A 747157-nucleotide genomic window follows, 5' to 3' on the forward strand; every position below is an offset into this window, starting at 1 on the left:
GATGTTAAGAAGGGCGGCCGCAACGGCAGCCCGGAGAGTGAGTCTGACAAACAGTCTCCGTCCGGCGATTCGGCCGGTAAAGAAAAGGATTCCGGCGGGACCGATTCGTCTCCCGACAAGTAGCAACCCAACCCACGCGGCGTGCCGCAACGATCCGAAGCGCATAGCGAAGCCCTTGACCAGTTCATCCTGCTCTGGGGTGAAATGGCCTCGGCCTGGGGCATCAACCGCACCATGGCCCAGATCCACGCCCTCCTCTACGCCGAGTCGGAACCCCTGGATACCGACGCCATCATGGAGAAGCTTGACATCAGCCGGGGCAACGCCAACATGAACCTGCGCAACCTGGTGCAGTGGCAGCTGATCCACAAGACACATTTCAAGGGCAGCCGTAAAGACTACTACACCGCTGAGAAGGAGGTGCTCTCCATCATCGCCACCATCGCCCGGGAGCGCCAGCAGCGGGAGGTGGCCCCCATACGGAAGAACCTGGAGGAGTGCCTGGCCCATTTCGAGGCGGACGCCACTGAGACGGAGGAGGAAAAGGCCTTCCAGGAGCGCATCGAGAATTTCATCGAGTTTCTCGAGATGTTCGAGCGCTTCACATCCGCACTGCTCCCCTATATAAACCGGCGAAACCTGAAATTCCTGAAGCAGCTGGTCAAGCTGGCTGAAATGAAGCAGTCGGTGTCCGACGCCATGCCCGGCGGCGGCAAGGGCGATCACGGAGACTCCGCGGACGGGGAAGACACCGGGTCATGAGCGGGAGTACGCGCGACATCGGAAACCGCGGTGAAGATCTGGCCGCCGCCTACCTCGAATCAAAAGGATGGACCATTCTCGATCGCAACTACTTCTTCCAGCGATCGGAAGTGGACATCGTGGCCTACGACGGCACCCTGATCGTGTTCGTGGAGGTTAAATACCGCAGCGGGACGCGCCGGGGATACCCGGAGGAGTCCATATCCAAAAAGAAGATCGCCCATATCTACAAGGCGGCCGAAGCGTGGATCTACGAGCGCAGGATGGACGGCTCGCCTGTGCGCCTGGACGTAGTCACCATTGTGCAGGAAGGCGGCAAGGCGCCCGACATACGCCATTACGAGAATGCCATGCACCTGGATCTCTGATCCCGGCCCCTTCACAGCGGCTCCGCTTGAGAAAGGGTGCCCCGGCGGCGGAGGTTGTATCTTAGCAGTAAATTGCGCTATTTTGTGGCATTGAACGTCAACACTCACGCGGTCCCCTGCGCACGATGAACTGGCAGCTTCTGAATCCCCTGCGATGGCGCAAATCTTTCCTGGCGCTGGTTCTCGGCGGCTTCGTCCTCATCTGGTTTACCTTCCTCGACACCTACAGCCTATGGACCCGCTACCAGCTCCACCAGCAAAAGCAGGAGCTCAGGGAGCGCACCCGGCAACTCGAGCGGGAATCGGCCGAACTCCGCACCAAAATCGAGAGATTGGAGACCGACTCCGCCCTGCTTGAGCGCATCGCCCGCGAGGAATACGGCATGAAAAAAGAGGGTGAAACGGTCTATAAAGTAAAAGACCGCTGATCCCGCGCCCCCTTCTGCTGAAAATGGCCCGCATTTATACTTTATTGGGAACGTCTGCGGTTATTAAAACGCACCCTCCGCGCGGTCTGCAAATATCAGAGATGGCCCCTCAATTCACATATCGTCGCCGCTCCCCATGGAAGCGGAAGACCCGATCCATCTTCCTGCACATCCCCGATGGATACTGGGGCGTATGCAGACGCTCGGCAACGGTGTTGGCGATGGTACTGCTGGCAATTGGCTGCGCGCTGCTCCCGGCCGGCTCCGTCGTAGCCCAGGTTACAGGGGCAGACTCCACCCTCACCGGCGACCTGCTGCGTGCCGGTACCGACTCCCTCGCCTCCGATACCCTGCAGACCCGCCGCCCGACAGAGCCCGCCGGCACGGGAGCGCCCGACCAGGCGGAGGTCACCTTCCAGGCCAGTGACTCCCTGATCTTCCATTTTCGGGGAGATCGCAGAGGCACCCTGTTCGGTAACGCGCAAGTCAGCCACGAGTCGGGCGACCTCACGGCGGGACGCATCTCCATGAACCTCGACAGTTCCCTGGTCAGCGCCGCTGCTCTATCGCCCGGCGACACCCTCTCCCAGCCGGTGCTGCAGCGTGGGGAGGATCGCATCCGCAGCGAGCAGATATCGTTCAATTACCAGACCGAAAAGGGGCGTTTTGAGGTGGCAAGGGTGCAAATACCGCAGGGGGCCATCACTGGCACCCGTGTGAAGAACACCAGTCCCGAGGTGTTCTTCCTGGAAGACGCCATCTACTCGACCTGCACGCTTGATCACCCGCACTATTATATAAAAATGGACCGGGGAAAGGTGGTGAACGAGGAGGAAATATTTTTCACCAATGCGCGGCTCTACCTGCTGGACATTCCCTATCCGCTGGTTTTCCCCTTCGGCTACCTCCCTGCGCAAATCGACCAGCGTCAGTCGGGGCTGCTGGAACCTACCTACGCCTACCAGAACCGGCAGGGCCGGGGCATCGGGCTGCAGAACCTGGGCTGGTTCCAGCACATCAACGAGCACCTGACGGCGCGGGCGTCGGTGGACATCTTTACTTCGGGCACCTTTTTCCTGAATACCCAGGCAAACTACGCCGACCGCGGCAACTTCAGCGGCTCGGTACAGGTGGGCTATTCGAGGGAGCGTGGGCTGGAGGCCACTGACCCCGACTTTTCTGTAAATACTCAGAAGCGCCTTAATATCCAGCACAACCAGGACTTCTCCCCCTACGCCAGCATGACGGCCAACATCGACCTGCGTACGGCCGACTACCACCGGCGCAACTCCTACAACATTGATCAGCGGGCGGAGACCAGCACCAGTTCCGGCATCAGCTACCGATACAACGATCCCGGCGACCTCTACAATTTCAACCTGTCTGCGCGCCACAACCGAAATTTCCAGACCAATGTTACACGCCTTTCGGGTCCCACCGCCCGCTTCAGTCTCAAGCGGCTCTCCCCCTTCGCCTCCGACGGGCAGCAGGGGGATCCAGGGCGGTCACCCTTCTACGAGCACATTTCGGTCAAGTATGACAACACCCTAAGCTCGAATTTCAACTTTACTCCCCTCCGGGGCGACAGTGCGCGCATCGGCTGGTTCGATGCCCTAGCCGATCCCGCCAAGTACCGGGAGGCCACGGGCAACTTCAACCACTACCAGTTCGCTTTCCGGCAGAGCGGCGACCTCACCTTCGGACAGCTCATTCCCAGCCGCTTCGTTAACCTGACCGCCAACGGCAGCTACAACGAATACTGGTATCCCTCTTCCATCCGCAAGGAGTGGGACCCCGACTCGGCGCGCGTGGTCAAACGCCAGGTACGCGGTTTCAGCACGGCCCGCGACTTCAGCCTGGGTGGAAACCTGTCGACCACTCTCTACGGCTTCTGGAACCAGAAGATCGGTAACCTGCAGAGCTTCCGCCACACCCTTCGCCCCTCCCTCTCGTTCACCTACCGGCCCGATTTCAGCCGGGAATTCTGGGGCTATTACCGCACCGTACAAACCGACAGCCTCGGATCCACTCAGCGCTACTCCATTTACGAGAACGAGGTCTTCCAGGGCCCCCGTCCCGGGGAGCAGCAGTCCATCGGCATCAACATCGACAACACCTTTGAAGCGCGCAAGGTGCGGCGCGACTCGACGGGGGAGGAGAGCACGGAGACGCTGCGCATTATCGACCGTTTCAATCTGTCCACCAGCTACAACCTGGCCGCCGACAGTCTCAAACTCAACAACCTGAGCGCCAATTTCAGCTCCCGGGTGATCGAGGGACTCAACCTGAGCGCATCCGCCCAATTCAACTTTTACCAGCGTGACAGTACGGGGCGCAAGATGGACCGCTTCCTGCTGGCAGAGTCAGGGAAGGCGGCCGAGCTGGTCAATTTCAGTATCAACGCCAGCACCTCCTTCCGCGGGGGTTCCGGCGGCGGGGTGCAGGTGGACGGCACCCCCTATTACCCGGCCACCTACGATCCCCTCAACCAATCCCTATTCGGCTCCATGGATCCCCGCTTCAACAGCCGTCCCGTACAACCCATTCGTTCGCCCTGGTCGGTATCGTTAAATTTTCGGTACAACTGGACCCTCAACCCTGGTGGGGAGGCGCGCAAATCGGCCAGCCTTAATGCCCAGAACATCCAGTTCCAGCTCACGCCCAAATGGAGCTTCAGCACGCGCGCGGGCTACGACTTCATCCGCAAGGAGTTTACCCCCTCTGAATTCTCCCTTACGCGGCAGCTGCACTGCTGGAACCTCTCCTTCAATATGAATCCCTTCGGGGATTTCAAATACTACTTCTTCAAGCTGAGTGTAAACAGCAGCCAGATCCAGGGCATCCTGCAGAAACTGCCGCTGCTCAACAACCTGGAGCGCAGCTCCAGTCCCACAGGCCGCTCCCCGCAGGGTTACTAGGGGGGGGCTACCCGCCGCGCAGCTCCAGCTGACGCGCCACATACTTGCCCAGGATATCGAATTCCAGATTGAGCTGGTCGCCCTCCGAACGGGTATGCAGGTTGGTGTGCTCCCAGGTGTAGGGTATGACGGCCACGGTAAAGCGCTCCTCTTCCAGGCGGGCCACCGTGAGGCTGATCCCGTCCACGCAGATGCTGCCCCGTCCCACCAGCAATCCCCGGTTCTCGCCCGGGTAGGAGATCGAAAGCAGACGGTCATTCCCGCGGCGGGAGATGTCCTTCAGCGTGCCGGTGGCATCGACGTGCCCCTGCACCATATGCCCGTCCAGCAGCTGTCCGGGACGCATGGCCGGCTCCAGGTTGACCGGGTGGCCCGCCTCCAGAGATCCGATGTTGGTCTTACGTAGCGTTTCGGGCACGCTCTGCACGCTAAATAGCTCGCCCTCGCCAGCGGTAACGGTGTGGCAGACCCCGTTGAGACAAACGCTCTGGTCTACCGACAGGGAGGCGGCCAGCTTGCAGCGGACTGTGATTTCACGTCCCTCCCCCTGGGAGAGTACCTCCTCTACGATGCCTACTTCCTTGACAATTCCAGTAAACATGAGTGAGAGTCAAATTTCTTGTTGGCAAATGTGTCCCGGCTGCGCGATCAGAGCCAGGCGGTCAGCAGCATGTCCTGATCTACCGGCTCCCAGGTGTGGCGGCGGAAGCGCCGGATCTCCGACATGCGATCGATGCCCAGTCCCAGAACCGATCGCGTACCGCCTCCCAGAATTTTGGGTGCGATAAAACAGCGAAGCTGATCCACCAGCCCGCGACGCAGCAGGGCTGAGGCCAGTCCGCTTCCGGCCTCCACCAGCACGGAGGTAATCTCCTCGCGTCCCAGCGCCCGGAATGCATCCTCCAGGTCGGTGTGCCCCTCCCTGCTATCCACCAGCAGGGTTTCCCCTCGGAAATAGTCGGAGGTGAGCATATTGAGCATGGGATCGGCCTCCTGCTCGTACTTCTTCCGGTTGTGGGTGACCCGTATGGTCTTCTCCTCGTACTGGTCAGAGAACAGGTTCAGCTCCTCCGGAAGCTCCAGGGGGCCGTCGATGACCACGCGGCGGGGCTGGCGGCCATCCACATGGCGAACGGTGAGGCGCGGGTTGTCAAGCAGCGCGGTATTGCGTCCCACCATCACGGCGTCGTACCGGCTTCTCCAACGGTGCACCAGTCGCCTGGACGCCTCCCCGGTAATCCACTCGGAGTCGCCATCCGGGGCCGCAATATAGCCGTCGGCCGTCTGTGCAATCTTCAGGGTAACAAAAGGGCGGTGGGTGGTCTGGTAGTGCAGCCACCACTCATTGAGGGCCTCCGCCTCCTCCTGCAGAAGTCCCACCTCCACGTCCATGCCCGCCTTGCGCAGCCGGGTCAGTCCCTTGCCCTGCACCTTGGGGGTGGGGTCCTCCATAGCCACCACCACACGGCGAAAGGGGCGCTCGGCCAGACGCTCTGCGCAGGGCGGGGTCTGCCCGTGATGGGCGCAGGGTTCGAGGGTTACGTAGAGAGTGGCGTCTTCCAGCAGGCCGGGTTCGGGTACCTTCTCCAAGGCGTTGATCTCGGCGTGGGCCTCCCCGTAACGCTCATGGTAGCCCTGGGCTATCTTGCGTCCGTCGGCAGAGACAATTACGCAGCCCACCATTGGATTGGGTGAGACGTAGCCCGCCCCGCGTTCGGCGATCTCAAGGGCGAGACCCATCCATTTGCGGTCAGCTTCTGAAAAACGGTCGTCGTTCACCGCGGCTCCGGTTGGTGCGGATCAGCTCTGCTGCAGGACCCGCGAGCGATTGTCCTGAATGTCAGCGTTCTCACGCAGCTGTTCCAGCCACACCTGCATGAAAGAGGCGCTCTTCTGCTGGCGAAGCTGTTGGCGAATTTGCTCGCGCATTGCGTCAGTCAAGCTGGCCGGGTCGGCCTGGTTTCGAGTGTCCACCCGCAACACAAAGACGGCATTGTTGCCGCGAACCACCCCGGACAGGGAGCCTTCCTCCATACCTATGGCCGCACCCACCACGCCGGGCTCGCGCCCCGCGCCGGGGATGGTGACGCTGTTCATGGTCAGGCCCTCCGCGGTGGAAATTTCGCGCCCGGCGCTTTCGGCCAGGCCTTCCAGGGAGCCGCCGAGCATGCCGCTGACCCTTTCGGCCATCATGTCACGGCGTTTCTGGTTGACCACAGCAGTGCGGATCTGCTCACGCACCTCCTCAAAGGGACGCGGGCCGGCGGGAATGATCTCCTCCACCTGTATGACGACAAATTGGTTGCTCAGCTCCAGGGGCTCGGAAATCTGTCCTTCGCTGGCGCCCTCCAGAAAGCTCAGTATCTGCTGGCTCTGCCCGATGCCTGCCACAAAGGTGTTACCGCTGGTAGCTGTGGCCTGGCGCAGATTAAGCTCCCTGCGCTCGGCTTCGGCCTGAAAGCCGTCTTCCTGGGCGAAGAAACTGAAGTCATCGGCCTGCTCGGCACGCTCGTCGATGGTATTAATGGGATCAGCGGTAATGTCGAAGGAGAGGACCACGAACTGAACCTCTTCAGCCGTCTCGTCCAGTTTCTTGATGAGGTGCGCGCGCCCGTCGTCACGGATTACCTCGCTGACTTCGCCGTTCTCCATCTCAGTTACCCGCTGGAAAATCTCGCGTACGTCTCCCTTGGCCACGTACTCGTTGTTGTAGGGCGTGGTAGACTGGTAGCGGTTCAGAAAGAGAGAGTCGTCTTCGGCCTGGGCGAAGTCCTCGCGCAGGTTGGAAAGTTCGCGGTAGGTTCGTGCGGTGTCCTGGGCCGTGGGCGTCTTGTCAAAACTGGCGTAACGAAATTCGTAGGATTCGTTTCGGTGGTAGGCATCCTGGTTGTCCTGGTAGTAATCCCTCAGCTCCTGCTCTGACACGCCGATCTCCTCTTCGGAGATATCGGCGTAGGGGAATCGCACATAGGAGATATCGGCGCTGCTGTTGTTACGCACGTACCGGCGCTCCACTTCGTGGGAGCTGACCACCATGCCCGACTGCATAAAGCTGGTCATCTTCTGCTGGCGGCGTTTCTGGCGCAACTGCTGCTCGATGGCGATCCAAACCTCCGAGTTTTCGGGGGAGTTGATGGCATTCTGAAGGGCGGTGCGGTCGATGGTGCCATCCTCGCCGCCGAACTGCTGGCGGATAAAGGGATCAGGATTCTCGCCCGTAATCATGTTCACCACCTCCTGGTCGGTGACGGTAATGCCCAACTGGTCCATTTTCTGCTCGAGAAGCTTGCGCGTCACGAGGTCGTCCCAGGCCTGTTCTTCGTAGCTGGCACGCTGTTCGGCGTTCATGGAGTTGCCGGTCTGCTGCGAATACTGCCGTGAGTAGCTGTTGATCAGATTGTTGTACTCCTCGTAGCTGACAGCCTCGCCGTTAACCGACCCAAGAGAACGGGGACCGGCCTGAATGGCGTCGAAAAACTGGGTGTCGGCCAGTACCCATAGAATGCCGAAGGAAAAAATAAGCACCCAGAGAATAACCCCCGTGCTCTCCCTCATCTTTGCCATGACTCCCAAAAACATAAAAAACCTCGTGTAGCGCGTTTACGGTTAGGTGTAAAGAGTTAACGGGCGCGCGGCACCCACAACATATCACAAGCCTGTAAATATACAAGAAGCCTCCGCTAAGAGCAATGCGTGCGAGGGTCGGGAAGCTCCGGCTGATGGGCTGCCTAGAAGACCTCGATCAGGCGCATGTGCTTGAGATAGCGTCCGGGATCCTCGTTGATGTTGCGGACCAGGGTGCGGAGTTCGGCCGAGAGCTGTTCCAGGTTGTCGTAAAGGGTGGGATCGTTGACCAGCCTGCCCAGGGTGCCCTCGCCGCTGTTAATGCGCCCGAGCAGGGTGTTGAGCTGACGGTTGGTCTCGCCCAGGTCGCTGCTGAGTGCCTCCAGTTCGCGCACCGAACGGTTCATGCCACGCAGCAGGCTGTCTATTTCGGTGCTGTTGTCCGCAGCTATGGTATCCATGGATGCCATGAAGCGGCTTGCACTCTCCACCGTACGTTCCAGGTCGCTGCGCTTATTTTCGATGAGCCCTGAGAGCTCGTGCAGGGCGGTCTCCACATGGGACAGGGAGGCGCGCAGTCGGCCGCGGTTGGTACTGTCAACCGCGCTGTTGGCCTGTTCCAGAAAAAGGTTAAGCTTCTCGAAGGATTGCGAGACATCCGCGCTCAGCTTTTCCCCCTCATTGGCCAGAGTCTCCATCATCCCGCCCCGGTAAACCCCTTGTATGCGCCCCCCGTTGGGTATGCTATTCCCTCTGTCACCCCGCTCGATGAGAATGACCTTTTCGTCAAGCAGTCCCGAGGACTCCAGGTAGGCCACCGAACCTTCGGGGATTTCAATTCCCGTATTGAAATTCATGGATACACGGACGCTGTCGTCCGGATCCAGCTCGATCTTTTTCACCGAGCCCACCTTCACCCCGTTAATGTAGACGTAGTTTCCACTTGAGAGCCCGTCCACCTTCTGAAAATGTGAATAGAGCACCATGGAGTTTCGGAATACGGGCAGGTCGCTCATCATCCGGAAACCGACGAAGGCGACGGCGACGGAAAGAAGGATGGTAAGGGCTACCTTGAGTTCGTTGCTTAGGTTTTTCAAATCGTTGGTCTCTAGGATTCAGATGGTATATTCGCTGGCCGTAATGAACTCCATCAACTCACGGTTGTCGCTGCGGCGCATCTCCTCCAGCCTGCCGTGCCAGGCCAGCCGCTGGTCGTTGAGGAAAGCCACCCGGTCGGCAATGTTCAATACGCTGTGAATATCGTGGGTCACTACTATGGAGGTGATATTCAGATCGTCCGCCAGGGAGATGATAAGCTGGTTGATCTCCTCGGAAGTTTGCGGATCGAGCCCGGAAGTGGGTTCGTCATAGATCAGGTAGTCGGGCTGCTGGATGGTGGCCCGTGCCAGGGCCACCCGGCGCTTCATGCCACCGGACAGCTCGGAGAGCGATTTGGACCCGGCGTCGGCCAGGTTAACGCGCTCCAGTGCGTAGTTGACCTTTTCGGCGATCTCCCCCTCTCCCAGGTCAGTGAAGTAGCGCAGGGGAAAGGCGATGTTTTCGAAAGTATTGATGGAGTCGAAGAGGGCCGAGCCCTGGAACAGCACTCCGAATCGCTGGCGTATCTTTCGCAGTGGAATATACCCCAGCTCAAAGACGTTTTCCCCGTCTATGATCACCTCCCCCGCATCGGGATAGATCAGGGCGTTAAAGTGCTTGACGAGCACCGATTTGCCGCAGCCCGAACGGCCGATGATGGCCACAGTCTCCCCATCCTCAATCTCGAAACTTACGTCTCTCCAGACGAGGTTGCTGCCGAAGCTTTTGGTAAGGTTGCGTATTTCGATCATGGGATTTCGATTACAATACGATGGCGGCCAACGCAAAATCAGCCAGCAGTACGTAGATGCAGCTCAGCACCGTGGCCTGGGTGGTTCCCGTCCCTACGCCCTCGGCGCCGCCGCCGGCATAGTAGCCCTTGAAGCAGGAGACGGAGGTGATGACAAAGCCGAAAACGAATGCTTTCAGCAATCCGAAGGATACGTCCCACGGGTAGAAGAATTCCCGGGCGCCCTGCATAAACTCCGCCGCCGGCAGCGCTCCCGAAACCATGCCCGCGATCAGTCCCCCGAGCACCCCGGACACGGAGGCCACGATATAGAGTATGGGAAACATGACAAGGCCTGCCGTCACGCGGGGCAGCACCAGGAAGGAGACGGAGTTAAATCCCATGGATTCCAGGGCGTCGATCTGTTCGCTCACCCTCATGGTGCCCAGCTCGGTGGCAATACGCGCACCCACCTTCCCGGCCAGTACGAGGCTGGTGATCACCGCCGCAAGCTCGATAAGTATGGACTCGGAGGTAATGGCCCCGATCACCGAACGCGGGATAAAGGCGATCTCAAGCTGGTAGGCTGTCTGAAGCGTCATTACGGCCCCGGTGAAGACCCCGGTGAGCAAGACGATGGGCACCGATTCGTAGCCTATCTTGATCAGCTCGCTAAGCAGATTACTTTTGTAGGATCTGACCTCGAGGAGGGATCGGAAAGCTTTGTAAAGAAGCAAGCCGTATTTACCGACTTGGTTGAGCGCATCCATAATGATCGGGCGGTTACTTTATAAGTGGAAACTATTAAATTTCAGGGTGGATGTCATTTCAAGAGGTATTTTTTTCGCCTATATTAATGGTTGCGATCCAAAATACGTCGACCGGCCCATGCTAGGATTCAACCGCGTTACGTTCTGCAGCACGATGACGTTTCGTACCGGCATGGCCTCCGCCGTCCTGATCGCCAATTTCCTGCCGGGTTCCACAGGCTTCCCCTTCGCGGATAGCCTCGCCGCCCACCCGACTGCTCGTTGAAAGCCAACGGTTCAGGAACCGTGGCATGCAAAACGACCGAAACGCGCACCCATGATACGATATCTCACCGCCGGCGAATCACACGGCCCCTCCATCACCGGTATCGTGGAGGGCCTGCCCTCCGGACTTCCCATCAGCGAAGACGAACTCGCACAGCACTTGGCACGACGTCAGAAGGGCTACGGGCGGGGGGGACGCATGGCATTCGAGAAGGACCGTGCGGAGATATCTTCCGGTGTACGCTTCGGCAAGACCACCGGTGCGCCGGTGGCCATGAGCCTGCCCAACCGGGCCTATGAGAAGGACGATTCCGACTGGCCCACCGTGCTCAGTAAGGAGGGCGACGGGGAGGATGTAGAGCCCGTCACCGTGCCGCGGCCGGGCCATGCCGACCTGATCGGGGTACAGAAGTACCGCTATAACGACATCCGACCCGCCATTGAGCGTTCCAGCGCGCGGGAGACCGCCATGCGGGTGGCCTGTTGCACCACCGCACGCCTGCTGCTCCGGCATTTCGGCATCGAGATAGGGGGACACGTGATCCGCATTGGCGGCAACGGCTACGAAAAACCATGGGAGGACGTGCGAGCGCGCACCGAAGAACTCATCGGGCAGGGCGCTGAGGCGCTTTTCCGCGCCGCAGACGAGTCGCCGGTCCGCTGTCTGGACGAGGAGCTGACCCAAAAAATGCGCGACGAAATCATTAAACGCCGCAAGGAGGGCAGCTCTCTCGGGGGACACTGGGAGGTGGTAGTCACCGGCCTGCCTGCCGGACTTGGAAGCTTCATGCACTGGGACCGCAAGCTGGAGGGACAGATCGCCCAGGCCGTCATGGGCACGCAGGCCATGAAAGGCGTGGAGATCGGGCTCGGCTTCGAGGCCGGCCGCCGTCACGGGCAGGTGGTGCACGACGAAATTACCCATGAGAAGGGTGAGTTCCGGCGCAGGACCAATCGCCTGGGCGGTTTCGAAGGCGGCGTGACCACCGGCATGCCGCTGATCATCCGCGGTGTGATGAAACCTATACCCACCATGCTCACGCCCATCCGGACCGTGGACATTGAATCCAGGCAGGAGACCGACACGCGCTACGAACGTTCGGACGTCTGTGCCCTGCCGCGTGCCGTCGTGGTGGTGGAGAGTGTCATCGCCCCCGCCATCGCCAATGCATTCCTGGAAAAGTACGGGGGCGACTCGGTGGATGAGATAGCCGGACGCTACCCCCCGGCCGGGCGCGGATGACCGTTCTTGCCGCCCGGACGAAACAGAACCGGCCGTAACCACGTTGACATGATGAATATGAGCAGCGAGAGCGACACAAACCGCATACGGCAGCTGGCACGCAGTGTGAAGGAGAACCCTGAGGACTCCTTCTCCAAATTTGCCCTGGCGCTGGAATGCCGCAAGCGGGGCCGATACGAAAAGGCGCGCGTGCTATTTGAGGACATCCGACGCCGCGACCCCGGGTACGTGGGCGTCTACTACCATCTCGGCGGACTCTACGTTTCGCTGGGACGGACCGGCGACGCACGGACGTGCTACCGCGAGGGCATCGAGGTGGCGCAGCGCATGAAGCGCACACGCACCCTCACCGAGCTCAGGGAGGCCCTTCAACAACTGGAATACGAGATCGAGACCCGTCCATGAATATGAAAGACCATATTTTCCCGCTCCTGGCGCTGGTCCTGTTTGCGGTCCATCCCGCGACGTCTGTGGCCCAGGACAGCACCCAAACCGTTAGAGAGGGCGAAGGCCTGACACACACCGTACAGGCTCAGGAAACCCTTTTCTCCATCTCCAAACAGTACGGAGTCAGTATTGCCGAAATCAAGCGCTGGAACAGCCTGGATAGCAACAGCTTGGATATAGGCCAGCAGCTCACCCTCTATCGCGGTGATACGGCCGGCACGCAGGAAGAAGGCGACTTGGTAGTCAGCGGCAGCACCCAGCAGAACACCTACTACACGGTCAGGAGCGGCGACTCGCTCTACAAGATTGCGCGCGAGCACAACATGACTGTGGAGGAGCTGCAGACGCTCAACGATCTGCAGGGCAGCACCATCCGGGTGGGACAGCAGCTTACCGTGCGTGAAACCGATGCCCCTCCTTCGGTTCGAAGCGGTTCGGAGGACTCCTCCCCCCAGGGCGCCTTCCTCACCTACCGCCCCGAAGAGGACACCTCCCTGGATGCGCTGCTCGAACGCTTCCGTATGGATGAGAAAGAGTTCCACCTGCTTAATCCCGACCTGTCGGGCAACCGCCTGCTGGCCGGGCAGCGTCTCACCGTGCTGGCACCCCCCACCCGCAACTACCGCAATCCCTACCTGGTTAACGCCAACATGAGGAGCCTGGGCACCACCTCCGTCACCCGTTACAGCGATTCCGAGCGAGGCGCCACCACCACCAGCGGAGAGCTTTACACCCCAGGAGAGCTGACCGGCGGCCATCCCAACATCACGCTGGGTTCGGTGATCTACGTGGAAAACCCCGACAGCGGCCGCAGCGTGCTCATCCGCGTCAATGACCGTGTGAACGGGGAGGAGCTGAAACTATCCCGGGCTGCATGGGAGGCTCTTGAGATCCGCGCGGCCAACCCCAGCGTCACCATCTACCAGGATCAATGAAAGGACAAACCGACGCCCTCAGCCGCTACTTCAGGGATACCCATACCCTGCTCTACAGCTACCTGATCGCACTTCCCCTGCTGCTGCTCTACGAAATCCTGATCGTCATCTCACAGCCCAACGCCGCCGGCGCGGTGCGCATATCAGTGGACGTCTGGATACGCACCCTCTTCACCTGGCTGGGCACCGGCGTGCTTTCCATCACCCTCATCCTGGCCGCCCTGGCGGGGATCGTCATCGTCTGGCGGGAACGCGACAAGCTCTCCACCCTGCGCGGCGGTTATTTTGCAGGCATGCTGCTTGAATCGACCGTCTATGCCCTGGCACTGGCCATGCTCATCTCCTCGCTGGTTGGCGGCGTCGTTCAACTACTGCAGGATACTGCGGGTGTGGAGGCTCTCACCACCCTGCAGCAGGTGGCTCTCTCACTGGGCGCCGGACTTTACGAGGAACTCTTTTTCCGGGTGGTACTGGTGGGAGGGCTCTACTTCGTGGCTCGTCGCCTTCTGGATAAACGCTGGCTGGCCTTCGCACTCTCGGTGGTGACAGCCGCGCTGATCTTCAGCGGTGTGCACTACGTGGGCGCGCTGGGCGACACCTTCACGCTGGGCTCTTTCCTCTTCCGCTTCCTGTTCGGCCTGGCGCTGAACGCCATCTACCTTTGGCGCGGTTTCGGCGTGGCCGCCTGGACCCACGCCATCTACGACATCATGGTCGTCGCCTTCCTATGAGCTGCGGCCATAGCTCAAGTGGTGCACCGGCGGGCTGACCTGCCTGCCCCTGCCTTCTCTTTACCATCTGTTCACATTCCTTTTGTAAGTTGCCGAACCACCGGCGTGGGAAGTCGGTGCTAAGATTCACATCGTCAATAATGAACTGATCCATCAACACAATCTATTTATAATTTAAACGTAGTTTTAATATACTGTTAAAGACGAGCCACATGGGCGTGCCGGCGGTTTCACAAGCAGGTATTGGCAAACCGCAGGAAGCCCGATTGAACCATTTGTCGCATTATTCCGCAATTATTTACCGACGCACGGGATGGCCGAACTGACCAAAGAGGAAGTTCAGAAGCAGGAAGATTTCGAGGATGAAATCATACCTCATCTGGACGCGATGTACAACTTCGCCCTTCGCCTGACCTCCGATCCCAACGATGCAGAGGACCTGGTGCAGGATACTATTGTGAAGGCCTTTCGTTTCTTCAGCAGCTATGAGAAAGGAACCAACGCCAAGGCGTGGCTCTTCCGCATTCTGAAGAACTCCTACATCAACAACTACCGTAAGAAGTCCAAGCAGCCCAACCAGGTGGACTACGACGAGGTCTCCACCTTCTACGAGACCATACGGGCCGAACGCACCGACACGTCCGATCTTGAGGACCGCATGTTCCGGGAGCTCATCGACGACGACATTTCCAACGCCCTTGAGGAGCTGCCCGAGGATTTCCGCACTGTTGTACTGCTTTGCGATGTGGAGGGGTTCACCTACGAGGAGATTGCCAACATGCTTGATGTGCCCATCGGTACCATCCGCTCGCGCCTGCACAGGGGACGCAACCTGCTGAAAGCGCAGCTCATGGAATACGCCGAGAAGCGCGGCTACAAACCGGACTAAACAAGTCTTTAAAGCCTTAAAGTCCATAAAGTCTTGAAGTCGGTGGACCTACGGACTTTCTGACTTTAGGACTTGTCAGACTTTATAGACTTGGAGATCGACAATACGATCCGCATCGCCGTGCCCTTGCCCGGCTCGGAGCGCAGGATAAAGATGCTGCCGTTGTGGTACTCCTCGACAATGCGCCGGGTCAGGCTCAATCCCAGTCCCCATCCCCGCTTCTTGGTAGAATAGCCCGGCTTGAAAATTTCGCTGTGGTATTTCTTTTCGATGCCGGGACCGGTATCCTCCACATCCACAATCAGATCGCCTTCGATGCGGTGCACCCGCACCGTAACCGTGCCTCCCTCCTCCGAAGCCCCTATGGCGTCCATGGAGTTCTTCATCAGGTTTTCCACCGCCCATTTGAAGAGCTCGGGATTCACCCGGACGATGGCGTCCTCTTCAATTAGCTTGCGCACCGTGACGTTGCGGCTGCGCTGCGGAAGGCGGCGCTCCATGTAAGAAACCATCTCGCTGATGATCGGGGCGATTTTCTGCGGTCTGAGCTCAGGTTCCGACCCTATCTTGTTGAAGCGGTCGGCCACATCGCGAAGGCGCGTAATGTCGTTCTCCAGCTCCTCGGCGATGTTCATCGTAAATTCATCGCCGGACTTCTCCTCGCGCAGCAGCTCAACCCACCCGTAAAGGCTTGAGAGCGGGGTCCCGAGCTGATGGGCCGCCTCCTTGGTCATACCCACCCATAGGTTGGACTGTTCGGACCGGCTCATGGTGCGGTAGCTGACAAAAGCGGTTCCCAGAAGCAGCGCCAGCAGGCTGAGCTGGATATACGGAAACCACCGCAGGTACTGCACCGTGGCGCTCTCCCCGTAGTAGACGTACTGGGTAATGGGAAAATTGGAGCTGCCGAAGGTGATCTCAATGGGATCGTTCATGGAGGCCAGCTCGCGTATGAACGCGTCTCCCACCTGTTCGCCATCAACGTTTCGCTGGAAAAGGATCTCACCTCGCGCATCGGTGATCACGGCAGGCACCTGGAAACGGGTGGAGTCCAGGAAAATCTCATTGGCGATAAAGTTCTGGGTGGAGCGGTCGTTTTCGGCGTCCAGAATCATCTCGACAATGGAATCGGGGGCGGCCTCGTTCTCGCGCAGCCAGCGGGCCGCACCCAGCAGGTTGCGGCTGTTTTCGCTGAAGGAGGGGTTGTTTGCGTATTCCAGGGCCTGGGCCCAGAGTTCCACGCTGGAGCGCTCCTGCCTGAGGATCTGATCGATCAGGTACTGATTGTAGGCGAAGGAGCCTATGCCGATAAACACCAGCAGCCCAATGAGGACCATATTGAGGCGGCTGGAAGTCACATAGTATTTCATGACAGGGGAGCTGTACTGTCCATTGCCTGCTTAAGGTATAAAATTCCTGGCATATGCGTGCCTTCGGGTAGGCGGATAGCACACATGGGGAAGCCGGGATAGCGTGTCAGGCCGACGCCTTGCGCTTTTCGTAGACGGGCGGGGCATTGTCCTCAATGGTCTCGCGCGTGATCACACAACGCTCGATATTCTTCATGGAGGGCAGGGTGAACATGATGTCAAGCATGGAGGCTTCCATGATGGAACGCAGTCCTCGTGCGCCGGTCTTACGCTTAAGGGCCTTCTCGACGATGATTTCCAGAGAATCCTCCTCGAAGATCAACTCTACGCCCTCCATCTGGAACAGCTTCTTGTATTGCTTGGTCAGGGCGTTGCGGGGCTTCACAAGGATCTCCACCATGGCGCTCTTCGATAGCTCGTGCAGACCGGACAGGACGGGCAGACGCCCGATGAGCTCGGGTATGAGACCGTACTTCTGCAAGTCCTCCGGCTCCACATGGGTGAAGATGTCGGGGTTGTCCTTGTCGTACTTGACCTGCTCCTGGGAGTGAAAACCCATGGAGCTGACCGACAGGCGCCTGGCGATAATCTCTTCCAGCCCGCTGAAGGCGCCGCCGCAGATAAAAAGAATATTGGAGGTGTCCACCTGGATAAAGCTCTGCTCGGGGTGCTTGCGCCCCCCCTTCGGCGGTATGTTCGCCACGGTACCTTCCAGGATCTTCAGCAGGGCCTGCTGCACACCCTCCCCGGAGACGTCCCGGGTTATGGAGGGGTTGTCGCTCTTACGGGCCACTTTGTCCACCTCGTCGATATAGACAATGCCACGCTTGGCCTGCTCCACGTCGTAGTCGGCCGACTGCAGCAGGCTGGAGAGGATGCTCTCCACGTCTTCGCCCACGTAGCCGGCTTCGGTGAGCACGGTGGCGTCGGCAATGGTGAAAGGCACGTCGATGATGTTGGCCAGGGTACGGGCCAGCAGGGTCTTTCCGCATCCGGTGGGACCCAGCAGTATGATGTTGCTCTTCTCAATTTCGGTGTCGTCGAACTCCTCCTGAAGGTCCGCGCCAATGCGCTTGTAATGGTTGTATACGGCGACCGAAAGGGTCTTCTTGGCCTCCTCCTGGCCGATCACGTACTCGTCAAGCCTGGACTTGATCTCGGCGGGCTTCAGCAGGGGACGGTACTTCTTCTCCCGCTTCTTGGCCATGGAAGCCAAGTCGCTTTTAACGATGCCGGAGGCGTCGGAAACGCAGCGGTCGCAGATATAGACGTCGTTGGGGCCGGCCACCATGGAATTAACCTCGTGGCTGGACCGCCCGCAGAACGAACAGTGTATGGTACTGTCGCCGCCGCCGTTTCCGTTATTTTGCTCCTTGTCACTCATGGGATTGGCCCGGGGCCCTTTATCCATCCTTTTTGCCGTTATCGCGCGTCATAATGTTGTCCACCAGGCCGTAGTCCTTGGCCTCCGAAGCGCTCATCCATTTGTTACGGTCCGAATCCTCCATCACCTTTTCGGCCGAATGGTTACTGTGATCCGCAAGAATTTTGCCGAGGACTTTTTTGATGCGGAGAATTTCCTGGGCCTCGATCTCAATATCGCTGGCCTGGCCCTGCACCCCGCCAAGCGGCTGGTGAATCATCACACGGGCATGGGGAAGCAGGTTGCGCTTGCCCTTGGCGCCCGCCGCCAGGATGACAGCGCCCATGGAGGCCGCCATGCCTACGCAGGTGGTGGCCACATCGCACTTAACATACTGCATGGTGTCGTAAATAGCCAAACCCGAGGAAACCACGCCTCCCGGGCTGTTGATATAGAGGTTGATGTCCTTTTCAGGGTCTTCAGACTCCAAAAAGAGCATTTGGGCCACGATGGAGCTGGCTACGGCGTCCGTAACAGGCGTGCCCAGAATAATAATTCGGTCCTTGAGCAGCCTCGAATAGATGTCGTAGGCGCGTTCGCCACGGTTGGTGGTCTCCACCACCATGGGCACCAGGTTGTTCTGGACCCGGTCTCCCAGGCTTTCCATCGACGGCATTTCGTAAATCGGTTGTTTCTGCATGGCAATTATTGGTCCTGCTATCTGTTTTCGACCCGTTCAGCCACGGGCTTTAATTTTTTCGTCATTTCGCTGCTGGTAGGTGTCGCGGTCGATCTCCTCGATCTCGACCGATTCCATCAGTCTGTCGAACACCTTGTTCTCGCGGATGCTATTCCGCAAGCCTTCCAACTGCTGAGGATTCTGGGCGAAGAGATTGCGCATCTGGTCGACGCTCACGCCATAACGTGCCGCTTCGGCCTCCAGATGCCGATCTATATCTTCGGGTTTTATCTCGATATCATCAAATTTTTCTTGGAGGCGCTCATGGATGAAAAACCACTTTGCATCGCGCAGGGCGCGATCCCGGTTCTCCTCCTTAAATCCCTCCTCGTCAAAGTCCTCAGGCAGCTCTCCTTCCTGCTGCTGGGCCAGGCGCTGTACATACTGATTTTGTACCTGCTCCAGGAATACCTCAGGTACTTCAAAATCGTGAACTGAGGTAAGGGCTTCCATAACGTCGTTCTTAAACAGATCTTCCGAAGCGTTGTCATAGTACTCCTGGATGCGACTCTTCAGCAGGCTGCGGTACTCGTCCACGTTGCTGGCCTCCCCGTTGGTCTGCTGTTTGGCAAACTCGTCGGTCAGTTTGGCCTTGTGGAGGGTCTGCACCCCTTTGATGACCAGCCGGAAGCCGTCCCGGTCGTCTTCCTCCCCGACCTCTACGTCCACCTCGTCCCCAGGCTTTTTGCCCACGAGATCGTCGCGGAAGCGTTCAAACTCCTCTTTGCGGAGATCAATGACCTGGTCCTCGTCGGTCTCCTCTTCGATGGGCTCGCCCTCCTCGTCCAGGTGAACGGCGTCCACGGTCACCTTGCTATCCTCACCGGCGGGCTCGTCGACGGTCTCCCAGTTGCCTTGCTGTTCCAGGGCATGGTCAATTTCCTTCTGCACCTCTTCGGCCGTCACATCATGGACCATACGGTCGATGGAGATGGTGGAGAGATCGGCCAACTCGAAGTCGGGCCGGGCGCCGATCTTGAAGCGCGCCTCAAGGCGGTCGTCCTCCCAGTTCAGTTCGGTCATCTGGGTCTCGCCCACAGGATTGTGTTCCGGCACCACCTCCTTCTCGTAGATCTCCTGGACATACTTGCCGACCTCCTCCTGCTCAATTTCGTCGCCGAAGCGCTTACGGACCAGCTTGAGGGGCACCTTGCCGGGCCGGAATCCAGGCATGTTGATCTGGCCCTGGTATTTCTTATAGGCTTCGTTGAACTTAGGCTCCAGGTCGTCCCGGCCGGCCGTAATGACCACTTCCTTGTCAACCGGACTGATGTTTTCTACAGAAATTTCCACGAGGGTACTCCAGCAGGATTTGGTTAAGGGATGGTTGGGATGACGGGCGGCAAGCGGAGTGGGCTATCCTGTACGAGAGGGGGGACTCGAACCCCCACGCCGTGAAAGGCACCAGGTCCTAAACCTGACGCGTCTACCAATTCCGCCACTCTCGCATGTGCACGCAGTCCGTCGGCAATTCAAAGTCAACAAAATTACGGCTTTTTCCGCCTGTTATCAACAGAAATAAACGCCGCAGGATTCGCTCAGAGACTGTTATTGAGCCGCTAAATTCCTATGTTTGGACTACCCTGGGGCAAATCCCATGATCTGTCCCCCGATACCGGCGTCATCCCTCATATATCCAAGCCCAACATCATGTTCTACAATCTCCGGCTCGTATACATCACCACCTCCGACCGGGAGGAGGCCAGATCCATCGGCAAAGCCCTCGTTAAGGAGCGGCTGGCCGCCTGCGTCAACATCCTGGACGGCATGGAATCCATCTACTGGTGGGAAGGGGAGCTCCAGGAAGACTCCGAGTGTGTGCTCATTGCCAAAACGCCCTATCACAACATGAAGCTGCTTACCGACCGGGTGAAGGAGCTCCACAGCTACGACTGTCCCTGCATCATCTCCCTGCAGCTCACCGAACAGGAGGGTAACGAGGAGTACCAGCGCTGGCTGCTGAACGAGGCGCGTAAACAGACCATCGACTACGAAATAGAGGACTAAGCCCTTATTCCCCGCGCCGTGCCGCTCATCCGTACCGAAATCCACGACCGGGTGCTCCGCGCCACCCTCGACCGCCCCGGCTCCCGCAACGCCGTCAGCTTCGCCGTCATGGATGAGCTGGAAGCCCTGCTGGATCGCCTGGAGGAGGACGAGGACCTGCGCGCCTTCGTACTGGAGGGGACCGGCGAGGCCTTCATATCGGGAGGCGACCTGAAGGAGTTTCACGGGCTTAGGACGGCCGAGGAGGGGCGCGCTATGGCACGGCGCATGCAGCGCCTGCTCCTGCGACTGGAGGATCTTCCGTGCTGGACCCTGGCGGCGGTCAGTGGACCGGCTTACGGCGGGGGCTGCGAGATCGCGCTGGCCTTCGACTTCCGCATGGCAGCCGAGGGAGCCACCTTTGGATTCACCCAGGGCAAATTCTACCTCCCCCCGGGCTGGGGCGGACTTACCCGCCTGGTGGAACGGGTGGGACGCCCCACCGCGCTGCGCTGGCTTGCAGGGGCCGAAGTGGTGAAAGCGTCCGAAGCGCTCAGGTGCGGGCTTATCGACCGCCTCGAACCGCAAGAGGCCTTTCGGGAGACCGCCCTTGCGTGGGCACATTCGCTTACCCATAACGACAGGGACTATATAGGCACCCTCAAGCAGGGGGCGCTTCGGTGCCTGCCCAATCGGCGGGAAAGCCTGGAACAGGAGCTGGAAGCCTTCGGCGCCTTTTGGGAAGACGATCGCCACCGCGAGAGGGTGCAAAAATTCCTGGATCGGCGGGAGATGCCGTAGTCAGTTACCCGATCCTTCGATAACCTTCTTGCGCAGCACCATTTTTGCCTCATAGAGCCGGCTGTTGCGAAGCAGCTCCACGCGCATGGTATCCCCCTCGGCGTACCGGCGGTAGAGGGCCCGGGCGTGGCGCTCCTGCTTGACGCGCTCCTCGCCTATGCGTACGATGATGTCCCCGGGCATGATTCCGCCCTCAAAGGCCGGTCCATCCCGGTTCACGCTGGTCACCAGCAAGCCGCTGACGGCAGGCAGGTTGTTCTCCACGGCCAGCTCCATAGTCATTTCCGACATCTCGAAACCGGGGTCGAAGGGCATCTCCACCTCGCCCTGGGTCAGCAGCTGGTCGATGGTGGCGATGACCTGGTTGCTGGGGATGGCGAAACCCAGTCCCACGTTGCCCCCGCCGGGTCCCTCGGTGTAGATGAGGGTGTTCACCCCGATGACGTCGCCCTCGCTGTCGACCAGGGGTCCGCCCGAGTTGCCGCGGTTGATGGCAGCATCGGTCTGGATCATGTCCATGTAGACACGCGGATCCTGGGGATTGGGACGGAAGTCGCGGTTCAGCGCGCTGATCACGCCCACCGTAACCGAGGGCTGGGCCGACTTGAAGAGCCCGAAGGGATTGCCCATGGCTACGGCCCACTGCCCCACCATCAGCTCGTCGGAGTCGCCGAACTGGATGTAGGGGAAACCGCGGTCGGCCCTGATCTGCAGCAGGGCCAGGTCGGAGAGCTCGTCGGTGCCGATCACTTCGGCTTCAAACTGCGAGCCGTCGGGCAGGGAGACAGTGATCTCGCTGTTCGGCTCGCCTACCACATGATCGTTGGTGACGACCATGCCGTCCTCGCTGATGATAAAGCCGGATCCCATGCTGCTGTAATCCTGCGGCTGGGAGAAAAAGAAAGGTGTGAAGAACTCATCGCCCGGGAGCCGGCGCTGCACCTGTGAGGTGGCCGTAATGCTTACGATGGCAGGGCTCGCCTCCCTCACCGCCCGGGTAATGGCGTTGTCGCGACTGGCGTAGACGGTCGAATCGACCTGAAATTGGCTGTATTTTTGACTGTACTGCTTTTTCCAGGTGTCAAGGGTATCGCCGGAGCCCTCACGGCTGCGGGTATCGGCCGCCCGGTCTGGTTCCGCGCCGGGGTCGGCAGGTTGGGTGCCGGGAGTGTCGACCTGCCCGGCCGACGGCTCCCCGGCCTGATCACGGCCGTTGCCTGGGGATGACCCGCCGCTGCGTTCGCAGGAGGATCCCGCCGCCAGCAGGAGGGCTGTAAACAGGATGGGGATTAGGCGATAGCTCCGGTACATGGACCTGTTCCTATGCTAAAAGCGGTTGCTCAGTGCTTGTCGATGCCGGAAAGCTGCCTGGCGCCGATGTCGACCACCTCCTCGATGGCTTCGTCGAGCGGACCCGGGTGCCAGGCGCCGGAGGCCTTCTTGTGTCCTCCACCGCCGATTTCACGGGCCCAGATGTTGACGTCTACGTCGTTGCTCTTGGAACGCAGGCTCATCTTGATGCCCTCCCCCAGGTCCTTGAACAGGATGGCGGCCTTGATACCGGTCACGCTCAGGGGGTAGGCTACGAAGCCTTCGCAGTCGTCGTTGGTGGTGCCGGTTTCTTCCAGCATCCCGCTGGTAACGTACATGATGGCGATCTGATTGTCCTCATACAGCTCGATGGTGCTCATGGCCCTGCTGAGCAGGTGAAGCTGGTTGAGGGACTTGTTGGAGAAGACCCTTTCAGCCACCTCGTTGGGACGGAAGTCTCCCAGCCGGAGCAGCTCGGAGACGATGCTCATGGTCTCGGGCGTCACGCTGTCGTACTGCAGGGACCCGGTATCGGTGAGGATGCCCGTGTAGAGGGCCTTGGCCGCATCTTCGTCCAGCTGCCCCACGTCGTTTTGCAGGAAAAGATGGAAGACCAGTTCGCAGGTGGAGGAGGCCTCCTCCACGGAAATACTCAGCTTGAAGCCGTCCTGCGGATCGGGATGGTGATCGATCATGTAGGTGGGCTTGGGATCGTCCTGCATGTATTCGGAATAGCTTCCGAACCGCGCCGGAGAATTCCCGTCCACCAGGACGAAGGCCTCGCATTTTTCCAGCCTGGACTCCTCGGGCCGGCGGATCTCGTGGTAATCGGTCAGCCACTGCAGGTTGAGGGGCACCGAGTCGTCGTTGAAGGCGTAGGCGGTAATGCCGTTGCGCTCCAGCCACAGGCATACGGCGACCTGAGCCCCTATGCAGTCACCGTCGGGACGGATGTGAGAATAGACCCCGACGGTGCGGTACTGCTTAAGTTCTGATATGAGTTCTTCAAACATGGTTTACAGGCGGCTGAATCTCGAAAATAAGCTTATTAAAATGTGAGTTAGCTGTGAAGAAAGCAATAATTTTTTCCGGGCTCTTTCTTCTCCCATTTTCCGTATGTTACGCCCAAACCAAGCCAAAAGACGCGTTTTCACTACACCATGCACGCACTGGTTCTCTGCCATGGCACCCCACCCTCGCAACAGCTGCTGGACAGCTGTCTGCAGGAGGCCGACTACTTCGTTGCCGCCGACGGCGGCGCGCTGACAGCCCGCACGTACGACCGGCAGCCCGACGTGGTCATCGGCGACCTCGACAGTTTCGGGCCGGGCGACGACGAGCCCTTCCCCGTGATCTTTGACGGCGACCAGGAGACCAACGACCTGCAGAAGGCCCTGGCCCACGCCCTCGGGGAGGGGGCACGGCAGGGCACCGTCCTGGGCGCCACCGGCCGGCGGCTCGACCAGACCCTGAAAAACCTCTCCGTACTGAAACGGTTCGACGGGCGGTTTGAACGTCTGCGGCTGCGAGACAATCACGGCGACACCTTCCTGCTGGCGCGCCACGCCACCCTGCGGGTGCCCGAGGAGACCCTCATCTCCCTTTTTCCCCTCTCCGGCCGGGTGACCGGCGTCACCACCGAGGGACTGGCATGGTCCCTGGACGACGAAACCCTTGAGAACGGCGTGCGCGACGGCTCCTCCAACCGGGCCGTCGCTGAGAAGGTGGTCATCCGCCACGAGAGCGGCGACCTGCTCGCCTTCGTCGCCGGCGACTACCTTTACCAGCCCGCATCGTGAGTTCCCTGCAGTTCGGCATCTTCGACTGGGTCCTCGTCGCCCTCTATTTCGCCCTGCTGGTGGGACTGACCTGGCGGCGGGAATGGGGGGAAGAGGACGAGGAGACCTTCCTGCTGTCGGGTCGCAAGATGAGCCTGGCGGCCTTCGTAGCCACCCTGGTCTCCACCTGGTACGGGGGCATCCTGGGCGTGGGCGAATACAGCTACCAGTTCGGCATCTCCCAGTGGCTGCTCTTCGGTTTGCCCTTCTACATCTTTTCGGCGCTCTTCGCCTGGCTGCTGGCCGGGCGCATACGCATGAACAAGGCCCTCTCCCTGCCCGAGGCCGTGGGCAACTTCTACGGGGAGCGCGCCGGCAGGGTCTCCGCCGTGCCCATCTTCGTGCTGGTCAGCCCCGCCCCCTATATTCTCATGCTGGGACTCATCTTCCAGTACCTGACCGGGGGCGCCGGGCACTTCCTCTGGTACGCCTCGGCCGTGGCCCTCTTCTCGGTGGCCTACGTCACCTTCGGCGGTTTCAACGCCGTGGTGCGAACCGACGCCCTGCAGATCGCCCTTATGTTTGGCGGTTTTGTGATGGTTATCGCCTACGCATGGGGGGATTTCGGCTCGCCGCTTCGCCTCTGGGAGGCCGTGCCCGACACCTACCGCGATTTGACCGGGGGACAGGACCTGCAGTACATCCTGGTCTGGTTTTTCATTGCGCTGTGGACCTTCGTGGATCCCTCCTTCCACCAGCGGGCTGCGGCGGCCAAATCGCCGGCCACCGCGCGCAAGGGCATCTTCATCTCCATCCTGCTCTGGTCGGTCTTCGATCTGCTTACCTTGACGGCCGGCATGTACGCCTGGGCCATTCTCGGACCCGACCTCTCCGAGCCGGTCATGGCCTATCCCTACCTGGCCAACGAGATCCTGCCCGCCGGCGCGCTGGGCGTCTTTTTCGTGGCCCTGCTGGCCACCATCATGTCCACCCTCGACAGCTACCTGTTTCTCAGCGGACAGACGCTGGGACGCGACCTGCTGGTCAAGATCTTCCCGGGCATCCCCAACAACCGCCTCACCCGCATCGGCACCCTGGCGGCCGCCCTGCTGGGCATCGCACTGATCATAGTCTATCCCAGTGTCATCGACCTCTGGTACGTCATAGGCTCGGTGATGATACCCGGACTTCTGCTGCCCGTACTGGGGGTCTACCTCCCCTTCTTCGCCATGAAAAAAGGCTGGGTGCTGCCCCTCATGCTGGGCAGCATCGGCATCTCGCTGGGCTGGCTGGTCCTGGGAACCCTGGCCAACACCGGGGCCTACGACTACACCTTCCTGGGCGTGGAGCCCTTCTACCCCGGCCTGGCGGCCAGCGTGCTGTTCTGGCTGGGAGGTCGCAGCAAGGGCGGGGGACTGGAGGTGAGGGAGAGCCTGCGGGAGGAGGGCTGATCAGGTACTCTTCAGGATGTGGCCCAGGTTGAGCTTGTGGATGGGGATAAGGTACTTCAGGGCCATGGCGTCTTTCTGGATCTCCAGGGCGCCGGTTCCGCGGAAGTCGACGATGCAGAAGCCGTCCAGCAGTCGCACCACCTCGCCGATACCATAGAACTCGGGACAGGGGCCATAGTAGACCAGGTCACCCGGCTGTATGTTGTTCTGCGCCCTGCGGTGAAACGGGAGGATCACCGGCAGCCGGTCAAGTCGGTATGCAAGACGTTTTTCGGTCGACATGAGCCCCCAATATACAGGATTATACGGGTTTGGTTCCAATGCGAAACGAACGCAGCGAGGGACTCTCCTTCACGATTTCGATCCAGATCGCATCCTCCGGAATGATCCCGCGGATCTTCTCAGGCCACTCGATTACGCAAACGCCGGACCCGTAGAAATATTCTTCCGCGCCGATCTCCAGGGCCTCCTCGATGCGCTCCAGGCGGTAGCAGTCGAAATGAAAGAAGTCGGTCTCCCCTCCCCGGTGCTCGCGGATCAGTGTAAAGGTGGGCGAGTGCACCTCCTCCTCGGACACGCCCAGGGCCGATCCGACGCCTTTGGCAAAATGGGTCTTGCCGGAGCCCAGCTCCCCCTTCAGGCAGACCACGTCGCCCGGCTCCAGCCTGGCCGCAAAGCGCCGTCCCAGTTCGATGGTCTCCTGCTCGGAGGCGGTCATTACCTCATCTTCCATAGCCGCGGGGTCGCAGGGTGGCCACCGGCAAGATCATCTCCTCCATGCTCGCCCCCCCGTGCAGGAAGGTGTCGCGGTAGCGGTTCTGGTAGCGGTGGTAGTTGGTGGGGTAGACAAAGTAGTAGTCCTCGCGGGCAACCAGGTAGCTGTTGGCCTTGCCCGGAGTCGGAAGTTTCCACGCAGCGGGATCATCCACGACCTTGGTGGCGTCTTCAGACTCCACCGACAGGTTGCGCCCGTACTTGTAGCGCAGGCTGGTGGAGGTGTCGCGGTCGCCGTAGACCTTGGTGTCGCGCAGGGCACGCACCGCCCCGTGGTCGCTGGTCACAACGATGCGCACATTCTCTTCGGCCAGAGTCTTGAAGATTTCCAGCAGCGACGAATGCTGGAACCAGGTACGTGTGAGCGAGCGGAAAGCGGGCACGTCGGGGGCAATCTCCCTGAGCACCTCCGAGTCGGAACGGGAGTGCACCAGGGTGTCCACAAAGTTGTACACAAAGGTACTGAGCGGAGACTGCAGGTAGTTGAGAATTCGGTCGGCCGCCTTCCGTCCCTCCTCGGCGTTCAGAATCTTTTCGTACTGGAAGGCGTAGTCCAGGTCCAGGCGCCTGAGCTGCCGGTCCAACAGCTCCGGCTCAAACTGGTTCAGGGAGTGCTCGTCCTCCCCCTGGTGCCACAACTTCGGGTAGGTCTGACGGATTTCCAGCGGAAAGAGCCCGGCAAAGATGGCATTGCGCGAGTAGGGCGTGGCCGTAGGCAGGATGGAGTAATAGAAATCGGTCTCGATGACGTAGAAGTCATTGAGCAGCTGTTCAAAAACCATCCACTGGTCGTAGCGCAGGCAGTCGATGACGATAAAGAGGGTCGGGCGATCCGGGTCCAGCTGCGGCTTGACGTATTCCCGGAAAATGTCTGGAGAGAGCGGCGGGCGGGCGGAACGTTCAGCCTCCACCCAATCTTCGTAGTGGTCCATCACGAATCGCCCGAACATCTTGTTGGCCTCGGCGTACTGGTCGGCCAGCACCTGCCTGAGGGACTCCTCGCCCCCCTCCAGGTCAATGTCCCAGCGTGTGAGCTGCTGGTAGATGTCGATCCACTCATCCCATCCGGTGTCCTCGCGAATGTCACGGGAGAGTTCATTGAAGCTTTTCAGGTAGGACTGCGCGAACTTCTCGCTGCGGATGCGGCGGCGCTCCAGAATGCGCTTGACCGTCAGCAGGATCTGGTTCGGGTTCACCGGCTTGATGAGGTAGTCGGAGATCTTGGCCCCGATGGCGTCTTCCATGATCGACTCCTCCTCGCTCTTGGTGATCATCACCACGGGGAGGGAGGGCTGCGCCGACTTGATTTCGCCTAGGGTGGTCAGTCCGTCCATGCCGGGCATCTGTTCGTCCAGGAAGACGATGTCGAAGACCTGCTCCTTTATAAGGCTCACCGCGTCCCCGCCGTTGGTGACGGGGGTTATCTCGAAGCCCTTGTTTTCCAGGAAAAGTATGTGAGGCTTGAGCTGATCGATCTCGTCGTCAGCCCAGAGTATGCGGTTGGCCATGGGATCAGTGCGCCTGTTGGGTGCTGTCCACCGTAAGTTTGATAAATGGTTTGATCTTTTCCAGTCGTATTTCCCCGATGCCTCGGATATGCAGCAGCTCGTCAACGTCCTGGAAGAGCCCGAATTGCTCCCGCCAGGCGACGATGCGGGCTGCGTAGACGGGTCCAATACCGGGAAGGGCCTGCAGGGCAAGCGCGTCGGCCGAGTTGATGTTGATGCGCGGGACTTCAGGCGAGGTGAGCAGGGAGGTGCTGTCGGCGGGATGCCGGAGGGTGTCGCCTTCCACCGTATCGGCGGACGGAAAAGCGGCGGGTTCCGTCCCGGGCAGCGGAGAGGCGGGGGAGAAGGCCCTGGACAGCGAGTCGAAACGCGCATCGGTTTCACGGTAGAAGTCCTCATCGTAGGGGGAGGCCGGGTTCACCATCAGGCGCGCGGCCGACAGCAAAAGAAGCGCCGCCAGCAGCACGGCCATGGTACGCCGCTCGGCGGGGGTGATCTTGAGTTTCTCGAACAGGAAAAAGAGACGTCTTCGCAGCATGGCTTTCAGTCAGGTGGCCGGGACAGGCCGGGGGCTTTCAGGTTAGACCTTCCCGCCTCCCCCGCCTTACGCTGCAATGGGTCTTGTATGCCAGCAATATATGTTCGAAGTTTGCCGGCAGACCATGGAAGAGCGGCACGCATATACCTACCGGGACCGCGAGGTGGCCTGGTACCGCACCGGCGAGGGGAAGCCCCTGGTGGTGCTCCACGGCTGGGGCAGCTCCAGCGAGGTGATGATGCCCCTGGCGCGCAGCCTGGACGGGCTGCGCTCCTGCTGGCTGCTGGATTTTCCGGGTTTCGGGAACTCCCCCGAACCTGCAGAGGCCTGGTCGCTGGACGACTACGCCGCGCTGGTTCGGCGCTTCATGGAGGACCAGGACCTGCAGCCGGCCGACCTGCTGGTGCACTCCTTCGGGGGACGCATTGCCCTCAAGCTCATGGCCTCCGACTTCGGCCGCCGCCACATCGACAAGGTGCTCATCACCGGCGGGGCGGGCATGAAGCCCCGCCGCAGTCTCGACTGGTACCTGAAGACCATCGCAGCCAAGGCCCTTAAAGCCCCTTTCCAACTGCTGCCCGCGGGGCCGCGTTCAACAGCCCTGGAACGGCTGCGCGGGACGCGCGTCTGGAAGGCGCTGGGCTCGGGCGACTACCGGAAGACAAGCGGGGTGATGCGGGAGACCTTCGTGCGGACCGTGACCGAATACCAGGACGGACTGCTGGCGGAAATTCCCCACGAGGTGCTGCTGCTCTGGGGCACCGAAGACGGGATGACCCCCCTCTACCAGGCCGAACGGATGGAGCAGGGACTGGAGGGCGCCGCGCTGGTCACCCTCGAGGGGGCTGGACACTACGCCTTCCTGGACCGCCCCGATCGTTTTGCACGTATCGCCCGGGCTTTTTTCGAAGGGTAGAAGCAAGGCGTGTCATCGGATAAACTCCTGTTTCCTGCGCCTGGATGCAGCCGGGAGAGGCTACTGCGAGGGGCGGTAGTAGAGGAGTCCTCCTCCCGCGCCACCCGAAAGGAATTCGGCCCTGCCGTCGCCGTCCAGGTCACCGAATCTTGGCGTGGCGAGGGCAGGCGCTTCAACGTCGAAAGGCATGGCTTCGGGACTGAAGGCCGGGCTTCCGGCCGAACCGGTGTTGCGGTAGAAGAGAAGTCCCTGGGACTCGGTGCCCATGATCAGATCGAGGTCTCCGTCGCCGTCCACATCCAATAGCTCCGGCGCGCTGCGGCGGTCGGCTTTCACGTCGGGAAAGGCGTCGGGTTGAAGTACAAACTCCGGCTCACCTGCACTTCCCTCGTTGCGGAAGTAGCGCACGCCGCCGCCCGATTCGCCCACCAGCAGGTCCAGGTCGCCGTCGCCGTCCAGGTCGCCCAGCACGGGCGCGGCGTTGCTGCCTCGCCGCAGCTCCACGAAGGACTCATTTACCGCTTCAAATCCGTCGCCGGTGTTGCGATAGTAGGCGATGCGTCCCCGCCAGGTGCCCAGCAGCAGGTCGTCCAGCCCGTCGCCGTCCAGGTCGCCCAGGGCCGGCGCATAGTGGTAGGCTTCGGGAAGCTGCAGGGTGTCGGCGCGGTGTAGGGCGGGTCCCCCGTCCCCGCTCCGGTTCTCATAGCGTACGACGATGGAGGAGTTGCGATTGCCTGGATCGATACGGTTGGCCATGAGAAGATCGCCGTCGCCGTCGCCGTCAAGGTCGCCCGTGGCGGCCATGCTCTCGCTTCCGGCGTCGATCATATCCAGGAAGCGGCGGCTGCGCAGGCTGAAGGAACCATCGTCTCCCTGCTCGTAAAAATGGAAGTTATTCGCCAGCGTGGTATTGGCGTTGTAGGCCCCGCCCAGCACGCCCACAAAGAGGTCCACGTCGCCGTCTCCTCCCCAGTCGGCGAAGGCGGGGGCGTTGTAGCCGCTTGTCTCCAGGGGGTTGGAGAGAGGGAACGGCTGCGGTTCGGTCCGAAGGTCGGGATTGCCGCAGGAGCCGCGGTTTTCAATAAGCAGAAGACCCGGTTCGAAGAAGTCGCCCCAGAAGAGATCCTGGTCCCCGTCCCCGTCGATGTCGTGAAAGGCGAGGGTGTTGGCGCCGTGCAGGGTGCCCATCAGCTGGTTGACGATCTCGATGCCCTCGAAACGCTCGCTTACCAGCTCGAACTGCGGCACGCCGCGATCGTCGCGGCCGGTGGACTCGTAGCGGCGTACGGTACCGTCAAGGCGCCCGATAAAGAGGTCCAGCCGCCCGTCGCAGTCGATGTCGACCACGTTGGGGATGTTCTGGCGGTCGGAAAAGATGGGCGTGCCGTCCACGTCCTTCAGCGAGTCGGTCACCAGCGTAAAGTCGGGCTGTTGGGAGGTGCCGTCGTTGCGGTAGTAGCGGATGTAGCTGTAGGGCTGCTCGGCCAGCAGATCGTAGTCGCCGTCCTGGTCCATGTCCGCAAAACGGTACCACTCGCCGATGGAGAGGTCGCGCCAGTTGTCGCTTTGCCAGGTCAGCGGGCTGTCGGAGCCCGGATCGGTGTTTTCGAAATGGATCAGCTGGTCGGAACGCTCCTGGACAAAGAGGTCCGGATCGCCGTCCCCGTCGATGTCCACGAATTGGGGGCGGGGGACGTTGTAGCCGCCCAGGAAGGGATGATCTACCCGCTTGCCGCCCTCCCCGTAAACGGGAAAGGGATTGATGGCGCGCTCCCAGTCGGATTCCCCTGCTGAGCTGCCCTCCTGCGCAACCTGCGGTGAAGCCGGGTCTCCCTCTCCGGTCATGGTGCGGCTGCCGCTGCAGCCGGCAGCCAGCAAAGCGGCAAGGAGCAGGGAAACAAGGAGAATGCGATGCTGCATGAAGACGGGGGGTTCGGCTTAACGGCGGGCGCGCGTGCCTATGCCGGTGGTGTAGGCCTCGACCTCGATAATTTTGGCGATGGTGTTGGTCTGCGTGTCTATAACCGTAACGGTGCCGGGAGGATCGCCCTCTCCGTCCGCACCGGAGGCCTGGTAGGTGCCCTGGCGGTTGTTGTTGGAAATGTATAGCCAGCGTCCGTCGGCCGACATGGCGCTGCCGTGGGGCTGGGCCAGTCCCTCTCCCTCAATCACGGCGGACACGCTGCGCGACTGCATGTCGAGTACGGTGACCGTATGGGCCCCCTTGTTGCCGAAGTAGACGTAGCGGCCATCCGGGGAAAACACAGGATGCCAGGGCTGGGCGTTGACGTCGATGGAGTCCGTGACCCTGGGACCGGCGGGATCGCTGAGGTCCAGGACCAGCACCTTCCCGGATACCTGTCCGGTGACCACCATGGTGCTCCCGTCGGGAGAGATGGCGAAATCCACGAACACGTGGGTGTCGCCGGGCAGGGTGACCAGCTCGGACTCCTCGGTCTCATGATTATAGGCCAGAATCTGGTTCTCCGCCAGGCTGGCGATGTAGGTCCACTGCCCGTCGGGCGAGGTGTCCAAGGCGTGGGGGCGGCGGAAGAAAGTGGGGATGTCGCCCTCCACCGTCATGTCGGAACGCCGGACAAGCACGATGCTCTGGGGCGGGTTGACCGCGCTCATGGAGCGTCCCACGATCAGCAGGTCGCGCGTGGGATGCAGCGACAGCAGACCCGGCACCTCCATTTCGGCCTGGCCCACCAGCTCGTTCTGGCGGTTGAACTTGAGCACCCGGTTCTCGCCGATAAGCGTCACATACCAGTGGGAGCCGTCGGGCTCGGCCACGGTGTGGTGCGGCTTGGCATTGGCTGAGAAGCCGAGCTCCTGCAGGTCGATGCGGTCGACGACCTCGTTGGTGCCGGCGTCAACCACCGAAAGGGTGGCCGCCCCCTGGTTGCAGACGTAGATCATCTGTCCCTGGCCGGCGGTCTCCGCCCCGCCTTCCGTCTGGGCCTGCACGGCCCGCGGAATGGCGGCGATGAGGAGCAGTGCAATTGCCAGTGACAGTGTGCGCGCGATGGTACGTTTCATAGGTGCCTAGAGGTCCTGCTGTTGACGCTTCAGAATGAAGATGCCCTCCCGTCCGCTGGTCATCACCACGATGCCGCTCTGGAAGTAGGGATAGTTGCTCCAGGAACCTGAGAATCCGGGTGTGTCCTCACCCCAGGGTACTGTGTCGAACTCACCCACCTTGACGGGATTGGCGGGATCGCTGACGTCAAGCACCTGCAGCCCGCTCACGTAGTTGGACTGGTACATGATGTTGTCCTTGATGTAGAGGTTGTGATCGGAGGAGCTGTTGTCCAGGAAGTACTCACGCACAAACTGCGGGTCGTCCAGATCCGACAGGTCCCAGATGAGGGTGCGCGTGTTCTCTACGTTTCCGCTCAATTCGTCCAGCTCGTCGTTCTGGAAGAAATAGCGGTGGTCTTCCGTCAACCAGCCCTGGTGGACGTAACCGTAATCGGGATAGGAGGCAGTGGCGATGGCCTCGGGATTCTCCTTGTCGGTCACGTCGGCGATGCTGATGGCCGTTTCGTTGGCGCCGATGCAGATTTCGCGTCCCTGGTAGTCCTCGTCGGGACCCTCGTAGTTGACGCACTGGGCGTCATGAGAGTAACCGGTGCCGCTGCGTCCCGTGGAGGGATCGGAGAAACAGCCGGCGAAGGTGGGGTTGGTGGGATCCTGGATGTTCACCATGTGCAGACCGCCGCCGCAGGTGTTTCCACCGCCGCTGCTGCCCACCACGTAGGCGAAGCCGGAATCCTCGTTGATGACCACGTTGTGGGCGCTGTGAATGCCGTCGTAGTGCGCCACCTGCTCCAGGTGCAGGGGCTCACCGTCGAAGTTACGAAGCTCGGTGAGGTCTACCACCTGCATGCCGTGATGGCCGGCGTTGTCGGCCACGATGAAGGCGTGGTTGTCGTAAACCTTGATATCTCTCCAGACGGCGGACTGCGCGTCATCCGGCATGGGGATGGTGGCCACGAAGACCGGATTCATCGGGTCGCTCACATTCACGAAGGAGGTGCCCTCGTTGCGGCCGATGATGGCGTACTCATTGCCGGTCTGCGGGTCGGTCCAGCCCCACATGTCGTTGACGCGGACGCCGCGGTCGGCGCCGATGGCGTCAAGGGGAAGGAAGGAGAGCATGTTCATGTTGCTGCATTCGAACATGTCGGCCTCGCCCTCGGTGCATTCCACCTCGCTGCCCGTGATGGGCTGCAACACGGAACCACCTTCGGGAATGATTTTCTTGGCTACCATCCAGTTGCCGCTGGCGTCGCGCTCCATGATGGCCGCGGAGCCCGCGCCGTAGTCGGAGCCCGGGAGGCCGGCCACGGCCACGTCGCCGTCCACGGCGAAAGTGCCCGCGAAGGAGTCATCTTCCCCGCGGTCCGGTCCGCCAAGTTTGCCGGCGCCGGTCCAGTTGCCGCTCATGTCGCGTGAATACCGGTAGAGGGCGCCCCGTCCGTCCTCGGCGTTCGGCGCGCCTATCCAGGCGTCTGATCCAACAAAGGCGAGGGAGGAACCAAACTGTACAAAGGGTCCACCGTCAAATGCTGCCAGGCGACTGTCGTAGCTCCAGGAACCGCTGTCGTCGCTGCGGTAGAGGAATACGGCGCCGGAAGCCGCGTCGTGTCCGGGTGCGCCGATGAGCAGCTCGTTGCCGTTGAGGCTGAGCGTGGCACCGAAGCCGGCCCGTTCGTCCACACGCTGGTTGGCGAGGGTGGTCTGCATGGACCAGCTGCCCATGCCGTCATTGGAAAAAACGTACACTGCGCCGCCCTGCTCTCCGGGCGCGCCGACCATGAGCCGGGAACCGTCAGAAGCCAGGGCCGAGCCGAAGCCCGTTCCGCGTGCGGTGTCGGGATTGGCAAGGCGCGCCTGCTGCGTCCAGCTGCCCGCGTCGTCGCGGCTAAATACGTAGACGGCGCCGAGGCCGTCTTCCTCATCCGGTGCGCCCACAAAGGCGTGGTCGCCGTTCATCGTCACGCTGGCGCCCAGCTCACCCTCGGTGGAATCGGTGAGGGCCATCATGGCAGACTGGCTCCATGAGCCGTCAGACGCCCGTTCAAAGAGGTAAGCTGCGCCCATGCCGTCGGCCCGGTCCGGGGCGCCGATAAGCACCCGGTTTCCGTCGGCGAAAATAGACGATCCGAAACCGTTCCCGATTTCGCCGTCCGAAGGCTTCAGCATGGCCTGCTGCGTCCAGTCCATGTCCGACTGGCCGTAGACGTAGACGATACCCGTCTGGTGGATGTTGCCGGTTTCACCGACAAATACCTGGCCGTCGGAGACCGCCACGGCGTTGCCGTAGCCCATCATGGCCTGGGAAGAGCCGTCGGGCGTGGTCTGGGCGTGCGCGTTTATAAAGGTGAGGGAAAAGAGAAGGGTTAGACAGGGAATCAACAATCGTTTCATGGACACAGGTTTTGGCTATGCGGCTTTCGTTGAGAACCCTTAAAATCACATAATCCTACGGGATAAGCAAGAAGTGACGGACCAAGCCTGCTGCCGTACCTTGCCGCCGGTCCGTCAGTCAGGCTCACCGTCGAAGTAGTGGTACCAGCGGCGGTAGGGTCGGAAGGCGTTTTTGGGATCGAAGGGGCGCCGGTGGTCGCTCTGCAGGCACTCTTCGCTGCAGCAGCCCTCCATCTGCCGGGCCCCCTCCTCCGAGCAGACAAAGAGCTTGTTGCAGCGCATATTGGCGCAGTTTAGATGTAGGTGTCGGCCGGCTTGCCGGTGATCTCGCACCGTGCGATGGGCTCTCCCTCCTCCTTGCCCACAGGTACCACCAGGCGGTCGTCGAAGACAAAGCATTTACCTTTGAAATGGGCCCCTCCCTCCTGCTCGCCGTAGCGCAGGATGCCGCCGTGCAGCTGGTTCACGTCGCGGAAACCCTTCTTTCTCATGAGCACGGAGAACTTCTCGCAGCGAATGCCGCCCGTGCAATACATGAGCACCTTGCGGTCGCGATTGGCCTCCAGCCCTTCCAGCCACTCTGGGAAGTCGTAAAAATTTTCCACCTGCGGGGTGAGGGCGCCCTCGAAGTGCCCGATGCGCGACTCGTAGTCGTTGCGCACGTCGATGAGCAGGTAGTCCTCCTCCGATTCCAGCACCTCGCGCCACTCGGCAGGCTCGAGGTAGGCGCCTCCCGCCGCCGGATCAGCCTCCTCGTGCAGGGAGACGATCTCATCGCGCGTCTTGACGGTAAGCCGCGGGAAGGGGATAAAATCGGCCTCGTCGGTCTTCCAGTCCATGTCATCGAAACCCTCGATGGACTCCAGGTGCTCCCGGTAGCGGCGCACCTGCTCCGGGGTGCCAGCCAGGGTGCCGTTGATGCCTTCTCGGCCGATGTAGATTCGCCCCTTCACCCCCAGCTCCTCGCAGAATGCGTGGTGCTCGGCACAGAAGGCCTCCGGGTCCTCGATCTCCCGGAAGCGGTAGTAGAGGATGACGTCGTAGCTCATGGAACCCTCAGTGTCCCAGGTCTTTGGCTGGCAGGACGGTGCCGGTCACCTCGCCGAAGCCCACGCGGTAACCGGCGCCCTCTCCCCAGCCGGTCATGGTGACCGTATCGCCGTCTTCCAGGAAGGTGCGCTCCTCCCCGTTGGGAAATTTCAGGGGGCGTTCACCCTTCCAGCTCAGCTCCAGCATGCTCCCGTAGGCGTCCTCCGATGGTCCGCTGATGGTACCCGAGGCGTAGAGATCGCCGGGGCGCACGTTGCAGCCGGTGACGGTCTGGTGGGCCAGTTGCTGGTCGATGCTCCAGTAGAGGTACTTGTTGTTTGATTGGGAAATCCGGTGCGGCTCCTCCATCTCCTCTCCCTGCAGCCAGATTTCCAGGGAGAGGTCAAAGTGGCTTTTATCGGCGCCCTTGAGGTAGGGCAGCGGCTCCGGATCCTGGGCGGGTCCCTCGATGCGGAAGGGCTCCAGGGCGTCCAGCGTCACTATCCAGGGTGAGATGCTGGTGGCCCAGTTCTTGGCCAGGAACGGTCCCAGCGGTACGTATTCCCATTTTTGGATGTCGCGGGCGCTCCAGTCGTTGACCAGCACGAGGCCGAAGATATGCTCGCGGGCCCGCTCCACCGGGATGGGTTCGCCCAGCAGGTTGCCCCCTCCGGTAAGAAAGCCCACCTCCAGCTCGAAGTCGGCCAGCTTGCTGGGACCAAAGACGGGCTGCTCGCTGTCGGGCGGGATGGTCTGCCCGTTGGGACGGTGCAGCCCGGTGCCGCTGACCACCACCGAGCTGGCGCGTCCATGATAGCCCACGGGCAGGTGCTTCCAGTTGGGCTTGAGGGCGTTTTCGGGTCCCCGGAACATGGTGCCCACGTTGAAGGCGTGCTGCTCGGAGGAGTAGAAATCGGTATAGTCACCTATGTTCACCGGCAGCTCCATCTCCACCTCCCGGCGCGGAATAAGCACCCGTTTGCGCAGACCCTCGTTGTCGCGCAGGACCGGCTCGCCGGCGCTCAGCAGCTTGCTGAGGGTGACGCGCGCCTCCCGCCAGGCCGGGCGTCCCAGGCTCATGAACCTGTTGAGGGTGGAGCTGTGAAAAACCTTCGTGCCCTCCAGCTCGGGTCCGTCGAAGTGGCCGGCGGCTTCCAGCTCCGCCAGGTTGACCACGAAGTCACCAATGGCCGTGCAGATAAAGGGTTCCCCGGGCGGTTCGGTCTCGCCCGATTTCGGCCGGGCCACCCCGTAGGGCAGGTTCTGAATGGAAAAGTGTGACTGGGGATCGACGTCGACAAAGGATTCAAGCTCGGGATCGTTGGTAGCGTGCATAAAAAGGTTCTTCGTGCGGATTACTGTGAATGGATGGAGATGGTGACGGCGGCGCGTCCCGCGGGCAGGGCGCTAACGCTCAGAGCAGGTCCAGTCCGCGCAGGTCCTCCCTCGGCTCGTCAAAGCTGCAGCTCCCGAAGGATACCAGGGAGACCTCACGGAGCTCGGCGATTTCGCCGGTGAAGACGCTGTGCTCGCGCCAGGTCAGGGCCTCCTCCCCAAAGTGGAACTGCTCGGGGTCCTCCTCCCGCACAATGGCATCCAGCTCCTCGTCGTTCAGATCGTGCGCCCAGGCGATCATAGCCCCGCCGAAGACATTTAAGAAGCCGTGCATGCGCGTGCCGACACTATCGGCGTAATGTCGCACCGGGTGGTGCAGCCCGGCCGTGCACTTGACCGCCAGGCTGTGCTCACGGGCCCGGTTGAGAGCCCAGGCCACCTGCTCCGTGGAGGGAAAGTCCTCCGCCTCCGTGCCCCCACAGCGCAGCTTGAATCCGGCATAGCGGTAGCGCTCCAGCCCGGCGGCCGTATCGTTATTGTGGGCCTGCAGGGCTTCCATAACGGTCAGAAGGTCCTTTTTCCAGCTCTCCTCCAGCGGGGCTTCGAAAAAAACGTACTCCGGCAACCGGGGGTCGCCGGCAAGGGTCTCCGCCAGCCTGTCCATCACCTTTTTGAGCCGCCCGTGGTCACTGGCAAGCACCGCCTCGCGCGGCAGCCTTATTTCGAGCATGCGCGTGGTAGCCAGTCCCTCGTGGGATTCGTGGAAGCGGTTCACAGTGCCCGTGAGCTTCTCCGCCATCTCCCCAAATTCTGCTACCGTGTCGGCGGAGCCCCCCAGCACGGAGAGGTCCACCGCCCGTCCCGTCTCCCGGATCTCCCCGTCCCAGGCCTCCAGGCGTTCCAGCATGGTGTAGGGCAGGATAAAACGGGAGAGCATCCAGGCATCCTCCCCCTCCCGGTAGCGCAGATAGTTGCGCAGGGCGGGCTCCAACTCGAGGCCGGCCGGAGGAAAAAGTCCGGCGTAGTCCACGATGCCGTTCATAAAAGTCCGGAGGCTCTGCTTCATAAGTGGTATTTGTGGGTTTTGATAAGCCCTGAAAATTGTTCCCTTTTTCCCACAAAAGCAATCAGTGCGCGGTAATCAGGTCAAGGATCACAGCGTCGGCCAGGCGGCGTCCCTCGGCCGTCAGCCGGAGCTCAGGGGTGTGTCCGGCCACCAGTCCCCGTCCCCTGCGCTCCTCGAGCAGCTCCTCCTGCTTCTCCGAGAGGGTATAGCCGTAGCGGTCGGCCAGCTCCTCACGGGAAACTCCCACGCGGGTTCGCAGGCCCATCATAATGCGCTCCTCGGCCAGCTGCAGGGGCGAAAGCGACTCGGTGAGCTGCGGGTCGGGCTCGCCGGTAAATCGGCGCTCCAGGTAGCTGCCCAGATTGGCCTCCCACTCCCAGCGGCGCGCCCCGTCCCCGTCCCACCAGAAGGAATGGGCGGCCGGTCCCATGCCCAGGTAGTTGGCGTGCTCCCAGTAGCGGCTGTTGTGCACGGCCTCACGGCCCGGGCGACTGTAGTTGCTCACCTCGTACTGGTGCAGGCCCGCCTTTTCCAGGCGTTCGCGCACCCGTTCGTAGTGTTCGGCCACCGTCTCGTTTTCAGGCTCGGCCACCCTCCCCAGATCCACCGCCTTGCCCAGGCGCGTGCCGGGCTCCACCGTGAGGGCGTAGGCCGAAACGTGCGGGGGTTCAAAGTCCAGCAGCAGGTCGAGGTCCGCCGCCAGCTCCCTGAGGGTCTGCCCCGGATTCCCGTAGATGAGGTCCACCGTAAACGATCCGAAGCCGGTGTCGCGCAGGGCCTCCAGGGCCTCCAGGGCCTCGTCGCGGCTGTGGGCGCGGTTCATAAATTCGAGCAGAGCGGGCTGGAAGGACTGCACCCCCATGCTGGCGCGGGTGACGCCCAGGTCGCGGAGCGCGCGGAGGTAGGGTCGGGTGACGTCGTCGGGGTTGAGCTCCATGGTGCACTCCTCCAGGCGCAGCTCGAAGGTCTCCCGAAGGGCCCCGAAGACGCGCGCCAGCCACTCGGGACGCATCAGCGAGGGGGTGCCGCCCCCCAGGTAGAGGGTGCGTACGGGCGGTTCGGCGAAGGGGGTGCCGCGGTAGGAGCGTATCTCCCGCAGCAGCGCCTCCACGTAGTCTTCGCGCGCCCCCTTGCGCGTGACAAAATAGAAGTCGCAGTAGGAGCAGGCCTGTTTGCAGAAGGGAATATGCAGGTAGATGCCGCTCATGGCGGAGGCCGTGGACTTCAGTGCATTCGGGCGATCAGTCGCGCGGCTTGTAGAAGGGATTCTCCTCGTAGGTGTCCTTCTGCATGTAGGCGCGGCTGTATTTCACGTAGTTGGAGGCGTGTCTGCCGATGGAGGCGAGCTCCTTGTCGGTCAGTTCGCGCTCGCGCCGCACCGGGCTGCCCATGTAGAGGTAGCCGGACTCCAGGTGCTTGCCCGGAGGTACCAGGCTGCCCGCAGCCACGATCACGTCGGAGTCGATGACGGCCTCGTCAAGTACGGTGGCATGAATGCCGATGAGCACGCGGTCGCGGATGGTGCAGCCATGGATCATGGCGCTGTGCCCGACGGTCACCTCGTCGCCTATGCGGGTGGGACCGGTCTGGTTCATCACGTGGATGCAGGTGTTGTCCTGCACGTTGGACCGGCTCCCGACCTCAATCCAGTTGACGTCGCCGCGGATGGTCACGTTGAACCAGACGCTGCTTTCGGATCCCAGCGTCACGTCGCCAATGAGGTCCGCGCTGGGGGCGACGAAGACGCTCTCGTCGTAGCCCGGTTCGCGGTTCAAAAACTGGTAGATCATTGCGACTGCACCTCGTCGAGGTAGCCCTGGATCACCTTGCGGAATTCCTCGAAGGTGGAGGGGGGCGTCTCCAGCATGGTGCCGTTGATGATGAAGGTGGGAGTGGCGTTCACGCCCATGTTCTGTCCCTCGCGTTTCTCCTCCATGACGATGCGCTGCGTCTCGGCGGCGTTCAGGTCGTTGCGGAACTGTGCCATGTCCAGCCCGATCTCACGGGCGTAGCTCATAAATATGGGCTGGGGATTGGGGGAGGAGGACCAGCGCTGCTGTCCCTCGAAGAGCTTGTTGTGCATCTCCATGAACTTGTCCTGGTTGCGGGCCGCCTGGGCGGCGCGGGCCGACAGGGCCGCATACTGGTGGCTGTTCAGGGGGAAGTACTTGTAGTTGATGTGCAGCTGCTCGCCGAACTCCTCCTTGAGTTTCTGGACAATGGGATGGAAGTAGGCGCAGGCCGGACACTGGTAGTCGCTGTATTCGGTCATGACCACCGGAGCCTCCGACTCGTCTTCCTCCTGGGCCTGGACCGACGCAGGCGCGAGCATCAGCCCGAGAAAGATGGCCATCAGGCCGGTGAGCAACCCTTTTCTAACGCATTGAGTAGTCTTCATGGAATCTCCTGTTTGTGGGCATTGGCATTCGGCAGAGGTGGAACATACAAGTTTCCCGGCTGGGATGCAGTATCAGGCGCCCGTCATTTCGTAGTGGGCGCGCACCACTCCGGCGAGCACCTCCAGGGCGCGGTCGAGCTGCCCCTCGCCGGTTTCCTTTCCAAAGGACAAACGGATAAACTCCCGCGCTTCTTGTGCCTCGTATCCGAGGCGGGTCATCGTGTGGGGAGGCTTGCCGGTACCCACCGTACAGGCGCTTCCGGTGGAGATGGCCACGCCCTTGCGGTTGCACTCCAGCATCAGGTACTGTCCCTCCATGCCCGGCACCCGCAGCCCCACCAGTCCCGGGAGCCCCTCTTCCGGCTCCCCTTCCAGGCTCACCTCGAAGGGCAGCGCCCGCAGCCCCTTCAGCATTCGCTCATGGAGCGCGCGCAGGCGGCGGTCACGTTCATCGCGCTCCTCTTCGGCTTCCCGGAGGGCCGCCAGGAAAGCCGCGACGGCCGGCGCGTCGAGGGTGCCCTGCCGAAATCCGTTCTGCTGTGTGGCTCCAGGCATCACGCCTTTCCAGTTTACCGAGGGATCCATCCACACCGCCCCCAGTCCTTTGGGACCGTAAAGCTTATGCGCCGAAACCGATACGGCCGACAGTCCCATGCGTGCCGCCTCCACCGGAATCTTCCCGAATGACTGCACCGCGTCGGAGTGCAGGGGCACGCCGGCCTCCCGCGCCGCCTCGCCCAGCTCCTCCAGGGGCTGCACCACCCCCAGTTCGGGGTGGGCGTGGTGCACGGTCACCAGGCCGGTCTCCGGCTGCAACATCCCCCGCAGGTCCTCGGGGTCCACATAGCCCCTGCGGTCCACCGGCAGGTAGTCGACCGCGCAGCCCTCCTCCTCCAACAGACGCAGGGTGTTGCGCACACAGGAATGCTCAATGGGGGAGGCGACCACGTGCCGGCGATCGGGCGTGCCTTTCAGCAGGGAGCGCAGGGCAAGCTCGTTGGCCTCGCTCCCGCTGCCCGTAAAGAAAACGCCCCGTGCCCGGTCGGGCACCCCGAGCATGCCGGCCAGGGCCTCCCGCGCTTTCTCAACCACCCGGGCAGCCGTGGAGCCCGGGTCGTGGATGCTGGAGGGATTGCCGTAGTAACGTTTGGCCACTTTGCGGTAGGCCTGCAGGGCGCCCTCGGACATGGGGGTCGTGGCGGCGTAGTCGAGGTAGATCATCTTTTCCATTCGCTTGCGAAAATGCCTATTTTGGAGGCCTTTAATATAACCAAATCCCGCGACCGTACGCATCGCGGCCCGCCGGCCGCCCCGGATCATGAACCGCATTTCCCTCATTCAACTTATTGACCGCGCCCTGGAGGAGGATCTCGGTTTCGGTGACGCCAGCAGCAACGGCGTATTTCCCCCATCCCACCGCTCAGCCGTACGCTTTACGGCCCGCGATGCGGGTACGGCCGCCGGCATTCCCCTCATAGGCGAAGTCTACGGCCGCATGGACAAAGACATCCGCATCGAGACGGCGGCGGCCGACGGCGACCGTCTGGAGGAGGGCGGGCTCATCGCCCGGGCCGAGGGACCCACCGCAACCCTGCTGCAGGGCGAGCGGGTGATTCTGAATTTCCTGCAGCATCTGTGCGGGGTAGCCACCGCCACCCGCCGCGCCGTGGACGTGCTGGACGATCCCTCCATACGGGTGTGCGACACGCGGAAAACCCTTCCCGGCCTGCGCATGCTGCAGAAGTACGCGGTGCGCTGCGGCGGGGGTTTCAACCACCGCTACCGCCTGGATGGCGGCGTGATGATCAAGGACAACCATATTGCGGCCTGCGGAAGCATCGCCGAGGCGGTGCGCCGCGCCCGAGGGCGGGTGGGTCCCATGACCCCCGTCGAGGTGGAGACGGAGTCCCGCGAGCAGGTGCTTGAGGCGGTTGAGGCGAAGGCCGACATTATCATGTTTGACAACCGCTCCCCGGAGGAGGTGCGCGCGTGGATACCGCTGGTACCCGAACACATCGCCACCGAGGTATCCGGTGGCATCACCCCGGAGTCCATCGGCCGCTACCGCGGCTGCGGGGCCGATTACATCTCACTCGGCTGTCTCACCCATTCAGTGAAGGCCCTGGACATCCACCTTAACCTCTTGGATTCCAATACCTGATTGGCGCTGCTTTCACTACCGTATCGGCCGGAGGACGACATGGACGCGGCGCTCGATTTTCTGGAACAGGATGCCGAAGTCGCCCTTCCCGACCGCTACCGCGAAATGGACGAGGAGGAACTGGGCGGACGCGTACACGAGATCAAGAAGGCCTTCGGAGAGCGGCTTTTCATCCCCGGCCACCACTACCAGAAGGAGGAGGTGATCCGCTACGCCGACGCCCGGGGCGACTCCCTGAAACTGGCACAGATCTCCGCCGGCAACAAAGAGGCGGAGTTCATCGTCTTCTGCGGGGTGCACTTCATGGCGGAGACGGCGGACATGCTGACAGGCGAGAGCCAGAAGGTAATCCTGCCGGACCTGCGCGCCGGCTGCTCCATGGCCGACATGGCCACCATCGACCAGACCGAAAAGGGCTGGAGGATCCTGCAGGAGACCTACGGCGACACCATCCTACCGCTCACCTACGTCAATTCCACGGCGGCCATCAAGGCCTTCGTGGGCAGCCGCGGCGGCGCCACAACCACCTCCTCCAACTGCGCGGATATCATCGAATGGGCCTTGGGCAAGAAGGAGCGCATCCTCTTCCTGCCCGATCAGCACCTGGGACGCAACACCGCCTGGGAGCTGGGCATCCCGCTGGAGGAGATGGCCGTATGGGATCCCATCGAGGAGCGCCTGTCCTGCGAGGGCGACCCGCAGAAAGCGCGGGTGATCCTCTGGAAGGGGCACTGCTCGGTACACGAGAAGTTCAGCGTCAAGCACATCGAAAACCTGCGGGAGCGTCACGACGACGTCAACATCCTGGTGCATCCCGAGTGCACCTGGGAGGTGGTACAGGCCTCCGACTACGCCGGCTCCACCAGCTTCATCATCGAGACCATCGAGGAAGCTGAGTCCGGCTCGCGCTGGGCCATCGGCACCGAAATGAACCTGGTGAACCGCATTATACAGGAGCACCCCGACAAGGAGATCGTCTCCCTCAACCCCTTCATGTGTCCCTGCCTGACCATGAACCGCATCGACCTCCCCCACCTGCTCTGGTCCCTCGAAAAGCTGGAGCAGGGCGAGGTGGTGAACCGCATAACGGTGGACCCGGAGACGACCGAACAGGCGCTGCTGGCGCTGAACCGCATGCTGGAGCTCTCCTGATCCCGCTCTATCCGTCGCCGAAAATCTCCGCTCAGGTATCCGCGCGCCAGCGGGTCTGCCAGAAATAACCGATAAGCAGAAAGACCGACCCGGTGCCCATGAATAGCAGAATGCGCCAGACGGCCGGCAGCTGCGCCAGGTCCAGCAGCAGCATCTTGGCCACCAGCAGCAGGACGGCGGACATGCCTCCCAGCCTCAGCCAGCTTCGTCCGCCGGCAAAACCGCCTATCAACAGCACGGCGGCGTAGGCGCCCCAGGCCAGAGAGGCCCAGGCTTGTCCATCGGCCAGTGCGTTGCATTCGTGGTAGAGCCAGCCCAGGGCCAGCAGGTGGGCGGCCAGCCGGTACAGATTGCGCTGTGAGACCCGGGACATGGCCGGCGGAGCAAGAAGACCGGCGCCCAGCACCACGCCCGCTCGCGCCAGCGCATCCGGTCCCACGAAGGGAACGGTGCCGGACACCTGCGCGGTGAGACCCGCGGCCGTCCAGAGCATCGCCACAAAGAAAAGCAGATGTCCGCCGATCTTCATCGCACGGTCTTCCAGTCGCGCACCCAGGTGCCAGAGCAGCACGGCCTCGGCCGCCAGGGCGAGTAAGCTCCACGGCGCATCCAGCAGGGCCAGGGCGGCAAAGGCCAGCAACAGCAGTCCCGTCATGCTGTGGAAGATGGCCGGATAGCGGTGTCCCCGCTTACGCAGCTCATAATACAGCAGTGCGACGGCGGCCGATGCAGCCAGGGCCATATAGCCCATCTGTACCTCGCCCGCCTCCCACAGAACCGTCGAATAGAAGTAGACCAGCAGCGGAACCACCACCGCATAGGCCAGGGTGTAGAAGCGGACCAGCGCGGAGTCCTCGTAATGCCCGTGCCGGACCGTCCCGCTCACGCTGCCGTAGAGGGGAAGAAGCCAGTGGCTGCCCAGCGCCGCCAGGGCACCCGCCTGCAGCCACAGGCGCGGGTCCGTCTCCCCGCCAGACATAAGCACGCCGGTATCGGCAAAGCCCATCACGAGCAGGGAGGCCATGCCGGCCGCCGGTATCCAGTACATGGTCCGCCACTGCTTGTACCAGTAGATGACAGAGGAGGCGGCCAGCAGCATGACCCCGTAGAGTACCAGTCCTGCCAGGCTCCCCTCCGGCGAATAGAGCATGAAGGGCGTACCGAATCCCCCTATCATACCGGCCAGCGAGAGCACCACCACGTCCTGCCTGAGCGACAGCATCAGGGCCAGGGCGGTGACGCCCATCATGAAAACCCAGAGCCAGACGCCGGGAATGAAATCGTAGAACTGGTAGGTGGCGAAGCCGGTGATGTAGAGTGCGGCGATACCCCCTCCCATCAGCAACTGGCTGAGGGTGGAGTCGTCGTTCATGCGCAGGCCGGTGACCAGCAGCAGTCCCCCCGCCGCGGTCCCGATGGCCGAACGCACCGGCGGCACCAGCCAGCCCTGGTCGATGGAATACTTGAAAAGAAAGGCCAGCCCCAGCAGGAGGAGTCCAAGTCCGATGCGGTTGAGCCACTGCTCTCCGGTGAAACGCGAAAGGGCCTCGCCCAAGCCTTCGGTCCACGTCGTCTTCGCGCGCGAGGTTGACTGTCCGCGCGGTTCACGTCGGGAGGCGGCTCCTCCATCCTCCAATTGCTGCTCCAATTCGCGCACGCGAGACTCCAGTTCCTCCATCCTGCGCTCCATCCCACGGCTCTTATCCGATGTGCCCATAGTCCCCGTATTCCTGGTTTTCCGTCTGGTGTACGTCAGCCAGAAGGCAATCTACAGGCATTCGGGTAAAATCCAAAGTCTGCCTTCCTCCGCCTGATTTGTACCATGGGTTTTGTATAATGGGGCCAAAGACGAATCACAATTTCACCGTATGAGCAAGCAAGAGGCATCCTTCCACGCCCTGGTGGTCCGTGAACAAAACGACGGCACCTTCACGCGCTCAGTCGAGGAGCGCAGCCTGGGCGACCTCCCCGACCACGACGTGCTGGTCCGCGTGCATTACTCGGGCCTGAATTACAAAGACGGCCTCTCCGCCTCCGGCGACAAGGGGGTCACGCAGGTCTTTCCCAATACGCCTGGCGTGGACGCCGCGGGGGTGGTGGAGGCGAGCCGCGACGAGCGGTTTTCGGAGGGCGACAGGGTGATCGTGACCAGCTACGACCTGGGGCAGAATACACCGGGCGGCTTCGGTCAGTACATCCGTGTGCCCGGCGACTGGATCGTACCGCTGCCTGAGGGACTCACCCTCAAGGAGAGTATGATCTACGGTTCGGCGGGATTCACCGCCGCCTACGGGGTGCACAAGATCAGGCACAACGGCACGCTTCCCGAGGACGGACCCGTGCTGGTTACCGGCGCTACCGGGGGTGTGGGCAGCTTTGCCGTAGCCTTGCTTTCCCTGGAGGGCTACCGCGTCACCGCCGTCACCGGCAAGAGCGGCCAGGGCGGGTTTCTAGAGATGCTTGGCGCAGAAGAGGTAGCCGGGCGCGAACTTGTTCAAGACACTTCCGGCAAGCCGCTGCTGTCCAGTACCTGGGCGGGAGTGGTGGATACCGTCGGGGGAGAAATGCTCGATACAGCCATCCGCCAGGCCCGGCACAACGCCACCGTAACCTGCTGCGGGAATATACTGGGAGGCGACCTCAACACCAGCATCTATCCCTTTATTCTGCGAGGAGTGAGCCTGTTGGGCATCGATTCGGGCATCTGTCTGATGCCCATGCGCAGGACCCTCTGGAACCTGATGTCGGATAAGTGGAAGCTGCCGCAGCTGGAGGAAATGTACCGCGAGGTAGGCCTGGACGGGCTGAATGTGCAGATCGACCGCATCCTGGAAGGCGGTCAGGTGGGAAAAGTGCTGCTCAACCTGAAGGACGGCTAGGCGGTTTTGCCAAGCTGTATGCTCTCGGTACCGTTCTCGGCGCCGTAGATTTCGGTGCTGAGCGCCTTCTCAAAAGGTACGCGGAGATCGTGCAGGGTGATGGGCTTGACCAGGTAGTCGGAAAAGCCGGTCTTCTTGGCCCGCTCGTAGTTGAAGCGGTCGGAGTTCCCCGAAAGGTAGATGACAGGCACATCGGACTGCGTGCGGATCTGCTCCATGGTCTCGATGCCGTCGAGTTCACCCTTCAGCACAATGTCCATGAGTATGACGTCGGGGCTTTGCTCATGCATATGACGGATGGCGTCCTCGCCGTTGGTTGCCTTGGCCACAACCTCGTAGCCCAGTTTCTTGACCAGACGTTCCTCAACCATGGACAACAGCATGTCGTCTTCGACAATAAGTACCTTCTTTTCGCTTGCGTTCTTCATGGAAATCCTGCCTTTAAAAACTCTGCCGCCCCCTCTTTACGAAGGGTAGAAAATATTTGCCTGAAAGTATTAAGAATTCTTAATCTTTCATAGCGGTTTTTGACCAATCTCGACGGGCCGCTTGGCGACCTGAAGACAGCCATAACCGTATTGGCGGTTTGGTTGCTACGTATGCTATGTATCGGCAGGAGTTAGGATATCTTAACTTTATTTCTGGAAAATCTTGTCGAGACAGGCAAATATACCGAGGTGGTTTTTGCGGCAGTCATGTGATGTCACCCGCAGGCCGAACCGGGTCAGGGACTTTCAGATCCTGCCTGCCATGGAATAGGCCAGCGCCTTGTGTTTCTCACGATAAGCCTCCAGGTAGGCCTTCTTCATGTCATCGGAAAGAAAGCTGTGCCGTGTCATCGACCGCACCTCCTCCTCATGGGACAGCATGTGCCGCAACTGATTTTCCACACGGCTCTCCAGCAGTCCAATCCGCAGGCCGAAAGCGTGAAAGTCGTCGTAGGCGTAAAAACCGTTGGCCTCATAACTCTCCGTGTAATAGTCACCCTTGAACAGCCCGTCCCTCAGGGCCAGGGGGGAATCGTCCACATGGAGCCGGGTATTGACCAGATCGTAGGCCGGACTCAGCTTATGATCCCCCTGCCCGGTTTCTATGACCGAATAGTTCTTCAAGTGGGCATCCCCGTTGGAGAAGAGGTAGTTGAACAAAACCAGAGAAAAAAACTTCTCCTTTTCCACCATGGCCGCCGGGAGATAAGTATCGATGAGTCCGGCCATCTCCTCATAGCTCCCCTTGTACTTGAAATCCGGACCCTCCGTTTCGGCCGTCTTGCCAGCAAGAGTTGCGAAATCTTCCGTACCGATCTTGACGCTATCTTCGCCAACGTCAAATCGCCGGGTGAGGTAGGCAGGATCCCCGTTCCTGAAAAAGATCAAGGCGCACTCGGCCGTTTCGATGCCGTATAGCTGCCGTGCGATCTGCATGGTCAGGTGTTCGTTCGCCGGAACCTGGTCTGCTTTCTGGAGATCCCTGGGTATGGGCTTCAGAATATATGTGCCCTGCTCCCCCTCCTCGGTCAGTCGAAGCCCGTCTTTATCCAGCAGCAGCGAGACCTTTTCCTGGACTCCGGAGATGGAAAGACGTTTCCTATTTTGCTGGAACTTCTCGGCATCCTCCTCGCTCACCTCGGGCGGATGGTAGGGCAGGATATGGCTCACTTTCTTTCCGCCAAACATCCTTTTCAGACAGGTGGGGCTGTAGGTGTCGAAGCCTTTCGACAGCGTGCCCGGACAATATAGAATTTCAGGAAGGCTCATGAGGCGTTGTCGCCTGCAGGTTTCACGGTCACCGCGCCTATGGTATCGAAGTGGGCCGTCGCCAGGAGAAGGTCAAAATAGTTGCGCTCGTCGATCTTCAGCTGCCTGGCCTGGAACTTCCTGTTGGCCCCCTCGGCCAGCATGTTGTAGAAAAACGGAAAGAGATGATCGGACTTGTGGATCTTCCTTGTCTTCGGCAGGGTCAGGCTAACGGGCGGCTTGCCGGGATCGCGGTACCACCGGTCGTCGTATTCAAATTCATAGGTTCCCCTGTCGTACTGCCTGAGCATACCTACCCGCGCGCCATTGCGATATACCACGGCCATTTTCATGAGGGCCGCCCGGGACTCTTGACACGAAGAATAAGCTCCATGCCCAGGATGTCCGCAATTTTATGGAGCACCCTGAGTGTTGGATTTGCCTGCCCCGTCTCAATTTTATAAAGCGTATTTACGCTGATGTCCGCCATCTCCGCCAGATCGGACTGCGTGATATCCAGGGTATCCCTGCGCTTTTTGATGCTATTTCCGATTTCAGAGAATGACATTATAGTGTGATTTTTGGCTTTCACCCAGGTCTCCGATGCCGTAATATACGAAATTTCACATTTTATTGTGAAATTGCTTGAATTAAATAGGTCAGATGGGTTGAATTGCCAATTAATCACATTTTAATGGGAAAACCATTAAAAAACCCCTGCACGACACGGAGCCGGGCAGGGGTTTTACAAGCGTGGGACCGGGCGGAATCGAACCGCCGACACCATGATTTTCAGTCATGTGCTCTACCGACTGAGCTACAGTCCCGTGCTTTAAGAGTTGCCAAATATAAGGGCTTTTGCCCTTTATACAAAGAGATTGCCACCTTCAGGCGAGCTGATTTTCCTCCACCTGCACGTCCTTGAGGTGGATCTGCAGACTTCGTTTGCCCCTCCAGTAGTTCTCCTCCAGCGAGTAGGCGATGTGGAGCGATTGCTGCTCCGGGGACGAATCGCGGATGACCGGCAGGTATTCGTGCAGGTTGAAGCCGATCACGTCAAACACGCCCGAACCGTTCTGGGCCACCTTCATCTTCAGGTGACCCTGTCCCACGATGGTGGGTATGCCGACCACCCGCACGTCGCGGCTCACAAAAGTGGGCTGCCGGTTGCCGGGTCCGAAGGGCTCGAATTGGCTGAGCAGTTTCCAGAAGCGCAGGTCCACGTCGCTCAGGTCGAGCTCGCTGTCAACCTCCAGCTCCGGCTTGAAATCCTCCTCACTGAGGTTGCCGGATGCGATTTCGTCGATGCGCCGGCGGAACTCATCCAGGTTTCCCTCGCGGATGGTCATACCCGCCGCGTACTCGTGTCCCCCGTACTGCTCCAGCAGGTCCTCGCACTGCTTGAGCGCCTCATAGATGTTGAACCCCTTAATGCTGCGTGCCGAGCCCTTGATCTTGCCGTCCACCGAACTGAGCATGATGGCCGGCCGGCCGTAGGCGTCCACCAGCCGGGAAGCCACAATACCGATCACCCCCAGGTGCCAGTCGGGGTCGTGCAGCACCATGGAGGATATTTTCTCGAGGTTGTACTCGCGCTCCACCTTTTCGACGGCCTCCTCCATAGTCCGGGTGTCGGTATCGCGGCGCTTCACATTAATGCTCTCCAGCTCGCGGGCCCGCTCCCGGGCCTCCACCGGGGTGTCTGAGATAAGCAATTTGACCGCCTTGGCGGCGTCGCCCATGCGACCGGCTGCGTTGATGCGCGGACCGATGGAGAAGATGATATTGGAGGTGCTCACCGATCCCGGCTTCATGTCGATCAGGTCTAGGAGCGCACGGATGCCGATGCGCGGCTCTTCGTTGATCTGCCGCAGACCCTCGTGCATCATCACCCGGTTCTCGTCCTGTATGGGCACGATGTCGGAGGCGATGGAGATGGCGACCAGGTCCAGGAACTGGTAGGCCACCTTCTCCCCCAGACCCAGTGTCTTGAGGGTGCCCTGCACCAGCTTGAAGCCCACGCCGGCACCGGATAGTGCCTTGAAAGGATAGCTGCAGTCCCTGCGTTTGGGGTCCAGCACCGCGGCGGCCTCGGGCAGCTCATCGCCCACATTATGGTGGTCGCAGATGATTAGGTCAATGCCGTGCTCGCCGGCAATGCGCGTCTCCTCCACGGCGGTGATGCCGCAGTCCACCGATACAATCAGGTCGAAGCCGTTATCGATGGCATACTGCACGCCCTCGATGTTGATGCCGTAGCCCTCCTTGTAGCGTTGCGGAATGTAGTAGTCCACGTCCACCCCAAAATCATCCAGGAAAATGTAGAGGATGGAAGTGGCGGTGGTACCGTCCACGTCGTAGTCCCCGTAAACAAGAATCTTCTCTCCCGAGCGGATGGCCCTGGCGAGGCGTTCGGTGCCGCGATCCATATCCTTCATCAGGAAGGGATCGTGCATCATCCCCAGATCGGGCCTGAAAAAGGTTTTGGCTTCTTCATAGCTGTGGATGCCCCTGAGGGCAAGCAGGCGGGCGATGGTCTGGGGTACGCCCAGATTCTCCCGGAGCTCGGAAACGGACTCCTCCCGTTCCGGCTCTTCGTAGACCCAGCGAAATGGCATAGTTGGCTGTTTGGTTGTTTTTTATCACGAAGAGACCGCCGGCGGTCAGGCCGTCCGATCAGCGCGGCTGCGCAGTTTTGCAGCCGGAATTTGCTAACTGTAAGTAATCAATAAAGCGCGAAAAAATACAGCCTAATTAGGATTATCTAAGGCTTATCAGCACCCTGCGGCAGCCACCATAAAGGCCTCCTGCGCCCGTTCCAGCGGGGAAATATCCGGAGCCCCCAACTACTAAAAGTGCCTTTTTTTCGTTAAATTTGTCGGGCTTTGCCCTTTGTAATACAGCTCTAACGATTTTAATCACCGATGTAATGGAATCAACCACCGTGAACTCCGCAACGGCCGAAGAACTTGAAGAGCATTTTCCCATATTCGGCAAACTGCAGTCCTACGAACACGAACAGATCGTCGTCTGCTCCGACCCCGAAACCGGGCTGAAAGCCATCATCGCCATTCACGACACTACGCTGGGACCGTCCCTGGGCGGCACCCGCATGTGGCCCTACAACAACGAGGAGGAAGCGCTGCGCGACGTGCTTCGCCTCTCGCGCGGCATGACTTACAAGGCCGCCATCTCCGGGCTGAACCTGGGCGGCGGCAAGGCGGTGATCATCGGCGATCCGCGGACCGACAAGAACGAGGAGCTGTTCCGCGCCTTCGGCCGCTACGTGGACACCCTCGGGGGACGCTATATTACCGCCGAGGATGTGGGCATTGACGTGCAGGACATGGAGTGGGTCAACATGGAGACCAAGTACGTCACCGGCATTCCCAAATCCATCGGCGGAAGCGGCGATCCCTCGCCCGTCACCGCCTACGGGGTCTACATGGGCATGAAAGCCTGCGCTAACAAAGCCTACGGCAGCGACTCCCTGGAGGGCAAGCGCATTGCCGTGCAGGGCGCCGGACACGTGAGCTCCTACCTGGTTGAGTTCCTCGCCAAAGAGAATGCCGAGATCTTTATCAGCGACATCTACGAGGACAAGGTAGCCGACCTGGCCGAAAAGGTGGGCGCCACGGTGGTCGACCCCGACGGGATTTACGGCCTGGACGTGGACATCTTCAGTCCCTGTGCGCTGGGCGGCGTGGTAAACGACGACACCATGGACACCTTCAACTGCGATATCATCGCCGGCGGCGCCAACAACGTGCTGGACGAGGAGGACAAGCACGGGCAAATGCTGATGGACCGCGACATTATTTATGCCCCCGACTACGTGATCAACGCGGGGGGACTGATCAACGTGGCTTCCGAGCTTGAGGGCTACAACGAGCAGCGGGCCCACGACAAGGCCTCGCGCATCTACCAGGTGATCCTGGACATCCTCAACTACTCCGAGGAGAATGATATGCCCACCTACGTCGCCTCCAACATCCTGGCCGAGAAGCGCATCGAAAAGGTGGGCCGCATCCACCGCGTCTACTCCTCCAAGAGCAGTTTTTCGGGACACATCGGAGACATGTACCGGGCCAAGGGATAGCTGCCAGACCTGCCATGCTTACCAGAGAAGAGTTTGAACATCGCGACCGCCTGATCAAGGGCTTGACCGAAGACGGCCATTTCAAAGTTTCCGTGGTCAAGACCAGCGACGCCGTGGAGACTGCGCGTCAAAAGCACGAGTTATCATTGCTGAACACGGTGCTGCTGGGACGCGCCCTGACCGGCACCATGCTGATGGCCTCCGAGCTGAAGGGCGAGGAGCGCGTGCAGCTCCGTGCCGAGGGCGACGGTCCCGTAGGCATGGTGGTGGCCGAGGCCAACCGCGTGGGCGAGATACGCGGCTACGTGCAGCACCCGCAGGTGGAGCTCGACTACACCCGCGATGAGGCGCACCTGGGCGAGGGACTGGGCCTGGGACTTCTGACCTTTTCAAAGACGCTCTACAACGAGTCGGAGCCGCGCCGGAGCACCATCGAGCTGGTTCGCGGCAACATCACCGACGACATCGCCTTCTACATGGTGCAGTCGGAGCAGGTGCCTTCGGCGGTGATCCTGGACGTGGGACTTAATGACGACGGCTCGGTGTCGGAGGCGGGCGGCATCCTCATCCAGCGCTTGCCCGACGCGCCGGAGGGACACATCGACCAGCTGCAGGAGCGTCTGCGCGATTTCGGTCCGTTGAATGAGATGTTCCGCAAGGGTCTCTACATCGACGATATTATGGAGAAGGCCATGGAGCCCATGATGGTCAAGGAACTGGACCGCCAGCCCCTCGATTTCTTCTGCCGATGCACCCGCAAGCGCTTCATCGGGGCCCTCAGCATGCTCAGCTACGAGGAGCTCAAAGAAATCGACGACGGGGGACAGGAGCTGGTATGCCATTTCTGCAACGAGCACTACCAGGTCTCCCCGGGCGAGATCGAAGACATCCTCGTGCAGGCCAAAGCCAGGATGAACTGACATGGCACAGGCGTCCCGACATGTGGTGATCGTGGGCGGTGGATTCGCCGGGATCATGGCCGCCAAAAAACTGCGGGGACGAGACTGCCGGGTGACGCTGGTCGACAAGACCAATCACCACCTCTTCCAGCCCCTCCTCTACCAGGTGGCCACCGCCGCCCTCTCGCCCGGCGACATCGCCATGCCCATCCGCGCCATCCTGGGCAGTGATTCGGGCGTGCGCGTGCTTCTGGGAGAGGTGAGCTCGGTGGACCCTGAAGCCGGGACCGTGCAACTGGCCGACGGAAGTTCCCTGGCCTACGACCAGCTGCTGCTGGCGCCGGGCGCGCAATACGACTATTTCGGCAACGAGTCCTGGGAGGAACACGCCCCGGGCCTGAAAACGGTCTCCGACGCCCTGCAGGTGCGCGAGCGCATCCTGCTCTCCCTTGAGGAGGCCGAGCAGCTGGACGACCCCAAGCTGCGCGAGCCCTTCCTCACCTACGTGATCATCGGCGGGGGACCCACGGGCGTGGAGATGGCGGGGGCCATTGCCGAAATTGCCAAGCGCAACATGATGCGCGACTACACCACCTTCTCGGCCAACGAGACCCGCATTTTCCTGGTGGAGGCAGGCCCGCGCATCCTGAATGGCTACCCCGAGCATCTTTCGGAGAAAGCGCGGCAGACCCTGGAGGAGATGGGCGTTCGAGTCCTGCTCGACACCCCCGTCACCGAAATCGGCGAGAACCGGGTGGGCTTCGGCAAAGGGGAGATCGAGACCCCCAACATCATCTGGGCCGCCGGAGTGGCGGCCTCCCCGGTACTGGATTCCCTCGGAGCCGAACAGGACCGCACCGGCCGTGTACACGTGAATTCCGACCTGAGCCTGCCCGGACACCCGGAGATCTTCGTGGCCGGTGATGCGGCCTGCGTGGAGGACGAAGACGGACAACCCCTGCCCGCCCTGGCCCCCGTGGCCATGCAGCAGGGCCGGTACGTGGGAAACATCCTGGCCCAACAAATTCCCTCGGAAGAACGTACGCCCTTTCGGTACAAGGATAAGGGCACCATGGCCACCATCGGCCGGGCCAAGGCTGTGGCCGATATCCGCGGCTTTACCTTCAGCGGTTTTGCGGCCTGGATGCTCTGGTCTTTCATCCACATATTCTTCCTGATCGGCTTCCGCAACCGCTTCAGGGTCTTCGTGGAGTGGATCTGGTTCTACTTCACCTTCAAGCGGGGGGTTCGGCTTATCACCAACCGCTTTTCGGAGGAGGCAGACGACCGAAGGAACCAGGGCACCCCGGAGGCCGGGAAGGCCTGATACACGCCGGCCCTGCACTCCCTTTTCGTAAGGCGCTCCGTTATCCTATATTAAAGCCCTAATACCAACCAATCCGCCGCCATGGGCAGCTACGACGAACAGGACCTCAAGCGCATCATCAAACGCGCCGCCGAACTGCAGAAGCGCTCCGGAGGACCCGACAGTCTTTCGCGTCCTCATACGGAGCTCTCGCTGGACGAAATCCAGGATATCGCCCGCGAAATGGGCGTATCACCCGACTTCGTACGCGAAGCAGCCCTGGAATACGAGGGCATACCCGTAGAGGAGCCCCTGGCCCTGGACACCGGCGACAAATACAGGAAAGAGATGATCTCCTTTGTGAAGGGGGAGTTGGACCAGAAGACCTGGGCGGAGATGCGCTCCATCATCGAATACCACTTCGACGCGCCCGGCAAGGTGATCCGCCGGCCCAAAGGCATTAAATGGAAGGCTCAGCCCAAGGGTATCTCCAAATGGCTGGCCACCCGCAAATCGCCCGAAGTGGAGGTGAAGAGCTCCGGAGGACAGACCTCCATACGCATCCGCAAAAGCCTGAAGACCTACCAGAAGCTTACATGGCCGGCCTGGTTTTTCGTCGGCGTGGCCTTTATGGTGTTCTCCATCATGCTCACCGAAGGTCCCGGCGGGGACGATGTGATCGGTATCATGATGGGTATCGCCGCCTCGCTGGGCGCGGCCCAGCTGTTCAGGAAATGGGCCCAGCGCAAGGTGCGCAAGGCGGGTGAGGAGCTCCGCGAGGCGATGGAGCAGCTTCAGACCATCGTGGCACGCCGTTTCCGGGCGGGAAGTCCTTCCCGGGAGCAGGGACGCCGGCCCGCAACCGAACTTCCGGATCAGGCCGAAGGTACACACGACATCGAGTCAGGTACAGAGGATTCCTCCGCCGGGCGATCTCCCGAGGAGGAGCCGCGGGGGGGCGACTCACGCCTGCAGAACGTACTCAGAGAGACCCCGAAGGACGAGGAAGAAGAGGATGCAGGAAGCGGCTCCGGTTCGGTGAAAAGCGGGAAAGAGAAGAGCCGAAGTTAACGTCGGGACACTAGGTCGCAAAAGAGGTGCCGCAGCCACAGGTCTCGTTGGCGTTGGGATTGTCAAAGGTGAAGCCGCGGGAGTCCAGGCCGTCGGGATAGTCAATTGAAATGCCTTCCAGGTACATCATGTGCTTGGGATCCACCACAATCTGCACACCCTCGCTTTCCAGGATGCGGTCCTCCTCGCTTTTGTGGTCGAAGCCCAGCTTGTAGCTCAGTCCCGAACAGCCTCCTCCCTCCACAGCCACGCGCAAATAGAGCCCCTCGTCCAGATCTTCCTTTTCGCGGATGCGCCGGACCTGTGAGGCGGCGCGTGATGTAAGCCGTACGGGAGGCCCCTCCAGGTCGCCACCGCCTGAGGTGTCAATGCCCTCAAAGGGGGAGGCGGTCTGCTGTGCGGCGTCCTGCTCCTCTCCGTCCTCGTCGATCAGGTCGGCGATGACGTCGTCCAGTTGTTCGTCTCCGTCTTGAACGGCCATATCAGTTGCTTCTGCGATTTTGGCTATTCACATTTCCGTGAAAAGCTATAATAATCAATATCGTCCTTTGAAAACAGATTCAGGATGCCGGCGCTCACCAGGTTCACCAGGATGCCGGAGGCCTTTTCGTCAGACACATCGGTCAGATGTGCGAATTTCTCAACGGTAATTTCGCCGTATTCATTCAGGTAGCGGAAGAGTTTCTGCTCATTGGGACCGTATTCAAAGGTGACCCCCTCCCCTGAATGCTTCTTTTCGAGTACCTCGATACGCTCGCGGCTGGCCACCTTGTTGCGGTCCCCGTCACGAATATAGGCCACCCGGCCCCGCTCCTCCTTGACGAAGACCGGCTTGTTCCCAGCCTCAGGCACACGGATCACCAGCAGATCACGCTCTCCGAACTGCACCACCTCCATGCCGATCTCCAGGGCAGGGTCGCACACCTCGCGGGCGGCCTTCTGCAAAAGGAACTCCTCTTCCTGATAGCCATCCACGCCGATCAGCGAACAGTCGTCGTCCACGCCCACCAGAAGAGTGCCGCCACCCGAGTTGGAAAACGCGGCAAGCTCGCGGGCGATCTTTACTGCGGAAGGTACGGAGCGCTTGAACTCCAGGAAGTGACCCTCGCCCCGCTGCGCGAGATTCTGGACATCCAGGTAGTCCATCTGGGAGATTGCAGCCGTGGAATGGGAGTCTGAATACATGGGTGTCACCTTGGCTGAATGGTTCGAATTCCTAAACTACGCCGCTCTCCTCTCCACAACGAATAAACCTGCGGTATGGTCTCCTAAATGAGAATTTCCTCTTTGGGATTGCGTGTCATCAGGTCGTAGAGCAAGTCCTTCGGATCGGCCTCGTCAAAGAGCACCCGGTAAACTGCGGCGGTGATGGGCATCTCCACGCCCAGCTCGTTACTCCACTCGTACACCGACCGCGTAGTCCTGACGCCCTCGGCCACCATGTTCATGCCGGAAGTAATCTCGTCGAGGGTCTTGCCCTGGCCGATGTGATAGCCGACGAACCGGTTACGGCTGTGACGGCTGGTGCAGGTCACCACCAGGTCGCCAATGCCGGTGAGCCCGGAAAAGGTATCCTGGGAGGCGCCCAGCTTCATCCCCAGACGCTTCATTTCATGGAGTCCCCGGGTAATGAGTGCGGCAATGGCGTTGTCGCCCATATCAGCCCCGTCGGTGATGCCTGCCGCGATAGCCATGATATTCTTGACCGAGGATCCAATTTCCACACCCATGATGTCGTAGTTCAGGTAGATCCGGAACATGGGTGTCATGAAGGTCTGCTGTATGATGCGGGCTGTACGCTTGGAATAAGAGGTGGATACCACGGTGGTGGGACGAAAGGTGCCGATCTCCTCGGCGTGACCCGGTCCCGAAATCACCCCGATATGGTCCTCCACGATCACCCCGTCCAGCACCTCGCAGAGCACCTGCGACATGGTCATGTAGGTGGCGTTCTCAATGCCCTTGGCTACGTTGACGATAAACTCATCGCCCTTCAGGTGGGGACGCACCCGTTCGGATACCTCGCGTATGGCGTGCGAGGGTGTGGCAAAAACAACCATGCCCGCTTCCGAGAGGCACTCGGCCAGGTCGGTGTAGCAGACCACCGAGTCGGGGAGGGTGACCTCCTCCAGGTACCAGGGGTTTCGGTGGCGGTTGTTGATGCCGTAGGCCACCTCCGACTCGCGTGCCCACATGCGCACGCGATTGCCTGCGCGCGACAGCACCACCGCCAGGGCGGTGCCGAAGCTGCCGGCGCCTATGATGGCCACCTTTCGGGCTTCGCGTTCTTCGTTCACGTCTGGGAGGTTTTTTCTTTCTCCTTGTTAAGCCAGCCCTTCGCCGGCTTAAACGAAGAGACCCTGTTTTCCGTGCCCCGGGCCAGGCGACGGATGTTGCCGTAATGCTTGACGATAATGCTCAGTCCGATGAATCCCCCGAATATGAGCACGCTCCCGTCTATGGGCCAGCCGGCCCCATAGCGCAGGCCCAGCAGGAGCAGGGGATAGATGAAGGCGGCCACCAGCGAGGCCAGGGAGACGTAGCGGCTGGAAAGCAACACCACGCAGAAGACGGCGAAGGTGATGGCCACTGAAACCGGCTCGATGCCGGTGAGCATGCCGGCGGCCGTGGCCATGCCCTTGCCCCCGTCAAAATTTGCGAAGAGGGGAAACATATGACCCACCACGGCCACCACCCCGCAAAGAATACTCAGAAAGGGGTCTACGTCCCAGTAGGGAATAATGGAAATGGGTCCGCCGGCAATCTGGTAGGCCAGCTGGCTTACCCAGAAGGAGGCGGCGTAACCCTTGCCGAAATCGATAAGCAGCACCGCCACCCCGGGCTTCCATCCCAGCAGGCGGAAGGTATTGGTAGCCCCGGCGTTGCCGCTGCCGTGGCTGCGGATGTCCACGCCCTTGAACACCTTTCCCACCCAGATGGAGGATGGGATGGAGCCCAGCAGATAGCTGATAACGATGACGACGGCAAGTGCGAGCATGTCTTAGGGAAACTGGTCTGTGTGATGCCCTGTGTACGGTGCATGCAATATAAGGGATTGAGCCGGAACCCGTAGGCACTTTTCATAAATAGGGAATTCCTCAGACGTGCTTCTCGGCGTGGTAGGAGGAGCGCACCAGCGGGCCGCTTTCGACGTGCTCCAGTCCGAGTTCCTCACCTACCTCCTTGTACTCGGCAAACTGGTCGGGATGCACCCACTCCTCGACAGGGTGGTGCATCTTGGTGGGCTGCATGTACTGGCCGATGGTCAGCACGTCCACCTCGTGGTCCACGCAGTCCTTCATCAGCTCAACCACCTCATCGGGGCGTTCGCCCAGTCCCACCATAATGCCGGTCTTGGTGCGCAGGCCCTGGTCCTTGCAGCGCTGCAGCAGTTCCAGGGATCGCCCGTACTTGGCCTGGGGACGCACCGTGCGGTAGAGCCGGGGCACGGTCTCCAGATTATGGGAAAGCACGTCGGGGGGCGTATCAATGACAATCTGCAGGGCGTCCCAGACGCCGCGGAAGTCGGGGATGAGCGATTCGATGGTGACCCCCTCGATCTCCTCGCGCAGCACGCGGTGGCACTCGGCATAGATGGGAGCGCCGCCGTCGTCACGCTCGTCGCGATTCACGGAGGTCAGCACCACGTGTTTGAGTCCCATTTTACTGGCTGCGTCGGCCACGCGCCGGGGCTCGTCCCAGTCCAGCCCTTCCTCCGGACGGCCTGTCTTGACCGCGCAGAAGGAGCAGGAGCGCGTACAGACGTCGCCCAGGATCATGAAAGTGGCGGTGCCGTTGCCCCAGCACTCGCCGATGTTGGGGCAACGCGCCTCCGAACAGACGGTGTTGAGGGAGTGATTCCGGATCGTTTCCGATACCTCCTTGAATTTCTCTCCGGAGGGAAGCTTCACGCGCAGCCAGTCGGGCCGACGCTCGTCGGTACCGCTGCGGTCAATGACCTTGAGTTCTTTAATCATAAAACGGTTCTCAGAATATTAGGAATGCTGCGTGTGCGCGGCCCCTGCAGGTGCCTTCTTAAGATAGGAAAATTGCGCCTCCAGTTCAGGCAGCGTGCGTACCCTTTCGGTGCGCACCTCGAAGACCTCGGCGAAGTGGACCAGCAGACGCTCCTTCACCTCGGCGGGATCCACCTCCCGTCCAAGCAGCGCCTGCAGGCTGGTGACCTCCTTGTCGGTGATTCCGCAGGGCACGATATGGCCGAAGTAGTCCAGGTCGGTGTTCACGTTGAGGGCGAAGCCGTGCATGGTCACCCAGCGCGAGCAGCGTATGCCCATGGCGCATATCTTGCGCTCGCCCGTCCAGACGCCGGTAAGTCCCTCGATACGGCCGGCCTCGATGCCGTAGTCGCCGCAGGTGCGGATAATTACCTCTTCCAGCAGGCGCAGGTACTTGTGGATGTCGGTGAAATGCCGGTCGAGGTCCAGGATGGGATAGCCCACGATCTGTCCCGGCCCGTGGTAGGTGATGTCGCCGCCCCGGTCGATCTCCACAAACTCGGCGTCGATCTCGGCCAGCTCCGCCATGCCTTTCAGCAGGTGGGCCTGGTCGCCGCTCTTGCCCAGTGTATAGACGTGGGGATGCTCCACAAAGAGCAGCACGTCGTTGCCGGAACCCTCGCGCCGCCCCTTTTTCTGGTCGATAAGCCGCTGCTGCACCGCCGCCTGGAAATCCCATACCGGGCGGTAGGGGGCGTGTCCCAGGTCGTATACCTCGACGGTCTTCATGCCGGTCGGGCCTTACTTCTTCTTGGGCTTGCTGCCCAGGTGCACGCCCTCGCCGTAGGCCTCGGCCACAGCCTCCATGACGGCCTCCGACATGGTGGGGTGCGGGTGCTGGGCGGCAATAATTTCGTGGCCCGTGGTTTCCAGGTCGCGGGCCACCACGGCCTCGGCGATGAGTTCGGTGACGTGGGCGCCGATCATGTGACAGCCCAGCCACTCGCCGTACTTGTCGTCGAAAATGACCTTTACAAAGCCCTCCTCATGTCCCAGTCCCGCCGCCTTGCCGCTGGCCGAAAAGGGGAACTTGCCCACCTTGATATCGTAGCCCTCCTCTTTGGCCTGCTCTTCGGTGTAGCCGACGGAGGCGATCTGAGGCTCACAGTAGGTACAGCCGGGAATGTTGTTGTAGTCGATGGGGAGGGGATCCTCGCCGGCCATCTTCTCCACGCAGTGAATGCCTTCGTGGGAGGCCTTGTGGGCCAGCCAGGGTGCGCCAGCCACGTCCCCGATGGCGTAGATGTTCTCCACGCTGGTCTGGTAGGTGCTCTTGTCCACCTCGATGGTGCCCTTCTCATACTTGACGCCGATCTCGTCGAGGCCGATGCCCTCCACATTGCCGGTGACGCCCACAGCGGAGAGAACCACGTCGGCGTCCACGGTTTCGGTAGAATCGTCCCCCGCGTCCTTGATGGTCACCTTCACGCCGCCCTTCTTCTTCTCCACCTTGTCCACCGTGCAGCCGGTGCGGATGTCCATGCCCTTCTTCTTGTAGATCTTGCCCAGCTCCTTGCCGATATCCTTGTCCTCTACGGGTACCAGGCTGTCCTGGAGCTCCACAAGCGTGACCTCGGTGCCGATGGAGTGGTAAAAGTAGGCGAACTCCACCCCGATGGCACCGGCGCCGATGATGACCATTTTCTTGGGCTGCTTCTCCATCTTCATGGCTTTCTCGTAACCGATGATGGCCTCATTGTCGATCTCCAGGCCGGGCAGCTCGCGGGGGCGCGCGCCGGTGGCAATGATAAACTTGTCGGCCTTGATCTGCTCAAGGGTCTTGCCGTCCTCGTCCTCTACCTTAATCTGGCCGGCGGATTCAAAGACGCCCTTGCCTTCAAAAACCTCAATCTTGTTGGCCTTCATCAGAAACTGCACGCCTTTGCTCATCTTGTCGGCTACGTTCCGGGAGCGCTTGACCATGCCCTCGAAATCGGCGGAGTATCCCTCCACCTTCACGCCGTAATCAGAAGCGTTGGCAATGCTTTCGTACACCTCGGCCGAGCGGAGCAGCGCCTTGGTGGGTATACAGCCGATGTTCAGGCAGACCCCGCCCAGGTGACGTTTCTCGACAATTGCCGTTTTAAATCCCAGTTGCGAAGCGCGGATGGCCGCCACATAGCCGCCAGGTCCCGATCCGATTACACAGAGGTCAAATTCTTTAGCCATGAGTCCGTTTTTTCCAGTTTATTAGGGAAGTTCTGCGCTGTTAAAAAGGCGCTCTAAGTTAAGCATAATAGGTGGAAGGTGAAACGGACATCGGGGCGGAACAATTCCTCCCGCCTGCCATTCAAAGGCTTTGAACGCCAATACCAACAAAGCACCACAGCACAAGATGAACATCATTTTGAAGAAACTCACAGCACCCGTAGTACTGCTCTGCATGAGCCTGGCCCTGGCCTCCTGCCTGGACAGCACCTCTTCCTCCGACGACGACGGGGAGGCCTTCAACCACCAGCGCAATCCCGGCACCTCGGCCGAGGCTCTGCTGAGAGACAGCACCTATACCTCCCTGGCTGTGGAAGTGGACTACATGCCGGGACACGAACCGACCTCGGAAGCCCTAGACAGCCTGAAATCTTTCCTTGAGCAGCGTCTCAACAAGAGCAATATCACCGTCCGCACGCCCACAGAAATCCCTACCGGCGGGCAGCAGGCCTACTCCGCCTCCGACGTGCGCGACCTGGAGGCCGAGCACCGCAACAACACGACCAGCGCGAGCAGCAGCACGCTTGAGGCCTATATCATTATCGTGGACGGCGAGTACACCGAATCCAACGTCCTGGGCATCGCCTACTACAACACTTCCACGGCCTTCTTCGGACCCACCATTCAGTCGGCCAGCTCGGGCGTGGGAGCACCCTCACAGCAGAAAATCGAGGGTACGGTTTTCCGACACGAGTTCGGGCACATCATGGGACTGGTGGGCGTGGGCACGCCCGTGCAGGCCTCCCACCAGACGGGCGACGGTCAGCACTGCAACCGGGACGGCTGCCTGATGGAGCCCTCCGTGGAGACCACCGATTACTTTGCGAACCTGTTCGACGGAGACATTCCCAACCTGGGTTCCTACTGCATCAATGACCTGCAGGCCAACGGCGGGAAGTAGGGCCTGAGTGTTGGGACCTACTGCTTGAACTTGAAGAGGTTCTCCGCACCCACCTTCTCCTCAGCCTGGTTGAGCGCGTAGGCGCTGTCGAATAGCACGATGGGGTTCTCCTCCATGTCTTTGGTAACGTGGGTGGAGTAGCTGCTCTCCAGCTTGTCGATGAGCTTCTCGTCTTCTGGCAGCCAGCGGGCGGCGTGGTAGGAGACGCTGGACATGTTCAGCTCGCAGTTGTACTCGGTAGCCATGCGGTGCTTGACCACGTCGAACTGCAGGGCCCCGACCGTGCCCAGGAGCAGTTCGTTGCCCACCCCGTGGGGCACCTCGAAGACGTGCACCACGCCCTCCTCGGCCAGCTGCTTCAGTCCCTCGCGCAGCTGCTTCCGCTGGAAGGGGTCCTTGGTCGAACATTTCATAAAATGCTCGGGGGTAAAGAGAGGAATGACGTTGAAGCGCACCGGCTTGTCCTTGTAGATAGTGGTGCCGATGCGGAAGGAGCCGGGATTAAAGAGGGAAACCACGTCGCCGGGCCAGGCTTCCTCCAGAATGTGGCGCTCATCGCCCATCAGGGTGTGCGGGGTGGACATTTTCACCTGCTTGCCGTTGTCGGCCTGGGTGACCTCCAGTCCCCGCTCGAATTTCCCCGAGGTGATCCGCACGAAGGCCGCGCAATCGCGGTGGTCAGGATTCATGTTGGCCTGCATCTTGAAGACGAATCCCGAGAAATCGTCCGTCAGCACCCGCTCCACACCCTCCTCGTCGGCATAGGGCTGCGGCGTATTGGCCATGTCGGCAAAATATTTCAAGAATACATCCAGCCCGAAATTGTTCAGGGCCGAACCGAAGAAGACAGGGGTGCATTTACCCTGCAGATAGGACTCACGGTCCATCATCTCGTACATGTCCTCGGTCAGCAGCACCTCCTCGTGGAATTTTTCCTTTTCGAAATCGGAGAGAGTGGCCTGCTCCAGGCCCTCCTCCAGTCCCACAAGCGCCGTTTCGGCCTTCTTGGCCCCGTGTTTCTCCTTGCGGTGCAGGTAGAGCTGGTTGCCGATCAGATCGTAAATGCCCTGGAAATCCTTTCCGTAGCCCAGCGGCCAGGAAGCGGGCACCGGCTCGATACCCAGCTGACCCTCGATATTGCTTATCACATCCAATGGCTCCAGACCGGGGCGGTCGCACTTGTTGACGAAGGTGATGATGGGAATCTCCCGCATCTTACAGACCTCAAAGAGCTTCTCGGTCTGTTCCTCCACGCCCTTGGCCACGTCAATGACCATCAGGGCGGTGTCGGCCGCCACCAGGGTGCGCAGGGTGTCCTCCGAAAAGTCCTTGTGCCCAGGGGTGTCCAGCAGGTTGTACTTGATCCCGTTGTTTTCGAAACGGAGCACGGAGGAGGTCACCGAAATGCCGCGTTCCTTCTCGATGGCCATCCAGTCGGAGGCGGCGAAGCGGGAAGCCTTCCGCTGGCGGATGGATCCCGCCTCGTGGATGGCGCCCCCGTAGAGCAGCAGCTTTTCGGTGAGGGTGGTCTTTCCGGCGTCGGGGTGCGAAATAATCGCAAAGGTGCGGCGACGGCGCGCCTCCTCCTCTATGCGTTTCTGCTTTTCGGTAAGGGTTTCGGTCGTGGACATGCAGTGTTTTCGGGCTTTCACCGGAACAAGAGGACCGGCTTTTTTAACGAAGGCTGAAAATAGGAATATCTCAGCGATTTATCACGGGCCGCGCAGGGGGTGTTGGCCCAAGCGGCGGCATACGCCGAATACCGCTCCTAGAAGAGATCCAGCTGCTCGTCCTGCCGCTCCACGGGCCAGGGGGGCATGGGCTCCATCTCGATCAGCTCGCCAAGCATGCGGTGGAAGGCGCGGGCGATGGAGGGCTGGCTCACGCGGTCGGGGGAGTGGGTGAAAATGTAGGGGTGTAGCCCCTCGCGGATCCAGTCGGCCGCCACGATGGCCCACTCCTTCAGGTAGGTTTCGTTGTTCAGGGCATCGTTGGCCCCTACGAAGCGTACGAAAGGCCTGGAGCCGGTGGTCTCAAAACGCACCGGCAGCTTCGGTTTCTTTTTTTTCGCCTCCGCAACGGTGGGATCGACCGCCGGCATGGCGTGCAGCTTGCGTGTGTCGAAAGTTACCCGGTCCACGTTGTAGCTTTTGAGAAGGCGGTTCAGCCGGTTCTCCACACGGCCGTGGTCGAAAAAGCCGGGGTGGCGCACCTCCACGGCATAGGCGTAGGTGCGCGGCAGCATGCCCAGCAGACGCTCCAGCTTCGGGAACTGCTCCGGGGAGAAATGGGTCGGAAGCTGAATATGAAAAGGTCCCAGCCGCTCGGCGATGGGATCGAAAACCTCCAGGAAGCGCAGCACCTCTTCCTCTGAGCCGGCCAGTTCTCCCACGTGGGTAAGGGAGCGGTGAAACTTGAAACAGAACTTGAAGCCGTCGGGTGTGCAACGCCCCCAATTGCGTACGGTTTCCTGGTCGGGCACCCCGTAGAAGGTGGTATTGCCCTCCACGGCGTTAAAGACACTGGCGTACTGAGTCAGGAACTGCTCCGGGCGGGCGTCGTCGGTAAAGAACCGTCCCGTCCATTCTTTCAGGCTCCAGCCTGTGCATCCGATATGATATCTGGTTATGGCCATCTGCGTAGGATACCCCCTCGGTGTGAACGCCTATTCGGACGGCATGGTGCCGAAGACGCGGTCCCAGAAGGTGGTGGAGACCCCGTAGGCCTTATCCGGGTGTTTGTAGTGGTGGATGGCGTGGTGGCGGTACTGCGTCTTCAGCACCGAGGGCACCTTGCTGCGGTGTACGCAGATGTGGATGTAGGCGTAGATCATATAACCCGTCATGAAGCCCGGCATGAAGAGATAGACCCAGTCGCCCATGGCCAGTCGGAAGCCTCCGTAGAGCAGTGCGATGACGATCAGTCCCGGCACCGGGGGCATCATCAGACGCTCGCGGTCGCGGGGATATTCGTGATGTATGCCATGCAGGGTGTGGGCGATGCGGTGGGCGAGCTCCGATCCGGGAAAATACTCATCCAGGTGGTTCACATAGCGGTGAAAGACGTACTCAAAGAAGGTCCAGAAGAAAAAGGCGAAAAGGACAACTCCCAGCGCTGTTCCCATCGATTCGGCCACGCCTCGCTGCCAGGCCACCCAGACCATGCCCAGGGAAATGGCTGTATAGAGACTGGCCGATACGGGGGCGGGTGCTTTGGTGAGCATCTCCAGGAATTCGTTCCGGAACATCCGGCCCTGGCCTTCGTTCTTGATCTCCATCTCTTTCATAGGTGCCTCTCATTTCCCGTTCCGCTTGAGAAACCATTTTTGCCTCTCTCGGTATCCCACCTCCATATTAGTTTAATTTTCCTCAACTTGAAAATATTTGGTATTTCCACGGCCACTTGCATCCTGTGGTGAAACATCCGCATTTGATATACGTATTTGTTCTATAATTTAAAACAAATAGTTGCCCATGGACATTCTGACGCGCATGGAGGAGTTGCTCCTGCTTGTGGTATGGAAACTGGAAGATGAGGCGTACGGCCTGGCTATCCGCAATCGGCTAAATGTACTGACCGGCAGTGACCATTCGGTAGGGGCGGTTTACACCCCACTGAAACGAATGGCGCGCCGCGGATTTCTCGAAACGTGGGAGGGCGATCCCACCGAGGAGCGCGGGGGTCGCTCCAAACGATTCTACAAGCTGACCCCCAAAGGTGTACACGCCCTCCGGCAGGTTCGCAGCCTGACCGAATCGGCCTGGAGTGATTTACCCGCCCAGGTCTTTGGACTCACCCTCAGAACCTCCTGACTTTGTCATGAATCAATCCCCCTGGCCCCTGCGGCTTCTCGACCGGCTTCTGCCGGACGACCTGCGCCACCTGGCCGGCGATCTGGAGGAGGAGTACCGCCGGAATCTCAGGGAGGGCGACGGCCGCCGCGCCCTGCTCCGGCTCTGCATGCAGGTCGCCCGTTCGCTGCCCTTTTTCCTGGGACAAACCCTCAAATGGAACGTTGTTATGATCCTGCACTACCTGAAAACCGGCTTTCGCGTATCCCGCAAGCATCTCAGCTTCTCGCTGATCAACGTGGTCGGGCTGGCCGCCAGCATGGCCGTCTGCCTGCTGATCCTGTTGTTTATCGTCGACCAGAAGAGCTACGACCGGTTCCATCCGCAGTCGGACCGCATCTACCGGGTGGTCACCGACTACAAGTCGTCAAGCAATACCGGGTCCAGTCTCTACGCCACGACCCCCTCCAGTCTGGCCCGCATCCTCCGGGAAAACTACACCGGTGTTGAGCAGGCCGTGCATATCCGTGAAAGCTTCCACGAGGAGCTCCGGTATGGAGGGGAGACCCTCTCCCTGGGCGGCATCTACACCCATCCCGAATTCCTGGAACTCTTCGGCTTCGAGCTGCTGCACGGCAATCCGGAGACGGCCCTCAGCGAGCCCGGCTCCATCCTGCTCAGCGCCGAAAATGCCCGCCGGCTCTTCGGAGAAGATACCGATCCCGTAGGCCAGACCCTCTCGGCCATCGAGGGACGTACCTACACGGTGACCGGCGTTATCGACACCGACGTGCGTACCCATATGGACTTCGACGCCGTGGTTCCTTTCTCCACCGTGGAAGACGACACCGGCTGGGAATCGGGCAGCGGGGAGTGGACAAGCACCATCTACAACTCCTTCACCTACCTGCGGCTGGCGCCCGGCGCCCATGACCGACTGCAGGCGCAGCTTCCCGGCCTGGTAGAACGCAACTACGTGGACTCCGAGGGCGAGTCGGTCATCCGCGAGATGCGACTGCAGCCCATCACCGGCATCGCCCTGGGACCCAACCTTTCCAACGAACTGGGAATAGTGATGCCCGGCCTCATCGCATGGTTCCTGGCGGGCTTCGCCGCGGTAATCATTCTCATCGCCTGTTTCAACTACGTCAGCCTGACCGTGGCAAGGGGACTGACCCGAAGCCGCGAGGTGGGTGTGCGCAAGGTGATGGGGGCCCTGCCCTCCAGCATTCTCAAGCAGTTCCTGGTTGAATCGGTGCTCATCTCCGTGCTGGCACTGCTCTTTGCCCTGGGGCTGCTCAACTGGCTGCTCCCGCAGTTCAACAGCCTCTACTTCATGGGCATGACGGAAAGCCAGATCGGCCGGGACCTGCTTGCCGACTACGGGACCTACGTTCTGTTCCTGTTCTTCAGCATCTTCATCGGCATCCTGGCCGGCCTCTACCCGGCCTGGCACTTTACGCGATACCAGCCGGCGCGCGTGCTGAAGGGCACCGGCACGGGCGGCGGTGGACGTCCCCGGCAGACGCTCAAGAAGGTGATCACCGTGACCCAGTTCACCTTTTCGATCATATTCATCATTACCTCCATCGTGCTGTACCAACAGTTTCGGTACATTTCCACGACCGACTACGGGTTCGACGAGGAGCGCGTGCTCAACGTGGACCTGCAGGACGTGCCCTACGATCGCATGAGGGCATCGCTCCTCGCCCAACCGGAGGTAATTTCGGTCGGCGCCACCTCGGTGGTCCCGGCCCTGGGCTCCATCCGCGGCGCGTGGATGGTGAGCGATTCGACGGGCCAACGGATGCGCGGCCACCACTTTTCGGTGGACTCCAGTTTCATTACCACCATGGGAATCCAACTGCTGGCCGGTCGCAATTTCAACCACAACCTGGCCTCGGACTCGCTTCACGCCGCCATTTTAGGCCGCTCGGCGGTCCGGGCTCTGGGACTCCAAAGCCCCGCACAAGCCCTGGGCGCCTCCGTGACGATCAACGATACCGAGTGCACCGTCATCGGGGTGATCGAGGATTTCGTCTCGGCCGATCCCACCCGCATCGGTGATCCGATCGTGCTGCGATGGCGACCCAGCTACTTCGGCAACGCCGTGGTGAAGGTGCGCGAGGGGGGTATGGAGGCGCTGAACGGCAAGCTGGAAGGCCTCTGGGCAGAGGCGGGCAGCAGCTACGCCCCACGCTACGAACCCTTCGCCGAGCAGCTCGCGCAAAGCTCGAATGTGCTCATCTTCCGGGATTTCATAAAAATCTTCGGCCTGACGGCCCTGTTCTCCGTGCTGATCTCCTGCCTGGGACTGCTGGGTATGGCCATGTACGCAGCCGAAAATCGAGTGAAGGAGATCGGTATCCGCAAGGTGCTGGGCGCCACACGACGCCAGCTCGTGCTACTGCTCTCCCGGGAGTACCTGGTGCTGATCGGCATCGCGGTGCTGATCGGTACGCCGCTGGCCTGGGCAGCCAATTCGCTGATCCTCTCGCTGATGTCCAACAGCATCAGCCTGGAACCCGTCGTCTTCCTGGCCGGCATCCTGGCCACCACGGCCACAGCCCTGCTCACCGTGACCTCCCAGACGCTGCGCGCCACACGGGTCAAGGTGGTGGACAACCTGCGGAGCGAATAGCCCCGGGTACCGCGCCGGTCACCCTCCTCCGTTGCCGGCCCTGCTGCCCAGCCAGGAGCTGCGAAAGGCACGCATGGCCTCGGTAAGCTCTCGACCGGCATCCTCGTAGGGCACCACCTCCAGGCTGGGATCTTCGGCCAACACCAGCTCGCCTGAATATTCCTCCCCAAGAGACGTCCAGCGCACCTGCAAGGTGTCGCCGGGCGCCCGGGAGGCCAGCAGGCGGTTGAGCACCTGCGCGTCGGAAATCGCACGTCCGCCCAGCGACAGCAGTCGGTCCCCCTCGTCCAGTCCCGCCTCGTAGAGCGGGCTGCCCACCAGGGTGTTGTCCGATATCACCGCCTCGCCCGCCTCGAAATCGATTTTGTTGCCGCCGAACTGCAGCACGGCCGCTCCGGGGTTGGAGCGTATCAGCAGGAAGCCGGCCTTGGCCAGCAGACGCTCGTAGTCGGGCACCCCGCGGCCGTAGATGTAGCGGTGGAAATAGTCAGCCGCGAAGGCGGAGTCGCCCGTCACCTCTGCAAGGGTCTCCCTCAGGTCGGCAATCTGGTAGGGCTGCTCGGTCACCCCGTACCGGCGCCACACCTCACGCATGTAATCGTCCAGTGTAAGGTCCTCAAACTGTGACCGCAGACTCAGGTCCAGTCCCAGTCCAATAGCCGCCCCCCAGGAGTAGTAGGAGACGAAGGTATTGTCCTTGTTCTGGGCATCCACCGAGGTGGCGGCATCCACGAAGGGGGCCTGCATGCTCATCTGCACGGGGGTGTAGTAGCGGCGTCCGGGGGCGTTGATCACCCCGCTGAGCAGGTTGCCGATGCCCCGTGCATAGCGCGCATCGTCGTAGAGGCCCGCGCGCCGTATGGTAAGATCGTCGTAGTAGCTCGTAAAGCCCTCGGCGAACCAGAGCGTGCCCGTGACGTTGGCCTCCATGAAGTCGAAGGGTTCCAGGCTGGCCGGACGAATGCGCTCCACATTCCAGGAGTGAAAAAACTCGTGCGACAGGGTGCCCAGGTTGCCCAGGGCGCCGTCGCCCGCCAACGCGCGGCCGCTGGTAAGAACGGTGGAGTTGCGGTGCTCCATGCCGTCGCCGTAGACGTAGGGCAGGTAGTCGGCGATGAACGTGTAGCTGCCATAGTCGAAGGGGGCCGGCTCGCCAAAAACGGCGATCTGCTCGTCCACCACCTTCCGGGCCATGTCGGCGTAGCGGGCCACTTCTTCGGAAGTGCCGTTGTGATGCACCGCCAGGCGGATCTCATAGCTGGCCGTATCGGAGGAGACGGTCCAGCTCTCCACCTGCTGCGCGCTCAGTTCGGTGGGACTGTCCAGAAAATAGTCCAGGTCCGGGGCGCTGAAACTGTAGCCGCCCTCCGGCCGCAGCTGCGTGGCAACATCCCAGTCGCTCCCCTCCGGCGGGTGGAAATTAACGCGGACGGGACGCTCCTCCAGGCTGCCCGCCCAGGCAAAGGTGGCCGGAATATTCAGGTGGGCATGCTGCTCGTTTACGCCCGAATAGGTGCCGTCGGCATGGCGTGCGAAGAGGGTGTAGGTGAAGCGCACGGTCCCGTCGTGTCCGCTGACGATCCAGTTGTGCAGATCGGGACGGTGGATATCAAGGGTGTCCCCCTCCCCGTCCACCGCATGCACGCGGTAGACGTTCTTGGCGAATTCATGGAGGGCGTAACGGCCCGGCGATGTGCGGCTCATGGTGAAACGCACGGTGGGACCGGACAGATTCTCCAGGGTAAGGGTGATCTCCGCTTCGTTGTGGACGGCGTTGGGGAAGCGCACGTCGTAGGTTACCGTAGTGTTTTCGGAGCTGCCGGAGCAGCCGGCCAGCAGGAAGGGGAGCAGCAGAAGGGTGGCATACAAACGGATCATGAGAGAGACAGAATATGGGTTGGCATTGCGGAAGGCTGGAGAATGGCACCGCGCCGTCAGAAAGTCAAGCCGGGGATACGCAGAAGGCTTACTCCTGGCGGATACTCTCCACGGGATTCATGAGCGCGGCCTGCAGGGACTTCCAGCCTACGGTGAGCAGGCAGAGCAGCAGGCTGAACAGGCCCGCGCCCAGGAAGATGGCCGCCGCGTTCCATCCCAGGTCGATGCGATAGGGAAATTGCGCGAGCCAATCGCGCGCGGCGAACCAGATCACCGGCCAGGCGATAAGGTTGGCGACCAGCACCAGTTTCAGGTAGTCTTTCGAGAGCAGAGCAAGGATCTGTGAGATGGAGGCGCCCAGGGTTTTACGCAGCCCAATCTCGCGGGTGCGCAGGGAGGTGGTGTAGGAGGCCAGCCCGAAGAGTCCAAGGCAGGCCACGACGATAGCCAGCAGCGTGAGTCCGCCGGACAGGCGGGCCATCTGCCGCTCGGAAGCGTAGGTCTGGCTGAGCTCCTGTTCGTGAAAGGTATAGCGGAATGGATCGATGTGGTTTACCTCCTCCCATGCGCTTCGAAGCGCCTCAATGCCCTCCTGTGTCCGTCCCGGCGCCAGCCTGGCCGCCACGTACTGGATGTGGCGCACGATGGGTTCGCCCTCGCCGACCACGCGGATGACCAGGGGACCCACTTCTTTGCGCAGAGTGGTGTGGTTGAAGTTCTCGGTCACGCCGATTACCGTGAAGGTCTGTCGCTCCTGCACCGAGGAGTCGAGGTGAAACTGGGCGCCGACAGCCTCCTGGGGCGTATCGGCGTCCATAAGCTGCAGCATCTGCCGGTTTACCATAACCGCCTGGTCGGCATCGGTGCTGAAGTCCCGTGAGAAGCCGCGCCCGGCAATGACCGAAATGTCGTAGGTATCCAGGAAGTCGAAAGTTACGAAAAGCGCCGGGTTGGATCCCCCCGCGGCGCCGCTTCCGCTGGCCGCGGCGTCTGCTGCAGAGGGCGTAAACATGTAAAACATTTCCTCGTCCGCCCCCAGCACGTATTCCGAACCGGCCACGCCGGTTACCGCGGGACTCTGCAGAGCCAGATCGCGAAATTTGGGATAGTACCAGGCGATGAGCGTCTGCGACATGGGCATGACTACCACACGCTCCGTATCGTAGCCCATATCACGCGACTGCATATGGCCGAGCTGTTGGTAGATCACCACCGTGCCAATGATTAGTATGACCGACACGCTGAACTGGAACACCACCAGTCCTTTCCGAAAGAGGGTAGCCGACTCCGCGCCGCCCCCGCGACCCCGCAGAATGCGGGCGGGCTCGAAGCCCGACAGGTAGAGCGCGGGATAGAGTCCCGAGAGGATGCCCACCAGTAGGGTGATGCCCAGCAGGCCCAGCAGCATCGCAGGGTCGGCCAGTGGACGAAAAACCAGGGGCTTGTCCACGAAATCGACGAAAAAAGGCAGGGCCGCCTTCACCATCACTGAGGCCAGCACCACGGCCAGAAAAGTGAGCAGCAGCGACTCCCCGACGAACTGTCCGAGCAAGGTCCGCCGGTCGGCTCCCAGCACCTTGCGCATGCCCACTTCACGGCCCCGCTCCATGGAGCGCGCCGTAGCGAGGTTCACAAAGTTGATGCAGGCGATGACCAGCACCATGAGGGCGATGCCCGAAAAGAGCAGCACGTAGTTCCAGGAGCCCGTGGGACCCATCTCCTCCCCTCGGTCGGAGTGCAGGTGAATGTCGGTCACCGGCTGCAGGGCCAACTCCACACGCTCGCCCTCGGGCCGGTTGGGATGGTAGTAGGTGTCGGCAAAGTTCGGTAGCTGCGACTCAAGGGCTTCACGCTGCACGCCCTCGGCCAGCTTCACGTAGGTCCAGACCGGATTGGCGTACCAGCTCTCGTCGTAGGGCTGTCCCCCGAACAGCGCGGGAAGCGTGGTGAAGGAAGCGAGAAGCTCCAGCCGCAGGTGGGAGTTTTCAGGAAGGGTTTCCATCACGCCGGTCACCGTAAAATCGAGCACCCCCTTGTAGCTGAGCGTCTTGCCCATGGGATCCTCCTCCCCGAAATAACGGCGGGCGGCCTCGCGTGTGAGTACCACCGACTGAGGGTCCCTCAGCGCGGTGCGGGCATCGCCGGCCGCCATCCCGATGTCAAAAAATTCCAGGGCGGTGGAGTCGGCGAAGTAGAAATACTCCTCGACAAAGGAGATGTCCTCCTCAGCGTAGCGCAGGGTGTGCGAATCCTCCTGCATGTTGTAGAAGCGCGTTGTGCTCTCCACCATCTCCGGGTATTCCTGCTCCAGCGAAGGGGCCACCCGGAAGGGCACCGAGGCGTAGGGCTCGGACTTGGTGGGCGAAAGGGAGGTCTGCACAAAACGGTACGTCCGCTGCCTGTCGGGGAGAAAATCGTCGTAGCTCAGTTCGTGCAGCACGTATAGGGCCGTCAGTATACAGCAGGCGATACCGATGGCCATGCCCAGTATGTTGAGAAAGGTGTACCCCTTATTGCCCAGCAGATTGCGCAGGGCAACCCGTAAATAGTTTCGTAGCATGCCTGCTCCTTGCGTTGGTCAACAATCCCGGCACGCCCCTTCCGGCTTGCCGGTGCCTATAGGCCTATTTAAAAATAAGAGCGCCAAAGAGCAACGATGTTACAAATTAGATGTGGCAAGCCTAATATATTTGCTTATTCTAATATTTGTAAATGATCGCCGGATATAGCATTCTGTACGTCGATTTGCTCCGGAATTCTATCAATTCACCGGCTCCAGCATAGGGATGATCTCGTGCTCCAGCAGGTTGAAGACGGGACGCTGGTAGCCGCGCTCGTCGGAGGTTTCTGTGGGGTCGGAGGTCATGACCACCACCGCCTCCAGGTCCGGTATCATTAAGATATACTGCCCTCCGTAGCCCCAGGCGAAGCGAACATGATAGCCGGATACCGGCCGTTTCCACCATAGGTAGCCGTAATCGTAGGGGTTGTAGTTGCTCCGGGTGTAGGTGCGGAAGGAATCTTTCAGCCAGGCGCGGGAGACGATACGTTCGCCCTCCCAGACCCCTCCGTCAAGGACCATCTGTCCAATTTTCACCATGTCGGAGGGGCGCAGGGCCATGTTGTTGCCGCCCATATAGTGACCCTGCGGGTCCCGGTCCCATCCCCCCACCTCGATGTCCAGGGGACCGAAGAGATGACGGTTGGCAAAAGCGCGGGTGCTCATGCCTGCGGCCCTGGTCAGGATGACCGATAGCAGGTGGGTGGAACCGGTGCTGTAGACCATATCGCCCCCGGGACGGTCTTCCATGGGCTGCTCCAGGGCGAACTCCACCCAGTCGTCGCTCACTACCCAGCGGCCATAGTTGTGAAAGCTGGTCGTCTCCAGACCCGCTCGCATGGTGAGCAGATCCTTGATGGTGATGGAGCGTTTGATCTCACTGTCAATATCCTCGAAATACTCAGGCAAGTAGTGACGGATGGGCTGATCCACCGAATCGATGATGCCGCGGTCCACCGCAATACCTATGAGCAGGGAGAGCACACTTTTGGAAGCCGATTTCAGGTTCATGGTTCGGCCGGAGGACATCCCGTCGAAATAGCGCTCCATGACCAGGGTGCCCTTCTGCTGGACCAGCAGGCTGCGGACGGCATTGATGTCGTCGGCGCGATTCGTGAGAGAGGAAAGGGTGGCGGAGTCGGGATCCGCAGGCGCTGTGATGGCCAGCGGTTCCTCGTCGCTCTCAGCGGCAGCGGTTTCGGCGACGTTTCCTGCATGGGCGGAATCCGGACGGTCACCCGGCTGCTGCCATATCCACGCGACCCCCGCAAGCAACAGCAAAGGAAGCCAGAGGTAATGTTTGTTCCCGCCTTCAAGCTTCATGTATGAACGTCGTTCCTGGTTGTGGTTGGCTACAGCCTAAGGAGAAAAGGGGCGGAAACGTTCACGCGAGGCGGTTCAGATCGCCTCACGGTGGCGAAACGTGACCGGGATCTTGTCCTCCCAGGGTGTACCAATATGGTAAATTTCCCAGTCGGAATCATAATTGTGGATCCGGTCCCGCAGAATGGACACCAGGTCCTCGGAACTTCCGGCCCTGACGTCCCAGTCGAAGGTCTCGACGCGGAATTTCATGCTGCGCTTCTCCCCGTTCACGTAGACGTCCAGGTTGACCACCTTGTCTACGTCGGGTACCGTAAACTGCACTCGTACGTTATGCATGGTATGGTATTGGGGTTATGGGAATGGCTACTCGCTGCGGAGCGCATCCACCGGGTTGGCACGTGCGGCCCGGAGGGACTGCCAGCTTACCGTGAGCCAGGCGATGAGCAGACCGCCTGCGGCGGCGCCCGCAAAGATTCAGGGACTCATGCCGGCCTGGTAAGCAAAGTTGCTCAGCCAACGGTCCATCACCAGGTAGGCCGCCGGCACGGCAACGGCGATGGCCACGGCCACCGGCCAGGTGAAGCTTTTGTTGAGTCGCAGGATGATATCCTTAATATCGGCGCCCAGCACCCTCCTGATGCCGATCTCCTTGGTGCGCTGTTCGGTAATGTAGGAGGAGAGCCCGTAGAGTCCCATACAGGAGACCAGGATGGCCAGGCCCGTAAAAAGTGCCACAATACGGGCCAGGATTTTTTCATTACCCAGCATCTGTTCAAAATTACGGTCCATGAAATAATAATTCATGGCTTCGTCGGGAGACCGGCTGTTCCATAGTTCATGCATCGAAGCCAGCACCGTTTCGACCTGTCCGGATTCGACTTTTAACAGCAGGCGGTTTCCCTGGCGGTATCCCGGATGGTACATCAGTACAGTGGGCTCAATGCGTTTGCGAAGGCTCTCGTAGTTAAAATCACTGACGACCCCGATTACCTCGTAGCGATCGTTGATGCGCGCACCCAGGGCCTCGCCGGTCAGTCCCAGCTCGCTCACCGCGCTTTCGTTTAAAACCACCGTACTGGTATCGGACGGATTGCCCGAATCAAAATACCTGCCTTCCAGCAATCTGAAACCCATTAGGGAGGGGAAAGCAGCGTCGGCCAGAAATCGCTGGATGGAGGCGGGCTCTTCCATCTGAGGCGTCTGCATATTGATAATGGAAATGCCCTGGCCTGCCGGGATACGGTTACTGAACCCGGCAACTTGAACGCCCGCCAGGCGGGACGCCTCCTCGCGGAGGGCTTCCCGTCCCTGCCCGAGGTCGTTCAGGTTGTCAACGACCAGGACGTTTTCGGTCTCAAGGCCCATATCTTTCTGCTGCATGTAGTCAAGTTGTCGATAGACCACTCCGGCGCAGATAATCAGGCCGATGGATATGGCAAACTGGGAGATCACCAGGGCATTGCGGAGAGGCGCCGACGAAGCCGAGCGGTAGGTGCCCTTCAGCACGCTCACCGGGTCGAAGCGGGTAAGGTAGAAGGCGGGGTACAGCCCGGCAAGCAGTCCCACCAGCACCGCGATACCCGACATCGAAAGAACCTGGACGGGAGACTGAAGGACGGTGTCCAGAAAAGCCAGGCCGGTCATGCTTTTGAAGGCCGACAGGAAGATTTCGGCCAGTCCCAGGGCCAGCACCATGGCCATCAGGCAGAGAAGCACCGATTCCATCAGGAACTGCATGACCAGCGCGGGCCGGCCGGTTCCAAGGGTTTTGCGGATGCCCACCTCCCGGGCACGCGTGGCACCGCGCGCGGTTACCAGGTTAATAAAGTTGATAGCTGCAATGAGAAGGATGAAGAGGGCCACGATGCCGAAGGCCCGAACGTTGGTGCGGTCGCCGGTGGGACCGATCTCAAATCGCTGGTCCGATTGCAGGTATATATCCTCAATATTCATGGTCAGAAAGCGGTAGCCCGTTGCGCTCGTCTTCCACTCCTCGTAGGAAAGGGAACCGCCCAGGGCGGGATAGATCTCCTGCTCAACCAGGCGGTCCAGCGCCTCCCGGTACGCTGCTTCCGACACCCCTTCTCTCAGCTTCACGTAGTTGTAGGAGGAAGCCGAGGTCCAGCTTCCCTCTTCCGGATAACGTGTACTCAACCACATGCGCGCAGGGATGTGCGAGCGGTAGCCGCGATCTTCCACCACCCCCGCTACCGTATAGGGTATCTCCTCCTCGCCTACCAGGATCTGTTCGCCGATGACGCTCTCGTACCCGGTCCCCTCCTGTCCAAAATAGGTGCGGGCCAGCTCGTCGGTGAGCACCACCGCATTCGGGTCGTCCAGGGCGGTGGAGGGATTCCCTGCCACAAAACGATGTGAAAAAACTTCGAAGAAGGCACTGTCCGCCCGGAAGGCATCGGGTTGACGGAATTCCTCCCCGCCTACATGCATCACCGGGTTCTGCGCCCAGTCAATCTGCGTGGTGCGCTCCACCTGTGGGAAGCCGGTCCGCATCACCTCGGCGAATTTCGGCGGACCCGGGGCCATGTCGCCGATATTGTAGAAATTTGCGCCAACGCGGTAGATCCGTTCGGAGTCCTGGAAATGACGATCGTTGCTGGTCTCCTGGTGCACCCACATGCCGATGATCAACGTACAGGCCAGGCCGACGGCCAGCCCCGCGATGTTGATGGCAGAATAGCTGAAGCGACGTCTCAGGTTGCGGAAAGCGACTTTCAGATAATTCAGAAACATGGGACAGCGGTTACTGGTCAGGGGAGTTCACGAACGGAAGCAGGGCTCCCTATGACAATCCCCAAAAATCATACCATTGCGCAGGGATGGCCCGGAGATGTGCGATAAGCCACTTTAACGTACGCCGGATGTTCGAAATGATACGAAGGGCGTACGCCAGCGGACACCCCCGGGCCCCGGCGCAGCATCACCAGAGCGATTCGATGAATTTGTATTGCGCAATACTTTTATCCTTTGTGATGAGGATCGCATGCTGATCCATACAGCTGGCCACAATAATTCGGTCTGCAGGGTCACCGTGAAAAGTTCCCGGCAGCCGGGTAGAGAGAACCGCAATTTCAGGGGAGAGAGGAAGGAGATTGATTTTCGGCTTATCCAGCGCTTTGGATATCCACTGCTGGACATCCATGGCCAGACCCAGCCTTTCCTTAGCCACCAGCATGGCAACCTCCCAACATGAGATTGCACAGATTCCGATTCGCTCGGCTTCGGAAAGTTTGCGCCGGGCCGTATCGGACAGCTTATCGGAATCCGTAGCGAACCATATCCAGGCATGCGTATCGAGAACAATCACCGGTCGGCCTCCCAATCATCATCCATCGACGCTACAATGTCTTTCTCAAAAAGGATGCTGCCCTTCAAATCGTTATTCTCTTCCTCATCCTGAACCAGGGGAACCACTTCCGCCACAGGCTTGCCGTACTTGGTGATGGTTATATGTTCGTTGGTTCCCCGAATGGTGTCAATGAGGGAGAGGCAGTGCTTTTTAAATTCGCTGATCGATATGATTTTCATGACTAAATTTATTTAACTATAGTCATTTCAAAGTAGTTAAGATTGGATAAAAACTCCATTCTAATCCGTGCCCCCATGACTGGTACTGAACTCATTAAGCAGACCTGGCCCCTTCACACCCACCGGCCATGGCAGTTGGATGGGACTCAGGGTTGGAGCAGTACTTTGATACATGCCCCCTTTTCCGTGTCGAAAAGGCGGTAAGCCTCGAGAGCATCGTTCAACGGGATGGTGTGTGTGATGACGGACTCCAGTGGAAAGGCACCAGCAGCAGCTTGCGAGAGCAGCTCTTCGGCGTAGCGGCGGGCGGAGCATCGGCCCGCCTTCAGGGTCAGGTTCTTGTCGTAGATCTCCGGGGGCTTGAAGGGCAGCGCCCCGTAGGCCTGCACGCCCACCGTGGCCAGAATGCCGCCGGGACGAAGCAGCTCGAAAGCGTCGCGCATGGAGTCCCTGCTGCCTACCGCCTCCAGGACCTTGCCTACTCCACGTCCCCCACAGGCCTCCCGCAGGCGATCGCGGTGGTCCGCCTCCCGTATGTCCACCGGCACGGCACCCAGCTCCCGTGCCTTTTCCAGTCGCAGCGGGATGGCATCCAGGGCAAAGATCTTCTCCGCCCCCCTGAATTGCGCCGCCATCACGCACATGAGTCCGATAGGCCCGCATCCCACCACGGCGCAGCTGTCTCCGGGACCGATCTCGGCCATTTCCGCGCAGAACCACCCGGTCGGAAGATTGTCGCCCATCAGCACCGCCTGCTCCCAGGAGAGCTCCCCGGGTTTGGCTAGCAGAGTGGCGTCGGCCATGGGCACGCGTACGTATTCGGCGTGGGCCCCGTGCAGTCCCTCCCCATCCTCCACCCATCCGAAAAGCCGGCTGCTTCTGCAGCGGGCCGTCAGCCCCTCCCGGCAGTAGTCGCATGAGCCGCAGTTGACCGTGAAGGGACTGATGACAGGGTCGCCTTCCGAAAAGCGTTGGACCCCCTTACCGATCTCCGCCACCCTGCCCGTGAACTCGTGTCCCATGACAGTACCGCGGTCCAGTCCGGTTTCACGCCCGTGGTAGATGTGCATGTCGGAGCCGCAGAGGGCGGCGCGCTCCACTTTGACGATGGCGTCGCCGGGTTCCTGTATGCTGGGTTCGGCTATGTCCTCCAGGGCTGCCTGTCGAATGCCCTGGAAAGTGAATGCCTTCATGGCAGAGAATTAAATGATCGCTCACCGGCAATGATAGCGAAATTCCCGCCCTTTTCGCAGCATGACTGCTGCCCGGCCGTGATCCCGATCGTAACAGACAGGCCGTTACCTACCTGGCCCATTACGATCACGTGGGATTCGGCGAACCGGAGGAGGGGGACGCCATTTGGAACGGCTTTATCGACAACGCCTCCGGAACAGCGGTGGTTCTTGAACTTGCCCGAATATGGGAATCCGTACGGCCTGCACACCCCGTCCTGTTCCTGTTCACAAGTGCCGAAGAGCAGGGTCTGCTGGGTGCCAACTGGTTCGTACACCGTCCCCCCGTGAAACTGGATCGCATAAAGGCCGTCATCAACATTGACGGGGGCTTTCCGCCCGGTGACATCCGCAGTTGGAATCTGGCGGCAAGCCCTTCGTTTCGGTCTGCTCAGAAAACCGCGAGTAGAATGGAGAAAAATGGACATGAAGTGATGCTACGCCCGCTTTCACCCGATTCTGACCACTGGCCTTTTCACAAAGCAGGGATTCCCGCACTCTTTCTCTATCCGAGCAGGCAAGCTGACTCGGACCACATTCATACGCCTGACGACGAATGGCAGGACGATTTCCCCTTTGAGGGACTTAGGCTCTATGCCGAAATGGCCTTATTGCTTGGACAGTCACTGCAGTAAGAGCAAACGGCCAAGGGAATGTACGTAACCGTCCACCGAACGCCGGGGTGATGGTTCCACCGGCGAGGAAGCATTCCCGTACCGCAGGGTGGTGTAATGTAATACGACTTCTCTATGTATTACACATACATTTTGTATTACATTATGTGATTGTATAACTTCCTGTCAGGAAAGCTAAGAAGACCGGTCTACCCATGAAAACCACCATGACTCAAAAAGGCCAGATCGTCATTCCGGCGGAGCTTCGACGGAAATATGACCTGAAAGCCGGAACCACCATACATGTGGAAGAGGAAAACGGAAAAATTGTACTAAAACCGGTTACGGCGGCTTATATCCGCAGCCTGAGAGGGATACTGAAAACTCCGGAAGGAGAAAAGTCAGCACTGGACATGCTGAAAGAAGAGCGGGAAGCCGACAGGAGACGAGAGGATGAAGGCTTTAGTTCTTGACGCCTGGCCCCTTCTGGCCTTCTATCTTGAAGAGCCCAAGGCTCAAAGTATCGAGCGTATTCTGATTGACAGCCAGCATAACGGAACCGAACTCCTGATATCGGTCGTCAATACAGGAGAGATATGGTACGCTGTCTGCCGGGCACACGGTAGTCATGAAGCAGACCGGATCATACATACCATTCAGGAGCTGAATATTGCCATCAAACCCGTGGACTGGAACCTGACCCGCATGGCCGCAGCCTTCAAGGCATCGGGAGGACTCTCCTACGCCGACTGCTTCGCCGCCGCTCTGGCCCGCCGCGAGCAAGCCGCCCTGGTCACCGGTGATCCCGAATTCCGCCGCCTCGAGGGAGAGATCGAGATCAACTGGATATAGGAAACCTGGCCGGCGCAGGCCTCAGTTCCCGTCGGCCTCCAGCCAGATCTTGTCGAGGTAGTCAATGCCCTCGGTCATCCACGCCGGCGCGGGCTCGCCCTTCACATAGTGGTCAAACCACTGCTTCATGCGCACTAGGAAATCCTTCTGGTTGGCTTCGCGTCCCAAGTGGTGTCCCTCGCCGGGGTAGGTCAGCAGCACCACCTCCTTGCCGAGGCGGCGGGCGGCGTTATAGAACTCGAGTCCCTGCATGTAGTCCACCGCGCCGTCTTCGGTGCCGTGGAGAATCATGAAAGGCACCTCAATGTCGGGCGCGTGATACATGGGATTCTCGCGGTTGTAGGCCTCGCGATCGCTCCAGGGGGTCACGCCGCGTCCCATGCGTACCTGTCCTATCTCCATGATGCCGTGGTGGTTGGTGCCCGAGCTTCCGTAGATGTTGTTGTAGAAGCTGGTCAGGTTGGTCGGGGGGGCGCCTGTCACCACGGTGGCGAACATGTCGGTCTGCGTCAGGATGAAGGAGGACTGGTATCCGCCCCAGCTGTGTCCCTGCAGGCCGATACGGTCGGGATCGGCGATGCCCATGTCGATCACCCGCTGCGTGGCCGCCGTGATGCAGTCCAGCGAGCTGGTGCCTGGCCTTCCCGTCTGGTAGACGTTGTCGGGCATGAGCACGGCGTAGCCGTTGCTGGCGTAGGTGGACATGTGCGGACGGTCGTCGTAGACCGGCATGGAGTACTGGTGGTGGCGGTCGGACATCTGCTCGTAGAAATAGACGAGCATGGGAACCTGGTCGCCCTCCTCGTAACCGGCCGGCAGGGCCAGCGTTCCCTGCAGGGTAATGCCGCGGTCGTTGGTGTATTCCACCAGCACGCGGCGTCCCCAGCGGTACTCCGACTGCTGCGGATTGGCGTCGGTGATCTTCCGCAGGCTGCTGAAATCGGTGTCGGTCACGTGATAGTCGGGAAATTCCACGAAGGTCTCACGCGTGAGGATCACCCGGTCGGCGTCGCGTGCCTTCTCCACGTCACCGAAGGCGTAGTCCTCGTAGCGCAGCGGTTCGGGCTCATCGCCCAGCTCAAGCCGCCAGAAACCGTCCTTCTTGGTCCAGTCGCCGAAGGCTGCCAGCAGCATGGGATCGGAAGTATCGATCCACTCCTCTTCGGGGTCCAGGGTCTCGTAGCGGAACTCAATGCTGTCCTGCTCGCCCAGCCCCTGGGTAATGTTCACCGCCTCCGAGCCGTCGAGGGCCAACATCCAGAGGTCGTACTTGTGGTTCATGATTACGTGCTCGCCGTCAGCCGTCCAGCCCGCCTCCCCGTAGGTCGGGTTCTCGTGGGGATAGGGATGATCCGTGTCCATAAAGCTTACTGGGGCGGCGTCTGAGAGGTTGGTCTTTGTGTCCTCTTCCAGGTCGTAGACCATGAGGGCCGTGTCGGCGTCGGTGACCTGCTGGTAGAGGTAGTAACGGCCGTCGGGCGAATAACCCACGGGACGTTTCACCTCGTTGGCGAACATCGTGCGCTCGCCACTCTGCAGGTCCACCCGGTAGAGGTCGGCCGGGGAGACGCCCCAGTTGATGTCGCTCTCATAAGGCTCTTCGTTGCGGCCCACCGCGTAGCGGTTGTGGTCGGAGAGCTGCACCTCCCTCATCTCCTCGTCGGTAAGACGGGTGAAGCGCCCGCTGGCAGGGTCCCAGGTGGCCGCCCAGGTAAAGTTGCGGTCCCAGAAGGCCTGCTGCTCCTGCACGGTCTGAATGCGGTCGTCCTTCCAGTGAAAGACGTCTACATTGGGGAGGGTGTCGCGATCCGCTTTGATATCGATTTCCTGTTCGTTCAGTCCCAGGTGTAGATATTCACCGTCGGCGCTGAAGGAAGGGCTTCGGTTTTCGCTGATCACCATGCCCTCGGGAAAGCCGGACATCCCGGCGGGGTCGAGCACGGTTTTCTGTGGGGTGCCGCCCAGGTTGGCGACATGCAGCACGGCATTGATGCGGTGGTGGAGGCTGTCAGCCTCGTGTCCCTTCAGGGCGACCAGCTGACGTCCCTTCTCCTCCCACTCGTCACGCGGCGCGCCGGTGTCGTCCCAGGACAGCTCGCTGTAGGTGGCGCTGTCGGCGTCCAGGGTATGCAGGGCACCCGTCTCGAGGTTTCGCAGGTAGAGCCCATTGCCCGTCATTTCGCTGGCGTCGACCAGGTACGCCAGCATATCGCTGCGATTGTTAAAGGCGAATTCGGAGACGTTGCCGATATTCATGACCGTGCCGTCCTGCAGGTTGCGCAGGATCAGGTCGCTGCCCTCATGGTCGCTGTCGTCGTCCTCGGGCTTCTCGCGGTGTACGGCCCACCAGCGGCCGTCTTCTGAAAAGGTCATGCCGGCGGCGCGCTGGATCTGCACCTTCTCTCCGGTCTGCAGATTAAGCAGCCAGGCGGTTTCGTGCACCGGCTGGTTGCGGCCCTGCATCTGCTCGCGGGTCTCCTCGTCCGGCGTGGTCACATAGGAGACGTAGCGGCTGTCGTCGGAAAATTCGGCATCCTCCGCCACCGGCATGCGGTAGACCTGGTCGCTGTCCAGGTTTTTGACGTACAGGGTGTCGTCGCCCCCGTTGGGCTGTAGTCCGTAGGCGAACCACTGTCCGTCGTTCGAAATTTCCGCGCCGTTGATGTGCTTCCAGCGGTCGTAGTCGTCCACCGTCAGCACCTTCTTGTTATCCTGAGCCTGTAGGTCGGTGGCGCTGCCCAGCAGCAGAAAGGCGACGGCCAGCATGGTGATTGTTCGTGCGTATCGCATAAGTATCCCGTTTGTTTTAGCGGAGAGGTGATAAGATACATTGTCTGATGTAGAACAAAGAATCAAGCGGAGTAATGTTAAAATTTGTCAGGTGACATTTCCGGGCAAAGTCCTTATGCTTTCAGCAAACCCACCCAAACGCATGACCACCGCTTATGTCCGATAACAAGACCTCCGCGAACGAGGGCGACGTGGACGCCTACCTCAACGGGCTGGAGGACGATCAGCAGCGCCTCGACTCCTTCGTGCTCCTTGAGCTCATGAAAGAGGTGACCGGCAAGGAACCAAAAATGTGGGGAGGCACCATCGTCGGCTTCGGACAATACCATTACAAATACGAGAGTGGAAGGGAGGGTGACTGGTTCCTGACCGGCTTCGCCCCCCGCAAAGGCAAGCTTAGCATCTATATTATGGCCGGCTTTGACGATTACCATAAGCTGCTGGAGGAGTTGGGGCCCCACAAGACGGGACAGTCCTGCCTCTACCTGAAAACCCTGGAGAATGCCGACATGGAGGTGCTGCGCCGCCTGGTCAAGCGTTCGGTGGAGTACATGCGCAAAAACTACAAGGACGGGTAGATTCCGGCTTCACGGTCCGCCTGCTGCCTCACTCCATCGTAAAGGGAGAAAAAGGCGGGCGGTTTAAAGACATGGTCTGCAGGTCGTGGGTCGTGAAATGATTATTCGTGGCCGTAGAAGTGCCCCTTGAGATTGGGGCTGTCCGGCAGCTCCGAAAGCCTTCGCTCCCCGTCCAGGAAATTGATGATGGAGCGGTAGCCCGTTTGCAGCTCCTCGTACTGCCCCTCCTCGGCTTTGACGGTAAAGCTGTAGACGCGCTCCCGGCCGTTGTAGACGGTCACCCGGTAATGCCCGGTGATATCGCGGTCCAGGCGCACCTCGAAGATGCCGTAGGTAAACTGGTGGATGCGCCTTCCCCGCTCGATGCCGCCCGATTCACGCTGGCGTATCTCCCCGATAAGCGAAGGCAGGTCCAGCTCAGGGCGGTGCGCCCTGGACGCTTCGCCGTTGGAAAGCCATTCTTTGAAAAATCTAAGCATGGACCTGACTCCTTTCCGGTTGGGGACTTTTTCCCTCCCAATATAACCGTTTCAAAGCATCATGCCCGCAGCCCGCAGGGGGTGCCCAATCAGGAGAGGTTGACCTGCTCTTCCTGTTCATCGTAGGGATCTTCCTCCGTAATCACCCCGTCCTTGAGATTGATGATGCGGTCGCCGTAGGAGGCCATCTTTTCAGAGTGGGTCACCTGTATAATGGTAACCCCCTCCTCGCGGTTCAGTTTCTGGAACAGCTCCATGATCTGCTCGCTCTGCTCGGAGTGAAGATTACCGGTAGGCTCGTCGGCCAGTATGAGCCGGGGATTGCCGATGATGGCACGCGCCACGCCCACCACCTGCTGCTGGCCCCCGCTGAGCTGCGGCGGGAAGAGGTCCTTTTTGGCCACGATGTTGAACTTGTCCAGCATGTCGGCCACAAGGCTCTTGCGCTGTTTGCCCTTGACCTTCCGGTAGAGCAGGGGCATCTCGATGTTTTCATAAACCGTCATCTCATCGATGAGGTGGTAGGCCTGGAAGACGAAACCAATGTGAGACTTGTGGTACTCCGACTTCTGCTTTTCCGACAGGCTGTGCACCGGCTCGTCCAGAAACCAGTACTCGCCATCAGAGGGCTCGTCCAGGAAGCCCAGGATGTTCAGGAGGGTGGACTTGCCCGCGCCGCTGGGTCCCATGACCGTCACGAATTCGCCGGCTTCTATGTCCAGGTTGACACTCTTGAGAATAAAGGTGCGCTGGAAGCGCTTGTCTACGTACTTGTCGATGTTTCTGAGCTTGATCATAGATCCCGTATAGGTTTCGGTGTCCTTTCCTTGTTAAGGTACAAATTTTCGGGCCGGCCGCAGGCCTGCGCCTCGCGACTCCCCGGCCTGGAGATTAATTCAACAACCGTACCAAATTTCCAAAGGCTCCATTAAAGCTTCCAAAGGTGATTTTCTCTCCTCTGCCAACCCTGATCACCGGCCGGGGTGTGCGATATCGAACACCCCGTGGGCGACCGGGGCGGCCGGGAGCGACGGACCCGCAGATCTATTCGCTCCGCAGTGATTCCACGGGATCCATGCGGGTGGCCTTCCAGGACTTGTAGCTGACCGTCAGCCAGGCCACCAGCACCGTCATCCCGCCCATAAGCAGGAAAAGGCCCGGTCCGATCATGACCTGGTAGGCGAAGTCTTTCATCCACTGACCCCATAGACCGAAAAAATTTCGTGAATACCGCGGCTTGTGCCGCCCGGTACGGGGTCAGCGCCGATGAGACCCATATCCGCATTACCCTCTCCTGAGTCCGCTTTGGCTTCTTCCCCGGGGGAACAGAGTACATTCGGTCGCTATCCCCCAACCCTATCTAGGACACCTGGCTTTGCATAATCATTCGCACTACAAAGAGTAAACTACTCCGAGCGAAGCGCCTCGGCGGGATTGGTGGTGGCCGCGCGAACCGACTGCCAGCTCACTGTCAGCAGGGCCAGCAGCACCGCCCCCAGGCCGGCCAGGACAAAGACACCCGCGCCGATGTCGATGCGGTAGGCGAAGTCAGCCAGCCACTGGTTCATGACGTAGTAGGCGACCGGGATGGCGATGACAAAGCCGAGCATCACCAGCTTCAGGAAATCCCTGCTGAGGAGGGTGACGATGTTGGTGACCGTAGCCCCCATCACCTTGCGCACGCCGATTTCCTTCACGCGCCGCTCGGCCGAAAAGGCGGCCAGGCCGTAGAGTCCCAGGCTGGCGATCACGATGGCTACAAATGTAAACAGCCCGACCACCCGGCCGAAACGCCGTTCGGTGCGGTACATGGCGTCGAACTTGTCGTCGAGGAACTCGTAGGTAAACGCCGAGTTGGGCGAGAAGGGAGCAACCACCTCCTCGATGCGGTCCATGGCTTCGCTGATACGGTCGGGCGCCAGTTCAGCGACGATATAACCTCCCCCGTAAAAATTGGAGGATTCCTGGTTCATGAGGACGATTGCCTCGATCTCGCTGTGCAGGGAGCTGATGTGGAAATCTTCGGTTACACCTACGAGTTTGCCCTCCGCCGATCCGATGCTGAACGCCTTGCCAACGGCCTCCTCGGGCGTCCAACCCAGAAGTTCCGCCGCCTTTCTGTTGATGATGTAGGAGGGTGGCGCATCCGCTCCACCCGCGGAGGAAAAATTACTGCCGGCCACCAGTTCGATATCGAGCAGAGGAATTAAATATTCGTCCACCGTTGCCGGAGCTATGGTTACGGCCTTCTCGGTGTCGGTCCCCGCCTCGGAGGAGTACGAAGAGGGAGGGTTGCTGAAACGGATATTGAACTCCCCCGGCACACCGCCCGATGCCGAAACCGTCTCGATACCGGTATACCCGCGCAGGCCGGATGCTATGGATTCGCGCTGGTTCCATGCATCCTGTGAGGAAAGATCCACCGTCACCACCTGCTCCCCGTCAAAACCAAGGTCCTTGTTCTGGGTAAATTGCAGCTGCCGGTAAACGACCATAGAGCCGATGATGAGTACCAGTGCGATGGCGAACTGCCCCACCACCAGCGCCTTGCGCAGCAGGGAGCCCGAACTGCCGCGGGATTTCTGGTTGCGCAGTACCGTGACAGGTGCAAAGCGGGAGAGGTACAGAGAGGGATAGAGCCCGGCCAAAAGACCCACAGCCGCGGCCGCCAGCACCAGCCAGGCCAGGAAAGCTCCCCCGCTGCTCCAATCCAGGTGGGTGCCGAAGAGCTCGTTGAACCAGGGCAGCGCCAGCATGGCGAGCACCGCCCCCAGCAGATAGGCGCCCACGCTCAGGATCATCGACTCGCCTACGAACTGGCCCGCCAGCTGAAGTCGGCGGGCGCCGAGCGACTTGCGCACGCCCACCTCCTTGGCCCGCAGTGAGGCGCGGGCCGTGGCCAGGTTGACGTAGTTCACACAGGCGATAATCAGGATAAAGAGGGCCACCGATCCGAAGAGATAGAGATAGGCCCGGTTGCCGGTAAAACCCTCGTCACGCGACAGGTCCGACAGGTGCAGTTCGGTAATGGGCGTAGCAAAATACTCCTGGGAGTACTCCCCTTCGTCGTTGGGCTCATAGTGGCTCTCCACCAGCAGGCGGAGCTGTTCCTCCATAGCTTCAAAGTCATCCGTTGATCGTAGCAGAGCGTAGGTATAGTAGGAATATGAGTTCCAGGAATCCGGACTGCGCCGGGTCTCGGACATGGTGCGGGAAGAAACCAGGGCATCATAGCCTATACTGGAATTGAGCGGCTCGTCCTGGATAACGCCGGTTACCTCGAGGGTGAGGAGGGTGTCGCGTTTCTGCCACCAGAGGGTTTCGCCCATGGGATCGGTCCCTTCCCCGAACAACTGCTCGGCTGAGGATCGAGAGAGCACAATGCTGTTAGGCGCGGCAAGGGCTTCGGATTCACTACCCGACAGCATTTCGAAGGAAAAAATATCAAAAAAGGCTGGATCGGAATACTTGCCCTGGGAAACCTCTGTGAAATTCTGCCCGTCGGTGCTCAAATTCAGACTGCCGGTACCAGTCACCCGCGTGGCAGCCTCCACCTGGGGAATTTCCTCCGGAAGGGCGTCGGCCAGGGGCCAGGGCGTAGCCAGCATCTGCCCGAAAAAGCTGGAACTGCTGCCGATGGCGGCGATACGGTCGGCGTTATCATGGAAGTCGTCAAAGCTGAGCTCCTCGCGCATGTAGAGGCCGATGAGCAGGCAGCAGGCCATGCCGACGGCCAGGCCGGTCAGGTTGATGAGCGAATAACTTTTATGCTGGGTGAGGTTGCGCCAGGCAATTTTCAGATAATTTTTCAGCATGCTTGATACCGTTGATTATTATTCCATCGACGTACCCCTGCCGAGGTACACCCTCCTGACGAAGTAGACGTACGAAAAGTTTTATCGTTACACCCATAGATGCACAAAAGGGGCGAAGCGCTACAGAAAGGTGTAGGGAACAGAGGTATATCCGGCAGGAATATGCGGCCGGAGTTACCCTCACTCCGAGCGCAGCGAATCCACCGGGTTGGCCAGGGCCGCGCGAAGCGACTGCCCGCTCACCGTAAGCAGGGCGATGGCCAGGGCCGCCCCTCCCGCGAGCAGAAAGACACCCGCGCCTATATCAATGCGGTAGGCAAAATCGGCCAGCCACCACTTCGCCCCGTAATAGGCTGCCGGCACAGCAATCACAAATCCCACGGCCACCAGCTTGAGAAAATCACTGCTGAGGAGGGTTACAATGTTGGCAGCTGTAGCACCCAGTACCTTGCGTATGCCGATCTCCCGGGTACGGCGCTCGGCGGAATAGGCCGCCAGGCCAAAAAGACCCAGGCAGGCAATTACGATGGCAAAACCGGAAAAAATGTTGAAGATTTTTGCCAGGCGAAGCTCGGCCCTGTAGTCCTGGTCCATAATCTGGTCCAGGAAACTATAGTTGAGGGGGAAAGCGGGTTCGAACTGCGACCAGGTGTTCCGCACCTGGTCAATGCCCGGACTCATGGCGTCCTCGCGCAGACGCACCATAATGGTGGACATTCTTGACCCGGCGCCGTGTATATTCCGAAGGGCCACCGGCTCGATGGGATCAAAGAGTGTAGTCTCGTGAAAATTCTTCACTATACCGATCAGTCGGCCGTTGGGCCGGTTGATGGGCTGTCCCACGGCATCTTCGTGTCCCAGGGCACGGGCTGCAGCTTCGTTCAGAATCCAGGCGTCAGTACTGTCGGACGAACGCTCCGGATCGAAAGTACGTCCCTCCAGGAGTTCCAGTCCCATGGTTTCGAGGTAGTCGTAGGAAACGGCGAAGACGCTCATGCTGATGGTACCACCATCGGCGTCACGATAGCCGGTACGCATGCTGATCCGGTTGGGCAGGGTGCCCGCCGAGACCGACTCGACGTCGGCGTTCCGAAGCAGCTCCTGCCGAAAGGCCCCGAAGCTGTTCTCCACCCGGTCGCTGTTATTGTGGATGACCATGATCTGCTCGTCGTTGCCGTCCAGCCGCTCCGTGCGGATAAAATCCATCTGCCGGGAGATTAGCAGCGAGGCGATAACGATGGCGATGGAGATGCCGAACTGGGCCACAACCAGTCCCTTCCGCAGCCCGGTGCTTTTCCCGCCTGCCTGCAGACCCGATCCGCGCAGGATATCCGAAGGGCGGAATGACGCCAGGTATAGCGAGGCGTAGGCCCCGCTGAGCAGTCCGACAGCCAGCAGGGTGCCCGCCAGCATCCCCAGCCAGGACCAGCTGAACGCGAAAAGCGAGCCGAGTTCCACGTCGAAGTAACCCATGACCAGCGGCTTGACCGACTCGACGAGCACCATGGAAAGTCCGAAGGCCACCGAGCAGGTGATCAGCGATTCCATGGATATCTGCCGCAAAATCTGTCCCCTTCCGGCACCCAGCGTTTTGCGTATGCCGATCTCACGGGCACGTTCGGCCGAGCGCGCAGTAGCCAGGTTTATAAAATTGATACAGGCAACCAGCAGGATGAGTCCCGCAACGGCCAGCAGGATACGGATATAGATCACCCGGCTCCCCTCCGCCAGGCGGCTCTGCGGGTAGAGGTGGATATCGGTGACAGGCTGTAGAATGAGTCCGTAGTCACCCACCGCACCCTCGGGCATCCTGATGTTATCCTCCACATAGCCGGGCAGTTTCCGGCGGAAAGCGTCCGCGTCGGCCTCAGTATTCAGCAGCAGGTATCCGTTCGCCATGCGTATGTTCCACATGCTGTAAAAGGGATGGTCGGCGGGGAAGTCCTGCCGCCCCGCCAGGGCCTCGAACTCGAAATGGGTGTTAGTGGGCAGATTGTGCAAGACCCCGCTGACGGTATACTCTGTCGTATTCTGATAGGTAACCGACTCCCCGATAACGTCGGTACGTCCGAAAAGACGTTGCGCCAGGTCCTCCGTCAGCACCAGTTGTTCGGGACTGGAGAGCGCCTCCTCCGGATTGCCGTACAGCATGGGCAGGTCGAACAGGGAGAGGAAGGCCGGACCCGCCTGCGCCCACTGTTCAACATAGAGTTCCCGCTCACCCCGAAGCAGGAAGTGTCCCGAGCGCTGCGAAACCCGTACGCCTTCCTGCACCTCGGGATACTGCTCTGCGAGCTGCCCGATAATGGGTTCGGGCAGCTGGTCGTGAATGGACTCCCCCAGACTGCTTCCACGGTCGTGCATTAGAACCCGGTAGAGACGGTCGGAATGGGCAAGCTGCTCATCGTAGCTGTACTCGTGGCGTACAAAAAGCAGAATCATGATAAAAACGGTCAGCGCAACCGTCAGGCCCCCGATATTGACCAAGGCGTAACTCTTGTTGCGGGTCAGGTTGCGCCAGGCGATCTTGAAATAGTTTGCAAGCATGGGAAGGAATTTGTTTGCCGGTTGCCCGGCGCCGCCCTTTCGGTCCGGCCCGGTATTACCAATGTAATAAATAATGGAGGCGGCGCAAGGCTATTCCTTACAGGCAGCACACGCCCCTCACCGGATGCACGGCCTGTCCTTGCAGGTCTGCTTGCGGTTATCCCTCATCCTGTTCATTTTACCCCGGCAGGGAAGACATGCGGAAACCATCCTTAACCAGGTCAATGGAGGGCCCAGATGAATCAAGGACACATCAAACCGGCGGAAGTGGTCAATCTGAATACCCTGAAGAGGGAGATGGACCGGGACGCCACCTATGCCCTGGTTAAAACCTCCGACATGGAGGTCATCCGCATGGTGATGCCCGCCGGCAAGGAGATCGCCGAACACAGCGTGGAGGGTGAGATGTCTGTGCAGTGCATGAAAGGCCATGTCCTCTTTTCGGTGGACGGCAAGACCCAGGAGCTGATAGAAGGGGACTGGCTCTACCTGAACCGCGACCAGTCCCATTCGCTGAGCGCACTTCGCAATTCCATATTGCTGGTGACTATTCTCTTTACGGGAGAGTAGCGGCCGGATCTACGCCCGACAGCCGTTCGCCCCGCCTAGTACTCCTCCTTGGGACCCAACTCCGCTTCCTGGGCATCCACCAGGTCACGCACGTCCTGCAGCAGTTGCTGGGCATCGTAGACGATGCCGTCCTTGATGGTGTACTGTATGCCCTTCACGCGTATGAACTCTCCGATCTTCGAAGGCTGCGCCCAGGCGGTCTGCGCCTACTCGTACTTGATGGGTGCCCCCTCTTCCGGCAGTGACTGAAGGATAAACTCCCGGATGTCTTCGTTGGAGGTCTCCAGATCTTCCGAGCGCAGATACATCATATGTCCGCTGCGGTAGCCCTCGAAGCGGAAACGGTCCTGCAGCTTGCCCGAGGGATCCAGGTTCCACATCACGTATTTGGCCGTGAAGTAGTCGGTGGCCCCATCGAAGTAGCCCGACTGGATCATCACCTGCAAGCTGGGATTTTCGGCCATGGCCGAGCGCAGCATCTCACCGGTCCGATTTCCGTCGCTGTTCCACGGGCGAACCGGGCCGGATACATAGTATTGCAGGTCTGTTCTGAATCCGAGCTGCTCCTGCAGGTAGTGGTTGATGGCCGGGGTGAAGGAGTGTTTCCAGGAGGAATACTCGGGCGAATAGTCGGGACCTTCGCCGGCAGACTTCCGGTCGATGCCTTTGTAGCGGGAATCGAGCCGGCCGATGGTGTAACCCTCGTCGCGCAGCAGCTCCTTCCAGTAAGCGTCGTTGGGCACCGCCAGGTTGTGGCTGAGCACAAACTCCTCGGAAACCCCGGCATAGCGGGCCACCTGGGCGGCCACCTGCTGCCTGCGGGTGTCTTCCAGGAAGCCGCCGCGGCTCAGCGCCGGCAGGTACTCGTCGATGGTATAATCTTCCACTTCGGAAAGCAGTTCCTCCAAATCCCGGTTCTGCAGGTCGGAGGGAAGCTGATTGTGGTACCAGGCTGCGGCCGTGTAGTAGGGAAGCTTGAGCACCGGCGCCCGGGGCTCAGGTCCCTCCGGATTCAGCCCAAGTCCCGTTGGAGAGACCAGAATCACCCCGTTCAAAAACATCCAGTGCGAACCCTGTAGCTCGCCGGCCAGGCCCGAGACGCGGGGCGTGCCGTAACTCTCCCCGATCAGGTACTTGGGCGACTCCCAGCGATCCTGCCGCGAGATAAAGGTGTCGATCCAGTCAGCCAGATACTCGATGTCCTCGTTCACGCCAAAGAACTGCTCGCCCTCCCCGTCGTTCACCATGCGTGAAAGGCCGGTGTTGACAGGATTCACGTAGACAATGTCGGCCACGTCGATGATGGAGTGCGAATTGTCCTCCACGCCGTAGGGTTGTACGGGGAAGCCCTCATCGCTGATCTTCAGTTTTTTCGGGCTGGTATATCCCAGGTGCATCCAGAGAGAACCTGCACCCGGTCCCCCGTTGAAAGAGACAAAAATGGGACGCATTTCGTCGTTCTCGACGTCGGTGCGCCGGTAGTAGGTGTAGAAGAGGGAGGCATCGGGCTCGCCGTCCTCCCCGTAGACCGGCTGGGTGCCGACCGTAACTTCATATGGAATCTGCTCGCCCTTGACCGTCACCTCGTCGGTGGAGGTGATAGCGGTGTCAACCGGCAGGCTGGTCATCTGCGCCCGGGCCGAATAGGAAGATCCCAGGCCCACCAGGATGAGCACCAGAACGGTAAGAAGATTGCGTGACAGAACGTTGGAAGATAGCATCATAAAACCCTTTTGGTTGCATTTGAAAAGCCGGCCGTTCGACCGGGTACCCCCGCGAATATATGAAATTCCCTCCCTCTATATGATACCGGCCGAAATTCCGGCAGGGTGAAGGGTCCGAATCAGCATTGGGGAATCCTTCGGTAGCCCCTATTTTATCATGCACCCTGCATCCCCGCACCTCGAAATCCCACATGTTCAGACTAGGAGAATACCAGACCCTCAACGTATCACGCAGCACCGAGCACGGCTATTACCTGCAGAACACATCCTCACGCTCAGACGAGGAGGTGCTCCTGCCTTACGGCCTGGCCTTCCGCGAGCTGAAGAAAGGGGAGAACGTCCGCGTGTTTCTCTTCCTGGACGGTGAGGAGCGGTTGACAGCCACCATGCAGGAGCCGCCCATCACCCTCGGCGGCCTCGCACGGCTGAAGGTGAAGGACGTCAACCGGCAGGGCGCCTATCTAGACTGGGGACTAAGCAAGGATCTGTTTGTGCCCTACAGCGAACAGATCGGTACGATGGAGGAGGGACGGTCCTACCTGGTCTACCTTTACCTGGACGAAAAAAGCGGGCGGCTCGTCGCCACCGAAAAGTTTGACCGTTATCTGGACAAGGGAGAGATAGATCTGCAGGAAGAAGAGGAGGTGGACCTGTGGATACGCCATCGCACCGACCTGGGCTACAATGTCGTCATCAACGAAAAGTACAGCGGACTGATCTATCACGATGAATTTTTCTCCGAGGTCGGCTACGGAGACCGGACAAAGGGCTACATCAAGCAGATCCGGGACGACGGCAAGATCGACGTGACCCTGCGTCCCATTGGCTACGACAAGGTGGAGCCCAGCGCCGGGCTCATCCTGGAGCGCCTGAAGGATGCAGGCGGCTACCTGGATTTACACGACAAAAGCGATCCTCAGGAGATCCGCAACCGGCTGCAGATGAGCAAGAAAACCTTCAAGAAAGCGATCGGCCTACTTTATAAAAAGGAGATCATCAGGATTGAGGACGACGGGATCTATCTGGCGGAGGGATAAATCCCCACGAATGGTCGGCACATCCGTATGAATACCATACCCCCTTGTCTTATTGACTCTATTAATATAAATTAAGTCAATGTGCTACCCTAATTAATATTAATTAAGTCAGTATAGTGACGTTTTTGTCAATATAATTATGCTCATACCCCGATTCATCACGAACAAGATAGAAGGCGATCTGGGTAAACAGAAAGTGATTCTTCTATATGGAACGCGCCGCACCGGTAAAACAACCATTATTGAATACCTCGCAACCAAATATAAAAACGACACGCTGATCCTGCCGGGCGAAGATCTGCAGATAGCCGAAATATTGAAGAACAGAACCGTGAAAAATTACCGCCGCATCATCGGTGACAAGAAAATTGTGGTCATTGATGAAGCGCAGGCAGTCCCTGAAATCGGCATGTGCCTGAAATTTATGATCGATCAGATCCAGGGAATAACGATTATCGCCACAGGAAGCAGCAGTTTTGATTTTGTATATCGTACCGGGGAGCCCCTGGTGGGAAGAAACATAGTATATCAACTGCATCCGCTTGCCCAGGTTGAGTTGTCGGTGAGAGAAGATCACCTGACTACCCGCCTCAACCTGGAACAGCGATTGATCTATGGCAGCTATCCGGAACTATGGCATATGGAGAGCACCGGGGACCAGGAGCAGTATTTGCAACAACTTATTCAAAGCTATCTTCTGAAGGACCTGCTTATTCTGGAAAACGTCAAAGGAGCAAACGTTCTCTATAAATTGCTGCAACTTCTCGCCTGGCAGGTCGGCAGTGAGGTCAGTACTGTTGAGCTGGGAGAGAGCCTCCAGATGAGCAAGAATACGGTAGATCGCTATCTCGATCTGTTGTCAAAGGTGTTCATCATCTATCCGTTGGGAGGGTTCAGCCGGAACCTGCGCAAGGAAGTAACCAAGAGAAAGAAATGGTATTTTTACGATAACGGCATACGCAACGCATTAATCCGGGATTTCAGGCCCCTGCAAGCGCGCAACGATATAGGCCAGCTTTGGGAGCAGTATGTCCTGGGCGAACGCATGAAATTCAACAGCAGCAGGAATCACATTCCCAGATATTATTTCTGGCGAACCTACGATGGCCAGGAAATTGATTTTCTGGAACTTGACAACCGGCAGAATATACAGGCCATTGAATGCAAATGGAGGGAAAGAGGAGCCAAACCACCGGCGGCTTTTTCAAAGGCCTATCCTGAAGCTCGCTATGAAGTGGTAAATAAGTCGAATTACCTGGACTGGATTACGTAACCTACTCCGTCCGCAGCGAATCCGCGGGATTGGCCCGTGCCGCGCGGATTGACTGGCCGCTGACTGTCAGCAGGGCGATCAGCAAGACGGCCGCTCCCACCGCAACGAAAGTCCACGCACCCAAATCAATCCGGTAGGCGAAATCCTGCAGCCAACGGCTAACCCCATAGTAAGCTATCGGCACGGCCACCAGGAAGCCCAGGCCAACCAGAAGCAGGAACTCCCGCGAGAGCAGAGCCACAATGTTGGAGACTGTCGCCCCCAGCACCTTGCGTATACCTATTTCCTTGGTCCGCCTCCGGGCGGAGAATGCCGCCAGTCCGAAAAGTCCCAGGCACGAAATTATAATTGAGAAGCCCGCGAAGCCTTTGAACACCGATGCCATGCGAAGCTCCGCCCGGTACCGGCTGTCAAGCTCTTGGTCCAAAAAGGTGTAGTCGAACGGATAGCCTGTCTGAAACGAATCCCAGGTCTCCCTCACCTGCCGGAGTCCTTCCGAGATCTGTCCCTCAGGCAGTCGGATAAAAAGATTCCTCTTTGCCAACCCTTCCTCTCCGTAGCGGAATACCGTCGGGGTGATCCGTTCATAAAAAGTCTGGGCGTGAAAATCCTCCACTATACCCACCACATGGGCGTTAACCGGTTTTTCGACAAACTGGCCGCGGGCCTCCTCCACCCCGAACAGCCGGGCGGCCGACTCGTTCAGCAGCACGTTATCGGTGCTGTCGCCGTCAATATCACGACTTAGAAAACGACCGGAAATCAGGTCTGTCCCCAGGGTCTCCAGGTAGGAATGGCTGCCCTCTATCCAGTACAGCCGGCTGGGCACGTCCAGCTCGTTCTCCTCCAGTTGCATGTACATTCCCGGCTGCCCCAGCATATTTCCAAATGCCACCTGCTCGACAGAAGTATTACGGAGCAGTTCCTGTCGAAAGGTATCAAATTGATCGCTGACTGCATTGCTGCGGTCGGTGATCATCAGGATCTGCTCATCCTCTCCGTCCATGCGATTTTCCTGTATATAGGTCATCTGTCGGGATATCAGTACGGTAGCCAAAATCACGACAAGGGACACGGCAAACTGGATCACCACCAATCCCCTCCGAAGCGAAGCCTTCGACACTCCCCGGACACCGAATTGTCCCTGGAAGATCTGCTTGGGTGTAAATCCCGACATGTAAAAGGCGCAGTAGGCCCCGCTCATCAGAGTAACTCCCGCAAAAAGGGCTGTGAGAATCAGAACCCCCTCGAGATTCAACCAACTCATCGCACTCAGATCCAATCCCAGCACCTGCTGTATATGGGGCAGGAGCGCCTCAAACAGCATCAGCCCAAGAAAGAAGCCTATGCTGCAGGTAAGAGCCGTTTCCACCATCACCTGCTGCACTACCTGAAAGCGGCTGGCCCCTACCGATTTACGTACCCCGATTTCCCGGGTCCGCTCCATGGCGCGTGCCGTAGCCTGGTTGATATAATTGACACAGGCGATAAGTAGAATCAGAAGAGCTACGGCAAAAAATATCCGTATGTAGGTCATCTTGTCCGACCCGCCCTGGCGTCCCTCCGGATATAGATATATCTCCGACAGAGGTTGCAAAACCATCCGGCGAGTGCTCAGGTCGGTGTCTTCCCTGTACTTGGCGTAGGTACGGATATAATCCGGAAATTTACGTTCCAGCTCGGCCGCACTGTTTTCGGACAGTTTCAGATAGGTAGGAGCCGTATGGTACTGCCAGCTTCCCATCTCGCTCTCCTCCGTTCTCATCACCGCCTTGAAACCCATGTGGGTGTTGGACGGGGGATCCTCCACCACGCCGGTAACCGGCCGTTCCATCCGCTTGTTCAGGGAAACCGTTTCTCCTATAGGATTTTCTTCTCCAAAGAGTCGCCGTGCGAGGGACTCTGTAATCACCATCGCATCGGGCTGGGAAAAACTCCTTTCCGCCGATCCGTACAGGAAAGTATGGGAAAATACCTGGAAGAAATCCTGCGTGGCAGTCATGACCCCCTCCTCGTAAAACTGCCGGTCGCCATACTCAAACAGGTACTGCATGGAGGAGGGGGGAAGGGTCTTGACCCCAAACAACACTTCAGGATAAGTCTCCTCCAGATGGCCAGCCAGTCCCATAGGAGTGCCCGAAAATATGTTCCCGCTGTCGGTGTAATGCATAAGCACCCGGTAGACCTGGTCTGACTCCGGCAGGTGCTCTTCGTAGCTGGTTTCGTGCCGGATATAGAAAATGATGACCATGAACACGGCCAGCGCCACCGCCAGACCGGCGATATTGATGAAGGCGTATCCTTTATTACGAGCCAAGTTTCTCCAGGCGATTTTAATGTAATTAAGAAACATGGATCCGGGGTTTAGGAATTACGAATGCTTACTCGCTTCGGAGTGACTCCACCGGGTTGGCCCGGGCGGCACGTACCGACTGCCAGCTGACGGTTAACAGTGCGATCAGCAGGGCGGCCCCACCCGCCAGGGCGAACACACCTATGCCGATTTCGACCCTGTAGGCAAAGTCCGCCAGCCACCGGTCCATGGCATACCAGGCTACCGGGGCGGCGATCAAAAAGCCGACGGCCACTTGCAGGAGAAAATCGCCCGAGAGGCGGGCGACGATACTCTCGGTAGTCGCGCCGAGCACCTTGCGTATGCCGATTTCCCGGGTTCGGCGGCGGGCTGCCAGCGCGGCCAGGCTGAAGAGTCCCATACAGGCGATAACGATGGTGACCAGGGAAAAGGCCCAGAAAATTTGTGCGAAGCGGTGGCTGCTCCGGTAGATATCGGCTATGCTGTCGTCCAGAAATGTGTATTCCATGGGTACGCCTCCGGCGACTTCGCTCCAGGCCTCGCGCAGGCGGTCGAGCGTCGGCCCGACCGATCCGGCCTGGAGACGAACATTCAGCGTATTGAATCCATCACGTCCGATTTGAAGGGCCAGTGGACCGATTTCGCTGTGGAGGGAGCGGTAGTGGAAGTCCGACACCACACCCGTGATCCGTCCCTGGAAGGGCAGGGCATCCAGCCCAAGCAAGGCGCCCAGGTTTTCGCCCTGGAACTCCTCGCTATTCACCGCACGGGCAAAAGATTCATTGACCACCCACTCTCCCTCCTGAAGGTTCATGGGCGCTCCCGAAAGAGATCGAATGCCCATAAGAGATAGAAACTGGGGATCTACCGTCAGCACGGAAAAATGGGGGAAGGGACCTTCCTCCAACGTAAATTCCATGGCCCCGGATACGCCCACCGATCCACCGGAAGCGGCTACGCCCTCTACACCCGACACCCCCTGCATACGCTGCTTGAGCACCTCGTACTGTTGCTGCTGCTCACCCTTCAGGGATATGGTAATCACATGCTCCCTGTCGAAGCCCAGGTCGGACTCCATCATGTAGTCCAGCTGGTTCTGTACGATGAGCGTGCTGCAGATGAGGGCAATGGAGACGGCAAACTGGAACACCACCAGTCCCTTTCGCAGCAGGCTGTTTCCCGACGACTGTGCCGTTTCGTTACGGAAGATGGCCGAGGGATCCAGGCGCGCCAGGTAGAGCGTCACGTAGGCGGCTGATAAAACGGTTATCACAAGCACCAGGGGAACCAGAAGGGCCCAGAGCCACGGATCGAGCAGCCCGTAGGAACTCAGCGTGACGCCGGGGATGGCGCTGGCCAGGGGATAGACCATCTCCACCATCAGCAGGGCTGCGGTAACGGCAAGGAGGCTCGCGAGGAAGGACTCGGAAAGGAAACGCAGGGAAAGCTGCGAGGGCCGGGCACCCATGGCCTTCCGCACGCCTACCTCCCGACTGCGCGGAATCAGCTGAGCTATGGAAAGGTTGATATGGTTGACCACTGCAATAAGCAGCAGAAAAAACGCGGCAAAGGAAAAGATATAGAGATAACTCACGTCGCCGGACGCATCAAAGGCGTAGAGATGCAGCTGATCCAGGCGCTCCAGCATATAGCCCTGCAGAGCCGGGTTTTCGCTGTTTGCCCGGGTAAGTGCCAGCATCTGTTGTTTGACTTCGCCGGTATCGGCACCGGGTGCCAGCAGCACGTAGCTGGTGATGGAGGATATTCGCTCCCATTGCAGGGTATTATCCGCCGGATTTGCCAGAATGTGAAAAGGCAGTTCGGTGGCGCCGGGAGGGTTGGCGATGATGCCCATTACGGTCAATTGCCGTTCCTGTTCGGAAACGGTAATCACCTTGCCTACCGGATCCTCCTCCCCGAAATACTTCTCGGCCATGCGTCGGGAGATCACGGCGCTCCCGGGCGCGGCAAGGGCCTCTTGCGGGCTCCCCCGAAGAAAGGCAACGGTAAACATGTCAAATACGGCCTGCTCGGTGTAGAACAGGTCATCCTCGTAGAAGGATCGGTCCCCGTACTCTACCAGGGTGTTCTCCCTGCGGGTCAGCCGGGCGGCGTTCTCCACGCCGGAGGCCTCCTGCCTCAGGGTCCGGGCCAGCAGGCTGGGTGAGCGGTTGCTGAGCACCTCCTGCCCGCTGTACTCCATTTGCTGGCCAATTCGGTAGATACGCTCCGCCTTGGCGTGATGCGACTCATAGGTCAGTTCGTGATGGACGTACAGTCCTACAAGTATGCAGCAGGCCACCGCGACGGACAGGCCCAGGGTGGTCACCAGGCTGTAGCCCTTGTTTTTCCGCAGGTTGCGCCAGGCGACTTTAAGATGGTTCGATAACATGCGGGCTATTTTGAATGGATGATTATTCTGAACGCAGCGACTCCACCGGGTTGGCCAATGCGGCCCGTATCGACTGCCAGCTCACCGTCAGCAGGGCAATCAGCAGGGCGGCGCCTCCCGCCAGGGCGAAGACGCCGGCTCCGATCTCGATCTTGTAGGCGAAATCCGCCAGCCACCAGTCCATTGCATAGTACGCCACCGGCACGGCGATCACGAAGCCGATGGTTACCAGTTTGATGAAATCTTTACTGAGGAGGGTGACAATGTTCGATACGGTCGCCCCCAGCACCTTGCGGATACCAATCTCCTTGGTGCGCCGCCGCGCCGCCAGCGCGGCAAGGCCGAAGAGCCCAAAGCAGGCCAGCAGGATGGAGGCGCCGGATGAAGCCTTCATGATGGTTCCCCAACGCTGCTCCTCGGCGTACTGCCTGCGCACGTAATCCTCCAGGAAGGTGTAGCTGAAGTTCTCGTCGGGCGCGACCTCCGTCCATAACTCCTCCAGCCTCCCCAGTGTGCTGCTTACCGTGGCGGTGTTAATGCGCACCAGGATACTGTAGACAGGATATTCGCTTTGATTTTCTCGGTGCATATAGGCCACCGGCTCTATCTGGTTGTAGAGATTCATGGTGTGATAGTTCTCCATGACCCCGATGACCTGCATGCCTTCGAAATTGCCCCATTTGTCATCGATCGTCTGGCCGATGGGCTGCTCCCACCCCATCTCCTCTACAAGGCGCTTATTCACGATCATCCCGTTCTTCAACTCGGCGGGCCGTTCCCGGGAGAATGCCCTTCCGGCTTCCAGCTCGATGCCCATGGTCTCCATGTAGTGTTCGTCAGCCACCTCGCCATGTATTACCCCGCTGTAGGCTTCGGTACTCACGCCGAAGATTCCCGAGGTAAAGCCATCCAGCTCCTCCATATTCTCGAAGAGGCCGGAGGTGCCGGAAACGGCTTCCACGCCGGGTATGCGGCGTGCTTCTTCGTGGAACCGACGGTAGATTTCCGCCCCGCGTTCGGCGTTGCCCAATCCCCCGGCCTCAAGGCGCACCACGCCCTCCGGCTCGTAGCCCAGGTCGGTGTTGGTCATGTAATGCAGCTGCTTTTGCATCAGCACCGTGACGGCGATAAATGAAATGGTCATGGCAAACTGCACCACGATGAGCGAGCGTACCAAGGGAGAAGTCCGGCCACCGCCGGTTGACTTCCGGAAGATGGAGGCGATGCTCCTGCCCGACAGCACCAGAGCGGGATAGACGCCCGTCAGGAGCGTGGCCAGCAGCAGCACGCCCCCCACCAGCAGCAGGAGCCCGGGATCCTGCAGGAAATTCATGGTCACCTGCTGCTGCACCATCTGCTGGAAGAAGGGCAGGAGCAACTCCGCAAGCAACAGGGCCGCCAACAGGGACAGGCAGCAGGTCAGGAAGACCTCGCCCAGAAACTGGCGCGCAAGCTGCCCGCGGTCCGCGCCCACCACCTTGCGTATGCCGATCTCCCGGTCTCTCGTGGCGGCGCGGCCCAGGGTCAGACTCACAAAATTGATGCCCGCGATGGCCAGCACCACCAGGGCAATGACGCCCAGCACCAGCGGGTAAAGAGGATTGCTCTGGGGTAACATGGAGCTGACCTCCTGGCTGAAGTATATTTCATCCACCGGCTGAAGCCGGAGCTCCGTCTTGAACTGCTCGCCCACCGCCCCGTAGTTGTCTGTTACAAAGGCGGGCAGCTTCTGAGCAAGCGTCCGGACATCGGCGTTCTCGTTCAGAAGCAGCCAGGTCTCGCCCCAGCCGCTGGCCCAGGCCCTCTGGCCTGCGGGAAAATCCCGGGGAATGGCCTCGAAGGGAATAACCATGCCGAATTCCAGGCTGGAGTTCCGGGGAGGATTCTCCGCCACGGCAGATACGGTGAAGGCATGCTCGGTATCCTGGATGACCACAGGGAGGGAGTTGCCCACCACATCCGTCGTACCGAACAGTTCCCGGGCTTTCGATTCGGTCAGCACCACATTTTGCCGGCTGGCCAGGGCCTGGGAGGGGTCGCCCTGCCGGAGGGGAAAGGTGAACATCTGAAAAAATTCGGGACCGGCGACCAGGGACCGCTCCGTCCGGAAGGTCCCCTCCTGTTCCACCTGCACCATGGCGCCCCCTACTTTGATAGCGGAGGCAATTTCAGGCAGCTGCTCTTCCAGGCGCTCCGCCAACAAGTGCGGCGATATGGCCCCGTGGCGAACTTCCTCTGTACGGGGATTTGTCTCCGTTTCCACCACCCGGTAGAGGCGGTCGCCGTTTTGGTGAAATTGATCGTACGACCACTCAAAACGCACGTAGGCCGCCAGCAGGATACAGCATGCGATGCCCACCGCCAGTCCGCCGATACTGATGGCCGAATCGATCTTGTGATTGAACAGGTTACGCCAGGCGATCTTGATGTAATTCTTGAGCATGTTACCTCACTGTATCGTTGTTGAAATGAGCATCTTGAAACCGGCAAACGGTTCATCCGAATGATCTGCGAAAACCTCTAATCAGTCCCGGTACGATACTATTTCCCCAATAATCATACCAGTTTCCTTTACCGGGCATAACAATCGATATATGGAGATGTGTCCCCTCAAATTGTTCGTATTGATACAACGGGTGTACGCAGGCGTACAGTTTGATAGAAACAAACAGTGCTCATCTATGCTCACGCCGCCCGAACAGATTCCATCCCAACAGTAATCGGCACTTGTCGCTTCCTACTCCGACCGCAGCGTGTCCACCGGGTTGGCCAGGGCGATGAGCAGGGTGACGCCTGAAGGCGCGCGGCTATTCCATGCCTACACTGTAATCGATCATCTGGTTGTCCCTGAAATTGTAGAGGGTCATCCGCCGAAGGTTGTAGAGGCCGGTCCAGAAGCGGCTCAGCTCTCGGATGTAGGCCACGCGGGCGGCATCCCGCTGGGCCTGGGCCTGGAAAAGGAACTCTATATCGGTGTCGCCGACCAGGTAGCGGGTCTGAGCCACATCGTAGCGTCGCTGGGCAATACCGTCCGATTCGCGAGCCAGCTGCACCTGGTTGCTGCGCTGGAGGAACTCCCTCACCTGCGTCTCCACACCCTGCACGAATTGCTGTCGCTGGTAATCGATCATCGTGGCTGTTCGGCGCTGCTCGTTGCGTGCGGCGTTCACCTGCGCCCGCTGTTGGCCCCAGTTGAAAATGGGTATCTGGAAACCCATGGTAAGGAACTGGCTGTTTTGGGTTTCGGTGTAGAGATCGGCCAAGTCCTCCGAGGTCTTGTTGATGCCATATCGGGCAATCAGATTCATCTGCAGGTTGGACTGCGCCTTCTGCTGCGCGAAGTTGGCGTCGGCCTGCATCTCCTGCAGCTCGTACCGGAGGGCCTCGTTGTTGTTCTCCATGGCCAGCTGTACGGCGCGGTCAATCTGGACGTTGACTTCCGGCAGCTCCTCCGGCGCATCAAGCTCCATGGAGACGTCGGTGGAGTAGCCCAGGAAAATCTTGAAGTTGTTCAGCACCCGCTGGTATTCTATTTCGGAGTTGCTCACCGACACCTGTGCGTTTTTCAGTTCCAGCTCGGAGGCCAGTAAATCGTTCTCTGAGATATCGCCCACCCGGTAGCGCGACAGGTTGATGGTATGGATGGAATCGTTGCTGGCCCTGTTGAAACGGGCGTTCTCCAGCTGCACCTGCGCCAGGTAGACATTGAAAAAGTTCTGCGCTGTTCGCTGGGCGACCTGCTCCATGTTCTGCACAAACTGCTTCTGGGCAATCTCAAAGCGCAGCGGCTCAATGCGGTTGCGCCATTTGAGGTTGTTGTACTGGAAGATAGGCTGAACAAACTGCGCCTGCAGGGGTGTGCTGCTCCAGAGGTAGCTGTTCTCTCCGCCGAAGATGCCCAGGCGTCCAATTTCCGACGACAGCGAAAGTCGGCCTCCAGTCAATGGAATGTTCTGGTTGACCGAAAGCTCCGCACCGGCATTTGACTGCACCTGGTCGCGGAAGACCACGCTCCCGTCGGGCTGTGTGACGGGAATAATGCTGCGGTTGTAGTTGGGGGCGTCGCCCGACAGGTCCAGACTGGGCAGCAAGTCCGCCCGGAAGGCTCGGTACTGCCACTGGCTGGCAATCATGTCGAAGCGTGCCAGGCGCGCCTCCGGACTCTGGTCCTGCGCAATTTCGATGGCCTCCTGCAGGGTGAGCGTGCCCAGCTGCTGCCCGCTCTGGGCCTGCACCGGCAGGGCTAGCCCAGCCCAGAGCAGCATGATCAGTACGATTGATGAACGTTTTTTGCTGAATAAATCCATTGCGTATCGTTTGGTTCGGTTAAGTACTCATAGGTACGAAATATAGTCGCACACTTACAATCTCGTCACTCCGAGCGCAGCGAATCCACCGGGTTGGCGGTGGCCGCCTTCAGGGACTGCCAGATGACCGTCGCCAAGGCCACCAGAAGGGCCGTACCCCCGGCCGCCAGAAAGATCCCGGGTCCAATGGTAATGCGGTAAGCAAAATCCGCCAGCCACTGTCCCATGACGTAGTAGGCCGCGGGGGCCGCAATCACGAATCCCAGGGCTACCAGCTTCAGGTAGTCCCTGGAGAGCAGCACGACGATACCCGACACCGTCGCGCCCAGCACCTTGCGCACACCGATCTCCTTGGTGCGCCGCTCGGCGGTATAGGCTGACAGTCCCAGCAGACCCAGGCATGCTATGAAGATAGCGATCACCGTAAAGACCCAGAAGATGTTGGCCAGGCGCTGCTCCGTGCGGTATTGCCGGTCGAGCTGCTCGTCCAGAAAATGATAGTAGAACGGACGGTCCGTCACGTGACGGTTCCACGCCCGCCGCACCGCTTCCAGTCCGCCGCTCACCTGCCCGTCGGCCAGCCTCACAAGGATGGTCTCCTGCGAACCCGTCTGGAACTCCGCCACCAGCGGTTCGATGGGCTGGTGCATCGATTCGATGTGGTAGTCCTCCACGATGCCCACCAGAATCCCGGTGCCGTTGTATTGTATTTCCTGTCCCACCTTGTCCCACAGATCCTCCACGTTGGCCAGCGTTTCGTTAATGATCTTGGCGTTGGCGGCCTCCAGATCGGATATTCCCGCATCCCGGAAGTGTGTCCCGGCGACCATTTCATAGCCTAATGTACTAAAATAATCGTACTCTACCCACATCACATTTAGAAAGTCAAACTGCGAGGTGGTGTCGGATGGTGTGAAACCGCTGAGAAATCGAATATCTCCTGGCATCTGCCCCGCCGTTACACTTTCTATGGCCGGAGAGGAAAGCAGCTCCCTCTTGAAGGTATCGTACTGCTGGTCGACGGCCTCGTTTTTGTTTTCAACCACCAGCACTTGGTCGCCACGCACATTCAGGCGTTGCTTGCGTATATGCTCCATCTGGTTGTAGATGGTCACGGAAGCCAGAATGAGCATGATGGAGCCGGTAAACTGCCCCACCACCAGCACCTTCCGGAAACGGCTGCTGCCCGCTCCGCCCGGAAAGAGCCCCTTGAGCACGCGGGAGGGAGAGACGCCTGAAAGCACGAAAGCCGAATAACTCCCGCTCAGCAGTCCCACAATCACGGCCACGGCCGCCACCACGGCAAGACCCAAGGGCTCCCAGACCGGCTGCATGCTCAGTCGTGTATCGAGCAAACGGTTAAAGGTTGGCAACGCCAGCTCGGCCATCAGCAGGGCCGCCAGCATGGAAATGGTAGACAGCAACACCGACTCCATCAGAAACTGCCGCAGAAGCTGTCCCCTGTGCCCTCCCATTACTTTGCGAACGCCCACCTCGCGGGCGCGCTGGGACGAGCGCGCGGTGGAGAGGTTCATGTAGTTCACGACCGCAATCAGCAGTATCAGCAGGGCGGCGGCCGAAAAGATGTAAATGTACTGGAGGGGCCCCGTACGTGTGGCCGTGCCGAGACTGGGATAGAGATGGGCATCCGTCAGGGGCTGTACACGGAGATCGTACTGCTCGTCCGCGCCTTCGGGCTGCTGGTTCTCCATAAAAGCCGGCAGCTTGTCCCGGAAGGCGGCGATGTCGGCGTCCGCCCTCAGCTTGATATAATTCGCATTGCCGAAATTCCACCAGTAGGGCGACCCGCTCTCCGGCTGAAAAGGGATCAGCATGTCGAAAGTAATGGAGGAGTTGTAGGGCAGGGTCTCCAGCACGGCTGCAACGGTGTAGGTGGTCTCGCCTTTGTCGATGCGCTCCAACCCGTCGCCTTCCAGGCGCATGGTGGACTCGTCGCGGGTGGTGATGGTCTCACCTACCACGCTGGCGCTGCCGAAATATTTTTCGGCAAACGGCCTGGTGATCACCACGGAACGGGGGCTCTCGAGGGCTCCCTCTACGCTGCCGTGGGCCACCGGAAAGGAAAAAGGCTCCAGGTAGCCGGGGTTTACATACCGTACGGAATTCTCATAGAACTGTCGCCCGTTGGCCGAAACCAGCAGCTCCCGGGCGGTGGTGCTGACGGCCCAGGATTCCACCTCCGGATACGCTTCCGCCAGTCCCATGGCGATATCCTCCATCAGTCCGGTGCGTATGTCACCGCTTTCGGTCTCCTCGGCCACCACGCGGTAGATGCGGTCGGCCCCCTCGTGGAAGGAGTCGAAGGTAAGCTCACGCACCACAAAGAGAGCTATAATCAGGCAGACGGCCAGACCCACCGACAGCCCAAGGGCGTTGATCAGCGTAAAGGCGCGGTTCTTGACCAGGTTGCGCCAGGCAATTTTCACGTAGTTTTTCAGCATGCTTCGGGAATCACTCCTAGACGTGGAAGCCTTCCTGCATGTTTTCGGTGACAATGTGGCCATCAAATAGGTGAATCACCCGGCGCGCGTAGTCGGCGTCGTGCGGGGAGTGGGTCACCATCACGATGGTGGTGCCCGCCTCGTTCAGCTCGGCCAGCAGCTTCATCACCTCGTCGCCGTGGTCGGAGTCCAGGTTACCGGTGGGCTCATCGGCCAGGATCAGTTTGGCGTTGGCCACCACGGCACGGGCAATGGCCACGCGCTGCTGCTGACCCCCGGAGAGCTGCTGGGGGAAGTGGTTGCGGCGATGCATCATGTTCATGCGCTCCAGGGCGGCCTCGGACTTCTCCTTGCGCTCCTCGGAAGAGGCGCCCAGGTAGAGCAGCGGCAGTTCCACGTTTTCAAAGACGGTCAGCTCGTCAATCAGGTTAAAGCTCTGGAAGATGAATCCAATGTTTCCTTTGCGAAGCTGGGCGCGCTCACGCTCGGACCTGTCGGCCACCTCGTGGCCCAGGAAAGAGTAGGACCCTTCGGTGGGGTTGTCCAGCAGACCCATGATGTTCAGCAGGGTGGATTTCCCGCATCCCGAGGGACCCATGATGGCGCAGAACTCCCCTTCGGTGATCTCCAGGTTGACGTTGTTCAAGGCGGTGGTCTCCACCTCCTCGGTAGTGTAGGTCTTCTTCAGGTTTTTGGCGTTGATCATGATGGCAAGGTTTGTAGGGTTGGTTTGTTAAAAGGTTATTGCAGGTTCAGCACCTCGTTGTCGCCGAAGGTCTCGTAGCTGGAGGTGATCACACGGTCGCCCTCCTCGAGTCCTCCGAGCACCTCGAAGTATTCGGGATTCTGCCGGCCGATGCGAATATCGTGGCGCACGGCCTGGCTGCCGTCGTCGCTAAGCAGGTAGACCCAGTTGCCGCCGCTGGTCTGAAAGAAGCCGCCCTTGGGCAGCAGCAGGGCCTGGGCCGACTCGCCCAATTCAAGGCGGATGCGCGCCGTCAGCCCGCGGCGCAGGCCGTCCGGCACCTGGTCGACAAACTGCATCTCCACCTGGAACTGCCCGTTCTCGATGGTGGGATAGATGCGGGTAATCTCCAGCACATAGGTGGATCCATTGAAGTCCCAGGTCCCGCGAAGTCCCGTAGTAATGCGCTGCAGATGGTACTCGTCGATATTCACGCGCAGCTTGTAGCTGTCCAGCACGTCCACCTGTCCAATGCGGGTGCCACGGTTTATGGACTGTCCGGCGTTGAATTCGTTCATGGTAAGCTGCCCGTCCACCGGGGCGGTCACAGTGAGGTTATCCAGGTTGTCCTGGGTGGCCTCCAGGTAACTCTCCACACGCCGCTGCTCCTCCTGCAGATCCTCCAGCTGGTTCTGGGTGCTGACGGAGTCGTTGCGTGTGGACTGCTGCTCCAGGCGGAAAATTTCCTGCTGGTGACGGTAGTCGTCCCGGGAGCGACGGAACTCAGCCTGCGGGATGGCACCTTCCTGGTAGAGGGTGCTGTCGCGCTCGTACTGGTTGCGCGTTTCGGTAAGCGAATGGCGCGCGTTGGCCAGCTGGCTCTGCAGGTTGAGCAGGCGACGCTCCAGATTGTATCGCTGGTCACGCAGGCTGTTGAGCTGTTCGTAGTAGCCGCCGGTCCGCTGCATGATCGTCAGCTCCAGCTCGGGATTGTTGAGAGTCAGAATGGTGTCGCCCTCCTCCACCATGGCGCCCGACTGCAGGTAGATCTGGTCCACCGTGCCGCCCTCCGCCGCATCGATATAGGTGGTGCGGATGGGCTCCACCGTCCCGTTCTGGCTGATAAATTCCTGGAAGGTACCCTGCTCGATGGTGCTGACGGTAAGCTTTTCGCGGTCGACGTTCAGCGTGGAGCGCACGTCCATAAAGACGAAGCTGTAGACAAAGAGCGCCACGATGGCCACCCCTCCCACGATCATGGCGATACGCTTGGGCGTCCAGTAGCTCTTGTTAATTTTCTTGTCCATCCCCGCGCTGGAAATGTCCTTGTCTGAATAATCCGGCATCTTCTGTTCGTTCCTTATGTTCTGGTTGCTTGCGATTCCAATATATTCAACATGCGTGCCAAAAAAATATGCGGCCTCTGAGGGCGGCTGGGCACGTCGGAGGCGCCCCTTCGTGTACACTGGAGAACAACAGGTGTTCGAATTCGAACACATTTCGTTACATTTCCGTATAGCAACGATCCCAGGAGGCCGGAAGCCCCCTATGAGAAAGGCATGATCTTTGATCCCCTACCTATAGACGAACAGACGAGTTTTCCATTAAAAAAGTTTTAGACCGATGAGCGACACGACAACCGGAAGGGTACTGGTGGTGGATGACGACAGCGACGTGCTGCAGGCCGCCAAACTCTTCCTGAAACAACATGTGCGGCAGGTTGACACCGAAAAATCCCCGCGCTCCATTCCCAACCTTCTGAAGAACTACAACTACGACGTGGTGCTGCTGGACATGAATTTCACCGAAGACGTCTCCAGCGGGGAGGAGGGATTTCACTGGCTGGAGAAGATCCTGGAGATGGACCCCTCCCTGGCCGTGGTGCTCATAACGGCCTACGGCGATGTGGAGAAGGCCGTAAAAGCCGTGAAGCTGGGCGCCACCGATTTCGTGATGAAGCCTTGGCAGAACGAGAAGCTGCTGGCCACCATCACTTCCGCCCTCAACCTGACGGAGTCGCGGCGGGAGATCGACACCCTGCGCAGCCGCCAGAAACACCTTTCGGCCGACATTGACCAGCACTACCAGGAGATCATCGGGAAGAGTCCCCGGATGAACAAGATTTTCCAGACCATCGAGAAGGTGGCCAAAACGGACGCCAACGTGCTGATCACCGGTGAGAACGGTACCGGCAAGGAGCTGGTGGCCCGCGCCCTGCACCGCCGCTCGGACCGCAGCGAGGAGGTGTTTATCAATGTTGACATCGGCGCCATTCCCGAAAATCTCTTCGAAAGCGAGCTCTTCGGTCATACCAAGGGCGCCTTCACCGACGCCAAGGAATCACGCGCCGGCCGTTTCGAAGTGGCCTCCGGGGGCACCCTCTTCCTGGACGAGATCGGCAACCTCCCCCTGCAGCTGCAGCCCAAGCTGCTCTCGGCTCTGGAGACGCGCAAGATCACCCGTATCGGATCCAACAAGCCGGTGGAGGTGGACATCCGGCTGGTCTGCGCCACCAACGAGCCGGTGCATCAGATGGTGCAGGAGAGCCGCTTCCGCCAGGACCTGCTCTACCGCATCAACACCATCGAGATCAAGCTGCCGCCCCTGCGCGAGCGCACCGAGGATATTCCCCTGCTGGCCAAGCACTTCCTGCAGCGTTACGCCAGGAAGTACGGCAAAGAGATCACCACCCTTTCGGAACCGGCCCTCAAGAAGCTCTCCCTCTACCACTGGCCGGGCAACGTGCGGGAACTGCAGCATTCGGTGGAGCGTGCCGTCATCATGACCGACCACAGCGTGCTGCAGCCCGAGGACTTTCTGCTTACTTCCATGGGCGGGGAGGAGTCGGCCATGGTCTTCGATGACTATAACCTGGAGGAGATCGAGAAAACGGTGATCCGCAAGGCGCTGGACAAGCATGAGGGCAACATCTCCAAGACGGCCGACGAGCTGGGACTCACCCGAGCCTCCCTCTACCGCAGAATGGAGAAGTATGATCTTTAAAAATTTTCGTGTCGGCGTGGTGCTCCGGGTCGGGGGGCTGGTGGCCTCCATCGCCCTCTGGATGTACCTGGTCTACTCCACCAGCTACTACGTGAGCATGGTTATCCTGGCGCTGGTGATCGTCTCCCAGATTGTGCACCTGGTGCGCTACGTGGAGCGTACCAATTACAAGCTCACCCGCTTTCTCAACTCCATCCGATACTCCGATTTCTCCCAGACCTTTCCCGACCACGGGCTGGGCAGCTCCTTCCGGGAGCTGAACCACGCCTTTTCGCGGGTGATCGACGAATTCAAGAAGGAGCGCTCCGAGAAGGAGGAGAGTTTCCGCTACCTTCAGACCGTGGTGCAGCACATCGGCATCGGGCTCATCTCCTTCAACAAGCAGGGGGAGGTGGAGCTGATCAACACCGCCGCCAAGCGCCTCTTCCAGATCCCCGCGCTGCGCAACGTGCAGGCCCTGCGCTCCATCAGCGAGCCGCTCTACAAGGCGGTAAGCGGACTCAAGGGCGGCAACCGCACCCTGGTGAGGGTGGGCATCGGCAGCGAAACCTTGCAGCTGGCTATTTCGGCCACCGAGTTCCGCATGCATAACGACCTCTACAAGCTGGTCTCCTTCCAGAACATCCACTCCGAGCTGGAGGAGAAGGAGATGGAGGCCTGGCAGAACCTTACCCAGGTACTCGCCCATGAGATCATGAATTCGATCACACCCATCGCTTCGCTGTCGGACACCATCCACATGCTGCTGCGCAAAAACGCCGTGGAGCAGAACGGGGAGTACATCATCGACCGGGAGTCGCTCGGGGACGTCTCCGATGCCCTGGACACGATCAACAACCGCAGCCACGGGCTAATGCGCTTCGTCAACTCCTACCGCGACTTCACGCAGATTCCCGAGCCCACCTTCGACCATTTCAGCGTAAGGGAGCTGCTGGTACGCGCCCGCAACCTCAACAAGGGGGAGGCCGAGGCGCAAAACGTGCATATTGAGGTTTCGGTTCAGCCGGAAACCCTGGAGGTGACCGCCGATCCCCACCTCATTGAGCAGGTACTCATCAACCTCATTAAGAACGCCTTCCGCGCGCTGGAAGACAAGGAGAACGCCCGCATTGGACTCTCCGGCTCCCTCGACGCCGACGGCACCGTGCTCATCCAGGTCGCCGACAACGGCCCGGGCATCAAGCCCTCGAATCTGCAGAAGATCTTTATTCCCTTCTACAGTACCAGCCAGCCCACCTCCCGCGGCGGCTCCGGCATCGGACTCAGCCTTTCGCGGCAGATCATGCGCATGCACCGCGGCACCCTCACCGTGAGGACCGACGAGCAGGAGGGCACCACCTTTACCCTGCGCTTCTAGGCAGATCAATCATCTTTTTTGCTTTCCGCCCTACCTCGTATATTCCGTCAACGCCATAAACGGAAAGGGCCTGATGATGCTGAGCAAACCCCGTCTGTCAATCATACTCTGCTTTTCCGGCGAGCAGGATGTTATTGAACCCACCCTCAACACCCTCTACGGGCTGAAGGAGGTGCCCTTTGAACTCTTCCTGGTAGACGACCGCCACACCGAGGAGAGCCGACAGGTTATACAGTCGCTGCTGGATTTTCACGGCCACGAGCAAACCTACTACTACGAGCATCCCGCTTTCGGAGGGAGGGGTCTGCGGATCAGTGAAGTGCTGCCACAATGCAACACACCGTATATCTGGTGTCCGGAGTCGGCGGGGGAGATTGACGGGGAGGCCCTGATGGAGAGCCTGGACCTGCTGGAGCAGCAGAAGCTGGCTTTCCTCACCTCCGCCTCCCTGCCCGACAGCACAGATGGATGGCTGGAGCTGGCCGGCCGCGATCAGTGGCCCGAGGACGGCCATTTTCTCTGGAACTTCGATGTCATCGACGCCGCCAGCCGTTTTTTCAACCCGGAGGCGCGCCACTACCCCGGACTGGGCCTGGCCGCGCGCCTTCAGCCCACCTACGCGGCGGCATTGGTGGATCCCTTTCAGCAACCCTGTGAACAGGCAAAGCGCGAACCCCTCACGCCCTCCGTACGCCGGGAACTGCTGGGCGTGCTGATGAAACGCTACGACGCTGACGGCGCTGACCGCAAGCGTCTCTACGAACGCTACGAAGAGTATACGCGCGAGGGGGTGGAGTACCCGGGCCTGGAAGGCGACCTGCTGGTGGAAGCCAAGAATCTGAAAGAGGCGGGACGCTTTAGCGGCGCCATGGAGCTGGTAGAGCATGTGCTCAAGCGCAACCCGGACCACTCGGCCGCCAAGAAGCTTAAAATGGAGATCCTCGAAAAGCGAAGGCGCTTCGTGGAGGCCTCCGAAATCAAGCACGAGCTGGAGTGGCGGTCTACGCAGACCCGGCGGCGCACCGCCCCCGGCGAGTTCAAGACCAGTGTCATCATCCCCACCACCGCCCACGGTAAACCCGCCCTCGAGCACTGTCTGCTCAATCTCTCCAACCACTGCGACAGCGCTGCAACCGAACTCATCGTCGTCGATAACGCCAGCCTGGACAATACCCACGACTACCTGGAGGAACTGAAAGAGAAGAACTTCCTCAACTGCAAGGTGATCACTAACAGCCAGAACATGGGCTTTGCGGCCTCGGTCAACCAGGGACTCAAGCGCGCAGGCGGGACCTACGCCTGCATCCTGCACAACGACGTGGAGATCAAGGGACCCGTGATCCGGCAGCTGGAAAACTACCTTGACGAAAATCCCGACTACGGCATGGTGGGTCCCCTTGCCAACAAGACCCTCTACCCCGAACAGGCCACAAGAGCCTGGGAAGAGCCCAAGGGACTCCAGCCCACCGAGATTCTCGACAGCTTCTGCATGATGATGCGCACGGGCATGGGCGTGGAGATGGACGAGTCCTTCGAGCTGGCTTTCTTCGAGGACTTCGACCTATGCTTTCAGATTCGTGACAAGGGCTACCGGGTGGGACTGGCCACCGACGTGTCGGTGACGCACTACCTGGGCACCACCACCTTCGCGCTGGACCTAGACATCGACAGTCCCCAGTACTACAAGAACGTGGCCTTTTTCAACGAAAAGTGGGACATCGACGTCTATTCGGAGGAGAAGTTGCGCGCCATGGGCACTTTCGACCAGCTTTTGGCCCTGGACGAGCTGGTGAATCCCCTCTTCCCCGAACCCTCCCTGCAGGCCTGGTACAAGGAGATCTTTACCGACGAGCTTCGCACGGAGATTATGAATACCGACCTCGACCCCGAGACCCTCTGCACGCTGGTGCACCTGTTCATGGTGATGGACGAGCGCGAGGTGATGCGCCGCCTGGAGGACCGCCTCGACAAGGTGGAAATCTCCGCTTCGCTCATCTACGACCTGGTACGCTACTACTTCGACAAGAACATCTTCTCACGCTGCCTGCACTACCTGAACCGACTGGAACCCGGCAAGGAGTCCTTCCAGTCGGAGCTCTACCGCCTGGCCATCGCCGTGGAGGAGAAGGAGCTGGAGTCGGCCGTCCCCCGGCTGCGCGATCTGCTCGATAGAGCCCCTTCCAACCCCTATCTCTACAAGCTGGCAGGCGAAATCTACGAATTCGAGGGCGACACCGAGGAGGCCGAATCCTTCTACCGGATCGCCGCACAGATCAATCCCTTTCTCTTTTCCGACGCCGGCAGCGAGGTACGCAGCTGAGGCGCACGCCTGCGGCACGATGCGCGGCCCATGTCTGTTATGAAGGCCACCATGCAAGCTACAACCGCCTCATGCCCACACCCTCCGAAATAAAATCGCTGGTCTCCCTGCTGGAAGATCCCGACCCCTACGTGCAGTCGGAGGTCAGAAGCCGGCTCTTCGAGCTGGGCGAACAGGCCGTGCCCCTGCTGGACCAGCAGAAAAACGAGGTGCGGGACCCGTCCGAGAAGGAACACATCAACGAAATCATCCGCTGGATCACCTTCGGCAGCCTGGAGGAGGATTTCGTGGAGCTGCTGCAGCTGGGCATCGACAGCCCCTCCCGGCTGGAGGATGCCGCCTTCACCCTCTGCCGCTTTCACAACCCCACCCTCCGGGAGCGGGAGTACGTCAAGAAGCTCGACCGCTTTGCCGACTTGGTGGAGAACCGCATACGCTACAGCCTGAGCGAAACCCAGAAAATGCACAAGCTGCTCGACTTCGTCTTCGACGACCTGGGCTTCCAGGGCAGCACGGACGACTATTACCATCCCGAGAACTCTTACCTGAACCGGGTCATCGACCGCCGCCAGGGCCTCCCCATCTCCCTGGGCCTGATTGTGCTTTTCCTGGCGCGCCGACTGGAGCTTCCCTTTTACGGGGTGAACATGCCCATTCATTTCATGCTCAAGTTCCGCGGCGAAAAGGACGAGTTGCTGATCGACCCCTTCGACCGGGGCAAGGTGGTTACCTACAACCAGTGCTACTACTTCCTCAAGCAGAACGGCCTGGATCCCCGCAGCGAGCACTTCGAGACAGCCGGCGAGCGCGAGATCCTGGCGCGCTGCATCCGTAACCTGGTGCACAGCTACTCCCGCCGGGAGGAAGAGGAAAAGGCCGGCCAGCTTAAGCAGCTCCTGAAGATGGTCAGCAACTGAACGTGCGGCGGCCGTAGGTTTTCGGAAGGATGCCGGAACACGTATATTGGTCAGCCGTACCACTCCCCTGAAATTTCACGCAGCGCTACCCTAATGAAGTTATCTGTACGCTCCGAATCCGGCCTCCTGCAAAGTGTCATCGTGCACACCCCCGGCCGGGAGGTCTCCCTCGTCAACCCCGAAATGAAGGACGAGCTGCTCTTCGACGACATTATCTTCGAGGAGGACGCCCGCCAGGAGCACGAGGGCATGCTGGAGGTGCTGCGGGCCGCCATGCCTTCGGACGGCGCCATCTACCAGATCACCGACCTGATCCGCGAGAGTTTTGAGAAGGAGGAAGCCCGCGAACATTTCATCCGCAAACTGGTGGACCGCCATCCCGAGGAGAATATCCACACGGTGGAGGACGAGCTGCACCGGCTGGACCCGGCCGAGTTGCTGCAGTTTGTAGTGGAGGGACACACCCCCGGGCTTCACAATTTCACGCTCTATCCCACGCCCAACCTGGTCTTCACCCGCGACCTGGCGGCCATGGTGGGCGACGCCATCCTGCTCTCCCGCCCCGCCATGCAGGCGCGCCTGCGCGAAGCCCTCATGATGGAGGCTGTGATCCAGTTCCACCCCCTCTTCGCCGAAACCCGCAGCCGCTGCATCACCATCGCCGACGGGACCTCCATCGAGGGCGGCGACGTGCTGGTGGCTTCCGATCGCGTGGTACTCATCGGCATGAGCGAGCGTACCTCTTTCAGCGGACTGATGCGCGCCGCCGAGCGCCTGCTGGAGACCTCCGTGGAGCACGTGCTGGCGGTGGATATTCCCAAGCAGCGCGCCTCCATGCACCTGGATACCATTTTTACTTTTGCCGCCCCCGGCGAGTGCCTGGTTTTCGCTCCCGCTATCACCGAACGCCGCAACAACGTCATCGACCTGAGCCGCACGGGCGGACAGGTGACGGCCCGCACCATGCCCTCCCTGAAGGAAGCCATGGAGGAACTGCTGGAGCGGGAGTTCACCTTCATGAACTGCGGTGGAAGCGACCGTACCGACCAGTTCCGCGAGCAGTGGACCGACGGCGCCAACGTCTTTGCCGTAGCCCCGGGCGTGGTGGTGGGTTACGAAAGGAACCACCACACCTTCCGGGAGCTGCAGAACCACGGCTACCGGCTTATGAACCAGCACGAATTCATCGAGCGCTACCGCGACGCCGACCTGCCTGAGAACGTGGGAGAAGGCGACGAGAAGGTGGCCGTGAGTTTTGTGGGACACGAGCTGTGCCGGGGACGCGGGGGCGCGCGCTGCATGACCATGCCAATCGCAAGAAAAAACGGATAGTGGATTGAACGAAGACAACGGAAGTCAGAACGATGAAATCGGCACCGGAGGGGACCGCGACCATTCCGACGCCTCCCCCAGACCCGGGCGGCGGGCCCGCAACCTGGCCCGCTGGGATTCGACGGTGCTCGACGCCGATGGCGAAGAGGATGGCGACACGGGCGGAGCGGGGGACTACGACCTCAAGACCGTCGCCAAACACCTGGGACTGTTCCTGGCCACCGTGGCCACTGTGGCCCTGACCGGGGCCAGCTTTGTGGGCTTCAACGCCAGCCTCTTTCCACTGGTCATGCCTTCATGGCCCGATTTTATGCGGGGACTGCTCTTCGCCGCGCTGCTGCTGGCCTTCCTGGGCGTGCATGAATTCGGTCATTTCTTTGCCGCCATGAAGCACAAGGTGCGGGTGAGCCTCCCCTATTTTATTCCCATTCCCCTGGGCATCGGCACCCTGGGTGCGGTCATACGCATCAAGGAGCGCATCCGCGACACCCGCAAGATGTTCGACGTAGGCGTGGCGGGTCCCCTGGCCGGGCTGGTCGTCTCCCTGGCGGTACTGCTCATTGGCTTCGCCACCCTTCCCGATCCCTCCTACATCCAGAACTTTGAAGGCCACGAGGCCGTCAAAAACTATGTGGCCCAAAACGGGGTTTTTCCCGAAACCCCGCCTGAGCCCGCCTCGGAGGAGAGCGGCGGACAGGGTACCCTCATGATGGGGGAGACCCTGCTCTACAGTTTCCTGGCGAGTTTCTTCGAGAACGTACCCCCCATGTACGAGATGTATCATTATCCTTTCCTCTTCGCAGGCTGGCTGGGACTCTTTTTCACCGCCCTCAACCTGATGCCGGTGGGTCAGCTGGACGGGGGACACATTCTCTATTCGTTGATCGGCTTCCGGCGTCACCGCACGGTGGCCCGCTACACCTTCGCGGCCCTCACCATCCTGGCCGGCATTGAGGCGGTGCCCTTTATCCACCAGTCGCTGGGAGACTGGGACACCTCCGTGGGATCGCTGAGCTGGCTGCTCTGGGCAGGAGGACTCTACCTGCTGCTGAGGCGCGCCTTCCATGGCGACCACCGCTGGGTGGCTCCGCTGCTGGCCCTCTCACTGGTCGCCTCCGCCGCCTGGCTCTACGGCTGGGTGGGACACTTCGACACCCAGCACTCCCTCATCTGGGTCTTCTGGTGCGCCTTCATCGCCTACTTCGTGGGCATCGAGCACCCTCCCGTACAGTACGAACGACACCTCGACCCCGTCCGGCGGCGGCTGGGCTGGTTCAGCATGGGAGTTTTCCTGCTCTGCATCAGTCCCACCCCCCTCTACTTCGTCTAGGAGGGGAGCTCGGAACCTTCCGCAGCTCTCGCTTGTATGATGAATCGGGCAACCACTATTTGTATATTCCGCATCGTCGAACAAAAAATCCAAGATCCCTTTTCATGCGCACCTTAACCGTCATACTTCTCGGCGCCTTGCTTGCCGGCTGCTCCGGCACCGGCACGCAGGACGTTGAGCAGCAGGTGAACCAGTATATTGCAGAGGACCAGTATGAGCAGGCCCTGGAGCTGCTGGGCCGCACCGATTCCACAGAGACCGACGCCGACCTTTCCACCCTCCGCGAGAAAACGCACCTGAACTACGGAATCTACCTGGAGTACCGGGGACCCGAGGAGCAATCCATGCGCGACCGCATGACCACGGCCCTGGAGCAGTTCATCGAAGTGCTGCGTATCAACCCGGCCAACCAGAAAGCCATCTCCGAGGTGGAGCAGATCATGGGCATCTACGATACCATGCCCGACCGGGGTCCGGGGGAGGAGATTCTCTCCGACCTGCGTGAACTGGGATTTGACTACTGAATCCGACTGCGACCATGTCCAACGCCAACCCCACCATAGAAAACCGCAAGGCGCGCCACGAGTACCACGTCCACGAGACCTTCGAGGCGGGCATCGTACTGAAAGGCACCGAAGTGAAGTCGCTGCGCGACGGCAAGGCCAGCCTCGGCGAAGCCTTCGCCTACATGCAGGACGGGGAGGTATGGCTGCGCGACATGTATATCAAGCCCTACAAGGAGGGCTCGTGGGCCAACCACGAGGAGCGGCGTCCTCGCAAGCTGCTGCTGAAAAAGCGGGAGATCGCCGAACTCGACAAGGCGGTCACCCGCAAGGGCTTTACCATTATCCCGTTGAAGCTCTACTTCAAGAACGGCTACGCCAAAATTCTGATCGGGATCGCGGAAGGAAAGAAGAAGTACGACAAACGGGAGGATATCAAGGAGCGGGACGTTAAGCGGGAGATTGATCGTAAAGTGAAAGGAAGCTACAAGATAAATCTCTAGCACAACCCCTCCCATGACCACCCGTACCGCCTGCCATACAACATTCCTTGCCCTGCTGTTACTGTGGGGCCTGCAGCCTGCGCCGGCTGTGGCCCAGGAGGAGCCCGAAATGAACATCGTTGAGATTGTGGAGAACACCCCGCGGCTTTCGGTGCTCAACCGGGTGCTGCAGGCCAGCGGCATGAAAGACAGTCTGCGCACCGGCGGTCCGTACACCATGTTCCTGCCCGTCAATGAGGCCTTCTACGAGCTGCCCTATGCCGAGCGCAGCTTGTTGTGGGACACCTCCAACCGCGCACGCATCCGCCGCATTCTCAGCAATCATATACTCGACCGACGGATGACCTCCGAAGAGATGGCGGCCCGCAGCAACATACCCTCCCGGCTGGAAGACCTGCCCGTCGACACCACCGGCAACTTGATACAAGTAAAAGGCGCCAACATCCTGCAGCCTGATGTGGAAGCCGTCAACGGGATGGTTCATGTGATTGACGCCATCCTGATGCCCTCCTATGTGGAGTAGCGTTGCGGTCCGGCCTTATAGAGAAAAGGCCACCCCCTCGCCTCCGTGGCGGGACGGAGACGAATCGAGGCAGCCTTTTCATGTAGATCGGGGATGTCCTGTAAGCCGAATTCTGTCAAGGACAATCATTTATCTGGGTTCCGGCTCGCACCGGAACTCAAGCGTTCCACCCGGCAGCATGGCGACGAGCGGCGCGCTGCCTGCGTGAACTTGCACCCCGTGAGGTTTACCCTGCCTCCGAACGTCGCCGCCGGAGCGGTGGGCTCTTACCCCACCTTTTCACCCTTACCCTTCGCTCTCCCGTCCCGGCTTCCGCCTGAGATGGGATGCAACCGCGTCGGGCGGTATGTTTTCTGTGGCACGGGCTTATCCCTTGTTCCCGCCTCGTCCCGAACGGATCGGTGTACGGGCGGGAATACGGAATACTTCCTGTTGGGAAGCACGGTGCTCGTAGGTGTTCGGACTTTCCTCATCCCGACTTGGTCGGGACGCGATTGCCCGGACATCCGCCTGTGATAATATACCTAATACCTAACACTTCCGCGGGGGCGGGACATTCGCCGGGCAGAAAGGGATCCTTACTCGGAAAGTTCTTCCTTTGCCTGTTCGAAGAAGGAGGGATCCACCACGATACGGCCGCTGTTCTCGTCGATGATGATCTTGTTCTTGCGGCGCACCTCCACCTGCGTCTGGGGCGGCAGGGCCATGCCGAGCGCAGCGCCCTTCTCCATGGCCACCACGGCCAGCCCGTTGGTGAGGCCCTCGCGCAGGCGGTTGTAGCTGCGAAGGTAACGTTCGTCGATATTCTCCTCGATCTCCTCGCGCTTATTCAGGAGCTCCTGCTCCTCCGATTCGGTCTCGCCGACCACCTTGTTAAGGTTTTTCTGCTTCTCGTCGTGCAGCTTCTGGGTCTTGTCCAGCTCCTCCTGCGCCTCCTCGAGCTCGCCCTCGATCTCCTCCTGGCGCTTTTCGATCTCCTCACGACGGGACTCGGCGTTTTCAATAATCTGCTTCTGGGCGTCAATCTCCTTGGTGAGGGCGTCGTATTCGCGGTTGTTGCGAACCGACATCTGCTGCTCCTCGTATTTCTCCATCTTGTTCTCGGCATCCTGCACTTCGAGCTCCAGATTGCTCAGCTCCACCTTCAGGTCGGTCTTCTCCTCCTCGAGCTGGCTGATCTTGGCCTCGTAGCGGTTGATGTCGGTCTCGATGTCCAGAATCTCTTCGGGAAGGTCACCGCGTAGCTGCTTGAGTTCGTCAATCCGGGTGTCAATATATTGCAGATTGGCTAGCTGCTGTAGTACTTCTTCCATGGGTCAGGCTGTGGTATGATTTATTCCTGCGTTGATTAGGATGATTGCGGAATGTAGACATTCATGGGGTTGGTGTTCACCCCGGTTTCCATCACGTTCAATTCTTCAAAAGCTTCCTGCAACTCGTGCTGCAGAGTGGAGGCGATGGGGATCTCGCTCTCGTAGTGGCCCGCGTCGACCAGCAGAAAAGGTTCGGTATCGACGAACCAGTCGTGGTATTTGATGTCGGAGGTCACGAAGGCCTGCGCGCCCTCGGCTACGGCCCGCGAGGTGAGCGAAACGCCGGCTCCCCCGCAGACGGCCACCTTCTTGATACGTTCGGCCTCTCCCGAAAAGCGAAGCGCCCTTGCGTTGAGGGTGCCGGATACCTTCTCGAGAAACTCCTGCTGGGTGAGTCCCTGGTCACGGTAGAGGCCCACCACCCCCATGCCGAAGTTGTTGGAAGGGCTGGCCACTTTCATGACCTGGAAACTGCCGCGGTCGAGGAGGCCCTTCTTGCGCAGCTCCCTTTTAAGTCCCCCGACGTTGTGCTCGTCGATGATGGCCTGGTAGGTGTACTGCTCGCCCTTTCGCCCCTCCACACGAGAATAGTGAGCCTCCTCGGCGGAGTAGTAGTTGAGCAGCTTGAGCACCGCTTCGTGGTCGTTGTGACTCGTGGTCAGTACAATCTTGCGGCTGACGGGATAGCCCGCCTCCAGAAATTTGAGATTCTCCAGTCCCAGCTTCTCGGCCAACACGAAGGAGACCCCGTCCAGGGCCGCGTCGAGATTGGTGTGGGCGGCAATGAGGGCGACATCGTTGCGTATGAGCTTGTAAATGATGCGCCCCTGCTCACCGGTGGGATTGATGCGGTCGATACTCTTGAAGATAAGCGGATGGTGAGAGACGATGAGCTCGCATCCCTTTTCCACGGCCTCCTCGGCCACCTCCATGGTCACGTCGAGGGTGGTGAGTACGCGGGTGACCTCCCGGTCCGGATCTCCCAGGAGAAGTCCGACGTTATCGTATTCCAATTTGGTGCTGGGGGGCGCCCACTGGTGAAGAAAGGTGGATATATGCCGGACCCGTGTATTCATCGTCGTTTGAACTCCTTATTGGTTGGAGTTCCGGGTCTTCGGGCACAATCGCCCGACGGGCAGGCAGGATACGACAGGATGGGGAAAATCTGAGCCAGTACTTGCAAGTCCGCTTTAAAATCTTGGATTTAGTCTGTAAAAATACGATTTAAATCCGTTTGTTAAAAGGTTATTTTTTATGGAATCGTTTGAAGATTCAGTGCCCTAATCCCAACCCCTGCGGGCCGAAGGCCCCAATCAGGCGAAACACCACACGCATGTCCGAAGATATTCCATCGAACCTGGAGCAGCTGCAGCAGCGCATCGACAAGGCCTGCCGCGAAGCGGGCCGCAATCCGAAAGATATTACCCTGGTCGCTGTTTCCAAGACCAAACCGCTGGAACGCATCCGGGAGGCCTTTGCCTGCGGACAGGTCCACTTCGGGGAGAACCGCGCCAAGGAGCTGCAGGACAAGATGGAGGGATGGGACGAGCCCGACGTGCGCTGGCATATGGTCGGCAACCTGCAGACCAACAAGATCAAGTATATGGTGGAGCGTGTGGACTGGATCGACTCGGTTCCCAAAAAGAAAATTCTGAGAGAGATCGAGAAGCGCGCTTCCCGCATCGACCGGGTGATCGACACCCTCATCCAGGTGAACATCAGCGGGGAAAACCAGAAGAGCGGCTGCGAACCGGAAGACCTTCCGGGGATTCTGGAGTACGGGCAGGGACTGGAACACGTGCGCATACGGGGACTGATGGGCATCGCCTCGCTGGTGGACGACCCCGAGGAGGTGCGTCCCGAATTCCGGCTGATGCGCGAGCTCCTGCAGGAACACCGCACAAGCTACGGGGGCAACGTGCAGCTGGAACACCTCTCCATGGGTATGACCAACGACCTGGAGGTAGCCATCCAGGAAGGATCCACCATGCTGCGGGTGGGGCGCGCCATCTTCGGCGAACGTAACTATGGATGACCTCAGCCGTGAAAGATACCTTGCCCGCGGCGCGTGTTTCATTAATGAAGAAATTTGGTACATTAGAATTATAAGGACAACCATCCTGTCCCCAATGCAATCCCCCTTGCTATGAATGTCTGGGTTTTTATCATCGTAATGGTCGCCATCGTCGGAGGCCTGATTACCGAATACCAGAAGAACAAAATGAACATGCTCGAGCGCAGTGAGCACAACGAGGAGGAGGTGGATGAGCTGCGCAAGCTGGTGGAAAACCTCAAGACACGTATAGAAAATCTGGAGGCCATCGCCGCCGGAGAGCCCGACGACTTCAAGGTGGGAGCCGGAAAGGGCATGAAGGAAATCGAAATCGAGCAGTCGGACATCCGTGAGGAGAACCGCAAGCAGGTGTCCGACCTGGCCAACAAACAGCGGAGCTGATGTTCATGGATGTTGAAGCCATTATTATCGTAGCCATCGTATTCGGCACCCCTCTTGTGGGATTCACCCTTTACGGGATCTACAGGCTGCTCAAATTGTGGATAGGCGGGCCTTCTGGAGAAGTGGTTCCCCGGCAGGATTTCAACCGGCTGGGCAAGGCTTTCGTGGAATTCAAGAAGGACGCTGAGCGCCGCATACGCAACCTGGAGGCTATAGCGACGGAGGAAGAAGACGACAAGTCCGCTTCCCAAAGCTCCGGCAGCGGCACGCGTCAGCTGGGCGGGCCGACCGACACCATCGAGGTGGAAGGCGGCCGGGAGGGCAACCCCAAGGAGGCCCGCGAGCAGAAAAACAGCGGGGAATCCTCCGACGGAAGCAACTTGAGAAACATGCTCCGCGAATAGGCGTTTAATCACCCACGCTCCACTTCCAACCACCGGCCACCAAGGCACTTACCATATGAAGCTCACCGCCCTTGAGATCAAACAGCAGAAATTCGAGAAGGGACTGCGCGGCTACGACACCGATGAGGTACAGGCCTTCCTGGGACTGGTCTCCAACGAATGGGAAAACCTGGTGGCCCGGAACCGCGAACTGGATCGCAAGGTGGAGAAGCTGGAGGAGAAGCTGAAGCATTACGAAAAGGTGGAGCAGGCCCTCCACGAAACCCTGCAGACGGCCAAGGACTCGGCCGATCACAAAATGGAGAATGCGCGCAGAGAGGCTCGCAACACCCTTGAGAAGGCGGAGATGGAGGCCGACGCCATTGTGAATGAGGCCACCCGCACGCGTCGGGAGGTCCGCCATGACATCCTCCGCCTGCTGGACCGCCGCCGGGAAATCATCGGCGGCATCCGTTCCTACCTGGAGCTGGCGCGGGAGTCCCTGGATCATTTCGACCGCGATGAGGCCGGGCTCTTTGAAACGCCCCGCGTCGGCGGGAAGGAACAGGATGAGTCCGAGGAAACCAGCGGGGAAGGTTCGACCCGGGGAGACAACGGCAGCACACGGGAAGTCCCCGATGAAGATAGAGGCTCCGATAGTGACGGCGAAGGACAGGACGCCGGTACCGGGGAGCTGGACGACATTATTGACGAGCTGGATTAGACTGTAAGCCCCCTTCCCCTTATCTTTGGCTTTCACCGGCGAGGAAAGCCGCCATCCCAATTGAACCTCCTTTCCCCAAGCCCATGCCCCGAGAAACGGTAGAAGACTTCCGCCGCAAGCGCGACGAAGCCCTCGAATACATCCGGCAGCAGACCAAAATGCGCCCCGACTACATGCTCATACTGGGTACAGGACTGGGTCAGCTGGCCGACGAGATGGAGGTCGCCATGAGTGTCACCTACGACGACATCCCGCATTTCCCCGTCTCTACCGTCGAAAGTCACGCCGGACGCCTGATTTTCGGCAAACTGGGCGGCAAGGAGATCGTCGCCATGCAGGGACGCTTCCACTACTACGAGGGCTACACCATGCAGCAGATCGCCTTCCCCGTACGGGTGTTGAAATCGCTGGGTTGCGGCACCCTCATGGTCAGCAATGCCTGCGGCGGCATGAATCCCAATTACCGGCGCGGGGACATCATGCTGATCAACGACCACATCAACTTGCTGGGCGACAATCCCCTCATCGGTCCCAACGACGACGAGCTGGGTCCCCGCTTCCCCGACATGAGCCGCCCCTACACCGAGCGGCTGCGGGAAATCGCCGAAAACGTAGCCCTGGAGAAAGGCATTCGCATGCACGAAGGCGTTTACGTGGCGCTCAGCGGTCCTATGCTCGAAACCCGTGCGGAGTACCGTTTCCTGCGTCAGATCGGGGCCGACGTGGTGGGCATGAGCACCGTGCCCGAGGTGATTGCTGCCGTCCACATGAATATGGAGGTACTGGGCATGTCGGTCATCACCGACGAGTGCTTCCCCGACGCCCTGGAGCCGGTGGATATCGAGGACGTGCTGGAGGCCGCCGGCATGGCCGAGCCCAAGATGACGCAGGTCATCATCGGCGTGCTTGAAAAACTTTGATAGTCGACCTCCCCATCGTTATCATGGTGGCGGATTGAGAACCCCAACCCGAAACGGGACCGCTATGAATCGATTCAAGAACCTTTCCCTCTTCCTCCTGGCTGCCCTGGTTGCCACGGCCTGCATGCAAAACGGCAGCGACGCCAGCTACGACGAGCTTACGGGCGACGCCACGCCCAAAGAGTGGGCCATCGTGCTGCACGGCGGTGCCGGCACCATTCCCCAGGACCTGCCCGACTCGGTGGTGCAGGGTTACCGCGCCTCCCTGGACTCCGCCCTCACCATCGGCGAGGAGATCCTGGCCGGCGGAGGCACCTCACAGGACGCCGTCGAGCGAGTGATCAACTACCTGGAGGACAACCCCCGTTTCAACGCAGGAAAGGGAGCGGTGTTCACCCACGAAGGAGCCCATGAGCTGGACGCCGCTTTTATGGTGGGCAACACCCGCGAGGCCGGCACCATCACCGGGGTTCGTACCGTCAAGAATCCCATCTCCCTGGCACGGATGGTTATGGAAAACTCCCGCCACGTGATGTTTGCCGGAGACGGGGCCGAGGATTACGCCGATGAAATGGGCGTGGAACGCGTCAACCAGGACTACTTCTTTACCGAACGCCGCCACCAGGCCTGGAAAGAGGCCATCAGCGAAGACGACCAGTCCGCCCTGCCGGGATCACTGCCGGAGGGTGCCTCGGCGGAAGCCTACGAAGACTACCTCTGGGAGGAGTACAAATTCGGCACCGTGGGATGCGTGGCCCTGGACCGCAACGGCACGCTGGTCGCCGGGACCTCCACCGGGGGCATGACCAATAAGATGTACGGGCGCGTCGGCGACGTGCCTATCGTAGGCTCAGGCACCTACGCCAGCGACGTGGTCGCTGTTTCGATGACCGGCTGGGGCGAGAAGATCATGCGGGCTGTCTCCGGACATACCGTCAGCTCCTACATGAAATACAAGCCCGCCACCCTAGACAGCGCCGCCAGCCATCTGCTGCGAGACGTACTCGACCCCGGAGACGCGGGGATGATTGCCGTAGACCGTTACGGAAACATGGTCATGGACATGAACACTACCGGCATGTACCGGGGCATGTCCGATTCGGAAGGCAACAGGGAAGTCGCCATTTGGAACTAGTTATAGGTCTTCGAGAAATTTATCCCGGAGATCCTGAACGTAGATGCCGATTCCGTTGCGCAGCTCGAACAGCCGCTCGTGGAAATGAAGGTAGGTGCCGCGCTCCATGAATGGCAGAGGGCGCAGGGAATCCTGTAGCAGAGTCAGCGCCTCATTGGCGCAAAACAGTGCCTTCTTCGTATAGGCGATGTTGCCGCCCAGGTAATCAATTTCAAAGCCGAAGGAGTAGCCTCCCGCCAGTTTGGCCCCGATCTTCAGCACCTTCCCTATGAACTCGTTGTACCCGGGGGTGTGGACGGCAGGGTGTATACCCTCAGCCCACTGCAGCACGAAGGCTGCCAGTTCACGGGCCTCGTTGTAGATCTCCACGTTGTCGAGAGAGCCGTAGTTGGTCATGGCGTGCTCCCCGCTGAATTCCTTCCATTCCTCCCCGGCATCCAGGTCTTCCGATTCTTCCAGAAAAGGGTCCTCCTCGAATTCGTCATAGAAAAACCCGTCGAGGTCCTCATCAAACTCATCATCCTCCCAGTCCTCCTCGTCCTCATCCGGGAAGTAGGCCTCTTCAATCTGCAGCTCCTCCTCGATGTAGGCGTCCACCGCCTCCAGTTCGTCGGCGCTCTCCTGCAGCAAGATCAGCCAGCGGGGCAGATTCCCGGTATGTTCGGGAGCGATAATATTGCGAAGGTGGGCGCTTTTTTTCTCAATATTATCCAGATGAGCCTCCCACATGTGCTCATCCCAGATACGGTCATCAAATCCATCGTAGGGCATGGAATTATGCTATAGGTGAGGGATTACTCTATTAAAACAAAAACTTTTGATTTAACGCAACACGCCTCTCTGAAATTACCACTTTTGGCGATCATTTCTTCAATAATTTTCGGCCGTAAGGCATCCTGCCTGGGCGGGTCATCCGGGTATGGTTGCGCTTCCCCACCACGCATTTAGTTTCGCACCCTTCCCGGCGCTGCGCATCGCGTTGCTGTTCGCCGCGGGCGTGACATGCGCCCGTGAGGCCGGCGGTGAGCCGGTGACCTGGATGCTGCTCTTCGGCACCGCACTGGCCGCCTATCTAACCTTGGAACAGCAACACCGCCGCCATCCGGGGAGGGGCTCCCTATTAAGGTCCCTGATCGTCTACAGCCTGCTGCTCTTTCTTGCGGGAGGCGCCCGACATGCCCTGCACGAAGCAACGCTGGACCGCTCTTCGCCAGCCCGGATGCTGGCGTCACACTCCTGGGAGACCGCCGAGGTGAGCGGAATCCTCCTGCAGGTCAGCACCTCCTCCACCGGGCGCCGACACCTGGAGCTGCGCATCGACCGCACCCTTCTCTCCGGCGGTATATCCTGGCAGCAGACCTACGGGCTCCGGGCGGTCATGGACTCCGCACGTTACGCCCGCCTGGCGCCCCTCAGGCCGGGTAGCCGACTTCGCCTGCGGGTGACCGTTTGGCCGTCACTGGAGGGACCGCGCAACCCGCACCAGTTTGACTACCGAGGCTGGCTTCGCAGCCGGGGCATCACGGTACAGGCGGGGGCCGACAGCCTGCTTTCCCTGGAATCACCTTCAGGATGGAGCTGGCCCCGCCTGCGTGGAGAAGCCCTTGAACAGGTCGACCGTATTTTTTCGCGTCCAACGGCCCCGCTGGCCAAAGCCCTGCTTCTGGGCTACAAGCAGGAACTGGATCCCTCCGACCGGCGTGACTTTTCACGGGTGGGACTCTCCCACATCATGGCTGTCTCCGGCCTGCACGTAGGTTTCCTGCTGGCGCCCTTCTGGTGGATGCTCCCGTGGCTGCGGACCTTCCGGCACGGACCCGCCGCCGGCATGGTGCTGACGGTCCTGCTGCTGGGATGTTACGCCGGTCTCACCGGCTTCACCGCCTCTGTGACCCGCGCAACCCTTACCGGCGGGCTGCTGGTCTACGCCCGCCTTTATCACCGCATTCACAACCCGGTAAATCTTACCGCGGCTTCTGCGCTGATCATCCTGGCGGCTGATCCCTCCCAACTCGCAACACCCGGGTTCCAACTCTCCTACGGGGCGGTCTTTGCCATCCTGCTCTGCCTGCCGGTGCTGCGCGGACTCCTTCCCGCCCGACACCGATACCGTGCGGCCGGACGCATCTTCGCAACCTCCGCCATCTCCGTACTGGTTCCCCTCGCCCTTTACCCCCTGCTGGCCTCCTACTTCGGGGAGATCTCCCTGGCGGCACCCCTTTCCAATCTGCTGGCCATGCCCCTGCTGATCGCCGTGGTCCCCACCTCCCTACTCTGGTTGGCGCTCTCCACGGCCGCACCGAAAGCCGGGACCCTGCTGAACATGCCCAACGACTACGCCCTGGCAAGCATAGCCCAAGGAGCCGAGTGGCTGGCAGCCGTGGAGGGAAGCTGGATGCGAACGCCAGAGCCGGGCGTACTGCTGACCGCCGCCTGGATATTTGTACTGCTCCTGCTGAGCTCCCTGAGGCATCCCCGCCTACGCTGGAAGCTGACGGCAGTATGCCTGGCTGCAGCCTGCCTGGGACAAGCCCGCGGACTGCAGCGCAGCGCCTCCGTGCCGCCCCTGACCGTGATCTTCTTTGACGTGGGGCAGGGAGATGCGGCGCTGGTTCGCACGCCGGCCGGCCGAAACCTGCTGTTCGACGCGGGTCCAGGCGAGGAGGGCTACAGCTCCGCCCGCTATGTGCTGCTGCCCTACCTGAGGGCAACAGGTGTGGACACCCTACACGCGGTACTTCTGAGTCACCCGCACGCCGACCACCTCGGGGGCATGCCCGACCTGCTGGAGTCCCTGCCCGTGGGGGTGGTCTATCACCCGGGCCAACGTCACGACTCCGGCCTCTACCGTCGCTACCGGGAAACTGCCCGCCGCTTGGACGTGCCCCTGCAAGCCCTTGCCGCAGGTGACCGGCTGCGGCCGGACCCGGCCCTGCGCCTGCAGGTGCTCGGCCCCCGGCAGACCGTGACGGACTCCCTTTCACGGGAGGCGCCAATGGAGGTGAATGCCTCCAATGAGGGCTCACTGGTAATACGGCTGGTCTACGGGGAGACCTCCATCCTGTTCATGGGCGACGCCGAAACGCCCTCGGAACTGGAGCTGATACGCCGCTACGGCGGCATGTTGCAGTCCGACCTGCTGAAGGCAGGCCACCACGGAGCGGCCGACGCCACCTCCTCCCCTTTTCTCCGCGCCGTCCGTCCGGAGAAGGCCGTTGTTTCCGCCGGGGTGCGCAATCCCTTCGGCCACCCGCATCCAGCTACCCTGGAGCGGCTGCGGAGCGCGGACGTACAGACCTGGATCACCGCCCGCGACCAAGCCCTGATCTTCCGTTCCAACGGGCAGACCATCCGCAGGGTAGCGTGGCGCTGAAGCATTCTGGAGGGGTGCCCGCCCTTGGAGGGAAGGTCCCGATCGCTTAACTTATGTAGCGCAAAATCAACGGGCACACCATGGACAAACGACCGCAGACGTGGCTCAACGAGCGTGGCCAGCTCATTCTGATGGCCGCCGGGGTGGCGGGATTGCTCTTCCTGATGTACCTGCTGGAGCACCTGATCAACCCCCTGGGCTACGGACTGCTCATCGGCATCGTACTCTATCCCATTCGCCAACAGCCCGTGGCACGCGCGCTGCTATACGCCACCTTCATTGCGGCGGGCGTCTGGCTGATCTACGACTCGGGACACCTTCTCATCCCTTTCGTACTTGCCTACATTATTGCCTTCATCATTAATCCCTGGGTGGAGGCGCTGGAGCGGCGCAGAATTCCCCGCGGGGTCATTGCAGGCCTGTTCACCTTCGTGAGCCTGGGCCTGCTGGGGCTTGCGGCCTTCCTGACAGTGCCCGCCGTGGTGGAGCAGCTGGGACGCATCGGCACGGTCTTCAACGAGGCTGCCAGCAACACCGGACCATGGATTGAGAGCACGGGCGTGCTTCCCTTCCTGGAGTCCATGGGTTTCGAACCGGAAGTGATCAAGGGACAGCTTTCCACACAGATCAATTCGCTGGTGGACTCCTTTTATACGGGCATCACCAGCCTGTCCGCCAGTTACGTGAACAGCATCGGGAGCGTGGTGCTGATTCTGTTCTTCCTGATCCTCATGCCCTTTCTCTGCTATTTCATGATCCGCGATTACGAGAAGATCGGCATCTTCGTGCGATCCCTGATCACGCCCAAGGAAGTCTCCTCCGACTACACCACTCAGATCAGCCGCATCGTGGGCTCCTACTTGCGCGGCCAGTTCATCGTAGTGCTAATCAGCGCGGTAAACCTGAGCGTGGGATTCTGGCTCTTTGGCGTTCCCTACGCCCTGGTGCTGGGCATCTTCGCTGGATTGACCAACTTCATCCCCACTTTCGGGCTCTGGTTCAGCATCTCCGTCTGCACCCTGGTAGGCGCCACCATGGGCGACCCCTGGTTCCAGTTTCTTCCGGGCATCTACATCGTTTTCGCGGTGGAACAAGTGCTGGAGTCGGGCTTTCTCGTGCCCCGAGTAGTGGGCAGTCACGTGGGACTGCACCCCCTGCTGGTGATGGTCTCCCTGCTGCTCTTCGGCTTCATGTTCGGCGTCCTGGGACTGCTCATCGCCGTGCCCACCGTGGCCCTCATCTCGGTCTTCTACGAGCAGTACAAGGAGACGCGCAAGATATCTTTCCTCAGCGGCACCGAACTGAACTCCTTCATCAAACAGTTTGACCGGGAGACCCAGAAACAGAAGCGGAAAAAGAAGGAGCAGATGAAAAGCCGGTAAGCCGGCCTGTCATTTTCTTTTGTGGCCAAATACTCTTATTTAATCCACGTATATTCACCCAAATCATAAAATGATGAGCGATTCGGAACGCCTGAACTTTGAAGATGCTTTATCAAGGTTGGAAGAGATCGTGAACGAGCTGGAGTCTGATGAAATCTCCCTGGAAGACTCCATTGCGCTCTACGAAGAAGGTATCAGGCTCTCCAGGATCTGCACCGAGAAACTGGAAGAGGCCGAACTGCGTATAGAGAAGGTGAACGAGCAGCAACGCGAGCCGAACGACTAGAAACCCGCCTCAAGGACATGGAAGAACTGGAAAACGTGACTCCGGGACCTCTACTGGAGTCCATCGCCACGCCGGACGATCTTCGGAAGATTGACAAGGAGCGGCTGGTTGAGGTCTGCGACGAGCTGCGAGACTACATCATCGAAATGGTATCCATTCACGGGGGACATTTCGGTGCCAGCCTGGGCGTGGTCGAGCTGACCGTAGCCCTGCACTACGTTTTCGACACCCCCAGGGACCTGCTGGTATGGGACGTCGGCCACCAGGCCTACGGCCACAAGATTCTTACGGGACGCCGCGACCGATTTCACACCAACCGCAAGCACGGGGGACTCTCCGGATTTCCCAAACGCTCGGAGAGCGAATACGACACCTTCGGTGTGGGCCACTCCAGCACCTCCATATCTGCCGCACTGGGCATGGCCGTGGCACGCGACCTCGACCAGTCCGACAAGAAGGTAGTAGCCATCATCGGCGACGGCGCCATGTCGGCCGGCCTGGCCTTCGAGGCAATGAACAACGCCGGGGCCATGAATTCCGACATCCTGGTCATCCTCAACGACAACCGGATGTCCATCGACCCCAACGTGGGCGCCCTGAACGAGTACCTGGCCGAGATCACCACCAGCAAGACCTTCAACAAGCTGCGCGACGAGATCTATGACATGCTGGGCCATTTCAAGTCGGCCGGCGAAAAGATGCGCAAGATCGCCTCTCGTCTGGAAAAAGCCGTAACCGCCGCCATTACGCCCGGGGGACTCTTCCAGGCCTTGGGCTTCAAGTACTACGGTCCTGTGGACGGGCACAACGTGGACACTCTTCGCCGCCACCTGGAAGACCTCAGGGACGTACCGGGCCCCAAACTCCTGCACGCCGTTACCATCAAGGGCAAGGGCTTCGCCCCCGCCGAACGGGAGCAGACCAAATGGCACGCGCAGAGCAGCCCCTTCGACAAGATCACGGGCAAGTCCCTCGTCCCCGACAAGTCCGGCCCCGACATTCCCAAATACCAGCACGTCTTTGGCGAAGCCATCGTGGAGCTGGCCGAGAAGGACGAGCGCATCGTGGGCATCACACCCGCCATGCCCAGCGGCTCCAGCCTCTGGCCGCTGATGAAGGCTTTCCCCGAACGCGCCTTCGACGTGGGCATTGCCGAGCAGCACTCCATCACCTTCGCCGCCGGCCTGGCCGCCGAAGGCAAGAAAGCCTTCGCCGCCATCTACTCCACCTTCCTTCAGCGGGCCTACGACCAGGTCATCCACGATGTAGCTATCCAGAAGCTGCCCGTCGTGTTCTGCATCGACCGCGCCGGGCTTGTAGGAGCCGACGGACCCACCCACCACGGGCTTTACGACATCTCCTACCTGCGAAACGTACCCAACATGGTCGTCTCCTCGCCCCTTAACGAACAGGAGCTGCGCGACATGATGTATACCGCCTCCCGATACGAGGAACAGGCCTGGGCCATCCGCTACCCGCGCGGCAGGGCCACGGGCATGGAGACACGCAAGGAATTTCACAGCGTGGAGCTCGGCAAGGGCCGATGCCTGCGCGAGGGCGACGAAGTAGCCGTCCTGAGCTTCGGGCCCTTTGGCAATTACGTGATCGAGGCCGCCGACGCCCTTTCCGAAGAGGGCATCGAAGTGGGCCATTTCGACATGCGCTTCGCCAAGCCCCTCGACACCGATCTCATCGACCGCGTCTGCCGCGATTACCGCGCCGTCATTACTATAGAGGACGGCACGCGTATGGGCGGCTTCGGCAGCGCTGTGGCCGAATACCTGGTGCAGCAGCCCGGCCGCGTCCCTGTCACCATCATGGGCGTGCCCGACCGCATCGTGGAGCACGGCACCCAGCGCGAGCTGCATGAGGAGGTGGGCCTGGACCCCGAAAGCATTGCTGCCCAGGTGCGCCGGTGCCTGGAAACGACGGCGGTGAAGTAGCACGCCCCAGCCGCCGGAACGCTGTGCGCCTCGCCATATAAAACTTTTTTCCCTTCCCTCTCGTCCTTCCTTTGAACGGCAGCGATCCTGGGAACGGCACCCCAGGAATGGTCACCGGCCAGCGGACCTCCGCTGAATACACGGGATCATCCTGCAGCCGTTTGTGACACTCAGGGTATAGCACATGAACGACGCAAAACTGGTAGAACAATTCAGGGGCGGAGACACCCGGGCCTTTAATCGCCTGGTGGATAGGTGGCAGGACCGCATCCACCGTTTCGCCTACCGATACTTCGCCAGCCATGACGAGGCCCGTGAGATCACGCAAAAGACCTTTATCCGCGCCTACCGCAAACTGAATACGCTGGACGACGCGGAAAAATTCGCCGCCTGGATCTACCGCATTGCCAACAACCTCTGCCTGGACGAAGTGAAGCGGGCCGGCCGTCGCCGTTCGGCGTCCATGAGGGCGCTGGGTCCCGATCCCATTGCCGAGGGACTGGCGGCCAATCCCGAGCGGGGCATCCAGCAGAAGCAGCTGGAGGCCCTGCTGCAGCAGGCCCTAAGCCGCCTGCCCGACGAGCAGCGGGTGGTGGTGATCATGAAGGAGTACGAGGGACTGAAATTTCGCGAGATCGCGGACATACTGAACGAACCTGAGAACACCGTCAAGTCCCGTATGTATTACGGTCTGGGCAAGCTAAGAGACATTTTTGACGAATGGAATATTGAAACCGAGGCACTGTACCATGAATAAGGAAGAAGCACGACACCTGCTGATGGACTATCTCTACGAGGAGATAGCTCCCAAAGACAAACATAGGCTGGAAGCCTACCTGGAAAAGCATCCCGCCATGCGTGAGGAGCTGGAGCAACTCGGGGAGACCCGCGCCCTGCTACAGCGTATGCCCGAGGCCGAAAGCGACCGTCGCATGGTCATGGTGGAGGGGAACGACCGCAGTCTGGGCGAGTGGCTCAGCGAGGCGCGCAACCTGCTGCCCCGCACAGCCTTCGGCCGGGCCAGCATGGCCGTCGCCGCCGGACTCATCCTGCTGCTTTTTGTAGGCTCCGTGGCCAAAATGCACATCAGCTACAGCGGCGATCGGGGACTCTCCCTGACCCTGGGCACCACGCCTGTGGTCAACGAGGGCCTCAGTCCCGGCGAGGCACAGTCTCTGGTGCAGGAGATCCGCCGGGAAAACGCCGCCATGATGGAGCAGTTTGCCTCCTCGATGAACGAGCAGAATCGCGAGCAGCTCCAGCAGGTCGTGCGCTACTTCCAGCGCCAGCGCATGAATGACCTCCAGCAGATCGACTACACGCTCAGCCAGCTGCAGGAGACCACCACCGACCGCTTTTTACAGACCAACCGATTCCTGGGGAACCTGTTGCAAACCGCAAACTTTCAAGAACCCAACCAATGAGGAAACGAACCATGAAATACCTTAGCAACCTGATTCCCATACTACTGGCTTTCCTGATGAGCCTTATGATCCTGCCCATGCAGGCCCACGCGCAGCAAGACGTGGACGGCAACCGCCTGAACCGCGACATCAACATCATGGAGAGTATCCTCTCCGAGATGTTCCGGATGAAAAGCACGAGCAACAGCGAGCAGGCCCGTGTGGTGGCTGCCTACACCTCCCGCAACAGCGGCGTGCGGGGCACCTACCTGCCGGACTACGGGCTCATTTTCCAGATCGACCGTTCCTCCACCCAATACCTGGTCATCAATTCAGAAGACGAGACCGAGGGGAGTATGGTGTTCCAGTACGGCGAAAACGACTCGGGTGATCCGGAGGCGGTGACGCGTGAGAGTATTACCGAGCGTATAATGGAATTTCTTAAAAACTACGGCTCCACCATTGGGCAGCTGGAGAGCGACGAACACGTCATGGTCATTTACGGCGGCGCGCCAGGGTCAACCTGGTCAGGATTCAACCTGTTCACCACGTCCTCCGGCAGCCGCATCTCCTCCGGTAACTCCGGCGACCGGTTACCGGTCATTTCCGTCTCAGCCCGCATGTCCGACCTCGCTGACCACCGAAGGGGCAGCCTGAACGACCAGCAGTTTCAAAATCGGGTTTCGATCTCCGAAACCGAGCCGAACGACGCCGGCAGCAAGGACATGCGTGTGATGGCCAACATCTTCGAGACAGCTTTTGAGGACAATAATGAGGGATTTGAAGTCCGGGGTTCGGTCGATTACCTGCTGCTGGACAACTTCGGGGCGCTCTTTTTCTTCGATACCGGTTACGGGAGCAGCGGGGTCTTACGTGCGCCCTCCGCCCCGCGACTCCGCGTGGGCTCCGACAGCAATAACTCCCGGATCGTCGCCATCGAAGAGATGAAGAAGACCCTGGCCGAGCAGCAGCAGGAGGTGGAGCAGAAGCGGGAAGAGCAAAGGAAGAACACGTTGGCCGCTCTGGAGACCTTCAAGACCGAAATCAGGGAGTACCTGGTGGATTACGGGCGCACCCTCAGCTCGGTGGAGAGCGACCAGCATGTCCTGCTGTCGATCACCCTGAATTCGTCCATCGACGAAATTCCCGACCGCATCGACGTGCAGGTGGCCAAGTCCGTGCTGGAGCGCATGGACCAGGGCAACCTTAGCCGGGAACAGGCCATCAACCAGGTTAGCCTGCGGGAGTACTGATTCCTTTCCCAGGAAGCAAGAGGATGGCGCGGTCCGGCTGATCTACCACCTGCCGGGTCGCGCCATTTCTTTTTTCCGCAGACCTACTTAGCGCGCGGGTCCCGGTAGAGGGCCTCATGGTTGACGGCCCGGTGCAGGCGGCGCCGGTACGCCTCTGCCGAAATCTCCACGCAGCCAAACTGAGCAAGGTGTTCGTTCCAGAACTGGGTGTCCCAAAGTTCGAAGCCGCCCGCCTCCAGAGCCCGGTGGTTGTACCAGAGTGCCACCTTCGAGGCCTCCTTGGCGCACTCGAACATGGACTCCCCGAAGAAGGCGGCGCCCAGGGAGACCCCGTACTGCCCTCCGACCAGCATGGCCCCGTCCCAGACGCTCACCGAGTGTGCGTAGCCCATCTCGTGGAGACGGCAGTAGGAATCGATGATCTCGCCGGATATCCAGGTGCTTTCGCGATCGGCGCAGCCCTCCATCACGTCGCGGAAGGCGTAGTCGTAGCGCACCCTGTAGTGGTCGTTGCGGATAATACGCCGCACGTTGGAGGAGACCCGGAATTTGTCCAGTGGTATGATGCCGCGTCGTCGAGCCGAATACCACTTGGCCTCGGGATCGTCGCGGGCGTCCGCCATGGGGAAGATCCCATTGGCGTAGCCGGTAAGCAGCTCTTCGGGTGACAGCATAAAGCGGAAGCCGGTTTCCGGCAACTTTCCTTGTTCCCTCTACCAGGCACCAAAACTGCAGTCCAAGAAGGCGGCGTCACGGTCCCAGGCGTCTACGGCCGCGGCTCCCTCGCTGCTGTTCTGCCCGCTCCCTATGGGCGAACCCGGCGGGGGAGACAGGGGCGTTGTGGGCATGAACATCTCGCCCTCGTCTCGGAACTGCTGCAACATGCGGTAGCCGTAGAGCAGGGAGGCGATGCGCTCTTCGGTGGCCTGGACGTTCTCGGCCTCGCTCTGCATCCACTCGCGCAGCGATTCCAGCTTCAGGTTGGTGATGGCGCGTACCTGCGAAGAGGCATCCTCGTCAGCCGCCAGGTTCATCATGTGGTAGAGTACCACGTAGTTCACCGTGTTCTGGATGGAACCAAGGTAGCCGGGCTGCATCTGAGCTTTCCATGTGTGGTTAACGATGGTATCCAGGTATTCGCCCAGGTCCAGGTTGGCCGAGTCTCGGGCGCCGAAGTCCACCAGGCGCGCGGCCCGCTCGGCATTCAAGAGCACCCCGGCGGTCATATGGGCAGCCGTTTCGGCGGCTCCCAGGGGATCGAAGGCCGGGTCGGTGTGGCTGTTGAAAAGCTCACGCGATCCGCTGTAGCCGATGGGACGGGGGGGTATGATCTCCACGATGCGGTCCGGAAGATGAAGGGTCGCTGGATCCAGCGTCTTGAGCATGCGCTGCAGGGCGGCACGCTGAATTTCAGGGTCCACAGCTTTGGGACCGGGCCGGCCGTCGCCGCGCAGGTTGTAGGAATAGTCAACTCCCCCGATCAGCTTGGCCGTGGCGTCCAGCTGGTAGCGGTGGAAAAGGTAGATGGGTACCAGGGCGTCTTCAAGGGTCGCCATGGGCATACCCGGCTTGATGACCTCTTCAGAAAAGTTGTTCAGGGCAATGCGGCGCACGTTCAGGATATGGTCCATCTGCTGGACCGCACTCTCCCCGTTGTCCCAAAGATGGGCGCGGGGGTGGGCTCCGCCGGCAGGACGCGCGTCGGAATCAGAGATGAACCTCAACCCGTCGGCGTAGGCGTTCTGCAGTATCCGGTTGAGTGCGCGTTCCTCGTCGGGAGCACCCGAAACATCGGCGTAGCCATAGCTAATGGCGGCCTTGTCCCACTCCCCTATGCCCGTATCGTAGGCGTTATCCAGGTTCAGCGTGCTGTCGGCGTTAATCGTTACCCGGGGCGCGGGGTAGTCCATCACCGAAGCGCGGCTGTTGGTGCTGGCGGCGAAATTGTGGGCCAGTCCCAGCGTGTGTCCCACCTCGTGGGCGGAAAGCTGGCGGATGCGGGCAAGGGACATCTCCAGCATGGGGTCCTCGCCGCCGACCGAGCCTTCCTCATACGGTGCCAGCAATCCCTCAGCAATCAGGTAGTCCTGGCGTACCCGCAGCGAGCCCAGGGTGATGTGTCCCTTGATGATCTCGCCCGTGCGGGGGTCCACAACCGAGGAACCGTAGGACCAGCCCCGGGTGGAGCGGTGTACCCAGTTGATCACATTGTAGCGCACGTCCATGGGATGGGCGCTGTCGGGAAGCATCTCTACGCGAAAGGCGTTCCGGTACCCGGCGGCCTCAAAAGCCTGGTCCCACCAGCGGGCGCCCTCCAGCAATGCGCTGCGCACCGGCTCGGGAGTGCCGGGATCAAGGTAATAGACGATGGGCTCCACCGGCGCACTCATGGACGAGCCTGGATTCTGCTTCTTGAGCCGATGACGGGTGATGTAACGTTTGGTGATGGAGGTGCCGATGGGCGTGGTGTAATCCTGGTAACTCGTGCCGAAATATCCGGCCCGCGGGTCGAAGGTGCGGGGCTCATAGCCGTCGTCGGGCAGCTGCACGAAGGAGTGGTGCTGCCGCAGGGTCACCGCGTCGGCTGATGGCGTTACCGAATAGACCTCGCCAGAGGCGCCGCGACCGGTATAGGTGAGGGTGGCTTCAAACTCGGAATTCTGCGGAAAGTTCATCGTGCCCTCAGGGTAGATGTACGAGCGGCCCGCATCCACGCTCAGTCCCCCGATGCGCGGGGAGACATTGTGGGCGTCACGCAGCAGGAAGGGCGTCATGTCTACCAGCACGGTATCGCCCTGCCCGGCAGCCACGTCAAAATCCCAAATAATGCTCCGCGCGAAGGCGTCCTCCACCGCCTGACGCTCCAGCGGATTGTCCGTGTCGGTGGCCCGGTAATCGTAGTTGGGCTGTACCATCATCACCTTGGGCCCGCGGCGCTGGAAGGTAACCACACGCTCGCTGCCCAGCTGGTTGCGGTCCAGCCCGATGTCGTTGGATCCCAGTCCCGCCGTCAGAGAATTCACGTAGAGGAATTCGGTATCAAAGCGGGCGATCTCCAGCCAAATCTTGCCGGTGTCCTCGTTCCAGTAGTAGGAGAAGTAGCCCTCCACCTTTTCCATCCCCTCGGTCTTCTCGGCGATGGTGGGGGTGTCCTGAGCGAAGACAGGAAGACCGAAGAGGCAGAGCAGGAGGGTGAGTGCGGTAAGACGTCGTACCATGAGAGGCGCAATTGAGTTCATATTGTCAGGGGGGCGTACTATAAGTACGTGCATTTGGACCTAAGAACAAAGATTACTCCTCCTCTCCGTACATCCTTGCCAGATCGTTGATCATCTCCTCGTTGATGCCGGCCGACACAAATCCGCCGTCGTGGTAGAGGTTTTGCATGGTGACCATGCGCGTGAGATCGGAAAAGAGAGTGACGCAATAGTCGGCGCATTCGTCAGCGGAGGGGTTGCCCAGCGGGGCCAGCTTGTCGGCAAAGGTATACATGCCGTCGAAGCCCTTGATGCCGCTGCCCGCAGAGGTTTTGGTCGGTGCCTGGGATACCGTGTTCACGCGGATGCCGCGCTCGGCCAGGCGGCTGCCGTAGTTGCGGGCGATGCTCTCCAACAGCGCCTTGGCGTCGTTCATGTCGCTGTACTTGGAGAATATGCGCTGGGCGCCGATATAGCTAAGAGCCACAACACTGGCCTGGTCGTTCAGCAACTCCGCCTCGTCGGCAAAGCGGAGAATCTTGTGGAGAGAAACCGCTGATATGTCCAACGTCTGCTGCAACCAGTGATAGTTGAGCTCCTCGTAGCCCTTGTTCTTGCGAACATTGGGGGACATTCCGATGGCGTGCAGCATGAAGTCGATGCTTCCGTGCTCCTCTTTTACCTTCTGCATGAGCTCCTGAACCTCATCTTCCTTGGAGACGTCGCAGGGATAGATGGAGGAGCCGGTCTGTTCGGCCAGGTCGTCCAGCTGTCCCAGCCGGAGGGCTACCGGCGCATTGGAGAGGGCGAATTCGGCCCCCTCACGTTTGCAGGCCAGGGCGATTCGCCAGGCGATGCTGCGCTCGTCCAGTGCCCCGAAAATAAGTCCCTTTTTGCCTTCCAGTAAACCGTATCCTTGTTGGTTCGCCATTGCTCAATCCGTATTTAATTTCCGTTCCATCGAAAGCCGCTTCAAGATAATAAAAAATCGCGCAGCATTTCTTGGTGAGGCGATCGCGACAGAAGCCGATCCTGCCTTCCCGCACAGCCCCCGGCGACAGGGGCGCCTAAACCTGTTTCCATGTATTGATAATAGCCCCATTTGTCCTTATTTTGCGAGACTTTGATCCAATATTTCTTCGTCGGTAACCCGACGCAACCACGTTGCCAACAGCGACGCTTCAGACATGTTTGAGGACCTAAGATCAAAATTAGACAGTGCCGTCCAGACGCTGAAAGGCGAGGCGCAGATCACCGATGTGAACATCGCCGAAACCGTGCGGGAGATCCGCCGGGCGCTGCTGGACGCCGACGTCAACTACGATGTGGCCCGCGAGTTCACCTCCAGGGTGAAGGAACGCGCCATGGGCGAGGACGTCCTCTCCGCCGTAAACCCGGGACAGCAGTTTACCAAGATCGTCTACGACGAACTGACGCAGATCCTGGGACAGGAGCGGGTGGACCTTTCCGTTGCACACACGCCCCCCACAGTGATCCTCATCGCCGGCCTGCAGGGGTCGGGTAAGACCACCTTCAGCGCCAAGCTGGCCAAATACCTGAAGCAGGAAAACAATCGCAATCCCATGCTGGCCGCCGCCGACGTCTACCGTCCCGCGGCCATCGACCAGCTCAAGACGCTGGCGGGACAGATTGACGTACCGGTCTACTCCATCGAACAGAAAGACGCTGTTCGCGTTGCAAGGGAGACCGTTTCCATGGCCAAGAGCCTGGCCCTCGACACCGTGATCATCGACACGGCGGGCCGTATGCACGTGGATGAAAAAATGATGGACGAAGTCGCCCAGATCAAGAAGGCGGTCAATCCTCACGAGACCCTCTTCGTAGTCGACTCCATGACCGGACAGGACGCCGTCAATACGGCCAAGGAGTTCAACGAGGCGATAGATTTCGACGGCGTTATCCTCACCAAGCTTGACGGCGATACCCGCGGCGGTGCAGCCCTCTCTATAAAGACGGTTGTGCAGAAACCGATCAAGTTTGTGAGCACCGGCGAAAAGCTGGACGCCCTCCACCCGTTCTACCCCGACCGGATGGCACAACGCATCCTGGGAATGGGGGACGTGGTTTCCCTGGTCGAAAAAGCCCAAAAGGAGTTCGACGAGACGGAAGCCCGCAAAATGCAGAAGAAGATCAAGTCGGACTCCTTCGACCTGGAGGACTTCCGACAGCAGCTGCAGCAGGTGAAGGGCATGGGCAACCTCTCCGATCTCGTGGGCATGATCCCCGGGGCCGGAAACGCCCTGCAAGACGCCGAGATCGACGACGATGCCTTCAAACCTATAGAGGCGATCATCAATTCGATGACCCCTGAAGAGCGCCGGAATCCCGAAATCCTCAACGGGAGCCGACGGCGCCGCATTGCCCAGGGCTCAGGCACACGCGTACGTGATATAAACGACCTCATGAAGCAGTTCAATCAGATGAAGAAGATGATGAAGTCGTTTTCCGGAGCGGGTGCCATGGGCCGCATGAGGCAGATGATGCAAGGCTTGTAACCAAAAATGCGCAAGATTCCGACCATATCCTCTACCAACTAATCACCAACAAATTCCAAACAAACAGGAGAATCACCATTGCTTAGAATCCGATTACAACGTAGAGGTCGCAAAAAACGGCCCATACACCACATCGTGGTCGCCGACAGCCGCTCCCCCCGGGACGGCCGCATCGTCGAGGACCTGGGCCGTTTCGACAACCTGAAAGCCCGCAACGAACTGAAACTGGACCGCGAACGCGCCATATACTGGATGCAGAAGGGCGCCCGGCCCAGCGACACCGTCCGCTCCATATTCAAAGATGAGGGCATCCTGTACGAATTGCACCTTATTCGCTGGGACAAGTCCGAAGAGGAGATCGAGGAGGCCCTTACCGAATGGCGCACCAAACGGGACGAAAAGAAAGAAGAAGAACCCACCCGCAAGGAGAAACAGCAGGCGCTGCTCGAGGCCGAAGAACGCGAATACCAGAAGCAACTGCAGAAAAAGGCCGAGGAAGCCGCCAAGCAGAAAGCCAAGAAAGAGGCCCTCGCCGCGGAAGAAGAAGCCGAAAAGGCAGAAAGCCAAAAAGTCGAGGAGTCGGAAAGTCCTGAAGTCGAGGAGTCGGAAAGTCCTGAAGTCGAAAAGTCCGAGGAGTCGGAAAGTCAGGAAGTCGAGAAGTCCGAAGTCGAAGAGTCGGAAAGTCCGGAAGTCGAGGAGTCGGAGGACGAAGATTCCGTCTCCACCGACATGACCGCCAAGGAAGCCATCGATCATATCCGCAATACGGAGCTCGATGAGCTCGAAGGATTTGTATCTGATGACGAGGACCGGGTGACCGTTCAGCGGGCCTGGGAAAGCAAACAGGAAGAATAACTTTTTCCTGAATCACAGGCCGGGAAGATGCTGGAGCCCGTTGAAGACCAGTACCAGATCATCGGACACGTCGTCAACGCGCACGGCGTCAAGGGTGAAGTACTGGTGCAGCCGGGTTTCGAAGATCCCGGCCTGTTTGACAGTCTCTCGCTGCTGCATTATCAAAATGCTCGCGGCGAGCTGGTGCCGGCCCGCATCGAGCGGGTGCGTCTCCAGCAAAAGGGAGACCGTCTATCGTTCTTTGTAAAGTTTGAGCACATTTCGGACCGCAACGAGGCCACCGAACTGAGAGGTTCTCCCCTCTATGTGCACCGCAACAAGTTTGCGGTTGCCGTAGAGGTGGAACAACCGCGGGACTACCGGTCCTGGAAGGCATGCGGGGAGGATGGATCGCCATTAGGCACCGTCACCGCCATGCTGGAGAACCCGGCACATCCCATCCTGGGGATTACCCTGGAGGAGGATGGTCGCGAACTGCTCGTACCCTTTGTAGACGAGTACATCGTGTCGGTGGACGACGAGGCGGAGGAAATACGCTGCCGAAGGTTGGATCAGCTGGCCGGTTTATAGCAAGACCATGATGAGAATCGATATCATATCGGCGGTACCGCAGGTGCTGGAGAGTCCGCTCTCCCACAGCATCGTGGGCAACGCCAGGGAGAAAGACCTGGTGGAGATCCACATCCACGATCTGAGGGAGTGGTCGGAAGACCGGCACCGGAAGGTGGACGATTCCCCCTACGGGGGCGGAGCGGGCATGGTGTTGACACCACAGCCCATCTTCTCCTGCGTGGAAGAGCTGATGAGCAGCCGGGATTACGACGAAGTGATCTTTCCGGCACCTGACGGGGTTCCATTCCGTCAGGATCACGCCAACGAGCTGTCGCTCTGCGGCAATCTGATGTTCATCTGCGGACACTACAAGGGGGTCGACCAGCGGGTCCGCGACGCGCTGGTAACCCGCGAGTACAGCCTCGGCGATTACGTGACCAGCGGGGGCGAACTCCCCGCGGCCGTTATGACCGACGCCGTGGTCCGTTTGCTGCCGGGCGTCCTCGGCGATGCCGAAAGTGCTTTGAGTGATTCGTTCCAGGACCACCTGCTGGAAGGGCCCATATACACCCGTCCAGCGGAATTCCGGGGGATGGAAGTCCCGGAGATACTGCGGTCCGGCGATCACAAGAAAGTGGAACAGTGGCGCTTTGAGCAGTCACTTGAGCGCACGAAGGCCGTGCGTCCCGATTTGTACGAAAAATTTCGAAAAGATAAGTAGACCGAACACAGCATCATGGACAAGTTAAAACTAGCCGAACAGTCACTGGTCAACGAGGATCTCCCCGAATTTGAGCCAGGTGACACCGTCAACATACACTACCTCGTCCGCGAGGGCGAGAAGGAACGTATCCAGCATTTCGAGGGACTGGTAATCTCGCGCCGGGGGTCGGGCTCCAACCAAACGTTTATCGTGCGCAAGATCTCGGCCGGCAACATCGGCGTGGAGCGTATCTTTCCCCTGAACTCTCCCTTCATTTCCAAGATCGATGTGAAGAAAAGGGGCGATGTTCGACGCGCAAAGCTCTTCTACTTGCGCGAACGCCAGGGCAAGTCGGCGCGCATCAAGGAAAAAGACCGTGCCGCCACCCAGCGACTCGAGGAACGCGAGCAGGAACGTATCGAGGCTCGTGAAGCCGCGGCCGAAGAAGCCGCCGCCCAGGAGGCGGAAGCTGCTGAAGCATCCGCCGAGGAGCAGGAGGCCGAAGCGGTCGCTGCCGGGGAAGCGGAAGCCGGTCAAGCTGAAAGCCCGCAGGCCGAGTCGCCCGCAGAAGAAAAAGCCGAAAAATCGGAAAGTCCCGAAGTCGAAGAGTCTGATGAGGAGGAGTCCAAGGCTGCGGAGGCGGAGGCAAATCAAACAGACGATGCATCAGCCGAGACCGGCACCGACACCGGCGAGGATGACAGCTCCGGTGACGAGGAGGAAAAAGAGCAGAAGTAAGCACGACCTCACCGCCACACAGTTCCAAACCCCTTTCTCCCTGCCGTGGAGAGAGGGGTTTTGTTTTATGCCCCTTTCGTTTCCGGACCGCGACTGCGATAAATCAGCATGGGGGGGATATTGAGGATCTCAAACTCGGTCTCCACATCCCCGAAGATCTCCTCAAGGGGTTTCTTGAGATGGTCGGAGGTCTGGTAGGCAAGAAACCATCCGCCGGGACGCAGGAGCCCGCGGCTTCTTCGAAGAATGTCCAGAGTGTCCGCGTCGCTGAAAAAGGAGAACGGCACGCCAGATATGATGTAATCCACCTTGCCTGCGAGGCTGGGATCCAGCACACGGTCTACGATTTCCACGCTTTCGTTGTGCAGGATCAGCCTGGGATCCTCCCGCTCCTTCAGCTTTTGGAAAAGTCCGCTGTTGGTTTCAAAGAGTACCAGCCGGGATTCCGGGGTCATCTTCGGCAGCAGGAAGTCGGCGAAAACACCGGCTCCGGCTCCGTACTCCACCACTGTCAGGTCGTGGTCGAAACGCATAGGGCTGCAGACTTTGCGGATGGCAAAGCGGGAGGTGGGCGTGACCGAGGCCACGTCGCGGTCCTTCAGGAAATTTTTAATGTAGGAAAAGGTGCTCATCGATCACTTCGCAGATGGGCCGCCGGCATTTCTACAGCTCATTCTTGAGCTTTTCAATCTGGTCACGTATCCGGGCGGCCTCTTCAAACTCCATATTTTTAGCTGCATTATACATGGAATCTCTCAGATATTCGAGGAACTTCTCCTTGCTCTCGAAGGTGACCTCCTTCATGGCCGGGTTGGCCTTGTAGGTGATGCCCTCGTCGGCCACTTTCACCATCTCCAGGGGTTCCCTTTCGCCCTCCATGTCGGGAGCGCCTTCCTCCAGGTCAAAGTCCTTCTTGGATATAAGCGCGGGGTCCACCAGCGGTTTCAGCTCCTTCTCGATGGTCTTGGGCGTAATGCCGTGCTCCTCGTTGAAATCCTTCTGAATGCGGCGACGGCGCTCCGTCTCATCGAGAACGGTGCGCATGCTGTCAGTGATCTTGTCGGCGTACATGATCGCCTTGCCCTCCACGTTCCGGGCCGCACGCCCGATGATCTGAAAAAGGGAGGTTTCAGAACGCAGGAAGCCCTCCTTGTCGGCGTCGAGTATGGCCACAAGGCTCAACTCAGGGATGTCGATGCCCTCTCGAAGCAGGTTGATACCCACCAGCACGTCGAAGTCCCCGCGGCGGTACTTGTAGAGCACCTCCACCCGCTCCATGGCGTTCAGCTCGCTGTGCATATAGGCGGCGGAGATGCCAATATTCTTCAGGTATTCGCTCAGCTCCTCGCTCAGCCGCTTGGTGAGAGTGATGCAGAGTACCCGGTGACCCATCTCCACACGCTCGCGGATCTCCCCGATAAGGTCGTCTATCTGATTGTCGATGGGACGCACCTCTACTTCGGGTTCCATGAGTCCCGTGGGACGCACAATCTGCTCGACCACTACGCCGTCGCTCTTCTCCAACTCATAGTCGCTGGGAGTGGCGCTCACAAAAATGGCCTGGTTAACCATGCTTTCCCACTCCTCGAAGGTGAGGGGACGGTTGTCCAGGGCCGAAGGCAGACGAAATCCATGTTCCACAAGCTCCATCTTGCGGGAGCGGTCGCCCCCGTACATGGCCGATATCTGCGGGACGGTCTGATGGCTCTCGTCTACCACAAGCAGGAAATCGTCCGGAAAATAGTCGAAGAGGCAGTAGGGACGTTCACCCGGTTTACGGTTGCTCAGGTAGCGCGAGTAGTTTTCGATGCCCGAGCAGTAGCCGATCTCCTGGATCATCTCCAGGTCAAACAGGGTGCGCTGCTCCAGGCGCTTGGCCTCCATAAGCCTGCCCTCGTCGGTCAGGGTTCCCACACGCTCGTTCAGTTCCTCGCGTATCTGATTCACCGCCTCCTCCAGCCGGCTCTGGGTGGTCACATAGTGGGAGGCAGGATAAATACGGAACTCCTCCACCGTCTCGCTCACGTTGCCGCTGTCGGGGTCAAAGAGTTCCATCTTTTCGATCTCATCGCCCCAGAAGGAGATGCGGAGCCCCTCCTCGGCGTAGGCCGGGTAGAGGTCCACCACATCTCCGCGCACCCGGAAGGTGCCACGGCTGAACTCCCGGTCGTTGCGCGTATAGTGCAGATCAACCAGGTCGTAGAGCAGGGTATTGCGCGCGATCGTATTCCCGATCTCCAGGGTGATGATCAGTTTCTCGTACTCCGAGGGAGAGCCGATGCCGTAGATGCAGCTCACCGAGGAGACGATGATGACGTCGCGGCGTCCGCTGAGCAGGGAGCTGGTGGCCCGAAGACGCAGCCGCTGGATTTCATCGTTGATGGAGAGGTCCTTCTCAATGTACTTATCCTGGGAGGAGAGGTAGGCCTCGGGCTGGTAGTAATCGTAGTAGGAGATAAAAAACTCCACCCGGTTCTCAGGAAAAAAATCGCTGAACTCACGGTATAGCTGGGCCGCCAGGGTCTTGTTGTGGCTCATCACCAGCGTGGGGCGCTGCACCTCGTCGATCACGCCTGAAACGGTGCGGGTCTTGCCCGATCCTGTGATACCCAGCAGGGTCTGGTAGCGGTCGCCCGCCTCCACTCCTTCCACAAGTTCCCTGATGGCCTGGGGCTGATCCCCCGCCGGTGGCCAGGGCGACTGCAGATTAAATTCCGACATGCGTAGAGCGTCTGCGTTTCAAAGTCCTCGTTCCTGTGACGCGGTTCTCCCGGAATCGGGGTCGCGGTCAATCTACAAAAATCACCAATTTTAAAGGCAATTGACAATCATTTTTTAAATCCTTTCCCTGGTGAGCCTCCCTTCAATTCGCCTGAAAATGGCTTATATTTGGAGCGCTCCGGCCTGCTGACGCTCCGGCGACCCCAACTCGCCCGGTTCGCGCACGTCGACACACTCTGCACGGCACACCGTATACGCAATCTCCTTCCATGACCCCCAAAGAAGAGTCACTCAACCCGCAGCGGAAACGCATCGACGATATCGACGGGCAGATCCTCGACCTGCTTTCCGAACGCAACGGAATCATTCGCGAAGTCATTGAGAAAAAAATCGACAACCGCCTGCCCATCTACGCCCCCCGACGGGAGCAGCAGAAGAGCGACTCTTTCCGTGCGGAGGCCGAAAAAAGGGGACTGGATCCCGACTGGGCGGAGGATTTCCTGCGGATGATCATGTCCTCTTCCCGCGCCAGTCAGTCCAGCACCCGCTTCCCGCGCGCCACCGAAGAGCCCCGCGAAATATTAATCGTGGGTGCCAAAGGAGGTATGGGCAGCCTCTACGCGCGCATCGCCGAACAGACCGGTCACAGGGTGCATCGCATCGACAAGCACAACTGGCATGAACTGGAGGAGATGGTTCCCAACCTTGACATGGCCATCGTGTCGGTGCCTATCAACGTCACCGGGGAGGTGATACGGCGGCTGGCCCCGAAGCTCGGGGGAGAAACCCTGCTGGCAGATTTCACCAGCAACAAGACGGAACCCATTCAGGCTATGTTGGAAGCCCATGAGGGTCCCGTGGCGGGCCTGCACCCCATGCACGGGCCGGGCGTACAGAACCTGTCCAAGCAGCTCATGGTGGTCTGCGCGGCGCGGCGGCCCGAAGCCGCCGGATGGTTCACCGAGCAGTGCCGGCTCTGGGGCATGCGTGTCGTGGAGGCCGACCCCGAAAAGCACGACCACGTCATGCACCTGGTGCAGGGCCTGCGTCACTTCGTCGCCCTGCTGCACGGCTCCTTTATGAAAACCTACGACCTCGATCCGAGAGATATGCTCGATTACAGCTCGCCCATTTACCGGGCCGAGCTGATGATGACCGGCCGTATCTTCGCCCAGAGCGCCGAACTATACGCCGACATCGTCTTCGCCGACGAGGAGCGCCGGGAACTGCTGCTACGTTTTTTCGAACACCATCAGAAGCTGGCTGAACTGGTGAAGGCCGACGACAAGGAGGGATTCATCCGCGAGTTCGAGGCTGTGACCGACTTCTTCGGAAGCTTCGCCACCCAGGCCTTGCAGGAGAGCGGCTACCTGATCAACCGGCTGGCCGACCGTTTCGCCTGACGGCCGCGTCGAAGTCCGGCCGGACCGGCATCCTCTCAGCGCTCCAGCTGCTCCCGCAGAAATTCCATAAAACGGGAGGTATGGTAGTTGGCCATGCCCTCGGAACGGCTCAGGATGGTCCCGTCGCGGCCAATCACATAGGTAGTGGGGATGATGCCGCTGCTCAGTTCCGCCGTTCGGCCGCCCCCCAGGTGCCAGGCCGGAAAGGTGAAATCCTTGCGCTCCAGGAAGGCCCGGGCGCGATCGGCCGACTCATCCACCGAAACCATCACGAAGACCAGGTCGCTGCTATCGCCCATCTCCTCGTAGAGACCCTGAATGTTGGGCATTTCGGCAATGCATGGGGCGCACCAGGTTGCCCAGAAATTCAGGAAGATCACTTTACCCCGGAAAGCCCCGAGGCTCGCGGAAGGGTCCGGCGTGGCGGAGGCCGCCGCTTCGTTGAGCGCATGAATGCGCATGCCATAGCCCGCAGTCACATGTCCCCGCTCCATCCGTTCGGTCTCCGGCTGAAGGATGCCGGTCCACAACACCGCCTGCTGCAGGCGGCCCAGCACCTCGGTGTGAAGGCCGGTCAGGTAGAGGAGCGCGGCGATGCCCAGGATCACGCCCCACTCCAGGAGTACGCGCCTGAACCACGATTTTTGAGATGCGGAGTCGCCTCCGCCTGAGACTTTCGAAGATTTCATAATCGTAGTGCTGGATAGAGCCGTTGTCGCCAGGAGCCGGAATTAGCCGGTCAGGAAGGTGGAGATTTCGTCCAGGGATTTCTTGTCGATATCCGGCACGCGCACGTCCTCCTCCGGGTAGCCTACCACAAGCAGAAGAAAGGGGCGTTCGTTATCCGGCCTTCCCAGGATTTCGTTCAGAAATCCCATGGGACTGGGCGTATGGGTGAGGGAGGCCAGGCCGGCGTGGTGAACCGCCGTGATGAGCATTCCTGTAGCGATGCCCACCGATTCCTTCACGTAGTAGTTGCGTACCTTCTCTCCGTCGCCCGCATAGCCGTAGCTCTCCGAAAAGATGGCGACAAGCCAGGGGGCCTTCTCAAGGAAAACTTTATCGGCGTCGGTACCCAGGGGCTCGAGAGCTTTAAGCCACTCGTCAGTGGCCCGGTTCTCGTAGAACTCGCGCTCTTCCTCTTCGGCTGCCTCGCGGATGCGGCTCTTGATCACGGGATCGCTAACCGCGACGAAGTGCCATGGCTGCATGTTTGCCCCGTTGGGTGCGGTCCCGGCCGCCAGCAGGCAGTCCTCGATAATCTCCCGCGGTACCGGCCGTTCCGAGAAATCACGCACCGTGCGCCGCCGGGCCAGATCCTCGTAATAGCTGCGCGCCCGCTCACGCATCTCCGCCACAGGATACTCGCGGTAGTCTTCGTGCGGTACAAAGGGATAGCTCTCCATGGACGGACGTTGTGGAGTTTCGGTTTGCTGGACATGTTAACAAAAGATGGGGGAACGTTCACATGCCATTAGGCACCTGGTTCCGCATCTCTGGTGCAATCTGTTTATCTTGGCTGTTCCGTTTCCTACACTGCCTCCCCGTGACCCGAATCTCTATTGCCACACTGCTGCTTGTTCTGCTGGCCTGTACAGCTCGGGAAGCCTCTGCACAGCAGAGCGGGGACCAGTCCGGCACTCCCATCTTCGGGAGCTTGAGGCTGGAGGCGGATCTGGGACGCTCAATAGGACAAAATATTTACACCCGCAACTGGCTACCGCAAACCGTCGGGGGACTTACCCTCGCCACTCCCTTCCACCTGGGCGAGCTGGAGGTGGGCCTGCGCTACAGCCGCTTTCTCCACGACGAGATGCTCAACGGTTTCTCTGATTTCCACGCCGTCTACGCCTGGCTGGGATGGAACCTGCCGCTTGAGCTCGGCGAAAAGACCACAGTGCTGACGGGCCTATCCCTGGGCAACACTTATTTCTCCTACGACCAGGCGCGCATCTATACAGCGCCCGGCGCGGATTGGTCCTATGCATTCGACCGGAGCGAGAGCGAAATAAGCTACGAGCTCAGCCTTGAGCTGCACTACGGGCTGGGAGAGGGATGGGGACTTTTCGGCGGAGTCGCCTACAACCGCACCCTCACCTACCATCCCCTGGAACTCACCCTGCTGAGGGCCGGCATCTCGCGTACCTTCGACAGTCCCTCCTGGCTCCAATCCTTTCTGCGATGACCGTCAAGCCTCTTATCCCTACCGGCCGCAGCAAGGGTGCCACCCGCAAACGCGCATGCCGTATCCTGCTCCTGGCCCTGGCCGCACATTTGGCGCTGGCGTCCTCCTCCCTCGCCCAGGAGCGGGACGGGGCCGTGGACGGCGACAGCCTGCAGGTTCAGACGGAAGACCGTCCGGCGGGTGAGCCGACGGTGATCCCGTTGGAAGACCGCGCCGGCCTGATCCGCCCCTTGGACCTGCTGCGGCTGGATGCCCGATTCAATCTCGCCTCGCCCGACCTGTTCAGCGGGTGGACCGGCTCGGGAATCTACGGCTTTTACGGTCCCCCGCCCGTCTTTATGATCGACGGCATGGAGGTGCGGACGGACCTCTTCGGCTGGCAGAACCTGAACATGCTCCCTCTCTCCCTGGAGGCCGTGCAGGGCATGGAAAGCGCCACACTGCCAGGCGTAGCCCATGGTGTCCGCACCCGGGCGGGCTACCTGAATCTGCTCACCTCACATCCCGGCGAGGGATGGCGGGCGGGAGGCGACCTTTACCTGGGCAACGAAAGCGGGGATCCCGGACCATGGGTCTACGACTCCGCCCGGGTGACGCCGAACGTGGACCGGTGGGGACCTGACGGTTCCCTCCACCTCGCCTGGTCGGGCTCCGGCTGGAGGGTCCTGGCCATGGGCAGCATACGGGAACAGCAGCCCACCGACCTCATGTCACACGCCCGCCTCAACAACCAGCGCTACCTACCGGAAACGCAGACCTATCATCCTATCAAGATCACGTCAGGCGGCGGCCTCCTCCAGGCAGGTTACGAGGGGGAGGGATGGTCTCTCGACCTGCAGGGAATGGCCTCAGGCAGCGCCGATTTTCCTTTTGTGCAGGCTTTCGGACGGGAGGTGCCCGCGCAGCTGGACTACCGCCAGCTGTCGGCTCGGATAGAACTGAGTTCGGAGGAGTGGCAGTACCGGGGGAGGTGGACCTGGGAGCGGATGCGAACCGGCTACCGCGTCAACATCAAGGCATTCGACCTGGACTGGTCCACCGGGACCCACCGGCTCTCCCTCTCAGCGGAACACCGCCGCGACGGGCGGATGCTGCGGCCCGGACTCCTGATTGAGCGTACGTACAACGCCTCTTCCAGTATTGATCCCGGCCGCGGAACGGTCGTTCTCGCCACGCCCTACCTGGACGGCGAAATCCCCCTCGCGCCAAGCAGCCGGGACGGGGCCTTATTCGCTTTCCAAGCCGGCCTGGACCTGGAGGCCGGGGACGCGGCGCCCTTCCTTTCGGCGGCTCTTCGCGGGATCGATCCGGACGCCGAGCTGCGCCTGTTTTTCGAGGAACTTCTGCCACGCCACGCCCATGCTTTTGGCTGGTGGAGCGGCAGGGGCTATTCCTTCCCCGCCGACGAACCCATCGAACGATGGGGTGATCTGCAGCCCGGCAACGGACGCACAGCAGGCGCTGTCTTCCGGCACAGGTGGTCGCTCACTCCCGTACTCAGGCTGAGCCTCGAACACCGTTTCCTGCGGCATTTCCACCTGGGCATTCCCCGGCAGTCGGTTCTTCCTGATCCCAGCTACTCCGTTCGGCCCGGCCTCTTCAGCTACCTCGAAGGCCGCGGCAGCCGCCTGCTGAACATCGCCACCCTGCGGCATGGTACGGGACCTTGGAAACAGGAACTCTCGCTGGTGCTGCAGCACACCCTGGAGGGAACCCCCAACTACCGGAGCTACTGGCGTCAGGTACCCTCCTTCCGAATGCGCTACGCCCTGAGCTGGCAGGCCGCGACCAACACACGCCTTGCGCTGGAAACCCTGGTAAGGGGCGCCACCCGATGGGAAGAGTACCGCGCCCTGGAGGGACGCACCTACCGGTCACTCGTACCCTTTTTCCCCCAGCAGACCGGAACCTATCACACGCGCACCCCCTCCTGGATAGACCTGGGACTGTCGGCCCGCCAGTGGCTCTGGGAGCGGCGTCTCTCGCTGCAGCTCTCCATGCGCAACCTGCTCAATAACGATATCCGCATGCATCCCATCGGGGCGCAACGCTCTCCCATCCTGCATCTCCGGGCGGCTTTTAACCTGCGTTGAGCCGGACACCCCTACGCATCTCACCTGCCGGACTGCGACAAGCTCGGGGGTATCCCTAATAAAAAAACCCCGTTCCACATCCCGACGAGCGTCGGGACGGAAACGGGGCTTGGCGGGAAGATCGAATCGTCAGTTTCAGGAACCGCCGGCGTAGCTGAACGTCAGCCGCACGTAGCGGTTCTGCCCGTAGACCGTCTCCTGATCTCCGGAAGTGAGTTCGGGTGAACTTTCGCCCAGCGCCGTGGCGGTGATGCGGTTTCCACTCACGCCCTCATCGATCAGGAACTGGCGGACTGCATCGGCCCGGCGTTGCGAGAGAGCCATGTTGTAATCCTCCGAACCGCGTGAATCGGCGTGTCCCTCGACCGAAACCCGCAGATCTTCGTACTGCGTCATGACTTCTGCGAGCAGCTCGAGATCGTCCTCCGCGTTCGCGAGAATCTCGGAGCTGTCGTAGCCGAATTCGATGTTATTCAGGATGTTCAGCAGCATGTCACGAAGGTCCTGGCTGACCTGGGCTGTCATACCGCGGTCTTGCGAGAGCTCCTCGATGGCCTGAAGCGTCTGCTCGTTGAGCTCGCGGTTCTCCTGAGACACCTCATAGGAATTTTGGGCGGCCGACTGTGCGCCTTCCGCGGCCTGGCGTGTAGCCTGCATCTCCTCCATCATGTGCCGGTGCATCTGCATGCGCTGGCTGGTCTGATCGCCGCCTCCGAAGCGCAGGCGAATCCCGATGGTATTGGTGAGGAAGTCGTCGTGATCCTTGCCATCGATGTTGGTATGGGACAGATTGGCGTTGGTAAACTCACCGGCATCCTGCGGATAGGTATCTAAGTTATCCGAAAAGGTGCGGTTGTAGGTAATCTGATAGTTCAGGCTCACTTTATCGCTGAGCTCGTAGCTTACGCCCGCCCCGAAGGGAATGGCAAAGGCGCCACTGTTGGTCCCGTTTTCGTGCTTCAACACGTTCACGCCGATGCCGGCGGTCAGGTAGGGCTTCACGCCCAGGTCTTCCCGGAGGATGGACCCGTTGTTGAACTTGAAGCGGGTCATCAGGTTCAGCTGAAAATTGCTGGTCTTGAAGCGCGTGCCACGTATGGCCGGATCGTTGGAGTTGGCCGGATTCACGTAATCCAGCTCCATTTTAGCGGCGCTGAACCCTAGATCCCAGGAGGGGCTCAGGTACTTTGAGAGGCCGATGCTCCAGAGGAAATCGGACTCGGAGGTGCCAAGCAACTCGTTGCCCAGATCTCCGTCATAAGCATGCGAGCCAATCTCCAGGTCCAGACTCCAAGGCTGATCCTGGGTCTGGGCCTCGACGGTGCCTGCGCCAAGTACAAGTATGGTCAGAAATAGTAGAGGTAGAAAACGTTTCATTGTCGTTGATCTTTTATTTTTACGGTGGTGATAGCCTGTTTAAAAAGGCTTATTTCCGGATGTTCGCGTACATTTATAGCTGCGTTGACGTGAAAAGTTTCCGGTTGGTGGAAGTTAATTTGTACATCCCAGCCTAATCATAAACACGCGTTTCCATTTTTTCGTTGGTTTACAAAGATAATAATTTTTTAATTCTACCCTGCTGGCTGTTTCAGACCTATGTAGATGGCAGGTACCCCACCGACGGCTCATGCACCTTCCAGGAACGCAAGCCAGCGACGCTCCATATGCAGCCGCCCGAGCTCCGCAGCCCGCAGGCCGGGAATAGCCTCCAGTTGGTCCAGCCATGCAGCCGCCCGAGCCGATTCGCCGCGGTAGGCCAGTATGTGCACCCATTTCAGCCAGGTATCGAGATGGCGCTGATCGGGTCGGGTGCTGCGTAGAAGATTCTCCACGCGGTCAGCAGCATCCATGTTATCCTGCTCCAGGGCGCGGTCGAGGGCCCGCGCCAGCGTGCGCGTCAAAAGCGTATCCCCCGCTGATTCAGTCCACATCCCGGATCCCTCCCCCTCCATGGGATAGATGCCCCGGTAGACCAGGTTGTTCCAGGCCTCCCACTGACGCCAATCGGAGCGGGTGGCCAGGGCAGGTCCCAGCGCTGAGGCCGCGTTTGTTCGGCCCGGGACTTCGGCAGCCAGGCTCCGGGCATGCAACAGGTGGCGCCGTGCGCCAAGGGTATCCCCTTCTATCAGGAAGGCGTCGGCGTAAATCAGCTGCAATTCGGCCAGGGAGTCGGTAAGCGAAGCCACCGCGCGAACTTCCTCGCCCCGGCCCGCCTGCAGGCTGCGGTAGCTCCACTCGGCCAGGATGGGAAGGGCGCTGTCGCTGAGGGCCACCAGCCGGTCAAGGGACGCCAGCGCCCGCAGGGTATCGCCTTCGGCCTCAAACAATCCGTAGCGGTCCCATGCCATGGCAAGCGGGGTGCGCACGCGCGGGCATCGCACTTCCAGAAGGGAGGGAATGCCGAAGATCTGCTCGGCCCTGCGGCTATCGGTGCTGTCGACCTGCACCTGCCCGAGATGACGGTGCCAGCCGGCCACCAGGCTGTCCAGAGGCTGGGTATAGGAGCCGGGCAGGTCGCCGCTACGGTAGGCGCGCTTGAAATTCTCCACGGGATGCTCACGCAGCAGGTAGGCCACAAAGGATCCCCCGGTGGTATAGTTGAGGGCGGCCCGTCCCCTGTAAAACCCCCAGAAGGAGAAGGATTCCCGCACCCGCTGCACCTCCGGCCAGGGAGGATCGGCCGCCACCAGCTGGTCAGCCGTCGACCGCTGCCCTGGTTCCGGGGCCAGGGCCACCGCGAGTCCCTCCACCAGTCCGATGCTCCAGCTGGCATTGAGCAACCGGTTGCCGAAGCGCTTGGCCACCACATGCACCAGCTCGTGTCGCAGGCTGCCCAACTGCCGGCGCGCCACGTGAAGCTGGTCGGATGCCAGCCATACCGGCACGTAGCTGGTAAATTTGGCGCCTGTAAGCTCCTTCTTCTGCCAGGCATGGGCGTATAGATAGACACTCACCCGGAAGTCTCCGCGGTCCAGGTTCAGCGTGTCAGTTAATTCGGAAAGGTGGAATTCCAGCTCCCGGCCCAGGAGCCCGGCCTCGAGAGAGCTGTAATCCTGCCGGTCGTACCAAAGATCGAAGTGGGCCGTGGCGTGATGGCCTCCCAGCTGGCGGCGCAGGTGTGATTCGGGGGATATAATTCCCAATTCGGCCAGGCTAGCGTAGCCCAGGACCAGCAGCAGCGCGGCACCCGCCGTGAGCGCTTTGGCAAAACGTCCCCGCGAGAAGTCCGGCACCTGCCAAAACAGCAGCGTCCAGGCGCCGGTCAGCATGCGGAAATAGAGGAGGCTGCCATCCAGCTCGGCCACCTCGTCATAGAGGGGACCGGGCCAGCCTCCCCATACATGGTTGTAGAAATAGACCTGTGGAAGGGTAAAAAACTCCGCCAGAAAGGATCCCGCAGCCACGGCGGCCAGTACGGCCAGGGACGCCAGTCGGGCGGGGCCGGGTGCCAGGCCAAAGCGCCGGAAAAGCCGTCCGACGGCCCAGCCGAAATAGACGGAGGGAAGGGGATAGAGCAGCCAGAATCCGAGGCCGTGCACGCTGAAGCATCCGGCCAGCAGATCCCATACCAGCAGTGGAAGTCCGGCCGCGTAGACCCATGCCAGCAGGCGGGTGGCGCGCCGTATGTCACCGGCCGAAGTGGCATCCGCATCCGGCGGCGAGGCGGCCCGCCAGGCGGCCCAGAAACATCCGGCCAGGGCGGCCAGCAGGGCTGACTCCAGGTGAAAGTGAACCAGCAGCGAGAGAAAGTCGGTCATTCCGCCTCCCCTACTCCTGCAGCAGGTCGCGCAGGCGCGGCTCCAGTTCCTTGCGGGTCAGCGCCCCGGTGGCGAAATAGCGGATTTCCCCCTTCTTGCCCAGGATGTAGGTGGTGGGCACAGCCATGGTGGGCCCGTATTTGTCCATCACCACATCCTGCCTGTCAATATAGATGGGGTAAGTGACCCCGTACTTTTCCATGAAAGGACGGACCACAGACTCCCCGCGGTCGTCAAGGGATACCCCCAGGACCACCAGTCCTTCGTCGCGGTACGTCTCGTAGAGATCAACCAGGTCGGGGGTTTCCGTATGGCAGGGAGCGCACCAGGTGGCCCAAATATTGAGAACCACCACCTTGCCCCGCTGTTCGGAAAGCTGAAAGCTATCGCCATTTAACAACGTCACCGTAAAATCCTGAGCCTCGGCGCGGCGGCTGGCCGGATAGATGGCTACGGAGTTTGGATCCAGGCGCTCGAGGGGCTCGGTAGCGGTTTTACGTCCCCCTTCCGATCCGGAACCACAGCCCGTGAACAGGAAGACCAGCACCAGGGCCGTGCAGGCCGTTATGAAAAGCGCGTCACGCATGTTGTACTCAGCGGTGTCGACCGAACACTTCGATATTGCCCTGTTTGTCAACCAGGTAGGATTCGTAGGGGACGTCCTCGGCGGTATTCATGCCCGGGGAGCTGGCCGGCATGCCAGGAACGGCCACACCTATAGCGTCAGGGCGCTCCTCCAGCAGACGGCGTACGTCCTCCACGGGGACGTGACCCTCCACGACGTAGCCGTCGATTACGGCGGTATGGCAGGCGCCCATGGTGTGGGGCACGCCGTAGCGCGTCTTCACCTCATTCAGGTTGCCGGCGTTGACTGTGGACACGCTGAAACCGTTGCTCTGCATGTAGGTCGCCCACTTGTCGCAGCACTGGCAGCCCTCGTTCTTGTACATGACAATGTCGGCCTCGCTGTCCTGCGGGGTGACGGTTTGCTGCGAGGTACTGATGATGTACCAGATGGCGACGCCGCCGGCCAGGATGACCAGCGCGGCATAGGTAAAAAATCGGGATGGTTTCATAGTAAAAAAATCGTTGGGAATGAACCTCAATATAGACAAATCCCGGATCGGATTGAAGTTCGCCGGCTGCGAATTTACTTCTTGAAGAGGGTAGTCAGCACGAACCAGATATTCTCCTTACGCTCCATCAGGCGGCGCTTGAAATAGGGGAACCACATGGTGCCGTAAGGCACATAGATGCGGGTGTTGTAGCCGCGGGAGGCAAGATCTTCCATCGTTTCCTGTCGAAGTCCGTAGAGCATCTGGAATTCAAAGCGGGAGGGGGCGATGTCGTGTTCACGGGCATGGTCAAGGACCCAGTCTATCAACTCGTCGTCGTGCGTGGCGATGCGGGGACAGGGGGTGTTACGCAGCAGGGTTGCCGCATAGCTTTTGAAGGCGGCGCGGATACCGGGCATATCCTGGATGGCCCGTTCGGGCGGCTCTTTGTAGGCCCCCTTGCAAAGCCGTACGTCCGCCCCCAGCTCGGCCAGCTCGCGGATATCCTTTTCGGTGCGGTGCAGGTAGGCCTGAATGACAATGCCTACATGGCTGCCGAACTCGGCGAAGGCCTCCTTGAACAGATCCATGGTCGCCTGCGTGTAATCGGAACCCTCCATGTCGATGCGCACGAACTGGTCATGACTCCGCGCCGCCTCCAGCAGCCGGAATAGATTGTCACGGCAGTAGGATCGGTCGATATCCAGTCCCATCATGGTGAGCTTGATGGAAATAGTGCTGTCCAGGCCGGCCTCTCCGATTTTATCCAGCAGCCCGATGTACTGCTCCACGGTATCGTCCGCCGTCGTCCGGTCCTTTACGTTCTCGCCCAGCAGGTCCATCGTAAGGTGAATGCCCCTGGCGTTCAGCGGGGCGACCTTGGGTACAGACTGCTCAAAGGTCTCGCCGGCTACAAAACGCTTTGCGAGAAAAAAGGGAAGCTTCATGGACAGGGAATCTTTCCGGGTTGGTTTTCAAGGAAGTTGAAGATAAGGAATTGTAACAATTTTACGAGGGTGCGCGTACGAACATGCTGTCAGACAGGTAACGAAACGGACCATACCATGACCCAGAAAACAAGATACTTGACCAAGGTAGCGCTCGCATTTTCACTCTCCCTGCTCATCATGTTCCTGCTGGTGCTTCCCGGCAAAGCTACGGCCCAGGACTGGGACCGTGACGAGGCCTACCGCGTGGAGAACTTCTCCCTCTCAGGGGGAGGCAGCCTCGATGTGCGAACCAGCGGGGGACACATCACGGTGGAGGGATCAGACGGCGATGAAATCCGCGTCGAGATGTACGTGACGCAGCGCGGGAAACACCTGCTTCCCGAAGACACCGATCTGGAGGATTTTGACATTACCATCGAACAGTCCGGAAGCCGCATTACCGCTACTGCCGAAGGCAGCCGCAACGACTGGCGTTTCTGGAGAAACAACAACCTCTCCATCTCCTTCGTGGTCTATACACCGCGCGACATGCAGAGCACTCTCCGCACCAGCGGCGGGCATATTACGGTCAGCGGCCTGAACGGACGCCAGGAAGTGCGTACCAGCGGCGGCCACCTTGAGCTCAACGACCTGATGGGCGAGGTGGAGGCCCGAACTAGCGGGGGACACATTGAAATCGCGCGATTTGAAGGCACCATGTCGGCCCGAACCAGCGGGGGACATATCAGTGCCGAAAACGCCAACGGCGTCATCGACCTCCACACCTCCGGGGGACACATCGAACTGGCCGACGTAGGCGGCACGGTAGAGGCCCGAACCAGCGGGGGCAGCATCGAGGCCGACCTGGACAGCATTAACGAATCGGTGGACCTGCGCACCAGCGGGGGTCATATCACCATCACCGTACCCGGCGACCGCGGCTACAACCTGGCCCTGCGCGGCAGCCGTGTGCGCAGCCAACTCACCAACTTTTCCGGCGAGGTGGAACGAGACGAGATTGACGGTTCCATCAACGGCGGCGGACCGCAGATCACCGCCCGCACCAGCGGCGGCACCGTACGGCTGAACTTCCGCCGCTGACCTGAAAAAGGAGCGGGGGCGGACCCGGCCCCGTTCCCGCATAACCTGTCTCTCAGTGCCCGAAAGCGCTCGTCTCTCCCGGCCAAATCCGGGAGGGGCGGGCGTTTTTAAATTAGGGGTTCCCCCTACGTACACCCGCTGAATTTTTTGTAGCTTTAGCCTGTTTGTATTCTGTCACAACCAATGACACCACCCTAACAGACGATCAATAAAATATGAGGACTATGAAGATTTTTAAGGTATTGCCCGTAATCGCACTGATGCTCTTTGCCGGCTGCGGAGGCGGCTCCCAGGAACAGGCAGGAGAACAGGAGACCCAGATGGAAACGGCTGATGACGTACGCACCATCGATATCGTCGGCACCAACTCCATGAAGTTCGGCGTCACCGAAGGTTCCGACGGACTAACGGTAGGCGACCAGCTTCCCGCCGAAAACGACCTGGTGCGCCTTCAGACCATCACCGCCGCGCCCGGCGAGACCATTCGCATCAACCTGACCACCCGCAGCACCATGCCCGCCCAGGCCATGGCGCACAACTGGGTGCTTCTGGCTCTCGGCACCGACCTGCAGGCTTTCGCCGATGCATCGGGCACTGCACGTGACAACGACTACATCGCCCAGGACATGATGGACGCGGTAGTTGCCCAGACCGGGCTGGCCGGGGGCGGCGAAACCGTCTCGGTCACCTTCACCGTGCCCGAAGAAACGGGCGAATACGACTATCTCTGTACCTTCCCCGGCCACTTCGCCGCAGGTATGGCCGGCAAGCTGGTGGTAGAAGAGTCGCAGATGTAGGCAATCCAGACATATCATCCCGGAAATAAACGGCTCCTTCCTCCCTTCGTCAGGGAGGGGGGAGCCTTTTTTTTGGCCGGGCGTCTCCCCTTCTAGCGGGGGAAGGCGACAAGGAATTCGCAGCCCTTCTCCATATTGCGGCAGGTGAGCGAGCCGTTAAGCTGGGTGGAGAGGGTCTCGACCAGTTTCATTCCCAGCGATGAGGTCTGCTCAAGGTCGAAGTCACCCGGCAAACCGCTTCCGTCGTCGGCCACCCTCAGGCGAATCTCTCCGTCCTTCTCCTCCAGCTCCACGGTGACGGCACCTGCCTCCCGGGCCGTATAGGCATGCTTGAAGGCGTTGCTGACCAACTCGGTGACGACGAGTCCCATCGGGATGGCGCGGTCTAGGTCCAGGCGCACGTCGCCTATATGTGTAACCAGAGTGATGCGCTCGCCCTCCTCCCCGTAGGTCCGGCGAATGGAACCCAGCAGGCTGCCCAGGTATTCCTTGAATCCCACATCCGAGAAATCCTCGCTGGTGTATAGCTGCTCGTGGATCATCGCCATGGAATGAATGCGCCTCTGACTGTCCTTCAGGGCATGGCGAAGCTGGGGATCCTCCTTCTCCTCCAGCTGGAGCTCGAGAAGGCCTGAGACGATGGCCAGGTTGTTTTTCACCCGATGATGGATCTCCGAGAGCAACAGCTGCTTCTCGTCGAGAGACTTCTTGAGGTCGTCCTCGATATTCTTACGCACAACAGTATTGGCAATCAGGTGGGCGATGGCCTTCAGGAAAAGCGTATTGCTGACGCCCAGGTTACGCTTGCTGTCCGAGTGCAGCAGGATGAGTCCAAGCGGACGCTCCTCACCGGGTATGACCACGCCGGCCACCGGCAGCAGCGACCGCTGCAGGCTCTCGGTGAGCCACTCGGTAATTTCGGCGTACCGGCGGTCCTCCAGGAGCGTAGTCTTGTTCATCGTGAACAGCTTCCGGCCCTCTTCTCTTTCCAGCCTGGCGGGCCCGTTTGACTCCAACAGCTCACGGTGGGTGGCGGAGATCACGTCCAGCCCTTGTTGGTCCTCGAGGTAGCGAAAGATGGTCACCTCATCCACCGATAGGAGCTCGGCCAGAAAGTCGGCCAGGGGGTGGAAGAACTCGCTTAGGTCCTCGGATACGATAGCTTTTTTACCAAGGTCCATGATGGCCTGGCGCATCCGGGCCTGGTCGTCCTTGATACCCCCCAGAAGACGGCCGAAGCTTCCGATCACCACCAGAAGAAGGGAACCGGTGATTCCGAAGAAAAGCCAGTCCTTGAAGGCCGGCCAGAATCCTAGCGCCGCGCCGCCTGAGAGCAGCGCGATCAGGTGATCCGTGCCAAAAATCCATACTGCCGCCAGAACGAGCCAGCCGAGTACAACGCCCTCACGATGACGGGATAGAATGGAAAGTAGATATTTCATGGGCTACCCTACCCGTACAGCTCTCCCAAACCCCAATGACGGGCGGGTTGCTCCGAATGAGATCCCAATCGGTGACAGCCGTTGATGATTGTTATATAGACCCTAATAACCGAAACCTAAAACGATTATCGGCGCAAAGCTGCCCAATTTAACGGCTACAGTCAAATAAAGATTGTCTGACGGCGACCGGGGTCAGTCCAGGCGTCTGAAGCGCTCAATAGCCGCCTTCTCAAGCTCCTCCCGGTGTTCGGGGTGTGCGATGTCGATGAGTGCGCGTGCGCGCTGGTGCAGGTTTTTCCCGTAGAGGTTGGCAATACCGTATTCGGTGACCACGTAGTGGACGTGGGCGCGGGTGGTCACCACGCCGGCGCCCTGCTTGAGGAAGGGCGTAATCCGGCTGATGCCCTTGGCGGTAGCGGAGGGTAAGGCAATGATGGGCTTGCCCCCTTCCGAAAGCGAGGCTCCGCGAATGAAGTCCATCTGTCCGCCCACGCCCGAATACTGCCGGGTTCCGATGGAGTCGGCGCAGACCTGTCCGGTCAAATCCACTTCGATGGCGCTGTTAATGGCGGTCACCTTGGGATTCTTCCGGATGACCGCCGAGTCGTTTACATACTCGATGTCCAGCATGGCCACCCCGGGATTGTCGTCCACGTAATCGTAGAGGCGCTGGGACCCCATCACGAATCCGGCCACGATCTTTTCGGGATGCTTCTTCTTGCGGCGGCCGGTGATTACACCCTTCTCCACCAGGTCAATCACCCCGTCGGAGAACATCTCGGTATGGATACCGAGATCCCTGTGCGAACCCAGCGCCTGCAACACCGCGTTGGGAATGGCACCAATACCCATCTGCAGGGTGGCCCCGTCCTCGATCAGCGAGGCGCAGTTGCTGCCAATTTTCTTCTCCGTCTCGTCGGGCTCCGGCGGCGGGTGCTCCGGCAGGGGCTCGTCCACTTCCACCATGGCATCGAAGCGGGAGACATGAAAAATACCGTCCCCGTGGGTGCGGGGCATCTGCGGGTTTACCTGGGCGATAACCCGGTGGGCCGTCTGCACGGCTGCACGGGAGGCATCCACCGAGGTGCCGAGCGAACAGTAGCCGTGGCGGTCGGGCGGGGATACCTGAACCATGGCCACGTCCAGGGGAAGAATGCCGCGGCGGAACAGGTGGGGAACCTCCGAAAGGAAAACCGGCAGGTAGTCGGCGTTGCCCTCGTTGACTGCCTCGCGCAGATTGGGTCCCACGAACAAGGCATTGGTGTAGAAGGTGCCTGCGTATTCTGGACGGGCATAGGGCGCCTCTCCCTCGGTGTGGAGTTGCACGATCTCCACATCCTTCAACTCAGGTGCCCGAGCCACCATGGCCTCGATGAGCCGGCGGGGGGCGGCGGCCACGCTGTGGATGTAGACGCGGTCGCCCGAATTTATGCAGCTTACGGCTTCTTCAGGGGTGGCATAGCCAGAATGGGACATGAGGCGAAACGTTGAATTTCAGATGCGTTAGGGTACCTCACCTTGGAGGAGTTGATAATCAGCATAAAGTCAAGGCCGGAGGGTTCAGTCCACCAGCCGTTCGATCACGTAGAGCTGGCCGGTGTGGTAGGCGGTATGCTCGATAACCAGTTCCGCTTCGCGCAGCAGGGTGTGGTCATGGTCGGAGGCGAAGGGTTTGAAGAGGTCGTTGGACGGGTCCAGGATCATTTCGCGGAGGTCCCGGCGATCCTCGAAGTAACGCTCCTTCAGCTTTTTCCATTCCTCCCCGCTCTCCGGGGCGGTAACTTCCGGCCAGTAGTCGTCCGGCCATTCGGGCGCCTGGTAGGCCGACCCGCGGCAGTACTCCAGGATGTCGTACTGGGCGAAGCGAATATGCCAGAATTGCTGGTAGAAGGAGTATGGCAGTCCGTCGGGCACGATGCCCACCTGGTGAAGGGATACCCGTTCCAACACCCGGTCGATAGGTGAGAAGGCCTCGCCCCCGTTCAAATGACGTACAAGTCTCTTTCGAAGCGCCTGGTCTTCTTCGGTTGGCATGGAGATACGATTACCAGTTGGGATTCCAGCGTGGTCCGGGCGAATTACGGAAGACGCCCTCCTATCTTTCCGGAACCAGCACGCGGATGGTGGCGTCGTGTTTGTTCAACAGGAATACCCGGTTGTCCGGTCCACGGTTCATGCGCAGGTCCGTGCGGCGGGCGGGATTGCGCCCCTGCTCCTCATTTTTCTGTTGGATAAGCTCCAAAAAGGTGAGCGACTGGCCGCCGCCGTCGCGCAGCAGCATGCGCGTAATGCCTTCGGATCCGCCCTCCGGCAGGTTGTCAGCGTCAATCAGAAAGATCTCCCCGCTGGGAAAGTCGGCGAAAATCAGGCGGTCGCGGAGCTGCGGGATCTCCCCGTTGCGGTAGACTACCACGCCTGTCACGGCCGCGCGTCCCCCGAGCAGCGGCTCGCGGTGGCTGTATTCGGCCACCGGGTAGGTTATGTCAGGGTTGCCGCGTACGCCGGAAATGCTTACGCCCTCTCGTCCCACATACCGGAAACTCCCCTCCCAGTCGTTCCAGCCCAGGTTGCCTCCCCGGGGTACGAGACTCACCTCTTCCACCGTGTTCTGGCCGATGTCCGCCAGGTAGAGCCGGCCGGTGGCCGGGTCCCAGCCGAATCGCTGCGGATTGCGCATGCCGTAGGCGTAGATCTCGTTCAGGGCGCCGGACTGGTCCACGAGAGGGTTGTCGTCCGGGATTCCATAGGCGCCATTCCGGCTGTCGGAGCCGCGCGGGTCGATGCGGAACAGCTTGCCGAAGCCGCTGGCGAGGTCCTGCGACAGATCCATGGGATCGCCTCCCGCGCCTCCGTCGGCCACCCCGACGTAGAGGTTGCCGAAGTCGGGGTCCCCCTCCTCCGCCAGCGGATTGAAGGCCAGTCCGCCGGCGTTGTGGTTCCCGAAAGGCTGGGCAAAACGCATCAGCTCTCGGGGCGCCTCGCCGTCGTAGGTGTCGTTGCCGGGATTGGAATCCACCCATTCAAGGAGCACCGTGTGGTGGGAGGCCCCCTCCTGCGGTGTGGTGAAATCGACCGGCGATCCGTCGGCCTCCACGTCGGTCCAGGTGTAAAATCGGCCGTAGCCCGGGGTGCCCGGCCGGCCGTACTGCGGGTGGAAGGCGAAATTCTGGAAACCCTGCTCGCGTCCCCCGGAGGCCACGTTCACCTCCCACTGCGGGTCGGCTATGTTGATATATTCGCCGACCTCCCCCTCGTAGCTCACCGCCCATATCGGCCCGCGCATGCCATTCACAAACATGCGGCCGGTGGCCAGCTCGTCCACCAGGTTCATCATGCGGGGTGTCTGGCCGTCTACCATAGGGAGGGTGGCAAATTCGGCCACGTCGACCACCACGGGCTCGCGGTCATCGATGGGTGGCAGCGGATCGTCGGTGGTCTGGGCCCAGGCGGATGCGGTGATCAGCAGCAGCGCAAAGGTCAGCAGGCAGCGGGCGTGGGCTTGCATGTTAGATAGGTTGATTTACCGGTAACACCTGCAAGTAAACGAATTGACCGACAAAATTCAGCAGTTTACTTAAAACACCCACGCATAGCCCACCTTCAGGAAGCCGGTCCGGTTACGGATGGAGAGGGGGCGGCGTTCGTCCGCTCTGTAAATTATATTTCCATTAGATAAATCGGTGAGGAACTCTTAGTTTCGAATACTATATGAACCTTGCATATAGTTTTACCTCCAACTGAAAATCACTCGCGAACTTATGAAACGCCTTTTACCCTATTCCCTGATCATTACCCTGGCCTGCATGATTGCCGTGGGATGCACCTCCCAGCAATCGGACGATGAGGCCATGGAAAGCGACACCACCGAAACCACGGCCACCCTGGGAGGCGGTGCCGACGGTGAAGTGCCGGTAGACTGGCAGTACCGTCTTGACAACCCTGCTACGGAGGCTGTGGTAGGCGCCGACACATCAACGGCCGACATATTCTGGGTGAACATGGTACCGGGCATGCACATCACCAGCGGTCCGGCCGCCATCTACTGGGATTCCACCAACACCCTCTCGGGCGATTTCCGAATCTCCTCCACCATGCACCTCTTCGATCCGGGCGACCGCCGCGAGGCCTACGGGCTGTTCTTCGGAGGACGCAACCTCAACGCCGACGACCAGGCCTACACCTACTTCCTGCTACGCAACGGCGGGCAGTACCTGATCAAACAGCGCATGGGCAGCGAGACCTCCATTGTGGAGAACTGGACCGACACCGACGCCATGGTCTCCTACACCGACACCACCGAGGCCTCCGTTCCCAATACGCTGGCCGTTGAGCGAAGCGGCGACACCCTCAACTTCTTCGTGAACGGCACCCAGGTACATACCATGCCGGCTGGCGACATGGTCACCGAAGGCATTGCGGGGCTGCGTGTCAACCACGCCCTCAACCTGCACGTGGAGAACTTCGAGATCGAGTAGCAAAAGCTGCAAGCAAACACCTTTTCAAGGCGGTCCTGACGCACTTCAGGACCGCCTTTTTTATGGACGCCTCTTGCAAGTTCAGTAAAAATAGGGCATACTACCTGTTTAATGGTAACTAACGGGAGGCTTCATGCTTCGGTCCTATCTGAAATTCGCCCGCCGCCACCTCGCCAAGAGCCCCGGCTATTCGCTGATCAACATCGGGGGACTGGCCCTTGGCATCGCCTCGGTGCTGCTGATTTTCCTCTACGTGCAGCATGAGATGAGCTTCGACACCTACCATGAAAACAAGGAGCGCATCTACCGGGTCACCTCCTACTCAGGCTTTAACGAAAAACGGTGGGGGACATACGTAAACGGGGCGCCTCTCGAGGAGATGCGCGGCAGCTACGCAGGCGTGGAGGACGCCTCCTATATGATCAACTGCGCCGGCCCGCCCGTCAGCGTCGACGGCACAGACTACCGCAACCTGGACCTCTTCTGCACCGAGGACAACTTGTTCAATATCTTCTCCTTTCCCTTCGTTTACGGCAGTCCGGACGGCAGCCTGGACGCACCGCATACGGCCGTGATCTCCCGCAGCACCGCGCAGCGTCTCTTTGGGGATGCCAACCCCGTGGGGGAAACCTTCGAATTGAACTGGCGCAACGAACCCACCTCCTTTGAAATAACCGGGGTAATGGAGGACATCCCGGTCAACACCCATTTCCGCTACGACATCCTCCTCTCCTACGAATCGCTGCGCAATACCAGACGCTGTCTGGACTGTGGACAACTCATGTACACGCTCCTGGGAGAGCAGGCTGATACGGCCGCCATCGCTGACCGCATGCTCCGCCACGTGCGCGAGGTGGACGGCAAGGAACATGTGGAGGACATCCGCCTGCAGTCTCTTGACGAGGTCCACTTCTCCAGCCTGCATGCCCAGCGCAAGGGCGACTGGCAGTACATACAGATCCTCTCCGCCATCGCCCTCGTCATCCTGGTCCTGGGCTGCGCCAATTACGTGAACCTGGCCGTCGCCCGATACTCGCAGCGCGCCAAAGAGATCGGCGTGCGCAAGGTGATGGGTGCACACCGCTCCCAGCTGACCGGACAGTTCCTGTTTGAGACCATGCTGCTGACCCTGGCCGCGCTGCCCCTGGCCCTCGTCATGCTGTATGGGGCCATTCCCTGGTTTAACCGGTATGCCGGCACCGAGGTCAGCCTCTCGCTGGCCGGACCGGTGTTTTATGCGGCCCTTGCTGGCGTGCTCCTGGTCACGGGCCTTCTGGCGGGCAGCTATCCGGCCCTCTTTGTCTCCGGCTTCAATCCCCGCGAGGTACTGCAGGGCAGGAACATGGGCCTCGGCTCCGCCCTGCTGCGCAAGGGACTGGTCTCCTTCCAGTTTCTTGCCGGCATCGTCATGATCGGGGTTACGGTGCTCATCGTGCAGCAGCTGAATTACGCCATGCAGAAGGATCTCGGATTCGACTCCGATCCTCTTGTCAACATTCAGGTCAACGATCCTGCACTCGTATCGCAGACCGACGCCGTTAAGTCCGCCTTCGGCATGCAGGCTTCTGTGGAGGCGGTCACGGCCAGCCGGGCGCCTGCCACGGGTGGATTTACCGGCATCAGCTTCACCTTCGACAGCGATTCGGTGGAGGGCAAGCGGTACACATTCGCCACTCCGCGGGTGGATTCCGACTTTATTGAAACCACCGGCATCGAGCTACTGGCAGGCCGCAACCTCCGGCCCTACGGCGAAGAGGGACGGCAGTTCCCCGAAGAGGCCGTCCTCAACGAGAGCGCCGTCGAAGCTCTGGGCTTCACCGACAACCGGGACATTATCGGGCGTGAAATCGGCCGACGTTTCCGTGTTGTGGGCGTCGTGGAGGACTTCCACATGGAATCACTTCGGAATGAAATTGAGCCCGCCGCGTTGGTCAACAACCCCTTCGGCCGGTCTTTCTCGATGACGGTGCGACTTGCAGGTAATGACATCGGAGAAGGTCTGGAAGACCTGCACAACGCCTGGACGGAGCTGGGCGCGGAGACGCAGCTTGACTATACCTTCGTGGACGATCTCATCCGGCAGCAGTACGAAAATGAGCAGCGCACCGCCAGGGTGATCGGGGTCTTCGCCGGACTCTCCATCATTGTTGCCTGCATGGGTCTGTTCGGGCTGGCCGCCTATACCGTACAGCGGCGCTACCGCGAGATCGGCATCCGCAAGGTGATGGGCGCCGGGGTGGGCAGCATCGTCTTTCTGCTCTACAGGGATTTTGGAAAACTCATCGCCCTGGCCGCGCTGGTGGCCGTGCCGGTCGTCTACTACGCCGGATCGCAGTGGCTGGAGAATTTCGCCTACCGTATCGACATCGGCCCGATGGTCCTCATCTGGGCCGTGCTGGCGGTGGTGCTGGTAACCCTCCTGGCCACCGGCTATCGCTCCCTGCAGGCAGCACTGATGAATCCCGTGGATTCGATCCGCCGTGAGTAGGATTGCCTACATGGTGAGCGCCAGGTTCAGCGCGGAGAAGATCCCGATCTCCCGCAAATTGCGGAACATAAACAGGCCCACCACGATGAGTGCCGGGGTGGTGGCGTTCTCCCGCAGACGGAAAAGTTTCTCCAGCAAAGAGCTCATGGACTATCTCTGGTCAAGAGCTCCTCGGTTCCATTAAGAACGCATGTGGAGCCATCCTGCGATCCCCTGTCCTGTTTTCATCTTCAGTAGTAGTACCAGGCTGCCACCACCAGGCTGTCGCTTACCTCGTAGACCACCGTGGAAGACTGGCTGACGGGATCATCGGGGTCGCCCCACGTGGCGGTCTCCACCAGGCTGGTATAGTTGCTATGCCGGCCGAAGCCCGAAATCTCTGAACGCACTTCGGGGTATTCCGCGAAATAGTTGGTAAGCCAAGTGCGCAGCTCATCCTTTCCGTCGATGTCCGTAGAGATGCGCGGACCACTCACACTGTACATGCGGATATCTTCGTGGGCTAGCTCCAGCATAGCCTCCACGTCGTGGCTGTTAAAAGCCTCATAGAAGCGTGTCAGTGTTTCAGGGGGTTCTGGAGCCGGCTCCGACGAACATCCGTAGATTACAGCGACCAGCAGGGCCGCAGCGGCCAGATAGAGTCCGGTGCGCAGCAGGTTGGAAGTAAATTTTTTCTTCATGTCAGTGATCCTCGAACCAGGTGAGTATGTGTGCCACTTTGGTCATAAGCTGGCTGGGACGCGAGGCGATGCCGTGTCCCGAGCCGGGTATCCTCACCATCACCGATTCCACGCCCTGCAGCTTGAGGGCGGTGTAGTATTGCTCGGTTTCGGAGATGGGCGTACGATAATCTTCCTCACCCGTCAGCAGCATGGTGGGCGTCGTGACGTTGCCAACCAGGGAGATGGGCGAGCGGTCCATGTAGTGATCGCGATGCTCCCACGGATAGCCAGGGAACCACCAGCGGTAGAAAAAAGAAGGACCGTCGGCAGTCAGTACAAAGCTGTACCAGTTGATCACCGGCTTGGCCACCACCGCGGCACGGAAACGGTCGGTCTTGCCGATGGACCAGGCCGTCAGCACACCTCCCCCGCTGCCTCCCGTGATGTAGAGGCGGTCGGAATCCACGTAGCCGCGCTCCACCATGGCGTCCACCCCTGACATCAGATCCTCGTAATCTTCGGAGGGGTAGTTGTGGTGGATAAGGTTGCCGAATTCACGTCCGTAGCTGCTGCTTCCGCGAGGATTGGTATAGAGCACCACGTAGCCGGCCGTAGCGTAGAGCTGCACCTCAGCAGAAAAGTGGGGCCCGTAGGCAGCAAAGGGTCCCCCGTGGATCTCCAGAATCATGGGATAGTCGCGGGCAGGATCAAAATTCGGAGGTTTGACAATCCACCCCTGGATCTCGCGCCCGTCGTGGGTTGATTCGTACCAAATTTCCTCCACGTCACCCAGCTGTTTGTTTCCAAAAAGATCCTCGTTGACACCGGTTAAAGTACGTGCGCCCGCGTCCTGTCCTCCACCGCCGGAACCGCCATAGCTTCCCAGTCCCAGCTCGGAGGGACGGTCGGGACGCGACCGGGTGTAGGCGAAGGCGCCCCCCGGGGAGACGGAGTAGCTTCCGCTGCTGTAGGGGCGCCCGAGGGATGTGCCCCCCAGGTCGTCTACCAGCTCGCGCACCTGCCCGCTCATGGAAACAAAGGCCAGTATGGTGCGGCCCTGGTCGTCATACTGGACAAAGAGCCCGTTGCGGCTCTGGCTCCACTGCGGGTTGCTTACCGAGCGGTCAAACGTGTCCGTGAGTAAGCGCTTGCCGCTGCCGTCGGCGTTCATGATGTAGAGGTCGTTCTGCTGGTAGCCCAGGTATTCTTCGTCGTAGCCGGTGTAGGCGATGTACTGTCCGTCGGGAGACGGTACGGGATTGCTGTCGGGTCCCAGCCGTGAGGTGAGTGCGTATATCTGTCCGTCGGAAATCCTCACCCGGTAAACTTCGGTATTGCTGGGCTCCTCCTCGGGGTTATCCCGCCGGTTGCCGGACAGGTAGATATGGTTTCCGTCGGGCGACCACCGGGGCGTGCCCGAGTGGTTGTAGTCGCCCGTGGTAAGCTGTCGCGGCGTTCCTCCCGTGGAAGGAACTACAAAGAGATGGGTATAACCCTTTTCGGTATAACCCGCGCCGTCCGCCCGGTACTGCAGGCGGTCGATCACTCTTGCCGGTTCGGCCCACTCGGCGCCTTCCGGTTTTCCGGGAAGGGTGACCATGGGCGGATCAGGCCCGGGCACGAACATGGTGAAGGCGATCATCGAGCCGTCGGGGGACCAACTTGGACTGCCCGGCGATTCCTCCAGATGTGTGATCTGGACGGCCTCGCCCGTGTCCATCCAGCGGATAAACATTTCACTTCCCTCGTCCTCTGTGGAAGAGACGTAGAGGAGGCGGTTGCCGTCCGGAGACCATCGGGGGTAGTATTGGGAACCGTCGCCGTCTGTCAGCGGACGGTGCCGCGAGCCGTCGGCATTGACGGTCCACAGGCTGGAGCTTCGCCGGTCGCGCCGGATGTCCATGGAATTGCGTACGTAGACCACCTGTCCGCCCGATGGCGAAATGCGCGGATCTGTCACGTACTCCAAGTCGAAGACGTTTTCCAGGTTGAAGAGTCCGGTCTGTCCGGGGGGGACCTGCCAGGCCTGCGTGTCGGGGGGAGCGGCCGTAGCTGCCAGCAGGACCAGCAGGAGCACGGCGGAGAGGCGTTGCATGTTAGGGGCCATAGAGTGAACTCCAGTAATTACTTCCGGTTCACCCCAAGATGCAAAAAAGCGTGCTATTTGTGAACTGCATCCGGTGCATGGTCACAAGTCGGGCTCAGCGTTCCTTTTGGGCGGTCTGGCGGGCGAAATCAGCAAGGGAGGTCTGGGGGCGACCCAGCTCCTTCCAGGTCTCCTCGGCGGCGAACTTCTCGTCGTAGTGGTTGATGGCTTTCAGGATCTGGTATTGGAAGTCAAGGGTATTGGAGAAAAATCCCATAAGACGGAACGGCCAGAGCGGTGACCACATGGTTTTGAGCTTACGGGCATCGTAGTGCTCGATGAACTCTTCAGCGGCCTCCCGCCAGTTGTAGGCGTCGGGACCCTGGATTACGTATTCACGGTCGCTGCGGTCCTCCAGGCGGAAGGCGGCGGCCACCTGTTTGCCGTAGTCGGAGGCGCCCACCCACCAGCTCTGTGTTTTCTGGGAGCCGCCCAGCATGATACGTCCCCCGCTCATTTGCAGTTCGGTAATGTTTTCGTAGAAATTGGAGGGGTAAAACAGCAGCGTGGTCAATTCAGAAGTCCGGAGCATGTCACAGGCCCGCCGCTGGTAATCGAATACCCACCAGTCGTAGTCCGAGTACTTGCATACCATGGAGGAGAGATAGCCGATACGGCGGACGCCGCTCTCTGCCGCAGCATCGAGCAGATTCCGCACGCCCTCCACCTGGGTGCGAAAATCGGCGTCTTGTTCATGTGGCCCCGTACTGATGCTCACGTAGAGACCGTCCATGCCCTTCATGCCTTCGAGGAGCGTAACCGGCCGGCGCAGGTCGGCACGCACCACCTCCACCTCGTCGGGCAGTACGCCCTTGGCCTTCCCTGGGTCGCGGACCAGTGCACGGACCGAAAATCCGGCCCGGTGCAGTTCGCGGGTGACATGCTTGCCCAGCATGCCGGTGGCCCCTATAACAGCGAGGGAGGAGACGGCATCGCTCATAGTATTGTGTGCTATGGTGCTTCCGGTTGATGGCGGCCCTCTTTCAGGCCTACGCGAAGGGGGAAGGTAATAAAAAATAAATCCGGACCCGGCACCTCTGTGAGAATCGGGTTCGCGGAGTCACCGTCGTATACAGGGGCGCCCGTAAACGGTTGGGAGGGATATCGGCAGGGCGTCCTACTCCAGCACGAAACGGAAGGTAATGGTGCCATACTGCGACTGCTGCGGTACGCCGGAGGGCAGCCGCGAGAAGCGCCAGCTGCGTAGGGTGGAGATTACCTCACGTTCGAGCTCGGGATTCATCTTGCGGGTGGGAACCATCTGGCCGATGGTGCCGTCGGGTTTCACTTCAAAGCGCACGGTGATGGTGGCTTCCACGTCGGCCGTGTTTTCGGGAAGGGGCTGCATCATGGGCGACCGTTCGATATCGCCCTCCCATTCAAGCTCGTAGGGAGAGGAGCGTTCCTGCTCATTGCCGGTGCCCTGGTCGGCGTTCACGTCGCCTTCGGTGCCCTCTACATCGCCGGAGATCTCGGCGCCCTCCTGGCGTGTGCTGTCCTCCTCCACCTTCGGGGGGACCACGGCCTCCTGCTGCTCCTGCTCAGCCGTCTGCCGTGTGGGGTCAATGACTTCGGTGTCGGGCGTGGTGACCTTCTGCTCGTCCTGCACGTTCTGCTGATCGGGGGCGTCCACCTGCTTGACCTCCTCTTCGGTGGCAGCCTGCTCCTCCTGCACCTCCTCCCGAGGTTCGGGCTGCGGATTCTCGGGCTGCTGCTCGGAGGGGTCGGGGCGGGTGGCCACCTCCTCGTTGGTTACTTCCGAAAACTGGGCGCGCGTACCGCTCTGGTACTCCCCGAAGTCCACCTCGATAAAGGTGGTGCGCATGCGGTCATTGAGACTGAAGGTGTAGAGAAGGAAGAAGATGATCATCACAAGGTGCAGAATACCCGTGACCAGCCAGCCGAAGCGCTCCTCGTCGGGGATGTTCCTGAGCAGAGGTATGTCGTCGAGAAAGTCCATGTTGTGTTAGTGTATAGGGCTCAGGGCGTATTTCGTTCCGTAGCCAGCAATATAGGCATCTGAAGCGCGCCTGCCACGTTCATGACGCGCACCGCATTGTCGATAATCGCCTCCCTGTCCGCCCGCAGAACGAGCGAGGATCCCGGTTTGTTGCGGTAGGCCTCGCGGATGGCGTTGGTAAGCATGCCGCTGGTGACCCGCTCCCCGTCCACGAAATACTCGCCCTTGGCCGTAATGGCAACATTTACAAACTGCGAATCAGTCTGCGAGGAGGTTTCAGCCTCCGGCAGGTTGACCTTGATGCCGAAGTTGGTCACAAAGGAGGAGGTGAGCAGGAAAAAAATCAGCAGCAGGAGCACGATATCGGTCAGCGACGACTGCGAAAACAGCGTCAGGGGCTCCAGGCGATCGTCATCTTTACGAAAGTCCATGTCTTACACCTTCTCCCGTTCTTTCTTGGCAGAGGGGCTCTGCAGCATGTCCACGAAATCAGCGGAAGCATTTTCCAGTTCGTGAACCATGCGGTTGATCTTGCCGAGCAGGAAGTTGTAGAATCCGAAGGCGATAATACCTACGATCAGTCCCGTGGCGGTGGTTATCAGCGCTTCCCAGATACCCCCGGCCAGCACGCTGGGGTTGACCTGACCCTGAAGGGACTGGATATCCATGAAGGCCTCGATCATCCCAGTCACCGTCCCGGTGAAGCCGATCAGCGGGGCCACACCGGCAATGGTGGCAAGCCAGTTCATCCTTTTCTCCAGGTGGTAGATCTCCTTCTTGCCCGCATTGCGAATGGCGTCATCGATGTCGCGGATGGGACGTCCTAGGCGACGGATGCCCGCCTTGAGAATGTTCGCCAGGGGCTTGTCAACGCCATCGCAGTAGGTCAGCGCCCGTTGGCGGTCGCCGTCCTTGAGCATCCCCTCGATGGTGCGCAAAAATCCGTCGATCTCCATGCGGGAGTTGTTGAGTGAGCGCCACCGCTCGGCAATTACATAGATGGCCAGAAAGCTCAGCAGGAAGAGGGGAATCATCAGTACGCCGCCCTCGGCCAGCAGCCCGAAGAAGGACATGGAATCCTGCTGGCTAGCCAGGCTGAGGGAATCCTGCAGGGTGGTGTCCATCTGCACCTGGGATTGAAAAAGAAGTAGGAGTGTGGGATGCATGTGTGGGTAGAAGTTAGCTATTGGATATTCCTGATAAAGTGGTCGCTGCGAAAGGGTTCGGAAAGTCCGTCGGCCGCCTCGCGTGCCTTGGTGATGCTTTCAAACTGCCCCAGCCCCACCCGCCAGTACTGCGTGCCCCCGACGGTGGTTGTCCGTACGGTCACCCTATACCCCTGCTGACGCAACTGATCCGCACGGTTTTCGGCGGCTGTTCGGTCGGCCAGGGAGTGCACGACGATGGCGTAATAGGAGGAAAGGTTGGTGTTCATATCGCCTTCCAGCCCGTAACCGGAAGACGACGCCTCCCCTCCTGCGGTAGTAACGTCTTCGCCGCCGCTTTGTTCCGTCTGCACGGCCTCCTGCTCCCCGGCAGCCTGCTCATCCTGCGAGAGTGAGGGGCGGTTGTCCGGTTCGGCGGGCGTCTGCACCGACTCCCCGGCTTCTGGTCCGGCGGGATCGAAAAGTCCGGAGTCCCAGGCCACCCAGCCGGCGGCTGCCACCGCAACGACAAGGACCACGGCGGCCGCGATGCGTCCCAGGGATCCGCCCGATCGTTTATCCCGGCTGGTTTTCACATGACGGTTGTCCCGGCGGGAGGAAGGCGTCTTTTCACCCGAGGAAGGCGGAACAGCCGCAGATTCTCCCTTCTTCTCCTGCGCTTGCCCCTCCTCTCCTGAGCGGTGGGCAGCCTCCCGGCGGGCCTTGGCGGCACGAGCCTTTATGCGGCTGCGGCGGGAATCCTCCTTTCCGCTGCCGGCATCTGCCGGATCGGCCTGACCGGTATCAAGTTCAAAACTTCTGGATGCCTCCCCTTTCTCATCAGAAGCGCCGGCTGCTATGACATCCTCCTCTCCCTGCGGCGTCTCCCCTGCAACATGCTGCTCCTTGTAGGCGCCGATGAGCTCGATGGGTTTCATCCCGGCATACTTCTGATTGATCTCAGTTCGGAGGGTACGGGAGGGTTCAAAGCTCAGTTCGCCCCCCTCCATTCGGAAGGTGCCAAACTGTTCGATCTCGAAGGATCTGCCCTCTTTTGCAGCGCTGCGAATGCGCTCCATGAGCGTGTCCAGCTGTGCCTGTACTTCCTCCTTGTCCAGGCCCGATCGTTCGGCCAGCAGCGCTGCAAGCTGTTCCCTGTCGATCTTCATGAATGGTCCGGATTGAAAGTAATGGTGTCCCGGGGCGGCATCATAACCACCCGGCCGTCATCGTACTGTTTCTGGAACTGGTTGCGGTGCTCGAAGCGAAAGTATCCGAGCCCGTCCAGGTGCACCTCGTTCTTCCGCAGCACCTGTTCTCGCACCACTTCCCTGAATGCCTGTAAAAATGCCTTTTCCATGCTCTCTTTACAGTTTTAGCGTGACGCCCCCGAAGACCTGCAGAGGACGCTCGGGGTAACGGTACCACATGCTGTAATTCTGGCTCAACAAGTTCACAATTTTTGCATACACCCCAAAATGGTCGCTGATCTCTACGTCAGCCCGCCCCCCCAGCAGAAAGACGGGATCGAGCTCCGCATCCAGGGTCTGCTGGCTGTTGGCCGGCCGGCCTCCCATGAGATCGGCCCAGCCCTCGACCTTGATATCGTTAATGGGACGAAATGAGATACTGCCGTTGAGCCCCCACGTTTCCATAAAGGGCACCCTATCGCCGCTGTGGTAGGACACCTCATCTACGAGGCGCGGTACCTGTAAGTAACCCTCGGCGTGGAACCAGATGGTTTCGGCCACCAGGGCGTGGGAGACGCCACCGAAGATTCTGGCCACAGTCAGGTCATCGTAGTATACACGGTAATCGGCTGGAGGATCGCCGGCGGCCGCGGCCGCGGACAGGGCCCCTTCGTAGGCAAAAACGGGATTATTGTCGCCGTAGCGATAGCTCACTCCGCCATAGATCCGGCCCTCGTCGAAAAAGGCAAGGGAAATCTCGGCCGATCCGCGCATGTCGTAGCTGTGCCCCAACTCCTGTTCAATCTGGACAAAGCGGTTGCGGTCATAGAGCTGCCCGCGGCTAAAGAGACGGGGTGCGGCCTCGCCCTGCACCTGAAGCGTCAGGCGCTCGCTGATCCAGTACTTCAGGCTTAGGCGGGGTCCCGGAAGGACCGCGCTTTCCATCGAATTGGCTACATAGTAGGCGCCGGCCTCGGCTGTTAGCCGGGTCGTATAGTTGAACAGCCGATCGTAGACAGCCGCACCGTACAGGGTGATCCAGCCGGTGGTCCCGTCGCCGATTTCATCGGAGTAGATGCCGCCGCGCACGTCGCCTTTCACCTGCCATGTTTCTCGCGGCTGGCTTCCGGCCCACTGGTAGCGTCCGCCCACCTCGTAGACGGCCTCATGCCCCTGGCGGATGCCTCCACCCTCATTCACCTTCATGCCGTTAAATTTCAGGTCGGCCCGGGCATCCCACCCTGTCACACCGTTGCGCATGCTGCGGAGTTCCGCCCCTAGATTGAAACCGGTAAGGCTGCGCTGGCCGTAGTCGGTGCTGCTGCCGGAAGGGGGAAATCCTGCGGAGTAGTTGAAGTCGCTTCGCATCCCCCCAAACACATCCAGCTGGGTACGGGCATCCAGCTTGGTGCCGAACTCCAGGTTGGCTGCAAAGTCCCGGTACGTGCTTGGACGTTGATCCAGGTGGTCGTCCAACGAGGTGCTCAGATCGAGATCCATCCCTACGTAGCTGCGGTCCGACGGTTTGTAAAGGCCCCATAACTTCGCCTCCGGCGCGGTGTAGCTCCCGAAACCGGCATTTGCAAAAAGGCCGATGGGAGCGGAATAGGACATGGGCACATAATCGGGGGGGGCGGGGCGGGAGAGTTCGCTGACCGAGAGACTGGCCACCACATCGTCGCGAGACTCCATGAAGGGCATGCGGTCGGGGTCAATCTGGAAAACCCGGGGATTGGGATCGAAGCCCAGGATGGGCTGCCGGGTGAGCCCGGGGAAACGGGCGCGAAACTGACTCCGTATTTCGATGTCCTGCGGGTCGATTTCCGGGAGCAGGGTATTCTGGCCCTGCTCCTGCTGGGCATGTGCAGGCACGGTGAGGACCGCAAGCATCAGAAGTGGCAACAGGTACGATAGCCGCATGGCTGGTCGGGTTCCGTCGGTGGATTTTTCAGACATGCAATGTACGAATTTTTCGGCAATCCTTAATGGGCATTATAGCGCCCGGAGGGGCGGAGGTTTCGGCCCAAACCGCCGTGAGGCGTGACATCTCCGGTCCCGCAGGCAGGTGCGTGTCCCCGCACTGGCGGGTTCAGTTCACCGGCTTCCCCTCGCGTGTCGCCACGTATTTATCCACTGCCAGTGAAAGAGGGGTGAATAGCGCCACAAAAAGTACGGTGGCGGCGTGAGTGATGGTGGCATAGGCCAGCCCGGTGACGGCCGGCACGGCGAAGAGTACCAGCAGGGTTTGCTTGACAAAGTAATGGTAGGTCCCGATGCCGCCTGGGGAGGGAATGGCGATACCGATGGCCGAGATGACGGTAACCACCAGTGCGTCCAGCAGGCTCAGGTCGTAAACGGTCTGCATGTCAAACATCCAGAAGGGGATCCACGACATGGCCGTATAGCAGGCCCAGATGAGCAGGGTATAGGAAAGGAACAGCCCCCACCTCTTTACCTGGCGGGCGGCCAGAATGCCGTCGCGGAACATGCGCACGGCGTTGCGGATGCGGTCCACCCAGGGACGGACAGACTCGAAGCGGCGGCCCAGGTAACACAGCAGGGACCAGCCCGCCCATCCCCCCAGTCCAAAGAGAAGCAGGAGGCCGACGATCCATAGCAGCTCCGTCAGGGCAAATCCTCCCGAAAACATACGCACCGTCTGCTCCCCAAAAATCTGCCGGAGCAGCTCAAGGTCTGTAATAAGGTAGATACATACCACCAGCAGAAGCAGCAGCATGGTGGCCATGTCGATGATGCGCTCCAGAACGATGGTGCCCATCAGCTTGGAGGCGCTCAGACCCTCGCGTTTGGCCACATAGACCGGCCGGCTCACCTCTCCCAGACGGGGACCCACGATATTCAGCAGGTATCCGGTGAGGACCCCGGCCACCAGGGTGGAGCGATTCAGTTCCTTCTTGTCATGCTCAATGAGCAATCTCCAGCGCTCAGCCCTCAGGAAATGCCCGGTCAGCAGGGTCAGTCCGAAGGGGGGCACCCAGTAGAAGGTGATCTGCCGGGCGTAGTCCCAGACCTCGCGGAGGGGCACGTTGCGGAAAGCCAGCCAGAGGAAGAGTCCCCCAAGCAGCAGTGTTAATGCGATTTTGATCGATTTGCGAAGCATTTGCCTCAGTTGCGCATGTCGATAACCTCTGCGCCGTCAGGAGGATCCAGCCGAAAAAGGGCGGAGTCGGGACGGGCGAAGGCGCCGTCGCTGAAGGCGGTGGTAATGACGTTATCCGCGGGGTCGACCGCGCGAATGCGCAGGGGAATCAGGTCGGGGGTGAGCCAGATCTCCACCTGGCGGTACATGGCAAATGGGTCACCGGAAGTGAGCAGGATGTACTCGCGGTTGCCGCGCCGTTCCTGAGTTTCAACCGTAAAAGTGGAGTCCACCCCATTCAGAATGCGCGAAGGGGCGAAATCGTCGTCTTCCGGCTCGTAGGTACTGATGATTACGCGGTTGCGGTTGCGGTCGTAGACCCGGGAGGTCTCCCCATCCACCACTACGGTTTCGTTGCCGGTCTGCACCTTATAGCGCTGCCGGCCCACCCAGATGCGCCCGCTGTCGGATGTGGAGTCGCCCGTAAAGGAATCCACGTAGGAGTGTGTAAAGGCGGCCGCAAAGATCTCCCCGTTCTCGAAACGTTCCCTGAGCTGTTCGAAGGCCTCCCTGTTGGAATCGCCTCCCTGGGCGGTAGCAATCGAGGGATGCATCCCAAAGAGTGCCAGGACCGCCGGAAGAAGAATCGCCCATGCGGCGCTGCGCAAAGTAAAAGACATGCTATCGGTCAAATTCATCCAGGTCGTTAAGCAGTTGCTCCAGTTCATCCTCGTCGTCCACCAGCACGTCACGCGCCGTGCTTCCCTGGTAGGGTCCTACGACGCCTGCATTATAAAGTTGGTCGATGATACGTCCGGCGCGGTTATAACCGATTTTAAGTTTGCGCTGAAGAAGCGATACTGAACCCTGCTGGTGCAGTACCACCACCTTGGCGGCCGACTCAAAGAGTTCATCGATGTCTTCCAGCGGATCGGGGATGTCGCCGTCGGCGCTTTCATCATGTACAACGGGCAGGTGGTAAGGATGCTTGTATCCGAGCTGTCCGCCGATAAAAGCGGTGATGCGCTCCACTTCCTCGGTGGAGACATAGGCGTTCTGGATGCGGGTCATGCCGCCGCCGTTGGTGAAGAGCATGTCTCCGTTGCCGATGAGCTGGTCGGCCCCTCCGATGTCAAGGATAGTGCGGGAGTCCACCTTGGAAGCAACCTGGTAGGCAATTCGCGCGGGAAAATTGGCCTTGATCGTGCCGGTGATCACGTTCACCGAAGGCCGCTGGGTGGCCACCACCAGGTGGAGTCCTACGGCCCGGGCCAGCTGCGCCAAGCGTGCGATGGGCTCCTCGATCTGCTTGCCCGCCGTCATCATCAGGTCCGCCAGCTCGTCGATCACTACGACAATATATGGCAGGTGGCGGTGGCCCAGCTCCTCATCCAGCTCCCCGTTGTCAAACTTCTCGTTGTAGTCCTTGATGTCGCGCACCATGGCCATCTTGAGCAGTTCGTAGCGTTCGTCCATTTCCTCGGTGAGGCTCTCCAGGGTTTCCTGCGCCTTGGAGGTGTCGGTCACAATAGGTTCCTCGGCTCCAGGGAGGGTGGCCAGAAAGTGGTTCTGAATATGGCGATAGAGGGAAAGTTCGATCTTCTTGGGGTCCATCAGCACAAACTTCAGGTTGTCCGGATGGCACTTGTAGAGCAGGCAGGTGATGATGGTGTTGATGCCCACGGTCTTTCCGGATCCTGTGGCGCCGGCAATCAGCAAGTGGGGCATTTTGGTCAGGTCCACCATAAAGACCTCGTTTTCGATGGTCTTGCCGAAAGCCAGGGGCAGTTCAAAGTCGGTCTCCACGAACTTCTTGGTATTGATGACCGTCTTCATGTAGACCGTTTCGCGTGCGCCGTTGGGCACCTCGATGCCCACGGCCGAACGGCCGGGAATGGGAGCAATGATACGCAGCCCGTGGGCGGCGGTGGCCATCTTCAGGTCGTTGGCATAGCTCTCAATCTTGGAGATCTTCACGTCCGGCGCCGGATCGAGCTCGTAGAGGGTGACCGTAGGCCCCACAATGGCGTTGATGCTGCGAATCTCGATCTTGTGGCGCTTCAGCTTGTCAAGGATGATACGCTTGTTATCCTTGATCTCCTGCATATCCACCTCATTCCCATCGTGAGGCGGGGAGTCGAGCAGGTCAATGGAAGGAAACTTGTACTTGATTTCGGGGATATCCCGGGCCTTGTCCTTGTTCTGGCGCTCAAGGGCGCGCTGGTCGGCCTCCTCCTCGCCCTCGCCCACAAAGACCGAAATATCCACATCGTCCTCCTCTTCCTCGGCCACCTTGCGAGTATCATCTTTGTCAAGAATGGCGCGGGTACGCGTATCGAGAGACTGCACCTCCTGCTGTTCGCGGTGGCGGCGCTCCTCGTCTTCCTTCTGCGACTCCTCCACGATGTCGTCGATGCTCCGAGAGGGGGCCTGGGCGCCGTCACTGCCCCGCTGGCCGCCCCCCTGTTCGGGCCCGCGCTTCTGCACAGAAGGGGAGGTGGACTCGTCCCTGACCTTCTTTTCGGCCTGCTGGCGGGCCTCCACCTCACGCTGGCGTCCGCGCTCCTCGCGGCGGCGGCTACGCTCCTCAAGACGTTCCTCCCAACGCCCCTTCATAGCGGCAAACCAGCTCTTGACGCGGTCGATGGATTTCTGCAAATCACGGTCCAGCACCATCATGGCCGTGACTACAAGCATCACCAGCAGGATAAGAAAGGCGCCCCAGTTGGTAAAACGGTGCAGCAGGTAGGCGGCGCCCAGCCCCGACTGTCCGCTCCAGTTGGAGGAGAGCCAGCCGAACTCGTTGTTGAGAAGTCCCAGCGAGGTGGCGAGCAGCACCATGGTCCACAGCCCCACGGAGATGGGCCAAACCATATCACGGACGTCCCTGCAGCGGAATACCATCCAGCCAAAGCCCACCACCAGCAGGGAGAAAATCACGCTGACATATCCAAATAGACTGTAGACAAAGAAATGCGAAAGGTAGGCGCCCAGCACGCCCAACCCATTCTGCACCCGAAGGGCAGGACCCCCCTCCATCGAGGCGATGCTGCCCGGGGAAAGAGATTGCACGTACCCGTAGTCGGCCGGGTGATAAGTCAGGATGCTCAGGGCCACCAGGGTACCGATGGCCATGATCAGAATGCCCGCGATCTCCAGCTTTCGGGTGCGGGAGATCCCGCCGAGGAAGGAGGCCGACTTATTCTTGCTTGCCATGGCTGTCTGTAATGATTCCTTCATGCATGGCCGGCAGAACGTCGGTGACGCTCAGCTCCGCGCAGTAGCGCAGGTCCTCGCTCCCTACAATGTCCTGCAGCCGGGACGCATGGTTCGATGAAAACACAACTTTCTCAATATCATCACCAAATTTTTCAAAAAGACCAAAAGCGACCTTGGCCCCGTCGCGCGCGTCTTCAGACAGACTCCCTTCGCTAAGTTCGTGAATAATATTACCGGCACAAAGTAAATCTTCGATGGAGAGCCGTCCCCGCCACCCCGCGCAGACCAGCACAATATCGTTGCCGGACTCCCGCAGCCGGCGGACCAGGGCGTCCAGGTTGCGGAAGCATCCCACGTATACCTCCCCGGCGAGGCTGCAGCGTTTCAACGCCTTGGTGCCGTTGGTGGTGTTGAGAATCACGGTATGTCCCCCCACCGTTTCAGGAGTGTACTCCAGGGGAGAGTTGCCCAGATCGTAACCCTCGATGGTCACCCCGTCCTTCTCCCCGCAGAGCAGGTAGTGGGAGGAGTCCAGCCCCTGCGAGATGCGTCCCGCCGCGTCCATGTCCCCTACCGGGATGACGCCTTTGGCCCCGTTTTCCAGGGCGGCCACAATGGTGCTGCTGGCCCGGAGCACATCGATCATCACGGCGGTTTTGCCCCGCAGCTCATCCTCCGAAAAGGCCTGCGCGGCCGTAAATACTTCCACTCCCGTACTCATGGTCCTTGATTTCGTTCTCTAAACTCTGTGTTGATGATACACGCACCTCCTTCTCTATCTGTTGAGGAAGGGGGGCTTTTGTACCGTGGCTTCGGCCGTCCTGTTCCGTATACCTATATATAGGGTGTCGCCCTCGGAGGCGTGGTCCAGGCTGACATAACCCATGCCGATGTTGGTGCCGAGGGTGATGGAGCGCGAACCGCTGGTCACCTCCCCGATGATCTCCCCGCCGGCGTCCAGGATGGGGTAGCCCTTGCGGGGGATGGAACGCGGATCGTCGACCACGAAGCCCACCAGCCTGCGTCGGAGACCCTCCTCCTTCATGCGCTGCAGCGCCTTCCGGCCAATGAAATCACCTGCCTCCAGCCTGGTAAGCCAGCCCAGGCGCGCCTCCAGGGGGTTGGTGGTTTTATCAATGTCGTTGCCGTAAAGGGCGAAGCCCATCTCCAGGCGCAGGGTGTCACGGGCCCCAAGCCCGCAGGGCTCGATGCCGTACTCCTCCCCCGCCTCCATGATGGCCTCCCAGATTACTTCCGGATCGGTCTCTCCCGCGTCAAAGTAAATCTCAAACCCCTTCTCCCCGGTGTAGCCGGTAGCCGAGAGTATCACCCCGTCGAAGCCCGCAAAATTGCCCGTCTCAAAGCTGTAGAAGGAGATGTCCTCCAGGTCGGTGCCGGTGAGCTTCTGCAGGGTTTTTACCGAATCGGGGCCCTGTACCGCCAGCAGGCAGTAGTCGCCCGAGCGGTCGGTGACCTCGGCGTCAAAGTCGTTGTGGGAGGTCACCCATTCCAGGTCCTTCTCAATGTTGGAGGCATTCACCACCAGCATGTATCGTCCCTCGGCCAGCATATAGACAATCAGATCGTCCACGATGCCCCCGTCCTCGTAGCACATGCAGGTGTACTGCGCCTTGCCCGGTGAGAGCCTGGTGACATCGTTGACCGTCAGGTACTGAATGAGCTCACCCGCGCCGTCTCCCTCCACGAAAAACTCGCCCATATGGGAGACGTCGAAGACACCCACCTTTTCACGTACGGCATGGTGCTCGGCCTTGATGCTCTCGTACTGCACCGGCATGTCAAAGCCGCCGAAATCGATGATCTTGGCGTCGGCTTTTTCGTGGATCCGGTAAAAGGGCGTGCGCTTGGGCATGGCTGCTGCAGGGTATGGACGTTGCTGATTCGGGCTTTGAGGCCGTATGCGGGGCCGCGGTCAAAAGCCAAAAGTTAACCATTTGGCGGTAGAATGGAGAATGAATTCTTCTCCACCGGCCGGTATTTAGCATCTCTGCCCAAATGCTTATCTTTACAAGACTGCAACCATCATAGCCAAGAGCACTTTTTTTCATGTCCATCAACAAGCAGCAGGTACGTTCGGCCCTGACCCACGTCATCCACCCGGAGAACGAAAAGGACCTCGTCTCCCTCGATATGATTGAGGACCTGATCGTGCAGGACAAGTTCATCACCTTCACCGTCGAGTTGCCGGAGAAAGACTCCGAGCTGGAAGCTGAACTGAAAGAGCGCTGCGCGGAGGCGATCAAAAAGTATGTGGCCGAGGACGCGGTGCTCGACATCACCACTGCGGTAAACATCTCCAAGTGGAGCAAGGACGGGGAAGGGGAGGACGGCAAGCCGGCCTTTCCCGGCCAGGGCCACCGTGAAAAACAGCAGGAGGAGCCGCAGGAGATCCTGGGCGGGGTGGAAAACATCATCGCCGTGGCCTCGGGCAAGGGCGGCGTGGGCAAATCCACCGTGGCCGTCAACCTGGCCTGCGGACTGGCCCGTACCGGCGCCAAGGTGGGCCTGCTGGATACCGACATCTACGGGCCAAGCATCCCGACGATGATGGACGCCCACGAGCGCCCCAACATCACCACGCGCAAAAAACTCATTCCGCTCAAGAAGCACGGCGTGCATTTCCTCTCCATGGGACTGCTGGTGGATCCCGACCAGGCTATGATCTGGCGCGGACCCATGGTGACCAGCGCCGTCAAGCAGTTCATGCAGGAGGTGGAGTGGGGCGAGCTCGACTACATGGTGCTTGACCTGCCCCCGGGCACCGGCGACGTGCAGCTCACCATCGTGCAGACCGTGCCGCTGACCGGCGCCATCGTGGTCTCCACGCCCCAAAACGTGGCCCTGGACGACGCCCGCAAGGGAGTGGCCATGTTCAAGAAGGTGAACGTACCCGTGCTGGGCATCGTGGAGAACATGGCCTGGTTCACCCCGCCGGAACTTCCCGACAAGAAGTACTACCTCTTCGGCAAACACGGCGCCCGCAACCTGGCCGAGCGCATGGGCATCAACTTCCTGGGCGAGATTCCCATCGAGGAGAAACTGCGCGAAAGTGGCGACGAAGGCCGGCCCATCGTGCTGCAGGAGGAAGACTCCCTCTCCAAAAAAGCTTTTATGGAGATCTCCCAGAACACCATTCAACAGCTCGCCATCCGCAGGGAGGATCAGGCGCCCACCCAGAAGGTGGATATCAAGATCAAGCCCTAGCGTCCCCGGTGACTCAGGCCCAGCAGGAAATGCCAAACCGTCAATGCCCCCAGCCGCGCCGTCTGGCCATCCCGGTCAAACTGCGGATTCACCTCGGACAGATCAAAGGAGGTTACTTTTTCGTTACGCCCCGCCAGGTAGGCCGCCGTCAGCCAGAGATCCGGCTGCAGGCCGTTGGCGCAGGGCGCGCTCACGCCCGGGGCAAAAGCCTGGTCCACCGCATCCATATCAAAGGTCACCATAAGCCGTTCAGATAGGTGGTCGTGGAAAAACTCAGGCAGCGAGCTGATGTTGGTCTCCTCCCGCAACAGACAACGTCCGCCCTGCTCGCGGATATAGTTTATATGGGCGGCAGCCGCAGCGCAAGGCTGCAGGCCTGCCACCATGTAGCGGTCACATGTACCGGAGGGATGTTCGACGGCCTGCCGGAAAGGTGATCCGGAATGGGGCATGCCTTCCTTGAGGGGGCGCACGTCGGCATGGGCATCCAGATTCAGTATGGCAGTGTGGAGCCCTGCGGTTGCATATCCGGAAAAGTGGGCGAAGGCCGTTTCGTGTCCCCCTCCCAGAATCACCGGTACCACGCCCTTCCGAAGATAACCGGCCACCACTTCTCCGAAGGCCTCCTGGCTTTGGGCCAGGCTCCCATCCAGCCGAAAATTACCCAGGTCGCGCGTCCGTTCCAGCAGGTGCCGGTGATCGCCCGGAGACTCCACATCGGGGGTCATCCTGTAGAGCATGAGCCGGATGGCGTCGGGCGCTTCGGCCGCGCCGGGACGACCCCCGTTGCGGCGGACACCCTCCTCGGAGGGAAAACCCAGTATCACCGCACGCAGGTCCTTCTCGGGAAGGTCTCCGCCGGCCAGCAGGGGACCCAAGCGGGGGTCATCCCCGTCGGTATGGGGAACCGGAATATGAGCCGAGTGGAATTTGGACATGCGGGCGTTGAAGTATGGCTGAGGTGTTTCAACGGTAAAGTACAAACCCCGGACCGCTTCCCAAAAAACCTCGTTGCGTCCAGGCCCCGCGGTTTTGAAATCAGGCATTTATTGTCCTTATTTGAGCAGACAACAAGCGCACATCCCGCAATCCGACCCATTCGATATGCTTATCCGACGCATGGCCCTCATGATAATGTCCCTGCTGCTCATGGCAGCGTGCAGCCAGCCGCAAAAACAGGAGTCGGCCAGTTCCGCCGACGGCGGCGACCCTCTCTCTCTGGGCTCCATTGAATTCCCCAATTCGGCAACCGGCGAAGCCGAGCAGGAACTGCTGACCGGGGTGCTGGCCCTGCACAGTTTCTGGTATCCCGAGGCGCGCGATCACTTCCGCCGCGCCCGCGAGCTGAACCCGCGCCTGGCCATCGCCTACTGGGGCGAAGCCATGACCCACGACCACCCGCTCTGGCAGCAGCACGACCAGCAGGCGGGCATGGAGGTTCTCAACGCGCTGGACGAGCAGATCGGCGGGGAGGGCGTCGACTGGACCGATCGCGAGCGCATGTACGTGGAGGCGGCTCGCTCGCTCTTTGACCCCGAAAGCAGCCGGGAGGAGCGCATGCAGGCCTGGGCCGAACAGATGGGCGCCATAGCCGAAGCCTACCCGGAAGACGACGAAGCTCTCGCTTTTCACGCGCTGGCGCGCATGAGCCTTCCCGGCCACGACTATGACAACCCCGATCCCGCCAAGGTGACCGGAATTGCGGCGGACCTGGAGAATATCTACCAGCGCAACCCGCAGCACCCCGGGGCCATGCACTACCTGATTCACGTCTACGACAACGACACCTTCGCGCCCATGGGACTGCGTCCAGCCATCGACTACGCCGACGTGGCCTACTCCTCCTCCCACGCCATCCACATGCCCAGCCACATCTATCGGCAGATGGAGATGTGGCAGGAGGTGATCGACGCCAACGTCGCGGCCTGGGAGGCCTCCGTCGCATGGCAGCAGGAGACCGGCCGCCCCCTCCGCGACCGCGACTACCACGCCTACAACTGGCTGCTGGACACCTACCTGCAGGTGGAGGCGTACGGCGAGGCCTGCGATGTACTCTCCAACGTGCGCAGCATCCGGGCGGAGGCCGATTCGCTGGGACAGGATCTCGGGCGCATTCCCTCCGTCATCGACCATATGAGCAGCCAGTACGCCGAAGAAACCAAGGAGGGTGCCTTGTCATGTACAGAATAGCTGATATCTAACGCACCGCCTCCCCGCGCTGAAAGACCTGCGTGACGGCGCCCGGACTCCAGTGGTACATCCAAAATTCGGGGTCGGGCGCGTCCACCACCGCCAGGTCGGCCCATTTGCCCGCCTCCACCGAGCCCACCTCGCGCTCCATGCGCAGCGCCCGCGCCGCCTGCAGGGTGGCCCCCTTGAGGGCCTGGGCGGGACTCAGCCAGCCCTGTGTGCAGCTCAGCATCATCGCCAGATGCAGGTCGTAGCTGGGTGCCGATCCCGGGTTGAAATCGGTGGCTACCGCCACGGGTACGCCCGCCTCCAGCAGCCTCCGGCAGTCCAGCGAAGGCTGGCGCGTATAGAGGGAGGCGATGGGCAGGGTGACCCCCACCACGCCGGACTGTGCCATGGCGGCAATGCCCTCTTCGGAAATCTGCTCCAAGTGATCGGCGCTGGCCGCCTCCAGCTCGCCGGCCAGTTCGGCGCCCCCGCAGGAGCTGAGCTGATCGGCATGCAATTTGGGCGCCAGTCCCGCCGCCAGTCCCGCCGTCAACACGCGCCGCGCCTCCTCGCGGGTGAAGGCCCCCTCCTCCAGGAAGACGTCACAGAAGCGGGCCAGACCCTCTTCGGCCACGGCGGGAATCATCTCCTGGCAGACCAGGTCGAGATAGCCCCCGCGGTCGTCCTCGAACTCCGGTGGCAGGGTGTGGGCGCCCAGGAAGGTGGACACGATGTGCTGCCGTCCCTCCTCCGCCAGTCGGCGGTAGACACGCAGGGTCTTGAGCTCGTGTTCGGTGGACAGCCCGTAGCCGCTTTTGCATTCCACGGTGGTCACGCCCATGCGCTGCATGCGCCGCAGGAAAGCGAGGGCCTTCTCATGGAGCTCCTCCTCCGTGGCCGCGCGGGTTGCATTCATGGTGGAGAGAATGCCGCCGCCTTCCTTGTTGATCTCCAGGTAGCTTTTGCCCTGCATGCGGAGGGCAAATTCACGGGGCCGCCATCCCCCGAAGGCCAGGTGCGTGTGGCAGTCTACCAGGCCGGGGATGACCATGGCGCCCCCGGCGCTGTAGATCCTATGGGTGCGGTACTCGTCTGGCAACTCCTTCTCGGGACCTACCCAGGCAATGCGCCCCTCCTGCCATGCCACGGCGGCATCTCTTACGGGATGTATCTCGCCCTGTCCGCCCTCGTCGCGGCAGGTTGCCAGATAGCCAATATCTTTAAGCAGGGGCATAGGTCAGTTCAGTGATTCCAGCTCCTCTTCCACGAGGCGGACCATGCTGCCCTCCTGCAGCAGGGCGGCGGCCTGGCGGATATCGTCCCTGAAGTAGTGGTCGGTGTCGGCGTGGGGAATGGCCTCCCGCACATGTTTGTGGGCCAGCTCCACTCCGCGGCCCGGGCGCATGGGCTTGCGAAAATCGAGGGCCTGCGCCGCCGTGAAGAGCTCGATGGCCAGCACCTGCTCCACGTTCTCAAAAACCTCCAGCAGCTTGAGGGCGCTGATGCTGCCCATGCTCACGTGATCTTCCTGTCCCAGGCTGGTCGGGATGGAGTCCACCGAGGAGGGATGGCAGAGTACCTTGTTTTCGGAGACCAGCGCGGCGGCGGTGTACTGGGGAATCATGAAACCGGAATTGATGCCGGTCTCCTCCATCAGCAGCTCCGGAAGCCCGTCGTGCCCCTCCAGCAGCAGGTAGGTACGGCGCTCGGAAATGCCGGCGAACTCGGCCAGCGCAATCTTGGCGTAATCCAGAGCCAGCGCGAGCGGCTGACCGTGGAAATTCCCCCCGCTGATGATGTCGCCGTCCCCGAACACCAGGGGGTTGTCCGTCACGGAGTTGATTTCGGTCTCCAGCACCCCGCGCACGTGGCGGAGGGCGTCGCGGCTGGCCCCGTGCACCTGGGGCACGCAGCGCAGGCAGTAGGGATCCTGAACTTTACCGCAGTTGCGGTGGGACTCCAGGATCTCGCTGTCCTCAAGCAGCAGCCGGATGTTCGCAGCCACCTCCCCGTGTCCCTGGTGGGGGCGGATACGGTGGATGCGCTCGTCGAAGGGCTTGATACTGCCCTGCAGGGCCTCCAGGCTCATGGCGGCGATCAGGTCGGCCCCCTTGGCCAGGGTCAGGGCCTTTTCCATAACGTAGACCCCGTAGGCGCTCATGAGCTGGGTGCCGTTGATAAGGGAAAGTCCGTCCTTGGGTTTCAGGTCCACCGGCTCCAGTCCGTGCTCCTCCAGCACGGGGCCGGCCGGAAGGGTATCTTCTCCGTCGGCATCCCAGAACTCCCCGTAGCCCAGCAGGGGCAGCGACATGTGGGCCAGCGGAGCCAGGTCGCCCGACGCCCCCACACTGCCCTTTTCGGGGATGGCGGGCACCAGGTCGTGCTCCAGGAAGTCGAGCAGGCGGTCGAAGGTGGATTCGGAGATGCCCGAGTGGCCGAGTCCCAGCGCGTGGACCTTGAGCTGCAGCATCAGGCGGGAGATCTCCTTCGGCACCAGGTCGCCCACCCCCACCGAATGGGAGAAGATAAGGTTACGCTGGAGCTGGGCCAGCTCCTCCTCACCCACGCGCTTGTTGGAAAGGGCCCCGAAGCCGGTGTTGATGCCGTAGTAGGCCTCGCCGGTTTTCAGGGCCTCATCGACCACCCCGCGCGCCCGGCGCAGATCCCCGCGGTCGGTCCTGAGGGATTCCACGCTGCGGGAGAGATCATCGTAAAGACTGGAGACGGTTATCTTCACAGCCATGGCTTCCGGGTGAATGGGGTTGGGGGGGTAAGGCTCGATGATCCGTTCCCGGTGTTCCTGCGCACCTCGACCTCGTTCAGCGTAAACTGCAGGGGAACTACCGTGAAGGCGTTGACGGCGACGCCCCGCCAGCGCGCCGGGTGGGAAACAGCCTCCCTGACCACCTCCACGGCGGCCTCGGTTAGAAAGTAGGCCGGGCTGGACACCTCTCGTATGTTGGCGATGGCGCCGGTGGTGTCCACATAAACCTGCAGCAGCACCTCCCCGGTGCGCTCGGAGGAGACGTGGTTTTCGGGGTATTGCAAGCGCTCCTGCATGGCCGCCAGTCCCCCTTCGAAAGCGACGGGCCGAAAGTCGGGATGCGGCTCCGCCGAATCGGCGGGCTGCTCTCCGAGCCGCAGCGGATGTTCGAAGTCGGCGGGACTCACGTAGGCGCCCGCGTCAAAGCCGGGTGCCGGCGTATAGTAGGCGTTCCCGGAGGAGGCGCATCCGGCCAGCAGCAGGATGGCCGCCGCGCAGAGAAAGGCGGGGAGCAGAGAGACCGGATCCTGGAAGTCGGGATACATGGTATAGCTGCGGTTCGGCACGTTTCGTTGGCGCATGGTGGTGCAAGTAATCACTTAATAGCCCACGGTGCAAACGTTTGTTGAGGGCCTCCTGTTAGGATATGCGACCGCGACAGCGGATCGCACGGCAACCACGCACAAACATGGAATCAAACAGACCATCGGATGGAATATCGCTTTTTAGGACGCTCCGGACTGAAGGTATCGGCCCTCTCCTTCGGCTCATGGGTCACCTTCGACAACCAGATAGACGAGGACCTGGCCCGCGAATGCATGAATATAGCCTACGAGGCAGGCGTTAACTTTTTCGACAACGCGGAGGTCTACGCCAAGGGCGCCTCGGAAAAGATGATGGGCAGCATCCTTGAAAAGGAGGACTGGAAACGCTCCGACCTGGTGCTCTCCACCAAGATCTTCTGGGGCGGGGAAGGACCCAACGACAACGGCCTCTCCTACAAGCACATCATGGAGGGCACCGACGCGGCCCTCGACCGCATGAAGCTGGACTACGTAGATCTGATCTTCTGCCACCGCCCGGACAAGCACACGCCCATTGAGGAGACGGTCTGGGCCATGAACCAGGTGATCCGCCAGGGCAAGGCCTTCTACTGGGGCACCAGCGAGTGGACCGCCGAACAGATTCGCGAGGCCTGGCAGGTGGCCCGCCGCCGCAATCTGCGTCCCCCGCTCATGGAGCAGCCGCAGTACAACATGTTCAAGCGGCAGAAGGTGGAGGGCGACTTCGCAAGGCTGTACGACGAAATCGGCCTGGGCACCACCATCTGGAGTCCCCTGGCCAGCGGACTGCTGACCGGCAAGTATAACGACGGGGTGCCCGAGGGCAGCCGTCTTGACCTGGAGGAGTTCGACTGGCTGCGGGAGAAACTGCTGGAAAGCGAGGAGGGCCAGCAAAAACTTAAAAAGGTGGAACAGCTGGTTCCGGTTGCGAAGGATCTGGGTATCGGCATGCCGGAGCTGGCCCTGGCATGGTGCCTGAAGAACCCCAACGTAAGCACGGTGATCACCGGCGCCTCCAAGCCGGAGCAGGTGCGCCAGAACATGGGCGCCGTTGAGCACGTGGACAAGCTCACGCCCGAAGTGATGACCCGTATCGAGGAGATCCTGGACAACAAACCCGAGCCGGAGAAGGACTACCGGCCGTAAACTGGACCGGATTCCCCGATCCTGCGGGATCGCCTAATGCTCCTGAATCTGATCCACCTGCAGGAGATTCCCTTTGATCATCACTCGCTGCCGCGAGCGCATGTTGGCGATGTCCGCCGACGGGTCCTCGTCGAGAATGAGCAGGTTGGCCATCTTGCCCGCCTCCACCGTACCGAAATCGTCCAGCCGCTGCATGGCGTCGGCCCCGTTGCGGGTGGCCATGGGTATAAGGTCGGCTGCTGGAATGCCCGCCTGCTGCATAGCCTCCATCTCGTCGAAGATGGAGGGGCCATGGAGCGTACCGGGATTGCCCGCGTCGGTGCCCACGGCGATAGGCAGGCCGGCGTCGTAGACCGCCTTCAGGTTGGCCAGGTCTTGTTCACTGAGTCGGTCCGTTTCGGGGTTAAAGTTGCTCAGGGCCTGCAGGAAACCTTCCGAAAAGCGCGGATGATCGCTGTAGCGGTCGGCGCCTGTTAGCTGATCCCGCGTCTTGGAGTCCACGCACTGCATGGGATCGTTCATGGGATAGCCGGCCACGCCCGCAGCCGCGCGGTAGGCCAGCATGTAACCGCTGCTCACCACCAGGGTGGGGGTGTAGATGGTGCCCTGCTCCCGGGCCAGATCCAGAAACTCCTGGTCCACGTCCATATTCGAAACGCTGTGCACCAGCAGGCGCGTGCCGTTGCGCATGGCCGCCTTAGCCTGCGAAAGGGAGGTGGCGTGGGCGATCACCTGCATGCCCTGCTGCGAAGCCTCGTCGGCAACAGCTTCCACCCGGTTCATATATTCCTCGCTGTCGTCGTCAAGCTGCCAGAGCTTCACGCCCGTGGCACCCAGGGCGGAGAGGTATTTTACGGTACTGCGGCCGGTCTCCTCTGAGTCGAGGGTGACCAGCGTCTTGTCGGCCGGCGTGTTGAGCAGCTGCATGGTGGAGGGCGTCACCAGCGGACCCGCAGCCGCCACGTGGGGGGCGCCGGGATCGGCTTCGGCCGAAGCCTGCAGATCCACCGACCAGGGAAAGCCTCCCACATCGTAGACCCCGGTAATGCCCGAACAGAGATAGGCGTCGTAGTAGCGGTCAGGGTTCTGCCTCTGGTACGCCATGGTCTCCACATAGGGGAGGCTGTCGCGCAGGTCCATCGCGTCGGGCCGGCTGTCAAAGAACGCCGTCTGGAAAAAGTGCACATGAGCATCCACCAGTCCCGGGGTAATATACTTCCCGCTCACGTCTATCTCCTCGGCGCTGGCCGGCACGCTGCAGTCTCCCTCCGCGCCCACGCAGGTGATGCGGTCGTCCTCCACCACGATTACACTATTGGCCAGGGCCTCCCCGCCCGTGCCGTCGAAGAGGGTGGCCCCGCGCAGCACAATGACTTCGGGCGCCTGCTCTACGCCCATCGTGCAGGCGGAGGCGCCCATGATCAGGCCCGTTGCCAAAAAAATAACCGCAAATCGCTGAATGAATTTCCCTAAGTCCATGGTAGCGTGGCTTTTGTTGGAGTGGATCATCTTAGAAATACAAAATGCGGGCGGCGAATCCAATTGCAAAATTGCCTGCGCCCTCTATATTGCCTGCGCATCCAGCGGGGTGCCCTGACGCCACCGCGCGCTCTATCCAACCCAATACCCGATCCCATGAGAACGCTGATCCTGATTCTACCGGTACTGCTCGTCACCGCCTGCAGCCAGCCCCAGACCGAAGCCGATCCCAATCGCTCCGCCCTGGACCGCAGCGCACCCGCCGGGCAGGAGCTCACGCAACTGCTGAACGACTTCCTGGAGGGAGCCTCGGTCAACGACCACGACATGCACGACCGCTTTTGGGCCGAAGATCTCATCTATACCAGCTCGTCGGGCGTGCGCCGCGACAAGGAGCAGACCATGGAGGGCGTGCGCTCCTCCCCCGAAATGACCCTGGAGGAGGTCTCAACCGTCTACACCGCAGAGGATATCCAGATTCAGCAGTACGGCGACATGGCCGTCGTGGCCTTCCGGCTGGTGGCCACAAGCGAAACGGAGGAGGGGACCCAGGTTTCGGAATACCTGAACAGCGGCACCTTTGCAAAAAGAGACGGGCAATGGAAGGCGGTCAACTGGCAGGCTACCGCCATACCGGCAGAAGAAAGCTAGATATTGGTGAAGAAGTAGAAAGCCATGATCCCGCTGGCCATCAGCTTGAGGAGCGTGCCGGCCAGGAAGCCCAGGAAAGAGCCCATTGCGGCGGTGTAGGCCTGGTCCGAGGACTTGCCCCCGGCCAGCTCGCCCAGGTAGGCTCCCAGCAGGGGGCCCACGATCATGCCCACGGGCGGAAAGAAAAAGGCCCCGGCCACCAGTCCCACGATACTGCCCCAAATGCCGTAAGGCGTGCCCCCGTACTTCTTGGTGCCGTAGACCGGCACGAGATTGTCCACCACCATCACCGCAATCACTATGATCAGCCAGATTACGAAGAACCAGGCGCCAAAAGGTGCGGCCGAGGTAAACTGCAGGAGCAGCAGTCCCACGTAGCTCAGCGGGGGACCCGGGAGCACGGGCAGCAGGGAACCGGCCAGGCCGGCCAGGATAAAGAGAGTGCCGATAACGATGAGCAGGATGTCCATGGGATCAATATGGGTCTTATATGCGCCTCGTTCAAGGAGATTAAACGTATTTAAACGAAGTGAGTTTCAGAATGGAAGGACGCTGTATCCACCTCCAAATCCTATCATATTTACTCAAGATTAAATTGACATAGATAAAGCTTATACTGCCACATGACGTTCAGGGCATAGAAACAAAGAGTGGTGTCAATGAATTTGAGATCCTTATTCGGCGAGCTTAAGAGGCGCAACATCTACAGGGTGGGCGTGGTCTACGCCATTACGGGATGGGTGGTGGTGCAGATTGCATCGGTGGCTTCCGAGGCCTTCGGCGCCCCGGCCTGGGTCATGAAGATGCTGATAACCCTGGTCGTTCTGGGCTTTCCCGTAGCCCTGGTCTTCGCGTGGGCCTTTGAAATTACCCCCGACGGCATACAGCGTACCGCCGAGGTGGAAAGCGACGAATCTGTCTCCCGCCAGACCGGCAGAAAACTGAATTACTGGATTATCGGGATGCTGGCCGGGGCTGTAGTGTTGCTGCTGGCCGAGCGTATCTGGCTCGCCGGTTCCTCTTCCGGCGAAGTAGCATCCCCGACAACAGCCGAAGCCGAGCCCTCACTCGCCGTACTGCCGTTTCTGGATATCTCGCAGGCCGATGACCAGGAGTGGTTTTCAGACGGAATGACCGAGGAGCTGCTGAACAGCCTGGCGCGCACGGACAAGTTCCACCTGGCCTCCCGCACCTCCTCTTTCGCCTTTAAGAACTCCGACCTGCCCATCACAGCTATTGCCGACAGCCTGAACGTAAAACACATCCTGGAGGGATCGGTGCGCCGATCAGGGGAGGAGATGCGCATTACCGCCCAGCTCATACGCGCGGAGGACGACAGCCACCTCTGGTCCAATACCTACGACGTCGGCACGGACTCTGTTTTTGCCGTGCAGCGCAGCATCGCCGACAACATCACCTCCGCACTGGACGTCTATCTGGACGAGAGCGAACGCAGGGAAATGCTCAATTTCGGAACCCGCGACGTTCAGGCCTACGAGCTCTATCTGAAGGCAAAAAGAGCCTACTGGAATGTTCACCAATCCTATAACAGCCCCGGCAGCCACTGGACCGTCGCTGACCTGGCCACGCAGGCACTTGTGGAGGATTCGACCTTTGCGGGAGCCTACTACCTTCGCCAAGATCCCTATGTCCACTACCTTGTGGACAATGCAGGAGATCCCCCCGACAGCACCCTGCAGACCCAGGAAGCACTGAATCAGATCCGCCGCGACCTGGCCCGCGCCAGCCGTCATGCGGCAACCGAAACGGAGCGCAAATTCTATCAGGTGCAGCAAAGTATTATGTCGGACGACTGGTCCGACCTGTCCGGCCTCATCGATCATCAGTTACAAAATCCTGAGTATCTTATCCGGGACTTAGGATTTGCCGATGCCTTTATCATTGCATTGGGTAGAGCCCATGAGTTCAGGGAACTCCTGTTCTCCACCGCCCGAAACAACTCCCTGAACCAGGCCAAATGGCTCGCCGCCTTCCGTCTGGCTGCAGCCGAGAAAGACACAGCCTTTTTTTCCCGGCACCTGGAAGAACGAATCGAGGAATTCAGCAACCCCAGATTTGCACGGGGAGAGCAGTTACTCACCTATTTGCGCATGGGAGCGTTCGACCAGGCGATGGAGGTCGTGGAAAAGCAGTATCTGACCTCATTCGAAAAAAAGTGGGCTCGCTTCCTGGTGAAATCCGCCCGGGGAGATACGTCGGTGACCTCGGCCCGGGTCGAGGAACTGGTATCGGGCTTGCCGGACGAGGTCAACGAGACGGTCCATCTTCAGGTCTATCACATAGCGGGTGAGTACGAAACCGCCAATCGCATCGGAGGGCGTATCGACGCCTCGCCCCTCGGTCCCATGCAATTGATCGTGGGATCTGCAAGCACCGGCATGCTGCTTACCTTCGACAGCGAGGCAACCCCGAATTTTGAAGCCCGAATGCAGGAGCTGGGGATTGACATCGATACGCTGTCCACCTTTGGGGAAAAGCTGAGATCAATGGGCCAGAACGATGATTAATCCTCCTCCATCGGCAGGTCCACTCCCCGCTCGCGCGCTGTCTTGCGCGCCTCCTCGTATCCGGCATCGGCGTGCCGCATCACTCCGCTGCCGGGATCGTTGGTGAGCACGCGCTCCAGGCGCCGGTCGGCCGACTCCGTGCCGTCAGCCACGCAGACCATTCCGGCGTGGATGGAGTAGCCGATGCCCACGCCGCCCCCGTGGTGCAGGGAGACCCAGCTCGCCCCGCTGGCTGTGTTGAGCATGGCGTTCAGCAGGGGCCAGTCGGCGATGGCGTCCGATCCGTCTTTCATGCCCTCGGTCTCGCGGTTGGGCGAGGCCACCGAGCCGGCGTCCAGGTGGTCGCGGCCGATGACCAGCGGCGCCTCTACCTTGCCTTTCTTCACCAGCCAGTTGAACTTGGCGCCCATCTCGGCCCGCTCGCCGTACTCCAGCCAGCAGATGCGGGAGGGGAGGCCCTGGAACTGCACCTGCTCACGGGCCTTGCGGATCCAGCGGGCGAGGGCCTCCTTTTCGGGAAAGGTATCCAGCACGGCCTCGTCGGTGGTGTAGATATCTTCGGGATTGCCGGAGAGGGCCGCCCAGCGGAAAGGGCCGGAGCCCCTGCAGAAGAGAGGTCGGATGAAGGCGGGCACAAAGCCGGGAAAGTCGAAGGCCTCCTCCATGCCGCGGTGGTCGGCCACCTGCCCGCGGAGGTTGTTGCCGTAGTCGAAGGTCACCGCTCCGCGCTCCTGCATGGTCAGCATGGTCTCCACGTGGGTCACCATGGAATCGAGTACGTCATCGCGATAGGCGTCCGGGTCGGACTCCCTCTTCTCATCCGCCTCCTCCAGGGTATACCCTACCGGGATGTAGCCCAGGTGCAGGTCGTGGGCGGAGGTCTGGTCGGTGAGCACGTCGGGCACCACGTCGCGTCGAAGCATTTCGGGCAGCACCTCCGCGGCGTTGCCCAGCAGTCCCACCGAAAGAGCCTCCCCTTGCGCTTTGGCGTCCAGGGCCAGCTCGAGCGCTTCATCCAGGGTGGCGCACTTGCGGTCGCAGTAGCCGGTCTCCACGCGGCGGTCGATGCGACTTTCGTCCACCTCCACCGTTATGCAGGCTGCCCCGTTCATGGTGGCCGCCAGCGGCTGCGCGCCGCCCATCCCGCCCAGGCCGGCGGTGACCAGCAGGCGCCCGGAAAGCGTTCCGCCGAACTGCTGACGTGCGCACTCGGCGAAGGTCTCGTAGGTGCCCTGCAGGATGCCCTGCGTGCCGATGTAGATCCACGATCCGGCGGTCATCTGCCCGTACATGGTCAGTCCCATCCGGTCCAGGCGCCGGAACTCCTCCCAGTTTGCCCATTTGGGCACCAGGTGGGCGTTGGCGATGAGCACCCGGGGCGCCTCTTCATGGGTGCGGAAGACCCCAACCGGCTTGCCCGACTGCACCAGCAGGGTTTCGTCGTCTTCCAGCCGCTTGAGGGTCTCGATAATCTTGTGGTAGCTGGCCCAGTTGCGCGCGGCCTTCCCGCCTCCCCCGTAGACGATCAGCTCCTCCGGCTTCTCGGCCACCGCGGGATCCAGGTTGTTCATCAGCATGCGCATGGCGGCCTCCTGGTGCCAGCCCTTGCACTGCAGTCCGGTTCCGGTGGGTGCGTGGATGGGATGCTCGGGAGGTGTGCTTTGCATAATACGATGGTTGGTTCGCTGCCGTTTGTCCTAAAGTAATGCCGCCGCCGGTTTAAGTCTAACCGCCGGCGGGATCAGCAAGTCGGCGCGGTTGTTTGCTTCGTTTTAACGGTTTAATTATCATGAACGGCGACTTGATTTTTTTTAGGTACCGTTCGTTCACTTCAAAACCAATTGATGGGGTTCTATGGCAAACGGATACGCAGGTGATTCCTCGGCCTCCATGCAGAATGACTTCTTCGGTCATCCGCGCGGACTGTCGACGCTCTTCTTCACCGAGCTCTGGGAGCGCTTCAGCTACTACGGCATGCGCGCCCTTCTGGTGCTCTTCATGACGGCCGAGGCCGTTGGCGGCAACCCGGGACTCGGTTTCAGCGTGGCCAAGGCCACCGCCATCTACGGACTCTACACCTTCTTTGTCTACGTGCTCTCCCTGCCGGGAGGATGGGTGGCCGACAAGATGTGGGGGCAGCGCAAGGCGGTCTTCGTGGGAGGCTGCATCATCGCCGCGGGACACTTCAGCATGGCCGTTCCCACTATCGAGTTTTTCTACCTTGGACTCGCCCTGATCGTGATCGGCACCGGCCTGCTCAAGCCCAACGTCAGCTCCATGGTGGGCGACCTCTACCCCGAGGGCGGCGCGCGGCGTGACGCCGGCTTCTCCATTTTCTACATGGGGATCAACTTCGGCGCCATCCTCGGTCCCCTGCTCTGCGGACTGCTGGGCGAAGGCTACAACTGGCACTACGGCTTTTCGCTGGCCGGCTTCGGGATGGTCCTCGGGCTCATCTCCTACAAGATCGGCGGCAAGTACCTGGGCAGCGCCGGCGACCTGAAGGTAGACGACTCCCAAGAGGTGCTCAACCGCCGCAGCCGCCGCTTCTACACCGGGCTCTCCGCTGTAGCGGCGCTGATCATGATCTTCATCTTCCTGGTCAGCTCAGGCGCTATCACCGTCACGCTGGCCAACCTGGCCGAGTATCTCGGCTACGCCGCAGTGGCCATCACGGTGGGCTTCTTCGGCTATATCATCTTTTTCGGAGGACACAATTCCGAGGAGCGGAAAAAACTGGGCGTTATTTTCTGGCTCTTCATTCTGGCCGCCCTTTTCTGGAGCGGCTTTGAGCAGGCTGGCTCCTCTCTCAATCTCTTCGCCGCCGACCTGACCGACCGCGCGGCCGGTCCCTCCGGATTTCTTTCCGGCTTTGGCTCCTGGCTCACAGCACTCCTTGTCGCGCTGCCCGTAAGCTATGTGGTCTACCGGGTCAATAAGCGCGAAGACATCTGGAACGTAGCCAAGGTTATTATCAACATTGCCACCATCGGCGTGCTTATCGGCCTCTACTTCCTGTTTGAAACCATTGGCGGAGGATGGGAAATCCCCGCCAGCACGCTCCAGCTTATCAATCCCACCTTCATCGTAATCTTCGCGCCCATCTTCGGGTTCATGTGGACCTGGCTGGCGGCGCGCGACGCCAACCCTTCTATCCCAGTCAAATTCGGACTGGGACTGCTCGGACTGGCCGCCGGCTTCTTCGTACTCTCATGGGGCGCGGCCAACGCCTCGGCCACCAACCTGGCCTCCCCCGCCTGGCTGGTGGTCACCTACTTTCTGCACACCACCGGCGAGCTCTGTCTGTCGCCCGTGGGACTCTCTTCCATGACCAAGCTGGCACCGCCCTCACGCGTCAGTCAGATGATGGGCATCTGGTTTGTCGCGGCCGCACTGGGCAACCTGTTCGCCGGGCTCGTGGCCGGGCAGCTGGAAACCCTCGCGGCCGACAGCCTCTTCTGGTACGTGGCCATGATCGTGGGCGGAGGTGGCATCGTGGCCCTGCTCGCCAGTCCCTTTGTGCAGCGGTTGATGGGCGACGTGGAGTAAGTGGATACCGAGGCCCAAGAGCCGTCTCACCGGCACGTGCCGGGCCACTTCCTGGGTATTTCCCTTTCCAGGATTTTCGGTCTGCTGCTGCTCTCATTCCTGGGGGCTATCGTGTTTTTCATCCTGGCCGAGCTCGTCGGGTGGGGCCTGTCCGAATCGGACCTCATACACCTCACAGGCATTGTCCTCTTTCTCCCCGTGCTGGGCTACCTGCTGGTGAAAACTCGTTCCGACCGGGGACTCCGCCGACCCCTGTTGGGCAGGCCGGGGGAAACGCCACCCTGGAGGATGGCGTGGATCTTCCTCCCCCTGCTGGTGCTATCCATTGGGTTGGGCTGGCTTTGGGATCTATTTCTCTACCAGGTCATGCCCAACTACCTGGAGGGCAAATACGCCATGATAAATGAGACACCTTTCATGGATCCCAACACTTCAGTGCTCAATACCGCCATCACCTTTTTGGGCGCCGTCATCGTAGCGCCGCTGGTGGAGGAAATCCTATTCCGGGGCGTTATCCTGGAACGGGGTTCCCGGCACTGGGGCCTGGGAGCGGCTGTCCTGATCTCCTCGTTCCTCTTCGGAATGCTGCATTTCGATCCTCTTGGATCCACGCTATTTGGAGTACTGATGTGTCTGGTCTACCTGCAATCCTCATCCCTGCTGGTACCCATCCTGGTCCACGCTCTCAACAATCTGGCCGTCATGGGCATGACCGTGTTCTGGCCCGCCTCCCTCTCTTTCTTCGATACTCCGGAGCAACTTTACAGCCAGGCCTGGTTCGGCGTGGCCTCGCTGGCCGCAGGCGGGGCCTGGGCAGGCTGGTTTTTGTGGCAACGACGCGGGCAGCTTGCCTGGCTTGCCGGAGAGGGCTGGAAGGCCGGACGGGAGGAGCACGCTGATGAGGACGACCGGAACAACGCGAAGGAGGGCGGTGAAACCGATGAGCACGAAGCTGACTTGCTGGATGCCCACAGTTCCAACGGCACTGGCGCGACCCGCGGTTGATCTTGTTCCGGTTTTGGCCGCCGCAAATGTACCCCCCACCGCCCTGTGATTCCATCCCGGCGAGCCCTTATATTGTCTCTCATGAACCGGCAGCAGGAAACCGACATCACCCAGCGCGAGCCCATCGCCGCCATCGCCACGCCCGTGGGGGAGGGCGGTATCGCCGTCATACGCGTCTCCGGCAAAGGGGCCCTTGAACGTGTGCAGGAGGCCTTCCGCGGACCGGAACTCCGCGAGCAGGACTCCCACACCGTCCATTTCGGAAATATCGTGGACGGGGGAGGCGAGGTGGTGGATGAGGTGCTGGTGACGGTCTTCCGCACCCCCCGATCGTATACCGGGGAAGACACCGCCGAGATCTCCTGCCACGGCGGCGTGCTGGTCACCCAGGCCGTGCTGGAGGCTGTACTGTCCCGCAATGTGCGCGCAGCCGAACCGGGCGAGTTCACCCAGCGCGCCTTCCTCAACGGCAAGATGGAGTTGAGCCAGGCCGAGGCGGTGGCCGACCTCATCCACGCCAAGAGTGCCCGCGCCCTGGACGCCGCCCACCAACAGCTGGAGGGACGCCTGGGTGAGCACATCAAGACGTTTCGCCAGCAGATCATCGACGCCACCGCCATGGTGGAGCTGGAGCTGGACTTTTCGGAGGAGGATGTAGAGTTCGCTGACAAGGAGGAGCTGCGCGGGCTGTTGGAGGAGCTGGACCAGGAGATCACCTCCCTGCTGCAGACTTACGAGGCCGGTCGGCTGGTCAAGCACGGGGTGCGCACCGTTTTCATCGGACGTCCCAACGCCGGTAAATCCACCCTGCTGAACACCCTGGTTGGCAAGGACCGCGCCATCGTAACCGAGATCGCAGGCACCACACGCGACACCATTGACGTGGATTGGAGCTACGACGGATTGCTATTCACGCTTACCGACACGGCCGGTTTGCGCGACACCGAGGACCGCGTCGAAAAGGAGGGTGTGAAACGCTCCCGCAAAGCCTTCGAGGAGGCCGACCTGGTGGTCTACCTGAAGGACCTGGGAGCGGAGATGGATGCTGGAGAGCGGGAGGAGATCGCCGGCTATCAGCAACGCGCCGGCGAGACCCCCTTTCTGCTGGTGGGAACCAAGGACGACATCGCTCTGGATGAGGCCGGCAATCGTCTGGAATACGATATCCGCATCTCTGCCTTGGAGGGCGAGCGCATAGGAGAGCTGAAAAAGCTCATGAAACAACGTGCCCTGGAGAGCACCCACTACGACCCCTCCAGCATCCTGGTCACCTCCAGCCGGCACCGCGACGCCCTCGAGAAAGCCCAGGAGCACGTACGCAGCGCCCTTCAGGCCCTCGACCGGGGCATGACCGGCGACTTCCTTTCCATCGACCTGCGCGGCGCGCTCCAGGATCTGGGCACCATCACCGGAGAAATTACCACCGAAGACGTGCTCGACAGTATTTTCTCGCGCTTCTGCATCGGCAAGTAACCCTCTTCATCCTGTGTTCCTCAACCCCTCTAGATGTATTATATTTATAGATATTTACCCGTAGTTATAAAAATAATATCAAAATATTCATAAATATATGTGGTAACATGTATATATAATAGTCAAAATACCGTCTTTTAGGCCGCTCTCCTACCTCCCCAAGTTTCCACAAACGCATCATTCCATTGGGACTGTCTCCTCCTCAATACGATTTCGTGATGATGGATGCATCGCCTTCCGGAGAGATATTAGTGTCTAGCACTGTCAGTCCTTTTCTGTTTCATTATAAAAACCATGAATTGGAGGAACTTATTTATTTGGATCTACCCGGACTGGAAATACTCCATAACCTGGCCCCCGAGGATTTATCTTCCAGATCACCCAATTCCTCTTCCGGCTCTTCGCCCATAATTCATCCTCCCCCCATTCCATTTGAAGTTGATAATCGCGGAAGCCGCATGTTTCCCTTTATGTCAGACATTCTCCATACCGGCGACCATATACTCTTTTACTATTCCAATTGGCATGCGGATATGTCCTTCCTGATTATGCTGGGCAGGGATGCGAATGGCCGGTGGCAACACCGGGGCAGCTACCGATTTTTTAAGGAAACGGAGGAACCGTACTTCATTGAGGATCTAAGCTATTCGGAACCATGGCTCTACCTGAGCAACCATTTTGAGCCAGAAATACTTAGAATTAACCTGGATAGCTTGACCAGTTCTGCTCCCTAGTTTCTGTCTCCTTCCCTGTACCTGCTTGGCGGCTACTGTTACGCCCCGCACCGGATCCGGGTGTCCTTGAGATTTTAATTGCCGGCAAGGGAATGCCCCAGCGTGTTTACTCGCACACCTGTACTTGCCCGCAACCCTCTCTGTAAGCCACAAACACAATAAATAGGTATTCCCACATCCGTAGAAATACGGGAAATCTTAAAGTTAATCTTATTAGATTATAAGTGAGTTGTTTATATGATCAATATCATGTAATGTACTCTTAATTATTAATTCTTTCTGATTAAGAGGAACTCATGAAAACACACGCCGCCCGATCCATTCTCATTCTTTTTATCATAGCCGTTATCTCAGGTTGTGAACTCAATCCTGTTGATTCACCTGATCCTGCAACGATAACCGAAGAGATCTCAACGGAAACCATCGCACGTGAAATCGGGCGGCTGCACAACGCCGGCCTGGACTTTATTCTGCATCAAATGAAAGCAAGAGTGCAACCCTTTCGTGACAGGGAGGATGCCCTGGATTTCTTCCGCGTTTCGGCAGAACAGTTTATCCAATCTACGGCTGGAGCTGACCATGAGAGAATTGCTGAAGTATTCGACATGGACCGCATATTTGCAGGGCCGGAGCAGATCCGGCGAGATTCACCGGCCAGGCCCGGGTTCCGCTACGGCAATACGGCGCTCGAACTGTCACGCGACCAGCGGCACCACTTCAACAGGCTGTTCGAGGTTTACAGCAAACATAAGGATGATAAGGTGTTCGAGCGGGATCACACACCCTTGCTACGAAGGATCAACCGAGATATCGAACAGAGTTACACGCCGGAACAAATCCTTCTCGTACAGGGCGTCACAGAAATCCTGATAGCCTCCTCCAACTACTGGAAGGAACACCGTACGGAATGGATACAAGAGATTTCCCGTCTCCACAATATAGACATACCCGACACATCTACGGTGTATGCCGGCGATATTGCGGCCAATCCCTGTTCCGCCTTTCCAATGGTCCCAATGTGCCAGGCCATAAACTGGGGAGAAGTAATTGAGGCTGACGGGGGCGGTCTAATAGATGGTGTGGTAGGCAATGCCCTCTACTGGGTTGTGGTCGGCCCTCCCGGCTGGCTGGCAGGCGCAACGATCCTGGGCGGAGGTGTTGCAGCCGCATCTACACAGGAACTGTACCATCAGATCATGGATCTGTTGTAGCGTCCCGATACTTTTCGTAACTACAGGATATCCGTCAATTTTAATTTCATATCATAAAAGCCATGCAGTCACAAACCGCAGCCACGTTTACCGTCTGGATGGTACTGATGGGCACCATCATCCACGTTGTCGAGAAAGATCTGCTGGGGATTTATCCTGAATACGATTTAACCTCCGCATTCCTGATGGCCCTCATCGGTGGAGGGCTAACACTTCTGCCATCTATCCTGCGGTCCGATTTCACGCCTATACTAGGAAGAGGCGGTTCTACCGATTCCGTGATGAAGAGGCTCGACCTGAAAACCCTGTTCCTGTCCATGGCAACCTTTCTCGTCGTATCCCTGGGAATATCATATTCCGGTCTATACCGGGAATTTATTCTGAGATCCGCACTTCACACCCTCTGGATGGGAAGTGTATTGATACTGGTAGCCTCCTTTACGCACAGAAGCAGAGTCGGCAACCGGTCGCCGAAAGGCCAGGCGGAGCGCATGAAAACAGGGAGTGCTGCGGATACCTGAATAGCAGACAAGGAGTCCTCGATTAAAAAAGCCTCCACCCGGATCGGTTTCCGGGGGAGGCTTTTCACATATTTTAAAATCCTAGAGTAATGCGGTCAGTTTTCGCCGCCGCCACTATCACCGCCGGTGGTCGCATCGCTGCCCGTATTATCGCCGGTGTTGGTCTGGGGAATAGGTGGGGCGGACTGGGAGGGATTGTTCATGCCCTGCGTGGTTTCCACCCCGCTCTGCTGCACGGCGGGCTGGTTTACCTCCTGGCGGTCGATGGCGAAGTTGGCCAGGACGCAGAGCACGAGCAGGGCACCCCCCAGTATAGAGGTCGATTTGGAGAGCAGATCGGCGGTACGGCGCGCACCGAGGCCGCCCCCGCCCGCCATGGATCCCGCAGCAAGGCCGCCGGTCATGCCGGAACCTTGTCCGGGTTGCAGAAGAATAACGATGGTCAGCAATACACAGATCAGGATGATTACCGACAGTATGATGTAATATAGCATAGCAGTTCTATTCCAAGTCGCTGTTTACAGACTAGTAAAGGTATCCATAATTCCGTTTTTTTACAACGCCAGCAATTTGAATACATTTCACAGGATTAGGGGCTAGAGCCTCGTCTAATTCAGTACACAGGTCATGCAGGAATTTATGGAGCGAATTGGAGCCTGGCTGAGCAGCTCGCCGGAGACAGGCTATAACCTGGTGGCTACCGCGGTGGTGATCCTGATCATCTGGCTGGCCCGGCTGGCAGCCGTACGCCTCCTCATGCGCAACCTGAAACAGGAGAAGGAGCAGTACAAATGGCGCAAATATCTCACCTACATCTCCGTGTTTGTTGGCCTGTTGATTGTGGGACGCATCTGGTTCGAGGCCCTGCAGTCGCTGGCCACCTTTCTGGGACTTCTAAGCGCTGGGCTGGCTATCGCCCTGCGCGAGCCTATAACTGACCTGGCCGGCTGGCTTTTCATCCTTTGGCGCCAGCCCTTCGACGTGGGCGACCGCCTCGAAATCGGTTCGGTAAAAGGGGATGTGATCGATATCCGCATCTTCAAGTTCACCCTCCTGGAAATAGGTAACTGGGTACATGCCGACCAGAGTACGGGGCGGGTGGTGCACGTACCCAACCATAAAATCTTCAGTGACAGCCTGGCCAACTACACCAGCGATTTTGAATTCATCTGGAACGAACTGGAGGTACTGGTCACCTTTGAAAGCGACTGGAAGAGGGCCAAGGACCTCCTGCAGGAAATCGCCGACCGTCACCTGAAGGATTTTATGAACCAGGCACGGGAACAGGTGCAGAAGGCCTCCAAATCCTACCTTATCCATTACAGACACCTCACGCCCATCGTCTACACGGACGTTCGCGACAGCGGGATCATGCTCACCGTCCGCCACCTGAGCGACCCGCGCAGGCGGCGCAGCCTCTCACAGGCCATCTGGGAGGATGTGCTGGAGGCCTTCGAAAAAGAGGAGCATATCGACCTGGCCTACCCCACCATGCGAATCTACCGCCGGGGCGATCCGGGGGAGTGACGCCGCACCGGCAGGGATCTACAGATGGCCGCCCTATTTCGGGATGGGCTGGATAAGCTCGGGCGAGTTCTTGTCCAGGTCATTAACATCCTCGGTCACGCGGTTGACCGCCATTCTCGAAAGATCGTAAGGCTTCAGCAGGTCGTCCAGATCTCCTGCCCCGTCTTCAAGCCACCGCCCAAAATCATCACGGTCCAGTATAAGGGGCATGTGATCGCTCACCGGCTTCACAAGAGCGTTGGCCTCGGTCTGCAGCATCAGGAAGGAGTAGACGTCTCGACCGGAATCGGACTGCCAAACGGAGTAGAGTCCCGCGATTCCCATCACCTGGTTGGAGAGCAGGCGGATGTAGAAGGGCGTGGTTCTTTTCTCGGAGAACTTCCACTTGTAAAAACCGTTGGCCGGGATTATACAGCACCCGAGCTCAGCCCAGACGCCGGATTTTTTGGCCTCCTTCATCTCCTCCAGGTGCATCTGGTGATGTTCCCGGCCCTCTCGCTCCGACCCGGCATCCTTCGGAATGAGCCCCCACAGAGCCTGTTGTATCACCCGTTCGCCCTCCTCCACAATCAATATGGGATGATGGGTGCCCACGTTGATGTTGTAGTTGGCCTCGAACCAGTCGTCGCGGGATGCCGTTGCTCCGAGCAGTTCTTCTACCGCTTTCTTTTCAGCATGGAGTACGAATCGGTCACTCATGGGACGCTGTTTGCACTTCTGAAATTAAAGCTTAGGTTAGCATACGATTCGCATTATTGCAACCGCCTAACCACGTACCGGACCATGATCAATCCCTTTTATAATTCCGAGGAGCAGCGGGTCCGTTCCGGATGGCGGCTGCTGCTCCAGATCTTCCTTGTCATTGCGGCCGGCATGCTGCTCATGCTCCCCTTCTCCCTTGCGGGCGTGCTGGACGGCGCAGACCAATTCGCGGTGATCCCTACGCTGATCACCGCCCTGGCCGCCCTGGCCGGCACCTGGGGGGCCGGCCGGCTGCTTGACCGTCGCGGATTTGTCGACTTCGGTCACGAGCCGGTCCCGGAGCAGTTCCGGGAACTGGGATTTGGTCTGCTGGCGGGACTGGCGGCCATGGCTATAATTTTCGCCCTGGAGTACTCCGCAGGCTGGATTACGGTCACCGGCTACGGCTGGGAGCGTCCCTTCACCGGTTCCTGGGTCGCCGCCTTTCTGGGATTCCTGGTCGTCATGCTGCTTGTGGGCTACTACGAGGAGCTGGTGTTCCGCGGCTACCAGATCTTGAATTTGAGTGAAGGGCTGCGCGGCACGCTGGGTTCACGTAGTGCCGTGGTCCTGGCCGTCGCCGTAAGTTCGATAGTATTCGGCGTCCTGCACGCCTGGAACGCCAACGCCACATCCGTGTCCACCTTCAACATCGTGCTGGCCGGGGCTGTGCTGGCCGTACCCTACGTGGTAACCGGCCGGCTGGGATGGTCGGTGGGCCTGCACATCAGCTGGAATTTCTGCCAGGCCGGAATCTTTGGATTTCCGGTCAGCGGGACCTCCTTCCGGGGCAGCCTCCTGCAGATCGAGCAGGGGGGGCGCGATCTGATCACCGGCGGCGCTTTCGGCCCGGAAGCCGGGCTCCTCGGCATCCTTGGACTGCTGGTCATCCTCTCCTTGTTTTACCTGATCAGGCGGCGCTCAGGATTGCCGATAACCCTTGCGTCCAAGTTCTCAGGGGAGCCGCTGGAGGCGACGGAGGCAGATGAGCAAGGCTCCTAAGTTTTGTATATTCCCCTGTCTTGAATGACGTCTGATCGTGAGGCGTCAGTACGAATCAAATGTTAACCAAATGAAAGGTCATAACGTTGAAGTTTGCAGAAATGAACTTAAGCCCGGAAATCATGAGCGGGCTCAAAGATGTACGTTACGAAGAAGCAACGCCCCTGCAGGAAACCGTCATCCCCAAAATACTTGAGGGCGGAGATCTGCTGATAAAGAACGAAGGCGACAAGGGCAAATACGGAAGCGTGGTGATCCCGGCACTTGAGAAACTGGTCCGGGACGGCGACACCGGCCATACCCGTGTTCTCATCCTTACACCCAATCCCAAAGAAGCCCGTGAAATCGACGAGCTGGTCTGGGCCCTGGGTTACCACAAGCAGATCGAGTGTGCGACGGTGGATCTTGACAAGGAACGCGACAAGCAGGTCGAGGCTCTCACCTCACAGGTCCCCGTGCTGGTCGGCAATCCCGGTCCGCTGATCGACGTGATGGAGGACGAACTGTTCATCTTTCGGAACGTCGACCTGGTGGTTGTAGACAACGTCGACGAGATGGTCTCACTTAATCTTACCGATCGCATCCGCGATATCCTTCGGCGGGTAGTCAGCGAGAAACGCCAGTCGGTGGTTTTCGCCGACGAGCTCTCCCCCAACGTGAAGGAACTGACCAACCTGGTGCTCGACCAACCCCGGATAATCGGTTTCGAGGAAGCCTCCGACAAGACCCTCATGGAGCCTCCCAGCGTACCGAGCAGTCTCAAGCAGGGCTTTATCAACGTGCCGCCGCGCATGAAGATCTCCACCCTGATGGCCCATATTGACCATACGCCGTCGGACACCTGCGTGATCTTCTGCGCCTCCAAGCGGGGCACCGACCGCCTCTACCGCGCCTTTAAAAAGCGTGACCAGAAGGCGACCAGTATCCACTCCCAGCTATCCGACGAAAAGCGCGCCCAGCGTCTTGCCAACTTTTCCGACGGAGATGTACAGTACCTGTTGGTGGCCGAAATACCGGCAAGCGAACTGGGCATCGAGCGCACAACGCAGGTCATTAACTACGACGTGCCCAACGACCCGGACGAATACCGCTTCCGCGCCAGTATGGTGGAGTCAGGCAAGGCCAGCCGCATCGTCTCGCTGGTCTCCAAGCAAGACCGCAGCGACATCAATGATCTGAAGAACGAGCTGGGCCAGGCGCCTCAGGAAATGCCTCTGCCCGACGAAGTCCAGAAAAAACTGGAGGAACGCAAGAGCAAGAAAAGCAAACCGGAAAAAAAGGACAAGAAGAGCAGGAAGAGCAACGGGCGCGGCAACAAGAAGGATCGTCCAAAGCGCGGCTCCGGCAAGAAACAGCGCGGTAAGGAGAAGGAGAAAGAGAAGAAGACAAGATGGAGCTTCCGCGTCCCAGCTACGACAAACTCAGCGGAGGACGCACCGGAAACAAGAAGGACGGGAAACAGGGCGTCGTCGAATTTTTCAAGAAGCTTCTCTCTTCCTGACCGGCGGTTTTTAGGGCCTCCTCAGGCCGTCCTCTTTTTTTCCTGGGACATCACCACATCCTTGATGGCTTCAAAGCCTTTCAGAGTCTGTTCAATGTGGGAGTCGGTGTGTGAGGCGGTCGGAATAAGACGGATCAGCACCGTGCCCTTGGGTACGACAGGATAGGTAACCCCGCTGACGAATACCCCATGCTCCTCACGCAGCTTGCGCATGATGAGCTGGCAAAGTTCCGTGCTTCCCTGCGTCAGCACCGGAGTGACAGGGCTTTCGGATGGCAGCACGTTGTACCCGATATCCTTGAGTCCCTTGCGCAGCTTTCTGGTATTCTCCCAGAGCTGCTCGCGCAGCTGGGGATTGTTGCGGATAATCTCCAGGCGCTTGCGGGCGGAGACTACGATAGGCATGGGTACCGACTTGGCAAAAATCTGGCTTCGGACGTTGGCTTTTAGAAATTCCACCACACGCGGCTCGGTGGCTACGAAGGCGCCGATAATGGCCACGGCCTTGGCAAAAGTACCGAAATAGATGTCGATGCCGTCGTGGCAGCCCAGCTCGGTGCCGGTACCGGATCCGTCGTGCCCAAGAGTACCGAAGCCGTGGGCGTCATCCACCAGCAGGCGGAATGGGTACTTCTTTTTGAGTTCGATCATCTCCTCCAGCATGCCAAGGTCACCTGTCATGCCGAAGACACCCTCGGTAACGACCAGGATTGAGGAGTTGGGCTTCGATTTGCGGTGGGCCCGCTCGAGCTGCTTCTCGAAGCTCTCCACATCGTTGTGCTTAAAAACTGACTTGTCGCTCATGGCCAGCTGCTTGCCGTCCACGATGCAGGCATGGCTGAGTTCGTCGTATATCAGGAAATCGTTGCGGTCGACCAGAGCGTGAATCACACTCATAATGCCCTGGTAACCATAGTTGAGCAACAGAGCTGACTCCTTATGCACGAAGTCAGCCAACTCCTCCTCCAGAGCCTCATGCTCGTCAGAATTACCGGTCATCAGGCGGGCACCCATGGGCGAGCTGAAGCCATGCGCCTCGGCGGCTTCGACGTCAGCCTTTCGCACCTCGGGGTGAGAGGCAATGCCCAGGTAGTCGTTCACGCTCCAGACCACCACATTCTTGCCTTTGAATTTCATCTCCGGGCCGATGGGACCTTCAAGCTTGGGAAACGTATAATAGCCGTATCCCTCCGACGTAAACTCTCCCAGTGGTCCCGGTCTTCCCTGAAGTTTGTCAAATAAATCCATAACCCGTTGCTATGATGTCTTCTTGCTTATTTCCTGCTTGTAAGCGTAGCTATTTCAATAAAATACAAGGCCTCTGAGGCCTTGTAAAAAGATTAAAAAAGGTAAGGAAATTTACCCGTTTAACCAAGGCATGCCCTAACTCCATTACTCCTTAATCTAAGTATTCTCGGGCAATTATACGAACGGGCGGATGGACGGCGAAGGCCTCTCAACCGGCTCCCAGTTCGTCCACAACCTCCACGATGAGGCGCACATCCTGTTCCCGCGTGCGGTGGTTTATAAAGCAGGTGCGGAGGGCGGCGCGGCCGCAGATACGCGTAGCAGTCAGGAATATACGGCCATCCTGCTCCACCTCCCGTGCTATACGTTCGTTGAGACGATCCAATTCATCGGGGTCCTTCCCGCCTGGATTGTAGCGGAAGCATACAATGGAAAGGGGAGCCGGGGCCATCATCTCCATTCGGGGGTGCTCCTCCACCATCAAAGCCAGCATGTCCGCCCTGTCAATATCCCTTCGAATGGACTCTCGCAGGCGGCGTGCGCCGTAGGTTTTAAGGGTCATCCACACCTTAAGTGCCTTGAACTCCTTGGTGAGCGGCAGGTTGTATTCCATCAGGTCTGTGCGGCCGTCGTCCCCGCGGTCCGACCTGAGGTAGTCAGGAATGGTGCTGAACGTAGCACGCAGGTGTTCAGGATTGCGGACCAACGCGCCCCCTGCCTCGAAAGGCACGTAGAGCCACTTGTGGGGGTTGACCACGAGTGAGTCGGCCCGCTCCAGTCCGGAGAAGAGGTGAGAGACTCCCTCCACCCTCGCGGCAGGCCCCCCGTAGGCGGCATCCACGTGGTACCACAGGTCGTGCTTCTCGCAGATGTCGGCCACCCCGTCGAGATCGTCCACCGCCCCGTTGTTGGTGGTGCCTGCCACACCTATGGCGCATATGGGATGGAAACCCGCATTCCGGTCGCGATCGATCAGGCGCTCCAGCGCCTCCAGGTCGATGCGCAGTTCCTCGTCTACCGGTACTTTACGCAAGTAGTTGCGGCCTATGCCCAGCATATCCACCGCCTTGTCAAAGGAGGAGTGCCCCTCCTCGGAGACGTAGACCGTCAGCGGCTTGGAGCCGTAGAGTCCTTCGGCGGAGACGTTGGCCGGAGCTTTGACGGTACGCGCAACCGCCATGCAGTTGAAGTTGGCCACCGAGCCCCCGCTTAACAGAACGCCGGCACTGTCGATCGGATAACCGGTGAACTCGGCCACCCAGCGCATCACCAGCCGCTCCATTTCTGTACTGACAGGCGAGGAGTGCCATTTGAGATTGTTCTGGTTGAGAGAGGCCTTGATCATCTCGGCCAGCACGGCCACCTGGTTCCCTCCGCCGGTAATGTAACCGAAATATCGGGGTCCCATGCTGCGGGTCATGGTTCCGAATACCTGCTCGCGTACGCGGTCCAGAACCTTCTCCACAGGTTCAGACTCTTCCGGCAGGGGTTCGTCGAAGAGACGGATCACCTCCTCGGCAGACTTGCCGGCAAAGACCGGCCGGTCGGAGTCCTCGCGGTAGAGCTCCTTCACCAGGTCACCCGCCTTGCGGAGAGCGGTATCAAACTGCTTGTCGTCGAAGTCCAGGGTCATGCAGAAGAAAGGTACAGCTTAAAAGGGTTCGTAGAAATACCCCCCCATTCCGATGGTGAATACCAGGCAGCCGTAGAGGGCATGCTCGGCGGCCACCACCATCAGGGATCGGCTGCGACGGTAGGTGCTCGCAAAAAGAAGGCCGCCGGCAAAGGACAATCCAAGCGCCCAGGGATTGTCGTAGATCACGTGCAGAAAGGAGAAGGAGAGCGCGCTGGCCAGCACCATGCCGGCCTCCGCCCCGAAAAGGGGACGGTAGCGCCTGAAGAACCAGCTGCGGTAGAGTAATTCCTGGGGGAGGGCGGACAGAAAGGGATAGAGCAGCATGACCATGCCCCAGCGCCAGGGGGCCCCTTGAGGGAAGCCCAGCAGCTGCCCGGGCTGCACCAGCAGGGTGAGCGTGAGGATGGCAGCGGCCACGGCGCACCCGCGCAGGGCCAGGCTCTTCCATTCACCCGCACCGGCCTCCCCCTTCCAGTCGCCGGCAAAGGAATAACCGGCATCGCGCCAGAGGGCGGCGGCAATGCCCAGGGAGGCGGCCACCAGGGCCAGCACCTTGGGCACGGGCAGCAGATCGAAATAGAAGAGGAGGGGCACCAGAAAGAAGAAGGCCGCCCACTCTGCTGTAAGACGTACCGTCCGCAGGTTCATGCCACAATGGTATTATATCGTTTCAGGTTGTTGTCTTGCCGGACAGGCGCCGGGAACCGCGCATTGAACGTCCGCCGTCGGGCTGCTGTTGCCGTAGCGCGCCGCTTCAAGGTGAGGTCTTTTTCACACCTTTCAAAACCTCATGGTTGCGCGTAAAATTCGTATATTAACCTGTTTATTTGAATGCCCAAACGCACGCGTGCATGTCGCAGACCGAATCGATCGCCGAGCAGCAGGAACCCACCCAACATCAGGACCGACCCATTGTCGTAAAGGGAGCCAGGGTCCACAACCTCAAGAACGTTGACGTCGAGATCCCCCGCAACCGCATGACGGTAATCACCGGCGTCTCGGGATCGGGCAAGTCCAGCTTGGCCTTTGACACCATCTACGCCGAAGGGCAGCGCCGTTACGTGGAGAGCCTCTCCAGCTACGCCCGTCAGTTCCTGGAGCGCATGGACAAACCCGATGTGGATTTCATACAGGGTATCTCCCCTGCCATGGCCATCCAGCAGAAGACCACCTCCACGAATCCCAGGTCCACGGTTGGCACCACCACCGAAATCTATGACTACATACGGCTTCTCTGGGCCCGTATCGGCCTCACCATCTCCCCGGAGAGCGGTGAGGAGGTCCACAAGGACACCACCAGGACGGCCATTGCAGAGTTAGTTGACAAGTACGGAGAAGACACCAAGTTTTACGTGCTCTTTCCCATCCCTCGCCACGAGGACAAGGAGCTGGTGGACGAGTTCAAGGTACTCAAGGAAAAGGGCTTCACGCGCCTGCTCGACATGAAGGATGAGTCCGTAACCGACCTGACCAGCGGGGTAGAGGAGGCCGCCGAATCGGTGGACCCGCACAGCTTTCGCGTACTGGTGGACCGCCTCGCTGTGAAAACGGATGAGGACAGTCGAAGCCGCATCGCAGGCTCCCTGGAAACCGCATTCCAGGAGGGACACGGCCGTTGCTCTATGAAAATCCGCGGCGGCGAGGAGCTGCGTTTCAGCGAGCGGTTCGAACGCGACGGCATGGAGTTCGAGGAGCCCTCCCCCCAGATGTTCTCCTTCAACAATCCCTACGGGGCCTGCGACACATGCGAAGGCTTCGGCCGGGTAGCCGGCATCGACGAAGACCTGGTTATCCCCGATCCTGAACTGACCATACGCGACGGGGCACTAGCTCCCTACAGCGGCCAGAAATTCAGCCGCCATCTTCGCGACCTGATCAAAGTGGCCGCCCGCTACAGCCTCCCCATCGACACCCCCTACCAGGACCTCTCCGACAAGATGAAGGAGATTATCTGGAACGGTAAGGACGAGTACACGGGGCTCCACTCGTTTTTCGAGGACATCAAGAGCCAGTCTTACAAGGTACACATGCGTGTCTTCTACTCACGCTACCGGGGCTACTCCCGCTGTCCCAACTGCAACGGCTACCGGGTGCGCCCCGACGCCCTCCATGTAAAGGTAAACGGCCGACACATCGGAGAAGTCTCCGAAATGAGCATCGGACACGCCCGCGACTTTTTCGAGAACCTGGAATTGACGGAATTCGAGAAGGAGGTGGCTGAGCAGGTGCTCTACGAAATACGAAAGCGACTGAAGTACCTGGACGAGGTGGGACTTGAGTATCTCACACTCAACCGGCTTGCCAACACCCTCAGCGGGGGCGAATCGCAGCGCATCAGCCTGGCCAATTCGCTGGGAAGCTCCCTTATCGGCAGCCTCTATGTGCTGGACGAGCCCACCATTGGGCTCCACCCCCGTGACAACGAACGTCTCATCAACATCATGAAGTCGCTGCGCGACATCGGCAACACCGTGCTCGTGGTGGAGCACGACCCGGAGATGATCCGCTCGGCCGACAATATCATCGACATCGGACCCTTTGCCGGGGTGCACGGCGGTGAAATAAGTTTTACCGGTACCTACGAGGAGCTGCTGGAGTCGAAGACCCTCACCGGAAAATATCTTAGCGGCCGCAAGGAGATTCCCGTGCCGGAAAAACGCCGGCCCGGCTCCGACAAGCACCTGCTGCTTGAGGGCGCCGCCGAACACAATCTGAAGAGCCTCAACGTTGAGTTTCCCCTGGGCAAGCTGGTCTGCGTCACCGGGGTGAGCGGTTCCGGCAAGTCTACCCTGGTGCACGATACCCTCTATGCCGGCATGCAGAAGCGCATGGGCACCTACAACGATAAGGTGGGACGTCACAGGGGTCTCAAGGGCACTCACCATATAGATTCAGTGGAGATGGTGGACCAGTCGCCCATCGGCCGGTCCTCCCGGTCCAACCCGGCCACCTACACCAAGGCCTTTGACGGCATACGCGACCTCTTCGCCGATACCCGCCAATCGAAGATCATGGGCTATGAGCCCGGCCATTTCTCTTTCAACGTGCCTGGGGGACGCTGCGAGAACTGTCAAGGCGAGGGCATTCAGAAGATCGAAATGCAGTTCATGGCCGACATCGAGCTGACCTGCGAGGCCTGCGGCGGCAAGCGCTACCGCAAGGACGTGCTGCAGGTAAAATACCGCGGCAAAAACATCCACGACGTACTGGAGATGTCGGTATCGGAAGCCCTGGAGTTCTTCGTGGACGAGCAGAGCATTACCAGCCGCCTGCAGCCCATGGAGGACGTGGGGCTGGGTTACCTGAAACTGGGGCAGAGCGCCACCACGCTATCCGGCGGAGAGGCCCAGCGTGTCAAGCTGGCCAAATTCCTGGCCAAGTCCGTCGGCGATCATACGCTCTACTTCTTCGACGAACCCACCACCGGCCTGCACTTCGAAGACATCTCCAAGCTGCTGGACTCCTTCAACCGGCTGGTGGACGAAGGCCATTCGGTGATCATCATCGAGCACAACCTGGACGTGATCAAGTGCGCAGACTGGATCATTGACATCGGTCCCGAAGGCGGTTTCGCCGGGGGACAGATCGTGGCCACAGGCACGCCCGAGGAGATCGCGGAGGTGGAAGAGAGTCATACCGGCAAGTACCTGAAGCCGGTCCTCTGATCCCAAAGTGAAGCACCGGCAAGGAAATCGTTCCCGAATTCCGCATCCGCAACGTTCGCCGCGTATACCACGGGGGGGCGTCGAGTTACTGGCCGTTTGCAGTGGGGAGGCTGTCGGTCCTCACGATCTCGCCCTGTGACGTGATGACCTCGCCGGGACCGGGTTCCTCCTGTGGAAATTCGTGAATGCCGATGTCGGGATTGCGATCATGGGGCACGTAGTGAAAGTGAGAGCCGTGCGAGACCGCCGTGTAAGGCTTGGGGTTAAAAAATCCCAGGGAGTCGGCCAGGGCAAAGAGGGCCAGCACCAGCACCAGCCCGATGAAAAGATATTTCCAGCGGTTACGGGAGGTCACATCAATGGGGCTACGCGTTCGCAGATCGCCTCGCAGAGCTCCCGGTGCGCCTCAGTGATGGAGCCGCGAGTGTGGGAATCGATGTCGAGCTCGCCCACGAAGGAATCGCCGTTCATCACAGGCACCACGATCTCCGCTTGAACGTCCATGCTGCAGGCCAGGTAGTTGTCGGCCTGGCTGACATCCTGCACCACGAAAGTCTCCAGCGACTCGGCCGCCTGCCCGCAGATGCCTTTGCCGAAGGGAATGCGGGTGTGGTCGGTCTCCTCGCCCACATAGGGTCCCAGCACCAGCTCTCGCTCGGCCTCTGGGTCCACCAGGTAGAAACCCACCCAGTCGAACACCTCTACGGAGTCAGCCAGGAGTCGGCAGATACCAAGGAGTACCTTGTCGCGTCCGCCGCCCTCTGAGATGAGTCGGTCCACGCTGCTCAGCAGCTCGTCAGTGGCGAGAGTGAAAGAGGTATTCATGAACGGTCATGGGTTGTTCATTACGATAAGACCCAAATCTAAGGACTTCTGAGTCGGGATAAAAGAACCGGCCGCATTCCCGGCCGACTGCTTACTTTCCACTGACTGGTGTTGTTGTTATACTGGTGCATTCGCACCCAAAGTCTCTCCCCCATGAACGTACTCAGCACACTGGGAAAGGTAAGTCGCGACCGGCTGCTGCTGGTGCTGGGAGGACTCCTGCTGGCCGAATTCCTGCTGCTGGCTATTGCCCCCCATGACCGGGCCGACTGGCTGCTCGAAAACATCCTGGTCTTCCTGGCTGTGCCCGTCCTCTACGCCACCTGGCGCTGGTTTCCCCTCTCACGCATTTCCTACCTGCTCATCTTCGCCTTTCTCTTCCTGCACGAGATCGGCGCCCATTACACCTACGCGCAGGTACCCTACGACGCCTGGCTTCGCTCGGCCTTCGGATTCAGCCTCAACGAAGCCATGGGGTGGGAACGCAACCACTTTGACCGTATGGTCCACTTCAGCTACGGACTGCTTCTGGCCTACCCCGTTCGTGAACTTTACTGCCGTGTGGCCCTGACCCGTGGGTTCTGGTCCTACTTTTTTCCCCTGGACCTGGTGATGGCCTCCTCCATGGTCTTCGAGCTGCTGGAGTGGGGCGTGGCCATGGTCTTCGGGGGGGAACTGGGCATGGCCTATCTCGGCACGCAGGGCGATGTCTGGGATGCCCACAAGGACATGGCCCTGGCCAGTCTGGGGGCGCTGCTGGCCATGGGCATCACCGCCGGACTGAACCTGGCCATACAGGACGATTTCCGCGAGGAGTGGAGGGAAAGCCTGCGGCCGGACCAGTCGGGACCCCTGGGCGAAGAAGAGATCGGGCGGCTGATCCGACGCCGCGGGAAGGCCGGGAAAAAATAGCTTGCCCGGCTGTTCCTTTTCATTGCCCTGTTTCCTAATTTTGCAAGCTATGTTAGAATCTCTTTTTCCCGAAAGCTCCGCGGTGACCAGCTACCTTATGGGTACCGTCACCCTCTTCCTGGCTTCCTTCACCTCCATAATCTCCGTGGCCAATCCCCTGGCGGCCATGCCGGTCTTCCTGAGCCTTACCGAAGAAAACAACCCCCAGGAACGCGCCACCATCGCCAAGAAGGCCTCCTTCTACATGTTCGCAGTGCTGACGGTCTTCCTGCTGGGCGGAACCTATATCATGAATTTTTTCGGCATCAGTCTTTCCGGCATCCGCGTTGCCGGGGGACTCATCATCCTGCGGGCGGCGTGGGACATGCTCGGTCCGGACAAGCGCGCAAAACTTTCGGCAGAAGACCAGGAGGCGGCCAAGAACAAGGCGGACGTCTCTTTCAGTCCCTTGGCCATGCCCATGCTTTCCGGTCCCGGCAGCATCGCCGTTGTTATCGGACTCGCCTCGCAGGCGGCAGGCGTGATGGACCTGGCGGTGGTCACTGCCGCCATCGTGCTGGTAGCGCTTATCGCCTACCTCTTCCTGCGGATAGCCCCCTTCTCGGCCCGCTACATCGGTCCCTCGGGCATGAGTGCGGTCACGCGCATGATGGGCTTCCTGGCCATGGCCATCGCGGTGCAATTTATCCTGAGCGGCATAAGCCGCTTCTACGGCCTGGGCTAGAAGGTGCGCCCCAGCACACGTCCGGCAATGATCTTCAGCCCGTCCAGTGTGAGCATGGGATCCACCACATCGAAGCAGGAGGTATGCGGGGCAAGCAACTCGGCCAGTCCCCCGGTGGCGATGACTCTTGACGGACCCACCTCCTCTATCATGCGGGCCACCAATCCCTCGATCATGCAGAGGTGTCCCATAAAAAGTCCTGACTGCATGGCCTCGACGGTGCCGGCGGCGGTGATGCGCTTGGGGGGCTCCAGCGGAATCTGCGATAGCTGAGCCGCCTTGCCCACCAGAGCGTCCACGGTTACCTTCAGTCCGGCTGAGATGGCCCCGCCTACCAGACTGCCTTTCCCGGTGACCGCCATAACGGTGGTGGCCGTGCCAAAGTCGACCACAATACAGGCCTCCCCGTACTGGTGCCAGGCGCCCGCAGCGCCCGCGATCAGATCTGCTCCGGTGGCGGCGGGTTGAGCGGTGTCCACCCGAATGCCGGTATCGGTACGGTGGTTCAGTATGATGGGCTCCAGGCCGGCGCGCGACGAAAAGACCTCGTTCATGGTGGCGGTGAGCTGGGGCACCACGCTGCCGATAATTACGTTGTCAAGATCCCCGTAGGCCATGCCGGCTTCCCCGAACAGGTTGTGGAAGAGCACGCCGTACTCGTCGGTGGTGCGGTTGGCATCGGTACCCAGGCGCCAGTGACGGGACCAGGCCCCGCCTTCGTGGGTGCCCATGACGATGTTGCTGTTGCCGACGTCGATGGTCAGTAGCATATGGATGCGTTGGATTGGGAAAAGGGAAATATAGAAGATAGGCCTGAGAAATCCAGAGCCCGAATGCGTTGTATCGCCCGCGAAATTTTGTATAATAGGACTCGAACCCAGGCCCGCGCATGCGGGCCCCGTCACCGCACCAAGCCATGAATTCAGTCGAACGCCTGCAGAAACTTTTCCGCTACGACGCCTGGGCCAACGAGCGCATGCTCGCCTCCCTCAAAGCCACGGAGGCCGGCGGATTGGAGGAGGCCGAGAAACTGATGGGCCACCTTGCGGCCGCCCAGGAGATATGGTACGGTCGCATTACGGGAGAGTGGAGCGACACCCCGCTCTGGCCTGACTATAGCCTGGCCGCCTGCCGCGAAAAGCTGCGGTACATGGAAGACCGCTGGGAAACCCTGCTGCGCAATCGGTCCGGCTCATTGGACGAAAAGATCGTCTACACCAACAGCAGCGGCAGGGAGTTCCGCACCATGAAATCAGACATCCTGCACCATGTGATCATCCACGGACAACACCACCGCGCCCAGGCGGCCCGTGAGATGCGCCGCAGCGGCTTAGAGCCGCCCGGCACCGATTACATCTTCTATCTGCGCCAGCTTGAAGACTGACCCCAACCAACCTATAGGAGGACACCGCCCTGCAAGTTTTTGAACAGATTCTTTCCGAATTTTCCAGCTTCATGTGGGGCATGCCCCTGGTGGTCCTCCTCTGCGGAGGCGGGATCTTCTTCATGTTCTACTCGGGCTTTGTGCCCTTCCGCCATCTGGGACACGCCCTGAACGTGCTCCGGGGCAAGTACGACGATCCGGACGATCCCGGTGATATCAACCACTTCGAGGCCCTCTCCAGCGCCCTTGCCGCCACCGTTGGACTCGGCAATATCAGCGGGGTGGCCGTAGCTATCGCCGTCGGGGGACCCGGCGCAGTCTTCTGGATGTGGGTGAGCGCCTTTTTCGGCATCGCAACCAAGTTTTTTACCTGCACCCTCTCCATCATGTATCGCGGCAGGGATTCGGCAGGCCACATCCAGGGGGGCACCATGTATATGGTGGTCGAGGGACTGGGGAAAAAATGGAAACCGCTGGCGGTGATTTTCTCCATCGGGGGACTCTTTGGCGCACTGCCCATCTTCCAGGCCAACCAGCTCACGCAGGCCCTGCGCGATGTAATCTATATGCCCAACGGCTGGGTCACGGCCGAGGCCCATTTCATGGGCGACTTTATTACTGGTTTGGTCCTGCTGGTGCTGGTCTCCATCGTGATCTTTGGCGGCATCAAGCGCATCGGGCGGGTGGCTTCCCGCATGGTGCCCGCCATGGTGGTGCTTTACGTGGGCCTGGTGCTTATTATTCTGGCCGTCAACTACGACCAGCTGGGCTACTATCTCGGCTACATTTTCAGCGATGCCTTCACCGCTGAGGCCGCCATGGGCGGGGCTGTCTACCAGATCATCGTGACGGGCTTCAAGCGCGCCGCCTTTTCCAACGAGGCGGGCATCGGGACCGCCACCCTGGCCCACGGGGCTGCCAAGACCAAGGAGCCGATTCGGGAAGGACTGGTGGCCATGCTCGGGCCGGCCATCGACACCCTCCTCGTATGCACCATGACCGCCATGGCCATCCTGGTGACCGGCGAGTGGCAGACCGGCAGCGAAAACGGCATCGCCCTCACGGCCGCCGCCTTCGGCGACGCCCTGGGTCCCATAGGTCCCTACCTGCTGGTGCTCTGTGTGACCATCTTCGCCTTCAGTTCGATGTTCACCTACTCCTACTACGGCACCAAATGCCTTGGATTTCTCATAGGAGCCGAGCGGCAACACTGGTACAACTACTTCTACGTAGGCTCCATTGTACTGGGCGCGGTAACCACCATCATGTCGGTCATCCACCTTATCGACGGCATGTTCGCCGTGATGGCCATACCCACCATGATCACCGCCCTGATACTGGCGCCCAAGGTCAAGGCGGCGGCCAAAGACTACTTCTCTCGCCTGGACACCTTCGAGACCTACAAGTAGATCCTGTTCTGCCGAATGCCAAGCCGATAGCGTAATGGACAAACCATCCGTATCGGTCATACTCCCGGTCTACAACGCCGCCGGCACCCTGGACGAAGCTGTGGAGAGTATCTGCTCGCAGAGCCTGCAAGACTGGGAGCTGGTGGCGGTGGACGACGGTTCCACCGACGGATCGGCGGAGAAACTGCGGCAGTGGGCCGGCCGGGACCCGCGCATTCGTCCCCTCTTCCGGGAACACCGCGGGATCGTTCCCTCCCTCAATGACGGCGTGGAGGCCGCGCGTGCCCCGCTGCTGGCGCGCATGGACGGCGACGACCGCTCAATGCCCCGACGACTTGAACTGCAGAAAAAGCTTCTGGACCGCAGCCCGGACACCGGTCTGGCCTCCTGCCTGGTCCGCCACCTGGGCGAGGAGGAGGAGACCGCCGGTTATGCGCGCCATGTGCGCTGGATCAACTCCCTGACCGGACACGATGAGATCGCGCGCAGCCGCTTTATCGAGTCGCCGCTGGCGCACCCTTCCGTCATGTTCCGAGCCGGGACCCTCCGCAAATATGGGGGCTACCGAGACGGGGACTTCCCCGAGGACTACGAACTCTGGCTGCGCTGGCTGGAGGCAGGCGTGCGCATGCAGAAGGTTGAGCAGGAGCTGCTACTCTGGAGGGACGAGCCTGGCCGCCTCTCCCGCACCGACGCCCGCTACGCATTCGAGGCTTTTTACCGGATCAAGGCAGGCTATCTTGCACGCTGGCTGAAACGCAATAATCCCCGCCACCCCGAGGTGGTGATCTGGGGCGCGGGCCGCACCACCCGCAAACGGGCGGAGCTTCTCTGCCCGCACGGAGTGGAGATCACTCACTACGTGGACATCGATCCCAACAAGATCGGGAATACGGTCCACGGCCGTCCGGTTTGGTCCCCCGATGACCTGCCGAACCCCGGCCGCCGCTTCGTGGTCTCCTACGTGGGCCGCCACGGAGCCAACAGTATGATCCGCAAAGACCTCACCACCCGCGGCTACCGGGAGGTAGACGACTTTATTTTTGCGGCCTGAAGACACCCTTTCGGCGCTTCCGGTAGGCTCTTCGCACAACACAGGCACCCTTGCGGCGCCGGGCCCGCCTTTCACTCAAATTTAATAGTTTAGGCAAGTCGCCCAAAATTCATCTATACGCCGAAACAATTAATCTAATAATGAATAATACCTTATTTAGTTAGCCCATCTGACGTCCCTGACTAAAGCATTCTGTTTCTGAAACAGGCCTTCGGAATCCGAAACTATTTGGGCCCCATCGGCGTACCTTTGGTCCGTCCCGAAAGGGAAGCGACACAGAGAAGAGATTTCTCCTTCCGGACGGCTCACACTGACGATAAACACAAAAATCACGACCCCATAGTAATGAACACAATCAAGGGATTTTTCCTTGCCGCACTTCTCCTGATCCCCGCGCTGGCCATGGGCTGGCAGCAGACCGGAGACGAAGATTTCACCCTGAAAAATAATCTATTCGAAGCCATAGAGAGTATTGACTACATCAGTCTCAATCTCCTGCTGGCCGAGGGCGCCCCGGTCGATACCGTGGACGAGAAGGGCAATAGCCCCCTGATGCTGGCCGCCAAGATCGGCAACCCCCGCATCCTGAAGATCGTCCTCGCCAACGAGCCGGAGATCAACCACACCAACGAGGCGGGACGCACCGCGCTGATGATCGCATCCGAGCATGGGCTCGTTTCCGTGGTCGAATCCCTGCTTCGCCACGGCGCCCGTACCGGTCATATCGACGGAAATGGTAACACAGCCTTAACCCTGGCCTCAAAGTTTGGTTACGAGGAAGTTGTACGTTTGATCCAAAGCCAACCGGTCAGACCCCTTCTGGCCAAGTAGCTCTCTAAGCATAGATCACCACCTGGAGCCTCCCCCGGCCAACGCCGCGGGAGGCTTTTTTTTGCCCCCTATGGATAGCTCCGTCCAATACGTTATATTGCGTAAAACGGCACGAACCCGCTCATTATGGCAGAAATCATCCTCGGCATCGACCCGGGCTCCCGCAACACCGGGTTCTCCATTCTGACCCGGAAGGAGGGGGTGCTGGTGGCCATGCGATGCGACGTAATACGCCTGTCCCACCTGGACGACCACGCCGACCGTCTGCAGCTTATCTTCGAGCGGGTATCCGAGATTGTCCGTTCCTTTGAACCGGACGCCTGCGCTGTGGAGACCCCCGTTTACGGGGTGGACCCCCTCGCCATGCTGAAACTGGGACGAGCCCAGGCCGCCGCCATGCTGGCCATCACCAGCAACGGCCTGGCAGTGACCGAATACTACCCCAAGGAAGTCAAGAAGTCCATCACAGGCAACGGCAACGCGGACAAAAAGCAGGTGGCGTACATGCTGCGGCAGACCGTCCGCCTTCCCGACGAAGACCTTCCCGACGACGCCACAGACGCCCTTGCCGTGGCCTGGTGCCACCTGATGAAACAGTCCTCCGACGGACGCATGCAAGGAGGCTCCCGCCGCAAGCAACAGAACCGCAGCGTTTCCAGCTGGGAGCAGTTCGTAAAAAAGAATCCCGACCGCGTCAAATAGACCGCCCATGATCGCATACCTTAAAGGTACAGTACACTTGAAGGAGAGCAACCGGCTCATCCTGGACGTACGCAACGTGGGCTACGAGCTGGAAATTTCCAGCCAGACCCTGGAGAGCCTTCCTGAGGCTGGCGAGGTGGCCGACCTCCTTGTGCACACCCATGTAACCGACAACGATCTGCGCCTGTTTGGCTTCCATACGCAGGAAGAGAAGGACCTCTTCGAGCTGCTTGTCACCGTGAAGGGTGTGGGGCCCAAGCTTGGACTCACCATCCTTTCCGGGCTGCCGGCCGACCGGATCACCTCCGCCATCGTCCAGCAGGACAAGGGCACCCTCTCCCAGATCAGCGGCATCGGCAAGAAAACCGCCGAGCGCATGATCCTGGAGCTGAAGGACAAAATCGCCGAGTTTGCCACCGATCCCCTCCCCGATGGAAGCGTCGCGCCGTCGGGTGGACTGCAGGAGGAGGCCGTCTCCGCCCTGGAATCGCTGGGTTTCAAGAAAAAGGATGCAGAAAAGGCGGTCGCGGCCGCCGCCAGGGACAACGGGGGCGCTGATGACGTAAAGGAACTGGTCAAAAGGGCCCTCGCACAGTCCAAGAGATAACAATTATTTAACGGCCTTCCGGTTTATATTGCCGCGCGGCCTTCGTACTATAAAGTCCCAGCATGTACGAATAGTATCTTTTTACCAACCAAGGCCCCGACTTCGTGTCTGACAAGAAAACCATCCTGGTCGTCGACGATGAGCAGGACCTGCTTGACCTTATAGAGTACAACCTGAAAAAAGAGGGCTTTGATGTCCTGAAAGCCGAAGACGGAGAGGAGGGCATCCAGGTGGCGCGCGAGCAGTCGCCCGACCTTGTGCTGCTGGACATCATGATGCCCAAGATGGACGGAATGGAAGTAGTTGAGGTGATGCGCGACGATGAGGACCTGAAGCGTATACCCATTATCTTCCTAACCGCCCGCGGCGATGAGAAGACGGAGGTAGAAGGTCTCAACAAGGGAGGGGACGACTACATTACCAAGCCCATCAGCACCACCAAGCTCATTTCACGCATAAAAGCCGTCCTACGGCGCTTTGAAGAGACCGAAGAACCGACCAACAAGCTGGAAGTTCACGATATCGAAATTGACAAAGACCGCTACATTGTCACCAAGGGAGAGGAGGAATTTCAGCTTCCCCGCAAGGAGTTCGAACTTCTCTTCTTCCTGGCCAGCCGAAAGGGCAAGGTGATGGACCGCCAGACCCTGCTTAACCAGGTCTGGGGCGACAACATCTACGTGGTGGACCGTACGGTGGACGTGCACGTGCGTAAAATACGTGAGAAGCTGGGCGACCACTATATTGAAACCGTCAAAGGCGTAGGCTACCGTTTCAAGGAGTAATGAAAAAAAATCCCTTCCAGCGCAGTTCCCGGCTAGCCTTCCGCAGCGCCGGCTGGAGTTCCCTCGCCCTGGGCGCCGCGGCGGCTCTCGGACTCTACCTGGTGGACAGCTATTCCCCCGTCCAGGCACTGGGAGGGGGCCTAGCCTGCCTGCTGTTCGCTTTCGGAGTGATCTACCTTGTAATCTACTACGTGCAGTTCTCCAGACTGGAGATCCTCAATCGCATCTCACGCAACATCGCCCGCAAGCGCTTCGAGGAGTACGGCGACATGACTACAGAAGGCAGGGATGAACTGGACTACCTCATCAAGCAGTCGGTCCGCGCCAGCAAAACGGTTGAGCGGGAGATCCAGCGCCTGAACCGCATCGAAAACTACCGCAAGGAGTTTATTGGCGACATTTCTCACGAGCTGAAAACGCCCATATTCGCCATCCAGGGATTTATCGAAACCCTACTGAACGGGGCCATCGACGACGACGAGGTGAACCGGCAGTTTCTCAAGAAAGCCATGCGCAACGTGAACCGACTCATCTATCTCACCAAAGACCTTATGGAGATCTCCAAGCTTGAGACAGGCGAACTCAAGTCGGAGGTACAGGATATTTATCTGCGAGATGTACTCATGGATGTGGTAGAAAGCCTGCAATACAAGGCACAAAAGGAGGGCGTGGAGATCTCGGTCGAGGAGATCGACAAAAACATTCTGGTGAGCGCCGACCGCAACCAGATCAAGCAGGTACTCATCAACCTGATCGAAAACGCCATTAAATATAACAGGGAAGGAGGGGCCGTAACGGTCGGGGCCAAGCCTTGGTCGAAGAACGATAACCGCGTGCTGGTTTATGTTGAGGATACCGGAATCGGTATCGAACAAAAGTTCATCAACCGCGTCACCGAACGCTTTTTCCGGGTGGACAAGTCCCGATCTCGAGAAAAGGGGGGGACCGGACTTGGACTGGCCATCGTCAAGCACATTATGGAAGCCCATGGGGAAGAGTTTTTCATCGAAAGCACACCCAACGTTGGCTCCACCTTCAGCTTCACCCTTACCCGCGTGGAGCGTACACAGGTAGCCGTATAGACCGACGGGTACACGACTTTAAACCAAAATACAACGATCACACTTCTACATGTTACATGCCATCATTATGGCCGGAGGATCCGGCACTCGATTCTGGCCCCGCAGCACGCGGGATCGTCCCAAGCAATTCTTAAGGCTATTCGGCGAGCGGACCATGCTGCAGAACACCATTGATCGGCTCGATCCCCTCATTCCATCCGGGCGCTGCTGGGTGGTCACAAACGAACGCTACCGCGAGCTGGCGACCAATCAGGTCCCTGATGTGCCCGGCGATCAGGTCGTGGGAGAGCCCGTGGCCCGGAACACCGCACCCTGCGTAGCCCTGGCCGCAGCCCTGCTCCTCGAAAAGGACCCCGAGGCTACCATGGCCGTCCTGCCGGCGGACCACCTGATCGGCCGCCCAGGAGAGTTCCGCCACATACTGGAGACGGCACAGAAGAAGGTAACCGCTAATCCCGATACACTGGTGACCGTCGGCATCCGGCCCGACAGGCCCGAAACCGGCTATGGCTATATCGAATTTCACGACAGGGCCTCCTCCCGCGAGAAGATCAGCGGCCAGACGGTCTTCGAAGTGCTGCAGTTCCGGGAGAAACCCGATGAAGCTACTGCACGAGCCTTCCTCGCCTCAGGCAACTTCCTTTGGAACAGCGGCATGTTCGTATGGAAAGCACGTACCATCCTGGAGGAGTTCCGCCGCCACATGCCACAGCTCGGAGCACTTCTGGGACCCCTGCAGTCGGCCCTGGCCGAAGGCCGCGCCGAGGAGGGCATTGCATCCTTCTACCAGGCCTGCCCTTCCGAATCGATCGACTACGGCATCATGGAGAAATCCGATTCGGTGCATGTGGTTCCCGGCGACTTCGACTGGAACGATGTGGGCAGCTGGCGGGCAGTCTACGACCTCCGCCCAAAGGACGGGGAGGGTAACGTGTTGCAGACCGAACACCATGCCCTGATCTCCTCCTCGGGAAACCTGATACAGAGCGAAAGCGGCAAGCTGGTAGCCCTGGTGGGCATGGAGAACACCGTGGTCGTGGAAACCGACCGGGCGCTGCTGGTCTGCAATCTCGACCGGGCGCAGAATGTCAAGCAGATCGTACAGCAGCTGGAAGAAGACGAAGAGACGAAGCAATTCCTTTAGACCGGGTTCTCCGGGATTTCCAGGCGCAGCTGGTCGTAGGCCAGGCGCACGTGGTCCGGCAGCCGACGGTTGCTCTCCGCGTGATTGACCCGGCTGTTCATGTGGATGAGGTAGGTGCGCGGCACCTCCAGCTCATCCGCTATTTCCACCGCCTGGGGAATGGTCAGGTGGGTAGGGTGGTCCGGCTCCCATCGTAGTCCGCTTAGTACCATCACCCTGGACCCGCGAATACGCTGGCGGGTCCGCTCCGGAATCTCCTTCACATCGGTGAGATAGGAGAAGTCATTCAGGCGGTACCCCAGCACATCCACCGAACCGTGACGTGCCGGAAGAGGCGTAATACACAGGTCACGAAACTCAAAGGGGGCGTCTGCAAGGTGGATGTCGAGGGAGGTGGCGCCGGGATAGCGGTCGGGGCCAAACATGTAGTTAAATCGCGCATGGATGGCCTCACCGGCCTGGGCTGTAGCGTAAAGAGGAAGGGTCTGGTCCTGTCGGTAACAGTAAGGCCGCAGGTCGTCCAGGCCCGCAATGTGGTCCATATGCTCGTGGGTAATGAGTACCAGATCGATACGGCGCAGTCCGCTGCGGAGAGTTTGCAGGCGAAATTCGGGACTGGTATCGATGACCACCGAGCTCTCCCCGGTCTGCACCCAGACCGAACATCGCCAGCGGGTGTCCCTGGGATCCCCGGAGGAATCCCCTTCGACCGCTGCGCCGGCAACAGGGACGCCCATGGACGTTCCGGTTCCGAGAAAGGTAACAATCATCCGTCCAGCTCTATGTCCAACTCTTCGATTTCCGATTCTGCAAAGGTATCAAAACGATCCCACAACTCTTCCAGCTCCTTGCGGACGGCCGGCTTGATGTAGGTGTCCTGCAGATCGCGGTCCTGCAACACACGAGCCATCAGTCCCACCTGTTCTTGCGGTGGTTTGTTCTTGTTGACCACCACCAGCTTGTCACCCTCCATCACACAGTGATCTCCACGGAAGGTACCCCGCTCCCTGCGGATGGTATAGCCAGCCTGTTCCACCAGGTTCTCCAGCTCCATTAGCAGCTTATCGGTTTTCATAACGCAGGATCAGAAGGTGATACCCACCTTGGCAGTATGACCAGTAAGGTGGTAGTCATAAGTCTCACGATCAATATCATAAGTACGCAGCCTATAGTTGTAGCCGGCCGTGAGTCCAATACTCCCAAATACTTGCTCGCGCATGATGTGCATTCCGAGCTGTAATTCTCGTACTACTCCCCCGAAAACTCCCCCCGTGGAAAAGGAAATTCCTGCATTGGGAATGGCGAATAATTCCACATCCATCAATTCTCCGGGGCGCACAAGAAAATTAAGACCTCCCCCGAACAAGAGTGCCCCCTGTTGAAACTGAGAACCCGTATTCAGATCCGAGGGGTTCGTGACCGTTATGATATCACTATGCAATTGAATCGGTACACGGACATCCATGAACGAATTAGTAATAATTGTAAATCGATACCTGCCCTTAATGCCGGCCTGGAAATAGGTAGCGTTATCGAGTCCCGTTAACTTTCCACCGGTTCCCATGAATAGATTAATATTCGGCGTCTCAATTTCCAGCCTTAGCAAGGGTCCCGTAAACTCGTAATTACCACCAAATGGTGCCGGATTGCCTTGGTAGATAAAATCGGCAAATTCTACCCCCACATAGACATGGCTTTGGGGAAAGGTGAAGCTTTGATCCTCCCCTTGTACGGAGAACATCTGGGCTTCAGCCATCTGCGGCATTAGCATCAAGACTGACCAAACGACAGCGACGGCAAACAGGTGTCGGAAATATGGAAGGCGCCGGGAATGCTTCCTGGGAAAATTGCATTTCATGGGTACACCTTGTCACGTTAATCTGTTGGGATTTAATCTATGAAAACTCTACTACTACTGACAATGCTTTCTTTCATGGCCTTTGCCACCGCGGGGGACCGTACCTCCGCCGATTCGGTCTACCAGTTTGAGCTTGATAACATCGACGGTGAGTCCACCAGCCTTAGTACTTACGAAGGCAAGGTGCTTTTAATTATGAACACTGCCTCAGAGTGCGGATATACACCCCAATACGAGGGATTACAGGCCATTTACGAGAAATACAACAACAGAGACTTTGAAGTGCTGGGCTTTCCGGCCAACAATTTCGGCGGCCAGGAGCCCGGATCGGACGAAGAGATCAAGCAGTTCTGCAATGTAAACTACAGCGTCACCTTTCCCATGTTCTCCAAGATTTCGGTAAAGGGAGACGACCAGCATCCGCTGTTCCGTTTTCTGACCTCGGCCGATAATCCCGATTTCACGGGTGAAATAAATTGGAACTTTGAAAAATTCCTTATCGACAGGAACGGAAACCTGGTACATCGTTTCCGTAGCCCTGTTGAGCCCCAGAGCGAAGAATTAACCGGGGCAATAGAATCGGCCCTGGACAGTTAAGAATATATCCCTAACATACATCCCATCACCATCCCGACAGAGGGCCGTAACTGATACTTACGGTCCTCTATTTTTTGCAGCATAGAATGTCAGTTGAGCAGATGTGACACGAGCAAAAAGCGGGGAATGCGCGCCTTGAATCGACTGCCGTCTTCTCGCTCCATTTCATAGTACCCGGACATTTCGCCCCGGTACGATTTCAGCACACAGAAGGAGTTGTAGGAGTGGCCCTCGCCCGGTGCGATCTGCGGTTGTTTGCCGATCACACCCTCACCATCCACGTTATACCGGTCCCCGGAAGAGTCGTGGATCTCCCAGTGCCGATGTAGAAGTTGAACCGGCAGATCGCCCATATTGTGAACCGTCACAAAGTAGGCAAATACGTGTTGACGGGACAGGGGACTCGATTCGTCCTGCAGGTAGATGGGCTTGACCTCTACACTTATGTCATTGGATATCTCGGTATAGGTCTGTTGATACATCACGCACCATAGATAAACAATTTCGGCCACGAAGTAAACGAGGCAATTCATTTCAGAGGATTCGAAAAAAGGGGGATTCCGGCTTGACATAGGCAAGCGGGGCACTGTATATTTGGGGCTCTGCTGCTAGTGGCAGCAGCTTTGTCATTTTGAATCGGTCCGGTAGTTCAGCCTGGTTAGAACGCCTGCCTGTCACGCAGGAGGTCGCGAGTTCGAATCTCGTCCGGATCGCTCTCCCCCGAACCCCTTGTGCGGCATGCTTATGCATGTTGCACAGGGGGTTATTTTTTTAGGCCGAATTCCGGCCATTTCCGGTCCGCGCCACCCGTCCGCCGAATGTCCGGAAAGCGGATGGACAGGCGGTTGATACCTCTTTCCGATTCCTGCTCCACCTGGGCGTCCAGCTGGCGCAACAAGGCTTGAACTACCTCTTGCCGAAGAGTTTCGTTTTTCTCCTTGTCAAACATCACAGCTACCGTACCGCCCCTTTCGCTCATTTCCAGATTGAAGTTCTTCCCCTCCTTGGTGAGCTCAATTCGCAGACCGGCAGAGGCGCCTGACTGTTCCAGAATCAGGCCAGCCACTTCGTTCACAAGTAGCACACAGGGGACGGCCAACTCCACATCCATATGCAGTCCCTTGGCCCGGCACTCCACCTCAGCCTGTCCGCTTCGGTCTCTCACCTGGCTTAGGAAAACAACCAGGTTATCGAGATAGTCCTGCATGTCGACCCTATGCCGGGAGCCGGTATTCCGGAACAGGTCGTGGATCATGGCCAGGGATTTGATACGCACTACCGTATCGGTAAGAGCCTGACGCACCGCCGAATCATCTGTCTCATACAGCTGCAGCTGAAGGAAGCCCGTGGCCAGGTTCAAGTTGTTCATCACCCGGTGGTTGGTTTTCATGAGCAGCGCCTTCTGCTCCTGTGCGCTGCCCTCGGCCAGCGAGCGGCTGCGTTCAATGGAAGTAACGTCGGTATAAATTCGGTAGCATAGATTGGCCCCTTCCTGTCCTGTGACAGGTGCTTCATCTTCGAGTACCGCCAGGGGTGTGCCGTTCTTCGTCACCACCCCCGGCCGATACCGAGTTGAGCCGGCTGTGCCGGCGCGCGAGGTAACTTCCTTGCCCGTATCCGGCGATTCGCCCTCCGGGGCCAGGAGCCGGTCAATATTTCTCCCAATCAGCTCCTCCTCCCCGTATCCAAACATTTCCACAAATGTGGGGTTGACCTCCAGTATCCTGCCGCCGCGATCCATCAGTACCATTCCGGCTCCCGCATTACGAAAAAGGGAGGAAAGGATGGCCTGCCGCGTATGAAGACGTTGCTCGGCACGCACGCGGTGTGTCACCGCGCTGCCGGCGATCAGCAGGAAGGGTTTCCCGTCTTGCCCGGTATGCGATTGTAGCTGCAGGCGGTACCATCGCTCACCTTCCTCGCTCGTGACCAGGCGAAGTGTGACCTCGGCTCCTCCCTCTTCCATCGCCTTGGCGAACGTACGTTCCCATTTCTCCCGGTCACCTGGTGCACAGAGGGCGGCCAGGTCTTCGGGCGCCTCTCTTTTCTCGTAGCCCAGCACCGAATAAAATAAGTCGTTCACACGCATCAGTCTTCCATGAGCATCAGCCAGCAGGGCCAGACCCGGCATCATGTCAAAGAGTTTATCGGTGGCGAAGTACTCGCTGTAACCGGTCTCCATCATGCTGCCTCCCCGGGCGTGTTCTCTACAGATATTTCACGACGCACGCGCTCATCGTTCAGGTAGTCGATCAGAGGCTGCTCCATGTAGGCGTCCGTGTATTTCATTACCAGCACAGACTGCCGGGGGGTAACCGCATGCTCAAGTTCGGCGTTCACAAAGCGCAGAAGTCGGCCGGTAAGGCTGGTCTGCCTTCCACTCACCACCGAATCGAGGGTCTCCCATATTTCATCACCGCCCAGGTTTACCGTAATTAGGAGCGTTGTCTGTCGGGGATCCGAGCTGTCGGTCCGGACTTTCATTTTACTGAATTCGTCGTGGTGGCAATTCACCAGTGCAAAGAGCACTTCGTTAAGCACCAGACCCATCGCAATGGCCCGATCCAGGTCCATGGGAAGCTCGTCGATCAACAGGTGAAGGTCCGGCTGCTTGCGCCCGTAGAAATTAAACAGCCACTTGATGTGACGGTGAAGAAAAGCATGAAAGGGAACTTGTTCCACGTTTCCATTCTCGCCCATCAGCTCCTGGATGTTGGCCAGGGTCTGCAGGCGAGACTCCTTGTGTTCCAGGGCCAGGTGCGTATCGCTTTCGTGCGTCTCCTCTGACTGCAGGTGGAACAGGGCCTGCGCGATGGCAAAGTTTCCCAAGGTACGATCCTGCAACCTGTCCATAAAATGTTTACTGTTCACCAGCTTTTGCTCCAGCTTTTTTTGCGCTTTCACCCTATCTGTAATGTCGTTGAACTGCACAAAGATCCCGTAGACTTCACCGGTCCCATCGGTCATGGGATTATAGACTACATCCCGGTACACAGTTTTTATACCACCCGGACTTTTGATACGCAGCGCATGGCCGCGGTCGTAGTGGGGTTTGCCGGATCGGTAGACGCGGTCCAGTTTTTCTAAAATTCCCTGCTTGGCCGCCTCCGGCAAAATCTGCCGCACGGTTTTACCTACCATTTTTTTTTGTCCCATGGTTCGAACATAGGACTCATTTGCGAATTCGTAGGTGTGGCTCTCGCCTGTCAATATGGCCATGGGCGCAGGCGCCTTGCGAAAGATACGCATGAGCGTGTCGTGGAGCTCACTCTTTTCCAGGTCCACGACCAGCTTACGCTCCTCTAGAAGTTGTTCAATCCTCTTATCCTTTTCCTGCAGTCTGTACCAGACTCCGTGGATCATCATGGTCAGGAACCCAAAGGATGCGATGGCCAGTATCCAGGTGTTCACGTTTTTCAGGGTAAGCAGCAGGTAGGCATCACTGAACAGCAGGTTGATCAGCTCGTTGGAAAAAAGCAGCCAGCCACTTACTCCTGCCAGGTAGTAGAGCGCCAGTTTGCCCTCCCTGATTTGCAAAACTCTGTTGATAGCTTCCATAGTCAGTCGTCTGTAGTCACGGGCCTCAAATATTAGAAAATTTTAATACTTCTAACAAATACCATGACGTTAAATTTATAAGACACTGATATTTATGCAGCTAGAGTCGACCAATGTGCTGCGCAGCACAGTTCGATCACTACCCATGCACCTGCATTATTCCTTGGTTGCGCGTTTAGCCACCGCTCAACCCGACCCATGCTGCGGTGGACGGACTCCGACTGGCAGGTCAGACTGCCTCTGATCATGGGAGAGTACGGCGCTCTCCCGGGATCTTGCGCGGGCATGGCTGCCCATGTTACGTACCTCGAATTTTGTTCCGTCCTGCCATTAGCACTTTCACCAGTAAATTCCTTATTTTCGGAGACTTGCCCGGAATACAATGCCGGGATGGGAACCGCCCAGACGCGGAACCCGTACGTACTGCCTGAACACGATGATGTACCCAATTACATGAGCTCCCTCTATCCCGATTACGACGTAATTGTGGTCGGCGCAGGACACGCAGGAAGCGAAGCTGCCGGAGCGGCGGCAGGCCTGGGCGCCAAGACCCTTCTTATCACCATGGACCTGGACGCCATTGCCAAGATGTCCTGCAATCCCGCCATAGGCGGCATCGCCAAGGGTCAGCTCGTGCGTGAGATCGACGCGCTCGGAGGACTGATGGGCATCGTGGCCGACAAGACCGGCGTGCAGTACCGCATGCTCAACACCAGTAAGGGTCCCGCCATGTGGAGCCCTCGCTGCCAGAGCGACCGAGCCCTCTACTCCAAGACCATGCGCCGGGAGCTGGAGAAGAAAAAGAATCTTTATTTCCGCCAAGACAACGTGGTAGATGTACTCACCGACGATGAGGGGAATCGGGTCACCGGGGTACGCACAAAAACCGGCCAAAGCTTTGTGGCCCAAACAGTTATACTAACAACCGGCACCTTCGGAAACGGGCTTATTCATATTGGGGAGCACAACTTCGGGGGTGGTCGCTCCGGGGAGAACGCTTCCGTGGGCATTTCTGCCGCTCTGGAGAGGCTGGGCTTCGAAGTGGGACGACTTAAAACCGGCACCCCGCCCCGTATCGACGGCCGAACCATCGACTACGATCAGCTGGAAATTCAGTACGGTGACGAGAATCCCTCGCCCTTCTCCTTTATGACCGACAAGCTGCCCTCCAAAGAGGAGCAGCTTACCTGCTGGATGGGTTACACCAGCGAAGAGGTGCACGAGGTGCTGCGCGGCGGCTTCGACCGAAGCCCCATGTTCAACGGCCGGATCGAATCGCCCGGCCCGCGCTACTGTCCCAGCATCGAGGACAAGATCGACCGCTTTGCCGATAAGGACTCCCATCAGCTCTTCCTGGAACCGGAAGGATGGAATACCTACGAGATGTATCTGAACGGCTTTTCCACCTCCCTTCCCGAGGACGTGCAATACAAGGCACTGCGCACCATTTCGGGATTTGAGAAGGCGCATATGCTGCGGCCAGGCTACGCAATTGAATACGACTACTTCCCACCCTACCAGATAAAGCGCAGCATGGAGACCAAGACGGTGGACGGTCTCTTCTTTGCCGGGCAGATCAACGGCACCACGGGCTACGAGGAGGCCGCCTGCCAGGGACTGATGGCCGGCATCAACGCCGCGCGAGCAGTGTCAGGCGACGAGCCCCTCATCCTGCAACGCTCTGAAGCCTACATAGGGGTGCTCATTGACGATCTGATCACCAAGGGGACCGAGGAGCCCTACCGAATGTTCACCTCGCGCGCAGAACATCGCATCCTGCTGCGCCAGGACAATGCCGACCTGCGACTTACAGAACTGGGACACAAAATAAGTCTGGCGAGCGAGGAGCGTTTCCAACGCTATAAGACCAAAAAAGAAGCCGTGGACAAGGTCCACGATCTGTTGGCAGAATACACGGTTTATCCCGAAAAGATGGATCCCATGCTGCAGGAACGAGGCACCTCTGCCTTGGACCAGCCCGTACGTGCAAAAACCCTCGTCCCCCGTCCCGAACTGCATATCCATGACCTCTTCCAGGCCGATCCCCAACTGCGCGAGAAAGCCCACGCTATTTCCGACGATAAAGACGTTTTCGACCAGGTGGAAATTCAGATCAAGTACGCCGGCTATATTGAGAAGGAGTTTAAAATGGTCGAAGAGATGAAGGAGAAGGAGGAGATGAATATTCCCGAGGAGCTCAATTACGGCAACATTAACAGCCTCAGCTCAGAAGGACGCAGCAAACTGGACCGCATTCGACCCGAAACCCTCGGCCAGGCGAGTCGCATCAGCGGGGTATCCGCAAGCGATGTGGCCGTACTGATGGTCTATTTAAAGGATTAAACACAGGCTGAGCACTCTTGACGGCACGTTTCACGTGAAACAGACCATTCCCACATACCAGGATGCCCCCTCCTCCCTATTTACCTTTGCCGACGAGCTCTTAGAAAATAATTCCGATGCACTTGACCGCTACCTTGAGCGTCTGCTTTGGTGGAACGAGCGCGTGAATTTGGTAAGCCGGGCTGTTCCACGTGAAACGTTGCGTGAGCATATACGTCATTCTCTTGCTGTGAGCGGACTAGAGCCCTTTCAACAAGCCTCCACTGTGGTGGATGCCGGCACCGGCGGAGGGCTTCCGGGTATACCTCTTTCCGTGGCAAACCCCGATAAATCTTTTGTGCTGAATGACATTGTGACCAAAAAAATACTCGCCGTACGCCAGATGGCGCGGAACCTGGGACTAAGCAATATCCGTGTGGCGGACTGTTCACTCGCAGATCTCGAACACGAGAAGCCCTTCGTTCTACTTTCCAAGCACTCCTTTAAACTGGACGAAATTCTGGAGTTGTCCACGCATCTTCCCTGGACGCATATGATCCTCTACAAGGGGGAGGAGCTTGCCGGTGAGCTGGATACACTGGCCCACTCCCCTAGTTTGACTGTGCAGGTATTGCGTCTGCATAAAGCCTCCCAGCATCCCTTTTACGAGGGTAAAGCCCTGGTGGTGGTTCGCCGCGAAAACCACTAATCATTACCCTGCTGGCAGTCCGCGCGCCAATCGCCCACTCTGAACCGGATGCCTCTCCCCTGCGGATCCCTTATATTTCCCTTTTTGTATCCAACCGCGTTAAATAGAGTCCCACGATATGAACAGCTCCGAGCGCCGAATGAAATTGATCCTGCTCCTTCAGCAGTCCAACCGCCGGCTGACGGTAGACGATCTGGCGGAGCGCTTCAATGTGAGCCGGCGCACCATCTTTCGCGATTTTAACGCCCTCTCGGAGCTTAACGTACCTGTGACATGGGATAAATACAGCGGCTATGGCGTGATGCCGGGTTACAAAATCCCTCCTCTCATGTTTACCTCGAAAGAGCTGGCCACCATCATGGTGGGACTGAACTTCGTTCGCTCGCAGGTGGATCGCACCCTGGTGGAAGACGCCGAGGGTGTGGAGCTTAAAATCAAGGAGGTGCTGCCCGACGAACTGCGATCCTTTATGGAGTCGCTGGAGCAGCGCATGGTCGTGGACCCCTACCTTAATTTCGGTGCCCATAAGTCGGAGGGTGGAAACTGGTACCTGATCAGCAGTGCCATTTCCCAAAACAAACGTATTCGTTTCAACTACCGGGCCCGAAGCGGTGCCGAATCAGAAGGGCGAAAAATCGACCCCTACCTGGTAGTATTCTACCGCGACCACTGGAACGTCATCGGTTTTTCCCGGCAGCGGGAGGCCATCCGAAATTTTGTGCTCGAACGCATGTCGAAAGTGGAAATATTGGACGAATCCTTTACGCCATCGGGCGACATCGACGCAGAAGGCCTTATTTTTCGCTCTGACGAACGATCCCGCCTGGTGAGGGTCAACGTATCCAGTTCGGCATTGAGGCGGTTTGAGGCCAATCTACCGGCTAAGGTTTTAAGGAAATATGAAATTAAACCTAATATATTTAGGCTAGAATTTAATTTTGATAACTTGGAATTTATTAACGAATGGCTGCTCCAATTTCCTAGGGATATTAATATATATGGTCCGGACGAATTAGTAGATATGAGGCAAAACCTCCTTGAAGAAATGATGTCCGCTTAGCGGTTGGCGAGTCATCCGTACCTCTCAATTCCGTTTAGCCGGACGAACCAAAAAAGGGCGGCCCCGATCTAAGCCGGGACCGCCCCTGAATATGTAATCAACCCGCGCCGGGTCAGACGGTGTCGTCTTCGTCTTCGTTAACTACGCGCGTCACTGCGGCGATGGCCCCCTCATCGCCCAATCGCATGAGACGGACACCCTGGGTATTTCTGCCCATGGTCCGTATCTCCTCGCAATTCATCCGGATGATCTTACCTGCCTCGGTAATCACCATCAGATCGTCATTGTCAGAGACTTCCTTGAGTGCGATAAGATTGCCGGTTTTCTTGGTGACCTTGAGCGTGATTACGCCCTTTCCTCCCCGGCTCTGCTCACGATAGTCCTCCACAAGCGAGCGTTTGCCGTATCCGTTTTCGGAAATGGCCAGGACCGTAGCCTCATGGGTGTTCTTGATCACCACCATGTCGACCAGCTCGTTGTTCTTGCTCAGGCTCATACCCTTCACTCCGGAGGTGTTGCGACCCATGTCGCGAACGTCATCCTCGTGGAATCGGATTGCGCGCCCTTTCTTGTTGGCTAGAATGACGTTGCTCTCCCCATTGGTCAGTGCGGCGCCCAGCAGGGAATCCTCCTCCCGGATGTTGATGGCAATAATGCCATCGCGGCGGGGACGGCTGTAGGCTTCCAGAGAGGTCTTCTTGACCTGCCCCTCCTTGGTGGCCATAATTATATAGTGGCTGTTGATGTATTCCTCGTCGTCCAGCGTTTTCACCGGCACGAAGGTCTTGATGTTGTCGTCCTTGTCGATGTCGATAAGGTTGACGATGGCCCGTCCCCTCGCGGTACGCGAGCCCTCGGGAATCTCGTAGACCTTCAGCCAGTAGCACTGTCCCTTCTCGGTAAAGAAGAGGATATAGTTGTGGTTGGTGGCCACGAAAAGATGCTCCACGTACTCCTCGTCCTTCGTGGTGGTGCCCTTCATGCCTTTGCCCCCTCGCCGCTGGCGACGGTAGCCAGATACCGGCATGCGCTTGATAAAGCCCTTGTTGTTGATGGTGACCACCACGTCCTCATCTGCAATCATGTCCTCCACGCTGAAGTCATCGGCCGAGTAGACGATCTGCGTTCGGCGATCATCACCGTAACGGTCGCGCAGTTCGGTGAGCTCTTGTTCTATAATAGCGTATTGCTCATCACGATTGCTCAGAATACTGCGGAAGCCGGCAATTTTCTCGACGATCTGTCCGTACTCTTCTTCGATTTTATCGCGCTCCAGCCCGGTAAGTTTCTGCAGGCGCATGTCCAGGATGGCCTTGGCCTGCAGGTCGGTGAGGGCAAATCTTCGACGCAGCTTCTCGTTGGCCTCCTGTGGAGAGTCGGAAGCGCGAATGGTCTTGATCACCTCGTCCAGATTCTCCAGGGCAATCTTGAGACCCTCCAGAATATGAGCGCGCGCCTCGGCCTGGTCCAGGTCATAAAGCGTGCGGCGGATGATCACGTCGATGCGGTGCTCCACGAAGTGGTAGATCAGCTCCTTCAAAGCCATCACCTTGGGACGCCCCTTGACCAGGGCCAGGCTGATCACCCCGAAGGTTTGCTGCATCTGGGTGTACTTGTAGAGCTGATTCAGCACGATGCCCGGATTGGAGCCGCGCTTCAGCACGATGACCATCCGCATGCCCTCACGGTCGGATTCGTCCCGAATTTCCGAGATCTGCTCGATTTTGTCCTCCGACAGGGAGGCGATCTTCTCAATAAGTGTAGTCTTGTTAACCTGGTAGGGTATTTCGGTGACCACAATCTGCTCGCGATTGCCGCGCAGCTCTTCGGTGCTGGCGCGGGCACGCATGGTAATCTTTCCACGACCCGTCTCATAGGCCTCCTTCACCCCGTCGTAGCCGTAGATGATACCTCCGGTGGGGAAGTCAGGAGCCGTGATGTGCTCCATCAGCTCCTTGGTCTCGATATCCGGGTTATTGAGGTAGGCCACAATGCCGTTGATCACCTCGGTGATGTTGTGGGGCGCCATGTTAGTGGCCATGCCCACGGCGATGCCTGAAGAGCCGTTGATCAGCAAATTGGGCAGCATGCCCGGGAGGACGGTAGGCTCCTGCAGGGTGTCGTCAAAATTGGACTGGTAGTCGACCGTCTCCTTGTTGATGTCGGTCAGCATCTCCTCGGCGATACGCTGCATGCGTACCTCTGTGTACCGCATGGCCGCGGCCGAGTCGCCGTCAATGGATCCGAAGTTGCCCTGGCCGTCCACCAGCGGATAACGCAGGGAGAAGTCCTGCACCATGCGTACGATGGTATCGTAGACCGCTGAGTCGCCGTGGGGGTGGTACTTACCGAGCACCTCACCGACAATGCGGGCGCTCTTTTTGTAGTTTCGGTTGTGCAGCATGCCCAGCTCGCTCATTCCGTAGAGCACGCGCCGGTGTACCGGCTTGAGTCCGTCGCGAACGTCGGGGAGGGCGCGTGAGACGATGACCGACATCGAGTAATCGATGTAGGCCGACTGCATCTCGTCTTCTATAGATATAGGCACGATCTTTTCTCTAGCCATGAATCAGTTCAGGTCGGATGTTAAAGAAAATGGGTTCCCGGTGGATAGAAAATGAGTTCAGACGTCCAGGGTGGCATACTTGGCGTTGCGCTCGATGAAGTTGCGCCGCGGCTCCACATCTCCGCCCATGAGCGTGGAGAAAAGCTTGTCGGCGCCCGCCGCGCTTTCCACCGTGACCTGCTGGAGGGTGCGCGTCTCGGGATCCATAGTGGTTTCCCAGAGTTGGCCGGGATTCATCTCGCCGAGTCCCTTATAGCGGGAGACGTCAAATTTTTTATTCTCCTTTTTAAGCCGCTGGATGATATTATTACGGGTCTCCTCATCCCAGGCGTAATCGATGTTGTCCCGGGTATAGGAGATCCGGTAGAGCGGGGGGGTGGCGATGTATACATACCCGCCCTCGATCAGCGGCTTCATGTACCGGTAGAAGAAGGTAAGCAGGAGCGTGCGGATATGGGAGCCGTCCACGTCCGCATCCGTCATGATGATAATCTTGTGGTAGCGGAGGTTCTCCAACTCGAAATCCTCCTCTGCATGGCCTACGCCAGCCCCGAGAGCGGTGATCATCGCCTGGATTTCGTTGTTTTCCAGGATGCGGTTGATCTTGGCCTTCTCCACGTTCAGGATCTTCCCGCGGAGGGGGAGAATGGCCTGGGAACTGCGATCGCGTCCCATTTTGGCCGATCCGCCGGCCGAGTCGCCCTCCACCAGGTAAATTTCGCAATGCTCGGGATCGTTGATGGAGCAGTCTGCCAGCTTGCCGGGCAATCCGCCGCCGCTCATGGCGCTCTTGCGCTGGATAAGCTGCCGCGCCTTCCGGGCGGCCTCACGGGCTTCGGCGGCCAGTATAACTTTTTCGAGAATCTTTTTGGCCGTCTTGGGATTCTGCTCCAGGTAGTCCTTTAGTTTATCGTAGACCACGATTTCAACGGCGCTCTGCACCTCGGAATTCCCAAGCTTGGTCTTGGTCTGCCCTTCAAACTGGGGCTCGGGCACCCTGACGTTCAGTACGGCCGTCATGCCTTCGCGAAAGTCCTCGCCTGAAATGCCCACGTCTGTTTTCAGCAGCCTGTTGTTCTCCGCATAGGTCTTCATGGCGCGGGTCAGTGCACGGCGAAAGCCTGAGATGTGGGTACCACCCTCCCTGGTGTTGATGTTGTTAACGTAGGAGTGGACGTTCTCGGTGTAGGTGGAGTTGTAGCTGATGGCCAGTTCCACGGGTACCATGTCCACCTCACCCTCGATGTAGATGGGCTCCTCCATCAGGGTTTCCCGGGTTTCGTCGAGGTAGGTTACGAAGTCTTTCACGCCCCCCTCGTAATAAAAGGTGTCGCCGGCGAGCTCCTCGTCCTCCTCCCGCTCGTCGTGGAGATCGATGGTGATGCCCGGATTCAGGAAGGCGAGCTCACGCATGCGCTCGGCAATAATGTCGTACTTGAACTCGAGTGTATTCGTGAAGATTTCAGGATCCGGCTTAAACGTAATAATAGTGCCGGTCTTGTCGGTAGTACCCTTCTTCTTGAGGGGCTGCACGGTCTTGCCGTGCTCAAACTCCATGACATGGATCTCTCCGTCCCGGTGTACCTCGCAGTAGAAATGGGAGGAGAGGGCGTTCACGCAGCTGACACCCACCCCGTGGAGGCCGCCGCTCACCTTGTAGGTATTCTTGTCGAACTTTCCGCCGGCGTGCAACTTGGTGAGCACCACCTCCACGGCCGGTAGTTTGATCTTGGGATGCTCGTCGACCGGGATACCGCGTCCGTTGTCGCGGATAGTCATCGAGCCGTCCGCGTTGATGGTCACATCAATCTCGTCGCAGTAGCCCACCATCGCCTCGTCGATGGAGTTGTCAACCACCTCGTTAATAAGATGGTGCAATCCGCGCTGACCAACGTCTCCGATATACATGGCCGGGCGCTTTCGTACCGCCTCAAGCCCCTCCAGCACCTGTATGTTTTCCGCCCTGTAATCAGAACTTGACTTTTTCGCCATAAATGCAGATGTGACTGTGAATTACAATAATGATGAAGACGCCTGAAAATACCGTATAATAAGGCAAAATCAAAGAACGTAAAGATGATGCCCGGCATGACGGCGGTCGCCCGGCAACGGCTAAATGTGGGGTTCCCACCCACTGTCCCACCCCCTTGTCCGCAGCCTGCGATGGCGGCCGGGACCCGTAAAATTCACTCTTAAAAGAAACGTTGATCTTTTTCGGGAATACGCCTATTTTTCTCGTCTCTCTAGGAAACACTACACCATCTTTTTCAGCTGACCACATGGCACGCAAAGACGACATCACGGGGAAGGGCGCCCTTAACGGCTACCGATCCTCGAAGTCCAATAACAAAACGAAGCACAAATTCCAGCAAAACCTGCAGAAGAAAAAGTTTTATCTTCCCGAGGAGGACCGCTGGGTGACGCTCAAGGTGTCTGCCAAAACGCTGCGCACCATCAACAAGAAGGGCATCACCGCCGTGCTGAAGGAAGCAAAGCAGAAAGGAACCCTGATCAAGGAAGTCTAGCAACACCATGGCAAAAGGAAATCGCGTACAGGTCATACTGGAATGCACGGAAAAGCCGGGATCATCCCGCTACGTGACCACCAAGAACCGGAGGAATTCCCCTGACCGGCTGGAACTAAAAAAGTACAACCCAGTGCTTCGCAAGCACACCGTACACAAGGAAATCAAATAAGCTAACCGCACCCGATCCATGGCCAAGAAGCAGACATTCGGAGCCGAGGCGCTTCAACTGAAAGCCGCCCACCGGCGTATGGCAAAAGTGATAATCTCCACCCCCACGGACAAACGTAACAAGTATGCCTTCAAAGAGGCGATGGTGGAACAGGACAGTGTTCAGGAATTTATCAGGCAGCACAACAGCGACTGAACCCCTCTTTCCCCCGTCCTAAGGTTGCATTCGTTTGCCCGGATGGAACCTTTTTTTTTACGTACTTTTGACGGCTAACCGCAAACGGCACGCCCACATGTCACTCAAGGACCGCATACTATCTGACCTCACCGCCGCCATGAAAAACAGGGAGCAGGACCGCCTGCGGGTGCTGCGCTCCCTGAAGTCCAAGCTGCTCGAAAAGGAGATCAGCGAGCGCAAGGGCGGGGAGGCTCAACTCTCCGATGAACAGGTGGTGGAAGTGCTCATGAAGGCGGCCAAACAACGAAGGGAGTCCATCGAGCAGTTCCGGGAAGGAGGGCGCGACGATCTTGTCGCCGCTGAAGAGCAGGAGCTGGAGATAATCGAATCGTACCTTCCCGAAATGTTATCCGAAGAGGAGGTGCGGGATCGTGCGCGCCAAAAAATAGACGAATTGGGCGCCCAAGACATGTCCGACATGGGTGCCGTCATGGGCGCCCTGATGGGTGAACTCAAGGGAAAAGCCGAAGGCGGCCTCGTCAGCAGGGTCGTCAAGGAAGAACTCTCCGGGTAAAGCCATGACCCTCATAGATCTGCTCATTCTCATCCCGGTGCTTCTAACCGCCTACAGCGGTGCGGTCAACGGCTTTGTCAGAGAAATAATGGGTATCGCGGGACTCATACTGGCCGTTTTTCTGACCTTCTCCTATATGGACCCTCTGGCCCGTCTGATCGCTCCCTGGTTTACCGAAGGCGCTTCCTGGGTACCCTTTCTGGCGGGAGCGGCCATCTTCCTGGCTACCCTGGCCGTGGTCAACCTCATCGCCCATCTGTTCAGCCGCTTCCTGGAAGCGGTGCAGCTGAGCGCCCTCAACCGCCTGGCCGGGGGACTCTTCGGGGCCGCCCGGGGCGCCATACTTGTCAGCGTGGTGCTCCTCCTGCTTGCCGGATTCAATCAGCCCACGCAGGAGGTACGCCAGGAGTCGGCCACCTACGCTTACGCCGTGCAGGCCGCACCCATGGCCTTCGACGCGGTGGCGGCCATATGGCCCGGGGCGCGCGACTTCGCCGATACGGTGCAGCGCACCCTCGAGCAGTACGACCCCGTGGAACGCTTCCCCGGACTGGACCGGTGATCCCGACTGCGTCGGGACGCCTCCCCCGAACCAATGCAACCTGTAAATAAAGCCAGCAACCCTGTTTATGCCATTCAGACCTGTTGAAGAACAGATGGAAATCATTCGCCGAGGCACAGCCGAGATCGTGCCCGAGGAGGAACTTGTTGAAAAACTGGAGGCCTCGCGCGAAGAGGACCGTCCCCTCCGCATCAAGCTGGGCTGCGACCCCACCCGGCCCGACTTGCACCTGGGACATTCGGTGATCCTGCGCAAGCTGCGCCAGTTTCAGGACCTGGGCCACGAAGCCATCCTTATAATAGGCGATTTCACCGCCCGTATAGGCGATCCCAGCGGACAGAACAAGACCCGGCCCGCCCTCAGCCGCGAAGAGATCGACCACAACGCCACCTCCTACCTTGATCAGGCCACTCGCATCCTCGAACCCGCCAAAACCACCATCACCTACAACAACCAGTGGCTGGGGGAGATGAACTTCGATGAGGTGGTCATGCTCGCCTCGAAGATCACGGTTGCCCGCATGATCGAGCGCGACGACTTTTCCAAACGTTTCAACAGCAACGAACCCATCTCGCTGCACGAATTCCTCTATCCCCTGGCCCAGGGCCAGGATTCGGTGCACCTGCGCTCGGATGTGGAGCTGGGGGGGACCGACCAGAAGTTCAACCTGCTGGTGGGACGCGACCTGCAAAAGCAGGCGGGCCAGGAGCCCCAGGTGGCCCTGATGATGCCCCTGCTGGTGGGCACCGACGGCAGCCTGAAGATGTCGAAGTCCTACGACAACTACATCGGCATCACCGAGGAACCCAACGAGATGTACGGCAAGGTGCTCTCCATTCCCGACGAGCTGATGGACTCCTGGTTCGAGCTGCTCTCAGACGTGCCGGTCGACCAGCTGAACGACTATCGCCGCATGGCCGAGGATAATCCCCGCGACACCAAGCACGAGCTGGCCCTGGCCATTACCCGCATGTACCACGGGGAGAAGGCCGCACGGGGCGCCCGTGAGCATTTCGAGAAGACCGTCATCGGAGACCAGGTACCCGAGGACGCCGTGGAGCTGAACTACGAAGCCGGCAGCGAGGTGCGCCTGCTCGACATCATCGCCGACGCCGGTTTTACCTCCAGCAACGGGGAGTCCAAACGCCTCATCAAGCAGGGCGGGGTGACCATCGACGAGGAAAAGATTACCGACAAGGGACATGCCGTAAGCTTCGAGAGCGGCACCTCTTTCGTACTCCGCGTAGGCAAGCGCAACTACGCAAAGGTACACGGCAGCTGACCCTCCAACTCCAGAGCCCCATTTCGTGCTGGTCATATCCTCCCTGAACGTAAACGGCATCCGCGCCGCCCACCGGCGCGGCTTTACCGACTGGGTGGCCGAACGCGCACCCGACATCCTATGCCTGCAGGAGCTGCGCGCCCTCCCCGGACAAGTGCCGGACCCGGTGCGCAGGCTGGACTACCACGCCTACTGGCACCCCGCCGTAAAGAAGGGCTACGCCGGCGTGGGCATACTCTCCAGACGGGAACCCCTGCACGTGGAGCGGGGCATGGGACTCAAGTGGGCCGACCGGGAGGGCCGCCTCATGATGGCCGAATATGAGGAGCTCACCGTCTTCTCACTCTACGCTCCCAGCGGTACCACCGGGGACGAGCGCCAATCTCTCAAAATGGAGTTCCTGGATCATTTTCTTCCCCTGGCGCGGCGCCAGCTGGAGCAGTCCAAGCCGGTGGTTTTCTGCGGTGATTTCAACATTTGCCATACCGCCATCGACATCCACAACCCAAAGCAGAACAGCAACACCTCGGGCTTTCTGCCGGAGGAGCGGCGGTGGGTGAGCCAACTGCTGGAGGAGGGGTACGAGGACATCTACCGCAACCTGCACCCCGGGGAAACCGACCTCTACAGCTGGTGGAGCTATCGCGCCGCCTCCAAGAAACGCAACAAAGGCTGGCGCATCGACTATCACATGGGCACGCCCTCCCTGGTGCATGCCGCCCGCGAGGCGTTAATCGAACGGGAGTGGGACCTTTCGGACCACGCGCCCGTCACGGTATCCTACGACCTCTGATGCACCGGGCCTTTAGCGTGTCCTCCTTCCATGCATTTATCCAATATGCTTGTATATTTACCGTTGAATTTATCTATTCAAAGTAGAACCATTTAATATTTAAATATGTCTACGCATTACCGGGGTTCCGACGAGGAGAAGCGCACCCTGAACGCCTTTATCAAACTGATGCGCGCCTCCGAATCGGTCAACAATCGCTTGAACCGCCATCTCTCGGAAGCCGACCTCACCGTCAGCCAGTTTGGCGTAATGGAGGCGCTGCTGCACCTGGGGCCCCTGAACCAGAAGTCTTTGGGTGAAAAACTACTCAAGAGCGGGGGCAACATCACCCTGGTGATCGACAACCTGGAGAAGTGCGGCCATGTGAAGCGGAGGCGCGATCCCGACGACCGGCGCTCCATGCTGGTCAGTCTTACCGGGGAGGGCGAGCGTTTCATTCGTGAATTCTTTCCCCGCCACCTGGAGCGCATCATGGAGGAATTCGCCGTACTTAAACCCGGGGAAAAGGAGAAACTGGCGCACATCTGTAAAAAGCTGGGGCTCGGAGGACAGGATTTCTGAGCGGATTCACTCGTTGCGAACCGCATCGGCAGGTTCCACCTTCGCGGCCCGCGCGGCAGGATACCAGCTGGCCGCTACACAGAGCATCAGGCTCCCCAGCAGGATCACCGATACGTCTACCGCGCTGATGCTGGCAGGGTAGGCCTCCAGGATAAAGTCCGAGGAGAGTTTGATCAACCCGTATTCCTTCTGCAGCCAGCTCAGCAGCAGTCCCAGCGCGCCCCCCGCCCCGCAGCCGATGAGCCCTATGTAAAACCCCTGCTTTACGAATATCCGTCGTATGTTACCCGGGGTATGACCTATGGTGCGCAGAACACCGATATCTCGGTTTTTCTGAATAACGATCATAGTAAGGGACCCCACAATATTGAGGGCCGCCACCAGCACGATAATCATCAGGATCAGGTAGGATCCCCATTTTTCCAGGTACATCACGTCGTAGAGCGGCCGCTGAAGGTCGTACCAGGTAGAGAGGGCATAGCCACTGCCCAGACGCCGCTGCAGCTCCCCTTTTACCTGCTCGGCCTGTTGATGATCATCCAGACGCAGATTTACACCCGTCACCGTGCCTCCGAACTCAAAGAGGCGGCTTGCCGCCTCCAGGGCGACATAGGCCGGGGCCTGTCCGGCGAGCTGCACGGTGGAATAGGAGCCCCGAACCTCAAATCGGTAGGTGCGTGGAAGGGAAAACTGCGTAAGGGCCTTGCGCATCCCCTCGGCGCTCAGCAGCGCGACCTCGTCGCCCACGTTGATGCCCAGTTCGGCCATTAGCTGCTCGCTTAGCAAGACCCCCGGCTGACGGTCTTCTACCGAAAGGTCGTACACCCCGCTGGACAACTGTCCGGCGAGCCCATGGAGCCGCTCAAAAGAGTCGGTCTCGATACCGCGCACCGGCACCACCCGGTCGCGGCTCCGGTTGTGGGCCAGCAGCGCCTTTCCGTCGATATAGGGACTGTAGATTCGCACTTCAGGTATAGCGGCCAGCTCCTCCCGGAGGGCTGCGTCGAAACCCATCTCCCGGCCTTCAGCCGATTCGATGCGCAGGTCCGGATCGTTTTCCAGCAGGAAACCCTTGATCACCTCGAAAAACCCGTTGAAAACCGACAACACCACGATCAACAGGGCGGTGCCGATGGTCACCCCGATCACGCTGATCCCGGTAAGCGTGGAAATAAGCGAGACATGCTTGCGCGAGAATAGATAGCGCCGGGCGATAAAGGAGGTGTTCTTCATGGCTTCTAAGTTCGCTATAAATGGTCAAAGGTGAAACTGGCCGGCCTGCGTAAAATCACGTCAGTAGACCCACAGAAAACATTTTTAAATATGCGCCATCCATATATTTTAAGGCAACGGACCTTGCTTTCTCCAAAAACAAAAAACAAAGGGGTATACCTATGTCGGGGCGCAACGCACACCATAACTTTATCTTTCCCGGAACCGTCACGTTGACGTTGCTGGGACTTCTGATGGCCTTCACCCTCCCTGCCCAAGCGCAGATCTTCGGCCACGGCAGGGACACCTCCACGCCTGCCTACCAGGATCAGCTTCTCCGCGCGCTGGACTATCGCAACATCGGACCCTACCGGGCCGGACGCTCGGTGGCGGTGGCCGGACACACCGACCAGCCCAACACCTACTATACCGGCTTCACAGGCGGCGGGGTCTACAAGTCCACCAACGGGGGACAGACCTGGATCAATGTATCCGATGGATTTTTCAAGACTGGATCGGTGGGCGCCCTGACGGTCGCCCCCTCCGACTACAACGTGGTTTATGCCGGCATGGGCGAGACCTGCATCCGGGGCAACATGTCGGCCGGCGACGGCGTCTACCGTTCGCTGGACGGTGGCAGGACCTGGGAGCACATCGGCCTGGGTGATACCCACTTCATCGGCGAAATCGTAGTGCATCCCGACAACCCGGACATCGCATGGGTGGCGGCTATGGGACACACCTTCGGCACGGATGGCAACACCGAGCGCGGGGTCTACAAGACCACCAACGGGGGGGCGACATGGGAAAAGGTCCTCTACCGCAATCCCCAGACCGGCGCGGTGGATATAGAAATTGATCCCAACAACCCGCGCGTACTCTACGCCACCCTCTGGGAAGCTTACCGCAACCCCTGGAAAATGTCGAGCGGGGGACCGGGCAGCGGTCTATACAAATCCACCGATGGGGGCGAGACGTGGACCAGCCTCTCCACGCGGCCCGGCATGCCGAAAGGACTGATGGGCAAGATCGGCGTAGCCGTTTCCCCCCTCAACTCCGACCGGGTCTGGGCCATCATTGAAAGCAACAACGGCGGGGTTTTCCGCTCTGACGACGGCGGGACCACCTGGAACCGCACCAACTCCGACCGAAGCCTCCGTCAGCGCGCCTGGTACTACACCCACATCACCGCAGGCTCGGAAAGCGAGGACGAGGTCTATGTTCTTAACGTGGGCTTCTACCGTTCACAGGACGGCGGCTCGGAATTCGACGGCATCGGCACCCCCCACGGCGACCATCACGATCTCTGGGTGGATCCCAACAACCCCGACCGCATGATCGTCGCTGACGACGGAGGGGGACAGGTGACCTACAACGGCGGGGAGAACTGGTCCTCCTACTACACCTCCGCCACCGCACAGTTCTACCACGTGACCACTGACAATCAATTTCCCTACCACATCTACGGCGCGCAGCAGGACAACAGCACGGTCTCCATTAAGAGCCGGACGGAGGGCGGCACCATAGGCGAGCGCGACTGGCACCCGGTGGCCGGAGGGGAGAGTGGCTACATCGCCCCCGACCCGGACAATCCCAATGTCACCTTCGGCGGCAGTTACGGGGGCTATCTCAACAAATTCAATGACCGTACCGAGCAGAGCGACCGCGTGGACGTCTGGCCGGACAACCCCATGGGACACGGGGCCTCCGACCTGGAATACCGTTTCCAGTGGACCTTCCCCATCCATATCTCCCCGCACGATGCCGACGTGCTTTACACCACCTCCCAGTACGTGCACCGCTCCACCAACGAGGGCATGAGCTGGGATCAAATCAGCCCCGACCTTACGCGCAACGACAAATCGAAGCAGCAGAAAAGCGGCGGGCCCATTACCTACGACGACACCAGCATCGAATACTACAACACCATTTTCGCTTTCGCTGAATCGCCCGTCCGCCAGGGCGTGCTCTGGGCCGGCGCAGATGACGGGCTGGTGCATGTGAGCCGCGACAACGGAGAAACGTGGACGGAAGTGACTCCAGAAGGCATGCCGGAGTCGATGATTAGTATCGTCGAGGCCTCCCATTTCGATGCCGGAACCGCCTATCTGGCGGTCAACCGCTACAAGTTCGACGACTTCACGCCCATGCTCTACAAAACCTCGGACTTCGGCGAGACGTGGACACGCATCAACGACGGAATCCCGCAGGGCGACTTCACCCGAGTGATCCGGGAGGACCCTAACCGTGAAGGCCTGCTCTACGCGGGCACCGAAACCGGCGTCTACGTCTCGTTCAACGACGGCACCTCCTGGCAGCCCCTGCAGCAGAACCTGCCGGCGGTGCCCATCACCGATCTGGCCGTTCACGAACGCGACAAGGATTTGGTCGTGGCCACCCAGGGCCGCTCGTTCTGGGTGATGGACGATCTGCCTGTGCTCCACCAGATCCGTGACGAGGTCGTTGCCGCCGAGTACCATCTCTACCAGCCTGAAAACACCTACCTCTTCGGCGGAGGCGGCTACAGCTTCCCGGGCATGCAGTCGGGCGAAAATCCCGATCCCGGCGTCGTGGTCTACTACAATCTTCAGGACTCCACCGAAGCCGAAATCGAGCTTCAGTTCCTGGAGGGCGACGGCGACCTGATCCGTACCTTTTCCAGCAAGCACGACTTGGAAGGCAATCCCGTTGGCGGCGACAACAACTTCCACCGCGGGGAAGGCGACCTCCCGGGGGACGTGCTCGGCTCGGACGCCGGACTCAACCGCTATTCATGGGACATGGAGTACCCTGGCGCTACCGAACTGGACGGGCGCCAGATTCTCTGGGCGGGCGACACGGACGGACCCTCCGCCATCCCGGGCACCTACGAGGTCCGGCTGCTGGTGGGCGGGGAACCGGTGATGTCGCAGGACTTCATCATCCAGAAGGACCCGCGCATCGAGACCACCCAGTCTGACTTCCAGGCGCAGTTCGACCTGCATTCGGAGATCATTGCCAAACTGGACACCACCCACAAGGCCATCAACCGTATCCGCGAGGTACGCACAGGAATCCAGGATATGATGAGCGAGAACAGCGATAATGAAGAGGCCCAGGAGCTGGGCGAAAAGATCCTCGGGCAACTAGCCTCCATCGAGCAGGCCCTGGTGCAGACCCGGGCCGAATCGAGCCAGGACGTGCTCAACTATCCCATCCGCCTGAATAACAAGCTGGCGTCACTGGCCAGCACCGTGGCAACCGGCGACAACCGGCCCACTGAGCAGCAGTATGCCGTCTACGAGCACCTGGCGGCGCAGGTGGATGAGCAGCTCAGAATGCTGCAGCCCATCCTGGAAGGTGAGATTCCCGAACTGACCCGCGAGCTGGAGTCGGACGCCGTGGAGTTTGACAATCGGTAGAAAGGATCTTCAGGCATTCGGACAGCTGTCTTCAGCTGTCGGGCTTTTCTTTGTCGTCCTCCTCTTCCGGATCCCGGGACTGCTCTTCCAGCATCTCGCGTTCGCGTCGTTTGACCTCATCCCTGCGCTCGCGATCCCTGGGATCCATCTTGCGGTCCTCTTCGGTTGACCGCTGCGCCTTCTCCCGCTTGGCACGCTCACCGGCGTTCCGATCTTCTTCCTCTCGGTCCAGCTCTTCTCCCCTTGCCCTCTCCTCCGGCTTCGGCATCTCTTCGGAGGTTTTCTCCTCCATGTTCTTTGCCTTCGGCAGATCCTGCGAAAGGGGTACCGTGCTGCGCAGGTGCAGGTCGCGCTGCGGAAAGGGAATCTCCACCCCATGCTCCCGGAACTTGCGGACCACCGCCTGGTTGAGCTCGTTGCGTACCTTCGGATAGTATTTAACGTCGCCGATCCAGGCTCGGAGCTGCATATTCCACGAAGAGTCCCCGAATTCCACCAGGTGCACCTCCGGTTCGGGATCGTCCATTACACTTTCGTTATCTTCGGCCACTTCCATCAGGGCCTTCAGTACCTTCTCCAGGTCGGAGCCGTAGGATACCCCCACATCGATGTCCAGCCTATAGGTGGGATCGCCGTAGGAATAGTTGATAACGTCTTTGGAAACAAACTCCGAGTTGGGGACGATGATGGAGATGTTGTTGATGGTGCGCACCTTGGTGGAGCGTATGTCGATCTGGGTAATATCTCCCTCAATATTGTTGACGCTGACGCGGTCGCCGACCGCAATGGGCCGTTCAAAAAGAATAATCAGTCCCGAAATAAAGTTGGAGGTGACATTCTGCAGCCCGAAGCCTATACCCACCGAGAGCAGGCCGAAAACCACTGCCAGACTGCTCAGATCTAACCCTATAAACTGCAGGGAAAGAAGAACGCCGACGCTGACGATAACGTACTGGGTGACGCGGGAGAGGGTGTAGCTCATTCCCTTGTCTATGTTAAAGCGGTCCAGCACTTTCCGGATCAAAACTTTCCGCACGAGGTAAGCAGTCGCTATAGAGAGGCCGATAAACAGTATAAAAACGAAGACATTGCCTATGGTGATAGGCGTGTCCTTTACCTCAAAAAGGACCACGTTGAAAAACCAGGCCACATATTCCAGAATTTCGCTCCAGCTCATCGACTCCATGCGCAATAGGAATGGGTGCATCTTTTCGTGCCGCTGCAACTAACAATAGGAGGGCCTCGCTTAACAAGCAAATGTCATTTACCCGCTTCAGCGAACCGGCTGTACCGCTATTCCCATTGAATGTGCCGGGTTATAGCCCTATTTTCAGGGTTCTCAACCCATCCCTCAAACACCAGCAATTCATGCGCATCATCATATTCGGCCCCCCGGGCGCGGGCAAGGGAACACAGGCCCAACGCATCGAGGAGCACTACGACATTCCCCATTTATCTACGGGCGAGATTTTCCGCACCGCCATACGCAATCAGACTTCCCTGGGTAAAAAAGTTCAGTCCATCCTGGAAGCCGGTGAACTGGTGCCGGATGACACAGTGGTAGGACTGGTCGAGGATGAACTTGCCAAGGAGCGTTACCGGGATGGTTTTATCCTGGACGGCTTCCCCCGCACCGTCCCCCAGGCCCAGGCCTTTGATGAGTTTTTAGAGCAAAAGGGCCGCACACTGGAAGCTTTCCTGCTGCTGAAGGTGCCCGAGGAGGAGCTCATATCGCGTATTCTGAGCCGTGGAGAGGGACGATCCGATGATACAAAAGAGAAGATAAAGAAGCGCCTCAGCGTCTACTGGGAGGAGACCCTTCCTGTTCTGACGTACTACCGCAAACAGAATCTGGTCTCCGAAATTGACGGCACAGGCTCTATCGCGGAAATCCAACAGCGCATCCGCGAGACGCTGGACGCCTCTTGACGCCCATTGCCGCGGGAAAGCCTTCTCCGCACCTCTTCTATCCCTCCTCTTCCAACACGGCAAGAATAGCGGGGGTGACATCCGTGATGCGCTCAGCCCGGCGAAAATGGCGGGACCCGGGACCCTGAACGTAAAGAGGCACCAGATTGCAAGTGTGCGTCTTGACGGAGAGATCTTCCAGATTGCCGTGATCGCTGCACAACACCAGGGTGTGGCCACTCTTTACCCCTTTCAATAGACGCCTGAGAAAACGACCGTAACGTTCCAGTATCTCACTGGCTTGCAACCTGCTGCGGCCGTGTCCCGCCTTGTCGGTCAGGTAGTATTCGTAGAGCAGCAGGTCCACCTGGTCCATGCTCTCCAGAACACGTTCCGCCGCCTCTTCCGGCATAATAACCGGCACCTCCAGTCCCAACTTCTCTCTCCAGGCCCGCTGCGTCAGCCCGGCCGTTACAGCTTTTCCCAGACGTACCTCCTCTTCCCCATTCAGCTTCAGCCCCGCGGCCCGACTCATCAGCGTAGTGCAGGTCCACCTCCCACGTTGTCGGGAGTGTTGAAAAAAAATCTCCGGGTAGGCATTGATAAAATGGCATTTCCATCCACGTTCCTGTGCTTTGCAAAAGACACTCCGCTCGCAAAGCATGGGTTTTACACCCGAATGAGGAAAAGGACCGAAGTGTTTGCCTATGACTTCCGGGGCATTCTCACCGGTAAACAGCGCCGCCTGCCCAGTGCCGCTCTGCGGCAGCCCCTCTACGCCCAAATTAGCATCTACCGCGCGCAGCAGACGGTATTCCTCCTCATAGTCTGCCCCATCTATCATGGCTCCGCCCCGGGCCATTTCGCTGAACCCCGGCAGATCATTCCGGTCAAAAGGATTCTGTTCACCGGAATTTCCCAGCCCGATACCGTCCACAAATAGGAACAGTACACCCATTGGTCAGCGATCCAAAATTAAGGTTACCGGGCCATCGTTACTGAGATCAACCTCCATATACGAGCCAAAACGGCCGGCGGCCACAGGACCAGCGAAGTTGTTCTCCAGGTAGTGAAGCATATAGTCGTAGAGTTCCTCCGCATGTCCGGGATCAGCCGCTTCGCTGTAGCTGGGACGGTTACCCCTGGAGGGGTCACCATAGATGGTAAACTGCGATACGATCAACAGTTCCCCTTCCACATCTTCCACAGAGAGATTCATCCTGCCCTCCGGATCATCAAAGATTCTCATCTTTCGTATTTTTTCACAGCACCACTCCACATCCTCGCGCTTGTCTCCCTTGCGAATACCTACGAGCAGAAGCAGGCCTCTGCCGATGACTCCCAACTTCTCGCTTTCCGAACGAACCGATGCACTGCTGACGCGCTGGATAACTATTTTCATGGGTGGATGGGGTTACAAAATTTGTGGATTATTATGTGTATAACTCACTTACCCTTGCTATTTCCTCGAATATGACAAAATTTTCCACATCAATTCACATTCAAAACCCGCTATCCACAAGTTTTCAAGAGTCATTACAGCGTGCATAACTAGAAAACAATCCACATTGGACCTTTTTTATTTGTGGATATCTCCTTTTTACTTCCCCTAAATACTTGTTTTTTATAGGTCCCTTTATTAACAATTTTATAAACATTTGATTCTCTCCCCGCTTGGGCATGTGCATACATTTGTTATCAACTTATCCACGGGACCTACAATGGACTACAAATATTATATATTCTATTGTTATTACCCTTTACCTGTGGATTGTGTGGAGAAATAGTTTTAAAAAAGCGGGGGCTTCTTTCTATATTTCTATTCGTCCAAAAAACGAAACCACTATTCAATTTTCGCAATAATCCATGAAGCGATGAGCGATTCCGATAGATCTCTTAAGAAATCCCTCACCTACAAGGATGCCGGTGTAGACATCGAAGCCGGCGAACGTATGGTGGAGTCCATCAAAGGAGTAGTGCAGGAGACCCACAACGAATCGGTGCTTCGCAACATAGGGGGATTTGGTGGACTTTTCCGGGCTGATTTTACCGGTATGGACGATCCGGTACTCGTTAGCAGCGTGGACGGGGTGGGGACCAAGCTGATCGTGGCCTTTCGCTGCGAAATATACCACACGGTAGGGCAGGACCTTGTGAACCACTGCGTGAATGATATCGCCGTCTGTGGTGCAGAACCTCTTTTTTTTCTGGACTATTTTTCCACGGGAAAACTGGAGGAGCATGTAGGCTACGAAGTGGTACGGGGATTCGCAAAAGCCTGCAGGGAAAATGGTGTTGCGCTGGTGGGAGGTGAGACTGCCGAGATGCCGGATATCTACGACGAGGGTGAATTTGACCTGGCGGGCACGGTTGTGGGTGTGGTGGACCGCAGCCGCATCATTACGGGAGAGGAAACCAGGAAGGGTGATCTGCTGCTGGGCTTGGCGAGCTCAGGGCTTCATACCAACGGTTATTCTCTGGCCCGCAAGGTGCTCTTCCGGGAGTACGCCGTAGATGAATATGTGGAGGAACTGGATGCCACCCTGGGGATATCCATGCTGAGCATACATAAGTCCTACCTTCCGCACATTCGAAAACTGAAGGAGTTGGAAGGGCTTCGGGCATTTGCTCATATCACCGGCGGAGGTATCGCCGGGAATACGCGCAGGGTACTACCCGGGGAAAGAAAAGCCGATATAGACTGGGAGGCGTGGGAGCGTCCACCCATTTTCAGGTTGATTCAGCGGTTGGGCAACGTACCGGAACAGGATATGCGCGCCACCTTTAATCTTGGCATTGGTCTGGTGGCCGTGGTGGATCCACAGGCCGAGAATGCGGTATACGAGGCGGCAGAGGAGCTGGGCGAGGAGATCATTCCCATCGGAACCGTCAACTGAGAAATGACATGAAAAAAGCGAGACTTATTGACATAGCGCACGGCCGAAGCGGGGACAAGGGAGACGGGAGTAATATTGGTGTTATTGCCCGACACCCTGATATCTATCCCTTCCTGGTTAAAGAGCTTACCGCCGAAAGGGTGAAAGAGCACATGAAGCACATCTGCAGGGGCGAGGTGGAGCGCTATGAGCTGCCCAATATAGGTGCGCTGAATTTTATTCTGTATAACAGCCTGGGCGGCGGTGGTACGGTTTCCCTCAAGCTGGATGCCCAGGGCAAGACCCACGCCTCCACCCTTCTCCGGATGGAATTGGAAGTACCCGATCATCTGCTTGAAAAAGCGGGGAAGGACTGAGGCGACCGGCCATCCGGTCAGCGGCGGAGCCTTTGGCGCAGGAGAAGTAGATCAGAAACGGAAAACCAGGCCGAAACGGTCTCTGGAAGGCTCATAGCCAATACCAAGGCCCACGTCCAGGGAGAGATTGGAAAGACGGAATTTTGTATGCAGCTCAATTCCCACTACCGACTGCGCTTGGGAAAGTCCACCGTTGGAAGGATCGAAAACCGTATCGCTGAAGGCTGCCAGATAGATATTTTCAAGGTAGAGAGGAAGTAAAAATCCCCCGTTGTCGGGATAAAAGAGTGGGATGGTATAGCGACTCTCCAGGCTGACCAGGTTGGAGGCGAGGGGAAGTACAGGATCTGCAAAGGCTTGGGAAACCACGGACTGTGTATCGAATACGGGAGCCGTCTGGGTGAGCAGCTGAATGCCCAGCCGGAGGGATTGGTTGAAGCGGCGAAGGGGTGACACCCATGTATTGATGCCGGCGCGCAGTGCGGTTGGACGGTTGAAATTAAGTTGAAACTGCTCGCCCAGGGTGCTGATCACCGTATGGTCTCCGGAAAAATAGTGTTCCAGCTGCCCGTATAACTGAACTCCGCTGTTGGGTTGAAGGTCGCGGCTGTTTTGCTGCAGGCGATAGTTGAGAACGGCGTAAAGTCGGCCGATGGGAATATTGGCAAAGTCAGAAGCGGCGTCACCGGCGTGGTGGAGCTCGAAATAGCGTATTTGTGAGCGTGAAAGCTCGGGCCGCAGGGTAAGGGAACTGAAAAAGACGTTGTTCTCAAGCGTCCAGCGGAAAGGAAAGGCCAGGGAAAAATCACGCTGCTCACGCACCATGCTACGGACTACGGTATCCTGTTGAGTAACAAAGCGGAAGTCGCGATAGGAAGGCGTGCTGGATATACTGGCTTCAAAACCAGGAAAAAAGCGGGAGTTGCGGTAGGTCAGATCGTACCAGAAACGATCTTGTACCTGGGTCAGGTCCAGACCATAAGACTGCTGCTGGAGCAGATCACTGCTGTGCAGGGAGATGCCGATGCGGTAGACATCTCGGTTGGAAACTTCTTCCACGTAGGGAAGAAGCAGGCGGGGACGCAGCCATTCCATTCCCACCTTGTAGTCCCCTTCTTCCCAGCCTGTGGTGTCGGCGGTCGATCCCGCAGGGGGGCGGGTCATGCGTTCTATTACAGAGGGTCCTGCCTGCCATATATCTTCGGGAAGCGTGGGATAACTGGTCCCTGAACTGCGCTCCATAAGGGCTGGAAGGTGTTCGCTTCCTTCCTGAACAACATAGGCTATACGGTCCCCGGAAGGACTGTAGGAACCCTCGAATACGTTGCTTCGTGTACTGGTGAGTTGCCGCACCGACGCCCCGTCCAGGCGGTATTCATAAAGCTGCAGGCTGCCGTCACGGTCTGAGCTGAAAAGCAGATATTTGCCGGAAGGATGCCACTCGGGATCAAATACGGAGCCGTTTTCGAAAGCGATGTCAGGTTGCTTCGGCAGATTGCCGGGGAGATTGGCGGTATCCACAATCCATAGTCCCTGGACGCCGCGGCGGTTGACGATCAGGGCCAGGCGGTCCGAGCCGACTGGAGATGCAGCTAGGTCTGTCACACGCGCATTACCGATGTCAAGCAGAGGAGTGGGCTGGCCGCTAGCAGGATCGAAACGAACAAGGCGTGTGGAGCTATCTATGTTCTGCAGCGCATAGATGTCATTTTCTGCAAAGACGGGCGAGAAGAGGCCGAGGTTTCTGCTGAGGAAGCGGTGTCTGCCGGCGTCTTTCTCCCAGAGGGCAAGGTCGGCGCGGAAAGCATTGTCATAGCGTGCGCTGGGACGGTGAACCGCGAAAATAAGCTGTTTGGCATCCGGGGAGAGATCAAAATGATAGTCGGAGACGCTGCCGGTAGTTGTCAGCCTCGTCATATCACCGCTGGACAGCCGGTATTGATAGAATCCAGAGCGGCTGTTGTAGGAGGAGAGATGAAAAACCAGGGTGGAGTCGTTTGCCCACTGGGGTTGCCGCGCAGAGATGCCCCTGTAGGTCAGGCCCGGCAAGATTTCGGGCGTCGTATGCGCGGTTGCGCCGGTGGAGGATGGAGTACTTGACAGGGTGTCATTCCAGGCCTCTTCAAAGCGGTTATGCAGCCGGGAAGGCCAGAAACCCGTGGTGTGGCGCAGGGCCCAGCCGTAGCCCAGAAAAGGGAAGCGGACATAGAAGTCGAGGGCCCGGCGGGTGATATCTTCTCCAAATTCCTGATGCAGCCAGGACGTAAAGATGCCGCCTCCTATGTAGTGGCGGTTGTAGGGACGGGTATAGGAAGAGGTTTGTACCATCTGTCCCATACTCCAGGCAGCTTCTCCCCCGTGGAGGGCGCGGTAGGGACCGGTAAACCAGGCGTAGCCGCCTCTTCCTCCTCCCGGCAGCACCCCGGTACTCTCATGGTGCACGGCGATGCCCTCATTGATGCCCGAGGGAATGGCCCCGTGGAAGGAACGTCCCAGGTCGGGGGCAAAAAAACCCACAATGGAGGGAAGAGTGAATCCCCCCAGATTGCTGTACTGCAGAGCATGAACCAGCTCGTGGGGCACCACCGCCTCCAGCCAGCTGCCCGACCGGGGATTGATGGTCTTGCCGGCGGCGGGTGCCAGGTCAATTTCAGAGCGGAAATGAAGAGAGGTGACGAACCCGTTGGAGCGGTCGTTGTATCCCCGAAGCACCACGGGGAAGTTGTGAAGCTCGCCGCCTACCAGCGAACGGACCTCCCCGTACTGCGCCTCCAGCAGTCGTCCCGTGGCAAGGGCGGCTGAGTCCGAACCCGCGGGATAGACGATGCGGAAGTGGTTGGTGGAGAGCTCCTGCCATGCCTGGTTGGGGGGACGGTATTCCACAGGATAGAACTGGGCCTGTGCTGACATACAAACCGCAAGCAGAAATACACCGGCCAGAAACCATTGTTTCCCGTTACCCATAGGTAAGTCTCCAGTATATGAAAAGAAGTGCGAACCCGGTCAGGAAGGCCATGCCTCCCCAGCTTAGCCACCGGAGCCACGGCCTGGGGACGCAGGCGTCGGGCATGTGGGGTGCGTGAACCAGCCGGTAGTTGATCCAGGCCAGCACCGGCGCGGTGAGAAAGGAAAGGGTGGTGGCCAGGTCCACCAGCAGTGTAAACTGTTCGCCCATGAACCAGAGTACGCCCAGGCTGAGCAGGGGAACGCCCACCAGCAGGAGTCGGTAGAGGGGGAGGTTGTCGCGGTCGCGGAAGGTGTCGGGCCACATCACCTCCAGGATACGGCGGGAGACGCGCGGATAGGCGTCGGTAACGGTCAGGGTGGTGCTGAACATGGTGGTGAAGGCACATATGACAATCACCGGGTAGGCCCAGGCGCCCAGGTTGGTGGTGTAGAGTGAGAGAAGCTGGGAGGCGAAGGCCGTGCCGCTTGAGGCGTAGTCCTCCCCGCTGCCGTACATGACCAGGGCGCCCAGCAGCAGGAAGCCGAGGGCCAGTACGGCGGCCCCCAGGTAGCCGATGTTGAAATCGAGCAGGCTTTCGCGCAGCTTGGGCCTGTAGGAGGTCTGCTTCGCACGCTCGAGCGTCCAGAGCGAATGCCAGGCCGCTGCGTCGATGGGGATGGGCATCCAGCCCATCAGGGCGATGAGAAAGGAGATCCCGGCTATGTTCCAGAGGGAGGGAGCCGCTATCGGAGTTGTCGCTGCCTGACCGCCCTGCCACAGGGCCGCCCCTAGGGCAAGCAGGGTGGAACCGGCGAGAACCACCATGATGAGCTTTACGGAGCCGTCCAGAGCCGAATAGCGCCCCGACAGCAGCAGGACGATGCAGATGCCCAGCAGGATAGCGCTCCAAAGCAGGGGAGTAAGGGCCAGGCCGGTCAATTCGGCCGCCAGCACCGCAGCCACGACCGTCACGGCGGCTTGCACAGCAAACATGGTACCCAGGGTGAAGAGCGCGAAAATCCAGATGGCCCAACGGCCCAGGCGCCGGTAGCCTTCAATCATGCTCTCGCCGGTGGCAATGGCGTAGCGGGGCCCGAATTCCAGAAAGGGATATTTGAAAAAATTGGCTAAAACCACCGCCCAGATGAGCGCATAGCCGTAGGTAGCCCCGGCGCGGGTGGATTGCACCAGGTGGGAGACGCCGATGGCGGCGGCCGCCATCAGAAGGCCGGGGCCAAGGCTTTGCCTTATCCCCTCCCACCTGTTCTGAGTGCTGTCATTGTCCATCGGAGGTCATGATTTAGAACCGGCTCCGGATTATATACACAATTTGGCCGCGAAATTAAACTTGTAAAATAGAGGGTGCAACGGGTGAATCTTCGGTCCGATCCTATTGTTAACCGATAAACCGATGACGTAAATATCAAGAAGCATAGGAGGATACCATGATTACACGTTCGACCATCCTGGAGCTGATCGAACAGGCCCAAAACCCCTCGGTCTCCATATTTCTGCCAACCCATGAGCGGGGTGAGGAGGTGCAGCAGGACCCTATACGACTGAAAAACCAGCTGAAGGAGGCTGAACAGCAGCTCGTCTCCCTGGATATGGGTGAACGGGACATCAAGGAGCTGTTGAAGCCTGCCCGCGATCTCCTGGACCGTCCCCTCTTCTGGCAGCATGGCGACCGCGGACTCGCTATTTTCCTGACGGAGTCCGGCTCCCGGCATTTCAGGGTGCCCCTCGACGTGCCCGAGCAGGTCTATGCGGGATCCCGTTTTATGGTCACTCCCCTGCTGCCCATGATCGCCCTGGACGGTTCGTTCTGCGTGCTGGGCATCAGCCAGAAAAAAATCCGCCTGCTGAGAGCCACGCGGGACAAGGTCCGCACCATCGCCCTGGAGGAGGCGCCCACGAGTATGGAAGAGTTTAAAAAGTACGATCTGGAGGAGAAGAGCCTCTCGTCAGCCTCGGGTCGGGGGGGACAGAAGTCAATGTTTCACGGGTGGGGGGATGCCTCCGTGGAAAGCCATTACGTTGAGAACTATCTTAAACAGGTCGAGAATGAAGTAACCACACAGATGCGTCAGCGCAACGATCCCCTGGTACTGGCCGGGGTTAAGGAGGCTGTGGCCCTCTACCGCAAGGTTAATCACTACAGCCGGGTTATGGACCGCGCCCTGGAGAACAATCCCGATCCCTGGAGCGATGAGGATCTGCGGGACCGGGCCTGGAAGATTATCAGGGAGTATTTTCTGCAGGACATGTACAACGATCTCTCCCGGTACAACGACCTGAAGGGAAGCGATCGGCAGTCGGACAACCTGGGCCGCATAGTCGAGTCCTCCCACTATGGGAAGGTTGATACCCTGTTCATCGCGAAGGGCGAGCAGAGCTGGGGCCGCTTTGACTCCGGACGCGATGTAGTGCACCGTGCCGAAGGTCCGGGTGACGGCGTCTATGACCTGATCAACGAGTCCGCCATCCAAACCCTTACGCAGGGCGGCGATGTCTACGCACTGGATCGCGGGGAGATGCCCGACGGGGCGTCTGTTGCGGCCATCTACCGCTACGGCTAGAGCGCGTTCTCAATCTTGTCGGTATAGTTCAGTTTCTCCCAGGGGAAGTGTTCCCGACCGAAGTGCCCGTAGGCCGCTGTCTCGCGGTAGATGGGCTGCTTCAGGTTGAAGCGGTCGATGATGCCGGTCGGCGTGCAGTCAAAGGTCTGCTGAATGGCTTGAGCCAGCCGTGTGTCCTCCACCTTCCCGGTACCGTAGGTATTGACGTTGATGGAGACCGGTTCGGCAATGCCAATAGCGTAGGCGAGTTGAATAAGGCACTCGTTGGCCAGTTCAGCCGCCACCACATTTTTGGCAATATGCCGGGCGGCGTAGGCAGCGCTGCGATCCACCTTGCTGGGATCCTTGCCCGAAAAGGCTCCGCCCCCGTGTCCCCCTCGTCCCCCGTAGGTGTCAACGATGATTTTTCGGCCCGTCAGTCCGGTGTCGCCATGGGGGCCCCCGATGACAAATTTGCCCGTGGGGTTGACGTGGAGGATGGTGTTCGGATCGATGAGGCTGCCGGGAATTACCTCAGGAATGAGATGCTTCTCCAGGTCCTCCTTGATCCGAGGCTGGTCGGCATCGGCGTCGTGCTGTGTGGAAATTACGATGGTATCGATGCGTTCCGGCCGTCCCTCACGGTCGTACTCCACGGTCACCTGGCTCTTGCTGTCTGGTCCCAGGTAGGGCATGAGCGCGGTTTTCTTGCGAATGTGGGCCAGCTTCCGAAGAAGGTCGTGGGCGTACTGCAGCGTCATGGGCATGTAGGTATCGGTCTCCCGGCAGGCATAGCCGAACATCATGCCCTGGTCGCCCGCCCCCATCTGCTTCTGCTCGCCCTCGTCAACGCCCTGTGCAATGTCGGGGCTCTGCTGGTGGATGGTGGTCAGCACACCACACGATTCCGAATCGAATCGGTAGGAATTCTTGGTATAGCCGATGTCGCGAATCACCTCCCGCGCGATCTCCTGCACGTCCACGTAGGCTTCGGTGGTCACCTCGCCTGAAATGACGGCCAGCCCGGTGGTCACCAGGGTCTCTACGGCCACCCGGGAGTCGGCGTCCTGCGAGAGCATGGCGTCGAGGATGGCGTCGGAAATCTGATCGGATACCTTGTCCGGGTGTCCCTCGGAAACCGATTCGGAGGTGAAGAGTCGTTTCATGGTGCGGTTATGCTCTGTGTGTTTGAAATCAAATGAGCAGAGAAGCTAAGAAAAAAGGAGAAGAGATCACACCATTCGGCCCGTACCGGGAGGGGGTGCGAAAGTGAGGGTGATCAGCCGAAAAGGTCGTTTTCGTTCTTCTTGGGGTCCACCCCAAGGTATTCGAATGCCCTGCGGGTAGCTACGCGACCCTTGGGTGTGCGCTGCAGGAAGCCCTCCTTGATGAGGAAGGGTTCGTAGACCTCCTCGATGGTGCCCTTGTCCTCGCCTACGGCCACGCCCAGTGTGCCCAGACCGACGGGTCCCCCGGCGTAGTTTTCGATGATGGCCTTCAGGATGCGAATGTCCATCTCATCCAGCCCGTTCTGGTCAACATCCAACGCGTTCAGCGCCTTGTCGGCGATCCCGTCGGTAATGGTGTCCATTTCCTCCACCTGCGCGAAGTCGCGGGTGCGCCGCAGCAGCTTGTTGACGATGCGGGGCGTGCCCCGGCTGCGACGGGCGATTTCGTGGGCGCCCGTATCGGTGATGCCCATATTGAGAATATGGGCGGTGCGCAGGGCGATGCGCTGGAGAAGCTCCACGTCGTAGTAGTCCAGGCGCATGTCAATTCCGAAACGCGCTCTCAGAGGAGCCGTAAGTAGCCCCTTGCGGGTGGTGGCCCCCACCAGGGTGAAGCGGTTCAGCTCGATCTGAATGCTGCGGGCGTTGGGTCCGGAGTCGATGACGATGTCAAGCCTATAATCTTCCATGGCCGAGTAGAGGTACTCCTCCACGACCGGATTGAGGCGGTGAATTTCGTCGATGAAGATCACGTCGCCTTCCTCAAGGCTGGTGAGCATGCCCGCCAGGTCGCCCGCTTTCTCCAGTACGGGTCCGGTAGTGGGGCGTATCTGTACGCCCATCTCGTTGGCGATTATATGGGCCAGGGTCGTTTTGCCGAGGCCCGGAGGACCCGAGAGAATGACGTGGTCAAGGGCCTCCCCGCGTTTGCGGGCCGCTTCGATGAACACAGAGAGGTTGCGAACCGCCTTTCGCTGACCGATGAACTCCTCCATGCTGGAGGGCCGTACCGTCCGTTCAAAGGCCTCGTCGTTCTTTTCGGCGTCGAGCAATGGATTCTGCACGGCGGTTGGGATGTGGAATGATCGGGTAGTGCCTGCCGCTGGCAAAGTAACTTATTCTGCAGGAATTTCGAAGGGCGATTGGCCGGACCTAGTCTCCTGAAGGCAGCTGTTCCAGCAGGCGTCGGGCGGGTCCCTCATAGGGTCCCTGGAGGGAGGCAGCCTGCTCCAGGGCCTCGCGGGCTTCGGCGGTGCGCTCGGTGCGCAGCAAGGTGTTGCCCAGGAACCACCAGGCTTTTTCCCGAACGAGGGCGGGTCCCTCTTCGTTGGAGGCGGCGGCGTGAAAGGCGCTGTCTGCAGGTGCAAACCGTCCGGCATTATATTCGAGAATGCCGATATTCAGGTGGGCACGCGCCGCGTCGGCCTCCCCATTTCGGTCCCGCGCCAGGTCGGAGAAAAGACGAAGGGCTTCACCGCGATTGCCCAGCACCAGGGCATGGTAGCCTGCGTTGAGCAGGGAGTCGGCAGTGCCGAGATCTCCTTCTCCGCGGGTGACCGTGGGAAGGGCAAGCTCGGTGCGTGTGTCAATCTGAGTCAGTGCCAGCTGCCCGGGCTCGGGCTGCTGCGGAAGTCCCCAATAAAGATAGGCCAGCGTTGCGATCAGCACCGCGGCGGCGGCCGCGACGCGACCCCAGCGGCCGCTGAGCAGGTGAATGGAGGTGCTTCCGCGGTCTGCGATCTCCCCGTCTCGCCTGTCGCCCTCCACCCTGTTACGGCCGCGGACCAGGTCGCGCACGGCCAGTTCGGTTTCCAGGTAGTCAATGTAGTCGGGCTTCTGCAGCAGTTCCGCCCACAGTTCATCCTCCTGATCATCAGAGAGCGTGCCCTTGACGTAGGCGTCGATTTTGCGGATGAGTGCTATTTCTCTCGATTCATTCATGGTGTTCGGGAGCTGTGATCTTCGGTACAGGGAGACGGGCAGTCCATGTGTACACGATCCCGCCCTCTTTTGGGCCCTATCAATGGTATGACCGTTGCGAAGATCATTCCTTACACTATAATTTACTTTTTTTATCGATACAGCGATTGAGCTGCTTGATAATGCGGTGTTTCCGTATCCAGGCGTTGTTGACGCTGATCCTAAAGTGATCGGCCACGGTCGGTCCGTCGGTGTCGGGATTCTCGAACCAGTAGTCGATGAATTCGCGGTATTCCTCCTTAAGTTCGTCCATGCAGCGCTCCAGAATTTCGAAACGTTCCCTGTTTTCCAGCGCGGCCAGCTGCCCGGGAGCATGGTATGACGTGTCGGGCACCTCATCGTAGGGCCGCTCGCGCCTGCGGCTTATCATTTTCAGGTACTGGTTGCGGCAGGTGGTGATCAGGTAGGAGAAAACCTGTTGCGGGTTGCGGATGCGCCCCTCACGGATGGCGTTGACCGTTACCAGGAGGGACTCCTGCACACAGTCGAGCGCATCTTCCCGCTGGGCGTTCATATGCACATAGAGATAGCGAAGCAGGCGCGGACGTATCTCCTGCAGGAGCCTGTTTGTGTTCTCCCGGTCGTTTTCCTCAAGGGCCTGTACGAGTTCCGAGTAATCCATTTCGCCAATGCGTTGCGGTGCGTCCCCTGTTTTTGGTCCCGACAACTTAAAAAAACTCTAATATATTTAAACAACTATTTGCACACTCTTCCCCGGCGCGGGGCAGATTCTGCTACTATTAGACTTGATTATTTTGTTACTTTATTGCTGTAAAACGGAGGTGGCATACCCCAAACGTGCATTCCTGGCGCCTAACATGTACCGAGTTCGGCTGAAAAATTTTGAGGGTCCCCTGGACCTCCTGCTCTTCTTTATCAAGCGGGACGAGCTTGATATTTACAACATTCCTGTCTCCTATATTACCGGCGAATTTCTGGATTACATCCGTATGCTGGAAGAGCTGGACCTGGACGTGGCCAGCGAGTTCATCCTCATGGCCAGCATGCTCATGTCCATCAAGGCCCGGATGATGCTTCCACATGAGGGCGAGGAGGAAGTCATGGACGAGCACGATCCCCGCTACGAGCTTGTCCAGCGGCTGCTGGAGTACAAGCGCTATAAGGAGATGGGCGGGAAGATGTCCGGCATGGAAGAAGAGGCCAGGAAGGCACATTACCGCGGCTATCACGAAGTGGACCGGGTCGAGAAGCAGGCCTCGGGAGAGGCGCTGAAGAATGTGACCATGTTCGACCTGATGGCGGCCTTTAACAAGGTGCTCAACGACCTGAAGGAGAAAAAGAGCCTCCACCACGTGGAAAAGATCGAGGTGACCGTGGAGGAGCAGGCCGAGTGGGTGCTGGAGCACCTGCAGCAGCAGGGACGCACCTCTTTTCTGGACATGGCCCGCAAGCTGGGTTCGCGAATCTATATTGTGATCACCTTCCTGGCTGTCCTGGAAATGCTCAAGGAGCGCCAGATCAACCTCTACATCGAGGACGAGGATCCCACCCATTTCTATCTTGACCTGAAACCTGTGGACGAGATCATCGGCTCGGACCAGGGCATTATTTCCTAAATACTTTTTCCAGCCATGAAATATGCATCCAGATTTATCCTTGTTGCCGGAATGGCCCTCGCGCTCGGCGCCTGCAGCACCGGCCGTGAAAGCCTTACCGAACCCCCCTCTACAGACGCCGGACCTACCGAACGGCTGCTCTCCTACCAGGAGCTGATTACCGAGGAATATCTGCGTCCCCGTCTCACCGCCTTTTCCCACGACTCCATGGAGGGGCGCGAGACCGGCACACGCGGGTTGCGCATGGCCGCTGACTACCTGGCGCGGGAATACCGCGAACTGGGACTCCAGCCGGTGGGAGATAACAACAGCTATTTCCAGCATTTCGAACTCAACGCCACCCGCACCGACAGTGCCGTTTATGTAGTTCGCGACACCACAGGGTCCCGCGTGCTGAGCCGCTCCGTGGCGGCACCGGGCTCACGTGCTCGTTTTGTACCCGCATTCGGGGGAGGAACCGACGTCAGCGGCGAGGTGGTGTTTGCGGGCTTCGGTGTGAATGATCCCGAACGCGGCGTACAGCATCTGGAGGGGGCGAGCCTGCAGGATAAGTGGGTGATGGTGTACGAAGACATCCCCGGCGTGGTGGAGGGCGACACCCTCCTCAGCCCCGACATCGATTCGCGCTCCCGCTTCAGATCGCTTCTGAACGAGGCCGGGGCCCGGGGCGTCCTGCTCATTCCAGGCATGAGCGCAGCTGAGTTTGAGGAGAGTGCCGCCGAAGAGGCGGTCGGCTACGGCGAACCGCAGGGCATGCGCCTGGCCTACCGCGACCGGGGTTCGGAGAACGGCAGCATGGGACCTGCCCTGAATGTCGTCCATCCCGTGCTGGCTGCCGAGATGTTGGGACTGGAGGGCGAGGGCGCCCTCCGGAGCCATCATGACCGGCTCCTGGAGGAGATCGCCGGGTTCCGCGCCCGTCCGACGGGTTACTCCCTTGAGCAGAACTTCCATACCAGCACGGTCACCGTCCCTACAAAAAATGTGGCAGCTTTCCTGGAGGGCGGGGACCCTGAGCTGAAGGACGAGGTGGTGGTGCTCACCTCCCACTACGACCACGTGGGCATCGGGCAGCCGGACGAGAACGGCGACCGTATCTACAACGGGGCCGACGACGACGGCAGCGGTACCATCGGGCTGCTGAATGTGGCCCGGGCCCTGGCCGAGGCACGCGACGACGGACTGCGCCCGCAGCGAAGCATCCTCTTCCTGAATGTGGCGGGCGAAGAGAAAGGCCTGCTGGGCTCGCGTTACTACTCCGACCATCCCATCTTTCCCATCGAAAAAACCGTCACCAACCTGAATGTGGATATGATTGGCCGGGTTGACCGCCAGCAGGAAGAACAGGGCGTCTCCGACTACACCTACATAATTGGGGGACGTATCATCTCATCCGACCTTGCGCGTCTGCTGGAGGAGGCCAACGAGCGATCGGGCAAGCTGGTGCTCAGCGACCGATACAACGATCTGCGGGACCCCAACCAGTTCTACCGGCGCAGCGACCACTGGAATTTCGGCCGCCTGGGCGTGCCCTTCGTCTTCTTTTTCACGGGTGTTCATGAAGACTATCACCGGCCCTCCGACGAGGTGCACAAGATCCGCTTCGATATGCTTGTCCGGCGCACACAAACCATCTATGCCTCGGCCGTGTTGGTGGCCAACAGCGAAGATCCACCGGTGGTGGACAACCAGGAGTTTATAGAGATTACCAGGACGGAGTCTCGCTAGGGTGGCTGCTACCGCCCGACCGAGATGAATGGCGCCCAGTGTACGGGATGATTCAGCAGGGGGTGATCGATCATGGCCAGCTTGGTTTGCCGCATGGCCTCCGCAGTGGATCCGTAGGGAATGGAACGCTCCCAGCCCGCCCAGCGGCCGAAGCGCATCCACAAGGAATGCTCTTCTTCATTCATCTCCGCCAGGTGGCGGTAAAACAGGGGCATCATGTATGAGGTGGACCGGTCGCCCACGTTCCAGAGGCTCACTACCACAGTGGGCGCCCCGGCGTAGAAAAAAGAGCGCTGCATGCCCAGGATACCCTCGCCGCTGACCAGGGGACCCATGCCCGTGTTGCAGGCACTCAGTACCACCATGCGTGTATTCAGCTGCAGCCGGTAGATTTCCGAGCTGCGCAGCATGCCGTCGTTGAGGTCGGCCACCTCAAGATCGCCGGCCGTACCCAGGGCCAGTCCGCTCATGGCCGGCTGCTCTTCGTCGATGCGTCCGTGAGTGGCCAGGTGGATGTAACGGTAGGAGCTGCCCTCCAGACTGTTTTTAACCGCCTCTTCGTTCACCTCGGAGTTTTTAAGGACGGTACTCCTTGGGAAGCGGCTGGCGATGGAATCCACCTCTACCAGTGTGGAGGGAAGGGTGCGGAAGACGCTGCTGTTGGCGATGATATCCTGTCCATTTCCCATGCGGCTGAAGTCGGAACCGGCCACGGCCAGCAGCTGCATCTCGTTCTCTTCGGGTGGGCTTTCCATCAGCTGCAGGCTGGTGACCGAGGGAATGTACTTGAGGGTGTAATCCTGTATCAGGTATCGTCCGTTGCGGCGCAGCGCCTCGAAGGGCAGGTAGGCAAGGGCTCCGTCGGGAGCCACCATAAGGTGCTCGTAGGTACCCAGAGTCCGGGCGATGGGATCGACCAGCAACTCAAGCAGCGGCGATGAGAGGCGCTCCAGTTCTTCGGGCGAGGATTCTGCCAGGATGGCATCCCGGAAGCGCTGCACCAGGCCGGTAAGCAGCCGGCCGGCCCCCTCCTCCCCGCGGCCCAGGGATACCGTGCGAGCAACGGTTTCGTTCCGGCTGACCAAAAAAACGATCAGCCGGTCATCGGCTACGGCGTACTCCAGGATGGCGGTGTTGGGGGGGCACAACGCACGGGCCTCGGCCAGGGTGACCGGTTCGGGCGCGTCAAGCCGGCGGTACTGGGTATAGGTCTGGGCCAGCTCGTTCTGGTAGGCGGACCAGGCGAACTCCGCCTCGCGGACCAGCCCGCTCAGGGAGTCTGTGGCCGCCTCGCCGGAGGCCGTCTCCCGCTGCAGGTAGAGCTCTTGCAGCCGATCGAGGTGACGGCTGCGTTCCAGGCGCTCCTCTTCTGGAAGCTGCTCGTCGATGCGCAGGGAGGCCTCACGCAGTTCGTCCGACAGGGTGCGGGCCTTGGAGGCCTCGACCATGCGGTAGGCTTCGGCTGTTGATCCGCCGTGGTCCAGGCTACGTGCGGCCAGGGTCAGGTAAAAACCCGTATGCTGCCGGAAATAGTCCTGCCGCATCCGGCTGGCCTGGCCCACCTGCTGCCGGGTACGCTCGATAAGCTCCACCGCCATGCGCCCATAATGAAGCGTGCTGTCGGAGTTCAGCCGGTCGAAGGCATGGGAAAGCCAGCTGAGGGGATGGATGCTCTCGACGATGGGCAGCTCGCGGCTGATCTGCCAGGCGTTCCGGAACTGCGTACGGGCCTGCCCGAACTCCTCCCGCTCGAAATGCAGGCGCCCGCGCCAGTAGGCTGCCTCGGACCGAAGCCGGGCGAGTCCTGTAGTGTCCGCCAGGTAGGCCCCCTCCTCGATGTAGATGGCGGCTGGCTGCAGGTTGCCCTGCTGAATGTTTACCTTGGCGAGGTCCCAGTAGGAACTGGCTACCAGGTGCGGGTTTCGGGTCTGCCTCCGAAGCTCAAGGGCCTGCTCATAAAGGGAGGTGGCCTCCTCTCTGCGGTCGGTTTTCCACAGCTCATGGGCCATATTCTGGTAGGTTTGCGCGGTGCTGCCCGGGGTGGCCCTGTTATCCACCATTTCCAAGCTCTGCCGGTAGTAATCCAGCGCCCGCTGCGGATTGCCCATGCGCGAATAGAGCACGCCTATATTGCTGAGCGTGGCGCCGGCGCTGAGGGGCTGGCTACCCCGCCGGTGATAGTCCAGCGCCTTCCGGAAGGCAACCAGCGCCTGGTCGTAGTTGCCCAGCGTCTGCTGAAGGCTGCCCAGGTTGTTGTAGATAGTGCCCAGCTCGTCTTCATCGGCCCCGTAGGCAAGGCGCAGCTGCAGGCTGCGGTACAGGTGCTCGGCGGCCCGGTCGTAGAGTCCAAGCTGCCTGTAGGCCATGCCCATGTTGTTGAGCGTGTGGGCTACAAAGGAGGAGTCGTCCCGCTGTGCGTAGAAAACCAGGGCACGGTTGCCGTATTCGATCGCCTTCCGGTACCTGCCGGTGGTCCGGGATGTGGTGCCGAGGGTATTAAAGACCGAACCCATCATGGTGCTGTCTCCCGAAGCGACGGCCCTTGACAAGGCATTTTCCAGGTGCTGGAAGGCGGAGTCTGGCTGGTTTGTATTCTTGAAAATCTGCGCCATGTTCAGGTGAATGGAAGCCCGGCTGTAGTCGGTATGCAGCCATGCCTCCCGCTCCATCAGGGAGCGGAAATGACGCAGGGCCTGCTCGTATTCGTCTCTCATGGAGAGCACCTGTCCCAGGTAGATACCCGCCTCGAGCCAGAGAGAGCTGTCCTGACGAGGTTGGTACAGCGCAAAGGCGCGTTCGAGGAGGGGCCGCGCCATTTCAAGATTTCCCTTTCCGTAATACGTCACCCCGCGTTTGTAGAGGCTGTCGGCGGAGAGTCCCTGCTGGGCCTGAAGGCCGGCCGGGAGCATCAGAAAGGCAAGCAGAACCAGCGTATGTCTGGTGGAGGATCCCGGTTTCACGTTATATAATGTCCTTTATACTTTGTAAAGAAGATGCAAAAATTTTTGGCGGCGCGCATATTCTTCTATAATAATGGTCCTACATGCCACGGCTTGCCTTGGCGAAATCGCAAACCAATCCGTTGATATGCTTTCAGAAATGACAGGAGAACAGAAAATGCCCGGAATTCGCCTCATGGACAACGGCGACGATCCGCCGCCTCCGCCCCCGCCGCCCGATGATGACGATGATGAAACGGGTTCTGGAGATGGCAGCAGCACCGGTGGCTGAGACGGTTCGGCTGCACTAGCCGGGCTCATGCTCTCCGAAGAGGGAGTTAACGAAGAGCTCACGGTCGAAGATCTGCAGATCTTCGAGCTGCTCGCCCACCCCAATGTACTTTACGGGCACCTCCAATTCGTTGGAGACACCGATCACGATACCGCCCTTGGCTGTGCCGTCCAGCTTGGTGAGCACCAGTCCGGTGATATCCACAAAATCGGTGAAGGCCCGGGCTTGCTGCATGGCGTTCTGCCCGGTGGAGGCGTCCAGCACCAGCAGCACTTCGTGGGGTGCGCCTTCCACCACCTTGCCCATCACCCGCTTGATCTTGGCCAGCTCGTCCATGAGTGACTTCTTGTTGTGCAGGCGTCCGGCGGTATCCACAATGGCCACGTCGGCCTCGCGCGACCGGGCGGCGGCTACCGAGTCGTAGGCGACGGCGGCGGGGTCGGCGTTCTGTCCCTGCTCGATGAGAGGCACGCCTGCGCGCTCGCTCCAGATACGCAGCTGGTCCACCGCTGCGGCGCGAAAGGTATCGGCGGCACCCAGCATCACCTTCTTGCCGGCTGCACTGTAGAGGTGGGCGAGCTTGCCGATGGTAGTGGTCTTGCCCACCCCGTTTACGCCCACCACCATAATCACGTGAGGCGTGGAAGGGAAATCGGCGTCGAAGGCCGCAGGCATATCGGTGGACTGCTCCCTGAGCAGGGCAATGATCTCCTCACGCAGGATGCGCTGGAGCTCCCCGCTGCCGGTGTATTTGTCGCGTGCCACACGCGCCTCTATGCGGTCGATGATCTGCACCGTGGTGTTCACGCCCACATCGGAGGTGATCAGCACCTCCTCGAGCTCGTCCAGTACAGCCGCGTCGACGGTGTCCTTGCCGGCGATGGCGCGTCCCAGCTTCTCCAGCAGGCCGGTACGGCTTTTTTCGGTGCCCTTATCCACTTTTTCCTTTTTGCGAAGGCCTATTTTCTCAAGCAGTCCCATACGGTGCGGTTCGGTTAATTGAAAGAGGCGCCCTCCATGAGCTCTCGGAATCGGTGAAAATAATCAATGAAGGAGAAAATCATAAGTGCGACGGCCGATCCCATGAAGAAAAGCTGCACGGTGGTTATCTCTGGCAGGAAGACGGCGCTCAGCCAGTAGGCGGCCAGGGCGTTGACGCTTACCTTGCCCGAAATGACTGCCATGGGCAGCTTGTTGCGATGCCTGCGAATCCACAGTGAGCCCGTCATAATGAGGGCGTCACGGACCACTACCGCCCCGAAAAACCACGCGGGGATGATGCCTGCCCATGTCGTATAGGCGAAAAGTACGAAGGCGCAGGTCTTGTCGGCTATGGGGTCCAGGGCCTTGCCCAGTTCGGAGACGGTGCCGGTACGGCGGGCCAGCCACCCGTCCAGGTAGTCCGAGAGTATGCCGTAGATCACCAGTGCAACCAACAGGGTATCGACCTCCCCGCCCGAGCTGTGATAGAGCCAGAGGATGGGGAAGGAGATCAGGAAGCGGGAGAAGGAGACCAGGTTGGACCAGGTGAAGATCCGATGGCTTACAGGCACCCCGTCAGCCGCCGAACCGCCGTATTCGGGTCCCGGCGCGGCGCCTATCATGTGATGATCCCCTCTTCCACCGCCAGCTCGTACAGCGAACGGTGCAGGTCGGCGTCGGCAATGTCGCCGCGGTGGATAAGTTCCTCCACCTCGTCTCCGCGCAACAGCAGGATGCAGCCCTCGGCGTCGAGAACCTCGTCGAACTTGCGGGGATCGGCATTGGAGAGCCGCTCCAGGTCGATGCCTTCGGGGCTTTTTTTCAGGTTGACCAGGCAGTAGAAGTTGTCGCTTTCCTCTTCTCCGAATCCGAAGATTTCCAGTTTGGTGTCGTCTTTGTCGAGCATCGGTTGTTATGCCTTGATGGGTGCTATGCCTTGTGCCGCTCCAGGAAGTCACGCGCCTTCACCAGCTCCACCACCTCGTCGCTTTCACGGTCGATGACGGCTACCTGGAAGAGGCTGATGATGGCCTGCTCCTCGATGCATGAAAGCGCTTCCTCCACGCTGCCGCATGCCATCTGCTCGCTGACCAGGTCGTTCACGCCTTTGACCACGTAGCGGAAAGATCGTCGGCCCGGCGGTGAGGAGTGTCCCCTGGAAGCGGGCCCGTCGAAGTAGTCGCGTAGGGCCTCTTCGGTGACGTACCACTGTACGCCCAGCTTGCGTCCCCGGATGCGTCCCTCGCGCAGATAGGCGCGGATGGTCATCTTGCTGAGATCCAGCCGCTCGTGGAGGTCATCCACCGAATACAAGGTCAGATTTCCGACCTGTTTGGGCATATCGTGCACAGGCTCTGGATTAACGGGCCGCATCCGACCCTGTTTCCGGGAAACACAAAGTTAACAATAAGTACCTATTGAATGCAATTTACTTGTTGTTACTTATACATTACTTGGGTATTGACTGCCCATTGCCGGTTTTTCTTGTTTCGTATGGGCTGCGCGCCGTATATTGTAAACAGTTGATTGAAAAAGGGCTCCGTGAAGACGGGGCCTTTGCTGTTTCAGGCCCCTCTTTCGGTATCCCTTCATCCTCCCCCCCGAATTGCCTACCTTCACTTGCTGAAGCCGTCTCCGAACAACGGAGGCGGAATGTGATACCGGAAGTAGTTCGCCACGGCCATGTTCAAGGAGATATACCGTTTTCTGCGTCACGTACGCATGGGCTATCTGCTTTTCACCTCCCTGCTGGTGCTGGGCGTGGTATTCGGCGGTTCGGAAATCGTCTATCAGGTCTTCCTGGACGACACCTCCCCGGATACGTTGCGCTGGCTTTATTTCAGCCGCGGCGTGGTGGCCTCCCTCACCCTGATGGTGTGGGCGGCGTGGACCGTATACAGTTACCGGGAGCTCTACGAGGAGGAGCTGGCCTCCACCGAGAGCCGCTACCGGGACATTATCGAGCATTCGGCCGACGCTATTCTCTCCCTGGACGACGACGGGCGCATCAACAGCTGGAACCAGGGGGCCAGGGAGATCTTCGGATGGACTCGGGAGGAGATGATCGGACGGCCCGTTACCACCATGGTACCGGAGGATCTGATCGAGAAGCGCGAGATGGAGTGCATCGCATTCGGCATGCGCTACCGCGGCTACGTACGCAACTACGAGACTGAGCGTCTGAACAGGGAGGGTAAACGCGTGCTGGTAAACCTCACCGAATCCTTTATACGCGACCGTAAGGGGGAGATCGTCGGACGTTCGCAGATATTGCGCGACCTGACCGAGCTCAAGATCAAAGAGCAGCAGATCCAGCATTCCGAGCGGCTGGCTACGGTGGGACACATGGCCGCGGGAGTGGCCCACGAAGTGGGCAACCCGCTGACCGCCATCTCCTCGCTGGTGCAGCTCTGCCAGCGGAAAACCCAGGAGCCCTTCGTGCAGGAACAGCTGGCCAAGGTGCGTTCGCATATCCAGCGCATCACCAAGATCGTGCGCGACCTGGTTGACTTTTCGCGCCCCTCCTCCCTGGAAGCCCGAAGGGTTCAGGTGAACACCCTCATCGAGTCGTCAGTGGGACTGATGCGGCACGATGCCCGGTGCCGAGATGTGGATTTTGAACTGGATCTCTCCCCGGAACTCCCTCCTATCATCTGCGTGCCGGACCAGCTCCAACAGGTCTTCGTCAATCTGCTGCTGAACGCCGTTGACGCCATGGAGGGGAGAGAGGAACCGCGCGTGGAAATCGCCACCCGTGTCACCGAAGACCATATCGAGCTTTCCGTTCGCGACAATGGGAAGGGCATCCCGGAAGAGCAGCAGCCGCGTATTTTTGAACCCTTTTTCACCACCAAGGAGGTGGGACGCGGCACGGGCTTGGGTTTATCGGTGAGCCATGGTATCATCACCAGGATGGACGGAGCCATTGTGGTGGACTCCACGCCGGGGGAGGGCGCCCTTTTCACCATCAGACTGCCAATCAACGACACGCAGCATGAACCGACGGATACTCATAGCGGATGACGAGACCGAGATCCGGGAGAGTCTCTCCCTGCTGCTGGAGGAGGAGGGCTACCGCTGCACCACGGCCGCCGACGGTACAGAGGCCAAGAAGGCAATTGACGAGCATTCCTTCGACATTCTCATCTGCGATCTAAAGATGCCCGGGGCCGGCGGCATCGAGGTGCTGGAATACCTTATCACCCACGCCTCGGAGACCCTCGCCATCATCATCACCGCCCATGCCACGGTCGATACCGCTATCCAGGCTCTTCGGAAAGGAGCTTCCGACTACATTCTCAAGCCTCTTGATTTTGAGGAGGTGCTGATCCGCATCCGCAACCTGCTGCAGCAGCGCGACCTGCTGCAGCAGAACAAGTACCTGCGCGAGCAGATCGACCAGGAGTATAATTTCAACCATATCATCGGTGAAAGCGAGGCCATGAAAAAGGTGTACCGCATGGTGGAGCGCGTCAGCGGCGCCACCACCAACGTGCTGGTCACCGGACCCAGCGGCACCGGCAAGGAGCTGGTGGCGCGTGCCATCCACTTTCACGGGCCCCGTTCCGGACAGCCCTTTATCGCCATCAACTGCGGCGCCATTCCGGAAAACCTGGTGGAATCGGAGCTATTCGGACACATGAAAGGGGCTTTCACCGGGGCTGAATCCGACAAGGAGGGCGTTTTCCAGGTGGCCCACCGGGGGACGGTGTTCCTGGACGAGGTGGCCGAAATCCCCCTTAACCTGCAGGTCAACCTGCTGCGGGTCATCCAGGAGAGGGAAGTGAAACCGGTGGGCTCTAACCATCCCGTTTCCTTCGACGCGCGCATTATAGCCGCTACCAACCGCAACCTGCAGAAGGAGGTGGATGAGGGACGCTTCCGCGAGGACCTCTACTACCGGCTTAATGTGGTGGAAATCCCGCTTCCGACCCTCTCAGAACGCCAGGAGGATATTCCCCTGCTGGCGCACCATTTTCTGAAAAAGTATTCCGACGAGCTCAAGCGGGACATCAAAGGTATCGACAGCCGCGCCATGGGGGCGCTTATATCGCACGCATGGCGGGGACAGGTGCGGGAGCTGGAGAACATCATCGAGCGGGCGGTACTGCTGGGAGAGGGCGACTACATCGGTCTGGAGGATCTTCCCCGCTCGCTGCGTGAAAGTGAGGATGGGGCGGAACAGGTGGACGAGGCCTCCCTGGACCAGGCGGTTCAGGCTTTTGAGAAGCACCATATTCAGCGCGTGCTCAACCGCACCGGCGGCAACAAGTCGGAGGCGGCGCGCCTGCTCGAGATTGATCCCTCCACCCTCTACCGGAAAATGGAGCGGATGGGGCTCTAGCCCTCCCCTTCACGCAGGCGGACCGTCAGGTTGAAGTGGACTGTCAGGCGTTTGTCGGCGCGGATGAGTCCCATTAATGCCGAAGGCGGGGTGATCCCGAAGGTATCCATGTGCAACTCACGGGAGCCCTTCACGCGGAAGCGGTTCTCATCGAGCTGCAGGCCGCGGACCGTGGTCTCGGTGGTGTCGCTCATGCCCGCGATGGTAAGCACCCCGCGGGCTCGAATGGAAAACCAGGTGCCCTCGCCCTCCCCGGCCGGAGATTCCGTCCCGACGCTCAGCGTATCGGCCACATCTGCCTCCAGCAACCGGTAGCGAATGAGTGGGAACCGCTCGGACTTGAGGGCTTCGTACATATCGCGGTTCATGGCCTTCTTGCCACATTGCAGGGTGCGTACGGGAACGCTGACCGTGATCTCTACGTCTTCTTCCCCGCCGGCGCCTTCCTGCAGGTTCACGGTGGCTTCGCCCGAGAGCCGCTGCGCGCGGCAGGTGTAGTCCACCACGCTGGCCGACCCTTCGATCCAGACGGCGCCACCCTCTTCAATCTCGATATTCCCCGACGCACCAAGCCCTGACTGTTGCGCGTGAACAGGCAGGGCGTATGCGAGTGCCGGGATCAGAAGGGCCAGGAGCAGTCTCCGGGTCCATTGCCTCTCCCGCGGATGGTCGGGTTGGCGGGACATGGCGCCTATCCGTTGCTGACGCGCAGGTTGAAGGTGATGGTGACCTCTTCGCCGCTGCGTATGGTACCCAGCATGGCGGTGGGAGGACTCACCTCGAAGTCATTCATGTTCATGGTGTAGCTGCCTTCGAAGAGCCAGCCGTTCGCGTTTTGCTGTCCGCTCACCTGGAGGGTGACCGAGCGGGTTACGCCTGCTATTTGCAGGTCGCCGGTCACGTCCATCGTAACGGTGTTGCCGGAACCTCCGGTTTGCGCCGCATCCGTCAGGGTGAAACGGATCTGCGGGTGGTCGCCCCTCTTGAGGGCGTCGTAGATTTTACGGTTCATGGCTCCCTTGCCGCTTTCAATGGATGTGACGGGTACGGCAAAAGAGAGGCTGGTCACAGGCACCTCCGCGGCAGGATCCAGCGCCAGGGAGCCGTTTACCTCCTGTACCTCGCACTCCCAGTCATGGATGGTGGAGGTCCCGGAAATCTTCATCCAGCTCGATTCGCCGGATACCAGGTTGCGGTTCTGGGCCTCTGCGGAGGAGGCTATGGCTGTCATGAAGGCGATAAAGAAAAGGATGATGTTTTTCATAGGGGGACTCGGTTCATTCATGGATGCTTTGTCCCATGTACGTGCAATCTCCGTTCCAAACATCGCAATTATGACAATAAATATGCAATGTCCCCGGCCATAGACCTTAAATAGCCCGGACGGTGCTCTGGGAGGGTGATTGGCGAATAGACTATTTCAGGATAGGGCCGGCCCCGTCGCACCTTTCGTGCAGATACGCAAGCGGGCGGGCGTCCGGGTCGTGCAGAGGTGCAAGACCCGTCCCGGTGTGCAGGCGGCATACCCGCCGCCGCAGGCCGCAGACCTCTTTTTCCGGTTGCCGCACACTTTGGTACTCTCCTTGCATATAGTGGGGTGGAACCCGCGCTCCTTGCGGGACAACGCCATTCCAATTTTGAACTGTGATCATCAACCCACGCGCCATACTGATCGTCGAAAAGGAGCCCGTCATGCGGGAATCCCTATCGCTGATCCTGGAAGACGAAGGCTACCGCAGCCTGCCTGCGGCGGACGCCGGCGAGGCGATGGAGCATCTCGACCGCGAGCAGGTAGACCTGGTACTTCTTGACCTGGCGACGGGTCATGCGTGCCCGGAATCCCTGTTCCGGAAACTGCGCCGCCGGCGCCCGGAACTGCCTGTACTCCTGGTCAGCCAGTACGACGACCATGAGGTCCTGGTTCCGCTGATGCGTATGGGCGCCGCAGGTTACCTCTTCAAGCCCCTTGACTTCGAAGAGCTCATTGATCTCCTTCCCTCCTACCTGGCGCGCTAAATCTTCCCCTGCCTCTGCAACCCCTTCATCATCCCAAAGCTAAAGACCGCCCATAAACTTTAATATTAAATATTCATTGTTATACTATAGCCGAACCAGGAATAACGGAAGATCTGTATTTCCTATGAAGGTACTAACGAGCACCGTGGCACGCGTACTCTTTGCCCTGCCTTTTGGGGTTTTCGGCATTAACCATCTGATGAACGCGGGCAGCATGGCCGGCTATGTGCCCATTCCCGGCGGCGCCTTCTGGGTCTACCTGACGGGCGTCGCCCACCTGCTGGCCTGCGCCGCACTTCTGGTCCGTCAGAAGGTGCGCCTGGCCGGGCTTCTGCTGGGACTGATGCTGCTTATCTTCGCCCTCTCCATCCATCTTCCGGCGGTCATAGGCGGTAACATGGGCTCCCTGCCCAGTCTGCTCAAGGACCTGTCCCTGGCGGGTGCAGCCTGGATTTATGGCGGGACAGGCATCTGAGATGAAAGGAATACCGTCTTCTTCCGATGAGTAAGCCCTTACACTGAATGTACTTGACTCGGGCCTGCCGGCCACCGCACCGGCGGGCCTATTTTATATAGATGAGGCCTTCACAGATACAGCTGAAGCGGAGGTTTCGGAGGGTGGTGGGAATAAAAAAAAGGTGCCGCATGTTCAGATGCGGCACCTTTGATTATTCGAACGTTGGGATGGTGGTTACCTCCCAGGATGCGTTGCTCTAGAAGCTGATGACGGCTTCCATCATGATTCCGTTAAACTCGGCGCCGTCGTACTTGCTGCCGGACATGAAGCCGTTCCACTCCTGGCTGACGTACTCGACCTTGGCCAATACGTTTTTGGTCAGGAACCAGCCGCCCCCGATGTTATAGCGGGTGATGTCGAAGGAGCCGTCGGTCATGTTCTCGCCTTCAACCATGTTCCAGCGGAAGCCCAGGTAGACGTCTTCGGCGGAGCCGAAGCGGTAGAGCAGTTCTGCGCCGTACTGGTTGTATGAGCGGCTGTCTGATTCGGTGTTTGATTTACCGGTGGCGTTCTCGTAAAGCCCGTAGAACTCCAGTCCCCCGTACTTCACGAAGGGATTGACCATGACGGAGGTCATTTCGCCGTAGCCCGCAGGATCCGTGCGGCCGGGAGTGAAGCTGGGCGCGAAGCGTCCGCTTCGGAATCCGTCGTCCAGCACGTTGTAGTAGCGCGATCCCGCGCGGTCGCCCGAGTAGAGGTAGATGGAGGGCGACTGTCCCGTAGTATAAACCGAGCCGCTCAGGCGAAAACGGAAATCGTCGCTGAACTGGTTGTCGTAGGCCAGTTTGCCCAACACGGAGGCGTGGGTCTTGTACGTGCCCTCCAGGGTGCTCTGGTTGAGCTTGCCGTTGGTCAGCCCGAACATGGCCATCCAGGGACCGTCGTAGTAGTAGAGCTCCCCGCCCACCTCGGTGGTGAAGGAGTCCATGATGTAGTTGCCCACAAAGGGGTTGTGGATGGCCGACCCGTTGTCGGAGCGGCGGAAGTGGTTGTCGCCGTAGTTGTTCTCCATGTGGCCGATCTTGATGCGCACGTGGTCCATGACGCCGGAGAGCAGACCCTCCTGAATGAAGTCCAGGCGGTCGACCTGCATGTATCCGCTCTTGACATAGGCCTCGGTGTGGTGCTGTGAGGTCAGGTAGGTGCGCAGGTGCATGCGGAGCCCCTCGCCCAGGGCCACGTCCAGGTCAAGGTTGGAGGTGGCCAGGTTGAAGTTCGACTCCAATCCGGGAAGCGTGCCGAGCATGTTGTCGTGACGCAGTCCCTGGAACTGCAGGGCGTTGGAACCGCCTATGCGAACTACGACTCCGTCGAAGCCGATATTGGTCGTGAAGGGTGCCTCAAATTCGTTGAGTCCCCGCTGGTCGGGGGCGGTGAAGTATTGGAGATCCCGGTCGAAAACTTGACCGAAAGCACTTCCCGCCGTCACGAAGAGGGCCAGAAGCAGCGTTGAGATGATTGGTTTGAGAAGTTTCATGATGAAGCCTCGTGGTTTTTGGTTTGAATAATGGGATGTGACTGTTTCGTCAAGTTCGTTTCGCATCCTCCTGCCCGGTGTGGCCGGGTGGGTTTCATGCATGTGAGATACAAGGACCGTACCAAAGTTCTGTCCGCATGCCATATCTGCGAGAAAGTTGCGTCATCCTGGCCCAAGGCGCTCTAACCGGGGAAGTTATTATTAAAAATGACCAAATAAAGGCGCCGATTCAAGCGAAGGGCTGTAATAGCCGCGGCTGGTACTTCAGCCGCCTATGCAGGCGTGCAAGAAGGTCTGCAGGCCAATCGTGCAGGACTGCAAGAAGGATAAGAGCGGATCTCGGGAAGTCGCCGTCAGGCCGACTCCACCGCCGGCTTGCCGCGCTGCAAGATGGAGGGCATCAGTGCCCGCGCCTTCCGGAGCAGCCCGTCTGTGGTAATGTAGACCACCGGGATGAAGACCAGGGTCACCAGCGTGGATGCCGTAAGCCCTCCGATCACTACGCGCGCCAGGGCCGCCTGTATCTCCGCGCCGGCGCCCAGGCCGAAGGAGAGGGGCAGCAGTCCCAGCACGGTGGTAAGAGTGGTCATCAGGATGGGACGCAGGCGCAGGCGCCCGCTTACGATTACCGCCTCCCGCACGCCCATGCCGCGCTCGCGACGCATCAGATTGATGTAGTCGATCAGAACGATGGCGTTGTTGACCACGATACCGATGAGCATTACGATGCCCATCAGGCTCTGCATGTTGAGAGTAGTGCCGGTGAGCAGCAGGACGGGCACCACGCCTATGATGGCCAAAGGCACGGCGAACATGACGATAAGCGGGTCAAAGAAGCGTTCGAACTGGGCCGCCATCACCATGTAGATCAGCACCAGGGCCATGAGCACCGAAAGCTGGAAGTCGGCCGCGGCCTTCTCCTGCTCCTCGTACTCCCCTCCGTAGACGATGGAGAAGCCCTCGGGCAGCTCCAATGCGCCCAGCCTGGCCTGTATCTTCTCCACGGCCGTGCCCAGGGGCACGCCGCTCTCCAGGTTGGCGGTGATGAAGGAGACGCGCTGGCTGTTGATGCGGCTGATGGCCGTCGGCCCGCGGCCCATCTCCTGGGTTACTACGGCCGAGACGGGCAGAACCTGTCCATCGGGCGTGCGGATAGAGATATTCTCCAGGTCGGTGGCGCTTAGCCGGTCCTGCGGCTGCAGGCGTACATTGATGGGGTATTCGTCGCCGGCCATGCGGTAGACACCTGCCCGGCTGCCCCCGATATTGGTCTGGATGACCCGCGCCACGTCGTTTACCGAGAGACCCAGATCGGCGATTTTCTCACGATCAAAAATGAGGTTCTGCTCCGGGCGCCCCTCGCGGCGATCGATGCGTACGCCGGATACCTCGGGAATTTCCTCCATAAGCAGGCGTATCTGCTGGGAGATACGTGCGGCCTGTTCCAGGTTGTAGCCCCGGAGCTGCACTTCCACCGCCTCGCCCCCGCCCGATCCGAAAAGCCGGCGAAGGATCCAGAGTCCCGACTGCGCACTCACGCGTATGTCGCCGCCTGGGATGAGCCCCTGCAGGTTTTCGCGCAGTTCGTCGGCGATGGCTGAGGTGCTGCGCGAGCGCTTTCCGGCACTCACCATCGCGATTTCCACCTCCGCGTTGCCATTGCGCACCTCGGTGGTCAGGTGCTCCACGTCCTCCATCGGGAGGTTGGCGCGCACGATTTTTTCAAGTTCGAGGAGATATTCGTTCTGTACGGCGATATTGGTGCCCTGGGCCATCTGCAGGTTGACGCTGATCTCGTCGGCGTCCGACTGAGGGGCCAGCTCCATGGGGATGGTGCGGAATGCCAGAAAAGAACCGGCGACCAGTACGGCGGTGACGCCGAAGACCCAGGCGCGGCGGTCCAGCACCTTCTCGATAAGACGGCTGTACTGATCTTCCAGACGCCGGAAATAGCGCTGGAAACGACCTTTTTTGGCGCCGTCCCCCTCACCTTCCGGACGCACCGTCAGGAAGCGGCTGCAGAGCATGGGCACGAGCGTGAGGGCCACGAAGAGCGAGCATAGCAGGGCAAAGACCACCACCAGGGCCAGCTGCTGGAAGATCATGCCCGAAATGGTCTGCATGAAGACGACCGGCAGGAAGATCACCGAAGTGGTGAGGGTGGAGGCCACGATGGCCCCGGCTACCTCGCGGGTACCCACCAGGGCGCTGCTTTCAAGATCTTTGCCCTCCTCCTCACGCAATCGAATAATGTTTTCCAGCACCACGATGGCGTTGTCCACAATCAGCCCCACCCCCAGGGCCAGTCCCCCGAAACTCATCTGGTTAAGTGTCAGGTCGTTGAAATAGAGCAGCCCGAAGGTAGCGATGATGGAGATGGGGATGGAGACGGCGATGATGAAGGTGGAGGAGCCGTTGCGCAGGAAGAGGTAGAGGATGAACACGGCCAGCAGGGAGCCCCACAGGGCGGAGTTCTGCACGTTGTCGATCGAAGCCTGGATGAACTCGCTCTGGTCGGTGGTGATGAAAAGCTCCATGTCGTCGCGCTCGCCGTTGATGCGGTCGATCTCGCTGCGGATTTCCTCGGCCACGGCCACGGTGTTGGCGCCCGACTGCTTCTGGATGCCGAAGCGCACCATGGGCTTGCCGTCGATATTGACGATACGGCTCACGTCCTCGTAGCCCCAGTCCACCTGCGCTACATCGCGCACGCGGATGGGCTTGCCCTCCACGACGGATACGATGGTATTGCGGATCTGGTCAAGGTCCTCAAACTCGCCCAGGGTGCGTACGTAGAGTTGCTGCATGCCGGAGTTGACGTTGCCTCCCGGCAGGTTGACGTTTTCGCTGGCGATGGCCTGCTGCACCTGCGTCGAGGATAGCCCGCTGGCGATGAGCCGGTCCCTTTTCAGCTCTACGTGAACCTCGCGGTAGACACCGCCCCAGACGCCGATGGAGCCCACACCCGAAATCTGCTCGAAACGCTTGGTTACCTCCCGTTCGAGCACCTGGGTGAGTTTCTGCAGGTCCATGTCAGAGTTGGCCCCCACGATGACGATGGGGAAGTTGTTGGGATCGAATTTCCAGATCTGCGGCGGCTCGGCTTCCGGCGGCAGGTCGTCGCGCACCCGGTCGAGGACGGCGCGCACCTCGTTGGCCGCCACGTCCAGGTCGGAGCCTTGGGTGAACTCCAGGGTGACGCGGCTGCTTCCCTCGTCGGAACTCGAGCGCACCCGCTCCACACCGGGGATGCCGGCGATGGCATTCTCGATGCGCTGGGTGATGATCTTCTCCATCTCCTCGGGACCCACGTTCGAGTAGCTGGTGGATATGGTCAGCTGAGGGTATTCGATGGGCGGGAGCAGGTCCACCGGCAGGTAGCGGAAGGACATCACGCCCAGTACGATGACGATCAGGAATACCATCGTGGTGGCGATGGGACGTTTTACGGCGGTATTGGTAAGGGCCATAGCGGTGGAGACGTGAGGTTACAGGGTGGAGTTGGCCTGGTCGACGGAATCGCCGGCCTGCCGCTGTTCGCGAAGCACGCGGTTCAACAGGTCCTGCTGCTGCAGTCCCTGCAGGGCCAGAATGCGCTCCCAGGTGACGGTACGTACGCGGGCTGTGCCCCGCCCCCCGTAGAGCAGGTCCTGCCCGACGGTCACCACCCAGCTGCCGGGATCGATACCGGAGATGCCGACTTCCATGCGGCCGCGGGCGATAATCTCCACAGGTTGGAAGGTCACGTCCACGGGTTCGGTCAGCGGCGGCGGGCTGTTGGGGTCGTAGTCCTCCACAGGCTCGACCTCCGAGCCCAGGGAACGTGCCACGAAGACGCCGTTCTCCCCGGTGTTGGGATCGGAAAAGAGGGCGCTGGTGGGGATCAGGGTGGCCTGCCGGCTCTCCCCGTAGAGGATATCCACAGGCACAAACATGCCCGGCCGGAACCTGCCCTGCTGGTTGGCAAGGTCGATCTCAGCCTCGGTGCTCCGGGTGACGGGGTGCAGGAAGGGGGAGATGCGCGAGAGGGAGGCCGTGACGGACTGCAGGTTTTCACCCTCGCCGGTGTATATGCGGGCGGTCTGACCCGTTTCGATCTCCTCGAGCATGTTTTCGGTGAGCACCACCTCCACACGCAGGCGGCTCAGGTCGCCTATAATGAAAAGCTGTGTGCCGCTGCTCACCTGCATGCCCACCTCGGCGTTACGCTGTCCCAGCGTGCCGCTGACAGGCGCGCGGACCACCGTACGGGCTAGCACCTCCTGCTGCTCGGCGAGGGAGGACTGCGCCTGTTCCAGCTGGGCCTGAGTCAGATCCACGTCGGCTTCGGCAGAGGCCATCTGGGCCTGGAGAGTTTCCAGTTCGAGCTGGCTGCTCAGGTTTTCGTCGGCCAGGGCTTTGACGCGCCGGTACTGGGCCTCCAGCTCCTGAAGGCGTGCTTCGGCCTGCTTGAGCCGGGCTTGGGCGATACGCAATCCTGACCGGGCCTGCTCGACCTGCTCGCGGTACTGGGAGTCATCGAGGCGGACGAGGGGATCGCCCTCACGGACGCTCTCTCCGTTCTGAACCAGCACCTCGGCGATGCGGCCGTTGATCTCGGGGTAGAGGACCACCTGGTTGTTGGCGATGACCGTGCCGCTGAGCCGCTCGGAGAGGGGCAGGGAGCCGTATCGGGCCTGTACGGCCTCAACGGCGGGAATGACGTTGGAGGCGGCCATGGCGGCGGAATTCTGGGAGGTCTCTTCGCCTCCGCCTGCGCAGGAAACAAGAAAGGCCAGCGCCACCGGCAGCGTCCATAAATAGCGAAATTTCGGGAAGGCTGTCATAGAAAATAGATTGATGGAAGGGGGTTCAGGGGAATATCGCAGGTGGTGAAAAAAGGGTAACACCCAAGTTCGCCAAATTCGCTTCCATCCGCTTGTTAAATGATTTAAAAAGGGATGGATGATTGAAAAAAAATATTCGCACCACCCGGCAATCCGGTACGTACCAAAGGGGTGTAATGAAACCGCCGACCAATCGTCTATACCACAGCATGACAAAGACGGAATTCCAGAATTTGGTCATTCCCTCCAGGGACAAGCTGTACCGGGTGGCCCTTTCGCTGCTGCGCGACCGTCAGGATGCGGAAGACGCCCTGCAGGAGGTCTACCTGAAGCTCTGGAGGATGAGGAGAAAGCTGGCCGCCTACAACAGCGTGGAGGCGCTGGCGGTGACCATGATCAAAAACCTCTGCCTGGACCAGCTGCGATCCTACCGGAACCGCAAGCAGGACGGGCGGGAGCTTGAAACCATGAGCCTGTCCAGCGCAACGCGCTCTCCTGAGCGCAGCGTCGAGATCAGCGAGTCGTTGGAAACCATTCACCGGCTGGTGGGGGAGCTGCCCGACCGGCAGCGCATGATCCTTCACCTACGCGACATCGAGCACTACGAATACGAAGAGATTGCCGATATGACCGGACTGACGGTCAACAACATACGGGTGACCCTCTCCCGCGCCCGGAAAAGCGTGAGGGAAGCCTGGCAAAACCATCAGAATTATGAGCACAGAACGAATTAAACAGTTGCTGGATAAATACGCCGAGGGTGAAAGCACCCTTGAGGAGGAGCGCGAGCTGCGCGGGCTTCTGGCCCGCGAGGACCTGCCCGGTGAGCTGCGTGCCTGGCGCGACCTCTTCGATTATTACGGGGAGGCGGGCCGCGCGGTCCGCGAACCTTCCCTGGATCCCCTCGCCCGCATCGATTTCGGTGAGGAGGGGTGCGAAACGGCGGGGATCTCCTTTCTACCCGGCCTTACGGAGCACGGGCTGCGCCGCAGCCTGAGGGCTGCCGCGGCTGTCATACTCCTGCTTGCGGGCTTTGCCGGGGGGCTGCTGGTGAACCGGACGGGTGCCCCCGAGCTGACGGCCCTGCAGAAGGAGGTAAGCCAGATGAAAGAGGTGCTGGTCTACGGCTCCCCGCAGCAGACTTCCGCCAGCGAACGTATATCGGCCATCAATTTCTCCACACGGCTGCCCGCCGAGGGCGGGAATCTGGACCCGGAAATCCGGGACATTCTTGTCTGGGTGATGAACAGCGACCAGAGCGTGAATGTGCGCCTGGAAGCCGCCGAGGCGCTGAACCGCTACCGCGGGCAGCCCGAGGTGCGCCGGTCCCTGGTCAACACCCTCTCCCGGCAGGAGTCGCCGGTCATGCAGCTCACGCTCATTGACATGCTGGTGGAGATGAACGCCACCGGTGCCATCAACGAAATGCAGAAACTGCTCATGAAAGCGGACACCCGCGAAATGGTGCGGCCCGAACTGGAGGCCGCCATCGCCACCCTGAAGGGCGGCGACGGGGTCTGAACATTTTTTCCCGCCCAAAGCGGGGCCACCCGGATGAATATGACAACACAAAACAAAGACCAGATACAGCCATGAAAACCACAGCACGCCTTATTCTCTTCCTGGCCATGGGCCTGGGGGCTCTCATCCCCGCCCGGGCGCAGGAGTACACCCACGACCTGGGCAACGACACCAACCTGGCCATCGAGTTCGCCGTCTCGCAGAGCGACGTGGTCATCGAAGGCCACGACAGCGACCAGGTGGTCATCCGCAACCTTGACTACGACGCCCCGCCTGAGCGCGCCCAGGGCCTGCAGGCCATCTACGGCGGGGCCGAAGACAACACCGGTATCGGACTGTCGGTGAGCCGCGAGGGCAATACCCTTAAAATCACCCAGGCCAGCCGTGACGGCGGCGACTATCGCCTGATGATCCCCAACCGGGTACGCATCATGATCGAAGAGGTGAACTGGGGCGGAGGCGACGTGGAGATACGCAACCACGACGGGGAGATAGAAATCGCCTCCAAATCGGGCGACATGACCCTCACCAACGTCACCGGTCCCATTACCGCCAACAGCACCAGCGGCGACCTGGAGATCGTCTTCCGTGAGCTGAGCCAGCGCAACCCCACCTCCATCTCGCTGGTCAGCGGCTTCATCGACGTGACCCTGCCGCCATCTTCGCCCGCCAACTTCCACCTGAGCTCCGTCTCCGGGGAGATCTACACCAACCTGGACCTGCAGGTGGAGGGCGAAGAGGGCGAGGAGGGCATGCGCCTCTTCGGCACACGCAATATGAAGGCCACCCTGGGCGGTGGAGGGGTGGAAGTGGGTCTCAAAAGTATCAGCGGCGATATCTATCTGCGCGGAGCCGGGCAGTAGGCCCGACGCGCCCACACTACCGGGAATGGCCCGTCCCCTTCCGGGGAGGGCCCAACCGGTGTTCATCTCCATTCAACCTATGGACTTATGACTGCACCGAAATACTACCTGGCGCTGCTCCTGTTCTGCCTGGCGGTCCTTCCCGCCTCGGCGCAGCAGCGCACCGTGGAACGAACCTTTGCAATGGATGCCGGCGAGGAAGTCCGGCTGGAACTGAAATTCGGCAACGAGATTACGGTACGCGCCTGGGACCGCGACGAGGTCTCCTTCACGGCCACCGTGGAGATCAACGGGGGACGCCTTAACGAGGCGCTGCTGCTGGATTTTGACGAGGAGGGCGAAGGGCTGCGCATCGATTCCCGCTACGACAACGAACTGCTGCGGCAGGGCCACCGCGGCGACTGTCCCGACCGCGGATACACCACCTACAACTGGAGTGACAACAGGGAGGATGCCTGGGTCTGCAGCAGGATCAGCTACGTGGTGCATGTGCCGCGCGACGCCCCGATCATTATCGATACCATCAGCGGGGATATCCTCATGGAGGGGGTGCGCGGTCCCATCGAGGCGAAGTCGATCAGCGGCTTTGTAGACCTTAGCTGGCCCGAGCAGCAGGCCGCACAGCTCTCGCTGAAAACGATCAGCGGAGAGGCCTATACCGACCTGGAGTCCCTCACCTACCTGAACCGCAAGGACCGTCCGCCGCTCGTGGGCTACGAGCTGAAGGCGCGCATCGGGAGCAGCGGCCCCGCGGTGCGGCTGGAGTCGGTCAGCGGGGACATTTTTCTGCGGCGCGCATCCTAGGCGGCGATCGCTACTCCTCCGAGCCGCCGCTCAGGGGACCGGATCCGGTCACGCCGCCCGACCCGCCGGAGATGCCCTCCGACATCCTCTTGAAGGCGTCCATGAACTCCAGGGGAAGCGGCATAAACACGAAGGATGTGTTCTCCTCGGCTACTTCGTTCATGGTCTGGAGGAAACGAAGCTGCAGGGCGGCGGGAGCCGTCTGCATCATCTTGGCGGCCTCCACCAGCTGCTCGGCGGCCTGGAACTCCCCTTGGGCGTTGATCACCTTGGCGCGGCGGTCCCGTTCGGTCTCGGCCTGTCGGGCCATGGCACGCTTCATGTTTTCGGGAAGCACCACGTCGCGCACCTCCACCGACACCACCTTGATGCCCCAGGGATCGGTCTGCCGGTCGATGATCTCCTGTATGTTCTTGTTCACCTTTTCCCGGTTTGCAAGCAGCTCATCCAGCTCCACCTGTCCCACGATACTGCGCAGTGTGGTCTGGGCCAGCATGGAGGTGGCGTGGATATAGCGCTCAACCTGGATGACGGCCTTTTCGGTATCCACCACCCGGAAAAAGGTGATGGCATCGACGTTCACCGTCACATTGTCCTTGGTGATGACCTCCTGCTTGTCTACGTTGATGGTCAGCACACGCAGGTCCACCCGCTCAATTTTGTCGATGAAGGGAATGAGCAGGATCAGGCCGGGTCCCTTGACTTTAAGAAATTTTCCAAGCCTGAAAACTACGGCTCGTTCGTACTCCCTGAGGATCTTCAGCATCTGCGGCATCAGGATGGCCAGCAGCACGGCGATGGTGATAATCCATGTCAGGGCGTTAATTAAATCTCCGCTAGGTTCCATAATAACGGGTTCTTGGGTTGGTGTTTAACAATAGGGTTCAGGTACGTTCCTTCTCAGGTTCTCCGGCGGAGTGATCCCCGGCGATCTGCGCCGAACGGGGACGCGCCACTTTCAGCGTGAGTCCGCGGATCTCGGTCACGACACAGCGCTCGCCCTCGGCCAGCTCATCCTCGCTGACGGCGTTCCAGTATTCTCCTTTCAGGAAGACGCGTCCCTTTCCGCTGGTAATGGCGTCGGACACCTCGGCGGGAGCGCCAATCATCGACTCCCTGCCGGTGCGGTCGGGACTGAACTGTATGCGAAGCCCCTCCCCGACGATCCAGACAAAAAAGAGGGTGGTGAGGATGGTGGCGGGTATGAGCCATCCCCAGGAGAGCTCCATGGAGGCGGGCAGGTCCTGGAAGAGCATGAGCGCACCCAGGAAGAAGGATACGGCGCCGCCCCCGATCAGCAGCCCGAAGGCGGGGGTAAAGGACTCAGCTACGAAGAGCACCACCGCCAGGGCGATGAGGGCGTAACCCGCGACGTTGATGGGCATGGCCGAGGAGGCGTAGAGCACCAGGATAAGGGCGATGACCCCCGCCATGCCCGGTACGATGGCGCCGGGATTGGTTACCTCGCCCACGATGCCGTAGATGGCGATCATGGTGAGGATGAGCATGACTTCGGGGCGCAGGATAAAGCCGAGCAGGTTTTCGGCCAGGTTGGTGGGGATTTCGGTGATCCGTGCGTCGGCGGTCTCCAGGGTGTCGCCCGCCACTACGCGGCCGTCGATCAGGTCGAGCAGCTCGCGTCGGTCGGCCGCGATGAGATCCACCACGTTGCGTTCTACGGCCTCTTCGGCGGTGATGGACTCCCCGCTGCGCACCGCGGAAATGGCCCACTCGGCATTGCGGTCTCGCCGGTTTGCGATGGACTCGATATAGCTTTCCGAGTAGTTGAAAATCTTTTTCTGCATCACCGTATCGGTCTGGGCGGCGCCCCCGCCCGGACCCGACTGCACCGGGGAGGCCGCCCCGATGTTGGTGGCCGGCGCCATGGCGGCGATGTGTGCGGCCATGGTGATGAAGGTACCTGCGCTGGCAGCCGAAGCCCCTTCCGGCGAGACGTAGACCACGACCGGTAGATCCCCGGAGTCCAGGAAGGCCTGAACGATATCCTTGGTCGACTCAAGCAGCCCGCCGGGCGTGTCCAACTCCACCACCAGGCACTGGGCCCCCGCCTGCCGGGCCTCCGAAATCCCCCGTGTGATGTAATTGACGGCGGTAGGGGAGATGGTGCCGTCTACGCGTATCACGGTGACGAGGGGCTCCCCGCGGTCCGCGGCGGTGCTGTCGGGCTGGGCCGCCGCGGGTGACGCGAACCAGGCCGCGCCCAGCAGCGCCAGGCATCCTATGAGAAATCGCGTGTTCATGAGAGGTAGGGTGTATGGGTCTTTAATAAAGGCCTTTCCGCCCGCATTGCCAAGCCCGGGCGATGAGAGCGGCGTATGTCCGGTCCCACTATGATAAACCCCTATAACTCCGCTACCATTTCCTCCTTCAGGGCGCGCGTAGTCTCCTGCAGAATTTCAAGGGTGCGGCGCAGCGTGTCGTGGTGGGTGCGGTAGTGCAGCACGGCCATGCGCAGCCATACCGATCCCTCCATCCGGGTGGAGGAGAGAAACACGCGGCCGTCGGCGTGGAGGCGGTCCACCAGCCGGCGGTTGGCCTCGTCGGGATCGAGGCCTTCGGGTGTCCAGCGGAAGAGGGAGACCGAGAGCTGCGGTTCGGGTCCGGTCTCCATCTCCTGCCAGCCGCCGATCTCACGGTGAAACCAGCGGGCCAGCAGCAGTTTTTCCTCCAGGGCGGCGCGAAATGGAGCGGTGCCCAGCAGCTGCAGGGGCAGCCACAGCCTCAGTCCCCGGAAATGGCGGGAGAGCTCGGGCGAGAGATCGGCCGGGGAGAGCTCGTCGGTCTTCTTGAGGGTATCGCGCATATAGGAGGCACTCATATGCTGCGACTCGTAGAGGGTGCGGGAATCGCGCACAAGCAGCGCGCCGGAACCGTAGGGCAGAAAGAGTCCCTTGTGGGGATCAATGATCACCGAATCCGCGGAAGCGATGCCGCGCATGGCTTCCCGGCCGTAATCGGTTAGCAGGAAGGCACCCCCGTAGGCGGCGTCCACATGGAACCAGAGCCCCTGGTCGTCCGCCACCCCGGCCAGCGCCTCCAAGGGGTCCACCGCCCCCAGGTCGGTGGTGCCGGCGGAGGCGAATATCATCAGGGGCCGCAACCCCTCGTCCCGGTCATCCGCTACTTGCCTGCGAAGGGCGTCGGGCCGCATCCGAAAGCGCGCGTCCATGGGGACCTCGCGTACGGTGCATTCGCCCAGACCGGCAAAGCGGATGGCCTTCAGGGCGCAGTGATGCACCTGGCGGGTGGTATAAATGACCGCGCGGGGGAAATCCCCGGCCTGCAGCCCGGCGTGGTCGCGGGCCGCCACCAGGGCGATGAGGTTGGCCACTGATCCTCCGGACGTGAGATTGCCCCCGGCCCCCTCGGGGTAGCCTATCAGGTCGCAGAGCCAGCGCAGGCACTGGTTCTCCATGCGCACGGCTCCCGGCGAGGAGAAGAAGACGCCGGCGTAGCGGTTGGTGACGGCCGCCAGGAAGTCGCCCAGGGCCGAGGCGTAGAGTCCCCCGCCCGGAATATACCCCATGTGTCCCCCGGAAGCGGGATTCAGCCCGGGACGGTTGACCTCGCGGTCGATCAGCTCCAGCAGCCGGTCCATACCGGTACCCTGCTCCGTAATGGGCAGCTCCAGCAGGCCGGTCCCGTCCCCTTCCTCCTCGAAGGCCTTGCGCTCCGGCAGGCGGTCCAGCCAGTCTCCTGCATAGGAGGTCACGGCTTCGGTCCACTTCCGGCGCTGCTCCGGGGCGCATTCGAGTGGTGAGGCTTCATGCTGGAGCTGGCGTATGCGTTCTTCCATGGCGGGAGGTCGGCTGCGGTTGGGGGGGGCGAAAGGTAAGGCGCGCTGTCCAGAGAGACCAACCTCGTACAGCCGGTCCCGGCAGGCACAAGGCCTCAGCAGTGGTTATGAGACGTTGTCTAGCCGGCTTCACTACCGTCAAGGGGAAGTCCGGCGCTGCGCCATCCGGCGAGACCCTCCTCAAAGTCCCATACCCGTGTGTAGCCCATGTCGATGAGGGCTTCCGCGGCCTGGAGGGAAGCCTCGCAGTCGGCGTTGGCGCAGTAGACCACAATGGGCTGCTTCTTGTCCGGCGCCAGCCGCGTGATCTCTTCAATGTCGTCGGTCGGAACGTTCACCGACCCCGGGATGCGTTTGGCCTTGTAGGCCTCGCGCCCCAGCGTATTGATCAGTATCGGCCGGTTCCGGTTGTCTCCCAGCAATTCGTTCAGTTCGTCCGCTTCGATGTGTTCTACGGTATCGACCATAAGACGAGTTTTTTGGAGTTGAAAAGTGTTCCCGCATGGTCCTGTTAAACAGGCGGGCGAATGGTTACATTCCAGGCCTCCGGGACAAAACTTTACCCCGGCTTTGTACGTTATACAGGCAGGGCGCAGCGGGACGGAACAGCCGCGGCGCCGCGCAATATTCTCAAAACCAACCCATCTCCTACCGATGAACAGGAATTCCCTGAGAACCGTATTTCTGATGACCCTCGTGGCCGTGCTCTTCATGCTGGTCGGCCAGATCCTTGGAGGGTCCACCGGACTGATTATGGCTTTTGTGCTGGCCATGGGCATGAACTTTTTCAGTTACTGGAAATCGGACAAGATGGTGCTGCGCATGTACAAGGCGGAGGAGGCCGACCGCAGCAAACATGCCGATCTATACCGCATGGTGGAGGAACTCTGCACGCAGGCGGACCTTCCAATACCTACACTCTACGTGATTCCCCAGCGCCAGCCCAACGCCTTTGCCACGGGACGCAATCCCGAACATTCGGCGATAGCGGTAACGCAGGGTATCCTGGAGGCGCTCGACCGCGAACAGCTTCGCGGGGTGATCGCCCATGAGCTGGCTCATATCAAGAACCGCGATATCCTGATCCAGACCATGGTGACTACGGTGGTGAGCGCCCTCACTATGCTGGCGCAGATGGCCTATTTCATACCATTGGGCGGCAGCAGCGACCGCGGATCCAATCCCCTGGTAGCTCTGCTGGTGCTGATAACCGCCCCCATCGCAGCGACCATGCTGCAGGCGGCGATCAGCCGCACACGCGAGTACGAGGCCGACCGGGTGGGAGCTGAAATCTGTGGCAAACCGCAGAGTCTGGCCTCGGCGCTGGAGCGTATCGAAGATGCGGCCCGGCAGATCCCCATGAAGGTGTCCGACACCGCCATGCGCTCCACCTCCCATATGTTTCCCGTAAACCCCTTCAGCGGCAAAGGTATCATGAGCCTGTTCTCCTCTCACCCGCCCACGGAGGAACGGGTGGAAGCTCTCCGGGAGTTTGCCCGCACCGGGATCTATCCCACCGGCGGCTAGTTTCGACAGACCGCGGATTTCAGTTTTCTGCGGAGGTCGACAATCCCTGGGCGGGCGGGGTGAAGCGAACCACGGTGTTGTCCACCGGCTCGATGCTTTTCAGGTATACGTAGATAGCTCCCAGATCCTCCTCGTTCATGCCGGCATACATCTGCCAGGGCATGATGGTGTTGAATTCCCCCTCCTCAACCCTTGGAAGGGAGTCGACAGGCAGGTCGTACCGTTATTTTTCTCCTTCCTGGTATTGCTCCTTGTAGGCACTGGTGATACGCTGGTTCATGTGTCGCTTGTAGTTGCGGTACTCGTACTTCTTTACGGTGAATTCGGAGCGGAAGGTACCGTCATTGCAGGTTACCCGCAGCTTTTCGGGATGGTCGGTCTCCTCGATGGTTACCTGGATGGAACCCAGCTTGTAGGAATCGATTTCGGAAGCCATGGGGCTGCGGATGCGGTGAGTGTTTAAGACCACCCAAGATAAGGACTGCCCGCGACGAATTGAACCGGTACTCGCCCGGCTTTCATTTCCGGCACAGGCGGTGCTGCGGGGTACGTGAGATGATGGGTAAATGTCCATAATTCTTTGTATAGTAGGCCTTTGCAACGATAGACCTTACCATTTCTGTATGAGCGACAAACCTCGTATGACGGATGCTGCGACCAAGGCGAAGGCGGCCCTGCGGGTGATCGCAGGAACGCCGGCCGGGGAGGTGGCCGCCGAACTGGATGTTGAGCCCGGGAGGGTGGAGCGCTGGGTGGAAAAGTTGCGCCGGGACGCGCCCGCAACCTTTGAGGGGAATACATCCGATGCATACCGATCCCTTCTAGACTCCATCACGCGCAACGTACAGGAGGCCGTACTGCGCAGCACGCCGGAAGAAGGCCTGATCTACGTCAACGACGCCTTCCTGAAGATGTTCGGGTACCAATCGAAGGAGGAGGTCCTGAACACGCAGCCCGAAAAGTTCTACGCTGAGAGCGAGGAGCGCTGGGACCTGGTCAAGGAGATGCGCGAAAAGGGGCGCATCAGCAACGCGGAGGTGCGTTTTCGGCGCCGGGACGGCAGCGAATTCTGGGGCCTGGAAAACTCCATCCTGGTGGAGGTCGACGGACGCATCTACATCGACGGTATCGTACACGACATCACCGAGCGCAAGCGTTTTGAGAAACGAATCCAGGAGTCGCTAAGGGAAAAAGACGTCATGCTGGGCGAAATCCACCACCGGGTGAAAAACAACCTTGCCGTTATTTCGGGGCTGCTCTACCTGCAGGAGGAGCGCTCCGGCGACCGCACGGCAAGCAACCTGCTGCGGCAGAGCAGGAGCCGCATCAATTCCATGGGTATCGTACATGAGATGCTCTACAAGAACCGCACCTTTTCCAGCATCGACCCTGTAGAGTGCGTGGAGGAGCTGGTGGCGTACATCCGGTCGGACCTGGATCTTGTCGGAAAGGGGATGCAGGTGAAGGTGGAGGGCGGAGACATGCAGCTGGATATGAATACGGCGGTGCCCTTCGCGCTTATCCTGCATGAACTGGTGAGCAACGCCTTCAAATACGCTTCCCGTGGAGAGGACGAAGAGCCTGGCCTGCTGGAAATAAGTTTTTCTAAGGAAGGAGACCACTACCGCATGGTGATAGGCGACAACGGGCCCGGCATCCCCGACGGGGTGCTGGACAACCTGGAGCATGCGTGCTCCCTCGGGCTGTTCCTGGTTCATACCCTTGTAAACCAGCTCAACGGCGACATGGATGTGGAAGTGGACGAGGGCACGCGTTTCACCATCACTTTTCCCGGCTGAACGAAGCCGTCCTGCGTGGCCACACGGCTCAGTCGCCCGGGTCGGACGGCGTGGGCCGCGGCCGGCCCGCCTCTTCCGCATCATTGCCCTGCGGCTGCACCAGCTGGATGGGGAGCGCCCGGGTGGCCGCCCCGCTGTAGAGGGAGACGTGGGGGAAGGGAATTTCAATGCCCTCCTCGTCAAAGCGTGCCTTCACCTCTTCCTGTATGCTGTTTCTCAGCAGCAGGTAATCCTCGCTCGGCGCCCAAACCCGCAGGAACAGGTCGATGGAGGAGGCGCCGAAGGTGTCGAAGAGGATGTGGGGTTCGGGTTCGCTCAGGGCGAAGTCATTTTTCTCCGCCACATCCATGAGCACATCGCGCACCCGCCCTATGTCTTCCTTATAGGCCACCGACACCTTGGCGCTGAAGCGCCGGATGGGAAAACGGGTCAGGTTGATCACCTCGGTCTTGATAATGGTTTCGTTGGGAATGCGAACAAACTGGTTGTCGAAGGTGCGGAGTTTCACCGAGAGCACGTCGATGGAGAGCACGATTCCCGTCTGATTGTTGACCGTTATGATATCGTCCACCTTGAAAGGCTGTTCGGCGATGAGAAACATCCCGCTGATGATGTTGGAAACGCTGGTCTGCGAGGCGAAACCCAGCGCAATGCCCACGATGCCCGCGGCGCCCAGCATGGGCGCCAGGCTGATACCCAGCTGACTCATGACAGTTATTGCGATGAGGGTGAGTCCGGTATACCAGACCACCTTGCCGGCCAGCATGCCGTAGTGGGGGGAGTACTTACGGGAGCAGAAGGCGCGGGCCGATCGGCGAATCAGGGCCAGCGCCGGCAGGCTGACCGCCAGTAGCAGGGCTAGTCGGGCCAGAAGGGCCAGGAAATCCGGTGATATAAGGTAGTCAAAGGTATCCATGGAGGGCGTTATCTTCCGAAGTAGGTATTGTGGTCGATGATTTTCCTGAAGGTGCGTGTTGCCAGACTGCGCTGCACCGGTCTACGGGGCTCGGCGAGCAGAACGCCCTTCGGCATGTCTTCCGGCAGGCGGCCCGACACCACGATGTCGCTGTTAAGCTCGGCTCCCTGGTAGCTGATCCGGGCCTCGTCGGACCAAAGCTGTCCGTCCATGTCGAAGATCTTGAGACGTTCCACCCGGAAGCAGATTTTATCGAAGTCCAGATCCTCCTCGGCTCCGTTAGAGATGCGAATGGGACAGTTGGCCACGTGAGGCTTGAACCGCACCTCCTCCAGGCTGCGTCGCGCCAGCGTGGTGGACCAATAGCAGAGTTCCCCCTCCAGCGGGGTGCCGAACCACGTTTTGGAAAGTCGAATTGTCGGCAGCTCGATCAGCTGGTGCCCTCCGGCTCCCAGCGTAATGCGCACCCAGACGGGAATGCGGGTATAGATTTCGATCGTGGTTCCGGGCGTGATTTTGAGAGGGTATTCCGAGGCCACCACTACCGGCAGATCGGGAAAGGCGGGGGAGAGGTGCAGGGTCCGGGAAGGCGCGGAGACCGCCCAGCGCGACCATTCCAGGTCGTCAGGGGGCTCGCCGTTCTCCGGCAGGGCGGCATCGCCCTCGTAGCGATGGTCAATCCAGATTTCGTCCTTCCGTCGCTGGTACCATATATGGAGGTTTCCGATGGAGAGGTGGCGCACCTTGCGGTCCTCCTCCAGCGGCAGTTCGCCCCAGAATGAATTAGACATACGGCCTGTTGGTATCTGTGTTTCCGTGTCAAGGGAAAATAAGAGGTTGCCGTCCAAAAGTACATGTCCTCCGCCCGCGGCCGTGTGGGCGGCCGGTCACACCAATAAAAATGGCTGCCCGTGCGTCACCCGGGCAGCCATTTCAGGGATCATGAATGGGCGGTTCAGCCTTGTATAAACTGAACGTTCAGTATCAGTTTTACCTTGTCGCCGACCACCACGTTGCCCGCTTCGGTCACGGCGTCCCATTGTAGGCCGTAGTCCTTGCGGTTCAGGGTACCGGAGAGTTCAAATCCGGCCTTGGTGTTGCCGTAGGGGTCCTCTACTGTTCCTCCATGGTTCACGTCCAGGGTGATTTCGTTGGTGGTTCCCCGGATGGTAAGGTCGCCTGTCAGGCGGTATTCATTCTCGCCCGTATTCTCCATGGAGGTGGAGCGAAAGGTCAGTTTCGGATGCTCTTCAGCGTTGAAAAAGTCGTCCGACTTAAGGTGCTGGTCGCGGTCCTCGTTGCCGGTGTCCACGCTGTCGACGTCGGCCTCGAAGTATACCTCGGCATTTTCGAAGCTGTCTTCGGACGATTCGGCCTCGGCGTCGAATGAGGTAAACTTGCCGGTGACTGTTGAGATCACCAAGTGCTTGACCTTGAACTGAATTTCGGAATGGGACTGGTCAATCTTCCACTTTGTCTGGGTGTCGGTTGCGGTATCCATGATGTAAAGTTTTTGGGATTGAATGTTCAATTGTTTAATGTTGAATCAATTATAAGAACAGCACGTTCCCCACGCCAATAGAATGTTCCTATGGGCGTCATTGCCGCCGGCTATGCCGGATCCCGCCTGCGCTTTTGTAAAAAAAGGTAAGCTGCGGAATGGTAGGGGGGCGGTTTGCATGTTCTGCTAGCGAATAACCCCAAACAAACCAACTGCCATGCTTGACAAGCTGCGTTCTCTCAAACCCGACGCCATCGTAAGCCTCGATACCGCCCTACTCTTGCTGCGTGTGGGTGCAGGTATTCTGATCTTTACCCACGGCTATGGAAAACTCTCCGGCGTGCTGGAAGGCAATATGGGATTCATGGATCCCATTGGCCTGGGCGCGGGACTTTCCAAGGTGCTGGTGGCCTTTGCCGAGGGCATCTGTTCCCTGCTCATAGCGGTGGGCCTGTGGACCCGCCTGGCTGCCATTCCGCTGGTCATCAACACGGCGGTCATCACCTTCATCGTGCACTGGGAGGACGGATGGGGACGGATGGAGCTGCCGCTCTTCTTCCTGATCGTATTTACGTTCCTGCTGTTTACGGGAGGCGGCTCCTATTCACTGGACGGCATGATGTCGCGGGAAAAGAGCTAGCGGGGAAGGCTCATACCCGCTTGTAGCTGGTACAGCTGCCGTTTTCCTTGCCGTCTTTCTCACACTCCTCGCGGGTTTCGAAGCCCTGGGAGGAGTGATCCTCGATGTCGCCGTTCTTGCTTGTCAGGCGCCATCTCCATTCGTCTTTCATATCCTTGTAAATCTCGCACTTGGGCATCGGTATACTCCTTAATTCGTGTTTCTGGGATCTTCTGCGGATGATTCGGTCTGCAGGCCTTAAAATAACACGAAATTGGACCTAACAAAATGTTTGCCCTCCTTATTGCAGGGCGTCATGGTGCCCGCAGGTTGGGCAAAATTGGTAAAAGATGCTACCTTGCCAAGGTCAATCGGATCATAAAAAGGGGATACAGGATGGATTGGACAGGCTTTGTGAAACCATGGACGGGCAAGGGAATGCTGGGCGCGCTCTGCCTGGCGATGGCGGCACTTCTGGCGGGATGCGGGGGCGAGGGGTCCCCGCGGGCCGACCTGGTGGTGCTCTCGCGAGATATTTCTCAGATCGATCCGGCCGAACTTCCCGATACGGAGGCCGTTACCACTATCGTGGGCGGGAAAGTGGTTTACGAGCGGAAGTGACCGCTTGTGGACGAAAAGCTGATTTCGGAGCAGGGAAGTATTTCCTAAAAGTCGCGCAGGATTCCGCCGTAGGGACTGAAGATACCGTCACCGTTACCACGCGAACCCCAGTTCAAGCCGGTGATGGTACCGCTATCGCCTTTCCAGTCGAATACCGGGCTCCCGCTGTCTCCTCCGTTGGAGTTGTAGTTCGCGCTGTACTGGCACCGGTAGCGCAGGATGTTGCCGTTCACCTGGACCCTGCCCCCACTGGGGTCGTTTACCGTGGTATTGTAGCAGGTCCGGTTCACATCTCCGTAGGTCCACCCAGTGGTGCGCCCGATTTTATCCACGATCTCACCGGAGACCGGGTGTCTCTGGGCCCCCTGCACATCCAGGGTGGGATTGCCGTGATCGATTTGCAGGGTGGAGGAGCCTGAGGAACCGAAGTTCCAGCCATCCGGGCGGGCGATGGCACTCATGGCGCTGGAACCTCCCGTAAGTTCGATGAAGGCGGCATCGCTCTGGCGGCAGGCTGAGTTGTTGAAAAAGCCGCATGTTTGATAGTTGGGGTCGGTGTGTTCGGAGCCTATGGTCGTACCGCCGATAGGGTTGGCAAAGGACTTGCTTGTGATGCTTCCCCGGTTGGGTGTGCAGTGCGAGTTGGTCAGGTATCCCACGTCGCCGTCATAACCGATCATGATTCCGATGGTGCAGGTGCTCCAGGTAGTACCCGATATATTGTAGCCGTGTTCGATGCCTCCCCGAATGGGACTGAAGCTGCCTCGCAATCCGTGGCCCTGTGCTTCAGGCCGCTCTTCTTCCACGAGGAGGACGGCTTCCCTCGGGATTTCCTCCTCTTCGATGATGCCTTCTACATCGGAGGAGGCCTCCATGCTCGTAAGCCCCACCACCAGCCGGTTCTCGGCCTCATCCAGGTCGGTGAAGACTACCTCTTTAACCTCAAAGACCCGCTGCAGGCCCTCGTACCAGGCGGTCAGGTTTTCCATGCGGTAGGCGGCTTCTCTGAACTTCAGTTCCGTGCCGGTGAGCTCGCGGTGCTCGCTGTCGCCGCGCTGCAGTATATCATCGCCGAAAACCTCTTTCAGGGTGTTCTCGACGCTGGAGGAATCCCAGTCGGACGCAGGGGCAGCCATGGAAACGGTGGGGCGGCCGTCTTCGTCAAGATAGAAGCCCGCGAAGCCGGGCACCTGTTCCGCTACAGACCCGAACTTCTCGTTCAGGGTCGGCGGGGCTTCCTGGTTCAGCGAAAGCAGGTCTTCCCCGTCCTCCTCTTCTTCGTTCTGTTCCTCGATAAGTTCGCAGGAGGCCAGTGCGGTAAACAGGACCAGCAGGAGTACCCCCCTACCGGCCACACGCGTCATCAGGTTCCAGGCATCCGTTGTACCATCTATTCCAAGCATGAATCCTGTGAAAGGAGTGCTCATGATCTCGATCCCTCCTGATTTGAATTTGCCTTGGGTATTTTTGTCAAACAGGTATTTCGATGAAATAGCCCATACAAGGTGTAAAAAGAGAGGGGAGTGTGTCAAACCTGTGTAAAACCGGGCTTTCACACCCGGGGGTGTCTCCTTAGAACAGCGGTATGCCCACCGTGACGGTCAGGAAGGCGCTGTGTCCGATGTCGGCGTCGTCAGCCACGTTGGCTAGGTAGTCCAGCAGCTCCACGCCCAGAAAATAGCCGCTCTCATGGAGCTGTACGTCAAGACCCAGTCCCGTCTGCACGGCCAGCTCCCAGTCGCTGCTGATGGCGGCCGACTGGCTGCCGTAGTAGGCCAGCTTGTGGGCGCCGACTCCGGCGATCAGGTAAGGCTGTACGACGATGCCGGAGAGAGGACGCACCACCAGGTCGGCGGTGATCGCAGTATAGGAAATATCGGCTTTGGTCGAACCCGTAAAGGTGGGGATGGTCGTCTTTCTGCGGTAGATGCCCGTCAGGCGCCCGTTGAGGACCCGCTCCCGCGATTCGTACCCCAGGCTGAGTCCCCCGCTGATCGAGGTGGGTCCTCCCTGGAAGACCTCGCCCACTTGGGTGAAGATATCTCCAAAGCCGGCAACCCCGGGCACCGATACGCCGGCCCTCGGAATGAGGGTGAGAGTGACATCGTCACTGTCGCCCTGTCCCTGCATCTGGGCTTGTGCCGGCAGGGCAGTCAGCGCCAGGACAAGGAGCAGGCTGAACGTTTGAAGGATGATGGAGCGGTACTTGCGGTCGTCAGTTGTAATCGTCATAGGATATTCACTCTCGTTCCCTAAGGTATTTTAAATGCTCTATTTAAGGTCTCTACAGAAAACATGGAATGCAAGTTGGAGGAATACAGCGGGGAGGCCGTGAGGGGAGATGCACGCCGGGCGGGGGCGGATCGTGTGCCGGGTAGGGGGGGCAGATGAATTAAGTACGCCCGAGAGGATTCGAACCTCTGACCTTCGGCTCCGGAGGCCGACGCTCTATCCAGCTGAGCTACGGGCGCAGTGAGAATCTAAATATCCCGCTCTGCCCCGTAAAAGACAAGCCCGCCCCCTTTCTTTTCACACCCCGGCGCATGGCTGCCCCCGTCTTTGCCTAGGCCGGTGCCGCCTGCATGTCCCCCTCGGCGGCCTCCTGGCTGTCCAGGTTCTCCACCTCGTCGACCTGGTCCAGCTTAAGGTAATTCAGCAGCTCCTCCCGCAGGTCCTCGCTGATGCTGTCGGGATGGGTGATCTTGGCGTAGAAGATGGTGAAATAGATCACCTTGATACAGGTGACCGTGCGCTCGAAGAGGTTGTTGAAGATTTTGCCGAAGTAGAGAGCGATTACCAGGGGGATGGGGGTTAAGGTGATGGGAGTACCTTCAAAAGGTATCTCGTACGAAGGGAACAGGCCGGTCCCGAAATATCCCGCCAGGGCCGCGATTACGAAGAGTCCGGTGTACACCGGGACCGTCACACGCCTGATCACACTGCCCAGGAAGTCGATGCCGAAGACGCCCACCAGGCTTTCGGGCACCTGGTCTTTCAGTTTTTTCATCTTTTCGATGCCCGGCTTGATATCGTGGCCGTCCACGGCCACCGACGGCAGAAGGTAGTGGTTGACCAGGTCCCATACCTCTCTCAGGCCCGTGATAAAGAGGTTGATCAGCCAGTTGACCACTCCTCCCTCCTTGCTTTTCGCCCTGCGCAATACGGCCATGCCGATGTCGAGCCATGCCAGGATACGGATCTGTCCCTTGAGTCCCTTGCTCGCCCTCGTGGCGCCCGCATAGTCAGGGTCGTTGCCGGTGATGGTCTCGTTCACGGTCCAGCTCAGCCGGATCTCCTGCTTGTTGTGGTAGAAGTGCTTGTAGAGGAAGAGAAGGACGGCCAGCACGAGGGCCCACGCCTCCCCGGGAAGTTCGTACCACCATCCCATGGCCCCGTAGAAAAAGGTGGTCACCATGATGAAATGGTATATGGCCATGCGGGTGAAGGGTACGACAATGTCGCGGTCCCTTCCGATGACGGTGAACGTGTTCTTGACCAGGTTCCCCACGGCCGAAAGCCGGTCCTGGAAAGGCAGTGAATCAAACGACTGGCTGGCTTTGTCGAAATCAAATCCCATACATACCCCTTGGTTTTCTCACAATTACGTTGGAAGACGCATCCCTGTTGGTCCCGGGTATGGGATCTGAAAAGGCATCAAACGTTTCATCTTGTTTTTTGGTTGTTTGAACCCGGAACGATGATACCCTGGCTTGCTGTAACTGCATCTAAAAAATAGGATTGAGACCATGAAGTCAATTTTTAAGAATATACTTGTTCTCGCAACCGTCCTGCTGCTGGCCGCCTGTTCGTCGGGCAGTGGCGACGAGTACGTGGACCGCATGGAGGATGAGCACGCCGGCGACCAGCCGGTGTCCAACACCGAAGCCTTTCCCCAGGAACATCCCGTGGATACCATGAGCGTGCCCTATGCCCTGATCAACGGGGAAGAGGTAACCGGTTACATGGCCCGCCCGGAGGTGTCCCGCAACTACCCGCAGGGCGTCATCGTCATCCATGAATGGTGGGGGCTGAATGAGAACGTCAAGATGATGACCCGCAGGCTGGCCGGACAGGGCTACACCGCACTGGCGGTGGACCTCTACCACGGCAAGGTGGCCACCTCGCCCGACAGCGCCGGCGCCTACGCCCGTGAGGCGCGGTCCAATGAGAGCCGCAGCATCCGACACCTTGAGCAGGCCTACCAGTACCTGACCCAGCGATTTGACGTCAAAAACGTGGGTATCATCGGCTGGTGTTTCGGGGGAGGCTACTCGCTGCAGGCATCCCTCGCCATGCCGGAGCAGATCGATGCGACGGTGATCTACTACGGCAGCCTGGTCACCGATCCTTCCGAGCTGGAGACTCTTCAGATGCCCATTCTGGGCATATTCGGAGCGGAGGACAGCGGCATTCCGCCCTCCGAGGTGAACGAATTCCGGGACGTGCTGGACTCCCTCGGCAAGGAGCACTCCATCCACATCTACGACGGGGCGGGGCACGCCTTCGCCAACCCCTCCGGCACGCGCTTTAACGAGGAGGCGGCCACCGATGCCTGGCAGAAAACCGTGTCCTTCTTCGAAGAGCACCTGAAGACCGGCAGAGAATAGTCTGTCCGCCTGATACCCAACCGACTAAGCATCCAGACCCAGACCCAAGCGATTCCATGGCATATTCCGTACGCATCACCGACATCAAGCAGCTGACCCACGACGTAAGGCAGTTACGGTTTGAAAAGCCCGACGGCTACGTCTTCGAACCCGGCCAGGCCACGGAGGTCGCCATCGACCGGGACGGCTGGAGGGAGAAGAAGCGTCCCTTCACCTTTACCTCGCTGAACGACGATTCCTACCTGGAGTTCACCATCAAGATCTACCCGGACCACCACGGGGTCACCGAGCAGATCGGCGAGCTGGAAGAAGGCGACTCTTTTCTGATCGACGACCCCTGGGGCACCATCCAATACAAGGGGCCGGGCGTCTTCCTGGCCGGCGGCGCGGGGGTTACGCCCTTCATCGCCATCCTGCGCAGCCTGCGCGAGAAGGGCGATCTGGAGGGCAACAGGCTTATCTTCTCCAACAAAACCGAAAAGGATATTATCCTGCGGGGGGAGTTTCATGAAATGCTGGGCGACGACTTTGTCAATGTGATCACCCACGAGGAGACGCAGCGCTATCACCACGGCCTCATCGACAAGGACTTCCTGTCCGGGCAGATCGACGACGTCGAGCAGCCCTTCTACGTCTGCGGCCCCAAGCCCTTCAACGAGGCCATGATGGGCTACCTTAAGGAGCTGGGCGCCGATCCCGACGCGCTGGTCTTCGAAGAGTAGGCAGTGGACCGCACTTTGTATTTCGGTCATGGATTGATAGCTTAGCGTACTTTGTTCAAGCAGTGAATTGAAAGCAAAAACAAGCCTTTACACATGAAATTAGTCGACCCGTCCGGAAACGAAGTGACAAGCAAGGAGAACCAGGATGCCAAGGAGCTGGAGAAGCAGCTCTCCAAAAAACTGGAGAACATGCTGGAGCCCATCATGAACAAGATCAAGCTGAGCGGCGCCCAGGTGCCCCAGCAGCAGCTCATGCAGCTCAGTTCCGCCGCCCACCAGATGCTCTTCAACCGCATGCTCTACAACCTGATGATCAAGGTGGGTGTGGAGAGTGTGGACGACCTGCTCACCGAAGACGATCTTGAGGAGCTCAAGACCGAGCTCAGCAATCAGGTGAAGATGGTGGACAGCGACGAGATGCAGGAGCAGATGCGCAATCAGCAACCGCAGGGTCCCCAGAATCCACAGGGCGGCAACAGCTAGACTGCGACGAACCGCCTGCAGGCGCCTCTATCTTATAAGCATGGCGTCTCCGAAAGAGTAGAAGCGGTAGCGCTCCTCCATGGCGTGCCGGTAGATGCGGTGCATCTCCTCCAGGCCGGTCATGGCAGCCACCAGCATGAGCAGCGTGCTCTTGGGCAGGTGGAAGTTGGTGATCAGCGCGTCCACCGCCCGGAATTCGTAGCCCGGACGGATGAAGATGTCGGTGGAGGAGCGGCAGGCCTCGAAACGCTCCCGCACCCCCGCCTCCGCCTCCAGCACCCGTACGGAGGTGGTGCCCACCGCGGTCAGGTGGCCGGCGCGGTTCAGTTCCCGGGCGGCCCTCTCGTTGATTTCGTACTCTTCGCCGTGCATGGTGTGCTCCTCGATGGCGTCCGCCTTTACGGGCGCGAAGGTGCCCAGTCCCACATGTAGGGTCACCTCGGTCCACGTCCATCCTCTATCCTTCAGCGAACGCAGCAGTTCCGGGGTGAAGTGCAGGCCCGCCGTGGGAGCCGCCTTGCTGGCGCCAGACTTCCGCGAGCGAGCGTAGACGGTCTGGTACTCCTCCGATAGGCTCTCGTCCTGCTCGATGTACGGCGGGAAGGGCGTACGGCGGTGGGGAGCGTAGGAGGCGTCTCCCGCCGCGGGTGTCATGCGCAGGGTACGGATGCCCTCCCCGTCCACCTCCAGCACCTCGGCCTCTTTTCCCTCCCCCAGGTCCACCGTTCTGCCCTCACGGAACTTGCGCCCGGGCCGCACCAGGGCACGCACGCGTCCTTCCTGCAGCTCTTCCAGAATGAAGATCTCCATGGAACCACCCTCGAACAGCAGCCGGCAGGGCTCCACGCGACTGTTGTTGGCCACCAGGGTGGTGGCCGGGTGCAGGTGGTCGGCAATGTTGTAGAAGCGGTCGTCTGTGATGGAGCCGCTTTCGCGGTCGTAGACCAGCAGGCGGGCGTGGTCTCGCGGGCTGGACGGCTGCTGGGCGATGAGCTCCTCGGGAAGCTCGTAGTTGAAGTCGGACAGGTTGTACGGCATAGGAAGCAAGATCGAGAAATTAACGGAAGGTGTGAAGGCGGCGCGTTACTCCTCCCCGAAGGGAATCTCCAGCTGCTCGAAGTGCCCGCGCTCGTTGAGGTTCAGGTTGGACAGGGTAATGCCGAGCAGGCGTACCTTGCGCCGTCCCACCTCGGTCTCCTCCAGCAGGCCAACGGCCGTTGCGGCGATGTCCTCCGCCCCGTCGATATACTGGTGAAAGGAGGTGCTGCGGGTCACCGTTTCGAAGTCGGCGTAGCGCACCTTCAGGGTAACCGTCTTGCCGGCGGCCTTCTTCTTGCGCATGCTGCCGGATACCTTGCCGGCCAGCTCGCGCAGGAAGTCACGGATCCAGTCCAGGTCGTCCACATCCTCCGAAAAGGTGCGTTCCTTGCCGATGGACTTTCGGATGCGGTGGGCCTTTACCTCCCTGGAGTCGATGCCGCGCACGATGCGGTAGTAGAAGCGCCCGGTTTTCCCGAACTGCTCCACCAGGTCGATCTCCGACCACGCTTTCAGCTCCTTCCCGGTGCGGATGCCCAGGGAGTGCATCTTCGACTCGGTGGCTTCGCCGATGCCGTGGAAGGCTCCGATCTCCAGCTCCTCCAGGAAGGCCTCGGCCTCCTCAGGCAGGATGACCGAAAGCCCGTCGGGCTTGTCGAGATCCGAGGCGATCTTGGACAGGAACTTGTTGTAGGACACCCCTGCGGAGGCGGACAGGGAAGTCTCTTCCCTGATTTCCCTGCGGATGCGGCGCGCGATGAGGGTGGCAGAAGGCCGCCCGATGTGGTTGCGGGTGACGTCCAGGTAGGCCTCGTCCAGCGACAGCGGCTCCACCTTGTCGGTGTAGCGGAAGAAGATCTCACGAATCTGTTCGGAGACCTGGCGGTAGACCTCGAAGCGGGGCCTGACGAAAATGGCATGGGGACAGAGCCGGGCGGCCCGCGCCGCCGGCATAGCCGAGTGCACTCCGAATCTGCGCACTTCGTAACTGGCGGCGGCCACCACCCCGCGCCCTTCGGGCGAGCCCCCCACGATCAGCGGCTTGCCCCGGTATTCGGGGAAGTCCCGCTGCTCCACGGAGGCGTAGAAGGCGTCCATGTCGATATGGATGATTTTGCGGTCGTCTTCAGGCATGGGTCGTCCGGGTCACGGGCAGGCCGGCCGCCGGGGCAATCCACATTCCATGTTTCCCAGCTTCTGCCTATTTTAGGGGCGGCACGGCACCCTGAAATATAACCATTGTTACAGGTATGGAAGAACTAAACGGCACCTCGATTTTCTGGCTCATCGCACTCGGCCTGCTGATAGGCGGACTGACCAAGCTTGTCCTGGGCAACAAGGGCGTGGGACTGGTACCCAACGTGGCGGGCGGCGCCGTAGGCTCTGTGGTGGTGGGCGGTATAGGGCTCGCCCTTCAGCTTCCGGGCACGCTGCTCTTCGCGCTGCTGGGAAGCATTTCCATCCTCTTCCTGGCCAACGTATTCTACCTGCAGGAGGATCACGGGCACAACGAAGCGCACCCCTGAAGGCCCGTTTCAGGGAGCACTGGCATCTTTTGCGATTTTGTGTAACTTGGTGCCAGGGATGGTGATGAGTTGTATACCAGGCGCTTTCAGCCCGGTTTTACCGGGATGAGGCGGCCTGGTTTTTTTATGCGGTGCAACAACGCCCCCTCCTGCATCGTGCAACCGCATGAACTCCCTCCAATCAAAAGCTTCACGGTGTCCTCCGACGCATCCCACGATCGGATGAGCTTCCAGGAGCTCAGGGAACTCAACGAGCAGCTGGACCGCCAGCTCAGGGAGGGGCCCGCCTCCTCCGGCCCGGCCTCCGCCACGCCGGAGAAGAGCCGGTCGCGCAGCGGACGCAGATCCTGGGGTCCCGGCCGTATCCTGGGCACCATATTGCTACTGGCCGCGGCCATCGTGCTGCCCTTCGTGGTGCTGGTCCGCGTGTCCACGTGGACCTACGCGGCATGGGAGCTTAACGGTTGGCTGGCGCTGGGTGCAGGAGTGGCCGGAACGGTGGTCCTGCTTCTGGCCTACCTGCTCTACGCCTCCCTGCGCTTTCGAAGCGGCGCGTGGCGGCACCGCTACCTGGTGCGCGGTTCCGCGGTTCTGGTGGTGGCCTACTGCGTCTATGCGCTGATCTACATCTCCAGCCTGAACACCAAGACGGAGAATGTGCGCACCTACTACCGTACTCTGCACCCCGTCATGCGCGTGGCGGTCACCACGGTCTCCCTGGCCGACGACCGGCTGCTGCTCACCGACATCGGGCGCACGCCGGAAGACTACCGGGCCATGGGGCTTACGCCCCGCCAGCAGTCCATGCACTACGTGCAGGAGAGCGGCTATGTGCATGCGGTGGACCTGCGCACCATCGGCCGGGCGGAGTGGAAGAATTTCACTTTGAAATGGCTGTTCGAGGGACTTGGATTCGAGACCCTGCGGCATACCGGCACGGCCGACCACCTGCACGTATATCTGCCGTTGAATGATTCGTAATTCTACTTTAGCTTCACCCTTCGTTTGCCTGTTCACCTTCAATCACACCACCCGGCGCCGGACCCTTTCCAGCCCGGTAAAACGGACACCTGACGTATGGCGGACCAAGCAGCGTATTCCCTGTGGCTGAGACCTTTCGGCGACATCGCCTTCAGCCTGGAACAGCACATAAAGAAACTCAGCAAGAAGTACGACACCCCGCAATTCAAGCCGCACGTCACCCTGCTGGGAAGCGTAAAAAAGGGGCGGACCGAGCTGGTGCAGCTGACCGACACGCTGGCCCGCTCCACAGCCCCCTTCGAAATACTGTTGACAACCGCGGCTTACAACAACACCTTTTACCAGTCGCTCTACGTAAAGGTGGATCCCGGCGACGAGCTGATGGCCGCCCGGCGGCGTGCCGAAAAGCTCTTCGGCCTGGAGGCGGCCGAACCCTACCACCCCCACCTGAGTCTCCTCTACGGCGACCTCGACCGCGAGGAAAAAGAGCGCATACTCAACGTGATGGGACGTGAGTTTCACCTCCGTTTCTCCATCAGCAGCCTGCTGCTGATCCGCACCGACGGCCTGCCCCGCGACTGGGAGCACATCCATACGGCCGAATTCGGCGGCTAGCCCCTCATCCCTTTCTCAGAAGTCCGCACGGGTGATGGCGCAACATCCTCGCACCGCTTTTCACGGCTACTTTATCTGTTGACACTCTCCCATAATATTGCGATTGTTTCAAAGCTCTTACACACCCCCCGCTGATGGCGGGTGCGTTGAATGCCAGTTTCATCCCGTTTACATGTCTGACTACAAGTTTTTCGAGCAGGTCAACCGTGCATTTGACAAGGCTGCCAGTCATTCCCGGTTTGAAAAGGGCCTGCTGGAGCAGATCAAGATCTGCAACAACGTTTTGCATATCACCTTTCCCCTCCGCCGCGACGACGGCACCATCGAAGTGATCCAGGGCTGGCGCGTGGAGCACAGCCATCACAAGCTGCCCACCAAGGGCGGCATCCGCTTCAGCAAGGCTGTCAACGAGGACGAAACCACGGCCCTGGCCGCCCTGATGACCTACAAGTGCGCGGTGGTGGACGTCCCCTTCGGCGGAGCCAAGGGCGGGGTCCGTATTGACCGCTCGAACTACTCGGAGGCGGAGATCGAGCGCATCACCCGCCGCTACACCTTCGAGCTGATAAAAAAGGATTTCATCGGGCCGGGAACCGACGTGCCGGCGCCCGACTACGGCACCGGCGAAAAGGAGATGGGCTGGATCATGGACACCTATCGCCAGATCACCAACAACATCAATGCCGAGGCCTGTGTCACCGGCAAGCCCATTCCCCAGAGCGGCATCCGCGGGCGTACCGAGGCCACCGGGCGGGGCGTTTACTTCGGCATCAGGGAGGCATGCCGGAACGAGGAGGATATGAAACAGCTTGGCCTTGATCCCGGCCTGGAGGGCAAGACCTTCGTCATACAGGGATTGGGCAACGTGGGCTACCACGCCGCCAAGTACCTCATCGAGGGCGGCGCCAAAATGGTGGGCGTCTCGGAAATCGAGGGATCCATCTACGACGAAAACGGCATCGACCTGGAAAAGCTCATGGCCTTCCGTGAGGAGACGGGTTCCATCCTTGGCTTCGGGGACACCAGAAAGCTGAACGGCAACAAGGCGGTGCTGGAGGCCGAGTGCGATATCCTGGTCCCGGCCGCTCTCGAAAACCAGATCAACAAGGAGAACGCCCCCAATGTCAAGGCGAAGATCCTCGGGGAGGCTGCCAACGGACCGACCACGGCCGACGCCCACGAGATACTGTCCAAGAAGGGCGTACTGATTATCCCCGATAACTATCTGAACGCGGGAGGGGTCACCGTCTCCTATTTCGAATGGCTGAAAAACCTCTCCCACGTGCGTTTCGGGCGTATGGAGAAGCGCTTCGAGGAGACCAGCTACCGAAATATCCTGGGTGTGATCGAGAATATCTCCGACCGCACCTTTACCGAGGAGGAGCTCCAGGGCCTGGCCAAGGGAGCCGGCGAGTACGACCTGGTGGACTCAGGCCTGCAGGAAACCATGATCGTGGCCTACAACGAGATTAATTTACTGCGCAAGAAGCACGATATTGACCTGCGCACGGCGGCTTTCCTGAGCGCTATTGAGAAGGTGGGCATCATCTACGAGCAGATGGGTATTTTCCCCTGATCCGCAGGCAAAAAAAAACCCCGTCCTCCCGGCGGTGCCGGAAGAAACGGGGACAAGGAATCTGGATACGTAATCTACAGAAGGTTTCCTTGTTTTGACGGTTATCGATAAGGAGTAATCGTTTGTAAGCCCCGTTATGTAATAACCGCTGAACAGTACCTGTTACGAAGCGGAGCCTGAAGAGTTACACTGTCATGATCTCTTTCTACCTCATCATGTTCGTGTTGCCGGTGCTTATTGTCGGGCTGGCCGTTTTTCTCTCGGAAAGGGAAAAGGGTACCTTCAATGGATGAAACCCAAGCCGTACAGCTGGCGGTGGACCAGACCGCCGTCTACGCCTTCGTAGGCTACCTGTTGCTCCTGGTGGGGATCGGCCTCTACTCCGCACGCTTTTCATCGGAGGGTATCAGCGAATTCTTTATCGGGGGCCGCAAAATGAACCGCTTTGTGGTGGCCCTCTCCGCGGTGGTATCCGGCCGGAGCGCCTGGCTGCTGCTCGGCGTGACCGGCATGGCCTACGCCCAGGGCGCCAACGCGGTTTGGGCGGTGGTGGGATACACCACGGTGGAGCTTTTCCTTTTTCTCTATTACGCCCGCCGTCTGCGCAACTTCAGCGAAAGCTACGACTGCATTACGGTACCTGATTTCTTTGCCGAACGCTTCAACGACCGCAACGGCTACCTGCGTATGGCCCTGGTGGCCGTCTTTCTCATATTTATGGTAGGTTATGTCTCCGCACAGTTCGTGGCCGGCGGCAAGGCCTTCGCCTCCAGCTTTCACATCAGCCAGACCAGCGGCATCCTGATCACGGCCGCCATCATCCTGGCCTATACCGTGGTCGGCGGCTTTCTGGCGGTGAGTCTCACCGACATGTTCCAGGCCATTTTCATGATATTCGCCCTGGTGGTACTGCCCATGATCGCCATCGCCGACGCAGGCGGTCTGGGCACCGTTCTTTCGCAGCTGACCGATATGGAGGGTGCCGCCTTTGTGGATCCGGCGGCCATTACTCTCGGGGGACTTGCCGGATTCCTGGGCATAGGCCTGGGATCGCCCGGGAACCCGCACATCCTCTCCCGCTACATGTCCATCGACGATCCCAAACAGCTCCGCTGGACGGCCGTGATCGGTACCGTCTGGAATGTGGTTATGGGCTGGGGCGCCATTTTCATCGGACTGGCCGGACGGGTGTACTTCCCCGAGGCGGACCTGCTGCCGGCGGCCGACACCGAAAATCTCTATCCCGTGCTCGCCCAGCAGCACCTCCATCCCGCTGTTTTCGGGGTGGTGGTAGCCTCCATTTTTGCCGCCATCATGTCCACCGCCGACTCCCAGCTTCTGGTGGCCGCCTCGGCGGTGGTACGGGACATCTATGACCGCATTATTTGCAAGGGACGTGATATTTCCCAGCAGAAACTGGTGCGCTACAGCCGCCTCGTGGTCGTTGGACTGGTGGCCGTTTCCCTGGTCTTTGGCCTTCTGGCGCAGGAGCTGGTCTTCTGGCTGGTACTCTTTGCATGGGCCGGACTGGGCGCCACCATCGGTCCCACTTCCATCCTGGCTCTCTACTGGCGCGGCACCACGCGGGCAGGTATCTTCGCCGGACTGCTGACCGGCACCGTGGTTACCATCGTCTGGTACTACACTCCGGTGCTCAAGGACAACCTCTACGAGCTTATTCCCGCTTTCTTCCTGAGTCTTCTGGCTACCTGGGCCGTCAGCAAGCTCACGCGCAAGCCCGAGCGCATCGACGAGGTTTTCGTGGAAATGGACAAATAAGATCCCCTGCAGCCCCTCCTGAACCATAGCGAACGCAAGGCCTGGCGCGGCGGCACCTTCTCCGGCCTCCACCATCGCCTCGGAGCCCATCCCATGGACGGCGGACACGGCGTGCGTTATGCCGTCTGGGCGCCGCACGCCGTCCGCGTGGGCGTGGCCGGCGATTTCAACGGCTGGGAAGCCGGCCGCAATTTACTTGAAAAGGACCCCGAAAGCGGCATATGGCAGGGTGTGGCGGGGGAGGCCGCCCCGGGCGACCGCTACAAGTACGCGATATGGCCGGACGGCGGTGAGGGCGGGAAGGACGACGCGACCGATGCCTTCCTGAAATCCGATCCCCTGGCCTTCCGTACCGAACCGCCTCCCCGCACGGCCTCGGTGGTACCCGGCCTGGAGGACTGGGCCTGGGATGACGGCGAATGGATGCGCGGTCGCGCGGGCCATGCCGCAGAGGATGCCCCGGTGGCCATTTACGAGATGCACCTGGGCTCCTGGCGTCCCCCTGGGGAGGGCGGGCAGGTTACCTACCGGGAAGCGGGGGAGGCGCTGGCCCGATACGTCTCCGAACTGGGCTTCACGCACGTGGAGCTCCTGCCGCTGGCCGAACATCCCTATGGGGCGAGCTGGGGTTACCAGGTGACCGGATTTTTTGCACCCACCGCGCGATACGGTCCCCCGCAGGGGCTCAAGGCACTGGTGGAGGCCTGCCACCGCCGCGGCTTGGGAGTGATTATGGATTGGGTGCCGGGTCACTTTCCCAAGGACGAACACGGGCTTCGGCAATTCGACGGGACTCCTCTTTACGAGCACCCCGATCCCCGGCGCAGCGAGCACCCCGACTGGGGCACCCTTAATTTCGACCTGGACAAGGGTCCGGTGCGAAGCTTTCTGCTCTCCTGCGCCTCCTGGTGGTGCTCGGAGTACCATCTGGACGGGTTGCGCGTGGATGCGGTGGCCTCCATGCTCTATCTGGATTACTCTCGAGATAAGAAGGAGTGGCTGCCCAATGTCTACGGGGGCAAGAAAAATCTGGGAGCGGTGGCCTTTCTGCAGGACCTGCACCGCATGCTCCGCGAGGAGCACCCGGACGTGATCACCGTAGCCGAGGAGTCCACCTCCTGGCCAGGGGTTACCCGGCCGCCCGGCGAGGGGGGGCTGGGTTTCGACTACAAGTGGAACATGGGGTGGATGAACGATACCCTACACTACGCCAGCCTCGATTCCGGAGAACGCGGAGAGGTCTCCCACGGCATTACCTTTCCGGCCACCTATGCCTTTAAGGAGCGCTATGTGCTGCCCTTTTCCCATGACGAGGTGGTGCATATGAAGGGCTCGCTTTGGGAAAGGATGCCCGGCGGACCCGCCGAGAAGTTGCGCAACCTGCGCCTGCTCTATCTATACTGGATGACCTGTCCGGGTAAAAAACTGCTCTTCATGGGATCTGAATGGGGACAGCGGAGCGAATGGTCGGAAGGGCATTTCCTCGCCTGGGAGGAAGTCCGGGAGCTGCCGGGTCACCGCGCGCTGCAGGAGTATCTGCGCCGGCTGCTGCGCTTCTACCTCTCTTCCCCCGCCCTTCATGCCGAGCCCTCGGGCTGGGAGGGATTTGCCTGGGAGGATCTCACCGGCAGGGAGAAGGGACGCTTCTCTTTTCGTCGCCGTGATCCGCGGAGCGGCCAGAACCTTCATGGTTTCTTCAACTTCGGCCCGGATCCATGGAGACTGGGATCAGGAGACGCGAAAAAATACGGCGCCCCGCTTATTTTCAGCCGGGAGTACGATACCGAACTTGTTTCGGACGACGGCTCCCCCCGGCTCCCCCCGTGCAGCGGGGCACTGTGGGAGGGCTGACGGCGGAACGAGTCCACTGCCTCATGTTTTTAGGAGCTTTATATAGAAGGATGGTTTTAGTATCTTAGACCGTTTAAAATGTCAAATTATATGGATTCAATGGCCTTCAAGCTGAATCACCTCCCTTCCCGTACCGAAAAACCGAGGGATAAAGGGATGACCCTCGTGCTGGACAAGGGACTCAGCGTCCGGCAGGTAGAGGATATCTGCGAGGCGAGTTCGGGTTACATTGACATCGTCAAGCTGGGATGGGGTACCAGCTACGTCACCCAGAACCTGGAAGAAAAGCTTTCCGTTTATGCCAGCGTGGACATCCCGGTCTATTTCGGCGGCACCCTCTTTGAGGCCTATGTGCTGCGCGACCAGCTCGAGGACTATATGCGCCTGCTGGACCGATTTAATCTCGAGCACGCCGAGGTGTCCAACGGTACCATCTGGCTTTCCGACCAGCGCAAGCTGGAGATCATCCGCCGGATGAGCAAGCACTTCACGATCTTGTCCGAAGTGGGAAGCAAGAATCCCAACGACATCATCCCCCCCTACAAGTGGGTCAAGATGATCAATCAGGAGCTGGAAGCCGGCGCCTGGAAAATCATATGCGAGGCCCGCGAAAGCGGCACCGTGGGGGTTTTTCGCCCAAACGGCGAAGTGCGTTCCGGCCTGATCGACGAAATTGCCGATCAGGTCTCCGTCGACAGCCTCATCTTCGAGGCGCCCAAAAAGGAGCAGCAGGTCTGGTTTATCAAAAAGTTCGGCTCCAATGTGAACCTGGGCAATATCCTGCCGGAGGAAGTCATTCCGGTAGAGACGCTTCGCCTGGGACTTCGCGGGGACACCCTCTTCGACTTCTACTCCCTGGACGACGAGGACATGAACCAGTTTTACCTGGACCGCGACAAGTCGGGACCCTCCCAACAAGACCAATAGGAACTCCAACGCTTCATTCGAAACGTTTATATGAAAGTTTTATACGCCGCCGCTGAAATTTCCCCATTTGCCCGAATGACCAACACCGCCGATCTGCTGCGGTTTCTGCCGGCCTCCCTGCAGGACAAGGGCTACGAGATTCGTATCCTGCTGCCCAAGTATGGCAAGATTAACGATCGCCGGAACCGCCTGCACGAAGTCATCCGCCTGTCGGGCATCGAGGTGGAGGTGGGCGAAGACACGGCCAATATGCTCATCAAGGTGGCCAGTATCCCCAACGCAAAGCTGCAGGTCTACTTTCTGGATAACGAAAAGTACTTCGGGAGGAAGGCGCTCTTCATGGACCCGGAGAGCGGCGAGCATTACGAAGACAACGATGAGCGGATGGTCTTCTACAATAAAGGCGTGCTTGAGACTGTTATCAAGCTTGGCTGGGAGCCGGATATCATCCACTGCCACGACTGGCCGTCTGGATTGATCCCTCTCCTCGTCAGGGAGAACTACAAGGATGTCGATCTGTTTAAAAATTCGAAGATCGTGTACAACATCCACCATCCCGAAAACAACGGGGTGTTCGACCGGAAGATTCTCGATCTGTTGAACCTGGGCGAAGACTTCGACACCGGCGATCTGGTGGAGGATGGCAAGGTTGATATACGGACGCTCGGATTGAAGTTCAGTGATCACGTGGTCACGGGTAACCAGCTGAGCGATCAGCTGGACGATCTATTCGAGAATATGGGTATCAAACCCACCAGCATCCAGGGATCTCCCGAAGACGTTTCCTCGAAGTTTGCCGAATACTATGAAGAGATTGCAGGCAGTGACGACGAAGAGGAATAAAACCAAATTTTTTAGGAAGTATTTCAGTGCAGGTTTTTGAGTATACCGCCGGACACGGCAGAATTGGTTTTTTATTGCTGACCGGCCTCATAATGGGCGCAATGTTCCTTTCCGCCTGCGAAAACCCCGGATCTGTGGGATCGGGATTCGTAAACGAGGAGACAGAGGTCGTGGTTGACACCCTGGAGCTTGGCGCGGTGGAGAGCCGAAGCTTCTCAGCTTTTTCCGGCAACTATCCCTTTCTATCGGCCGGTACATTCGACGACCCTCTCTTCGGCCGGTTGATGGCTGTGGGCTATCTGAAGCCCGTCCTGCCGAATATAAGCGAGGATGTCACCTTTCGCGCCAATGCCGAAATGTCAATGGATATCCGCATCGACCAGTCGCGGGTTTACGGGGACAGCCTGGCCAATGTTCGCTACGACCTGGTGGATGTAGGAGAGCTCTGGAGAGGAGGATCTATGAAGATAGACGACCGGGTGGCTCTCGGCGAAGCAACGATAGGGTCTTTTACCATCGGAACACATACCCAGGTTTCGGTGGACCTTAGTCGTGAATGGGTGGATAGCTACCGCAATTTCTATGAAAACAGGGAGTCCAATCGCGACTCGCTCTACCGGGTCGATTTCCACGGCCTTGCCCTCATGGCCAGGGAAAGCGGTAAAATTCTTCCTATCAACACCGACGAAAGCCAGTTCGTCGTGCACAACCCCGGGGGGGATACCCTAAACATTGGTCTGTCAACCTGGGGCTATACGCTTGAACGGGACAACGTCCCAGAGTTTTTGGGACAGAGTTCCCTGCATGGCACCCTGGAACAGGTACTGAAAGTGGAGCTGGATACCCTAAATGATGCAGGAAATGCACAAAATATTTCACGTGTTGAGCTGGTTATCTACGAGGACAGCCTTCTCATGGAGAGCAGCCTCGACGACCTGTCCGGTTCGGCTACACGACCCGACATGCCGCGCCTTCGACTGCAGCGCGTGGAGCAGGGCACTACGCCCGAAAGCATTGACCCTGGAAGCGCCGTTGCCATGGGTCATTATGACCCGCGGGATCAGGCTTTTCACTTTGATCTGACGGACTTTGTACGCGGCGGCGGACTTCAGGCTGACGGGGGATACGAATATTACGTGACCGGTCCGGCACATGGTGGAGTTATCCGATCCAGCCTGCTGTTCAACGATAAGGCTCCTTACGACAAAAGACCGAAACTGATTCTTACCTCTATACAAACGGTTAGTAATTGATGTTACGCGAGGCGTACATACCCATTCTCATTTTCGCCTTTCTGATCATGGTCCAGCCGGCAATGGCCCAGAACGATTCAGAGGGCAGCAGTGGATCGGTCTATTCCAAAATTGGGCTGGGAGCGCCGGTGGATCCCGCCAACTCCAGTGCCTACGGTATGGGTCTCTTCGGCGTCTCCTATATAGAACCCCAGGTTCCCAGCCTGGGCAACCCCGCGCACTGGGGACTTACACAGTACGGTATTGCCAGCGGTGGTTTTGAGCTCCGCACAACCCACGCCTCAGATGGAAACGACCAGACCAGCAACACCCGGCTTTCGGCCACCGACTTCCAGCTTCAGGTCCCGCTGTGGCAGGGCACCTGGGGCGCCTCGCTCTCATTTTACCCGTCCACGCAATCCATGTACCGCATGGTGCGCGACGGCCAACGGGTAATCGGGACCGGTGCGTCGGCCGATACCGTGGGATACACCACCGATAGCAGCGGTAGCGGGGGAATTAACAACATCGAACTTGGTTTTGGATGGAGTCCCAATCAGAACCTGGCCGTCGGCTATGCCGCCAAGCTGGTTGTTGCCTCTATTGACAACCAATTCCTGACTACGTTTGATGATGAGGGCTATCAAACGGTGGACTTCACCCTGCAGACCAGCGGCACGGCCATCAGTCACCGTTTCGGCCTCTACCTGCAGTTCCCCGGTCTCCTTGGTGATGACGATCTGCTTTCGCTGGGCGCAACCGCTGACCTGCCCGCTACTATCAACGCCACGCGCAACGAGGAGGACAACGAACTTCAGGAAGGCTCTTTTCTCCGCGGATCCAGCGCCGTAGGCGAGGCGGAAATCTCGACGCCCTTGAGTCTTTCCGGTGGAATTACCTATCGTGTCAACCTCCTGACTTCTTTTACCGTTGAGGGAATGTACCAGAATTGGGGTGATGCCACCTACGCTTATAATGCAGGCGACGAAGCTATGTATTCCAACCGCGTGAAAGTAGGGGCAGGCCTGCGATATCATCCCTTCGCCAACGGCACAACGAACGTTCTGTCAATTTTTAAATACAGGCTGGGGGTTTCCTACGACACCGGTCATCTGTCCATCAATGGGAAGGACATCACCACCCTCAAGTTTTCCGGCGGCATCGGCATCCCCTCCTCCCGTACGGGCTCGACCATCGATCTGGGGATGTACTACGGTTTCCGGGGTTCCCAATCTCAAAATCTTGTTAAAGAAAATGTCTGGGGCTTGCGTCTTACGCTTAATTTGGCTGAATTGATGTTCACCCGCAGCCGATTGCAGTAAAATAAAATGAGGCCGGAACAGTTTTAATATTAAACTATATACAAATAGTAGAACGATGAAGAAGTTGACTATCATACTGGGATTGATCCTGTTGGGCAGTGGAACGGCCGTAGCCCAGGAGGCGGCCTCTCCTCCGGGAGGCCTGGAGAAACCTCAGGCCGTGTCCCTCTGGAACGAGAATTTTCGTAACGATGACTACAAAAGGGCCCTTCGCTTTGGCCGCTGGATCTGGAGGAGCATGCCGCGCTCTTTCGAATTCTGGCCGGGCTATGAACTCGAGCAGCACATGGGCCGCTTCGTCACCATTTACACCACGCTGGCAGAACAAGCCGAGGACCCCTCCATCAAGTCGGCCTATGTCGATTCCGTCAACCTCACCTACGGAAAGGTTTTCAATGAGATGAAGGAGGACGAGTACGATGTCTTTGACTGGCGCGTCGATTACGGGCGCTTCTTTCAGAACTTCGGCGATGTGATTGAGAACTCTCTGCCCAAGGCCGCCGAACAGTACACCCTGGCCATGGAGCGTGACCGCCAGCGCCTGATCGATGAAGGTGAGGGCTATTACGTGCGCGCCATCGTGCTGAGCAAGATCAACGAGGGCGATGAGGATGCCGCCCTGCAGATGATGGACGAGCTGGAGTCCGAAGTCAACCAGCAGGTGGCTGACTGGTTTGATCAGCAGCGCGAACAGCTGTTCGACACCCCCGAGGAGCGCTTGGAGTTTCTCAACAAACAGTTGAGCGAGGACCCTGAAAACGTGGAGCTGCTGCGGGAGATCCGCTCCATACACCGGCGCCAGGACAATACCCAGGAAATTGCCCGCATCAACCAGAAACTGTACGAGCTGAATCCCAGTTACGAGAATACCATGGCGCTGGCCGAGGCTGCGGTGGGCAACGCCGAAAACGAGCGTGCTCTTGAGTTGCTTTCCGAAGCTATGGAGAAGGCTCCAGACGACGCTACCCGCTCCGACATCGCCCTGCAGATCGCCGACATTCACTACAACCAGGACAACCTGCAGCAGTCGCGTAGGTTCGCGCGTCAGGCCGCCGAGCTCGATCCCTCCAACGGCGATCCCTATATGCGCATCGGGGCCATCTATGCGCGCGCCGTCAGCAACTGCACCTCCGGACGCGAAACGAACCGCGACGACCGCGCCGTCTACTGGCTGGTTATCGACTACTACCAGCGGGCCAAACAGACTGAACCCTCGCTGGCTAGCCAGGCTGACGCCCAGATCGACCGCTACATGAGCGTGGCGCCCCAGTCCACCGACGTTTTCATGCGCTCCGCCTGGGAGGAAGGGGCCACCCTGCAGATCAACGGCGATCTGAACGAATGCTACAGCTGGATCAACGAGTCCACTACCATCCGGCTCTACAAGTGAGTGGTATTGGCTTTCCCGGCGATCCTTCGTATCTTCACCTAAGAATTAATGCCCGTGCGGCTCCAGCCGCACGGTTTCTTTCACCTCTTCACGTGCTGCCGACTGATATTTGACCCTCCCGGCACGCCTCTTTACCCACTTGACACTGTTGTACCGTATCGGCAGGGCAGGCGCCCGGGATACCTAAACCTAAGCAAGCGAATAGCCAACATGGGACGTTCCAAAAAGAAGGGCCGCAATCGCGGCAAGAAAAACAAAAACGTATTTGTACCGCGTTTTAACGAGAACCAGAACGTGCGCGTGGCCGGCCGCTACCGGGGCGTGGTGGAGATCAACGAGAAGAATTACGGTTTTGCCCGCAAGATCGACCACGAATTCAGCTACGAGCCGAGCGACCCCTTCCTGAAGCCCGATGAGGTGGAACACTACGACCTGCGCCCCGGACTGGTGATCGAAGGCGAGTACGAGGAGGACGGCCACGGCCACCGGCACATTCACTCCATCGAGAAGATCAACGACCGCGATCCCATCGACTGGACCCACACCACCCGTTTTGAGCTGCAGACGCCCATTATGCCGGTGGAACACATCAAGCTGGGCCACGAAGCCGACGACATTGAGATGCGGGTGATGGACCTGGTGGCGCCCGTGGGCAAGGGGCAGCGCGGCATCATTGTAGCCCCGCCGCGCACCGGCAAGACGGTGCTGCTCAAGAAGATCGCCGACTCCATCACCAAAAACTACGACGACATCCACACCGGCGTGCTGCTGGTGGACGAGCGCCCCGAGGAGGTCACCGATTTCCTGCGCACCACGGACGCCGAGGTATTCGCCTCCTCCAACGACAAACCCAATGAAAGCCACATCCGTGTCACCGAACTGGCCCTGGGCTACGTGAAGCGCAAGGCGGAGATGGGCGAGGATGCCGTGCTGCTCATCGATTCCCTCACGCGACTGGGACGCGCCTACAATACCGCCCAGGAGAACAGCGGGCGGACGCTGAGCGGGGGACTGGACATACGGGCGCTGGAGATACCCAAGAAAATTTTCGGTTCGGCCCGCAAAATCGAGGGCGGCGGCTCGCTTACCATCATCGCCACCTGCCTCATCGAGACCAACTCGCGCATGGACGACCTCATCTTCGAGGAGTTCAAGGGCACCGGCAACATGGAGCTGGTGCTGGACCGCGACCTGGCCAACGACCGCATCTTTCCGGCCATCAACATCGCCTCCTCGGGTACGCGCAACGAGGACAAATTCATCGAGGACTCCCTGGAGGAGCGCAACATGGTGCGACGCTACCTGCTCAAGAAATCACCCCAGGAATCCATGCAGAGCCTGTTGAAGGTGCTGCGCAATACCGACAGCAACCAGGAGCTGCTCAACCAGATTGCGGCCATGGTCTAGGGCGTCCGGCTCACGGTGTGTGGTTTAATAGACGGGCAGGCTGGTGTCGATTTCCCTGGCCCAGCGGTTGATGCCTCCCTTCAGGTTTTTCACCTTCTCGAAGCCGTGCTCTTCGAGCAGCTTGCAGGCTTTTTCGCTTCGACCACCGCTGCGGCACATGCAGACGATCTCCTCCTCGCGGCGGGATTCCAGCTCGCCCAGCTTCTCGGAGAGCTGTCCGAGCGGAATGAGCTCGGAGTTTTCGTAGTCGATCTTCGACTGGTACTGCTCGAAGGGTTCGCGCACGTCGAGCAGGAAGACCTTCCCGCCGGCGTCGATTTTCTGCTTGAACTCCTGAACGGTGATCTCTTCCATAATTGTGTAGTGTCCGTCTGCCGTTAATGAGATGATTGTGATGCGAGCCGGGGCGCAGAAGATCTCACTCCTGCTGGCCGTAGCGGTCCAGCCGGAACTGGCGCCCCAGGTAGAGGCGGCGCGCCTCCTCGTCCTCAGCCAGCCGGTCGGCCGAGCCCTCCATGAGGATCTTGCCCTCAAACATCAGGTAGGCGCGGTCGGTGATGGCCAGGGTTTCGTGGACGTTATGGTCCGTAATGAAAATGCCGATGTTGCGGTGCCGGAGCTGGGCGACGATCTCCTGGATGTCCTCCACTGCGATGGGATCCACCCCCGCAAAGGGCTCGTCCAATAAAATAAACTTGGGATCGGTGACCAGGGCGCGGGCGATCTCCGTGCGCCTGCGCTCGCCCCCCGAGAGGTTGTACCCCTTGCTGCCGGCCACGCGCTCCAGTCCGAACTCCTCGATGAGGGCGTCGGTGCGCTCGCGGATCTGCGCGGAGGGCAGGTCGTGGAATTGCAGCACGGTCTCCAGGTTTTCGCGCACCGTCAGATTGCGAAAGACGCTGGCCTCCTGGGCCAGGTAGCCTATACCGCGCCTCGCTCGCCGGTACATGGGCATGCGGGTAATATCCTCTCCGTCCAGGAAGATGTGCCCGCTCCCGGGCTGAATGAGTCCCACAAACATATAAAAGGTGGTGGTCTTGCCCGCCCCATTGGGACCCAGCAGGCCCACGATCTCCCCCTGGGTCACGTCGATGGAAACATCGGAGACCACCTCCCGCTTGCGGTAGCTCTTGGTGAGTCCCTTGCTGTAGAGGGTGCGGGAGGCCGCATGGGCTTCGGCGCCCGATTCGCGCTGCGTGATGGAGTTGGCGGAACTCACGTGGCGAGGGCCAATTCGTTAAGCATGCTTTCGAAGATCCTGCGGCCGTCCTCGGAACCCAAGCTGCCCTCCACGGCGCGTTCGGGGTGGGGCATCATGCCCAGTACGTTGCGCCGGCGGTTGCAGATGCCCGCAATGTGGTCCACCGACCCGTTGAAATTGGCTTCGGGTGTCAGCTGTCCCGCCGGGTCGCAGTAGCGGAAGATCACCTGCTCGTTGTCACGCAGCTTCTTGAGGGTATCCTCGTCCGTGAAGTAGTTGCCCTCCCCGTGGGCCACCGGGATCTGCAGCACTTCGCCGGGTTCCAGTCCGCGGGTGAACAGGGTGTCGGTGGAGTCGCAGCGGATGTGGGTCTGCTTGCAGACATAGCGCAGGTTCTTGTTATGCAGCATGGCGCCAGGCAGCAGTCCTGCCTCCAGCAGGATCTGGAATCCGTTGCAGATGCCCAGCACGGGATGTCCCCGGTCGGCGAAGTCCACTACCGACCGCATGATGGGCGACTGGCTGGCGATGGAGCCCGAGCGCAGGTAGTCGCCGTAGGAGAATCCGCCCGGAATGAGCAGCAGGTCGATGCCCGACAGGTCGGTATCCTTGTGCCACAGGAAGCGCGCACGGGCCTCCATTACATGCTCCAGGGCGTGGTAGGCGTCGTGGTCGCAGTTGGAACCGGGGAATACGATAACTCCGAAGGTGTTAGACACGTGTTCAGCCTTTGATTTCGGTGATAAGTTGAATTTCCTTGAGCACCCCGTTGATCTCGAAGCACTCTTCGAAGGGCCCCTCGTACACCTGGGCCTTGCCTTCGTTGTGCACCTTGTAGGTCAGCTCCTCGGCGCGGGACCGGCTGCAGCCCAGCGCTTTTCTGAGCTGACCGATGACCTCCTCGAAGGTGTGTACGTCGTCGTCGTAGAGAATGACGCGCCACGGGGTGTCCTCCTCCTCGTCGGTCTCTTCCTCCTCCAGCACCTGGGTCTCCACATCCGGGGCCGCGGGTTTCGGTTTCTCTTTCTCGCCGGGACCCGGCCCGGATCCGAATGTCTGCTTCTCCGGATCGAACATAGTCTCTGCTAACCGCTTGCTCCGTTCGTATGTACGGTGATCTCGAAGTCTTCCATCACCTGGTTGGCCAGAAGCTGCGTGCAGGCGTTCTCGGCGATCTCCCGCGCCTGCTCCTCCGACTGGGCGTCGATATCGAGCTCGATGCTCTTGCCGATGCGCACCCCTTCGACCTCTCGGAGCCCCAGGTTTTGCAGGGCGTGGTGCGCGGCTTTACCCTGCGGGTCCAGGATGGAGGGGCGTAGGGTGATGTTTACGGTTGCTTTGTACATGCGCGTGGTGCTTGGCGGTTAGGGATCACTCGACTAAAGTTAATCTTTATTTGACTTAGCTGCTAAACGCTTGTCGGCGATCGTTCGGGTGATTTCCGCGGGAGATTGTCCGTCTGCGTCCACCCACCGGATGAAGTCCCAGCGCCGGAACCAGGTGAGCTGGCGCTTGGCGTAGCGGCGTGTGCGCGCCTGAATGCGGCGCACCATCTCCTCGCGCGAGATCTCCCCGCGGAGGAAGGCGGCCGGCTCGCGGTAGCCCACGGTGTTCAGCCCGGGGTCGTCGGTGGTGTAGCCCGCCTCCAGCAGACGCTCGACTTCTTCTACCAGGCCCTCCTCCGCCATGCGTTTCGCCCGCAGGTTGATGCGCCGGTAGAGCTCCTCCCGCTCGCGCCGCAGCCCGAAGACGGCGATGTGGTCCGGCGGCTGTACTTCCCCGCCGGTGTGGAAAGAGCTGAAGGGACGGCCGGTCTGCATCCAGACGTCCAGGGCGCGGACGATGCGCTGGGGATTCATGCCGTCCATCTGCCGTGCGTAGTCCGGGTCGACCTCTCGGAGCTCCCCGTAGAGGGGCTCCACCCCCTCGCGCTCCAGGCGCTTTTCCAGGGCGTCCCTGTTTTCCTCGTCAGCCTCGGGCACCTCGTCGAATGGCTGAAGCAGGCACTGCAGGTGCAGGGTGCTGCCCCCCACGTAGAGCACCTTTCGCGCGCGTGCGCGAATGCCCTCGGCCCAGGCACGGGCGCGTTCGCAGAAGTCAGCGGCGCTGTCGCGCTCCTTCGGGTCGAGGATACCGATGTTATGGTGGGGCACCCGCTCCCGTTCCCCGGCGGAGGGGGTGGCCGTGCCGATGTTCACCTCCCGGTAGCACTGGCGGGAGTCGGCTGAGATGATCTCCCCGCCGAGCAATTCAGCCAGCTCCAGGGCGACGGACGATTTGCCCACGGCGGTGGGTCCCAGGAGCATAATGTCGGGCAAAGTCTTCATGAGAAGCCAACTTACGGAAAAGGGCGCCAAGCTTCATGCCTCACGCGCCCCCTCCAGGCCCTCCTGAAGGGCGAACACAGGTTGCTAAGAGAGCAAGGATTTGTTAGTATAAGGTACCTTTTTAACAGGGCTTTTTTGCACCCGGCACCGTAACCAATTATCCTCTTATGAGATTCAATATTTCGAGCAGCGACCTGGTGAAAGCGCTCTCCGCCGTATCCGGCGCTGTTCCCAACAAGGCCACCCTTCCCATCCTGGAAACCATTCTGTTTGAGAGCGAGGACGGGAAGCTGCGCCTCACGGCCACCGATCTCGAGATCTCCATCATCGAGTACGTGGAGGCCGACATCCAGGAGGACGGTGCCGTGGCCATCCCCGCCCGGCGGCTGACCGAAACGCTCAGGCAGCTGCCCGACATCCCGGTGGACTTCGACATCGACGAGAAGTTCAACGTGAAGTTCAGCACCGACAAGGGGACCTACAAGCTGGTGGGCGAGGACCCCGACGAGTTCCCCGAAGTGCCCGACCTGAACGAGGGAACCACCCTAGAGACGGAGAAGGACCTGGTGATCAAGGCCATCAACAAGACCCTCTTCGCTGTTTCCAACGACGACCTGCGCCCGGCCATGATGGGCGTCTACTTCGACATTGGTCCCGAGGAGAGCAAGTTCGTGGCCACCGACGGCCACCGCCTGGTCAAGTACATCATCAGCAACCTGACCTCCGACGAACCGATGCAGTTCATCGTCCCCGAGAAGGCGCTGAGCCTGGTGGAGAAGGCCCTGCACGCCGACGAGTGCCAGCTGACGGTGACCGAGGACCATGTGCGCTTCAAAAGCGGCAACACCATCGTCATTACCCGCCTCATCAACGAGCAGTATCCCAACTACGAGTCGGTTATCCCCAAGGATAACGACAAGCAGCTGGTCATCTCCAAGGATCAGATGCTCTCCACCGTACGGCGCGTCGCCATCTTTTCAAGCACCACCACACGCCAGATCCGCCTCCAGATGAGCCCCGACTCGCTCACCATCCGGGCGGAGGACATCGACATGAGCAGCGAGGCGAAGGAGACCGTCGCCTGCGAGTACGACAACGACGAGATAGAGATCGGCTTCAATGCCAAGTACCTCTCCGACGTTCTCAGCAATGTAGACGGCGAGGAGGTCTACTTCGAATTCTCCAGCCCCAACCGGGCCGGTATCGTGAAGCCGTCCGAGGAGGAGGAACACGAGCAGATGCTCATGCTGGTGATGCCGGTGATGCTCAACACCTATGCGTAAAATTATCACCCTCACGACCGATTTCGGTCTGCAGGACTATTACGTCAGTGCCATGAAGGCCGTCATGCTGGGCATCGTGCCCGAAGCGCGGCTGGTGGACATTTCTCACGACATTCCCTCCCAGGACATTATGGCCGGATCCTGGGTACTCCGAAACTCGGCCATGCTCTTCCCGCCCGGCACCGTGCACACGGTGGTGGTGGACCCCGGCGTGGGCACCGACCGCAAGCCCGTGGCCCTGGAGATCAACGACCGCTTTTTCGTGGGACCCGATAACGGCATTTTTTCCCAGCTTACTGAGGAGCACGGGTTCCGCGCGGTTCACCTCACCAACGAAACGTACTGGCGCGAGGAGGTCTCCCGTACCTTTCACGGCCGCGATATTTTCGCCCCGGTGGCCGCACATCTCGCCGCGGGCGTGTCGCTCGAGGAGCTGGGCGAGCCGGTGGAGGAGCTTGAGACCTACCGGTGGGCGGTACCCATAGCGGACAAGGACGGCCTGCAGGGCTGGGTGATCCACATCGATAAATTTGGCAACCTGGTGACCAACATCCCGCAGTCTCTTATCGAGGAGGTGGCCGGCGGCCGCGCCGTGAAAATCTACGTGGGGAATACGATATTGGACGAGGTGGTGGAGACCTTCGGGTCGGTGGAGGAGGGCGAGCCGGCTGCGCTCATCGGCAGCTCCGGCATGCTTGAGGTGGGCATCAACAAGGGCGACGCCGGACAGATGCTGGGCGTGAAGAAGGGCGCGCAGATCTCCCTGGTGCTGCAGAAGGACCACGCCGTGTAGGTGGTCCGGGACACCCGCGGCTGTAACACCGCGCCCTCCTCCTGCGTACGCTAACAACAGGCCGGGAATCCGGCTCCACCCCCCCGTAACGGGCCGACGGCGGGCGAATCTTGCTACCTGGAATGTCATACCGCACCCATGGCTCTTGAAATCCGATCCCCGCAATACGAGCGGGCCTCCATTCACATCCCCGAAGAGGTGGCGCAGCTGCAGAAGCCCTTCAACGGCACCATCTGCTCCAACAAGGGGGACGAGTACCCCATCGACAACAACATCGTCGACCTGCTCGGAGGGGAGTCCGTGGAGATGTCGTGGGCCCAGAGCTCCAACCACTGGAAACTGACGGCCGCCATCTACGAGGACATCTGGCGAAAACGCTCTCTCTCGCTTCTTTCGGGAGAGGAGTTTCCCATTGAGAAAGAGCGAGAGCTGCTCATTGAGTGGCTGGCGCCCGAGGACGGCAAACGCTACCTCGACGTGGGCTGCTCCACCGCCCTCTACGCCCGCCTGGTGGCGCGCGAGGCGCCCGGTGCCCGGGTGGTGGCCCTCGACTTCTCCCGGCAGATGCTCCAGGAGGCGCGCCTGAAGGCCGAGGCCGACCAGGCTGATCTGTTTCTGCTGCGGGCCGACGCCCGCTACATGCCCTTTTACGGGGCCACCTTCGACGGACTGATGATGGGCGGTACCCTCAACGAGCTCACCGACCCCCTGAAGGTGCTCTACGAGTGCCGGCGCGTGCTCAAGAAAGACGGGGTCTTTTTCATGATGCATCTGGTCAAGTCGGCCGCCTGGTACGGGCGGCTGCTGCAGGAGTCGGCCGGCCTGAGCGGGCTGCAGTTCTGGACGGAGGAGGAGAGCGATACCATGTTTGAGCGCGCCGGCTTTACGGTGGACCAGCAGATGACCCGCGGTATCGTCTGCCTCAGCAGGCTGCTGCCAGCCTGAGCTACATCTGGTCGGGCGCCGAGATGCCCAGGATGGTCAGCCCGTTGGCCAGCACCACGGCCGTGGCCCGCGCCAGCCTGGTGCGCGCCATCGCCAGTTCCGGCTCCTCGCCTAAGATGCGGCAGTCGTGGTAGAAGGTGGTGAAGTGGGAGGCCAGGTCGTTCAGGTAGCTGATCAGCCGGTGAGGCTCGCGGTGCTCGGCGGCGCTCTGGACGATCTCGGGGAAGCGCACCATGCTTTTGATGAGCTGCGTTTCGGAAGGGTGGTCCAGCCGCTCCAGCTCGGCCGCGCTCTCGTCCTCCCCATACTCTTCGGCCACCTTGCGCAGGATGCTCTGGATGCGCGCGTGGGCGTACTGCAGGTAGAAGACCGGGTTTTTTTCCCCCGCTTCCTTGGCCTCGGCGATATCGAACTCCAGGTGGGTGTTGGGCGAGCGCATCAGGAAGAAAAAGCGGGTCACGTCGGCTCCCACCTCGTCCATGAGCTCGTCCAGCGTCACAAAGTTGGCCTTGCGGGTGCTCATCTTGAAGGGCTTGCCCTCCTTGACGATGCTGACGAACTGGTAGACCACCACATCCACCTTCGAGGCATCGTAGCCCAGCACCTCCACCCCGGAGAGCACGTCGGGGAAGGTGTCGATGTGGTCGGCCCCGAAGACGTCGATGTGCAGGTCGTAGTCGCGCTCCAGCTTGTCGGCGTGGTAGGCGATGTCGGGCAGCCGGTAGGTGGGCTCGCCGCTGCTCTTTACCAGTACGGTGTCCTTATCCTTGCCGAAGTCGGTGGTCCGGAACCAGACGGCTCCCTCTTCGTCATAGGTCAAATTCTTCTCCCGGAAGACCTCCAGCACGCGGTCGATGGAGCCGTCCTCGTACAGGCTGCCCTCGTTGAAGTAGCGGTCCATGCGGATGCCCATGCGTGCCAGGGTGGCCTGGATCTCCTCGAAAATCATCTCCTTGGCCTTCTCCCTGAAGGGCTCCACCTCGTCGGTATCCGCCAGGTCGTCGCCGTGTTCGTCGGCCATCGCCCGCGCAATCTCGCGGATGTACTCACCCTGGTAGCCCTCCTCCGGCAGCTCGGCCCCGCGGCCCAGCTCCTGCAGGTACCGCGCGCGCACGCTCTCGCCCAGCAGGCGCATCTGCCGCCCTGCGTCGTTGAAATAGTACTCGCGGTCCACCTCGGCGCCCGACCACTCCAGCAGCCGCGCGATGGTGTCGCCCAGCACAGCGTTGCGCCCGTGTCCCACCGTCAGCGGCCCGGTGGGGTTGGCGCTGACGAACTCCACAAGTGCCTTCTGTCCGGCGTAGCTGCCGGTGCGGCCGAAGTCTTCTCCCTGCCCTTCGATGCGTGACAGCTCGTCCACCAGCCAGGCGTCAGCGTAGCGGAAATTGATGAAGCCGGGTCCGGCGATCTCCACCGAGGCCACGCGGCGCTCGTCGTAGTCCAGGGCCTCCACGATGCGGCCGGCGATGCTGCGCGGGTTGTCGCGCAGGGTCCCCGCCAGCTGCATGGCGAGGTTGGTGGCGGCGTCGCCGTGCTCGGGCTGGTTGGGCTTCTCGATCTCGATTTCGGGAATCTCCTCCTCGTTTACGTCAAGGGCGAGCAGGGCGTCGCGTAGTATGCTGCGAAGGTAGTCCTTCATCAATAGGTGGATTTGTGCGTTCGGTTCGGGGTCAAATATAACGCTTTTACATCCATCCTACAGTCCCTAGCTGACGATACCCTCGGCCTTGAGGCTGGTGTAGCCGTCACCGGCGATGATGATATGGTCGTCCACGGGAATGCCCAGCAGCTTGCCCGACTCCATGAGGCGGCGCGTGAGCTGCACGTCGGCCCGGGAGGCGGCTGTGTTGCCGCTGGGATGGTTGTGCAGCAGCAGGATGCTGACGGCCTGGTTGAGGATGGCCTGCCGCATCACCTCGGCGGGATCGACGATGGTGGCCGTGGCCCCGCCCGAGCTGATGCGACGGAAGCCGGTCACCGTCTTGGCGTTGTTGAGAAAGGCCACCAGGAAGACCTCGCGGGACAGGTCCCGCAGCCGCGGGCCGAAATAGGCCACGGCTTCGGAGGGACAGGTGATCTGGACCTGTTCGCCCAGGGAGGCGGTCTGCAGGCGCCGCCCCAGCTCCAGCGTGGCTTCCAGGATAAGCGCCTTCACCTCGGCGATGCCGGGAATCACCCGCAGCTCCTGCCAGTTCTTGCGCGCCAGCCGCCGCAGCCCCCCGAAATGGTCCAGCAGGGCCTGCGACATCTGCACCACGTTCATGCGACGGGTGCCGGTGCGCAGAATGATGGCCAGCAGTTCGGCGTTGGAGAGGCTCTCCGGGCCGTAGCGCTTGAGCTTTTCGCGCGGCTGCTGCTCGGCGTGCATCTCCTTCACGCTGCGGTTGAGGGGCAGTTCGGACTGAAAGTGCTCTTCGGCGGACATGGCGGGGGCTTGCGTTCGCGGGTGTAGAAAGGAGAGCCGCCGCTTGCGCATTCCTTACAGCCGGCCTGCTGCCCGCCCGGCGGCTCCTACTCGCTGCCGCCCATCAGCGGTTCGTTGGGGGCGCGGATGCTGGCGTTGGGCAGTCCCTCGGGGTACAGGTCCTTGCAGAGATTCAGCGTCTCGATCACCATGTCCAGATGCACCTCCTTGGAGGTCTCGTAGAAGTCGCGCGCCTCGGCGCTCAGCTTGGGCTTGCCGTGCAGGGGCTTGTCACTCACGCAGAGCAGAGTGGCGTTGGGGATACGGTAGCGGTAGCCGTTGGTGGCCACGGTGGCCGACTCCATGTCGATGGCAATGCTGCGGCTCATGTGGATCTGCTCCTCCGTGCGCCGCTTGGCGAACTCCCAGTTTCGGTTGGCGGTGGTGTAGATGGTGCCCATGCGGTGGTTACGGTTGTATTTGTCGAGCACCTCCTTCAGGTAGACGTTGAGCAGGTAGTTGGGGGTGATGGGGATGTTCAGAGGCAGGATTTCGTCGAGCACCCCGTCGGCGCGCATGAAGCCGGTGGCCAGTACGAAGTCGCCGATCGCCTGGTGGTTGCGAAGCCCCCCGCAGTGACCCGCCATGATCATGGCGTCGGGGCGCAGAACCGCCACGTGGTCGGTGATGGTCTTGGCATTGGAGGGCCCTACCCCCATGTTGACCAGCGTCACCCCCTTGTGGTCGGGCAGGGTGTGGTGGTAGGCCGGCATCTGAACGCCCGGGCTGTCGGGTTTCACGCAGTCGGGAAAACGGTCCAGAAAGACCTGCACGTGCATGTCGTAGTTCGTAAAGATGATGTAACGCTGGAAGTCCTCCGGCTGGGTGCCCGTGTAGTGGTGCAGGCGGTTCAGGGAGATGTCGATGCGCTCCGGACTGAAAAGAAAGAGCTTCTTCCGGGTGATGTCCCAGTCGTCCTCATCGGTATTGTCCAGCAGATCGGGGTCATTGAAGGCCAAACGCTCCCGGGAGGGCAGGATCTTGATCTCGGCTCCCTTCTCGGCCAGCTTGCGCAGCTCCCTCAGCAGGTACCAGCGGTAGGCGCGGGGGCGGGCCATCTCTCCCGTAATAACCGGGTTGTGGCGGGACCAGGAACGTTTGACCAGCACCTTGGGATATTCCCCGTTATCGTATATCCTTTCCATGAGGTCGCAGGCCTCCTCCATGCGACGGCTGATTTCTTCCTGCGAGGAGGCCTCCTCCGAATCGAATACAAACCTGTTATCCATAAGCTATGAGTGAAGGCGATTTTGAATTCCGTATCGAACCCTGGAGCGTGGAGAAGGAAAATAAAGAATATGAGACACCCATATTCAACCTTTTGAAGCGCCGGATGCACCTGGAGGCGGAGGGCAGGACGTGGGAGGGCGACTTCTACGCTATTCAGGCACCCGACTGGATCAACGTGATCCCGGTGACTCCGCAGGGAGAGGTGGTGCTGGTCGAGCAGTTCCGCTACGGCCTGCTGCAGCCCACCCTGGAGATCCCGGGAGGCATGATCGACCCGGGGGAGGAGGCCGGGGAGGCCGCCAGCCGCGAGCTCCGCGAGGAGACCGGTTACCGGGCGGAGGAGATGGTGTCGCTGGGCAAAGTGAGCTCCAACCCGGCCATCCTCACCAACTTCGCCCACCTCTTCCTGGCCAAAGACTGCCGCCATGTGGGGGGCTTCAATCCCGACACCGACGAACGCATCAACGTGCACCGCGTGCCCCGCGAGCGCTTCCTTGCGATGGCGCGGGAGGGCACCGTCCACCATACCATCGTGATGGCGGCTGTAGCCCGATTGCTGCTCTACGAGGCCGAACAGGGCGTGCTGTAAGGAAGGCGGGGGCGTCGGGTCATCCGGCCAGGGTTGCGAGAATGGAATTGCCCTGTGCCCGGCAGGCTTGTATTTTGTCCGATCTGCCTGAACCGGGACCGGCAGAACGATCACCGCCCGTATGGAGTTGCATGGTACGGCGGCGGAAAGCCTGGCCCGAACGATCAACAGGAAAAACGACATGATTGAAACCGGCGAACGCATAGACACCGATTTCGAACTCGACGTGGTAGAGGGCGGGGAGCACCGCACGCTTTCCTTCGGTGAGCTGCTGGACCGGCCCACGGTGGTGTCCGTCTATATGAAAAACAACACCTCCTCCTGCGACCGGCAGGTGGCCAGCCTGGCCGGAGAGTCCGGCTGGTTCGACGAGCGGGGCTACAACCTGGTGGCCCTCAGCAAGAACGGCTGGCGCTCGCACCGCAACTACGCCGAGAAGATGAACGTGGATTTCGTACTGGCCTCCGACCCCGACTACCTCTTCGCCGAAGCCACCGATTCGGTGGTCGAAAAGCAGATGTTCGGGAATAGCTACGAGGCGCCCTCCCGCTCGGCCTGGGTAATCGGCACCGACGGCACCGTCCTGGGACGTATAGCAAACGTGAATACCAAAGAACACGCCGCCGAGCTCAAGGAGCTTATCGGCGGCCTGAAGAAGTAGAACCCCTTTGTAGATTATCCTTTATGAAATCACTGGTCATAGTAGAGTCGCCCACCAAGATCAAGACCATCAAGAAATTCCTCCCCAAGGACTACGTGATTGATTCGTCCATGGGACACATCCGCGACCTGCCGGCCAACGCCAAGGAGATCCCCTCCAAGTATAAAAAAGAGGAATGGGCCAACCTGGGCGTGAATGTGGAGGAGAATTTCGAGCCTCTCTACGTGGTGCCCTCCGGCAAGAAGAAGGTGGTCACCAAGCTCAAAAAGCAGCTCAAGGACTCCGACGAGCTCATCCTGGCCACAGACGAGGACCGCGAGGGCGAGGCCATCTCCTGGCACCTGGTGCAGGTGCTCGATCCCGATATTCCCGTCAAACGCATGGTTTTCCGCGAGATCACCAGGGAGGCCATCCAGGAGGCCATGAACCACTACCGCGACATCGACATGAACCTGGTCAACGCCCAGGAGACGCGGCGCATTATCGACCGGCTGGCCGGCTACACCATCTCCCCGCTGCTCTGGAAGAAAATCTCCCCGGGCCTCTCGGCCGGGCGCGTACAGTCGGTGGCCGTGCGCTTCCTGGTGGCCCGCGAGCGCGAACGCATGAAGTTCCGCTCGGCGCGATACTGGGACCTCAAGGCGAAGCTGCACAAGGAGGAGGACGATTATATCTTCGATGCCGACCTGACACACCTGGATGGCAAGCGCATCGCCTCGGGCAAGGACTTCGACGAGAACACCGGCAAGCTGAAGAAGCCCGACTCGGTGGTGCTGCTCGACGACCAGACCGCAGGCGCCCTGCGCGACGAGCTGGAAGATACCGAGTGGACGGTGGCGCGGGTGGACAAGAGCCGCAAGAAGCGCAATCCCTCCCCCGCCTTCATCACCTCCACCCTGCAGCAGGAGGCCAACCGCAAGCTCGGCTGGACCGCCAAGTATACCATGCAGGTGGCGCAGCGCCTCTACGAGAACGGATATATCACCTACATGCGTACCGACTCGGCCCGCCTCAGCGGACAGGCCATCGGCGCGGCCCGCACCGCGGTGGAGCAGGAGTACGGCAAGGACTATCTCTTCGACCGGCCCCGGAACTACGGGGGCGGCTCCAAGGGCGCCCAGGAGGCCCACGAAGCTATCCGGCCCTCCGGCAGCTCCTTTCGCAAGCCGGAGGAGGCCGGGCTCGGCGGCTCGGAGTTCAAGCTCTACGACCTGATCTGGAAGCGCACTGTCGCCACCCAGATGGCCGAGGCCGAGCTGGAGTTCACCAACGTGACCATCGAGGCGGACGCCGACGGAAAGACCGCCTCCTTCCGGACCAGCGGCAAGAAGATCCTCTTCCCCGGCTTCTTCCGGGCCTACGTGGAGGGCAGCGACGACCCCGACGCCGCCCTGGAAAACCAGGAGAACTACCTGCCCGAGATGAGCGAGGGCGAGACAGTGGTCGAGGAGGGCATCGAACCCATTTCCCACGAAACCAAGCCCCCCGCCCGCTATACCGAGGCCACCCTGGTCCAGGAGCTGGAGAAGCGCGGCATCGGCCGCCCCAGTACCTACGCCACCATTATCTCCACCATACAGGACCGCGGCTACTGCGACGCCGAGGGCAAGACGCTGGTGCCCACCTTCACCGCCTTTGCGGTCACCGAGCTGCTTGAGGAGCACTTCCCCGAACTGGTGGACAGCGACTTCACCTCGGAGATGGAGGGGCGGCTTGACGAGATCGCCCGTGGGCGCGCCGACACCAAGGAGTACCTGCATTCCTACTACATGGGCGAAAAGGGACTCAAGAGGAAAGTGGACCAGCGCGAGGACAAGATCGATCCCCGCGATGCGAAGCACCTGGATCTGCCGCTGGAGGGTCTTGACGGCATGAAGGTCTTTGTAGGCCGCTACGGACCCTATGTGCGCGCCGAGCGCAGCGGCGAGGAGCTTACCACCTCCATCCCCGATTCCTGGAAGCCCGGCGACATCAGCGTGGAGAAGCTGCGCGAGCTGCTGGACGCCGAAGAACAGGGTCCCCAGAGCCTGGGCGAGCATCCCGAATCCGGTGAGCCGGTCTACGTGCTGACGGGCCGCTACGGGCCCTACGTGCAGGTGGGCGAGGCCACCGACGAAAAACCCAAGCCTCCGCGCGCCTCCCTGCTGAAAGGCATGAAGCAGGAGGAGGTGGATCTCGACCTGGCCCTGCAGCTGCTGGACCTGCCCCGCACCTTGGGCAAACACCCGGACACAGGCAAGGAGGTGAAGGCGGGGGTTGGGCGCTACGGACCCTTCGTGCTGCACGACGGCACCTTCGCCTCCCTGCGCCGCGGCGACCACGTGCTGGAGGTGGAGCTGGACCGCGCCCTGGATCTGCTGGCCAGCAAGAAGAACAAGAAGAAGCGAAGTTCGGTCATCAAGGAACTGGGCGACCATCCTGCCGAGGGCAAGCCGGTGCGCGTACTGGACGGGCGCTACGGACCCTACATCAAGTTCGGGAAGACCAACGTGAGCCTGCCGGACGACCTCAAGCCTGAGGAGGTCACCATGGAGCAGGCCGTGGAGCTCATCGCCGAGAAGCGGAGCAAGTAGCCTCCCGATGGTCAATTGACAGGTGAATATGAGTTCCGAGTTTTCTACTTTGAATAGTCATGGACAAGAAATCGGACCTCCATTTCGAATACCCGCCCAATCTTCATGAGCTGGATCTGGCCACGCTCGTGTCGATGTACCGGGAGCGGGGCATCCCGCGGAAGGCGCGCCCCGGGGAGTACTTCTCCTGCGCCCTTTCCCACCGTCTGATCAAGGAGGGCAAGTGGTGGTTCGGCCGCTACTACAGCCAGGACTCATGGAACAATATGCTGACCAAGGGCTGTGAGGGCTACCCGCTGACCGAGGTGGAGATGAACCTGCTGGGCATGGCCTACGCCGCCGAGGAGGAGCCCCCCGGGCGCGAGGAGGCGGAACAGAACTGCGGGGCCATTTCCAAGCTGGCCTACATGATCGTCAACGACCTGAAGGAATTCGGCTTTCTCTCCATCGACGAACAGGGGCGGCTGCTCATTACGCCGCGCGGCGAGAAGGCGCTGCAGGGTCTGGCCAAGCGTATCTACGGCAAGAACTTCCGGCCCGGCATGCTGAAAGTGAACCGCGAGGGCGCAGCGCCCAATCCCACCATCGAGCGCGCCACCAAAAAGGACAGCGACCAGGCCAGTCTCTTCTAGCTAGCTCTCCTTTCTTTTCCTGCAGATATCTTGCACCGATTCGGCTACCTGCTGGGCGACTCTTTTGTCGAAGGCGCTGGGGATGATCTCCTCGGGCGTGGGCTGTTCCACACAGTCGGCAATGGCGCGGGCGGCAGCCACGAACATGGGGTAGGTGAAGTCGCGTGTTCGGGCGTTCAGGGCGCCGCGGAAGAGACCCGGAAAGGCCAGCACGTTGTTGATCTGATTGGGGAAGTCGGAGCGTCCCGTCGCCACGATACCGGCACCGGCCCGGTGCGCCTCGTCAGGCATGATCTCCGGTACGGGGTTGGATAAGGCAAAAATGATGGGGTCGTCGTCCATCTTGCGGATCATGGAGGCGTTGAGCACCCCGGGTACCGATACGCCTATAAAGACGTCGGCGTCGACCAGGGCGTCCTCCAGGCTGCCGGTGACCCCGCGCCGGTTGGTCAGGCGGGCCATTTCCTGCTTTACGGGATTGAGCCCGTCGCGTCCCTCGGCGATGATGCCGCGGCTGTCGCACATGATCACCTCCTCCACGCCCATGTGCTGCAGCAGCCTGACCACGGCCACCCCGGCGGCGCCGGAGCCATTGATCACGATGCGCAGCTCATCCATGGTGCGTCCGGTGACCCGCATGGCGTTGATCATGCCGGCCAGGGTGACCACGGCGGTACCGTGCTGGTCGTCGTGCATCACGGGGATGTCCAGCTCCTCCTTGAGGCGCTCCTCGATGTCGAAGCACTTCGGCGCGGCGATGTCCTCCAGGTTGATGCCCCCGTAGGTGGGGGCGATGGCCTTCACGGCCGCGATGATCTCCCCGGGGTCCTGGGTGTCGAGCACCACCGGTACGGCATCCACCTGCGCAAACTTTTTGAAGAGCACGCATTTGCCCTCCATGACCGGCAGGGAGGCCTCCGGGCCGATGTTACCCAGTCCCAGCACCGCCGAACCGTCGCTTACCACGGCCACGGTGTTGCTCTTCCAGGTGTAGTCGTAGGCTTTGCTGCGGTCATCCGCGATGGCCCTGCAGGGCTCGGCCACCCCGGGCGTGTAGGCGATGCTCAGGTCCTCGCGGGTGTCCAGCGGCATCTTGGATTCGATCCCCAGCTTGCCCCCGTATTTGCGGTGGGCGTCGAGGGACTGCTGCCCGTAGTCTCCTTTGGTGTCGTCCGGTGCCATGGTGTGCGGTCAGTTGTCGGAATTCTGCATGGTGTAGGAGCTCATGTCGAGGGTGTCGTTGCTGCGGTCTATGTCGGCCACCCGGTTGGTGGGATCGAGCTCCACCGAGTCGATCTGCGAGGCGGGCCGGTCGATGCGCAGCGTGTAGGTGGGGTTGGTCCACGGCCAGTCCTCCAGCACCGTGCGCGGCACGTCGGTCTCGGCGGCCTTCTCCCCGCGCATGATGCGCAGCGGGATGTAGAAGAGCTCGCGGCTGCCGTCGGCGTAGGTGACCAGCACCTCCTGCGGCATGGGGGTGAGCTCGTGGCGTTTGAGGGTGACGAAAGTTTCGCCTCCCTCGCCCACCACGCCGGTTATGCCGTAGTCAATATGGCGCGTGGACTCGATGAAGTGCTGGTAGTACCAGTCGAGCACCATGCCCGACTCGCGCTCCATCACCCGCAAGAAATCGCGTCCGTCGGGATGCTTAAACTTCCAGGCATGGAAGTAGCGCTTCATGCCGCGGTCGAAGACCTCGTTGCCTACGATGTAGCGCAGCTGGTTCAGGAAGACGGCCCCCGTGGAGTAGGAAGCGGCGCCATAGGCCCGGTTGGTGTGGTAGTGGTCGGCGTGGGTATCCAGGGCCTCCTGGTCAGAGGACTCCACGATGCCGAAGTAGGTGTTGTAGGCGCCGGAGTGCGGGTTCGGGTCTTGTCCGTCCCCGAAGAGGTGGCCCATGGTGAGAGCGGAGGCGTAGGTGGTGAAGCCCTCGTCTATCCAGGGGTAGCGGCTCTCGTTGGTGGCCAGCACCCCGTAGTACCACATATGGATGAACTCATGCACGGTCACCCCGACGAGGCTTCCCAGGGAGCGTCCCCCGGTAATCAGCGTGCCCATGGGGTACTCCATGCCGCCGTCGCCGCCCTGGATCACCGAGAAGGTTTCCCACGGATACTGCCCGAAGTTTTCGCTCATGAATTGGAAGGCCCTGACGGTGTGGGAGGGCAGCTGGCGCCAGTTCTGCAGGTACTGCTGCTGCTCTTCGGGGTCGTCGTTCTCGGTCACCGGGTCGGTCTGGTAGAGGAAGTGCAGCAGGGGTCCTCCCGGCACCTGCGCGGTGGTATGGGTAAAATCGGGATCGGCGCCCCACATGAAGTCGTGCACCTGCTCGGCGCGCCAGCGCCAGGTGATCATCTCATCCTCCCCGTGGGAGACCTCCACGCCCTCCTCCTGGTAACCGTGGCCGATCTCATCGGGATTCTGCAGCTGTCCGCTGGCGCCCATCACGTAGTCGGCATCGATGGTGATGTTCACTTCGAAATCGCCCCATACCCCGTAGAACTCACGCGCCACGTAGGGATTGGGATGCCAGCCGTCCTCGTCGTATTCGCTGAGCTTGGGATACCACTGGCTCATGGAAAACTCCACACCCTCGGCGTTGTCGCGGCCGGAGCGGCGGATCTGCAGCGGCACTTGGGCCTGCCACTCCATCTCGAAGGTGGTGCTTTGGCCCGGAAGAATGGGTTCGTCCAGGGTGACCTCCATGACGGTGCCCTCCACGGTCCACTCCACCGCCTCGCCGTCCTGGGTGAGGCTGCCGATGCGCTGGTAGCCTATCTCCTCCTCCGACAGTCCAACAATGCGGTCTCCCACCCGGCTGTCAGGGTCCTCGATGGTGCGCGAGCGCACGTCCATCATGCTGCCCGGCTGGAAGGCGTTGAAGTAAAGGTGGTAGAAGACTCGCCGGAGGGTGTCCGGGGAGTTGTTGGTGTAGGTGAGCACCTGGTGGCCGTCGTATTGGTGGTTCTCGGCGTCCACCGTGATGTCCATCCGGTATTCGGCCCGCTGCTGCCAGTAGTCGGTGCCCTGGCTCCAGGCGGTGCCGGCGAGGGTGAGGCTGAGAATCGTAAGTATGAGAAACTTCGGATGCATGGGAATGGGGTGTCTGGTTTGCTATTGAAGGGTTTCAGAAGGAACTGCGGCTGGCAAAGGCCCGCGAGAGGGTGGCCTCGTCAATGAATTCCAGCTCGGAGCCCATGGGAATGCCGTAGGCGATGCGGGTGACCCGAATATCCTCGTGGGGCCGCAGTAGCTTGTTCAGATAGTAGCTGGTGGCCTCCCCCTCGGAGTCGGGGTTGAGGGCGAGGATGATCTCCTCCACCGTTTCCCCCTCCTCGTTGATGCGCTGCATGAGCTCGCGTATGCGCACGTCGTCCGGGCCGATGTTGTCCAGGGGGGAGATGACCCCGCCGAGCACGTGGTAGCGTCCGCGGAACTCGCCGGTCTTTTCGATGAGGTAGACGTCCTGCGACTCCTCTACCACGCAGATGAGTCCGTTGGCCCTCTTGGGATTGGAGCAGATGGAGCAGGGGTCGTGGTCGCTGATCACCCCGCAGGATTCGCAGCGGGTGATGGAGCGCTTGAGACTGATGAGGGATTCGGCCAGCCTGACCACGCTGTCCTCGTCCTGCTTGAGCAGGTGGAGGGCGATGCGTCGCGCCGATTTTCGGCCGGTCCCCGGCAGTTTGGCCAGCTGCTCGATGGCCTGTTCCAGGATTTCGGAGGTACCCTGCATTACATCCCCAGCTTGCTCATGTCCATGCCGGGGATGCCGCCGCCGGGCATCATGTCCTTGTAGGTGTTCTGCATTTTCTCCTGGGCGGCCTCCTCGGCTTTCTCGAGGGCCTTGTTGACCCCGGCGACCACCAGGTCCTCCATCATTTCGGCGTCGTCGGGATCGATGACGTCGGGGTCGAGGGTCACGCTCAGGATCTTGCGCTGTCCGTTGGCGCGCACCTTCACCATGCCCCCGCCGGCCTCGGCTTCCACTTCCAGTTCGGCCAGCTGCTGCTTGGCCTGTTCAACTTTCTCCTGCAGTTCGGAAAACTTTCCGAACATGTCTGCCATATTCTTGTTCATAATACGCTTGCTTTGGATTGGGTCACGGATTTAAATTATAATCGAGTTCGGCTCCGAATAGTTCGACCAGGGTTTTGATGGCCGGATCGCGTTCCTGCAATTTCTTAAAGCGCTCGTAGGGCGATTCCGACTCCTCCTGCTCCTTTTCGGTGCGCTGTACCCGGCATTTCAAACTCAGGAAGGCCCCCAGGTACTGCTGGAGAATCTTGCCCAGGGGACGGCTGTTCTCGTCCACCATCTGCCTGGCGAAGTCGTCGCTGCAGCGCAGCACCAGATCGCGGTTTTTTAGCTCCACCGGCTCCACGCGCTGCATCTGCAGGTGAAGGGTTTTCGGCAGGTGCTCCCCGATGTCCTCCAGGTAGTCGGGCCAGCATGCGTGCACATCCTCCATGCTGATATCCTTGGGCGCGCGCTTCGGGACGGAGCTGCCGTTGCGCTGCGGACCGCCGGAGGCCTGCCCGGCCGGTGTGCCGGAGGCGATGCCCTTGCCGCCTGAGCGGTTTCTGCCGCTCCCCAGGGAAGGTTTGCCCATCACATTCTCTTCTTCCTCTTCGGAGGTCTCCGCCGGCTCTGAATCGGCTACGGCTACCTCCGCGGAAGCCTGGCGGCCGTTGGCGCCGGCCGGCCTCTCCGGTTTCGGGGCGTCTGCGGTCTTTTCCTCTCCGGTTTCGGGCGTCTCGTCGGAGGGTTCCTCGCTCCCGTCGTTGTCCTGTCCATCGTTGCCGGTGGCGTCGCGATCGGCCTCGCTGCCGTCGGAATCGTCGGACCCGGCCGGGGCGTCCGGCTGTTCACTCAGCTTTTTTTTTAAAGCCTCCAGCTCGCCCAGCAGGGCGTTCAGGTTCTGCGTGCGCTCCATATGGATGAGCTTCAGCAGGGTAATCTCAAACTGTATCTTGGGCTGGTGGGCTTCCCTGATCTTGTACTGCGCTTCGCTGACGATATGCAGCATGCGCATCAGATCGTCCTCGCTGAAGGCATCTGCCGCCCCCCGGTAGCGTTTTTTCATCTCTTCGGAGGCCTCCACCAGGTGCATCTTGGCGGAGTTCCTGGCTACGTAGAGGTTGCGCAGGTGTTCGGTGAGCCCGATCAGGTACTCCTGTATGTCGTAGCCCTCCTGCAGCAGCTCGTTGACCAGCTCCAGTCCCCCGCCCGCATCGTGCTGCTCCACGGCTTCCATAAACTGGAACATCCGGTCGGTGCTCACCACATTGAGCGCGCGCAGCAGTTCCTCATGGCGGATATCGCTTCCGCAGAAGGCGATGGCCTGGTCGAGCAGGCCCAGGGCGTCGCGCAGGGCCCCGTCGGCCTTCTTGGCGATCACGTGGAGGGACTCGCGGTCGATGCGGATCCCCTCTTCCGAGGCCACCTTGTCAAGATGGTCCACGATCTCCTCGATGCTCAGGCGCTTGAAATCGAAGCGCTGCACCCGCGAGAGGATGGTGGGGAGCACCTTGTGGGGCTCGGTGGTGGCGAAGATGAAAATTACGTGGTCGGGCGGCTCCTCGAGGGTTTTCAGCAGGGCGTTGAAGGCGGCCTTGCTGAGCATGTGCACCTCGTCGATGATGTAGATCTTGTAGCGCCCGTTCTGGGGAGGGATGCGCACCTTCTCGCGCAGGTCGCGGATGTCGTCCACCCCGTTGTTGGAGGCGGCGTCGATCTCCACCACGTTGAGGGTCTGATTGAGAGACTCCCCGTCTACCTCGGCGTCGATGTCGTTGACGGCGCGGGCGAGCACGCGGGCCATGGTGGTCTTGCCCACGCCCCGGGGGCCGCTGAACATGTAGGCGTGCGCCAGGCGGTTCTTTTTGATGGCGTTGCGGAGGGTGTCGCTGACGTGCTTCTGCGACACGATCTCGTCAAACGTGTGGGGCCGGTAGGTGCGGGTTAGTGCGCGGTAATTGTCTGACATCCGTTGCTCGCCTTGAGCCTTAAGCCATGTTCCTTGAATAGGATAAGGTACAAAATGTGAAGGCCAATATCGTGGAAAAATGGGTACCGCGGGGCGGTCCTCAGTAACCCTTCGCCCCCTTCAGGTGCTCCTCGAAGAACTGCCAGATGCGGTAGTACTCGTCGTGCCAGGCGTCGGGGTCCTGAAAGCTGTGGCGCTCGGAGGGGTACATCATCATCTCGAACTCCTTGCCGCCCGCCTGCACCAGCTCCTCGATGTACTGGGCGGCGTCCTGGAATCCCACGTTGTTGTCAATCAACCCGTGTAGGATGAGTACCGGCCGCTCCAGCTCTTCGGCGTATGTGACGGGCGAGCTGCGGGCGTAGTTGGCCGAGTCGGCCTCCGGCGTGCCCAGCCGCGGCCAGGTGTACCCGGGGTTGGTGTGGTAGTAGTTCTCCCAGTTGGTGACAGCGCGCAGGGCGGCGGCCGCGTCGAAGTATTCCGGCTCCACGCTGGCGGCGTAGAGGGCCATGAAGCCCCCGTAGCTTCCCCCGTAGACGCCCACGCGCGAGGTGTCGGCCTGGGCGTAGCCGGCGGCCAGGTGCTCGATGCCGTCCACAATGTCGTGGGTCTCATAGCGTCCCATCCAGCCCGTAACGTCCTCCCGGAACGCCCGCCCGTAACCCGTGCTGTGGCGGTAGTCCACCTCCATGACGTAATAGCCGTTGGCGTTCAGCATCTGGTGAAACATGTACTCGCGGTAGTAGCTGTTGGACCATCCCTTGTAGACGTTCTGCAGGGAGCCGGCGCCGTGGACGAAGACCACCACGGGGTACTTCTGGCCGGGCTGCATGTTGTGGGGCTCCAGCACCGACATGGAGATTTCGGTCTCCCCGTCACGCCCGGTGAAACGCAGGTAGTCCTCACGCTGCCAGTCGATAGCGCGGAAACGCTCGGGAATCGTCTGTGTAAGGCGGGTCTCACGCCCGGGCCGCTGCAGATCCACGGCGTAGAGCTCAAAGGGCTCGTTGAAGAAGGTGTACTGGTAGACCACGTGACGTCGGTCGTGGCTCAGGTCGAAGGACTGCCGGTAGCCTTCCATTTCGGTCACCTGCTCGATGCGGTCGCCCTCCAGGTCCAGCGTATAAATGTGCCGCTCGCCCGGGTCCACCTCCGTGGAGGCGAAAACCATCGATTCGGGGCCGGTCCACTCCGCCCAGGGAATGTCGAATGCTCCGCGGGTGTGCTGCGTCATGTCGGAGCCGTCGGGCAGTATGGTGTAGATATGGTTCCATCCGTCACGCTCCGACTGGATCATCAGGCGGTTTCCGCCCTCCGGCGCAAACTCCATACGGGTGCCGTAGAGCCAGCCTTCGGTGGATTCCTCAAAAACCACCATGCTGTCGCCCTCCTGCAGGTCGTGCATGGTGATGGTGCGCTGCTTCATGGGCGGGTCGATGGTTTCCACCGCCAGGTAGCGTCCGTCGGCGCTGGCGCTGGTGCTGACGTAGCCCTTGTGGCGCGCCAGCTCCGTCACGCCGCCCGAGTCGAGGTCAGCCACCGAAATGACCTGGGTGGCCACCCCGCGGCGGGTGGAGCCGGGCTCTACGTAGTGTCCCACATACTCCGGGAAGAAGTATTCGCGATAGTCGTCGGTCATGTACTGGTTCAGCACCAGCCGGCTGCTGCCCACCCAGGAAGCCAGGCCGTAGCCCGGCTGATCGCCGCTGCGGGCGGCGGCCTGTTTCAGACCGGGCTCGTTCACGTTCATCACCCAGATATCCCCGCCCTGCACATAGGCGATACGTTCGCCGTCGGGGCTCCAGGCGGCGCCGTACTCCGGCGCGGACGACTCCACCAGTCGCCGGGCGTTGCCGAAGTCGAGATCAGCCAGCCAGATGTCGCCCCGGCTGCCGTAGAGCAGGCGGTCGCCCTGCGGGGAGAGCTGGTAGCCGCGCTCCAGGTCGCCGGGCGCCGGCTCCCCGCCGCTGCCGTTCAGGCGCACGCGGAAGAGTTCGTTGTCGCTCATGGCCGAGTCGTTGGCCGTGTAGTAGACCCACTCCCCGTCCGGGGAAAAAGCGGCCATATCCGGCCGGTGGCCGGCCAGCAGGGGTTCGTAGAAGATGTCGCGCAGGTCGAGAGTGTCCAGTCCCGACTGCCCGCTTGCAGCGAGGGGGGCCAGCATCAGGGCCAGCAGGAGGGTGCAGGTATAGTTGTTCATGGCGTGATATGCGATGTCGTTGGGATTGGGAGGCGGGAAGGCCGGCTCAGTTCATGGCGGACTCAATGTCGGCGCGCTCCTTGGGTACGTCGGTCAGGTTTTCAAAGCCCTCCTCGGTGATGACCAGGTTGTCCTCGATGCGCACCCCCCCGAAACCGTACATCTGCTCCAGCTTGGATCGGTTGAGGTACGGGGCGGTGGATTCGTCCTCCAATGCCGGACCCAGCAGGGCCGGGATGAAGTAGAGGCCGGGCTCGATGGTCAGCGCCATGCCGGGCTGCAGGGTGCGGCGGGTGCGCAGGTACTTCACGCCCGGGCGCTCGATGCGGTCCACGCCCTTGGGATAGCCGCCCACGTCGTGGGTGTCCAGCCCGAGGAAGTGTCCCAGTCCGTGGGGGAAAAAGAGGGCAAAGATGTCGTTCTGCATGAGCTCTTCGATGTCGCCGTTGACAAAGCCCGCCTCCTTGAGACCCTCCATCATGATGCGGGCGGCCAGAAAGTGGAGGTCCTCCATCTTGGCGCCGGTCTCCACGCCGTCGATGACGCCCTTCTGGGCCTGCAGCACCGCCTCGTAAACCGCCGCCTGGGTCTTTGTGAAGCGTCCGTTGGCGGGGTAGGTACGCGTGATGTCCGAGGCGTAGCCACGGTACTCAAATCCGGCGTCGATGAGGAAAAGGTCGCCCTCCTCGATCTGCCGGTTGTTCTCCACGTAGTGCAGGATGGCGCTGTTGTCGCCCGAGGCGTAGATGCCGTTGTAGGCGTCCAGCTGCAGGCCGTTGCGGATCTGGCAGGCCTCAAAAACCGCCTTGAGCTCGTATTCGTAGAGGCCGGGCTTCAGGGCGCCCAGCACCTCGCGATGGGCCAGGTTGTTGACGCGTCCGGCCTCACGGAGCTGATCCACCTCCCAGTCGGTCTTGAAGACCCTGCAGTGGGTGATGGCGTCCTCCAGCGTTTCCAGGTCGATGGCCGCCTGGCGGTCGAACTCCTCGATGAACTCCGCCTGCACTTCATCCAGGCAGTAGATGGTGTCGGGATCGAGCTCCTTCAGCAGGGCCGGAAGTTCAGAGTCGTAGTGCATGTGGTCGGGACGGTACGCCTCCCGCATCTGCTCCTTGCTCTTCACGCGGCCGTGCCAGACGGCGTACTGCGCGTCGCGGTTGGGGCCGATCAGATGGTACTCCTGTTTCGAGAGGTCGAGCACCAGGTGATAGTCGGGTTCGTTGACGCCGGTGAGGTACCAGAAATTGGACTCCTGTCGGAAGGGGAACTCGTAGTCGGTTTCGTAGCGGTACATCAACTCGCCGCCCTTCATATAGACGATGGCGTTGGACTCCTCGTCCAGCAGGGAGAAGAGTTTGTCGCGGTGTAGGTGGTTCATGGTACGGGGGTGCAGGTTGGTGCGGTTTCCGGCTTTGGATGAGATATAACAAAGCTCCGAAGGAAAGTAAAGACTTATCTGGACGGCCGGGGCCGTCTACCCCCCCTCGAGCAGCTCCTCCAGCTCGCGCGCCCATCGGGCGGGGAGGTCGTCTTCCCCGTCGTCCGCCGGTTCCTGCAGGCGCAGGCGCCCTCCGGCCTCCGTCTCGCGCAGACCCTGCCGGTCGTAAATACGGACCAGGCGGGCGCCGCCCTTCCCGGTCAGGGCCGGATGCCAGAGGGCCAGGGCCACGTTCTCCCCGTCGCGGTTGAGCACGCCCGCCAGCACGGTTTCACCCCCCGGGCCGGGCAGGGGGGCCAGGGCCGCGCGATGATCTTCGGCCTGCCGGAAAAGATAGTACTGGTCGACCGGAAAGGGGGCGGGGCCGCCGGGAAGGCCGAGGTAGCGTACCGGGCAGCCCGGGGGCGACCAGTAGGCGTTGAGCAGGCGTACCAGCGGGTCGTGCAGCTCGGCCGGAGTCTCCCCGCCCAGGAAACCGCGTTCGCGCCACCAGGCGAAGTCGCGGGGCGGGGGATTTCCCCCGGCGAGTTCGGGCAGGGGCGGGGGTCCCTCCAGGCGCCGGGGGGAGGGCTGGCCCGCGCCGGTCTCGTCGCCAGCCCCGGTCTCGTACCAGTGGTCCTCCCGCCCGTTGCTGAGCAGCAGCCAGCGCGCTCCCACTTCCTCGTTGTAGCGCGCGGCCTGCCGGGCGGCGCGCTCCCCGAGGCCTACGGAGCCGGACTTGCACTCCACCAGCAGAGCCGGCTTGAAGTCCTCCCCGTAGCAGACGATGTCGGTGCGAAGACGCTCTTCGGTGAAGCTGCGGTGCCCCTCCTCGGTGGAGATGCGCGTGCGGGGCCAGCCCGCGGAGGTGAGATAGTCGATCAGCCTGAGGCGCACCCGTTCCTCGGGGCGGTTGCGAAGGGCTGTGCGGGTGACGGGATTCCAGAGCAGGAATTCCCCGTCGCGGCGGAGGCGGCGGGGGTATTGTCCGCTGCAGACGCTAGGCATTGGCTTTTTCGGCGTCAAGCTGACGGTTGATGATCAGCTGCTGTCCGATGGACATGACGTTGTAGACCAGGTAGTAGAGGCTGAGTCCCGCGGCGAAGTTGTTGAAAACGAACAGCAGCATCACCGGGAAAATGTACTTGAGAGCCGCCATCTGTCCGCCCATGGCGCCCCCGCCTCCCATCTCGCCCATGCCTCCCATCACCTTGCTCTGGAAGAACATGGCGACGGTCATCAGCAGCACGAAGCCCGCCAGCTGGTCACCCAGGAAGGGAATGCTGAGGGGCAGGCTGAGGATGTAGTCGGGGGCCGACAGGTCGGTGGCCCAGAGGAACTCCTCCTGTCGGATGATGATGGAGTTCTGGAAGAATCGCCAGAGGGTCAGCAGGATGGGCAGCTGCAGCAGGTTGGGCAGGCAGCCTCCGAGGGGATTCACCCCGGCCTCCTTGTAGAGCTTCATGGTGGCCTCCTGCTGCTTCTGCGGCTTGTCCTTATACTTCTCCTGGATCTCCTTCATTTTGGGCTGAAGTTCCTTCATGGCGGCCATGCTGCGGTAGCTTTTCATGGTCAGCGGAAAGAGGACCACCTTGACCAGCACGCCGAAGAGCACGATGGCCAGCCCGATGCTCATGTAGTCGTCTATGGCATAGAAGTAGGGGACAATCACGTAGCGCACCAGCGGATCAGAGAACCAGCGGATCCACGAGTAGCCCACGTCCACCATGTCGTAAGCCTGGTCGTCGAAGCTGCTGAGGGCGTAATAGGACATGGGTCCCGCATAGAGCTGGAACTGCGCGGTGAACTCCTGCGGGAGGTCGATGGTGACGTAGGACTGGTAGTTGTGGCGGGTGGAGGGCGCGTCGGGCACGCCGGTTACCTCCCCGATCATCAGGGCGCCGTCGGTGGGCGACTGCGGTTTGATGATCTGCGTAAAAAACTTGGTGCGGGTGGCCACCCAGTCGATGTTGCCGTTGATGGTCTGCTCCCGGCTCCCGGCCTCGCTCAGCAGCAGCTGAGTCAGCTCCTCCCCGGCGTAGGTGTAGGCCGAGAAGTAGACACTCTCCTGGCTGATGCTGCGCTCGGTGGGCGCCAGCGGAGACGTCCAGCCAAAGTCCACCGTTCCCCCCACGATGTTCTGGGAGAGTCCTTCGAATCGCACATCCAGGTCCATTTCGTGGGTGCCACCCCGTAACGTGTAGACGAATTCCACCCGCCGCCCGTCGGATAGATCCAGGGCATAGGTGAGGGTCTGCTCCTCGCCCTCCTCCAGCACCAGGGTGTCGCCTGGGGTGACCTGCTCGAACAGCAGATGCTGGGTCTCCACGTTGTAGTTGCCCGTGGTCAGGAAGCCGGCCGAGTAGGCCGAATGGGTGGTGTCGCGGATCATCTGGATCTGCTGGTGGTCCCAGGTCTGGCTGTTGTCGCCCAGCAGGGTGAGGGAGCGCGGACCGGCGCCCAGGTTGGTGAAGGTGGCGCGGTAGAGGGGCGATTCAATGTGAATCTCCGTGGTGTCGCCCACCGCGGCGCTGGCATCGCTGAAGATGCCCATCTCCCGGGGCTCATCCTGATCGGGTCCCAGCCGCTGGCCGCCCGCCTGCTGTCCCCCGGCCTGCTGCTGTCCTGCGGTCTCTCCCTGCCCCTGTTCTCCCCCGCCGGCCTCCCCGGTGTCGGGGTCGGCGGCCGCCATGGCCGAGTCCTGTTGCGCCTGCGCCGCGGCGATACTGTCCTGCCGCATCTGTTGGGCCTGCTGCTGGCGCAGCTCCTCCTCGCTGGGCATGGAGACGTAGGCCCAGGCGACCATCACGATGAAAATGAGAATAAGTCCTGTTACGGTGTTGCGGTCCAAGATTACGGTCGTTAGGGTTGGCGGTTGGGGTGGGAATCGGGGCTCTCAGCCGGCTGCGTCGGGAAAGACGCCGCGGTTTTGGAAGGCGCGGCCGGGCCGTCCGGAACGGGGTCGTGTCCCCCGGCGCTCCAGGGGTGGCAGCGCGCAATGCGCTTGAGTCCAAGCCAGCCGCCCTTGATGGCGCCGTGACGGCGCACCGCCTCCAGGGCGTAGGAGCTGCAGGTGGGGTGGTACCGGCAGGAGCCGGGGAACCACGGCGAAATGACAAGCTGGTAGGCCCGGATGATGCCGATGAGCAGGTATTTCATAGACGAGGTCCGGAAGCGGCGGTCAGTCGTTCCCGCGCCTGCTCCAGGAGCGAGCGCACGTCCCCTTCCAGTTCATGGTATCCGGCATCGATGGAAGTGGCCATGAGGGCTCCTTGGAAGGTGATCTGTTGGGTGTCTACGGTTTCGGAAAGGTGGGTCTGGTGATGCCGGAAGGCCTCCTTGAGGCGCCGGCGGCACTGGTTGCGCCTGACAGCCTTCCCCATTCTCCGGGGTACGATAAACGCCATTTTGTACTCCGGATTGTCCGAGGGGCGGGTGTGGTAGCGAAGGTCGGCATAGGTCCCGCGCAAGTGACTGGCGTTGCGGGAAAAGAGGTTCTGGAACGCCTTGCGGCCCCTCAGGATGCGGTTTCTGGGGAGGCTGCGGTCAGGCTCGTCGGCCGAAGATGTCCTACTTCGGTCCTTTCTCATCACTGATGGTCAGGCGATGACGGCCTTTCTTCCGGCGGCTTTTGAGTACATTCTTGCCGTTCTTGCTGCTGTTGCGCTTGCGGAAACCGTGCTTGTTCTTGCGCTTGCGGCTGCTGGGTTGGTAGGTACGTTTCATGGTTACTGAGGACTCTTTCTTTCGCTGCTTCCGTTTTTGATCAGACCCCCAATTTAAAAATTATCTGGGACAATAAGAACCCTCATTTGCGGGTTAGAAGCGTGCAGGGCGGGTTGGCCCGTCTGCAGGGGTTCACGCACCCGCACATTAATTTGAACAGGCAGTGCCTAAGCTGTAACTTTAATAATTACTCACCATGACAAGTCGCACCACACGCGAGGCGAAGCTCCATGTTTGAAAACTTTACCGATACCGTTGGGGATCTGCTCACCACCCTCTTCGGCTCCAAAAGCGAACGGGACGTCAAGAAGCTCTGGCCCGTGGTGGAGGAGATCAAGTCCTTTGACGAAGAGATGCAAGGCAAAAGCGAGGAGGAGCTCAAGGAGGAGACTGATGCCTTCCGCGAGCGCCTACAGGAGGCCACCCGGGAAATCGAAGAGGAGATCGAGTCCCTCAGGGCTCGCATCAACAACAACGAGGAGGAGCTCACGGTGGACGAGCACCGCGAGATGGCCGAGAGCCTTGAAACCCTGGAGCAGCAGTGGCTGGACCGCACCGAGGAGGTGCTCGAGGAGCTGCTGCCGCGCGCCTTTGCCGTGATGAAGGAGACCTGTCGCCACTTCGTCGGCAAAAAGTGGGAGGTGGGCGGATCCATGCAGGAGTGGGACATGGTGCCCTACGACGTGCAGCTTCTTGGCGGGGTGGCCATGCACCAGGGCAACATCGCCGAGATGAAAACCGGGGAGGGCAAGACCCTGGCCGCCCTCTTCCCCGCCTACCTGAACGCCCTGGCCGGGCGCGGCGTGCACATCGTCACCGTGAACGACTACCTGGCCAAGCGTGACGCCGAGTGGAACAAGCCCCTTTTTGAATTTCACGGGATGGAGGTGGACTGCATCGACCGCTACCAGCCCAATACCGAGCAGCGCCGCCGGGCCTACCGCGCCGACATCACCTACGGCACCAACAACGAGTTCGGCTTCGACTACCTGCGCGACAACATGGTCATCAGCTCCGAGCAGCTGGTGCAGCGCGACCACCACTTCTGCATCGTCGATGAGATCGACTCCATCCTCATCGACGAGGCGCGGACCCCGCTGATCATCTCCGGCCCCGTGCCCGAGGACTCCCAGTCGGCCAAGTACGAGGAGCTCAAGCCGCGGGTGCAGTCGCTGGTCACCGCCCAGAAGAAACTGGTGGCCAGCCTGGTCAGGGAGGCCCAGAAGGAGCTGGACGAGGGCAACGAGGAGGCCGCCGGTCTGGCCCTATACCGCGCCCAGCGGGGCTTCCCGAAGAACAAGCAGTACCGCAAGATGATGCAGATCCCGGCCAACCAGAAGATGGTGCAGCGCACCGAGGCCTTCTACCTGCAGGACAACGCCCGCCGCCTGCCCGAGGTCGACGAGGAGCTTTACTACGCGGTCGACATGAAGATGAACAGCATCGAGATGACCGAGAAGGGCCGCGACTTCCTCACCAAGGCGGACGAGGACGAGGACTTCTTCATCATTCCCGACCTGGGCACCGAGACCACCGACATCGACGAGGAGATCGACGAGAAGAAGCGCGAGAAGATCGCCGAGATCGAGGCCAAGGAGGATTTCAGCGAGGACTACAAGGAGAAGAAGGTCAAGGAGGTCGAGCAGGAGATGGCCCAGGAGCGGGAGCGCCGCTTCGGCGAGCTGCGCCGTCTCTTCGCCGAACGCAGCGATCGCATTCACACCATCAACCAGCTGCTTAAAGCCTACACCCTCTTCGAACGCGAGGAGGAATACATCGTGCAGGAGGGCAAGGTGCAGATCGTGGACGAGCACACCGGCCGCGTGCTGTCGGGCCGGCGCTACTCCGACGGCCTCCACCAGGCCATCGAGGCCAAGGAGGAGGTGGAGGTGGAGGCCTCCACGCAGACCTACGCCACCATCACCCTGCAGAACTACTTTCGCATGTACCACAAGCTGGCGGGGATGACGGGTACCGCGGCCACGGAGGAGGGCGAGTTCAAGGAGATTTACGACCTGGACGTGCTGATCATCCCCACCAACGAGCCGGTGATCCGCGACGACAAGGAGGACCTGGTCTTCCGCACCAAGCGCGAGAAGTACAACGCCGCCGTCGAGAGGATCCGCGAGTATCATGAATCGGGTCAGCCCGTGCTGGTGGGCACCACCTCGGTGGACGTCTCGGAGACCATCAGCCGCATGCTCAAGCGCGAGAGCATTCCCCACAACGTGCTCAACGCCAAGCAGCACGCCCGCGAGAGCGATATCGTGGCGCAGGCCGGACAGCCCGGCGCCGTGACCGTGGCCACCAACATGGCGGGCCGCGGTACCGACATTAAACTGGCGCCCGGCGTGCGCGAAAAGGGAGGCCTGGCCATCCTGGGCACCGAGCGCCACGAATCGCGGCGCATTGACCTTCAGCTGCGCGGTCGTGCCGGTCGTCAGGGCGACCCCGGCGAGTCGCAGTTCTACGTCTCCCTGGAGGACGACCTGATGCAGCTTTTCGGCTCGGACCGGGTGGCCAGCGTGATGGACAAGCTCAATTTCGAGGAGGGCGAGGTGATCACCCACTCCTGGATCACCAAGTCCCTGGAGCGCGCCCAGAGCAAGGTGGAGCAGAACAACTTCAGCATCCGCAAGAAGCAGCTTGAGTACGACGACGTGCTCAACAATCAGCGGGAGGTCATCTACGCCCGTCGCAAGCACGCCCTGTCGGGCGATCAGCTCCGCGGCGACCTCTACGACATGCTGGTCGACCTGGTGGAGCGCGTGGTGGAGCAGCACTATCCCAACGGGGAGTTCGACAAGCTGCGCGACGAGACCCTGCGCTTCCTGGCCGTGGACATCGAGCTCGACAAGGAGCAGATGAGCCAGCTGGGCGAGGACGGGCTTATCGACCACATCATCGACCGCGCCTTCGAGGTCTATCGCAAGAAGGAGGAGATGATTGCCGAGCCCCTCTACCGGGTGATCAAGAACATTGACGAGTCCGAATCCGAGAACAAGCCCACCAAGGTGCAGGTGATCTTTACCGACGGCATCCGCCGCATGCGCGTGGTGGTGGACGTGGAGGACGCCCTGGAGAACGAGGGCCACGAGGTGGCCCGCGCCCTGGAGCGCACCGCCGTGCTGTCAACCATCGACGACAAGTGGATGGAGCACCTGCGCGAGCTCGACTCGGTCAAGCAGGGCATCGGCCTGCGCTCTTTCGGCCAGAAAGACCCCCTGCTGGAGTACAAGCGGGAGGCCTTCGACATGTTCAAGAACCTGCTGGACGAGATCAACCAGGAGGCCATCTCCCTCATCTGGAAGGCCATCCCCGAAATGCAGGCCGACCAGCAGCGCCTGCAGCAGGCCCGCCAGCAGAAGGCGAAGGTGGATATGAACAAGGCGAAGACCGAACAGGCCGACTCCACCAACATGGGCTTCAATCAGCAGGCCGGTCAGGGCGGTCAGGCGCAGAACGGCGACCCTCAACAACAGCGCCGCAGCGACCGCAAGCCGCAGCCGGTGACCGTGGAGGACGAGCCCGGCCGCAACGACTACGTGAAGATCCAGAATATGGACAGCGGAAAGGTTATCGATATCAAGTGGAAGAAGGCCGAGCGCATGATCGAAGACCAGGGCTGGATCCTCATCGAAAAATAGTTCATGGAAGTACTGGGCATTGACATCGGCAGCTACGGGGTGAAAGGCTGCATCGTGGATACCGAACAGGGCGAGATCCTGTCGGATCGCTACAGTACCGACCGCCTGGAGGACACCTCCCCCAAACAGCTCCTCTCGCTCATGCACAAGGTGGTCCGCAAGCATTTCCAGTGGGACGGTCCCGTGGGCTGCGCCTTTCCCGCTCCCATCAGCCACGGCATCGTGCTCGACACCAAGCGCGTAGACGATTCCTGGATGGACGTGGACGCCCGACAGCTCTTTTCGGAGATCACCGACAACGAGGTGCATGTGATCAACGACACCGACGCCACCGGCCTGGCCGAAATGCACTTCGGAGCGGGACGCAACCACAACGGCATGGTGATTGTGCTGACGGTGGGCACCGGAATCGGCTCCTCGTTGTTTATGGACGGCACGCTGGTGCCCAATTCCGAGCTGGGACGCATTAGCATCGACGGGCAGACCGTGGAGGAGCTCGCCTCCAACCGCGCGCGGAAGGAGGAGGGCATCGGCAAGAAACGCTGGGCCAAGCGCCTGCAGAAGGTGCTGGAGACCTACGAGAAGCTATTCCATCCCGACCTTTTTATTCTCGGGGGACAGCTGAGCCGGAAGACCGAAAAGACCCTGCCCTATATCAAGATCAACACCAGCTTCAAGGCGGCCAGCTTCCAGAACGACGCGAGTATTGTGGGCGCGGCCATGGTGGCGGCCGACCGCAAGAGCCGCCGGAAGGACACCTTTTTTCACTGAGTGGGTTGGGTTGCTGGCGGCGTGGCGGCGTGATGCACCCCACAGGCCGATTTTTCACACCTTTATTTTTGTGAAATTTTCACAAGTCCTTCCTTTGTCAGATGCATTTGAAAGCTGTTACGGGCATATGAGCATTCTGAATTTGTGAAAAAATCACAAATCTAAACCAGGGAAAATGGACGAGAGGGGGATAGTCCGATCGTATGGGATATCTTACTTTAAAGCAGGTTTTGTGGAAGAATCGAGGAAGGCCGTGTTATGTGTCCTCCTCCACAAATCCTATTCATGGGCTAAAGATCGGAGATCCTGGCCATCCAACTTACCCTTCAGTTTCAAGGAGCGGATATTAGGCCTGGACTTGCCCTTTTTATCCAGAGAAGAGAGGTACATATATACCATTTTCAGTTCCTTTTCGGAAAGCCGGTCAATTTCCTTCTTTAATTTCTCTTTTGTGATCATAGCCCAATGAGCTTCGCACCTATTGAAATGAAATTAACGGTCGCGAAAGTTCATAAGTACTGATCATTCGTCGAAGGAGTCCGGCAGGTCATTTTCGTAGAGTACCACGTCGCCTTCCCGGGCGAAGTCCTGCATCATCTCGTTGGCCTGGAAGAGTCCCCCGGCCCGCTTCACCTTTTCCATGTCGAAGCCGGTGGAACGGATGCCCTCATAGATAGGCTCGGTGCGCTTCTCCCCCACCAGAATCACCAGGTCCAGCCCCGCCCGCCCGATCTGCTCGCCGAACTCGCGGTTCTTCTCCTCCTGCAGCTCGCCCAGCTCGATCATGCCGGGGGTAATGATCACCCGCCTACCTCCCTCGAAGGAGCCTAGGATCTCCAGGGCGTTGCGGGCGCCGGTGGGATTGGAGTTGAAGGCGTCGTCGATCACCGTGAGCCCGTTCTGCTTTTTCAGCTCCAGGCGGTGCTCCACCGGCTCGATGCGCCGGGCCGCCACGGCGATGGTCTTCAGCCGCAGGCCCATGTGCCGCGCCACGGCGGCAGCCAGCAACAGGTTCTGCACGTTGTGGGCGCCCAGCAGGCGCATGCTAATCTGCTCGCGCCCCTCGACGTCCTCCCCTTCCACCAGTGTGAAGCTCGTGCCCTCCGGCCCGTAGGCTACCTCCCCCGCCCGCAGGTCGCCGCCCTCCATCCCCGCCGTAATCACGCGGATGTCATCGCGCTCCCCGCCCATGGCCCGCACTCGCTCGTCGTCGGCGTTCAGTACAGCGACCCCGCCGGCCGGCAACCGCCGCACCACGGTGGACTTGGTCCGTGCGATCGCCTCCTGCGAGCCGAAGGTCTCCAGGTGCGCAATCCCCACGTTGGTGACCACCGCAATGTCGGGCTCGGCGATGTCGCAAAGCTCGTCGATGTTGCCCTCGTAGCGCGCCCCCATCTCCAGGATCAGCACCTGGTCGTGGGCCTCCAGGCGGTTGTTGATCACCTTGCAGATGCCCATGGGGGTGTTGTAGCTGGCCGGGGTGGCGCAGACGCGGTAGCGCTCCCCAAGCAGGTCGCGCAGCATGAATTTGGTGGTGGTTTTCCCGTAGGAGCCCGTAATGGCCACCACCGTCAGCTCCGGCATGGCAGCCAGTTTTTCGCGGGCCTGGCGGATGTAGCCCTGGTTGATGCGCTCCTCCACCGGCTGCATGATGCGCCCTGCGGCCCAGATCCAGAGGGGCGGCAGCGCGTCGGCCAGCACCCAGCCGAAGGCAAGTATGTAGATGTCGGCCATCTGAAGCGGCGGCGTCCGGAAACTGAGTCCCGTACCCGGGATGTAGCCGGCCATCGAGGCCATGGTGGCCGCAAAAGGCAGCAGCAGCGAAAGCAGGACGAAGGGAACCAGAAGGCGCTTGACCCTGTCGGTGAGCACCAGCGGTTTCTTGCGCTTCTCCTCGGCGTAGTAGTCGAAGCGCCCGAACCAGAAGATGCCGAAGACGCTCAGGATGATTACCGCCGCGCTGCCGGTGACGGTGTCCGACAGCAGCCAGAGCAGGATGAGAATGAGCAGGTTGTAGAGCACGTGCTCGGGAGTGATCACCCGCTCGTTCCAGTGCTCGAAGCACCACTGCCGGTATTCGTTGAACTTGTAGCCCTTCAGCTGGAAGATGTGGAGGAAAAAGCGGCTCCGGAGGAAGGTGTGGCGGGCCATTACCAGCAGGAAGGCCACCGTGAGCAGGTCAATAAATGTGAGGTACCAGTTCAAACGCGGCTGCTTTTGGGGTGCGGGGAGGGGCGCCGTCCGGTCGCTAAAGTAGATTCATTCCGTTATATTAACGGGCTGCTCCGGCAGCGTCATACGGAACACTCATCTCAAAGGTCCACCAATATATGAAATTAATCATCCCGATGGCAGGCCGCGGGACCCGCGTCCGCCCCCACTCCCACACCGTACCCAAACCCCTGCTGCCGGTGGCCGGCAAGATGATCGTGGAGCGCATCGTGGAGACCTTCGTGCGCACGCTGGACCGGAAGATCACCGAGATCGTCTTTATCCTGGGACCTGATTTCGGGCGGGAGATCCGTGAGTCTCTGGAGGCCATGAGCGAGCGTCACGGGGCCGAGGCCCATTTTCGCATCCAGGAGGTGGCCGAAGGCACCGCCCACGCCGTCTACAGCGCGGAAGACCAGCTGGATGGGGAGTGCATCATTGTCTTCGCCGACACCCTTTTCGACACCGAGGGAACGGTCTCCCTGGAGGGCGCCGACAGCGTCATATGGCTGAAGCAGGTGGACGATCCCTCCCGCTTCGGCGTGGCCGTATATGAGGGCGACCGCATCACCGATTTCGTGGAGAAGCCCGACGAGCCCATCTCCGACCAGGCCATCATCGGGGTGTACTACTTCCGCGACGCCTCCAGCCTGAAGGAGGAGATCGAATATCTGCTGGACAACGACATACGGGGACACGGGGACGAATTCCAGCTCACCGACGCCTTGGACCGCATGCTCAAGAAAGGGGACGTCTTCAAACGGGCGTCCGTAGACGAGTGGCTCGACTGCGGCACCCTCGACGCTTGGCTGGAGACCTCCGGCGTGATCCTGGAGAAAGAGGGAAGGGAATACGACGAAGACGACTTTACCGAAACTCGCATCATCCCGCCCGTCTATATAGGGGAGAACGTGGAGCTGGAGAACTGCATTATCGGCCCCCACGCCAGCATCGCCGACGGCTGCAAGCTGTACAAATGTACCATCAAGAACAGCTTGGTGCAGGAACACGCCGACTTGGAAAACTGCCGCCTGCAGGATTCAACGGTAGGGCGACACACTCGCCTGCACGGGGTAGACCAAGAGGTGCATGTGGGGGACCATTCTACGGTGGGGGTGGAGATCTAAAGATCTTTCCGTTCTGATGTAATCTTCCTGTCTACTTTCATTTTTCCTGAACAGTTACACCTATTGAGTAGGGAGGAGGTCAAAAGCGACGACGTCGGGCATTCTCAGAGATACCCAAAACTATCAACACTATAAACCGGAGCACATGCAGAAAGAGATTTTACGTCAAATGGTCGAACAGAGCCGGAAGGACTGTTTAAGAATTTTAAAGGATATAAATGCCGATAACGCCGATTACCGCCTGACAAAAGAAACCGCCTCCGTGGGGTTCATTTATAGATATATCGGCGAGGCGACAAATATGATGGCTCAGTTCTTTGGCTATGACACCGACGTAGAGGGAACTACGATGGGGCAAATAGATACGGGAAAAGATTATGACCTTGAAAAAAGCCGGATGCTTTTTGAAAACGGATACAAGACGCTTGAAAAATTGGTGAAGGAAATCTCTCTCATCACTGCGGGCAAATAGCATCGGCTATAGTGAAGGGGAAGGAGTTTTGAAAAATCCAGGACACGGATGGATTCATTCATTGATCTGAACTCACATATACATGGCTCCAATCCGATTCAAACATGCCGGACACTGGCAAAATCTTAGCCATCTGGTTAAGCAGCTTCAGCTTATTGAGGCATTGAGTGTAAGCGATCGGGTTGAGGTTGCTTCACAAGGATTTGCCACTCCATTCCAGGTAATTCCATTGGCCTGTGTAATAAATGCCAAAAAATTGTCGCCATATGTGAAGAATGAACATTCTGATATTGCAGCGTACTTGAATACGATTCGATTTCCAACCGGAATAAGGGCTGAGGAAGCAACACCCGGAGCAAGCGGCAATTACCTCCCCATAGCCAGGATCTCCGATGCAAAAAGTCCCGGTTCACGGAGTGAAGAATCTTACAAGCATCTTGAGGATCAGTACAGAGAATTGATTCTGTCTTGTTTTCCAGCGATCAGGGAAAAATTAAGCAATGCCATTGCATTTTTTCTCTCGGAATTGATTGAAAATGCCAAAGATCATTCCGAAGCGAAAAATTTTTACATTTTTGCACAATACTGGCCTGCACTCGGAGAATTTGAACTTTGTATGATGGACGACGGAATAGGTCTGAGGGGCTCCCTTTCCAAAAGGTATGAGCACGTTACTACCGACGAAATTGCCGTGCGGGAAGTTATTCAACGTCAACTATCTGCCAGAATTAGTGAGGTGGAGGCTTTACCGGGTACCGGCTTAGCGAATACCATTCGGATAGTTACCAATAAAGAACTGGTAAGTACGTTTACTCTGTTATCCGGTAATTATGGATATAGCTGTTCGAATGATCAATGCCGATGGGTAAAACCCGGAACCCTATCTCTTTCAGGAACATTGATTAACATTCGATTAAAAGAACCGAAGGAAAGGCTTAATATTTTCAGTTATATTCAATAAAGAATAATCCAATGCTGTCCCTGAAAGAGACATATCGAACCACACATCTTACCACCCGGTCTCTGGCTAAAAAGGTGTTTGAAGATCTTATGCAGAGGAACGCCTCAGAACAGGTGTTGGATTTTTCAGACATCGAATTTGTTTCCCGGTCGTTTATGGTGCAGCTTTACGCAATGTTGGCCAAGAAGCGTTCACAGGCACGGTTTATCAACATGAATGACGAAGTTGAGCAGATGTATCAGCTTGCAGTCCGTGCCTATAATACACCCGCCATTCTTACTGATTCAATGTCAAATAGCAGTACACCCACTGTTTTGACGATCTCCTGACCAAGCAAATCAATAAGCAGGGGGCATTAACTTCTGGTTATTAATAAGCTTCGGGACTACGATGGAGCGGTCTTGCTCTGCCATCCCGCACGTGAATCCCGGTACCGCCCGGCAGATTCTATCCCCTCTCCCGCACCGGTGTCATCTCAATGCGGAATTTTCGTACCATCTGGGTTGACAGGTTCAGGGGATTGGTGTCCAGGTAATAGAGTGCGCCATTCTTGATGATATAGTTATCGGAATCGTGGCCGGGAAAGGCATTCAGCAGTTTTCGTGGCCAATCGAATGATCCCAGCAGGTTGCCCTCCTCGTCCAAAACCCGCCACTCCGTGGAGTCCATGCTGTCGGTGTATATGGATACCCAGAGCCGGTTTTGATCATCCACTACGATCTGATCCAAAAGCGGCCACCGATCCGGTACCTCCAAGACGTTAAAAGTGCGGGATATCGCTGACCATGTATCCAGGAGGGTGTCACGGTGTGCCCTTGTAAATGAGGTTGCTTCCCACGGGGCGTATACAGCCCGCGCATAGGTGCCGTCGGATCGGTACGTGCGGATAAGGAATTCGTCTGTATAGGCCCTGTATATATGTCCGGACCCGGAAATCACCATCAGGTGTCGATTAGCCAACGGAAAGGAACGTTTGTTGACCCTTGAGCCAGATCCGGTTCTGATGATTTCCGGATGCTCGTATTCCATGATCACATCGGACACCGGCTCTATGTTCTGGTCAAAGTGAACAAAGTATGATCTCAAATTCGTTATCGAGGGCGCTTCGTCAGCGGACAAACTAATACCGCCAATGCGAAACTGGACCAGATAGGTACCATCCTTCCTGTAATAGAAATCGAAGGGACGCCGGCCCGAGATCGTATCGATGTGATCCCAGTTGCGCATCTCCAGATTTGCCACGTCGGCCAGCTCATAGGTGTCCAGGTAGAATCGGCTGACCCTGAAGTTGGTGTCGTCATACACAAACAGGTATTCCTCATTCACCCCTATATTCAGACCGCCGCGTGTAGTCAGGAACTCACCCGGCCCGCGGCCAGCCCTGCCTATGGATTGCAGAAAACTCCCGTCGGGATTATACACGTGGATCCTGTCGTTGCTCATGTCCGCCAGGTAGACCCGGCCCCGGTCGTCCACCGCGAAATCGTTGATGTAGCCGAGGTGGACCACTTCGTCGTATTTGTCGCCGAAACTATGCTCCTCAACCAGCTCGATTTTGTACTGCGGCTCCGGATTCTCCGGCAGCACAGTCAAATTTTCCACGTCCTGCAGGTGCTCGGGGATATCCCCGTTCGATTCGGGGGAGTGGTTCTGGTCCGGTCCACCTGAGGAACAGGCAACAAACAGAAGCGAAACGGACAGTAGACCGGTAAGCAGGCGCATGGGCCTGGGATAGGGTTTTGGCTCTTTGTAATACCAACTTAGTAATATTGAGGCCAAATTCAACAAAGTCCCGCGGGGTGTCCCCTCAAGTAGTTTTCCAGTGGGTCAGGCCGCATCTGGAATTGGAACACGTTGCTTGTGGATTGTCATGCCTTCCCCTAATCTTGCTGTTCGCAAATTATCTGCTAAATTAAGATCAAAATTACCACGCCGGTTATTTGCCAGGTCGGTACAGCCCATCTCCAAGAATTGTAAAATCAATCAAAAAAGGAGAAAAACTGTAATTCTGATCTTTAGAAAGCAACTAATGCTATAGCACATGATGCAAATACCTGGCTGCTTTGAATAGAAAAGAATTCGAACAGGAATTTATCGACAAGGTCATGGACGCGCAGGGAATCGTCCATAAAGTGTGTGGTATGTACTGTGACGACGAGGAGGACCGGAAAGACCTGTTCCAGGATATTCTTATAAACTTGTGGAAGTCCTATCCTTCGTTTCGCGGTGATTCCAAATTTTCGACCTGGATGTATCGCGTGAGTTTGAATGTGGCGATACAGCGACTCCGAAAATCAAATAAAGAGAAGGAGGATGCCACTCAACCCATAGATCTTGATGCGATGGCGTCCCCTCCTGAGGAAAATTTGCCGGAAAAGGAATTACAAATGATGCATACAGCCATCGAGCAATTAAGTGATGTGGAAAAAGCAATCGTGATGTTATACCTGGATGAAAAAGGAAATGAAGAAATTGCGGAAGTCATGGGAATCAGCCAGAATTATGTGCGGGTTAAGATGACGCGCATCCGTGAGAAACTTAAAAAAATGGTGGAGGCTTGATCATGGAACTCGAGCAACTGAAAGCCGCCTGGGAAAAAACGATCGAGCATGATGTTGAAGGCTACTTTGTAAGTAAGGAAGAAGTTCAGCGACTGATCGGTAAACGCTCGAACACTACGATTTCCCAGATAAAACGAAAAATTAAAACCAAAGTTTTTATAGCGGGAAGCATTGGGTTGCTGCTGCTGGCATTTACTGCGTATGTGTTTATAGCTGAAGAACCGGTATTTGACTGGTTGGAGTTCTTTTCCAGCCGGGAATCAAATTTAGAGATTGGAATTTTCTACCTGGTTTTTGGGCTGGTGATTTGCTTCATATCGGCATTTAATGCGTTCAGCTATCGCAATATTTTAAAGATTGAAGAACGGGAAAGTGATTTAAAATCATCCATCAAGAATATTTTGGCGATACTGAATAATGCGATAAGAGTTAAAGTATACTCCGATACCCTCGTTGTGCCCGCTACCTTTTTGGTACTTGTAATTATTGATTTAATTCGTGGCATCGGGATTTTCCCGGATGCAACCATCCTATTGTTATTTGTTTTGGGTGCGGTTGTGTTTGCATTGTTTTCCTATTTCATGGCCAAATATAGCCAGAACAGGAGATACGGCAGTCAAATTCGTGCCTTGGAAGAGTGCTTGGAAGAGCTTGAAGAAGAGAGATAGCTCAGCAAAAAGTTACCGCACACGTGTAATTCTGATAATCCTTTCTGCAACTAACCCTCCGAAACCAAAAATCTATTCTTAACCAATACCTCAGAAAAAATGAGTCTATTACAAAAGTTTATACCAAAAACCTTGGTTCAAATAGTGGGCAGCCTGCTTATTTTGGTAAGCGGTATACTTGTGGCAGCAAGAATTTTTGGTGCAGCTCCAGACTTTGAACTGATAGAAAACAACTGGTACTGGTCACCTTTCAATTACTGGTCGTCTTACTTTTTCCTGATAGGTGCCTTTCTATATTGTTCGCCAAAAATTATCAAGAAACTAAGAAAGCAAAAACAGAATTCAGCTGCTCCATTAATTTTTTTATGTGCCTTTTTTTTAATCGCACCTACTGTTTCCGCCCAGAATTATTCAAAGCAGGTAGATGCCCTAGCTGAAAGTTTCAAATCCAAAAGTATCGATTCGGTCAAATCATATCTGAGTGCGGATCTTCAGTTTGGACCAATACCTGCCGTAAACTCAACGGCCATTCTAACCAACATGGTCACTAACTTTCCTCTCTTAAACTCCCTGGAGATTGTTGAATCAAAAAATGGGGAAGCCATCGTGAAGTTCAATTTTGTGCAGCTTGGCGAAAATGAATCTTCCATTTTGTTTGATGAGGAAGGTAAAATCACAAAGATCGAATACCTTGAAGAGTTTGTACTGCAGGAAATTCGTGCTCAGCAACGATTGCAAAATAGTGTACAGCAACCGGCACCTGGTGAGTTAGGAGCACAATATCCTCCCGAAAAAATACAATTTGATGCAGGCGACGGACTTACGATTACCGGCAATCTGTATGAAGTTGACCCGTCTGCTCCAATAATTTTACTCTGCCATTCGGGTGGCAGCAACAAATATGAATATGCGGATATCGCACCCAAACTTAATGCGAAAGGATTCAACGCACTTGTTATCGATCAGCGATCGGGAGGTATGGTATACGGAAAAGAAAACGAGACCTTCCTACGTGCAGAAAAAGAAGGGTTTGGTACAGAGTTCGTGGATGCCCAACAGGATATAGAAGCAGCCATCGATTATTTAGTAAATGAATATGGTAGGAAAGTTACCCTCTGGGGTAGCTCCTACTCCGCAGCATTATCGTTGTATGTCGTTCAGCAAAATGAAAACCTGAACGGATTGATTTTGTTCAGTCCCGGTGATTATCTGGCGGATGTGAAAGGTAGCTTAAAAGGCGAACTCACATCTATCGGTGTTCCTTTTCTGATAACTTCTACACAGGACGAAGCGAAAGGCATTACAGATGTGTTGCTATACGGAGCTACACTAACCGAATCTCAAATTCAATATGTTCCTTCGTTTGAGGGATTCCACGGAGTGCGGGCTCTCTGGGAGGGGCAAGTGGGAAGCGAAGAATATTGGGAGGAAGTATGGAGAACGCTTTCAATTATTTATCCTGATAAATAACCGCTCCGACAACTAAGATTTCTATCATGGACAATCTAAATCCGGTTTTAAATGCTGGAGAGTATATTTATTGTAGCTTCGCTGATCATGGTGGAATGAAAATTCATGATCCAGTAATGGTATTTCAAGAATCTGAGGGAAAGACGGTGATCATCGAAAAACAACAGGCTGCAGAATTGGGAATATCATACCGGAAATTTTTTCCTGGATTACTTTGACGGTCTACTCTTCACTTGAATCAGTTGGACTTACAGCTGCCTTTTCAAGGGCACTGGCAGAAGAAGGTATTAGTTGTAACGTAGTAGCGGGCTTTCATCACGATCATTTATTTGTGCCCATTGAACAGACAGATAAAGCGATGGAAATCTTGATATCATTTCAGTGAAGAAATAATTGTAGATGAGTATTCATTGAACCTTGACCGTCCAGCAGCTGGCTATTCGATTCGGGGACCGGTTGCCCCTGGATCTGCCACGTAATCCTCTCGACCAATGATCAACAGACAGAGTTCAGTTTACACTCCCAACCTTTCGGAAATCACCGTCCACCCCATGTTTTCTTAGGTGCTGTTGTAGCACGTTATTTTACTTTATTTCTCACCTATTCGTTTGACTGTACAAGAGGTTTGAATCCTCCATAGACCATCCTACTGGCGTCAAAAATCAATTTTTCAGCATTGGTCAATGGCGCGATTAATTCTGTCATTCTTGGGTCTGTAGGAACTTTTTTGTTGGCTAAATCACGAATCTCCTTTGAAGGAAAAACGACCCAACCAAATACAATTTCCTCGTCTTCATTTGCATCTACGGTTTCTATAAAAGATTTCGTGCCTTCTAAAGACAAATCATCACCAACAAATTCGAAGTATGCAATTGCACCATAATCTTTCCAAATTTCAGCTACCTTTTCAGCCACACTCCTGTATTCGTTCAGGTGAATTCGTGGAACTGGAAGGACAAAGCCATCTATGTAATTTGTCATAATTCTATCTTATGGTTGTGGTATTCATTTTTTCGGTTTGTCTAATGTACTACAACAATCCTGAGTTCAAGTCATAAGTGCTACACGAAATATTTATCCTGCAGGCCGATACCTACTTTACCCGCCCCTATAACTCTTGGGATAAAAGAACCGTAGAAAAAGCATCTGGCTGATTTCACGGTTTTTTCGAAAGGGACGGACCTGCGAGAAATATCCCGTCAGCGCATCAAAACCGTCGAGAAGTACCTGAACATTCGACCGACTCGTAAATTTGATTACCTTTCACCCATTCAACAAGCCCTGAAACACCGCTGTGTTGCATTAATCACTGAACACGGTCCTAAATTAATCTATAGCTAATTTCTCTTTCCACATGTCAAACCGCATATTTTCTGAGGAGGAAGTACAAAAGTTGATCAAGCGGGCTGCTGAGCTTGAGGCTGAGCGGTCCGTATCTGAAAGAGACAGCAGCGAAAACGGTTTGACGATTAATGAACTTAAACATGTTGCATCTGAAGCGGGTCTTGACCCAGAGCTCATTGAACGAGCCGCTTCCGAAATGGGGAAAACGCTACCGGATGTAAAAGAAAAAGTTCGTGTCAATCGTAAGGAAATTGCCACAGAAATCTGGCTGGATCACCAGCCCGATAGAGAAACAATGGACGTGCTCGTTACGGAATTGAACCACATCTATGGAACCACCGATGAACTGAACTGGTGGGATAATCTTTGGGGCACCCATGAGGGAAAAGCGAAAGTTACCAGGTCATCCAGCACTACAGAATGGAATTACAAGACAGAAGGAGGTGTCTATTCAACTCGCGTTTTGATGCAGCAACGAGGTGAGAGGTTTCGGATACGTGTAAGCAAACGTCAAATTTTTGGTCTGGAGTGGGACAACACGGTATCGCAATTCTATATGGTACTTCCGATTGCTGTTACTTTAGGAGTAATCGGCGGAGCTCTCAGCAACTCTATACTTGGTACAGGATGGCCCGGCATAACGGCGGGAATAGTCCTTGCCATTTGCAGTTATCCTATCATGCGCTACTTTGTAAAACGCTCCGTTGAAAAAAATAAAGCCGAAGTTGCCAATACTGTGCGTCAACTCTCCAATTTGGTTTTACAATCCTCTAACAAGAAAAAAAGCAAGTCAAACGCCTCAACAACGACCCGTTCAGCCTCGGAAATTGAGATTCCGGATGAGCCGAATTCAGCTGAAGATCCTCCCGGTAGCCTTAGAAATAATCTCAGAGAGTAATTGTAGTGCGGGAAAAAGTTAACTGGTGCCAATAGAAGCTGATCGCCTGGCCGCTCATCCAAAAAAGAAATAGTTGTTATCCAATGGAAGCGGCAATATAGCTTGATTTAATCGAACGAGATATTTTCTCGAATGGCAGGTAAGATCCCGTTTAAATAAAATCCCTGAGCGGCCGTTCCTGCTCGGCGTCCTCAAGCGTCTTGTGCATTTCTTCGTGATGGCCGGCGGGTTCCAGGTGAATGGTCACGATCACGTCGCCTTTTAATGCATTGATGAGGTTTTTTTCCAGCACGGTGGCATCTTCGTGGGCTTTCTTGAGGTCTACTCCGGACTGAAAGACCGCGTGCAGTTCGATCCAGGTGGTCTGTCCGGTGGTCCGATGCCGCAGGTTGTGCACGCCGGTCATGTCCCCGGGCAGTTCGCCCTTCACGATCTTGCGTATGATGCGGTCGGCCTCCGCGTTGCGGGTGTCCATGAGCCCGTCCACGGCGTAGCGCAGCAGCTTGAATCCCTCGTATAATATATAGGTGGCCAACAGCCCGCCCACGATGGAGTCCAGCAGCTGCCAGCCGGTGAACCGGATGATCAGCAGCGTGGCCACGGCCCCCAGGCTGGTCCACACGTCCGTCAGCGTGTGCTTGCCGTTGCTGACCACCATCATGTTGTTCTCCTCCCGACCGACGCGTACCAGGTAGCGTCCCAGCAAGAAATTAACCAGCCCCGCCCCGGCCAGCAGGGCCACGCCGGCGTCGAGGTTCTGCACGGTGTGGCCGAGCAGGTAGTTGCTGATGGACTGGTAGACGATGGTGAAGCCGGCGAGGGTGATCACCGCGCCCTCCACGCCCACCGATATAAATTCCACGCGTTCGTGCCCGTAGAGGTGCTCCTCGTCGGCGGGCTTGGAGCTCAGGTGAAATCCCCAGTAGACGAAGGCCACGGCCAGGATGTGTACCACCGATTCGGCGGCGTCGGATAGGGCGGTAGTGGAGTCGGTCAACCAGAAACCTGTTCCTTTGGCTGCCAGGGAGAGGAGGGACACCCCCAGGCTGAGTCTCAGGGCGAATTTGGATCGGGAGACGCTCACATCGAGGTATTGGGTTCGGGAGCCGAAAGATTGAGCAAAGAATACCTGAAAGCAAGTCGATTACTTCAATTGTCCAGTTTAAAACTTTGCTTCAATTGGTTAATTAACTGATCCGTGTTGAGCATGGTAATGCCCATCGCTTTCAAAAGATCTTTGGTTTGTGGCGGGTTATCTTCCATCATTTCCATGAAAGCGCTCATATCTTTCTGAATGCTTTCTGGTAGTGTAATCTGATCTTCATCGGTTAATGTAGCTGCCAATCGGAATATATCTGATCGATGTTTTTTGATCGTTTTGGAATCAATACGTTGACCCTCCTTCTTACGCTGGCTTAAATCAAGAAATGCTTTGGCCTTCAAACAGACCAGGGCCAACTCATTGGCCCGACGTAATTCACCTTCGGTCGTTGAATGTTCAAGCGTAAAATGGTAATAGTCGCCATCCATCAAAATAGCAGAAAGACTGGATAGGTCTTCATCGGTCGGGATAACGGTAAATCGCGCATCATCAATCGGAGGGATAATATCCGGCGTGCGGCTGAACAATTCTATCTGCGCCGGAAACCCTTCTATCTCCGGATCTATAAACCGATAATATTGCCATCTATCAGACTGTTCATTTCGTTTATACTTTCCTGCTTTAATAAAATCCCAGAATCGAGATATAAAATCATCATCTACCGCCTCCACCACGAGAATCATATCGATATCCTTGGTCACACGGAAGTTGATTCCTTCCCGCTCGAAATAATCTTCGCAGGCAGCTCCACCAATAACGATATATGAGTCGGTGAAATCTTTAAAAAACTCCGTAAATGTTTTAAGCCCAATCACAATATTCTGCTAATCATATTTTCGAGTTCTATCTGTATTCGTTCATCCTGATCATATACAGAAGACAGATAGAGAGAAAAAGGATCTACAAAATCATCTCTTGTCAGTACAGTTGGATCATAGCTCCATATTTCAAGCCGTACGTCATGTTCATTATAGACAGTTGGATGGATTTCCCCTCTACTTCGTAATTCTTTAAATACTTTTGCATCGATCGCAAACGATTCAATATCACCTGAACTGATATTTGAATAGTAAGACAATGCGCCAAGCCCTGCTATTCTGGCTTCCTCAATATTTTCTGTCAGAAACAGCCATTCTGTTTTTTTAACAGGAGTCTTAAAATAGTCTTGAACGGTTTCCCATATCTCCCTGTCCGTTTTATCAAACTTGAGATATTTGGATCTTCCACCAACTATACTGCATGCGCCGGCTTTCTTCAGTTCTTCGGCGCATCGTCCAATCGTCCGGGGTGCGTATTTGAAAATATCTGCAATCTCCTGAAAGTTTAAATCCTCGAGTGATTCCATCCACAGATGATAAATCAATATGCATTGTGCAGAAGGGGAAAAAGATTCTGTTCGGGTTGTTCTTACTTTTTGCTGTTCATTCAATTCCATAAACATGAATGGAATGAATAGTTGTTTGCCAGGCACAACAAATGATATCCTGGATTTGATAAGCTGCTCTTTCAGATAGTACGTCACCTCATTAAATACCCAAACAGCCGGACATTCAAATGCGGATTCGATTTTTGAAATGTGTTTTTGAAGCTGACTGGGAGTTACATCGTTCTCTGACTTGGGCTCAACAAAAACAACTTCGCGATCATGAAAATCAGCATATAAAAAGTCGTAACCTTCTTTGATAAACAATGGAAGTTGTTTCAAGGCATTTGCCGGGTAGCCAAGCTTTTCCACCTCAAGCCCTGTAACTTTTTCGAGATAGGATATAAGTGCACTCATCAGCGAATAATGACGTAAATATTTAACAATGACAATGGTTATGTCATAATAAAAAAATTATGTCATTAAACCTATCTGTACGGCAGATTTCAAAGCGGCTCAATGTAACGCCGATTGGTCAAGTCATAGCAGTCAAAAAGTGAAAAGCCCTATAAATAGAACTGCCATGACCTTTAGCATCAATGTCAATACATTGATTTCAGGAAGTAACTTAATAAACGAAGGTCCACCTATCTCAACTTTGTAGTCGACGCGCATCGGTTAGCGTCGCAGCATGTATTTGGATCGGGAGCCGGGTACAATGGTGCTTGGTTCGGCAACCGAAAGATTGAGCAAAGAATACCTGAAAGCAAGTCGATTACTTCTTATTTTTACGCTCATTTTCGCATACCCATGGAAGCGCGCAACTTTTGCAGGACCTCAATCCCGAACATAAGAAGATCTTCGACGTCATATCCCGGGCCGCCTCTGCGGTGGACCAGCCCGCGTGGGTGGTGGGCGGCTACGTGCGGGATTACTACCTGAGCCGCCTGGAGGAGAGCGGCGTCACCGACATCGATTTTGTAACCGTCGGATCGGGCATCACCCTGGCGCGGAAGGTGGCCGAGCTGCTGGAGACCGGCAATATCAATGTCTTCAAGCGCTTCGGTACCGCCCAGGTGAAGTACAGGGAGCTGGACCTGGAGTTTGTGGGCGCGCGCAAGGAGAGCTACAACCGCGACTCGCGCAAGCCGGTGGTGGAGGACGGCACGCTGGAGGACGACCAGCTGCGGCGCGACTTTACCATCAACGCCCTCTCCTGGTCGCTCAACGAGGAGACTTTCGGGGAGCTGGTGGATCCCTTCGAGGGCATACAGGACCTCAAGAAGCGCCTGGTGCGTACGCCGGTCGATCCGGTGCAGACCTTTGACGACGACCCGCTGCGGATGATGCGGGCGGTGCGCTTCGCCACCCAGCTTCACTTCGACATCGAAGAGCAGACCTTCCGCTCCATCGAGCGCATGGCGGGGCGCATCGAGATCGTCTCCAAGGAGCGCATCATCGAGGAGCTCAACAAGATCGTCATGGCGCCCGTCCCCTCCCGGGGCTTCACCATGCTCTTCAAGGCGGGCCTGCTGCACCACTTTTTCCCTGAGCTGGTGAAACTGCACGGGGTGGAGGAGGTGCGCGGGGTGCGGCACAAGGACAATTTCTGGCACACCCTGCAGGTATTGGACAACACCGCCGAGATGAGCGACAACCTCTGGCTGCGATGGGCCGCCATCATGCATGACATCGCCAAGCCGGCCACCCAGCAGTATGTGCCGGGCACGGGATGGACCTTCCACGGGCACGATGCGCTGGGCGCCAAGTGGGTGGAGTCGATCTTCCGGCGATTGGGACTGCCCCTTGATGAGCGCATGCGCTACGTGCGCAAGCTGGTGCGCCTGCACCTGCGCCCCATCGCCCTGGTGTCGGAGGACGTCACCGACAGCGCCATCCGCCGGCTCATCTACGACGCGGGCGAAGACATCGACGACCTGATGACCCTCTGCCGGGCCGACATCACCTCCAAGAACGACCGGAAGGTGGCGCAGTACAACCGCAACTTTGACTACGTGGAGCAGAGAATTGTGGAGGTGGAGAAGAAGGATCGCATCCGCAGGTGGAAGAACCCCATTGACGGCGAGGAGATCATGGAGACCTTCGGCATCGATCCCGGACCGGTGATCGGCGACGTCAAGGACGCCATCAAGGAGGCCATCCTGGACGGGGTGATCCCCAACGAGCACGATGCGGCCTACGACTATATGCTGGAGATCAGGGATCGCTTTCCGGAGCTGGCCGATTCCCAACCCAAGGAGCAGGAGTGACCATGTGGCTGGCCTATTCGCACGCCAAGATCAACCTGGGGCTGCAGGTGCTGGAGCGCCTGCCCGCCGGCTACCATCGCATCGCCACCGGCATCTGCTTCCTGGAGTGGAAGGACCGCTTTGAGGTGGAGCGGGCGGGGCGCTACAAGCTGGAGATCGACCAGGAGGAGGGACGCGAGCAGGACATTCCCACCGGCGACCGCAACCTGGTCACCCGCGCCGTGCAGGCCATGGATCGGTATGTGGGACTCGATCACCATTACCATTTTCGCATTACCAAGAACATCCCGGCCGGGGCGGGACTCGGGGGAGGCAGCAGCAACGCCGCCCTCGCCCTGCGCATGCTCAACAAGATGGAGGATATCGGGCTGAGCGACGACAGGCTGGTGGACATCGGACGCGATCTCGGGGCCGACGTGCCGCTGTTTATCAGGGGACACACCGGCATCGCCACGGGTATAGGACATGAGATCGAGGAGCTGGACCTGCAGCCCGGCTACTGGATCGTCACCTGCTTCCCGGGCGAGACCAGCGGCACGGCCGAGGCCTACCGTTTCTGCGAGCCCAATCCCGAGCCTGACTTCCCCCTGCGCCGCGTGCTCACCGAAGAGCCGGTGGAGGAGTGGCGCTACATGCTTTCCAACGACCTGGAACCCGCCGTCTTCCCCCGCGTCAACGTGTCGGGCAATCTAAAGGACCAGTTCTACGAGCTGGGGGCGGTCTACGCCTCCATGAGCGGCAGCGGGTCGGCCGTCTACGGGCTTTTCGAGCAGGATTTTGTGGCCATCAACGCCTACGAGGGACTCCTGGAGCTGGGGCTGCGGACCAACCTGACGCGGCCGGATTTCTCGCCCGATACCGGCATCTACCGCAAGGAGTGAGTTGCCGCATATTAGGAATTGGGAACCGGGATTGGTTATTTGTGTGGAAGGTGTATGGGCACACGGCATTTCAATCATGGCAACGCAACAGCACAACAGACGATGAGCTACGCGGGCAACGGCGATCTGCGCACCGGGATGAACGTGGACGCCTTTCGGGAAGACATCAAGCAGCATCTCTACTACACCCTGGCCAAGGACAATTACTCTTCCACCGAATGGGACATCTACCAGAGTGTGGTGCTGAGCGTGATGGACCGCCTGCACGACCGCTGGATACGCACCCAGCAGACCTATTACGAGCAGGGTTCCAAGCGCGTATATTACCTCTCCATGGAGTACCTCATCGGGCGGCTGCTGGACAACATGCTCATCAACCTGGGGCTGCAGGAGGTGGCTGCGGAGGCTTTTGAGGATCTGGGACTCGATTACGACGCCGTCCGCGAGGCGGAGGTGGATGCGGGACTGGGCAACGGGGGACTGGGCCGGCTGGCCGCCTGTTACCTGGACTCCATGGCCACCCTCGGCATCCCGGCCATCGGCTACGGCATCCGCTACGACTACGGTATCTTCGACCAGGAGATCCGCGACGGCTACCAGGTGGAGCAGCCTGACCTCTGGCTGCAGTACGGCTACCCCTGGGGAGTGGTGCGTCCCAAAATCCAGTATCCCATTCCCTTCTACGGGGAGACGGAGGCCTACGAGGATGGGAACGGCGACCTGCGCTACGACTGGGTGAACACCCGGCCGGTGATCGCCCTCGCCTACGACACCCCCATTCCCGGCTACGGCAACGACAAGGCAAATCACCTGCGCCTCTGGAAGGCGGTCTCCTCCCACTCGCTTGACCTGGAGCGCTTCAACGAGGGCAACTACGTGGACGCCATCCGCGAGAACCTGATGGAGGAGAACATCTCCCGGGTGCTCTACCCCAACGACAAGGTGATGGCCGGGCAGGAGCTGCGACTCAAGCAGGAGTACTTCCTGGTGGCCTCCTCGCTGAAGGATGCCATCCGACGTTTCAAAAAACAGTTTGACGACCTGCGGCGCATCCCCGAGAAGGTGGCGGTGCAGTGCAACGACACCCATCCGCTGCTGGCCATTCCGGAGCTGATGCGCATGCTGTTGGACGAGGAGAAGCTGAACTGGGAGCAGAGCTGGGAGATCGTCACCGGCACCATCCACTACACCAACCACACGTTGCTGCCGGAGGCCCTGGAGAAGTGGCCCATGACGTTGATGGGCACCCTGCTGCCGCGACACGCGCAAATTATCCGGGAGATCGACCGGCGCTTTGTGAATTCCATCGAGGTGAAGGGGAGGGAGGACGCCGAGCGGCGCGATCGCATGCGGGTGGTGACCCAGGAGATGAACAGCACGGTGCGCATGGGCAACCTGGGGGTCATCGGCTCGCGGCGGGTGAACGGGGTGTCGCAGGTGCACGGTGATCTTATGAAGGAGACCACCTTCCGCGATTTTTACGAGGAGTACCCGGAGAAATTCACCGCCATCACCAACGGGGTTACGCCGCGGCGCTGGCTGCGGCAGTGCAACCCGGAGCTATCGGAGTTGATCAGCGGGGAGATCGGCGAGGAGTGGGTGCGGGATCTTGACCGGCTGGAGGAGCTGGAGGGGTGCGCGGAGGATGCCCGCTTCCTCGAGCGCTTTGAGGAGGTCAAGCAGGCCAAGAAGGCCCAGCTGGCCGGGTACATTAAGGATGAACTGGAGGTGGAGGTGCCCACGGGGGCGATCTTCGACATTCAGGTGAAGCGGATCCACGAGTACAAGCGACAGCTGATGGCCGCCCTGCACGCCGCGGCCCTATACAACGAGATCAAGGAGAATCCGGGCAGCGGGCGCCTGCCCCGCGTGCTGCTCTTCGCCGGCAAGGCCGCCCCCGGCTATGCCATGGCCAAGCTGCACGTGAAGCTGATCACCAGCATAGCGGAGACCATCAACGGGGACCCCGACATGCAGGGGCAGCTGCACTGCGTCTTTCTGCCCAACTACAGCGTGTCATTGGCCGAGCGGATGATCCCCGCCGCCAACCTCTCCGAGCAGATCTCCACGGCGGGCATGGAAGCCTCCGGCACGGGCAACATGAAGTTCGCCCTGAACGGGGCGCTGACGGTGGGGACCTGGGACGGGGCTAATATCGAGATGGCGGGGCGCGTGGGCGAGGAGCATATATTTATTTTTGGGAACGACGTGGAGCAGGTGGAGGCGCTGCGCAATGGGCCCTACCGTCCGGCCGAGAAGCTGGAAGAGCTGCCGCGGCTACGGCAGGTGCTGGACCAGCTGCGGGAGGGCTACTTCTGCCCGGAGGAGCCGGATTTGTTTCAGCCGGTGATCAACTCCCTGTTGAACCAGGGGGATTATTTCATGGTGCTGGCTGACTTCGCCTCCTATTGGGAGAAACAATTGGAAATCGAGGAGGCCTACCGCGACCGGGAAGGGTGGAACCGCAGCGCGGTTCGGAACGTGGCCGGGATGGGCTATTTCTCGTCGGACCGCTCTATCCGTGAGTACGCCCGGGAGATCTGGCAGGTGCCGGTGGATGGTTAAGTCCTACGAAAACAGATATAATATTTTGAAAAGAGACCGCTAAAAATCACTTCCTGTGTTCAACAAATAAGTGGCACTTACAATAAACATAGAAAGGCTGATCAAAGGACAGGTGGTCGAAACCGACCGGGTTGAATATAAGTCCGGCTGGAACCCGGAGGATATCATCCACACCATGTGTGCCTTTGCCAATGACATCCATAACTTGGGCGGCGGGTTTATAGTTCTGGGTGTGGAAGAAAAAGAAGGTCTTCCGCAACTGCCTCCAAAAGGGTTGCAAAGAAACCAAATTGATGCTATCCAAAATAAGCTGCTGGAATTGAGTAATATGATTCATCCGGCTTATTTTGGGATTTCAACCGTTTCAGAGATATCTGAGATACCAATATTGGTGCTTCAATGTCCGGGTGGAGATCATCGCCCCTATTCTGCTCCGGTATCCCTTTCAAGGAAAAGTAAAGATCGTGCATACTGGATTCGACGGTATAGTTCTACTGTCCGGGCCAATTCAAATGAGCGGCAAACGTTGCACGAGATGGCTGCGAAAGTTCCGTTTGATGATCGAATTTGTCACCAAGCTTCTTTAACGGATCTTAGCCTTTCTCTTGTCAAAGAATTTCTGAAAAAGGTAGAAAGCCCACTGTTCGAACAGGCGGATACTATCTCATTCCAGGATTTGTGCCGCCAGATGCAGATCGTAAAAGGTTCTGAAGAGCAGATCAAACCGGTGAATGTGGGATTACTGTTGTTCAACGAAAATCCCGAACGGTTTTTCCCGGTTACACAAATTGAGGTGGTTATCTATCGGGATGAGGTAGGCGACCGATTTTCTGAAAGAGCTCCAACTTACAGAAGGACGTGCAACCGGTTTCCCCAAAATATATGATGCTATGAAGAGGAACGGTTCTCCGGAACCTCAATTTGAAACCGATGATGATCGAAACTATTTCCTGGCTGTACTACCGGTTCATCCTGAGTTAAAATCAAGGGGTCAAGCTGGGGGTCAAGTTGGGGGTCAAGCTGGGGGAAATGAGCTCAATGATACGGAAAAAGCCATCTTGAACATTTTACAACAAGGGCCAAGCTCAACCAATGAAATTGTAAAAGAAATGGGATTAGGTAAACGAACCGGTGCACTGCAACGTACGTTAAAGGGTTTATTGGAGAGGGGACAGATACGATATCTATATCCGGATACCCCAAGACATCCAGGCCAAAAGTATGTCCTGGTCAGAGAAAATAAGAAGTGAAGCACTTCTACTTTTTGGTTGTCAACCTAGTCATCAGATCACGGGTGCGGTTAAGCTCATCTTCATTGACGGTGTGCGGCATGTTGGGATAGATCTTTTTGGTGACCTCCCCGCCCAGCCCTTCCAGCACCTGCGCGGTGGTCTCCACCCGCTCCTGCGGGATATGGGGGTCACGGTCGCTGCAGCCCAGGAAGACGGGCGTGCCCTCCAGGTCGCCGGAATAGGCGGAGGCGTCGACCGACGGGCCGATCAGTCCCCCGCTGTAGCCCACCACCCCGCCGAAGCGGCGCGGGTGCCGCGCGGCGTACTCGGTGGCCAGGCAGGCGCCCTGGGAGAATCCCAGCAGGACGGTTTTTTCGGCCGGGATGCCCTCCCCGGCCAACTTGTTGAAGAGATCGTGCAGCGCTTGCAGGCCGCTGTCCAGCCCGGGCTGATTCTTCTCCTTATCCTCCAGGAACGAATTGGGGTACCAGGTGTGTCCGGAGGCCTGTGGAGCCAGGTAGCGGAACGTCGGCATGTCGAACTCGCGGGCCAGTCCCATCATGCCGGCCGCGGTGGCGCCGCGGCCGTGCACCAAAATCATGGCGGCCTCCGCATCGTCGGACTTGGCGCCTGCCTGCTCCACGGTGCCGTTCTGATGCGGTCCGCTGAAAGGATTGTCGGTCTGTGCTCGGAATAGGTCCATGGGAATCAGCTTTGAATATTCACGTGACTTATTCGGCCTGGCCGGTGCGTATCTCCGGCAGGCGGCTCTCGATCTGCTCGCGGTGCGATTCGTACCAGGGCGGCAGCTTCCATTCGTCAGCGAGGTTTTCGTCGGTTTTTTCCGCCCCGAAGCCGGGTCCGTCCGTGGCGATCTCGAAGAGCACGCCGCCTGGCTCCTGGAAGTAGACCGACTTGAAGAAATGCCGGTCGATGACCTGGGTGGGATTCAGTCCCATCTCCATGACCTGCTGGCGGTAGGCTTTCTGGGTTTTCTCGTCGGCCGTCCGGAAGGCCACATGGTGGATAATGCCCCGACCATTGCGTCCCTGATGAGGTTCCACGGTTTCCAGCAGCACATTGCCTCCTACGGCCGCATCGGTGCGCCAGCGTTCGATGGCGCCCTCCGTTTCGGCCTTCTCGAAGCCCAGCACCTCGCCCAGCACGCGGGCGGTGCCCTCGGTCTCGGTCAGGCGGAGGGTAGCGCCCCAGAAGCCGCGGATGGCGTGTTTGGCGGGCACGCCGGGGGATGCCCATCCGGGGAGCTCCTCGACGCCGGGATCGGTGACCAGCTCCAGGTCCATACCGTCGGGGTCCCCGAAGCGAAGCACCTGCGCGCCGAAGCGTTCGTCGGGTCCTTCGAAATCTATTTCCATCTCCTCCAGACGCTCCTGCCAGAAATCGAGCGAGCCGGTCGGGATGGCAAAGGCCACCACCTGCGCCTCCCCGCTGGAGGGCTCCCCCTTGATGGCCCGGGGCCATGGAAAGAAGGTGAGTTCGCTGCCGGGCGTGCCTTCGGCGTTGCCGTAGAAGAGGTGGGGCGTGCTGGGGTCGTCCTGGTTCACCGACTTGCCGATGAAGCGCAGGCCGAGGGTGTCCACGTAGAAGGTGGCGTTGGTCTGGGCCGCCCCGCTGAGGGCGGTGATATGGTGTATGCCGTTTTGGTGGGAGTGCATGACGGTAGGCTATAGGGTTTGCAGTTCCTTGAGGTCGGCTTCGATGGTATCACGCTTTGATTCAAGCCAGTCGGGCAGTTTCAACTCACCGCCCAGCTGCGAGGGTTCCTCGTCAATGGCGAAACCGGGCCCGTCGGTGGCGATTTCAAGCAGCACCCCGCCAGGTTCGTGAAAGTAGACCGACCGGAAATACTGCCGGTCCCTGCGGTCGGTGACGTGGTAGCCGCGGTCTATCAGGGCCCGGGCGATCTGGTCCTGGTGTTCCTCGTCCCTTGCCCGGAAGGCCACATGGTGAACGGTGCCGCGGCCGGGGCGCCCGTCCAGTTCCGCTCCGCCGATAATTTCCACGGCGGAGCCGTGCCCGACGGAGCTATGCTCGCCGGAGTTTTCCCCGCCAGCCGGCAGGTAGAGGTGGCGGTCACCCTCCGAGGCGGCGTGTTCATATCCCAGTACGCCGGTCAGCAGTTCGGCGGTGGGACCGGGATCGCCTTCGGCCAGGGTGACGCCCTGTAGGGCACGGACGGCGTGCTCGTCGGGGACCCGGCCGTTGTCGGGTCCCGGCATGCCAGCGGCCTCCTCCGACTCGGCCAGCTCCAGATGCAGTCCGTCGGGGTCCTGCAGGCCCATCACGCGTCGCCCGAATCGCTCAAAAGGCTCCACCATGCCCACATGCTCTCCGTCGAGACGCTCGCTCCAGTAGTCCAGGGCGCCCGGGGGCACGGCGAAGGAGAGAGCCACGGCCTGCCCCCGGTCGGGATGCCCTTTCTGCAGGCGTGACCAGGGAAAGAAGGTCAGCACGGTGCCTGGGTTCCCCTCGCGGTCGCCGTAGTAGAGGTGGTAGACGGAAGGATCGTCGAAGTTGACGGTCTTCTTGACCAGCCGCAGCCCCAGAAGGCCTGCGTAGAAATCGTAGTTGCGCTGCGGGTCACCCGCGACGGCGGTGATGTGATGGAGGCCGGAGCTGTTCATGTCTGGCGTTATCTGGATTTCGCTTGTATGAATTAATTTAATGTTAAACTAACATCGATGCTAATAGGTATAATAGATGATGCCGATAGGCTGTCGTGACGCCCACAAATCGGTTATCTGGCAGTGGCGAGAAATTGCTGGATCAATGGGTGATAATTCCTACATTATATTACTGTTTATACATGGTTCCATTCAAACTACCCATGCATTATGGCTGAATCTACCTTAAAACAAAAAGTACTGGAAAGCATAGAAAAGCTTCCTCAAGATGCTTCGCTGGATGACATTATTGAACGCATCTATTTTATACATAAAGTCGAAGTCGGCCTTAAGCAATCAGAGCAAGGTGATATGATCTCACATGAGGAAGTGCTCATACGTATTGAAAAATGGTAACGCTGCTATAGACGCCGCAGGCCGTTGAGGAGATGGCGAAACGCGTTAGGACTTCCCGTAGACCGGCACCACCGCTCCGCGCGTCACCCGGTTATTCGGGGAGGCCAGCCAGAGGATCTGCCTCGCAATCTCGCGGGGCTTGGGCCAGGTCTCGTAGTCGGCCTCCGGCATGTCAGTGCGGTTCTGCGGGGTGTCGATGACCGAGGGGGCCACGGCGTTGACCAGGATGCCGTCGCCGGCCAGTTCGGCTCCCAATGCCTGCGTGAGGGCAGCCACGGCGGCCTTGGCGGCCGTGTAGGCCGGCATGCCCTTGCCCTGACGTGGTTCCAGGGCGGGGCGGGAGGCCACATTTACGATGCGCCCTCCCTCGCCCGTCTGCCGCATGTGGCGCACCGCCGCGCGGCAGCTGTTGTAGCAGGTGAGGGTGTTGAGGGACCACTGCCCGCGGAACGCTTCCGCTCCGGTGTTTTCGATGTTGCCCATGCCGAATCCGCCGGCCAGGTGCACCGAGGCCCAGAGGGGACCCAGGCGGTCCACCGCCTCGGCGTAAAAGTGTCCGGCCTGCTTTTCGTCGGCCAGGTCCACCCCGGCCTCCATAAAGACGTGCTCGCCCCGGTCGAAGGGGGCCTCGTCCATCTCCTTCTTGCTGTAGCAGGGTACGCTGCAGCTGGCGCCCACCTGGAGCAGCAGGCCCGTGACGGCCTGTCCCAGGGCGCCGGCCCCTCCCGTTACGACGACGTGTCGGTCCTTGAGTTCAACGCTCATGGCAGTGGCATCTTAGGTTGCAGTTGCGGTTTCCCGGCCCGTACCTGCTACAAGGGCTATTCCCCGCATCGCGTTCCGCGCGCCCGGTCATTGCTTTTTTAGTCCTGCCCAGGGAGTGTTACTTTTCAAGCGGAACAGAAACTTTAACGGACAGCTGCGCGCACCATGAATCTCTTTTCGGCCATCATTCTGGCGGCACTCGCCGTCGACTTCCTGCTCAACCTGGCGGCGGACCTGGCCAACCTGCGCGCCCTCCGCGGGGAGCTGCCCGAGGAGTTCGAGGAGGTCTACGACCGGGAGACCTACGCCCGCTCGCAGGTCTACACCCGGGAGCGGACGCGCTTCGGGATTCTGGTTTCGGTCTTCAACCTGGGACTTCTTCTCTTCTTCTGGTTCCTGGGGGGCTTCAACGGCCTCGACCAGCTGGTGCAAAGCTGGGGAATGGGCGTCATCGGCACCGGACTGGCCTGGGTGGGCATCCTGGTGCTGCTCAAGGGTCTCTTTTCGCTGCCTTTCAGCCTCTACTCCACCTTCGTGATCGAGGAGGAGTTCGGTTTCAACAAGACCACGCTCAAGACCTATTTCATGGACCGGCTCAAGGGACTGGTCCTGGGGGCGGTGCTGGGGGGACCCCTGCTGGCGGGCGTGATCGCCTTTTTTGCCTATGGCGGATCCCTCGCCTGGCTCTACGCCTGGGGGGCCGTGAGCCTGTTTACCCTCTTCGTACAATTCATCGCACCGCGCTGGATCATGCCCCTTTTCAACGACTTCGAGCCCCTGGAGGAGGGGGGGCTGCGCGACAAGATCCGCGCCTACGCCGACGAGGTGCGCTTTGCCCTGGAGGGAATTTACGTAATGGACGGCTCCAAGCGCTCCAGCAAGTCCAACGCCTTCTTCACCGGTTTCGGCAAGAACAAGCGCATCGCCCTCTTCGATACCCTTGTTGAAAACCATACGGAGGACGAGCTGGTGGCCGTGCTGGCCCATGAAGTCGGCCACTACAAAAAGAAGCACATCCTGCAGAACATCGCGGTGAGCGTGGCCCAGACCGGGGTGATGTTCTTCCTGCTCTCGGTCTTTCTCGATTCTTCCGGGCTATACGAGGCCTTCTACATGGAGCAGGCTTCGGTCTACGCCGGACTGCTTTTTTTCGGGTTGCTCTACGCGCCGCTGGACATGCTGCTTTCGCTGGTCATGCAGGCGGTCTCCCGGCGACATGAGTACCAGGCCGACGCCTTTGCGGCCCGCACCTGGCGCGCCGATCCCATGATCAGCGCCCTCAAAAAGCTCTCGAGGGACAATCTCTCCAACCTCACCCCGCACCCCTTTTACGTGTTTATCAACTACTCCCACCCGCCGGTGCTGCAGCGCATCCGCGCGCTCCGGTCGGTGGCAGCCTCCCCCGCATCCTGACGCCCTTGCACCCCAACCCTAATTCCCTGCCCTCATGAGCCGATTCGAGACCCGCGCCATCCACGCCGGCAAGCCCCGCCCTTCCAAGGGTGAGGACCTGGTGCCCCCTATCCACCGAAGCACGGTCTACGCCCTCGACAAGGAGGGCTACGAGGAGGGGGACCCCAACTATACGCGCTACGACAACCCCAACCGCCGCCAGCTCGAAGGGCTGCTGGCCGATTTGGAGGAGGGGACCGGCTGCGCCGCTTTCGCCTCGGGAGTGGCCGCCGCCACGGCGGTCTTCCAGGCCCTGGATCCCGGCGACCATGTGCTGATGCCCGACGACGTCTACGCCGGCAACCGCAAGCTGGTCAGGGAGCTCTTCGGGCGCTGGGGACTGCAGTACGATTTTGTGCCTATGAGCGGCACGGGACGCATCGAGGAGGCGCTGCGCGACAATACCCGCCTGGTCTGGCTGGAGACCCCCTCCAACCCCATGCTGAACATCACCGACATTGCGGCGGTCTGCGAAATGGTCGACGGGAGCGGCGCGAAGGTGCTGGTCGACAATACCTTCCTGACCCCCTTCAACCAGCGGCCCCTCACCCTGGGCGCCGACCTGGTGCTGCACTCCACCACCAAGTTCCTCGGGGGACACAGCGATATTCAGGGCGGGGCGGTGATCGCCCGGGAGGAGGATTCCTTCATGGAGCTTATCCGAGATATACAGGTGACCGCCGGCGCGGTGCCCTCCCCGGAAGACTGCTGGCTGCTGGCCCGCAGCATACAGACCCTTTCGTACCGCATGCGCGCACACAACCAGAACGGCATGGAGCTGGCCCTCTTTCTGCAGAACCACCCGGCCGTGGAGAAGGTATACTACCCCGGCCTGGCTACCCACGCGGGTTATGAGAACGCCCAAAAGCAGATGAGCGGCTTCGGGGGGATGATCTCCTTCCTGCTGAAGACCCGCGCGCAGGGTGGGGAGGCGGGTCTCGAGGCCGTCCGCGCAGTAGCCGGATCGCGCCTCATCCAGCGGGCCACCAGCCTGGGCGGGGTGGAGAGCACCTGGGAGCACCGCCGCAGCAGCGAGGGGGAGGACTCGGAGACCCCGCATAACCTGGTTCGCATCAGTGTAGGGCTGGAGCATGAGGAGGACCTTAAAGCGGACCTTGAGCGGGCGCTGGAAGGCCTGGAACGCCCTGCTGGAGACTGAGGGTTATTTTGATCTCATTCCATTTATTGTGATCTTTGAAGTCTGTTTTACGGCACGTGAGCGGGTGCCGCTGGCGCCCTTTTTTAACTTTCTAACGATCTAAGCGGACGTAGCGATGGCCAGAGTTGAAGTGGAAATGCCCCAGATGGGCGAATCAGTAATGGAGGGCACCGTCATCGAGTGGACCAAAAAGGTCGGTGAGCAGGTGGAGGAAGACGAGACCCTTCTGGAAATTGCAACCGACAAGGTAGACACCGAAGTGCCCTCGCCGCAGGCCGGCACCCTTGTAGAGATTCTGGCTGAGGAGGGCGACACCATCGAAGTGGGGCAGACAATCGCTGTTATAGAAACCGATGCTGATCAAGTCGACAAGTCGGAAAGTCCTGAAGTCGACAAGTCGGAAAGTCAGGAAGTCGAAAAGTCTGATAAGTCCGAAAGTCCGGAGTCCGAAGAGTCCGAAGTCGAGGAGTCCGAAGAGCCTGAACCCGAGCCTGCATCTGCTTCCGCATCCGCTTCCGGCGGCGAAGGGGAGCGCGTCGAGGTAAAAATGCCCAAGATGGGCGAGTCGGTGATGGAAGGCACCGTTATCGAGTGGACCAAGAAGGTGGGCGACGAGGTGGAGGAGGACGAAACTCTCCTGGAAATTTCCACCGACAAGGTGGACACCGAAGTACCCTCGCCGCAGGCCGGCACCCTCGTGGAGATCTTGGTGGAGGAGGGTGAGACCATCGAAGTGGGACAGACCATCGCCGTGATCGCCACCGGCAAGGCCGCCGCATCCGGCGCCTCCGCCTCGGCAGCCTCCGGAGACGGCGCCTCCGGTGCAACGTCCGATACTAAATCCGGTGCCGCCGAGAGCACCCCGGCACCGTCCGCACAGCCCTCCGCGGCTCCTGCCTCCGCTTCCGCCGGATCGCCGGCGGCCTCCGCCAACGGACAGCCTTCGGGAGGCGGCTCCGAGCCTCAGCGCATCGGCAGCGACGGGCGTTTCTACTCCCCGCTGGTGCGCAGCATCGCCCGCGAGGAGAACATCTCCCAGGAGGAGCTCGAGCGCATCGAAGGCTCGGGCAAGGGTGGACGCGTGGCCAAGCAGGACGTAATGCAGTACCTGGAAGACCGCAAGGCCGGCAAGGTGCAGCAGCCTGCCGCGCAGCAGGCGCCCGCCGAACAGCAGCAGCGCGCACGGCAGGCCGCCAAGAGCGGGGAGAGCGCCATTTCCGCGGGCGAGCTGAACGTGGAGCGCCCCTCCGGCAATACCGAGATTATCAAGATGGACCGCATGCGCAAGATGATTGCCGAGCATATGGTCCGCTCCAAGCAGATGGCCGCCCACGTCACCACCTTTGCCGAGGTGGATGTTACCGAGCTGGTGCGCTGGCGGGAGGCCAACAAGAAGACCTTTGCCGAGCGCGCGGGCGTGAAACTGACCTACACGCCGCTTTTCATTGAGCAGATCATCCAGGCCATTCGCGAGTTCCCCCTCATCAACTCTTCGGTGGATATGGAGAAGGAGGAGATCATCCTCAAGCGCGACATCAACTTCGGCCTGGCCGTGGCCCTGGGACAGGGCGGCGAGGGCGGGCTCATCGTGCCCGTCATCAAGAAGGCCCAGGAGAAGAACCTGGTGGGACTGGCCGAGGAGGTGGCCCAGCTGGCTGACAAGGCGCGCAACAAGAACCTGAGTCCGGACGACCTGGTGGGCGGCACCATTACCCTCACCAACTATGGAAGCGTGGGCAACCTCATGGGCACGCCCATTATCAACCAGCCGCAGGTGGCCATCATGGGAACGGGCGTCATCGAGAAGCGTCCCGTGGTGATGGAAACCAACCATGGCGACGTGATCGCCATCCGTCACATGATGTACCTCTCCATGAGCTACGACCACCGCATTATCGACGGCGCCCACGGAGGAGCCTTCCTCAACCGGGTGAAAGAGCTGCTGGAGAACTTCGACGCCGACCGGGCGGTCTGACCGCCATGGACGTTGACCGCACCATCCCCGAAGTACGCGGAAGGGTGGCCCGCTGGCGCAAGGAGGGCCACCGGGTAGGCTTCGTACCCACCATGGGCGCCCTGCACGAGGGGCACCTGTCTCTCTTCCGCCTGGCTGCCGAAAGGTGCGACCGCGTGGTGGCCTCCGTCTACGTCAATCCCGAGCAGTTTGCCCCCGACGAGGACTTTGAATCGTACCCGCGCGACCTGGAGGGCGACCTGGCCAAGGCGGGCGAGAACGGCGTGGACGCCGTCTTCGCTCCTGATGACGAGGTGATGTACGGCGACCGAAAAAATCTGCGCATTGAGATCGATGAGCTCAACGAGCATATGGACGGCGGCTCGCGGCCCGGCTTTTTCGAGGGCATTCTGCTGGTGGTCAACAAGCTGTTTAATATCGTGCGGCCTGACCTGGCGGTTTTCGGGCAGAAGGACATCCAGCAGTTCCGCATCCTGCAGCGTATGGTGACCGAGTTTCACCACCCGGTGGAGCTGGTTATGGGACCCATCGTCCGGGCGAATGACGGGCTGGCTCTCAGCAGCCGTAACGCCTACCTGGACGACGGGCAGCGCGAAGTGGCTCCCTCCCTCTACCGGTCGCTCCGCTGGCTGAAGGGCCAGATCGAGGAGGGTGCCCGCAACCTGGAGCTTCTGATGGGTCACCAGAAGTCGGAACTGGAGGCAAAAGGCTTCGAAATTGATTATCTTAACCTGTTTGACTACGCGTCGATGCAGCCCGTTGACACTCCGAAGAAGGGTGAGAAATACATACTGGCGGGTGCCGTTTATCTTGGGAAGACACGGCTGATTGACAATATGATTTTGGAACTCGATTCCTGACGCACCATGAAGCTGACCATGTTCAAATCGAAGCTGCACCAGATGAAGGTGACCGAAGCGAACCTTCACTACGAAGGCAGCATCACCATCGACCGCGAGCTGCTGGAGGAGGCCGGCATCCTCCCCTACGAGAAGGTGCAGGTGCTCAATATTACCAACGGCTCGCGCCTGGAGACCTATACCATTGCAGGCGAAGCCGGCTCACGGGTCTGCTGCCTGAACGGGGCGGCCGCCCGCCTCACGCAGGTGGGCGACCGCATCATTGTCATCGCCTATGCGGAGATGACCCCCGAGGAGGCCGAGGGACACAAACCCAGGGTGGTGGTGGTCGACGCGAACAACGAGCCGAAGAAGATTATCAGCGAGAGCGAGTATGCCACGGGCTACGACCTGGAGAGCGGGATGGTGGATAACACGCTCCAGAACGGCTCGGGCTAGTTCCGGCAGCCGCCGGCATGTAATAGTTCTTGTCTCCTGCCGCGCGCCTCGCAAAAGGATATACCAGATGTAAAACTTTATAAGAAGGCGTGTCGTCACGTAACAGGGACCCTTATTTTTCGTTTAGTCATTCCCGCCGGCTTACGGCAGGAACGGAGTTATTACATATATAGTTAATTAGGAGCACTCACGCTCAACACCACGTCGCCTTATGTCGAAAAAATACATCATACCGGGAGCTCTCCTCGCACTTGTGCTGGTCGCATGGCTGGCTTTCGGTTCCGACTCTTCTGAAGATTCCATCATCTACGCCACCCCTGAGACCGGCTCCTTTGAGGTGACCATCACCACCACGGGGGAGCTCCGGGCACGCAACTCCACGAGCATCCGCGGACCGGAAGGGATGCGGGAGTTTCGCATCTTCAACGTGACCATTCAGGATATCATCCCTGAGGGCACCCTTGTGCAGAGAGGTGACTATGTGGCCACCCTGGACCAGTCGCAGGCCTTGACTACCCTGCAGGATGCTGAACTTTCGCTGGAAGAGGAGGAGGCCGCCCTTGAGATCGCGCAGCTGGACAGCTCGCGAACCCTTTCGGATGCCCGGGACAATATCATCGATCTGGAATTTCAGTTGGAGGAAGCGCAGATCGCCTTGGAACAGTCGAAGTACGAATCCCCGGCCGTCCAGCGCGAGGCCAAGATTGCCCTTGACCGGGCCGAGCGCAACCTGGCCCAGGCCGAACGCAACTATGAGCTTACCAAAAAACAGGCCGAGGCCGAAATACGTGAAATCCTGGCTGACGTGCGTGAAGAGCGCAACGATGTGGAACAGATCAAGAAGATCATGGGTAACTTCACCATCTATGCGCCCGAGAATGGCATGGTTATCTACAGGCGCAACCGTGACGGGAGCAAGGTGACCGAGGGGAGCGAGATCAACGGCTGGGACCCGGTCGTGGCCGAGCTGCCCGACTTCAGCCAGATGGAGTCGGTTACTTACGTGAACGAGGTGGACATCCAGAATGTGCGCGCCGGTCAGCAGGTGGACATCGGGCTGGATGCCATGCCGGATAAAAAACTTTCCGGCGTGGTCAGCAGCGTGGCCAACATCGGCGAGCAGCGGCCCAACTCCAACTCCAAGGTGTTTCAGGTTATCATTGAGGTCAACCAGTCGGACTCCACGCTTCGTCCGGCCATGACCACCAGCAACCTCATCAACATCAGTTCGGTGGACAGCGCACTTTATGTGCCTCTGGAGACGGTGCACACGGAGGATACCCTGAACTTTGTCTACAAGCGTGACGGCGGCAGTATCGTACGCCAGCAGGTGATTATGGGACTCATGAACGAGAATAACGTAATCATTCACGAAGGCGTGCAGCCCGACGATCAGCTTTTCCTTTCCTCGCCGGATGACACCACCGGCATCCGCAACGAGCGGCTGCCCGCCGAGGTTCTCGAGGAGTACCGCCAACAGCAGACGACCGAGCCCCAGCAGCAGCAGCGCCAGATAGGTGGAGGCCTGGAGGAGATGCTCAACCAGATGCCCGCCGCCATGCGAGACCGCATGGAACAGATGCTTGAAAGTGGAGAGGCGGATACGGCCGAGCTGCTACAGAAAATGCGTCAAGGCATGCAGCAGATGCAACGGATGGGCGGCGGCCAGGGAGGACCTCCCACCGGCGGTGGCGGACCCCCGACAGGAGGTGACAACGACGACGGTTCCTGAGAGGCGTTGCCTGCATCAGCTTATCAAACAGTCTTTTTTAGATTAGAATAGTACGGGGACCCCGCTTTGCTTCAGAAAATTATCTATAACTTTGACATTGCCCTGGATGCCATCCGGCAGAATACCATGCGCAGTTTTCTCACCTCGCTGGGCATCATCTTCGGGGTGGCCTCCGTAATTGCCATGCTGGCCATCGGCCGGGGCGCCCAGGAAGAGGTACTCCAGCAAATGGAACTCCTGGGGACTGACAACGTGATCATCGAAACGGTCATGGAGCAGCAGGAGGGCGAGGTAGAGGATGGCTCCACACAGTCGGGCGAGTCGCAGCGCCGCTTTTCGCCGGGACTTACACTGGGGGATATGGAGAGCATCCAGAACACTATTCCCAAGGTGGAGCATGTCAGCCCGGAGATACTCTACGATACCTATTTCGTACGAAGTGGACGCATGCGCACCGGCAAACTGGTGGGCGTCAACAACCGCTACTTCGAGATCAACAACTTCGAGTTCGAGTCGGGCAGCTCCTTTACCGAGCTGCAGCAGCGAAACTCCGAGCCGGTTTGCGTGATCGGCTCCGACGTGCGCACGCGCTTCTTCGCAGGACAGGATCCCATCGGCCAGCAGATCAAGGCAGGGGGACTCTGGCTCACCGTGGTGGGGGTGCTCGATGAGCGAGAGATGACCACCGAGAATATCGAGAACCTGGGCATTCGCAACTACAATCTCGACATCTTCGCCCCGGCCACTTCTGTCCTGCTGCGCTACGGCAACCGTGCGGTGGTCACCCAGCAGGAGATCCAGGAGTCCCAGTCCGGCAACGGGGGTGGGCAAGAGGTGCAATTTTTCGGTGGCGGGGTCATGATTTCCGGAGGAGGCGGCTCCGCATCCTCCTCGTCCTCAGACAACGGTACCCAGAATTACCACCAGCTCGATAAGCTGATCGTGCAGGTGACCGACAACGCCTATAGCGTGCCCATTGCCGACATCATGCGCCGCATGCTGCAGCGCCGTCACAACGGGGTCATTGACTTCGAGGTTGTCGTACCTGAACTTCTGCTTCAGCAGGAGCGCCGCACGCAGGAGATCTTTAACATCGTACTCTCTTCCATTGCCTCCATCTCTCTCATCGTGGGGGGCATCGGCATTATGAACATCATGCTCGCCTCTGTGGTGGAGCGCTACCGTGAGATCGGCGTGCGCCGTGCTGTGGGAGCCCATAAAAGGGACATTCATCTGCAGTTTCTTACCGAGGCCCTTACCATCAGCATCAGCGGGGGAATGATCGGTATTTTCCTGGGCATGGCCCTCAGCTTTATCATTGAGATCACAGCAGGCATTATCACCATTGTGACGCTTTCTTCTATTGTCATATCGTTCGGGGTGGCGATGGCCATCGGGGTCATCTTCGGGTTTTTTCCCGCGCGCCGCGCCGCCGAACAGGATCCAGTAAACGCCCTACGACATGAATAATCACCGCACGTTTTCCCTTTTTACCCTCTTTATCCTCCTGGCAGTGGGCGGCCCGGCCGTCGCGCAGCAGAATCAGCAGGGAGGCGACCTGGGCACCCTTACCCTGCAGCAGGCCATAGGCATTGCGCAGGACCAGAGCCCCCAGGCCGAGACGGCGCGCTTCGCCCTGCTCGCCAACCAGTGGCAGTATCGCTCCTACCGGGCGGACCTGCTGCCAAGCCTTACCCTGTCGGGCCAGGCCCCCAATTTCAACCGCAGTATCAACCCGGTGACCCAGCCCGACGGCTCCGTGGTCTTCCGCGCCCAGGTACAGTCGGAAGCCTCCACTGAGCTGTTTATCCAGCAGAATATTCCACAGACAGGCGGCAGTCTCTTTCTGCAGTCGGGCCTGGAGCGCCTGGGCATCTTCGGAGGAGAGAGTACCTATCTGTGGTCCAGCTCCCCCCTGGTGGCGCGCTTCTCCCAGCCGCTTTTCCAGTACAACAGCTTCAGGTGGCAGCAGCGCATCCAGCCCCTGCAGTACGAAATCGCCCAGAAGGAGTACGCCCAGAACATGGAGTCCATTGCCCAGCAGGTGACCAACCGCTTTTTCAGCGTCTACCTGAATCGCATCAACCTGGAGAATGCAGAGTTTAACGTTACCCGCAACGATTCAATCTATAATATTTCCCAGGGACGCTATGAGGTGGGTAGCATCTCCGAAAACGAGCTGCTGCAGACCGAACTTCAGCTCAGCAACTCGCAGAGCAACCTTACCAGCGCCCGTATTGAGTACGAGCGCTCCCTCAACGATTTCAAGATCTTTTTGGGCTATCCCACCAGTGTCACTTTTGATTTGGATCCACCTACCGAGCTTCCCGAAATCAACGTCACGCTGGACCGCGCCGTACAGCTGGCCATGGAGAACAACTCTGAGGCTCTTGACTACGAGCTGCAGGAGCTGCAGGCCGACGCCAACTTCGCCCAGGCCAAAAGCGAGAGCAACTTCCAGTTCGACATCAACGCCACCTACGGGATCAACCAGACCGCGGAAAACTTCGTGGACCTCTACGACAATCCTCAGAACCGCCAATCGGTGAACGTCTCTTTCCAGGTGCCTATTTTCAACTGGGGAAAACAGCGGGCCGAAGTGCAGATGGCGCGCAACCAGCAGCAACAGACACAGAGCCAAATTCAGTACCAGCGCCGGCAGTTCATCCAGGAGATCGAGTATACCGTCAAACAGTTCATGCAGTTGGCAGGGCAGGTGGACCGGGCCGCGCGCTCCGATACCATCGCCCAGCGCCGCTACGAGGTGGCCCAGAACCGTTACCTCATCGGCAGCATAAGCATAACGGACCTGTTCATCGCCCAGAGTGACCGCACCTCGGCGCGGCAATCCTACATCGGAGCCCTGCAGGACTTCTGGTCGGGATGGTACAACCTGCGCCAGCTCACGCTGTGGGACTTCCGCCGCAACGAGCCCATCGATCACCAACTCTGATTCCGTTCCTGTCGTCAGGTGACCGGTCAGCTTCGCGCCCCTAAGGTCGGGGACCGGACCCGTGACCCGTGTTCTCTTCGTTTGCGATTGCGGCCAAAGCTCCTAACTTTAGGCGGAACGCAAACGAAGAGAACAGGGATCATGATGGACGAAAAAGACACTTCCGGCAGCACGAACAACCAATCTGACAAACCCGCAGGCCTTGCCCCATCGGGCCTTTCCCGGAAGGACTTTCTGGGCACCGCCGCCATGGCCGGAGCCGGCCTGATGGTGGTCCCGCGCCGCGTGCTGGGCGGCCCGGGCTACCAGGCGCCCAGCGACCGTCTGAATATTGCCTGCGTAGGCGTGGGGGGCATGGGCGCGAGCAACACCCGCTCCCTGCACGAGCTTGGGGAGAACATCTATGCCCTCTGCGATGTGGACGAGGAGTACGCCGCCGAGACCTTCTACAACTATCCCAAGGCGAAGAAGTACACCGACTTCCGCGAAATGCTGGAGCAGGAGCCGGAGATTGACGCCGTCGTGGTGGCTACGCCCGACAACACCCACGCCGCCATCGCCATCCAAGCCATGAAGGCCGGCAAGCATGCCTTTGTACAGAAGCCGCTGGCGCGCACCATCTACGAAACGCGCCGCATGGCCGAGGTGGCCGGGGAGACAGGGGTGGTGACGCAGATGGGCAACCAGGGCCACTGCTTCGACGGCACCCGCAAGATTGTCAACTGGATTCGACAGGGGGCCATCGGTAAGGTTCACGAGGTGGCCTGCTGGACCAACCGGCCCGTCACCTGGTGGCCGCAGGGCGCCAACGTCACCCAGCCTGATGAGATTCCCCTGGTGCCCTACACCATGCACTGGGACCTATGGGTGGGGCCCTCTCCCTACCGCCCCTATCATCCCGATTACGCCCCCTTTGCCTGGCGTGGACGCTGGGACTTCGGCACGGGTTCGCTGGGCGACATGGGCGCGCACATCTTCGATCAGCCCTTTTGGGCCCTGGAGCTGGGCGCACCGGAAACGGTACACGCCAGTCCCACGCCCTTCAACGACGAGGCCTATCCCCAGGGGTCGGCCGTCTACTACAAATTTCCGGCCCGCGGCGGCCGGCCGCCGGTGGACCTCACCTGGTACGACGGTGGACTCAAGCCGAGGCGCCCGGATGAGCTGGGCGACGAGGAGGCTATGGGCGCCTGGGGCGGCGGCATGATCTTCTACGGTTCGGAGGGCATGCTGCAGGCCGACGTCTACGGAAACAACCCGCGTTTCATTCCCTCCTCCATGGGGGACGATGTGGGTGAGCCCGACATGGAGATTCCCCTCTCACCGGGCATACACGAGGAGTTCGTCAACGCCTGCAAGGGTGAGGGGGAGACCAGCTCGCCTTTCGGCTACGCCTCACGCCTAACCGAGACGATGCTCCTGGGCAATCTGGCCATTCAATTCTCCGAAGAGCCCATCAAGTTACAGTGGGATTCCGAGAACCTGCGGGTACCCAACCTGGAGGACGCCAACAGCTGGCTGGACGAGCGCAACAACTTCCGCATGGGCTGGCGTGAGCTTATTGGCTAGGACCGCTAAAACGCCGGGGCTTTCTCGAAGCTCAGGCGTGGTCTTTCAGCCGGGCGAAGAAAGTCGCCGAGGTGCGAATGCCGCGTTTGAAGTCCTTCAGCGAAAAGCTTTCGTTGGGGGAGTGGATGGCGTCGCGCGTCAGTCCAAAGCCCATCAGGATGGACGGCGCTCCGAGCTCTTTCTTGAAGTCGGCTACGATGGGAATGGATCCCCCCTCGCGGGCGAAGAGCGGTTCCTTGCCGTACATCTCCTCGAAGGCTTCGGCCGCCGCCTGCATGCCGTAGAAGTCCAGGTCCGTCAGCACCGGGTGCCCCCCGTGGTGCTCGGTCACCTCCACCTGCACGGTTTCGGGAGCAAGGTCGCGGATGTGGTCGGCGAAGAGGCGCGCAATCTCTTTGGGGTCCTGCTCCGGCACCAGGCGCATGCTGATTTTAGCGCCTGCTTTGGAGGGGAGGACCGTCTTGGCTCCCTCGCCCTGGTAGCCGCTCCAGAGGCCGTTCACGTCGAGGGTGGGACGGGCGGAGGCCCGCTCGAGGGTGCTGTAGCCCTTCTCCCCGCGGAGCGCTTCCAGGCCCAGCTCCTCCTTGTACTGCTCCTCGTCGAAGGGCAGCTTGCGGTAGGCCTCGCGCTCCTCCTCGCTGAGCGGGCGGACCCTGTCGTAGAAGCCGGGAATCTGGATCACGCCGTCCTCGTCGGTCAGGGAGGCGATCATACTGGAGAGCACGATGGCGGGATTGTCCACCGCCCCGCCGTAGACCCCCGAATGGAGGTCGCGGTTGGGACCGGTGACGTCCACCTGCATGTAGGCCAGTCCCCGCAGTCCGTAGGTAATGGAAGGCACGTCTTTGGCGAACATGGCGGTGTCGGAGATGAGCACCATGTCGCAGGCCAGCAGCTCGCGGTGCTCCTTGAGAAAGGGCACTAGATGGGGAGAGCCGATCTCCTCCTCGCCCTCCAGCAGGAATTTGATGTTTACAGGAAATTCGGAGCCTGTCTTGCGGTAGGCCTCCAGGGCCTTGGCGTGGGTGAACGACTGCCCCTTGTCGTCGCTGGCCCCTCGTGCGTAGATGCGTCCGTCGCGCACGGTAGGTTCGAAAGGCGGGGTGTCCCAGAGCTCCAGCGGGTCGGGCGGCTGCACGTCGTAGTGCCCGTAAACCAGCACGGTGGGGCGGTCGCCATCGGCGGTCAGCTCCCCGTAAACGATGGGATTGCCCTCAGTTTCGAAAAGTTCCACCCGGTCCAGGTTCAGGTACTCCAGCTGTTTCTGCCAGAAGTTGGCGGCCTCCCGGATATCCTCCTTGTGGCGGGAGTCGGTGCTGACGCTGGGAATACGCAGCAGTTCAAAAAGTTCCTTTTTAAAGGTTTCCTCGTTCTTCTCGATGTAGGACAGGGGATCGGACATGGGCAATACGGGCTGTTTGCGGTGATTGGAAGCAGGGAAGTTAACAAAGCGGGGTTTGCATCACAACGGGCGCATGTCCGGGTTTTTAATCCAGTTCGCTGGAATAAAAAATTCCTTATTCTAATAAATCGGCTTATATTAGAATAAGAAAACTTATAGTCCAATAGACTGGAATATGGCATCCTACGATTTCCACCAACTGTCCTTTTTGCCACCGGAAGAGGAATTTACACCACCGCTGAACTACATCACGGATGCCTACCATGCGGTTGGAGAACTGAAAGGTAGAATGTTCAGGGATGTCATCAATCCTCATTTGATTGTGGCCCCTCTCTTGAACAAGGAAGCGGTTGTAAGTTCTAAAATCGAGGGAACTCAGACCACCGTGCGTGAAGTGCTAAAATACGAAGCGAGTAAACCCAAACAGGAGAATCCGGAAATCCTGGAAGTGCTGAATTATCGGAAGGCCATCTACGAGTCCGTAGAGTATCTGGAGAAGAAGCCCTCCGGAGAAAACCTCATCCGCATGCTTCATAAGATTTTGCTTTCTTCTGTACGAGGGAAGGAAAGGGATCCAGGTAACTACAGGCGTGGACCCGTACATCTTGGCAAACCGGGAAGTCCTGTTGAGGAGGCTGTTTACATTCCACCCGGTCCGGAAGAAATCGAGGGACTGATGAAAAACTGGGTAGAGTTCGTGCATGAGCACGAGATGGATCTCCTGATTAAGGTGGCTGTCTCGCACTATCAGTTCGAGGCCATTCATCCCTTTTTGGATGGAAATGGGAGGGTGGGAAGGTTGCTTGTACCCATCGTTCTTTTTGAGCAAAACCTGATCTCGTATCCGTACTTTTACATCAGCGAATACTTCGAAAAACATCGCTCGGACTATTATGAAGCATTGCGTGGTGTCGATCGCGATGGAAACTGGGAGATGTGGATCAGGTTTTTTCTCGTCGGCGTGCGCGAAACGGCCATACAGATGCAGGCCAAGGTTGTTCGCATGTACGACCTGTACGGGACGACCAAGGAGAAGCTTCTTGAAATGAATTCACAGTATGCCCAGCTGCTTCTGGATCTACTGTTTGAAAAGCCCATTATCGCCTCAAAGGAAATACATGAGAGGCTCAGTCAGCCCAGCTCACAGACTCTTTACAATCTGATGGACAAGTTTGAAGAGGCTGGGATTATCACCGAAATCACCGGGAACAAGCGCAATAAAATGTATGCCTTTGGAGAATTGCTCGATATCATTGGATAGGAAGAACACGGAATGAAAGCATTCCTCGGGGCTAGAGCACCCGGATGTGCCCGGTGGGAATCCAGCCGTACATGCCGTTGCCCAGGCGCACGTAGCTCCAACCCTCCTGCCCGGCGCTGCGGCGGTGGTCTACCGTCAGAGTGTAGCCTTCGAAGGCCTGGCTGACGATGGGAGCGTCGCTTCCCGGCTGCTCCATTACGTTGGCCTGCTCGTCAACCATTACGGCGGGACTGTAGCGGCGGTCGATGTGGCTGGCGTAGAAGCTGAGGAGGCCCAGCAGAAGGCCTGCCGATACCAGGGCGATGCCGCCCCTGCGCAGCAGCAGTTTCCATCGATCCCGAAACCAGTGGACCACAATGAGTACCACCCCCAGGTTAAGCAGCAGCAGCCCTCCGCTCATCAGGGCGGAAGAGCCGATGTTTTGCTGAATCCACTCCACGGCCCGCTGCCAGGGGAGCTTGGGCAGCACGGCCGACTGGCGGCTGAACCTGTTCTCCAGGTTCTCCAGCGCCCGGTAGGCCTGCTGGCGGGTTTCCGGGTAGGTGCGCGATTTCATAAAATAAAACTTGGCCTGTCCCAGCGAGTCGATGCGCGCAGAGGCGATGCCCATGTTCAGGTAGAGGGCGCCGGAGCGGTGTCCCTCGCTCTCCAGGGCGCGGTAAGCCTGCAGGGCCTCGAAGGTGGATTCGTCCTGCAGGAGGCGGTTGGCCTGGTCGAAGCGATTCTGGGGACCCGACTGGGCCGCCGCCAGACTTGGGAACGCGGACGCCAGCATCATCGCCAGCGCCAGCAGCAGGGCGGAACGGCGGAGGGTGGAGCGGCCGGCCGGAGGGGCTGTTGCGTGAAGGGTGCGCATCTCAGAGTTCCTTCTTTAGTTTTTCCAGGGTGCTTTTGGCCAGCTCCACGTGCGACTTCAGGTACTCCGAGGTGGTGTTGGGGGCATAACTGATGGTGGCGCATTTGTCCAGCAGCAGGCGCATGTTTTGGATGAGCTCCTCGTTGACCTCTTCCTCCTGCAGGGCGGACAGGTACTGCTGATTCGACAGGCCCGCCTCGGGCAGTCCCAACCGGTCGCCTACGAATCCGGTGAGCGCCTTCTGGAGCATGTGGTAGGCCTCCTTGATGGCGCCTTCCTCCGCGCGTGTCACGGCCTCTTCGAGTCGGGCAGCGGCTTTCTCGCCCGCCCTGACCGAGCGCGCGAAGTTCATGTCGCTGCTCATGCGCTCACGGTAGCTTTTCTGCCAGTAACCGACGGCGAGCAGCAGCAGCGGCAGGGTGATGCCCGACCAGAACCACCATGTGCCGATCATTGAGCCGGAACCGGGACTGCTCCAATTCGCCAGTCCGGTAACGGGTTGCACGGACAGTGCCCCGTTCTCCGGGGCGGGCGTCACTGCATCGGGATTTCGACGAACGGTCAGGGGAATGGCAGGCAGGGTACGGGTGATATAGCGGTCTTCAGACGGATGGAAATAGGAGAGGGTAGTCTCCGGAATGGTGTAGGTGCCGGGACTGCGGGCCACCAGCACGTCGGTGAAGATCTTGGTGCCGCTGATACGCCGGTTATTGCGGCTGATGCTGGCGTTCTCCTCGGGGGCGTAAACTTCCAGGCCGTCGGGTACAGGGTACTCGGGCTTGGAAAGCAGGGGGATGTTGCCGGTGCCGCTGACCGTGGTCTCTATTTCGATGGATTCGCCCACCATCACTTCGCGGGTGCTGGCGCTGCGGTTAAAACTGAAGTCGCCCACCGCACCGCTGAAATGCTCACCACCGGACGGCAACTCCCGGACCTCGAGGGTCACCGGATCGCTGCGCAGCTCCACCTGGCGCTGATTGGTGCCAAAGCCGCCGAAAAAGCTGCTGAAGGGATCGTTGCGGGATGATGATGAGCGCACTTCTACGGCGATTTCGTAGGGACTGATGCTGAGTTCGCCGGACTTGGTGGGGAAGAGGGCGAACTGCAGCAGGCTGGCCCGGCGGTAGCGCACACCGTCCAGAATGCTCGATTCGGCGCGGGCGCGTCCCTGGTTGGCCAGCTCCTCCTTCCAGAAACCCTCGGCCTTCCAGCCCGGCACAGGGGTGTAGTTGTTGACCTCCAGGTTGTCGCGGAAGTAGAGCACCACGTCTGCAATGAGCTGCTGTCCAGGTACCGGATTCTGCTCGTCCACCTCAAGCCTCAGGAAAATCTCGGGACGGGAGGAGGCGCCGGGGCTGTTGGCCGAAGTGTTCCGGTCGACAATGCGCACGTCGATGGTGTTGGTGCGGTAGGACTTGCTGTCGATGGTGACGGGCACGGCGGGAATGCGGAAGTTGCCTTCACGCTCGGCCACCATATAATAGGTGTAGGTGTAGCTGGTGGATGTGCGTCCATTGATGAAATTGAAACTGCGCGAGGTGGAGGGTGTGCTGCTCAGCAGGCGGAAACCGGGAATTTCGGGAATCTCCGGTCGGGTGACGTTGGTAAAGTCGCCGCTGATCTCAATGTTGAACTCGATGCGCTCGCCGGTGTAGATGGTGCTCTGCGAGACGGTGGCTTCCACGTCAGGGGAAGACTGGGCTGCAGCCTCCCTTCCCACGATCGCTGCCAGCAACAGGGCGAAGAGCGCGAGCTTCCTACCAATCCTTATCATTGGTATCGTCGCTCGATTCCGTTTTCTGTTTCTTGAATTCCTTCAGCAGCTCCCGCTCCTTCTGCTCGAGGGCCTGCAGGATCTTTTCGGCCTCCTCCTTGCTGATCTGGTTCATCTGCTGTTGCTGCTGGTTCTGTTGCTGCTGATTTTGGTCCTGTTGTTGCTGGTCCTGGTTCTGCTGTTGTTGCTGGTTCTGCTGCTGATTCTGGTCCTGGTTCTGCTGTTGTTGATCCTGCTGTTGCTGCTGCTGGTTCTGGCCCTGTTGGTTTTGCTGTTGCTGCTGACGCTGCCGCTGGAGGGCCAGCTCATAGTTGTGTTTCGCATCGGTATCGCCGTCCTGGTAGCGGAGGGCGTCCCGGTAGGCTTCGGCCGCACTCTCCCACTGCTCCTGCTGTGCGTGCACGTTGCCGATGTTGTAGTCGGCGCGGGATTGCCGGGCGGGATCTTTGGTCATCGTCTTGTAGCGTTCGAACAAGCGTATGGCCTCTTCGGCCTGGCCGGTGCTGGCCAGGGCGTTGCCCAGGTTGAAGTAGAGCTTGGCGTTCTCAGGGTTCGCCTCGATGGCCTTTTTGTAGAGGCCGATGGCCGTTTCGTAGTCGCCCTGGTTGTAGGCCTCGTTGGCCTTGCGCGCGTCGTCAGGTCCGGCCCCGATGAGGAAGGCCAGGAGTAGGATGCTCAGTTTCTTCATCACGGATAATCTTGGTTGCGTCTAAAGTGGGAAACGTACGGGATCCCGTCAAATTGCCGGCCGGTCAGTCTATCTCCTCGGCCAGGGCCAGGGTCTCCTCGTCCATTTTCATATTGGTGAATACGTCGGATACGTCGTCATTGCTTTCAAATTTTTCCATCAGCCGGAAGTTGGAGGATGCCGTTTCACGATCCACTTTCACTTCGGTCATGGGAATGCGGATCAGCTCGGAGGATTCCACCTCGTAGCCGGTATCCTCCAGCTTCTTCTTCACCTCGAACATGGACTCGCGGCCGGTGGTCACGGCAAAGTATTCCTCTTCGGCGTCGATTTCCTCCGCGCCCGCGTCGATGGCATCCAGCATGAACGCCTCCTCTCCATGCTCACCGCGGGGCACGCGGATCATGCCTTTCTGGTCGAAAAGATAGCCCACCGAGCCGTCCGTGCCCAGGTTGCCTCTGTGGGAGGAGAAGATGTGGCGGATGTCGGCCACCGTGCGGTTGTAGTTGTTGGTGGTCACCTCGATAAAGTAGGCGATGCCGCCGGGTCCGTAGCCCTCGTAGGTGGCATCCCTGTAGCGACCTTCGCCCTCGTCCAGCTCGCCGGTGCCTTTTTTGATGGCCCGCTCGATGTTGTCCTTGGGCACGTTATCAGTCTTGGCGTTGTCGATCGCCATGCTGAGCCGGGGATTCATGTCCGGATCGCCTCCCCCCTCACGGGCTGCGACGGAGATCTCCCTGAGGTGCTTGTTGAAGATCTTGTTGCGCTTTTTGTCTTCCCGGGCCTTCTTGTGTTTGATGTTGGCCCATTTGGAGTGACCTGCCATAGGTACGGTACACATTTTGGTTGCGTCATGCGGCCGGCCGGACCGGTCGGCAAAGCTCCATAATATAAGAGTTAGGCGGCATTGCACCTAATGCCTGGAGGGCGGGAATGCCTCGGCGCGGCTCTGTTGTTACCCTCATACGAATCGGCGCGACAGGGCGTTGACCAACAGAAATATCAACGAAACAGATCGAGCACGGATGAACATAGGCATCGTTTGCTATCCCACCTTCGGAGGCAGCGGGGTGGTGGCTACGGAACTCGCCAAGGGCCTGGCCCACCGCGAGCACAACGTACATATTCTGAGCTACGCGCGGCCTGCGCGCCTGGACGCTTTCGAGACCAACATCTCTTTTCACGAGGTGAACCTGAACAGCTATCCGCTCTTCGAATACCCGCCCTACGATCTCGCCCTGGCCAACCAGATGGCCAACCTCATCGCCCACGAAGGCATCGACATCCTCCACGTGCACTACGCCATTCCGCACGCCACCAGCGCCTACCTCGCCAAGCAGATCCTGGGTGATAAGGCAGCCCACGTGCCCATCATTACCACCCTGCACGGCACCGACATCACCTTGGTGGGGAGCGATCCCAGCTACAAGAACGTGGTGGACTTCTCCATCAACCAGAGCGACGGGGTGACCGCCGTATCGGAGTACCTGAAGGAGGAGACCCTGGAGCGCTTCGACATCCGCCGCGAGATCGAGGTCATTCCCAATTTCATCGATCTGGAGCGCTTCCGCAAAGGCGACAAGGACCACTTCAAGAAGAGCATCGGGCCGGAGGGGGAAAAGGTGATCGTGCATGTCTCCAACTTTCGGGAGGTCAAGCGTGTGCCCGACGTGGTGGAGACCTTCCACCTGATGCTGGAGGCGGGACTGAAGGCCAAGCTGCTGCTGGTGGGCGACGGACCCGATCGACAGCGGGCCGAGCAGAAGTGCCGGGAGCTGGGCATCTGCGACCAGGTGCGTTTCCTGGGCAAGCAGGACCAGGTGGAGGAGATCCTCTCCGTAGCCGATCTCTTTCTGATCCCCTCAGGGTCGGAGACCTTTGGGCTGGCCGCCCTGGAAGCCATGGGCTGCAGCGTGCCGGTGATCAGCTCCAACATCGGCGGGCTGCCCGAGGTTAACATACACGGGGAGACAGGCTACCTGTGCGAGCTGGGCGACGTTCAGTGCATGGCCGAATACGGGCTGAAGATCCTGGGCGACGAGGAGCTGCACCGCACCATGGCGGCAAATGCCCGGCGGCGCGCCGAGCAGTTCGAGATGAGCGCCGTGGTGAACCTTTACGAGGAGTACTACCGGCAGGTACGCGAGGGGATGACCCAGAAGGTGTAACTCGCCGGGTTCAGGCCGCAAGCACCTTCGAAACCTGCTCAGCCGCTTCCTTGAGCAGCACGGCGGAGATGACGTTCAGATTGGAGTCGTCGATAATCTGCTTGGCTTCTTCGGCATTGGTGCCTTGCAGGCGCACGATGATGGGCACATTCTCCACCTTTTTAGCGATCTCAGGGTCCTTGACCGCCTCGATTACACCGTTGGCCACGCGGTCGCAGCGCACGATGCCGCCAAAGATGTTGATGAGAATGGCTTTCACGTTTTTGTCCTCCAGGATGATGCGGAAGCCGTTCTTGACGGTTTCCACGTTGGCGCTTCCGCCCACATCCAGGAAATTGGCGGGTTCGCCGCCCGAGAGTTTAATGATGTCCATGGTGGCCATGGCCAGCCCGGCCCCGTTGACCATGCAGCCCACGTTGCCGTCCAGCTTGATGTAATTGAGTCCGAACTCGGAGGCCTCCAGTTCGATGGGGTTCTCCTCCGACTCGTCCCGCAGCTGCTGGATCTCCTTTTGGCGGAAGAGGGCGTTGTCGTCAAAAGTCATCTTGGCGTCCAGGGCCATCACGTCACCGCCGGGGGTGAGTACCAGGGGATTGACCTCCACCAGGCTGGCGTCGGTCTCCTCGTAGCAGCGGTAGAGAGCCATGATGAGCTTCACCGCACTCTTGAAGGCGCCGCCCTCCAGTCCCAGCGCGTAGGCCAGGTGGCGGGCCTGGTTGTGCTGCAGCGCCATGCCGGGCTCCACCCATTCCTTGACGATCTTTTCGGGGGTTTCCTCGGCAACTTTTTCGATCTCCACGCCGCCTTCGGTGGAGACCATGATCACGTTCTTGCTTTTGGCGCGGTCAAGCAGGATGCCCAGGTAGAATTCCTGTTCAATGTCCACCCCGTCGGTCACGTAGATGCGCTGCACCTTCTGTCCCTCTTCACCGGTCTGGGCCGTCACCAGCACATCGCCCAGCAGCGATTCAGCCGCCTCGCGTACCTCGTCGACGGTATTGCAGAGGATGACGCCTTTGGCGCCGCTGTTTTTGGTGCGTCCCTTGCCGCGTCCCCCGGCGTGAATCTGGGCCTTGACCACGAAGAGAGTGGTGCCGTTGTCTTTCATCTTTTGAGCGGCGGAGACGGCATCTTCCACGGTGGTGGAAGCCACGCCGCCAGGGACGGCGACATTGTGTTTATTCAGGATCTCCTTGGCCTGGTATTCATGTATCTTCATGGCGGGTCTGCTCGGAGTTTGCTACAGGGTTCAAGTGCGAAACAAGTATAGGAATAAATGTCTTTAAAGTCATAAAGTCACAAAGTCTATAAAGTCGAAAAGTCTGGAAGTCAGAAAGTCCACCGACTTTACGACTTTTCGACTTTATGACTTATGAGACTTTAAAAAGTGTGTGGACGCATGCGTACTTCGAAGGTGATGCCTTCCTCGGAATTCTTCTGCAAGAGTACGCTGTAGCCCATCTCCCTGGCGTAGGCCACGCAGCGCGGCAGCCCCAGTCCCACGCCCCGTGCCTTGTTGGAGAAGAAGGGGAAGAAGATCTTTTTTACGTAATCCTCGGGCAGGGGGGTGCCGTAGTTGGTGACGCGGATGCTCAGCGGACCGGCGATTTCCAGGCTGACCAAGCCCTCCGGGTCGTCGCCGTGATCCAGGGCGTTGCGCAGCAGCTCGGTGACGATATCCTGCAGCAGCACGAAATCGCTCTCCAGCTCCTCTACGTCCCGGGCGATGGTCACGCTGATGCGCTCACGGTCGGAGGCCGGGAACTCCTTGAGCGTGCTGTCGATGAAACGGCGTACCTGGAAGGAGGTGATCTGCACGGTTAGGTCCTTCGCCAGGTCATGGATGTCAGCGAGGATGCTCTTGAAGTCATCCAGTCCTTTTTCGATCTCCTGCAGGTACTCCAGCGGTGTGCCCTCCTGAAGCTGTTCGCCCAGCAGCTCGGTGTAGCCGGTGACTCCGTTGAGGGGGGAGTGCAGGCGATGCACCAGCAGACGGGACATTTCGCGCTGGAGCTCAAAAAAGTCGAAGTGGCTGTCCACCGGAACCGGCGTCATCGAAACCCTGAGGTAGTCCCGGTCGTTGAGGGCGACTTTTTCTTTGTGGATATGGTAATACTGGTTCATCCGCTCCCACACCACCTTGCCCCGGATTACGCGGTGGGGGGTGAACAGCTCCTCCAGCCGCGCCTTGCATTCGGGCTCTATGCCAAGGGCCTGCCGGGCGGCCGCGTTGGCATGCAGAATCTGCTCTGCGGAGGCGTCGGTTACGAGAGCAGGGGTCTCATAGCCGCTGATGAGGTTTTTTACAATTTTGTCCATGATACAGTCAATCCCGGTATGGCCGGGAAGGCAGCCCCTGCGGGACCGGCCCCAGCTGAAACCCGGTTAAACTTACCAATTATTAGCAATTCCTGAACGAACCTTTAGTCATTCTAATCTGCTCCCTGTTCCCCGAAGGCACGGCCGGATGGTGTACCGTTGGCACCCGCCTATCGGGACGGTTCGTGAGGTGGCTCCTTCCAGTTATCAGCCCGGCGGAAGCACTTCTTAAGAAAAAAACGGCCGGCAGATAGGTTTTCCGCTTTATGGAAAAAATTGCCATTAGGCCGGGATCGTGTCCCCGGGATGGGGCCGCAGAGGCTCTCTGAGCCCTCTTTCCCAGTGTGGCACGACAATTGCCACACTAACAATGCAACGAAACGAAGACCCGACCCATGAAACTGCTGGACAACCAACATACCAAGCTCCTGGCCAAGGCGATGGACGTCTATTCGCTGCGCCAGAAGATTACGGCCTCCAACGTGTCCAACATCGACACCCCGGGCTATCGCAAGCTTTCGGTGTCTTTCGAAGAGGAGCTTAAGAAGGTCTCCGAATCGAGCATGAGCGACGACGCCGTCAACTCGGTACAGCCCGAAATAGTGGAGACCGACCAGAAGCCCGTCCTGGAGGACGAGCTGCTGGAGATGGCCGACACCCAGATCCGCGTGCAGATGGTGACCCGAGCGCTGAGGCAGAACTATGAACTGATGAGAACCGGCATTACCGGCCGCACACAGTAACCCGAAGGAGGGAAGCACCATGGAAGTTGACCGCTTTTTTTCCGTTTTCAAGACCGCCGGACGCGGGCTGGCCGCCCAGCGGAAGCAGATCTCCATAGCATCGGAGAACATCGCCAACGCCAACACCACGCGCACGCCCGACGGGGGACCCTATCGGCCCAAGTCGCTGAGTCTTTCCGTCGGCAACCGCAACGATTTTGACCACGCCCTGGAAAACTCCCTGCTGCAGATGGGCACTACCCGGGCCCAGCACCTTGCTGAGCCCACGACCATGGACGCTGGCGGGGGCACTCAGGACCTGGGACCCGAAGCGCAAGTGGTTGAGCAGGAGCGCTTCCGCTACGAATACGATCCCGACCACCCCGATGCCGACGAGAACGGGATGGTGACCTATCCCGACGTGAACATGGTGGAGGAGATGACCCGGATGGTGAGCGCCAACCGGCTCTACGAGGCCAATCTGAGTGTCATCGAGGCCGAGAAGCAGATTATCAAACGATCCTTTGAAATTTAATACGCACCGAACGACAGCACCATGAAGACACCAGGACTAGGCGCTTCCCAGGATTTTAACCGCGGACTTCTCGAAAAGCTGCGCAGCTCGCAGCAGACCTCGGGCGCCCGAAGCTCTAGTGGAGCCGAAGCGGAGAATCTCTCGGAGGCTGAACAGAAGATGATCCGACGTGAGTTCAACCCCGAGAAGAGCAGCATCGACCTATACGGCTCTTCCGGCAGCGTGCGCACGGAGAACCCGGGCGCCAAGGGAGGCAACATCGATTTCACCGTTTAAGGATAACAGGAAAACACAAACCCACAGCAGCGCATTATGCCAGATCCCATTGGACCTATTATCAGCAGGCTGCAGCGGCAGATGCCGGGCAGCGAAGGTTTTGGCGATCCCCGCCAGCTGGAGATCGGCGAGATCGATGGCGAAGGTCAGAGTTTTACCGATATGATCCGGAAGGCCATTAACGATGTGGATGAGGCCCAGAAAACGGCCGACGGGAAGGTGGAGGACGTGATTATGGGACGCACTGACAACATCCACGAGGTGATGATCTCCATGGAAAAGGCACAGCTCAGTTTTCAGCTGATGACCGAGGTGCGCAACAAAGCCGTCGAAACCTACCAGGAACTCAGTAGAATGCAGATTTAGCAGACCCAGCATGGTAATCTCATGGCAAGAATCGTAGACGAATTCCAGAATTTTTTCAGTCCCCTGAGCGGCGCTCAGAAGGCGCTGTTCGTGCTGTTCAGCGTGGGCATCCTTTCGCTGGCCAGCATGCTTTTCTACTGGGCCCTCCAGCCCAGTTACAGCGTGCTTTTCGGGAACCTCAATCCCGAGGCGGCGCAGACCATCGTGGAGGAGCTCAAATCATCCAACGTGCCCTACCAGCTGGACGACAACGGCCAATCGATCCGGGTGCCCCGCGACCAGGTCTACGATTTACGTCTGCAGTTTGCCGCCGAGGGCGCCGCCGGCTCCGACTACCAGGGTTATGAGCTTTTTGACCAGAACACCCTGGGTATGACCGATTTCATGCAGCGCATCAACAAGAAGCGTGCTCTGGAGGGCGAACTTTCGCGCACCGTCAACAGCCTGGACCAGGTGGAAACCTCCCGCATCCATATTGTGCTGCCCGAACGCTCGGCCTTTCAGGAATCCACCGTTGACCCATCCGCCTCCGTCATACTTAATCTCAAGCAGGGCAATCGCCTGCAGGAGGACCAGATCCGTGGCATCGGCGATCTCATCGCCGGCAGCGTGGAGGGGTTGAACGTGGAGAACGTGGTCATTTTAGACGCACAGGGCAACCGCATATCCGACAACGTGCTGGTCAGCCAGGAGATGTCATACGGCTCGGCCTCCATGAGGCTGCGTCAGCAAACCGAGAAGTATCTCACAAGCAAGGGCCAGTCCATGCTTGACCGCGTGCTGGGACCTGGCAACAGTATCCTGCGCGTTTCCACCCAGCACAATTTCGACCGCCTTACCCGGGAGTCGAATATCATCGACCCCGAAAGCCGCACGGTCATTTCCGAGGAGGAGCGCAGCTCCGCCAACAACGACCAGACTCAGCAGCCGGTGCAGGGGCAGCAGAACGAGCCCCCCGAGGCGATGACCACCAACCAGCAGCAGGACGAGTCGTCCGTGTCGGTCACCAACTACGATGTGACCCGCACACGCGAGCAGATCGAGCGGGAGGTGGGCGAGCTGGAGCGCGTCAGTGCCTCCGTGCTGCTCAACTACAAGTCGGAGGAGATTACCAATGAGGAGGGTGAGACGGTCACCGAGTTCGTGCCTTATTCCGACCAGGAGATTACCGAGATCCGCAACACCCTGATGGGTGCACTCGGCATCATGCCGCAGCGCGGGGACCAGCTGATTATAACGCAGACCCGTTTCCAAAACCATTTCCAGGATCCCCCCGCCGAGCAGCCCTTTTTCAGCGACCCGGTCTCCCTCTTTGAGCTGGTGCGCTGGATCATCATGGCCGTGGTCTTCCTGGTGGTCTCGGTGATGGTCTACCGCATGACCAAGAATTTCAATACCGCAGGCGACAACCTGCTGGGCAAAGGCGAAGAGAAGCAGAAGGCCATGGCCGAAAAAAGACAGAAGTATATCGAAGGCGAAACCGATGATGATGGGGAGTTGGAGGAGGACATCTACCAGAAGAAGCTGAGCGGAGAGGCCCGCAAGGTGGCCGAGGCCAACGAGATGGCCGAAGAGATCAAGGGATTCGTGGACAAGAATTCACCCGAAGCCGCCAGCTACGTCCGCAGCATGATGAGCGGCGTGCTGAGCAGCCAGAACAAATAGAGGCATTAGCGCCATGGCCGAAGATAAAATGATAGACGACATCAAGTCGCTAAGCGGCACCCAGAAGGTGGCTGTGCTGATGATTTCCCTGGGTGTGGAGAAGGCCTCCACCATCTTGAAGGAGCTCAAGGACGACGAGGTGGAGAAGATCACCATCGAGATCGCCAAGATGGAAGACATCTCCCCCGAGGTGGTCGACGAGGTGGTCACGGAATTCTACGGCCTGATGAACGAGAAGCGCTTTCTGCTGGAGGGAGGCATGGACTACGCCAGGCACGTGCTCACCGAGACCAAGGGACGCTACGAGGTGCGCGGGATGATGAAGCGCCTGGAGAGCAAGACCGGCAACGACACTTTTGGACTTTTCCAGTCGGCCGAAACCGCACAGATTGTACAGTTCCTGCAAAACGAGCATCCCCAGATCGCCGCCGTCATCCTGGCCCATCTCAATCTGAACCGCGCCGCGGAGATTCTCTCCGCCCTCGACTCGGAGTTCCAGGGCGAGGTGAGCATGCGCATGGCCAAGCTGGGTTCGATCTCCCCCGACGTGATCGAGGAGATTGAGGAGGTCATCCGCGACCAGGTGAGCGCCACCTACACCCAGGCCGAAAACATCCGCAAGGGCTCCTCGGCCGTGGCCAGCATTCTCAACGAGACCGACCTGGCCACGGAGCGCAAGGTGCTGGAGAATATCGAGAAGCTCGACCCGGCCCTTGCCGAGGAGATCAAGAACCAGATGTTCCTCTTCGAGGACATCCTCGACCTGGACGACCGCGATGTGCAGGCCATCATCGGCGTGGTGGAGCGCTCCGACCTGGTGCTGGGACTCAAGGGCGTGGCCGACGAACTCATACAGAAGGTGCTGGAAAACATGTCGAGCCGGGCCAAGGAGATGCTCCTGGAGGATATGGAGGCCAGCGGACCGGTGCACAAGAAGCAGGTGGAGGAGGCCCAGCAGCGCATTGTCAGCGAGATCAAGCGCCTGGAGGAAGAGGGCCAGATCACCACACGCAAGGCCGACTCCGAAGAACTTGTAGAATAACCCGAAACGATGGAAAGCCGCGTATTCGATTCCGAACAACTGAACTTCAGCGGGAAGAACTTCGCCCGCCTCTCCTACGAGATGCTTTTCGAGGAGCAGGAGGAGTCCGCCCCCGAGTCGGCCGACGAGCCCGGGCACCGCAGCGTCTCCGAAGAGGAGCTGGGCGAGCGGCTGCGTGAGGTGGAGAAGGAGTGGAAGGAGCGACTGACGCGCGAGAAGGAGGAGGCGGCCAGCGCCGCCTTCGAGGAGGGCAGGAAGAAAGGCAAGGAGGAGGCGCTCTCGGAAATGGAGCACCGCATGGACGTCCTGCGGGAAACCCTCGACGAGGCCGACGGGAAGATCGCCCACATGCTGGAGGAGCTGAAGCCCTCCATGGCCGTCATGGTATTCGACCTGGCCGAAAAGGTGATGCAGGTTCCGCTGGCCAGTGAAAAGATGCGCCTGCGCGTGAAGGAGGAGATTGAAGAGATACTCCGCGAGCTGGAGGAGGGCATCAGGGTAAAGGTGGAGGTCTCCCCGGGCGATTTTGAGCTGGTGGAGGAGATGCTCGAGCAGCGTGGCGGCTATGTGGAGCTCACGGCGAACGAAGAGCTGGCGAGCGGCGAATTTGAAGTGGACACCCGCTACGAACGCATTGTGAAACGCTTTGACAAGATACTTAACGACTTCCGGGATTCGGTGGCCTTCGAAGGCGACCGCCCCCGCAACGACGCAGCCTGATAACCATGTTGATCAACGACATATCGGAACAGATAGGCGATCTTGATGCCGGACCCAAACGGTTCGGGAAGGTCTCCTCGGTGGTCGGGACGGTCATCGAGGCCACGGGGCTGGAAGCCTCTGTGGGCGAGCTGCATACCATCCATACCTCGCGCGGGGAGAACCTGCGCGCGGAGGTGGTGGGACTCAAGAACGAGGTTACCCTGCTCATGCCCCTTGACCGTGTGGAGGGCATACAGGCTGGATGCCTGGTGGAACCCACCCCGCGCTCCATGAGCGTCAAGGTGGGCCAGAACCTGCTGGGACGGGTTATCGACGCCAACGGACGTCCCATCGACGCCGGGGGTCCGCTGTCCGGCTGCCGCGATTTCCCCGTACACAACGACCCCCCGGGTCCCCTGGAGCGCGAGAACATAGACGACATTCTCTTCAGCGGCGTCCGCAGCATCGACGCTTTCCTGACCCTGGGCAAGGGACAGCGCATGGGAATTTTTGCAGGTTCGGGCGTGGGTAAGAGTGTGCTCATGGGCATGATTGCCCGCCACTCTTCCGCCGACATCAACGTGATCGCCCTTATAGGGGAGCGCGGCAGGGAGGTCAAGGAATTTATCGACCATGTGCTGGGTGAGGAGGGCCTCTCACGCTCCGTTGTGGTGGCCACCACCTCCGACAAGGCTGCCATGAGTCGCGTGAAGGCGGCCTACACCGCCACTGCAGTGGCCGAGTACTTCCGCGATTGCGGCAACGACGTGCTCCTGATGATGGATTCGGTGACCCGCGTGGCCATGGCCCAGCGCGAAATCGGGCTGGCCTCGGGAGAGCCGCCCACCACCAAGGGCTACACGCCCAGTGTTTTTGCCATCCTGCCGAAGATCCTGGAGCGGGCCGGACGCACTCCCGGGGGCAGCATCACCGGGTTGTACACGGTGCTGGTGGACAACGACGACATGAACGAGCCCATCGCCGACGCGGTGCGCTCCATACTGGACGGCCACATCGTGCTTTCGCGCAACCTGGCGCACAGGAATCACTACCCTGCCGTCGATGTGCTGGCCAGCGTCTCACGGCTTATGAACAGCCTGGTGGACGAACGGCAGCAGCAGGTCTCCCGCCGCGCCCGTGAACTGCTGGCCACCTACGACGAGGCCGAAGACCTTATCAACATCGGGGCCTATGTGGAGGGCAGCAACCCTCAAATTGACCGGGCCGTGCGCTGCATCGAAGATCTCAACGACTTTCTTACGCAGGACATGAACAGCAGTGATTTTGACACGGACCTCTGGGATACCCTGGAGCAGATTATCGGCGAACCGATGCACAAAGCCAAGACATGAAATTTCAATTCAAATACCGCTCCCTGCTGAAGATCCGACGGCACGAACAGAAGCTGCAGCAGCAGAAGCTGGCCGAACTGCTCGAAAGCCGGCAGGAAATGAGCCGCCGCCTCGAGCGCCTGCTGGACCGGCCCGATCCGCCCGCTTTGGGCGAGGGGGGACGCCATTCGGTGCAGGGCATGCGGCGTGGCTACACCCACCGCATGTCGCACCTGAAAGAGGTTTGGGAGCTGCAGGAGATGCTGGAGCGTCTGGGCCAGGACATTGAGGAGCAGCGCGGCCGCCTGCTGGAGGCCAGCAAGAAGACACGCATGCTGGAAAAGCTGGAGTCGCAGGACAAGATGCGCTTCCTGGAGGAGCTCCAGCGCCGCGAGCAGCTGCAGCAGAACGAAATTGCAACGCAACTTTACAACCGTGCTTCCTGAGATGAACACCAAACAGACAGCCATATACGGCGGGGGCTTCCTGGTTTCCTTCCTGGTGATGCTGGGGGCGATGTACGTCATCTATCCCTACCTGCACCCGGATGAGGCGCAGCAGGCCGATTCTCAGATTGTCGACACCACCGGCCGTGAATTCGATCCCGATTTCTATACTCCGGCGCAGGTCGACACGCTGAATCGGCGGATGAGCAGCCTGCAGGACAGCCTCCAGGCCCTGCGGTCCGGCAGCAGCCGCTACGAAGCCACTATCGACTCCCTGGAGGGACTCATTGCAGAGCTGCAGGCTTCCGCCGGATCACAGGAGGATTCCGATTCGGAGTCTCCTCCCGAAAATGCGGGCGAAACCTCAGCGCAGAACACGGGAGGCGGCCTTCAGAACGCGGACGATCAGAACACGGGCGCGCAGAATGCCGGCGCGCAGAATGCCGGCATGCAGGACAATCCCTTCGCCATGGCGGCGGGACCGCAGACTACGGAGGCCGACGCCGAAGCGGCCAACCTCGAAGAAATTTCAAAGTCACTGCTCCGGATGGACGAGGAGGCCCTCGCACCCATCCTGGACCTGCTGGACGACGACCAGCTGGTTCAACTCTACAAGTCGAGCAGCAATATGCAGCGACAGAAGCTGCTTCAATCCCTGGAACCAAAAAAAGCAGCCGATTTGCTAAAAAAGGTCATGTCATGATGAAGATGATTACGCAGTTTGTGAAACAGTTCGCCGGAGAACTCAACCGTCCCGGCGGCGAAATCCGCGGCGGCGAAGCCGGTTCCCGCGGGGGCGACCACCCCTTCCGGGAAACCTTCGCATCCGCCCTGGGCAGTAATGTAGACAAGGCAAGTGCCAACACCGCTACAAACGGTGAAGCTGGCGGCCGCGCCTCCAAGAGCGAAGGCAAGGCCGGAAACAACGAGTCGTCCGGCGCAAAGGAGTCTGCCGGCACCTCCGGTGAGACCAAGGAGAGCTCCTCCGGCAAGGAGACGGACACCGGCAGGAGCACCTCCTCCGAGGAAGGAAATTCAGCCGGGAAAGGCTCCGCCGGGGAGACTTCAAAAGAAACGAATGCATCCGGGAAAGATGCCTCGAAGGCTTCCCAGGGTCAGAATAAAGAAGGGTCCGGAAAATCCGATTCTGCAAAGGGCAAAACGTCTGACTCCGGCGGCGGAAGCGCCATGAACGATGCACGTGTCGCCGAACAGCAGGCCGCGACGCACAGCAAGTCTGTGAAGGTGGCCGGCGACGCCGGCGGGAACTCCGCCGAAGGGGAACAGGCCGGCAGCGTATCCGCTCCCAAGGGCGAATCATCCGGCAAGGAGGCCGGGACCACCCAAAAGAGCAATCGGAACGGCCGACACCGGGAAGGCCGGCAAGGAGAGTGCGGTGCGGGGCGTTGCCAAGACCGCCTCCCCGAAATCGAATTCCAGTGCGCAGCCGCAGCAGCCCTCTGATGTGAAGTCTTCCGATGTACAGAAGGCAGGCGCGTCGGCTTCGGCCTCAGGCTCCGGCGAAAAGGTTTCTCAAACTTCCGCTTCTTCGCAGGCCTCACAGCAGAAAGCTTCTGCCAGCACCGGAGGAGCGGCAACACCAAGTGCCTCCTCCGGGGATGCCCAGGCGTCCAACGTAAACAAGGCTTCATCCAACGGATCTAAACAGACGGCAGAGGGTTCCGGCGCCGGGCAGGCCACGAACGGCCGCGCGACAATACAAGCCGCCCAAAACAGCGCGGCCGCCAGCGCCGCCCCGGCCCGGTCCTCCTCTACCCCCCCTGAACAGTCACAAGGCAGCAAGAGCACCGGGGACAGCGGGAAAGCGTCCACGGGACGCAGCAACCCCGCACATGCTTCCGGCCAGGCCTCCCGACCAGGCGCCGGAGCTCAATCCGCTGCCGCAACATCCGGCAGCGCAGGCAACTCAGGCCGAACCGCCGGCACGGGCCGTGCCGGCATTCCGGCTGGCCAGATCCCAGGAAATGCCGCATCCCAACCGTCGGGCGGCGGCCAGCCCGCAGCATTCGATCCCTCCGCTGCAGGCAGTTCGAAGATACCAGGCGCGGTTTCCCAGCCTCCGGCATCTGGCGGTGAAGGGAAGGTCTCCGGATCTCCCGGTTCACAGAACGGTACCGGCGAGGCAGCGGACGGCTCCGGAACCGCTGGCCGTTCGAGCAGCACTTCCGGCGGAAATGGCGGTGGGACCGCCTCTGTTGAAGGACGTACTACCGGTTCTGCGCCCGGAAAAGCCGGCGGCACCGCACCCTCCCCTCAGCAGAGCTCGACCGAGGCCCCCGGAGGCAAAACCGTAGCCGGCGAAGGATCCGACAGCACACGACAGCAGGTACCTCTGAAGGGCGCTGGCGAAAGCCAGTCCGCACGCGCCGCCGCGGGCGGCACCGCACCCCGCTCCGATACGCAGGCGGCGGCAGCCTACCAGATCCTCAATCAGACGGAGATACAGGCCCGCAGGGAATTTACACCCGGAATGGGAACGACGGCCGCACCCGCCAATTTCAGCGCCGACAAAATGATGGATCTCACTATGAATATGGGCGGGGGACAAGATTTCGCTGAAGGCGAGGGCGGCGAACGCGGCGAAATGAGCCGCATGGAAGCCCTCAATACCTCGCTTCTGCAGACCAACAGCTCCTCGCGGCAGAAACTGAGCGTGCACATCGCACGGGCCGTACGCCAGGAGATGCAGGCCGGCGGCAAGCCGGAAAGCCAGTGGCGGCACCACCGATTCTTGCTGGATGACGGGCAGTCGGTGAACATCTCCTTCCGCCAGTCCGAAGGTGCTATCCAGTTGCAGCTGGGAACGGGCAATACCGAACTGAACCGGCTGCTGCAGCAGCATGTGGAGGAGATTCGCCAGCACCTCCGCCAGGAGCTGGATGTGGACGTGGACCTTGAATTTCAGCATTTCGGGGAGGAGGGCGCCCGCGGCGACGAGGCCGCGCAGAGCCACGGAGCGGAATCACCGGTACCAGGCCGCGGAAAGGGGCCGACCGCCGAGGCCGCCGGTATTGCCGGAAATGGGACAACCAGGGGCGCGCGCTACCTGGGATTTAATACCAACGAATGGACCGCATGACCATGGAAATTACCAACAATATACCCGGAACGGGACAAACGCAGAATACCGGACAGCCCGGAGCCTCCGGGCAAAACGGGGAAGAGGATAACGGGCAGAGTTCGACGGTCACGGGCAAAGCCAGCCTGGGGAAGAATGACTTCCTGCAGCTTCTGGTGGCCCAGATGAAGAACCAGGACCCCATCAACCCGATGGACGGTACCCAGTTTGCCTCCCAGCTGGCCCAGTTTAACTCCGTAGAGCAGCTGATCAACCTGAACGAGGGCATGAATATGATGGCCCGGAGCCAGCAGAATATGAACACCGGCCTCAGCAACACCATGGCCTCCACGCTTGCGGGCAAGTCCATCCGCGCCCTAAGTGACCAGGTGGCCCTTTCGCCCACCGGTGACACCGACATCCAGTTCGAGCTTAATAACGTCGCCACCTCGGCTCAACTAACCATTAAGGACGCCGCAGGCAACGTGGTGCGCAGCGAGGAGCTGGGTAACCTGGGCAGCGGCGATCACACGTGGACCTGGGACGGGCGCTCCGATGCGGGCAGCCGCGTACCGGAAGGCAACTACTCGGTAAACATCGAGGCCTCCAACGGGGACGCCGAGGTAGACGTGCTCACCTTTATGGAGGGCATCGCCGAGAAGGTAAGTTACACCGGTGAAGGCGTACGCCTGCTGGTTAACGGCGTCTACCTCCCGCTGGGCGACGTGGAAACTGTCGGAACGTCCAGCGGGGAATCCTAGACCCAACACCAACCAGGAACCTGAACCATGGACATTCGCCACCTGACAGGACGCGGTTCACCGGTCGGGCAGCCGCCCGAAACGGGACGCGGTTCGTCCGGGCGGGGAACAGGCAGCCTGCCCGATTCCGGTCGCGCGCCGTCCGGCCCTTCCTTCCGGGAAGTGCTGAGCCGCGTGGGCGGGCTGGAGTTTTCCGGCCACGCCATGCAGCGCCTGGAAGACCGTTCCATCTCCATGGACACCGGGGACGTGGAGCGGATCAAGGAGGCGATGGGACGTGCCGAAGCGAAAGGAGGCCAGGATTCGCTCATCCTGGACGGCGACCAGGCTTTCCTGGTCAACATCCCTAACAAGACCGTAGTAACCGCCGTGGATATGGTGGAGTTACGGGAGAAAGTTTTTACCAACATCGACAGTACCGTTTTAACGAAACGATAGTATCTAACAAACACCAACCGGGCCGGACCCGAAAGGGAGGCCCATCCGGCGGCCAAACGACAGCGGCCGCCTCATAATCCAAGGAGGATTACCATGTCACTGATGAAATCACTCAACTCTGGTGTGAGCGGGCTTCGCGCCTTTCAGACCAAAATGGATGTTATAGGAAATAACATCGCCAACGTAGAAACCAGCGGTTTCAAAGCCTCTCGCGTGACGTTCACGGAGATGCTGAGCCAGCAGATCGGGTCGGGACAGGCCTCGGAGTCCGCTCCGAGCAGTGCCAACCAGGTCGGCCTCGGAACCCGAATCTCGTCCATCGACCGCGACTTCAACCAGGGCGGACTGCAGGCCACGGGCCGCAAGACCGACCTGGCCATTGAGGGCAAAGGCTTCTTCATGGTGGGCGACGGCGACCAGTCCTACCTGACGCGCGACGGCAACTTCGCCTTCAACAAGGAGGGTTTCCTGGTCGACCAGTCGGGCCGCATGGTCCAGGGCTACAACGCCGGGGCTGACGGCGAGGTTCAGGCCAGCGGAACTCCCGATGATATTCGCGTGGACTTCGAGAATATCTTCAGTCCCCAGGCCACCCAGAACGTCTATATGGCGGGCAACCTGGGCTCGGATACGAGCACCAAGCAGGTGGTCCAGGCCCAGTCGGCCTTTACCACTGATGCGGGCGAAATCGCCGAAGAGGCGACGCTGCTCAACGATCTGGCCCAGACGACCACCGACTTCGCGGTCGGAGATACCATTGATTTCGAATTCACGCTTAATGATGGGACAAATCAGACGATAACACATACGTATGCCGCCGGTGACACCCTTGAGGATGTTATCGACACCATCAACGCGGGACTCGGGGCCGAAGGCACCGCCAGCCTGGTTGACGGGATGATGGTTATACGTTCCGCCGAGACGGGCGACAGCCAGTTCAGTCTCGATAACACGGTGGTGAACGGAACGGGTGTGATGACCATACCCGGTTTCGAGATCACCCAGGAGGGTAGTACCGGCAGCACGACCGTGAGTTCGACGGTATACGACGAACTCGGCAAGGCGCATACGCTGATGCTGGAACTGACCCAGACCGACGCTAATACCTGGGAGTACGAAGCCAGCTTCCTGGACGGCGAAGAGTTAACAGCCGGCGGAAACGGAACCCTGACCTTTGACAACACGGGGAACCTGACCAGCGATTCTGCCTTGCAAATGGCGTTCAACCCCGGAAACGGGGCGAACCCGGTGAACTTTACGCTGAACTTGGGCAACCCTGAAAACGGGTCCAAGGTGACGCAGTTCGCCGGCACCGCCTCGGCCAAGATTACCTCGCAGGACGGATACGCGCAGGGTAAGCTGGTCGATTACAACGTGGACGGTGACGGCTACGTCAACGGCGTTTACGACAACGGCAAGAATATCAAGCTTGCTCAGGTCGCCGTGGCCGACGTCACCAACTACAACGGACTGGAGACCCTGGGTAACGGGCTCTACAGGAACACCGTGGCATCCGGTGATGTCAGTATCAACGTGGCTTCGAATCTCTCGGAGACCAAGTTGAACTCGGGCATGCTGGAAGGATCGAACGTCGATCTGGCGCGGGAGTTTACGGATATGATCACCTCGCAGCGGGCTTACCAGTCCAATGCACGAGTGATCACCACCGCGGACGAATTACTCGCCGAGGCCGTGAACCTCAAGCGCTAACGCCATGAGATAGCCTGACGAACATATCGTCCATCCCGTATACCCCCCACTCCCGTCCCGTTCCCGAGTCTCTCGGATCGGGACGGGCTGTTTTGGGGCGGTGCGGCGGACGCAACCTTTAGGACTACGATTTTGGATAAGTCGACCATATTAGGACTGGTTGGAGGATTCGCCCTTGTGATTGGCGCCATCGTCACCCAGGGCGACATCGGCATTTTCATCAGCTTTTCGGCTATCCTCATAGTGGGAGGCGGGGTCGTCAGCTCCTCTGTCGTGAACTACAGCATTGAGGAAGTCAAGAGTACCTTTTCGCTGACCCTGGAGTACCTCAAATCGCGCCAGTGCGACCTTCGCACCGATATTGAGCTGATGAATATGTTCGCCCGCAAGGCCCGTCGCGAGGGTCTGCTTCGCCTGGAGGAGGACGTGCAGCACGTGGACAACAACTACCTGAAGAATGGCATGCAGCTGGCCATCGACGGAACCGACAAGAACGTGCTGGTCACCATTCTGGACGACCAGCTGGAAAGCTCCCGCCGGAACCTCAACAAAAGCGTCTCCATCCTCTATGGCATGGCCGAGTACTCCCCCGCTTTCGGGATGATCGGTACGGTGATCGGACTCATTCTTATGCTGCAGAACATACAGGATCCCGAAGCCCTGGGCGCCGGCCTGGCCGTAGCCCTGCTGACCACCCTCTACGGCACCATCTTCGCCAACATGATTTTTACCCCGCTGGCCGGGAAACTGGATTACCTGGGCGACAAGCAGCTCATACGCAACGAGATGTTCAAATCGGCCATCATCTCCATCGTGGACGAGGAGAATCCCCGCCTGATGGAGAACAAGATGCTGAATTACGTATCACCCTCCCAGCGCGCCGAATACCGCGCCTACTTTGACGAGCAGAGCTTCAACAAGCAGCGGGAGGAGAAGCTTTACGAACACTGGATTAACGTACAAAACAACTCATGGCAGGATCTTCAGACCGTTCTGGAAACTGGTTGATGACATATGCCGATTTTATCACGCTGATGATGATCTTCTTCATCGTGCTCTACACCTTTACCCCCGGTGTGGAGAAGAACAAGTTTGAAGCCATCATCGGGGCCTTCCAGGGTAAGCGTGGCGTGCTGGACTACGACTCCGTCTTCAGCGACGAGATGCTGGACGTGGAGATGCAGCGCGCCAAAAACTGGGAGCAGTTCTACCAGTATATCAAGGAGCAGGACCTGGACGACCAGGTGGACGTGGAGATGACGCCCACCGGCGTGAGGATCATCCTGGGCGAGTCGGTTACCTTCGACACCTACTCGGCCGTGTTGAAACCGGCCGCCCCTCCCATCCTCCGCAGGATCATTCAAACCATCGAGGGATACGAGGCCGAGGAGATCCGCGAGGTGGAGATCCAGGGCCATACCGACGACCGCCCCATCCGCCCCGCCCCGGGACGCCTCTACCAGAGTAACTGGGAGCTGGGTGCGGCGCGCGCCACTTCAGTTCTGGAATTTCTGGTCGATAACTCTTCCATAGCGGCGGTGAACTTCAAGGCGAGCACCTACAGCGAGTACCGCCCCCGGGCCACCAACGACACGCCGGAAGGGCGCAGCGACAACCGCAGGGTGGAGCTGAACGTCCGGTATTATGTTCCGCAGCAGGCGCAATCCATTCCGGATTCGCTCCCGCAGGAAGAGTCCAACCAAGCAGACGAGGAATAATGGCTACCGAGGCAATAGACAGGCAGGATGAGGAGACCCCCGGGGATACCGCCCAGGTGGACGTCCCCGAAGAGGGGAACGGCAGTTTTTTTAGCCGGTATGGAAAAATTTTCCTCATGATGGCCGTACTTCTCGGTCAGGCGGGGGGTGCGTACGGCATCGTGAATACCTATTATGAGCAGATTCACACCTGGATAAGCAGCATGTCCAGCCAGGGAGGGGTTTACAAGAACTTCGAAAACATCATCATCAACCCCGCCGAATCAGCCGGTGAGAGTTACCTCATCCTTACGGTGGCCGTGGAATTGTACTCTGAGAGCCAGCTGGCGGTGGTTGAGAAGAACTCGGTGAAGATCGTGGACAAGATCAACCGCGTCCTCTCGCAGCGAAGCTCAAGCGAGCTGGCCAACCTGGACACCCGGGAAGAGATCAAGAGAGACCTGGGACTAGCCATTAATCAGACCCTCGAGAAGAAAGTGGTACGGAATTTGTTCTTTACCAAGTACGTGTTACAGTAATGAACAAACGTACCTATGAGCGACAACGCCGAGCCCTCGGTCATTTCGCTCGCCACATCCGGCGAGCGTGGAGGGAAGATGGAGAAGAATCTCGAGGACTACTCCATCAAGCCCTACGATTTCAAGCATCCCAAGCTGGTCTCCAAGGAGACCATGCGGGCGCTGCGCAACATACATGAGCTTCTCTCGCGCAGCCTGAACCGAATTTTCACCGATTCCATCAACCAGAAGGCGGAAGTATCGCTGCTGGATATCGACGAGGTGATCTTCTCGGAGTTCCTCAGCGAACTGGAGCCCCCTACCGCCCTTTTTCTCTTTAATATCGAGGAGATGGGCGACTGGGCCGTCATGGAGATGGACCCCTCTTTCTGCCTCTACTGCATCGAACGCCTCAGCGGCAGCCGGGAGGACAGCATCAAGCCCAACCGGGCCCTTACACGTATCGAGGAGCGGGTGATCTCCCGCATCGTCAACAAGATTTTCAAGGAGCTGGGCCACGTCTGGTCGCCCTATCTCAACATCACCATCCAGAACCACGTCTACGAGAGCAAGCCCGCCAATATCCGCACCATCTCCAGCCACGTCCCCGGCATCGTCATACGCTATGAGATCCGCGTGGGCAACCTGGAAGTGCCATTCAAGCTCTGCTACCCCTATGCCATGCTCAAGGAGCAGATCAACCTGAACCTGCACAAGACCGACAAGAACCAGGACAAGCGGGTACTGAGTCCGGTGGAGCGACGCTCCTTCGAAAACTACATGAAGACCATTTCGGTGCCTTTGCAGGTGCTTCTGGGTACCATGAGCATCTCCATGAAGGAGCTGGTGGGACTGGAGGAGGGCGACGTGGTCAAGTTGGATCAGATGATCGACGAGCCCCTGGATATTCGCATCAAGGGTACCCGCAAGATGAAGGCCTTCCCGGGCAGGATGAATGGAGTGAAGGCCGTCAAGGTATTCGAAGTACAAAAAAACCTAACGTTAAACGAGGATTGAACCCATTATGGAACTGACACACTGGACCCAAGGAGCGGAGAGTCACCTTCCTGCGCTGGAAGCATTTTTCAAGCAGGTGCTTCTCAAGAAGTGCAAGGTGGAACTCTCCGGCAGCGACGAGCTGGACAACGACGCAGCAGCTGACTTTCTCAAGGAGTCGGAATTCCTGGTGCGCACCGCGGAAGAGAATTTTCAGTCGGAGATTCTCTTTGGCTTTGGCGAGGCATGGGGACCCCTCCTGGCCCGCCAGATCCTGAATTCCGACGAGGAGGTCTCCGATGAAATCACCAGTGAGCTGGTGCGCGAGATGATCGAGAACCTGGTGGGTATGGTCACCGCTTCTCTCAGGGAGGTGGCGATCGAGCTGGAGGTCTCCGACATCGAAGGGATCAAAAAGGGGCAGGTCAAGCGCTCCCTCAACATCCAGGAGTACTATTCGGCGAGCTATGAGATCAGTCCCAAATTTGACTTGGAGGGTGAGGAGGCTCCCGAGCCGCTGACCATGCGGCTGGTGGTCTCGGCGCCCGACACCGACCGCGTGGAACTCATCGAGGCCCATTTAGCCGACGAAAACCCCTTTGAAGACGATACCTACGCCGAGCTGTGCGCCGCAAGGGCGGGAGCGGTGGAAATCCGTCGGGCCGAGGATGCCACTAACGGGGAGGCCGCTCCGGGACTGAAGGTGGAAGGGCAGAACGTGGAATTTGAGCAGTTCGATCGAAAATCAGGCACTCGTAACGACCGTGAAGTCCGAAACATTGACATCCTCAAGGATGTGGAGCTGGATCTCTCCGTGGAGCTGGGCCGCCGCGAAATGCCGCTGGGCAAGGTGCTGCAGCTGGTCAAGGGCTCGGTTATTGAGCTGGAGAAACTTGCCGGCGAACCGGTGGAGATCCTGGTCAACGGCCACATGATCGCCCAGGGCGACGTGGTGGTCATCGACGAACACTTTGGAGTGCGCATCTCCAAGCTGCACGCCACCCAGGAACGCCTCAAGGGACTGAGCTGATATGATTGACTGGGACTCCTTCAAGCAGCAGCTGCAGACCAACCCCAACCGGACCCTCGGTTTCGTTCTGGGTCTGGCGGTCTGTCTCATGCTCATCTGGCTGGCCGTAGTGGTGCAGGCCTCCGACCCCGCGGCCAACCGCGACGTATCGCAGTCGGGCAACAGCCGCCTCACCGGACTGCGCACCTCCCTTCAGCAGGACGCCGCCGATAGCCTTGACGGCGCGGACCGCCCGGTGGCCGCGGCCGATACGCTCTCATTCGCCTACTCGACGGAGGCCTCCGATACCGCGACCTCCGTCACGCAGGCTGCCGGAGATGCCGACAGCCTGCGTGCGGACCGATCTGCCGGCGACGGGAGCCGCCTCGGTTCCCTGGGCGACGTGCTGCCCACCCTGCTGGTGATGGTGGTGCTGGTCGGGGGACTCTGGTTCTGGGTGCGGCGTAAGACCTCGCCCTCCCAATCCGCATCGGACGACGAAGACTTTTATACCGTACTGGGCCGGGGCGAACTTTTCCCTGGCCAGCAGATCGCACTGCTGCGTGTGGGCGGAGAATACCTGCTCGTAGGCGGCGGACCGCAGGGTCCGCAGCTCCTGCGGCGCTACACCCGCGAGGAGTGGGAGGAGCAGTCCGGCGCCCTGGCCGGCACGCCTGAAGACGGTGCGCTCACCAACGGCCGCAACGCCCCTGCCGACGTGAATGCGACAGACTGGAAAGATTTGCTGGGACGCGCCATGGCACGCGCCTCCTCCGGTGGACTCTCCTTCAAGCGTCCGGACCGGGCCGCACCTGCGGAGACCGCAGGCGAAAACAACGGCGCCGGTTTTTACTGGGACCGCCAGGCGGCCAACGGGGAGGAGGGCAAGCTATGGTGAAGGCCATTTTGAAGCACAGTAAGAAGGCGGCGGTGCTGGCAGTACTGCTGGTGGCCGGGCTGATACTGGCGGAGGCAGCCCTGGCCCAGGCCGGCTCCGGTTCGCAGACCATGCCCAACGTGAATATCAGCGTAGGCGGGGCCGAGGACGGGGAGGACTTCTCCCTGGCCATACAGACGCTGATCATACTCACCATTCTCTCCTTCGGACCGGCCATCGTGACCATGATGACCAGCTTCACCCGGCTGGTGGTCGTGTTCTTTTTCCTTCGCATGGGACTGGGAACGCAGCAGTCGCCGCCCAACCAGGTGCTGCTCGGGCTGGCCATGTTCATCACCATCTTCATCATGGCGCCCACCTTCGACGAAATCAATCAGCAGGCCATCCAGCCCTACCTCAACGACGAAATTACCCAGCAGGAGGCCCTCGGCGAGGCCGCCACGCCCCTCAAGGAGTTCATGGTGCGGCAGACCCGCGAGAAGGACCTGCTGCTGTTTATGGACCTGGGCGACATGGACGCCGTGGGCGGCGTGGAAGACATCCCCGTCTACGTGGTGGTGCCCTCCTTCATCATAAGCGAACTGCGCATGGCCTTCCAGATTGGATTTATGATCTACCTGCCCTTTATGGTCATCGACCTGGTGGTGGCTTCCGTACTGCTTTCGATGGGTATCATGTTCCTGCCCCCGGTGCTGGTCTCCCTCCCCTTCAAAATCCTGGTCTTTGTGCTCACCGACGGCTGGTACCTGCTCGTGGAATCGCTCATCAAAAGCTTCAACTGACCTATGAACACCGAAGTTGGACTCTATTGGCTGCAGGAGGCGCTCACCGCCGCGGTGGTGCTCGCCGGACCCGTGCTGATCGGCGCTCTTATCGTGGGACTGCTCATCGCGGTCTTCCAGGCGGTGACCACCATTCAGGAGATGACCCTCACCTACGTGCCCAAGATGGTCATTGCCGTGGTTATCCTCTTCTTCATGTTCGGTTTCATGCTGGAGTACGCGGTCGACTTCATGGAGCGCGTGATCACCTTCATCCCCACCGTGACCAGCCCGCAGTGATAGCATTATGATGTCCCTGCTGAGCATCGAGTTCATCCTGACGGCCTTCCTGATCTTCGTGCGTGTGGCCGGGGTGGTGGGCACCGCTCCCTTCTTCAGCAACGGCTCCATCCCCATGCGCGTGAAGCTTTTCTTTGCCATGGCCCTGACGGTCATGCTCTATCCCGTGGTGCCCGTGCAGAGCACCGGTATTCCCGTCGACGCAACCACCATCGAGGTGGTGGTGCTCATCGTCAAGGAGCTGCTGGTGGGGGCGGCCATGGGACTGGCGGGACAGCTCATCTTCGCCGGCCTGCAGATGGGCGGGGAGCTGATGAGCGTGAACGTCGGACTCAGTTTCGCCAGCGTGGTCGACCCGGTCAACCAGTCGCAGGGTTCCATCGTCGCCCAGCTCTTCGGGCTGCTGGGCGTGCTGGTCTTCGTGGGCGTGGGCGGGGACGAATACTACATCCGGGCGCTGGCCCACAGCTTCACGGTGGTGCCCGTGGGGGAGGGTATGGTCACGCAGGCGGCGCCCGTATTCATCGAGATGGCCACCTATCTTTTTGTGGTGGGCGTGCAGATGGCGGCCCCTTTTATTATTGTACTCTTTTTGATGGACCTCTCCCTGGCCATCTTCGCCCGCATTATGCCGCAGGCCAACATCTTCTTCATCGCCCTGCCGCTCAAGCTGGGCATCGGCATGCTGCTGCTCATACTCGTCCTGCCCTACACGCCGGTAGCCTTCGAGCACTTCTTCGAGCGGTTGTGGGATTTCATGGACACTCTGCTCGGGGAGATGTGATCTCGACTACAGCAGCGCCGCCTGGCCGGCGTCCATGGCGTCGGATTTGCGGAAGGCGATACTCAGGCAGAGCCCCCCGTTCTCCAAGTTCTCCAGGTCGAGCTCGCCCTCCAGCTGCTCGGTCAGGGTGCGCATGACGGTGAAACCGGTGGTCTGCGGGTCGTCGTCATCCAGCAGATTTTCGGGCAGACCGCGTCCGTAGTCCGCCACCCGAAGCACCACCCTGCCTGCCTCCTCTTCGCGCAAGGAGATGCGCGCGGTGCCGATGGCGCGCTCCCCGTAGGCGTGCTGGTAGATGTTCTGAATCATCTCAGCCATGGCCAGGGCCAGCGGAATGGCCTGGTTGATGCTGAGCTCCACCTCCCGATGGAGCTCTGTGATGAAGTTGATGCGTACGGGGGAGAGGTGGCGGTCGGAGCCGTAGCGTGCCACCAGGTCGCGCACGAAGTCGCTGAAGTTAACCCGGGAGAAGCCGTCGCGGCTGTAGAGGTTTTCGTGGACGAAGGACATGGTGCGCACCCGCAGGCGGTTCTTGAGCAACACGCTGGTTTCGGAGTCGTGCCAGGCGTCCAGCTCCAGGAGGCTGGAGAAGACGGCCAGGTTGTTCTTGACCCGGTGGTGCACCTCGGAGATGAGGGCCTGGCGGTCGTTGCGTGCGATGTTGAGCTCGTTGCGCACCGCCACCAGGTCGGTCACGTCGTCCTGTATTCCGATGTAATGGGTAATCTCGCGGCCCTGCCCCCTGAGCGGGAAGACGCTGAGCCGGTTGAAGAAGAGCTCGCCGCTTTTTTTGAAGTTTTTGAGGGTCACCTTGCAGGCCTCGCCCCGGCGGATGGCCCTGCGGAGTTTCCTGAGCCCCGGCTGGCCGTTCAGCCCGTTCTGAAGGAAGCGGCAGTTGCGTCCCAGCACCTCCTCCCGCCCGTAGCCGGTAAGCTCCAGGAAGGAGGGGTTGCAGTATACGATGGGCTGCCCGGCCTTCCGCATATCCGAGATGACGACACCCTCCAGGCTGTTTTCGAATGCACTCCTAAGGGTGTCCAGTGAAGAAAACTCCAAAATGCCGCCTTGTTGCTGTTACGAAGGTTGAAATGGGCGCAGTATATCCCCGACGGGACGCTCCGTTACGCCGCAGGTGCTGCACATTTCATGATTCTGCTCTAGTTATCGGCGGAAAGGAGGGGCGGCTTTAGGAAATGTTCTCCGAAAGTTCGGTGCCGAGGGAGGACTTGAGCTGCAGGAGCAGCTTACCCACGATCTGGGAGATCCGGGCCTCGGTCAGGCCCAGGAGGGCGGCGATCTCCTTGAGGGTGAGGTCTTCGTAGTAGTAGAGGGAGAGGACCAGGCGGTCGCGGTCTTCCAGCTGTTGGATGGCGTCCTGGATCTTGGATGTGACGCTCTTGCGGTTGAGTTTGGCGTCGGGACGGTCGATGTTCTCGTCTTCTATCTGGTCGCCCAGGGTGGTTTTGCTGCTGTCTTCGTACATCTCGCTGTCCAGGGAGAGGACCGCACGCTGCTGCACATTGCTCAGTAGTTTGTAGTAGGCGTTAAGGTCCAGGTCCATCGCATCGGCCACCTCCTCGTCGGAGGGGTCGCGCCCCAGCTCCTGCTGCAGCTTCGACATCTCCTCCCGAGCCTTGCCGTACTTGGTGCGGTCGGTTCGGGGGAGCTCATCGATAGAACGCAGGTAGTCGATGACGCTGCCGCGGATGCGGTAGTAGGCGAAGGTGTTGAACTTGATGTCCTTCTCGCAGTCGTAATTGTTCAGCGCCTGCAGGAGCCCCACGATGGCCGCGCTCTCCAGGTCTTCCTGTTGGGAGAGGGGGGTGTCGGGGTTGCGGATCTTGCCTATGATGCTCTTCACCAGGGGCATAGCCTCGGTGATGATGGCGTTGCGCAGTCCCTGGGTGGGGTCCTGGCAATAGGCATCGATCAGTTCCTGTAGGGACTTGTCCATAGGGGTCGGCTAAAGGCACTCCCGCCGGTCAGTTGTGGCTGGGAGAGGACTCCTGGTTGTTGGTCGAGGTTGAGGTTTGTTTGATGACGTTCAGGAGATAGCTGCAGACTCGGGTTCCGACGACCAGTGCAATGAACACGGTGACGCTTCTGACCATGGCCGGTTCCACGGAGGAGCCGGACATCAACAGGAAGAGGAATACGAGCAGGGCGACGATGGTGACAATGCGTAACATCATATCAGGGGAATCCGTGAATTAGTTTTGGTGGATTTTGGGCGCGTTGACCAGCTCTGAGAAGGACTGTCCCTCCCGGTTGGCCATGCCCTGCAGGGTTTGCGCGATGTAGTCGAATTCCTGCCGGATCTCCGAGTCAGCATGTGAAAGAACGACGGGGATCTGATCCCGCACCGAGTCGCGTATGGCCTCGGAGGCAGGGATCATGCCCAGCCAGGGTATCTCCCGGCCCAGGAAGTGATTCAGGATGCTGTTGAAGCGCTGGAGCACGTTCCTGGCCTGTTGCTCATTCTCGGAAAAATTTACGATGGCTGCAAACGGGAATGAGGGGTCGATTTCCAGGATATACTTGCTGAAGCGGTAGACGTCGGAGATCACCGTGGGTTCGTCGGCCAGGACCAGCGAACAGAGGTCCGAGCGGTCGAGGGCCCAGAGACTCAGGGAGGAAGCGCCGGCGGGGGTGTCGACCACAATGAAATCGTGCTCGCGCCGCAGGGTGCGGATGGCCTCGTCTAGAATGGGGTAGAGCAGCGACCAGTCCTGCAGGTGGGCGTCGGGCTCGTCGGCGCCGGTCACCAGCGTGATGCCGCTGTCGGTGACCCCGAACAGGTCGTCCGCATAGGCCTCCTCCATCAGCACGTCCATGGCTGTGGCAGGGACCTTTTCGTTCATGAGTGCGGCGCAGTTTGAGAGTCCCAGGTCGGCGTCGACGAGGGCCACTTTCAGCCCCTGTCGGTTGAGGGTCTCCGCCAGGTTTACCGCGGCGAGGCTCTTGCCCACGCCCCCTTTTCCGCTGGCGACGGCTACGATAAATGTTGCGTGTTCGTAATGCATATGCTTGGGCAGTTAGGAGTGAGAGAGAATGTGTTCGGCAAACCAGGAGGGGCTGAAATGGCGTATGCCCTCCCGGGAACCGGGTCCGCGGCTGACGTAGCGCACGCTGCAGGAGCGTTTCTGCAGGAAAGGCAGCAGGTGTCCCCACCGATCGGTCTCGTCGAGGTGGGTGAGGGCGATACAGTCGGGCTGCACCGGGTGGTCCTTCGCGTAATCTTCCCGGAAGTAGCGGGTCTGCAGGGTGGCATTGACCGTGAAGTGCACCTCCAGGGGCGTAACCGGGGTCAGCAGCTGGCGTATCTTCCAGAAATCGCGGAAGGAGTCGTTCTCCTTCAGGCTGAGGGGCGGCGTATCGTAGAGCACATGGTCGAAGTCAGCCAGCTCGGGGACCAGCTTGCCGATCTCCACGCCCTCGTTCGCCTCGAAATGGGGAATCCCGTGCTCCTCGGCGAAGAGGGGCAGCGGGGAGTAGTGGCGTCGGTCGGCCGAGGGGCGCACGGTGACCAGCGCCACGCTGCGGCCGCCCATGAAATCGGGATGGCTGGCCAGTTTCATAATCAGCGAGGTCTTGCCCGATCCCGAAGGACCCACGAAAAGAAGGTTGGGGGGCGGTGGACCCGAGGGCTCCACGTCGAGGGTGCCGCGCACGATGGAGGCCAGCTCATAAAGAAAATCCTGCGGCTGCTCATAGGGATCCACCCCACGGTTGAGCACCGTCTCGAACCATCGCGACACGGTTGGTGGGCGCATGCCCGTATTCAAAAGCTGCTGGAAAGCCGGGTGGGAGACGTACTCCAGGTTGGCCGAGATGAGGGCGTCCGACATGAGCGATTCGAGCTGGTCGAAGCGCCGGTGCAGCGCGCGCACTTCCTGGGAGATGGCGCGTTCGTTGAAATGTCCGTCGAACGACTCCTTGCCGTTGCGGTGAATGGGGGTGCTGCGCCGCGACATGGTCACCTCCTCGGAGGCGTCCTGCCGGCCTGGGCCACGTCCGGCCCTGCGGTCGTAGGTGCCGGGGTCGGCGAGGGCGGCGCCGGAGGGACTGCCGCTTGCGCCGGCTTCGGGACGAGCGCCGTTGGGATTTTCCGTGCTGCGGGAGGACCCGTTGCTGCCTCCGGTGCCCGAAAGGGCGTTCCAGCCGTCCTCCACGGCGTTGCGCAGGGAGCGCGGGATCAGGTCGCCTCGACCGTAGGTGCCGCTCGGTCCGCCTTTCCCGCCGGGGGAAGCCGTCGAAGGGGCGTTATCTTCTCCGGGAGCGTCGCCGCCGGAAGCGTCGGCCGCAGCTCCCTCGTCGGAGGGTCTGCGGTGGGCCATGGCGGTGACGCGGGCGGGGCTGTCGTCGCCGGCGTTCACAGTTTCCAGGATGACGCAGTCGGAGCCCAGGTGCCCGCGCGCTTCCTCTCGCGCCTCCTCGACGCTGTTTCCGTAATACTTCTTGATAATCATGACGTATTAGGTCTGTACCGGGCCTTCGGCGCCGGAGTCGTTGGATTTAAGTCGTATGATGTCAAACTTCTCGATTTCGGTGTCGATGGTAAGGTCGTTGTAGGAGAGTACGGCGATCTCGGGAATGACCGACACCAGGAAGTCGTAAAGTGCGGGCCGCAGCACGGGGGAGGTGAGCAGTATGGGATCGTGTCCCTGCGATATCATTTCCTCGAAGACGCGTGAGGCTTTGACGTAGAGGCGCTCCACCGTGTCGGGGGTAAAGCCCAGGGTGTTGGGGTTGAGGTTGCCCTCCTGCGCCTGGTTGATCAGGTGCGACTCCAGGGAAGATTCCATTACGCTCACGGTAACCGTGCCCTCCTCGTCGCGGTACTGCCGCGTGATGGTGTCGGCCAGGGCCGAGCGCACGTATTCGGTGAGCACGTCGGGATTCTTGGTTTGTGACTGCTGGTCGGCCAGGGTTTCAAGGATGGTGTTGAGGTCGCGGATGGGAACCTGCTCCTTGAGCAGGCGGCGCAGCACCTTCTGCACGTCGCCCAGCTTCATCTGGTCGGGGATGAGCTCCTCCACCACGGCCGGGGAGGTCTGCTTGAGGTTCTCCACCAGATGCATGACCATCTGCCGGTCGAGCAGGTTGTGGGCGTTGCGTTTGATGATTTCCATGAAATGGGTGGTGATGACGGCGCCCGCCTCGATGACCGACAGCCCGTACTTCTCGGCCTCGGTCTTGTTACGCTCGCTCACCCAGACGGCGTCCATGCCGAAGGTGGGGTCCTTGGTCTTTACGCCCTGCAGCTGGATGTCAAAGTCGGCCGGCAGCAGCGCCAGGTGGTATTCGGGCAGCAGGTCGCCCTCGCCCTTGACGATGCCCCGCATCTTGATCACGTAGTCGTTGGAATTGAGCTGCACATTGTCGCGGATGCGTATGGGGGGCACCAGAATGCCCAGCTCAATGGCCAGCTGCTTGCGCAGAGAGGACATGCGGTCGAGCAGGTCGCCCTCCTGGTCGGGATCCACCAGCGGGATGAGGCTGTAGCCGATCTCCAGCTCCAGGGTGTCCATGAGCAGGTAGCGCTCCACCTTGTCGGTGGGACCCTCCTCCTCTTCTTCCTCGTGGGGTTCCAGCTCAAGGATCTCCTCCTCGTTGTTTTTCTTGTTGGCGAAGTAGAGAAGTATGCCGGAGATGGCCCAGAAGGGGATCACCGGCATGCCGGGCAGTATACCCATGATAAAGATGAACACGCCCGCCATGCCGATCACCTTGGACGAGCCGAAGAGCTGGTTGGTGATCTCCACGCTCAGGCTGTTTTCGGAGGCGGCGCGGGTGACGATGATGCCGGAGGCGGTGGAGATGAGCAGGGCGGGGATCTGGGTAACCAGACCGTCGCCCACGGTCAGCAGCGTGTACTGGGCGGCGGCCTCCGAGAGGGCCATGCCCTGCTGCATGGTGCCGATGACGAGTCCGCCGATCACATTGATAAAGGTAATGAGCAGGCCGGCGATCACGTCGCCCCGCACGAACTTGCTGGCCCCGTCCATGGCCCCGTAGAAGTCGCTTTCTCGTGCGATCTCCTCGCGGCGGCGGCGTGCCTCCTCGTCGGTGATGAGTCCGCTGCTCAGATCGGCATCGATGGCCATCTGCTTGCCCGGCATGGCGTCCAGGGTGAATCGGGCGGAGACTTCGGCAATGCGGGAGGCGCCCTTGGTGATCACCACAAAGTTGATGATGATCAGCACGGCAAAAATGATGATCCCGATCACGTAGTTGCCCTGCACCACGAAGTTACCGAAGGCTGCGATAAGATTGCCGGCGTAGCCTTCGCTCAGTATGAGACGGGTGGAGGCCACGTTCAGCGCCAGCCGGAAGAGGGTGAGCATGAGAAGCATGCCCGGGAAGACGGCAAATTCAAGGGGCTTGAGCGTGTAGAAGGCCACCAGCATCACCACGATGGAGAGGGATATGTTGGTGGCCAGCAGGAAGTCGAGCATGCCCGTGGGAATGGGCAGGATCATGACCATCAGGATCAGGATCACACTGGAGGAGACCAGGATGTCGGTGCGCTGCATGAACAGGCTGCCGAGGCTCTGCAGGGTATTGTTGGATTCGGAGTTGCTCATGGTTTGTTCTGGCTGCCGTTGGGCGTGCTCGCGTTTATGGTGTCAGTACAGTTTCTCTTTCTGTTTGATCCGGTAGACGTAGGCCAGAATTTCGGCCACCGCCTTGTAAAGCTCCGGGGGAACGAACTGGTCCTCCTCTGCAGAAGCGTACAAAGCCCGTGCCACAGGAGGATTCTCAATGATGGGAATGTCGTATTGGTCGGCATACTCCCGGATTTTAAGGGCGCGCTTGCGCATGCCCTTGGCCCGGATAAGGGGTGCGTCGTTTACCTCGGGGTCGTAGGCCAGGGCCACCGCGTAGTGCGTGGGGTTGGTTACGACCACCTCCGAAGAGAGCACTGCATGGTCCAGACGCTTGCGCTGGGCAAGGCTGAGGGCCTTTTCCTTGCGCTTGCTCTTCATGTGGGGGTCCCCTTCCATCTGCTTGAATTCGTCCTTCACCTCCTGCTTGGTCATGCGCAGCTCCTTGCGGTGCTGGTAGCGCGCGTAGGCCGCGTCCATAATGGAAAGGACAATGAGCGCAGCCAGGATGCGGGTGACGATGAGCAGGATATATTTTCCGGATTGGGAAATGATTTCCCCCAGCGGGAGGATCAGAAAGGAGGTGATATTTTCGATTTCCGTCCGCAGGGTGAAGTAAATGATTATGCCTACAAGAAAGATCTTGCTGAAGCCCTTGATCATCTCCACCACCCCGCGCATGGAGAAGATTTTCTCGAAGCCTTTCTTGGGGCTGATGCGACTGGCCTTGGGCTCCATCACCTTGGTGGCGAAGACCACCCCGGTCTGCGCCACGTGGGATACAATGGCCATTACAAAGAGGGCGACGGTGACCGGTGCCAGGATCTCCATGCCGTACCAGCCGGCGATCTTCAGGAACTGTATGGCGTTCTCCTGATTGTCGAAGGCCTGCCCGGAACCCAGGAAGAAGATCTCAAACATCGATTCCAGTCGCGCATACATCCATCCACCGGCGTAGATGATGACCACGGTGGCGATAACCATGAGCAGCACCGAGGCGATTTCCGTGCTCTGCGACACGTTGCCTTCCTCGCGGGCCTTCTTCAGCTTGTGCTGCGTCGGCTCTTCTGTTTTTTCCTGATCGTCGTGTTGCGACATAGGTACTATAACATCAAAGGTGATGCCACAACGCCCGCGGCCCCACGCCGGCCCTCCAGGAGGCATTTCCGGGTGGAGGGAGCACAATATCTTCCGGCGGCGGGAAAAGATTTCCACCTGCCGCAGCAGGCCGCTGCCGGGGGAGGCGGGCTGAGGGCCTGCCGGGGCTGAAATCGGGTGTGGCATGGAATTTGAACCTATAGAACAAAACGAAACAACGAAGACTGCCATGATCGACCGATTCCGACATTCCATGCAGGCCCTGCAGATCCTCATGCGCGCCCAGGAGGTGACTGCCAACAACCTGGCCAACATCAATACGCCGGGATTCAAGGGCGACAAGCTCTTCTACCGCGCATTTCAGGAGGAGATGAACGGGCGGCAGGTCTCCTCGGTACAGCCGGGGCAGACCATAAGCATGGCCCAGGGCGCTTTCGAGGAGACCGGCAATCCCTTCGATTTCGCTATCGAGGGTGAGGGTTTCTTCGCCGTGGAACAGGACGGCAACCGCTTTTATACGCGCAACGGACGCTTCGGCCTCGACCGCGAGGGTTTCCTGGTGGACGACAACGGCGCGCGTGTCATGGGCGAATCGGGTCCCATCCAGCTTCCGGGCCTCATGCAGTCGGGACGCATTCGTTCCGACGTGGAGGTGGAGCTTGACCAGGACGGCACCCTGCGCGTGAACGGCGAGCGCCGGGACAAGCTGATGATCATGCAGGCCGGAGACCTGACCCAGCTGGAACGGCGAAGCAGCGCCTACCTGCAGGCCCCCGAGGGGGTGGAGATGACCCCCGACGGGGAGAGCAGCGTGGTGCAGGGCTTCTACGAGTCCGGCAACGTCGACCCCCTGCAGGAGCTGGTCAGCATGACGCAAAACATGCGCCTTTTTGAATCACAACAGCGGGCCATGAGGACCACCGATGAGATGCTTTCCCAGAGCACGACCCGACTGGGACGCTTCTGATCCGCGGTCCCCTTAGCCGCAACCTATGTAACCTAAACGAGGAACTCTTATGCCAACACGCGCACTCAGTATCGCAGCGCTCGGGATGAGCGCCCAGCAGAAGATGGTGGATAACATCGCCAACAACCTGGCCAACGTGAATACCACCTCCTTCAAGAAGAGCGACATCGCCTTCCAGGATCTCTTTTATCAGAACATTGCCACCTCCAAGCGTGGATCCGGCGGCCAGGGCGAGGAGGGTCCGCAGCTTCAGCTGGGACACGGTTCCAAGCCCGTAGCCACCGTTCGTAACTTTTCGCAGGGTGCCATGCAGGAGACGGGCGGTTCCACGGATCTGGCCATCAACGGCGCCGGATTCTTCCAGGTGCGCAAGTCCGACGGTTCCATCGCCTACACGCGTGACGGTAATTTTTCCATGAATTCCGAAGGGCGCCTCATCACCCAGTCGGGCCTGACCCTGGCCGACGACATTGACATTCCCGAAGACACCGTCGGCCTGTCGATCTCCCAGGACGGCCTGGTTACCGCCAGGCTTGCCGGCGACCAGGGCCAGATCGAGCTGGGCCAGATCGAACTGGCCAAGTTTGTCAATCCCGGGGGACTCAGCGCCGAGGGCGACAACCTCTACCAGGAGACCGCCCAGTCGGGGACGCCCTTCTACGGCACGCCCGGCATGGACGGCTTCGGCAGCCTGCAGCAGGGTTTCCTGGAGCAGTCCAATGTGGAGATTGTGACCGAGATGGTCAACCTCATACAGGCGCAGCGCGCCTACGAAACCAATTCCAAGATGGTGCAGACGGCCGAAGACATGATGGCCATGACCAACTCCATCAAACGATAAAATAACCCCATGAATTCGCTGACCCTGAATACCGGCATACTGGCTCTCCTCGCGGCGGCCCTCCTGGCCTCCGCTCCCACGGCGGCGGCGCAGCAGCCTGTCAAGGAGAAGCTGGAGCGCATGGCCGCCCAGCGGGTGGCCAAAAGCTGTCACGGCTGCGAGATTGCAGCCGAAACGCGCTGGATGCCTAATATTCTTGCCCGGGCCGACAGCTCCCGTATTCGGGAGCTGCGGCTCCCGGCCTCCGAACTCAGCCGCGGCTACCTGACAGGCGAGGTGACCTGGGAGCGGGGCGGCGAAACACAGACCTCCTCCGTGCAGTTGCATATTGGCGTGACGGCATCCGTGCCGGTGGCCACGCGCCGCATCGGGGAGGGGGAGACCCTGGAAAGGGGAGATTACGAAATGCGTCGGCGTGATATTACCCGTCTCCGCCAGCTCCCTGCCGTCTCCGACAGCCTGCTGGACAGGCAGGCCTCCCGCATGATTGGGGAGAGTGACGTGATCCTGCGCACCGACATCAACCGGCCCGCCTCCGTGACGCCCGGCGATCCCGTCAGCCTGCACTACCGCGGGGAGGGCATGGCCATCACCATCGCCACCACCGCCCGGGAGGCCAAGGCCCCCGGGGAGAAGATCCGGCTCTTCAGCCGTGAGACCGGCAAGACCTACATCGCCATCCTGATCAATGCCAACGAAGCCGAATGGGAACGCACCTTATGAAAGCCACACGACTTTTTCTTACGATACTGACCCCCCTGCTGCTCTGCGCCGCATACGCGGCCCAGGGGCAGCAGCGCTCGCTCTATTCCGACCTCAAGGCGCACCAGGCGGGCGACGTGATTACCGTCATCCTCACCGAAAACATTTCGGGTTCCTCCAACTCCGACGCCTCCGCCCAGTCGAACACCGCCGGCTCGGCCTCCAGCAGCGTCTCCAGCAATTTTGTGCCCTTTGAGCCCATGTTCGGTGCCGATGTGACGGTGGACTACAACTCCGACGAGCGCATCACCGCCCAGCAGCAGCAGCTGCTGCAGGGCACCGTCAGCGTGCGCATCGAGAGGGTGGAGGACAACGGCGACCTTTTCATTTCGGGCACGCGAAGCACCGAGATCAACGGCGAGCTCCACAGCATGGAGCTGAACGGTTTTGTGCGTCCCTCCGACGTGAGCGACGCCAACCAGGTGCTCTCCTTCCGCATCGCCAACGCCAACATCAAATACCTGAAGAAGGGCGGCATACGGGAGACCCGCAACAAGCTGGGCATTGGACGCAAGATCGTCTGGGGCGTGCTCGGCGCGGTGACGGGCGCCGCCATCATCCTCTCACAGAACTGAACGCAGGCCCCAACCATCCCAGCATTTAACCACGGAACCATCTGATGAAACGAAGCCTGATACTCATACTGATCATCGCCTCGGCCGCGGCCCTGGCGCCACGCGCAGAGGCGCAGACCCGTCTCTCCGACCTGGTGCAGATCGACCAGGCCAAGCGCACCGAACTCATAGGCTATGGCCTGGTGGCCGGCCTGGACCGCAGCGGCGACCGCACTTTTTCCGGGCGCGGCTCGGCCTTCACCGTACAGTCCATTGCCAGCATGCTCGACAAGTTTGGCATTACCGTCGACGCCGACCGGCTGCGTACCCGTAACGTGGCGGCCGTCATGGTGACCGCCGAGATCACCCCCTACCATTCTCCGGGCAGCGAGATTGACATACGCGTCTCCTCCCTGGGCAGTGCCAGCAGCCTGAGCGGTGGGGTGCTGCTGCAGACCCCCCTGATGAATCCCCAGAACAATCAGGTCTACGCCTATGCGCAGGGACCCCTGGTGCTGGGCGGCATCAATGCCGAAGTACCCGGTGCCCGCGTGGCCCGCAACCAGTCGCTTACCGCCACCATTCCCTCCGGCGGTTCCGTGGTGCAGAACGAAGTCTACACCCCCGACCGCGGGGAGCCGCTGGGACTCATCCTGCGCGAGCCCAGCTACGCCAACGCCACCCGCACGGCCGAAGCCATCAACGAGCAGTTCGAGAGCGAGATCGCCTCGGTGGCCAATGCCGGCAAGGTGAGCGTCAGCTGGCCCGACGGATTCGAAACCACCGGCGACCTGAGTTTCTTTACCAATACTGTGCTGGGGCTGCAGATCGAGGTGCAAACGCCTGCCCGCGTCGTACTCAACGAACGCACCGGCACCATCGTTGCCGGGGGCGATGTGGTCATAGGCGAAGTGATGATCTCCCACGGCAACATCCAGATTCAGACCCAGGTCACCCCCTTCGTCTCACAGCCTCCTCCCCTCAGCGGCGGGGAGACCGTGCAGGGCGAGGTGACCGCCGTGGGCATCACCGAGGAATCCGCCCGCAATCTGGTGCTGCAGCCCGACACGCGGGTCACTGAACTGGCTACCTCGCTGACTAACCTGGGCTTCTCGCCCAAGGACATTATCTCCATCTTTCAGGCGCTTGATAAAGCGGGCGCCCTGAAGGGTCAACTCATCGTCATGTAGGCCGGAACCATGGACATCCGCAAACCTTCCATAGACATCGGAAAACTTCTCGGACGGGCCGACCGCCTGCAGATGAAAAAGGAGGAGACCGCCATGGCCTTTGAAAAGCTCTTTGCGCGGCAGCTGGTCAGCCAGATGACCGAAGGACTCTTCAAGGGCTCCGAGGATTCCATGATGAACGCCGGCGGTGACGTCTACCGCGACCACATTGTCGACACGCTCAGCTCCGAACTGGCCCAGCAGGAGAAGCTGGGTATGTCCGAGCTGGTCCGCCGCTACTGGGAACAGCGCTCCGGGGGCGACTCCGGCTCCGGCGGTGCGCCCGCAAATCCCGAATAACCCAACGCAAGCCTTCCCCCACGCATCATGCAACAACCGCGAAATCAACGCATAAAGGAACTAAAGCACACCCTGGAGCGCCTCATCGAGGGCTACCGCGAGGCTACGGGACTGATCAACGACCAGATGCAGGCAGTGATTTACAGTGACCTGGTGCTGCTCAACGAACTCATTCCCCGCCAGGTGAGACGCTACGAGGAGCTGCAGGGACTCGAGCAGCAGTTCAAGGAGCAGCTCGGCCGCCTCTTCGAGGAGGGCCGGCCCGCCGGAAAACGAACCCTCACCGGCCTTATGGAGAGCCTGGAAGGGCCCACCGGGGAACTCGATCGCCTGCGCGCCGAACTTACCGGACAGGTGGAGAAGAGCCGGAACCTGCGCACCCAGCTCACCGAGTTGCTGCAGTTCGCCCGCAATCACAACGCTGACCGCTTCCGGCTGATCACCGACCTGGGCGAGGACCGCGCGGGCACCTATGACGCCTCCGGCAAGAGAAGGAATTCCTCCACCGGCGGCGTAGCCGTTAACAAGAAGGCCTGACGTCATGGATATTTTAGAAATTGCGAAAAACGGCCTCCTGAGCTCACAGAAAGCTTCAGGCGTCGTTTCTCACAATATTGCCAATGCTAACACCCCCGGCTATACCCGCCAGCGTGCTGAGTTGTCAGAGCAGATCCACCGCCAAGGTGGTTTCACGCTGGGCCGGGGTGTTACCATTGCGCAAGTCAAGCGCCTGCGCAACAACCTCATCGATGAGCAGATCATGATGAAGGAGCATGAGCTGGGCGACCTGAACGAACGCAACCGCATCTACCAGCAGATCGAGAGCGTGATGGTGACCAGCACCGGCGACGGACTCGACGTGGGCATTACCGATTTCTTCAATTCCTTTTCCGAACTCTCCAACAACCCGCAGGATATCAACCTGCGCCACAACGTCATTTCCAAGTCCCGCACCCTCATCAGCAAGTTCAAGGACATGGGGTCCGACCTGAAGGACATCGACGAGCAGACCCTGGCTGCCGCCCGCAACCGGGTGGACAAGGTGAACTCCCTGCTTGGGCAGCTCGCCGACATCAACGCCGACATCGCCCGTGCGGAAGCCACCGGGACAGCCCGACCTGAACAGCAAGGACCGGCAGCTGGAGCTGCTGAAAACCCTCTCCTCCCAGATCACCGTGGAGGCACGCTATCAGGATGACGGCACCCTGGAGGCGCGCGTGGGCGGAGTGACCGTGCTTTCGGGCACCGAGACGGCCACACTGCGGCCGGAAGTGGACACCGGCAACCGCATCTTCCGCGTGCGACTCGACAACGGCAAGCTCTTGGATATAGGGCGGGGCGAGCTGGGCGCCGACGCACACATGTACGAGGAGGTGGTTCCGGAGGCGCGCAACACCCTGGACAAGATCGCAAAGTCGGTGGTCGAACAGGTGAACGCCCTCCATATCAACGGCTACGGCATTGCCGACAACGGGCAGCGCAATTTCTTCGATCCCGCAGGCGACCACGGCCGAATCCATTGCCCTGAACCAGACCATCGTTGACAACCCCGAGCATATCGCCACCTCCTCGGTGGCCGGCGAGGCGGGCAACAACGACAACGCCCTGCAGATCGCCAACCTGCAGAACCTTTCGCTGCTGGACGGGGAGAACCCTGGCCAGCAACGCCGTACAGATGATGACCGAACCCGGCATCCGCATCAACGAACTCGAGAACCGTATCACCTCGCGCGAATCGGCCCGGCAACTGCTGGTCAACCAGCAGGAGAGCCAGTCGGGCGTCAACATCGACGAGGAGCTGAGCGATCTGATCAAATACCAGAACGCCTACCAGGCTTCCGCACGCGTACTCAACGAGGGGCAGAAGATGTACGACACCCTGCTTTCCATACTCTAACCGTCCCGCAAAGCCATGCGCATCACCCAGAATCTCATATACAACCGATTGCAGGGCATGCTGAGCCGCAACCGCGAGGAGCTCGCCAAGTACCAGCAGCAGCTTGCCAGCGGCAAGGCGGTCATACGGGCCTCCGACGGCAGCGTGGAGTTCAGCACCAGCCGCATCATCCAGGAGCAGATCCGCAAGGACGGGCAATACCAGCGCAACGTCAACGCGGGACTGCGCCAGGCGCGCACCGTCCAGGAATCGCTGGACGGCATGGTGGACACGCTCATCGACCTGAAGTCCACCGCCGTTCAGGGATCCAACGACTCTCATTGACGCGACCCGAGCGCGAGAAGCTGGCCGAGCAGGTGGTCAATGTGCGCGAGCGCGCTGATGGACCTGGGCAACGTGCAGTTCAACGGGGTGCACCTGTTCGGCGGCACCAACACCGAAAATCCGATATTTACGCTGAACGGCGCTTCTGCCGGCGGCGTGGAGGACGTGGCCAACAGCGACGCCCTGGTGACCCGCATTTCCGAGCATAACGAAGTGGAGACGAGCGTAACCGGCACCGAGCTCCGCGCAACCGGTTCCGGGGATCTCTTCGCCATTGTGCAAAATGTGGAGAACGCCCTCCGAAACAACAACCGCACGGCTCTGAATGCCGAGCTCGACAACGTGGAGGCGGCGCTGGACCATGTGACCAAGCTGGCCTCCCGCATCGGCAGCAACATCAATCGGCTCGAATTTGTGCACGACAAGTACGAATCGGGCATCATTGAGAAGGAAGGCGAAGTGAGTCGTCTGACCGATGCCGACTACGCCGAGGCCATCTCGAACTTTCAGAAATTTGAAACCTCCTACCAGGCAGCTCTGTCCGCCCATTCGCGGATGACACGTACAACGCTGCTCAACTATCTCTAAAATCCAGACCCCGAGACCCATGAATGCACCGAAAACAACATCAACCTCTTCCTGGTCTGCCCCGAGGCAGCCACACCGGTCGAGGCCCCGTCCTGGCTGGACGAGGCCGCCGACGAGCTGGCGGACGTCCGCCTGCTGGCGGACACCGCGACGGATCTGCCCTGGGCCGAACAGTACGACGAAATCGGAATCACCCGCTGGAAAGAGGACGAGGGACTTATTCCCTGCCTGAACCAGGCCTCCACCGAGGTGCAGGAGGGGCATATCCTGCTGCTCTTTGCCGACGAGACGCCCCGCATGGGCGACCTCCCCGCCGATCTGTCCAAAGAGGATTGCCTGAAAGTGAAGCTGGTTCAGCAGGCGGAGGGCGAATCGCGCCATAATTACCAGATCCGCCTTTTCCCCGCCACCGGCGAACCTATATTCGAGGGCTACGCCATACCGGACCTCACCCGAGCCTACTTTTGTCAGGGGCTGGAAACTCCGTGACGAGGTGCCCGAAATCCGCAAGCAGCAGTGCCGCCTATTCCATAGCGCAGGTGACGCGTGAAGCCGAGCATTGCGGCCACACCCGCCTGTGCAACTTCTGGAAGGGCCTGGCGGCCGCCGAAAGCTACCGTTACGCGCGGGCCGAGGACTACTTCAAAAAGGCAAAAAACGGTCCCTCGCTGCTTGAGTTCGACCTGCTTGCATCCATGAACAACCTGGCCCACGCCCTGGTAGAGCAGCACAAGCTGCAGGAAGCCATCCGCGTGGCAGCCCAGTCCATCCAGTGGAACAGCCTCCCAGCGGGCGCCCTATCTCATCCTGCAGCGGGCCCAGTTGCTGGCCGGCAACCGCGAGGAATCCATACTCGGCCCTGCAGGCCTACCTGGAACATCTCGAGGAGGACACCGTCGGCCAACCTGGACACCTATCTGGGAGCCAGCGAGGTGCATTACCTGATGGGCGAGCAGAAGCTGCGGGAGGGCAATTACGAAGGGAGCCTTCCACCACTACGAGCACCCACTATCAACCTGAAGGGCGGGAAGGTGGAGCAGCCGGTTCTCGAAAAGCTCTTCATCTACTCCATCGAGCTCAAGAACCGGGAGCAGTCCATTCGCTACTTCAACGATATCTTCCGGGAATACATCCCCGACAAGCTGGACGACGACATGTCGGCCCGCCTGCTGGAGTCGCTCTCCCTCTTCATGGACAACGAGTGGTACGACTTCGTCAGCGAGGTCTACGAAGAGCTGGTCAGCCCACAATCCCGGGCGACAACGAGCTGCTCCACGGCTGGATCAGCACCCTGATCAAAAACAAGGATATCGAAAAGGCGCAGTCGCTCATCACGGAAGGGCAAGAACAAGAAAAGGGCAGGCTGATGAGGCTCAGCCGGATGTTGCCGGTGCGTCAGTCGTCCGGGAAATCCGTCTTCTTGAGCTTGTTGCGTATGGTGCGGTCGGAGATCTGCAGCAGTTTGGCAGCCTCCTTCTGGTTGCCGCCGGTCCGTTCCAGCGCCTTCTTGATCATCTGCAGCTCCATCTCCTCGATGGGCAGCACGGGGATGTCGTTGATTACCTCCTGGGTGAGCGATTCGTCCACATTCTTGAAGAGGGGATTTTCAATGTGTTCCACTGGTGATCGGTATCGGAGCCCTGTGACATGATCACCCCGCGCTGGATGTAATTCTCGAGCTCCCGCACGTTACCCGGCCAGTCCTTCTTCTGCAGGCGGTCCATCAGCTCATCCGATACCTCCTTTTCCTCCATGTTGTTCTCCCGGCAGTACTTTGCAACGAAATGACGCTACCAGCAGGGGAATGTCTCCCGGCCGTTCACGCAGGGAGGGCATTTCGATGGGAAAGACGTTCAGCCGGAAATAAAGGTCCTTGCGGAAATCACCTTCGGTGATGGATGTCGCCGATGTCGCGGTTTGTCGTGGAGATGATGCGTACGTCCACCTTGCGCGGTTTCTGGCTGCCCACGCGCTGGAATTCCTTTTCCTGGAGTACGCGCAGCAGCTTCGCCTGCAGGGAGATGTCGATCTCGGTCACCTCGTCCAGCAGCAGGGTCCCTCCGTCTGCTTTCGCAAATGCCCCCTCGCGGTTCTCGATGGCCCCGGTGAACGCCCCTTTCTCGTGTCCGAAGAGCGTGCTCTCCACCAGCTCGCTCGGCAGGTTGGCGCAGTTGATCTTGATAAAGGGCTGGTCGGACCGGTTGCTCTGCTGCTGGATGAGGGAGGCGTAGACCTCCTTCCCGGAGCCGCTCTCCCCTGGATCATAACCGGGGCATTGGTAGGAGCGATCTGCGGGAGAATGTTCAGCAGTTTCTGAATCGCGGGGTCCTCGCCCACGAACCGTTGCGCCCCGGGCTCCTTCTCCTTTGCCTGGTCAACGGATGCCTCCTTCGTCTTGCCGTCTTCCGGAGACCTGGTCCTCCTCGGGCGGCAGGGTGCGGGCGTGGGCGTTGCCGTTTCGGCTTTTGAAATACTGGTTCACACGTGAGAGGAACTCCCGGCCGCTGAAAGGCTTGGTGATATAGTCGAAGGCGCCCTTGCGTATGGAGCGCACGGAGTGGCTGATGTTGCCGAAGCCGGTGATCAGTATGACGCCCGTTTCCGGGTAGTTTCGAAGCACGTGGTTGAGTACGTCGTCCCCGGTCATCTCGTCCATCTTGACGTCGGTGATGATCAGGGCAGGGCTTGCGCTCCTTAAGCTCCTCGATGGCTTGGGCCGGGTTCTGGTAGGCGTCCACCTGGTAGTCGTTCAGGGCCAGGTGTTCCTGCATGTAGTTCAGAATATGCGGGTCGTCGTCAATGACGAATATTTTCTCCTTCTTCATCCCTGCCGTTGATTGCTATTGTGGAATTGGAGCGCTCGGCACGGTTGGCCGCCGTGCTTCCATGTACGTATGCACTAATACGGACTCTACGCCTATATTGCAAGCGCCGCAGTGATAGAACAAGAGAGGCTGGAGAGGGGAATGTTACAAAAAAACCACCGGCGTAAGCGTGATCAGAGATCGCGGATTTCACGGCTGATCTTGTCGGCCACGTCGCGCACCACCGAGGGATTCTTCACCAGGTATTCGCGGTACTCGGGATTTAGGCTGCGCTCGCCTGAGGACTCGTCGATGCCGGGCATGGAGGAGAGCACGCTTTCCAGGGAGTCGAGATCCTTCTGCATAAGGTTGCCCACCTCCTGGTGAACTTCCTCGCGGTTGTACTCGCCCTGCTGGATCTTGCGTTTGATCTTCTTGAGGGAGGAAAGGGAGTCGGCCTCCAACTTGGAAAGCACATTACGTGCGAATTCCACCTCGCCCTTGAATTCGGGGCCGGAGGCGGTGAACGTGTCGGAAGGGCTGCCGGCCTTGGAGGAAGGCCGGGCGGAATCGGTTCCGCTCTTGGAGACGGGCTGCTTGTCCCGGGTCTTGCGAATACCCTTGTCGGGATAGCCGCCCTTGTTAACCTTGTTGATATCCATAGCTAGCCATGCGATTTACGATCGATGATCCTGCTCCTGCCAGCGGACGTGGCGGAACGGTTGGCCAGGTATCGGTCCCTCGCCTTGCCGTGGCGCCCCACCTCTTTCAAAGCATCCATGCGGCTCTGCCGCAACATATGCAATTTTTTATTCAGATGCTTTTCAAGCGTTTCCAGCTGCTCGAAGAGAGCAGTAACCTCGTAGGTCTCCTTATCGTCAAGATCAGGGGGAAACTTAAACGAATCCTCCAGGAAGGCGATCTCCTCGGCCCGCTCGCGGTAGAGCCGCTCGATCAGGTCGAGTTCGGGATCCTCGCCGCGGAGTTCGTGCAGCAGGTCCAGCCCTTTCTTGTAGATGGTAGTCGAGGTGGGAGTAGAGGGTGCTCATGGCATGTGGAAGTTGGTTCCCGGAAGACCGGGCAATAGTGGAATTAGCCGCCGAGGCCCAGCTTGCTCTGGAAATTCAGCACCTGGTTGTACTGGTACTGGCCCTTGGTAATGGCCTGGTTGAGGCGTGCGAATTCGTCACGCAGCTGTTCCTCCTTGCGGGCGAGGAAGTCGTCTTCGTCGGCTATGCGGTCATCGAGACGGTCGATTTTGCGGTCGAAGCTCTCCTCGATGCCCGAGAAGATGCTGTCGGTGCCGGTGATGTAAGCCTCGATGGTCTGGTTGAGGACGGTGGCGATGCCGTCGGTGTCGGCAGAAAACAGATCGCCTACCTGTGAGGGTTTGGTTTTCAGGGCGTCCTTGAGCTTGTCCATGTCGGCAATCTCCATGGTGCCGTCCTGCTGGAAGTCGATGCCGATGTCGCCCAGGCTGCTGATGTCATTGCCGCTGAGGCTGTCCACGGGAAGCAGGGCCTCCTGTCGGAGGGTGAGGCTCAGGTTGCGGATGGAACGTTCGTCCTGCAGCACGCCGCGGTCGCCGGTCTCACCGTTCAGAAAGGTCTTTTTGCGTATGATGCTGTTGACCTCGTTGAACTTGGATACAAACTCCTCGACGTTCTTGACGGCCGCCTCGGTGTCTCGGCTTACGGTGATTTTCTCGGTGCCGGTATTGGCCTGGTTCAGCTCGAAGGTGAGCCCGTCAACCACATCGTTGACCAGGTTGGAGGAGCGCTCGAAGGCGATGTTGTCCACGGTGAACTTGGCGTTGAGCTGGTCGGCCGTATATTCGTTGGCCAGGTTGATAGCCGACAGGTCACCCGATGCGTTGGCGATGGAAATGCGGCTCTCCTCGCCCGACTCCAGGCTTTTGAAGGAGAGGCGGGAGGTGCCGTCCCCAATGGCGTAGACCGAGGCGTCCACCTGGTCTCCGGCCTGGGCCTCCACCTCGTCGGCCACCGCCTGCAGCACCTGGTCGTTGGTCAGGCCGGTGGTGTCGATGTTGATGGTCATGGCGCTGCCGCTGCCGATGGTAAGCTCGAAGGAGCCGCTTCCGCTGCCCGCCAGGTCGCTCCCCCCGTCCGCAAAGGCGTCGGAGATCACCAGGTCCTGCTTGGCGAGCTGGGTGACATCGATGTTGTAGCTGCCGGGGTTGTCGATGCCGGCGACCGAAACCACGCTTACGGCGTCGGTGTTGGAACTGCTGCCCGCCAGCGGGGAGAACTTGTCGCCGGCGTTGCTGGCGAAGGACTCCATCAGGGAGTTCAGCGAGGAGAGCTTGGAGTCGATATCCGACAGCGCCGTCTGCTTCTTGGTAATGGCGGACTTGTCCTGCTGGAGCTGCAGTTTCTTCTGCCCTTCCAGCTGCAGGAGCTGGCGGATGGTGCTCTCATAAGGGTTGGTCTGGGAAAGAAGTGAGCTCGTGCTGATCATACCAGGAATCCGTTTCCGTTGGGGGTATTTGCCTGTTCCCTGTTCTTCACGACGCCTTCAATCCAGGCTTCGCGAATCGGTTCCAGGAGCTCGCGTACCTCCTCGAACTTCCGCTCGCGGGACATCCGTTGGCAGTACTCGTAAAGCCCGTATAGATTGCCGGAGATCTCGTAGTCGAAATTCAGCGACTTGATCAGGGCTGCGAGCACCTGGTATAGCCGCTCCTCGTCCTCCTTGTAGCAGGCCTGGATGGCGAAATCATACAATTTCGTTACCAGTTCCGCGGGGGAGGCGTTCTTTACGGCCTGTCGCTGGTATTGCAACTGGGGATCTTTCATGGTTCTGCGTGTTTTATAAGGGTTTCTATCAGGGTTCTGTAGAACTTATCGTCTTCGCGCACCCCCACTTAAGCGAAAAATCCAGGACGATTTTGCATGGCGGATGCTACCCAGGAATTCGAGCACGTACTGGGGACTGGTATTGGCTTGGGCCAGGGCGGAGGTGGCCGTCTGCTGCATGATCTGCAGCTTCACGGACTCGCTCTGGATCCTGGCGAAGTCGGCGTCCTGGATGCGGCTGCGCGCCGCCGAGTTGGCCGCAATGGCCTGCGCCAGGTTTTCCTGCCTGATCGAAAGGGACCTCTGGTCGATGCCCAGCTGGTTGACGGTGCCAGCCAGGGTGTCCATGGCCGTGTCCACATCGCCCAGAAAGGTGTTGAAGGTGCCCTGGGTGGCGTCGGTCAGCGTGATGCCGGTGGTGTCGCTGGCGGCGCTCACCGCCGCGCTGGTCGCAGAGAAGAAATCGTCTGCCCGCGAGGTGGCGATGCTGACAGCTTTGGTGTCTGGAGATCCCTCGCCCACCTGGAAGGTAAAGCTGGCGCCGTCCATCAGGGCCGTGCCCTGGAAAGACGTCTGGTCGGCGATATCGTTGATCTCCTGGCTGAGTGCCTCGATATGGTCTTTGATGTAGCCGCGTTCGGTGGCCCCGAGGGTGTCGTTGGCGCCCTGGGTGGCCAGGGACTTCATCTCCACCATGATGTCTGAAAGGGAGTTGAATCCCGACTCCGCGATGTCCAGCATGGATTTGGCGTCGCCCACGTTGCGCTGTGCCTGCTCCAGGCCCGAGATGCGGCTGGAAAGCTTGGCTGCAATGCTGAAGCCCGCGGCATCGTCCTCGGCCCGGTTGATCCTCAGGCCTGTGGAAAGCATGTACTGGTAGCGGGCGAGCCGGTCGTTGATCTTATTGAGAGAATACTGCGAGAGGCCTGCAGGTTGGTGTTCACCCGGTTGAAATCTCCAAATGACACGGTGTCCGTCGTTCGGTTAAGGGTAAAACAACCCCACCCGGAGCCCGTATTGGATCCGGAGGATCAGTTGTCGCGTAATTACCTCTTGCGCCGAAGCGGACTGCCCGTCAGGGCTTCTGCTGCATAATCCCATTATCGTCGGAACTCCTCAAAGCTTAAACAGCCTGGGGCATGTGAGCCCTGCGGCCTGGTGTCGCAACCATATAAAAAAAGGGAGCGGGGATTACCCGCTCCCTTATCAGGTACCCTGGATAGAGCCCTGAACCCTAGCCGAGGAACCCGAGTACCGCTTGGGGACTCGTGTTGGCTTGGGCCAGCGCAGAGGTAGCCGTCTGTTGCATGATTTGAAGTTTGACCGATTCACTTTGAATCTTGGCGAAGTCGGCGTCCTCAATGCGGCTGCGTGCCGCGGAGTTGGACGTGATGGCCTGGGACAGGTTCTCCTGCCGGATGGACAGGGAGTTCTGCTCGATACCCATCTGGTTGGTGTTGGTGGCCACGCGGTTGATGGCGTCGTCGATTTCGTCCAGGAAGCTGTTGAAATCGCTCGCGGCCGATCCGGCCAGGGTAGAGCGTTCCGCCGCCGGACGACTCGAAGAGGTTGTCCACGGACATGTCCATCAGCTCCACTGTCTTGGTGTCGCCGGAGCCCTCGCCCACCTGGAAGGTGAGTGAGATACCCTCGTGGGCGGCCCATCTCCTACCTGGGTACCTACGTTGTTGTCGTTGGTCCCGAAGGTGCCCGAGACATCGGTGGTACCTTTGAGCAGGTCGGTGCCCTGGAAGGTGGTGGCGTCGACAATGCTGTCGATTTCCGCTCCCAGCGATTCGATCTGATCTTTAATGTAGCCGCGTTCGGTGGCTCCGAGGGTGCCGTTGGCGCCCTGGGTGGCCTTCGACTTCATCTCGACCAGGATGTCCATGATCGAGTTGACGCCGGTTTCGGCCACGTCGAGCATGGACTTGGCGTCCCCCACGTTGCGCTGTGCCTGCTCCCAGGCCGGCGATGCAGCCCGAGAGCTTGGATGCGATGCTGAAGCCGGCGGCGTCGTCCTCGGCCCGGTTGATCCGGAGCCCGTGGACAGCTTGAGCTGGTTGTCGGCCAGCCGGCTGTTGATTTTATTGAGTGAATACTGCGAGGACAAGGCCTGCAGGTTGGTATTCACCCTGTTGATATCTCCAAAAGACATAATATGAGAGATTTAGGGTTCGGATTAACCGCCCAGGAAGCCGAGTACGGCCTGCGGGCTGGTGTTGGCTTGGGCCAGGGCGAAGGTGGCCGTCTGCTGCATGATCTGCAGCTTCGCGGACTCGCTCTGGATCTTGGCGAAGTCGGCGTCCTGGATACGGCTTCGGGCCGCGGAGTTGGACGTGATCGCCTGGGACAGATTCTCCTGCCGGATGGACAGGGAGTTCTGGTCGATGCCCATCTGGTTGGTGACGCCGGCTACCGTTTCGATGGCCGTGTCGATGTTCCCGATGAAGCTGCGGAACTCCGAGGCCGTAGCGTCAGAGTCTATCTTCAGCTCACCGCGCGCTTCCGTGCTGGTATCGTTGGAGGTGTCGTGGTCGAAAACACCAATGTTGTTGGCACCCGAGGGATCGGTGTCGATGAGCCCCGAAAACAGGGTGTTAACAGCCAGCGCGTCGATGTCCACCTGCTTGGTGTCGCCGGAGCCCTGGCCCACCTGGAAGGTAAAGGACTGGGTTCCGGTACCGTCGGCGTCGCCGTCGGCGTCCGTTCCGTTACCTTCAAGCATCTTGGTGCCCTGAAACTCGGTGGAGTCGACAATGCTGTTGATCTCGGTGGCCAGGGCTTCGAGCTGGTCGGCAATGTAGCCGCGCTCGGTGTCACCGATGGAGTCGGTACCGGCCTGGGTGGCCTTCGACTTCATCTCGACCAGGATGTCCATGATCGAGTTGACGCCGGTTTCGGCCACGTCGAGCATGGACTTGGCGTCCCCCACATTGCGTGAGGCCTGCTCCAGGCCGGCGATGCGGCCCGAGAGCTTGGATGCGATACTGAAGCCGGCGGCGTCGTCCTCGGCCCGGTTAATCCGGAGGCCGGTGGACAGCTTGAGCTGGTTGTCGGCCAGCCGGCTGTTGATTTTGTTGAGCGAATACTGCGAGGACATAGCCTGCAGGTTGGTATTCACTCTGTTGATATCTCCGAAAGACATAATGGGTCCTCCTTAGATTAGGGTTGGGATTAACCGCCCAGGAAGCCGAGTACGGCCTGCGGGCTGGTGTTGGCTTGGGCCAGGGCGCTGGTCGCGGTCTGCTGCATGATCTGCAGCTTCACGGACTCGCTCTGGATCTTGGCGAAGTCGGCGTCCTGGATACGGCTTCGGGCCGCGGAGTTGGACGTGATCGCCTGCGACAGATTCTCCTGCCGGATGGACAGGGAGTTCTGGTCGATGCCTAGCTGGTTGACGGTGCCGGCAAGAGTGTCGATGGCCGAGTCGATGTTATCCAGGAAGGTGTTGAAGGTGCTCCTGGTGGCATCGGTCAGCGTGATGCCGGTGGTGTCGCTGGAGGCGCTCACCGCTGAGCTGGCCGTCGAAAAGAAGTCGTCGGCCCGCGAGGAGGCGATGCTCACCGACTTGGTGTCGCCGGAGCCCTCGCCCACCTGGAAGGTGAGGCTGGCGCCGTCCATCAGGGCCGTGCCCTGGAAGGTGGTCTGGTCGGCGATTTCGTTGATCTCCTGGCTGAGCGCCTCGATCTGCGTTTTGAGATAGCCCCGCTCGGTGGAGCCGAGGGAGTCGTTGGCGGCCTGGGTGGCCTTGGACTTCATCTCCACCATGATGTCCATCAGGGAATCGAAGCCCGATTCCGCGATGTCCAGCATGGACTTGGCATCTCCTACGTTGCGCTGTGCTTGCTCCAGGCCGGCGATGCGGCCCGAGAGCTTGGATGCAATACTGAAGCCGGCGGCGTCGTCCTCGGCCTTGTTGATCCTCAGGCCGGTGGACAGCTTGAGCTGGTTGTCGGCCAGCCGGCTGTTAATTTTGTTGAGTGAATACTGCGAGGACAAGGCCTGCAGGTTGGTGTTCACTCTGTTGATATCTCCAAAGGACATAGTGGTTACCTCTGCGCTTTTGGATTAGTTGTTGGTTATCCACCGCCCAGGAATCCGAGAACGGCCTGGGGGCTGGTGTTGGCTTGGGCCAGGGCGGAGGTCGCGGTCTGCTGCATGATCTGCAGCTTTACGGACTCGCTCTGGATCTTCGCGAAGTCGGCGTCCTGGATACGGCTGCGTGCCGCGGAGTTGGACGTGATGGCTTGCGAAAGGTTTTCCTGCCGGATGGACAGGGAGTTCTGGTCAATTCCAATCTGGTTGACGGTGCTGGCAAGGCTGTCGATGGCCGTGTCAATGTCGCTCAGCACGCCGTTGAAGGTGCTGCGCGTGGCATCGGTCAGTGTAATGCCGTCGTCGGTATCGGTGGCGCTGATGGCCGCACCCGTACTGAAGAGGTCGTCCGCCCTGGAGGCGCTAATGCTCACAGATTTGGTGTCGCCGGAGCCTTCGCCCACCTGGAAGGTGAGGCTGGCGCCGTCCATCAGGGCCGTGCCCTGGAAGGTGGTCTGGTCGGCGATCTTGTTGATCTCCTCGCTGAGCGCCTCGATCTGGGTTTTGATGTAGCCCCGCTCGGTGGAGCCGAGGGAGTCGTTGGCGCCCTGGGTGGCCTTGGATTTCATCTCCACCAGGATGTCCATCACGGAGTCGAGTCCCGATTCCGCGATGTCCAGCATGGACTTGGCGTCCCCCACGTTACGTGAGGCCTGCTCGAGGCCGGCGATGCGGCCCGAGAGCTTGGATGCGATACTGAAGCCGGCGGCGTCGTCCTCGGCCTTGTTAATCCTCAGGCCGGTGGACAGCTTGAGCTGGTTGTCGGCCAGCCGGCTGTTGATTTTGTTGAGCGAGTACTGCGAGGACAGGGCCTGCAGGTTGGTGTTCACTCTGTTGATATCTCCGAAAGACATAAGAGGGTGGTTTTGATTGTGCTTGAATGTGCATGGCGTTCACGCTCTTGGTACACTTATCGTGGTGCCGATCACCCACCTTAAATTTTTTTTAATGACGGGCGTCCCTCTCACGGCACCGGCGTACATGCAGAAAGGGAAGGAGGGAGTCCGGCCGGCGGCGGAACCCGGCGCGACGCGCGGACTCTAGAAAGTAGAAAGTATATTTACGTAGACGTTTACACGTAATTACGGGTGGGGTCGCGCGAACAGGCATAGTGCTTTCTCGCTATTCAAGAGCAAAATACCCCGCTATATTTACAAAATATTACAAACATTAGAAGCAGCTAACTATATATTGTGAATTCCCGACTCAAGGAAAATACGTAGGGATAACAAATAGTACGTGAGTTCTGGGTAACTACAGAAGGCAGGAATGGAAACATCGCGGCTGTTACAATTTCTCTCCGCAGAAGGAGGGATGAGGGAAAGACTCACCTTCAGAACGGGAGCCCCGTTTCTCCAAGAGCCGTATGCGCAAGGCCAGAAAGATCGAGTCTTCCGTGCACCTTTCTGAAGATTCCCTGGAAGAGCAGCTGGAGAAGCTACTAGCGCGCATCGAGGCCGAGGGGGGTGCATCTACCTGAGTACGGAAGAGGACCAGTGCGTCGTTGCCAGCGGGGAGGCCCCCGGCGCGAAACAGCTCATGGCCTTCGACGAGATGGTTCTCTTTTCGGGCAATCCCATTCTGGGCGAGGACCGCTATGTTCATCCCCTTTCGATAGACGGGCAGGTCATCGGCTACATCTGCCTGCACATGGACAGCGACCTCTGCACCGAGGACCGGCGCGAACTGATACAGGCCTACGCCATCATTGTTGCCCAGGAACTGGAGCTGGTCCAGAACAAATCCATCCTGGAGCGTTTTTCCAACCGTCTGCTGGAGAAGAAAGAGAGCTGGAAAAAACCGAGCAGTATAACAGCAACCTGCTCAGCATTACCACACACGACCTCTCCTCCCCGCTGAATGCCGTTTCAGGTTACCTTGACCTGATGAACGACGCCCTGGAAGAGGATGGCGACCTGAGCCGTATTTTGGATTATCACCGGATGATCCAGTCGGGCATCAACGACATCTCCGACATGCTTAACCAGCTTAATGAGATCGCCAAGATTGAAAAGGGACTCGTATCCCTCCATTTTACCAAGGTGGATCTCTGCTGGCTGATTGAGGAGACCTGCGACCTGCTTCGGCCCATTGCCCAGAAGGAGGACCGCCGCCTGGTTTACGATGCGCCGGAATACCCGGTTTATGCGGAGGTGGATTTCGTGAAGCTCAAGCGGGTGGTATACAACCTCATATCCAACGGCATAAAGTACACCGGGGTGGGGGGACGGGTTGCGGTGTCCGTGGAAAATGGGGGTGACATGGCCCGCGTGGTGGTGGATGACAACGGCATCGGCATATCCGAAGACGACAAGGAAGCGATTTTCGAGCCCTTCGTAAAACTGAACTCCAGCGGAAAGGACGGGCTCACCTCCAGCGGCCTGGGCCTGTTCATCTCTTCCTACTTCACCCGCCAGATGCATGGCAAGATCAGCGTGGACAGTGTGGAAGGCCAGGGCAGCACCTTTATGGTTTCACTGCCCCTGGCCGAGGGTTTCCAGCAGTCCGTGTCTGCCTGATAAGATTTACATGCGGTTTTGGAAGGTGTCGCCCTTGGAAACGGCCGCCATATGCTTTCCCTCGCGGTATCGTTTCATAAACGAGCTGTTTTCGCGAGCCCCGGAGGTACTGTTTCGTCCCACGGGAAGCAGGGTGGTAACTCCCCGGTGCCGGCGGAAACGACGAACCATGAAGCGGATTTCGCGTTCCCCATCCCGCGAAACAGGTGTGCCATCTCTTCGTCAACGTCGTGATCCGCAACGATGAAGAGCGGGGCTTGTTCTTTGGGGGATTCCTCCTCATCGCGGTCCTTTCGCTGCCCTCCTCCGGGGAGGGATTGCCGTTGTTACCATACTCCGTGCGATCGGAGACCGGGTTTGTCGCATGGTCTCCCACAGCTGAGGCCGGCGCGGTGCCGGGAGCGGCCCGTTTGCCGGACAGTGAGGGTCTGGTCATATTTGAACTTCCGGTCAGGCTCATGATCGCATATCATGTTGGGGTACGTTTAACTTATCGAACCCTTCCGCGAAAAGCTTAAGTGCGCCTTGCGCGTTGAGTTCATGGGTAGGATTCCCTACATTCACTTTTCAAAAAGGTCCCGAGGTACTGTCGGTGAAAAAAGCCAAAATTATGTCGGCCGAGGAGCTGAATCGCACCTACCTGCGATTCGCCCACCAGTTCCTTGAACCGCACGACGACCCCTCCAGGCTGGCCATCATCGGCATGCAGACCCGGGGTGTGCCCATTGCCAAACGCGTGCTGTCCCACCTGCAGGAGTCCTTCGGAGTGCGTCCCGACTTCGGAATACTCGACGTGACCTTCTACCGGGACGATTTTCGGAGCAAGCTCAAGATGCCCGGCGTGAAGGTCACCGAGATCCCCTTCGACCTCTACGACCGCGACATCGTGCTGGTGGACGATGTGCTCTTTACGGGTCGAACGGTGCGTTCGGCCATGGATGCCGTCATGGATTACGGGCGTCCCAACAGCATTCGTTTCTGTTGCATGGTGGACAGGGGCACCGCCAGCTTCCCATCTCGGCCGACTACGTGGGAATCCGCGTTCCCACCCACACCAACGAGGAGGTGCGTGTGAGGGTCCGTGAACTGGACGGGGAGGATGCCGTCTATGTTGTTGAAAACGCACAGGAGGAGTCCCATGGCTGAAAATTCCTCGCCTGCGCAGGACTATCTTTTCGAGCAGCCCCACCTGCTGGGGCTGGCCGATTACAGCCGGGAGGACATTCTGTATGTGCTCGACCAGGCGAAGTATTTTCGCGAGATCCTGGATCGGCCGGTGCCCAAGGTGCCCACCCTGCGCGACAAGACCATCGTAAATCTCTTCTACGAGAACAGCACGCGCACGCGCCTCTCCTTCGAGCTGGCCCAGAAGAGAATGGGAGCCGACGTGGTGAACTTTTCCACGGGGGGATCCAGCGTGAAGAAGGGGGAGTCGCTCAAGGACACCATACGCAATATCTCCTCCATGAAAATTGACATGGTGGTGGTGCGGCACCAGAGCCCGGGTGTGCCTCATTTCCTCACGAGGGTGGTCGACGCCACCATCATCAACGCCGGCGACGGGGCTCACGAGCATCCCACGCAGGCGCTGCTCGACATGTTCACCATGCGCCAGGTGCGTGCCGATCTCGAAAACCGGCATGTCGCCATCATCGGAGACATTGCCCACAGCCGGGTGGTTCGCTCCAACATCATCGGCCTGCGCAAACTGGGAGCCGAGGTCACCGTATGTGGTCCCCCGACCTTCATGCCGGTATACGTGGAGGATCTGGGCGTGAACGTCTCCCACAACCTGGAGGACACCCTCTCGCGCTGCGACATCGCCATGGCACTACGCATCCAGCTGGAGCGGCAGGAAGGTCAGACCGGGCTTTTCCCCAGCATACGCGAATATCACGAGCTTTTCGGCATCAAGCGCACGCACCTGGAGCGCTACCCCGATTTTACGGTCATGCACCCGGGCCCGGTCAACCGCGGGGTGGAGCTGGAGAGTGAGGTGGCCGACAGCGACCGCTCCATCATTCTCAGCCAGGTTACCAACGGGGTGGCCGTGCGCATGGCCGTGCTCTACCTGCTCAGCGGGGGCACGCGCATCTAGCGTTTCCGGGACTTTTTCCAGCGGGCCAGTACGATGCCGCAGATGACCAGGGCCGAGCCGGCGTACTGAAACGTGGTCAGCCGCTCGCCCAGAAGAAGCACCCCGAAAAGCAGTCCCATAACCGGCACAAGGTTCTGGTAGGTGGAGGTATGCACCGCGCCCACGGTCTGTATGCCGTAGTTCCACACCACGTAGGCCGCGCCGATGGAGAGGAGTCCGCTGTAGACCACCCCGCCCCAGGCCGCTGCGGGCACAGCGGCCCATTCGATACGCAGGATGCCGGGAAGACCGGCGACCATCAAGGCCACGCATCCCACCGAGGTGACGATCACCGAAAACTGAATGGGCGTATAGCGTTCCAGGAAGGGCTTGGACATCATGGTAAAGGCGCCCCAGACCATGGCCGCCAGGATGATGATCAGGTCGCCGGTGAAGGTATCCGACCCCAGGCTGAGTTCGTTCTCCCCGCCCGACAGGATGAAGACGATGCCCCCGAAGGCGAAAAGCACGCCCATGCCCTTGACCAGGTTCATGCGTTCGGTGCCCGCAAGGTGTGAGAAGAGGGCCACCCAGACAGGGATGGTGCCAAGCATGACCGCCGCGTTCGCCGAAAGGGTGAAATCGATGCCTACGATAAAGAGGCCCTGGTAGAGCAGGTTGCCCATCAGTCCCATGCCCAGCAGCGGCAGCCAATCCTTGCGGGGCACCCGCAGTTTCTGTCCTTTCCACCAGAGGGCGCCCCAGACGACAGTCGTGGCAAAGAGGAAGCGCAGACCGTTGAAAGGGAAGGGCTCCATCCACTCCAGGCTTGCCTTGATGACCGAGAAGTTGAGGGCCCAGATGAAGGCCACCATCAGCAGTGCGGATTCGACCAGGGTGCGTTTGCTCACAAAGGGCGTGGATCGGTACGTGTTTGTTGCGGCCTCAAAAGTACGGCAACAAAGGACGGGAACAAAAGATTGAAACAAAGGGTTGTTGACCTTCGTACGGCAATATCTTAATTTCGGTCACTTTATGACTGACAGTCACTTTTAGGGAATACCAGGCCACCCATGGGAACCGAAGAACGCAAAATGCGTGAGAAGGAACGCCGCCGCGACCAGATCCTGGACGCGGCCGAGCGTGTTATCTTTTCCCAGGGGCTTGACCAGTCGACCATGGAAGAGATCGCCGAGGAGGCCGAACTGAGCAAGGGTACCCTCTACCTCTACTTCCGGAACAAAAAGGAGCTCTACCTGGGCATCTGCGAACGCGGTTCCAACCTGCTCAACGGGCGGTTGGCCAAGGTGTTTGCCGCCGAACGGTCCGGCCTGGAAATGGTACGGGAACTGGGCGAGGTATACCTTCGCTTCGTTCGTGAAAACCCCCATTATTTCACTGCTTTCATGCATTATGAGTCGAGCATGAACCTGGAGGAGCTCCAGGAGAGTGAGATGGTGGCCACCTGCGAAAAGAACGTACGCGAGGCGATGACCTTTATCATCCGCGCCCTGCAGATCGGCATGCAGGACGGCACCATCGACGATGCGGTGGAGCCCCGGGAACTGGCTGTCATTATCTGGGGAAGCACCAAGGGACTGGTACAGATTTCGCACATGAAAGAGCAGGGCCACCATTTCAAGATGATGGATGAGATGGACCTGAACGTCGATTCCATATACGAGAATTACCTGAACCTGATCGGGCGGGCCATCGCGGCCGGTACCGGGAGGTGACCGGTGGTCATTAATGGTGCAACCGCGTAATCACACGATATTTGAACACGGGAAAAAGCAAGATGAAACAGCCAAAGATCACGAAGGCCCGCAAAGCGCTTGTTGCGGCGGCCCTGCTGCTGGGCATGACGGGATGGAGTGCCACCGGCAGTACCGCCCGGGCGCAGACGCACGCCTCCCCCGATTCCACACTCACCCTTTCACAGGCCATCCAGGTGGCCCTGGCCAACAACCACCAGATCAAACGCTCCCTGCTGTCCCTTGAGGATGCAGACGAGCAGGTGCGGATGGCCTGGAGCGAGGTACTTCCCGACATTTCGGGCTCGGCCTCCTATTCGCGGAACATCGAACTTCCGGTCTTTTTCTTTCCCCAGGACCCATCCGATCCCAATTCGCCGCTGCGCGCCATCCAAGCCGGGGAGGATAACAACTGGAACGCCGGCCTCAGCGTCGAACAGACGCTTTTCAGGGGCGAAGCCTTTGTGGGAATCGGCACCTCGCAGCTCTACAAGGAAGCACAGGCCGAAGGGGTGCGGGCCACAACCCAGCAGATCGTCACCGATACCCGGCTCGCCTACTATGATGTACTGATAGCTGAGGAGCGGCTCCGCCTGCAGCACGAAACGGTGAGCCGGCTGCGCGAGAATCTGCGCGAGAACCGTGCGCGCCGTGAAGCCGGACTGGTGGACTCCTACCAGGTCCTCCAGGTGGAGGTCCAGCTTGGCAATCAGGAGCCGCAGCTCACACAGGCCCGGTACGAGGTCCGCCAGGCCTACCGCAGACTCAAGATGGTATTGGGCGTTCCCCTGGATCTTTCGCTTTCGGTCACGGGCGACCTGGGTTCCTACACCATCCGGTCGGACCAGGCGGGGACCGCCGAGAACCGCCACCTCAAGGAAGTCGATACCATCACTCCCTATCGCTACCAGGGCGGGGGCATGGAACGTGAAGCGGTGACCGACATGCGTGGCGACATTCGCGTGCTGGAAACGCAGAACGACCTGAAAGGCAAGGAGATCCGGGCCATCAAAAGCCGATTCCTTCCCTCGCTGACCGCCCGATACAACCTGGGCTGGCGGGCCGAGGAGCCGGGTTCGCCCACCTTCTTCGGCAAAGACCGGAACCGCGTGCGCACCCAGAGCCTGATGCTCAGCCTGAGCGTGCCCATTTTCGAGGGCTTCGGACGTATGGCCAGCCTCAACATGGCACGCATAGAAAAGAGGGACCTGGAGATTCAGCGTGAGCAGGTCATTCGTCAGGCCACCAGCGAAATTCAATCGGCCCGTGAGTCCCTTGACCAGGCTATAGAGACGGCGCCTGCCCGCCGCAAGGCCCTGGACCAGGCCAGGGAAGGATACCAGCGCGCGACAGCTCGCCTGGAAAACGGGCTGGGATCCCAGCTTGACGTCATAGAGGCGGAGTTTCAGCTGCGCCAGGCCGAGGTCAATTACGCCTCCATGGTCTATCGTTATCTGACCGCCAAGGCGCGCTACGATCTTGCCCTCGGCATGGTTCCGTACGTGGACAGCGAGGCCCCCGAACGTGAATAACATTCTACCATACTCCCATACCATGAAGCACGCAACGTATTTTGTCACCGCCCTGACCCTGTTCGCCGTAATCCTGGCGGGCTGCACCCAGTCCGGGGAAACGACGCAGGAGGTGGGCGTCAAAACCGTGAACGTGGAAACGCGGATCCTGGAGGCCGCTCCCTTTGAGCGCTACCTTCGCCTGGTGGGCACCGTGGCCTCGCGCAACGACGTGCAGGTGTCGGCCGAGGTGGGCGGGCGCATCGAGGAGGTCTACGTGGACCGCGGCGACCGGGTGGCCCGCGGCGACCGCATCGCCAAGATCGATGACAGCCAGCTGCTGCGCGAGAAACAGCGCCTGGAGGCGGTCACCGCCCGGTCCCGCGAAAATTTCCAGCGCCTGCAGCGACTGTTCCGCCAGGACAGCGTGGGATCGGAAATGGAGTACCTGAACGCCATGTACACCTACGAGCAGAACCAGGCGGCCCTGGAGTCGGTGGAGGTGAGCCTGGAGAAAACGGATGTCAGCGCCCCCTTTGACGCCAGCGTGGAGAATATTTTCCTGGAGCGGGGAGAAATGGCCAGCCCCGGCACACCGCTGGTGAGGCTCATAGGGTTCGATCGGCTGAAGGTGATCGCCGGCGTGCCCTCCCGCTTCGCCGACGTGGTGCAGCAGGGCGATCGCGTGCAGGTCTGGTTCGACTACCAGAGTTCCGACACCCTCGATCTCCCCATCGCATTTGTAGGCCAGAGTATCGATCCCGATGCGCGCACGTTCCGCATCGAGGTTAACCTGCCGGCCGGGAGCCCCGCCCACAAGGTGGACATGGTGGCCAACCTGAAATTGCGGACCTTGCGGCGCGACAGTGTACTGTCGGTGGGCGAGGAGTTTGTGTACGAGCAGCGGGGAGCTACGTGGTCTACACCCTGGGTACCGACGATCAGGGCGAGACGGTCGCGCGCATGCGCCCCGTACGCCTGGGTGAATCATTCGAGAACCGCGTAATTCTTGAAAGCGGCGTCGAACCGGGCGATGAGCTGATCACTGTGGGGTCCTCCTTCCTGCAGGAGGGCATGCGCGTGAGCGTGGTCGAGCAGGCCGAAACCTCGATGGCCAGCCAGAATTAGGATGTAGCATATCACAACCCATTGTCCCATGAGCCAATCCACAGACCATACCAACGGGGGACCCCGCGACGGAGTGCAGGGTAAGGGAGCCGCCGCCCAGAAGAGTTCGGACTCACCTCCTTTTCTATCGATAACCGCATCAGCGTGCTGGTCATTATCCTGCTGGTAGCGGTTTTTGGCATCAACTCCTACGTCAATCTTCCGAAGGAGTCTTCCCGGACATCACCGTACCCAATATCCTGGTGATCACCACCTACCCGGGCGTGTCGCCGGAGGACATGGAGAGCCTCGTCACGCGTCCCCTCGAGGACGAGCTGGCCGGCATTTCCGATATCAAGGAGATGACCTCATCCACCCTCGAGGGCTATTCCAACATCACCCTGGAATTCGAGTCGGACCTCGACATCGACGAGGCCCTGCAGAAGGTGCGTGAGAAGGTGGATCTGGCCAAGCCGGAGCTGCCTTCGGAGGCCGAAGATCCCATAATCCAGGAGATCAACCTCTCGGAATTTCCCATCATGCAGGTCAACGTATCCGGGCAATACGACCTGGTGCGACTCAAGGAGATTGCCGAAGACCTGCAGGACCGCATCGAGGCCATTCCCTCCGTTCTGGAGGTGAACCTGGCCGGTGGACTCGAGCGAGAGGTGAAGGTGGATGTAAACCTGCCCCGCCTGAAGTACTACGGGCTCACCTTCGGCGATGTGATTGCCGCCATCCAGGCCGAAAATGTGACCGTGCCCGGCGGCTCCATCGATGTGGGCAACAAGAAATTCCTGTTGCGGGTGCCGGGCGAATACGACACGGTGCAGCCCATAGAGGATATCGTAGTGGACGCCCCGGACGACAAACCCATCTACGTGCGCGACCTGGCCGAGGTGGAGTTCGGCTTCAAGGAACGCGCCACCTGCGCCGAGCTGGAGAACGACCCCGTCATCACACTCTCGGTGGTCAAGCGCAGCGGGGAGAACATCCTGGAGACCTCCCGCGCGGTCAAGCAGATCCTGGACGAGGCCCTGCCGTCCCTGCCGCCCACGACCAACTTTGAGATCACCTCCGACCAGAGCAAGGACATCAACTCCATGGTGAGCAGCCTGGAGAACAACATCATCAGTGGGCTGCTGCTGGTGATCGGCATCCTGCTCTTCTTCCTGGGCATTCGCAACGCCTCCTTCGTAGGGGTGGCCATTCCCCTCTCGATGTTTCTCTCTTTTATCGTGCTGAGCGTCCTGGGGCAGACCATGAATATGATTGTGCTTTTTTCGCTCATCCTGGCCCTGGGCATGCTCGTGGACAACGCCATTGTCGTGGTGGAGAACATATACCGCTACCTGGAGGAGGGCTTTGATAACTTCGAAGCCGCCAAAAAGGGCACCGCCGAAGTGGCCGTGCCCATTATCACCGGCACGCTGACCACCCTCGCCGCCTTCACCCCGCTGCTGTTCTGGCCGGGCGTGGTCGGGGAGTTCATGGGTTTCCTGCCGCTAACCCTCATCGTCACGCTCAGCAGCTCCCTCTTCGTGGCGCTGGTAATCAACCCGGTGCTTTGCGCACTTTTCATGACGGTGGACTACACCGAGGACGGAAGCAAGCTTTCCATGACACGCAGGGGGCGCATCTTCATCGCCGCCGTTGCGGGCCTCTTCCTGGCCGGCATGCTGCTCAGCAGCTTTCTCACCTGGAGCATGCTCATCGTGGCTGCCGGACTGCTCTGGCTGTCCTACCGCTATGTACTGAACCCCATCGGCATCTGGTGGCAGCGGAAGGGACTCCCCCGGGTGCTGGCACACTACGAACGCGCGTTGCGCTGGTCGCTGGACCACGGCAAGAGCATCGTGGGCATCTCCGTGCTGGTGTTGCTGTCCAGCTTCGTGGTTTTTGGCATGTTCAACCCCGGCGTAGAGTATTTCCCGGAAGACATCCCCCCGGCGCGGGTCTACGTGCAGGTGGAAGCGCCTGTGGGCACCAACGTTGAGTTCACCAAGTCGGTGGTGGACCGGCTGGAGAACAAGATCCCCGAAATCCCCAACGGCGATGATATCGAGACGTTCCTGAGCACCTCTGGATCGGCCATTTCCGCCAATCCCATGGGGGATGGGGGCAACTCCTCCCACCTGGGCACCATCGTGCTCAATTTCGTGGACTACCAGCAGCGGGAGGGTACCAGCTTCCAGACCATGGAATATGTCCGCAGCAACTTCAGCCGCGGCATCGCGGGAGCCAACGTAACGGTGGAGGAGGAACAGGGAGGTCCCCCGTCGGGACCGCCCATCAACCTGGAGATCTCCGGAAGCGACATCGCGGTGCTGGAGCGCATATCCGGGGAAATCCTGAGCATCATCGAAAACGACCCGGTCTACAGCAAACTGGACGGCCTGGAGACCGATATGCCGGAGGCGCGTCCCGAAGTGCGCGTGAACGTGGACCGGGAAAAGGCGGCCATGTACGGACTTTCCACGCAGATCATCGGCAATACCGTGCGCCAGGCCGTCAACGGGGTGGAGGCCTCCCAGTACCGCGACGGCAAGGACGAATACGACATCACCGTGCGGCTGGCCGAACAGTACCGGCGTGACCTGAGCACCCTGCAGGATCTTACCCTGGTGGAGGAGGGCCGCCAGATTCCCCTTTCCAGCGTAGCCACGTGGGAGATCACCGAAGGACTGGGAGGCATCAATCATGTGGATCAGGAGCGGGTGATCACCGTATCCGCCCAGGTCCGTTCCGGTTACAACGCCAACGCCGTGCTGGGCGAGGTGCAGGGTGTGGTGGGCGACTACCTGGACAGCGAGATTCCGGACGGCTACCGCACAAGCTGGACCGGCCAGCAGGAAGACCAGCAGGAAGCCATGGAGTTCCTCTCCGGGGCGTTTGTGATCGCCCTCTTCCTGATTGCCTTCATTCTCATCTCGCAGTTCAACTCCGTCCAGCAAACCCTTTATCGTCATGACCTCCGTGCTGATGTCCACCGCCGGGGTCTTTTTCGGGCTGGCCTTCTTCCAGATGCCTTTTGTGATCATCATGACCGGCATCGGGGTGATCTCCCTGGCCGGGGTGGTGGTGAACAACGCCATCGTGATGATCGACTACATTGACATTCTGCGCCGACGCGACGGCATGGAACTCTACGAGGCGCTGGTGGAGGGCGGCAAGGTGCGTTTCCGCCCCGTCATCCTCACCGCGCTGACCACCACCATGGGACTGGTTCCGCTGGCCATTGGCTTCAATCTTCGATTTCATCACCCTGGTCAACGACCCGGCCCTCTTCTTCTCCAACATCGGGGAGTATCTCTACTGGGGAGGGGAGCAGGCCGCTTGGTGGGGGCCCATGGCCGTAGCGGTGATCAACGGGCTGATCTTTGCCACCTTCCTGACGCTGATTCTCGTGCCTGTGCTCTACTATCTCTTTGAGAAGGGTCGACGCGGCGTGAACGTCTTCTTTTACGACACGGAGAATCCGGGCATCATCAGGGAAACCGGCGTCAACGGCAACGGCGAGGCGGTTGCGGCGTCGGGGGACGGCACGGGAGACACCACCCCGGCTCCGACAAGCCGGGACTAGCATCGTCGACATTCCCCGCGATGCCGGGATGAGCTCCTGGAGAAAAAACCCTATCTTCAGGCTTCCATCGCATCACTCTGAACCCCCAATCCCCAGCAGACACGGTGATACAACGCATTCAATCGGTACTACTGCTGCTCGCGGCTGTCCTCAACGTGAGCGTACTATTTCAACGCACTCTTTCAACACGCCATGAACGATCCCCAGGCCTGGGTGGGCTGGGGTTTCGCGACGCTACTGGGGATCTCGGCCCTGGGCGCATTGGGATGCATATTCCTGTACCGCGACCGTCCCGGCCAGATCCAATGGATTGGGCGGAGCCTGGTGGTGCAGGTAACCACCCTGGGCTACGGGTTCGGCATACTGGTCTCACTCGGGGGTTTCGGATCCTTTCTCTGGGACGAGACGGTGGGTGTGCTGATGGTGGCCCTTGCCCTTGCGGCGCAGCTCTATGCCCGCAAGAAGGTGCGTGACGACGAGGAGCTGGTACGCTCGATGGATCGTATCCGCTGATGGACTCCTCGACCCATGCAAAAGTATTTGCAGCCCTGGCGGCGGGGCTGGTCTCCTTCGGATTCGCCCCCATCCTGGTCCGCCTTGCCCCGGACACCTCACCCCTGGTGCTGGTCACCTGGCGCACCACATTCGCCGTGCTGCTGCTGGCCCCCTTCTGGCTCTGGTATCGCAATCCGGCCGACCATCCTGACAAGGTGCGCGAGCGCCGCCTTATGGCCTTGTCCGGGCTCTGCCTGGGACTCCATTTTACCTTTTGGCTCTCCTCCCTCTACTACACGTCCGTGGCGTCAGCCTCCGTGCTGGTTACCATCCATCCCATCTTCATGATTGTGGTGGAACGGTTCTGGAAGGGAAGGCGGTTTCCGGTGACTACCTGGACCGGGGTTTTCCTGGCTTTCGGGGGATCGGTGATGCTGGGTATTGCCGACAGCCGGATGGAACAGGACTTTGCGAACCCTCTCTTCGGTAACGCCCTGGCCTTTGCCGCGGCCCTCATCTTTGTGGTCTACCTGCTCATTGGACGGGAAATTCGCCAGCGAAGAGCGTGGATTGACTACGTCTTCCCGGTCTACTTTTTTGCCGCCCTCACATGCGCTGTCATTGCCCTCGGGGCGGGTGACGACCTGTCCCGCATCAGCACCGCCGGTATCTGGGCGGGGGCCGGGCTGGCCGTGGGACCCCAGATCATCGGCCACGGTTCGATGAACTACGCCGTCAAGTACGTATCACCCACCCTGCTATCCACCCTTGTGCTGGCAGAACCTCTCTTCGCCTCCTTTCTGGCCTTCCTGTTTTTTGCCGAAATGCCGCCTGTACCTTCCATCGCAGCCATGCGTGGTGACCCTGGCCGGTGTGGGTCTCTCCTGGCGTAAAAAGGCACGAAAAGCGGCCTCTGAAACGCATCCGGACGCCTGAAGAGGCAAAAGAGAGCCTTCCCGGAACTCTTCGGCCCCGATACCGTGTAAAACAGTCAAACGAATTCCCGCTTTTCTTCGTTAATGGGGAGAAATCAAGGGGTTAACACGCCGTTAACGAACATTAAATCGTTCTTAAATACCGAGAAAAGGACGTTTTTTGAATATCTTGAGCTTGAGAACCGAGACAAGCCGTACCCGTAGAAGGTACGAAATCACCCATACACAAGCCGCTAGGTAGATTTTTTCTTCCGAACCAATTCTTCCTGCATGCACACGCTTGCAAACCGGTTGTCAACAGGTCTACTCTCCCTCCTCCTGCTGACGGCGGCCCTCATGTTCCCGGGCTGCGGATTTCAGGATCAGGAGCAGCCTTCCGAAGGCCGTTTGAACGTGATGTTCCCCGATCCCCAGGTGGATCGCGACTGGGCCGACATCAAGGAAAGCGGGGTGCTGCGCATGATCACCCGCTACAGCTCCAACACCTATTTTCTGCACCAGGGCGTAGAGTGGGGCTTTGAATACGAGCTCGTCCGCGAGTTTGCCCATACGCACGACCTGGCCCTGGAAGTGGTGATCGTGGGACCGGGTGAGAATCCCTACGACCTGCTGAATACCGGGCAGGGCGACCTGATCGCCGGTCACTATACGGTGACCCCGGAGCGCCGCAACTACGTGCAGTTCACCCGCCCCTATAATATCGTCAACCAGCTGCTGGTCTATTCCGACCGGCTTTCGTCAAAGCCCTCATCCGTGGAGGAGCTGGCCGCCTCGGACATCCCGGTTACCATCAAGCGCAACAGCTCCTACTTTTCACGACTGCAGGAGCTTCGCAACGACGGCCGTGAGGTCAGCCTCCAGATGGTGCCCGGGGAGAAAGATACCGAATCCCTGCTCTTTGACGTCTCCCGGGGCACCTACCTGGCCACGGTGGCCGATAACAATATTTTTCAGGCCACCAGCCGCTATATGCCCGGGCTGGTCAAGGGACCGACCATCGCACGCGACGACTCCGTGGCCTGGGCCATACGGAAAAACGCCCCGGACCTTGAGACACAGCTCAACCGCTTCCTGTACAAGCATTTTCGCCTGGGCGGGCCCGGCGAGCCGCCAAGCGCTCGGCCTTCCTGAACATTCTGCGGAAACGTTATTTCCAGGGCAACAGCCGCATCGCCGAGTACCACAACCCGGAATCGGCCGAATCCGGGTTCAGGCATTATCTCTCCATACGACGGGCTTATCCGGGAGGTGGCCGATTCGGCCGGCATCGACTGGCTGTGGATCGCCTCCATCATAGCCCAGGAAACCAAATTCAATCCCGACTCGGAAAGCTGGGCCGGGGCGGTGGGACTCATGCAGGTTATGCCGCGATTTTCGCAGGTTGAGGACCGTGAAATGCTCTACAACGAGGAGGTGAACCTGCGCGAGGGGGTGCGTATCATCTCCGAGCACCTGGAGCACTACGCCTACATGGACAGCACCAACCAGTGGGCCTTCGCCCTGGCGACCTACAACGCCGGCATGGGGCACGTGGCCGACGCGCGCCGGCTGGCCATCGACCTCAACGAGAATCCCAACGAGTGGGAGAACGTGGAGGACGCATTCCTGAAGCTCATGCAGCGGAAGTACTACAAGGATGCGCGCTACGGTTTCAGCCGGGGCATCGAGACGGTACGATACGTGAAGGAGGTGATGAACCGCTATCGCACCTACGAGAGCATTCTCGCCATGGCCGACCATAACCGGCAGGTGACCGAGGCGAGCATGGGAGGGGTTTTCAGCATGTTCGAAGAACCCTGACTACGATCAGGGTGACGTCGTCGTACTGGATATCCTCGGAAAAGCGGTTGACGTCGTCCACGACGGCCTGTATCAGATCCTCCGCTCCCTTGTCCCGATTGGCCTTGATGCAATCGTATAGGCGTTCTTCCCGTACTCCTCGTCCTGCGCCGGATTCATCGCCTCGGTGACACCGTCGGTGTAGAATACCAGCAGGTCGCCTTCCGACAATTCCACGCGGCCTTCATCGTAGGGCTGCATGGTGGGCATGGCTCCCAGGATGAGTCCCCCTTCCGTCAGTTCCTCCACCTCTTCGGAACCGCTGCGCAGCCAGACCGGTGAGTTGTGGCCGGCGTTTACGTAGCGCAGGCGCATGCTCGCCGGATCGATGGCGCCCCAGAAAAAAGTGATGAACTTATCGCTTGGAGTGTTGCTGTAGATGATGTCGTTGACCCGCCCGCTGGCCTCACTCAGGGTGATGTCCGCGGGCAGCAGCACGTGCAACATGGCCTGCAGGTTGGCCATCAGCAGGGCGGCGGGGATGCCCTTGCCGGTGACGTCACCAATGGCAAAGAGAAGTTCTTCCCCGGCGTCTCAAGGATGTCGAAGTAGTCTCCGCCCACCTGGTAGGAGGAGATGTTGGTGGCGGCGATGTCGAGGGCGTCGCAGGAGGGTATGGGATCGGGCAGCAGGCCCTGCTGTATGCTCTTGGCGATGCCCACCTCCTCCTCGAGCCGCTCCTTCTCGATGCGTTCCTCCAGAAGGTAGGTCTTCTGTATGGAGAGGAGGGCCAGGTTGCCCAGGGAGCGGAGAAACTGGAAGTCGGACGGCTGGTAAGGTTCCTTGTTGGCTCGCCCTCCCACGCCTACTATGGCCACCCTTTCGTTCTGGAATTGCAGTCCGATCACCGCGCGGATTTCATTGCGCTCCAGGAACGGGACCTTCTGCTGCAGTTCCTCGTCCACTTCCAGACCTCTTCATCCAGGTCGTAGAGGATCTGCATCTCTTTTTGGGTGAGTTCTCCCTGGATGCCGCTGCTGGTCACCATGTTGCGCTCATCCTCGTATTCCAGCACGAAGAAGAACTTGCGAATCAGCATCTGTCCCAGCATGGCGAACTTGAAGACCCGGATGATCTCACCCCGGTCCACCATCATGTTGAAGTCCTTGCTCAGGTCGAACAGGGTGTTCAGTTCGTAGACTTTGCGGTCGAGCATACGGTTGATGCGCCGCAGCTCGGTAAACATGCGTGAATTGGCAATAGCCACCGAGGAGATGATGCAGAGGCTCTCCACAAATTCGGTCTCACGCTGGCTGAGTGGCTGGCGGTTGCCCTTTGACCCCAGGCAGAGGTAGCCCAGGTGGTTGTTGCTGGTGCGCAGGTTGAAAAAGGTGCAGTTCGGCTCCCCCTCGATCATCTCGGGTACCTGAAAACCGTCTTCGTGGGGACGGATCACGGACCGGGACTTCGCTTCTTCGTCCCAGCCAAGGTCCACCGTCACCTGCTCGCCGGGCGTGCCGCGCCCCTTGGCTTTGTGGACAACGTAGGTTTCGGCCCCGGGCTGGTAGATCATTACCATACCACGGGTCACCAGCAGTTTGCCCATGGTGATCAACAGCAGGTTGTTCAGCACGAAATCCATGTCGTGCGACTCGATGAGCAGGCGGGAGGTCTCCAGGAGGGTCCGCAGCTCAAAACGGGAATGCCGGTCGTCGTTCTGTGTAGAGGAGGGGTTCACCCGTTCATCGTTTTTTGGTCATCCGGATTTCGTTGATGCCCGACTTCTGGTTGTATTCTACATCGTCCATCAGTTTGCGGATGAGGTAGACGCCCACGCCGCCGCGCTTCTTCTCTTTTATTTTTTTTTGTACGTCGGGTTTGGAATAGTTGCGGGGGTCGAATGTGTTGCCGGTGTCCTTCAGGGAGATCCAGAACTCGCTGGTGTTGTAGCCCAGCTCGATGTCGACGGACATCCGTTCATCGTTCTTGTAGGCATGCTTGATAATGTTGGTGTAGGCTTCGTCAACCGCAAGGCGGATGTCCGCAACATCCTGCTTCTTGAATCCGAAATCGGAAGCATGCCGGGCCACAAAATCACGCACCCGTGCCAGGTGCTCCGTTGAGGCCTTTACCGTGATGCTATGTTTGGTTATCCGGTCAGACAAGGTCGGGCCCGCTTACGTTTACATCATTTTCGAACTTTTCTATAGCCTGTTCCTCGTCCTCCAGGATGTCGTAGAGGGTGGGGAAACCGAGCAGATCAAAAACGTTGTACACGTTTTCGTTCATGTTGGTCAGCTTGATATCTCCCCCCAGGCTGCGCACGTCTTCAATATAGGCCATGAACACACCCAGCCCTGCGCTGGCGATATAGTCGAGGTGCTTGCAGTTGACAATAATCTGGTGTTTGTCTCCGTCGATCAACGACTTGAGGGAATTTTCGAGCTGGGAGGCGGTATGCGCATCAAGTTCCCCGCTTATCTCCAGGACGTCGAAAGTCTCTGTTTCCCGGTGGTTGATTTTAAAGTTCTTCATTGCTGCGGATTTGATGATGGTATGCGGTTCCTTGCTGTAAACAAGTCATAAACATAACAAAATTTGCGAACAAGGCACGCAAAAATGCCGTGGCTGAAGTTGTAAGGGCCGTTGATGTTACCCCGCTGATGGTTCGGCCGGGGAGTGCCGGGCGGGGGAACGTATGGCCTACGGGAAGAGGGGGGGATAAGATTCAAAAAAAGAGGACCTCACACGTATCAGGTGTGAGGTCCTGACTATTCATCAAGAGAGACGCTACTTGAGCGCACTGAAAAGTACATAATTACCTAGGTATAAAACAAATAATTCAACAAATTAATGTTATTTAACATGTATATGGGCAGGAATCACAGCCTGGGCGTGCGGGAGGGGCTATCTGCCGGACGGCGACTCCATCGAGAAGGGGGCGCAGGAAATCGACGGTATCGCCGGTGAGGCGCTCCACCGCACCCGACAACAGTCCGCTGCAGATCACGTGGGTGCCCGCTTCGGGATAGGTCTCCAGTCGAAGCTGTCCGGCCGGAGTGCTCAGGCCCTCGGTCATCCGGCCGATGGCGGGTACGGATACCACCCGGTCATCCGGCCACCAGCCTGCAAAGAGGGGCTGGGTGACGCGGGACCAGCGCGCGGGCGTCATGGTGCGCTCCACCAGGGCGCCCAGGGCGAGCAGTCCCTGCAGGGCGTAGGTCGAGTGCCATCTTTCGCTCTCCCGGCCGGAGGATGTGCGGGAGTGCAGCAGGAAGCGCCGTCCCGGAATGCGGGCCATAAACCCGCGAATACGTCCGCTTTTCAGCAGGCGAGAGCGAAGCCCGTGAAAGTCAACGAGGGGGGCGTAGAGTACCAGGGCGCGTATGCTTTGGCGGTAGGCCTCCCGGCCCGCAAGCTCGAGGGCCAGGGTGGCGCCCGTGGAGGTACCCATAAGCACCACCCTTTCACCAAGGCGCAGGCCAATTTCCAGGGCGATCTGAGCGGACTTCGTAAGGTCTTCGGCCTGAAGTCCGGCAAGGGGACGCTCCCGGTCCAGTCCGTGTTGCGTGAGCCTGCCCAGCAGCAGGTTGCAGCCCAGCCGGCGGGCCACACTCAGGTGAACGGGGTCGCCTTCGCGCGGGCTGGCCTTGAATCCATGAAGATAGACCCAGGCAGGTAGGGGTGCGTGTTTTCCCGGCGGGGGACCATACGATGCGGCTTCCGGCTCCCTCGCGGAGTCCTTCAACGGCATCTTCCCTGCGCTGAAGCCACTTCTCGACCGCTTCGGGGTCCCGGGGGATTTGTTCCACGCTCATAGGCAAGGCGTTCGGGGAACAAGTTGAGGCCATTTGCGTAGGCCTGGATGGAGGCGTCAAAAGAACCGAACGCCCGCCGTCGGGCGGTACACGGGAATGGGATGTACGCCTGGCTCAGGAGTCCGTGCCGGACTGCATGTCCACGATCCACGACTCCGCGCCGTGCTCGTCCATCAGGCGGGCCTTGAGGTTACGGGCCATCTGAAGGGTGGGTAGCCGGCCAAGTTGCACGCGGAACCAGATGTCGCCGGTGGCCTGCGTTGCCGTGACGAATCACGAAGGCGTCCTCGTACCCCCGTTCCCGCCATGTGGCGATCCGGGCCTGCGCCTTGTCCTGCGAACGCCAGGCCTCAACCTGGACGGACCAGCGTCCGTCCTCGGCGAATTGGACCATGTTGCGACGGCGCTCGCGCTCCCGGGCCGCAGCCAGGGAATCCTCCCGGGCCTGCTGGATGGAATCCTGGCGTACCTGCTCGAGGGAATCCTGGCGTACCTGCTCCAGGGAGTCCTGGCGCGCCTGTTCGCGCTGCCGGATCTCCTCTTCGCTGGGTCCGCAGGCGTTCATAAGGCCGATAAGTATGGCCGCGGTCACTAGATATATGCTTGCTTGTTTCATATGATGAAGTTGAATATCACGGTTTGTCAGCTGCCCTGTAGCATAGTTTACAAAAAAATGGGCAGTTGGGAAACGAAACCCCGAACATTGACCCACATATATCCATGTCACTCTCTAGGCTTACTTCTTCTGCTGCTCATAGCGGCTATTTGCGGTGGAATCGGGCAGAGCATCGCCGGCTATTCGCTGGGTGGCTGCCTGGTATCCATCGTAGTCGGATTCATTCGGCGCCCTCATCGGCAAATGGATCGCCGCCGAACTCGGGTTGGCCATGATTCTGCCCGTCACGATCGAAGGCGAGGTCTTTCCCGTCATATGGTCCATCCTTGGCTCTGCCCTCTTTACGGTGGTGGTGGGCCTGCTGACCCGCGGCCGCCGCCGCTGAGGCGCCCCCGGCACGCAAGCCGGGGACGTGCGGGTATGGCCGGCCGGTCAATTGCCCCCATCCAGTCGGGCAGGCGCTCGGGCGTCCAAGGCGCGTCAAGCTGATCCATCTGCCGCTGCAGGGCGGGCATCTGGCTCTGCAGGAAGCACTCCACCCGGTCGTAGATGGGACCGAACTGGAAGGCCGCGATCTCATACTGGCGCTGCATGCTGCCGGTGGGCGTGCCCGGGTAGCTGTTGAACCCGTAGGTGATCGAGCCCATCCTTCCCGTCAGCGTGGGCTGCTCGTCCATGTCGAGATCCCCGCGGTAGGGATCCCGTACAGGGATGTCCGGATGGCCTGCAGGGAGTCTTCGGCAGTACGTATCTGGCTGAAGACCGGCGAGGTGGTGCGGTTCATCGCCTTGAGGGCTGCCTTGTAGTAGTTCAGCTTCTCCTGGGCGGATGACATGGCGTTCTGCACGCCGCTGAGCGCCTTGCTCAGCTTGCTCACCTTCTGCTGGAATGCCACGCGTTCGGCCTGCTCCCGGTCGGAGAGCTCCGATTCGTACAGGTACTCCACCTCAAAGGTCTTCGGGGCCTGCGATCTGTGTGAACTCCCCGTCCACGCTCTTGGAGATGGTGACCTGGTAGGTTCCGGGCATGACCATGATGCCCGCGTCGGGATCGGCCATGGCACCGGCGTCGACCCGGGTCGGCCTGCGGTCATGTCGGTATATCGGAAATCCCAGTGCAGCTCATGCATGCCCTTGCGTGCGGGCCGTCGCAGTTCACGCACCACGTTGCCGTCGGTGTCGGTGATGGTTGAAGAGGCAGGTCAGGGCTGAAGCTCTTCCTGTTCGGCCCTGTACTCTTCGTAGCTGGGATCGGTGAGCCGGCTCGCCCTCCTGGAATTTCTCCCGCTCCTCCTCCTCGCGCTGCTGCTCAAGGGTTTCGAATACTCTCCTTGAGATAGTAGCGGATGGTGGCGGCCACCGGCGGGTTGTCGGCGGTGAAAAAAGTCTCGCCCTGGAAGCCTTTCTGTCCCCCCAGGTTGCCCACGCGGCTGTACTCGACAAACATTTTGGCGTCGGCGATGTCGAAGATGTGGGCCTCTTTGTCAAGGGTTTCCCGGCTGAGCTCACGCAGCGGCGAGTAGTCGTCCAGGATGTAGAAGCTGCGTCCGAAGGTTCCCAGCACCACGTCGTCTTCCTGGTAGTGAATGGCTATGTCGCGTACGGCGGTGGTGGGCAGCCCGCTGCGGATCTGCTCCCAGTGTTCGCCGCCGTCCAGGGTGTAGAAGACGCCGAATTCGGTGCCTGCAAAGAGGATGTCGGGGTCCTCGTGGTCTTCCGCCACGGCGTAGACCGAGCCGCGCTCGGGCAGGTTGGCGGTGATGTCGGTCCAGCTCTTCCCGTAGTCGGTGCTCTTGAGCAGGTAGGGCGTGAAGTCGCCGTTCTTGTGGATTGTTAAATGCGGCGTAGACCGTGCCCGCCTCGTGGTGGGAGGTTACCAGGTCGTTCACGTAGGTACGTTCCGGCACGGTGGGAAAGGAGCCGTATTCGGTCCAGTTCTCCCCTCCGTCCCTGGTTACATGCACCAGGCCGTCGTCGGTGCCGGCGTAGATCACGCCGGACTGCACGTGCGATTCGTCCATGGCCACAATGTTGCCGTACTCGGAGGTGGAGGAGTTCTTGGCCACGGCGTCCATGGGCCAGACCCGTCCCATAACCTCCAGGCGGTTGCGGTCGATCTGGCGGGTGAGATCGTCCGAGATGGCCTTCCAGCTGTTGCCGCGGTCGGTGCTGCGGAAGACCTTGTCGGCCGCAAAGTAGAGGGTGGCCGGATCGTGGGGAGATGACCAGCGGGGCGTCCCAGTTGTAGGTCAACTCCTTCTCGCCCTCGCGTGGCTGCGGCTGGATGCTCACCGAGCTCTTGGTCTCCATGTCGAAGCGCACCAGGTTGCCGTACTGGCTCTGGGCGTAGATGATGTTGGGATTCTCGGGGTCCGCGGCCGACTCAAAGCCGTCGCCTCCCCTCGTGATGTACCAGTCGGCGTTGGTGATGCCGTTGGAGCTGGTGGTGCGGGAGGGTCCCCGATGCGAGTAGTTGTCCTGCGTGCCGCCCAGCACGTTGTAAAAGGGCTTGGCGCTGTCGACAGTCACTTTGTAGAACTGGGTGATGGGCAGGTTGGGGAAGAAGCGCCAGGTTTCGGCCTGGTCGTACGATTCGTACACCCCGCCGTCGTTTCCATTGAGCAGGTGGTCGGGGTTGTCGGGGTCGATCCAGAGGGCGTGGTTGTCAATGTGCTTGCTGTTTTCCCCGGTATTCTCCCACGTGAGTCCCCCGTCTTCGGTCTTCTGGCTGTAGGTGTCCATGGTATAGACGCGGTCCACGTCGTGCGGATCGGCTACGATTTCGTTGTAGTAGTTGCCGGAGGAGCTGTAGTCGCTTCGTTTCTCCCAGGAGGCGCCCGGTCGGTGGAGCGGTAAAAGCCCTCGGAACCATCGTCGCCTTCCACCACGGCGTAGAGCACGTCGGGATCGGCCGGCGAGATGTCCATGCCGATGCGCCCGACCCAGCGTCCCCCTATGCCGCTCATGGCCTTATCCCAGCTCTGTCCAGCGTCGGTGGACTTGTAGATGGCCGACTCGGGTCCCCCGCTGATTTGGGTGAACACGTGGCGCCGGCGCTGGTGGGCGGTGGCGTAGACGATATCAGGATTGCGGGGATCCAGGTGCAGCCTCGTTGATCCCGGTGTGCTCGCTGATGGTCAGCACGGCCTCCCGGTTCTCGCCCCCGTCGGTGGTCTTGTAGAGTCCCCGGTCGCCGCCGGCGCTCCAGAGGGGACCGTAGGCGGCCACATAGACCACGTCGCTGTCGCGGGGATCCACGGCGATCATGCCTATATGTTCGGAGTTTTTCAGTCCCATATGCTCAAAGGACTTGCCCCCGTCCACCGATTTGTAAACCCCGTCGCCGTCGGAGACGCTACGCTGGTTGTTGTTCTCGCCGGTGCCCACCCAGAGTACGTTGTGGTTGTTGGGGTCCAGGGTGAGGCATCCGATGGAATAGGAACCGTAGTTGTCAAAAATGGGCTCGAAGGTGGTGCCGCCGTTGGTGGTTTTCCAGATATTGCCGGCGGACACGCCCACATAGAATTCGCTGTGGTCGTCGGGGTTGACCGCGAAGTCGGAAATCCGGCCGGCGGTCAGCGCGGGACCAATGCTGCGGAACGAGAGTGCGCCCGGCGCGATCTCGTAGCGCGGGTCCTGGTTTTGCTCATCCTGTGCGTCGGTGATTCCGGCGAAGGCGAGCAGAAGACAGAGAGCGAGGGAGAGAGTGCGGGTAATGGTGGGAAGAGAACTGGTGTTAATGTTAGCGTGCCGCATACTGGAGCGGATCCTTGTCGTAGACCGTTGATTACCCGTAAAGTAGGGGAGAAATGGAATAAATCAAGTCGATAACGGGATTCGCAGGCAGTCCCCGTGCCTAGAAGGTGTATCCCACGGAGAGGGCGAGGGCGTAGCCGCCCTGCAGATCGGGAGAGGAGAGGACCACCGAGGCGGGTCCCAGCAGCGTATGGGCCCCGAATTCGAGGAACCAGCCATGGCGAAAATCACCGGATTTCAGGGACCAGTCCCATTCAGCAGATACGCGTGCGGCGTTCCATCCGGCCTCCAGGAAGAGCTCCCTCCCCACTTCCCACTGCAGGGAGCCCCCGGCTGCGAGCATCTGACGGCCGCCGAACCGCTGGTTGGCGTAGCCGTGGAGGGGAACCTGGCGCAGGGGAAACCGGGGGTTCGTGCTCATGCCGCCCGGATAGAAGAGGTCGTGCAGCGGCGGGCTGCCTCCCAGCGTGTGCCCGGCCGCGAGGCGCGCATGCAGGGTGAGTCCCCGCCAGAGGGGCAGGGCCGCCCTCCAGTTGCCAAGAAGCTGCAGGAAGGAGTTTTCGCTTCCCAGGCTGCGGCTTCCGCCCTCCAGGGCCAGAACGGCCTGATGTCCCCGGCCCGGGAAGTTCGTGCGGTCGAGACTGTTGAGGCCGATCTTAATAATGCTGTTGAGTTGGAATCGGCTGCCCTCCAGCAGCAGGATGTTGCCCACCGCCTCGTTGAGGTTGTAAAATTCGGCCTGTACCCCTGCCTGCATACGCCAGCTCTGGGCCAGGCGCAGGGAGAGGGAGGGTGAAGGGTGAGCTGCCTCCACCTCCACCGTGGAGAGTCGTTCCCCACCGCCGTACAGGTCGATGGGCGAGCGGTATACCTTCAGGTCGGTGTGAAATCTGCAGAGTGGGCTGCAGGACAAGGGGCAGGTCGTAGCGGGCGGCCAGGCCGAGTATCTCCCCCAGGCGCAGTTCAGCCGAAAGCTGGTCGCCCCAGGCCAGGCGGTTGCGCAGGCGCGCTCCGAACAGCAGGGCGGCCTTGTAGGGACTGTCATAACGCAGGCTGAAGACGGCGCGGTCAGGTTCGTTCTGCTGCAGGGAGAGTTCCAGCAGGTAGCCGCCCGGCGCGGTGGAATCAGGCTGCAGGCGATAGGTGACCAGGCCGAAGAGGTCCGTCGCGTAGAGACGGTTGACCTCGCCTTCAATATCGTCGTAGGCCACGACCTCGGGGATGCAGGCGGAGGACAGATTCCGCCTGCCGGGCAAGCCTGAGGTCGATACCTCTCCAGGCGCAGCCGGGTGATGCGCAGGCTGTCGCGGATGTCCGGCTCTGGGATGGTCTGCCCTGGGGCCGGCGCGGGCGATCTCCCTTCCAGCAGTTCGCGGATTTGTGGAAGCATGCGCCGTGCGGCTTCCTCTCCGAGGCGGATCAGTTCGCCGGTGCGTAAGTAGCTGAAGCTGTCGAAACCCTCGATGTCGGGGCGGATGCGCAGGTCGGCCAGGGCGAGTTGGGCCGAATCGGACTCCGCCTGCCGGAAGCCCACCGATTGGACGAGTATGTCTACAAAGGTACGCAGGCTGTCCACCGGCTTGACCGGCTCGCCCACGTCGGAAACCAGCAGCATGTCGGCCCCCATTCGGCGCGCCTCCTCCGCCGGGATATTGCGGGACACGCTCCCGTCGATATCGAGTCGTCCCCCGTAGGACACCGGCTTGAAAATGGTTGGGATGGCGGCGCTGGCCCGGATGGCCTCAGGCAGGTAGCCGGTGGCAAGGGTGTGGGGCTTGCCGGTGGCCAGATCGGTGGCTACGGCGGCGAAGGGGACGGGCAGCCTGGTGAAGTCGCGGGTGCCGTGCCAGGGGAGGGTCCACCGGTAGAGCAGCATGGAGAGGTTCTGTCCGTCGATGAGTCCGCTGGGAAGCTGCGGGCGGTATCTTTCAAGGGGAAAGGAGAGCAGCCAGGTTTCGCGGGAGGAGACGTAGGTGCCCAGGTCCCCGGTTCTGCGCTTGTAACGGTCGTCGAAGAGGGCCTGCCAGTCGAGTCCCAGCGCCATCTCCTCGATGCGCGCCGGTTCATAGCCCGCCGCGTAGAGCCCCCCGACCATGGCACCCATGCTCGATCCGGTCACCACGTGCACCGGTATGCCGGTTTCCTGGAGCACCTTCAGCACGCCGATGTGGGCAAAGCCCTTGGCTCCGCCACCGCTCAGTGCGAGTCCTATGGTTATGGTGGAGTCGCCCGGGGATCCTGACCCTCTCTGCTCCCCTGATCGGTCATCCTGCGCATCCGCAGTCAGGGCCAGGACGGAGATCATCAGCCCGGCCAACAGGAGGAAGGGCAGGTGTGTGAAGGGGTAGCTCGGGCGTCTCATGGGAGTGGTGATGTGGACCTGGATGGGTTTTGCCAGGCACTCGGGTGGTTGGTTTCCCATTCTATAATCGGGACTATTTCCGAGAAAAGCACACGTATACCAGGGCCGTTCCCGAGGTGATCAGGATTCCTCCCCGTCACGAATAAACTCCATGGCTTCCTCCAGCTCCTTTTCCAGAGGTGACGAATTTGCGGCGCACCGTGTCCCGGTTGCGTTTCCATACCCGGCGCCCATGGCCAGCACAAGCGCTATATAGCCTGCCTTGAAGGCCGGGCCGGACTGGAAGCCAAGGGCGAACAACAGCAGGCCCACCGTCAGCGGCAGGATGTACCACCAGGCGATGCTTCCAGGAGCTTCTTCTGCTCGCGCACCGCCGCCAGCTCCCGCTCCAGGTGCACGGCCATGGGCAGGTCCACCGTCGGCCGCTGCTCCGCACGGTGCACGTCGGCGGTCTTGAGAACAGGTACCAGACCAGCAGGGCCCCGCCCACCGACACCAGCGCTGCCCACCTGCTTGCAGCAGCGACTCGGTAACGAAGAAATAGGCGCCGAAGCAGATGATGACCACAATGCAGGCAAGTATCTCCAGACGGTCGCGCGAGCGGATGCGCTCCTCGAAGGAGATCATACGGTTGTTGATGAGCATGAGCAGCTTGGAGCGGCTGTAGCTGGCTCCAGCTGCTGCTTTCTGTCGTTTCCAGGTATCTTTCAGATCGTCAAGTTCCATTTTCTTCCTCGATGATTTGTGAGAGTTCTTCTTGATCCGGTGCAGCTTCACGCCCACGTGATTCTCGGTGATGTCGGTGACGTCAGGCGATCTCCGCGTAGCTGAAATCCTCCAGGTACATGGAAAGGATGGCTTTTTCTGATGGATTAAGATTGGGATATGGCATCGTAGAGTGAGTGGCGCGTTCCGGGGATTCCTGTCGCCCGGTCGGGTCTGTCTGCGGCCGCGCCGGGAGACTTTTTCCCGGCGGTAGCGGTCGTGATAGTCGCGTCGCGTCCGCTTCTTACGCACAAAGGAGATGGCGGTGTTCAGAGCGATGCGGTAGGCCCAGGTGTGGATGGAGGCGCTGCCCTCGAAGGAGGAGCGCGCCATATCTGGATCAGGACTTCCTGGTAGAGGTCCTTCTTCCCCGCGCTGCGGTCGGCGTAGATCCGGCACAGGTGGCGGAAACGCTCCTCGTTTCCCCTGACCAGTTCCAGGAACTGTTCTTCGGACATTGCGTATCGGTTGTGTTGAACGAGCCGGCACGTTTTCCCGGCCTTGCATAGGTTAGTCGTCTGCCGGGACTCGAATATTACAGGCTCCGGCGAGAGATTCCTTGCGGCACCTCAGCGGGAAATGCCCAGCAACACGTCAATAAGCCGGTGTTCGAGGCGGGTGTGGGGGGCGAAGCCAGGGCCCGGGGGTCAGCCTTCCCTGGTGCATGACGGCGCGTTTGTGCGGAGGGTTCGGAATCCGTCGAAGCCGTGATAGCTGCCCATGCCGCTGGGACCCACCCCGCCGAAGGGCAGGTTGTGTTGCACCAGGTGGAATATGCAGTCGTTGAAGGTGACCCCGCCGGAGCGGGTCTCCTGCAGCACGCATTCGCGCCGTTTCCGGTTGCGGTCGAAGTAGTAAAGGGCCAGGGGATGGGGCCGGGCGTTGACGAAGTCCAGGGCCTCCTCCAGGGAGTCATAGGGCACCACCGGCAGTACGGGACCGAAGATTTCCTCCTGCATGAGCCGGGTTTCCGGATCGGGATCGAAAAGCAGGGTGGGAGGGAAGACCCCGTTTCGGGCGTGCACTCCTCCCCGGCCGGGTTGATGGGTACCGCACGGGCACCTTGCGCCTGCGCCTTCTCCACCCCTTGCCGGAGGCTCCGGTAATGCTCGCGCCGAAGGATGCGGGTATAGTCGGATGGGTCCACGAGCCGGGGGTAGAGGCGGTTCACGGCTGCGCGCGCCTCCCGTTCGAAGTCTTCTTCCAGGCCGCGCGGCAGCAGCAGGTAATCCGGCGCCACGCAGGTCTGTCCCCCGTTGTAGAGCTTGCCGGTCATGATGCGCCGGGCCGCCGGGCCCAGCGGGTAGCTGCGGTGCACGATGGCGGGCGATTTGCCGCCCATCTCCAGGGTTACGGGCGTGAGATTCTCCGAAGCCGCCCGCATCACCTTCCGCCCGATGCGCGATGAACCCGTAAAGAAGAGAAGATGGTCAAGGGGTAGGGAGGAAAAATCGGCGGCCAGACCGGGTCCCCGGTGCACGCCGGTGCAGCGTAACCGGGGTCGAAGGTATGCTCCACGAGCCCGGCGATTTCCCCGGCCGCCCGCGGGGCGATTTCCGAGGGTTTGAGCATCACGTGCGTTGCCGGCAGCCAGGGCGTCGACCAGGGGACCGAGGGTCAGCAGCAGCTGGTAGTTCCAGGCGCCCAGGATACCCACCACACCCAGGGGCTGGTATTCGTACCGGGCGGAAGCCGGCAGCAGGAACCAGGAGCCGGGCACCCTCTCTCCCTTCATCCAGCTCCGCAGGTGCAGCTTCGCGTGGCGGATCTGGTCGTGCAGCGGAAAGAGCTCCAGCAGTCGGGTCTCGTCCCGGGACCGTCCGCCGAAGTCGGCGTCCAGCGCGCCCGTAAGCCGCTCCTCCCGCTCTCCCAGCTGTTCCAGCTTTTCGGCGCCCGTGCGCCGGCGGTAACCGGGCGCGCCAGTGGCAAAGGCTTCCGCTGTTGTTCGAGAGTTCCAGAGGAGTTCGTCTAGCTCATCGGTCTCTTCCCTTGAAGGTGTTCATGGAATCGTAGATGCCGAACCAGTCGCCCACTACCTTGTCGAACAGGCGCGATGGCAGCAGTCCCTTCAGCAGTGGCAGGCAGGTTCGACGATCCAGGGCATCCGCAGGCGGTCGGTGCCCTTGTCGATGGCCCGGACAATTCGGCTTGCTGTTTTTTGAGGTTCGAGGATAGGCAGGATGGGCGAGCGCACTCCCTCGAACATGCCGGTGTCGATATAGTAGGGGGAAACGGTGAGCACGTTCACGCCCGTCTCATCCCGCTCCATTTCCAGGCGCAGCGAATCGGACCAGCCGGTCAAGGCCCATTTGCCGGCGCAATCGGAGGCCATGCCCGGGTTAGCCAGCAAGCCGGCCGCCGAGGAGAATTCTGACGATGTGTCCCCGCCCGCGATCGATCATGGCGGGCAGTAGTTGCGCGCGCCAGAAGCATGGGCGCCAGGGCGTTCACCTCCATGGCGGCGCGGATAGCCTGCGGTTCCTGGGAAGCAAAGGGGCCGCCGGAGACTACTCCCGCGTTATTGACAAGCAGGTCGATTTGAATGCCGTCCTCCTTCAGTTCGGCCAGCGCCCTGCCTGTGGCCCGGCTGTCGGTAACGTCGCACCGCCTGCGCGGTGACGGCTCCCCCGGATCCTCGCAGTCGCGCCCGCCTCCTCAAGGGCCTGCGGGCGGTTGTCGCCATACCACCGGCGGGGCAATGCGCGTTCCAGCAGCAGGCGCCCCATGAGGAAGCCGATGCCGGAGGCACCCCCCAGTGACGAGTGCGGCCTGGCAGCGGATAGGTCGGACATGGCATGTATGGTTGGATGTTTGGGGTAAAGGTACACGATACGCCATATGCAACGCTTTGTCCAGCCGCTCCCGGCACGGACAGGCTGCGCTACCCGCGCCGGCGATCGCCGGCGGAGGGATTGCAGTTTCGCGCGTTCATGGGATACCTCCAGGTTTTGCCGCGCACCGACTCGATTTGATAGGGACCGGGTCCACCGGAGGAAAATATACCCGCCGAAGCGGCGACGGCAGACAGGACGACGATCACCCAGGACAGCATGGTCAGGGAACGGCGGTATTTCATGGCTCTGGATTTCAGTACCGGTGTTCTTGTTTCGGGGCCGGCGGCTGGGTCACCCGCGACCTCTAATCCTATATACCGCGCGCAAACGATATGTGCGATGTAGGGTGATCCTTTGCTTTGAGACAAAGGAGTATTGAGTTTTGCTCCATGATTTTATCCCAAGCCTGTGTTTCGACGCAATGCGTGCTGCCATCTACCTGGCCTCCCGGGAGGAAAACGACTATGTCTCCATCGGTACGATCAGCGAACAACTCGATATCTCCGCCTATTTCCTGACCAAGATCTTGCAGAATCTGACCAAGTCAGGCATGCTGGAGTCGCTCAAAGGGCCCAAGGGAGGGGTAAGGCTTAAACGCCCACGGACGAAATCCGGCTCATCGATGTGGTGGAGGCCGTGGACAGGGCTGGGACTGGTCACCGAGTGCGTGCTGGGACTGCCGGGATGCGGCGACAGCAAGCCCTGCCCGGTACACGAAGAGTGGGCCCGGGTACGGGGCGACCTGCAGGAGATGCTGGAATCGAACACGCTGGACGGACTGGCCGGCAAGGGCAAGAGCCTCAACCTGCGTATCACCGAAGACGGTAAGTTCGACTGGGCAGGCGACGCGGTCGTGATCACGCCGGTGTCTTCCGTCACGGTTGATGAGCCTGTTGTACCCAGCCAGGAATCGAACCTGGATCTGAGGTTCGGGAACCTCCGTTCTCTCCGATTGAACTATGGGGGCAGGTCCCAGCCGGACCCCTACGATAAGCATATCGCACGTTATAACGCAAGCGCCTGCTCCAGGGTATGGCGCCCGGCTCCGTCCTGGTAACATCCCGCCGGAATGCAGTACAGGAGGACCCTGTTGAGTCTTTCGCGCTGACCCGGATCATGAAATCATAGCCTCCTGTTCCTGCGCGCTGTTGCCGGCCGTCCTGGCGGCCTCCACCCGACGCCGCGGCCCAGGTCACCGTCCGGGGCACGGTGACCGACGCCGAAACGGGCGAGACCCTGCCCTCCACCAATATCTCCATCGAGGGCACCTACCGGGGCACGATCACCAACACCGACGGCCGCTATTCGCTGACCATCGCCGACTCCCTGTTGCCCGCGCGCCTTCGCGTGCGCTTCCTGGGTTACCGAAACCCGGTACCGCACGGTAGACGCGGAATCAGATCCTGTGCAGGACTTCCGGCTTAAACGCTCCGTCCGGGAGCTCGGCCGGCTGGTGGTAACGGGCGAGGATCCGGCCGTCCGTATCATGCGGGAGGTGATCCGCCGCAAACAGATCTGGCGGGCCAACCTGGAGAACTACCAGGCGGAGGCCTACACGCGGCAGGTGCTTTCCAGACGACACCTCCATCGTCATGATCAGCGAGACGTCTTCCACGGCGTACTGGGACAAGGGCAGGGGACACCGTGAGGTGGTTCACTCCGGCGGCAGACGGCCAATATTAGGGAGAGCGAGAATTTCGCCGGCGTCAGCTACGTGCCGAATTTCTACGATGACGATATCGACGTGGCCAGCTACGACGTGATGGGGGTCACGCATCCGGACGCCCTGGACTACTACCGCTATGAGATCGTTGATCGCACCACCCTGGACGGCAAGACCGTCTACGAAATGAAGGTCACGCCCAGGCGCAAACTGCAGCCCCTTTTCGAGGGCACCATCTGGGTACTGGACGAGGAGTATGCCCTGCTGGAGGTTCGCCTTCGTCCCAACGACGTGGTGAACTTCCCTCCGCCCATTCGCGGCTTCGACACCTACTACGAGCAGCAGTTCGACAACTACGGCCGGGAGTTCTGGCTGCCGGTGGACATGCGCATCGAGGGGAGCGTGAAGATCTCCATGATCGGACTGGAATTCCCACGCATCGCCTTCCGCCAGGTGGCCCGCATCACCGACTACCGGGTGAATGAGGGCGTGCCCGACTCCCTTTACGAGCAGGGAGGCACCTTTGCGGTGGACACCACCTCCGTGGCGGGCGATAACCTGGCCGGCCGACGGCTTGAGCCCATTCCCTCTCGCGGATCGAGGAGGAAGCCTATGCCAACCTCGACAGTACGGCCACCCTCGAGAAGGCTTTCCAGCCCAAGGGTTTTCTCGTCACCCTGCTGGACCTTGACCTGTCGGACGATGGCGACGGCGGCACCGGCGGGGGAGGCGGGAGCGGATCCGGTTCGGGCGGTGCAGGCGGGAGTTCAGGAGGCGGATTCTGTCTCCCGGGGAGCCTGTCGCCGGACCCGCGCTTCAACCGGGTGGACGAACTCTATGCGGGTGCCCGCTACGAGGTGGAAGTGGCTGACGACGTGGACCTTCAGCTGGGCGGCGGCTACAGTACCGGCTACCGCTCGTGGAGCTACGGGGGTGGCCTGGCCTACGCTTTCTCCTGGGGAAAAGGATTCGGCCAGCGCCTCTCCGCCTCCTGGCGCGCCGGCACGGCCACCCGTTTCGACTCCTTCGTGTACCATCCCTACATGACCCTGCTGCCCAACGTAATGGGCTACCGCAACTACTTTGACTATTACCGCAGCGAGGGACTGGAGCTGTCGACCACTCTGCAGCTGCCTCGCCGCGACCTCTCCCTGCGGGCGGGCTGGCGCAGCCGGGAACACCGTTCCCTGGAGGCCAACAGCGCATGGGATCTCTTTGGAAGGGGCAACACGGCGCGCTACAACCCACCGGTGGACGAGGGGAGGCTGGCCTCGGTGTTCCTGGAGGCCGGCTACAACCGAAACGAAGGTTACAATTTTGGCATTACGGGGATGAACCGCATCGAGGTGGGACTGGAACACGCCCATCCCTCCCTGGGCGGCGACTTCAGCTTCACACGCCTGCAGGGCCGTATCGACTGGAATTTTCCGACCTTTCTGCAGCGCCGTCTCTTTCCCAACACCCTCGATTTTTCGCTGGCGGGAGGCACCAGTGCGGGCGAGCTGCCCCTGCAGCGCATGGGAACGGTGGACGGATCCCTGGGCTGGTTTTCGCCTTTCGGTACCCTGAAGACGCTCCGCCACCGCCCCTACGAGGGCGAGCACTGGCTGGGACTCACGGCCGAGCACAACTTCCGTACCGTACCCTTCGAGCTGCTTGGACTCCGGCCCCTGGTGCAGCGCCACTGGAGCCTGATCGTGTTCGGGGGTGCCGCCCGTACCTGGATTTCCGACCGGCGGCGTGCCGAACTGGAGAGCGCCTACGGGTTCCGGCCTGTCACCACCTCGCCGGTGCATTTTGAGGCGGGGATTTCGCTCAACGGCATCCTGGGCCTCTTCCGCGTGGATTTTGCCCGGCGCCTGGACGAGCCCGCCTTCATGATCAGCCTGGGCGCTACCCGGTTCTTCTGAGGTGTCCGGATAAGGCGTCCCCGCCGGCATTTCTTTTCCATAAAAAAAGCGGGTCCCGGCATGGCCGGGACCCGCTTGAAAGGTCAAGAGCTTTCTAACCGTGGCTCCGTCCGTCAGTTACCCGGACGGTACTGGAGCGTGCTGACGGGATGCGACTCGGCGCGCCGGTTCTTGCGGCAGCCCGGCCCGGGATCCTGGTCCATGCAGGGAACCGGGGCCTTGCCGAGTCCGCGCGAATTGATGCGGTCGGCAGAGATGCCGTTCTCGATGTAGAAGTTGGTGGTCGAGGCGGCACGCCGCTGGCTGAGGCGCTGGTTGTACTGGTCACCGCCCACATGGTCGGTGTAGGCGTCGATGCGGATGTTGAAGCTGGGTGCGTCCATCAGCTGCTGGATGTTCTCCTTCAGCAGGCGCGCGGCTTCGGCGTCGATGTCTGACTTGTCGAAGTCGAAGTTGATGGTCGCCAGGTCACCCTCTTCCAGCCAGGCGGGGTCGGATGCGTTGTTGGGGTCGGTGCCCATCTCGATCTCCTGGGCGTCGGAAAAGCCGTCGCCGTCGCTGTCGCGGTTGTTGGGATCGGTGTTGTGGGTCATGACCTCGTCGTAGTCGTTGAGGTCGTCCCCATCGCTGTCCGGGTTGTTGGGATCCGTGCGATACTCGGTTGATCTCGTCCCCGTCGTTAAGTCCGTCGCCGTCGGTGTCGGGGTTGTTGGGGTCGGTGTTGTGGGAATTGACTTCAGCCCCGTCGGTAAGTCCGTCGCCGTCGGTGTCTTCGTTGAGGGGATCGGTATTGTATTCGTTCACCTCGTCGCCGTCGGTGAGTCCGTCGCCGTCGGTGTCAGGGTTGTTGGGGTCGGTGCCCAGGTCCATCTCTTCGGCATCGGTCAGTCCGTCACCGTCGGTGTCGACCGGCTCGGTTTGCTGCATCGTATCCTCTTGAGACTTACAACCGTATTGGACCGCAACGACGCCGCCCATCAGGAATAAAACGAGTAGTAGGTTGAGAGCTCTTTTCATCTTGGTGTTACTCCTCTATTGGTTTGATTGAAATATTGGGACTGATTTTGGTTGAGATCCTCTTTGCCCGCAGATTAAAAGGAAAGCTCAAAATAAGGAACCTTGCCGATTCGGACAGGGAATCGTGCGTGCAAGAGTTGGCGTGAAAATGAAATCCGCCCTATACTGGGGAGCCTTCCGAACGGGGCTATAGCTCAGCTGGCTAGAGCGTCTTGCATGGCAGCGCGAGAGGTCCGGGGTTGAATCCCCGTAGCTCCACTCCACCTGAGTTGCGGCTGTTGACATGGCATGTAATCCCTGGCATACCCGTCTCAGCACGTGGTTGCCTGTTGATCTCGTTTAGCTTACTGTTTTCCGTAATTGATGTAAATCAATTCCGGGCGACATGTATGCTGGTCGTTTGCCGTGAATCATGGAGCCGAAACCGACAGTGATATTTGAGACCGTTTGCGGTCTTGCGATGTTCGCTACATACGCCGCGGCTTACTTGTATATTCAGTCTTCGAGGGTAGGCCCCACGCAGCCAGCTCCCTCTGAACTCCGTCAGGACCGGAAGGTAGCAGCGGTAGGAGGTCGTAGCGGCGTGATGTGGGTAGCTTACCCTCTCTTATCTCAGGCGATCCCCTACACGATATACTCCCCGATCCGGCTGCTTGAAGTGCCTTTTTGCCCGCTTCAGCCCCTCTTTGCGGCTATATGTTCCGCTATATGTTCGGCATGCACGCGCGAGTTCTCAATGAACAGGCTGCTGGTGTCCATGCCCGCGTGCGCGCGCCCTGCCACGTCAGAGCGCCGCGTCGCGTGGTTTCCAGGCTCGTGTCGTCAAAGCGGGGTCATGTCGCTTCTCTGCATCCCTCCGTCAGCTCGATGCCGAAGCGGCGCATGAGCTCGTAGTTGGGCTTGTGCTCCCGTCATGGCCAGCACGGAATACGTTGGGAACGGCTTTTTCGCCCTCAGGCGTTTCCAGCACCACCTCGTGCGGACGTATTTCGGTCACGTTGGTATTGAAATACCCTGTGATCTCCCCTTCGGCGATGCGGTTTTCGATGGCCGGCTTCACCCAGTACTTGACCGACTCCTTGAGGGCGTCCCCGCGCACGGCCATGCTTACCTCGGCGTTAGCGTGCCAGGTCTCCAGCGCGGCATCCACGGCGGAGTTTCCCCCGCCGATGACCAGCACCTTCTGCCAGGCGTAGGCGTGGGCCTCATCGTAGTAATGCTTTACCTTGGGCAGCTCCTCGCCCGGCACGTCCATCATGCGCGGCACGTCGTAGAAACCCATGGCCGCCACCGCTTCTTTCGGCTTCGTAGCGGTCCTTGTCCGTCTGCACGGTAAAATCGCCGTCCGAACCTTCGATGGTTTGAACTTCCTCGTAGAGACGGACCGGCAGTTCGTGGTGCTCGGCCGCCCGCCGGTAGTATTCCAGGGCTTCCCGGCGGGTGGGCTTGGGACCGTGGGAGATGAAAGGAACCCCGCCTATCTCCAGTCTCTCGGAGGTCGAGAAGAAGGTCATGTCTTTGGGATAGTTGAAGATGCTGTTGACCAGGCAGCCGCGTTCGATGATGCGAAAGGGAATGTCGCGTTTCTTGAGGGCGATGCCGGTGGCCAGGCCTATGGGACCGGCTCCGATGATGATAACCATGGGTGAGGGTTTGCGGTGAATGGGTCTGGAAGGGCAAAGATCCGGGAAGGTCGGCGAGGCTCATGGACTGCGGGGCAGGAGAGCGCGCCGGAGAGCCCGTACAGGTTGAGCCGGTCGCCGTATACGTCCCGGAAGCCCACGTGCCCCCCGCTTCCGGTAAGTACGTAATCCAGGGTCGGGGTTCGGCCAGGATCTTGTGCATGGGCAGGGCCTGCCGCCCGGGCAGATGGGGTCCTCGCGGAGAGTGCTGCGAGCAGGCTGGGCGTGCGGATATTTTCCAGAAAGCGGCGCGCCGAGCCAGGTCTGATGGTAGTCCTCTGCCCCAGTCGAAAGAGCCTGGTGTACCGGCCCGGTCACCTGGTCGTCGAAGGCGTAAAGAGTGGTACCCTCGAAAGCCGGCAGATCCGGGTGGCGCTCCCGCTTCCGTGCCGGTTTCCAGGCGGAGCGTGCGAGGAAAGAGCTGCTCGTAGACCCCGGTTGGAGCCGCAGCCGCGAAAGCGCCAGGTGGAACCCGGTTTCAGCGGATCGTAGGGAGCCGAAACCGCCGCCGCGGCGTAGAGGGGACTGTCCCGCCTCTCCTCCCCGGGTACTTCGGTAGGGCGCTGGCGCCCAGCCGAAAAGCCGACAGCGGCCAGGCGGCGTCCCTGGGAAGTGCCGCCCCGCCGAGTCAGAAGACCGTGCAGTAGTCGTCCGTCTCGCCCGGAATGGTCGAAACGCGCCCGGCGGTTCAGGCGGCTGCCGCGGCTTCGGAAGTTGACGGCGGAGACGGAGAAGCCCTGCCCGGCCAGCGCGCGCATCATCGAGGCCGTGTAGTAGCGGTCGGAGGAGCCCTCCAGCCCGTGAAAAAGGACCACGCAGGGGCCTTCGTTGTTTTCGCCGGCAAGATCGAGTTCCAGGAAGTCGCCGTCGGGGGTGGGAATCTCCACGCGTCGGCAGGGCGGCTTGCGGGTGTCTCCCAGCAGGGAGCTGGCGATGGTATGGGCATGTCCCCCTCGGCGCCCGGCCGGCCCGGGCGAAAGGGATCTGGGATCTCGCAGGGATGTCTGCATGCGTAGGGGTCGGCTTGCTGCGGCCGGCGAGCACGGCCCGCAACAACTTTAAATTTTTACTACCGAAAGCGGTAAAAAGATTCGAACTCTCTGTCCATAAGTATCTGTGTGTCGGTTCGACAACCCGAAAGAGAAGAGCCACACAGCAAACGATGACCCACAGATTTGACGAAACCGAGCCGGTGCAGACCCATTCCAACAAGAAGACCGTATCGGCCTCCCGCGTGCGCATGAACGAACTGGTCATGCCCAACGACACCCGACCCCTGCGGCGGACCTGATGGGGGGGCGCCTGCTGCCGCTGGATGGACGTATCTGCTCAGCCATTTCCGCCCAGCGGCACTGCAACCGTAACGTGGCGACCGTATCGGTGGACAACGTGGAGTTCAAGAACGCCATCAGAGCTGCGGCGAGGTGGTGGTGATCGAGGCGGAGGTGACGCGAACCTTCACCTCTTCCATGGAAGTGGCCATGCAGGTCTGGTCGGAGAACCTGCGCACCGGAGGTCGGGAGCTCTGCGCCGCCTTCTTTCTACACCTTTGTGTCGGCGGAGCGCCGACGGAAAGCCGGTGCCCGTGCCCGACATCGTCCCGAAGCGATTTCGAGAAGGAGCGCGGACGGGGCTGCCGATTGGCGCAGATGCGCCTTAAAGGTTTGCCAAGCGGAGTCGTAAAACCCACCGGAAAAACAAAAGCTGAGCGCCATGGATCCTGACCCAACGGCCCCCGCCAGGCGAAGCGGACCGGTTCCACCCACCTCTGGAACGGGGTACCTGATGGTGCAACGCATTGCATGCCATCGACCTGGGGCACCAACTCCTTCCATGCGGTCAGTCGTGGACATCTATTCCCGACGCAGCTTTCGGACGGTGGACAAGCTCAAGGAGATGGTGAACCTGGGTGGGAGGTATATGGATCGGAAGCTGGGCGTGGAGGCCATGGAGCGCGGCATCTCGGCCCTCCGCGGAGAATCGAGGTTCTCTGCGAAAGCCAGGGGGTGGAGCACATCCTGGCCTATGCCACCAGCGCCATTCGCCGAGGCGGAGAACGGGGGGGAGTTTATCCAGCGTGTTGATCGACGAGATCGGCATCAAGGGCCCGCGGCATCTCAGGGCATGATGGAGGCGCGCCTGATCGCCCGCGCGGTGATGCGCGCGGCTCACCCTGGACGAGCAGCCCGTGCTGATGGCCGACGTTGGAGGGGGCAGCGTGGAGCTGACCGTGGCAGATCGCGACACCTTCTACCACGCCTGCAGCCTGGGGGTCGGGGTGGCGCGGATGGCGGCCGCCTACGTGCCGTCGGACCCTCCTGCCAAAGGGGAGATCAGGAAGCTTCGGGCGCGCTACCGCGAGGAGCTGGATCCCCTGGCCCGGGTGCTCCGGGAGCATCCCATCAAGACCCTCATCGGCTCTTCGGGCACCATGGAGAACATTGCCCTGATGGTCGCGGCCCGGAAGACCCTCAACGCCTCCCTCACGCTCAATGAGCTGGAATTCAGCCGCAGGGATTTCCGCGACTTCTACCGGGAATTCATAAAAATGGACCGCGGTGAACGACTGGAGCAGAAGGGCCTGGAGCAGAGGGTGGATCTGTCATATACCGGCACAGTGCTGCTGGATCACCTGCTGAAGTCTTCGGCATCGACCGGTCAGTCCGCGAGTCGGCCCTGCGAGAAGGGATGATACTTGACTATATCGACAAGGAAAAGGAGCGGCTGGACATGGAACTCAAGGTTAGCCGGGAGTTCGCGCCGACCCGCGGCGGCGCAGTGTGCACGAACTGCTGCGAAAGTGCAACTGGCACGAAGCCCATTCGCGTCATGTGACTAGCCTGGCCTTGCAGCTTTTCGACGACCTGCAGGATGAGCTGGAGCTGCCGGACGGCAACCGCGGGGCTGCTGGAGTATGCCTCGCTTATGCACGACATCGGCTATCACATCTCCACCGCAAGCACCAGCAAGCACGCCCTTTACCTGATACGCAACGCCGATCTGAAGGGCTTCCGGGAAGACGAGATCAACCTCATCGGCCAACGTGGCCCGCTACCACCGTCGCTCCACGCCCAAAACAGGCACAAGCGCTTCCGAAAACTGGACAAGCCGCTCAGGAAGAGAGTGCGGAGGCTTTCCAGCCCTGCTGCGGGTGGCCGACGGGCTCGATCGCAGCCACTACCAAAACCTTCGAAGGTTGGAAATGGAAAAGGGCGAGGAGCGCATCCGGCCCTGTTCGTCCACCGAATCCGACCCGGAGCTGGAAATCTGGGGCGCCATGCGCGAGCGCCATCTCTTTGAAGAGGTGACCGGACGCAGCCTGCAGATTCACCGTGCGCGAAGGCGGGGTGGTTGAAACCGAGCAGCCGGATCCCCTTCCCGAGTACAAGTCCTGAGGTCCGCAACGCGGCAGGCATGCCTGTCAGTATCCCGCAGCGTGCCCGTCCTTGCGCGACTCGGAAGCGCCGATCCAGACCTCGTTTCGAGTACCCACATGATGGCCTGGTAGCCCCCGTAGCCGCCGATGTCGTAGTCCACATCGTGTCCCATGCGATGAGCTTCCGCACCACCGAGTAGGGGATGGCCGACTCCAGGTTTACCTTACCGCCGTCCCGAAGGTAGTCGCCGGCCGCGTCGGTGGGCTGGGTGGAGCCCGTGTGGCGCCAGCGGGGGTTGTCGCCCGCCTCCTGCAGGTTGATGCCCGAAGTCGACGATGATTGGTCAGGATCTGGGCGTGGCCCTGCGGCTGCATCGCCGCCGCCCATGAGCGCCGAAGCTCGCGGGGGGTCTCGCCGTCGCGGCGTCGCGAGGGCGGGGATGATGGTGTGGAAGGGATCGCTTGCCGGGCGCGTAGCCGTTGGCAGTGGTCGGGGTCGATGGATGAAGAGCTCGCCGCGGTCCTGGACACGATCGGCAGCCCGGGCAGGGGTCGATGCCACGGACCCAGTGCCGCGGTAGTTGCTCTGGATGAGGGAGACCATGCCAGCCGGCGCTGTCGGCCGTGGTCAGGTAGATGGTGTCGCCCTCCTCCGGGAGTTCGCCGGCCCGCACGTTGAAGCTGGCGTCCCCGCCGATCTGCCCGCGGCGCCGGGCGGCGTACTCCTCGGAAATAAGCTGCTGCACCGGCACGTCGGCGAAGTCCGGATCGGCGTAGTATTTGGCGCGGTCCTCGAAGGCCAGTTTTTCCTCCACCATGTGGTGCAGGGCCTGGGCCGAGTTGCGTCCCATGCCGGCCAGGTCGTAGCCTTCAAGAATCTGCAGCATCTGCAGGGCGGCGATGCCCTGCCCGTTGGGCGGCAGCTCGTAGACCTCGTATCCACGGTAGTCCACCGACACCGGCTCCACCCAGGTGGAGGTGTGCTGCTCGAAGTCGGCCTTGCGCAGGTAGCCGCCGTTCTCGCGCATCCAGGCGTCGATGCGGTCGGCGATCTCCCCCTCGTAGAAGGCGTCACGGCCGCGTTCGGCCAGCAGGCGGTAGGTGTCGGCCAGTTCGGGCCGCGTCATGATTTCGCCTTTTTCGGGGCACGTCCGTAGACGTCATCTCCTCCCTGAAGGCACCTGGCCGGTCGTTGTGGATTCGCGCGCCGATGTCCCAGTAGTAGGCGATCAGTTCGCTCACCGGGGAATCCCTCCTCGGCGTACCGGATGGGATAAAGACCCAGAAGGAGGCTCATGGGCATGCTGCCCAGCCGGTCGTGCAGGCTGAACCAGCCGTCCACCGCCCGGGACGGAGATGGGCAGCATCCCGTAGGCAGAATGGACGAGCGGTCCCTCTCCTCCAGCTCCTTCTGAAGATCCTCGTAGTTCATGCCCATGGGCGATCGCCCGCTGGCGTTGAGGCCGTAGAGCTTCCGGTCTTCGGCCGACCAGACGATGGCGAACAGGTCGCCCCCGATACCGCTGCCGGTGGGCTCCATGAGTCCCAGCGCCGCGTTGGCGGCGATGGCGGCATCGATGGCGTTGCCCCCGTCTCGGAGCACCTGGAGGCCGACCTGCGTGGCTAGGGGCTGGGAGGTGGCGACCATCCCGTTGGCGCCGATTACCTCCGAGCGGGTGGCGAAGTTTTGGCCGGTGATGCGGTCGGGCTGTGCCTGGACCGCAGGCGCCAGCAGGCCGAAGGAGAGCAGGACCATCAGGAAAGAGCAGAGCGGTTTCATGGCGGGACTGTTCGAAGAGGATTCTGGGCATTATAACCAAGGCGCCCCAAAGATGAAATGCGGGGCCCGCCCGGGGGAGAACCTAGTTTTTGCTCAGCTCGTCGTGGGGCCGCTTGAGTCGCCGGCATTCCCGGCGTCGAGGCGGGCCTGCTCCAGGTACTCGCGTCTTTTGGCTATGCCCCGCCGAGTACCGTAGTAGGTGCCCAGGTAGACGGCGAAAAAGATGGTGGCCAGGAAGAGCCAGCGGGTGGTGGGACGCAGGCCCTCGCCGCCGCCCAGCACCCATGCCAGGGAGGGGAGGGCCAGCAGGGTGGCGAATAGGTAGGGTAGGGCGCCGGCCTGCGGCGATTTCATGGCATAGCGCCGGTTCAGTCCAAATCCCAGGTTGAGGAACACAAAGCCGAAGGCCAGCAGCACCAGGTAGCCGGTGGTACCCTCCATGGCTACAAAGGAGATGAAGCCGTTGGTAAGGATAATCAGCAGTAGTCCCAGTACCACCGAACCGGTGCTGTAGGCCATGATGCGTTGCCAGTTGGAAGTCATTTCTGCTGTAGCCATGCTTCGGGGTCGAGGTCGGTATTGCGGTCACGGACCAGGAAGAAGAGCGACTCTCCGCGCGGGGAGTCGCTCTGCCCGGCCTTGCCAATGATGTCGCCGCTGCGCAGCAGGGCGCGCTGGCGGACGTTGATTTCGCTGAGATTGCCGTAGGCGGTGATATAGCGCCCGTGTTTGACCATCACCACGTCGCCGTAGCCGGGGATGGGACGTATGGCGATGACGTAGCCGTCGTGTACGGCGCGCACGGTCTCGCCCGGGTCGGTGACGATCTCGATGCCCATGTTATTGGTGACTGTGCCGTAGACCGGATGCCGCCTCCGTCCGAAATGCTCGGAGACGGTGCCGCTCTCCACGGGCCACCGCAGGGAGCCCTTGCTGTCGGAAAAGGATTCCTCCATCCGGCTGAGGGTGGCGTCGTCCATGTAGCTCCCGGCGAGGGTCACGCGTTCGCCGGTGGCCTCGTCCACGGTTTCCCCGCCTCCTGTCTCCAGGCTGACAAGGGAGTTGTTGATATCAGTGAGCTGGGAGTCCAGATTGTCCCGGTTGGCCTGGCTTTCGGCCACCTCTTCCCGGTAGCGCTCCAGGTCCTGCCTGAGGGCCTCGCGATCTTCCTCCAGGCCTTCCCTCCGGTCGTCCAGGCGCTGCTTCTCTTCCTGGATCTCGGCCAGCAGCTCGCGGTTACGCTCCTGGGCGGCCAGCAGGTTTTCGCGCGTGCGCTGCAGGCGCTCCTGAGCCTCGCGTACCTGTCCCATCTGCTCCTGTACGTACTCGTCGAAGCGTCCCAGGTAGTAGGCTCGACGCATCATCTGGTTGAAGGACTCCGAGGAGAAGAGCAGGGCCAGTTCGGTGGTACGCCCGTGCTTGTAGAGATAGGTGATAGTGTTCCGGTAGCGTTCCATGAGGGAGCGAAGCTCCCCCTCCCGCCGGTCGATGGCGCGGGTGGTGATGGCGATCTCCTCGCGGATGGAGTTCTGCTCGGCCTCCATCTGTCCCACCTTGTCCTCCTGCAGGGCGATGAGCCGGTTCAGGTTTTCGATGCGTGAGCTGAGGCTGTCGATAGACTGGCTGGCCTCGTCGATCTGCCGTCGATAGCGCTCGATCTGGCGGTTCAGGCGCTGGATCTCCTCGCGGGCGTTCTCCTGCTGCTGCAGCAGGGCCTGGCGCCGCTCTTCGTAGTCCTGGGCGAAGAGGCGGGGCGCCCCGAGCAGGAGCAGGGCGAGCAGCCCGTATGTCACCGCTCTCCTATTCATGATCCATGGTAGATGGGTATGTCCGGGGGAAGGTCGATGCGCAGGGAGTCCAGTTCCGGGTTGATCTCCAGCGAGCGGATCTGGAAGACCACCCTGGCGTTGCCGTCCGCCGAAAAGATAGTAATTTTCCGGGGAATGGCGTAGTCCCCCGTCCGCGCGTAGGCCTCATAGTCGATGCGCGAGTAGGGAAGTCCTGAGGAGGGAGGCTGCTCCACGCGCCGCACCAGGGTGTCGCTGCGTCCCGCGTAGATCTTCCCCCCGCCCTCCAGGTCGGCACGCAGAAGTTCATCGGAGGCGAGCACGCGGCGGATGGGGGCGGCCTCCACCGTGAAGTTGAGCATCTGCAGCACGTTGAGAGAGGCCAGGTGATCGATGCTGCGCAGGCTGCCGGGGCGGATGGGAATCTTGCGGGCGAAACCGTCAAGCCGGTTCCAGATCAGCAGGGTGTCGCCGTCGCTGAGCATTCTGCCGCCCTCAATGCCCAGGCTGTTGCGTATCTCGAGAAGGCTGCGCAGGCGGTTGCCGCGAAAGCGTATGGTCACGCGTTCGGTGCCCTCTTCGCTGCTCACCACCGCGCGTCCCTCTCCCGATACGGCATGCAGGGAGCCGCGGTAGTCGGGCAGGGCACGGGCCAGCTGGGCGGGCGTCACGTCCGTGGGACCGAATTCGGTGTCGGCCAGCTCGCGGGTGGACGAGCAGGCGGCGGCCAGCAGCAGTGCCAGTACGCCGACCAGGGTGCGCGCGCTGTGTGAGGAGGGTATCACGGCCGCTGCTGGAGTTTCTCCTTGAGGTGGGTGCGTGAGGGGGCCATCTCCAGCGCCTTGCGCCACCAGGACCGGGCCTCCTCCAGGTTGCCCATGCGCTCCATCACGTCGCCCATGTGCTCGAGCACCTCCGCGCTGGCCTCCCCGGTGTCGATGGATTTCCGGATGTAGTCGCGCGCCTGCCCGTACTGTTCCAGCTGGAAGTAAACCCAGCCTGCGGTGTCCAGGAAGGCGGCGTTGGCGGGCTGCATGTCAAGGGCTCGCAGGATCATCCGTTCGGCCTCCTCCAGGCGTACCTGCTGGCGCGAAAGGGCGTAGGCGTAGTTGTTGAGCAGGGTGGCGTTGCCGGGATCGAGCTGCAGCGCCTGCTCGTAGGCGCTGTTGCTCTCCTCCCAGGCGTCCAGGCTGGACCAGGCGTCGCCCAGGGTGGTGTAGATGGCCGCTTTCAGCTCGCTGCGGGCGGGCAGGCCGGCAGCCTGCTCCAGTTTCCGGGCCGCCTCTTCGTAGTCGCCCCGCTGCAGGTGGGCGCTGCCCGTGAAATAGAGCACAAAGGGATTCTGGGGCACGTTCTCCTCGGCGCGCGGGGCGAGCTCCACCACCTCTTCGGCGCGGCCCTCCACCGACAGCAGCTGCAGGCGCTGTATCCAGGCCTGGCTGTTGGAGGGCATCAGTTCGGTGGTGGAGGCCAGGGCCTTCAGGGCGCGGCCGTTCTGTCCGGTGTAGGAGAAAAAGTCGGCCGCCAGGGCGTGGGCGGGTCCGAATTCGGGCTCCGCCTGCCGGAAACGGTCCAGCAGGCGGCCGGTGGCCTCGCGCAGCTCGACGCCGGCGGTGTCCTGGCGGAAACGCGAGAGCATGAACTCGGCCACCGACATCTTGGCGTCGCGGGCGACCAGTGAGTCGGAAACCAGGTCGCCCAGCAGGGTGGAGACGCTGTCCCATTTGGCCTCGGAGGCCAGCATTTCGGAAAACATAAGCAAGGTGTTAGGGTCACGCCGGTTGCGCTCCAGCGCCTCTCGGAGCATGGCCTTGGCCTGCCCGTCACGGCCCATCTTGCGGTAGAACTGGCTGAGCAGCTGCAGGTTGGCCAGGTTGCCGGGGTCCAGCTCGCGGATGCGGTTGAGGGTGGCGATGGAGGAGTCCTGCTGTGCCATTTCGCTGAAGTTGCGCAGCTTCTGCAGGTAGACCTCCACAGAGGGCCCCCGCAGGCGGATCATCCGGTTGTAGAGCCGGTTTGACTCCGCCCGCTCGCCCTGCCGGGCCAGCGCGTCGGCCAGCCGGTAGATCACGTCGGTATCGTTGGGATGGTGCTTCAGGGCTTCCCGCAGCTGGGTTACGGCGGCGTCGTTGCGGCCGGCCGTGCGGTAAATTTCCTCCAGTTTCAGGCGGAACCACTTGTTGGCGGGCTCCAGCTCAACCGCCTGCCGTCCGTAGGCGGAGGCGTCGGGGAGTTTGCCCGCGCGAAGATAGGCGTCCGCCAGCGCAAAATTGACGGCGGCATGGTCCGACAGCATGGCCTGTGCGGCCGAGAGCAGCTGTACCGCCTCCGTGTACTCTTCGTTCTCAAATGCCCGCAGGCCCTCGATGTAGGCGGCCCGGGCCTTGAGGCTGTCAGGGGGTTCCCCGCTGCGCTGCTGGGCCTGCGCGGCCAGTGAAACGCCCAGCAGAAGGGCGGCGAAAAGTATGTGGATGAGCGGATGCTTCATGATATTGCGAGCACGGTTGGAGCACAAGAAACGCGTGCCCCGCTTCAATAGTACCACTAATTCGGGGATCATGCGATGGCCTTTCTCCATACATTCAGCCGCCGGAAGGCGTGCTTCATGCGCGAGCCGTACCAGCTGAACCATTCGCCCTCCACCAGCAGCACCCGCGCGTCGGGGACGTGCTGCTCGACCGCCTGCAGGTGCTTTTCCTTGAAAGGGTAGGGCTCGCTGCTGAGCAGCACCAGTTCGGGGTGGCGGCGCGCCAGCTTCTCCGGCTCGAAGCGCGGGTAGCGCGTCTGGGAGCCAAAGACGTTGCGCAGGCCCCAGTGGGTCAGCACGTCGTGGATGTAGGTATCTCCGCCCACCGTCATCCACGGGTCCTTCCAGATGCAGTAGGCCGTGCGCAGGTCGGGTTCGTCGGGACGCTCCTCCAGAGCCTCGCTGATTCCACCGGTGAGCTCGCGTGCGGACTCCCCGCATCCCAGGTCCCCGCCCACCTCGTGAATGGCCAGCAGAGCCTCCTCGATGGTGGCGATGCGGGTGACCCGCACGTGGACGGCCTCCTGCAGCCGCTCCACATCCTCGCGCCGGTTCTCCTCGCGGTTGGCCACCACGTAGTCGGGTTCCAGCTCAAGAATGTCATCCACCCGAGGGTTTTTGGTCCCCCCGATAATGGGCACCTGCTCGACCTTCTCCTTGGGATGCACGCAGAAGCGGGTGCGTCCCACGAGGCGGTCCCCCGCCCCCAGGTCGAAGAGCAGCTCGGTGAGGCTGGGCACCAGGCTTACGATGCGTTGCGGTGTGGGATCCATGGTCTGTGGTTCAGGTCAGTCGGTTCACGATGGCCTCCACCTGGCGGGCGTAGCTTCCGCCGAAGAGGTTGGTGTGCACCAGCAGGGGATAGAGGTTGTAGAGGTCGACGCGGTCCTCGAAGCCCGGCTCCAGCGGGCTCTCCTCATCGTAGGCGCGGTAGAACGCTGCGGGAAAGCCGCCGAACAGGCGGGTGAAGGCCATCTCGATTTCGCGGTGGCCGTAGTAGACGGCGGGATCGTAGATCACCGCCTCGCCATCGGGTCCCCAGTAGAAGTTGCCTCCCCAGAGATCGCCGTGCAGCAGGGCGGGCGGTTCTTCGGGGATGAGCTCCTCCAGTTTGCCGTAGAGACGCTCGAAGGCGCGTGCGATTTCGGCGGACAGCTTTCCGTCGTCTACCGCCATGGCTACCTGGGGCTCCAGCCGCTCCTCCCGGAAAAAGTCGGTCCAGCGTTCGTGGGCACGGTTCGACTGCGGCAGGCGGCCGATGTAGTTGTCGTGGTCCAGTCCAAATTGCTCACGGCTATGGCCGTGCTGTACGGCCAGGCGCCGGCCGAATCGCTCTGCGGCGCCCCCGGCGGGGCTGCCCTCCTCCACGTATTCCATCAGCAGGTATCCGGTGCCGCCGGTTTTCCCGAAGGAGAGCGTGCGGGGAATGCGGAGTCCGCTGGCGGCCGCGCGAAGCTCTTCCAGCCCCAGGCTCTCCGCGCGGAACATGTCCGGGTCGGCGGCGCGGTTCCATTTGAGAAAACAGGTTCCGTGTGTGCCGGTCTCCAGTCGCGCCGCCTCGTTGATGCTGCCGCCGGATACGCGGGTAACGCCGGAAATGCGCAGGGGCTCTCCCACGCCCGAATCGGGCCGGACGCCCTCGAGTGCGTCGCGCAGCTCCCCGGGAATCATGATTCGGTGCCGGAGTCGGCGTCCACGCGCTCGGAGAGCCGGTCGAGTAGCTCCTGGCAGGAGCGGCGGACCACCTGGAAGACCTTTTCGAAGCCGTCTATGCCCCCGTAGTAGGGATCGGGCACCTCGCGATCGCCGGGATTGGGGTCGAACTCCCGCATCAGGGCTATCTTGTGACCGTACCGACTTTGTGCGTCCAGGCTCTTGATGTTGGAGAGGTTCTCCTTGTCCATGGCCAGGACCAGGTTGTAGTAGTCGAGGTCGGAGGACTCAAAGCGGCGGGCCCGCGAGTGCAGGGTGATGCCGTGACGGTTGGCTGTCTGCTGGCTTTTGCTGTTGGCCGGCTCGCCTATGTGGTAGGCGGAGGTGCCGGCCGACTCAATTTCAAAATAACCCTGCAGGCCCTCCTCGTTTACCAGGTGCTGAAACACGCCCTCGGCGGTGGGACTGCGGCAGATGTTGCCCAGGCAGACAAAGAGGATGCGGAAGGGAGAATCCTTGGTGATCGGTTTGTCAGGAATCATGGGGTCGTTATTGGGTTGGACGGAAGATAGCTTAAGCCGGGCAGAGGATGCAAAAAGCCCTGGGGTCCATCAATATTAAAATTCCTCCTTCCATGTGAATTGGAGAACTAAGACTTGTATCTTGGGCGACTGTTGACGTTGCGGGTTCCCTCCCGGGGATCTTCAAACCTACGGTTAATCGGCGATTTTTTTGTATATTTGCGGTTTTCTGTAAGCCAAAGCAGTATGTAAACGGCCTTTATGAGCAAACAGTTCGAAGAAGTAAAGAAACTCAACTACTCCAAACACGAGGTGGAAACCCTCCGCTGGTGGAAGGAGAACGACATCTTCCGCAAGAGCCTCAGCAGCCGCGAGGAGGGCATCCCGTTTACCTTCTATGAGGGACCCCCGACGGCAAACGGCAAACCGGGCATCCACCACGTAATGTCGCGTACGGTGAAGGACCTCTTCTGCCGCTACAAGACCCTCAAGGGTTTCCGCGTGGAGCGCAAGGCGGGATGGGACACCCATGGCCTGCCGGTGGAGATCGAGGTTGAGAAGGAGCTGGGGCTCGAGGGACGCGAGCAGGTCGAGGCCTTCGGCATGGACAAGTACAACGAGAAGTGCCGCAGCAGCGTGCTGAAGTACAAGGACCTGTGGGACAAGCTCACCAATCGCATGGCTTACTGGGTGGACCTGGACGATCCCTATGTAACTTTTGAGAACGACTACATCGAGTCGGTCTGGTGGGCCTTCAAAACCCTCTACGAAAAAGGCCTGGTCTACCAGGGCTACAAGATCCAGTGGTACTCTCCCGGCAGCGGCACCGTGCTCTCCTCCCACGAGGTGAGTCTGGGCTACCAGGAGACGCAGGATCCCTCCATTTTTGTGAAGTTCCCGGTGGACGGCGAGGAGAAGACCTATTTCCTGGCCTGGACCACCACTCCGTGGACCATCGTCTCCAACATGGCCCTGGCCGTGAATCCCGACCTCGACTACGTCCGCGTGCGCCTGTCGGAGGGCGGCCGGACCGAAGACTATATCCTGGCCAAGGAGTGCCTGGAGGAGGTGCTCGACCACGACTACGAGATCGTGGAGGAGTACCGCGGCAGCGACCTGGTCGGCCGCACCTACGAGCCTATTTTCGACTACGGCCGCCGGGCCCATCCCGAGGCGGACGCCTGGAAGGTGATCGAGGCCGATTACGTCTCCACCGAAGAGGGCACTGGCCTGGTGCACATCGCCCCGGCCTTCGGCGCCGACGACTACGACCACGCCATCGACAAGGGCATTCCCCTGTTCAACCCCATCGACGGGGACGGTCGCTTCACGGAGCAGGCCGGAGACTTCGCCGGCCAGTGGTTCAAGGACGCCGACAAGGAGATCGCCCGCGCCATCAAGGACAGGCACATGATGTACAAGCACGAAACCTGCGTGCACAACTACCCCTTCGACTGGCGCAAGGGCACCCCGCTTATGCAGTTTCCGGTGGAGTCGTGGTTCATCCGCACCACCGACGTGAAGGACAAGATGGTCTCCTCCAACAGGGAGATCAACTGGAAGCCCCCCAGCACCGGCACTGGACGTTTCGGCACCTGGCTGGAGAACAACGTCGACTGGGCCGTCTCCCGCCAGCGCTACTGGGGCACCCCCATCCCCCTCTGGGTCAGCGACAAGGACCCGGATTACGTGGAGTGCATCGGCAGCGTAGAGGAGCTGCGCCGCAAGGCGGGGCTGCCGGAAGACAAGGAGATCGACCTGCACCGCCCGCACATCGACGGCATTACCTGGGAGGGGCCCAACGGCGGCACCATGCGCCGCATCCCCGACCTGCTGGACGTCTGGTTTGACTCCGGCTCCATGCCCTTCGCCCAGTGGCACTACCCCTTTGAGAACAAGGAGCTTTTCGACGAGAACTTTCCTGCCGATTTCATCGCCGAGGGGGTTGACCAGACCCGCGGGTGGTTCTATACCCTGCACGCCCTTGGCACCATGCTCTTCGACCAGCCCGCCTACCGCAACGTGGTTTCCAACGGGCTGGTGCTCGACGAGAACGGCGAGAAGATGAGCAAGTCGAAGGGCAATAGCGTGGAGCCCTTCGAGGTGATACAAAAATACGGGGCCGACACCGTCCGCTGGTATATGATGAGCAACTCTTCTCCCTGGGAGAACCTGCGTTTCAGCGAGGATGGACTGCAGGAGACCCAGCGCAAATTCTTCAACACCTTGGTGAACACCTACTCCTTTTTCGCGATGTACGCCAACATCGACGGCTTCACCTACGACGGCACGCCCATCCCCGCCGGGGACCGCACGGAGATGGACCGCTGGATCATCTCGCGCGCCAACACCACCGTAAAGCTGGTGGACGAACACCTGGACGACTACGAGCCCACCAAGGCGGCGCGCGCCATCGAGGATTTCACCGAGGAGCTCAGCAACTGGTACGTGCGCCGCAACCGCCGGCGTTTCTGGAAGGAGGGCAAGAGCCTGGACAAGAAGGCCGCCTACCAGACCCTCTACGAATGCCTGATGGACCTGGCCAAACTTATCTCCCCCATCGCTCCCTACCTGGGCGAATGGCTCTTCCAGCGCCTCAACCAGGTTACGCAAAAAGACGAGGAGTCGGTGCACCTCTCCTTCTATCCTACGGTGGAGGAGACTGCCATCGACAAGCAGCTGGAGAACCGCATGCAGATGGCGCGGCAGATCTCCTCCATGGTGCTCAGCCTGCGCAACCGCATCGAGATCAACGTGCGCCAGCCGCTGGCCCGCATCATCCTGCCCATCGAGAACGAGGAGGACCGCCAGGCTGTGGAGTCGATGAAGGACATTATTCTGGACGAGGTGAACGTTAAGGAGATCCAGTACGCGGACGACGACTCCGGCATCGTGGAGAAGTCGGCCAAGCCCAACTACCCTGTGCTGGGCAAGAAACTGGGCGAGAAGGTCAAGGCCCTGGCACCGCGCGTGAAGGAACTTACCACTGAAGAGATTACGCAATACGAGCAGAGCGGCTCCATTGAAATCGACCTGGGCGGGGAGTACGGTACCGTGCGCCTGGGCAGCGAGGGACTTGAAATAAGCCGGACCGGCCTGGAAGGCTGGTCGGTGGAGACCGAGGGCGGGCTCAGCGTAGCCCTCGACACCGAGATGACGCCCGAACTGGAACGCGAGGGGTTGGCCCGCGAGTTTGTCAACCGCATCCAGAACATGCGCAAGGAGGCCGATTTCGAGGTGGTCGACCGCATCTGGATCGGTTTCGAAGGCTCCGGCCGTCTGGAGGAGGCCGTTGCGTCCATGGATGACTACATCCAACGGGAAACCCTCGCCGAAGAGATTCACAGCAAGAAGCTGGAGGTCTCGGATTTTGTCAAACAGTGGGAAATCGGTGACGAACCATGCACCATTTCCATCAGAAGAACCCCCAAACAATAAGGTGTGCTTATGGCATCCCCCAAAAATGATGAACGCGTATCTCCCTATTCGGACGAGGATTTGGAGTATTTCAAGGAGATCATTCTGAAAAAGCGGTCGGAGGCCGAGAATGAGCTGGAATCGCTGCAGAACTCCCTCCGTGACAGTATGGAGAACGCCTCCGACGAGTCGGCCTACTCCTTTCACATGGCGGACGCCGGCACTGACGCCCAGGAGCGCGAGAAGACCTACATGCTCTACAACCGTACCCGCAAATTTGTCAAATACCTCGACGAAGCGCTCAAGCGCATCGAGAACAAGACCTACGGGGTGTGCAAGGTGACGGGCAAGAAAATCTCCAAGGGCCGCCTGGAGGCCGTACCCCACACACAGCTCAGTATCGAGGCCAAGTTAAAACGCCGTTGAACGTACCTGCTGTCCCTGCGTGTCTATCGAATCCTCCCATAACGCCAAACTTTGGGCCCTCAGCCTGCCTGCCGTACTGGTGGTGGTTCTCGACCAGGTCACGAAGTACCTGGTGCGGACGACTCCCGAGCTGCAGAACTGGGACTTGGTTCCCGGCCTGCTCTCCTTTCACTACACACAGAACCCGGGGATGGCCCTGGGAATGGACTGGGCTCCCACACCGGTCATCAGTTCCGTCGCCATCGTGGTCGCCCTGGGTCTGCTGGTCTACATCCTGAAAACCCTGCACCATGCCACTGCGGGCTACCTGGTGTGCATGGGACTAATTATCGGAGGGGCCTTCGGCAACATCATCGACCGCCTGATCATGGCGAAGATTCAAGGCTACGGGGGTGTTCTCGATGGACACGTCGTCGATTTTATTCACTTCACCATGATCGCCCCTGACTGGGTGCCCTGGCTGGGCGGTTATCCCGTCTTTCCTTACATTTTCAACATCGCCGACTCGGCCATAAGCGTGGCCATAGTCGTGCTGCTTCTTTTCCACCAGAAATTTCTGCATCCGCAGACGCGCGGAGATTCCGGCGCCCACGAGGCCGCGGAGACTTCACCGGAGGGTACAGCTACTCCCTGACAATGCTGTCGAGGAATTCGGGATCGTGGGGGTCCAGTTCCTTCAGTTTCAGGTCGTGTCCCATCTTGTCCCTCTTGGTCTTCAGGTAACGCACGTTTTCGGGATAGGCGCCCACTTCCAGGGGCACGCGCTCCACCATCTCCAGACCGAAGCTTTTCAGCCCCACCCTCTTGACCGGGTTGTTGGTCATCAGCCGCAGCTTGCTCACGTCCAGCGTGCGCAGAATCTGCGCCCCCACGCCGTAGTCGCGGTGGTCGGGCTCGAAGCCCAGGGCCTCATTGGCCTCCACCGTGTCCATGCCCTGCTCCTGCAGCTTGTAGGCCTTCAGCTTGTTGACGAGTCCGATGCCCCGTCCCTCCTGGTTCATGTAGAGCACCACGCCCCGGCCTTCCTTCTCCACCTGCAGAAGGGCCTGGTGGAGCTGCTCGCCGCAGTCGCAGCGCTTCGAGCCGAAAATGTCGCCCGTCATACAGGACGAGTGCACCCGCACCAGCACCGGATCGCTCTCCTCCCAGCTTCCTTTAGTGAGCGCCAGGTGGTGGTCGCCGGTCAGGCGCTCTTCGAAGGCGTGCAGGTTGAAGTCGCCGTAGATGGTGGGCAGGTTCACCTGGACGATCTTGCGCACCAGGGTCTCGTTCTGCATGCGGTAGGCGATGAGGTCCTTGATGGTGACGAGCTTCATGTTGAACTCGTCGGCGATCTCCACCAGGTCGGGGATGCGGGCCATCTCCCCGTTGTCCTTCATGATCTCGCAGATGATGCCGGCGGGCCTGAGCCCGGCCAGGCGCGCAAGGTCGATGGCCGCCTCGGTATGGCCGGCGCGGCGCAGCACGCCGCCCTCGGTTCCGATGAGGGGGAAGATGTGGCCCGGCCGGCGGAATTGTCCCGGCTGGGCGTCGTCACGGATCAGCTCGCGAATGGTGTTGGCCCGGTCGGAGGCGGAAATGCCCGTGGTGGTCAACTCCTTATGGTCCACCGAGACCGTAAAAGCGGCCTCGTCAGGGTCGGCGCCCTCGTTGACCATGTAGTCCAGGTCCAGCGAGTAGGCTTTCTGGCGGGTGATAGGCACGCAGATGAGTCCCCGCCCGTATTTGGCCATCAGGTTGACCGCTTCCGGGGATACCTTTTCGGCGGCCATCAGGAAGTCGCCTTCGTTCTCGCGGTCCTCGTCGTCCACGACGATGACCATGCGACCCTGTTTAATGTCTTCGACAGCTTCTTCAATGCGGTCGAAGCGGGTGGAGCCGGACATGGCGCTGGTGCCTAGTTATCGTTCTTGTTGGGATTGACGTCCGTAATGGAGCTTTTCATAAAGCGCGCTTTCACGCCCTTGTCAATTTCGGCCAGTACAGAGTCCTCCTCAACAGCCGTAACCTGTGCCACCATTCCGCCCGAGGTGACGATCTTGTCGCCCTTCTCAATGTTGGAAACTTTCTCCTGGATCTCTTTTTGGCGCTGGCTCTGGGGACGGATGATGAACCAGTAAAAAATGAGGAAGATGGCCGCCATGAAGATGAGGCTGGTCCACCCGCTTCCTTCCTGGCCGGCCATGAACAACAACGGTGCTGATTCGAACATGTAAGGGTGCATTTGGTTGGTGTGGATGGTGCTGCAAAAGGCAAAGATACCATTTTTGGCACCTTCCTACAATTTGGGGCGCGGGGAGGAGGGGCTGCGCCGGTCTCAGCCGCCGGGATAGAATTTGCCGTCGCCGGAGGCGTGGTCACGCAGCAGGCCGGCCGGCTTGAATCGCTCGCCATGCCGGCTTTCGAGGCGCTCCAGGCGGGCGAGCACCGTGTCGGGCCCTTCCCGGTCAATCAGCCGGAAGGGTCCCCCGAGAAAGGGCGGGAAGCCCAGTCCCAATATGGCGCCCATGTCGCCGTCCTCCGGCCGGTCCAGGATCTCTTCCTGAAGGCAGTGCAACGCCTCGTTGACCATCACCAGGCTCATGCGGCGCTGCACCGCCTCCGACTCCATCTCCTTGCGGCCGGAGCTCCCGAAATGACGGTAGATCTCCTCGTTGGGAGATTTTTTCTTTCGTTCGCCGTTTTTCTGCTCGTAGCGGTAGAATCCCCTGCCGTTCTTTTTGCCCTCGTAGCCCTCATCGTGGAGCTTCTTGGCCTTGTCGCTGGGCTGGGCGCCGCGGGCGCTGAACATGGGATTGAGCACGTCGGTGATGTGGGCGGCCACGTCGATGCCCACCTCGTCGAAGAGTGCGGCAGGTCCCACAGGAAAGCCGAAGTCCTTCATAATGCGGTCGAGCTGTTGGATGGAGATGCCCTCCTCCAGCAGGGTGAGTGCCTCGTTCATGAAAGGCGCCAGGATGCGCGTGGTGTAGAAGCCGGGTCCGTCGTGTACCACGATCACGTGCTTGCCCTGCTCGATGCCCACCTGGCGGGCCGTGGCAGCCACCCAGTCGGCCGTCCGGTCGGTGGTGATGATCTCCAGCAGGGGCATTTGGGGTACGGGCGAGAAGTAGTGCATGCCCACCACCTGCTCCGGCCGGGAGGAGGCCTCGGCGATGTCGGCGATGGGCAGGGAGGAGGTATTGGAGGCGAAAATGGCGTGGTCGGGCAGCACCTTCTCGGCTTCACGGAGGATGTTTCGCTTGAGTTCCAGGTCCTCGAAGACCGCCTCGATGACCAGGTCGACGTTTCCAAAGCCCTTGTAGCTCCCGCTCGGGGTGATCAGTCCGCTTACGCGGTCGCGCTCAAAGGAGGAGATAATGCGCTTGGATACTTTCTTGTCCAGCTCCTTCCATACGGCCCGCTTGCCCTGGGCGGCCTCCTCGGCCGAGCGGTCCTTGAGCAGCACCCGGTAGCCGTTGTTGGCGCTTACGTCGGCGATGCCCGAGCCCATGAGTCCCGCGCCTAGCACGCCCAGCTTGCGGACCGGCCGCGCCAGCTCCTTCTGCGGGTTTTTCTTGGCGCCCTGCATGCCGAAAAAGAGATTGACCAGCGCCTTCGATTCGGGGGTGGCGGCCAGCTCGCCGAAGGCCTTCGACTCGGCCTCCAGGCCGGCTTCGAGGCCCTGTCGCATGCCTGTCTCCACGCATTCGATAATGCGGGCGGGGGCCGGATAGTTACCCCGGCTCTCTTTGGCGGCGCGCTTGCGCGACTGCCGGAAGATGATCCATCGTCCCAGGGGGTTGCCCTCCAGCAGGCGGGCAAGCAGTCCCCGCTTGTCCTTGCGGGAGAATTTGCCGGCGTTCATGCGCTCCACGGCGGCCAGCGCGGCGGTAAGCACCGCGTCGCGATGGGTGAGCTCGTCCACCAGTCCCATCTTGTAGGCCTGCCGGGGATAGATGTTCTTGCCGGTGAGCATGTAGGTGAGGGCGTTCTGCAGGCCGACCAGGCGCGGAAGGCGCTGCGTGCCGCCCCCACCCGGGAGGAGCCCCAGTTTTACCTCCGGCTGTCCCATTACGGTTTTGGAATGGCGGGAGGCTACGCGGTAGTGGCAGGCCATGGCCACCTCCAGACCCCCGCCGAGGCAGGCCCCGTGAATGGCGGCCACCACCGGTTTGTCGAGCTTCTCCACCTGCAGCAGCAGCTCGTTGCCGCGTCGGCTCAGCTCCTCGATGTCTTCCGGCGCCTCCTTGTTCTTGAGCATCTCCACGTCGGCCCCGGCGATGAAGGCGTCTCTCTTGCCGCTGACCAGCACCACGCCCTTCACCGAGGGCCGGGAGAGTTCGTCCATAGCTCCGGTGAACTCCGAGATCAGCTCCTCGTTGAGGGTGTTCACGCGGGAGCCGGGCTGGTCGAGGGTGATCACGGCCACATCGTCGCGGTAGGAAATATCCAGGTAGCTCATGGCAGTCGGTCAGGATGAAAGACGTTCCAGGATGAGGGCGTGTCCCTGTCCCCCGGCCGCACAGGCGGCCACCAGGGCGAAGGTGCCGTCCTCGTCGTGCAGCCGGTTGACGGCGGTGGTCACCAGGCGCGTGCCGGTGGCCCCGAAGGGATGGCCCAGCGAGAGGGAGCCGCCCAGGGTGTTGAAGCGGTCCATGGGAATCTCCCCCACAGCCTTGTCGCGCCCCAGCTTCTCGCGGGCGAAAGTTTGGGAGTCCAGCGCCTTGAGCACCGTCAGGATCTGTCCGGCGAAGGCCTCGTGGAACTCGAACACGTCGATATCGTCGAGGGTGAGTCCCATGGCGTCCAGCACCTTCGGCGTAGCGTAGGCGGGTCCAAGCAGCAGCTCGTCCTTCGGGTCCTGCGCCACATAGGTGTAGGCGCGGAGGACGGCCCTGGGATGCAGTCCCAGTTCCTTCGCCTTGGACCGGCTCATGATCAGCGAGGCCGAGGCGCCGTCGGTCAGGAAGGAGGAGTTGCCGGCGGTGACCGTGCCGTGGGGCTTGATGAAGGCCGGACTGAGCTTTTCGAGCTTCTCCATGGAGGTGTCCTCCCGGAAGCCGTTGTCCTGCTGTAAGGTGGCAAAATCGGGCGGCACCGCCGCGGGGAAGAGCTCATCGTCCAGCTTGCCGCTGTGGGTGGCCTCGGCCGCCAGTCGGTGGGAGCGGAGGGAATAACGGTCCTGCTCCTCCCGGCTGATGCCAAACCGGGCCGCCATGCGGTCGCAGCTCTCGCCCATGGTCTCCCCGGTGGAAAATTCGGCGATTTCGGGGATATCGGGCAGCAGGTCCGAGGGACGCAGGCCCTTGAAAAAGGAGAGCCAGTCTGACAGCGACTTGTACTTGCGGGCGTCCAGCAGCTTCTGCCGGAATTTCCTGCGGAACCGGATGGGGATGTCCGACATGGTCTCGGTGCCTCCCGCCAGCACGATCTCGCACTGTCCGCTGCGGATCAGGTCCACCGCGCTGGTAACCGCCTGGTTGGAGGAGATGCAGGCCATGGTCACCGTGTGGGCCGGCACGGAGTCCGGCACACCCGCCCCGAGAGCCGACTCCCGGGCCACATTGCTGGTGTTCACGTCCTGGATGACCGTCCCCATGATCACGCGGTCCAGCTGGGAGGCGTCGATGGCGGAACGCCCGATCAGGCCTTCGATGGCCATGCGTCCCAGGTCATAAGCCATCAGCTCCCTATACCCGGTGCCGGATCGCTGGAAAGGAATACGGCCGCCGTCCACAAACACGGCGGTACGTTCGGGTCGGGAGGATTCATCCATGGGAGGGCGCCCTCGGGAGGCGCAGGTTAGATTGAGGTTCCTTTGCCAGGTAAGCTAAAATGGGCCAACGGCGGCTGCGAGTCAAGGGGAAGTTAACAGTGTTAACCTGTAAGTCATTTCCCCGCACATTCCGGTGAAAAGCGTTTTGTCTGCATTTCCATTCTTCGTATATTTGCACATCGCTTCCGGGCGGTGCCCTGCCCGTAACAATCCCGAGAGGGGTGGTTAGCTCAGCTGGTTCAGAGCACCTGCCTTACAAGCAGGGGGTCACTGGTTCGAATCCAGTACCACCCACACACAGGATTTTATCGTTTTTTAAGAGCCCCGTTTGGCCGTCCTCCTCCTCCCAGGCCATTCGGGGCTTCTTTTTTTAATCCTTTTCAAACACCCTATCCCCCCATTTGCGCTCCCGGCGGGTGAGCCACGATCCCTGTCCCCGCTGCCGGACGAAGCGGCAGCCGCGGGCCGAGATCCAGCAGGCCAGGAAGGCCAGCAGCACAGCCGAAACGGTGGCCACCGGCTGCAGGGACACGTTACCGTAGACGGCCTGCCCAAAGTCTACCGCCCGGTTCAGGTGGGCCATGACCTGGTTGAGAGCCTCGCCCCCGTATCGCTGGTTGAAGGCGGCCGCAGTAAGGGTATTGTAGTCCTCGATCACGCGCGCCAGCCATGCGGCCTGATCGGGCCAGGCTACCACGCGGCGGACCGCCTCTCCCAGCGACCCGAAGCCGGTCGCCAGTTTCTCAGGAAAGGATCCAGGCGCAGCCAGCGTGATGAGGGCGGCCAGCCCGGCCGCCGCTTTCAGCAGGTATTCCATCAGAAAGAGGATGGGCCTGATTACCATGTCAGCAGGGGAGTATCTCATGGCTGGCTTTGGGTTCAACGGGGACGCCTGAAGTATAGCAAAATATGCCGGAAGCTCCGCCCGCCCCGCTTGTTCCGTTGCATGTATCCGGGATTTAACCGTATTTAAAGACAGTAATCTGGAGAGACTGCGTTTCAGCGTACATACGGCAGGTGTTACCCTCTAACTCACACCAACCAAAGAAACGGGGTTCATATGGATGCCAAAAAGTACCTGATTGCAACGGTAACGGGGCTGATCGTGATGTTTGTTCTCGCCTACCTGGGACACACCCTCCTGATGGAGGCCATGTTCGAGAATTCTCCCATGGATGCCATCGCCAAAGATATGCCCAGCATACCGGGCATTGCAGTGGCCTACCTGGTTCTCTCGCTGCTAATGGCCTACATGTATCCGAAGGGGGTGGAAGGCAGCAGCGTGATGGGCAACGGGCTGCGTTTTGGCCTGCTGGTGGGGCTGCTCTTCTCGGTACCCATCTCTATCATCATGTACAGCACCATTGAGGGCGGCACTGTTACCATGATTGTGGCTGAGGGCGTCTGGCATATGATCGAACAGGGCGCCGGCGGCATGGCTATAGCCTACGTATATGGCGCGTCCGGCAACACCTCCTCGGCTTCGCCGGGCATGTAGCCGGTAGACAGAATTAAAAAGCAAACCCCGCAGGCCCAATCTGGGCTGCGGGGTTTGTTATAGGCGGGATGGCCTGCGGGGGATTAGTTTCCGCTGAGCGTAACGGTGCCCAGGTCGGTTTCCTCGCCTTCCTCCACTTCGATGTCTGTAATTGTGGTGTCGGCCCACGCATCGCCGGTAGGCTCGATGGAAAGGCGGTAGGTGCCTGCATCCAGTCCCCGGAAAAGGAAGCTTCCGGTGGAGTCAGGTTGGGTGGAGGAGGTGTCGTCCTCCATAATGGCAAAGATATTGGGATGGGCTTCGACCGGTTCGACCTGTCCTGCAAGGGACCCCGTATCGGAATCCCCTCCGTTTTCCACGAACGCCTTGAGAACGGGCTTCAGCAGGTACATGCCACTGTTTCCGGCCTTAACCACCGACTGTCCGGCATCAAAGTCAACGACCAGCTCCAGGTTTTCTCCCTCATCGAGTTGGGTGTCAAATCTTACTTTGTATCCGGACTGCTGTCCGCTGGGGACCTTCAGGTCCCGCAGGGAACTGTTCACCATCACGGTGTTATCGCTGCCCAGCAGCAGGCGCAGTTCGGTGTAACGGCCCGGCTCCAGGTCGGCGCTGGCCAGGAGCGTGTCTACGCCATTCTGCAGCTTGAGCAGGTCAACCGTCATGGGCTCCATCTCCAGGTCGATCCACTGCTCGTTTTCGCTGGAATCTTCCTCCGTGGCGTCTGAATCGGGAGGCAGGTGGCGGATACGGAGTCCCTGTACGTCAATATTCACCTGCTGGTAGTCGCCCGGGGCATCGGTCAGGCGGATGTCGATGCGTCCCTTGCCTTCTTCCATCCCGCCCGTTAGGGTGTCGCTGCACGAGTAGCCGACCACAAGCAGCAATGCCAGTGCCAGGATGCTGTTCATCAGGGTGCGCAGGGGAGATGTCGTCGAAAGGTCTTTCATGGTTCTGAGCGTTAAATGGGCATTACATGGATGCTTCAGCATGGTATTGTTACTGTACAATGCGCGGGATGTTCCACGATGCCGCGCGGAGGTAGCAGGGCTAGTGTAGGGGATTTCCCCACAACTGCAAATAGGTCTGTCGTCCATTTGGATAGGCCTTATTTCCTTACATTTACCCTATTCCGGCTTGCAGGCATCCGGCCGGCAGACGGGTCACCGCATGATAGCCCTATGGACGCACAACTCCATATTTCCGTTGACGAGCAGGTCATCAATCCGGTCTGCGAATTTGCCTACAGCTGGTGTCGCAATTGCGGTATGGGAAAAAAGGATGCCGAGCGATTTACGGTAGCTGTGAGCGAGCTGATCAGCAACATCATCCAGTTCGCCTATCCGCGGGAAAGCCGCCACGGCATCGACCTGAGATTTCGGCATACGCTGACCGAAGTGGAGCTGGTGGTCAGCGAGGTGGGCGAGCCCTTCGATCCCGACCGTCATCGTTACGACCCACGCCGGGCCCTGGAAATAGATCAATTCGAGGGAGCCGGGCTGCGCCTCATGCGCGCCTTTACCGATGAGTGTCTCTTCGTCAACAAGGGCAAGGAGGGCAAGGAATTTCATCTCTCCAAGCGCCTTCCCGTGAGTGAGCTGGATACCGTTTTGGAGCGCTCTCGGATTTTAAAGCCTGCCCCTCCCAGAGAACCGGACGAGGGGAAAACGGCGGGGGATGAGGCCCGTGAAGCCTGGACAGTGGAACGTGTGCGGGCAGAGGATGCCGAAGATGTGGCCAAACTGATCTACCGAACCTACGAATATTCCTATACCAAGGAAGACCTCTATTTCCCGAAAAAGATCGAGCAGTCCCTGCTTGCCAAGGAGAAGCTGGGCGTGATCGCCCGGCTGAAGAGCGGCGAGGCCATCGGTTACTTTGCCGTGCTGCGCAAGAAGGATTCCAATATCGCAGAGGTAGGGGAGGCGGTGGTATCCCCGCAGCATCGCCGCCGCGGAGTGATGAGCGCCATGATGGAGCGGCTCATTGAAGAGGCACGCCGGCAGCGGCTGCATGGGCTCTTCGGCAAGGCGGTCACCATCCATCCGGTCAGCCAGCGCGTCAACCATAAATACGATTTTGTGAGTACTGCTCTGCTCTTGGCGGAGACCAGCAGCAAGGTGGTTTACAAGGGCTTTGACGAGCAGTACCCGCAGCCTGTCTCGGTGGTGGTCGATTTCCTGCCGTTGGCCGAATGGTCTCCCAAGAAGGTCTTCCTGCCCGCTCCTTACACGGAAATGCTGTTGGAGACCTACCGACAGCTGAGGGTCCCGATCGAACAGGCAACGCCGAAAGAAGGGCGTATGGCACCCCGGTCGGAAATTGAACTGATCATCAACTACTCCTATGCTACATCCCTGATAGTCGTGCACAAATACGGTCCGGACTTTCAGGAGGTGCTGGGCGACATGCTGGAAAGCCTGGAAGGACAGGAGAAGCGCAACGCAACTTATATGGACCTGCCTTTGGAAAATCCCCTAACGCCTGCCCAGTTTCCCCATATCGTCTCCCTGGGATTTATCTACAGCGGACTGGTTCCCCTCTTCCATCGAGACGCAGACTACCTGAGAATGCAGAAAATCTACAAACCCCTCGACCTGGAGCTGGTTGAGGTCTATTCCGACTTTGGAAAGGAAATCAAAAAACGAATTGCCGATGAGTACCGCCGCCATACATAAGAGGGGGGATTGCGTTTCGGTTACCGTCTCGCGAACTTTCAATTTGCATCTGAGAAACTGCATCCAGGCACGCCTCGACAGCAACGTCAGCTGTCTGAAATTGGATCTTGGGCGATGCCGTTTTTTGGATACCGAGGCTGTTATCTTTCTCCTGCGGTGGATGAAATCCGGAAGGGAACTGGAGCTCGTGGATCCCCCGCCCATTTTACACGAAATTCTGGAGATCCTGGAACTAAGCGAGGAATGGGAACGCCTTTTCAACAAGCAAACCCCCTGATTAATGGCACAAGACGCATCTTCACCCATGGTTGAAATCGAGCTCGACCGCAACCTCTGGAACCGCTGCTACACCGTCCATACGCTGGTGCTCATTGGCAGCCGCGAGGAGGACGGGGAGTACAACCTGGCTCCCAAGCACATGGCCATGCCCATGGGATTCAGCCCCTATTTCGGCTTCATGGGGACGCCTCGAAAAAGTACCTATCGGAATGTGAAGAGGGAGGGTTTTTTTACAGTCAGCTTCCCGGCCCCGGACCAGCTCATTACCTCCAGCCTGGCTGCCTCCCAGAGGGAAGAGGACGACTCCAAGCCCGTGATTCGCACCCTTCCCACCGTACCCGCGCGCAAAGTGGAAGGTTACCTGCTGGAGGGCGCCTGGTTTCAGTTGGAGTGCCGTCTGGACCAGATTGCGGGCAAGTTCGGCGAATGGGAAATGGTGGTGGGCGAGGTGGTGGCGGCCTACGTTCACGAGAAGGCCCTGCGTCGGACGGGAGAGGACGAGGAGGGAGGCAAGCGCATCTACCGGTCGCCCCTGCTGGCCTACCTGTACCCAGACCGCTTTGCGGTGATACACGAAAGCCATGCCTTCCCCTTTCCCAGGAATTTCAAGAGGTGAGCCTCGCATAATGAGTGAACGAGCGCGCGCATTTCAACAGTGGTTTCTGGACCGGGAGGATGCCTTTACCGGCTATCTTCGCTCCCTGGTGGAAGTGGAGACGCCCTCCGACCGGCCCGACTGCTTTGAAGAGCTTTTTGACATCTTGAAGAGTTCATTTGAGGAGCTGAACTTCCGCGTGGAGCACCGGGAGGGGGAGACGTCGGCCGGTCAACTGCTCTGCTTACCGCCGGATCTGCCGCCGGGTGAACCGGCACAGCTCGTCGTAGGACACTGCGACACGGTCTGGGAGGAGGGCACGCTAGGGGAGATGCCCTTCCGGATCGACGGTAACGAGATCTCCGGCCCCGGCGTCTACGACATGAAAACAGGCCTCGCCATGATGGTCTTCGGGCTGCGGGCCATTCGTGAACTTGACGGCACACCGGCTTTGCCGCCGGTCTTTCTGATCACAAGCGATGAGGAAGTGGGCAGCGGGGACTCCCGCGCGCTGATCATGGAACAGGCCCGCCGTGCCCGGCGCACCTTTGTGTTGGAACCCTCGCTGGGCATAGATGGGCGCATTAAAACGCGCCGAAAGGGCGTGGGACATTTTGAAATCGAAATCACGGGCAAGGCTTCACACGCTGGACTGGCCCCGGAGGAGGGAGTGAGCGCCATCCTGGGACTCTCACACATTGTGCAGCAGCTCTTCAAGCTGAACGACCAACAGCGCGGGGTATCAGTCAACGTCGGGACCATCGAGGGAGGAGAGCGTTCCAACGTCATCGCGGCGCGCAGCAGGGCGGTAGTGGACGTCCGCGTGCCTAACAAGGAGGAGGGTCGGAGGATAGGTGAGGCCATTTACAGCCTTGAGCCTGAAATTGACGGGGTGGAGCTGGTGATAACCGGCGACATCAACCGCCCGCCCATGGAGAAGGGGGTGGCCAATGAGGCGCTCTGGCAGATAGCGTGCCGGCTGGGTGACGAGCTGGGGCTGGATCTTCAGGAAGGCACTTCTGGTGGGGCTTCCGACGGGAACTTCACCAACCAGCACTCCCCCACTCTTGACGGACTGGGCGCGGTGGGGGAGGGGGCCCACGCATGGCACGAGAAGATCTTTCTGGAGGAGACCCTCTGCCGGGCGGCTCTTTTTTCGCTACTGCTGCTGGAACCCGAAACCGGGGAAGGCAAGGGCGCCTGACACTGCCGCTCAGCCTGCGACCAGCCGCCCGGCTAGATTATTCAGTTCCTGCCTTCGTTCCCCGATCAGGCCTTCCGCCAGCAGCTGAAGTTCCCTGAGGTTGGCCTTCCGGGTATTGTCCATGCCCTCGTTGCCTTCGTTGAGTCGCACCTGGTACCGATAATAGCGATTTTCCGGCAGCACCTGGCGGAGCTGAAAGTCGATGGTGTCGGCCACCCCGTCGAAGACCACGTCCAGGATGGGTGTGGCCCAGCCGGCCACGCCCCACCGTTCGGCTTTCTGAAGGGCGATGCGCCGGGTCAGTTTGCCGGTTCCCAGGGAGACCAGCAGAATATCCTCCCCCGGCCACATTACCTGAGCCTCGGCCCAGGCGCACATGGCGGGATTGTTGGCGTAGACGCCGCCGTCCACCAGGGCGTAGTAGTCGGTCTCGTCCTCGGGCGCGTCCAGGCGCAGGGGATCGAAGTAGGTGGGCGCGGCCGAGGTGGCGCGGCCTACCTTCTTCATGGGAAAATCGTATTCGCCGGCGAGTTCGGGATCGGAAGCTTTCCGGCTCTTGAAAAACCAGGGTACGCGACGTTCGATCTCGTAGCTGGTGACGACCACCGGTGTGAGGGCTTCCGACAGGCGGCTCTCCCCGAAATATCGGTCGAGTACCTCCTCGATGCCCTTGGGCGGGTATTTGGCGTCGGCCAGGTTGCCCGCCGATCGCAGCCAGTAGCCGAAGGAGCGGTGAAAAATACGGCTGCCTTCGGTGCGGTAGAGGTCCGCCAGCTCTCCCGCGGTATAGCGGGGCGTTCCGTCCTCCCATGGCGTGACCAGTCCCAGCGCCAGGATGCCCCCGGTTGACGTGCCCGCCACCAGGTCGAATAGTTGGCTGACCGGCTGCCCGGCCTCCTCCTCCAGGTGCTCCAGCAGCAGGGCCGGAATGAGTCCACGGATGCCTCCCCCGTCTATGGCCAGTACCTTTTTCATGTCGTATAGGGTTGATGAGCGTGGGTTTAGGTTAAAGGTATCAAAAAACCGTCAGCGATGGATGGCGACTGCACCGCGGGCGGAAGTCACCTCCTGAAGCCCCTGTGGCGAATGTCGCCTGAATACCCTACCATACATGATATAGACCGGACGCGCTCCGCCGGTTATGGCATACGGACATGCTCACTACGGCTCCCATCTCATGACACGACGTCTCCTGCTCCTGCTGCTGGCCGCCTTCCTGGCGAATGCGGCTGCCGCGCAGCCCCTCGAGATTCATTCCAAGCACTTTATCAAGGGCTATCCCATCGGTACGCCCGCCTCCAACGACCTGATCATCCGCGACCTCTATGCGATGAGCAGCAACGACCGGACCAAGTTTGCCGACTGGGTGGCCTACCGGCTTACGCCCGTCACGGTCAGCGGTTCGTCCGGCGAACGGAACTGGGAGGTCGATCCCTGGCTTGACGATGATGAGACCCTGGAACCCGGGGACTACGAAGGTGCGTTTGTCGCGCTGAATACCCACCGGGGTCACCAGGCGCCGCTTGCGGCCCTCAACGGTACGGGACACGCCCACCAGACCAACTATCTGTCCAATATAACTCCCCAGAAGGGTCCCCTCAACAGCGGTAGCTGGCAGGTGATGGAATCCCGCATCCGCGCCCTGTTAGAGGATAAGGTATTCGGGGAAGTCTACGTGATGACCGGTCCCCTCTACGAAGAGGAGATGCCTGATCTTCCGGGAGCAGACGAGACGCACCGCGTACCCAGCGGATATTGGAAGATCGTGGCGGTGCCCGGAGAGCATAGCCTGCAAACGGCGGCCTTTATCATGGACCAGAACACGCCGCGGTCCTCGCCCGTGATGGATTACCTCGTATCCATTGACGAGGTGGAGCAGCGTTCGGGCCTGGACTTTTTCTGGGAGTTGGGTGAGCATCGCCAGAACCGACTCGAAGGCGGTATGGGACGCGACTGGGCCGCCCGCTGGTTTTCCGGGCAGTAGCTGCCGGTATGAGCACCTGCACGTCCGGCTAACAATGAACGGCATTTCCCGTATGAAATAGAGGGTAAAATCGGCCCGCTTTGTATTGCAGGGAAATTTTTCACCCCATATTTCCGTTATAATACACCAAGGATAACAAATACGGGAGCGAAGCTATGCCTGAGAAAGTGAAGAAGTTTGAGGAAATGATAGACAATCCCACGTCCCACCAGCTCAAGGCATATTACGACGCCAAGGAAAAAGCATGTCTGGACGCCATGAAGTCATCCAAATCCAAGAATCCCCACAATAAAGGGTCGAATCTGGCCGACTTCTGGGATTACGTATATGATCAGTTTTATCAGATACAGTAATAACAGTATCTGGAAACACGATAAACTTTAACAGGGTTGCAGGCTTATATGTCCTGCAACCCTGTTATTGTTTCCTGGCAGAGAATAATTAGGATCACCTTCCATTTAAAAAGATATTAGAATCATTAACTTTTTATTTAATAATTGCATATATTAAACTGCTTTCTTAATCAACGGCAAACAATTACGAAATGAGACCATGGATATTAAGTTTGTAGAACGCGAAAAAATTCAAAAATCAAAGAAGCGGTCATCTAAATTTAAACCTCTTCTTGAAGCCCTGGACAAGTTGGAAGTGGGCGGCGATGCCATCGAAGTAAATTATAAAGACGATAAGAACGTCAATTCGATGCGCACTGCGGTCTACCAGTTTAACCAGGAGAAAGGCGTCAAGATCAAGAGCGGAAAGGATTCCAAGAACAAGAAGATCTATTTCTACCGCGAAAAATAGTTTTTCTTTTCAGACCAGCAGGTATTCCCCTGCCAGTTTCCGGTAGCTTTGCGCCTGTGCTTCAGCCCAGTCGGCCGTACGTCCGAGTTCGGCCGCCAGGAGGGCAGCCACCTCGTCGGCCATCTCCATGCTGGCTCGGGCATCCAGAACCAGTGCCCGCGTGCGGCGGGCCAGCACGTCCTCCACGCTGCGGGCCATCTCCTGCCGAACCGCCCACACCACGTGTGCGGCGGTATAGGGCAGGGAGGGATGCAACGGCTCTCCCCATACGTGTCGTGAGGCCAGTTGCCGCAGGGCCTGCGCGTCAGATCCGTATTCTGCGTAGGGTGCCTCGAGGTCCACGGTGTCGGGGTGCATCCACCCGTGTATTTTCAGGCCTTCGCTGACCGAACGACGGCCTTCCAGGTTGCCAATGCGCTCAGCTTCATCGATGGTGTCTTCGCCCATCAGGCGATAGGTAGTCCACTTGCCGCCTGTAATGGTCACCAGTCCCGAAGGGGAGGAGATCAAGGTATGGTCCCTCGAGATGGCGGAGGTATCTTCGTCGTCTCCTTCACTGACCAGCGGACGAATACCGGCGAAGACGCTCAGCACATCTCCCGGGCCGGGATCCCGGGTCAGGTATTGTGCGGCGTGGCTGAGCAGGAACTCCACCTCCTCCTTTAGGGCGCGCGGCTCCAGGGACGGCCCCTCCACGGGGGTGTCGGTGGTGCCCACCAGTATACGCCCGTACCAGGGCACGGCAAAGAGCACACGCCCGTCCGAGGTACGCGGTACCATGATGGCGCTCTCCCCCGGCTGGAAGGAGTCGTCGAGCACCAGGTGCACGCCCTGGCTGGTCCGGATCATGGGTGTGGCCTGCGGGTTGTCCATGCGGCGGATCGTGTCGGTGAAGATACCGGTGGCGTTGACCGTCACCTTCGCATGGAACTCGTAGTCCCGCCCGCTTTCGTGGTCGAGGGCGCGAACACCACGCACGACTCCGTCCTCTTTCAGCAGGCCGGTCACCTCCATGTAATTCAGTCCCGTGCCCCCCTGCTCGTGGAGCGTCTGCAGCAGGTTGACAGCCAGCCGCGCGTCGTCGAACTGTGCGTCGTGGTAGATAACCCCGCCGTCCAGGCCCTCGGGCTCGAGCGTGGGAATGTGCTCCAGCGTCTCCTCCCGCGAAAGGTACCGGGAGGTCCCCAGGCCGAGGCGCCCGGCCATCTTGTCGTAGATCTTCAGTCCAATGCCGTAAAAGGGTCCCTCCCACCAGTCGTAGATGGGTACGATAAAGGAGAGGTTGTGCACCAGGTGGGGGGCGTTCCGGTGAAGCAGTCCCCGTTCCCGGAGCGCCTCGCGCACCAGGCGGACGTTGCCCTGCTGCAGGTAGCGCACGCCCCCGTGCACCAGTTTGGTGCTGCGGCTGGAGGTGCCCTTTGCGAAGTCGTGCTGTTCCAGCAGGAGGGTATCGTAGTCCCGTGAGGCCGCTTCCAGGGCGGCGCCGAGTCCGGTAGCCCCGCCCCCGATGACGATCACGTCCCATTCGTCCTCGCGGGAGGCTGCCGTCTTAAGAAGTTTTTCTCGGTCCATGTGCATGGCCTGTTCGGTAGTGTGCATCTAGAGTATGCCCCGGTCGCCGTATTCGTCCGGGGAGATGTCCTCCTCCACGCCCGCCCAGAGCAGGTATTTACGGCGTACCTCGTGGATCTTGTGCTCGTAGTTGTCCAGGGTCCAGTCGCCGGTGTCGATGGGCGGATAAAAGTGGGCCACCGCCTCGCCCGATCGCACCAGCAGGCTGCCACCCACGCTCAGCTCACGGTTGCCCTCGAAATAGATGGGCACGATGGAATAGCCCAGATCCATGGCTGTGCGAAAGGGGCCTTTCTTGAAAGGTCCGATGACGCCGGGATGCTTGCGAGACCCCTCGGGGGCCATCAGCAGGGAGAGCCGGTCGCGGTGCACCCGCCGGTAGGCTTTCTGGAGGGTGGCCACCGCCTGATCGGAGTCGCCCCGCCTGATGAACACCTGTCCCGTCAGACGTCCCACAACCAGGAAGATGGGGTTGTACTGCAGTTCCCATTTGGCCACGAAGCGCACGCGCGGCAGTCCAAGAGCGATTAGGGTCAGAAGATCCACCGTCGAGCTGTGGTTGACGATGTAGACCACCGGTTCTTGCGGCGGCGGGGCGTGACGGTTGATGCGGAAGGTGATGCCGGTGACCGCGAAGACCGGTTTCATCATCAGGGGACCGATGGTGCGGATTACGAAATTGGTGGCCTTGCCCAGGGTAAGAAGGACCAGTGTCATGATCACGGGCAGGGCCAGCAGGAATACCGCCAGAAAGGTAAGGATGCCGAGCAGGCTGCGAAGGTATTCCAGCGGTTGTAGGTCGGGTCGACTCATGGGAACGGGGGAATGGTGAAATATAGAAGGATGGGGGGCAAGTACAAAAACGCAGGCCCTATTTGCTTGCCACCAGTCATTTCATGAGATTTACCCACGCACCTTGAACCTCTGATCATTATAGCAACGGCGTCTATGGATTCCCATCTGCAGAAGTGGTACGACAAATTCTCCCGTGGAAACCTGATCAACCTGGGTGTCGCCGTACTGGTGATTCTCCTTGGCATCGTCTTTTCGGGTGAGATCCCGAAGCAGGGCGATCACTACGGCTGGTGGTCGGTGCTCCCGCCCCTTGTGGCCATCGCGCTGGCTTTCTGGACCAAGGAGGTGATCAGCGCGCTCTTCGTCGGCATCGCCCTGGGCGGGGTCATTGCGGGCAACCTGAACATCGTGGACCAGTTTCTGCTGCCTTCCATTGGCACGGAAGACTTTGCCCTTATCCTGCTGGTGTACCTCTGGTCGCTCGGCGGACTCATCGGGATCTGGACACGCACCGGCGGCGCGGAGCGTTTCGCCGCCTGGGCCTCCCAAAAGATGGTACGCGGCAAGAAAAGCGCCAAATTTTTCACCTGGATGATGGGACTTGTTTTCCACCAGGGCGGCACCATCTCCACCGTGCTGACCGGCGCCACCGTGCGCCCCATCGCCGACAAGCACGGGGTCTCCCATGAGGAGACCGCCTATATGGTCGACTCCACCGCCTCTCCCGCGGCCACCATTATTCCCTTCAACGTATGGCCCATCTACATCGCCGGGCTTGTGGTGGGAACCATACCCCTCTTTGAGACGACCGGGGACGGTATCAACTTTTTCATCTCCTCGCTGCCCTTCAATTTCTACGGCATTTTCGCCGTGATCATCACCCTGCTGTTTGCCTGGGAGCTGCTGCCCTGGATACCCGGGAAAAAGATGCGCGGGGCCATCGAGCGGGCACGCACCACCGGCGAACTGGACCGTGAGGGGGCCGAACCGCTGTCGGCCGAAGAACTCACTGAGATGAAGGTACCGGAGGACTACCGTCCGGGACTGATCGACTTTTTCGGTCCCATCGGCATTCTGCTCGGGGTAGCCATCATTCCCTTCGCCTACACCAAGTACTGGCTGGGCATGCAGGATCCCACGCTGCTTATTGCCGAGGCCTTCGTACTGGCCGTGCTGGCGGGTATGTTCCTGGCCCTGGCCAAGGGTATGGAGCTCAAGGAGGTGATCGACGGCTTCGTGGACGGCTGCAAGGGGGTCACCATCGGGGCGATAATCCTGGCCCTGGCCGTCTCGCTGAAAAGTGTGGCGGACGCAGTGGGAACCGCACCATACGTGGTGAGCCTGGCCGGCGACCACCTGACCCCGGTCATGCTGCCCTCCATTCTCATGCTGCTCTGCATGGTCATTGCTTTCTCTGCGGGCACATCCTGGGGCACCTATGCGGTGGTCTTTCCCGTAGCCATGCCCCTGGCCTGGGCGGTGCTGCCCGATGAGCTGTTTATCATGATCTGCTTCGGAGCCGTGGTGGGAGGAAGCGTCTTCGGCGATCAGTGCTCGCCCATCTCCGACACCACCATTCTCTCTTCGCTGTCGACAGGCTGTGATTTGATGGACCACGTCTACACGCAGATTCCGCTGGCGCTCCTGGCGGCGGGCATCGGCGCGATCTTCTCGACGCTGATGGTTGTGTTTTTTGTCTGAGGCCGGGTACAGGAAAGCGTCAGTCCAACTGCGACGTACAATACGGGCACGCCGTGCTGGAGGAGCACATAGGCATCCTTGTAATCTGAAAAGTCACTTAACAGGCTCAGAGGGGGCATCAGGACGTCGGCGACCAGCGATTGGACAAGCAGCGTGAAGGCGGCCCCTATAATAATGCCGACCGCCATATCGATTACGTTTCCACGTATGGCAAAAGCCTTAAACTCTTTCCACATGACGAATCCAGAGGTAGGAGTTGAAGCCTCGAGAGGCGTGTGTTTTTATTATTTACCCAAATCGACCGCTGGATGGGAAACTACCCTCAATGTCCTTGCTCACTGCTACCAGGAGTTTCGTCGCCCGCCCCGTCCGTAAAGGCGTCGGTCTGGTTGTCCGGTCCGTCTACGGGACCGGTGTCTGCCGTATCTTCCGTTTCTTTGGCGCTGCCCTCCTTCTGCGGCCGGCCGTTTTCCCTGAACCACGACATGATGGTGTCGCCGGTCACCTCCTCCTTCTCCAGCAGCTCTTCGGCCAGTTTCTCAAGGATGTCGCGGTTTTCCTCCAGCGTGGTAAGGGCGCGGTCATAGGCCTGCTTCAGGATCTGCTTGACCTCCTGATCGATTTCGCGGGCCGTGCTATCGCTGTAGTCGCGCTGCGAACCCAGTTCGTCGCCCAGGAAGACCTGCTGATTTTCGCCGCCGAAGGCCATGTTGCCAAACTTCTCGCTCATGCCCCAGTCAAGCACCATCTTGCGCGCCAGCTTGGTAATCTGCTTCAGGTCGTTTTCGGCCCCGCTGGTGGCGGTGTCAAAGATGAGGTTTTCGGCGGCGCGGCCTCCCATCATGACGGCCATGCGGTCGAGCATGTATTTCTTCTCGTAGAGCAGTTTCTCTCGCTCGGGAAGCTGCTGGGTGACGCCCATGGCCTTGCCGCGCGGGATGACGGTCACTTTGTGGAGGGGATCGGCGTTGGGGAGCACGGCCGCCACCACGGCGTGTCCCGCCTCGTGGTAGGCCAGCATTTCTTTCTCGTGGTCGGAGAGGTTCACCCCCTCGCGTTTGAGTCCCATCATTACCTTGTCGCGCGCCTGGTCGATGTCTTTCTGCTCGACTGCCTTGCGTTTGTAACGGGCGGCGATGAGGGCGGCCTCATTGAGGAGATTGCGCAGGTCGGCTCCGCTGAAGCCCGGTGTGGAGCGGGCAATCTCCTTTAGGTCCACCTCCTCGGCGATCTTTTTATCCCGGGCGTGAATTTTGAGAATCTCCTCACGATGCTGCTGGGTGGGAAGGTGCACGGTAATCTGGCGGTCGAAGCGCCCGGGGCGCAGCAGGGCGGGGTCCAGGATGTCGGGACGGTTGGTGGCGGCCATCACCACCACCCCCTGGTTGGGTTCGAAACCGTCGAGTTCTGACAGCATCTGGTTGAGCGTCTGTTCGCGCTCGTCGTGTCCCCCTCCCAGTCCGGCGCCGCGCTTGCGCCCGATGGAGTCCAGCTCGTCGATAAAGATGATGCTGGGCGATTTTTTCTTGGCTTTGTCGAACATGTCGCGCACGCGCTTGGCGCCCACGCCCACGAACATCTCCATGAAGTCGGAGCCGGTGATGGTGAAATAGGGCACCCCGGCCTCGCCCGCCACGGCGCGGGCCAGCAGGGTCTTTCCGGTGCCCGGGGGACCCACAAGCAGGACGCCCCGCGGGATCTCCCCGCCCAGGGTCTCGAACTGGTCGGGATTCTTCAGGAAACTGATGATCTCCTTGAGTTCGGTCTTGGCGCCCTCCAGTCCGGCGATGTCTTCAAAGTCGGTATCCACCATCTCGGCGTCCTGAAGCTTGGCCTTGCTCTGGCCGATCTTGAACATGTTCTGTCCCTGCATGCGCATCTGGCGGAAAAACTGGAAGCCGATGAGCAGCAGGAAGAAGAGGGGAATGCCCCAGAGCAGGACGGTCCACCAGTTGAAGGTGCTTTCCGGGAGGGTGGACACCTTCACATTGTGTTCCTCCAGCATGCTCAGGAGCTCCTCGTCGCCGAAGGAGGGCAGGTAGGTGGTGAAGGTGGAGTAGGAGGCGGTGTCGCCTTCGGCGGATTTGAGGGCGGCTTCCTGTTTCAGCTCGCCCTCGATGGTGGGACCCTGGACGGTCACCTGCGCGATGTTGTCCTGGGTGAGCTGCTGGCGGAAGGTGCTGTAGCTGACAGTGGGGCTGCCTCCCCAGAAGCTGTCCTGGGAACTCAGCATCCAGGCCAGCAACAGGCCGGCGATGACGATCCAGATCACGTATCGCTGGTTGCCGGGTCCCGAACCCGATGGCCCGGGACGGTTAGGGGGGTCGGGCGGGCCGTCCCCGTTTGAGGAATCCTTCTCTTTTTTACTCATAAAAAGGTGTCAGACTGAAAACCATGCAAAGTATAAGGTAGTAGCATAACGAAGAGGATGAAAGCGGCATTCCACCACTCTGCTGCACCGTGAGCGAGAGTCCGGCCCTATTCGTCATCCTCCTCCTCGCGGTCCAGGCGCACGGCTTTTACGCCCCCGAGGCCGGCGGCCACGATAAGGTAGTTATGGCGGTAGGAGACATGGTTGGCAGACTGCAGGTCGTCGAACTGCAGCTGGCCGACCATACCGACATCCAGTTCTTCCCCGTTCTCTCCTTCAAAGTCATTGAGGCTCTCGTCGGCCCTGGCCACATAGACCCCTGCCTCTCCATTGGAGATGAAGACGTATTCACCGTCGGCCGAGACGGCATTGGTGGTCACCACATCAGGCGACAGGCCCAGCTCCTCCGCATCGGGCACGGGGATGGTATCGATGATCTCCCCATTAACTAGGTTCATGAAATGGGCTCCTTCGTCGCCGGCCGCGATCAGGGCCAGATCCCCCACGATCTCTACGGTGTTTTTGGCCCCGGGTGTACCGGCGCCGGGGAAGGAGTAGGAGGCCTGCAGCTCCAGCGACTGCCGGCTGTATTTTCTGATGGTGCCCTGGCTGCCCCCACTCAGTACCACGACCCACCGGTCGTTGACGTCCACCCACCGGGCATCATCGATTTCGAGATAGTCCAGGCGTTCGGAGAGGTCGAGGTTGTAGACTGAAAGACCGGCGTTGCTTCCGGAGACTACGTACATACGGTTGTCATACTCTGTTACGCGGGTGGCCGCAAAGCCGGGGAGGGAGACTCCGTTGAGTGATTCTTCGGAAATGTTGAAGCCATTGAAGGCGAATTGCCTCACCGCGGCGTAGTCGCCCTCTTCCACCAGGCCGGGGTTGTCGGAGGCGTGGGCCACCCAGGCGCGGTTGCTGTTCACGTAGACGGCGTTGGCGTCCGCGTCCGAAAACTCCACGCCGGAGCGTATGCGCAGCCTGCCGCTGTTGCCCGAGGGCAGCTGGATTACGTCCACCGCCCCGGCATAGCCGCTGCCGCGGAGATTGTAGCTGGCGGCGGCGCGCGGGCTGTTGCCGAGGATGCTGACCATGGTGGCCTGCACCTCGATGCCCTCCGCGGAGGGTGCGTCAATCTCGGCCACGAGGCTCAGGTTGAAGTCTTTATTCTTGCGTCCCTTGTGCAGGACGTCGTCCGGGGAACCCGAGTCGGTGGTGTCCACCGCCACGGTATCGTCGCGCAGGGCCAGGCGCTGGGAGAGCTCAGATTCGTCGTTGGTGATGCGGACGTCATCACTTTCCTCTGACTCCGGGTTGGAGGTGACGTCGCAGGCGCCCAGGGCAAGGGTGAAAAGAAGCAGGGTGATGCAAGGTATGCGTGGGTTCATGGCAAGTCTTTTTGATGGTTGTGTGAATTAAGGGGCTTGTGCTCCCCGCGGCTCTCCATGGGGTCGGGAACCCTAGGTGCGAGAGAGCCTATACATGGGTGGGAAGGCCATGCGCCCAGCGGCGTTTACCGGCCCACTCATATGAAAAAGCCCCTGAGGTTATCCACCTTCAAGGGCCTGAGAGAGAGTTCGTTGGTGGTGAGTCGGGAGGGGATCGAACCCTCGACCCACGGCTTAAAAGGCCGTTGCTCTACCATCTGAGCTACCGACTCATCGCAATCTAAACAGATTCCAAATATACGGCTTTAGGCGATTTAATTTCAAACCGAATTTGGGTAATTTGCCTGCGGGAGAGTCCGGGACGCAGGTCCCGCGGCGCCGGGGAAGTACTTCGACCGGCTGATTTGCCGGGGCCGCGGCAAACCGAAAAAACCTGTAATTGAATCGCATTTGCTATATACTGCGGGAACCTCATCGTTCCCTAAGCCCTCGGTACCCATGGCAACCATTTTTACCCGCATTATCGAAGGAGAGATACCCTGCCACAAGGTGGCAGAGGACGACCGCCACATAGCCTTTCTGGATATCAATCCCATTGCTGAGGGACACACCCTGGTGGTGCCGAAGGAGGAGGTCGACTATTTTTTTGACCTGCCCGAGGAGCGCATGCACCAGACCATGAGCTTTGCCCGGGTGGTCGCCTCTGCGATCGTCCGAGCGCTGGAGCCCCTCCGCACGGGCATCATCGTGCAGGGCCTGGAGGTGCCACACGCCCACCTGCACCTGGTGCCCCTCTACAGGGTAGACCAGGCCATGGCGCTGGGCCACAATGTGGAGATAGGGGAGGAGCGCATGAAAGAGATCGCCGAAAGCATCAGGAAGGACGTAAACCTATGAAGCTGTTCATTCTCAACGGACCCAACCTCAACCTGCTGGGCCGCCGCGACACGGAGCAGTATGGCTCGGAAACCCTGCAGGACATTTGCGAGCATCTGGAGGAGACCTTCCCGGATCACACCCTGAACTTCTACCAGAGTAACGTGGAGGGGGAAATCGTACAAGCCATTCAGACCATCATCGACAGCGACTACGACGGACTGGTGGCCAATTTCGGGGGATACACACACACCTCAGTGGCCATACGCGACGCGCTGGACCTGCTCGACCTGCCCGTAGTGGAGGTGCATCTGTCCAATATCCATGCCCGCGAGGAGTTCCGCGAGCGCTCCATCACCGGATCCCGGGCAGACGGCATTATTACAGGTTTCGGCATGCACAGCTACGTGCTGGGTGTCCGTGCCCTGGAACTTCTTGCGAAGGCAAAGAAAGGATAGCGGGGTGAAGAAACTCAAGGAACTCTTCTCCGACACCCTCCTCTACGGTATCAGCAGCGTACTGGCACGATTCATCAACTACCTGCTGGTACCTCTTCATACCAATGTATTCAGCCGTGACCAGTACGGCGTGGTCGGGCTCGTCTATGCCGCCATCGCCCTGCTCAACGTGGTGTTTACCTTTGGGATGGAGTCGGCTTACCTGCGTTACGCCAAAGACCGCGAGAAGGCGCGGGACGTATTCAAGACCCTGCAGCTCAGCCTCCTGGCTTTCGCTTCGGTGCTGACGGCCGCGCTCTGGCTGGGCGAGCCCCTGCTGCGTCCCCTTATGGGATTGGATGCGGCCAACGCCGACATCTATCTCTTCATGCTGGGTATCCTCTGGTTCGACGCCCTGGGAATCGTACCCTTTGCGGAGCTCCGTCTCGTGCGACGCACCGTAACCTATGTGGCCCTGCGCACGGTCAATGTGCTGATCAACCTGGGACTCAATGTCTATCTCATCCTCTCCCTCGGCTGGGGACTTCCCGCCGTTTTCCTGGCTAACCTGGCGGCCTCCGTACTTACCACCCTGGCGCTCTGGGTGATTACCGGTCCCATGCTCCGCGGCGACTGGCAGAGGGGACTGCTGCGGCAGGCCCTCTATTTCGGATTTCCCTTTGTGCCGGCGGGTATAGGATTCACCATGAATGAGATGCTCGACCGTTACCTGCTGGAGCACTACATGTCGCCCGCGACCACCGAGATGCTCTATGGTACGGGGATGGACAGCACCGACGTGGTGGGTATTTACAACGCCTGCTACAAGCTGGCGGTCTTCATGCTGCTGGTCATACAGATGTTCCGCATGGCCTGGCAGCCCTTTTTCCTGCGGCATGCCGACGATCCGGAGGCTCCCAAACTCTACAGCGAAGCCTTTCGCTACTTCAACCTGGCCGCCGGCGCGGTCTTCCTGGCCGTGGCTCTCTTTGCAGAGCAGATTGTGCAGATCCGCATCCCGGTGCTCGACATGTACCTGGTGGACGCCAAGTTCTGGTCCGGACTCCACGTAGTGCCTCTCCTGCTGGGCGCCTACTGGTTCCACGGATGGTACATGAACTTCTCGGCGGGTATTTTCATCCGGGAAAAGACCAGGGTGCTGGGCTATATCACCCTGGGCGGTGCCGCCATTACGCTGGCAGCCAACCTGTTGCTGATACCGTGGATGGGCATGACCGGTTCGGCGGCGGCCACCCTGCTCAGCTATGCGGCCATGGCCCTGATGCTCTACTACAAAAGCATGCAGGTATACGAGGTGCCCTACGCCATGAAGCGCGCCGTGCTGACCATGGCCGTAGCCGCCTGCTGTGTGCTCTACGCCCCCGATCTGGTGCAGCTGGTCAATTCGGAATGGATGGGCCGGTTCATTATGTTGGGATTAGGCGGCGCGGGCATTGCAGCCGCCGGCCTCTGGGGCAGGGGTTTTTCCCTGGAGTCCCGATCCGACTGATTTGAGGAGGACGACCTCGCGGTCTACCGCGGCTTTCTGCCCGTTTACTATTATTTGCCGACACTATTATTTAACAGTATTAAATCACCTATTGTCATGGACACCCACGGAAACCGAGTTGGTATCTACGTCGACGCCGTTAACGTCACCATGAACGGGGGCTTCGGCCTCCGATATGACCGTCTGCGAAGCTACGCATGCCGCGACGGCTCGCTGCCCTCCCGCATGAATGTCTACCTTGCCTACGACCAGCGCAGGGCGGAAGAGGACAACAACTACGAAAGCAAGACGGCCCGTTTCAGCGAGGTGCTCCGCGACTTCGAGTACAAGGTGCACCAGAATCCCATGCAGTATTACCGCGATTCCGACACAGGGGAGACCATTGCCCGGTCGACGGTGGATATGGACATGGCGGTGGATATGGTCACGGAGGCCGAACATATGGAGAAGGTGATCCTGCTGACCAACCACGGCAACTACATCAGCCTCATCGAGGCCATGCAGCGGCAGGGCTGCCGCGTGGAGCTGATAGGTTTTGACGACATGCCCGCGGAGCTCAAGAAGGAGGCCGATATGTACTACTCGGGCTACCTGATACCGGGACTGCTGCCGGTGGAGTCGCCCTATGACTGGGGAGAGATAGGCTCGCGGGTGCGCGGAGTCTGCTACGACTACTCCCACAGCGACGGCTACGGCTTTATGCGCTTTCTCACCAGAATCGATCCCTACCTCTGGATCACCGACTCCCGTAACGACAAGTCGCCCTACCAGACGGTCTTTGCGCACGTCTCGCAGTTCGAGGACAACTTCGAGACCGACTTTCTGCCCAGCAGGGAGCTCATCTTCGAGTTCGACCTGGTGGAGAACGACAAGGGACTGGTGGCCGAGGACATCGTGCTCATTTCGGCGCCCTGAGGGAGAGGCTGCGCCCGCTTTCGTGCGAACGCACCATCTGGCAACGTGCCATACGAAAAGGCCCTGCTGTGATCGGCAGGGCCTTTTTCAGTAAATGCAAGTAGTGAAGAAGCCTAGGTTGACCCTTCGTCTTTATTGCGGTTTACTTGTTCATCAGCTTGCGAAAGTCCTCCAGAACGGAATGGACATGCGCAGCCGATTCATCTAAAAGTTGTTGTTCTTCGGCGTTTAAATCAACCTCGATGATCTGTTTGATGCCGCCCTTGCCCAGCTTGACGGGAACGCCCAGGAAGAGGTCCTTCTGGCCGTATTCGCCATCCAGGTAGGCTGCGCAGGGGAAGACGCGGTTCTGGTCGAGCACGATGGCTTCCACCATCTGTGCGGCGGCCGCGCCCGGGGCGTACCAGGCGGAAGTGCCCATCAGGTTGACGATCTCACCGCCGCCGCCCTTGGTGCGTTCGACGATTTCGTTGAGTCGTGTTTCGTCGATAAAGTCGGTGATCGGCATGCCGCATACGGTGGTAAAGCGGGGCAGCGGCACCATGGTGTCGCCGTGTCCCCCGAGCAGCAGGGCCTGGATGTCCTTGGGCGAGACGTCGATTTCCTCGGCCAGGAAGGATCGGAAGCGCGCGGTATCGAGGATGCCCGCCATGCCCATCACCCGGCTGGAGTCGAAGCCGCTGGTTTCGTAGGCCACCTGGGCCATCACGTCCAGCGGGTTGGAAACGACGATGAGAATGGTGTCCGGGGAGTGCTTGGCCAGCTGTTCGGTGACGCTTCGCACGATATTGGCGTTGGTCTCCAGCAGGTCGTCGCGGCTCATGCCCGGGCGGCGCGGCACGCCGGCGGTGATCACGCATACGTCCGAACCGGCGGTCGGCTCATAGTCCACGGTGCCGGTCAGGCGGGTGTCGAACTGGTGAATGGGAGAAGACTCCCACTGGTCGAGGGCGCGTCCCTTGGAGGGGTAGAACTTCTCCCCGTCCCGTTCCTGGACGATGTCGACCATGACCACTTCCTTGGCAAAATCACGCTGCGCTACAGAGAGCGCTACAGTAGAACCGACATTCCCGCCGGCACCGACTACGGTTACTTTCATAATAGGTGAATAGATTTTTGGATTGCGGTTTGAGAGTGCCGGGCGCGCGTGACTGCGACCCCGGAGTACAGTATGAAATAAAAGGGTCAGGCATCAGCGCCCCTTGCGAAAATCCATGCCCCACATCAGCTTGCTGCGCAGGGTTTCGAAGTAGCTCTGGTCGGGCAGTTCGACCAGGTTAATGGTGAATTCGGAGCGCCTGATTTCCACCTCGAAGGGATAGTCCGGAAGTTCATAAATTTCACCGTCATAAGAAAACAGAACTTCGTGTTCCTGCTCCTCCACAGTGATGCGCAGGGCCCTGTCGGAGGGAAGTACGAGGGGGCGCGTGGTGAGGGTGTGGGGATTGATGGGGGTGAGCACCATCACGTCGGTGCCGGGCATCACGATGGGTCCGCCGGAGGAGAGGTTGTAGGCGGTGGAGCCGGTCGGGGAGGCCACAATCAACCCGTCGGCCCAGTAGGTGTTGATGAACATATCGTCGTACTCCGCCTGCACGCTCACCATGGAGGTGGAATCCTTCTTGGAAAAGAGGAACTCGTTGAGGGCGTGCCAGATGCGACCTTCCCCGTCCTCTGCCTCCAGCATGTAGCGCTTGTCCAGGCGGTAGTTTCCTGCGGTGAGCTGCTTCAGGGCATTCGACAAATTTTCCCTCTGCGTATTGGCCATGAAACCGAGGCGGCCGCTGTTCACGCCCAGGATAGGTTTCGGGATGTTTTTCATCAGGCGTGCGGTGTAGAGCATGGTGCCGTCGCCCCCCATAGCCACAACCGCATCGGCCCGGTCGATAGCCTCCTCCTCGTCATTGCAGGCCACCGCACTGGCGTGTCCTCCCCCGTCGTAGAGCTCACGCAATTCCCGGCTGAAATAGACGGTCACCTCGTTGCGGTCGGCCCACTCCAGGGCCTCCACGAAGGGTTCCCTTACAGAATACTTGCCCGGATTGGCGATGACGGCGAGCTTCATGGACGGGTCCCTCCCGCGGCGGCGGTACCGGTGGTGACCCCGCGTACGTCCAGCCACCACGGCCAGGCGTTGAAGGTCAGTCCTTCGACCTCCGCACGCCAGACGCTTACGCGCGGCAGGCGGAATTCCACCAGGGGAGGGGAGACAGCGGTTGGCGCGTCGCCGGGATGGTGGGGAATCCAGGTGTCGGCATGCAGGGAGGTGCTTCGGGTGGGCACGCGGATGGGAATCATCCGCAGTCCCACGCCCCGTTCGGCCAGCCGGCCCGACCAGCGGCTGATGAAATTTTTCAGGTAGAGGTCGTCGCTGTAATTCGAATAAACCGAGTCGGCCGGGAAAGCCTGCCAGGCGGAGTCCATTGCAGCTTCAGGGTCATCCCTTCCCAACTCCACGGTGCCTGCTGCAGCAAGGCCGCCCATGTCCAGGTCGAGCAGCGAGCCGGGGAAATTCGGGCCGAAGGCGGCAGAGTCGATGGCGGAGGCCAGCAGCTGGACGGCATCCCGGGAGAGAGGACCTTCCCCGTGGTGGCGGATGCGGTAGCGGTAGCGCTTGTCCGAGTGGTGCACGCGGTATTGCCCGCGGTAACTGTCGGAGAGTTCACCGTCCTCTTCCAGGATGGTTTCAAGGGTCTGGGGACCCGCATGCGGGATGAGGTGCACGCGGCCGGTGGCGAGGGCCCGGAAGAGTTCACTCTCGTTGTCGTAAAGATGTAGGTCTACGCGGTTCGGCAGGTCGGCCGGTTCGGCGCCCTCCTCGGGTTCGTGACGCGAAAAGATCAGCAGGGAGTCGCCCTGCTGGCGGGTGCGCTGGTAGGGACCGGTTCCCACAGCGGGGAACTGGGAGGGATAGGGGGTTCGGATGTTTTCAGGCGGGTAGATGACCGCGTAGGGAGAAGCCAGCCGGTGCAGGAACTGAGGATCGGGTTCGGTGAGCCGGAAGACCACCGTGCTGTCGTTCGGCACGGTGATGCCGCCGACGCCTCCCAGGCGGCGAAGCTCGGGGTTGAAGACGCCGCGCTGTTCGCTCAAAAAGGGTTCAAAGCCGCGTATATGCATGAACAGGCTTGCGGCACGGTCGGGTACGGTGTTCCACGCCATCCGCTCGAAGGCGAACTTTACGTCGGAGGCCTGCAGCCGCCTTCCCAGTCCGGTGCGGAAGATGGGGCTGTCGTGGTAAAAGGTCTCTGTTTCGAGGGTGAAGCGCCAGGTTAGGGAGTCGTCGGAGACCTCCCATGTACGGGCCAACGCAGGCTGCGGATTGCCGGAGGCGTCGTAGCGGGTGAGTCCCTCATACACCAGCTGCACGGCACGGAGGGTGGCGCCGTTGCGGGCGTGCAGGGGATCCAGAGAGGGGACGGGCGAGGTCTCGCCGACGGCAAGCACCTCGAATTTCTCGTCACCGGGTCCGGAAAGCGAGTCAGAGGCGGGTTCCGTTTCGGAAGGCGTGGCCGGCTGCCGGTTGACGGTTACGCTCTCCTGCTGCTTGCAGGCGACGGCCAGCAGCGCCAGGCCCAGCAGGATCGCGGAGACGTTCAGAAGCTGTTTCATGGTTGTCGGAGGCTATTGCGGGGGCTTCTTCTTTCCGGGGTCCCCTTTCAGTCCTTTGAGTCCCTTGACCGCCTTCTCGCTGAGCAGGTTGGTATCGTAGCTGCGGATGCGGCTCATCTTCCGGCGCTGCCGCGCGACGGCGATCTCTACCAGTTCAAGCATTAAATCGCGCATATTCATTCCGCCCTCCTCCCACAGGTAGAAGGAGAAGGAGCCCGGGATGGTGTTGATCTCGTTGAACCAGACTTCCTCGGTGTCGGCGTTCACCAGGAAGTCGAGGCGGGCCACGCCAGAGGCTCGGAAGAGGCGGAAGATCTGTACCGACAGGTCCTGTATGCGCCGGGCCAGGGAGTCGGGGATGTCGGCCGGGATCACACGGTCGGCCGAGGCCATGCCCTTGACGCCCTCCCCCGACTGGTACTTGTCCTCGAAGGAGAGGGTCTCCTCTTTGCCAAGGGGACGCTCGCAGACGCTGGGGCGGGCTTCCTCTTCCCAGCCGAGCACCGCGCAGTTGATCTCCATCAGGGGGCGCACGGCCTTCTCCACCAGCAGGTCCCGGTCGTAGCGGAAGGCGTTTTCCACGGCCTCCACCAGCTCCTCGCGCCCGCTGGCCCGGGCCACGCCAATACTGCTGCCGAGGGTGACCGGCTTGACGATCTGGGGATAGTCCAGCTCATTTTCCGCCTCTGTGATGATGGCGTCCTGCTCCCGCTCCCAGCGGCTTTCGTCGAAGGAAATCCCGTCGACCACCGGCACGCCGGCGGCGCGGCATAGCTCCTTGGCTTTCACCTTGTCCATGCCCACCGAGGAGGCCAGCACGCCGCTGCCTCCGCATGGGATGTTGTACATTTCGCAGGCGCCCTGGAAGCTCCCGTTTTCTCCCTCCGAGCCGTGGAAGGCGGGTATGAGGGCGTGGATGGGGTGTTGACGGGGACCCGAAAAGATTCCCCTTTTTACGGTTTCCAGCAGCACAGGACGCCCCATGTCGTCGTGGGAGAAGGTGCAGGGACGGGAGGCCTCCACGAGGGCGTCGATTTCGCCGTAGGCATCGAGGTCCAGAAGCTTTTCACCGGTCAGCCAGCGCCCCTTTTTGGTCACGTAGAGAGGGACCAGCCCGTAGTCGGTATCTTCCAGGGCTGAGATGGCCTGCATGGCGGTGAGGACGGAGACTTCGTGTTCGGGCGACATGCCCCCGAAGGCGACAACGATGTTCTTATCGGGCATGGTCAGCTGATTGCAATAAACGTGCGCGGTTCCCTCGAATGATAAGGCAAATAAGTCTGAAAGTCTGGAAGTCGGAAAGTCTGAAAGTCGGAAAGTCGGGAAGTCCGAAGTCCTGAAGTCGGAGGTTGGGGGTTAGTCGCGGGCCATGTGGTAGAGCTGAAGCACCCGGAGCTCATCGTAGCCCACCGACTTGTCAAGCGCGTCGTAGACGGGTCGCAGCACGCGGGCGTTCTTTTCCTCCATGGTTTGCAGCACCTTGTCCCGGTTGCGGTGGGAGAGGCTCGAGGCTTCCAGGATGGCATCTGCGCGCAGCTCGTTGCCCTCCTCGAAATATTCCTTAAGGTGCTTCACAATGGTTACCGGGCGCACGCCGTACTCTTCGGCCAGATGGGGGATGGACTGTCCGGCATTGAAAGCTTCTCCGATAAGCACGTGCTGCTCCACCCCGGAGAGCTCCTCGATGCGCTCCTTCAGGCGTTCGGCGCGGCCGTTCACGCCTCGCTCCTCGCAGTACTCGCGTATGATGCGCAGGAAATCCCTGCCGTAGCGCTTCATTTTCAGCGAGCCTACGCCGTAGAGGTGTAGCATCTGCTCCTCGTCGCGGGGGTAATACCAGGCCATCTCCATAAGGGTGGCATCGGGAAAAATGGCGTAGGGCGTCACGTCGCGTTCGTCAGCCAGGGTCTTGCGGTGGCTGCGCAGCCGGTCGAACAGCTCCTTCTCGTAGCCCTCGCGGATCTCGGCGGAAATGCGCGAGGCGTTCTCCTCGTCCTCGAAAGTCTCGGCCTCCTCCGGCTCCACGCAGTTGTCGCACATGCCGCAGTTCTCCTTCCCGTACTCCTCCCCGAAATAGTTCATGAGCGGAATTCGGCGGCACACGTCGGTCTCCAGGAAATCCACCAGGTCGTTGAGGTGCTGCTCGGCCACCTTTTTTTCCTCGCCCTCCTTCTGGTTGATGAAGTAGCGGATTTTCTGGGTGTCGTTGTGGCTGTAGAGCAGCAGGCAGTCTGCCCGCAGCCCGTCGCGCCCGGCGCGGCCGATCTGCTGGTAGTATGACTCGATGTTCTGGGGCATGTCGTGGTGCACCACGAAGCGCACGTCGGGCTTGTTGATGCCCATGCCGAAGGCGATGGTGGCGACGATGATGTTCACATCGTCGCGGATGAAGGCGTCCTGGTTGCGGTTGCGTACCTTTTCGGAGAGGCCGGCGTGGTAGGGTTTTACGGAGTGGCCCTCCTTTTTGAGGTTCACGTAGAGCTCGTTCACCAGCCTGCGGGAAAAGCAGTAGATGATGCCCGACTGGTGCTCGCGGGTGTAGAGAAAGTCGAGCACCTGCTCGGTGGGATTCTCCTTGTCGGTCACCCGCAGCATGAGGTTTTTGCGGTCGAAACTGGCCAGGAAGGTCTCAGAGTCCTCTACCTGCAGAATCTGCCGGATGTCTTCGCGAACGCGGGGGGTGGCCGTGGCCGTCAGGGCGAGGCAGGGGGCGTCGGGAAAATCTTTTTTGACCTTCGCCAGCTTGCGGTACTCCGGTCGGAAATCGTGTCCCCATTCCGAGATGCAGTGCGCCTCATCGATGGTGAAGAGGTCCACCTGCAGGTCGGCCAGCAACTTGCGGGTGCGCTTCATAAGCAGGGTCTCGGGGGCCAGGTAGAGCATCTTGGCCTCCCCGCTGCGCAGGGCCTGGAGGTTGGCCCGGTACTTCTCCTCCGACAGGGAGCTGTTGAGGCAGACGGCGGGGATGCCCAGCTCGCTGAGCTGCTCCACCTGGTCCTTCATCAGGGAGATCAGCGGGGAGACCACCAGGGTAAGTCCGTCGAAGATGAGGGCGGGAATCTGGTAGCAGATGGACTTGCCGCCGCCGGTGGGCATGATGACAAGGGTGTCGCGGCGGTCGAGCACCTGCTCGATGATCTCCTCCTGCAGGGGCCGGAAGGTCTCGTATCCGAATACTTCGTTTAAAACCTGTTTCGGGTTGGTCACTTGCTCAGATAAAGATTTTTGAACTCGAACGGTTTTTTGAAGTGCTCGTCGTTGAAGTCTTCCATGAAGTAGATGCTTTCGCCGGTGGACTTCATTTCGGGTCCCAGCTCCTTCTTCACCTCGGGGAACTTGTCGAAGGGGAAGACCGGCTCCTTGACGGCCCACTTGGTAAGGGTGGAGGTGAGGTCCTTCTCCGGGAAGTCCTTGATCTTGGCTCCCAGCATCACCTTGACGGCAATCTGCGCCTCCGGACGTCCCGTGGCCTTGGCCAGGAAGGGGATGGTGCGGGTGGAGCGGGGATTGGCTTCCAGCACGTAGACCTTGTCGTCCTTCACCGCGTACTGCACGTTGATGAAGCCCACGATGCCCATGTTGGAGGCGATTTTTTCCTGGTACTTCTTGATGGTCTCCACGGCCTGCTCGCTCAGGGAGTAGGTGGGGATGACCGCGGTGGAGTCGCCCGAATGCACCCCGGCCGGCTCGATATGCTGCATGATGCCGGCGATGTGGAGAGTTTCGCCGTCGTAGACCGCGTCGACGTCCACCTCCACGGCTTGCTCCAGGAATTTGTCGATGAGAAAGGCGTTCTCGGGGTGGGTGTCCAGCACCCGCTGGGTGTAGCGCTCCAGTTCCTCGGGTTTGACGGCGATGCGCATGCCCTGTCCTCCGAGCACATAACTTGGACGTATAAGCACCGGGTAGCCGATGCGTTCGGCAATCTCCAGGGCGCCCTCCACGTCGCGGGCGGTGCCGTACCGCGGGAAGGGAATGTCCAGTTTTTTGAGAAATTTCGAAAAGGAACCGCGGTCTTCCGCGAAGTCGATCATCTCAAAGGGGGTGCCGAAGATCTTGATGTCCTCTTCCACGAAGCGCTTGCCCAGCTTGAGGGCGGTCTGTCCGCCCACCTGGAGGATGACCCCTTCGGGCTGCTCGTGCTCGAAGATGTCGAGTACCCGCTCCCAGTAGACCGGCTCGAAGTAGAGTTTGTCGGCGATGTCGAAGTCGGTCGATACCGTCTCGGGGTTGCAGTTCACCATGATGGCCTCGTAGCCCATCTCCTGGGCGGCCAGCACGGCGTGGGTGCAAGAGTAGTCGAATTCAATGCCCTGGCCGATGCGGTTGGGTCCGCTTCCCAGGATCATCACCTTTTTCTTGTCGGTTACCTCGCTTTCGTTTTCGCCCTCGTAGGTGGAGTAGTAGTAGGGAGTCTGGGCGGGGAACTCGGCCGCGCAGGTGTCCACCATCTTGAATACGGGCTTCACGTCCAGCTCCTTGCGGCGGGCGCGGACCTGGTTCTCGGTGACCTCCCCATTGCTCTGGCTGAGCAGCCAGGCGATCTGCACGTCCGAGAAGCCCGCCTGCTTGAGCTCGTAGAGGTCCTCGCGGGCCAGGGAGTCGAGGGACTGTCCCTCGGTGCGGTTCTCCAGGGAGACCATGTTTCGAATCTGTTGCAGGAACCAGGGATCCACCTTGGTGATGTCGGCGATCTCTTCGACCGATGCCCCCAGCTTGAAGGCGTTGCGGATGTTGAGCATGCGGTCCCAGTAGGGCTTGAGCAGGCGCTCGCGGATATGCTTGCGGTCCAGCTCCTCGTAGCCGTCGGCTCCCAGCCCGCTGCGTCCGACCTCGAGCGACTGCCACGCCTTGTTGAGAGCTTCGGGGAAGTTGCGGCCTATGCTCATCACCTCACCAACAGCTTTCATCTGCGTGGTGAGCTCCTCGTCCACGTTGGGGAATTTCTCGAAATTGAAGCGTGGAATCTTTACGATCACATAGTCGATGGAGGGCTCGAAGCAGGCCGAGGAGACGCCTGTGATAGGGTTGGGAAGTTCGTCCAGGGTGTAGCCCACAGCCAGCTTGGTGGCGATCTTGGCGATGGGGTATCCGGTGGCCTTGGAGGCCAGGGCGGAGGAGCGGCTCACCCGTGGGTTGATCTCGATGGCTACGAAGCGGTCGCTGCCCGGCTCCACAGCAAACTGCACGTTGCAGCCGCCGGCGAAGTTGCCGATGGAGTTCATCATTTTAATGGCGGCGTCGCGCAGCATCTGGAACTGCTTGTCGGTGAGGGTCTGTGAGGGCGCCACCGTGAGGGAGTCGCCCGTATGAACCCCCATGGGATCCACGTTTTCGACGGTGCAGATAATCACCACGTTGTCATTGTCGTCCCGCAGAAGTTCCAGCTCGTACTCTTTCCAGCCGAAGATGCTTTCCTCGATGAGCACCCGATGCACCGGACTCATCTCGAGTCCCCTGAGCACTTTGCGCTCGAACTCCTCCCATTTCCATACAATGCCTCCGCCGGAGCCTCCCAGGGTGAAGGAAGGCCGTATGACGATGGGCAATCCCCCGAGCTCCTCCACGATTTCCTTGGCCTCCAGCATCGATTCGGCGGCGCGGCTGCGGCACTGCGGGATGTCAATCTCCTCCATCAGGTCACGGAAAGCCTGGCGATCCTCGGTGATGTCCACCGCCGCGATGTCCACGCCGATAATGCTGATGCCGCGCTCGCTCCAGAAGTTCTCCTGCTGCAGATCGCGCGCCAGGTTGAGGCCCGTCTGCCCGCCCATGGTGGGGAGCACGGCGTCGGGCTTTTCCTTTTCGACCACCTCCCTCACCGACTCGGGCGTGAGGGGCTTCAGGTAGATCTCGTCGGCCATCAGAGGGTCGGTCATGATGGTGGCCGGGTTGTTGTTGATCAGCACTACCTCGTAGCCGTCGTCCATGAGCGAGCGGCAGGCCTGCGTGCCTGAGTAGTCGAATTCGCAGGCCTGTCCGATGACGATGGGTCCGGAGCCGATGATCAGGATTTTGTGTAGGTCGTCGCGTCGTGGCATGGAGTTAGTTTTTTTCGATCATTTCAATGAAGCGGTCGAAGAGGTAGGCCGAGTCGTGGGGGCCGGGAGATGCCTCCGGGTGGTACTGCACGGACATCCCGGGGAAGTTCTTGAAGCGCATGCCCTCGATGGTGTCGTCGTTCAGGTTCAGGTGCGTGATCTCCACCTTCGACTTGTCGATCTTTAGCTCGTCCACGGCAAAACCGTGGTTTTGGGTGGTGATCTCCACCTTGCCGGTCTCCAGGTTTTTGACCGGTTGGTTGGCCCCGCGGTGTCCTACGTACATTTTTCTGACGGGGATGTCTTCGGAAAGGGCCATAAGCTGGTGTCCAAGACAGATGCCGAAGAGGGGCTTGCCTGTCTGCTTGGCGTAATTCACCGCTTCCAGGGCGTAGGAGCTCGTGGCGTTGGGATCGCCCGGTCCGTTGCTGAAGAAGAAGCCGTCGGGATTCCACTCCTCGAGCTCCTCGCGGAACTCGCCTTTGGCGGGAAAAATGCGCAGGGTGCAGCCCCGGTCGCGCAGGTTGTTGATGATGTTCTGCTTGATGCCGTAGTCGAAGGCGGCCACTTTCCAGGGCCCGTCGCTGTGCACCGTTTGGGCCTCCCGGCGGGTCACTTTCGTGGCCAGCTCAAGTCCCTCCATGGGGTCCCAGGATTTGGCGCGACCAACCAGCTCCTCCTCGTCGAGAATCTCCGAGGAGATGACGGCGTTCATGACGCCCTTGTCCCGTATATGCCGTACCAGCCGGCGGGTGTCCACCCCGCTGATGCCCACCACCTCGTGGCGCTCCAGGTACTCCTGGAGGCTGCCGTCGGCCTGGGGATTGCTGTACTCCCGGGAAAAAGCTCGGGTGATGAGACCGGCAATCATCACGGTGCGTGCTTCGTCGTCGCGGCTCATGGTGCCGTAGTTCCCAATGTGGGGATAGGTCATCATCATGAGCTGGCCGTAGTAGCTGGGATCGGTGAAGATCTCCTGGTAGCCGGTCATGGATGTGTTGAAGCAGAGCTCGCCGCCGGTGGTGCCTTTCTTGCCGATAGCGAATCCGCGTTCGACGGTTCCGTCGGACAGGGCGATGACTGCTTTATCATTGGATTGAAGGGACATGGCAGGGTCGTATTCTGGGGGAAGGGTTCGAATGGATGTCTAAAAAAAATCCGACAACGGAGACCGCGTCGGATGGGAGAGAGGGAAAGGCTTTCAGCCATTTTCGGAAAAGGGAAGGCCCATGTTTGCTCAACGGATGGCAAATATGGAAGGGATGAACTTCGGCCTTTCCTATGCGAATCAAATGCCTGTTGCTTTGCAGATTTTGTTGCCTGGTTGGATGCCTTTTCAGTTCCGAGGCAAAACTGGCTTAAAATAGGTACTTCGCTTCTAATTTTCAACGACTTTGACGCTTCCGGAATTATTATTGTGTTACCGGGAAATTTCTATTAAAGTGGGCTGTTAAGATGAATAAAATGGGAGTCGGTGATGAGCAATAAATTTTTTTCGGGATGTACGGGGTGCCTGGGTGCGGTTGCCCTGGTTGTAGTGGCGGGCGGTGTACTGGCCTATTTTTTTATAGCCCGACCGGTTATGAGCGGACTCTCCGCCTTCGAAGAGATTCACCAGTCCAACGAGCGCATAGATAATCGGGATTCTTATGAACCTTTAGCCAGCGGCGAGCTTACCCGGTCGCAGGTTGAGCGGTTCGTGGCGGTTCAGCGGGCCATCCACGAGCAGATGGAGCAGAGACTTACCCGGTTTGAGGAAAAGTACCGGCAGGTCAGCGAGGAGTGGGAGCAGCGCCAACCGGGCTATCGTGAAGCCCTGCAGGTCTGGACCGATCTGGGCAAGCTCTACGCGGAGGTGAAGACCATACAGGTCGACGCGCTGAATGCACAGGATTTCTCCCTGGAAGAGTACCACTATGTGCGCCGTTCCTTTTACCAGAGCATGGGCTTAGGACTTGTATCCTATAATCTGGACGCCATAGCGGAGGCAGCCAGCGAGGGGAGTATGGGCACCGATTTCGAAAATTACAGGTCGGAGTGGAGCGAACTGCCGGATGAGACCCTGGAAAAGAACCGTGAACTGGTTTCGGAGTATACCGATCAGGCCGAAGAATGGCTGGTCTTTGCCTGGTGGGGTCTCTGATATCCGGCTGCCTTGACGGTATGATCCGTCGGCGATCCTGACCGGCAGGCCGTTAGACAGGTATTATTCCTACCAGACCATCTGCTTCATGCAGAAGACGCTCCCACCGCTTTTGAGGTACTCCGAAGTGTCCACTTCGTGCACCTGGTAGCCGGCATCCCGCAGTTTCTTATTTACGTCGGTGCAGCCCTTCTGGATAATGACGTTGCGGCCGTCGGGGCAGACGGCGTTGCAGGCCAGCAGCTTACGCGCCTCGTAACTGGTAGCCCGGATGACCCGCTCGAAGACCGTCTCGATCAGTTCCATCCCTTCGCCGGTAAATGCATCAGGGTAGACCAGCGCGGTACGACGATCGAGCACGCAGAGGCAGGTGTCCAGGTGGTAGAAGGCATCGTCGATCAATTCCACGGCCAGTACCGGCACGTCCAACAACTCCGACACCCGGCGGTGGCCTTCAAGCGTGCTGCGAAACCCATGGCCGCCCCAAAGCAGACGCAGCCCGTCGTGACAGATGGCATCCCCGCAGCCTTCGTAGTAGTCCACCTTCTCCTCGTTCAGGTAGAAAATCTCGTAGCCGTCGCGTCGGTACCACTGTTCGAGGTACGGCACCTCCCTGCGGCGGTGCTCGGCCTTCATGATGCTCATTATCACCTGCTTGTTTCCTTCGGCATCCAGGAAGGGCAGGCTCTGATTGGCGCAGAAGACCATGTCGTCCAGTCCCTCCTCCCCCTCGATGACCTCGGTCTGGAGTTCCATCTGGCGGTAGGTATCGCGAAGAATCTCCCACTGGTCCTCAGCCTGCATCTTATCCACCTTACCTGTTTGACCCTTCATATGGGGGTTGATCTCGTGCTCCACGGTGTAGTAGGTGGGACGGACCAGCAGTACCCTCTTGGGGAGGGGCATGGAGGGAATGTCGTCCAGGGAGAAGTCGAGCTGATCGGCCGATGTTATCACGTTGCTCATGGGGTCACTCGTATAGCGGATATATGCAGATTGTGGAAGGCGGCAAGGTAACGAATTTGCCTGTGATTGTCCCTATTCCTGCGTTCCCAGCAATTCGATGGCCAGGCCCTCCGCCAGGATGCGGCTGTATTCGCCGGGATTGTCACTCAGCGCTACAAAGTCGCTGTTGCTGGAGGCGGTCGCCTCCGACAGGGCCTCCCAGACCACGTCCCCGGTCTGGGCATCCCAGATTTGGGCGTAGGCATTCACTTCGTTGGTACGCGTAGTCTCCAGTCCTGAAAAGATGTTGTATTCGGTATTGGAGGTCTGCTCAAAATTTCCCAGTTGTATGTAAAGGTAAAAACGCGGGCCGACTTCCGACTGCAATTCCGACAGGAAGGACTGGTCCAGCACCGACGTTTGCCGGTAGCTGCTGATAGCTTCGTTATAGTCGTCCGAGAGGCCGGCATCGTTCAACTCGGACATGGTGGTCTGCCAGTCCGAATACTTGAATTCCCGGTTGCCCACGCTGTCTACATAGTGGTTGATCCAGTTACCAAAGGGGCGGCGGTAGCCCTCCAGTCCGGATCCTGCGGTGATGGGCAGGATGGCCAGACCGTCTTCCTTCAACTGTTCCGATGAGTAGTCCGGACTCGTATAGCTCACCTCGGTGGCGTTTTGAATGGTGGCCATACAGCCGGTGAGAAAGAGCGCGATAGCAACAGCGGTGAATCGCCTGTCCGGTTTGATCATAAATCCCTGCCCTGAATTATTTTGCTGTTCTCTTGCCTGCATTTGACGGTTGTTGCCGGTAAACCTACTAAGAAAATGAGTTTTATCAAGATGTCCTCCTTCTGAGCTTCCCTGGGGTTCATGGAAAGGTGAGGAGTTAAGCCCGATTTGAATGCCACCCGTGCATTTGATATTGTGCAGGTGAACCTAACGGAGGCCGCACAGACTGACATTGCGCCGGTCATTCGATTCCAGACAAAAATCATGCTGCTAAAACCTGATTTACTGTCCCAGCTGGCACCCCTCGAACTGAGGGCGCGCAAAATCGTGGAGGGATTCATCTCCGGCCTCCACAAGAGCCCCTACTACGGTTTCAGCGTGGAGTTTGCTGAGCACCGTCCCTACACACCCGGCGACGAGATCAAGCATATCGACTGGAAGGTCTATGCCAAGACCGAGCGCTACTACATCAAACAGTACGAGGAGGAGACCAACCTGCGCTGCTATGTAATGCTCGACACCAGCAGCTCCATGTACTACAAGTATTTCGGGGAGTGGACCAAGCTGCGCTACGGTATTCACTTCGCCGCCGCCCTCATGTACCTGATGCACCGCCAGCGGGATGCATGCGGACTGGTACCCTTCAGCGACGAGATGGAGTCTTTCATCCCGGCCAAGTCCTCCTACACCCATCTGCGGCAGGTATTCACCATGCTGGAACAGCTGCTGGAAAAGGAAGACGAGCAGTCCGCCGGGCAGCGCAAGACCTCTTCGGCCAAGGTGATCCACGAGCTGGCTGAGCGGCTCAACCACCGCAGCCTCGTGGTGCTGGTCACCGACTTATTTGAAAACGTGGACGACCACGAGAACCTGATATCCTCCCTCAAGCATCTGCGCCACCGCAAGCACGAGGTGCTGCTCTTCAACGTGATGGAGAAGAAGAGCGAGCGGGACCTGGACTTTCCTGACCGGCGCTTTCGTATGGAGGATATGGAAACGGGGGCATCCATGGAGGTACTTCCCGCGCAGGTACGCGAAGACTACAGGAAGAAGGTGGAGGAGTACATCCACCGCTTCAAAATGGCCTGCAGCGAATTCCAGATCGACTTCGAGCAGATCGACACCCAGCAGGACTTCGACCTGGCACTGCTGGCCTATCTCAACAAGCGCAAGAACCTGGGGTAGTGGTTCTGAGCGGCCAAGAGGGGGGCTTCGGGGTGATTCAAGAATTGGCAATCAGTCCCTGCACACGAAATGAACATCGCCAATTGAGAAAGAAGAATTACTCATTCATAATGATTTTTGTAACACGTATGACCGGCACACCGGAGGAGTAGTCCGTGTAGTAGAGCCGGTTTTGATCATCTAAGTGTTTGGGAAAGAAGATAGTGGTTTCCAGCCGGGGTGTGAAGTCGTCTTCTATGGAAGTGTAGCCGAGATATTTCCCTTCCTTGTCAAGGAGCTCAATAGTGTAGGCATTCTTCTCTCCTTGTGATCCCTCCGCCGTTTGAACAAAGTGAAGTACCCACTTGTCGTTTGCCAGCAGTGCTGTGGATCTGAGCCTTATCTGGTATACTATCTGGCTGGTATTTGGAGTCGCACTTGCCGTAACTAAATTTACTCTATTTTCTCTGTAGGACCTTCTATATTGCCAGTCCAGCATCTCGTAGGAATCTCTGCCTGTAAAATGGCCTTGAACCTCCCGGACCTCCCCGCTGTTAATGTTCACCAGGTATATGGAACCATCCGTAATTTCGTGGGTGATAGCTAGTATAGAGTCGTTTAGTTTTGCCAAATTATAATCTCCCCACATAGCAAACCTGGCTTCCACGGGCTTTTCTTTGTCAAATTGCATATTGTCGTATACGTTAAAAAAGGAACGGATCCTTTCCCAGGAATAGCCATCTATCAGATGTACGGGTTTGTCTTGGTAATCTACTGGATCAAGATCATCGGCATATTCGTAAATCCAAGGTGCTGAAATGGAGACACTGGCAAACTGCTCATTCGGCAGTGGGACTAAATTACTTGCCGTCCACGTTGGATGCTGCAAAGTCTGTGACTTCAAGGAATCTCCAAAATTAAAGAACTTCGTAAGACGCCGTAATCTGCCATCATATACAATGAGTTCGTCGTTATTTCCAATAGCCATTGCTGTGATACCAATGAACTCTCCGGGCCCCCTGCCCCGCCTGCCGATATTTTTCAGATATTTACCCTCGGGACCGAATACCCGGATGGAATTGTTCATGGTCGCGACATAGATTCGGTTCTCCGAGTCTGTCCGTATGTATCTGGGACCGCCGAACAGGTACTCCTTGGGTGCATCCTCTTGATTGCCTATAACGAGCTGCTCCTCGAATGAAACCGAAAGTTCCTGGGCAAGTCCCTGATTTTGTAGGGCTAATAGTGCTGTGGCAATCAGAGAGAGAATAATTAAGGAATGAATCTTCCAAGGATACATTGGCAGGCCTGGCTTGCATTATTTAGGGAAAGCTGAGTCTACTCATTGTAAATGTTACAATGAGTAGACTAGCTTCAGGATTATTCTAAATCCAGAAAGATCAACTCATGATCTTTCAATGGATTTGCTTACGGGCAATTGTATGCTTCACCCCCCGGTCCCAATATAAGCTGGCAATTCAGGGGTGGATCTAAATCGTGATTATAATCACAGGGGTTATAAAATCCCCATGGTTGACCGCCCACCTCGCAAGCTGCTATACTCCCACAATGGTAACATGGATTGTATTCACTTGGTTCTTCCGGCCCCGATTGCCATGAATAGACATTGGAGACGGTAAACGAAGTCATACCGAAGGTAAAGACAAGTGCCGATAGGATTATCAGAGCTTTCGATTTTTTAAATAACATGGCGGTACCTCTTTTGATTTGTATTAGGATGCGCGAGAATCCAGAATGGAAGCGAGCTCATTCAGGATGTTCTCTTTATCTTCTACCGGTGTCATAGCTCCTTTGGGTAACTGTACCCTGAACATCACCTGTTCAGCGGTTTTATCGATCACGATCAGTTGACCGTCGACAGTCTCATTATGGAAAGAAGTAAGCCTTGGCGGCAGAAAGGAAGTGACACTGTACAGTTTTGGGAGCTCGAAATCTGCGACGAGGGCAAACTGCCGTGCATATTGTTCCGTCTCCCCATGAAACCATATGACCTGGTCCAGTTCCAGGTTGGAAGTGGTGTCGTTCAACAATCCTACATATTCATCAACCTCGTTCAGACAATTTCCGCAAGCTGCAGCAGGCATCAGGTACAATGCCATGACCCTCTTTGTTGAATCGCCCACATCGGTCAGCGAAGGGACATCCTCAGGTGGTTCATTCGGGATTTTAAAGCTATAGGATGAGGTATCCAGTTGATCCTCAGTCTGATAGTAGTAATCGGAATTACTTGGTTCGGTTGAGTCTGTGGCCGGAATCAGGGAGAGGATGAAAAACACGATTCCCCCGCAACACAATAGAAGTGCGATTATTTTGTCTCTAAATTTCATAAGGCGAATCTTTGCTTCGCTCTCTCTTAACCCTGATTCAGGGTAAAAAAAATAACCCTATATGCAAGATATTCCTAAATTTACGTAAATATACGTACTCAAGTAGTAGGTTGAAGAATGAGGGATAAATGGTGTAACAGAATGAGCTCGAGTAGTTTATGGGGAAGATGCCTGGTAATAAACCCCTTTCAGTAATGACTCCGGAATAGTTTTTACAGACACCCTGCAGGACTTCGACCTGGCCCTGCTGGCCTATCTCAACAAGTGGAAAAACCTGGGGTAATGGTCAGTGACCGTCGACCCATAGAATTACTCTTCCATAACTATTTTAGTAACGCGGATGACGGGTACTCCAGAGGAGTAGTCCGCGTAATAGAGCTGGTTTTGATTGTCCAGGTGCATGGCTACAAATACTGGGGAATCATCCTGCCGGGTGGTAAAATCGTCGCGAATGGGAGTGTAGCCAAGATAATTTCCATCCTTGTCAATAAATTCAATATTGTAGGTAGTGTTATTTCCTTCCGCAGTTTGTACAAAGTGAAGCAACCACTTATTGTTAGCCAGTAATGCTCTAGATCTGAGTTTAATTTGATACACTAACGTGCTGGTATTGGGGGTTGCGCTTGCTGTAACCATGTTGTAGCGATTTTCATGATAAGATCTTCTATACTGCCATTCCAGTATCTCGTAGGAGTCATGTCCCGCAAAGTGGCCTTGGACCTCCCGGACGTACCCGCTCTTAGTATTCACCAGATATATGGAACCGTCTGATATTTTATGTGTAATAGCCAGTGTGGTGTCGTTAAGTTTTGCCAGTTGATAATCCCCCCCCATGGCAAATCGGGCTTCCACTGGCTCTTCTTTGTCAAACATCATATGGTCATAGACATTAAAAAGGGAACGGGTCTTTTCCCAAGAATCACCGTCTATCAAATGTATGAGTCTATCTTTGTAATCAACGAAGTCAATATCCGCAACTTCATAAATCCAAGGGAATTGGATTTCAACTGAGGCAAACTGATTATTTGGAAGTGGGACTATATCGCTCCCAGTCCAGTCCGGATGAGTCAAGTTCAGCGACTTCAAGGAATCCCCGAAATTGTAGAACCAGGTCAGACGCCCCAGCCTGCCATCATATGCAATAAGCTCATCGTTTTTTCCGACAGCTATAGCTGAAATGGATATAAACTCTCCGGGCCCTTTGCCCCGTCGCCCAATGTTCTTCAGATATTTCCCGTCCGGACTGAATACCCGGATGGAATTATTCATGGTCGTGATATAGATTCGGTTCTCGGAATCGGTCCGTATGTATCTGGGGCCGCCGAACAGGTATTCTGCCGGTGGGTTATTTTGATTGCCAATTACGAGCTGTTCCTCAAAGGTGACCGATCGCTCTTGGGCGGCTCCCTGATTTTGTAGGAATAATACTCCTGCAATAATGATACTTAAAATAGTGAAATAACGAATCGTCAAAGAGTACACGACAAGTCTTTTGGCATATATTGAAAAAAAGTAGTTGCACCCACCCATTGCGGACATTCAATGAGTGGGCGAACTATGAAATTGCGATCAATTAAATTATGGACAATCGGTTAGTCCTTCATCAGGCCCTAACTCAAGCTGGCAATTTTGAGGCGGGTCTTCTTCGTCGTCATAGTCACAGGGATTGTAGAAACCCCAAGGTTGACCACCCAGCGCACAAGCTATATAACTTCCACAATGATAACAGGGATTATATTCTCCCGGTGGGTCCGTCTGCCACGGGGTAAACATTGGAGACGGTAAACGAAGTCATACCGAAGGTAAAGACAAGTGCCGATAGGATTATCAGCGCTTTCGATTTTTTAAATAACATGGCGGTACCTCTTTTGATTTGTGTTAGGATGCGCGAGAATCCAGAATGGAAGCGAGCTCATTCAGGATGTTCTCTTTATCTTCTACCGGTGTCATAGCTCCTTTGGGTAACTGTACCCTGAACATCACCTGTTCAGCGGTTTTATCGATCACGATCAGTTGACCGTCGACAGTCTCATTATGGAAAGAAGTAAGCCTTGGCGGCAGAAAGGAAGTGACACTGTACAGTTTTGGGAGCTCGAAATCTGCGACGAGGGCAAACTGCCGTGCATATTGTTCCGTCTCCCCATGAAACCATATGACCTGGTCCAGTTCCAGGTTGGAAGTGGTGTCGTTCAACAATCCTACATATTCATCAACCTCGTTCAGACAATTTCCGCAAGCTGCAGCAGGCATCAGGTACAATGCCATGACCCTCTTTGTTGAATCGCCCACATCGGTCAGCGAAGGGACATCCTCAGGTGGTTCATTCGGGATTTTAAAGCTATAGGATGAGGTATCCAATTGATCCTCAGTCTGATAGTAGTAATCGGAATTCCTTGGTTCGGATGAGTCGGTGGCCGGAATCAGGGAGAGGGTGAAAAACACGATTCCCCCGCAACACAATAGAAGTGCGATTATTTTGTCTCTAAATTTCATAAGGCGAATCTTTTACTTCGCTCTCTCTTAACCCTGATTCAGGGTAAGAAAATAACCCTATATGCAAGATATTCCTAAATTTACGTAATTATACGTACTCAAGTAGTAGGTTGAAGAATGAGGGATAAATGGTGTAACAGAATGAGCTCGAGTGGTTTATGGGGATGATGCCTGGTAATAAACCGCTTTCAGTAATGACTCCGGAATAGTTTTTACAGACACCCTGCAGGACTTCGACCTAGCCCTGCTGGCCTATCTCAACAAGCGGAAAAATCTGGGGTAATGGTCAGTGACCGTCGACCCATATAATTACTCTTCCATAACTATTTTAGTAACGCGGATGACGGGTACTCCGGAGGAGTAGTCTACATAGTAGAGCTGGTCTAGATCATCCAAGTGTTTGGGATAGAATTTCTGTTTTAGATCCATAATAGTTGTAAAATCATCATTTATAGGGATATATCCGAGGTAGTTTCCTCCCTGGTCAATAAACTCCATATAAGATGAACTGGTACCTCCATTCGCTGTTTGAACAAAGTTGAGTCCCCACTTGTCATTGGTCAGCAAAGCTCGAGACTCAAGTTTTTTTTGAAAGACCACTTGTTGATTTCCTCCTAATATTACAATTCCAACTCGTTCATCTGCATATACAAACTTATTATCCAATCCAGCACTACATAGGGTTCCATGCCTGTAAAGCGTTCGCAGTACCGTTGACTACGCTGTTTTTCAAATTCAAAAGGTATATTGAACCATCATAGATTTGGTTGGTGAGGGCGATGGTTGAATCGTTTAGCATCCCTATTCTATAACCGCCTCTTGAGAAATGAGCCTCTATTGGCATATTCATATCAAACATATGGTTTGATACCTTGTAATATGAGCGAATACGCTTTGAAAAACTGTTATCTACTATATGCAATAAAGAATCACCAAGATTAAGGGCATCATATTCACCTGCATATTGATATATCCAGGCTTGTTCAGGGAAGCGGTTACATACCGTTCCCTATCCTTTATAGGGAATATCTGTGCTCTCCCATCCAAGCAGGGTGTGAGGCGTTACGGGACTCCAAGGAATCACCTAAATTATAGAATATTGAAACGCGTCTTGATCTACCATCATAAATGATAAGTTCATCGTGAATGCCAATTGCCATACCTGATATAGCAATGAATTCTCCTGGCCCTCTTCCTCGTCTGCCTACCGTTTTTAGATACTTGCCATCTGGATCATATATCCGGATGGTGTTGTTCATGGTTGCTACATAGATATTATACTTAGAGTCTGTTTCAATGAACTTGGGCCCGCCGAATAGGTATTCCTTGGGTGCACTCTGTTGATCGCCAAGGACTAATTGCTCGTCAAAATTCACCGTTAACTCTTGGGCAAATCCGGGCTGATTGGAGCTTAATATTACTATCAAGATAAAATTACAGGCTACAATAAGACGGAATTGCCAAGGACTCATTGATATTTCTCAGTGTGATTTTTAAGATTCAATCGTTTCTCTTTTTCTGGTGGGTTCTTGGTGAAGAGTTATAGCATGTCCTATAAAAACAGGGGGATGTTTTTCCTAACTCCGATTATGGACAGTCCACAAGTTCATCATCACCGTTTCCAACTCCCCAAAATATACAGTACTCTGGTGTTCCATATTCACTTGGTTGTATCGTACAATCCGAGTTGTAAACGCCATAAGGTTGGCCGCCAGTAAGACATGCTGAATAACTTCCACAGTGGTAACAAGGGTCAGAAGTCTCCGGGTCCTCTATTTGCCATGAATAGACATTGGAGACGGTAAACGAAGTCAGTCCGAATGTAAAGACCAGCGCGGAAAGGATGACCAGCGCTTTCGATTTTTTAAATAACATGGCGGTACCTCTTTTGATTTGTGTTAGGATGCGCGAGAATCCAGAATGGAAGCGAGCTCATTCAGGATGTTCTCTTTATCTTCTACCGGTGTCATAGCTCCTTTGGGTAACTGTACCCTGAACATCACCTGTTCAGCGGTTTTATCGATCACGATCAGTTGACCGTCGACAGTCTCATTATGGAAAGAAGTAAGCCTTGGCGGCAGAAAGGAAGTGACACTGTACAGTTTTGGGAGCTCGAAATCTGCTACGAGGGCAAACTGCCGTGCATATTGTTCCGTCTCCCCATGAAACCTTATGACCTGGTCCAGTTCCAGGTTGGAAGTGGTGTCGTTCAACAATCCTACATATTCATCAACCTCGTTCAGACAATTTCCGCAAGCTGCAGCAGGCATCAGGTACAATGCCATGACCCTCTTTGTTGAATCGCCCACATCGGTCAGCGAAGGGACATCCTCAGGTGGTTCATTCGGGATTTTAAAGCTATAGGATGAGGTATCCAGTTGATCCTCAGTCTGATAGTAGTAATCGGAATTCCTTGGTTCGGATGAGTCGGTGGCCGGAATCAGGGAGAGGATGAAAAACACGATTCCCCCGCAACACAATAGAAGTGCGATTATTTTGTCTCTAAATTTCATAAGGCGAATCTTTACTTCGCTCTCTCTTAACCCTGATTCAGGGTAAAAAAAATAACCCTATATGCAAGATATTCCTAAATTTACGTAATTATACGTACTCAAGTAGTAGGTTGAAGAATGAGGGATAAATGGTGTAACAGAATGAGCTCGAGTGGTTTATGGGGATGATGCCTGGTAATAAACCGCTTTCAGTAATGACTCCGGAATAGTTTTTACAGACACCCTGCAGGACTTCGACCTAGCCCTGCTGGCCTATCTCAACAAGCGGAAAAATCTGGGATAGGGTGATTCAACCCGGTAGATCGGATAGCTTGATACGGTCGTAGGATCCTCTCTTATCCTCGGGGTGTGGCTCAATGCCCAGAATGGTAATTTCTTTTCGATTTGGGCCATACGTCCAGAAGATACGCCTGGCTTTCTGACCCTGGTCGAGGTACGATTGCCATATCTTCATATCGTACTTGTTGCTGAGAGCCTCAATCTCATGAGTTCGCAGGCCGGGATGACGTGGGTTGTTACTCAGGAACCGAAGGGTTTTGGCAAGTTTGTTGAACAATTCTATCTCCTGAGTGTCCATCTCACCCGTTTTTTTCTTATCAAGAAGAGAGTCCCAGAAATTTTTCATTCCCGGGACTCCCATGCGTATGGCAAACATGATTGCTCCAGGTTAGTCGAGGAGCTCCTCCAGTTCATCCATGTCGATCGGATCCGATACCTCTCCTTCTTTATACTTGGTTATGGCTTTGTCCATCATTTCCAGCGTATTTCGAGAAATTTCGTCCGGGTGAACCAGCTCGCGCGGACTCAGTTCGATGGTACCGTCCTCATGCTCGGTAACATGGTAGTACGTAGTCCGTGCCCCTCGAATGGTTATTCGTTTTTTGGAGTCCAACTTTGCGTTGTACTCCCTCACAAGGTTGTCCATAATGGCCTCCTGAACAGCGTGTCTGTAATTATTATAGTGCTGCCCTCTTTGTCTGAGGTTGCTTTTAATGTGGGAATATGGGAATTCCCACACAAATATTACGTAGATATCCTGAATAATTCAACCCTGAGGCAAACAGGTTCAGGTCACTTCCGAGCGGCGCAGCACCCAGTTGAGCAGGCGGGGAGCGAAGCGTTTCAGGTAGATGGCAATGATTTCGGTGCCGCCGATGTAGATCTCGGGCTTGCCGCGGGCCAGCTTGGGAAGCAGCTTTTTAGCGAAGGTTTCTGGCGCCATGCCCTGCTTTTGTCCTCTTCCCATCTCTCCATGCCGGCTGCCGTCGCCTTCCAGGGCGTTGACGGTTACCTGTGTTTTGACGTAGCCCGGGCAGACCAGGCTGACCTGCAGTCCCTCTCCGTACACTTCCTGGCGAAGGCAGTCGAACCAGCCGTGCAGGGCGTGTTTGGAGGCGGCGTAGGTGGAGCGCAGGCGGGTACCGAATTTGCCCATGACACTGCTGGTCACCGCGATGTGTCCCTCACCCCGCTCCAGCATGTGCGGCAGCACGGCCTTGGTGAGGGCCACCGTGCCGAAGAAGTTGATCTCCATAACGCGGCGGATTACCTCCATCTCTGCGTCCACGGCCAGGGAGCGCTGGCTGATGCCCCCGTTGTTGAACAGCAGGTCGATGCGCCCGAATATCTCTACGGCTTCTGCAGCCTTGGCAGGCAGGGTATCGGTCTCGACCAGGTCGAGAGTTAGCACATGTATGGTGCCGGAGTCACCGGCGCAGTTGGCTTTTACGCGCTCCAGTTCGTCCCGGCGGCGGGAGGATAGAATGAGTCGCGCGCCGCGTTCGCTGAATGCGTAGGCGAGGGCCTCGCCGATGCCGGAGGAGGCGCCGGTTATCCAGACGACCTTGTCTTGAAATGCCATGGGACGGGGATCTTATAGTTGGCGGTGCGGCGGTGCCGGGACCTGTCATCCGGACCGGCCGCCCACTCATGCGGTTCCAGACAAAGATGCCCAATCCCCTCCGCAGAGACAAGCCCCATGAAGTTCAGGCGAATTTTCCTATCTTGATACCCGTTTCCGATACACCGGTGCGGCCTCCGACGTCCCGCCGGCCGGAACCCAGTATAAACCATCTCAAATTCCCTTCGGCGTGAAACCCAGGCACACCATACTGCTGGTAGAGGACGAGGAGGAGCCGGCCGAAATGCTGGCTGACTTCCTGGAGATGAACGACTACCAGGTGCTGATGGCCCACGACGGGGAGGAGGCCCTGTCGCTCATTGAACAGCATGCGGGCGACATCCACCTGGCGGTGCTGGATATCATGGTACCCAAGGTGGACGGCAAGGAGGTCTGCCGTCGCATCCGCCGCCACCCGGTGCTGTCTGATATCCCCGTCATATTCCTGACGGCCAAGGACGAGGAGAAGGACGAGATCGAGGGACTGGAGCTGGGGGCGGACGACTACATCTCCAAGCCGGCCAGCCTTAATCTGGTGAAGGCTCACGTGGAATCGCTGCTGCGCCGCCAGAATCCCCGTACAGCCAACTGGCTGCAGTACGGTGACGCCTACCTTGACACGGAGGCGCGGGAGCTCTATGTGAAGGAGGAAAAGGTGGAGCTCACCTCCACCGAGTTCACCCTGCTGGAGCTGCTGTTCCAGAATCCCAAACGGGTCTACACACGACAGGAGATTCTGGCGCACATCACCGAAGACGGCAAGTACGTCTTCGACCGGACGGTGGACGTGCACATCAAGAATCTGCGGCTGAAGATGGAGGAGGCCGGCAAGTTGATAAAAACCTACCGGGGCATAGGCTACGGGATGAACCGCGAGATCATCAAGGTGTCCTGACCGATCATGTCCATCCGATCCAAACTGGCCTGGACCTTTATCCTGCTGCTTATTTTTGGCATTACCGCCATCAGCAGCTACTCCATTGTGTTCATTCGGAACTACATGCTGGAAGAGGGCAAACGCGAGATGGAGCGTGAAACCCGCTGGCTGGCCGTCACCGTGGAGAACATGGCAGACGACAGCGCATTCACACGCCACCTGCGGGAGGCGGCCGATATCTCCGGCTACCGGCTGGCTGTCTACGGGGAGGACGGCGCGTTGCTTTTCGCCTGGCCCGACAGCACCTCGCCGCATCACCCCCGGCGACTGGATACCGGTCTCCTGGCCAGCCTGGAGGCGCGCGACGGCATCCCCCTGCTGCCCGAGCGTCCTGATTCCGAGTACCTGGTCAGCATGGTACACCTGGATACCAGCGCCAATACCGCCCGATATATCCGTGCGAGCCAGCTCAAGGACGACCTCTACGCCCCTATACGCACCATCCGCTGGATCATCTACTACGGCATGTTTATCAGTATAGGATTGGTCATCCTGGTCAGCATCCTGATGGCGCGCTACCTCACCCGCCCCATCACCCGTATCAAGAACGCCGCCCAGGAGATTGCTTCGGGCGATACCAGCCGGCAGATCGACCTGGAACGCGGGGACGAATTCGGCACCCTGGCCGACTCTCTTAACCGCATGGCCTCACGCCTGCGGGCCGATACCGCACAGATTAAGCAGTTCGCCGAAAAGCAGCGGCAGTTTTTCGGGGATATCACCCACGAAATCCGCAATCCCCTGCACACCATCACCGGCGCCCTGGAGATGCTGGAGATGGAGGATCTGCCGGAGGACGAGCGTCGCAGATACCTGCGCTCCGCCCGCAAACAGACCGAGCGCATCTCCCGGCTGTTCAAGGATCTACTCACGTTGCAGCGCTACGACTCCGACGAGAAGTTTATCGAGCGCAAAACTTTCGACCTGTCCATGATAGCCGAGCACATGCTGGAGTGGTACGGGGATGCCGCCGCCGAGAAGGGCATCGACCTGCATGTGGATACCCACGAATGCCGTGCGGTCGGCGATCCCGGTAAGATCGAGCAGGTGATTGACAACCTGGTCTCCAACGCCGTCAAGTACACCTCGGAGGGTACCATTACGATGAGCTACTCGCGGGAAGACGACGAGGTGGTTGTAGAGGTTGAGGACACCGGCATAGGTATCTCCGAGGAGCACCTGGAACGGCTTTTCGACCGATTCTACCGCACCGACAAGGCGCGCTCGCGCGACAAGGGAGGCACCGGACTGGGCCTGGCCGTGGTCAAGAGCATCCTGGGCGCCCACGGCTCCGAGATCGAGGTGGAGAGCGAGCCGGGAAGGGGCACCAGCTTTTGGTTCAGTCTGCCGGCTTCCGGCTAAGGCAATTTATTCCAGTCTGTATAGGTTATACCGGGGGGGAACATCCTTACCAGAATTCAGACAATATATTTTCATCGATTCGATGACTGCCTACGCTGGTCGTACACACCGATTCCTTTTTGAAATCCCGCCGACACTTCTGCTGGGGCTGCTGTTGCTGTTGACAGGCTGTGCGCCCACGGCGGAGGTAAGGGACGAGTGGGCGGATAAGGTGACATCGGGAACGTACGGTTGGATCAATTTTAATACCGGGGAGGTCAAAAATCCGGATCCCTATCCCCCTTCCCGCATCGATTATCTCAGGGGCAATCTCTATCCCGAGTATTCCCAGCAATGCCTGCAGCAGTTGAGAAGCTTGACCGGAGCAGTAACCGTTGAGATCCACTTTCTGCTCACGGAGCAGGGTCACCCGGGCCAGTTCATCACCATGTCTGATACTCCCGCTACCTGTAACAGGGATATCATCGATGCACTCCGCACCCTTTCCTTCCAGCCCGGAGTGCGGGATGGAGAGCCGGTCGCCTCGGTAGGCGAATTTGCCCTGCGACTAACTCCCGGGGGAGGGTTTAAGATCGACCAGTAAAACAGGGTGGTCGGACAGCTGGGGGTTTACCTACGATGGGTTAACGAGGCATTTTGTTGCATTGCAACACCCGGAAAAATTGTCATTAAAAACTCATAATGACAATGTCATTGTCTCCATCAGTATGGTCTATGCCGACCAGATGGTTTTCATGTATTTCATAAATATTAAACAGGGGGGGGACCAGGATTTTTCCCATCTTTTTTGAATGCCTGTCTACCCTCAATATGATACCATAGTTTTTATTCGCTGTGAATAAAGTGTAGTAAAAATGATCTTCGGAAGGAATAAAATTTATGAAAAACGGGAGTTCCATACCCTCCGCCAACACTTCAGGATCTTGTACATTACTCCCTTGAATTACCGATTTAAGAAAATTAATCTCTTCTTCGCCTGCCATCGGCTTAGGATAACCCGATAAATTAAATTCTTCAGATGATCCATTCTGGGTGTTTACCGTGGTTATAGAAAGAGTTGCAGAGTTCGAATAGTAAAATTGTACATCTTTCATTTTCCATATTGTACTTGCTCCAAGGGGATTTTCTCTTCTAACCCCATTTGACTCAAATGTGTCGCTTCCCGGCATATCAAACTGGTGTCGCTGCAGGTGGAAATCATCATCCAGTCGATATACCTCAATATCATTATTTTCCCCACTGGCGATCTGAACGCTCTTAAACACTCCCAGATATCCATCATCTGTCTCATACAGAGCATTTAAATTACGGGAGTCATAATCAGGCAGTCTTATTTCACGCTCTGGCTCAAATCCACCTTCCAGGATTGAGTAAATGGATACTACTCCAGAACGGCCATCATAGACATGAAGTCGATTATCTCTCCCAATATGGATTTGATTTATGGCAAAAAACTCATTCGGGCCGCCTCCTGACCCTCCGATACTATCCAAAAGGGCACCATTGAGCTCCATTAAATTTAAAGTCCAGTTAGAAGCATCAACTACCACCATCCGTCCCTCACCATCCATAGTCAGATCCAGGGGTGAATACACATTCGTGGTGGAAGTTTCAATTCGAGTACTATCTTGAAGAATGATCTCTTCAACTTCCGAGATGAATTGATCAAACGAATGCTCATTTTTGTCTGGATCGTTGGAACAGGAGATCGCAATTAACCCAATTGCAAGATATTTAATGTATTTAGAATACTTCATATTTAAAACATAGTATTGGGCATCCAATTTACTTGGATGCCCAATACTATAGTAAACAATCTTGGATTAATTTTCACCAGGTTGTTCTATACAGATGTCATATGAGGCTTGACACGCGTTGTCCCATACTGCGTGTTCAGTGGCTTGGAATAACCAATGGTAAGGATTACCAGCTTCACACTGGTCAAGGATCACTTGGCACATTTCTTCGGAGGCCTCAGTAGAATTTGTGATTCCCACAATCAAAACTGGGGTCATCATTAATGTGAGCATGATAGTTTTTATTTTCATAATTAAAGATAATTTATTTAAATTTTAGTGTATGTGTTTAGTTATGCTTTTGTAGAATTAAATACAAAAATTAAACTACTCATCATATTGAGTGTTCCTAGTTTTCAGGTTTTTAACTATTCCAGAACGGCCATCATAGATATAGAGTCGATTATCTCTCCCAATATGGATTTGATTTATGGCAAAAAACTCATTCGGGCCGCCTCCTGACCCTCCGATACTATCCAAAAGGGCACCATTGAGCTCCATTAAATTTAAAGTCCAGTTAGAAGCATCAACTACCACCATCCGTCTCTCACCATCCATAGTCAGATCCAGGGGTGAATACACATTCGTGGTGGAGAGCAAGCCCGGCCGGGGGATGTGCTTCTGGTTCAGCCTGCCGGGATACTAATGTTCCTGTCGGTCAAACACATATATAGCAGGATGTGATATGCTATTTAGATAAACTCGTCCATCCGATTGAGAAATAAACGACATCGAAATCGACTCGTTACCTTTGGTTCTGTCCCGGATATCATATCTGCCCTCTACTTCGTAATTATTATTGGTATCAATGATAGTCAATGTATTGTCGATGATTGCATAGAGATGCCCGCTTTCTGAGAGTTTGAAATCGGTGATATATCTTCGTACCGCGCCTTCCATCCGGCCAATATTATCTACTGGGATTGCTTCAGGATTGTCTATGTCGCTAAAGGAGTCAGCGGTAAACTGGATGGTCGAGGTCAGATTTAGATTATCGTCGAACAGAAATAGATAGGGGAATCCGGGATAAGCGGCCATAGTCACACCGTTGGTAGCATCTATTTGGAATGTATTATAACCTGATGGCTCTTTGCCCATAGGAATCAATCTTGGAAGGAGTGAATCGTATTCAGCATACGGCTCTGCATTATTATATACCTGGGTCAGGTTTTTCGCACCGGACCTGGTTGATGCAAAAATGTAGTTATTAGAGGCAGCCAGGTCGTCAAGTCCCACATATATATTGAATGATTTTATATAGTTGAAAGTATCATATTCATATTGATTGACTCGTGATAGTGACCCGTCTGCAATAAAAATGTGCTCCTCACTGGAAAAGATAGCACTTACACTCTCAAATTCTCCAGGCCCTCTTCCTTTCCGTCCAATCGCATCAATTATTGTATTTGAAGTGTCGGCGATTAATACTGTCGGTTGCCGTAGATCGGTGATGTACACCCTCTCACCCTTTGCAAAAGTATTCGTCGGTGAGGTCAACAGGAGATCCGCATCTACTGAATCCTGCTGAATGATGTTTTCTGGACCAAGGGAAATGTCCGTAATCGGAATCTGATCCAAATTGATTGTATTTAAACTTGTTTCGTCAATTAGAGTCTTCAATACTTCTGACTCTGTGCCGAATTGCATGGAAGAATTACTTTCGCAACTGACGATAAAAGTTATACTCAGGATGCAGAAAAGGATGCTTTTAAACTGAATAGTCATGATGCGGACCATTTGATAAAAAACTCAAATATAATTTACTAAATAGAAATGAGCTACCCTGCAACTTTACTTGCCTGGTAGCTCATTGATGATGTCCATAGAAGACTAGTTAATCATGGGAACATTACATGTTTCGACACCATCACAAATGGTGCCGGTGAAATCTCCCTGCCCCTCAGCTACATCTATTAGCCCGTCTCCACAATCCATATTCATATCCCAATTTGTATCAGTCTGTATGAATACAACTTCGCAGCTTTCCGATGCATCACAATAGGTCATACACATTGGATCACCAGGTTGATACGCTTCGATTGGAGTTGTCACTAAAAAAAGAGCTATAAGTGCAATTGCATTCAGAAATTTTGTCTTGGTAGTCATAAGATAGATGATTTATAGATATTATTTTATATAGCGATATATGTAGGTTCATGGTAACTCCAATCCTATCGGTTAGATGTTTTTTTAGATCACTCTCCTTCTCGCAAGCTTCAAATACACTAAAAAAAAATACCCAAAGTGCAAGAATTTAAAGGGATTTACGTATTTTTACGGATATGATTAGTAGCAATATTATACTGGGTATCCTGCTCAATTATTTGGAGTATAGTAAGTTAGAATGATTACGGGTTTGCAGAAGTACTTTGGTAGGGAAATGATACTGTTTGAGGAAATTGGCTCAAGAATTGTAGTGATGAGTTCGGGAAGGCCGATAGGAGAGGTATATCTATATCTGTTATTGTTGCTCCTGTTCGGCGATGAGAAGATTGTCCAATGAGTGGGTGGCGAAAACTATCGAGGTTTCCGGGACACGGTATTCAGAAAACGGTATGACCTGAGACACGTCACTCCCCCATCATCCCCCGAAGATGGAAAGTAGAATGAAGGCAATCAGGTAGGCGCAGAGCAGGTAGAGGTTCCTGTTTGAATGCGGGTACTGGTGCTGGAATGAAGTTCCCATGGTGCGGTAATTGGACTGCCCGGAAGCAGTAGTTACGGGTGCATGAGTCTCTCTAGCCACTCTGACTTATGTTATCGGCAAAACCCGTAAAAACTTGAATTACCAGCAGATAGGGTATAGGATGATATTCTCGACTTATTGTCCCAATTTCGCAATGTGGCGACGCTTATTCCAAGTAGTGAGGTGAATTCTTGTTGTGTCATGTTGTACTTTTCGCGGATGGTAGGAGCGTCCGGTTCCTCTATGACGGAATGTCGAGTTGATTTTCTGGTACCTCTTTTTATTTCTCCAGCCTGTTTGATGCTTTCAAGCAAGTCATTGAAAATTTCTTCATTCATTGGAGTTGGTTCTCCACCAATTTTTCAAGGCTGCTGGTGAAAATGGATTTTTCAAAGAGTTCCATTTATAGCGAGAGTACATTTTGCAACATTATCCTACCCCCCTCCCCAAGGTAATTGGAGGTTCTACCTGTGGGATCCTTACGCTGACTTTCTAGAACCGTTCTAAATAGGCCCGGGCCCCCTCCCTCTTCAAATTCCCTTCATATAGGCTGGGTTTTTTGCCCTTTGTTAAAAAGCCGATGTGTAAAACGGAAATATGCCGTCTGACGAGATACGCCTTGGAATTGTGCTGATGAACCTGGGGGGACCCACGGGCGAGGACCATGTGCGGCCGTTTTTGTACAACCTGTTTCGAGACGAGGACATCATAAAGCTGGGAGGGGGACGCGTGCAGGAGCTCTTTGCGCGCGTCATCGCCAAATTCCGCGCCCCCTCCGTCCGGGAGGACTACGAAGAGATCAACGGCTGTCCCAAGGGCTGTACGGGCAACAGGCACTGCCTCAATCGCCAGAACAGCGTGGTGTCCACTTGCTGCTCGCCCATCAACGGACTGACCGAGCGGCAGCGCAGGGGATTGGAAAAGCATTTCAGGAAGGAGCATCCCGACCTGGACGTGTCCGTCTACACATGCATGCGCTATTGGATTCCCTTCGCCGATCAGATCATGGACGACATGGTGGACGACGGCATCACTCACGCCGTGATGCTTCCCCTCTACCCGCAGTTTTCGTGGACCACCACGGGCTCCAGTTTCCGAGACTGGGAAAACCATCGGCGGGAGAAATTCGGCAGCCTTGAGAACACCCCCTGGAAGGAGTACCAGGTGAAGAACTACCACCGGAATCCCTATTATCTGGAAGCCCTCAACGCCCGCATCGATGAGGCCATGGAGGAGCTGGAACCGGAGACGCGCGAGAAGACTCACCTGGTCTTCAGCGCACACGGCACGCCCAAAAAGGAGGTGCGCAGCGGAGATCCCTACACCACGGAGATCGAGCAGACCATGGAGGCCATTATGGAGATGCGCGGCCTGCGGGAGGACTATTGGATCGGCTACCAGTCGAAGGTAGGGCCCGGTGAGTGGACCCAGCCGAATACCGCTGAGCTGGTGGAGCGTCAGGTACAGTACGGTATCCGAAATTTCGTGCTGGTGCCCGTCGCCTTTGTGACCGACCATATAGAAACGCTCTACGAGTTGGGCGTGGAGCTGCCGGAGGATCTTGAGGAGGAGGGCTATCACTTTGAGAACATCAAGGTCATGCCTGGCATCAACGACCATCCGAAATTTATCTGGGCGCTGGCCGACGAGACCCTCAAGAAAGTGGGATACCTGTTTGACGAAATCCAAGAGAAGCCGGTTAATCCTGGGTCATGACCGAAAAGGCACCTGACATAGAGGAGTTCTGCTGCGTGGGCGTCAACCACTGGGAGGCGGCCATAGAGGTGCGCGAGGGTTTCAGCCTTGACGCCGCCCGCACCCAGGCCCTGCTGGAAGGGGCCAAGAGGGAGGGTGTGCCCGGGCTGATCGTGGTATCTACCTGCAACCGTACCGAGCTTTTTGCCCACGGAGCGGGCACGCAGGAGCTCATTCGCCTGCTGGTGACCTATTCCGACGGCTCGCTGGACGAGTTCCACAGTCACGGATTCGAGTACAGCGGTCTGGAGGCGGTAGACCACCTTTTTCAGGTGGCTGTGGGAGTCGACTCGCAGATCCTGGGCGATCTGCAGGTCGTCAACCAGGTGAAGGAGGGTTACGAGATGGCCTCCGAAATGGATGCCGTTTCCGGGGAGCTGCACCGTATGATGCAGCACGTCTTCCGTGCCCACAAGCGCTCGCGCAACGAGACCTCCCTGGGTGAGGGCGCTGCCACCACGGCCTATGCTGCCGTGCAGTTCGCCATGAAGACCTTTGACAACCTGGCCGACAAGGAGATCCTGCTGGTGGGCACAGGCAAGATCGGGAAGGTGACCTGCCGCAACCTGGTGAGCCTGGGCGCCCGTAGGGTGACCCTGGTGAACCGCACCCCCGAGCGGGCGGAGTTCGTGGCCGACAGGTTTGACCTGGATTTTGCCCCTATGGAGGAGATGGCCGGGCAGATCGCTTCGGCCGATTTGGTGATCGTAGCTACGGGCGCATCCGAGCCGGTGGTCACCATGGAGCACATGGCCCCCTCCCGTGAGAACAAGAAGTTCAAGGTGCTGCTTGACCTGTCGGTGCCGCGCAATATCGACCCGGCCATCGGGGAGCTGGACTTTGTCGATCTGGCGAACATGGATTTTCTCAGCGATGTCACCGACAAGGCCTATCGCAAGCGGGAGGAGAACATCCCGCTGGTTAAAAAGATTATCGACGATGAGCTTACCGATTACCGCAACTGGCTGAGCAAGCAGAAGGTGGTTCCCACCATCAAGGCCCTCACCCAGAAGTTTGAGAATATCCGCGAGGACGAGTTCGAGTTTTTCAAGAACAAGCTCGCGGAAGCCGACCGGGAAAAGGTGGACAACCTGACCCGCCGTATCGTCAACAAGATTGCAGCCTATTCCATCGAGCACCTCCGCGACCACCACGAATCAGAGCAGGTGACAAAGGTGGTGCACGACATGTTCAAGCTGGAAAGCGACCCCGGCAATGAGTAAGATCACCTCACTGCGTATAGGCACGCGGGACAGCGAACTGGCCGTCTGGCAGGCTACGCAGGTGGCCGAAGGGCTGCAGGCCCGTGGATACCGCACCGAGCTGGTGCATGTGAAGACCGAGGGCGATATCGACCTGGAGACGCCACTTTCAGAGCTGGGCGGCAAAGGCGTGTTCACCAAGGCCCTCGACGTGGCCCTGATAAACGGAGAGATCGACCTGGCGGTGCACTCCCACAAAGACCTTCCCACCGTAAATCCCCTTCCCCTGGAGGTGGCCGCCGTGCTGGAGCGGGGCGATCCGCGCGATTCCCTGGTAGCGCCCGGTGGAACGGATTTCCTGGAGGGTGACGCGCCCGCCGTGGTCGCCACCGGCAGCAACCGCCGCCGTGCCCAGTGGCTCAACCGCTACCCGCACCACCAGATGGCCGACCTGCGGGGCAATGTGAACACCCGCCTGGAGAAGATTGAGCGTCATGGCTGGAAGGGCGCCATCTTCGCCGCGGCCGGCCTGCAGCGCATAGGGCTGGAGGGGCGCATTGCGTCCTATCTCGACTGGATGGTGCCCGCTCCGGCCCAGGCCGCCATGGCTGTGATGGTGCGCGAGGACGACGACGAGGTCCGGCAGGCCGTGGCCGTACTAGATCATAAGGAAACCGCCCTCTGCACCCGCCTGGAGCGAGAGTTCCTTCGGGAGATGGAGGCCGGGTGCAGCGCGCCGGTAGGCGCCCATGCCCGCCTGGAGGAGGGCATGGTACATTTCAAGGCGGTGGCTCTCACGCTGGACGGCACCACGCGCTACGATATTGAAAAAGAGCTCTCCCCTGACCGCACCGGTGGGGAGGGAGCGGCCGCCGCCCGCGAGCTGCTGGACCGCGGTGCCGACCGTATCATGGACTCCCTGAAATCCTGATCGATTCACTTCACCATGCGAAACGACAGAAAGAATATACTGGTCACAACGCAGCTTGACGGGCAGCAGATCCAGTACGCCCGTGTGATGGGGCTTGAGCCCCTTATTGAACCCGCGCTGGAGTTTGAATTCCCCGAGTACTGGGACCGGGTGCTGCGTACCATCAACGATCATCCCAAGGCCGACTGGGTTTTCAGCAGCAGTAACGCCGTAAAAGCCCTTGAGCGGATGCGCCGCAGCGGGCTGCAGGTGCCGCCCAATACCACCGTGTATGCGGTGGGACGAAAGACGGCCGACGCCCTGGCTGACCTGGGCCTGGAAGCCACGGTACCCCGGCGGCAGAAGGCCTCCGGTCTGGCCGAACGCATCGCCGAGGAGGGGGTCGACCGCGTGATCTGGTTCCGGGGCAACCGCGCCCGCCGCGAGCTGCCCGAGATCCTCGCAGAACGCGGCGTGGAGGTACTCGAGGTGGAGGTCTACAAGACCAAGGTGCAGCCGGTGAACCTCCCGGACCGCCACGTGGATGGCATCCTCTTCTACAGTCCCAGCGCTGTGGAGGGATTTTCCAAAGGAGAGGGCTTCAAGGGCGAGCTGCCGGAGCTCTTCGCTATTGGTCCCACCACCGCCCAGGCGCTGCGTGAGGCCGCGGACCGAGAACCGGTGGTCGCCGGGCGACCCGACACCCGCGTGCTGCTCAAAAAGGTCTCCGACACCCTCTTCGACCGCAAACCGGCCACGTGACCTCATCCTTTACCAGGCCTGACACGGCCTGATCAACCCTGTATTGCCTACCATGAGCCACGATTTTCCCCAACTAAAAAACGACCTGCTGCTGCGCGCCCTGCGCGGAGAGCAGGTGGAACGTCCTCCGGTCTGGATGATGCGCCAGGCGGGACGCTACCTGCCGCAGTACATGAAACTGCGCGAGAAATATACCTTCTTCGAGCGGGTGGAGACCCCCGAGCTGGCCTGCGAAATCACCCTGCAGCCCATCGACGAGCTGGAGCCCGATGCGGCGATTATCTTTTCGGACATTCTCACGGTGCCCCAGGCGCTGGGTTTTGAAGTGGACCTGGTGAAGGGCAAGGGACCTGTTTTCGGCAATCCTATTGAGAGTACCGACCATGCTTTTTCCATTCTGGCCGAGGAGGTGCCCCGCAAGCTCTCCCACGTGATGGAGGCCATCACGCTCACCCGGCATGAGCTCGGGGGACGCGTGCCCCTCATCGGGTTTGCCGGGGCGCCTTGGACCCTCTTTTGCTATATGGTGCAGGGACAGGGATCCAAGAATTTTGCCAAAGCCAAGGCTTTCCTGCAGCAGCATCCCGACGCCTCCAGACACGTGCTGGGTGAACTCACCCGTGCCACCATCTCCTACCTTCAGGCGCAGGTAGAGGCGGGCGCGCAAGCGGTGCAGATCTTTGATTCCTGGTCCGGCCTGCTTTCACCCGGCGATTTCAACCGATGGGCCATGCCGCACCTGATGGAGATATGCGAGGCGATTGACGACGTGCCGGTGATTCTCTTTGCCAAGGGGAGTTGGTACGCCCTGGAGCGCCTGTCCTTCAGGGGCGGGGCTGACGCGCTGGGTATCGACTGGACCGTAAGTCCCGAATACGCCCGCGAGGCCACCCGCGGGGAGGTCACCCTGCAGGGCAACTTTGACCCCACCCATCTCTACGCCCCGCCGGAAGAGATCCGCCGCCGCACCCGGCGGATGATCGACCGATTCGGCGTGCAGGGCTACGTGGCCAACCTGGGACACGGCATCCTCCCCGATATTCCGGTGGATCACGCAAGGGCTTTCATAGAAGCTGTAAAGGCTTATAAGTCTAATAAGTCTGAAAGTCATAAAGTCTGAAAGTCGTAAAGTCCGAAGTCTGATGGTTGAAAGTCTGAAGGTGTCCTTTTCCGAATACATCCGCTCGCTGCAGCGGCGCATCTGCGACGCGCTGGAGTCGGAGGACGGGGTGGGTCGTTTCCGCCACGACAACTGGGAGCGCGAGGGCGGGGGAGGGGGACATACCCGCGTGATTGAGGGCGGGGAGGTCTTCGAGAAGGGGGGAGTTAACATTTCCACCGTCCACGGGGAGCTGCCGGAACCCATCCGCCGGCGCTTCGAGGTGGAGGAGGGCTGGTTCTGGGCCGGGGGACTCTCCCTCGTTCTTCACCCACGCAGCCCCATGGTGCCCACCGCGCACGCCAACGTCCGCTATTTCGAGCTTTACGACGATTCGAATTTATCAGAGATGCGCGACTGCTGGTTCGGGGGCGGGGCCGACCTGACCCCTTTCTACCTCTGGGAGGAGGATGCCGTGCATTTCCACCGCGCCTGGAAGGAGGCCTGCGCCCCCCATGGAGAGGAGATCTATCCCGCCTTCAAAAAGGAGTGCGACGACTACTTCTATAACGATCACCGCGGCGAGGCCCGGGGCGTGGGCGGAATCTTTTTCGATTACCTGCGCCCGGGCTCGCAGCCGGCTACCGGGTCCGGTTCCGAAGGCGAGACAGCGGGCGCCGGCGGGGTGGGACGCACCGCGAGGGACTGGTACGACTTCACCACGGACGTGGGCGACGCTTTTCTGGATTCCTACCTCCCCATTGTGCGCCGCCGCCGCGGGGAGCCCTGGGAGGAGCGCCACCGACGCTTCCAGGAGCTGAGGCGGGGACGCTACGTGGAGTTTAATTTAATCTACGATCGCGGTACTTTGTTTGGGCTCAAAACGGGGGGACGTACCGAATCCATCCTGATGAGCCTGCCGCCCCGGGTGCGCTGGGACTACGATTTTACCCCCGAGCCCGGCAGCCGTGAGGAGGAGACCGTGCGCCTGCTTTCCGGCCAGCCGGTGGACTGGATCGGCCGGGAGTCTGGCTGATTTCCGAATCCAACCGCACGAAAACCCAACATCCATCCATGGCACAAGGCGAATTTCCCCACATCCGCAATCGCAGGCTGCGCGCCGGCGAGGCCATTCGTGAAATGGTGGCCGAACACCATCTGACGCCGGACGATTTCATCGCGCCTCTCTTCGTTATGGAGGGCGAGGACGCCGTGGAAGAGATCCCCTCCATGCCGGGCTACTTCCGATACACCCTGGACCGTCTGGCCGGCGAGGCGGAGGAGCTGCGCGAGGCGGGTATCCGGTCGGTTCTTCTTTTCGTGAAGGTGCCCGACTCCAAAAAGGACAACCAGGGCACGGAAGCACTGAACGACGAGGGACTCATGCAGCGAAGCGTGCGGTTTCTGAAGGAGCGCTTTCCCGAACTGCTTGTCATGACTGACGTGGCGCTGGATCCCTATTCCAGCTACGGGCATGACGGTATCGTGGAAGATGGAGAAATCCTCAACGACCCCTCTGTGGAACTACTCGCCCGCATGGCCCTCAGCCATGCTGAGGCGGGGGCCGACATGGTGGCGCCTTCGGATATGATGGACGGACGTATTGCGGCCATGCGCGAGACCCTCGACGCGGCGGACCTGAAGCATACCGGCATCATGGCCTACAGTGCCAAGTACGCCTCCGCGTTTTACGGGCCCTTTCGCGACGCCCTCGATTCAGCCCCGGGCTTCGGGGACAAGAAGAGCTATCAGATGGACCCCCGCAACGTGCGGGAGGCCGTGCGCGAGGCGCGGATGGACGAACAGGAGGGGGCCGACATTGTGATGGTCAAGCCCGGCCTTCCCTACCTGGACGTGGTGCGGGCCGTTCGCGAGGCAGTCAGCGTGCCGGTCTCCGTCTATAATGTCTCCGGGGAATACGCTATGTTGAAGGCGGCAGCCGAGAAGGGCTGGATCGACGGGGAGATGGCCATGATGGAGTCGCTGATCGCTTTCAAGAGGGCGGGGGCCGACCTGATTGCCACCTATTTCGCCAAAGAGGCATCCCAACTGCTGAACGCCAAATATCAGTAATGCGTAACAAGAGCAAAGAACTTTTTGAACGGGCGCAGGAGAGCATCCCCGGCGGCGTGAATTCGCCCGCCCGGGCCTTCAACGCTGTGGGCGGCCCCCCGGTCTTCATTGAATCGGCCGAGGGCTCGGTGCTTGTGGACGTTGACGGCAACGAGTACATCGACTATGTGGGGTCCTGGGGACCCATGATCCTGGGTCACGCCTGGCCGCCCGTTGTGGAGGCGGTGAGGCAGGCCGCCGCCCGGTCCACCTCCTTCGGCGCTCCCACGGAGCTGGAAGTGCGCATGGCCGAGCAGGTAAGGGAGATGGTGCCGGGACTCGACCTCGTGCGTATGGTCAATTCAGGCACCGAGGCCTGCATGAGCGCCATCCGCGTGGCTCGCGGTCACACGGGACGCGACAAGATTATTAAGTTCGAGGGCAACTACCACGGCCACGGCGACGCCTTTCTGATCAAGGCGGGCAGCGGCGCTCTCACCCTGGGAGCGCCCAGCAGTCCCGGCGTCACGGAGGGCACCGCCCGTGACACCCTGGTGGCCGACTTCAACGACCTGAACAGTGTCAAGAAGCTCCTGGCCGGGCACGAGGGGGAGGTGGCCGGCATTATTGTGGAGCCGGTGGCCGGCAACATGGGCTGCGTGCCGCCCAGCCGCGGATTCCTGGAAGGCCTGCGCGAGCTTTGCAACGCCCACGACATCGTGCTCATCTTTGACGAGGTGATGACCGGCTTCCGCGTGGCCATGGGAGGGGCCCAGGAGCGCTACGGCGTACGGGCCGACCTGCTTGCCTTTGGAAAGATCATTGGCGGAGGACTGCCCGTCGGGGCATTCGGAGGCAGGAAGGAGATCATGGACGCCGTCTCACCCGTGGGACCGGTCTACCAGGCGGGCACCCTCTCGGGCAATCCGCTGGCGATGGCCGCAGGACTGACGCTGCTGACCGAACTGCACGAGCATCCCCGGCACTACGACGAGCTGGAGGAGAAGGGAGCCTACCTGCAGAGAGGACTCAAGGAGCTGTGCGGGGAGCGCGGGGTGGATGTGACCATCAATCGCGTGGGATCGATGATCAGTCCCTTCTTCACCGGACGTGAAGTGACGGGATTCGAATCGGCCAATACCACCGACCTCGATCTATTCCGCTCCTTCTTCCACGGCATGCTGAATCGGGGCGTCTACCTGCCGCCCTCCCCCTTCGAAAGCTGGTTTCTCGCCAACTCGCTCACCCGCGATATGATGGACCGCACCCTTGAGGCGGCCGCGGGGGCCCTCGACGAGGCGATGGCATGAACCGGCTACTTGACAAGCTGATGAAGCGTTGGGAGGTGGAGAGCCTTTGGCAGGTGGGAGTGATCCTGGTGGTTTTCGCCCTGACGGGCATGACTACGCTTTACGTGAACGAGTGGCTTTTCGGGCTGCTGGGCATCTCGGACGAGGACCCCTTCTGGTTGCGCACCCTCTTCTGGCTGCTGCTTGTACTTCCCGCCTACCAGGTACTTTTTCTGGCCTACGGCTTCCTGCTGGGACAGTTTCGATTCGTATGGCGCTTCGAGAAGAAGAGTTTTCGTAAATTGACGAGCCTCTTCACGGGCCGCAGGCGGGACGAGCAATGAAGTTGTGTGGAGGGGAGATACCGCGAACCCACCGGGCCGGTGGCCGGACCGGAGTCCCGGCTCCTAGTCTTTTTCCAGCTTCTTCTGCTCCTTGCGCGGCATGGCTTCTATTACGAGCTCGTAGGAGTCTTTGATCCACTCCTTGATAAGCTCCTCTCCCAGGCTGCCGTGGGGATCGACGGCATTCCAGTTTTTCTTGTCGTCCACATCTCCCGGCACCACCTCCTCGTACAGGCCACGCAGCATGGCCGCCTTTACAGGATCGCATTTCAGGTTGATGGCATCAAAACTGTCGGGATCTGCAAGGGCAAAGGTGTGGTCGAGCACCTTGAAGGCCAAGATCCGGTTCTCTTTGTCAAGGTCCTCCCGTGCGCCCCTGAAGTGGAGACAATAGTTTCTAAAATCTTCTACGGTCATAAGTGCGGAATAACGGGTTTTAGCGGGCTAGCGTTCTGCCGGAATAAAGCTTGAATGAAATGAATCTATGGCAATCAAGCAAACTTCGTGCCTCACTTTTACATCCCCTTCCAGACGGCACCGAAAAACAGCAGCCAGGCCAGGATGAAGGCCATTCCGCCAATGGGAGTCACCGCTCCCAGCCAGCGCGCGCCGGTGAAAGCCATCAGGTAGAGGCTGCCCGAGAAAAGCACGATGCCGGCGCCCATCAGCCAGCCGGACCACCGGAGCCACGGGCTTTCGGGCAGGTACTGTGCGGCGATGCCGAGAATCAGCAGTCCCAGGGCGTGATAAAAGTGATAGGTTACGCCGGTGGTGAAGGTCTCAAGCATGTCGGGGTCAAGCCTGCCCCTGAGGGCGTGGGCACCGAAAGCGCCCAGCATAACCGCGAGTGCCATGGCGGCGCTTCCCGATAAAAAAAGAACTTTGCTCATTACAGAGGGATTTTTGGTAAAATAGCATTATTCAGGTTCCGGGCAAGCGAAATCCGCCCCCTACTCCACCCAGTCGGCAACGAAGATGTTGGTGGCGTCGGTCTGGCCGTTATGGCGGTTGGAGGAGAAGACCAGCCGTGAGCCGTCCGGGGAAAACATGGGGAAGGCGTCGAAGACCCCGTCATGGGTAATCTGCTCCAGTCCGCTCCCGTCCAGGTTGATCAGGTAGAGGTTGAAGGGGAAGCCGCGCGGGCTGGCGTGGTTGGAGGAGAAGATGATCTTTTCGCCGGAGGGATGAAAATAGGGGGCCCAGTTGGCGCCGCCCAGGTCGGTGATCTGCCGCAGGTTGGATCCGTCGGCGTTTACCAAGAAGAGCTCCATGTCGGTGGGCTCTACCAGTCCCTTGGCGAGCAGCTCCCTGTAGCGGCTGATCTCATCCGGGGTTTCGGGACGGGAAGCGCGAAAGACGATCTGCGAGCCGTCGGGCGAGAAGAAGGCCCCTCCGTCGTAGCCCAGCTCGTCGGTGATCTGCGTGAGTCCCGATCCGTCCAGGTTCATGGTGTAGAGCTCCAGGTCCCCGCTGCGCAGGGAGGTGAAGACGATCTTGTCGCCCGCAGGGGAGACGGTGGGTTCGGCGTCGTAGCCCCCGCCGGTGGTGAGGGTGTCGAGGATGTTGCCCTGCAGGTCGGCCGTGTAGATGTCGTAGGTGTCGTAGATGGGCCAGACGTAGGCGTCTCCCTGACGGCGTTCGGGCGCTTCGGGACATTGGAGCTGCTGGCCGTGGGTGGAGGAGTAAACGATGGTCGAGTCGCCCGGCATGAAGTAGGAACAGGTGGTGCGGCCCTGGCCGGTGCTGAGCATCTCCGGCCGGCGCTCGTGCATGGGACCCTCTGAGAGGCGCGTGAAGAAGATCTGGTCGCAGTTCACGTTCCAGCCGGAATAGTCGGACTGGAAGACCAGCTTCTCACCGTCGAAGCTGAAATAGGCCTCGGCGTTGTTCCCGCCAGAGGTTAGCTGTCGCACGTTGCGCAGGTGGGTTTCGTCGTCGTATTTAAGGGTATCGGAGGCAGGGTCGTAGGCCTCGTCGGTCTCCGTGCTGATTTGACAGCCGGCCATCAGGACGGCAGCCACCAGGATTAGGATAGGAAATCTCATAGGATGCATAGGGGGTTTGCCGTCGGGATACCAAGACCGGCCGTGCGCCTCAATTCATCGGATCAGGGTGCGCGAAGGTGTAGTCCAGTACCTCCTTCAGCTTGCGGTTCGATGCTATTTTATAATCCCTATGTGAATCTTCGTTGAAGACGGGAGGATCGAGCCCCATTTTTTCAGCCATGCGGGGGTAGAAGAGCTTGCGGGGAGGATGGCCGTCGGATACCGCGTTCAGAATGCCGGGACTCTCGGGAAGCTCAATCAGGCGGCGGATAACGGAGATGCAGTCGTCCAGGTGAATGAGGTTGACGGGTGCGTTGCCCTTGCCCAGGCCCTTGCGCCCCGCCAGGTATCGGACGGGGTGTCGTCCGGGGCCGTAGAGTCCCCCGAAACGCAGCACGTCGGTACGGAACTCCTCCCGCCCGAGCAGCATCTGTTCTGCCTTAAGCAGGGCCTCACCGGAGGGCCGGGTGGCTTCGCCGGGCTGCGCGTCCTCCTCTTCCACCACGCCGCCGTTGGGAGGATAAACGGAGGTGGAGCTGGCGAAGACCAGGTGGCGAAGGGGGCCGCCCTCCACCGCCCGGAGAACGTTTTCCACCTGGGCGGGGAAGAAGGACTCCACGTCTTCACGTCCCCGTCCGGGCGGGATGTTGAGCACCAGTACTTCGGATTCCCAGAATTCGGGGCAATGCTCGCAGACCACTTTTGGGTCCAGGCTCAGGCGAAAGGCATCGATGCCCTTGTCGCGTAACTCTGGCACCTTCTCCTGCGACGTGGTGGAGCCGCGCACGCGGTGGCCGTCCTGCAGCAGCGACTCGGCCAGGGGAGTTCCCAGCCAGCCGCAGCCTAAGATACTTATGTCCATAAAGTCGGAAAGTCAGAAAGTCGGAAAGTCTGGAAGTCGGAAAGTCTGGAAGTCGGAGGTCGGGGTTACTCTTCGTCCATGTAGGGATAGGTCCAGTCGCGGATGGGAATGGTGCTCTCCTTGATGGATCGGACCGAGAGCCAGCGCATCAGGTTGGGCGCGCTGCCCGCCTTGTCGTTGGTGCCCGATTTGCGGGCGCCACCGAAGGGCTGCTGGTTGACCGTGGCCGCGGTGGGCTTGTCGTTGATGTAGAAGTTGCCTGCGGCCTGTCTGAGGGTGTCGGCCATATGCTTGAGCACGTATCGGTCCTTGGCAAAAATAGCCCCGGTAAGCGCGTAGGGCGAGGTTTGGTCGCACAGCTCCAGGGTCTCCTCGAATTCCTCGTCCGGGTAGACGTAGACGGTGAGTACGGGCCCGAAGATCTCCTCTTCCATGGTTTTGAAGCGGGGGTCGTGGGCGCGGATCAGCGTGGGCTGTATGAAGTAGCCCTCGGAGTCGTCGTAGTCGCCCCCGAAGAGGATCTCCGCGTCGTCGGACTCCCTGGCGTAGTCGATGTAGGAAGTGATGCTGTCGAAGGCCTTTTTGTCGATGACGGCCCCCATAAAGTTGGTGAAATTCTCCACGTCGCCCACCTTGACCCCGGCAACCTCCTCCAGAAACCGGTCCCGGAAATCATCCCAGATCGATTCCGGGATGTACATGCGGGAGGCGGCGGAGCATTTCTGTCCCTGGTACTCGTAGGCGGCGCGGATGGCGGCGACCACCATGTCGTGAACGTCGGCGGTGTGGTGGGCGAAGATAAAGTCCTTGCCTCCCGTTTCGCCCACGATGCGCGGGTAGGTGTGATACTTTTCGATGTTGTCGGAGATTTTCTTCCAGAGGTGGTGGAAGGTGCCGGTGGAGCCGGTGAAATGTAGTCCGGACAGGTGTTCGCTCTCCAGCACCGGATCGCCCACATCGGGGCCGTTGCCCGGCAGGAAGTTGATCACGCCCTCGGGGAGGCCCGCCTCCTGGAAAATCTTCATTACGTACCAGCTGGAGTAGATGGAGGAGGTGGCCGGTTTCCAGAGGGAGACGTTGCCGCACATGGCGGGCGCGGAGGGCAGGTTGCCGGCGATGGCGGTAAAGTTGAAGGGCGTCACCGCAAAGACGAAGCCCTCCAGGGGGCGGTATTCCAGGCGGTTCCACATTTCACGCGGAGAATAGGGCTGCTCGCTGTAAATCTGGTTGAGGTAATAGGCGTTGAAGCGCAGGAAATCGGAGAGCTCGCCCACCGCTTCGATTTCCGACTGGTGCGGGGTCTTCGACTGCCCCAGCATGGTGGTGGCGTTCATGGTGTAGCGGTAGGTCTCCGTAATCAGGTTGGCCGCGCGAAGGAAGATGGAGACCCGCTCCTCCCAGGGCAGCGCCGCCCATTTCTCGCGAGCTTCCATGGCGGCCTCAATGGCCATCTTGACCTCTTTCTCCCCGCACAGGTGCACCGTTGCCAGCTTGTGCGAGTGGTTGTGCGGCATCACCACGTCTTCCGTGCGCCCGGTGCGCACTTCTTCGCCCCCTATGACGGCGGGAATTTCGATCTTGCGGGAGCGCAGCCTCTGGAGCTCGTCTTTCAGTTTCTGCCGCTCGGGCGTACCCGGCGCGTAGTCTAGATATACCTCGTTCTCAGGTTCCCGAAGGTTGAAGAGTGCGTTAGCCATGGAAGCGTGCGATGCTTGTATTTCGGTTGACGGATGCGAGGGCCAAAGGCGATTGTGCGCCCGTTTTCAAGCCGGGCGGAAGTTAACAATTATTTGTCAAAGGTGCGTCCGGCTAGGCCCCTTGACTGTCCAGAAACGAGAGAACGCGGGCGGCCGTTTCAGCGGCCGTTTCCATACAGTCGGGAAGGGATACGCCGCCGACAAAATTGCCGCAGGCAAAGAGGCCCGGCCGGTCGCGCTCCATCTGTGTAAGGGCTTCGCGCAGCTCCCCGTAGGCGGCGGTGTACTGCGGGATGGCCGCCTCCCAGAATGTGTGGGAGACAAAAACGGGGTCGCCCGAAATACCAAGTATGGGAGCCAGGTCGGCCAGCAGCTGCCCGCGCAGCTTCCCGGTGGACCGCGAGGCCAGTTCGGGCTGGCGGGCGCCGCCCGCAAAGGTGGTCAGCAGCACATGGCCATCGGGGGCGCGTCCCGGGAAAAGGGTGGAGGAGAAGAGGGTTCCGAGGGGAGAGAGGGACTCCCTTTCGGGGATGAGCAGGCCGAAACCGTCCAGGGGATGGTCTACCTGCTCGCGGCGGAAGCCGGTAGCCAGCACGCTTACGGGTGCCGCCGGCAGGCGAGGGAGGTCCGGCATTCCGGACATCTGTGCGATGACAGGCGGGGGACAGGCCAGCACCAGGGCCTGATGGGTGCGGGTCCGGTTTTCGCCTTCTCGGCGGAAGGATACCTCCCACCCGGGGCGGCGGCGTGCGGGCGCAGCTCCCCCGGGATGCTCCCGGCGTCCTCCCCCGGGTCCGCTACCGCGGGTGCGGCGAAGTGTCCGTACGTCCGCGCCGGTCAGCAGCTCCATGGCCGTTGCTTCGGCCAGTGCGTGCGGCAACTCCTGCATGCCTCCGGCGAAGGAGACCAGGCGGCGCCCGCCGCCCTTTGAGTCCCCAACTCCGCCGAACAGGGAGGCCAGTCCTCCGGCCAGCAGGGAGCCGTATTGCTGCTCCATTTCCCAGAGGCGCCGGAAGCTGTGGCGCATGACCAGCTGTTCGGGGTCGCCCGCCCATATGCCGCCCACAAAGGGGTTGACGGCGTAGTCGACCACTTCGGGACCCAGCCGGCGCCGAAAGAAGGAGGCTACGCTCTCGTCGGGGTTTTCCCCGCGACGCGCGAAGGGCTCCGCCAGCAGGCGCAGCTTGGCGCCGGCGCTGAGCAGTCCGGTGGAGATCATTTCACCCGGGGAGGAGGGCAGGGGCTGCGGCCGTCCGTCCCGCAGGATGTAGCGACGCGAGGCGGTCTTTTCCGCCTCCTGAAGACGCTCCTCCAGTCCCAAGTCCCGCACCAGCTCCCCGGCCCGGCTGCCCCCACGCAGAAGGAGAGTGTTGGGCCCCTCGTCCACCTGCCAGCCCGCCGAGGCGCGCGTGCGGATGAGTCCCCCCACCCTCGGCTGTTTCTCGTATAGGGTGATCCTGGCGCCGCCTTCGGAGAGTATACGGGCCGCGGTTAGGCCTGAGATGCCGCCGCCCACCACGCCCACGGAGGGTCCGTCGCGGGGCACCGGCGGTTTCGGCGCATCGGTACCGGGTGAGGTTGTCGGTTCCAGATTCATGGGTGGTTCAGTCGAAGGTTCCACGCCGCCGCGGGGAGAAGAGGCTCATAAGCTGGTCGAGCAGGCCGCGCTTGAGCATGGAGACCTTTTCGTTGCGCCCCAGCGAGAGGAAGCGAAGCAGGTTGCGAAGCTCCGCCATCAGTTCCGGGGGATCGGTAACCAGGGTGTCGCTCGCGATGATACGGTCCCAGTTCAGCGGTTGTCCGAAGCGCACGCCGGCGCGCTGCATGGTCTGGTGGTAGAGGTGGGCGATAAGTCCGTATCCAATGGTGGTGGGATGGATGCCGTCAAGGCTGAATATACCGCCCCGGCGAACCTTGCCGGTCTTCTCATCCACGCGCAGGTAGTCGGTGCTCAGGTTGGGATGCACGGGGTCCTCCACCAGCTGCTGTGTGGCGGGGTTGCGCAGCATGGCCTTGCGAAATTCTTCGGGGTAGTCGAGCCTGGGAGGTCCGCCGAGGCGCCGGCGGGCGTAGGCGCTTACGTAGGCGTTGAGCGGGACCACGACCCAGCCGTAGCGCGCCGCCGTGTCGCGGATAATCTTGTTATACTCGTCCACCACCTGGTCGAGCTCGATGGCCTGCTCTTTGCTGAGGAAGGGATGGCGGTCCGGGTCGAAGTCGCTGTCCCATATCCAGAAGCGCGTGTAGTAGTCAAAGTATCCCCCGGGCTTGCGGTCAGGGTTGTGGTTCACCCCGCGGGTCACCGGCGGGATGGTGACGTAGGGTATGGTCTGGGTGATCACCCGTTCCGCCCCGATCTGCGCCGCCTCCTCGGCCAACGCTTCGAACTCCCTCTTGAAATGCTCGGGGCGGTAGACGGTGTAGTTGCGCTCGGGGGTGAACTTCTCGAGGTCCTCCTCCTCAGAGTATTCAAAACGCAGGTCGGTGACCGCCCCGATGATGTTGTTGTGTCCCATACAGACAATGAGATTCTCGATGCCTCCGTTGCGCTGCAGCCAGCGCGCATTGTCGAGCTGCGTGCTGCAGGCGAAGGTCTCGCCCAGGCTGGGATTCAGCACCAGACGGGCGGTCACGTACATGGCGTGATCAGGCAGAAAGCTGAAAATGGAGTAGGTCTCCGGCTGCTTCTCCGCCACCTTGCGGGCGCGCTCTTCGGTCATCATCCAGGCGTCGTTCATGGCGAAGCCCCAGACCGACTGGTTGTGGTAGGGCGCGGTCCGATTGCGGGCCAGCGATATGCGGTTGCCTTCCCAGTGGTTTTTAATGCGGCGCAGGGTGGTGTAGAGGTGCTTGAGGGCGGGAAGGTATTCGGTCCATGTCAGCGATGAACCGAACTCGTCGGAAAGTCCCCTGGCCAGCACTTCCAGGTTTAGGGGTATACCGCCCTGGGCGGTAAAGAGGGGCTGGTCGAAGCGCGACGGGGGCTCGAAGCACTCGGCCAGGAAGGCGGGGAAACTCAGGTCGGTGCGGTAGACGCCCCCGTTGTTGAAGCCCTGGCTGACGCTGTCGCCTACCACGACCAGCTTATGTTCTGCAGATGTTGCCACGCATGATTGGTATTGGTCCCTCTCCGCTGCATCCCGCCCTAGCAGCGATGCCGGGACCGGAATGGGGGAGGGCTCTCGGCTTGGATGAAGATACGATATAAGCAATTAACCGGAATATGTAAACGCATTGCAAGTTCAAGCATATTAGTGCTATTTTCGAACGGGTGCGTACCGCGCCCAACGACCCGTAAAAACATGATCCGTGAATACCGACCGGACCCTCCACATGAGCGATTCCCCTGACAACCGAATGCAGCGTTTCCGACGCAAACGGGAGGAAATGAACGAGAAGATCTTCGACCTGGATCACCTCGGCATCAAGCGCTTTTTCAACCTGGACACGCAGACCTACAGGGAGGGCGCCCTCCCCGAATCGACCAAGGAGCTGCTGGGACTGACGGCCTCCGCCGTGCTGCGCTGCAACGACTGCATCGACTATCATCTGGAGCAGTGCGCGCGAGCCGGCGCCGCGAAGGCCGAGATTGTGGAGGCCCTGAACGTGGCCCTGGTGGTGGGCGGCAGCATCGTTATTCCCCACCTGCGCCACGCTGTGGAAACCATGGAGATCCTGGAGGATGAAGGTCTGTTGGAAGCGTAAGGTGAATATCCACGCTCCGCGTTTATTCCTGCGGCTGCGCGGCAGGGCGGCTGCCCTGCTGGCGGCCCTGTTGCTGTCGGCCGCGCCCCTGCGCGCCCAGGTGCTTCCTGGTCCGGTAGGTGCCGACTCTCTCAGCTCTACCCTGGTGCCCGTGATCGCCTACAGCTCCGACGAGGGCTGGGTAGGGGGCGCCGTCTACAGCCGCATCAGCTACCGGGGAGATGACGAGCCTTTTCACAGCTATCTGCAGGCTTCGGCGCTCGTTTCCACCAAAGGTTTTGTGGAGATCCAGGCCCGGCGTGAACAGCTGACTACCTTCGGGCGCAGCCTGCGCAGCGAGGCGGAGATTTTCCTGAATCGCTATGCCTTCAATAACTATTTCGGGGTAGGCAACACCACCACCTTCTCACGCGACCGATGGGATGACGAATACTATTTCTTCGACGATCTGGGCGTGGGCGGGGCTTTCCGGCTGCGTCATCCCCTGCACCGGAGGGAAGAGTCGCGGCTGGACCTGAGCATGGGACTGGCCTCCGAATATCACATCTCCTATGTGCGCAAGGAGGACTCCAGGTTTTTCCAGGCACGCCCCAACGGCGACGAAGGCGGATGGGTGAACCTGCTGGAGTCAGGCCTGATCTGGGAGAACCGCGACAGCGAATTTGACCCCCGGCGCGGCGCGCGCTTCGATCTGAAGGTTCGTTTTGCTCCTCACGGGCTGAGCGACTTCGACTTCACCACCGTCCGCCTCACCATGCGCCACTATTTCCGCCTGTTGGGCTTTGTCACGGTGGCCCAGCGCCTGCAGGGACGCCACGCCGGCGGGGATGTGCCCTACTGGGAGCTCTCCCGGCTGGGCGACGACCACACCCTGCGGGGTTTTCCCCTGAACCGTTTCCAGGGGCGCTCCTCCCTCTCCTACACGCTGGAGCTGCGCACCTGGCTGGTCGAGTTTCCCGCCTACGGCCTGAAATTCGGAGGACAGCTTTTCACCGACACGGGCCGGGTGTTTACCTCCGAAGATGATACGGGCGACCTTCTGGAGGATTACCACCAGACCTTCGGTTTCGGGGGCGCCATGTCGGCCTTCAATCCCGATTTCATCCTGCGGGGCGACATAGGTTTTTCTGAGGATATGGTGCGTCTTTATATTGGGATCGGCTACATGTTCTGAATCCGACGCGCCTGTGTTGCGGGCATGCGCCGGACACACCTGCGATGACCGAACAAACATTTAAAAAAAGACAGCTTCCAAGATATGCCGCTTGTACTGCTGACCGCTGCCGAAGAAGACGTTGAGGAGACGCTGGAAAAACTATCCGCGTCTGACCTGAATGCCCTGCACTTGCCCCTGGAGCGCTACGTGCCGGTGGAGGCGGAGGAGAAGACCGAAGAGCTGCTGGGCCGCCTGGACGAATTTGAGCAGATCGCCTACGGCAGCCTTCGCAACGCCCGTTTTTTCCTGGAGGCGGTGCGCGAACGGGGGCTCCTCGAAGAGGTTCGAGGCCGTGTAAATCTGGCGGTGAACCCGCGCACGGCTTCCTGGCTGGAGGAGCGGGATGTGCCGGCTATCTGCGCCGACCTTAACGCCTTGGGGCAGTCCGGCGACGGCGGGTCCCGGGGCGGCCGGGCCATCGACCTGATGGAGTTCCTGCTGCGACTGCGGCGCACCGGACCCACCCTCTATCCCTGTGGGTTGGAGACCCCCGAAGAGCTGCCTGGCCTGTTGCGGGAGCTCGATATGCCGGTGGAGGAGCTGGTGCTGTTCAGAAGCAAGGGACCTGGTGAGGACCGGCTGGAGGCTTACCGGACCCGGCTTGCGGAACGCCCACCCGACGCAGTGGTCTTTCACTCGCGGCGTGCGGTGGTACGCACCCTGGCCGCCTTCCCGGAGCTTGACCTGGATGCGGCCACCTTGGTGACGGCCGATACCGGCATCACGCAGAAGCTGCGCGAGGAGGGCGCGGAGGCCGATCTGGAGGCCGGCGGCAGCTGGGAGAGTATTGTGGAGAAGCTGGCCGGGGCTTGGGGATAAGAGTTGTAGTGGAATACTCCGCATGAGCCACTGACTCGCATATTCAACGAGTCCAGCGGACCCGCAATAGTTGTTCGGCCTGGCAGTCGGTTTCCAGGTGTCCCTGGTAGGCCTTGTGCAGGGCGCTGCCGATACGGCGCGCCAGGTGCATGCCGGTGGTCCGCAGCTGAATTCCCTCTTCCGTACTGTGTATCGCGCCTGGATTCATCATGCGCTCCAGCGGGTATTCCCTGAGCTCCAGGGCCGCGGTGTTACGCACAAGGTTCATAATCTCCTCGCGGTGTTCTCGGAAAAAGTCGCCTGAGAGTTCCACCAGCCCAGCCGGATCGTCGTCGGCGATTCGAAGGCAGGCTGGGCAGGTGTCTTCTCCAGTCTCCGCGGGAATTTCATCCCAGCTCCAGCGTCCCATGCTGAAAAGGGCTCCGCAGGAGCTGCATAGTGTGGGTTCGGCATATGGTATATCGTCCATGGCCGTTTAGTCGGTTTCAGGCCCCACCAGCACAAGCAGGGGACGTTGACCGAACAGTCCCATTTCCCGGGTGCGCGCGGCGCTCAGCAGGGCGTCAAAAAAGCTTTTTTTGTAGCGCGTCATGATCAGCAGGGAGGTGTCATGTTCGTTCATGAAGGTGTTGATGCCTTCGTGGAAATCTCCATTGTAGGCCAGGTGCATGGGCAGTTTGGGCTTGCCCGTGGCCTCGGCGGCCAGCGAGCGGAATCCGCGGTAGTCCATTTCGTTACGAAAGGACTTCTCTTCTGCGATGTGCACCACGCCCAGTTTCGCCTTGAAAAGCTTGGAAAAATCGGCCGTCCACCGCAGAGCCTTGAGGTCGCCCTCTTTGTAGTCGGTGGCAAAGTGGATGTTTTGGAAATCATTGAATTGGCTCTCCGGAGGAATGACCATCACCGGAACCGGCGACTGGCTGATGATACCGGAGGCCATGCTGCCCATCAATGCGCGGTGGGCGTTACCTGCACCCTGCGTGCCCATGACGAGGAGGTCGGGCTTGCGCTCGCGCACCATGTCCAGCAGGTTTACCACCGGGTTGCCGGAGAGGAGGGAGGTGGTGATTTCCAGATCCCGGTACGTTTCATCCACCATTAACCGGTCCTTTAGCTTTTGGAATCGCTCCCGGGCCTGAGCCGTGACTTCCTGCTTTTTATCTCTGGAGGAGGGCGCCAGGTCGATCGGTTCTTCGGATACGTGTACTATGGTGAGGGTGGCGCCCGTCCGGCGCGCGATCTCGGCGGCATATGGCAGGGCTTTTTCGGACGCCTGGGAAAAGTCTGTGGGGAAGTAGATGTTGCGAATCGGTTCTTTCATGGTTGTGTCCGTGTGAATTAAAATGATAAAATTGAGAAGGGTTACCTCACCTTATGAACCGAAAATATACAAGTTGGAAGTACGACCTGGAAGAGTATAACTCGCACGGCCCGTGTGGGGGGATGGATTACGCGGATGTGGGGATCAGGGCAGAGTGAACGGTGAGAGGGGGATTCGAAGGTGAGATTTAACAGGTTTTTTATAAATTGAGTTCTTGCAATTCAGTGGCACCTCAAGAGAAACTGCCGTGGCGGAGAATAACGCACTTACCGACATTGATTTCCGGGCCCTGCTCGATCGGGCTCCTCGCCTGTTTATGCTCGTTGATTTCGATGGAGTCATCCGCTATTGGAACTGGGGCGGGCAGGAGCTCCTCGGTTACGAGCCCGACGAAATGGTGGGTCGGCAAGTCTGGAGCCTTTATCCTGATCGCGGGGAAGATGTCTTTCGGGAGGACCTGGAGCTGATCCGTTCCGGGCAAACCCTTTCGGCCATCTTTAGGTCCAGGCACAAGAATGGGGATCACCACTGGGTGGATGTGAAACGCAGACTCTTCACAGACGGCAGCGACCGGGAGTGGATTCTGGCCTCCGCCAGCGACGTCAGCCGCTATGTGCACACCGAGCGGGAGCTGGAGCGAAGCGAACAGCGCATGAAGGCTATCATAGACCATACGGTGGAGGGTATCATCACCATAGACACGCGCGGCGCCATCCAGAGTTTCAACAGCTCCGCCGAGGAGATTTTCGGTTACGAGGAGAGAGAGGTGCTGGGCAGGAACGTGAAGGTGCTCATGCCGCAGCCCTACCGGGGCGAGCACGACGGATATATGGAGAACTATCTTCGTACCGGCGAAAAGAGAATCATCGGCATCGGACGGGAGGTGCGGGGCCGCCGCAAGGACGGCAGCGTCTTTCCCATGGAGCTCTCGGTGAGCGAAATCCGTTTCGAGGACGAGCGCCTCTTTACCGGACTTGTCAAGGATATCAGCCAGCGCCGCCAGCTGGAGAATGAGATCCTGCAGGTGAGTGAGCATGAGCGCCAGCGCATCGGACGGGATCTGCACGACGGACTGGGACAGATGCTGACCGGCATCAAGCTCATCTCACAGAACCTGGCCCGCAGGCTGAAAGCCGACGGGCTGCCTGCCGCCGACGAGGTGCAGGAGATTTCCGATATGATACAGGAGGCCGATCAGCAGGCCAAGGCACTGGCACACGGACTGGTGGCCATCGAGCTGGGAGCGGAGGGCTTCCGCGAGGCACTGGCGCGCATGTGCGACCGGGGGGAAAGCATGTTCGACATAACCTGTCATATGGAACTGGAGGAAGAGCTGGAGGTGACTGATCGGCTGATGGTCACCCACATGTACCGCATTGTGCAGGAGGCCATGCACAATGCCGTTAAGCACGGGCAGGCGAACACCCTATGGGTTCGTCTGTACCGCTCGGACGGGTTTCTCAGCCTGGAAATCGAAGACAACGGTATGGGATTTGCCCGAGCCGCGGAGAAGGGAGATGAGAAGGGTATCGGTGTGGACACCATGGACCACCGGGCGCATATCATGGGGGGACGTCTTGAAATAGGTGAGAGTCCCGGGGGAAGAACGCAGGTGCGTGTGACGGTCCCGCTGGCCGAATTACGACTTACATCCAACGAAGAAGCATAAAAAACTATGAGCAAAAGCAACTCCTTCAAGAAAGCGATCGCCATCATAGACGACCATCCCATGATGCGCAAGGGACTGGCAGCCACCCTGGACAGCGAACCGGGATTCGAGGTGGTGGCCCAGTACGAGAAGGGTGAGGAGGCCCTGCAGCATTTCGAGGAGTTGGATCCCGACCTGATGATCGTAGATATTTCCCTGCCGGGTATGAACGGGTTGGAGCTGGTCAAACATCTCATCGCCCGCGACGAGGATGCGCGCATTCTGGTGGTTTCCCGCCACGACGAGAATATCTACGCCGAGCGGGTGATACGCGCAGGTGCCAAGGGCTATGTGATGAAGCTGGAGGCCGGTGACGTGCTGGTTAAAGCCTGCCGCAAAATTCTCAACGGAGGCATGTACATTAGCGAGGAGGTTAGCGAAAAGCTTCTCATGGGTATGGCCAGGGGACAGAAAGACCTCTCCAAGTCACCCATCGACATGTTGAGCGACCGTGAGCTTGAGGTCTTCGAACTGACGGGCAACGGTAACAGCACCCGTGAGATCGCCGAGCAGCTCCACCTGTCAGTGAAGACGGTGGAGTCGTACCGCGCCCGCATCAAGACCAAGCTCAACCTTGAGAATGCCACCGAGCTGATGGTGCACGCCATCAAATGGGTGGAGAACGAAAGTCACCTCTCCGGGGATTAAGACAGAAGAAGATGGGCGCATCACTTACACTTGGACGGGTAAAGGGCATTAAAATTCGTGTCCACTGGACCTTCTATCTCCTGTTGGCCTGGATCGTTTTCCTGGAGGTCAGCAGGGGTAGCAGCCTGGAATCCATGCTGTGGAGCGTGGCCTTTATTCTGGTCCTATTTGGTTGCGTGGTGCTGCATGAACTGGGACACTCCTTGACCGCCATGCGGTTCGGAATATCCACACGGCAGATTACCCTTCTGCCCATAGGTGGGGTGGCCAGCCTGGAAAAGATGCCTGAGGATCCCTGGGAGGAGCTTCTGGTTGCTCTGGCTGGTCCCGCCGTAAACGTGATCATTGCCCTCGTGCTGTGGATGCTGTTGCCCGTAGGTGCGTTCTTTTCGCAAAACCCCGAGGCCCTTCAGGAGGCCCTGTCGGTGATCAACGCGGGGAATTTTCTCTACCTTCTCCTGTCGGCCAATCTTCTGCTGGTGGCGTTCAATATGATTCCCGCTTTTCCGATGGACGGAGGACGCGTGCTGCGGGCACTGCTGGCCATGCGCATGGATCGTGTCCGTGCCACACGCGCAGCCGCACTGCTGGGACAAGGCCTGGCTGTACTCTTTTTTCTGGTGGGCATCGTCTATAATCCCATTTTGGCATTGGTCGGTGTATTCATCTATTTCGGCGCCCGCTCGGAAAGTGCCATGGAAGAGCAGATGGTGGTGCTCAGGGGCCGTACCGTTCGCGAAGCGATGATGACCGACGTTACGCTGGTTGATCCGCAGGCCACCATCGGGGAGGTGATTGATCTGATCCTCGACGGCACAGAAAGGGATTTCGTGGTTTCCAGCGGCAGGGAGGTGGAGGGCGTGCTTTATGAAACGGATCTCATACGTGCCTGGCGAAGCCGGGGACAGGACGTGCCCGTGCACGAAGTGATGGTACGCGGGGTAAAGGCTGTTTCGGCCGGCGATCCCCTAAAAGAGGTGATCAGCCGACTGCAGGAAGGGCGTTCCTTTCTGCCCGTAGTGGAGGATGGCCGGCCCGTGGGGGCCATCGACACAAACAACCTGAGCGAATTCATCGTCTTCCGTGCCACAACCGGCATGCGGTCCGCTTGACACATGGGATCCTGCTAGTTGTCTTCCACCAGTCCCAGCTCCTTGGCATTGATGCTGTAACGGGTGTGAGGCACGGCTTCCAGCCGACCGCGGGATATGGGCAAGCCTGTAGCCTTGCAAATGCCGAAGGTGCCGTTTTCGATGCGTTCAAGGGCGTCATCGATCTGCTGGATGTATTTCATTTCACGTTCGATGAGCTGGTAATTCATATTCGCATTTTCTACCTCCGTGCCCATATCTCCAGCGTGGTGTGCAATGGAGGAGAGATCGGCGTCGTCGGCGTCGGCTCCCTCAGAGATACTCTCTCTCAAGGTCTCTATCTCCTCCCCGGCTTTTTTGCGCCTGGAGATTAGCAGGGATCGAAAATGATCCAGGTCGTCGGGTGTCATCCATGCGTCGCCTTGTTTGTTCTGGGTCGTTGTGTTCATGGCAAGGGAGATTTTAAAGGTGTGTTATGATGTTCTATGCCCTATATATGAGTTTACGGCTGTTGCAGCCATGGGATATTGGCAAGGCGAGGTGTAGGGCCGGCACTTACATGTCTTCGGCCACGCCTTCGCCTTTCTCACCGCGACTCATCACCCAGGTGTAGCGCACCAGGCTGCCGAGACCGAAGAAAAGAAGAAGGAGGTTTATCAGTCCCCCTATCCAGGGCAGATTCACCAGAAGCCCCAGCAGCAGCATACCCAGAGCGAGTCCCCAGTAGTAGACTGATGTGGAGGTCTCCTCGCGGAAATAGAGAATGAAGGCCGCGCCCAGAATCATGGCTACCAGCAGGTAGCCGGCCAGCAGGGACAGCCCGTAAAGTACCCAGAGGATGATGGAGAGCGGTATGGTAAAGACCAACACCAGCAGCACCAGCGCCATCAGGGGAATAAGCAGGAAGCTGGCCAGTCCGATGCCCGTGTTTTTCCAAAATCGCTCGGTGGCAAAGCGCTGCAGGTCCACCGCCGTGCGCTCGAAAATACGTATGAGTACCAGACCGCTGATCAGCAGCGACAGGAAGATTCCTCCAGTCCACAGGATGGTGCTCCAGACTGAGGGTTGGTCGACGGTAATGGTCAGATCGGGCGGCAGGTTGCCCAGGTTTTCCCGGTGTACCGGTTCGCTGCTCCAGATGCTGGTGCTGTATTCGGCCGCGTAATTCTCCCCGAAGGTGACGCCGCTGCCGTAGATTTCCACGAAGTTCAGGACGGTGCCGTCGAGGTTTATTTCCTCGCCGGCCACGCGAAGGGCACCCCCTACCGTGCCGCTTTCAAAGATTACGGAGGATCCCGCCAGGAATGCGTTGCCGCCGATCCAGGCGTCGCCGGTGATACGCACCGTTCTTCCCGCAGCGAAGAGGTCGCCCTCAATGCGCCCGTCCACCACAACCGTCTCGCCCAGGGCCAGAACCATATCGCCGACGGAGCCGTGGACTGACACGAGTTGGGCGGCCAACAGCGCATCGTCGGAGACGCTGCCGTTGAGCGTGAGATAGCGCGATGCGGAAAAGAGGTCGTTGTTCAGATGTCCCATCACTTCAACCAGCTGACCCGCCGCAATAATGTTGCCTTCCAGCGAGTCGCTTTCGTTGATGCGAATGGTGGTTCCCGTCTTGTAGGTCGATTGCGCCTGCATCGGAAATGCCAACAGCGCACCCATGGACAGTATGCCCAGAATGATCAGCAGTCGTTTCATGATACCCTCCCGTGATTGTGCGGATGCGTCTGATCCGGTCAGCCAGACAGCCGGGAATCGGGCACGTCCCGCGGATTAACTTGTAACGTTAAGTATAAGCGTCCGCGGGGGGATGTTGGCTCCGCAAATCTCCCGAATATGTGTGGCGTAGTCATGGGCAATGGTGTAAGGGAGGGCCCTACAGGTGGGAGACGCGTTTACAGGTGCACGATGGTACACCCCGAGCCGCCCTGCTGGAGGGGGGCCTCCTCGTAGCGCTCGATATCTCCGCGCTGGTCCAGGTGTTCGTGGATGAGCTTGCGCAGGATGCCTTCCCCCTTGCCGTGGATGATGTCAATGCGGTGCATGCCTGACGCCACAGCCTTGTCGATGTGCCGCATCACCTTTTGCACGGCCTCGTCCCCGCGCATGCCGCGTACCTCCAGGCTGGGGGAGACGGGTTCTGGCCGGTGCCGACCGGTGAGGGTGACCTTCTTCTTTTTCTTTTTGGCGGAGGCAGCCTCCTCCACCTTTACCAGCTTGCGGTAGTCGGTCTTCAGGCGGAGTCCGCCGGTCTGCACCACGGCCCGGTTGCCGTCCAATTCTACAAGTTCGCCGGTGGTCTCGGCGTCTTCCAGCCGCACCGTGTCTCCGGTTTCGGGGGACTCGCCGGAATCCCTGTGCCGGTGCTCGCGCTTTTCCTCCTCCAATTCGCCGAGCTGACGGGCGATATCCTCCTTCTCCTCCTCCACCTGGCGGCGCGCCTCGCGGATGGCCTCGTCGTCTTTCTCCCCCTTCTCCACGATGCGCTCCACGGCCTCCTCGATGCGCCGGTTGGCCGTCTCCATGATCTCACTGGCCTGCTTGAGTGCCTTCTCGCGGATCTTCTCCTTCTCCTTTTCGATGGCGGAACGCTTCTCCTCGTAGCGCTGCCGTTCCGACTCGGTCTTCGTCTTGAGCGCGTCGTATTTCTTCTTGAGTTCGTCGGCCTCCTGGGCGCGGGACTCCAGCTCGGCGATGAGCGACTCCATGTCGCTCTTGGCCTCGCCCAGCAGCACCCGGGCCCGCTTGAGCAGTCCCCCGTCCAGGTTCATGCGCTCGGCGATTTCGAAGGCGTAGGAGCTGCCGGGAATTCCCTTGCGGAAGCGGTAGGTGGGGGAGAGGGTCTCCTGGTCGAATTCCATGGACCCGTTCACCGCACCCGGGTGTTCGTGGGCGAAAACCTTCAGGGAGCCGTGGTGGGTAGTCACCAGCACCCGCGAGCGCCGCTCGATCAGCTCCTCGATGAGCGCTCGAAAAAGCGCGCCGCCCTCCTCCGGGTCGGTGCCTGCGGCCGCTTCGTCGATGAGCACGAGGCTGCGCTCGTCGCAGTGCTCGGTGGCCGTGCGCATCCACTCCAGGCGCGAGGAGAAGGTGCTCAGGTCGTTTTCGATGGACTGGTCGTCGCCCATGTCCACCAGCAGCGAACCGTAGACCGGCACCTCGGAGCTGTCGCGGGCCGGAATGGCCAGCCCCGACTGCACCATCATGGCACACAGGCCCAGGGTTTTCATGGCCACCGATTTACCGCCTGCGTTGGGACCCGTAATAATCAGGCAGCGCTCCTCCGCGTTCAGCTCCAGGTCCAGCGGCACCACCTGCTCGCGTTCCTCTTCCTTCAGTCCCAGGTTCTTGAGCTTGAGAATGGGGTTGTAGGCCTCCCTGAGGTAAAGCCGCTCCTCTTTGCCCACCACCGGGATGTAGGCGTCCAGCTCGTTGCCCAGCCGGCCCTTGGCGGCGACGATGTCGAAGTCCGTCAGCGCCTCAAGGTTCTGGGCGATCTTGTCGCCATGGCGGCGCACCGTGCCGGTCAGCTCCCGCAGGATGCGTTCCAGTTCCCGCTTCTCCTCCGACTCCAGCGAGCGGATCTCGTTGTTGATGTTCAGCGCCTCCACCGGCTCCAGGTAGACCGTCTGCCCGCTGGAGGATACGTCGTGCACAAAACCCTGGATCTTGCGCTTGTACTCCGCCTGGATGGGTATGACCATGCGTCCCCCGCGAATGGTGGGTCCCTCGTCCGACGCCATGCCCTCTTTCTGTGCGCGGCTCATGGCGCGGTTGATGACCGTGCGCAGCTCGTTGCGCTTGTTCCCGAGGCGCTTGCGGATGGACTGCAGCTGGGAGGAGGCGTCCGATCGGATCTCCCCGTTCTCTGAAATGACCTTTGCGATGGCCTCCTCCATCTTCCTGAGGGGAATGAGCCGGGTGCCCAGCTCGTCCAGCAGCGGGTAGTTCTCCCTGCGGTCCGAGAGGAAGCCCTTCACGCGGCGGGCGGTGACCGAGAGCTCGCGGATCTCCTGGAAGGCGTCGGCCGGGATCATGCTCTCCTCCGCCGATGCCTGGCCCAGCCAGTCGCGCACGTCATGCAGGTTATCCAGGGGAAAGGCGGCGTCGTTAGCCAGCAGGCGCATCATCTCCCGGCACTGTTCCAGCCGGCGCTCAATGCGCTCGGGATCGGAGGAGGGCGAGAGTTTTGCCAGCCGCTCCCGCGCCGTGACTGAACGCGCCCGCTGGACGACGGCCGACCGGACCTGGTCGAAGCCGATCTTTTCGGGGAGTCGTTCGGGATAGATAAACATAACCCGAAATATACGGTTTTAAGGCCTGAATGATGAATTTGAAAAGAGGGAAATATTTCTTAATTCACAGGCCGAATTGTGGTCAAGTACCTGCAAAGACTATTGGAGGAGCTGGGCCTTTAAGAATTGCTGAGATGGATCCTAAAACTCTAAAGGAATCCGAATCGGTTGAATTTAAAGAACAGTTCAACGATTCGGCTCTTAAAACGTTGGCTGCTTTTGTAAATGCCAAAGGCGGATCTCTTTATGTGGGTATAAAGGATGATGTCACACTCCTATCCGAAGGAATTACCGATGAGAACTGCTGGACAAAGGACTAATAAAACAAGCGGGAAGTGGTGGACCTGATACCTACTACATTTTATCTCAATAACAAGTATGAAACATTAGTGAAACGATTATGAAACAACAGTGAAACAGTAAATGTCCCCATTTGGCTCCATTATGACCCGATTGAGGCAATAGATGAGTCATTCTGAGTCGATGATGAACCAATTGGGAATCAAACGTGTGGACGAGGGATTATCGTTTTCTTAATTCACAGGCCGAATTGAAACGGAGCTTATCATGAAACTGAACATCTGGCAGGTGGACGCCTTTGCCTCACGGCTCTTCGAGGGCAACCCGGCCGCGGTCTGCGTGCTGGAGCAGTGGCTGCCCGACGGACTAATGCAGTCGATCGCCATGGAGAACAACCTCTCGGAGACCGCCTTCCTGGTACGCGAGTCCGAAGGGTGGCGCATTCGCTGGTTCACGCCGACGGACGAGGTGGACCTGTGCGGGCACGCCACCCTCGCCTCGGCCCACGTGCTGAAGGCGCACCTGGGGGAGGAGGCCGATCCGCTGGAGCTGAACTCCAACAGCGGTCCTCTGCGGGTGTTCCGGGACGGAGACTTGCTGGAGCTCGATTTCCCGGCCGCCGAACTGGAGAAGGAAGCCCCGCCCCGGGAGCTTTTCAACGCCCTGGAGATTATGGCCGTGGAGGTCTACAAGGGCGCTGATTTTCTCTGGGTGCTGGAAAGCGAGGAAGAGGTGCGGGGGGTGGACCCTGACTTCCGCGAGATGGAGAAGGTTGACACCCGCGGGGTGATCGTCACTGCGCCGGGGGAGGATGTGGATTTTGTCTCACGCTTTTTTGCCCCGTCCGTTGGGGTGGACGAGGACCCGGTGACCGGCTCGGCCCACACCATGCTGACACCGTATTGGGCGGACAGGCTGGATAAAAATGAGCTGACAGCCCGCCAGGTCTCCCGTCGGGGAGGCGAGCTGCGCTGCCGCCTTGAAGGCGACCGCGTGCGTATCGCCGGCCGTGCCCTCACCTACCTGGAAGGAGAAATCACCCTTCCGGAAACCGGCTGAGGCGCTGCCTGCCCGCACCCCAACCAAACCCGACACTGTGATGGACGCCTTTTTCATCTTGCTCCTGCTGTTGGGCGTGCTGGCAGGTGTGGTGGCCGGTCTCTTTGGACTGGGCGGGGGCATCCTCTTCACCCCCATCCTGTTTCTGGTCTTCTCGGGCGCCGGTATCGAGAACCCGGTGGTGCTCACCATCGGGAGCTCCCTCTTCTGTACCTTCGTGGCGGCCGGTGGCAGCTCCCTGCGGCAGTTCCGCCAGCGCAATTTCTACCTGGCCGACGGACTCAAAGTGGGTCTCTTCGGGGCCTTCGGGGTGCTGCTGGGCAAGTGGGTGATCACCTCTTCCTGGTACAGCGAGACCGAGTTCGTGCTCTTTTTTTCGACCCTTCTGCTCTACGTGGCCTGGATGTTCTGGCGGCGGGGGCGCAGCGGGGAGACCACCGTGGAGACAGGCCACGAGCCCATGAGCTGGCTGCAGAGCCTGGCCGCGGGAGGCGGGGCCGGATTCGTGGCGGCCCTGGCCGGTATAGGCGGGGGCGGGGTGATGGTACCCGTGATGAACCTGCTGCAGAAGCGTGATTTCCAGAAAGCGGTGAGCATCTCCTCTCTGGCTATAGTCATAATTTCCCTATCCGGATGGGGACAGCTCGCCCTGCTGGAGAGCGGACCGGCCTTGACGGCCTATACTGTGGGACAGGTGGACTTCGGCGCGGCGCTGCCTCTGGCACTCGGCGGACTGGCCGGTGGCTTCCTGGGAGCCATGTGGAACGTACGTATCCGGAGGGCGTACCTGCAGGTGGCTTTTTCGGTGCTGGCGGTGGGGATGGCGGCGCGTCTTATCTGGGAGATCCTGTAACCGGCTATCGCCTGACTAGCGTTTTATCTGAATGTTCATTATTATTATTTGTTCACGATTCGTGAACAAAGTAAATAATTGAACAATGGATCGAAAGGTTGTTGGTAAGGCTCTGGATAATTTGGAACAAAACGCAGGAATACATGCGGAATGGACAGAGTATGTGCCTCCCAAGTCTGATAGTAAGATTAATGCAAAAATCAAATTTCAGATTAATAATGAAATCAAGAACTACTATGCCGAAGTAAAAAAGGAAATTCGGAAACATCACATTCCGCATCTGAAAGAGATCGCAAACAGTTTTGACCCATTTATTCTGATTGTTGAAAGACTTTACCCGAACCTGAAAGAAAAACTTCGAGAAGAGGGTATTAACTGGTTGGATGGAGCAGGAAATATCCATCTGAAAAACGGAAACTATTTAATCTGGATTGATCGGCACACGACAACTCCGGCTGACAAAAAGAAAAACAGGGCATTTACCAAAACAGGACTGAAGGTTGTTTTTCTCTTTCTTCATGATGAGAGATGGGTTACCAAAACCTACCGGGAAATAGCTGAAAAAGCGGATGTTGCGCTGGGCAATATCACGTATGTGTTCGATGGACTTGAGGAGAAAGGTTTTCTGGTGAATGAAACCGACAGGAAATATAAGCTGATCAATAAACGACTGCTTCTCGATCAATGGGTTGCCGCATTCGCCGATGAACTCAAGCCCCGCCTGCACGTGGGCAACTTTACATTTCTCAATGCAAACGGTATGCATACCTGGAATGATCTAAATCTGGATTACAGGGATAGCTGGGGAGGAGAACCCGGGGCAGAACTGTTGACACATAATCTGAAGCCCGCGGAACTCTATCTCTATACGGTTAAAACAAAAGCAGAATTGATGGTTCAATACCAGCTGAAGCCAGATTTGGAGGGAAAGGTGAAGGTCTACAGGTCCTATTGGAATGTTGGGACAGATTTGGATCAAGGAACTGTCGCCCCTCCACTGGTCATCTATACCGATCTGATGACAACCGGTGAGCCGCGCAATGTAAAAGTGGCCAATGAAATCCATGAAGAATTCCTTACCCATCTCACTTGAGGCCCTTCAACAGGGACACCATTTGGTATAGAGAGCATTGATGAAAGGGTGGCGTTCGATGAAGGAGGGGGGAAAGCCATTTATGTTAACGGCCTTGAAGAGGTATTTCGAAAGGCGACGGTTCTGGCGGTGGATAACGATGCCGACGTTCAGTTTAGAGTCGCCACTCTGCCGGCGATTCTACTGTTGAAATTGATCGCATACGATGATCGTCCCGAAAAAAGAACACAGGATCCCGGTGATATTCGTGGGATCATCCGAAACTATTTTGATATCGAAGACCGGATGATTTACGATCATCATAACGATCTGTTTGAGCGAGACCTTGAACTACACGAGTATGCCGCTATTGTGATCGGCTGGTTGAAGCCATGAGCGGGAGAGAAGAGATCACCATGGAACGGACTGGAAGGTGGTTGTCTTTAATAGCAGAAGGGGCCAGAGAGGTTTAAGAGGATATTTCTTGAACTGTATTTAAAAACATAGTGATATTCCTATATGGGTACTTCGACACGGAATAGAAGGGCACTGGCTATAGGAGGAACAAATCTTGCCCTCCTCGGCGCGCTGGCGGTAATCCTGTCCGGCTACGGCTACCAGTGGAACTGGTGGTCGCTGGGTACCGGCTTCAACATCATCCCATGGGGGACGGGTGCGGCGGTGCTCGGGGGCATCGCGGCGGCCGCAGGTCTCTGGCGTATGAAGGACCGCTCGCGCGGATATACCTTTGCCGGCGTGGCCGGTATCGTGCTCGGGCTGCTGGCCCTGGGCAACCTGGGCTACTGGTATATGGAGACCCAGAAGGGCTATCCTCCCATTCACGACCTCTCCACCGATACGCTGAACCCGCCGGAATTCCAGGCCATCCTGCCCCTGCGGGAGGACGCTCCCAATCCAGCGGAATACCAGCGGGGCGAAGGCGTTGCTGCGGCGCAGGAATCCTTCTATTCCGGACTGGAAACCATAACGCTGGATACTACCTACGATGAGGCATTCAACCGGGCGCTGGAAACGGCCCGCGGCATGGGCTGGACCATGGTGGACCACAGCACGGAGGAGGGACGCATCGAGGCCTACCACAAGCTGGCCTGGTTCGGCTTTGTCGATGATGTGGTGATACGTGTTGACACCACCGACTTCGGCAGCAAGGTAGACATCCGCTCCAAGTCCCGTATCGGCCGGGGCGACCTGGGCGTGAATGCCTGGCGCATCCGGCAGTATATCGAGGCCTTTGAGACGCAGGAATAGAGATACAGCCACCCCTTGATGAAGACGGATCCCGGCATCTCACCCTGGCCAGGGATATGCGCATGGCTCTGCGGACCATGCTTTCATTCGTTTATTTAAGCCTGGTGTACCGGTTTCATTGAGGGACTACAAAGCCAAACTTTAATACATTATCATTGGCTTTTGTTTGGAGTTACCTGCTGTCCCTCGAAGGACAGCCCGAATTTGAGTTAATAACAGATCCCTAAATACCCCCAAAATATGCCGGCATATACGGTCGTGACTGGAGCAAGCAGGGGCATCGGTAAGGCCTTTGCTACAGAATGTGCGAGTAGAGGACGTGATCTGATTCTTGTTTCTCTTCCCGGAGAAGGACTTGCGGAGCTGGCCGGGAACCTCGAAAACCGATTTGGCGTACAGGTCGCCTGGCACGAAACCGATTTGACAGCCGACTGTGCGGTGAGCGATTTTTATGCCTGGTGCGGGGCCAAGGGGTTTCGGATCGATATGCTCATAAATAATGCGGGATTGGGCTCCCAAGGAAAATTTGAGCTCTCAAAACCGGGGGAGTTCCAGAATATTATGCAGGTTAATGTAAACGCACTGGTGAATATGTGCTGGGGAGCGCTCGATTCGTTGAAGGGACAAGAGCAGAGCCATATTCTAAATGTAGGCAGTATCGGTGCCTTTATTCCCCTTCCCTACAAGGCCGTCTACTCGGCATCCAAACACTTTGTGCTGGCTTTTTCCAATGCGCTGCATTATGAGCTGAAAGATTCTCCCGTGTTCGTCGGATGCCTCTGTCCGGGTCCAACGCTCACCAATGATTTTCATAAGGAGCAGGTAAAGGAAATGGGATTGAAAGCCAGGCTCCTGACCAAAACGGCCGATGAAGTGGCACGGTATGGTATCGATGGCATTCTGAACAGGAAGAGAGTCATCGTCCCCGGCATGGCGAATAAAGTGATTACCAAGCTGGGACGCTTACTGCCCACCAGCTACCGCTTGTGGTTGGCCGGTTCAACCTTTTCGGATTCCCCTTTCAATCATATCGAGAGAGACTGATATCATGGCTGTTTTTATGACCGGGGCAACCGGGTATATCGGGTCCGTGCTGCTGCAGCAGCTATTGGACGAGGGAGAAACCGTGCATGTGCTGTACCGCCCCTCCTCCTTCGACAAGGTGGACTTGTCCCGTAGCCGCATACGGCCTTTCAGGGGCGATCTGTTGGATGTCGCCAGCCTGCAGCGTGCCATGCGGGATTGCAACCAGGTATATCACATGGCCGCCTATGCACGTGTCTGGGCGGAGGATCCATCCGCGTTCTACCGGGTGAACGTCCAGGGAACTCGGAATGTATTGGAGACGGCACAAAAGCTGCAAGTCCGAAAGGTGGTGTTAACCTCCTCCGCCGCTACCCTGCCCGCCTCATCCGATGGCCGACCGGTGGATGAATCGGCGACGGATCCGGAATTTGAGACCGAGTATGCACGCACCAAGCACCAGGCGGAAGAGGAAGCCATAGGTTTCAATGAGAAAGGATTGCCTACGGTCATCGTAAATCCTCCTCGGGTCTACGGGCCGGGCCTGATGTCGGAAAGCAACGCTGTCACCCGATTGGTTAAATGGTATCTGGAAGGGAAATGGAGGTTTTTGCCCGGGGATGGGGACGTTGTCGGCAATTATGTCTATGTGGAGGACGTCGCCGGGGGACACCGGCGGGCGATGGAGCATGGAAGGCCCGGGGAGAGATACATTCTGGGAGGCGATAACGTTTCCCTGCGCGAACTGCTCCACCTGGTGGGAGAGGTTAGTCGCAAGCATCGCCGCATGATATCCATACCGGTTCCGCTTGTTATGGGAATTGCCAGGTTTGAAATGTGGAAAGCCGATCTTCTCGGACGCTCGCCCCTCATCACGCCCCAGTGGGTAAAAAATTATCTCAAGGACTCACCTCTGAGTTCGGAGAAGGCCCGGCAGGAGTTGGGATATACGCCGATTCCCTTGCGTGAGGGACTCAGGCGTACAGTCGACTGGCTCAGGAGGGAGTTTCCCCATCTGCCTCACGTGTAAAGGATGACAGCACGGGACTGGGTGCCCGGTCGGTTTTTACTCCCGCTTACGGCACCACGATCTGCTGCGGCCGGTCCACGATAATCTGCGGGATGCCCTCGTGCATTTCTACCATGCCGGTGACGCAGATTTTTCGGTTTTCGTACTGCCGTTCGGGCGCACTTGCCCACCGCGTGCGGTCCTCTCCCCAAATGACCGCCGTGAATGTCTGGTTGGGATAGGCCCGCCCCAGGTTCAGGAAGGTCGGCGCCCCGTCAACCTGCGACAGATAGTTGGCGGAAGACACTTCCCCGCAGACTTCGACGCTGCTGCCCACATACTGGTCGGCCTCGGACGCTTCAATGCGTTCTGCCGGTCCGGCGGAGCTGCTCGCAGAGGAGTCCGGCGAATACACCCGGTATAAGAGGTAGCCTGCCGCGAGGAGCGCGATAGCCAGGATCCATACGATATTTTTTGCTCGGTCGCTCATGCCGGGTAATTCCCAGATTTTTTACACGAGAATCCAGAACAAGGTAAAAAAAACGTGAGGGATTCATGAAATACAGGATCCAAATGCTCGGGGCACAATCCGGATGTGTTCTTACCTGACCGGGATAATCCGTACCTTGGGCGGTTTCCGAAATGGTCCGGGTGGGCGCTGCGTTGTGTCCTCCTGAAAGGAAAAATTAAATACTCATCCGCACTCTGTGCCGGGAAGAGGTCCCGGCCGCTATGTCCTTCTCCGAAAAACGGCAAAATTTCTTCATCATCTTCTCGCTCTGGCTGCTCGTTTTTGCCGCCAGCAGCCAGATCATGATCATCGCCCCCATCCTGCCACGCATCAGCGAACAGCTGGCGGTATCTCAGGCCTTGCTGGGCACCCTGGTGACGGCCTACGCGCTGATGGTGGGGATATGCGCCCTCATCACGGGTCCCATTTCCGACAAGGTGGGACGGCGCAAGATCCTGCTGGCAGGCACGGGACTGATGGCCCTGGCTCTACTTCTGCACTGGTTTGTGGCTGGATTTTTCTCCTTTCTGCTGGTGCGTGGACTGGCCGGCGCCGCGGGCGGTATTTTGAGCGGTTCGGCCGTATCCTACGTGGGAGACTGGTTTCCCTACAACCGGCGGGGTTGGGCCAACGGCTGGATCATGAGCGGCATTGCGATGGGACAGATTCTGGGGGTGCCCATCGGCACGGTACTGGCGGAGTACTTCGGCTTCCGTTCGCCTTTCCTGGCCTTCGCCATCCTGATGGGCGGCGCCCTCGTGCTCATCTACTTTACCGTGCCGCAGCCGGACGTGGAGCTGCAACGCCGGCGGCTGACCGTGGGCAGTACGATCCGCAAGTACCTGATCATGCTGCGCAAACCGGAAATTGCCGCCGCCAGCATCTGCTATCTGCTGATGTTTCTGAGCATATCGGTGTACGTGATATATCTTCCCACCTGGCTGGAGTCTACCTTTGGGGTTTCGGGCAACGCCATTGCCACCCTCTTTTTCGTCGGCGGCATCGCCAACGTGATCACGGGTCCCCAGGCCGGCAAGCTGTCGGACCGCTGGGGACGAAAAAGCATCATCATCGCCTCCTGTACGGGACTGGCTGCCGTTATGGTGGTTACCGTGCCCCTGGTGCAGTCATTCTGGATTGCCTATCCGCTATTTTTCGTGACCATGGCGCTGGTAGCCATGCGCATCAGTCCCTTCCAGGCCCTTACCACCGAACTGGTCAAGTCCAGCAAGCGGGGCACCCTTATGAGTCTGCTGGTGGCTATTGGACAGGTGGGCTATGGGCTGGGAGGCTCCCTCGCCGGCCCGGCCTACGTCAGCTACGGCTACCTGAGCAACACCGTCATCGCCGCGGCCATGATCCTGGCAATGGCCGTACTTGTGTGGCGTTTCCTTCCTGAACCGGACCTGGAGGGACCGCCGCAGGAGACCGCTCCCGCCGTGGAGGCTGCCGAGTAGCCAGTCGCGCTCTCCCGGTCAGGCGCAGTTGACGCACCGGGAGGTCCAGGGCATGAACTTCAGGCGGCCGGTGGCGATGTCTCCGCCGCACTTGAGACATCGGCCGTAGCTACCATCATCGATGCGCTCCAGTGCGCGTTCGAGCTTTTGAAGGCGGCTTTTTTGCTCCCGAAGCGCGGCGTCGTTGATCGTCTTGTTGTTGATTGCGTCCATCCGTGATAGCCTCCCGTAGGCGTTATCAGGTTTTATGGGCTTGGTCAGCTCTTTCAGCTGGGCGATTTCCTCTTTGGTTTCCGTGATCTTGTCACGTACGATCGTCTCCAATTGCTCTTTCTCTTCCGGACTCATGACACGATGGTTAAATTCTGATCGGCTTTGAACAAAGTATACGGGGCCCGGCTGCCCCGTTCAACCTTCGCGGCCAGGGAATGATACCCTTTATGAAGTTGTAGTTGGTAGGTACATCTTCGTATGAACGCTTAAGGGAAATTAATCTGGAATATGACATCTGCTGGATTTTTGCGTACCGACGACGCCCGCACCACCCTCCTCATCCGCATTATGGTGGGGGCGGTTTTTCTCTCGGAAGGCGTACAGAAGTTTCTCTATCCCGCGCAGCGGGGTGTGGGACGCTTCGAGGGCATGGGATTTCCCGCACCCGAGTTCTTTGGCCCTTTCGTGGGTGCTGTGGAAATTGCAGCCGGAGCACTTATCCTGGCCGGCCTGCTCACCCGCGGCGGGGCCCTGCTCACCTTCCTGATCATGACGGTGGCCATCGTCGTCACCAAATTGCCCATCGTTTTTGGGACCAGCTTCGGGCCCTTCGTGCTACGGGACCTGGGCAGCTACGGCTTTTGGAGCATGGCCCATGAGATGCGCACCGACTGGGCCATGTGGCTGGGCAGCCTGTTTCTGATCGTCCGGGGAGGAGGGCGCTGGTCGCTTGACCGGAGGATAACGACTCGGAGGGGGGAGTAGGAAGCGCAGGACATGACGGCGGACACCGCATGTAAAATATTATTTATGGTTGTCTTCGGGGCAGTGCAAAGCTTTATGCCACTCCTTTTTTCGTTATAATACATCGGCTATGAAACGTGCCGTCACCATACTTCTGCTCTTGGTGCTCACTTACCAGTTTTTCGGAGCGGGATTCGTATATAACGTCTGGCTCTACTCCGTGAAGCAGCAGGTGAAGGAGAACCTGGAGCGTGAGCACCCTGATGAACGGAGCCTGTTGAAGCTTCCGGCGGCGTGGGAAGAGGACCCTCCCGATGATCTGCAGTGGCATCATGAGAAGGAGTTCCGCTACCGGGGACAGATGTACGATGTGATACGAACCGAGCGGCACGGCGACCAGATCTGGTACTACGTGCACCACGACCGCGCCGAGACACGCCTGTTGGGCGGGCTGGCCCGCTATGTAAATGATTTCCTGAATCAGCGCCCCGACAAACAGCGGCAGAATGTGCTGCTGGAGTCCATCCTGAAACAGCAGTTCCTTGTTGCCGGAAATCTGCGGGACACTGGACGTTGAGCCGACGTGTATGGGCGTTTCCTGGGATCCTGCATACCTGGTATCCTCCGTTTTTCTCGACTTGGATCCGCCTCCCCCGCGCGCCTAGGTGATTCGGTCATTTCTTCCGAATCACCCTGATAAACACCAGGATTTCCTACCATGTACAAGAAGTATCTTCTAACGATGCTAGTGGCCATGCTTTGCATGTCGCCCGCCTTTGGGCAGACGGTGACGGTGGTCGACGGCGGAACAGAGAACCCCCTCCCCGGCGTAAATATCTACACGCCGGACCGCTCCCCCGCGGTTGCCACCGACCAGAACGGGCAGGCATCGCTTGACGCCTTTGAAAACGAGCAAACCATTATTTTCAGCTTTGTAGGCTACACCACCCTGCGTCTTTCCTGGCAGGAGGTGCAGGACCGCGACATGCACATCACCATGCGGATGAATTCCCTCTCCATGAGCCAGATGGTGGTGTCGTCCAGCCGTTGGGCGCAGGACACCCGTGAGGTGCCCGTGAGCATCGAGCGGATTACTCCCGAACAGGTTCGCCTGCAGAATCCCCAGACGGCGGCCGACCTGCTGGGTGTCTCCAACGAGGTCTTCATCCAGAAGAGCCAGATGGGCGGCGGCAGTCCCATGATCCGGGGCTTCGCCACCAACCGGGTGCTCCTGGTGGTGGACGGCGTGCGCATGAACAACGCCATTTTCCGCGGGGGCAATCTGCAAAACGTTATCTCCCTGGACGCCAACGCCATCGCCAACACCGAGGTGGTGTTTGGACCCGGATCGGTGACCTACGGCAGCGACGCCGTTGGCGGGGTGATGAATTTTTCCACCCTTGATCCGCACCTGAGCCTCACGGGCGAGCCCCGTATTGAGGCCAACGCCCTTACGCGTATCTCCTCGGCCAACTGGGAGAAGACGGGTCATATCGACCTTAACCTGGGCTTTGAGAACTGGGGTTCGGTAACCAGCTTTACCTACACCGACTACCAGGACATGCGCATGGGCAGCGAGGGACCCGAAGACTATGTGCGGGACGAGTTCGTGCGACGGGTTCAGGGCACCGACATGGTGCTGGACAACCCGCGGCCGGATATCCAGCGGCCCACCGGGTATAACCAGTACAACCTGATGCAGAAATTTCGCCTGCGGCCAAATGAGAACTGGGACATGCAGCTGGGCATGCACTACTCCACCACCACCGACCTGCCGCGCTACGACCGCCTTACCGAGCGTTCCGGCGACACCTACCCCAATGCCGAGTGGTACTACGGCCCCCAGCAGTGGCTGATGACCAACCTCAACAGCACCTGGTTTACCGAGTCGCCGCTCTTCGACCAGATCAAGACCACCCTGTCTTACCAGGACTACGAGGAGAGCCGCAACGACCGCGACTTCGGCGATCCCAGCCTGCGCAATAGAGAGGAGCACGTGCACGCATGGTCGCTTAACTTCGACTTTGAGAAACAGCTCAACGAGCAGAGTACTCTCTCCTATGGACTGGAGGGCGTCTGGAACAAGGTCTACTCCGATGCGCACGTCACCAACATCGAGACAGGTGCCGTGTCGCCCACCTCCAGCCGTTATCCGGACGACTCCAGCTGGGAGTCCTATGCCGCCTTCCTCAACTACAAGAACAACCTGAGCGAAGCCGTCACGCTTACGGCCGGGGCGAGGTACAATCAGTACCTGGTGGAGGCCACCTTTACCGACCGGTTGGAGAATTTTCCCTTCGATCGGGCAGACATTAACAAGGGGGCGCTCACCGGCAGCATCGGGAGCGTTTTCCGCCCTTCGGAGACCTGGCAGATCAACGCCCATATCTCTACCGGATTCCGGGCGCCCAACATCGACGATGTCGGCAAGATCTTCGACTCCGAGCCGGGCTCGGTGGTTGTGCCCAATCCTGACCTGGAGCCGGAGTACGCCTACAATTTCGAGCTGGGCGTGCGCAAGGTGATCGAGGAGAAGCTGAAGATAGACGTGGCTGCCTACTACACCATCCTGGACAACGCCATGGCGCGGCGCGACTTCACGCTCAACGGGCGTGACAGCGTGATGTACGACGGCACACTCAGCCAGGTGCAGGCCATCCAGAACGTGGCCTCGGCCACTGTACACGGCCTCCAGGCCAGCGTGGAGTGGCAGGTGGCGCCGACGCTGAACCTGAGCTCAAATATTAATTTCCAGGAGGGGGAGGAGGAGAACGCCGACGGCGGGAAGGAGCCTGTGCGCCACGTGGCACCCACGTTCGGCAGCACCCACCTCACATGGGAGCCGGGCCCGTGGAGCGTTGATCTCTATGCCGACTACAACGGGGAGATCCCCTACGGCGACCTGGCGCCTTCGGAGCAGGGCAAGCCGCACCTCTACGCGCTCAATGCAAGCGGCAATCCCTACTCGCCCTCCTGGCATACCTTCAACGTCAAGGCGAGCTACCGCTACTCGGAGGCCATCACCTTCAACTTCGGGGTGGAGAACATTACCGACCAGCGGTACCGGCCCTACTCATCGGGCATCGCCGCCAACGGGCGCAACGTGATCTTTGGCATCAGGGGCCATCTGAGGTGAGTCTTTGACCCAGAGGATGCAGGGTCGGGACAGACGCGGCAACCCTATTCCGAGAAAATTTTGTGGGCAGACTGGACGGCCTCGCTGGGACCTACAAACACCACGTGATCCCCTGCGTTAATGACGGTCCCTCCACGGGGCACGACAAAGGTGCCTTCACGGATAACAGCGGCCACCACGCATTGATCCGGGATTTCAATTTCCTGGATGGGGCGGCCGACTATCTTGCCATCATCGGGTACTTTCATGTCGATCAGGCTGGCAATCCCGCTTTCGATCTCGAACAGCTCGGCCACCTCGGGACGATCCAGGTGGTTCTCCACCATGGCCGCGGTGGCGTAGGGGGCGCTGATGCAGACGATGCCCTGGTCTTCCAACAGGGAGACGTAGGAGGGATCTCTTACGATGGCGATGACGTGGTGGATACCCAGGCGCCGTGCCTGCATGGCCATGATGGAGTTGCGTTCCTCGTCGTTGGTAGCGGCGATGGCAACGTCCATTTTCTGGGGCTCCACCTGCTCGAGGATCTCCTGCTTGGTGCCGTCGCCCTGGTAAATAGGCACATTGTATCTGCGCTCGAGTTCTTCGCAGCGGTCCCCGTCCTGTTCTATAAAGGTTAACTGGTACTCAGAAGAGCGGAAAACCATTCGGAATTCGTCCTGCTTGAGCAGGCGGTCGGCGATGTTGCTGCCGAGATTTCCTCCGCCGATAACTAGCACGTTCATATGAGGCCTCCAGTATGCTTTGATTTTGATTCGTATGCGTTTGAGGAGATCTGGCGCGCCGCTCAGATCCGTCCTGTTGCCTGGTTGCAACAGGTATAACACGCCGCCCACCACCGTAAGGCCGCCTCCCAACATGAGGCTCTGCGGGTCAAGCGTGGGAACGAAAAACCAGCATGCGATCATGCCGACAATGGGCACGAGGGGGTAGAGGACAATTTTAAACGGCCGCCGGAGGTTGGGCATGCGCCGGTGCATGGCGATGACCGCGTAGTTCACGATGCCGATCGCTACAAGGTAACCGAAACTGCTGGCCGAAGCGAGCAGACGCACGATTCCGGTCGCCCCGAGCAGGGTCACAAGTATGGCGCAGGTGACCAGCGCGATATGGGGCGTGCGGTAGGTTTTGTGAAGCCGGGCGAATATTTCCGGAAAATACCCGTCTCTCCCCAGTGCAAACAGCACCCGGGAGCTGGCCCCCAGGGTGACACTGAAGGCGGAGAGACTCGCCATGATGGTGGCTATGATGCCCGCCCAGCGGCCCCACGTGCCGAAGAGGTGGTCTGCAACAAAAATGAAGGGTGTGCTGGTCTGGGCAAGTTCGGTGTAGTGCACCACGCCCATCATGACCCAGAGCAGGAGCACATAGATTGCGATGCCTACGAACAGGGTAATGAGGATGGCTCGGGGAATGGTTTTGGCGGGTTCGACGATCTCCTCTGCTGCCACGGTGATCAGGTCGAAACCCACGTAGGAAATGTAGATCAGTCCCATGGTGGGGATCAACGGATCAAGTCCCATGGGCGCAATCGGGTCCAGGTTGGCCGGTTCAACCTGGAAGGCACCCAGTACGCCCACCCCCACCAGTACAATAAGCTCCACAATGTTCATGACGGTGATGACCATCAGGGCCTCGCTCTGCCCCCGCAGGTTGGTCAGGGTAAAAAGTGCGGCGACGGCCAGGACGATGAGGGCGACGCTCAGGTCAGGCAGAAAATAGGCATTCACCGTGTAGGCGAAAATCACGGCGTAAAGCGAGCAGGCAAAGGTGTTGCCGATCCAGAAAAACCAGCCGGTGAGAAAGGCGACAGGACGGGGGAGGGTGCGGTTGGTAAAGGAGTATCCTCCGCCTGCGATGGGGATGGCGGCTCCAAGTTCGCTGTAGCTGAGGGCGGTAAAAAGGGTAAGCACTCCCATGGCCAGGTAGGCGATAATCCCCAGGGGCCCGGCCGACTCGGCCACGACGCTGGGCAGGGCGAAAACTCCGGGTCCCATCATTGCGCCGATGCCGATCATCACCGCCATAAACAGGCCGATGTTTCGCTTGAAGCCGGAACGTTCTGCCATTTGCCTTTATCGTTTATTCCTGGCGGTAAGTGTCCATAAAGGCCTGCTCGTCGCCGGTCGTTCCGATCAGCACAAGTTCGCTCCCCTCGGGGATTTGAAGGTCAGGCTCAGGATTGATGATCTGATCGTCCCCGCTCCGGATGGAGAGGACGTTGCAGCCCGTTTTCTGGCGGATTTGAGATTCGACCAGGCTTTTGCCCGCCAGTTTCGCCGGGGTTTCGACGGTAAATACATTCAGTCCCTCGGCGATAATCACGATGTCGTTCCGCTCGAGGATGTTGAAGATTGTACTGGCTCCGATGGTGGCATAGGAGAGCACGAAATCAGCCCCTGCCCGGTGTAGGGTTGTGATGTTGCGGACGTGTGTGGAGCGGCTGATGATCTGAATGTTGGGACGCAGCTTGCGTGCGTAAATAGTCAGGTAGATGTTCATGTCGTCGTCATGCGTGGTAATCAGCACGCAGGGCGCCTCCCCGATGCCCGCCTTTTCTAGTACGCTGAAATCCTCGGCCGCCCCCAGAATGTACCGCTCGTCCGCCCGTATACGCTCCGGGTTTTTGTCGATGATGCGGAAATCCAGTCCACGCTCTTCGAAGGCATCGGCGACACCGCGCCCAACGCGGCCGCCGCCGATGATGATTACGGGATTTTCGGAGGCACGGTAAATCGCCATCAGCTCGTCGTAGGTGCGGAGCTGCTCGGGCGAGCCGGCCATGATGAGCACGCTCTCATTTTTCAGGCGTAAATCAGGGTGCGGTTTACGAAAGTTTCCGCGTTCCCATACCCCGACCAGGTTGATCCCCATCTGCTCGCGCAACCGGCTTTCCCTCAGTGTTTTTCCGACCAGGGGTGTCTGGTAGGCCATGGCCTCGGCGATGAGCAGCCGGTCGAACCGTCCGATGATATGCACGCGGCTGTCCTGTCCGATGGTGCGCCGAGAGAGGGAGCGTCCCATAATTTCCCCGATACGGATGACGTGGTTGCATCCTGCCATCTTAAGCAAGTCGACGGAATCCGTCGAATCGGCCGAGGCCACGACGGTGACATGTTCATCCATCTCCCGTACGGTGTTGCAGATGTTGGAGTTCACCATATCGGTTCCAAGGGCTACCACCATCGACGCCTGCCCGACCCGCAGCCGCTCGTAGGTCTTCGGATCGTCCAGCTCTCCAAAGACCACCCGGTAACCCTCGTCGTGGTACTCCAGCGCCTTGGACAGCTCGCTTGCCAGAAGCACATAATTGTAGTTGTACTGTTCGAGCTTGTCGATGAGGGCCTTGGCAATGGGACTGTAATGGGTGATGATCACGTGGTCGTGCGTGTCGGGCGGAAGCTCCCTCGGCGCCCGGGCCTTGGACTGCGCTTCCAGCCAGGGGGCGTAAAAGAACTGGATGAAGGTAAAAGGCAGAAGAACCAGCAGGGAGATCATCCCCGACAGCAGCACCAGTACCGAGAAGGCTCTTCCGAGGTCGCTGGTAAAGGTAATATCACCGAAACCCAGGGTCGACATGACGGTGAGGGTCCAGTAGAATCCCGTCACCCAGCTGTACGACTGTCCCTCGTACTCCATGATGTAATGGAATATGATCGTATAGGCCACGATCATCGCCAGCAGGGCGGCCACGAAGCGTCCAAGGCGCGCCAGGTTGTATTTTGTGCTCCGCGTGGAAATGATCTGCGTAAGCTGGGATGCGAAAAACTTCATGAAGGGTGGGTTGATCGATTATTATGCGTCATATTTGCAATGACCATCGTCTTAAACTAGCTTCACACGAAGCGGAGATCCTCACTTTTCGTACCATCAGGTATCCATCGTTGCGAATTCTTGACTATTAATAAACCAAACCGGGTGCAATTATGAAAAGTTATCTTCTCCTGCCCGCATTCGGCATACCCCATCTTATGGACACCAACAGCCGCTAAATGGGCAAAGAGTATCGAATACTGTTCCTGGAGATTGACGACGAGGAGGCAGAGCGGATACGCCTCGAGCTGGAAAAGCTGGAGCTGAGCCTGCAGATCGTGCGTTCGTCGGGGTCCGAAGCGCTGTCCGGGCGTCTGGAAAAGGTCAAACCCGACCTGGTCATCGCCGGCGGCACCTACGCGGATCCGGGGGAGGAGGGATTCCTGCGTCAGTTTCAGGGTGATTTCTCACGCCTGCCCGTTATCTGCATCATGGATCGCATTGGCACGGATGCGGCCGAAGCCATGTGTCAGGGTGCCGCCGATTGCGTGGAGAAGGAGAACCTCACAAGGCTGGCCCCGGCCGTTCGGCGGGAACTGCTGCGGCGCAGGAACCAAAGGCGGGCAGAGCGCCAGCGTGACAAGGCCTACGATATTGCGGATATCGGGCATTGGGAACTCGACCTGGTGAACGACCGGCTCTTCTGGTCCGATATGATACGGAAGCTGCACGAAGTGGGTCCCGAATACGAGCCGGAGCTGGAATCCGCCCTGGAGTTCTACAAGGAGGGGACGAACCGTGAAACGGTGCGACGGGCGGTGGAACAGGCGATTGAAAACGGGACGCCTTTCGACGTCGAAGCCAAGCTTGTGACGGCCCGGGGTAACGAGCGCTGGGTACGGACGGTGGGAGATACGGTTATCCGGGACGGGAAGTGTGTACGCATTTACGGCAGCACGCAGGACATCACGGAGCGAAAGCTGGTGGAGGAGAAGATGCGTGACATGGTGGAGCACAGTACCAACATGTTCTACCGTCACGACCCCGATCACCGTCTCACCTACGTCAGTCCCCAGTCTGAGGAGTTCCTGGGCTACCCGCCGGAGGAGGCAAAGCGGCGGTGGACGGAATTCGTTACCGGACATCCCATTAACGAGAAGGGATTTGCGCATACCCAGCGCGCCATCGATACGGGCGAACCGCAGCCGCCCTTTGAGCTGCAGCTCGAGAAGGCAGACGGAGAGGTGATCTGGGTGCAGGTTAACGAAGCCCCCATCGTTGAGAACGGCGAGACCGTCGCTATCGTAGGATCCCTCACCGACATCACCGAACGCAAGGAGATCGAGGTGCGGCAGCGCCTGCAGCAGAATGTGTCGCGGTATTTCAAAGCCGCGGAAAATCTCAATGACATCCTGGATCGGGTGCTTCGCTACCTGGCCGGCTACGGCCGTTTCAGCAGGGCCGAGCTCTGGCTGGTGGATACGCGTGATTCCTACATCCAGCTTGGTTCGTCGGTCAGCAGGGGAGATAAGGGAGAAATATTTTTACATGCGAGTCGCTCGGTAAACCGTTTCGAAAAGGGGGAGGGGCTTCCCGGCATGGTCTGGAAGTCGAACGCGTCCCGGTATTGGGAGAACATCTCCAGCCGCTCTGATTTCGTGAGAAGAAGTGCAGCAGCTGAAGCCGGACTTGAGTCTGCTCTGGGCGTGCCGGTCCGCCACAACGACAAGCCCCTGGGCGTACTTCTTCTGGCCGGCGCCCGGGAGCGGTTCGCCAGGGATGTCCGCAAATACGAGGCGCTGCAGGATGTCCTCGGAGCGGAAATCAGGCGCAAGCAGCAGGAGGAGGAGATGCAGTTGTTGTTTGAGAGCGCTCCCGACATCATCGCTATTGTTGCGCCCGACAAGCACTTTGTTCGCGTCAATCCCGCCTTTTGCGAAATGCTGGGTTATTCCGAGGAGGAGATCACCTCCCGGCCCTACGAAGAATTCGTGCATCCGGAAGACCTGGAGAAAAGCCGGGAGGAATTTAAGGAGACCATTACCGGCGAGCGGAAAGCCCGGAACTTTGTAAACCGGTGGAGGACGCGTAGCGGCGAATACCGCTGGATTTCATGGAGTTCGTCTGAAGTGTACAACAGGGAGGGATTCGTATTCTCCTTCGGCAGAGATATAACCGCACTTCGGGAGGCGGAGCAGCGGGCCGCACAAACGCTGGAGCGTATAGGGGATGCCTTTTTCGCCGTGGACGAGGAGTGGAATGTCACCTACTGGAACAGGGAGGCGGAAAGGGTGTTGCAGAAGCCGAAGGAGGAGATCCTCGGCAAGCACCTGTGGACGGAATATGAAGACGCCGTGGATCTGGATTTCTATACCGAGTATCACCGGGCGGTGCGGGAGCAGGTGACTGTTCACTTTGAAGAATTCTATCCTGCGCTGGAGAAGTGGTTCGAGGTCAGCGCCTATCCTTCAAGTACGGGACTGTCGGTCTATTTCCGGGATGTCACCGAGCGAAAGAGAAACGAGGAGAGGATCAAAAGGGTCAACGAGCGTTTTGAGAAAGTGACCGAGGCGACCAACGACGCCATATGGGACTATGACGTGGAGCAGGGCGAGCTTTTCTGGGGACGGGGATTTGAGACGCTTTTTGGCTACGACCTGGAGCAAACGGATCCCAGCCTGGAATTTTTGCTGGAGCTGATTCACCCGGAAGACCGCGAGCGGATCACCCGCAGAATTGAACAATACATGCAGTCGGACAAGGGCACCGAGTGGTATGAGGAGTACCGTTTCCGGAGGGTGGACCGAAGTTATGCCTACGTGATGGACCGCGCTACGTTCATCCGGGATGAGGAGGGAAGCGTGATCCGTGTGGTGGGCGCGATGACGGACCTCTCAACCCAGAAGCGCCAGGAGGAATCCCTGAAAGATCTCAACAGGGAGCTGGAGGAACATGCGGAGAAACTGGCACGCTCCAACGACGAAAAGGAAACGCTCCTGATGGAGATTCACCACCGGGTGAAAAACAACCTGGCGGTCGTTTCCGGGATGATGCAGCTTCAGGCCTTCGGCGAGGAAGACAGCGCCCTGGGCGAAAAATTGCTCGACAGCGTATCCCGCATACAGGCCATGGCCTCGATTCACGATCTATTGTACCGTTCCAAGAGCTATTCCCGGCTGAACCTGGCGGAAAATATTCGCAAGCTTGTGTCAAATATCGTGGGATCCTTTCACCGGGATGCGGAAATTGACGTGCTGTACGACCTGGAACCGGTTGTGATGAATATCAATCAGGCCATACCCTGCTCCCTGATGGTGAACGAAGTGGTGACCAATGTCATCAAACATGCCTTTGATGGGGGGCAAGAGGGAAGAATGGAGATCGCGCTGCTTGAAAGGGGGCAAAGGATATCGTTGCGCATAGAGGACAGCGGCAAGGGACTGCCCGATGATTTCGACAGCAGTGCGCAGGCCGAGTCCCTCGGTATGCGGCTGATCCAAACCCTGGCCCAGCAGCTTGAAGCGGAATACCACTACGAATCTTTGGATCCGGGGACGCGCTTCAGGGTGGTCTTTGAAAAAGCTGACGTGCGCGGAATAGGCAGTTCGCATCTTATTTGACGGGATCTAGTCGCTATAGGGTGGATGGCCGCTTGCGGATTTGACGGCAATGTTTCACCTTGTGGCTACCGGGTTACCGACCCCGCTCCTAACCGATAAAACGAATCCGAGAATACACATCCATGAAACGCTTACTCGCTCTTCCCCTTACCGTGCTCATACTTGCTGCCTGCAACCTGACCCCGCTCCAGGCCCAGGATCTGAGCATCGATCCTGAAATCTACAACATCATCGACGCGGTAAGCGCGGACCGGCTCGAGTCGGACATCCGCACCCTCGCCGGATTTGGCACGCGTCACACCATGTCCGACACCACCTCCGACACCCGCGGCATCGGCGCCGCCCGCCGGTGGATCAAGAGCGAGTTCGAGGCCATCAGCCAGGCCTGCGGGGGCTGCCTGGAGGTGCGTGAGCAGCGCACCCTGGTGGAAGGTGATCCTGACAGCCGTATAGCCGAGGACACCTGGGTGGTGAACATCTACGCGGTGCTGCGCGGCAACACCCATCCCAACCGCTACGTGATTATGAGCGGGGATATCGACAGCCGTGCCTCTGACAACAGCAACTCGACCATCGACGCTCCGGGCGCCAACGACAACGCCTCCGGCATGGCGGGCGCTATCGAGGCGGCGCGCGTGCTCTCGCAGTACGAGTTCGAGAACAGCATCATCTTTGCCGGGCTTTCCGGTGAGGAGCAGGGCCTCTATGGGGGCGAACACATGGCTGAGATGGCCCAAGAGGAGGGCTGGGAGATCTTTGGTGTACTCAACAACGACATGATCGGCAACATCCGCGGCATCGACGGCATCGTCGACAACCGCCAGTTCCGTATTTTTTCGGAACCCTTCAGCCAGAACACCTCCCAGCGCGAGCTGCAGAGCATGCGTTTCTACGGCGGGGAGAACGACGGCATCTCACGGCAGCTGGCCCGCTACATCTACGAGACCACCCGCCTCTACATGCCCGAGATGGATCCGCTGATGATCTACCGCCTCGACCGATTCGGGCGCGGGGGACACCATACGCCCTTTAACAATGCTGGCTTCGCCGGGGTGCGCATCATGGAGGCCCACGAAAACTACAACTGGCAGCACCAGGATATCCGCACCGAAGACGGCATCCGCTACGGCGACACCATCGACAAGGTGGACTTCGACTACGCCGCCAAGATGACGGCCGTGAACGCCGTGGCCCTCGCCAACCTGGCCTGGGCGCCGCCCCAGCCGCAGGAAGTGGACATCGACGGGGCCGTGCAGCCCTCCACCACGCTGAGCTGGGAGACCCCGGACAGCGACCTGGTCAAGGGTTACAAGATCTACTGGCGGCGCACCACCTCCCCGACCTGGGACAACGCCCGCTACGTGGGTGACGTGAGTGAGTACACCCTCGAGAACGTGGTCATCGACAACTGGCTCTTCGGCGTTGCCGCCGTGGGCGAGGACGGCCATGAGAGCGTGGTGGCCTTCCCGGGGAATTAGCCTTGAAAGCATCACCGTGCGTCAGGGGAGGTTGATCAGTGTCTCGGAGATGGCATCACGCAGTCCGGGATCTACACCTGCCTGTTCGGCGTATCGGGGCCACTTGCCCACCATGCCGTTGATCTGGTCGATGATGGCAGGCGCCTTGCGGATGTTGATGGTATCTGCGACAGCCAGAAGATCCTTGCGCTGGATATCTTTCCTTGCACCGTTGATGCTCAACGCATGCTGGCTGACCCATTCACTGCCGGGCCGGTAGGCATGGCACAGATCGTAGGCCGGGGCCAGTTCCCACTTTCCGTCCTTTTGCAGGCGGAACGCGAAGTTCTTGGTATGGTCGTCGCAATTCCGGGCCAGTACGTTGAAGACCATCCGCCGAAACATCTGTTCGGAGGAGGGGTAGTCCAGTTTCAGTTCCCGCATGGTCTGGAAGAGCTGCTCGTAGCTGTAGCTTTGCACGTCGTTGTAATCGAAGTGCTTCATGGCGCAGAGCGTCTGGATATGATGTTTGGTGCCGTCGTCTTCCCGGTCGAAGCGCCTGGTCATGAAGTGCGCCCGGCCGTTTTCTTCCAGTAGCTTCGAGTGCATCATATCTATACCACAGTCGATGGCCATGCGGTAGTAGGCCATTTCGACGCGGCCGTAGCCCGTGGTTTCCCCGAGCTGAACCTCGCTTACGCCATCCAGCTTGATGATCCAGTGTTCGAATTCTTCCGGGGCCTTCGCCTGTCCCGAACGCACCTCGCTGGTCCGCCGGTTGTAGGCAATGACCGCCTTGGGACGCGCTCCTCCTGCCGAGGTGCCCACCCGCAGTATTTGCTTCATGGCCTGGTCATCCTTGTCCAGATTGGTGCTGAAATCGGCCCTCCTGGAAAGCATGGTCCGGGCCATCTCCACCAGGCTCTCAATCTCGATGCCGGTGCTGCCAGGATCACGCTCAAAGTAGGCGGGTTCGAATTCCAGCGCTCCCATGCCCCGTTTCCCTATAAAGCAGAGCTTTTCGACCGGGTTCATGCTGTCCGGGGGACGACCCTGCCGGGCCAGCCATCTGTCGATAAGCTGATTCCCGTACTGGTCCGGGAGGCTGTCGGCCAGCAGCCCGGGCAGGCCGCGAAAGGCATCCAGCTCTCTTTCCCTTTTCTTCCGGAGCCGGGGAAAATCAAAGATGGTTTGGCCGGCGGACAGGGGCATTTTCAGGGGTGCCAGCTCCCATCCCCTCTGCAGGAATGCGTTATTGTACTCGAAGCTTGCGAGCTCCCTGTCCGAGTCCCAGGCTACGGCACCCACGGTTTCGCCCCAGATATGTACAAAAGCCGTGGTGATCATGCTTCTTCCCCGGCGGAGTTGTCGTTCTTCCCCACGTGCCTCGCCCGCTGGCGCTTCCTGCGTTCTTGCTTGGCCAGCTCAATGGGACTTGGGCGCTGGCTTACTTCGAAGGCATCCATCAGGTGCAGCAGGTCCAACACCCGGATGATCTGTATGAAGGTGAGCAGGGTTACCGCCTCACCTCGTTCCAGCAGGCTCAGGGTGGAACGGCTGATCCCGGCTGCTTTTGCGACCTCATGCTGGGTTCTGTTCTGCTGCAGGCGATGGTGCTTGATGTAGGATCCGATCTGCTGAATGAGCGCCATGTCGCTCATGGATTGCCAGGATTTGGATGATATATCATTCATAATATTCAAATATTTACTTTATGTATGAATAACAATACAACAGGTAATATCATATATGCATGCAATATTATGAACTATTCGGTGAATGACATGTCATACACGTGCGGTTTCTCCACAGGCCAGGGGCGAAGCTGGAAAGGACCGTACGTGTATATGGGCTGCCCTAGCTAGACCGGCAGAAAGGTGGCCGGGTCCAGTCCGTAGAGGGCGCGGAGCTGGGTGTAGAGTTCCGGGTCGCGGCGCTTCAGCGCGTGGGGGTTCTCCATGAAGGCCTCCGTAGCCACCGAGAAGCACTCCGCCGGGTTGGTGGCCCCGTAGAGGTCCAGCACATCGCGTGCCCCGCGCTCCGATTTTTTGATCAGCCGGCGGTAGGTGCGCGCCAGCGCCTGCGTCCATGCGTTCTCCGAGTCGGTGTCGCCCTCCCATGAGATGCCCGCGGAGATACCGTAGCGGAAATCCATCTGGTGGGCAAACTCGTGGTAGATCAGATTGCGTCTCTCGAAAGGCCGCTCCAGGTCGAGTTCGATGTCCCGCCAGGAGAGCACGATATTGCCGGGATTCCACGACTCCCCGGAGCGCTCCTCGTAGCCTTCGGTGACGATTCCGCCGTAGTCCTCGTAGTGCACGGGGGCCACGTACTCGTCCGGGTAGACCAGGATGGCCTTCAGAGCCGGGTAGTAGTCCGACGGCTCCTCCAGGATGAGCATGCAGGCGTAGGCGGCGATGATCACGCGCATCTCCTCGCGCAGCTCCAGTCCCCCACAGCCCTCGAAAATCTTCTCTCCCATGAAAACCTGAATGCGCCGGTGCAGCTTGCGCCGGGTGGCCTGGGGCAGGTAGCGGTAGAAGGCGGCACGCCGCTCCAAAATCTCTTCCCACTCGGGAGGGATGGGACCTCGACGCACCCACCAGCGGCGCAGCATTCTGAAAAAAGGCATCGGTGCGAAAATATGGGTTTGGGATGATTCCAGGGCGTCACCTGTTGTCCGGCGTCACCGCGGCTGCACTAATAATAAGCGCTGCGGGGCGGAATAGGAATGGTAGCTTCGGATGGGGAGCGTTCTATAGAATGCAATATATACTTGTCATAGTGTATGATATATATTACATTCTTTCTGGAACAGCCATCAATGCTATGAAAAACATCAACCTGAAAACGGCCAGAATGGAGAAGGATCTCACCCAGGAGGAGCTCGCAGAGTGTGTGGGGGTCACCCGTCAGACCATCGGACTGATCGAATCCGGCAACTACAATCCCACGCTGAACCTCTGCGTGGCCATATGCCGGGAGCTGGACCGGACGCTGGACGATCTGTTCTGGGATTCGGCGGTATAGTCCATCGGTCCATCCACTTGGCCCAAGCTTAGGAATCCACCATGACCAAGAAGAACGCATCAAATACGCAGCCTGTCACGGGAGACGAACGCACGCGGGCCGTCACGGACCGGTACTACGCGCATGCCTTCACCATCCTGGCCTTTTACATTTTTCTCGGCCTCGTCGTGAAACCCTTTCTCTTCGATATACCGATGTGGCACTACTGGGACGCGGGTATTGTACTCATCGGGGCCTATGCCTACGTGCTGGTCCGGACCGCGGGCGAGGGTGTGGCCGTGGAACCCCAGCTTGCGTGGGATCGGATGGGCTGGAAACGCTATCTGAAGGTGTATGGGACGGCCGCTCTGCTGTTCGGCGCCTTCTGCACCCTGGTGCTGCCTGAAATCGCCCCGGAGGCCTCTTCGTGGTTCGAGGGAGCCCTGGAGAAAATCGGGGGCGGACTGCTCATCGCCCTGCTCTTCTTGGCGACCATGAGTCTGGTGCTCTTCCTAATCGACTACCTGCCGGCCCGTGCGGCCCGCCGGAATGCGGACCGCATGATGGATGAGGGATAGTTCAGCGTCCCCCGCTATTTTCCTCTTCCAGTACTTCGGGACGCTTGATCCAGGGCAGGCCTTCTGTTATCCAGTCGGGGGCCGGCTCGCCCTTCAGGAAGTGCTCGTGCCACTGGAAGGCGCGGGTGGCGTAGTCGATCTGATTCTCCTCGCGGGCAAGCCCGTGGTTCTCGCCCTCGTAGACAAGCATCACGTAGGTCTTCTGCATGCGTCGCAGGGTGTTGTAGAGCTCCACGCCCTGGTTGAAGTCCACCGCTCCGTCGTCGGTGCCGAACTCCACCAGGAGGGGCGTGTCCAGATTTTCGGCCTGGAATATGGGAGAGTTCTCAATGTACTTGTCCCAGTCCATCCACCAGGGATCCGGGAATCGTCCCTGGCTGGTCTCGAAGATCTGCGCGTCGGGCGTGCCGGAATTCCAGTAGATGGAGTTGTACATGCTCACCATGTTGGTCAGCGGCGCCCCGGCCACGGCCGAGTTGAACAGGTCGGTCTGCGTCACAATAAACGACGTCTGGTAGGCGCCCCAGGAGTGGCCCGTCAGGCCTATCTGGTCTTCCTTGATCATGCCGGTCTCGATGACCTTACGCACGGCAGGCACCACGCTCTCCACGGCGGAGACGCCGGGATCCCGCAGCTCATAGTTGATGTCCGGCTCGAAGACGAAGTAGCCCTCTGAGCTGTAGCGGCGCATGTTGTAGGGACTGGTGCGTGAGGGCGTGCTGTAGCTGTGGGTGCTTTGCGAACGCAGCTCGTAGATGTAGGTGATCATCGGGTACTGCTGCCCCGGCTGGTAGTTGGCGGGGTAGAGGAGGCGCCCCTGAAGGGTGTCTCCGCGCTGGTTCACAAAGGTGATCAGCTCGTCGTCCGCCCAGTGATAGTTATCCTGGAAGGGATTGGTGTTGGTGAGCTGGGTGCCCTCTTCAAAGTCCCTTCCGGTGGCGAAGAAGTCGGGCGAGTCGTCCGCCGCTTCCTTCCTGTACACGTAGCGCTCGGCGTCGTCGGCTTTGGAAAGCTGGCCGATCTGCATGGGCTGGTAGATGAGCTCCTCCACGTCGCCGCCATTCAGACGCGCGTAGCCGCGGTCCTTGGTGTAGCGGCCGTATTTGGAGAGCCAGATGGTTTCGTCGTCCGACAGGTAATCGTCCTCGTAGTCGAGGCGTGTTTGGCGGTACTCGATACGCTGGGCGGTCCCGTCGGTCAGGCGCACGGTCTCCTCCCCGTCGGGAGAGACGCGCCAGACATCGTACTGGTCGTAGAGCAGCAGCCACTCATCGTCCTCGCCCCACTGGCCGCTGCCCCAGGGACCGGGATGCTGCCGCCCGTTGACCGAAACGAAATTCTCGAAACGGGTATCGATGCCGGCAGTGATGTTGGTCACCTCCCCGGAGTCGATGTCGTAGGTGCGCCAGTCGCCCGCATAAAACCAGTACAGATAGTTGCCTCCCGGACTGGATTGCACATACTCGCGCTGTTCCATCAGCAGTTCGCGCTCGCCCGTCTGCAGGTCGATGAGGTAGATGTCGTTCCAGGTCTCCTCGAACTGTGGCTCATAGGGCGTGGGGTCCAGTCCGATGGCGTGGCGGTCGTCGCCGGTCAGCGAGACGCTCTCCACTGCGCTGTCCGCCAGCTGTACGAAGCGGCTGTCCTCAAGGTGCCAGGCCGAGAGGAAGTTGGAGCGCTGCTCGGAGTTGGCCATCAGCTCCTGGCGGGGCTGGATGGGATCGTCCTGCCAGTGCCAGACCTGCACGTTGGAGGGAGGCAGGTCCTCGTCCAGCTTCTGGCCAGCCGCTGCCGTGTCGGCCGCCGCGCTGTCGCTTGAGGCCTCTTCGCTCATCTCCCAGGGCTTGATGCCGAAGAAAACCGTCTCGTTGTGCTCGGCCCACTCCAGGGAGCGGAAGTCCACGATGCGAAAATCGGCCGGAAAATCCCCGTCTCCCCGGTGATCGTAGCTCCGGTGCTCAGGGTCGCCGGAGGTGACGTCCCTGAAGGTGTGAATGACGTGTGTGGGATCGTCATAACCCTCCGTTTTTGCCTCCTTCATGAAGGCCAGGTGGTTCTCCTCCTCGGCCCAGGTCAGGTGCTTGTAGGTAGTGGTGTCGCTGTCGAGCACGCGGGTGCGGTTCTGGCCGAGGTTCACCAGGTGTACGCCGTTGCCCAGCTTGTCAGGTGCCTCGATGGTCAGGGCCAGGTGGGTGCCCTCCTCGTTGAAGGCGTAGTCGGTCACGTTGCCATAGGGCATAACGGTACCAGTGGCCATGTCACGCACCAGGATGCCGGGGTTCCCGCCCTCGTTGCCCTGGGGCGGATACTTGCGCATGACCATGTGGGAGCCGCTCTCATTGAAGGTGTAGCCCTGAATGTTGGAGAGGGTGTCCACCTCCATGGTGCCCAGGTCCATGATGCCCAGCTTGAAGCGCACCTGCCTGTCCTGCTCCTCCAGGCGCTCCTCCTCTTTCTCCGAAACCCCGATGCGGAAGGCGAACCAGCGATTGTCGTCCGAAAAGGAGGGGTCGGTGCCGTGCATGAATTTGTGCTCGCCGGTGGAGTCCGAACCCACTTCCTTGAGCGTCAGCCAGCCGTCCTCGTCCACCGGCACCACGCTGTAGTAGAACCACTCGCCGTCGGGTGAGAGGCCGCTCCCGAAAATGCGCTGCCACTTGGCATAGTCTTCGGGCTCGAGTTTCTGTTTCTGCTGATCCTGGGCGAGGGCGGTGCCTGCCGCAAGAATGAATATGAGGCAGAAAAGGCTGAGGCGTTTAAGTGATCCCATGTCGGAGTTCCTTAGATTGTCGTTGATCCCTGAATCCTACAGACTACGAATTTTGGGGGAGTAATTAAAACGGGAGGAGGGCGGCCCCAGCCGTATCTTTGTGGATCTGAAGGAAGGATTCTCTGTACGCCAGCGTACACCCCCTGTACCGCAGGCGGACAATATGGAGATAGTCGATTCCGGCCTGAAACTACCTGGACCTCATTAAGGTCCGTCAGGGTACTCTGGTACGATTATTGATTCCTTACCGGACCTACCTGCAACCTTACCTCCATGACCCATGTTTGCCAATTATCTCAAGATTGCCTTCCGTAACTTTGTGAAGAACCGCAGTTTTACGGCCCTCTCCATTGCGAGCCTGGCCATTGCCATTACCTGCGTACTGCTGATTGGCTTCTACGCCTGGAAGGAGTTCCGGTACGACCGCTTTCACCAGGAGGCGGACCAAATCTACCGCCTGACTACCCACAGCGTGAACCAGCAGGCCGAACGCACGGTGGGATTTGTCCCTCTTCCTCTGGCGGCACACCTGGCCGAACGCTTCCCGGCGGTACGCGATTTCGCACGGGTCTGGGAGTACCGACGGGCCATGCCGCTGAGCAATCCCGAAAGCAACGAGACATGGTATGAAGAGAATTTCGCCTGGGCGGAGGCGTCCTTCTTCGATATCTTTGATTTTCCCATCGTCCAGGGCAGGGCCGAGGACCCGCTGGCCGACTACCGGTCGGTGGTGATTTCCGAGAGCATGGCGCGGAAATATTTCGGTGAGGATGATCCCATCGGCCGAACACTGCACTTCCGCGGGGAGACCGACATTCCTCTGCAGGTCTCGGCGGTCATGCGTGATTTTCCTGAATATTCCCATTTTCATTTCGATTTTGTGGCCGATATCCGCACGGCAGCGGAGGATTTCTGGGCGGGCGGGACCCGCTCGCAGGAGTTTTTCGAGGATTGGATAAACCTCTTCGTGCCTGCCTATATCCTGACCGAACCGGAGGCGGACCTGGAACCTGTGCTGGCCGAGGCCTCCCGCCAGCTCAACGACCGGCTCGAGGTGCCCGGGTCCACCTACGAGGTACAGGCCCAGCCGCTCACCTCCATCCATCTCAACTCCCGCCTTGACGTGGGCGAGTGGGCGGTCAACGGCAGCCGGGCCAACGTGTATGCCGTGATGGGCGTGGGACTTATTATCCTGCTTTTGGGCTGCTTTAACTTCATCAACCTGGTCACAGCGCAGGCGGGCAAACGCGTCAAGGAGGTCGGCCTGCGTAAGACCATGGGAAGCTCGCGGGCACAGCTCATGGGACAGCATTTCATGGAGACCACCCTGCTGGTGATGGGCGCTTTGCTCATCTCCCTCTTTGCCGTGGAAGTGATTCAGCCCTGGCTGGGTTCATTCGGTGGCATGGAAGGGGCGATCGCCTGGCTGATGCAGCCCATTCCCCTGGCCCTGCTGGCAGGTCTGTCGCTGCTGCTCATCCTGCTGGCGGGTGTCTGGCCCGCCCTATATCTCTCCCGTTTCTCGCCCAGTGCGGTACTTAAAGGCAATTTCGGGGGACGCCTGGGCGGGGGAGGCCTGCGCAAGGTGCTGATCACCACCCAGTTTGCCCTCAGCGGCGCCCTCATCGTCTGCACCCTGGTCATCTACCAGCAGCTGCAGCATATGCAGCAGACGGAACTGGGCTTTGCCGAAGAACAGATTCTCATTATCCCCATCCACCGCGACAACGCCATCATTCCCAATTTTGACCGACTCAAAGAAACCTACCTGCAGAATGCCAGTGTGCGTTCGGTCACCAGCAACTCCCATCTTATGCTGGCCACCTATACCTACACGCGGACCTTCCGTCTGCAGGGCAGGGGGGACGAGTTCCGGTGGGAGTATTACACGGTAGAGGGGGACTTTCCCCAAACCTACGGTCTCCAGCTCGCGGCCGGCCGCTTTTTTCGGACCGGTGCGGATGCTGACACCAACGCGGTGATTCTGAACCGAAGCGCGGTGCGTGAGATGGGCATGGAAGCCGAAGAGGCGGTGGGGCAGATCTTCAACGAAGAGGGGCTGGTCGTGGGTGTGGTGGAGGACTTCCACTACCAGTCCATGCACGAGGCAATACAGCCCTTTGTGCTCATCAACCAGCCCCTGAACGTGGATTTTATTTCTGTGCGCATCGATCCGGGCGACCTGGCCGCCACCATCGACGAGCTGGAGCAGGCCTGGAACCGGGTCATTCCGGCCGCCTCTTTCGGATACTATTTCCTGGACGACACCTTCGGTGCGATCTATCGTCAGGAGCACAGCCTGAGCCGCGCCGTACTGGGCTTCTCTGGAGTGGCCATTTTCCTGGCATGTCTCGGACTTTTCGGGCTCTCGCTGTTCACGGCTGAGCGGCGCACCAAGGAGATCGGGGTGCGCAAGTCTCTCGGGGCCACGATCTGGGACATCGTCCTGTTGCTGGGTTCGGATTTCACCAAGCTGATCCTCCTTTCCCTGGCCGTGGCCCTGCCGGCTTCATGGTTCCTAATGGACAGCTGGCTGGGCGACTACGCCTACCGTATTGAACTCTCCTGGTGGATGTTTGCGGTGGGTTCGCTGTTTGTGGTGCTCGTATCCTGGCTGACGATCAGCTGGAACTCCATCCGGGCGGCGACGGTCAACCCGGTGGAGGCGCTCAGGTCGGAGTAGGGAAGGCCCTGCAACGAAGGGGTGCACAGCATGGAATTCGCCATGCTCCTTGCCTGGAGGTGGTACCAAAAAGAAGGGGAGCCCCGGTCTGGAGGCTCCCTTTGAGTTCGCAACCTAAGCTGGCAGAGTTCTATGCTAGCCTGCATTTCTCACAAAAAAAAGCACCAGATTCCTTATACTTTTGGTGGACAACAACTTAGAACCAAAAAGAAGGAATCTGATGCTAACACAGTGTACGCAGGATCCGATCGAGTTTCAAGGGCAATCCGGGCGGGCGGTGGAGGCCGACTTCGGGGGTGGTCAGATCACCTCTGACGGCGGCGGGTTGCTGCTGCGGGAGGTAGCGGCCCGGACGAATCTGATCGTTGATGTGGCAAGCTGTTTTACCGACCGGCGGGATCCGTCCTATACCACCCACAGCTTGAAGGAGCTGCTGGCCCAGCGGGTGCTGGGGATCGCCTGTGGCTATGAAGACCTAATCGACCACGACCGGCTGCGGGCCAATCGGATGTGGAGTCTGCTGGCCGGCAAAGCCGACCCGGCGACCCAGCCGGTGGCGGGCAAGAGTACCCTCAATCGCCTGGAGACCAGCGTGGGCCGGGGGCCCGAGCAGCCCGAGCGGTACCACAAGATGTCCCTGGACGAGGAGGCCTTTGAGGGGTTGTTTGCCGACTGGTATGTGGCGGCCCACCGGGGCGAGGCCCCCTCGGAGGTGATCCTGGATCTGGACCTCAGCGACGTGGCCTTGCACGGGGACCAGCAGGACCGGTTTTTCCACGGTTACTACGACCACTACTGCTACCTGCCGCTGTTTATCTTTGCCGGGGAGCATCTGCTGTGGGCCGATCTTCGTCCGGCCGACCGGCAAGATCCGGAAGAGACCATCGAAGCGGTGGCCCGGATCACCGACAAGCTTCGGGCGGCGTGGCCGGGGGTGCGGATCATCCTGCGGGCCGATTCGGGCTTTGCCGGCGACGAGCTCATGTGCTGGTGTGAGGCCCACGGGGTGGACTACGTGTTCGGACTGGCGGGAAACAGCCGCCTGAAGCAGGCCGTTGCCCCTCACCTGCAGGCGGCCGGGCGGCTGTCGGCCCATACGGGCCGCTCCGAGCGGGTCTACCACGAGTTTGCCTACCAGACCCGCCGCTCCTGGTCGCGGCCCCGCCGGGTGATCGGTAAGGCGGCCCTCAGTGAGGGCGACCCCAACCCCCGCTTTGTGGTCACCTCCCTGCATGGAGGCCGGTGGGCGGCGGCCGAGTGCTACGAGCAGCTCTACTGCGCCCGCGGGGAAGCCGAGAACCGCATCAAGGAGCATCAGTTGGGACTGTTCGGGGGGCGCACCTCCTGCGCGGCAATGGCCGCCAACCAGCTTCGGCTGTGGTGGGCCGGGGTGGCCTACTGGCTGATCACCGAGCTGCGCCGGGTGGGGCTGGCCGGTACCAGGTGGGCCCGCGCCCAGGCCCAGACCATCCGCGCGGAGCTGGGGAAGATCGACGCGCTGCTTCGGGTGAGCGTACGACGGGTGTATCTGGCGCTCTCAAGCGGATATCCCTGGAAGGACACTTTTGGTAGGTGGCCGGCAATATCCGCCGCGGGTGGGAGCCCTCGCGGGGCTGACCTGCGCCAACTTCGTCCCCTCCTGAAGCCGTACGACATCCCCCCCCTGGGAGAGCTATGAGACGGCGAGCCGGAAAAGGCCCCAAAACGGGGAATAACTTCAGGCGAGGAGCCGGATAGCACCCCGAATAGTCGCTCTGACACCCCCGCTCAACGCAAGAATGAAAAAACCTGTGATATGTGACCGCGAATATCCTATTCCCAACATTTGTGAGAAATGCAGGCTAGTGGTAGAATATGGATAATCATAGTTTCACGCTTATTATTGTATGTTATTTTTTTTTACATATATTGCATAAAATAAACAATACTGTCATGGTGAGAATTATAGCAATATCGTGTGCAGCTATCAGTCTAATACTGCTTATAATTCTCAACTTTCGCATTGGATATTTAAGTGGCCCCGAAGGGCATATTAATCTTTGTAACACATGGGGTTATAATGAATAAGGTCCCCCTTGGTTTTTTTAAGGGACTTGTAAACTACTAATAATCAACCAGAAAAGGGGCTTATCCGTGAATAACAAGAATCAATTTTTTTTCTATTTAAAACAGCCGGTGGATATCTGCCTGGCCCCAAACGTTTTGTGACTCTTCGATGCTCAGATCTACCAACATACGCAAAGTACGGGGCGCGGCCGTAGGACTATTGCGTCGCCTGTTGCTGGCGGCTCACCTCAGCGAGCTTTCCATCTGGAGACATGACGGAGGGGAGCGGGAAGGGTCCGGCCGGGACGCTTTCTACCGGTTTTTGAGCAATCCCTGCTACAACTGGCGCCGGCTGTTGCTGGGGGTCTCCTCCCGGCTGTCCGGCCAGCTGGACCCGCTGACCTCTCGTGATGAACGGAACGGGTGCTAATTATGGACGAGAGCCCCTACAAGCGGGCCCGCAGCAAACAGGTCGAGCACCTGGGCGTCCACCACGATAATTGTGCGGATGGCTGGCCGAGATGTCTCGACGCTCAGAGGCCCGGTTTCTTGAAGCGGTCTGCATAATGTGCGGAGTTGCCGGGCAGTTTAGTGAGTATCTGACCGATAACTCTATTGATTAAACGCCCTTAAACTACAAGTGCGAAAGTTGAGAGATAACATGATATGAACAAGAGTTTTATATCAATATTGCTATTGATAGGTGGTAGTATATTAATAGCTGGTATTATCATTAAATACAGTGATACTATTAATCATAATACTGATAAGCCTCCGTTGAGGTATGAGAAATTAAATGGAGAAAATCGAGCATTGGATATAACTGCTATTTTAGATGATACAAATGTAGTTGCATCATCAGACCTTCTAATGTTATTTATTTTGGACAGCGAGTTTTGCGCAACTTGCATTAATGAAATCAGTGAGTATGTAAATGAAAGTACTAGATATATTGAATCAGGTTTAAGTGACCTTAATATTCAAAGGCATGCTTTAATTATAAGTCGCGATAGTAATGATGTGGATAGAGTAAAAAAAGTTGTAGGTATACCCTTTGGAACTAGCCCATTATATCCAAATAATACTAAGTATGATGAGGTCACGAAATATATGTCGGGTAGTACATTTTATAATATGATTCTATTTATTGATTCAAAAGGGAATGAAGTTTCTAATGTGATTAGGATATTTAGCTCTCCGGTGGAGCCATATGTTAAGAGGAATTTGATCCGAGACGCTATATATGGACTCTAGTTATCAACCCTAACATAACCTAGCATATCATGTTTAACTATATAAAACGTAATATATTACTCACGTTCTCGATAGTGTTCCTTCTAAGTTCCTTTGCGTTATTTTCATATGATGCTTATGCAGATGATCTATATGCAACGGGTTCAAATTGTGTTGCCTGTGGCGGACCTGTTGGAGATATGGATTGTTACTATGTAAACTATGGTTGGATGCAGTGTTTTGATGGCAATTTGAGCTGTCAACAATTGATTGATTGTGAAAATGGAGATCCTATCATAGGAGAAGACTAGAATAAGAACAGAAATCTAATATGCCCGCCCAAATAACAATTGGGCGGGCATATTTTTATAGGTGCAATAACACTATGAAGAAATTATCAATATTTGTATTTGCTTTTTTAATAGTTATTACATCATGTGACTAACAGGATAGTAACTATTCAGAACTCTTTCATGGAGAATTATCCTGCCGGGGGAATAAGGTTTTCGCCTTGTCCATGTAGGGTAGTCTGCGGCCGTAGGCCTGCTGGTTTCGGGCGACTGTTCCCAGAAGTACGAGTACGGACTCCTCGTCCGGCATGCTGAGTCTCATCCTGAGCACTCGGCGGAAACTTCCGTTGAGCCGTTCGATCCAATTGGTCGTATAGATCATGGAACGGATCCGGTAGTCGTAGTTCAAATAAGTGAATCCATTCCGGTATCTTGCTTCCGACCGAAGCTTGTTAAAGTAGGAATACTTCTGGCTCCACTCATCGCAGAAGGCCTGCCAGCGTTCCCAGCCGGCCTCGGGGTCGTCGTCGGGATCGTCGGTATGGAACACAGCCCGCAGATCGTCGGCCAGAGCGTCTTTGTCTTCCGAGCGAACCCGGGACATCACGTTGCGTTTAATATGGGTTGTGCACCATTGAAGAGGGGTACCCGGAGAAGTTCTCTGACAACGCATCTCCCAGGCCAGAGATCCCGTCTGCAACCATCAGGCCAATCTTTTGGACGCCTCGCTTTTTGAGCTCTTCAAACTGCAATCCCCAGCCTGTGGCGCTCTCAGAGGGGGCGTGGGCGATGCCAAGCACCTCCCGCCGCCGCTCAGGGGTCACCCCCATGATCACGTAGAAAGCTTCTGTGGACACCGTCTCGCGGCGAACCTTAACGTGGATCGCATCGATGAACACGATCGGGTAGTACGCCTCCAGGGGCCGGGCCAGCCACTCGCCAACTTCCTCTCTCATCCAATCGATCATTCGAGAGATCGACGAGGAGCTGTAGTGGCGACCGTAGAGCTCATCAAAGACGTCTCCGATCTGGCTCTGGGTGAGTCCCTTCCCATACAGGGCGCTTACCATGCGGTCGGTCTCGGCCTGCTGGGCCCGGAGCATCGTCAGGACCTTCGGATAAAAATTACCGTCCCGGTCCCGGGGGATGCGCAGCTCCAGCAGCTTGCCGTTACCATAAACTTTTCCTGGCCGATAGCCATTTCCCTTGTCCCCGTCATCGCCGGCCAGATGCTCCCGGCGTTCGGCTTTCATGAGAGCGTTCAGGGTCATTTCCAGGACTTCATTCAGCCCGTTCTCGCGTTGGATATGGTTGCCAATGAGCGTCTGCAATTGTACTTTGGTGAAGTTCATAAGATCTCCTTGTGTTAGGTTTTGGGTTGTTTGGATACTTCCTGAACCTACGCAAGGAGATTCTTATTATCTACCTAAGACACATTCGATGGGCAAGCACAAGGAGCTACCAAATATCGAGAATGAAGTGGATATTAATATTAGTGTTAAAAAGCTTATAGGTAATGAAAATGATAGTACAAATTATGAAATAATGTCTGCCTATAGAATCCAAGAATACAATAATAAATTATTTGTAGCTGATGATGTTCTTAATAAAGTTAAGGTATTCGATGATGCGGGTAGTTTTTTGTATGAATTTGGTACACGTGGTAGAGGGCCAGGTGAATTTACAACTATTAGGGGTTTTGCTGTTTTTGATAGCACAGTATATGTATATGATCAAAATTTATCTAGATTAAATAAATTTACAACAAGTGGTAAATATATTAGCTCCTACACCCTAGAAAAAGCATCTTCATCGGTTAAAATAAATAATATAAATGGAAGATTAATATTACTTCATCTTTTTATTGATAGAAATAATAATTCTAGGATGATAGGACATATTTATAATGATGATTTTAAAAAGAGAATAGTATTATTAATATATCGGATGTATCAGATGGGTTTCATGATATTTCAGATTTGCTTGGTGCTTATCCGGGAAATATTATTGGGCTTAATAACAATATTATATTTGTACCATATATATATAACGGTATAAAATATAAATTTTCTAGATCAAGTACTGGGTCTTGGGAAATGAATAAATATAATAATGGCTATATTGTTAGGAAACCATATTCAATAGTAGAGGAGCAATCGAATAGGGTGCCAGATTTTTCTCGGTCTTCTGCGAACCCCCAAAATAACATGGGGATACTTTTACACAATCAATCTAGAGGATTAGTAAAGTATCAGAAATATATTCTCAACTTTACTCTAATTGAATATAATTCTGAGAGGACATTTGGAGTCGAAGTCTATAATACAGATTTGGAATTGAGAGGATACCAAGAAATTCATGCAATAGATATCAAGAATGAGGAACACAATAATCTCTACTGGGATGTTGATGATATTGGGGATAATGGATATATATATATGCGTAAAAGGTATCCCAAAATGAACAGTGAAGTATATAGAATTAATTTAAATATTAATGATATGAGTGCAGTCGTGTACCGTTAACAGTCTATTTGATGCATGGATTCAGCCCGAACTTTGAGACGAAAGTGTTTGAAGGCGTGGCCCTACAGATAATGTATTCTGGAAATCAGACAATTGAGTTATTGCAGTTTCTGGTGAGAGATACCGGTAGCTGTCTATTCCACAACGACGGCTATTTTCTTTTTGCACCAGTTTTATATAACGGTAGGATATACAAATACGCCATATCGGGAAAAATCCCGGTTGTTGAAGAGGTTAACAGCTATTGTGGCTGGAGATTCATGAGACCCTAAACCATTGTGAATGGCCATTTCGAATCAAGATATGTGGATGCAACCGTCTATCTTCATGGGAATTCCAGCGGGGCACTGGTCTATAATCAATCCAAGGGACTTTTTAAACTTGAAGATGGGAGAATCTTGCATTTTACCTATGTGGAAGGATGAAGCTGATCGGTTTTACATAATTGAGCGTGACGATCAGCCTGTTGTCCGCTAAGTGCAACTGCATATCCGGATCGAATCAAACCATGTAAACATCGGATCTAACGGGAAGTGAGCTGAGAAATATGACACGATAATCCCTGTGATTGTGATCTGTCGGTAGCGCCAAAAAGAAGGAGCCCCGGTCAGGAGGCTCCCCTTCGTAGCAATCAAAGCCGGCAGGCAGGCGCCCTATCGAGGGGGCGCTCTCCCGATGTGCGTTGGGATCTGCAGGCAAACGGCAATAGGCGATGGTAAACGGTGTTGCCGGCCTCGTCCATGATTTTACGCAGGAAGGCCGGTTGGTCGAAGTCGCTCTTGTCGATCCGCTCGCGGCGGTGATTCGACAACTCTCCGCCCACTGCGCTTCTGTTGTTCCTGTTGCTGCTCCTGCTGCTCGGAGGCTCATTCCTCCTCGCGCCTCAAGGAGCTGATGTGCTTCAAGGTCCACGCCGCAGTGATGTGGCCGGGGTCTCGGGTCGTTCAGGTTCTCCCTCGCCCTTGTAGAAGGAGTCGTGCGTTGTCGGAGTAGCGCGTCTGCCGTCCGGTCATTTCTTTGGCCTTGGGCATCTGCAGTTTTCGGGTGACCGGTTCCTCGTCGGATTCCGGTCTGCTGCTGCTGGTTCGAGGCGCTACGCAGGCTTCCGCTGTTCGTTGTCGGCCAGGTCGAGTGCGGTGGCGATGGCGGTCGCCTGCGGGAGATCGTCCTTAACGAAGCTACTCGTCGAGCGCCTGTACGAGGATGATCTCGGCGTCTTCGCCGGCCTCCTGCTGGATGATACTGGTGGCCGTGGTGGTCTCCCGCATGCCCAGGTCCTCCCCTGAGCTGATGTTTACAAGCACGTTGCGGGCACCGCGGATGCTCACGCCGTCCAGCAGCGGGGAGTTGATGGCCTCACGGGCCGCGATTTCGGCGCGGTCCTCCCCGCTGGCGGTGGCGGAACCCATGATGGCTGCGCCCCCGTCCAGCGGTCCGTGGTGCGTCACGTCGGGCGAAGTCGAGGTTGATGAAGCCCGGCGTCGGGATCGAGATCCGATATGCCGCGGGTGGCGTTGCTAGAGCGCCCTGGGCTTGGCCTTGTCGGAGGCACTCCATGCGGGTCGGTGTTCTCGTCGGCAATGTCAAGCAGACGCTCGTTGGGGATGACGATCACGGTGTCGGAATTCTTCTTGAGTTCCGTGATGCCCTCCAGGGCGTACTTCATACGCTTGGGTCCCTCGCATTCGAAGGGGGTGGTCACGATGCCCACCGTGAGAATGCCCTTGCGCTTGGCGATGCCGGCCACCACGGGGGCTCCCCCGGTGCCGGTTCCGCCGCCCATGCCGGCCGTCACGAAGATCATGTCAGCCCCTTCGATGGACTCCTCGATCTCGTGCCGGTTTTCCTCCACCGCCTCGCGCCCGATTTCGGGGCGGGCGCCGGCGCCCCAGTCGTTGCGTGGTTGGGTGATCCACCACCTGGATGGTCAGATCGGCGTTGGAATTTTTGAGGGCCTGGGCGTCGGTGTTGAGCGCGATGTATTCCACGCTGCTCAGGCCCTTGTGGATCATGTTGTTGACGGCGTTGCCCCCGCCGCCTCCAACACCCACGACTTTTATCTTCGCGTTGTCTTGACCGTCGATGTCAAAACTGAAACGTGAGTTCAGGTTGGCCATAATGTTGGTCCGTTTAGATTGCTGTTGGTGTATTGCTGTTGTTTGATTGCTCGCTGTTTTTGCTGTTTTTACCGTTTTCCCGACTTGGTCGGGACTACAGTTCCTTAAACCAGCTCTTCATGCGGTCGGCAATTTTGTTCATCACCTTCTCCACGCCCGAGCCCTTGGCGCCGGTGGGCACCATGGCCTGGTTCTGCGGCCCCTCCGATGGATGGCGTGCATCACCAGGTCCCGCGCGTGGCGTGGGTGGGGATTGTTGACCTCCTCGATGAGTCCCCCGCTGAGTCCCAGCGGCTTGCCGATTTTAGCGTCCATGCCCAGGATCTCGTTGGCAAGGGGACAGATGTTGTGGATGAGGGAGCCTCCGCCGGTCAGCACCACGCCGGCGCTGAGGTTGTCGGCGTATCCGCTTCGCTTGACTTCGATGGCCACGATCTCCAGGATCTCCTCCATGCGCGCCTGGATGATCTTGGCCAGAATGCTTTTGGTAATCTCCTTGGGGGGGCGCCCGGCGATGCCCGGCACGGTGATGGCCTCGTCCTCGTCGATCAGGTCCACGTAGGCCTCCCCGTGCTCGCGCTTGAGCTTTTCGGCCTGGTCGTCCAGCACGCTGAGACCCGCGCGGATGTCGTCGGACACCTTCTTGCCGGCGATAGCGATGACAGCCGTGTGGCGGATGGTGTCCTGCTGGAAGATGGCCACGTCGGTGGTGCCTCCGCCGATGTCCACCAGCACCACGCCGGCCTCTTTCTCCTCCTCATCCAGTACCGAATAGGAGGAGGCGAGGGGCTCGAGGATGATGTCGGCCACCTGGTAGCCCGCGCGCTCCACGCATCGATAGATGTTTTTTGCGGCGGAGACCAGTCCGGTGATGATATGGACCTCGGCCTCCATGCGCATGCCGCTCATGCCCACCGGGTCCTGTATGCCGTCCTGGCCGTCCACCACGAACTCCTGCGGGATGACATGGATGATCTGCTGGTCGGTGGGCAGCATGATGCGCTGGCAGTCCTCCAGCAGGCGCTCCACATCATTGACCGTAATCTCGTTGTCGCGGTTATTGATGGTGATCACGCCCTTGGAGCGCATGCTGCGGATGTGGTCGCCTGCAATGCCCACGTTTACCGAGTTCACCTCGATGCCGGAGGCGAGCTGCGCCTGTTCGACGGCGGTCTGGATGGCATTGACGGTCTTGTCGATGTTGACCACTACTCCGCGGTTCAGCCCGTCGCTGGGTGCCTTGCCCACCCCCAGGATGTGGATACGGTCCTGCTGGTCGATGGAGGCGACGATGGCGCACACCTTGGTGGTTCCGATGTCGAGACCGACGACTATTCTGTCTTGCTCTTCCATATGGTATCTTTCTGCGTCCTGATTGCTGTTAATGCTTTTGCGTGCTACCTCGTTATGATCTGTCCCCGGAAACGCAGGTCGATTTCCCGCATGTTCCGGATGCCTTCCCGCCTGACGATTTTGGCATAAAAGGCCTCCCAGTTCTGCAGCCGGTTTTCATAAGCTTCCCGCCCGAAGAGCAGCTTGACCCCGTTTTCGTGGGTCAGCGCCACGATGCCCTCGCCGGATGTCCAGGCCACTTCGCTGATGGTGGCGTCGGAAACCGTCCGCCCCCGCAGGGACTGAAGAAAGCGGCTGGCGGCGGCGAAGTCCTCTCCCTTCAGGGTGTCGCCCGCCTCCGCGGCCGTGAATCCGTAGAGCAGGGGGAGGTCTACCGCCTTTCCCAGCACCAGCGGGAGCACCACGCCTTCGGCGTCCACGTAGCGCCGGGGGTTGTTTCCGGCCAGCACGGCCAGGGGCTGCCGCTCGCGGATCTGTACCAGGAGATTGCCGCTGGGCTCCACCTCCACTTCGGCGCGTTTCACGTAGGGTATGCGCTCCGCCCGGGCGATGATGCCCGCGTAGTCCAGGCTGTCGGGGCGCACACCGGTGGGTACGCTGACCTGTTTAGCCAGGGTCTCCGTATCGACGAACCAGTTGCCGCTGAAGCGCACCTGCTCTACGGTGAGCGTCTGCTCCCAGTAGAAACCGGCGGCCACGGCCGCGGCCAGCACCAGCACGGCGCCGGCCGCCCAGGGCCAGCCGGCCACCCGGTTCTGCCCGGCCTGGCTTTCGTCGTTATGTGGTCTGTTTCCGCTCATAGGTTCATGAAATCAGTATAAATGTCTGCCGCGTGCAGTCTCACGGTGCGTTGCTCAGGTTTTCGATGCCGTCTCGCAGCATCTCGCAGAAGGTTTCGCCGTAGCGATAGATGTCGCCCGCCCCCATGGTGATGATCACGTCGCCGGCCTTTACGATCTCCTTCAGGCGGTCCGGAAGCTCGCTCTTCTGTTCCACGTAGTGCACGTTGCGGTGCCCGTACTCTCGGGCGGCGTCGGCAATCAGTTTGCCATTCACCCCTTCGATGGGTTCTTCCCGCGAGGGATAGACGTCGGTGATCACGCAGACCTCCGCGTCGAAAAAAGAGGAGCCGAACTCCTCGTAGAGCTCCCGGGTTCGCGAATAGAGGTGCGGCTGGAATACGGCCACGATGCGCCGGTCCTTCCATCCCTTGCGCGCGGCGCTCAGGGTGGCCTGCACCTCGGTGGGATGGTGTGCGTAGTCGTCTATGACCATCACCCCGTCGGTTTCGGCCTTGAGCTGGAAGCGCCGGAAGACGCCTTCGAAGCGCTCCAATCCTTTTTTAATTTTGTCGAATGAAATATCCAGCTCCAGTCCCACCGCCACGGCGGCCAGGGCGTTTCGCACGTTGTGTTCGCCGGGCGCGCGCAGGGTGATCTCGCCCAGTTGGTTATCGTCATGCTGCACGGAAAAGCGGCTGGTGAAACGGTCCACTTCCACCCCGGTTGCGCGTACTGCTGCCTGGGGCGTCAGACCGTAGGAGAGGGTGCGCCGCTCGATATGCGGAATGATACTCCGCACATTGGGGTCGTCCAGGCAGAGCACCACCGCCCCGTAAAAGGGTACCTTGTTGGCGAATTCTCACGAAGGCCTCTTTACATCCTCCAGGTTGTCGTAGATGTCCAGATGCTCGCGCCTCGAATGTTGGTACACGGCAAGGGAGGGACGCAGGCGCAGAAAGGTGCGGTCGAATTCGTCCGCCTCCACGATAATAATGTCACCCTTGCCCACAACGGCATTGGTTTCGGAAAAACTGTGTACCTTGCCGCCCACAATGATGGTGGGATCGAAGTCCCCGTCCTGGACAACATGGCCGGTCAGGGTGGTGGTCGTCGTTTTGCCGTGGGTGCCGGCAATGCCGACGCCGTACTTCATGCGCATGAGCTCGGCCAGCATTTCGGCGCGTTTGATCACGGGGATGCCCTGTTCCATAGCGGCGCGCGTCTCCAGGTTTTCTTTCGCCTGCACGGCGCTGGTGTAGACCACCACGTCGGCCCCCTCGATCTGCTCTTCGGCATGTCCTATATGAACGGTGGCACCCAGATCGCGCAGGCGCTCCACGGTCTCCCCGGCGCTGGCGTCGGAACCTGTGACGGTATAGCCTTTCTGAAGAAGAATTTCGGCCATGCCCGACATGCCGATCCCGCCGATGCCCACCATGTGGATATGGCGGGTGCGTCCAAATACCGGCTGGGTCTGTATGTTGCCTCGGCTTTCGCTCACGTCAGTTTCTTTGTTCCCTCGTCAGTTTCAGAATTTCCTGTGCGATCTCTTCGGCGGCGCCCGGGCGAGCCATGCCCAGCGCGGCCTCGTTCATGGCCTTCAGCCGCTGCTCGTCGTCCATCAGTTTCCGTACCAGTTCGCCCAGCACATCGCGAGCCTCCCCGTCGGGCAGCAGCACCGCCGCCCCGGCCTGGGCCATCGAGCGGGCGTTGCGCGTCTGGTGGTCGCCCGCCACGTTGGGGGAGGGGACCAGCACGCTGGGCTTGCCCGTGAGGGCCAGCTCCGAGCAGGAGAGGGCCCCGGCCCGGCTCACCACAAGGTCAGCCGCCCCGTAGGCCTGGGGCATGTGGTGCAGAAAATCGGTCAGCAGGAGCCGTGGATATTGTCCCGGCGCGATGGCCCGCCGCAGTTCGTCGAAGTAGGCGGGGCCGCACTGCCAGATCACCTGGATGCCCAGCTCATCGTGCAGTAGTCCTATGTGGGCCTTCATGGCCGCGTTGATGGTGCGCGCGCCTCCGCTGCCGCCCAATACCAGCAGCACGGGGCGATGGTCGTCGAATCCGAAATGTTCGAGGGACTCCTCCCGGCCGGCCTCCCGCAGCTCCCTGCGGGTGGGATTGCCGATGAGGCGGGTCTTGCCTTCCGGCAGGTGCTCGTCGGCGTCTTTAAATGCGGTAAAGATCACCTCGGCATGGCGCGCCAGCAGGCGGTTGGTAACCCCGGGGTAGGAATTCTGTTCCTGGACGACCAGCGGCACGCCGTGTCTGGCGGCTACCCAGCAGGCCGGCCCAGCAGCATAGCCGCCCGCAGGAAACCGCAGCCTCGGGACGGAAGCGGGAGACGATATTCCAGCTCTGTACCAGGCTGGTACCCAGTTTCAGGGGGAAAAGAAGATTCTTGGGAGTCAGGCGCCGATGGAATCCGCTGATCCATACGTTCACGATGTCGTATCCCGCACGGGGTACTTCCTCCCACTCCATGTGGTTGCGCGTGCCTACGAAGAGCAGCTCCACCTCGGGATTCACCGAACGGAGGGCGTCGGCGATGGCGATCGCCGGGTAGACATGCCCACCAGTCCCCCCTGCCGCTATGAGCACCCTTGGCGGGTGACCCATAGCGGCGGAGACTGGACCGTCTGGTGATGATATGTTCTTCATAGTGCTATGCATAGAACACGGGCCGTTTCTTGCGGTCGTGTTTGGAGATATTCAGCAGGATGCCCACCATCAGTCCCGCGAAGAGGTCGTGCTGGTGCCCCCGTAGCTCACGAAGGGCATGGGCAGGCCGGTGACCGGCAGCAGTCCGCTGGCCACACCCGGCATTCACGAATCCGTAAAAGGTGATGTAGAGGGTGCAGGCGGTGGCCAGCAGCTTGCCGCAGATCTCCGGGGCGTTCTTGGCGATGCGTCCCACTCCACGGATCAAAATGAGGGTGAAAATCAGGATCATACCCACCGAGCCCACCAGCCCGTACTCTTCGGCGATAATGGCAAAAATGAAATCGTTGTAGGGGGCCGGAAGGAAGTCGCGCTGCGTGCTCTTGCCTATGCCCACCCCAAAAATCTGTCCCTGTGCAATGGCGATGTGTGCCTGCTGCGCCTGGTAGCCTTCCTCCACGCTGAACTCGGCGGCGTTTATGTCCACCACCTGGTCCACATACTGCTGTATGCGGCTCTGCCGTTCGGCCGAAGTCATGACCAGGAGGGTGCCCCCGAGGATCGCGATCGTCAAAATAATCCCCAGCTGGGTGGCGCTTATACGCCCAATGAACATGATCAGCAGGCAGAGAGCCATGAGCAGGGCGGCGCTGCTGAAATCCTGCGTCGCTATCAGCCCGCAGGTGACGGTCACCCAGAACAGGATTGGCAGGAAGGCGCGCTTGAAGTCCTTGATGTAGTCCTGCTTCTCCTCCAGGAGCACCGCCACGTGGATGAGCAGGGATACGCTGGCCACCGAAGAGGGCTGAAAGGAGATGCCTCCCAGGCTCAGGGCGCGTCGCGCCCCGAAGACCTCCGTCCCCCATAGCATAAGGGCAAACAGCAGACCCCAGCTCAAGATCATGACGACGTGACTCAGACGGGCCAGCACATGGTAGTCCACCTTTGAGAAGAAGAGCATCACCAGGAAGGCGATGCCCAGCTTTACGGCGTGTCCCGCCACCAGACTTCCGGCCGTGGTCTGATTTGACTCGGCGAAATAGGCGATGGAGGAGTAGACCGCCAGCACGCCCACCACCATCAGCACGATGACGCAGACCAGCAGCATCCGGTCGCTGCCCTGTTTGGGCATATCCAGATCGTCCGGGCTGGTGCCCATGATGGACGAGAGCTTGCTGTTGGGACTGGTGTAGATCATTCGTTTCTAGAGGTTGTTGACGGCTTTCTTGAATTCGTTTCCCCGGTGCTCGTAGTTCTCAAACATGTCGAAGGAGGCGCAGGCGGGACTCAGAAGTACAATCTCCCCGCGCTTGGCGTTGGCACGTGAAAGACGCACCGCCTCGGCCATGTCGGCAGCCGTCATCAGTTGCGGTACCACCCCCTTCAACTGCTCCTCAATAAGGGGACGCGCTTCGCCTATGGCCACTACTGTGTGTACCTTCTCGCGGATCTGTTGCGCCAGCTCCCCGTAGTCGTTGCCCTTGTCCCTTCCCCCGAGAATAAGCACCATGGGCACGTTGAAGGAGTCCAGGGCGTACCAGACGGCGTTGATGTTGGTAGCCTTGCTGTCGTTGATGTACCGCACGCCGTCGTGTGAGCGGACCTCCTCCAGCCGGTGTTCCACGCCTTCGAAGGTGCGCAGGCTCTCCCGGATCACATCGTTCTTGATTTCGGCGGCGCGGGCGGCCAGTGCGGTGGCCAACCCGTTGTTCAGGTTGTGCTTGCCGCGGAGTCCGACTTCGTCTATGGGCATGAGTACCTCTTCGTTGTCATCTATGTTCAAAATAATTTGTTGGTCGCGCAGGAAGGCGCCGCTTCGCACCTCCCGTTTCCGTGAAAAGGCAAGCAGGCGGGGAGAGCCGGCTTTTTTTTTAAAGGTATCGGCGTGGGCGGAGGCCGTGGGGTCGTCCGCCCCATAGATAAAGCAGTCGCCTTCGCCCTGGTTTTCGGTAATGCGCCGCTTGGAGGCGGCGTAGCGTTCAAAGTCGTTATCGTAGCGGTCCAGGTGGTCCGGCGTCACGTTCAGCAGCAGGCTGATGTACGGACAAAAGGTGTCGATATGGTCCAATTGGAAACTGCTTACCTCCAGGATGGCCTCCCGGTCGGGGGAGGTGCGGTCTACATGATCGGAGAAGGCCGGGCCGATGTTACCGGCCAGCACAGGATCGCGTCCCGCGGTCCGCCAGGTGTGGTCCAGCCAGTTTGCCACGGTGGTCTTGCCGTTGGATCCGGTGACCGCCACCATGGGAGATCGGCAGAACCAGCTCGCTGCCTCCAGTTCGGAATAGACCGCCTTGCCGGCTTCCAGGTACGAGCGCACCAGCGGCGCGCTGCTGGGCATGCCGGGACTCACTACCAGGAAGTCGCCTTTTCGCGCGCGGCCGGTATGGCCGCCCTCCTCGAAGGGGATGCCGGCGTCCCGCAGACGCCCGCGAAAGTCGGACCCGATGCGGTCTCGTTCGGTGACGAAGACCTCCGCGCCCCTGCCTGCGAGCAGGGTAGCGGCGGCGGCCCCGCTTCGGGCCGCGCCGGCGACTACGATATGTTTGTCCTTTATATTCTTCATCGCAGTTTAAGCGTCAGCAGGCTCAGGATGCCGAGCAGGACCGCAATGATCCAGAAGCGGATCACGATCTTTGACTCGGGCCATCCCCTTTTTTCAAAGTGATGATGGATGGGGGCCAGCAGGAATACCCTGCGCCCCTCCCCGTACTTGCGGCGGGTGTACTTGAAGTAGCCGGTCTGTATGAGCACGGAGACCGCCTCGACAAAAAAGATGCCGCAGATAATGGGCAGCAACAGCTCCTTTTTGAGCATGAGGGCCAGTGCGCCGAAGGCGCCGCCAATAGCCAGGGAGCCGGTGTCGCCCATAAAAACGGAGGCGGGGTGGGAGTTGTACCATAGGAATCCCATGCAGGCGCCGGTCAGCGAGGCACAGAAGATGGTCAGCTCGCCGGAGCCGGGCAGGTAGAGAATGTTCAGAAATTCAGAGTAATCGGCCCGACCGCTCACGTAGGCAAAAATGCCGAAAATGAGTCCCGCGATGGCCGATGAGCCGGCGGCCAGCCCGTCGAGGCCGTCGGTGAGGTTGGTGGCATTGCTTACGGCTGTGATGATGAAAACCACCACGGGAATGTAGATGATCCATCCCAGGGCCTCGCCCAGTACGGCATAGTCGATGTTTACGTACTTCAGGAAGGGCACGGTGCTCAGGGTGTTGAACTCGCTGAAGGCCGGCCAGAAATAGAGCACGGCACCCAGGGCCAGTCCAACGACGATCTGCCCGCCCATCTTGAATCGCCCGCTGAGGCCGGACTTGTCCTTTTTGACCACTTTGATGTAGTCGTCCACAAAACCCACGCAGCCCAGCAGGAAGGTCACCGAAAGGATCATCCAGGTATAAATGCTGTCCATGGGCATCCAGAGCAGGGCGGGGATTAGCACGGCCAGCAGGATAATGATGCCGCCCATGGTAGGGGTATGGGCCTTGCCCAGGTGGGTGTCCAATCCGATGTCCTCGCGAATTACCTCGCGCAGCTGCATCTTCTCCAGCCAGGCAATGATACGCTTGCCCACCATGATGCTGATAAAGAGGGCCATGGCCGCGGCGACGGCGCTGCGGGTGGTAATGAAGGCGAAAGCGGAGAAACCGGGGGGCTGATAGGTCTTCTCCAACCAGTCGATGAGTTCAAACAGCATCAGGCCACCTCCTCGGTTTCGGGGTTGCCATTGCGCTGCATGAGGGCGTCGCGGGCCACCCGTCGGTCGTCAAAGTCCAAGCGGCGGCCCTGGATCTCCTGGTAGGTTTCGTGTCCCTTGCCCGCGATGAGAATAATCTGGCGGCCGTCGGCCTGCAACACCGCCTGGCGAATGGCGCGGCGCCGGTCGGCGAGACGGGTCACCCTATCGGGATGGGAGAAACCCTCCATAATGTCGTCGATAATAGCTTCCGGGTCCTCGCTGCGCGGATTGTCGGAAGTGACGGTCACCCGGTCGGCCAGGGTTTCGGCCACATCGGCCATGCGTGGACGCTTATCGGTGTCGCGATCGCCCCCGCAGCCGAAGATCACATGCAGTTCCTGGTCATTATTCTTCATGGCGGCCAGGGTGGAGAGTACGTTCTCCAGGGCGTCCGGAGTGTGTGCGTAATCCACCAGCACGAGGGGGCGTTCCTGCTCCCCGGATCCTGCGACCCGCTCCAGTCGGCCGGGCGCCCCGGGGGCGTCGGCCAGGGCCTGGGCGATACGCCGTTCGGGGAAGCCGAACTCGCGGCAGATCAGAAAGGCCTGGGCCACGTTGTAGGCATTGAAGGGTCCCAGCAGGGGCGATTCGACCTGTTGGCCGCCCACCTTCAGGGTGAGTCCATTGCTCCCGCCATGCAGGATGCGGCAGTCCACGCCGCCCGCACCCTCGTAGCTGAAGCGGATCACGCGGGCGGGAGTGTCTTGGCACATGAAATCGCCCCAGGCGTCGTCGGCATTGATGACGGCCGCCGTGCCGGATTTCATGGCGTCAAAGAGTTTCTTTTTGGCCCCCGCGTAGGCCGACATATCCTTGTGGTAGTCCAGGTGGTCGTGGCTGAGATTGGTGAAGGCTCCCACCTCAAAGTCGATGCCGCCGGTACGCTGCTGGTCCAGGGCGTGGGAGGAGACTTCCATCACCAGGTGGGTGGAGCCGGCGTCCACCATGCGACGCATGTCGGCCGCCAGCTCGATGGGATCGGCCGTGGTAAGCCGGGTGTCCAGTTCTTCGGCGCCGATTTTTTTGGCCACGGTGCCCAGCAGGGAGGCGGCCACGCCGAGACGGTGCAGTACTTGCCAGGCGAGGGTGGCCACGGTGGTCTTGCCGTTGGTGCCGGTCACGGCCACCACTTTCAGCTCGCGGGCGGGATGCCCGTGGAAGGCCTGGGCCAGGGGACCCAGCAGCCGGCGGGTGTCATCCACCAGCAGCAGGCAGGTTGTGTTCTCCTCGCCGTGCTCTTCCGGCATGCGAAATCCTTCCGGTTCGTGCTCACAGATAAGTACGGAGGCTCCGAGGTCGACGGCCTGGCCTGCAAAGGCGTGGCCGTCCACCTGGGTGCCTCTTACAGCGATAAATACGTCTCCCTCCACCACGCGGCGGGAGTCCTGGCGGAGCTCGCCCAGGCGCTCGGGAAGCCGCCCCCGCGTCTCACGGGGCTCGCAGAGCGATATGAGGGATGTTGGCGTCATGCAGTTATTCTTATTTCTGTTCCTGAGTGTCTGTAAGACTCTGCAGCGAACGGGCCTTGCCCCGTACCGTCACCTCCCGGCCCTTTTCCATCATGTCGCCGGGACGCGGAAACTGCGTGTAGACCGTGCCCGACCCGATGAGACGCGCCTCGAAACCGGCGCGTGTGATCAGCAGGGAGGCCTTGCGCATGCTCATACCTCCCACGTCGGGAATAATGGAGTAGTTTTCGGGCACCTCGGTGGTGTCGGTAGCCACCCGTGCATTGGTTAGCGTGAGGGTGAGCTGCTGGCCAGATTCCAGCTCCGTGCCGGGGGGCGGCGTCTGTGCGCTCACCCAGTTACCGCTGCCCTGCGTACGGTATCCAACCTCCTGGTTGTCCAGCAGGGCGCGAGCCTGCCGCAGCTCCATGCTCCGCACTTCGGGGGCGTAGGCCCAGGGACGGGCCAGGGTGTCCGCGCCCATGATCTGCCGTTCAATTTCGTCGTCAAGACCCGCGATGCGCTTGGCCGTCTGCGAGAAGATGGGACCCGCGGTCCATCCCCCGTAGATGCTCGTCTTGGGTTCGTCCAGCATGACCAGTACCACATAGCGGGGATTGTCTGCGGGAAAATAGCCCACGAAGGAGGCGCGGTAGGAGGTGCGGTAGCGCCCGTCGATATACTTCTGGGCGGTGCCCGTCTTGCCCCCTATGGCCAGTCCCTGAACCTGCGCCTGGTCGGCCGTGCCCGAGTCGGAGACCACGTCTGCGAAAACAGGCTGCAGCTTTTCAATGGTGGACCGGCTGGCGATGCGACGCACCCGCACGGGCTCGTGTTTCCAGGTGGTACTTCCGTCCTCCTCGGTGATTTTATCTACCAGATAGGGACGCATCATGTTCCCCCCGTTGGCAAAGGCCGCGTAGGCCTGGGTAATCTGGATGGGGGTGGCCTGTACCTCGTAGCCGATAGACATCCAGGGGAGAGTGACAAGGCTCCATTCGTAGGGCTTCTGCAGGCGGCCGTCCGCCTCGCCGGGCAGGTCGATGTTGGTGGGGGTGCCGAAACCCATGTTGCGCGCGTATTGATAGAAGGTGTCTTTGGACAGTCGACGGGCGATACGGGAGGTGGCCACGTTGGAGGACTTTTGGATGACCTCGGGAAAGGTGAGGGTGCCCAGGGGGTCGTGGTCGCGCATCATCTGCCCGTGGATCAGCTCGGTGCCGTCCTCGGGCGTCTCGAAGGTCTCGTCGAAGGAGACCTTATCCTGTTCCACCGCCGCGACGGCGGTGACCAGTTTAAAGGTAGAGCCGGGTTCGACCATGTCGGAGATCGCAAAGTTCCGACGGTTCTCGTCCGATGTGGAGGCGGGGTTGTTGGGGTCGAACGTGGGGTAATTAGCCATCGCTTTTATGGCTCCTGTGCGAGGATCCATGATGATGGCGGAACCGTGGTCGGATCCCGTCCGGTCGATCCCGGCTCGAAGTTCTTCTTCCAGTATGGCCTGAATATGGGCGTCAATGGTGGTATGCAGGGACTGTCCCTGCCGGGGCTGCCGGCGCGGAGCCCCCAGGTAGGCAAAAATGCGTCCGTTGCGGTCTCGGCGAACCTGCTGTACGCCGTCGGTGCCCTCGAGGCGGTCATCGTACTGTTTCTCGAGGCCGATCATGCCTTCCATCCCGTGGTTGGTAAAACCGAGAACGTGGGCGGCCAGGCTGCCGAAAGAGTAGCGTCGCTCGTACTCCTCCTCCAGGATCACCCCGCGGATGTCGAGCGCGCGCAGGGCTTCGTAGGCGGCGCTGGAGATCGATTCGTCGAGTACCACGTAGCGGGAACGCCGGGGGGCGCTGTCAATCCTGCGCAGGTAGGCGCCACCGCCCGCGCCGGTGTAGCGTCCCAGGGTGTCGGCGACCGTGCGTAGCTGTGCCCTGGTGATGCCCGGCATGTGGGGGTCCACCGCCACCTTATAGGCTACGGAATTGGTGGCCAGCAGGCTGCCGCTGTCGTCGTAGATGTTGCCGCGCTGGGCGGGGATGGAGATGAAATCGATGGCCTGTTCGTTCCAGAGCTCCCGTAGCTCGTCGCCCTCCAGGAAGTTCACGCGCAGAAGCTGCAGAACGAGGGCGCATGGAATGAGCAGGGTTAGTCCAAAGACGATAAAAAGGCGATTTGTGACCGATTCGGCGTTATTCATCCCGCTCCACCTCAATCACCTTTTCGGCGGGTCCGCCGTTGATGAATCCCAGTTCTTTGGCGTTCTCATAGATTGCCGCCGGACCGATCATGCGGTCGTAGGTCAGCCGCAGGTCCTCGTTGGCGCGGCGCACCTGGTTGTATTCTCGCTCCAGGTTCTGCACCTCACGCAGCAGCTCCTGGGTGGCGAAGACGTGGGACAGGTAAAGTACGCCGAGGCCTCCTATAGCGAGTGCGCCCAGAATCAGTTTCCAGGGCTTCACGCGGGGGAGGTAGAAGCCTTCGCCGCCTTTTTTCTTGACACGCCGCCCGTAATCGGGGCCCACAGCCCCTCCGCCTCGGCCGTTGGAGCTGCCGGAGCCGCCCGAACGCAGGCCGAGCCGCGACAGCCAGCCCTGCGAGCCGGAACCGTTGGACTTGCGGGTGCCGTGGGAAGGTCCGCTGCCATTGCGGCGCCCCCGTGCGGTCCTCTCGCTGCGGCCCTTGGTGTCTTCTGCGCCGTTCTCCTTCCCGCCGGACTTGCGGCGTACGTTGGGCTTGGTTTTTTTCTTTCTATTTGGGGTGGTTACGAGCATGTCAGGCCTCCCCCGGGTCAACTGTTTGGGCCACGCGCATTTTGGCGCTTCGCGCAGCCGGGTTTTCCTCGATCTCCTCTTCCGTAGGGCGGACGATGCCTTCGGTAAGCGACTCGATGGGGGAGAGAGGGTTGCCGTAGAAATCCTTCTCTACCTTGCCGGTGTGGTTGCCCGCCTTGAAAAAGTGCTTTACGATGCGGTCTTCCAGGGAGTGGTAGGAGATGGCCACGATGCGCCCGCCGGTCTTCAGAAGGTCCAGGGCGTGGTCCAGCACGTGTCGGAGCATATCCAGCTCCCGGTTTACCTCAATACGGATGCCCTGGAAGACGCGGGCCACGCTCTTGATCTGGTGGGGACCCTTGACCACCGACTCGATCACCTCGCGGAGCTGACCGGTGGTTTCCAGGGGACGCGCCTCAATGACGGCGCGGGCGATCTGCCGGCTGAGGCGCTCCTCACCGAAGTGGTAGATCACATCGCGCAGGTCTTCGTAGTCGTACTCGTTGACCACCTGGCGGGCGGAGATGCCGCGGAGGTTGCTCATGCGCATGTCCAGGGGACCGTCTTCCTGGAAGCTGAATCCGCGCTCGCCGCGAGAAATCTGGTGGGTGGAGACGCCAAGATCCAAAAGGATTCCGGATACCTCCCCGTGGATATCTGGGGGTAACAGCCGGGGGAGGTACCCGAAATTGCCTTTCAGGGGAGTAAACCGGGGGTCACTCCCAAGTCGGTTGCGTGCGGCCTCGAGGGCCTCGTCGTCCTGGTCGATACCGAACAGACGTCCCCCGTCGGACAGGCGGGACAGGATCTCGCGGGCGTGTCCCCCTCCGCCGAGGGTCGCGTCGACATATATTCCGCTGCGGTCTGTGACAAGTTCATCTACAGCCTGTTTAAGCAGTACCGGAGTATGTCGGTAATATGTTTCGGTTTCATGTTTGGTCATCGGTATCATGATCGCCCATCACGCGCTCAAAAAGTTCCTGATACGATTCGAAGTCAAGGTCCTCGTCCTCGGCCTCCAGTCTCGCGGGCGCCCATATCTCGATGCAGTCGCCGGTGCCGATGAAGGTGGCCTTGCCGTCGATTCCGGCCCATTCGGTCAGGGTGGAAGGGAGGGGAATGCGATTCTGGTTGTCCAGGGTAACGTCCTCTGCGTACCGGAGGAAATGCCGTTTCAGAGTGCGCCCCTCTCTGCTGAAGGAATTGACCCGTGACAGTCTATCTTCTATCTTTTGCCATTCGTCCTCCGGGTAGAGGAAGAGGCAGCGGTCAAGTCCTCTCAGAATAGTAAAACGTTCCTGCGCCTGGGGATTCAGGCTTTTGCGCAGCTTGGCCGGAAAGCTCACACGACCTTTATTATCTACGCTATGTTCATATTCGCCTTTGAAACCAGGCATATACGCCCCCAGAGTTACGCGGTGTTGATTAGGAAAAGAGAATAACTCCCACATTCTCCCACTTCAACCCACAATGTACCCCAAAGCGTCCTAATATGTCAAGGATTTGTTGGGGTATGTGCATATTTTTTGCCTTGACTGTAGCCTGAAGGCCATTTCAGAAGGCAAAAGGGGTTCCTGCACGTCCTGGGAAGGGATAGACGCGTCTTTAAACCTATTGGTTTATAGGTGTGCGGATTACTGCAGGATGACTTCGCGGTAGTAGAGGCGAGAGGCGTATTCGCTGGAGGGGTCCTCTGAGGGCAGCACGTAGACCAGGTGTCCGTCGAGCTCGGCCACAGGGTAGTCCCGTGTGTAGATCCTGCCGATGGGTTCGCCCTGGTGGGAGTAGAACTGCAGCCACATCGTATTCTCGTAATTACCGTTGCCAATCATCTCACTGGCGGCGATCCAGCGTTCGGATGCCTGTATCCGGCCGATGCCATGGAGGTCGTTCTCCCTTATTTCGTTTACCTGCCGGAAATTGTTTCCCGCCTCTTCGATCTCCTCGCGATGCAGCTCCAGGTCCAGGGGCAGCAGTTCCACCTCTTCGCTTTGCACATCAAGAGAAACGAGATAATTGGTATACCGGAAATAGGCGTACAGCCTGTCGCCCTGTCTGCGAAAGTCGTTGGTGAATGCCGGCATCTGGTAAATCATGGGAACCGGATCCAGCATGCCCAGGGTAAGTTCCAGCGGACGCATGGTGCCGTCGTCTTCCAGGCGATGCAGCATGACGGTGCTGTCGGGGGTTCCGGCGTAGTAGGCAAAGCGTCCTATGTAGAATCCTCCGCCCGCCCGAGCCAGGTAGCTTCGGTCAACCAGGGATCCGACGTTGAGTTCGCCCAGGCACTCGCCGGTGCTGATACGATAGGTGATGATCTTGGACTGCGCGGTACTCAGGACGAACAGCGAATCCCCTGACATATCAAAGGATTGGGCGAGGGTGTATTCACAGGGGCCTTTGCCTAAGGCTCCAAAGGTGCGCACCATCCGGTGATCTTCGAAAAGCGACAGCGGAGCGTCGTAGCTTCGGGAGTACAAAACGGTTCTCGTCGACGCACTCCTATCCGGGATATACTCCGCACGCTAAGCAGATCGTCGCGGAGAACATGCACATCCCCGGTGTCGGCGAGGGTAGCGGTGAGATTCGTGCCGGATGCGGTGTTATCAGCGTCGCTATCGGAACCGTCCGTACAGGCAAGAAGCAGGAAGGGAAGGAGCAGAACCAGGGAGGCGTATTTGGTCTTCATGGCGGTGGGACAGGAATTATTGTAGGGTCACCTCTCGGTAGGTTACACGGTAGGTGTAGTCGGACTCGGGGTCGCGGACCGGTTCTATGAACATCAGCCGGTTACCCTGAAGTGCAAAGGGAGTATCGTCCAGGGTTTGCTGTCCCATTGGATCACCTGCCGGACTCTGGAAATAAATCTTGCTGAGCGGCTCTTTACCATTCCGTGGCCTCCGGGTGGACACGGCGATCCACCGATTCGTCGCATGGATCCTTCCCGCGATATCTGCTTGGCCGATGTACGCGAAGTCTTGTCCGGGGTTCGATTCGGCCTCCTCAAATGCTTCACGATTTATCTCGATGTGGAGCGCATGTGTGTGTACCTTGAAGGACGGTACTTCCACTTCGGCAAGCACCTGGCTGAAGGGAAAGGCTGCGTAAATCTGGTTGTTATGCCGCGCAAAGTTGATGCCAGGAATTACGATGGGTATGGTGGTGGGAGCAGCGTCGATGGACTCAAGGACCAGGTCAACCGGAACCATTGTTTCGTCATCACTCAGATACGAGAGTATTCGGGTGGTGTCGGGAGTGTTGGAACTGTAGTGTGAACGGCCCGTGAGAAATCCTCCTGCCACCCGTTCGAGGTATTGCCTCGCGAGCAGGCCGTGATGACTGGTCTCTCCCAGGCATTCACCACTTCTCAGGCTGAAGGTGATGATCTTCTGTTGGGAGTTTATGAGCACAAAGAGGGAATCCCCGGAGGTGTCCAGTGCCGTTACTCCCAATAACCCGGAATTACCTCCATACTCGCAGGGGCCGTTGCCCGCCCGACCGAAGGTGCGAGTCATCACATGATCCTCGAAGAGGACGACCAAGGGCTGGTCGTCCGCTACTACAAGCCGGTTTCCCTCCACAGAGATGGCCGAGGTGATATTGCCGAGCGGCTTGAGATTGTCCCGAAGTAGATAGGTCTCCCCGCTGTCGGCCAGAGTGGCGGTCAGGGACGAATCCGAACCGGCGCCTGGAGCGGAGCTCTCCGAGCCGCATGCGCTGGCTAGAAGCAGGAGTGAAAGGCACAGTATCACGGAGGCGCGTCTCTGGCTCACGACTATAGTATCAGGTTAGTAGGTATAGTCAATTACTGTAATGGGACCAATAGTTGCAACCGGGAAAGGCCGATCCAGCAACAGGAAAAATGGGCTGTAATTAATAAACGGATATCTGCCGATAGGTTACCTGGTAGCCGTATCGTGACTCCGCTGGACCGGTGGCATCGATTATAAGGAGTTCATTGCCTCGTATAATGGATGGGTTATCCTGATAATTTAAACTGCGAATGAGCTTTCTTTCAGGGGTGAATACATGAAACTTCTCGATGTTTGGTTCCTCCCGATGGAAGCGGATTGTGCTTACACCTACCCAGTTTTTGGCCGCAAAAACACCTCGGACGATCTCCACCATACCCCCGTTAATCAGATCGCCGGCATCTCCGGAGTCTGAAGTGGCCTCCTCGAAAGCCTTTCTGTTGAGTACCAAATCCATCGAATAGGTGCTTATCTTATGGGTCTCAAGGTCCAGTTTTGCAAGCATTCCGCTTAGAGGGAAGGCTGCATAGATCCGATTGCCGTACCGTGCAAAATTGATTCCCTGCAGATCAAACGGGAATCGTACGGGTACGGGATTCACCTCGCCCTTGGTCAGGGACAGGTCCTCCACCGTTCCATTGTCATGAACCAGCTTGAGCAGTACGGTGCTGTCGGGTGTGCCTACCCTGTAGTAGATACGGCCGGTGAGATAGGAACCGTCCAGCCGTTCCAGGTAGTGGGCACGCTGGAGTATCGGATGACTGGTCTCACCGAGACACTCAGCTGTATTCAAATTATAGGCAATAATTTTCGCCTGGGCGGAGTCGAGCACAAAGAGGGAATCACTATTCGTATCGATGTTGGATATTTCCAGGTATTCGCATGGTCCCCTGCCGATTCTGCCGTAGGTGCGAGTCATCACATGATTCGCGAAATATCCCACAGAGGGCTGAGCATCTACGACGATCAGAGCGCTGTCACCGACGGCTTCGATCATCATCACGGTGTCAAGCGGCTTCAGGTCGTCGCGCAGCAGATGGGTCTCACCGCTGTCGGCAATGGTTACTTCGGGGCTGTCGCCGGTTGAGCTATCGGCCGTGTCAATGTCGGTCTCCCGTTTGCAGGACAGGAAAAGAAGCAAGCAGAGTATACCCACCGAAAGGATGGAGGCTCGTTTCACCATGGCAGACAGTGTGCTTGGATAATAATAAAGCCAAGTCAGCTATACTTGACGCAGATTTTCAAAGGGCCCACATGCCGGCCGGTATGGCCTACTCCACCGTAAACTCCCGGTAGACCACCTCGTAGCTGTAGTCGCTGGAGGGATCCTCCACCGTGCGTATATATATGATGCGGTTTCCGTGTATGGCCAAGCGGTAGGCGTCCAGGTTCACCTCGCCTATGAAATCTCCCTGGTGGGTGTAGAACTGCAGGCCGCGGATCTGGTCGGAACCTGCATCACCCGGATGCACCACCGAGGCCACCACCCAGCGGTCGGTGGCAAGCAGGCGCACCACGTACTCCATTTGCTGGTTGATGAGTTCCAGGATGCGGCGTGAGTCGGAGGCGCTTTCGATCTCTTCCCGCGGGATGGAGAGCTCCATGGGGTGGATGGCGGTCTCGCGCGTATTCGCATCCAGGGAGATCATGGTGCGGGTGAAGGGCAGGTAAGCGAATAGCATATCACCCGATCGGGCGAAGTTGAGTCCCGGGTAGGTGATGGGCACGGGCGTGTCGATGGGATCGGCCATGCTCTTGGTGAAGGAAAGGGGCTCCGGTTCCCCGTCCCGGGCATGGCGGAAAAACAGCCGGGTGGAGTCAGGCATGGATTGCGCGTAGCGTGTCCGCGCCGTGTAGAAGTCCCCGCCGGCCCTTGCCAGGTAGGTGGCGGCGTTGAAGCTCTCATGGGACACCTCCCCGGTGCACTCGCCGGTGCTGAGGCGGTAGGTGATTACCTTGGACTGCCGGGGGGCGTGTACATAAAGAGAGTCGCCGGATACGTCTATTGCACCCACTCGGGTATATTCGCAGGGCCCCTCGCCCTGCTGGCCGAAGGTGCGGGTCATCACGTGGTTCTCGAAAAGGGCGACGTTGGGAGACTGGTCCACCACCAGCAGGGCGCTGTCTCCAAGGGCCATTACATTTTCGATGGAGGAGAGCAGTTGCATGTCGTCCTTCAGCAGGTGCGTCTCCTCGCTGCCGGAGAGGCTGACCTCAAGCTCCGAGGGGTCTACAGGCTGGTCGGAGCCGGTGCATGAGACTGCCAGTAAAAAGAGCAGGGATAGGGCGTTTAGATGAAGGGTGCGCATGGTACGGAGTTTTGTATGCATGAATTCAGAAGCAAGAAACGAAATACCCGTCGCATTACACAACCTACTCCACGGTTACTTCACGGTAGATCAGCTCGTAGGTGTGTTCGGCCGTGGCGTCCGAGGCTTCACGCAGCAGCACCAGACGCCCGTCCTCCACGGCCACCATCCGTTCCTCTGTTTCAATCTCGCCGATGAAGGAGCCGTCCGGCTCGTAGAACTGCACGTACATCGTGGCATTCTCGTCCGAGCCGTTCTGCTGGGCCACGGAAAAGGCGATCCAGTCGGCTCCCCCCACAATGTGCTGGACGAACTGGTAGTTATTCTGGATGATGTTTATGATCTCGTCAATGTTTTCGCCTGCCTTGGTAATCTCCTCGCGCCGGATGTCCACGCGAAGGGGGAATCGGTCGAGGGCGCCGGAATTCATGTCGTAGCGGATCATCTGGTCGGTGAAGGGATAGTAGGCGTAGAGGCTGTTATCCCTGCGCAGGAAGTTGAGGCCCGGGGCCACCATGGTCACCGGGGTTTCGACCGGATCCAGCGCGCCTACATTTAGCTCCAGCGGCTCAGCCTCCCCGCCGTCAGGGATCCGGAATAGTACCTGTGTGGAATCGGCGGCGCCCATTACATAGTAGGTGCGGGCGGTATAGAAGGCGTCGCCCCTCCGCTCCAGGTAGGCGCGCCTGGCAAAGGCTTCGTTACCGGATTCGCCCAGGCACTCTCCGGTTTCCAGGTGGTAGGTCACCACCTTTGCCTGGTTGGCGCTCAGTACAAAGAGGGAATCGCCGGAGGTGTCGATGGCCGAGATGCCGCTGTACTCGCAGGGTCCCTCGCCCGTGGCGCCGTAGGTACGCACCATCCTGTAGTCCTCGAAGAGGGCCACGGAGGGCGACCGGTCCTGTACCAGATGGCGGCCGCCGCCCAGGGGAACCAACTCGGCGACGCTGTCCAGGATTTTCATATCATCCTCAAGCGGATGGCTCTCCACCACATCACCCACCGTCACACTTCGTTCGGAGGGAGCGTTGGCGTTCGGCTCCTCTCCGCCCGTGCAGGAGGCGAGGGCAAGGGAGAACAGCAGCAGAAGGAGCGAAAGTCGTCGTGGCATGGCGCAGATTTACGAAGTCCACAGTTTCGAATGTAATAACGGAATTGGCACCCACATATACAAATGCGGGGTGTTTCTCTCAACCTACGGTCGGCCGCGCCGCGATGTTTCGAAGCCCGCGCTCACCTTGAACAGGTCGCCCAGCAGGCCTGCCGCGGTTACCTCGCGGCCTGCGCCGGGACCCTGGATAACCAGGGGACTCTGGCTGTAGCGGCGGGAGCGGATACTCACCAGGTTGTCGGTATTGTTCAGTTGGCCCATTGGCGATGAAAGGGGTACTTCCTGCACACCTACGCTTACAAAGCCGTCGGCCGACAGCGAGCCGGCATAGCGAAGGGTATTCCCGTTGCGTTGGGCCCGCCTCATCTTCTGCTGCCAGTAATCGTCGTAGTCCGGCAGCCGCTCCAGGAACTCCTCCAATCCGGCTGTGGCCAGCTCCTCGGGAATCAGCGACTCCACCTGCAGGGCGTTTCTCTCCAGGCGGTACCCCAGGAAGCGGGCCAGGATGAGAAACTTGCGGGCTACATCCTCCCCGGAGAGGTCCTCCCGCGGATCGGGTTCGGCGTAGCCGCGCTCCCGTGCCTCCACCACCGCCCGGCTGAAGGGCACGCCCTCCTGGAGCTGGTTGAACAGGAAGGTCATGGTTCCCGAAAGCACGCCTGTGATGCCTGTGACGGTGTCCCCGCTGCGTAGCAGGTTCCCTATGGTGGAAAGTATCGGCAGTCCCGCACCTACGGTGGTTTCGTAGCGGTAGGAGGCGCCTTGTTCGGAAGCGGTGCGGTGCAGTTCCTCATAGTAGGACTGCTCAAAGGTGTTGGCCCGTTTACTGGGAGTGACGACGTTCACCCCGGCACCGAGCAGACGGTCGTAGATGCGGGCCACGTCGGGACTTCCGGTGGCGTCTACGAAGATAACCTGCCGCGGGTCGGTAAGGGTCAGGTAGGCGATGATGGCCTCCCAGTCGGTGGGTCGTCCCTGTTCAAGCAACTCCAGGGCTGCGGGCGCCTCGATGCCTCGCTCGCGGATGAGCAGGAGGCGCGAGTTGCACAGTCCGCTCAAGTGAGGGCGTTCCCGGGGAGGAAGCCCGGATAGCTGCTCCAGCAGGGCGCTGCCCACCGCGCCCGTGCCGGCCAGGAAGAGGCGGGGCCGGGGTGGCTCCTCCAGTTTTCCCAGCAACTCGGAGGCGGTTCGGCGGATGCGGGCACCGGTCTGAAGCAGGTTTTCGAGCAGGTGACGCGCCCCCGTCCGGGGTTCAAGGGTGATCTGTTTTTCGGTGTTGGCCAGGGTAGACATGTCAGGATACGGTTTAACAGGTTTAGGTTTGACTCTCCAGCGTTTGGTTTTCCAGGAAAGAGGCGATGATTTGGTTCATCTTTCCGAACTCGATGAGGAAAGCGTCGTGCCCGTGCGGGGAGTCGATCTCGGTGTACTGTCCCCGTGGGAGCAGGGAGGCCAGCTCCCGCTGCTCCTCGGCAGGGTAGAGTCCGTCGGAGCTGACACCGGCCACCAGCACGGGTATCTGCACCCGGGATAGGGCATCGGCGAGGCCCCCGCGGCCGCGACCCACATCGTGGGAATCCATGGCCCGGCTTAGCCGCAGGTAGGAGACTGCGTCAAAGCGCCGGCATAGTTTATCACCCTGGTACTCCAGGTAGGATTCCACCTGGAAACGCCCGTCGCTGCGCCGCTCCCGGCCGAATTTCCGGCGGTAATCGGAAGGTGCGCGGTAGCTGTTCATGGCAATCTGCCGGGCCAGGCTGAGTCCCCGGCGGGGCGGATCGTCTTCGGGGTAGTCCCCGCCTCGCCAGGACGGATCGCCCGTGATGGCCAGCCGCTGGGTGTGGTTGAGGGCCACCGCCCAGGGACTGTGGGCGGCGCCGGCCGCCAGCACGACGCCGGCGCGGGCCCGCCGGTCCATCAGGCAGAACTCCAGAACTTGCATGCCTCCCATGGAGCCGCCCACGGCCAGCTCGACACCGGTGATTTCCAGCAGGTCAAGCACGCGCTGCTGGAAACACACCATATCGCGTATGGTAATCTCCGGGAAGGAGGCCCGCCAGGGCTCCCCGGTGTGGGGATTTACGGTGCGGGGACCGCTGCTGCCGTAGCAGCTTCCGGGCACGTTAATGCAGAGCACGAACCGTCCCGGAGAATCCGGACTGCCGGCGGGATTCAGCACCCCTCCGGGTCCGAACAGTCCCCCGAACCAGCGGTCTGCCTCGCAGTTGCCGGTCAGTGCGTGGAAGATCACCACGGCGTTGTCACGCGCCTGGTTCAGTTTTCCCCAGCTACGCCAGGCGGCCCTGGGCTGTGGGATGACGGCTCCCGATTCGGTGACGAAAGGTTTCTCGAAGGTATGGGTATGCTGCATGACGGTTCGGATCAGGAGGTTACCTTGATGCGTTTGAAGGCTTCCTCGAAATCCTCGAGGATGTCGTCGATGTGCTCGATGCCTACGGAAACCCGGATCAGGTCCTCGGTCACCCCGCCTGATTGCTGCTCCTCGGCCGAGAGCTGCTGGTGCGTGGTGGAGGAGGGGTGGATGACCAGGGTCTTGGCGTCGCCCACATTGGCCAGGTGACTGGAGAGCTCCACGTTCTCGATAAAGGAGCGTGCAGCCTCGTAACCGCCCTCCACGCCGAAGGTGAGCACCGCCCCGAACCGGTTCGGCTGCAGGTACTTTTCGGCGCGCTTGTGCCAGGGGTGGTCCGCCAGGCCCGTGTAGTTCACCCAGGAGACATCCCCGTGACGGCGTAGCCACTGGGCCAGCTTGAGTGCGTTTTCGCAGTGTCGCTCGGTGCGCAGCGAGAGGGTCTCCAGTCCCTGGAGCAGCAGAAAGCTGTTGAAAGGGGAGGGCGCCGCGCCGATGTCCCTCAGCGCCTCCACACGCGCTCGGATGGCAAAGGCGATGTTGCCGAAGGGACCGTCCTCTCCGAACACCTCCCAGAATTTCAGACCGTGGTAGGCCGGAGAGGGCTCCGTGAAGACAGGGAACTTGCCATTGCCCCAGTTGAAGGTGCCCGCGTCGGTGATCACGCCGCCGATGCTGGTGCCGTGTCCCCCGATCCACTTGGTGGCGGACTGCACCACGATGTCGGCGCCGTGGTCAATAGGGCGGCAGATAGCCCCGGCCGCCCCGAAGGTGTTGTCCACCACCAGCGGGATGCCGTGCTTTCCGGCCAGCTTGCTCAGCCCCTCGAAGTCGGGTACGTTTCCGCGCGGATTGCCGATGGATTCCACGTAGATGGCTTTGGTCTGCTCGTCGATGGCGGACTCATACGCCTCCAGGGTGTCCTCTTCCACAAATTTCACGTCGATACCCAGACGGGGAAGGGTCACCTTGAACTGGTTGTAGGTGCCTCCGTAGAGGAAGGGCGTGGATACGATGTTGTCGCCGGCCTGCGCGATCGTGACGACGGTCAGGAACTGGGCCGACTGCCCGGAGCTGGTGGCCACGGCGGCGGCTCCGCCCTCCAGCGCGGCAATGCGCTTTTCAAAGACGTCGGTCGTCGGGTTCATGATGCGCGTATAGATGTTGCCGAACTCCTTGAGGGCAAAAAGCGTGGCTGCGTGTTCGGTGTCGTCGAACTCGTAGGAGGTGGTCTGGTAGATCGGCACGGCGCGAGCGCCTGTAGCCGGGTCGGCCTCCTGTCCCGCATGCAATTGCAGGGTTTCGAATCGGTAGTTGCGTCCGTTGTTTTGGTTACTCATGGCAGGTGTTGGTTGGTTTTTGAGGTTGGATGGTTGTTTGGGCTAGTCCCGACGGAGTCGGGCTTGGAAAGTTGGTCGTGTTCACTCCTCCTGCTGGCGGATCAGGAACTGGTGGTCCACTTTCATGCAGCGGTTCTGCACGAAGGTGATACCTGCCTGCTCGACGATCCGTTTCTGCTCGGGGTGGGTACCGGTGCCCAGCTGCAGCCAAACCACGCGGGGATGCACGGCCAGCGCCTCCTCCACCGCGGCTGGTATGGCGGCCGGCGGCCGAAACAGGTCCACCGCGTCCACCGGAAAGGGGATGGAGGCGAGGTCAGGCCAGGCGGTTTCGCCCAGGATCTCCTCCGCCCCGGGGTTGACGGGGACGATGCGGTAGCCTGCACGCTGCAGGTATCGTCCCACGTAATGGCTGTCTTTGTGACGGTTTCGCGAGATGCCCACGATGGCGATGGTCCGGATCTCACGCAGGAGGGAGGCGATGGCCTCGGTCTCACGCCTCTGTTCCGGCGTGGCGCGCATCTTGCGGTCGTACCAGTTGTTGAAAGTGGATCTCATGGGTCGTTGGTCTGATTTTTCATTGCAAATAAAAAAGCCCCTCCCGAAATGATCCTTCCCGCCCGATAGCCTGGCGCAGGAAAGAATATTTCGGAAGAGGCTTGTGCTTGCCGTTCCCGGCGGTGAATCCCGAGAAAGCCGGGAACCGGGGACAGACGACCTCAACCTCTCATCTTTCTTCGCCGGTCAACGAAGCAGGAAGTAGCACCTTTCCCTGGCCGGGCCCCGGCGGGGCCGGGACGGATCGGGGCGGTTGCTAAGGCTTCAAAGGGCCTGTTCCCTCAGCCTTTCTCGATAAGAGTGACTCACATTATTAAAGAACGCTACCCGTTTCCGGTCTCTGGTTCCGCTTTGCCCGGCGGATACCGGGCCGGCGGGACGGCCGAAAACGAGTCATACTAAAAAAGCCCTTCAGCGTTAACCGAAGGGCTTCGAAGACGTTTCAACTCAAGAAACAGCTAGCCCTTCGTGTATGTGCAACAGGTACAACACATAGGCATGCACATGGTAAAAAGGGCGGTATGTTGGTCGAGATGTTTCACGGATTCTATCGTCAGCCGTAATGATAACAAGCTTCGGGGGAACTGCAAAATAAAATTTCAGGTAAAACGGTTCGGGTCGATCTTGGGATGCATAAGCTCCGAGGATCCGCGGGTCATCAGCTCGGACAGCAGCAGCCCGCAGGAAGGTCCCAGACTCATGCCCATCATGGCGTGGCCGGTGGAGACAAAAAGGTTTTTGAAAGAGCCGGCCTGTCCCACGTAGGGCAGCCCGTCGGGCGAGCAGGGCCGCAGTCCCACCCAGATGTCGTGTCCCTCCAGGTCCTCCATCGAGAAATCCGGAAGGTAGCGGCAGACCGATTTTTTGAGTCCCCGAAGGCGCGATGCGGTCACCGAGATGTCGGTTCCGGTGAGCTCCATGGTGCCTCCGAAGCGCATGCCGCCGTCCAGGGGCGTGCAGGTTACTTTCTCTTCGCTCAGGATGGCGATGTTTTGCAGGCGGACGGGCGGATGATGCAGTGTCATGCTGTAGCCCTTGCCGGCCAGCATGGGCAGTTTTGCCCCCAGGTTTTCTCCCAGGCTGCCCGACCACGCGCCGGCGCAGAGGGCGAAGGCGCCGGCATCCAGCTCCTCCCCGTCCGCGGTGCGGAGGGTGCGAATGCGGTCGCCTTCGGTCCGCGCGCCCGTCACCTCGGTCCTCCACCGGAAGGTCACCCCGCGCTCCATGAGGCGCACCTTGAGCTGGTCCAGCACCTGCCGCGGCCAGACGTGGCCGTCCCACGGGAACCAGACCGCTCCTTTAATGTCCAGGTGGATCCCGGGCTCCCGCTCGCCCACCTCCTCGGCCGAGAGCTCCTCCGCTGGAATCCCCAGCTCGCGGCAGCGCTCCATGCTGCGGCGCTCCTCCTCCAGTCCCTCCTCGGTTCGGCAGTACATGTAGAGTCCCCCCTTGCCGAAGGTGAATTCGATTTCCTCTCCCTGCTCCCAGGCCATGTAGATCTCCCGGCTCTCCAGCAGCAGGTCACGTAGCACCGGCCCCGATGCCTCCACGTGCTGCTCGCTGGAGGCCTGCCGGAATTTCCATGCCCAGGAGAGCAGTTTGGTGCTGAGGCGGGGCCGAATGTAGAAGGGGCTTTCCTTGTCCAGCATCCAGCGCAGCCCTTTGGCGATCATCCCGGGTGAGGCCAGGGGGATGACGTGGCTGGGCACGATCATGCCCGCATTGCCGTAGGAGCAGTTGTCGGTGCCGTCATCGCGGTCCACTACCGTCACCTCCATACCCTTGCGGCTGAGAAACCAGGCGGCGGAAAGGCCGGCGATACCGGCCCCGATGACGACGACGTGTTCGGGGGAATGAGACATAGGGAGCTCGCGGGTTGCGTTGCGCTCGCGCAATTTGGGAAAGAAGAGGATGGAAAGCAATCTGCCGGCCACGGTTCATTCGGCCGGGAACCGCGTCCGTTCTCAGGGAAGGGTCTTGTTTCGGCCTGTCACGCTCTCTCCAGCTTTGTGCGCCAGGTGCGGGTCCACCAGGCAATTAGAGGGGTGCCCAGGGCGGTGGGACCCACCCACGCGACCAGCTCGGGGAGGAAGGTATTGTTGACCACCAGGAAGGCGGTAAAGGTGGCGATGTAGGCGCCCAGCATGCTGCCGATGTGCCGGTACATCCACCAGAATTTGCCGCTCGTTTCGGGCCAAATCATATGGCGGAACTCGGCGGCCGCCAGCACGGTGAAAATAACACCGAAGACAAAGAGTACCGCGGCCAGGCGCTCCAGTGCCGGGTGGAAGGAGATTCCCAGCCAGGCCAGCGCACCCAGCGTTACCATCAGGCAGCCGGTCAGCAGGAAGAGGGGCACCAGCGTACGGTGGAACCAGCGGACGGGCCCCTGCAGCGTGCGGTTTTTCCAGTGAATGGCCCGGTAACCGCTCCAGGTCAGGAAGAAACTGAAGAGGCTGATCAGCAGCAGGAAAGGGTTGGGGCGCACAACCGACAGGTAGAGGGCGCTGCCGGCCACCCCCGCCATGCTCCAGAAATAGATGCGGCCGGCGGTCACATGCCATCCCTTGCCTTTTTTGGTGGCGATGGCGACGCCCCCCGCCAGCAGGGCTGCGAATCCGGCGGCAATATGAAGGATCAGTATGGCGTGGGTCATGGCGTCTCCGTATGCAAGGATCTTGCGTGGATGTGTTCTGCCGGCCAAAATAGGCAGCGGCCGGCCAACCGCGCATCCCAAAGGGACGCCTGTCAACATGGAGGGACGGATAACAAGGTCCTATCGTGCGTCCATGCGCTCGAGTACCGTGTCGGCATGGGAACGGGAGACAGGAATGGCGCGGTCCGCGCCGCGGAGGGAGAGCCTGTACCCCTGGGCGTTGCCGCTGAGGTTCACCACGTGGCGCAAATTGACAATCCATGAGCGGTGGCAGCGCAGGATTTCGGGATGGTCCGCCTGCTTCTCGAAATCCTTGAGGGTACCGCGAAGAAGTTTGGTTTTGGCTTCGCCTTTAACCCGGTAATAAACCTCCACGTAGTTGTCAGCCGCCGTCAGGTAGAGCAGCTCCCCGGGCTGGAGTAGCAGGCGCTCCTTCCGGTTGCGGGAGACCAGCTGCAGTCGGTCTTCATCCTGGGATATATCCCCGCCTTCCCGCATGCGGCGTACCTTTTCCTGAAGCTCCCCTGCCCGCCTGGCGTGCCGGCGGTAGAGCCTCAGGTAGTCCAGCAGCACCAGGGTGGCTACCGGAAAGGTGCCTACGGCGACCACCTGCAGGGTGGCGAGGCCCACGCGGTACGGATCAAAAGGCATCACGCCGACCGCTGCCGAAAAGACGCTGTTTGCGAGACCAATGGTCAGTAAAATCCATGTAATCCATCCTATCTGTCGTCCCACCGTCCACTTGGACTCCCGGAAGACGCCCGGAAGTGCCGGCATGACCAGGAGATAGTCGGCGGTCATGGCCAGGGCGCAGGCCGCCCCGTATCCCAGGCTCAGCAGGAGGCGTCGCGCCGGGGTATAGGCGTCCAGTCCGAAAGGCGCGAAAGCCGCCAGGAAGAATACCACAAAGAGGGAAACTCCTGCCGTGATGCCGGCCCGTTCTCGCCGGCTCATCTCGCAGGGATAGGGCTGGCTCAGGATGTTCGACATGGGGACGGGGGATCTACCGGCTCCAGGGGGGAACCACGTCGTTCATCCGGGCGTAGGCGATGGACTGTCCCACGTGTTCGCTCATATGGGTGATGAGCTGGAGCAACACGGCCTGTCCGTCCACCGTCTGTCCGTAAAGTTGCGCGGGATCGGTAAAGGTGGAGGCGGGCATCTCCTCAACTGCGGCCTGCACATGCTTGATGGAGCGTTCCAGGATATCGACCACCTGCTGCTTGCCGGTAAACGACTCGATATTGTCTACGTCCACGTCCTCAGGCGCGGCAATGCCGAGGGAGTTTTCGAGGTAGTAGTAGTTGTAGCGGGCGATGTGTGTGTAAACCCTCTCCACAGAATAGACGCCCTCACCGGGACGCCAGTCGTAGAACTCGGCAGGCATGGCCTCGGCCAACTGAAGTACGCGTGAGGCGTAGTCGAAATGACGCATGAACTGCGCGCGGAAGGGATCGTCGGACTGGCCGCTCTGCTGAGCGGCGGCAGGCGGAACGGCCGCGGCGAAGAGCAGCAGAAGGCTGAGGAGGGTGGGGATGGAAGTTTTCATGACCGGGTGGTTTGCCTTGAGCGAAGTATGAACCTGTTCAAGTTAACACTCGCGAGGGAAAGAGCAAGCGACCGGTCCGCCCTGCCTGCCCGCCGGGGGAGTTTGAAGATGGAAGTCGAAGCGGAAACCGGATTCATCAGGTACCGCATTGAGCTTTTTGACAAGAAGTGTAATCGTGTCACCCGGCCTGTTGGCATAGATGTCGGGATGTACCTTTTCCAGGGTTTGAAAACCGCTGGAAGGGTGGGCAAACAGGAATCCGGCGACGAGCAGCAACAATCCCACGACAAGGGCCGGTCCGCGTATCCCTTTGAATTGCCACGGTTTCATAAAGGATGTTTTGAAGGTTTGCTGGGTCCAATGGAAGCACCGGTCCTAGTCCAACCCCAGTTTTTCCATCACACGTTCCTTGTACGACCGTCCAACGGGAAGGATGCGGTCTTCCAGTTCAATCTCGTCGTGCGACACTGTGCGAATGCGGTCTACGTTCACAATGAAGGAGCGGTGAATGCGCAGGAATCGCCCATCGGGCAGGCGCTCCTCGAAGTCGGAGGTGGTTTCCTTGGTGATGATATTCTCGCGGTCGGTGTGGATGCGGATGTAGTCTTTGAGGCTCTCCACATAGCGGATTTCGTCGGGGTCTATGAGCCGCTTTTTGCGGTCTACCGTCACGTAGAGGGGAGCGGGGGCGTCGGGCGTCTCCCCGTTTGACGAAACGCGGGACTGCTCGAAACGGTCCAGGGCCCGCACGAAACGCGGGAAGGATACCGGTTTCATGAGGTAGTCCACCGCATTCACCTCGAAGCCCTCCACGGCGTAGTCGCGGTGGGCGGTCACCAGTATAACTGCCGGCGGCTCCGCAAGTGTTTTCACCAGCTGCAGGCCGTCGAGCTCCGGCATCTCGATGTCCAAAAGAAGAAGGTCCACTGCCTGATTCTCCAGGAAGCGCTTCGCTTCCAGCGGGTCGCCGGTGGCATGGACCACTTCGTAGCTGTTCATATTGGCGAGGTGACGGCGGATGACCCGGACGGCCACCGGCTCATCATCCACGATCATGCACGTCCATTTCTCCATGCGTTGTCGAAGGCTTGGTTAGGGGTATAGTGAGCCGGATCCGGTATTCGTTTTCGGTCTGTTGGGTATGCAGGTCGAAGTCCTCCCCGAAGAGAAGCTCCAGACGCTTGCGGGTATTGGAGAGTCCAACGCCGGTCTTTTCCTGCTTTTGCCGGGATACTAGAGAGTTTATCACCTCCATTTGCAGACAGGCGGGCCCGGCGTCATCGCCCTGCTCCACCCGGACGGACACGCGGACGTAGCTTTCCGATGAGCTCTGGCTGACCCCATGCTTGAAACTGTTTTCCACGAAAGGCAGCAGAATCATGGGGGCCATGGTGTAACCCTCCGCAGGGTCGGTCTCCAGCTCAACGGTCAGCCGATCCCCGCAGCGTATTTTCTGGATGTCGATGTAGTTGGTGATGTGTTCGATCTCATCGGGTACCGGGACTCTTGCATCCGAGCCGCTGTAGAGCATGTAATCCAGCATATTCGATACTTTCAGTACGAGCTCCGGGGCCTCGTCCGATTTTTCCAGGGTGAGCCCGTAGAGGCTGTTGAGCACGTTAAAGAGGAAATGAGGCCGGATCTGCTCCTTGAGGTAGTCCAGCTCCTTCTCGCGGGCGCGCAGCTCCAGCTCCAGTTTCTCCTGCTTGAGACGCTCGCTGGTCTCCCGTTCTCGGTACCACTGCCGGGTGATGTGAATTGCGACTGCAGGCAGGATTGCCATCGCTATGGCACCGGAGAGGTAGCCCAAGTCGGTGATTCGGGGATTGAGCTGCTGGATCTGCAGCTCTGCGACCACTACGAAGAGTCCGATTGAGATCATCAGTTCCAGCCAGGCCGCCGCGATGAAGGTGAAGACGGTAAAGAGGCCAAAGAGAAAGAATCGGCGCCGCAGCAGGTAGCGAGGGACCAGATAGTAAAGCAGGAAGTAGGTGGTGGTGGCCAGCACCGGCAGCAGGAAGGCTACGAAGATGAGTCCCTGGCGATAGCCGTAGCCATCCGACGGGGAGCTGAAAAGAAGGACCATCAGCAGCCCGATGGTGCACCAGAAGGCGATATGTGCAAGCCTGGTAGTGATAGCTGCGTGGATTACATGGTCAGTATCCGCATTAGCATGCTAAGTTACCATGTTGAATCGACGAACCGCGGTTTTCAGTGGATGGGCGTAGGCAACCCACCCGCCTGTGGTCCCTTCCCGCTGAATATCGCCTGAAAACCTCCACTGGTCGATTTATCCTGTCATGGCTACCTGCGGTGTGCTAGATTTCCGTCGAACCGAAACCAAATCCTCCTGCTATGATTGAATTATTTCAAATGGGTGGCTACTTCATGTACCTGGTAACCCTGTTCGGAATCATCAGCCTCCTATTCCTGGTCCAATCGGTACGCCCTTTATTTCGCGGGGAACGCGCATCGCCCCGCCTGCTGCGCAACATGATGATCGCTGGTGGCACCGCATTTGCTTCCGGCCTGCTGGCACAGGTTGCTGGACTTTACCAGGCCATGTCGGCTATTGAGGCGGCGGGGGATATCTCGCCGGCCCTGCTGGCGGGTGGATTTAAGGTATCGATGATAGCCCCCATCTACGGGCTGCTAATTTTCTTGGGCACTCTTGCGGGCTACCTGCTCATCCAGTTCTTCCAGCCGTCGGGGGAAAAGGTATCGACCTCGTGAGTGAGACATGGCCTGGGTTCACACTTAGAATCCCAGGGAGTAGCCCAGCATCAGCGTGAAGCTACGGTTGTAGACGTCGCTGTTCTCCCCGCCCTCGCGCAGCCTGGACAGGCCACGGTAGTAGCGCCCGTCCAGGGTCACCACGCCCAGGTATGGGATCTGGAAATCAATGCCCGTGCCGAGCACGTAGCCGCGGTCGGACTCCCTGAAGGTGGCGTCCAGGTCGGAGAAATTCTCATCGCTGCAGCTGTCGATCTGCTGCTCGAGGCCCTGGGAATCGGTGAGGGTGAAACTGCAGTCCATGCGGAATCCGTAGACCGGTCCACCTGCGATGTAGGGATGTACCACCTCGGTGCTCAGGAACCAGAGTTCCAGCTTGGCCAGCACCGGCACTTCCACATAGGCCAGGTTGAACTCAAGGTCAACTTCCTCGGGGTCAATCGGCTGCTCGGGGTCCATGTTCTGAAGTTCCCTGAACTGGTCCACCAGGCGGGTGCCTTTTTCAGCATAGAAGATCTCCGGTACAATAGAGAGGGGTCCTATCTTGATGAGCTGCAGGGAGATGCCCGCCTGAAGCCCCATGACATTGCGCGCATTTTCTGCATCGGGTCCAATAAATTCGGACAGGTTCACGCCGCCTTTCAGTCCCAGCTGGGCATGGGAGAGGGCGGGTGTGAGAACGATCAGTGAAAGAAGGGACAGTACGGTGATCAATCGCTTCATGGGAGCTCTCGTTTTCAGGTATTGGATGCGGAAATCTGTTCCTAAAATATCAGAAACGCAATTTTTGGTCAGCATGCTTTCCGCGGATCCGGTCCGCCACGCCGTTCAGGGCCCATGCTCTACCAAGCGGACAGATGCTAGAGCATACGTTCCAGCGCGTGTACGAGGGCGTTGATCTCCTCCTGTGTGTTGTAGTAGTGCGGGGAAACGCGCAGATTGGTCTCCGTCTGCTTTTCGTCCATGTCAATGACGGCATGGTGGCGTCGGTTCGCGCTGGTGTTGATGTCGATTTCACGGAGCGGCTTGACCAGGGAGGTGGCGTCGACCCCATCGAAGGACACGGTGACGATGGCGCAGCGTTTGGCCCCGCGGTCCAGCAAACGGGCGCCCGGCAGCTCGCCCAGCTGCTGTCGGGCGTACGCCGCAAGTTCACCACATCGGCTTTGGATGGTGTCCAAACCCACCTTGAGGGCGTAGTCGGCGGCCATACCGAGACCCGCCACCAGGGCATAGGGGAACTCCCAGTTTTCAAAACGGCGGGCGCTCTCCTCCAGGCGAAATCGGTCGGCGGAAATCCACTGCGCCCCATGCGTGTCGGGAAAGAGGGGATGGAGGCCGTTTTCCAGCACCCGGTCTGCCACGAAAAGGAAACCGAGTCCCCGGGGACCCCGCAGGAACTTCCGCGAGGTGGCGGCCAGAAAATCGCAATTCAGATCAGAGACGTCCACCGGCATCTGCCCCACCGCCTGGCAGGCGTCCAGCAGGAAGGGCAGCTCCGCCGCGCGGCAGATCTCCCCCACGGCGGCTGCCTCCTGCACCAGTCCGGAGTTGGTGGGCACCCAGCTCATCAGCATGAGCCGGGGCCGGTGCTCGCGGATCAGCGACTGCACCGAGTCGGGATCCACGCCGCCTCCGGGCTTGTCTTCCGCCCGGATTACCCGCACCCCGAACCGTTGGGCCAGGTTGAGCAGCATGATCTGGTTGGAGGAGTAGTCCACCCGCGTGGTCAGCACGGTATCTCCCGCCTCGAAGTCGAAGGCACTGAGCGCCTGGGAGGTGGCCACGGTAGCGTTTTCCACAACGGCAATGTTGGAGGGTTTGGCGCCGATGAGCCGTGCCAGGGATTCGTAGACAGCCTCGATCTGTTCCGCACGGGCATCGGCGGTCTCGTAGCCTCCGTAGAGAGACTCCTCCTGCAGGTAATCGGTTACGGCGTCGATCACCGGACCGGGCATGAGGGCCGCACCGGCATTGTTCAGGTGGTTGCGGTGGGCGCAGCCCGGGGTGTCGGCGCGCCAGCGTTCAATTGCCGGTTTGTCGTCGGATGGGGTGGAAGTTTTATTCATAACTCAAACGGATAAGCCCTGATTTCACCCGACGCCATCGACACGGTGAGAATCCGGCCGGTTTCTGTGTCGACCGCTATGAAGGGGAGAAGTATGGTTTCTTCGGAGTTCGGCAGGGCGAAACGGTGGGTAAGCTCTCCATCGGCGCCGAAGCGATGCACCCACAGAGTCCGCATGGTTACCGGCAGAGAGAGGTTGGTATACGTGGCCAGGAAGAGTGCACCATCCGGGCCACTTGTTCCCCAGGCATATTTACGCATTGGTATTTGCCGGGTAAAACGCATGGCCTGCACGAAGCCCAGGTGATCCATTCTCAGTGTATCCATTTCGGGCGTGGGGGGGACTCCGACTTCCCACAGTTTGTTTCCTGACATGTCATATTTCTCAATTTTTGGGTTGGCCGAGTATACCAGGAAAATCTCATTCGGATTGGCGCGGTCAGCCACCGGGAAGACGCGGTGCAGGTCGGTGGCCGGGACCTCCCCGTTTTCGAGGACCTGACGGTATGCTTCTGTCTCCAGATCGGCCTGGTATGATTCGGGTAAAGGTGCGATGTCGGCCAGGTGGTTGCCCTCCCAGTCAATCAGTTCGTAGAGGTATTCGCCTTCTTCGTGGGAAGGGCGCAGGATGTTGCCGTCCAGAGTAACGGTCCTTGAATTGCTGGGATGGTGGTTGGTGATGATGGTGCCCATCGTTGGAGGGGCGTCGAGGTCCGTGGTACGTTGTCCATAGTTGTAGGTGGTGACCTCCCCATTCTCCCGGTTGTACCGGTGAATAAAAAACTCCTGGGGGTCGTGGGCATAGAGGAAGGAGTCGCTAACATAAAGCCCAGTGATCTTGCTCAGCTCTCCCGGTCCACCCCCGCTTCCGCCGAAGCGGTTGATCACTTTGGATTCCTTATCCAGTTCGAAGATGGTTTTCGGCCCGTTGTCATAGAGAAAAAGATGACCTGTAGACGGGTCCATTTTCATGAAAACGGGACTGTCCAGCAACAGCTCGTTGGCGTCCACGACCAGTTTGAACTCCCTCAGCGTATCAGCCGCGGGCACCGCGGTTGTCGATGTGGAGTCGGGCACCTCCGAGGTACACGAAATAAGGAATACCAGCAGGAGAACGAACGGCATGTAGGTGAGTCGTTGCTTGTACGGTATGGCAAGCATGGATATGGGTTTATTAGTTGATAATACACCTAAACGCAGGCCTTGCCCTGGCCGAAGAGCAGGTAGCCGAACACGGCGGCAAAGCCCAGGTAGAGGATGAAGGCGGTGATGAAGAGATCGGGCAGTCCCCCGGTCAACACCTTTTTACCGAGGATAATGCTGCCCATCATGAAATGAAGGAAGTTGCCCGCCGCCACCGGCCGGCTGTAGATGCCTCCGATGATGTTGCCTCGGGCCATCCAGTTCAGGAAGGCAAATCCGAAGAGCAGGGCGCCGGCCAGTTCCGGGAAGATAACGGTACCCGTGGAAGCCGGCGCATCAACGGCCTGCAGGATCTCCTGCGGGAAGAGCGAAAGGGCCAGACCGGCTGCTCCCAGGAATAGGGCGCTGCCCGTCATCACCCATTGGGTATTGAGCTGCCATCCCGATTGCGATTGTTCCTCTTCTTGTGTGGTTGAATCTGCATCGTTCATGAGTATGTAGGAATTAGCTGGCATTTCGATTCATCTCCCCTGTGTATTCGAAAAACCATCCCCGATGTTTTGGCGGGGCGAAGGGGGCAGGGAACGCCTGAAATTTTCATCAATCTTGCAGAAATGGACCGGAAAGGCAAATGCCGCCACCGATTGACCGCCGATGTGCTGTTTCCAGTGGTCTAGCCTGGAGGCCATTCCATATTGCTCGAACAACCGGCTCCAGCGGACCAGGTATGGTCGCCTAATTCGTTTTCTCGCCCCGGGTGCTTCCCGCCACAAGGATGCCTGTGACCCGGCCGTCCTCCTGCAGGAACTCCACGGGCGTCATGTCAGACTTCATGAAAAACTGCGTGGGACTTTCAGGCAGCAGGGTGAAGGGTGCCCCGATGGCCGGCACCTCCGCGGTGAGTCGGCCGTCGGTCAAGGAGACGGTGGCCTCCCCTATACCCTCCATCCGGTAGGTACCTGCCAGGCGTTCCAGCTGGGCGGCGTCCAGTTCGGCCAGCACCTTTTCAGGGGGATTGTAGCCGGGCCAGCTGTAGAGGTCGGCTACCGTATAGACGATCTCCTGCATGAGGCGCCCCCCGTTGTCTCCATTGGTCATGACCACCAGGCCACCCCTCCCGTCCTTGTATCCTATCATGATGCAGCGGAAGCCCTCGTTGCTGCCGCCGTGGCTGAAGGCTAGGGAATCGGCGGAGATGCCCGGCCCGAGTCCTTGGCCGTTCATGCCGGGAGTGAGCATCTCCCGGGTGGTCGACTGGCTTAAAATGGTGCCTTCTCCTCCGGCGTAACTCTGCTGTACCTGCAGCACATAGCGGGCCAGGTCCGAGGGCGTAGTCCAGAGGCCCGCGGCGGCCATCTCCGGATAGACGTGCCAGTTTCCGTCGATCTTGCTGCCGTCGGAACGGTAGGCGGAGGCGGCGCGCCCGTGCATGGACTCGGGCAGGGGTTGCCGGTAGGTGCTGGCGTGCATGCCGGCCGGTTCCAGCACACGCTCCTGCAGGAGCTGCGGAAAGGGTTTTTCGGCCACATCGCTGATCATGAGCTGCATGACTGTGTAGCCCCCGCCAGAGTAGCGCCAGCTTTCACCCGGCTCCTTGAAGACCTCGATGGCGTCCGTGTTGCCCTCCCCTGAGAGCACTTGGACCGTGGTCGGAAGGGTGTCCCTGCGGCTTTAGCCCGGGAATCCCCATACGGTAGTGCCGGCTGTATGATTGAGGATGCGGCGGAGGGTGACCTTCTCGTTTTCGGTAAACCCGTTGCCTTGCAGCTGCCAGCTCTGCAGGTAGGCGTTGACGTCGCGGTCCAGTTCGATGAGTCCATCCTCAGTCATGTCGAGGGCGGCCAGTGCGGCCACCGGCTTGCTGATGGAGGCGGCCTGAAAGAGGGTTTCGGTGGTGACGGGCCGGTCCTCTTCACGGTCCGCCATGCCGTAGCCCCGGGCCCAGGCGATCTCCCCGTCCTCGATGACGGCGATGCTCACGCCGGGCACATTCAGGCTGTCCATGCGTGCCTGAAGGGAGGCTGTGCGGGGCTCCTGCCCCTGGATGGTATAGAGGGGAAGGACCGCATCTTCCAGTTGGGCGATGTGCGGGTCGGTCCGTGAAGTCTCGGGTGTGCACGCGGTTGCGAGCAGTAACAGGCACAGGAGTAGGTGGCGGAATTGCATGGGCGGGGGTTTGTCCGGGAGTGGTTTGAAGGAATCTACGGAATCGGAGGCTTAAAGTTTATGCATTCATATCTGAAGGTATGCCAAACTTTAATGGGTGCTTCCCAGCGCCCGCATGCACTACGTCGTTCCCAGTGTGGGACTGAAGAGTGCAGTCGTGGCCGCCAAGGCGATCGCCATGATGACCGTGGGAAGGATTGCAGGGAATTTGCGAACGGCGGCCCAACATTGTTTCTTTTTCTTCGTACCGTTTTGCCCGGGAAGAAAGGGATCACGGGAAGCCATCCCGTTGACAGCACAGGAGCGACAACCGAACGCGCAAACGTACGATCCATGTACAGCCAATTCTTTCACGCCGCTTTTAAAACTCTTCGCACATCGTTCATCCCGGCCGTCCTGCTGGGCTGCATGCTCCTGCTGGCGGCGGCCCCTACCCACACGGCCCGCGCCCAGCAGGCCGAGACCCTCTTCGACGGTATTGAGTCCCATGGCGGTTTCGGGGAGCTCGGCGTGGACTACTACGCGCAGACGGGATACGGCGGATTCGAAATGGAGTACTACAACCGCTCCCACCGCCTGGTCCATGTTACCCTGTCGGCCATGATCGGGGGCGGGGGTATCGGGGTCTCCCGCGACTTTGAGGACGACGAGGTACTCGGGGACTACCAGACCTATTTCCTGCTGGAACCGGCGGCCAACCTGGAACTTAATGTAGCCAGCTTTTTCCGCATCGCCGCCGGGGTCAGCTACCGGCTGACCAGCGGCATCGACAAGGCCGGTTTTGACGACGGCCATTTCTCGGGACTCACAGGAAAACTCACCCTGAAATTTGGAGCCTTCCTATGAAACGCATTGCACTGCTGCTTGCCATTACCCTTGCGCTGGCCGGAACGGCGGCGGCGCAGGAATCCGAAACCCTCTTTTCAGGCGATGCGAGCCACGGCGGCTTCGGTGCCTTGGTCTACGGGGGCACGGAGGTAAACGGACAGTTCACCTACCTGCAGGGAATCCGCGGGGCCTGGGTGATCCGCTTCGACTCGGGCCAGGCGCTCAACCTGGGCCTGGCACGATACGAAACCCAGAATGCTTTCGACCCTGCCGGATGGGAAGTCGCGGATGTCTCCCGTCCCGATATGACCACCGAGTACCGGGGCTTTGAAGTGGAGTATGTCAACCGTTCAATGAAGCTCCTGCATTTCAGCGTGCAGGCGCTTATAGGGACCGGGGAGGTGGAGTACGAGGAGGAGCTCTTTCCGATCGATAACTCCGACTCCTATTTTGTGCTGCAACCGGGAGTGAATCTCACGGTGAACGTGACCGACTGGTTTCGCCTCAGCGGAGGTGTCTTCTACCGCCATGCCGGCGGGGTGAATCTTCACGGGACTGGCAACAAAGAACTTTCGGGGTTTACCACCTTTGCAGCTCTGCGCTTCGGCTGGTTTTAGTCCAGCTCCATAATTTCCACTTCGCCCGTTTCGGTATCCAGCAGGGCTGAGGTGGCCCTGCCATCGAATCCGTGGGCAGTGCCCGGGCCGCTTCGTTCAGAAATTCCGATAGCCTTTGAGGAAACTGCTGATTTACTTCTGGGCCGAAACCCGTTTGTTGAAATAGCGTTTCATGAAATACCCATAGGCCAGACCGGCCACGACCCATATGGGTACGCCGATCAGCGCGTTTGTCCAAGTTAGGGCTTCTCCCATAACCAGTGGAAAAAGCAGGGTCATGATGATGTACATGAAGAAGGCGAAGCTCAAACCGCTTTTGATCCAGGGATAATCGGCCGCAAAGTCCTTTGCAATGGAGAGATCCAGGTTTTGGTATCGTTCAGGCTGACGTTCCAACCACCGTTGCTTCAGTGAGGATTTAAACCAACCCCAGATGGGAAAGGTGACGGCCAGAAGCAGCAAGGTGGTCGCGTTTATCAGGCAGGGAATGATCTCTCCACATTCAGGACAGTACAGTCCGAACCAGTTTTTTGAGGCGGTGCCGTTAGTACTGGACCAGGTCGCCTGCGGATGCCGTTCACCGCAGTGGGGACAGGGCACGTAGCTGCGGGCTATCCGCGGTTCGTCGGATTCTTGGTCTTCCAGCTGGACCTTCGGTACGCGGCGGCCTGCAACAAGTTCCACGATCGCTACGCCCGGGTTGATGATCCAGTGCAAATTGAGCCAGTTGGTCCAATCGTACACTTTGTAGCGGTCGTCAAATGTATTCATACCCATTCTTCGGTTTCAGGTTTTTTGGGATACCATCGACAGAAGCTGGCCGTATCGTATCCCGCTCATGATCGGATTCTGAATGTGAAACACAGCAACCATGTCAATGGCAGGCATTCGACGGTAACTTGACGGAAATACCAGTCAGAGGCAAGCGGTAGTCGGCATTGTTGATATACCTGTTGATGTTCTGTCTGACTCGTTCAGCGAACTGGTAAAGTCGGTTCATCGGCCCTTTTTTTGCTGTCTATGGTCCGTGTTCTTTCTTTCGAGTGGGATTGGAAAATGACACTACAACTGTTTCCACCCTCCCGTCGTGTACCGCCAACGATCCATGTTCCGGTAGAATGGGAGGAAAACAGTCTACCTGCCCGTGACGCTTACCCTAGAACAGACCGGTGATGGTTCCGTCTTCATCCACGTCCATATGTACGGCGGCAGGTTCCTTGGGCAATCCCGGCATGAGCATCATGTTGCCACAGACGATGACTAGGAAGCCGGCGCCCGCAGAAAGCTGAACGTCGGTGACAGTCAGGGTGAAATCGCCCGGCACGCCCTGCAGCTTGGGATTGTCCGATAGGGATGACTGCGTCTTGGCAATGCAGATGGGAAGATCCCCGTATCCCAGACTCAGGAAACGTTCCAGGTTACGGCGGGCGGTTTTCTCAAAATAGACGTCCGTCGCCCCGTACATGCGGGTGGCCACTGCGCGGATTTTCTTTTCCATGCTCTGTTCCAGGTCATACAGGGTCACCTGATCCGGTTCTTCTACACTGTCAGCCAGCTCCGCAGTCTTTTCGGCCAGCTCCAGTGTGCCCTTACCGCCTTTGGCAAAGGCCTCGTGGGCGGCGCATTCCACGTCCATTTCTCGGCAGAGGTCGCGGATCATGGTCACCTCCGCGTCGGTATCGTGCTCGAAGCGGTTGACGGCCACTACCACGGGCATCCCGAACAGTTTCATGTTTTCGATGTGACGCTGTAGGTTACCCAGGCCTTTCTTCAGGGCGTCGGCGTTTGGTTGCGCCAGCTTGTCCTGGTCCGGGGAGACGCCCCCGTGGAATTTCAGCGCCTTGGCCGTGGCTACCAGCACTACGGCGGAGGGCCAGAGGCCGGAGGAGCGGCAGACGATGTCAAAGAATTTTTCCGCGCCCAGGTCGGCTCCGAAACCGGCTTCCGTCACCACGTAGTCCGAGAGTTTGGATGCGATCCTGTTGGCCAGCACGCTGCTGGTGCCGTGGGCGATGTTGGCGAAGGGGCCGGCATGCATGAGCACTGGCACGTGCTCCAGGGTTTGCACCAGGTTGGGCATGATGGCTTCATTGAGGGTGACCGCCATGGCCTTGTGGGCGCCGAGGTCGCGGGCCCGGACGGCCTCCCCCGAACGGGTGTAACCTACGACGATGCGCCCCAGGCGCTTCTTGAGGTCGGCGCGCGACTGGGCCAGGGCCAGGATGGCCATGATTTCGGAGGCGGCCGTAATCAGGAATCCCGACTCGCGGGGGATGCCGTTTACGCGTCCCCCGAGTCCCACGACGATCCGGCGCAGGGCGCGGTCGTTCATATCCATGGCCCGGTTCCACAACGGCTGGGTGACATCGATGTCTAACTCGTTGCCCTTGAAGATGTGATTATCCAGCATGGCGGCCAGCAGGTTGTGAGCGGTGGAGACGGCGTGCATGTCACCGTTGAAGTGAAGGTTGATGCGCTCCATGGGAATGACCTGCGACCAGCCGCCGCCGGTGGCCCCGCCCTTGATGCCGAAAACCGGTCCCAGCGAGGGCTCCCGCAGTGTGATTATGGTGTCACGGCCCAGCCGGTTGAGTCCCTGTCCCAGTCCCACCGAGGTCAGCGTCTTTCCCTCCCCGGCTGGTGTGGGGGTCATGGCGGTGACCAGTATAAGTTTTCCGTCCGGGCGCGAGGACAGCTTGTCCAACACCCGAAGACGGATCTTGCCGGTGTACTTGCCGTAAAATTCGAACTCCTCCTCTTCCAGTCCCAGTTCAGCCATAAAATGGCGCATGTGTTTCATGGGGGCCTGCTGTGCGATGGCGATGCTCTCTTTCATGATGTGTGGGGTCTGTAGTAATGGTTATAAGCTTTGCGGCCCAAGATGGGAAACAGGGTCCTGCAACCTCGTACGATATTGGCGATCGAGGCGTAGGGAAATCCCTGAAATGCGGTCTCTCCTACCTTTCCTGCGGAAATTTACGTAGCATGTAGAGGTCAACCGCAACGCAAAGCCCGACGACATGAAGAATCGAATCGACGAAACGCGGCCGCAGGCCGCCCGGGGAAACAGGCTGCGCCGCTGGACCGGCCTGGCGCTGGTGCTTCTTACGGGATTTCTTTTCACCAGCTGCGCGCCCGAATCCATAGGCTTCGCCGAAGCGGCCGTCAAGGAGCCGCTGGGATTCTGGTATGGACTCTGGCACGGCATTATCTGTCCCATCACCTTTGTGATCTCCCTGTTCGACTCCGACGTGGCCATCTACGCCATCTACAACAACGGCGCATGGTACGACTTCGGTTTCGTGCTTGGGGTGGGCACCCTCATGGGCGGCTCGCGCTCGTCGTAGATCCGATCGCTTCGGCCCTTGCTGCACCTACCAGCCTGAAAAGGCCTCCTCGCCGCCCACCACGGGAAGGGTGAGAGAGGTGCCGTCCAGGTCCACCGTCAGCCGGGTGCCCGGTTCGGGCCATAGCGTAAAGTCGCGGTCGCTGGAGAAGATCAGCAGCGCGATGCGCTGCCCTGCGGGAATGACCTGGTCGTCGGGCTGCAGCTCGAAGCTGAATTCGTAGAACTCGCCCGGTATCAGGTCGGCGCTTTCCCGGAGATTGCCCCTGTTCTGGGGGTCGGCCCAGCCCCGGGTGATGATGTTATCGTAGATCTGAGTGTTGCGCCCCTCCTGCCAGGGGAGGGCGACCAGCCAGGCCGTGAGGTTGACGGCCTCCTCGTCGCTGGCCATGCGGATGGTGAGGGAGGGGACCCCGGAGATATGTACCGAGTCGGTGAGCTCCGGCGTCAGGTAGATGAGCCGGTGGTCGGTGTATTCGGCTTTTGCCAGGGCTTCCCCGGAAAATGAGTAGTTGTCTGTCAGCGTCTCGCGACCCTGCGGTCCGGGAGCGTCCAGGGTGAGTCCTCCCTGCCGCGGTGCGCCGGCGGTCAGCCGCAGCGTGACGGGGGAGGCCGCCGGGTTGGGGAAGTCGGCGTAGGCGGTCGGATTCTCGCGGTCATCTCCCTCGCGCACGATATGTGCCTTGTCGGTCTCGTTTTCCACCCCGTTTTCCACCCCGAAGAGGTAGCGCGTGAACCACCTGTTCATCATGGGCGTGGGCGGTGATCCTCCGTGACCGCCCTGGTGGTAGTAAATCTGTGCGGGCAGGCCCATTTCACGGGCTTTGCGATAGATCCGGTAGCTGTGCTCGGGCATCACGTTCCAGTCGTTGAAACCGTGGGACATCAACAGGGCCGCCGTCATGTTTTCCATCTCGTTCAGGTAATCACGTCCGGCCCAGAAGTCATTGTAATCGCCGGTAATGCGGTCCTGATTCTGTGCCATGATGGAGTCACGGTAGACCGAGTCGGCGTAGGCCCGGCTCTCGGGGAACCCGCTGTGGATGAAATCGTAGAGCACGTCGATGTCCTCGCCCAGGTAGCCTCCCGGGTGACGCACCAGCCCGTGAGAGCGGTAGTAATGGTAGTAGGAAGTGTTGGGCGCCACGGGAATGATCACCTCCAGTCCCTCCACGCCGGTGGTGGCTGCGGCCAGCGGCAGGGTGCCGTTGTAGGAGGTGCCGGTCATGCCCACCTTGCCGGAAGCCCAGAAGGCCTCCACCTGCTCGTCGCCCTCGCGGGTGGTGAAACCCCGTGCACGGCCGTTGAGCCAGTCGATGACCGCCTTGGGCGCCAGCGATTCGTTTTCCCCGCCCACCGTAGGCGATCCCTCCGAACGGCCGGTACCGGGGGAGGAGGAGTGCACTACCACGAATCCGCGCGGCACCCAGGTCTCTACATGGGAGCTGGAAATCATCTCCTGGTCGCTGCGGTGGCGGATGGGGGCGGGATGGGCACGCTCAGGCGGCCGCTCGCCGATCTCGTGACGTACGTCCCAGAAGATGCTGTCCACCAGCCCGGCCACGCCGGAGTAATAGGGGCTGGTTTCGTAGATCACCGGCAGCTTCAGGTCGCCCGATTCGGTCTGGGCGGGACGGGTGACGTCCACGTGCACGCGGTCGCGCTGGCCGTCTCCGTCGGTGTCGAATTCGGTTTCCACCCAGAGGTGGTGGCGTATCCATTCCTCAGGGTTGTCGAAAGCGGGGATCACCTGGGCCCGGCCGTCTTCGATGAGGGGCACCGTGGGGGTATCGGCGTCTTGTGCGGCGGCCTCAGGGGTGGCGGTGAAGAGGATAGCGGCCAGCAGGGCGAACAGGGACAAGGCGTTGGAAGCGCGGCGAAGGGTTCGTTGCATGAGAATGTGTGGGCTTTCGTTGGGGGTGGTCGGGTTGAACCGGCGGGTAATATGATTGATCCTGCGGAAAATTGAAAGGGTCGAGGCGCGTTACAAGTGTTCGTTGGACTGCCTGAAGGTATAGAGCGCTACCGGCGCCAGGAAGGTCCAGATAAGCACCACCCGCCAGAGCCGCCCGTCCAAGATGTTGAAGTCGTAAAAAAGCCCCGGCCAGGGATAGCCCATCACGACATAACCGAAGAGGAACTCGAAGGACAGGGTGAGAACCACCCAGGAGAATCCCACCATCACCCCCTTGCGCTTGGACCCCAGGTCCAGCCACGGCAGGATATACCAGACGTAGATTCCGAAGAAGAGGATGAAGGCGACACCGGAAAGTTGGTGGGTGGTCAGATCGTCCAGCAGGAAGGCGAACAGGTATTCCCGTAGCAGGCTATTCAGAATGGTTATGGGAATGACGGGGCACCAGGCGATCAGGTATTTCCATTTCATGGGCGGTACGTATGGTTTGAATCAGAGGATGAGGGCTACGACCAGCCCAAGCAGGACTGTCACCAGACCGCTGATGCGCGACAGCCGAATGGGACCTCTAAGTCCTATCCACCGGATTGTTTCCGGTGTGGCAAAGGGGAAGTAGTATACCGCAATTCCTGTGCATGATGTGAGCAGGCCCACCACAAGCAGTATGATATCAGCTGACCAGGATAACAACAAGGCTGCCAGGACCAGAATTACCATTAGCGCCGAGATGGCTAGTACCGTCCACAGGGCTGTGCGTCCCCGGCGGAGAAGGCGATCGTTGAACGCACGCAGCCGTTCTTCATTTTGAGGTGCCACATGGAATGACTTCTTTACCCTGAAGCCGAAACGATCCAGGGTCTTGAGGGTCACCGGCCTGGCAGAAGGATCACGCTTGCCGGACCATACGTCGATGGGAGCATTATCAGGTGTGGCCATGGCATTTGAAGCTGCCGAAAACTCTCTTGGCATGAAGCTCGTGCTAACTCTTCTCCAGCAGCTCGAGGCGGAGTATAAATTGTTGCAGGATCATGAGGGTTTTGGAATCACTTTCTCATTCCAAATATTCTGAATGACTACAACACGAATTGCCATATGGCAGCTCCTCCAACCTGTAAAAGTGTCAAAACAATAAAATAGAGCAGGTAGCCGAGAATCAGGCTTAATACGCACTTGGCGTAATCCTCGGAGTATCTCAAACCAAAAAAGTTTTTGTATACCCATATGAAATATACCATGCCAATAGCGGTAAATGCGTATCCCATGTAATCGCTGGTGGCACTTCTGCCACCTCCTGCCATCAAGGCAATAAGGGGCGCGAGGGAGAAGAGAATAATCTGGGCTGAGGAATAGAGGTTGAGGACCGCATGCTGTACGAACTTTCTTTTGGTACCGCGAAACATCAGGTAACTGGTCACGGCCAGGGACGGTGCCATGAGAAATATGAGATTCAACGAGAGGTATTTGGTCGAAAGCAGGATTCCCAGCCTTTGAACGTTGTCCAGAAAGGTCTTTACTTCTCCGGGCATGTCGTTCCGCATGGCGTCGTTGCCAATCTGACTAAAGGCCTCCCTTAAAATATGTTGCATGTCCAGCCACCCTGTAGCCAGGAGAACATAGAAGCCGCCCAGGAACAGGGCGTAGCGGAAGGGTTTCATGTAACGTCCCGGTTCCTCGAAGTAGGAAGAGACGACTACACCAGGCATTTTGAACAGGTCGTAGAGCGTACCCGGCAGGCCACTGTCCACGTTGATCACATCGCTTACGAGTTCCCGACCCAGCCGATTCAGGCTATATGGAGAATCGCCGTTTTCCGGCTGGCCAGACGCCTGCTTTTCCGCCGTTTGGCTTCCTATTTCCTGCTGCGATGCCACTGCCTGTCCCGGTGTCTCTTCTTGATTCCCCATACCTGTGCATACTTGTTCCCGTTTCGACGGGCAGTACGGACCAAGTATAGCCAAACTGCGTGAATTCGCAAATATGACAGCGGTCCTGAATCTCTTTTGCGGTCATCCAGGTTTCCTGCCTGCCACGCACCAGACGCGGTGCGGCACGGCGACCGGTTCAGGATGGTTCTCTGAGAGGTGGCGAGCGAGATCGGCGTCAAAACTCCGTACCTCTCCTGGCGAAAGACCACCCGATCCTACCCCGTTGCAGGTGCGCATGCGTCCCCTCCAGGCTTCATGGGTAAACGCCTCCTCGTGATCATAGCAAAACTGCTCATCCAGGTCAAAACCTCCCTCGATGACCCCGTCCACCAGTGCCGGATACTGCCCCGAGAAACCGGACATGGACCAGTCGGGATTGTAGCGGTGCACCAGTTCCTCGGTTTCCCGGGCCAGTGAAGAATGCCGGGCAAGGTAGGAGTAGTAGGCGATGACAAGCAATCCCCCGGGACGAAGAAGGCGGCGTGCTTCCTCGAGTGCGGCGGGACCGTCAAACCAGTGCCAGCACTGTCCTGCGGCAATCAAGTCGAAGGCCCCGCCTTCCAGTCCGGTGTCCTCGGCTTTGCCTTCCATGAATTCAGCTCGATCTGAAAGTTCCTGTTCGGCGGCCAGCTTCCGGGCGGCCGCTACCTGATCGGGGGCCACGTCGATACCGGTGACCCGGCTGCCCCGGCGTGCCAGTTCAAGGGCGATGACGCCTGGACCGGTTGCCAGATCAGCTGCAATGGCGTTCTCGAGAGGAGCAAGTGTTTCCAGGCGATCATAGAAGAAGTCCGGGAACCCGGGCCGGTACCGGGCATAGTCGCCGCTATGCCGGCCGAAATCGATTTCACTCATGGAGTATTGCTATGGGTTTGAACTAAAAAAAAGACCGGTTCCGCGGATAAGTCAACCGCAAAACCGGTCTTTTTAAATGAAGCCCGTTGCCGTTTTTAACCGGCGGCGAGCTGTCGTACGGCCTCGGCCATCTTGCGAATACGGGTGGCGTCGGACGAAGAACCCGCAGTGCTCTCCAGGTCGCCTGCCAGCTCACGCAACATACGAGCGCGGCGGGAGCCGGAAGCGTTCTCGGCCTCGGCGATCTGCTGCCGAAGGTCACCGATGCGCTGCATGTCCAGGGCGCGTCCGCGTTCCAGCTGGTCCAGGTAGGACTTGGCCAGGGCGAAGCTGGCCGGCCAGACGTACTTGGGCTGACCCTGGGCGTTGAGGTAGTCCAGACGCACGGTGTTGGCCGCGTCAATCTCGTTTTGTGTGAGATAGTCACTGGGCGTCAGCTCGAAGATGTCGAGTCCACGTGCAATTTCCGAGCTCACAATGGAGCCGTTGTACCAGTAGACCGACCAGCTGCCCGCGCTTTCCATCTGCTCAGCGCTCAGGGGTCCCCGGTCGTGGAAAGCGATTTCAATGGGGTTCTCCGGATCGGTCCAGTCGAAGATCGAGATGCCACCCTGGTACCAGGCCTGCACCATGATATCACGTCCCGGAATGGGAATGAGCGATCCGTTGTGGGCCACGCAGTTCTCCAGGGTGGTCTGCGGTGCGGGGAGCTTGTAGTAGCTCTCGAAATTCATCTGCCCGTTTTCCACGGTGAAGATGGCGTTGGCGCCCCACTCGTAGGGATCCAGCTCGCGGCACTTGGGCTGGCTTCCTCCGCCCCACTCGTCGGTGAACAGCACCTTGGTGCCGTCGTTGTTGAAGGTGGCGGAGTGCCAGTAGGAGAAGTTGGAATCGGCCACTGCGTCGATGCGAACCGGGTTGGCGGGGTCGGAGATGTCAAGCAGCAGGCCGTAGCCCTCGCAGGCGCCGCCGGCCAGGTCGATCTCGGGGTAGAGCGTAATGTCGTGGCATTGATCGGGTCCCCGCTGGATGGTTTCCTCCTCATCCTCCTCGTCGTCGTTGCCGCCGAACTGGGCTTCGATGCGTTCGGCGAGGGTTTCCCTCAGAGCCGCACTGTCGGCGGCCGTGGGCTCGCCGGTGCCGCCGCGTTCGGCCACCACCTGCTCCAGAAGGGGACGGATCCAACGGGGGGAGAGCACGCGGGGACGTCCGAAGACATCGGCCACGAAGGCTCCCTGCTGGCGGGCTTCTTCAATTTCAGCCAGGTCGGCCGGGGAGAGACCGTGTGAGGGGGCGTCCACCAGATCCTCAAAAATGCGGGGAGAGCTCACGATGGCGGCCTGCTCGGGGTTGTCCAGGGGTACCTGGATCACCTCGATGCGGAATAGCGCCGAGCTGGGATCCTCATCCGGCATTAGATCCACGCACCCTGGCAGCTCCTCTTCGGGACGCACGGAGGCAGAACCGGAAACATAGACATAAACGTTATCGTTATCGTCCGGGTCCTTCAGCACCGAGTGGGTGTGGGAGCCGCGGCACGTCTGCACGTTGGCGATATACTGCGGATTCTGCAGGTCAGTTACGTCAAAGATGCGGATGCCGCGCAGGCGCTCCTGGCTCACCGCCTGGTCCACGCCCTCCGTACCGCAGTCCAGGCGTCCACCGTAACCCTCGCCTGAGACAAAGAGAAGGTTCTCGTAGATGGAGACGTCGCTCTGCGAGGCAGGACAAAGGTAATCCACCACCAGTTCAGGCGAGGCCGGATTGGAGATATCCCACACCATGAAACCGTTGTAGTTACCCTGGATGGCGTAGTTGTCTTTGAAAGCCAGGTCGGAGTTGGTCACCCCGAGGAAACCTTCGGGAGGCGGAGTGTGCGACACTTTCCGCATGTTCCAGATGGCCTCCTCGGCGTCAAACAGTCCCGCCTCCAGTCCCACGCGGGGATCGGGGGAAGGCCGTTCGGCCTGATCAAAGGTCACCACGCTGGAGGAATAGGAGGATCCTGCAGGAGAGGTGTCTTGCATAGAGGAGGAGGGGGCGCAGGCCCATACTCCGAAGAGCAGAACGAAGGCGCCCGCCCAGAGTTTCAGGGGCAGTTGTGTGATGGAAGAGCCCCTTTTTGCGAGGCGTGAGAAGTGGTTCATGGCTGGTCTTGTTGGTTGATGGCTTGCTGTTAGGTGGGTGAACGCCGCTTCAGGGATGATTGCCCGGGTCGGACAGCTCTTCGAGCATGAGCTTCATGCGTTCAATTTCGGTAATCTGGTCGACCTGTATGTCTGAGGCGAGCCGGAAGGCATCTTCTTCCTGGGCGGCCCCGTCGGTGTTCACCAGGTTGCGCACCATGGTGACGGCGCCCATGTGGTGGTCGATCATGTAGCGGAGAAAGAGTCGGTCGAAATCGGTGCCTTTGGCCTCCGACAGCTCGACGAGCTGCTCCTGGGAGAGCATGCCGGGCATGTTGGTGTGGTCGGCGTGCTCCTCGTGGTCCATGCCCGGAATATGGATCATCAGGTTGAGTCCATCGATGTGAACTTCGGGAACAGGCTGCCCGCGGCGCCGCAGCCAGGTCTGCATGGTGTTTATCTCGTCGCGCTGGGCGTTGATGATGCGGGCCGCCAGGATCTGCAATTGTGCGCTGGCCCCGTTTTCGGGAGCCAGGCGCGACATGATAAGGGCTTGGGCATGGTGGCCGATCATGCCGATCATGAAATCCACATCGGCCTGCGAGAAAGTCATCCTCGCGCTGTCTATGCGCGCCCAGTAGAGCTCTTCCATCCGGTCCTCGCTGGGGGCGGAACTGGCGGATCGGTCTGTGGCCGTCTGGCTGCTTTTGCATCCTGCCGCACCCAGCATCAGAAGCAGGGTGATAAGAAGGAAGGTGGTACGTTGGGTGTTACTGATATTCATGTAAGGGTTCTGTACACTTGTCGATGTTCCATCTGTCACGGGTCCCGAGGATGTCAGGTGCGTATATTACGGTTTCACAGGGGTGCCCGCGATGAACAGTTCGCCTAGTATACCTCCTGTAGGGCAGAAAAACCAGAGTTTTCGGGTAGAAAGTATGAAAATGGGCTAAAATACGCGACGGGCCATCCGTTGCCTGCATCGCTGAAAATTTTACAAAAAATGGGGTTTTTCCCTGCATACATTCGCCTGGTTTTATCGTACGATGCTCGTCTTAACAATGGGGCCGGACGTGCGGTGGGAACCGGCCTCGCCAACCATCAATTACGGAATACAGGTACAACCTGGGAAAACCATATGAAAAGCTATTTGTTTAGAACTATCACTCTTTGCGCGACCCTGCTGCTGGGATCAATATTTGCCTCTCCGGCGCATGCTCAATTCCGGGATGGAGCGCAGCAGGATACCTTGACCGAAAGCCGCGACCAGATGCTGTTGGGACTCATCGACAACAGCCTCGGTTCCCTGGCGGCCAACGACCGGTGCATGCGGCGTACCGGTGGACACATCCTGCTGGGACTGGGTATTGGCTCGGCCGTCGGCGGCGCGGCCACGCTGGCTTTCGGTGAGGGGGACGACGCGAAGATTGTGGGCTGGTCCCTCATCGGGGGCGGCGCCCTGCTGGGCGGGGTTAGCCTGATTCCCCTCAAGGTGAAAAGCGAAACCGAGCGACTCTATCTTGAGTTTGAGGAGATGCCCTCGGAAACGCCCGAGCAGATCCGACGGAAGTACCTTTACTGGGACAACCGCTTTGCCGAGCTGGCCGAAAAGCGGCGCATGGAGCGCATTATCGGGGGCGTCACTACCATCATCACCGCCGGCGCCACCACCCTGGCTATCAAGGAGTTGGGCGAGGAGCGCCTGCACACCTTCGTCTGGCCCACGCTGGCCGGTGTGACCACCCTGTTGGTGAAGACCGACGCCGAGCGCCGCTTCGACACCTACCGTAGCGCCAAGGAAGAGCTGCTGCGTGACGGCGTTCGTGCCGAGGTTCGGTTGGGCGTGGCCCCTCTGCCCACAGGCGGTTTTATGGGTTCGTTGCGTGTGAGTCTTCGGTAACGGGGCTGGCAGCTATTCGCGGGTTTCCAGGGGCATGGTATAGCAGAGCGCCTCTCCTTCCAGAACCAGCGTGCCGTCGTCGCGGGTCACCGTGGTCCGAAGTTCGGTGATGGGCTTGTCGTCGCGCACGTCCGTCACTTCCACCTCGCCGGTAATGCGGTCACCGGGTCGGACCGGCGCGCGAAAATTCCAGTTCACGTTCAGAAAAACGGTGCCGGGACCGGGCAGCTCCTGGGCGACCACGGCGTTGAGGATGGCGCTGGTGATGCCGCCCTGCACGACGATCTCCCCGAAACGACTGGAGCGCGCGGCCTCCTCGTCGTAGTGCAGAGGATTCCGGTCGCCGGATATCTCCGTGAATTTCCGGATGTCTTCAGCGCCGACCTCCCGGGACATCTGCGCTTTCTGTCCCACCTCGGGTCGTCCGCTGGACCAGGTATCGCTTGAGTCATTGCTCATAGTGGTTGGTGTATGCTCTGGTTCCTGAGTGTGGGGACCGGGCGGAGTTCAGCCCAGCATGCTGGGATTCATCTGCCAGACGGCGAAGTTGAGTACCGAGGCAAAGGTCACCCAGAGCAGGTAGGGTACGAGCAGGCCCGCAGCCAGGGGATGAATGCTGCGGAAGGCGTTCAGCATGACCGCGATCACGATGAGCAGGATGCAGATGTCGAAAAAGGCCGGACCGCCCAATTCCCAGGCGAAGAAGAGCCAGCTCCAGAGGGCATTCAGGCCCAGCTGCACCACGAAAAGTCCCAGGGCGCTGCGACGCCGGGTGTGCCCTTCCTCACGCCAGATCAGCCAGGCGGCCACACCCATTAGGAGGTAAAGCACAGTCCAGACCGGTCCGAAGAGCCACGCCGGTGGTGCCCAGGTCGGAAGCGCCAGCTCCCGGTAGAACGTTCCGGCCTCCACCGAAGCCAGCCCGGCCAGGGCGGCGGCAGCGAAGGTGAGAGCAAGCCAGCCCAGGAGTCCGATAACCTGTTTGTATGTATTCATAGATACAATATGGAATTAATGCTTTATATGGTGCGGTATGGCAAAACAGTGGTGGTCTAATCTGTCTTGCTGTGCCGAATTAAAGCTCGATGATGCGATGGGTGACCCTTCAGGTCTGGTCGGCGCTCATCCACTTGCGTACAGCGGGAGGCTGGTAGGAAGCGAAGCGCTCCAGGAGGGAATCCGGGTTATTCTCCACCATCAGCATGTTTCGGTGCGGCGCCTTCACAAAACCCTCTTCCACACCGTGATCCAGAAAGGAGACGAGCCGGTCGTAGTAGCCGCCAACGTTCAGGATGGCCACCGGTTTGCGGTGGATGCCGAGCTGGGCCCAGGTCAGTACCTCGAAGAGCTCCTCAAGGGTTCCCAGTCCCCCGGGCATGGCGATGAATCCGTCGGAGCGTTCGGCCATGGCCGCCTTGCGCTCGTGCATGGAGTCCACCACGATCTGCTCGGTGAGTCCCCCGTGGCCGACCTCTCGTCGGACCAGGTCCTCCGGTATCACACCGGTAACCCGGCCGCCCCGCTCGAGAAGGGTGTCAGCCATAATGCCCATGAGACCCACGCTGCCCCCGCCGTAGACCAGACCTATGTTCTCACGTGCCAGGGCTTCGGCAAGGTTAACGGCCCCCTCGCGGTATGCAGGGCTTTTGCCCGGGTTGGAGCCGCAGTAGACGCAAATGGATTTGATCATGGATGACATGCTTTATGGTTCGGAAAAGGTTCAAGGATACAAATATGGCCTCAACCTTGCACCGGCAAATCGGTGCGGTAGACCACCCCCTCGCCTATATTGAGAAAATAGACGCGGTTTCCGGAGGGAGCAATGGAAAAGTGGGAGGGACGCGGGTCCATGCCCTCGATCCGGATCAGACGGCTGCCGGAGTTGCTGTGGTCAACGAAGAGGAGGGTGGGTGGATAGGCGGGGGGAATACGCAGAAACAGGTAGACGCCACGGTCTGTCTGTTGCATCTCGTAGGCGTATTGAAGCATGTACATCTCACCAGGCTCGTTGTCCCTGTTCTGTTCCACAAAGCGGTCGAACTCGTCGCGGAACTCCGGCCGTTCGGAGAAACGTCTCTCCCAGGTCAGATTGCCCCCGCTGTCGTATTGCCTCAGCACACCCTCGGTCTGCAGGAAGAGGTATAGCAGCGAGTCGCGTCCCGAAACGGCGACGCGGTTACGGAAAAAATCCGGTACGGTGCCTGAGGACAGGTCCTTCTGCCAGCTGTTGAAATCGGCCACGCCGGGCGCCTCGACGACGGGCTCGCCAAACCTGAACTCGCTGCCGTTTTCACGGTCGACATATAGGGCCAGACTTTCCTGCTGCCCGTTGGTGGGAACGAGGAAGGACTGAGAGGAAAGAATCCCGGTATCGATGGCGTAGAGAGCGGCTTCGAGGTCCACCGTGCGTTCCACATTGCCGTTTTGTCCAAAGGAGGTAAGCCGGAGCAGATCGCTGTCAGACACCAGCACCAGGCCGTTGCGGTAGGCGAGGGCGGAGACCGACTGGAACTCTCCCGGACCGCGGCCCCTGCCGCCGAAGGAGGCGGTGAGCTCAGCCTCCTCCGAATAGATGTTCACCATGCCCGTGCCGGCATCATAAAGGGCGAATCCCCCGTCGGTGGCTGCCAGGCGCGTGGGATTTGCGATTTCTTCATTTTCCCGGACATCCAGGATGGATTCGGCCTGGAGTGTGTCGGGCATGCCGGGCAGAATTGCGTTATCACCCTGAGATGCCCCGGAAGGGGGGTCAGTCTTCGATCCGCAGCCGGCCAACAATACAAAAGCGAGGATAAGCAAATAGTGTTTCATGATGATGGGTACTGTGGATTCAAAGTCCCCCGTCCGATCGGTGGCTCAGTACGCGTGAGACGATAATCTCGTAGCCGCTGTACCAGCGTTGGTAGTTGCGCTTTGCCTCCTGGTGGTCGGGGTGGTTGGAAAATTCCTTCAGGGTCTCCAGGCTTTCCCAGTAGTAGATCACCGACTCCGTGTTTTCGGTGTCATTGGCCCAGTACTCCTTGCCCAGGTACCCCGGGCTGTCCTTGGCAATCTCGTCGATGCGGTCGTTGAGGCTGTGGAAGTCCTCATCGTACTGTTTTACCCTCAGATTGAAGGTGGCTGAAAAAACGGGCTTGCCCTCGCGGAGACGCCCTTCAATATCGCGGGTACTGGGTTTCATGTCGATATGTGAGTAAAATCGGGATTGTCTCCCCCCGTTCGTCTTTCTGTTTGCCCGGTCACCCTCCATCGCCACCAGTCCCATCTCGTTGCCGGCCAGATCGAAGATTACAATGGGTGCGGTCACGACTGCTGGCAGTGTGGTGGCCGTTGAATTCCGTAATTTGGCCCGGCTTTGGCAAAGATGCAAGACATCTGCTCAGCCATGAATGGCGGCAGCCTTCTTCATGGAGAGTAGTTGCACCTGGACATTCGGGTCATAACCATCGGCGCACCCGTTCCTTGTAATCCAGGTAGTCCTGCCCGAACCGCTCTTCCAGGGCATGCTCTTCCGGGTCGATCTGCCAGGCATTCATGTAGAGCACGAAGCCGATGGGACCCGCCAGGGTGTAGGCGTTGGAGAATTTGAATACCGCGGCGAGCAGGAAAAGGGCGAGTCCCAGATACATGGGATTTCGGGTGATATTAAAGACGCCGGAAGTCACCAGGTTGGAAGCCTTTTCGGGCTCCAGTGGATTGACGGTGGTCCCTTTGCGCTGAAAAGAGAACACGGCTGCGAAGGCGAAACCGGCACCGCCCAGCAGGCAGGCTAGGGTGGCGGCCCGGCGGAAAGCGTCAGGCAGGTGGAATCCCGGCGTGAACTCTGCCAATCCCCACATTCCGCCCAGGAAAGCCAGCAATACGAGACCGGGCGGTATTTTCAGTTCCAGCGCGTTCACCGGCATTCACCCGGTCAGGTTGCTTGCGTGTCCCAGCACCAGCTTCCATTCGCCGCCCAGCTTCTCAAAAATGCTGGTCTGCCACGATTCGAATTCCATCTCTTCATCTACGGTGATGGTTATCTTGCTGGTCAGCCACGCCATGGTGCCGCCCTCGGAAACCCGCAGGGAAACCAGCACCGCCTCGGCCGACCATTCGCCGCCCTCTTCGATGAGATGCTTGTAGCCGGGCCCCACCTTCTCCCAGCCCGTAAGCCACTGTCTCTCCTTGGGGTGAATGGCCTGTATGTAGTCGGCATGGGCCCAGTAATCCTGGTAGGTCTCCCAGTCGCCCTCCTCGAGGGCGTCGGATCCCTTGCGCCAGGCCTTCATTACGGCTTCCTTGTCGTTGTCCATAGATCCATTCATTAAATGACGAATATAATCGTATTCATCCAACCGGAACCCTCTTTACCAGCGTTCCGTCCCGTTGTTCCCTGTTTCGCGGCTGTTGGTAAGCCGCCGGCCAGTCAGACTATCTGTCCCCGGAAGAGGGCCAGAACCGGATGGCCGCCCCGCCTGATCCGGCGAGTACCAGGCTGAGGGTGTCCCGGGAGCTGTACCTGCCGTCGGCCATGGTCACCGATGAGGGGTCCGCGTCGGCGTCGGAACCATCCATCAGGCTGCGCGCCCGGTAGCTGACATCCTCCTCCAGGAAGTCGAGAGGCACTTGCACGGTACGCCCTTCGTTGCCCGTCATGGCGCCCAGGTGCCAGGTATGTCCGCTGCGCCGCGCCATAACCACGTATTCGCCCGGCCGCCCGTCCAGGAAGCGGGATTCGCTCCACGTCGCGGGGATATTCCTCACAATGCGGAAGGGACCGGGACGGGAGCGGTAGGCGTCCGGATAGTCTACCAGCATCTGCTGGGGGGAGTAGTAGACCACATACATCGCCACCTGGTGGGCGAGGGTAGTCTGTACATGCTTCGGATGTTCCGGTGTACCGTCCAGATCGAAGGCGCCGGGCGTGTAGTCCATGGCTCCGGCGACCATGCGCGTATAGGGAAGAATAACGTTGTGGGTGGCGTCCGGGCGGGGGGATCCCTTGGACTGCTCCAGCCCGAAGACGCCCTCCCTCGTCATGAAGTTGGGCCAGGTGCGCTCCCAGCCGGTGGGCTTGTAGGCTCCGTGGTAGTTGACCATAAGCTCATGCCGGGCCGCGATGCGCACGATCTCCTGCAGATCGTCCACCAGCTCCTGGTGGTCGCCCCCGTAGCTGTCGACCTTGATGCCCGCGGCGCCCCATTGGGCCCAGGTGGAGAGTATGTCCTCTGCTTGCCCGGCCAGGGAATTCAGGTGCACCCATAGATGCACGTCCACATCCTTTTCGCTGCCGTAGCGGATGACCTCCTGTACGTCGTAATGGCCGGCGCGCGTCTCCTCCATCGTCAGCAGATTTTGCTCCTCGGGGGAGCGCCACGCTTCGCCCTCCAGGGAGTACCAGCCGGCGTCCACCAGCAGGGCAGAGATGTCGTGCTCGGCCGCGAAATCGATGTAGTACTTCATGACCGACGTGCCGGGCTCCCCGCTGAGGGGCAGATCGCCTGCAATGCGGCCGTTCCACCAGGGCCAGATAATCTGCCCGGGACGGATCCAGGAGGTGTCGGCGATACGGCTCGGCTCGTTGAGGTTTTGCACCAGGTGGGAAGTGGCAAGCTCTCCGGCTCGGTCGGCCAGCAACACCGTACGCCAGGGGGTACGGAAGGGTGCGGACACACGTGCTTTGGCCCCGCCGCTCTCTTCACCGGGCAGGGGCGCAAGGGCGGCGCGCAGGGTGGCCGGACGGTCGGGCGATCCGGTAAGGGACATGCCCGCGTAGCCGGTGAGGGCAGCCTCGGTGAGGGCGGCCCAACCGTTGCGCAGCTCCAGGGTCAGGGGCATGGCGGTCAGCGAATCGGGGGCAATCTGGCTGAGCCTGCGCGGCCGGTAGAATCCTTCGTAGTTGTCACCGAATCCCGAACGGCGCATGGCAAAGCCCGTGTAGTCGGATGCAAAGCGAAAGGTGCTGAGCTCCTCGCGGACGGTCAGGTTGTCCAGGTCCGGCTGCTCAGGAACTATATAACGAAACGCCAGTCCCTCGTCATAGGTCCGGAACTGCAGCTGGAGGGTGCGTCCGGGATCTGCCAGCTCGCGAAGCTCCACGGTGAGTTGCCGGTATCGGTTGCGTACGCTGTCGGCAGTCCCGTAGGGAGATGCCCAGGTGGTGTCCCGGCGATCCACGCGGATGGAGGTAATGGTGAAGGCGGAGTCGAGGGCCGGTTGGTCCATGAAGTCCAGGCCCAGGCGGGAGGGCCGAAGGAAGGACACCCCCTTGTAGCTGGCCTCGTAGACGGGAACGCCCTTCTGCAGCGAAAAGGTGAGCTGCACCTGTCCGTCGGGTGAGCTGATGTTGGCGGGACCTTGCGGCGCGCAGCCCTGAACTGCCGCCAGGGCGGCGATGGTCAGGAGGGAAAGAAAATGTCGAAGGGAAGGCAGGAAATCGGTCATGTTGGCAGGTCGGGTCCCTGTTACAGCGGCGTGATTAAGGTCTCGGGCCGAATATCGGTACTGGCCACAAGTTACCAACTGGGTGGGAAATGGCAAGTGAAGGCAGGCAGGGTGGAATGGGCATGCCTACAGGTTGACGACCAAGCCCAGTGTGGGAAGGGTACTGGAGTTGTCCACATTCTCGATGGGCACGATTTGCCGCGGTACAACGGGCGATCCGTCGGTATTTCGGGCAAGGCCGTACTCGGGTGGATTGGGGAGATTGCTGCCCAAAACGTTGGAAACCTCGAAATATAGATTCAGCGACCAGCGGTTGAAATTCCATTTCTTGTCAATGCGGACGTCGAGGGTATTGTACACATCCAGCCGCTGATCACCCAGGTTGCCGTAGTTAAACTTCAGACGGGGATAGCTCTCCTCGCTCGCTTCCCGATCCAGTTCCGGGTAGGGTGCGCCTCCAAGGATTCTGAGCCTCGCTCCGACTTCCCAGTTGCGTGGAAGCTGGTACCCGCCGGTAAAGGTGAGCAGGTGGCGGTTGTCCCATCGTGAAGGGAGATAATTGTCAGATTCCAGCCCGGTGAATTCGCTCCGGTAGAGGGTATAGGCGAGGATGCCGTAGAGATTGGACCGCAGTTTTTGCTGTACGGTAAATTCAAGACCGTAGGCGCGTCCCTTCCCCTCGCTGCGTACCGCCTCGTTACCGAAGATGTCAAAGTCTGCTCCGAGGTTGGCCAGGGAGACGCCGTCAGCAGTGGATACCGGGTAGGCGGAGTATTGCTTGTAGAAACCCTCCAGGGAGAACTCGGTCGACCTGCGGGGAGTAAATCCTATGCCGGCCACGTAATGATCGCTGCGGATGTAGTCAGCGTCCCTGTTCGCAAAGTGTCCCTCTTCCCGGTAGCCCAGAAGAGTAGTGGGAGGCAGCTTGTAGTAGCGCCCGACCGAGGCATTGACCTCCCATCGGCTCTCCGGGTCCAGCTCGTACGAAAGAGCCACACGCGGGGAAAGCGTTTCCCAGAGATTGGCGCCTCCGCGGGTAAAGCTGTTGCCGTCCGTCCGAACTCCAACGGAGGCCGTCAGTCGCCCCTGCATCCATTCGCGGGTGACCTGCCCGAACAGTCCGTAGCGCCAGTAGTTGAAGTTACTCGTGAAAGACACCTCGTCAGAGCTGCGAAAGCTGCTCGAGCGGTAGCTGACGTTTTCTGCCATGAAGCCTGCGTTGACAGTCCAGGGTCCAATAAAACGGTTGTATTCGCTGCGGAGAGTGTTGTTCCAGCGGCGGCTCTCGGTGTTCTGAATAAGACCCTCTTGGTTCGCGTTGTCACGGTAGCGGCTGAAAGCGTTGTCGAAGGCGCTGGTGCTCAGGCTGGAAAGCAGGTAGCCGTCGTAGTTGCGGAAACGGTGTCGCCAGCTTATGCCCCCGGTGCTGCTCCACTGTTTGATAATGGGCACCTGGTCGAGAGTGGCCTGCTGCTCCGGTGTGATGTTGTCAGGCTTGTTGATGCGAAAGTCGTCAACCGAGCCCACGCCGGTGACATTGAGTTCGTTGTAGGCGTCGATCTTATGGTTTAGCTTGTACTGGTAGTCCCAATAGTCCGGCAGGAAGGGAAGGTCGATGAGTTGGAAAAGAAGTTGCAGGTAGGAGCGCCGGACGGATGCGATAAAGGTGGTTTTGGAATAGGACTCACCGGAAGGCGTGAAAAGGGGTCCCTCCACCGTCAAGGCCGTCTCACTGGCTCCCACCCTGAGGTTGGCGTCGAGCTGGCGCGCGTTGCCTTCTCGCTGGTTAAACTGCAGCACGCCGGAAAGTGCATTACCGTATTTGGCCGGGAAGGAACTGGTGCTCAGGCTCACACCCTCGAAAAATGACACGTTAAGCAATCCCACGGGTCCCCCGGCACTCCCCTGGGTAGCGAAGTGGTTGATGACAGGGATTTCTATGCCGTCAAGGTAGTATACGTTTTCACTGGGCGCCCCGCCCCGTATGATGACGTCGTTACGGAATCCGGCCACCGAGCCCGAGACACCAGGTAGCGACTGTACCACCTTGGCAATGTCATTGTTACCCCCGGGATAGGAGGTGATCTGCACCTGGGAGAGCTCCCGGCGGGAGAGGGGATTTTCCGGGGGGCGGTCGTAGGGGTCAGGCGAAACCGAAATCTGGCCAAGCTCGCTGACGGCCGGCTTGAGTTGGAAATTCAGATCGGGATTTCCGCCGGAATTGACGGTCACATTATATCGGGACACCGATTGGTACCCTACGAAACTGGCGGTGACGGTGTAGGATCCAGGAGATATGTTCTCTATGAGAAAATATCCGCTGGAATCAGCAGCGGCCCCTTGCGTCGTGCCTTCCAATACCACGGTGGCGCCCGGTAGGGTTTCGCCGGTCTGGGCATCGGTTACGTATCCGGCGAGCGTTCCTGTATTCTGGGCGGCAGCCGGCAGGGAAACGGCCAGAACCAGCAGCAGGAAGACCGTCCAACTGCTGAAAAGAACGTGTCGCACAGCCAAGCGGTCCGATTGAATTAGTGCAGGCATCGAGCTCAAGGATTAGGTTGTGAGTCGCGATGCGTGGGAGAAAATCCCGGGCGCATCGTGGGGACCCTAAATGCCGATGGGATATCCAACGTTCCGGATTTAACTGCTGAAGGTCAGGAAGTGACGTTTCCAGACCCCGGTGTTCTTTCGGGCACGGTGTCCGTCATGACCGGCTGCATCCGTTGATTCATAGCCTTAGATGAATGTGCCTATTCGGCCAGGGGACGTATCCCACCTTTGAACACCATGGCGGGGGCGGATAGTTCTCCCAGCTGCTCCAGTGGATGGCGCCGGAAAACCGCGATGTCCGCCTTTTTACCGGCCTCCAGGCTGCCCAACTGGTCCGCCACGCCCGCATGCCGGGCGGCGTTGATGGTGGCCGACTGCAGGGCGTCGTACGTCGACATGCCCGCCTCCTCGTACAGCGCAAGCTCGCGGTAGACACTCTCTCCGGCGGGGATGTTACCGGCGTCGGTGCCCAGGGCGATGGGTATATCATGATCCAGCCAGCGGGTGAAGTGGCTCATCACGCTGTCCATGCGCTGCTCGTCCATGAAGGAATCCATGACCGCCAGGGTGGGAACCTGCACCACCTCTCGTTCGGCCATTGCCGTCAGCAGGCTGTCGGCCTCCCTGCCCGGTCCGATCGCCAGGTGCTCCACCCCGTCGGCACCGGCTCGTATGGCGTCGGCCAGGTCTTTGCGCGTGTCCACGTGCACTACCGCCTTCCTGCCGTGGCGGTGCGCGCGATCGACAATGGCTTCCATTACCGGGTACTTCATACGGGGGAGGGTGTCGTTGCGGCCGGCCGTGTAGATAATCTTGATCAGGTCCACCCCGTCTTCGACGAGGTTGTCCACCACCTGCCGGGCGCTGTCGGGATGGGCCAGTTGCCGGGCCGCCGATTCAATAAGGCGCTGCCTGCCGCGGTAAATGGTACTGACCGGGTGCCCGCCTGGAGCCGTGAGGGTGGGGCCGGCCACCCGCAGTCGAGGACCCGCCAGCTCACCGGACCGCAGGCGGTCGCGCATGTTCATGGTCATCGGATGCATATCGCCCAGGGAGGTGATGGAGGTCACACCATAGCGGAGAAACTTCTTGCGCGTATTGCGGAACTGCCGCGCATACTCCAGGATCATGGCGGGCACGCCGTATCCCTCAGCCATGGGAACACCGCCCAGGTGTACGTGCAGGTCGAAAAGTCCGGGCGTGGCCCAGCCGCCCTGCAGGTCTACACGTTCGGCCTGCTCCGGGAGCTCACCCGACGGCACAAAGCCGTGGATGGTGCCGTTTTCAATCAGCAGGGCCCGGTCGGTGACCACATGGGGCGTGTCGGCCGCCATGGTGAGGAAGTTGCCGTTTACCAGGGCCGTCTGTCCGCTGTGGGACTCCTGGCCGGGGAAGACGTAGACCCCAAGGAGCAGCCAGCCGGCAAGGGTTAGCAGAAGGATGAAAAGGCCCGCGCCGATCAGGAATTTCTTGAGTCCGCTCATGGTGTAAAAATGGATTCGGCAGAATGAGGGTATGCCAGTCGTGGCATGAGTTGAAGGGGTACGAAAAACCACCTCCAGTGTTATGGGCGGGTCAGCCGATCAGGAAAGAAAGCGGTCCCAGCCATTCGACAGGGTGGCAAGCAGGCGGGCCTCCTCGGAGCCTGTCTCCATCAGCTCAAAATCCTCGAACTCGAATCCGGGTGCCACCGTACAGCCTGCAAGGACGGTTCCGGAGAGGGGTTCAGCCGCCTGCCAGCAGCCTGCGGGCACCACCTCGCAGAAGTGGCCTGAATCGCGGGAGAGAATATGCGTCTCGGGTGGTGTGTGAGTACCATCCCAAACATGAAGCTTCAACCCCTGCCCGCGGTAAAGATTCCAGACTTCGTCGGAGGCCACTTTATGAAAGGCGCTGACCTCCCCGGATTCCAGGGAGAAATAGATGTGGGTGAGGGCGGCGCGGGTGCGACTATCTGCGGAGCCCGTTTCGCCGCCAGGCCCGATGCGCGATACGGTGACGTTGGAGCGGAATACTTCCTGAAAGCGTCCCCCTTCGGGATGTTCCTGCAGGTCGTCGGCTTTCATGTCAGGGATGGGTAGGTGGGTACAAAGACTATTTGGTCCGACGTGCCATACGCTCGACCTTCTCGGAGGGATCCGGCTGCTCCGGTTCAACGTCCTTCAGAAGGTAGGGCTGTTCGCTGAGATCCTCGCCGGACTGAATGGCGTCCCATGCCTCGCTGGTCACGATGGTTTCCAGGTTCTGGAGGCGTTGTACAATCTGATCCTGCTGCTCGCGGTTCTGCTCGAGGTAGTCGACCAGCTGATCAGTGCGTTCCTGGAGTCTGGCGCTGGAAGATCCAAGGTGGGACTCCATCTTCTGCAGTTTCCGCTGGTTCTTCATACCGTAGTAGATCATGCCGAAGAGGAGGCCTGCGGTCAGGATGCCGGTGGCGAGAACGACTATGGCAACGAACATAGATTGTGGGATTTGGGTAGGGGTTGCTTATAGCACGAAAAAAGGTCCCTCCGTGTTACGGTTGCCGGGAAACGGCTCCAGGGTGGGATGTCAGCCCTCCTGGTCAGACCCGTCCTTCTTATTTCCCTTGGTTCGTATTTTGACTACGCCGTTTTGTGCCTGCGCACCGTAGATGGAGGCGGCAGCTGCGTCTTTGAGCACCTCAATAGACTCGATGGTTTTTGGGTCGAGCTCACTCAGCGGATTCTCTCCTTTTTCGATGTTACCGCTGGATACGGACATCCTGACGCCGTCCACGATGTAAAGCGGCTGGTCGGAATGCTCCATGCTGGCCTCCGCCTTGAAGGTTGCGGTGCTGTCATCCTCCTTCGCCGTGATTTCGGCTTCGACGGCCTCGGATTCCGGCGTAGTACCGGAGGGTTCCTCTACGTTGGTCAGGTCCGAACATGAGAGCGGTACCATGAATGCGGCGAGCAGGATGAGAAGGGTGATGCGGGAAGAGCGATGAAATTTCATGATTGCGAAATCTGGATTGACATGGTAAAAAAACACGTTCTCTATAGTAACAACGGGATTCCCCTGATTTTATTGAATATGCGAACGGGAAGCCCCCGGTTTATGCCCGGGACCTGCTTTCAAGGGCTACTCCGTGTCATGCAGTATCGCCAGCACGCGGACGGGTCCCCCGCTGCCTCCCTCGATTTTCATGGGCAGGGCGATGACCCGGAAGCCCTGCGACGGCAACCGCTCCAGGTTGGCCAGGTTCTCCAGTCCGGCAATGTCGTGGCTGGCCAGGATCACATGGCTCCGGAAGTCGGTGGACTGCCCGTAGTCGAGGCTGGGAGTGTCCAGGCCAAGCATCTTGATGTCGCGTTCGGAGGTAAGCCATTCGGCCGCCTCGGGGTGCAGGCCCGGGAAGTGCAGGTCGGCCACCGCATCGGGCCCGCGTTCGGCGGTGCCCATGTAGCGCTCGCGGTCAGGCCAGAACTGCCCGTAGCCGGTGCGCACGATAACGATGGCTCCCGCGGGAATCTGCCCGTTCTCCTGTTCCCAGGCCTGAAAATCGGAGATTTGCACCCGGTAGTCGGGGTTGGCCAGGGCCGAATCGCTCACGTCCACCACGATGCCCTCTCCCATGAGCTGCTCCGGGGGGATCTGGTCCATGGTGATCCCCTCCTCGTAAAAGTGATAGGGGGCGTCCAGGTGCGTGCCTCCGTGCTCGGCCATGCTGAAGGAGTTTGCGCTGTAAAAGTGGCCGGCCTCGGTCATGCCCTCGGAATCCACCGTCAGCTCAAATTCGCCGGCGGTGGGCCAGAAGACGGTGGAGTCGTTATAGGCGTAGGAGAGGTCTACGATCTCGCCCCCGGGAAAGTCGCCCGTCCCGCCGGGACCCGCCTGGCCGTTTGGGCTGTTGTCGCCCGGCGCGGTGCAGCCAGCGAGGATGAGCATCAGTGCCCCTGCGAGTACCGCCTGAAAATTGCTTACCTGTTTCATGATATACTTTATTATGACTGCTATTGGAATTCGATACTGGTCTCAATATGCAAGTCAACAGGATAGGGAACAAGTGGAGAGGGCGTTCCCGGTTGTATAGGACCGTCTCAACTCCTGGTGGATTTCTTTCCACTCCGGGTTACAGGATTGTCTGTCTCCTCCTCTGCCGGCAGGTCGAGCTCGCCGCCGGATGATTGCCACTCGCTTTTCCGGCCGGTAGATCCTTCATGCGTATCGTCGGCCAGGAGCAAGTCTGCGCAGCGGTCCAATACGGCTTCAAAGCGTTCGCAGTAGTCATCTCTCCTGCGGGATGTCTGAACGTGGTAGGCTGAGAAACCGGCGACCACCAGTACGGTGAGCAGCGCTGCCACCAATCCGAACAGGAACTGCTCGCCTACCACGGCGACGAATCCGGTAACCAGTGCGGCTATGAATCCTATAACGGATAGCGCCATCGGCCCTTCAAGTTCATCCTCCCAGCCGGTCTGGGCATTCACTACGGTCTGCCCGTCGATCTCCTCGGCGGTGATCTGCAGCTTGCCGCTGATCCATTCCCGTCTTGAACCCTCGGATCGCCTTTTGCCTGGCTTCCCGAATTCGCGGGCGAACAGGGCGACCATCTTCTCCCAGGTGGCGTCGGTGAGGGAGCCTTGGACAAACTGCGTGCGTCCTGCCCCGGTGGGGATGTTCAGATAGGAGGGGCGATGGTCTTGCGAGGAGGAGGCTGCCAGATCCACGTACCGCTGGTCGATACCGGCGTCCGCAGCCGCCTTTCTGATTTCCTCAAGGGTCAATTGCTCTCCGTCGGAGGTGTTGCGCTGGGCCTGCAGCCGCGCCGCCCTCCCTAGAATGGAAGCGATTTCCGAATCCGTGTAGGTCTTTTTGGCCATAGCTGGGTTACGTATGGCGTTGCGGAGGAGTTACGAAGAACCGGCCGCCTCCTGGAAATCCCCCATGCCCTGGAATGGAAAACGAAAGATAACGTAGTTGTCTTCCGGCTCGAGGTCGTCCAGCACCTGCAATTTCTCCTGTACCTCGGGTGTGCGTCGGTCGATGCGTTCCGATTCCCGAAGGAATTTCAGGTAGATGTCCGCGCTCATTGCCAGGTAGGCGCCGTAGCCCTCCTGCCATGGGGGGAGGCGCTTGGAAAACATCTCGGGCAGCATGTGCAGTAGGTCGTCGGTAAAAACGACGGCGCGTCCCTCGCCGGTCTCCTTGTCGATGACCAGCAGCTCCTCCTGCGAGTCGCTGATCCTGGTGCTGTACCGGCCGGGCTGGTTGGTGAACTCCTGGATCTCCACCTCATTGATGGTCGATTTTTTAATGAGCCAGTAGCGGTCGGTCTCCGAGAGTAGCTCCAGGTCGTAGGTGCCTTCCACCTCCTCCGGTGACATCAGTTTATTGTAGGGCCTGATGTTCTCTCCGGGCCGGATTACGGCATCGGGAATCAGCTCGCCGTCTCCCACCCGGTAGATGGTATGATCTTCGGGATAATAGATCTTGTGCTCCCCGTTGTAGGTGACGGAGGAGGCGGAACCGTAGGGCGTATATTCGGTGGTGTTTTCTGGCGGATAGACCGAGCGATCGATGCGCCGTGTGACGGTCCCGTCAGACTCGTAGAACACGATTTTAAGGGAGTCGCGGGGGTAGCGTGGCCGGCCGGCGGTACCCTCGTAGGAGAAATAGGTGTCGGCAGACAGCCGCTGGATGTTGCTCATGAGCCGGTAAGGCCACCGCACCACATCCAGAAAGGTGCCGTCCGGCCGGAAGAGCTGGGCCGGCTCGCCCAGGGCGCCGAAGTCGGCGAGCACGGTGTTGTCATCCTCATAGTAGGCCAGGTTGTTGATCATATTCCCGGAGTGCTCCCCGGGTCCCTGGCCCGCAGCCCCGATCTCGTTCAGGTAGTTACCCTGATAGTCGAAGCGCAGCAGGCGGGCCGCCTCGCTGCCCTGGGTGCCCAGGAGGATAAAGTCGTCGGCAAAATAGAGCTGGGCATTCATGGCCAGGGCGTCCGGGTCCGATTCAAGCCGGATCACGTTCATCCCTTCGAAAAACTCGGAGAGTCCCATTTCCACGGGCTCTTCCGGGATGGCATCCAGGTTGATCTCGGTGACGGTACGGCCGTCGACGGTGGTCTCTGAGAGTACGGGTCCGTCAGGTGCGCCGGAGCTACAGCCGGTGAGCAGGAGAGCGGCCAGAAGAAATCCGGAACCGGCTGCCAGGAGATATCTCATAAGGAAAAAAATTGGTTCGGGCGAAGCCGAAACAGCTCCGCCTCTCTGTTGGAACGAGACAACTCGTAAGTTAGCCTTCCTCAGCAGAATCGCAAGGTATGAATGGAAAAGAGCTAATCCTGCTCTTCTTCGGCCGGCTTGCGGAACACCAGGTAGACATCGCGTCCGGACGTGCGTTTGTCGTCGACCAGTTCAAAGCCGGCGGCGGTGACCTCCTTGATCACCGTCTGAGCGGTAACACCGTGGCTGCTGCCGGAAGCCCTGCCGCCGGCTTCCGCCTCCTCACCGCGCGGGGTGAATTCAATAATGGCCAGTCGTCCGCCGGGCTGAAGCGATACAAAAAGACTTCTGTTGAAGGCGGGCGGGTCGGTGATATGGTGGTAGACCCGGCGCATGTAGATGGCCTGGCAGCACGCCTCGGGCAGGTTGGTCCGCAGGGGATGTCCCTCGAGTACCGTTACGTTTTCAAGGCCGGCCTCCTCGATTTCCTCGCGCAGTTCGGCCACCGACTCCTCGCCCAGCTCCGTGCTGAAGACCCTGCCTTCGGGTCCCACATGGTGGGCCACCTGCAGGGTCTGGTCGCCGTCCCCGGCGCCCACGTCGGCTACCACCGAGCCCTGCTTGAGCTCCAGCACGTCGATGAGCCAGCGGACGTCGGAGGAGGCGTCCTGGCAGGAGGCGGCGCCTGCGGCCAGCAGGAAGGCGGTGCAGGCGAGAAGGCTGGCGGAACGGAGTCGCGATAGGATGTTCATGGCAGCATCGTTTGGATCAGCATTAGGATATTCAGTCCAGCGGGTGCGCTTCCACGCCTTCAAACGTCATCTGCACCGGCTCGATGTAGCCTTCCTCGTCGAAGTACATCCGGTCGATAGAGACCGCCCGGTGGTGCGGATCGTCGGTGTCCAGTGGACGGCGGTGGTAGACGATGTACCACTTGTCGGAGTCGGGCGGATTGATCACGGAGTGATGTCCCGCCCCGCGTGCCACGGTGGAATCCTGCACCAGGATCTTGCCCACCCGTTCGAAGGGTCCGGTGGGTGAGTCGCCTATGGCGTAGGCCACGCTGTAGTCAGGTCCCGTCCATCCGCCTTCCGACCACATGAAGTAGTAGCGCCCGTCGCGCTTGAACACGAAGGAGCCCTCCACGTAGCTGTCCGGGGTGACCTCCTTGAAAATCTCCCCGTCCTCAAAAGGCTCCAGGCTCAGCAGGTCATCGCTCAGCTTCACCACGTTGCAGTGTCCCCATCCACCGTAATACATGTAGTGCTGTCCGTCGTCGTCGCGGAAGACGAACTGGTCAATGGGCTGTGCGCCGTTGTGGAACTCGCTGATGAGCGGCTCGCCCAGGGCATCCCGATAGGGCCCCTCGGGCTGGTCCGCCACCGCCACGCCGATGCCGCCCGGCTCGGTGTTGCTCTGAATGTCGTTGGCCCCGAAAAAGAGGTAGTACTGTCCGTTGGCCTGGATGGCGGAGGGGGCCCAGAGGGAGTAGGCGCCCCAGGAGACGTCGGTAAGCTTCAGTACTTTTTCGTGTTTGGTCCAGTTCACCAGGTCGGGCGAGGAGAAGATGTCAAACCAGGTCTGCATCAGGTACTGGTCGTTGATGGCGTTTTCGCGGAGCGCCAGCTGTTCCTCGCTGAAGCCAGTGAGGGTGTCAGGTTCGCCGTAATAGTCCGACAGCGTGGGGAAAATCCAGTAGGTGTCCCCGTAGATATTGGCCTCTGGATCAGCGTACCAGCCCTCGATCACCGGGTTGCCGGCGCGGGCGGTCTCTTCGTCGTCGGACGGCGGTTCGCCGGAGCAGGATGCCAGCAGGAGGATCAGGGAGAGGCAGGCAAGGAGGGTTGGGATTCGGTGGCGCATGGATTGGGGTTTGGCATTGATTGTCCTTGGCAATGAGCAGGTGCCAATCTGTACCGCCTAATCTGCCGGTTCAGAGCGGGAAAAGCAAGGGGCCGGCGGGCCTGAGGCGGTCAGATGTTGTGATGGGCGGCGCGTCCCCGGAAATCCTTGCTGCCGTCAAACGAAACGGAGATGTGCAGCCCGTCATCCATATGAATGCGTAGGGTACCGTCGAGCTGCTGGGATAGGAGTTCCAGCAATTCCAGCTCCAGGATCTGGTAGTCGGACGGGTCCGCTGGAAACTCGCCGGGCGGGGAATCCGAATGGACCTCCATGACGGTGGAGTCCTCCTCGCGAGTGAGTACGATGCGAAGAGTGGGTTCCCGGCTGCCGGTATTGCTCTGCTGGCAGACATAGCTGAGCGCTTCGTTGAGGAAGAGGGCGCAGGAGACCGCCTGCGTAACGTTGAGACGGACCGGTTCGGCCTGCAGCGATGGGTTGCCCTCCGACAGCTGAAAATGTTGAGTGACCAGCTCCACCAGTCCGGGCACCAGTTCGTCGAAGGGAATATTCGCCAGGCTTTCCGACTGGTAGACGTGTTCGTGCACCAGCGCAATGGACCCCACTCGCCGTACACTCTTGAGCAGGGTGTCCGAGGTCCGCTTGTGCTCCTCCTGGTAGGCCTGCAGTTGGATGAGACTTGAGATGAGGGCCAGGTTGTTTTTAACGCGGTGGTGGATCTCCGAGAGCAGCACCTCCTTCTCCAGGAGCGTCTCATTTAGTTTGTTGTGGCTGGCCTTCACCAGGAGGTAGACCAGCAGGGTGGAGAGGCTGACGAAGACCAGTCCCTTTACGGTCTGGTACCGGGCGACGACATCGGGGCTGTCCACCAGCTGCAGGAGGATGCGGTCGGAAAAGACGATCCAGAGCACGGAAACCACGCCGTATATCACAGCTACGTGAAGCGCATTCAATCTGGACAGTTTGTTGTATAGCTTCACCTTGATCGGGTCGGATAAACGGATCAGCGATTCCCGGCCTATGACGGTGGAGAGGAGACCGGCATTCAGGCTGGATATATACAAGATATTACATCATTTGCGGTACTAAAACAATTCTACGGTCCGATTGCGGCTTCGAGGGAGGAAGCCTTCGTCTATGGCCGAGCAGTTACATGGCTAATAAATATGCTCATTCATCTTCTCTTTCCACTTGATGTAGTTGCGGATGGCAAAGCCCCCGCAGACCAGCATGAGGGCGGCGTCCAGCAGGATGTTGCCCTCATGCGCCAGCTCGTAGAGAAAGTAGAAAAAGAGGACGGCGAAGATGGCCAGCACAATGAGGTTGTAGTAGGCGGGGGGTTCCTGGGAATGATCCATGACCGTGTGGTTTGGATGGAAACGATAGCCGACTGTTTACGGCCGGTGATGCTCGTGGGAGGCGTCCTCTTCGCCCTCCCCGGTGTAGCCGCGGATTTGGTCGTAGCGGGTGATCTGCTGCGGGCTGAGGATTTCCTTCATCTGGATATGTGCCTTCACATGTACCGCGCGGAGTTGTCCCTGCAGGCCTCCAATGGCGGTGAGCAGGGAGTCAACCTTGGATGAGGTGGCGCCGCCATTCTCAAAGAGATCGTTCAGCTCCCGCTCGGCCGCAACGTAGCGCTCACCCAGTGCGACGGCGCGATTCTTCATGCGGTCAAAAAGAGCCTCTGCCTGGGTGAGCTGCGCCTCGGTAAGCTCCAGTTCCGTGGCCAGGTCCAGCACGTGGCGGGGACCCGGGTAGTGGTTCAGTTCGGCCACCAGGGAGAGTCCCATGCCCTCTCCCTCCAGGTAGCCCCGCACCTCCTCGGCGGTCATTGCCTTAATATCGCGAACTTGCTGTCCTGCGTAGTCCGAATCCTGCTTTTGCGTGTTTTGGTTGTCCCCGCATCCAGCCAGGAGTGCAGGCAGCAGGAGTGTGGCGAGGGTGATTCGTGCTATGATGTTGGGAGTTATCATTCCTACAGGTCTTGGTAAGATTTTAGTCTGTGGTGATGAAGTACCGTATAGACAGCCGTTGCCAGGAAGGGCTCGGCCGAGAGGGCGATGCCCATATTAAGGCTGATAACGCCAATAAGAAAGACCATCCCCAGCAGGCGTGATTTCATCAATCTTGGTTTATGGTCGTCAGGCATCAGCAAAAGCGGGATGGTAGCGCACGGTTCCGGAGACCTGCTCCAGGCAGCCGGCCGTGAGTTGAAGGGCCATGAAGGCCTCCGGGGGTACCTCCCACGTACAGGAAAGTCCAAAATGATGTGCAGGTACAAAGCCGAAACGCGGATAGTAGGCCGGGTGTCCCAGCACCACCACGGCACAGGCCTGCAGCTCACGGCATTTCTGAAGGCCCTCTTTGACCAGCCCAGCTCCGATGCCGCTTCGCTGGCGGCCGGGAAGCACCGCCATCGGACCCAGTCCCATGGCTTTCAGCTCAGGGTGGCCGTCGATGGAGACCGGGGAGAAGAAGATGTGTCCCACAATTTCTCCATCCTCCTCGGCGACCAGGGAGATCGTGGGTTCGGTTTCCCTGCGCAGACGTTCCACCAACGCCGCTTCTGAGGTGGATTCAAAGGCGGCGGTGTTTAAGGCGCGGACGGCGCCGTGGTCTTTTGGTTCTTCTTTTCGGATGACCATACGAATGGTTCCAGTTGGAGAAAATACATATTGGAGACCTTCCGGGAAACACCCACTGCCTTGCACGCGCCGGGGCCTGCGCGTGATAACCAGAAGGAATACGGTTCATAGCCAGAAACAATCAACAAGTCAGCGAATATTTCATATAATTAATCACTTGCAAAAAAGGATCCAGAAAACCAACCAAACTCCGACGATCCCATGGGTAACGATACCGGTCAGAACAGCCACGCACAGGAAATGGAAGGCGATATCTCCAAATGCCCCTTTCACAACGGTTCGCAGCGCCAGAGTGCAGGCGGCGGCACCGCCAACCGCGACTGGTGGCCGAACAAGCTGAATCTTGACATCCTCCGCCAGCACACCTCCAAGTCCGACCCGATGGGAGAGGATTTCGACTATGCCGGGGAATTCCAGAAGCTGGACCTGAAGGAGGTCAAGGAGGACATCTTCGACGTAATGACCGACTCCCAGGAGTGGTGGCCGGCTGACTGGGGACACTACGGGCCGCTGTTCATCCGCATGGCCTGGCACAGCGCAGGCACCTACCGCGTGGCCGACGGCCGAGGGGGTGCCGCCACGGGCAACCAGCGTTTCGCGCCCGTGAGCGCCTGGCCTGACAACGTGAGCCTGGACAAGGCGCGCCGCCTGCTCTGGCCCGTCAAGCAGAAGTACGGACGCAAGCTCTCCTGGGGCGATCTTATGATTCTCGCCGGGAACTGCGCCCTGGAGTCCATGGGCTTCGAAACCTTCGGCTTCGGGGGAGGACGCGTGGACGTCTTCGAACCCGAGAAGGATATCAACTGGGGACCCGAGAACGAATGGCTGGCCGATGAGCGCCACGACGACGACGGCAACCTGGAGGGGCGCCTGGCCGCAGACCATATGGGACTCATTTATGTGAATCCCGAGGGACCCAACGGCGAGCCGGATCCTGCCAAGTCCGCCAAGTTTATCCGCCAGTCCTTTAAACGCATGGCCATGGACGATTACGAGACCGTGGCCCTGATTGCCGGGGGACACACCTTCGGGAAGGTGCACGGCGCGGCTCCCGAGGAGCACAACGGACCCGATCCCGAGGAAGCTCCCATCGAGCAGCAGGGACTGGGCTGGTCCAACGACTACGGCACCGGCAAGGGCCCCGACACCATCACCAGTGGACTGGAGGGCGCCTGGACCGACCATCCGATCGAATGGGATATGGGCTTTTTCGAGAACCTCTTCAACTACGAATGGGAGCTGACCAAAAGCCCTGCCGGCAAGTACCAGTGGGCGCCCAAGAACGAGGAGGCGCAGGAGACCGTGCCCGATGCGCACGATTCCGACAAGAAAAACGCGCCCATGATGCTGACCACGGACCTCGCCCTGAAGGTGGATCCGGAGTACGAGAAAATATGCCGACACTTCTGGGAGAACTCCGACGAGTTCGCCGACGCCTTCGCCCGCGCCTGGTTCAAACTGGTGCACCGGGATATGGGACCCAAATCGCGTTACCTGGGTTCTGAGGTTCCGGAGGAAGACCTGCTTTGGCAGGATCCCATCCCCGAGGTGGACCATGAGCTGGTGGACGAGAACGACATTGACGATCTGAAGGAGAAGATCCTCGACTCCGCCCTTACAGTTTCCGAGCTGGTCTCCGCCGCCTGGGCGTCGGCCTCCACCTACCGCGGATCCGACATGCGCGGAGGCGCCAACGGTGCGCGGGTGCGCCTGGCTCCCCAGAACAACTGGGAGGTGAACAAGCCCGAGCAGCTTGACAGGGTGCTTGACACCCTGGAGGAAATCCGGGAGCAGTTCAACCAGTCGCAGTCCGGCGACAAGCAGATCTCCCTGGCCGACATAATTGTGCTGGGAGGCTGCGCCGGTGTCGAACAGGCGGCCCAGGATGCCGGACACGACGTGAGCGTACCCTTCACGCCGGGACGTGCCGACGCCTCGGCCGAACAGACCGACGAGGAGTCTTTCGAGTGGCTCAAGCCCGAAGCCGACGGTTTCCGCAACTACTACAACCCCGGCCTGCGCAAGGCCACGCCCGAGGAGCTGCTGGTGGACAAGTCGCAGCTGCTCGCTCTTTCCCCGCCTGAAATGACCGTGCTGCTGGGCGGCATGCGGGTGCTGGACACCAACTACGACGACTCCGATCACGGGGTCTTCACCGACCGCCCCGGCACCCTTTCCAACGACTTCTTCCTGAACCTGCTCGACCTGAGCACCGAATGGAAGCCCAGGACCGATGAGCGCAAGGTCTTCGAGGGACGCGACCGCGACTCCGGCGAGGTGAAGTGGACGGCCACCCGTGCAGATCTTGTTTTCGGCGCCAACTCCGAGCTCCGCGCCCTTGCGGAGGTCTACGGTAGCGCGGACTCCGAAGAAAAGTTTGTGGATGACTTCGTAGCCGCCTGGGACAAGGTGATGAACCTGGACCGCTTCGACCTGAAGTAGGTTCCGCCTCAGCCAAATCCGAAAATCGGCGGCACGGCGATCACCATGGCTGCGGCCCAGACGGCGTAAACCGTCAGGTAGCGGGTCTGCCAGGACTCCAGCTCGGCAAAATTGCCGCGCCCGCGCAGGAAGTGCACGTAGAGCAGGGCCGACCATGCCAGGTTCACCAGCAGAATCAGGTTGAGTCCCAGAGTCACCGTGCGGTTGGGCGTGAATCCCCATTCGCTGATACGTCCCCCTATGGCCCAGAGCGCCACCGCATCAGCCATCAAGGCGGCAATAACCAGTCCCACCTGCAGCCAGTCGAAGATGCCCGGCGGCGCTTCGCGGTCGCGGGCGGAGATGGAATAGAGGAGGAGTCCAAGGACCAGCACCAGCAGCATGTCAAAGGCGATGAGCACCTCCCGTTCGATATCCACCGCCCGTCCGGTCCACAGCAGGGTGCCCAGGAAAGTCAGCAGCACCAGGGAGAAGAGCGGCGTAAAAATCCGCGCCAGAAGGGGCGCCAGGTTCTCCATGACGTGTTGTCGGTTTTCCACCAGCCAGGAGGCGAAGATTACGGCGCCGGTCGCCCCACAGGGCAGCAGCCACGACTCGAAGAAGTGTTCGATGTCCACGTCGATGGTGCCGAAAATCAAGGCCATGAATCCGGTCAGCACTCCTCCGCCCAGCGCCAGGAGCGCGTAATATATCACGAGCTCGCCCGAAAAGCGGATAAAGTCCATGCGCCCTTCCGTCCTGCTCCAGCGTCCCCCGGCGTAGGCGATACCCACCACCAGCCAGAGTGCCACGGGAATATGCAGCGTCACGATGGCGGTGGTGTCGCCCTGCGGCACGTAGGGATAGACGTTGGCGAAGACGCCCGCCGCTACGAAGGCCGCGGCCAGCCAGGGTAGAATGCGGGTGTCGTGCAGGCGTTTCCACGCGAAGTAGACGGTCAGCAGGGGCAATACAAAGAGGGAGAGGTTGCGTAGGTAGAATCCTTCGTGTTCTCCAAGCTGGAGTCCGAAAAGTTCGGGAAGCTTGATAAGCGCGGCGGCCGCGGTCGCCAGGCCGAAGGCGACCAGCGCTTCGGTGAGATTCTCACCTGACAGGTTGTGTTGGGAGGACGATTCCATGGTTGGTACGGCTATTTTAGGGTTCAGGATTCTTTGGCAGAGAGGGCGTGAGTGTTGGAAAGTACTTTGTTTTTCAAAGTATTGATGTAAAAAAAGTTGCGGTTCCGGTGCCGTTCTATTTTTGCGATTCGATAATCTTCTCAAGGGCCGCCAGGTGCCTCTCGAAAGCATCGCGTCCCTCCTCCGTCATATAATAACTGGTGTTGGGCTTGCGATCGACGAAGGATTTGTCCACCCCGATGAACTCTTCCTTCTCGAGGGTCTTCAGGTGGCTGGCCAGGTTGCCGTCGGTTACATCCAGATACTCCTTGAGTGAGGTGAAGTCGAGTGAGTCGTTTACCGCCAGGGCGGACATGATGCCCAGGCGTATGCGGCTCTCGAAAGCCTTGTGCAGGTCGTTAAAGGATACGTTTCTAACCATCGGAATAGGGTTCAAGACGGTTCACCGCTCGTACCTGAGGTACATGTAGGATCCGTAGAGGATGTGGACCGCCCCGAATCCGACGGCCCAGATCAGCAGGCTGTATGCCACGAACCAACAGGCCGCCAGCCCCAGTGCGATCTGTATCAGTCCAAGCACCCGCACGTCGTCGTAGGTAAATTTGCTCGCCGTATAGAGGGCCAGCCCGTAAAAAAGCAGCGTGACCGGGGCGATCAGCCCGATGACTCCTTTGGCGTAGAGAATGACGGCCAATACACCACCCGCCGCCAGGGGCACCGCCATATTGGCCACCAGCCGGCGGGAGGTGGCGTTCCAAAAGGTCTCCTCCCTGCGTTTGGCCTTGCGGTAGGAGAGAAAGATGGCGGTACTCACCGCCAGAATCATTACCAGCAGGGCCACGAAGGCGACCTTCGGCATGTCGGCGTACATGCTGCCGGGTCCTGTTGCGGTATAAAAGAGAGCGTCTGGATTAAAATCATAAACGCTGTGCACCACCCAGGCGCCCGCCAGGGCGTAGATGCCCGCCATCACCCCCGCCAGCCCGGAGAGCGACATAAACCTGGATGAGCGCTCCATCATGGTGCGGATTTCCGCGATATCCTTTCCGTAGTCCCGTTCTGCAGCCATTGCGGTTTGTCTTGTTCAAAGTACTTTCTAATTCAAAGTAGAGTAATGCGGGATGATATGCAAGAGGAACGGTGGAGGAAGTTTAAGTCTGTGGGTATGGTAGGGGCTTAATGGCAGTGCTGGTGCGTGGCCGACCACTGCTCGCCCGGCGGACAGTCCTGCGCATTGTCGCCGCCTGAAAGGGCAATACTGGTAAAGTAGATGCCCAGTATAATCGCGATAATCAGTCCAATAACCCCCAGGTTGGATTTCAGCGATGAACGCTCCTTTTCCATGCAGCAGTTTTTGTACTTGCGTCCGCTTCCGCAGGGGCAGGGATCGTTTCGGTCGGGCGTGTCAGACATGGCCGGGATGGGTTGGTGCGAAAGTATCGTGAATGGGGGACTCGTGTCCGCTGCCCGCAATCTTACGGTATACCGCGAGAAAAGCAAGGGATTTCAAGTCAGGCGTCTCCCTCATTTATTTTCCACATGTCTCCGCCAGATGTCCCTGGCCTGCTCCAAGGTTCGTATCCAGGGTCGGGTCATACCAGTCACCATTCGTTCATGCCCTTGCCTTCGAAGATCTTATCGCGATGCTTATTGATGCGCCGCGAGCGGGTCTTCGACTGCTTGGCCCCGTTGAAATGGGGGTAGTCGGGGATGCGGTTTTTCTCAAAGTCCACTTCCCTGCCGGCCTTTTCCAGCTTGATGGCCTCATCGATATAGGTGCGCAGGATCTCCTCTACCTCCGTAATTTCGTCGACACTCTGGAAGCGGATCACCCGTCCTGACTGCGTGTTCGGTCCCGGTTTCTCCAGCAGCTTGCGGAATTCGTCCTGCCAGCTTTCGGCATTGCGCAGGAAAGCATCTACATCGGAATTCATGCGGAATCCCCGTCGTTTTTTGAAGGCCCTTCGGGCGAGAGCGATACGTCTTCATCCTCGCGGCTGCCCAGCAGAACATAGCCCATAATACCTGCTACCCCAAGAGCAAGCACTTCCAGGGCCAGCAGTTCGTAGGCAATGGAGGCCTCCTCGGATGCAATCCGGTAGCCGCCCTCGGCGCCGACCGCCCGATCATAGGAGCGTACGAAGACGAGGGGCTGCTGGTAGATGGGACTCCACCTGAGCTCTTCTGTGGATTGCACGCGCCAGGGACAGAGAAATACCACCGCCAGAAGCACCATGCATACGGCCGCGGCGAGTAACTGGCGCTGGGGATCGTTCATGGCGTTGGCCTACTCAAGGTTGAGGCGGTCGCTCGAATATTGGAGCGATCTATTTGATTTTGAAATCAAATAACGAAGAGGGGGGCATTTAATCAATGTTGGCGTGATGCCCCTGGTACTTTCAACTAAAAATGGAAGCCTATCCGAAGGTTTAGATTCACAGCCAGTTCGCTGTCGTTTTCGGCATAGCCGGCCTGTTTGGCAAAAATGTACCGGTATCCGATTCCCAAGCCTGCCTCGAAGTTGAAATGCCTCCCAATGCTTCTCCGAATGGACCACGTGGGGATGATGGAAATATCACTGACGATGCGAATGTTGTCGTAATTCGAGATTACAAACCAGCTGGGGTGATAGCTGGTCTTTACAGACAGGAAGTTGCCGCTGTTGTTGGCAATGGTTCGTGACTTGCGGAGGCGATTCGTGAGGTTGTAATACCATCGCGGCTCCAGGGATAGGACAGGCGTGAACACATAGCCCGTTCGATCATAGATGCTCCCTCCAAAGAGTTCTGTGTCCAGTCCCACTTCGCTGCGCAGGGCGATGGCGTTCGAAAGGCGGTATTCGTTGTGTCCCCATATCCCTAGAAATCCCGCCTGCACTCCATAGAGCGTTTTCTCTACATTGGCTTGTTGGGCATGAGCGCCTGCGGGAAAGGCGATGAGGAAAATCAGGATGGACAGAATGTTTCTCATATGATGAATTTTCTCTCCTGGAACTTCTTTAAAAATTATGTACGGTAACAGGGTGAAGCCCTGGTCATGCGGTTTGCTATCGCCCGGCCGAGGCAATTCGCTTGGCCAACACGATGGCCAGGACCACTCCGACGATGAATCCACCAACCTGACTTCCCAAAATAGTGCCTATGGTGGTACAGACGACAAGCAGGACGATGAGTAGTATAAAATTTTTCAACTTGAGCCTCCAATGTGATCTGTTATCCGCCTTCCTTCCTTGCAATGCATTTCCTGTGTAGAATTTCAAGGCATGGCATGGGACAGAAAATGGTAATATGAGCGAATTCCCTGGGAAATGCTACTCCGGGCCAGGCGCAGGTGAGGGGTCCCTTTATGACTCCTTTACAATTGTCCCATTGCAGTGTCTTGTGGAAACGGGGGAATCAACGGCCTCTGTATGTTATACTTCTCTATCCTCAATCTCCTTCAACTCCCAATAAATCCGATCCATTTCCTTCTCGATCTTTTGGTTTTTCGCGTGATTCGCGGTTGCGGCAATATGGCCAAGAAGAATATCCAGATCTCCCAATGTCATTTTGACCACATATTTGGTTCCATGTTGGACAGCCAGGTTCAATAGCTGCTCGATTTCCGGATCAATGAAGGTGTGCTCCAGAATCAGGGCACGATCTTCGTCCGTTATGGGAACTTCAATATTCTCATCGTATATATTCCGTTTATCTGTCATCTCAGCTTTTTCTTGTTTCGGGTTTCCTCTCTATGCAGCCTCCTAAGGGTGTCAGCTTGTGATCCTTATGGTAATGAAGTGCCAAAGAAGCCCTATGGCAATCAGCGCTATACCCGTGATGAAAATTTGGGGTTCAATCCAGATTGTTAGGAAGAGACATCCCAATAAGCCCATGGCCGGAATCCAACGCGGGTACAATCGCAACTCCTCCGGCATTACAAAGGCGGAGAGGTTGGTGATGGCGTAATAGATGAGAACGGTAAACGCACTGAAAGACCATGTGAATACAACGTCCCCACTCAATACAAGTATCCCAATAATTGCTCCCGTCATCCAAACGGCATACATTGGACTTTTGGTGCCGGAATCGATGTATGCCAAAGAGCCGGGCAAGTCGCTACGCCGAGCCATGCTGAGTATTACGCGGGAGAGACCAAGTATTAAATTCAACAGTACGCCCATCATTGCAGTTATGGCAGCCAGAGTAATCACCGGCCCGATTACCGGCACCGACAATACCTGGGCTACCATCATCAGTGGAGCCGCTTCGCCCTCCACCGTCTGACCAAACGCTGTGGCTCCCATTACCTGCAGTGCGGTAAGCGATACGGCAAGATACAAGATCACTATAAACACCATAGCCAGGATTATGGCTCTGGGTATGGTCGTGCGAGGCTCAGCCACCTCTTCGCCGAGCGTGGCAATACGTCCATAACCCGTGTAGGCTACAAACATCAGGGCGGAAGCATATAGAATGGATGAAACTGAAATGTCGGTAGCGGCGTCGGCAATGGGCTGCGTTGGCAGGCCATTGACAAATAGCCCGGCAACTACCAGTGAGGCAAGGCCGATCAGGGTTACGGATACAATATATTTATTTGCCCTGTTGCTGCGGCTGATTCCTCCGGAGACCAGATAGGTCATGATGAGAAGCATCAGGAGGCCGACGGCTACCATACCCCAATTGGACAATTCGCTGTTGAAGGCATATAAGAGGTAGCCCACGCAGCCCAGCACAGCGGTAGCCGCCGAGGCTGATTTCGCGATTAGGAACATCCATCCCGCGGTAAAACCGAAATAGGAATTGATGAACTTATTTCCGTATTCGTAGGTGCCTCCGCTTACTGGGTGAGCCGCTGCAAGCTGCGCACTACTGAGACCGTTTAACGTGGCAAGAACGGCAGCTATGATGATAGCGATTACAATTCCATTGCCGGATACCTGGGTGGCAATGGCAATGCTGACAAATATCCCAGTTCCAACGATGGACCCCAGTCCCATTAAAATGGCACCGGGTGTTTTTATGGCGCGCTGCAGTTCGTCTGTCATGATGTTTTCAGTTGCCAGTATTGAACCTGCTACCTACGACATTGCCCAGGGCAATATCCGCCTGACCTGACAGAGCTCCATTGATACTGACGGCCAATTCCGGCGCACTCGTTCCGAATGCTACGACTGTTAAACCGATAATAAGTGGGGTAATTCCCAAGGCAGCCGCTATTTTTGATGTTCCCCGGACCAACACTTCTGCTCCCAAAATTAGAAAGGCTAAACCAGCAATAAAAAGTAGAGGAGTCATTAACATTTTGTGTCTAAGTTAAATGCCACCTAACGTGTAGAAAATACCCTGTGGGGAACTGCAATTGCCCTTTAACAGACATTCCGGGAACCGCAAGGCATTGTAGAGGAAGTGGTTTTTCCCTGTCAGGTTGATTTGCTGGTAAGACCATTTATCTGGCCTTCAGTGTCTTAAGATAAAGCAGTTGCTCAAACCGTAGGATGTGGATGATAAAGACCCGGCCTGATTCTTTTTCATGCCGAAAGAATATACGGCATGGAGATACGATCATTTGTTGATAGATGGAGTCTGGAATCTCCTGAAGAATATTTCCACTGTCGGGCTGACGCTTAAGTCGTTTAACTTTACTGAAAACCTCTTGGACAAGATTTTTTGCACTTTTGGGATTGTCCAAAGAGCTGTAATCCGCAATTTCATCCAACTCCTGAAGAGCCGGTTCCGTCCAAATTACTTGAGCCATCGAGCCATTCGCTCCTCGGCTTTTTCATGAGGGACCACCCGTCCTTCGAGAATAGCTTTTTCCCCCCGAGCCAATCCCTCCAGGAGTTTTAACTTTCTCTGGATTTCTTCGAAATGCTCCACGTCTACGAGATAGGCGGAGGGTTTACCATGCTCGGTAATTAGCACCGGTTCCTTTTCTTCGTGAAGCTCTTCCAGGAGCTTGGTTGCGTGACGCTTGAGGGTAGTGACGATTTCTGTCTTCATAGTGATACTAAAGTATTACTTATTTGGTTGATAGGCAATGAGGAGGGATAAATGGTCTAACGTGTGGCAAATAATCTGCGTGGTTACTAAGAATTTAATTTAACAGATTGAAGAGTACCCGCAAGAGGAAAGGGGGTGAAAGCGTATCTGCCACGTCAGTTAATTTGCATGGTTAGTCGTATTTAATCCTTTAGAGAGACGTGGGCAGCAAGATGCTTGGCGACGTCCTCCTTGGATTTTTTCTTGGTCACGAAGTCTAACACCAGATCAGCCAGTTCTTCATCATGGGATTCCTCCACTCCATATCCGTTCAGATATAAAAAGGTCAAGGCAGAAGCCAAGGCTGTTCTTTTGTTACCGTCGACGAAGGGATGTCGGGTAGTCAGGCAAGCAATGTAGCTGGCGGCCATGCCGAATAGGTCCTGCAGATACTCTCCACTGAAGCTGGCTTTGGGAGCTTCGACGCATGCCTTGATGCCATCATTATCCCGGATGTTGGGCTCTCCCCCGGCAGCTTGAATTTCCTGGTTGTGGATAAACAGAATATCCTCCAGGGATAGAAAGGAGGGATCGTTCATTACTCACCCAGCTTATCAAGGGATTTGCGGTGCTTTTTGCTGACTTCCCTGTAGGCCGATTGGGCATCCACTTTTTTGATAAGAAGTCCTTCGTCTTGGGGAATGATTTCCACCTTATCGTCTTCTTCAACCTTGAGAAGTTTGAGAAGAGCTTTCTCCAAGATGATACCTCGGCTGTTACCAATATTTTGCAGTTTTTTAATCATGAATGCTATTCCTGTGTTATAACTTCGTTGCCAACATAAGAATACGAAATTAACAGCAAAAAAGTATAGATGGGCGACAGATTAATACGGCTAACGGCCCAGCGCGAAACCGGCAGGCGCCAGAATGTCGATTTCGTTTAAAACGAAAGATTAACTAATATGAAAGGGAGGCAAGGAGGTGGCGAAGCCTGTCCGCCGTTGACGCGCTTGTTAGGTGGCTGGGACTTTTGGAAGTAATAGTAAGCATTTTTTAATGCCTGAGATTACACATGTCCTTTCAATAGAGTCACACAATGTATTTAATAATAAGTATATATAGGACAATTTAGTAGTATAATAGTATGTTTTCGACAGATAAAAAACCAGCCACTAATTGAAAATAAAAACTTAATACTATGATTAAGTCAAATATAGAAGAAGAAATAAACAATCAGATTCAAGAAGAGTTTCAGTCGGCGTATGCTTATTTGGCAATGTCGGCGTGGTTTGAAGAAAAAAGCCTCAGTGGCTTTGCAAGCTGGCTGAAAGCCCAGTGGCAAGAGGAAATAGAACATGCCATGAAGTTCTATAATCACCTGATTCAAAGAGACGGGCGACCAATATTACAAGATATTGAAAAACCAAAAGTGCAATTTGATTCTCCGCGGAAAGCGTTCGAATTGGCTCTTGAACAGGAGCAGCATATTACTAAACGTATCCACAAGATGTATAAGCTTGCCAGAGAGGAAGACGATTATCCGCTCGAAAGTTTATTACATTGGTTCATTGATGAACAGGTAGAGGAAGAGGAGATGGTGCACGATATTATTGATAAACTAAAATTAGTTGGAGAAGAAGGTTCTGGACTGTACTTACTAGACCGCGAGATGGGAGAAAGACAAGGCCAGAATGGAAATGAAGCAGAGCAAAGCAAAAACTAAATATAACCAACCTATTATTAGTTGAGTTGGTTGTAAATACTCCCCCCAGATTCAAGGGGGAGGGATTTATTTGTCTTTAAAATTGTTTTTAAAAGCACTAATATAATTCAATAAAAGCTGAATCGGGTAAAACCGTAGTTGCTTTTCCGTTAAATCACTAGCTGATACGTCGTGGAATGGCACATGTGAAGATACGCTAGCAACATAAGCATTAAATGGGATAACAATTTTTAGCAGCTCTGCTATTTTAAACGGTAAAATTTGACAAAGCCACCTAACGACCGTGTGGAGTATAACCTGTGCGGAGTTTATAACTCTACACAAGTATGTTTCTTTAAATCTGACTGAACCCTTCTAGAACAGCAAGTCCGCATCAGGTTCATGCGATGGTTATACCCCAGGAGACTTATGTACGAGGTTTCCAATAACCCGGCTTTTGTCTCAAATCCATGATGGCAAATATTTTAATTAGATCATCCTCTACTGAGTAAATAACACCATATGGAAATCGGGAAACTAAAAACCTTCGTTCGGATGGCGTTATCTTGGTTCCTGATGATGGATGCTGTTCAATCACGTCAAACACTTTCTCTACCTCATTGATAAAGGCATCCCCAAGGCCAACTACTTGCTCTTCGTAATAATCAGCAGCTTTAAAAAATTCTTTTCTGGCTTCCGAATGAAATTTTATTATCACTTTTGAATACGTTTTCTCGCTTCATCTAAAACCTCTGAAGCAGAGTGCAAGGAAGCTTCTCCGGATTCCAGCGTTTTTTTTCTCTTTTGTACTTCCTGAATCCAGGCTTGCTCGACATCGGGATCAATATCGCCATGGATGCTCTTCAAGAGTAGATCAGCCAGACGTGCTTTATCCCTCCTATCCAAATTCAGAGCAGATTTTTCAATCTCTTTTATGTCAGTAATCATAGAATTGGAATTTAATTCTTTTAAATCTAAGTATTACGAAAGAGAACCGGAAGGACAAGGCAATTATTGTGGTGGGTATAACGACGCTGCAAATAACCTGCGGGAGACTACAGTTCTAATTTAACAGACATTCCGGGAACCGCAAGCAAGCCGGTCTTGAATGGACCCGGCCCCGTCAGGTTAATTTGCTTGTTATGCTCACATCTTTTCAGGCTCAATGGGCATCTCACGTGAGGTATGTAGTACACTTAAAATCTCGATAGTGTTTTCATCTTCCTTGATCAAATGGATGATGCGATAGGGTGGGTACAATATTTGCCTTATTGTTTCATCGGCATATTCAGGGACTTTCACTCCTTTTCGGGGATTCCGTGAAAGGCTTTCAGCCCGTTCAATGATTTGATCAATGGTGCGATGGGCGTAGAGAAGAGAATCAGTTGCTATGTAACTGTAGATCTGATCGAGTTGCTTTTCGGCCCTCTCGGTCCAGAGGATTCTCATGTAGCGATTTTAAATTTCCTTTTTATCTCTTCATGAGATACGATTCTCCCTTCCTCAGAATCTTTTAAACCCTTCTCAATGGACTGCCGAACGTAAATTTTGTACATCAAGTCTTCCCACTCAGCATCCTCGGGCAGATCTTCTAGCAAATCTTGGACTTCCTTTCTGAGTTTAGCTTTATCCATAATTGTGTGACTTTAGGTAGAATCTATAGCTAGTATCGTAAGCTATTGGAAGAAATACAACGAATAGGTATGGATTTGATTTCATAACCCCGGGAAGTGGGTATAACGACGCTGCAAATACCCTGCGTGGTGATTCAATCCTCAATTTAACAGTCAGAACTGGAACTACAAGGGCAGGAAATATGGGAGGGATTCTACCACATCAGGTTAATTTGCTTGTTAGCCACCCGTACATCTGAATTACTTGTTTATAAATGTCATTTATGACATATTAATATTTGTCACAAGATGATAAACCGTTGGTTTGGCTCCATGGGGAGGTAAAGACGCCTCCGTTCTCCAAGGACGCTCGACTTCGTGCTGGTTTTCTGCTTAGAAAACTCCAACGAGGAGAAACAATCGAAATGCCGGATTCCCGGCCCATGCCAGCATTGATAATGGATGCCATGAAATTCGGATTAATGATCTAAACAAACGTGGCGGATTATGTACTATATCGATGCGGACGCCATTCTCATTTTAGAGGTCTTTGCTAAGAAATCACAAAAGACTCCCAAGCAGGTCATTAAAATGTGCAAGAAACGGCTGGCTCGCTACTGTCAGATATCATAGAATCGAGGTCACTTATGGGTAAGAAACAGTGGAAAAAACTGGAAAAGCTTGGATACCGGGTAGGAAATAATGGAGACTTCTTGAATCTCACCCCTGAGGAGGAGGCCTACATAGAAATTCGACTGGAGATCAGTAGTCTGGTTAAGGCTCGTAGAACCCAAAAAGGGTGGACGCAAGAGGACCTGGCTGAGGCGATGGAATCCAGCCAATCCAGGGTTGCAAAGATGGAGGCGGGTGATCCCAGCACTTCATTGGATCTGATGATCAAAGCACTTCTTAAGCTGGGAGTTTCCAAACAGGAGATCGGAAAATTACTGGAAGGAAACTTGGAGACCGCCTAGCGATTAAACGATGGGAATATGGGGACCTAACGTTGCTGCAAGTAACCTGCGGGGGGCTACAGTCTTAATTTAACAGACAATCCGGGAACCGCAAGAAACCCAGCTTTGAAAGGGCACGGCCCCGTCAGGTTAATTTTCTGGTTAGCACGACTGAGCCTTCAGTACTACAGATTTAACCTTTCCGGGTCCTGTCGGCTGTCCCAAAGATGGAGAATGTGAATAGTATTCTCGGTATTTCTGTAGAATATCTGATAGTCGTCTTTCACAAATACCCGGGCATCAATCTCTTCTCTATAACGGCCAAGGATCGGATGGCGAGCAAGCAACTGGATGGTATTGCGGAAGATCTCGTCTAATTTTTCTGAATATCTTTTCGTCCCCAGACGCCTATACCAGTAATCTAATATCTGAATTCGGTCGGCCGTAGCTTGCGGTGACCAAATTATTCGTTTAGCCATTTCTTGACGAGTTCATCTGCTTGTTCATTGGAAAGGTAATCACCCTGTTCGATACTATTTTTAGCTTCCTCAATTCGATTTATTTGATGGGAGGATAGGGTGATTTTTCGAGCTTTGTACTTCCTGTCAAGAAGCTCTTTGACGGTTTGCAGGTAGGCCTCGTCGTCAATATTCTCTATACTCTCGTGAAGTAGTTCTTTCAGCTCTTTGGTGTCGGCACTCATTATTTTCAGGGTTAGTGGTTAGATCCTATTCCATTATAACTAAGTGGACGCACAAATTATATAGCAATATGGAGATCTTTATAGGTCCTGCTCAGCGTGCTAACGACATTGCGCATAAGGTGCAGGCACCAACGTATTGAAATTGTTTACAAATGAAAGGTTAATCAATAAATGGGAGGCGGGCAAGAATAGGCGAGGCCTGTTACTTTAATGCGCTGGTTATACCGTAAACCTTATTGAGTTACTTTTAAATCTAAATGTAAACATCATTTTTAGCAGTACGCTCGGTTTTACCTTTTTCTCCTGTATTTATGACGCCCTTGGGTTCAATCAACAATAATTTCGCCTCATTTTCAGCGAAAGGTTTGTGCTCAACGCCTTTAGGGACAACAAACATTTCGCCCTTTTCCAAGTTTACAGATCCATCTCGGAAATCAATGCGTAGATCGCCTTCTAATAGAATGAATGTTTCATCCGTATCCTCATGGCTATGCCAAATGAAATCTCCTTCTACTTTTGCAAGTTTAAATTGGTAGTCATTCATTTCGGCAATGACTTTAGGGGTCCATTGCTCGTCAAATAGGTCAAATTTTTCCTCGAAATTCAAGGCTTCATATTTCATAATGTATCTTCTTTGTTTGCGGTATAACGGTCTGGCAAATAACCTGCATGGATACTAAGATTGTAATTTAACAGACTAAACGGGAACTGCAAGAGAGGGCCAAGGAGGCTGATCCCCGTCAGGTTAATTTGCATGGTTAGCCCCACCTATAAAAAAAGAATATCTTAGTTGTACAATTGTTATATTAAGGTATGGATATCACGATCGACACATCAGCATTGTTGGCCGTACTTTTAAACGAGAAGCACAAAAATGCCATCATCGAAGCTACGGAAGGACATGATCTTCTGGCTCCCAGCAGTCTGGATGCGGAGGTAGGGAACGCCCTGTCTGCGATGTTCAAAAGAAACCGATTAACACTGGAACAGGCGATGCAAGTAATCAGTCAATTTGAGTCGATTCCCATTCGCAGAACCAAGCTGCGGTTGCCGGAAGCGCTCAAAATGGCTAATTCGCATGGAATTTATGCATATGATGCCTATGTATTGGATTGTGCTCAACAATACCGGTCGCCACTGATAAGTTTAGATAGACAATTAGTAGAGATCGGCCGAGAAATAGAATTGAATGTAATTGAGGTTTAAAGATGAAAGTATATACATATTCTCAGGCTCGTCAAAAGCTGGCTAAACTATTGGATGATGCTCGCCAGGAGGGGGAGGTACAAATCAAAAGGCGAGATGGACAGACGTTTGTGATTAAACCGATAAAGTACACGGACTCTCCGTTGGATATTGAGGGCGTGAATTCTGGATTAGATATTGAAGACCTCAACCAAGCAGTGCGGGAAAGTAGGGAGAGAACATAGTAGGGCTAACGTGTGGAGCATAACCTGTGTGGGGATTCGGTACCGACTGAAGTTCAGGATATTAATCTGACAGGAACACTTTGAAAAGCAGTCCCACATCAGGTTCATACGCTTGTTAGCGCAAGTTACTCTTCAGAATCGTCGGCGACTGGTGAATTCTCTTCCTCTTTTTTCGCCTTCTCAACTTCAATAGCTTTTTCTAAATCCTGAATGTTATCTGGCATCTGCTTGGAGATGATTTTCCAGATATTTTCATAATCGATGCCAAAGTATTTATGAGCGATCAGATTTCGTAGCCCATACATTTTCTTCCAAGGGATACGGGGATAACTACCCGAAATATCTTCCGGGATATTGTTTGCGGCCTCTCCAATTATTTCAAGATTTCGGACGACTGCGTCCGTCCGTAAATCACTCTCCTTGAACTGCTCGTAGGATAAATCTTCGGTATACTTTTCAATGCGCCGCATAGACTCAAGCATATCCTCCAAGTAGAAAAGGAAGTCGCGATCCTTGGCAGTCATACGAAAATAGTCTGACTCAGAATTTTGTCCTTGAGTTGTTCCTTCAACGCATTGCGGGTTACCAAATCAATAGGATGATTCAATTCGGTCTCAAGGAAGTCCTTTAGGTCGATTAAATCCCACCCCAAAGGTTCCTGGAGGTCAACTAGAATATCAATATCACTGGTGTCAGTTTGTTTCCCTTTCGCGTAGGAACCGAATACACCAATCTCTTTGACCTTATACTTATGGGCGAGCACAGGTTTTAATTCTTGAAGTTGCCGTTCTATATCAGAGACTGCTTGCATACATATTTGATCTGATGTGTATACTGATGCAGTTTACTTAAAAGAAAAAGCTCTCACAACTTTCAACAGAGAGTACGGGTATTTGCGCTAACGTTGCGGCGTTTAAGCTGCATGGGGATTTTCAGCGATGGTAATGCCTGTTCACTACCAATCTGTGGGATATCCCCGGTAAAAGCAGGGCCACGACAGCTTGAAACGCTTGTTATACTCCTTCTAGTGGGTATTCCAGAAGCTCTAAATCAGGAAGGAATTTGTAGTGCTTCTGATTTTTACTGATCAATTTGATGCTTTTATACTGGGCTGTGCTGGCAATCAACATATCATTGATCTCGACACCGTGCTTGGATCGGTACTTTTTCATCCAGTCGTAGGCTTTTTCTGAAATCGGGCTTGTGATATGCAGGAGCGTGAAATCCTTAATCATCTCCTCGATTTTGTTCAGCTCCTTCTTGCTACGGCAGCCGGCGCATAGCTCCATGGCAACTATGACACTTATGGCAATCGTGTATTCATTCTCGAGATACGCCATTGTGTCCACGGCTTCGGTTTTGTCTCTCCCGAAATCAATAAGTATATCTGTATCAACCAAGACTTGCTCTTTCATGAGCAACGATTAATTGGCCCAACGGCTTTTCCGGATATTGCGGACCCACCGGGTGCTATCTTGCATATCCTCTCGATCCTTCCACATCCCACGGAAGGAGCTCTCAAGAATGGATGTATCTGAGGATGCGGGCTCTTTTTCTCCTTGGAGATACTTCTGGGATAGGAACTCCACGAAGTCCGCCGCTTCTTTTTGGGCTTCAGAGGGAAGCTTTTTGAGTTGTTCTATGAGCTCTTTTTCAGACATATTTTAATGTAGCTATTCTCTGTGTTATCTGAAAACGGGTACGAGAGGAAAAGGAGTATAACGTCTGGAGCATAACCTGCGCAGTGATTGGAAAGCCTACCGCAGATTCCAAAATCTAATCTGACCGATTATTCCTGGAAAGGCAAGGCTGCGATAGGTTCATGCTCTGGTTAGCCTGCCCGTTAATCGAGACGGTCGTACTCCTCAGGTTCGGTGTCTGGAACCTGTTCCAGGATTTTGTTGAAAGCGTCTCGATCAGCTCGCTCGGCTCGTTCCTTTAAATAGTCGACCGTCAGTAGGGCAGACATTTTTTCTGATACAGCCAGTGTAATCAACTGATTCATGGAGACCCCTTCTTTCTCGGCAAGTTCTTTCAGTTTTTTATGCAGGGAGTCGGGGAGTCTTACACTTAGCGTACTCATGGGAGTTTACCTATGATTTGGAGGAATTCTTTGGCATCGGCCACGGCAATATCAAATCGATGTATACCTCGGAAGTCTCGTTTGTTGTATGTGATGATGTAATCGCATTGAGCTTTGACAGCCAGTTCCAAAATCATGTCATCCTCAGGATCTCCGATGATGGGCCGCCATAGGAAAAATACCTCATGCAGATTACCCACCTTGCACAGATAATCCAGTAATTGATTAATCCGGGAAGTGGAAATGGTTAACATGTCCTGCTTTCCTTTGAGAACATCCTCGTATTCAATAACGAGGGGAACAGATAAATTTATTTCGAACTTTCCGGAGTTGATCAAGGAAAGTAATTTGTAGGACGCGCCTCGCTTAGAACGAAGTGCTGCATACAGAATATTTGTATCCAGGACAATCTGTGGGCGCTCCATAATGGTATTATATGCAATACCAAATTTAAGTGCAATAGCTAGGCAGGGATAGGCAGGCTAACGACATGGCGCATAACCTGCAGGCGCCGGAGTGTCGAATTGATGGTAAAATGAAAGAGTAACTAATAAATGGAAGGGAGGCAAGAATAGGCGAGGCCTGTCAGAGTTAATGCGCGGGGTTAGGTACACGTACCTTTTGGGGATGAAAGTAATTACTATTGTAACATGTAAATTGAGTGTTCGTAATGTTTACTTATGAAATATTATCTGCCACTACTATTTTTACTAATCATACCAGTTTTCTGCTTCGGACAGTCTAAGTTGATTGTTGAAGGCATTATCTTAGATGCCGAAAGTGATAAGGCCATACCTTATGCCCACGTAGGTATACAGGCTGAACATGTGGGAACTGCTTCAATCCAAGATGGGACTTTTACGCTGGAATTAGATCAGAAGTATAGAGACGACACACTGCAAGTTTCTGCCATTGGTTATCAAACGGAAAAGTATCTGCTCTCATCGGTTTTAGAATCAAATTCCCCACTCAGGCTTCAGCCGAAAACCTATCAAATGAAAGAAATTACTGTCACTGATAATCGACCAGAAACCAAATGGATTGGCAAAAAAGTACGCCCAATATTGGGAAGTGGAGCTCGTGGTTTAGCTCGAGGAGGGGATAGAATTGGGGCTGCTTTTGCATTTCGAGTTAACTGGAATCGATTCTTGCCGTTAAAATTACTCCATGCCAGGATGTTCTTGAAAAGAAATAAAAATGATTCCCTGAAAATGCGATGCAGTATTGCTGCTGTTGATTCATCCTCCAAAAGGCCTGGAAGAAACTTGATACCGCAAGCCGTAATAACTACTTCGACCAAAGATAAAGGATGGATCACCTGTGATTTTAACAAGCATGACATATATATAGAACAGAAACATTTTTATGTCATTTTTGAGTGGCTGACAAATAAAAATCATGTTTATGCTCCTATGTATGCGACAGGTGCATTTTTTAATTCCACCGGATATATGCGAAGCCATGCCATGGGGAAGTGGAAAGAAGCCCCCAGTGGTCTAATTTATAGTTTGAAAGTGCAATATTGAAGTGTGCCTAACATAGTCTTACACCCAGTAACGTAGCTGATAATGGCATATCAAGCAACTGGTATGCCTGTCGGGGAGCTCTGGGTTAGGGTGCTGGGCATGGGCGTTGATGTAATATCTTGATATAACATCTTGACGTAACTACCGGTGTTTATGTAAGAGGCGTTGTAAGGAGTGGGGTGGACGGGTGTCTCATATCTGGGTATACTGCTAATGCTATGCTGATGAAATGGGACGTTCCAAGTTTCTTGATTCTATTCGTAATGAACTCAGGCGGCAGAATTACAGCTGGCGGACGGTAAATGCGTATGTGGGGTGGGCCAGGCGCCTGGTACGCTATTGCGGCTATAAGCATCCGAGGAATATTTCGCCCGAAGAAATCGCTTCTTTTCTGAATTACCTGGCTGTTCAGCGCCAGGTGGCCGCCTCTACCCAGAATCAGGCCTTATGTGCACTGGTCTTTCTTTACCGGGAAGTGCTGGATCATGAATTGCCTCTTCTTGAGAACTTGAAGCGTGCTAAAAAGCCCAGAAGGCTTCCCGTAGTGTTGACGCGGGAGGAGGTGAAATTAATTCTTTGCAACCTTGATGGCATCCCCAAACTGGTCGCGCAACTGCTGTACGGCTCGGGCCTTCGTATTTCGGAAGCGCTTCGCCTGCGGGTGCAGGACGTTGATTTGAGTTACCGGCAAATTACGGTACGCAGCGGCAAGGGGGACAGGGACCGGCACACGGTTTTGCCGGCGGCCGTGGTTCCCGCGTTGAAGCAGGCGCTTGCGCGGCGGAAGGTGTTGCATGATCGAGACACGAGGAGGGGATGCGGCCGGGTAGTGCTTCCGAAGGCGCTGGCGCGGAAGTATCCGGGGGAGGATACCCGGTTTCGCTGGCAATATCTTTTCCCGTCTCGCCGGGTGGCGAAGGACGCGCAGACGGGCATCCTTCACCGGTATCACCTATCCGATTCGTTTATACAGCGCGCGGTGAAAGAGGCGGTTGATCGTAGCGGCATCGCCAAGCGGGCTTCGTGCCATACCTTTCGTCACTCCTTTGCCACGCACCTGCTGCAGGACGGATACGACATTCGCACGGTGCAGGAGCTTTTGGGGCATAACAACGTAAAGACCACTATGGTCTATACCCATGTGCTGAACAAGGGCGGTCGAGGAGTCAACAGTCCGGTGGATAATCTATAGGTGCATGTTACGGCCGGTCAGGATTGGGAACATCCGATGGAAGAATATCCCGGAATTCGCCTTGCGGGTCTCATATAAACTTGCGGGTTTCGTTTAAATAGGGGATACTGAGCGAGTTTCTATTCACAAATCGCAAGAGAAATCGACTATCGCCCCATGGAGATCTTTACGACACGTGCGTTTGAAATTTTTAACCTCGCCTTCCTCCGATCATTGCTGATGGCCGTGCTGACCTTCGGCATGCTGGCCTTGGCCGGATGCGATTCGCCCACCTCCTCGGAAGACGGAGCTACTGAGACACGCACCTTCGACCTTATCCTGTCCAGCGACAACTCGACCAAGGTAGGCGAAATCACCACCTCGGAAATTACGGAGGAGAGCGACGCCTACATCGACGAGGGCTTTTTCATCACGATCACGCTCAGCAGTACTGACTTCAATCCGCCCTTTGGCGTCGACCTGACCGAAGCCGGGGGTATTTGCGGCACATGGGACGTGCAGCCGGATGAGAAGGCGGAGATGCCTTGCGATTACGAGCAGTTCCTGGACGCTCCGGATCGCCTCATCGTCTCGGCCAACAACGGCGACGGGGAGGAGGCCTACGCCGAATAGAGGAGATCGCCAACCTATCACATCCCATCCGGCTGTGGCAACGCGGCCGGATTTTTTATGTCATCGGATCAGTGTGATTAGATCACCTGGAAGCCGTGGGCGTAGGGATCGTCTTCGTCGATAAGAATGGTATTGTAGCCGGTGATGCGGGCCCATCCCTCGATGCTGGGAATAACGGCGTCGTAGTCGCCCACTTTGGCGGTGCGTTCCACGCGGCCGGTGAAGCGGCTGCCGATGATGCTTTCGTGGACGAAGGGCTCGCCGGTCTCCAGGTCGCCGCGGGCGTGCCACTGGGCGAGGCGGGCGGAGGTGCCGGTGCCGCAGGGCGAGCGGTCGATGGCCTTGTCGCCGTAGAATACCGCATTGCGGGCGGTGGACCCGGCATCGAGCGGCTCACCGGTCCACATGATGTGGCTCAGTCCGTGAATGTGCTCGTCCTCGGGATGTACAAATTCATGCGCCTCGTTGAGGCGATCGCGCAGGGTGCGGCTCCAGCGGATGAGCTGCCCGGCCTGGAACTCCTGCAGGCCGGGAAAGTGCTCCTGCGGGTCCACGATAGCGTAGAAATTCCCCCCGTAGGCCACGTCCACCGTCAGCTCGCCCAGGTCGGGGCATTGTACCCGGAGGCCGGTGGTGTATACAAAGCTGGCCACATTGGTGAGCTTCACCGAGGTGACCCTGTCCTCCTCCATCGTGTACTGCGCGGTGACCTCCCCGGCGGGTACTTCCAGGCGCACGGTGCCGGGCTCGGCCGGTTCGACCAGCCCCTCCTCCAGCATGAAGGTGACGGTCCCGATGGTGCCGTGGCCGCACATGGGGAGGCAGCCGCTGGTCTCGATGAAGAGGATGCCGGTGTCGTTGGCGGGATCGGCCGGGGGATAGAGAAAGCTGCCGGACATCATATCGTGACCCCTGGGCTCGAACATAAGACCCGTGCGGATCCAGTCGTAGTCGCGCATGAAGTGCCGGCGCTTTTCGGCCATGGTGTCACCCTCCAGCCGGGGGGCGCCGCCGGCCACCAGGCGGACGGGATTGCCACAGGTGTGCCCGTCAATGCAGAAAAATCGTTTTTGGGACATAGGGGTGAATTTAGTCCGTTCCGTACTCCCCGTCCACCATGCGGCGGATGCCCAGGGGGTTGCCGTCCTTCAGCTCATCGGGCAGCAGCTCCCGGGGGGCGTCCTGCCAGCAGAGGGGACGCGCGAAGCGCTCGATGGCGCGGGTGCCCACGGAGGTGAACTTGACGTCAAGGGTAGCTGGGAAGGGTCCCCCGTGGTGCATGGCGTCGCAGACCCGCACGCCGGTGGGCACCGCGTTGAAGATCACCCGTCCGGCGATCTCACGGGCGGCCTGGATGAGCTCCCGGTTGCCGGTAAAATCGTCATCGGTGCCCATGAAGGAGACGGTGAGCTGTCCCTTTAGGGCGCGGACCACCTCCAGGCGCTGAGCTTCGTCCTCGCATGCCACCACCAGGGTGAAGGGACCGAATACCTCCTCCTGAAGCTCGGGATTGGCCAGGAAATCACCAGCCGATACGCCGGCCATCGCCCCGGCGCCCAGGTTGCCGGATTCCTGCCCGTTGCGACTCACCAGCGTCTGCACGCCCTTTTGTGCCAGCAGTCCAGCCCTCTTCTCGCGATAGTTTTTGGCGATGCCCTCGTTGAGCATGCATCCCGCCTCGGCGCCCTTCAGCTTGTCGGCCAATGCCTGTTTGAAGGCTTCCAGGTCGTCGCCGGCCATGCCGACGATTACGCCGGGATTGGTGCAGAACTGTCCCACGCCGAGGGTGACCGAGCCGGCCAGCTCGTCGGCCAGCCCGTAGGTGTCTTCCGCCAGTTTTTCTTCCAGCAGAAAGAGCGGGTTCACGCTGCCCATCTCGGCGTAGACCGGTATGGGCTCGTCGCGCCGGGAGGCCAGATCGAAGATGGCCTTGCCTCCGCTGTAGGAGCCAGTGAAGCCCACTGCTTTCAGCAGGGGATGCTCGACCAGCAGCGCTCCTGTTTTGCGCGCGCCGTTCAGCGAGCTGAACACCCCGTCGGGCATGTCGCAGTCACGGGCGGCCTTTTGGACCGCGCGGGCCGCCAGCTCGTTGGTGCCGGGGTGGGACTCATGCGATTTCACGACCACGGGACAGCCGGCCGCCAGGGCGGAGGCGGTGTCGCCGCCCGCCGTGGAGAAGGCCAGCGGAAAGTTGCTCGCCCCGAAAACCGCTACGGGTCCCATAGCCACCTTCATGGAGCGCACGTCGGGATCGCCCGTGTCGATGCGGGCGTCGCACCAGGAGCCGTCACGCGCCAGGTCGGCGAACATGCGGAGCTGGCCGGTGGTGCGTCCCCGCTCGCCCTCCAGGCGGCCGCGGGTAAGCCCCGATTCCTGCATGGCCCGTTCGATGAGGGTATCGCCCAGCGCCTCGATCTCGTCGGCGATGGCTTCCAGGAATTCGGCGCGCTCGGCCCCGCTCGTCAGCCGGTACTTCTGGAAGGCCTCGTCGGCTTTGGCAAGGGCGGCATCGATGGCCTCCTGATCGGCCCGGTGAAACTTCCCTGGGAGGGTCTCCCCGCTGGAGGGGTCCTTGCGCGTAAAGGTGTCGGCAACGTTCTCGGCGGTGTCGTATCCGATGATATTCAGTCCTTCGATCATGGTGGTATACTTGCTTGGCTTGAAAATTTCGGGTGTGTCGGCCTCGCCGTAGCCTGTTGCGAATCCGTGGCCCGCGGCCGGGTACCGTTCTGGTCAGGCGGCCTCAGTTAAAATCCGGCAGCTCGGGCCGGTTTTCGATGGCCTCTTCTATAATACCTACAACACGTTTCCGCTCCTTACCGATCAGCGGCAGGCGCGGGGGACGCACGTGCTCGGAGCCGATGCCTTCGGCCTGCTGCGCCAGTTTGATATTCTGCACCAGCTGGGGCGTGATGTCCAGTTCCAGCAGGGGCATGAACCAGCGGTAGATTTCCACGGCCTCCTGCCGGCGCCCGCGCTGCACCAGCTCGTAGATGGCGACCGTCTCCCGCGGGAAGGCGTCCACCAGCCCGGCTACCCAGCCGTCGGCGCCCATCAGCAGGCTCTCCAGGGCGAGGGTGTCCACCCCGCAGAGAATCTTGATGCGGTCGCCGAAGCGGTTCTTCATGCGGGTCACATTCGACAGGTCGCGGGTGGACTCCTTCACGGCCTGGATGTTGTCGTGCTCGATCAGCTCCCCGAACATATCGAGGGTCACCTCGATGCCGTAGTCCACCGGGTTGTTGTAGACCAGGATGGGCAGGTCGGTGGAGGCCGCGATCTCGTCGAACCAGGCGACCACCTCCCGGTCGGTGGCCTTGTATTTCATGGGAGGCAGGACCATAAGTCCGTCCATGTCGCGCTCCCCGGCGGCTTCGGCCAGGGCGACGGCGTTGGCGGTGGTCGACTCCGCCAGGTTGATGATAATAGGAAAATCATCGGGCGCATCCTTTTTGGCGGCCTCTGCCAGGCGGAATTTTTCTTCGTTGGTGATGGTGCTCGCCTCCCCCAGGGAGCCCCCGATGATCAGTCCGTGTACGCCCCCGTCGATCTGCGCGCGCACGCTCTTGCGGAAGAGCGGCAGGTCGAGGTCGTGCTCTTCGGTGAACGGGGTGGTGATGGCGGGGTAGATGCCCTCCCAGGAGACGGTCATGGCGATGTGGTCTTAGCGTTGGAGGAGTTTTGATGCACCGAACGATACAGGGACAGAGTCGAAACGTCAAATGGAAATGGACGGAGAGGCGGTATTGTTCATGAGGTCTGTTATCTTCGGGAAAACCGAGTAATTATGATCTCCCTCATTTTCTTTTTCGTGGCCGGACTGGCCCTGCTTTTTTTCGGGGCCAACTTGCTGGTGGACTCCTCCTCGGGCATGGCCCGGCGCGCGGGCATCCCCGCCGTGGTGGTAGGGGCTACGGTGGTGGCCTTCGCCACCAGCGCCCCCGAGATCGCCGTCAGCCTTGAGGCCGCCATGGGCGGGAACTCAGGACTGGCCCTGGGCAACGTGCTGGGCAGCAACATCGCTAACATCCTTTTTATCCTGGGGGTGAGCGCGCTGGTGCTGCCCCTGCGCATCCGCCTGAGCCTGATCCGTGTGGACATCCCGGTGATGATCGGCGTCTCCCTGCTGGTCTACCTGCTGGCCCTCGACGGGGTTCTGGGCGCCGGCGACGGGGCGGTATTGCTGGCGCTCTTCCTGGGATTTCTGGCGCTTCAGGTGCGCCAGGCGCGGTCCGTGACGGGGGAGGCAGACGCCGAAGGCGAAACTGCCGCCGACCCCGTTCCGGGGATCCCCGGAACCGGTCCCTCCGGCGCGCAGGCTTCCCTCCTCCGCCAGGCGCTGCTTTTTGTCGTGGGACTGGCCATGCTGGTGCTGGGCGCCACCTGGCTGGTGGACAGTTCGGTGAGCGCGGCGCGTATGGTAGGGCTGAGCGACCTGGTTATTGGACTCACCGTCGTGGCGCTGGGCACCTCCCTGCCGGAGGCGGCCACCTCGGTGGCGGCGGCCTGGAAGGGCGAGCCCGACCTGACGGTAGGCAATGTGGTGGGCAGCAACATTTTCAACTTGCTTCTGGTGCTGGGGCTTGCGGCGCTGCTGGACGGCGGGGGACTGCAGGTCTCGCCGGGCGCGCTGGCACTGGACCTTCCCTTCGTGATTGCCGTGAGTATCGTCTGCCTCCCCTTCATGATCGAGGGAGAGCAGCTGGACCGGTGGGAGGGGGGCGCTTTCCTGGCTTTTTACCTGGCCTACACTCTCTACCTGGTGCTGGACGCCACCCAGCACGAGTACCTGCCGCTCTTCAACAACATCATGCTGGTTTTTGTACTTCCGCTGACCCTGGCGGGCCTGCTGGTGACGGGCTGGCGTATCTGGAAGGAGCGGGACCTCCGATAGCGGGAATGATATGCCAGGCTGTACGGCGTCAGTAGCTGATATCGGCCATCACCTCGTAATGGGAGGCGTGGGAGTCCCAGCGCTTGAGCACCTTCCGCGCTTTCTCGGGCACGTAGGCGCGGCGGTAGTCCTCCCCCTGGAAGGCGATGACATTTTCCAGCGAATCGAAGGCCATAATGGTGATGAACTCCACCTCGCCGGTGCGGGAGGTCCTGCGGCGCAGCACCTCCATGCCGCGGTAGCCCGGGATGTTTTTATCGCGGATGCCCGGGATAATCTCCTCAAGAAGCAGGGACTGGTAGGCGTCGGCGTTTTCGGGGGTGGTCCAGCCGTGCCAGATGCGTCGGAGTGCCATGATCAGTCCTCCTCCTCACAGGAGCAAACCATGGTCGCCTCGCCCGCCTCCGCGGCGGCGGCCACTTCCTCCGGTCCGAGCTCAGCATCCGGTGGAGCGTGCTGAAGCCGCACATACCAGTTGCGGTCCATCTCGAACTGCCCGGGTTCCTCCAGGTCGGTGGGGATGGAGCGCCATTCACCGGTGGTGGGCTGCACCCGGCAGAAGCCCGCCTGGCAGAAGCGCATGCGGACCGGCATGTTGAAGCCCTCCACGTCGGCCTTCCAGCGGTAGTAGAGCCGCCCGCCGTCCAGGTAGTACTGCAGGGTGGGAATGTCGGTGTGGCGCAGATACTGGTCGAAGATCGGCTCCAGGTCCACCGCCGTACGCTCGTCTATGTAGCTTTCCACCTGACCAGTGGTGACGGTCCGGTGGCGGAACTCCTCCTGCAGGCCCCGCAGGGTCGACTTCCAGAGCGAGTCGTCGTCCACCAGCTGGCGGATCATGTGCAGCATGTTGCCGCCCTTGTAGTACATGTCGCTGGAGCCCTTGTCATTCACCCCGTATGTGCCGATGATGGGCTCGTTGTTAAGGATACGTGATCGGGTGCCCACTACGTAGTCGGCCCCGGCGTTCTCCCCCCAGCGGCATCCCACATAGAGGTTTTCGGCATAGTTGGCGAAGCTCTCGTGAATCCACATGTCGGCGATGTCTCTGGAGGTCACGCTATTGCCCCACCACTCGTGGGCGGCCTCGTGGATGATGATAAAGTCGAATTTCATGCCCAAGCCCGTGCCCGACAGGTCGGTGCCGTTGTAGCCCATCTGGTAGTCGTTGCCGTAGGCGATGGCGCTCTGGTGCTCCATGCCCAGGTGGGGCGTCTCCACCATCTTGAAACCGTCTTCGTAAAAGGGATAAGGCCCGAACCACTCCTCGAAGCAGCTCATCATGGGCTTAACCTCCTGAAACTGCGATTTGGCCTTCTCCAGGTTGTAGTCCAGCACCCAGTAGCTAAGGTCGAGGGTGTCCCGCGCGCCGGCCCAGGTGTCGGTAAAGTTCACGTAGTTTCCCGCGTTCACCGCCACGTTGTAGTTGTTGATGGGGTTTTCCACCTTCCAGGTCCACGTCGTAGTGTAGTCCTCGTTCTGCTGCTTGCCGGTCAGCCGTCCGTTGGAGACGTTGATCAGCGGCTGGGGCACAGTGATGCTGATGCGCATGCTGTCGGGCTCGGCGGACTGATGGTCCTTGGTGGGCCACCAGGCGCTGGCGCCCAGGCCCTGGTTGGCGGTGGCGATCCAGGGACGCGCCTGCTCGTCGCGGGCCCAGATAAAGCCGCCCTCCCACGGCGGGTTGGGAGCAATGCGGGGCGCGCCCTGGTAGTAGACGGTCACCGTGTGAAGATCACCCACCTGCAGGTCCTGCGGCATCTGCACAAAGAAGGCGCTGCCCTGGCGGTTGTAGGCCAGCGGCTCCCCGTCCTGGGTGATGCGGTCGACCTGCAGGGGCTCCTGCAGGTCGATCTGCATGGCGCGCACCGTGTCGGCCACCCGGTAGGTGATACGGTTGAAACCCGTGATCAGGGTGTCGTAAGGCTGCACATTCACATTCAGATCGTAGTGCACCACCTCCCACCAGGCGCGCTGCGGAGTGATGCTGCCGCGCAGGGTGTCGGCGCGGGTAAAAGTCTGCTGCTCCTGGGCGTGGGCGATGCCGGGGGCGAGCACGAGGCCGGCAGTCAGTAACAGCAAGGCCAGCAGGAGGGGGGTGAAACTCTTATGCTTCATGAGAGATAATTATCAGATTTGCCTTCCTATCGAAGGTAAGAAAATTTGCGGGAGGATTGAGTCAGGTACGAAATGATTTACGGAGGTTTCCTACTACAATTTTCTTTTTGTTGAGTCACTAAACATATATCTGACTTTAAAAGTATGTTGGCAAATAGACAGAGAAAAATATTGACAGGTTAGATCATATTATTTGTAGTAATACTAAGGAGGCAGGTTTAGTCTCCATAATGTTAACTAAACTCATGAGGGTGTATTATGAAACGCATACTTATCGTATTTTTTATTATAATTTCCTTTTCAATCGTGATGCCTTTGAGTATCACAGCAGGGGAAACCTGTGAGGGGGATTTGTTAGAATGTTATGATTTGAATCCGTATGATGAGGACACACAATTTGATCAGTGGCTCGCTTTTCGTCAAGGGTGCCATGCATCATATATAATATGTGTTGAAGAGAATTGAGCAATTCTCGAGGCTCCAATAATTTTAAGACGACCCAATTACATGGGTCGTCTTATTAATTATGTAATTATCATTTATATGCGTTTTGTAGCTCCCATCCTATTTGTTGCACTACTTTGTCTGTCTTGTTCGAATAATACTGGATCCAATCCAGGCGATTATCGACAATTTATTTCTAAACTTCCCACCATCAAGATTGATCATAAATTACAACTTACCGAATCTGATCTTGAGGCATATAGTCCAATGCAAGTTGAATTTTATGATCAGGAAATGGCATTGGTATTAGCCAGTGAACCATGGACAATACTATTGATAGATGAAGAGGGGCAAGTAATTGACCGTATCCATAATATTGGACGAGGCCCGGGAGAGTACACTCAGATTAATCAAATGCATGTTGGATTCAATAAAAGTGTATATTTATTCGATGCAAGATTAAGGAAAATTTTGGTCTATTCAGTAAATGAAGGCCAGTTTAGTCTTGAAGAAGAACGTGCACTTCAACCATATGACTCTTATAGCTTTAGTGAATTTTACAATACTCCTTCAGGCAATATTGGGTTGTTTAAGGATCTGTCGCAATCACAAACCAGAGAAATTTCCGAGTATTTCGCATTTTCATTGGGGGCTGATCTTCAAATGGAAGATAGCTTGTTTAAGGTGCCGGGGAATGAATTATATACCTATCAAGATCTGAAGGTTGACAAGCCGTTTGGCTACGAAACGGAATGGGACCTTGAAGAAAACACTTTTTACTATTCGTATTCTGACAGGATATCTGTTTCAGCCAGACAATTAAACCAGATTGATGAAATACATAAATTCGTTCCTGAAATCCCGCGTCCCCATAAGACAGACAAAAGAATATCATTCAAACTGAAACGTCTCGAGGTTGAAAATCTTCCTGATATTGAGAAAGTGATACGAGAAGGCAACTACTTCCCTCATTTCAGGGATTTTGTGGTAGGGCCTTCAAACTATTTCTTTACCCTTTATGAGGAAAGTCCAGATCATGGTACACTTTTGGCTATTGATCGAAACTCGAATGAAATGAGGAAGATAGTAGTCCCCTCATTATTTCGCATATATGATGTGAGTGCCAATAAAATTTTCGGTATTGATCATACTGACAATGCTAATGAAGTGATGATAATGACGCTTGCAGAAGCATCTTAGATAGCGGCTGCCCATCCTAGTTATCGCCCATCTGGCTCATCGCTTCTTCGATGGCGCGCATGAGCTGGGGGTCGTCCCCGTCCAGGCGGTCCTTGAAGGTGTTGTCCACGTAAATATCCGGGCTTACGCCGATCTTCTCCAGGTTCTGTCCCTCCAGGGTGTAGACCCCCCAGGAGGGGAGGCGGTAGAAGGAGCCGTCCACCAGTCCCTTGCCGGAGGTGAAGATGATCCAGTTGTAGGACTCATTGCCCATGACGGTGCCCAGCCCCAGCTCCTTGAAGCCGGCGGCGGTCACCTCGGCGTCGCTGAGCGACTGCTCATTCTGCAGCAGGATGATGGGCTTGTCGGCCGGCGTGAAGTTGGGCTGGCTGGCGTTGTCGCCCTCCCGGTAGCGCCACTCCAGGTATTTGTGGCGCGAGAGGAACTCCAGCACCGCGTCGTGCACGTTGCCGCCGGTATTGTAGCGCAGGTCGAGGATCAGCGCATCGCGCTGGTAGGCCTCGGAGGTCATCTCCTCCAGGAAGCTCTGCAGCGCCCCGCCGCCCATGTTTTTCATGTGCACGTAGGCCACGCGCTCACCGGACTTCTCGTCCACCACCTGCTGGTTGCGGTCCACCCACTCGTCGTACAGGCTGGTGCGAAGGCCGAAGTAGGAAGTGGGGTGCAGGTCGACGGAGTGCTCCTCGCCGCCGCGCTCGAAGGTGAGGGTGATCTCGGACTCCATGGAGGGGCGCGAGAAATACCTCTCGCGGTTGGCTCCGTGGTCCACCACCTTGCCGTTCACCGCCGTCAGCACGTCGCCGGCCTGGATGTCCTTGCCGGTCACGTCGGCCGGGCTGTCGGATACGATGCGACTTACCGTATAGGGATTTTCATCCTCAAAAAGGATGCCCGTGGCGAGAGTCACCGTCTCGTGGTACTCCTGCTCCTCGGCCCCGAAGGTGCTGAAGCCCAGGTGGGAGGAGTTGAGCTCGCCCAGCATCATGTTCATCATGCGGCTGAAATCGTTGCGGCTGTTGACGTGGGGGAGGTAGCCGCGGTAGCGGTCCCGGACTTCCTCCCAGTCGGTGTCGTGGAGGGTCTCGTGGTAGAAGTTCTCCTGGATGTTGGCCCAGAGCTCCTCGAACATCTGGTCGAATTCAGCGCGCAGGTTGCGCCGGAAGTCGTGGTCGGTGGTGATCTCGCTGGCCGAAGCGCCGGAGACATTGATTTTATAAATGGCGCCGCCGGAGAGGCCGTAGACCTGCCCGTCCACTTCGGTGGTGCTGCTCACCCAGTTCACTCCTTCCACCTTTCGCGTGCGCGTCTGCTCGAAGGGCGCCATGGAGGTGACCCAAAGTGAGGTCTGACCCTCGTCGTGGTTGCTCAGGAAGAGAAGGTGGGTGGTTTCGTCCTCCTGAAGCACGTGCAGGGGATTCTGCGAACCGAAACCGGGTCCGATCTGCTCCAGGCGGTCCATCAGCCCTTCGGTGTTGATGGTAATGGAGGAGTCTGTTGCGGAGCCGCTGTCTTCCTCGCCCTCTGCGGCGGTTGAGTCGGCCTCTTCGGCGAACATCTCATCGAAACGCTCCGAGCGGTAGGGCTCCTCGTACTTGTCGAGTGCCATGCGGTAGAGATCGGTGTCGCCGCCCCCGCGCGGGTAGGAGGCGGCCGTGCGGGTGGAGGAGAAGTAGATGTACCTGCCGTCGGGCGACCATAGGGGGCTGTTCTCGGAGACGCCGGTGTTGGTCAGGTTGGTTGTCTCTCCGCTCTCCACATGATAGGCAAAGATGTCGTGCTCGAAGTCGCGCCGGGCGGTGTACAGTATATACTCGCCGTTGGCCGAGAAGACGGGCTGCTGGTTCTGGAAGCCCCAGAACTCGTCCTCCACGATGGTTTCGCTCTCCAAGGTCTCCAGGTCAAGCAGCCGAAGCTCGTCGCGGCCGCTCAGGTAGACCCCCTGCGTGCGGTCGGGGTTGAGGGCCAGCATACGGTTGTTCTGCGAATCGTCGGTGAGTTGCCGGGCCTGCCCGCTGCCGTCGGCGGCGACGGTGAACCAGTTCTGGTAGCCGTCCACCGTCTGGTTGAAGACCAGCGTGCGGTTGTCGTCCATCCACTTCACCTCCAGCACGCGTCCCATGGGATTGGTGTCGATCATGCGTATGAACTTGCCCTCGGCGTCCGACACGAAGAGCTCCCCGCGGGAGACAAAGGCGAGTTTTTTCTGGTCGGGGGAGACGTCGAAGGCCTCTACGTTGTCTTCGGTGCTGAAGCTCTGTTCCTTGGCCAGGGTGCTGTTGCGGTAGATGTTGATGGGAATCCTGCGCGTGTTGCCGCTGGCGGTGTTGTAGGTGTAGAGCTGGTATTCCCGCTCGAAAACGATGGTGCTGCCGTCGGCCGAAACCGCGGGGTTCCAGATGGAAGTGCCGAATCGGGTGAGGCGCTCCTTGGAACCGTCCTCGTCCAGGCGGTAGAGATTGTACTGCCCGTTGGCCTCGTCGGAGGCGAACCATAGGGTACCGCTGCGGTCGAATATGGGCCACAGGTCCTTGCCCTCCCAGTCGGTCAGGACGGCGTAGGCGCCCGTGGAGGTGTTATAGGATTTGATGTCGGGATTGTAGGGACCGCGGTAGCCCTGGCGGTGCACCTGGTTGAGGCTCTCCCACGATTCGTTGAAGTAGTAGGTCTCCCCGTCGGGATGTGGCGCCAGGTTGTGCACGGTGTTGTGGTAGTGCCCGAAGAGGCGTTCGGGCGTGCCGCCCCCGGGCGAGACGGCGTAGACGCTTACACGGTTTTCGCGGTCGGAGCGGAAGTATACCTGCTCGCTGTCCCAGTTCCAGCCCTCCACCTGGTCGCCGGCTTGGTGGTAGGTGAGGCGGGTCACCGGTCCCCCCTCAAGGGGCATGATATACACGTCGTCATTGCCGTACTGGTTGGAAGTGAAAGCCAGCCGGGATCCGTCAGGAGAAATGCTGGCGGCGGCCTCCTCCCCGTCCATGCCGGTCAGACGCACGGCGGTGCCGCCGGATGCGGGTACGCGCCACAGGTCGCTTTCGTAGCTAAAGACTACGGTGGACCCGTCGGGGGAGACGGTTGGTTCGGAGGCGAAGGTGACCTGCCCGTCCTGCGCGGCGGCGTTGCCGGCGGGGACGATGGCCGGTGAGAGGGCGATAAGAAGGGCCAGGAAGAGGCCCGTGAGGATAACGTTTTTCATAGTGATCCCTGGTTGATTGTCGAAGTTCAGAAACATGGTACTTAATGACGGTAAAAAAGCCAAAAGAGTTGCCGGGGTGGCAGGCAGCTGGTGATGGGGGGTTGTGCTCCTTCAGGCAGGATGTTGCCGCAGGGAGCTGTGACAGGCCGCTACCGGTAGCCGAAATTCCGCACCATGTTGGGATTGTCGCGCCACTTGTCGCGCACCTTGACATGGAGATCGAGAAACACCTTCTTGCCTACGAAATCCTCGATGGTCTCCCGCGCCGCCTTGCCCAGCTCCTTGATGGCCTTGCCGCCCTTGCCGATGAGAATGCCTTTCTGGGAGTCGCGGTTCACGATCACCTCGGCGTTGATGTAGTCCAGGTCCTCCCGCTCGTCATACTGTATCACATCCACCGTGCAGGAGTAGGGAAGCTCCTGGTGGTACTGCAGGAAGAGCTGCTCGCGCACCAGTTCGGCCACGAAGAAGCGTACCGGCTGTTCGCTGAGCATCTCCTTTGGATAGTAGGGCGGTCCCTCGGGCATGCGCGCCTTGACCAGCTCCATAAGCTCCTGGATGCCCTCGCCGGTGAGGGCGGAGACGTAGACCGTCTCCTCGAAGTCGTAGTCGGCATGGAGCTCTCCGGCCACCCCTTCGGCCACGCCGCGGTCTACCGTGTCGATTTTGTTGACCACCAGCACCACGGGCTGGGTGGTGGATTTAAAGGCCTGGAATATGCGCCCCGGGATTATAGGGTCCTCCACATCCACGATCAGCAGGATAAGGTCGGCGTCGCTTCGGGCGCGGTCCACCGTGCGCATCATCGCCTTCTGAAGCTCGTAGCGCGGGTCGATTACCCCGGGGGTGTCCAGGAAGATGATCTGCAGGTCCTCCTCGGAGTGGATGCCCAGGATGCGGTGGCGGGTGGTCTGCGGCTTATGGGTGGTGATGGAGATCTTCTGGCCAAGGATACGGTTCATCAGGGTGGATTTCCCCGCGTTGGGCTTGCCGATGATGGCGATATACCCCGATTTGTGGGCTTTGTCGCTCATCCGTCCAGCCCCTTGTTCATAATCTCCAGAAACGCCCGTACCGTCCGGTCGAGTCCCATAAAGAGCGCGCTCGACACCAGGGCGTGGCCGATGCTCACGTCGTGCAGGTGGGGCACGCGGGTGACCATCGCTTCCAGGTTGTCCAGGTTGAGTCCATGTCCCGCGTTTACCTTCATGCCCAGGCTGTGCGCCAGCTTTGCGGCCTCGGCCAGGCGCTCCAACTCCTTCTCACGCTTCTCGTCGCTCCCGGCGTTGGCGTAGGTGCCGGTGTGCAGCTCGATGGCGTCGCTGCCCAGCTCGTGGGCCAACTCGATATCCTCGGGCTCGGGGTCTACAAAAAGGCTGATCTCGATGTCGGTCTCCCGTATGGAGGGAAAAACTCTCGTCTGGAAATCGTCGTAGACCGTACGCATGCTGAGTCCCCCTTCCGTGGTGAGCTCCTCGCGGCTTTCTGGCACCAGGGTGACCAGGTCGGGCCTGACGTTGCGGATGATCTGCAGCATCTCGTCGGTGGCCGCCATTTCAAAGTCCAGCCTGCCGCGCACAGCCTCCTTGAGGGCGAAGACGTCGGCGTCGCGTATATGCCGCCGGTCCTTGCGCAGGTGGAAGACGATGCCGGCCGCGCCCGCATCCTCGCAGACCCGGGCGGCCTCCACCGGATCGGGATAGCCTTCTCCGCGGGCGTTGCGGAGGGTGGCGACGTGGTCCACGTTCACAAGCAGTTGCATGACGTGCGGTAAGGTTGGTGCAGGTTGTGTTTCACGCCCTAAATATAGATTATTCTGGGGAGAGTTTAAGCGGACGACCCCATGCGCATTCGTACTATCATCCTGTCACTATTTGCCCTCTGGCTGATCTCCGGCTGCGGCGTGGTGCCGCGCGGTCAGGGCCCCTCCGATGCGGAAAGCGGGCGTCGTGCGGACTCGTCCTCCGGGGGAGGGGAACGCGCCCGCGTGATGGCGGCCGTATCGCCCGCCCGCACCATGCAGGCCTCCCTCGAGCAGGCATACCGCGACTGGCGCGGCACGCCCTACGTGCTGGGCGGGTCCAGCGAGGAGGGGGTGGACTGCTCACGTTTCGTGAGTATCGTTTTTGACCGCTACTTCGGGGTGGAGGTGGCCGACTACACCCGTGAGCAGCTGCAGGAGGGCCGCGGCGTGAACCGCGGGGCTCTGCGTCCCGGCGACCTGGTCTTTTTCCGCACGGGACGCGCCACCCTCCACGTGGGCATCATCGTGGAGGGCGAGGAATTCCTGCACGCCTCCACCTCGCAGGGGGTGATGATGAGCAGTCTGGATGAGACCTACTGGTCCTCGCGCTACCTGACGGCGCGCCGCGTGATGTGAGGGCGCCCCCCCCCTACACCTGGCTCATGAGCTGCCGGCCATTCCAGAGTATTACGGTATGTAAATTATCCGGCCGCCGGTTGCTTCTCCGGGCCAAAACCATTCTCTTTGAGTCAAGGTCTTGCAGAAAACAAGGCCTTACCCCAAACCAAGGATGGATTCCATGACCTATCGCTACCGCTTCCTCTCCCTGCTTGCCGTCTGCATGATGCTGCTCGCCGGCGCGGCCTGCACCACGCAGCCCGCCGAAGACGCCCCGCTTTACATTACCGGGGGACACTACTTCGATGTCCACAGCCAGCAGATGGTGGAAAACACCGGCATCGTGGTCCGCGACGGCCGCTTTGAGTCGCTGGACGCCGCCCAGGCACCGGAGGGGGCTCGGCATATCGAACTTTCCGACAGCCAGTACCTGCTGCCGGGCATCGTGGACGTTCACGCCCACTACCGCATGCGCGCCTTCGGCAGCGACAGCCTGGGCTGGACCGACGAATTCAAGTACAACGCCCTGGTCTACCTGGCCAACGGGGTGACCTCCACCTTCCCGGCCGGCGTCTACTATCCCTATCTGGAGCAGGCCGCCAGTCGCGCGGTCGAGGCGGGGGAATGGGACGGTCCCCGCATGTGGACCAGCGGACCCTATTTCGGGACGGCCCGGCCCGGGTGGGACAACGGTATGTCACGGGAGGAGATCTACGCCGACGTGGACTACTGGGTTTCCCAGGGCGTCGACGGCTTCAAGGCCAAAGGGGCGAGTCCCACGACCATTGAGCACCTGGTGGACCGTGCCCATGAGCACAACCTGAACGTGGCGGGTCACCTGGGTTCCGGCGCCGGCAACTCCACCAACGCCGTGGAGGCCATCGAGGCGGGCATTGACCGCGTGGAGCACATTCTGGGCGGCTACGTGCTGGATCGCGAGCGGGCGGCCTATCCTGTATGGAACGAGGTGGACACCACCTCGCAGGCCTTCCGCCGCACCGTACAGATGTACCTGGACAACGAGGTCTTTTTCGACGCCACCATGATCGCCCCGGTCTACTTCACCACCCTCAAGCCGGGCTTTGACTACTGGGAGCCCGAGCGCGAGATGTTCACCGACTTTGTTCGAGGCGAGGTCGACGACGGCAGTGACCGCGAGGCCAGCTCACTCATGGACGGGCTCTACAACGCCATGCAGCGCTCCACCAAGGCTTTCTATGAGGCCGGGGGAGGCGACCTGATCACCCTGGGCACCGACGCCCCCAGCCACGGCCATTTCCTGGCCGGATTCGGCGCCCATCGCGAAATGCAGACCATGTCCCTGGCCGGCATTCCCAACGCGGCCGTGCTGAAGATCGCCACCCTCAACAGCGCGCGCAGCCTGCGCCTGGACGACCGCGTGGGTTCCATCGAGGAGGGCAAGTGGGCCGACGCCTTCGTGGTGGAGGGGAACCCGCTCGACGATATCACCAACACGCGCAACGTGCAGACGGTCATCAAGGGCGGAGTCACCTACGAGCCCTCCGCTTTGCTGGAAAGCGTGCGCGGGCAGATCGGCCCCTCCGACAGCAGCGAGACCGAAAGCTGGTTCCGATATCCCGAACTACGTCAGACGGCCGACTCCCTGGAGCAGGCGCGCGGGCAGTAGGGAGCCTGTTGGTCCGCTTACGAAACGCTGCCATCGGCAGGTTGGTTACAGAAGATCGGCAGACGTATCATCATTGACCCCATGTCATGGACTGTTCATACCTGAGCCATCTGGAATGCACCCGGACAGGCAAACGCTACGAGGCCGACGAGCTGCATAATCTTTCGGAGGAGGGCGTCCCGCTGGCCGCGGTATACGACCTGGAGAAGGCCCGTGATGAGCTGACGCCTGAAACCTTCCGCGGACGGGAGAACAACATGTGGAAATACCGGGAGCTGCTGCCGGTCCGCAACCTTTCCAATATCGTATCGCTGGATGAGGGTGGCACGCCCCTGATGCGCTCCACACGCATGGCCGACCGTGTGGGCCTGCCGGGACTGATGATCAAGGACGAGTCGACCAACCCCACCGGATCCTTCAAGGCGCGCGGCATCGCCGCCGCTGTCAGCGCCGCCCGCGAGCGGGGCGCCCGGAGCTTCGCCATGCCCTCGGCGGGCAACGCCGGCGGGGCCCTGGCCGCCTACGCGGCCGCCGCCGGCATGGAGTCGCATATCTATATGCCCTCCGACACGCCCCTGGCCTTCCGCCTGGAGTGCGAGTACTACGACACCCATCTCGAGCTGGTCGACGGACTCATCAGCGACTGCGGGGTGAAGGCTGCGGAAGCCTGCCGCGAACACGGCCACTTCAACGTCTCCACCCTCAAGGAGCCTTACCGCCTGGAGGGCAAGAAGACCATGGGACTGGAGCTGGCCGAGCAGATGGGCTGGTCCCTGCCCGATGTCATTATTTATCCCACGGGCGGAGGCACGGGGCTGATCGGCATGTGGAAGGCCTTCAAGGAGCTGAAGGAGCTGGGGTGGGTGGAAGGGCCCCTCCCCCGCATGGTTTCCGTGCAGAGCGCCGGGTGCGCCCCCATCGTACGCGCCTTTGAGGAGGGCTGCAAGGAGGCCGAATTCTGGGAAAACGCCGAAACCATCTCCTCCGGGCTGCGCGTGCCCAGCGCCATCGGCGATTTCATTATCCTGGAGATCCTGCGCGAGTCGAACGGCACCGCCATTGCAGTATCCGACGAGGAGACGCTCGATTTCAGCCTGGAGCTGGCTTCCCACACCGGCATCTTTCCCGCCCCCGAGGGAGGCGCCACCCTGGCCGCCCTCCATCGCATGCGCGAGCGCAGCCTTGTGGACGACGACGAGCAGGTAGTGCTGTTTAATACCGGCAGCGGCTACAAGTACCTGGAGGCCCTCAACCGCCAGACCGACGTGGCCCGCGCCTTTGAGGAGATGATGCGCAACTGACCTGTCGGAAACATCCCTATCTTATTTTGGTCATCATCAGCACCTCCATGGTGTTGTCGGTCACCAGTCTTACGACGTAAACACCGGAGGCCAAGTCGCTCCCGTCAAATGCGTACTCGTAAACCTTTGGCTCCTGGCTCTCATCCACAAGCAGTTTTACCTGCCGGCCTATGGTGTCGAAAACTTCTAGCCGCACGTCGGTTTCCATGGCCAGCTGGTAGCGGATGGCCGTCTCCCCGTGGAAGGGATTGGGATAGTTCATCGTGATTTCAGTCTCGTCCACGATGGTGGTGAAAGTTTTTATTTCGCTCCAGTCGCCGGTGCCTCCCTCGTTGGAAGCGCGGACTCTCCAGTGGAATGCGGTGGCGTAGTCGAGCTGGCTGTTCACGGTGAAGGCGGTGTCGGATACCGTTCCGGTCACTTCCGGTTCGCTGAAGTCACCGTCCCTCGAAAGCTGTACTGTATATTTAGCCGCCCGTGCGGCGGAATGCCAGCGCAGCACCGGGTTCACGGGTACCTGGTAGGACTGGTCGGCCGGGCCGGCCTGGCTCACTTCTTCCGGCGGCTCAATGACGGTTTTGAAGGATCGCACGTCACTCCATTCACTCTCGATGCCGGTGGACTCGTTACGCGCCTTTACCCGCCAGTGATAGGTGGTCAGATATAGTAGGGGGGAGGCCGGGCGGAAACTTGTGGAGGAGAGCGTTTCATTGATCACCGGGCTGGCGAAGGAGGGTTCCCGGGACACTTGCAGCACGTAGACGTCGGCGTTCGGCACGGAGGTCCAGTCGAGGTCCGGTCTCCTGGGCAGGGCCTCCTGTCCGTCGCCGGGAGAGGTGGCCTGAGGCGTCGCAATTGTAGTGGTGAATTCCCAGGTGTCGCTCCAGTCGCTGTCACCGGCCTGGTTGGAAGCCCGCACACGCCAGTAATAGGTGGTGAAATATTCCAGGGCGCTGTCGATGTTCAGGCCGGTGCCTGAAGTAGTCATGTCGGTCCGCGGGTTGCTGAAGCTGGAGGAGGCGGACACCTGCACGCGATAGCTGTCCGCTCGGTCGGAAGCGCCCCAGGTGAGTTCAGGCGTGCGCATCGTGCCCAGGGCGCCGTCGGTTGGCGCGCTGAGCTGAGGCGTGCTCGGGGTGTTGCTGGTGGTAGTGAATGCCCAGGTATCGCTCCAATCGCCGTCCCCGTTTTCGTTGGAGGCCTGCACACGCCAGTAGTAGGTCGTGCTGAAGTTTAGGGAACTGGCGGGTGTAAGGGTGGTGGCCCCTGTGACGGTGTTGACCACCCTGTTGCCGAAGCCCGACGAGGTGGCCACCTGCACCCGATAGTCGTCGGCCCCGCTTGAGCCACTCCAGGAAAGCTGGGGGGTGCGGGAAAGTCCGGTTTCCCCGTCATCAGGCTCCTCGAGCTGGGGCGGATTGGGAGGTGGTGGTGGAGGGGGCGGAGGATTGGACCCCCCCGAGCGGTAGTCGGCAATCACCTCCTGCATCTCGCGCATGCTGCGCGCGTTGTCGGCCGGGGCGTAGGTTCCGTTGTAGGAGCCGGTGGGCGTCCCCATGAAATTCACGTCGGGATTGGAAAAGTAGGGCGTCTCGAAGTCGCCCTCTTCATAGGTCATCACTGATACGTAGCCCGTGCCATTTGAGCCGGTCCACCGCCACCCGGTGGAGTAGTCAAAGACGCCACCAGAGGAGGGTGCGGCGTTGCTTGACTGGTTGCGGCTGTGGTGGTTGCCCATGTTGTGTCCCAGTTCATGGGCGAGGGTGTAGGTGAAATGGAGTTGCTCCACGCGGTTCACGGAGAAGCCGTAGGCAGAGGCTCCCGAGGAGTTGTTGATCAGCCAGGCGATGCCGCCCACATCGTCCACGGAGGCCAGCAGGGCCACCAGGTCGGCCCCGTACTCGTCGCGCAGGTCATGCGCCTGGTCCATGTGTCCGTCGCCGTCGTCGGTCAGCCGGTTCAACGTCTGCGAGCTGTTGTTGGGGTTCTCGCTGTAACTGGTGCGCGCGCTGTGTACCAGGTTAAAGTCGAATCCGATGTCGCTGTTATCCACCGCCGTCTGCGAGCGGTTCATGATCTCTGCGATAAAGGCGCCGGTGGAACTGATGTTCTCCATGAATTGCTCCGCGGCGTCAGTGTAGAGGACCAGCACGTCGATCCGCCCGGCAGGGTCCTGGCCTGTGTCGGGATCGCCTGCCTGGGGTTGACGACGCCGGTCGGGAAGCTGTAGGCTACTCTCGGACGGCAGGGGCGCCGTTGGACAGGCCACGATATCCAGCCGGTCGCGGGCGAGGGGGGCGAGGTAGTTGGACGCCAGCTCAGTGTCGTAACTGAGGCGGTACTGAACGGCCTCCCCGTACAGGTGGAGGCTGCCCAGGATACGGTTGCCATCCAGGGTGAAGGAAAGCAGGTCGCGCCTGTCGCCCGTGTCGCGCGCAAGCACCGAAAAGGTGCCGGGGGTGATCTTCGAGATCCGCGAGATGCGGTATGTGCGCAGCTGACCGCCGGCTTGGAGCTCCAGGTGGATGCCCACCGAGAGGTTGTTCAGGTCCAGAACTTCCCGGTTAAGTTGTATGTAGGTGCGCGAGCGCTCCTGGTCAGGCAGGGGTGCGGCGGCCGCCAGATCCGTTCGAATGGAATAGAGGGTGAGGGGATCCTGCTGGGCGGCAGCAGGATCGGCGTAAAGCATGAGAAATGCAGCCAGCGGTAAAAGAAGGCGGAATGCCGCGTGTGCGGCATGGTGAAATCGTCGCATATGGACTCTCGCTGATGAATATGGATGAAATTACCCAGCTCCCCTACCTCACCAGCGTCATGCCCAGCACGTCCGTGGTGTTTCCGGTGACCAGGCGGATCATGTACACGCCCGAAGCCAGGTCGCCGGCGTCGAACTGCAGGTTGTAGACCCTTGGCTGCTGTTCCCCGTCCACCAGCGTGCGCACCTTACGCCCGAGGGGGTCGTAGATCTCCAGCAGCACGTCGGTCTGCTCGGCGAGCTGGTACTGGATGGTGGTGGAGCCAGGGAAGGGATTCGGGTAGTTCATGTTGATTTTGGTCTCGTTGACCAGCGTGGTAAATCCCTGGGGTGCGGTCCAGTCGCTGGTGCCTCCCTCGTTGACGGCGCGTACCCGCCAGTAGTATTCGGTGGCAAACTCCAAGCTCTCTTCGGACATGAAGGAGGTGGCAGCGGACGTACCGCTGATAACCGGCTCGGAGAAATCGTCCTCTAATGCCACCTGGACGTCGTATTCTGCAGCCCGTTCGCTGGATTGCCACTGCAGATTAGGCCTTATATCCACCTGGATGCTGCCGTCGACCGGACCACTTGTGGTCACATTTTCCGGGGGGGAAATTACGGTCGTAAAGCGGTTGGTCGAACTCCAATCACTATTGCCAGCCGCGTTGGAGGCCCGTACGCGCCAATAATAGGTGGTAAGGTAGTTGAGGCCCTCGACCGAATAGCTGGTTCCCGACTGGGTTGCATCGACCATGGGGTTACCGAAATTGTTGGAAGCGGATAGCTGCACCCTGTAATTTTCCGCTTTGGCTGCCACGCTCCACTCCAGGGTAGTCGAACGGCTCAAACCGGTCTCTCCGTCCTGGGGCGCAGTTGGTACGGGTGTGCTGGGACGCGGATCGTTGTCCGCTTGCTTGTAGTCGGCCACCACGCCGCGGATGCCGTTCATGCTGCGGGCGTTGTCGGCGGGGGCGTGGATTCCGTTGTAAGATCCAGTGGGGGCGCCCATGTAGGAGACGTCGGGATTGGAAAAATAGGGTGCTTCAAGCTCCGCATCCTCGTCGTAGGCCATGACCGAAACGTAGGTGCGTCCGTCGTTCCCCTCCCATTTCCAGCCGGTGGAGTAGTCATGGAGACCGCCTTGGGCCGGAGCGGGGCTGCTGGACTGGTCGCGGCTGTGGTGGTTACCCATATTGTGTCCCAGTTCATGAGCGAAGGTTGAGGTGAAGAGCAGCTGCTGAACCCTGTTTATCGAAAATGCCCAGGCGGGAGCGCCTGCTGTCGATCCCATGATGTATGCAATGCCACCAACGTCATCCACGTCGGCCAGCAGGGCTACAAGGTCAGCTCCGTAGGTATCCCGAAGCGCATGGGCCTCGTCCATATTCCCGTCGCCGGTAGCCTGCAGCTTGCCAAGGGTGGTACCGGTTTCGGTGTCGTTGTCCTCGTCGTAGGCGGTTTTCGCGGCGTGGACCATTCGAAACTGAATTTCCACTTCCGAGTTATCCAAGGCCTGCTGTGCGCGGTTAAAAATCTCTGCAATATAGAGGTCCACGTCACCTACGTTGTTTTCAATCCATTGCTCGCCCCGATCCGTATACAGAATCAGCACGTCGATGGTGACCTGCTGCATGCCGATGTCGGGCGGATCGCTCCGGAACTGTTGGCTGGAGGAATCGGCGAAATCTGGTTCGATGTGACCGGGACAAGCCACGATGTCCAGCTCGCTGTAGTCGATATGGGAGAGGTAATTGGCATTACGCACGGGATCCCAGGACATCTGGTAGAGTTCGCCCCGGTCGTGCATGTGAATATTCCCCTGGATCTTTCCGTCGGCTACGCTGAAGGAGAGGAAGCGTTCTTCGCCTCCGGTACCCCGAGCAAGGACTGAGTAGGTGTTTTCGGTATGACTGGAGATCCGCTCTACCCGGTATTCGCTGCCGGCGTCGCCGACGGGAAGGATCAGTCGGTCGCCCTGTTGGAGGTATCCACGACGGAAGACCGATGGATTGAGGCTCAGGTACTGTCGGTTCAGCTGGTAGGCGGGCAGCTCTTCCTGGGCCTGGATTTCGGTTTCCATGTCGAACATGGAAACCGTTTTAACCTGCTGGGCAAAGCCGGTGGTGACGCCGATGCAAAAAAAGATGGTCAGAGTAAGGGTGCAGCGAAAAAGCTTCATACGCAGGGTATCAGGGATTCGGAATGGGATGATTTCGGGTGGAATCCGGAGGAACGACCGGCGGATGCTCTGGCAGAGCCTTCATTTTGCCGGGATCTCTTTCGACGATTACGTGTTGCTGCAGTGAATCCGAATAATAAGCCGTAAAAAAACGTTCGGGCTGCATGAAAGAAATGGTGGCCAGGATCTGTTCTCCGTCCACCGACAGGCTGAACCAGGCACCCTCCTCTCCGGGGATCTGTCCGGATACGCTGGTCACGCCGGACACCGTATGATGGACCCGGGCGAGTACGCCCTCCGCTTCCAGGTTGTCAAAGAGGTTAAGCAGCAGCGTGCGACCCTCGGCGAGGGTATCGGTCGATGAAAGCAGGGCGGAGTTGAGGACCACCGGGCGTCCGCGCAGATCGGCTTCCCCTGAAGGCGACCAGGAGAGGTCGCCCAGCGCGGCGGTGGCGGACTTGTCCACCAGCGTCAGCAGGGTGTCCTGCGCCAGGTTCGCGCCGGCAGCCTCGCCCTCACCGCGATTCTGGGCTGGGGACATCTCCCCTCCATCCGGATCCCCGGCGCTGCCACAGCCCGCCAGCAGCATGAAGGCCAGGGCGCCCTGCAGCAGGGGTTTGAGGGTCGGGATATGTGTGCCGGTGCCGTGTCGCACGCGCGTCTCGTTTGTAATCGGTTGTTCGGTGGCCCGTTGGGCCGACAGAAACCATTATACTAAATATTGATCAAACGAGGAAAGCGGCCGGGGTAGTGTCCGCAGCCGGTTTTTTCGTGTCTTTAGGTGTCAGCACGCGCGTGCCCACGGAATGGGCATTCCTACTTGCAGGTCTTCAGCCCGAAGGGTGCATAAAGTGGGCAGAAGCTCACCAGGCTGGTCAGCAGGAAGACTGCCGCCACTATACCCAGTACCAGGGCTGTGGTTCCGCTGATGGTTTCGGTGACGTAGAGCACCGCGACCACGATGGCCAGCAGGATGCGGAGAGATCGGTCGGTAGTTCCCATGTTCTTTTTCATAGGGATGCCTCGAGCAGGTTTGATTAGGCGGACACCCACTGGACCAGCAGCACCGCTCCGGTGATGATGGCTATGCACAGCAGGCAGACCGCCGCCAGTTTGAAAAATTGTTCCCGTGTCATGATTTCATGTCTTTTCCTGTCCGCTGAAGACCGGCAGGAATTCTCTCAAGGGCAATGGCTGCTCCCCCTCGCCCGGTTCGGCGCCCGGCTGCCGTTGCACCATCAGCTCGTAGACGATGCGGTCGGTTCGGTAGTAGCGCTTCTGGTAGTAGATGGGCTTGTCGCCCACCGACAGCGATAGCCGGTCGATGAGCAGCAGCGCCCCGCCCGGATCCACCTGCAAGTGTTCGGCGAGATAGTCGTCGGCGTTTTCCGCCTCGATGCGATAGTAGCCTTTCTCCACCGGGATCTCGTATTCCCGCTCCAGAATCCCGTAAATGGTCTCCTCCTCCAAGTCGCATCCCTCGATGAGCTGTCCGTAGAACATGGGCAGCCAGGTGATGTCGAAGGCCACAGGCCTGCCGTCTCCGAGCCGGAGCCTGTCCAGCCGCAGCACCTTGGCGTCCTCTTCCACCTGCAGTCGGGAGGCCACGGGGGAGGGGACCGTTTCGGGGCGGAGGACCAGTACCTGCGAAGAGGCTTCCATGCCGGCGCGCTTCATCTCCTCTACAAAGTCTCGCAGGCGCACAAAACTCTGGTGCGACCGGTGGTCTTTTACAAAGCTTCCCAGACCCTGGCTGCGGTAAATAAGCTGCTCGTTCTCAAGGGTCTGCAGGGCGCGGCGTACCGTCACGCGACTGACATCGAATTTTTCGGTCAGCTCGTTTTCGGAGGGGAGTTTCTCGTCCACCTTCCAACGGCCGGCTTCAATATGCTCGCGCAGCCAGTTGCTGATCTGTTCGTGGCGCGGTATGCCTTGCCGTAGCTTCATGCGAACCATTCTCTTCTTTTGTACTATAATACCCGCTTTGGCCCAATAGTGCAATACGTGTAAATACAAGTTAGGGGATTTCCCTACAGGTAGGCGCGTCATTTTTGTACTTTGGACAAAATAGATGGGCTCTATGGTCCTCATAGAAAGAAAGTGGCCAACTTGTAGTTACAAGTATTGATAAGGTGGAAGGCATACCGTACCTTGGTCATGATTAAAGAAAACAACAACCGTTTTTCAGGCGTATCTGAACGAAGAAACTATGGAATTGATCGAAATGCTTCGCTCCCCGTGGCCCTGGTATGTGGCCGGTCCGCTGATCGGGTTGATTGTACCGCTGCTCCTCCTGCTGGGCGGCAAGAAATTCGGCGTCTCCTCCAACCTGCGGCATACCTGCGCTGCCTGCATGCCGGGACGTGTAAAATTTTTCGACTACGACTGGAAGACGGAGGGCAGCTGGAACCTGGTTTTCATTGCCGGTACCGTGGCCGGGGGCTTTTTGGCCGGATGGCTGCTGAACAATCCCGATCCGGTTGAACTCTCAGTCCGCACCGTGGCGGATCTGCAAGCCCTGGGCATACGAGACTTCTCGGGCCTGCTGCCCGGCGACCTCTTCAGCTGGGAAAATCTGTTAACGCCCACAGGACTGATTGTGATGGTCGTCGGCGGTTTCCTTGTGGGATTCGGGGCGCGCTATGCCGGGGGCTGCACCTCGGGGCACGCCATAAGCGGACTGGCCGATCTGCAGCTGGCCTCACTGATGGCCACCATCGGCTTTTTTGTCGGGGGGCTCCTTGTTACCTGGTTCGTTTTTCCATTGATATTCTGATATAAAATGACACGCACCATGAAAAAATACCTGAAATACGCTCTGGCCGGCATATTCTTCGGTTTTGTGCTTGTAAAATCGGAGGTGATCTCCTGGTTCCGCATTCAGGAGATGTTTCGCTTCGATTCCATCCATATGTACGGTATTATCGGACTGGGAATCCTGGTGGCCATGGCCTCCATCCAGGTGATCAAGAAATACAACGTAAAGGACGCCGAAGGGAAGGTCATCTCCATCCCACCCAAGGACGAGTCGCAGGTGACGCGCTACCTGGCGGGAGGAACCCTCTTCGGTTTCGGATGGGCGCTCACCGGCGCCTGTCCGGGTCCCCTGTTCACCCTGGTCGGGGCGGGCTACGGGATCATTCTGGTGCCTCTGGCCAGCGCCATATTCGGAACCTGGGTCTACGGACTGCTGCGCGAGCGGCTGCCGCATTGACACACCGGCACTGGGACCCGACTTCCGATGATCATACGGCAATCAAAACGAACCAACCATGTACTTTAAACAGATATTCGACAAGAAACTGGCCCAGTACGCCTACCTCATAGGCTGCCAGGCCACCGGCGAAGCCATCGTCATTGATCCCCTGCGGGACGTGGATCTCTACCACGAGCTGGCGGCAGAAGAGGGCCTTCGGATCACCGCAGCCGCCGACACCCACATCCACGCCGACTACGTCTCAGGCCTGCGCGAGCTGGCCGAAGAGGGTGTGAAGGTCTACGGCTCTGACGAGGGGGGAGCCGACTGGAAATACGAGTGGCTGATGGGAAGCGAGTACAACTATGAGCTGGTCACGGATGGAGACTCCTTCACCCTGGGCAATCTGCGCCTGGACGTGGTGCACACGCCCGGGCACACCCCCGAATCGGTCTCCTTCCTGTTAACCGACGGCGCGGCCGCCGACGAACCCATGGGTATTCTCACCGGCGATTTTGTTTTTGTAGGGGACGTGGGACGGCCCGATCTGCTGGAGACGGCGGCCGGACAGGAGGGCGCCATGCAGCCGGCCGCCCGTGAGCTGTACCGTTCGGTGTTGGCCTTCCGTGACCTGCCGGAATACCTGCAGGTGTGGCCGGCCCACGGGGCGGGCAGCGCCTGCGGCAAGGCCCTTGGCGCCGTTCCTGAGTCGACCGTAGGCTACGAACTGCGCTACAGTCCCGCCTTTCAGGCCGCCGGCAGCGAGCAGGAGTTTGTGGACTTCATCCTCGACGGCCAGCCTGAGCCGCCTCTCTACTTTGGACGCATGAAAAAGGTAAACCGGGAGGGTCCACCCGTGCTCGGAAGCCTCCCCCGACCCGTACCTATGGGCGCCGGGGAGATCGCCTCCGCCGATGGGACCGTCATCGACACCCGGAAGGCCGAAGCCTTTATGGACGGCCACCTGCCGGGATCGCTGCTGGCGCCGCTGAACATCAATTTCAACACCGTGGCCGGCTCTTATGCCGACGCAGAGAAGGAGCTCTACCTGGTGATCGGTGAGGAGGACCTCGAGGAGGCCGTGCGCGATCTGGTGCGGGTGGGGCTGGATCGCATCGCAGGCTACGTTACGCCGCAGGAGCTGGAGGCCTGGGAGGGCGGGAAATCCCGTATTACCACCGGCGATTTTACAGAGGTGACATGCCGGGCGGACGACCCCAAAGTGCAGGTGCTGGATGTGCGCAAGGCCACCGAGTACGCTGAGGGCCATGTGCCAGGCGCCTTGAACATCGCCTACACCCGCCTGGCGGACCACCTGGACGAGCTGCCCCGCGACCGCGAACTGCTGGTGCACTGCCGTTCCGGTATACGCGCATCCTACGCTGTCGGCCTGTTGGCGCGGGAGGGCTTCCGCGTACGCTGGATCGACGACAATATTGAAAACCTGAAACCCTGAACTCATGATCCTTGCCTGGATAGGCGCGCTGATGGTTGGACTTTCCCTGGGACTCCTCGGTTCCGGGGGGTCCATCCTGACGGTCCCCGTACTCATCTACCTGGTGGGCGAGTCGGAAAAAGTGGCCATCGCCGAGTCTCTCGGCATCGTGGGCGCCATCAGCTTCGCCGGCGCCGTACCCTACGCGTTTAAACAGCAGGTGCACTGGCGCAGCGTCGTTCTATTCGGGCTGCCCGGCATGGGCGGCACCTACCTGGGCGCCATCATCGCAGGCTACGTGTCGGCCACCTTCCAGATCATCCTATTCGCCGCGGTAATGGTGGCGGCCGCCGTCATGATGTTCCGCGACAAGAAAGAGATGGAGCGTTCCTCCGCGGGTTCTGGCGGCGGGCGAATTCAGCACGCATGGTGGAAGATCATGCTGGAGGGTCTGGCGGTGGGCGTGCTCACCGGACTGGTGGGCGTGGGCGGGGGCTTCCTGATCGTGCCCGCCCTGGTGTTGCTCGGGGGACTTCCCATGCACCTTGCCGTGGGCACCAGCCTGGCTATCATCACCCTGAAAAGCTTCACCGGCTTTTTCAAGTATATCGACGTGCTGCGCGACCTGGAAATGGCCATGGACTGGAACCTCATCCTGGTCTTCAGCCTCATCGGTGCGGTGGGCAGCATCGTGGGACGCACCCTCGCTGGCAAGATCTCCAACGAGAAGCTCAAGAAGGGATTCGCCGTTTTCCTGATCGTGATGGGGGCCTACATCATGTACCAGTACGTGTAGCTTCCCACGGTCTGGTAGGGCGACCGGTGCGTGGCTGCTTCCAATTTATTATACTTTACCAGGGAGAGGAATTAACAGGCTTGAGATAGGGCCGTACCGTCGGGTTTGCCCTCCAGACATCGTGGGATGGAAGAAAATAGATCATCGGACGAACCGCGCGGGGAGCCGCACCGCCGGCTGGGCTTCAAGGCCTTCGCCGGGCAGTTTTTGAGCGAACTGGTCAACATTGACCGGGGCGTGCCCGGTACGTTTCTGGCCCTGTTCAGGCGGCCGGAGGAGGTGGTCAGGGACTACTTCGACGGCCACGACCGCTACATGAATCCCTTCCGCTACGTGGTGGTTATTGTCACCATCGTGACGCTTATCCTTTCCGCTGTCGTCGATTTCGAAGAATTCTATCTGCGTATGGTGGAGGCAGGAATAGGCATGGGACACCAGGAGTCCCTGGAGGCTATGCCGGAGGGTATGAGTATCTATTTCGAGGAACTCTTTCGTGTGGGTTGGCTGATGACCAGTAAGTATATGCCGGTCACCTTCATCCTGCTGCTGAGTCCGGCACTTGCGGTCACCTCCTACCTTTTTTTCAAGAACCGGAAATCCTATTTCAGCCAGCATTTCATCATGAACATGTACCTGTCGGCCCAGGCTTCGTCGTTTGGCCTGATCACCATCCCCATCATCATGCAGCTGGAAAACATGATGAACGCGGCTTACGTCACCCTTCCACTCACCCTTGCCTACCTGGTCTGGTTCTATAAGCGCAACTTCGCCCTGCAGGGCTTCGGCCAATACGCCCAGGCGGTGGTCTCCTACATTCTGGGCTACGTGGTCTACCTGGTGTTCTTGATGATCGCCCAAAACCTGGTTACGGCCCTGCTGGTCTTCGTGGTCTAGCGATCGCTGGTCTGCGTGGTCTGGCGTTTCACGGCAAGTGCCCACGCCATGATTCCCGTTGCATTTTTGGCCATTTCGGGTAAATTAGGGGAAAGGGATAAGTCGGGAACGCAGTGAATGACCCGCTCTCTTGATCATGGCAAAATCAACAAACGGGATAGAATTATGGCAGATCTACTGGCAGAATTCAACTGGCTGGCGGCCGTCGTAGGCGGCATCGCCTACTTCGCCATCGGCGCACTCTGGTACGGACCCTTTTTTGGAAAGGCATGGAGGGAGGAGAAGGAGATCGACGAACTTCCCGAGTCCCCCGGCGCCCCCATATTCGTGCAGTCTCTGCTGCTGCAAATTGTCGCAGCGGTTTCGCTGGGTATTTTCGCGGTGGCACTGGCTGTCGACGGGGCTGTGGAGGGTTTCTACCTGGGGCTGGCTGCATCCGCCGGCTTTGTGGCCACCACCGTGGGGGTCAACGGCATCTACAACGAGATGTCCCTGCGTCTCTTTTTCATCGATGCGGGTTACCACGTGGTGGGCTTTGCTGCGGCGGGCCTGATCATCGGGATGTGGTAGGAAACTTTGTGCGCGCTGGCCAAAACCGGAGCGGCTTGCTTCCCGTACAAGAGCCTGTAAACGAGGCACCATCGAGCGCACTATGTCCAACTTCCTGCTGTTCCTGAGCTATTTTGGCGTACTTCAGGGCTTTCTTCTCTCCCTGGCATTTTATGCCAGGGGCAGGGAAGAGGACCATCACCGACCTCTTCCCATCCTCTTCGCCGGCTATGGGCTGGTGATGCTGGAGAACATCCTGTCGAATACCATGCTTGCCGGGCACGGGCGGTTACTAGGAGTCTGTCGGACTAACCGATCTTATCATGTTGCAAGTAGTCGGCAGGTCCGTAATTTTGGATATGGTTTCCATTTTTTGGGGAAAAATTTGGGATTCGGTCGGGGACATATCTTGCCCGGGCCGGCTTATGTGAGCAGGGCATGCATGCGCTTCAGATTATAGGCGCATTGGACCAGTTTCCACTCTCCGGAGGCCCCCTCCAGGCCCCGCAGACTAAACCTCCGGAAGCCCATCACCTCTTTTATGATGCCAAAGACGGTCTCCACCGTGGCCTTTCGTCGTCCGTAAAAGGATTTGCCCTCCTGGGTTGACAGCCGCCACCTCATCTGCTCCAACGGGCTCGGATCCTCCGGGGGCGGGACCAGTTGCCCGGCGTCGCTGGGGGTTTGGACGACCTCCCCATCCAGCAGCAGGTGGCTGCTCATATCCACAATCCCCTGGGCGTTGTAACACTGCTGCCATCCATGTTGACTCGTAAGCATGATCCGCGACTCGGAGTCGGTCAGGTTTACCTGGTCGTTGTCCTCAGGACCCTCCGGCTCTGGAGGCTTGGGTTTGGGACCCGGTGTCTTCTTCCCCGTCTTCTCTTCTTTTCGGCGGCGAGCCTCCATCCTCTGCTCATATTCGTCCTTTTCGGCCTCATACCGCTGCTGGGCACGCTCTTGAAGCTGCTGCTTGGCCCGGCGAATTTCGGCCAGGCGCTTCTCCCGGCGGGCGATCTCCGCGGGCAGATCCTGCTCGTCCCCCTCCGCCTGGCGGTCGGCCTCTTCGGCCTCCTCCAGCAACTCGGCCACTTCCTCGGCCATCTGCTCTTCCAACTGCGCCGCACGGTCCCAACTCAGGGCCTTCCGCTTGCTGGCGTTGGCCCCGATCTTGCTGCCGTCAAAACTGATCTGTCCCAGTTCCATCAGTCCCATGTGAGCTGCCATCATCAGCAGTTGCCCGAATAGCTCGGCCACCTGATCCAAAAAGCGCCGGCGGAACGTGCAGATCGTGTCGTGGTCCGGGTGCTGGTTGGCCGCCACATAGCGCATGGCCAGCGAGTCGTAGGTGGCCGCCTCGATCTTCCGAGAGCTGACCGTACCGGTGGCGTAACTGTAAAACAGCAGCGCCAACATCATATCCGGGTGGTAGGCGTCCGAGCCGCTGCCCGTGTAGTCATCCTCCAAGGCCGAGGTGTCCAGCTCATCGACCATCTCGACAACAAAACGGGCCAGATGTTCTTCCGGGAGCCATTCGTCGACGGAGGGAGGCAGCAGGTAGGCGGTGTCGCGATCAACCAAGCGAAAATTAGCCATAAGCAGAAAGGATTCCCTTTTTCGATTGCTACCCCGAATCTACTAAATTACAAGCGCAAAGTCCGACAGACTTCTAGCAAACAATAATTGACACTTCCAATGAACCAGAATATATTTAATTGTATTTTTACGATTAAATATATTGGCAAATGTTATGGCAACCACAAAAGCAAAATTTTTTGATACCTCCTGTGAACGTACTGCTGAGCTCATGAAAGCCTTTGGGCACCCGGCCCGCATCGCGATCATA

General features: G+C 59.2%; 718 protein-coding genes, 7 tRNA genes, 2 other RNA genes, 12 pseudogenes and 1 riboswitch. Of the genes and pseudogenes, 316 read left to right on the top strand and 423 right to left on the bottom strand.

Annotated features, from left to right (window positions below):
* Positions 1 to 141 precede the first annotated feature (141 nt).
* The 4 genes from U5K31_07180 to U5K31_07195 all read left to right on the top strand — a co-directional run bounded on the left by U5K31_07180 (position 142) and on the right by U5K31_07195 (position 4476).
* On the top strand, positions 142 to 762 hold the full coding sequence (locus U5K31_07180) for a hypothetical protein (protein MDZ7772505.1): 621 nt from the start codon (positions 142 to 144) through the stop codon (positions 760 to 762).
* Positions 759 to 1130, top strand: coding sequence for a YraN family protein (locus tag U5K31_07185; protein MDZ7772506.1), 372 nt, complete (start codon positions 759 to 761; stop codon positions 1128 to 1130). Before U5K31_07180 ends, U5K31_07185 begins: the two co-directional genes overlap by 4 nt.
* 125 nt (positions 1131 to 1255) lie before the next feature.
* Positions 1256 to 1558, top strand: coding sequence for a septum formation initiator family protein (locus tag U5K31_07190; protein ID MDZ7772507.1), 303 nt, complete (start codon positions 1256 to 1258; stop codon positions 1556 to 1558).
* Between the two features lie 221 nt (positions 1559 to 1779).
* Entirely contained in the window at positions 1780 to 4476 is a 2697-nt protein-coding gene (locus U5K31_07195) for a putative LPS assembly protein LptD (protein MDZ7772508.1), read from the top strand.
* Between the two features lie 7 nt (positions 4477 to 4483).
* On the opposite strand, the gene U5K31_07200 is transcribed toward U5K31_07195, so the two are convergent.
* The 6 genes from U5K31_07200 to U5K31_07225 all read right to left on the bottom strand — a co-directional run bounded on the left by U5K31_07200 (position 4484) and on the right by U5K31_07225 (position 10638).
* Positions 4484 to 5077: a riboflavin synthase gene (locus U5K31_07200; protein MDZ7772509.1), complete on the bottom strand. Its 594-nt coding sequence runs from the start codon at positions 5075 to 5077 to the stop codon at positions 4484 to 4486.
* 47 nt (positions 5078 to 5124) lie between these two features.
* On the bottom strand, positions 5125 to 6255 hold the full coding sequence (ribD, locus tag U5K31_07205; protein ID MDZ7772510.1) for a bifunctional diaminohydroxyphosphoribosylaminopyrimidine deaminase/5-amino-6-(5-phosphoribosylamino)uracil reductase RibD: 1131 nt from the start codon (positions 6253 to 6255) through the stop codon (positions 5125 to 5127).
* A 21-nt stretch (positions 6256 to 6276) separates the two neighbouring features.
* Positions 6277 to 8040, bottom strand: a complete 1764-nt coding sequence (locus U5K31_07210; protein MDZ7772511.1) for a SurA N-terminal domain-containing protein — start codon at positions 8038 to 8040, stop codon at positions 6277 to 6279.
* A 164-nt stretch (positions 8041 to 8204) separates the two neighbouring features.
* Complete coding sequence (locus tag U5K31_07215; protein ID MDZ7772512.1) at positions 8205 to 9137, bottom strand: MlaD family protein; 933 nt, start codon at positions 9135 to 9137, stop codon at positions 8205 to 8207.
* Between the two features lie 18 nt (positions 9138 to 9155).
* Positions 9156 to 9890: an ATP-binding cassette domain-containing protein gene (locus U5K31_07220; protein MDZ7772513.1), complete on the bottom strand. Its 735-nt coding sequence runs from the start codon at positions 9888 to 9890 to the stop codon at positions 9156 to 9158.
* 10 nt (positions 9891 to 9900) lie between these two features.
* A complete protein-coding gene (locus tag U5K31_07225) occupies positions 9901 to 10638 on the bottom strand; it encodes an ABC transporter permease (GenBank protein MDZ7772514.1) in 738 nt (245 codons plus the stop codon).
* Here U5K31_07225 and U5K31_07230 point away from each other — a divergent pair.
* From U5K31_07230 to U5K31_07255, 6 genes are all read left to right on the top strand, one after another.
* Positions 10625 to 10903 carry a hypothetical protein gene (locus U5K31_07230; GenBank protein MDZ7772515.1) on the top strand — a complete coding sequence of 93 codons (279 nt, stop codon included), beginning with the start codon at positions 10625 to 10627 and terminating at the stop codon, positions 10901 to 10903. The two genes, U5K31_07225 and U5K31_07230, sit on opposite strands and share 14 nt — an antisense overlap.
* Before the next feature lie 51 nt (positions 10904 to 10954).
* Positions 10955 to 12145 (top strand): chorismate synthase, encoded by a 1191-nt coding sequence (aroC, locus tag U5K31_07235; protein ID MDZ7772516.1) that lies wholly within the window; start codon positions 10955 to 10957, stop codon positions 12143 to 12145.
* Positions 12146 to 12193: 48 nt separating this feature from the next.
* Complete coding sequence (locus U5K31_07240; protein ID MDZ7772517.1) at positions 12194 to 12550, top strand: tetratricopeptide repeat protein; 357 nt, start codon at positions 12194 to 12196, stop codon at positions 12548 to 12550.
* On the top strand, positions 12547 to 13527 hold the full coding sequence (locus U5K31_07245) for a LysM peptidoglycan-binding domain-containing protein (GenBank protein ID MDZ7772518.1): 981 nt from the start codon (positions 12547 to 12549) through the stop codon (positions 13525 to 13527). Before U5K31_07240 ends, U5K31_07245 begins: the two co-directional genes overlap by 4 nt.
* On the top strand, positions 13524 to 14258 hold the full coding sequence (locus U5K31_07250; protein MDZ7772519.1) for a CPBP family intramembrane glutamic endopeptidase: 735 nt from the start codon (positions 13524 to 13526) through the stop codon (positions 14256 to 14258). The genes U5K31_07245 and U5K31_07250 overlap by 4 nt, the downstream gene beginning before the upstream one ends.
* Before the next feature lie 313 nt (positions 14259 to 14571).
* A complete protein-coding gene (locus tag U5K31_07255; GenBank protein MDZ7772520.1) occupies positions 14572 to 15147 on the top strand; it encodes a sigma-70 family RNA polymerase sigma factor in 576 nt (191 codons plus the stop codon).
* A gap of 65 nt (positions 15148 to 15212) precedes the next feature.
* Here the strand turns inward: U5K31_07255 and U5K31_07260 are convergent, their stop codons facing one another.
* The 5 genes from U5K31_07260 to U5K31_07280 all read right to left on the bottom strand — a co-directional run bounded on the left by U5K31_07260 (position 15213) and on the right by U5K31_07280 (position 20067).
* Positions 15213 to 16517 (bottom strand): HAMP domain-containing sensor histidine kinase, encoded by a 1305-nt coding sequence (locus U5K31_07260; protein ID MDZ7772521.1) that lies wholly within the window; start codon positions 16515 to 16517, stop codon positions 15213 to 15215.
* Between the two features lie 106 nt (positions 16518 to 16623).
* Positions 16624 to 17928, bottom strand: coding sequence for an ATP-dependent Clp protease ATP-binding subunit ClpX (gene clpX, locus U5K31_07265; protein ID MDZ7772522.1), 1305 nt, complete (start codon positions 17926 to 17928; stop codon positions 16624 to 16626).
* Entirely contained in the window at positions 17921 to 18580 is a 660-nt protein-coding gene (clpP, locus tag U5K31_07270) for an ATP-dependent Clp endopeptidase proteolytic subunit ClpP (GenBank protein MDZ7772523.1), read from the bottom strand. Before clpP ends, clpX begins: the two co-directional genes overlap by 8 nt.
* A gap of 36 nt (positions 18581 to 18616) precedes the next feature.
* A complete protein-coding gene (gene tig / locus U5K31_07275; GenBank protein MDZ7772524.1) occupies positions 18617 to 19912 on the bottom strand; it encodes a trigger factor in 1296 nt (431 codons plus the stop codon).
* A 71-nt stretch (positions 19913 to 19983) separates the two neighbouring features.
* Positions 19984 to 20067 (bottom strand) — tRNA-Leu (locus U5K31_07280).
* A 121-nt stretch (positions 20068 to 20188) separates the two neighbouring features.
* Here U5K31_07280 and cutA point away from each other — a divergent pair.
* Both cutA and U5K31_07290 read left to right on the top strand, forming a co-directional pair.
* Positions 20189 to 20626, top strand: coding sequence for a divalent-cation tolerance protein CutA (gene cutA / locus U5K31_07285; GenBank protein MDZ7772525.1), 438 nt, complete (start codon positions 20189 to 20191; stop codon positions 20624 to 20626).
* 18 nt (positions 20627 to 20644) lie between these two features.
* Positions 20645 to 21406: an enoyl-CoA hydratase/isomerase family protein gene (locus U5K31_07290; protein MDZ7772526.1), complete on the top strand. Its 762-nt coding sequence runs from the start codon at positions 20645 to 20647 to the stop codon at positions 21404 to 21406.
* On the opposite strand, the gene U5K31_07295 is transcribed toward U5K31_07290, so the two are convergent.
* Complete coding sequence (locus tag U5K31_07295) at positions 21407 to 22717, bottom strand: trypsin-like peptidase domain-containing protein (GenBank protein ID MDZ7772527.1); 1311 nt, start codon at positions 22715 to 22717, stop codon at positions 21407 to 21409.
* 29 nt (positions 22718 to 22746) lie between these two features.
* Entirely contained in the window at positions 22747 to 23730 is a 984-nt protein-coding gene (locus U5K31_07300; protein ID MDZ7772528.1) for a bifunctional oligoribonuclease/PAP phosphatase NrnA, read from the bottom strand.
* 147 nt (positions 23731 to 23877) lie between these two features.
* On the opposite strand from U5K31_07300, the gene U5K31_07305 reads away from it, so the two are divergent.
* Positions 23878 to 24516: a thiamine diphosphokinase gene (locus U5K31_07305; protein MDZ7772529.1), complete on the top strand. Its 639-nt coding sequence runs from the start codon at positions 23878 to 23880 to the stop codon at positions 24514 to 24516.
* Positions 24513 to 25946, top strand: coding sequence for a sodium:solute symporter family protein (locus U5K31_07310; GenBank protein MDZ7772530.1), 1434 nt, complete (start codon positions 24513 to 24515; stop codon positions 25944 to 25946). The genes U5K31_07305 and U5K31_07310 overlap by 4 nt, the downstream gene beginning before the upstream one ends.
* Here U5K31_07310 and U5K31_07315 read toward each other — a convergent pair whose 3' ends face one another.
* From U5K31_07315 to U5K31_07330, 4 genes are read right to left on the bottom strand one after another with little or no spacing between them, the layout of a single operon-like run.
* Positions 25947 to 26228: a hypothetical protein gene (locus tag U5K31_07315; GenBank protein MDZ7772531.1), complete on the bottom strand. Its 282-nt coding sequence runs from the start codon at positions 26226 to 26228 to the stop codon at positions 25947 to 25949.
* A gap of 19 nt (positions 26229 to 26247) precedes the next feature.
* Positions 26248 to 26679, bottom strand: coding sequence for a tRNA (adenosine(37)-N6)-threonylcarbamoyltransferase complex ATPase subunit type 1 TsaE (tsaE, locus tag U5K31_07320; GenBank protein MDZ7772532.1), 432 nt, complete (start codon positions 26677 to 26679; stop codon positions 26248 to 26250).
* Complete coding sequence (locus tag U5K31_07325; GenBank protein ID MDZ7772533.1) at positions 26669 to 28228, bottom strand: PglZ domain-containing protein; 1560 nt, start codon at positions 28226 to 28228, stop codon at positions 26669 to 26671. Before U5K31_07325 ends, tsaE begins: the two co-directional genes overlap by 11 nt.
* 4 nt (positions 28229 to 28232) lie before the next feature.
* Complete coding sequence (locus U5K31_07330; GenBank protein MDZ7772534.1) at positions 28233 to 28766, bottom strand: helix-hairpin-helix domain-containing protein; 534 nt, start codon at positions 28764 to 28766, stop codon at positions 28233 to 28235.
* Between the two features lie 100 nt (positions 28767 to 28866).
* Here U5K31_07330 and U5K31_07335 point away from each other — a divergent pair, with 100 nt between their 5' ends.
* Positions 28867 to 29682, top strand: a complete 816-nt coding sequence (locus U5K31_07335) for an alpha/beta hydrolase (protein MDZ7772535.1) — start codon at positions 28867 to 28869, stop codon at positions 29680 to 29682.
* A gap of 60 nt (positions 29683 to 29742) precedes the next feature.
* Here the strand turns inward: U5K31_07335 and U5K31_07340 are convergent, their stop codons facing one another.
* The 11 genes from U5K31_07340 to U5K31_07390 all read right to left on the bottom strand — a co-directional run bounded on the left by U5K31_07340 (position 29743) and on the right by U5K31_07390 (position 42176).
* Complete coding sequence (locus tag U5K31_07340) at positions 29743 to 31602, bottom strand: VCBS repeat-containing protein (protein MDZ7772536.1); 1860 nt, start codon at positions 31600 to 31602, stop codon at positions 29743 to 29745.
* Between the two features lie 18 nt (positions 31603 to 31620).
* A complete protein-coding gene (locus U5K31_07345; protein ID MDZ7772537.1) occupies positions 31621 to 32724 on the bottom strand; it encodes a YncE family protein in 1104 nt (367 codons plus the stop codon).
* A gap of 6 nt (positions 32725 to 32730) precedes the next feature.
* The gene (locus tag U5K31_07350) at positions 32731 to 35118 is read right to left on the bottom strand and encodes a choice-of-anchor B family protein (protein ID MDZ7772538.1); all 2388 of its coding nucleotides are present in this window, start codon (positions 35116 to 35118) and stop codon (positions 32731 to 32733) included.
* A 114-nt stretch (positions 35119 to 35232) separates the two neighbouring features.
* A complete protein-coding gene (locus U5K31_07355) occupies positions 35233 to 35400 on the bottom strand; it encodes a hypothetical protein (GenBank protein ID MDZ7772539.1) in 168 nt (55 codons plus the stop codon).
* An 11-nt stretch (positions 35401 to 35411) separates the two neighbouring features.
* Entirely contained in the window at positions 35412 to 36167 is a 756-nt protein-coding gene (locus U5K31_07360) for a rhodanese-related sulfurtransferase (GenBank protein ID MDZ7772540.1), read from the bottom strand.
* A gap of 7 nt (positions 36168 to 36174) precedes the next feature.
* Positions 36175 to 37482 (bottom strand): fumarylacetoacetase, encoded by a 1308-nt coding sequence (gene fahA / locus U5K31_07365; protein ID MDZ7772541.1) that lies wholly within the window; start codon positions 37480 to 37482, stop codon positions 36175 to 36177.
* A gap of 79 nt (positions 37483 to 37561) precedes the next feature.
* On the bottom strand, positions 37562 to 38548 hold the full coding sequence (locus U5K31_07370; GenBank protein ID MDZ7772542.1) for a hypothetical protein: 987 nt from the start codon (positions 38546 to 38548) through the stop codon (positions 37562 to 37564).
* Positions 38549 to 38609: 61 nt separating this feature from the next.
* A complete protein-coding gene (gene hemW, locus U5K31_07375) occupies positions 38610 to 39755 on the bottom strand; it encodes a radical SAM family heme chaperone HemW (protein MDZ7772543.1) in 1146 nt (381 codons plus the stop codon).
* 34 nt (positions 39756 to 39789) lie between these two features.
* Positions 39790 to 40338: a gamma carbonic anhydrase family protein gene (locus tag U5K31_07380; GenBank protein MDZ7772544.1), complete on the bottom strand. Its 549-nt coding sequence runs from the start codon at positions 40336 to 40338 to the stop codon at positions 39790 to 39792.
* On the bottom strand, positions 40335 to 40946 hold the full coding sequence (locus tag U5K31_07385; GenBank protein ID MDZ7772545.1) for a thioredoxin domain-containing protein: 612 nt from the start codon (positions 40944 to 40946) through the stop codon (positions 40335 to 40337). The genes U5K31_07380 and U5K31_07385 overlap by 4 nt, the downstream gene beginning before the upstream one ends.
* 72 nt (positions 40947 to 41018) lie before the next feature.
* Positions 41019 to 42176, bottom strand: coding sequence for an IscS subfamily cysteine desulfurase (locus U5K31_07390; GenBank protein ID MDZ7772546.1), 1158 nt, complete (start codon positions 42174 to 42176; stop codon positions 41019 to 41021).
* Between the two features lie 88 nt (positions 42177 to 42264).
* Between U5K31_07390 and nadC the strand changes: the two genes are divergently transcribed.
* Together nadC and nadA are read left to right on the top strand one after the other, a co-directional pair.
* Positions 42265 to 43107: a carboxylating nicotinate-nucleotide diphosphorylase gene (gene nadC / locus U5K31_07395; protein ID MDZ7772547.1), complete on the top strand. Its 843-nt coding sequence runs from the start codon at positions 42265 to 42267 to the stop codon at positions 43105 to 43107.
* Between the two features lie 39 nt (positions 43108 to 43146).
* Complete coding sequence (nadA, locus tag U5K31_07400; protein MDZ7772548.1) at positions 43147 to 44259, top strand: quinolinate synthase NadA; 1113 nt, start codon at positions 43147 to 43149, stop codon at positions 44257 to 44259.
* Between the two features lie 31 nt (positions 44260 to 44290).
* On the opposite strand, the gene U5K31_07405 is transcribed toward nadA, so the two are convergent.
* On the bottom strand, positions 44291 to 45976 hold the full coding sequence (locus U5K31_07405) for a DUF2339 domain-containing protein (protein ID MDZ7772549.1): 1686 nt from the start codon (positions 45974 to 45976) through the stop codon (positions 44291 to 44293).
* A gap of 151 nt (positions 45977 to 46127) precedes the next feature.
* Between U5K31_07405 and U5K31_07410 the strand changes: the two genes are divergently transcribed.
* Positions 46128 to 47138: a YhdH/YhfP family quinone oxidoreductase gene (locus U5K31_07410; protein MDZ7772550.1), complete on the top strand. Its 1011-nt coding sequence runs from the start codon at positions 46128 to 46130 to the stop codon at positions 47136 to 47138.
* Here the strand turns inward: U5K31_07410 and U5K31_07415 are convergent.
* The 6 genes from U5K31_07415 to recJ form a co-directional block, all read right to left on the bottom strand.
* Positions 47135 to 47566 (bottom strand): response regulator, encoded by a 432-nt coding sequence (locus tag U5K31_07415; GenBank protein MDZ7772551.1) that lies wholly within the window; start codon positions 47564 to 47566, stop codon positions 47135 to 47137. The two genes, U5K31_07410 and U5K31_07415, sit on opposite strands and share 4 nt — an antisense overlap.
* A gap of 306 nt (positions 47567 to 47872) precedes the next feature.
* Positions 47873 to 48895 carry a HipA domain-containing protein gene (locus U5K31_07420; GenBank protein MDZ7772552.1) on the bottom strand — a complete coding sequence of 341 codons (1023 nt, stop codon included), beginning with the start codon at positions 48893 to 48895 and terminating at the stop codon, positions 47873 to 47875.
* Entirely contained in the window at positions 48892 to 49215 is a 324-nt protein-coding gene (locus U5K31_07425; protein ID MDZ7772553.1) for a HipA N-terminal domain-containing protein, read from the bottom strand. The genes U5K31_07420 and U5K31_07425 overlap by 4 nt, the downstream gene beginning before the upstream one ends.
* Positions 49216 to 49223: 8 nt before the next feature.
* A complete protein-coding gene (locus U5K31_07430; GenBank protein MDZ7772554.1) occupies positions 49224 to 49442 on the bottom strand; it encodes a helix-turn-helix transcriptional regulator in 219 nt (72 codons plus the stop codon).
* A 186-nt stretch (positions 49443 to 49628) separates the two neighbouring features.
* Positions 49629 to 49701: transfer RNA gene (locus U5K31_07435), tRNA-Phe, on the bottom strand.
* A gap of 60 nt (positions 49702 to 49761) precedes the next feature.
* Positions 49762 to 51492, bottom strand: coding sequence for a single-stranded-DNA-specific exonuclease RecJ (gene recJ, locus U5K31_07440; protein ID MDZ7772555.1), 1731 nt, complete (start codon positions 51490 to 51492; stop codon positions 49762 to 49764).
* Between the two features lie 311 nt (positions 51493 to 51803).
* On the opposite strand from recJ, the gene U5K31_07445 reads away from it, so the two are divergent.
* The 4 genes from U5K31_07445 to U5K31_07460 all read left to right on the top strand — a co-directional run bounded on the left by U5K31_07445 (position 51804) and on the right by U5K31_07460 (position 56249).
* Positions 51804 to 52973, top strand: coding sequence for a Glu/Leu/Phe/Val dehydrogenase dimerization domain-containing protein (locus U5K31_07445; GenBank protein MDZ7772556.1), 1170 nt, complete (start codon positions 51804 to 51806; stop codon positions 52971 to 52973).
* Between the two features lie 14 nt (positions 52974 to 52987).
* On the top strand, positions 52988 to 53893 hold the full coding sequence (hslO, locus tag U5K31_07450) for an Hsp33 family molecular chaperone HslO (GenBank protein MDZ7772557.1): 906 nt from the start codon (positions 52988 to 52990) through the stop codon (positions 53891 to 53893).
* Position 53894: 1 nt separating this feature from the next.
* Entirely contained in the window at positions 53895 to 55199 is a 1305-nt protein-coding gene (locus U5K31_07455; protein MDZ7772558.1) for an NAD(P)/FAD-dependent oxidoreductase, read from the top strand.
* A gap of 81 nt (positions 55200 to 55280) precedes the next feature.
* Positions 55281 to 56249: a hypothetical protein gene (locus U5K31_07460; protein MDZ7772559.1), complete on the top strand. Its 969-nt coding sequence runs from the start codon at positions 55281 to 55283 to the stop codon at positions 56247 to 56249.
* A gap of 10 nt (positions 56250 to 56259) precedes the next feature.
* Here the strand turns inward: U5K31_07460 and U5K31_07465 are convergent, their stop codons facing one another.
* From U5K31_07465 to lpdA, 7 genes are all read right to left on the bottom strand, one after another.
* Positions 56260 to 56730 carry an iron-sulfur cluster assembly accessory protein gene (locus tag U5K31_07465; protein ID MDZ7772560.1) on the bottom strand — a complete coding sequence of 157 codons (471 nt, stop codon included), beginning with the start codon at positions 56728 to 56730 and terminating at the stop codon, positions 56260 to 56262.
* 23 nt (positions 56731 to 56753) lie between these two features.
* A complete protein-coding gene (locus tag U5K31_07470) occupies positions 56754 to 57434 on the bottom strand; it encodes an ATP-binding protein (GenBank protein MDZ7772561.1) in 681 nt (226 codons plus the stop codon).
* Between the two features lie 83 nt (positions 57435 to 57517).
* Positions 57518 to 58546: an NAD(P)H-dependent glycerol-3-phosphate dehydrogenase gene (locus tag U5K31_07475; protein MDZ7772562.1), complete on the bottom strand. Its 1029-nt coding sequence runs from the start codon at positions 58544 to 58546 to the stop codon at positions 57518 to 57520.
* The gene (gene plsY / locus U5K31_07480) at positions 58543 to 59247 is read right to left on the bottom strand and encodes a glycerol-3-phosphate 1-O-acyltransferase PlsY (GenBank protein MDZ7772563.1); all 705 of its coding nucleotides are present in this window, start codon (positions 59245 to 59247) and stop codon (positions 58543 to 58545) included. The genes U5K31_07475 and plsY overlap by 4 nt, the downstream gene beginning before the upstream one ends.
* 100 nt (positions 59248 to 59347) lie before the next feature.
* Complete coding sequence (gene lipA / locus U5K31_07485; protein MDZ7772564.1) at positions 59348 to 60226, bottom strand: lipoyl synthase; 879 nt, start codon at positions 60224 to 60226, stop codon at positions 59348 to 59350.
* A gap of 18 nt (positions 60227 to 60244) precedes the next feature.
* Entirely contained in the window at positions 60245 to 60994 is a 750-nt protein-coding gene (gene lipB / locus U5K31_07490; GenBank protein MDZ7772565.1) for a lipoyl(octanoyl) transferase LipB, read from the bottom strand.
* Between the two features lie 12 nt (positions 60995 to 61006).
* Positions 61007 to 62434, bottom strand: coding sequence for a dihydrolipoyl dehydrogenase (gene lpdA, locus U5K31_07495; protein MDZ7772566.1), 1428 nt, complete (start codon positions 62432 to 62434; stop codon positions 61007 to 61009).
* 166 nt (positions 62435 to 62600) lie between these two features.
* Between lpdA and U5K31_07500 the strand changes: the two genes are divergently transcribed.
* The gene (locus U5K31_07500; protein ID MDZ7772567.1) at positions 62601 to 63374 is read left to right on the top strand and encodes a hypothetical protein; all 774 of its coding nucleotides are present in this window, start codon (positions 62601 to 62603) and stop codon (positions 63372 to 63374) included.
* 17 nt (positions 63375 to 63391) lie between these two features.
* On the opposite strand, the gene U5K31_07505 is transcribed toward U5K31_07500, so the two are convergent.
* The 3 genes from U5K31_07505 to U5K31_07515 all read right to left on the bottom strand — a co-directional run bounded on the left by U5K31_07505 (position 63392) and on the right by U5K31_07515 (position 66660).
* Entirely contained in the window at positions 63392 to 65005 is a 1614-nt protein-coding gene (locus tag U5K31_07505) for a peptide chain release factor 3 (GenBank protein MDZ7772568.1), read from the bottom strand.
* A 137-nt stretch (positions 65006 to 65142) separates the two neighbouring features.
* Complete coding sequence (locus U5K31_07510; protein MDZ7772569.1) at positions 65143 to 66009, bottom strand: DUF72 domain-containing protein; 867 nt, start codon at positions 66007 to 66009, stop codon at positions 65143 to 65145.
* Positions 66010 to 66039: 30 nt separating this feature from the next.
* Positions 66040 to 66660, bottom strand: a complete 621-nt coding sequence (locus U5K31_07515) for a sterol desaturase family protein (GenBank protein MDZ7772570.1) — start codon at positions 66658 to 66660, stop codon at positions 66040 to 66042.
* Between the two features lie 187 nt (positions 66661 to 66847).
* Here U5K31_07515 and U5K31_07520 point away from each other — a divergent pair, with 187 nt between their 5' ends.
* Together U5K31_07520 and U5K31_07525 are read left to right on the top strand one after the other, a co-directional pair.
* Positions 66848 to 67186: a PadR family transcriptional regulator gene (locus tag U5K31_07520; protein ID MDZ7772571.1), complete on the top strand. Its 339-nt coding sequence runs from the start codon at positions 66848 to 66850 to the stop codon at positions 67184 to 67186.
* A 7-nt stretch (positions 67187 to 67193) separates the two neighbouring features.
* Positions 67194 to 69806: an FtsX-like permease family protein gene (locus U5K31_07525; GenBank protein MDZ7772572.1), complete on the top strand. Its 2613-nt coding sequence runs from the start codon at positions 67194 to 67196 to the stop codon at positions 69804 to 69806.
* Positions 69807 to 69824: 18 nt separating this feature from the next.
* On the opposite strand, the gene U5K31_07530 is transcribed toward U5K31_07525, so the two are convergent.
* The 8 genes from U5K31_07530 to U5K31_07565 all read right to left on the bottom strand — a co-directional run bounded on the left by U5K31_07530 (position 69825) and on the right by U5K31_07565 (position 80309).
* Positions 69825 to 71684 carry a peptidase M61 gene (locus tag U5K31_07530; protein MDZ7772573.1) on the bottom strand — a complete coding sequence of 620 codons (1860 nt, stop codon included), beginning with the start codon at positions 71682 to 71684 and terminating at the stop codon, positions 69825 to 69827.
* Between the two features lie 88 nt (positions 71685 to 71772).
* Complete coding sequence (locus tag U5K31_07535; GenBank protein ID MDZ7772574.1) at positions 71773 to 74244, bottom strand: ABC transporter permease; 2472 nt, start codon at positions 74242 to 74244, stop codon at positions 71773 to 71775.
* Between the two features lie 201 nt (positions 74245 to 74445).
* Positions 74446 to 75567 carry a serine hydrolase gene (locus U5K31_07540; protein MDZ7772575.1) on the bottom strand — a complete coding sequence of 374 codons (1122 nt, stop codon included), beginning with the start codon at positions 75565 to 75567 and terminating at the stop codon, positions 74446 to 74448.
* Between the two features lie 75 nt (positions 75568 to 75642).
* Positions 75643 to 75906, bottom strand: coding sequence for a hypothetical protein (locus U5K31_07545; GenBank protein MDZ7772576.1), 264 nt, complete (start codon positions 75904 to 75906; stop codon positions 75643 to 75645).
* Positions 75907 to 76044: 138 nt separating this feature from the next.
* Entirely contained in the window at positions 76045 to 78321 is a 2277-nt protein-coding gene (locus tag U5K31_07550; GenBank protein MDZ7772577.1) for an ABC transporter permease, read from the bottom strand.
* A gap of 187 nt (positions 78322 to 78508) precedes the next feature.
* A complete protein-coding gene (locus tag U5K31_07555; GenBank protein MDZ7772578.1) occupies positions 78509 to 78895 on the bottom strand; it encodes a type II toxin-antitoxin system VapC family toxin in 387 nt (128 codons plus the stop codon).
* A complete protein-coding gene (locus U5K31_07560; GenBank protein ID MDZ7772579.1) occupies positions 78892 to 79116 on the bottom strand; it encodes a type II toxin-antitoxin system Phd/YefM family antitoxin in 225 nt (74 codons plus the stop codon). The genes U5K31_07555 and U5K31_07560 overlap by 4 nt, the downstream gene beginning before the upstream one ends.
* Before the next feature lie 146 nt (positions 79117 to 79262).
* On the bottom strand, positions 79263 to 80309 hold the full coding sequence (locus U5K31_07565) for an alcohol dehydrogenase catalytic domain-containing protein (protein MDZ7772580.1): 1047 nt from the start codon (positions 80307 to 80309) through the stop codon (positions 79263 to 79265).
* 68 nt (positions 80310 to 80377) lie between these two features.
* Between U5K31_07565 and U5K31_07570 the strand changes: the two genes are divergently transcribed.
* The 3 genes from U5K31_07570 to U5K31_07580 all read left to right on the top strand — a co-directional run bounded on the left by U5K31_07570 (position 80378) and on the right by U5K31_07580 (position 81814).
* A complete protein-coding gene (locus U5K31_07570; protein ID MDZ7772581.1) occupies positions 80378 to 80983 on the top strand; it encodes a M20/M25/M40 family metallo-hydrolase in 606 nt (201 codons plus the stop codon).
* Between the two features lie 194 nt (positions 80984 to 81177).
* Complete coding sequence (locus U5K31_07575; protein MDZ7772582.1) at positions 81178 to 81435, top strand: AbrB/MazE/SpoVT family DNA-binding domain-containing protein; 258 nt, start codon at positions 81178 to 81180, stop codon at positions 81433 to 81435.
* Positions 81416 to 81814, top strand: a complete 399-nt coding sequence (locus U5K31_07580; GenBank protein MDZ7772583.1) for a type II toxin-antitoxin system VapC family toxin — start codon at positions 81416 to 81418, stop codon at positions 81812 to 81814. Before U5K31_07575 ends, U5K31_07580 begins: the two co-directional genes overlap by 20 nt.
* A 21-nt stretch (positions 81815 to 81835) precedes the next feature.
* Here the strand turns inward: U5K31_07580 and U5K31_07585 are convergent, their stop codons facing one another.
* The gene (locus U5K31_07585; protein ID MDZ7772584.1) at positions 81836 to 84604 is read right to left on the bottom strand and encodes a prolyl oligopeptidase family serine peptidase; all 2769 of its coding nucleotides are present in this window, start codon (positions 84602 to 84604) and stop codon (positions 81836 to 81838) included.
* A 155-nt stretch (positions 84605 to 84759) separates the two neighbouring features.
* Here U5K31_07585 and U5K31_07590 point away from each other — a divergent pair, with 155 nt between their 5' ends.
* The gene (locus U5K31_07590; GenBank protein ID MDZ7772585.1) at positions 84760 to 85182 is read left to right on the top strand and encodes a DUF1801 domain-containing protein; all 423 of its coding nucleotides are present in this window, start codon (positions 84760 to 84762) and stop codon (positions 85180 to 85182) included.
* A gap of 101 nt (positions 85183 to 85283) precedes the next feature.
* Here the strand turns inward: U5K31_07590 and U5K31_07595 are convergent, their stop codons facing one another.
* The 5 genes from U5K31_07595 to U5K31_07615 all read right to left on the bottom strand — a co-directional run bounded on the left by U5K31_07595 (position 85284) and on the right by U5K31_07615 (position 92023).
* Positions 85284 to 85661: a hypothetical protein gene (locus U5K31_07595; GenBank protein MDZ7772586.1), complete on the bottom strand. Its 378-nt coding sequence runs from the start codon at positions 85659 to 85661 to the stop codon at positions 85284 to 85286.
* A gap of 89 nt (positions 85662 to 85750) precedes the next feature.
* A complete protein-coding gene (locus tag U5K31_07600; GenBank protein ID MDZ7772587.1) occupies positions 85751 to 86458 on the bottom strand; it encodes an ABC transporter ATP-binding protein in 708 nt (235 codons plus the stop codon).
* 247 nt (positions 86459 to 86705) lie between these two features.
* A complete protein-coding gene (locus U5K31_07605; GenBank protein MDZ7772588.1) occupies positions 86706 to 86855 on the bottom strand; it encodes an ABC transporter permease in 150 nt (49 codons plus the stop codon).
* A 212-nt stretch (positions 86856 to 87067) separates the two neighbouring features.
* On the bottom strand, positions 87068 to 89476 hold the full coding sequence (locus U5K31_07610) for an ABC transporter permease (protein MDZ7772589.1): 2409 nt from the start codon (positions 89474 to 89476) through the stop codon (positions 87068 to 87070).
* A 180-nt stretch (positions 89477 to 89656) separates the two neighbouring features.
* Positions 89657 to 92023, bottom strand: a complete 2367-nt coding sequence (locus tag U5K31_07615) for an ABC transporter permease (protein ID MDZ7772590.1) — start codon at positions 92021 to 92023, stop codon at positions 89657 to 89659.
* A 237-nt stretch (positions 92024 to 92260) separates the two neighbouring features.
* Between U5K31_07615 and U5K31_07620 the strand changes: the two genes are divergently transcribed.
* A complete protein-coding gene (locus U5K31_07620; protein MDZ7772591.1) occupies positions 92261 to 92593 on the top strand; it encodes a cupin domain-containing protein in 333 nt (110 codons plus the stop codon).
* Between the two features lie 35 nt (positions 92594 to 92628).
* Here U5K31_07620 and U5K31_07625 read toward each other — a convergent pair whose 3' ends face one another.
* Both U5K31_07625 and U5K31_07630 read right to left on the bottom strand, forming a co-directional pair.
* Complete coding sequence (locus tag U5K31_07625) at positions 92629 to 92751, bottom strand: hypothetical protein (protein ID MDZ7772592.1); 123 nt, start codon at positions 92749 to 92751, stop codon at positions 92629 to 92631.
* Between the two features lie 48 nt (positions 92752 to 92799).
* Positions 92800 to 94317, bottom strand: a complete 1518-nt coding sequence (locus U5K31_07630) for a carboxypeptidase (GenBank protein ID MDZ7772593.1) — start codon at positions 94315 to 94317, stop codon at positions 92800 to 92802.
* A 191-nt stretch (positions 94318 to 94508) separates the two neighbouring features.
* Between U5K31_07630 and U5K31_07635 the strand changes: the two genes are divergently transcribed.
* Entirely contained in the window at positions 94509 to 95354 is an 846-nt protein-coding gene (locus U5K31_07635) for a S1-like domain-containing RNA-binding protein (protein MDZ7772594.1), read from the top strand.
* A gap of 139 nt (positions 95355 to 95493) precedes the next feature.
* Positions 95494 to 96627, top strand: a complete 1134-nt coding sequence (locus tag U5K31_07640; GenBank protein ID MDZ7772595.1) for an AAA family ATPase — start codon at positions 95494 to 95496, stop codon at positions 96625 to 96627.
* 1 nt (position 96628) lies between these two features.
* On the opposite strand, the gene U5K31_07645 is transcribed toward U5K31_07640, so the two are convergent.
* From U5K31_07645 to U5K31_07675, 7 genes are all read right to left on the bottom strand, one after another.
* Positions 96629 to 98944 carry an FtsX-like permease family protein gene (locus U5K31_07645; protein MDZ7772596.1) on the bottom strand — a complete coding sequence of 772 codons (2316 nt, stop codon included), beginning with the start codon at positions 98942 to 98944 and terminating at the stop codon, positions 96629 to 96631.
* A 64-nt stretch (positions 98945 to 99008) separates the two neighbouring features.
* Positions 99009 to 101333: an ABC transporter permease gene (locus U5K31_07650; GenBank protein MDZ7772597.1), complete on the bottom strand. Its 2325-nt coding sequence runs from the start codon at positions 101331 to 101333 to the stop codon at positions 99009 to 99011.
* A 22-nt stretch (positions 101334 to 101355) separates the two neighbouring features.
* Complete coding sequence (locus tag U5K31_07655) at positions 101356 to 103776, bottom strand: ABC transporter permease (GenBank protein MDZ7772598.1); 2421 nt, start codon at positions 103774 to 103776, stop codon at positions 101356 to 101358.
* 364 nt (positions 103777 to 104140) lie between these two features.
* A complete protein-coding gene (locus U5K31_07660; protein MDZ7772599.1) occupies positions 104141 to 105598 on the bottom strand; it encodes a TolC family protein in 1458 nt (485 codons plus the stop codon).
* 107 nt (positions 105599 to 105705) lie between these two features.
* On the bottom strand, positions 105706 to 108102 hold the full coding sequence (locus tag U5K31_07665; GenBank protein MDZ7772600.1) for an ABC transporter permease: 2397 nt from the start codon (positions 108100 to 108102) through the stop codon (positions 105706 to 105708).
* A gap of 16 nt (positions 108103 to 108118) precedes the next feature.
* Positions 108119 to 108808 (bottom strand): ABC transporter ATP-binding protein, encoded by a 690-nt coding sequence (locus tag U5K31_07670; protein MDZ7772601.1) that lies wholly within the window; start codon positions 108806 to 108808, stop codon positions 108119 to 108121.
* 35 nt (positions 108809 to 108843) lie between these two features.
* Positions 108844 to 110133, bottom strand: coding sequence for an efflux RND transporter periplasmic adaptor subunit (locus tag U5K31_07675; protein ID MDZ7772602.1), 1290 nt, complete (start codon positions 110131 to 110133; stop codon positions 108844 to 108846).
* Positions 110134 to 110410: 277 nt separating this feature from the next.
* On the opposite strand from U5K31_07675, the gene U5K31_07680 reads away from it, so the two are divergent.
* The 9 genes from U5K31_07680 to U5K31_07720 all read left to right on the top strand — a co-directional run bounded on the left by U5K31_07680 (position 110411) and on the right by U5K31_07720 (position 120575).
* Positions 110411 to 111790, top strand: a complete 1380-nt coding sequence (locus U5K31_07680) for a sigma-54 dependent transcriptional regulator (GenBank protein MDZ7772603.1) — start codon at positions 110411 to 110413, stop codon at positions 111788 to 111790.
* The gene (locus tag U5K31_07685) at positions 111780 to 113147 is read left to right on the top strand and encodes an ATP-binding protein (GenBank protein ID MDZ7772604.1); all 1368 of its coding nucleotides are present in this window, start codon (positions 111780 to 111782) and stop codon (positions 113145 to 113147) included. Before U5K31_07680 ends, U5K31_07685 begins: the two co-directional genes overlap by 11 nt.
* Before the next feature lie 73 nt (positions 113148 to 113220).
* Positions 113221 to 115467, top strand: coding sequence for a glycosyltransferase (locus U5K31_07690; GenBank protein MDZ7772605.1), 2247 nt, complete (start codon positions 113221 to 113223; stop codon positions 115465 to 115467).
* Between the two features lie 71 nt (positions 115468 to 115538).
* Positions 115539 to 116384, top strand: a complete 846-nt coding sequence (locus U5K31_07695) for a transglutaminase-like domain-containing protein (GenBank protein MDZ7772606.1) — start codon at positions 115539 to 115541, stop codon at positions 116382 to 116384.
* 93 nt (positions 116385 to 116477) lie between these two features.
* On the top strand, positions 116478 to 117716 hold the full coding sequence (locus tag U5K31_07700; protein ID MDZ7772607.1) for an arginine deiminase family protein: 1239 nt from the start codon (positions 116478 to 116480) through the stop codon (positions 117714 to 117716).
* 4 nt (positions 117717 to 117720) lie between these two features.
* Complete coding sequence (locus tag U5K31_07705) at positions 117721 to 119046, top strand: site-2 protease family protein (GenBank protein ID MDZ7772608.1); 1326 nt, start codon at positions 117721 to 117723, stop codon at positions 119044 to 119046.
* Positions 119047 to 119150: 104 nt separating this feature from the next.
* Positions 119151 to 119570, top strand: a complete 420-nt coding sequence (locus tag U5K31_07710; protein ID MDZ7772609.1) for a hypothetical protein — start codon at positions 119151 to 119153, stop codon at positions 119568 to 119570.
* 14 nt (positions 119571 to 119584) lie between these two features.
* A complete protein-coding gene (gene smpB, locus U5K31_07715; GenBank protein ID MDZ7772610.1) occupies positions 119585 to 120052 on the top strand; it encodes an SsrA-binding protein SmpB in 468 nt (155 codons plus the stop codon).
* Between the two features lie 13 nt (positions 120053 to 120065).
* On the top strand, positions 120066 to 120575 hold the full coding sequence (locus tag U5K31_07720; GenBank protein MDZ7772611.1) for a fasciclin domain-containing protein: 510 nt from the start codon (positions 120066 to 120068) through the stop codon (positions 120573 to 120575).
* An 85-nt stretch (positions 120576 to 120660) separates the two neighbouring features.
* Here U5K31_07720 and rnpB read toward each other — a convergent pair.
* From rnpB to U5K31_07735, 3 genes are all read right to left on the bottom strand, one after another.
* Positions 120661 to 121085, bottom strand: an RNA gene (gene rnpB, locus U5K31_07725) — RNase P RNA component class A.
* Positions 121086 to 121153: 68 nt separating this feature from the next.
* Positions 121154 to 121888 carry a hypothetical protein gene (locus tag U5K31_07730; GenBank protein MDZ7772612.1) on the bottom strand — a complete coding sequence of 245 codons (735 nt, stop codon included), beginning with the start codon at positions 121886 to 121888 and terminating at the stop codon, positions 121154 to 121156.
* A 35-nt stretch (positions 121889 to 121923) separates the two neighbouring features.
* Complete coding sequence (locus U5K31_07735) at positions 121924 to 122964, bottom strand: Nif3-like dinuclear metal center hexameric protein (GenBank protein ID MDZ7772613.1); 1041 nt, start codon at positions 122962 to 122964, stop codon at positions 121924 to 121926.
* Positions 122965 to 123221: 257 nt separating this feature from the next.
* On the opposite strand from U5K31_07735, the gene U5K31_07740 reads away from it, so the two are divergent.
* The 6 genes from U5K31_07740 to U5K31_07765 all read left to right on the top strand — a co-directional run bounded on the left by U5K31_07740 (position 123222) and on the right by U5K31_07765 (position 127505).
* Complete coding sequence (locus U5K31_07740; GenBank protein ID MDZ7772614.1) at positions 123222 to 123923, top strand: YggS family pyridoxal phosphate-dependent enzyme; 702 nt, start codon at positions 123222 to 123224, stop codon at positions 123921 to 123923.
* A 111-nt stretch (positions 123924 to 124034) separates the two neighbouring features.
* A complete protein-coding gene (locus U5K31_07745) occupies positions 124035 to 124343 on the top strand; it encodes a hypothetical protein (GenBank protein MDZ7772615.1) in 309 nt (102 codons plus the stop codon).
* Positions 124344 to 124348: 5 nt separating this feature from the next.
* Positions 124349 to 124747 carry a hypothetical protein gene (locus tag U5K31_07750; GenBank protein ID MDZ7772616.1) on the top strand — a complete coding sequence of 133 codons (399 nt, stop codon included), beginning with the start codon at positions 124349 to 124351 and terminating at the stop codon, positions 124745 to 124747.
* A 55-nt stretch (positions 124748 to 124802) separates the two neighbouring features.
* Positions 124803 to 125450: a DivIVA domain-containing protein gene (locus tag U5K31_07755; GenBank protein ID MDZ7772617.1), complete on the top strand. Its 648-nt coding sequence runs from the start codon at positions 124803 to 124805 to the stop codon at positions 125448 to 125450.
* Between the two features lie 83 nt (positions 125451 to 125533).
* The gene (locus U5K31_07760; GenBank protein ID MDZ7772618.1) at positions 125534 to 126370 is read left to right on the top strand and encodes a purine-nucleoside phosphorylase; all 837 of its coding nucleotides are present in this window, start codon (positions 125534 to 125536) and stop codon (positions 126368 to 126370) included.
* Between the two features lie 64 nt (positions 126371 to 126434).
* Positions 126435 to 127505, top strand: a complete 1071-nt coding sequence (locus U5K31_07765; protein ID MDZ7772619.1) for an isoaspartyl peptidase/L-asparaginase — start codon at positions 126435 to 126437, stop codon at positions 127503 to 127505.
* Here the strand turns inward: U5K31_07765 and U5K31_07770 are convergent, their stop codons facing one another.
* A complete protein-coding gene (locus U5K31_07770) occupies positions 127506 to 128276 on the bottom strand; it encodes a hypothetical protein (GenBank protein ID MDZ7772620.1) in 771 nt (256 codons plus the stop codon).
* 148 nt (positions 128277 to 128424) lie between these two features.
* Here U5K31_07770 and U5K31_07775 point away from each other — a divergent pair, with 148 nt between their 5' ends.
* The 7 genes from U5K31_07775 to U5K31_07805 all read left to right on the top strand — a co-directional run bounded on the left by U5K31_07775 (position 128425) and on the right by U5K31_07805 (position 137145).
* Positions 128425 to 130878: a DNA internalization-related competence protein ComEC/Rec2 gene (locus tag U5K31_07775; GenBank protein ID MDZ7772621.1), complete on the top strand. Its 2454-nt coding sequence runs from the start codon at positions 128425 to 128427 to the stop codon at positions 130876 to 130878.
* Between the two features lie 80 nt (positions 130879 to 130958).
* Complete coding sequence (locus tag U5K31_07780; protein ID MDZ7772622.1) at positions 130959 to 132260, top strand: AI-2E family transporter; 1302 nt, start codon at positions 130959 to 130961, stop codon at positions 132258 to 132260.
* Between the two features lie 73 nt (positions 132261 to 132333).
* Entirely contained in the window at positions 132334 to 132546 is a 213-nt protein-coding gene (xseB, locus tag U5K31_07785) for an exodeoxyribonuclease VII small subunit (GenBank protein ID MDZ7772623.1), read from the top strand.
* A gap of 17 nt (positions 132547 to 132563) precedes the next feature.
* Positions 132564 to 134489, top strand: coding sequence for a 1-deoxy-D-xylulose-5-phosphate synthase (gene dxs / locus U5K31_07790; GenBank protein ID MDZ7772624.1), 1926 nt, complete (start codon positions 132564 to 132566; stop codon positions 134487 to 134489).
* A 184-nt stretch (positions 134490 to 134673) separates the two neighbouring features.
* Positions 134674 to 135246, top strand: a complete 573-nt coding sequence (locus U5K31_07795; protein MDZ7772625.1) for an RNA polymerase sigma factor — start codon at positions 134674 to 134676, stop codon at positions 135244 to 135246.
* Positions 135239 to 135913: a hypothetical protein gene (locus U5K31_07800; protein ID MDZ7772626.1), complete on the top strand. Its 675-nt coding sequence runs from the start codon at positions 135239 to 135241 to the stop codon at positions 135911 to 135913. The genes U5K31_07795 and U5K31_07800 overlap by 8 nt, the downstream gene beginning before the upstream one ends.
* A gap of 11 nt (positions 135914 to 135924) precedes the next feature.
* The gene (locus U5K31_07805) at positions 135925 to 137145 is read left to right on the top strand and encodes a hypothetical protein (GenBank protein MDZ7772627.1); all 1221 of its coding nucleotides are present in this window, start codon (positions 135925 to 135927) and stop codon (positions 137143 to 137145) included.
* 83 nt (positions 137146 to 137228) lie between these two features.
* Here U5K31_07805 and aat read toward each other — a convergent pair whose 3' ends face one another.
* From aat to U5K31_07820, 3 genes are all read right to left on the bottom strand, one after another.
* Positions 137229 to 137819 (bottom strand): leucyl/phenylalanyl-tRNA--protein transferase, encoded by a 591-nt coding sequence (gene aat / locus U5K31_07810; GenBank protein MDZ7772628.1) that lies wholly within the window; start codon positions 137817 to 137819, stop codon positions 137229 to 137231.
* Positions 137820 to 137858: 39 nt separating this feature from the next.
* Positions 137859 to 140363 carry a zinc-dependent metalloprotease gene (locus U5K31_07815; GenBank protein MDZ7772629.1) on the bottom strand — a complete coding sequence of 835 codons (2505 nt, stop codon included), beginning with the start codon at positions 140361 to 140363 and terminating at the stop codon, positions 137859 to 137861.
* 73 nt (positions 140364 to 140436) lie between these two features.
* Positions 140437 to 141273, bottom strand: a complete 837-nt coding sequence (locus U5K31_07820; GenBank protein MDZ7772630.1) for an enoyl-ACP reductase — start codon at positions 141271 to 141273, stop codon at positions 140437 to 140439.
* Positions 141274 to 141529: 256 nt separating this feature from the next.
* Here U5K31_07820 and ffh point away from each other — a divergent pair, with 256 nt between their 5' ends.
* The 5 genes and pseudogenes from ffh (at position 141530) to rplS (ending at position 145346) form a co-directional block, all read left to right on the top strand.
* Positions 141530 to 142858, top strand: a complete 1329-nt coding sequence (gene ffh, locus U5K31_07825; GenBank protein MDZ7772631.1) for a signal recognition particle protein — start codon at positions 141530 to 141532, stop codon at positions 142856 to 142858.
* A gap of 78 nt (positions 142859 to 142936) precedes the next feature.
* Positions 142937 to 143161: pseudogene (rpsP, locus tag U5K31_07830) on the top strand (30S ribosomal protein S16).
* A gap of 579 nt (positions 143162 to 143740) precedes the next feature.
* Positions 143741 to 144283, top strand: a complete 543-nt coding sequence (gene rimM, locus U5K31_07835; protein MDZ7772632.1) for a ribosome maturation factor RimM — start codon at positions 143741 to 143743, stop codon at positions 144281 to 144283.
* Between the two features lie 7 nt (positions 144284 to 144290).
* Positions 144291 to 144986 carry a tRNA (guanosine(37)-N1)-methyltransferase TrmD gene (trmD, locus tag U5K31_07840; GenBank protein ID MDZ7772633.1) on the top strand — a complete coding sequence of 232 codons (696 nt, stop codon included), beginning with the start codon at positions 144291 to 144293 and terminating at the stop codon, positions 144984 to 144986.
* 15 nt (positions 144987 to 145001) lie between these two features.
* A pseudogene (gene rplS / locus U5K31_07845) lies at positions 145002 to 145346 on the top strand (50S ribosomal protein L19).
* A gap of 425 nt (positions 145347 to 145771) precedes the next feature.
* Here rplS and U5K31_07850 read toward each other — a convergent pair.
* Together U5K31_07850 and uvrB are read right to left on the bottom strand one after the other, a co-directional pair.
* Positions 145772 to 146338 (bottom strand): methyltransferase domain-containing protein, encoded by a 567-nt coding sequence (locus U5K31_07850; protein ID MDZ7772634.1) that lies wholly within the window; start codon positions 146336 to 146338, stop codon positions 145772 to 145774.
* A 31-nt stretch (positions 146339 to 146369) separates the two neighbouring features.
* The gene (uvrB, locus tag U5K31_07855) at positions 146370 to 148427 is read right to left on the bottom strand and encodes an excinuclease ABC subunit UvrB (GenBank protein MDZ7772635.1); all 2058 of its coding nucleotides are present in this window, start codon (positions 148425 to 148427) and stop codon (positions 146370 to 146372) included.
* A 269-nt stretch (positions 148428 to 148696) separates the two neighbouring features.
* On the opposite strand from uvrB, the gene tyrA reads away from it, so the two are divergent.
* On the top strand, positions 148697 to 149830 hold the full coding sequence (gene tyrA / locus U5K31_07860) for a bifunctional chorismate mutase/prephenate dehydrogenase (GenBank protein MDZ7772636.1): 1134 nt from the start codon (positions 148697 to 148699) through the stop codon (positions 149828 to 149830).
* Between the two features lie 35 nt (positions 149831 to 149865).
* On the opposite strand, the gene U5K31_07865 is transcribed toward tyrA, so the two are convergent.
* Complete coding sequence (locus U5K31_07865; protein MDZ7772637.1) at positions 149866 to 150519, bottom strand: TlpA disulfide reductase family protein; 654 nt, start codon at positions 150517 to 150519, stop codon at positions 149866 to 149868.
* A 42-nt stretch (positions 150520 to 150561) separates the two neighbouring features.
* On the bottom strand, positions 150562 to 151236 hold the full coding sequence (locus U5K31_07870; protein ID MDZ7772638.1) for a nitroreductase family protein: 675 nt from the start codon (positions 151234 to 151236) through the stop codon (positions 150562 to 150564).
* Positions 151237 to 151376: 140 nt separating this feature from the next.
* On the opposite strand from U5K31_07870, the gene U5K31_07875 reads away from it, so the two are divergent.
* Positions 151377 to 152015, top strand: coding sequence for a hypothetical protein (locus U5K31_07875; GenBank protein MDZ7772639.1), 639 nt, complete (start codon positions 151377 to 151379; stop codon positions 152013 to 152015).
* Positions 152012 to 154108: a hypothetical protein gene (locus U5K31_07880; GenBank protein ID MDZ7772640.1), complete on the top strand. Its 2097-nt coding sequence runs from the start codon at positions 152012 to 152014 to the stop codon at positions 154106 to 154108. The genes U5K31_07875 and U5K31_07880 overlap by 4 nt, the downstream gene beginning before the upstream one ends.
* A 135-nt stretch (positions 154109 to 154243) precedes the next feature.
* Here U5K31_07880 and U5K31_07885 read toward each other — a convergent pair whose 3' ends face one another.
* The 5 genes from U5K31_07885 to U5K31_07905 form a co-directional block, all read right to left on the bottom strand.
* Positions 154244 to 155485, bottom strand: coding sequence for a DUF6089 family protein (locus tag U5K31_07885; GenBank protein ID MDZ7772641.1), 1242 nt, complete (start codon positions 155483 to 155485; stop codon positions 154244 to 154246).
* Between the two features lie 248 nt (positions 155486 to 155733).
* Positions 155734 to 157866 (bottom strand): hypothetical protein, encoded by a 2133-nt coding sequence (locus U5K31_07890; protein MDZ7772642.1) that lies wholly within the window; start codon positions 157864 to 157866, stop codon positions 155734 to 155736.
* 10 nt (positions 157867 to 157876) lie between these two features.
* On the bottom strand, positions 157877 to 158452 hold the full coding sequence (locus U5K31_07895) for a TlpA disulfide reductase family protein (protein MDZ7772643.1): 576 nt from the start codon (positions 158450 to 158452) through the stop codon (positions 157877 to 157879).
* A gap of 7 nt (positions 158453 to 158459) precedes the next feature.
* Complete coding sequence (locus U5K31_07900; protein ID MDZ7772644.1) at positions 158460 to 158942, bottom strand: DUF411 domain-containing protein; 483 nt, start codon at positions 158940 to 158942, stop codon at positions 158460 to 158462.
* Between the two features lie 74 nt (positions 158943 to 159016).
* Positions 159017 to 159868, bottom strand: a complete 852-nt coding sequence (locus U5K31_07905; GenBank protein ID MDZ7772645.1) for a proline dehydrogenase family protein — start codon at positions 159866 to 159868, stop codon at positions 159017 to 159019.
* Between the two features lie 117 nt (positions 159869 to 159985).
* On the opposite strand from U5K31_07905, the gene U5K31_07910 reads away from it, so the two are divergent.
* Positions 159986 to 160951: a DUF4097 family beta strand repeat-containing protein gene (locus U5K31_07910; protein ID MDZ7772646.1), complete on the top strand. Its 966-nt coding sequence runs from the start codon at positions 159986 to 159988 to the stop codon at positions 160949 to 160951.
* A 224-nt stretch (positions 160952 to 161175) separates the two neighbouring features.
* Entirely contained in the window at positions 161176 to 161748 is a 573-nt protein-coding gene (locus tag U5K31_07915; GenBank protein MDZ7772647.1) for a plastocyanin/azurin family copper-binding protein, read from the top strand.
* A gap of 92 nt (positions 161749 to 161840) precedes the next feature.
* Here the strand turns inward: U5K31_07915 and U5K31_07920 are convergent, their stop codons facing one another.
* The 4 genes from U5K31_07920 to U5K31_07935 form a co-directional block, all read right to left on the bottom strand.
* Positions 161841 to 163190 (bottom strand): histidine kinase dimerization/phosphoacceptor domain -containing protein, encoded by a 1350-nt coding sequence (locus tag U5K31_07920; GenBank protein MDZ7772648.1) that lies wholly within the window; start codon positions 163188 to 163190, stop codon positions 161841 to 161843.
* Positions 163191 to 163382: 192 nt separating this feature from the next.
* Entirely contained in the window at positions 163383 to 164666 is a 1284-nt protein-coding gene (locus U5K31_07925) for an acetyl-CoA hydrolase/transferase C-terminal domain-containing protein (protein MDZ7772649.1), read from the bottom strand.
* An 84-nt stretch (positions 164667 to 164750) separates the two neighbouring features.
* Positions 164751 to 165224: a DinB family protein gene (locus tag U5K31_07930; GenBank protein MDZ7772650.1), complete on the bottom strand. Its 474-nt coding sequence runs from the start codon at positions 165222 to 165224 to the stop codon at positions 164751 to 164753.
* Positions 165225 to 165285: 61 nt separating this feature from the next.
* Positions 165286 to 166695 carry a PQQ-dependent sugar dehydrogenase gene (locus U5K31_07935; GenBank protein MDZ7772651.1) on the bottom strand — a complete coding sequence of 470 codons (1410 nt, stop codon included), beginning with the start codon at positions 166693 to 166695 and terminating at the stop codon, positions 165286 to 165288.
* 253 nt (positions 166696 to 166948) lie between these two features.
* Here U5K31_07935 and U5K31_07940 point away from each other — a divergent pair, with 253 nt between their 5' ends.
* The gene (locus tag U5K31_07940; protein ID MDZ7772652.1) at positions 166949 to 167665 is read left to right on the top strand and encodes a hypothetical protein; all 717 of its coding nucleotides are present in this window, start codon (positions 166949 to 166951) and stop codon (positions 167663 to 167665) included.
* A 133-nt stretch (positions 167666 to 167798) separates the two neighbouring features.
* Positions 167799 to 170153: an ABC transporter permease gene (locus U5K31_07945; GenBank protein MDZ7772653.1), complete on the top strand. Its 2355-nt coding sequence runs from the start codon at positions 167799 to 167801 to the stop codon at positions 170151 to 170153.
* Positions 170154 to 170159: 6 nt separating this feature from the next.
* Here U5K31_07945 and U5K31_07950 read toward each other — a convergent pair whose 3' ends face one another.
* From U5K31_07950 to gcvT, 15 genes are all read right to left on the bottom strand, one after another.
* Positions 170160 to 170300: a hypothetical protein gene (locus tag U5K31_07950; protein MDZ7772654.1), complete on the bottom strand. Its 141-nt coding sequence runs from the start codon at positions 170298 to 170300 to the stop codon at positions 170160 to 170162.
* A gap of 83 nt (positions 170301 to 170383) precedes the next feature.
* Positions 170384 to 170833: a nuclear transport factor 2 family protein gene (locus tag U5K31_07955; protein ID MDZ7772655.1), complete on the bottom strand. Its 450-nt coding sequence runs from the start codon at positions 170831 to 170833 to the stop codon at positions 170384 to 170386.
* A gap of 1 nt (position 170834) precedes the next feature.
* On the bottom strand, positions 170835 to 172910 hold the full coding sequence (locus tag U5K31_07960) for a S9 family peptidase (protein MDZ7772656.1): 2076 nt from the start codon (positions 172908 to 172910) through the stop codon (positions 170835 to 170837).
* Positions 172911 to 173016: 106 nt separating this feature from the next.
* A complete protein-coding gene (locus U5K31_07965; GenBank protein MDZ7772657.1) occupies positions 173017 to 173901 on the bottom strand; it encodes an NAD(P)H-binding protein in 885 nt (294 codons plus the stop codon).
* Positions 173902 to 174078: 177 nt separating this feature from the next.
* Positions 174079 to 174921: a TonB family protein gene (locus tag U5K31_07970; GenBank protein ID MDZ7772658.1), complete on the bottom strand. Its 843-nt coding sequence runs from the start codon at positions 174919 to 174921 to the stop codon at positions 174079 to 174081.
* Positions 174922 to 174941: 20 nt separating this feature from the next.
* On the bottom strand, positions 174942 to 175352 hold the full coding sequence (locus U5K31_07975; protein ID MDZ7772659.1) for a biopolymer transporter ExbD: 411 nt from the start codon (positions 175350 to 175352) through the stop codon (positions 174942 to 174944).
* A gap of 3 nt (positions 175353 to 175355) precedes the next feature.
* Complete coding sequence (locus U5K31_07980; GenBank protein MDZ7772660.1) at positions 175356 to 176087, bottom strand: MotA/TolQ/ExbB proton channel family protein; 732 nt, start codon at positions 176085 to 176087, stop codon at positions 175356 to 175358.
* A gap of 17 nt (positions 176088 to 176104) precedes the next feature.
* Entirely contained in the window at positions 176105 to 177235 is a 1131-nt protein-coding gene (locus tag U5K31_07985; protein ID MDZ7772661.1) for an SPOR domain-containing protein, read from the bottom strand.
* Positions 177232 to 177426, bottom strand: coding sequence for an HU family DNA-binding protein (locus tag U5K31_07990; GenBank protein MDZ7772662.1), 195 nt, complete (start codon positions 177424 to 177426; stop codon positions 177232 to 177234). The genes U5K31_07985 and U5K31_07990 overlap by 4 nt, the downstream gene beginning before the upstream one ends.
* Before the next feature lie 7 nt (positions 177427 to 177433).
* Complete coding sequence (locus tag U5K31_07995; GenBank protein MDZ7772663.1) at positions 177434 to 179176, bottom strand: hypothetical protein; 1743 nt, start codon at positions 179174 to 179176, stop codon at positions 177434 to 177436.
* Positions 179177 to 179345: 169 nt separating this feature from the next.
* Positions 179346 to 180377 carry a lysylphosphatidylglycerol synthase transmembrane domain-containing protein gene (locus U5K31_08000; protein MDZ7772664.1) on the bottom strand — a complete coding sequence of 344 codons (1032 nt, stop codon included), beginning with the start codon at positions 180375 to 180377 and terminating at the stop codon, positions 179346 to 179348.
* A gap of 5 nt (positions 180378 to 180382) precedes the next feature.
* The gene (locus tag U5K31_08005) at positions 180383 to 181036 is read right to left on the bottom strand and encodes an outer membrane lipoprotein carrier protein LolA (protein MDZ7772665.1); all 654 of its coding nucleotides are present in this window, start codon (positions 181034 to 181036) and stop codon (positions 180383 to 180385) included.
* A 1-nt stretch (position 181037) separates the two neighbouring features.
* The gene (locus tag U5K31_08010) at positions 181038 to 183572 is read right to left on the bottom strand and encodes a DNA translocase FtsK (protein MDZ7772666.1); all 2535 of its coding nucleotides are present in this window, start codon (positions 183570 to 183572) and stop codon (positions 181038 to 181040) included.
* The gene (locus U5K31_08015) at positions 183556 to 184296 is read right to left on the bottom strand and encodes a 2-phosphosulfolactate phosphatase (protein ID MDZ7772667.1); all 741 of its coding nucleotides are present in this window, start codon (positions 184294 to 184296) and stop codon (positions 183556 to 183558) included. Before U5K31_08015 ends, U5K31_08010 begins: the two co-directional genes overlap by 17 nt.
* 54 nt (positions 184297 to 184350) lie before the next feature.
* Positions 184351 to 185448, bottom strand: a complete 1098-nt coding sequence (gene gcvT / locus U5K31_08020; GenBank protein MDZ7772668.1) for a glycine cleavage system aminomethyltransferase GcvT — start codon at positions 185446 to 185448, stop codon at positions 184351 to 184353.
* A 194-nt stretch (positions 185449 to 185642) separates the two neighbouring features.
* Between gcvT and U5K31_08025 the strand changes: the two genes are divergently transcribed.
* Positions 185643 to 186800 (top strand): Mrp/NBP35 family ATP-binding protein, encoded by a 1158-nt coding sequence (locus U5K31_08025; GenBank protein ID MDZ7772669.1) that lies wholly within the window; start codon positions 185643 to 185645, stop codon positions 186798 to 186800.
* On the opposite strand, the gene U5K31_08030 is transcribed toward U5K31_08025, so the two are convergent.
* On the bottom strand, positions 186797 to 187738 hold the full coding sequence (locus tag U5K31_08030) for a formimidoylglutamase (protein ID MDZ7772670.1): 942 nt from the start codon (positions 187736 to 187738) through the stop codon (positions 186797 to 186799). The genes U5K31_08025 and U5K31_08030 overlap by 4 nt on opposite strands.
* 166 nt (positions 187739 to 187904) lie before the next feature.
* Between U5K31_08030 and U5K31_08035 the strand changes: the two genes are divergently transcribed.
* A complete protein-coding gene (locus U5K31_08035) occupies positions 187905 to 188990 on the top strand; it encodes a hypothetical protein (GenBank protein MDZ7772671.1) in 1086 nt (361 codons plus the stop codon).
* Between the two features lie 7 nt (positions 188991 to 188997).
* On the opposite strand, the gene hutI is transcribed toward U5K31_08035, so the two are convergent.
* From hutI to U5K31_08050, 3 genes are read right to left on the bottom strand one after another with little or no spacing between them, the layout of a single operon-like run.
* A complete protein-coding gene (hutI, locus tag U5K31_08040) occupies positions 188998 to 190212 on the bottom strand; it encodes an imidazolonepropionase (protein MDZ7772672.1) in 1215 nt (404 codons plus the stop codon).
* Positions 190213 to 190215: 3 nt separating this feature from the next.
* Positions 190216 to 191721, bottom strand: coding sequence for a histidine ammonia-lyase (gene hutH / locus U5K31_08045; GenBank protein ID MDZ7772673.1), 1506 nt, complete (start codon positions 191719 to 191721; stop codon positions 190216 to 190218).
* Positions 191712 to 192323 carry an energy transducer TonB gene (locus U5K31_08050; GenBank protein MDZ7772674.1) on the bottom strand — a complete coding sequence of 204 codons (612 nt, stop codon included), beginning with the start codon at positions 192321 to 192323 and terminating at the stop codon, positions 191712 to 191714. The genes hutH and U5K31_08050 overlap by 10 nt, the downstream gene beginning before the upstream one ends.
* A 129-nt stretch (positions 192324 to 192452) precedes the next feature.
* On the opposite strand from U5K31_08050, the gene U5K31_08055 reads away from it, so the two are divergent.
* Positions 192453 to 193451, top strand: a complete 999-nt coding sequence (locus U5K31_08055; protein ID MDZ7772675.1) for an aldo/keto reductase — start codon at positions 192453 to 192455, stop codon at positions 193449 to 193451.
* 33 nt (positions 193452 to 193484) lie between these two features.
* Here the strand turns inward: U5K31_08055 and U5K31_08060 are convergent, their stop codons facing one another.
* The gene (locus tag U5K31_08060) at positions 193485 to 194930 is read right to left on the bottom strand and encodes an amidohydrolase family protein (GenBank protein ID MDZ7772676.1); all 1446 of its coding nucleotides are present in this window, start codon (positions 194928 to 194930) and stop codon (positions 193485 to 193487) included.
* A gap of 156 nt (positions 194931 to 195086) precedes the next feature.
* Between U5K31_08060 and U5K31_08065 the strand changes: the two genes are divergently transcribed.
* Positions 195087 to 195581 carry a nuclear transport factor 2 family protein gene (locus U5K31_08065; protein ID MDZ7772677.1) on the top strand — a complete coding sequence of 165 codons (495 nt, stop codon included), beginning with the start codon at positions 195087 to 195089 and terminating at the stop codon, positions 195579 to 195581.
* Here the strand turns inward: U5K31_08065 and U5K31_08070 are convergent.
* Positions 195578 to 196051 (bottom strand): DUF456 domain-containing protein, encoded by a 474-nt coding sequence (locus U5K31_08070; protein ID MDZ7772678.1) that lies wholly within the window; start codon positions 196049 to 196051, stop codon positions 195578 to 195580. The genes U5K31_08065 and U5K31_08070 overlap by 4 nt on opposite strands.
* Before the next feature lie 189 nt (positions 196052 to 196240).
* On the opposite strand from U5K31_08070, the gene U5K31_08075 reads away from it, so the two are divergent.
* Positions 196241 to 198109 carry a hypothetical protein gene (locus U5K31_08075; GenBank protein MDZ7772679.1) on the top strand — a complete coding sequence of 623 codons (1869 nt, stop codon included), beginning with the start codon at positions 196241 to 196243 and terminating at the stop codon, positions 198107 to 198109.
* Here U5K31_08075 and hutU read toward each other — a convergent pair.
* On the bottom strand, positions 198106 to 199776 hold the full coding sequence (gene hutU, locus U5K31_08080) for a urocanate hydratase (protein MDZ7772680.1): 1671 nt from the start codon (positions 199774 to 199776) through the stop codon (positions 198106 to 198108). The genes U5K31_08075 and hutU overlap by 4 nt on opposite strands.
* Before the next feature lie 187 nt (positions 199777 to 199963).
* Between hutU and U5K31_08085 the strand changes: the two genes are divergently transcribed.
* The 5 genes from U5K31_08085 (at position 199964) to U5K31_08105 (ending at position 206602) form a co-directional block, all read left to right on the top strand.
* The gene (locus U5K31_08085; protein MDZ7772681.1) at positions 199964 to 201658 is read left to right on the top strand and encodes a peptide MFS transporter; all 1695 of its coding nucleotides are present in this window, start codon (positions 199964 to 199966) and stop codon (positions 201656 to 201658) included.
* Positions 201659 to 202663, top strand: a complete 1005-nt coding sequence (locus U5K31_08090; protein ID MDZ7772682.1) for a type II CAAX endopeptidase family protein — start codon at positions 201659 to 201661, stop codon at positions 202661 to 202663.
* 81 nt (positions 202664 to 202744) lie between these two features.
* The gene (gene mnmE, locus U5K31_08095) at positions 202745 to 204136 is read left to right on the top strand and encodes a tRNA uridine-5-carboxymethylaminomethyl(34) synthesis GTPase MnmE (protein MDZ7772683.1); all 1392 of its coding nucleotides are present in this window, start codon (positions 202745 to 202747) and stop codon (positions 204134 to 204136) included.
* Positions 204137 to 205166: 1030 nt separating this feature from the next.
* The gene (locus U5K31_08100) at positions 205167 to 206081 is read left to right on the top strand and encodes a hypothetical protein (protein ID MDZ7772684.1); all 915 of its coding nucleotides are present in this window, start codon (positions 205167 to 205169) and stop codon (positions 206079 to 206081) included.
* 62 nt (positions 206082 to 206143) lie between these two features.
* Positions 206144 to 206602 (top strand): hypothetical protein, encoded by a 459-nt coding sequence (locus U5K31_08105; GenBank protein MDZ7772685.1) that lies wholly within the window; start codon positions 206144 to 206146, stop codon positions 206600 to 206602.
* A gap of 95 nt (positions 206603 to 206697) precedes the next feature.
* Here U5K31_08105 and secG read toward each other — a convergent pair whose 3' ends face one another.
* Positions 206698 to 207096, bottom strand: coding sequence for a preprotein translocase subunit SecG (gene secG, locus U5K31_08110; protein ID MDZ7772686.1), 399 nt, complete (start codon positions 207094 to 207096; stop codon positions 206698 to 206700).
* Positions 207097 to 207241: 145 nt separating this feature from the next.
* Between secG and U5K31_08115 the strand changes: the two genes are divergently transcribed.
* Positions 207242 to 208129, top strand: a complete 888-nt coding sequence (locus tag U5K31_08115; protein ID MDZ7772687.1) for a mechanosensitive ion channel family protein — start codon at positions 207242 to 207244, stop codon at positions 208127 to 208129.
* Positions 208130 to 208162: 33 nt separating this feature from the next.
* Here U5K31_08115 and U5K31_08120 read toward each other — a convergent pair whose 3' ends face one another.
* Positions 208163 to 208828, bottom strand: a complete 666-nt coding sequence (locus tag U5K31_08120) for an SOS response-associated peptidase (GenBank protein MDZ7772688.1) — start codon at positions 208826 to 208828, stop codon at positions 208163 to 208165.
* Positions 208829 to 208912: 84 nt separating this feature from the next.
* Between U5K31_08120 and U5K31_08125 the strand changes: the two genes are divergently transcribed.
* Positions 208913 to 209872: a type II CAAX endopeptidase family protein gene (locus U5K31_08125; GenBank protein MDZ7772689.1), complete on the top strand. Its 960-nt coding sequence runs from the start codon at positions 208913 to 208915 to the stop codon at positions 209870 to 209872.
* Between the two features lie 122 nt (positions 209873 to 209994).
* A pseudogene (locus U5K31_08130) lies at positions 209995 to 210957 on the top strand (DEAD/DEAH box helicase).
* Between the two features lie 437 nt (positions 210958 to 211394).
* Here U5K31_08130 and U5K31_08135 read toward each other — a convergent pair.
* From U5K31_08135 to U5K31_08145, 3 genes are all read right to left on the bottom strand, one after another.
* A complete protein-coding gene (locus U5K31_08135) occupies positions 211395 to 212621 on the bottom strand; it encodes an aminotransferase class I/II-fold pyridoxal phosphate-dependent enzyme (protein MDZ7772690.1) in 1227 nt (408 codons plus the stop codon).
* Positions 212622 to 212829: 208 nt separating this feature from the next.
* Positions 212830 to 214254, bottom strand: a complete 1425-nt coding sequence (locus U5K31_08140) for an aminotransferase class I/II-fold pyridoxal phosphate-dependent enzyme (protein ID MDZ7772691.1) — start codon at positions 214252 to 214254, stop codon at positions 212830 to 212832.
* 18 nt (positions 214255 to 214272) lie between these two features.
* Positions 214273 to 214905 carry a CPBP family intramembrane glutamic endopeptidase gene (locus U5K31_08145; GenBank protein MDZ7772692.1) on the bottom strand — a complete coding sequence of 211 codons (633 nt, stop codon included), beginning with the start codon at positions 214903 to 214905 and terminating at the stop codon, positions 214273 to 214275.
* A gap of 203 nt (positions 214906 to 215108) precedes the next feature.
* On the opposite strand from U5K31_08145, the gene uvrA reads away from it, so the two are divergent.
* A complete protein-coding gene (gene uvrA / locus U5K31_08150) occupies positions 215109 to 217922 on the top strand; it encodes an excinuclease ABC subunit UvrA (protein ID MDZ7772693.1) in 2814 nt (937 codons plus the stop codon).
* Positions 217923 to 218007: 85 nt separating this feature from the next.
* Here uvrA and U5K31_08155 read toward each other — a convergent pair whose 3' ends face one another.
* Positions 218008 to 218277 (bottom strand): hypothetical protein, encoded by a 270-nt coding sequence (locus U5K31_08155; protein MDZ7772694.1) that lies wholly within the window; start codon positions 218275 to 218277, stop codon positions 218008 to 218010.
* A complete protein-coding gene (locus U5K31_08160) occupies positions 218274 to 218747 on the bottom strand; it encodes a GAF domain-containing protein (protein ID MDZ7772695.1) in 474 nt (157 codons plus the stop codon). The genes U5K31_08155 and U5K31_08160 overlap by 4 nt, the downstream gene beginning before the upstream one ends.
* A gap of 153 nt (positions 218748 to 218900) precedes the next feature.
* On the opposite strand from U5K31_08160, the gene U5K31_08165 reads away from it, so the two are divergent.
* Positions 218901 to 219659 carry a DUF2238 domain-containing protein gene (locus U5K31_08165; protein MDZ7772696.1) on the top strand — a complete coding sequence of 253 codons (759 nt, stop codon included), beginning with the start codon at positions 218901 to 218903 and terminating at the stop codon, positions 219657 to 219659.
* Positions 219660 to 219708: 49 nt separating this feature from the next.
* A complete protein-coding gene (locus U5K31_08170; protein ID MDZ7772697.1) occupies positions 219709 to 220383 on the top strand; it encodes a MarC family NAAT transporter in 675 nt (224 codons plus the stop codon).
* On the opposite strand, the gene U5K31_08175 is transcribed toward U5K31_08170, so the two are convergent.
* Entirely contained in the window at positions 220380 to 221153 is a 774-nt protein-coding gene (locus U5K31_08175; protein MDZ7772698.1) for a type III pantothenate kinase, read from the bottom strand. The two genes, U5K31_08170 and U5K31_08175, sit on opposite strands and share 4 nt — an antisense overlap.
* 146 nt (positions 221154 to 221299) lie before the next feature.
* Between U5K31_08175 and U5K31_08180 the strand changes: the two genes are divergently transcribed.
* From U5K31_08180 to U5K31_08220, 9 genes are all read left to right on the top strand, one after another.
* Positions 221300 to 221767, top strand: a complete 468-nt coding sequence (locus U5K31_08180; GenBank protein MDZ7772699.1) for a DinB family protein — start codon at positions 221300 to 221302, stop codon at positions 221765 to 221767.
* Positions 221768 to 221838: 71 nt separating this feature from the next.
* Positions 221839 to 223176, top strand: a complete 1338-nt coding sequence (locus U5K31_08185; protein ID MDZ7772700.1) for an alanine/glycine:cation symporter family protein — start codon at positions 221839 to 221841, stop codon at positions 223174 to 223176.
* Positions 223177 to 223210: 34 nt separating this feature from the next.
* Entirely contained in the window at positions 223211 to 224230 is a 1020-nt protein-coding gene (locus U5K31_08190) for a glycosyltransferase (protein ID MDZ7772701.1), read from the top strand.
* A gap of 345 nt (positions 224231 to 224575) precedes the next feature.
* Positions 224576 to 225061 carry an ankyrin repeat domain-containing protein gene (locus U5K31_08195; GenBank protein MDZ7772702.1) on the top strand — a complete coding sequence of 162 codons (486 nt, stop codon included), beginning with the start codon at positions 224576 to 224578 and terminating at the stop codon, positions 225059 to 225061.
* A 126-nt stretch (positions 225062 to 225187) separates the two neighbouring features.
* Complete coding sequence (gene ruvC, locus U5K31_08200; protein ID MDZ7772703.1) at positions 225188 to 225763, top strand: crossover junction endodeoxyribonuclease RuvC; 576 nt, start codon at positions 225188 to 225190, stop codon at positions 225761 to 225763.
* 7 nt (positions 225764 to 225770) lie between these two features.
* On the top strand, positions 225771 to 226370 hold the full coding sequence (gene ruvA / locus U5K31_08205) for a Holliday junction branch migration protein RuvA (GenBank protein ID MDZ7772704.1): 600 nt from the start codon (positions 225771 to 225773) through the stop codon (positions 226368 to 226370).
* Between the two features lie 104 nt (positions 226371 to 226474).
* A complete protein-coding gene (locus U5K31_08210) occupies positions 226475 to 227155 on the top strand; it encodes a response regulator transcription factor (GenBank protein MDZ7772705.1) in 681 nt (226 codons plus the stop codon).
* Positions 227155 to 228237, top strand: coding sequence for an ATP-binding protein (locus U5K31_08215; protein MDZ7772706.1), 1083 nt, complete (start codon positions 227155 to 227157; stop codon positions 228235 to 228237). The genes U5K31_08210 and U5K31_08215 overlap by 1 nt, the downstream gene beginning before the upstream one ends.
* Positions 228238 to 228286: 49 nt before the next feature.
* Complete coding sequence (locus tag U5K31_08220; GenBank protein ID MDZ7772707.1) at positions 228287 to 229381, top strand: mannose-1-phosphate guanylyltransferase; 1095 nt, start codon at positions 228287 to 228289, stop codon at positions 229379 to 229381.
* Here the strand turns inward: U5K31_08220 and U5K31_08225 are convergent.
* From U5K31_08225 to U5K31_08235, 3 genes are read right to left on the bottom strand one after another with little or no spacing between them, the layout of a single operon-like run.
* Entirely contained in the window at positions 229378 to 230118 is a 741-nt protein-coding gene (locus U5K31_08225) for an MBL fold metallo-hydrolase (GenBank protein ID MDZ7772708.1), read from the bottom strand. The two genes, U5K31_08220 and U5K31_08225, sit on opposite strands and share 4 nt — an antisense overlap.
* A 29-nt stretch (positions 230119 to 230147) precedes the next feature.
* Positions 230148 to 230456, bottom strand: a complete 309-nt coding sequence (locus U5K31_08230; protein ID MDZ7772709.1) for a hypothetical protein — start codon at positions 230454 to 230456, stop codon at positions 230148 to 230150.
* A 9-nt stretch (positions 230457 to 230465) separates the two neighbouring features.
* Complete coding sequence (locus U5K31_08235; GenBank protein ID MDZ7772710.1) at positions 230466 to 231137, bottom strand: hypothetical protein; 672 nt, start codon at positions 231135 to 231137, stop codon at positions 230466 to 230468.
* A gap of 165 nt (positions 231138 to 231302) precedes the next feature.
* Here U5K31_08235 and U5K31_08240 point away from each other — a divergent pair, with 165 nt between their 5' ends.
* Complete coding sequence (locus U5K31_08240) at positions 231303 to 231836, top strand: glutathione peroxidase (GenBank protein ID MDZ7772711.1); 534 nt, start codon at positions 231303 to 231305, stop codon at positions 231834 to 231836.
* 89 nt (positions 231837 to 231925) lie between these two features.
* Here U5K31_08240 and apaG read toward each other — a convergent pair whose 3' ends face one another.
* Positions 231926 to 232369 (bottom strand): Co2+/Mg2+ efflux protein ApaG, encoded by a 444-nt coding sequence (gene apaG / locus U5K31_08245; GenBank protein MDZ7772712.1) that lies wholly within the window; start codon positions 232367 to 232369, stop codon positions 231926 to 231928.
* A 105-nt stretch (positions 232370 to 232474) separates the two neighbouring features.
* Between apaG and U5K31_08250 the strand changes: the two genes are divergently transcribed.
* Positions 232475 to 232549, top strand: a tRNA-Asp gene (locus U5K31_08250).
* A 50-nt stretch (positions 232550 to 232599) separates the two neighbouring features.
* On the opposite strand, the gene U5K31_08255 is transcribed toward U5K31_08250, so the two are convergent.
* Positions 232600 to 234018: a PAS domain S-box protein gene (locus U5K31_08255; GenBank protein ID MDZ7772713.1), complete on the bottom strand. Its 1419-nt coding sequence runs from the start codon at positions 234016 to 234018 to the stop codon at positions 232600 to 232602.
* Positions 234018 to 235394, bottom strand: a complete 1377-nt coding sequence (locus tag U5K31_08260) for a PAS domain-containing protein (GenBank protein MDZ7772714.1) — start codon at positions 235392 to 235394, stop codon at positions 234018 to 234020. Before U5K31_08260 ends, U5K31_08255 begins: the two co-directional genes overlap by 1 nt.
* Before the next feature lie 453 nt (positions 235395 to 235847).
* Here U5K31_08260 and mnmG point away from each other — a divergent pair, with 453 nt between their 5' ends.
* The 3 genes from mnmG (at position 235848) to U5K31_08275 (ending at position 239485) form a co-directional block, all read left to right on the top strand.
* Positions 235848 to 237737: a tRNA uridine-5-carboxymethylaminomethyl(34) synthesis enzyme MnmG gene (gene mnmG, locus U5K31_08265; GenBank protein ID MDZ7772715.1), complete on the top strand. Its 1890-nt coding sequence runs from the start codon at positions 235848 to 235850 to the stop codon at positions 237735 to 237737.
* A gap of 34 nt (positions 237738 to 237771) precedes the next feature.
* On the top strand, positions 237772 to 238425 hold the full coding sequence (locus U5K31_08270) for an RsmG family class I SAM-dependent methyltransferase (protein ID MDZ7772716.1): 654 nt from the start codon (positions 237772 to 237774) through the stop codon (positions 238423 to 238425).
* A gap of 118 nt (positions 238426 to 238543) precedes the next feature.
* On the top strand, positions 238544 to 239485 hold the full coding sequence (locus U5K31_08275) for a YafY family protein (GenBank protein MDZ7772717.1): 942 nt from the start codon (positions 238544 to 238546) through the stop codon (positions 239483 to 239485).
* 112 nt (positions 239486 to 239597) lie between these two features.
* Here U5K31_08275 and gyrA read toward each other — a convergent pair whose 3' ends face one another.
* Both gyrA and gyrB read right to left on the bottom strand, forming a co-directional pair.
* Entirely contained in the window at positions 239598 to 242051 is a 2454-nt protein-coding gene (gene gyrA, locus U5K31_08280) for a DNA gyrase subunit A (GenBank protein MDZ7772718.1), read from the bottom strand.
* A 57-nt stretch (positions 242052 to 242108) separates the two neighbouring features.
* Positions 242109 to 244043, bottom strand: coding sequence for a DNA topoisomerase (ATP-hydrolyzing) subunit B (gene gyrB, locus U5K31_08285; GenBank protein MDZ7772719.1), 1935 nt, complete (start codon positions 244041 to 244043; stop codon positions 242109 to 242111).
* 287 nt (positions 244044 to 244330) lie between these two features.
* On the opposite strand from gyrB, the gene rpmB reads away from it, so the two are divergent.
* The 8 genes from rpmB to U5K31_08325 all read left to right on the top strand — a co-directional run bounded on the left by rpmB (position 244331) and on the right by U5K31_08325 (position 248697).
* Complete coding sequence (gene rpmB / locus U5K31_08290; GenBank protein MDZ7772720.1) at positions 244331 to 244576, top strand: 50S ribosomal protein L28; 246 nt, start codon at positions 244331 to 244333, stop codon at positions 244574 to 244576.
* Between the two features lie 7 nt (positions 244577 to 244583).
* Entirely contained in the window at positions 244584 to 244748 is a 165-nt protein-coding gene (gene rpmG / locus U5K31_08295) for a 50S ribosomal protein L33 (GenBank protein ID MDZ7772721.1), read from the top strand.
* Positions 244749 to 244766: 18 nt separating this feature from the next.
* Complete coding sequence (locus tag U5K31_08300) at positions 244767 to 244943, top strand: DUF4295 family protein (protein ID MDZ7772722.1); 177 nt, start codon at positions 244767 to 244769, stop codon at positions 244941 to 244943.
* Positions 244944 to 245040: 97 nt separating this feature from the next.
* Positions 245041 to 245499 carry a GatB/YqeY domain-containing protein gene (locus tag U5K31_08305; GenBank protein MDZ7772723.1) on the top strand — a complete coding sequence of 153 codons (459 nt, stop codon included), beginning with the start codon at positions 245041 to 245043 and terminating at the stop codon, positions 245497 to 245499.
* 4 nt (positions 245500 to 245503) lie between these two features.
* Complete coding sequence (locus tag U5K31_08310; protein ID MDZ7772724.1) at positions 245504 to 246061, top strand: CvpA family protein; 558 nt, start codon at positions 245504 to 245506, stop codon at positions 246059 to 246061.
* 67 nt (positions 246062 to 246128) lie between these two features.
* Positions 246129 to 247343 (top strand): tyrosine--tRNA ligase, encoded by a 1215-nt coding sequence (gene tyrS / locus U5K31_08315; protein MDZ7772725.1) that lies wholly within the window; start codon positions 246129 to 246131, stop codon positions 247341 to 247343.
* Positions 247344 to 247368: 25 nt separating this feature from the next.
* Positions 247369 to 248136, top strand: a complete 768-nt coding sequence (locus U5K31_08320; GenBank protein MDZ7772726.1) for an exodeoxyribonuclease III — start codon at positions 247369 to 247371, stop codon at positions 248134 to 248136.
* Positions 248137 to 248241: 105 nt separating this feature from the next.
* On the top strand, positions 248242 to 248697 hold the full coding sequence (locus tag U5K31_08325) for a MarR family transcriptional regulator (protein MDZ7772727.1): 456 nt from the start codon (positions 248242 to 248244) through the stop codon (positions 248695 to 248697).
* A 6-nt stretch (positions 248698 to 248703) separates the two neighbouring features.
* Here U5K31_08325 and U5K31_08330 read toward each other — a convergent pair whose 3' ends face one another.
* A complete protein-coding gene (locus tag U5K31_08330) occupies positions 248704 to 249930 on the bottom strand; it encodes an FtsX-like permease family protein (GenBank protein ID MDZ7772728.1) in 1227 nt (408 codons plus the stop codon).
* Positions 249931 to 250091: 161 nt separating this feature from the next.
* Between U5K31_08330 and U5K31_08335 the strand changes: the two genes are divergently transcribed.
* The gene (locus tag U5K31_08335; protein ID MDZ7772729.1) at positions 250092 to 253310 is read left to right on the top strand and encodes a glycosyl hydrolase; all 3219 of its coding nucleotides are present in this window, start codon (positions 250092 to 250094) and stop codon (positions 253308 to 253310) included.
* A 31-nt stretch (positions 253311 to 253341) separates the two neighbouring features.
* On the opposite strand, the gene U5K31_08340 is transcribed toward U5K31_08335, so the two are convergent.
* The gene (locus tag U5K31_08340) at positions 253342 to 254496 is read right to left on the bottom strand and encodes a mechanosensitive ion channel (GenBank protein MDZ7772730.1); all 1155 of its coding nucleotides are present in this window, start codon (positions 254494 to 254496) and stop codon (positions 253342 to 253344) included.
* 182 nt (positions 254497 to 254678) lie between these two features.
* Between U5K31_08340 and U5K31_08345 the strand changes: the two genes are divergently transcribed.
* Complete coding sequence (locus U5K31_08345) at positions 254679 to 255239, top strand: adenylate kinase (GenBank protein ID MDZ7772731.1); 561 nt, start codon at positions 254679 to 254681, stop codon at positions 255237 to 255239.
* Between the two features lie 37 nt (positions 255240 to 255276).
* Here the strand turns inward: U5K31_08345 and U5K31_08350 are convergent, their stop codons facing one another.
* Positions 255277 to 255882 (bottom strand): alkaline phosphatase family protein, encoded by a 606-nt coding sequence (locus U5K31_08350; GenBank protein MDZ7772732.1) that lies wholly within the window; start codon positions 255880 to 255882, stop codon positions 255277 to 255279.
* Between U5K31_08350 and U5K31_08355 the strand changes: the two genes are divergently transcribed.
* A complete protein-coding gene (locus tag U5K31_08355; protein MDZ7772733.1) occupies positions 255826 to 256161 on the top strand; it encodes a hypothetical protein in 336 nt (111 codons plus the stop codon). The two genes, U5K31_08350 and U5K31_08355, sit on opposite strands and share 57 nt — an antisense overlap.
* An 18-nt stretch (positions 256162 to 256179) precedes the next feature.
* Here U5K31_08355 and dtd read toward each other — a convergent pair whose 3' ends face one another.
* Positions 256180 to 256620, bottom strand: coding sequence for a D-aminoacyl-tRNA deacylase (gene dtd, locus U5K31_08360; protein ID MDZ7772734.1), 441 nt, complete (start codon positions 256618 to 256620; stop codon positions 256180 to 256182).
* Positions 256621 to 257092: 472 nt separating this feature from the next.
* Here dtd and purM point away from each other — a divergent pair, with 472 nt between their 5' ends.
* Both purM and U5K31_08370 read left to right on the top strand, forming a co-directional pair.
* Positions 257093 to 258115, top strand: coding sequence for a phosphoribosylformylglycinamidine cyclo-ligase (gene purM, locus U5K31_08365; protein ID MDZ7772735.1), 1023 nt, complete (start codon positions 257093 to 257095; stop codon positions 258113 to 258115).
* 8 nt (positions 258116 to 258123) lie between these two features.
* Positions 258124 to 258471: a hypothetical protein gene (locus U5K31_08370; protein MDZ7772736.1), complete on the top strand. Its 348-nt coding sequence runs from the start codon at positions 258124 to 258126 to the stop codon at positions 258469 to 258471.
* Between the two features lie 51 nt (positions 258472 to 258522).
* Here the strand turns inward: U5K31_08370 and U5K31_08375 are convergent, their stop codons facing one another.
* Together U5K31_08375 and U5K31_08380 are read right to left on the bottom strand one after the other, a co-directional pair.
* Positions 258523 to 261381, bottom strand: coding sequence for a hypothetical protein (locus U5K31_08375; GenBank protein MDZ7772737.1), 2859 nt, complete (start codon positions 261379 to 261381; stop codon positions 258523 to 258525).
* Positions 261382 to 261427: 46 nt separating this feature from the next.
* Positions 261428 to 262705, bottom strand: a complete 1278-nt coding sequence (locus U5K31_08380; protein ID MDZ7772738.1) for an Nramp family divalent metal transporter — start codon at positions 262703 to 262705, stop codon at positions 261428 to 261430.
* 158 nt (positions 262706 to 262863) lie between these two features.
* Between U5K31_08380 and U5K31_08385 the strand changes: the two genes are divergently transcribed.
* Positions 262864 to 263997 (top strand): hypothetical protein, encoded by a 1134-nt coding sequence (locus U5K31_08385; protein MDZ7772739.1) that lies wholly within the window; start codon positions 262864 to 262866, stop codon positions 263995 to 263997.
* Here the strand turns inward: U5K31_08385 and metK are convergent.
* The 4 genes from metK to U5K31_08405 all read right to left on the bottom strand — a co-directional run bounded on the left by metK (position 263994) and on the right by U5K31_08405 (position 267807).
* Complete coding sequence (gene metK / locus U5K31_08390; GenBank protein ID MDZ7772740.1) at positions 263994 to 265142, bottom strand: methionine adenosyltransferase; 1149 nt, start codon at positions 265140 to 265142, stop codon at positions 263994 to 263996. The two genes, U5K31_08385 and metK, sit on opposite strands and share 4 nt — an antisense overlap.
* Positions 265143 to 265255: 113 nt before the next feature.
* On the bottom strand, positions 265256 to 266269 hold the full coding sequence (gene ruvB / locus U5K31_08395; GenBank protein ID MDZ7772741.1) for a Holliday junction branch migration DNA helicase RuvB: 1014 nt from the start codon (positions 266267 to 266269) through the stop codon (positions 265256 to 265258).
* A gap of 88 nt (positions 266270 to 266357) precedes the next feature.
* Entirely contained in the window at positions 266358 to 267146 is a 789-nt protein-coding gene (locus U5K31_08400) for a hypothetical protein (protein MDZ7772742.1), read from the bottom strand.
* A 115-nt stretch (positions 267147 to 267261) separates the two neighbouring features.
* Entirely contained in the window at positions 267262 to 267807 is a 546-nt protein-coding gene (locus tag U5K31_08405) for a sigma-70 family RNA polymerase sigma factor (GenBank protein ID MDZ7772743.1), read from the bottom strand.
* A gap of 196 nt (positions 267808 to 268003) precedes the next feature.
* On the opposite strand from U5K31_08405, the gene U5K31_08410 reads away from it, so the two are divergent.
* The gene (locus U5K31_08410) at positions 268004 to 268762 is read left to right on the top strand and encodes a segregation/condensation protein A (GenBank protein MDZ7772744.1); all 759 of its coding nucleotides are present in this window, start codon (positions 268004 to 268006) and stop codon (positions 268760 to 268762) included.
* Between the two features lie 15 nt (positions 268763 to 268777).
* Complete coding sequence (locus U5K31_08415; GenBank protein ID MDZ7772745.1) at positions 268778 to 270490, top strand: M28 family peptidase; 1713 nt, start codon at positions 268778 to 268780, stop codon at positions 270488 to 270490.
* 8 nt (positions 270491 to 270498) lie between these two features.
* Here U5K31_08415 and U5K31_08420 read toward each other — a convergent pair whose 3' ends face one another.
* The 5 genes from U5K31_08420 to U5K31_08440 all read right to left on the bottom strand — a co-directional run bounded on the left by U5K31_08420 (position 270499) and on the right by U5K31_08440 (position 276043).
* On the bottom strand, positions 270499 to 273450 hold the full coding sequence (locus U5K31_08420) for a CHAT domain-containing tetratricopeptide repeat protein (protein ID MDZ7772746.1): 2952 nt from the start codon (positions 273448 to 273450) through the stop codon (positions 270499 to 270501).
* Positions 273451 to 273736: 286 nt separating this feature from the next.
* Positions 273737 to 274702, bottom strand: coding sequence for a signal recognition particle-docking protein FtsY (gene ftsY / locus U5K31_08425; protein MDZ7772747.1), 966 nt, complete (start codon positions 274700 to 274702; stop codon positions 273737 to 273739).
* Between the two features lie 14 nt (positions 274703 to 274716).
* On the bottom strand, positions 274717 to 275325 hold the full coding sequence (locus tag U5K31_08430; protein ID MDZ7772748.1) for a CDP-alcohol phosphatidyltransferase family protein: 609 nt from the start codon (positions 275323 to 275325) through the stop codon (positions 274717 to 274719).
* The gene (locus U5K31_08435) at positions 275322 to 275609 is read right to left on the bottom strand and encodes a hypothetical protein (GenBank protein ID MDZ7772749.1); all 288 of its coding nucleotides are present in this window, start codon (positions 275607 to 275609) and stop codon (positions 275322 to 275324) included. The genes U5K31_08430 and U5K31_08435 overlap by 4 nt, the downstream gene beginning before the upstream one ends.
* A 23-nt stretch (positions 275610 to 275632) precedes the next feature.
* Entirely contained in the window at positions 275633 to 276043 is a 411-nt protein-coding gene (locus U5K31_08440) for a helix-turn-helix domain-containing protein (GenBank protein MDZ7772750.1), read from the bottom strand.
* A gap of 342 nt (positions 276044 to 276385) precedes the next feature.
* Here U5K31_08440 and U5K31_08445 point away from each other — a divergent pair, with 342 nt between their 5' ends.
* Entirely contained in the window at positions 276386 to 277726 is a 1341-nt protein-coding gene (locus U5K31_08445; GenBank protein ID MDZ7772751.1) for a PAS domain S-box protein, read from the top strand.
* A complete protein-coding gene (locus U5K31_08450; GenBank protein MDZ7772752.1) occupies positions 277698 to 279047 on the top strand; it encodes a sigma-54 dependent transcriptional regulator in 1350 nt (449 codons plus the stop codon). Before U5K31_08445 ends, U5K31_08450 begins: the two co-directional genes overlap by 29 nt.
* Here U5K31_08450 and U5K31_08455 read toward each other — a convergent pair.
* Positions 279044 to 279733 carry a YceI family protein gene (locus tag U5K31_08455; GenBank protein MDZ7772753.1) on the bottom strand — a complete coding sequence of 230 codons (690 nt, stop codon included), beginning with the start codon at positions 279731 to 279733 and terminating at the stop codon, positions 279044 to 279046. The two genes, U5K31_08450 and U5K31_08455, sit on opposite strands and share 4 nt — an antisense overlap.
* A gap of 5 nt (positions 279734 to 279738) precedes the next feature.
* A complete protein-coding gene (locus U5K31_08460; protein ID MDZ7772754.1) occupies positions 279739 to 280311 on the bottom strand; it encodes a YceI family protein in 573 nt (190 codons plus the stop codon).
* Between the two features lie 380 nt (positions 280312 to 280691).
* On the opposite strand from U5K31_08460, the gene U5K31_08465 reads away from it, so the two are divergent.
* Both U5K31_08465 and U5K31_08470 read left to right on the top strand, forming a co-directional pair.
* Positions 280692 to 281063: a response regulator gene (locus U5K31_08465; protein MDZ7772755.1), complete on the top strand. Its 372-nt coding sequence runs from the start codon at positions 280692 to 280694 to the stop codon at positions 281061 to 281063.
* A 145-nt stretch (positions 281064 to 281208) separates the two neighbouring features.
* Positions 281209 to 281538, top strand: coding sequence for a hypothetical protein (locus U5K31_08470; protein MDZ7772756.1), 330 nt, complete (start codon positions 281209 to 281211; stop codon positions 281536 to 281538).
* A 238-nt stretch (positions 281539 to 281776) separates the two neighbouring features.
* On the opposite strand, the gene U5K31_08475 is transcribed toward U5K31_08470, so the two are convergent.
* From U5K31_08475 to U5K31_08485, 3 genes are all read right to left on the bottom strand, one after another.
* Positions 281777 to 283057, bottom strand: coding sequence for a hypothetical protein (locus U5K31_08475; protein MDZ7772757.1), 1281 nt, complete (start codon positions 283055 to 283057; stop codon positions 281777 to 281779).
* 353 nt (positions 283058 to 283410) lie between these two features.
* Positions 283411 to 286527 carry an efflux RND transporter permease subunit gene (locus U5K31_08480; protein ID MDZ7772758.1) on the bottom strand — a complete coding sequence of 1039 codons (3117 nt, stop codon included), beginning with the start codon at positions 286525 to 286527 and terminating at the stop codon, positions 283411 to 283413.
* 18 nt (positions 286528 to 286545) lie between these two features.
* On the bottom strand, positions 286546 to 287883 hold the full coding sequence (locus tag U5K31_08485; GenBank protein MDZ7772759.1) for an efflux RND transporter periplasmic adaptor subunit: 1338 nt from the start codon (positions 287881 to 287883) through the stop codon (positions 286546 to 286548).
* A gap of 209 nt (positions 287884 to 288092) precedes the next feature.
* On the opposite strand from U5K31_08485, the gene U5K31_08490 reads away from it, so the two are divergent.
* The 4 genes from U5K31_08490 (at position 288093) to U5K31_08505 (ending at position 291071) form a co-directional block, all read left to right on the top strand.
* On the top strand, positions 288093 to 288617 hold the full coding sequence (locus U5K31_08490; GenBank protein MDZ7772760.1) for a sigma-70 family RNA polymerase sigma factor: 525 nt from the start codon (positions 288093 to 288095) through the stop codon (positions 288615 to 288617).
* Positions 288598 to 289404 carry a HEAT repeat domain-containing protein gene (locus U5K31_08495; protein ID MDZ7772761.1) on the top strand — a complete coding sequence of 269 codons (807 nt, stop codon included), beginning with the start codon at positions 288598 to 288600 and terminating at the stop codon, positions 289402 to 289404. The genes U5K31_08490 and U5K31_08495 overlap by 20 nt, the downstream gene beginning before the upstream one ends.
* Before the next feature lie 71 nt (positions 289405 to 289475).
* Positions 289476 to 290267: a DUF4097 family beta strand repeat-containing protein gene (locus U5K31_08500; protein ID MDZ7772762.1), complete on the top strand. Its 792-nt coding sequence runs from the start codon at positions 289476 to 289478 to the stop codon at positions 290265 to 290267.
* 87 nt (positions 290268 to 290354) lie between these two features.
* On the top strand, positions 290355 to 291071 hold the full coding sequence (locus tag U5K31_08505; GenBank protein ID MDZ7772763.1) for a hypothetical protein: 717 nt from the start codon (positions 290355 to 290357) through the stop codon (positions 291069 to 291071).
* Between the two features lie 10 nt (positions 291072 to 291081).
* Here the strand turns inward: U5K31_08505 and U5K31_08510 are convergent, their stop codons facing one another.
* The 4 genes from U5K31_08510 to U5K31_08525 form a co-directional block, all read right to left on the bottom strand.
* A complete protein-coding gene (locus U5K31_08510) occupies positions 291082 to 291918 on the bottom strand; it encodes a slipin family protein (protein ID MDZ7772764.1) in 837 nt (278 codons plus the stop codon).
* Between the two features lie 37 nt (positions 291919 to 291955).
* On the bottom strand, positions 291956 to 293332 hold the full coding sequence (locus U5K31_08515; GenBank protein MDZ7772765.1) for a nodulation protein NfeD: 1377 nt from the start codon (positions 293330 to 293332) through the stop codon (positions 291956 to 291958).
* Positions 293333 to 293433: 101 nt separating this feature from the next.
* Complete coding sequence (locus tag U5K31_08520) at positions 293434 to 294888, bottom strand: pyridoxal-dependent decarboxylase (GenBank protein ID MDZ7772766.1); 1455 nt, start codon at positions 294886 to 294888, stop codon at positions 293434 to 293436.
* 119 nt (positions 294889 to 295007) lie between these two features.
* A complete protein-coding gene (locus tag U5K31_08525) occupies positions 295008 to 295355 on the bottom strand; it encodes a rhodanese-like domain-containing protein (GenBank protein ID MDZ7772767.1) in 348 nt (115 codons plus the stop codon).
* Positions 295356 to 295542: 187 nt separating this feature from the next.
* Between U5K31_08525 and htpX the strand changes: the two genes are divergently transcribed.
* Entirely contained in the window at positions 295543 to 296415 is an 873-nt protein-coding gene (htpX, locus tag U5K31_08530; GenBank protein MDZ7772768.1) for a zinc metalloprotease HtpX, read from the top strand.
* 19 nt (positions 296416 to 296434) lie between these two features.
* Here the strand turns inward: htpX and U5K31_08535 are convergent, their stop codons facing one another.
* Both U5K31_08535 and U5K31_08540 read right to left on the bottom strand, forming a co-directional pair.
* On the bottom strand, positions 296435 to 296578 hold the full coding sequence (locus U5K31_08535) for a hypothetical protein (protein ID MDZ7772769.1): 144 nt from the start codon (positions 296576 to 296578) through the stop codon (positions 296435 to 296437).
* A 60-nt stretch (positions 296579 to 296638) separates the two neighbouring features.
* Entirely contained in the window at positions 296639 to 296851 is a 213-nt protein-coding gene (locus U5K31_08540) for a hypothetical protein (protein MDZ7772770.1), read from the bottom strand.
* Positions 296852 to 297038: 187 nt separating this feature from the next.
* On the opposite strand from U5K31_08540, the gene U5K31_08545 reads away from it, so the two are divergent.
* The gene (locus tag U5K31_08545; protein MDZ7772771.1) at positions 297039 to 298214 is read left to right on the top strand and encodes a histidine kinase dimerization/phosphoacceptor domain -containing protein; all 1176 of its coding nucleotides are present in this window, start codon (positions 297039 to 297041) and stop codon (positions 298212 to 298214) included.
* Between the two features lie 28 nt (positions 298215 to 298242).
* On the opposite strand, the gene U5K31_08550 is transcribed toward U5K31_08545, so the two are convergent.
* From U5K31_08550 to U5K31_08560, 3 genes are all read right to left on the bottom strand, one after another.
* On the bottom strand, positions 298243 to 299130 hold the full coding sequence (locus U5K31_08550; GenBank protein MDZ7772772.1) for a mechanosensitive ion channel family protein: 888 nt from the start codon (positions 299128 to 299130) through the stop codon (positions 298243 to 298245).
* 8 nt (positions 299131 to 299138) lie between these two features.
* Positions 299139 to 299921, bottom strand: coding sequence for a DUF432 domain-containing protein (locus U5K31_08555; GenBank protein ID MDZ7772773.1), 783 nt, complete (start codon positions 299919 to 299921; stop codon positions 299139 to 299141).
* Positions 299922 to 300085: 164 nt separating this feature from the next.
* On the bottom strand, positions 300086 to 300631 hold the full coding sequence (locus tag U5K31_08560) for a YceI family protein (protein MDZ7772774.1): 546 nt from the start codon (positions 300629 to 300631) through the stop codon (positions 300086 to 300088).
* A 217-nt stretch (positions 300632 to 300848) separates the two neighbouring features.
* Between U5K31_08560 and U5K31_08565 the strand changes: the two genes are divergently transcribed.
* Positions 300849 to 301271 carry a DoxX family protein gene (locus U5K31_08565; GenBank protein ID MDZ7772775.1) on the top strand — a complete coding sequence of 141 codons (423 nt, stop codon included), beginning with the start codon at positions 300849 to 300851 and terminating at the stop codon, positions 301269 to 301271.
* A 10-nt stretch (positions 301272 to 301281) separates the two neighbouring features.
* Here U5K31_08565 and U5K31_08570 read toward each other — a convergent pair whose 3' ends face one another.
* A complete protein-coding gene (locus U5K31_08570; protein ID MDZ7772776.1) occupies positions 301282 to 301449 on the bottom strand; it encodes a DUF1508 domain-containing protein in 168 nt (55 codons plus the stop codon).
* 215 nt (positions 301450 to 301664) lie between these two features.
* On the opposite strand from U5K31_08570, the gene U5K31_08575 reads away from it, so the two are divergent.
* A complete protein-coding gene (locus U5K31_08575; GenBank protein MDZ7772777.1) occupies positions 301665 to 301871 on the top strand; it encodes an amidohydrolase family protein in 207 nt (68 codons plus the stop codon).
* 44 nt (positions 301872 to 301915) lie between these two features.
* Here the strand turns inward: U5K31_08575 and U5K31_08580 are convergent, their stop codons facing one another.
* The 4 genes from U5K31_08580 to U5K31_08595 form a co-directional block, all read right to left on the bottom strand.
* Positions 301916 to 303298, bottom strand: coding sequence for a hypothetical protein (locus U5K31_08580; protein ID MDZ7772778.1), 1383 nt, complete (start codon positions 303296 to 303298; stop codon positions 301916 to 301918).
* A gap of 145 nt (positions 303299 to 303443) precedes the next feature.
* Positions 303444 to 304103 carry a hypothetical protein gene (locus U5K31_08585; GenBank protein MDZ7772779.1) on the bottom strand — a complete coding sequence of 220 codons (660 nt, stop codon included), beginning with the start codon at positions 304101 to 304103 and terminating at the stop codon, positions 303444 to 303446.
* A 165-nt stretch (positions 304104 to 304268) separates the two neighbouring features.
* Positions 304269 to 304342 (bottom strand) — tRNA-Arg (locus U5K31_08590).
* Between the two features lie 92 nt (positions 304343 to 304434).
* Positions 304435 to 305448 carry a hypothetical protein gene (locus U5K31_08595; GenBank protein MDZ7772780.1) on the bottom strand — a complete coding sequence of 338 codons (1014 nt, stop codon included), beginning with the start codon at positions 305446 to 305448 and terminating at the stop codon, positions 304435 to 304437.
* Between the two features lie 169 nt (positions 305449 to 305617).
* Between U5K31_08595 and U5K31_08600 the strand changes: the two genes are divergently transcribed.
* The 3 genes from U5K31_08600 (at position 305618) to U5K31_08610 (ending at position 307683) form a co-directional block, all read left to right on the top strand.
* Positions 305618 to 306478, top strand: a complete 861-nt coding sequence (locus U5K31_08600) for a dienelactone hydrolase family protein (GenBank protein ID MDZ7772781.1) — start codon at positions 305618 to 305620, stop codon at positions 306476 to 306478.
* A gap of 56 nt (positions 306479 to 306534) precedes the next feature.
* Positions 306535 to 307200 (top strand): FAD-binding oxidoreductase, encoded by a 666-nt coding sequence (locus U5K31_08605; GenBank protein MDZ7772782.1) that lies wholly within the window; start codon positions 306535 to 306537, stop codon positions 307198 to 307200.
* A 93-nt stretch (positions 307201 to 307293) separates the two neighbouring features.
* The gene (locus U5K31_08610) at positions 307294 to 307683 is read left to right on the top strand and encodes a hypothetical protein (protein ID MDZ7772783.1); all 390 of its coding nucleotides are present in this window, start codon (positions 307294 to 307296) and stop codon (positions 307681 to 307683) included.
* A gap of 27 nt (positions 307684 to 307710) precedes the next feature.
* On the opposite strand, the gene queA is transcribed toward U5K31_08610, so the two are convergent.
* Both queA and dinB read right to left on the bottom strand, forming a co-directional pair.
* Entirely contained in the window at positions 307711 to 308721 is a 1011-nt protein-coding gene (gene queA, locus U5K31_08615; GenBank protein MDZ7772784.1) for a tRNA preQ1(34) S-adenosylmethionine ribosyltransferase-isomerase QueA, read from the bottom strand.
* 45 nt (positions 308722 to 308766) lie between these two features.
* Positions 308767 to 309855, bottom strand: a complete 1089-nt coding sequence (gene dinB / locus U5K31_08620) for a DNA polymerase IV (GenBank protein MDZ7772785.1) — start codon at positions 309853 to 309855, stop codon at positions 308767 to 308769.
* 116 nt (positions 309856 to 309971) lie between these two features.
* On the opposite strand from dinB, the gene U5K31_08625 reads away from it, so the two are divergent.
* From U5K31_08625 to rho, 12 genes are all read left to right on the top strand, one after another.
* Positions 309972 to 310247 carry a hypothetical protein gene (locus tag U5K31_08625; GenBank protein ID MDZ7772786.1) on the top strand — a complete coding sequence of 92 codons (276 nt, stop codon included), beginning with the start codon at positions 309972 to 309974 and terminating at the stop codon, positions 310245 to 310247.
* 195 nt (positions 310248 to 310442) lie between these two features.
* Positions 310443 to 311228: a hypothetical protein gene (locus U5K31_08630; GenBank protein MDZ7772787.1), complete on the top strand. Its 786-nt coding sequence runs from the start codon at positions 310443 to 310445 to the stop codon at positions 311226 to 311228.
* Between the two features lie 96 nt (positions 311229 to 311324).
* Positions 311325 to 311843 carry a 2'-5' RNA ligase family protein gene (locus tag U5K31_08635; protein ID MDZ7772788.1) on the top strand — a complete coding sequence of 173 codons (519 nt, stop codon included), beginning with the start codon at positions 311325 to 311327 and terminating at the stop codon, positions 311841 to 311843.
* 172 nt (positions 311844 to 312015) lie between these two features.
* Positions 312016 to 313419: a Glu/Leu/Phe/Val dehydrogenase gene (locus tag U5K31_08640; GenBank protein MDZ7772789.1), complete on the top strand. Its 1404-nt coding sequence runs from the start codon at positions 312016 to 312018 to the stop codon at positions 313417 to 313419.
* A 285-nt stretch (positions 313420 to 313704) separates the two neighbouring features.
* Positions 313705 to 315198, top strand: coding sequence for a sodium/proline symporter (locus U5K31_08645; GenBank protein ID MDZ7772790.1), 1494 nt, complete (start codon positions 313705 to 313707; stop codon positions 315196 to 315198).
* Positions 315199 to 315216: 18 nt separating this feature from the next.
* Entirely contained in the window at positions 315217 to 317049 is a 1833-nt protein-coding gene (gene glgB / locus U5K31_08650; protein MDZ7772791.1) for a 1,4-alpha-glucan branching protein GlgB, read from the top strand.
* 99 nt (positions 317050 to 317148) lie between these two features.
* Positions 317149 to 317976, top strand: coding sequence for a phosphosulfolactate synthase (locus tag U5K31_08655; GenBank protein ID MDZ7772792.1), 828 nt, complete (start codon positions 317149 to 317151; stop codon positions 317974 to 317976).
* 30 nt (positions 317977 to 318006) lie between these two features.
* Entirely contained in the window at positions 318007 to 318819 is an 813-nt protein-coding gene (locus tag U5K31_08660) for a glycogen/starch synthase (GenBank protein ID MDZ7772793.1), read from the top strand.
* A gap of 134 nt (positions 318820 to 318953) precedes the next feature.
* Positions 318954 to 320072, top strand: coding sequence for a hypothetical protein (locus U5K31_08665; protein ID MDZ7772794.1), 1119 nt, complete (start codon positions 318954 to 318956; stop codon positions 320070 to 320072).
* Complete coding sequence (locus tag U5K31_08670) at positions 320072 to 321373, top strand: type IX secretion system membrane protein PorP/SprF (GenBank protein MDZ7772795.1); 1302 nt, start codon at positions 320072 to 320074, stop codon at positions 321371 to 321373. The genes U5K31_08665 and U5K31_08670 overlap by 1 nt, the downstream gene beginning before the upstream one ends.
* A gap of 55 nt (positions 321374 to 321428) precedes the next feature.
* Positions 321429 to 322763, top strand: a complete 1335-nt coding sequence (locus U5K31_08675) for a hypothetical protein (GenBank protein MDZ7772796.1) — start codon at positions 321429 to 321431, stop codon at positions 322761 to 322763.
* Positions 322764 to 322973: 210 nt separating this feature from the next.
* Entirely contained in the window at positions 322974 to 324170 is a 1197-nt protein-coding gene (rho, locus tag U5K31_08680) for a transcription termination factor Rho (protein ID MDZ7772797.1), read from the top strand.
* Positions 324171 to 324194: 24 nt separating this feature from the next.
* Here rho and U5K31_08685 read toward each other — a convergent pair whose 3' ends face one another.
* From U5K31_08685 to miaA, 6 genes are all read right to left on the bottom strand, one after another.
* Positions 324195 to 324524, bottom strand: coding sequence for a rhodanese-like domain-containing protein (locus U5K31_08685; GenBank protein MDZ7772798.1), 330 nt, complete (start codon positions 324522 to 324524; stop codon positions 324195 to 324197).
* Between the two features lie 64 nt (positions 324525 to 324588).
* Positions 324589 to 325389 carry an LPS export ABC transporter ATP-binding protein gene (gene lptB / locus U5K31_08690; protein ID MDZ7772799.1) on the bottom strand — a complete coding sequence of 267 codons (801 nt, stop codon included), beginning with the start codon at positions 325387 to 325389 and terminating at the stop codon, positions 324589 to 324591.
* Complete coding sequence (gene purQ / locus U5K31_08695) at positions 325386 to 326090, bottom strand: phosphoribosylformylglycinamidine synthase subunit PurQ (GenBank protein ID MDZ7772800.1); 705 nt, start codon at positions 326088 to 326090, stop codon at positions 325386 to 325388. The genes lptB and purQ overlap by 4 nt, the downstream gene beginning before the upstream one ends.
* A 4-nt stretch (positions 326091 to 326094) precedes the next feature.
* The gene (locus tag U5K31_08700; GenBank protein ID MDZ7772801.1) at positions 326095 to 326448 is read right to left on the bottom strand and encodes an ATP-dependent Clp protease adaptor ClpS; all 354 of its coding nucleotides are present in this window, start codon (positions 326446 to 326448) and stop codon (positions 326095 to 326097) included.
* An 8-nt stretch (positions 326449 to 326456) separates the two neighbouring features.
* Positions 326457 to 326717 (bottom strand): phosphoribosylformylglycinamidine synthase subunit PurS, encoded by a 261-nt coding sequence (gene purS, locus U5K31_08705; GenBank protein ID MDZ7772802.1) that lies wholly within the window; start codon positions 326715 to 326717, stop codon positions 326457 to 326459.
* 39 nt (positions 326718 to 326756) lie between these two features.
* Positions 326757 to 327698, bottom strand: coding sequence for a tRNA (adenosine(37)-N6)-dimethylallyltransferase MiaA (miaA, locus tag U5K31_08710; GenBank protein ID MDZ7772803.1), 942 nt, complete (start codon positions 327696 to 327698; stop codon positions 326757 to 326759).
* 167 nt (positions 327699 to 327865) lie between these two features.
* Here miaA and dnaN point away from each other — a divergent pair, with 167 nt between their 5' ends.
* The 3 genes from dnaN (at position 327866) to U5K31_08725 (ending at position 330719) form a co-directional block, all read left to right on the top strand.
* The gene (gene dnaN / locus U5K31_08715) at positions 327866 to 328981 is read left to right on the top strand and encodes a DNA polymerase III subunit beta (protein MDZ7772804.1); all 1116 of its coding nucleotides are present in this window, start codon (positions 327866 to 327868) and stop codon (positions 328979 to 328981) included.
* Complete coding sequence (locus U5K31_08720; GenBank protein MDZ7772805.1) at positions 328974 to 329774, top strand: SAM-dependent chlorinase/fluorinase; 801 nt, start codon at positions 328974 to 328976, stop codon at positions 329772 to 329774. The genes dnaN and U5K31_08720 overlap by 8 nt, the downstream gene beginning before the upstream one ends.
* Before the next feature lie 138 nt (positions 329775 to 329912).
* The gene (locus tag U5K31_08725) at positions 329913 to 330719 is read left to right on the top strand and encodes a methyltransferase domain-containing protein (protein MDZ7772806.1); all 807 of its coding nucleotides are present in this window, start codon (positions 329913 to 329915) and stop codon (positions 330717 to 330719) included.
* Between the two features lies 1 nt (position 330720).
* On the opposite strand, the gene argS is transcribed toward U5K31_08725, so the two are convergent.
* The 3 genes from argS to U5K31_08740 all read right to left on the bottom strand — a co-directional run bounded on the left by argS (position 330721) and on the right by U5K31_08740 (position 334412).
* A complete protein-coding gene (gene argS / locus U5K31_08730) occupies positions 330721 to 332358 on the bottom strand; it encodes an arginine--tRNA ligase (GenBank protein MDZ7772807.1) in 1638 nt (545 codons plus the stop codon).
* Positions 332359 to 332424: 66 nt separating this feature from the next.
* On the bottom strand, positions 332425 to 333144 hold the full coding sequence (gene radC / locus U5K31_08735) for a DNA repair protein RadC (GenBank protein ID MDZ7772808.1): 720 nt from the start codon (positions 333142 to 333144) through the stop codon (positions 332425 to 332427).
* Positions 333145 to 333230: 86 nt separating this feature from the next.
* Entirely contained in the window at positions 333231 to 334412 is a 1182-nt protein-coding gene (locus tag U5K31_08740) for an AMP nucleosidase (protein MDZ7772809.1), read from the bottom strand.
* Between the two features lie 5 nt (positions 334413 to 334417).
* Here U5K31_08740 and U5K31_08745 point away from each other — a divergent pair, with 5 nt between their 5' ends.
* From U5K31_08745 to U5K31_08760, 4 genes are all read left to right on the top strand, one after another.
* Positions 334418 to 335002, top strand: a complete 585-nt coding sequence (locus U5K31_08745; protein ID MDZ7772810.1) for an NUDIX hydrolase — start codon at positions 334418 to 334420, stop codon at positions 335000 to 335002.
* Between the two features lie 121 nt (positions 335003 to 335123).
* Positions 335124 to 335663, top strand: coding sequence for a redoxin domain-containing protein (locus U5K31_08750; protein ID MDZ7772811.1), 540 nt, complete (start codon positions 335124 to 335126; stop codon positions 335661 to 335663).
* A 23-nt stretch (positions 335664 to 335686) separates the two neighbouring features.
* The gene (gene topA / locus U5K31_08755) at positions 335687 to 338236 is read left to right on the top strand and encodes a type I DNA topoisomerase (protein MDZ7772812.1); all 2550 of its coding nucleotides are present in this window, start codon (positions 335687 to 335689) and stop codon (positions 338234 to 338236) included.
* A 59-nt stretch (positions 338237 to 338295) separates the two neighbouring features.
* Positions 338296 to 338868, top strand: coding sequence for a hypothetical protein (locus U5K31_08760; protein ID MDZ7772813.1), 573 nt, complete (start codon positions 338296 to 338298; stop codon positions 338866 to 338868).
* Here U5K31_08760 and U5K31_08765 read toward each other — a convergent pair whose 3' ends face one another.
* From U5K31_08765 to rpmH, 12 genes are all read right to left on the bottom strand, one after another.
* The gene (locus U5K31_08765) at positions 338869 to 340050 is read right to left on the bottom strand and encodes an NADP-dependent malic enzyme (protein MDZ7772814.1); all 1182 of its coding nucleotides are present in this window, start codon (positions 340048 to 340050) and stop codon (positions 338869 to 338871) included.
* A 9-nt stretch (positions 340051 to 340059) separates the two neighbouring features.
* The gene (locus U5K31_08770) at positions 340060 to 341961 is read right to left on the bottom strand and encodes a M1 family metallopeptidase (protein ID MDZ7772815.1); all 1902 of its coding nucleotides are present in this window, start codon (positions 341959 to 341961) and stop codon (positions 340060 to 340062) included.
* A 34-nt stretch (positions 341962 to 341995) separates the two neighbouring features.
* Entirely contained in the window at positions 341996 to 342604 is a 609-nt protein-coding gene (gene recR, locus U5K31_08775) for a recombination mediator RecR (protein ID MDZ7772816.1), read from the bottom strand.
* Positions 342604 to 342948: a YbaB/EbfC family nucleoid-associated protein gene (locus U5K31_08780; GenBank protein ID MDZ7772817.1), complete on the bottom strand. Its 345-nt coding sequence runs from the start codon at positions 342946 to 342948 to the stop codon at positions 342604 to 342606. Before U5K31_08780 ends, recR begins: the two co-directional genes overlap by 1 nt.
* Before the next feature lie 22 nt (positions 342949 to 342970).
* Positions 342971 to 344857 carry a DNA polymerase III subunit gamma/tau gene (gene dnaX / locus U5K31_08785; protein ID MDZ7772818.1) on the bottom strand — a complete coding sequence of 629 codons (1887 nt, stop codon included), beginning with the start codon at positions 344855 to 344857 and terminating at the stop codon, positions 342971 to 342973.
* Between the two features lie 100 nt (positions 344858 to 344957).
* Positions 344958 to 347057, bottom strand: coding sequence for a prolyl oligopeptidase family serine peptidase (locus tag U5K31_08790; protein MDZ7772819.1), 2100 nt, complete (start codon positions 347055 to 347057; stop codon positions 344958 to 344960).
* A gap of 46 nt (positions 347058 to 347103) precedes the next feature.
* A complete protein-coding gene (locus U5K31_08795) occupies positions 347104 to 348435 on the bottom strand; it encodes an aminopeptidase P family protein (GenBank protein MDZ7772820.1) in 1332 nt (443 codons plus the stop codon).
* Between the two features lie 96 nt (positions 348436 to 348531).
* The gene (locus U5K31_08800) at positions 348532 to 349482 is read right to left on the bottom strand and encodes a type I restriction enzyme HsdR N-terminal domain-containing protein (protein ID MDZ7772821.1); all 951 of its coding nucleotides are present in this window, start codon (positions 349480 to 349482) and stop codon (positions 348532 to 348534) included.
* Positions 349475 to 351325 (bottom strand): membrane protein insertase YidC, encoded by a 1851-nt coding sequence (yidC, locus tag U5K31_08805; protein MDZ7772822.1) that lies wholly within the window; start codon positions 351323 to 351325, stop codon positions 349475 to 349477. Before yidC ends, U5K31_08800 begins: the two co-directional genes overlap by 8 nt.
* Before the next feature lie 11 nt (positions 351326 to 351336).
* Complete coding sequence (gene yidD, locus U5K31_08810) at positions 351337 to 351633, bottom strand: membrane protein insertion efficiency factor YidD (GenBank protein MDZ7772823.1); 297 nt, start codon at positions 351631 to 351633, stop codon at positions 351337 to 351339.
* Positions 351630 to 352064 (bottom strand): ribonuclease P protein component, encoded by a 435-nt coding sequence (locus tag U5K31_08815; GenBank protein ID MDZ7772824.1) that lies wholly within the window; start codon positions 352062 to 352064, stop codon positions 351630 to 351632. Before U5K31_08815 ends, yidD begins: the two co-directional genes overlap by 4 nt.
* Entirely contained in the window at positions 352045 to 352200 is a 156-nt protein-coding gene (gene rpmH, locus U5K31_08820) for a 50S ribosomal protein L34 (protein MDZ7772825.1), read from the bottom strand. Before rpmH ends, U5K31_08815 begins: the two co-directional genes overlap by 20 nt.
* A gap of 230 nt (positions 352201 to 352430) precedes the next feature.
* On the opposite strand from rpmH, the gene secA reads away from it, so the two are divergent.
* Together secA and U5K31_08830 are read left to right on the top strand one after the other, a co-directional pair.
* Positions 352431 to 355847, top strand: coding sequence for a preprotein translocase subunit SecA (secA, locus tag U5K31_08825; protein ID MDZ7772826.1), 3417 nt, complete (start codon positions 352431 to 352433; stop codon positions 355845 to 355847).
* Between the two features lie 3 nt (positions 355848 to 355850).
* Positions 355851 to 356618 carry an ROK family protein gene (locus U5K31_08830; GenBank protein MDZ7772827.1) on the top strand — a complete coding sequence of 256 codons (768 nt, stop codon included), beginning with the start codon at positions 355851 to 355853 and terminating at the stop codon, positions 356616 to 356618.
* Positions 356619 to 357140: 522 nt separating this feature from the next.
* On the opposite strand, the gene murF is transcribed toward U5K31_08830, so the two are convergent.
* Complete coding sequence (murF, locus tag U5K31_08835) at positions 357141 to 358823, bottom strand: UDP-N-acetylmuramoyl-tripeptide--D-alanyl-D-alanine ligase (GenBank protein MDZ7772828.1); 1683 nt, start codon at positions 358821 to 358823, stop codon at positions 357141 to 357143.
* Between the two features lie 125 nt (positions 358824 to 358948).
* On the opposite strand from murF, the gene U5K31_08840 reads away from it, so the two are divergent.
* The 4 genes from U5K31_08840 (at position 358949) to U5K31_08855 (ending at position 361718) form a co-directional block, all read left to right on the top strand.
* The gene (locus U5K31_08840; GenBank protein ID MDZ7772829.1) at positions 358949 to 359956 is read left to right on the top strand and encodes a sugar phosphate nucleotidyltransferase; all 1008 of its coding nucleotides are present in this window, start codon (positions 358949 to 358951) and stop codon (positions 359954 to 359956) included.
* A 145-nt stretch (positions 359957 to 360101) separates the two neighbouring features.
* On the top strand, positions 360102 to 360428 hold the full coding sequence (locus U5K31_08845; GenBank protein ID MDZ7772830.1) for a hypothetical protein: 327 nt from the start codon (positions 360102 to 360104) through the stop codon (positions 360426 to 360428).
* An 82-nt stretch (positions 360429 to 360510) separates the two neighbouring features.
* The gene (locus U5K31_08850; protein ID MDZ7772831.1) at positions 360511 to 361389 is read left to right on the top strand and encodes a hypothetical protein; all 879 of its coding nucleotides are present in this window, start codon (positions 360511 to 360513) and stop codon (positions 361387 to 361389) included.
* 11 nt (positions 361390 to 361400) lie between these two features.
* Positions 361401 to 361718 carry a hypothetical protein gene (locus U5K31_08855; protein MDZ7772832.1) on the top strand — a complete coding sequence of 106 codons (318 nt, stop codon included), beginning with the start codon at positions 361401 to 361403 and terminating at the stop codon, positions 361716 to 361718.
* A gap of 118 nt (positions 361719 to 361836) precedes the next feature.
* On the opposite strand, the gene U5K31_08860 is transcribed toward U5K31_08855, so the two are convergent.
* Positions 361837 to 363111 carry a 6-bladed beta-propeller gene (locus U5K31_08860; protein MDZ7772833.1) on the bottom strand — a complete coding sequence of 425 codons (1275 nt, stop codon included), beginning with the start codon at positions 363109 to 363111 and terminating at the stop codon, positions 361837 to 361839.
* A gap of 341 nt (positions 363112 to 363452) precedes the next feature.
* Here U5K31_08860 and U5K31_08865 point away from each other — a divergent pair, with 341 nt between their 5' ends.
* The 4 genes from U5K31_08865 to U5K31_08880 all read left to right on the top strand — a co-directional run bounded on the left by U5K31_08865 (position 363453) and on the right by U5K31_08880 (position 366306).
* Complete coding sequence (locus U5K31_08865; protein MDZ7772834.1) at positions 363453 to 363950, top strand: sigma-70 family RNA polymerase sigma factor; 498 nt, start codon at positions 363453 to 363455, stop codon at positions 363948 to 363950.
* A gap of 2 nt (positions 363951 to 363952) precedes the next feature.
* Complete coding sequence (locus tag U5K31_08870) at positions 363953 to 364618, top strand: hypothetical protein (protein ID MDZ7772835.1); 666 nt, start codon at positions 363953 to 363955, stop codon at positions 364616 to 364618.
* A 99-nt stretch (positions 364619 to 364717) separates the two neighbouring features.
* A complete protein-coding gene (locus U5K31_08875; GenBank protein MDZ7772836.1) occupies positions 364718 to 366088 on the top strand; it encodes an alpha/beta hydrolase in 1371 nt (456 codons plus the stop codon).
* 26 nt (positions 366089 to 366114) lie between these two features.
* Positions 366115 to 366306 (top strand): ACT domain-containing protein, encoded by a 192-nt coding sequence (locus tag U5K31_08880; protein MDZ7772837.1) that lies wholly within the window; start codon positions 366115 to 366117, stop codon positions 366304 to 366306.
* A 382-nt stretch (positions 366307 to 366688) separates the two neighbouring features.
* On the opposite strand, the gene U5K31_08885 is transcribed toward U5K31_08880, so the two are convergent.
* Positions 366689 to 367069: a DUF1428 domain-containing protein gene (locus U5K31_08885; GenBank protein MDZ7772838.1), complete on the bottom strand. Its 381-nt coding sequence runs from the start codon at positions 367067 to 367069 to the stop codon at positions 366689 to 366691.
* Positions 367070 to 367442: 373 nt separating this feature from the next.
* Between U5K31_08885 and U5K31_08890 the strand changes: the two genes are divergently transcribed.
* Entirely contained in the window at positions 367443 to 368330 is an 888-nt protein-coding gene (locus U5K31_08890; GenBank protein MDZ7772839.1) for a hypothetical protein, read from the top strand.
* A 151-nt stretch (positions 368331 to 368481) separates the two neighbouring features.
* On the opposite strand, the gene U5K31_08895 is transcribed toward U5K31_08890, so the two are convergent.
* The 3 genes from U5K31_08895 to U5K31_08905 form a co-directional block, all read right to left on the bottom strand.
* Entirely contained in the window at positions 368482 to 369414 is a 933-nt protein-coding gene (locus U5K31_08895) for a cation diffusion facilitator family transporter (GenBank protein MDZ7772840.1), read from the bottom strand.
* Between the two features lie 65 nt (positions 369415 to 369479).
* Entirely contained in the window at positions 369480 to 370247 is a 768-nt protein-coding gene (locus tag U5K31_08900) for a hypothetical protein (protein ID MDZ7772841.1), read from the bottom strand.
* A complete protein-coding gene (locus U5K31_08905) occupies positions 370244 to 371212 on the bottom strand; it encodes a hypothetical protein (protein MDZ7772842.1) in 969 nt (322 codons plus the stop codon). Before U5K31_08905 ends, U5K31_08900 begins: the two co-directional genes overlap by 4 nt.
* A gap of 410 nt (positions 371213 to 371622) precedes the next feature.
* Here U5K31_08905 and U5K31_08910 point away from each other — a divergent pair, with 410 nt between their 5' ends.
* The 5 genes from U5K31_08910 to U5K31_08930 all read left to right on the top strand — a co-directional run bounded on the left by U5K31_08910 (position 371623) and on the right by U5K31_08930 (position 377761).
* A complete protein-coding gene (locus tag U5K31_08910; GenBank protein MDZ7772843.1) occupies positions 371623 to 373065 on the top strand; it encodes an HD domain-containing protein in 1443 nt (480 codons plus the stop codon).
* A 2-nt stretch (positions 373066 to 373067) separates the two neighbouring features.
* A complete protein-coding gene (ispE, locus tag U5K31_08915) occupies positions 373068 to 373946 on the top strand; it encodes a 4-(cytidine 5'-diphospho)-2-C-methyl-D-erythritol kinase (GenBank protein ID MDZ7772844.1) in 879 nt (292 codons plus the stop codon).
* 102 nt (positions 373947 to 374048) lie between these two features.
* Positions 374049 to 376511, top strand: a complete 2463-nt coding sequence (locus tag U5K31_08920; GenBank protein ID MDZ7772845.1) for a glycogen/starch/alpha-glucan phosphorylase — start codon at positions 374049 to 374051, stop codon at positions 376509 to 376511.
* A gap of 112 nt (positions 376512 to 376623) precedes the next feature.
* Positions 376624 to 377397, top strand: a complete 774-nt coding sequence (locus U5K31_08925) for an ATP-binding protein (protein MDZ7772846.1) — start codon at positions 376624 to 376626, stop codon at positions 377395 to 377397.
* Positions 377390 to 377761 carry a hypothetical protein gene (locus U5K31_08930; protein MDZ7772847.1) on the top strand — a complete coding sequence of 124 codons (372 nt, stop codon included), beginning with the start codon at positions 377390 to 377392 and terminating at the stop codon, positions 377759 to 377761. Before U5K31_08925 ends, U5K31_08930 begins: the two co-directional genes overlap by 8 nt.
* Before the next feature lie 7 nt (positions 377762 to 377768).
* Here U5K31_08930 and U5K31_08935 read toward each other — a convergent pair whose 3' ends face one another.
* From U5K31_08935 to U5K31_08945, 3 genes are read right to left on the bottom strand one after another with little or no spacing between them, the layout of a single operon-like run.
* The gene (locus U5K31_08935) at positions 377769 to 378446 is read right to left on the bottom strand and encodes an alpha/beta hydrolase (GenBank protein MDZ7772848.1); all 678 of its coding nucleotides are present in this window, start codon (positions 378444 to 378446) and stop codon (positions 377769 to 377771) included.
* Positions 378447 to 378474: 28 nt separating this feature from the next.
* Complete coding sequence (locus U5K31_08940) at positions 378475 to 379419, bottom strand: VOC family protein (protein ID MDZ7772849.1); 945 nt, start codon at positions 379417 to 379419, stop codon at positions 378475 to 378477.
* Between the two features lie 9 nt (positions 379420 to 379428).
* Positions 379429 to 380388 (bottom strand): VOC family protein, encoded by a 960-nt coding sequence (locus U5K31_08945; GenBank protein MDZ7772850.1) that lies wholly within the window; start codon positions 380386 to 380388, stop codon positions 379429 to 379431.
* A gap of 210 nt (positions 380389 to 380598) precedes the next feature.
* On the opposite strand from U5K31_08945, the gene U5K31_08950 reads away from it, so the two are divergent.
* Positions 380599 to 380784 carry a hypothetical protein gene (locus U5K31_08950; protein ID MDZ7772851.1) on the top strand — a complete coding sequence of 62 codons (186 nt, stop codon included), beginning with the start codon at positions 380599 to 380601 and terminating at the stop codon, positions 380782 to 380784.
* A 45-nt stretch (positions 380785 to 380829) separates the two neighbouring features.
* Here U5K31_08950 and U5K31_08955 read toward each other — a convergent pair whose 3' ends face one another.
* Positions 380830 to 381549, bottom strand: a complete 720-nt coding sequence (locus U5K31_08955) for an SDR family NAD(P)-dependent oxidoreductase (protein ID MDZ7772852.1) — start codon at positions 381547 to 381549, stop codon at positions 380830 to 380832.
* A 165-nt stretch (positions 381550 to 381714) separates the two neighbouring features.
* Here U5K31_08955 and U5K31_08960 point away from each other — a divergent pair, with 165 nt between their 5' ends.
* The 9 genes from U5K31_08960 to U5K31_09000 all read left to right on the top strand — a co-directional run bounded on the left by U5K31_08960 (position 381715) and on the right by U5K31_09000 (position 393687).
* Complete coding sequence (locus tag U5K31_08960; GenBank protein MDZ7772853.1) at positions 381715 to 382962, top strand: M48 family metallopeptidase; 1248 nt, start codon at positions 381715 to 381717, stop codon at positions 382960 to 382962.
* A 34-nt stretch (positions 382963 to 382996) separates the two neighbouring features.
* Complete coding sequence (locus U5K31_08965; protein MDZ7772854.1) at positions 382997 to 384160, top strand: PLP-dependent transferase; 1164 nt, start codon at positions 382997 to 382999, stop codon at positions 384158 to 384160.
* Positions 384161 to 384275: 115 nt separating this feature from the next.
* Positions 384276 to 386135 carry a 2-oxoglutarate dehydrogenase, E2 component, dihydrolipoamide succinyltransferase gene (gene sucB, locus U5K31_08970; GenBank protein ID MDZ7772855.1) on the top strand — a complete coding sequence of 620 codons (1860 nt, stop codon included), beginning with the start codon at positions 384276 to 384278 and terminating at the stop codon, positions 386133 to 386135.
* A gap of 5 nt (positions 386136 to 386140) precedes the next feature.
* Entirely contained in the window at positions 386141 to 386995 is an 855-nt protein-coding gene (gene panC / locus U5K31_08975; protein ID MDZ7772856.1) for a pantoate--beta-alanine ligase, read from the top strand.
* A gap of 6 nt (positions 386996 to 387001) precedes the next feature.
* Positions 387002 to 387433 carry an aspartate 1-decarboxylase gene (panD, locus tag U5K31_08980; GenBank protein ID MDZ7772857.1) on the top strand — a complete coding sequence of 144 codons (432 nt, stop codon included), beginning with the start codon at positions 387002 to 387004 and terminating at the stop codon, positions 387431 to 387433.
* Between the two features lie 211 nt (positions 387434 to 387644).
* Positions 387645 to 389165, top strand: coding sequence for an efflux RND transporter periplasmic adaptor subunit (locus U5K31_08985; protein MDZ7772858.1), 1521 nt, complete (start codon positions 387645 to 387647; stop codon positions 389163 to 389165).
* Positions 389166 to 389231: 66 nt separating this feature from the next.
* Positions 389232 to 390635 carry an ABC transporter permease gene (locus tag U5K31_08990; protein ID MDZ7772859.1) on the top strand — a complete coding sequence of 468 codons (1404 nt, stop codon included), beginning with the start codon at positions 389232 to 389234 and terminating at the stop codon, positions 390633 to 390635.
* A complete protein-coding gene (locus U5K31_08995; GenBank protein MDZ7772860.1) occupies positions 390628 to 392118 on the top strand; it encodes a TolC family protein in 1491 nt (496 codons plus the stop codon). The genes U5K31_08990 and U5K31_08995 overlap by 8 nt, the downstream gene beginning before the upstream one ends.
* 141 nt (positions 392119 to 392259) lie before the next feature.
* Positions 392260 to 393687, top strand: coding sequence for a Gfo/Idh/MocA family oxidoreductase (locus U5K31_09000; protein MDZ7772861.1), 1428 nt, complete (start codon positions 392260 to 392262; stop codon positions 393685 to 393687).
* A 31-nt stretch (positions 393688 to 393718) separates the two neighbouring features.
* On the opposite strand, the gene U5K31_09005 is transcribed toward U5K31_09000, so the two are convergent.
* Positions 393719 to 395089, bottom strand: a complete 1371-nt coding sequence (locus tag U5K31_09005) for a dipeptidase (GenBank protein ID MDZ7772862.1) — start codon at positions 395087 to 395089, stop codon at positions 393719 to 393721.
* 175 nt (positions 395090 to 395264) lie between these two features.
* On the opposite strand from U5K31_09005, the gene U5K31_09010 reads away from it, so the two are divergent.
* Positions 395265 to 396350, top strand: coding sequence for a Fic family protein (locus U5K31_09010; GenBank protein ID MDZ7772863.1), 1086 nt, complete (start codon positions 395265 to 395267; stop codon positions 396348 to 396350).
* A gap of 31 nt (positions 396351 to 396381) precedes the next feature.
* Here the strand turns inward: U5K31_09010 and U5K31_09015 are convergent, their stop codons facing one another.
* The 4 genes from U5K31_09015 to U5K31_09030 all read right to left on the bottom strand — a co-directional run bounded on the left by U5K31_09015 (position 396382) and on the right by U5K31_09030 (position 400494).
* Positions 396382 to 397206, bottom strand: coding sequence for an SH3 domain-containing protein (locus U5K31_09015; GenBank protein MDZ7772864.1), 825 nt, complete (start codon positions 397204 to 397206; stop codon positions 396382 to 396384).
* A 1-nt stretch (position 397207) separates the two neighbouring features.
* Positions 397208 to 398980, bottom strand: coding sequence for a BatD family protein (locus U5K31_09020; GenBank protein MDZ7772865.1), 1773 nt, complete (start codon positions 398978 to 398980; stop codon positions 397208 to 397210).
* On the bottom strand, positions 398964 to 399668 hold the full coding sequence (locus U5K31_09025) for a tetratricopeptide repeat protein (protein ID MDZ7772866.1): 705 nt from the start codon (positions 399666 to 399668) through the stop codon (positions 398964 to 398966). The genes U5K31_09020 and U5K31_09025 overlap by 17 nt, the downstream gene beginning before the upstream one ends.
* A gap of 64 nt (positions 399669 to 399732) precedes the next feature.
* Complete coding sequence (locus tag U5K31_09030) at positions 399733 to 400494, bottom strand: YebC/PmpR family DNA-binding transcriptional regulator (GenBank protein MDZ7772867.1); 762 nt, start codon at positions 400492 to 400494, stop codon at positions 399733 to 399735.
* A 199-nt stretch (positions 400495 to 400693) separates the two neighbouring features.
* On the opposite strand from U5K31_09030, the gene bshA reads away from it, so the two are divergent.
* The gene (gene bshA, locus U5K31_09035; GenBank protein ID MDZ7772868.1) at positions 400694 to 401836 is read left to right on the top strand and encodes an N-acetyl-alpha-D-glucosaminyl L-malate synthase BshA; all 1143 of its coding nucleotides are present in this window, start codon (positions 400694 to 400696) and stop codon (positions 401834 to 401836) included.
* Between the two features lie 10 nt (positions 401837 to 401846).
* Here bshA and sucC read toward each other — a convergent pair whose 3' ends face one another.
* Both sucC and U5K31_09045 read right to left on the bottom strand, forming a co-directional pair.
* Positions 401847 to 403055, bottom strand: coding sequence for an ADP-forming succinate--CoA ligase subunit beta (sucC, locus tag U5K31_09040; protein ID MDZ7772869.1), 1209 nt, complete (start codon positions 403053 to 403055; stop codon positions 401847 to 401849).
* Between the two features lie 161 nt (positions 403056 to 403216).
* Positions 403217 to 404155, bottom strand: a complete 939-nt coding sequence (locus U5K31_09045; protein ID MDZ7772870.1) for a HAMP domain-containing sensor histidine kinase — start codon at positions 404153 to 404155, stop codon at positions 403217 to 403219.
* Between the two features lie 395 nt (positions 404156 to 404550).
* Here U5K31_09045 and U5K31_09050 point away from each other — a divergent pair, with 395 nt between their 5' ends.
* The 24 genes from U5K31_09050 (at position 404551) to fliR (ending at position 424191) form a co-directional block, all read left to right on the top strand.
* Positions 404551 to 404898, top strand: coding sequence for a flagellar basal body protein (locus U5K31_09050; GenBank protein ID MDZ7772871.1), 348 nt, complete (start codon positions 404551 to 404553; stop codon positions 404896 to 404898).
* A gap of 19 nt (positions 404899 to 404917) precedes the next feature.
* Entirely contained in the window at positions 404918 to 405412 is a 495-nt protein-coding gene (flgC, locus tag U5K31_09055) for a flagellar basal body rod protein FlgC (GenBank protein MDZ7772872.1), read from the top strand.
* 21 nt (positions 405413 to 405433) lie between these two features.
* On the top strand, positions 405434 to 405688 hold the full coding sequence (locus U5K31_09060) for a hypothetical protein (GenBank protein MDZ7772873.1): 255 nt from the start codon (positions 405434 to 405436) through the stop codon (positions 405686 to 405688).
* A 36-nt stretch (positions 405689 to 405724) separates the two neighbouring features.
* A complete protein-coding gene (fliE, locus tag U5K31_09065) occupies positions 405725 to 406054 on the top strand; it encodes a flagellar hook-basal body complex protein FliE (protein ID MDZ7772874.1) in 330 nt (109 codons plus the stop codon).
* 21 nt (positions 406055 to 406075) lie between these two features.
* Positions 406076 to 407719 (top strand): flagellar basal-body MS-ring/collar protein FliF, encoded by a 1644-nt coding sequence (fliF, locus tag U5K31_09070; protein MDZ7772875.1) that lies wholly within the window; start codon positions 406076 to 406078, stop codon positions 407717 to 407719.
* Positions 407720 to 407732: 13 nt separating this feature from the next.
* On the top strand, positions 407733 to 408761 hold the full coding sequence (gene fliG / locus U5K31_09075) for a flagellar motor switch protein FliG (GenBank protein MDZ7772876.1): 1029 nt from the start codon (positions 407733 to 407735) through the stop codon (positions 408759 to 408761).
* Between the two features lie 9 nt (positions 408762 to 408770).
* The gene (locus U5K31_09080) at positions 408771 to 409481 is read left to right on the top strand and encodes a FliH/SctL family protein (GenBank protein MDZ7772877.1); all 711 of its coding nucleotides are present in this window, start codon (positions 408771 to 408773) and stop codon (positions 409479 to 409481) included.
* 5 nt (positions 409482 to 409486) lie between these two features.
* On the top strand, positions 409487 to 410815 hold the full coding sequence (locus tag U5K31_09085; protein MDZ7772878.1) for a FliI/YscN family ATPase: 1329 nt from the start codon (positions 409487 to 409489) through the stop codon (positions 410813 to 410815).
* Positions 410812 to 411240 carry a hypothetical protein gene (locus U5K31_09090; protein MDZ7772879.1) on the top strand — a complete coding sequence of 143 codons (429 nt, stop codon included), beginning with the start codon at positions 410812 to 410814 and terminating at the stop codon, positions 411238 to 411240. Before U5K31_09085 ends, U5K31_09090 begins: the two co-directional genes overlap by 4 nt.
* A 1-nt stretch (position 411241) precedes the next feature.
* On the top strand, positions 411242 to 411943 hold the full coding sequence (locus tag U5K31_09095) for a hypothetical protein (GenBank protein ID MDZ7772880.1): 702 nt from the start codon (positions 411242 to 411244) through the stop codon (positions 411941 to 411943).
* Positions 411940 to 412704, top strand: coding sequence for a hypothetical protein (locus tag U5K31_09100; GenBank protein MDZ7772881.1), 765 nt, complete (start codon positions 411940 to 411942; stop codon positions 412702 to 412704). Before U5K31_09095 ends, U5K31_09100 begins: the two co-directional genes overlap by 4 nt.
* Before the next feature lies 1 nt (position 412705).
* Complete coding sequence (locus U5K31_09105; protein MDZ7772882.1) at positions 412706 to 414340, top strand: hypothetical protein; 1635 nt, start codon at positions 412706 to 412708, stop codon at positions 414338 to 414340.
* 2 nt (positions 414341 to 414342) lie between these two features.
* The gene (locus U5K31_09110; GenBank protein MDZ7772883.1) at positions 414343 to 415080 is read left to right on the top strand and encodes a flagellar hook capping FlgD N-terminal domain-containing protein; all 738 of its coding nucleotides are present in this window, start codon (positions 414343 to 414345) and stop codon (positions 415078 to 415080) included.
* A 27-nt stretch (positions 415081 to 415107) separates the two neighbouring features.
* On the top strand, positions 415108 to 415518 hold the full coding sequence (locus U5K31_09115; protein ID MDZ7772884.1) for a TIGR02530 family flagellar biosynthesis protein: 411 nt from the start codon (positions 415108 to 415110) through the stop codon (positions 415516 to 415518).
* A 93-nt stretch (positions 415519 to 415611) separates the two neighbouring features.
* Positions 415612 to 417228 carry a flagellar hook protein FlgE gene (locus tag U5K31_09120; GenBank protein ID MDZ7772885.1) on the top strand — a complete coding sequence of 539 codons (1617 nt, stop codon included), beginning with the start codon at positions 415612 to 415614 and terminating at the stop codon, positions 417226 to 417228.
* Between the two features lie 132 nt (positions 417229 to 417360).
* Positions 417361 to 418236, top strand: a complete 876-nt coding sequence (locus U5K31_09125; protein ID MDZ7772886.1) for a MotA/TolQ/ExbB proton channel family protein — start codon at positions 417361 to 417363, stop codon at positions 418234 to 418236.
* Positions 418236 to 418946, top strand: a complete 711-nt coding sequence (locus tag U5K31_09130) for a flagellar motor protein MotB (protein MDZ7772887.1) — start codon at positions 418236 to 418238, stop codon at positions 418944 to 418946. Before U5K31_09125 ends, U5K31_09130 begins: the two co-directional genes overlap by 1 nt.
* The gene (locus U5K31_09135) at positions 418946 to 419464 is read left to right on the top strand and encodes a flagellar basal body-associated FliL family protein (protein ID MDZ7772888.1); all 519 of its coding nucleotides are present in this window, start codon (positions 418946 to 418948) and stop codon (positions 419462 to 419464) included. The genes U5K31_09130 and U5K31_09135 overlap by 1 nt, the downstream gene beginning before the upstream one ends.
* A gap of 15 nt (positions 419465 to 419479) precedes the next feature.
* Positions 419480 to 420460: a FliM/FliN family flagellar motor switch protein gene (locus U5K31_09140; GenBank protein MDZ7772889.1), complete on the top strand. Its 981-nt coding sequence runs from the start codon at positions 419480 to 419482 to the stop codon at positions 420458 to 420460.
* 7 nt (positions 420461 to 420467) lie between these two features.
* Complete coding sequence (gene fliN / locus U5K31_09145) at positions 420468 to 421469, top strand: flagellar motor switch protein FliN (GenBank protein MDZ7772890.1); 1002 nt, start codon at positions 420468 to 420470, stop codon at positions 421467 to 421469.
* Between the two features lies 1 nt (position 421470).
* Positions 421471 to 422346 carry a flagellar biosynthetic protein FliO gene (locus U5K31_09150; protein MDZ7772891.1) on the top strand — a complete coding sequence of 292 codons (876 nt, stop codon included), beginning with the start codon at positions 421471 to 421473 and terminating at the stop codon, positions 422344 to 422346.
* The gene (gene fliP / locus U5K31_09155) at positions 422340 to 423128 is read left to right on the top strand and encodes a flagellar type III secretion system pore protein FliP (GenBank protein ID MDZ7772892.1); all 789 of its coding nucleotides are present in this window, start codon (positions 422340 to 422342) and stop codon (positions 423126 to 423128) included. Before U5K31_09150 ends, fliP begins: the two co-directional genes overlap by 7 nt.
* A 3-nt stretch (positions 423129 to 423131) precedes the next feature.
* A complete protein-coding gene (locus U5K31_09160; GenBank protein ID MDZ7772893.1) occupies positions 423132 to 423407 on the top strand; it encodes a flagellar biosynthetic protein FliQ in 276 nt (91 codons plus the stop codon).
* 7 nt (positions 423408 to 423414) lie between these two features.
* Complete coding sequence (gene fliR, locus U5K31_09165) at positions 423415 to 424191, top strand: flagellar biosynthetic protein FliR (GenBank protein ID MDZ7772894.1); 777 nt, start codon at positions 423415 to 423417, stop codon at positions 424189 to 424191.
* Between the two features lie 6 nt (positions 424192 to 424197).
* Here fliR and U5K31_09170 read toward each other — a convergent pair whose 3' ends face one another.
* The 7 genes from U5K31_09170 to flhB all read right to left on the bottom strand — a co-directional run bounded on the left by U5K31_09170 (position 424198) and on the right by flhB (position 431897).
* The gene (locus U5K31_09170) at positions 424198 to 425247 is read right to left on the bottom strand and encodes a PAS domain-containing protein (GenBank protein MDZ7772895.1); all 1050 of its coding nucleotides are present in this window, start codon (positions 425245 to 425247) and stop codon (positions 424198 to 424200) included.
* A 130-nt stretch (positions 425248 to 425377) separates the two neighbouring features.
* Positions 425378 to 426145: a FliA/WhiG family RNA polymerase sigma factor gene (locus U5K31_09175; GenBank protein ID MDZ7772896.1), complete on the bottom strand. Its 768-nt coding sequence runs from the start codon at positions 426143 to 426145 to the stop codon at positions 425378 to 425380.
* A 28-nt stretch (positions 426146 to 426173) separates the two neighbouring features.
* Complete coding sequence (locus tag U5K31_09180; GenBank protein MDZ7772897.1) at positions 426174 to 426383, bottom strand: hypothetical protein; 210 nt, start codon at positions 426381 to 426383, stop codon at positions 426174 to 426176.
* 18 nt (positions 426384 to 426401) lie between these two features.
* On the bottom strand, positions 426402 to 427214 hold the full coding sequence (locus U5K31_09185; protein ID MDZ7772898.1) for a P-loop NTPase: 813 nt from the start codon (positions 427212 to 427214) through the stop codon (positions 426402 to 426404).
* Positions 427215 to 427226: 12 nt separating this feature from the next.
* On the bottom strand, positions 427227 to 428660 hold the full coding sequence (locus U5K31_09190; protein ID MDZ7772899.1) for a hypothetical protein: 1434 nt from the start codon (positions 428658 to 428660) through the stop codon (positions 427227 to 427229).
* Between the two features lie 6 nt (positions 428661 to 428666).
* Positions 428667 to 430778 carry a flagellar biosynthesis protein FlhA gene (flhA, locus tag U5K31_09195; GenBank protein ID MDZ7772900.1) on the bottom strand — a complete coding sequence of 704 codons (2112 nt, stop codon included), beginning with the start codon at positions 430776 to 430778 and terminating at the stop codon, positions 428667 to 428669.
* A 42-nt stretch (positions 430779 to 430820) separates the two neighbouring features.
* Complete coding sequence (flhB, locus tag U5K31_09200; GenBank protein MDZ7772901.1) at positions 430821 to 431897, bottom strand: flagellar biosynthesis protein FlhB; 1077 nt, start codon at positions 431895 to 431897, stop codon at positions 430821 to 430823.
* A 229-nt stretch (positions 431898 to 432126) separates the two neighbouring features.
* Between flhB and U5K31_09205 the strand changes: the two genes are divergently transcribed.
* The 14 genes from U5K31_09205 to U5K31_09270 all read left to right on the top strand — a co-directional run bounded on the left by U5K31_09205 (position 432127) and on the right by U5K31_09270 (position 440654).
* Complete coding sequence (locus U5K31_09205; GenBank protein MDZ7772902.1) at positions 432127 to 432864, top strand: flagellar hook-basal body protein; 738 nt, start codon at positions 432127 to 432129, stop codon at positions 432862 to 432864.
* A 49-nt stretch (positions 432865 to 432913) separates the two neighbouring features.
* Entirely contained in the window at positions 432914 to 433705 is a 792-nt protein-coding gene (flgG, locus tag U5K31_09210) for a flagellar basal-body rod protein FlgG (GenBank protein MDZ7772903.1), read from the top strand.
* A gap of 9 nt (positions 433706 to 433714) precedes the next feature.
* On the top strand, positions 433715 to 434428 hold the full coding sequence (gene flgA, locus U5K31_09215) for a flagellar basal body P-ring formation chaperone FlgA (GenBank protein ID MDZ7772904.1): 714 nt from the start codon (positions 433715 to 433717) through the stop codon (positions 434426 to 434428).
* Positions 434425 to 435042 carry a flagellar basal body L-ring protein FlgH gene (locus tag U5K31_09220; protein ID MDZ7772905.1) on the top strand — a complete coding sequence of 206 codons (618 nt, stop codon included), beginning with the start codon at positions 434425 to 434427 and terminating at the stop codon, positions 435040 to 435042. The genes flgA and U5K31_09220 overlap by 4 nt, the downstream gene beginning before the upstream one ends.
* Positions 435043 to 435086: 44 nt before the next feature.
* The gene (locus tag U5K31_09225; protein MDZ7772906.1) at positions 435087 to 436211 is read left to right on the top strand and encodes a flagellar basal body P-ring protein FlgI; all 1125 of its coding nucleotides are present in this window, start codon (positions 435087 to 435089) and stop codon (positions 436209 to 436211) included.
* A 9-nt stretch (positions 436212 to 436220) separates the two neighbouring features.
* Complete coding sequence (locus U5K31_09230) at positions 436221 to 436550, top strand: hypothetical protein (GenBank protein ID MDZ7772907.1); 330 nt, start codon at positions 436221 to 436223, stop codon at positions 436548 to 436550.
* A 27-nt stretch (positions 436551 to 436577) separates the two neighbouring features.
* The gene (flgN, locus tag U5K31_09235) at positions 436578 to 437087 is read left to right on the top strand and encodes a flagellar export chaperone FlgN (GenBank protein MDZ7772908.1); all 510 of its coding nucleotides are present in this window, start codon (positions 436578 to 436580) and stop codon (positions 437085 to 437087) included.
* Between the two features lie 4 nt (positions 437088 to 437091).
* Positions 437092 to 437748: a flagellar hook-associated protein FlgK gene (flgK, locus tag U5K31_09240; protein ID MDZ7772909.1), complete on the top strand. Its 657-nt coding sequence runs from the start codon at positions 437092 to 437094 to the stop codon at positions 437746 to 437748.
* Positions 437726 to 438094, top strand: a complete 369-nt coding sequence (locus U5K31_09245; GenBank protein ID MDZ7772910.1) for a hypothetical protein — start codon at positions 437726 to 437728, stop codon at positions 438092 to 438094. Before flgK ends, U5K31_09245 begins: the two co-directional genes overlap by 23 nt.
* Positions 438095 to 438225: 131 nt before the next feature.
* Entirely contained in the window at positions 438226 to 438447 is a 222-nt protein-coding gene (locus tag U5K31_09250; GenBank protein MDZ7772911.1) for a flagellar basal body rod C-terminal domain-containing protein, read from the top strand.
* Between the two features lie 15 nt (positions 438448 to 438462).
* Positions 438463 to 438771 (top strand): hypothetical protein, encoded by a 309-nt coding sequence (locus U5K31_09255; protein ID MDZ7772912.1) that lies wholly within the window; start codon positions 438463 to 438465, stop codon positions 438769 to 438771.
* Positions 438772 to 438810: 39 nt separating this feature from the next.
* Positions 438811 to 439359, top strand: coding sequence for a flagellin (locus tag U5K31_09260; GenBank protein ID MDZ7772913.1), 549 nt, complete (start codon positions 438811 to 438813; stop codon positions 439357 to 439359).
* 249 nt (positions 439360 to 439608) lie between these two features.
* Positions 439609 to 439848 carry a hypothetical protein gene (locus U5K31_09265; protein MDZ7772914.1) on the top strand — a complete coding sequence of 80 codons (240 nt, stop codon included), beginning with the start codon at positions 439609 to 439611 and terminating at the stop codon, positions 439846 to 439848.
* Positions 439849 to 439898: 50 nt separating this feature from the next.
* The gene (locus U5K31_09270) at positions 439899 to 440654 is read left to right on the top strand and encodes a hypothetical protein (GenBank protein MDZ7772915.1); all 756 of its coding nucleotides are present in this window, start codon (positions 439899 to 439901) and stop codon (positions 440652 to 440654) included.
* Between the two features lie 100 nt (positions 440655 to 440754).
* On the opposite strand, the gene U5K31_09275 is transcribed toward U5K31_09270, so the two are convergent.
* The 4 genes and pseudogenes from U5K31_09275 to U5K31_09290 all read right to left on the bottom strand — a co-directional run bounded on the left by U5K31_09275 (position 440755) and on the right by U5K31_09290 (position 442825).
* Entirely contained in the window at positions 440755 to 440979 is a 225-nt protein-coding gene (locus U5K31_09275) for a helix-turn-helix domain-containing protein (protein MDZ7772916.1), read from the bottom strand.
* A 262-nt stretch (positions 440980 to 441241) separates the two neighbouring features.
* Positions 441242 to 441604: pseudogene (locus U5K31_09280) on the bottom strand (sigma-54 factor interaction domain-containing protein).
* Positions 441605 to 441733: 129 nt separating this feature from the next.
* Positions 441734 to 442045: pseudogene (locus U5K31_09285) on the bottom strand (response regulator).
* 312 nt (positions 442046 to 442357) lie between these two features.
* Positions 442358 to 442825: a hypothetical protein gene (locus tag U5K31_09290; protein ID MDZ7772917.1), complete on the bottom strand. Its 468-nt coding sequence runs from the start codon at positions 442823 to 442825 to the stop codon at positions 442358 to 442360.
* An 8-nt stretch (positions 442826 to 442833) separates the two neighbouring features.
* On the opposite strand from U5K31_09290, the gene U5K31_09295 reads away from it, so the two are divergent.
* Positions 442834 to 443250 (top strand): hypothetical protein, encoded by a 417-nt coding sequence (locus U5K31_09295; GenBank protein MDZ7772918.1) that lies wholly within the window; start codon positions 442834 to 442836, stop codon positions 443248 to 443250.
* 5 nt (positions 443251 to 443255) lie between these two features.
* On the opposite strand, the gene fliD is transcribed toward U5K31_09295, so the two are convergent.
* The 8 genes from fliD to U5K31_09335 all read right to left on the bottom strand — a co-directional run bounded on the left by fliD (position 443256) and on the right by U5K31_09335 (position 449931).
* Entirely contained in the window at positions 443256 to 444641 is a 1386-nt protein-coding gene (gene fliD, locus U5K31_09300) for a flagellar filament capping protein FliD (GenBank protein MDZ7772919.1), read from the bottom strand.
* Positions 444638 to 444979, bottom strand: a complete 342-nt coding sequence (locus U5K31_09305; GenBank protein ID MDZ7772920.1) for a flagellar export chaperone FliS — start codon at positions 444977 to 444979, stop codon at positions 444638 to 444640. Before U5K31_09305 ends, fliD begins: the two co-directional genes overlap by 4 nt.
* A 45-nt stretch (positions 444980 to 445024) precedes the next feature.
* Complete coding sequence (locus U5K31_09310; protein ID MDZ7772921.1) at positions 445025 to 445849, bottom strand: flagellin; 825 nt, start codon at positions 445847 to 445849, stop codon at positions 445025 to 445027.
* A 364-nt stretch (positions 445850 to 446213) separates the two neighbouring features.
* On the bottom strand, positions 446214 to 446513 hold the full coding sequence (locus U5K31_09315; GenBank protein ID MDZ7772922.1) for a flagellin: 300 nt from the start codon (positions 446511 to 446513) through the stop codon (positions 446214 to 446216).
* A 54-nt stretch (positions 446514 to 446567) separates the two neighbouring features.
* Positions 446568 to 447137 (bottom strand): flagellin, encoded by a 570-nt coding sequence (locus U5K31_09320; GenBank protein MDZ7772923.1) that lies wholly within the window; start codon positions 447135 to 447137, stop codon positions 446568 to 446570.
* 24 nt (positions 447138 to 447161) lie between these two features.
* Positions 447162 to 448127, bottom strand: coding sequence for a flagellin (locus U5K31_09325; GenBank protein ID MDZ7772924.1), 966 nt, complete (start codon positions 448125 to 448127; stop codon positions 447162 to 447164).
* Positions 448128 to 448156: 29 nt separating this feature from the next.
* Positions 448157 to 449026, bottom strand: a complete 870-nt coding sequence (locus U5K31_09330) for a flagellin (GenBank protein ID MDZ7772925.1) — start codon at positions 449024 to 449026, stop codon at positions 448157 to 448159.
* 35 nt (positions 449027 to 449061) lie between these two features.
* Positions 449062 to 449931 (bottom strand): flagellin, encoded by an 870-nt coding sequence (locus U5K31_09335; GenBank protein MDZ7772926.1) that lies wholly within the window; start codon positions 449929 to 449931, stop codon positions 449062 to 449064.
* Positions 449932 to 450616: 685 nt separating this feature from the next.
* Between U5K31_09335 and U5K31_09340 the strand changes: the two genes are divergently transcribed.
* A complete protein-coding gene (locus U5K31_09340; protein ID MDZ7772927.1) occupies positions 450617 to 450937 on the top strand; it encodes a GAF domain-containing protein in 321 nt (106 codons plus the stop codon).
* Positions 450934 to 451596: a HAMP domain-containing sensor histidine kinase gene (locus tag U5K31_09345; GenBank protein ID MDZ7772928.1), complete on the top strand. Its 663-nt coding sequence runs from the start codon at positions 450934 to 450936 to the stop codon at positions 451594 to 451596. Before U5K31_09340 ends, U5K31_09345 begins: the two co-directional genes overlap by 4 nt.
* A gap of 6 nt (positions 451597 to 451602) precedes the next feature.
* Here the strand turns inward: U5K31_09345 and U5K31_09350 are convergent, their stop codons facing one another.
* Entirely contained in the window at positions 451603 to 451767 is a 165-nt protein-coding gene (locus U5K31_09350; protein MDZ7772929.1) for a hypothetical protein, read from the bottom strand.
* Positions 451768 to 452188: 421 nt separating this feature from the next.
* Here U5K31_09350 and pyrR point away from each other — a divergent pair, with 421 nt between their 5' ends.
* Entirely contained in the window at positions 452189 to 452671 is a 483-nt protein-coding gene (gene pyrR, locus U5K31_09355; GenBank protein MDZ7772930.1) for a bifunctional pyr operon transcriptional regulator/uracil phosphoribosyltransferase PyrR, read from the top strand.
* 63 nt (positions 452672 to 452734) lie between these two features.
* On the top strand, positions 452735 to 453694 hold the full coding sequence (locus tag U5K31_09360) for an aspartate carbamoyltransferase catalytic subunit (GenBank protein MDZ7772931.1): 960 nt from the start codon (positions 452735 to 452737) through the stop codon (positions 453692 to 453694).
* Here the strand turns inward: U5K31_09360 and U5K31_09365 are convergent.
* Positions 453691 to 454584: an EamA family transporter gene (locus U5K31_09365; protein ID MDZ7772932.1), complete on the bottom strand. Its 894-nt coding sequence runs from the start codon at positions 454582 to 454584 to the stop codon at positions 453691 to 453693. The two genes, U5K31_09360 and U5K31_09365, sit on opposite strands and share 4 nt — an antisense overlap.
* A gap of 162 nt (positions 454585 to 454746) precedes the next feature.
* On the opposite strand from U5K31_09365, the gene U5K31_09370 reads away from it, so the two are divergent.
* The 10 genes from U5K31_09370 (at position 454747) to U5K31_09415 (ending at position 464858) form a co-directional block, all read left to right on the top strand.
* A complete protein-coding gene (locus tag U5K31_09370) occupies positions 454747 to 455409 on the top strand; it encodes a TetR/AcrR family transcriptional regulator (GenBank protein MDZ7772933.1) in 663 nt (220 codons plus the stop codon).
* Between the two features lie 62 nt (positions 455410 to 455471).
* Positions 455472 to 456959, top strand: coding sequence for a TolC family protein (locus tag U5K31_09375; protein MDZ7772934.1), 1488 nt, complete (start codon positions 455472 to 455474; stop codon positions 456957 to 456959).
* Between the two features lie 22 nt (positions 456960 to 456981).
* The gene (locus U5K31_09380) at positions 456982 to 457944 is read left to right on the top strand and encodes an efflux RND transporter periplasmic adaptor subunit (protein MDZ7772935.1); all 963 of its coding nucleotides are present in this window, start codon (positions 456982 to 456984) and stop codon (positions 457942 to 457944) included.
* Positions 457902 to 458066 carry a hypothetical protein gene (locus tag U5K31_09385; protein MDZ7772936.1) on the top strand — a complete coding sequence of 55 codons (165 nt, stop codon included), beginning with the start codon at positions 457902 to 457904 and terminating at the stop codon, positions 458064 to 458066. Before U5K31_09380 ends, U5K31_09385 begins: the two co-directional genes overlap by 43 nt.
* A gap of 221 nt (positions 458067 to 458287) precedes the next feature.
* On the top strand, positions 458288 to 461161 hold the full coding sequence (locus U5K31_09390) for an efflux RND transporter permease subunit (protein MDZ7772937.1): 2874 nt from the start codon (positions 458288 to 458290) through the stop codon (positions 461159 to 461161).
* 122 nt (positions 461162 to 461283) lie between these two features.
* Positions 461284 to 461628, top strand: coding sequence for a hypothetical protein (locus U5K31_09395; GenBank protein ID MDZ7772938.1), 345 nt, complete (start codon positions 461284 to 461286; stop codon positions 461626 to 461628).
* Positions 461629 to 461820: 192 nt separating this feature from the next.
* On the top strand, positions 461821 to 462141 hold the full coding sequence (locus tag U5K31_09400; GenBank protein MDZ7772939.1) for a DUF4293 family protein: 321 nt from the start codon (positions 461821 to 461823) through the stop codon (positions 462139 to 462141).
* The gene (locus U5K31_09405) at positions 462141 to 463016 is read left to right on the top strand and encodes a DMT family transporter (GenBank protein ID MDZ7772940.1); all 876 of its coding nucleotides are present in this window, start codon (positions 462141 to 462143) and stop codon (positions 463014 to 463016) included. The genes U5K31_09400 and U5K31_09405 overlap by 1 nt, the downstream gene beginning before the upstream one ends.
* 312 nt (positions 463017 to 463328) lie before the next feature.
* Positions 463329 to 464189, top strand: a complete 861-nt coding sequence (locus tag U5K31_09410; protein ID MDZ7772941.1) for a transporter substrate-binding domain-containing protein — start codon at positions 463329 to 463331, stop codon at positions 464187 to 464189.
* A gap of 117 nt (positions 464190 to 464306) precedes the next feature.
* Entirely contained in the window at positions 464307 to 464858 is a 552-nt protein-coding gene (locus U5K31_09415; GenBank protein ID MDZ7772942.1) for a transglycosylase SLT domain-containing protein, read from the top strand.
* Here U5K31_09415 and U5K31_09420 read toward each other — a convergent pair.
* The 19 genes from U5K31_09420 to U5K31_09510 form a co-directional block, all read right to left on the bottom strand.
* Positions 464836 to 464967, bottom strand: a complete 132-nt coding sequence (locus U5K31_09420; protein ID MDZ7772943.1) for a hypothetical protein — start codon at positions 464965 to 464967, stop codon at positions 464836 to 464838. The genes U5K31_09415 and U5K31_09420 overlap by 23 nt on opposite strands.
* Positions 464931 to 465362 carry a PP2C family protein-serine/threonine phosphatase gene (locus tag U5K31_09425; GenBank protein MDZ7772944.1) on the bottom strand — a complete coding sequence of 144 codons (432 nt, stop codon included), beginning with the start codon at positions 465360 to 465362 and terminating at the stop codon, positions 464931 to 464933. The genes U5K31_09420 and U5K31_09425 overlap by 37 nt, the downstream gene beginning before the upstream one ends.
* Positions 465362 to 465745 carry a hypothetical protein gene (locus U5K31_09430; GenBank protein MDZ7772945.1) on the bottom strand — a complete coding sequence of 128 codons (384 nt, stop codon included), beginning with the start codon at positions 465743 to 465745 and terminating at the stop codon, positions 465362 to 465364. The genes U5K31_09425 and U5K31_09430 overlap by 1 nt, the downstream gene beginning before the upstream one ends.
* Positions 465742 to 466575 (bottom strand): GAF domain-containing protein, encoded by an 834-nt coding sequence (locus U5K31_09435; GenBank protein ID MDZ7772946.1) that lies wholly within the window; start codon positions 466573 to 466575, stop codon positions 465742 to 465744. The genes U5K31_09430 and U5K31_09435 overlap by 4 nt, the downstream gene beginning before the upstream one ends.
* A 4-nt stretch (positions 466576 to 466579) precedes the next feature.
* Entirely contained in the window at positions 466580 to 467002 is a 423-nt protein-coding gene (locus tag U5K31_09440; protein ID MDZ7772947.1) for an ATP-binding protein, read from the bottom strand.
* A complete protein-coding gene (locus tag U5K31_09445; GenBank protein MDZ7772948.1) occupies positions 466995 to 467372 on the bottom strand; it encodes an STAS domain-containing protein in 378 nt (125 codons plus the stop codon). The genes U5K31_09440 and U5K31_09445 overlap by 8 nt, the downstream gene beginning before the upstream one ends.
* A 325-nt stretch (positions 467373 to 467697) precedes the next feature.
* Positions 467698 to 468585 (bottom strand): alpha/beta hydrolase, encoded by an 888-nt coding sequence (locus U5K31_09450; protein ID MDZ7772949.1) that lies wholly within the window; start codon positions 468583 to 468585, stop codon positions 467698 to 467700.
* A gap of 260 nt (positions 468586 to 468845) precedes the next feature.
* Entirely contained in the window at positions 468846 to 469247 is a 402-nt protein-coding gene (locus tag U5K31_09455; protein ID MDZ7772950.1) for a hypothetical protein, read from the bottom strand.
* Between the two features lie 144 nt (positions 469248 to 469391).
* Positions 469392 to 469586, bottom strand: coding sequence for a hypothetical protein (locus U5K31_09460; protein MDZ7772951.1), 195 nt, complete (start codon positions 469584 to 469586; stop codon positions 469392 to 469394).
* 26 nt (positions 469587 to 469612) lie between these two features.
* Positions 469613 to 469948, bottom strand: a complete 336-nt coding sequence (locus U5K31_09465) for a hypothetical protein (protein ID MDZ7772952.1) — start codon at positions 469946 to 469948, stop codon at positions 469613 to 469615.
* Positions 469927 to 470217 (bottom strand): hypothetical protein, encoded by a 291-nt coding sequence (locus U5K31_09470; protein ID MDZ7772953.1) that lies wholly within the window; start codon positions 470215 to 470217, stop codon positions 469927 to 469929. The genes U5K31_09465 and U5K31_09470 overlap by 22 nt, the downstream gene beginning before the upstream one ends.
* Positions 470218 to 470579: 362 nt before the next feature.
* Positions 470580 to 470993 carry a hypothetical protein gene (locus tag U5K31_09475; GenBank protein MDZ7772954.1) on the bottom strand — a complete coding sequence of 138 codons (414 nt, stop codon included), beginning with the start codon at positions 470991 to 470993 and terminating at the stop codon, positions 470580 to 470582.
* Positions 470994 to 471103: 110 nt separating this feature from the next.
* On the bottom strand, positions 471104 to 472030 hold the full coding sequence (locus U5K31_09480) for a hypothetical protein (protein MDZ7772955.1): 927 nt from the start codon (positions 472028 to 472030) through the stop codon (positions 471104 to 471106).
* A 14-nt stretch (positions 472031 to 472044) separates the two neighbouring features.
* Positions 472045 to 472314 (bottom strand): hypothetical protein, encoded by a 270-nt coding sequence (locus tag U5K31_09485; protein MDZ7772956.1) that lies wholly within the window; start codon positions 472312 to 472314, stop codon positions 472045 to 472047.
* Positions 472315 to 472351: 37 nt separating this feature from the next.
* Entirely contained in the window at positions 472352 to 473026 is a 675-nt protein-coding gene (locus U5K31_09490; protein MDZ7772957.1) for a hypothetical protein, read from the bottom strand.
* Positions 473027 to 473126: 100 nt separating this feature from the next.
* Positions 473127 to 475388, bottom strand: coding sequence for a patatin-like phospholipase family protein (locus tag U5K31_09495; GenBank protein ID MDZ7772958.1), 2262 nt, complete (start codon positions 475386 to 475388; stop codon positions 473127 to 473129).
* A 120-nt stretch (positions 475389 to 475508) separates the two neighbouring features.
* Entirely contained in the window at positions 475509 to 476486 is a 978-nt protein-coding gene (locus U5K31_09500; protein ID MDZ7772959.1) for a hypothetical protein, read from the bottom strand.
* On the bottom strand, positions 476423 to 476611 hold the full coding sequence (locus U5K31_09505) for a hypothetical protein (protein ID MDZ7772960.1): 189 nt from the start codon (positions 476609 to 476611) through the stop codon (positions 476423 to 476425). The genes U5K31_09500 and U5K31_09505 overlap by 64 nt, the downstream gene beginning before the upstream one ends.
* A gap of 189 nt (positions 476612 to 476800) precedes the next feature.
* Complete coding sequence (locus U5K31_09510) at positions 476801 to 477559, bottom strand: aldehyde dehydrogenase family protein (GenBank protein MDZ7772961.1); 759 nt, start codon at positions 477557 to 477559, stop codon at positions 476801 to 476803.
* 158 nt (positions 477560 to 477717) lie between these two features.
* On the opposite strand from U5K31_09510, the gene U5K31_09515 reads away from it, so the two are divergent.
* Positions 477718 to 478125 (top strand): hypothetical protein, encoded by a 408-nt coding sequence (locus U5K31_09515; protein MDZ7772962.1) that lies wholly within the window; start codon positions 477718 to 477720, stop codon positions 478123 to 478125.
* 96 nt (positions 478126 to 478221) lie between these two features.
* Here U5K31_09515 and U5K31_09520 read toward each other — a convergent pair whose 3' ends face one another.
* Together U5K31_09520 and U5K31_09525 are read right to left on the bottom strand one after the other, a co-directional pair.
* Positions 478222 to 478548 carry an SDR family NAD(P)-dependent oxidoreductase gene (locus U5K31_09520; protein MDZ7772963.1) on the bottom strand — a complete coding sequence of 109 codons (327 nt, stop codon included), beginning with the start codon at positions 478546 to 478548 and terminating at the stop codon, positions 478222 to 478224.
* A gap of 486 nt (positions 478549 to 479034) precedes the next feature.
* Complete coding sequence (locus U5K31_09525; GenBank protein ID MDZ7772964.1) at positions 479035 to 479229, bottom strand: hypothetical protein; 195 nt, start codon at positions 479227 to 479229, stop codon at positions 479035 to 479037.
* A gap of 179 nt (positions 479230 to 479408) precedes the next feature.
* Here U5K31_09525 and U5K31_09530 point away from each other — a divergent pair, with 179 nt between their 5' ends.
* The 4 genes and pseudogenes from U5K31_09530 (at position 479409) to U5K31_09545 (ending at position 481697) form a co-directional block, all read left to right on the top strand.
* Positions 479409 to 480044 (top strand): Rrf2 family transcriptional regulator, encoded by a 636-nt coding sequence (locus tag U5K31_09530; protein MDZ7772965.1) that lies wholly within the window; start codon positions 479409 to 479411, stop codon positions 480042 to 480044.
* Positions 480045 to 480193: 149 nt separating this feature from the next.
* A pseudogene (locus U5K31_09535) lies at positions 480194 to 480412 on the top strand (carboxypeptidase-like regulatory domain-containing protein).
* Positions 480393 to 480635: a hypothetical protein gene (locus U5K31_09540; protein MDZ7772966.1), complete on the top strand. Its 243-nt coding sequence runs from the start codon at positions 480393 to 480395 to the stop codon at positions 480633 to 480635. Before U5K31_09535 ends, U5K31_09540 begins: the two are co-directional and overlap by 20 nt.
* 66 nt (positions 480636 to 480701) lie before the next feature.
* Positions 480702 to 481697: a DUF5686 family protein gene (locus U5K31_09545; GenBank protein ID MDZ7772967.1), complete on the top strand. Its 996-nt coding sequence runs from the start codon at positions 480702 to 480704 to the stop codon at positions 481695 to 481697.
* 976 nt (positions 481698 to 482673) lie between these two features.
* On the opposite strand, the gene U5K31_09550 is transcribed toward U5K31_09545, so the two are convergent.
* From U5K31_09550 to U5K31_09560, 3 genes and pseudogenes are all read right to left on the bottom strand, one after another.
* A complete protein-coding gene (locus tag U5K31_09550; GenBank protein ID MDZ7772968.1) occupies positions 482674 to 483153 on the bottom strand; it encodes an OmpA family protein in 480 nt (159 codons plus the stop codon).
* Between the two features lies 1 nt (position 483154).
* A pseudogene (locus U5K31_09555) lies at positions 483155 to 483300 on the bottom strand (hypothetical protein).
* Positions 483239 to 483577, bottom strand: a pseudogene (locus tag U5K31_09560) (OmpA family protein). Before U5K31_09560 ends, U5K31_09555 begins: the two co-directional pseudogenes overlap by 62 nt.
* A gap of 183 nt (positions 483578 to 483760) precedes the next feature.
* Between U5K31_09560 and U5K31_09565 the strand changes: the two are divergent.
* Positions 483761 to 483835, top strand: a tRNA-Ala gene (locus tag U5K31_09565).
* Between the two features lie 248 nt (positions 483836 to 484083).
* Positions 484084 to 484183, top strand: an RNA gene (ffs, locus tag U5K31_09570) — signal recognition particle sRNA small type.
* A gap of 253 nt (positions 484184 to 484436) precedes the next feature.
* Here the strand turns inward: ffs and U5K31_09575 are convergent.
* The 3 genes from U5K31_09575 to U5K31_09585 form a co-directional block, all read right to left on the bottom strand.
* Positions 484437 to 484835 carry an NAD(P)-binding domain-containing protein gene (locus U5K31_09575; protein ID MDZ7772969.1) on the bottom strand — a complete coding sequence of 133 codons (399 nt, stop codon included), beginning with the start codon at positions 484833 to 484835 and terminating at the stop codon, positions 484437 to 484439.
* A complete protein-coding gene (locus tag U5K31_09580) occupies positions 484783 to 485220 on the bottom strand; it encodes an NAD(P)-binding domain-containing protein (GenBank protein ID MDZ7772970.1) in 438 nt (145 codons plus the stop codon). The genes U5K31_09575 and U5K31_09580 overlap by 53 nt, the downstream gene beginning before the upstream one ends.
* A 353-nt stretch (positions 485221 to 485573) precedes the next feature.
* Positions 485574 to 486269, bottom strand: a complete 696-nt coding sequence (locus U5K31_09585) for a hypothetical protein (protein ID MDZ7772971.1) — start codon at positions 486267 to 486269, stop codon at positions 485574 to 485576.
* 152 nt (positions 486270 to 486421) lie between these two features.
* Here U5K31_09585 and U5K31_09590 point away from each other — a divergent pair, with 152 nt between their 5' ends.
* From U5K31_09590 to U5K31_09600, 3 genes are all read left to right on the top strand, one after another.
* Positions 486422 to 486550: a hypothetical protein gene (locus U5K31_09590; protein ID MDZ7772972.1), complete on the top strand. Its 129-nt coding sequence runs from the start codon at positions 486422 to 486424 to the stop codon at positions 486548 to 486550.
* 882 nt (positions 486551 to 487432) lie between these two features.
* Positions 487433 to 487951 carry a hypothetical protein gene (locus U5K31_09595; GenBank protein MDZ7772973.1) on the top strand — a complete coding sequence of 173 codons (519 nt, stop codon included), beginning with the start codon at positions 487433 to 487435 and terminating at the stop codon, positions 487949 to 487951.
* A gap of 351 nt (positions 487952 to 488302) precedes the next feature.
* Complete coding sequence (locus U5K31_09600) at positions 488303 to 488614, top strand: hypothetical protein (protein MDZ7772974.1); 312 nt, start codon at positions 488303 to 488305, stop codon at positions 488612 to 488614.
* A 365-nt stretch (positions 488615 to 488979) separates the two neighbouring features.
* Here U5K31_09600 and U5K31_09605 read toward each other — a convergent pair whose 3' ends face one another.
* From U5K31_09605 to U5K31_09645, 9 genes are all read right to left on the bottom strand, one after another.
* Positions 488980 to 489762: a gamma-glutamyltransferase gene (locus U5K31_09605; GenBank protein MDZ7772975.1), complete on the bottom strand. Its 783-nt coding sequence runs from the start codon at positions 489760 to 489762 to the stop codon at positions 488980 to 488982.
* Entirely contained in the window at positions 489759 to 490415 is a 657-nt protein-coding gene (locus tag U5K31_09610) for a gamma-glutamyltransferase (protein ID MDZ7772976.1), read from the bottom strand. Before U5K31_09610 ends, U5K31_09605 begins: the two co-directional genes overlap by 4 nt.
* 93 nt (positions 490416 to 490508) lie before the next feature.
* Positions 490509 to 490973, bottom strand: coding sequence for a hypothetical protein (locus U5K31_09615; protein MDZ7772977.1), 465 nt, complete (start codon positions 490971 to 490973; stop codon positions 490509 to 490511).
* Complete coding sequence (locus U5K31_09620) at positions 490955 to 492223, bottom strand: peptidoglycan DD-metalloendopeptidase family protein (GenBank protein MDZ7772978.1); 1269 nt, start codon at positions 492221 to 492223, stop codon at positions 490955 to 490957. The genes U5K31_09615 and U5K31_09620 overlap by 19 nt, the downstream gene beginning before the upstream one ends.
* Positions 492220 to 492987, bottom strand: a complete 768-nt coding sequence (locus U5K31_09625; GenBank protein ID MDZ7772979.1) for a DUF4292 domain-containing protein — start codon at positions 492985 to 492987, stop codon at positions 492220 to 492222. The genes U5K31_09620 and U5K31_09625 overlap by 4 nt, the downstream gene beginning before the upstream one ends.
* A complete protein-coding gene (locus U5K31_09630; GenBank protein MDZ7772980.1) occupies positions 492984 to 494690 on the bottom strand; it encodes a tetratricopeptide repeat protein in 1707 nt (568 codons plus the stop codon). The genes U5K31_09625 and U5K31_09630 overlap by 4 nt, the downstream gene beginning before the upstream one ends.
* 68 nt (positions 494691 to 494758) lie before the next feature.
* On the bottom strand, positions 494759 to 495502 hold the full coding sequence (locus U5K31_09635) for a helical backbone metal receptor (protein MDZ7772981.1): 744 nt from the start codon (positions 495500 to 495502) through the stop codon (positions 494759 to 494761).
* Positions 495503 to 495512: 10 nt separating this feature from the next.
* Entirely contained in the window at positions 495513 to 496400 is an 888-nt protein-coding gene (locus U5K31_09640; GenBank protein ID MDZ7772982.1) for a fructosamine kinase family protein, read from the bottom strand.
* Positions 496397 to 496924: a low molecular weight protein-tyrosine-phosphatase gene (locus tag U5K31_09645; protein MDZ7772983.1), complete on the bottom strand. Its 528-nt coding sequence runs from the start codon at positions 496922 to 496924 to the stop codon at positions 496397 to 496399. The genes U5K31_09640 and U5K31_09645 overlap by 4 nt, the downstream gene beginning before the upstream one ends.
* A 240-nt stretch (positions 496925 to 497164) precedes the next feature.
* Between U5K31_09645 and ileS the strand changes: the two genes are divergently transcribed.
* The 3 genes from ileS to U5K31_09660 are packed head-to-tail and all read left to right on the top strand — an operon-like array spanning position 497165 to position 501380.
* Positions 497165 to 500341, top strand: a complete 3177-nt coding sequence (gene ileS, locus U5K31_09650) for an isoleucine--tRNA ligase (protein ID MDZ7772984.1) — start codon at positions 497165 to 497167, stop codon at positions 500339 to 500341.
* Positions 500342 to 500350: 9 nt separating this feature from the next.
* Positions 500351 to 500746: a TraR/DksA C4-type zinc finger protein gene (locus tag U5K31_09655; GenBank protein ID MDZ7772985.1), complete on the top strand. Its 396-nt coding sequence runs from the start codon at positions 500351 to 500353 to the stop codon at positions 500744 to 500746.
* A 19-nt stretch (positions 500747 to 500765) separates the two neighbouring features.
* Positions 500766 to 501380, top strand: coding sequence for a signal peptidase II (locus U5K31_09660; protein MDZ7772986.1), 615 nt, complete (start codon positions 500766 to 500768; stop codon positions 501378 to 501380).
* Here the strand turns inward: U5K31_09660 and U5K31_09665 are convergent.
* From U5K31_09665 to U5K31_09680, 4 genes are all read right to left on the bottom strand, one after another.
* Positions 501370 to 502632: a bifunctional 3,4-dihydroxy-2-butanone-4-phosphate synthase/GTP cyclohydrolase II gene (locus U5K31_09665; protein MDZ7772987.1), complete on the bottom strand. Its 1263-nt coding sequence runs from the start codon at positions 502630 to 502632 to the stop codon at positions 501370 to 501372. The two genes, U5K31_09660 and U5K31_09665, sit on opposite strands and share 11 nt — an antisense overlap.
* Positions 502633 to 502643: 11 nt before the next feature.
* Complete coding sequence (gene yajC / locus U5K31_09670; GenBank protein ID MDZ7772988.1) at positions 502644 to 502958, bottom strand: preprotein translocase subunit YajC; 315 nt, start codon at positions 502956 to 502958, stop codon at positions 502644 to 502646.
* Positions 502959 to 503063: 105 nt separating this feature from the next.
* The gene (locus tag U5K31_09675; GenBank protein MDZ7772989.1) at positions 503064 to 505190 is read right to left on the bottom strand and encodes a 3-hydroxyacyl-CoA dehydrogenase NAD-binding domain-containing protein; all 2127 of its coding nucleotides are present in this window, start codon (positions 505188 to 505190) and stop codon (positions 503064 to 503066) included.
* Between the two features lie 9 nt (positions 505191 to 505199).
* Positions 505200 to 506504: an acetyl-CoA C-acyltransferase gene (locus tag U5K31_09680; protein MDZ7772990.1), complete on the bottom strand. Its 1305-nt coding sequence runs from the start codon at positions 506502 to 506504 to the stop codon at positions 505200 to 505202.
* A gap of 219 nt (positions 506505 to 506723) precedes the next feature.
* Between U5K31_09680 and U5K31_09685 the strand changes: the two genes are divergently transcribed.
* A tRNA-Val gene (locus U5K31_09685) sits at positions 506724 to 506798 on the top strand.
* A 76-nt stretch (positions 506799 to 506874) separates the two neighbouring features.
* On the opposite strand, the gene U5K31_09690 is transcribed toward U5K31_09685, so the two are convergent.
* Positions 506875 to 507369: a hypothetical protein gene (locus U5K31_09690; GenBank protein ID MDZ7772991.1), complete on the bottom strand. Its 495-nt coding sequence runs from the start codon at positions 507367 to 507369 to the stop codon at positions 506875 to 506877.
* A 195-nt stretch (positions 507370 to 507564) separates the two neighbouring features.
* Here U5K31_09690 and U5K31_09695 point away from each other — a divergent pair, with 195 nt between their 5' ends.
* Positions 507565 to 508002 carry a hypothetical protein gene (locus tag U5K31_09695; protein MDZ7772992.1) on the top strand — a complete coding sequence of 146 codons (438 nt, stop codon included), beginning with the start codon at positions 507565 to 507567 and terminating at the stop codon, positions 508000 to 508002.
* Between the two features lie 83 nt (positions 508003 to 508085).
* Here U5K31_09695 and U5K31_09700 read toward each other — a convergent pair whose 3' ends face one another.
* Complete coding sequence (locus U5K31_09700; protein MDZ7772993.1) at positions 508086 to 508952, bottom strand: DUF4382 domain-containing protein; 867 nt, start codon at positions 508950 to 508952, stop codon at positions 508086 to 508088.
* A 231-nt stretch (positions 508953 to 509183) separates the two neighbouring features.
* Here U5K31_09700 and U5K31_09705 point away from each other — a divergent pair, with 231 nt between their 5' ends.
* The 3 genes from U5K31_09705 to U5K31_09715 all read left to right on the top strand — a co-directional run bounded on the left by U5K31_09705 (position 509184) and on the right by U5K31_09715 (position 512758).
* Positions 509184 to 510680, top strand: coding sequence for a GNAT family N-acetyltransferase (locus U5K31_09705; protein ID MDZ7772994.1), 1497 nt, complete (start codon positions 509184 to 509186; stop codon positions 510678 to 510680).
* A 280-nt stretch (positions 510681 to 510960) separates the two neighbouring features.
* On the top strand, positions 510961 to 511575 hold the full coding sequence (locus tag U5K31_09710) for a flavin reductase (protein ID MDZ7772995.1): 615 nt from the start codon (positions 510961 to 510963) through the stop codon (positions 511573 to 511575).
* A 10-nt stretch (positions 511576 to 511585) separates the two neighbouring features.
* Positions 511586 to 512758 carry a M20 family metallopeptidase gene (locus tag U5K31_09715; GenBank protein MDZ7772996.1) on the top strand — a complete coding sequence of 391 codons (1173 nt, stop codon included), beginning with the start codon at positions 511586 to 511588 and terminating at the stop codon, positions 512756 to 512758.
* Positions 512759 to 512767: 9 nt separating this feature from the next.
* Here the strand turns inward: U5K31_09715 and U5K31_09720 are convergent, their stop codons facing one another.
* Positions 512768 to 513733, bottom strand: a complete 966-nt coding sequence (locus U5K31_09720) for a patatin-like phospholipase family protein (protein ID MDZ7772997.1) — start codon at positions 513731 to 513733, stop codon at positions 512768 to 512770.
* 202 nt (positions 513734 to 513935) lie between these two features.
* On the opposite strand from U5K31_09720, the gene U5K31_09725 reads away from it, so the two are divergent.
* Both U5K31_09725 and U5K31_09730 read left to right on the top strand, forming a co-directional pair.
* Positions 513936 to 514742 carry a DNA/RNA non-specific endonuclease gene (locus U5K31_09725; GenBank protein MDZ7772998.1) on the top strand — a complete coding sequence of 269 codons (807 nt, stop codon included), beginning with the start codon at positions 513936 to 513938 and terminating at the stop codon, positions 514740 to 514742.
* A 552-nt stretch (positions 514743 to 515294) separates the two neighbouring features.
* The gene (locus U5K31_09730; GenBank protein MDZ7772999.1) at positions 515295 to 515546 is read left to right on the top strand and encodes a hypothetical protein; all 252 of its coding nucleotides are present in this window, start codon (positions 515295 to 515297) and stop codon (positions 515544 to 515546) included.
* A gap of 9 nt (positions 515547 to 515555) precedes the next feature.
* On the opposite strand, the gene U5K31_09735 is transcribed toward U5K31_09730, so the two are convergent.
* Together U5K31_09735 and U5K31_09740 are read right to left on the bottom strand one after the other, a co-directional pair.
* Complete coding sequence (locus tag U5K31_09735) at positions 515556 to 517145, bottom strand: glycerol-3-phosphate dehydrogenase/oxidase (GenBank protein MDZ7773000.1); 1590 nt, start codon at positions 517143 to 517145, stop codon at positions 515556 to 515558.
* Positions 517146 to 517931, bottom strand: a complete 786-nt coding sequence (locus U5K31_09740; protein ID MDZ7773001.1) for a lysophospholipid acyltransferase family protein — start codon at positions 517929 to 517931, stop codon at positions 517146 to 517148.
* Between the two features lie 135 nt (positions 517932 to 518066).
* Here U5K31_09740 and U5K31_09745 point away from each other — a divergent pair, with 135 nt between their 5' ends.
* On the top strand, positions 518067 to 519614 hold the full coding sequence (locus tag U5K31_09745) for a Na+/H+ antiporter NhaC family protein (protein ID MDZ7773002.1): 1548 nt from the start codon (positions 518067 to 518069) through the stop codon (positions 519612 to 519614).
* Between the two features lie 322 nt (positions 519615 to 519936).
* On the opposite strand, the gene ftsH is transcribed toward U5K31_09745, so the two are convergent.
* The 3 genes from ftsH to U5K31_09760 all read right to left on the bottom strand — a co-directional run bounded on the left by ftsH (position 519937) and on the right by U5K31_09760 (position 523648).
* Positions 519937 to 521985 (bottom strand): ATP-dependent zinc metalloprotease FtsH, encoded by a 2049-nt coding sequence (gene ftsH / locus U5K31_09750; protein ID MDZ7773003.1) that lies wholly within the window; start codon positions 521983 to 521985, stop codon positions 519937 to 519939.
* 107 nt (positions 521986 to 522092) lie between these two features.
* On the bottom strand, positions 522093 to 523376 hold the full coding sequence (locus tag U5K31_09755) for a hypothetical protein (GenBank protein MDZ7773004.1): 1284 nt from the start codon (positions 523374 to 523376) through the stop codon (positions 522093 to 522095).
* Positions 523377 to 523572: 196 nt separating this feature from the next.
* A tRNA-Lys gene (locus U5K31_09760) sits at positions 523573 to 523648 on the bottom strand.
* 226 nt (positions 523649 to 523874) lie between these two features.
* Here U5K31_09760 and U5K31_09765 point away from each other — a divergent pair.
* The 4 genes from U5K31_09765 to U5K31_09780 all read left to right on the top strand — a co-directional run bounded on the left by U5K31_09765 (position 523875) and on the right by U5K31_09780 (position 527114).
* The gene (locus tag U5K31_09765; GenBank protein MDZ7773005.1) at positions 523875 to 524273 is read left to right on the top strand and encodes an HIT family protein; all 399 of its coding nucleotides are present in this window, start codon (positions 523875 to 523877) and stop codon (positions 524271 to 524273) included.
* Positions 524270 to 524710, top strand: coding sequence for a type II 3-dehydroquinate dehydratase (locus U5K31_09770; protein MDZ7773006.1), 441 nt, complete (start codon positions 524270 to 524272; stop codon positions 524708 to 524710). The genes U5K31_09765 and U5K31_09770 overlap by 4 nt, the downstream gene beginning before the upstream one ends.
* Before the next feature lie 4 nt (positions 524711 to 524714).
* On the top strand, positions 524715 to 526199 hold the full coding sequence (locus tag U5K31_09775; GenBank protein MDZ7773007.1) for a polysaccharide biosynthesis C-terminal domain-containing protein: 1485 nt from the start codon (positions 524715 to 524717) through the stop codon (positions 526197 to 526199).
* 96 nt (positions 526200 to 526295) lie between these two features.
* A complete protein-coding gene (locus U5K31_09780; protein ID MDZ7773008.1) occupies positions 526296 to 527114 on the top strand; it encodes an NYN domain-containing protein in 819 nt (272 codons plus the stop codon).
* A 142-nt stretch (positions 527115 to 527256) separates the two neighbouring features.
* On the opposite strand, the gene mdh is transcribed toward U5K31_09780, so the two are convergent.
* The 7 genes from mdh to carA all read right to left on the bottom strand — a co-directional run bounded on the left by mdh (position 527257) and on the right by carA (position 537875).
* Positions 527257 to 528213, bottom strand: coding sequence for a malate dehydrogenase (gene mdh / locus U5K31_09785; GenBank protein MDZ7773009.1), 957 nt, complete (start codon positions 528211 to 528213; stop codon positions 527257 to 527259).
* A gap of 93 nt (positions 528214 to 528306) precedes the next feature.
* A complete protein-coding gene (locus U5K31_09790; protein MDZ7773010.1) occupies positions 528307 to 529179 on the bottom strand; it encodes an NAD(+)/NADH kinase in 873 nt (290 codons plus the stop codon).
* Positions 529176 to 530726 (bottom strand): ABC transporter substrate-binding protein, encoded by a 1551-nt coding sequence (locus U5K31_09795; protein MDZ7773011.1) that lies wholly within the window; start codon positions 530724 to 530726, stop codon positions 529176 to 529178. Before U5K31_09795 ends, U5K31_09790 begins: the two co-directional genes overlap by 4 nt.
* 12 nt (positions 530727 to 530738) lie before the next feature.
* Positions 530739 to 531950, bottom strand: coding sequence for a D-alanine--D-alanine ligase family protein (locus tag U5K31_09800; GenBank protein ID MDZ7773012.1), 1212 nt, complete (start codon positions 531948 to 531950; stop codon positions 530739 to 530741).
* 132 nt (positions 531951 to 532082) lie between these two features.
* The gene (locus tag U5K31_09805) at positions 532083 to 533933 is read right to left on the bottom strand and encodes a RecQ family ATP-dependent DNA helicase (GenBank protein MDZ7773013.1); all 1851 of its coding nucleotides are present in this window, start codon (positions 533931 to 533933) and stop codon (positions 532083 to 532085) included.
* The gene (gene carB, locus U5K31_09810) at positions 533930 to 536767 is read right to left on the bottom strand and encodes a carbamoyl-phosphate synthase large subunit (GenBank protein MDZ7773014.1); all 2838 of its coding nucleotides are present in this window, start codon (positions 536765 to 536767) and stop codon (positions 533930 to 533932) included. The genes U5K31_09805 and carB overlap by 4 nt, the downstream gene beginning before the upstream one ends.
* Before the next feature lie 4 nt (positions 536768 to 536771).
* The gene (carA, locus tag U5K31_09815) at positions 536772 to 537875 is read right to left on the bottom strand and encodes a glutamine-hydrolyzing carbamoyl-phosphate synthase small subunit (GenBank protein MDZ7773015.1); all 1104 of its coding nucleotides are present in this window, start codon (positions 537873 to 537875) and stop codon (positions 536772 to 536774) included.
* Positions 537876 to 538349: 474 nt separating this feature from the next.
* Here carA and U5K31_09820 point away from each other — a divergent pair, with 474 nt between their 5' ends.
* The gene (locus U5K31_09820; protein ID MDZ7773016.1) at positions 538350 to 538910 is read left to right on the top strand and encodes a hypothetical protein; all 561 of its coding nucleotides are present in this window, start codon (positions 538350 to 538352) and stop codon (positions 538908 to 538910) included.
* A 69-nt stretch (positions 538911 to 538979) separates the two neighbouring features.
* Here U5K31_09820 and U5K31_09825 read toward each other — a convergent pair whose 3' ends face one another.
* Together U5K31_09825 and U5K31_09830 are read right to left on the bottom strand one after the other, a co-directional pair.
* Positions 538980 to 539876 carry an arginine deiminase-related protein gene (locus tag U5K31_09825; protein ID MDZ7773017.1) on the bottom strand — a complete coding sequence of 299 codons (897 nt, stop codon included), beginning with the start codon at positions 539874 to 539876 and terminating at the stop codon, positions 538980 to 538982.
* Positions 539877 to 539948: 72 nt separating this feature from the next.
* Positions 539949 to 540608, bottom strand: a complete 660-nt coding sequence (locus U5K31_09830) for a hypothetical protein (GenBank protein ID MDZ7773018.1) — start codon at positions 540606 to 540608, stop codon at positions 539949 to 539951.
* A 243-nt stretch (positions 540609 to 540851) separates the two neighbouring features.
* Here U5K31_09830 and U5K31_09835 point away from each other — a divergent pair, with 243 nt between their 5' ends.
* Complete coding sequence (locus U5K31_09835) at positions 540852 to 541772, top strand: DUF58 domain-containing protein (protein ID MDZ7773019.1); 921 nt, start codon at positions 540852 to 540854, stop codon at positions 541770 to 541772.
* A 97-nt stretch (positions 541773 to 541869) separates the two neighbouring features.
* On the opposite strand, the gene U5K31_09840 is transcribed toward U5K31_09835, so the two are convergent.
* The 9 genes from U5K31_09840 to U5K31_09880 form a co-directional block, all read right to left on the bottom strand.
* Positions 541870 to 543051 carry a 6-bladed beta-propeller gene (locus tag U5K31_09840; protein ID MDZ7773020.1) on the bottom strand — a complete coding sequence of 394 codons (1182 nt, stop codon included), beginning with the start codon at positions 543049 to 543051 and terminating at the stop codon, positions 541870 to 541872.
* A gap of 433 nt (positions 543052 to 543484) precedes the next feature.
* Positions 543485 to 544099 carry a hypothetical protein gene (locus U5K31_09845; GenBank protein ID MDZ7773021.1) on the bottom strand — a complete coding sequence of 205 codons (615 nt, stop codon included), beginning with the start codon at positions 544097 to 544099 and terminating at the stop codon, positions 543485 to 543487.
* A 309-nt stretch (positions 544100 to 544408) separates the two neighbouring features.
* Positions 544409 to 545638 (bottom strand): 6-bladed beta-propeller, encoded by a 1230-nt coding sequence (locus U5K31_09850; protein MDZ7773022.1) that lies wholly within the window; start codon positions 545636 to 545638, stop codon positions 544409 to 544411.
* A gap of 339 nt (positions 545639 to 545977) precedes the next feature.
* A complete protein-coding gene (locus U5K31_09855) occupies positions 545978 to 546592 on the bottom strand; it encodes a hypothetical protein (protein MDZ7773023.1) in 615 nt (204 codons plus the stop codon).
* Between the two features lie 309 nt (positions 546593 to 546901).
* The gene (locus tag U5K31_09860) at positions 546902 to 547258 is read right to left on the bottom strand and encodes a hypothetical protein (protein ID MDZ7773024.1); all 357 of its coding nucleotides are present in this window, start codon (positions 547256 to 547258) and stop codon (positions 546902 to 546904) included.
* 1232 nt (positions 547259 to 548490) lie between these two features.
* Entirely contained in the window at positions 548491 to 549105 is a 615-nt protein-coding gene (locus U5K31_09865) for a hypothetical protein (GenBank protein MDZ7773025.1), read from the bottom strand.
* A gap of 289 nt (positions 549106 to 549394) precedes the next feature.
* Positions 549395 to 549760 carry a hypothetical protein gene (locus U5K31_09870; GenBank protein MDZ7773026.1) on the bottom strand — a complete coding sequence of 122 codons (366 nt, stop codon included), beginning with the start codon at positions 549758 to 549760 and terminating at the stop codon, positions 549395 to 549397.
* A gap of 12 nt (positions 549761 to 549772) precedes the next feature.
* The gene (locus tag U5K31_09875; protein ID MDZ7773027.1) at positions 549773 to 550030 is read right to left on the bottom strand and encodes a hypothetical protein; all 258 of its coding nucleotides are present in this window, start codon (positions 550028 to 550030) and stop codon (positions 549773 to 549775) included.
* 141 nt (positions 550031 to 550171) lie between these two features.
* Positions 550172 to 550966 (bottom strand): SDR family oxidoreductase, encoded by a 795-nt coding sequence (locus tag U5K31_09880; GenBank protein MDZ7773028.1) that lies wholly within the window; start codon positions 550964 to 550966, stop codon positions 550172 to 550174.
* 229 nt (positions 550967 to 551195) lie between these two features.
* On the opposite strand from U5K31_09880, the gene U5K31_09885 reads away from it, so the two are divergent.
* From U5K31_09885 to U5K31_09895, 3 genes are all read left to right on the top strand, one after another.
* A complete protein-coding gene (locus U5K31_09885) occupies positions 551196 to 551900 on the top strand; it encodes a response regulator transcription factor (protein MDZ7773029.1) in 705 nt (234 codons plus the stop codon).
* 6 nt (positions 551901 to 551906) lie between these two features.
* Entirely contained in the window at positions 551907 to 553304 is a 1398-nt protein-coding gene (locus U5K31_09890; protein ID MDZ7773030.1) for a HAMP domain-containing sensor histidine kinase, read from the top strand.
* Positions 553305 to 553386: 82 nt separating this feature from the next.
* On the top strand, positions 553387 to 553887 hold the full coding sequence (locus U5K31_09895; protein MDZ7773031.1) for a hypothetical protein: 501 nt from the start codon (positions 553387 to 553389) through the stop codon (positions 553885 to 553887).
* A gap of 85 nt (positions 553888 to 553972) precedes the next feature.
* Here the strand turns inward: U5K31_09895 and U5K31_09900 are convergent, their stop codons facing one another.
* From U5K31_09900 to U5K31_09910, 3 genes are all read right to left on the bottom strand, one after another.
* Positions 553973 to 555061, bottom strand: coding sequence for a 6-bladed beta-propeller (locus U5K31_09900; GenBank protein ID MDZ7773032.1), 1089 nt, complete (start codon positions 555059 to 555061; stop codon positions 553973 to 553975).
* A 681-nt stretch (positions 555062 to 555742) separates the two neighbouring features.
* Positions 555743 to 556825: a 6-bladed beta-propeller gene (locus tag U5K31_09905; protein MDZ7773033.1), complete on the bottom strand. Its 1083-nt coding sequence runs from the start codon at positions 556823 to 556825 to the stop codon at positions 555743 to 555745.
* A 105-nt stretch (positions 556826 to 556930) separates the two neighbouring features.
* Complete coding sequence (locus U5K31_09910) at positions 556931 to 557206, bottom strand: hypothetical protein (GenBank protein MDZ7773034.1); 276 nt, start codon at positions 557204 to 557206, stop codon at positions 556931 to 556933.
* Positions 557207 to 558383: 1177 nt separating this feature from the next.
* On the opposite strand from U5K31_09910, the gene hemH reads away from it, so the two are divergent.
* Genes hemH through U5K31_09955 form a run of 9 tightly spaced genes read left to right on the top strand, consistent with a single transcriptional unit; the run spans position 558384 to position 567199 of the window.
* Positions 558384 to 559502 carry a ferrochelatase gene (gene hemH / locus U5K31_09915; protein ID MDZ7773035.1) on the top strand — a complete coding sequence of 373 codons (1119 nt, stop codon included), beginning with the start codon at positions 558384 to 558386 and terminating at the stop codon, positions 559500 to 559502.
* Positions 559499 to 560764 carry a glutamyl-tRNA reductase gene (hemA, locus tag U5K31_09920; GenBank protein ID MDZ7773036.1) on the top strand — a complete coding sequence of 422 codons (1266 nt, stop codon included), beginning with the start codon at positions 559499 to 559501 and terminating at the stop codon, positions 560762 to 560764. The genes hemH and hemA overlap by 4 nt, the downstream gene beginning before the upstream one ends.
* Positions 560757 to 561674, top strand: a complete 918-nt coding sequence (gene hemC / locus U5K31_09925) for a hydroxymethylbilane synthase (protein ID MDZ7773037.1) — start codon at positions 560757 to 560759, stop codon at positions 561672 to 561674. Before hemA ends, hemC begins: the two co-directional genes overlap by 8 nt.
* A gap of 15 nt (positions 561675 to 561689) precedes the next feature.
* Complete coding sequence (locus tag U5K31_09930) at positions 561690 to 562415, top strand: uroporphyrinogen-III synthase (protein ID MDZ7773038.1); 726 nt, start codon at positions 561690 to 561692, stop codon at positions 562413 to 562415.
* A 52-nt stretch (positions 562416 to 562467) separates the two neighbouring features.
* Positions 562468 to 563535 (top strand): uroporphyrinogen decarboxylase, encoded by a 1068-nt coding sequence (gene hemE / locus U5K31_09935; protein ID MDZ7773039.1) that lies wholly within the window; start codon positions 562468 to 562470, stop codon positions 563533 to 563535.
* Between the two features lie 22 nt (positions 563536 to 563557).
* Positions 563558 to 564550 carry an oxygen-dependent coproporphyrinogen oxidase gene (hemF, locus tag U5K31_09940; GenBank protein MDZ7773040.1) on the top strand — a complete coding sequence of 331 codons (993 nt, stop codon included), beginning with the start codon at positions 563558 to 563560 and terminating at the stop codon, positions 564548 to 564550.
* A 38-nt stretch (positions 564551 to 564588) separates the two neighbouring features.
* Positions 564589 to 565587, top strand: coding sequence for a porphobilinogen synthase (gene hemB, locus U5K31_09945; protein MDZ7773041.1), 999 nt, complete (start codon positions 564589 to 564591; stop codon positions 565585 to 565587).
* Positions 565587 to 566876 carry a glutamate-1-semialdehyde 2,1-aminomutase gene (hemL, locus tag U5K31_09950; GenBank protein MDZ7773042.1) on the top strand — a complete coding sequence of 430 codons (1290 nt, stop codon included), beginning with the start codon at positions 565587 to 565589 and terminating at the stop codon, positions 566874 to 566876. The genes hemB and hemL overlap by 1 nt, the downstream gene beginning before the upstream one ends.
* Positions 566873 to 567199 carry a DUF6787 family protein gene (locus tag U5K31_09955; GenBank protein ID MDZ7773043.1) on the top strand — a complete coding sequence of 109 codons (327 nt, stop codon included), beginning with the start codon at positions 566873 to 566875 and terminating at the stop codon, positions 567197 to 567199. Before hemL ends, U5K31_09955 begins: the two co-directional genes overlap by 4 nt.
* A gap of 63 nt (positions 567200 to 567262) precedes the next feature.
* Here the strand turns inward: U5K31_09955 and U5K31_09960 are convergent, their stop codons facing one another.
* The 7 genes from U5K31_09960 to U5K31_09990 form a co-directional block, all read right to left on the bottom strand.
* Positions 567263 to 567616 carry an MmcQ/YjbR family DNA-binding protein gene (locus tag U5K31_09960; GenBank protein MDZ7773044.1) on the bottom strand — a complete coding sequence of 118 codons (354 nt, stop codon included), beginning with the start codon at positions 567614 to 567616 and terminating at the stop codon, positions 567263 to 567265.
* A 98-nt stretch (positions 567617 to 567714) separates the two neighbouring features.
* The gene (locus tag U5K31_09965) at positions 567715 to 568089 is read right to left on the bottom strand and encodes a DUF423 domain-containing protein (GenBank protein ID MDZ7773045.1); all 375 of its coding nucleotides are present in this window, start codon (positions 568087 to 568089) and stop codon (positions 567715 to 567717) included.
* A gap of 60 nt (positions 568090 to 568149) precedes the next feature.
* Complete coding sequence (locus U5K31_09970; GenBank protein MDZ7773046.1) at positions 568150 to 569244, bottom strand: hypothetical protein; 1095 nt, start codon at positions 569242 to 569244, stop codon at positions 568150 to 568152.
* 49 nt (positions 569245 to 569293) lie between these two features.
* Complete coding sequence (locus U5K31_09975) at positions 569294 to 570106, bottom strand: SDR family oxidoreductase (GenBank protein ID MDZ7773047.1); 813 nt, start codon at positions 570104 to 570106, stop codon at positions 569294 to 569296.
* 65 nt (positions 570107 to 570171) lie between these two features.
* Entirely contained in the window at positions 570172 to 571803 is a 1632-nt protein-coding gene (gene pruA / locus U5K31_09980) for an L-glutamate gamma-semialdehyde dehydrogenase (GenBank protein ID MDZ7773048.1), read from the bottom strand.
* A gap of 112 nt (positions 571804 to 571915) precedes the next feature.
* A complete protein-coding gene (hemG, locus tag U5K31_09985; GenBank protein ID MDZ7773049.1) occupies positions 571916 to 573400 on the bottom strand; it encodes a protoporphyrinogen oxidase in 1485 nt (494 codons plus the stop codon).
* Between the two features lie 7 nt (positions 573401 to 573407).
* Positions 573408 to 574910 carry a hypothetical protein gene (locus tag U5K31_09990; protein MDZ7773050.1) on the bottom strand — a complete coding sequence of 501 codons (1503 nt, stop codon included), beginning with the start codon at positions 574908 to 574910 and terminating at the stop codon, positions 573408 to 573410.
* Between the two features lie 226 nt (positions 574911 to 575136).
* On the opposite strand from U5K31_09990, the gene U5K31_09995 reads away from it, so the two are divergent.
* The 3 genes from U5K31_09995 (at position 575137) to U5K31_10005 (ending at position 577543) form a co-directional block, all read left to right on the top strand.
* Entirely contained in the window at positions 575137 to 575508 is a 372-nt protein-coding gene (locus tag U5K31_09995; protein ID MDZ7773051.1) for a carboxymuconolactone decarboxylase family protein, read from the top strand.
* 1 nt (position 575509) lies between these two features.
* A complete protein-coding gene (locus U5K31_10000) occupies positions 575510 to 576682 on the top strand; it encodes a BamA/TamA family outer membrane protein (GenBank protein MDZ7773052.1) in 1173 nt (390 codons plus the stop codon).
* A gap of 84 nt (positions 576683 to 576766) precedes the next feature.
* Positions 576767 to 577543 (top strand): uroporphyrinogen-III synthase, encoded by a 777-nt coding sequence (locus U5K31_10005; protein MDZ7773053.1) that lies wholly within the window; start codon positions 576767 to 576769, stop codon positions 577541 to 577543.
* Positions 577544 to 577586: 43 nt separating this feature from the next.
* On the opposite strand, the gene U5K31_10010 is transcribed toward U5K31_10005, so the two are convergent.
* On the bottom strand, positions 577587 to 578012 hold the full coding sequence (locus U5K31_10010; GenBank protein ID MDZ7773054.1) for a BCAM0308 family protein: 426 nt from the start codon (positions 578010 to 578012) through the stop codon (positions 577587 to 577589).
* A gap of 6 nt (positions 578013 to 578018) precedes the next feature.
* Positions 578019 to 578864 (bottom strand): universal stress protein, encoded by an 846-nt coding sequence (locus tag U5K31_10015; protein ID MDZ7773055.1) that lies wholly within the window; start codon positions 578862 to 578864, stop codon positions 578019 to 578021.
* A gap of 247 nt (positions 578865 to 579111) precedes the next feature.
* Between U5K31_10015 and U5K31_10020 the strand changes: the two genes are divergently transcribed.
* The 3 genes from U5K31_10020 to U5K31_10030 are packed head-to-tail and all read left to right on the top strand — an operon-like array spanning position 579112 to position 582332.
* Positions 579112 to 580533 (top strand): PAS domain S-box protein, encoded by a 1422-nt coding sequence (locus tag U5K31_10020; GenBank protein MDZ7773056.1) that lies wholly within the window; start codon positions 579112 to 579114, stop codon positions 580531 to 580533.
* A gap of 6 nt (positions 580534 to 580539) precedes the next feature.
* Entirely contained in the window at positions 580540 to 581220 is a 681-nt protein-coding gene (locus tag U5K31_10025) for a response regulator transcription factor (GenBank protein ID MDZ7773057.1), read from the top strand.
* Positions 581221 to 581231: 11 nt separating this feature from the next.
* Entirely contained in the window at positions 581232 to 582332 is a 1101-nt protein-coding gene (locus tag U5K31_10030) for a site-2 protease family protein (protein MDZ7773058.1), read from the top strand.
* Between the two features lie 14 nt (positions 582333 to 582346).
* Here U5K31_10030 and U5K31_10035 read toward each other — a convergent pair whose 3' ends face one another.
* The 3 genes from U5K31_10035 to U5K31_10045 all read right to left on the bottom strand — a co-directional run bounded on the left by U5K31_10035 (position 582347) and on the right by U5K31_10045 (position 586609).
* Positions 582347 to 582760 carry a molecular chaperone DnaK gene (locus U5K31_10035; GenBank protein ID MDZ7773059.1) on the bottom strand — a complete coding sequence of 138 codons (414 nt, stop codon included), beginning with the start codon at positions 582758 to 582760 and terminating at the stop codon, positions 582347 to 582349.
* Positions 582761 to 582866: 106 nt separating this feature from the next.
* A complete protein-coding gene (locus tag U5K31_10040; GenBank protein MDZ7773060.1) occupies positions 582867 to 584012 on the bottom strand; it encodes a hypothetical protein in 1146 nt (381 codons plus the stop codon).
* 197 nt (positions 584013 to 584209) lie between these two features.
* The gene (locus U5K31_10045; GenBank protein MDZ7773061.1) at positions 584210 to 586609 is read right to left on the bottom strand and encodes an endonuclease MutS2; all 2400 of its coding nucleotides are present in this window, start codon (positions 586607 to 586609) and stop codon (positions 584210 to 584212) included.
* Positions 586610 to 586638: 29 nt separating this feature from the next.
* Here U5K31_10045 and U5K31_10050 point away from each other — a divergent pair, with 29 nt between their 5' ends.
* From U5K31_10050 to U5K31_10085, 8 genes are all read left to right on the top strand, one after another.
* The gene (locus U5K31_10050) at positions 586639 to 586929 is read left to right on the top strand and encodes an ATP-binding protein (GenBank protein ID MDZ7773062.1); all 291 of its coding nucleotides are present in this window, start codon (positions 586639 to 586641) and stop codon (positions 586927 to 586929) included.
* Positions 586930 to 587176: 247 nt separating this feature from the next.
* On the top strand, positions 587177 to 587968 hold the full coding sequence (locus U5K31_10055; protein ID MDZ7773063.1) for a PhzF family phenazine biosynthesis protein: 792 nt from the start codon (positions 587177 to 587179) through the stop codon (positions 587966 to 587968).
* A gap of 40 nt (positions 587969 to 588008) precedes the next feature.
* Positions 588009 to 588821 (top strand): sulfite exporter TauE/SafE family protein, encoded by an 813-nt coding sequence (locus U5K31_10060; protein ID MDZ7773064.1) that lies wholly within the window; start codon positions 588009 to 588011, stop codon positions 588819 to 588821.
* Between the two features lie 85 nt (positions 588822 to 588906).
* The gene (locus U5K31_10065; protein MDZ7773065.1) at positions 588907 to 589914 is read left to right on the top strand and encodes a type IV toxin-antitoxin system AbiEi family antitoxin; all 1008 of its coding nucleotides are present in this window, start codon (positions 588907 to 588909) and stop codon (positions 589912 to 589914) included.
* A 48-nt stretch (positions 589915 to 589962) separates the two neighbouring features.
* Positions 589963 to 590289 carry a hypothetical protein gene (locus U5K31_10070; GenBank protein ID MDZ7773066.1) on the top strand — a complete coding sequence of 109 codons (327 nt, stop codon included), beginning with the start codon at positions 589963 to 589965 and terminating at the stop codon, positions 590287 to 590289.
* 123 nt (positions 590290 to 590412) lie between these two features.
* Entirely contained in the window at positions 590413 to 591162 is a 750-nt protein-coding gene (locus tag U5K31_10075; protein MDZ7773067.1) for a DUF1499 domain-containing protein, read from the top strand.
* Positions 591163 to 591402: 240 nt separating this feature from the next.
* Positions 591403 to 592206: an SDR family oxidoreductase gene (locus tag U5K31_10080; GenBank protein MDZ7773068.1), complete on the top strand. Its 804-nt coding sequence runs from the start codon at positions 591403 to 591405 to the stop codon at positions 592204 to 592206.
* A 4-nt stretch (positions 592207 to 592210) separates the two neighbouring features.
* Entirely contained in the window at positions 592211 to 593215 is a 1005-nt protein-coding gene (locus U5K31_10085; protein MDZ7773069.1) for an SDR family oxidoreductase, read from the top strand.
* Between the two features lie 46 nt (positions 593216 to 593261).
* Here the strand turns inward: U5K31_10085 and U5K31_10090 are convergent, their stop codons facing one another.
* The gene (locus U5K31_10090) at positions 593262 to 593684 is read right to left on the bottom strand and encodes a hypothetical protein (protein ID MDZ7773070.1); all 423 of its coding nucleotides are present in this window, start codon (positions 593682 to 593684) and stop codon (positions 593262 to 593264) included.
* A gap of 242 nt (positions 593685 to 593926) precedes the next feature.
* Between U5K31_10090 and U5K31_10095 the strand changes: the two genes are divergently transcribed.
* Positions 593927 to 595162, top strand: a complete 1236-nt coding sequence (locus tag U5K31_10095) for an MFS transporter (protein MDZ7773071.1) — start codon at positions 593927 to 593929, stop codon at positions 595160 to 595162.
* Between the two features lie 18 nt (positions 595163 to 595180).
* Here U5K31_10095 and U5K31_10100 read toward each other — a convergent pair whose 3' ends face one another.
* Positions 595181 to 595510 (bottom strand): TraR/DksA C4-type zinc finger protein, encoded by a 330-nt coding sequence (locus U5K31_10100; protein ID MDZ7773072.1) that lies wholly within the window; start codon positions 595508 to 595510, stop codon positions 595181 to 595183.
* A 153-nt stretch (positions 595511 to 595663) separates the two neighbouring features.
* Here U5K31_10100 and U5K31_10105 point away from each other — a divergent pair, with 153 nt between their 5' ends.
* The 3 genes from U5K31_10105 to U5K31_10115 all read left to right on the top strand — a co-directional run bounded on the left by U5K31_10105 (position 595664) and on the right by U5K31_10115 (position 599255).
* Positions 595664 to 596140 (top strand): DoxX family protein, encoded by a 477-nt coding sequence (locus U5K31_10105; GenBank protein MDZ7773073.1) that lies wholly within the window; start codon positions 595664 to 595666, stop codon positions 596138 to 596140.
* Between the two features lie 109 nt (positions 596141 to 596249).
* Complete coding sequence (locus U5K31_10110) at positions 596250 to 596696, top strand: hypothetical protein (protein MDZ7773074.1); 447 nt, start codon at positions 596250 to 596252, stop codon at positions 596694 to 596696.
* A gap of 141 nt (positions 596697 to 596837) precedes the next feature.
* A complete protein-coding gene (locus U5K31_10115) occupies positions 596838 to 599255 on the top strand; it encodes a TonB-dependent receptor (protein ID MDZ7773075.1) in 2418 nt (805 codons plus the stop codon).
* Positions 599256 to 599299: 44 nt separating this feature from the next.
* Here U5K31_10115 and U5K31_10120 read toward each other — a convergent pair whose 3' ends face one another.
* A complete protein-coding gene (locus tag U5K31_10120) occupies positions 599300 to 601324 on the bottom strand; it encodes an amino acid permease (GenBank protein ID MDZ7773076.1) in 2025 nt (674 codons plus the stop codon).
* Between the two features lie 13 nt (positions 601325 to 601337).
* Positions 601338 to 603029 carry an NAD-binding protein gene (locus tag U5K31_10125; protein MDZ7773077.1) on the bottom strand — a complete coding sequence of 564 codons (1692 nt, stop codon included), beginning with the start codon at positions 603027 to 603029 and terminating at the stop codon, positions 601338 to 601340.
* A 218-nt stretch (positions 603030 to 603247) separates the two neighbouring features.
* On the opposite strand from U5K31_10125, the gene U5K31_10130 reads away from it, so the two are divergent.
* Together U5K31_10130 and U5K31_10135 are read left to right on the top strand one after the other, a co-directional pair.
* Positions 603248 to 606628 (top strand): PAS domain S-box protein, encoded by a 3381-nt coding sequence (locus U5K31_10130; GenBank protein ID MDZ7773078.1) that lies wholly within the window; start codon positions 603248 to 603250, stop codon positions 606626 to 606628.
* Between the two features lie 122 nt (positions 606629 to 606750).
* The gene (locus tag U5K31_10135; GenBank protein ID MDZ7773079.1) at positions 606751 to 608106 is read left to right on the top strand and encodes a M28 family peptidase; all 1356 of its coding nucleotides are present in this window, start codon (positions 606751 to 606753) and stop codon (positions 608104 to 608106) included.
* A 21-nt stretch (positions 608107 to 608127) separates the two neighbouring features.
* Here U5K31_10135 and U5K31_10140 read toward each other — a convergent pair whose 3' ends face one another.
* The 3 genes from U5K31_10140 to U5K31_10150 all read right to left on the bottom strand — a co-directional run bounded on the left by U5K31_10140 (position 608128) and on the right by U5K31_10150 (position 610717).
* Positions 608128 to 609432 (bottom strand): type II toxin-antitoxin system HipA family toxin, encoded by a 1305-nt coding sequence (locus U5K31_10140; protein MDZ7773080.1) that lies wholly within the window; start codon positions 609430 to 609432, stop codon positions 608128 to 608130.
* Positions 609429 to 609746, bottom strand: coding sequence for a helix-turn-helix transcriptional regulator (locus tag U5K31_10145; GenBank protein ID MDZ7773081.1), 318 nt, complete (start codon positions 609744 to 609746; stop codon positions 609429 to 609431). The genes U5K31_10140 and U5K31_10145 overlap by 4 nt, the downstream gene beginning before the upstream one ends.
* 200 nt (positions 609747 to 609946) lie before the next feature.
* Complete coding sequence (locus U5K31_10150) at positions 609947 to 610717, bottom strand: M90 family metallopeptidase (GenBank protein ID MDZ7773082.1); 771 nt, start codon at positions 610715 to 610717, stop codon at positions 609947 to 609949.
* Positions 610718 to 610914: 197 nt separating this feature from the next.
* On the opposite strand from U5K31_10150, the gene U5K31_10155 reads away from it, so the two are divergent.
* Entirely contained in the window at positions 610915 to 611115 is a 201-nt protein-coding gene (locus tag U5K31_10155; GenBank protein ID MDZ7773083.1) for a helix-turn-helix transcriptional regulator, read from the top strand.
* 41 nt (positions 611116 to 611156) lie between these two features.
* On the top strand, positions 611157 to 611672 hold the full coding sequence (locus tag U5K31_10160) for a DUF6773 family protein (GenBank protein MDZ7773084.1): 516 nt from the start codon (positions 611157 to 611159) through the stop codon (positions 611670 to 611672).
* A gap of 1 nt (position 611673) precedes the next feature.
* On the opposite strand, the gene U5K31_10165 is transcribed toward U5K31_10160, so the two are convergent.
* Positions 611674 to 614442 (bottom strand): prolyl oligopeptidase family serine peptidase, encoded by a 2769-nt coding sequence (locus tag U5K31_10165; GenBank protein ID MDZ7773085.1) that lies wholly within the window; start codon positions 614440 to 614442, stop codon positions 611674 to 611676.
* 280 nt (positions 614443 to 614722) lie between these two features.
* Here U5K31_10165 and U5K31_10170 point away from each other — a divergent pair, with 280 nt between their 5' ends.
* From U5K31_10170 to U5K31_10185, 4 genes and pseudogenes are all read left to right on the top strand, one after another.
* Complete coding sequence (locus U5K31_10170; GenBank protein ID MDZ7773086.1) at positions 614723 to 617125, top strand: ABC transporter permease; 2403 nt, start codon at positions 614723 to 614725, stop codon at positions 617123 to 617125.
* Between the two features lie 220 nt (positions 617126 to 617345).
* Positions 617346 to 618692, top strand: a pseudogene (locus U5K31_10175) (IS1380 family transposase).
* Between the two features lie 648 nt (positions 618693 to 619340).
* Positions 619341 to 619601, top strand: coding sequence for a hypothetical protein (locus U5K31_10180; protein MDZ7773087.1), 261 nt, complete (start codon positions 619341 to 619343; stop codon positions 619599 to 619601).
* Positions 619602 to 619837: 236 nt separating this feature from the next.
* Positions 619838 to 620425 carry a hypothetical protein gene (locus U5K31_10185; protein ID MDZ7773088.1) on the top strand — a complete coding sequence of 196 codons (588 nt, stop codon included), beginning with the start codon at positions 619838 to 619840 and terminating at the stop codon, positions 620423 to 620425.
* 450 nt (positions 620426 to 620875) lie between these two features.
* Here U5K31_10185 and U5K31_10190 read toward each other — a convergent pair whose 3' ends face one another.
* Together U5K31_10190 and U5K31_10195 are read right to left on the bottom strand one after the other, a co-directional pair.
* A complete protein-coding gene (locus U5K31_10190) occupies positions 620876 to 621298 on the bottom strand; it encodes a transposase (GenBank protein ID MDZ7773089.1) in 423 nt (140 codons plus the stop codon).
* 10 nt (positions 621299 to 621308) lie between these two features.
* Entirely contained in the window at positions 621309 to 622046 is a 738-nt protein-coding gene (locus tag U5K31_10195) for a transposase (protein MDZ7773090.1), read from the bottom strand.
* Between the two features lie 88 nt (positions 622047 to 622134).
* On the opposite strand from U5K31_10195, the gene U5K31_10200 reads away from it, so the two are divergent.
* A complete protein-coding gene (locus U5K31_10200; GenBank protein ID MDZ7773091.1) occupies positions 622135 to 622752 on the top strand; it encodes a 6-bladed beta-propeller in 618 nt (205 codons plus the stop codon).
* 1645 nt (positions 622753 to 624397) lie between these two features.
* Here U5K31_10200 and U5K31_10205 read toward each other — a convergent pair.
* The 34 genes and pseudogenes from U5K31_10205 to U5K31_10370 all read right to left on the bottom strand — a co-directional run bounded on the left by U5K31_10205 (position 624398) and on the right by U5K31_10370 (position 655815).
* Entirely contained in the window at positions 624398 to 624667 is a 270-nt protein-coding gene (locus tag U5K31_10205; GenBank protein MDZ7773092.1) for a hypothetical protein, read from the bottom strand.
* Positions 624664 to 625071: a hypothetical protein gene (locus tag U5K31_10210; GenBank protein ID MDZ7773093.1), complete on the bottom strand. Its 408-nt coding sequence runs from the start codon at positions 625069 to 625071 to the stop codon at positions 624664 to 624666. The genes U5K31_10205 and U5K31_10210 overlap by 4 nt, the downstream gene beginning before the upstream one ends.
* Positions 625025 to 625336: a hypothetical protein gene (locus U5K31_10215; protein ID MDZ7773094.1), complete on the bottom strand. Its 312-nt coding sequence runs from the start codon at positions 625334 to 625336 to the stop codon at positions 625025 to 625027. The genes U5K31_10210 and U5K31_10215 overlap by 47 nt, the downstream gene beginning before the upstream one ends.
* A 141-nt stretch (positions 625337 to 625477) precedes the next feature.
* Complete coding sequence (ftsA, locus tag U5K31_10220; GenBank protein MDZ7773095.1) at positions 625478 to 626689, bottom strand: cell division protein FtsA; 1212 nt, start codon at positions 626687 to 626689, stop codon at positions 625478 to 625480.
* A 44-nt stretch (positions 626690 to 626733) separates the two neighbouring features.
* Positions 626734 to 627489 carry a cell division protein FtsQ/DivIB gene (locus U5K31_10225; protein MDZ7773096.1) on the bottom strand — a complete coding sequence of 252 codons (756 nt, stop codon included), beginning with the start codon at positions 627487 to 627489 and terminating at the stop codon, positions 626734 to 626736.
* A 40-nt stretch (positions 627490 to 627529) separates the two neighbouring features.
* Entirely contained in the window at positions 627530 to 628096 is a 567-nt protein-coding gene (locus U5K31_10230) for a cyanophycin synthetase (protein MDZ7773097.1), read from the bottom strand.
* Positions 628079 to 628909: pseudogene (locus U5K31_10235) on the bottom strand (Mur ligase domain-containing protein). The gene U5K31_10230 and the pseudogene U5K31_10235 overlap by 18 nt, the downstream one beginning before the upstream one ends.
* A gap of 64 nt (positions 628910 to 628973) precedes the next feature.
* Entirely contained in the window at positions 628974 to 629729 is a 756-nt protein-coding gene (locus U5K31_10240) for a UDP-N-acetylglucosamine--N-acetylmuramyl-(pentapeptide) pyrophosphoryl-undecaprenol N-acetylglucosamine transferase (GenBank protein MDZ7773098.1), read from the bottom strand.
* A complete protein-coding gene (locus U5K31_10245) occupies positions 629638 to 630129 on the bottom strand; it encodes a glycosyltransferase (protein ID MDZ7773099.1) in 492 nt (163 codons plus the stop codon). Before U5K31_10245 ends, U5K31_10240 begins: the two co-directional genes overlap by 92 nt.
* A 69-nt stretch (positions 630130 to 630198) precedes the next feature.
* A complete protein-coding gene (locus tag U5K31_10250; GenBank protein ID MDZ7773100.1) occupies positions 630199 to 630294 on the bottom strand; it encodes an FtsW/RodA/SpoVE family cell cycle protein in 96 nt (31 codons plus the stop codon).
* A gap of 1 nt (position 630295) precedes the next feature.
* Positions 630296 to 631327 (bottom strand): annotated as a pseudogene (locus U5K31_10255) (FtsW/RodA/SpoVE family cell cycle protein).
* A 6-nt stretch (positions 631328 to 631333) separates the two neighbouring features.
* The gene (murD, locus tag U5K31_10260; protein ID MDZ7773101.1) at positions 631334 to 632695 is read right to left on the bottom strand and encodes a UDP-N-acetylmuramoyl-L-alanine--D-glutamate ligase; all 1362 of its coding nucleotides are present in this window, start codon (positions 632693 to 632695) and stop codon (positions 631334 to 631336) included.
* Positions 632692 to 633828 (bottom strand): phospho-N-acetylmuramoyl-pentapeptide-transferase, encoded by a 1137-nt coding sequence (gene mraY / locus U5K31_10265; GenBank protein MDZ7773102.1) that lies wholly within the window; start codon positions 633826 to 633828, stop codon positions 632692 to 632694. Before mraY ends, murD begins: the two co-directional genes overlap by 4 nt.
* The gene (locus U5K31_10270; GenBank protein ID MDZ7773103.1) at positions 633828 to 635339 is read right to left on the bottom strand and encodes a UDP-N-acetylmuramoyl-L-alanyl-D-glutamate--2,6-diaminopimelate ligase; all 1512 of its coding nucleotides are present in this window, start codon (positions 635337 to 635339) and stop codon (positions 633828 to 633830) included. The genes mraY and U5K31_10270 overlap by 1 nt, the downstream gene beginning before the upstream one ends.
* Positions 635340 to 635349: 10 nt before the next feature.
* Positions 635350 to 637509 carry a penicillin-binding transpeptidase domain-containing protein gene (locus tag U5K31_10275; protein ID MDZ7773104.1) on the bottom strand — a complete coding sequence of 720 codons (2160 nt, stop codon included), beginning with the start codon at positions 637507 to 637509 and terminating at the stop codon, positions 635350 to 635352.
* Positions 637502 to 638083 carry a hypothetical protein gene (locus tag U5K31_10280; GenBank protein ID MDZ7773105.1) on the bottom strand — a complete coding sequence of 194 codons (582 nt, stop codon included), beginning with the start codon at positions 638081 to 638083 and terminating at the stop codon, positions 637502 to 637504. The genes U5K31_10275 and U5K31_10280 overlap by 8 nt, the downstream gene beginning before the upstream one ends.
* Position 638084: 1 nt before the next feature.
* Entirely contained in the window at positions 638085 to 639026 is a 942-nt protein-coding gene (gene rsmH / locus U5K31_10285) for a 16S rRNA (cytosine(1402)-N(4))-methyltransferase RsmH (GenBank protein ID MDZ7773106.1), read from the bottom strand.
* Positions 639013 to 639534, bottom strand: coding sequence for a division/cell wall cluster transcriptional repressor MraZ (gene mraZ / locus U5K31_10290; protein ID MDZ7773107.1), 522 nt, complete (start codon positions 639532 to 639534; stop codon positions 639013 to 639015). Before mraZ ends, rsmH begins: the two co-directional genes overlap by 14 nt.
* 183 nt (positions 639535 to 639717) lie before the next feature.
* Positions 639718 to 640563 (bottom strand): 6-bladed beta-propeller, encoded by an 846-nt coding sequence (locus U5K31_10295; protein MDZ7773108.1) that lies wholly within the window; start codon positions 640561 to 640563, stop codon positions 639718 to 639720.
* 225 nt (positions 640564 to 640788) lie between these two features.
* Complete coding sequence (locus tag U5K31_10300; protein ID MDZ7773109.1) at positions 640789 to 641856, bottom strand: hypothetical protein; 1068 nt, start codon at positions 641854 to 641856, stop codon at positions 640789 to 640791.
* A 100-nt stretch (positions 641857 to 641956) separates the two neighbouring features.
* Positions 641957 to 643018 (bottom strand): 6-bladed beta-propeller, encoded by a 1062-nt coding sequence (locus tag U5K31_10305; protein ID MDZ7773110.1) that lies wholly within the window; start codon positions 643016 to 643018, stop codon positions 641957 to 641959.
* A gap of 88 nt (positions 643019 to 643106) precedes the next feature.
* Complete coding sequence (locus tag U5K31_10310) at positions 643107 to 644165, bottom strand: 6-bladed beta-propeller (protein ID MDZ7773111.1); 1059 nt, start codon at positions 644163 to 644165, stop codon at positions 643107 to 643109.
* 43 nt (positions 644166 to 644208) lie between these two features.
* The gene (locus U5K31_10315; protein MDZ7773112.1) at positions 644209 to 645255 is read right to left on the bottom strand and encodes a 6-bladed beta-propeller; all 1047 of its coding nucleotides are present in this window, start codon (positions 645253 to 645255) and stop codon (positions 644209 to 644211) included.
* 84 nt (positions 645256 to 645339) lie between these two features.
* Positions 645340 to 646548 (bottom strand): hypothetical protein, encoded by a 1209-nt coding sequence (locus U5K31_10320; GenBank protein ID MDZ7773113.1) that lies wholly within the window; start codon positions 646546 to 646548, stop codon positions 645340 to 645342.
* 22 nt (positions 646549 to 646570) lie between these two features.
* The gene (metX, locus tag U5K31_10325; GenBank protein ID MDZ7773114.1) at positions 646571 to 647626 is read right to left on the bottom strand and encodes a homoserine O-acetyltransferase; all 1056 of its coding nucleotides are present in this window, start codon (positions 647624 to 647626) and stop codon (positions 646571 to 646573) included.
* A gap of 11 nt (positions 647627 to 647637) precedes the next feature.
* Positions 647638 to 648966, bottom strand: coding sequence for an O-acetylhomoserine aminocarboxypropyltransferase/cysteine synthase (locus tag U5K31_10330; protein ID MDZ7773115.1), 1329 nt, complete (start codon positions 648964 to 648966; stop codon positions 647638 to 647640).
* Positions 648967 to 649047: 81 nt separating this feature from the next.
* Positions 649048 to 649524: a CoA-binding protein gene (locus U5K31_10335; protein ID MDZ7773116.1), complete on the bottom strand. Its 477-nt coding sequence runs from the start codon at positions 649522 to 649524 to the stop codon at positions 649048 to 649050.
* Between the two features lie 166 nt (positions 649525 to 649690).
* A riboswitch (SAM riboswitch) is annotated at positions 649691 to 649825 on the bottom strand.
* A gap of 298 nt (positions 649826 to 650123) precedes the next feature.
* Positions 650124 to 651386, bottom strand: coding sequence for an FAD-dependent oxidoreductase (locus tag U5K31_10340; GenBank protein MDZ7773117.1), 1263 nt, complete (start codon positions 651384 to 651386; stop codon positions 650124 to 650126).
* Between the two features lie 128 nt (positions 651387 to 651514).
* Entirely contained in the window at positions 651515 to 652180 is a 666-nt protein-coding gene (locus tag U5K31_10345; GenBank protein MDZ7773118.1) for a DUF2306 domain-containing protein, read from the bottom strand.
* Between the two features lie 120 nt (positions 652181 to 652300).
* The gene (locus U5K31_10350; GenBank protein ID MDZ7773119.1) at positions 652301 to 653170 is read right to left on the bottom strand and encodes a LytTR family DNA-binding domain-containing protein; all 870 of its coding nucleotides are present in this window, start codon (positions 653168 to 653170) and stop codon (positions 652301 to 652303) included.
* A 13-nt stretch (positions 653171 to 653183) separates the two neighbouring features.
* Complete coding sequence (locus U5K31_10355; protein ID MDZ7773120.1) at positions 653184 to 653729, bottom strand: DinB family protein; 546 nt, start codon at positions 653727 to 653729, stop codon at positions 653184 to 653186.
* Positions 653730 to 653771: 42 nt separating this feature from the next.
* Positions 653772 to 654059 (bottom strand): hypothetical protein, encoded by a 288-nt coding sequence (locus tag U5K31_10360; GenBank protein MDZ7773121.1) that lies wholly within the window; start codon positions 654057 to 654059, stop codon positions 653772 to 653774.
* 45 nt (positions 654060 to 654104) lie between these two features.
* Positions 654105 to 654803 (bottom strand): LytTR family DNA-binding domain-containing protein, encoded by a 699-nt coding sequence (locus U5K31_10365; protein ID MDZ7773122.1) that lies wholly within the window; start codon positions 654801 to 654803, stop codon positions 654105 to 654107.
* Positions 654772 to 655815 carry a histidine kinase gene (locus U5K31_10370; protein ID MDZ7773123.1) on the bottom strand — a complete coding sequence of 348 codons (1044 nt, stop codon included), beginning with the start codon at positions 655813 to 655815 and terminating at the stop codon, positions 654772 to 654774. Before U5K31_10370 ends, U5K31_10365 begins: the two co-directional genes overlap by 32 nt.
* 269 nt (positions 655816 to 656084) lie before the next feature.
* Here U5K31_10370 and U5K31_10375 point away from each other — a divergent pair, with 269 nt between their 5' ends.
* The gene (locus U5K31_10375; protein ID MDZ7773124.1) at positions 656085 to 656462 is read left to right on the top strand and encodes a MotA/TolQ/ExbB proton channel family protein; all 378 of its coding nucleotides are present in this window, start codon (positions 656085 to 656087) and stop codon (positions 656460 to 656462) included.
* Positions 656463 to 656486: 24 nt separating this feature from the next.
* On the opposite strand, the gene U5K31_10380 is transcribed toward U5K31_10375, so the two are convergent.
* The 6 genes and pseudogenes from U5K31_10380 to U5K31_10405 all read right to left on the bottom strand — a co-directional run bounded on the left by U5K31_10380 (position 656487) and on the right by U5K31_10405 (position 661839).
* The gene (locus U5K31_10380) at positions 656487 to 657185 is read right to left on the bottom strand and encodes a porin family protein (GenBank protein MDZ7773125.1); all 699 of its coding nucleotides are present in this window, start codon (positions 657183 to 657185) and stop codon (positions 656487 to 656489) included.
* Between the two features lie 137 nt (positions 657186 to 657322).
* Positions 657323 to 658531: an aminotransferase class V-fold PLP-dependent enzyme gene (locus U5K31_10385; protein MDZ7773126.1), complete on the bottom strand. Its 1209-nt coding sequence runs from the start codon at positions 658529 to 658531 to the stop codon at positions 657323 to 657325.
* Entirely contained in the window at positions 658528 to 659691 is a 1164-nt protein-coding gene (locus U5K31_10390) for a hypothetical protein (protein ID MDZ7773127.1), read from the bottom strand. Before U5K31_10390 ends, U5K31_10385 begins: the two co-directional genes overlap by 4 nt.
* 29 nt (positions 659692 to 659720) lie before the next feature.
* A complete protein-coding gene (locus U5K31_10395; protein MDZ7773128.1) occupies positions 659721 to 660164 on the bottom strand; it encodes a hypothetical protein in 444 nt (147 codons plus the stop codon).
* Between the two features lie 244 nt (positions 660165 to 660408).
* The gene (locus tag U5K31_10400; protein ID MDZ7773129.1) at positions 660409 to 660771 is read right to left on the bottom strand and encodes a DUF3471 domain-containing protein; all 363 of its coding nucleotides are present in this window, start codon (positions 660769 to 660771) and stop codon (positions 660409 to 660411) included.
* Positions 660754 to 661839: pseudogene (locus U5K31_10405) on the bottom strand (serine hydrolase domain-containing protein). Before U5K31_10405 ends, U5K31_10400 begins: the two are co-directional and overlap by 18 nt.
* A gap of 333 nt (positions 661840 to 662172) precedes the next feature.
* Here U5K31_10405 and U5K31_10410 point away from each other — a divergent pair.
* Entirely contained in the window at positions 662173 to 662685 is a 513-nt protein-coding gene (locus U5K31_10410; protein MDZ7773130.1) for a hypothetical protein, read from the top strand.
* Entirely contained in the window at positions 662682 to 663284 is a 603-nt protein-coding gene (locus U5K31_10415; protein ID MDZ7773131.1) for a hypothetical protein, read from the top strand. Before U5K31_10410 ends, U5K31_10415 begins: the two co-directional genes overlap by 4 nt.
* A gap of 132 nt (positions 663285 to 663416) precedes the next feature.
* Here U5K31_10415 and U5K31_10420 read toward each other — a convergent pair whose 3' ends face one another.
* Both U5K31_10420 and U5K31_10425 read right to left on the bottom strand, forming a co-directional pair.
* Positions 663417 to 664055, bottom strand: a complete 639-nt coding sequence (locus tag U5K31_10420; GenBank protein MDZ7773132.1) for a hypothetical protein — start codon at positions 664053 to 664055, stop codon at positions 663417 to 663419.
* A 385-nt stretch (positions 664056 to 664440) separates the two neighbouring features.
* Positions 664441 to 666120: a formate--tetrahydrofolate ligase gene (locus U5K31_10425; protein MDZ7773133.1), complete on the bottom strand. Its 1680-nt coding sequence runs from the start codon at positions 666118 to 666120 to the stop codon at positions 664441 to 664443.
* A 184-nt stretch (positions 666121 to 666304) separates the two neighbouring features.
* On the opposite strand from U5K31_10425, the gene U5K31_10430 reads away from it, so the two are divergent.
* Positions 666305 to 666631 (top strand): hypothetical protein, encoded by a 327-nt coding sequence (locus U5K31_10430; GenBank protein ID MDZ7773134.1) that lies wholly within the window; start codon positions 666305 to 666307, stop codon positions 666629 to 666631.
* 27 nt (positions 666632 to 666658) lie between these two features.
* On the opposite strand, the gene U5K31_10435 is transcribed toward U5K31_10430, so the two are convergent.
* The 7 genes from U5K31_10435 to U5K31_10465 form a co-directional block, all read right to left on the bottom strand.
* Positions 666659 to 668524 (bottom strand): Xaa-Pro dipeptidyl-peptidase, encoded by a 1866-nt coding sequence (locus tag U5K31_10435; protein MDZ7773135.1) that lies wholly within the window; start codon positions 668522 to 668524, stop codon positions 666659 to 666661.
* Positions 668525 to 668614: 90 nt separating this feature from the next.
* On the bottom strand, positions 668615 to 669016 hold the full coding sequence (locus tag U5K31_10440) for a hypothetical protein (protein ID MDZ7773136.1): 402 nt from the start codon (positions 669014 to 669016) through the stop codon (positions 668615 to 668617).
* Between the two features lie 21 nt (positions 669017 to 669037).
* Positions 669038 to 669514, bottom strand: coding sequence for a hypothetical protein (locus tag U5K31_10445; GenBank protein ID MDZ7773137.1), 477 nt, complete (start codon positions 669512 to 669514; stop codon positions 669038 to 669040).
* Between the two features lie 104 nt (positions 669515 to 669618).
* A complete protein-coding gene (locus U5K31_10450) occupies positions 669619 to 670449 on the bottom strand; it encodes a hypothetical protein (protein ID MDZ7773138.1) in 831 nt (276 codons plus the stop codon).
* Between the two features lie 102 nt (positions 670450 to 670551).
* Entirely contained in the window at positions 670552 to 671325 is a 774-nt protein-coding gene (locus U5K31_10455; GenBank protein MDZ7773139.1) for a methyltransferase domain-containing protein, read from the bottom strand.
* 95 nt (positions 671326 to 671420) lie between these two features.
* On the bottom strand, positions 671421 to 673472 hold the full coding sequence (locus U5K31_10460) for a hypothetical protein (protein MDZ7773140.1): 2052 nt from the start codon (positions 673470 to 673472) through the stop codon (positions 671421 to 671423).
* 49 nt (positions 673473 to 673521) lie between these two features.
* Complete coding sequence (locus U5K31_10465) at positions 673522 to 674235, bottom strand: DUF305 domain-containing protein (protein ID MDZ7773141.1); 714 nt, start codon at positions 674233 to 674235, stop codon at positions 673522 to 673524.
* 465 nt (positions 674236 to 674700) lie between these two features.
* Between U5K31_10465 and U5K31_10470 the strand changes: the two genes are divergently transcribed.
* Complete coding sequence (locus U5K31_10470; GenBank protein ID MDZ7773142.1) at positions 674701 to 675351, top strand: hypothetical protein; 651 nt, start codon at positions 674701 to 674703, stop codon at positions 675349 to 675351.
* 12 nt (positions 675352 to 675363) lie between these two features.
* Here U5K31_10470 and U5K31_10475 read toward each other — a convergent pair whose 3' ends face one another.
* The 23 genes from U5K31_10475 to U5K31_10585 form a co-directional block, all read right to left on the bottom strand.
* Complete coding sequence (locus U5K31_10475) at positions 675364 to 675810, bottom strand: MaoC family dehydratase (protein MDZ7773143.1); 447 nt, start codon at positions 675808 to 675810, stop codon at positions 675364 to 675366.
* A 48-nt stretch (positions 675811 to 675858) separates the two neighbouring features.
* Positions 675859 to 676347, bottom strand: a complete 489-nt coding sequence (locus tag U5K31_10480) for a TspO/MBR family protein (GenBank protein MDZ7773144.1) — start codon at positions 676345 to 676347, stop codon at positions 675859 to 675861.
* A gap of 109 nt (positions 676348 to 676456) precedes the next feature.
* Positions 676457 to 677041: a TIGR00730 family Rossman fold protein gene (locus U5K31_10485; GenBank protein ID MDZ7773145.1), complete on the bottom strand. Its 585-nt coding sequence runs from the start codon at positions 677039 to 677041 to the stop codon at positions 676457 to 676459.
* Positions 677042 to 677091: 50 nt separating this feature from the next.
* A complete protein-coding gene (locus U5K31_10490) occupies positions 677092 to 678054 on the bottom strand; it encodes a hypothetical protein (protein ID MDZ7773146.1) in 963 nt (320 codons plus the stop codon).
* A gap of 127 nt (positions 678055 to 678181) precedes the next feature.
* Positions 678182 to 678658 carry a DUF4188 domain-containing protein gene (locus U5K31_10495; protein MDZ7773147.1) on the bottom strand — a complete coding sequence of 159 codons (477 nt, stop codon included), beginning with the start codon at positions 678656 to 678658 and terminating at the stop codon, positions 678182 to 678184.
* A 130-nt stretch (positions 678659 to 678788) separates the two neighbouring features.
* Positions 678789 to 679256 carry an isoprenylcysteine carboxylmethyltransferase family protein gene (locus tag U5K31_10500; GenBank protein ID MDZ7773148.1) on the bottom strand — a complete coding sequence of 156 codons (468 nt, stop codon included), beginning with the start codon at positions 679254 to 679256 and terminating at the stop codon, positions 678789 to 678791.
* Positions 679257 to 679646, bottom strand: a complete 390-nt coding sequence (locus U5K31_10505) for a nuclear transport factor 2 family protein (GenBank protein MDZ7773149.1) — start codon at positions 679644 to 679646, stop codon at positions 679257 to 679259.
* A gap of 118 nt (positions 679647 to 679764) precedes the next feature.
* Entirely contained in the window at positions 679765 to 681777 is a 2013-nt protein-coding gene (locus tag U5K31_10510; GenBank protein MDZ7773150.1) for a glycoside hydrolase family 97 protein, read from the bottom strand.
* Between the two features lie 126 nt (positions 681778 to 681903).
* Entirely contained in the window at positions 681904 to 684285 is a 2382-nt protein-coding gene (locus U5K31_10515; protein MDZ7773151.1) for a TonB-dependent receptor, read from the bottom strand.
* A gap of 242 nt (positions 684286 to 684527) precedes the next feature.
* Complete coding sequence (locus tag U5K31_10520; protein ID MDZ7773152.1) at positions 684528 to 685811, bottom strand: amidohydrolase family protein; 1284 nt, start codon at positions 685809 to 685811, stop codon at positions 684528 to 684530.
* 99 nt (positions 685812 to 685910) lie between these two features.
* Entirely contained in the window at positions 685911 to 686393 is a 483-nt protein-coding gene (locus tag U5K31_10525) for a cupin domain-containing protein (protein MDZ7773153.1), read from the bottom strand.
* 28 nt (positions 686394 to 686421) lie between these two features.
* A complete protein-coding gene (locus tag U5K31_10530) occupies positions 686422 to 686787 on the bottom strand; it encodes a hypothetical protein (GenBank protein MDZ7773154.1) in 366 nt (121 codons plus the stop codon).
* Between the two features lie 90 nt (positions 686788 to 686877).
* On the bottom strand, positions 686878 to 687303 hold the full coding sequence (locus U5K31_10535) for a TonB-dependent receptor plug domain-containing protein (GenBank protein ID MDZ7773155.1): 426 nt from the start codon (positions 687301 to 687303) through the stop codon (positions 686878 to 686880).
* 126 nt (positions 687304 to 687429) lie between these two features.
* Complete coding sequence (locus U5K31_10540; protein MDZ7773156.1) at positions 687430 to 688281, bottom strand: cyclase family protein; 852 nt, start codon at positions 688279 to 688281, stop codon at positions 687430 to 687432.
* 107 nt (positions 688282 to 688388) lie between these two features.
* Positions 688389 to 689171: a hypothetical protein gene (locus U5K31_10545; protein ID MDZ7773157.1), complete on the bottom strand. Its 783-nt coding sequence runs from the start codon at positions 689169 to 689171 to the stop codon at positions 688389 to 688391.
* Positions 689172 to 689201: 30 nt separating this feature from the next.
* On the bottom strand, positions 689202 to 690515 hold the full coding sequence (locus U5K31_10550) for a 6-bladed beta-propeller (GenBank protein MDZ7773158.1): 1314 nt from the start codon (positions 690513 to 690515) through the stop codon (positions 689202 to 689204).
* Positions 690516 to 690628: 113 nt separating this feature from the next.
* Complete coding sequence (locus U5K31_10555; GenBank protein MDZ7773159.1) at positions 690629 to 691267, bottom strand: methyltransferase domain-containing protein; 639 nt, start codon at positions 691265 to 691267, stop codon at positions 690629 to 690631.
* Between the two features lie 31 nt (positions 691268 to 691298).
* Positions 691299 to 692378 (bottom strand): glycoside hydrolase family 43 protein, encoded by a 1080-nt coding sequence (locus tag U5K31_10560; protein ID MDZ7773160.1) that lies wholly within the window; start codon positions 692376 to 692378, stop codon positions 691299 to 691301.
* 110 nt (positions 692379 to 692488) lie between these two features.
* On the bottom strand, positions 692489 to 693442 hold the full coding sequence (locus U5K31_10565) for a histidine kinase dimerization/phosphoacceptor domain -containing protein (GenBank protein MDZ7773161.1): 954 nt from the start codon (positions 693440 to 693442) through the stop codon (positions 692489 to 692491).
* A 93-nt stretch (positions 693443 to 693535) separates the two neighbouring features.
* Positions 693536 to 693736: a hypothetical protein gene (locus tag U5K31_10570; GenBank protein MDZ7773162.1), complete on the bottom strand. Its 201-nt coding sequence runs from the start codon at positions 693734 to 693736 to the stop codon at positions 693536 to 693538.
* 36 nt (positions 693737 to 693772) lie between these two features.
* Complete coding sequence (locus tag U5K31_10575; GenBank protein ID MDZ7773163.1) at positions 693773 to 694354, bottom strand: periplasmic heavy metal sensor; 582 nt, start codon at positions 694352 to 694354, stop codon at positions 693773 to 693775.
* Between the two features lie 2 nt (positions 694355 to 694356).
* Positions 694357 to 694503: a hypothetical protein gene (locus U5K31_10580; GenBank protein ID MDZ7773164.1), complete on the bottom strand. Its 147-nt coding sequence runs from the start codon at positions 694501 to 694503 to the stop codon at positions 694357 to 694359.
* A 19-nt stretch (positions 694504 to 694522) separates the two neighbouring features.
* Complete coding sequence (locus U5K31_10585; GenBank protein ID MDZ7773165.1) at positions 694523 to 695026, bottom strand: N-acetyltransferase; 504 nt, start codon at positions 695024 to 695026, stop codon at positions 694523 to 694525.
* 201 nt (positions 695027 to 695227) lie between these two features.
* Between U5K31_10585 and katG the strand changes: the two genes are divergently transcribed.
* Complete coding sequence (gene katG, locus U5K31_10590) at positions 695228 to 697468, top strand: catalase/peroxidase HPI (protein MDZ7773166.1); 2241 nt, start codon at positions 695228 to 695230, stop codon at positions 697466 to 697468.
* Positions 697469 to 697476: 8 nt separating this feature from the next.
* Here katG and U5K31_10595 read toward each other — a convergent pair whose 3' ends face one another.
* From U5K31_10595 to U5K31_10655, 13 genes are all read right to left on the bottom strand, one after another.
* Positions 697477 to 698586 (bottom strand): hypothetical protein, encoded by a 1110-nt coding sequence (locus tag U5K31_10595; protein ID MDZ7773167.1) that lies wholly within the window; start codon positions 698584 to 698586, stop codon positions 697477 to 697479.
* A gap of 115 nt (positions 698587 to 698701) precedes the next feature.
* Positions 698702 to 699007, bottom strand: a complete 306-nt coding sequence (locus U5K31_10600; protein ID MDZ7773168.1) for a transcriptional regulator — start codon at positions 699005 to 699007, stop codon at positions 698702 to 698704.
* Positions 699008 to 699028: 21 nt separating this feature from the next.
* Complete coding sequence (locus tag U5K31_10605) at positions 699029 to 699655, bottom strand: hypothetical protein (GenBank protein MDZ7773169.1); 627 nt, start codon at positions 699653 to 699655, stop codon at positions 699029 to 699031.
* A 107-nt stretch (positions 699656 to 699762) separates the two neighbouring features.
* Positions 699763 to 699999 carry an SEC-C metal-binding domain-containing protein gene (locus U5K31_10610; protein ID MDZ7773170.1) on the bottom strand — a complete coding sequence of 79 codons (237 nt, stop codon included), beginning with the start codon at positions 699997 to 699999 and terminating at the stop codon, positions 699763 to 699765.
* Positions 700000 to 700187: 188 nt separating this feature from the next.
* Positions 700188 to 700520 carry a hypothetical protein gene (locus tag U5K31_10615; protein MDZ7773171.1) on the bottom strand — a complete coding sequence of 111 codons (333 nt, stop codon included), beginning with the start codon at positions 700518 to 700520 and terminating at the stop codon, positions 700188 to 700190.
* A complete protein-coding gene (locus U5K31_10620) occupies positions 700517 to 700864 on the bottom strand; it encodes a hypothetical protein (protein ID MDZ7773172.1) in 348 nt (115 codons plus the stop codon). The genes U5K31_10615 and U5K31_10620 overlap by 4 nt, the downstream gene beginning before the upstream one ends.
* Before the next feature lie 125 nt (positions 700865 to 700989).
* Positions 700990 to 701556 (bottom strand): hypothetical protein, encoded by a 567-nt coding sequence (locus U5K31_10625; GenBank protein ID MDZ7773173.1) that lies wholly within the window; start codon positions 701554 to 701556, stop codon positions 700990 to 700992.
* Between the two features lie 442 nt (positions 701557 to 701998).
* Positions 701999 to 702286 carry a hypothetical protein gene (locus U5K31_10630; GenBank protein MDZ7773174.1) on the bottom strand — a complete coding sequence of 96 codons (288 nt, stop codon included), beginning with the start codon at positions 702284 to 702286 and terminating at the stop codon, positions 701999 to 702001.
* 51 nt (positions 702287 to 702337) lie between these two features.
* Positions 702338 to 703615 (bottom strand): APC family permease, encoded by a 1278-nt coding sequence (locus U5K31_10635; protein MDZ7773175.1) that lies wholly within the window; start codon positions 703613 to 703615, stop codon positions 702338 to 702340.
* Positions 703616 to 704016: 401 nt separating this feature from the next.
* On the bottom strand, positions 704017 to 704325 hold the full coding sequence (locus U5K31_10640) for a type II toxin-antitoxin system RelE/ParE family toxin (GenBank protein MDZ7773176.1): 309 nt from the start codon (positions 704323 to 704325) through the stop codon (positions 704017 to 704019).
* Complete coding sequence (locus U5K31_10645) at positions 704313 to 704570, bottom strand: type II toxin-antitoxin system prevent-host-death family antitoxin (GenBank protein MDZ7773177.1); 258 nt, start codon at positions 704568 to 704570, stop codon at positions 704313 to 704315. Before U5K31_10645 ends, U5K31_10640 begins: the two co-directional genes overlap by 13 nt.
* 182 nt (positions 704571 to 704752) lie before the next feature.
* Complete coding sequence (locus U5K31_10650) at positions 704753 to 705148, bottom strand: type II toxin-antitoxin system death-on-curing family toxin (protein MDZ7773178.1); 396 nt, start codon at positions 705146 to 705148, stop codon at positions 704753 to 704755.
* Positions 705148 to 705354 (bottom strand): MazE family transcriptional regulator, encoded by a 207-nt coding sequence (locus U5K31_10655; GenBank protein MDZ7773179.1) that lies wholly within the window; start codon positions 705352 to 705354, stop codon positions 705148 to 705150. Before U5K31_10655 ends, U5K31_10650 begins: the two co-directional genes overlap by 1 nt.
* A 395-nt stretch (positions 705355 to 705749) precedes the next feature.
* Between U5K31_10655 and U5K31_10660 the strand changes: the two genes are divergently transcribed.
* Positions 705750 to 706274, top strand: coding sequence for a ferritin (locus U5K31_10660; GenBank protein MDZ7773180.1), 525 nt, complete (start codon positions 705750 to 705752; stop codon positions 706272 to 706274).
* A gap of 406 nt (positions 706275 to 706680) precedes the next feature.
* Here U5K31_10660 and U5K31_10665 read toward each other — a convergent pair whose 3' ends face one another.
* The 4 genes from U5K31_10665 to U5K31_10680 form a co-directional block, all read right to left on the bottom strand.
* On the bottom strand, positions 706681 to 706971 hold the full coding sequence (locus tag U5K31_10665) for a type II toxin-antitoxin system RelE/ParE family toxin (protein ID MDZ7773181.1): 291 nt from the start codon (positions 706969 to 706971) through the stop codon (positions 706681 to 706683).
* The gene (locus tag U5K31_10670) at positions 706968 to 707201 is read right to left on the bottom strand and encodes an addiction module protein (GenBank protein ID MDZ7773182.1); all 234 of its coding nucleotides are present in this window, start codon (positions 707199 to 707201) and stop codon (positions 706968 to 706970) included. Before U5K31_10670 ends, U5K31_10665 begins: the two co-directional genes overlap by 4 nt.
* A gap of 198 nt (positions 707202 to 707399) precedes the next feature.
* A complete protein-coding gene (locus U5K31_10675) occupies positions 707400 to 707702 on the bottom strand; it encodes a type II toxin-antitoxin system RelE/ParE family toxin (GenBank protein ID MDZ7773183.1) in 303 nt (100 codons plus the stop codon).
* A complete protein-coding gene (locus U5K31_10680) occupies positions 707699 to 707887 on the bottom strand; it encodes a hypothetical protein (GenBank protein MDZ7773184.1) in 189 nt (62 codons plus the stop codon). Before U5K31_10680 ends, U5K31_10675 begins: the two co-directional genes overlap by 4 nt.
* Positions 707888 to 708513: 626 nt before the next feature.
* Between U5K31_10680 and U5K31_10685 the strand changes: the two genes are divergently transcribed.
* Entirely contained in the window at positions 708514 to 708840 is a 327-nt protein-coding gene (locus U5K31_10685; protein MDZ7773185.1) for a helix-turn-helix transcriptional regulator, read from the top strand.
* A gap of 442 nt (positions 708841 to 709282) precedes the next feature.
* On the opposite strand, the gene U5K31_10690 is transcribed toward U5K31_10685, so the two are convergent.
* Positions 709283 to 709522 carry a hypothetical protein gene (locus U5K31_10690; protein MDZ7773186.1) on the bottom strand — a complete coding sequence of 80 codons (240 nt, stop codon included), beginning with the start codon at positions 709520 to 709522 and terminating at the stop codon, positions 709283 to 709285.
* 253 nt (positions 709523 to 709775) lie between these two features.
* Entirely contained in the window at positions 709776 to 710144 is a 369-nt protein-coding gene (locus U5K31_10695) for a cupin domain-containing protein (GenBank protein MDZ7773187.1), read from the bottom strand.
* 191 nt (positions 710145 to 710335) lie between these two features.
* Here U5K31_10695 and U5K31_10700 point away from each other — a divergent pair, with 191 nt between their 5' ends.
* A complete protein-coding gene (locus tag U5K31_10700; GenBank protein ID MDZ7773188.1) occupies positions 710336 to 710728 on the top strand; it encodes a type II toxin-antitoxin system VapC family toxin in 393 nt (130 codons plus the stop codon).
* Between the two features lie 349 nt (positions 710729 to 711077).
* On the opposite strand, the gene U5K31_10705 is transcribed toward U5K31_10700, so the two are convergent.
* The 6 genes from U5K31_10705 to U5K31_10730 form a co-directional block, all read right to left on the bottom strand.
* The gene (locus tag U5K31_10705) at positions 711078 to 711476 is read right to left on the bottom strand and encodes a DUF86 domain-containing protein (protein ID MDZ7773189.1); all 399 of its coding nucleotides are present in this window, start codon (positions 711474 to 711476) and stop codon (positions 711078 to 711080) included.
* Positions 711473 to 711763 (bottom strand): nucleotidyltransferase family protein, encoded by a 291-nt coding sequence (locus U5K31_10710; GenBank protein MDZ7773190.1) that lies wholly within the window; start codon positions 711761 to 711763, stop codon positions 711473 to 711475. The genes U5K31_10705 and U5K31_10710 overlap by 4 nt, the downstream gene beginning before the upstream one ends.
* Positions 711764 to 711965: 202 nt before the next feature.
* A complete protein-coding gene (locus U5K31_10715) occupies positions 711966 to 712367 on the bottom strand; it encodes a type II toxin-antitoxin system VapC family toxin (GenBank protein ID MDZ7773191.1) in 402 nt (133 codons plus the stop codon).
* Positions 712368 to 712376: 9 nt separating this feature from the next.
* A complete protein-coding gene (locus U5K31_10720) occupies positions 712377 to 712613 on the bottom strand; it encodes a DUF2281 domain-containing protein (GenBank protein ID MDZ7773192.1) in 237 nt (78 codons plus the stop codon).
* A 182-nt stretch (positions 712614 to 712795) separates the two neighbouring features.
* A complete protein-coding gene (locus U5K31_10725) occupies positions 712796 to 713035 on the bottom strand; it encodes a toxin-antitoxin system HicB family antitoxin (protein MDZ7773193.1) in 240 nt (79 codons plus the stop codon).
* Positions 713032 to 713460, bottom strand: a complete 429-nt coding sequence (locus U5K31_10730) for a putative toxin-antitoxin system toxin component, PIN family (GenBank protein MDZ7773194.1) — start codon at positions 713458 to 713460, stop codon at positions 713032 to 713034. Before U5K31_10730 ends, U5K31_10725 begins: the two co-directional genes overlap by 4 nt.
* Before the next feature lie 255 nt (positions 713461 to 713715).
* Here U5K31_10730 and U5K31_10735 point away from each other — a divergent pair, with 255 nt between their 5' ends.
* The 3 genes from U5K31_10735 to U5K31_10745 all read left to right on the top strand — a co-directional run bounded on the left by U5K31_10735 (position 713716) and on the right by U5K31_10745 (position 716365).
* Positions 713716 to 714561, top strand: a complete 846-nt coding sequence (locus U5K31_10735) for a carboxypeptidase-like regulatory domain-containing protein (protein ID MDZ7773195.1) — start codon at positions 713716 to 713718, stop codon at positions 714559 to 714561.
* A 229-nt stretch (positions 714562 to 714790) separates the two neighbouring features.
* A complete protein-coding gene (locus U5K31_10740) occupies positions 714791 to 715753 on the top strand; it encodes an integron integrase (protein ID MDZ7773196.1) in 963 nt (320 codons plus the stop codon).
* Between the two features lie 156 nt (positions 715754 to 715909).
* The gene (locus U5K31_10745; protein ID MDZ7773197.1) at positions 715910 to 716365 is read left to right on the top strand and encodes a hypothetical protein; all 456 of its coding nucleotides are present in this window, start codon (positions 715910 to 715912) and stop codon (positions 716363 to 716365) included.
* Positions 716366 to 716442: 77 nt separating this feature from the next.
* On the opposite strand, the gene U5K31_10750 is transcribed toward U5K31_10745, so the two are convergent.
* From U5K31_10750 to U5K31_10760, 3 genes are all read right to left on the bottom strand, one after another.
* Positions 716443 to 717444: a 4-hydroxyproline epimerase gene (locus U5K31_10750; protein ID MDZ7773198.1), complete on the bottom strand. Its 1002-nt coding sequence runs from the start codon at positions 717442 to 717444 to the stop codon at positions 716443 to 716445.
* A gap of 10 nt (positions 717445 to 717454) precedes the next feature.
* A complete protein-coding gene (locus tag U5K31_10755) occupies positions 717455 to 719005 on the bottom strand; it encodes an aldehyde dehydrogenase (NADP(+)) (GenBank protein MDZ7773199.1) in 1551 nt (516 codons plus the stop codon).
* Positions 719006 to 719108: 103 nt separating this feature from the next.
* A complete protein-coding gene (locus U5K31_10760; GenBank protein ID MDZ7773200.1) occupies positions 719109 to 720017 on the bottom strand; it encodes a dihydrodipicolinate synthase family protein in 909 nt (302 codons plus the stop codon).
* 135 nt (positions 720018 to 720152) lie between these two features.
* On the opposite strand from U5K31_10760, the gene U5K31_10765 reads away from it, so the two are divergent.
* Positions 720153 to 721259: a calcium/sodium antiporter gene (locus U5K31_10765; protein ID MDZ7773201.1), complete on the top strand. Its 1107-nt coding sequence runs from the start codon at positions 720153 to 720155 to the stop codon at positions 721257 to 721259.
* 28 nt (positions 721260 to 721287) lie between these two features.
* On the opposite strand, the gene U5K31_10770 is transcribed toward U5K31_10765, so the two are convergent.
* Positions 721288 to 721614, bottom strand: a complete 327-nt coding sequence (locus tag U5K31_10770) for a hypothetical protein (GenBank protein MDZ7773202.1) — start codon at positions 721612 to 721614, stop codon at positions 721288 to 721290.
* A gap of 2 nt (positions 721615 to 721616) precedes the next feature.
* On the bottom strand, positions 721617 to 723377 hold the full coding sequence (locus U5K31_10775; GenBank protein ID MDZ7773203.1) for a M1 family metallopeptidase: 1761 nt from the start codon (positions 723375 to 723377) through the stop codon (positions 721617 to 721619).
* A 507-nt stretch (positions 723378 to 723884) separates the two neighbouring features.
* On the opposite strand from U5K31_10775, the gene U5K31_10780 reads away from it, so the two are divergent.
* Complete coding sequence (locus U5K31_10780; protein MDZ7773204.1) at positions 723885 to 725021, top strand: 6-bladed beta-propeller; 1137 nt, start codon at positions 723885 to 723887, stop codon at positions 725019 to 725021.
* A gap of 16 nt (positions 725022 to 725037) precedes the next feature.
* Here U5K31_10780 and U5K31_10785 read toward each other — a convergent pair whose 3' ends face one another.
* From U5K31_10785 to U5K31_10795, 3 genes are all read right to left on the bottom strand, one after another.
* Positions 725038 to 728214, bottom strand: a complete 3177-nt coding sequence (locus tag U5K31_10785; protein ID MDZ7773205.1) for a S41 family peptidase — start codon at positions 728212 to 728214, stop codon at positions 725038 to 725040.
* Positions 728215 to 728363: 149 nt separating this feature from the next.
* Complete coding sequence (gene era / locus U5K31_10790; protein ID MDZ7773206.1) at positions 728364 to 729248, bottom strand: GTPase Era; 885 nt, start codon at positions 729246 to 729248, stop codon at positions 728364 to 728366.
* Positions 729245 to 729976, bottom strand: coding sequence for a pyridoxine 5'-phosphate synthase (locus U5K31_10795; GenBank protein MDZ7773207.1), 732 nt, complete (start codon positions 729974 to 729976; stop codon positions 729245 to 729247). Before U5K31_10795 ends, era begins: the two co-directional genes overlap by 4 nt.
* An 81-nt stretch (positions 729977 to 730057) precedes the next feature.
* On the opposite strand from U5K31_10795, the gene U5K31_10800 reads away from it, so the two are divergent.
* The 3 genes from U5K31_10800 (at position 730058) to U5K31_10810 (ending at position 733525) form a co-directional block, all read left to right on the top strand.
* The gene (locus tag U5K31_10800; protein ID MDZ7773208.1) at positions 730058 to 730594 is read left to right on the top strand and encodes an NlpC/P60 family protein; all 537 of its coding nucleotides are present in this window, start codon (positions 730058 to 730060) and stop codon (positions 730592 to 730594) included.
* A 163-nt stretch (positions 730595 to 730757) separates the two neighbouring features.
* Complete coding sequence (locus U5K31_10805) at positions 730758 to 732224, top strand: amidohydrolase family protein (protein ID MDZ7773209.1); 1467 nt, start codon at positions 730758 to 730760, stop codon at positions 732222 to 732224.
* An 86-nt stretch (positions 732225 to 732310) separates the two neighbouring features.
* Positions 732311 to 733525 carry a threonine synthase gene (locus U5K31_10810; GenBank protein ID MDZ7773210.1) on the top strand — a complete coding sequence of 405 codons (1215 nt, stop codon included), beginning with the start codon at positions 732311 to 732313 and terminating at the stop codon, positions 733523 to 733525.
* Between the two features lie 16 nt (positions 733526 to 733541).
* Here the strand turns inward: U5K31_10810 and U5K31_10815 are convergent, their stop codons facing one another.
* From U5K31_10815 to U5K31_10835, 5 genes are all read right to left on the bottom strand, one after another.
* Positions 733542 to 736280, bottom strand: coding sequence for a M12 family metallo-peptidase (locus U5K31_10815; protein MDZ7773211.1), 2739 nt, complete (start codon positions 736278 to 736280; stop codon positions 733542 to 733544).
* A 43-nt stretch (positions 736281 to 736323) separates the two neighbouring features.
* On the bottom strand, positions 736324 to 738441 hold the full coding sequence (locus tag U5K31_10820; GenBank protein MDZ7773212.1) for a zinc-dependent metalloprotease family protein: 2118 nt from the start codon (positions 738439 to 738441) through the stop codon (positions 736324 to 736326).
* A 10-nt stretch (positions 738442 to 738451) separates the two neighbouring features.
* Positions 738452 to 739096: a hypothetical protein gene (locus U5K31_10825; protein ID MDZ7773213.1), complete on the bottom strand. Its 645-nt coding sequence runs from the start codon at positions 739094 to 739096 to the stop codon at positions 738452 to 738454.
* A gap of 161 nt (positions 739097 to 739257) precedes the next feature.
* Positions 739258 to 739455, bottom strand: a complete 198-nt coding sequence (locus U5K31_10830) for a DUF2892 domain-containing protein (GenBank protein MDZ7773214.1) — start codon at positions 739453 to 739455, stop codon at positions 739258 to 739260.
* 126 nt (positions 739456 to 739581) lie between these two features.
* Positions 739582 to 740388, bottom strand: coding sequence for a GntR family transcriptional regulator (locus U5K31_10835; GenBank protein ID MDZ7773215.1), 807 nt, complete (start codon positions 740386 to 740388; stop codon positions 739582 to 739584).
* A gap of 262 nt (positions 740389 to 740650) precedes the next feature.
* Between U5K31_10835 and U5K31_10840 the strand changes: the two genes are divergently transcribed.
* The 6 genes from U5K31_10840 (at position 740651) to U5K31_10865 (ending at position 745332) form a co-directional block, all read left to right on the top strand.
* Complete coding sequence (locus tag U5K31_10840; protein MDZ7773216.1) at positions 740651 to 741217, top strand: YeeE/YedE thiosulfate transporter family protein; 567 nt, start codon at positions 740651 to 740653, stop codon at positions 741215 to 741217.
* Positions 741218 to 741235: 18 nt separating this feature from the next.
* Positions 741236 to 741655, top strand: coding sequence for a DUF6691 family protein (locus U5K31_10845; protein MDZ7773217.1), 420 nt, complete (start codon positions 741236 to 741238; stop codon positions 741653 to 741655).
* Positions 741656 to 741713: 58 nt separating this feature from the next.
* Positions 741714 to 743093 (top strand): rhodanese-like domain-containing protein, encoded by a 1380-nt coding sequence (locus U5K31_10850; protein MDZ7773218.1) that lies wholly within the window; start codon positions 741714 to 741716, stop codon positions 743091 to 743093.
* 4 nt (positions 743094 to 743097) lie between these two features.
* On the top strand, positions 743098 to 743868 hold the full coding sequence (locus U5K31_10855) for a sulfite exporter TauE/SafE family protein (GenBank protein MDZ7773219.1): 771 nt from the start codon (positions 743098 to 743100) through the stop codon (positions 743866 to 743868).
* Between the two features lie 126 nt (positions 743869 to 743994).
* Complete coding sequence (locus U5K31_10860) at positions 743995 to 744762, top strand: DUF3667 domain-containing protein (GenBank protein ID MDZ7773220.1); 768 nt, start codon at positions 743995 to 743997, stop codon at positions 744760 to 744762.
* A gap of 165 nt (positions 744763 to 744927) precedes the next feature.
* Positions 744928 to 745332 (top strand): DUF1761 domain-containing protein, encoded by a 405-nt coding sequence (locus tag U5K31_10865; protein ID MDZ7773221.1) that lies wholly within the window; start codon positions 744928 to 744930, stop codon positions 745330 to 745332.
* A gap of 402 nt (positions 745333 to 745734) precedes the next feature.
* Here the strand turns inward: U5K31_10865 and U5K31_10870 are convergent, their stop codons facing one another.
* Entirely contained in the window at positions 745735 to 746907 is a 1173-nt protein-coding gene (locus U5K31_10870) for a transposase (GenBank protein ID MDZ7773222.1), read from the bottom strand.
* Positions 746908 to 747157: the final 250 nt, after the last annotated feature.

The sequence above is a fragment of the Balneolaceae bacterium genome (assembly GCA_034521445.1).
Lineage (GTDB): Bacteria > Bacteroidota > Rhodothermia > Balneolales > Balneolaceae > JAXHMM01.

Excerpts from the sequence above, each read along its gene's own strand:
- U5K31_07185 (MDZ7772506.1), top strand. The coding sequence starts at position 759 with ATGAGCGGGAGTACGCGCGACATCGGAAACCGCGGTGAAGATCTGGCC.
- U5K31_07190 (MDZ7772507.1), top strand. The coding sequence starts at position 1,256 with ATGAACTGGCAGCTTCTGAATCCCCTGCGATGGCGCAAATCTTTCCTG.
- U5K31_07195 (MDZ7772508.1), top strand. The coding sequence starts at position 1,780 with ATGGTACTGCTGGCAATTGGCTGCGCGCTGCTCCCGGCCGGCTCCGTC.
- U5K31_07200 (MDZ7772509.1), bottom strand. The coding sequence starts at position 5,077 with ATGTTTACTGGAATTGTCAAGGAAGTAGGCATCGTAGAGGAGGTACTC.
- U5K31_07210 (MDZ7772511.1), bottom strand. The coding sequence starts at position 8,040 with ATGGCAAAGATGAGGGAGAGCACGGGGGTTATTCTCTGGGTGCTTATT.
- U5K31_07220 (MDZ7772513.1), bottom strand. The coding sequence starts at position 9,890 with ATGATCGAAATACGCAACCTTACCAAAAGCTTCGGCAGCAACCTCGTC.
- U5K31_07225 (MDZ7772514.1), bottom strand. The coding sequence starts at position 10,638 with ATGGATGCGCTCAACCAAGTCGGTAAATACGGCTTGCTTCTTTACAAA.
- aroC (MDZ7772516.1), top strand. The coding sequence starts at position 10,955 with ATGATACGATATCTCACCGCCGGCGAATCACACGGCCCCTCCATCACC.
- U5K31_07240 (MDZ7772517.1), top strand. The coding sequence starts at position 12,194 with ATGATGAATATGAGCAGCGAGAGCGACACAAACCGCATACGGCAGCTG.
- U5K31_07245 (MDZ7772518.1), top strand. The coding sequence starts at position 12,547 with ATGAATATGAAAGACCATATTTTCCCGCTCCTGGCGCTGGTCCTGTTT.
- U5K31_07250 (MDZ7772519.1), top strand. The coding sequence starts at position 13,524 with ATGAAAGGACAAACCGACGCCCTCAGCCGCTACTTCAGGGATACCCAT.
- U5K31_07255 (MDZ7772520.1), top strand. The coding sequence starts at position 14,572 with ATGGCCGAACTGACCAAAGAGGAAGTTCAGAAGCAGGAAGATTTCGAG.
- U5K31_07260 (MDZ7772521.1), bottom strand. The coding sequence starts at position 16,517 with ATGAAATACTATGTGACTTCCAGCCGCCTCAATATGGTCCTCATTGGG.
- clpX (MDZ7772522.1), bottom strand. The coding sequence starts at position 17,928 with ATGGATAAAGGGCCCCGGGCCAATCCCATGAGTGACAAGGAGCAAAAT.
- clpP (MDZ7772523.1), bottom strand. The coding sequence starts at position 18,580 with ATGCAGAAACAACCGATTTACGAAATGCCGTCGATGGAAAGCCTGGGA.
- cutA (MDZ7772525.1), top strand. The coding sequence starts at position 20,189 with ATGTTTGGACTACCCTGGGGCAAATCCCATGATCTGTCCCCCGATACC.
- U5K31_07295 (MDZ7772527.1), bottom strand. The coding sequence starts at position 22,717 with ATGTACCGGAGCTATCGCCTAATCCCCATCCTGTTTACAGCCCTCCTG.
- U5K31_07300 (MDZ7772528.1), bottom strand. The coding sequence starts at position 23,730 with ATGTTTGAAGAACTCATATCAGAACTTAAGCAGTACCGCACCGTCGGG.
- U5K31_07305 (MDZ7772529.1), top strand. The coding sequence starts at position 23,878 with ATGCACGCACTGGTTCTCTGCCATGGCACCCCACCCTCGCAACAGCTG.
- U5K31_07315 (MDZ7772531.1), bottom strand. The coding sequence starts at position 26,228 with ATGTCGACCGAAAAACGTCTTGCATACCGACTTGACCGGCTGCCGGTG.
- tsaE (MDZ7772532.1), bottom strand. The coding sequence starts at position 26,679 with ATGGAAGATGAGGTAATGACCGCCTCCGAGCAGGAGACCATCGAACTG.
- U5K31_07325 (MDZ7772533.1), bottom strand. The coding sequence starts at position 28,228 with ATGGCCAACCGCATACTCTGGGCTGACGACGAGATCGATCAGCTCAAG.
- U5K31_07330 (MDZ7772534.1), bottom strand. The coding sequence starts at position 28,766 with ATGCTGCGAAGACGTCTCTTTTTCCTGTTCGAGAAACTCAAGATCACC.
- U5K31_07335 (MDZ7772535.1), top strand. The coding sequence starts at position 28,867 with ATGTTCGAAGTTTGCCGGCAGACCATGGAAGAGCGGCACGCATATACC.
- U5K31_07340 (MDZ7772536.1), bottom strand. The coding sequence starts at position 31,602 with ATGCAGCATCGCATTCTCCTTGTTTCCCTGCTCCTTGCCGCTTTGCTG.
- U5K31_07345 (MDZ7772537.1), bottom strand. The coding sequence starts at position 32,724 with ATGAAACGTACCATCGCGCGCACACTGTCACTGGCAATTGCACTGCTC.
- U5K31_07350 (MDZ7772538.1), bottom strand. The coding sequence starts at position 35,118 with ATGAAACGATTGTTGATTCCCTGTCTAACCCTTCTCTTTTCCCTCACC.
- U5K31_07355 (MDZ7772539.1), bottom strand. The coding sequence starts at position 35,400 with ATGCGCTGCAACAAGCTCTTTGTCTGCTCGGAGGAGGGGGCCCGGCAG.
- U5K31_07360 (MDZ7772540.1), bottom strand. The coding sequence starts at position 36,167 with ATGAGCTACGACGTCATCCTCTACTACCGCTTCCGGGAGATCGAGGAC.
- fahA (MDZ7772541.1), bottom strand. The coding sequence starts at position 37,482 with ATGCACGCTACCAACGATCCCGAGCTTGAATCCTTTGTCGACGTCGAT.
- U5K31_07370 (MDZ7772542.1), bottom strand. The coding sequence starts at position 38,548 with ATGAAGCAGAGCCTCCGGACTTTTATGAACGGCATCGTGGACTACGCC.
- hemW (MDZ7772543.1), bottom strand. The coding sequence starts at position 39,755 with ATGAGCGGCATCTACCTGCATATTCCCTTCTGCAAACAGGCCTGCTCC.
- U5K31_07380 (MDZ7772544.1), bottom strand. The coding sequence starts at position 40,338 with ATGATCTACCAGTTTTTGAACCGCGAACCGGGCTACGACGAGAGCGTC.
- U5K31_07385 (MDZ7772545.1), bottom strand. The coding sequence starts at position 40,946 with ATGAAGACTACTCAATGCGTTAGAAAAGGGTTGCTCACCGGCCTGATG.
- U5K31_07390 (MDZ7772546.1), bottom strand. The coding sequence starts at position 42,176 with ATGGAAAAGATGATCTACCTCGACTACGCCGCCACGACCCCCATGTCC.
- nadC (MDZ7772547.1), top strand. The coding sequence starts at position 42,265 with ATGAACCGCATTTCCCTCATTCAACTTATTGACCGCGCCCTGGAGGAG.
- nadA (MDZ7772548.1), top strand. The coding sequence starts at position 43,147 with ATGGACGCGGCGCTCGATTTTCTGGAACAGGATGCCGAAGTCGCCCTT.
- U5K31_07405 (MDZ7772549.1), bottom strand. The coding sequence starts at position 45,976 with ATGGGCACATCGGATAAGAGCCGTGGGATGGAGCGCAGGATGGAGGAA.
- U5K31_07410 (MDZ7772550.1), top strand. The coding sequence starts at position 46,128 with ATGAGCAAGCAAGAGGCATCCTTCCACGCCCTGGTGGTCCGTGAACAA.
- U5K31_07415 (MDZ7772551.1), bottom strand. The coding sequence starts at position 47,566 with ATGAAGAACGCAAGCGAAAAGAAGGTACTTATTGTCGAAGACGACATG.
- U5K31_07420 (MDZ7772552.1), bottom strand. The coding sequence starts at position 48,895 with ATGAGCCTTCCTGAAATTCTATATTGTCCGGGCACGCTGTCGAAAGGC.
- U5K31_07430 (MDZ7772554.1), bottom strand. The coding sequence starts at position 49,442 with ATGTCATTCTCTGAAATCGGAAATAGCATCAAAAAGCGCAGGGATACC.
- recJ (MDZ7772555.1), bottom strand. The coding sequence starts at position 51,492 with ATGCCATTTCGCTGGGTCTACGAAGAGCCGGAACGGGAGGAGTCCGTT.
- U5K31_07445 (MDZ7772556.1), top strand. The coding sequence starts at position 51,804 with ATGGAATCAACCACCGTGAACTCCGCAACGGCCGAAGAACTTGAAGAG.
- hslO (MDZ7772557.1), top strand. The coding sequence starts at position 52,988 with ATGCTTACCAGAGAAGAGTTTGAACATCGCGACCGCCTGATCAAGGGC.
- U5K31_07455 (MDZ7772558.1), top strand. The coding sequence starts at position 53,895 with ATGGCACAGGCGTCCCGACATGTGGTGATCGTGGGCGGTGGATTCGCC.
- U5K31_07460 (MDZ7772559.1), top strand. The coding sequence starts at position 55,281 with ATGGGCAGCTACGACGAACAGGACCTCAAGCGCATCATCAAACGCGCC.
- U5K31_07465 (MDZ7772560.1), bottom strand. The coding sequence starts at position 56,730 with ATGGCCGTTCAAGACGGAGACGAACAACTGGACGACGTCATCGCCGAC.
- U5K31_07470 (MDZ7772561.1), bottom strand. The coding sequence starts at position 57,434 with ATGTATTCAGACTCCCATTCCACGGCTGCAATCTCCCAGATGGACTAC.
- plsY (MDZ7772563.1), bottom strand. The coding sequence starts at position 59,247 with ATGCTCGCACTTGCCGTCGTCATCGTTATCAGCTATCTGCTGGGCTCC.
- lipA (MDZ7772564.1), bottom strand. The coding sequence starts at position 60,226 with ATGATTAAAGAACTCAAGGTCATTGACCGCAGCGGTACCGACGAGCGT.
- lipB (MDZ7772565.1), bottom strand. The coding sequence starts at position 60,994 with ATGAAGACCGTCGAGGTATACGACCTGGGACACGCCCCCTACCGCCCG.
- lpdA (MDZ7772566.1), bottom strand. The coding sequence starts at position 62,434 with ATGGCTAAAGAATTTGACCTCTGTGTAATCGGATCGGGACCTGGCGGC.
- U5K31_07500 (MDZ7772567.1), top strand. The coding sequence starts at position 62,601 with ATGAACATCATTTTGAAGAAACTCACAGCACCCGTAGTACTGCTCTGC.
- U5K31_07505 (MDZ7772568.1), bottom strand. The coding sequence starts at position 65,005 with ATGTCCACGACCGAAACCCTTACCGAAAAGCAGAAACGCATAGAGGAG.
- U5K31_07510 (MDZ7772569.1), bottom strand. The coding sequence starts at position 66,009 with ATGGCCATAACCAGATATCATATCGGATGCACAGGCTGGAGCCTGAAA.
- U5K31_07515 (MDZ7772570.1), bottom strand. The coding sequence starts at position 66,660 with ATGAAAGAGATGGAGATCAAGAACGAAGGCCAGGGCCGGATGTTCCGG.
- U5K31_07520 (MDZ7772571.1), top strand. The coding sequence starts at position 66,848 with ATGGACATTCTGACGCGCATGGAGGAGTTGCTCCTGCTTGTGGTATGG.
- U5K31_07525 (MDZ7772572.1), top strand. The coding sequence starts at position 67,194 with ATGAATCAATCCCCCTGGCCCCTGCGGCTTCTCGACCGGCTTCTGCCG.
- U5K31_07530 (MDZ7772573.1), bottom strand. The coding sequence starts at position 71,684 with ATGATCCGTTTGTATGCCACCCTTCTGCTGCTCCCCTTCCTGCTGGCC.
- U5K31_07535 (MDZ7772574.1), bottom strand. The coding sequence starts at position 74,244 with ATGCTACGAAACTATTTACGGGTTGCCCTGCGCAATCTGCTGGGCAAT.
- U5K31_07540 (MDZ7772575.1), bottom strand. The coding sequence starts at position 75,567 with ATGAAGCTTGAAGGCGGGAACAAACATTACCTCTGGCTTCCTTTGCTG.
- U5K31_07545 (MDZ7772576.1), bottom strand. The coding sequence starts at position 75,906 with ATGCATAACGTACGAGTGCAGTTTACGGTACCCGACGTAGACAAGGTG.
- U5K31_07550 (MDZ7772577.1), bottom strand. The coding sequence starts at position 78,321 with ATGTTTCTGAATTATCTGAAAGTCGCTTTCCGCAACCTGAGACGTCGC.
- U5K31_07560 (MDZ7772579.1), bottom strand. The coding sequence starts at position 79,116 with ATGAAAATCATATCGATCAGCGAATTTAAAAAGCACTGCCTCTCCCTC.
- U5K31_07565 (MDZ7772580.1), bottom strand. The coding sequence starts at position 80,309 with ATGAAGGCATTCACTTTCCAGGGCATTCGACAGGCAGCCCTGGAGGAC.
- U5K31_07575 (MDZ7772582.1), top strand. The coding sequence starts at position 81,178 with ATGAAAACCACCATGACTCAAAAAGGCCAGATCGTCATTCCGGCGGAG.
- U5K31_07580 (MDZ7772583.1), top strand. The coding sequence starts at position 81,416 with ATGAAGGCTTTAGTTCTTGACGCCTGGCCCCTTCTGGCCTTCTATCTT.
- U5K31_07585 (MDZ7772584.1), bottom strand. The coding sequence starts at position 84,604 with ATGCGATACGCACGAACAATCACCATGCTGGCCGTCGCCTTTCTGCTG.
- U5K31_07590 (MDZ7772585.1), top strand. The coding sequence starts at position 84,760 with ATGTCCGATAACAAGACCTCCGCGAACGAGGGCGACGTGGACGCCTAC.
- U5K31_07595 (MDZ7772586.1), bottom strand. The coding sequence starts at position 85,661 with ATGCTTAGATTTTTCAAAGAATGGCTTTCCAACGGCGAAGCGTCCAGG.
- U5K31_07600 (MDZ7772587.1), bottom strand. The coding sequence starts at position 86,458 with ATGATCAAGCTCAGAAACATCGACAAGTACGTAGACAAGCGCTTCCAG.
- U5K31_07605 (MDZ7772588.1), bottom strand. The coding sequence starts at position 86,855 with ATGAAAGACTTCGCCTACCAGGTCATGATCGGACCGGGCCTTTTCCTG.
- U5K31_07610 (MDZ7772589.1), bottom strand. The coding sequence starts at position 89,476 with ATGCTGAAAAATTATCTGAAAATTGCCTGGCGCAACCTCACCCAGCAT.
- U5K31_07615 (MDZ7772590.1), bottom strand. The coding sequence starts at position 92,023 with ATGCTTGCAAACTATTTCAAGATCGCCTGGCGCAACCTGACCCGCAAC.
- U5K31_07620 (MDZ7772591.1), top strand. The coding sequence starts at position 92,261 with ATGAATCAAGGACACATCAAACCGGCGGAAGTGGTCAATCTGAATACC.
- U5K31_07630 (MDZ7772593.1), bottom strand. The coding sequence starts at position 94,317 with ATGATGCTATCTTCCAACGTTCTGTCACGCAATCTTCTTACCGTTCTG.
- U5K31_07635 (MDZ7772594.1), top strand. The coding sequence starts at position 94,509 with ATGTTCAGACTAGGAGAATACCAGACCCTCAACGTATCACGCAGCACC.
- U5K31_07640 (MDZ7772595.1), top strand. The coding sequence starts at position 95,494 with ATGCTCATACCCCGATTCATCACGAACAAGATAGAAGGCGATCTGGGT.
- U5K31_07650 (MDZ7772597.1), bottom strand. The coding sequence starts at position 101,333 with ATGTTATCGAACCATCTTAAAGTCGCCTGGCGCAACCTGCGGAAAAAC.
- U5K31_07655 (MDZ7772598.1), bottom strand. The coding sequence starts at position 103,776 with ATGCTCAAGAATTACATCAAGATCGCCTGGCGTAACCTGTTCAATCAC.
- U5K31_07660 (MDZ7772599.1), bottom strand. The coding sequence starts at position 105,598 with ATGCTGCTCTGGGCTGGGCTAGCCCTGCCGGTGCAGGCCCAGAGCGGG.
- U5K31_07665 (MDZ7772600.1), bottom strand. The coding sequence starts at position 108,102 with ATGCTGAAAAACTACGTGAAAATTGCCTGGCGCAACCTGGTCAAGAAC.
- U5K31_07670 (MDZ7772601.1), bottom strand. The coding sequence starts at position 108,808 with ATGATCAACGCCAAAAACCTGAAGAAGACCTACACTACCGAGGAGGTG.
- U5K31_07675 (MDZ7772602.1), bottom strand. The coding sequence starts at position 110,133 with ATGCCGGATTATTCAGACAAGGACATTTCCAGCGCGGGGATGGACAAG.
- U5K31_07680 (MDZ7772603.1), top strand. The coding sequence starts at position 110,411 with ATGAGCGACACGACAACCGGAAGGGTACTGGTGGTGGATGACGACAGC.
- U5K31_07685 (MDZ7772604.1), top strand. The coding sequence starts at position 111,780 with ATGATCTTTAAAAATTTTCGTGTCGGCGTGGTGCTCCGGGTCGGGGGG.
- U5K31_07690 (MDZ7772605.1), top strand. The coding sequence starts at position 113,221 with ATGATGCTGAGCAAACCCCGTCTGTCAATCATACTCTGCTTTTCCGGC.
- U5K31_07695 (MDZ7772606.1), top strand. The coding sequence starts at position 115,539 with ATGCCCACACCCTCCGAAATAAAATCGCTGGTCTCCCTGCTGGAAGAT.
- U5K31_07700 (MDZ7772607.1), top strand. The coding sequence starts at position 116,478 with ATGAAGTTATCTGTACGCTCCGAATCCGGCCTCCTGCAAAGTGTCATC.
- U5K31_07710 (MDZ7772609.1), top strand. The coding sequence starts at position 119,151 with ATGCGCACCTTAACCGTCATACTTCTCGGCGCCTTGCTTGCCGGCTGC.
- smpB (MDZ7772610.1), top strand. The coding sequence starts at position 119,585 with ATGTCCAACGCCAACCCCACCATAGAAAACCGCAAGGCGCGCCACGAG.
- U5K31_07720 (MDZ7772611.1), top strand. The coding sequence starts at position 120,066 with ATGACCACCCGTACCGCCTGCCATACAACATTCCTTGCCCTGCTGTTA.
- U5K31_07730 (MDZ7772612.1), bottom strand. The coding sequence starts at position 121,888 with ATGGAAGAAGTACTACAGCAGCTAGCCAATCTGCAATATATTGACACC.
- U5K31_07735 (MDZ7772613.1), bottom strand. The coding sequence starts at position 122,964 with ATGAATACACGGGTCCGGCATATATCCACCTTTCTTCACCAGTGGGCG.
- U5K31_07740 (MDZ7772614.1), top strand. The coding sequence starts at position 123,222 with ATGTCCGAAGATATTCCATCGAACCTGGAGCAGCTGCAGCAGCGCATC.
- U5K31_07745 (MDZ7772615.1), top strand. The coding sequence starts at position 124,035 with ATGAATGTCTGGGTTTTTATCATCGTAATGGTCGCCATCGTCGGAGGC.
- U5K31_07750 (MDZ7772616.1), top strand. The coding sequence starts at position 124,349 with ATGGATGTTGAAGCCATTATTATCGTAGCCATCGTATTCGGCACCCCT.
- U5K31_07755 (MDZ7772617.1), top strand. The coding sequence starts at position 124,803 with ATGAAGCTCACCGCCCTTGAGATCAAACAGCAGAAATTCGAGAAGGGA.
- U5K31_07760 (MDZ7772618.1), top strand. The coding sequence starts at position 125,534 with ATGCCCCGAGAAACGGTAGAAGACTTCCGCCGCAAGCGCGACGAAGCC.
- U5K31_07765 (MDZ7772619.1), top strand. The coding sequence starts at position 126,435 with ATGAATCGATTCAAGAACCTTTCCCTCTTCCTCCTGGCTGCCCTGGTT.
- U5K31_07770 (MDZ7772620.1), bottom strand. The coding sequence starts at position 128,276 with ATGCCCTACGATGGATTTGATGACCGTATCTGGGATGAGCACATGTGG.
- U5K31_07775 (MDZ7772621.1), top strand. The coding sequence starts at position 128,425 with ATGGTTGCGCTTCCCCACCACGCATTTAGTTTCGCACCCTTCCCGGCG.
- U5K31_07780 (MDZ7772622.1), top strand. The coding sequence starts at position 130,959 with ATGGACAAACGACCGCAGACGTGGCTCAACGAGCGTGGCCAGCTCATT.
- xseB (MDZ7772623.1), top strand. The coding sequence starts at position 132,334 with ATGAGCGATTCGGAACGCCTGAACTTTGAAGATGCTTTATCAAGGTTG.
- dxs (MDZ7772624.1), top strand. The coding sequence starts at position 132,564 with ATGGAAGAACTGGAAAACGTGACTCCGGGACCTCTACTGGAGTCCATC.
- U5K31_07795 (MDZ7772625.1), top strand. The coding sequence starts at position 134,674 with ATGAACGACGCAAAACTGGTAGAACAATTCAGGGGCGGAGACACCCGG.
- U5K31_07800 (MDZ7772626.1), top strand. The coding sequence starts at position 135,239 with ATGAATAAGGAAGAAGCACGACACCTGCTGATGGACTATCTCTACGAG.
- U5K31_07805 (MDZ7772627.1), top strand. The coding sequence starts at position 135,925 with ATGAAATACCTTAGCAACCTGATTCCCATACTACTGGCTTTCCTGATG.
- aat (MDZ7772628.1), bottom strand. The coding sequence starts at position 137,819 with ATGCTGTCACCCGAAGAGCTGCTTACCGGCTACGCCAATGGGATCTTC.
- U5K31_07815 (MDZ7772629.1), bottom strand. The coding sequence starts at position 140,363 with ATGGTACGACGTCTTACCGCACTCACCCTCCTGCTCTGCCTCTTCGGT.
- U5K31_07820 (MDZ7772630.1), bottom strand. The coding sequence starts at position 141,273 with ATGGCGAACCAACAAGGATACGGTTTACTGGAAGGCAAAAAGGGACTT.
- ffh (MDZ7772631.1), top strand. The coding sequence starts at position 141,530 with ATGTTTGAGGACCTAAGATCAAAATTAGACAGTGCCGTCCAGACGCTG.
- rimM (MDZ7772632.1), top strand. The coding sequence starts at position 143,741 with ATGCTGGAGCCCGTTGAAGACCAGTACCAGATCATCGGACACGTCGTC.
- trmD (MDZ7772633.1), top strand. The coding sequence starts at position 144,291 with ATGATGAGAATCGATATCATATCGGCGGTACCGCAGGTGCTGGAGAGT.
- U5K31_07850 (MDZ7772634.1), bottom strand. The coding sequence starts at position 146,338 with ATGAGCACCTTTTCCTACATTAAAAATTTCCTGAAGGACCGCGACGTG.
- uvrB (MDZ7772635.1), bottom strand. The coding sequence starts at position 148,427 with ATGTCGGAATTTAATCTGCAGTCGCCCTGGCCACCGGCGGGGGATCAG.
- tyrA (MDZ7772636.1), top strand. The coding sequence starts at position 148,697 with ATGACCCCCAAAGAAGAGTCACTCAACCCGCAGCGGAAACGCATCGAC.
- U5K31_07865 (MDZ7772637.1), bottom strand. The coding sequence starts at position 150,519 with ATGAAATCTTCGAAAGTCTCAGGCGGAGGCGACTCCGCATCTCAAAAA.
- U5K31_07870 (MDZ7772638.1), bottom strand. The coding sequence starts at position 151,236 with ATGGAGAGCTATCCCTTTGTACCGCACGAAGACTACCGCGAGTATCCT.
- U5K31_07880 (MDZ7772640.1), top strand. The coding sequence starts at position 152,012 with ATGACCGTCAAGCCTCTTATCCCTACCGGCCGCAGCAAGGGTGCCACC.
- U5K31_07885 (MDZ7772641.1), bottom strand. The coding sequence starts at position 155,485 with ATGAAACGTTTTCTACCTCTACTATTTCTGACCATACTTGTACTTGGC.
- U5K31_07890 (MDZ7772642.1), bottom strand. The coding sequence starts at position 157,866 with ATGACCGACTTTCTCTCGCTGCTGGTTCACTTTCACCTGGAGTCAGCC.
- U5K31_07895 (MDZ7772643.1), bottom strand. The coding sequence starts at position 158,452 with ATGCGTGACGCGCTTTTCATAACGGCCTGCACGGCCCTGGTGCTGGTC.
- U5K31_07900 (MDZ7772644.1), bottom strand. The coding sequence starts at position 158,942 with ATGAAACCATCCCGATTTTTTACCTATGCCGCGCTGGTCATCCTGGCC.
- U5K31_07905 (MDZ7772645.1), bottom strand. The coding sequence starts at position 159,868 with ATGAAGCTTCCCTTTTTTCTCGCAAAGCGTTTTGTAGCCGGCGAGACC.
- U5K31_07910 (MDZ7772646.1), top strand. The coding sequence starts at position 159,986 with ATGACCCAGAAAACAAGATACTTGACCAAGGTAGCGCTCGCATTTTCA.
- U5K31_07915 (MDZ7772647.1), top strand. The coding sequence starts at position 161,176 with ATGAAGATTTTTAAGGTATTGCCCGTAATCGCACTGATGCTCTTTGCC.
- U5K31_07920 (MDZ7772648.1), bottom strand. The coding sequence starts at position 163,190 with ATGAAATATCTACTTTCCATTCTATCCCGTCATCGTGAGGGCGTTGTA.
- U5K31_07925 (MDZ7772649.1), bottom strand. The coding sequence starts at position 164,666 with ATGTCCCATTCTGGCTATGCCACCCCTGAAGAAGCCGTAAGCTGCATA.
- U5K31_07930 (MDZ7772650.1), bottom strand. The coding sequence starts at position 165,224 with ATGCCAACCGAAGAAGACCAGGCGCTTCGAAAGAGACTTGTACGTCAT.
- U5K31_07935 (MDZ7772651.1), bottom strand. The coding sequence starts at position 166,695 with ATGCAAGCCCACGCCCGCTGCCTGCTGACCTTTGCGCTGCTGCTGATC.
- U5K31_07940 (MDZ7772652.1), top strand. The coding sequence starts at position 166,949 with ATGAAACGCCTTTTACCCTATTCCCTGATCATTACCCTGGCCTGCATG.
- U5K31_07945 (MDZ7772653.1), top strand. The coding sequence starts at position 167,799 with ATGCTTCGGTCCTATCTGAAATTCGCCCGCCGCCACCTCGCCAAGAGC.
- U5K31_07950 (MDZ7772654.1), bottom strand. The coding sequence starts at position 170,300 with ATGAGCTCTTTGCTGGAGAAACTTTTCCGTCTGCGGGAGAACGCCACC.
- U5K31_07955 (MDZ7772655.1), bottom strand. The coding sequence starts at position 170,833 with ATGAAGAAAAAATTTACTTCCAACCTGCTGCGCACCGGACTCTATCTG.
- U5K31_07960 (MDZ7772656.1), bottom strand. The coding sequence starts at position 172,910 with ATGCAACGCCTCTCCGCCGTGCTCCTGCTGGTCCTGCTGGCAGCTACG.
- U5K31_07965 (MDZ7772657.1), bottom strand. The coding sequence starts at position 173,901 with ATGAGCGATGCCGTCTCCTCCCTCGCTGTTATAGGGGCCACCGGCATG.
- U5K31_07970 (MDZ7772658.1), bottom strand. The coding sequence starts at position 174,921 with ATGGACTTTCTCGACGACATACCTCTGCTCAGGAACATCCCCGACGAG.
- U5K31_07975 (MDZ7772659.1), bottom strand. The coding sequence starts at position 175,352 with ATGGACTTTCGTAAAGATGACGATCGCCTGGAGCCCCTGACGCTGTTT.
- U5K31_07980 (MDZ7772660.1), bottom strand. The coding sequence starts at position 176,087 with ATGCATCCCACACTCCTACTTCTTTTTCAATCCCAGGTGCAGATGGAC.
- U5K31_07985 (MDZ7772661.1), bottom strand. The coding sequence starts at position 177,235 with ATGAAGATCGACAGGGAACAGCTTGCAGCGCTGCTGGCCGAACGATCG.
- U5K31_07990 (MDZ7772662.1), bottom strand. The coding sequence starts at position 177,426 with ATGGAAAAGGCATTTTTACAGGCATTCAGGGAAGTGGTGCGAGAACAG.
- U5K31_07995 (MDZ7772663.1), bottom strand. The coding sequence starts at position 179,176 with ATGCGGCTATCGTACCTGTTGCCACTTCTGATGCTTGCGGTCCTCACC.
- U5K31_08000 (MDZ7772664.1), bottom strand. The coding sequence starts at position 180,377 with ATGCTTCGCAAATCGATCAAAATCGCATTAACACTGCTGCTTGGGGGA.
- U5K31_08005 (MDZ7772665.1), bottom strand. The coding sequence starts at position 181,036 with ATGTCTTTTACTTTGCGCAGCGCCGCATGGGCGATTCTTCTTCCGGCG.
- U5K31_08010 (MDZ7772666.1), bottom strand. The coding sequence starts at position 183,572 with ATGGCAAGCAAGAATAAGTCGGCCTCCTTCCTCGGCGGGATCTCCCGC.
- U5K31_08015 (MDZ7772667.1), bottom strand. The coding sequence starts at position 184,296 with ATGAGTACGGGAGTGGAAGTATTTACGGCCGCGCAGGCCTTTTCGGAG.
- gcvT (MDZ7772668.1), bottom strand. The coding sequence starts at position 185,448 with ATGCCCAAGCGCACGCCCTTTTACCGGATCCACGAAAAAGCCGACGCC.
- U5K31_08025 (MDZ7772669.1), top strand. The coding sequence starts at position 185,643 with ATGTCCATCAACAAGCAGCAGGTACGTTCGGCCCTGACCCACGTCATC.
- U5K31_08030 (MDZ7772670.1), bottom strand. The coding sequence starts at position 187,738 with ATGTCCAAATTCCACTCGGCTCATATTCCGGTTCCCCATACCGACGGG.
- U5K31_08035 (MDZ7772671.1), top strand. The coding sequence starts at position 187,905 with ATGCTTATCCGACGCATGGCCCTCATGATAATGTCCCTGCTGCTCATG.
- hutI (MDZ7772672.1), bottom strand. The coding sequence starts at position 190,212 with ATGCCCCTGCTTAAAGATATTGGCTATCTGGCAACCTGCCGCGACGAG.
- hutH (MDZ7772673.1), bottom strand. The coding sequence starts at position 191,721 with ATGGCTGTGAAGATAACCGTCTCCAGTCTTTACGATGATCTCTCCCGC.
- U5K31_08050 (MDZ7772674.1), bottom strand. The coding sequence starts at position 192,323 with ATGCGCCAACGAAACGTGCCGAACCGCAGCTATACCATGTATCCCGAC.
- U5K31_08055 (MDZ7772675.1), top strand. The coding sequence starts at position 192,453 with ATGGAATATCGCTTTTTAGGACGCTCCGGACTGAAGGTATCGGCCCTC.
- U5K31_08060 (MDZ7772676.1), bottom strand. The coding sequence starts at position 194,930 with ATGGACTTAGGGAAATTCATTCAGCGATTTGCGGTTATTTTTTTGGCA.
- U5K31_08065 (MDZ7772677.1), top strand. The coding sequence starts at position 195,087 with ATGAGAACGCTGATCCTGATTCTACCGGTACTGCTCGTCACCGCCTGC.
- U5K31_08070 (MDZ7772678.1), bottom strand. The coding sequence starts at position 196,051 with ATGGACATCCTGCTCATCGTTATCGGCACTCTCTTTATCCTGGCCGGC.
- U5K31_08075 (MDZ7772679.1), top strand. The coding sequence starts at position 196,241 with ATGAATTTGAGATCCTTATTCGGCGAGCTTAAGAGGCGCAACATCTAC.
- hutU (MDZ7772680.1), bottom strand. The coding sequence starts at position 199,776 with ATGCAAAGCACACCTCCCGAGCATCCCATCCACGCACCCACCGGAACC.
- U5K31_08085 (MDZ7772681.1), top strand. The coding sequence starts at position 199,964 with ATGGCAAACGGATACGCAGGTGATTCCTCGGCCTCCATGCAGAATGAC.
- mnmE (MDZ7772683.1), top strand. The coding sequence starts at position 202,745 with ATGAACCGGCAGCAGGAAACCGACATCACCCAGCGCGAGCCCATCGCC.
- U5K31_08100 (MDZ7772684.1), top strand. The coding sequence starts at position 205,167 with ATGAAAACACACGCCGCCCGATCCATTCTCATTCTTTTTATCATAGCC.
- U5K31_08105 (MDZ7772685.1), top strand. The coding sequence starts at position 206,144 with ATGCAGTCACAAACCGCAGCCACGTTTACCGTCTGGATGGTACTGATG.
- secG (MDZ7772686.1), bottom strand. The coding sequence starts at position 207,096 with ATGCTATATTACATCATACTGTCGGTAATCATCCTGATCTGTGTATTG.
- U5K31_08115 (MDZ7772687.1), top strand. The coding sequence starts at position 207,242 with ATGGAGCGAATTGGAGCCTGGCTGAGCAGCTCGCCGGAGACAGGCTAT.
- U5K31_08120 (MDZ7772688.1), bottom strand. The coding sequence starts at position 208,828 with ATGAGTGACCGATTCGTACTCCATGCTGAAAAGAAAGCGGTAGAAGAA.
- U5K31_08125 (MDZ7772689.1), top strand. The coding sequence starts at position 208,913 with ATGATCAATCCCTTTTATAATTCCGAGGAGCAGCGGGTCCGTTCCGGA.
- U5K31_08135 (MDZ7772690.1), bottom strand. The coding sequence starts at position 212,621 with ATGGATTTATTTGACAAACTTCAGGGAAGACCGGGACCACTGGGAGAG.
- U5K31_08140 (MDZ7772691.1), bottom strand. The coding sequence starts at position 214,254 with ATGACCCTGGACTTCGACGACAAGCAGTTTGATACCGCTCTCCGCAAG.
- U5K31_08145 (MDZ7772692.1), bottom strand. The coding sequence starts at position 214,905 with ATGAACCTGCGGACGGTACGTCTTACAGCAGAGTGGGCGGCCTTCTTC.
- uvrA (MDZ7772693.1), top strand. The coding sequence starts at position 215,109 with ATGTCGCAGACCGAATCGATCGCCGAGCAGCAGGAACCCACCCAACAT.
- U5K31_08160 (MDZ7772695.1), bottom strand. The coding sequence starts at position 218,747 with ATGAATACCTCTTTCACTCTCGCCACTGACGAGCTGCTGAGCAGCGTG.
- U5K31_08165 (MDZ7772696.1), top strand. The coding sequence starts at position 218,901 with ATGAACGTACTCAGCACACTGGGAAAGGTAAGTCGCGACCGGCTGCTG.
- U5K31_08170 (MDZ7772697.1), top strand. The coding sequence starts at position 219,709 with ATGTTAGAATCTCTTTTTCCCGAAAGCTCCGCGGTGACCAGCTACCTT.
- U5K31_08175 (MDZ7772698.1), bottom strand. The coding sequence starts at position 221,153 with ATGCTACTGACCATCGACGTCGGCAACAGCAACATCGTCATGGGCACC.
- U5K31_08180 (MDZ7772699.1), top strand. The coding sequence starts at position 221,300 with ATGAATTCAGTCGAACGCCTGCAGAAACTTTTCCGCTACGACGCCTGG.
- U5K31_08185 (MDZ7772700.1), top strand. The coding sequence starts at position 221,839 with ATGTGGGGCATGCCCCTGGTGGTCCTCCTCTGCGGAGGCGGGATCTTC.
- U5K31_08190 (MDZ7772701.1), top strand. The coding sequence starts at position 223,211 with ATGGACAAACCATCCGTATCGGTCATACTCCCGGTCTACAACGCCGCC.
- U5K31_08195 (MDZ7772702.1), top strand. The coding sequence starts at position 224,576 with ATGAACACAATCAAGGGATTTTTCCTTGCCGCACTTCTCCTGATCCCC.
- ruvC (MDZ7772703.1), top strand. The coding sequence starts at position 225,188 with ATGGCAGAAATCATCCTCGGCATCGACCCGGGCTCCCGCAACACCGGG.
- ruvA (MDZ7772704.1), top strand. The coding sequence starts at position 225,771 with ATGATCGCATACCTTAAAGGTACAGTACACTTGAAGGAGAGCAACCGG.
- U5K31_08215 (MDZ7772706.1), top strand. The coding sequence starts at position 227,155 with ATGAAAAAAAATCCCTTCCAGCGCAGTTCCCGGCTAGCCTTCCGCAGC.
- U5K31_08220 (MDZ7772707.1), top strand. The coding sequence starts at position 228,287 with ATGTTACATGCCATCATTATGGCCGGAGGATCCGGCACTCGATTCTGG.
- U5K31_08225 (MDZ7772708.1), bottom strand. The coding sequence starts at position 230,118 with ATGGGCGTCCCTGTTGCCGGCGCAGCGGTCGAAGGGGATTCCTCCGGG.
- U5K31_08230 (MDZ7772709.1), bottom strand. The coding sequence starts at position 230,456 with ATGAAAACCGATAAGCTGCTAATGGAGCTGGAGAACCTGGTGGAACAG.
- U5K31_08235 (MDZ7772710.1), bottom strand. The coding sequence starts at position 231,137 with ATGGCTGAAGCCCAGATGTTCTCCGTACAAGGGGAGGATCAAAGCTTC.
- U5K31_08240 (MDZ7772711.1), top strand. The coding sequence starts at position 231,303 with ATGCTTTCTTTCATGGCCTTTGCCACCGCGGGGGACCGTACCTCCGCC.
- apaG (MDZ7772712.1), bottom strand. The coding sequence starts at position 232,369 with ATGAATTGCCTCGTTTACTTCGTGGCCGAAATTGTTTATCTATGGTGC.
- U5K31_08255 (MDZ7772713.1), bottom strand. The coding sequence starts at position 234,018 with ATGGAGACCGGTTACAGCGAGTACTTCGCCACCGATAAACTCTTTGAC.
- U5K31_08260 (MDZ7772714.1), bottom strand. The coding sequence starts at position 235,394 with ATGGAAGCTATCAACAGAGTTTTGCAAATCAGGGAGGGCAAACTGGCG.
- mnmG (MDZ7772715.1), top strand. The coding sequence starts at position 235,848 with ATGAGCTCCCTCTATCCCGATTACGACGTAATTGTGGTCGGCGCAGGA.
- U5K31_08275 (MDZ7772717.1), top strand. The coding sequence starts at position 238,544 with ATGAACAGCTCCGAGCGCCGAATGAAATTGATCCTGCTCCTTCAGCAG.
- gyrA (MDZ7772718.1), bottom strand. The coding sequence starts at position 242,051 with ATGGCTAGAGAAAAGATCGTGCCTATATCTATAGAAGACGAGATGCAG.
- gyrB (MDZ7772719.1), bottom strand. The coding sequence starts at position 244,043 with ATGGCGAAAAAGTCAAGTTCTGATTACAGGGCGGAAAACATACAGGTG.
- rpmB (MDZ7772720.1), top strand. The coding sequence starts at position 244,331 with ATGGCACGCAAAGACGACATCACGGGGAAGGGCGCCCTTAACGGCTAC.
- rpmG (MDZ7772721.1), top strand. The coding sequence starts at position 244,584 with ATGGCAAAAGGAAATCGCGTACAGGTCATACTGGAATGCACGGAAAAG.
- U5K31_08300 (MDZ7772722.1), top strand. The coding sequence starts at position 244,767 with ATGGCCAAGAAGCAGACATTCGGAGCCGAGGCGCTTCAACTGAAAGCC.
- U5K31_08305 (MDZ7772723.1), top strand. The coding sequence starts at position 245,041 with ATGTCACTCAAGGACCGCATACTATCTGACCTCACCGCCGCCATGAAA.
- U5K31_08310 (MDZ7772724.1), top strand. The coding sequence starts at position 245,504 with ATGACCCTCATAGATCTGCTCATTCTCATCCCGGTGCTTCTAACCGCC.
- tyrS (MDZ7772725.1), top strand. The coding sequence starts at position 246,129 with ATGCCATTCAGACCTGTTGAAGAACAGATGGAAATCATTCGCCGAGGC.
- U5K31_08325 (MDZ7772727.1), top strand. The coding sequence starts at position 248,242 with ATGTCTACGCATTACCGGGGTTCCGACGAGGAGAAGCGCACCCTGAAC.
- U5K31_08330 (MDZ7772728.1), bottom strand. The coding sequence starts at position 249,930 with ATGAAGAACACCTCCTTTATCGCCCGGCGCTATCTATTCTCGCGCAAG.
- U5K31_08335 (MDZ7772729.1), top strand. The coding sequence starts at position 250,092 with ATGTCGGGGCGCAACGCACACCATAACTTTATCTTTCCCGGAACCGTC.
- U5K31_08340 (MDZ7772730.1), bottom strand. The coding sequence starts at position 254,496 with ATGGAGTCGATGAGCTGGAGCGAAATTCTGGAATATGTGGCCTGGTTT.
- U5K31_08345 (MDZ7772731.1), top strand. The coding sequence starts at position 254,679 with ATGCGCATCATCATATTCGGCCCCCCGGGCGCGGGCAAGGGAACACAG.
- U5K31_08355 (MDZ7772733.1), top strand. The coding sequence starts at position 255,826 with ATGGCATTTCCATCCACGTTCCTGTGCTTTGCAAAAGACACTCCGCTC.
- U5K31_08350 (MDZ7772732.1), bottom strand. The coding sequence starts at position 255,882 with ATGCTTTGCGAGCGGAGTGTCTTTTGCAAAGCACAGGAACGTGGATGG.
- dtd (MDZ7772734.1), bottom strand. The coding sequence starts at position 256,620 with ATGAAAATAGTTATCCAGCGCGTCAGCAGTGCATCGGTTCGTTCGGAA.
- purM (MDZ7772735.1), top strand. The coding sequence starts at position 257,093 with ATGAGCGATTCCGATAGATCTCTTAAGAAATCCCTCACCTACAAGGAT.
- U5K31_08370 (MDZ7772736.1), top strand. The coding sequence starts at position 258,124 with ATGAAAAAAGCGAGACTTATTGACATAGCGCACGGCCGAAGCGGGGAC.
- U5K31_08375 (MDZ7772737.1), bottom strand. The coding sequence starts at position 261,381 with ATGTCAGCACAGGCCCAGTTCTATCCTGTGGAATACCGTCCCCCCAAC.
- U5K31_08380 (MDZ7772738.1), bottom strand. The coding sequence starts at position 262,705 with ATGGACAATGACAGCACTCAGAACAGGTGGGAGGGGATAAGGCAAAGC.
- U5K31_08385 (MDZ7772739.1), top strand. The coding sequence starts at position 262,864 with ATGATTACACGTTCGACCATCCTGGAGCTGATCGAACAGGCCCAAAAC.
- metK (MDZ7772740.1), bottom strand. The coding sequence starts at position 265,142 with ATGAAACGACTCTTCACCTCCGAATCGGTTTCCGAGGGACACCCGGAC.
- U5K31_08400 (MDZ7772742.1), bottom strand. The coding sequence starts at position 267,146 with ATGAATGAATCGAGAGAAATAGCACTCATCCGCAAAATCGACGCCTAC.
- U5K31_08405 (MDZ7772743.1), bottom strand. The coding sequence starts at position 267,807 with ATGGATTACTCGGAACTCGTACAGGCCCTTGAGGAAAACGACCGGGAG.
- U5K31_08410 (MDZ7772744.1), top strand. The coding sequence starts at position 268,004 with ATGTACCGAGTTCGGCTGAAAAATTTTGAGGGTCCCCTGGACCTCCTG.
- U5K31_08415 (MDZ7772745.1), top strand. The coding sequence starts at position 268,778 with ATGAAATATGCATCCAGATTTATCCTTGTTGCCGGAATGGCCCTCGCG.
- ftsY (MDZ7772747.1), bottom strand. The coding sequence starts at position 274,702 with ATGGGACTGCTTGAGAAAATAGGCCTTCGCAAAAAGGAAAAAGTGGAT.
- U5K31_08430 (MDZ7772748.1), bottom strand. The coding sequence starts at position 275,325 with ATGATAGGCGCCGCGCCGGGACCCGAATACGGCGGTTCGGCGGCTGAC.
- U5K31_08435 (MDZ7772749.1), bottom strand. The coding sequence starts at position 275,609 with ATGCTCGACAAAGACGACACCAAACTGGAAATCTTCGGATTCGGAGAA.
- U5K31_08440 (MDZ7772750.1), bottom strand. The coding sequence starts at position 276,043 with ATGCCCAAACAGGTCGGAAATCTGACCTTGTATTCGGTGGATGACCTC.
- U5K31_08445 (MDZ7772751.1), top strand. The coding sequence starts at position 276,386 with ATGTTCAAGGAGATATACCGTTTTCTGCGTCACGTACGCATGGGCTAT.
- U5K31_08450 (MDZ7772752.1), top strand. The coding sequence starts at position 277,698 with ATGAACCGACGGATACTCATAGCGGATGACGAGACCGAGATCCGGGAG.
- U5K31_08455 (MDZ7772753.1), bottom strand. The coding sequence starts at position 279,733 with ATGTCCCGCCAACCCGACCATCCGCGGGAGAGGCAATGGACCCGGAGA.
- U5K31_08460 (MDZ7772754.1), bottom strand. The coding sequence starts at position 280,311 with ATGAAAAACATCATCCTTTTCTTTATCGCCTTCATGACAGCCATAGCC.
- U5K31_08475 (MDZ7772757.1), bottom strand. The coding sequence starts at position 283,057 with ATGAAACTTCTCAAACCAATCATCTCAACGCTGCTTCTGGCCCTCTTC.
- U5K31_08480 (MDZ7772758.1), bottom strand. The coding sequence starts at position 286,527 with ATGGCCCTTACCAATACCGCCGTAAAACGTCCCATCGCCACCACGATG.
- U5K31_08485 (MDZ7772759.1), bottom strand. The coding sequence starts at position 287,883 with ATGACAGCCTTCCCGAAATTTCGCTATTTATGGACGCTGCCGGTGGCG.
- U5K31_08490 (MDZ7772760.1), top strand. The coding sequence starts at position 288,093 with ATGACAAAGACGGAATTCCAGAATTTGGTCATTCCCTCCAGGGACAAG.
- U5K31_08495 (MDZ7772761.1), top strand. The coding sequence starts at position 288,598 with ATGAGCACAGAACGAATTAAACAGTTGCTGGATAAATACGCCGAGGGT.
- U5K31_08500 (MDZ7772762.1), top strand. The coding sequence starts at position 289,476 with ATGAAAACCACAGCACGCCTTATTCTCTTCCTGGCCATGGGCCTGGGG.
- U5K31_08505 (MDZ7772763.1), top strand. The coding sequence starts at position 290,355 with ATGACTGCACCGAAATACTACCTGGCGCTGCTCCTGTTCTGCCTGGCG.
- U5K31_08510 (MDZ7772764.1), bottom strand. The coding sequence starts at position 291,918 with ATGGAACCTAGCGGAGATTTAATTAACGCCCTGACATGGATTATCACC.
- U5K31_08515 (MDZ7772765.1), bottom strand. The coding sequence starts at position 293,332 with ATGAACACGCGATTTCTCATAGGATGCCTGGCGCTGCTGGGCGCGGCC.
- U5K31_08520 (MDZ7772766.1), bottom strand. The coding sequence starts at position 294,888 with ATGGAAGAACGCATACGCCAGCTCCAGCATGAAGCCTCACCACTCGAA.
- U5K31_08525 (MDZ7772767.1), bottom strand. The coding sequence starts at position 295,355 with ATGGTCGATACCGTAGAACACATCGAAGCGGACGAACTGAACGAATTG.
- htpX (MDZ7772768.1), top strand. The coding sequence starts at position 295,543 with ATGAACAGGAATTCCCTGAGAACCGTATTTCTGATGACCCTCGTGGCC.
- U5K31_08535 (MDZ7772769.1), bottom strand. The coding sequence starts at position 296,578 with ATGCCCTGGCAGATGTATGCCGGCATGAACGAGGAGGATCTGGGAGCT.
- U5K31_08540 (MDZ7772770.1), bottom strand. The coding sequence starts at position 296,851 with ATGGCTTCCGAAATCGATTCCTACAAGCTGGGTTCCATCCAGGTAACC.
- U5K31_08545 (MDZ7772771.1), top strand. The coding sequence starts at position 297,039 with ATGAGCGACAAACCTCGTATGACGGATGCTGCGACCAAGGCGAAGGCG.
- U5K31_08550 (MDZ7772772.1), bottom strand. The coding sequence starts at position 299,130 with ATGGATACCTTTGACTACCTTATATCACCGGATTTCCTGGCCCTTCTG.
- U5K31_08555 (MDZ7772773.1), bottom strand. The coding sequence starts at position 299,921 with ATGTCTAATTCATTCTGGGGCGAACTGCCGCTGGAGGAGGACCGCAAG.
- U5K31_08560 (MDZ7772774.1), bottom strand. The coding sequence starts at position 300,631 with ATGGATACCGCAACCGACACCCAGACAAAGTGGAAGATTGACCAGTCC.
- U5K31_08565 (MDZ7772775.1), top strand. The coding sequence starts at position 300,849 with ATGCTTGACAAGCTGCGTTCTCTCAAACCCGACGCCATCGTAAGCCTC.
- U5K31_08570 (MDZ7772776.1), bottom strand. The coding sequence starts at position 301,449 with ATGCCCAAGTGCGAGATTTACAAGGATATGAAAGACGAATGGAGATGG.
- U5K31_08580 (MDZ7772778.1), bottom strand. The coding sequence starts at position 303,298 with ATGAGCACTCCTTTCACAGGATTCATGCTTGGAATAGATGGTACAACG.
- U5K31_08585 (MDZ7772779.1), bottom strand. The coding sequence starts at position 304,103 with ATGACGATTACAACTGACGACCGCAAGTACCGCTCCATCATCCTTCAA.
- U5K31_08595 (MDZ7772780.1), bottom strand. The coding sequence starts at position 305,448 with ATGGGATTTGATTTCGACAAAGCCAGCCAGTCGTTTGATTCACTGCCT.
- U5K31_08600 (MDZ7772781.1), top strand. The coding sequence starts at position 305,618 with ATGAAGTCAATTTTTAAGAATATACTTGTTCTCGCAACCGTCCTGCTG.
- U5K31_08605 (MDZ7772782.1), top strand. The coding sequence starts at position 306,535 with ATGGCATATTCCGTACGCATCACCGACATCAAGCAGCTGACCCACGAC.
- U5K31_08610 (MDZ7772783.1), top strand. The coding sequence starts at position 307,294 with ATGAAATTAGTCGACCCGTCCGGAAACGAAGTGACAAGCAAGGAGAAC.
- queA (MDZ7772784.1), bottom strand. The coding sequence starts at position 308,721 with ATGCCGTACAACCTGTCCGACTTCAACTACGAGCTTCCCGAGGAGCTC.
- dinB (MDZ7772785.1), bottom strand. The coding sequence starts at position 309,855 with ATGCCTGAAGACGACCGCAAAATCATCCATATCGACATGGACGCCTTC.
- U5K31_08625 (MDZ7772786.1), top strand. The coding sequence starts at position 309,972 with ATGGAAGAACTAAACGGCACCTCGATTTTCTGGCTCATCGCACTCGGC.
- U5K31_08635 (MDZ7772788.1), top strand. The coding sequence starts at position 311,325 with ATGGCGGACCAAGCAGCGTATTCCCTGTGGCTGAGACCTTTCGGCGAC.
- U5K31_08640 (MDZ7772789.1), top strand. The coding sequence starts at position 312,016 with ATGTCTGACTACAAGTTTTTCGAGCAGGTCAACCGTGCATTTGACAAG.
- U5K31_08645 (MDZ7772790.1), top strand. The coding sequence starts at position 313,705 with ATGGATGAAACCCAAGCCGTACAGCTGGCGGTGGACCAGACCGCCGTC.
- U5K31_08655 (MDZ7772792.1), top strand. The coding sequence starts at position 317,149 with ATGGCCTTCAAGCTGAATCACCTCCCTTCCCGTACCGAAAAACCGAGG.
- U5K31_08660 (MDZ7772793.1), top strand. The coding sequence starts at position 318,007 with ATGAAAGTTTTATACGCCGCCGCTGAAATTTCCCCATTTGCCCGAATG.
- U5K31_08670 (MDZ7772795.1), top strand. The coding sequence starts at position 320,072 with ATGTTACGCGAGGCGTACATACCCATTCTCATTTTCGCCTTTCTGATC.
- U5K31_08675 (MDZ7772796.1), top strand. The coding sequence starts at position 321,429 with ATGAAGAAGTTGACTATCATACTGGGATTGATCCTGTTGGGCAGTGGA.
- rho (MDZ7772797.1), top strand. The coding sequence starts at position 322,974 with ATGGGACGTTCCAAAAAGAAGGGCCGCAATCGCGGCAAGAAAAACAAA.
- U5K31_08685 (MDZ7772798.1), bottom strand. The coding sequence starts at position 324,524 with ATGGAAGAGATCACCGTTCAGGAGTTCAAGCAGAAAATCGACGCCGGC.
- U5K31_08700 (MDZ7772801.1), bottom strand. The coding sequence starts at position 326,448 with ATGTTCGATCCGGAGAAGCAGACATTCGGATCCGGGCCGGGTCCCGGC.
- purS (MDZ7772802.1), bottom strand. The coding sequence starts at position 326,717 with ATGTACAAAGCAACCGTAAACATCACCCTACGCCCCTCCATCCTGGAC.
- miaA (MDZ7772803.1), bottom strand. The coding sequence starts at position 327,698 with ATGAAGACTTTGCCCGACATTATGCTCCTGGGACCCACCGCCGTGGGC.
- dnaN (MDZ7772804.1), top strand. The coding sequence starts at position 327,866 with ATGAGATTCAATATTTCGAGCAGCGACCTGGTGAAAGCGCTCTCCGCC.
- U5K31_08720 (MDZ7772805.1), top strand. The coding sequence starts at position 328,974 with ATGCGTAAAATTATCACCCTCACGACCGATTTCGGTCTGCAGGACTAT.
- U5K31_08725 (MDZ7772806.1), top strand. The coding sequence starts at position 329,913 with ATGGCTCTTGAAATCCGATCCCCGCAATACGAGCGGGCCTCCATTCAC.
- argS (MDZ7772807.1), bottom strand. The coding sequence starts at position 332,358 with ATGAAGGACTACCTTCGCAGCATACTACGCGACGCCCTGCTCGCCCTT.
- radC (MDZ7772808.1), bottom strand. The coding sequence starts at position 333,144 with ATGTCCGCCGAAGAGCACTTTCAGTCCGAACTGCCCCTCAACCGCAGC.
- U5K31_08740 (MDZ7772809.1), bottom strand. The coding sequence starts at position 334,412 with ATGGATAACAGGTTTGTATTCGATTCGGAGGAGGCCTCCTCGCAGGAA.
- U5K31_08745 (MDZ7772810.1), top strand. The coding sequence starts at position 334,418 with ATGAGTGAAGGCGATTTTGAATTCCGTATCGAACCCTGGAGCGTGGAG.
- U5K31_08750 (MDZ7772811.1), top strand. The coding sequence starts at position 335,124 with ATGGAGTTGCATGGTACGGCGGCGGAAAGCCTGGCCCGAACGATCAAC.
- topA (MDZ7772812.1), top strand. The coding sequence starts at position 335,687 with ATGAAATCACTGGTCATAGTAGAGTCGCCCACCAAGATCAAGACCATC.
- U5K31_08760 (MDZ7772813.1), top strand. The coding sequence starts at position 338,296 with ATGGACAAGAAATCGGACCTCCATTTCGAATACCCGCCCAATCTTCAT.
- U5K31_08765 (MDZ7772814.1), bottom strand. The coding sequence starts at position 340,050 with ATGGCACCGGACGACACCAAAGGAGACTACGGGCAGCAGTCCCTCGAC.
- U5K31_08770 (MDZ7772815.1), bottom strand. The coding sequence starts at position 341,961 with ATGCATCCGAAGTTTCTCATACTTACGATTCTCAGCCTCACCCTCGCC.
- recR (MDZ7772816.1), bottom strand. The coding sequence starts at position 342,604 with ATGCAGGGTACCTCCGAAATCCTGGAACAGGCCATCGAGCAGCTGGCC.
- U5K31_08780 (MDZ7772817.1), bottom strand. The coding sequence starts at position 342,948 with ATGAACAAGAATATGGCAGACATGTTCGGAAAGTTTTCCGAACTGCAG.
- dnaX (MDZ7772818.1), bottom strand. The coding sequence starts at position 344,857 with ATGTCAGACAATTACCGCGCACTAACCCGCACCTACCGGCCCCACACG.
- U5K31_08790 (MDZ7772819.1), bottom strand. The coding sequence starts at position 347,057 with ATGAACAACTATACCTGCACCCTCCTGCTGGCCCTGATGCTGGCCCCC.
- U5K31_08795 (MDZ7772820.1), bottom strand. The coding sequence starts at position 348,435 with ATGAACCACCTACACCGCGACAAACTCTTCTCCCTGCTGGACGAGGAG.
- U5K31_08800 (MDZ7772821.1), bottom strand. The coding sequence starts at position 349,482 with ATGCCTAGCGTCTGCAGCGGACAATACCCCCGCCGCCTCCGCCGCGAC.
- yidD (MDZ7772823.1), bottom strand. The coding sequence starts at position 351,633 with ATGAAATACCTGCTCATCGGCATCATCCGGGCCTACCAGCTTGTCATT.
- U5K31_08815 (MDZ7772824.1), bottom strand. The coding sequence starts at position 352,064 with ATGAGAAAGGACCGAAGTAGGACATCTTCGGCCGACGAGCCTGACCGC.
- rpmH (MDZ7772825.1), bottom strand. The coding sequence starts at position 352,200 with ATGAAACGTACCTACCAACCCAGCAGCCGCAAGCGCAAGAACAAGCAC.
- secA (MDZ7772826.1), top strand. The coding sequence starts at position 352,431 with ATGTTTGAAAACTTTACCGATACCGTTGGGGATCTGCTCACCACCCTC.
- U5K31_08830 (MDZ7772827.1), top strand. The coding sequence starts at position 355,851 with ATGGAAGTACTGGGCATTGACATCGGCAGCTACGGGGTGAAAGGCTGC.
- U5K31_08840 (MDZ7772829.1), top strand. The coding sequence starts at position 358,949 with ATGAAATTAATCATCCCGATGGCAGGCCGCGGGACCCGCGTCCGCCCC.
- U5K31_08845 (MDZ7772830.1), top strand. The coding sequence starts at position 360,102 with ATGCAGAAAGAGATTTTACGTCAAATGGTCGAACAGAGCCGGAAGGAC.
- U5K31_08850 (MDZ7772831.1), top strand. The coding sequence starts at position 360,511 with ATGGCTCCAATCCGATTCAAACATGCCGGACACTGGCAAAATCTTAGC.
- U5K31_08855 (MDZ7772832.1), top strand. The coding sequence starts at position 361,401 with ATGCTGTCCCTGAAAGAGACATATCGAACCACACATCTTACCACCCGG.
- U5K31_08860 (MDZ7772833.1), bottom strand. The coding sequence starts at position 363,111 with ATGCGCCTGCTTACCGGTCTACTGTCCGTTTCGCTTCTGTTTGTTGCC.
- U5K31_08870 (MDZ7772835.1), top strand. The coding sequence starts at position 363,953 with ATGGAACTCGAGCAACTGAAAGCCGCCTGGGAAAAAACGATCGAGCAT.
- U5K31_08875 (MDZ7772836.1), top strand. The coding sequence starts at position 364,718 with ATGAGTCTATTACAAAAGTTTATACCAAAAACCTTGGTTCAAATAGTG.
- U5K31_08880 (MDZ7772837.1), top strand. The coding sequence starts at position 366,115 with ATGGACAATCTAAATCCGGTTTTAAATGCTGGAGAGTATATTTATTGT.
- U5K31_08885 (MDZ7772838.1), bottom strand. The coding sequence starts at position 367,069 with ATGACAAATTACATAGATGGCTTTGTCCTTCCAGTTCCACGAATTCAC.
- U5K31_08890 (MDZ7772839.1), top strand. The coding sequence starts at position 367,443 with ATGTCAAACCGCATATTTTCTGAGGAGGAAGTACAAAAGTTGATCAAG.
- U5K31_08905 (MDZ7772842.1), bottom strand. The coding sequence starts at position 371,212 with ATGAGTGCACTTATATCCTATCTCGAAAAAGTTACAGGGCTTGAGGTG.
- ispE (MDZ7772844.1), top strand. The coding sequence starts at position 373,068 with ATGTGGCTGGCCTATTCGCACGCCAAGATCAACCTGGGGCTGCAGGTG.
- U5K31_08920 (MDZ7772845.1), top strand. The coding sequence starts at position 374,049 with ATGAGCTACGCGGGCAACGGCGATCTGCGCACCGGGATGAACGTGGAC.
- U5K31_08935 (MDZ7772848.1), bottom strand. The coding sequence starts at position 378,446 with ATGGACCTATTCCGAGCACAGACCGACAATCCTTTCAGCGGACCGCAT.
- U5K31_08940 (MDZ7772849.1), bottom strand. The coding sequence starts at position 379,419 with ATGCACTCCCACCAAAACGGCATACACCATATCACCGCCCTCAGCGGG.
- U5K31_08945 (MDZ7772850.1), bottom strand. The coding sequence starts at position 380,388 with ATGAACAGCTCCGGCCTCCATCACATCACCGCCGTCGCGGGTGACCCG.
- U5K31_08950 (MDZ7772851.1), top strand. The coding sequence starts at position 380,599 with ATGGCTGAATCTACCTTAAAACAAAAAGTACTGGAAAGCATAGAAAAG.
- U5K31_08955 (MDZ7772852.1), bottom strand. The coding sequence starts at position 381,549 with ATGAGCGTTGAACTCAAGGACCGACACGTCGTCGTAACGGGAGGGGCC.
- U5K31_08960 (MDZ7772853.1), top strand. The coding sequence starts at position 381,715 with ATGAATCTCTTTTCGGCCATCATTCTGGCGGCACTCGCCGTCGACTTC.
- U5K31_08965 (MDZ7772854.1), top strand. The coding sequence starts at position 382,997 with ATGAGCCGATTCGAGACCCGCGCCATCCACGCCGGCAAGCCCCGCCCT.
- sucB (MDZ7772855.1), top strand. The coding sequence starts at position 384,276 with ATGGCCAGAGTTGAAGTGGAAATGCCCCAGATGGGCGAATCAGTAATG.
- panC (MDZ7772856.1), top strand. The coding sequence starts at position 386,141 with ATGGACGTTGACCGCACCATCCCCGAAGTACGCGGAAGGGTGGCCCGC.
- panD (MDZ7772857.1), top strand. The coding sequence starts at position 387,002 with ATGAAGCTGACCATGTTCAAATCGAAGCTGCACCAGATGAAGGTGACC.
- U5K31_08985 (MDZ7772858.1), top strand. The coding sequence starts at position 387,645 with ATGTCGAAAAAATACATCATACCGGGAGCTCTCCTCGCACTTGTGCTG.
- U5K31_08995 (MDZ7772860.1), top strand. The coding sequence starts at position 390,628 with ATGAATAATCACCGCACGTTTTCCCTTTTTACCCTCTTTATCCTCCTG.
- U5K31_09000 (MDZ7772861.1), top strand. The coding sequence starts at position 392,260 with ATGATGGACGAAAAAGACACTTCCGGCAGCACGAACAACCAATCTGAC.
- U5K31_09005 (MDZ7772862.1), bottom strand. The coding sequence starts at position 395,089 with ATGTCCGATCCCCTGTCCTACATCGAGAAGAACGAGGAAACCTTTAAA.
- U5K31_09010 (MDZ7772863.1), top strand. The coding sequence starts at position 395,265 with ATGGCATCCTACGATTTCCACCAACTGTCCTTTTTGCCACCGGAAGAG.
- U5K31_09015 (MDZ7772864.1), bottom strand. The coding sequence starts at position 397,206 with ATGCGCACCCTTCACGCAACAGCCCCTCCGGCCGGCCGCTCCACCCTC.
- U5K31_09020 (MDZ7772865.1), bottom strand. The coding sequence starts at position 398,980 with ATGATAAGGATTGGTAGGAAGCTCGCGCTCTTCGCCCTGTTGCTGGCA.
- U5K31_09025 (MDZ7772866.1), bottom strand. The coding sequence starts at position 399,668 with ATGAAGAAACTGAGCATCCTACTCCTGGCCTTCCTCATCGGGGCCGGA.
- U5K31_09030 (MDZ7772867.1), bottom strand. The coding sequence starts at position 400,494 with ATGGCAGGTCACTCCAAATGGGCCAACATCAAACACAAGAAGGCCCGG.
- bshA (MDZ7772868.1), top strand. The coding sequence starts at position 400,694 with ATGAACATAGGCATCGTTTGCTATCCCACCTTCGGAGGCAGCGGGGTG.
- sucC (MDZ7772869.1), bottom strand. The coding sequence starts at position 403,055 with ATGAAGATACATGAATACCAGGCCAAGGAGATCCTGAATAAACACAAT.
- U5K31_09045 (MDZ7772870.1), bottom strand. The coding sequence starts at position 404,155 with ATGGACAAAATTGTAAAAAACCTCATCAGCGGCTATGAGACCCCTGCT.
- U5K31_09050 (MDZ7772871.1), top strand. The coding sequence starts at position 404,551 with ATGAAACTGCTGGACAACCAACATACCAAGCTCCTGGCCAAGGCGATG.
- flgC (MDZ7772872.1), top strand. The coding sequence starts at position 404,918 with ATGGAAGTTGACCGCTTTTTTTCCGTTTTCAAGACCGCCGGACGCGGG.
- U5K31_09060 (MDZ7772873.1), top strand. The coding sequence starts at position 405,434 with ATGAAGACACCAGGACTAGGCGCTTCCCAGGATTTTAACCGCGGACTT.
- fliE (MDZ7772874.1), top strand. The coding sequence starts at position 405,725 with ATGCCAGATCCCATTGGACCTATTATCAGCAGGCTGCAGCGGCAGATG.
- fliF (MDZ7772875.1), top strand. The coding sequence starts at position 406,076 with ATGGCAAGAATCGTAGACGAATTCCAGAATTTTTTCAGTCCCCTGAGC.
- fliG (MDZ7772876.1), top strand. The coding sequence starts at position 407,733 with ATGGCCGAAGATAAAATGATAGACGACATCAAGTCGCTAAGCGGCACC.
- U5K31_09080 (MDZ7772877.1), top strand. The coding sequence starts at position 408,771 with ATGGAAAGCCGCGTATTCGATTCCGAACAACTGAACTTCAGCGGGAAG.
- U5K31_09085 (MDZ7772878.1), top strand. The coding sequence starts at position 409,487 with ATGTTGATCAACGACATATCGGAACAGATAGGCGATCTTGATGCCGGA.
- U5K31_09090 (MDZ7772879.1), top strand. The coding sequence starts at position 410,812 with ATGAAATTTCAATTCAAATACCGCTCCCTGCTGAAGATCCGACGGCAC.
- U5K31_09095 (MDZ7772880.1), top strand. The coding sequence starts at position 411,242 with ATGAACACCAAACAGACAGCCATATACGGCGGGGGCTTCCTGGTTTCC.
- U5K31_09100 (MDZ7772881.1), top strand. The coding sequence starts at position 411,940 with ATGATGAAGATGATTACGCAGTTTGTGAAACAGTTCGCCGGAGAACTC.
- U5K31_09110 (MDZ7772883.1), top strand. The coding sequence starts at position 414,343 with ATGGAAATTACCAACAATATACCCGGAACGGGACAAACGCAGAATACC.
- U5K31_09115 (MDZ7772884.1), top strand. The coding sequence starts at position 415,108 with ATGGACATTCGCCACCTGACAGGACGCGGTTCACCGGTCGGGCAGCCG.
- U5K31_09120 (MDZ7772885.1), top strand. The coding sequence starts at position 415,612 with ATGTCACTGATGAAATCACTCAACTCTGGTGTGAGCGGGCTTCGCGCC.
- U5K31_09130 (MDZ7772887.1), top strand. The coding sequence starts at position 418,236 with ATGACATATGCCGATTTTATCACGCTGATGATGATCTTCTTCATCGTG.
- U5K31_09135 (MDZ7772888.1), top strand. The coding sequence starts at position 418,946 with ATGGCTACCGAGGCAATAGACAGGCAGGATGAGGAGACCCCCGGGGAT.
- U5K31_09140 (MDZ7772889.1), top strand. The coding sequence starts at position 419,480 with ATGAGCGACAACGCCGAGCCCTCGGTCATTTCGCTCGCCACATCCGGC.
- fliN (MDZ7772890.1), top strand. The coding sequence starts at position 420,468 with ATGGAACTGACACACTGGACCCAAGGAGCGGAGAGTCACCTTCCTGCG.
- U5K31_09150 (MDZ7772891.1), top strand. The coding sequence starts at position 421,471 with ATGATTGACTGGGACTCCTTCAAGCAGCAGCTGCAGACCAACCCCAAC.
- fliP (MDZ7772892.1), top strand. The coding sequence starts at position 422,340 with ATGGTGAAGGCCATTTTGAAGCACAGTAAGAAGGCGGCGGTGCTGGCA.
- U5K31_09160 (MDZ7772893.1), top strand. The coding sequence starts at position 423,132 with ATGAACACCGAAGTTGGACTCTATTGGCTGCAGGAGGCGCTCACCGCC.
- fliR (MDZ7772894.1), top strand. The coding sequence starts at position 423,415 with ATGATGTCCCTGCTGAGCATCGAGTTCATCCTGACGGCCTTCCTGATC.
- U5K31_09175 (MDZ7772896.1), bottom strand. The coding sequence starts at position 426,145 with ATGGACAAGTCCCTACAGGAACTGATCGATGCCTATTGCCAGGACCCC.
- U5K31_09180 (MDZ7772897.1), bottom strand. The coding sequence starts at position 426,383 with ATGATGTTACGCATTGTCACCATCGTCGCCCTGCTCGTATTCCTCTTC.
- U5K31_09185 (MDZ7772898.1), bottom strand. The coding sequence starts at position 427,214 with ATGCATTACGAACACGCAACATTTATCGTAGCCGTCGCCAGCGGAAAA.
- U5K31_09190 (MDZ7772899.1), bottom strand. The coding sequence starts at position 428,660 with ATGATTATCAAGAAGTATTACGGAAACAGCGTCGAGGAGGCGCGAGAG.
- flhA (MDZ7772900.1), bottom strand. The coding sequence starts at position 430,778 with ATGAGCAACTCCGAATCCAACAATACCCTGCAGAGCCTCGGCAGCCTG.
- flhB (MDZ7772901.1), bottom strand. The coding sequence starts at position 431,897 with ATGTCGCAACACGACGATCAGGAAAAAACAGAAGAGCCGACGCAGCAC.
- U5K31_09205 (MDZ7772902.1), top strand. The coding sequence starts at position 432,127 with ATGATCGACCGATTCCGACATTCCATGCAGGCCCTGCAGATCCTCATG.
- flgG (MDZ7772903.1), top strand. The coding sequence starts at position 432,914 with ATGCCAACACGCGCACTCAGTATCGCAGCGCTCGGGATGAGCGCCCAG.
- flgA (MDZ7772904.1), top strand. The coding sequence starts at position 433,715 with ATGAATTCGCTGACCCTGAATACCGGCATACTGGCTCTCCTCGCGGCG.
- U5K31_09220 (MDZ7772905.1), top strand. The coding sequence starts at position 434,425 with ATGAAAGCCACACGACTTTTTCTTACGATACTGACCCCCCTGCTGCTC.
- U5K31_09225 (MDZ7772906.1), top strand. The coding sequence starts at position 435,087 with ATGAAACGAAGCCTGATACTCATACTGATCATCGCCTCGGCCGCGGCC.
- U5K31_09230 (MDZ7772907.1), top strand. The coding sequence starts at position 436,221 with ATGGACATCCGCAAACCTTCCATAGACATCGGAAAACTTCTCGGACGG.
- flgN (MDZ7772908.1), top strand. The coding sequence starts at position 436,578 with ATGCAACAACCGCGAAATCAACGCATAAAGGAACTAAAGCACACCCTG.
- flgK (MDZ7772909.1), top strand. The coding sequence starts at position 437,092 with ATGGATATTTTAGAAATTGCGAAAAACGGCCTCCTGAGCTCACAGAAA.
- U5K31_09250 (MDZ7772911.1), top strand. The coding sequence starts at position 438,226 with ATGATGACCGAACCCGGCATCCGCATCAACGAACTCGAGAACCGTATC.
- U5K31_09255 (MDZ7772912.1), top strand. The coding sequence starts at position 438,463 with ATGCGCATCACCCAGAATCTCATATACAACCGATTGCAGGGCATGCTG.
- U5K31_09260 (MDZ7772913.1), top strand. The coding sequence starts at position 438,811 with ATGTGCGCGAGCGCGCTGATGGACCTGGGCAACGTGCAGTTCAACGGG.
- U5K31_09290 (MDZ7772917.1), bottom strand. The coding sequence starts at position 442,825 with ATGGATATCAACAAGGTTAACAAGGGCGGCTATCCCGACAAGGGTATT.
- U5K31_09295 (MDZ7772918.1), top strand. The coding sequence starts at position 442,834 with ATGCGATTTACGATCGATGATCCTGCTCCTGCCAGCGGACGTGGCGGA.
- fliD (MDZ7772919.1), bottom strand. The coding sequence starts at position 444,641 with ATGATCAGCACGAGCTCACTTCTTTCCCAGACCAACCCTTATGAGAGC.
- U5K31_09305 (MDZ7772920.1), bottom strand. The coding sequence starts at position 444,979 with ATGAAAGATCCCCAGTTGCAATACCAGCGACAGGCCGTAAAGAACGCC.
- U5K31_09310 (MDZ7772921.1), bottom strand. The coding sequence starts at position 445,849 with ATGCTTTCCACAGGCCTGAGGATCAACCGGGCCGAGGACGATGCCGCG.
- U5K31_09320 (MDZ7772923.1), bottom strand. The coding sequence starts at position 447,137 with ATGTCTTTTGGAGATATCAACAGGGTGAATACCAACCTGCAGGCCTTG.
- U5K31_09325 (MDZ7772924.1), bottom strand. The coding sequence starts at position 448,127 with ATGTCTTTCGGAGATATCAACAGAGTGAATACCAACCTGCAGGCTATG.
- U5K31_09330 (MDZ7772925.1), bottom strand. The coding sequence starts at position 449,026 with ATGTCCTTTGGAGATATCAACAGAGTGAACACCAACCTGCAGGCCTTG.
- U5K31_09335 (MDZ7772926.1), bottom strand. The coding sequence starts at position 449,931 with ATGTCTTTCGGAGATATCAACAGAGTGAACACCAACCTGCAGGCCCTG.
- U5K31_09340 (MDZ7772927.1), top strand. The coding sequence starts at position 450,617 with ATGGCCTTCGACGAGATGGTTCTCTTTTCGGGCAATCCCATTCTGGGC.
- U5K31_09350 (MDZ7772929.1), bottom strand. The coding sequence starts at position 451,767 with ATGGTTCGTCGTTTCCGCCGGCACCGGGGAGTTACCACCCTGCTTCCC.
- U5K31_09360 (MDZ7772931.1), top strand. The coding sequence starts at position 452,735 with ATGGCTGAAAATTCCTCGCCTGCGCAGGACTATCTTTTCGAGCAGCCC.
- U5K31_09370 (MDZ7772933.1), top strand. The coding sequence starts at position 454,747 with ATGGGAACCGAAGAACGCAAAATGCGTGAGAAGGAACGCCGCCGCGAC.
- U5K31_09375 (MDZ7772934.1), top strand. The coding sequence starts at position 455,472 with ATGAAACAGCCAAAGATCACGAAGGCCCGCAAAGCGCTTGTTGCGGCG.
- U5K31_09380 (MDZ7772935.1), top strand. The coding sequence starts at position 456,982 with ATGAAGCACGCAACGTATTTTGTCACCGCCCTGACCCTGTTCGCCGTA.
- U5K31_09385 (MDZ7772936.1), top strand. The coding sequence starts at position 457,902 with ATGCGCCCCGTACGCCTGGGTGAATCATTCGAGAACCGCGTAATTCTT.
- U5K31_09400 (MDZ7772939.1), top strand. The coding sequence starts at position 461,821 with ATGAACGATCCCCAGGCCTGGGTGGGCTGGGGTTTCGCGACGCTACTG.
- U5K31_09405 (MDZ7772940.1), top strand. The coding sequence starts at position 462,141 with ATGGACTCCTCGACCCATGCAAAAGTATTTGCAGCCCTGGCGGCGGGG.
- U5K31_09410 (MDZ7772941.1), top strand. The coding sequence starts at position 463,329 with ATGCACACGCTTGCAAACCGGTTGTCAACAGGTCTACTCTCCCTCCTC.
- U5K31_09425 (MDZ7772944.1), bottom strand. The coding sequence starts at position 465,362 with ATGGCCAACCTGCAGGCCATGTTGCACGTGCTGCTGCCCGCGGACATC.
- U5K31_09445 (MDZ7772948.1), bottom strand. The coding sequence starts at position 467,372 with ATGAAGAACTTTAAAATCAACCACCGGGAAACAGAGACTTTCGACGTC.
- U5K31_09460 (MDZ7772951.1), bottom strand. The coding sequence starts at position 469,586 with ATGACGGGAAAGACCTCGCCTTCGATCGTGACGGGCAGAATCATGGCC.
- U5K31_09465 (MDZ7772952.1), bottom strand. The coding sequence starts at position 469,948 with ATGGACGAGCAGCCCACGCTGACGGGAAGGATGGGCTCGATCACCTAC.
- U5K31_09490 (MDZ7772957.1), bottom strand. The coding sequence starts at position 473,026 with ATGCGGCACGCTAACATTAACACCAGTTCTCTTCCCACCATTACCCGC.
- U5K31_09495 (MDZ7772958.1), bottom strand. The coding sequence starts at position 475,388 with ATGAGACGCCCGAGCTACCCCTTCACACACCTGCCCTTCCTCCTGTTG.
- U5K31_09500 (MDZ7772959.1), bottom strand. The coding sequence starts at position 476,486 with ATGGCGCGCTCCTCCTTCGAGGGCAGCGCCTCCATCCACACCTGGGCC.
- U5K31_09505 (MDZ7772960.1), bottom strand. The coding sequence starts at position 476,611 with ATGTCCGAAGAACAGTTCCTGGAACTGGTCAGGGGAAACGAGGAGCGT.
- U5K31_09525 (MDZ7772964.1), bottom strand. The coding sequence starts at position 479,229 with ATGAAATACCGCCGTTCCCTGACCATGCTGTCCTGGGTGATCGTCGTC.
- U5K31_09530 (MDZ7772965.1), top strand. The coding sequence starts at position 479,409 with ATGCGTGCTGCCATCTACCTGGCCTCCCGGGAGGAAAACGACTATGTC.
- U5K31_09550 (MDZ7772968.1), bottom strand. The coding sequence starts at position 483,153 with ATGACCCACAACACCGATCCCAACAACCGCGACAGCGACGGCGACGGC.
- U5K31_09575 (MDZ7772969.1), bottom strand. The coding sequence starts at position 484,835 with ATGATGGACGTGCCGGGCGAGGAGCTGCCCAAGGTAAAGCATTACTAC.
- U5K31_09580 (MDZ7772970.1), bottom strand. The coding sequence starts at position 485,220 with ATGGTTATCATCATCGGAGCCGGTCCCATAGGCCTGGCCACCGGCATC.
- U5K31_09585 (MDZ7772971.1), bottom strand. The coding sequence starts at position 486,269 with ATGCAGACATCCCTGCGAGATCCCAGATCCCTTTCGCCCGGGCCGGCC.
- U5K31_09590 (MDZ7772972.1), top strand. The coding sequence starts at position 486,422 with ATGACCCACAGATTTGACGAAACCGAGCCGGTGCAGACCCATTCCAAC.
- U5K31_09605 (MDZ7772975.1), bottom strand. The coding sequence starts at position 489,762 with ATGACGCGGCCCGAACTGGCCGACACCTACCGCCTGCTGGCCGAACGC.
- U5K31_09610 (MDZ7772976.1), bottom strand. The coding sequence starts at position 490,415 with ATGAAACCGCTCTGCTCTTTCCTGATGGTCCTGCTCTCCTTCGGCCTG.
- U5K31_09615 (MDZ7772977.1), bottom strand. The coding sequence starts at position 490,973 with ATGGCTACAGCAGAAATGACTTCCAACTGGCAACGCATCATGGCCTAC.
- U5K31_09620 (MDZ7772978.1), bottom strand. The coding sequence starts at position 492,223 with ATGAATAGGAGAGCGGTGACATACGGGCTGCTCGCCCTGCTCCTGCTC.
- U5K31_09630 (MDZ7772980.1), bottom strand. The coding sequence starts at position 494,690 with ATGAAGCATCCGCTCATCCACATACTTTTCGCCGCCCTTCTGCTGGGC.
- U5K31_09635 (MDZ7772981.1), bottom strand. The coding sequence starts at position 495,502 with ATGGATCCCACACCGCAACGCATCGTAAGCCTGGTGCCCAGCCTCACC.
- U5K31_09640 (MDZ7772982.1), bottom strand. The coding sequence starts at position 496,400 with ATGATTCCCGGGGAGCTGCGCGACGCACTCGAGGGCGTCCGGCCCGAT.
- U5K31_09645 (MDZ7772983.1), bottom strand. The coding sequence starts at position 496,924 with ATGATTCCTGACAAACCGATCACCAAGGATTCTCCCTTCCGCATCCTC.
- ileS (MDZ7772984.1), top strand. The coding sequence starts at position 497,165 with ATGAGCAAACAGTTCGAAGAAGTAAAGAAACTCAACTACTCCAAACAC.
- U5K31_09655 (MDZ7772985.1), top strand. The coding sequence starts at position 500,351 with ATGGCATCCCCCAAAAATGATGAACGCGTATCTCCCTATTCGGACGAG.
- U5K31_09665 (MDZ7772987.1), bottom strand. The coding sequence starts at position 502,632 with ATGTCCGGCTCCACCCGCTTCGACCGCATTGAAGAAGCTGTCGAAGAC.
- yajC (MDZ7772988.1), bottom strand. The coding sequence starts at position 502,958 with ATGTTCGAATCAGCACCGTTGTTGTTCATGGCCGGCCAGGAAGGAAGC.
- U5K31_09675 (MDZ7772989.1), bottom strand. The coding sequence starts at position 505,190 with ATGAGCTACCTGGATATTTCCTACCGCGACGATGTGGCCGTGATCACC.
- U5K31_09680 (MDZ7772990.1), bottom strand. The coding sequence starts at position 506,504 with ATGGATGAATCCTCCCGACCCGAACGTACCGCCGTGTTTGTGGACGGC.
- U5K31_09690 (MDZ7772991.1), bottom strand. The coding sequence starts at position 507,369 with ATGAGATACTCCCCTGCTGACATGGTAATCAGGCCCATCCTCTTTCTG.
- U5K31_09695 (MDZ7772992.1), top strand. The coding sequence starts at position 507,565 with ATGGATGCCAAAAAGTACCTGATTGCAACGGTAACGGGGCTGATCGTG.
- U5K31_09700 (MDZ7772993.1), bottom strand. The coding sequence starts at position 508,952 with ATGAAAGACCTTTCGACGACATCTCCCCTGCGCACCCTGATGAACAGC.
- U5K31_09705 (MDZ7772994.1), top strand. The coding sequence starts at position 509,184 with ATGGACGCACAACTCCATATTTCCGTTGACGAGCAGGTCATCAATCCG.
- U5K31_09710 (MDZ7772995.1), top strand. The coding sequence starts at position 510,961 with ATGGCACAAGACGCATCTTCACCCATGGTTGAAATCGAGCTCGACCGC.
- U5K31_09715 (MDZ7772996.1), top strand. The coding sequence starts at position 511,586 with ATGAGTGAACGAGCGCGCGCATTTCAACAGTGGTTTCTGGACCGGGAG.
- U5K31_09720 (MDZ7772997.1), bottom strand. The coding sequence starts at position 513,733 with ATGAAAAAGGTACTGGCCATAGACGGGGGAGGCATCCGTGGACTCATT.
- U5K31_09725 (MDZ7772998.1), top strand. The coding sequence starts at position 513,936 with ATGACACGACGTCTCCTGCTCCTGCTGCTGGCCGCCTTCCTGGCGAAT.
- U5K31_09730 (MDZ7772999.1), top strand. The coding sequence starts at position 515,295 with ATGGATATTAAGTTTGTAGAACGCGAAAAAATTCAAAAATCAAAGAAG.
- U5K31_09735 (MDZ7773000.1), bottom strand. The coding sequence starts at position 517,145 with ATGCACACTACCGAACAGGCCATGCACATGGACCGAGAAAAACTTCTT.
- U5K31_09740 (MDZ7773001.1), bottom strand. The coding sequence starts at position 517,931 with ATGAGTCGACCCGACCTACAACCGCTGGAATACCTTCGCAGCCTGCTC.
- U5K31_09745 (MDZ7773002.1), top strand. The coding sequence starts at position 518,067 with ATGGATTCCCATCTGCAGAAGTGGTACGACAAATTCTCCCGTGGAAAC.
- ftsH (MDZ7773003.1), bottom strand. The coding sequence starts at position 521,985 with ATGAGTAAAAAAGAGAAGGATTCCTCAAACGGGGACGGCCCGCCCGAC.
- U5K31_09755 (MDZ7773004.1), bottom strand. The coding sequence starts at position 523,376 with ATGAACCCACGCATACCTTGCATCACCCTGCTTCTTTTCACCCTTGCC.
- U5K31_09765 (MDZ7773005.1), top strand. The coding sequence starts at position 523,875 with ATGGCAACCATTTTTACCCGCATTATCGAAGGAGAGATACCCTGCCAC.
- U5K31_09770 (MDZ7773006.1), top strand. The coding sequence starts at position 524,270 with ATGAAGCTGTTCATTCTCAACGGACCCAACCTCAACCTGCTGGGCCGC.
- U5K31_09780 (MDZ7773008.1), top strand. The coding sequence starts at position 526,296 with ATGGACACCCACGGAAACCGAGTTGGTATCTACGTCGACGCCGTTAAC.
- mdh (MDZ7773009.1), bottom strand. The coding sequence starts at position 528,213 with ATGAAAGTAACCGTAGTCGGTGCCGGCGGGAATGTCGGTTCTACTGTA.
- U5K31_09790 (MDZ7773010.1), bottom strand. The coding sequence starts at position 529,179 with ATGAAGCTCGCCGTCATCGCCAATCCGGGCAAGTATTCTGTAAGGGAA.
- U5K31_09795 (MDZ7773011.1), bottom strand. The coding sequence starts at position 530,726 with ATGAAACAGCTTCTGAACGTCTCCGCGATCCTGCTGGGCCTGGCGCTG.
- U5K31_09800 (MDZ7773012.1), bottom strand. The coding sequence starts at position 531,950 with ATGCCCGATAAGAACATCGTTGTCGCCTTCGGGGGCATGTCGCCCGAA.
- carB (MDZ7773014.1), bottom strand. The coding sequence starts at position 536,767 with ATGCCACGACGCGACGACCTACACAAAATCCTGATCATCGGCTCCGGA.
- carA (MDZ7773015.1), bottom strand. The coding sequence starts at position 537,875 with ATGTCCCTTCAATCCAATGATAAAGCAGTCATCGCCCTGTCCGACGGA.
- U5K31_09820 (MDZ7773016.1), top strand. The coding sequence starts at position 538,350 with ATGAGCGGACTCTCCGCCTTCGAAGAGATTCACCAGTCCAACGAGCGC.
- U5K31_09825 (MDZ7773017.1), bottom strand. The coding sequence starts at position 539,876 with ATGAGCAACGTGATAACATCGGCCGATCAGCTCGACTTCTCCCTGGAC.
- U5K31_09830 (MDZ7773018.1), bottom strand. The coding sequence starts at position 540,608 with ATGATCAAACCGGACAGGCGATTCACCGCTGTTGCTATCGCGCTCTTT.
- U5K31_09835 (MDZ7773019.1), top strand. The coding sequence starts at position 540,852 with ATGCTGCTAAAACCTGATTTACTGTCCCAGCTGGCACCCCTCGAACTG.
- U5K31_09840 (MDZ7773020.1), bottom strand. The coding sequence starts at position 543,051 with ATGTATCCTTGGAAGATTCATTCCTTAATTATTCTCTCTCTGATTGCC.
- U5K31_09845 (MDZ7773021.1), bottom strand. The coding sequence starts at position 544,099 with ATGAAATTTAGAGACAAAATAATCGCACTTCTATTGTGTTGCGGGGGA.
- U5K31_09850 (MDZ7773022.1), bottom strand. The coding sequence starts at position 545,638 with ATGTCCGCAATGGGTGGGTGCAACTACTTTTTTTCAATATATGCCAAA.
- U5K31_09855 (MDZ7773023.1), bottom strand. The coding sequence starts at position 546,592 with ATGAAATTTAGAGACAAAATAATCGCACTTCTATTGTGTTGCGGGGGA.
- U5K31_09865 (MDZ7773025.1), bottom strand. The coding sequence starts at position 549,105 with ATGAAATTTAGAGACAAAATAATCGCACTTCTATTGTGTTGCGGGGGA.
- U5K31_09870 (MDZ7773026.1), bottom strand. The coding sequence starts at position 549,760 with ATGTTTGCCATACGCATGGGAGTCCCGGGAATGAAAAATTTCTGGGAC.
- U5K31_09875 (MDZ7773027.1), bottom strand. The coding sequence starts at position 550,030 with ATGGACAACCTTGTGAGGGAGTACAACGCAAAGTTGGACTCCAAAAAA.
- U5K31_09880 (MDZ7773028.1), bottom strand. The coding sequence starts at position 550,966 with ATGGCATTTCAAGACAAGGTCGTCTGGATAACCGGCGCCTCCTCCGGC.
- U5K31_09890 (MDZ7773030.1), top strand. The coding sequence starts at position 551,907 with ATGTCCATCCGATCCAAACTGGCCTGGACCTTTATCCTGCTGCTTATT.
- U5K31_09895 (MDZ7773031.1), top strand. The coding sequence starts at position 553,387 with ATGACTGCCTACGCTGGTCGTACACACCGATTCCTTTTTGAAATCCCG.
- U5K31_09900 (MDZ7773032.1), bottom strand. The coding sequence starts at position 555,061 with ATGAAGTATTCTAAATACATTAAATATCTTGCAATTGGGTTAATTGCG.
- U5K31_09905 (MDZ7773033.1), bottom strand. The coding sequence starts at position 556,825 with ATGACTATTCAGTTTAAAAGCATCCTTTTCTGCATCCTGAGTATAACT.
- U5K31_09910 (MDZ7773034.1), bottom strand. The coding sequence starts at position 557,206 with ATGACTACCAAGACAAAATTTCTGAATGCAATTGCACTTATAGCTCTT.
- hemH (MDZ7773035.1), top strand. The coding sequence starts at position 558,384 with ATGCCGTCTGACGAGATACGCCTTGGAATTGTGCTGATGAACCTGGGG.
- hemA (MDZ7773036.1), top strand. The coding sequence starts at position 559,499 with ATGACCGAAAAGGCACCTGACATAGAGGAGTTCTGCTGCGTGGGCGTC.
- hemC (MDZ7773037.1), top strand. The coding sequence starts at position 560,757 with ATGAGTAAGATCACCTCACTGCGTATAGGCACGCGGGACAGCGAACTG.
- U5K31_09930 (MDZ7773038.1), top strand. The coding sequence starts at position 561,690 with ATGCGAAACGACAGAAAGAATATACTGGTCACAACGCAGCTTGACGGG.
- hemE (MDZ7773039.1), top strand. The coding sequence starts at position 562,468 with ATGAGCCACGATTTTCCCCAACTAAAAAACGACCTGCTGCTGCGCGCC.
- hemF (MDZ7773040.1), top strand. The coding sequence starts at position 563,558 with ATGGTTGAAAGTCTGAAGGTGTCCTTTTCCGAATACATCCGCTCGCTG.
- hemB (MDZ7773041.1), top strand. The coding sequence starts at position 564,589 with ATGGCACAAGGCGAATTTCCCCACATCCGCAATCGCAGGCTGCGCGCC.
- hemL (MDZ7773042.1), top strand. The coding sequence starts at position 565,587 with ATGCGTAACAAGAGCAAAGAACTTTTTGAACGGGCGCAGGAGAGCATC.
- U5K31_09955 (MDZ7773043.1), top strand. The coding sequence starts at position 566,873 with ATGAACCGGCTACTTGACAAGCTGATGAAGCGTTGGGAGGTGGAGAGC.
- U5K31_09960 (MDZ7773044.1), bottom strand. The coding sequence starts at position 567,616 with ATGACCGTAGAAGATTTTAGAAACTATTGTCTCCACTTCAGGGGCGCA.
- U5K31_09965 (MDZ7773045.1), bottom strand. The coding sequence starts at position 568,089 with ATGAGCAAAGTTCTTTTTTTATCGGGAAGCGCCGCCATGGCACTCGCG.
- U5K31_09970 (MDZ7773046.1), bottom strand. The coding sequence starts at position 569,244 with ATGAGATTTCCTATCCTAATCCTGGTGGCTGCCGTCCTGATGGCCGGC.
- U5K31_09975 (MDZ7773047.1), bottom strand. The coding sequence starts at position 570,106 with ATGGACATAAGTATCTTAGGCTGCGGCTGGCTGGGAACTCCCCTGGCC.
- pruA (MDZ7773048.1), bottom strand. The coding sequence starts at position 571,803 with ATGGCTAACGCACTCTTCAACCTTCGGGAACCTGAGAACGAGGTATAT.
- hemG (MDZ7773049.1), bottom strand. The coding sequence starts at position 573,400 with ATGAATCTGGAACCGACAACCTCACCCGGTACCGATGCGCCGAAACCG.
- U5K31_09995 (MDZ7773051.1), top strand. The coding sequence starts at position 575,137 with ATGAGCGATTCCCCTGACAACCGAATGCAGCGTTTCCGACGCAAACGG.
- U5K31_10005 (MDZ7773053.1), top strand. The coding sequence starts at position 576,767 with ATGCCGCTTGTACTGCTGACCGCTGCCGAAGAAGACGTTGAGGAGACG.
- U5K31_10010 (MDZ7773054.1), bottom strand. The coding sequence starts at position 578,012 with ATGGACGATATACCATATGCCGAACCCACACTATGCAGCTCCTGCGGA.
- U5K31_10015 (MDZ7773055.1), bottom strand. The coding sequence starts at position 578,864 with ATGAAAGAACCGATTCGCAACATCTACTTCCCCACAGACTTTTCCCAG.
- U5K31_10025 (MDZ7773057.1), top strand. The coding sequence starts at position 580,540 with ATGAGCAAAAGCAACTCCTTCAAGAAAGCGATCGCCATCATAGACGAC.
- U5K31_10030 (MDZ7773058.1), top strand. The coding sequence starts at position 581,232 with ATGGGCGCATCACTTACACTTGGACGGGTAAAGGGCATTAAAATTCGT.
- U5K31_10035 (MDZ7773059.1), bottom strand. The coding sequence starts at position 582,760 with ATGAACACAACGACCCAGAACAAACAAGGCGACGCATGGATGACACCC.
- U5K31_10040 (MDZ7773060.1), bottom strand. The coding sequence starts at position 584,012 with ATGAAACGACTGCTGATCATTCTGGGCATACTGTCCATGGGTGCGCTG.
- U5K31_10045 (MDZ7773061.1), bottom strand. The coding sequence starts at position 586,609 with ATGTTTATCTATCCCGAACGACTCCCCGAAAAGATCGGCTTCGACCAG.
- U5K31_10050 (MDZ7773062.1), top strand. The coding sequence starts at position 586,639 with ATGATGAATTTGAAAAGAGGGAAATATTTCTTAATTCACAGGCCGAAT.
- U5K31_10055 (MDZ7773063.1), top strand. The coding sequence starts at position 587,177 with ATGAAACTGAACATCTGGCAGGTGGACGCCTTTGCCTCACGGCTCTTC.
- U5K31_10060 (MDZ7773064.1), top strand. The coding sequence starts at position 588,009 with ATGGACGCCTTTTTCATCTTGCTCCTGCTGTTGGGCGTGCTGGCAGGT.
- U5K31_10065 (MDZ7773065.1), top strand. The coding sequence starts at position 588,907 with ATGGATCGAAAGGTTGTTGGTAAGGCTCTGGATAATTTGGAACAAAAC.
- U5K31_10075 (MDZ7773067.1), top strand. The coding sequence starts at position 590,413 with ATGGGTACTTCGACACGGAATAGAAGGGCACTGGCTATAGGAGGAACA.
- U5K31_10080 (MDZ7773068.1), top strand. The coding sequence starts at position 591,403 with ATGCCGGCATATACGGTCGTGACTGGAGCAAGCAGGGGCATCGGTAAG.
- U5K31_10085 (MDZ7773069.1), top strand. The coding sequence starts at position 592,211 with ATGGCTGTTTTTATGACCGGGGCAACCGGGTATATCGGGTCCGTGCTG.
- U5K31_10090 (MDZ7773070.1), bottom strand. The coding sequence starts at position 593,684 with ATGAGCGACCGAGCAAAAAATATCGTATGGATCCTGGCTATCGCGCTC.
- U5K31_10095 (MDZ7773071.1), top strand. The coding sequence starts at position 593,927 with ATGTCCTTCTCCGAAAAACGGCAAAATTTCTTCATCATCTTCTCGCTC.
- U5K31_10100 (MDZ7773072.1), bottom strand. The coding sequence starts at position 595,510 with ATGAGTCCGGAAGAGAAAGAGCAATTGGAGACGATCGTACGTGACAAG.
- U5K31_10105 (MDZ7773073.1), top strand. The coding sequence starts at position 595,664 with ATGACATCTGCTGGATTTTTGCGTACCGACGACGCCCGCACCACCCTC.
- U5K31_10110 (MDZ7773074.1), top strand. The coding sequence starts at position 596,250 with ATGAAACGTGCCGTCACCATACTTCTGCTCTTGGTGCTCACTTACCAG.
- U5K31_10115 (MDZ7773075.1), top strand. The coding sequence starts at position 596,838 with ATGTACAAGAAGTATCTTCTAACGATGCTAGTGGCCATGCTTTGCATG.
- U5K31_10120 (MDZ7773076.1), bottom strand. The coding sequence starts at position 601,324 with ATGGCAGAACGTTCCGGCTTCAAGCGAAACATCGGCCTGTTTATGGCG.
- U5K31_10125 (MDZ7773077.1), bottom strand. The coding sequence starts at position 603,029 with ATGAAGTTTTTCGCATCCCAGCTTACGCAGATCATTTCCACGCGGAGC.
- U5K31_10130 (MDZ7773078.1), top strand. The coding sequence starts at position 603,248 with ATGGGCAAAGAGTATCGAATACTGTTCCTGGAGATTGACGACGAGGAG.
- U5K31_10135 (MDZ7773079.1), top strand. The coding sequence starts at position 606,751 with ATGAAACGCTTACTCGCTCTTCCCCTTACCGTGCTCATACTTGCTGCC.
- U5K31_10140 (MDZ7773080.1), bottom strand. The coding sequence starts at position 609,432 with ATGATCACCACGGCTTTTGTACATATCTGGGGCGAAACCGTGGGTGCC.
- U5K31_10145 (MDZ7773081.1), bottom strand. The coding sequence starts at position 609,746 with ATGAGCGACATGGCGCTCATTCAGCAGATCGGATCCTACATCAAGCAC.
- U5K31_10150 (MDZ7773082.1), bottom strand. The coding sequence starts at position 610,717 with ATGCCTTTTTTCAGAATGCTGCGCCGCTGGTGGGTGCGTCGAGGTCCC.
- U5K31_10155 (MDZ7773083.1), top strand. The coding sequence starts at position 610,915 with ATGAAAAACATCAACCTGAAAACGGCCAGAATGGAGAAGGATCTCACC.
- U5K31_10160 (MDZ7773084.1), top strand. The coding sequence starts at position 611,157 with ATGACCAAGAAGAACGCATCAAATACGCAGCCTGTCACGGGAGACGAA.
- U5K31_10165 (MDZ7773085.1), bottom strand. The coding sequence starts at position 614,442 with ATGGGATCACTTAAACGCCTCAGCCTTTTCTGCCTCATATTCATTCTT.
- U5K31_10170 (MDZ7773086.1), top strand. The coding sequence starts at position 614,723 with ATGTTTGCCAATTATCTCAAGATTGCCTTCCGTAACTTTGTGAAGAAC.
- U5K31_10180 (MDZ7773087.1), top strand. The coding sequence starts at position 619,341 with ATGCTCAGATCTACCAACATACGCAAAGTACGGGGCGCGGCCGTAGGA.
- U5K31_10185 (MDZ7773088.1), top strand. The coding sequence starts at position 619,838 with ATGAACAAGAGTTTTATATCAATATTGCTATTGATAGGTGGTAGTATA.
- U5K31_10190 (MDZ7773089.1), bottom strand. The coding sequence starts at position 621,298 with ATGTCCCGGGTTCGCTCGGAAGACAAAGACGCTCTGGCCGACGATCTG.
- U5K31_10195 (MDZ7773090.1), bottom strand. The coding sequence starts at position 622,046 with ATGAACTTCACCAAAGTACAATTGCAGACGCTCATTGGCAACCATATC.
- U5K31_10200 (MDZ7773091.1), top strand. The coding sequence starts at position 622,135 with ATGGGCAAGCACAAGGAGCTACCAAATATCGAGAATGAAGTGGATATT.
- U5K31_10215 (MDZ7773094.1), bottom strand. The coding sequence starts at position 625,336 with ATGGCCAACCTGAACTCACGTTTCAGTTTTGACATCGACGGTCAAGAC.
- ftsA (MDZ7773095.1), bottom strand. The coding sequence starts at position 626,689 with ATGGAAGAGCAAGACAGAATAGTCGTCGGTCTCGACATCGGAACCACC.
- U5K31_10225 (MDZ7773096.1), bottom strand. The coding sequence starts at position 627,489 with ATGAGCGGAAACAGACCACATAACGACGAAAGCCAGGCCGGGCAGAAC.
- U5K31_10245 (MDZ7773099.1), bottom strand. The coding sequence starts at position 630,129 with ATGAAGAACATATCATCACCAGACGGTCCAGTCTCCGCCGCTATGGGT.
- U5K31_10250 (MDZ7773100.1), bottom strand. The coding sequence starts at position 630,294 with ATGCCGGGTGTGGCCAGCGGACTGCTGCCGGTCACCGGCCTGCCCATG.
- murD (MDZ7773101.1), bottom strand. The coding sequence starts at position 632,695 with ATGAAGAATATAAAGGACAAACATATCGTAGTCGCCGGCGCGGCCCGA.
- mraY (MDZ7773102.1), bottom strand. The coding sequence starts at position 633,828 with ATGCTGTTTGAACTCATCGACTGGTTGGAGAAGACCTATCAGCCCCCC.
- U5K31_10270 (MDZ7773103.1), bottom strand. The coding sequence starts at position 635,339 with ATGACGCCAACATCCCTCATATCGCTCTGCGAGCCCCGTGAGACGCGG.
- U5K31_10275 (MDZ7773104.1), bottom strand. The coding sequence starts at position 637,509 with ATGAATAACGCCGAATCGGTCACAAATCGCCTTTTTATCGTCTTTGGA.
- U5K31_10280 (MDZ7773105.1), bottom strand. The coding sequence starts at position 638,083 with ATGCTCGTAACCACCCCAAATAGAAAGAAAAAAACCAAGCCCAACGTA.
- rsmH (MDZ7773106.1), bottom strand. The coding sequence starts at position 639,026 with ATGACCAAACATGAAACCGAAACATATTACCGACATACTCCGGTACTG.
- mraZ (MDZ7773107.1), bottom strand. The coding sequence starts at position 639,534 with ATGTGGGAGTTATTCTCTTTTCCTAATCAACACCGCGTAACTCTGGGG.
- U5K31_10305 (MDZ7773110.1), bottom strand. The coding sequence starts at position 643,018 with ATGGTGAAACGAGCCTCCATCCTTTCGGTGGGTATACTCTGCTTGCTT.
- U5K31_10310 (MDZ7773111.1), bottom strand. The coding sequence starts at position 644,165 with ATGCATACAAAACTCCGTACCATGCGCACCCTTCATCTAAACGCCCTA.
- U5K31_10315 (MDZ7773112.1), bottom strand. The coding sequence starts at position 645,255 with ATGCCACGACGACTTTCGCTCCTTCTGCTGCTGTTCTCCCTTGCCCTC.
- U5K31_10320 (MDZ7773113.1), bottom strand. The coding sequence starts at position 646,548 with ATGTCTACCCTGGCCAACACCGAAAAACAGATCACCCTTGAACCCCGG.
- metX (MDZ7773114.1), bottom strand. The coding sequence starts at position 647,626 with ATGCAGCATACCCATACCTTCGAGAAACCTTTCGTCACCGAATCGGGA.
- U5K31_10330 (MDZ7773115.1), bottom strand. The coding sequence starts at position 648,966 with ATGAGTAACCAAAACAACGGACGCAACTACCGATTCGAAACCCTGCAA.
- U5K31_10335 (MDZ7773116.1), bottom strand. The coding sequence starts at position 649,524 with ATGAGATCCACTTTCAACAACTGGTACGACCGCAAGATGCGCGCCACG.
- U5K31_10340 (MDZ7773117.1), bottom strand. The coding sequence starts at position 651,386 with ATGTCTCATTCCCCCGAACACGTCGTCGTCATCGGGGCCGGTATCGCC.
- U5K31_10345 (MDZ7773118.1), bottom strand. The coding sequence starts at position 652,180 with ATGACCCACGCCATACTGATCCTTCATATTGCCGCCGGATTCGCAGCC.
- U5K31_10350 (MDZ7773119.1), bottom strand. The coding sequence starts at position 653,170 with ATGTCGAACATCCTGAGCCAGCCCTATCCCTGCGAGATGAGCCGGCGA.
- U5K31_10355 (MDZ7773120.1), bottom strand. The coding sequence starts at position 653,729 with ATGAAAACTTCCATCCCCACCCTCCTCAGCCTTCTGCTGCTCTTCGCC.
- U5K31_10360 (MDZ7773121.1), bottom strand. The coding sequence starts at position 654,059 with ATGAAACCGTGGCAATTCAAAGGGATACGCGGACCGGCCCTTGTCGTG.
- U5K31_10365 (MDZ7773122.1), bottom strand. The coding sequence starts at position 654,803 with ATGGAGAAATGGACGTGCATGATCGTGGATGATGAGCCGGTGGCCGTC.
- U5K31_10370 (MDZ7773123.1), bottom strand. The coding sequence starts at position 655,815 with ATGGTCCTTCTTTTCAGCTCCCCGTCGGATGGCTACGGCTATCGCCAG.
- U5K31_10375 (MDZ7773124.1), top strand. The coding sequence starts at position 656,085 with ATGATTGAATTATTTCAAATGGGTGGCTACTTCATGTACCTGGTAACC.
- U5K31_10380 (MDZ7773125.1), bottom strand. The coding sequence starts at position 657,185 with ATGAAGCGATTGATCACCGTACTGTCCCTTCTTTCACTGATCGTTCTC.
- U5K31_10385 (MDZ7773126.1), bottom strand. The coding sequence starts at position 658,531 with ATGAATAAAACTTCCACCCCATCCGACGACAAACCGGCAATTGAACGC.
- U5K31_10390 (MDZ7773127.1), bottom strand. The coding sequence starts at position 659,691 with ATGCTTGCCATACCGTACAAGCAACGACTCACCTACATGCCGTTCGTT.
- U5K31_10395 (MDZ7773128.1), bottom strand. The coding sequence starts at position 660,164 with ATGAACGATGCAGATTCAACCACACAAGAAGAGGAACAATCGCAATCG.
- U5K31_10400 (MDZ7773129.1), bottom strand. The coding sequence starts at position 660,771 with ATGACCAATGGAGACAACGGGGGGCGCCTCATGCAGGAGATCGTCTAT.
- U5K31_10410 (MDZ7773130.1), top strand. The coding sequence starts at position 662,173 with ATGTACAGCCAATTCTTTCACGCCGCTTTTAAAACTCTTCGCACATCG.
- U5K31_10415 (MDZ7773131.1), top strand. The coding sequence starts at position 662,682 with ATGAAACGCATTGCACTGCTGCTTGCCATTACCCTTGCGCTGGCCGGA.
- U5K31_10420 (MDZ7773132.1), bottom strand. The coding sequence starts at position 664,055 with ATGAATACATTTGACGACCGCTACAAAGTGTACGATTGGACCAACTGG.
- U5K31_10425 (MDZ7773133.1), bottom strand. The coding sequence starts at position 666,120 with ATGAAAGAGAGCATCGCCATCGCACAGCAGGCCCCCATGAAACACATG.
- U5K31_10430 (MDZ7773134.1), top strand. The coding sequence starts at position 666,305 with ATGAAGAATCGAATCGACGAAACGCGGCCGCAGGCCGCCCGGGGAAAC.
- U5K31_10435 (MDZ7773135.1), bottom strand. The coding sequence starts at position 668,524 with ATGCAACGAACCCTTCGCCGCGCTTCCAACGCCTTGTCCCTGTTCGCC.
- U5K31_10440 (MDZ7773136.1), bottom strand. The coding sequence starts at position 669,016 with ATGAAATGGAAATACCTGATCGCCTGGTGCCCCGTCATTCCCATAACC.
- U5K31_10445 (MDZ7773137.1), bottom strand. The coding sequence starts at position 669,514 with ATGCCAAGAGAGTTTTCGGCAGCTTCAAATGCCATGGCCACACCTGAT.
- U5K31_10450 (MDZ7773138.1), bottom strand. The coding sequence starts at position 670,449 with ATGGGGAATCAAGAAGAGACACCGGGACAGGCAGTGGCATCGCAGCAG.
- U5K31_10455 (MDZ7773139.1), bottom strand. The coding sequence starts at position 671,325 with ATGAGTGAAATCGATTTCGGCCGGCATAGCGGCGACTATGCCCGGTAC.
- U5K31_10460 (MDZ7773140.1), bottom strand. The coding sequence starts at position 673,472 with ATGAACCACTTCTCACGCCTCGCAAAAAGGGGCTCTTCCATCACACAA.
- U5K31_10465 (MDZ7773141.1), bottom strand. The coding sequence starts at position 674,235 with ATGAATATCAGTAACACCCAACGTACCACCTTCCTTCTTATCACCCTG.
- U5K31_10475 (MDZ7773143.1), bottom strand. The coding sequence starts at position 675,810 with ATGAGCAATGACTCAAGCGATACCTGGTCCAGCGGACGACCCGAGGTG.
- U5K31_10480 (MDZ7773144.1), bottom strand. The coding sequence starts at position 676,347 with ATGAATACATACAAACAGGTTATCGGACTCCTGGGCTGGCTTGCTCTC.
- U5K31_10485 (MDZ7773145.1), bottom strand. The coding sequence starts at position 677,041 with ATGATCAAATCCATTTGCGTCTACTGCGGCTCCAACCCGGGCAAAAGC.
- U5K31_10490 (MDZ7773146.1), bottom strand. The coding sequence starts at position 678,054 with ATGCCCGACACACTCCAGGCCGAATCCATCCTGGATGTCCGGGAAAAT.
- U5K31_10500 (MDZ7773148.1), bottom strand. The coding sequence starts at position 679,256 with ATGCCGGTGAACGCGCTGGAACTGAAAATACCGCCCGGTCTCGTATTG.
- U5K31_10505 (MDZ7773149.1), bottom strand. The coding sequence starts at position 679,646 with ATGGACAACGACAAGGAAGCCGTAATGAAGGCCTGGCGCAAGGGATCC.
- U5K31_10510 (MDZ7773150.1), bottom strand. The coding sequence starts at position 681,777 with ATGACCGATTTCCTGCCTTCCCTTCGACATTTTCTTTCCCTCCTGACC.
- U5K31_10520 (MDZ7773152.1), bottom strand. The coding sequence starts at position 685,811 with ATGAGCGGACTCAAGAAATTCCTGATCGGCGCGGGCCTTTTCATCCTT.
- U5K31_10525 (MDZ7773153.1), bottom strand. The coding sequence starts at position 686,393 with ATGAAAGCCGACGACCTGCAGGAACATCCCGAAGGGGGACGCTTTCAG.
- U5K31_10530 (MDZ7773154.1), bottom strand. The coding sequence starts at position 686,787 with ATGTTCGTTGCCATAGTCGTTCTCGCCACCGGCATCCTGACCGCAGGC.
- U5K31_10535 (MDZ7773155.1), bottom strand. The coding sequence starts at position 687,303 with ATGAAATTTCATCGCTCTTCCCGCATCACCCTTCTCATCCTGCTCGCC.
- U5K31_10540 (MDZ7773156.1), bottom strand. The coding sequence starts at position 688,281 with ATGAAACAGGTAAGCAATTTTCAGGCGGTACTCGCAGGGGCACTGATG.
- U5K31_10545 (MDZ7773157.1), bottom strand. The coding sequence starts at position 689,171 with ATGGCCAAAAAGACCTACACGGATTCGGAAATCGCTTCCATTCTAGGG.
- U5K31_10550 (MDZ7773158.1), bottom strand. The coding sequence starts at position 690,515 with ATGAGATATCTCCTGGCAGCCGGTTCCGGATTTCTTCTGGCCGCTCTC.
- U5K31_10555 (MDZ7773159.1), bottom strand. The coding sequence starts at position 691,267 with ATGAACATCCTATCGCGACTCCGTTCCGCCAGCCTTCTCGCCTGCACC.
- U5K31_10560 (MDZ7773160.1), bottom strand. The coding sequence starts at position 692,378 with ATGCGCCACCGAATCCCAACCCTCCTTGCCTGCCTCTCCCTGATCCTC.
- U5K31_10570 (MDZ7773162.1), bottom strand. The coding sequence starts at position 693,736 with ATGGATCATTCCCAGGAACCCCCCGCCTACTACAACCTCATTGTGCTG.
- U5K31_10575 (MDZ7773163.1), bottom strand. The coding sequence starts at position 694,354 with ATGATAACTCCCAACATCATAGCACGAATCACCCTCGCCACACTCCTG.
- U5K31_10580 (MDZ7773164.1), bottom strand. The coding sequence starts at position 694,503 with ATGAAATCACGCCTGCTGGGGATGGTCTTTCTTATTGGCGTTATCAGC.
- U5K31_10585 (MDZ7773165.1), bottom strand. The coding sequence starts at position 695,026 with ATGGTCATCCGAAAAGAAGAACCAAAAGACCACGGCGCCGTCCGCGCC.
- katG (MDZ7773166.1), top strand. The coding sequence starts at position 695,228 with ATGGGTAACGATACCGGTCAGAACAGCCACGCACAGGAAATGGAAGGC.
- U5K31_10595 (MDZ7773167.1), bottom strand. The coding sequence starts at position 698,586 with ATGGAATCGTCCTCCCAACACAACCTGTCAGGTGAGAATCTCACCGAA.
- U5K31_10600 (MDZ7773168.1), bottom strand. The coding sequence starts at position 699,007 with ATGGTTAGAAACGTATCCTTTAACGACCTGCACAAGGCTTTCGAGAGC.
- U5K31_10605 (MDZ7773169.1), bottom strand. The coding sequence starts at position 699,655 with ATGGCTGCAGAACGGGACTACGGAAAGGATATCGCGGAAATCCGCACC.
- U5K31_10610 (MDZ7773170.1), bottom strand. The coding sequence starts at position 699,999 with ATGTCTGACACGCCCGACCGAAACGATCCCTGCCCCTGCGGAAGCGGA.
- U5K31_10615 (MDZ7773171.1), bottom strand. The coding sequence starts at position 700,520 with ATGAATTCCGATGTAGATGCTTTCCTGCGCAATGCCGAAAGCTGGCAG.
- U5K31_10620 (MDZ7773172.1), bottom strand. The coding sequence starts at position 700,864 with ATGAACGATCCCCAGCGCCAGTTACTCGCCGCGGCCGTATGCATGGTG.
- U5K31_10625 (MDZ7773173.1), bottom strand. The coding sequence starts at position 701,556 with ATGAGAAACATTCTGTCCATCCTGATTTTCCTCATCGCCTTTCCCGCA.
- U5K31_10630 (MDZ7773174.1), bottom strand. The coding sequence starts at position 702,286 with ATGACAGATAAACGGAATATATACGATGAGAATATTGAAGTTCCCATA.
- U5K31_10635 (MDZ7773175.1), bottom strand. The coding sequence starts at position 703,615 with ATGACAGACGAACTGCAGCGCGCCATAAAAACACCCGGTGCCATTTTA.
- U5K31_10640 (MDZ7773176.1), bottom strand. The coding sequence starts at position 704,325 with ATGGCTCAAGTAATTTGGACGGAACCGGCTCTTCAGGAGTTGGATGAA.
- U5K31_10645 (MDZ7773177.1), bottom strand. The coding sequence starts at position 704,570 with ATGAAGACAGAAATCGTCACTACCCTCAAGCGTCACGCAACCAAGCTC.
- U5K31_10650 (MDZ7773178.1), bottom strand. The coding sequence starts at position 705,148 with ATGAACGATCCCTCCTTTCTATCCCTGGAGGATATTCTGTTTATCCAC.
- U5K31_10655 (MDZ7773179.1), bottom strand. The coding sequence starts at position 705,354 with ATGATTAAAAAACTGCAAAATATTGGTAACAGCCGAGGTATCATCTTG.
- U5K31_10660 (MDZ7773180.1), top strand. The coding sequence starts at position 705,750 with ATGATTAAGTCAAATATAGAAGAAGAAATAAACAATCAGATTCAAGAA.
- U5K31_10670 (MDZ7773182.1), bottom strand. The coding sequence starts at position 707,201 with ATGATTACTGACATAAAAGAGATTGAAAAATCTGCTCTGAATTTGGAT.
- U5K31_10675 (MDZ7773183.1), bottom strand. The coding sequence starts at position 707,702 with ATGAGAATCCTCTGGACCGAGAGGGCCGAAAAGCAACTCGATCAGATC.
- U5K31_10680 (MDZ7773184.1), bottom strand. The coding sequence starts at position 707,887 with ATGGATAAAGCTAAACTCAGAAAGGAAGTCCAAGATTTGCTAGAAGAT.
- U5K31_10685 (MDZ7773185.1), top strand. The coding sequence starts at position 708,514 with ATGGGTAAGAAACAGTGGAAAAAACTGGAAAAGCTTGGATACCGGGTA.
- U5K31_10690 (MDZ7773186.1), bottom strand. The coding sequence starts at position 709,522 with ATGAGTGCCGACACCAAAGAGCTGAAAGAACTACTTCACGAGAGTATA.
- U5K31_10695 (MDZ7773187.1), bottom strand. The coding sequence starts at position 710,144 with ATGAAATATGAAGCCTTGAATTTCGAGGAAAAATTTGACCTATTTGAC.
- U5K31_10700 (MDZ7773188.1), top strand. The coding sequence starts at position 710,336 with ATGGATATCACGATCGACACATCAGCATTGTTGGCCGTACTTTTAAAC.
- U5K31_10705 (MDZ7773189.1), bottom strand. The coding sequence starts at position 711,476 with ATGACTGCCAAGGATCGCGACTTCCTTTTCTACTTGGAGGATATGCTT.
- U5K31_10710 (MDZ7773190.1), bottom strand. The coding sequence starts at position 711,763 with ATGCAAGCAGTCTCTGATATAGAACGGCAACTTCAAGAATTAAAACCT.
- U5K31_10715 (MDZ7773191.1), bottom strand. The coding sequence starts at position 712,367 with ATGAAAGAGCAAGTCTTGGTTGATACAGATATACTTATTGATTTCGGG.
- U5K31_10720 (MDZ7773192.1), bottom strand. The coding sequence starts at position 712,613 with ATGTCTGAAAAAGAGCTCATAGAACAACTCAAAAAGCTTCCCTCTGAA.
- U5K31_10725 (MDZ7773193.1), bottom strand. The coding sequence starts at position 713,035 with ATGAGTACGCTAAGTGTAAGACTCCCCGACTCCCTGCATAAAAAACTG.
- U5K31_10730 (MDZ7773194.1), bottom strand. The coding sequence starts at position 713,460 with ATGGAGCGCCCACAGATTGTCCTGGATACAAATATTCTGTATGCAGCA.
- U5K31_10735 (MDZ7773195.1), top strand. The coding sequence starts at position 713,716 with ATGAAATATTATCTGCCACTACTATTTTTACTAATCATACCAGTTTTC.
- U5K31_10740 (MDZ7773196.1), top strand. The coding sequence starts at position 714,791 with ATGGGACGTTCCAAGTTTCTTGATTCTATTCGTAATGAACTCAGGCGG.
- U5K31_10745 (MDZ7773197.1), top strand. The coding sequence starts at position 715,910 with ATGGAGATCTTTACGACACGTGCGTTTGAAATTTTTAACCTCGCCTTC.
- U5K31_10750 (MDZ7773198.1), bottom strand. The coding sequence starts at position 717,444 with ATGTCCCAAAAACGATTTTTCTGCATTGACGGGCACACCTGTGGCAAT.
- U5K31_10755 (MDZ7773199.1), bottom strand. The coding sequence starts at position 719,005 with ATGATCGAAGGACTGAATATCATCGGATACGACACCGCCGAGAACGTT.
- U5K31_10760 (MDZ7773200.1), bottom strand. The coding sequence starts at position 720,017 with ATGACCGTCTCCTGGGAGGGCATCTACCCCGCCATCACCACCCCGTTC.
- U5K31_10765 (MDZ7773201.1), top strand. The coding sequence starts at position 720,153 with ATGATCTCCCTCATTTTCTTTTTCGTGGCCGGACTGGCCCTGCTTTTT.
- U5K31_10770 (MDZ7773202.1), bottom strand. The coding sequence starts at position 721,614 with ATGGCACTCCGACGCATCTGGCACGGCTGGACCACCCCCGAAAACGCC.
- U5K31_10775 (MDZ7773203.1), bottom strand. The coding sequence starts at position 723,377 with ATGAAGCATAAGAGTTTCACCCCCCTCCTGCTGGCCTTGCTGTTACTG.
- U5K31_10780 (MDZ7773204.1), top strand. The coding sequence starts at position 723,885 with ATGGGTCGTCTTATTAATTATGTAATTATCATTTATATGCGTTTTGTA.
- U5K31_10785 (MDZ7773205.1), bottom strand. The coding sequence starts at position 728,214 with ATGAAAAACGTTATCCTCACGGGCCTCTTCCTGGCCCTTCTTATCGCC.
- era (MDZ7773206.1), bottom strand. The coding sequence starts at position 729,248 with ATGAGCGACAAAGCCCACAAATCGGGGTATATCGCCATCATCGGCAAG.
- U5K31_10795 (MDZ7773207.1), bottom strand. The coding sequence starts at position 729,976 with ATGCAACTGCTTGTGAACGTGGACCACGTCGCCACCCTCCGCAACGCC.
- U5K31_10800 (MDZ7773208.1), top strand. The coding sequence starts at position 730,058 with ATGCGCATTCGTACTATCATCCTGTCACTATTTGCCCTCTGGCTGATC.
- U5K31_10805 (MDZ7773209.1), top strand. The coding sequence starts at position 730,758 with ATGACCTATCGCTACCGCTTCCTCTCCCTGCTTGCCGTCTGCATGATG.
- U5K31_10810 (MDZ7773210.1), top strand. The coding sequence starts at position 732,311 with ATGGACTGTTCATACCTGAGCCATCTGGAATGCACCCGGACAGGCAAA.
- U5K31_10815 (MDZ7773211.1), bottom strand. The coding sequence starts at position 736,280 with ATGCGACGATTTCACCATGCCGCACACGCGGCATTCCGCCTTCTTTTA.
- U5K31_10820 (MDZ7773212.1), bottom strand. The coding sequence starts at position 738,441 with ATGAAGCTTTTTCGCTGCACCCTTACTCTGACCATCTTTTTTTGCATC.
- U5K31_10830 (MDZ7773214.1), bottom strand. The coding sequence starts at position 739,455 with ATGAAAAAGAACATGGGAACTACCGACCGATCTCTCCGCATCCTGCTG.
- U5K31_10835 (MDZ7773215.1), bottom strand. The coding sequence starts at position 740,388 with ATGAAGCTACGGCAAGGCATACCGCGCCACGAACAGATCAGCAACTGG.
- U5K31_10840 (MDZ7773216.1), top strand. The coding sequence starts at position 740,651 with ATGGAATTGATCGAAATGCTTCGCTCCCCGTGGCCCTGGTATGTGGCC.
- U5K31_10845 (MDZ7773217.1), top strand. The coding sequence starts at position 741,236 with ATGAAAAAATACCTGAAATACGCTCTGGCCGGCATATTCTTCGGTTTT.
- U5K31_10850 (MDZ7773218.1), top strand. The coding sequence starts at position 741,714 with ATGTACTTTAAACAGATATTCGACAAGAAACTGGCCCAGTACGCCTAC.
- U5K31_10855 (MDZ7773219.1), top strand. The coding sequence starts at position 743,098 with ATGATCCTTGCCTGGATAGGCGCGCTGATGGTTGGACTTTCCCTGGGA.
- U5K31_10860 (MDZ7773220.1), top strand. The coding sequence starts at position 743,995 with ATGGAAGAAAATAGATCATCGGACGAACCGCGCGGGGAGCCGCACCGC.
- U5K31_10865 (MDZ7773221.1), top strand. The coding sequence starts at position 744,928 with ATGGCAGATCTACTGGCAGAATTCAACTGGCTGGCGGCCGTCGTAGGC.
- U5K31_10870 (MDZ7773222.1), bottom strand. The coding sequence starts at position 746,907 with ATGGCTAATTTTCGCTTGGTTGATCGCGACACCGCCTACCTGCTGCCT.